The organism is Phaeobacter piscinae, from assembly GCF_002407245.1.
Lineage (GTDB): Bacteria > Pseudomonadota > Alphaproteobacteria > Rhodobacterales > Rhodobacteraceae > Phaeobacter > Phaeobacter piscinae.
The window spans coordinates 1,761,274-2,669,705 of the sequence record NZ_CP010681.1 but is presented as its reverse complement, the minus strand read 5'-3'; the positions used below and the strand labels follow the sequence as shown (position 1 = coordinate 2,669,705).

855 protein-coding genes, 12 tRNA genes, 3 rRNA genes, 1 other RNA gene, 6 pseudogenes and 2 riboswitches (2 of these 879 only partly in view) are annotated in these 908,432 nt (G+C 60.5%); of the genes and pseudogenes, 462 read left to right on the top strand and 415 right to left on the bottom strand.

Going from position 1 to position 908,432, the window contains the following annotated elements:
- On the bottom strand, positions 1-577 hold the 5' end (the start) of the coding sequence (locus phaeop14_RS12550; RefSeq protein ID WP_096789726.1) for a sterol desaturase family protein. 623 nt of this gene lie to the left of the window's left edge; only the first 577 of its 1,200 coding nucleotides appear in the window; its start codon is at positions 575-577; its stop codon lies off the left edge, out of view.
- 161 nt (positions 578-738) lie between these two features.
- Here phaeop14_RS12550 and phaeop14_RS12545 point away from each other — a divergent pair, with 161 nt between their 5' ends.
- The 8 genes from phaeop14_RS12545 (at position 739) to phaeop14_RS12510 (ending at position 10,447) form a co-directional block, all read left to right on the top strand.
- Entirely contained in the window at positions 739-1,776 is a 1,038-nt protein-coding gene (locus phaeop14_RS12545; protein ID WP_158524512.1) for a helix-turn-helix domain-containing protein, read from the top strand.
- 403 nt (positions 1,777-2,179) lie between these two features.
- A complete protein-coding gene (locus tag phaeop14_RS12540; RefSeq protein ID WP_096789724.1) occupies positions 2,180-2,590 on the top strand; it encodes a GFA family protein in 411 nt (136 codons plus the stop codon).
- Positions 2,591-3,383: 793 nt separating this feature from the next.
- Entirely contained in the window at positions 3,384-4,511 is a 1,128-nt protein-coding gene (locus phaeop14_RS12535) for a CaiB/BaiF CoA transferase family protein (RefSeq protein ID WP_096789723.1), read from the top strand.
- 72 nt (positions 4,512-4,583) lie between these two features.
- Positions 4,584-6,572: a CocE/NonD family hydrolase gene (locus phaeop14_RS12530; protein ID WP_096789722.1), complete on the top strand. Its 1,989-nt coding sequence runs from the start codon at positions 4,584-4,586 to the stop codon at positions 6,570-6,572.
- Between the two features lie 210 nt (positions 6,573-6,782).
- A complete protein-coding gene (locus phaeop14_RS12525; RefSeq protein ID WP_040175502.1) occupies positions 6,783-7,787 on the top strand; it encodes a glycosyltransferase family 2 protein in 1,005 nt (334 codons plus the stop codon).
- Positions 7,784-8,185, top strand: a complete 402-nt coding sequence (locus phaeop14_RS12520) for a GtrA family protein (RefSeq protein ID WP_096789721.1) — start codon at positions 7,784-7,786, stop codon at positions 8,183-8,185. The genes phaeop14_RS12525 and phaeop14_RS12520 overlap by 4 nt, the downstream gene beginning before the upstream one ends.
- A gap of 16 nt (positions 8,186-8,201) precedes the next feature.
- Positions 8,202-8,987 (top strand): methyltransferase domain-containing protein, encoded by a 786-nt coding sequence (locus tag phaeop14_RS12515; protein WP_096790310.1) that lies wholly within the window; start codon positions 8,202-8,204, stop codon positions 8,985-8,987.
- The gene (locus phaeop14_RS12510) at positions 8,987-10,447 is read left to right on the top strand and encodes a hypothetical protein (protein ID WP_096789720.1); all 1,461 of its coding nucleotides are present in this window, start codon (positions 8,987-8,989) and stop codon (positions 10,445-10,447) included. The genes phaeop14_RS12515 and phaeop14_RS12510 overlap by 1 nt, the downstream gene beginning before the upstream one ends.
- A 72-nt stretch (positions 10,448-10,519) precedes the next feature.
- On the opposite strand, the gene nadC is transcribed toward phaeop14_RS12510, so the two are convergent.
- The 3 genes from nadC to nadA are packed head-to-tail and all read right to left on the bottom strand — an operon-like array spanning position 10,520 to position 14,109.
- Entirely contained in the window at positions 10,520-11,374 is an 855-nt protein-coding gene (gene nadC, locus phaeop14_RS12505; RefSeq protein WP_096789719.1) for a carboxylating nicotinate-nucleotide diphosphorylase, read from the bottom strand.
- Entirely contained in the window at positions 11,371-13,053 is a 1,683-nt protein-coding gene (locus tag phaeop14_RS12500; RefSeq protein WP_096789718.1) for an L-aspartate oxidase, read from the bottom strand. The genes nadC and phaeop14_RS12500 overlap by 4 nt, the downstream gene beginning before the upstream one ends.
- Before the next feature lie 3 nt (positions 13,054-13,056).
- Positions 13,057-14,109 (bottom strand): quinolinate synthase NadA, encoded by a 1,053-nt coding sequence (gene nadA / locus phaeop14_RS12495; RefSeq protein ID WP_096789717.1) that lies wholly within the window; start codon positions 14,107-14,109, stop codon positions 13,057-13,059.
- Positions 14,110-14,456: 347 nt separating this feature from the next.
- Here nadA and phaeop14_RS12490 point away from each other — a divergent pair, with 347 nt between their 5' ends.
- The 3 genes from phaeop14_RS12490 to phaeop14_RS12480 are packed head-to-tail and all read left to right on the top strand — an operon-like array spanning position 14,457 to position 16,683.
- Positions 14,457-15,161 (top strand): ABC transporter permease, encoded by a 705-nt coding sequence (locus tag phaeop14_RS12490; RefSeq protein ID WP_040175495.1) that lies wholly within the window; start codon positions 14,457-14,459, stop codon positions 15,159-15,161.
- On the top strand, positions 15,158-15,883 hold the full coding sequence (locus phaeop14_RS12485; RefSeq protein ID WP_040175494.1) for an ATP-binding cassette domain-containing protein: 726 nt from the start codon (positions 15,158-15,160) through the stop codon (positions 15,881-15,883). Before phaeop14_RS12490 ends, phaeop14_RS12485 begins: the two co-directional genes overlap by 4 nt.
- Entirely contained in the window at positions 15,880-16,683 is an 804-nt protein-coding gene (locus phaeop14_RS12480) for an ABC transporter substrate-binding protein (protein WP_096789716.1), read from the top strand. Before phaeop14_RS12485 ends, phaeop14_RS12480 begins: the two co-directional genes overlap by 4 nt.
- Before the next feature lie 74 nt (positions 16,684-16,757).
- Here phaeop14_RS12480 and phaeop14_RS12475 read toward each other — a convergent pair whose 3' ends face one another.
- The 3 genes from phaeop14_RS12475 to apbC are packed head-to-tail and all read right to left on the bottom strand — an operon-like array spanning position 16,758 to position 19,019.
- On the bottom strand, positions 16,758-17,234 hold the full coding sequence (locus phaeop14_RS12475; protein WP_040175641.1) for a DUF6505 family protein: 477 nt from the start codon (positions 17,232-17,234) through the stop codon (positions 16,758-16,760).
- Complete coding sequence (locus tag phaeop14_RS12470; RefSeq protein ID WP_096789715.1) at positions 17,234-17,941, bottom strand: DUF4444 domain-containing protein; 708 nt, start codon at positions 17,939-17,941, stop codon at positions 17,234-17,236. The genes phaeop14_RS12475 and phaeop14_RS12470 overlap by 1 nt, the downstream gene beginning before the upstream one ends.
- A 13-nt stretch (positions 17,942-17,954) precedes the next feature.
- Complete coding sequence (gene apbC / locus phaeop14_RS12465; protein WP_040179581.1) at positions 17,955-19,019, bottom strand: iron-sulfur cluster carrier protein ApbC; 1,065 nt, start codon at positions 19,017-19,019, stop codon at positions 17,955-17,957.
- Between the two features lie 129 nt (positions 19,020-19,148).
- On the opposite strand from apbC, the gene phaeop14_RS12460 reads away from it, so the two are divergent.
- Positions 19,149-19,931: a hypothetical protein gene (locus tag phaeop14_RS12460; protein ID WP_096789714.1), complete on the top strand. Its 783-nt coding sequence runs from the start codon at positions 19,149-19,151 to the stop codon at positions 19,929-19,931.
- A 29-nt stretch (positions 19,932-19,960) separates the two neighbouring features.
- Here the strand turns inward: phaeop14_RS12460 and phaeop14_RS12455 are convergent, their stop codons facing one another.
- Positions 19,961-21,910, bottom strand: a complete 1,950-nt coding sequence (locus tag phaeop14_RS12455) for a 4Fe-4S binding protein (RefSeq protein WP_096789713.1) — start codon at positions 21,908-21,910, stop codon at positions 19,961-19,963.
- A gap of 390 nt (positions 21,911-22,300) precedes the next feature.
- Between phaeop14_RS12455 and phaeop14_RS12450 the strand changes: the two genes are divergently transcribed.
- The 10 genes from phaeop14_RS12450 to phaeop14_RS12410 all read left to right on the top strand — a co-directional run bounded on the left by phaeop14_RS12450 (position 22,301) and on the right by phaeop14_RS12410 (position 32,366).
- Positions 22,301-22,840: a DUF3305 domain-containing protein gene (locus phaeop14_RS12450; RefSeq protein ID WP_167385694.1), complete on the top strand. Its 540-nt coding sequence runs from the start codon at positions 22,301-22,303 to the stop codon at positions 22,838-22,840.
- Positions 22,837-23,568: a DUF3306 domain-containing protein gene (locus phaeop14_RS12445; RefSeq protein WP_096789712.1), complete on the top strand. Its 732-nt coding sequence runs from the start codon at positions 22,837-22,839 to the stop codon at positions 23,566-23,568. Before phaeop14_RS12450 ends, phaeop14_RS12445 begins: the two co-directional genes overlap by 4 nt.
- Positions 23,569-23,614: 46 nt before the next feature.
- Positions 23,615-24,262 (top strand): TorD/DmsD family molecular chaperone, encoded by a 648-nt coding sequence (locus phaeop14_RS12440; RefSeq protein WP_040175636.1) that lies wholly within the window; start codon positions 23,615-23,617, stop codon positions 24,260-24,262.
- A gap of 59 nt (positions 24,263-24,321) precedes the next feature.
- Positions 24,322-24,513: a twin-arginine translocation pathway signal protein gene (locus tag phaeop14_RS12435; RefSeq protein ID WP_014875663.1), complete on the top strand. Its 192-nt coding sequence runs from the start codon at positions 24,322-24,324 to the stop codon at positions 24,511-24,513.
- A 107-nt stretch (positions 24,514-24,620) separates the two neighbouring features.
- Positions 24,621-27,596, top strand: coding sequence for a formate dehydrogenase subunit alpha (locus phaeop14_RS12430; protein ID WP_096789711.1), 2,976 nt, complete (start codon positions 24,621-24,623; stop codon positions 27,594-27,596).
- A gap of 12 nt (positions 27,597-27,608) precedes the next feature.
- Positions 27,609-28,202 (top strand): formate dehydrogenase FDH3 subunit beta, encoded by a 594-nt coding sequence (gene fdh3B / locus phaeop14_RS12425; protein WP_014875661.1) that lies wholly within the window; start codon positions 27,609-27,611, stop codon positions 28,200-28,202.
- A 96-nt stretch (positions 28,203-28,298) separates the two neighbouring features.
- The gene (locus tag phaeop14_RS12420; RefSeq protein ID WP_096789710.1) at positions 28,299-29,537 is read left to right on the top strand and encodes a formate dehydrogenase subunit gamma; all 1,239 of its coding nucleotides are present in this window, start codon (positions 28,299-28,301) and stop codon (positions 29,535-29,537) included.
- 18 nt (positions 29,538-29,555) lie between these two features.
- Positions 29,556-30,878: a c-type cytochrome gene (locus tag phaeop14_RS12415; protein ID WP_096789709.1), complete on the top strand. Its 1,323-nt coding sequence runs from the start codon at positions 29,556-29,558 to the stop codon at positions 30,876-30,878.
- A 4-nt stretch (positions 30,879-30,882) separates the two neighbouring features.
- Positions 30,883-31,008, top strand: coding sequence for a hypothetical protein (locus tag phaeop14_RS19995; protein WP_275541817.1), 126 nt, complete (start codon positions 30,883-30,885; stop codon positions 31,006-31,008).
- On the top strand, positions 31,005-32,366 hold the full coding sequence (locus tag phaeop14_RS12410; protein ID WP_096789708.1) for a sigma-54-dependent transcriptional regulator: 1,362 nt from the start codon (positions 31,005-31,007) through the stop codon (positions 32,364-32,366). Before phaeop14_RS19995 ends, phaeop14_RS12410 begins: the two co-directional genes overlap by 4 nt.
- Positions 32,367-32,413: 47 nt before the next feature.
- On the opposite strand, the gene phaeop14_RS12405 is transcribed toward phaeop14_RS12410, so the two are convergent.
- The 9 genes from phaeop14_RS12405 to phaeop14_RS12365 all read right to left on the bottom strand — a co-directional run bounded on the left by phaeop14_RS12405 (position 32,414) and on the right by phaeop14_RS12365 (position 41,492).
- On the bottom strand, positions 32,414-34,384 hold the full coding sequence (locus tag phaeop14_RS12405) for a sensor histidine kinase (RefSeq protein WP_096789707.1): 1,971 nt from the start codon (positions 34,382-34,384) through the stop codon (positions 32,414-32,416).
- A gap of 133 nt (positions 34,385-34,517) precedes the next feature.
- A complete protein-coding gene (locus phaeop14_RS12400; protein ID WP_096789706.1) occupies positions 34,518-35,243 on the bottom strand; it encodes an SDR family NAD(P)-dependent oxidoreductase in 726 nt (241 codons plus the stop codon).
- Positions 35,240-35,971 (bottom strand): SDR family NAD(P)-dependent oxidoreductase, encoded by a 732-nt coding sequence (locus tag phaeop14_RS12395; protein WP_096789705.1) that lies wholly within the window; start codon positions 35,969-35,971, stop codon positions 35,240-35,242. The genes phaeop14_RS12400 and phaeop14_RS12395 overlap by 4 nt, the downstream gene beginning before the upstream one ends.
- Before the next feature lies 1 nt (position 35,972).
- Positions 35,973-36,521, bottom strand: a complete 549-nt coding sequence (locus tag phaeop14_RS12390) for a DUF3833 domain-containing protein (protein ID WP_040175474.1) — start codon at positions 36,519-36,521, stop codon at positions 35,973-35,975.
- On the bottom strand, positions 36,518-37,741 hold the full coding sequence (locus phaeop14_RS12385; RefSeq protein ID WP_096789704.1) for an MFS transporter: 1,224 nt from the start codon (positions 37,739-37,741) through the stop codon (positions 36,518-36,520). Before phaeop14_RS12385 ends, phaeop14_RS12390 begins: the two co-directional genes overlap by 4 nt.
- Complete coding sequence (locus phaeop14_RS12380; RefSeq protein ID WP_096789703.1) at positions 37,741-38,304, bottom strand: chalcone isomerase family protein; 564 nt, start codon at positions 38,302-38,304, stop codon at positions 37,741-37,743. Before phaeop14_RS12380 ends, phaeop14_RS12385 begins: the two co-directional genes overlap by 1 nt.
- Entirely contained in the window at positions 38,297-39,454 is a 1,158-nt protein-coding gene (locus tag phaeop14_RS12375) for an SAM-dependent methyltransferase (protein WP_096789702.1), read from the bottom strand. The genes phaeop14_RS12380 and phaeop14_RS12375 overlap by 8 nt, the downstream gene beginning before the upstream one ends.
- Complete coding sequence (locus phaeop14_RS12370; RefSeq protein ID WP_096789701.1) at positions 39,454-40,206, bottom strand: DUF1365 domain-containing protein; 753 nt, start codon at positions 40,204-40,206, stop codon at positions 39,454-39,456. The genes phaeop14_RS12375 and phaeop14_RS12370 overlap by 1 nt, the downstream gene beginning before the upstream one ends.
- On the bottom strand, positions 40,203-41,492 hold the full coding sequence (locus phaeop14_RS12365) for an NAD(P)/FAD-dependent oxidoreductase (RefSeq protein WP_096789700.1): 1,290 nt from the start codon (positions 41,490-41,492) through the stop codon (positions 40,203-40,205). Before phaeop14_RS12365 ends, phaeop14_RS12370 begins: the two co-directional genes overlap by 4 nt.
- Positions 41,493-41,639: 147 nt before the next feature.
- On the opposite strand from phaeop14_RS12365, the gene phaeop14_RS12360 reads away from it, so the two are divergent.
- Complete coding sequence (locus phaeop14_RS12360; RefSeq protein ID WP_040175466.1) at positions 41,640-42,290, top strand: sigma-70 family RNA polymerase sigma factor; 651 nt, start codon at positions 41,640-41,642, stop codon at positions 42,288-42,290.
- Positions 42,287-42,922: a ChrR family anti-sigma-E factor gene (locus tag phaeop14_RS12355; RefSeq protein WP_040175465.1), complete on the top strand. Its 636-nt coding sequence runs from the start codon at positions 42,287-42,289 to the stop codon at positions 42,920-42,922. Before phaeop14_RS12360 ends, phaeop14_RS12355 begins: the two co-directional genes overlap by 4 nt.
- A 111-nt stretch (positions 42,923-43,033) precedes the next feature.
- On the opposite strand, the gene gap is transcribed toward phaeop14_RS12355, so the two are convergent.
- The 15 genes from gap to phaeop14_RS12280 all read right to left on the bottom strand — a co-directional run bounded on the left by gap (position 43,034) and on the right by phaeop14_RS12280 (position 58,617).
- On the bottom strand, positions 43,034-44,041 hold the full coding sequence (gene gap / locus phaeop14_RS12350) for a type I glyceraldehyde-3-phosphate dehydrogenase (RefSeq protein WP_040175464.1): 1,008 nt from the start codon (positions 44,039-44,041) through the stop codon (positions 43,034-43,036).
- A gap of 631 nt (positions 44,042-44,672) precedes the next feature.
- Positions 44,673-45,368 (bottom strand): RraA family protein, encoded by a 696-nt coding sequence (locus phaeop14_RS12345; RefSeq protein ID WP_096789699.1) that lies wholly within the window; start codon positions 45,366-45,368, stop codon positions 44,673-44,675.
- Positions 45,365-46,060 (bottom strand): alpha/beta fold hydrolase, encoded by a 696-nt coding sequence (locus phaeop14_RS12340; RefSeq protein WP_244905768.1) that lies wholly within the window; start codon positions 46,058-46,060, stop codon positions 45,365-45,367. The genes phaeop14_RS12345 and phaeop14_RS12340 overlap by 4 nt, the downstream gene beginning before the upstream one ends.
- Positions 46,057-47,184: a cobalamin-independent methionine synthase II family protein gene (locus tag phaeop14_RS12335; RefSeq protein ID WP_096789698.1), complete on the bottom strand. Its 1,128-nt coding sequence runs from the start codon at positions 47,182-47,184 to the stop codon at positions 46,057-46,059. Before phaeop14_RS12335 ends, phaeop14_RS12340 begins: the two co-directional genes overlap by 4 nt.
- Positions 47,185-47,275: 91 nt before the next feature.
- Entirely contained in the window at positions 47,276-48,238 is a 963-nt protein-coding gene (locus phaeop14_RS12330; protein ID WP_096789697.1) for a cupin domain-containing protein, read from the bottom strand.
- Positions 48,239-48,392: 154 nt separating this feature from the next.
- Positions 48,393-49,367, bottom strand: a complete 975-nt coding sequence (locus phaeop14_RS12325) for a nuclear transport factor 2 family protein (RefSeq protein ID WP_096789696.1) — start codon at positions 49,365-49,367, stop codon at positions 48,393-48,395.
- Positions 49,354-50,382, bottom strand: coding sequence for a LacI family DNA-binding transcriptional regulator (locus phaeop14_RS12320; protein WP_040175454.1), 1,029 nt, complete (start codon positions 50,380-50,382; stop codon positions 49,354-49,356). Before phaeop14_RS12320 ends, phaeop14_RS12325 begins: the two co-directional genes overlap by 14 nt.
- Positions 50,379-51,155 (bottom strand): SDR family NAD(P)-dependent oxidoreductase, encoded by a 777-nt coding sequence (locus phaeop14_RS12315; RefSeq protein ID WP_096789695.1) that lies wholly within the window; start codon positions 51,153-51,155, stop codon positions 50,379-50,381. The genes phaeop14_RS12320 and phaeop14_RS12315 overlap by 4 nt, the downstream gene beginning before the upstream one ends.
- Positions 51,152-52,114, bottom strand: a complete 963-nt coding sequence (locus phaeop14_RS12310) for an ester cyclase (RefSeq protein WP_096790307.1) — start codon at positions 52,112-52,114, stop codon at positions 51,152-51,154. Before phaeop14_RS12310 ends, phaeop14_RS12315 begins: the two co-directional genes overlap by 4 nt.
- A 158-nt stretch (positions 52,115-52,272) precedes the next feature.
- Positions 52,273-53,601 (bottom strand): histidinol dehydrogenase, encoded by a 1,329-nt coding sequence (gene hisD, locus phaeop14_RS12305; protein WP_040179620.1) that lies wholly within the window; start codon positions 53,599-53,601, stop codon positions 52,273-52,275.
- Positions 53,602-53,606: 5 nt separating this feature from the next.
- The gene (locus phaeop14_RS12300) at positions 53,607-54,143 is read right to left on the bottom strand and encodes an ester cyclase (RefSeq protein ID WP_040175449.1); all 537 of its coding nucleotides are present in this window, start codon (positions 54,141-54,143) and stop codon (positions 53,607-53,609) included.
- A 130-nt stretch (positions 54,144-54,273) separates the two neighbouring features.
- Positions 54,274-55,158 carry a carbohydrate ABC transporter permease gene (locus phaeop14_RS12295; RefSeq protein ID WP_040175447.1) on the bottom strand — a complete coding sequence of 295 codons (885 nt, stop codon included), beginning with the start codon at positions 55,156-55,158 and terminating at the stop codon, positions 54,274-54,276.
- 1 nt (position 55,159) lies between these two features.
- On the bottom strand, positions 55,160-56,185 hold the full coding sequence (locus tag phaeop14_RS12290; RefSeq protein ID WP_040175446.1) for a carbohydrate ABC transporter permease: 1,026 nt from the start codon (positions 56,183-56,185) through the stop codon (positions 55,160-55,162).
- A 68-nt stretch (positions 56,186-56,253) separates the two neighbouring features.
- Positions 56,254-57,480, bottom strand: a complete 1,227-nt coding sequence (locus tag phaeop14_RS12285; RefSeq protein WP_096789694.1) for an ABC transporter substrate-binding protein — start codon at positions 57,478-57,480, stop codon at positions 56,254-56,256.
- An 87-nt stretch (positions 57,481-57,567) separates the two neighbouring features.
- Entirely contained in the window at positions 57,568-58,617 is a 1,050-nt protein-coding gene (locus phaeop14_RS12280) for an ABC transporter ATP-binding protein (protein WP_040175444.1), read from the bottom strand.
- A 133-nt stretch (positions 58,618-58,750) separates the two neighbouring features.
- Between phaeop14_RS12280 and phaeop14_RS12275 the strand changes: the two genes are divergently transcribed.
- Both phaeop14_RS12275 and phaeop14_RS12270 read left to right on the top strand, forming a co-directional pair.
- Positions 58,751-59,752, top strand: coding sequence for a nuclear transport factor 2 family protein (locus phaeop14_RS12275; protein ID WP_096789693.1), 1,002 nt, complete (start codon positions 58,751-58,753; stop codon positions 59,750-59,752).
- The gene (locus phaeop14_RS12270) at positions 59,749-60,615 is read left to right on the top strand and encodes an amidohydrolase family protein (RefSeq protein WP_096789692.1); all 867 of its coding nucleotides are present in this window, start codon (positions 59,749-59,751) and stop codon (positions 60,613-60,615) included. Before phaeop14_RS12275 ends, phaeop14_RS12270 begins: the two co-directional genes overlap by 4 nt.
- An 834-nt stretch (positions 60,616-61,449) precedes the next feature.
- Here phaeop14_RS12270 and phaeop14_RS12265 read toward each other — a convergent pair.
- Positions 61,450-61,827: a hypothetical protein gene (locus phaeop14_RS12265; RefSeq protein ID WP_096789691.1), complete on the bottom strand. Its 378-nt coding sequence runs from the start codon at positions 61,825-61,827 to the stop codon at positions 61,450-61,452.
- Positions 61,828-61,949: 122 nt separating this feature from the next.
- On the bottom strand, positions 61,950-62,807 hold the full coding sequence (locus tag phaeop14_RS12260; RefSeq protein ID WP_096789690.1) for a LysR family transcriptional regulator: 858 nt from the start codon (positions 62,805-62,807) through the stop codon (positions 61,950-61,952).
- Positions 62,808-62,918: 111 nt separating this feature from the next.
- On the opposite strand from phaeop14_RS12260, the gene tmpA reads away from it, so the two are divergent.
- Together tmpA and tmpB are read left to right on the top strand one after the other, a co-directional pair.
- The gene (gene tmpA / locus phaeop14_RS12255; protein WP_096790306.1) at positions 62,919-64,064 is read left to right on the top strand and encodes a 2-trimethylaminoethylphosphonate dioxygenase; all 1,146 of its coding nucleotides are present in this window, start codon (positions 62,919-62,921) and stop codon (positions 64,062-64,064) included.
- Entirely contained in the window at positions 64,061-64,684 is a 624-nt protein-coding gene (gene tmpB, locus phaeop14_RS12250; RefSeq protein ID WP_040175437.1) for a (R)-1-hydroxy-2-trimethylaminoethylphosphonate oxygenase, read from the top strand. The genes tmpA and tmpB overlap by 4 nt, the downstream gene beginning before the upstream one ends.
- 177 nt (positions 64,685-64,861) lie before the next feature.
- On the opposite strand, the gene phaeop14_RS12245 is transcribed toward tmpB, so the two are convergent.
- From phaeop14_RS12245 to phaeop14_RS12215, 7 genes are all read right to left on the bottom strand, one after another.
- Entirely contained in the window at positions 64,862-66,007 is a 1,146-nt protein-coding gene (locus tag phaeop14_RS12245; protein WP_096789689.1) for an iron-containing alcohol dehydrogenase, read from the bottom strand.
- Between the two features lie 94 nt (positions 66,008-66,101).
- Positions 66,102-67,484, bottom strand: coding sequence for an aldehyde dehydrogenase family protein (locus phaeop14_RS12240; protein WP_096789688.1), 1,383 nt, complete (start codon positions 67,482-67,484; stop codon positions 66,102-66,104).
- An 81-nt stretch (positions 67,485-67,565) separates the two neighbouring features.
- The gene (locus phaeop14_RS12235; RefSeq protein ID WP_096789687.1) at positions 67,566-68,918 is read right to left on the bottom strand and encodes a glutamine synthetase family protein; all 1,353 of its coding nucleotides are present in this window, start codon (positions 68,916-68,918) and stop codon (positions 67,566-67,568) included.
- 116 nt (positions 68,919-69,034) lie between these two features.
- The gene (locus tag phaeop14_RS12230; RefSeq protein ID WP_024096202.1) at positions 69,035-70,069 is read right to left on the bottom strand and encodes a TRAP transporter substrate-binding protein; all 1,035 of its coding nucleotides are present in this window, start codon (positions 70,067-70,069) and stop codon (positions 69,035-69,037) included.
- Between the two features lie 51 nt (positions 70,070-70,120).
- Positions 70,121-71,623 carry a TRAP transporter large permease gene (locus tag phaeop14_RS12225; RefSeq protein ID WP_040175432.1) on the bottom strand — a complete coding sequence of 501 codons (1,503 nt, stop codon included), beginning with the start codon at positions 71,621-71,623 and terminating at the stop codon, positions 70,121-70,123.
- Positions 71,623-72,219 carry a TRAP transporter small permease subunit gene (locus phaeop14_RS12220; RefSeq protein WP_040175430.1) on the bottom strand — a complete coding sequence of 199 codons (597 nt, stop codon included), beginning with the start codon at positions 72,217-72,219 and terminating at the stop codon, positions 71,623-71,625. The genes phaeop14_RS12225 and phaeop14_RS12220 overlap by 1 nt, the downstream gene beginning before the upstream one ends.
- Positions 72,212-73,021, bottom strand: coding sequence for an N-formylglutamate amidohydrolase (locus tag phaeop14_RS12215; RefSeq protein WP_096789686.1), 810 nt, complete (start codon positions 73,019-73,021; stop codon positions 72,212-72,214). Before phaeop14_RS12215 ends, phaeop14_RS12220 begins: the two co-directional genes overlap by 8 nt.
- Before the next feature lie 149 nt (positions 73,022-73,170).
- Between phaeop14_RS12215 and phaeop14_RS12210 the strand changes: the two genes are divergently transcribed.
- Positions 73,171-74,043, top strand: a complete 873-nt coding sequence (locus phaeop14_RS12210) for a MurR/RpiR family transcriptional regulator (protein ID WP_096789685.1) — start codon at positions 73,171-73,173, stop codon at positions 74,041-74,043.
- A 94-nt stretch (positions 74,044-74,137) separates the two neighbouring features.
- Here the strand turns inward: phaeop14_RS12210 and phaeop14_RS12205 are convergent, their stop codons facing one another.
- On the bottom strand, positions 74,138-74,452 hold the full coding sequence (locus phaeop14_RS12205) for a hypothetical protein (RefSeq protein WP_096789684.1): 315 nt from the start codon (positions 74,450-74,452) through the stop codon (positions 74,138-74,140).
- 118 nt (positions 74,453-74,570) lie between these two features.
- On the opposite strand from phaeop14_RS12205, the gene phaeop14_RS12200 reads away from it, so the two are divergent.
- Both phaeop14_RS12200 and phaeop14_RS12195 read left to right on the top strand, forming a co-directional pair.
- Positions 74,571-74,735, top strand: coding sequence for a DUF1328 domain-containing protein (locus phaeop14_RS12200; RefSeq protein WP_040175426.1), 165 nt, complete (start codon positions 74,571-74,573; stop codon positions 74,733-74,735).
- Positions 74,736-74,910: 175 nt separating this feature from the next.
- Complete coding sequence (locus phaeop14_RS12195) at positions 74,911-75,408, top strand: Dps family protein (protein ID WP_040175425.1); 498 nt, start codon at positions 74,911-74,913, stop codon at positions 75,406-75,408.
- A gap of 106 nt (positions 75,409-75,514) precedes the next feature.
- Here phaeop14_RS12195 and phaeop14_RS12190 read toward each other — a convergent pair whose 3' ends face one another.
- Positions 75,515-76,330, bottom strand: coding sequence for a response regulator (locus phaeop14_RS12190; RefSeq protein WP_040175424.1), 816 nt, complete (start codon positions 76,328-76,330; stop codon positions 75,515-75,517).
- A gap of 94 nt (positions 76,331-76,424) precedes the next feature.
- Here phaeop14_RS12190 and phaeop14_RS12185 point away from each other — a divergent pair, with 94 nt between their 5' ends.
- From phaeop14_RS12185 to phaeop14_RS12170, 4 genes are read left to right on the top strand one after another with little or no spacing between them, the layout of a single operon-like run.
- Positions 76,425-76,622, top strand: a complete 198-nt coding sequence (locus tag phaeop14_RS12185; RefSeq protein WP_040175422.1) for a NepR family anti-sigma factor — start codon at positions 76,425-76,427, stop codon at positions 76,620-76,622.
- Positions 76,615-77,160 carry an RNA polymerase sigma factor gene (locus phaeop14_RS12180; protein WP_040175420.1) on the top strand — a complete coding sequence of 182 codons (546 nt, stop codon included), beginning with the start codon at positions 76,615-76,617 and terminating at the stop codon, positions 77,158-77,160. The genes phaeop14_RS12185 and phaeop14_RS12180 overlap by 8 nt, the downstream gene beginning before the upstream one ends.
- 55 nt (positions 77,161-77,215) lie before the next feature.
- Complete coding sequence (locus phaeop14_RS12175) at positions 77,216-78,940, top strand: sensor histidine kinase (RefSeq protein ID WP_244905767.1); 1,725 nt, start codon at positions 77,216-77,218, stop codon at positions 78,938-78,940.
- Positions 78,915-80,432: a phospholipase D family protein gene (locus phaeop14_RS12170; RefSeq protein WP_096790305.1), complete on the top strand. Its 1,518-nt coding sequence runs from the start codon at positions 78,915-78,917 to the stop codon at positions 80,430-80,432. Before phaeop14_RS12175 ends, phaeop14_RS12170 begins: the two co-directional genes overlap by 26 nt.
- 43 nt (positions 80,433-80,475) lie before the next feature.
- Here phaeop14_RS12170 and phaeop14_RS12165 read toward each other — a convergent pair whose 3' ends face one another.
- The 4 genes from phaeop14_RS12165 to phaeop14_RS12150 form a co-directional block, all read right to left on the bottom strand.
- Positions 80,476-81,498, bottom strand: a complete 1,023-nt coding sequence (locus phaeop14_RS12165; protein WP_040175416.1) for an AI-2E family transporter — start codon at positions 81,496-81,498, stop codon at positions 80,476-80,478.
- Between the two features lie 62 nt (positions 81,499-81,560).
- Positions 81,561-82,295 carry a hypothetical protein gene (locus tag phaeop14_RS12160; protein ID WP_096789682.1) on the bottom strand — a complete coding sequence of 245 codons (735 nt, stop codon included), beginning with the start codon at positions 82,293-82,295 and terminating at the stop codon, positions 81,561-81,563.
- Positions 82,288-82,698: a phage holin family protein gene (locus phaeop14_RS12155; RefSeq protein WP_096789681.1), complete on the bottom strand. Its 411-nt coding sequence runs from the start codon at positions 82,696-82,698 to the stop codon at positions 82,288-82,290. The genes phaeop14_RS12160 and phaeop14_RS12155 overlap by 8 nt, the downstream gene beginning before the upstream one ends.
- Positions 82,698-83,216: a hypothetical protein gene (locus tag phaeop14_RS12150; RefSeq protein WP_244905766.1), complete on the bottom strand. Its 519-nt coding sequence runs from the start codon at positions 83,214-83,216 to the stop codon at positions 82,698-82,700. Before phaeop14_RS12150 ends, phaeop14_RS12155 begins: the two co-directional genes overlap by 1 nt.
- Positions 83,217-83,432: 216 nt before the next feature.
- Here phaeop14_RS12150 and phaeop14_RS12145 point away from each other — a divergent pair, with 216 nt between their 5' ends.
- Complete coding sequence (locus phaeop14_RS12145) at positions 83,433-83,630, top strand: CsbD family protein (RefSeq protein WP_096789680.1); 198 nt, start codon at positions 83,433-83,435, stop codon at positions 83,628-83,630.
- Positions 83,631-83,761: 131 nt separating this feature from the next.
- Complete coding sequence (locus tag phaeop14_RS12140; protein ID WP_040175411.1) at positions 83,762-84,271, top strand: pyridoxamine 5'-phosphate oxidase family protein; 510 nt, start codon at positions 83,762-83,764, stop codon at positions 84,269-84,271.
- A 92-nt stretch (positions 84,272-84,363) separates the two neighbouring features.
- Here phaeop14_RS12140 and phaeop14_RS12135 read toward each other — a convergent pair whose 3' ends face one another.
- From phaeop14_RS12135 to phaeop14_RS12120, 4 genes are all read right to left on the bottom strand, one after another.
- Positions 84,364-84,543 (bottom strand): PLDc N-terminal domain-containing protein, encoded by a 180-nt coding sequence (locus phaeop14_RS12135; protein WP_027246380.1) that lies wholly within the window; start codon positions 84,541-84,543, stop codon positions 84,364-84,366.
- 57 nt (positions 84,544-84,600) lie between these two features.
- Positions 84,601-84,864, bottom strand: coding sequence for a DUF7218 family protein (locus phaeop14_RS12130; RefSeq protein WP_040175408.1), 264 nt, complete (start codon positions 84,862-84,864; stop codon positions 84,601-84,603).
- Between the two features lie 88 nt (positions 84,865-84,952).
- Positions 84,953-86,425 carry a mechanosensitive ion channel family protein gene (locus tag phaeop14_RS12125; protein WP_096789679.1) on the bottom strand — a complete coding sequence of 491 codons (1,473 nt, stop codon included), beginning with the start codon at positions 86,423-86,425 and terminating at the stop codon, positions 84,953-84,955.
- 205 nt (positions 86,426-86,630) lie between these two features.
- On the bottom strand, positions 86,631-86,756 hold the full coding sequence (locus tag phaeop14_RS12120; RefSeq protein ID WP_024096224.1) for an entericidin A/B family lipoprotein: 126 nt from the start codon (positions 86,754-86,756) through the stop codon (positions 86,631-86,633).
- Positions 86,757-87,128: 372 nt separating this feature from the next.
- Between phaeop14_RS12120 and phaeop14_RS12115 the strand changes: the two genes are divergently transcribed.
- Positions 87,129-87,710, top strand: a complete 582-nt coding sequence (locus phaeop14_RS12115) for an exopolysaccharide biosynthesis protein (protein ID WP_096789678.1) — start codon at positions 87,129-87,131, stop codon at positions 87,708-87,710.
- Between the two features lie 7 nt (positions 87,711-87,717).
- Here phaeop14_RS12115 and phaeop14_RS12110 read toward each other — a convergent pair whose 3' ends face one another.
- Genes phaeop14_RS12110 through phaeop14_RS12090 form a run of 5 tightly spaced genes read right to left on the bottom strand, consistent with a single transcriptional unit; the run spans position 87,718 to position 93,596 of the window.
- Positions 87,718-88,998: an amidohydrolase family protein gene (locus phaeop14_RS12110; RefSeq protein ID WP_096789677.1), complete on the bottom strand. Its 1,281-nt coding sequence runs from the start codon at positions 88,996-88,998 to the stop codon at positions 87,718-87,720.
- Positions 88,998-89,942, bottom strand: coding sequence for an ABC transporter permease (locus phaeop14_RS12105; protein WP_096789676.1), 945 nt, complete (start codon positions 89,940-89,942; stop codon positions 88,998-89,000). The genes phaeop14_RS12110 and phaeop14_RS12105 overlap by 1 nt, the downstream gene beginning before the upstream one ends.
- A gap of 1 nt (position 89,943) precedes the next feature.
- Positions 89,944-90,993: an ABC transporter permease gene (locus phaeop14_RS12100; protein ID WP_096789675.1), complete on the bottom strand. Its 1,050-nt coding sequence runs from the start codon at positions 90,991-90,993 to the stop codon at positions 89,944-89,946.
- A complete protein-coding gene (locus tag phaeop14_RS12095) occupies positions 90,983-92,551 on the bottom strand; it encodes an ABC transporter ATP-binding protein (RefSeq protein ID WP_096789674.1) in 1,569 nt (522 codons plus the stop codon). The genes phaeop14_RS12100 and phaeop14_RS12095 overlap by 11 nt, the downstream gene beginning before the upstream one ends.
- Before the next feature lie 13 nt (positions 92,552-92,564).
- Positions 92,565-93,596: a BMP family protein gene (locus phaeop14_RS12090; RefSeq protein WP_096789673.1), complete on the bottom strand. Its 1,032-nt coding sequence runs from the start codon at positions 93,594-93,596 to the stop codon at positions 92,565-92,567.
- A 327-nt stretch (positions 93,597-93,923) separates the two neighbouring features.
- Between phaeop14_RS12090 and phaeop14_RS12085 the strand changes: the two genes are divergently transcribed.
- Complete coding sequence (locus phaeop14_RS12085; RefSeq protein WP_096789672.1) at positions 93,924-94,271, top strand: RidA family protein; 348 nt, start codon at positions 93,924-93,926, stop codon at positions 94,269-94,271.
- A gap of 64 nt (positions 94,272-94,335) precedes the next feature.
- Here the strand turns inward: phaeop14_RS12085 and phaeop14_RS12080 are convergent, their stop codons facing one another.
- From phaeop14_RS12080 to paaZ, 6 genes are all read right to left on the bottom strand, one after another.
- Entirely contained in the window at positions 94,336-95,427 is a 1,092-nt protein-coding gene (locus phaeop14_RS12080; protein WP_040175398.1) for a FecCD family ABC transporter permease, read from the bottom strand.
- Position 95,428: 1 nt separating this feature from the next.
- Positions 95,429-96,409: an ABC transporter substrate-binding protein gene (locus tag phaeop14_RS12075; RefSeq protein ID WP_096789671.1), complete on the bottom strand. Its 981-nt coding sequence runs from the start codon at positions 96,407-96,409 to the stop codon at positions 95,429-95,431.
- Positions 96,410-96,423: 14 nt separating this feature from the next.
- Entirely contained in the window at positions 96,424-97,209 is a 786-nt protein-coding gene (locus tag phaeop14_RS12070; RefSeq protein WP_096789670.1) for an ABC transporter ATP-binding protein, read from the bottom strand.
- Entirely contained in the window at positions 97,206-97,631 is a 426-nt protein-coding gene (locus phaeop14_RS12065) for a DUF1636 family protein (RefSeq protein ID WP_096789669.1), read from the bottom strand. Before phaeop14_RS12065 ends, phaeop14_RS12070 begins: the two co-directional genes overlap by 4 nt.
- 106 nt (positions 97,632-97,737) lie before the next feature.
- Positions 97,738-97,951, bottom strand: a riboswitch (cobalamin riboswitch).
- 68 nt (positions 97,952-98,019) lie between these two features.
- Entirely contained in the window at positions 98,020-98,844 is an 825-nt protein-coding gene (locus phaeop14_RS12060; protein WP_096789668.1) for a PaaX family transcriptional regulator C-terminal domain-containing protein, read from the bottom strand.
- A gap of 66 nt (positions 98,845-98,910) precedes the next feature.
- A complete protein-coding gene (paaZ, locus tag phaeop14_RS12055; RefSeq protein ID WP_096789667.1) occupies positions 98,911-100,941 on the bottom strand; it encodes a phenylacetic acid degradation bifunctional protein PaaZ in 2,031 nt (676 codons plus the stop codon).
- A gap of 126 nt (positions 100,942-101,067) precedes the next feature.
- Between paaZ and paaG the strand changes: the two genes are divergently transcribed.
- The 4 genes from paaG to phaeop14_RS12035 are packed head-to-tail and all read left to right on the top strand — an operon-like array spanning position 101,068 to position 104,210.
- On the top strand, positions 101,068-101,853 hold the full coding sequence (gene paaG, locus phaeop14_RS12050) for a 2-(1,2-epoxy-1,2-dihydrophenyl)acetyl-CoA isomerase PaaG (protein WP_096790304.1): 786 nt from the start codon (positions 101,068-101,070) through the stop codon (positions 101,851-101,853).
- A 2-nt stretch (positions 101,854-101,855) separates the two neighbouring features.
- On the top strand, positions 101,856-102,281 hold the full coding sequence (gene paaI, locus phaeop14_RS12045; protein ID WP_096789666.1) for a hydroxyphenylacetyl-CoA thioesterase PaaI: 426 nt from the start codon (positions 101,856-101,858) through the stop codon (positions 102,279-102,281).
- A gap of 15 nt (positions 102,282-102,296) precedes the next feature.
- Positions 102,297-103,607 (top strand): phenylacetate--CoA ligase PaaK, encoded by a 1,311-nt coding sequence (paaK, locus tag phaeop14_RS12040; RefSeq protein ID WP_096789665.1) that lies wholly within the window; start codon positions 102,297-102,299, stop codon positions 103,605-103,607.
- 6 nt (positions 103,608-103,613) lie between these two features.
- A complete protein-coding gene (locus tag phaeop14_RS12035) occupies positions 103,614-104,210 on the top strand; it encodes a TetR/AcrR family transcriptional regulator (protein WP_040175387.1) in 597 nt (198 codons plus the stop codon).
- A 172-nt stretch (positions 104,211-104,382) separates the two neighbouring features.
- Here the strand turns inward: phaeop14_RS12035 and phaeop14_RS12030 are convergent, their stop codons facing one another.
- Both phaeop14_RS12030 and trpS read right to left on the bottom strand, forming a co-directional pair.
- On the bottom strand, positions 104,383-104,589 hold the full coding sequence (locus tag phaeop14_RS12030) for a cold-shock protein (protein WP_014875579.1): 207 nt from the start codon (positions 104,587-104,589) through the stop codon (positions 104,383-104,385).
- Positions 104,590-104,643: 54 nt separating this feature from the next.
- Positions 104,644-105,672 carry a tryptophan--tRNA ligase gene (gene trpS / locus phaeop14_RS12025; RefSeq protein WP_096789664.1) on the bottom strand — a complete coding sequence of 343 codons (1,029 nt, stop codon included), beginning with the start codon at positions 105,670-105,672 and terminating at the stop codon, positions 104,644-104,646.
- Positions 105,673-105,800: 128 nt separating this feature from the next.
- Between trpS and phaeop14_RS12020 the strand changes: the two genes are divergently transcribed.
- A complete protein-coding gene (locus phaeop14_RS12020) occupies positions 105,801-106,487 on the top strand; it encodes a rhomboid family intramembrane serine protease (RefSeq protein ID WP_040175384.1) in 687 nt (228 codons plus the stop codon).
- Between the two features lie 42 nt (positions 106,488-106,529).
- Here phaeop14_RS12020 and murJ read toward each other — a convergent pair whose 3' ends face one another.
- Genes murJ through phaeop14_RS12005 form a run of 3 tightly spaced genes read right to left on the bottom strand, consistent with a single transcriptional unit; the run spans position 106,530 to position 112,043 of the window.
- Positions 106,530-108,086 carry a murein biosynthesis integral membrane protein MurJ gene (gene murJ / locus phaeop14_RS12015; RefSeq protein WP_096789663.1) on the bottom strand — a complete coding sequence of 519 codons (1,557 nt, stop codon included), beginning with the start codon at positions 108,084-108,086 and terminating at the stop codon, positions 106,530-106,532.
- Positions 108,083-110,911 carry a [protein-PII] uridylyltransferase gene (locus phaeop14_RS12010; protein ID WP_193438251.1) on the bottom strand — a complete coding sequence of 943 codons (2,829 nt, stop codon included), beginning with the start codon at positions 110,909-110,911 and terminating at the stop codon, positions 108,083-108,085. Before phaeop14_RS12010 ends, murJ begins: the two co-directional genes overlap by 4 nt.
- Positions 110,871-112,043, bottom strand: coding sequence for a penicillin-binding protein activator (locus phaeop14_RS12005; protein ID WP_096789661.1), 1,173 nt, complete (start codon positions 112,041-112,043; stop codon positions 110,871-110,873). The genes phaeop14_RS12010 and phaeop14_RS12005 overlap by 41 nt, the downstream gene beginning before the upstream one ends.
- Before the next feature lie 84 nt (positions 112,044-112,127).
- On the opposite strand from phaeop14_RS12005, the gene rsmI reads away from it, so the two are divergent.
- From rsmI to gshB, 3 genes are all read left to right on the top strand, one after another.
- Positions 112,128-112,988, top strand: coding sequence for a 16S rRNA (cytidine(1402)-2'-O)-methyltransferase (gene rsmI, locus phaeop14_RS12000; protein ID WP_040179668.1), 861 nt, complete (start codon positions 112,128-112,130; stop codon positions 112,986-112,988).
- Between the two features lie 2 nt (positions 112,989-112,990).
- Positions 112,991-113,395, top strand: coding sequence for a YraN family protein (locus tag phaeop14_RS11995; protein ID WP_040179670.1), 405 nt, complete (start codon positions 112,991-112,993; stop codon positions 113,393-113,395).
- Positions 113,396-113,493: 98 nt separating this feature from the next.
- Positions 113,494-114,426, top strand: a complete 933-nt coding sequence (gshB, locus tag phaeop14_RS11990; RefSeq protein WP_040173373.1) for a glutathione synthase — start codon at positions 113,494-113,496, stop codon at positions 114,424-114,426.
- Between the two features lie 22 nt (positions 114,427-114,448).
- Here the strand turns inward: gshB and phaeop14_RS11985 are convergent, their stop codons facing one another.
- The 4 genes from phaeop14_RS11985 to cobU all read right to left on the bottom strand — a co-directional run bounded on the left by phaeop14_RS11985 (position 114,449) and on the right by cobU (position 117,934).
- Positions 114,449-115,951, bottom strand: a complete 1,503-nt coding sequence (locus phaeop14_RS11985; RefSeq protein WP_096789660.1) for a YifB family Mg chelatase-like AAA ATPase — start codon at positions 115,949-115,951, stop codon at positions 114,449-114,451.
- Positions 115,952-116,071: 120 nt separating this feature from the next.
- A complete protein-coding gene (locus tag phaeop14_RS11980; protein ID WP_096789659.1) occupies positions 116,072-116,755 on the bottom strand; it encodes a glutathione S-transferase in 684 nt (227 codons plus the stop codon).
- Between the two features lie 58 nt (positions 116,756-116,813).
- The gene (locus phaeop14_RS11975) at positions 116,814-117,419 is read right to left on the bottom strand and encodes a histidine phosphatase family protein (protein WP_096789658.1); all 606 of its coding nucleotides are present in this window, start codon (positions 117,417-117,419) and stop codon (positions 116,814-116,816) included.
- The gene (cobU, locus tag phaeop14_RS11970; protein WP_096789657.1) at positions 117,416-117,934 is read right to left on the bottom strand and encodes a bifunctional adenosylcobinamide kinase/adenosylcobinamide-phosphate guanylyltransferase; all 519 of its coding nucleotides are present in this window, start codon (positions 117,932-117,934) and stop codon (positions 117,416-117,418) included. Before cobU ends, phaeop14_RS11975 begins: the two co-directional genes overlap by 4 nt.
- 296 nt (positions 117,935-118,230) lie before the next feature.
- On the opposite strand from cobU, the gene phaeop14_RS11965 reads away from it, so the two are divergent.
- The 8 genes from phaeop14_RS11965 (at position 118,231) to phaeop14_RS11930 (ending at position 126,836) form a co-directional block, all read left to right on the top strand.
- Positions 118,231-119,109, top strand: coding sequence for an RNA polymerase factor sigma-32 (locus phaeop14_RS11965; RefSeq protein WP_040173382.1), 879 nt, complete (start codon positions 118,231-118,233; stop codon positions 119,107-119,109).
- Positions 119,106-120,053, top strand: coding sequence for a ChaN family lipoprotein (locus phaeop14_RS11960; RefSeq protein WP_096789656.1), 948 nt, complete (start codon positions 119,106-119,108; stop codon positions 120,051-120,053). The genes phaeop14_RS11965 and phaeop14_RS11960 overlap by 4 nt, the downstream gene beginning before the upstream one ends.
- A 116-nt stretch (positions 120,054-120,169) precedes the next feature.
- Positions 120,170-121,372, top strand: a complete 1,203-nt coding sequence (gene coaBC, locus phaeop14_RS11955; RefSeq protein WP_096789655.1) for a bifunctional phosphopantothenoylcysteine decarboxylase/phosphopantothenate--cysteine ligase CoaBC — start codon at positions 120,170-120,172, stop codon at positions 121,370-121,372.
- Positions 121,373-121,414: 42 nt separating this feature from the next.
- Positions 121,415-121,870: a dUTP diphosphatase gene (gene dut, locus phaeop14_RS11950; RefSeq protein ID WP_096789654.1), complete on the top strand. Its 456-nt coding sequence runs from the start codon at positions 121,415-121,417 to the stop codon at positions 121,868-121,870.
- Positions 121,870-122,982 carry a HesA/MoeB/ThiF family protein gene (locus tag phaeop14_RS11945; RefSeq protein ID WP_096789653.1) on the top strand — a complete coding sequence of 371 codons (1,113 nt, stop codon included), beginning with the start codon at positions 121,870-121,872 and terminating at the stop codon, positions 122,980-122,982. The genes dut and phaeop14_RS11945 overlap by 1 nt, the downstream gene beginning before the upstream one ends.
- A gap of 43 nt (positions 122,983-123,025) precedes the next feature.
- Entirely contained in the window at positions 123,026-123,838 is an 813-nt protein-coding gene (locus phaeop14_RS11940; RefSeq protein ID WP_096789652.1) for a transporter substrate-binding domain-containing protein, read from the top strand.
- 64 nt (positions 123,839-123,902) lie between these two features.
- A complete protein-coding gene (locus phaeop14_RS11935; RefSeq protein ID WP_040173395.1) occupies positions 123,903-124,724 on the top strand; it encodes an amino acid ABC transporter permease in 822 nt (273 codons plus the stop codon).
- Between the two features lie 96 nt (positions 124,725-124,820).
- Positions 124,821-126,836, top strand: coding sequence for a M3 family metallopeptidase (locus tag phaeop14_RS11930; protein ID WP_096789651.1), 2,016 nt, complete (start codon positions 124,821-124,823; stop codon positions 126,834-126,836).
- 103 nt (positions 126,837-126,939) lie between these two features.
- Here phaeop14_RS11930 and phaeop14_RS11925 read toward each other — a convergent pair whose 3' ends face one another.
- From phaeop14_RS11925 to phaeop14_RS11915, 3 genes are all read right to left on the bottom strand, one after another.
- On the bottom strand, positions 126,940-128,625 hold the full coding sequence (locus phaeop14_RS11925; RefSeq protein ID WP_096790303.1) for a tryptophan halogenase family protein: 1,686 nt from the start codon (positions 128,623-128,625) through the stop codon (positions 126,940-126,942).
- 580 nt (positions 128,626-129,205) lie between these two features.
- Positions 129,206-130,132 (bottom strand): 2-hydroxyacid dehydrogenase, encoded by a 927-nt coding sequence (locus tag phaeop14_RS11920; protein WP_096789650.1) that lies wholly within the window; start codon positions 130,130-130,132, stop codon positions 129,206-129,208.
- A complete protein-coding gene (locus phaeop14_RS11915; RefSeq protein WP_096789649.1) occupies positions 130,129-130,539 on the bottom strand; it encodes a VOC family protein in 411 nt (136 codons plus the stop codon). Before phaeop14_RS11915 ends, phaeop14_RS11920 begins: the two co-directional genes overlap by 4 nt.
- A gap of 92 nt (positions 130,540-130,631) precedes the next feature.
- On the opposite strand from phaeop14_RS11915, the gene phaeop14_RS11910 reads away from it, so the two are divergent.
- Positions 130,632-131,477: a LysR substrate-binding domain-containing protein gene (locus phaeop14_RS11910; RefSeq protein ID WP_096789648.1), complete on the top strand. Its 846-nt coding sequence runs from the start codon at positions 130,632-130,634 to the stop codon at positions 131,475-131,477.
- On the opposite strand, the gene rodA is transcribed toward phaeop14_RS11910, so the two are convergent.
- Genes rodA through phaeop14_RS11885 form a run of 5 tightly spaced genes read right to left on the bottom strand, consistent with a single transcriptional unit; the run spans position 131,474 to position 137,123 of the window.
- Positions 131,474-132,613: a rod shape-determining protein RodA gene (gene rodA, locus phaeop14_RS11905; protein ID WP_014880865.1), complete on the bottom strand. Its 1,140-nt coding sequence runs from the start codon at positions 132,611-132,613 to the stop codon at positions 131,474-131,476. The two genes, phaeop14_RS11910 and rodA, sit on opposite strands and share 4 nt — an antisense overlap.
- 9 nt (positions 132,614-132,622) lie before the next feature.
- Positions 132,623-134,563, bottom strand: coding sequence for a penicillin-binding protein 2 (mrdA, locus tag phaeop14_RS11900; RefSeq protein ID WP_040179689.1), 1,941 nt, complete (start codon positions 134,561-134,563; stop codon positions 132,623-132,625).
- Positions 134,563-135,099 (bottom strand): rod shape-determining protein MreD, encoded by a 537-nt coding sequence (mreD, locus tag phaeop14_RS11895; RefSeq protein WP_096789647.1) that lies wholly within the window; start codon positions 135,097-135,099, stop codon positions 134,563-134,565. The genes mrdA and mreD overlap by 1 nt, the downstream gene beginning before the upstream one ends.
- On the bottom strand, positions 135,089-136,024 hold the full coding sequence (gene mreC / locus phaeop14_RS11890; RefSeq protein WP_040173413.1) for a rod shape-determining protein MreC: 936 nt from the start codon (positions 136,022-136,024) through the stop codon (positions 135,089-135,091). Before mreC ends, mreD begins: the two co-directional genes overlap by 11 nt.
- Before the next feature lie 52 nt (positions 136,025-136,076).
- Complete coding sequence (locus phaeop14_RS11885) at positions 136,077-137,123, bottom strand: rod shape-determining protein (protein ID WP_024096270.1); 1,047 nt, start codon at positions 137,121-137,123, stop codon at positions 136,077-136,079.
- A gap of 256 nt (positions 137,124-137,379) precedes the next feature.
- Between phaeop14_RS11885 and phaeop14_RS11880 the strand changes: the two genes are divergently transcribed.
- Together phaeop14_RS11880 and phaeop14_RS11875 are read left to right on the top strand one after the other, a co-directional pair.
- Positions 137,380-138,450, top strand: coding sequence for an agmatine deiminase family protein (locus phaeop14_RS11880; protein ID WP_096789646.1), 1,071 nt, complete (start codon positions 137,380-137,382; stop codon positions 138,448-138,450).
- Between the two features lie 72 nt (positions 138,451-138,522).
- Positions 138,523-139,323: a 23S rRNA (adenine(2030)-N(6))-methyltransferase RlmJ gene (locus tag phaeop14_RS11875; RefSeq protein ID WP_040173422.1), complete on the top strand. Its 801-nt coding sequence runs from the start codon at positions 138,523-138,525 to the stop codon at positions 139,321-139,323.
- A 6-nt stretch (positions 139,324-139,329) separates the two neighbouring features.
- Here the strand turns inward: phaeop14_RS11875 and phaeop14_RS11870 are convergent, their stop codons facing one another.
- The 3 genes from phaeop14_RS11870 to phaeop14_RS11860 all read right to left on the bottom strand — a co-directional run bounded on the left by phaeop14_RS11870 (position 139,330) and on the right by phaeop14_RS11860 (position 144,249).
- Positions 139,330-140,745, bottom strand: coding sequence for a tetratricopeptide repeat-containing sulfotransferase family protein (locus phaeop14_RS11870; protein WP_096789645.1), 1,416 nt, complete (start codon positions 140,743-140,745; stop codon positions 139,330-139,332).
- A 119-nt stretch (positions 140,746-140,864) separates the two neighbouring features.
- Complete coding sequence (locus tag phaeop14_RS11865; RefSeq protein ID WP_040173428.1) at positions 140,865-142,436, bottom strand: 2-isopropylmalate synthase; 1,572 nt, start codon at positions 142,434-142,436, stop codon at positions 140,865-140,867.
- Between the two features lie 295 nt (positions 142,437-142,731).
- On the bottom strand, positions 142,732-144,249 hold the full coding sequence (locus tag phaeop14_RS11860; protein ID WP_244905765.1) for an MORN repeat-containing protein: 1,518 nt from the start codon (positions 144,247-144,249) through the stop codon (positions 142,732-142,734).
- 170 nt (positions 144,250-144,419) lie between these two features.
- Between phaeop14_RS11860 and phaeop14_RS11855 the strand changes: the two genes are divergently transcribed.
- On the top strand, positions 144,420-146,078 hold the full coding sequence (locus phaeop14_RS11855) for an NAD+ synthase (RefSeq protein ID WP_096789643.1): 1,659 nt from the start codon (positions 144,420-144,422) through the stop codon (positions 146,076-146,078).
- A gap of 100 nt (positions 146,079-146,178) precedes the next feature.
- On the opposite strand, the gene phaeop14_RS11850 is transcribed toward phaeop14_RS11855, so the two are convergent.
- Positions 146,179-147,696: a sensor domain-containing diguanylate cyclase gene (locus tag phaeop14_RS11850; protein ID WP_040173435.1), complete on the bottom strand. Its 1,518-nt coding sequence runs from the start codon at positions 147,694-147,696 to the stop codon at positions 146,179-146,181.
- A 196-nt stretch (positions 147,697-147,892) separates the two neighbouring features.
- Here phaeop14_RS11850 and gltX point away from each other — a divergent pair, with 196 nt between their 5' ends.
- Positions 147,893-149,218: a glutamate--tRNA ligase gene (gene gltX / locus phaeop14_RS11845; RefSeq protein WP_096789642.1), complete on the top strand. Its 1,326-nt coding sequence runs from the start codon at positions 147,893-147,895 to the stop codon at positions 149,216-149,218.
- Between the two features lie 89 nt (positions 149,219-149,307).
- On the opposite strand, the gene phaeop14_RS11840 is transcribed toward gltX, so the two are convergent.
- Both phaeop14_RS11840 and phaeop14_RS11835 read right to left on the bottom strand, forming a co-directional pair.
- Positions 149,308-150,495, bottom strand: coding sequence for a DUF2254 domain-containing protein (locus tag phaeop14_RS11840; RefSeq protein WP_096789641.1), 1,188 nt, complete (start codon positions 150,493-150,495; stop codon positions 149,308-149,310).
- Positions 150,492-151,079, bottom strand: a complete 588-nt coding sequence (locus phaeop14_RS11835) for a gamma-glutamylcyclotransferase family protein (RefSeq protein WP_096789640.1) — start codon at positions 151,077-151,079, stop codon at positions 150,492-150,494. The genes phaeop14_RS11840 and phaeop14_RS11835 overlap by 4 nt, the downstream gene beginning before the upstream one ends.
- Before the next feature lie 219 nt (positions 151,080-151,298).
- On the opposite strand from phaeop14_RS11835, the gene phaeop14_RS11830 reads away from it, so the two are divergent.
- Entirely contained in the window at positions 151,299-151,763 is a 465-nt protein-coding gene (locus phaeop14_RS11830; protein ID WP_096789639.1) for an RrF2 family transcriptional regulator, read from the top strand.
- An 89-nt stretch (positions 151,764-151,852) separates the two neighbouring features.
- On the opposite strand, the gene phaeop14_RS11825 is transcribed toward phaeop14_RS11830, so the two are convergent.
- Together phaeop14_RS11825 and phaeop14_RS11820 are read right to left on the bottom strand one after the other, a co-directional pair.
- The gene (locus phaeop14_RS11825; RefSeq protein WP_096789638.1) at positions 151,853-154,378 is read right to left on the bottom strand and encodes an ABC transporter permease; all 2,526 of its coding nucleotides are present in this window, start codon (positions 154,376-154,378) and stop codon (positions 151,853-151,855) included.
- Complete coding sequence (locus phaeop14_RS11820) at positions 154,375-155,091, bottom strand: ABC transporter ATP-binding protein (RefSeq protein WP_040173448.1); 717 nt, start codon at positions 155,089-155,091, stop codon at positions 154,375-154,377. The genes phaeop14_RS11825 and phaeop14_RS11820 overlap by 4 nt, the downstream gene beginning before the upstream one ends.
- 51 nt (positions 155,092-155,142) lie before the next feature.
- Between phaeop14_RS11820 and phaeop14_RS11815 the strand changes: the two genes are divergently transcribed.
- Entirely contained in the window at positions 155,143-155,784 is a 642-nt protein-coding gene (locus phaeop14_RS11815; protein ID WP_096789637.1) for an arylesterase, read from the top strand.
- Positions 155,785-155,915: 131 nt separating this feature from the next.
- Here the strand turns inward: phaeop14_RS11815 and phaeop14_RS11810 are convergent, their stop codons facing one another.
- Together phaeop14_RS11810 and phaeop14_RS11805 are read right to left on the bottom strand one after the other, a co-directional pair.
- Complete coding sequence (locus phaeop14_RS11810) at positions 155,916-156,122, bottom strand: cold-shock protein (RefSeq protein WP_014875536.1); 207 nt, start codon at positions 156,120-156,122, stop codon at positions 155,916-155,918.
- A gap of 296 nt (positions 156,123-156,418) precedes the next feature.
- Positions 156,419-156,970 (bottom strand): L,D-transpeptidase, encoded by a 552-nt coding sequence (locus phaeop14_RS11805; protein WP_024096283.1) that lies wholly within the window; start codon positions 156,968-156,970, stop codon positions 156,419-156,421.
- Between the two features lie 433 nt (positions 156,971-157,403).
- On the opposite strand from phaeop14_RS11805, the gene phaeop14_RS11795 reads away from it, so the two are divergent.
- Both phaeop14_RS11795 and trxC read left to right on the top strand, forming a co-directional pair.
- Entirely contained in the window at positions 157,404-158,645 is a 1,242-nt protein-coding gene (locus phaeop14_RS11795; protein ID WP_096789635.1) for a hypothetical protein, read from the top strand.
- A 111-nt stretch (positions 158,646-158,756) separates the two neighbouring features.
- Positions 158,757-159,182 (top strand): thioredoxin TrxC, encoded by a 426-nt coding sequence (gene trxC / locus phaeop14_RS11790; protein ID WP_096789634.1) that lies wholly within the window; start codon positions 158,757-158,759, stop codon positions 159,180-159,182.
- A 487-nt stretch (positions 159,183-159,669) separates the two neighbouring features.
- Here the strand turns inward: trxC and phaeop14_RS11780 are convergent, their stop codons facing one another.
- The 3 genes from phaeop14_RS11780 to ettA all read right to left on the bottom strand — a co-directional run bounded on the left by phaeop14_RS11780 (position 159,670) and on the right by ettA (position 162,445).
- The gene (locus tag phaeop14_RS11780; protein WP_241770601.1) at positions 159,670-159,861 is read right to left on the bottom strand and encodes a hypothetical protein; all 192 of its coding nucleotides are present in this window, start codon (positions 159,859-159,861) and stop codon (positions 159,670-159,672) included.
- Between the two features lie 201 nt (positions 159,862-160,062).
- Complete coding sequence (locus tag phaeop14_RS11775; RefSeq protein WP_040173464.1) at positions 160,063-160,314, bottom strand: hypothetical protein; 252 nt, start codon at positions 160,312-160,314, stop codon at positions 160,063-160,065.
- Between the two features lie 475 nt (positions 160,315-160,789).
- Positions 160,790-162,445, bottom strand: coding sequence for an energy-dependent translational throttle protein EttA (gene ettA, locus phaeop14_RS11770; protein WP_040173466.1), 1,656 nt, complete (start codon positions 162,443-162,445; stop codon positions 160,790-160,792).
- A 507-nt stretch (positions 162,446-162,952) separates the two neighbouring features.
- Here ettA and phaeop14_RS11765 point away from each other — a divergent pair.
- Positions 162,953-163,567 carry a nicotinate-nucleotide adenylyltransferase gene (locus phaeop14_RS11765; protein WP_040179712.1) on the top strand — a complete coding sequence of 205 codons (615 nt, stop codon included), beginning with the start codon at positions 162,953-162,955 and terminating at the stop codon, positions 163,565-163,567.
- Here the strand turns inward: phaeop14_RS11765 and phaeop14_RS11760 are convergent.
- A complete protein-coding gene (locus phaeop14_RS11760; protein WP_241770602.1) occupies positions 163,547-164,395 on the bottom strand; it encodes a DMT family transporter in 849 nt (282 codons plus the stop codon). The genes phaeop14_RS11765 and phaeop14_RS11760 overlap by 21 nt on opposite strands.
- Before the next feature lie 100 nt (positions 164,396-164,495).
- On the opposite strand from phaeop14_RS11760, the gene dacB reads away from it, so the two are divergent.
- Positions 164,496-165,980, top strand: a complete 1,485-nt coding sequence (gene dacB / locus phaeop14_RS11755; protein WP_096789633.1) for a D-alanyl-D-alanine carboxypeptidase/D-alanyl-D-alanine endopeptidase — start codon at positions 164,496-164,498, stop codon at positions 165,978-165,980.
- A gap of 93 nt (positions 165,981-166,073) precedes the next feature.
- Here dacB and phaeop14_RS11750 read toward each other — a convergent pair whose 3' ends face one another.
- Positions 166,074-166,595 (bottom strand): GNAT family N-acetyltransferase, encoded by a 522-nt coding sequence (locus phaeop14_RS11750; RefSeq protein WP_096789632.1) that lies wholly within the window; start codon positions 166,593-166,595, stop codon positions 166,074-166,076.
- Positions 166,596-166,631: 36 nt separating this feature from the next.
- Complete coding sequence (locus phaeop14_RS11745; RefSeq protein WP_014875525.1) at positions 166,632-167,054, bottom strand: tellurite resistance TerB family protein; 423 nt, start codon at positions 167,052-167,054, stop codon at positions 166,632-166,634.
- 293 nt (positions 167,055-167,347) lie between these two features.
- Between phaeop14_RS11745 and phaeop14_RS11740 the strand changes: the two genes are divergently transcribed.
- The 3 genes from phaeop14_RS11740 (at position 167,348) to phaeop14_RS11730 (ending at position 172,006) form a co-directional block, all read left to right on the top strand.
- Positions 167,348-168,991 carry a lysine--tRNA ligase gene (locus phaeop14_RS11740; protein WP_096789631.1) on the top strand — a complete coding sequence of 548 codons (1,644 nt, stop codon included), beginning with the start codon at positions 167,348-167,350 and terminating at the stop codon, positions 168,989-168,991.
- A 145-nt stretch (positions 168,992-169,136) separates the two neighbouring features.
- Positions 169,137-169,550, top strand: a complete 414-nt coding sequence (locus tag phaeop14_RS11735; protein ID WP_096789630.1) for a DUF4864 domain-containing protein — start codon at positions 169,137-169,139, stop codon at positions 169,548-169,550.
- Between the two features lie 170 nt (positions 169,551-169,720).
- On the top strand, positions 169,721-172,006 hold the full coding sequence (locus phaeop14_RS11730; RefSeq protein ID WP_096789629.1) for a glycosyl hydrolase family 28-related protein: 2,286 nt from the start codon (positions 169,721-169,723) through the stop codon (positions 172,004-172,006).
- Between the two features lie 27 nt (positions 172,007-172,033).
- Here the strand turns inward: phaeop14_RS11730 and phaeop14_RS11725 are convergent, their stop codons facing one another.
- A complete protein-coding gene (locus tag phaeop14_RS11725) occupies positions 172,034-172,762 on the bottom strand; it encodes a hypothetical protein (protein WP_244905764.1) in 729 nt (242 codons plus the stop codon).
- Positions 172,763-172,896: 134 nt separating this feature from the next.
- On the opposite strand from phaeop14_RS11725, the gene phaeop14_RS11720 reads away from it, so the two are divergent.
- The 3 genes from phaeop14_RS11720 to phaeop14_RS11710 all read left to right on the top strand — a co-directional run bounded on the left by phaeop14_RS11720 (position 172,897) and on the right by phaeop14_RS11710 (position 174,100).
- Entirely contained in the window at positions 172,897-173,214 is a 318-nt protein-coding gene (locus phaeop14_RS11720) for an antibiotic biosynthesis monooxygenase family protein (RefSeq protein WP_014875520.1), read from the top strand.
- A gap of 113 nt (positions 173,215-173,327) precedes the next feature.
- Entirely contained in the window at positions 173,328-173,735 is a 408-nt protein-coding gene (locus phaeop14_RS11715; RefSeq protein WP_040173479.1) for a universal stress protein, read from the top strand.
- A 107-nt stretch (positions 173,736-173,842) separates the two neighbouring features.
- The gene (locus phaeop14_RS11710) at positions 173,843-174,100 is read left to right on the top strand and encodes a TFIIB-type zinc ribbon-containing protein (RefSeq protein ID WP_096790301.1); all 258 of its coding nucleotides are present in this window, start codon (positions 173,843-173,845) and stop codon (positions 174,098-174,100) included.
- Between the two features lie 158 nt (positions 174,101-174,258).
- Here the strand turns inward: phaeop14_RS11710 and phaeop14_RS11705 are convergent, their stop codons facing one another.
- Complete coding sequence (locus phaeop14_RS11705) at positions 174,259-174,444, bottom strand: PLD nuclease N-terminal domain-containing protein (protein WP_096789628.1); 186 nt, start codon at positions 174,442-174,444, stop codon at positions 174,259-174,261.
- A gap of 149 nt (positions 174,445-174,593) precedes the next feature.
- Between phaeop14_RS11705 and phaeop14_RS11700 the strand changes: the two genes are divergently transcribed.
- The gene (locus phaeop14_RS11700; protein ID WP_096789627.1) at positions 174,594-174,899 is read left to right on the top strand and encodes a hypothetical protein; all 306 of its coding nucleotides are present in this window, start codon (positions 174,594-174,596) and stop codon (positions 174,897-174,899) included.
- A 131-nt stretch (positions 174,900-175,030) separates the two neighbouring features.
- Here phaeop14_RS11700 and uvrB read toward each other — a convergent pair whose 3' ends face one another.
- The gene (gene uvrB / locus phaeop14_RS11695) at positions 175,031-177,232 is read right to left on the bottom strand and encodes an excinuclease ABC subunit UvrB (RefSeq protein WP_096789626.1); all 2,202 of its coding nucleotides are present in this window, start codon (positions 177,230-177,232) and stop codon (positions 175,031-175,033) included.
- 228 nt (positions 177,233-177,460) lie between these two features.
- Between uvrB and phaeop14_RS11690 the strand changes: the two genes are divergently transcribed.
- The 8 genes from phaeop14_RS11690 to phaeop14_RS11655 all read left to right on the top strand — a co-directional run bounded on the left by phaeop14_RS11690 (position 177,461) and on the right by phaeop14_RS11655 (position 187,201).
- Positions 177,461-177,772, top strand: coding sequence for an ETC complex I subunit (locus phaeop14_RS11690; protein ID WP_040173490.1), 312 nt, complete (start codon positions 177,461-177,463; stop codon positions 177,770-177,772).
- Between the two features lie 596 nt (positions 177,773-178,368).
- Positions 178,369-181,707: a M10 family metallopeptidase C-terminal domain-containing protein gene (locus phaeop14_RS11685; RefSeq protein ID WP_096789625.1), complete on the top strand. Its 3,339-nt coding sequence runs from the start codon at positions 178,369-178,371 to the stop codon at positions 181,705-181,707.
- Positions 181,708-181,790: 83 nt separating this feature from the next.
- Positions 181,791-182,189: a hypothetical protein gene (locus phaeop14_RS11680; RefSeq protein ID WP_096789624.1), complete on the top strand. Its 399-nt coding sequence runs from the start codon at positions 181,791-181,793 to the stop codon at positions 182,187-182,189.
- Between the two features lie 227 nt (positions 182,190-182,416).
- On the top strand, positions 182,417-183,958 hold the full coding sequence (locus phaeop14_RS11675; RefSeq protein WP_096789623.1) for an ankyrin repeat domain-containing protein: 1,542 nt from the start codon (positions 182,417-182,419) through the stop codon (positions 183,956-183,958).
- Positions 183,959-184,191: 233 nt separating this feature from the next.
- Entirely contained in the window at positions 184,192-184,407 is a 216-nt protein-coding gene (locus phaeop14_RS11670; RefSeq protein WP_096789622.1) for a hypothetical protein, read from the top strand.
- A 254-nt stretch (positions 184,408-184,661) separates the two neighbouring features.
- Positions 184,662-185,420: a class I SAM-dependent methyltransferase gene (locus tag phaeop14_RS11665; protein WP_096789621.1), complete on the top strand. Its 759-nt coding sequence runs from the start codon at positions 184,662-184,664 to the stop codon at positions 185,418-185,420.
- A gap of 219 nt (positions 185,421-185,639) precedes the next feature.
- Entirely contained in the window at positions 185,640-186,569 is a 930-nt protein-coding gene (locus phaeop14_RS11660) for an MYG1 family protein (protein ID WP_040179730.1), read from the top strand.
- Positions 186,570-186,760: 191 nt separating this feature from the next.
- Positions 186,761-187,201, top strand: a complete 441-nt coding sequence (locus phaeop14_RS11655) for a MarR family winged helix-turn-helix transcriptional regulator (RefSeq protein WP_096789620.1) — start codon at positions 186,761-186,763, stop codon at positions 187,199-187,201.
- A 75-nt stretch (positions 187,202-187,276) separates the two neighbouring features.
- Here phaeop14_RS11655 and phaeop14_RS11650 read toward each other — a convergent pair whose 3' ends face one another.
- Positions 187,277-188,422 (bottom strand): FAD-dependent oxidoreductase, encoded by a 1,146-nt coding sequence (locus phaeop14_RS11650; RefSeq protein WP_096789619.1) that lies wholly within the window; start codon positions 188,420-188,422, stop codon positions 187,277-187,279.
- A 502-nt stretch (positions 188,423-188,924) separates the two neighbouring features.
- Between phaeop14_RS11650 and phaeop14_RS11645 the strand changes: the two genes are divergently transcribed.
- Positions 188,925-191,024, top strand: a complete 2,100-nt coding sequence (locus phaeop14_RS11645) for a TonB-dependent siderophore receptor (protein ID WP_096789618.1) — start codon at positions 188,925-188,927, stop codon at positions 191,022-191,024.
- A gap of 153 nt (positions 191,025-191,177) precedes the next feature.
- Here phaeop14_RS11645 and phaeop14_RS11640 read toward each other — a convergent pair whose 3' ends face one another.
- From phaeop14_RS11640 to phaeop14_RS11585, 12 genes are all read right to left on the bottom strand, one after another.
- Positions 191,178-192,029, bottom strand: a complete 852-nt coding sequence (locus phaeop14_RS11640) for a TonB family protein (RefSeq protein ID WP_096789617.1) — start codon at positions 192,027-192,029, stop codon at positions 191,178-191,180.
- The gene (locus tag phaeop14_RS11635; RefSeq protein WP_096789616.1) at positions 192,026-192,403 is read right to left on the bottom strand and encodes an ExbD/TolR family protein; all 378 of its coding nucleotides are present in this window, start codon (positions 192,401-192,403) and stop codon (positions 192,026-192,028) included. The genes phaeop14_RS11640 and phaeop14_RS11635 overlap by 4 nt, the downstream gene beginning before the upstream one ends.
- Before the next feature lie 9 nt (positions 192,404-192,412).
- On the bottom strand, positions 192,413-192,790 hold the full coding sequence (locus phaeop14_RS11630) for an ExbD/TolR family protein (RefSeq protein WP_014875497.1): 378 nt from the start codon (positions 192,788-192,790) through the stop codon (positions 192,413-192,415).
- Positions 192,791-192,794: 4 nt separating this feature from the next.
- Positions 192,795-193,847: a MotA/TolQ/ExbB proton channel family protein gene (locus phaeop14_RS11625; protein WP_096789615.1), complete on the bottom strand. Its 1,053-nt coding sequence runs from the start codon at positions 193,845-193,847 to the stop codon at positions 192,795-192,797.
- Complete coding sequence (locus phaeop14_RS11620; protein WP_096789614.1) at positions 193,844-194,896, bottom strand: siderophore-interacting protein; 1,053 nt, start codon at positions 194,894-194,896, stop codon at positions 193,844-193,846. Before phaeop14_RS11620 ends, phaeop14_RS11625 begins: the two co-directional genes overlap by 4 nt.
- 10 nt (positions 194,897-194,906) lie before the next feature.
- Complete coding sequence (locus phaeop14_RS11615; RefSeq protein WP_096789613.1) at positions 194,907-195,689, bottom strand: ABC transporter ATP-binding protein; 783 nt, start codon at positions 195,687-195,689, stop codon at positions 194,907-194,909.
- Positions 195,689-196,705, bottom strand: coding sequence for a FecCD family ABC transporter permease (locus phaeop14_RS11610; RefSeq protein WP_096789612.1), 1,017 nt, complete (start codon positions 196,703-196,705; stop codon positions 195,689-195,691). The genes phaeop14_RS11615 and phaeop14_RS11610 overlap by 1 nt, the downstream gene beginning before the upstream one ends.
- Positions 196,702-197,733: a FecCD family ABC transporter permease gene (locus tag phaeop14_RS11605; protein WP_096789611.1), complete on the bottom strand. Its 1,032-nt coding sequence runs from the start codon at positions 197,731-197,733 to the stop codon at positions 196,702-196,704. The genes phaeop14_RS11610 and phaeop14_RS11605 overlap by 4 nt, the downstream gene beginning before the upstream one ends.
- Position 197,734: 1 nt before the next feature.
- Positions 197,735-198,769 carry an ABC transporter substrate-binding protein gene (locus tag phaeop14_RS11600; RefSeq protein WP_244905763.1) on the bottom strand — a complete coding sequence of 345 codons (1,035 nt, stop codon included), beginning with the start codon at positions 198,767-198,769 and terminating at the stop codon, positions 197,735-197,737.
- A gap of 302 nt (positions 198,770-199,071) precedes the next feature.
- Positions 199,072-199,148 (bottom strand) — tRNA-Arg (locus phaeop14_RS11595).
- Positions 199,149-199,182: 34 nt separating this feature from the next.
- Positions 199,183-199,662, bottom strand: coding sequence for a GNAT family N-acetyltransferase (locus phaeop14_RS11590; RefSeq protein ID WP_096789610.1), 480 nt, complete (start codon positions 199,660-199,662; stop codon positions 199,183-199,185).
- A gap of 187 nt (positions 199,663-199,849) precedes the next feature.
- Positions 199,850-201,367 (bottom strand): ABC-F family ATP-binding cassette domain-containing protein, encoded by a 1,518-nt coding sequence (locus phaeop14_RS11585; protein WP_096789609.1) that lies wholly within the window; start codon positions 201,365-201,367, stop codon positions 199,850-199,852.
- A 325-nt stretch (positions 201,368-201,692) separates the two neighbouring features.
- Between phaeop14_RS11585 and phaeop14_RS11580 the strand changes: the two genes are divergently transcribed.
- Entirely contained in the window at positions 201,693-202,916 is a 1,224-nt protein-coding gene (locus tag phaeop14_RS11580; protein WP_416011220.1) for a class I SAM-dependent methyltransferase, read from the top strand.
- A gap of 333 nt (positions 202,917-203,249) precedes the next feature.
- Here phaeop14_RS11580 and phaeop14_RS11575 read toward each other — a convergent pair whose 3' ends face one another.
- Positions 203,250-205,115 carry a methyl-accepting chemotaxis protein gene (locus phaeop14_RS11575; RefSeq protein WP_096789608.1) on the bottom strand — a complete coding sequence of 622 codons (1,866 nt, stop codon included), beginning with the start codon at positions 205,113-205,115 and terminating at the stop codon, positions 203,250-203,252.
- A gap of 1,056 nt (positions 205,116-206,171) precedes the next feature.
- Here phaeop14_RS11575 and phaeop14_RS11570 point away from each other — a divergent pair.
- The 4 genes from phaeop14_RS11570 to fdhF all read left to right on the top strand — a co-directional run bounded on the left by phaeop14_RS11570 (position 206,172) and on the right by fdhF (position 212,344).
- The gene (locus tag phaeop14_RS11570) at positions 206,172-206,714 is read left to right on the top strand and encodes a winged helix DNA-binding protein (protein WP_241770606.1); all 543 of its coding nucleotides are present in this window, start codon (positions 206,172-206,174) and stop codon (positions 206,712-206,714) included.
- A gap of 173 nt (positions 206,715-206,887) precedes the next feature.
- Positions 206,888-207,784 (top strand): LysR family transcriptional regulator, encoded by an 897-nt coding sequence (locus tag phaeop14_RS11565; RefSeq protein ID WP_040173534.1) that lies wholly within the window; start codon positions 206,888-206,890, stop codon positions 207,782-207,784.
- Between the two features lie 51 nt (positions 207,785-207,835).
- The gene (locus phaeop14_RS11560) at positions 207,836-209,566 is read left to right on the top strand and encodes an NAD(P)H-dependent oxidoreductase subunit E (protein WP_096789607.1); all 1,731 of its coding nucleotides are present in this window, start codon (positions 207,836-207,838) and stop codon (positions 209,564-209,566) included.
- Between the two features lie 3 nt (positions 209,567-209,569).
- Positions 209,570-212,344, top strand: a complete 2,775-nt coding sequence (gene fdhF, locus phaeop14_RS11555; RefSeq protein ID WP_096789606.1) for a formate dehydrogenase subunit alpha — start codon at positions 209,570-209,572, stop codon at positions 212,342-212,344.
- Between the two features lie 256 nt (positions 212,345-212,600).
- Here fdhF and phaeop14_RS11550 read toward each other — a convergent pair whose 3' ends face one another.
- The gene (locus phaeop14_RS11550) at positions 212,601-212,882 is read right to left on the bottom strand and encodes a DUF1330 domain-containing protein (RefSeq protein ID WP_096789605.1); all 282 of its coding nucleotides are present in this window, start codon (positions 212,880-212,882) and stop codon (positions 212,601-212,603) included.
- A 95-nt stretch (positions 212,883-212,977) separates the two neighbouring features.
- Here phaeop14_RS11550 and phaeop14_RS11545 point away from each other — a divergent pair, with 95 nt between their 5' ends.
- From phaeop14_RS11545 to phaeop14_RS11510, 8 genes are all read left to right on the top strand, one after another.
- Complete coding sequence (locus phaeop14_RS11545; RefSeq protein WP_244905762.1) at positions 212,978-213,871, top strand: LysR family transcriptional regulator; 894 nt, start codon at positions 212,978-212,980, stop codon at positions 213,869-213,871.
- Between the two features lie 149 nt (positions 213,872-214,020).
- Positions 214,021-216,072: an NADH:flavin oxidoreductase gene (locus phaeop14_RS11540; protein WP_096789604.1), complete on the top strand. Its 2,052-nt coding sequence runs from the start codon at positions 214,021-214,023 to the stop codon at positions 216,070-216,072.
- An 802-nt stretch (positions 216,073-216,874) separates the two neighbouring features.
- Positions 216,875-218,338, top strand: a 16S ribosomal RNA gene (locus tag phaeop14_RS11535).
- Between the two features lie 150 nt (positions 218,339-218,488).
- Positions 218,489-218,564: transfer RNA gene (locus phaeop14_RS11530), tRNA-Ala, on the top strand.
- Between the two features lie 25 nt (positions 218,565-218,589).
- Positions 218,590-218,666 (top strand) — tRNA-Ile (locus phaeop14_RS11525).
- A gap of 421 nt (positions 218,667-219,087) precedes the next feature.
- Positions 219,088-221,915: ribosomal RNA gene (locus tag phaeop14_RS11520) — 23S ribosomal RNA — on the top strand.
- Positions 221,916-222,033: 118 nt separating this feature from the next.
- Positions 222,034-222,148 (top strand): 5S ribosomal RNA (rrf, locus tag phaeop14_RS11515).
- Together the 16S, 23S and 5S rRNA genes with 3 tRNA genes alongside form the textbook arrangement of a ribosomal RNA operon.
- Positions 222,149-222,294: 146 nt before the next feature.
- Positions 222,295-222,371, top strand: a tRNA-Met gene (locus phaeop14_RS11510).
- Positions 222,372-222,708: 337 nt separating this feature from the next.
- On the opposite strand, the gene phaeop14_RS11505 is transcribed toward phaeop14_RS11510, so the two are convergent.
- From phaeop14_RS11505 to phaeop14_RS11480, 6 genes are all read right to left on the bottom strand, one after another.
- Complete coding sequence (locus phaeop14_RS11505; RefSeq protein WP_096789603.1) at positions 222,709-225,627, bottom strand: COR domain-containing protein; 2,919 nt, start codon at positions 225,625-225,627, stop codon at positions 222,709-222,711.
- Between the two features lie 221 nt (positions 225,628-225,848).
- Positions 225,849-226,997 (bottom strand): hypothetical protein, encoded by a 1,149-nt coding sequence (locus tag phaeop14_RS11500; RefSeq protein ID WP_096789602.1) that lies wholly within the window; start codon positions 226,995-226,997, stop codon positions 225,849-225,851.
- A 180-nt stretch (positions 226,998-227,177) separates the two neighbouring features.
- On the bottom strand, positions 227,178-227,396 hold the full coding sequence (locus tag phaeop14_RS11495) for a hypothetical protein (RefSeq protein WP_096789601.1): 219 nt from the start codon (positions 227,394-227,396) through the stop codon (positions 227,178-227,180).
- A 119-nt stretch (positions 227,397-227,515) separates the two neighbouring features.
- Complete coding sequence (locus phaeop14_RS11490; protein ID WP_244905761.1) at positions 227,516-227,764, bottom strand: helix-turn-helix transcriptional regulator; 249 nt, start codon at positions 227,762-227,764, stop codon at positions 227,516-227,518.
- 83 nt (positions 227,765-227,847) lie between these two features.
- A complete protein-coding gene (locus phaeop14_RS11485; protein WP_096789600.1) occupies positions 227,848-228,567 on the bottom strand; it encodes a hypothetical protein in 720 nt (239 codons plus the stop codon).
- Positions 228,568-228,792: 225 nt separating this feature from the next.
- The gene (locus phaeop14_RS11480; RefSeq protein ID WP_096789599.1) at positions 228,793-229,971 is read right to left on the bottom strand and encodes a site-specific integrase; all 1,179 of its coding nucleotides are present in this window, start codon (positions 229,969-229,971) and stop codon (positions 228,793-228,795) included.
- Between the two features lie 1,409 nt (positions 229,972-231,380).
- Here phaeop14_RS11480 and phaeop14_RS11470 point away from each other — a divergent pair.
- From phaeop14_RS11470 to phaeop14_RS11460, 3 genes are all read left to right on the top strand, one after another.
- The gene (locus phaeop14_RS11470) at positions 231,381-232,457 is read left to right on the top strand and encodes a Hint domain-containing protein (RefSeq protein ID WP_096789597.1); all 1,077 of its coding nucleotides are present in this window, start codon (positions 231,381-231,383) and stop codon (positions 232,455-232,457) included.
- A 245-nt stretch (positions 232,458-232,702) separates the two neighbouring features.
- Positions 232,703-233,323, top strand: a complete 621-nt coding sequence (rpsD, locus tag phaeop14_RS11465) for a 30S ribosomal protein S4 (RefSeq protein ID WP_014875431.1) — start codon at positions 232,703-232,705, stop codon at positions 233,321-233,323.
- Between the two features lie 206 nt (positions 233,324-233,529).
- Entirely contained in the window at positions 233,530-234,102 is a 573-nt protein-coding gene (locus tag phaeop14_RS11460) for a PA14 domain-containing protein (RefSeq protein ID WP_082035080.1), read from the top strand.
- Positions 234,103-234,144: 42 nt separating this feature from the next.
- Here the strand turns inward: phaeop14_RS11460 and phaeop14_RS11455 are convergent, their stop codons facing one another.
- Positions 234,145-234,606: an Lrp/AsnC family transcriptional regulator gene (locus phaeop14_RS11455; protein ID WP_014875429.1), complete on the bottom strand. Its 462-nt coding sequence runs from the start codon at positions 234,604-234,606 to the stop codon at positions 234,145-234,147.
- A 156-nt stretch (positions 234,607-234,762) separates the two neighbouring features.
- Here phaeop14_RS11455 and hisC point away from each other — a divergent pair, with 156 nt between their 5' ends.
- Genes hisC through phaeop14_RS11440 form a run of 3 tightly spaced genes read left to right on the top strand, consistent with a single transcriptional unit; the run spans position 234,763 to position 237,625 of the window.
- Positions 234,763-235,848, top strand: coding sequence for a histidinol-phosphate transaminase (gene hisC, locus phaeop14_RS11450; RefSeq protein ID WP_096789596.1), 1,086 nt, complete (start codon positions 234,763-234,765; stop codon positions 235,846-235,848).
- The gene (locus tag phaeop14_RS11445) at positions 235,845-236,765 is read left to right on the top strand and encodes a prephenate/arogenate dehydrogenase family protein (RefSeq protein WP_096789595.1); all 921 of its coding nucleotides are present in this window, start codon (positions 235,845-235,847) and stop codon (positions 236,763-236,765) included. Before hisC ends, phaeop14_RS11445 begins: the two co-directional genes overlap by 4 nt.
- Positions 236,762-237,625 carry an extensin-like domain-containing protein gene (locus tag phaeop14_RS11440; protein WP_096789594.1) on the top strand — a complete coding sequence of 288 codons (864 nt, stop codon included), beginning with the start codon at positions 236,762-236,764 and terminating at the stop codon, positions 237,623-237,625. The genes phaeop14_RS11445 and phaeop14_RS11440 overlap by 4 nt, the downstream gene beginning before the upstream one ends.
- Here the strand turns inward: phaeop14_RS11440 and phaeop14_RS11435 are convergent.
- On the bottom strand, positions 237,622-238,623 hold the full coding sequence (locus phaeop14_RS11435; protein WP_244905760.1) for a DUF2125 domain-containing protein: 1,002 nt from the start codon (positions 238,621-238,623) through the stop codon (positions 237,622-237,624). The genes phaeop14_RS11440 and phaeop14_RS11435 overlap by 4 nt on opposite strands.
- Positions 238,624-238,690: 67 nt before the next feature.
- On the opposite strand from phaeop14_RS11435, the gene phaeop14_RS11430 reads away from it, so the two are divergent.
- The 3 genes from phaeop14_RS11430 to phaeop14_RS11420 all read left to right on the top strand — a co-directional run bounded on the left by phaeop14_RS11430 (position 238,691) and on the right by phaeop14_RS11420 (position 242,452).
- On the top strand, positions 238,691-239,221 hold the full coding sequence (locus phaeop14_RS11430) for a gamma-glutamylcyclotransferase (RefSeq protein WP_024096351.1): 531 nt from the start codon (positions 238,691-238,693) through the stop codon (positions 239,219-239,221).
- A 78-nt stretch (positions 239,222-239,299) separates the two neighbouring features.
- A complete protein-coding gene (locus phaeop14_RS11425) occupies positions 239,300-240,481 on the top strand; it encodes a biopolymer transporter ExbB (RefSeq protein ID WP_040173883.1) in 1,182 nt (393 codons plus the stop codon).
- A gap of 3 nt (positions 240,482-240,484) precedes the next feature.
- A complete protein-coding gene (locus tag phaeop14_RS11420; RefSeq protein WP_096789592.1) occupies positions 240,485-242,452 on the top strand; it encodes a peptidoglycan -binding protein in 1,968 nt (655 codons plus the stop codon).
- A gap of 10 nt (positions 242,453-242,462) precedes the next feature.
- Here the strand turns inward: phaeop14_RS11420 and phaeop14_RS11415 are convergent, their stop codons facing one another.
- From phaeop14_RS11415 to gloB, 4 genes are all read right to left on the bottom strand, one after another.
- Positions 242,463-243,047 carry a DUF2087 domain-containing protein gene (locus tag phaeop14_RS11415; RefSeq protein ID WP_096789591.1) on the bottom strand — a complete coding sequence of 195 codons (585 nt, stop codon included), beginning with the start codon at positions 243,045-243,047 and terminating at the stop codon, positions 242,463-242,465.
- A gap of 187 nt (positions 243,048-243,234) precedes the next feature.
- Positions 243,235-244,200, bottom strand: coding sequence for a M23 family metallopeptidase (locus phaeop14_RS11410; RefSeq protein ID WP_096789590.1), 966 nt, complete (start codon positions 244,198-244,200; stop codon positions 243,235-243,237).
- A gap of 4 nt (positions 244,201-244,204) precedes the next feature.
- On the bottom strand, positions 244,205-246,526 hold the full coding sequence (gene clpA, locus phaeop14_RS11405) for an ATP-dependent Clp protease ATP-binding subunit ClpA (RefSeq protein ID WP_040173890.1): 2,322 nt from the start codon (positions 246,524-246,526) through the stop codon (positions 244,205-244,207).
- A 182-nt stretch (positions 246,527-246,708) separates the two neighbouring features.
- Positions 246,709-247,482 carry a hydroxyacylglutathione hydrolase gene (gene gloB, locus phaeop14_RS11400; protein ID WP_096789589.1) on the bottom strand — a complete coding sequence of 258 codons (774 nt, stop codon included), beginning with the start codon at positions 247,480-247,482 and terminating at the stop codon, positions 246,709-246,711.
- Positions 247,483-247,547: 65 nt separating this feature from the next.
- On the opposite strand from gloB, the gene phaeop14_RS11395 reads away from it, so the two are divergent.
- The 7 genes from phaeop14_RS11395 (at position 247,548) to phaeop14_RS11365 (ending at position 254,195) form a co-directional block, all read left to right on the top strand.
- Positions 247,548-248,294 carry a class I SAM-dependent methyltransferase gene (locus phaeop14_RS11395; protein ID WP_040173894.1) on the top strand — a complete coding sequence of 249 codons (747 nt, stop codon included), beginning with the start codon at positions 247,548-247,550 and terminating at the stop codon, positions 248,292-248,294.
- Between the two features lie 553 nt (positions 248,295-248,847).
- Positions 248,848-249,408, top strand: coding sequence for a F0F1 ATP synthase subunit delta (locus tag phaeop14_RS11390; protein ID WP_040173895.1), 561 nt, complete (start codon positions 248,848-248,850; stop codon positions 249,406-249,408).
- Positions 249,409-250,947, top strand: a complete 1,539-nt coding sequence (atpA, locus tag phaeop14_RS11385; protein WP_040180260.1) for a F0F1 ATP synthase subunit alpha — start codon at positions 249,409-249,411, stop codon at positions 250,945-250,947.
- 14 nt (positions 250,948-250,961) lie between these two features.
- Positions 250,962-251,843, top strand: coding sequence for a F0F1 ATP synthase subunit gamma (locus tag phaeop14_RS11380; protein WP_014875414.1), 882 nt, complete (start codon positions 250,962-250,964; stop codon positions 251,841-251,843).
- A 20-nt stretch (positions 251,844-251,863) separates the two neighbouring features.
- On the top strand, positions 251,864-253,288 hold the full coding sequence (gene atpD, locus phaeop14_RS11375; protein ID WP_040173897.1) for a F0F1 ATP synthase subunit beta: 1,425 nt from the start codon (positions 251,864-251,866) through the stop codon (positions 253,286-253,288).
- An 11-nt stretch (positions 253,289-253,299) separates the two neighbouring features.
- Entirely contained in the window at positions 253,300-253,713 is a 414-nt protein-coding gene (locus tag phaeop14_RS11370) for a F0F1 ATP synthase subunit epsilon (RefSeq protein WP_024096363.1), read from the top strand.
- Between the two features lie 131 nt (positions 253,714-253,844).
- Entirely contained in the window at positions 253,845-254,195 is a 351-nt protein-coding gene (locus phaeop14_RS11365) for an H-type lectin domain-containing protein (RefSeq protein WP_096789588.1), read from the top strand.
- A 6-nt stretch (positions 254,196-254,201) separates the two neighbouring features.
- Here phaeop14_RS11365 and phaeop14_RS11360 read toward each other — a convergent pair whose 3' ends face one another.
- Both phaeop14_RS11360 and phaeop14_RS11355 read right to left on the bottom strand, forming a co-directional pair.
- On the bottom strand, positions 254,202-254,579 hold the full coding sequence (locus phaeop14_RS11360; protein WP_096789587.1) for a GFA family protein: 378 nt from the start codon (positions 254,577-254,579) through the stop codon (positions 254,202-254,204).
- Between the two features lie 138 nt (positions 254,580-254,717).
- A complete protein-coding gene (locus phaeop14_RS11355; protein ID WP_040173904.1) occupies positions 254,718-255,737 on the bottom strand; it encodes a ribose-phosphate pyrophosphokinase in 1,020 nt (339 codons plus the stop codon).
- Between the two features lie 215 nt (positions 255,738-255,952).
- Here phaeop14_RS11355 and phaeop14_RS11350 point away from each other — a divergent pair, with 215 nt between their 5' ends.
- Positions 255,953-256,816 carry an alpha/beta fold hydrolase gene (locus tag phaeop14_RS11350; RefSeq protein WP_096790295.1) on the top strand — a complete coding sequence of 288 codons (864 nt, stop codon included), beginning with the start codon at positions 255,953-255,955 and terminating at the stop codon, positions 256,814-256,816.
- Positions 256,817-256,920: 104 nt separating this feature from the next.
- Here the strand turns inward: phaeop14_RS11350 and phaeop14_RS11345 are convergent, their stop codons facing one another.
- Entirely contained in the window at positions 256,921-257,355 is a 435-nt protein-coding gene (locus phaeop14_RS11345; RefSeq protein WP_096789586.1) for a hypothetical protein, read from the bottom strand.
- Positions 257,356-257,446: 91 nt separating this feature from the next.
- On the opposite strand from phaeop14_RS11345, the gene phaeop14_RS11340 reads away from it, so the two are divergent.
- Complete coding sequence (locus tag phaeop14_RS11340; RefSeq protein WP_096789585.1) at positions 257,447-258,322, top strand: LysR family transcriptional regulator; 876 nt, start codon at positions 257,447-257,449, stop codon at positions 258,320-258,322.
- A 36-nt stretch (positions 258,323-258,358) separates the two neighbouring features.
- Here phaeop14_RS11340 and phaeop14_RS11335 read toward each other — a convergent pair whose 3' ends face one another.
- From phaeop14_RS11335 to phaeop14_RS11315, 5 genes are all read right to left on the bottom strand, one after another.
- Positions 258,359-259,393 (bottom strand): threonine aldolase family protein, encoded by a 1,035-nt coding sequence (locus phaeop14_RS11335; RefSeq protein ID WP_096789584.1) that lies wholly within the window; start codon positions 259,391-259,393, stop codon positions 258,359-258,361.
- The gene (locus phaeop14_RS11330) at positions 259,394-259,864 is read right to left on the bottom strand and encodes a YcgN family cysteine cluster protein (RefSeq protein WP_040173908.1); all 471 of its coding nucleotides are present in this window, start codon (positions 259,862-259,864) and stop codon (positions 259,394-259,396) included. It abuts the gene before it with no gap.
- Complete coding sequence (locus phaeop14_RS11325) at positions 259,861-260,793, bottom strand: bifunctional riboflavin kinase/FAD synthetase (protein ID WP_096789583.1); 933 nt, start codon at positions 260,791-260,793, stop codon at positions 259,861-259,863. The genes phaeop14_RS11330 and phaeop14_RS11325 overlap by 4 nt, the downstream gene beginning before the upstream one ends.
- A gap of 81 nt (positions 260,794-260,874) precedes the next feature.
- A complete protein-coding gene (locus phaeop14_RS11320; protein ID WP_024096372.1) occupies positions 260,875-261,318 on the bottom strand; it encodes a MaoC family dehydratase in 444 nt (147 codons plus the stop codon).
- Between the two features lie 144 nt (positions 261,319-261,462).
- Positions 261,463-262,338: a TIGR01459 family HAD-type hydrolase gene (locus tag phaeop14_RS11315; protein WP_040180249.1), complete on the bottom strand. Its 876-nt coding sequence runs from the start codon at positions 262,336-262,338 to the stop codon at positions 261,463-261,465.
- 139 nt (positions 262,339-262,477) lie between these two features.
- On the opposite strand from phaeop14_RS11315, the gene phaeop14_RS11310 reads away from it, so the two are divergent.
- Complete coding sequence (locus phaeop14_RS11310; RefSeq protein ID WP_096789582.1) at positions 262,478-264,448, top strand: methyl-accepting chemotaxis protein; 1,971 nt, start codon at positions 262,478-262,480, stop codon at positions 264,446-264,448.
- Between the two features lie 527 nt (positions 264,449-264,975).
- Here phaeop14_RS11310 and phaeop14_RS11305 read toward each other — a convergent pair.
- Complete coding sequence (locus phaeop14_RS11305) at positions 264,976-265,896, bottom strand: manganese-dependent inorganic pyrophosphatase (protein WP_096789581.1); 921 nt, start codon at positions 265,894-265,896, stop codon at positions 264,976-264,978.
- 200 nt (positions 265,897-266,096) lie between these two features.
- Here phaeop14_RS11305 and phaeop14_RS11300 point away from each other — a divergent pair, with 200 nt between their 5' ends.
- The 7 genes from phaeop14_RS11300 to phaeop14_RS11270 all read left to right on the top strand — a co-directional run bounded on the left by phaeop14_RS11300 (position 266,097) and on the right by phaeop14_RS11270 (position 272,770).
- Positions 266,097-266,807 carry a DUF2161 domain-containing phosphodiesterase gene (locus phaeop14_RS11300; protein WP_040173915.1) on the top strand — a complete coding sequence of 237 codons (711 nt, stop codon included), beginning with the start codon at positions 266,097-266,099 and terminating at the stop codon, positions 266,805-266,807.
- Between the two features lie 168 nt (positions 266,808-266,975).
- On the top strand, positions 266,976-267,263 hold the full coding sequence (locus tag phaeop14_RS11295) for a co-chaperone GroES (RefSeq protein ID WP_024096377.1): 288 nt from the start codon (positions 266,976-266,978) through the stop codon (positions 267,261-267,263).
- Between the two features lie 74 nt (positions 267,264-267,337).
- On the top strand, positions 267,338-268,990 hold the full coding sequence (gene groL / locus phaeop14_RS11290; RefSeq protein ID WP_040173917.1) for a chaperonin GroEL: 1,653 nt from the start codon (positions 267,338-267,340) through the stop codon (positions 268,988-268,990).
- 201 nt (positions 268,991-269,191) lie between these two features.
- Positions 269,192-269,773, top strand: a complete 582-nt coding sequence (locus phaeop14_RS11285; RefSeq protein ID WP_244905833.1) for a GNAT family N-acetyltransferase — start codon at positions 269,192-269,194, stop codon at positions 269,771-269,773.
- 49 nt (positions 269,774-269,822) lie between these two features.
- On the top strand, positions 269,823-270,704 hold the full coding sequence (locus phaeop14_RS11280) for a DMT family transporter (RefSeq protein ID WP_096789579.1): 882 nt from the start codon (positions 269,823-269,825) through the stop codon (positions 270,702-270,704).
- 102 nt (positions 270,705-270,806) lie between these two features.
- The gene (locus tag phaeop14_RS11275; protein ID WP_096789578.1) at positions 270,807-271,625 is read left to right on the top strand and encodes a lipase family protein; all 819 of its coding nucleotides are present in this window, start codon (positions 270,807-270,809) and stop codon (positions 271,623-271,625) included.
- Complete coding sequence (locus phaeop14_RS11270; RefSeq protein WP_096789577.1) at positions 271,622-272,770, top strand: alpha-D-ribose 1-methylphosphonate 5-triphosphate diphosphatase; 1,149 nt, start codon at positions 271,622-271,624, stop codon at positions 272,768-272,770. The genes phaeop14_RS11275 and phaeop14_RS11270 overlap by 4 nt, the downstream gene beginning before the upstream one ends.
- A 179-nt stretch (positions 272,771-272,949) precedes the next feature.
- On the opposite strand, the gene phaeop14_RS11265 is transcribed toward phaeop14_RS11270, so the two are convergent.
- The 3 genes from phaeop14_RS11265 to phaeop14_RS11255 form a co-directional block, all read right to left on the bottom strand.
- Entirely contained in the window at positions 272,950-274,038 is a 1,089-nt protein-coding gene (locus tag phaeop14_RS11265) for a 5-(carboxyamino)imidazole ribonucleotide synthase (RefSeq protein WP_096789576.1), read from the bottom strand.
- Positions 274,031-274,531 carry a 5-(carboxyamino)imidazole ribonucleotide mutase gene (gene purE, locus phaeop14_RS11260; protein ID WP_040180236.1) on the bottom strand — a complete coding sequence of 167 codons (501 nt, stop codon included), beginning with the start codon at positions 274,529-274,531 and terminating at the stop codon, positions 274,031-274,033. Before purE ends, phaeop14_RS11265 begins: the two co-directional genes overlap by 8 nt.
- A 129-nt stretch (positions 274,532-274,660) precedes the next feature.
- The gene (locus phaeop14_RS11255) at positions 274,661-274,885 is read right to left on the bottom strand and encodes a YdcH family protein (RefSeq protein WP_014875389.1); all 225 of its coding nucleotides are present in this window, start codon (positions 274,883-274,885) and stop codon (positions 274,661-274,663) included.
- Between the two features lie 178 nt (positions 274,886-275,063).
- Between phaeop14_RS11255 and phaeop14_RS11250 the strand changes: the two genes are divergently transcribed.
- The 4 genes from phaeop14_RS11250 to phaeop14_RS11235 all read left to right on the top strand — a co-directional run bounded on the left by phaeop14_RS11250 (position 275,064) and on the right by phaeop14_RS11235 (position 277,717).
- Positions 275,064-275,477 (top strand): Hsp20 family protein, encoded by a 414-nt coding sequence (locus tag phaeop14_RS11250; RefSeq protein WP_024096385.1) that lies wholly within the window; start codon positions 275,064-275,066, stop codon positions 275,475-275,477.
- A 5-nt stretch (positions 275,478-275,482) separates the two neighbouring features.
- Positions 275,483-275,707, top strand: a complete 225-nt coding sequence (locus phaeop14_RS11245; RefSeq protein ID WP_040173931.1) for a DUF1150 family protein — start codon at positions 275,483-275,485, stop codon at positions 275,705-275,707.
- A gap of 249 nt (positions 275,708-275,956) precedes the next feature.
- A complete protein-coding gene (locus tag phaeop14_RS11240) occupies positions 275,957-276,838 on the top strand; it encodes a PhzF family phenazine biosynthesis protein (RefSeq protein WP_096789575.1) in 882 nt (293 codons plus the stop codon).
- An 18-nt stretch (positions 276,839-276,856) separates the two neighbouring features.
- Complete coding sequence (locus phaeop14_RS11235; RefSeq protein WP_096789574.1) at positions 276,857-277,717, top strand: hypothetical protein; 861 nt, start codon at positions 276,857-276,859, stop codon at positions 277,715-277,717.
- A 72-nt stretch (positions 277,718-277,789) separates the two neighbouring features.
- Here phaeop14_RS11235 and phaeop14_RS11230 read toward each other — a convergent pair whose 3' ends face one another.
- The 3 genes from phaeop14_RS11230 to trxB form a co-directional block, all read right to left on the bottom strand.
- Positions 277,790-279,865 carry a bifunctional sulfate adenylyltransferase/adenylylsulfate kinase gene (locus phaeop14_RS11230; protein WP_040173937.1) on the bottom strand — a complete coding sequence of 692 codons (2,076 nt, stop codon included), beginning with the start codon at positions 279,863-279,865 and terminating at the stop codon, positions 277,790-277,792.
- A gap of 183 nt (positions 279,866-280,048) precedes the next feature.
- Positions 280,049-280,384, bottom strand: coding sequence for a ribonuclease E inhibitor RraB (locus phaeop14_RS11225; protein WP_040180342.1), 336 nt, complete (start codon positions 280,382-280,384; stop codon positions 280,049-280,051).
- Between the two features lie 5 nt (positions 280,385-280,389).
- Positions 280,390-281,331 carry a thioredoxin-disulfide reductase gene (gene trxB / locus phaeop14_RS11220; RefSeq protein ID WP_040180234.1) on the bottom strand — a complete coding sequence of 314 codons (942 nt, stop codon included), beginning with the start codon at positions 281,329-281,331 and terminating at the stop codon, positions 280,390-280,392.
- 242 nt (positions 281,332-281,573) lie between these two features.
- Between trxB and phaeop14_RS11215 the strand changes: the two genes are divergently transcribed.
- On the top strand, positions 281,574-282,074 hold the full coding sequence (locus tag phaeop14_RS11215) for an Lrp/AsnC family transcriptional regulator (RefSeq protein WP_024096392.1): 501 nt from the start codon (positions 281,574-281,576) through the stop codon (positions 282,072-282,074).
- Positions 282,075-282,172: 98 nt separating this feature from the next.
- Here the strand turns inward: phaeop14_RS11215 and phaeop14_RS11210 are convergent, their stop codons facing one another.
- From phaeop14_RS11210 to lgt, 5 genes are all read right to left on the bottom strand, one after another.
- Positions 282,173-282,949: a Hint domain-containing protein gene (locus tag phaeop14_RS11210; protein ID WP_096789573.1), complete on the bottom strand. Its 777-nt coding sequence runs from the start codon at positions 282,947-282,949 to the stop codon at positions 282,173-282,175.
- 249 nt (positions 282,950-283,198) lie between these two features.
- A complete protein-coding gene (locus phaeop14_RS19750; protein WP_165587462.1) occupies positions 283,199-283,351 on the bottom strand; it encodes a hypothetical protein in 153 nt (50 codons plus the stop codon).
- 205 nt (positions 283,352-283,556) lie between these two features.
- Positions 283,557-284,324 (bottom strand): peptidoglycan editing factor PgeF, encoded by a 768-nt coding sequence (gene pgeF, locus phaeop14_RS11205; protein ID WP_040180232.1) that lies wholly within the window; start codon positions 284,322-284,324, stop codon positions 283,557-283,559.
- Positions 284,321-285,388: a class I SAM-dependent methyltransferase gene (locus phaeop14_RS11200; protein WP_096789572.1), complete on the bottom strand. Its 1,068-nt coding sequence runs from the start codon at positions 285,386-285,388 to the stop codon at positions 284,321-284,323. Before phaeop14_RS11200 ends, pgeF begins: the two co-directional genes overlap by 4 nt.
- Positions 285,385-286,287 carry a prolipoprotein diacylglyceryl transferase gene (lgt, locus tag phaeop14_RS11195; protein ID WP_096789571.1) on the bottom strand — a complete coding sequence of 301 codons (903 nt, stop codon included), beginning with the start codon at positions 286,285-286,287 and terminating at the stop codon, positions 285,385-285,387. The genes phaeop14_RS11200 and lgt overlap by 4 nt, the downstream gene beginning before the upstream one ends.
- A gap of 96 nt (positions 286,288-286,383) precedes the next feature.
- On the opposite strand from lgt, the gene phaeop14_RS11190 reads away from it, so the two are divergent.
- The 5 genes from phaeop14_RS11190 to phaeop14_RS11170 all read left to right on the top strand — a co-directional run bounded on the left by phaeop14_RS11190 (position 286,384) and on the right by phaeop14_RS11170 (position 289,676).
- Positions 286,384-286,632 carry an accessory factor UbiK family protein gene (locus phaeop14_RS11190; RefSeq protein WP_040180341.1) on the top strand — a complete coding sequence of 83 codons (249 nt, stop codon included), beginning with the start codon at positions 286,384-286,386 and terminating at the stop codon, positions 286,630-286,632.
- Between the two features lie 374 nt (positions 286,633-287,006).
- The gene (locus phaeop14_RS11185; RefSeq protein WP_014880732.1) at positions 287,007-287,507 is read left to right on the top strand and encodes a type III secretion system chaperone family protein; all 501 of its coding nucleotides are present in this window, start codon (positions 287,007-287,009) and stop codon (positions 287,505-287,507) included.
- Positions 287,508-287,564: 57 nt separating this feature from the next.
- Complete coding sequence (gene proC / locus phaeop14_RS11180; RefSeq protein WP_096789570.1) at positions 287,565-288,392, top strand: pyrroline-5-carboxylate reductase; 828 nt, start codon at positions 287,565-287,567, stop codon at positions 288,390-288,392.
- A complete protein-coding gene (locus phaeop14_RS11175; RefSeq protein WP_040173948.1) occupies positions 288,385-288,723 on the top strand; it encodes a tRNA-binding protein in 339 nt (112 codons plus the stop codon). Before proC ends, phaeop14_RS11175 begins: the two co-directional genes overlap by 8 nt.
- Before the next feature lie 26 nt (positions 288,724-288,749).
- Positions 288,750-289,676, top strand: coding sequence for a 2-hydroxyacid dehydrogenase (locus phaeop14_RS11170; RefSeq protein ID WP_193438270.1), 927 nt, complete (start codon positions 288,750-288,752; stop codon positions 289,674-289,676).
- Positions 289,677-289,737: 61 nt separating this feature from the next.
- Here phaeop14_RS11170 and phaeop14_RS11165 read toward each other — a convergent pair whose 3' ends face one another.
- A complete protein-coding gene (locus phaeop14_RS11165) occupies positions 289,738-290,337 on the bottom strand; it encodes a thymidine kinase (RefSeq protein WP_040173952.1) in 600 nt (199 codons plus the stop codon).
- A 387-nt stretch (positions 290,338-290,724) separates the two neighbouring features.
- On the opposite strand from phaeop14_RS11165, the gene phaeop14_RS11160 reads away from it, so the two are divergent.
- Together phaeop14_RS11160 and arsH are read left to right on the top strand one after the other, a co-directional pair.
- On the top strand, positions 290,725-291,186 hold the full coding sequence (locus phaeop14_RS11160; RefSeq protein ID WP_040173954.1) for a hypothetical protein: 462 nt from the start codon (positions 290,725-290,727) through the stop codon (positions 291,184-291,186).
- A gap of 1 nt (position 291,187) precedes the next feature.
- Positions 291,188-291,937 carry an arsenical resistance protein ArsH gene (arsH, locus tag phaeop14_RS11155; RefSeq protein WP_096789568.1) on the top strand — a complete coding sequence of 250 codons (750 nt, stop codon included), beginning with the start codon at positions 291,188-291,190 and terminating at the stop codon, positions 291,935-291,937.
- A 99-nt stretch (positions 291,938-292,036) separates the two neighbouring features.
- Here arsH and phaeop14_RS11150 read toward each other — a convergent pair whose 3' ends face one another.
- Positions 292,037-293,161 (bottom strand): beta-ketoacyl-ACP synthase III, encoded by a 1,125-nt coding sequence (locus phaeop14_RS11150; RefSeq protein WP_096789567.1) that lies wholly within the window; start codon positions 293,159-293,161, stop codon positions 292,037-292,039.
- A 211-nt stretch (positions 293,162-293,372) separates the two neighbouring features.
- Between phaeop14_RS11150 and phaeop14_RS11145 the strand changes: the two genes are divergently transcribed.
- From phaeop14_RS11145 to phaeop14_RS11130, 4 genes are all read left to right on the top strand, one after another.
- Entirely contained in the window at positions 293,373-293,870 is a 498-nt protein-coding gene (locus phaeop14_RS11145) for a MarR family winged helix-turn-helix transcriptional regulator (protein WP_040174104.1), read from the top strand.
- Between the two features lie 3 nt (positions 293,871-293,873).
- Entirely contained in the window at positions 293,874-294,917 is a 1,044-nt protein-coding gene (locus phaeop14_RS11140; protein ID WP_040173957.1) for an efflux RND transporter periplasmic adaptor subunit, read from the top strand.
- An 11-nt stretch (positions 294,918-294,928) separates the two neighbouring features.
- Complete coding sequence (locus phaeop14_RS11135; RefSeq protein ID WP_096789566.1) at positions 294,929-297,973, top strand: efflux RND transporter permease subunit; 3,045 nt, start codon at positions 294,929-294,931, stop codon at positions 297,971-297,973.
- A gap of 588 nt (positions 297,974-298,561) precedes the next feature.
- Positions 298,562-299,275 (top strand): trypsin-like serine peptidase, encoded by a 714-nt coding sequence (locus phaeop14_RS11130; RefSeq protein ID WP_096789565.1) that lies wholly within the window; start codon positions 298,562-298,564, stop codon positions 299,273-299,275.
- 126 nt (positions 299,276-299,401) lie between these two features.
- On the opposite strand, the gene phaeop14_RS11125 is transcribed toward phaeop14_RS11130, so the two are convergent.
- Entirely contained in the window at positions 299,402-300,709 is a 1,308-nt protein-coding gene (locus phaeop14_RS11125) for a serine hydroxymethyltransferase (protein ID WP_040180338.1), read from the bottom strand.
- A gap of 118 nt (positions 300,710-300,827) precedes the next feature.
- On the opposite strand from phaeop14_RS11125, the gene phaeop14_RS11120 reads away from it, so the two are divergent.
- Entirely contained in the window at positions 300,828-301,709 is an 882-nt protein-coding gene (locus phaeop14_RS11120) for a LysR family transcriptional regulator (protein ID WP_096789564.1), read from the top strand.
- A gap of 81 nt (positions 301,710-301,790) precedes the next feature.
- On the opposite strand, the gene carB is transcribed toward phaeop14_RS11120, so the two are convergent.
- Entirely contained in the window at positions 301,791-305,150 is a 3,360-nt protein-coding gene (gene carB, locus phaeop14_RS11115) for a carbamoyl-phosphate synthase large subunit (protein ID WP_096789563.1), read from the bottom strand.
- Between the two features lie 188 nt (positions 305,151-305,338).
- Here carB and phaeop14_RS11110 point away from each other — a divergent pair, with 188 nt between their 5' ends.
- The 5 genes from phaeop14_RS11110 (at position 305,339) to phaeop14_RS11090 (ending at position 311,903) form a co-directional block, all read left to right on the top strand.
- Positions 305,339-306,490, top strand: coding sequence for an aminodeoxychorismate synthase component I (locus phaeop14_RS11110; protein WP_096789562.1), 1,152 nt, complete (start codon positions 305,339-305,341; stop codon positions 306,488-306,490).
- Positions 306,433-307,086, top strand: coding sequence for an aminotransferase class IV family protein (locus phaeop14_RS11105; protein ID WP_096789561.1), 654 nt, complete (start codon positions 306,433-306,435; stop codon positions 307,084-307,086). Before phaeop14_RS11110 ends, phaeop14_RS11105 begins: the two co-directional genes overlap by 58 nt.
- Positions 307,087-307,254: 168 nt before the next feature.
- Complete coding sequence (aspS, locus tag phaeop14_RS11100) at positions 307,255-309,033, top strand: aspartate--tRNA ligase (RefSeq protein ID WP_096789560.1); 1,779 nt, start codon at positions 307,255-307,257, stop codon at positions 309,031-309,033.
- Positions 309,034-309,250: 217 nt separating this feature from the next.
- Positions 309,251-310,648 carry a DUF1800 domain-containing protein gene (locus phaeop14_RS11095; protein ID WP_096790294.1) on the top strand — a complete coding sequence of 466 codons (1,398 nt, stop codon included), beginning with the start codon at positions 309,251-309,253 and terminating at the stop codon, positions 310,646-310,648.
- A 13-nt stretch (positions 310,649-310,661) separates the two neighbouring features.
- The gene (locus tag phaeop14_RS11090; protein ID WP_096789559.1) at positions 310,662-311,903 is read left to right on the top strand and encodes a DUF1501 domain-containing protein; all 1,242 of its coding nucleotides are present in this window, start codon (positions 310,662-310,664) and stop codon (positions 311,901-311,903) included.
- A 154-nt stretch (positions 311,904-312,057) separates the two neighbouring features.
- On the opposite strand, the gene phaeop14_RS19690 is transcribed toward phaeop14_RS11090, so the two are convergent.
- Positions 312,058-312,198, bottom strand: a complete 141-nt coding sequence (locus phaeop14_RS19690; RefSeq protein WP_158524467.1) for a hypothetical protein — start codon at positions 312,196-312,198, stop codon at positions 312,058-312,060.
- 1 nt (position 312,199) lies between these two features.
- Positions 312,200-312,919, bottom strand: coding sequence for a response regulator (locus phaeop14_RS11085; RefSeq protein ID WP_040180210.1), 720 nt, complete (start codon positions 312,917-312,919; stop codon positions 312,200-312,202).
- 222 nt (positions 312,920-313,141) lie between these two features.
- Between phaeop14_RS11085 and mce the strand changes: the two genes are divergently transcribed.
- Together mce and phaeop14_RS11075 are read left to right on the top strand one after the other, a co-directional pair.
- The gene (gene mce / locus phaeop14_RS11080; protein WP_014875354.1) at positions 313,142-313,546 is read left to right on the top strand and encodes a methylmalonyl-CoA epimerase; all 405 of its coding nucleotides are present in this window, start codon (positions 313,142-313,144) and stop codon (positions 313,544-313,546) included.
- Positions 313,547-313,603: 57 nt separating this feature from the next.
- On the top strand, positions 313,604-313,879 hold the full coding sequence (locus phaeop14_RS11075; protein ID WP_014875353.1) for a DUF1467 family protein: 276 nt from the start codon (positions 313,604-313,606) through the stop codon (positions 313,877-313,879).
- Positions 313,880-313,971: 92 nt separating this feature from the next.
- Here the strand turns inward: phaeop14_RS11075 and phaeop14_RS11070 are convergent, their stop codons facing one another.
- Positions 313,972-314,676: an EI24 domain-containing protein gene (locus phaeop14_RS11070; protein WP_040173974.1), complete on the bottom strand. Its 705-nt coding sequence runs from the start codon at positions 314,674-314,676 to the stop codon at positions 313,972-313,974.
- Entirely contained in the window at positions 314,673-315,251 is a 579-nt protein-coding gene (locus tag phaeop14_RS11065) for a nitroreductase family protein (protein WP_096789558.1), read from the bottom strand. Before phaeop14_RS11065 ends, phaeop14_RS11070 begins: the two co-directional genes overlap by 4 nt.
- 213 nt (positions 315,252-315,464) lie before the next feature.
- Here phaeop14_RS11065 and phaeop14_RS11060 point away from each other — a divergent pair, with 213 nt between their 5' ends.
- Complete coding sequence (locus phaeop14_RS11060; RefSeq protein WP_096789557.1) at positions 315,465-315,761, top strand: DUF167 domain-containing protein; 297 nt, start codon at positions 315,465-315,467, stop codon at positions 315,759-315,761.
- 64 nt (positions 315,762-315,825) lie between these two features.
- Here the strand turns inward: phaeop14_RS11060 and phaeop14_RS11055 are convergent, their stop codons facing one another.
- Positions 315,826-316,074 carry a hypothetical protein gene (locus phaeop14_RS11055; protein ID WP_040173979.1) on the bottom strand — a complete coding sequence of 83 codons (249 nt, stop codon included), beginning with the start codon at positions 316,072-316,074 and terminating at the stop codon, positions 315,826-315,828.
- 167 nt (positions 316,075-316,241) lie between these two features.
- Here phaeop14_RS11055 and phaeop14_RS11050 point away from each other — a divergent pair, with 167 nt between their 5' ends.
- From phaeop14_RS11050 to phaeop14_RS11035, 4 genes are all read left to right on the top strand, one after another.
- Positions 316,242-316,967 carry a M48 family metalloprotease gene (locus phaeop14_RS11050; protein ID WP_096789556.1) on the top strand — a complete coding sequence of 242 codons (726 nt, stop codon included), beginning with the start codon at positions 316,242-316,244 and terminating at the stop codon, positions 316,965-316,967.
- Positions 316,964-317,350, top strand: coding sequence for a YigZ family protein (locus tag phaeop14_RS11045; protein ID WP_244905759.1), 387 nt, complete (start codon positions 316,964-316,966; stop codon positions 317,348-317,350). Before phaeop14_RS11050 ends, phaeop14_RS11045 begins: the two co-directional genes overlap by 4 nt.
- A gap of 162 nt (positions 317,351-317,512) precedes the next feature.
- Positions 317,513-317,794 (top strand): DUF6455 family protein, encoded by a 282-nt coding sequence (locus phaeop14_RS11040; RefSeq protein WP_096790292.1) that lies wholly within the window; start codon positions 317,513-317,515, stop codon positions 317,792-317,794.
- Between the two features lie 96 nt (positions 317,795-317,890).
- Positions 317,891-318,157 carry a DUF6455 family protein gene (locus phaeop14_RS11035; protein ID WP_096789555.1) on the top strand — a complete coding sequence of 89 codons (267 nt, stop codon included), beginning with the start codon at positions 317,891-317,893 and terminating at the stop codon, positions 318,155-318,157.
- Here phaeop14_RS11035 and phaeop14_RS11030 read toward each other — a convergent pair.
- The 3 genes from phaeop14_RS11030 to rimO all read right to left on the bottom strand — a co-directional run bounded on the left by phaeop14_RS11030 (position 318,154) and on the right by rimO (position 321,082).
- Positions 318,154-318,543: a thiol-disulfide oxidoreductase DCC family protein gene (locus phaeop14_RS11030; RefSeq protein WP_096789554.1), complete on the bottom strand. Its 390-nt coding sequence runs from the start codon at positions 318,541-318,543 to the stop codon at positions 318,154-318,156. The genes phaeop14_RS11035 and phaeop14_RS11030 overlap by 4 nt on opposite strands.
- A 417-nt stretch (positions 318,544-318,960) precedes the next feature.
- A complete protein-coding gene (locus tag phaeop14_RS19640) occupies positions 318,961-319,662 on the bottom strand; it encodes a DUF5677 domain-containing protein (RefSeq protein WP_145957404.1) in 702 nt (233 codons plus the stop codon).
- Positions 319,655-321,082, bottom strand: a complete 1,428-nt coding sequence (gene rimO / locus phaeop14_RS11025; protein WP_096789553.1) for a 30S ribosomal protein S12 methylthiotransferase RimO — start codon at positions 321,080-321,082, stop codon at positions 319,655-319,657. The genes phaeop14_RS19640 and rimO overlap by 8 nt, the downstream gene beginning before the upstream one ends.
- A 410-nt stretch (positions 321,083-321,492) precedes the next feature.
- On the opposite strand from rimO, the gene phaeop14_RS11020 reads away from it, so the two are divergent.
- Positions 321,493-323,445 carry an AsmA family protein gene (locus tag phaeop14_RS11020; protein WP_096789552.1) on the top strand — a complete coding sequence of 651 codons (1,953 nt, stop codon included), beginning with the start codon at positions 321,493-321,495 and terminating at the stop codon, positions 323,443-323,445.
- A 79-nt stretch (positions 323,446-323,524) separates the two neighbouring features.
- On the opposite strand, the gene phaeop14_RS11015 is transcribed toward phaeop14_RS11020, so the two are convergent.
- Genes phaeop14_RS11015 through phaeop14_RS11000 form a run of 4 tightly spaced genes read right to left on the bottom strand, consistent with a single transcriptional unit; the run spans position 323,525 to position 328,224 of the window.
- A complete protein-coding gene (locus phaeop14_RS11015; protein ID WP_040180202.1) occupies positions 323,525-325,021 on the bottom strand; it encodes a phosphomannomutase/phosphoglucomutase in 1,497 nt (498 codons plus the stop codon).
- A gap of 21 nt (positions 325,022-325,042) precedes the next feature.
- Complete coding sequence (kdsA, locus tag phaeop14_RS11010; RefSeq protein ID WP_096789551.1) at positions 325,043-325,876, bottom strand: 3-deoxy-8-phosphooctulonate synthase; 834 nt, start codon at positions 325,874-325,876, stop codon at positions 325,043-325,045.
- 4 nt (positions 325,877-325,880) lie between these two features.
- On the bottom strand, positions 325,881-327,587 hold the full coding sequence (locus tag phaeop14_RS11005; RefSeq protein ID WP_096789550.1) for a KpsE/RkpR family capsule polysaccharide export protein: 1,707 nt from the start codon (positions 327,585-327,587) through the stop codon (positions 325,881-325,883).
- The gene (locus phaeop14_RS11000; protein ID WP_096789549.1) at positions 327,565-328,224 is read right to left on the bottom strand and encodes an ABC transporter ATP-binding protein; all 660 of its coding nucleotides are present in this window, start codon (positions 328,222-328,224) and stop codon (positions 327,565-327,567) included. The genes phaeop14_RS11005 and phaeop14_RS11000 overlap by 23 nt, the downstream gene beginning before the upstream one ends.
- Before the next feature lie 279 nt (positions 328,225-328,503).
- Between phaeop14_RS11000 and phaeop14_RS10995 the strand changes: the two genes are divergently transcribed.
- Both phaeop14_RS10995 and phaeop14_RS10990 read left to right on the top strand, forming a co-directional pair.
- The gene (locus phaeop14_RS10995; protein ID WP_040173993.1) at positions 328,504-329,097 is read left to right on the top strand and encodes a uracil-DNA glycosylase family protein; all 594 of its coding nucleotides are present in this window, start codon (positions 328,504-328,506) and stop codon (positions 329,095-329,097) included.
- Positions 329,094-329,891 carry an SseB family protein gene (locus tag phaeop14_RS10990; protein WP_096789548.1) on the top strand — a complete coding sequence of 266 codons (798 nt, stop codon included), beginning with the start codon at positions 329,094-329,096 and terminating at the stop codon, positions 329,889-329,891. Before phaeop14_RS10995 ends, phaeop14_RS10990 begins: the two co-directional genes overlap by 4 nt.
- A 97-nt stretch (positions 329,892-329,988) precedes the next feature.
- On the opposite strand, the gene yghU is transcribed toward phaeop14_RS10990, so the two are convergent.
- A complete protein-coding gene (gene yghU / locus phaeop14_RS10985) occupies positions 329,989-330,870 on the bottom strand; it encodes a glutathione-dependent disulfide-bond oxidoreductase (RefSeq protein ID WP_096789547.1) in 882 nt (293 codons plus the stop codon).
- Positions 330,871-331,263: 393 nt separating this feature from the next.
- Between yghU and phaeop14_RS10980 the strand changes: the two genes are divergently transcribed.
- Positions 331,264-331,782 carry a YHS domain-containing (seleno)protein gene (locus tag phaeop14_RS10980; protein ID WP_040180196.1) on the top strand — a complete coding sequence of 173 codons (519 nt, stop codon included), beginning with the start codon at positions 331,264-331,266 and terminating at the stop codon, positions 331,780-331,782.
- Between the two features lie 155 nt (positions 331,783-331,937).
- Here phaeop14_RS10980 and phaeop14_RS10975 read toward each other — a convergent pair whose 3' ends face one another.
- Positions 331,938-332,546 (bottom strand): GcrA family cell cycle regulator, encoded by a 609-nt coding sequence (locus phaeop14_RS10975; protein ID WP_027246824.1) that lies wholly within the window; start codon positions 332,544-332,546, stop codon positions 331,938-331,940.
- A gap of 315 nt (positions 332,547-332,861) precedes the next feature.
- Between phaeop14_RS10975 and phaeop14_RS10970 the strand changes: the two genes are divergently transcribed.
- Positions 332,862-333,698 (top strand): ABC transporter permease, encoded by an 837-nt coding sequence (locus phaeop14_RS10970; protein WP_096789546.1) that lies wholly within the window; start codon positions 332,862-332,864, stop codon positions 333,696-333,698.
- On the opposite strand, the gene phaeop14_RS10965 is transcribed toward phaeop14_RS10970, so the two are convergent.
- Positions 333,680-334,609 (bottom strand): DMT family transporter, encoded by a 930-nt coding sequence (locus tag phaeop14_RS10965; RefSeq protein ID WP_096790291.1) that lies wholly within the window; start codon positions 334,607-334,609, stop codon positions 333,680-333,682. The two genes, phaeop14_RS10970 and phaeop14_RS10965, sit on opposite strands and share 19 nt — an antisense overlap.
- Before the next feature lie 336 nt (positions 334,610-334,945).
- Between phaeop14_RS10965 and phaeop14_RS10960 the strand changes: the two genes are divergently transcribed.
- On the top strand, positions 334,946-336,130 hold the full coding sequence (locus phaeop14_RS10960) for an aspartate aminotransferase family protein (RefSeq protein ID WP_096789545.1): 1,185 nt from the start codon (positions 334,946-334,948) through the stop codon (positions 336,128-336,130).
- Between the two features lie 109 nt (positions 336,131-336,239).
- Entirely contained in the window at positions 336,240-337,166 is a 927-nt protein-coding gene (gene argF, locus phaeop14_RS10955; RefSeq protein WP_096789544.1) for an ornithine carbamoyltransferase, read from the top strand.
- Between the two features lie 105 nt (positions 337,167-337,271).
- Here the strand turns inward: argF and phaeop14_RS10950 are convergent, their stop codons facing one another.
- The 3 genes from phaeop14_RS10950 to hrpB form a co-directional block, all read right to left on the bottom strand.
- The gene (locus phaeop14_RS10950) at positions 337,272-338,753 is read right to left on the bottom strand and encodes an inorganic phosphate transporter (protein WP_040174004.1); all 1,482 of its coding nucleotides are present in this window, start codon (positions 338,751-338,753) and stop codon (positions 337,272-337,274) included.
- A 90-nt stretch (positions 338,754-338,843) separates the two neighbouring features.
- On the bottom strand, positions 338,844-339,302 hold the full coding sequence (locus tag phaeop14_RS10945; protein WP_040174005.1) for an NUDIX hydrolase: 459 nt from the start codon (positions 339,300-339,302) through the stop codon (positions 338,844-338,846).
- A 171-nt stretch (positions 339,303-339,473) separates the two neighbouring features.
- Entirely contained in the window at positions 339,474-341,978 is a 2,505-nt protein-coding gene (hrpB, locus tag phaeop14_RS10940) for an ATP-dependent helicase HrpB (RefSeq protein ID WP_096789543.1), read from the bottom strand.
- A gap of 142 nt (positions 341,979-342,120) precedes the next feature.
- Between hrpB and meaB the strand changes: the two genes are divergently transcribed.
- From meaB to phaeop14_RS10915, 5 genes are all read left to right on the top strand, one after another.
- The gene (meaB, locus tag phaeop14_RS10935) at positions 342,121-343,143 is read left to right on the top strand and encodes a methylmalonyl Co-A mutase-associated GTPase MeaB (protein WP_096789542.1); all 1,023 of its coding nucleotides are present in this window, start codon (positions 342,121-342,123) and stop codon (positions 343,141-343,143) included.
- Positions 343,144-343,454: 311 nt separating this feature from the next.
- Entirely contained in the window at positions 343,455-343,745 is a 291-nt protein-coding gene (gene rpmB / locus phaeop14_RS10930) for a 50S ribosomal protein L28 (RefSeq protein ID WP_024096446.1), read from the top strand.
- A 183-nt stretch (positions 343,746-343,928) separates the two neighbouring features.
- The gene (locus tag phaeop14_RS10925) at positions 343,929-344,285 is read left to right on the top strand and encodes a DUF2946 family protein (RefSeq protein WP_338090126.1); all 357 of its coding nucleotides are present in this window, start codon (positions 343,929-343,931) and stop codon (positions 344,283-344,285) included.
- 53 nt (positions 344,286-344,338) lie between these two features.
- The gene (locus tag phaeop14_RS10920) at positions 344,339-344,809 is read left to right on the top strand and encodes a copper chaperone PCu(A)C (RefSeq protein WP_040180187.1); all 471 of its coding nucleotides are present in this window, start codon (positions 344,339-344,341) and stop codon (positions 344,807-344,809) included.
- 161 nt (positions 344,810-344,970) lie between these two features.
- Positions 344,971-345,426 carry a low molecular weight protein-tyrosine-phosphatase gene (locus phaeop14_RS10915; protein WP_096789540.1) on the top strand — a complete coding sequence of 152 codons (456 nt, stop codon included), beginning with the start codon at positions 344,971-344,973 and terminating at the stop codon, positions 345,424-345,426.
- A 3-nt stretch (positions 345,427-345,429) separates the two neighbouring features.
- On the opposite strand, the gene phaeop14_RS10910 is transcribed toward phaeop14_RS10915, so the two are convergent.
- From phaeop14_RS10910 to phaeop14_RS19635, 4 genes are all read right to left on the bottom strand, one after another.
- Positions 345,430-346,395, bottom strand: a complete 966-nt coding sequence (locus phaeop14_RS10910; protein WP_040174015.1) for a LysR family transcriptional regulator — start codon at positions 346,393-346,395, stop codon at positions 345,430-345,432.
- Positions 346,396-346,563: 168 nt separating this feature from the next.
- A complete protein-coding gene (locus tag phaeop14_RS10905) occupies positions 346,564-346,875 on the bottom strand; it encodes a hypothetical protein (RefSeq protein ID WP_014875319.1) in 312 nt (103 codons plus the stop codon).
- A 192-nt stretch (positions 346,876-347,067) separates the two neighbouring features.
- Positions 347,068-347,250 carry a hypothetical protein gene (locus tag phaeop14_RS10900; protein ID WP_040174017.1) on the bottom strand — a complete coding sequence of 61 codons (183 nt, stop codon included), beginning with the start codon at positions 347,248-347,250 and terminating at the stop codon, positions 347,068-347,070.
- Positions 347,251-347,425: 175 nt separating this feature from the next.
- The gene (locus phaeop14_RS19635; RefSeq protein WP_145957403.1) at positions 347,426-348,631 is read right to left on the bottom strand and encodes a hypothetical protein; all 1,206 of its coding nucleotides are present in this window, start codon (positions 348,629-348,631) and stop codon (positions 347,426-347,428) included.
- Positions 348,632-348,677: 46 nt separating this feature from the next.
- Between phaeop14_RS19635 and lepA the strand changes: the two genes are divergently transcribed.
- Entirely contained in the window at positions 348,678-350,492 is a 1,815-nt protein-coding gene (gene lepA / locus phaeop14_RS10890) for a translation elongation factor 4 (protein WP_096789538.1), read from the top strand.
- Positions 350,493-350,825: 333 nt separating this feature from the next.
- Here lepA and phaeop14_RS20075 read toward each other — a convergent pair whose 3' ends face one another.
- Positions 350,826-351,197 carry an entericidin A/B family lipoprotein gene (locus phaeop14_RS20075; RefSeq protein WP_420874961.1) on the bottom strand — a complete coding sequence of 124 codons (372 nt, stop codon included), beginning with the start codon at positions 351,195-351,197 and terminating at the stop codon, positions 350,826-350,828.
- A 21-nt stretch (positions 351,198-351,218) separates the two neighbouring features.
- Here phaeop14_RS20075 and phaeop14_RS10880 point away from each other — a divergent pair, with 21 nt between their 5' ends.
- The 5 genes from phaeop14_RS10880 (at position 351,219) to phaeop14_RS10860 (ending at position 356,137) form a co-directional block, all read left to right on the top strand.
- On the top strand, positions 351,219-351,536 hold the full coding sequence (locus phaeop14_RS10880) for a TraR/DksA family transcriptional regulator (protein ID WP_096789537.1): 318 nt from the start codon (positions 351,219-351,221) through the stop codon (positions 351,534-351,536).
- A 262-nt stretch (positions 351,537-351,798) separates the two neighbouring features.
- Positions 351,799-352,314, top strand: a complete 516-nt coding sequence (locus phaeop14_RS10875) for a PhnA domain-containing protein (protein ID WP_040174118.1) — start codon at positions 351,799-351,801, stop codon at positions 352,312-352,314.
- A 105-nt stretch (positions 352,315-352,419) separates the two neighbouring features.
- Positions 352,420-353,073 carry a protein-L-isoaspartate O-methyltransferase family protein gene (locus tag phaeop14_RS10870; RefSeq protein WP_040174026.1) on the top strand — a complete coding sequence of 218 codons (654 nt, stop codon included), beginning with the start codon at positions 352,420-352,422 and terminating at the stop codon, positions 353,071-353,073.
- Positions 353,074-353,210: 137 nt separating this feature from the next.
- Complete coding sequence (locus tag phaeop14_RS10865) at positions 353,211-354,629, top strand: TolC family outer membrane protein (RefSeq protein ID WP_040180328.1); 1,419 nt, start codon at positions 353,211-353,213, stop codon at positions 354,627-354,629.
- Positions 354,630-354,757: 128 nt separating this feature from the next.
- Positions 354,758-356,137 carry a hypothetical protein gene (locus phaeop14_RS10860; RefSeq protein ID WP_096789536.1) on the top strand — a complete coding sequence of 460 codons (1,380 nt, stop codon included), beginning with the start codon at positions 354,758-354,760 and terminating at the stop codon, positions 356,135-356,137.
- Between the two features lie 48 nt (positions 356,138-356,185).
- Here the strand turns inward: phaeop14_RS10860 and phaeop14_RS10855 are convergent, their stop codons facing one another.
- Both phaeop14_RS10855 and phaeop14_RS10850 read right to left on the bottom strand, forming a co-directional pair.
- Positions 356,186-357,646: a cobyric acid synthase gene (locus phaeop14_RS10855; RefSeq protein ID WP_096789535.1), complete on the bottom strand. Its 1,461-nt coding sequence runs from the start codon at positions 357,644-357,646 to the stop codon at positions 356,186-356,188.
- Positions 357,647-357,836: 190 nt separating this feature from the next.
- Positions 357,837-358,154 carry a DUF6280 family protein gene (locus tag phaeop14_RS10850; protein ID WP_008207990.1) on the bottom strand — a complete coding sequence of 106 codons (318 nt, stop codon included), beginning with the start codon at positions 358,152-358,154 and terminating at the stop codon, positions 357,837-357,839.
- 216 nt (positions 358,155-358,370) lie between these two features.
- On the opposite strand from phaeop14_RS10850, the gene efp reads away from it, so the two are divergent.
- Positions 358,371-358,934: an elongation factor P gene (gene efp / locus phaeop14_RS10845; protein ID WP_040174033.1), complete on the top strand. Its 564-nt coding sequence runs from the start codon at positions 358,371-358,373 to the stop codon at positions 358,932-358,934.
- 88 nt (positions 358,935-359,022) lie between these two features.
- On the opposite strand, the gene phaeop14_RS10840 is transcribed toward efp, so the two are convergent.
- The 3 genes from phaeop14_RS10840 to phaeop14_RS10830 all read right to left on the bottom strand — a co-directional run bounded on the left by phaeop14_RS10840 (position 359,023) and on the right by phaeop14_RS10830 (position 362,332).
- Complete coding sequence (locus phaeop14_RS10840) at positions 359,023-359,592, bottom strand: hypothetical protein (protein WP_040174035.1); 570 nt, start codon at positions 359,590-359,592, stop codon at positions 359,023-359,025.
- Between the two features lie 101 nt (positions 359,593-359,693).
- Complete coding sequence (gene ygfZ / locus phaeop14_RS10835; RefSeq protein ID WP_040174036.1) at positions 359,694-360,434, bottom strand: CAF17-like 4Fe-4S cluster assembly/insertion protein YgfZ; 741 nt, start codon at positions 360,432-360,434, stop codon at positions 359,694-359,696.
- A 56-nt stretch (positions 360,435-360,490) separates the two neighbouring features.
- Complete coding sequence (locus tag phaeop14_RS10830) at positions 360,491-362,332, bottom strand: ABC transporter ATP-binding protein (RefSeq protein WP_244905831.1); 1,842 nt, start codon at positions 362,330-362,332, stop codon at positions 360,491-360,493.
- A 417-nt stretch (positions 362,333-362,749) separates the two neighbouring features.
- Between phaeop14_RS10830 and phaeop14_RS10825 the strand changes: the two genes are divergently transcribed.
- Positions 362,750-364,003 carry a pyridoxal-phosphate-dependent aminotransferase family protein gene (locus phaeop14_RS10825; RefSeq protein ID WP_096789534.1) on the top strand — a complete coding sequence of 418 codons (1,254 nt, stop codon included), beginning with the start codon at positions 362,750-362,752 and terminating at the stop codon, positions 364,001-364,003.
- 25 nt (positions 364,004-364,028) lie between these two features.
- On the opposite strand, the gene phaeop14_RS10820 is transcribed toward phaeop14_RS10825, so the two are convergent.
- Positions 364,029-365,138 (bottom strand): pyridoxal phosphate-dependent aminotransferase, encoded by a 1,110-nt coding sequence (locus tag phaeop14_RS10820; protein ID WP_096789533.1) that lies wholly within the window; start codon positions 365,136-365,138, stop codon positions 364,029-364,031.
- A 139-nt stretch (positions 365,139-365,277) separates the two neighbouring features.
- On the opposite strand from phaeop14_RS10820, the gene phaeop14_RS10815 reads away from it, so the two are divergent.
- Positions 365,278-366,063 (top strand): crotonase/enoyl-CoA hydratase family protein, encoded by a 786-nt coding sequence (locus phaeop14_RS10815; RefSeq protein WP_096790289.1) that lies wholly within the window; start codon positions 365,278-365,280, stop codon positions 366,061-366,063.
- A gap of 112 nt (positions 366,064-366,175) precedes the next feature.
- Here phaeop14_RS10815 and phaeop14_RS10810 read toward each other — a convergent pair whose 3' ends face one another.
- From phaeop14_RS10810 to secG, 3 genes are all read right to left on the bottom strand, one after another.
- Positions 366,176-367,078 carry a fructose bisphosphate aldolase gene (locus tag phaeop14_RS10810; protein ID WP_096789532.1) on the bottom strand — a complete coding sequence of 301 codons (903 nt, stop codon included), beginning with the start codon at positions 367,076-367,078 and terminating at the stop codon, positions 366,176-366,178.
- A 192-nt stretch (positions 367,079-367,270) separates the two neighbouring features.
- On the bottom strand, positions 367,271-368,914 hold the full coding sequence (locus phaeop14_RS10805) for a CTP synthase (RefSeq protein ID WP_024096471.1): 1,644 nt from the start codon (positions 368,912-368,914) through the stop codon (positions 367,271-367,273).
- Positions 368,915-369,176: 262 nt separating this feature from the next.
- Positions 369,177-369,539: a preprotein translocase subunit SecG gene (gene secG, locus phaeop14_RS10800; protein WP_096789531.1), complete on the bottom strand. Its 363-nt coding sequence runs from the start codon at positions 369,537-369,539 to the stop codon at positions 369,177-369,179.
- 249 nt (positions 369,540-369,788) lie between these two features.
- Here secG and nthA point away from each other — a divergent pair, with 249 nt between their 5' ends.
- From nthA to phaeop14_RS10785, 3 genes are read left to right on the top strand one after another with little or no spacing between them, the layout of a single operon-like run.
- The gene (nthA, locus tag phaeop14_RS10795; protein WP_096789530.1) at positions 369,789-370,415 is read left to right on the top strand and encodes a nitrile hydratase subunit alpha; all 627 of its coding nucleotides are present in this window, start codon (positions 369,789-369,791) and stop codon (positions 370,413-370,415) included.
- Entirely contained in the window at positions 370,412-371,116 is a 705-nt protein-coding gene (gene nthB / locus phaeop14_RS10790) for a nitrile hydratase subunit beta (protein ID WP_096789529.1), read from the top strand. The genes nthA and nthB overlap by 4 nt, the downstream gene beginning before the upstream one ends.
- Positions 371,113-371,493 (top strand): nitrile hydratase accessory protein, encoded by a 381-nt coding sequence (locus tag phaeop14_RS10785; protein ID WP_096789528.1) that lies wholly within the window; start codon positions 371,113-371,115, stop codon positions 371,491-371,493. The genes nthB and phaeop14_RS10785 overlap by 4 nt, the downstream gene beginning before the upstream one ends.
- 489 nt (positions 371,494-371,982) lie before the next feature.
- On the opposite strand, the gene phaeop14_RS10780 is transcribed toward phaeop14_RS10785, so the two are convergent.
- The 4 genes from phaeop14_RS10780 to phaeop14_RS10765 all read right to left on the bottom strand — a co-directional run bounded on the left by phaeop14_RS10780 (position 371,983) and on the right by phaeop14_RS10765 (position 376,143).
- Positions 371,983-372,777, bottom strand: coding sequence for an IclR family transcriptional regulator (locus phaeop14_RS10780; RefSeq protein ID WP_096789527.1), 795 nt, complete (start codon positions 372,775-372,777; stop codon positions 371,983-371,985).
- A gap of 10 nt (positions 372,778-372,787) precedes the next feature.
- A complete protein-coding gene (locus tag phaeop14_RS10775) occupies positions 372,788-374,146 on the bottom strand; it encodes a TRAP transporter large permease (protein ID WP_040174049.1) in 1,359 nt (452 codons plus the stop codon).
- On the bottom strand, positions 374,146-374,814 hold the full coding sequence (locus phaeop14_RS10770) for a TRAP transporter small permease (protein WP_096790288.1): 669 nt from the start codon (positions 374,812-374,814) through the stop codon (positions 374,146-374,148). Before phaeop14_RS10770 ends, phaeop14_RS10775 begins: the two co-directional genes overlap by 1 nt.
- Positions 374,815-374,910: 96 nt before the next feature.
- Positions 374,911-376,143 carry a TRAP transporter substrate-binding protein gene (locus phaeop14_RS10765; protein WP_096789526.1) on the bottom strand — a complete coding sequence of 411 codons (1,233 nt, stop codon included), beginning with the start codon at positions 376,141-376,143 and terminating at the stop codon, positions 374,911-374,913.
- Positions 376,144-376,251: 108 nt separating this feature from the next.
- Here phaeop14_RS10765 and phaeop14_RS10760 point away from each other — a divergent pair, with 108 nt between their 5' ends.
- From phaeop14_RS10760 to phaeop14_RS10750, 3 genes are all read left to right on the top strand, one after another.
- On the top strand, positions 376,252-377,859 hold the full coding sequence (locus phaeop14_RS10760; RefSeq protein WP_096789525.1) for a GMC family oxidoreductase: 1,608 nt from the start codon (positions 376,252-376,254) through the stop codon (positions 377,857-377,859).
- A 321-nt stretch (positions 377,860-378,180) separates the two neighbouring features.
- Positions 378,181-379,494 (top strand): adenylosuccinate synthase, encoded by a 1,314-nt coding sequence (locus phaeop14_RS10755; RefSeq protein ID WP_040174054.1) that lies wholly within the window; start codon positions 378,181-378,183, stop codon positions 379,492-379,494.
- Positions 379,494-379,739, top strand: coding sequence for a DUF2842 domain-containing protein (locus tag phaeop14_RS10750; RefSeq protein WP_096789524.1), 246 nt, complete (start codon positions 379,494-379,496; stop codon positions 379,737-379,739). Before phaeop14_RS10755 ends, phaeop14_RS10750 begins: the two co-directional genes overlap by 1 nt.
- A gap of 171 nt (positions 379,740-379,910) precedes the next feature.
- Here the strand turns inward: phaeop14_RS10750 and phaeop14_RS10745 are convergent, their stop codons facing one another.
- Positions 379,911-382,136 carry a chemotaxis protein CheA gene (locus phaeop14_RS10745; protein ID WP_096790287.1) on the bottom strand — a complete coding sequence of 742 codons (2,226 nt, stop codon included), beginning with the start codon at positions 382,134-382,136 and terminating at the stop codon, positions 379,911-379,913.
- Between the two features lie 139 nt (positions 382,137-382,275).
- On the opposite strand from phaeop14_RS10745, the gene phaeop14_RS10740 reads away from it, so the two are divergent.
- Positions 382,276-382,941, top strand: coding sequence for a thiamine diphosphokinase (locus phaeop14_RS10740; protein ID WP_096789523.1), 666 nt, complete (start codon positions 382,276-382,278; stop codon positions 382,939-382,941).
- A 21-nt stretch (positions 382,942-382,962) separates the two neighbouring features.
- Here phaeop14_RS10740 and phaeop14_RS10735 read toward each other — a convergent pair whose 3' ends face one another.
- From phaeop14_RS10735 to phaeop14_RS10725, 3 genes are all read right to left on the bottom strand, one after another.
- Complete coding sequence (locus phaeop14_RS10735; protein WP_096789522.1) at positions 382,963-383,925, bottom strand: DMT family transporter; 963 nt, start codon at positions 383,923-383,925, stop codon at positions 382,963-382,965.
- 112 nt (positions 383,926-384,037) lie between these two features.
- A complete protein-coding gene (locus phaeop14_RS10730) occupies positions 384,038-385,411 on the bottom strand; it encodes an L-serine ammonia-lyase (protein ID WP_096789521.1) in 1,374 nt (457 codons plus the stop codon).
- Positions 385,411-386,118: a glutathione S-transferase family protein gene (locus phaeop14_RS10725; protein WP_096789520.1), complete on the bottom strand. Its 708-nt coding sequence runs from the start codon at positions 386,116-386,118 to the stop codon at positions 385,411-385,413. The genes phaeop14_RS10730 and phaeop14_RS10725 overlap by 1 nt, the downstream gene beginning before the upstream one ends.
- A 182-nt stretch (positions 386,119-386,300) precedes the next feature.
- Here phaeop14_RS10725 and phaeop14_RS10720 point away from each other — a divergent pair, with 182 nt between their 5' ends.
- The 7 genes from phaeop14_RS10720 to phaeop14_RS10690 all read left to right on the top strand — a co-directional run bounded on the left by phaeop14_RS10720 (position 386,301) and on the right by phaeop14_RS10690 (position 393,735).
- Positions 386,301-386,687: a hypothetical protein gene (locus tag phaeop14_RS10720; protein WP_040174062.1), complete on the top strand. Its 387-nt coding sequence runs from the start codon at positions 386,301-386,303 to the stop codon at positions 386,685-386,687.
- Positions 386,688-386,893: 206 nt separating this feature from the next.
- Complete coding sequence (rpiA, locus tag phaeop14_RS10715) at positions 386,894-387,682, top strand: ribose-5-phosphate isomerase RpiA (RefSeq protein WP_024096485.1); 789 nt, start codon at positions 386,894-386,896, stop codon at positions 387,680-387,682.
- 65 nt (positions 387,683-387,747) lie between these two features.
- Positions 387,748-388,311, top strand: a complete 564-nt coding sequence (locus tag phaeop14_RS10710; protein ID WP_145957402.1) for a hypothetical protein — start codon at positions 387,748-387,750, stop codon at positions 388,309-388,311.
- Between the two features lie 164 nt (positions 388,312-388,475).
- Positions 388,476-389,831 (top strand): glutathione-disulfide reductase, encoded by a 1,356-nt coding sequence (gor, locus tag phaeop14_RS10705; RefSeq protein ID WP_096789518.1) that lies wholly within the window; start codon positions 388,476-388,478, stop codon positions 389,829-389,831.
- Positions 389,832-389,900: 69 nt separating this feature from the next.
- Entirely contained in the window at positions 389,901-391,058 is a 1,158-nt protein-coding gene (gene hflK / locus phaeop14_RS10700; protein WP_040174069.1) for an FtsH protease activity modulator HflK, read from the top strand.
- The gene (gene hflC / locus phaeop14_RS10695) at positions 391,058-391,948 is read left to right on the top strand and encodes a protease modulator HflC (protein ID WP_040174071.1); all 891 of its coding nucleotides are present in this window, start codon (positions 391,058-391,060) and stop codon (positions 391,946-391,948) included. Before hflK ends, hflC begins: the two co-directional genes overlap by 1 nt.
- A 287-nt stretch (positions 391,949-392,235) precedes the next feature.
- On the top strand, positions 392,236-393,735 hold the full coding sequence (locus phaeop14_RS10690; protein ID WP_193438250.1) for a Do family serine endopeptidase: 1,500 nt from the start codon (positions 392,236-392,238) through the stop codon (positions 393,733-393,735).
- Between the two features lie 557 nt (positions 393,736-394,292).
- On the opposite strand, the gene phaeop14_RS10685 is transcribed toward phaeop14_RS10690, so the two are convergent.
- A complete protein-coding gene (locus phaeop14_RS10685; protein ID WP_241770615.1) occupies positions 394,293-395,054 on the bottom strand; it encodes a Crp/Fnr family transcriptional regulator in 762 nt (253 codons plus the stop codon).
- A gap of 42 nt (positions 395,055-395,096) precedes the next feature.
- Entirely contained in the window at positions 395,097-395,681 is a 585-nt protein-coding gene (locus phaeop14_RS10680) for a peptidoglycan-binding domain-containing protein (protein ID WP_096789516.1), read from the bottom strand.
- A 321-nt stretch (positions 395,682-396,002) separates the two neighbouring features.
- Between phaeop14_RS10680 and phaeop14_RS10675 the strand changes: the two genes are divergently transcribed.
- The 3 genes from phaeop14_RS10675 to phaeop14_RS10665 all read left to right on the top strand — a co-directional run bounded on the left by phaeop14_RS10675 (position 396,003) and on the right by phaeop14_RS10665 (position 399,170).
- A complete protein-coding gene (locus phaeop14_RS10675; RefSeq protein WP_096790286.1) occupies positions 396,003-396,326 on the top strand; it encodes a 2Fe-2S iron-sulfur cluster-binding protein in 324 nt (107 codons plus the stop codon).
- A complete protein-coding gene (locus phaeop14_RS10670) occupies positions 396,326-397,186 on the top strand; it encodes an FG-GAP repeat domain-containing protein (RefSeq protein ID WP_096789515.1) in 861 nt (286 codons plus the stop codon). Before phaeop14_RS10675 ends, phaeop14_RS10670 begins: the two co-directional genes overlap by 1 nt.
- A gap of 208 nt (positions 397,187-397,394) precedes the next feature.
- On the top strand, positions 397,395-399,170 hold the full coding sequence (locus phaeop14_RS10665) for a DUF1217 domain-containing protein (RefSeq protein ID WP_040180148.1): 1,776 nt from the start codon (positions 397,395-397,397) through the stop codon (positions 399,168-399,170).
- Positions 399,171-400,048: 878 nt separating this feature from the next.
- On the opposite strand, the gene phaeop14_RS10660 is transcribed toward phaeop14_RS10665, so the two are convergent.
- The 3 genes from phaeop14_RS10660 to purD form a co-directional block, all read right to left on the bottom strand.
- On the bottom strand, positions 400,049-400,681 hold the full coding sequence (locus phaeop14_RS10660) for a LuxR C-terminal-related transcriptional regulator (RefSeq protein ID WP_040174078.1): 633 nt from the start codon (positions 400,679-400,681) through the stop codon (positions 400,049-400,051).
- Between the two features lie 144 nt (positions 400,682-400,825).
- Positions 400,826-401,707, bottom strand: coding sequence for a bestrophin family protein (locus phaeop14_RS10655; protein ID WP_096789514.1), 882 nt, complete (start codon positions 401,705-401,707; stop codon positions 400,826-400,828).
- A 311-nt stretch (positions 401,708-402,018) separates the two neighbouring features.
- A complete protein-coding gene (gene purD, locus phaeop14_RS10650) occupies positions 402,019-403,284 on the bottom strand; it encodes a phosphoribosylamine--glycine ligase (RefSeq protein ID WP_096789513.1) in 1,266 nt (421 codons plus the stop codon).
- 144 nt (positions 403,285-403,428) lie between these two features.
- Here purD and xseA point away from each other — a divergent pair, with 144 nt between their 5' ends.
- Positions 403,429-404,994: an exodeoxyribonuclease VII large subunit gene (gene xseA, locus phaeop14_RS10645; protein WP_096789512.1), complete on the top strand. Its 1,566-nt coding sequence runs from the start codon at positions 403,429-403,431 to the stop codon at positions 404,992-404,994.
- A 102-nt stretch (positions 404,995-405,096) separates the two neighbouring features.
- Here the strand turns inward: xseA and phaeop14_RS10640 are convergent, their stop codons facing one another.
- Complete coding sequence (locus tag phaeop14_RS10640; protein WP_096789511.1) at positions 405,097-405,510, bottom strand: hypothetical protein; 414 nt, start codon at positions 405,508-405,510, stop codon at positions 405,097-405,099.
- Between the two features lie 228 nt (positions 405,511-405,738).
- On the opposite strand from phaeop14_RS10640, the gene phaeop14_RS10635 reads away from it, so the two are divergent.
- From phaeop14_RS10635 to phaeop14_RS10560, 16 genes are all read left to right on the top strand, one after another.
- Positions 405,739-406,416 carry a lysoplasmalogenase gene (locus phaeop14_RS10635; RefSeq protein ID WP_096789510.1) on the top strand — a complete coding sequence of 226 codons (678 nt, stop codon included), beginning with the start codon at positions 405,739-405,741 and terminating at the stop codon, positions 406,414-406,416.
- Between the two features lie 111 nt (positions 406,417-406,527).
- Positions 406,528-407,811: a signal recognition particle-docking protein FtsY gene (gene ftsY, locus phaeop14_RS10630; protein ID WP_096789509.1), complete on the top strand. Its 1,284-nt coding sequence runs from the start codon at positions 406,528-406,530 to the stop codon at positions 407,809-407,811.
- Between the two features lie 97 nt (positions 407,812-407,908).
- Positions 407,909-408,811 carry an EamA family transporter gene (locus phaeop14_RS10625; protein WP_096789508.1) on the top strand — a complete coding sequence of 301 codons (903 nt, stop codon included), beginning with the start codon at positions 407,909-407,911 and terminating at the stop codon, positions 408,809-408,811.
- 123 nt (positions 408,812-408,934) lie between these two features.
- Positions 408,935-409,549, top strand: coding sequence for an inner membrane-spanning protein YciB (locus phaeop14_RS10620; RefSeq protein ID WP_096789507.1), 615 nt, complete (start codon positions 408,935-408,937; stop codon positions 409,547-409,549).
- 162 nt (positions 409,550-409,711) lie between these two features.
- Positions 409,712-409,791: riboswitch (SAM riboswitch) on the top strand.
- Positions 409,792-409,851: 60 nt separating this feature from the next.
- Positions 409,852-411,042, top strand: coding sequence for an O-succinylhomoserine sulfhydrylase (metZ, locus tag phaeop14_RS10615; RefSeq protein ID WP_096789506.1), 1,191 nt, complete (start codon positions 409,852-409,854; stop codon positions 411,040-411,042).
- Positions 411,043-411,251: 209 nt separating this feature from the next.
- Positions 411,252-412,355 carry a GTP cyclohydrolase FolE2 gene (gene folE2 / locus phaeop14_RS10610; protein WP_096789505.1) on the top strand — a complete coding sequence of 368 codons (1,104 nt, stop codon included), beginning with the start codon at positions 411,252-411,254 and terminating at the stop codon, positions 412,353-412,355.
- A gap of 225 nt (positions 412,356-412,580) precedes the next feature.
- Positions 412,581-413,327 carry a hypothetical protein gene (locus tag phaeop14_RS10605; protein WP_096790285.1) on the top strand — a complete coding sequence of 249 codons (747 nt, stop codon included), beginning with the start codon at positions 412,581-412,583 and terminating at the stop codon, positions 413,325-413,327.
- Positions 413,328-413,391: 64 nt separating this feature from the next.
- Complete coding sequence (locus phaeop14_RS10600; RefSeq protein ID WP_096789504.1) at positions 413,392-414,840, top strand: TrkH family potassium uptake protein; 1,449 nt, start codon at positions 413,392-413,394, stop codon at positions 414,838-414,840.
- A 157-nt stretch (positions 414,841-414,997) separates the two neighbouring features.
- Complete coding sequence (locus phaeop14_RS10595; protein ID WP_040170303.1) at positions 414,998-416,236, top strand: aspartate kinase; 1,239 nt, start codon at positions 414,998-415,000, stop codon at positions 416,234-416,236.
- A gap of 45 nt (positions 416,237-416,281) precedes the next feature.
- Positions 416,282-418,522 (top strand): phosphoenolpyruvate--protein phosphotransferase, encoded by a 2,241-nt coding sequence (ptsP, locus tag phaeop14_RS10590; protein ID WP_040170305.1) that lies wholly within the window; start codon positions 416,282-416,284, stop codon positions 418,520-418,522.
- A gap of 676 nt (positions 418,523-419,198) precedes the next feature.
- Positions 419,199-421,493: a bifunctional salicylyl-CoA 5-hydroxylase/oxidoreductase gene (locus tag phaeop14_RS10585; RefSeq protein ID WP_096789503.1), complete on the top strand. Its 2,295-nt coding sequence runs from the start codon at positions 419,199-419,201 to the stop codon at positions 421,491-421,493.
- Positions 421,490-422,263 (top strand): SDR family NAD(P)-dependent oxidoreductase, encoded by a 774-nt coding sequence (locus phaeop14_RS10580; protein ID WP_096789502.1) that lies wholly within the window; start codon positions 421,490-421,492, stop codon positions 422,261-422,263. Before phaeop14_RS10585 ends, phaeop14_RS10580 begins: the two co-directional genes overlap by 4 nt.
- On the top strand, positions 422,263-422,721 hold the full coding sequence (locus tag phaeop14_RS10575) for a MarR family winged helix-turn-helix transcriptional regulator (protein ID WP_096789501.1): 459 nt from the start codon (positions 422,263-422,265) through the stop codon (positions 422,719-422,721). Before phaeop14_RS10580 ends, phaeop14_RS10575 begins: the two co-directional genes overlap by 1 nt.
- Complete coding sequence (locus phaeop14_RS10570; RefSeq protein WP_040180126.1) at positions 422,718-423,521, top strand: enoyl-CoA hydratase family protein; 804 nt, start codon at positions 422,718-422,720, stop codon at positions 423,519-423,521. The genes phaeop14_RS10575 and phaeop14_RS10570 overlap by 4 nt, the downstream gene beginning before the upstream one ends.
- A gap of 105 nt (positions 423,522-423,626) precedes the next feature.
- Positions 423,627-424,787 (top strand): acyl-CoA dehydrogenase family protein, encoded by a 1,161-nt coding sequence (locus phaeop14_RS10565; RefSeq protein ID WP_096789500.1) that lies wholly within the window; start codon positions 423,627-423,629, stop codon positions 424,785-424,787.
- Between the two features lies 1 nt (position 424,788).
- Positions 424,789-426,405, top strand: a complete 1,617-nt coding sequence (locus phaeop14_RS10560) for an AMP-binding protein (RefSeq protein WP_096789499.1) — start codon at positions 424,789-424,791, stop codon at positions 426,403-426,405.
- Between the two features lie 32 nt (positions 426,406-426,437).
- On the opposite strand, the gene phaeop14_RS10555 is transcribed toward phaeop14_RS10560, so the two are convergent.
- A complete protein-coding gene (locus tag phaeop14_RS10555; RefSeq protein WP_096789498.1) occupies positions 426,438-427,559 on the bottom strand; it encodes a glycosyltransferase family 2 protein in 1,122 nt (373 codons plus the stop codon).
- A gap of 3 nt (positions 427,560-427,562) precedes the next feature.
- Complete coding sequence (locus phaeop14_RS10550; RefSeq protein ID WP_096789497.1) at positions 427,563-430,880, bottom strand: glycosyltransferase family 2 protein; 3,318 nt, start codon at positions 430,878-430,880, stop codon at positions 427,563-427,565.
- Between the two features lie 444 nt (positions 430,881-431,324).
- Here phaeop14_RS10550 and phaeop14_RS10545 point away from each other — a divergent pair, with 444 nt between their 5' ends.
- Entirely contained in the window at positions 431,325-432,005 is a 681-nt protein-coding gene (locus phaeop14_RS10545; protein ID WP_244905758.1) for a hypothetical protein, read from the top strand.
- Between the two features lie 126 nt (positions 432,006-432,131).
- On the opposite strand, the pseudogene phaeop14_RS10540 reads toward phaeop14_RS10545, so the two are convergent.
- The 5 genes and pseudogenes from phaeop14_RS10540 to phaeop14_RS10520 form a co-directional block, all read right to left on the bottom strand.
- Positions 432,132-432,645: pseudogene (locus phaeop14_RS10540) on the bottom strand (transketolase C-terminal domain-containing protein).
- A 78-nt stretch (positions 432,646-432,723) separates the two neighbouring features.
- Positions 432,724-433,569, bottom strand: a pseudogene (locus tag phaeop14_RS10535) (thiamine pyrophosphate-dependent dehydrogenase E1 component subunit alpha).
- A 436-nt stretch (positions 433,570-434,005) separates the two neighbouring features.
- A pseudogene (locus phaeop14_RS10530) lies at positions 434,006-434,191 on the bottom strand (integrase); the annotation flags it as partial.
- An 851-nt stretch (positions 434,192-435,042) separates the two neighbouring features.
- Positions 435,043-437,472 carry a GcvT family protein gene (locus phaeop14_RS10525; RefSeq protein WP_096789495.1) on the bottom strand — a complete coding sequence of 810 codons (2,430 nt, stop codon included), beginning with the start codon at positions 437,470-437,472 and terminating at the stop codon, positions 435,043-435,045.
- A gap of 12 nt (positions 437,473-437,484) precedes the next feature.
- On the bottom strand, positions 437,485-438,261 hold the full coding sequence (locus phaeop14_RS10520; protein ID WP_040170326.1) for a maleate cis-trans isomerase family protein: 777 nt from the start codon (positions 438,259-438,261) through the stop codon (positions 437,485-437,487).
- A 319-nt stretch (positions 438,262-438,580) separates the two neighbouring features.
- On the opposite strand from phaeop14_RS10520, the gene phaeop14_RS10515 reads away from it, so the two are divergent.
- Positions 438,581-439,339: a GntR family transcriptional regulator gene (locus tag phaeop14_RS10515; protein ID WP_052465661.1), complete on the top strand. Its 759-nt coding sequence runs from the start codon at positions 438,581-438,583 to the stop codon at positions 439,337-439,339.
- A 12-nt stretch (positions 439,340-439,351) separates the two neighbouring features.
- Entirely contained in the window at positions 439,352-440,530 is a 1,179-nt protein-coding gene (locus phaeop14_RS10510; protein WP_096789494.1) for a M24 family metallopeptidase, read from the top strand.
- A 15-nt stretch (positions 440,531-440,545) separates the two neighbouring features.
- Here phaeop14_RS10510 and phaeop14_RS10505 read toward each other — a convergent pair whose 3' ends face one another.
- Positions 440,546-440,995 carry an Lrp/AsnC family transcriptional regulator gene (locus tag phaeop14_RS10505; RefSeq protein ID WP_040180315.1) on the bottom strand — a complete coding sequence of 150 codons (450 nt, stop codon included), beginning with the start codon at positions 440,993-440,995 and terminating at the stop codon, positions 440,546-440,548.
- Between the two features lie 257 nt (positions 440,996-441,252).
- Here phaeop14_RS10505 and phaeop14_RS10500 point away from each other — a divergent pair, with 257 nt between their 5' ends.
- From phaeop14_RS10500 to phaeop14_RS10480, 5 genes are all read left to right on the top strand, one after another.
- The gene (locus tag phaeop14_RS10500) at positions 441,253-442,089 is read left to right on the top strand and encodes a transporter substrate-binding domain-containing protein (protein WP_040170331.1); all 837 of its coding nucleotides are present in this window, start codon (positions 441,253-441,255) and stop codon (positions 442,087-442,089) included.
- 22 nt (positions 442,090-442,111) lie between these two features.
- Positions 442,112-442,834: an ectoine/hydroxyectoine ABC transporter permease subunit EhuC gene (gene ehuC, locus phaeop14_RS10495; protein WP_241770540.1), complete on the top strand. Its 723-nt coding sequence runs from the start codon at positions 442,112-442,114 to the stop codon at positions 442,832-442,834.
- A gap of 3 nt (positions 442,835-442,837) precedes the next feature.
- Positions 442,838-443,539, top strand: coding sequence for an ectoine/hydroxyectoine ABC transporter permease subunit EhuD (ehuD, locus tag phaeop14_RS10490; protein ID WP_241770541.1), 702 nt, complete (start codon positions 442,838-442,840; stop codon positions 443,537-443,539).
- A gap of 3 nt (positions 443,540-443,542) precedes the next feature.
- On the top strand, positions 443,543-444,358 hold the full coding sequence (gene ehuA / locus phaeop14_RS10485) for an ectoine/hydroxyectoine ABC transporter ATP-binding protein EhuA (protein WP_040170335.1): 816 nt from the start codon (positions 443,543-443,545) through the stop codon (positions 444,356-444,358).
- A 118-nt stretch (positions 444,359-444,476) separates the two neighbouring features.
- Entirely contained in the window at positions 444,477-445,175 is a 699-nt protein-coding gene (locus phaeop14_RS10480; RefSeq protein WP_244905757.1) for a maleate cis-trans isomerase family protein, read from the top strand.
- On the opposite strand, the gene phaeop14_RS10475 is transcribed toward phaeop14_RS10480, so the two are convergent.
- From phaeop14_RS10475 to phaeop14_RS10465, 4 genes and pseudogenes are all read right to left on the bottom strand, one after another.
- Positions 445,169-445,540 (bottom strand): cupin domain-containing protein, encoded by a 372-nt coding sequence (locus phaeop14_RS10475; protein WP_096789492.1) that lies wholly within the window; start codon positions 445,538-445,540, stop codon positions 445,169-445,171. The two genes, phaeop14_RS10480 and phaeop14_RS10475, sit on opposite strands and share 7 nt — an antisense overlap.
- A gap of 34 nt (positions 445,541-445,574) precedes the next feature.
- A complete protein-coding gene (locus phaeop14_RS19990; protein WP_275541816.1) occupies positions 445,575-446,156 on the bottom strand; it encodes a pyridoxal-phosphate dependent enzyme in 582 nt (193 codons plus the stop codon).
- Positions 446,157-446,185: 29 nt separating this feature from the next.
- On the bottom strand, positions 446,186-446,671 hold the full coding sequence (locus phaeop14_RS19985) for a pyridoxal-phosphate dependent enzyme (protein WP_275541815.1): 486 nt from the start codon (positions 446,669-446,671) through the stop codon (positions 446,186-446,188).
- 95 nt (positions 446,672-446,766) lie between these two features.
- Positions 446,767-447,914: pseudogene (locus tag phaeop14_RS10465) on the bottom strand (amidohydrolase).
- 350 nt (positions 447,915-448,264) lie between these two features.
- Between phaeop14_RS10465 and phaeop14_RS10460 the strand changes: the two are divergent.
- The gene (locus phaeop14_RS10460) at positions 448,265-449,737 is read left to right on the top strand and encodes a pyridoxal-phosphate dependent enzyme (RefSeq protein ID WP_096789491.1); all 1,473 of its coding nucleotides are present in this window, start codon (positions 448,265-448,267) and stop codon (positions 449,735-449,737) included.
- Positions 449,727-451,832: a molybdopterin-dependent oxidoreductase gene (locus phaeop14_RS10455; protein ID WP_096789490.1), complete on the top strand. Its 2,106-nt coding sequence runs from the start codon at positions 449,727-449,729 to the stop codon at positions 451,830-451,832. The genes phaeop14_RS10460 and phaeop14_RS10455 overlap by 11 nt, the downstream gene beginning before the upstream one ends.
- 494 nt (positions 451,833-452,326) lie before the next feature.
- On the opposite strand, the gene phaeop14_RS10445 is transcribed toward phaeop14_RS10455, so the two are convergent.
- Both phaeop14_RS10445 and phaeop14_RS19630 read right to left on the bottom strand, forming a co-directional pair.
- The gene (locus phaeop14_RS10445; protein ID WP_244905756.1) at positions 452,327-452,971 is read right to left on the bottom strand and encodes a TrbL/VirB6 family protein; all 645 of its coding nucleotides are present in this window, start codon (positions 452,969-452,971) and stop codon (positions 452,327-452,329) included.
- Between the two features lie 20 nt (positions 452,972-452,991).
- Positions 452,992-453,168, bottom strand: coding sequence for a DUF4177 domain-containing protein (locus tag phaeop14_RS19630; RefSeq protein ID WP_145957401.1), 177 nt, complete (start codon positions 453,166-453,168; stop codon positions 452,992-452,994).
- Between the two features lie 62 nt (positions 453,169-453,230).
- Here phaeop14_RS19630 and phaeop14_RS10440 point away from each other — a divergent pair, with 62 nt between their 5' ends.
- Positions 453,231-453,692, top strand: a complete 462-nt coding sequence (locus phaeop14_RS10440) for a hypothetical protein (RefSeq protein ID WP_244905755.1) — start codon at positions 453,231-453,233, stop codon at positions 453,690-453,692.
- A gap of 2 nt (positions 453,693-453,694) precedes the next feature.
- Here phaeop14_RS10440 and phaeop14_RS10435 read toward each other — a convergent pair whose 3' ends face one another.
- On the bottom strand, positions 453,695-454,009 hold the full coding sequence (locus phaeop14_RS10435; RefSeq protein ID WP_096789489.1) for an Arc family DNA-binding protein: 315 nt from the start codon (positions 454,007-454,009) through the stop codon (positions 453,695-453,697).
- An 84-nt stretch (positions 454,010-454,093) separates the two neighbouring features.
- Between phaeop14_RS10435 and phaeop14_RS10430 the strand changes: the two genes are divergently transcribed.
- The 15 genes from phaeop14_RS10430 (at position 454,094) to phaeop14_RS10355 (ending at position 468,980) form a co-directional block, all read left to right on the top strand.
- Positions 454,094-454,459 (top strand): tyrosine-type recombinase/integrase, encoded by a 366-nt coding sequence (locus tag phaeop14_RS10430; protein ID WP_244905754.1) that lies wholly within the window; start codon positions 454,094-454,096, stop codon positions 454,457-454,459.
- Positions 454,460-454,810: 351 nt separating this feature from the next.
- Positions 454,811-455,674 carry a hypothetical protein gene (locus phaeop14_RS10425; protein ID WP_096789488.1) on the top strand — a complete coding sequence of 288 codons (864 nt, stop codon included), beginning with the start codon at positions 454,811-454,813 and terminating at the stop codon, positions 455,672-455,674.
- Positions 455,675-455,725: 51 nt separating this feature from the next.
- The gene (locus tag phaeop14_RS10420) at positions 455,726-456,931 is read left to right on the top strand and encodes a PD-(D/E)XK nuclease family protein (protein WP_145957399.1); all 1,206 of its coding nucleotides are present in this window, start codon (positions 455,726-455,728) and stop codon (positions 456,929-456,931) included.
- An 8-nt stretch (positions 456,932-456,939) separates the two neighbouring features.
- Positions 456,940-457,536 (top strand): hypothetical protein, encoded by a 597-nt coding sequence (locus phaeop14_RS10415; protein WP_096789486.1) that lies wholly within the window; start codon positions 456,940-456,942, stop codon positions 457,534-457,536.
- Positions 457,537-457,951: 415 nt separating this feature from the next.
- The gene (locus tag phaeop14_RS10405; RefSeq protein ID WP_096789485.1) at positions 457,952-458,416 is read left to right on the top strand and encodes a helix-turn-helix domain-containing protein; all 465 of its coding nucleotides are present in this window, start codon (positions 457,952-457,954) and stop codon (positions 458,414-458,416) included.
- Between the two features lie 141 nt (positions 458,417-458,557).
- Positions 458,558-458,806: a VapC50 family PIN domain-containing toxin gene (locus phaeop14_RS19790; RefSeq protein ID WP_202820829.1), complete on the top strand. Its 249-nt coding sequence runs from the start codon at positions 458,558-458,560 to the stop codon at positions 458,804-458,806.
- A gap of 253 nt (positions 458,807-459,059) precedes the next feature.
- On the top strand, positions 459,060-459,314 hold the full coding sequence (locus phaeop14_RS10395) for a helix-turn-helix domain-containing protein (protein WP_096789484.1): 255 nt from the start codon (positions 459,060-459,062) through the stop codon (positions 459,312-459,314).
- 268 nt (positions 459,315-459,582) lie between these two features.
- A complete protein-coding gene (locus phaeop14_RS10390; protein ID WP_096790284.1) occupies positions 459,583-459,885 on the top strand; it encodes a helix-turn-helix domain-containing protein in 303 nt (100 codons plus the stop codon).
- Complete coding sequence (locus phaeop14_RS10385; protein ID WP_096789483.1) at positions 459,878-461,098, top strand: type II toxin-antitoxin system HipA family toxin; 1,221 nt, start codon at positions 459,878-459,880, stop codon at positions 461,096-461,098. Before phaeop14_RS10390 ends, phaeop14_RS10385 begins: the two co-directional genes overlap by 8 nt.
- Positions 461,099-461,405: 307 nt before the next feature.
- On the top strand, positions 461,406-461,603 hold the full coding sequence (locus phaeop14_RS10380; protein WP_035262952.1) for a hypothetical protein: 198 nt from the start codon (positions 461,406-461,408) through the stop codon (positions 461,601-461,603).
- A gap of 148 nt (positions 461,604-461,751) precedes the next feature.
- The gene (gene mads1, locus phaeop14_RS10375) at positions 461,752-461,946 is read left to right on the top strand and encodes a methylation-associated defense system helix-turn-helix domain-containing protein MAD1 (RefSeq protein WP_058239057.1); all 195 of its coding nucleotides are present in this window, start codon (positions 461,752-461,754) and stop codon (positions 461,944-461,946) included.
- The gene (locus phaeop14_RS10370; protein WP_096789482.1) at positions 461,943-463,487 is read left to right on the top strand and encodes a type I restriction-modification system subunit M; all 1,545 of its coding nucleotides are present in this window, start codon (positions 461,943-461,945) and stop codon (positions 463,485-463,487) included. Before mads1 ends, phaeop14_RS10370 begins: the two co-directional genes overlap by 4 nt.
- On the top strand, positions 463,484-464,707 hold the full coding sequence (locus phaeop14_RS10365; protein ID WP_096789481.1) for a restriction endonuclease subunit S: 1,224 nt from the start codon (positions 463,484-463,486) through the stop codon (positions 464,705-464,707). The genes phaeop14_RS10370 and phaeop14_RS10365 overlap by 4 nt, the downstream gene beginning before the upstream one ends.
- A complete protein-coding gene (locus phaeop14_RS10360; RefSeq protein ID WP_096789480.1) occupies positions 464,708-465,886 on the top strand; it encodes an ATP-binding protein in 1,179 nt (392 codons plus the stop codon).
- Entirely contained in the window at positions 465,879-468,980 is a 3,102-nt protein-coding gene (locus tag phaeop14_RS10355) for an HsdR family type I site-specific deoxyribonuclease (protein ID WP_096789479.1), read from the top strand. The genes phaeop14_RS10360 and phaeop14_RS10355 overlap by 8 nt, the downstream gene beginning before the upstream one ends.
- Positions 468,981-468,998: 18 nt before the next feature.
- Here the strand turns inward: phaeop14_RS10355 and phaeop14_RS10350 are convergent, their stop codons facing one another.
- Positions 468,999-469,817, bottom strand: a complete 819-nt coding sequence (locus phaeop14_RS10350) for a GIY-YIG nuclease family protein (RefSeq protein ID WP_244905753.1) — start codon at positions 469,815-469,817, stop codon at positions 468,999-469,001.
- 578 nt (positions 469,818-470,395) lie between these two features.
- On the opposite strand from phaeop14_RS10350, the gene phaeop14_RS10345 reads away from it, so the two are divergent.
- On the top strand, positions 470,396-471,079 hold the full coding sequence (locus phaeop14_RS10345; RefSeq protein ID WP_244905752.1) for an ArdC family protein: 684 nt from the start codon (positions 470,396-470,398) through the stop codon (positions 471,077-471,079).
- A 1-nt stretch (position 471,080) separates the two neighbouring features.
- Here the strand turns inward: phaeop14_RS10345 and phaeop14_RS10340 are convergent, their stop codons facing one another.
- Genes phaeop14_RS10340 through phaeop14_RS10330 form a run of 3 tightly spaced genes read right to left on the bottom strand, consistent with a single transcriptional unit; the run spans position 471,081 to position 474,264 of the window.
- Complete coding sequence (locus phaeop14_RS10340) at positions 471,081-472,079, bottom strand: tyrosine-type recombinase/integrase (protein WP_096789477.1); 999 nt, start codon at positions 472,077-472,079, stop codon at positions 471,081-471,083.
- A complete protein-coding gene (locus tag phaeop14_RS10335) occupies positions 472,076-473,020 on the bottom strand; it encodes a tyrosine-type recombinase/integrase (RefSeq protein ID WP_096789476.1) in 945 nt (314 codons plus the stop codon). Before phaeop14_RS10335 ends, phaeop14_RS10340 begins: the two co-directional genes overlap by 4 nt.
- Positions 473,017-474,264: a tyrosine-type recombinase/integrase gene (locus tag phaeop14_RS10330; RefSeq protein ID WP_202820828.1), complete on the bottom strand. Its 1,248-nt coding sequence runs from the start codon at positions 474,262-474,264 to the stop codon at positions 473,017-473,019. The genes phaeop14_RS10335 and phaeop14_RS10330 overlap by 4 nt, the downstream gene beginning before the upstream one ends.
- A gap of 235 nt (positions 474,265-474,499) precedes the next feature.
- On the opposite strand from phaeop14_RS10330, the gene phaeop14_RS10325 reads away from it, so the two are divergent.
- From phaeop14_RS10325 to phaeop14_RS10315, 3 genes are all read left to right on the top strand, one after another.
- Entirely contained in the window at positions 474,500-474,754 is a 255-nt protein-coding gene (locus phaeop14_RS10325) for a zincin-like metallopeptidase domain-containing protein (RefSeq protein WP_338090141.1), read from the top strand.
- A 624-nt stretch (positions 474,755-475,378) separates the two neighbouring features.
- The gene (locus phaeop14_RS10320; RefSeq protein WP_096789475.1) at positions 475,379-475,687 is read left to right on the top strand and encodes a hypothetical protein; all 309 of its coding nucleotides are present in this window, start codon (positions 475,379-475,381) and stop codon (positions 475,685-475,687) included.
- Positions 475,684-475,887 carry a hypothetical protein gene (locus phaeop14_RS10315; RefSeq protein ID WP_096789474.1) on the top strand — a complete coding sequence of 68 codons (204 nt, stop codon included), beginning with the start codon at positions 475,684-475,686 and terminating at the stop codon, positions 475,885-475,887. Before phaeop14_RS10320 ends, phaeop14_RS10315 begins: the two co-directional genes overlap by 4 nt.
- Positions 475,888-475,975: 88 nt before the next feature.
- On the opposite strand, the gene phaeop14_RS10310 is transcribed toward phaeop14_RS10315, so the two are convergent.
- Positions 475,976-476,449: a CFI-box-CTERM domain-containing protein gene (locus phaeop14_RS10310; RefSeq protein WP_096789473.1), complete on the bottom strand. Its 474-nt coding sequence runs from the start codon at positions 476,447-476,449 to the stop codon at positions 475,976-475,978.
- Positions 476,450-476,702: 253 nt separating this feature from the next.
- Here phaeop14_RS10310 and phaeop14_RS10305 point away from each other — a divergent pair, with 253 nt between their 5' ends.
- From phaeop14_RS10305 to phaeop14_RS10280, 6 genes are read left to right on the top strand one after another with little or no spacing between them, the layout of a single operon-like run.
- Positions 476,703-477,293, top strand: coding sequence for a helix-turn-helix domain-containing protein (locus phaeop14_RS10305; RefSeq protein WP_096789472.1), 591 nt, complete (start codon positions 476,703-476,705; stop codon positions 477,291-477,293).
- Positions 477,280-479,088 carry a relaxase/mobilization nuclease domain-containing protein gene (locus tag phaeop14_RS10300; RefSeq protein ID WP_096789471.1) on the top strand — a complete coding sequence of 603 codons (1,809 nt, stop codon included), beginning with the start codon at positions 477,280-477,282 and terminating at the stop codon, positions 479,086-479,088. The genes phaeop14_RS10305 and phaeop14_RS10300 overlap by 14 nt, the downstream gene beginning before the upstream one ends.
- Positions 479,081-480,973 (top strand): type IV secretory system conjugative DNA transfer family protein, encoded by a 1,893-nt coding sequence (locus phaeop14_RS10295; RefSeq protein ID WP_096789470.1) that lies wholly within the window; start codon positions 479,081-479,083, stop codon positions 480,971-480,973. Before phaeop14_RS10300 ends, phaeop14_RS10295 begins: the two co-directional genes overlap by 8 nt.
- Before the next feature lie 60 nt (positions 480,974-481,033).
- Positions 481,034-482,485: an SIR2 family protein gene (locus tag phaeop14_RS10290; protein ID WP_145957398.1), complete on the top strand. Its 1,452-nt coding sequence runs from the start codon at positions 481,034-481,036 to the stop codon at positions 482,483-482,485.
- The gene (locus phaeop14_RS10285) at positions 482,482-483,024 is read left to right on the top strand and encodes a hypothetical protein (protein WP_096789468.1); all 543 of its coding nucleotides are present in this window, start codon (positions 482,482-482,484) and stop codon (positions 483,022-483,024) included. The genes phaeop14_RS10290 and phaeop14_RS10285 overlap by 4 nt, the downstream gene beginning before the upstream one ends.
- Positions 483,014-485,038 (top strand): AAA family ATPase, encoded by a 2,025-nt coding sequence (locus tag phaeop14_RS10280; protein ID WP_096789467.1) that lies wholly within the window; start codon positions 483,014-483,016, stop codon positions 485,036-485,038. The genes phaeop14_RS10285 and phaeop14_RS10280 overlap by 11 nt, the downstream gene beginning before the upstream one ends.
- Positions 485,039-485,114: 76 nt before the next feature.
- Here the strand turns inward: phaeop14_RS10280 and phaeop14_RS10275 are convergent, their stop codons facing one another.
- The 16 genes from phaeop14_RS10275 to phaeop14_RS10195 all read right to left on the bottom strand — a co-directional run bounded on the left by phaeop14_RS10275 (position 485,115) and on the right by phaeop14_RS10195 (position 498,730).
- On the bottom strand, positions 485,115-486,113 hold the full coding sequence (locus tag phaeop14_RS10275) for a TrbL/VirB6 family protein (RefSeq protein WP_096789466.1): 999 nt from the start codon (positions 486,111-486,113) through the stop codon (positions 485,115-485,117).
- A gap of 9 nt (positions 486,114-486,122) precedes the next feature.
- A complete protein-coding gene (locus phaeop14_RS10270) occupies positions 486,123-486,314 on the bottom strand; it encodes a DUF4177 domain-containing protein (protein ID WP_102938029.1) in 192 nt (63 codons plus the stop codon).
- Positions 486,307-487,302 carry an ATPase, T2SS/T4P/T4SS family gene (locus tag phaeop14_RS10265; RefSeq protein ID WP_096789464.1) on the bottom strand — a complete coding sequence of 332 codons (996 nt, stop codon included), beginning with the start codon at positions 487,300-487,302 and terminating at the stop codon, positions 486,307-486,309. The genes phaeop14_RS10270 and phaeop14_RS10265 overlap by 8 nt, the downstream gene beginning before the upstream one ends.
- A gap of 2 nt (positions 487,303-487,304) precedes the next feature.
- Complete coding sequence (locus tag phaeop14_RS10260; RefSeq protein WP_096789463.1) at positions 487,305-488,615, bottom strand: TraB/TrbI/VirB10 family type IV secretion system protein; 1,311 nt, start codon at positions 488,613-488,615, stop codon at positions 487,305-487,307.
- The gene (locus phaeop14_RS10255) at positions 488,608-489,303 is read right to left on the bottom strand and encodes a TrbG/VirB9 family P-type conjugative transfer protein (RefSeq protein WP_096789462.1); all 696 of its coding nucleotides are present in this window, start codon (positions 489,301-489,303) and stop codon (positions 488,608-488,610) included. Before phaeop14_RS10255 ends, phaeop14_RS10260 begins: the two co-directional genes overlap by 8 nt.
- Before the next feature lie 3 nt (positions 489,304-489,306).
- Complete coding sequence (locus tag phaeop14_RS10250) at positions 489,307-489,957, bottom strand: VirB8 family type IV secretion system protein (protein ID WP_096789461.1); 651 nt, start codon at positions 489,955-489,957, stop codon at positions 489,307-489,309.
- 4 nt (positions 489,958-489,961) lie between these two features.
- Entirely contained in the window at positions 489,962-490,741 is a 780-nt protein-coding gene (locus phaeop14_RS10245) for a type IV secretion system protein (RefSeq protein WP_096789460.1), read from the bottom strand.
- A complete protein-coding gene (locus phaeop14_RS10240; protein WP_193438249.1) occupies positions 490,738-491,886 on the bottom strand; it encodes a lytic transglycosylase domain-containing protein in 1,149 nt (382 codons plus the stop codon). The genes phaeop14_RS10245 and phaeop14_RS10240 overlap by 4 nt, the downstream gene beginning before the upstream one ends.
- A gap of 143 nt (positions 491,887-492,029) precedes the next feature.
- A complete protein-coding gene (locus tag phaeop14_RS10235) occupies positions 492,030-494,396 on the bottom strand; it encodes a VirB4 family type IV secretion/conjugal transfer ATPase (protein ID WP_096789459.1) in 2,367 nt (788 codons plus the stop codon).
- Entirely contained in the window at positions 494,386-494,664 is a 279-nt protein-coding gene (locus phaeop14_RS10230) for a VirB3 family type IV secretion system protein (RefSeq protein ID WP_096789458.1), read from the bottom strand. Before phaeop14_RS10230 ends, phaeop14_RS10235 begins: the two co-directional genes overlap by 11 nt.
- A gap of 7 nt (positions 494,665-494,671) precedes the next feature.
- A complete protein-coding gene (locus phaeop14_RS10225; protein WP_096789457.1) occupies positions 494,672-494,962 on the bottom strand; it encodes a TrbC/VirB2 family type IV secretion system protein in 291 nt (96 codons plus the stop codon).
- A complete protein-coding gene (locus phaeop14_RS10220; RefSeq protein WP_096789456.1) occupies positions 494,962-495,540 on the bottom strand; it encodes a lytic transglycosylase domain-containing protein in 579 nt (192 codons plus the stop codon). Before phaeop14_RS10220 ends, phaeop14_RS10225 begins: the two co-directional genes overlap by 1 nt.
- A gap of 64 nt (positions 495,541-495,604) precedes the next feature.
- Positions 495,605-495,931 (bottom strand): hypothetical protein, encoded by a 327-nt coding sequence (locus phaeop14_RS10215; protein WP_096789455.1) that lies wholly within the window; start codon positions 495,929-495,931, stop codon positions 495,605-495,607.
- A 616-nt stretch (positions 495,932-496,547) separates the two neighbouring features.
- The gene (locus phaeop14_RS10205) at positions 496,548-497,033 is read right to left on the bottom strand and encodes a YHS domain-containing (seleno)protein (protein WP_008562333.1); all 486 of its coding nucleotides are present in this window, start codon (positions 497,031-497,033) and stop codon (positions 496,548-496,550) included.
- Positions 497,034-497,296: 263 nt separating this feature from the next.
- Complete coding sequence (locus tag phaeop14_RS10200; RefSeq protein ID WP_008562414.1) at positions 497,297-497,665, bottom strand: SPW repeat domain-containing protein; 369 nt, start codon at positions 497,663-497,665, stop codon at positions 497,297-497,299.
- Between the two features lie 108 nt (positions 497,666-497,773).
- Positions 497,774-498,730 carry an AraC family transcriptional regulator gene (locus phaeop14_RS10195; protein WP_008561528.1) on the bottom strand — a complete coding sequence of 319 codons (957 nt, stop codon included), beginning with the start codon at positions 498,728-498,730 and terminating at the stop codon, positions 497,774-497,776.
- Between the two features lie 241 nt (positions 498,731-498,971).
- Here phaeop14_RS10195 and phaeop14_RS10190 point away from each other — a divergent pair, with 241 nt between their 5' ends.
- Entirely contained in the window at positions 498,972-499,382 is a 411-nt protein-coding gene (locus phaeop14_RS10190) for a hypothetical protein (RefSeq protein ID WP_102938028.1), read from the top strand.
- Between the two features lie 66 nt (positions 499,383-499,448).
- Here the strand turns inward: phaeop14_RS10190 and phaeop14_RS10185 are convergent, their stop codons facing one another.
- Together phaeop14_RS10185 and phaeop14_RS10180 are read right to left on the bottom strand one after the other, a co-directional pair.
- The gene (locus tag phaeop14_RS10185) at positions 499,449-499,649 is read right to left on the bottom strand and encodes a hypothetical protein (RefSeq protein WP_096789454.1); all 201 of its coding nucleotides are present in this window, start codon (positions 499,647-499,649) and stop codon (positions 499,449-499,451) included.
- A 2-nt stretch (positions 499,650-499,651) separates the two neighbouring features.
- Complete coding sequence (locus phaeop14_RS10180) at positions 499,652-499,807, bottom strand: helix-turn-helix domain-containing protein (RefSeq protein ID WP_158524511.1); 156 nt, start codon at positions 499,805-499,807, stop codon at positions 499,652-499,654.
- A 215-nt stretch (positions 499,808-500,022) separates the two neighbouring features.
- On the opposite strand from phaeop14_RS10180, the gene phaeop14_RS10175 reads away from it, so the two are divergent.
- On the top strand, positions 500,023-500,664 hold the full coding sequence (locus phaeop14_RS10175; protein WP_096789452.1) for a hypothetical protein: 642 nt from the start codon (positions 500,023-500,025) through the stop codon (positions 500,662-500,664).
- 2 nt (positions 500,665-500,666) lie between these two features.
- Here phaeop14_RS10175 and phaeop14_RS10170 read toward each other — a convergent pair whose 3' ends face one another.
- On the bottom strand, positions 500,667-501,014 hold the full coding sequence (locus tag phaeop14_RS10170) for a hypothetical protein (protein ID WP_149615554.1): 348 nt from the start codon (positions 501,012-501,014) through the stop codon (positions 500,667-500,669).
- A gap of 630 nt (positions 501,015-501,644) precedes the next feature.
- Here phaeop14_RS10170 and phaeop14_RS10155 point away from each other — a divergent pair.
- Complete coding sequence (locus tag phaeop14_RS10155; protein ID WP_244905750.1) at positions 501,645-502,520, top strand: tyrosine-type recombinase/integrase; 876 nt, start codon at positions 501,645-501,647, stop codon at positions 502,518-502,520.
- A gap of 62 nt (positions 502,521-502,582) precedes the next feature.
- On the opposite strand, the gene phaeop14_RS10150 is transcribed toward phaeop14_RS10155, so the two are convergent.
- The 5 genes from phaeop14_RS10150 to phaeop14_RS10130 all read right to left on the bottom strand — a co-directional run bounded on the left by phaeop14_RS10150 (position 502,583) and on the right by phaeop14_RS10130 (position 508,125).
- Positions 502,583-502,656, bottom strand: a tRNA-Cys gene (locus phaeop14_RS10150).
- Positions 502,657-502,913: 257 nt separating this feature from the next.
- A complete protein-coding gene (locus phaeop14_RS10145) occupies positions 502,914-503,663 on the bottom strand; it encodes a sirohydrochlorin chelatase (RefSeq protein ID WP_096789450.1) in 750 nt (249 codons plus the stop codon).
- 207 nt (positions 503,664-503,870) lie between these two features.
- Positions 503,871-506,141 carry a hybrid sensor histidine kinase/response regulator gene (locus phaeop14_RS10140; protein WP_096789449.1) on the bottom strand — a complete coding sequence of 757 codons (2,271 nt, stop codon included), beginning with the start codon at positions 506,139-506,141 and terminating at the stop codon, positions 503,871-503,873.
- The gene (locus phaeop14_RS10135; RefSeq protein WP_096789448.1) at positions 506,138-507,391 is read right to left on the bottom strand and encodes an FIST N-terminal domain-containing protein; all 1,254 of its coding nucleotides are present in this window, start codon (positions 507,389-507,391) and stop codon (positions 506,138-506,140) included. Before phaeop14_RS10135 ends, phaeop14_RS10140 begins: the two co-directional genes overlap by 4 nt.
- A gap of 17 nt (positions 507,392-507,408) precedes the next feature.
- Positions 507,409-508,125: a LuxR C-terminal-related transcriptional regulator gene (locus tag phaeop14_RS10130; protein WP_096789447.1), complete on the bottom strand. Its 717-nt coding sequence runs from the start codon at positions 508,123-508,125 to the stop codon at positions 507,409-507,411.
- A 348-nt stretch (positions 508,126-508,473) separates the two neighbouring features.
- On the opposite strand from phaeop14_RS10130, the gene phaeop14_RS10125 reads away from it, so the two are divergent.
- From phaeop14_RS10125 to phaeop14_RS10105, 5 genes are all read left to right on the top strand, one after another.
- On the top strand, positions 508,474-509,022 hold the full coding sequence (locus phaeop14_RS10125; protein ID WP_096789446.1) for an SRPBCC family protein: 549 nt from the start codon (positions 508,474-508,476) through the stop codon (positions 509,020-509,022).
- A gap of 121 nt (positions 509,023-509,143) precedes the next feature.
- A tRNA-Gly gene (locus phaeop14_RS10120) sits at positions 509,144-509,217 on the top strand.
- A gap of 201 nt (positions 509,218-509,418) precedes the next feature.
- On the top strand, positions 509,419-511,218 hold the full coding sequence (locus phaeop14_RS10115) for an ABC transporter transmembrane domain-containing protein (protein ID WP_040170358.1): 1,800 nt from the start codon (positions 509,419-509,421) through the stop codon (positions 511,216-511,218).
- A gap of 181 nt (positions 511,219-511,399) precedes the next feature.
- Positions 511,400-513,295, top strand: coding sequence for an acyl-CoA synthetase (locus phaeop14_RS10110; RefSeq protein WP_096789445.1), 1,896 nt, complete (start codon positions 511,400-511,402; stop codon positions 513,293-513,295).
- 139 nt (positions 513,296-513,434) lie between these two features.
- Complete coding sequence (locus phaeop14_RS10105; RefSeq protein WP_096789444.1) at positions 513,435-514,361, top strand: alpha/beta hydrolase; 927 nt, start codon at positions 513,435-513,437, stop codon at positions 514,359-514,361.
- Positions 514,362-514,369: 8 nt separating this feature from the next.
- On the opposite strand, the gene phaeop14_RS10100 is transcribed toward phaeop14_RS10105, so the two are convergent.
- The 15 genes from phaeop14_RS10100 to phaeop14_RS10030 all read right to left on the bottom strand — a co-directional run bounded on the left by phaeop14_RS10100 (position 514,370) and on the right by phaeop14_RS10030 (position 530,293).
- On the bottom strand, positions 514,370-514,933 hold the full coding sequence (locus phaeop14_RS10100; protein WP_040170824.1) for a DUF4453 domain-containing protein: 564 nt from the start codon (positions 514,931-514,933) through the stop codon (positions 514,370-514,372).
- 56 nt (positions 514,934-514,989) lie between these two features.
- Complete coding sequence (locus phaeop14_RS10095) at positions 514,990-515,826, bottom strand: alkaline phosphatase family protein (RefSeq protein WP_040180071.1); 837 nt, start codon at positions 515,824-515,826, stop codon at positions 514,990-514,992.
- Between the two features lie 125 nt (positions 515,827-515,951).
- On the bottom strand, positions 515,952-517,589 hold the full coding sequence (locus tag phaeop14_RS10090) for an ABC transporter ATP-binding protein (protein ID WP_096789443.1): 1,638 nt from the start codon (positions 517,587-517,589) through the stop codon (positions 515,952-515,954).
- Complete coding sequence (locus phaeop14_RS10085) at positions 517,586-518,401, bottom strand: ABC transporter permease (RefSeq protein ID WP_040170368.1); 816 nt, start codon at positions 518,399-518,401, stop codon at positions 517,586-517,588. The genes phaeop14_RS10090 and phaeop14_RS10085 overlap by 4 nt, the downstream gene beginning before the upstream one ends.
- Positions 518,398-519,354, bottom strand: a complete 957-nt coding sequence (locus tag phaeop14_RS10080) for an ABC transporter permease (protein ID WP_040180303.1) — start codon at positions 519,352-519,354, stop codon at positions 518,398-518,400. Before phaeop14_RS10080 ends, phaeop14_RS10085 begins: the two co-directional genes overlap by 4 nt.
- Positions 519,355-519,368: 14 nt before the next feature.
- Complete coding sequence (locus phaeop14_RS10075; RefSeq protein ID WP_040170369.1) at positions 519,369-520,955, bottom strand: ABC transporter substrate-binding protein; 1,587 nt, start codon at positions 520,953-520,955, stop codon at positions 519,369-519,371.
- A 455-nt stretch (positions 520,956-521,410) separates the two neighbouring features.
- The gene (gene dtd / locus phaeop14_RS10070) at positions 521,411-521,857 is read right to left on the bottom strand and encodes a D-aminoacyl-tRNA deacylase (protein ID WP_096789442.1); all 447 of its coding nucleotides are present in this window, start codon (positions 521,855-521,857) and stop codon (positions 521,411-521,413) included.
- A 27-nt stretch (positions 521,858-521,884) separates the two neighbouring features.
- Positions 521,885-522,559, bottom strand: coding sequence for a nitroreductase (locus tag phaeop14_RS10065; protein WP_096789441.1), 675 nt, complete (start codon positions 522,557-522,559; stop codon positions 521,885-521,887).
- A gap of 61 nt (positions 522,560-522,620) precedes the next feature.
- Positions 522,621-523,775 (bottom strand): TFIIB-type zinc finger domain-containing protein, encoded by a 1,155-nt coding sequence (locus phaeop14_RS10060; RefSeq protein ID WP_096789440.1) that lies wholly within the window; start codon positions 523,773-523,775, stop codon positions 522,621-522,623.
- A 9-nt stretch (positions 523,776-523,784) separates the two neighbouring features.
- Positions 523,785-524,312, bottom strand: a complete 528-nt coding sequence (locus phaeop14_RS10055; RefSeq protein ID WP_096789439.1) for a cytochrome b — start codon at positions 524,310-524,312, stop codon at positions 523,785-523,787.
- Between the two features lie 86 nt (positions 524,313-524,398).
- Complete coding sequence (locus phaeop14_RS10050; protein WP_040180300.1) at positions 524,399-525,592, bottom strand: SPFH domain-containing protein; 1,194 nt, start codon at positions 525,590-525,592, stop codon at positions 524,399-524,401.
- Positions 525,593-525,690: 98 nt separating this feature from the next.
- Positions 525,691-526,575: a DUF2927 domain-containing protein gene (locus tag phaeop14_RS10045; RefSeq protein ID WP_040180066.1), complete on the bottom strand. Its 885-nt coding sequence runs from the start codon at positions 526,573-526,575 to the stop codon at positions 525,691-525,693.
- 86 nt (positions 526,576-526,661) lie between these two features.
- Positions 526,662-527,858, bottom strand: a complete 1,197-nt coding sequence (locus phaeop14_RS10040) for a toxic anion resistance protein (RefSeq protein ID WP_040180064.1) — start codon at positions 527,856-527,858, stop codon at positions 526,662-526,664.
- 22 nt (positions 527,859-527,880) lie between these two features.
- On the bottom strand, positions 527,881-528,798 hold the full coding sequence (locus tag phaeop14_RS10035) for a 5-bromo-4-chloroindolyl phosphate hydrolysis family protein (RefSeq protein WP_096790280.1): 918 nt from the start codon (positions 528,796-528,798) through the stop codon (positions 527,881-527,883).
- Positions 528,799-528,988: 190 nt separating this feature from the next.
- Complete coding sequence (locus tag phaeop14_RS10030) at positions 528,989-530,293, bottom strand: pseudouridine synthase (RefSeq protein ID WP_096790279.1); 1,305 nt, start codon at positions 530,291-530,293, stop codon at positions 528,989-528,991.
- 62 nt (positions 530,294-530,355) lie between these two features.
- Between phaeop14_RS10030 and phaeop14_RS10025 the strand changes: the two genes are divergently transcribed.
- Together phaeop14_RS10025 and phaeop14_RS10020 are read left to right on the top strand one after the other, a co-directional pair.
- Positions 530,356-530,817, top strand: a complete 462-nt coding sequence (locus phaeop14_RS10025; protein WP_096789438.1) for a nucleoside deaminase — start codon at positions 530,356-530,358, stop codon at positions 530,815-530,817.
- A gap of 61 nt (positions 530,818-530,878) precedes the next feature.
- A complete protein-coding gene (locus phaeop14_RS10020) occupies positions 530,879-531,502 on the top strand; it encodes a DNA-3-methyladenine glycosylase I (protein ID WP_096789437.1) in 624 nt (207 codons plus the stop codon).
- 38 nt (positions 531,503-531,540) lie between these two features.
- On the opposite strand, the gene phaeop14_RS10015 is transcribed toward phaeop14_RS10020, so the two are convergent.
- Entirely contained in the window at positions 531,541-532,233 is a 693-nt protein-coding gene (locus tag phaeop14_RS10015) for a metal-dependent hydrolase (protein WP_096789436.1), read from the bottom strand.
- Between the two features lie 195 nt (positions 532,234-532,428).
- Between phaeop14_RS10015 and gatC the strand changes: the two genes are divergently transcribed.
- The 6 genes from gatC to rpmG all read left to right on the top strand — a co-directional run bounded on the left by gatC (position 532,429) and on the right by rpmG (position 536,600).
- Positions 532,429-532,716, top strand: a complete 288-nt coding sequence (gene gatC, locus phaeop14_RS10010; protein ID WP_008561736.1) for an Asp-tRNA(Asn)/Glu-tRNA(Gln) amidotransferase subunit GatC — start codon at positions 532,429-532,431, stop codon at positions 532,714-532,716.
- Between the two features lie 3 nt (positions 532,717-532,719).
- Positions 532,720-534,207, top strand: coding sequence for an Asp-tRNA(Asn)/Glu-tRNA(Gln) amidotransferase subunit GatA (gatA, locus tag phaeop14_RS10005; RefSeq protein WP_040180060.1), 1,488 nt, complete (start codon positions 532,720-532,722; stop codon positions 534,205-534,207).
- Positions 534,208-534,246: 39 nt separating this feature from the next.
- A complete protein-coding gene (locus phaeop14_RS10000; RefSeq protein WP_040170834.1) occupies positions 534,247-535,020 on the top strand; it encodes a hypothetical protein in 774 nt (257 codons plus the stop codon).
- Between the two features lie 16 nt (positions 535,021-535,036).
- Complete coding sequence (locus tag phaeop14_RS09995; RefSeq protein WP_096789435.1) at positions 535,037-535,750, top strand: N-acetylmuramoyl-L-alanine amidase; 714 nt, start codon at positions 535,037-535,039, stop codon at positions 535,748-535,750.
- Positions 535,751-535,904: 154 nt separating this feature from the next.
- An RNA gene (gene rnpB, locus phaeop14_RS09990) (RNase P RNA component class A) lies at positions 535,905-536,325 on the top strand.
- Positions 536,326-536,432: 107 nt separating this feature from the next.
- A complete protein-coding gene (rpmG, locus tag phaeop14_RS09985; protein ID WP_007814563.1) occupies positions 536,433-536,600 on the top strand; it encodes a 50S ribosomal protein L33 in 168 nt (55 codons plus the stop codon).
- Positions 536,601-537,002: 402 nt separating this feature from the next.
- Here the strand turns inward: rpmG and phaeop14_RS09980 are convergent, their stop codons facing one another.
- Positions 537,003-537,476 carry a GNAT family N-acetyltransferase gene (locus tag phaeop14_RS09980; protein ID WP_096789434.1) on the bottom strand — a complete coding sequence of 158 codons (474 nt, stop codon included), beginning with the start codon at positions 537,474-537,476 and terminating at the stop codon, positions 537,003-537,005.
- A 125-nt stretch (positions 537,477-537,601) separates the two neighbouring features.
- Positions 537,602-538,378, bottom strand: a complete 777-nt coding sequence (locus tag phaeop14_RS09975; RefSeq protein WP_096789433.1) for a Bax inhibitor-1/YccA family protein — start codon at positions 538,376-538,378, stop codon at positions 537,602-537,604.
- A gap of 48 nt (positions 538,379-538,426) precedes the next feature.
- Here phaeop14_RS09975 and phaeop14_RS09970 point away from each other — a divergent pair, with 48 nt between their 5' ends.
- Positions 538,427-539,572, top strand: a complete 1,146-nt coding sequence (locus tag phaeop14_RS09970) for a DMT family transporter (protein WP_244905749.1) — start codon at positions 538,427-538,429, stop codon at positions 539,570-539,572.
- Between the two features lie 90 nt (positions 539,573-539,662).
- On the opposite strand, the gene phaeop14_RS09965 is transcribed toward phaeop14_RS09970, so the two are convergent.
- Positions 539,663-539,878: a DUF1127 domain-containing protein gene (locus phaeop14_RS09965; protein ID WP_096789432.1), complete on the bottom strand. Its 216-nt coding sequence runs from the start codon at positions 539,876-539,878 to the stop codon at positions 539,663-539,665.
- A 127-nt stretch (positions 539,879-540,005) separates the two neighbouring features.
- Here phaeop14_RS09965 and phaeop14_RS09960 point away from each other — a divergent pair, with 127 nt between their 5' ends.
- Positions 540,006-540,899, top strand: a complete 894-nt coding sequence (locus phaeop14_RS09960) for a LysR family transcriptional regulator (RefSeq protein WP_040170835.1) — start codon at positions 540,006-540,008, stop codon at positions 540,897-540,899.
- Positions 540,900-541,023: 124 nt separating this feature from the next.
- Here phaeop14_RS09960 and phaeop14_RS09955 read toward each other — a convergent pair whose 3' ends face one another.
- On the bottom strand, positions 541,024-541,995 hold the full coding sequence (locus phaeop14_RS09955; protein WP_096789431.1) for an NADPH:quinone oxidoreductase family protein: 972 nt from the start codon (positions 541,993-541,995) through the stop codon (positions 541,024-541,026).
- Between the two features lie 366 nt (positions 541,996-542,361).
- Here phaeop14_RS09955 and phaeop14_RS09950 point away from each other — a divergent pair, with 366 nt between their 5' ends.
- The 3 genes from phaeop14_RS09950 to phaeop14_RS09940 all read left to right on the top strand — a co-directional run bounded on the left by phaeop14_RS09950 (position 542,362) and on the right by phaeop14_RS09940 (position 545,046).
- Positions 542,362-542,733, top strand: coding sequence for a helix-turn-helix domain-containing protein (locus tag phaeop14_RS09950; RefSeq protein WP_040170404.1), 372 nt, complete (start codon positions 542,362-542,364; stop codon positions 542,731-542,733).
- Between the two features lie 65 nt (positions 542,734-542,798).
- Positions 542,799-543,593, top strand: coding sequence for a histidinol-phosphatase (gene hisN, locus phaeop14_RS09945; RefSeq protein WP_096789430.1), 795 nt, complete (start codon positions 542,799-542,801; stop codon positions 543,591-543,593).
- Between the two features lie 112 nt (positions 543,594-543,705).
- On the top strand, positions 543,706-545,046 hold the full coding sequence (locus phaeop14_RS09940) for an 8-oxoguanine deaminase (RefSeq protein WP_096789429.1): 1,341 nt from the start codon (positions 543,706-543,708) through the stop codon (positions 545,044-545,046).
- Between the two features lie 144 nt (positions 545,047-545,190).
- Here the strand turns inward: phaeop14_RS09940 and guaD are convergent, their stop codons facing one another.
- Entirely contained in the window at positions 545,191-546,477 is a 1,287-nt protein-coding gene (gene guaD, locus phaeop14_RS09935; protein WP_096790277.1) for a guanine deaminase, read from the bottom strand.
- 136 nt (positions 546,478-546,613) lie between these two features.
- On the opposite strand from guaD, the gene mgtE reads away from it, so the two are divergent.
- On the top strand, positions 546,614-548,002 hold the full coding sequence (gene mgtE / locus phaeop14_RS09930) for a magnesium transporter (protein WP_096789428.1): 1,389 nt from the start codon (positions 546,614-546,616) through the stop codon (positions 548,000-548,002).
- A gap of 63 nt (positions 548,003-548,065) precedes the next feature.
- A complete protein-coding gene (locus phaeop14_RS09925) occupies positions 548,066-548,623 on the top strand; it encodes a 5-formyltetrahydrofolate cyclo-ligase (RefSeq protein WP_096789427.1) in 558 nt (185 codons plus the stop codon).
- Between the two features lie 6 nt (positions 548,624-548,629).
- Here phaeop14_RS09925 and phaeop14_RS09920 read toward each other — a convergent pair whose 3' ends face one another.
- Complete coding sequence (locus tag phaeop14_RS09920; RefSeq protein ID WP_096789426.1) at positions 548,630-549,517, bottom strand: LysR family transcriptional regulator; 888 nt, start codon at positions 549,515-549,517, stop codon at positions 548,630-548,632.
- A 112-nt stretch (positions 549,518-549,629) separates the two neighbouring features.
- On the opposite strand from phaeop14_RS09920, the gene phaeop14_RS09915 reads away from it, so the two are divergent.
- The 3 genes from phaeop14_RS09915 to phaeop14_RS09905 all read left to right on the top strand — a co-directional run bounded on the left by phaeop14_RS09915 (position 549,630) and on the right by phaeop14_RS09905 (position 553,099).
- Positions 549,630-550,127, top strand: coding sequence for a lactoylglutathione lyase family protein (locus tag phaeop14_RS09915; RefSeq protein ID WP_096789425.1), 498 nt, complete (start codon positions 549,630-549,632; stop codon positions 550,125-550,127).
- Between the two features lie 103 nt (positions 550,128-550,230).
- The gene (locus phaeop14_RS09910; protein ID WP_096790276.1) at positions 550,231-551,043 is read left to right on the top strand and encodes a TIGR00282 family metallophosphoesterase; all 813 of its coding nucleotides are present in this window, start codon (positions 550,231-550,233) and stop codon (positions 551,041-551,043) included.
- Positions 551,044-551,320: 277 nt separating this feature from the next.
- Positions 551,321-553,099 carry an SLC13 family permease gene (locus phaeop14_RS09905; protein WP_167385677.1) on the top strand — a complete coding sequence of 593 codons (1,779 nt, stop codon included), beginning with the start codon at positions 551,321-551,323 and terminating at the stop codon, positions 553,097-553,099.
- A gap of 41 nt (positions 553,100-553,140) precedes the next feature.
- Here phaeop14_RS09905 and phaeop14_RS09900 read toward each other — a convergent pair whose 3' ends face one another.
- Together phaeop14_RS09900 and phaeop14_RS09895 are read right to left on the bottom strand one after the other, a co-directional pair.
- Positions 553,141-554,811: an FAD-binding dehydrogenase gene (locus phaeop14_RS09900; protein WP_096789423.1), complete on the bottom strand. Its 1,671-nt coding sequence runs from the start codon at positions 554,809-554,811 to the stop codon at positions 553,141-553,143.
- Between the two features lie 112 nt (positions 554,812-554,923).
- Positions 554,924-556,699: an SLC13 family permease gene (locus tag phaeop14_RS09895; RefSeq protein WP_040180042.1), complete on the bottom strand. Its 1,776-nt coding sequence runs from the start codon at positions 556,697-556,699 to the stop codon at positions 554,924-554,926.
- Positions 556,700-556,889: 190 nt separating this feature from the next.
- Between phaeop14_RS09895 and phaeop14_RS09890 the strand changes: the two genes are divergently transcribed.
- Both phaeop14_RS09890 and phaeop14_RS09885 read left to right on the top strand, forming a co-directional pair.
- Positions 556,890-557,630: a YebC/PmpR family DNA-binding transcriptional regulator gene (locus phaeop14_RS09890; protein WP_024096685.1), complete on the top strand. Its 741-nt coding sequence runs from the start codon at positions 556,890-556,892 to the stop codon at positions 557,628-557,630.
- A 99-nt stretch (positions 557,631-557,729) separates the two neighbouring features.
- On the top strand, positions 557,730-558,200 hold the full coding sequence (locus phaeop14_RS09885; RefSeq protein WP_096789422.1) for a GNAT family N-acetyltransferase: 471 nt from the start codon (positions 557,730-557,732) through the stop codon (positions 558,198-558,200).
- A 10-nt stretch (positions 558,201-558,210) separates the two neighbouring features.
- Here phaeop14_RS09885 and phaeop14_RS09880 read toward each other — a convergent pair whose 3' ends face one another.
- Together phaeop14_RS09880 and phaeop14_RS09875 are read right to left on the bottom strand one after the other, a co-directional pair.
- A complete protein-coding gene (locus phaeop14_RS09880) occupies positions 558,211-558,987 on the bottom strand; it encodes a COG3904 family protein (RefSeq protein WP_244905748.1) in 777 nt (258 codons plus the stop codon).
- A 161-nt stretch (positions 558,988-559,148) separates the two neighbouring features.
- Positions 559,149-560,033, bottom strand: coding sequence for a LysR family transcriptional regulator ArgP (locus phaeop14_RS09875; RefSeq protein ID WP_096789420.1), 885 nt, complete (start codon positions 560,031-560,033; stop codon positions 559,149-559,151).
- Between the two features lie 114 nt (positions 560,034-560,147).
- On the opposite strand from phaeop14_RS09875, the gene phaeop14_RS09870 reads away from it, so the two are divergent.
- From phaeop14_RS09870 to phaeop14_RS09860, 3 genes are all read left to right on the top strand, one after another.
- Positions 560,148-560,753, top strand: coding sequence for a LysE/ArgO family amino acid transporter (locus phaeop14_RS09870; protein ID WP_040180037.1), 606 nt, complete (start codon positions 560,148-560,150; stop codon positions 560,751-560,753).
- A gap of 212 nt (positions 560,754-560,965) precedes the next feature.
- Positions 560,966-561,826, top strand: a complete 861-nt coding sequence (locus phaeop14_RS09865; RefSeq protein WP_040180036.1) for a DMT family transporter — start codon at positions 560,966-560,968, stop codon at positions 561,824-561,826.
- 66 nt (positions 561,827-561,892) lie between these two features.
- Positions 561,893-562,990, top strand: coding sequence for a DUF1036 domain-containing protein (locus phaeop14_RS09860; protein ID WP_040180035.1), 1,098 nt, complete (start codon positions 561,893-561,895; stop codon positions 562,988-562,990).
- A gap of 32 nt (positions 562,991-563,022) precedes the next feature.
- Here the strand turns inward: phaeop14_RS09860 and betI are convergent, their stop codons facing one another.
- On the bottom strand, positions 563,023-563,598 hold the full coding sequence (betI, locus tag phaeop14_RS09855; RefSeq protein WP_040170425.1) for a choline-binding transcriptional repressor BetI: 576 nt from the start codon (positions 563,596-563,598) through the stop codon (positions 563,023-563,025).
- A gap of 160 nt (positions 563,599-563,758) precedes the next feature.
- On the opposite strand from betI, the gene phaeop14_RS09850 reads away from it, so the two are divergent.
- The 6 genes from phaeop14_RS09850 to phaeop14_RS09825 all read left to right on the top strand — a co-directional run bounded on the left by phaeop14_RS09850 (position 563,759) and on the right by phaeop14_RS09825 (position 570,978).
- Positions 563,759-564,967: a BCCT family transporter gene (locus phaeop14_RS09850; protein ID WP_096789419.1), complete on the top strand. Its 1,209-nt coding sequence runs from the start codon at positions 563,759-563,761 to the stop codon at positions 564,965-564,967.
- 182 nt (positions 564,968-565,149) lie between these two features.
- Positions 565,150-566,658: a choline-sulfatase gene (gene betC, locus phaeop14_RS09845; RefSeq protein ID WP_040180033.1), complete on the top strand. Its 1,509-nt coding sequence runs from the start codon at positions 565,150-565,152 to the stop codon at positions 566,656-566,658.
- Between the two features lie 64 nt (positions 566,659-566,722).
- Complete coding sequence (gene betB / locus phaeop14_RS09840) at positions 566,723-568,180, top strand: betaine-aldehyde dehydrogenase (protein WP_096789418.1); 1,458 nt, start codon at positions 566,723-566,725, stop codon at positions 568,178-568,180.
- A gap of 210 nt (positions 568,181-568,390) precedes the next feature.
- Entirely contained in the window at positions 568,391-570,046 is a 1,656-nt protein-coding gene (betA, locus tag phaeop14_RS09835) for a choline dehydrogenase (RefSeq protein ID WP_096789417.1), read from the top strand.
- A 180-nt stretch (positions 570,047-570,226) separates the two neighbouring features.
- Positions 570,227-570,466 carry an HP1242/YdcH family protein gene (locus phaeop14_RS09830; RefSeq protein WP_096789416.1) on the top strand — a complete coding sequence of 80 codons (240 nt, stop codon included), beginning with the start codon at positions 570,227-570,229 and terminating at the stop codon, positions 570,464-570,466.
- A 323-nt stretch (positions 570,467-570,789) separates the two neighbouring features.
- A complete protein-coding gene (locus phaeop14_RS09825; RefSeq protein ID WP_040170432.1) occupies positions 570,790-570,978 on the top strand; it encodes a hypothetical protein in 189 nt (62 codons plus the stop codon).
- Between the two features lie 104 nt (positions 570,979-571,082).
- Here the strand turns inward: phaeop14_RS09825 and phaeop14_RS09820 are convergent, their stop codons facing one another.
- The 3 genes from phaeop14_RS09820 to phaeop14_RS09810 form a co-directional block, all read right to left on the bottom strand.
- A complete protein-coding gene (locus phaeop14_RS09820; RefSeq protein WP_040170434.1) occupies positions 571,083-572,471 on the bottom strand; it encodes a helix-turn-helix domain-containing protein in 1,389 nt (462 codons plus the stop codon).
- A 125-nt stretch (positions 572,472-572,596) separates the two neighbouring features.
- Positions 572,597-573,808: a multidrug effflux MFS transporter gene (locus tag phaeop14_RS09815; RefSeq protein ID WP_096789415.1), complete on the bottom strand. Its 1,212-nt coding sequence runs from the start codon at positions 573,806-573,808 to the stop codon at positions 572,597-572,599.
- A 47-nt stretch (positions 573,809-573,855) separates the two neighbouring features.
- Positions 573,856-575,085, bottom strand: a complete 1,230-nt coding sequence (locus phaeop14_RS09810; RefSeq protein ID WP_244905747.1) for a M10 family metallopeptidase — start codon at positions 575,083-575,085, stop codon at positions 573,856-573,858.
- Between the two features lie 217 nt (positions 575,086-575,302).
- Here phaeop14_RS09810 and phaeop14_RS09805 point away from each other — a divergent pair, with 217 nt between their 5' ends.
- The 7 genes from phaeop14_RS09805 to phaeop14_RS09775 all read left to right on the top strand — a co-directional run bounded on the left by phaeop14_RS09805 (position 575,303) and on the right by phaeop14_RS09775 (position 582,021).
- A complete protein-coding gene (locus phaeop14_RS09805) occupies positions 575,303-576,835 on the top strand; it encodes an acyl-CoA carboxylase subunit beta (protein WP_040170441.1) in 1,533 nt (510 codons plus the stop codon).
- A 425-nt stretch (positions 576,836-577,260) separates the two neighbouring features.
- Positions 577,261-577,635 (top strand): DUF6497 family protein, encoded by a 375-nt coding sequence (locus tag phaeop14_RS09800; protein ID WP_244905746.1) that lies wholly within the window; start codon positions 577,261-577,263, stop codon positions 577,633-577,635.
- A 283-nt stretch (positions 577,636-577,918) separates the two neighbouring features.
- Positions 577,919-578,059: a hypothetical protein gene (locus phaeop14_RS19745; RefSeq protein WP_014880466.1), complete on the top strand. Its 141-nt coding sequence runs from the start codon at positions 577,919-577,921 to the stop codon at positions 578,057-578,059.
- Positions 578,060-578,128: 69 nt separating this feature from the next.
- Entirely contained in the window at positions 578,129-578,485 is a 357-nt protein-coding gene (locus tag phaeop14_RS09795) for an SH3 domain-containing protein (RefSeq protein WP_014875159.1), read from the top strand.
- Between the two features lie 552 nt (positions 578,486-579,037).
- The gene (locus phaeop14_RS09785) at positions 579,038-579,241 is read left to right on the top strand and encodes a hypothetical protein (RefSeq protein WP_040170447.1); all 204 of its coding nucleotides are present in this window, start codon (positions 579,038-579,040) and stop codon (positions 579,239-579,241) included.
- A gap of 200 nt (positions 579,242-579,441) precedes the next feature.
- A complete protein-coding gene (locus phaeop14_RS09780) occupies positions 579,442-581,487 on the top strand; it encodes an acetyl-CoA carboxylase biotin carboxylase subunit (protein ID WP_096790275.1) in 2,046 nt (681 codons plus the stop codon).
- A 9-nt stretch (positions 581,488-581,496) separates the two neighbouring features.
- Positions 581,497-582,021 carry a hypothetical protein gene (locus phaeop14_RS09775; RefSeq protein WP_241770547.1) on the top strand — a complete coding sequence of 175 codons (525 nt, stop codon included), beginning with the start codon at positions 581,497-581,499 and terminating at the stop codon, positions 582,019-582,021.
- A gap of 88 nt (positions 582,022-582,109) precedes the next feature.
- Here phaeop14_RS09775 and phaeop14_RS09770 read toward each other — a convergent pair whose 3' ends face one another.
- Complete coding sequence (locus tag phaeop14_RS09770; RefSeq protein WP_040170450.1) at positions 582,110-582,715, bottom strand: DUF4174 domain-containing protein; 606 nt, start codon at positions 582,713-582,715, stop codon at positions 582,110-582,112.
- Between the two features lie 130 nt (positions 582,716-582,845).
- Between phaeop14_RS09770 and phaeop14_RS09765 the strand changes: the two genes are divergently transcribed.
- The 7 genes from phaeop14_RS09765 (at position 582,846) to phaeop14_RS09735 (ending at position 589,439) form a co-directional block, all read left to right on the top strand.
- A complete protein-coding gene (locus phaeop14_RS09765; RefSeq protein WP_244905745.1) occupies positions 582,846-583,853 on the top strand; it encodes a hypothetical protein in 1,008 nt (335 codons plus the stop codon).
- A complete protein-coding gene (scpA, locus tag phaeop14_RS09760; protein ID WP_096789412.1) occupies positions 583,816-585,939 on the top strand; it encodes a methylmalonyl-CoA mutase in 2,124 nt (707 codons plus the stop codon). The genes phaeop14_RS09765 and scpA overlap by 38 nt, the downstream gene beginning before the upstream one ends.
- A 142-nt stretch (positions 585,940-586,081) precedes the next feature.
- Positions 586,082-586,672 carry a VOC family protein gene (locus phaeop14_RS09755; protein WP_096789411.1) on the top strand — a complete coding sequence of 197 codons (591 nt, stop codon included), beginning with the start codon at positions 586,082-586,084 and terminating at the stop codon, positions 586,670-586,672.
- On the top strand, positions 586,669-587,193 hold the full coding sequence (locus tag phaeop14_RS09750) for a GNAT family N-acetyltransferase (RefSeq protein WP_096789410.1): 525 nt from the start codon (positions 586,669-586,671) through the stop codon (positions 587,191-587,193). Before phaeop14_RS09755 ends, phaeop14_RS09750 begins: the two co-directional genes overlap by 4 nt.
- Positions 587,194-587,202: 9 nt before the next feature.
- Positions 587,203-587,901: a molecular chaperone DjiA gene (locus phaeop14_RS09745; protein WP_040180006.1), complete on the top strand. Its 699-nt coding sequence runs from the start codon at positions 587,203-587,205 to the stop codon at positions 587,899-587,901.
- Positions 587,882-588,877, top strand: coding sequence for an endonuclease/exonuclease/phosphatase family protein (locus tag phaeop14_RS09740; RefSeq protein ID WP_096789409.1), 996 nt, complete (start codon positions 587,882-587,884; stop codon positions 588,875-588,877). Before phaeop14_RS09745 ends, phaeop14_RS09740 begins: the two co-directional genes overlap by 20 nt.
- Before the next feature lie 121 nt (positions 588,878-588,998).
- On the top strand, positions 588,999-589,439 hold the full coding sequence (locus phaeop14_RS09735) for a hypothetical protein (protein WP_040180004.1): 441 nt from the start codon (positions 588,999-589,001) through the stop codon (positions 589,437-589,439).
- Here phaeop14_RS09735 and phaeop14_RS09730 read toward each other — a convergent pair.
- Genes phaeop14_RS09730 through phaeop14_RS09720 form a run of 3 tightly spaced genes read right to left on the bottom strand, consistent with a single transcriptional unit; the run spans position 589,436 to position 592,901 of the window.
- On the bottom strand, positions 589,436-590,995 hold the full coding sequence (locus phaeop14_RS09730) for a Ppx/GppA family phosphatase (protein WP_096789408.1): 1,560 nt from the start codon (positions 590,993-590,995) through the stop codon (positions 589,436-589,438). The two genes, phaeop14_RS09735 and phaeop14_RS09730, sit on opposite strands and share 4 nt — an antisense overlap.
- A 47-nt stretch (positions 590,996-591,042) precedes the next feature.
- Positions 591,043-591,825, bottom strand: coding sequence for a P-loop NTPase family protein (locus phaeop14_RS09725; RefSeq protein ID WP_096789407.1), 783 nt, complete (start codon positions 591,823-591,825; stop codon positions 591,043-591,045).
- An 8-nt stretch (positions 591,826-591,833) separates the two neighbouring features.
- Positions 591,834-592,901: an AI-2E family transporter gene (locus phaeop14_RS09720; RefSeq protein WP_040170467.1), complete on the bottom strand. Its 1,068-nt coding sequence runs from the start codon at positions 592,899-592,901 to the stop codon at positions 591,834-591,836.
- A 229-nt stretch (positions 592,902-593,130) separates the two neighbouring features.
- Between phaeop14_RS09720 and proS the strand changes: the two genes are divergently transcribed.
- Entirely contained in the window at positions 593,131-594,486 is a 1,356-nt protein-coding gene (gene proS / locus phaeop14_RS09715) for a proline--tRNA ligase (protein ID WP_040170468.1), read from the top strand.
- Between the two features lie 60 nt (positions 594,487-594,546).
- On the opposite strand, the gene phaeop14_RS09710 is transcribed toward proS, so the two are convergent.
- Complete coding sequence (locus phaeop14_RS09710; RefSeq protein WP_040180000.1) at positions 594,547-595,035, bottom strand: HPP family protein; 489 nt, start codon at positions 595,033-595,035, stop codon at positions 594,547-594,549.
- A 249-nt stretch (positions 595,036-595,284) separates the two neighbouring features.
- Between phaeop14_RS09710 and phaeop14_RS09705 the strand changes: the two genes are divergently transcribed.
- Both phaeop14_RS09705 and phaeop14_RS09700 read left to right on the top strand, forming a co-directional pair.
- Entirely contained in the window at positions 595,285-596,577 is a 1,293-nt protein-coding gene (locus phaeop14_RS09705) for a lipoprotein-releasing ABC transporter permease subunit (protein WP_096789406.1), read from the top strand.
- Positions 596,570-597,286, top strand: a complete 717-nt coding sequence (locus phaeop14_RS09700; RefSeq protein WP_096789405.1) for an ABC transporter ATP-binding protein — start codon at positions 596,570-596,572, stop codon at positions 597,284-597,286. Before phaeop14_RS09705 ends, phaeop14_RS09700 begins: the two co-directional genes overlap by 8 nt.
- Positions 597,287-597,296: 10 nt before the next feature.
- Here the strand turns inward: phaeop14_RS09700 and phaeop14_RS09695 are convergent, their stop codons facing one another.
- The 5 genes from phaeop14_RS09695 to parE form a co-directional block, all read right to left on the bottom strand.
- On the bottom strand, positions 597,297-597,983 hold the full coding sequence (locus phaeop14_RS09695) for a hypothetical protein (RefSeq protein ID WP_040170471.1): 687 nt from the start codon (positions 597,981-597,983) through the stop codon (positions 597,297-597,299).
- A gap of 62 nt (positions 597,984-598,045) precedes the next feature.
- Positions 598,046-600,127, bottom strand: a complete 2,082-nt coding sequence (locus tag phaeop14_RS09690; RefSeq protein WP_096789404.1) for a molybdopterin-dependent oxidoreductase — start codon at positions 600,125-600,127, stop codon at positions 598,046-598,048.
- 103 nt (positions 600,128-600,230) lie between these two features.
- The gene (locus phaeop14_RS09685; RefSeq protein WP_040179995.1) at positions 600,231-600,983 is read right to left on the bottom strand and encodes a hypothetical protein; all 753 of its coding nucleotides are present in this window, start codon (positions 600,981-600,983) and stop codon (positions 600,231-600,233) included.
- 675 nt (positions 600,984-601,658) lie between these two features.
- On the bottom strand, positions 601,659-602,321 hold the full coding sequence (locus phaeop14_RS09680; protein ID WP_096789403.1) for a hypothetical protein: 663 nt from the start codon (positions 602,319-602,321) through the stop codon (positions 601,659-601,661).
- Positions 602,322-602,373: 52 nt separating this feature from the next.
- Positions 602,374-604,332, bottom strand: a complete 1,959-nt coding sequence (gene parE / locus phaeop14_RS09675; RefSeq protein ID WP_040170475.1) for a DNA topoisomerase IV subunit B — start codon at positions 604,330-604,332, stop codon at positions 602,374-602,376.
- Positions 604,333-604,563: 231 nt separating this feature from the next.
- Between parE and phaeop14_RS09670 the strand changes: the two genes are divergently transcribed.
- Both phaeop14_RS09670 and phaeop14_RS09665 read left to right on the top strand, forming a co-directional pair.
- Positions 604,564-605,982, top strand: coding sequence for a pyridoxal phosphate-dependent decarboxylase family protein (locus phaeop14_RS09670; RefSeq protein ID WP_096789402.1), 1,419 nt, complete (start codon positions 604,564-604,566; stop codon positions 605,980-605,982).
- 99 nt (positions 605,983-606,081) lie between these two features.
- Positions 606,082-606,690, top strand: coding sequence for a peroxidase-related enzyme (locus phaeop14_RS09665; RefSeq protein ID WP_096789401.1), 609 nt, complete (start codon positions 606,082-606,084; stop codon positions 606,688-606,690).
- A 39-nt stretch (positions 606,691-606,729) separates the two neighbouring features.
- Here phaeop14_RS09665 and phaeop14_RS09660 read toward each other — a convergent pair whose 3' ends face one another.
- Positions 606,730-607,464, bottom strand: coding sequence for a DUF2461 domain-containing protein (locus phaeop14_RS09660; RefSeq protein WP_096789400.1), 735 nt, complete (start codon positions 607,462-607,464; stop codon positions 606,730-606,732).
- A 167-nt stretch (positions 607,465-607,631) separates the two neighbouring features.
- On the opposite strand from phaeop14_RS09660, the gene phaeop14_RS09655 reads away from it, so the two are divergent.
- Positions 607,632-609,026 carry an MATE family efflux transporter gene (locus phaeop14_RS09655; protein WP_096789399.1) on the top strand — a complete coding sequence of 465 codons (1,395 nt, stop codon included), beginning with the start codon at positions 607,632-607,634 and terminating at the stop codon, positions 609,024-609,026.
- Between the two features lie 1,076 nt (positions 609,027-610,102).
- Here the strand turns inward: phaeop14_RS09655 and phaeop14_RS09650 are convergent.
- The 3 genes from phaeop14_RS09650 to phaeop14_RS09640 all read right to left on the bottom strand — a co-directional run bounded on the left by phaeop14_RS09650 (position 610,103) and on the right by phaeop14_RS09640 (position 612,995).
- Positions 610,103-610,969, bottom strand: a complete 867-nt coding sequence (locus tag phaeop14_RS09650; protein ID WP_040170859.1) for a delta-class carbonic anhydrase — start codon at positions 610,967-610,969, stop codon at positions 610,103-610,105.
- A 377-nt stretch (positions 610,970-611,346) separates the two neighbouring features.
- The gene (locus phaeop14_RS09645) at positions 611,347-611,778 is read right to left on the bottom strand and encodes a hypothetical protein (protein ID WP_040170485.1); all 432 of its coding nucleotides are present in this window, start codon (positions 611,776-611,778) and stop codon (positions 611,347-611,349) included.
- Between the two features lie 14 nt (positions 611,779-611,792).
- Entirely contained in the window at positions 611,793-612,995 is a 1,203-nt protein-coding gene (locus phaeop14_RS09640) for a pyridoxal phosphate-dependent aminotransferase (RefSeq protein ID WP_040179982.1), read from the bottom strand.
- Between the two features lie 109 nt (positions 612,996-613,104).
- Between phaeop14_RS09640 and phaeop14_RS09635 the strand changes: the two genes are divergently transcribed.
- From phaeop14_RS09635 to phaeop14_RS09625, 3 genes are all read left to right on the top strand, one after another.
- Positions 613,105-613,500, top strand: coding sequence for a helix-turn-helix domain-containing protein (locus phaeop14_RS09635; RefSeq protein ID WP_040170488.1), 396 nt, complete (start codon positions 613,105-613,107; stop codon positions 613,498-613,500).
- Positions 613,497-613,757 (top strand): succinate dehydrogenase assembly factor 2, encoded by a 261-nt coding sequence (locus tag phaeop14_RS09630; RefSeq protein WP_040170489.1) that lies wholly within the window; start codon positions 613,497-613,499, stop codon positions 613,755-613,757. The genes phaeop14_RS09635 and phaeop14_RS09630 overlap by 4 nt, the downstream gene beginning before the upstream one ends.
- Before the next feature lie 73 nt (positions 613,758-613,830).
- Complete coding sequence (locus phaeop14_RS09625) at positions 613,831-614,328, top strand: MarR family winged helix-turn-helix transcriptional regulator (RefSeq protein WP_175304819.1); 498 nt, start codon at positions 613,831-613,833, stop codon at positions 614,326-614,328.
- A 563-nt stretch (positions 614,329-614,891) separates the two neighbouring features.
- Here phaeop14_RS09625 and phaeop14_RS09620 read toward each other — a convergent pair.
- The 3 genes from phaeop14_RS09620 to phaeop14_RS09610 form a co-directional block, all read right to left on the bottom strand.
- Positions 614,892-615,320 (bottom strand): VOC family protein, encoded by a 429-nt coding sequence (locus tag phaeop14_RS09620; RefSeq protein WP_096706279.1) that lies wholly within the window; start codon positions 615,318-615,320, stop codon positions 614,892-614,894.
- 132 nt (positions 615,321-615,452) lie between these two features.
- Entirely contained in the window at positions 615,453-616,877 is a 1,425-nt protein-coding gene (locus phaeop14_RS09615) for a hypothetical protein (RefSeq protein ID WP_096789397.1), read from the bottom strand.
- Positions 616,878-616,881: 4 nt separating this feature from the next.
- The gene (locus tag phaeop14_RS09610; RefSeq protein ID WP_040170494.1) at positions 616,882-617,820 is read right to left on the bottom strand and encodes a hypothetical protein; all 939 of its coding nucleotides are present in this window, start codon (positions 617,818-617,820) and stop codon (positions 616,882-616,884) included.
- A gap of 310 nt (positions 617,821-618,130) precedes the next feature.
- On the opposite strand from phaeop14_RS09610, the gene phaeop14_RS09605 reads away from it, so the two are divergent.
- Complete coding sequence (locus phaeop14_RS09605) at positions 618,131-618,964, top strand: thymidylate synthase (RefSeq protein WP_096789396.1); 834 nt, start codon at positions 618,131-618,133, stop codon at positions 618,962-618,964.
- Between the two features lie 12 nt (positions 618,965-618,976).
- Positions 618,977-619,453: a dihydrofolate reductase gene (locus tag phaeop14_RS09600; protein WP_096789395.1), complete on the top strand. Its 477-nt coding sequence runs from the start codon at positions 618,977-618,979 to the stop codon at positions 619,451-619,453.
- A gap of 429 nt (positions 619,454-619,882) precedes the next feature.
- On the opposite strand, the gene phaeop14_RS19880 is transcribed toward phaeop14_RS09600, so the two are convergent.
- The 5 genes from phaeop14_RS19880 to phaeop14_RS09575 form a co-directional block, all read right to left on the bottom strand.
- Positions 619,883-620,041, bottom strand: coding sequence for an aminopeptidase P family N-terminal domain-containing protein (locus tag phaeop14_RS19880; RefSeq protein WP_244905744.1), 159 nt, complete (start codon positions 620,039-620,041; stop codon positions 619,883-619,885).
- A 92-nt stretch (positions 620,042-620,133) separates the two neighbouring features.
- Positions 620,134-620,928 carry a maleate cis-trans isomerase family protein gene (locus tag phaeop14_RS09590; RefSeq protein WP_096789394.1) on the bottom strand — a complete coding sequence of 265 codons (795 nt, stop codon included), beginning with the start codon at positions 620,926-620,928 and terminating at the stop codon, positions 620,134-620,136.
- Between the two features lie 51 nt (positions 620,929-620,979).
- Positions 620,980-621,402, bottom strand: coding sequence for a carboxymuconolactone decarboxylase family protein (locus phaeop14_RS09585; protein ID WP_096789393.1), 423 nt, complete (start codon positions 621,400-621,402; stop codon positions 620,980-620,982).
- A gap of 11 nt (positions 621,403-621,413) precedes the next feature.
- Entirely contained in the window at positions 621,414-621,707 is a 294-nt protein-coding gene (locus tag phaeop14_RS09580) for a DUF1330 domain-containing protein (protein ID WP_096789392.1), read from the bottom strand.
- Positions 621,700-622,410, bottom strand: coding sequence for a GntR family transcriptional regulator (locus phaeop14_RS09575; protein ID WP_096789391.1), 711 nt, complete (start codon positions 622,408-622,410; stop codon positions 621,700-621,702). The genes phaeop14_RS09580 and phaeop14_RS09575 overlap by 8 nt, the downstream gene beginning before the upstream one ends.
- 100 nt (positions 622,411-622,510) lie before the next feature.
- Here phaeop14_RS09575 and phaeop14_RS09570 point away from each other — a divergent pair, with 100 nt between their 5' ends.
- Genes phaeop14_RS09570 through phaeop14_RS09550 form a run of 5 tightly spaced genes read left to right on the top strand, consistent with a single transcriptional unit; the run spans position 622,511 to position 627,342 of the window.
- Positions 622,511-623,113, top strand: a complete 603-nt coding sequence (locus tag phaeop14_RS09570; RefSeq protein WP_096789390.1) for an amino acid synthesis family protein — start codon at positions 622,511-622,513, stop codon at positions 623,111-623,113.
- Positions 623,085-623,903, top strand: coding sequence for an alpha/beta fold hydrolase (locus tag phaeop14_RS09565; RefSeq protein ID WP_096789389.1), 819 nt, complete (start codon positions 623,085-623,087; stop codon positions 623,901-623,903). The genes phaeop14_RS09570 and phaeop14_RS09565 overlap by 29 nt, the downstream gene beginning before the upstream one ends.
- Positions 623,890-624,813, top strand: coding sequence for a flavin reductase (locus phaeop14_RS09560; RefSeq protein WP_096789388.1), 924 nt, complete (start codon positions 623,890-623,892; stop codon positions 624,811-624,813). The genes phaeop14_RS09565 and phaeop14_RS09560 overlap by 14 nt, the downstream gene beginning before the upstream one ends.
- A gap of 13 nt (positions 624,814-624,826) precedes the next feature.
- The gene (locus phaeop14_RS09555; RefSeq protein ID WP_096789387.1) at positions 624,827-625,864 is read left to right on the top strand and encodes an LLM class flavin-dependent oxidoreductase; all 1,038 of its coding nucleotides are present in this window, start codon (positions 624,827-624,829) and stop codon (positions 625,862-625,864) included.
- An 11-nt stretch (positions 625,865-625,875) separates the two neighbouring features.
- Positions 625,876-627,342, top strand: a complete 1,467-nt coding sequence (locus tag phaeop14_RS09550) for an aldehyde dehydrogenase (RefSeq protein ID WP_096789386.1) — start codon at positions 625,876-625,878, stop codon at positions 627,340-627,342.
- A gap of 97 nt (positions 627,343-627,439) precedes the next feature.
- On the opposite strand, the gene phaeop14_RS09545 is transcribed toward phaeop14_RS09550, so the two are convergent.
- Positions 627,440-627,646: a cold-shock protein gene (locus phaeop14_RS09545; protein ID WP_040170517.1), complete on the bottom strand. Its 207-nt coding sequence runs from the start codon at positions 627,644-627,646 to the stop codon at positions 627,440-627,442.
- 220 nt (positions 627,647-627,866) lie between these two features.
- Here phaeop14_RS09545 and phaeop14_RS09540 point away from each other — a divergent pair, with 220 nt between their 5' ends.
- The gene (locus phaeop14_RS09540) at positions 627,867-628,199 is read left to right on the top strand and encodes an arsenate reductase family protein (protein ID WP_040170519.1); all 333 of its coding nucleotides are present in this window, start codon (positions 627,867-627,869) and stop codon (positions 628,197-628,199) included.
- Between the two features lie 40 nt (positions 628,200-628,239).
- The gene (locus phaeop14_RS09535; RefSeq protein ID WP_096789385.1) at positions 628,240-628,608 is read left to right on the top strand and encodes a hypothetical protein; all 369 of its coding nucleotides are present in this window, start codon (positions 628,240-628,242) and stop codon (positions 628,606-628,608) included.
- An 81-nt stretch (positions 628,609-628,689) separates the two neighbouring features.
- Here the strand turns inward: phaeop14_RS09535 and phaeop14_RS09530 are convergent, their stop codons facing one another.
- The 6 genes from phaeop14_RS09530 to phaeop14_RS09505 all read right to left on the bottom strand — a co-directional run bounded on the left by phaeop14_RS09530 (position 628,690) and on the right by phaeop14_RS09505 (position 634,564).
- Positions 628,690-629,226, bottom strand: a complete 537-nt coding sequence (locus phaeop14_RS09530) for a DoxX family protein (protein WP_040170524.1) — start codon at positions 629,224-629,226, stop codon at positions 628,690-628,692.
- 3 nt (positions 629,227-629,229) lie between these two features.
- Positions 629,230-629,985 (bottom strand): HvfC/BufC N-terminal domain-containing protein, encoded by a 756-nt coding sequence (locus phaeop14_RS09525; protein ID WP_096789384.1) that lies wholly within the window; start codon positions 629,983-629,985, stop codon positions 629,230-629,232.
- Positions 629,982-630,830, bottom strand: coding sequence for an MNIO family bufferin maturase (bufB, locus tag phaeop14_RS09520; RefSeq protein ID WP_096789383.1), 849 nt, complete (start codon positions 630,828-630,830; stop codon positions 629,982-629,984). The genes phaeop14_RS09525 and bufB overlap by 4 nt, the downstream gene beginning before the upstream one ends.
- A 68-nt stretch (positions 630,831-630,898) precedes the next feature.
- Complete coding sequence (locus phaeop14_RS09515; protein ID WP_014875093.1) at positions 630,899-631,204, bottom strand: BufA1 family periplasmic bufferin-type metallophore; 306 nt, start codon at positions 631,202-631,204, stop codon at positions 630,899-630,901.
- Between the two features lie 234 nt (positions 631,205-631,438).
- The gene (thrS, locus tag phaeop14_RS09510; protein WP_096789382.1) at positions 631,439-633,385 is read right to left on the bottom strand and encodes a threonine--tRNA ligase; all 1,947 of its coding nucleotides are present in this window, start codon (positions 633,383-633,385) and stop codon (positions 631,439-631,441) included.
- 174 nt (positions 633,386-633,559) lie between these two features.
- A complete protein-coding gene (locus phaeop14_RS09505) occupies positions 633,560-634,564 on the bottom strand; it encodes an Lnb N-terminal periplasmic domain-containing protein (RefSeq protein WP_096789381.1) in 1,005 nt (334 codons plus the stop codon).
- 242 nt (positions 634,565-634,806) lie between these two features.
- On the opposite strand from phaeop14_RS09505, the gene phaeop14_RS09500 reads away from it, so the two are divergent.
- From phaeop14_RS09500 to phaeop14_RS09490, 3 genes are all read left to right on the top strand, one after another.
- Complete coding sequence (locus tag phaeop14_RS09500) at positions 634,807-635,586, top strand: alpha/beta hydrolase (protein WP_096789380.1); 780 nt, start codon at positions 634,807-634,809, stop codon at positions 635,584-635,586.
- Positions 635,587-635,692: 106 nt separating this feature from the next.
- Entirely contained in the window at positions 635,693-636,136 is a 444-nt protein-coding gene (locus phaeop14_RS09495; RefSeq protein WP_096789379.1) for a VOC family protein, read from the top strand.
- Positions 636,137-636,142: 6 nt separating this feature from the next.
- Positions 636,143-637,018: an alpha/beta fold hydrolase gene (locus phaeop14_RS09490; protein ID WP_096789378.1), complete on the top strand. Its 876-nt coding sequence runs from the start codon at positions 636,143-636,145 to the stop codon at positions 637,016-637,018.
- A 20-nt stretch (positions 637,019-637,038) separates the two neighbouring features.
- Here phaeop14_RS09490 and phaeop14_RS09485 read toward each other — a convergent pair whose 3' ends face one another.
- The gene (locus tag phaeop14_RS09485; protein ID WP_040170538.1) at positions 637,039-637,611 is read right to left on the bottom strand and encodes a DUF6151 family protein; all 573 of its coding nucleotides are present in this window, start codon (positions 637,609-637,611) and stop codon (positions 637,039-637,041) included.
- Between the two features lie 74 nt (positions 637,612-637,685).
- Positions 637,686-638,960 (bottom strand): polyhydroxyalkanoate depolymerase, encoded by a 1,275-nt coding sequence (gene phaZ, locus phaeop14_RS09480; RefSeq protein ID WP_040179960.1) that lies wholly within the window; start codon positions 638,958-638,960, stop codon positions 637,686-637,688.
- A gap of 145 nt (positions 638,961-639,105) precedes the next feature.
- Here phaZ and phaC point away from each other — a divergent pair, with 145 nt between their 5' ends.
- The 8 genes from phaC (at position 639,106) to phaeop14_RS09440 (ending at position 648,572) form a co-directional block, all read left to right on the top strand.
- Positions 639,106-640,944, top strand: coding sequence for a class I poly(R)-hydroxyalkanoic acid synthase (gene phaC, locus phaeop14_RS09475; RefSeq protein ID WP_096789377.1), 1,839 nt, complete (start codon positions 639,106-639,108; stop codon positions 640,942-640,944).
- Positions 640,945-641,077: 133 nt separating this feature from the next.
- Entirely contained in the window at positions 641,078-641,521 is a 444-nt protein-coding gene (locus tag phaeop14_RS09470; protein WP_040170543.1) for a hypothetical protein, read from the top strand.
- Between the two features lie 273 nt (positions 641,522-641,794).
- Positions 641,795-642,355: a polyhydroxyalkanoate synthesis repressor PhaR gene (gene phaR / locus phaeop14_RS09465; RefSeq protein WP_096789376.1), complete on the top strand. Its 561-nt coding sequence runs from the start codon at positions 641,795-641,797 to the stop codon at positions 642,353-642,355.
- Positions 642,356-642,564: 209 nt separating this feature from the next.
- The gene (locus phaeop14_RS09460; RefSeq protein ID WP_096790273.1) at positions 642,565-643,575 is read left to right on the top strand and encodes an XdhC family protein; all 1,011 of its coding nucleotides are present in this window, start codon (positions 642,565-642,567) and stop codon (positions 643,573-643,575) included.
- Positions 643,572-644,576: a molybdopterin-binding protein gene (locus phaeop14_RS09455; protein WP_096789375.1), complete on the top strand. Its 1,005-nt coding sequence runs from the start codon at positions 643,572-643,574 to the stop codon at positions 644,574-644,576. The genes phaeop14_RS09460 and phaeop14_RS09455 overlap by 4 nt, the downstream gene beginning before the upstream one ends.
- Positions 644,577-644,694: 118 nt before the next feature.
- Positions 644,695-645,180 (top strand): (2Fe-2S)-binding protein, encoded by a 486-nt coding sequence (locus phaeop14_RS09450; RefSeq protein WP_096789374.1) that lies wholly within the window; start codon positions 644,695-644,697, stop codon positions 645,178-645,180.
- Positions 645,181-645,333: 153 nt separating this feature from the next.
- Entirely contained in the window at positions 645,334-647,697 is a 2,364-nt protein-coding gene (locus tag phaeop14_RS09445; RefSeq protein WP_096789373.1) for a xanthine dehydrogenase family protein molybdopterin-binding subunit, read from the top strand.
- Between the two features lie 86 nt (positions 647,698-647,783).
- Positions 647,784-648,572 carry an FAD binding domain-containing protein gene (locus phaeop14_RS09440; protein ID WP_096789372.1) on the top strand — a complete coding sequence of 263 codons (789 nt, stop codon included), beginning with the start codon at positions 647,784-647,786 and terminating at the stop codon, positions 648,570-648,572.
- A 67-nt stretch (positions 648,573-648,639) separates the two neighbouring features.
- Here the strand turns inward: phaeop14_RS09440 and phaeop14_RS09435 are convergent, their stop codons facing one another.
- Together phaeop14_RS09435 and infC are read right to left on the bottom strand one after the other, a co-directional pair.
- Entirely contained in the window at positions 648,640-649,281 is a 642-nt protein-coding gene (locus phaeop14_RS09435) for a methyl-accepting chemotaxis protein (RefSeq protein WP_241770550.1), read from the bottom strand.
- 200 nt (positions 649,282-649,481) lie between these two features.
- Positions 649,482-650,135 (bottom strand): translation initiation factor IF-3, encoded by a 654-nt coding sequence (gene infC / locus phaeop14_RS09430; protein ID WP_338090120.1) that lies wholly within the window; start codon positions 650,133-650,135, stop codon positions 649,482-649,484.
- A gap of 204 nt (positions 650,136-650,339) precedes the next feature.
- Here infC and phaeop14_RS09425 point away from each other — a divergent pair, with 204 nt between their 5' ends.
- Positions 650,340-651,107 carry a hypothetical protein gene (locus tag phaeop14_RS09425; RefSeq protein WP_040170551.1) on the top strand — a complete coding sequence of 256 codons (768 nt, stop codon included), beginning with the start codon at positions 650,340-650,342 and terminating at the stop codon, positions 651,105-651,107.
- Positions 651,108-651,189: 82 nt separating this feature from the next.
- Here the strand turns inward: phaeop14_RS09425 and phaeop14_RS09420 are convergent, their stop codons facing one another.
- The 8 genes from phaeop14_RS09420 to cobA all read right to left on the bottom strand — a co-directional run bounded on the left by phaeop14_RS09420 (position 651,190) and on the right by cobA (position 658,666).
- Positions 651,190-651,843, bottom strand: a complete 654-nt coding sequence (locus phaeop14_RS09420; RefSeq protein WP_096789371.1) for a metal-binding protein ZinT — start codon at positions 651,841-651,843, stop codon at positions 651,190-651,192.
- Positions 651,844-652,135: 292 nt separating this feature from the next.
- Positions 652,136-653,428 carry an MFS transporter gene (locus tag phaeop14_RS09415; protein WP_096789370.1) on the bottom strand — a complete coding sequence of 431 codons (1,293 nt, stop codon included), beginning with the start codon at positions 653,426-653,428 and terminating at the stop codon, positions 652,136-652,138.
- Between the two features lie 227 nt (positions 653,429-653,655).
- Positions 653,656-654,534 (bottom strand): ferredoxin--NADP reductase, encoded by an 879-nt coding sequence (locus tag phaeop14_RS09410; RefSeq protein WP_040170874.1) that lies wholly within the window; start codon positions 654,532-654,534, stop codon positions 653,656-653,658.
- A 147-nt stretch (positions 654,535-654,681) separates the two neighbouring features.
- Entirely contained in the window at positions 654,682-655,080 is a 399-nt protein-coding gene (locus tag phaeop14_RS09405) for a DUF934 domain-containing protein (protein ID WP_040170555.1), read from the bottom strand.
- Between the two features lie 3 nt (positions 655,081-655,083).
- Positions 655,084-655,863 carry a phosphoadenylyl-sulfate reductase gene (locus tag phaeop14_RS09400; protein WP_040170556.1) on the bottom strand — a complete coding sequence of 260 codons (780 nt, stop codon included), beginning with the start codon at positions 655,861-655,863 and terminating at the stop codon, positions 655,084-655,086.
- 4 nt (positions 655,864-655,867) lie between these two features.
- A complete protein-coding gene (locus phaeop14_RS09395) occupies positions 655,868-657,532 on the bottom strand; it encodes a nitrite/sulfite reductase (protein ID WP_040170558.1) in 1,665 nt (554 codons plus the stop codon).
- The gene (locus tag phaeop14_RS09390; RefSeq protein ID WP_024096783.1) at positions 657,525-657,833 is read right to left on the bottom strand and encodes a DUF2849 domain-containing protein; all 309 of its coding nucleotides are present in this window, start codon (positions 657,831-657,833) and stop codon (positions 657,525-657,527) included. Before phaeop14_RS09390 ends, phaeop14_RS09395 begins: the two co-directional genes overlap by 8 nt.
- The gene (gene cobA, locus phaeop14_RS09385; protein WP_096789369.1) at positions 657,833-658,666 is read right to left on the bottom strand and encodes a uroporphyrinogen-III C-methyltransferase; all 834 of its coding nucleotides are present in this window, start codon (positions 658,664-658,666) and stop codon (positions 657,833-657,835) included. The genes phaeop14_RS09390 and cobA overlap by 1 nt, the downstream gene beginning before the upstream one ends.
- 146 nt (positions 658,667-658,812) lie before the next feature.
- Between cobA and phaeop14_RS09380 the strand changes: the two genes are divergently transcribed.
- The 3 genes from phaeop14_RS09380 to phaeop14_RS19875 all read left to right on the top strand — a co-directional run bounded on the left by phaeop14_RS09380 (position 658,813) and on the right by phaeop14_RS19875 (position 660,230).
- Positions 658,813-659,292, top strand: a complete 480-nt coding sequence (locus phaeop14_RS09380) for an Lrp/AsnC family transcriptional regulator (RefSeq protein WP_024096785.1) — start codon at positions 658,813-658,815, stop codon at positions 659,290-659,292.
- A gap of 315 nt (positions 659,293-659,607) precedes the next feature.
- On the top strand, positions 659,608-659,736 hold the full coding sequence (locus phaeop14_RS19980; RefSeq protein WP_255352595.1) for a hypothetical protein: 129 nt from the start codon (positions 659,608-659,610) through the stop codon (positions 659,734-659,736).
- 17 nt (positions 659,737-659,753) lie between these two features.
- Positions 659,754-660,230, top strand: coding sequence for an MFS transporter (locus phaeop14_RS19875; protein WP_338090139.1), 477 nt, complete (start codon positions 659,754-659,756; stop codon positions 660,228-660,230).
- Between the two features lie 43 nt (positions 660,231-660,273).
- On the opposite strand, the gene phaeop14_RS09370 is transcribed toward phaeop14_RS19875, so the two are convergent.
- The gene (locus phaeop14_RS09370; protein WP_096789368.1) at positions 660,274-661,458 is read right to left on the bottom strand and encodes a cytochrome P450; all 1,185 of its coding nucleotides are present in this window, start codon (positions 661,456-661,458) and stop codon (positions 660,274-660,276) included.
- Positions 661,459-661,519: 61 nt separating this feature from the next.
- Between phaeop14_RS09370 and phaeop14_RS09365 the strand changes: the two genes are divergently transcribed.
- The 5 genes from phaeop14_RS09365 to phaeop14_RS09345 all read left to right on the top strand — a co-directional run bounded on the left by phaeop14_RS09365 (position 661,520) and on the right by phaeop14_RS09345 (position 668,434).
- Positions 661,520-663,322, top strand: coding sequence for a sensor histidine kinase (locus phaeop14_RS09365; protein WP_096789367.1), 1,803 nt, complete (start codon positions 661,520-661,522; stop codon positions 663,320-663,322).
- Positions 663,319-664,554: a sigma-54-dependent transcriptional regulator gene (locus phaeop14_RS09360; RefSeq protein ID WP_040179941.1), complete on the top strand. Its 1,236-nt coding sequence runs from the start codon at positions 663,319-663,321 to the stop codon at positions 664,552-664,554. The genes phaeop14_RS09365 and phaeop14_RS09360 overlap by 4 nt, the downstream gene beginning before the upstream one ends.
- A gap of 689 nt (positions 664,555-665,243) precedes the next feature.
- Complete coding sequence (locus phaeop14_RS09355; RefSeq protein ID WP_096789366.1) at positions 665,244-666,245, top strand: DctP family TRAP transporter solute-binding subunit; 1,002 nt, start codon at positions 665,244-665,246, stop codon at positions 666,243-666,245.
- 108 nt (positions 666,246-666,353) lie between these two features.
- Entirely contained in the window at positions 666,354-667,031 is a 678-nt protein-coding gene (locus tag phaeop14_RS09350; RefSeq protein WP_096789365.1) for a TRAP transporter small permease, read from the top strand.
- Positions 667,031-668,434: a TRAP transporter large permease gene (locus phaeop14_RS09345; RefSeq protein ID WP_040170571.1), complete on the top strand. Its 1,404-nt coding sequence runs from the start codon at positions 667,031-667,033 to the stop codon at positions 668,432-668,434. Before phaeop14_RS09350 ends, phaeop14_RS09345 begins: the two co-directional genes overlap by 1 nt.
- A 203-nt stretch (positions 668,435-668,637) precedes the next feature.
- On the opposite strand, the gene tpiA is transcribed toward phaeop14_RS09345, so the two are convergent.
- From tpiA to phaeop14_RS09325, 4 genes are all read right to left on the bottom strand, one after another.
- A complete protein-coding gene (gene tpiA / locus phaeop14_RS09340; RefSeq protein WP_096789364.1) occupies positions 668,638-669,390 on the bottom strand; it encodes a triose-phosphate isomerase in 753 nt (250 codons plus the stop codon).
- A gap of 262 nt (positions 669,391-669,652) precedes the next feature.
- Positions 669,653-670,012: a HesB/IscA family protein gene (locus phaeop14_RS09335; RefSeq protein WP_014875056.1), complete on the bottom strand. Its 360-nt coding sequence runs from the start codon at positions 670,010-670,012 to the stop codon at positions 669,653-669,655.
- Between the two features lie 69 nt (positions 670,013-670,081).
- Positions 670,082-671,341 (bottom strand): glycerophosphodiester phosphodiesterase family protein, encoded by a 1,260-nt coding sequence (locus phaeop14_RS09330; protein ID WP_096789363.1) that lies wholly within the window; start codon positions 671,339-671,341, stop codon positions 670,082-670,084.
- 338 nt (positions 671,342-671,679) lie between these two features.
- Positions 671,680-672,042: an SUF system Fe-S cluster assembly protein gene (locus phaeop14_RS09325; RefSeq protein ID WP_040170574.1), complete on the bottom strand. Its 363-nt coding sequence runs from the start codon at positions 672,040-672,042 to the stop codon at positions 671,680-671,682.
- Between the two features lie 235 nt (positions 672,043-672,277).
- On the opposite strand from phaeop14_RS09325, the gene phaeop14_RS09320 reads away from it, so the two are divergent.
- A complete protein-coding gene (locus tag phaeop14_RS09320) occupies positions 672,278-673,489 on the top strand; it encodes a GTP-binding protein (protein ID WP_096789362.1) in 1,212 nt (403 codons plus the stop codon).
- Positions 673,486-674,160: a DUF1826 domain-containing protein gene (locus phaeop14_RS09315; protein WP_096789361.1), complete on the top strand. Its 675-nt coding sequence runs from the start codon at positions 673,486-673,488 to the stop codon at positions 674,158-674,160. Before phaeop14_RS09320 ends, phaeop14_RS09315 begins: the two co-directional genes overlap by 4 nt.
- 91 nt (positions 674,161-674,251) lie before the next feature.
- On the opposite strand, the gene phaeop14_RS09310 is transcribed toward phaeop14_RS09315, so the two are convergent.
- Positions 674,252-674,530, bottom strand: coding sequence for an NfeD family protein (locus tag phaeop14_RS09310; RefSeq protein WP_040170575.1), 279 nt, complete (start codon positions 674,528-674,530; stop codon positions 674,252-674,254).
- Positions 674,527-675,420, bottom strand: a complete 894-nt coding sequence (locus tag phaeop14_RS09305; RefSeq protein ID WP_040170576.1) for an SPFH domain-containing protein — start codon at positions 675,418-675,420, stop codon at positions 674,527-674,529. The genes phaeop14_RS09310 and phaeop14_RS09305 overlap by 4 nt, the downstream gene beginning before the upstream one ends.
- A 363-nt stretch (positions 675,421-675,783) precedes the next feature.
- On the opposite strand from phaeop14_RS09305, the gene tgt reads away from it, so the two are divergent.
- The 5 genes from tgt (at position 675,784) to lon (ending at position 681,268) form a co-directional block, all read left to right on the top strand.
- Positions 675,784-676,914, top strand: coding sequence for a tRNA guanosine(34) transglycosylase Tgt (gene tgt / locus phaeop14_RS09300; RefSeq protein ID WP_096789360.1), 1,131 nt, complete (start codon positions 675,784-675,786; stop codon positions 676,912-676,914).
- Positions 676,915-676,958: 44 nt separating this feature from the next.
- Entirely contained in the window at positions 676,959-677,684 is a 726-nt protein-coding gene (locus tag phaeop14_RS09295; protein ID WP_145957397.1) for a hypothetical protein, read from the top strand.
- Positions 677,685-677,782: 98 nt separating this feature from the next.
- The gene (locus phaeop14_RS09290; protein WP_244905742.1) at positions 677,783-678,133 is read left to right on the top strand and encodes a hypothetical protein; all 351 of its coding nucleotides are present in this window, start codon (positions 677,783-677,785) and stop codon (positions 678,131-678,133) included.
- 274 nt (positions 678,134-678,407) lie between these two features.
- Positions 678,408-678,560 carry a hypothetical protein gene (locus tag phaeop14_RS19685; protein WP_158524510.1) on the top strand — a complete coding sequence of 51 codons (153 nt, stop codon included), beginning with the start codon at positions 678,408-678,410 and terminating at the stop codon, positions 678,558-678,560.
- 293 nt (positions 678,561-678,853) lie between these two features.
- A complete protein-coding gene (gene lon, locus phaeop14_RS09280) occupies positions 678,854-681,268 on the top strand; it encodes an endopeptidase La (protein WP_096789357.1) in 2,415 nt (804 codons plus the stop codon).
- A 184-nt stretch (positions 681,269-681,452) separates the two neighbouring features.
- Here the strand turns inward: lon and phaeop14_RS20070 are convergent, their stop codons facing one another.
- Both phaeop14_RS20070 and phaeop14_RS09270 read right to left on the bottom strand, forming a co-directional pair.
- Entirely contained in the window at positions 681,453-681,854 is a 402-nt protein-coding gene (locus phaeop14_RS20070; protein ID WP_082035042.1) for a GFA family protein, read from the bottom strand.
- 42 nt (positions 681,855-681,896) lie between these two features.
- Positions 681,897-682,253, bottom strand: coding sequence for a cupin domain-containing protein (locus tag phaeop14_RS09270; RefSeq protein ID WP_040179931.1), 357 nt, complete (start codon positions 682,251-682,253; stop codon positions 681,897-681,899).
- Between the two features lie 252 nt (positions 682,254-682,505).
- Between phaeop14_RS09270 and phaeop14_RS09265 the strand changes: the two genes are divergently transcribed.
- Positions 682,506-683,204 carry a helix-turn-helix domain-containing protein gene (locus tag phaeop14_RS09265; RefSeq protein ID WP_244905741.1) on the top strand — a complete coding sequence of 233 codons (699 nt, stop codon included), beginning with the start codon at positions 682,506-682,508 and terminating at the stop codon, positions 683,202-683,204.
- Positions 683,205-683,697: 493 nt separating this feature from the next.
- Here phaeop14_RS09265 and phaeop14_RS19680 read toward each other — a convergent pair whose 3' ends face one another.
- The 3 genes from phaeop14_RS19680 to phaeop14_RS09255 all read right to left on the bottom strand — a co-directional run bounded on the left by phaeop14_RS19680 (position 683,698) and on the right by phaeop14_RS09255 (position 685,749).
- Complete coding sequence (locus phaeop14_RS19680) at positions 683,698-683,847, bottom strand: hypothetical protein (protein ID WP_158524509.1); 150 nt, start codon at positions 683,845-683,847, stop codon at positions 683,698-683,700.
- Between the two features lie 327 nt (positions 683,848-684,174).
- Positions 684,175-684,447, bottom strand: coding sequence for a YrhK family protein (locus phaeop14_RS09260; protein WP_040170584.1), 273 nt, complete (start codon positions 684,445-684,447; stop codon positions 684,175-684,177).
- A 246-nt stretch (positions 684,448-684,693) separates the two neighbouring features.
- Positions 684,694-685,749 carry a Leu/Phe/Val dehydrogenase gene (locus tag phaeop14_RS09255; protein WP_040170585.1) on the bottom strand — a complete coding sequence of 352 codons (1,056 nt, stop codon included), beginning with the start codon at positions 685,747-685,749 and terminating at the stop codon, positions 684,694-684,696.
- 129 nt (positions 685,750-685,878) lie between these two features.
- Between phaeop14_RS09255 and phaeop14_RS09250 the strand changes: the two genes are divergently transcribed.
- The 8 genes from phaeop14_RS09250 (at position 685,879) to phaeop14_RS09215 (ending at position 688,653) form a co-directional block, all read left to right on the top strand.
- The gene (locus phaeop14_RS09250) at positions 685,879-686,334 is read left to right on the top strand and encodes an Lrp/AsnC family transcriptional regulator (protein WP_040170586.1); all 456 of its coding nucleotides are present in this window, start codon (positions 685,879-685,881) and stop codon (positions 686,332-686,334) included.
- Between the two features lie 121 nt (positions 686,335-686,455).
- Positions 686,456-686,530, top strand: a tRNA-Val gene (locus tag phaeop14_RS09245).
- A gap of 133 nt (positions 686,531-686,663) precedes the next feature.
- Entirely contained in the window at positions 686,664-687,233 is a 570-nt protein-coding gene (locus phaeop14_RS09240) for a histidine phosphatase family protein (protein WP_096789356.1), read from the top strand.
- Between the two features lie 77 nt (positions 687,234-687,310).
- Positions 687,311-687,386: transfer RNA gene (locus phaeop14_RS09235), tRNA-Val, on the top strand.
- 239 nt (positions 687,387-687,625) lie between these two features.
- Complete coding sequence (locus tag phaeop14_RS09230; RefSeq protein WP_040170590.1) at positions 687,626-687,997, top strand: hypothetical protein; 372 nt, start codon at positions 687,626-687,628, stop codon at positions 687,995-687,997.
- Between the two features lie 287 nt (positions 687,998-688,284).
- A tRNA-Asp gene (locus phaeop14_RS09225) sits at positions 688,285-688,361 on the top strand.
- 50 nt (positions 688,362-688,411) lie between these two features.
- Positions 688,412-688,488: transfer RNA gene (locus phaeop14_RS09220), tRNA-Asp, on the top strand.
- An 88-nt stretch (positions 688,489-688,576) separates the two neighbouring features.
- Positions 688,577-688,653: transfer RNA gene (locus phaeop14_RS09215), tRNA-Asp, on the top strand.
- Positions 688,654-688,785: 132 nt separating this feature from the next.
- On the opposite strand, the gene phaeop14_RS09210 is transcribed toward phaeop14_RS09215, so the two are convergent.
- Positions 688,786-690,177, bottom strand: coding sequence for a M20/M25/M40 family metallo-hydrolase (locus phaeop14_RS09210; RefSeq protein ID WP_096789355.1), 1,392 nt, complete (start codon positions 690,175-690,177; stop codon positions 688,786-688,788).
- 301 nt (positions 690,178-690,478) lie between these two features.
- Here phaeop14_RS09210 and hemA point away from each other — a divergent pair, with 301 nt between their 5' ends.
- The 3 genes from hemA (at position 690,479) to ispG (ending at position 694,371) form a co-directional block, all read left to right on the top strand.
- On the top strand, positions 690,479-691,714 hold the full coding sequence (gene hemA, locus phaeop14_RS09205) for a 5-aminolevulinate synthase (RefSeq protein WP_175304805.1): 1,236 nt from the start codon (positions 690,479-690,481) through the stop codon (positions 691,712-691,714).
- Between the two features lie 131 nt (positions 691,715-691,845).
- On the top strand, positions 691,846-693,069 hold the full coding sequence (locus tag phaeop14_RS09200) for a helix-turn-helix domain-containing protein (RefSeq protein ID WP_096789354.1): 1,224 nt from the start codon (positions 691,846-691,848) through the stop codon (positions 693,067-693,069).
- 180 nt (positions 693,070-693,249) lie between these two features.
- Complete coding sequence (gene ispG, locus phaeop14_RS09195) at positions 693,250-694,371, top strand: flavodoxin-dependent (E)-4-hydroxy-3-methylbut-2-enyl-diphosphate synthase (protein ID WP_096790271.1); 1,122 nt, start codon at positions 693,250-693,252, stop codon at positions 694,369-694,371.
- 168 nt (positions 694,372-694,539) lie between these two features.
- Here ispG and phaeop14_RS09190 read toward each other — a convergent pair whose 3' ends face one another.
- Both phaeop14_RS09190 and phaeop14_RS09185 read right to left on the bottom strand, forming a co-directional pair.
- Positions 694,540-695,313: a DsbA family protein gene (locus phaeop14_RS09190; protein WP_096789353.1), complete on the bottom strand. Its 774-nt coding sequence runs from the start codon at positions 695,311-695,313 to the stop codon at positions 694,540-694,542.
- A complete protein-coding gene (locus phaeop14_RS09185) occupies positions 695,310-696,698 on the bottom strand; it encodes a M48 family metalloprotease (protein WP_096789352.1) in 1,389 nt (462 codons plus the stop codon). The genes phaeop14_RS09190 and phaeop14_RS09185 overlap by 4 nt, the downstream gene beginning before the upstream one ends.
- On the opposite strand from phaeop14_RS09185, the gene phaeop14_RS09180 reads away from it, so the two are divergent.
- The 6 genes from phaeop14_RS09180 to phaeop14_RS09155 all read left to right on the top strand — a co-directional run bounded on the left by phaeop14_RS09180 (position 696,697) and on the right by phaeop14_RS09155 (position 705,724).
- Positions 696,697-697,845, top strand: coding sequence for a pyridoxal phosphate-dependent aminotransferase (locus phaeop14_RS09180; RefSeq protein WP_096789351.1), 1,149 nt, complete (start codon positions 696,697-696,699; stop codon positions 697,843-697,845). The two genes, phaeop14_RS09185 and phaeop14_RS09180, sit on opposite strands and share 2 nt — an antisense overlap.
- A 177-nt stretch (positions 697,846-698,022) precedes the next feature.
- Entirely contained in the window at positions 698,023-699,333 is a 1,311-nt protein-coding gene (locus phaeop14_RS09175) for an N-acetylmuramoyl-L-alanine amidase (RefSeq protein ID WP_096789350.1), read from the top strand.
- 224 nt (positions 699,334-699,557) lie between these two features.
- Positions 699,558-702,059, top strand: a complete 2,502-nt coding sequence (locus tag phaeop14_RS09170; protein ID WP_096789349.1) for a penicillin-binding protein 1A — start codon at positions 699,558-699,560, stop codon at positions 702,057-702,059.
- 178 nt (positions 702,060-702,237) lie between these two features.
- Positions 702,238-703,362 (top strand): peptide chain release factor 2, encoded by a 1,125-nt coding sequence (gene prfB, locus phaeop14_RS09165; protein ID WP_040170603.1) that lies wholly within the window; start codon positions 702,238-702,240, stop codon positions 703,360-703,362.
- A 143-nt stretch (positions 703,363-703,505) separates the two neighbouring features.
- Positions 703,506-704,930 carry an amidase gene (locus phaeop14_RS09160; protein ID WP_096789348.1) on the top strand — a complete coding sequence of 475 codons (1,425 nt, stop codon included), beginning with the start codon at positions 703,506-703,508 and terminating at the stop codon, positions 704,928-704,930.
- Positions 704,931-704,953: 23 nt separating this feature from the next.
- Positions 704,954-705,724 carry a DUF2189 domain-containing protein gene (locus tag phaeop14_RS09155; protein ID WP_096789347.1) on the top strand — a complete coding sequence of 257 codons (771 nt, stop codon included), beginning with the start codon at positions 704,954-704,956 and terminating at the stop codon, positions 705,722-705,724.
- A gap of 18 nt (positions 705,725-705,742) precedes the next feature.
- Here phaeop14_RS09155 and phaeop14_RS09150 read toward each other — a convergent pair whose 3' ends face one another.
- Positions 705,743-706,501, bottom strand: coding sequence for a helix-turn-helix domain-containing protein (locus tag phaeop14_RS09150; protein ID WP_040170886.1), 759 nt, complete (start codon positions 706,499-706,501; stop codon positions 705,743-705,745).
- A gap of 259 nt (positions 706,502-706,760) precedes the next feature.
- Here phaeop14_RS09150 and phaeop14_RS09145 point away from each other — a divergent pair, with 259 nt between their 5' ends.
- Positions 706,761-707,240: a hypothetical protein gene (locus phaeop14_RS09145; RefSeq protein WP_096789346.1), complete on the top strand. Its 480-nt coding sequence runs from the start codon at positions 706,761-706,763 to the stop codon at positions 707,238-707,240.
- 136 nt (positions 707,241-707,376) lie between these two features.
- On the opposite strand, the gene ilvN is transcribed toward phaeop14_RS09145, so the two are convergent.
- From ilvN to phaeop14_RS09125, 4 genes are all read right to left on the bottom strand, one after another.
- Positions 707,377-707,937 (bottom strand): acetolactate synthase small subunit, encoded by a 561-nt coding sequence (gene ilvN / locus phaeop14_RS09140; RefSeq protein ID WP_040170609.1) that lies wholly within the window; start codon positions 707,935-707,937, stop codon positions 707,377-707,379.
- 66 nt (positions 707,938-708,003) lie between these two features.
- Complete coding sequence (locus phaeop14_RS09135) at positions 708,004-709,755, bottom strand: acetolactate synthase 3 large subunit (protein WP_096789345.1); 1,752 nt, start codon at positions 709,753-709,755, stop codon at positions 708,004-708,006.
- Positions 709,756-710,219: 464 nt separating this feature from the next.
- Positions 710,220-710,864, bottom strand: a complete 645-nt coding sequence (locus tag phaeop14_RS09130) for a response regulator transcription factor (protein ID WP_040170611.1) — start codon at positions 710,862-710,864, stop codon at positions 710,220-710,222.
- A gap of 76 nt (positions 710,865-710,940) precedes the next feature.
- Positions 710,941-712,374 carry a cache domain-containing protein gene (locus phaeop14_RS09125; RefSeq protein ID WP_040180765.1) on the bottom strand — a complete coding sequence of 478 codons (1,434 nt, stop codon included), beginning with the start codon at positions 712,372-712,374 and terminating at the stop codon, positions 710,941-710,943.
- Between the two features lie 252 nt (positions 712,375-712,626).
- Here phaeop14_RS09125 and phaeop14_RS09120 point away from each other — a divergent pair, with 252 nt between their 5' ends.
- The 3 genes from phaeop14_RS09120 (at position 712,627) to phaeop14_RS09110 (ending at position 717,191) form a co-directional block, all read left to right on the top strand.
- Positions 712,627-713,709 (top strand): TRAP transporter substrate-binding protein, encoded by a 1,083-nt coding sequence (locus phaeop14_RS09120; RefSeq protein ID WP_040180764.1) that lies wholly within the window; start codon positions 712,627-712,629, stop codon positions 713,707-713,709.
- A 181-nt stretch (positions 713,710-713,890) separates the two neighbouring features.
- Complete coding sequence (locus phaeop14_RS09115) at positions 713,891-714,817, top strand: TRAP transporter small permease subunit (protein WP_040180763.1); 927 nt, start codon at positions 713,891-713,893, stop codon at positions 714,815-714,817.
- A 16-nt stretch (positions 714,818-714,833) separates the two neighbouring features.
- Entirely contained in the window at positions 714,834-717,191 is a 2,358-nt protein-coding gene (locus phaeop14_RS09110; RefSeq protein WP_096789344.1) for a TRAP transporter large permease, read from the top strand.
- Between the two features lie 147 nt (positions 717,192-717,338).
- On the opposite strand, the gene phaeop14_RS09105 is transcribed toward phaeop14_RS09110, so the two are convergent.
- The 6 genes from phaeop14_RS09105 to phaeop14_RS09080 form a co-directional block, all read right to left on the bottom strand.
- The gene (locus tag phaeop14_RS09105; RefSeq protein WP_096789343.1) at positions 717,339-717,722 is read right to left on the bottom strand and encodes a VOC family protein; all 384 of its coding nucleotides are present in this window, start codon (positions 717,720-717,722) and stop codon (positions 717,339-717,341) included.
- 4 nt (positions 717,723-717,726) lie between these two features.
- Positions 717,727-718,548, bottom strand: coding sequence for an arginyltransferase (locus tag phaeop14_RS09100; RefSeq protein ID WP_096790270.1), 822 nt, complete (start codon positions 718,546-718,548; stop codon positions 717,727-717,729).
- A gap of 227 nt (positions 718,549-718,775) precedes the next feature.
- On the bottom strand, positions 718,776-719,207 hold the full coding sequence (locus phaeop14_RS09095) for an RDD family protein (protein ID WP_096789342.1): 432 nt from the start codon (positions 719,205-719,207) through the stop codon (positions 718,776-718,778).
- A gap of 120 nt (positions 719,208-719,327) precedes the next feature.
- A complete protein-coding gene (locus phaeop14_RS09090; RefSeq protein WP_096789341.1) occupies positions 719,328-719,798 on the bottom strand; it encodes a DUF2852 domain-containing protein in 471 nt (156 codons plus the stop codon).
- A gap of 443 nt (positions 719,799-720,241) precedes the next feature.
- Positions 720,242-720,814, bottom strand: a complete 573-nt coding sequence (locus phaeop14_RS09085; RefSeq protein ID WP_096789340.1) for a TetR/AcrR family transcriptional regulator — start codon at positions 720,812-720,814, stop codon at positions 720,242-720,244.
- Positions 720,811-721,350: a dihydrofolate reductase family protein gene (locus phaeop14_RS09080; RefSeq protein ID WP_040180998.1), complete on the bottom strand. Its 540-nt coding sequence runs from the start codon at positions 721,348-721,350 to the stop codon at positions 720,811-720,813. The genes phaeop14_RS09085 and phaeop14_RS09080 overlap by 4 nt, the downstream gene beginning before the upstream one ends.
- A gap of 213 nt (positions 721,351-721,563) precedes the next feature.
- Between phaeop14_RS09080 and phaeop14_RS09075 the strand changes: the two genes are divergently transcribed.
- Complete coding sequence (locus tag phaeop14_RS09075) at positions 721,564-722,022, top strand: DUF2267 domain-containing protein (protein ID WP_096789339.1); 459 nt, start codon at positions 721,564-721,566, stop codon at positions 722,020-722,022.
- 633 nt (positions 722,023-722,655) lie between these two features.
- On the opposite strand, the gene phaeop14_RS09070 is transcribed toward phaeop14_RS09075, so the two are convergent.
- The 5 genes from phaeop14_RS09070 to phaeop14_RS09050 all read right to left on the bottom strand — a co-directional run bounded on the left by phaeop14_RS09070 (position 722,656) and on the right by phaeop14_RS09050 (position 727,335).
- Complete coding sequence (locus phaeop14_RS09070) at positions 722,656-723,075, bottom strand: MarR family winged helix-turn-helix transcriptional regulator (RefSeq protein WP_040180994.1); 420 nt, start codon at positions 723,073-723,075, stop codon at positions 722,656-722,658.
- The gene (locus phaeop14_RS09065) at positions 723,072-723,497 is read right to left on the bottom strand and encodes an SRPBCC family protein (RefSeq protein WP_040180993.1); all 426 of its coding nucleotides are present in this window, start codon (positions 723,495-723,497) and stop codon (positions 723,072-723,074) included. The genes phaeop14_RS09070 and phaeop14_RS09065 overlap by 4 nt, the downstream gene beginning before the upstream one ends.
- A gap of 699 nt (positions 723,498-724,196) precedes the next feature.
- Positions 724,197-725,441 carry a hypothetical protein gene (locus phaeop14_RS09060; RefSeq protein WP_096789338.1) on the bottom strand — a complete coding sequence of 415 codons (1,245 nt, stop codon included), beginning with the start codon at positions 725,439-725,441 and terminating at the stop codon, positions 724,197-724,199.
- Between the two features lie 507 nt (positions 725,442-725,948).
- Entirely contained in the window at positions 725,949-726,239 is a 291-nt protein-coding gene (locus tag phaeop14_RS20065; RefSeq protein WP_096789337.1) for a histidine phosphatase family protein, read from the bottom strand.
- Positions 726,240-726,447: 208 nt separating this feature from the next.
- Positions 726,448-727,335: a LysR substrate-binding domain-containing protein gene (locus phaeop14_RS09050; protein WP_040170688.1), complete on the bottom strand. Its 888-nt coding sequence runs from the start codon at positions 727,333-727,335 to the stop codon at positions 726,448-726,450.
- A 98-nt stretch (positions 727,336-727,433) separates the two neighbouring features.
- On the opposite strand from phaeop14_RS09050, the gene phaeop14_RS09045 reads away from it, so the two are divergent.
- The 3 genes and pseudogenes from phaeop14_RS09045 to phaeop14_RS09035 form a co-directional block, all read left to right on the top strand.
- Complete coding sequence (locus phaeop14_RS09045) at positions 727,434-728,138, top strand: SDR family oxidoreductase (RefSeq protein WP_040180774.1); 705 nt, start codon at positions 727,434-727,436, stop codon at positions 728,136-728,138.
- Between the two features lie 73 nt (positions 728,139-728,211).
- Positions 728,212-728,325, top strand: coding sequence for a DUF6552 family protein (locus tag phaeop14_RS20060; RefSeq protein ID WP_369808867.1), 114 nt, complete (start codon positions 728,212-728,214; stop codon positions 728,323-728,325).
- Positions 728,315-728,506: pseudogene (locus tag phaeop14_RS09035) on the top strand (glycine/betaine ABC transporter); the annotation flags it as partial. The gene phaeop14_RS20060 and the pseudogene phaeop14_RS09035, both read left to right, overlap by 11 nt.
- 308 nt (positions 728,507-728,814) lie before the next feature.
- Here phaeop14_RS09035 and phaeop14_RS09030 read toward each other — a convergent pair.
- Positions 728,815-729,243 (bottom strand): hypothetical protein, encoded by a 429-nt coding sequence (locus phaeop14_RS09030; RefSeq protein ID WP_096789336.1) that lies wholly within the window; start codon positions 729,241-729,243, stop codon positions 728,815-728,817.
- 58 nt (positions 729,244-729,301) lie between these two features.
- Positions 729,302-729,733: a MarR family winged helix-turn-helix transcriptional regulator gene (locus tag phaeop14_RS09025; RefSeq protein ID WP_096789335.1), complete on the bottom strand. Its 432-nt coding sequence runs from the start codon at positions 729,731-729,733 to the stop codon at positions 729,302-729,304.
- A 239-nt stretch (positions 729,734-729,972) separates the two neighbouring features.
- Here phaeop14_RS09025 and phaeop14_RS19865 point away from each other — a divergent pair.
- The 5 genes and pseudogenes from phaeop14_RS19865 to phaeop14_RS09005 all read left to right on the top strand — a co-directional run.
- Positions 729,973-730,337, top strand: a pseudogene (locus tag phaeop14_RS19865) (transposase family protein); the annotation flags it as partial.
- A gap of 423 nt (positions 730,338-730,760) precedes the next feature.
- On the top strand, positions 730,761-733,577 hold the full coding sequence (locus tag phaeop14_RS09020; RefSeq protein ID WP_096789334.1) for a [protein-PII] uridylyltransferase family protein: 2,817 nt from the start codon (positions 730,761-730,763) through the stop codon (positions 733,575-733,577).
- Positions 733,567-733,857 carry a hypothetical protein gene (locus tag phaeop14_RS09015; RefSeq protein WP_096789333.1) on the top strand — a complete coding sequence of 97 codons (291 nt, stop codon included), beginning with the start codon at positions 733,567-733,569 and terminating at the stop codon, positions 733,855-733,857. Before phaeop14_RS09020 ends, phaeop14_RS09015 begins: the two co-directional genes overlap by 11 nt.
- A 120-nt stretch (positions 733,858-733,977) precedes the next feature.
- Positions 733,978-735,192: an RSP_2647 family RNA methyltransferase gene (locus phaeop14_RS09010; protein WP_096789332.1), complete on the top strand. Its 1,215-nt coding sequence runs from the start codon at positions 733,978-733,980 to the stop codon at positions 735,190-735,192.
- A 21-nt stretch (positions 735,193-735,213) separates the two neighbouring features.
- Complete coding sequence (locus phaeop14_RS09005) at positions 735,214-735,756, top strand: RSP_2648 family PIN domain-containing protein (RefSeq protein WP_096789331.1); 543 nt, start codon at positions 735,214-735,216, stop codon at positions 735,754-735,756.
- A gap of 10 nt (positions 735,757-735,766) precedes the next feature.
- Here phaeop14_RS09005 and phaeop14_RS09000 read toward each other — a convergent pair whose 3' ends face one another.
- The 3 genes from phaeop14_RS09000 to mazG all read right to left on the bottom strand — a co-directional run bounded on the left by phaeop14_RS09000 (position 735,767) and on the right by mazG (position 738,512).
- Positions 735,767-736,762, bottom strand: coding sequence for an LLM class flavin-dependent oxidoreductase (locus tag phaeop14_RS09000; RefSeq protein WP_096789330.1), 996 nt, complete (start codon positions 736,760-736,762; stop codon positions 735,767-735,769).
- Between the two features lie 174 nt (positions 736,763-736,936).
- Positions 736,937-737,629 (bottom strand): M48 family metallopeptidase, encoded by a 693-nt coding sequence (locus tag phaeop14_RS08995; protein WP_096789329.1) that lies wholly within the window; start codon positions 737,627-737,629, stop codon positions 736,937-736,939.
- A 46-nt stretch (positions 737,630-737,675) separates the two neighbouring features.
- Positions 737,676-738,512 (bottom strand): nucleoside triphosphate pyrophosphohydrolase, encoded by an 837-nt coding sequence (mazG, locus tag phaeop14_RS08990; RefSeq protein WP_096789328.1) that lies wholly within the window; start codon positions 738,510-738,512, stop codon positions 737,676-737,678.
- A gap of 64 nt (positions 738,513-738,576) precedes the next feature.
- Between mazG and phaeop14_RS08985 the strand changes: the two genes are divergently transcribed.
- From phaeop14_RS08985 to phaeop14_RS08970, 4 genes are read left to right on the top strand one after another with little or no spacing between them, the layout of a single operon-like run.
- Positions 738,577-739,770: a M20 aminoacylase family protein gene (locus phaeop14_RS08985; protein ID WP_040170705.1), complete on the top strand. Its 1,194-nt coding sequence runs from the start codon at positions 738,577-738,579 to the stop codon at positions 739,768-739,770.
- 59 nt (positions 739,771-739,829) lie between these two features.
- Positions 739,830-740,798 (top strand): agmatinase, encoded by a 969-nt coding sequence (gene speB / locus phaeop14_RS08980; RefSeq protein ID WP_096789327.1) that lies wholly within the window; start codon positions 739,830-739,832, stop codon positions 740,796-740,798.
- Positions 740,791-741,738, top strand: coding sequence for an agmatinase (speB, locus tag phaeop14_RS08975; protein ID WP_027247112.1), 948 nt, complete (start codon positions 740,791-740,793; stop codon positions 741,736-741,738). The genes speB (phaeop14_RS08980) and speB (phaeop14_RS08975) overlap by 8 nt, the downstream gene beginning before the upstream one ends.
- 44 nt (positions 741,739-741,782) lie before the next feature.
- Entirely contained in the window at positions 741,783-742,205 is a 423-nt protein-coding gene (locus phaeop14_RS08970; protein ID WP_040181078.1) for a DUF1499 domain-containing protein, read from the top strand.
- A 42-nt stretch (positions 742,206-742,247) separates the two neighbouring features.
- Here the strand turns inward: phaeop14_RS08970 and phaeop14_RS08965 are convergent, their stop codons facing one another.
- Positions 742,248-742,541 (bottom strand): hypothetical protein, encoded by a 294-nt coding sequence (locus tag phaeop14_RS08965; RefSeq protein WP_244905827.1) that lies wholly within the window; start codon positions 742,539-742,541, stop codon positions 742,248-742,250.
- Between the two features lie 167 nt (positions 742,542-742,708).
- On the opposite strand from phaeop14_RS08965, the gene prfA reads away from it, so the two are divergent.
- The 3 genes from prfA (at position 742,709) to phaeop14_RS08950 (ending at position 745,577) form a co-directional block, all read left to right on the top strand.
- Positions 742,709-743,764 carry a peptide chain release factor 1 gene (gene prfA, locus phaeop14_RS08960; protein ID WP_096789325.1) on the top strand — a complete coding sequence of 352 codons (1,056 nt, stop codon included), beginning with the start codon at positions 742,709-742,711 and terminating at the stop codon, positions 743,762-743,764.
- On the top strand, positions 743,761-744,618 hold the full coding sequence (gene prmC / locus phaeop14_RS08955) for a peptide chain release factor N(5)-glutamine methyltransferase (RefSeq protein ID WP_096789324.1): 858 nt from the start codon (positions 743,761-743,763) through the stop codon (positions 744,616-744,618). The genes prfA and prmC overlap by 4 nt, the downstream gene beginning before the upstream one ends.
- 224 nt (positions 744,619-744,842) lie before the next feature.
- Positions 744,843-745,577, top strand: a complete 735-nt coding sequence (locus tag phaeop14_RS08950) for a DUF4167 domain-containing protein (RefSeq protein ID WP_040181074.1) — start codon at positions 744,843-744,845, stop codon at positions 745,575-745,577.
- Positions 745,578-745,699: 122 nt separating this feature from the next.
- On the opposite strand, the gene rsmA is transcribed toward phaeop14_RS08950, so the two are convergent.
- From rsmA to lptF, 6 genes are all read right to left on the bottom strand, one after another.
- Entirely contained in the window at positions 745,700-746,545 is an 846-nt protein-coding gene (rsmA, locus tag phaeop14_RS08945) for a 16S rRNA (adenine(1518)-N(6)/adenine(1519)-N(6))-dimethyltransferase RsmA (RefSeq protein ID WP_096789323.1), read from the bottom strand.
- A 122-nt stretch (positions 746,546-746,667) separates the two neighbouring features.
- Complete coding sequence (gene pdxA / locus phaeop14_RS08940; RefSeq protein WP_040170721.1) at positions 746,668-747,645, bottom strand: 4-hydroxythreonine-4-phosphate dehydrogenase PdxA; 978 nt, start codon at positions 747,643-747,645, stop codon at positions 746,668-746,670.
- Positions 747,642-748,907 carry a peptidylprolyl isomerase gene (locus phaeop14_RS08935; RefSeq protein WP_040181071.1) on the bottom strand — a complete coding sequence of 422 codons (1,266 nt, stop codon included), beginning with the start codon at positions 748,905-748,907 and terminating at the stop codon, positions 747,642-747,644. Before phaeop14_RS08935 ends, pdxA begins: the two co-directional genes overlap by 4 nt.
- Positions 748,892-751,081 (bottom strand): LPS-assembly protein LptD, encoded by a 2,190-nt coding sequence (locus phaeop14_RS08930; RefSeq protein WP_096789322.1) that lies wholly within the window; start codon positions 751,079-751,081, stop codon positions 748,892-748,894. Before phaeop14_RS08930 ends, phaeop14_RS08935 begins: the two co-directional genes overlap by 16 nt.
- Position 751,082: 1 nt before the next feature.
- Positions 751,083-752,186 carry an LPS export ABC transporter permease LptG gene (gene lptG, locus phaeop14_RS08925; protein WP_096789321.1) on the bottom strand — a complete coding sequence of 368 codons (1,104 nt, stop codon included), beginning with the start codon at positions 752,184-752,186 and terminating at the stop codon, positions 751,083-751,085.
- Positions 752,183-753,334, bottom strand: a complete 1,152-nt coding sequence (gene lptF, locus phaeop14_RS08920; protein WP_040170733.1) for an LPS export ABC transporter permease LptF — start codon at positions 753,332-753,334, stop codon at positions 752,183-752,185. The genes lptG and lptF overlap by 4 nt, the downstream gene beginning before the upstream one ends.
- A 248-nt stretch (positions 753,335-753,582) precedes the next feature.
- Here lptF and phaeop14_RS08915 point away from each other — a divergent pair, with 248 nt between their 5' ends.
- Both phaeop14_RS08915 and phaeop14_RS08910 read left to right on the top strand, forming a co-directional pair.
- Entirely contained in the window at positions 753,583-755,058 is a 1,476-nt protein-coding gene (locus phaeop14_RS08915; RefSeq protein ID WP_096789320.1) for a leucyl aminopeptidase, read from the top strand.
- A gap of 34 nt (positions 755,059-755,092) precedes the next feature.
- Positions 755,093-755,566, top strand: a complete 474-nt coding sequence (locus tag phaeop14_RS08910) for a DNA polymerase III subunit chi (RefSeq protein ID WP_096789319.1) — start codon at positions 755,093-755,095, stop codon at positions 755,564-755,566.
- Positions 755,567-755,586: 20 nt separating this feature from the next.
- Here phaeop14_RS08910 and phaeop14_RS08905 read toward each other — a convergent pair whose 3' ends face one another.
- The 3 genes from phaeop14_RS08905 to phaeop14_RS08895 all read right to left on the bottom strand — a co-directional run bounded on the left by phaeop14_RS08905 (position 755,587) and on the right by phaeop14_RS08895 (position 758,710).
- Positions 755,587-756,168 carry a retropepsin-like aspartic protease family protein gene (locus tag phaeop14_RS08905; protein ID WP_096789318.1) on the bottom strand — a complete coding sequence of 194 codons (582 nt, stop codon included), beginning with the start codon at positions 756,166-756,168 and terminating at the stop codon, positions 755,587-755,589.
- Between the two features lie 68 nt (positions 756,169-756,236).
- Positions 756,237-756,857, bottom strand: a complete 621-nt coding sequence (locus phaeop14_RS08900) for a MarC family protein (protein WP_024096902.1) — start codon at positions 756,855-756,857, stop codon at positions 756,237-756,239.
- Positions 756,857-758,710, bottom strand: coding sequence for an ABC-F family ATP-binding cassette domain-containing protein (locus phaeop14_RS08895; protein ID WP_040170744.1), 1,854 nt, complete (start codon positions 758,708-758,710; stop codon positions 756,857-756,859). Before phaeop14_RS08895 ends, phaeop14_RS08900 begins: the two co-directional genes overlap by 1 nt.
- A 243-nt stretch (positions 758,711-758,953) precedes the next feature.
- On the opposite strand from phaeop14_RS08895, the gene ndk reads away from it, so the two are divergent.
- The gene (gene ndk / locus phaeop14_RS08890; RefSeq protein WP_014874960.1) at positions 758,954-759,376 is read left to right on the top strand and encodes a nucleoside-diphosphate kinase; all 423 of its coding nucleotides are present in this window, start codon (positions 758,954-758,956) and stop codon (positions 759,374-759,376) included.
- A gap of 102 nt (positions 759,377-759,478) precedes the next feature.
- Here ndk and phaeop14_RS08885 read toward each other — a convergent pair whose 3' ends face one another.
- From phaeop14_RS08885 to phaeop14_RS08875, 3 genes are all read right to left on the bottom strand, one after another.
- Entirely contained in the window at positions 759,479-760,003 is a 525-nt protein-coding gene (locus phaeop14_RS08885) for a DUF4112 domain-containing protein (RefSeq protein ID WP_096789317.1), read from the bottom strand.
- Positions 759,996-760,166 (bottom strand): YqaE/Pmp3 family membrane protein, encoded by a 171-nt coding sequence (locus phaeop14_RS08880; RefSeq protein ID WP_014874958.1) that lies wholly within the window; start codon positions 760,164-760,166, stop codon positions 759,996-759,998. The genes phaeop14_RS08885 and phaeop14_RS08880 overlap by 8 nt, the downstream gene beginning before the upstream one ends.
- Before the next feature lie 69 nt (positions 760,167-760,235).
- Positions 760,236-760,565 carry a TfoX/Sxy family protein gene (locus phaeop14_RS08875; protein ID WP_096789316.1) on the bottom strand — a complete coding sequence of 110 codons (330 nt, stop codon included), beginning with the start codon at positions 760,563-760,565 and terminating at the stop codon, positions 760,236-760,238.
- A gap of 238 nt (positions 760,566-760,803) precedes the next feature.
- On the opposite strand from phaeop14_RS08875, the gene phaeop14_RS08870 reads away from it, so the two are divergent.
- On the top strand, positions 760,804-762,174 hold the full coding sequence (locus tag phaeop14_RS08870; RefSeq protein ID WP_096789315.1) for an alginate biosynthesis protein: 1,371 nt from the start codon (positions 760,804-760,806) through the stop codon (positions 762,172-762,174).
- A 90-nt stretch (positions 762,175-762,264) separates the two neighbouring features.
- Here the strand turns inward: phaeop14_RS08870 and phaeop14_RS08865 are convergent, their stop codons facing one another.
- From phaeop14_RS08865 to phaeop14_RS08855, 3 genes are all read right to left on the bottom strand, one after another.
- Positions 762,265-764,019, bottom strand: a complete 1,755-nt coding sequence (locus phaeop14_RS08865) for a SulP family inorganic anion transporter (RefSeq protein WP_096789314.1) — start codon at positions 764,017-764,019, stop codon at positions 762,265-762,267.
- Between the two features lie 121 nt (positions 764,020-764,140).
- Positions 764,141-764,353: a YgaP family membrane protein gene (locus phaeop14_RS08860; protein ID WP_096789313.1), complete on the bottom strand. Its 213-nt coding sequence runs from the start codon at positions 764,351-764,353 to the stop codon at positions 764,141-764,143.
- 106 nt (positions 764,354-764,459) lie between these two features.
- Positions 764,460-765,137, bottom strand: coding sequence for a Crp/Fnr family transcriptional regulator (locus tag phaeop14_RS08855; RefSeq protein ID WP_416011287.1), 678 nt, complete (start codon positions 765,135-765,137; stop codon positions 764,460-764,462).
- 276 nt (positions 765,138-765,413) lie between these two features.
- Here phaeop14_RS08855 and phaeop14_RS08850 point away from each other — a divergent pair, with 276 nt between their 5' ends.
- From phaeop14_RS08850 to phaeop14_RS08840, 3 genes are read left to right on the top strand one after another with little or no spacing between them, the layout of a single operon-like run.
- Positions 765,414-766,838 carry a cytochrome ubiquinol oxidase subunit I gene (locus phaeop14_RS08850; protein ID WP_096789312.1) on the top strand — a complete coding sequence of 475 codons (1,425 nt, stop codon included), beginning with the start codon at positions 765,414-765,416 and terminating at the stop codon, positions 766,836-766,838.
- Positions 766,839-766,852: 14 nt separating this feature from the next.
- Entirely contained in the window at positions 766,853-767,857 is a 1,005-nt protein-coding gene (cydB, locus tag phaeop14_RS08845) for a cytochrome d ubiquinol oxidase subunit II (protein ID WP_040170763.1), read from the top strand.
- Positions 767,857-768,024 (top strand): DUF2474 family protein, encoded by a 168-nt coding sequence (locus phaeop14_RS08840; protein ID WP_096789311.1) that lies wholly within the window; start codon positions 767,857-767,859, stop codon positions 768,022-768,024. The genes cydB and phaeop14_RS08840 overlap by 1 nt, the downstream gene beginning before the upstream one ends.
- Positions 768,025-768,169: 145 nt before the next feature.
- On the opposite strand, the gene phaeop14_RS08835 is transcribed toward phaeop14_RS08840, so the two are convergent.
- Positions 768,170-768,784, bottom strand: coding sequence for a response regulator transcription factor (locus phaeop14_RS08835; protein WP_040170765.1), 615 nt, complete (start codon positions 768,782-768,784; stop codon positions 768,170-768,172).
- 325 nt (positions 768,785-769,109) lie between these two features.
- On the opposite strand from phaeop14_RS08835, the gene phaeop14_RS08830 reads away from it, so the two are divergent.
- On the top strand, positions 769,110-769,739 hold the full coding sequence (locus phaeop14_RS08830) for a putative pterin-binding protein (RefSeq protein ID WP_040170766.1): 630 nt from the start codon (positions 769,110-769,112) through the stop codon (positions 769,737-769,739).
- A 50-nt stretch (positions 769,740-769,789) separates the two neighbouring features.
- On the top strand, positions 769,790-772,435 hold the full coding sequence (locus phaeop14_RS08825) for a PAS domain-containing hybrid sensor histidine kinase/response regulator (RefSeq protein ID WP_244905740.1): 2,646 nt from the start codon (positions 769,790-769,792) through the stop codon (positions 772,433-772,435).
- A 201-nt stretch (positions 772,436-772,636) separates the two neighbouring features.
- Here phaeop14_RS08825 and phaeop14_RS08820 read toward each other — a convergent pair whose 3' ends face one another.
- Positions 772,637-772,810 (bottom strand): DUF1328 domain-containing protein, encoded by a 174-nt coding sequence (locus phaeop14_RS08820; RefSeq protein WP_040170768.1) that lies wholly within the window; start codon positions 772,808-772,810, stop codon positions 772,637-772,639.
- A gap of 1,029 nt (positions 772,811-773,839) precedes the next feature.
- Between phaeop14_RS08820 and dusA the strand changes: the two genes are divergently transcribed.
- The 3 genes from dusA to phaeop14_RS08800 all read left to right on the top strand — a co-directional run bounded on the left by dusA (position 773,840) and on the right by phaeop14_RS08800 (position 776,679).
- On the top strand, positions 773,840-774,787 hold the full coding sequence (gene dusA, locus phaeop14_RS08815; RefSeq protein WP_244905739.1) for a tRNA dihydrouridine(20/20a) synthase DusA: 948 nt from the start codon (positions 773,840-773,842) through the stop codon (positions 774,785-774,787).
- 212 nt (positions 774,788-774,999) lie between these two features.
- Positions 775,000-775,866 (top strand): sulfite exporter TauE/SafE family protein, encoded by an 867-nt coding sequence (locus tag phaeop14_RS08805; protein ID WP_040181049.1) that lies wholly within the window; start codon positions 775,000-775,002, stop codon positions 775,864-775,866.
- A gap of 18 nt (positions 775,867-775,884) precedes the next feature.
- Positions 775,885-776,679 (top strand): phytanoyl-CoA dioxygenase family protein, encoded by a 795-nt coding sequence (locus phaeop14_RS08800; RefSeq protein WP_193438248.1) that lies wholly within the window; start codon positions 775,885-775,887, stop codon positions 776,677-776,679.
- Positions 776,680-776,841: 162 nt separating this feature from the next.
- Here phaeop14_RS08800 and phaeop14_RS08795 read toward each other — a convergent pair whose 3' ends face one another.
- Genes phaeop14_RS08795 through ccmI form a run of 3 tightly spaced genes read right to left on the bottom strand, consistent with a single transcriptional unit; the run spans position 776,842 to position 778,807 of the window.
- Entirely contained in the window at positions 776,842-777,075 is a 234-nt protein-coding gene (locus tag phaeop14_RS08795; RefSeq protein WP_040170777.1) for a DUF1289 domain-containing protein, read from the bottom strand.
- Positions 777,076-777,080: 5 nt separating this feature from the next.
- Positions 777,081-777,554: a Holliday junction resolvase RuvX gene (ruvX, locus tag phaeop14_RS08790; protein ID WP_096789307.1), complete on the bottom strand. Its 474-nt coding sequence runs from the start codon at positions 777,552-777,554 to the stop codon at positions 777,081-777,083.
- Entirely contained in the window at positions 777,551-778,807 is a 1,257-nt protein-coding gene (gene ccmI / locus phaeop14_RS08785) for a c-type cytochrome biogenesis protein CcmI (RefSeq protein WP_096789306.1), read from the bottom strand. The genes ruvX and ccmI overlap by 4 nt, the downstream gene beginning before the upstream one ends.
- Positions 778,808-779,039: 232 nt before the next feature.
- Between ccmI and phaeop14_RS08780 the strand changes: the two genes are divergently transcribed.
- From phaeop14_RS08780 to phaeop14_RS08740, 9 genes are all read left to right on the top strand, one after another.
- Positions 779,040-780,284 (top strand): sarcosine oxidase subunit beta family protein, encoded by a 1,245-nt coding sequence (locus tag phaeop14_RS08780; RefSeq protein WP_096789305.1) that lies wholly within the window; start codon positions 779,040-779,042, stop codon positions 780,282-780,284.
- 85 nt (positions 780,285-780,369) lie between these two features.
- On the top strand, positions 780,370-780,699 hold the full coding sequence (locus phaeop14_RS08775) for a sarcosine oxidase subunit delta (protein WP_040170784.1): 330 nt from the start codon (positions 780,370-780,372) through the stop codon (positions 780,697-780,699).
- Positions 780,700-780,757: 58 nt separating this feature from the next.
- On the top strand, positions 780,758-783,790 hold the full coding sequence (locus phaeop14_RS08770) for a sarcosine oxidase subunit alpha family protein (RefSeq protein WP_096789304.1): 3,033 nt from the start codon (positions 780,758-780,760) through the stop codon (positions 783,788-783,790).
- The gene (locus phaeop14_RS08765; RefSeq protein ID WP_096789303.1) at positions 783,783-784,355 is read left to right on the top strand and encodes a sarcosine oxidase subunit gamma; all 573 of its coding nucleotides are present in this window, start codon (positions 783,783-783,785) and stop codon (positions 784,353-784,355) included. The genes phaeop14_RS08770 and phaeop14_RS08765 overlap by 8 nt, the downstream gene beginning before the upstream one ends.
- A gap of 180 nt (positions 784,356-784,535) precedes the next feature.
- Positions 784,536-784,991, top strand: coding sequence for a hypothetical protein (locus phaeop14_RS08760; RefSeq protein ID WP_040181041.1), 456 nt, complete (start codon positions 784,536-784,538; stop codon positions 784,989-784,991).
- 110 nt (positions 784,992-785,101) lie between these two features.
- Positions 785,102-785,524, top strand: coding sequence for a hypothetical protein (locus phaeop14_RS08755; protein WP_096789302.1), 423 nt, complete (start codon positions 785,102-785,104; stop codon positions 785,522-785,524).
- 175 nt (positions 785,525-785,699) lie between these two features.
- Positions 785,700-786,299 carry a superoxide dismutase gene (locus phaeop14_RS08750; protein WP_040170796.1) on the top strand — a complete coding sequence of 200 codons (600 nt, stop codon included), beginning with the start codon at positions 785,700-785,702 and terminating at the stop codon, positions 786,297-786,299.
- Between the two features lie 155 nt (positions 786,300-786,454).
- The gene (locus tag phaeop14_RS08745) at positions 786,455-786,655 is read left to right on the top strand and encodes a hypothetical protein (RefSeq protein WP_040170798.1); all 201 of its coding nucleotides are present in this window, start codon (positions 786,455-786,457) and stop codon (positions 786,653-786,655) included.
- A complete protein-coding gene (locus phaeop14_RS08740; RefSeq protein WP_024096933.1) occupies positions 786,655-787,107 on the top strand; it encodes a host attachment family protein in 453 nt (150 codons plus the stop codon). Before phaeop14_RS08745 ends, phaeop14_RS08740 begins: the two co-directional genes overlap by 1 nt.
- Before the next feature lie 111 nt (positions 787,108-787,218).
- Here the strand turns inward: phaeop14_RS08740 and phaeop14_RS08735 are convergent, their stop codons facing one another.
- Complete coding sequence (locus phaeop14_RS08735) at positions 787,219-787,761, bottom strand: LOG family protein (protein WP_096789301.1); 543 nt, start codon at positions 787,759-787,761, stop codon at positions 787,219-787,221.
- A gap of 165 nt (positions 787,762-787,926) precedes the next feature.
- Here phaeop14_RS08735 and phaeop14_RS08730 point away from each other — a divergent pair, with 165 nt between their 5' ends.
- Both phaeop14_RS08730 and phaeop14_RS08725 read left to right on the top strand, forming a co-directional pair.
- Positions 787,927-789,621, top strand: a complete 1,695-nt coding sequence (locus tag phaeop14_RS08730; protein ID WP_096789300.1) for a LysM peptidoglycan-binding domain-containing protein — start codon at positions 787,927-787,929, stop codon at positions 789,619-789,621.
- A 135-nt stretch (positions 789,622-789,756) separates the two neighbouring features.
- Positions 789,757-791,565: an ABCB family ABC transporter ATP-binding protein/permease gene (locus phaeop14_RS08725; protein WP_096789299.1), complete on the top strand. Its 1,809-nt coding sequence runs from the start codon at positions 789,757-789,759 to the stop codon at positions 791,563-791,565.
- 47 nt (positions 791,566-791,612) lie between these two features.
- On the opposite strand, the gene phaeop14_RS08720 is transcribed toward phaeop14_RS08725, so the two are convergent.
- The 3 genes from phaeop14_RS08720 to phaeop14_RS08710 form a co-directional block, all read right to left on the bottom strand.
- On the bottom strand, positions 791,613-791,840 hold the full coding sequence (locus phaeop14_RS08720; protein ID WP_024096937.1) for a hypothetical protein: 228 nt from the start codon (positions 791,838-791,840) through the stop codon (positions 791,613-791,615).
- A gap of 90 nt (positions 791,841-791,930) precedes the next feature.
- Positions 791,931-795,734, bottom strand: coding sequence for an efflux RND transporter permease subunit (locus phaeop14_RS08715; protein WP_096789298.1), 3,804 nt, complete (start codon positions 795,732-795,734; stop codon positions 791,931-791,933).
- On the bottom strand, positions 795,731-797,020 hold the full coding sequence (locus tag phaeop14_RS08710; protein ID WP_040181035.1) for an efflux RND transporter periplasmic adaptor subunit: 1,290 nt from the start codon (positions 797,018-797,020) through the stop codon (positions 795,731-795,733). The genes phaeop14_RS08715 and phaeop14_RS08710 overlap by 4 nt, the downstream gene beginning before the upstream one ends.
- Before the next feature lie 297 nt (positions 797,021-797,317).
- Between phaeop14_RS08710 and phaeop14_RS08705 the strand changes: the two genes are divergently transcribed.
- The 5 genes from phaeop14_RS08705 to phaeop14_RS08685 all read left to right on the top strand — a co-directional run bounded on the left by phaeop14_RS08705 (position 797,318) and on the right by phaeop14_RS08685 (position 803,029).
- Positions 797,318-797,989 (top strand): hypothetical protein, encoded by a 672-nt coding sequence (locus phaeop14_RS08705; RefSeq protein WP_096789297.1) that lies wholly within the window; start codon positions 797,318-797,320, stop codon positions 797,987-797,989.
- Positions 797,990-798,055: 66 nt separating this feature from the next.
- Entirely contained in the window at positions 798,056-799,378 is a 1,323-nt protein-coding gene (locus phaeop14_RS08700; protein ID WP_096789296.1) for a PQQ-like beta-propeller repeat protein, read from the top strand.
- A 99-nt stretch (positions 799,379-799,477) separates the two neighbouring features.
- A complete protein-coding gene (der, locus tag phaeop14_RS08695; RefSeq protein WP_040169646.1) occupies positions 799,478-800,938 on the top strand; it encodes a ribosome biogenesis GTPase Der in 1,461 nt (486 codons plus the stop codon).
- Between the two features lie 331 nt (positions 800,939-801,269).
- Positions 801,270-802,283, top strand: coding sequence for a fatty acid desaturase (locus phaeop14_RS08690; RefSeq protein WP_096789295.1), 1,014 nt, complete (start codon positions 801,270-801,272; stop codon positions 802,281-802,283).
- On the top strand, positions 802,280-803,029 hold the full coding sequence (locus phaeop14_RS08685) for a helix-hairpin-helix domain-containing protein (RefSeq protein ID WP_096789294.1): 750 nt from the start codon (positions 802,280-802,282) through the stop codon (positions 803,027-803,029). The genes phaeop14_RS08690 and phaeop14_RS08685 overlap by 4 nt, the downstream gene beginning before the upstream one ends.
- 67 nt (positions 803,030-803,096) lie before the next feature.
- On the opposite strand, the gene serS is transcribed toward phaeop14_RS08685, so the two are convergent.
- On the bottom strand, positions 803,097-804,389 hold the full coding sequence (gene serS / locus phaeop14_RS08680) for a serine--tRNA ligase (protein ID WP_096789293.1): 1,293 nt from the start codon (positions 804,387-804,389) through the stop codon (positions 803,097-803,099).
- Between the two features lie 108 nt (positions 804,390-804,497).
- Complete coding sequence (locus tag phaeop14_RS08675) at positions 804,498-805,991, bottom strand: pentapeptide repeat-containing protein (protein WP_096789292.1); 1,494 nt, start codon at positions 805,989-805,991, stop codon at positions 804,498-804,500.
- 179 nt (positions 805,992-806,170) lie between these two features.
- Between phaeop14_RS08675 and yajC the strand changes: the two genes are divergently transcribed.
- From yajC to phaeop14_RS08630, 9 genes are all read left to right on the top strand, one after another.
- Positions 806,171-806,455, top strand: coding sequence for a preprotein translocase subunit YajC (gene yajC, locus phaeop14_RS08670; RefSeq protein WP_040169532.1), 285 nt, complete (start codon positions 806,171-806,173; stop codon positions 806,453-806,455).
- A gap of 34 nt (positions 806,456-806,489) precedes the next feature.
- On the top strand, positions 806,490-808,151 hold the full coding sequence (secD, locus tag phaeop14_RS08665; protein WP_096789291.1) for a protein translocase subunit SecD: 1,662 nt from the start codon (positions 806,490-806,492) through the stop codon (positions 808,149-808,151).
- Between the two features lies 1 nt (position 808,152).
- The gene (gene secF, locus phaeop14_RS08660; RefSeq protein WP_040169527.1) at positions 808,153-809,121 is read left to right on the top strand and encodes a protein translocase subunit SecF; all 969 of its coding nucleotides are present in this window, start codon (positions 808,153-808,155) and stop codon (positions 809,119-809,121) included.
- 168 nt (positions 809,122-809,289) lie between these two features.
- Positions 809,290-809,643 carry an Mth938-like domain-containing protein gene (locus phaeop14_RS08655; RefSeq protein WP_096790268.1) on the top strand — a complete coding sequence of 118 codons (354 nt, stop codon included), beginning with the start codon at positions 809,290-809,292 and terminating at the stop codon, positions 809,641-809,643.
- A 97-nt stretch (positions 809,644-809,740) separates the two neighbouring features.
- A complete protein-coding gene (ccmA, locus tag phaeop14_RS08650) occupies positions 809,741-810,367 on the top strand; it encodes a heme ABC exporter ATP-binding protein CcmA (protein ID WP_096789290.1) in 627 nt (208 codons plus the stop codon).
- A complete protein-coding gene (ccmB, locus tag phaeop14_RS08645) occupies positions 810,364-811,020 on the top strand; it encodes a heme exporter protein CcmB (RefSeq protein ID WP_014874911.1) in 657 nt (218 codons plus the stop codon). The genes ccmA and ccmB overlap by 4 nt, the downstream gene beginning before the upstream one ends.
- Before the next feature lie 45 nt (positions 811,021-811,065).
- Positions 811,066-811,797, top strand: coding sequence for a heme ABC transporter permease (locus tag phaeop14_RS08640; RefSeq protein WP_040169524.1), 732 nt, complete (start codon positions 811,066-811,068; stop codon positions 811,795-811,797).
- Complete coding sequence (gene ccmD / locus phaeop14_RS08635; RefSeq protein WP_096790267.1) at positions 811,797-811,967, top strand: heme exporter protein CcmD; 171 nt, start codon at positions 811,797-811,799, stop codon at positions 811,965-811,967. The genes phaeop14_RS08640 and ccmD overlap by 1 nt, the downstream gene beginning before the upstream one ends.
- Positions 811,960-812,499, top strand: coding sequence for a DsbE family thiol:disulfide interchange protein (locus phaeop14_RS08630; protein ID WP_096789289.1), 540 nt, complete (start codon positions 811,960-811,962; stop codon positions 812,497-812,499). The genes ccmD and phaeop14_RS08630 overlap by 8 nt, the downstream gene beginning before the upstream one ends.
- 77 nt (positions 812,500-812,576) lie before the next feature.
- Here phaeop14_RS08630 and phaeop14_RS08625 read toward each other — a convergent pair whose 3' ends face one another.
- Positions 812,577-812,876: a putative quinol monooxygenase gene (locus phaeop14_RS08625; protein WP_096789288.1), complete on the bottom strand. Its 300-nt coding sequence runs from the start codon at positions 812,874-812,876 to the stop codon at positions 812,577-812,579.
- A 278-nt stretch (positions 812,877-813,154) separates the two neighbouring features.
- Positions 813,155-815,842, bottom strand: coding sequence for an aconitate hydratase AcnA (gene acnA, locus phaeop14_RS08620; protein WP_040169521.1), 2,688 nt, complete (start codon positions 815,840-815,842; stop codon positions 813,155-813,157).
- 245 nt (positions 815,843-816,087) lie between these two features.
- Here acnA and phaeop14_RS08615 point away from each other — a divergent pair, with 245 nt between their 5' ends.
- Positions 816,088-816,819 (top strand): DUF1223 domain-containing protein, encoded by a 732-nt coding sequence (locus phaeop14_RS08615; protein WP_040169519.1) that lies wholly within the window; start codon positions 816,088-816,090, stop codon positions 816,817-816,819.
- A 14-nt stretch (positions 816,820-816,833) separates the two neighbouring features.
- On the opposite strand, the gene phaeop14_RS08610 is transcribed toward phaeop14_RS08615, so the two are convergent.
- The 5 genes from phaeop14_RS08610 to phaeop14_RS08590 all read right to left on the bottom strand — a co-directional run bounded on the left by phaeop14_RS08610 (position 816,834) and on the right by phaeop14_RS08590 (position 823,059).
- Positions 816,834-817,769: a lysophospholipid acyltransferase family protein gene (locus phaeop14_RS08610; protein ID WP_040178695.1), complete on the bottom strand. Its 936-nt coding sequence runs from the start codon at positions 817,767-817,769 to the stop codon at positions 816,834-816,836.
- A gap of 377 nt (positions 817,770-818,146) precedes the next feature.
- Positions 818,147-819,349, bottom strand: coding sequence for a flagellar motor switch protein FliG (locus phaeop14_RS08605; protein WP_096789287.1), 1,203 nt, complete (start codon positions 819,347-819,349; stop codon positions 818,147-818,149).
- A 76-nt stretch (positions 819,350-819,425) separates the two neighbouring features.
- Positions 819,426-820,031, bottom strand: coding sequence for a tetratricopeptide repeat protein (locus phaeop14_RS08600; RefSeq protein ID WP_096789286.1), 606 nt, complete (start codon positions 820,029-820,031; stop codon positions 819,426-819,428).
- Positions 820,032-820,219: 188 nt separating this feature from the next.
- Positions 820,220-821,524, bottom strand: a complete 1,305-nt coding sequence (gene purB / locus phaeop14_RS08595; RefSeq protein ID WP_040178692.1) for an adenylosuccinate lyase — start codon at positions 821,522-821,524, stop codon at positions 820,220-820,222.
- 278 nt (positions 821,525-821,802) lie between these two features.
- Complete coding sequence (locus tag phaeop14_RS08590) at positions 821,803-823,059, bottom strand: bifunctional alpha/beta hydrolase/OsmC family protein (RefSeq protein WP_040178691.1); 1,257 nt, start codon at positions 823,057-823,059, stop codon at positions 821,803-821,805.
- Positions 823,060-823,154: 95 nt separating this feature from the next.
- On the opposite strand from phaeop14_RS08590, the gene phaeop14_RS08585 reads away from it, so the two are divergent.
- Entirely contained in the window at positions 823,155-823,715 is a 561-nt protein-coding gene (locus phaeop14_RS08585; protein WP_040178690.1) for an NUDIX hydrolase, read from the top strand.
- Positions 823,716-823,792: 77 nt separating this feature from the next.
- Here the strand turns inward: phaeop14_RS08585 and dddP are convergent, their stop codons facing one another.
- Positions 823,793-825,136, bottom strand: coding sequence for a dimethylsulfonioproprionate lyase DddP (gene dddP, locus phaeop14_RS08580; protein WP_096789285.1), 1,344 nt, complete (start codon positions 825,134-825,136; stop codon positions 823,793-823,795).
- Between the two features lie 187 nt (positions 825,137-825,323).
- Here dddP and phaeop14_RS08575 point away from each other — a divergent pair, with 187 nt between their 5' ends.
- Positions 825,324-826,088 carry a heme-dependent oxidative N-demethylase family protein gene (locus tag phaeop14_RS08575; protein ID WP_040169504.1) on the top strand — a complete coding sequence of 255 codons (765 nt, stop codon included), beginning with the start codon at positions 825,324-825,326 and terminating at the stop codon, positions 826,086-826,088.
- 16 nt (positions 826,089-826,104) lie between these two features.
- On the opposite strand, the gene phaeop14_RS08570 is transcribed toward phaeop14_RS08575, so the two are convergent.
- From phaeop14_RS08570 to phaeop14_RS08560, 3 genes are all read right to left on the bottom strand, one after another.
- Positions 826,105-827,130: a hypothetical protein gene (locus phaeop14_RS08570; RefSeq protein WP_096789284.1), complete on the bottom strand. Its 1,026-nt coding sequence runs from the start codon at positions 827,128-827,130 to the stop codon at positions 826,105-826,107.
- A 522-nt stretch (positions 827,131-827,652) separates the two neighbouring features.
- Positions 827,653-829,059 carry a type I glutamate--ammonia ligase gene (gene glnA, locus phaeop14_RS08565; protein WP_040169501.1) on the bottom strand — a complete coding sequence of 469 codons (1,407 nt, stop codon included), beginning with the start codon at positions 829,057-829,059 and terminating at the stop codon, positions 827,653-827,655.
- A 93-nt stretch (positions 829,060-829,152) separates the two neighbouring features.
- Positions 829,153-829,491 carry a P-II family nitrogen regulator gene (locus phaeop14_RS08560; RefSeq protein WP_014874894.1) on the bottom strand — a complete coding sequence of 113 codons (339 nt, stop codon included), beginning with the start codon at positions 829,489-829,491 and terminating at the stop codon, positions 829,153-829,155.
- Between the two features lie 192 nt (positions 829,492-829,683).
- Between phaeop14_RS08560 and phaeop14_RS08555 the strand changes: the two genes are divergently transcribed.
- From phaeop14_RS08555 to phaeop14_RS08545, 3 genes are all read left to right on the top strand, one after another.
- Entirely contained in the window at positions 829,684-831,375 is a 1,692-nt protein-coding gene (locus tag phaeop14_RS08555; protein WP_096789283.1) for an NAD(P)H-hydrate dehydratase, read from the top strand.
- A gap of 116 nt (positions 831,376-831,491) precedes the next feature.
- Positions 831,492-831,576, top strand: a tRNA-Leu gene (locus phaeop14_RS08550).
- Positions 831,577-832,149: 573 nt separating this feature from the next.
- Positions 832,150-832,872 (top strand): hypothetical protein, encoded by a 723-nt coding sequence (locus phaeop14_RS08545; protein ID WP_145957395.1) that lies wholly within the window; start codon positions 832,150-832,152, stop codon positions 832,870-832,872.
- On the opposite strand, the gene phaeop14_RS08540 is transcribed toward phaeop14_RS08545, so the two are convergent.
- Positions 832,854-833,612 (bottom strand): helix-turn-helix transcriptional regulator, encoded by a 759-nt coding sequence (locus phaeop14_RS08540; protein ID WP_040169493.1) that lies wholly within the window; start codon positions 833,610-833,612, stop codon positions 832,854-832,856. The two genes, phaeop14_RS08545 and phaeop14_RS08540, sit on opposite strands and share 19 nt — an antisense overlap.
- Before the next feature lie 182 nt (positions 833,613-833,794).
- Positions 833,795-834,121: a hypothetical protein gene (locus phaeop14_RS08535; protein WP_040169491.1), complete on the bottom strand. Its 327-nt coding sequence runs from the start codon at positions 834,119-834,121 to the stop codon at positions 833,795-833,797.
- A gap of 618 nt (positions 834,122-834,739) precedes the next feature.
- Between phaeop14_RS08535 and phaeop14_RS08530 the strand changes: the two genes are divergently transcribed.
- The 6 genes from phaeop14_RS08530 to phaeop14_RS08505 all read left to right on the top strand — a co-directional run bounded on the left by phaeop14_RS08530 (position 834,740) and on the right by phaeop14_RS08505 (position 839,637).
- A complete protein-coding gene (locus phaeop14_RS08530; RefSeq protein WP_082035021.1) occupies positions 834,740-835,093 on the top strand; it encodes a hypothetical protein in 354 nt (117 codons plus the stop codon).
- 182 nt (positions 835,094-835,275) lie between these two features.
- Complete coding sequence (locus phaeop14_RS08525; RefSeq protein ID WP_096789281.1) at positions 835,276-837,030, top strand: copper resistance system multicopper oxidase; 1,755 nt, start codon at positions 835,276-835,278, stop codon at positions 837,028-837,030.
- A gap of 29 nt (positions 837,031-837,059) precedes the next feature.
- The gene (locus tag phaeop14_RS08520) at positions 837,060-837,776 is read left to right on the top strand and encodes a copper resistance protein B (RefSeq protein ID WP_167385676.1); all 717 of its coding nucleotides are present in this window, start codon (positions 837,060-837,062) and stop codon (positions 837,774-837,776) included.
- A gap of 91 nt (positions 837,777-837,867) precedes the next feature.
- Positions 837,868-838,230, top strand: coding sequence for a copper resistance CopC family protein (locus tag phaeop14_RS08515; RefSeq protein ID WP_096789279.1), 363 nt, complete (start codon positions 837,868-837,870; stop codon positions 838,228-838,230).
- 2 nt (positions 838,231-838,232) lie between these two features.
- Complete coding sequence (locus phaeop14_RS08510) at positions 838,233-839,111, top strand: CopD family protein (RefSeq protein ID WP_040169481.1); 879 nt, start codon at positions 838,233-838,235, stop codon at positions 839,109-839,111.
- A 58-nt stretch (positions 839,112-839,169) separates the two neighbouring features.
- Positions 839,170-839,637 carry a copper chaperone PCu(A)C domain-containing protein gene (locus phaeop14_RS08505; protein ID WP_040169480.1) on the top strand — a complete coding sequence of 156 codons (468 nt, stop codon included), beginning with the start codon at positions 839,170-839,172 and terminating at the stop codon, positions 839,635-839,637.
- On the opposite strand, the gene phaeop14_RS08500 is transcribed toward phaeop14_RS08505, so the two are convergent.
- The 8 genes from phaeop14_RS08500 to phaeop14_RS08460 form a co-directional block, all read right to left on the bottom strand.
- Positions 839,609-840,370 carry a MauE/DoxX family redox-associated membrane protein gene (locus tag phaeop14_RS08500; protein WP_193438247.1) on the bottom strand — a complete coding sequence of 254 codons (762 nt, stop codon included), beginning with the start codon at positions 840,368-840,370 and terminating at the stop codon, positions 839,609-839,611. The two genes, phaeop14_RS08505 and phaeop14_RS08500, sit on opposite strands and share 29 nt — an antisense overlap.
- Positions 840,371-840,397: 27 nt before the next feature.
- Positions 840,398-841,222, bottom strand: coding sequence for a DUF305 domain-containing protein (locus phaeop14_RS08495; protein WP_193438246.1), 825 nt, complete (start codon positions 841,220-841,222; stop codon positions 840,398-840,400).
- 75 nt (positions 841,223-841,297) lie between these two features.
- The gene (locus phaeop14_RS08490) at positions 841,298-841,702 is read right to left on the bottom strand and encodes a c-type cytochrome (RefSeq protein WP_096789278.1); all 405 of its coding nucleotides are present in this window, start codon (positions 841,700-841,702) and stop codon (positions 841,298-841,300) included.
- Entirely contained in the window at positions 841,699-843,078 is a 1,380-nt protein-coding gene (locus phaeop14_RS08485) for a multicopper oxidase family protein (protein ID WP_096789277.1), read from the bottom strand. Before phaeop14_RS08485 ends, phaeop14_RS08490 begins: the two co-directional genes overlap by 4 nt.
- 1 nt (position 843,079) lies before the next feature.
- On the bottom strand, positions 843,080-843,520 hold the full coding sequence (locus tag phaeop14_RS08480) for a c-type cytochrome (RefSeq protein ID WP_096789276.1): 441 nt from the start codon (positions 843,518-843,520) through the stop codon (positions 843,080-843,082).
- Between the two features lie 78 nt (positions 843,521-843,598).
- Entirely contained in the window at positions 843,599-843,925 is a 327-nt protein-coding gene (locus tag phaeop14_RS19675; protein WP_040169469.1) for a hypothetical protein, read from the bottom strand.
- Between the two features lie 680 nt (positions 843,926-844,605).
- The gene (locus phaeop14_RS08465; RefSeq protein ID WP_096789274.1) at positions 844,606-845,298 is read right to left on the bottom strand and encodes an SOS response-associated peptidase; all 693 of its coding nucleotides are present in this window, start codon (positions 845,296-845,298) and stop codon (positions 844,606-844,608) included.
- 594 nt (positions 845,299-845,892) lie between these two features.
- Entirely contained in the window at positions 845,893-848,094 is a 2,202-nt protein-coding gene (locus tag phaeop14_RS08460; RefSeq protein WP_040178675.1) for a methyl-accepting chemotaxis protein, read from the bottom strand.
- 353 nt (positions 848,095-848,447) lie between these two features.
- Here phaeop14_RS08460 and phaeop14_RS08455 point away from each other — a divergent pair, with 353 nt between their 5' ends.
- A complete protein-coding gene (locus phaeop14_RS08455) occupies positions 848,448-849,578 on the top strand; it encodes a porin (protein WP_096789273.1) in 1,131 nt (376 codons plus the stop codon).
- A 268-nt stretch (positions 849,579-849,846) separates the two neighbouring features.
- Positions 849,847-851,178, top strand: a complete 1,332-nt coding sequence (gene tig, locus phaeop14_RS08450; protein WP_096790264.1) for a trigger factor — start codon at positions 849,847-849,849, stop codon at positions 851,176-851,178.
- 216 nt (positions 851,179-851,394) lie between these two features.
- Here tig and phaeop14_RS08445 read toward each other — a convergent pair whose 3' ends face one another.
- The 7 genes from phaeop14_RS08445 to rpsF form a co-directional block, all read right to left on the bottom strand.
- Positions 851,395-852,663 (bottom strand): calcium-binding protein, encoded by a 1,269-nt coding sequence (locus tag phaeop14_RS08445; protein ID WP_096789272.1) that lies wholly within the window; start codon positions 852,661-852,663, stop codon positions 851,395-851,397.
- Between the two features lie 298 nt (positions 852,664-852,961).
- On the bottom strand, positions 852,962-854,920 hold the full coding sequence (locus phaeop14_RS08440) for a bifunctional 2',3'-cyclic-nucleotide 2'-phosphodiesterase/3'-nucleotidase (RefSeq protein ID WP_096790263.1): 1,959 nt from the start codon (positions 854,918-854,920) through the stop codon (positions 852,962-852,964).
- 150 nt (positions 854,921-855,070) lie between these two features.
- Entirely contained in the window at positions 855,071-855,541 is a 471-nt protein-coding gene (locus phaeop14_RS08435; protein ID WP_096789271.1) for a transglycosylase SLT domain-containing protein, read from the bottom strand.
- A 320-nt stretch (positions 855,542-855,861) separates the two neighbouring features.
- Positions 855,862-856,044, bottom strand: a complete 183-nt coding sequence (locus tag phaeop14_RS08430; RefSeq protein ID WP_096789270.1) for a peptidyl-tRNA hydrolase — start codon at positions 856,042-856,044, stop codon at positions 855,862-855,864.
- Between the two features lie 232 nt (positions 856,045-856,276).
- On the bottom strand, positions 856,277-856,891 hold the full coding sequence (gene rplI, locus phaeop14_RS08425) for a 50S ribosomal protein L9 (protein ID WP_040169455.1): 615 nt from the start codon (positions 856,889-856,891) through the stop codon (positions 856,277-856,279).
- A gap of 12 nt (positions 856,892-856,903) precedes the next feature.
- On the bottom strand, positions 856,904-857,131 hold the full coding sequence (gene rpsR / locus phaeop14_RS08420) for a 30S ribosomal protein S18 (protein ID WP_005982441.1): 228 nt from the start codon (positions 857,129-857,131) through the stop codon (positions 856,904-856,906).
- A 28-nt stretch (positions 857,132-857,159) separates the two neighbouring features.
- Positions 857,160-857,513 (bottom strand): 30S ribosomal protein S6, encoded by a 354-nt coding sequence (gene rpsF / locus phaeop14_RS08415; RefSeq protein WP_014874885.1) that lies wholly within the window; start codon positions 857,511-857,513, stop codon positions 857,160-857,162.
- 576 nt (positions 857,514-858,089) lie between these two features.
- Between rpsF and phaeop14_RS08410 the strand changes: the two genes are divergently transcribed.
- The 4 genes from phaeop14_RS08410 to phaeop14_RS08395 all read left to right on the top strand — a co-directional run bounded on the left by phaeop14_RS08410 (position 858,090) and on the right by phaeop14_RS08395 (position 860,761).
- The gene (locus phaeop14_RS08410) at positions 858,090-858,686 is read left to right on the top strand and encodes a hypothetical protein (RefSeq protein ID WP_096789269.1); all 597 of its coding nucleotides are present in this window, start codon (positions 858,090-858,092) and stop codon (positions 858,684-858,686) included.
- A gap of 235 nt (positions 858,687-858,921) precedes the next feature.
- The gene (locus phaeop14_RS08405) at positions 858,922-859,497 is read left to right on the top strand and encodes a YceI family protein (protein ID WP_040169449.1); all 576 of its coding nucleotides are present in this window, start codon (positions 858,922-858,924) and stop codon (positions 859,495-859,497) included.
- A gap of 185 nt (positions 859,498-859,682) precedes the next feature.
- The gene (locus tag phaeop14_RS08400; RefSeq protein WP_244905738.1) at positions 859,683-860,144 is read left to right on the top strand and encodes a MarR family winged helix-turn-helix transcriptional regulator; all 462 of its coding nucleotides are present in this window, start codon (positions 859,683-859,685) and stop codon (positions 860,142-860,144) included.
- Positions 860,141-860,761 carry a cysteine hydrolase family protein gene (locus tag phaeop14_RS08395; RefSeq protein ID WP_096789268.1) on the top strand — a complete coding sequence of 207 codons (621 nt, stop codon included), beginning with the start codon at positions 860,141-860,143 and terminating at the stop codon, positions 860,759-860,761. The genes phaeop14_RS08400 and phaeop14_RS08395 overlap by 4 nt, the downstream gene beginning before the upstream one ends.
- Before the next feature lie 107 nt (positions 860,762-860,868).
- Here the strand turns inward: phaeop14_RS08395 and phaeop14_RS08390 are convergent, their stop codons facing one another.
- Positions 860,869-862,173 (bottom strand): cytochrome b/b6 domain-containing protein, encoded by a 1,305-nt coding sequence (locus phaeop14_RS08390; RefSeq protein ID WP_096789267.1) that lies wholly within the window; start codon positions 862,171-862,173, stop codon positions 860,869-860,871.
- A 185-nt stretch (positions 862,174-862,358) separates the two neighbouring features.
- On the opposite strand from phaeop14_RS08390, the gene fabD reads away from it, so the two are divergent.
- From fabD to phaeop14_RS08370, 4 genes are all read left to right on the top strand, one after another.
- Positions 862,359-863,291, top strand: coding sequence for an ACP S-malonyltransferase (gene fabD, locus phaeop14_RS08385; RefSeq protein ID WP_096789266.1), 933 nt, complete (start codon positions 862,359-862,361; stop codon positions 863,289-863,291).
- 85 nt (positions 863,292-863,376) lie between these two features.
- The gene (gene fabG, locus phaeop14_RS08380; RefSeq protein WP_040169440.1) at positions 863,377-864,114 is read left to right on the top strand and encodes a 3-oxoacyl-ACP reductase FabG; all 738 of its coding nucleotides are present in this window, start codon (positions 863,377-863,379) and stop codon (positions 864,112-864,114) included.
- A 662-nt stretch (positions 864,115-864,776) separates the two neighbouring features.
- Complete coding sequence (locus phaeop14_RS08375; RefSeq protein WP_005982462.1) at positions 864,777-865,010, top strand: acyl carrier protein; 234 nt, start codon at positions 864,777-864,779, stop codon at positions 865,008-865,010.
- Between the two features lie 164 nt (positions 865,011-865,174).
- Positions 865,175-865,918 carry a 1-(5-phosphoribosyl)-5-[(5-phosphoribosylamino)methylideneamino]imidazole-4-carboxamide isomerase gene (locus phaeop14_RS08370; RefSeq protein ID WP_040169423.1) on the top strand — a complete coding sequence of 248 codons (744 nt, stop codon included), beginning with the start codon at positions 865,175-865,177 and terminating at the stop codon, positions 865,916-865,918.
- Positions 865,919-866,083: 165 nt separating this feature from the next.
- Here phaeop14_RS08370 and phaeop14_RS08365 read toward each other — a convergent pair whose 3' ends face one another.
- On the bottom strand, positions 866,084-866,908 hold the full coding sequence (locus phaeop14_RS08365) for a PilZ domain-containing protein (protein WP_244905826.1): 825 nt from the start codon (positions 866,906-866,908) through the stop codon (positions 866,084-866,086).
- A gap of 452 nt (positions 866,909-867,360) precedes the next feature.
- On the opposite strand from phaeop14_RS08365, the gene fabF reads away from it, so the two are divergent.
- The 22 genes from fabF (at position 867,361) to phaeop14_RS08255 (ending at position 887,150) form a co-directional block, all read left to right on the top strand.
- The gene (gene fabF / locus phaeop14_RS08360) at positions 867,361-868,626 is read left to right on the top strand and encodes a beta-ketoacyl-ACP synthase II (RefSeq protein WP_040178664.1); all 1,266 of its coding nucleotides are present in this window, start codon (positions 867,361-867,363) and stop codon (positions 868,624-868,626) included.
- A complete protein-coding gene (gene mltG, locus phaeop14_RS08355; RefSeq protein WP_040169419.1) occupies positions 868,626-869,780 on the top strand; it encodes an endolytic transglycosylase MltG in 1,155 nt (384 codons plus the stop codon). Before fabF ends, mltG begins: the two co-directional genes overlap by 1 nt.
- 291 nt (positions 869,781-870,071) lie before the next feature.
- Positions 870,072-870,413 (top strand): recombinase, encoded by a 342-nt coding sequence (locus phaeop14_RS08350; protein WP_096789264.1) that lies wholly within the window; start codon positions 870,072-870,074, stop codon positions 870,411-870,413.
- Entirely contained in the window at positions 870,385-871,677 is a 1,293-nt protein-coding gene (locus phaeop14_RS08345) for a DNA-packaging protein (protein ID WP_096789263.1), read from the top strand. The genes phaeop14_RS08350 and phaeop14_RS08345 overlap by 29 nt, the downstream gene beginning before the upstream one ends.
- A 204-nt stretch (positions 871,678-871,881) precedes the next feature.
- Positions 871,882-873,075: a phage portal protein gene (locus tag phaeop14_RS08340; protein ID WP_096789262.1), complete on the top strand. Its 1,194-nt coding sequence runs from the start codon at positions 871,882-871,884 to the stop codon at positions 873,073-873,075.
- On the top strand, positions 873,068-873,286 hold the full coding sequence (locus phaeop14_RS08335; protein ID WP_040169410.1) for a GTA head formation protein, RCAP_rcc01685 family: 219 nt from the start codon (positions 873,068-873,070) through the stop codon (positions 873,284-873,286). Before phaeop14_RS08340 ends, phaeop14_RS08335 begins: the two co-directional genes overlap by 8 nt.
- Positions 873,287-873,321: 35 nt before the next feature.
- Positions 873,322-873,939 (top strand): HK97 family phage prohead protease, encoded by a 618-nt coding sequence (locus phaeop14_RS08330; RefSeq protein ID WP_096790261.1) that lies wholly within the window; start codon positions 873,322-873,324, stop codon positions 873,937-873,939.
- 48 nt (positions 873,940-873,987) lie between these two features.
- The gene (locus tag phaeop14_RS08325; protein WP_096789261.1) at positions 873,988-875,172 is read left to right on the top strand and encodes a phage major capsid protein; all 1,185 of its coding nucleotides are present in this window, start codon (positions 873,988-873,990) and stop codon (positions 875,170-875,172) included.
- A gap of 186 nt (positions 875,173-875,358) precedes the next feature.
- Positions 875,359-876,006 (top strand): head-tail connector protein, encoded by a 648-nt coding sequence (locus tag phaeop14_RS08320; RefSeq protein WP_165587435.1) that lies wholly within the window; start codon positions 875,359-875,361, stop codon positions 876,004-876,006.
- On the top strand, positions 876,003-876,374 hold the full coding sequence (locus phaeop14_RS08315) for a head-tail adaptor protein (RefSeq protein WP_096789260.1): 372 nt from the start codon (positions 876,003-876,005) through the stop codon (positions 876,372-876,374). The genes phaeop14_RS08320 and phaeop14_RS08315 overlap by 4 nt, the downstream gene beginning before the upstream one ends.
- The gene (locus tag phaeop14_RS08310) at positions 876,371-876,784 is read left to right on the top strand and encodes a DUF3168 domain-containing protein (RefSeq protein WP_040169404.1); all 414 of its coding nucleotides are present in this window, start codon (positions 876,371-876,373) and stop codon (positions 876,782-876,784) included. Before phaeop14_RS08315 ends, phaeop14_RS08310 begins: the two co-directional genes overlap by 4 nt.
- A 105-nt stretch (positions 876,785-876,889) precedes the next feature.
- Positions 876,890-877,303 carry a phage major tail protein, TP901-1 family gene (locus phaeop14_RS08305; protein ID WP_014874865.1) on the top strand — a complete coding sequence of 138 codons (414 nt, stop codon included), beginning with the start codon at positions 876,890-876,892 and terminating at the stop codon, positions 877,301-877,303.
- 14 nt (positions 877,304-877,317) lie between these two features.
- Entirely contained in the window at positions 877,318-877,707 is a 390-nt protein-coding gene (locus phaeop14_RS08300; protein WP_096789259.1) for a gene transfer agent family protein, read from the top strand.
- The gene (locus phaeop14_RS08295; protein WP_040169395.1) at positions 877,704-877,961 is read left to right on the top strand and encodes a rcc01693 family protein; all 258 of its coding nucleotides are present in this window, start codon (positions 877,704-877,706) and stop codon (positions 877,959-877,961) included. The genes phaeop14_RS08300 and phaeop14_RS08295 overlap by 4 nt, the downstream gene beginning before the upstream one ends.
- The gene (locus phaeop14_RS08290; protein ID WP_040169393.1) at positions 877,954-878,610 is read left to right on the top strand and encodes a phage tail tape measure protein; all 657 of its coding nucleotides are present in this window, start codon (positions 877,954-877,956) and stop codon (positions 878,608-878,610) included. The genes phaeop14_RS08295 and phaeop14_RS08290 overlap by 8 nt, the downstream gene beginning before the upstream one ends.
- Positions 878,611-878,625: 15 nt before the next feature.
- Positions 878,626-879,258, top strand: coding sequence for a DUF2460 domain-containing protein (locus tag phaeop14_RS08285; protein ID WP_096789258.1), 633 nt, complete (start codon positions 878,626-878,628; stop codon positions 879,256-879,258).
- Positions 879,258-880,208 carry a DUF2163 domain-containing protein gene (locus phaeop14_RS08280; protein WP_096789257.1) on the top strand — a complete coding sequence of 317 codons (951 nt, stop codon included), beginning with the start codon at positions 879,258-879,260 and terminating at the stop codon, positions 880,206-880,208. The genes phaeop14_RS08285 and phaeop14_RS08280 overlap by 1 nt, the downstream gene beginning before the upstream one ends.
- A complete protein-coding gene (locus phaeop14_RS08275) occupies positions 880,205-880,675 on the top strand; it encodes an NlpC/P60 family protein (protein ID WP_096789256.1) in 471 nt (156 codons plus the stop codon). Before phaeop14_RS08280 ends, phaeop14_RS08275 begins: the two co-directional genes overlap by 4 nt.
- Positions 880,675-884,631 carry a baseplate multidomain protein megatron gene (locus phaeop14_RS08270; RefSeq protein WP_096789255.1) on the top strand — a complete coding sequence of 1,319 codons (3,957 nt, stop codon included), beginning with the start codon at positions 880,675-880,677 and terminating at the stop codon, positions 884,629-884,631. The genes phaeop14_RS08275 and phaeop14_RS08270 overlap by 1 nt, the downstream gene beginning before the upstream one ends.
- A gap of 12 nt (positions 884,632-884,643) precedes the next feature.
- Entirely contained in the window at positions 884,644-884,940 is a 297-nt protein-coding gene (locus tag phaeop14_RS08265; RefSeq protein ID WP_096789254.1) for a DUF7742 family protein, read from the top strand.
- A 292-nt stretch (positions 884,941-885,232) separates the two neighbouring features.
- Complete coding sequence (gene cysE / locus phaeop14_RS08260; RefSeq protein WP_040169387.1) at positions 885,233-886,048, top strand: serine O-acetyltransferase; 816 nt, start codon at positions 885,233-885,235, stop codon at positions 886,046-886,048.
- A gap of 214 nt (positions 886,049-886,262) precedes the next feature.
- Positions 886,263-887,150 carry a sulfotransferase domain-containing protein gene (locus tag phaeop14_RS08255; protein WP_096789253.1) on the top strand — a complete coding sequence of 296 codons (888 nt, stop codon included), beginning with the start codon at positions 886,263-886,265 and terminating at the stop codon, positions 887,148-887,150.
- Positions 887,151-887,688: 538 nt separating this feature from the next.
- Here the strand turns inward: phaeop14_RS08255 and phaeop14_RS08250 are convergent.
- Positions 887,689-888,693 (bottom strand): helix-turn-helix domain-containing protein, encoded by a 1,005-nt coding sequence (locus phaeop14_RS08250; RefSeq protein WP_096789252.1) that lies wholly within the window; start codon positions 888,691-888,693, stop codon positions 887,689-887,691.
- A 77-nt stretch (positions 888,694-888,770) separates the two neighbouring features.
- On the opposite strand from phaeop14_RS08250, the gene phaeop14_RS08245 reads away from it, so the two are divergent.
- Positions 888,771-889,568: a cysteine hydrolase family protein gene (locus phaeop14_RS08245; RefSeq protein ID WP_241770492.1), complete on the top strand. Its 798-nt coding sequence runs from the start codon at positions 888,771-888,773 to the stop codon at positions 889,566-889,568.
- A 215-nt stretch (positions 889,569-889,783) separates the two neighbouring features.
- A complete protein-coding gene (locus phaeop14_RS20055; RefSeq protein ID WP_082035017.1) occupies positions 889,784-889,966 on the top strand; it encodes a ferritin family protein in 183 nt (60 codons plus the stop codon).
- Positions 889,967-890,541: 575 nt separating this feature from the next.
- Here phaeop14_RS20055 and phaeop14_RS08235 read toward each other — a convergent pair.
- From phaeop14_RS08235 to phaeop14_RS08215, 5 genes are all read right to left on the bottom strand, one after another.
- Positions 890,542-891,897 carry a pyruvate dehydrogenase complex dihydrolipoamide acetyltransferase gene (locus phaeop14_RS08235; protein WP_096789251.1) on the bottom strand — a complete coding sequence of 452 codons (1,356 nt, stop codon included), beginning with the start codon at positions 891,895-891,897 and terminating at the stop codon, positions 890,542-890,544.
- Between the two features lie 12 nt (positions 891,898-891,909).
- Complete coding sequence (locus phaeop14_RS08230) at positions 891,910-893,289, bottom strand: pyruvate dehydrogenase complex E1 component subunit beta (RefSeq protein ID WP_096789250.1); 1,380 nt, start codon at positions 893,287-893,289, stop codon at positions 891,910-891,912.
- A 16-nt stretch (positions 893,290-893,305) separates the two neighbouring features.
- Complete coding sequence (pdhA, locus tag phaeop14_RS08225; RefSeq protein WP_040178651.1) at positions 893,306-894,319, bottom strand: pyruvate dehydrogenase (acetyl-transferring) E1 component subunit alpha; 1,014 nt, start codon at positions 894,317-894,319, stop codon at positions 893,306-893,308.
- A gap of 301 nt (positions 894,320-894,620) precedes the next feature.
- Positions 894,621-894,920, bottom strand: coding sequence for an FtsB family cell division protein (locus phaeop14_RS08220; protein WP_040169626.1), 300 nt, complete (start codon positions 894,918-894,920; stop codon positions 894,621-894,623).
- Positions 894,921-895,198: 278 nt separating this feature from the next.
- Positions 895,199-896,389 carry a phosphoglycerate kinase gene (locus tag phaeop14_RS08215; protein WP_096790260.1) on the bottom strand — a complete coding sequence of 397 codons (1,191 nt, stop codon included), beginning with the start codon at positions 896,387-896,389 and terminating at the stop codon, positions 895,199-895,201.
- Between the two features lie 181 nt (positions 896,390-896,570).
- On the opposite strand from phaeop14_RS08215, the gene phaeop14_RS08210 reads away from it, so the two are divergent.
- From phaeop14_RS08210 to phaeop14_RS08200, 3 genes are all read left to right on the top strand, one after another.
- Positions 896,571-897,077: a peptidylprolyl isomerase gene (locus phaeop14_RS08210; RefSeq protein WP_040169371.1), complete on the top strand. Its 507-nt coding sequence runs from the start codon at positions 896,571-896,573 to the stop codon at positions 897,075-897,077.
- The gene (locus phaeop14_RS08205; protein ID WP_040178650.1) at positions 897,070-897,621 is read left to right on the top strand and encodes a peptidylprolyl isomerase; all 552 of its coding nucleotides are present in this window, start codon (positions 897,070-897,072) and stop codon (positions 897,619-897,621) included. Before phaeop14_RS08210 ends, phaeop14_RS08205 begins: the two co-directional genes overlap by 8 nt.
- 200 nt (positions 897,622-897,821) lie before the next feature.
- Complete coding sequence (locus tag phaeop14_RS08200) at positions 897,822-898,829, top strand: DUF3179 domain-containing protein (RefSeq protein WP_096789249.1); 1,008 nt, start codon at positions 897,822-897,824, stop codon at positions 898,827-898,829.
- A gap of 86 nt (positions 898,830-898,915) precedes the next feature.
- Here phaeop14_RS08200 and phaeop14_RS19975 read toward each other — a convergent pair whose 3' ends face one another.
- From phaeop14_RS19975 to phaeop14_RS08170, 6 genes are all read right to left on the bottom strand, one after another.
- A complete protein-coding gene (locus phaeop14_RS19975; protein ID WP_096789248.1) occupies positions 898,916-900,412 on the bottom strand; it encodes a calcium-binding protein in 1,497 nt (498 codons plus the stop codon).
- Positions 900,413-900,655: 243 nt separating this feature from the next.
- Positions 900,656-901,900, bottom strand: coding sequence for a calcium-binding protein (locus phaeop14_RS08190; protein WP_096789247.1), 1,245 nt, complete (start codon positions 901,898-901,900; stop codon positions 900,656-900,658).
- Positions 901,901-902,162: 262 nt separating this feature from the next.
- Positions 902,163-902,705, bottom strand: a complete 543-nt coding sequence (locus phaeop14_RS08185) for a bactofilin family protein (protein ID WP_040169361.1) — start codon at positions 902,703-902,705, stop codon at positions 902,163-902,165.
- On the bottom strand, positions 902,695-904,026 hold the full coding sequence (locus phaeop14_RS08180) for a M23 family metallopeptidase (RefSeq protein ID WP_040169623.1): 1,332 nt from the start codon (positions 904,024-904,026) through the stop codon (positions 902,695-902,697). Before phaeop14_RS08180 ends, phaeop14_RS08185 begins: the two co-directional genes overlap by 11 nt.
- A 403-nt stretch (positions 904,027-904,429) precedes the next feature.
- Positions 904,430-905,311, bottom strand: coding sequence for a ferritin-like domain-containing protein (locus tag phaeop14_RS08175; RefSeq protein ID WP_096789246.1), 882 nt, complete (start codon positions 905,309-905,311; stop codon positions 904,430-904,432).
- Positions 905,312-905,452: 141 nt separating this feature from the next.
- Positions 905,453-905,914: a peroxiredoxin gene (locus phaeop14_RS08170; RefSeq protein ID WP_040169357.1), complete on the bottom strand. Its 462-nt coding sequence runs from the start codon at positions 905,912-905,914 to the stop codon at positions 905,453-905,455.
- Positions 905,915-906,014: 100 nt separating this feature from the next.
- Between phaeop14_RS08170 and phaeop14_RS08165 the strand changes: the two genes are divergently transcribed.
- On the top strand, positions 906,015-908,432 hold the 5' portion of the coding sequence (locus phaeop14_RS08165) for a YhdP family protein (RefSeq protein ID WP_096789245.1). 1,317 nt of this gene lie beyond the right edge of the window; only the first 2,418 of its 3,735 coding nucleotides appear in the window; it begins with the start codon at positions 906,015-906,017; the stop codon falls past the right edge of the window.

The window sequence follows — 908,432 nt, the reverse complement described above, 5'->3', positions numbered from 1 at the left end:
CAAGGGCGTTGCGCAGCATCATGTGCGTGACAAAGATCAGAAGCGCCAAAGGATGGGCTGGCAGCACGAGCAGGATCAACGGCAGGTAGATCCCGTTCACAACGGCCTCGCCGGTATCGAAGCTGTAGGATGTAAAGGGCGTCGGGCGGTTCGAGCGATGATGCAGACGGTGGAACCGGCGGAAGAGCGGAGGATAGTGCAACGCCCGATGGGTCCAGTAGAACCACGCGTCGTGAAGGACGTTCAGAAGCGCCGTGCTGACCCAGAAATACGCGATCCCGTAGTCTGAGACGTGCGGATACACCGTCATTGCGCCGCTTCGGGCCCCGAGGGCAATCACCGTCCCGGTTGCCGCGAAAATGGCGACAGTGCGCAGGCTAGCGCGTATCTCGCGGGACATCTGGCCTGCGGGGATCTTTCGCTCACCGATTTTCTGGCTCGCAAGCTGACGGGACATCGCGAGATTGATTGCTAGGAAAACGCCTCCGGCACCGAGGAAGTAGCGTAAAAGATCTCCCCCAAACACGTCGACGTACAGCGACAGAAGCCCCTTGGCGGCATCGAGAATCTGGTTCATTTGTTCACTCCAATGTTTGTTTGAGACTTGGACCTTTCCGCATCCGCAGCGCGCGCCGATTTCTGAAATCGCCTAGGAAATCTCGGAATCGGCCGGCATTTTTCAGAATTGATCAGCGACGCCGTGTTGACGGCTTGACGTCCCGCATGTGTCCATGTGGCATGAATGAAACCTGGAGCATAATTGATGTCAGCCTGCGCGGTGGCACAGTCGCGATCCTGTTGGCATGCGCGATAATCTTCTCAATTCGGCTCATGTTATCTCGAAAATCTGTATCGGTTGCCGCGTTCTGTGTTGGGTTGTGCTGCTATCTGTTTGTGTCGTCCCCTCACGTCCCGGTGCCAGAAGGTTATGCAGCCGTCATCCTTATTGGGCTGGCAGGGCTAGTTCCCGTCCTAGGCTACTGGGCATCGCACGAGCTTTTCGTCGACGAGGTGAGCTTTGCACGGTGGCAAATTGCGGTCGCGCTCGTTGTGATCGTCGGCGCATGGCTTCCGTCGTCGGTGCCCTTTGCGGACCTCGCGCGCGGCATCGCGGTTATCATCCTGTTCAGCCATCTCGCGATCGTGGTCGCCGCGAGCGGAACACATGATCTTGTTGAAGAGCGTCGACGATTTCGAAAGTGGTTCCTGTTGATGATGGCGGCAGCGGTTATCGTGATCACCGGCCTGGAAGTTACCGGGAAAGATGACGACCTCCCGAATTGGGTGTTCGCGATCCATGCCGCCGCCTTTGTTTGTCTCGCGATGGCGTTCCTGGTGTGGGCGGTTCGACCCGTTTCGGAGGTTTGGCCATCGAAGCCTGATGCGTCAAATCAGACCGCCCACAAGTCACCCGGCGACGAGATCTTGGCTGGTCGAGCAAGAGCCGCGATGGAAGCGGGACTCTGGAGGGAGGAAGGCCTCACCATCGCGCAACTCTGCGCGCATCTCGAAACCCAAGAACATCGCCTCAGACGTGCGATCAACAAAGAGCTTGGGTTCCGCAATTTCCCGAGTTTCGTGAACAGCTATCGTATCGAACAAGCGAAGCACATTTTGACCGATCCGATGAGATCAGACTACCCAATTCAAAGCGTCGCCTACGACGTAGGCTTTTCGTCCATCGGACCATTCAATCGAGCTTTTCGGTCTTTGCAAGGTATGTCGCCCACGGAATTCCGCAAGCGAAGTCTGATCGACAGCGTATCGAGCAAGTAAATGGACCCGTGAGATATGATGAAGTCCTCTGAGTTATCCCAGAGAGTCGACAGAACAGGGGCTTCGTATGGCGTTGTTCACGTCGCGTGGTAGCGTGATGGTAACCAGCAATGACATTAACCGCATCGACGGACCGGCTCATCGAGAATTCGTAAGCGACCGTTCGCCGCTGAGCTATTTCGCGCCAGTAGATTGGTTTTCGCCGCGCTGGGTACGAATGTCGAGTTTTGGCTGGCTTGCACCGATCTCCACTGACCAGTGGCAGGTTGGTGCTGATTTCTCAGTGCGGACCGCTACCTGGCAGCAGCTAGCCCCTTTGACTGCGCTCCAGCACACGGCTACATCAGATTAATGAAAATGCAATTGGCTGGCGATAGGGGCTTGCCGGTTGAGGGGAGTATGAATGGCAGACAATCTGATCGCTGGAGAATGCCTTTGTGGTGTTGTGCGTTTCCACATATCGGGAGCTTTCGAGAGCTTTTTCCTGTGCCACTGTTCCCGCTGCCGTAAGGACAGCGGTTCGGCACATTCTGCGAACTTGTTTTCGACCACTGCCACGGTCACTTGGCTATCAGGTGAAGAAAGTATCAAGACGTTTCGGCTCTCCGGTACGCGCCACACAAAGAGTTTCTGCTCTGAATGTGGGTCCGCGCTGCCAATTGCTCTGCCTGAGCTCGGTTTGCTTGTGGTGCCGGCAGGCTCGCTCGACAGCCGGATAGACATACAACCCAACGCGCACATCTGTTATTCCAGTCGCGCGAACTGGGACCATGACCTGACCTCCATCGAAAAGATCGACGAGCTTCCCAGCTGAAGTGGCACGCCAATGATTTAACTCGGGAGTCACCTAGACCGCACGGCTGCGAGCGACAGCTCCGTCCGCCGCTTGATCAATGCCGCACGGTGCTGGGATCGGCGACATGCCTGAAATCCTCACCGATCGCGAGCTTACGCTGCTTCATGAATGCGCTTAGGGGCAAATGCAGCCGCAAATTAACATCTCTGGCAAGTTTCATGACCCTGAAGGTACGGTAGAATTTGACGTGTACCTATTTGTGCTGGGTGAGACGAGCCGGTACGGCATCGTGGCAGGCGACCTTCTGCCGATGCGCGGGACCGCAAAACGTGTGACGCGCTGGACACGGTAGATGGAAACAGCTGGTTGGTTTCAGAGCAACGCGTTTGTCTGTCTCTGCAATACGTAACCCATCAAACAACGGTCTCCGTATGGTTCGCACGGAGCAAGTTGCCGCCAGGTAAAAGGCAATAAAACTGTCTTTTGCAACCATCTTACGAGGTATGCGCAGCATGTAATCCTGCTTTGACTGTGTCGTCGTGTGCAAAATTGGCTCGGATTAATTCACCGGATTATAGTGATGCACGACACTTCTTCCCTCACATGTCGCCGCCAGGCTCCGACATTGGTGCAGGCGCAGCGAACTGAGGGTTCATCCCGCTTAACCGCTCCCTCTGACGGCGCCCTCAGGTATTTTGATCAAATTATTTGCCCGCAAGGGAAGGGATAGGTTAAGTCTCTGGCAGAACACTCTGCCGCGCCTTGGTGGGGGGATGTCCCGTAGATCGCGGGCGCACTGACAGGAGAGCCCATGACACCGCTTGCAGGTTTGAAGGTGGTCGAACTGGCCCGTATTCTCGCAGGGCCATGGATTGGCCAGTCGCTTGCCGATTTGGGGGCGGAGGTCATCAAGGTCGAGAGCCCTGAGGGAGATGATACCCGTCGCTGGGGTCCGCCCTTCATTGAGCGGGAGGGTGATAAAACGGCGGCTTATTACTATGCGGCGAACCGGGGTAAGTCCTGCGTCACCGCAGATTTTCGCACCGAAAAAGGCAAACAGACGGTGCTGGAGCTGATCCGCGATGCCGACATTCTGATCGAGAATTTCAAAGTCGGTGGGCTGGCGAAATATGGGCTGGACTATGACAGTTTGAAAGCGGTCAATCCGCGCCTGATCTATTGCTCGGTCACGGGCTTTGGTCAGGATGGCCCCTATGCGGCGCGGGCGGGCTATGATTTCCTGTTGCAGGGCATGTCCGGGCTGATGTCGATCACCGGCGCGCCGGAGGAGGAGCCGCAGAAGGTGGGCGTGGCGATCACCGATATTGTCACCGGTCTTTACGGCACCATCGGCATTCTGGCGGCGGTGGAGCAGCGTCATACCACCGGGCGCGGGCAGCATATCGATATGTCGCTCTTGGACTGTGCAACGGCTGTGCTGGCCAATCAGAACATGAACTATCTGGCCACCGGCACCAGTCCGACGCGGATGGGCAATGAGCATCCCAATATCGCGCCTTATCAGGTGATGGCAGTGCGCGATGGGCATGTGATCCTTGCGGTGGGCAATGATGGTCAGTTTGCGCGGCTCTGCGCGGTGCTGAATATGGCGGGGCTGGCGGATGATCCGCGATTTGCCTCCAATCAGCTGCGGGTGGCCAACCGGAGCGATCTGACGCCGATGCTGGCGGCGGCGCTGGCGCAGTGGGGGCAGGCGGATCTTTTGGCGGCGCTGGAGGCTGCAACTGTCCCTGCGGGACCAATCAATACCATCGGGCAGGCCTTTGACGACCCGCAGATCAGGCACCGCCAGATGCAGATCGCGCCGGAAGATGTGCCCGGTGTGCGGGGCCCTTGGGTGTTTTCCGATGCGGAGCTGGCCTTGGAGAAATCGGCACCGATCTTGCCGGTGGCGCAGGGTATGTCGCAGGGAGACTAGAATGTCGGATCGCCTGCCGATTTGGTGGGCGGCAACAGCTTGATATAAAACCAAACAGGAAGAGGGCGCGCCATGGCGATGGAGATCACCGGAGTTGAGCATCTGTGGATTCCGTTGCCGGATGGGCGTCGTCTAGCGGCGCGGATGTGGCGGCCTGCGGCAGAGGGGCGTTACCCCGCGATCCTGGAATATCTGCCCTATCGCAAACGCGACGGCACCGCGCCGCGCGATGCCACCACACATCCGCTTTTTGCGGCAGAGGGCTATGTCTGTCTGCGCGTCGATATTGCAGGTACCGGCGACAGCGAGGGGCTGTTTGATGATGAGTATTCCGAACAGGAGCTGAGCGACGGCGAGGCGGTGCTGGCCTGGCTTGCAGCGCAGGCCTATTGCGACGGAAATATCGGCATGATCGGGATTTCTTGGGGCGGTTTCAACGGCTTGCAGTTGGCCGCACGTCAGCCGGAAGCGCTGAAGGCGGTGGTCAGCGTGGCCTCAACCGTGGATCGCTATGCCGATGACATCCATTTCATGGGGGGCTGCCTGCTCAGCGATAATGCCAATTGGGCGTCGCAGATGTTTGCCTATCAGACCCGCCCGCTGGATCCCGAGCTGCGCCCGGATTGGCGCGAGGCCTGGGTGGAGCGGATCGAGACGTTGCCGTTTATGGCCGCGGATTGGCTGTCCCACGCGCAGCGAGATGATTTCTGGAAACACGGGTCGGTCTGCGAGGATTGGTCTGCAATCCAGGCACCGGTGCTGGCGATCACCGGCTGGGCGGATGCCTATGTGAATGCACCGCCTGCATTGGCGGCCAATATGCAGGCCCCGGCGAAGGCGCTGATCGGTCCCTGGGAACACCGTTATGCGCATATTTCCAAGCTGGAGGCGCATGATTTTCACGGAGAGGTGCTGCGCTGGTTTGATCGCTGGCTGAAGGGCGAGGACAGCGGGGCAGAGGCTCTGCCGGATTATCGCACTTATATGCAGGAGCATTTCAACCCGACCAAGGAGAACAAACCCCGGCAGGGCCGCTGGGTTGCTGAGGCCGCCTGGCCGTCCCCAAATGTGCAGGAGGTGACGCATCATCTTGGGCGACAAGGCACGTTGCAGGCCACCCCGGAGGAGGGGGAGGCTGTTGTGTCCAATCCGGCAACCCTTGGTGCTGCTGGTGGCTATTTCTGCGCTGGCATGCGGATCGACAACGAACTGCCGGGCGATCAGGCGGGGGATGATGCGCGGTCCACCTGTTTTGAGACGCAACCACTGGATGTCCCGCTGGAGCTGCTGGGGCGGGCGCGGGTGCGGCTGGCGTTTGCCGTCGACAAACCTGTGGCGCAGGTGATGGCGCGGCTGTGTGATGTGGCGCCGGATGGCGTGTCGCAGCGCATCACCTATCGCGGGCGTAACCTCTGCCATGATGACACACATGAGATCACCACGCCGCTGGTGCCCGGTAAACGCTATGAGGTGGAGTTTGCGCTCAATGAATGTGCCCATCACCTGCGGGCGGGCCATAAGCTGCGGTTGGCGCTGTCGACGTCTTACTGGCCGATTGTCTGGCCCTCGCCAGAGCCTGTGGCACTGACGCTGCATCTGGATGGCTGTGCGCTAATCCTGCCGGAACGTTCACTCGTGGAGGAGGTCGCGGCGCAGGCGCCAAGCGCCGCGCGGGAGTATCCGACATATGAGGCGGAGATGACCCGCGCGCCATCCGGCACTTCCAACAGCTATCAGGAGGCCGACGGCACGCTGGTGCTGGAAACATTTGATGACTATGGCGCGGCGATTGATCCGATGCATGGGATGGAGGTCGGCAGCCATGTCTCCATGCGTTACACGATCCATCCCGATGATCCGGCAAGTGCGACATTCTCCAGCCAATGGCGGTTCACATTCGCGCGCGGAGACTGGCAGGTGCAGGTCGATACCGACAATCTGATGCGCGGGGACCGCGAAGATTTTCACCTCTGGCGCAGGGTTGTGGCTACCGAAGGTGCCGACCGGACAGAGGTTTGTGTTAAGGAATGGAGCAAGAGCTTGCCGCGCGATTGTTTGTGATTTCGCATCAAATCCTGTTAAAAATCGCTGTTTTTCCCCGGATTGACCCCCAGTTCGCCACGGTTTGGCCATGTTCTGTGACCAAAAACAGAACTGCGCGTTAACCATTTCGGGTGAGAATACCCCCCTTGAGATGTTTTCACCGCGCTGGACTGTCGGGCGGATGGCCCCCGGCTTTGAGCAGACGATAAACAGAATTGGGGCGAGAAGGTGCATCTATCCGTTGTTGTACCCTGCTATAATGAGGAAGAGTCCATCCCCCTGTTGGTGGATCGATTGGTGCAGGCAATCGAACCCTGGGCGGACCGGGCCGAGATCATTCTCGTGGATGATGGATCCAGCGATGAAACTTGGGCCGCGATGGAGGCCGCGCATAAGCAGCATCCGGTGGTGCGGGGCATTCGTCTGTCGGCCAATCGCGGCCATCAGGTTGCGTTGACCGCCGGTTTGGAAGCCGCGACAGGCGCGCGCATCTTCATGCTGGATGCTGACCTTCAGGATCCGCCGGAAATTCTGCCTGACATGATGATGATGATGGATCGCGGCTATGACGTGGTCTATGGCCGCCGGGCCGAACGTCAGGGCGAAACCCTGTTCAAGAAGGCGACGGCCTATCTGTTTTACCGCTTCCTCAATACGCTGTCTGATGTGGATATCCCCAAGGATACCGGTGATTTCCGTCTGGTGAGCCGTCGCTCGCTGGATGCGGTGCTGAAAATGCCGGAGCGGGCGCGTTTCATCCGTGGCATGTTCGCCTGGGCCGGATTCCACCAGATCGGGTTGGAATATGTCCGCGAGGCACGGGTGGCGGGCGAGACAAAATATCCCTTTAAGGCGATGCTGCGCTTTGCCACCGATGCGCTGACCGGGTTTTCCACCAAACCGCTGAAAATTGCCACACGGCTGGCTTTTGTGAGCCTCTTGGTGACGGTCTTGATGGCGGTCTATGTCTTTGGTTCGCTGATCCTGTTCAACACGGTTGCCGGTTGGGCATCGGTCCTTTTGGCGATTTCCTTCTTCTCCGCCATCCAGCTGTTGACGCTGGGGATCCTCGGTGAATATGTCGGGCGGCTTTATATGGAGAGCAAGCAGCGGCCGCTCTACTTCCTGTCGCAGGAGACCGGGCATCCTTCGGCCCATGCCGTTGACTTCACCGGTGACAGCCGTTCGATCACAGCATCGCCCAAGGCTCCCGCCCAAAAAGAAGCGTCATGATCCGCGCTGTCGTTCAGAAGGACCTCGGCCAGTTGATCCGCTTTGCCATTGTGGGCGTCTCGGTTGCGGCGATTTATGTCTTGCTGTTCCTGGGGTTCCTGCAGCTTGGGTTTGTGGCGGGGGTTGCCAATGCGCTGGCCTTTGCCCTGGCGGTATTGGTGCAATATGTCGGTCAGACCGTCTGGACCTTCCGTCAGAGGCTTGGACAACCGGATCAGGCGCTGCGGTTTGGATGTACCATCGGGTTGGGGTTTGTGACTTCGGGCCTGCTGACAAGCGGTATCGGTCCGATGCTTGGCTGGCCCGACTGGCTGGCCGCCAGTATCGCCGCGGTTTGGCTACCGGTACAAAACTATCTGTTTTTCAAAATCTGGGTCTATGCCGGGAACGGCGCGTAAAGAGGAGACACCCGCGATGTCGCATGTCTATTCCAATGAATTCTATGACTATATCGACCTTGGCGCACGCAGCTCGGCGCAGGCGTTGATCGCTGCTGTACAGCCTTGGTTGGGCGCCGACAGTGTGCTGGATCTGGGCAGCGGTCGTGGCGTCTGGCTCAGCGAGTGGGCCAAGGCGGGCGCGGAGGAGGTCGCCGGTGTGGACGGCGATTATGTGGATCGTGACCGGTTGGCGATCCCGACAGCGTGCTACCATGCGGCGGATCTGACGCAGGAGATTGACCTCGGCCGCCGCTTCGATCTGGCGCAAAGCCTGGAAGTGGGGGAGCATCTGCCAAAGGCTGCGTCCGCGACATTGGTCAACGGACTGACCCGCCATGCGGATCGGGTGTTGTTTTCAGCCGCTGTACCGGGGCAGGGCGGGGAGTTTCATATCAATGAACAGCCGTTGTCGTTCTGGCAGGACCTCTTTGCCGCACAGGGGTACCGCGCCTTTGACTGCGTGCGCCCGGCCCTGAAAGAGGCGGAGGGGGTAGAGCCCTGGTATCGTTACAATACGGTTCTTTATGTGAATGAGGCGGGGCGTGAGGGCCTGCCTGAGGAGGTCCTCGCAACCGAAATCCCAGCAGGCCAGAAAGTGCAGCCTGCAGGCAGTATCGGCTGGCGGATGCGCCGGGGTGTGGTCTCGGTGATGCCCGAGGCGATGGTGACCAAGATCGCCCAGATGCGCGCTGCGATCATTGCGCGTCAGGCGCGGGCTGCGGGTCTGATGGGTGCTGGTTCAGCTAAAGGAACGATCTGATGACACTGGTGATGGACGGCCCCGTGGTGGCGCCACGGCAGGGCGTCTGGCCCTTGGCGGCGACGATCGCGGTGGCCTTTGTCGGGTTGCTGATTGCGGCGGTGTTTCAACTGCCGGACCCGCTGATCCGTCACGACGACTACCCGGCCTTGTTTGGCGATGCGGAGACCTACTACGTCAAAACCCTGATGGAAGGGCGCTGGGTCAACTACCTGTGGCACCTGCGCGAAACTCTGCTGCCAAGCTGGGTCAACTACCTGATTTACAATGCGCTTTGGGCTGTGGTGTTGGGGTGCCTTGCGCATAATGCGCTGGGCGCCGGGGCGCCGCTGTGGCGCAAGGGGGCGGTGGCACTGATTGCAGGCCTGTCTGCGCCGGCGCTGCTGATTTCACTGTGGTTCAATACCCTGATCCCCGGCATGGCGATCCTTGCCATCTATGCCCTGGCAACCACGCAGCTGTCGGACCGGACCTGTCGCTGGCTGCTGGTGCCATTTGTACCGCTGGCGCTGACGGCTTATACTACCTACCCGTTTTTCCTGCTGGCCCTCTGTCTGACTCGCGCGGATACGCAGCGCTCAGCCAAGGATCTGGCGGCGTTGCTGGGCCTGTTCATCCTGTGTTTTGCACTGGGGATGGCGTCAATCTATACGTTGAACTATCTGTTTCACGGTATTTTTGGCATTCCGATGGCTGAATGGCGGATGCCAAGCCCGGCGCATGATTTGCCTTCCCTGCTCGAAAATATCGGGTTGATTGGTGCTTTCCTCAGCAGTTCTGCGTCTTTGATGTCGTTTCACTTCCTGCCTTTGACCGTGTTTCAGCTGGCGCTGTTTGGCTGGGCTATATGGGCCGTCGGACACTCCGATCCTTGGCGCGTGATCTATCCGCTTGCGGGCATCTGCCTTGGGATGGGGCTGATCTTTGTACAGACGGTCAAGACCGGCATCACCCTGCCGCCGCGTGTTTCTGGGTTTGTCTGGCTTTATTATGCGGTGCTATTGGGTCTGCTGTCGCAGGAACTGGCGGCGTGGGGCGCGGGCTGGGATCGCATCGGGCGCAACCTTCTGGCCTTTGTTGCGCTGATCTATCTGGCGTTCAACATGTTGCAGCATCGCGATATTACTGCTTGGCAGGCAGACAGCCGCAGGATGGTGGGGCAGATCCAACAGGTGGATGGCCCGATCTATGTCAGCGGGACATATCTGTCGCTGCCGTCGGGGGAGAAGTCCGGCCTGCAGCATGACCTGTCGGTGGCGTTCCGCCTGACGCAGTTGACCGGGCGGGATGTGGTGATCTGTGAGATGACGCCAGATGTCTGTGCCCATCTGCCAGAAGATGTGCAGGCGGGGGCTAGCGGTGCGCAATATGAGGTGCGCAATCTGGACGCGGGCAGCGTGATCATGCTGTCATCTACCCCAATCCGCAAGGCGGCACACAACATCCCCGATGGCGGGTGAGCTGATATATCAGATGAAACGAGAACGGGGGCCTCAGCGCCCCCGTTTGCATGTGAGATCCGTTGGGTAGGCTCAGAAATCGAGGCCAAGATCCAGCGTCTGCGCCGAATGGGTCAGCGCACCAGAGGAGATATAGTCGACGCCCGTGGCTGCGACCTCGGCAATGCGGTCGCGGCGCATATTACCGGAGGCTTCGGTCAGCAGATGGCCCTTCGCCATTGCCACAGCCTGCGCCAGCGTGTCGGTGTCCATATTGTCCAAAAGCACCACATCGGCGCCACCGGTCTCCAGCACTTCTTCCAGCTGAGTCAGCGTATCGACTTCGATTTCGACCTTCATCATATGGCTGACATTGGCTCTGGCTGCGTGCAGGACGGCGGCCACGCCACCGGCGGCAGCGATGTGATTGTCTTTGATCAGGATCGCGTCAGACAGCCCGTAGCGGTGATTGTAGCCGCCGCCATGTAGTACCGCCTGTTTCTCCACCATGCGCAGACCGGGGGTGGTCTTGCGGGTGCAGGTGATCCGGGTCTCTGTGCCTTTGGTTTCGGCCACGAATGAAGACGTCAGACTGGCGATGCCGGACAGGCGCCCGGCAAAGTTCAGGGCCACACGTTCACCGGACAGGATCGACGCGGCAGAGCCTGCGATGGTCATCAACGTCTGTCCGGGGGCGCAGGGTTGGCCGTCCTGCACCAGCGTGTCGATCTTGAGCGCCGGGTCGACAAGGTGAAAGGCGATGCGGGCAATCTGCATGCCGGACACCACGCCGGTGTCGCGCGCATTGAGCCGCGCCTCGTAGGTGGTCTCTGCCGGGATGACGGCGCGGGTGGTGACATCACCGCTTTGGCCAAGATCTTCCAGCAGGGCTGCGCGGATCAGAGGCTCCAGGATCAGGTCGGGCAGGGTGGCAAAGGACGGGGTCATGTCAGATCCTTGACGGCGGCGGCGCGGATGGTGCGGGCCTCGGTGAGGGTGATGTGGGTGCGATGGGCCTGTGCTGGGTCGGCGTCGGGATAGTCATCGCGGAAATGCCCGCCCCGGCTTTCACGACGGGCCAATGCGGCGGCGGCAATCAGCGTGGCGGTGGCACACATATTGGCAAAGCTCTCGTCATCACCGTGCTCTGTCAGCAGCTGGTCGATGGTTGCAAGCGCGGTTTTCAGCCCGGCTTCGTCCCGGCGCACGCCAACATGGGCGGTCATCGTCTCACGCAGGCGGGCTATTGCGCTGGCGGGGGCGGCAGGCGTGGTGGCGGGGGCAAAGGTCAGCGACAGGGTCGGTGACTGGCGCCAGTGATCGGGCAGCGGTCCCAGGGTTTCGGCGATATCCTGTGCGGCGGTACGGGCGTAGACCAGCGCCTCCAAAAGGCCGTTGGAGGCGAGGCGATTGGCGCCGTGCAGTCCGGTTGAAGAGGCTTCGCCACAGACCCAGAGATGGGCGAGACTGGCGCGGCCCTGCATGTCGGTGTCGATGCCGCCCATGTGGTAATGCGCGGCCACTGCGACCGGAATTGGGGTCGCAACGGGGTCGATACCGGCACGGGCGCAGGTTTCCGCAACGGTGGGAAAACGGGTCAGCACCTCGGCGCCCAAGGCGTCGCGCGTGTCGAGCATCGGGCGGCGGCCTGCCTGCGTTTCGGCAAAGATCGCGCGGGCGACAATGTCACGGGGGGCCAATTCGGCATCCGGATGCGCGGCCAGCATAAAACGGGCGCCCTCAGCATTGATGAGGGTTGCGCCGTCCCCACGCAGCGCTTCGGTCGCCAGCGGCGCCGGATCCTCACCAATGTCAAAGGCGGTAGGGTGGAACTGCACGAACTCAGGATCGGCAATGCAGGCGCCGGCGCGGGCGGCAAAGCCAATCACCTGGCCGCGAATACGGGGCGGATTGGTGGTATGTGCAAACAGCCCGCCAGAGCCGCCGCCGGCCAGAAGGATGGCCGGAGCGCGGATTAAAAGCGGTACGGAGGTGCCGCTCGCATCGCTGACCCAGACCCCGGTGACGCGGCTGTCACTGACGTCCAGCCGGACGGCTTGGGTGCCCTCATGGACCTGAATGGACGGCGTGGCGCGCACCGCTGCAATCAGCGTTTCCATGATCTGCCGACCGGCCTGATCACCTTTCACCCGCACCACACGGGCCATGGAATGGGCGGCCTCGCGGCTCATGACAAAGCCGCCATCGGCGGTGCGGTCAAAGGGCGTGCCCAGCTCGGTCAGGTCCAGAATATGGTCCTGCGCCACCTTGGTGACCATGGCGGCGACCTCGGCATCAACGGTCCCGGCGCCCGCGCGCAGAGTATCGCTGGCATGGGCCGCGGGGCTGTCGGCCTGATCCATCGCGGCGGCGACTCCCCCCTGTGCCCAGGCGGAACTTGCGCCCTCACCAAGGGTTTCGGGCGAAATCATCAGCACAGGGCGCGGCGCCAATTCAAGCGCGGCATAGAGTGCGGCCATGCCAGCGCCGACGATCACCACGCGATCGGTGTCACAGGCGGCGGTGGTCTCGGTCCGGGCCTGCACATCCAGCTGGGGGCGGGTCTTAGCCCGAGGGGCCTTGCGGACCTGATCCTCAGAGGTGACCTTCGCGCCGGGGGTGTCCAAGGATCAGATCCCCAGTTTCTGGCTGAGATCAATCATCCGCTGCACCGCAACGCGGGCCTGTTCGGCCACCTCGGCGTTGACCTCAACCGGTTCGGACATTGTGTGCAGCGACCACAGGATTTTTTCCAGGGTGATTTTCTTCATGTAGGGGCACATGTTGCAGGGGCCGACAAAATCCACCTCGGGCAGTTGATCGGCAATATTCGAAGCCATCGAACATTCGGTGATCAGCATTGCCTTTTCGGGCTTTTCGTCGGTCACATATTTGATGATGCCGCTGGTGGAGCCGGAGAAATCCGCCTCATTCACCACATCCGGCGGGCATTCAGGGTGCGCGATCAGCCGGGTGCCGGGGTTCCATTCGCGGAAATCGCGCAAATCCTTGGCGGTGTATTGCTCATGCACAATGCAGGAGCCCTCCCACCAGACGATGTTTTTCTGCGGCACCTGTTGGGCGATGTTCTGCGCCAGATATTGATCCGGCGTCATGATCACGGTGTCGCTCTCCTGTGCGGCCACAATCTGGGCGGCATTCGAGGAGGTGCAGCAGATATCGGAGGCGGCTTTGACCTCGGCTGTGGTGTTCACATAGGTGACCACCGGCGCGCCGGGGTATTTCTCGCGCATCTGGGCGATGCCATCGGCGGTGATCGATTCCGCGAGCGAACAACCGGCCTCCATATCGGGGATCAGCACGGTTTTGTCGGGGCTGAGGATCTTGGAGGTTTCGGCCATGAAGTGCACGCCGCATTGCACGATCACATCTGCCTCGACCTTGGCGGCCTCAATCGCGAGCTGGAGGCTGTCGCCGACCACATCGGCAACGCCGTGGTAGATTTCCGGCGTCATGTAGTTATGCGCCAGAATGACGGCGTTCCGCTTTTTCTTGAGGGCCAGAATGGCCGCAACATAAGGCGCGTAGGTGGCCCAGTCGATCGGGTTCACCACACGGTCCATATTGGCGTAGATCCCGGACATCTCTTCGGCCAGAGCCGGATTTGCCGCAAGGTCATAGTGGTTGGCGAGCTGATCGCGCATGGTTTGCAGATCGAACATGGCATTTCCTCAAAGCTGCGCCGGAGATGGCACTTTGGGGAATTCTTGTTTCATGTTCACATTTAGCACGCAAGCAAGTGAACGGGGTTTATTGCCCGAAAAGCGGGAATTCCTGCTGCAAATCGGCGCCAATCCGTCAACATCGGCAACCGACTGGATCCAGAGGTCGTGACGACCTTCTGACCATCCGGTAATGTCAGCGCAAACGGGGCGGGGTCAATTTGTCCAAAATGCGCGATGGGTGACGTTTTTGTCTATTGGGCGGTCCGATATTGTGGTTTGCACAGAACCAACACGCAGTAGAGGGAAGCGGTAAGACCGGTCCCATAGGGAGAAAACCCGCCTCCATGTCTGATCTCTGGGAAGGATTGGTCCAGGCCTTTTGGCTGGTGGTCACGCTGGATAGCGATCTGGTGGAGATTACGCTGCGCTCGCTTCGGGTCACTTTGACCGCGTTGCTGGTGGCTGCGTTGATTGCGCTGCCGTTGGCGGCCTTGTTGGCGGTGCGCCGGTTTCGCCTGCGCCGGATCACCATCGCGGTGCTCAATGCGCTGATGGGGCTGCCGCCTGTTGTGGTGGGGCTCGTGGTCTATGTGATGCTGTCGCGGGCCGGGCCGTTCGGGGTGCTTGGGCTGCTGTTTACCCCGACCGCGATGATCATCGCGCAGGTGATTATTATTGTGCCTCTCGTGGCCTCCATCGCGCATCAGTCGCTGCGGGATCTGTGGAGCGATTACCACGACCTGCTGATTTCCCTGAACGCCAGTCAATTCCAACGGATCTGCACGCTGCTCTGGGATGGGCGGCGGGCCTTGCTGACGGCGGCGCTGGCCGGGTTTGGCCGCGCAATTGGTGAGGTCGGCGCGATCATGATTGTGGGCGGCAATATCGACCATGCTACGCGGGTGTTGACGACGGCAATTGCGCTGGAAACCGGCAAAGGGGATTTCGCCATGGCGCTGGGGCTTGGCTTTGTGCTGATCGCGCTGGCCGTTGCGGTGAACCTGACCATTCACTGGCTGGGCAAGACCGAAAGTGAGGGGCGTTGGTGAGCGAGGCGAACACTCTCTTCCCGCTGGTGGTCAACGGGGCACAGGTGCGCCGACGTGGCAAGACGCTGATCGGGCCGGTGGATTTGCGGCTGGACGGGCAGGGGACGACCATTGTGATCGGACCAAATGGATCGGGCAAAACGTCCCTGTTGAAGATGCTCCATGGTATTCTGCGGCTGGGGCAGGGGCGGATCAGCTGGGGCTGTCCCATGGCGGAGGCGCAACGGCGTCAGGCCTTTGTCTTCCAGACGCCAGTCATGATGCGCCGCTCGGTGGTGGAGAATATCGCCTATCCGCTGCGGCTGAACCGCGTGTCGCGCAAGGTCGCGCTGGCGGAGGCTGAGGTCTGGGCTGAGCGGATCGGATTGGGCGGGGATGCGTTGCAGCGGCCTGCGGTTTTGCTGTCCGGCGGGGAGCGGCAGAAACTGGCACTGGCCCGCGCGCTTATTCGCAAGCCGCAGCTGTTGTTTCTGGATGAACCCTGTGCCTCGCTCGATGGGCGGGCCACCCGCGAGATTGAAGAAATCCTGAGCGAGGCAGCGGCGGCGGGTACGAGGTTGATCATGTCGACCCACAATATGGGACAGGCCCAGCGTCTGGCGGACGAGGTGCTGTTTGTGCTGCATGGCCAGATTGCCGAGTTTTCAGCGGCGGAGGCGTTTTTTGCCCGCCCGCACACCGAACAGGGACGCGCATTTCTAAGAGGAGATATTGTTGAATGAAACGGATTATGCTGGGCGCTTTGGCCGCGCTGGCGATGGGAACGGCTGCGCTGGCGGAGGAGATGAAGCTGGCGGTGACCACATCCTTCCACAACTCCGGTCTGGCGGAGGTGCTGCTGCCTGAGATCAAGGCCGATCTGGGATTGGAGGTGCAGCTATTGGTGGTGGGCACCGGTCAGGCGATCCGCCTTGGTGAAGCGGGTGATGTGGATGCCATTCTGGTCCACTCCAAAAAGGCGGAAGAGGCATTTCTGGCTGGGGGCAATGGCACCCATCGCCGGGAGATCATGTATAATGACTTTGTTTTCATCGGGCCCAAGGCCGACCCTGCGACCATTGCGGGCGCGGGATCCGCGAAGGCGGCCTTGCAAAAGATTGCAGCCGCTGAAGCGGCCTTTGTCAGCCGGGGTGATGACAGCGGCACCCATAAGAAGGAGCTGAGCCTCTGGGCCGCGGCGGATCTGTCACCTGACGGATTTGGCGACTGGTACAACGCTGTTGGCGCAGGCATGGGGGCGGCGCTGAATACAGCCTCTGGCATGGGGGGCTACATCATGTCCGACCGGGCAAGCTGGCTCAACTTCGCCAATAAGGGCGATTTGGTGCTGCTTTATTCCGGCGATCCCGTGCTGTTCAATCAATACGCCTATCTGCCGGTGAACCCGGAAAAGCACCCGCATGTGAAAACGGAACTGGTGGCCGAGCTGGAGACTTGGCTGGTGTCGGACAAGGCCAAGGATCTGATCAACAGCTATCAGATCAATGGCGAAGCATTGTTTGTGTTCAACGCCGAGCAGTGATGCGTGCCCATTGGGGCATGAATTGGAAAACGCCGCGCGGGGTCTGCGCGGCGTTTTTCGTGGGTCGTAGGCGTTCAGTCGTCCGTAACATGGATGGCGAATTGCTCCAGCCCGGCGTCCTGTGCCTCAATCGCTCGATAGCTTTCCTTAACGCCGGCATCTGTCAGCTCGCGCATGACGGTCAGCAGGGTGTTGGGCGCGTGATCGGCGCAGAGGTCGGCCATATGGGCCAGCTCTTCCTCCGCCACGGGGCGGGCGGTATCGGCATTCGGGGCGCCATAGTAGCTGACAAAATGCTGTGCCAGAAGATCGGTGAGCGTGGCCAATTCACCCTCTTCGATCTTGGTCACGGCGACAAAGGTGGCGCGCCCGCCGGTTTCCAGCCCCATCCAGCCATTGGCGAAGGCCTGGCGCTGTTTGCCGATCAGATCCGCCTCTTCCCAGTTGGAAAACTCAAACCCGCCGGAAATGCACCACTCCCCGGTGCGGGCGGGGCTGGCAAAGACGTTCTGATCGCTTTCGTCAAAATGAATGGCGCGGGCAAGCTGCATCATGGGGTCTCCAGTAGGGTGGTGAGCGGGATCAGATGGGTGGTGGTCTTGTCCCGCAAAAGCAGGCCGAAGTCCTCATCCACCCCGAGAAATGTACCGGTCCGGCCTGCGTGGGTTATGGTCTCGCCGATGTCCTGCGCCAACCCGCGCCAGGTGCTGTGAACCGGTTCGGTGCCTTCGTCTTCCCAGCGATTGATCCAGTGCAGCGCGTGGCGCGCCCAGCTTTCCAGCAATTGACCGGCATCCACATCGGCGCAGCCCTCAGCATAAAGCGCGGTATCTTCGGGGCGGTCGCCGGTTTCGCCATCGCTCGGCGGCCAGAGTGGCAGGTCGAGGCCAATGACCAGCCAGTCTGGCACCTCTGATGGTGTGGTGGTGCTGGCGGCGGCACGCAGGCGGCCGCAGCGACCGCCATTGATGCGCAGCCCGCCATCCCATTGCAGGTGCACCGCCACCTCTGGCGGGGCCAGCGCGCCCAGGGCGTTTTGCAGCGCGATAGCGCAGACCGGCAGCATGGTCATCGCTTGCTGCAACGCCACCTCCGGCGCAAACACAAGAGCTGCCTGCAAGCGATCATGCGCAAGATTATGCACCACCAGGCCCGCATCACAGCCTAGCACCGCCTTCTGACAGGCGAGGGCAAAGGGATCCTCGGCCCCGTTGAGGGCCAGCCCCGCCATCAGAGGCGGGAAGCTGAGGTCGCTCATGTCCGCCACCGGATCAGGCCTGACCCTTGGCGACGAGATCGGCGGCCAGATCGTGGAACGCCTTGGCCTGCGCGCTGTCGGGTTTGCTGACCGCAATCGGCGCACCGCCGTCAGCGGCCACCCGTACGTCCAGATGCAGCGGGATTTCTGCCAGCAGCGGCACATTCAGCTTATCAGCCTCAGCTGCGACGCCACCATGGCCGAAGACATGTTCCTCATGCCCGCAGTTGGAGCAGATATGCGTGGACATATTTTCCACCATACCGAGGATTGGCACATTCAGTTTCTGGAACATGTCGATGCCTTTGCGCGCATCGATCAAGGCGACGTCCTGCGGAGTAGAAACCACAATTGCGCCGTCCACATGGGCCTTTTGCGCCAGCGTCATCTGCACGTCGCCTGTGCCCGGTGGCAGGTCGACGATCAGCACATCCAGCGCGCCCCATTGCACCTGCATCATCATCTGCTGCAAGGCGCCCATCAGCATCGGCCCCCGCCAGACAACCGCCTGATCTTCGTTGGTCATCAGGCCGATCGACATCATGGTGACGCCATGGTTGCGCATCGGCAGGATGGTCTTGCCATCGGGGCTGGCAGGGCGGCCAGAGACACCCAGCATCCGTGGCTGCGAGGGGCCATAGACATCGGCATCCAGCAGGCCAACACGGCGGCCCTGCGCGGCCAGCGCGCAGGCGATATTCGCCGAAACCGTCGATTTGCCAACACCGCCTTTGCCCGAAGCAACTGCGATGATCCGGTCAACGCCGGGGATCTTCTGCGGACCTTGAGGCTGCGCCGGTTTGTTCGGCTTTAGATCCGGCGGCGCCTTGGTGGAATGGGCAGTCAGCATGGCAGAGACCTTGCCCGCGCCGGGCAACGCTGTCACCCTGGCGTCGGCTTCATCGCGCACAGGCGCGTAGACGTCGGATTTCGCCGGGTCGATCTCCAGAACAAAGCGGACAGCGTCCTCTTCAATATTAAGCGCGCGGACGATGCCTGCGGCGACGATATCGCTGCCGGACACCGGGTCTTTGATGGTCTTGAGCGCCTCTAGGACAGTTTCACGAGTGAGGGACACGCCGGGGTTGCTCCTTCTTGGTGCGAGCTTGGGTCAAGCTGGCTTGATTGGTATTGATGATCTGCCGGGGTCGTCGCCTCGGCTGCAACAGTTCTTGACGGGGATGTAGATGGTTTCCTAGCATTTCATATGGTCTGGGTATGTAGTCTTTTGCGCAAATATACGGGGATACTGGTCGCGCTGGTATTTGCCGTTTCGATGCAGCCCATGGTCGCCCTGGCACAGGGTGATCCGCGCACGGTTCGGCTGATTGCGCCCCAGGCGCTCATCGACACCGGGGTGCTGGGGTTCATGCTGCCGCGATTTTCGCTGAAAACGCAGGTGCGGGTGGAGGTGGTCGAACCGGGCGAAGACGCAGAGGTCGCTTTGGGACCACGGGGGGCACCGGTGATGGAGGGTGGCGGGATCATCTGGCATCTGGAGCTGATTACCCCGGATCACACGGGGGCGCAGCGGTTTGCGGATTGGCTGACCTCTGAGGTGGGCGGGCGCACGATTGCTGCCTTCGCCCCGGAGGGGATCCAGATGTTTCGCGTGCCCGCGCAACCGGATGCGCAGGAGGATGTTGCCACATGGGACGGCGACGCCGGGAACGGGTATCATCTGTCGAAGGTCCATTGCGGACGCTGCCATGCGGTAGAGGAAGCCGGGCGGATCAACAGCATCGGCTCGACGCCGTCGTTTTATGTTCTGCGCAGCCTTGCGGATTGGGAACAGCGGTTTCAGGCGTTCTATGCATTGAATCCACACCCCGCCTTTACCCAGGTCGCCGAGGTCACGCCGCCGTTCGATGAGGCGCGACCCTCGCCCATCGTCCCGGTGGAGATCACACTGGATGACCTGGAGAACATCCTGGCCTATGTGGCGGTACTCAGCCCGGCGGATCTGGGCGCACCGCTGGAGCATAAATAGGGGCGTCATCGTCTCTCGGTCCCTCAGGATCAATGATCCTTGCGCTTGCTGAGGTAGTCCTCGGTGGTTCGGACCTTGGGCCGCTCCGCGCCCGCGAAGGGAGAATTCTGCTGATGGAATTGCGCATTGACGCGGCAGTCGTCACACATCTGAATCATTCGGGCGGCATCCGGGTTGGCAAACATTGAGTGTTTCCCAGCCAGCTTCTCGGTGATCTTGTCGATGGTCGACTTTACACCGAACAGCGATCCGCATTCGACACAGGCAAAGGGCTCTTCCTCGTGCAGGACCACCTGTGACAACGCCGCTGACGTCAGGTTGAGGCGCGGTTCATAAGTGATCGCATCCTCCGGGCAGACATTGGCGCAGAGGCCACATTGCAGGCAGGCGTCCTCCTGAAAGCGCAGCTGTGGCAGGTCCGGATTGTCGCCAAGCGCGCCGGAGGGGCAGAGCGAGACACAAGAGAGGCAGAGCGTACAGTTGTCCGATGACACCAGCACCGCACCATAGGGCGCGCCCTCTGGCAGCGGCAGGGTCTCAGCCTCGGGCAGCAACGCCTTGGCGGCCTGGCGGGTGATCTGGCGGCGGGTGCCCATGGGGCGTTGAGGTGTTTCGACCTGAGCCAAGGTGCCGTCGCGAGCAAACAGAACATCGCTGAGTTGATCCGGGTCACTGAGGTCGAGCAGATGCAGGTGCGGACCGGCAATGGCCGCGGCGAGCGCGCTTTCGCGCTCCTGCACGTCGCGCTCACTCTTGGGAGAGAGCAGCACCGACACCTCAGTGAAACCGGCGGCCAGGGCAGCCAGAGCTTCGGCATGACCAAAGCTGTTGAGCGCGTCCACCGCCAGCGGGATCACATCTGCGGGCAGGCCACGGCCATGGCGGGCCGCCAGTTCGATCATCTCGCTGCCGTGCTGGTCGACCACGAGAAGCCGGGGGGCGGAGCCGCCTGCGTCGAGATAAGCCTTCGCCAGTGTCTGAATCCGACGCATCAGTGCATCGGTTGGAGGTGCGTCATAGGTGATCGCACCTGAAGGGCAGAGCGAAGCACAGGATCCGCAACCCGCACAGATCATCGGGTCAATGCTGACATGGTCGCCAGCAGGGCTGATAGCGCCGGTTGGGCAGACATCCAAACAGCGGGTGCAGCCAGTCTGGCCCGCGCGGGAATGGGCGCAAAGCAGCGGTTCACTGCGCACGTAGAGCGGTTTTTCAAAGGTGCCGATCAGTTGGCTTGCTGCAAGGGTGGCCTCAGCAACTGCCGGAGCGGATTTTGGATCGGCCCGCAGATAGCCGTCGCGTTTTTCGGGCGCCGGAAACAAGGCCTGACCGCCGCGCAGATCCAGAATGAGATCGCAGATCGACTGGCCGCCATTCCGGGCCTCACCCCAGGTCCAGCTGCGCCCGGTGACATCCAGCTGTTGCAACTGATCGATGGTAACGGCGAATTGCCCCAGCGCGCCTTTGGCGTGGCGCAATTGTCCCGAAATCACGTCATAGGCACGGCTGTGAGGCGGGTCGCTTGGTGTGTCAAGAAGGACGGTCACTGCGAGGCTGTCCTGCAAACGCGCAGCCGCCGCATAGGCAATATCTGGCGCGCCGAGGATCAGGCACACCCCTTCGGACTGCAGGTCGATCGTCTTCGCAGGGGGCGGTGCCAACGTCGCTTCGGCGATCAGGGCGGTCATTTTGGGCAGCGTGTCGGCGGTATCTGCGGTCCAACCGGCCCGGTCGCGCAGGTCGATGAACCCTGGTGTGGGGGCGTCGATTTCTTCTGCCAGAGCCTCGAAAATGCGGTGCTCCTGAGCGCAGCAAATAATTGCATCCTCTTGCGTCAAGGCAGCGGCGGCCTGCTCGATCTCGTCTGTGCAAAGCGCTGAATGCAGCTTGGAGCAGGGCAGACCGGTGCGGCGCGACAATGCCTCGGAATCGATGGATTGCGTTCCTGCACAATCACATAAAATCAACGTCTTAGGCATGAGTTCTCCGCGTATTCTATGGTCTTTCAGAGCAGCGTATTTCCGCCGCCTCGTGTTCAGACTAGGCATGTTTGCGCAAGCAGGTAAACCGCAATTCGCATCGTGAGTGTGCCGCCATCCCCGGCAAATCAAGCCGGTGATTCGCGCCACAGGCAGCCCGGGCTGCCCCGGCGTTAAGCCTGAGTGAATTAGTCAAAATAGACTTTTCGTCCGGGCGGTTCTGCGGGGTCATATCGGACTGGTCAATTTGACCATTGATGTTGATTTAATGCGCCATCAGCAAAAGTTATCTTTCGGCACAGCTGGGGAATGCGGCACTGTTGGGGCAGTCGAATTCATGAGCAGGGCATTGACGTGGCCGAACCCGCAGATCGCAGTGCAAAGACGGATATGATCCCGCTGGGCGTCGTATTGCGGCGCCAGCCGGGCGTGACGCGATGGGCGCGCTGGTCCTGGAAGGCGACCTCGGTTCTGCCAGGGGCGGCACCGGCGGACTGGCAGTTGCTGCGCGAAGCGGGGGAGACGCGTGAGTTTCATGCCGCCACCCTGCCGCTGGAACTGCACCGCAGTGAGGCGGAGGCGTATCTGCATGGCCTCACGGCTGAGCCGCCCTGCATCTATGTGGTGCTGCGGGAGGGCGCGTCGGAGGATCGCCCACTGGAATTGCTCTTGGTGACGGCTTCGCCCTATGAGGCGCAGGACTATGCCGACAACGGTGAGGATCTGGTGGAGAAAGTACCGATGCCGGATGGGCTGGTGGCCTGGATCCGGGATTTCGCACAGCTGCATTTCCATGATGAACCGTTTAAGAAGCGTCGCCGGGATCGCGTAAAAACCGATGCGACTGAGGATGGTATCGGGGATCCGCGGATCTCCCAGCTGACCGATGTTTACCGGTCGCCCACGATGAAAAAGGCGCGCCTGTCATGAGCGGGGATGATTTCTGGTCCCGCCGCCGTGCCAAGGTTGCAGCTGAGCAGCAGGCGGAGGCCGCCGAGACCGCGGCCGCCGCGCGCGTTGCCGAAGAGCAAGCGCTTGAGGCGAAGAGCGATGCCGAACTTCTGGAAGAGCTGAACCTTCCGGACCCGGATCAGATGCAGCAGGGTGATGACTTCAGCGTTTTCCTGAAAGAGACCATTCCGGCCCGACTGCGGACCCGCGCGCTGCGGCGTCTGTGGGCCAGCAATCCGGTGCTGGCGAATGTCGACGGGCTTTTGGACTACGGTGAGGATTTCACTGACAGCGCCATGGTGATCGAAAATCTGCAGACCGCCTATCAGGTGGGCAAGGGCATGACCGCCCATGTCGAAGAACTGGCGCGGCAGGCGGAAGAGGCAGCAGGCCGTGCAACGGGGATCGTCGCCGAGGTAGAAGATGAGGACCCTGCAGGAGAGAAGGTCGCGTCTGTGGATGAGGAAACCGCCGCAACGGCCAGGCCCGTTGATCCGGTGCGCCGTCCGACCATGGCGCTGCTTTCTCCTGCGGATGCGGATGACGCTGAGGTGCCCATGCAGGAGGCCGCTGCGCCTGCCATACCGACCGATGCGCCGCCATCTGCACACGTCGCATCTGACCCAGTGGCACCAGACCCGGTGGCGCCTGCGCCGCGGCGGATGCGCTTTACCTTTGCCGCCGACACGGATGCGCCCGCGGCCTGACCATCGATCCGATTCAAAGACCAAGATGCCCCTCAAGGAGACACATATGACCGCCAAGGAAGCCCAGTCAGAGACCATTGCACAGGAGGTCAGCCCTGCCATCCCGCAGGACGAGGATCGTCTGCGCGCGGATCTCTATAACTTTCTGGGCCTGATGCTGTCCGGCCCGCCGGATGAGATGCTGCTCGCGCAGGTATCGGGGCTGGCTGGGGATGACACGGATCTGGGTACGGCGATCAATGCGCTGGCGAAACTGGCCAAGCTGACCAAACCGGCGGCTGCCGAGCGGGAGTTCAACAAGCTTTTCATCGGTCTCGGGCGCGGTGAGCTGCTGCCCTACGCAAGCTATTACCTCACCGGGTTCCTGAATGAAAAACCGCTGGCGGCCCTGCGGCAGGACATGGCCGCGCGCGGCATGACACGGGCGCAGAATGTCTATGAGCCGGAGGATAATATCGCCTCGCTGATGGAGATGATGGGCGCGCTGATCGCGGGGCGCTTTGGCGCGGTGGCACCACTGAGCGACCAGAAACAGTTCTTCAACAAACACATCGGTCCTTGGGCGGGTCATTTCTACTCCGATCTTGAGGCGGCAAAGAACTCGGTGCTTTACGCCGCTGTCGGCGCCGTGGGCCGTGTCTTCATGGAGATTGAGTCCGAAGGATTTCGGATGAGCGCGGAGCAATCCGCCTGAGCCGGGCCGGTGCGCCGGCCCATAACCCTGTGAACCAACCATTTGAGGAGGAGGATCACATGACCAGAAAGACCGAGGAGGCCACAAGCCGCCGCGACTTTCTCAAGCTGGCAGCGACCACAACGCCGATTGCGGCGGTGGCGGTTGCAACGACCGGCGGCACGGCCGAGGCGGCCGAGCCAGACCTGACATCAGAGGTGATGCAGGACACCGCGCATACCCGCGCCTACTACGACAGCCTCCGGTTCTGACGCACCGGTGATGTTATGAACGCCCCCGGCGACTGGTTGCGTGACGCCCGACTGCCAAAGGCCCCCAATAACCCAGCGAACCCGTAAGGGAAGCAAGGGAGGAACACATGCTTAGGAAAAAGACCAACGGGGTTGCGCGACGCCCCCAGCGGACCAGTATCCTGTCCAAGGTTGCGGAAAGCTCCGTTGACCGCCGCGCGTTTCTGCGCGGATCCGGCCTGGCCATTGGTGGCCTTGCCGCCATCAGCGCCACAGGTGGCTCAGTCACCAAGGCGAATGCCGCAACCGCTGCGGCAGGCGCGGTGGAAACCGTCAAATCTGTCTGCACCCACTGTTCGGTCGGCTGTACCGTCGTGGCAGAGGTGCAAAACGGCGTCTGGACCGGTCAGGAACCCGGTTGGGACAGCCCGTTCAACCTTGGTGCCCATTGCGCCAAAGGGGCCTCCGTGCGCGAACACGCCCATGGTGAACGCCGCCTGAAGTACCCGATGAAGAAAGAAGGCGGAGAGTGGAAGCGCATCAGCTGGGAACAGGCGATCAACGAGATCGGCGACGGCATGATGCAGATCCGCGAAGAAAGCGGACCGGACTCCGTCTACTGGCTGGGGTCAGCCAAGCACAACAACGAACAGGCCTATCTGTTCCGCAAATTCGCCGCCTATTGGGGCACCAATAACGTCGACCATCAGGCGCGTATCTGTCACTCGACCACCGTTGCAGGTGTGGCGAATACATGGGGCTACGGCGCCATGACCAACAGCTACAACGACATCCATAACTCCAAGGCGATCTTCATCATTGGTGGCAACCCGGCCGAGGCACACCCTGTCTCGCTGCTGCACGTGCTGAAGGCCAAGGAGCAGAACAACGCGCCGCTGATCGTCTGCGATCCGCGTTTTACCCGCACGGCGGCTCATGCCGACGAATATGTGCGCTTCCGTCCCGGCACCGATGTGGCGCTGGTCTGGGGCATCCTGTGGCACATCTTTGACAACAGCTGGGAAGACAAGGAATTCATCCGCACCCGTGTCTGGGGGATGGATCAGATCCGCGAAGAAGTGGCCAAATGGACGCCTGAGGAAGTTGAGCGTGTGACCGGCACCCCCGGCAGCCAGCTGAAGCGCGTGGCGCGGACATTGGCCAACAACCGTCCTGGCACCGTGATCTGGTGTATGGGCGGCACTCAGCACACCACCGGCAACAACAACACCCGCGCCTATTGCATCCTTCAGCTTGCGCTGGGGAACATGGGCACCTCGGGTGGCGGCACCAATATCTTCCGTGGCCATGACAACGTGCAGGGCGCAACCGATCTTGGCGTTCTGAGCCACACGTTGCCGGGTTACTATGGCCTTTCCAAAGGCGCCTGGGCCCATTGGGGCCGTGTCTGGGGCGAAGATGGTGAGTGGCTGTCGGCGCAGTTTGACTCCATCAAAGGGGCCGACGGCAAAGACAAATCGCTGCAGAACCTGACGGGTATTCCGGTCAGCCGCTGGATCGACGGTATCCTTGAAGACCAGGACAACATGGATCAGCCCAACAATGTGCGGGCCATGGTTCTGTGGGGCCACGCGCCGAATTCTCAGACCCGTATGACGGAGATGAAGACGGCGATGGAGAAGCTGGACATGCTGGTCGTTGTTGACCCGTATCCCACCGTCTCTGCCGTGCTGCATGATCGCACCGATGGTGTTTACCTGCTGCCCGCCTGTACCCAGTTCGAGACCCGTGGATCGGTCACCGCGTCGAACCGGTCTTTGCAGTGGCGTGACAAGATCGTCGATCCGCTGTTCGAGAGCCTGCCAGATCATGTGATCATCGCCAAGTTCGCGAACAAGTTCGGCTGGGGCGATCGGCTCTTCCGCAATATTGAGATGGAAGACGCCGAAACCCCGAATGTCGAAAGCATCACGCGCGAATTCAACAAGGGTATGTGGACCATCGGCTACACCGGTCAATCACCGGAGCGGATGAAGTTGCATATGGCCAATCAGCACACCTTTGACCGCACCACGCTGCGGGCCGTGGGTGGTCCTGCTGACGGAGACTACTACGGTATGCCCTGGCCCTGCTGGGGCACCGCCGAAATGGGGCATCCGGGGACGCCGAACCTTTATGATATGTCCAAACCGGTATCCGAAGGTGGCCTGACCTTCCGCGCCCGCTTCGGCGTGGAGCGGGATGGCGACAACCTTCTGGCTGAGGGTGTCTATTCTGCAGGGTCGGATATTCAGGATGGTTATCCCGAATTCACCTATCAGATGCTGAAGGATCTGGGTTGGCACACCGAACTGACCCCAAGTGAGCGGGCGTTCATCGCCAAGGCAGCTGGAGTGGACGGCTTTGCCGACTACACCCATGAAGTTGGGGAACAAAGCATGTCGCCCTTCCCGTCGGACTATGACGACAAGGTCGCCAAGGTGAACTGGAAGACGGATCTGTCCGGTGGCATCCAGCGGGTAGCGATTGCCCATGAGTGTGCGCCCTTCGGCAATGCCAAGGCGCGGGCCGTGGTCTGGACCTTCCCTGATCCGGTACCCATCCACCGCGAGCCGCTTTACACCAACCGCCGGGATCTGGTCGAAGACTATCCGACATATGAGGACCGTCATTCCTACCGGTTGCCGACCCTCTATGCGTCGATCCAGAAAAACGACGTCTCCAAGGAATATCCGATCATCCTGACCTCTGGTCGTCTGGTCGAATACGAAGGCGGCGGCGAGGAAACCCGGTCCAATCCGTGGCTGGCAGAACTGCAGCAGGACATGTTTGTCGAAATCCACCCGCGCGATGCCAACAATATCGGCGTTCGGGATGGATCGCAGGTCTGGGTCGAAGGTCCGGAGGGTGGCAAGGTCAAGGTCATGGCAATGGTCACAGAGCGGGTCGGAGAGGGCGTTGCCTTCATGCCGTTCCACTTTGGCGGTCATTACCAAGGTGAAGATCTGCGCGACAAATACCCCGATGGAGCTGACCCCTATGTCTTGGGCGAAAGTGCCAACACTGCGCAGACCTATGGCTATGACAGCGTGACCCAGATGCAGGAGAGCAAGTGTACTCTCTGCAAGATCAGCGCAGCATAAGGAGAAAGAGATATGGCAAGAGCGAAGTTTCTCTGTGACGCCGAACGCTGCATTGAATGCAACGCCTGTGTCACGGCCTGTAAGAACGAGCACGAGGTGCCTTGGGGTATCAACCGGCGCCGGGTGGTGACCATCAATGATGGCAAGCCCGGCGAGCGGTCGATCTCGGTCGCCTGTATGCATTGCTCGGATGCGCCCTGTATGGCGGTGTGCCCGGTCGACTGTTTCTACCAGAACGAGGAAGGCGTGGTCCTGCACTCCAAGGATCTCTGCATTGGCTGCGGCTACTGCTTCTACGCGTGCCCCTTTGGCGCGCCGCAATATCCGCAGGCAGGCAACTTTGGCAGCCGTGGCAAGATGGACAAGTGCACCTTCTGCGCCGGTGGCCCTGAGGAGACGCATTCCAATGCGGAGTTCTCCAAATACGGCCGCAACCGGATCGCCGAGGGCAAGTTGCCCATCTGTGCCGAGATGTGCTCGACCAAGGCGCTGCTGGCGGGTGACGGGGATGTGGTTTCCGCTGTCTACCGCGAACGTGTGGTGGCCCGTGGCTTTGGCTCCGGTGCCTGGGGCTGGGGTACAGCCTATGACCAGAAGGGCGGCTGATCACAGTCCTCTTTGACATGATGGGATGGCCCGCCCGCGCGGGCCGTCCTGTTTCCATATTCAGTTTCCAAGACAACCCATGAAGGAGTGTGGCCCATGCTGCGCATCGCCTTTGCAATTTTGATGCAACTGACGTTGATCGCGGGGGTCGCTGCGGCGCAGGGCGCACCAGATGCCCCTGCGGCGGGTGCTGTGCCAGATCGCAGTGCCACAGGCGGCGCGCAGACGCTTGAGGATATTCTGGCGCGGCAGCGCGGGGAAAAAATCGACGACAGCTTTCGCAGTGATGACACGGGCGCGGCGGCCCTGGGGGCTGGGTTGACGGAACAGCTGGGCACGCTTGGCGGCGCGTCTGACCCTGAGTTGTGGCGCGCAATCCGCTATAACGCTGCTGACCTGCGCGTGTCGGCAGGCGGCGATGTGGCCGCTGTGCTGGTGCAGGATGGTGGCATGCGCTGGCTGACCTTCCGCGAGGGGCCGTTGCGCACCTACGGTGGCTGGCTGCTGCTGGGCACCATTGCGGCGCTGGCCCTGTTTTATCTGCTGCGCGGTCGCATCCGCATTGACGAGCCCGCAACCGGGCGCAGCGTAACGCGGTTTCAGTTCATCGAACGGTTTGCCCATTGGATGCTGGCGGGGTCGTTTATCCTCCTTGGCCTTACTGGGTTGGCCAGCCTGTTTGGGCGTCTGGTGATTGCGCCTTATCTCGGCAAGGAGATCAATGCAGGCCTGCTGATCTGGAGCAAATGGGTGCACAACAATGTCTCTTGGGCGTTCATGCTGGCGCTGGTCATGGTGTTTGTCATGTGGGTCGCCCATAATATTCCGAACCGGACAGATTTGGTGTGGATCCGCCAGATGGGCGGCATCGTCGGTAAATCGCACCCGCCGGCGAAAAAATTCAACTTTGGTCAGAAATTGATCTTCTGGTCGGTGATCGTCTTCGGTGTCTCCATTTCCGTCTCGGGGCTGTCGCTGTTGTTTCCGTTTGAAATCCAGCTTTTTGCCAAGACCTTTGCCATTCTGAACGATCTGGGGCTGCCACAGCTTGTGGGATATGGAACGCTGCCGGTTGAACTGGCACCGCAGGAGGAAATGCAGCTGGCGCAGAGCTGGCACGCGATCCTCAGCTTTGTGCTGATGGCGATCATTCTGGCACATATCTACATCGGGTCACTTGGCATGGAAGGCGCCTTTGACGCCATGGGCAGCGGCGATGTGGATGAGGCTTGGGCGCATCAACACCACTCTCTCTGGCTAGAGGACATGCGCAAAAAAGGCGAAGTGACCCCTGACGGCAGCGACGGCGCCAAGGGCGCAACACCGGCGGAGTGAACGGCGGTGGCCCGTCACATGTCAGCACGCGCCGGTGTGTCCCACAAAATCTGCGCTATTTGGGGGGCGGCAGTGCTTTCGGTGATGGGTGTCAGCGGATACGCGGACGCAGATGAATTCACCACATTGAAGGGTCATGGAGGCCCAGTTATGGCGCTGGCGGTGTCGCCGGAGGGGCAGGTGGCCACCGGCAGTTTCGACAATGCGGTGGGGCTGTGGCATGATCGCAGCCCGCGCTGGCTTGAAGCCCATGACGCGGCTGTGACCGCACTTGCATTCATTGATGCCGGGCGACTGGTCACCGCAGGAGATGATTTTGCGCTCTACCTCTGGCCTCAGGGCAGCGGTAAAGGAGAGCTGATCGGGCGGCACCAGGGCAAGATCCGGGCGCTGGCCGTGGTACCGAACGGTGACACCCTTGTGTCGGCCAGCTGGGATGGGGAGATCGGCCTTTGGCCGCTTGATGATGGCTCCGAGCGGCGGATCACGGTTGGCAGCGGGATCAACGATGTTGCGGTCGGACCGGACGGATCTATCTATGCGGCAACCATGAGTGGGCAGATCCTAGTCTACGAGGCTGCCGACAGCCCGCCGCGTCGGCTGGTGGATCAGGGGTTCGGGATCAACCAGCTGGTGCTGGGGCCGGATGGCGATTGGCTGGCCTATGGGGCTGTGGATGGTGCCACCCGTGTTGTTGACAGTCAGAGCGGCGATCCGGTTGCGGATTTCACGCTGGAGCGGCGGCCCATTCTGGCGATGGCGCATCACGCGGAGACAGCGCGGCTCGCCGTGGGGGACGGGCAGGGCTATATCATGATGGTAGATACGGAGACCTGGCGCATCAGCTCCGATTTTCGTGCCACCCGTGCGGGGCCGGTCTGGGCATTGGATTTCGCACCGGACGGGCAGACGATATGGGCGGCGGGGCTGGATGATCTGGCCTATGGCTGGCCTGTTGCGCTGATGGGGGAGGCTGAAGCGCAGATTGCGGGCAACCGCGGGTTTCTGAAAGACCCGGCCACGATGCCCAACGGGGAGCGGCAATTTATGCGCAAATGTTCCATCTGCCACGCGCTTGACCCAGGGGACAGCCGTAAAGCGGGACCAAGTCTGCATGACGTCTTTGGCCGTCCGGCGGGAACGTTGGCCGGGTATCGATATTCAGAGGTCCTTGATGGATCTGATATAATTTGGGGAGAGGTGACGATCGATGCCCTCTTCGATCTGGGGCCGGATCACTATATTCCGGGTTCCAAGATGCCGATGCAGCGGATTACGGATCCGCAGGACCGGCGTGATTTGATTGCGTTTCTGAAACGCGCAACCAAGGTGGAGAAGTGACCAAATGAAAGCCATGTTGACGGGATTTGCCGCCATCATCGTGATTGCTGCCAGTGCGAATTTCGCGCTGGATCAGGCAGGATTTGCCGCTGAAGAGGTGCATTCCGGCCCCTCTGTGCGACTGGACTGACCGTGCTGACAGCTGCGCCGCTGCCCCGCGATGAATATGGGGAAAACCTTGCTGGTGCGTCGATACTGGTGATCGACGACGAACCCGGCATGCGCAACTTCATGACAAAGATCCTGACCCCTCGTTGCAAACGGGTGGAGCAGGCGGCCTCGGCCACAGAGGCATCGAATATACTGGATCAGGCGCATTTCGATCTGATCATCCTCGACAATATCATGCCGGGCAAGACGGGGCTGGAGTGGGTGCAGGAGCAGCATAAGGTCGGCCTGTTTGCGGACACGGTTCTGGTCACCGCCTATGCGGATCTGGAAACCGCCATTCAGGCTCTAAGGGTCGGCGTCGCGGATTTCGTTCTGAAGCCGTTCCGTGCCAACCAGATCCTGAACTCAGTCGCGCGCGCGCTGGATCGAAAGCATCTGCGGCAGGAGAACTATCTGCTGAAACATGCGCTCTCTGCCGAAGGCACGGCAACACGCGGGCGGCTGTTGGGGAAATCCCCGGCGATTCAGACCGCGCGCGACATGATCACCCGGCTGGCACCGCTGCCCACACCGGTTCTGTTCACGGGCGCCAGCGGTACGGGCAAGGAAATCGCCGCGCGGACGCTGCATTCGCTGTCGGACCGGGCGGAAAAACCCTTTGTTGCAGTCAACTGCGCTGCGATTGCGCCGGACCGGATCGCACATGAGCTGTTCGGCATGGTGGATGCGCAGGACCGCAGGCAGGACGGCTTGTTTCTCTATGCCGATGGGGGGACGCTGTTCCTGGATGAGGTCGCGCAGATGCCGGAGCAGGTGCAGGCGGCCCTCTTGCGGGTGCTAGAGGATCAGCGCATCCGCCCGGTCGGCGCCGAACGCGATATCCCGCTCAATCTGCGGTTTTTGTTCGCCACCAATGCCGATCTGGAACAGGCGGTGGCCGAGGGACGGTTTCGGGCGGATTTGTACCACCGGATCAATGTGGTGAATATCCAGATGCCGCCGCTGAGTGAGCGGGTTGAGGATATCGTGGAGCTGGCTGCGCTCTTCATGGAGCAGTTTTCCACCACGCTGGCCATGCCCGCGCTTGAACTGGACGCTGATACCCTCTTGAAATTCAGCCGTTACCACTGGCCCGGTAATGTGCGCGAGTTGCGAAATCTGATCGAACGCTCGGTCATTCTGGGCGCCTTTCCAGAGGAGTTTGCAGGTACCAGCGCGGTGACAGGTTCAGCCGCGATGGATACGCTGGATCTGGTGATGCAACGCCACATCATGCATGTTCTAGATGCCTGCGAGGGCAACCGGGCAGAGGCAGCCCGCAGGCTCGGCGTGTCGCGCAAGACCGTGGATCGCAAATGTGCCAGTTGGGGCCTCTGATCTGAGAGAGGGGCGGGCGATGGGCCTGCCGTTTTTGGGGCCTGCGCCTAAGAGGTCGTCTCAACCGCGGGCAACCAGATTGAGAAAACCGCGCCGATTATTTTTCCATCTTCAACGCGGTTCTCGGCCGAGATTACACCGCCTGCACGTTGGATCAGAGTCTGGCTGATCGACAGGCCCAAACCGGTGCCTTCACCCAGTTTTGTGGTGTAGAACGGGTTGAATACAGATGGCAGGTCTTTCGCCGCAATGCCTGGCCCGGTATCTGCAACCTCCAGACAGGCACCGCTGATATGATCCCGGTCCATTTCGCGCAAAGTCAGCAAGAGCTGGCCAGAGCCCTCCATCGCCTGCACGGCGTTTAGGATCAGATTGATCACCACCTGCTGCAGCTCGCCGGGATCAATGCGGACCGCCGGTGTCTCGCCGAAGTGCTCGATCACAGCGATGTCTTGTTTTGTTACCACGTGATCGACCAGCACCAAACAGTCGGACACCACAGGCGCCAGATCCAGGCTCTCTTCAAAGGTGCCGAACTCAGTCGGGCGGGCGAATTGCAGCAGCTTGCTGACGATGGCGCTGATCCGCAGAATCTGATCGTCGATCAGTGCCAGCTCCGTTTCCACGTCCTCGGTCGCAGGCCCGAGTGTCATCCGCATGACATCGACGTTGCCCTGAATAACCGCAATCGGGTTGTTGATCTCATGGGCGACACCGGCAGTGATTTCCCCAATCGAGGCGAGTTTTTCGCTCATCACCAATTGCTTATAAGTGGCTTCCAGTTTTTCATTGGCGGCGCGCAGTTCTGCGGTGCGCTGGTCAACGCGGTCGTTCAGCTCACCCGCCCAGTCGCGCAGTTTCTGGTCGCGGTCTTGGACCTGATCCAGCAGACTATCGAGGTGGGCTGCAACCTGACCGATTTCATCGCGCCGCCCCACATTTCCATTGCGCGCCGCCAAGTCACCACGTTCCACACGAGCCATGGTCTGGCTCATCTGCTCCAACGGCGCAAAGATTCCCTTGGCCAGCCACAAAAATAGCGGTGCTGACAACAGCAGCACCGAGAGGAAGGACAGGACAACGGTCCAATAGGCAGAGACTTTGGCCGCGGCAAACGGGGCCTCAAGGAAACCCACATAGAGCATGCCGACCCGTTTTCCGAAACTGTCGGTCAGTGGCAGATAGCCTGAGATATACCAGTCGTTCACCACAAAGGCGCGGTCTAGCCAGGTTTGCCCGTCTCCCAGAACAGCATCTCGTACGGCTTGCGATACACGGGTTCCAAGAGCGCGGACATCCTCAAACAGGCGAACGTTGGTGGAAATGCGGGTGTCACCCAGAAACAGCGTCGCGGTGCCCTTGCGGCTGATCCTGTGACTGTCGCCGAGATAAACCAAGGCGTTGATCGTGTCGATGAAGTCCAGATCCCGGTTCAGCAGCCTCCCCGCCACCAGCACGCCTTCGCTGCCGGGGTTCGACACCGGTGCAGCTGAGTGGATCACCATACCGCGATCTTCGGCGGGGCGGGTGGTGGGGGCGGCCGCTTCGGTCTCAATCAGCGGGATGCGGGCGCGGTCGCGCAGATCGGCAGAGATCACATCAAGATCTGCGGCAGTGAAGATGTCGATTTCCGAGGCCAGATCCCCTTGGGCGGCGCGGTTGATGACCGGCCAGCGACGGGCATCACGGTCAATGTTGCGCATCGGCAGATAGTAAAGGAAATCGAGCCTGAGCGCCTGTCTGCGTTGATCCAGAAACCTCAGTTGATCCTGTAGCGGCGCGCGCAGGACCTTGGCAAATTGGGTTGAACTGGCGATGGCCGCCAAATCATCGCCGCTGTTTGCCTGCAGCTGTCGCAGGTATTGGTCAGCAATTTTCAGGTCGCTTTCTACGTTGACGATCAGGACGTTATCGTAGTCGGCGTTCCACCGGGCCATTGCCACAACCAGAAGCAGCGGCATCACCACGCTGAGCGGCAGGAGCGCGAGCAGAAGGAGGCGAAGCCGAACAGATTTCAAGGTGATGATTTCCTGTGGACAGCGGGCACATCAAAACCCGGGCAAGCCTAAATGTGCGGGATCGCCTGACTGTCGCACGATGCGGATTGGCGGGGCAAGCCCGGACAGACTGATCCTGCCGGGCCGTCCCCAATCAGGCCGGGATTTCCTTACCCGCCCAGTCAAACACCCGGCCGCTGTCATCGGGGGACAGGCCGTTGATGACCTGAGCCAGATATGCTGCGGATTGGGACGGCTCGAATAACGCAGCTTCAGGGACGTTTTTGGAGAAGGGCCCCGAAAGCGGCGTTCGCACCGTGCCGGGATGCAGCCCGACGCAGATCATCTGGTCATTGCTGCGGGCTGTCTCGATTGCATAGTTGCGGATTAGCATGTTCAGCGCTGCTTTTGACGCGCGATAGGCATGCCAGCCGCCCAGATTATTGTCGCTGATTGATCCGACGCGCGCTGACAGTGCAGCAAAGACAGAACGCTCCTTGCGGGGCATGATCGGGAGCAGGTGTTTGGCTATGATGGCAGGGGCGAAAGTATTTATTTCGAATACATTCCTGAAGGCTTCGGCATCCTGCTGCCGATAGCTTTTTTCGGGTTTCAGGCCCGTCTCATCGGACAGGACCCCGGTTGCGACGAGCACGAGATTCGGCGCGATACCCTGGCTGCGCAGGGTGTCGGCAAGGTCAGAGAGCTGTGCCTCATCGGTGATGTCCAACCGGCGAGTGTCGACCCGAGGGCGCGGCGCCAACGCGCTGCGGGCCACTGCGGTCAGGCTGGCGGGGGACTGCGCTGCATAATGATCCACCAATGCCGATCCGATACCGCCGGAGGCGCCAACGATAACGATGTGCTGGGGCGCGCTCATTTACCCGCTCCCATCAGGCGCAGGAACAACTTGCGCGGCAGGTACTTTCCGACCGTGAACACCCAGGCAAATGGTGCCGGGAAACTGGTGCTGAAGCGTCCGCTTTTCATGGCCTTCATGCAGGCTTCCGCCGCCTCATCCGGGGTCTGGATCATGGGCATGTTGAAGTCATTTTTCTCGGTCAGCCGGGTCTTGATGAAACCGGGATTGATCACTTGGATCTTGATTGGGGTCTGGAATAGATCCGCTTGGAGGTTTTCCGCCATGTGCATAACGGCGGATTTGGATGCGCCATAGCCTGTGGCGCCTGGAAGACCCGTATGACCGGCGAGGGAGCCGATCAGGACGATATGCCCCTCATTGGCGGCCGCCATCTGAGGCACCACTCGGCCGACCACACGAATGGCCCCCATGAAGTTCACATCACAGATCAGCTCAACCTGGTCGGCGTCCCATTCCTGCGCGGGCATCGGGTCGTAGGCGCCTGCGCAGTAGAGGATACCATCCACCTTGCCGATTTGGGCAACAGCGGCGCTGATCGCATCACTGTCAGTCACATCCAGCGGGAGGGCGGTGGCGTTTCCCAATTCGCCCGCGAGATCCTGCAAGCGTTCTTCGCTGCGGGCCGAAAGCACCAGCCGCGCCCCGGCGGCGTCCAGCTTTTGGGCAATGGCGCGACCCAACCCTTCGCTGGCGCCGACGATCCACCAAGTTTGTCCTGCAAACATCTTAGTTTCCTTTCGGACGGATGGTGGCCACCAGTTCGGCGACCTTGATGCCGAACTTGCGCATTTCAGAGCGGTTCATGATGGTTCCGTTCTCCATCAAATACATCCAGTCGGTGACGTCCAGCACATGACCGCCTGCGCTTTCGGGGAGGCGTATGCGATAGGTCAGGCGCACGGTTGCACCAGTTTGCTGACCCTCGCCGGTGCCGATGATGTCGTCTGCGGTCGCCGTGAACGCGCCGTCCTCCCCCATGGTGAGAAACCACTTGCGTTGCTGCGTGCCGCTGCTGGCATAGGAAAAGTCCTCGCTTAACGTACCGGTGTTGCCATCCCACGCCCCGTTCATCGTGGCAATAAAACGCGATACGACACGTCCCATTGGACCGTAGATCATACCTTCGGAGATCATTTCACCGCTCAGATGTGTGCGGATGTCGAAGTCGGGACCGGTGTCGGCGTAGTGCTGGGGGCGTTGGCTGCGAAACCCGAAACCGGGCCGGAGCAGTGCAAGCAGCAGCACCACGATGATCGCTACAAGCAGGAGTTTCATGGTGCGGTGACCTTTCTTGGAAGTCGCAGGACCATCGCAATTGCGATGAGTTTGATACAGCAGGGGATGATGGCATAGGCCCATGTCAGGGTCTGGAGTGCGGCGGTGCTGTTCTGGCCGCCGGGGGTAAATCCGCTGAGTTGCAGCAGTGGCAGAAGCAGAACCGCAGCCGCAGCAAGCGCCAGTTTGGCGGCAAAGGACCAGAGTCCGAATGCCTGCCCGCCCTGCAACCCGGCCCGTGCCAACATGCGCGAGAACAACACCGGCAGGATCACCATATCCGCGCCGAGTGCGGCACCAGATCCGACGCAGATCAGGGCAAATCCGAGGGCGGAACCAGCAGGAAGAAACGCCGCGGAAACGAATGACAGGATCGCCAAAATCATGGCCGGAAACAGCACATTGCGCGCCCCATAGCGGACAGCGGCTCGAGTCCATACCGGTACCGAAACTCCCGCGGAGAGGAAAAACAACACCAGAAAGGGACCGGCCATATCGGGCAGTGCCAGCTTGTCCTCGACAAAGAACAGAAACAGCGTTGAGGTCATGGCGACGGGCAGGCTGTTGACCAGAGCCAAGGCCAGAAGGCGAAAGCCACCAGCCTCACGCAGGGCGGTAATCGACAGGGGCTGCTCCGGGCGCGGAGTCGTGGTCCATAGACCGCGGGTCAGCCACCAGACCGCAATGCAAAGCCCCGCAAGCATAGCGCCAAAGGCAGGATAACCGCCTTGACTGGCACCCAGTGCACCCAACAGGCTGGGGGCGAGGGCGGCCAGAATGATCCCGACCAATGTGCCACCCTCGCGAAATCCGGCAAGGCGGATCAGCGCTTCCGGACTGCCGGCGAGTGCGGTGCTTTGTCCATAAAACAGCACGGTGCCCAGACTGTAGGCTGTGAACAGCACCGCCAATGCAATCACCAGCCAGGGCAACACGCCACCGGCAGTTGGGCGATACGTGTAGAGCAGGATGAACCCCACAGCCATCCCAAAGGCCGCCAGTGCCGCAAAGGTCGCCCGCTCCTGTGGCCAGCGGTCGGTGATCCAGCCCAGCAGCGGATCCTGCACGAAATCAAGCACCCGTATTCCGGCCAGTACTGCTGCCAGGGTGGCCAGGCTCACCCCCAGCTCCGCCGTCGCAAAACGTGGCAGATGAATGTAGAGCGGCAGGCCAGCAGCAGCCAGCATCATGGCAAACAGAGAAACACGGGTGGCTTGCATCAGTCGCCCCTGAGCCGACTGGACAGGCGTGCGGACCGGCTGTTGGGTGACAGCCAGATATTCAAAAACCGTTTGCGGGCCTCTGCATGGCGCACATCACAGGTCCGCCGACCATTGAGGTAAAGGGCCACCTGGTTCGGATCCTGTGTGGTGGCGACAAAACTGTCCCCGGCTGCCACATCGCGAAAGCAGGTTTCCAGCTTCGCAATCAGTCGCTCCTGATCTGCGCGTGGCCCCTCAAGCCGGGTCAGTTCAGCGGCAGTCGCCTTGGTCAGCTGCGCCCGCGTGAACCCGCGCCGATAGCTGAGCTTTAGCGCCATAGGTGTTTGCCAATCGAAACGGTTTTGACCCTCTGCAAACAGGCTTGCATCATATAGCGGCAGGCCGAACCAGCGGAAGGTGACCTCACCCAGTTTGATCGGGGATCTAAGGCCTGTCTCCGCCGTTGCCGCGCTGCTGAAGCTGCTCAGGATCGCAGCCAGCCCCAATACATAAGCTGCCATGACCGAGCGATGACGCATCCGGCGGATCTTGGTAACACGGAGCTGGCGTGGATCAGGCATGGGCCAGCTCCACCTGTACAACATCGGTTTGCCCGACCTCAAAGGACGCAGCACAGGTTTCCAGATAATACCGCCAGTTGCGCAGGAAGGCATCGCCATAACCCAGTGCCTGGATCTTTGCTGTCATGGCAGAAAGCCGGGCCGCCCACTCGCGGCAGGTGCGGGCGTAATCCTGACCAAAGGCAAAGTTATCCGTGACTTTCAGCCCGGCGGTGCGCGCCTGATGAGAAATGATGGCATCGGACAACAACATGCCACCGGGGAAGGTGTATTGGCGGATATAGTCCGAGGATTGTCGATAGATATCGAAATAGCTGTCCTGCACCGTGATCGCCTGCACCACGGCACGGCCATCATCCGCGAGGCGGTTTTTCAGGGTGGAGAAATAGCTGGGCCAGTATCGTTCGCCCACGGCCTCAACCATCTCGATGGAGACGATATTATCGAATTTGCCTTCCGACTTGCGATAGTCGCAGAGCCGGATGTCGGCCCGTCCATCCAGCCGTGCATCGGCATAGCCGAACTGGCTGGGCGAGATCGTCAGGCCGGTGACATGGCGGCCCATTTCGGCGGCGCGATCGGCGAACCCGCCCCAGCCGCAGCCGACCTCCAACACCCGGTCCCCCGCGTTCAGACGGCTGAGCACGCGGTCATATTTGCGAGTTTGGGCGCGAGCCAGATCATTGTCGCCGGGGGCAAACAGCGCCGATGAATAGGTCATGCTTTCGTCCAGCCACAGCTGGTAGAATTCATTGCCGACATCATAATGCGCCTTGATGTTGCGTGACGCGCCCTTGATTGAGTTGGCGCGCAGCATCCGGTCCACAATACGGTATTTCAGCCCCGCCCAGAAGCTGGGGTAGGCATAGTCGGTGAGATGATCGAGGTTCAGCAACGCCACTTTGATCACATCTTCGATGCTGGGGCTGTCCCAAAGTCCTGAAACATAGGCCTCGCCGAGGCCGATATCCCCGCGAGCAGCCATAGCGGTGATGGCACTCCAGTCACGCAGCTGAATTTCTGCATGCGGGGCGCCGGCGCCGAAATCATGCACATCCCCTTCGGGCGTATGCAGACGAAGGCTGCCATTGCGGATGCGGGCGCAGCTGTCGAGAAAATCGTGTTTCACACGTTTGGTAAGAAAAATCATCAGCTGACCTCATGTTCCGGTGGGGTAGGGCGGGGGCGATAGCTCGCACCCTTCAGTTTTAGTTTCAGCGCCTGCCAATAGATCAGCGCAACCGTGCGCAGGGTTCCGGCAGGTCGGCGCAGGCTGGCAGCCAGCACGGCGCTGTTGCTCAGCGGTTGGCGCGGGCCGGTCAGGGTCGCCACTACTCCCTGGTCACCATTTTTGTGATCGATGCGGATCGCGATCCGCCGTGGCCCGATGTCGAAATTGAACCAATAGTCTCCCGCGATCTGCTGAAACGGAGAGACGTGAAATATCTTCTTTGCCTGCAACTTGTCCGACGGGGCAATCGCGGTGAATTCGGGTTTGTGACAAACATAGCTGTGCCGGTCGCCAAAGGTATTGCTGACCTCTGCGATCACGGCGTGCAGCGCGGTGCCCCGAAAGGCGAGCCATAAACTGACGGGGTTGAATATGTGACCCAGATAGCTTGGTTGCGTCAGCAGCCGGATGGTGATCCCGTCCAGCTTCAAGCCGGCGTCGGCAAAGACCCGTTCCGCCCAGGGCAGCCCCGCCCCCCGACGTGGCGCGCCACCGTGATTGCGATCATGCACCGAAAGCAAATTGAAGCGATTGCGCGAGAACAGCAGCGGGCCGTTTTTAGCACGCGGATCAATCAGCACATAGTCCACGCCATAGCGAAAGCTGTTGGCAATAGCACCATAACGGGCATGGGTGGTCTGCCCGGCGATATGATCGGGCCACTGTGTCATCCCACCACCTTTGTGCGCGCGCCGATCCCCCGTGCGACGCGCACCGCGCTGGCAAAGCCATCTTCATGGAAGCCGTGGCGCAGGTAAGCGCCTGCAAACCAAGTGTTGTTCTGGCCTTGGATATCGTGGATCTGGCTCTGCGCGCGCAGGGCTGCCGTATCAAACACCGGGTGGCGGAAGGTTTTCTGATCGTAGATCAGATCGCTTTGCACATCTTTTACCGGGTTCAGGGAGACAAAAAGCGGATCATTTTCATCGATGTTCTGCAGCCGGTTCATCCAGTAGGTAACGCCGATGGCTGCCCGGTCATCGCGGGTGTCGGCCTTGTAGACCCAGGATGACCAGCAGGCGCGGCGGCGTGGCATCTGTGCGCTGTCATGATGCAGGATCATCTCATTGTCCTGATAACGCATGACCCCTAACGTTGCTTGTTCAGCGCGCGTCGGTTGGCTCAGCAGGCGCAGGCTGTCGTCGGAATGGCAGGCCATGACCACGTGATCAAAATTCTCGCTGGTGCCGTCAGGCAGATGGATACACACGCCGTCTGCCGTGCGCTCGACACTGCGCACTGGGGTGCCCGGACGCAGCTGACAGCCCATCTGTTCCAGTCGACTGGTCAGACGGCGCACGTATTCGATGCTGCCACCTTTGACCGTCCACCACTGGTGTTGACCTGAGGCACTGAGCAAGGCGTGATTGCGGAAAAACCGCACCAGAGACTGGGCTGGAAAGCCACGGATCTCATCAGGCGGGGTGGACCATATCGCGCCACAAATCGGCATCAGATAGTAGCGCTGGAACCAATCCCCCAATTTCAGATCATTGACCAACTCACCAATGGTGACGCTGTCGCTTTTGGCCACTTGTTCGGCACCGGCGTTGAAGCGCAGGATGTCCCTGACCATGCGGAAGAACGCAGGCCGCGCGATGTTGCGACGCTGCCCGAGCAGCGCTCCAAGATCTCGCAGCCCGTATTCCACGCGTCCATCACCGATGCTGGCGCCAAAACTCATGTCACTTTTGACCACCGGGACCTCAAGGTCGCGAAACATCGACGTCAGATGTGGATAATTCACATAGTTGAAGACGATGAAGCCCGTATCAACCGGCTGATCCCCATTGCGCCCGGCCATCACCGTGCGGGCGTGCCCCCCCAGCCGCGGGGCTGCCTCAAATAGGGTGACATTATGCGTCTTTGCCAGCAGCCAGGCTGTGGCCAGCCCGGAAATCCCGCCGCCTACGACGGCGATACGCTCGCGAGCGGATGATAATGCGTCAAAGGACATGCTGTCTCCATCTGTGATTTCAAGTTGTTACGCGCCATCTGCCCGAGCGGATCAAAAAAGGTGACAGCAGATTTTGATGAATTGGGGAAAATACGAAAAAATTCGGCGCAGAGTGATCCAGCGACAAAACCCTTGCGTATTGCATACATGTTGACCACGCTGAGCGATCCAACTCTTGCAGCCCCTGCGCCGCCCGTTACGGTAGATCGTGACACAAGTGCATTGCGCGAAAGGAAAAAAGTGGAACGGGAGAGTTTGTCTGATCAGACGCTCTGGATGCTGGCCGTGCGCGACAACCGCTGCAAGGTGGCGTTTGGGCGGCTGTTCGACTATTTTGCGCCGCGCCTCAAGGGGGTGGTCTGCCGGTCCGGTATGCCGCCCAGTCAGGCCGAAGAGGTGGTGCAAGACGTCATGCTGACCGTGTGGCGCAAAGCGGCGATGTTTGATCCGGAGCGGGCGCAGGTGTCGGCTTGGATTTACCAGATCGCCCGCAACAGGCAGATCGACGTGATCCGCAAAGAGCGGCGACCAATCCCGGAAGAGCTGAAGCTTCCGGAAGAAACACAGGAAGATGCAGCGCAGATTCTGGCGCTGGATCAGGAAACATCAAAGCTGCGCGCAGCCCTGGCGCGGTTGAAACCTGCCCAGCGTGAGATGGTCGAAAAGGCCTATCTGGGCGAGCTGACCCATGCGGACATTCGGGAACAAACCGGGCTGCCATTGGGAACAATCAAATCCCGCATCCGCCTCGGACTTGAGCGGTTGCGTCATGAGTTGAAGGAACAAGGACTATCATGACCGGCGTACGCCATCATATCCCTGACCCGTTGTTGGTGGCTTATGCCTCTGGCAACTTGCCCTATGCCTATTCGCTGGTCGTGGCGACCCATCTGTCGATGTGCGACAGTTGCCGCACTCGGCTGTCTGCGCATCAGGCTGTTGGAGGTTCCGTGTTGGAAGCCTGCGGCACGCGGGATCTTTCGAATGATCTGCGGGATCGCGTGTTCGCCGAGTTGGATGAGCCTTATGAGGAGGCACCGCAATTTACCCGCTCCGGTATTTTTCCGGCGCCGGTCATGCAGGCGCTTGGTGGCTTGCCGCCCAAGTGGAAACCCCTTGGTATGGGGGTGCGTCAATCCATCCTGAGCCATGACAACGGGGGCAGCGTTCGGCTGTTGTATATCCCGTCGGGGCAGGCGGTACCGGACCACGGCCACAATGGACTGGAGCTGACATTGGTGCTGCAGGGCGCGTTTCGTGATGAGACAGGGCGGTTCGGCGTCGGCGATCTGGAGGTTGCCGACGATGATCTGGAACACACGCCGATCGCCGAGGAGGGTGAGACCTGCATTTGTCTGGCCGCAACCGACGCCGCGCTACGGTTTCGGTCGCTGGTGCCGCGCCTGCTGCAACCAATCTTCCGTATCTGAACATATCAAAGGCTGCATCGGGACAACGGTCGTTGTGCGAAAGTCCAATTATAAGAAAGGGCTGCCCTAAGGCAGCCCTTTTTACGTAGTCATAGATGGCAGTTCTGGCGTTCAGCCATTCATCACCTTGCCCATGTGGCGGCCGGTGTCGACCATCCGGTTGGAGAACCCCCATTCATTGTCATACCAGCTGACAACCCGCACCAGCCCTTCGGCAGTGACAGCAGTCTGCGGCGCGGCAAAGCAGGAGGAATGCGGGTCGTGGTTGAAATCAATGGAGACCAATGGGTCAGTCTCATAGGACAGGATACCAGTCAGAGCCCCTTCGGAGGCCGCCTTCATTGCGTCGTTGATCGCGTCGACTGTTGCAGCTTTCTCAGGAATGAAGCTGAGGTCCACCACGGATACATTGGGTGTCGGTACGCGGATTGCCGACCCCTCCAAACGACCTTTGAGATGCGGAAGCACTTCTGAGATCGCCCGTGCCGCACCGGTCGATGTGGGGATCATCGACAGGGCAGCCGCGCGGGCCCGGTAAAGATCCTTGTGACTGGTGTCATGGGTCGGCTGATCACCGGTGTAGGCGTGGATGGTGGTCATATACCCGGTCTTGATGCCGAATGTGTCATCCAGAACCTTGGCGACCGGCGCCAGACAATTGGTGGTGCAGGAGGCGTTGGAGACGATCACGTCGTCCTTGCTCAGGTCATCATGGTTGACACCAAACACCACGGTACGGTCGACATCCTTGCCTGGTGCAGAAATCAGAACCCGCTTGGAGCCATTTTCCAAATGTTTGGCAGCAGTGTCACGGCTGGTAAACAGGCCTGTGCATTCATACGCGATATCAACGTCTTGCCAGGGTAGTTCTTCCGGATTGCGGATCGCGGTCAGGCGGATGCTGTGGTTGCCCACTTGCATGGTGTCGCCGTCCACCTTTACGGAGGCGCGCAGGCGGCCATGCACGCTGTCGTATTTCAGCAGATGCGCCAGAGTTTCCGCCGGGGACAGATCATTGATGGCTACAACCGTGATGTCATCGGCGTTGCTCTCCAGCAGAGCACGCAAAACGCCGCGGCCAATACGTCCAAATCCATTAATTGCTATCTTCAGGGTCATATGTGCAACTCCGGTAATGATGTGGGTGCAGCCCTCGGCGGGCAAGCCCGGTGGTCTGACAGTTGCGGCATCGTTATCGCTAACACTGGCAAAAATCAAGCCCGTTCACCGGGCGACCATGGGGTATGATAGATCTACAGGGTAGCACGTATAGGGGCTGGCGTCGCAAAGGTGAGTTCTGTTGATCCGTTGCGGTAGGAGAAGCTGATGTCTTTGGGGATCGGACAAATCCCCGTCTACTGCGGAGCCACCGCAATCAAAGGCAGCGCAATACAGTTGAGGCCGCTTCAGTGAACGCGACAAAACATGGTATTGGCCAAGAAGTTGGCCACGCTTGCCGCCGTGGGGGCCACTGTCGGTTCGATCAGTGTTAACTATGCGCAGCGGGTTAAGGGTTCGACGGCCCGGTTCGATTTTAGCGACAGGCAAGCACGGGTGCCTCCGCCTCAATGAAGGGATCCGCAAACTTCAAGATACGCGAACTGACCAGCTCCGTGTTCTATTAACAATTCTGGATAGGTTCGTCTGGATCTGCCGCCGGGCCAATGTCGCACCACCATACCTATCTCAGAGTGGTTCTTCGACAGGAGGGTTCTGGCGGCTGCGTCATCTGCGGCTCCGGGCCGATCGCTCAAGTGCGCGCGGCCTCGAATGCGCTCCAGGCGGCCTCGAATGCCTCAAAGTCAAAACCGTCCTGGCGGGCGGGATCCAGCACCAGCTTTTCCGTCTCCAGCAGCTTGCGGATTGCGTCCTCAAGATGCGGCAGAACCGCTGGTGGGATCACCAGCGCGCCGTGGCGATCGGCGTGAACCAGATCGCCGTCGCTGATCTGGAGGCCAAAAACCGTGACCGGTGTGCCGATTTCCTTCACGTGAACAAACCCATGCGATGGCCCGATAGATCCGGCAACGACCGGAAACCCCTCCGGCAGATCACCCAGATCGCGCATCACCCCGTTGGTCAAGGCGCCGCTGATACCGAAGCCTTTGTGGACGGTGGTGTTGATTTCACCCCAATAGGCGCCAATGCAGTTGGGAAAATCAACATCCTCAACCACTGTGACGGCGGGGCGGGGGCCGTTTGCCATGTGGCGATAGTAATCCATGCGCCGTGCCTTGATCACCTCGGGCGGCTCGGTGGGGGGCGCCAGCGCCGAGATCCTGGCGGTCCGCGCATAGCCGACCATGGCGCCTGCCTCGGGGGCTGAGGCCAGCATGGTGCCGCGGGTGAATGCGTTGAAGCCGCGTTTGCCTTCGGCGACCTCAATCGCGTTGCAAACAGTAGGGGTGTCGACGTGGCGCAGCAGGTCCAGAAGTGTCGGGGTCATAGGCTCTCCAGCCAGCGACGTAGGGCCGCTGTGGTTTGGTCAGGGGTTTCCAGCGTCGGTAGATGACCGGCACCATCGAGGATTTCCAGATGGCTCTGGGGGAGCAGCTCATGCATCAGCTCATGACGGTGCGGCGGGCAGAGCGCATCATCGCGCCCGCATAGAACCAGCGTGGGGCGAGCGAACTGCCGCAGTGTTTCGCATTGATCGGGGCGATCGCGCAGCGCCTTGGACTGGTTGACAAATACCTCCGGTCCCAGATCGAGCGCCATTGCCATACAGAGATCAAGAATCTGAGCCCGGTTGGGGCCTTCGGTCAGGTAGTTGGGCTTCATCTCATCGCGCATCACCTGTTCCAGCCGTCCCGCGCGCGCCGCTGCCATCTGCGGCTCTCGGCGGGCTTGCACTTCGGGTGTTTCGGACAGCGGATTGGTGTCCATCAGGGCCGCGCCGAGAATGCGTTCGGGGGCCTGCCGGATCAGCTCCATCGCGAGAATGCCGCCCATGGACAGCCCGGCTACGGCAAATCGCGGGGGGGCAATCTGCAGTATCGACTGCGCAAGCGCGACCATGCTGTCGGCCTGCCCGATGGGGGTGGTCATCAACGGGACATGACCCGACAATGCTGCGACCTGTGGCTGAAACAGCCGCGCATCACACATCATACCGGGGAGCAGCAGAAGCGGTGTCACGCCCGCCCTGCCGCGAGTTTTGCGCCTTCGGACAGGGCCGAGAGTTTGGCATAGGCGATATCAGGATCAACCGCGCCAAACCCGGCAAAGGTGCCAAAGCCACAGTCTGATCCGGCAATCACCCGGTCCTGACCCAGAATAGCGGTAAATCGCTCAATACGCTGGGCGACGACCTCCGGGTGTTCGACAAAATTTGTGGTGGTATCAACAACGCCGGGCACCAACACTTTGTCATCGGGGATCTGCGCCTTGTGGTCGCGGAACACCGTCCATTCGTGAGCATGCCGTGGGTTGGAGGTTTCAAACAGCACATAACGCGCCTTGGTCGCCATCAGCGGGGCAAAGACCTTCTCCATAGAGATATCGCAGCAATGTGGCCCCTCGTAGTTGCCCCAGCAGATATGCACGCGGACCTTCTCGGCGGGCACGTCGGACAGCGCGTGATTCAGCGCTTCAACGTGCATCTGGGCGACTTTCACAAACTCATCATCGCTCAGATCCGTGAACAGCATGTGACGCGACAGCGCCAGATCCGGGCAATCCAGTTGCAGGTCAAGCCCGGCACCGACGATGGTTTCATATTCGGCCTTCATCGCATCGGCGAGCGCGGCCAGATAGGCTTCGCGCGTCGAATAGTAATCGTTCTGCAAAAACAGGGAGATGACACCAGGGGAGGCGGCATTCATGAACCCGCGATCCGCGCCATGCTCTGCCATCGCGAATTTCAGATTGGCGATATCTTTTTCCAGCTCTCCCTGCCCCTTGGAGCGGACCTCTCCGGTGCACATGGGGCGGGCATATTGCGGAGTGTCGCCATCGTCCGCGAGCCGTTTCAGAAACCCGGGAAACATCTTGAGATCGGCAGGCGCGTTGCGCGGGCTGTCGCCGGAAAACCCGGTGTAGCGGTCCTTTACATAGGTGGCATAGGAAATTTTGGAGGTCTCGCCATCGCTGACAATATCAATCCCGGCCTCGACCTGTTTATTGACCGTATCACTGACCGCAGCGCGCATGCAGGCATCGAACTCCGCCTGATCAAACGGCTGCTCCCGTTCGCGGGCAAAGATGAAATCGACCACCTCCTGTGATCGGGGAAGGGAGCCTACGTGGGTTGTCTTGACCATGTGCCTGGTGTCCTCAAATCAGATCGGTGGCGCGGGGGCGCTGCCCTGAGATCGCCCCCGCGCTACGATTGTATGCGCGGGGGCAGTTGCTTTAGCTGCCTGTCCAGGTGGCGCCGGCCGGATCATCGGTGGCGGTGACCCGGTAGAGGCTGGCCTCACCGGTCATGGAGGGTTCCAGGCTGTGTGTCTCACCGGCCTTGATCAATGCCGTGTCGCCGGGATTGAGGGTTGTTTCGCCCCCCTCCCAACGCAGCCGCCAGTGGCCGCGCACCGGCATCAACACAGTGTGCTGATCATGGCTGTGCATGTCAGCAGGCAAAGATCCGCGGGTCAGGAAATCGACGCAGAAACCGGGTTTGTCCTTAAGGAGCGCATCTGCACCAATCACCTTCGCCGGTTTGTCACGGGCCAGTCCCATCAGATCCCAGTATCGCGCGACATAGTCACGCACGACCGCTTCGACCGGGACCTCCGGGAATGCAGCCAGCTCGTCCTCACTCAGCAAGGGCATGGGGTTGATGCCGTCGGGCAGGGAAACCCCTTTCTTGCTGTCGTAGAGCACGCCGTTTTCACCCAGGACCAGCCCGTGGTCGCGGGCGTCCTCGATCACTTGCGGTGCCCATGTGACACCGCCACCGGCATCATCACCGCCGAGCACAGCCATGATCATTCCGTAGTCGGTGCCGATGTTCTCAAAACCACGGAAGATGCCAGTCGGAATGTTGAAGATATCACCTTCCTCGGCGACAAATTCACCGGCATCCCCATGGCGGCCCCAAAAAAAGCGCCAACGCCCCTTCAGCACGAAGAAAACTTCGGCGGTGGTGTGGCTGTGCAGGGAGTTGCGGCATTTCGGCGGCTGGCCTGCAGCGCCGATGTTGAACCCGATCTGGTCGGTGATATGGACATGTTGGTCCGGGCTTTCGGAAACGCCGCCGCCAATGATGGTGAAGTTTTCCTTCTGATCGGACCCGGGCGTATGCGCGTCGATGAAGGCGGTTTTGCAGGGGCGCAACTCACCGTAGCGGACGATGCGGTCTTGAATAGTGCTCATGTGTTTTCTCCGATTTGGGTATTGGGTTTGACAGGGTTCAAACCCGCACCCCGGGAGGGCGGTTGTTCAGGCGGCGCGCGCGTAGGGAAGCCCGGTGCGTATGATAGCGCCGCGCCGCCTGACTGGCATTCAGATATGAGGTCTGGGCGTTCACTCAGAGGTCGCCCGTCTGCAGCAGGATCTGTTTCCAGACCGATGTTTCGTCAAACAGCGTGTATTCCCGGCGTAGGCCCCAGGGACCGAATTCAGCATGGCTGGCCCCCAATATGAACACTTCGGCGCCGGTTGGCTTGCCAAAGGCGCCCCAGCCGTCGTGTTTGCCATGCAGGGTCCAGCGCAATGCGGCGCGAGGGGGCATCATGGGATCGTCACGGCCAATCTGGTGCTCGATGGTGAACTTGGCGTTTGGGAAGGACGCACGCAGCCCCATCCAGAACCGATCCACAGGGCCAAAACTGTGGCCGGTGGCACCGCCGGGATATTCCGACTGAACCGCACGGTCGTATTCGCTTTCGATCGTGCGCATGTCGGCGTTCATGATCCGGGTAAGGATGTCCGCGTATTTCTGTCCCCATTCATTGTCGTTTCCCCGTCCCTTATAGGGGCCAGGCTGATCGGTGGCTGGTGTATAGGGCTGTTGGCAAGCATCGGGCCCGCCCTCACGCGCAATCAGGTCGCGTGCATAATCTTTGGCGTCCCAGCCCATCTGCTGCACGATCGCGCTTTGGTCGCGGATCAACCATTCATCGTTGATCTGATTGTCGATGGCATGGCAGTCGGCGATAATGCGGTAGGTGAGCTTTTTGCCCGTTGCCTTGCCATAAACGCCGTCGCCCAGATGTGTCGCCGTGGACAACAGCCGGTGGGATGACAACATGCCCTCCTCTGGGGTGCCGGACCAGATCACGTCTTCACCCAGCAGGGTGCGGTCTGGGAATTCAGCCAGAGTGGCCATCGTGGCTGCAATGACCCCTTCGTTACCGGTGACCACCGACGCAGGCGAGCGCACAACGATGTCGGGCGCGTAGTAGTCGTGCAGGGTGGCAATACCCCGATCTTCCCAGATCTCTTTGGTGATACCGATAATGTAATCGGGGAAGTCTTTGAATTTGGGATCAAAACCCTTCATTTTTCCATCCTTCGGGAATGCGGGCAGAGCCGCGAACAATTAGTGGGCCATCAATGGCAATGCGGCGCGGCCTCTGCGGTGCGCCGTTGATTTCGTCCAGCAGAATATCCACCGTCGCCGAGACCATGCGATTGGCGGGCTGACGAACCGTGGTCATGTCGTAGGCGGGCCAGGCGGCAGTAGGCACATCGTCATATCCCACCACAGAAACATCTCCCGGCACGCAAAGCCCCAGTTCTGAGCGCAGCACATCCATCACCGCAAAGGCCATGTGATCATTGCCCACAAACACCGCATCGGGGTGGTCGCCCGTGAACATTTGGCGCGTGGCTTCGGCGGCGGTTTCCATCTTGAAGTTACCTACGCCACGGGCATGCAGCGTCAGCCCGTCTTCGGCCAGACGCTCGCAGAACCCCGTTTCGCGGTCCCGCTGGGTCGAGGCGCCTTCCCAGCCAGCGATATAGCCGATCTTACGATGTCCGGCGGCCAGCAGAAAGTCCGCGACCTTGCGCCCGCCTGCGTAGTTGTCCGAGGTGACGGCTGACATGCTCTGGTCATCTTGCGACCGGTTGAACAGGACCATCGGCACACCGGCGGCGCGGCAGCGATCTGAAAGCTCCGACGACATCGCGACCGAGGCGGCGATAATGCCGTCAACTTGATAATCGAGGATCTCCTCAATCACATTGTCGATGCTGGGGGCAGTGTTTGGGGCCATGAACATCAACACGTGGTAGCCGCGTTCCTGAAGCGTATTGGACAGCTTCTCCAGAGCCTCCGGGTAGAAATGGTTCTCCAGATAGGCCACCACCAACCCGATGATACGCGACCGGCCCGAGACCATGGCGCGGGCCAAAGAGTTGGGACGATAGCCTAGGGATTCCGCTGCTGCGCGAACCTTGTCCACGGTTTTTTTCGACGCGGAGGCTCCGGGGGTGAAGACCCGGCTGACAGCGGATTGCGAGACACCCGCAAGCCGCGCCACATCGGCAGAGGTGACTTTCGCGGCGGTCATTCTGCGGTCCACCCGCCATCGATCATCAGCGCGGTGCCGGTGATCAGGGCAGAGGCGTCAGAGGCCAGGTAAACCACGCCGCCCATGATATCCTCTACCTCGCCAATGCGACCCAGCTGGATTTTGCTTTCGATCCAGGCACGGCGTTCGGGGCGGTCAAAGGTGGACTGCGTGAGCGGCGTCACAATAAAGGTTGGGCAGATGGTATTCACTCGGATACCCGATTTCCCCCATTCGATGGCCATGGATTTCGTGAAACCCTCAACCGCGTGTTTGGTTGCAGAATACACGGCCCGGTCCAGGCCGCCGACCTTGGCCATCTGGCTGCTGATGTTGATCAGGGATCCCGGCTTACCGGCGGCCATCAGCCCCTTGGCCACCGCCTGGGTCAGGAAATAGGCACCCTTGATGTTCAGGTCGATCACCGCGTCGAAATCATCCTCAGTGGTGTCGCTGGCAGGGCTATGGCGCGCCAGTCCGGCGGAGTTCACCAGAATGTCAAAGGCACCGCTTTGTTTGACACACTCATCGATGCTGGCCTGAGTGGCGGCGATGTCAGCAACGTCAAGAACCATCGCCTCTGCCTGCATATCGGCGACCTGCATCTCCGCAACCAGAGCCTTCAGCGGCTCAATCCGACGGGCAGCGATGGTGACATGGGCCCCGGCCTCGGCTAGGGCCACGGCGCAGGCGCGGCCAATACCGGAGCTGGCCCCGGTCACCAGCGCGCGTTTGCCATCAAGACGAAAAGAAGGGGTGCGGGGCAGGGTCACAGGCGATCTCCGAGTTGTGGGATGGGGCCCGGATTGCGGGCTTTGTTGAACTCGCGCAGTCGGGCCATCACGTCAACGCCAAGCTGCGCATAGAGGTCAAGCAGGTCGACCAGAACCCAGTTTTCCCGGATCAACCCATTCTCAAGCCGCCAAAAATCAAGACTGCGCAGATCAATCATCTGGCCGGTGGGGGGAAGCCCCAGCCAGCCATCCGCCGAGAGGCTCTGGCGCATGTTTGGCCAGCCGGTAACAGCGGCATAATCGCCATCGCCAAAGAAATGAAAATCCAGCGTCTCATCCTTGGCGCCACGATCCGGCATCGCGTTCAGAAAGGGGATCTGATGCCAGTTGCGAAAGCCCGAAACACCGCGCGCAGTCCCAATCCCGGCGGGGCCGTACCAGTTGAAACGCGGATGCCAGAAACGCTCCATCTGCATGACCTCCGGGCCACCCTGCGCCGGGTGGCGCGTCAGATGGGCCAGCATATCCACGATATGGTCACAGGACGCTGTCGCCCTATCCCGGTCCCATGGTCCGGGGACAAACCCGTCCTGCGTCGCGGGGCCGGGGACAAAAAATTCCCGCCCGAGTGAGGGCGCCATGGGCCAGGCACCGGCCTGCATAATCAGCTCCGGGATGTCCCAGATCGCCTGCATCTCAACGATTTTCCCATCTGAGATGCGATAGAATTCATGGTACCGCATATGGCCGATGTGGCCGGTTGGAGGAATATCCAGCCAAGGTGCCACGAAGGTTCCGATATAATGCCCGCCAGCCCCCAGCCATTGCTCTCCTTTGGCGGTTTCGCCGGCCATAACGATCCAGTCGCGCCGTTCCAGATCCGGCATGGCGCGCAGCAAGGGGGCGTAAGCTGTCCGATAAAGCGCATCCGGGCCGGTCATATCGCCAAGGGGGTGGCAAAGATGGATTTCAGCTTTGGCTGAAAAAAGGGCTGTCATCGCGCTCTGCACCGGGTCCGCCGAAAAATCGCGCATCGCCGAGAATAGTTGAGATAACAGAGCCTTATGGGCGCTAGGATGGTCCATCATTGGTCCGAATGAGTAGGAGGTATATTGATGCCGGGCAGGATACCCCCCGCCCGGCAGATCGTGGATATTTATTCAGCGGCGTCGCGGTAAGGGGCGCCCTCACCATAGGGCACGTTGATCCCGCCATAGCGACGGACCCGGATGTTGCATTGCTCGGCATGGCCCACGAAGCCTTCCAGCATACACAGCCGCGAGCCGTATTCGCCGATCAGCGTTGCAGCCTCATCGCTGGTGACCTTCTGATAGGAGTGGGTTTTCAGGAACTTACCCACCCAGAGACCACCGGTGTAGCGCCCGGCCTTCTTTGTCGGCAGCGTGTGGTTGGTGCCGATCACCTTGTCACCATTGGCAACATTGGTGCGCGGGCCCAGGAACAGCGCGCCGTAACAGGTCATGTTGTCGAGGAACCAATCATCGCGGTCGGTCATGACCTGAACATGTTCCGATGCAATTTCATCGGCCACCGCAAGCATTTCGTCATAGGTATCGCACAGGATCACTTCGCCGTAGTCCTCCCAGCTGACGCGGGCGGTACCTGCGGTGGGCAGGATGGTGAGGATCCGGTCGATCTCCTTCAGCGTGTCCTCGGCAAGGGTTCGGCTGTTGGTGACCAGAACGGCGGGGCTGTTGTAGCCATGTTCGGCCTGCCCCAGAAGGTCGGTCGCGCAGAGTTCGGCGTCAACCGTGTCATCGGCGATGACCATGGTTTCGGTCGGACCGGCAAAGAGATCAATGCCCACGCGGCCAAACAGCTGTCGTTTGGCTTCGGCAACAAACGCGTTGCCGGGGCCGACCAGAAGATGCACCGGGGCGATGCTCTCAGTGCCGATGGCCATGGCGCCCACCGCCTGAATGCCGCCGAGCACATAGATCTCATGTGCGCCGCCGAGGTGCATCGCCGCGATTACGGCGGGGTTCGGCTCACCGTTGAACGGCGGGGTGCAGGCCACGATGCGGGGCACGCCTGCGACCTTTGCGGTGGCCACAGACATATGTGCAGAGGCGACCATCGGGAATTTGCCACCCGGCACATAGCAGCCGACGGATTGCACCGGGATATTCTTGTGGCCGAGGATCACGCCGGGCATCGGCTCCACCTCGATATCAAGCATGGAGTCACGCTGCGCCTGCGCGAATTTGGTCACCTGGTCCTGTGCGAATTGGATGTCTGCCATCTCGCGGGGGGAAACCTTGGCGATGATCGCCTCGATCTCCGCCTCGCTCAGCCGGTAGCTGTCGCGGTCGTAGTTGTCGAACTTGCAGGCCAACTCACGCACAGCTGCATCGCCACGCGCCTCGATATCCTTCAGCGTTGAGGCCACTACCGAGGCGGTCTTGGCGTCGTCTTCGGCCCGGTCTGCTTCGGGTTTGCCGCGTTTGAGATAGTCAATCGCCATCGTATTTATCCTTTGTTGTCGGGTCGCGGCGGTTGCTTTTCGCCACGATCAAATGCTTCCCAGCCTTCGCCGTTGAACAGATCGACGCCAAGCTGAGCGGCGACATGGGCAAAATCGACGTTGACCCAATTGTCCACGATCTTGCCGTCAACGACTTTCCAGAAGTCCATGTAACGGATCTCCACCCGTTTGCCGGTGGGGGCGATGCCAAGGAAGGTGCCGCTGTGGGTGGCTTCCTGGCGACCAAAGGCCGCAGCCCATTCGCCCATGTAGAGGCGGGCCTCGTCGATGCAGACCTTGTCGGAGAAGGCAGCCTGAAACGGACGCTGCCAGTTGTCCTGAAATTCCTTCAGCCCGGTTTTGGTGCCGCATCCCTGATTGCCCATCCAGCGAAAACCATCGGAGAAAAACTCGCCAATGTCGCCGATGCGGTGGTCGTTCAGCCCATCCACCATCTCTTCGATGACGCGGCGGGTGTCGTCTGTCTTGCTCATATCCGTGTCTTTGGTCAGCACGGCTTGTTCTGGGCGAGAGCCTTTCATTGGTCTTATCCTTTTCAGTCTACCAAGGGAAAATCTGTGATGGGGGGAGGAGATCCCGCACACAGAAAATCCCTTGGCATCCTGTTCAGCGCCGGATGGCGGCCGAGGGCGTTATCACGGAAAGAGGCGCTCATCCTTTGACCGCGCCTGCGGTCAAGCCGCTCACGATCTGACGCTGAAAGAACATCACCAGCACAAAAAGCGGGGCTGTGGCAGAGACCACGGCGGCCACGGCAAACATCACGTTGCCTTCGGTCTGGGTGGTGCCCATGAAGCTGGCGATCTTCGGGATCATGGTCTGATTGTCCTTGCTCAGCAGTATCGATGTGACGGCAAAATCATTGTAGGCCAGCAGGAAGGAGAACAGGCCGGTGGTGATGACGCCGGGCCACATCACCGGGATGATCACGTGGCGGAAAGCCTGAAGCTGGGTGCAACCATCGACCTTGGCGCTTTCGTCCAGTTCTTTCGGGATCGACTGGAAGAACGAGTGCAGCATCCACAGGGTGAAAGGCTGGTTGATCGCCACCAGAACAATGACCGTCGTTGCGAGATGTCCCCAGAGGTTCCATTCAAAAAACGGCAGCAGGTACCCGGCAACCAGGGTGATTGGTGGCATCGCCCGGAAAATCAGCGCGGCGATCAGCAGCCAGAAAGTATAGCGATAGCCGGAGCGGGACAGCGCATAGCCGCCCAGTGTCCCGATTGTCAGAGAAGTCATGACCACGAAGATACAAACCAGCGTGGTGTTGATACCTGCTTTCCAGAATTCCTCCTGGATCCAGGCTCCTTTATAACCGGCACCGGTCACGGATGAGCCATGCGTCGCCTTGGTGAGCGTGCCGGTCAGCGCGTTTGTCCAGTCAGCGATAGAGAAGAAATCAAGCTCGACCTTGAAGGAACCCCAGAAAGTCCAGAGAAACGGAAAGGCGGCGAGAGTGAGCCAGAACAGGATGAAACCATTGACCAGCAGGCGAAGGCCCAATGGGCGGCGGGTGGCGGCGGAACTGCTCATGTTAAGTCTTCCCCTTGAAATCCTGCCAGGTCCGGATCAGCACCGGGGTCAGCAGTACGGCAACGCCGAGAATGGTAAGGACGGATGTGGTCGCGGCCGAGGACAACAGCCGGGTTTCACCGCCCATGTCGTTGAAGATGATCCAGCTGAATGAGGTCGCATGCGCCTCAGCGTTAAAGCCGATGATAGGTTCGAAAACGCGGAAATTGTCCATCAACTGAATGAGCGCGACAAATGTCACCAGAGGCATCAGATGCGGTATGACAACATAGCGGATGCGTTGCCAGCGCGTAGCACCGTCGATCTGCGCGCTTTCCAACTGGTCCTGTGGCAGGGTTTGCAGACCTGCGTAGAATACCACAAAGGCAAAGGGAGCTGAGTTCCAGACGCCATAGACGATCAGCATGATCCAGGTCAGCCCGGTCGAGGCCTTGAGCGATAGTGTCGGGTCATCGGCCAAATACTGCAGCGCGGATCCGAGCACACCGCGGCTGTCGATCATCCAGAACAGGATCAGTGAGCCAATCAGCGGCGTAACGATCATCGGCAGCAGTGAAAAGAATATCACCAGACCTTTGAGATGTCGGTTGAGCGAGTTCACAGCAAGCGCGATCATCAGACCGAGCACAATCAGCAACGGTGTCACCGTGAAGGTATAGGTCAAAGTGAAGGCCATCGCGCGATAGAAGGGCAAATCATTGATTTCGGATAAAAAGCCACTGATGCTGTCGGTGCTTCGCCACGCTTCTGCAACCTCGCTCACGGCCAGATGGCCCCGGTCAAAATAGATTTGGAGGCCGACAAATTTGCCCAGTGGCTCTGCATCGCGCAGGGCACGTGTGGCCTCCTGGTCGATGGTGGTTTCTTCCTTGCAGCCAAAGGGGCCGCAGTTTTCAACCGTCACCAGAACGGCATCATGTGGCGTATGAACGGACTGGAACAACACCGACACGATGGGTAGGGCGATAAATAGCAGCATCGCAAGCCCAGTGGGTAGGAAGAACCAGAAAAAGGTGCGGTGTTTCATGACAAACCGATGTCCAGAGTTCAGGTGGCGGCAGAGGGGAGGCCCCCCTCTGCCGGTTGGGGCTCAACTTAGTTGAGGAACCCCTTTTCCTTGGCAGCAGCGGTATAGGCAGCTTCGGTATCTGCGAGAGCCTGCGCGGCGCTTTCCTTGCCTTGCATGAAATCGCTCAGCTCAGCACCCAGCGCGGTGTGCAGCAACCCCATGTAGGGCAGCATCGGGTAGGGGCTGGTGCTCATCTGCACGGCCTCAAAGACACCTTGCGCGGCATCGGTGGGCTCATAGCCGTCGATCAGCCAGACTGCCTGAGGGGCGGTTTCTTCGTTCAGCATCTCGGGGCGGATGCCATGGGTCAGCGCGATGAAGGTTGCTTCAGCTTCGGCGTCTGGAATGTTCTTGGCTACGGTCCAGCCGTCCCACCACAGAGTGGAGGCCGCATCAGATCCACCGGCGACGGTCAGCGGACCGGAGATGGCCATGTGATCCTTTACCTCCTGCACAACGCCGTCGGCATCGGCCAGAGTTGCAGCACGGCTACCCCACATGTTCATCAGTGCCACGTTGCCAGCGCGGAACTCAGTGTTGGTGGCATTGGAATCGTGGGTCAGGAAGTCGGGGTTCATATATTCCGACAGCGACTTCATCATTTCCAGCGCCGCGACGCCCTGCTCATTGTTGATCGAGACCTTGGCGCTGCCCGGCTCAAAGAAGCTGCCGCCATGGCCCAGATACATGTTGTTGAATTCCTGAGCCAGGTTCCAGCCGGCCTTGTAAGCGCCGCCAACCGGGTTTTCCATAATGCCCTTTTCGCGGATCATCTTGGCGGCGGCCAACAGGTCTTCGTAGCTCTTGGGAGGTTCGACACCAATTTCTTCCAGCACGTCGGCGCGATAGACCAAATGCTGGGCATTTGCCATGAAGGCCACGGCCATGATCTTGCCATCAATGGTGATCAGCTGGGTTTTCTGCAGCCCATCCCCGTGTTTGGCAACCAGGTCATCCAGCGGGCGAATGACGTCTTCGTTCATAAGGGCCACGATGGAAGAGTTTGCAATGATGGCAGAGGTGTATTCCGCCGGATTGCCGGTCATGCCCGCCACGTTGATCTTCTGGTGATCTGCGGTCAGGTTCGCTTTGACCTCGCCGCCGGTGCACTCTTTGGCCGCATCGGCGACTGAGTGGATGGCGGGGAATTCATTGCCTACGATATTGACCCGTGCCGAAATTTCGCAGGCAGAACCTGCGGTTGCGGCAAAGGCCAGAACCGAGCTGGCAAGTGCAATATGTGTGAATTTCATGGTAGTCTCCCTGTTATGGGGGAGCCGTCCGGACAGCATCCCCGTCTTTGCCCCCGTCGCATGCACGAAGGCGGCGGTGGTGGGGGATTACCCCCCCAGCCGCGCACCTGTTTGTGTGTCAAACAGGTGGCAGTGATCGGTGGGCACATGGATCGACACCATATCGTCAATCTCTGCGCGGAAGGTCTTGTCTGCCTTGACCGAAACCAGGACGCCGCCAATGCGGACCGTGACCATGGTCGCATCGCCCAAGAGCTCCATCGTGTAGATCGGGGCGTTGATCTGGCCGCCGCTCTCCACAACGCTTGCATCCTCGGCGCGAAAGCCCAATGTGACCGGGCCATCCGGGCCGGACAGCCCCGCAATATCCGTGTGCTGTGCGGTGAACCGTCCGCCGGAGAGACCGCCCTCCATCAGATTCATCGCAGGCGAGCCGATGAAGCTTGCGACAAAGGCATTGGCGGGGCGGTCGTAGATCTCTGTCGGGCTGCCGACCTGCTGGACGACACCTTTGTTCATGACCACCACGCGGTCGGCGAGCGTCATAGCCTCGATTTGGTCGTGGGTCACATAGATCGTTGTCACGGCCAGTTCGTGGCTGAGATTTTTGATCTGCGCGCGGGTAGAGACCCGCAATTTGGCATCCAGGTTCGACAGCGGTTCGTCCATCAAGAACACGTTTGGTTCGCGAACGATGGCCCGGGCCAAAGCCACTCGCTGGCGCTGGCCACCTGACAGTTCTGCCGGTTTGCGATGCAGGAACTCGTCCAGCTCAACCATGGCACTGGCCCGACGGACTTTCTCGTCATGGACCTTGGCGTCAACACCGCGCACCTTCAACGGGAAGCGGATGTTTTCGTAGACGTTCATGTTTGGATAGAGCGCGTAGCTTTGGAACACCATAGCAACGTCCCGGTCCTTCGGCTCAAGCTCGTTGACGCGGTTGCCATCCACCAGGATATCGCCATCGCTGGCGCTCTCTAGCCCGGCAATCATTCGCATCGTCGTGGTCTTGCCACAGCCCGACGGCCCCAAGAGGACCAGAAACTCTTTGTCTGCGATGGTCAGGTCGAAATTATCAACCCCGACAAAGCTGCCCCAACGCTTGCTGATATTACGCAGCTCTATCTGTGCCATATGGGTCCGCCTCCCAGCGAAATCTATTTTGCATACGATTGCAAAAAGGTTAGTCTTTGCTGCGTTAATTTGGCAAGGTAATTTTGCAATCGTATGCAATATGGCGTGAAGCGCCTGTAAAATAGGGAAAGAAATGAACGATCTTCAGGCAGCAAAAGCCGTCGTGCGGGCCTTCTACGCCGATCTGGACGCTCCGGATACGAATCTTGAAGCGGCTCTGATTCGACATACATCAGCCGATTACCTGTGGCGCGGGTTCCACCCGTTCAATGAGGTGACTGAGGCTGCTGAGGTCGCCCGCCAGTTCTGGACGCCATTGCGCAAAAGCCTCACATCGTTGCAGCGGCGTGAGGATATTTTCTTTGCCGGGCGCAATCAGATGGACGATTTCCAAGGCATCTGGGTGGTGTCCATGGGGCATTTGATGGGGCTGTTTGACACGCCATTTGTTGGCATTCCGCCCACGGGCAAGATTGCGATGCTGCGCTATTGCGAGTTTCACCGGGTTGAAAACGGCAAGATTGCCCAGACCGCGATGTATTTTGATCTCCCGCATCTGATGGCGCAGGCTGGTCTCACAGCTTTTCCCGGTCAGACTGCCGCGCAGTTGGTCCAGCCGGGGCCAATGACGCATGACGGCCTGCTGTTTGACGCGCAACCAGACCACGAAGGTGAGGTGACACTGGCCGTGATCAACCGCATGATCGGTGAACTGGGGCAGTGGGACAACAAACTCAGTCTTGAGGATGAGTTGCGCCAGACCTGGTGTGAAGACATGTTGTGGTGGGGGCCGACCGGCATCGGCGCGACCTACACCATCGCGCGCTATGCTCAGCAGCATTCCGGCCCGTTTCGCGCGGCCTTCTCGGACAGATCCAAGACTGCTCATACAGCGCGTCTCGCCGAAGGTACCTATGGCGGCTTTGCCGGTTGGCCAAATTTCACCGCGCGCCTAAGCGGCGACTTCATGGGCCGCAATGCGACCAATGAACGGGGCGAATTCCGAGTGATTGATATTTACCGGCGTAGCGGTGACAAACTTGCAGAAAACTGGATCTTCATCGATCTGCTGCATTTCTGGAAGGGGCAGGGATATGATGTCCTGCAACAGCTCAGCGACGGGACCCTTGCATGATTGACGCGCATCATCATCTTTGGGATCTGACAGCGGTGCACTACCCTTGGCTGGCTGCTAAGGGGGTGTCGCGGTTCTTTGGTGATCCAAGTCCGATCCAGCGCGACTATCTGTTGCCGGAATTTCGCGCAGAGGCCGCTGCCTTGGGGGTCACCGGATCTGTTCACATTCAGGTCGGCGCCGAAGATCCGCTGGCGGAGGCGCAGTGGGTGCAGACCATCATTGATGCGAACCGGGATTGGCCGATGGTGCAGGTGGTTCATTGCGATCTGACAGCGCCGGATCTGGCGCAGCAACTCGACGTCTTCCAAGCGTTGCCGTCGGTCCGGGGCGTGCGCCAGATCGTCGGTCGCGCCCCAGGCGAGGATGCGCAGACCGGCACCAATGCGCTTTTGGATGATCCGCGTTTTCTGGAGGGGCTTATGCTCGTTGGAGACCGCGGGCTGTCCTTTGATCTGCAGCTTATCCCTGAGCTGATGGGGAAGACCGCGGGCGTTCTGGCACAGGCTCCTAGAACAAATGTAGCCCTGTGCCATGCGGGCAGCCCCCATGACCGAAGCCCCGAGGGATTAACCGCGTGGAGACAGCAGCTCAAGCAGCTTTCGCAGCTCCCACATGTGTGGTGTAAACTCTCAGGTCTGGGGATGTTTCAGCACCGCTGGACCGTTGAGGATTTCAGGCCGATCATTGAGACGTGCCTTGATCAGTTTGGCGCTGACCGCTGTATGTTTGGCTCCAACTTTCCGGTGGATAGCCTTTATTCAGACTATGAGACTCTGTTCCGGGCACATGAGAGTTTGGTTCCGGATAGCCTTAGATCACAGGTCATTGGGGAAACCGCAGCACGTTTTTACAGGTTCTGACATCAGTCGCTGCTGGTTGGTGCAAGAATGCCTGTGCAACAGAAGTCCACTTACGTCGCCTGTGTTCGGCGAGGAAGTTGGCCAGGCTGTCGTTGCAGGCTTTCCCTACCACCCGTTCTACACACATAAATCCTATCGCATGGGTTCTCCCGGCCGCGTGTGGGATACCCGGAGAAGCGGGTCGCGTCTCGATAAAGTGCGAACAGGCGGCCGCACCTCAATCTGCTTTGGCGTCCTGATTTCAAGCTGCGCGGTCAATGCCTGATCAGGCCATGATGTAGGTCGTCCGCAACATAGCCAAGGCAACAGGTGCATCGAACTGACCGTAGCTTCTGTATCGAGGAGGATTCTCTGATATCCGCACATGTAATCACTTCGGCGGTGCGAGCAGCTTTCGCCATGGGCCGCCGCGTCCGTGTCTGGTCAAAGACACGGGCCATCAGTTCAAAGACGTGCAGACTGCGATAGGATGGGCTCGGGTGGCTGCTTTCGATGACAACGTCAGCACCGAATACAATGACCCCTTTTGACCGCCGCAGCCAGGTACGGACGTTGGCTAGTCTCGAGGATCAAAATCCACGCTCTTGTTATCAAGACCAGTGCGATACAGCCCGGATGTCTGCATTATCAGAGCTGGAGAGGCCAATATTTGTAAGCAGATAGCCCCGATCTCCCCTGGTTTGCACTGGGGTATGACGACTGGGGCCGCGCCGCTATTGCGGTTTTCCGCTCTTACATTGCAACAAAACCATCATTGATTATGCTTGCAATAACGTGCCACTCCGCCAAAATTGCTCCTGTAGTAGCCATTGCGTCTGGGCTCGGATGGCGGGGTTATCCTTGAAAACTCAGCCCGACGATTCCCAAAATCGTCACTGGCACGAACAAAAACCCTTGCGGAATGTCCTTGTAGCGCTGACCATTCAGAACCGGCAGGACGAGCCCCCAGATGGCGTAGGCAGCGGCCAGGCCAGTGGCGAGGATCGCAGCGATTTCGGCCTCGCCTGACCATGCAGGCCAGAGGAAAAAGGCCGCCACAGCCGCCAGATTTATGCTCACGAGATGCCAGCAGTAATAATTGACGTAGCGCACCTCCGCGGACAGGTCGCGGGCGTCCAGCAGGGGGCGTGCGACGCTGGGGCCGCCGGCAAAAATATGCAATAGAGTGTTGATGACAGACAGGCCACCAGCGGCCAAGAGCCAGATATTCATGCGCGTTCGTACTCCAAATGGTTCGACAGTCTCTTCAGCGCTGAAAATGTCGGGCCCTTCGCAGCGGGGCAATGGGGCAGGCTGCCATCGCGACAATACGCGCCTGACCCAAGAGGCCGTCATCAAGTCATGATGCGGGCCAACTCGGTCCATTGGGTGCGGCTGACCGCATCTTGCCCAGCGATCATCCAATAGGTGGCGTGATGGTCAAGCTGGTCCTGACCCATCCGCACCAGCCGCCCGGCTGCCAGATCCTGATGGCAGAGCGGCAGAGATCCCAGCAGCACGCCAGTGCCGGCACGGGCCGCCCCCAGAGCGGACAGAAACGTATCAAAGCGCAGGTGTGGGACCGGCGTTGATCCACCGCCATGGCAGGCCACCCAATCCGGCCACCCCGGCCGGGGTCCAGAGCAGGCGATCCGCGGCCACTCGCTCCAGTGGCCGTCTCTGCGGCCAATCAACTCCGGGGAAACCATGGGGGCGATCCCTTCGGAATAGAGCGGTAGCTTGTAGGGATGCGGCCAGTCGCCAACGCCGTAGCGGATGCGGACCACCTCGTCCTCTACCGCATCATGGGCGCCCAGGACCATGGTCCGTATCGCCAACTGACCGCCTGCGATGTCGCTCAGGGCGGCCAGCCGCGGGGTGAGCCACAAATCAATGACCGATTGGCTTGCGGAAATCGTCAGCTGTCGTCGTCCGGTGCCAAACAGCGCTTCGGAGCTGTCGCGCATCGTATCCAAGGCCGATTGGATGTGTGGTAACCAGGCTTCGCCCTCCACGGTCAGTGTGATGGCGCGGGGGTGGCGGTGAAACAGCGCGGTGCCCAGCCGTTTCTCCAGCTGGGCGATCCGCTGTGAAATGGCAGATTGAGTGATCCCCGTTTCCGCAGCCGCCGCGGTAAAGCTGCCGCAGCGTGCCGCCGCCTCAAAGGCGCGGATCCATTCCAGGGGTGGCAGGGTGGGGCGCTGCTGTTGCATTAGCTGACCTTGGCCTTAGTGCGGAAATTCCTAATTTGAGATTATGTAGGGGCAATGGCAACATGCGCGCAAGAGTCATCTTCCGCGTTGCGGACCATCATTGAGGATACCATGCCGACAGTCACGATTGCCCCGGCGGGCGACTACCTTACCCTATCTCTTGGAACGTCTGAGCCGCGCTTTCACGCGATCTGGTTGCGCGACAATGCCAGCGATCCGGAGACCCGCGCCGAAGCCAACGGCCAGCGCCTGATTGCGTTGCGGGATATCCCGGCAGACACCACGATTGCGGAGGCCACGCTGGAGGGTGGCAGCCTCGAGGTACAGTTTGCGCCCGAAAACAAGAACGTGGCCTATGATCTTTCGTGGCTGGAGGCCCACGCATACGACCGCGCCGCCTGTGATGATGCTGGGTGGCTTGCCGACGGGGTTGAGACCTGGGACGCAGGGTTGATGGACGGCGTGCCCACTGGCGACTTTGCGGCGCTGGAAGCCGGCGGTGCAGCGCTGGGCGACTGGCTGGGCGCTGTGACGCGCTATGGCTTTGGCAAGGTCGTCAACGGGCCGATCGAAGAAGGCGCGTTGTTCCGCGTGGTCGACCTCTTCGGGCACGTCCGTGAGACCAACTACGGACGTCATTTTGAGGTGCGCACCGAAGTGAACCCGACCAACCTGGCCTTCACCGGTCTGGGCTTGCAGGCGCATACCGACAATCCATATCGCGATCCGGTGCCGACCATTCAGGTGCTCTACTGCCTCGAAAGCTCGGCTGCCGGGGGTGAAAATATGGTCGTGGACGGTTTTGCCGCCGCGCTGCGCCTCAAGGCAGAGAATGAGGCCTATTTCAATGTGCTGGCAGAACACTGTGCGCGATTTGAATACGCGGGCGAGGCCGGGGTCTGCCTGACCTCTCGTCGCCCAATGATCGAGCTGGCCCCCGATGGGGAGTTGATCGGGGTGCGTTTCAACAATCGATCACTGGCCGCGGTGCAGGATGTCCCGTTCGAGAAGATGGCGCTCTATTATGCGGCCTATCGCCGATTGGGCGAGATCATCGACGATACGGCGATGGAGGTCACGTTCCGTCTTAATCCCGGCGAGGCCTTTGTGGTCGACAACACCCGCGTCTTGCACGCGCGCAAGGGTTACTCGGGTGAGGGGACGCGGTGGTTGCAGGGCTGTTATGCTGACAAGGACGGGCTGCGGTCGGCTCATGAGGCGCGCCGACGTCAGGCGCTGGCGGAGGCGGCCGAATGACCAGCAGCCAGCCACTGCCAGCAGCCGCGCACGTGCCACCAGCGACGTTGGACCGGGAAACAATTGTCGCCTTCCTCGGCTCCATCTTCGACCGGCGCGGCGGGGAGGAATATCTGGGCGAGCCGGTGACCATGGGCGAACATATGCTACAGGGCGCCACCATCGCCGAGCAGAATGGTCAGCCTGAGGAGATCATCGTCGGCGCGCTGTTGCATGACATCGGGCATTTCACCTCGGAGTTTGGCACCTATCATCCCGATGATACCGAGGATCGCCATCATGAGGACGCGGGCGCGGAGGTATTGGAGCGGTTCTTTCCCAGTGTGATCACGGATTGCTGCCGCTACCACGTTGCGGCCAAACGGTATCTCTGCGCAACGAAGCCCGAGTATTTCAAACGGCTGTCCCCGGCGTCCGTCCATACGCTGGAGCTGCAGGGCGGGCCGATGAACCCTGAAGAGGTTGCAGCGTTTGAGGCCAATCCAAACCTGAAAGAGATTATCGCGGTGCGCTATCTCGATGAGGCAGGCAAACGGGCAGGCATGGAAACCCCTGATTTCTGGCATTTCGCGCCAATGGTGCAGCGGATGGTGGACCGTCACTGCGGTGTATCTGACTAAGTTTTGAGCCGACGATAGCACTGCAAGAAACTGCGGCCCCTCTCAGCTTGGAGAGGGGCCGCAGTCTTAAGGTACCCTATGCTGCGTCAAAGACGCGCCGGGTCATCTATGTGCTGCGCTGCGCCGGGGGCGGAACAGGCGCAGCCGCAGGATCATTGCAGATATGATCTGCGTGGATCACATGGCATCCTTGAACAGCTGGGTGAGATTGGCCTCGTCAAGAACGACAGGGTTGCCGCCGCAGGAGGGATCAATCAGCGCACCCTTCACCAGGTCGGGGATGGCCGCCTCCGTGACGCCCAACTCTGAGAGACCACGTGGAATGCCGAGACTGTCGTTCAGCTCCTGCACATAGGCGCAGACGCCATCAAAGCCGCCGTCGATGCCCAAATAGGCTGCTGCAGTCTCGAATCGGTCGGCGATCTCAGGTGCATTGAAGGCCAGCACCGCGGGCATGCAGACGGCATTGGTGGTGCCGTGGTGAGTGTTGAAGAGCGCGCCGATCGGATGGCTCATGGCGTGGATCGCACCCAACCCTTTCTGGAAGGCGGTGGCGCCCATCGCGGCGGCGGACATCATATGGGCACGGGCCTCAATGTCGGTGCCATCCGCATAGGCGCGTGGCAGATAGTCCTTGACCAGGCGCATGCCTTCCAGCGCGATACCCTGGGACATCGGGTGATAATGGGGGGAGGAGAACGCCTCGACACAATGCGCGAAGGCGTCCAGACCGGTGCCTGCGGTGATGAACTTGGGCATGCCGACGGTCAGTTCAGGGTCGCAGATCACCACGGTTGGCAGCACCTTGGGGTGGAAGATGATCTTTTTCTGATGGGTCACACTGTCGGTGATCACAGAGGCGCGGCCAACCTCGGAACCGGTGCCCGCTGTGGTCGGCACCGCGATGATCGGCGCGATGGCATTGGCGTCAGCACGGGTCCACCAGTCGCCGATATCTTCAAAATCCCACACCGGCCGGGTCTGGCCGCACATGAAGGCGACCATCTTGCCCAGATCAAGACCGGAGCCGCCGCCAAAGGCGATCACCCCGTCATGATCGCCTGCCTTATAGGCGGCCACACCGGCCTCAAGGTTCTTCTCGTTCGGGTTGGGATCAACCTCTGAGAACATCGCCCGACCGAGGCCCGCGGCCTCCAGGATATCGAGCGTGGATTGGGTGACCGGCAGATCGGCCAGGCCTTTGTCGGTGACCAGCAGCGGCTTTTTCATGCCCGCTGCGGCGCAGGCCTCGGCCAGCTCCTTGATCCGGCCAGCGCCAAACTTGATTGCGGTCGGATAAGACCAGTTTCCAACAAGAGTCATAGGTGTGTTCCTGTGATGAAGCCGGGGAGGGGGCGCTGCCCCCGCTTGCCTCGCGGCAAGCCCCCGGGAGTATTTTTCGGAAAGATGACGGGGCTCAGCCCGTGACCTTTTTCAGATGATAGGATTTCGGGCGGGTGAGGTTATGATAGCCGATGACAGAGAGGCCGCCCCCGCGCCCGGTGTTTTTGCAGCCGGTCCAGCACAGACCGGGGTCCAGATAATCGGCGCGGTTCATGAAGACGGTGCCGGTTTCGATCTGATCCCCAACACGGGTCGCACGCTCGACATCGCGCGTCCACAGCGAGGCCGTGAGGCCAAATTCGCTGTCATTCATCAGCTCGATGGCCTCCGCGTCGGAGGAGACTTTCATGATGCCCACCACGGGGCCAAAGCTCTCCTCGCGCATCACCCGCATGTCATGGGTCACATTGGTCAGGATCTGCGGTGTCAGATAGGCGCCACCGTCGTCTTCGGCAAATGTTTCGACATGAGCCACGGCGCCTGCCTCAATGGCCTCAGCAATCTGGCTGCGAACCTCAGCCGCAAAGCGCACATTGGCCATCGGGCCGATGGTGGTCTCCTGCTCCAACGGATTACCCAGTTTGTAGCCCTTGACGATGGCCACAGCCTTTTCGACGAAGGCGTCATAAAGGCTTTCATGCACGTAGATCCGCTCGATCCCGCAGCAGCACTGACCGGAATTGAACATGGCGCCATCGATCAGCGTGTCCACTGCCGCGTTCAGATCGGCGTCTTCCATCACATAGCCCGGATCCTTGCCGCCTAGCTCGGTGCCGACACCGGTAAAGGTTCCCGCCGCTGCGCGCTCCATCGCCTGACCGCCACCGACGGAGCCGGTGAAGTTCACGAAGTCAAACGCGCGGTCTGCGATTAGTGCCGATGTAGAGTCATGATCGAGGAAGACATTCTGGAACACATCCGCCGGAATGCCAGCCGACTGGAAGGCCTGCGCCATGCGCTCACCCACCAGAAGCGTCTGGGTGGCGTGTTTCAGCACCACGGCATTGCCCGCAATCAGGGCCGGCGCGACGGTGTTGATGGCGGTCATGTAGGGGTAGTTCCAAGGCGCCACCACCAGCACCACGCCATGGGGAACATGTTTGATGTAGCGCTTGAAGGTCGCGTCCTCGCCGACCTCGATATCGGCCAGCGCTTCCTCGGCGATCTGCGCCATATGGCTGGCCCGCTCGTTGAAACCGCCAAATTCACCGCCATAGCGCACCGGGCGCCCCATCATATGGGCCAGTTCCGGTACGATTTCATCGTTCATCGCGCCTACAGCCGCCACACCGGCCATCACCAGATCAACCCGCTCTTGCAGGGGGCGGGCAGCCCAGGCCGTCTGGGCCGTGCGGGCTGCGGTCACGCGCTCCGCTGCGGCCTCCGGTGACAGCGTCTCACGCTCGGCATAGACCGATCCGTCGATCGGTGAGATACATTTCAGGGTCTGGCCCATGGTCTTCCTCATGTGGTTTGACGGGGGCACGCCCCCATTGTCATCTTTCCAAAAATACTCTCGCCGAAGGCTCTGCGCGCCTCAGGCGCGCTCGAACCCGCGGGCAATCTCGTAATCGGTCACGATCCGCTCGAAATCCTCGATTTCCACTTCGGCGGCGCGCACGTAGTGATCCACCACGTCATCGCCCATTGCCGCCCGCAACATGGCCGAGCCTTTGAGTGCCACAGCCGCATCCCGCAGCGTGCTTGGGATCATGCCGGTGTCGCCCTGATAGACATCGCCCTTGGTGGGGGCCTGCAGCTCCAGGCCTTCCTCGATGCCCGCAATGCCCGCAGCCAGCATGCCTGCGATGGCCAGATAGGGGTTCATGTCCGAGCCCGGAATGCGGCATTCGACGCGGATGGCCTTGCTGCCGACACCGCAAAGACGATAGCCCGCTGTGCGGTTGTCCACCGACCAGATGATCCGGGTCGGGGCAAAGGTGCCCTTCATGAAGCGTTTGTAGCTGTTGATATAGGGCGCCATGAAGGCGGTGTAATCGGGTGCGTATTTCAGCAATCCCGCCATGTAATTCTTCATCAGCGCCGACATGCCCAGCTCATCGCTCTCGTCAAAGAAGGCGGGTTTGCCGTCCTGCCACAGCGACTGATGCACATGGGAGGAGGAGCCGACCTTGTCGTGGCTCCATTTCGGCAGGAAGGTCACCGCATGACCCTGTTGCTGGGCGATTTCCTTCACCGCATGTTTGGCGATGGTGTGATAGGCGGCGGTGTCCATCGCCGCGGCGTATTTGATGTTCAGCTCTTCCTGACCGGTCTCGGCCTCGCCCTTGGAGTTTTCGATTGGCAGGCCCGCGTCCCACAGATGGTTGCGGATCGGGCGCAGCACATGCTCCTCGCGGGAGGTCTGCAGGATGCTGTAATCCTCATTATAGCCCGAGATCGGCTCCAGATCGCGGAAGCCTGATTTGCGGATCGCATCGAAGCTCTTCTCGAACAGGAAGAACTCCAGCTCGGTGGCGCACATCGCGTCAAACCCCATCTCCTTGAGACGGTTCACCTGACGCTTCAGGATGGCGCGGGGGGAATGGGGGACCTCTTCGTGGGTGTGGTGATCCAGCACATCGCAAAGCACCATCACGGTGCCTTCGAGCCAAGGCACCGGGCGCAAGGTCGCCAGATCCGGCTTCATGACGTAGTCGCCATAGCCGTTTTCCCAGTTGGTCGAAGCATAGCCATCCGGTGTCGCCATCGCCAGATCGGTGGCCAGAAGATAGTTGCAGCAATGGGTCTCTTCCCAGGCGCCATTCACAAAATGCTTGGCGTGGAAACGCTTGCCCATCAGCCGCCCCTGCATGTCCACAAGGCAGACCAGAACAGTGTCAACGCTGCCAGCAGAAACTTGGTCAGCAAGAGTGTCGAAGGAGAGCATGAGCAGCCCTTTGCGTTTTGAGGCCAGAACTTTTTGACAAAAAGTCTGGCAAATTCCTTTGAAAGGAGTTTGGCCCACCGCATGCGGGCCAAACTCCGGTTTTTTAGACGGTAGACTTAGCCGTAGCGGTAGGGGCGTCCGGCTTTCTGCATGTCCGCGTTGTACTTTTTGATGATTTCGACAACGCGGGCCTTGGTCGGGCTTTCGGCTGCGATTTCATCCCAGAACTTATAGGCGGCTTCCTCAACCGTTGCCCATTCTTCATCTGGGATTGAGGTCAGCTCCATCTTCGGGCCGTTGACACGCAGGTCTGCTTCGCCGCCCCAATACCACCACTGGCGGTAATAATGCGACTGGTCACAGCAGACGCGGAACAGAGTCTGCAGATCTTCCGGCAGCTCGTTCCAGCGGCCCTGATTGGCAAAGAAGGACCCAGCCCAGGCACCGGAGATGTTGTTGGTCAGGAAGTAGTTGGTCACATCTGCCCAGCCGACGGTGTAATCCTCGGTGATGCCGGACCATGCGATCCCGTCAAGTTCACCGGTCTGCATGGCGACTTCGATGTCTTCCCACGGCAGGGTGACAGGCACCACGCCGAACTGGCTGAGGAAGCGGCCAGCGGTCGGGAAGGTAAAGACGCGCTTGCCTTTCAGATCGGCAAGGCTGCGGATTGGATCCTTGGTGGCAAAGTGGCAGGGATCCCAGGCGCCGGCAGAGATGTGCTTGACGCCGACCTTGGAGTATTCTTCGTCCCAGATCTCATTCAGCCCATATTTGTTGAACAGGACCGGCACGTCGAGCGAGTAGCGCGAGGCAAAGGGGAAATAACCGCCAAAGACCGTCACATCGGTCGGGGAGGCCATCGAGTCATCATCAGACTGCACCGCATCAATGGTGCCACGCTGCATGGCGCGGAACAATTCGCCGGTGGGGACCAGCTGATCGGCATAATAAAGCTCGATCTGCATACGGTCGCCTGCGATTTTGTTGAACATGTCGATGGCGGGTTTTACCACATGTTCGGCCAGCGCCGCACCGGCGTAGGTCTGCATACGCCATGTGATTTTGGACTGGGCCAGTGCAGGGGTGGCCAGCGGAGCCGCGAGGGCACCGACACCGGCAGTCTGAATAAACTTACGTCTTGTCGTCATATCTCTTCTCCATGTTGAAATTCCGGCCCCCTTGCGGGGCTCTTCTGAGGGTTATTTTCCGTAAACATATTCTGGCAGCCACAGGGCGATCTGCGGGAAGATCATCACCAAAGCCAGGGCCACGACCATCACGGCCGCAAAGGGGATGATTGAGACATAAATATCCTTGAGCCCGATTTCCGGCGGCGCCATCGCCCGCATCAGGAACAGGTTATAGCCGAAGGGCGGCGTCATATAGGCGATCTGGGTGGTGATGGTATAGAGCACACCGTACCAGATCAGATCGAACCCCAGCGCGCCCACCAGCGGCACGTAAAGTGGCGCCACAATTACCAGCATCGCCGTGTCATCAAGGAATGTACCCATCACGATGAAGCTCAGCTGCATCAGGATCAGGATCATCCAGGGCGACAGCCCCAGCTGCGTGGTGAACAGATCCTCGATCGCCTTCACCGCACCCAGACCATCAAAGATCGCGCCAAAGCCAAGGGCGGCCAGGATGATCCACATGAACATGCAGGAGATGCCGAGTGTGGAGCGCACAGAGGTTTCAAACACCTCCTTGTTCATGCGCCCCTTGAGGATCGCGGCGATAAAGGCGGTCATGGCTCCGATGGCAGAGCTTTCCACCAGCGAGGTCCAGCCGTTGACAAAGGGCACCATCATCGCGGCAAAAATCGCCAGCGGCAGCACGCCGGAGAACAGCAGGCGATATTTTTCACGCATGAAGACATCGTGATAGAAGGCAGGAATGCTGCGGGTCACAAAGGCCAGAACAGACCCGACCAGCGCCACGCCGATTGCGGGCTTTGCCTCGATGACACCCAGTTTTACCACCAGCGGCACCAGCACCAGCAGTGCCAGCACGACATAGTTCAGCCGCAGCGGATGATCGCTGATGCGTTCATATTCGGCGAGATCTTCCGGGCTCATCGCCGGGCCAAGCTCGGGCTGCATGCGGGCGCGCAGATAGATGTAGATGATGAACATCGTCGCCATCAGAAGCCCCGGCACCACACCGGCAAGCCAGAGCTGCCCGACAGGCTGGCGCGCGATCATCGCATAAAGAACCAGCACCACCGAAGGAGGCACCAGAATGCCCAGGGAGGATCCGGCCTGAATGGTGCCGGTCACAAGGGTTTTGTCATAGCCCCGGCGCAACAGTTCGGGCAGCGCAATGGTGGCACCGATTGCCATACCTGCCACCGACAGGCCGTTCATCGCGGAAATCAAGACCATCAGACCGATGGTGCCAATAGCAAGCCCGCCTTTGACGGGTCCCATCCACACGTGGAACATCCGGTAGAGATCATCGGCAATCTTGGATTCCGACAGCACATAGCCCATGAAAATAAACATCGGCAGTGTCAGCAGCGGATACCACTTCATCAGTTTCATGGCTGCTGAAAACGGAATTTCGCTGCCGCCGGTACCCCAGAGCAGGAGACCCGCAACGGCGCCGACAAATCCGATGGCGCCAAACACGCGCTGACCGGTCATCAGCATCAGCATCATGCCGGCAAACATCATAATGGCGATGAGTTCATAGGACATTAGAAGTCGTCTCCGCGAAGGCGTCCGAGATCACGGAACAATTCAGCAAGGCATTGCAGCAGCATCAGAAAGACGCCGAAACAGAGGATGGTTTTGATGGGCCACATGAAGGGGCGCCAGGCGGTAGAGCTGCGTTCCAGATAGCCGAGCTTAGCACTGGCAGCATCCAGACCTTCCGTCACAAGGGTCATCAGAAGGTCGCCAAAGAACTGGAAGGGTTCGAGCCCGAAATAGCCCAGCGAATAGGCGGTGGAGCTGATGGCCCCGTAAAAGAGCACGCTCAGATAGACCATCAGGAACAGCACGGTGAAGGCGTCCACCCATGCTTTGGTCTTCAGCGACCAGGACCCGTAGAATAGGTCCATGCGGACGTTGCTGCCCATCTGGATCGAGTAAGGCCCGCCCAGAATATAATAGGCAACCATGACAAACTGCGCGGTCTCCAACGTCCAGAGCGAGGGGTTGAAGAAGGTCTTGGAGATCGACGACCACAGCAAAACGCCCACCAGCACAAAGATCAGATACATGGCAAAGCGGCCAATCAGCCGGTTCATCGCATCAATGGCGCGCACGTAGCTTTTGATGGCTCTAGGCATTGGCGGCCCCCTTGGTGACGAGGGTCGCCAGCGCCGGGCGCAGCAGGCACAGTAACTCTTCGGTCATGGTGGTTTCCTGTTCGGGGGTGCGCAGCAGATCGTTGCGGATCTCGATCATCACATTTGCCAGACCGTTGTCTTGGCCATGCAGCACCAGGGAATGGGTGACGCCGTCCTGCGGGCCATAGGGCGCGTTACGCTCAACCTGACGGTGGGGCAGCGCAGGTGCCGCACCCAGCATCGCGTCCGCCAGACGGGTGTCATCATCGTGCAGAATGCCGATTTCGACACTGCGCGGGCTGCCGTAGTAGACCGGGGTGAAGCTGTGAACGGTGACCAGCATCGTCTCACGACCAGCAGCCTTGCGATCTGCAATCACCTTGGCCACAGCCGCGCAGAAAGGGTCGTAGACGGTTGCAACCCGTTCTGCCCGCGCCGCTGCATCCAGATCGCGGTTGCCCGGCACCTCAATCAGTTCCGATTTGGCGGGCATGGCGCTCGGGGCTTCGGGGGGGCGGTTGCAGTCATAGACCAATCGCGACACGCAGCTTGCAACCAATGGCGCGTCCAGCGCCGCCGACAGGCCCTTGGCTACTGCCAATGCACCGGGATCCCAGGCCGCGTGACTGCTGCGATCTTCCTCTGACAGGCCAAGCCCCTCATATCGGGCCGGGATGTGGTTGCTGGCATGTTCGCACAGCACCAGCACCGCGCCGGTTCCAGTCGCATTCCAGACCTCCACCGCCCGGTTGGGCAGATCTGGCGAGGCGGCAGATGGAGCGTTGGAATCGCTCAGTGACATTGGGTACTCCCTGATTTTGGAAAAATGTTTTCACGTACAACTTTTTGTGTCAATATCTTTTCAGCACCAGTTTGACGACCTGCGATTTGAATGGCTCTTGTTTCGGAGCTGTGCTTAAATTGCAGGCAAAGCAGAGGGATAGCCGGACTGTGACAAAACCGCCCGCCACCGTGCGTGAACTCATCCGGGAGCAATATGCGAGTCTGACGCAGGCGGAACGCAAATTTGCCAACGCCTTGCTGGCGAATTACCCAGCCGCTGGTCTGGCCTCTATCACCATCGTCGCCTCCAATGCGGAGGTGTCCACGCCGACCGTGGCGCGGATGGTGCAAAAGCTTGGTTTCAAAGGGTATCCCCAGTTTCATCAGGCCTTGCTGAAGGAGTTGGAGGCCAAAGGATCCGGGCCAACCCAACGCCGGGCGAACTGGGCGTCTGAGGCGCCGGAAGGGCATCTGCTGAACAGATTTGCACAGGCGGTCACCGACAACCTCAGTCAGACGTTTTCCAATGTCGACTCAGAGCAATTTGATGCCGCCGTCCGCCAGCTGGCCGATACTGAAGGGCGGCTTTATGTGGTTGGCGGACGCATCACGCGGGCGCTTGCGGATTACGCGTTTACCCATTTTCAGGCGATCCGACAGCGGGTCACGCATATGACGTCCTCATCGGCAACCTGGCCCCATTATGTCCTGGATATGGTCGAAGGCGACACGCTGCTGATGTTCGATGTGCGCCGCTATGAGACCAATCTGCAACGGTTGGCTGAACTGGCTTCGGAACGGGGCGTGCAGGTGATCTTGATCACCGATCAATGGTCGAGCCCGATCGTGTCGGTGGCGGCACAGACGTTCAACTGCTGGGTGGAAATCCCGTCAGCCTGGGATTCCAACATCTCGACAATGATGCTGCTGGAGGCGATGATCTCTTCCGCGCAGGAGGAGCGCTGGGACGAGACCCGCGCCCGCTACGAGAAGCTGGATACAATTTTCGACACCACGCGGCTGTTTCGAAAGTTCACTTGATCGCCATCGCGCTGCCGCTGGTCGCCGAGATCTGACAAAACAGAAAAAGGGAGGCAGTTGGCCCCCCTTTTTCTCAATCTCATAGTGCGGTAGCTCAGTAGCGGTTGCGCATAGCCATACCAATCAGTACGCCCACACCTAGCGCGCCAGCGACCGCAAGGGCCGGGTTCTTCTTCACGAAGTCCTCACTCTGCGCAGCGAGGTCACTCATTGCCTGCGATGTGTTCACAGCACCCTCACGGGCAATCTCGCGGAGAGCTTGGGCGTTACGCGTGGCCATATCCTCCAGCTGTTCGCCTACTTCCTTCACCTTCTCGGCGATGGGTTGGGCTTCCTCGGCTTTGTTGTCCTCTGCGCGTCGTGCAGGGGTCGATTTCTTGGTCTCACTCTGTGTCTGGGTCGCGGCCATGATAAATTCTCCTTTCCACCACTCAACGTCACAACGCGCCGAAGGTTCCATGGAACTATCGCCCCGCGCGTAGAGTTAGGCAGGTATCACAGCGCAACACGACACGAAGGAGACGATCATGCTCTATTGGGCACTGGTATTCCTCGTCGTCGCAGCCATCGCCGGCCTGTTTGGCTTTGGTGGGGTTGCGTCGGCCTCTGCAGGGGTTGCTCAGATCCTGTTCTTTATATTCCTTATCCTCTTCGCCCTCGCGATGGTGGTACGGGTGGTCAAAGGCAGGTGACATGCAATCGCTAATCCAAACCAGAGGCGGGCGGAAGCGCAGACTTCCGCCCGTTTTGTGTTCAGCTTGTCGTATCGGTCGACCGGTGGTCGGCCCGCCTGACAGAAAATAGGGAACCTCCGCTATCGACACACGTTGGGACAGCGATAACAACTCAGACATAGGAGACGATGAGATGAGCGAAGCGCTCTCAGTTGTGCCCAGCCGTGATGATGTTGCCACCGGCGTTCGCGACACTTCCGTAATTGCCAGCGGCATTGCAGACGTGCTGGCCGACACTTACCGGCTTGTTTTCAAGACCCACGCCTACCACTGGAATGTGGAAGGCCCGGCGTTTTTCTCGGTTCATAAGCTGACCGAAGCACAATACGAAAACATGTTTGCCGCAACCGATGAACTGGCTGAACGCATTCGCGCCTTGGGCCACCTGGCTCCCTCCAGCCTTGCTGATATCGTCAGCCGGTCCAATTTGGAAGACAAAGCCGGCGGGCTGACCGCAGCAGAGATGGTGGAGGATCTGGCGCATAGTCATGAACGGGTGGCGCATCGTTTGCATGCTCTCGCTGAACTGGCCGGAGAGCGCAAAGACATCGTAACGGAAGATCTGGCTACCGCGCGCTCCGCCTTTCACGAGCAGGCAGCCTGGATGTTGCGCGCCATCGCCAAGAGCTGAGGCGGCCTAGCGTGACAGCGAGCGGCTCGTCGTCTTTCCATAGATGCTCAATAATAATAGCCGCCTGTTTCCAGGCGGCTATTTAAATTGCGATCTTTGGCACCGATTAGGCTTTGAGTGTTTCGGTGGATGAGAAGAACATCGCCTGGCTGACAGCCGACCGCACCTGATCCTCGGTGTAGGGCTTTGAGATCAGGAACGCAGGTTCTGGGCCTTCGCCAGTCAACAGCCGCTCTGGGAAGGCGGTAATAAAGATCACCGGACAGTCAAAATGCGCAGCCAGAATTTTGTTTACCGCATCAATTCCGCTGGAGTTATCCGCCAGTTGAATATCTGACAGGATTAGATCAGGCGTTTCCTCCTGCGCCAGCTTCAGCGCGGCATCCTCGGTACGGGCGATGCCTGTAACGCGGTGGCCCATGTCTGAAACGATGCCTTCTAGATCCATAGAGATGATTGCTTCATCCTCGATGATCATGATCCGACCGGAGGTGGATTTTGACATTTCGTGATAGGCGATCTTAACCAGTTCGCCCGCTTCCTCGGCGCCGATACTCATGATCTGTCCTACCTCGGCGATGCTGAAATCTTCAATCGTGTGAAGCAAAAGTGCCTCGCGAGTGTTGGGCGTGAGCCTGCTCAGATGCTTCTGTGCCTGCGTCTCCAGCCCGCTGTCGGGCTTATCGAACTCTACCGGGGCGCCGCTGGAGCTCCAGATTACATGGAAGGCGCGAAATAGGGCAACCTTTGCCTTCAGCTCCGGCTCAAAACGATCGGGCTCGGCAAGGATCGCCTCCAAAGTTGCAAGGGCATAGGTGTCACCGCTTGTCTGGCTCCCTGTCAGCGCGCGGGCGTAACGACGCAGAAATGGCAGGTTAGACCCAATCTGATTAGCAAGAACTTCTCCCGTCGGGGCGGTCATTTGATATGTCCCTTTTTTTCTGAATACATATGGAACCATACGCTTGGTGACTGCGTTTGGTTCCCGAGCCTACGTAAAAAAATAGTTGGATCGTATGGAAAAGCACAAGTCCACAGAAAAACGCAGCGATGCGGTCGAGCGCGAGATCGACAGCAATCTTAAAAAAGCTTTCGACACACTGGCGTCCGAACCAATCCCAGACCGCTTTGCTGACCTGCTGGATCAGCTGAAAGCAAAGGGAGCGACGCCAATAACGTCCTCTGGCAATGGCACAGGTGATACCAATGAGTGATCCAAGAGACGAGTTGGTCAATCATCTCGGCGCCATGCGCGCTTTTGCCATCAGCCTGACACGCAATACCGCGATGGCTGATGATTTGGTACAGGACACCTTGGTAAAGGCCTGGACCAACATCGAAAAATTCGAGGAGGGCTCCAATATGCGGGCCTGGCTCTTCACGATCCTGCGCAACACCTACTACTCTTTGCGCCGGAAACGTCGCCGTGAAGTCGAAGATGCCGACGGGGTTCTGTCCGAACAGCTGTCGCAGAAGCCGGACCATGACGGGCGCCTCAATTTGCGCGATTTCAACGCAGCCTTTGCGCAATTGAACGATGAACAGCGCGAGGCGTTGGTGCTGGTGGGCGCGGGCGGCTTCTCCTACGAAGAAGCGGCGGAGACCTGCGGGGTCAAGGTGGGAACCATCAAGAGCCGCGTCAACCGCGGGCGCGCGCGTCTGGCTGAGCTGATGAACCTTGACGAGGACGAGCCGATGGAGCTGACGGATACAGTCACCGCCGGCATCGTGTCACAGCAAAGCGTGGCATAATATGAGGTTGGGGCGGGCACTGGCCGGCGGTTTGTTTCTTAGGCTTGCCGCTCTCATGACCTTGGCACTGTTGCCGCTGGGCATGATTGCCATCTATCAGACTTATTCGGTGATAGACGAGGCGGATCGCTTATCGCGCGTTGCCATTTTGGCGCGCGCGGAGCAGGCGGCTTTGGCAGAGCGCGAACTCCTGCAGCGTACAAACGGCGCTGCAGAGGCGCTAAGCGCGGTGACGCTCCCCCTGCGTGATCAGCCCGACGTCTGCAATGCGATGATGTCATCATTTGTGGCAGAGCAATCGGCCTATTCGTTCGCGGGCCTGGTTGACCCCGACGGACGGATTGTATGCAGCTCCAGCGGAGGTCAGGGCAGCATCGCCAATACCCCTATTTTCAAACGTGCGCTGTCTCGGAGGGCGCCGACTTATGGGGTCGGACGCAATCTCGATGGCAGCGATGGGTTCGAATTATCCCTGACACTCCCTGTGGATACGGAGGGCGGCACGGTCGGCTATCTCGTGCTGGCGATTCCCAATCGGCTGACGAGCAGCTTTTTCACCGATGACTGGAGGCTGGAAGGTATCCGCTTTGCCACGATCAACGAACAGGGCGAGATCTTGTCTGCGTCCGAACCCCTGTCGCAGGCTGGGTTAATTCTACCGCAGACATCGGAGCGCAGAGATTTGATGGCACGATCGGGCGAGACCTTCTTTGCGGTTTCAAATTCGGGAGAAAAGCGCTTCTTTGCCGTGAGTGATATCATCCCAGGCCAGATTGCAGTGGTCGGGAGTTGGCCTGCCACACAGGCCAAGGTGGCCACCGGCGCGGGTGGCTGGGTTTTTACGCTAGCCTTTCCGGTGTTGATGTGGCTTGCAGGAATGGGTGTTGGTGTCTTCGGCCTGCATCGTTTGGTGATCCGTCACCTGAGCGATCTGCGCACGGCGATGCGGCGATATGCCTTGGGGGAGCGCGAGCAGGCGCAGCTGGAACTCACCAACCCGCCTCGTGAATTTGCCGAGGCACAGCAGTCGTTCAACCGGATGGTCCTGATCCTTAGCAAGGCAGAAGAGCGCCGTGAAATCGATCTGCGCGAGAAAACAATCCTCCTGCGCGAGATTCATCACCGGGTGAAGAACAATCTCCAACTGATTGCCTCTATCATGAATATGCAGGCCCGTGCGGCACGCTCGGATGAGGCTCGCACGGTGCTGGCACAACTTCAGCGCAGGGTTCGTGGACTGGCGGCGATTCACCGATCCCTAAACACGAACCCCGACGTGACGACCGTTGATGCCGCGGAGTTGATCACGGCTCTGGCAAGGGAGGTCGCGGCGATGTCGCAAGGCTCTGATGAGGCTGTGACAATTGAAACCAAGTTGGAAAGAGTTCCGCTCAACCAAGATGACGCGGTAAACCTCTCCATGTTGGTTGCCGAGGCATTGACCAACGCGGCCAGATACGCTGCCGCGACCGAAGATGGACGGAGGGTTGTCCAGGTCTACTTTGAGGTAGAGCAGGGCGGGTTCTGCCGCCTTGAAATTCATAATGCTCTGGATCCGCGGTGCGGCGTGGCTCATGAAGAGCGTCATTTTACCAGCGGGCTCGGAGCGCAGCTTATCAAAGCGTTCGTCGCGCAACTCAACGGTGAAGCCAAAACCACGGAAACCAAGACCAAGTTTACTTACGAAGTTATTTTCCCGCATAGCGATGATACCGCAGCGGAGAGGCTTGCGGAACAAAAGGGTGTAGATGGCGATGCGGACCTCCGACATACCGGATGACACGACCGCTCCAGAGGTTTTTGAGGTTCTGGTAACGGCGGCGCAGGCGTGGCCCGCGTTCGAACGCGCGGTTCTAGGTGCTAGAAAAGAGGTGCGTGCCAGTTTCCGTATTTTCGATTTCTCGACCGCTCTGCTCAGTCCAGAGGCGCGTGCCATAGGTCAAACATGGGCTGATCTGGTCGAACATGTGGTGGCTCGAGGCGTGGATTTCCATTTGGTGATCAGTGATTTCGATCCGGTCATGGGGCCGGAACTGCACCGGAAGACCAAGCGCAGTGTGGCGCAGGCGCAGGAGATTGCAGCACGGTTGGCACGGCGTGCCACCGATGACCCGGTTGGACAACTGCAGGTCGAGGGCGCGATGCACCCGGCGCGCGCCGGCCTCCTGCCGCGCCTTGCCTTTGGCCCGTTTGTTAAGATGAGGCAGTCCCAGATCCCTGACAGGAGCAAAACCCCTTCTTCAAAGGCTGCTCCAGGCGATGAGGTCCTCCCGGAGGTCCGGCCGGTTACTCATCACCAGAAACTCGCGGTGATTGATGAGCGTCTCCTGTATGTTGGTGGATTGGATCTCAACGATCGGCGCCGGGACACGCTGAAACATGATATGCCGTCGCAAGAAACCTGGGCGGATGTGCAATTACTGGTCAGCGGACCCGAGGCGCGGGAGGCCGCACATTATCTGCGCAATTTCCAACGCTACGTCGCTGGAAAGGAAACGCCGCCGGAAGGAAAGTACATCCGATGCACGATCTCTGCTCCGCGCCGCTTTGGGTTCTGGGCGGTGTCGCCCCGTACGGTATCGCGCGAGATAGAGGAGGATTACTTGGCGGCCTTCGAACGGGCAGAACATCTGATATATCTGGAGACCCAGTTTCTGCGTTCTAGCGTATTGGCCGATGGGTTGGCCGCCGCGGCCAAGCGCAACCCCAATCTCTCGCTGATATTGGTTTTGCCAGCGCTACCAGATGATGTGGCGTTCGAGGGCAACCGCGATCTTGATGCACGCTATGGAATGGCGTTGCAGAGTCAGGCTCTTGAGACGGTGCAGGCGGCCTTTGGCGCGCGGGCCACAATCGCAAGCCCCGTTCAGCCATTTCTGGCGGACCGCGAAGCGCCATCTGTGCTGGCAGGATCTCCCGTGATTTATGTGCACAGCAAGGTTTTGATTGCAGACGATAATTTCGCAATGATCGGATCTGCAAACATGAATGGTCGGTCCATGCGTTGGGATACGGAAGTGGCGCTGCGGATTACTCATCAACAGCGCGTCGCCAAGGCTTGGCAGGCGATGTGTTCCCATTGGTGGCACCAGGACCAGATGCCGGAGGAGGCCCGCGCAGTCGAAACTGCGGCTAACTGGTGGCATCGTGAAGTCCAACTCAACGGTGTCCGTCTGCCGCAGTCGCGCAGCGGTTTTCTGGTGCCACATGATCCGCAGAAGATGGCGGATCTGCAGCAACCGCTGCCGGGCGCTACCGAAGATGTGGTGTGAGAGCGGCGACGGAACTCGGCGATCACTGTCATGTTGAAACGGTTCAGCCGACCTCGTTTTTGCCGCCTGACGACATGCGTGCTTCCGCCGAAGAGCGTAGTAATTGCCCGATCCAGAGTAGCACAGGCAGGGCCACGATCGCCCCGACCGGCCCCCAGATCCACAGTCCGAACACAATGGCAAGAAACACCACCAACGGGCTCAGATGCAGCTGATGACCGACAAAGGCGGGCGTCACAAATTGTGCTTCTATCAGGTTGAGAGTCAAAAATAGCGCGGGGGGCATCAGCGCAGCTGCACCACCGAATTGCGTCATACCAACAAAGGTCAGCCCTGCGATCATCATCAGCGGGCCCAAATAGAGGATAAAATTCAACAGCATTGCCGCGAGCCCCCATATCAGCGGGCTATCAATCCCTAGTGCGGCGAGCCCAATTGCAGTGGCGACACCTAAACCGGCGTTCACCAAGGTCACGGCGGCAAAGTATCGCGCGACCTCATGTTCCGCGCGATAAAGCCGTTGGCCTAGCGATCCGGCGGCTGCATAGATATCGGTCCGTGTCAGTACGAAGAAGAAAAGGGTGCCAATAAAAATGAACACCTGCGCACCAAAGTTGGGCGCCACCCAGAGCGCATCCATCAGTGTCGGAAATCCGGTAGTGACATCGGCGCTCGCAGCACCCGTGCCCACCGTTTGCTCGATCTCTTCGCTTATTGCCTCAATACCGCGCAACAGGCCCGACAACATGTAGACCCAGCTTTTGATCTCGCGCTTGATCTTTGGCAACTCTTCAACCACGCCTGAGATCAGCGGCTCAAGCGATAAAAATAGCAGGACAATGATAGCGCAGGAAAACAGCAGCAGGCTGGCTGCGACGATAACGCGTGCGATGCCAACCCCTTGCAGCCGGTCTGCAAGCGGAGAAACCACGATACCGACGACCATCGCAAAAATTGCAGGCGCAAGAACAGATTTGGAAACGAATAGCGCAAGGCCAAGGGCGAGGGCTGTCAGAATGAGCAACATGATACGTGCGGCTCGGTCAGAGAGCATGGAATTCAACATCAGCAATGGCCTTGTGCAAAATGACCCCCTCCGACCCGGAGGGGGAAGGGGTCACGTCGGGATCAGTTGAGCGAGGCGTGCAAGGCGTCCCGCCCCTTGCTGACTTGATCGTGCAGAGCCGTTTCGCCCTTGTCGGCAAGTTTGCGCATCTCTTGCTGCATGATGTCGCGGGCCTCGGCCATCAGCGCGTCGCGTTTCTCGCCCAGTAGCGCGTCTTCTTGTCGGGTTTGAGGCAGCAGGGCCGCCGCAATAGCTCCAAGACCGAAGGCAAGTCCGCCGGCCACGAAAGGTTGAGCAGTAATTCCTTTCTGCGAAGCGTGGCTGAGCCTTGCTGCGCGGCGTTCCAGATCCTCTTGGATCTGGAGTGCAGTCAGACGCGCTTTGCGGACCTGCTTACGCGCTTTTGGGGGGAGCTTGTCGAGCCCGTAATCCAGTGCAGCACCTAGGCGCTTGGCGCTCGGACCTGTGCTGGCAACTGCGTGTTCCGCTGACACGACGCGCGGATGGGCAGGCGTTGGCTGCTGTGGGACACCGCCAGCCGCACGGCGCTGACCGGTGCCGGACATCAGAAGTGCGATACCCGTACCTACCAGTGCCAGTGCGGCCGGATTTGCCCGTGCAGTTGACCATAGCTGTTGCGAAATTTCTCCGCCGTAGTGGGACGCGGTGGCGGAGACCTGCGCTGCAATGCGATCAGGCGACAGGCTGACGGCCAGTGTATCAAGGGATTTGGACAGGGCCACGCGGTCGCGTGCCACATCAGTTTCAAGGTCGGTCAGATCGGGTGCATCAGGCATGGCGAGTTGTCTCCTTTAGTGTCTTCAAATCGCGCTGCACATTGCGCAGGCTTCGGTCCGGCATCAGCGCGGACGGGGACAGGCGATTGACGCCCAGCATGACAAGGCCCACGGCCAGTGCGATCAGTGGTCCACCGACAATTAGTGCGGCGGTGCCGACGCTCAGGCCAAGGGCAGCAATGGCCGCGACCAGAGCAGCGGCCAGCACGTGTAGGCCCACGATGGCCAGTACGGCGCCAACAGCGATCATCGTGAGCGCGAGCCCTGCGCGTGATAGATTTCGGGACATCTCGGCTCGCATCAGGCGAACCTCATCCTGCATCAATTGAGACATCTGCTTCAGCACGGTCACAATAATACCCGGCGTCTCAGACGGGCTGGCCGCTGTGTTCTGCTCTTCCATCACGACACCCTCCGCGTGGTACCCGGCACATTGCCGCGACCAGCTTCGCCTGTCATGGCGCTGTCAGCGTCATAGGCTCCCCACGGATCCCCGGAATAATCGTCTTCTTGGGCTGGGTTGTAGTTCCCGTCCGAGGCAGTAGCCTTCAGGAACCGGGTGGCGGCGAAGCCAAGCAGGGCGGCCCCACCAAGAAACAGCATCGGATTTCTACGCGCAAAATCGCTGGTGTCGCGCAGAACTTTGTCGAGATCGGCAGTTCGAACCTTGTCGGCGAACTGTTCAAGACCCTGGGCCAATTGCTGAGCGGCTTCGGCCTGCAGGGATCCTTCTGGCAGCTCGGAAGCCGCCGCATCTGCGGCGCGGGCCACGGCAGCGGCTTCACCGGCTGCCTGCGCCTGTGCCTCCTCAGCGCGGGCGCGCACCTCAGTCTGCAGAGTATCCTGTGCCTGTTCGGCCAGTTCGCTAGCGTGGTGCTTTGCTCGTTCGATGTGGGACGAGGTATTGCTGTTGTCGGTCATCTGCCTCTCCTGTTCTGTCTGGATGGCTCATGCTCTCAACGCCGACCAAGGCGGTTGGTTCCCGATCGTATCAACTGCCAGCTAGAGGGCCCTCCACAGCAGGGAAAAGATGAGGCGAGCTGTGGGCTGAGCGCAGCGGGCGAGCAAAATTTTCGGGAACCATGCTGATATCGACACGTTGGTCTGGCGATGAGACAGAAAGGACAGGAGCAGAAAATGAACGAAGAGCAAATCAAAGGCAATTGGGCGACACTGAAGGGGAAATTCCACGAGGCCTACGGCGAGTTCACAGACGACGAGCTTGAGAAGGCCAGGGGAGATCGGGAACAGCTGGTCGGCCTGTTGCAAAGCAAATATGGTAAGGCCCGCGAAGAAGCTGAGCGCGAATTCGACAAGTTTTTTGCCTCGGTCTGACCGCACGCTCGCCTGACGCCAGAAACAACCACTGCAAGATCTGGCAGCAGCGTAGGGGGGGGCGGGTCAGCACCTGCCACCCTGCGCATGTCTATTGGCAGATGCAAGTTTATGAAAAGAGGATTTCACCCGTGGCACGACAGACCGAGACGAAAGACGACGCGATTTCTCAACTCTGGCACCAACTGGAAAAACGCCGCACCTCTATGCTGGCGGTGCGCGACAGTAATCAACACCCACAGCCGATGACTCATTTCGCCGACGTAGAGAACGGCGCGATCTGGTTCATCAGCTCATCCGACAGCGATCTGGTCAAGGCAACCGGCCTAGGCGCTGACGCGCAGCTGACCTTTGTGTCGGATGGCCAAGACTATCACGCCAGCGTGCGCGGCCCGATTGAGGTCACCAATGACCCTGATAAGCTGGATGAGCTGTGGAGCTTTGCAGTTGGTGCATGGTTCGAGAAGGGGCGCGATGATCCAAAGGTCACGCTATTGAGAATGACCCCGCGGGAGGCGGCGGTCTGGGCCTCGCAGGGCAACGCGGTTCTGGTCGGTCTGAAACTGCTGCGCGCCAGCATGAGCGAGACCGAAGGCCACCCGGACGTCGGCGTACACCATGTGCTTCAGCTCAATACCTGAGGTCGTTGCGGGCCTCCCGAACATGTAAAACAAACAGCGCCGTCTCGCAAAAGACGGCGCTGTTTTTGTATCATCGAATTAAAGCGCAGCGGTTAGCGCGCGCGCGGACCGAAAAGCAGCCAGCAGATGAACCCAAATATGGGCAGGATCAGAACAAAAACCACCCAGATGACCTTTTTGCCGGTGCTGGCGTTGGATCCGACAATTGATACGATTGCCCAGATCGATAACAGCAGGACAATAAGCCCGCCAATTCCAGCATATTCTACCATCTATCACGTCTCCTGGTTGAAAGGGGTTAGAGACCGCGCAGCGCGGGCCTGACCGTGTCAGCCGTTGCGCAAAGCCTTAATCAGTTCGTCTTTGTTCATGGTCGAACGCCCCTCAACCTCAAGCTCGCGGGCGCGCTCCATCAACTCATCCTTGGTCCAATCCTCATATGGGGGCGCTTTGCCGCCTTTTTCAGAGGGGGCCATATTGTCGTTGGCCTGGGCATTGGCGATCGCTGCGGCCTTGGACTTGCTATAGCCCTTGTCGCGCAGGGCATCATAGGTGCTGTCATTTTTAACGGAGGGGCTGTGGGTTTTTGCCATGGGATGCTCCTTTGTCTCTGGGGCAACGCAGAGACATCAGCGATTGTTCCGCAGAAACATCGGCCCACACGGTTGCGTTGTGCGAGGTTTATTCCGCTTTCTGACCCTCACTCAGCAGATCGCCACCGCCGTCGGGGGCGTTGCGTTCACGGGTGGCAGCTTCCTCATTGGCGTCTTCAACCCGCGCCGGATCAGCGGCTGCCGGAAGCGGAGTCTCTGCCGCAGTTGGTGCAGCCTGCGGCGACGGATCGGCGGCGGCGTCACGCGGTTGATCAGCGATCGGCAACAGGCTGGCCGCTGCATTGGCATCCACGCGGAGGCGGTAGATCGGTTCCGGCAGGCCAAATCCGTTGCTCTCCAGGGCGGTCTTGGCGGTGCGGATCGCCTCGCCGCGGGCCTTCAAGAAGCTGCTGCGGGTCTGGTCCACCCAGCCGGTGAAGGTCAAGATCACGTTGGAATCGCCTACTTCCTTGACCCAGGCCCCGACCGACGGATCGCGCAGCACGAAGGGCAGCGATTGCAACGCATCAACCGCGGTTGACAGCGCCCCCGCCAGATCGGCATCCGCATCTACCCCCAGCTCAAACTCAAACCGCCGGTTGGCGTCCCGTGTGTAATTCACAATCCGGCCCTTAAATACGGTCGCATTGGGGATGCGGATATGGTTGCCCTCCGGTGAGATCAGAATGGTTGCACGCGAGGTCAGCCGGGCCACGGTGCCCATATCGCCTGCGATCTCGACAAAATCATTCGGTCGGAAGGGTTGCCGCAGGCTCAGCAGGATTGAGGCGATGAAATTCTCCACCGTGTCGCGCACCGCAAAACCAACGGCCAGCCCCGCCACACCCGCAGCCCCCAGAACCGCGCCCAGTAGCGCGGTTGCGTTGAGGATATCCAATGCCACCACCAGCCCCAATATGATGAAGGCGATGCGGGCAACCGCGCTGTAGACCTCTGCGATAAAGGAATTGGGTGCCAGACGCTGCCAGATCCGCAGCCGGGTGGTGACCAGCCAACCAAAGGTGGAGATCATCACGAAGACCAGCATCGCAACAAAGAAGATCGGCGCATTGGCGATGATATTGCGGGTCCGCTCTTTCAGTCTTGAAAAGGCGGAATCCAGCCGCTCGTCCAGCCGACCGTTGACCAGGGTCTGGTTCTCAATCGCTACAACGCCGTCAATCCGCTCAATCATGGTGGTAAGTTGGGTCTGGCGCGCATTGTCCAGCACCTCGCCCGCAAGGGTCACCACACCATTGGAGACTGAGACATCGACCTTATCAAACCCGTCGATTTCCCCCAGAAGTTCGACAATCCGGCGACGGATCTGCGCATCCGGAGCCGCTTTGCCGTCCAGTTGGATGGCACTGTCCGTCTGAACCGGTTCGCTGCTGGTCTGGGCCGTCGCCAGAACCGGCATCAGCAAGGATATCATCAGGGTTACTAATGCCAGACCGTGCAGCAGCATCTGCAGCGCGCGCTGGGGGCAGATGATGCATGCCATGGTAGGGCGCGCGCCCAATACAGCGATGACTGGGCGGCGGGCAGGGAAGTCTGGCATGGGCATCCTCGGTCTGGGGCGCAGATGTGAAATTTCGGCAGCGGATCGAAATCAAGGCGGGCTGCCGCACCGCAATGGTTCTGTGACTTCAGGGCTAGGTCAACCGTAGACGGGTGTAGATGTCACGACAAAATTCGCACGCTCACCTCAAATACAAAAACACCCCGCCAGAACGTATCTGACGGGGTGTTCGGGCGCAGTTGGTTTACTGCGCTTCCTGAGATTCTTCGGTAATGGCATCGCCAAGATCTGAGACGTCGCGGCCGAACCCTTCGGTGGTTTCGCAAGCGGCCAGACCGGCCAGAGCAAGAGCAGCAATGAAAAGTCGCATATCAATTTCCTTTCGTTTCGCGGCGCTGAGGCCGTGTCCAATCCGGAATGTTTCCCGGTCTTATGCGCGCCAGTCTGCGACCAGCGGAAGGGTGGGGCGCGGGGAGATTCCCGGTCGCAGCCACGTTTTGACTCCGATCATACAGAGCCCGTCCCGTCTCATCACGGGGTTGCGCTGGGCTAACGCCCTGCATGAGGAAACGGTTCCCGCGGGGCCGCGGGCTGCCTTGAAAAAACACAGCCGGGATTGGCGCTGGAGGTTGTTATACTGGCTTGGTTCGGCGGGTTGCGGCGCGGACACGACGGAACCACGGCGGCTTGAACACGTTTTGCCCGTATATCCGACGCGCGCCGCAAATAGGAGCTGCACAGAATGACCGCCGAAAACCAACCCGTTGCCGAGATGATCGACGCCACAACAGAGCTGCTCGAGGAAGACAGCATCAGCGTTGCGGACGTTGTGGAGGATCTGGGCCACTCATCGATGTCGGCGACCCTGCTGCTCCCTGCAATGGCGGTCGTGTCCCCTCTCAGCGGGGTGCCGCTATTCTCCACAATCTGCGGGATGCTGATCTTCCTGATTGCAGGTCAGATGGCATTAGGTCGCGATCATCTCTGGTTGCCGGATTGGCTTCGAAGGCAGCGGGTCTCCTCTGACCGTGCGCGAAAGGTCCTGGGTCCGATGCGTCGCATGGCGCGATTTCTGGATCGTCACACGGAGGCCCGCGTCAAGGTTTTGCTGCGGCAGCCTTTTCTGACAATCCCACGGGTCATCTGCGCGCTTTGCGGGCTGGCTATGCCCATACTGGAACTGGTGCCATTCAGTTCTTCCACGCTGGGAATTGTGGTCAGCAGCCTCGCCGTTGCGATGTTGACCCGCGACGGGTTGGTGATGCTGGTGGCCCTGCTGTTACTGGCCGTGGCGGCGGTCGGCCTGCCGTATCTACTGCTCTGAAGTCAGGTCATCCGGGCCGTTGATGACGTCGCCGCACCTGTGCCGGGCGGCCGGGGATGGACAGAGCCGCATCGCCGCGCGCGCTTCGGCTGATCACCTTGCCGCGTGAAATCACCGCAAGGCGCGCAGGCCGCAGACGCAGCGCCTCGGTCGGGGTGGCCGCATCCAGCACCACCAGCGATGCACGGTCACCTTTCTTCAGCCCATAGCCCTCCAGCCCCATGATGGCGGCATTGCTGTCGGTCACCATGGTGAAGCAATGGGCCATCTCATCCGGGTGGGTCATCTGCGCCACATGCATCCCCATGAAGGCCACATCCAGCATGTCTCCGGTGCCAAGGCTGTACCAGGGATCCAGCACGCAATCCTGCCCCCAGCCCACCGTGACACCTGCCTCCAGCAGTTCCTTCACCCGCGTCAACCCGCGTCGTTTGGGGAAACTGTCGTGCCGTCCCTGCAACACGATATTGATCAGCGGATTGGGAATGGCCGCAATCTCAGCCTCGGCGATCAGCGGCAGCAGCTTGGAGACGTAGTAGTTGTCCATCGAATGCATGGAGGTGAGGTGACTGCCCGCAACGCGTCCCTGTAACCCGTGCCGCAGGGTTTCCTGCGCCAGGGTCTCAATATGACGCGACAGGGGGTCATCGGTCTCGTCGCAGTGGATATCAACCTGCAAACCCCGATCCGCCGCGATTTTGCAAAGGTCACGCAGCGAGTCCGCGCCATCCTGCATGCTGCGTTCGAAATGTGGGATGCCACCGACTACATCGACCCCCATATCCAGCGCGCGGATCAGGTTTTCGCGCCCGTTTTCAGCCCGGTACAACCCATCCTGTGGGAAGGCGACGAGTTGTAGGTCGATATACTCCTTCACGGCCTCGCGGACCTCCAGCATCGCGGTCACGCCCCGCAGGTGATCAGGGGTGGTATCCACATGGGTGCGGATCGCCAGCAACCCCATGCTGGCGGCCCAGTCGCAATAGGTCAGCGCGCGGCTGACCATATCGTCGACACTGGCCTCCTCGCGCAGCTCCCCCCAGAGACTGATCCCCTCCAGGAGCGTGCCAGAGGCGTTGAGCCGCGGCAGCCCATAGGACAGCGTCGCATCCATGTGGAAATGCGGATCGACAAATGGTGGCGCGACCAGATCGCCGCTGGCATCAATGACTTCCGTCGCCTCGGCTGTGATGGAGGCCGCAACCTCGCTGATCCGATCGCCGGTGATGCCGATATCCGCGACAGAACCGTCGGGCAGGGTGCCGCCCTTGATCAACAGGTCCAACATCATCTCTCTCCCTTGTTGAATGGCACCATCAGCGCAGCAGGCACCTCGGCACGGCGCGACATCACGACCAGCGCCAGTATCGACAGAATATAGGGCAGCATCAGGAACAACTGATAGGGCACCACCGCGCCGATCCCGGTTTGTTGCAGGCGGATCTGCAGCGCATCAAAGGCGGCAAAAAGGATCGCACCCAGCACCGCCTTGCCCGGTCTCCACGCGCCAAAAACCACCAGCGCAATGCAGATCCAGCCGCGCCCGTTCACCATATCGAAGAAAAAACTGTCAAAGGCCGAGAGCGTCAGAAACGCGCCGCCCACCGCCATAAACCCGCTGCCGACAATCACCGCGCCCATGCGGATCGCGGTCACTGACAGCCCCTGTGCGGCCACTGCCGACGGGTTCTCGCCTGCGGCCCGCACTGCAAGACCCAGCGGCGTCCGATACAGCGTATAGGCGCACAGCCCGGCCAGCACAAAGGCGGCATAGGTCAGTGGTGTCTGGGAAAACAGCGCCGGGCCAAGTAGTGGCAGATCCGCCAGAAGTGGGATTTCATAGGGCTGGAAGGCGTCGATCTTGGGGGGTGAGGACACCTCCGGCAGCACCACGCGGTAGGTGTAGAAGGTCAGGGAGGTGGCCAGAAGTGTCAGCCCGATGCCGACCACATGCTGCGACAGCCCAAAGGGCACGCTGAGCGTGGCATGCAGCAGGCCAAAACCCATGCCGGTCAGCAGCGCCACACCAACCCCGCCCCAGAGCGGCAGTCCGGCCCAGACGGCAATCCAACCGGAGAAGGCGCCAGCCACCATGATCCCCTCAATCCCGAGGTTCAGCACACCGGCGCGTTCGCAGATCAGTTCTCCCAATGTGGCGAAAATCAGTGGGGAGGCGATGCGGATGGCGGCGGCCCAGAAACTGGCGGAAAACAGGATTTCGAGGATGTCCATCTCAGTCCCTCCGCAGCCGGAATTTGCTCAAAAGGATCGCCAGCACCATCAGCAGCAGAGCAGAGGCCAACATGATATCGGCCAGATAACTCGGCACCCCGGCAGCACGGCTCATACTGTCCGCCCCGACGAAAATCGCCGCAACAAACAGCGCTGCAAACACCACGCCAAGGGGATGCAGCAGCGCCAGCATGGCGACAACGATGCCCGTGTAGCCAAAACCGGGGCTGAGATCGAGCGTCAGCGCCCCTTTCAGACCCGCCACCTCGGAATAGCCCGCCAACCCGGCCAGCCCCCCTGATAGCAGCGCGGTTTTCAGGATCACCCGCGTCACCGGAATACCAGCAAATCGAGCGGCCTCGGCGTTTTGGCCAACCGCGCGCATCTCATAGCCCAGCGTGGTGCGTGTATTGATCACCCAGATCGCGACCGCCGAAATCAGCGCCAGCGCAAACCCCCAGTGCAGCCGCAGCCCGTCAACCACACGCGGCAGCCGTGCCTCGGGGCTCAGCCGTGGCGATTTCGGCCAGCCCATCCCCATCGGATCCTTCAGCGGCCCTTCCAGCAGGTAGGAGACAAACAGTAGAAAAATGAAGTTGAACAAGAGCGTGGTGACCACCTCATCCACCCCCAGCCGCGTTTTCAGCAGCGCAGGCCCCAGCAATAGCGCCGCCCCGGCGACCATCGCGGCCAGACCCAGAAGCGGCAGCAGCAGCGGGGCAGGCAGGGATAGCGCGCCGGTGCCCAGCACGACTGTGATCACCGCCCCGGCATAAAGCTGCGCCTCAGCGCCGATATTCCACAGCTTGGCGCGAAAGGCGACGGCAATGGCGAGGCCAGTAAAAATCAGCGGCGTTGCCCGGTTCAGCGTCTCAAGCAGCGCAAATTTCGACCCGAACGCGCCGGTCAGGATCAGGCCAAAGATCGACAGCGGCTCCCCGCCCGCGATCTGCGCCAGCAGCGCGGCGATGGCAAAGGTCGCCAACAGCGCCAGCGCAGGCGGCATCAGCCGCCGCTGCCAGCTGGGCGCGGCAATCGGTTCAAGCCGCATGGCCATCCTCCGTCTGTGGCGTATCAAAGCCATGACCGGCCATCCAAGCCCCCAGGTCTTCTGGCTGTTTAGAGCCTCGGGCAAACCCGGGGCTTAGACGCCCTTCGCTGATCACATGGATCACATCAGAAAGCTGCATGATTTCATCCAGATCCTCAGATATCAGCAGAACCGCCGCACCCCGGGCGCAGGCTTTGGCCAGCTGTTCATGCACATAGGTGACGGCACCGATATCCAGCCCGCGCACCGGCTGATTGGCGAGGATGATCTGCGGGGCCTGCTCCAACACGCGGCCAAGGATCAGCTTCTGCATATTGCCACCGGACAGCAGCCGGATGCGGGTGTCCGGGCCGGGGCAGCGGACATCATAGCCCGCGATCACGGTCTTCGCGAAGTCGCGCGCGGCCCGCCAGTCAAGCCAGCCCCGGTGGCTGAAACGGGTGGCGTAGGTTTCAAGGATTGCATTCTCCGTCAGATCGAAATCCGCGATTGTCCCGGTTTTGTGACGATCTTCGGGGATGCGGGCGATACCGGCGGTGATGGCTTTGCGTGGTGTCCAGTTGGCAATATCGCCGCCATTCAGAACCAAGCTGCCAGATTGCGGCGAGATCAGGCCTGAGATCAAATCCGACAGTGCCGCCTGTCCATTGCCAGAAACCCCGGCCAGCCCTGTGATTTGCCCTGCCGCCAGATCCAGCGAGACCCGCTGCAATCCGGGGGCAGCGCCGATGGTGGGGGTGGTGACGTCGCGCAACTGCAACAGGGCAGGGCCGGGTGTGTTGGCGGCAAAATTCGCCGGCACCACATCGGCCCCGACCATCAGCGCAGCCAGTTCGTCACTGTCAGTGTCAGCGGTCATTCGTTCTGCCACCAGTCTGCCATGGCGCAGCACCAGAACCCGATCTGAAATCGCCATCACCTCATGCAGTTTATGCGAGATGAAGATCACGGACAGCCCCAGGCTGATCGCTTCGCGCAGGGTCGCAAAGAGCGCATCGGCCTCCTGTGGAGTCAGGACCGCTGTCGGCTCGTCCAGGATGAGGATCCGGGCGTCCCGGTAGAGCGCCTTCAGGATCTCAACCCGCTGCCGTTCACCCACGGTGAGCCGGGACACCTTTGCGTTGGGATCGACCTTCAGGTGAAACTGTTCGGCCAGCGCGCGGATGCGGGCCTTGGCCGGTCCGGCCCGCAGGCCGAAACCCAGCAACGGTTCTACACCAATGGTGATGTTTTCCCAGACCGTCAGGTTGTCCGCCAGCGTGAAATGTTGATGCACCATGCCGACGCCGCCATCCAGCGCTGCGCGCGGCGCACCGGGCGGCAGGGGGGCGCCAAACAGCTCCACGCCGCCGCCATCCGCTGTGTACTGACCAAACAGAATGTTCATCAGCGTGGTCTTGCCCGCCCCGTTTTCCCCAAGCAGGGCAATAACTTCGCCCGGAAACAGATCAAAGCTCACGTCATCGTTTGCGGTGACATTGCCAAAGCGTTTGGTGATGTTCTGCAGGCGCAACACCGGGGCGTTGCCCGGTGCCGCCGCCATTTTATCCGACGCCATGCGCGGCCCCCTGTCAGGAGGACGCGGGCTCAGCGTCGTTGATTTCCACCTCGTAGGAGCCATCCTTGATGGCCGCCGTGCGGCTGGCGATCAGGTCCAGTGCCTTCTGGGGGATCTTGCCTTCAAAGGTGCCAAATGGGGCCAGCGAGGCGCCACCCTCCTTCATGAAGGAATAGACGCCATAGTCCGCCGCGGTGAAGCTGCCGTCACGCACCTTGGCAATTGCGGCATCTAACGTTGGCTCAAAATGCCACAGGGCCGAGGCCGCCACCGTGCTGGGGTAGTCGCCCTGCGTGTCGATCACATTGCCGATGGCCAGAACGCCCTTTTCCTTGGCAGCATCCGACACCCCGAAGCGCTCCGCATAAAGCATATCAGCCCCGTTTTCGATCATTGCAAAGGCTGTTTCTTTGGCCTTTGGCGGATCAAACCAGCTGCCGATGAAGGAGACCTGGAATGTGATATCGGGATTCATCTCCCGCGCGCCCGCCATAAAGGCATGCATCAAGCGGTTCACCTCAGGAATGGGAAAGCCGCCAACCATGCCGATATTTCCGCTCTCGGACATGGCACCAGCTACGATACCCGACAGGTAGGACGCATCCTGAATATAATTGTCGAACACCGCCAGATTGGGCAGGGCGGGATCTTCCTTGAAAGAGCTTCCCATCAGGAAGGCCACATCGGGGTAATCTGCGGCCACTTCGCGGGCCTCGGCCTCGACGCCGAAAATCTCACCGATGATCAGTTTGTGACCCTGTTCGGCATACTCCCGCATCACGCGCGGGTAATCGGTGTTCGAGGTGTTCTCGGAGAACGTATAGGTGATATCACCGCGATCCTTTGCAGCGAGGGCGGCAACGTGGATGCGGCTGACCCACTGTTGCTCGACGGGCACCGTGTAAATGCCGGCAACCTTGATCGGTTCTGCGGCCTGTGCCTGCCCAGCCAGCGAGAGTCCAAACCCAACGGTTAGCGCGCCAGCGGCACAGCTGAGCAGAAACTGGCGGCGCGACATCCGCGCGCGGGTCTTGGTCGATGTCATGTCATTTCCCCCTGTCGATGGCCCTGCGGTGTTGCAGGCTCTTTTGGAACGTCGCCGGTCAAGCCCGCGTGTTGTCGACGCTAGGGGCTCGGTCGTGAGCCCGGCAATACGCGCCATATGTTCCGCTGGGAAAACTATAGGGGTGCGCTTCTCTTTTCGGCAAGGACGAATTCAAATATCAAAATTTGTGCGTTATTTGAACGACTTGCTAGGGGTGAATTGCTGGCGGCTGAGGTTCGTCTCAGGGTCCATTGCCATGCCAAGGCCGGACCGATATCCCTGATGCAGACCCGCCCTCCGGCGTGGCCGTCACCGAACGAGGAACATATGACACAGATCGAACGCAGCCATATCGGCCCCCGCATGAGCCAGATCGTCAAACATGGCGAGACCATTTATCTGGCCGGTCAGGTCGGCACCGCAGGCGCCAGCGTTGCTCAGCAGACGCAGGATTGCCTCGACAAGATCGACACGCTCCTGGCCGAGGCAGGCAGCGACAAATCCCGTATCCTGCAATGCACGATCTGGCTCTCGGATATGGCCGATTTTGCGGCGATGAACGCGGTCTGGGACGCTTGGGTCCCCGAAGGGCAGACCCCGGCGCGGGCCTGCGGCGAGGCAAAGCTGGCGCGGCCCGACTTCTTGGTTGAAATGATCGTGGTTGCCGCGGCCTGAGCTCCGCAATTGCAAAAGGCCCCCGATGCGCCGGGGGCCTTGGCTGTCTGTTGTCGCAGCAGACCTAGCGTCGCCGCAGCAGCCAGATGAAGAACACACCGCCCACCAGTCCAGTGACCAGTCCAATCGGCATATCCTCCGGCGCCATCAGGGTGCGGGCGGCAATATCGGCGGCGACCAGAAACAACCCGCCAAACAGTGCGGACACCGGCAGCACCCGGCGGTGATCTCCGCCGACGATCAGCCGGGCCACATGCGGAACGATCAATCCGACAAAGCCAATCATGCCGGAGAATGCGACCATCACCCCGGTGATCAGCGCGCCGACGCAGAAAGTCATCAGGCGAAACCGCGCCACCGGGATGCCCAGCGTCGTGGCTGTCTCGTCCCCGACTGTCATTGCATTCAGATCGCCAGAGCGGGACCAGAGCCAGCCGCCGCAGAGCACAAGCACCACCAGAGGATAGGCCAAATGGCTCCACTGGGCGAGGCCAAGCCCTCCCAGCATCCAGAAGACCACGGTATGGGTTGCGCGCGGATCTCCTAGGAAAATCAGCACATTGGCCCCTGCCATAACGACAAAGGACACCGCCACACCCACCAACACCAGCCGGTCTGCGGTGGTCGCCTCGGCAAAGCGGGAAACAGCCAGCACCAGCGCCGTGGCCGCAAGGGCGCCGACAAACGCCAGCAGGGGCACCGTCAGCAATCCCAGAAACAAACCGGTATGCAGCAGCGCCAGAATCGCACCAAAGGCGCCGCCGGCCGAGATGCCCAGCAGATGCGGATCGGCCAGCGGGTTGCGGGTCACCGCCTGCAGGCTGGCCCCCACCATGGCAAGCCCGGCGCCGACCATCATCGCCAGCAGGGCGCGGGGAAACCGGATGTCCCAGACAATTGCCGCCTGTCCCTTGCTCCAGCTCACATCAAATACACCGTCTGCCGCAAGTGCTGATCCGTGGGTCAGCTTGTGGGCGACGATACCCCAGACGGAGGTCAGCGGAATGCCAACCGCGCCCACAGAAACGGCAATCGATAGGGTCAGGGCCGTCAGAACGGCCCCACCCAGAATCCAGGCCAGCCGCCCGCGCAGGCGCCGCCGGGCGCGCGCGCTGAGGCGCGGCTCAGATGCGGGATGTGCGTGGGCGGTAGGCATATCAGTTGCTTACCGCATCCGTGCGCGCCGCGTCAAAGCTGGTCGCCAACGTCTTGATCGCGCGGATGTTGCGCGGACCTGGTGTGGCTTCGACATACTCAAGGGTCACAAAACGGTCGTTCTTCACCGCGTCGATTTCTGCAAAGGCCGGGTTGCTCCGCATGAAAGCGCGCTTCTCTTCAGCCGTGACCGACCCGTAATTCACGATCACGATCACCTCGGGATTGCGCTCCACCACGGCCTCCCACGTCACGGTGGCCCAGCTTTTCTCCAGATCATCCATGATGTTGCTGCCGCCGGCCGCCTCGATCAGCGCGGTGGGCATGGCGTATTTGCCTGCGGTGAACGGCGTGTCCTCGCCGCTGTCATAGACAAAGACGCGCAGCGGGTCGCTGGCCTCGGCACGATCCTTGGCAAAGGCTGCCAACTCGTCCTTGTACCCCGCAACCAATGCCTTGGCGGTGTCTTCGACGGCAAAGATCCGGCCGAGGTTCAGCAGGTCATTATACATGTCATCCATGCTGACCTTGGCCTTCTCGCCGATGTGAATGCAGCTTTCGGTCAGTTCATAGACCTTGATGTCAAAGGGCGCGAGGGTCTCCGGCGTGACTTCACCGCCGACCTTCATGCCGTAGTTCCAGCCGGCAAAGAAGAAATCGGCATCGGCGCCGATCAGCACCTCCTTTGAGGGGTATTTCGCCGACAGCTCCGGCAATTCCGCCACGCCTGCGCGCATCACCGGATCCAATGTCTTCCAGCCGGAAATCCCGGTGTAGCCCACCATCCGGTCGGCCAGCCCCAGCGCCAGCATCATCTCGGTCAGGTTAACGTCATTGGAGATGGCACGCTGCGGCGGGGCATCAAATGTCACGCTGCGGTTACAGCTCTCTACCGTGGTCTCTGCCTGCGCCATGGGGGCGAGGGAGGCAGCCATAACACCGGCGGCGAGCAGCTGCGTCACTGTGGAAAAACGGGCAGTCATAGTCAGGGGTATCCTTATGAAACAGGGAGGTGAAAGGTCAGGTGATCCTGCCCGGAGGGGGTCAGGGTTTCGCGTTTGGCAGCGACGTTGAAGACCCGGCTAACGGTGTCCTCGCTCAGCACGTCCTGCGGCGCACCAAAGGCCAGCTGGCGGCCCTCGGACATCAACAGGATTTCGTCACAGGCGCCGGCTGCGATGTTCAGATCATGCAGGCTGGTGACAATGGTCACATCCAGATCCCGGATCAGGTCCAGCACATCCAGCTGATGGCGGATATCCAGATGGTTGGTCGGCTCATCCAGCACCAGAAGTGCGGGTTCCTGCGCCAGTGCCCGCGCCACCATGACCCGCTGACGTTCGCCACCCGAGAGGGTGCCAAAGGCCCGGTCAGCCATGCTGTATAGGTCGAGACGATCCAGCATCCCCTCAATGATCGCCGCATCGCGCGCGCCCGGCGTTGCAAACCCGGAGCGATAGGGCGCCCGTCCCAGGGCAACGATCTCCGCCACGGTCAGGGCAAAATCGGTGGGTTGTTCCTGCAGCACGGCAGCAACGCGCTGCGCGGCAGCTTTTGGGGGCAAGGCCCAGATATCACTGTCACCAACCTCAACCGTGCCGCTGCGCGGCTGGTTGAAGCGGTAGATCACCCGCAGCAGGCTGGATTTTCCGGCACCATTGGGGCCAACCACACCCAGCACACGGCCCGCATCCAGATGAAAGCTGACCGGATGCAGGATCAGCGGTGCCGTACGGCCCGGCCCCCAGCTGACGTCTGTCACAGTGAGCGCGGCTGCGGTCATTCGGCAGGCTCCATCGGCGCGGTTGTTTTTGCCATGTCGGCTTTTGTCGGGGCGGCGGGGAACAGGGCCGGGATGCGCGACAGGGTGGAGCGGCGCAGTTTTCCGGGGCGGTCAACCGAACTGCACCAACCGTCCGCGAGCACCTTGTAGAGATCGGCAAAATGCAGAATGTCCGCCAGATCGTCCTGAAGGTTAAGATCGCCAAACACATAGCTGGCCTTGCCCTCGGCCTGAAATCCGACAGTGCAGGGATGGCTGCATCCGGCCATACAGGCCACGCCCGCCACCTCCACCACGGTATCGCCGCGCCGGTCAAGTTCGATGCGCAAGGCGTCAATCAATTGCGGCCCCGGACGGGTGCCGGGGTCTGTCCCTTTGCAGGATGTACACACCAGAATGCGGTGCCGTGCTGTCCCGTCCATAGCGCCCTCCGCGCAATCCGGTCAGGGGACAAAGGGGGAAGGGGACCAGCCACGCCAAAGCGTCGTGCCGCATCACCCTGCCCGCCGGAACACCCCGTCCGGTTCAATAGGTTTCCTGTGGATGGCAGGTCTCCTGACTTGCGGGTTGCTGCGGGCCTCGGCCTTCCCGGCCCAAAGGCCAGTGGTCTATCGAGGTCGCTCACCGCTCACAGTTGCGGGGGCAGTCGTGGATTTGGCGCCTTTTGGCTACACCACACCACGTTCCCTTTTCATCCCGTGACCGCTTTGGGGCCGTGGGAACCATCTGCGACTTTGGGTAGATTTCTCGCCAAGGTTTGTAAAGAAAAATCATCACCGCTGCACCGTCGGGCGCAAGCGGGGCTGTCTTTCAGGGGGCGTCGGCCGCGATCAGCTCACCATTTGGGCTGAGCCGGGGGCGCGGCAGGTGCCGCAACAGCGATGCGACACGCTGTCGGCAGTGTTCTCCGGCCCAGTCCTTGGGATGAAAGCGGGGCGGCAAATCCGGATGCCGCAATACCACACGGCGCCAGCGATGCACGATCAGGGTGCGCAGCGTGGCGATCTGTGCCGGGTCAAGGGCATTTGCATCCGCATCAAGCTCCGGCGGTTTGACGCCGCATAAGGTGCTGTCGAGCCGGGCACAGGCCAGTTTCAGATCTTCTGGAAACAACCGCTGGCGCAGCCAGTCAGGCACCGCCAGATCCGGTTGATCGATCACCAGAAATCGGTCCCTTTCCCGTGGCAGGGGGCCATGGCCCAGCACGGTAGAGCGGTTGACCGCGACGTAATTTGGCTGCTGCAACAGCGCATCCAGCGCGCCGCCTTGCCCGTCCTGTGCAATCAGCAGATGCCAGTCATCGGGGGTGGGTGTCGCCGGAGCATAGATGCGCGGGGTGACAGCAGCGGACTGGCTGCGGCCCATCGGGGTCAGGAAATGCACCGACGCGCGGCCTGAGCGCGTGCTGTCGATCCAGCCGTCCTTGCGCAGCCGGTGCAAGGCAACGCGGATTGCCTCAGGCTTGATCCCCATCGGAGTGATGATCCGGGTGAGGGCGCTGCCGCCAATCTGGTCCCCGTCCCGCTGCGCCAGATCGCCAAAAAGCGAGACGATAATCGACCAGACCCGCTGGTTCTGCGGATCGCTCAGGGCAGCTACGGTGGTGTCGAACCAAGAGATCTGTGCGTCGGTCATATATAATAGATAAGTCGCCCAGCCCGGATAGGCCAGACCGGACGACCGTCTGATGACAGGGGCCGATCAGAACGCGTTCATGGTCAGCAGGTCATATTCGGCGGCAATTTCATCATCCTGATTGGTCAGGGTGACATGCCAGCGCACCTCGCCGTATTCCTCGTTACGAGGGGTCTTCTTCTTGACGGTCAGGCGCACCTTGATGCTGTCGCCCGCGGAAACAGGCTTCATGAACCGCAGATTGTCGAGCCCGGTATTTGCCAGCACTGGCCCCTCATCTGGTTGTACAAACAGCCCGGCGGCAAAACTGATCAACAGATATCCATGGGCCACACGACCGGGGAAGAACGGGTTCCGCGCGGCAGCTTCGTCATCCATATGGGCATAGAAGGTATCGCCGGTGAAATGGGCAAAGGTCTCGATGTCCTCCAGCGTGATCTGGCGCGCAGCGCTGTGCAGGGTTTCTCCCAACTGCAGATCACCGAATTTGCGGGTAAAGGGATGCACCTTGGCGGCGATCTCTGTGCCACCCGGCACCCATTGTTCGCCAATCGCTGACAAGATGTCGGGGGAGCCCTGAATGGCGGTGCGCTGCATGTAATGTTTGACACCGCGCACGCCGCCCAGTTCCTCGCCGCCGCCAGCACGACCTGGCCCGCCATGCACCATATGGGGCAAGGGGGAGCCATGGCCCGTCGATTCCTTCATCGAGTCGCGGTTGTTGAAGTAAAGCCGCCCGTGATAGGCGCCCGCCCCCAGCGCGACCTCGCGGGCCACCTCTGTATCATGGGTGATGACGGAGGCCACCAGTGACCCTTCGCCGCGATTGGCCAGTGTGATGGCGTGGCCCAGTTCGCGGTAGCCCATGATGGTTGAGACCGGGCCGAAGGCTTCGGTGTCATGGACGCGCTGTGCCGTGTCCGGATCAGCGCAGTGGAACAGCATCGGCGGCACAAAGGCGCCTTTCTCAGCATCGACGCCCACAACCTCAAATCCGTCAGGATCGCCATAAACGCGGGTCGCCTCCTGGCCGATGATCGCGGCCTTTTCCAGCACGTCACGCTTCTGGCCGCTGGAAACCAGCGCCCCCATGCGGGTTCCCTCAAGACGCGGATCGCCGATTTGCGTCTTTGCCAGCCGCGCTGACAGGGCGTCGATCACCGCCTCCACCTGGGCCTCCGGCGCGATGATCCGGCGGATTGCGGTACATTTCTGACCCGCCTTGGTGGTCATCTCGCGGCAGACCTCCTTGACGAATAAATCAAATTCTGGCGTTCCCGGCTGCGCGTCGGGGCCAAGAATAGACGCGTTGAGGCTGTCCTGTTCGGCCACAAACCGCACGGAGTTTTCCAGGATCACCGGGTTGGCACGCAGCTTCAGCGCGGTATCGGCGGAGCCGGTGAAACTGACCACATCCTGCATGCCAAGATGGTCGAGCATGTCGCCAAGGCCACCGGACACCAGTTGCAGCGCGCCCTCGGGTAGAATGCCGGACTCCAGCATCAACCGCACCGCCAGTTCGGTGACATAGCAGGTGGCGGTGGCTGGTTTCACAATGGCCGGAACACCGGCAAGCAGGGTCGGAGCCAGTTTTTCCAACATCCCCCAGACCGGGAAGTTGAAGGCGTTGATATGCACCGCAACCCCTTGCAATGGCGTGCAGATATGCTGGCCAAGGAAGGTGCCATTGCGTGACAGCTGCTCAACATCACCGTCCAGATAGACATGGGCATCCGGCATCTCGCGTCGTCCCTTGGAGGCGAAAACGAACATGGTGCCGATGCCGCCGTCAATATCGATCATATGGTCGGCCTGCGTGGCGCCAGTATCGAATGACAGATCATAAAGCGCTTGTTTGTGCTGGTTCAGATGCCCCGCCAGCGCCTTCAGCATCCGGGCGCGGTCATGGAAGGTCAGTTTGCGCAAAGAGGGGCCGCCCACCGTGCGGGCATAATCCAGCATCCCCTGCACATCCAGCGCGTCATTGCCCGCCTGCGCAAGCGGCGCACCTGTGATTGCACTGGCAATGTTGCGCGCGCCTGCACCCGGTTCAATCCACTGGCCAGCGGCAAAACTGGAAACATCAAGAAGGCTCATGGGCGGGTTCCTTTGCGTCTGGACCGGGGGCTGCACGGTCTGAATATGAGAAGTCGCAAATATATTGACCAACCGGTCGGTTTATGCAAGGTCTTTGTCAACAACTGCACGAAGGGAGGCGCGGCAATGTCTGAAACGCTGTTGGTGGAGGACCACGGGACATGGGTGGAAATCACCCTGAACCGTCCGGACCGGTTGAACAGTTTCACCGAGGAGATGCACCACGCCCTGCGCGCAGCCCTTGAGGCGGCCCGTGATGGCGGTGCCCGTGCGGTGCTGCTGACCGGGGCCGGACGCGGCTTTTGCGCCGGGCAGGATCTGGGCGACCGCGATCCGCGCAAGATGGACGGACCGCCTGATCTGGGCCACACCGTCCGCACCTTCTATGCGCCGCTGGTGAACCTTATTCGCTCGCTCAACTTTCCGGTCATTTGTGCCGTGAACGGCGTCGCCGCCGGGGCAGGGGCCAATCTGGCGCTGGCTTGCGATGTGGTCCTCGCGGCGGAGAGCGCCAAGTTCATCCAGTCGTTTTCCAAGGTCGGCCTGATCCCGGACACCGGCGGCAGCTGGCATCTGCCGCGGCTGCTGGGCGAGGCCCGCGCCAAGGGGCTGGCACTGACTGCCGAACCTCTGCCTGCCAAGACAGCCGAAGACTGGGGTCTGATCTGGAAGGCGCTGCCGGAGGCCGATTTGATGACCGAGGCCCGCGCCATGGCCGAGAAATTCGCAAACGGCCCGACCTTGGGGCTGGGCCTCACCAAGCAGACCATCCAATCGGCGGCGGTCAACACGCTGTCCGATCAGCTGGAGATCGAGGCTGACGCAATGAAGACCTGCGGTGAAAGCGCGGATTATGCCGAAGGTGTCGCGAGCTTCCTCGAAAAGCGCGCGCCGGTCTTCAAGGGAGAATGAGGATGACCCCGAAAGAGCGCGCCGAAAAATCCGCCGCCGCCATGTGGGCGGATGACCATGCCTCCAAATGGGCGGGGATGGAGATCACCCATGTGGACGAGGGCGAGGCCACGCTGGAGCTGACCGTTGCCCAGCACCACTGCAACGGCCATGGCATCTGCCATGGCGGGGTGACGTTCATGCTGGCCGACAGTGCCTTTGCCTTTGCCTGCAACAGCCGCAATCAATCGACCGTGGCGCAGCATAATGTGATTAGCTTCACCGCGCCAGGTCGGCTGGGTGATCGGTTGATTGCCACGGCGCGCGAAATTTCCCTGACCGGGCGAAGCGGTATCTATGACGTGACAGTGACCAATCACGACGGCCAGCAGATCGCTGAGTTCCGGGGTTTTTCCCGGGCGGTCAAAGGCCAGTTGTTCGACGAATAAGATGTGGAGGATGCCATGGAAGACCTGAGCCCTCAAAAGGGTGAATTGGACCCGATCGAGATCGCCTCGATTGACGAAATCCGCGCCCTGCAGCTGGAGCGGCTGAAATGGTCGCTGCGCCATGCCTATGACAATGTGCCGATGTACACGCAGCGCTTTGATGAGGCGGGGGTGCATCCCGATGACCTGCAACAGCTCTCCGATCTGTCGAAGTTCCCATTTACCTATAAAAATGACCTGCGGGACAACTACCCCTTTGGCCTGTTTGCTGTTCCACGCAGTGAGATCATGCGCCTGCATGCGTCCTCCGGCACCACAGGCAAGCCGACCGTGGTGGGTTACACCGCCAATGACATCAGCAATTGGGCCGATCTGGTGGCACGCAGCCTGCGCGCCTCCGGCCTGCGCAAGGGCGATATGGTGCATAACGCCTATGGCTACGGGTTGTTCACCGGCGGTCTTGGCGCGCATTACGGGATCGAACGGCTGGGCGCCACTGTCGTTCCGATGTCGGGTGGCCAAACCGAGAAGCAGGTGGGCCTGATCACTGATTTCAAACCCGACGGCATCATGGTGACGCCCTCCTACATGCTCAACATTCTGGAGCAGTACCACAAGGTCGGCATGGACCCGCGCGACTGCTCGCTGAAGGTGGGCATCTTTGGCGCTGAACCCTGGACCGATGCGATGCGTCGCGAGGTTGAAGAGGCCTTCAATATGCACGCGGTTGATATCTACGGCCTGTCCGAGATCATGGGGCCGGGTGTCGCCAATGAATGTGTTGAGACCAAAGACGGCCCGGTGATCTGGGAGGACCACTTCCTGCCCGAAATCATCGACCCGCAGACCGGCGAGGTGCTGCCGGATGGAGAGCTGGGCGAGCTGGTCTTTACCACCCTCACCAAAGAAGGCCTGCCAATGGTGCGTTACCGCACCCGCGACCTGACCCGACTGCTGCCGGGTACCGCGCGTTCCATGCGGCGGATGGAGAAGATCACCGGCCGCAGCGATGACATGATCATCCTGCGCGGCGTCAACGTCTTCCCCAGCCAGGTCGAGGAGCAGCTGCTGGCGACCGGTGGCCTGGCGCCGTATTACCAGATCGAACTCTACAAATCGGGCCGCATGGATGCGATGCGGGTGTTTGTGGAGGCGACTCCGGACGCCACAGATGAGCTGAGCAAGACCGCAGCGGCGCGCATGCTGACCAAGCGGATCAAAGATATAGTTGGCGTCTCGACCGAAATCATCGTCGGCGAGCCGGGATCGGTGGAGCGCAGCCACGGCAAGGCCAAGCGCGTTGTCGACAACCGCAGCAAGGAGTAACACGGCTTGGCCCGCACCATTGCAAAAGACCACGACGAGAAACGCGCCCAGATCCTGAAATCTGCGGCCAAAGTCTTTGCCGAGCAGGGATTTGACCGCGCGTCGATGACCCAGCTGGCGCGGGAATGCGGGATCTCCAAGGCCAATATCTACCACTATTATGATAGCAAGGATGCCGTATTGTTCGGCGTCCTTGATACCTATCTGAGCGATCTGCGCGATCGGGTCTGCGGTGTGGACGTCAGCGCGCTTTCCCCTGATCAGCGGCTACGCCGCATCGTCTCGGAAATCCTGCTGGCCTATCAGGGGGCCGACCACGAGCATCAGGTGCAGATCAGCGCCATGGGAGCCCTGCCGGAAGAGCAGCAGAAACTGCTGCGCGCCTATCAGCGTGAATTGGTGCACCTTGTCAGTGACGCGCTTGCCGGGGTCGCGGCCGAGGGCGTCGCCAAGGATCCGGCGAAGCTGCGCGCCGCCACGATGTCGGTCTTCGGGATGCTGAACTGGTATTACATGTGGAATTCGGGCGCCGGATCTGAGGCGCGTGAAGATTACGCGCAGATGGTGGCGGATCTGACCATGAACGGTATCCGATCGCTGTAGCTGGCTGACCGGGTCAGTCCGGTGGTGGCGCTCTCCAGCGCCGATAAAATAATTTGCCCCAGACATGCAAAAGGCCGCCTGAAACGGGCGGCCTTAGGGTGATTCTATCCACAGATTTCCGTGGTCAGAATGTCTTTAGATGGATGGGCGCGGAAACTCCGCGCCGCGATCCTTACAGCAGTTCCAGCGAACCTGCGGACTGCTTGCCGTCACGACCAGTTTCCAGCTCGTAGGAAACTTTTTGGTTGTCGTTCAAACCATTAAGGCCCGAGCGTTCAACCGCAGAGATGTGTACAAACACGTCCTTGCCGCCAGACTCAGGCTCGATAAAGCCGTAGCCTTTTGTTGCGTTGAACCATTTCACGGTGCCATTGGCCATCCGAATTCTCCAGTATCTATCTCCCCGCAGGGTGCGGGATCGTAAGGCCTGATATCACAGAGTGACCGGCGCCACCATGCCCACAATGTCATAAGTTTTGCGAAGGATGGGGGCTGTGATCTCTCGGGCACGCTCTGATCCGCGTGCAAGAATCTTGTCGATCTCGTCCTGATGCTGCATCAGCCGGGCCATTTCGGTGGTGATCGGGCTCATTTTTGCAACCGACAAGTCGGCCAGCATCGGTTTGAACTCCGAAAACGCCTTGCCACCCACATCCGCCAGCACCTGTTCGACCGATTGCTCGGCCATGGCGGCGTAGATGTTGACCAGATTGCGCGCCTCAGGCCGCCCGTCCAGCCCCTCAACCTCGGAGGGCAGGGCGTCAGGGTCAGTCTTGGCCTTGCGGATCTTCTTGGCGATGGTGTCGGCATCATCGGTCAGATTGATGCGGCTGGCATCAGACGCATCCGATTTCGACATCTTCTTCGATCCGTCCCGCAGCGACATCACGCGTGTGGCCGCGCCCTCAATCACCGGTTCGGTCAGCGGAAAGAAGTCGACCCCGTAGTCGTGATTGAACTTGGCCGCAATGTCGCGGGTCAGTTCCAGATGTTGCTTCTGATCTTCGCCCACAGGCACATGGGTGGCGTGGTAGACCAGAATGTCTGCCGCCATCAGCGCCGGATAAGCAAACAGTCCAAGCGAGGCGTTCTGCGCGTTCTTACCGGCCTTGTCCTTCCACTGGGTCATTCGCTGCATCCAGCCCATGCGGGCCACGCAGTTGAAGATCCACGCCAGCTGCGCGTGTTCGGGCACCTGGCTCTGGTTGATCAGGATCGACTGTTCCGGATCCAGGCCAGCGGCAATGAACCCGGCGCAAAGCTCGCGGGTGGATTTCTTCAGATCCGTCGGATCCTGCCAGACGGTGATCGCGTGCATGTCCACCATGCAATAGATGCTCTCTACGTCCTTGGCCTGCCAGTCCACGAACCGCTTCAGCGCGCCAAGATAGTTGCCAAGGTGCAGATTGCCCGATGGCTGGATGCCGGAAAACACGCGTGGCGTGAATGTGGTCTCGGTCATCAAGAAACTCCCGTCTGGAATTAGGATCCTCGCTGGCTTAACCATGGCGGGAACCATCGTCAACCGCGCGCGGATCAACCGGGCTGCGGGGCAGGGCGGCAGAGCAGGCAAGCAGGAGCAAGATCACAATGGACTACCAAAAAGAACCGTCTCCGGTGAATCCGCTGCCGCCGGTTGTGGTGGCGCTTGTGCTGATCATTATGGCGATCGAAGCCGGGTTTTCGCTTGGCGCGCGCGGGATCTTTGGCGGGCCTGAGGCGGTGGGCTGGCGGCTGGAGGCGATCCAGACCTATGCCTTCTCCTCGGAGGTGCTTTGGTGGATGTGGGACACGGGGCAATGGCCGACGGAGCATCTGATCCGCTTTGTCTCCTATCCCTTTGTGCATGTCGCCTTCACCCAGACGCTGTTTGTCTGCGTCTTCGTCCTCGCCATGGGCAAGATGGTGGGCGAGATCTTTGGCGATCTGGCCATGGTGCTGGTCTTTCTGGTCTCCGGCGTTGGCGGTGCTGTGGGCTATGCGCTGCTGACCCAGTCATCGGTGCCGCTGATCGGTGGCTTTCCCGCCGTCTACGGGCTGATCGGGGCCTTCACCTATATTCTGTGGCGGCAATTGTCGCTTGTCGGCGCCCAGCAAAGCCGTGCCTTCACGCTGATTGCCTTTCTGATGGGGATCCAGCTGCTGTTTGGCCTGTTGTTCGGCGGCACGCTTGACTGGGTCGCTGACCTTTGCGGCTTTGCCACCGGCTTTGGCCTGTCCTTCTTCCTCGCCCCGGGCGGCTGGGCCCGCATCCGCAACCGCATCCGCCGGGAGTGAGCCGTCGGTCCCTTAGTGGTGTGTTCAATCGCCTCTGTTGTCTTACCGGGTTGGGGGCTTACCTCGCCGCACAGCACGTCTCAGATCTCCCAGGCGCACCGCGCCGATGATCTGGCCAACGCCGAAATAGACGGCTGCGCCCAGCACGATCAGCCCCAACAGCGCGAGGTAGCGCCAGCTGGGCAGGTAGAACAGCCAGCCAAACTGCTGCACCAGGCCAAAGAGCGCAGCGCCCATGATGGCGGAGGCGATGAGAATGCGCAGGCTCCGGTCGTAGAACCGCTGGTCGAACCGCGCGACCTCGCCCATGCGGCGGGCGCCCAGCCACAGGCAGGCCACCATGGCCCAGCCCGCAATAGTAGCCGCGATGGCAGGGGCGATCCAGCCGACATAGGGTTTCAGACCAAAGGCCAGCACCGCATTGATCACCATCGCCACCAGCGCGTAGCGGAACGGTGACCGCGTATCCTCGCGGGCGAAAAACAGCGGTTGCAGCACCTTTTGCAGCACGAATGCCGGCAGGCCCGCGCCATAGATCGCAACTGCCAAAGCAATGGCGGCCACATCCTCCGCCCCGGTTGCGCCGCGCTCATAAAGAACGGAGACCAGCACCACAGGCACCGCCAGAAACGCGGCGGTTGAGGGCAGGGTAAGCAGCAAAGAGAACTCCCCAGCACGGGAGAATGCATCACGGGCCCCCGCATCATCGCCCGCCCGCAGGCGGCGCGACAGATCCGGCAGCAGCACAATCCCGATGGCAATCCCGACAACCCCGAGCGGCAGCTGATACAGCCGGTCCGCCACAAACAGCCAGCTCACCGCGTTTTCAATGTCAGAGGCCACCTGCTGCCCGACCACCAGATTGATCTGCGTGACCCCCATCGCCAGCGCTGCCGGCAGTGCCACCCGCACGAGGTTTTTCATCTGAGGTGTCCAGCGCGGCATGCCGGGGCGCAGGCGAATGCCAGCATGACCGGCGGCGATCCAGACCAGCGCCAGCTGCGCGACACCGGCCACCGGGATGGTCCAGACCAGCCAACTTATGACCTCGCCACCCAAAACAGCGCCTGCCACCATGGCGGCGCAGGCAAAGATATTGAGCAAGACAGGCGCCGCCGCCGCCGCCGCAAAACGGCCGGTGGCATTCAGCACACCTGAAAACAGCGCCGCCAGCGACATGAACAGGATATAGGGAAAGACGATCTGACCATAGCCCACCGCCAGATCAAACCGCGCGTCGCCAACAAAACCGCCCGCCGTGGCCCAGACCAGTGCGGGCATGAACACCATGCCAAGCCCGACCAGCAGCAGAACCGTGATGGTCAGCAGGTTGAACGCCTCCTGCGCAAAGCCCTGCGGGTCGTCACCGCTTTCCAACCGCTTGGCAAACATCGGCACAAAGGCCGCGTTAAACGCCCCCTCGGCAAAGAAGCGGCGGAACATATTGGGCAGGCGGAAGGCCGCCACAAAGGCATCCATCAAGGGACCGGGGCCGATATAGGCGGTGATCAGGATTTCGCGCAGAAACCCCAGGATGCGGCTTGCCAACGTCCAGAACCCGACGGTGAGAAAGCCTGACAGCAGTTTGATCGGCTTCATGATCCGGCCCGCTTTGCCCCTTCGGCGATGGCGCTGCGCAGCTTGGCTTCCAGCGATTTCTGCTTGGCCTCGGAGTAGTATTTCAAGCCGAACATATCCTTCACATAGAAGGCATCGACCACCTGCTCGCCATAGGTCGCGATCACCGCGTTGGCGATATAGATATTCGCCCCCGCCAGCGTGCGCGCCAAATCATAAAGCAGGCCGGGCCGGTCGCGCGTGTCCACTTCGATGATGGTGTAAATCTCAGATCCATCGTTGTCGAAGGTGATATGCGTGGGCACGTTAAACGCCCGCTCGCGCTTCTTGATCTTGTCACGTGATTTCAGCGCCTCACCCGTGATCACCTCGCCCCGCAGGGTCTTGTGGATCATCTCGCGCAGTCGCGGCAGGCGCTCCGCCTCATAGGGGTGGCCTTCGGAATCCTGGATCCAGAAGGCATCGGTCACATAGCCGTCCTTGGTCGTATAGGACCGCGCATCAACGACATTGGCCCCGACCAGTGCCAGCGCGCCGGCAATGCGAGCAAAGATGCCGGGGTGATCGGCCATGCAGAAACAGGCCCGCGTCGCATCGCGGTCTTCGTCGGGGTGCAGGCGGACAATCATGCCTCCCGGATCATCCAGATCGGTCAGCTCCCGCAGCATCTCGGCGAAATCAATATGCGCGGTCACATGCAGGCCCTGCCAATAGGGATCATAGTGTCGCGCGGTCTCCACCTTCAGCTCCGCCTTGGTCCAGTCGGGCAGGGCGGCGCGCAGGGCTTTCTTGGCCTCGGTGCCGCGATGGGCACGGTTCAGCGCCTCCATGCCGTTTTCCAGTGCCTCGCGGGTCTGGTTATAGAGCGCGCGCAGCAGCGCTGCCTTCCAGTTGTTCCAGGTGTCTGGCCCGACGCCGCGAATGTCGCAGACCGTCAGCAGCAGCAGCAGGTCCAGCCGCTTGATCGTCTTCACCGCCTTGGCGAAATCACGCACCGTGCGCGGATCGGCGATATCGCGTTTCTGCGCCATATCCGACATCAACAGATGATAGCGCACCAGCCATTCCACGGTTTCGCTGTCGCTCTTGTTGAGGCCCAGCCGGGGCGCCACCCGCCGTGCAATCTGCGCGCCAAGGATCGAATGGTCCTGCTCGCGCCCCTTGCCGATGTCATGCAGCAGCATCGCCACCAACAGCACCTTGCGGCTCAACCCTTTGCGCAGGATTTCCGAGGACAGCGGCAGCTCGTCTTCCAGCTCTCCCCGTTCAATCGCCGCGAAGTTGGCGATCACCTGAATGGTATGCTCATCCACGGTGTAGGAGTGGTACATATTGAACTGCATCATCGCCACGATCGGCTCGAACTCCGGCACAAAGGCGCTGAGCACCCCCAGTTCGTTCATCCGCCGCAGGGCGCGTTCTGGATTGCCGTGTTTCAGCAGCAGATCAAGGAAAATACGCCGCGCTTCCTTGTCATTGCGCATCTCGTCATCCACCAGATGCAGGCTGGCAGTGACGAGCCGCATGGCATCAGGGTGGATCAGCATCCCCGTGCGCAGCGCCTCTTCAAAGATCCGCAACAGGTTTAGCTTATCAGCGCAGAAGGCATCGGGATCAGCGACATCCAGACGGTTATGGACCACCACGTAACCGGGCTTCACCCTTGGGCGACGGCGGAAAATCCGTTCCAGCAGCGGCTCGCTTTTCTGGTGGGTGGCCTCCAGCTTGGTCAGGAAAATTCGGGTCACATCGCCGACTTTGGTGGCGTGGCGGAAATACTCCTGCATGAAGACCTCAACCGCCCGGCGCCCGGCGCGATCCTCATAGCCCATGCGGGCGGCGACCTCGACCTGAAGGTCAAAATTCAGCTGCTCGGTGGCGCGTTTGGTCAGCAGATGCAGATGGGCGCGTACCGCCCAGAGGAAGTTTTCAGCCTTGGCAAAGGAGTCCAGCTCTTCCGGGCTGAACAGCCCCATGGGCACCAGTTCGGCCACATCCTGCACCTGATAGAGATATTTCGCGATCCAGTAGAGCGACTGCAGATCGCGCAGGCCGCCTTTGCCTTCCTTGACGTTGGGTTCTACCACATAGCGCTCGCCCTGTTTCAGATGGCGGGCGTCGCGTTCGGCCAGTTTGGCTTCGACAAAGTCGCGGGCGTCCTTGGAAAACAGCTCCGCAGTCAGGCGCCGGTCCAGATCTGCGGCGAGCCCGGCGTCCCCATCCAGAAACCGCTGTTCCAGCATGGCAGTGCGGATGGTGAAATCCTCACCCCCCAGCCGGATGCAATCGCGGATGGTGCGGCTGGAATGGCCCACCTTCAGACGCAGATCCCACAGGATATAGAGCATCGATTCAATCGCACTCTCGGCCCAGGCGGTGATCTTGTAAGGCGTCAGAAACAGCAGATCCACGTCGGACTGCGGCGCCATCTCACCCCGGCCATAGCCTCCAACAGCAATCACCGCGATCCGTTCGCCTTGGGTGGGATTCGACAGCGGGTGCAGCAGGCTGGTGGCGGTAAAATATGCGGCGGTGACCAGCCCATCCGTGAGATAGGCGTAAGAGCGCGTCAGCGCCCGCGCCGCAAAGGGTTCCTCGGCAAAGGCTGCCGCGATGGCGGCGCGCCCGGCGAGATTGGCCTCGCGCAGGATTTTAACAACGCCAGCGCGCAGCTCCGCCGCCGAGCAATCCCGCGACAGGGCAGTGATGGCAGCGCGTACGGCAACGGCGTCAAAAATTTTGCCGGGGTCGCAGATCAGCGGCCCCAGCAAAGGTGGGAGATGGACGGTGTCCGGCAGCGCTGGATCAGAATCCGGCACCGGCGAAGCTGCTGGGAGCTGGGTCAATAACCACAACCTTCTGTTCTTGGATTGTCGCAACCGCAAGGCCGCGTTCATTGGTACCATCCGGGCGCAGGCGGAAAATGCCGCCAGTGCCCTGGAATCCATTGCCACGGGTCAGGGCCGCGCCGGTCAGCGCGTCGGATTTTCCTGCACTCACCAATGCGCCAATCGCGGCGATCCCGTCATAGGCAAGCCCACCAATGGGGTGCGGCGCGGCGCCATAGCTGGCCTGATAGCGGCTGCGGAATTGCTGCGACCGGTTGGTGTCGGGCATTGCAAACCAGCCGCCCTGCACACCCGGCAGGGCCAGCGTCTGTGCCGGGATGTCCCAGCGCGTGAGGCCGATATACTGTGTCGCGGCAGGATCCACGCCCGCCTCCGGCATCAGTTGGGTCAGCAGGGGCAGGGCGCCGGCGGTATTCGCGGTCAGGAACACCGATTGCGCACCGCTGCTGGCCACGGTTGAGCGGATTGTTGGAATGGCATTGATCACGCCCTGCTGCGACAGCTCATAGCTGACCGCCCCACTGATGCTGGAACCATTGCCTGCCGCCGCGCGCTCAATCGCCACACGACCGGCCTGACCTGCGGGATCGCTGCCGCTGACAACCACCATATTGCCCTTGCCCTGACGGGCGGCATAGCTGGTCAGACGGCGCGCTGTATTGTCAAACGTCGGGCCCAGAATGAAGACATTGCCACCGGCAATGGCGCTGTTGTTGGAAAAGGCCAGAACGTTGACATTGCGCTGTGCGGCAACCAGACCGGCAGCATTGGCGGCCTCGGCGTAGACCGGCCCCAGAATGATCCGCGCGCCATCGTTGATTGCAGTGGTCGCGGCGGTTGCAGCCTGCTGCGGCGCGCCTGCGGTGTCATAGATTCGCAGATCGATCTGCGCCCCGTTCAGATCCGCAATCGCCATCCGGGCAGCGTTCTCAAGACTTTTGGCCAGCAGCGCATCACCGGGCTGGGCCGACCCGCGCGGCACCAGCAGGGCCACGGGCACGGGCTTGGTTGTGTTGATCGACGGGCCGCCACCGGTTGGCAAGGTGTCACAGGCGGCCAGTGCCAGCGTCGAAACCACGGTTGCAGCGGCCATTGCCGCCTTGCGGGCGTGTTGAAAAACAGCAAACATAATGGACTTGAAACTCCCTTGTCCGGCGGCGTACGCCGTGTTGGTACCTGAGGGATCATAAACGACCAACAAGGCGGGTCCAGCGTGAATCACAAGATCGTCCATTTGCCATCCGGCCTCTACTTTGTTGCGACGCCCATCGGCACCGCGCGCGACATCACTTTGCGGGCGCTGGATGTGCTGGCCTCCGCCGATCTGATCGCTGCCGAGGACACCCGCTCCCTGCGCAAGCTGATGGAAATCCACGGGGTTCCGCTGAACGGGCGGCAGATTGTGGCCTATCATGATCACAGCGGTGCAGGGGCCCGCGCACGCCTGCTGACCGCGCTGGAGGCGGGGCAATCGGTGGCCTATGCCTCCGAGGCGGGTATGCCACTTATCGCCGATCCGGGCTACGATCTCAGCCGCGCCGCTGCTGAGGCCGGACATCTGGTGACCGTTGCACCGGGCGCCTCTGCGGCGCTGGCGGCGCTGACATTGGCGGGTCTGCCAACGGATGCGTTTTTCTTTGCAGGCTTTCTGCCCAATGCCAGCGGTGCCCGCCGCAAGCGGCTGGAAGAGCTGACAGCGGTGCCCGGCACGCTGGTATTCTACGAATCGCCGAAGCGGATTGCCGCCTCCCTGCGCGATATGGCGGCGGTTCTCGGGGATCGCCCTGCCGCGCTCTGCCGCGAAATCACCAAGAAATTCGAGGAGGTGCGCCGCGACAGCCTGCTGACCCTCGCCGAAGGTCTGGATCAGGCCCCCGTGAAGGGCGAAATCGTGGTGCTGGTGGATCGCGCCCGCGGTGCCAGTGTCAGCGACGGCGATCTCGACAGCGATCTGCGCGCCGCGCTGAAGGACAATTCCGTGAAAGACGCCGCCTCCATCGTGGCGGAGATGCACAATCTGCCCCGTCGGAAGATCTACCAACTGGCGCTTGATATGGCCAAGGACGAAGGCTGAGCATGGCTGGGCGGCAGGACACCCCGCCCAAGCGCGCCTCTGCCCGTGGGCTACGTGGCGCAAAATCCCATCACGCCGGACAGGCGGCGGAGGAGTTGGTGGCGCGTTTCTATGAGCGGCAGGGCTATCAGATCGCGGCACGCCGTTGGCGCGGCGGCGGCGCCGAAATCGATCTCATCCTGCGGCTTGGCGCGATGGTGGTGTTTGTCGAGGTCAAACACAGCGCCACCCGCGATCAGGCGATGGCGCGCATCAATGCCGCGCAGATGCAACGCATGATGGCCAGTGCGGCGCAGTTTCTGGCGGGGGAACCGGCGGGCCAGCTGACCGAGTCAAGGCTGGACGTGGCTGTGGTCAATGGCACCGGCAGGGTTGAGGTGCTGGAAAACGCTTATGGTCAGGGTTGATCAGTTCAGCCATTGAACCCGCCGCCAAGCTGGGCCATGTATTCGATGTGGGCGGTTTTGCCCATGTCATTTTGCCCAGGTCATGAGGGACTGACATAATGAAAATCGCCTTCCAAATGGATCCGATCACCGACGTTGACATCAACGCCGACAGCAGCTTCCGCATCGCGGAGGAGGCGCAGGCGCGCGGGCATGAGCTGTTTTTCTACAGTCCCGACCAGCTCGCCTATCAGGAAGGGCGGATCACCGCGCGCGGCCATGATATGACGGTCCAGCGCGTTGCTGGCAGCCCGGCGGAACTCGGCCCACGCCGCGAAGTGGATCTGAGCGACTTTGACGTGGTCTGGCTGCGTCAGGACCCGCCCTTTGACATGCATTACATCACCTCGACCCATCTGCTGGACCGCCTGAAAGGCCAGGCGCTGGTGGTGAATGATCCGTTCTGGGTCCGCAACTACCCGGAAAAACTGCTGGTTCTGGACTTCCCTGAATTGACGCCGCCGACCACTGTCGCCCGCGATCTGGAGACCATCAAGGCGTTCAAGGAAAAACACGGCGACATCATTCTGAAGCCGCTCTATGGCAATGGCGGGGCCGGGGTGTTCCGGCTCGACGCCAATGACCGCAACCTGACCTCGCTGCATGAGCTGTTCACCGGCTTCAGCCGCGAGCCGCTGATCGTGCAGAAATTTCTGCCCGACGTGTCCAACGGCGACAAGCGGGTGATCCTTGTCGATGGCGAACCCGTCGGGGCCATCAATCGCGTGCCAGCAGCGGGCGAGACCCGCTCCAACATGCATGTGGGTGGCCGGCCCGAAAAAATCAGCCTCAGCGACCGCGATCGTGAGATTTGTGCCGCCATCGGTCCGTTGCTGCGCGAGAAGGGCCAGATCTTTGTCGGCATTGATGTGATCGGCGACTATCTGACTGAGATCAACGTGACCTCCCCCACCGGCATTCAGGAGCTGGAGCGCTTTGACGGGGTGAATATCGCCGAAAAAATCTGGCAGGCGATCGAGGCCAAGCTTTGAGCCACGGGCGCCGAAATCCCGCCTAGGCAGCAATCCGAAAACTGATCGCTTCGGCGATATGGGGGCGGCGGACATCCGGCGCCCCATCCAGATCCGCGATGGTGCGGGCCACCCGCAATACCCGGTGATACCCGCGCGCGGTCAGGCCGAACCGGTCGGCAGCCTGTAGCAACAGCGCGCGGCTCTCGGCATCGGGGGTCGCCACATCTTCCAGCAATTGCCCCTCCGCATCGGCGTTCTGGCGCAGGCCGGGATGATCGCGGTAGCGGCTGGTCTGGATTTCACGCGCGATGGCGACCCGCATCGCCACATCTGCTGATGGTTCGCTGTCGCCCGGCATGTCCAGATCGGCAAATGCCACTGGCGGTACATCCACCCGCAGGTCAAACCGGTCCATCAATGGCCCGGAGATACGGCCGAGATAATCCGCCGAACATTGCGGCGCCCGCGCACAGGCCCGGCTGGCATCGCTCAGCGCACCGCATTTGCAGGGGTTGGCCGCTGCCACCAGCATGAAGCGGCTGGGGTAGCTGACATGGGCATTGGCGCGCGCCACATTCACTTGGCCGGTCTCCAACGGCTGGCGCAGGGTTTCCAGTACCGCGCGGCTGAACTCCGGCAGCTCATCAAGAAACAGAACCCCGTTGTGGGCCAGGCTGATCTCCCCCGGCTGCGCCCGCCGACCGCCGCCGACAATCGCCGCCATTGACGCAGTGTGATGGGGTTCGCGGTACGGGCGTTCGCGGCGAATGCCACCGTCGTCGATCAACCCGCAAAGCGACTGGATCATGGATGTCTCCAGCGCCTCAGCCGCCGTGAGGGGCGGCAGGATGGAGGACAGCCGCGCCGCCAACATGGATTTCCCCGATCCCGGTGATCCCACCATGAACAGATGATGCCGTCCGGCGGCGGCGATTTCCAATGCGCGTTTGGCCCGTTCCTGACCTTTCACATCGCGCAGATCCTTACCTATGGGGCCCTCAATGACGTCACCGGGTTCTGCCGGGGGGATCACCATCTGCCCGGTAAAATGCCGCACCACATCTGATAACCCGCTGGCGCCAATCACCGTTGCATCACTGACCCAGGCGGCCTCCGCGCCAGAGGCCTTGGGACAAAGCAGGCGCCGTCCTTCACTGGCGGCCGCCATGGCGGCAGGCAGCGCGCCCACCACGGGCACCAGACTGCCATCGAGCGACAATTCCCCCAGCGCGATGGTCTCGGAGGCGGCTTCCGGCGGCACAATCTCGATGGCGGCCAGCAGCGCCAGCGCGATGGGGAGGTCGAAATGGCTGCCCTCCTTGGGCAGATCTGCTGGCGACAGGTTGACGGTGATCCGGCGCGAGGGCAGGGCAATCGACATGGTCGCAAGGGCGGAGCGTACCCGTTCGCGCGCCTCGCTCACGGCCTTGTCGGGCAGACCCACGATGGAGAAGGCAGGCAGGCCGGCTGCGACGGCGCATTGCACCTCCACCGGGCGGGCCTCTATGCCTTGAAAGGCCACGGTATACGCGCGCGAAATCATCTCTCCCCTTTCCGCTGTGGGTGGGAAAGATGCTTTGGCAACGTGGTTTCGGAGTCGTTAATGCGCGTGCGAAACCCTTGGGGTTTTACGTATTATTTACCTTGAGGGCCGACCGGAGGCTCAGCTCAGCTGCCAGGGTTTGCGCGGCAGATCAATCGGATAGGGGTCACTGGCATAGCTCACCTCATCCATCCGGTCCCGCCAACGGCGCAACACAGGGTCAGAAAGCGTGACCCGGCAATAGGCGCGCATCGCCTCCGAAACAGGCAGATCAAAGCCAACAATGCGCGCCGCCACCGGCGCATAAAAGGCATCCGCGATGGAATAGTTGCCAAAGAGCCAGCCTTCCGCACAACCAGAGACCCTCCGCGCATGGTCGAACAGCGCCTCAATGCGCCGCAGATCCGCCAGAACCGCGTCAGAGGGTTCAAACCCCTGATAGACATGGGCCAATTGCATCGGACAGGCGCTGCGCAGCGCGCCAAAGCCGGAGGCCATCTCCGCCACCAACCAGCGGGCCGTTGCGCGCTGGCGCGGATCCTCGGGCCACATGCCAGCCTCGGGGTGGCGCTCCGCCAGCGTTTCGGCAATGGCGACGGTTTCGCCAATCACGGTCCCATCGGGGAGTTGCAGCGTGGGCAGCAGCCGCGCAGGCGCCAGCGCCGCCATCTGCGCTTTCATGGTGCCCGAAAACATCTCAATCAAGGAGACCTCATGGGGCAGGTTGAATTTTTCCAGCATCAGCCAGCCGCGCAACGACCAGCTGGAATACTTGCGATCACCGATATAAAGTTGATATGTCATGGCGCGAAGCTAGCGCGTCACAAGTCATTCCCAAAGGTAATATTTGTGCGCACATCCATCACGGATTGTGATTGATTTTCCCGCAGCCCCAGCCTTGCTCCCAATCGGTTCCCTGATGGGTGAGTTCCGTGATCGACAGATTGTCGATCCGGTGAGAGAAGGCCTCCTCGGCAGTCAGCCGCTCGGCCCGCTGGATTTGTGTCAGGATCTGGCCGAAATGGCCCACCACAATCAGATCGCGCCCACGATGGGTGTCGATCAGCCCGTTGATGGCGCCATTTACCCGCGCGCAGACCTGATTCCAGCTCTCGCCGCCAGGCGGGGTCACATCGCCGGGGGTTTCCCAATAGGCGCGGATGCGTTCGGGGTCTTCGGCGTCAATCTCCCGCCAGCTGCGCAGCTCCCAGGCGCCGAAATGAATCTCGCGCAACTCCCGATGATCCGCCAGCCGCTGCCGGTCGCGGCCGATGGCGGTGGCGGTATCGCGCGCCCGGCTCAGATCGGAGGAGACCACCAGCGCCTGTTCCGGCAGGTAGCCATGCAGCCGGTCCAGCGCGGCAGTGTCCGACAGATCCGCGGGCAGATCGGACCAGCCGACCATGGATTTGGCATGGGTGGGACCGTGGCGGACCAGAAACAGCCGTGTGATGGCATCGTTGTTCATAGCGTTCCTTTCAGCAGCTGCGGCAGTCCGGCGGTGACCAGCACGGCCCGGTCGGCCATTCCGGCCAATGCGATATTGAGCCGCCCTTGCGCCTCACGGAAGGCGCGCGCCAACGCATTGTCCGGCACAATGCCGTGGCCCACCTCGTTGGAGACGACAACCACCTCAGCCGCGCAGCGCCCCAGCGCCTCCAGCAGGTCGCGCTGAGCGGCCTCCAGATTCGCCTCCGCCAGCATCTGATTGCTGAGCCACATGGTGGCGCAATCCACGAGGCAGATCTGATCTGCCGTTAGCGAGTCGAGCACCGGCGCAAGGTCCATTGGCGCCTCATGGGTGGTCCAGCCGGTGCCCCGCTGATGGAGGTGGCGATCAATTTTCGCCCGCATCTCATCGTCAAACACTTGTGAAGTGGCGAGATAAACCCTGTCTTTACCAGAGTTTAGGCAGAGGTTTTCGGCAAAATCAGACTTGCCCGACGCTGCGCCGCCCAGAATGAATGTGACTTTAGACGGCACTTTTATTACCCTGATTGCATCGAGTGTTGCGTGACTGGGTAGCCACGGGTGCGATGCAGCACAAGATGTGTTGACCACAAGAGCGCGTCAACCTGCCGAGGGTGGCGCCACATTTCAGACGTTGATTGCACCCCAGACCGGCCCGATGCGGCGGCGCTTTTAGGCGTTTTTCTCCACGCCCCATCCGGCCGCGAAGAACCGTCCCGACCCTATTTTCGGGAAATTGCCAATTGTGAAGTGATCCAAATCCGCGCAGCGCGCGTAATCAGATCAAAATTCATCTACGGGGAAGAAAAATGGCACTTGATACCATGATCGAAAACCCGTTGCCCAAGCGGGCAATGAAGGCGGAATTGCTGGACGCGGAAACAGAGCTGCAACTGGCCTATGCTTGGCGGGATGAACGTGATGTGCAGGCGCTGCACCGCTTGATCAACGCCTATATGCGACTGGCCATTTCGATGGCGTCCAAATTCCGCCGCTACGGCGCACCTATGAACGACCTTATTCAGGAGGCGGGTCTGGGCCTGATGAAGGCGGCGGATAAGTTTGACCCGGATCGGGGTGTGCGGTTCTCCACCTATGCGGTCTGGTGGATCAAGGCCTCCATTCAGGACTATGTGATGCGCAACTGGTCGATGGTGCGGACCGGCTCGACCTCTTCGCAGAAATCGCTGTTCTTCAATATGCGCCGGGTGCAGGCTCAGCTGGAGCGTCAGGCCCAGTCGGAGGGCTCACGTCTGGATCAGCATCAGCTGCACCAGCAGATTGCCACCGAAATCGGCGTGCCGCTGCGGGATGTTCAGATGATGGACGGGCGGCTGGCGGGCGCGGATTTCTCGCTAAACGCTGTCCAGTCAGCCGAGGAAGAGGGGCGCGAGTGGATCGAGGCGCTGGAAGATGACAGCGCTCAGGCCGCCGAGCTGGTCGAGGAGAGCCATGACACTCAGCAACTGCGGACCTGGCTGGTGGAGGCGATGCAGGCGCTGAATGATCGCGAACGCTTCATCATTACGGAGCGCAAACTGCGGGACAAGCCCCGCACATTGGAGAGCCTCGGAACCGAGCTGGGCTTGTCCAAGGAGCGTGTTCGCCAGCTGGAGGCAGGCGCCTTCCAAAAGATGCGCAAATCGCTTGAAACCTGCTCACGGGAAGTTCAAAACTTCCTCCTATGACAAACCATAGTAATTTTATCGACAAAGGCGCGACCCACATCGGACGCGCCTTTTTCATCTGCGCGGCGGCGCTGCGCCCCATGGCCCTCGGCGGCCTTGTCTCTGCCGCTGCAATCATCGGTACTGCCCGCGCAGATCAATCGGTCAGCCAGACCGCCCAGACAGCGACGGCAGCGACCTCCGTTCCCGACGTGGTGCCACGGCTCACGGATGCGGATGTGGTGTTTCTGGGAGAGGTGCATGACAATCCCGCCCACCATACAGCGCAGGCGGAGATTATCGCCGCGCTAGCGCCTGCCGCCGTGATTTGGGAAATGATCACCCCGGCGCAGGCTGCCGGTCTGACCCCGGAACTGTTACAGGATGGTCCTGCATTGGCGGAGGCGCTGGACTGGGCGCAGTCCGGCTGGCCGGATTTCGCACTCTACCAGCCGGTTTTTGCGGCGGGCCACGGGGCCGCGCAGGTTGGAGCCTTGGTGCCCCGCGCCGAGACCCGCCGCGCGATGGAGCAGGGGGTGGCGCGTTTTTTCGGCGCGGAGCCGGCCGCATATGGTTTGACCGAACCGCTGCCAGAGGCCGAACAGGCCGCGCGGGAGGCCGACCAGCTGGCAAATCACTGCAACGCAATGCCCGCAGAGATGCTGCCGGTTCTGGTCGACCTGCAACGGCTGCGGGATGCCGCACTGGCGCGTGGTGTTGTGACGGCGTTGGACCAGCTGACAGATGGGATCGCCGACCAACCGCGTCCGCAGGTGGTTGTCATCACCGGCAATGGCCATGCCCGGCTGGACCGAGGAGCGCCTGTGGCCTTGCGATTGGCCCGGCCTGATCTCAAAATTGTCGCCCTTGGCCAGTCGGAGGGCGGGCAAATCGACGGTGTGTTTGACGTGCTGCTGGATGCGCCGCCGGTTTCGCGGCCCGACCCCTGCCTTGCGTTCCAGTAAAGGGGGAGCAGTTCAGCCGGGGGACGACCACTTGATCATGGACCCCGTGGAAAACCGTTTCACACTGGCGACAGGGCGCAGTAGAGTTTGCCGGGATCTGCGGCAAGGATAGGCAAATGCTGGCGAACAAACGTATTCTCCTGATCATCGGTGGCGGAATTGCCGCCTATAAATCGCTGGAGCTGATCCGCCGTCTGCAGGATCAGGGCGCTGAGGTGGTGCCGGTTTTGACCAAGGCGGGCGAGGAATTTGTCACCCCCTTGTCGGTTTCTGCGCTGGCCGGGCAGGCGGTGCATCGCGATCTCTTTGATCTCACGACCGAGGCTGAGATGGGCCATATCCAACTGTCGCGCAGTGCGGATCTTCTGGTGGTGGCCCCGGCGACGGCGGACCTGATGGCCAAGATGGCCAATGGTCACGCCAATGATCTGGCCTCCACCCTGCTGCTGGCGACAGATACGCCGGTGCTGCTGGCGCCTGCGATGAATGTCCGCATGTGGCAGCACTCCGCAACGCAGCGCAATCTGGCCACACTGCTGGCGGATGGCATCACCTGCGTCGGCCCCGATGAGGGCGGCATGGCCTGCGGTGAATTTGGCCCAGGTCGTCTGGCTGAACCGGACGCGATTGTTGCCGCCATTGCCGCCAAACTCACCGACGGGCCGCTGAAGGGACGCCGCGTTGTCCTGACCTCCGGCCCCACCCATGAGCCGATCGATCCGGTGCGCTATATCGCCAACCGCTCCTCCGGGGCGCAGGGGACTGCGCTGGCCCGTGCTCTGCGCGATCTGGGCGCTGAGGTGGTCTTCATCACGGGCCCGGCCAGCGTCGCGCCGCCCGAGGGGGTGGAGGTGGTGGCCATTGAAACCGCGCAAGAGATGGCTGACGCGGTGTCCGCCGCCCTGCCTGCGGATGCCGGTGTCTTTGCCGCAGCGGTGGCCGACTGGCGCGTCACCAGCGCCTCGGACCGCAAGCTGAAAAAATCAAAGGACGGGCTGCCGGTGATGGAATTTGCCGAAAACCCCGACATCCTCAAAACCGTGTCGCATCTGAAAGCAGGACGACCGGGGCTGGTTGTGGGCTTTGCCGCAGAAACCAATGACGTGGTGGATAACGCCACCGCCAAACGCCTGCGCAAGGGCTGCGACTGGATTGTGGCCAATGACGTCTCCCCGGCGACGGGCATCATGGGTGGCAGCGAAAACGCGGTGATCCTGATCTCCGATGCAGGCGCCGAAAGCTGGCCGCGCATGGACAAGGGCGCAGTCGCGCGCCGGTTGGCCGATCGCATTGCAGAGGCGCTGACCGATAGGGGCTGAGGTGCCCGAATAGGAACAAACGAATAAGGATAAGGCACGGGAATGGTCGAGATCCGCATTACATATGACGAGGGCGCAGACAGGGATGTGCCGCTGCCCGCTTATCAGACGGCCGAAGCCGCAGGTGCCGATCTGCGCGCCAATCTGCCGGATCGTGCGCGCCTGACTCTTGTCCCCGGTGCCCGCGCGCTGGTGCCGACCGGGCTGCGGCTGGAAATCCCGGAAGGGTACGAGGTGCAGATCCGTCCCCGCTCCGGCCTAGCGCTGAAACATGGCATCACCCTGCCCAACGCGCCCGGCACCGTCGATAGCGATTATCGCGGCCCGCTGGGGGTGATTGTGATGAACGCAGGTGATGCCCCGTTTGAGATCGCACATGGCGACCGCATCGCGCAGATGGTGGTGGCGCCGGTACTGCAGGCGCGATTTCAACTGGTCAACAGCCTGAGCGACAGCGCGCGCGGCAGCGGTGGCTTTGGCTCCACGGGGCAGCACTGATGCTGTCGATTGTTGTTCTTGCCGCTCTGATCTGGTGGGGCGGGCGGGTGCTCGGGCTGGGGCGCAACCTGCGTCTGGGCCTGCTTGGAGTGCTGTATCTCGCTATTCTGGCGGTGCATCTGACCCTGCCTGAAACGGCACCGCTGCGCGTGGGCACCGGTGGATCTGTGGCACCCTGGCTGGTGCTGGCCGGTATGGTGGCTCTGGTGCTGGCCTATCGCCATGTGCTGCGCCGCCTGCGCAGCCGCGCGCAGCCGGAGGCGGAAGCACAGGAGGGCGCCCAACCCCGCCCGGACAAATTTTCGGAGAGCGAGCTGGACCGCTACGCCCGACATATTGTCCTGCGCGAGCTGGGCGGACCGGGGCAAAAGAAACTCCGCAAGGCGCGCGTTTTGGTGATTGGAGCCGGGGGATTGGGCGCGCCCGCGCTGCAATATCTTGCCGCCGCCGGGGTCGGTACCATCGGGGTGATCGATGATGATCTGGTGGAAAACGCCAATCTGCAGCGGCAGGTGATCTACCGCGATCATGACATTGGCATTCCAAAGGTGTTCTCGGCGCAGGCCGCGATGGAGGCGCAGAACCCCTATGTCACCGTGCGCCCCTACCACCGTCGCCTGGATGCGGAGATCGCCGCCGATCTGTTTGGCGATTATGATCTGATCCTGGATGGCACGGACAATTTCGAGACGCGCTATCTGGCCAATCGGACCGCTGTGGCACTGGGCAAGCCGCTGATTTCAGGCGCACTGTCGCAATGGGAGGGGCAGATTTCGCTGTTTCACCCCACCGCAGGCGGCCCCTGCTATCAGTGCATCTTTCCCGAGGCGCCGGCAGCAGGCCTTGCCCCCAGCTGTTCTGAGGCGGGGGTCGTGGGCCCATTGCCCGGCGTGGTTGGCGCGATGATGGCACTTGAGGCGATCAAAGCCATCACCGGCGCAGGTCAAACCCTGCAGGGCGAGATGCTGATTTACGACGGGCTTTATTCCGAGAGCCGCAAGATCACCCTCAGCCAACGCCGCGATTGCCCGATTTGCGCGGGCGGAGCGGAAGCCGGAGAAGACAGCAGCAAAGAGGCAGGCGCGCCGCGCTCCGATGCGGAGGCCACCTGAGACACTCTGACGACTCAATCACATCACCAAAGGGGAGGATAAGATGACATTCACATGGACTGGGACGGCGCTGAATACAGCGGCCGCAACCGCAGGCGCGGCCTTGCTGGCAAGCGCAGCTATCGCGGCGGATTTGCCGGATCTTGAGGGGCGCGAAGTGGTCGTGTCGGTGGAAAACGCCTATCCGCCACTGCAATTTGTTGAACCCTCCAGCGGCAAGGCAATCGGCTGGGAATATGACGCGATGGCGGAGATCGCGGAGCGGATCAACATCACCGTCGTCTATGAGACGACGAGCTGGGACGCGATGATTCCTGCCGTCAGCGATGGCCAGTATGACATGGGCATGACCGGCATCACCATCCGCGACGATCGTAAGGAAAAAGTCGATTTTTCAGACAAATACCTGACCTCGCAGATGCGCATGATCGTGGCCGGGGATGAGAGCCGGTTTGATGATGCTGCAGGTTTTGCCGCGGATGCGGATCTGCTGGCAGGCGCGCAGCCCGGCACCACACCGTTTTACGTGACAGTTTACGATATCCTTGACGGCGATGAGGCGAACCCGCGTATCAAGCTGTTTGAAACCTTTGGCGCGGCCATTCAGGCGCTGCGCACGGGCGATGTGGATCTGGCATTGTCTGACAGCACCGCCGCAAATGGCTATGTGCAGGCTTCGGAGGGTGCGCTGAAAATCGTGGGTGAGCCGCTGGGGACCGAGGATTTCGGCTTCATCTTCCCCAAGGGCAGCGATCTGGTGGCACCGATCAATGCAGCCATCGCCGCAATGGAGGCAGACGGCACGCTGGATGCGCTGAACACCAAATGGTTCCTTGAGTATAAGCTCGGCGGGTAACCCTGCACAGACAACGACCAATCCCCGGCCCAGGCGCCGGGGATTTCTACATCAAGGGGCAGATATGAGCGCACAACAACCAAAGCCGCGCAGGGCGGACGGCAAGAAAGACGATTTTCCCTGGTGGCTGGCGGCGGTGCTTCTGATTGGCGGGACGCTGATCTGGCGGGTGGCCTCGGATGATCTCTATCTCACCATTCTCAGCACGTTGATGCGCGGTGTCCAGCTGACCATCTTCGTGACGCTGATCAGTTTTTTTCTCGCATCACTCCTGGGCCTTGGGCTGGCGCTTGCGGCGGGGTCACGCTGGCTGGTGATCCGTCAGAGCGCGCGGTTCTACATAGAGGTGGTGCGCGGCATTCCGATCATTGTGCTGCTGCTCTACGTCGCCTTTGTCTTGGCCCCGGCGCTGGTGGAGCTGCGCAACTGGATCGGCGCGCATCTGGGGCTGGACCCGATCCGCACCCGCAATTTTCCGCTGTTGTGGCGGGCCATTATTGCGCTGATGATTGCCTATTCCGCCTTCATCTCCGAGGTGTTTCGTGCGGGCCTGCAATCGGTGGATGAGGGCCAGATTGAGGCGGCGAAGGCGCTAGGCCTCAGCCGCTGGCATCGCTTCCGCTTCATCGTGTTTCCACAGGCAATCCGCACCATCCTGCCGCCGCTGGGCAATGATTTTGTCGCCTTGGTCAAAGACAGTTCGCTGGTATCGGTGCTGGGCGTTGCGGATGTCACGCAGCTGGGCAAGCTGACGGCGGTGGGCAATTTTCGCTATTTCGAGACCTACAATGTGGTGGCGCTGATCTATCTGACGCTGACAATTGGTCTGTCGCTGCTGCTCAGACGGTTTGAAAAACACCTGCGCCGCCGTGAGGAGCGCCGGTAGCGGTGGTCCCTCGGCGCTGATTGGTGAAATTCTCTTGGCTGCGCCTCTGGACGGCGGGCGAGGGCAGGCATAGCTTCCTCTCAAAGGAGATTTGCCATGACCAATCCGCTGCTGTCCACTTGGGACACGCCGTTTGAAATTGCCCCCTTCGACCAGATCAAGGACAGCGATTTTGCCCCCGCGCTGGAGGAGGCCTTGGCTGCGCATAAGGCGCAGATTGATGCAATTGCCAGCTCAGATGAGGCGCCGACATTTGCCAATGTGATCGAGGCGCTGGAAACCCCCTGCCGCGAGCTGGAGCAGGTGTTGTCAGTGTTCTACAGTGTGGCTGGGGCCGACAGTAATCCCGAGCGCGAGGCGTTGCAGCGGGCGTTTTCGCCGAAACTGGCGGCGCATTTTTCCGCGATCACCGCGAACAAGGCCCTTTATGCCCGTGTCAAAGCCGTGTGGGACGAGCGGGACACGCTGGATCTGAGCGAGGAGCAACAGCGCGTTCTGATGTTGACCCATCGTGGATTTGTGCGGGGTGGTGCGGCGCTAGAAGGCGCGGATGACACCCGCATGCAGGAGATCAAATCCCGTCTGGCAACGCTTGGGACGGAGTTTACGCAAAACCTGCTGGCAGATGAGCGCGACTGGTTCATGGCGCTGAGCGAAGAAGATCTGACCGGTCTGCCGCAGTTTGTCGTCGATGCCGCCCGCGCCGCGGGTAAGGACAAGGGGCTGGATGGTCCGGCGGTGACGTTGTCGCGCTCGCTCATCACGCCGTTTTTGCAGTTCTCGCCCCGCCGCGATCTGCGCAAACGCGCCTTTGAGGCCTGGGCTGCGCGCGGAGCCAATGGTGGTGAGAGCGATAATCGCGAAATCGCTGCCGAAATTTTGGCCCTGCGCGAAGAACGCGCCAAACTGCTGGGCTATGAAAACTTCGCGGCCTACAAACTGGAAACCGAGATGGCCAAGACCCCGGCTGCGGTGCGCGATTTGCTGATGCAGGTCTGGGAGCCGGCCAAGGGGCAGGCGGAGGCGGATGCCTGGGTGCTGACAAAAATGATGCAGGACGATGGCATCAACGGCGAGTTGGAGCCCTGGGACTGGCGCTACTATGCGGAGAAACGGCGCAAAGCGGAGCATGATCTGGATGAGGCGGAGCTAAAGCCCTATTTCCAGCTGGACCGCATGATCGAGGCGTCGTTTGACTGCGCAACCCGCCTGTTTGGGCTTGAGTTTACCCCCTTGGATGTGCCGCTTTACCACGAAGACTGCCGCGCCTGGGAGGTGACCCGCAATGGCGCGCATGTGGCTGTGTTCATTGGCGATTATTTTGCCCGCTCGTCCAAACGTTCCGGCGCGTGGTGTTCGGCGATGCGCAGTCAGGCGAAGTTCCCGGAGGCGCAGACCCCGATCGTGATCAACGTCTGCAACTTTGCCAAGGGGGAGCCTGCGCTGCTGTCTTATGATGATGCGCGTACGTTGTTCCATGAGTTTGGCCATGCGCTGCATCAGATGCTGTCGGATGTGACCTATGAGAGCATCTCTGGCACCTCGGTGGCGCGCGACTTTGTGGAGCTGCCCTCGCAGCTATATGAACACTGGCTGGATGTGCCGGAGGTTCTGGGCAAATTCGCAACCCATGCCGACACCGGCAAGCCGATGCCGGTCGAGATGCGTGACCGGGTGCTGGCGGCCTCGACCTTTGATATGGGGTTCCAGACGGTGGAATATGTGGCGTCAGCGCTGGTGGATCTGGCGTTTCATGATGGGCCTGCACCGAAGGATCCGATGGCCAAACAGGCTGAGGTTCTGGCAGAGATCGGCATGCCTTCTGCCATTATCATGCGCCACGCAACGCCGCATTTTGCGCATGTGTTCTCGGGCGACGGCTATTCGTCGGGTTACTATAGCTACATGTGGTCCGAGGTGATGGACGCAGACGCCTTTGCTGCCTTTGAGGAGGCGGGCGGCGCCTTTGATCCTGAGCGTGCCCAAGCATTGGAAGCGCATATCCTCTCCACCGGTGGCTCCCGCGATCCGGCTGAGTTGTACACCGCGTTCCGGGGGCGCCTGCCGGGCGTTGATGCGTTGCTGAAAGGACGCGGACTGGCGGCGAAATAATCCACGTCGACCGTTGGAATGGAAACCGTTGGAATGAAAGAGGGCAGGCGCCATGCGTCTGCCCTCTTTCATTGGTGAACTGTTTGAGCGTTCGCCCGTGATCCTAGAACAGTTGCAGATCTTTCTGGCCGTTCTCGATTTCGCTGAAGCTGGGCATGTTCTGGATCATGCAGGGCACCGCCTCAGCACATGGCATCGGCACCGTTGGCTTCATTGCGGCCGCCATGCCAAAGCCGGGCTGATCCAACTCGCCGCGAATATCACGCAGCAGGGTTTTGTGATCGGGCATGGATTTGAGGATCTGCGCCAGATCCACCTTCGCGCCTTTCCACCACTGGAACCAGATCGGTTTCTTCAGCGGGCGCAGCCGGTCCCGGATGCCGGGGCCATAGCCCGTATCGTAGACCTGTTTGCCCAGAAGCACGGTCTGATAGACGCGGTAGTCAAACAGGGTTGCGAACTCAATATCATGGGGCATCGGTAGGCGGTGCTGCCAGAGTTCCAGGTTCTCGGCCAGACGATCCGGGATCTTCATTTCAGTGCGGGCGTCGATCCAATACTGGTTGTCGGTGCGGTTGCCCAACCGGTAATGCAGGCAGATAAACTCCAGCACCTCGTCGTAGAGCTTGTCCATCTGCCGGTTGTATCGGCTGCGCAGGGACGGGGCGATGTCGCGCGTGGGCATATGTTCGGTGAGCCAGCGCACCGCGTGATCAATCATATGGATCGCGGTGCTTTCCAGCGGCTCGATGAAGCCACCGGCCAGACCGATGGCCACACAGTTCTTTACCCAGGCATTGCGCACCCGCCCGATCCGCATTGGAATAATGCGCGGGGTCGCCCCTTTGCCGCTGTCGCCCAGCCATTCAAGGTACTCATCCGCTGCCTGATCATCGGTGCGATGGGCCGAGGAGAACACATAGCCGGTGCCGACCCGGTTATAGAGCGGCACCCGCCAGGTCCAACCGGCCCCAAGGGCGGTGGAGCGGGTGAGGCTTTCGATCTTTTCCGGGTCCGGGTGGTCGATCTGCAGCGCCATCGCGCGGTCATTGGGCAGATAGTCAGAGTAATCCATAAACGGCTCACCTAGCGCCTGATTGATAATCAGCCCGCGGAAACCGGTGCAGTCGATGACCATCTCAACATCGTGGCGACCGCGCTGCTCCAGCATCAGATGGCTGACATTGCCCTGCTCATCCAGTTCAACCGATGTCACCTCATCCTGAATATGTTCCACGCCATGTTTGGTGCAGACCTTGGTGAGCATGCCGGCAAATTTCACCGCGTCCAGATGATAGGCATAGCCAAAGCGTTGCTCAAACTCCGGCTGACCAAGCGGGCGGGCGCCCTTGCACAGGCGGCCCAGATCATCATGGGGGGAGATGGACTGAGTATAGTCCCGATCCCCATTGCCAAAGCGCAGGAAGTATTCGGCAGGCTCCAGCCCCTCCAGCAGCTGGCCATGGGCAAAGGGGTTCACGTAGTCGATGCGATTGCCCTTGGCGTCGGTGTTCCAGTTGCAGAATTTCACGCCCAGTTTGAACGAGGCGTTGGTCTCACGGAAAAAGGCGCGCTCTGAAATGCCAGCCTGGCGGAGGGTTTTGGGCATCCGCGGCACGGTGGCCTCGCCCACTCCGACGGTGGCGATATTCGGGCTTTCGATCAGGCAGATTTTTGGCCGGTCCTTGGGCGCTGACGTGCGGGAGAGTTCTGTCTCGAGAATCAGTGCCGTCATCCACCCCGCCGTGCCGCCGCCGACGATGGTGATCTTCCTTAAGCGATTGTTCATGTGTTCCATCCCTGTTTTATAGTTTTTTCAAGGACCGTAGCGCAGCTGTCCGGCGTCTGGCTAGCAACAATTCCGCGAAATGCCGTGCCGGAAGCGTTTGCAGGCCGTTCCATGTGAAGGGGCCGGTGTTGTGCAGCCGCGCAGGCCAGCCGCGCCAATCTTCAAGTTTTGAAATCTACCGAAATAGGGCGGCTTTGCCGGGGTGTGTGGAGGGCGCTGGGGAGTGGGTTTGCAAGACGCGCGAAACTGCCGGTGCAGCCTGTGGCTGTCCGGGTTTACTCCGGGGCTGTTCATATCTTTCAGTTGTTGTTCAATGCCTTGGTCTGCAACCAGATGGTTGCGGCATAAAGTGGACGGCGCCGCCACGGAGGGCGGAGGAGGGCGGGTTGATGGCCCGCGTGCTCAAATTCTCTGCACGCCCCCAGAAGTTGGGGCCCGGTTCCTGGTCGGAGCCGGGGTGCCAGCCCCGGATCCTGCAATCGCGATTGGGGCCAGTCTGGCACAGCGGTCTGAACCAATCCTGAGCGCGGCGTGCGCTGGGTTTGCTGATCGTTAAGTCCTATCCGCTGAGTATCTGGCCCTAATACCCAAGCCTGCGATCCACCTGATGCAGGAAGACGTCATCAGCCTCACCCCGGCGGATATTCTCAGCAATGACGCGGGCGGCGGTGAGGGGGCGTGTCTCTGCCGCGATATGCGGTGTCACGGTTACATTGGGATGGGTCCAGTAGCGGTGCTCCATCGGCAGTGGCTCAACGCGGAAGACATCAAGCGTTGCATGGCCAATCTGCCCCCTGTCGAGCGCGGCCAGAAGGGCGTCATCGTCGATCAGGGGGCCGCGACCAGGGTTGATGATCCGCGCGCCCTTGGGCAGCAGGGCGAGGGTGTCGCGGTTGAGGGTGTTTTCCGTCGCCGGGGTATCTGGCAGCAGCAGCACAACGATCTGTGCCATCGCCAGCGCGTCCCGCAGGCCTGCATCGCCATGGCGACAGGTGATGCCGTCTATGGATTTCTCAGATCGCGACCAGCCGGTGACCGGAAAGCCCAGTGTCGCCAGCATCTGCGCACAGGTCTGCCCTAGCGCGCCAAGACCCAGAACCGTCACCGGGCGTTCCTCGGCAAGCGGGGGGACCACCGGGGCCCAGCGGTCCTGCGTGTGGATCGTGCGGTCGATATCGAGGTGATAGCGCAGCACATGACCGGTGACCCATTCCACCATGCCCGCGGTCAGACCGGGGTCGACCATCCGGCAGAGCGGCATCGTCAGGGTCTGATTGCCCACGATCTTCTCTACTCCGGCCCAGAGGCTGAGCACCGCCTTGCAGCGGGTATAGGGTGTGAAATCCTGCAGGTTCGAATTGGGGGCATAGACCACGTAATCCACATCAGCCGGGGCGTGATCAAGACGCAGATCGACCTCCAGCCCGGCCTCCGCAAAGGCGGCGCGCAAAGGCGCCTCATAGGTGGCCCAGCGTTCAGGCAGGGCGGCGAACTGGACGTTGATCATGTGGCGAACACTCCGGCCATATCGGCAAATCCCTTGATTTCAATCGGGTTGCCTGCGGGATCGTGAAAGAACATCGTGCTTTGCTCACCCGGCTCGCCCGCAAACCGGGTGGTGGGAGCGATGGTGAACTCCAGCCCCGCCTGTTCCAGCCGATCCGCCAGCAGGCGCCAGGCGTCCTGCGGCAAGATCACACCCAGATGGGGCATCGGCACCATGTGATCGCCGACCTTGCCGGTGTTGGCGGTGGCAAAAACCGGCCCGAGATGGAGCGAGATCTGATGACCGAAGAAGTTGAAATCGACCCAGGTCTCTGTGCTGCGCCCCTCCTGACAGCCCAGCAGGCCGCCATAAAAGCCGCGTGCCTGATCAAGGTCATCGACGTGATAGGCGAGGTGAAAAATGCTCATCGCTCTGCTCCCTGTAATCTGTGGCCTTAGGGATAGAAGGGGGCGATGAAAAAGGGTAGCTTGTTTTTCTATATTCAAACATAAGAGAAACTATGGATACACGGTTCCTCTCCAGCCTCGTCACCACGATAGAGGAGGGATCCCTGGCGGCGGCGGCGCGCCGGGAGGGGATCACCGCATCGGCGATTTCGCAACGGATCGCGGCGCTGGAGGCCGATGTTGGTGTGGGGCTTTTGTGCCGCGCCGGGCGCGTCATGCAGCCCACGGCGGAGTGTCGTCGCCTGTTGCCAAAGATGCGAGAGGTTCTGCGGGCTGAGGCAGAGCTGCGAGGGCAGCTGCGCGGGGCCAGCCTCAGCGGCACGCTGCGGCTGGGGGCGGTGTCGACGGCCATGGGGGATTACGCGGGAGTGATCCTTCGGCACCTGAGGGGGGCCGCGCCGGAGGTTGCCTTGCAGCTGGTGCCGGGCACGTCAGAAGGGCTTTATGCTTCGATGCAACAGGGGCAGGTGGACGCGGCACTGCTGATTGAGCCACCGTTTGCGCTCCCCAAAGCCTATGTATTCAAAGAGGTCGCCCGCCAGCCCATTGGCCTGTTGCAGGCAGAAGGGGGCGGTGAGGGGCTATCTGATGGGGCGCTGCCGTTCCTGATCTACAGCCGCGAGGCCTGGGGTGGGGCGCGCTGTTGGCAGGCGCTGACACAGCGGGTTGATACGCTGGACATTCTGGCGGAACTGGATGCGCTGGAGCTGATCGCGCAGATGGTGGCAGAGGGCACCGCACAGGCCGTCGTGCCGCTTTGGGAGGGGCTGCGCAGGCATGCTGGCCTGCGGTTCACCCCGTTTGACGGGGAGGCCCGGCGGTTGGGGGTTCTGCTGCACCAACGCGATGCCGACAGTGCGCTGACACGGGTGCTTCTGGCGGCCTTAACCGGCGCTTAGCGCGGGCGGTGGATATTCGCGCTTTGCACGAGGCCAAAGGCGCCCATCAGAACCAGCATCACCGAGCCACCGTAGGACACCATCGGCAGCGGCACCCCCACCACCGGGGCGAGGCCCATCACCATCGACATGTTCACGGCAAAGAACAGGAAGAAGCTGATCGCAATCCCCAATGTGACCAACGATGCAAAGCGGTCCTTGGTGGCGAGCGCGGTGGCGATGCAGAAGGTGATCACCAGCATATAAATGAACAGCAGGGTAAAACCGCCTATGAAGCCGAATTCCTCGGCCAGGGTGGTGAAGATGAAATCGGTGTGTTTTTCCGGCAGGAAGTTCAGCCGCGACTGGGTGCCCTGCATGAAGCCGCGCCCTGACCAGCCGCCGGAGCCGAGCGCGATCTTTGACTGGGTGATGTGGTAACCCGCCCCAAGTGGATCCTGTGACGGATCCAGGAAGGTGTCGATGCGGCGGAACTGGTAGTCCTTCAGCAGTTGCCAGTCGGTGCCCCGGCTTTTGAACACGGTCGCCACAAGCCCGACCCCGGCCCCGATGACAGCGGCGAAATAGGCCCAGTGGACGCCTGCGAGGAACATCACACCGCCACCGGCCGCCATCAGCAGGATGGAGGTGCCAAGGTCCGGCTGGCGCAGCACCAGAAAGGTGGGCAGCAGGATCAGGATGACCGGCAGGATTACCCATTGCGGACGCGAGCAGCGTTCCGGCGGCAGCCAGTCGTAATAGGCCGCCAGCAGCATCACCAGGGTGATCTTCATCAGCTCAGACGGTTGCAGCCGCATGAAACCGATATCGATCCAGCGCTGCGCGCCCATGCCGACGGTGCCGAAAAACTCCACCGCCACCAGCAGCAGGACTGAGACCAAATAGGCCAGAACAGAAATATTGCGCCAGAACCAGATCGGGATCATGGCGACGACCAGCATTACCGACAGTCCCAGAACGAAGCGTTTGACCTGCGGCTCGACCCAAGGGGAGAAACTGCCCCCCGCCACCGAGTAGAGCATCAGAAAGCCGACGCTGGCGACGCTGGCCAGTAGCAGGACCAAGGGCCAGTTTAGATAGAGGATCTTGCGCAGGCCGGTGGGAACCGATTGTGCGTTATTGGCGAGATAGCTCATGCGGGTCCTCTATGCCTGGTCTCTGCCGCTGTTGCGCTGGAAGCGCTCACGTTCCAGACGCTCCTGCTGCGCTTTGATGCGGCTGCGGTCCTTCTTGGGATAGGCTTCCAACGGTGGTGTGCCATCATAGAGTGCTTGCAGCAGCACGTCGCGCGCGATAGGGGCGGCTGCCTTGGAGCCGCCGCCACCATGTTCCACCACCACCGCCACGGCGAATTTCGGATCGTCAGCCGGTGCATAGGCCACGAACAGCGCATGGTCGCGGCGATCCCAAGGGAGATCCTCGTTGCGGATCACCCCGGCGGCGCGTTCTGCGGCGGTAATATTGCGGACCTGACTGGTGCCGCTTTTGCCGGCCATGCGCATACCGTCGGCGATGATCCGGGAGCGATAGCCGGTGCCGCGCCGCTCATTGCTGACAGAATACATGCCCCGGCGGATGGTGCGCAGGTTGTTTTCATTGACGCCGATTGGTTCCCCCGCGCCGCTGGGCTGTTCTACCCCGTCGATGGATTTCAGCAGGCGCGGCGTGACCGACCGGCCAGTGGCCAGACGCGCGGTCATCACCGCCAGCTGCATCGGCGAGGCCAAGAGATAGCCCTGCCCGATGGAGGAGTTCACGGTGTCGCCGACCAGCCAGTCCTGACCGTAGGTCTTTGACTTCCATTCCTTGTTCGGGGCGATCCCCTTGGCCACGGCGGACATCGGCAGATCATGGCGCACGCCAAGGCCGAAGCGTTTCGCCATGGCGGAAATCTTGTCGATGCCAACCTTGATGGCGAGGTCGTAATAATAGACGTCGCAGGAGCTTTTGAGCGAGGTGTTGAGATCCACATGGCCGTGGCCTGCACGTTTCCAGCAGTGGAAGCGGCGACCCGAGACCTCCAGATGGCCGGGACACCAGACGGTGTCTTCGGTGCCGATCAAGCCTTCCTCCAGCGCGGCGAGGGCGGTGATCATCTTGAAGGTGGATCCCGGCGGATAGGTGCCCTGCACCGATTTATTGGCCAGCGGGCGATAGGGGTCTTCGGTCAGCATCCGGTAATCGGCGACCGAAATGCCGCGCACAAACAGATTGGGATCAAAGCTGGGGGAGGAGGCGATGGCGCGCACATCGCCGCTCTCGCAGTCGATCACCACGGCGCTGGCGCTTTCCTTCCCCAAACGGGCCTGAGTGTAATATTGCAAATCCGCATCAACGGTCAGCTGCATATCCGCACCGGCCTCACCCTCGCGGCGGTCCAGCTCGCGCATGACCCGTCCGGTGGCGTTGACCTCAACCCGCTTGGCGCCGGCCTTGCCGCGCAAGACGTCCTCACGCTTGGCCTCGAACCCGACCTTGCCGATCTGGAAGCGCGGGATCATCAGTACCGGCTCGGGGTCCTCCATCTTGCTGAGGTCATAGTCGGAGACCGGACCGACGTAACCGACCACATGGGCAAAGTCCTCCTGCTGGGGATAGACACGGGTCAGGCCAACCTCGGGCGTGATGCCGGGCAGGGCAGGGGCGTTCACGGCAACTTTGGAGATATCGTCCCAACTGATCTGATCGGCCAGGGTGATCGGCAGGAACGGCGGTGAACGGCGCATCTCGGCCATGGCGCGTTCGATGTCTTCGGGGTCCAGCGTCAGCAGGCGCGACAGCTTGTCGATGACGTCACCCACGTCACCTGCGTCCTCCGGCACCACAGTGATCCGGTAGGATTGGGAGTTCTGCGCCAAAATGGTGCCGTTGCGGTCATAGATCTGCCCGCGGGCGGGCGGGATCAGGCGCAGGTTGATCCGGTTTTCCTCCGCCAGCAGGCGGAACTGATCGGCTTGATCGACCTGAAGGTGGCGCATGCGCATCGCAAGACCACCAGCAAAGGCCAGCTGCAACCCGCCCAAAAGCAGGGCGCGGCGGCTGAGTTTGCGATGTGTGGCTTCGACGTCTTTGACGTTGCGTTTCATCAGCGGCTTCCCAGGGCTTCTGCCTCTGCGGGGGAGAGTTTGCGCACCCCTAGCAGGCTTTGGCTGGCTAGCGCGACCAGCGGATAGATCAACAATGTTGCCACCATCTGGATCAGAATCAACCCCAGCGACGGCTGCACCACCCCCAGAACCGCGAGGATCAGCCGGTTGAGCAGGGTCACGGCGGTGATGGTCATGGCCACGGTGACCCATTCCCCGATGAAGGCGGTTTCGCGGTGCGGCTGGACCTGTGACTTCAGAAAGCTGCAGGCGAGAACGACCAGCAGCGCCATCAGCCCCGGTGGCCGTTGAAACAACAGATCCGCCAGCAGGAGGGTCAGCGCAATCAGCACGGTCGGCACATAGTCAGGGCGGCGCATCGACCAGGCCATGACCAACGCCAGCAGCAGATCCGGCGGTGCCCAGCGGGAGGGCAGCGTGTCCAGCGGCAGCAGATGAAAGAACATGATCACCAGCGCCAAGGCGGGAAAGGCCGCCCGCATGACCCAGATCCGCGCCGGGGCGTTATTCGCCATTGCCGGCCTCCGCTGCGGCTTCATCGCCCAGACCTTCGGGGCGGGGCTGTGGGATATTGATGCCCGGTGCAGGCACCACCAGCCCGCCGGGGTCCTTGATCACCTCAGAGCCATGGTGGCGCAGCACCCGCAGAAACTCGAGCCGCTCAAAATCCGCCGAGAGACGTACCCGCAGGCGGCCAAACCGGTCTTGCGTGACCTGCCCGATCAGCAGGCCCGCCGGAAACACATTGCCATCGCCCGAGGTCACCACCCGGTCACCGGGGCGCACCAGATCGGGGTTTTCAAGGAAGTCGATCACCGGTGCGGGGCTGTTGTCACCGGCCACCAGCGTGCTCTGCCCCGAAGGCTGGATCAGGGCGGGCACGGCACTGGCCGCATCGGTCAGCAGGATCACCCGCGCTGTGTCCTGCCCGGTGCCGGAGATCCGCCCGACAAGGCCGATGCCATCCATCGCCGCCCAGCCATCGCGCACCCCGTCGCGGGCGCCTACATTCAGGATCACCGACTGGCGAAACGGAGACCCGCTGTCGGCCATCACCACGCCGGTCACATAGGTAAGACGCGGGTCAAGCCGGACATTGTTGAGATCCAGCAGACGGGCGTTTTCCTGCTCCAGCTGCAACGCGGCCTCTTTCCAGGCGCGCATCTGGCGCAATTCGCTGCGCAATTCCCGGTTCTGTTCGGCAAGTCGCTGATAACTCTGAAAATCGCGGAACAGGTTGATTGCGCCCTCGACCGGGATCATCGCCCAATCCATGCTGGGGACGACGGCGTCAACCACCTGCGCGCGGAACCGTTCAACCCGTGGGCTGTCGATGCGCCAGACCAGAAAAATACCCAGCAGGCACAGGCAGACAACCCCGGTCAGCAGGCGGCGCAGCGGGGCGGTGTAGTCATCGCGCTGGGACCGATCTTTGGCCAAGGTGTTCCTTCCCGGCGCCGGGCGTCCACCATCTTAGCGATGGTTTGACCGCTCAGCTGTCGTAATCAATGGCATGTGCCAGCTGTTTTTCGTATTCCAGTGCCTTACCGGTGCCAAGCGCCACGCAGTTCAGGCTCTCATCGGCGATGGAGACGGCCAGACCTGTCTGTTCCCGCAGAGCCAGATCCAGATCGCCCAGCAGCGCGCCGCCGCCAGTGAGCATGACGCCCCGGTCGACGATATCTGCCGCCAGATCCGGCGGGGTGGTTTCCAGCGCGGTCATCACCGCTTCGCAGATCTGCTGCACCGGTTCGGCCAGCGCCTCGGCGACCTGGGCCTGGCTGACTTCGATCTCTTTCGGCACGCCGTTCAGCAGGTCGCGTCCGCGAATTTGCATCGACTGGCCACGACCGTCATCGGGCATGCGCGCGGTGCCGATGGAGGTTTTCACGCGCTCAGCGGTGGATTCTCCGATCAGAAGGTTCTGCTGGCGCCGCAGATAGGAGATGATCGCCTCATCCATCCGGTCACCACCAACGCGAACGGAGCGGGCATAGACGATGTCACCCAGCGACAGGACCGCAACCTCGGTCGTGCCGCCACCGATATCCACAACCATGTTGCCAGTGGGATCGGTGATCGGCATGCCGGCACCAATGGCTGCGGCGATGGGCTCTGCAATCAGGCCAGCACGGCGCGCTCCCGCGGACAAAACCGACTGGCGGATCGCACGTTTTTCAACCGGGGTGGCCCCATGCGGGACGCAGACGATGATCTTGGGCTTAGAGAAGGTGGAGCGTTTATGGACCTTGCGGATGAAGTGTTTGATCATCTCTTCGGCAGTATCAAAATCCGCAATCACCCCTTCGCGCATCGGGCGGATCGCCTCGATCGAGCCGGGGGTCCGGCCCAGCATCAGCTTGGCGTCTTCGCCAACCGCCAGCACTTTCTTGACGCCATCTTTCACGTGATAGGCCACAACCGACGGCTCTGACAGGATGACACCGCGACCTTTGACATAGACAAGCGTGTTCGCCGTGCCGAGGTCAATTGCCATATCAGACGTGAACAACCCGCCAAGACTTCCGAAGATCGACATATATTAAGACCCTGTAAAACTGCCACCTGTCCCGCGACTCTGCTGAGAGCGGGCTTTATGTCTTATAAGCAGCGCTGAGAGGTGGCGAAAGGGCGGATTCGGACCAAAAGGCGCCTTTTCGCCACCACCGCAAGGGTGCCCCTTGGGAAAGGTCGAGTCAGGATCCCACCGGCAGGGGGAATGCGTCGCTTCTCTTGTTTGGACGGGCTTGATAAACTTCTTCATAACGGGCGTGTGATCGACGGAGGGAACGGCGATGAAGCGGCGGAATTTCTTACTGGCTGGTGGGGCTGTCGGCATGGCAAATCTGATCACGGGACCAAACGCAATTGCCGGGTCGGGATTTTTTGTTCCACCGGAGGAGGCGCCACACCAGCGCAGCTTCATGCAATGGCCGGTCAGCCGGAAGGTCCATCCCGATCCCGTGTTCCTCGACATGGCACAGCAGACGATTGCAGATATCGCAAATGCGATTGCGGCTTTTGAACCTGTCACAGTGCTTGCGGCGGCAGCGGACCATGCCCGGGCGCGCGCCAAGTTGTCTGCAGATGTTGAGCTGTGGGATATCCCGACCGAGGATCTGTGGTGCCGCGATTCCGGGCCTATTTTTGTCGTTGATGGCGCAGGCCGCATGGCCATCAGCCATATCCAATTTAATGGCTGGGGTGAAAAGCAGGTCAACCGGCGGGACAGCCAGGTCGCAGAACGGGTGGCTGAGCGTTTGGGGCTGCCGCTGTTGACAACTGGTTTGCGGGGCGAGGCAGGCGGCGTAGAACAGGATGGGCACGGGCTGCTGATGGCGCATGAAAGCAGCTGGGTGAATAAGAACCGCAATCCCGGCCTGTCGCGCGCCCAGATAGAACAGCGATTGCTGGACGCGTATGGTGCCGATCGGATGATCTGGGGGAAGGGGGTCCGGGGCGAGGACATCACCGACTATCATATTGATAGCCTCGCACGGTACACCGGGCCGGGGCGTGTTCTTATGAACCTGCCTGATACCCCTGATAGGGCCGATCCGTTCCATATGGCCGCGTTGGATACGCATGACCGGTTGATAGCGGCGGGACTGGCGGTGGAGGTTATCCCCGAACCACATATCCGCCGGGTCAACAGCTACGACTTTGTCGCCTCCTACGCCAATTTCTACGTCTGTAACGGCGCGGTGATTGCGGCGGAATTCGGGGATCGCGACACCGATGAGATCGCGCGGGAGGCGCTGGCGCGGCATTATCCGGGACGGGAGATTGTCACGCTGGACGTGGACCCGCTGGGCGAATTGGGCGGCGGCATTCACTGTGCAACACAGCAGATGCCAGCGGTCTGAGCCGTCGGATCCAACGCACTCCGCTGTGGCAAGGGGCTTTTGTCCGGGGCGGTTTGGCGCTAGAGGGCAGGGATGCTGTCATATCAACATATCTACCACGCCGGAAATCTGGCCGATGTTCAAAAACATGCGCTGCTGGCGCGAATGCTGGCCTATCTGACCCAGAAGGACAAACCGCTCAGCTATATGGAGACCCACGCAGGGCGTGGCCTCTATCAGCTGGACGCCGCAGAGGCGGTGAAGACCGGAGAGGCCGCGGCAGGGATCAACCGCCTGCTGGACGGGGCGATGCTGGATGTGGACCATCCGCTGGCAGAGGCCATCACCCGAACCCGCAGCGCCGCTGGCGGGAACGCCTATCCCGGCTCACCCCTGATTGCAGCGCATCTCCTGCGGGCAGAGGACAGTCTGCATTTCGCAGAGCTGCACCCGCGGGAGAACGCGGCTCTGCGGGAGGCGCTTTGGCCGCATGGGCTGGGACGGCGCGTTCATGTGCATCAGCAGGATGGGTTCGAGCTGGCGCAATCACTGGCGCCGCCAACCCCGCGCCGTGGGCTGATGCTGATTGACCCGAGCTATGAGGTGAAACGCGACTATGCACAGATCCCCGGCCATATCGCCAAGCTGCACCGCAAATGGAACGTCGGGGTGATTGCGCTGTGGTACCCGATCCTGACCGATGGGACCCATAAGCCGATGCTGACCGCACTAGCGGCCCAAAACCTGCCGGGTGCGCTGCGCCACGAGGTGCGGTTTCCGCCCGCCCGCGAGGGCCACCGTATGGTCGGCTCCGGCATGTTCATCGTGAATGCCCCCTACGGCACCGCGGATGAGGCACAGCGGCTGACAAGGCTGTTCGCAAAGCTGGGGTAAGTGTATCTAGGCGGTTTCCGCGTCGCGCGTCTGCCAGTCATTGATCCAGTCCCACCCGCCGAGCGCCTCGATCAGCGGCGCGAGTTCGCGTTCGTAGGGGCGCCATTTGTCCAAGCCGGAGCGATTAAGCCCCTTTGGAATTTGATTGATCGATGCGGTTTGGATCAGTCTTTCGCCATCCTCCGGGAACAGGCAGGCGGGATCCCAATCCAAATCAAGATGAGTGAGAATTGCTCTCAACTGCTTTTCAGGTTGGTCCACCAGTTTGCGATATGATTGAAACCTTATACGCCCGGGCAGCTTTTGTGCGTAGTCATCGACAGAGGTGTAGGCACAGCGAATTCGATGACCGATCCATTCCTGACGTTTGGAATAGCTGTGGCCTCCGCTGAAGTTGTTAGACAACAGTGACAGGCCCACGTCGAGCGGATGTCGCATCATAAAAATAAACCGTGACTCCGGCAGGATGAGATGCGCAAACCCAAATTCGAAGTGGTTTTGAGGCAACTTGTCGATGCAGACTTTCGCGCAGTTATCGTAGTTGGCGGGAAAGTGGTCGAGATAACAGCGCCTGCCAGCGTGCGCCAGTTCCTGACTGACCTCGTCGCACCATCGCCATTTGTCGAACGGAATCTCAGGTTGCTGCACAGGCTGTGTGACGGCATTCATGCTCCTGAGCAGGCCTTTGCTTTCACCGATGGTGGTGGCCCGTGGATGCTGGATCAGCATGTTTTCAAGCAATGTTGTGCCTGAGCGCGGCAACCCTGTTAGGAAGACTGGCACGGGGTATTGATCCGTCTGCTGAACAGACAGAAGATTTTTGGGTAGGTACCGCGAAATCTGGTCTGAGATTTCCTGCTCTTCGATCTCTGGAACATAGGTGCCGTTCATCCAGCTCTTGCTTTGTTCGAAATAGCCGATGGCTTCCTTTGGAGAACCGGCTTTGGCTGCGATTCGACCAAGGGTATTGTTCGCAGTGGCCTTCTCTGCTTCGGTCAGAAGCGGGGTCTCCAACAGAGATCTGAGGTGGCGTGCATAAGGGCTTTCGGCGCCGAAGGGCGCGGCAAGGTGAAGCGTTGCAAGTGCGGTGACAGAGTCGGGGTCCATCGCAAGGTAGCTGCGAAGGGCTTCAGCTGCGCGTTCTTTGCTGCCAATCTGGAGATGCCTCGCGCCCAGTTTTCCAAGAGCGGCCTTGTTATCCGGCCAGGTGCTTACGATAGCTTCCAAAACTTGAATGCCAGTTGTCGGCTGATCCAGGCCAAAATAACAATCCGCGACAAGATCCAGTACTTCCGGGTCCGGAGCGTCCTCTGACACGAGTGGGCGCAACGCGATAAGAGCGTTATGATAGTCTTTTCGGTCCAGGAGTGGCTGTATGACTGTGCGAACAGAAGGTGCAGCGAAATTCGGTGTGGACTGCATTGCTCCGCCGTGCTTTTGGAAAAGATCACCTGCAGTCTACCTGAACGTGCTTAACGATAGATGAGCCCCCGCTGCACTGCTGCAGCGGGGGCGAGAATAATACAGAGGTAGGTGCTGACTTAGGTGATATCCTTGTAGGAAATCTCACGCGTGTCGGCGCCTGCGCCCATCTTGTCGCGGCGGATGATCAGACGGTTCAGTGCGCCGATATAGGCTGCGGCAGAGGCGACAACCGTGTCGGTGTTGGCGCTTTCGCCGGTGGCGATCACGCCGTTTTCTTCCAGCCGGACAGAGACCGTGGCCTGCGCATCGGTGCCTTCGGTCACCGCATGGACCTGATAGAGCTGCAGATGCGCCGAGTTCGGATGGATTTTGCGGATCGCCCTGAAGGCTGCATCAACCGGGCCGTCGCCTTCTGCGGTCTCAGACACATCCTTGCCTTCGACTTCCATCTCAAGGGTTGCCTCAGCCGGGCCGCCGGTGCCGCAGACCACCTTCATAGAGACCAGTTTGAGGTGATCATCCTCATCGCCGCTGGTGCGCATCAGGGCGATGATGTCGTCGTCGAACACCTCTTTTTTGCGGTCGGCGAGTTCCTTGAAACGGACAAAGAGATCCTTCAGCTGGTTGTCGCCCACCTCAAAGCCGAGCTGGCTCAGCTTGTCGCGCAAGGCTGCACGGCCGGAGTGTTTGCCCAAGGGCAGGGAGGTGCCGGCAATGCCCACATCTTCGGGCCGCATGATCTCAAAGGTTTCCTTGTTCTTCAGCATGCCATCCTGATGGATGCCGCTTTCATGGGCAAAGGCGTTTTTGCCAACAATCGCCTTGTTCGGCTGCACGACAAAGCCGGAAACCGTGGAGACCCGGCGGGATATATGCATGATCTTCTGGGTGTCGATGCCAGTGGTGAAGGGCATGATGTCGTTGCGCACCTTCAGTGCCATGACGACCTCTTCCAGCGCGGTATTGCCAGCGCGTTCGCCCAGACCATTGATGGTGCATTCGATCTGCCGCGCACCGCCCGCTACCGCCGCCAGCGAGTTGGCCGTCGCCATGCCAAGGTCGTTGTGACAATGGGTGGCAAAGATCACGTCATCGGCACCCGGTACGGTTTCGATCAGGCGCTTGATCAGATCGGCGCTTTCGACCGGGGCGGTATAGCCCACGGTATCGGGGATATTGATGGTGGTGGCGCCTGCCTTGATCGCAATCTCGATCACCCGGCAGAGGTAATCCCATTCGGTGCGCGTCGCATCCATCGGCGACCACTGCACATTGTCCACCAGGTTGCGGGCATGGGTGACCGTCTCGTGGATCTTCTCGGCCATCTCATCCTTGGTGAGGTTGGGGATGGCGCGGTGCAGGGGCGAGGTACCGATAAAGGTGTGGATGCGCGGCTGGGCGGCGCGTTTCACCGCTTCGGCACAGCGGTCGATATCTTTGAAATTGGCGCGTGCCAGGCCGCAGATCCGGGAGTTTTTGGAGCGTTCTGCAATCTCGCTCACGGCTTTGAAGTCACCTTCGGAAGCAATGGGGAAGCCCGCTTCGATGATGTCCACGCCCATATCGTCAAGCAGCTCGGCAATCTCAAGCTTTTCGTCATGGGTCATGGTTGCGCCGGGGCTCTGCTCGCCATCGCGCAGGGTGGTGTCGAAGATCAAAACGCGATCTTTGTCAGCTGCAGTCGTCATGTCGGTATCTTTCTTGTCTGTCCTAAAATCCAATCCTTGGCGCGCATGCCTTCTCCTCTGAGCGGGCGCGCCGGATGGCACGCTCAGAGGCGGATTAGGATCAGTAGGGCGCGCAGATCTGCACCGCGAAACGCGGTGGCGGAGCGAAGGATATCTGCACGCATGGTCATGACGCAGAGTTATACAGAGCCAATGACGAATGGGAAGACAGAATTTATCTGCACAGGGCCAAAGCTTGCGACTGTCGCCCATGCGCCCATGTCAGAGGGGGCCAAATCAGAAACGACCCCTCGGATCAGTTGCTGGCACCGTCACCGGCTTCGGAAGTTGCACTGTCGCTGGCCTGATCTTCGGCGGCCTGATCGTCGCTGGCAGCGTCCTCACTGGCCTGCGTGGCGCCGCCGGTGGTTTTCAGGGCACCGTTTTCCCAGGTGCCTTCGGCCTCCTGACCGCTGGCGTAACGCATCACGCCGGGCCCTTGCCGTTTGGAGTTGAGGAAGCTGCCCTCATAGACGTCGCCATTGGCATAGGTGGCCACGCCCTTGCCGCTGATCTTGCCCTCAGTCCAGTCGCCCTCATAGCTGAAGCCATCGGTCATCACGATCTTGCCGGTGCCATGACGCTGGCTGTTGGCGAAACTGCCGGTGTAGACCGAGCCGTCAGGGTAGGTGACGACCGCATCACCGTGGCGTTGGCCGTCTTTCCAGCCGCCTTCGTAGCGGTAGCCGTCGGGATATGTCATCACGCCCTGACCGTGGTTCTTCGCGTTCTTGAACTCGCCGGTATAGACCAACCCGTTGGGGTAGGTGGTGGTGCCGGTGCCTTCAATCACGCCGGCCACCCAGTCGCCTTCGTAGGTGGAGCCATCTGGATAGGTGATTTTCCCGACCCCATCCGCGAGATCATCACGGAACTGACCTTCGTAAACCGAACCGTCGGGATAGGTGACGCGGCCCTTGCCTTCGATCTGTCCCGCCAGCCATTCGCCGGTGTAGACATAGCCGTCGGTCTTGGTGAAGGTGCCCTCGCCGTGGCGCAGGTCATCCTCGAAATTGCCGATATAGACATCGCCATTGGCATGGATCTGCTTGCCCTCACCCTGACGGCGCCCGGCCACCAGCGGGCCTTCGTAGATGTCGCCATTGGGCTGGGTCAGCACCCCGGTGCCATCCATCTGGTTCGCAGCCCAGTCGCCCTCATAGATCAGACCGTCGGGCATAATCAGCTTGCCGGTGCCCGCCAGTTGGCCGTTGCGGATGTCGCCCTCGTAGGTGGCGCCGTCGGGGTATGTGATCTTGCCGGTGCCATCCTTCAGGCCATCGACCCAGTCGCCCTCATATTGATAGCCGCCGGGGTTGCGCATCAGGCCCTTGCCGTGGTGCTTGGCATCGCGAAACCCGCCCTCGTAGCGGGCGCCGTTGGCATAGACCGCGACGCCCTGACCGTTGATCACCCCGTCTGACCACTCCCCCTCGTAGGTGCCGCCATCGGCAAAGGTGATTTTGCCCACGCCCTCCGGTTTGCCCTTGGCGAATTCGCCCTCGTAGACGGAGCCGTTGGGGAAACGCGCCACGCCGCGTCCGCGCACCTCACCATCGACCCAATCGCCGGTATATTCATAGCCGTTGGGCAGGGTGTAGGTGCCGGTGCCATGCTGCAACCCGCCGCGAAAGGTGCCCTCATAGATGCCGCCGATTTCGTCCTGTGTGGTCAGGACCTTGCCATCGTCCTGCGCCAGAGCCGGACGGATACCCCCGGCAGCGCCAAGCGCCAGGGCAGAGGTCAAAAGAGCGGCGGTGGTGAAACGGGTCATGGAATATCTGCTTGCCATAAGGAGAGCCGCGGTGCGGGCCTGTTGATCTGTTTGACAGGAAACTATGCCACAGCCGCCGCCGTCGCAATGTCTTTTGCCGCTGTGGTCTTTCCCTCGGGGCGCGATCTGTTTAATGGCAGAAGGCAGGATTATCGAAGGACGCAAGCAGGATGGCTGATCGTTTTCGCGTGACACTGGCCCAATTGAACCCCACCGTCGGGGATCTGGCGGGCAATGCAAACAAGGCCCGCGAGGCCTGGGCCGCAGGCCGTGACGCCGGGGCGGATCTGGTCGCTTTGCCGGAAATGTTCATCACCGGCTACAACACGCAGGACTTGGTGCGAAAACCGGTTTTCCATCAGGCCGCCATCGCCGAGGTTGAGCGGTTGGCCGCCGATTGCGCCGATGGACCGGCACTCGCCATTGGCAGCCCTTGGGTCGCGGATGGCAAATTGTTCAACGCCTATCTGATCCTGAAGGGGGGCAAGATCACCACGCAGGTGCTGAAGCACCATCTGCCCAATGCCACCGTGTTTGACGAGGTGCGGATCTTTGATGCCGGCCCTCTGGGGGGGCCATATGCGGTTGGCGACACCCGGATCGGCAGCCCGATTTGCGAGGATGGCTGGTATGAGGATGTGGCCGAGACCTTGGCCGAAACCGGCGCTGAGTTCCTGCTGATCCCCAATGGGTCGCCTTATTTTCGCAACAAGATGGATGTGCGGTTCAACCACATGGTGGCCCGCGCTGTCGAAACCGATTTGCCGGTGATCTACCTCAACATGGTGGGCGGGCAGGACGATCAGGTTTTCGATGGCGGCTCCTTTGTGCTGAACCCGGGCGGCGCGCTGGCGCTGCAGATGCCGGTCTTTGACGAGGCGATACAGCATCTCGATCTGGAGCGTACTGCCGAGGGTTGGCGCGCCGTTGACGGCCCCAAGGCCTCATTGCCGGATGAGTGGGAGCAGGACTATCACGTCATGACGCTGTCGCTGCGCGATTACATGCGCAAGACCGGCTTCAAGAAGGTGCTGCTGGGTCTCTCAGGCGGGGTGGATTCCGCCATTGTGGCCACCATTGCAGTTGATGCCTTGGGGGCGGAGAATGTCCGCTGCGTGATGCTGCCGTCCGAATATACCTCGCAAGAGTCCCTTGACGATGCTGAGGCCGTGGCCAAGGCGCTGGGCGTGCATTACGATTACGTCCCGATTGCCGAGGGACGCGCCGCCATCACCAATACGCTGGCGCCGTTGTTTGCCGGTCTGGACGCGGGGCTGACGGAGGAAAACATCCAGTCCCGCCTGCGGGGCCTTCTGCTGATGGCAATGTCGAACAAATTTGGCGAGATGCTGCTGACCACCGGCAATAAATCCGAGGTCGCCGTGGGCTATGCGACGATCTATGGCGATATGGCGGGGGGCTATAATCCGATCAAGGATCTCTATAAGACCCGCGTGTTTGAGACCTGCCGCTGGCGCAACGCCAATCACCGTGACTGGATGATGGGGCCGGAGGGCGAGGTGATCCGTCCGAATGTGATCGACAAACCGCCCAGTGCCGAACTGCGCGACGATCAGAAGGACAGCGACAGCCTGCCGGATTACCCGGAACTGGATGCGCTGCTGGAGATCCTGGTGGACCGCGATGGGTCGATTGCCGATTGTGTCGCGGCAGGCTTCTCGCGGGAGAATGCCAAACGTGTGGAGCACCTGATTTATATCAGCGAATACAAGCGGTTTCAGTCTGCGCCCGGTGCGCGTCTGACGCCGCGTGCGTTCTGGCTGGACCGGCGTTATCCCATCGTGAACCATTGGCGCGACCCAAGCTGAGGCAAGGACGGCCTGAGGCAAGGGCGGCGGGGTGGTGCAGTCCCTGCACAGCTGCGTCTGCGGTCGCCCGCTGCACCTGTGCCGATGGGTGCTGACGGTCTTATGACCCTGAAAACGGACCTTCCGCCGGGTCGGCCTTCTGGCAATCCACCACGCAATTGCGGCCTGCGTCCTTCGCGGCATAAAGCGCGCGATCCGCGGCATGCATCAGATCCTGTGGCAGCAGCCCATCTTCGGGGTAGCTGGCCACCCCGATGGAGATGGTGACCCGTGGTAGGGTGCCGGATCCATAGCGCAGGGTGATATCCTCGATTGCAGCGCGCAGCGCCTCGCCCACCTCCATGGTCTGTTCCTTATCGGTATCGGGCAGGAACACTGCAAATTCCTCGCCGCCCATCCGGCAACAGACCTCTCCGTTGTGAAACAGCTCCTTCAGCGTGTCGCCAATGGCGCGCAGCACCATGTCGCCCGCATCATGGCCATGGGTGTCATTGAACGTCTTGAACCGATCCGCATCAAAGCTGAGCACCCCCAGCTGGCTGGCGCGCCGGTCGGCCAGGGCCACCGCATTGCGCAGCTCTCCCAGGAAATAGCGCCGGTTATAGACGCCGGTCAGCGGATCGCGGGTGGATTGATCGTGCAATTCGTCGCGCAGCCGCACATTGGCCACCGCCAGCGAGATGTGCTCACCGCAGCGCAGCGCCAGACGATGCAGCGCCACCTTGCGTTTGGCATCCTCTTCCGGCGCAAATTTCACGTGCAACAGACCCACGGTATTGCCATGGGCGACGACCGGGAAGCAGACGTAATCCTCATGCTCGCTGGTGCTGGGCTGCTCTTCCACATGGGCGCAGGCAAAGGCAATCTTGTCGGCGGAATAGAGATATTGCCGCCCCCGTCGCAGCGCCCAGCAGGCATCGGGGAAGATGTGGTCATGCGCCTCGCCGCCACCCCAGTGGCATTTGCCGTCCAGAACATCGCGTGAGTTGGAATAAATATACAGCTCCCCCCGGGATTGCGGAAACAGCTGCGCCATGAAGGCGCTGACGATGCGAAACAGCTCTTCCTGAGATTTGCAGGAGTGTAGCCATTCATCCAGCTGGGACAACAGCTTGGCTTCCTCGCGCCAGGATTGCTCTGCCGCGAGCGTCTTCAGGGCGGTCAGCTCGGCCTCCTCGGCGGCCTGTCGCGCCTGGGTCAGGTCCCGCGCGCTGCGCTCAATCTGGGTGACATCCGTGTAGCAGGTGACAAACCCTCCGGTGGACAGCCGTCGCGTATCAATCTGTAGCCGCCGTCCGGAGGGCATTCTGCGGGTCGCCGAAAACCGCTGTTTGTCAGAGCTGAAATCCTGCTCCGCCTGTTTGGCGCTCTCCTCGGTCACATGGCCGAGTTTGACGGCGGTGGCAAAAAATGCCGCGCGGGAATAGCCGGGGAATACATCCCCGTTCTGCAGCTCCAGAAGGGTGAGGAGACGTTCGTTGAAAACCTGGCAGTGCCCGTCCTCAGTCCAGACCATCACCCCCTGATCCAATTTGTTCAACACATCCATGAGCCGGGCATGAGAGGGCTCTGGCAGGCTCTGCCCCTGTAACGTCTCGCGCGGGATCACTTTGTTCATGGGAAACCCAGTTACTTCTTACCATCACTACGGTGTGTGCTGCGGCAGACTGACACGGGAGTCTGAACGAAACCTGAGGTGTAATTCAAAAAACACCAACACTTTGAAACGACTTTGGATCAACTTCGACGTGCCGCCCGACAACTGGACAAAACGGCGTCCATGTGACATGGGGCAGGGCAACAGGAGACTTGTGATGACAACCACCCGATTTGCCCCGTCGCCGACCGGCTATATCCACGTTGGCAACCTGCGCACCGCGCTGATGAATTATCTGATCGCCCGCAAGGCCGGCGGCAGCTTCATCCTGCGTATCGACGATACCGACCCGGAGCGGTCAAAGGAAGAATATGTCGACGCGATCAAACAGGATCTCGAATGGCTGGGCCTCACTTGGGATCGGGTGGAGCGGCAGTCCGAGCGGCTGGAGCGCTATGTTGCTGCGGCGGACAAACTGCGCGAGATCGGCCGGTTTTATGAGGCATTTGAGACGCCGGTCGAACTGGACCTCAAGCGCAAGAAACAGCTGAACATGGGCAAGCCGCCGGTTTATGACCGCGCAGCGCTGGCCCTGTCCGATGAGGAAAAGGCTGCCCTGCGTGCCGAGCGTGGCGATGGTGTGTGGCGGTTCAAACTGGATCACCAGCGCATTGAATGGGCTGACGGCATTCTGGGCGATATCTCCATTGATGCGGCTTCGGTCTCCGATCCGGTGCTGATCCGTGGCGACGGTCAGTTCCTCTACACGCTGGCCTCCGTGGTCGACGACACCGAAATGGGCGTGACCCATGTGGTGCGTGGTTCTGACCATGTGACCAACACCGCGACCCAGATCCAGATCATCGAGGCGCTGGGCGGCACTGTGCCCTCCTTTGCGCATCACTCGCTGCTGACCGGCCCACAGGGCGAGGCACTGTCCAAGCGTCTGGGCACGCTGGCGCTGCGGGACCTGCGCGAGGCAGGCGTCCAGCCAATGGCGTTGCTGTCCTTGATGGCGCGGCTGGGGTCCTCCGATCCGGTCGAGATCCGCAGTGAGATGGCAGAGCTGATCGACGGCTTTGACATCAACCGCTTTGGCGCGGCGCCGACTAAATTCGATGTGGAGGATGTCTACCCGCTGACGGCGCGCTACCTGCAGTCGCTGGCGCTGGCGGATGTGCAGACCCATGTGGACGCGCTGGGGGTTCCGGCCGAGAAACAGGCGGCGTTCTGGGATGTGGCCAAGGAAAACATCACCACGCTCAAGGATCTCGCCGGTTGGTGGGAGCTGTGCCGCGATGGCGCCGAGCCGCTGATCGCGGACGAGGACAAAGAGTTCATCGCAGAGGCGATGGCGCTGCTGCCCGAGGGGCCTTACGACAGCGAAAGCTGGGGCAAGTGGACCGCCGCTGTGAAAGAGGCCACCGGTCGCAAGGGCAAAGGCCTGTTTATGCCGCTGCGCAAAGCTGTCACTGGCATGGAACGCGGACCCGATATGTCGGCCCTGCTGGCGCTGATGGAGACGGTGCGCGCTCGCGGCTGAACGCAGCCAATATTGTTTTGAAAAGGCGGCTCCGGGTGGGCCGCCTTTTTGTTTGGACCGGGAGCGTCAGCTCCCCCATGTGTCAGGTCTCAGCGATCAGAGCGCTGCGCCCGCATCTTTGTGGCGGCTTTGGCCATGGCCGGGTTAGGATGGTGCCCCAGCGCCGTGAGGGCTTTGTCCATCCAGTCAATTACCGCCGGGTCATCCCCTCCGGCGTGGGCAATGGGCGGGAAGGCGCAGGACAGAAGATGCCGGGCGGATATGGCAGGCATGAGTACCCGGTCAAAGGATGGATCCCGCCCGGTCTGCGCGTCCTCATCCGGGGTATTCTCCCACAGCAGCCGTTCCAATCGCCCCATGACCTCCAGCGCGGTGCCGGGGTCATTGACCCCGGGGGAGAGCGCCCGTTGGGCGGTTTCCGCAAGCAAGGTCAGCCCAAATGAGGGATCTTGATCAAAACTGCGCACATCGCCGATTTCGATGCAGCGGCTGGCGGCCTTGCACAGGTCCTCATCCCCGGATTTCGCATAGGCCACGGGCCGCCCGCGCAGCACGAATTCTCCCGGCGTGCGATGGATCGCAATCTGGGTGTCGGCCTCTTCTGCCAATGTCTGCAGCTGCGCGACATCCACAAATCGCACGAAACCCGACGCCTGCGCCGGGATAGCTGTGCCGTCTGCCTGAAACCGGGTGTCATCCTCGGCGCGTTGCGCGTCCAGACAGGGGGCATCGGCGCGCTGGCGCAGGCTGGTGCGGCTGCGCTCCTCGATCAGGCGCAGGGTGTGATCCATGCTGCCAAGCCCCGATAGGTGATCAATCCAGCGCAAAATCGCCCCGACGATAAGCGCCACAACTCCGACCGTGATGGCAAAGACCACGATGGCCGCATCCTCGCTGTAGAACCCGGCCCGAAACAGGATCACCGCGCTCAGGCTGAACACAAATCCGCCGACGAAGGTGGCCAGCACGCTCTGGGTGATCGTGTCCTCCAGCAGCAGGCGGTACACCCGCGGGGTCGCGGTGGCGGCGGCGGTGCGATAGGCAGAGACCATAACATTCAGCGAAAATGTGGTCACGGCCAACATGCCGGAGGCGAGGATATTCAGCACCGGTAGGGCGGCCTCGCGTCCGAACCGCTCTCCCAGATCCTCGGGGATAAACGGTGTGAGCCAGGGCGCGATGGCCAGTGCCAGCAGGGAACAGGCCGAGATCAGCACCACGCGGAACCACAGCTGCCGGGTGATCCGCCGAATGTAGAGAAGCGTGCGTGAGATCACTGATCCGCCTCGATCAGTTGTGCACCCAGCGCAGTCAGGTGATGATCCACCAGATCACGTTCATCCGTGGTCAGCACCTGTGCCCGGGGATAGCTGGGGGCGGCGCGGTCATTCAGAATTGGTGTGTCCCAGCCATCGGTCGTGCGGATGAAATCGGCAACGCCTTCGGTGCCAAAGACATCGAGATAGCCTTGGATCACCACATCAAGGTAGCTCAGCAGGATCGGATGGCGCAGGCTGGCTGCACGCTGACTGTTGGCGGGGATCGCATAGACGGCAACCTCAGTCTCCGGCGCCAGATCATGCTGCACCGAGTCCCGCGCCGCCAGACGATCATAGCCGAACTCGCGGTCATCCAGGGCCGCCCAATCCGCGCCGGGGACTTCGGCGACCAGCCCGTCGATGCGGCTATCGGCGCAGGGCACCGCAGAGAGATAGGCCACCTGGCGCAGATCGGTCTGCACCCAGGCCCGCCGCCAGCCGCTGAGCCGGGCCGGACGGGCCTGCCCATAGGCATGGGTGCGCGTGTTCACCAAGCTGCCGTAGCCAAAGAAATAGGGGGCTGGGGGAAGGGGGGCGGGCATTCAGATCTCCTGTCAGCAATGTCTCAATCGGCAATATCTGCGCAGTGTGCCGGATCGGGGCAAGGCGGCTGGCCTTTGCCCTGACGGCGGTGTCGGCGGTGGTGCACCCCGGCGACGGCAAACATCCGCACAGAGCTATAGCAGCTTTGATACATGTCAAAGTGGCCTTTGCGCAGCCATGTCATGATCCGGCGATCGAGGCACCTTGGAGGGGCGATCATGCGGATCACAAAACGGACAAATATTGCAGTGCGGCTGTTGATGTACTGTGCGGCCCATGCGGACCGCCTGGTCACCAAATCGGAAATTGCGGCGCGCTGCAATATCTCCGAGAACCATTTGGCGCAGGTGATCAACCAATTGGCGCAATTGGGATATCTGCATACCCAACGGGGCCGCAATGGCGGCATGTCACTGGGCAAGCCTGCGGTAGAAATTGGCATTGGCGATGTGTTCCGCGATGTCGAGGGCACGGTGCCGATGGTTGAGTGTTTTGCCGATGCCGACAATACCTGCCCGCTGGTGTCGGCCTGCCGGTTGCGCCTTGCCTTGTCGGAGGCCGCGCAGGCCTTCTACCAGTCGTTGGATGGCATCACGCTGGAGGCGCTGATCTGTGACAATGACGACCTGTTTGCGCTGTTTCAGCCGCCCGTCACCGCCAGCTGCGCGCGCTATGTGAATTAGGTCGGCCCAGCAGCTCTGTAAAAGACACCAGCCTGTCGCAGCTGGTGTCCGATGTGTTTGCCTTTTCCGCGCCAAAGCGGTGTGCGGGTCTAGTCGCGCGCCCGCAGGATCCGTGCAGGGCGCACCTGAAGCGGCCCCCAGGCAAAGGCAAGCCCGGCCAGCAGCGTGGTCAGGATGCCACCGCTGATGATCGCCAGCGCGTTGCCCCAGATCACCTGATAGTCGCTCTCGAACACATAGGTGTTGATCGCCCAGGCACCGCTCATTCCCGCAATCAGCGCCACCAATCCGGCGCCTGCTCCCAGAAATACCGACCTGAGGGCGAAGCTGATCAGAATGCGGCGTCTGGATGCACCCAGTGTTTTCAGCACAGCGGCCTCATAGCGGCGGGCCGGTTCCCCGGCCGCGGCGGTGCCGATCAGAACCATGAACCCGGTAAGTAGGGTGGCTGCCGCTCCATAAGCGGTGGCGGAGGCCAGCTGCCGCAGGATGTCTGACACGCGGTCCAGCGCATCCCGCACCCGGACGGCGGTAATATTCGGCATTGCCTTGGCCAGATCCCTCAGGATCTGCGCCTCGGCCTCCTGCTCGGCATAAACCGTGGCGATATAGCTGTGCGGCGCTCCTGCCAGGGCGCTTTCGTTCAGCACCATGACAAACCCCATGCCGGCGGTGGAGAAATCCACCTCGCGCAGGCTGGTGATTGTCGCAGTGATGTCGCGGCCCAGCACGTTGATCGTTAGCGTGTCTCCCAGATCCAGCCCCAGTTCCTCGGCCTCCTCGCGGGCAAAGCTGACCTGTGGCGGACCTGTGTAATCCTCAGGCCACCATGCGCCAGCCACGATCTGCGTTGTTTCGGGCTGTTTCGCGGCATAGGTGATGCCGCGATCGCCGCGCACCACCCAGTGATCGCCGGCCACCTCGGTCGCGGGCTGATCGTTGATGTTGGTGAGCACCCCGCGCAGCATCGGCGCGCTCTGCACTCGCTCCACAGCCGGATCGCCCTCAACGCGGGTGAGGAAGTCCGGCATCTGGTCTCGCTGGATATCAACAAAGAAGTAGGAGGGGGCCACATCGGGCAGGTTGCCCTCAATCGCACGGCGCATATTGCCATCGACCTGACCGATGGCCGCCAGCACCGTCAGGCCAAGCCCCAGCGCCAGCACCGTTGGCACGGCGCCATCGCGGGAAGTCCCGATCGCGGAGAGCGCCCAACGCAGCGCCGGGTTGCCACGGGCCAAGGGCGCGGAGCGGCGCGCGATCCAGCTCAGCACCAGTGCCGCCAGCAAGAGCACTGCCAGCGCACCAATCAGCCCGCCCGCAGTCCAGAGCGTCAGCTCAACCGCGCCGCTGAACAGGGCCGCTGCGCCGATCAGCACCGCGACAGCAATAGCGGTGGCCAGAATATACCGGGGCGCGGGCCAGCGGCTGCGGCTGTCCAGCGCATCGCGAAACAGCGCCGCCGCCCGGATCCGTTCCGCCCGGGCCAGCGGCCAGAGCGCAAAGACAAAGGCCGTCAGCAAACCATAGAGGGCTGCCTCGCTGAGGGCGGGAACCGAGATGCCAAAGACCGCAGGAAACGGCAGCTGCGCCGCAATCAGCGGTCCCAGCAGCACCGGAGCCAGCCCGCCGATCAGAAGGCCAATCGCGATGCCCAACAGCGCCAGCGCACCGATTTGCAGAAAATACGTCAGGAAGATCGTCCGGCGGTCGGCGCCAAGCGTGCGTAGGGTGGCGATGGTCGCGGTTTTGCCCGCCAGATAGGCGCGCACCGCGGCGGAGACGCCAATCCCGCCCACCGCCAGCCCGGAGAGGCCAACCAGCACCAGAAACCCGGCCAGCCGCTCGACAAAGGTGGCAATGCCCGGCGCGCCATTACGGGCATCGGTCCAGCGCATGCCGCTGTTGTCATACTCTGCCTCGGCATGAATTTTCAGCTGCTCCAGATCGGTATCCGGGGGCAGGGTCAGCCGGTATTTGCTGGAAAACAACGTGCCGGGCTGCAAGAGGCCGGATTGCGCCAGGTCCTCTGTGCGCACAAGCGTCCGCGGCCCAAGAGTGAAGCCTGCGCTGGCCGCATCAGGTTCAGTCTCCAATAGCGCCGTCAGAGCAAATCGCTGGCTGCCAAGGGTGAATTCATCGCCAACCGACAGGCCGAGCCGATCCGCCAGAACCCGCTGCATCACACCGCCGGGTAAATCCCCTGTTCCTGCCAGCGCGGTCTCCAGCGGCATTTCGGGTGAGAGGGTCACTGTGCCCACCAGCGGATAGGCGTCATCCACGGCCTTTACCTGCGTCAGCGCGCGTTCGTCGCCCACTGTCGCCATGGACCGGAAATCAATGATTTCAGACCGGGCGAGGGCGCGGGCCTCCATCCAGGCCTGTTCCTCAGTGGTGGCGCGCCGATAGGTAAAGCCCAGCTCGGCGTCGCCGCCCAGCAGCACCGCGCCTTCCTCGCTCAGCCCGGTCTGGATCGCCGAGCGCAGGGAGCCGATCCCGGCTATCACCGCAACCCCCAGCGCCAGACAGATCAGGAAAACACGAAACCCAGACAGACCACCGCGCAGCTCGCGCTTGGCAAACCGCGTGGCCAGCGACAGGGCAGAGGGGCTCATTCAGCGGCCTCACGCGCGGCGTCCTGATCCAGTCGCCCGTCGCGCAGCCGGATCACCCGGTCACAGCGCGCCGCCAGTTCCGGCGCATGGGTCACCATGATCAGCGTCGCCCCATAGCGGTCGCGCAGGTCAAACAGCAGGTCCATGATCGCATCGCCATTGGTCGCATCCAGATTGCCGGTCGGCTCATCCGCCAGCAGGATGCGGGGGCGGGTGACCAGAGCGCGGGCCAGCGCCACGCGCTGCTGTTCGCCTCCGGACATCTGCGCCGGGAAATGGCCCGCGCGATGGCCCAGTCCGACCGCCTCCAGTTCAGCTTGCGCGCGATCAAAGGCATCCTTGTGACCGGCAAGCTCCAGCGGTGTGGCCACATTTTCCAGCGCGGTCATGGTCGGGATCAGGTGAAAGCTCTGAAAAACGACGCCCATATTGTCACGGCGAAAGCGCGCCAGCGCATCTTCATCCATCGCCGTCAGATCCTGTCCCAGCGCCGAGACGGTGCCGCCGGTGGCCTGCTCCAGCCCCCCCATCACCATCAGGAGAGAGGATTTGCCAGAGCCGGAGGGGCCGATCAGGCCCAGGGTTTCTCCGCTCTCCACCGCCAATGAGATATCATGTAGAATTTCGACAGGTCCGGTATTGCCAACCAGTGACAAAGACGCATGTTGGAGGTTCAGAATGGGATCGGATGAGGGGATCGTGCTGGACTGCATGTGATATCGCGCCTGTTTTGGGACCACTCTGGATATGGAGCCTTTGTAGCAATGCGCAAGATGATAGCAGGACTGATTTTTATGTTAACTGCGGCAATTGCGCAGGCAGATCCGGTGCGCGTTGCAGCGCTGGGGGACAGTCTGGTGCAGGGCTATGGCCTGCCGCAGGGGCAGGGCTGGGTGCCGCAGCTGCAACGCTGGCTGGGGGAAAAAGGGGCCGAGGTGCGGCTGATCAATGCCGGGGTTTCTGGCGATACCACCGCAGGCGGCGCCGCCCGGATTGACTGGACGCTGGCGGACGGACCGGATGCGCTGATCGTGGCCCTTGGGGGCAATGATCTGCTGCGCGGCCTTGCGCCATCCGAAAGCCGTGCCAATCTCACCCGCATTCTGGAGGTCGCAGAGGCCAATGCGGTTCCGGTGCTGCTGGTTGGCATACAGGCACCGGGCAATTACGGCGCGGATTTCAAGGCTGAGTTCGACGCGATCTTTCCAGATCTCGCGCGGGATTATGACACGTTGCTTCACGCAGACAGCCTCGCCGGTATTCGGGCCGCAACCGGGGATGATATTCAGGCTGCTGCGCAATATCTGCAGGAGGACGGGATTCACCCCAATGCCGAAGGCGTGGCGTTGAATGTGGCCGCCATCGGTCCGAAGGTACTGGAACTGATCGAGTTGGCAAAGCAGTAGGCGTCTCGCCAGGCGGGGCTGATCCGGTGGTTGCAGTTCTCAAAGCCTGTTCAGCCCGGAAAACCGACGCCACAACAAAAGACGGCCCCGATGAAGGGGCCGACAGCTGATCTTATTGTCGTTCTGGCCGATCAGGCCAGTTCGATATTCACCGCAGACTCGCGGCCATCACGGCCCGGTTGCAGCTCATAGGTGACTTTCTGATTGTCGGCGAGGCCGGTCAGCCCGGACCGCTCTACCGCAGAAATATGTACAAATACATCGCTGCCACCCGCATCGGGTGCGATGAAACCGTAGCCTTTGGTGGTGTTGAACCATTTGACGGTGCCTGTGGCCATCGTCTTCTTCTCCCAGTCTTTACTCAAATCCCTGTCCGCGACATGCGACAGCCCGGCAATGTCATTGCGTATTCATGACCGAGCCTCCTAGGACAGCGATGAGTTCTGCGTAACCTTGCGGTAACAATCTTGTCGCCAAAGGTCTTTCGGCGCAAGTGTTATAGCGGGGGGGTGCCTGTCAGTTGGGTAGCGCAGGGGCGCGACGGCGCGCTGATCGGCAAAGCTCAGCGCGCAGGCAGGCAAGCTGGCGCCGAAGCGACGCCAGATCACACGTCGTCGCTCCGGTCTAATGTTGGTCAGAGCACCGTCACCACGGTTCCCAATGGCACCCGCTCATAGAGATCGACAATATGCTCATTCGTCATGCGGATACAGCCGTTGGAGACAGAATGCCCGATGGTCTGCGGCTGATTGGTGCCGTGAATGCGGAAATAGGTGTCGATGCCGTTCTGAAACAGGTAAAGCGCGCGCGCGCCCAGCGGATTGTCGGTGCCACCGGGCTGAATGTATTTATTATCGACAAAGCGGGCATAGCTGCGTGGATCGCGCTCGATCATCTCGGGCGTGGGACGCCAGGTCGGCCATTCTTTCTTGGCCTGAATAACGGCGGTGCCGGTGAATTCGAGACCCGCGCGACCAACCCCAACCCCGTAACGTCGCGCCCGTCGCGGCTCCGTCACATAATAAAGGTAATAGGATCGCGGCAGCACAAGGATCTGCCCGGGGGCGAATTGCTTCTTGATGCGGACCTCTTGCGGGGTCGGATCAAAGACCGTTTCGGCTGACCCGATCTGGGGCCAGAGCGAGGCTGCGGCGGAGCTGGCCAGAAAGGCGCGGCGTGACAACATGCGGGGCTCTTTCAGTTTTGGAACAGATGCAGCCAGTCTGCGGGGTGGGAACAATCCGGTCAATAGGTGGCCCGGTGCGGGTCGGTTGCACCATGGCCTGCGCGACGTCGGTGCAACAGCTGTCCGCAGTCAGGCCGTTGTCTCCTTGGCAGATCAGGCTTCGTCAGATCACGAAGCTGTGATACCCTGTGATCGGATCGCGTTTCTGATCCACCGCCAGTTTCGGCGGATTTCAGTGATTGGCGACAGTATTTCTGGCGCGGCTGCGGGGGCAGTTCCACCGGCTTGGTCGCACGGGGGTATGCGTTATTTCTAACGGTTCGGTGTTGGGCCTGATTAGCTTGCAATCGGACTGACCCTGTCTGAAATCGGCCGGGTGTTGTGCGCAGCACGGCTGGCGGTCTGTCGGGGGTCATATACTGGAGTAACGATTGTGACTGTTTCATTTGGTGCGCGCGCGGTATTGGCCGCGCTGACGATGGCTGTGGGCATGACCGCAGCCCACACGAGTAAGGCGCAGGAGGGGGGTGGGTTACTCGCAACCTCGCTGCGCTATTCAGAACGGATGCTGGACCGGCAGGAGGATGTGACCAATAAGGTCGCGATTGCCCTGCGTGCACGGCAGTCCGGGCAGCTGGGCATCAACAAGATCACCTTTGGCGGGCGCTTCTTAGGCACGGTGATCTATGAGAACACCAATACGCCTGGCAAATTTCCGATCCTGTCGCGCCTGCCGCCCACCCACACCAGCGGCACCTCTGATACCTATGGGGTGATCAATGATATCTCGCTCATCGCTACGGCCACGGCACCTTTCCTGACAGCGGTGGTGCAGGGCGAATATACCGAGATCGAGTATCCCGGTCAGAATGATATCCAGCTGCGCAAGGCCTGGCTGGCCATCGGCGATTTGGACCGCTCTCCTTTCTATGTGGCGGTGGGGCGCAAGACCGTGAACTTTGGCAATTTTGCCAGCTACGCGCCCTTCACCCACACCCATAGCAGCCATTACTTCTGGGCCCAGACCAAGGATCCGCTGATTGAGATCGGCTATATCACCGACCGGACCGAGCTGGCCCTGTCGATCATCCGCAACCATCGCGGCAACCGGGTGGTCAGCAGTCCGAAGAACGATGATCACTACACCAACTACGCGCTGAACGCGGCCCATCGTATCCCGCTGGCCAATGGGCTGGGGCTGAAACTCGGCGCGGGCTTCCTGCGGGGCACCATCTACGACAGCACCATCGCCCATCATCCGCCGAGCAGCGGCATTGATCGCGGCTGGAACGGAGCCTGGGATGTCCACGCCACTCTCAGCGGAGCGCGGTTTGACGTCATGGCCGAATTCACCCAGACCACCGACCGCTGGCCCGCCACCGACCACAAGGTCAGCGCGCTGACGCTGCAGGGGCGCTACCGGAATGAGTTTCTGGGGCGCCCTGCGGTCTATTCGCTGTCGGCCAGTCACGGGCGGCAGGGGGCATCGGGCACCGAATGGGAATCGATGTCGCAGGTCATTCTGGGGATGGAGGTAGCGGTGGCCCCGAATGTCACATTGGGCGCAGAATACCTATTCAACGATGGGTTCGTGCCGCTGATCTTGCCCCGGCGTACCGGCGACGCCAGCGTGCGGTCCCATAGCGTCATTCTGGGGGCAAAGCTCACCTTCTAGGCGCAGGCAGGCCGCAGGGGCGCGCGGCGGCAGGCCCTTGTCCCGCGCGCTGTCTTCCGTATATCGGGAAGGAGGTCGCACCAGCGGCCTGCTGCAAGGAGTGATCGCGACATGGGCGCCAAAACCCTGACCTGCCTCAGCTGTGCGCAGCTGAACCGTGTGCCGGAGGACCGTCTGGCCGCGGATCCCAAATGCGGCACCTGTGGCGCGGCGCTGATCCCGGCGGGGCCGGTGGATGTCGATCCGGCAACCCTGCAAAAGGCTGCGGCACAGGATGATCTGCCACTGGTGGTGGATTTCTGGGCGCCTTGGTGTGGCCCTTGCAAGATGATGGCGCCGGATTTTGCCAAGGCGGCAAAATCGCTGAAGGGCCAAGTGCGGCTGGTCAAGCTGAACACCCAGACCCATCAGTCCACTGGCGCGCGCTATCGTATCAAGGGGATCCCGACACTGGTGCGCTTTGCCCGTGGCAAGGAGCAGAAACGACAAGCCGGCGCCATGCGGGCAGGGCAGATCATCAGCTGGGCCAAGGGGTAGATGTAAGGGGTGTCACAGTGCGGGAAGATGCCTGCCAGGGGCGCCGTCTCAGGCCGTGCGGTGTGTCTCATCCCGGTGCGGCTGCGCCATTGGGCGTAATCCGGGTGGCAGGTGAACCATAACCAAAATCGTCAAAATCGCACTTGTTGTCCCGACGGTGGGATAGAGCATCAGGCTGTACCAGAGGGGCAAGGCATATAGGGTATAGGCCGCCACAGCAGAGAAAACCCCTGCAAAAGTGCCCACAATGATCCCGATCCACGCCATAGTTCTACCCTTTGGGTTGAGTTGCATTTAATCTACAATTTTTTTGGCGGATCGCAACGCTCTGATATCCACAAGAATAGTTCAAATTTTCTATAGATCTGGTTAACGGACGGTGGGGTCTTACGGGCGCGCGCCGTGTAGGATCCGTTAGGTCATTGTTTTGAAATGAAATTTAGAGGGTGCCTCTTGCCAGTAAAGGGTTGGGGCGCCATGGAATTGACTAATCCTGCGAATTTTTTGCTGATACACTGCGCGAGAACCCGCCGTTTTTGACCATCAGGAACACCGTGAGTGCCAGTCCAGATGTGCCTCCAAGGCAGGAATAGAGCAGGAACAGGCCCCAGATCGGCAGGTCGTAGGCCACATGCCCAATCACGGTGACCAGCATTGTCACCCCTGCACTCGTCAACATCGCCAACCAAGCCATCGCAACCTCACCCAAATAGAGGTAAACCTGTCCCAAAGTAGGCTGTGCAATCAATACGTCTTACGGTCAGACAGGCAGTATGTTGGTGTCTGTTGCAGCTTATTTGTGAACTATGGCAAGAACAGCACAGAGTTGTACGTATACCGCGCGCGCATCTTTGGATTGTTCATCTGTCGAGGAAGCCAATCAGGCGCGAGCAGGTTTCCTCGATAGCCCTTGGTGCGCAGCCGGTCCCAGATTGTCGAGGGTTTCTCTGGTAAAGGCATCACGGGCCGCTTTCTGTGCCCAAAGCAGCAGGATTGCCAGCATCGCCGAGGGCACCCCGAACAGAGGATAAAGTAGCAAGCTCATCCCGAAGGACAGGCCGATCAGCGTATAGCCCAGAATGGCTGCATTCAGCCCGCCAATGACGCCTACCAGAATACCAATCCCTGCCATGCTCCGCCCTTTCTCCGGCCCTATCCCCAAGCGGTTCTCGCCGGGGGCATCGTGAGAGTATGGTTAAAGACTAGCGATGATTTTGTTCAAATTATGCCGATCAGGTGGCGGAGTAGGGAATGGAGAAAAGGGGAGGCTGTGCACCTCGGCACACTCGTTGGGCCAGCCGGGTGTCATGCGACGACGCGCGTAGGCGAACCGCGATCTGTTTTGCGGCATTTTCTCAACAGCAGACACACAGAGGATGAAGGGCCCGGCACAGGGCGGCGCTTCCACTACCGCACGTCAAAAATCGACGCTGGAACAATATTGGCTATGGCCTGTCCGTCCCAAGCTTGAAGGAGGCCGATGTGGGCCTCCTTCTTCACGCAAGATACTCATGTTTTGGAGTGGGGTCGCAGCGATGGGCAGATTTGCACGACCGCTGCGACTTTAAAGCCCAAACCAAGGGCTCTCTACCGGGAGAGCACCTCACTCACCGCACAAACTTCTTGTGCTTCAACCGCTTGGGCTCCAGTGCATCAGGGCCCAGACGGCGTTTCTTGTCCTCTTCGTAGTCCTCGAAGTTGCCCTCGAACCACTCCACATGGGCGTCACCCTCAAACGCTAGGATATGCGTACAGATCCGGTCGAGGAAGAAACGGTCGTGCGAAATCACCACGGCGCAGCCCGCGAAATCCACCAGCGCGTCTTCCAACGCCCGCAGGGTTTCCACGTCCAGGTCGTTGGTCGGTTCGTCGAGCAGGAGAACGTTGCCGCCCTCTTTCAGCAGGCGCGCCATGTGAACGCGGTTGCGCTCACCACCGGACAGGAGGCTCAATTTTTTCTGTTGATCGCCGCCCTTGAAGTTAAACGAAGAGCAATAGGCGCGTGAATTGACCTGCGCGTCGCCCAGTTCGATGATTTCAGCACCGCCGGAAATCGCTTCCCAGACGGTTTCGTTGTCATCCAGATCGTCGCGCGACTGATCCACATAGGACAGCTTCACGGTGTCGCCGTAGCTGACATTGCCCTCATCGGGCTGTTCCTGACCGGTCAGCATGCGGAACAGGGTTGATTTACCCGCGCCGTTGGGGCCGATCACACCGACGATGCCGCCGGGGGGCAGGTCAAAAGACAGCCCCTCAACCAGTTGCTTGTCGCCGTAGTGTTTGGAAATGCCTTCAACCTCGATCACCTTGGAGCCAAGACGCGGGCCATTGGGGATGACGATCTGGGCGCGGGTCAGCTTCTCCCGCTCGGACTGGCTGGCCAGATCGTTATAGGCGTTGATCCGGGCCTTGGACTTGGCCTGACGGGCCTTCGCGCCCTGACGCATCCACTCCAGCTCGCGTTCCAGCGTCTTCTGCTTGGATTTGTCTTCGCGCGCTTCCTGCTCCAGACGTTTGGCCTTCTGTTCCAGCCAGGCGGAGTAGTTGCCCTCATAAGGAATGCCCCGGCCACGGTCCAGTTCGAGGATCCAGCCAGTGATATCATCGAGGAAATAGCGGTCGTGGGTAACGCAGAGGATGGTGCCTTTGTAGTCGATCAGATGCTGCTGCAGCCAGGCGATGGTTTCCGCATCAAGGTGGTTGGTCGGTTCGTCAAGAAGCAGCATATCGGGCGCTTCAAGGAGCAGTTTGCACAGCGCCACCCGGCGGCGTTCACCGCCCGAGAGGTTGGCGATTTCCGCATCATCCGGCGGGCAGCGCAGCGCCTCCATCGAGACGTCGATCTGGCTGTCCAGATCCCAGAGGTTCTCGGCGTCGATCTTGTCCTGCAGTTCGGCCATCTCCTCGGCGGTCTCGTCCGAGTAGTTCATCGCCAGCTCGTTGTAGCGGTCCAGGATCGCCTTCTTCCCAGCCACGCCCAGCATGACGTTTTCACGCACGGTGAGGCTTTCGTCCAGCTTCGGCTCCTGTGGCAGATAGCCAACCTTGGCGCCCTCAGCCGCCCAGGCTTCGCCGGTGAAATCGGTATCCAGACCGGCCATGATTTTCATCAGCGTCGATTTACCAGCGCCGTTGACGCCGACAACACCGATTTTCACACCGGGGAGAAAGGACAGGTGAATGTTTTCAAAGCATTTCTTGCCACCGGGATAGGTCTTGGAGACCCCCTGCATGTGGTAGACGTATTGATAGGCGGCCATGTGACTGCTCCGTGATGGGGGAATTTCGCTGGCTGGTGTGATAACGGATGGGGCGGGCCGGGGCAATGCGGGATGAGCGCGGCGGCTCTTGCAGTTTCCATCGGGGTAGGGCGCCCCGCAGCACGCCTCACGCCTGGCCTGTCCTGCGGGACGGCCTGTCAGGCCTTTTGTCGCCGGGGCTTTGCCCCGGACCCCAGAGTATTTACTGGAAAGATGACAGGTGATTTACGCTTTCACCTTTCTTCAAATACTCCGGGGTGAGGCCAAAAGGCCGAGGGGCAGCGCCCCTGTCTGTCTGGGCTGCAGGGCTACTCGGTGAAACAGGAAAAGGAAGTGGTTTAAGGCTACGTGCATATGTCCTCGCTGCGCGCCCCGCAGATTTCCAGGCTGGACTGCCACGAGGTGTCGCTTCAGGCAGGCGAGTAGGTGTGAGAAACGCAACCTGTTCTTCGGTAAGCCCACAACACCTGATTGATCTCTCTTCTAACTCTGTGCATCAAGGCGGGTATGACGCATCGCCTGCCCCATATCCCGCCCGGAACCACTGTTGGTCTGTTGGGCGGTTCCTTTGATCCGCCGCACGAGGGGCACCGGGCGATCTCGCTTGCCGCGTTGAAGCGGTTCGGGCTGGATCAGCTGGTCTGGCTGGTCTCCCCCGGCAATCCGCTGAAGGCGCATCCGCCAGCCCCCTTGGCGCGGCGGATTGTGGCGGCGCAGGACCTGATGGATCACCCCCGGGTGCAGATCAGCGGGATCGAAGCCGATTTTGGCACCTGCTACACCGCCGAAACTCTGCGCATGCTGCGCAAACGCCACCCCGGCGTGCGGTTTGTTTGGTTGATGGGGGCGGATAATCTGGCGGATTTTCATCGCTGGAAGGATTGGCAGCAGATCCTTGAGACGGTGCCGGTGGGGGTGCTGGCACGGCCCGGAGACCGGATTTCGGCGCGACTGTCACCGGCGGCGCGGCTTTATGCGCCCTACCGGCTGAAGGGCGGGCAAAGCCGCCTGTTGGCAAAGGCCTGCGCACCGGCCTGGTGTTTTGTGAATGTACCAATGGTCAACGCCAGCTCAAGCGAGATCCGGGCGCGGGGCGATTGGTCAGCGACGCAGCCGCGCTGAGAGAAGCCCGGCGCCGATCACCACCGCAAGCCCAGCCCAGGTCAGCGGGTCGGGCCATTGCGCAAACACCCACCATCCAAGCGACACCGCTGCGATCAGCTGGAAATAAACCAGCGGCGCCAGACGCGATGCAGGCGCCTGCGCATAGGCAAACAGCAGCAGAAGATTGCCCAGCATCGAAAACCCGGCGCTGCCAAAGGTCAGTGCGGCGGTGCTCAGGCTGGGGGCAGGCAGGGCTGCCAGCCCCAGTGGCAGGGTCAGCAATGCGCTGATCGACAGCTGTGTCAGGCTCAGCTGCAACGGGGTGCCCAGATGTGACAGCCAGCGCGAGCTGGTGAGGAAACCACCATAGCAGACGCCAGCGACTGCGGCCCAGATCAGATTGGCCGAGCCGCCAAGACCGGGGCGCACAACCAGCAGCACGCCACAGAACCCCACCGCCATCAACAGGCTACGCGCCAGCGTCACCGGTTCACGCAGCAGCAGCACCGATAGACCATAGCTGACAATCGGCCCGACAAAGAAGGCCGCAAAAACATTGGCCAGCGGCTCCGTCTTGAGAGCGATCTGAATGGACAGGATGCCACCGCTCAGCAGGGCGGCCCGCAGCCACAGCCGCCAGTCGCCAAACAGCGGCCACGCCCCGCGACAGGCAAAGGGCAGCACCAATACGGTGCCGATTGCAAACCGTGACCACGCCACAAATCCCGGTGTCGCCAGACCGCCCGATGTGAGCAGTTTCCCGCAAAGGTCCCCGGCAGGGATCATTGACATGGCGACAAACATGATCATCACTGCCCGTACCATCGCGCCAGCGGTAACAGGCATCCACCTCCGGGGAAAGCGGCCAGATCTCCGCGGCCCCGCGACATAAAAGCCTGTGGCGCGTTTGCAGAATTGTAGGGGTTTTGAGTAGACTATTGCTAATATGATTTCGCGACGTTTTTTCCTGACCTCCGGCCTTGCCTCTGTGGCGGCGAATACTGCGCTGGCCAATGCGCCTGCGGTCTCTCTGCGCCCAGTGGCGCGCGATCCGGCCAGTCTGATCAGCGCGGGTGGCGGGCTGAAGGGGCTGTTGTCCCGGGCCGGCCTCTCGGGGGAGGTCGCCTGCGCGGTGGCAGATGTGAAAACCGGTCTGCGGCTGGAAGCCGAAGGGGCAGGTTCGGGTTTGCCGCCCGCCAGTGTCGCCAAGGCGCTGACCGCGCTTTATGCGTTGGATGTGCTGGGGGCAGATCATCGCTTTACTACGCAGATTGTCGCGACCGGCGGCATCAGCGGCGGTGTGGTGGCAGGCGATCTGGTGCTGGTGGGCGGCGGCGATCCGATGCTGAACACCGACACTCTGGCGCAGCTGGCCAAGGCGCTCAAAGCAGCGGGCATCCGCGAGGTGCGCGGCGCCTTCCGCGTCTGGGAGGGCGCGCTGCCGCAGATCAAGTCGATTGATCCCGGCCAGCCCGATCACGTGGGGTACAGCCCGGCGATTTCAGGGCTGGCGCTCAATTACAACCGGGTCCATTTCGAGTGGAAGCGTGCGGGCCAGGGCTGGGCCGTGACCATGGATGCTCGGACCAAGAAATATCGCCCCGAAGTCTCTGTTGCGACGATGAAAATCGCCCAGCGCAGCCTGCCGGTCTATAGCTACTCCGAGGGCAAGGATACTGACCGCTGGACGGTCGCCAGCAAGGCGTTGGGCAAAGGCGGCGCGCGCTGGCTGCCGGTGCGCCATCCGGGCGCTTATGCGGCGGATGTCTTCCGCACCATGGCGCGTGCCAATGGCATCAAACTCCCAGCGCCAAAGATCGCCAGATCGCGCCCCTCGGGGCAGGTGGTGGCCCATCACAACAGCCCGCCGCTGGATCTGATGCTGAAAGCGACGCTGAAATATTCCAACAATCTGATGGCCGAAATGATCGGTCTGGCAGCCACGCAGGCCCGCGGCGGACGGCCCCGCACGCTGAAGGACTCTGCCGTGGCGATGAACCGCTGGGCGCAGGCCACCTATGGCATGGCCAACACCCGGCTGGTGGATCACTCCGGCCTGGGCGAGGCTTCGCGGGTGACCCCCGATGATATGGTCAGCGCGCTGGTGGCCTCCTATCGGGATGGGCGGTTGAAACCTTTGCTGAAATCCTTCCCCATGCGCGACAGCAAGGGCCGTATCCTGAAGGGCCATCCGATCAAGGTCGCGGCCAAAACCGGTACGCTCAACTTCGTATCTGGTCTTGGCGGGTTCATGACTGCCACCGATGGCACCGTGCTGGCCTTTGCCATTTTCAGTGCCGATCAGAAGGCGCGCTCCCGCATCTCACGGGCGGAGCGCGAACGCCCGCAAGGGGCAAGATCCTGGAACCGCCGCGCCAAGCAGGTGCAGCAAAAGCTGATTGAGCGCTGGGGGCGGGTTTACGGCAGCTGATCCGGTGCAAGACCAGACGCGCGGCTCTATCGGTCTGTGCGCGCGTCTGCCCCGCCCTGTTCTCTGTCCGGGCTACAGCTCCTGCCAGCTGCGCTAACCGCCCGCCATGGCGTGGACCCAGATCTCTGCCTGTGGCTCATGCGGGGCGCGGGTGCCGTCGGTGACAGCCCCCAGCCGCCTCGCCACTGCCTGCGACCGTAGATTGTCGTGATCAATATAGCTGTAGAGGTGATCCAGCCCCAGATCCTCGGAAGCCCATGTCCTGACCGCTATGGCGGCTTCGGTCGCAAAACCCTGTCCCTCGGCGCCCTCAAACAGATGCCAGGCCAGCTCAATCTCCGGCCAGTTGGAGTGTTTGATCAGACCGACGCGACCGACGGGTTCGCCGCTCGCCCGCGATGTGACAGTAAAGAAGCCAAAACCATGCCACTGCCAGTGGCCAACCCCGGTCAGAAACCCAAACCAGGCCTGATCTGCGGTGATCGTCTCACCCTGTGCAACCATCGAAGGCGCGCTGGTCATAAAACGGGTATAGGCGGGCAGATCGTCGCGCTCAGGCCCGCGCAGGACCAAACGCGCAGTTGTCAGCCGGGGGGCGGTGGTGAGCGCTGTCATACCCGCCTGTCCCTGTCTGCCCGCACCTCTGCCACATCAGACCATATGCCGGGCGCGGGCGCCGCGTTCGATGGCGGCGGCGTGCAGCCGGTCGATGTTCAGCTCATAACGGATCTCTTCCAAAAGCCGCAGTTCGGACTCCGCCAGGCTGCCATCGGCGGCAGCCACATCGCAGGCCAGCGCATAAGCGGTCTCAAACAGGCGCTCCGGCAGATCCTCACGGATCAGCCCAAACAGCGCGTCCAGCCCGTCTTCCTGCTCAAACAGGTCAAACACCGTCTGCGAGGTGCGATTGACCCGGTCAATGTCGTAATCTGCAAACACGGGCAGCATATTCACCGCCGACTGGATTTTCACCAGTTCAGCGGTGCGGATGTTCTCATCCGAGGCCGACACCGCCACCATCAGCGCAACAAGGCAATCCTGCGGGGTAAAGGGATGGGCGGTTTGGGTGTTCATTATGAAATCCAGTAAATTGGCATGTGTTCTGCATAGAAGAATAGGCATCGTGTCGACCCCGATCAACGGGACAATGCGTCATCGTGCATATTCCGCCGCAGGCACCGGCACGGTATGGGCGTCAGGGCTGCTGTTTCTTGACTCATTTCGCCTGCCGCCATAGGTGAGGCCGACCGGGTGCATGGGGTGCCCGGCAGTGGTTTGTCGCCCGCAATATCGCCGCCCATAGCGGCATCACCCGTGGCGGCAGGCAGCCCGACCGGAGCAGTGCCCGGTTGCCGATGGAGAAAACAATGTCTGATCTGCGCGAAGAAGCTCTGAAGAGCAAAGCCTGGCCGTTTGAAGAAGCCCGCCGGGTTCTCAAACGTTATGCCAAGGGCGCGCCGGAGAAGGGCTATGTTCTGTTTGAAACCGGCTATGGCCCCTCCGGTCTGCCGCATATCGGCACCTTCGGCGAGGTTGCCCGCACCACGATGATCAAAACCGCCTTTGAGGTGATTTCCGACATCCCGACGAAGCTGATCTGCTTCTCGGATGATCTCGATGGTATGCGCAAGGTGCCGGGCAATGTCCCCAACCCAGAGAGCCTGCAGGACCATCTGCAAAAGCCGCTGACCAGCGTTCCGGATCCCTTCGGCACGCATGAGAGCTTTGGCCATCACAACAACGCCATGCTGCGCCGGTTCCTGGACACCTTTGGTTTTGAGTATGACTTCTACTCGGCCAAAGAATTCTATGAATCCGGCCAGTTCGACGAGGTGCTGAAGCGCGCGGTTGATAAGTATGACGACGTCATGGCGATCATGCTGAAGTCCTTGCGCGAAGAGCGCCGCCAGACCTATTCGATCTTCCTGCCGATCCACCCGGAAACCGGCCGCGTCCTTTATGTGCCGATGAAGAAGGTCTGCGCCGAAACCTACACCGTCACCTTTGACGATGAAGACGGCAAAGAATGGACGCTGCCGGTGACCGGCGGCAATGTGAAACTGCAGTGGAAGCCCGACTTCGGCGCCCGCTGGGCCGCACTGGGTGTCGATTTTGAGATGTACGGCAAAGACCATTCCACCAATACGCCGATCTACGACGGCATCTGCCGGGTGCTGGGCCACCGCGCGCCGGAGCATTTCACCTATGAGCTGTTTCTGGATGCCAACGGTCAGAAGATCTCCAAAACCTCCGGCAACGGCATCTCGATCGACGAATGGCTGACCTATGCCTCGACCGAGAGCCTGGCCTATTTCATGTACCAGAAGCCGAAGACCGCCAAGCGGATGCATTTCGATGTGATCCCCAAGGCGGTGGACGAATACCACCAGCAGCTGCGCGCCTATCATGGCCAGGACCTGAAGGCACAGCTCAATAACCCGGTCTGGCACATCCACGGCGGTGACGTGCCACAGTCCGATATGGTGGTGCCCTTCTCGATGCTGCTCAATCTGGCCTCCGCCTCCAGCGCCGAGGACAAGGCCACCATGTGGGGCTTCATCAACAAATACGCGCCTGATGCGACGCCCGAAAGCAACCCGACAATGGATCAGGCCGCAGGCTTCGCGGTGGCCTATTTCAACGATTTCGTGAAACCGGAGAAAACCTACCGTCTGCCCACCGATCAGGAGCGCGCGGCGCTTCAGGATCTGGCAGATGCGCTGAAATCGTCTGAGGCGGCCCTCGCTGCGATCGCCAAGAAGAATGAACTCGCAGGCAACACCGATCCGCTGCCCGAGGCGGATTTCGCGGATGAGGAGTTCCTGCAATCCGTCGTCTTTGCCATTGGCAAGATCCACGGGTTCGAGCCGCTGCGGGCCTGGTTCTCGGCCATCTACGAGGTGCTGCTGGGCGCCAGCCAGGGTCCGCGCTTTGGCGGGTTCATCGCCCTTTACGGGGTCGAGGACACCATCAAGCTGATTGATCAGGCGCTGGCAGGTGAGCTGGTCTAACCGGCTGTCAGACCACAGAAAAACATCGGAAAAGGGCGCCCCGACGGGTGCCCTTTTTCCGTTGCGGGGCAGGTTTTGTCAGGTTGGCGTGAATTGACGGGTGCAAGCGGCGGCCTAGCTGATCTCTCATCAAGGGAGATGTTTTATGCGCAAGTTTATGTTGATGAGTATCTGCGTCGCCATGATGGCGCTGCCTGTTTCCGCCTCTGCTGAGGGGCGCGATACGGCCATTACCGGGGTGATCAGCGATCAGATCGCGGCCTTTCTGCGCGGCGATGCGGAGGCTGCCTTTGCCCATGCGTCTCCGATGATCCAGGGATTGTTTGGCAGCTCTGAGCGGTTTGCGACCATGGTACAGTCCGGCTACCCCATGGTCTGGCAACCCGATGAGGTACGCTATCTGGATCTGCGCAATGTTGCGGGCGGCCTGTGGCAGCGGGTGATGATCACCGACCCCGAGGGGCGCGTGCACCTCCTTGATTATCAGATGGTTGAGACTGCGGCGGGCTGGAAAATCAACGCGGTCCAGCTGCTGACTGCGGACGCCCCGACTGCTTGACCCGCCCACTCGATGACCAATCGACCGCCCCCTTCTACAACGGGGGTGGTGCATACCCTGCGAACGCCCCTCTGACAGCGCGTTAAATCCCGCCCGGTATAACCCTTTCCCTGATTGAACCGGGCTGCGGCCTGCGGTGCCGGAAACGGCGGTTTTGGAAAGGGTGACTGATGAACATAGCGATCACTGACGGCGTAGAGCTGATGCCCCCGGCCTTTGCTGAGGGGCTGGCCAACTGGTCTAGCGGCAATGGCACACCGGGATCGGACACCTATCAGGGGGCGGCCAATGCGGCCTTTGTCGCGGCGGACCCCGATTTCGGTGGCTGTCTGGAGCTGCAAAAAACCACCTCGGTGCAAAAACTGCGCAATATGACCCGCACCATGCTGACGCCGGGCTGCTATCTGCAGATCACCGCAAAGGTGAAGGCGATCAGCGGCGCCCTGCCCACAGTGCGCATCGCGGCCTGGGCCGGACAGTCCGGCGGCGGCCATCTGGACGGCGTGGTGGAAACCGGGCCGGGCACCAGCCTCTCCACCTACGGCGAGGTGGTTGAGGTCACGGCCATTGTCGGCACCGGCAGCCGCAATGGCGTCGATATGCCCTGGGGCCGTGCCGCGCGCTTTGCCCATGTGGGGCTGGATCTGATCGGGGCAAACGGCGGCGTGGTGCGAATCGAGGATATCGCGGTGCGCGATGTCACCGGCGTGTTCCTGCGCGACATGATCAGCCTTGTGGATGTCACCGATTATGGCGCCGTCGGCGATGGCAGCACCGACAATACTGCCGCCTTTGAGGCCGCAGATGCCGCCGCCGCAGGCCGCCGTGTGCTGGTTCCGGCGGGGGAGTTCTTCCTCGCCAGCACGGTCTCTATGAACCATGAGGTCCGGTTTGAGGGCACCGTCCGCATGCCCACCAACCGGATGCTGCTGCTCACCCGCAACTTTGATTTCCCCAGCTACGCTGCCGCCTTCGGGGATGAGGAACTGGGCTTCAAGAAGGCGTTTCAGGCGCTTTTGAACAACGCCGACCATGAATCGCTGGATCTCTGCGGGCGCAAGGTCACCCTGCGCGGGCCGGTCGATATGCAGGCGGCGGTGCCCAACAAAACCAGCTATGCCACCCGCCGGGTGATCCGAAATGGCCAGTTGGAGGCCGCCGCCAATGCCGCCTGGGACACCGACACGGTGACTGCACAGGCGACTTACAGCACCAGCGACGCGCGCAAGCTGACCAATGTCGCCAATATCGCCAATATCCCCGTCGGCGCCTTGGTCGAAGGCAGCGGCGTCGGGCGCGAGATCTATGTCCGGGCCAAAAACGTGGGCGCGCGGGAACTGACCCTGACCGCGCCGCTTTACGATGCGGTCGGCACGCAGCAATTCACCTTCCGCGACTTCAAATACATGCTGGATTTCAGCGGTTTCAGCGCGCTCAGCAAATTCGGCATGACCGAGGTGGAAATCCAATGCGCGGGCCGTTGTAGCGGGATCCGTCTTGCGCCTGCCGGCACGGTGTTCAGTCTGGATCACTGTTTCATCTCGCGTCCGCTCAATCGCGGCCTCACCTCCATCGGGTCGGGCTGTCAGGGCATTCTGGTGGACAATTGCCAGTTCCTCTCCGATGAGGAGCCGCTGAATGTCTCCGCGCGCCAGTCCATCGCGCTGAATGTGAATGCCAATGACGCCAAGCTGCGCAACAACCGTGCGACCAAGTTCCGCCATTTCGCCCTCCTGGGCGGGCAGAACCAGACCGTGACCGGCAACCACTTCTTTCAGGGCGATACCGTCGCCGATGGCAGTCGCACCGCCGGGCTGATCCTGACCAGCACCAATTGCGCTTCCACCGTGTCGGACAATTACATCGACAACTGCTTTGTGGAATGGACCAATGAACGCGATGCGCGGCCGGATTTCAGCAGCGGCTTTTCCTTCAGCGCGCTGTCAATCACTGACAATGTGTTCCTCTCCGGTGATGTGGCCCGCTGGTTCAGCTACATCGTGGTCAAACCCTATGGCAGCGGCCATTTCCTCAATGGGATGACGGTGTCGGGGAATAAATTCCGCTCCATCAATGGCTCCATCGACCGGGCGGAACGGGTGGATACCAGCTTTGCGGATCTCGATTTCAGTCGCTCCAAGAGCATCTTTTACGAGGGCAACACCTATCACAATGTCTCAGCCGCCGTGGCCAATCCGCTGCGGATTGAACATGTGCAGGGCAGTACGGCCAAGACCTGGACGGTCGACACTGATGATATGCTGCCGTTCCGCGGGCAGGCGCGGGGGGTCGACAGCGTCATCGCGATTGGCCCGGTGGAGGTCAGTGGCGGCGCAGACCGCCACGCCATGCCGCACACCAAACTGCGGGTTGGCAGCCGTCGCGATCAGGTGCAGCTGATCTGGCCCGAGGCGGTGCGCGGCACTGTGCAGGTGACCGTCCGGGTGGACAAGTGACCCTCGCCTTGAGATGCGCGGACGGGGTCAGAACCGGTGCCAGATCGCCAGTTTGATCCCCAGCGACCGGGTCTCGGTCCGCTTGTGTTGTAGGCCAATCACCAGCTCTGGCGCGTCCTTGCCGAAGCGACGCGCCAGTGGCACCCGCAGACTGGGGGTGACCGCAACGGAGAGCGAGGCCCCAGCCGTTTTACTGGTTTCCACCTGCAACAGCGGCGCCAGTTTGCCGGGGCGGTTCAGCCCGAATGTGGCATCCAGTTTCCAGGTCTGCTCCAGCCCCTTGCTGCGCCATTCATGGCCCAGATCCAGCGCCACCCATCCCGAAAGCGGCCGGTCGCGCCACCGGGTGTCAAACCCGCGCCCGTATGACAGCGTCAGTCGCTGCATTGGCGCCCAGACCGCGCTGCTCTGGTTCAGCCCCAACGCCAGTTCCACCGCCGTATTGGCGTGCCCCAGCTGGGGCAGGGGATGGCGCACGAACAGCAGCGCATGGGCAGAGCTGCCCCGGCTCAGGTTCAGATCCACCCCCACGGTCCAGCGCGGGTGCAGCCCGTATTCACCGTAATAGCCAACCTCAGCCGGGATGCGCTGTCCTGCGTCCAGCCCCTTTATCGCGGCCAGATCCCGCCGCAGGGTCAGGCTGGTTGCGCTGAACCCCTGTCCTTTTTGCTGTAACCACGCCCCGGCAAAGACCGGTGCCGAAGGCATCAGACAGGCCAGGATCAGTGCCAGAAGACGGGCGAAGTGATGAGACATGAAAACATCTTAAAGTTGTTTTCACTTTTGACCACTCTTTTTGTGGAACATCAGGTTGGCCGCCCGGTGTGGCAAAAATCTCTGCCGGATTTTCCCAAACCGGCGTAGGCTGGACCCGGACAACGGAGGAAGCCATGCCGACGATCGCGACCAATACCGAAACCCAAACCGTCATCACCACATTCGAGATGACACCGGGCACCTGCCAGGACCTTCTGGACGCCCTGACTGAGGCCTATGCCGAGTTTATTTCCCATCAGCCGGGGTTCATTTCCGCCGGGTTGCATGTGAACGATGCTCAGACGCGGATTGCCAATTATTCCCAGTGGCGTCGGCGCGAGGATTTTATGGCCATGTTGCGCAGCGCCGAGATGCGCAACCGCAATCGCAAGATCAATGAGCTTTGCCGCAGCTTTGAGCCGGTGATGTATGAGGTCGCCGCAACCTTTTGATCTGTGGCGCGTTTCCCATCTGTGGGCAGCTGATCTTGATCAAGGCAGGCGCTTCGGGCCTGCCCCATGATAGGCCTGTCCCATGATGCGGTCACAGACAGAGGAAAGCGCAGATGTACAGCCATATTCTTGTCCCGATTTCATTCGACCCGGATCGCGATGTCAGCGGCCCACTGAAACTCGCGGGGCTGCTGGCCACGCCGGAGGCGAAGATCACGCTTTTGCATGTGGTCGAACAGGTGCCGGCCTATGCGATTTCCTACATGCCGGTTGATTACCTCGATGCGGCGCGCAAGGCGTTGCAAGCAGAGTTGGACGGGCTGGCCAAAACCCTGCCGAATGCCAGCGGCCTGCTGATCGACGGCCATTCCGGCCGCGCCATCCTCGACTGGGCCGAAGACAATTCTCCCGATCTCATCATCATCGCGTCACACCGTCCCGGAATGCAGGATCTGTTGCTCGGCTCAACCGCCACCCAGGTGGTGCGACACGCGTCCTGTGCGGTACATGTCGTACGCTGAGGCTTGCGCTGTTTTGACGCCGGGCGCGCAATATTGCGCCGCCAGACTTGTCGTGCGGCAAAAGCGACCCCACTTGCAATGCAATCATGTTTTGTGAGGAGAAAACGATGCAATGTCCAATTGATGGCACACAGCTGGTCATGACCGACCGGGCCGGAGTGGAAATCGATTACTGTCCGCAATGCCGGGGTGTCTGGCTGGATCGTGGTGAATTGGACAAGATCATTGAACGATCCGCGCCGCAGCAACCCACGCCGCCGCGTGACAGCTACCGCCCCGAGAAACGCGATTCAGATCGGCATTATTCCAAAAAACGCTACAAGAAAAAACGTGGTGGGTTTCTCGAAGATCTTTTTGATTTTTAAGAACGACATGCCCGGACGTCAGGTATCGCCAACTAAAGACAGCGCATTAAACCGATGTCCAGGCCTTTGCCTGCTGCGCCCCTGATCGCGCAGGTCATCAAAAAAAATGCCCCGATACCATCGTCTGGTATCGGGGCATTTTTCTTCATAACATATTGTTAGATGCGTGCTTTGTCGCCGCGTGGGCCAGCGATCAGCCATGCGATCAGACCAATGACAGGCAGGACCAGAATGACGAGGGTCCAGACCACCTTGGCCGCGGTCGAGGCGCCTGAGGTCAGAACCTGATAAATCGCATAGAGATCGGCAATTAGAATGATCAGACCAAGAAGACTGTAACCCATTTTCTCTCTCCAATGATTGTGTTCTGTGATCCCAACCATGCAAAGGCTCAGAATGTTCCGATAAAAATTTTTGGAACCAATTCACCGGATATCTCGTTTCCTCTCCGAACCATCACCGAGATGTATCGCAATTGGAAAGGAACCACGTTATGAAAACCACTACTGGAATTGTCCTGGGTGTTATTGCCGTCATCGCCGTTGCGATTGGTATCTACATGGTGGACGTCGACCAGACTGAAGAAGCCAGCCTGCCTGACGTTGATGTCAGCGTCGAAGGCGGCAACCTGCCTGAATTCGATGCCGAGGTGGGGTCCGTCTCCATTACCGAGGAAACCGCAACGGTGAAGGTCCCCGACGTCGATGTGACCATGGAAGAAGCTGAAATCTCGGTTCCCGGCCTGAAAGTGACCCCGCCGGAAGACGCCGCTGACGAAGTTGCCGCCGAATCCAACTAAGAGACGCAGCTGCCTGATCCGGCACAGTTTGCCCCCCGCCATCGCGGGGGGCTTTTTTCGTGTCCGGTTTGTCGGGGGGCGGGCGCTGTTGCCTCCGCTATCTTCTCGTGAACCAGCTAGCCCCGCTGAGCCTACGACGAAAACTTCTTCTGCGACTTGCCCCGATAGGCCCGTGTCCCGGCCTTGCCCGCAGTGGAACGCCCGCGTGATTTCACCGCCGCATCTGATGCGGCCTCAATCGCGGATTGCCGCGCCAGCGGATCGTCAGAGACCGCCAGATCCACCGCTTCCAGCCGCTTGACCTCGTCGCGCAGCCGCGCGGCTTCCTCGAACTCCAGGTTCTCGGCGGCCTTGCGCATCTGCTCGCGCAGCCCGGCCAGGTGGGCCTCCAGATTGGCACCATGCATCGGTTTGTCGATGGTGGCGGTGACGCGGTTCATATCCACATCGCCCTCATAGAGACCCGCCAGCACATCCTCGACGTTTTTCTTGACGGTTGCGGGGGTGATGCCGTGTTCCTCGTTATAGGCGATCTGTTTTTCGCGGCGGCGGTTGGTCTCGCCAAGGGCGCGTTCCATCGAACCCGTGATGCGGTCAGCATACATGATAACCCGGCCTTCAGCATTCCGGGCCGCGCGACCGATGGTCTGAACCAGCGAGGTTTCGGAGCGCAGGAAGCCCTCCTTGTCGGCATCCAGAATGGCGACCAGCCCGCATTCGGGGATATCCAGACCCTCACGCAACAGGTTGATGCCGATCAGCACGTCAAAGGCGCCAAGCCGCAGATCGCGCAGGATTTCGATCCGCTCCAGCGTGTCGATGTCGCTATGCATATAGCGGACTTTGATCCCCTGTTCGTGCATATATTCGGTCAGATCCTCGGCCATGCGTTTGGTGAGGGTGGTCACCAGCGTGCGGAACCCATCTGCGGTGACGCGGCGCACCTCGTCCAGCAGATCGTCGACCTGCATATCCACCGGGCGGATTTCGACCTGCGGATCCAACAGGCCAGTTGGGCGGATCACCTGTTCAGCAAAAACGCCACCCGATTGCTCAATCTCCCAGGCCGCCGGCGTTGCCGAGACAAAGACCGATTGCGGGCGCATCGCGTCCCATTCCTCAAACTTGAGGGGACGGTTATCCATGCAGGACGGCAGGCGGAAACCATGTTCGGCCAATGTGAATTTACGCCGGTGGTCACCTTTGTACATGCCGCCGATCTGCGGCACGGAAACATGGGATTCATCCGCAAAAACAATGGCATTGTCCGGGATGAATTCAAACAGGGTAGGGGGCGGCTCCCCCGGGGCGCGCCCCGTCAGATAGCGCGAGTAATTCTCGATCCCGTTGCAATGGCCGGTGGCCTCCAGCATTTCAATGTCGAAATTGGTGCGCTGCTCCAGCCGCTGTGCTTCCAGCAGCTTGCCCTCACCAACCAGCTGATCCAGCCGCATCTTCAGCTCTTCTTTGATCGAAATGACCGCCTGTTTCAGCGTCGGCTTCGGGGTCACATAGTGGGAATTTGCATAGACGCGGATCTGATCGAAGGTGCCGGTTTTCTCGCCGGTGAGCGGGTCGAATTCGGTGATGCCCTCCAGCTCCTCCCCAAAGAAGGACAGCCGCCAGGCGCGATCCTCAAGGTGGGCGGGGAAAATCTCCAGCGAATCGCCGCGCACCCGGAAGCTGCCGCGCTGAAACGCCTGATCGTTGCGTTTGTACTGCTGCGCGACCAGATCGGCCATGACCTGCCGCTGGTCATAGTCATCGCCGACCTTCAAATCCTGCGTCATCGCCGAATAGGTCTCGACCGAGCCGATACCGTAGATGCAGCTCACAGACGCGATGATGATCACATCATCCCGCTCCAACAGCGACCGGGTGGCGGAGTGGCGCATCCGGTCGATCTGTTCGTTGATCTGGCTTTCCTTCTCGATATAGGTGTCGGAGCGCGCGACATAGGCCTCTGGCTGGTAATAGTCGTAGAAGGAGACGAAGTATTCGACGGAGTTCTCCGGGAAGAAGCCTTTGAATTCGCCGTATAATTGCGCCGCCAGTGTCTTGTTTGGGGCGAGGATGATGGCCGGGCGCTGGGTCTCCTCGATCACCTTCGCCATGGTGAAGGTCTTGCCCGTACCGGTCGCCCCCAGCAGCACCTGATTGCGCTCGCCGTCCAGCACGCCTGCTGACAGCTCCTTGATTGCGGTGGGCTGGTCGCCCGCCGGATCAAACTCCGTATGCATCACAAACTCTCGCCCGCCTTCCAGCTTGGGGCGGTGCTGCGGCGCGCGGTCAGCCATCATCGGCATGGATTTGTCGGAATGGGCGTATGGCATTGTGGCTCTCTCCTGCTAGGGGCAGAGATTGGTCTGTTTTTGTTCTTATTCAAGGGGGATTTTGCCCGCGCGCATAGATGAAGGCCCCGCTTTGCGCTCAAACCTGTCGCGAAGGTCCTGAAATCCCCGGTTTTCCACCCAAACCTGCGCAATCTGCGGCATTTGCCACCTTGCCCGCCCGCAGGGTTCAGCGCATATAGGGGGCAGAGATTGACGAGGAGATATCCCATGCGAGCGCGGATTTATCGGCCAGCCAAGAACGCCATGACCTCCGGTATGGCCAAAACCCGCAAATGGGTTCTGGATTTCGTGCCGACCAGTGCGCGGGAAGTGGACCCGCTGATGGGCTGGACGTCTTCGCATGATACCCAGAGCCAAGTGCGCCTGCGCTTCGACACCAAAGAGGCCGCGCTGGAATACGCCGAGGCCAACGGCATCGACGCCGTGGTGACAGAGCCAAAGAGCCGCAAGGCCAATGTCCGCGCTGGCGGCTACGGCGAAAACTTCGCCACCAACCGCCGCGCCCCCTGGACACATTAAGGTCTCGCGCCTGTCACCTGCAGATGCTTGGGCGATATGCCCCCGCCGGTAACTACGCGTTAGGTCTGGCGAGCCGGAGGCAGAATGAACTGACGAATTCTAGACAGGGCGCCCAACGGGCGCCTTTTTCTGTATCTGCCTTCCGCCTATGTCTGATGTGCACCCTGATGGCAGAGGGTGTCTCCAGTCCGGCAACCGGAGAACTGGCCCCTTTGTCGCGGGGCAAGCTATGAGGCCTCCCAGCGCGCCACAGATACACTACCTAAGATTGATTCGATCGGTGAGGCGGCGACCAGCTGTCAATTCGCCGTTCTGCGTGGAGTTGCAGCGCTGGCATCTCTCCGCACAACTTCGCCCATTCCCCCACGTCAATGGGCCAGCTTTTGCCGAAACGAAGGAATGTTGAAAAACTCACCAGAAATAGTGAGTTGTACGATCATTCAATTCGGAAACGATCAGGGCGCGAAACCAATATATCTATAATCTCCGAGGTCGGCCAATGGCTGCCCGGGCGCTCCGCTATGCCTGCGGAGGGCTGCGGGTGAATTTTGCCCAACAGGTCGGACTACTCTGGGTTGAATGACAGGGAGGCAAACATGCCCGCAACAACCGACAGCACCACCGAGTGGTGGACCAATGATCAGACGCCGGAGAACCCCTTTGGCAAGAGCGAGGATTACGAGGGGTTTCTTGACTATCTGGGCGCGCTTGGCCGCAGCCTGACCCCGGAAATCGCCGCTGAACCCTTGGTGATCAACCTGACCGGGCTGAACGATCACCCGGCCTATAAGGACGCCGCCATCGGTGCGCTGGAGATGTGGTCCTCGGTCACGCCGTTGCAGTTCGAGATTGTCGATGATGCGCCCTATGATGCGGATCTCCATTGGATGGAGGTGGTCAGCCCCGAAATCGGCGAGCCGAGCGACGGCAGCGCCTTTTCCAGCGACCGCTATGTCAGTGTCGGCCAGCGCTTCCACGACACCGAGCCGAATATCACCGATCTTGGCGGCTATGTCTTTGACACCTTCGTGCATGAGTTTGGCCATGAATTCGGCCTGAATCATCCCGGTCTCTACAACTACAGCGGCCCCGGCGGAGTGCAGATCAACTATCTGAACAATGCCACCTGGACCTATGACCGCCAGCAGTACAGCGTCATGTCCTATTTTGATGGCATCGACGTGGGCGAGGAGACACGCTGGTCGGCGGTGACCCCGTTGATGGGCGACATCGAGGCGATCATCCGGCGTTATTATTCGACCGTCGATGATGACGGCGTGCGGACCTATCAGACCATCAACCTCAATACCGACGACAATACCTATGGTTTCAACAGCACCGACTATGGCTACCTGCTGACCGAGGACGGGCCGCAGCATGACATCGGCTTTGTGATCCATGACACCGGCGGTGATGACACCATTGATTTCTCCGGTTCCACCGCCAGCACCATTCTGGACCTGCGCGCGGGTGAGTTCTCCAGCGTCAACGGCCACAGCAACAATGTGTCGATCTTTGCGGGCCACAATGCCGACCAGACGGAATATTACATCGAGACAGGGATCGGCAGCAGCTACGACGATATCCTGATTGGCAATGATGGCGACAACGTGTTGGACGGGCGCGCGGGCAATGACCGGATGGCGGGCAATGGCGGCGATGACGTTTATTTTGTTGATTCCATTGATGATATCGTCCGCGAGGAAGAAAACGGCGGCAATGACACCGTGATCGTGGTGGCCGATGGGCTGGATCTGGGCGACATCGCCAATGTGGAGACTATCATCTACGCAGGCGGCACGCCGGGAACACCGGGCAGTGACGCGCCGGATGCGCCAAACGGCGGGCCGACTGATGCGACCGACAGCCTGATCATCGGCGATGAGAGCAGTGAAACCCTGGACGGTGGCGCAGGGGGCAACACGATCTTCGGCCTTGGCGGTGATGATCTGATCATCGGTGGTCGTGACACGCTGGCCAGCCGCGACATCAACAACACCATCGCGATTGAGGATCTGGAGGATCAGACCGAAACGGATGATGGCAATGATGCGCTTTATGGTGGCGACGGCAATGACACCATCAACGGGGGGGCCGGTGATGACCTGCTGGACGGCGGCGACGGCGATGACCTCTTGCGCGGTCAGGCCGGTCAGGATGTGTTCCGCGGTGGGGCTGGCAGTGACACCGTTGATTTCAGCCAGGAAAGCCCGTTCCAATTGCTGGTCAATCTGGAGACCAATGTGGCCAGCGGCGGCACCGCGTCGGGCGATACCTTCTACAGTATTGAAAACCTGATCGGCTCCGATGATCGCATCGACCGCTTTATCGGCACCTCCGACAACAACCACTTCTGGGGGCAGGGCGGCGGCGACGTCTTCAACGGCGGTGGCGGTGACGACACGCTGGACGGCGGCAACGACGGTGACATGCTCTATGGTGAGGACGGCGATGACGTGCTGATCGGCGGCAGCGGTCAGGATTATCTCGACGGTGGCGCAGGCGTGGACACGGTGCTCTATACCACCAGTTCCGTTGGCGTGACGGTGGATCTGGAAAACGGCACCGCCCGTGGGGGCGATGCCGATGGTCCGGTGCAGATTGTCGGGCGCGGCACCACCATTCGTCATGATATCATTGTCGATGTGGAAAATGCGACCGGCTCCTTCCACGACGATTACCTCATTGGCTCCGATGGCGACAATGCCCTGCGCGGCGGTGCGGGTGATGATGTCCTGAGCGGTGGCGGTGGGGCAGACCTGCTGGATGGCGGGATTGGTCGCGATACCGCAGATTACGCGCAGTCGGCCCGTGGCGTGAGACTGAACATGACCAATGGCAAGACCGAGGGCGACACCTATGTCTCTATCGAAAACCTGTCTGGTTCTGGTTTCAACGACCGGATGAAGGGGGATGAGGGTGCCAATGTGCTGACCGGGCAGGGCGGCGATGACACCCTGCGCGGCGCGGCCGGCGACGACATTCTACTCGGGGATTACGCCGATGCAGCGGATGCGATACCGCAGCCGGGTATGGGCACCGGCTATGCCACATTGGGGCCGGACGCCACCAACAACTCGATGGAAACCGCCTTTGATATCTCGGACAATTTCTCGCTGACCGAGGATCCGGATATCTTTGACTCCACCACCGTGCTGCACACCACGGTGAATGCCACCGGCAACGGGCAGGGGGGCTATTACAGCATTGATCTGGCGGCAGGCACCGTGCTGACCATCGACATCGACGGCATCGCCGATCCCAATGTCCACGACAGCTGGGTCCGCCTGCTGGACAGCGAGGGCAATATCGTCACCCAGAACGATGATGGCGGCGGCGATCCCGGCTCCACCAGCAACCGCGATTCCAGCACCGTCTTTGTGGTCGAGGAAACCGGCACCTATTTCATTGTCGAGGGCAGCTGGTCACCGGATGCCGCCGAAGGCTGGTCCGAAAGCGTGCCGGAAGGTTCCACCTATGAGCTGAACGTCTCGGTTGAATTCCCACCGGCACCGGCGCAACCGGGTGAGGCTGGCGCAGATGTTCTGCGAGGCGGACGTGGCAATGACCTGCTGGATGGCGGGCTGATGGACGATACGCTGATCGGTGGCAAAGGGGATGATTTCTTCCGCTTCTCCACCGAACTGGGGGCGGATAACATTGACGAGATCCGCGATTTCGATACCGCCAGCGATACGATCCTGCTGGACAGCGCCATCTTTACTGAGGTGGGAGAGGCCGGCGTGCTTGACTTCAACGCCTTCCACAGCAGCGCCTCTGGCACCGCGCTGGATGGCGCGGACCGCATTGTCTACAACTCCGACAGTGGGGCGCTCTCCTATGATGCGGACGGGATTGGCGGCGTTGATGCCATCCAGTTTGCGCAGTTGCAGTCCGGATTGCAGCTGGGCGCAGATGATTTTGTGATCATCTGATCCGGTCCAGAAATAGCCGGTAAACTTGGCACAGGGGGTCTCATCACTCCCTGTGCCTGCCTCAGGTCGACAAAGGACACACCATGCCTCGCCATCCTCACCGCCGCGCGTTGCTTCTGGGGGCTGCCGGTTTCGCACTGACGGCCCTGACGTATCGCGCCAAGGCCCAGTCGGAGGTCGTGCAGGGCAGGTTGATTTTTGCAGGGGACGCCAAGATCCCAAAAGGGCGGATCACCATTTCCCTATCAAAGCCGGATCAGCCTGGCACCTCGGATCCGGCGCTGGAGTTTGACCTGATCAGCACAGGCCGGGCCAAGCGGATCGACTTCACCCTCTCATCGGCGGCGCTGTCCGCCCTCTCCCCGACCCTGCAGGTGGTGGCGCGGCTTGAACGCGCAGATGGCTGGCTGATCGCCCGCGGCAGCACCAAACTGCCGGCAGGCTCCCCGCTCCATATCACCCTCAACCAGGTGATGTACTGACAGAACTGTCCTCACCGGCAGAAAGGGGCGCCATCCCCCTCCGTGCCCCAGTGCCCGGGCCTCTTGCCCTAAGCGGGGCATCGGCCTAACATGACACCGCTGCCGGGGGAGCCACCAGGTCCGCGGAAAGCCGTCATCGGCACCCCAAACCACATCAGACGACAGCCTTCTTCGGTATGTCTCATGCTCGCACATAGCGGACCGTCGGGCGTTGAATGAGGACACCGATGACCAAATCTCTGGACCAACTGCGCCGCGACGCAAAGGCGCTGCGCAAAGCCCATCACTCCCACGACACTATCGCCCTGCAGCGGATCGCCAGCCAGCGACCACGCGAACCTGAAACCCCGCTGAGACATGCCGACTATCTGCATGTGATCGCGCGGGAAAACGGCTTTCCCTCCTGGCCTGCCCTCAAACTCGCGGCAGAGTTGTTGGGGATGGATCTGGCCGCCAAACGCCAGCGTCTGCGGGGGGCGCTCTATGCTGGTCACTTTGCGGTTGCGGATCAGTTGCTGGCTGACACCCCGACCCTTGCGGATGGTGATTTTGGCCTCAGCCTCAGCCTGCTGCGCAAGGCCGAGGTGCTGGCGGCACTGGACCAATCCGCGCAGCATGCAACGGCGCTGATCGGCGATGTCGCCCCACCGATGACCATTCTAGCGCGCTCCCGATGGATCCACCACGCGCCGGAGCGGGAGGCGGATATGCTGGCCATCGCCGAGGCGCTTCTGGCGGCGGGCGCGGATATCAACCTTGGTGCGCCGGTGCATGACGGCAGCGACCACCGCCTGTCGCCGCTCTATTTTGCGATTGGCCATGCCGACAACATGGCGCTGGGGCAATGGCTGCTGGAGCAGGGTGCCAACCCCGATGACGGCGAGAGCCTTTATCACGCGACCGAACTGGGGCATCACGACGGCCTGCGGATGTTGCTGGCCCATGGTGCCGAGCCGGAGGGCACCAACGCGCTGCTCCGTGCCATGGATTTCCATGACCTGCAGGCGGTGCAGCTGTTGCTGGATCACGGTGCCAAAGTTGACGCCTTTGACGGGCGCCCCGTGGGCGGTGAGACGCCCTGGGTGGTGCCCGCGTTGCATCAGGCCGCCCGCCGCATGGCCGACCGGCAGATGATCACGCTGCTGCTGGACAATGGCGCGGCGCTGAACCGCCGGTTTCAGGGCGCGACCCCCTATGCCTATGCGCGTGTCTTCGGCAACCGCGATCTGGCGCAGCTCTTGGCAGAGCGGGGCGCGGACACAACCCTGACCCCAGTGGAGGAGGCCCTGGCAGCCGCCGCAGAGGGGGCGCCGCAGGGGGCTGTTCTATCGCCCGAGGCGATCCCGGAGGCCTACCGCGACATCATTCGCCAGATCCTGCATCTGCCCGGTAAGCTGGATCATATCCGGCGACTGGTTGCCATCGGCGTCGATTATGACCGCCCCGACAGCGAAGGGCTGACGCCTGTGCAGGTCGCAGGTTGGGAAGGGGCGGCGGAGGTTCTGCGCTATCTTTTGAGCCTCAAACCGGATCTCACCCATGTGAACGGCTTTGGCGGCACGCTGCTGTCGACCATTCTGCATGGCGCGGAAAACTGCCCGCAGGCCGCCGCGCGCGACCACATCGCCTGTCTGGATCTGGCACTAGGCGAAGGCATCACCCTGCCACGCCGCGCAATCGCGCTGACAGGCGTGGCAGAGGTGGCGGAATTCCTGATGGACTGGGCGGAGCGACATCCCGAGAAGGTTGTCGACGGCGGCGTTGTCTGACCCTCGGGAGACATTCATTGGCTGAGCATAGCATGGCAGCCTGTCCAACTTAACCGCGCGAACCATGCAGATCGAAGTTCTGGCGCCCTGGTTTAGGACATGTTCCACCTGCTGCTGTCATCGAAGGTCTGGGAGGTTGGGGCGCCAGTTTCGTTCAAGATATCGCGGTGTTCAAAGGACGTTCGCAGCGGCTGCACCCGGCTGGCGGGTGCCAGTCTCCCGGGCTCTCAGTCATGGAAAAGCTGATCCTTGCCGCCGCTGCATTTGTTTTTGTCCGTTTGCTGGTATCAGCTCCCTCTGGTGGACAGATCCATGCTCTGGACCATGCCAAGCACGCGACTGTCTGGATCGCCTGTGAGGTCCTGATGTCTTGGTCATCAGCCACTGGCTTTGCCCCGTTACATACTTTGTGGCGCCTCTGGCCTGGTTTGTTGCGCGATGCCCGCTGATACTGGCCTGGAAAAATGGCCAGCTCGCTGGCGACACGACCTGCTGCAGCTGCCTTTTCAGGAGGGGCTGAGGAGATTAATGTGCATATGCGGAAAGGTCGCAAGCATTTGATGATGCATAGAGACTGCGGGCCATTAGTTTGTTTGAACCTATCTGATAACACTGTTGTTTTTCGCCGCGCACCTATGTCTCATATGAGTTCAAGGGGGCGGCGGTGTTACGTAGACCGATCGCCAAAATCAGGGAGACAGAAATGTTCGATGCAGACCATGTGCAAGAGGTCACCCGGTCGCCATTGGTGGGCGCGCTTGATCTGTCGATGTTTTCTGACAAGGACATTCTCAATACGGTGTTGCAGCGCTCCGAGGTTCTCTTTGATCTGGATCGCCCCGGCCTGCCGATCCGGCAATGGTCCAAGGGAAAACCCGACGCGCTTCAGGCGGAGGTGGCCCGACGGGGCGATCTGCTGCTCAGGCGTGCGATTTCGGTTCTCTATCTCGAATATCTCGCGCTGAAACCCACCATTGCAACCCTCGCTCCGAAACATGTCGCGGACATCGGATGTGGCTACGGGTTCATTGACCTGTTCATTGCCCGGGATTTCCAGCCCGCGCTGACGCTGATTGATCTGGAAAGCAATGACGCGACGCATTTTGGGTTTCACGCCGAGGGAGCGGCCTACAGCAGCCTTGCTACGGCGCGGGCGTTCCTATTGGCCAATGGGGTGGCGGCAGAGGCCGTGACAACGCTCAACCCTGGACGCGAGGAGGCAACGCGGACCACGGAGGTCGATCTGGCGCTGTCCTTGCTCAGCTGCGGCTTTCACTACCCGGCGAATACCTATGCGCAGTTCTGGGGAAAAAGTGTCACCAAGGACGGCGCTATCATCCTTGACCTTCGGGATGCAGAGGCTGCCCGCCAGCGCGAGGAGCTGGGTCAGATCGGAGCGCTTCGCGACCTGTGGCGCGGCGAGAAATGGACCCGGGTTCTGATCGACAAGGGAGCGGGCTAGGCGCCGTGTCGGACAGAGGTCTGGGCAAGGATCGCGGCCACAGCTGATCCGCAGAAACTCTCACTCTGCTGTTGTTTTCAACCCTGATTTTGAGCTATCGGATCCGCCATCAGATGGGGTCTGGGGCGAGGTCGGCCGCGCCACGGCTTGCTGTCTTGGAAACCTGTGGGCGCCTTTTGGGGCGCCTGTCTTCTGTCCTGCCGCCGTGGAGCGTTGTTTATGACCATCACCCATCTTGTGACCCATTCCGGCGGGTTTCATGCCGATGAACTTCTGTCCTCGGTGATCCTGACCCGTCTTTTTCCCGATGCAGAGCTGATACGCTCGCGGGAGGCTGCATGGATCACGCCGGACACGGGGCGGATCATCTATGATGTGGGGCAGGCCTATGATGCCGCGGCGCAGATTTTCGACCATCATCAGCGCCCCAATCCCCTGCGCGAAGATGGCCAGCCCTACAGCTCCTTTGGCCTGATCTGGCACCATTTCGGGCGTGATTACCTTCGCAGCCTCGATGTGCCGGAGGCCGACATTGACGCCATCCACCACAGTTTTGATCAGGGCTTCGTGCTGCCGGTGGATCTGCTGGATAATGGTGCGATTGACCCCGGTGTGGCTGGGCCTCTGGCAGGGATGACGCTGCCGGTTTTGCTGGAAACGCTGAAGCCGGTGTTTGACGACCGCAGTGAAGGTGCGGATGATCGGGCCTTCTTGGCGGCGCTGCCGGTGGCGCGGGCCTTTGTCGAGGCGTCGATCCGGGGCAAGGCTGCGAAACGGCGGGCGGAAACCATGGTGCTGCAGGCGATTGAGGTCGCAGGCGCGGGCAGGGTGCTGGAGTTGCCGATGGGCATGCCCTTCCGCTCAGCGGTGGAGAAGGCGGGCGCCGATCATCTGCTGTTCGTGGTGCATCCGCGCGGCAGCGACTGGACGCTGACCACCATCCGCAAGAGCGGCGACAGTTTCGAGAGCCGCGCCGATCTGCCCGCAGCCTGGGCGGGCCTTACGGATGAGGCGCTTGTGGCTGCCTCTGGTGTTGCAGGGGCAAAATTCTGCCACAACGCCCGGTTCATCGCGGTAGCGCGCAGCCGAGAGGCGATTATGGAACTGGCGAAGCGCGCGGTTCAGGCGGTTCAGCCAATCGACGGCTAAACCGGCCGCAGGGTGATGTTTTGCCTGTCGAATGTGTCCGATGAGCCGTCGCAGGGCGGGAGCAGGTGGTGCTAGCACCGCATTCTGGGCGCGTTCTGATAGGGCCACTCATGACTGAGCGTGATACGGCGCGGTGAGCCGCGCTTTGCGGCGTTATTGCATTCTATGCTATGCAATGCTACCGGTGGCGCATGACCTTTGATCAAAATACCTCAGCCGGATATCTGATAAATCAATTGGCGCGGCTTGCCTTTGAGGGGCTGCGCAGGGAAATCGAACCGCTGGGCATTGTGCCCGGGCAGTTCCCGGCGCTGCTGGCGCTTTGGCAGCGCGATGGTCAGACCCAGCGTGAACTGGTGGCCAAAACGGATGTCGAACAGGCAACCATGGCCAATACACTGAACCGGATGGAGCGGGATGGGTTGATTGTGCGGCAGGCGCATCCTGAGGATGGGCGGGCCCGGGTGATCTATCTGACGGAGAAAGCCAAGGCGATCCGTGATCAGGCTTACCGGGCGGCCGGGGATGTAAACGGCGTAATGCTGGCCGATCTGTCGGAGGCGGAACGCCGAACATTTATCGACCTGCTTCAGCGGGTGGTCAAAACGCTCCGCGCGGGGGATTTGAACTGAGGCGCCTCGCTCCCCTTACCCCGGTAACAGTCGAGGCAAGGGGGGGCGGACCGATTTCACGTTGGTCAAAAGACCTTAGTAGCCGGTGAAGGATTCAACCCGGATATCCTGCTCTGCCACGCCGGCGGCGGTGAGCATTTTCTGCGTGGCGGTCACCATGCCCGCAGGGCCGACGCAATAGTAGATCGGCGCATTGAGATCGCTGAGGTGGCGGCGGAGCATGTCCTGATCAATCTGGCGGGTCTCACCGCGCCAGCTGTCATCGGCGTCCAGATCGGTCATCGTCGCGATCAGCTGGACGTTGGAAGTGGTCTTCTGCAGGTTCTCCAGTTCGCTCAGGAAGGCAGAGGCAGCGGGGGCGCGGTTGGAATAGAACAGTGTGATTTTATGGTCGCAGTTGGTCGCCGTGACGTCCCGCAACATCGACATGAACGGGGTAATCCCGATGCCGCCGGCAATGAAAACCGCAGGCCGGCTGGTATCTTCGTGCAGGGTGAAGGTGCCGGAAGGGCCGGCGACCGCCAGCTCTGCCCCGTCGGGCAGTGTGCTGAGGCTGCGTTTAAAGGCGCTGTCGCTCAGCCGGGTGGCCACTGTGATCTGCGGCTCATCCGGTGCGCTGACGATGGAGAGGATGCGGGACCTGGCTTTTCCATCCTCTGCGGCATTTGCGATGGTCAGGCGGATCCATTGACCCGCCTGATGCTGAAATCCCGCGGGTTTTGTCATGTGAAACGCCATTGTTCCGGTTGCGAGTGTCTCGCTGCTGGTCAGTGTGACCTGAGTGGCCGGCGCGGCCTTTCCTGACAGGCGAATGCCATCGCGCATGTTCAGCCCCATCAGGACCAGATTGGTTGCCCCCGCCAGCAGCTCGACGACCTGCAAGCTGTAGAAGGTGGCATCGAATTGTCCGGCTGCGGCCCGGGATTCGAGAAAGAAGGCCATCGGCATCAGCACCAGCAGACCGTTGGCGCCAATAACAGGCATCCGCTTCTTTTTGGCCGAAACCAGCGCCTCATTGCGCCCGCTGGCCAGCGAGAACCCGGAGCCGCCGACAATCGCCATTGCCGGGATCAGGATGAACATGCCCATCAGGATCGCTGATTTCACCGCCGCCACTGTTTCATGGGAGGCAAACAGTTCAGACAGGACAGTGGATGTCCAGAACAGCAAGATGGTCAGAAAGCCGATCGTGCCTGCGATGGCGTGGATGCGTGTTTTCATGGCGGGTCTCCATGCTGGGTCAATTACAGTGCCTGCTATTAATATAGATAGCAAACTATGTAATGGCAATCATGTTTGTCACTGTCTTCAATGGGGCGCGCTGAGCGAGCTGTTCCAGCTATGGCTACCGAGGGCGCGGTGTCAGGTCAGCGTTTCTGTCCAATTGTTTCGCGTGCGAAACATTCGGGCAGGGGTGTTGATACTTTTTCTGGGCGTTGCGCAGGGGGCGGGCGCAGATATCTGGTGACGCTGCAACAGATGTTTCGGCGGGGTTAACCGGACGCGGTCAAAGGGGGCGATGGCTGCTTTGCGATCTTATGGGGTGTGGGCGTGGTTTGCTGCGCTTGATGCGTGCGAAACCTGCGGTTTCTGCACCGGCTGCAGAGCTTTTGCAGCCGGGATTGGTATCAGGTCTTGCCAGCAGAACTCAGCCCGGCTACCCCCCAATCACCCAGCGAAAAGTCAGGCAGAACATCAACCGCAAAACAAGCGGAGACGGGACATGATTCTGCGACGCACTGCTGTGTCGACCTTTGCCCTGCTGGCCTCTGTGCCGGCAATGGCTGAAGTTGTCGAACTGGAACCAATTATTGTAACTCAGGACTCCGGGGATGCCTTCTTTGGCAAAAGCGTGTCCCTTGATACCGGCACGGTGGCCAAAACCGGGGATGCCATTGCCGAGACGCCGCGCTCGGTCACGGTGGTCACCGCTCAGGAGCTGGCGGAGCGCGGTGCCCAGAATGTCGAACAGGCGCTGCAATATTCTGCCGGGGTTGTTGGCGGCCAATGGGGGCTGGACAGCCGCGCCAACTGGTATCTGGTGCGCGGCTTTGACGCCAGTACCCTGCACGACGGGCTGCCCGCGCGGTATGGGTTTTACAATGACACCAAGCCGGAACCCTTCCTGCTGAACAGCGTCGAGGTGCTGAAAGGCCCGTCCTCCGGGCTGTATGGCAGCGGCGCAGTGGGCGGGGTGGTGAACACCACATCCAAAACCGCCGCACAGGAGGCCGAAAACCTGTTTCAGCTGCAGGTCGGATCCCATGACCGCAAACAGGCGGCGGTGGATGTCAGCGGTGATCTGAACGCGAGCGGCACCCTGCGCTATCGCTTTGTCGGTCTGCTGCGGGATGCTGAAACACAGGTCGATCATTCGCAGGATGACACGGTTGTTCTGGCGCCCTCGATCACCTGGCGGCCCAGCGACGATACAGAGCTGACCATTCTGGCCAACTACCAGAAAAGCGATGGCAGCCCGCTGATCCAGTTTGCCTCCATGGCGGGCACGCTGCTGCCTGCGACCGGGCTTGGCAATGGCGATTACCTGCCCAACAGCCTGTTTGTGGGGGAGCCGGGGTTTGACACGTTCAATACAGAACAACGGGCCATCACGGCGATGTTCAAACATCGCTTCAACGCGGTTTGGAGCCTCAACGCCAATGCGCGCTATCTGGAGAGCGACGGTGAATACCAGCATGCCTGGTGGGCCTTCGACAACTTCGGCTCAGGCCGGTACAATGCGGATGGCACCATCAACCGGACCTTCTACCGGGCTGAAAACACGCTGAAGACCTGGGGGCTTGATGCCTATGGCACGGCGGAATACCGGCTTGGTGGTTTCGACATGCGAACCATTGTCGGGGCGAGCTATACGCGCGGCCATTACGACAGCGACACAGGTTACGGCGCACAGGTTGGCCCGATTGATCCGTTCAACCCGGTTTATGTTGGTTACCCGACGGTCTCGGTGACGGATACACCGGGAACCTCCATCACTGAAACCGGCGCTTATGTGCAGCAGCGGGCCAGCTATGATGACCGGTTGTTTGTCGATTTTGGTCTGCGCTATGGCAAGATCGAGAGCGGGCCGAGTACCGGCAGCTTTGGTGCGACCAGCATCGCGGCCAGTGACAGCGAATGGACCGGCAATGCGGCGGTGATGTACCGCTTTGACAACGGCATCGCCCCCTACATCAGCTACGCCGAAAGCTTCCGTCAGGATGCGATTGGCAGCGATGTGAATGGCAAGGCGTTTGAGCCGACCCGTGGTGAGCAGTATGAACTGGGTGTGAAATTCCAGCCAGCAGGCAGTGATACGCTGCTGACGGCGGCGGTGTTCGATCTGACCAAATCCAATATGACGGTGGCGGATCCGGGCAATCCGGGCTTTCAGGTGCAGACCGGTGCCGCCTCGGCCAAGGGGTTGGAGCTGGAACTGTTCCACCGCTTTGGTGATCTGACAGTGGATGCGGCTTATACCTATCTTGATAGCGAAGATGCCGAGGGCGATTATATCGCGCAGGTGCCGAAGAATGCCGCCTCGCTGTGGCTGAACTACGCCCCCGAAGCGGGCGCCTTGCAGGGCTGGAGCTTTGGCGGCGGCGTGCGCTACAACGGCGAAGCCTGGGGGGGAACCGGGACCTATCTGACGCCGTCCTATACGCTTTATGATGCGGCTGTTTCTTACGGTCAGGACAATTGGCTGGTGTCGCTGAATGTGCAGAACCTCACCGATGAGCGTTATGTCACCACCTGTCAGGGCGGTGCCTGCTATTTTGGCGACGGGCGAAACATTGCCCTGACACTGACGTCGAAGTTCTGAGCCTTAGCCACAGCTAAGGGTGAACGGCACCTGCGTCCGCAAGACCTGCGGGCGCAGTTTTTTGTTTTGGTTTGAGCCACTTGGGTGAGTAGAAATGAAAACGGCCCGCCTGAGGATTGCGGGCCGTTTGGACATTGCCATGGACCTGACGGGCTATTTGGAGAAGGTCATCGGCAGGTTGAAGGTCATCTGGTTGAGAGACAGCTGTTTGGGGGCGGCAGGGAACTTGCGGGCGCGGGCCACGGCCTGAAGAGCGGCCTGGTCCAGCGCTGCATTGCCAGAGGATTTGGCGATGCGGTGGCTGATCAGCTGGCCGTTGCGCGCCACGGTGATGCGCACAATGACCTTGCCGTTGCCTCTGGCGCCAGAGGGGTAGCGTTTGCGCCGTTCGACGCGGGCGCGGATTTTTGCGCCCCAGATGGATTTCAGTTTTGCCTGTTGCCCGGCCTGCGCCGTCGCAGCGGCGGCGCGTCCGGCCTGACCGGCCTGCGCACCACCCCCCGACCCGACGGCGCGCTGGGCCGCGCGGCCTGCGGAGGTCTGCTTGGCCTTTTGGGCGGTCTGCGGGGTCGGTTCCTGTTTGGGGCGCGGTTTTGCGCGGGGGCGAAGATCGGGATCGGGTTGCGGCTCTGCCTTTTGCGGTGGCGGAGGCGGGGGAGGCGGTGTCGTGTCCAGTTGCAGCTTGTCGTCCGGCGTGGGCTTGGCAAGCGCGATCTGCCGCGCGGCACTGGGCGCCTGGGCCAGTTCGAACTGGGGCACCACAGGCGCTGTCGGGGCGGTCTGCGGTGGTGTCAGGGCGGTGTCGATCTGCGGTTGGGTCTGCGGCGGGCGCTCCCAGGTTTCGACCATCTCTGCGACGGTGGCGCTGGCGGCCTGCACCGAGACCATGGCATCGCTGCCCCCGCCGCTGGCCTCAGCACCGGATCTGGGCGCACTGGCAAAGAGCGCCACGTGAATCACCGTGGCGATCCCGGCAAAGACGGTGAGTTCGGCTGCACGTTTCATTGCGGGCTCACCACCAGTTCGGCGTGTCTCAGCCCGGCCTCGGCCAGCTGTCGCAGGATCCGCGCCAGTTCTGTTGCCTGCAGCCGCGCATCGGCGCGCAGCTGCACGGTTTTGCCGGGTGCGCTGGCAAGTCGGCTGAGCGCGGCGGGGCCTTCGCTGCCGTCGAAATGCAGCCGGCCCGTGGCGTCGATATAAAGCACATCGTCGGATTTGGCTTCGCCTTCCAGCCCGGCGTCGGGCGGGGTCACCTCAAACGGGTCAGGCTGGGCGAGGCGCGAGGTCATCAGGAAGAAGATCAACAGCAGGAACACGACGTTGATCATCGGCACGATGGATTCACCACGCGCGCGGCGGGGGGGATCGGTCAGCTCCATAGGGCCTCCTCACTCCACCAGAACAAAATTGGTGAACCCCGCCTGCCGCAGCAGGCTGGTCACATCGGTGATGCGTTGCAGATCGGCCTGATCGCGCCCGCGCAACACCAGCATGTCGCCGGGGCTGTCCATCAGCGGGGCCAGGGCCTCGGCCAGGTTGCTGTCGGCCACCGGCAGCCCGTTCAGGTCCAGATTGCCCGCGCCGATACCGATCAGCCGGGGCGGGCCGGTGTAGCTGCCGCCCTGACCTGCAAGCGGCAGGTCCAGCACCGCATCGGTGCCAAAGCGGGACGCCAGCATGAAAAACACCAGCAGCAGAAATACCACGTCGATCATCGGCGTCAGGCTGGGTTTGCGCCGGGGTTTCGGAGCTTGGGTGAACTGCATCGGGTTACTCAGCGGCGAGTTTCAGCGACTGGGGCTGATGGGCGACAAAGATGCGGGTGGCGCTGTCTTCGACGTCGCGGCGGATGCGGGTGATCACGGCCTCAAACCAGGTCAGCGCTGCGGAGGCTGGGATGGCTACGGCCATGCCGGCAGCGGTGGTCAAAAGCGCCTCCCAGATGCCGCCGGCCAGCAGCGCGGGATCGGCCTTGGACCCGGCGGCCTGTAATGCCTGAAAGGCGGCGATCATGCCCAGAACCGTGCCCAGAAGGCCCAGGAGCGGGGCAATTGTGGCAATCAATTCCAGCGCGCCGAGGCCAGTGCCGGCCGAGGCCAGATGCAGCTTTGCCACGCGGGCGGTTTCCTCGCGGGCGCGATCTTCGGGCAGGGTGCAGACGGAGGCCAGCGCGGAGGCGACGACTTTGGAGCGGATGCCCCGTCGGCCCCGGACGATGTCGCGGGCGCTGTCCTGTTCGCCCCTCTCAAAGGCGGCGACGGCGCGACCCGCCTTGCCCCGCGACCAGGCGCCGATCAGCGCCAGCCGCCAGATTTTCCACAGGATCAGCGCCAGCGTGATCACAGAAAGCGCCGCAATCGCCCAGATCGACGGCCCGCCGTCGCGCAGAAACTTGACCGCTTGCGCCGCCGCGTCGCTGGCGGTTTCAGCCAGCATCTCCTGCTGGGAGAGCGGTGCCTCGGGTTGGGGCGCGGGAGTTGCTGCGGACGTGTCATTGAGCGCGGGGCTGGTGTCGGCTGCGGGTGTCGTCTCGGCGCTGGGGCCTGCACCATCGGCAGTGGTGGTCGCGGGGGCGCTGGTGCCGGAGAGGCCTGGTGTTGGCGTTTCACCCGAGACGGCTCGCGCCGCAGGCGTCGATGTGCCCGCCGGGGCAGCCGGGGCAGCGGGTGCGGCGGGGGCCGTGGTGGCTGGGGCCGTGGTGGCTGGGGATTGCGTGGTGATTTGCGGCGCGGATGTGGTCGGGGCGACGGGGGCCTCCTGCGCCGCAGCCAGCGAGGGGATCAGCAACAGCGCGGCAAGGGCCGCTGGTCTGCGGATGGTCATGATTGGCTCCAATAGGCAGCGATATAGCTTTGTCCGGGGGCGGGTTTGTCCTGCTTTATCGCGGTGCGCAGGCGCTGCACGTCGGATTTTTCGCAGGCAAACCACAGGAAGTGGTCGGGGGTCCGCGCACGGGCAGTCAGGGCCAGATCGCACAGGCTCTGCTGGTCAGCGTGGCGCAGCCAGGTGACGGAGATGCCTTCTGGCGCGGTGATGGGATAGCCGCAATCGGCCCCGTCTGCGGCGAGGAAGACCGCCGCTCCGCGACTGTCACGCGGCAGGGTTTCCAGAATGCGGGCCGCTGCGGGCAGGGCGGTTTCATCGGCATAGATCAGGATTTGCGAGGTCTGCGGAATGCCACCACCGCCGGGGCCTGCAATCCGAAGCGTGTCGCCGGGTTTGGCGCCCAGAACCCAATTGGTGGCGCGGCCACCATCGTGCAGGAAGATGTCAAAGGTCATCTCTGCGGCGGCATGATCGATATCGCGGGCGGTATAGACCGGGCGGTGCAGCGCCTTGTCACCCGAGGGCCAGACAGTGGCGCCGTTTTCAGCCACATGAGGCCACGCGGGGTCGGCGCAATCCGCAGCGGGCAACAGCAGGCGGAAATGAATGGCGTCCTCCTGAAAGCTGCTGAGATCGGCCGCCTTCACCCGGACCCGCAGGAAGGCGCGGCCCACCGGGGTGATCGACATTACGGTGGTGACATGCACGTTCGGAGGCAGCGCGCCGACGGTGGCGGTGTCGGACCAGCGCAGGGTCTGGGACAGGCCGGGTTGCAGCTCTTCCAGATGTTCGGCAAAGCCATCTTTCAGCATATGCAGACGGTCGGGCAGGGCGGCAGAGACCCGGATTTCGATCCCGTCACCTTGAGCGGTGAAATGATAGTGGCCAAAGCTGGGCACCTCGACCGTGACGGCGCTGTCGCTGTCTTCGATGACCGGCAGCTCATGCTCCTGCGCCATGGCGACAAGGGGCGTGCGCAGGGTACCAAAGGCCAGCGTGGACAGGGTGGCGGTGGTCTGTAGCGGGAAGGTCGGGTTGATGGTCATGGGGTCTCACTCACTCCGGGATGACATGCGGGCTGCCGTGGACAGGATCGGCAATGATCCGGCAGGGCAAGGCGAAGACGGAGTGCAGGACGCCTTCGGTGACCACCTCCTTCGGGGGGCCTTCGCAGAAGACCTGCCCGTCTTTCAGCGCGATCATGTGACTGGCAAAGCGCGCGGCGAGATTGATGTCATGCAGCACCATGACCACGGTGCGCCCGGTGTCCCGGTTGAGCTGCTGCACCAGTTTCAGCAGTTCGATCTGATGCGGCAGATCGAGATAGGTCGTGGGTTCATCCAGCAGCAGGATGTCAGTGTCCTGCGCCAGCGACATGGCGATCCAGGCGCGTTGGCGCTGCCCACCGGAGAGCGCCTCAAGCGGGCGATCCGCGTGGGGTGTCATCTGGGTGAGGTCGAGCGCGCGGGTGACCGCCTCGGCGTCCTGTCTGGACCATTGGTGCAGCGGCGATTGATGCGGGGTGCGGCCCCGGGTGGCCAGATCGCGCACGGTCAGCCCCTCTGGGGCGGTGGGGGTCTGCGGCAGGATCGCAAGGCGCTGCGCGACGGCGCGGCTGCCCTGTCGGTGGATCGCCTTGCCATCCAACAGCACCTGACCCTTGCCCGCAGGCTGGAGCCGGGCCAGCGCCCGCAGCAGGGTGGATTTGCCACAGGCATTGGGACCGACGATCACGGTAAGCGCGCCATCGGGGAGATCTGTCGACAGCCCGTTGAGCACGGGCGTGCGGCTGTAGGACACCGAGAGATCCTCGGCGCGCAGGCGGGCGGTGGCAGCCATCACAGGGTTCCTTTTCTGAATTGGGCCAAGAGCAGACAGATCAGCACCGGGGCGCCAATCAGCGCGCTGAAGACACCGGCAGGCAGCTGGATCATCGGCACCGCGCGGGCGGCGGTATCGGCCAGCAGGGTGATCAGCGCGCCGGTGGCTGCCGCGGCCAGCAGCACGGGGCGGCCATTGGGGATCAGGCGGCGGGCGATAGGACCGGCGGCAAAGGCCACAAAGGGCAGCGGCCCGGCGGTGCTGACAGCCAATGCGGCAAGCAGGATGCCGGTGCCGGTGAGTGCAAGTCTGAGCGGTGACAGCGCCATCCCCAGCCCGGTTGCGATATCATCGGCCATGCCCAGCCGGGTGAGCGGGAAGTGCAGCCAGACCAGCGTCGGCGCCAGCAGCAGCAGGCCGCCCCAGACAAGAGCAACATCGCTCCAGCTGCGGGCGTTCAGCGTGCCGATCAGCCATTGCGCCATATCTGCGGCGGTCTGGGCATCCATGCGGCTGATCAGCAGATCGCCCAGGGCGGTCAGCACGAGGCTGGCCCCCACACCGGTCAGGATCAGCCGATAGGGCGGCAGGCCGCGCGACCAGGCCAGGAGGGTGACAACACTGGCAGTGATGAGCGCGCCGACAATGGCACCGGGCAGCACCATGCCACCGGTGAGCATCATCGCCACCAATGCGCCGCAGCTGGCCCCGGCGTTGAAGCCGATCACATCGGGAGAGGCCAGCGGGTTGCGCATCATGGTCTGGAACAGCGCACCGGAGAGGCCGAAGGCAGCCCCTGCGCCAAGTGCGGTCAGGATACGCGGCATGCGATGGTCCAACAGGATCATCTGCTGGATCGCGGTGCCGCCGCCGGTCAGGATCTCCCGCATGTCCGCAGGGCTCAGCGGGTAGCTGCCCAGGGTCAGGGCCAGCACCGCGGTCGCCAGCACCACGCTGAACAGCAGGGCCGCAGTGAGGACTGCGCGGCGCGAGATTTGCAGCGACAGGGCAGAGAGGCGGAGGGTCCAGATCATAGCTTGCGCACCCCGTTGCGGCGAACCAGCCAGATCAGCACCGGTCCGCCAATCAGCGCAGTCATCACCCCGGCCTGCATATTGCCGCCAAACAGCGCCAGCCGCCCCAGAAGATCTGCCGCGATCAGCAGCAGCGCGCCGAACATGGCAGAGAAGGCGAGCGACCAGCCAATCGCGGGACCTGCGGCCCAGCGGGCGATATGCGGCACGATCAGCCCGGCAAAGGCAATCGGCCCGGCCATGGCAACGGTTGCGCCACACAGGAGCACAATCGCGGCCCCGGCTGTGAGCCGTGTCAGCCCGGTGCGCACGCCCAGCCCCTTGGCGGTATCCTCGCCCAGCATCAGTGCGTTGAGGCCGAACCCTGCGATAATGGCCAGCAGCGCGCCCAGAATGAGAAACGGCAGCAGGGACTGGAGCGTCGCGGGCTGAATGCCGTCGAACCCGCCCAGCACCCAGAACCGATAGACATCCAGCGTCTGTCGGCTGACCAACAGCAGGGCACGGGTGAGTGCCAGGAACAGCGCGCTGACCGCAGCCCCGGCCAGGATCAGCCGCAGCGGGTTGGCCTGGCTGCCACCGCCGAGGAGGAACACCAGCACGGAGGCGGCCAGACCACCACCGAGGGCCACCCAGATGAATTCAGCCGGGTCGGTCACGCCCAGAACAAGAATGCACAGCACAACCCCAAGGGCTGCGCCACCGTTGATGCCCAGAAGGCCGGGATCGGCCAGCGGGTTGCGGGTCATCGCCTGGATCAGCGCGCCCGACATGCCAAGAGCCGCCCCCGCCAGCCCAGCACCGATCAGTCGCGGCAGGCGCATATTGCGCACCACGATATGATCGGCATTGTCCGGATCATAGTTGGTCAAAGCGCCCCAGATCTCAGCCCCGCCGGTGGCGCGGGCACCAAGGCTGAGGGCGGCAATGGACAGCAGGCCAAGCGCAAGCAACGCAGCCCCAAGCCACAGCAGCCGCAGATCGCCAGTGGGGGAGTGCCGAGGCAGCGAGAGTGTCGACGCGGTCATGTCAGGAGCCTTCCTTCGCGAGTAGCCCGGCATTTGCAGTGCTGCTCACCACGGTTGCGGGGTCGCCATCCGTCGCCGCCTCCAGCAGGGGCACCAGCTGGTCGAGCGCATAATCGAGGCTGAGCGGGCTGGAATGGGACAGCGCGGCGGACAGCAATTTGTCGGCATAGATCTCGCGCCCCTCGCGATAGGCCCGTGTGGTATGGCGCAGCGGCATCCGGGCGAGTTTTTCGACATTGCGCCCGGTATCCAGCCAGATCAGCGCATCCACATCCATCGCCGACGGGTCTTCGGCGGGGAATTCAACGTAAAATCTGTTGAGCGCATTTGGCCCGCCCGGCGCGTCCGGCACCGAAAACCCTAAGGCGGTGAGGAACTGGCCGCGAATATCGGCGCGGGTATAGGCGCGGGTGTGGCCGGCCCAGGCCATCATGGCGCTGGCGCCTTGCCATTCGGGATGGGATGCGCGCAGCTCGGCAAAACGCCCCTCAATCCGGGTGACAATCGCCTCCGCGGTGGTGCGCTTGCCGGTGGCGGTTCCCAGTCGCAGCAGCATCTGCTGCCAGGGGGTGCCATAGTCGCCATCCTCGGCGCGCGGCGGTAGGGTCGGGGCGATCTGCGACAGCAGCGCATATTGCTGTGCGGTGATGCCGGACCACTGCGCAGCGATCAGATCAGGCTCCATGGCCGCGATCCGTTCGATGTCGACCTCGCCCCGCATCACCACCGGTTGAGCCTCCCCAAGCGCATCATGCCCCCAGGGCCAGACGCCATAGGGGTCGCTGCCGTACCACTTGCGCAGCGCATAGGGGCGCTCTCCCAATGCCAGCAGAAAATCATGTCCGATGAAGCTGAGCGAGACGATGCGGGTGGGTTTGGCGGGCACCGTTGTGGTGCCGTAGCGGTGGTCGATCACTGCCGGAAAGGGATCCGCGCTGCCGGGCAGCGGCAGGAGGCCCAGCACCAGCGCGGCCAGGGGCGCTGCACAGGCCATCAGGGGGGTGCGCCAGCCTGATCCACGCCGGGCAAACCGCATCGGGCCGTGTTTTTTCCCTAGTTTCCGAGATGGTTGGGCCTGTCTCACGTGTCTCTCCAGCCAGCGGCAGGGGGTTGCCGCAGTGTTGATCATTCTGTTGATCGGGGATGGCTGGATTTCGGTGCCGCGAGAGGCGCAGAATCTTGCTGAGAGCGCCATTTCGGGCGCGTTCCGTCACCTATTTAACCTTAGTTCTTTTGTCAAGTTAAGGGGGGTGGCCTGTCGCAGAGGTCAGGCAGGCATCGTGTGAGCCGACCAGACATGGTCGGTCTGTCGCATATTGCCGAATGGTAAAGGCGTACTGGCGATCCCTGAAGGACTCGAACCCTCAACCTGCTGATTAGAAGTCAGCTGCTCTATCCAGTTGAGCTAAGGGACCGCTGGCGCCAGTTATGACAGGACGCGGGGAAGGGTCAAGTCGCGGCGGGCAGGTCGAGGCGCATAAAGAGCGACCAGGGGTCTTGGGTATAGCCTTCGAACGGCGGACATTCGACAAAACCGTAGCTCTCGTAAAGCCGTCTTGCGGCAAGAAAATCGGGTGTGGAGCCGGTTTCCAGATAGATCGCTGTTGCCTGTTCCGCGCGCGCCCTGTGCAGCAGAAATTCAAGCATCTGGCGCCCGGCGCCGCTGCCGCGGGCCTCGGCCAGGGTGTGCATGGATTTCAATTCGCGCCCGCCGCCTGACAGCGTTTTGAGAGCCCCCATTGCAATCGCTGTGCCCTCGCGCCGCAATAGAAAGAAGGCCACATCCGGGGCGTCAAGCCCGCTGCCGTCGAGCGCGTGGCAACTCTCTTCGGGGGATTGCGCGGCCATCTGGTCCAGATGACGGCGGATCAGCGACCGGGCCTCGGGCTCTGCCGGGCTGGCGCGGGTGATGGCAATCGTGGCGGGCATTGCGGGCTATCCTCTGGTCTGGCCTTACCCCGCTTTGGGGCCGGTATCGCTGCCCGCAGGGTCGCCAAAAGCCCGTCGTGGCGCAAGCGGTTCTGCGGTTCCGAGGCGACGAGGTGCTTTGCGGACAGCGCTTTGCCCAAAATTTAGGCAGGTGGCGGCGGGGCGGCTGGCCTGCCGCCCCGGTCTGTCAGAGGGCGGCCATTTCAGAGGCGAGGAAGGCCTCGGGGCTGGCGACCTCCTCCAGGCGGCGACCGCGAATCTGCCAGAACCGATTGCCAACTGCGCGCAGGAAGCTGCGATCGTGGCTCACCAGCAGACAGGCGGCACCATGGGCGACCAGCTCTGCCTCCAGCGCTTCCTGCCCTTCGATATCGAGATGGTTTGTCGGCTCATCCAGGAGATAAAAATTCGGGTGTTTGAGCCGCAAAAGCAGCATCGCCAGCCGCGCCTTCTGTCCGCCCGAGAGGGCCGCAACCGGGGTATCCTGCAGGGCGAATTTGACCCCGGCACCCGCCAGCAGGCTGCGCGCGGATTGATCGCCAACATCTGAGGCCGCCGTGACCAGCGCCAGCGGGGTTTCCGGCCCGGACAGCTGGCTGAGGTGCTGATCCGAATAGGCCGGGACAACCGAGGGCGCGCATTTGATATCCGCGCGCGTGCCGGTCAGGGCCTGCTGGATCATCCGGACCAATTGCGTCTTGCCAGTGCCATTGGCGCCCAGCAGGACGATGCGGTCACCGGGGGTGATCCATTTCTGGCCCGTGGTATAAAGCGGCCGTCCGCCCGGTGTGTCCACCGTGAGATCATCCAGTGTGATCAATGCCTTGGCGTGGGTGCCGCTGTTGCCCAGCCGGATGTCACCTGCGGAGTGTTCGCGGTGCGCCGGGGTGGCCGCAGCCTCCAGCCGGTCGGCGCGATCCGCCAGCTGCTTGGTCTTGGTCAACAGCAGGTCGGAGCCGGAGTTGGTGCCGACATTTTTCAGCTTGGCCGCCTGCTGGCGCAGCTGCTGGGCCTTCTTCAGGTCATTGCTGTGGCGGCGCGCCTCAGCGGCGTCATGGTCGTCCAGAGCGCTGCGGGCTGCGGAAAACGGCAGCTGAAACACCCGCGATCCCTCTGCTCGCAGGAACAGGGTGCGCGTGGTCGTGGCATCCAGAAAGGCGCGGTCATGGGAGGTGATCACCATCGGTAGATCGCGCGGGCGCTGCGACAGCCAGCCTTCGAGAAAGGCGATGCGTTTCAGATCCAGATGGTTGGTCGGCTCATCCAGCAGCAGGAGATCCGGCGTATTGATCCAGGCGGCAGCGAGCATGGCGGTGCGCTGCCAGCCGCCGCTGAGCGTGCCCAGCGGCTGGTGCTGGAAGTCATACGGCACCTGCAGCTCATCCAGCACCACATCAACGCGCCAGCTTTCGTAATCGGCCTGATCGACTGGCAGCGCGGCCTGCACCCAGTCGTACAGCGTGATTGGCAGCGCGTCTGCGGGCAGGCTTTGTGTCATATGGCCGATACGCAGGCCACGGGCGCGGGTGATTTCGCCTGTGGTTGGGGCCAGCTCATTGGCGAGACAGGCCAGAAGGGTTGATTTCCCGCGCCCATTGGCGGCGACCAGACCGATCCGGTCGCCTTTTGAGAGGGTCAGGGAGAGGTCGGAGAACAGCGGATCGCCAAGGGTGACACCCAGGGCATTGAGATTGATGACAGTCATGGAAAACTCAGCTCAAGAAGATATGGCCGCGGCAGCGGCAATAGGCAGACCAGTTTCTGAGACTTTCCTCTGGCCAGCCCTGCAAACGGATTTACAGGGCCAGACGGGGGCCGTGCTGAAGTCGGCGGATGATACGCATGTTCAGCTGATGCCCTCCCATTGTGTGTGTGACCGTTGCTGCAAGGCTAGAAAACTGAGCGGTGCTTGGCAAGGGGGCGGTCGCTGAGGCGTGTTGGATGTGTCGTTACGCCTTTACCAATTCTTAGACCCGCATGGAGGATAGTCCCAATCAGGTGCATTTGCCTCAAATAGGGAAAACTAAAAATTGCTAAAAATACAAACGCAGAACCCTGCTCCGCGGTCCTCTCAAACGGCGCGTGCGGATGCCGGGACATTTGTGCAGCTTGCAAAAGCGGCCTCCCTTGCGGATGGCGGGATGCAGACCTCGCAGCTGTTGGCAGAGGCGTTGCAACTGGACCCGCATCACCATGAGGCGCAGATCCTGCAGGAGCGGCTGCATCAGACGTTTGTGCCGCGTTGGCATTTTCCCATGCTGGCAGATCAGGCACGCAACCGCGCCTATGCCGAGGCGATCGCGATGAAGGTGAGGCCGGGCGATATTGTGCTGGACATCGGCTGCGGTGCGGGGCTGACGGCGATGCTGGCGGCGCGGGCCGGAGCCAAACATGTCTATACCTGCGAACAGCAGCCGCTGATCGCGGCGGCGGCCACGCAGGTGATTGCCGACAACGGTTTGAGCGACCGCATTACGGTTCTTTCGAAGTGGTCGCATGAGATTGTCATCGGCGTTGATATGCCGGAACAGGCCGATGTGGTGGTCTCTGAAATCGTTGATACGGTGCTGCTGGGGGAGGGTGCGCTGGATACGCTGAGCCATGCGATGGCTGTGCTGGCCAAGCCGGGCGCGCGGGCGGTCCCTGAAACCGGGACATTGGTGGCCCAGCTGGTTGAGAGTGAGGCGCTGCTGCAGCAGTGGCGGCCGCAGACGGCGGAGGGGTTCGACCTCAGCGCATTTCATCATCTGGCGCGGGTGGCGCAGATCACGCCAGGGGATTTTATGGCCTGCGGGCTGCGGTCGCTGGGGCCGGGCACCGATCTGTTTCAGTTTGATTTTACCCGCCCCGATGTGGCCCCGGCGCGCAGCAATGCACGGTTGAGCTGCACGCATGGCGGTGAGGCCCATGCCGTTTTTGTCAGTTTCGAGATGCAGCTGGCACCGGGGATTGCGCTGACAAACGGGCTTACGTCGGATGGGCATTGGGGGCGGACGGCGTTTCTGCTGGATGCGTCCCGGCGGCTGTCGCCCGGCGATGATTTGCAGGTGACAGCGCAGCACGACGCCGCCGCGCTGAGTGTGTCGGTCCATGATGCAGAGACTGCGGCGGATCGGGCTCAGGTCTGGCTGGAGCCTGCCTGGCGGCTGGAAGGCGAACCGTCTGCGCCGACCGCTCCGGCGGCGCTGGACTATCCGGGCTGGACGCCGACGCCCGGCCCATCGGCTGAGGCTCCGGTTCGCGCCTGTTCCTGACCCCAGGCGCGCAGCCTGTGCCAAGGCTGCGCCTGCCTGATGGGATCGGCTGCGGTGAACGCCTGTGGTGACGGCGGTTGCTGCTGCTCATGCAAAAGAAATGGGGGCGCGTCGCCGGAGGCCGCCCCCTTGTTGTTGGGGAAAAGCAACTGCACCCGCCTGACTATGCGGGTGTGGCGTAGTGGCGTGACGCCACACTTGACCAGACAGCCCAGCGGTGGGGCGGGACTTTGGGGCCGCTTCTAGAATTGCGGGCTGGCGTGAAAAATGGGACACCACGAAAAAGGCGCGCCCGATGGGGCGCGCCTTGTCATTGTGTCGACTGTAAGAGGATCAGAAATCTTCCCATCCGGCAGCGGCCTTAGCTGGGCTGGCGTCAAAGAAATCATCATCACCATGCGCCGAAGGCGCCGGGTTTGCCGCCGCTGTTGGTTCGGCGGCGGCGGTTGGCCGGGCTGGCGCCGCGGCGCTGGGGGCCATGGCCACCACATTGGCTGACGCCTTGCGGGTTTTGAACACTGATACCTGACGGGCCAGTTCATTGGCGTCGTTGCGCAGGATCTGGCTGGCTGCGGTCGATTCCTCAACCATGGCGGCGTTGTGCTGGGTCACCTGATCCAGCTGGGTGACGCCGGTGTTGATCTCGCCCAGTGTGGTGGATTGCTCCTGCGCGCCAGTGGCGATGCCGCTGACATGACCGGAGATGGTCGCGACCCGGTCGATGATCTGCTTCAGCTCCTCGCCGGCGCGACCGACTAGATCCACACCTTCGCCCACATGGCTGGTGCTTTCGCTGATCAGGGCTTTGATCTCCTGCGCGGCATCCGAGGAGCGTTGCGCCAGCGCGCGGACTTCGGATGCGACGACGGCAAAGCCACGTCCAGCCTCACCGGCGCGGGCAGCCTCAACGCCCGCATTCAGGGCCAGAAGGTTGGTCTGGAACGAAATGTCGTCGATGACGGAGATGATCTGAGAGATCTTTTCCGACGAGGTCTCGATCTTGGACATGGCATCCACGGCGCGGGTGACGACCTCGCCGCTGTTGACGGCTGTCTCTTTTGCCTCGGATACGATGCCCTCGACCTCACGCGCGCCATCGGCGGCGGATTTCACGCTGACAGTCAGCTGTTCCATCGCGGCGGCGGTCTCTTCCAGCGTAGCGGCCTGCGATTCCGTGCGCTGTGACAGATCCCCGGAGGATTGGCTGATTTCCTCGGCACTGGCGCGAATGCGCGAGGAATTTTCGATCACCGCATCAATGATGCCGACCATCTTGTCGACGGTCTTGTTGAAATTCTGGCGCAGGCTTTCGTAATCGGCCGAGAATTCTTCGTCGATGGTCTGCGACAGATCCCCTTCGGAGAGGGTATGCAGCCCATCGTTCAGGCGGTCCACAACCAACTTCTGCGCGGCCTGATCGGCATGGCGCTGTTCTTCGACGGCGCGGGCCGCGGAGAGTTGCGCTTTCAGTGCTTCGATGTGGCGCGCAATAAGGCCGATTTCATCGCCACGCGTCTGGTGTTCGGTATCGTGGTCATAATCCCCATCGGCAAGACGGTTGATGGCGGTGGCCACGTCGCCAAGAGGACGGGACATCATCGAGCGCAGAGCAACCACGGAGAGGCCGAGCATGACCACAAAGGCGGCCCCCGCAAGGAGGAAGGACAACAACTGGTTGGGGGCCACTTCGGCAAAGGCCACATCCGGCGACCAGACCATGCCGACAGCGCCCACCACAACAGTTCCTTCGGCGCCTGCTGTGGCTGGTGCGGCGACCAGATAGCCGTTCTCGCTAAACTCCATCTGATTGGAGTCCATCGCTTTTTGTGCGACGAGCGTCAGTTCCGCGATTTCGGCCTCTGTCGCCACGCCGGTGGAGGCGACCGTCTTGCCTTTGCCGTTGATCGCAATGCCGTGGCTGGCGCGACCGTTCGAAAGCTCAATCAGCGATTCAAGATCGCTCTCGAGGCGTTCGGTGTCGCCAAAGCGGATGGCGCCGCCGCTGCGCGCAGCGACGGTGACGGTCACGCCCTCTGCAAGTGTCTGCACGCCACTGTCGACGGCTTCGCCCAGGATTTTCTGGTTTTCCCAGGTCAGAAACAGGGTGACCACAAGGGTGGACGCCGCGATGAGCAGGCTACATTTGGCAAAAACAGAAAGCCTGTTCAAAGCTGCACGAGCGGGATTTCGGAATTTCATTTCAGCACCTTTCAATCGCCCTTGCGCGAGTTTGGCGCGCGGGCGGTATTTGAGTCGGACTAATACCGACAGCCCCCAATAGGCAGCCGCGCCATCGGGCTGCCTCGTTTCACGATCGGATTGACCGGAATTGGACAACCCGGAAAACCATGCCCGATTGGGGGCGGTGACATGGTGAACACAACATGGCATGCCATTGCACAAGTCTGGATGCCGGTAATCAGCAAGCGCGAAATAGCGCTGCCCCAATTGAGACAAAAAACGGTAGGATAAAATGTGGATGCCCGGCTGCACAGCTGTGACCTCCCCACCAGAGCGGACATGTGAATTGCGTATCGGAATGCCACCCGCAGCGGCGTCCGCCAAGGGCCGCTGCCATTGCATCGACCGGGACTGAACCACATGGTCAGACGGTCAGTCAGACGGTCCTCGACGTGGCGCGCAAACATCGCGATCGTGGCCTGTATCTGCGCGACAACCAACTTGAGGTCCGCCCGTCGTTCCAAGGTTCGCTCCTTCTCATAACATGTGCGTTTGCACATATTCGGCGGGTAGCATAATCAGCAGGACTTACCGGTGAATTAATGGTCTGCGCCGCAACGACGAGAGCAATGGCGCCGCGAAACTTTTCAGATGAGAGATCGGCAATCAGAGACCTGCCGCACCGCAAGGCAATGATTCAGCGACAGTTTTACGTCGCGCAGGCTATGCGGCTCTGGCGGCGGAGTGGCCCTGAGGCACCTCAATTTCCCGACGCGCCGCGTGAAATTTTCTGTCACTTAGTCTCTGCATGGCGGTATTTTATCTATATTTCTTCTTATTCGGTGTGAAATAAAATTTATCTGGAATTTTATTTTCCGCTGATTCTCCAAACTGTTGGAAGAATTTGCACCTGATGGTTCCGTTTTCTACTGCACGGACGGGTTGAAACCTAACGCGAGACATTTACTAAGGGGCGTGGTGGCGTTTTGGGGAATGAATGTCCTCGAAACACCTTGACAGCGGGTTTCACCACCATCGGAGGCTTATTTCGCCGCTGACTTAAGGAGACTATTGTTGGATACCTATTCCGGATCGCCCAAGACAGAGGCCGCTGAATCTGCGAACAAGATTGCTCCCCAAGGGGGAGAAGACGATCTGAGCGATTTCGAATTTGCCTTAATGCGGACCTTTGAGGGCTTTGCGCGCTGGCAATCGGAATGCCTGGGTCTGGTGTCGGATCTGGCGGCTTCTGGCCCCGAAATCACCCTGTTGAACGTGATCCGCATGAATGACCGGCCCAAGACGATCAAGGAATTGGCCCGCGTCACCAATCGTGATGATGTGCCGAATATTCAGTATTCGCTGCGCAAACTGGCCTCAGCGGGCCTGATCCGCAAAACCGGGTCCGGGCGTGGGGGAGTGACCTATTCGGCCACCGACAAGGGGCTAGAGATAACCGAAGCCTATGATGCGCAACGCCGCAAGCTGTTGCTGCAGGCGCTGGAACAGGTGCCGGGGGTGGAAAACCGTGTGAGCGAGGCGACGCGGGTGTTGAACATTCTGACCGGCATCTATGATGGTATTGCCCGCTCGGCAACGGCGCAGCGGCAAATCTAGGACCTGCGTAGCGCCGGTCGGTCTGCCGGTTTCCGCTGACGCCTATCGCGACCTCGACAGCGAGCGAGCTTCGGTGCAGGGTGACCTGCGTCCTTGCGTGTTCGGCCTGCTGCGTCATTGGTGACGCGCGGGCAGAGATCGGGGCGCCCCGGCAGCAGCAAGGACGTAGAGCGGTGATTGAACTCAAGGATCTGAGGTTGTTGAGCGCCCTGGCGCGCCATCGGCATTTTGCCAAGGCGGCGCAGGACAGCGGCATGTCGCAACCGGCGTTTTCCATGCGGATCCGCAATCTTGAGGACCGTCTTGGCGTGTCGATCGTGCGCCGTGGGAACCGCTTTCAGGGTCTGACCGAAGAAGGCATGATGATCGTGCGGCGGGCGCGCAGCATTCTGGATGATGCCAAGGCGTTGGAACAGGAGGTGGCGGCGGCGCGCGGGGAGGTCACCGGCACGCTGGTGCTGGGCGTGGTGCCAACGGCGACGGCGTATGCGGCGCAGCTGGTGGACCGGCTGCATCTGGCCCACCGGCGGGTGCTGGCACGGGTTGAGGTGCTCAGCTCGCTGGTGATCCAACAGCGGCTGTTTGATGGCACCATTGATGCCGGCGTGACCTATCACGACAGTCTTGGCCCGGATCAGGTGAGCATTCAGCCGCTCTATGAAGAGACATATGTGCTGGTCGCGCCGGCGGCTATGGTGGCGGAGCGTCCTGCGGGCGCCGAGGGCATCACCTGGGCGGAGGCGGCGGATCTGCCGCTGAGCCTGTTGGAGCCGCAAATGCAGAACCGGCGTATTCTGGACCGGATCTTTGCCGATCAGGGGTTGCGGCCTGAAGTGCGTTCGGAATCCAGCGGGTTCATGGCGGCGATGGTGATGGCGCGGGCGGGATCGGTTGCAACAATCCTGCCGCAGGCGCTTGTCGAGGCGCTGGGTACGCTGGACGGGACAACGGTGCTGCCGCTGACGGATCCGGCCCCAACCAAACCGATTGCCATGGTGACGCTGGACCGTCAGCCTGCCTTGACCACGGTGCAGGCCCTGCGGGCGGTGGTTGACGAATTCGTGCAATAAGCGTTCGTTATCGTACCTTCGAAATTTCCGATTTGACGATAGGCTTCTTCAATGGAATGCCGCCTTAACTGGCGACGCGAAGTGGAGGTCATTGTGGCACCTTTGGACAATAGCAAGGGCGTGTGGAAATCTGGCAAAGGCAAGGGGCGCAAAACCCCCAAAGGCCGGCAGCTGGAGGATCAGGCGCATAGCGAGGTTCTGGACCTGATTGGTGACCAGCCGCGCAATCGGGATTTGCTGATCGAATTCCTGCATCTTATTCAGGATAAATACGGCTGTCTCAGTGCGGCCCATATTCGCGCCCTCGCTGAGGAGCTGCGCACCGGGCAGGCAGAGATCTATGAGGTTGCGAGTTTCTACGCCCATTTCGATGTCGTGCGCGAAGGTGAGACACCACCACCGGCGCTGACCATCCGGGTTTGCGACTCGCTGTCCTGCGAGTTGGCGGGGGCCGAAGCGCTGCAGAAGGCGCTGGAAGACGGTCTGGACGCGTCACAAGTCCGCGTGCTGCGCGCGCCCTGCATGGGGCGCTGCGACACCGCGCCGGTGCTGGAAATCGGCCACAACCACATCGACCACGCGACACCCGAGAAGGTGCAGGCGGCGATTGCGGCAGACGACACCCACGCGCATATCCCCGCGTATGAAACCTTTGCCGCTTATGAGGCGGACGGCGGCTACGCCACGCTGAAAGACCTGCGCGCAAATGGCGACTGGGAAGCGGTTCAGGCGAAAGTCAAAGAAGCCGGTCTGCGCGGCCTGGGCGGCGCTGGATTCCCGTCCGGCACCAAATGGGGCTTTGTGCGCGCCAATGAGGGCCCGCGTTACCTTGCCGTGAATGGCGACGAGGGCGAGCCGGGTACCTTCAAGGATCGCTACTATCTGGAGCGCACGCCGCATGTCTTCCTTGAGGGGATGTTGATTGCCGCCTGGGCGGTCGAGGCCGAGAAAGCCTTCATCTATATGCGCGACGAATATCCGGCAGTTCTGGAAATTCTACGCCGCGAGATCAGCGCGCTGGAAGAGGCGGGCATCGTGGAAGCGGGCTACATTGACCTGCGCCGCGGGGCAGGGGCCTATATCTGCGGTGAAGAAAGCGCGATGATCGAGTCGATCGAAGGCAAACGCGGTGAGCCGCGCCACCGCCCGCCCTTTGTGGCGCAGGTCGGGATCTTTGGTCGTCCGACGCTGGTTCACAACGTCGAGACGCTCTACTGGGTTTGCAAGGTCAACCGCGAAGGGCCGGAGTGCCTGAACGCGGTTGAAAAGAACGGCCGCAAGGGGCTGCGCAGCTATTCGGTGTCGGGTCGTGTGAAGAACCCGGGCGTGCATCTGCTGCCCGCCGGCTCCACCATCACCGACATCATCGAAGCCTGCGGCGGGATGCTGGATGGCCACGCGTTCAAGGCGTATCAGCCGGGCGGTCCATCCTCCGGCCTTCTGCCCGCGTCGATGCATGATATCCCGCTCGATTTCGACACGTTGCAGCCGCATGGCACCTTTATTGGCTCCGCTGCTGTGGTGGTTCTGTCTGATCAGGACTCGGCCCGCGATGCGGCGCTGAACATGCTGCGCTTTTTCGAGGATGAAAGCTGCGGCCAATGCACCCCCTGCCGGGTGGGCTGTGAGAAGGCCGTCAAGCTGATGAGCGAGAAGAAATGGGATCAGGGCCTCTTGGAAGAGCTGAGTGCCGCCATGGTCGAGACCTCGATCTGCGGTCTGGGACAGGCGGCGCCTAATCCGATCCGTCTGACCATCAAACACTTCCCCGAGGAGGTATAAGCCATGAGCGATCACATTACTTTCACTCTCGATGGCGAGCAGGTCACAGCTGAGGCTGGTCTGACCATCTGGGAAGTTGCCAATGGCCGTGGTCTGAAGATCCCGCATCTGTGCCACAAGCCGCAGCCGGGCTACCGTCCGGACGGCAACTGCCGCGCCTGCATGGTGGAGATCGAGGGCGAGCGCACGCTGGCCGCCTCCTGCATCCGCGAACCTGCCGAGGGCATGGTTATCACCACCAACAACGCGCGCGCGGTAGGCGCCCGCAAGATGGTGATGGAACTGCTGGTTGCCGACCAGCCGAAGCAGGAAGAGGCGCGCGATAAGTCCTCCCATCTGTGGGATATGGCGGAGCTGAACGGGGTTTCAGAGTCGCGCTTTCCCAAGCTGGAAAAGGACCGCATCCCGCTCTTGGACGACAGCCATGTGGCGATGAAGGTCAATCTGGACGCCTGTATCTCCTGTAACCTCTGCGTGCGCGCCTGCCGCGAAGTGCAGGTGAATGACGTGATCGGCATGGCTGGACGCGGCCATGATGCCTATCCGGTGTTTGATATCGCTGACCCGATGGGCGCGTCCTCCTGTGTGGCCTGCGGTGAATGTGTGCAGGCCTGCCCGACCGGGGCGCTGATGCCTGCGACCGTGATGGACGACAATCAGGTTGGGGACAGCAAGGATTACGACAGCGAAACCGAAAGCGTCTGCCCGTTCTGCGGTGTCGGCTGCAAAGTGTCGCTGAAAGTGAAGGACGGCAAGGTCAAGCACGTCGAGGGCATCAATGGCCCGGCAAACGAGGGCCGCCTGTGTGTGAAGGGGCGCTTCGGCTTTGACTATATCCATCACCCACACCGCCTGACCAAACCGCTGATCCGCCGCGACGATGCGCCCGCCAAGGGCCTGAACGTCGATCCCGGCAACCTCTCGACCCATTTCCGCGAAGCGACCTGGGAAGAGGCGATGGATCTGGCGGGCAAAGAGCTGATGCGCTTGCGGGACGAAGACCCGAAATCGGTTGCCGGTTTCGGCTCCGCGAAATGCACCAATGAGGAGGCCTATCTTTTCCAGAAGTTCATCCGTCAGGGCTTCAAGCACAACAATGTCGATCACTGCACCCGTCTGTGCCATGCCTCGTCGGTTGCGGCGCTGATCGAAAACGTCGGCTCAGGGGCGGTGACCGCGACCTTCAACGAGATTGAGAACGCCGATGTGGCGATCGTGATCGGCTCCAACCCGATTGAGAACCACCCGGTGGCGGCGACCTATTTCAAGCAGTTCACCAAGCGCGGCGGCAAGCTCATTGTGATGGACCCGCGCGGCGTCGGCCTGCGCCGGTTTGCCACTGAAATGGTGCAGTTCCGCCCCGGTGCCGATGTGTCGATGCTGAACGCGATCATGAATGTGATCGTCGAAGAAGAGCTCTATGACAGCCAGTACATCCACCACTGGACCGAGAACTGGGAAGCCGAGAAAGAGCACCTGAAGCAGTTCACACCTGAGAAGATGTCGGAAATCTGCGGCATCAGCCCGGATCAGCTGCGCCGTGTGGCGCGGATCTTTGCCGGTGGGAATGCGGGGCTGATCTTCTGGGGCATGGGCATCTCCCAGCATATCCACGGGACGGATAATTCACGCTGCCTGATTTCGCTGGCGCTGATGACCGGCAACGTCGGCAAGCCGGGTGCGGGTCTGCACCCGCTGCGCGGTCAGAACAATGTGCAGGGCGCGTCTGACGCGGGCCTCATCCCGATGTTCCTGCCGGATTATCAGACCGTGACCTCGGATGATGTGCGCAAATCCTTCACCGATGTCTGGGGCGGCGGCGACTTCTCGAATGAGAAGGGCCTGACCGTGACCGAGATTGTCGATCAGGCTTATGCGGGCAATATCAAGGGCATGTATATCCAGGGTGAAAACCCGGCGATGTCAGACCCGGATGCCGACCACGCGCGCGAGGCCTTTGCCAAGCTGGAGTTGATGATCGTTCAGGACATCTTCCTGACCGAGACGGCGAACTATGCCGACATCATCCTGCCGGCATCGGCGCTCTATGAAAAGAACGGCACGGTGTCGAACACCAACCGCCAGGTTCAGCGGGTGCGCCCCGCTGTGGCGCCTCCGGGTGAGGCGCGTGAGGACTGGAAGGTGACGGTTGAGCTGGCGCGGCGCATTGGTCTGCCCTGGGACTATAAGGATGTCAGCGAAGTCTTTAACGAGATGAAGCTGAACATGAAGTCCCTGAACAACATCACCTGGGAGCGTCTGGAGACCGAGACCATCACCTATCCGTCGCTGCATGAGACCGACCCCGGTCAGGCGATTGTGTTCGGCGATGGCTTCCCGCGTCCCGAAGGCCGCGCCCGCTTCACCCCGGCATCGGTGATCCCGCCGGACGAGGCGCCGGATGCGGACTACCCGATGATCATGACCACGGGCCGCCAGCTGGAGCATTGGCACACCGGGTCGATGACCCGCCGGTCATTGGTGCTGGATGCGGTGGAGCCGGAGGCGAATTGCTCGCTCAACCCGCGCACGCTGAAGCTGATGGGGGTTGAGCCGGGCGAAATGGTGCGCCTGTCAACACGCCGTGGGTCGATTGAGATCATGGCGCGGGCTGACCGGGCCATCGCCGAGGACATGGTGTTTGTACCCTTCGCCTATGTGGAGGCTGCTGCCAACATCCTGACCAATCCGGCGCTGGACCCCTACGGCAAGATCCCCGAGTTCAAATTCTCGGCGGTGAAGGTTGAGAAGATCGAAGGGCAGATCGCAGCCGAGTGAACCGGCGGATCTGACTGAGACAGTAGAGCGGGCGCGGAACCAGAGGTTCCGCGCCCGTTGTCTCTCGTGGCGCCGGGCTGACGCCCGGCGCGGGCGTGGCCCGTTGCTGTGTTGGAAGCAAGAGCGGAGCAAGTGGGGCGCATGAGATGTGGCCGCGCGCGACCTGCGCCGGGCCCAAGGGGCGCGAGGCCACGCCCAACGGGAGCTGGTGGCACTGCCGCCAGCCAACGGGCGGGAGTATCTGCCTTGGGTTTTGTCAGGCCAGAAGTGTAATCGCGCTTTTGCCTGCGCGCTGGCGCAGGGTGTGCGTCTCCTGCAAATCGGGATCATTGATCCAAGCCTTGGCGGCGTCGGCATTGGCGAACTCCAGAATGACACCGATACCGGTGGCATCACGCGTACCTTCGATCACGGTTTGCTGTGGGGTGGAGACCAGCACTTTTGCCCCGTGTTTCTGCAGAGCCGCCCCGGCTTTCTCGCGGTAGGCGGCCATGGTGTCAGGGTCTTTCAGCAGGAGGTTTACATATACATAGGCCATCGTCTGTCCTTTCAGCGTTGATATGAACCTGATGCCAAGCGGTGGACCACAAGAAAACACATGCATTTGCGTATTACCCATGCGAAAACGCATGTATGCAGATCAACTGGGACGACATGCGGACCATTCTGGCGCTGGTGCGGGCCGGTTCCCTGGCGGGGGCGGCGCAGGCGCTCTCCGTCAGTTACACCACCGTTGCGCGCCGGGTGCAGCGGGCCGAGGATATGCTGGGGCGACCATTGTTTGAACGCCGCCCCGATGGCTATCTGGCCACGGCGGAGGCTGAAGACCTGGCCGCTGCGGCGCGGCGGATGGAACAGGCGGAGCAATCGGCGTTACGGAACCTCTCTGGGCGCGATCAGAGCCTGTCGGGGGAGTTGGTGCTGACGGCGCCCCAGCTGTTGATCCAGTCTCACCTGGCGCCATTTCTGGCGGAGTTCTGTGCGACCCATCCGGAGGTTGCGCTGACCGTGCGGGCAACAAACGAGGTGCTGGACCTGACCCGGCGCGAGGCGGATCTGGCGATCCGGATCAGCAAGACGCCGGGCGACACGCTGGTGGGGCTGCATCTGGCCGACCAGAAAACCGCCTGCGTGGCGCGGCCCGATCTGGTGGCACAGGCGGCCGCCGATCCAGAGGCGCCGCTCGACTGGGTGATCTACAGCGGATATGACGCGCCACCAAAAGCCGCGCTGCAGCACTATCCCAATGCCCGGATACGGGCGCGGTTTGACGATATGACCTCACTGATTGCGGCCGCCAAGGCCGGAATGGGGGCCGTCAGGATGCCGGTGTACTTGGGACGGAGTGATCCGGGTCTGGCGCCGCTGCCCGGGATTGCGCCGCAGGACTATGCGCCGATCTGGGTGCTGAGCCATCAGGATTTGCTGCAATCGGCCAAGGTCCGTCACTTCAAACGCGGGCTGAAACAGTTCTTTCGCAGCCGACAGCGAGAGTTCACCTCCTTTGATGCGGAGAGCACGCAGTAAAACGGGGCGGGCTGTGGCGATGTTGCCTTGTGTCGTCGCTGAATCCTATCGACGTCGGAAACTGACCTGACACATGTGTCCAGAGTTGTGATCATACTGGGAAACCTGAAGCCAAACAAACGGCTGTCTTGCCGCCCCAGGAGCCTGTTATGTCCAACGACCCTTTGCTGCAGCCCTATCAGCTGAAACATCTCACCCTGCGCAACCGGATCATGACCACCAGTCACGAACCAGCCTATCCGGAAGAGGGTATGCCCAAGGAACGCTATGCGGCCTATCATGCGGAACGGGCCAAGGCGGGTGTGGCGCTGGCGATGACGGCGGGCTCTGCTGCGGTATCGCGTGACAGCCCGCCGGTGTTCAACAACATCCTGGCCTATAAGGATGAGGTGGTGCCCTGGATCCGCAATCTGACCGATCAGCTGCATGAGCATGGCTGTGCGGCGATGATCCAGCTGACCCATCTGGGGCGACGCACCGGCTGGGACAAGGGGGATTGGCTGCCCTCGATCAGCTCCTCGCGCCACCGCGAACCTGCGCACCGCGCCTTTCCAAAACTGGCAGAGGATTGGGATATCACCCGCGTCATCACGGAGTTCGCCGATGCGGCAGAGCGGATGAAGGCAGGTGGCATGGATGGGATCGAACTGCAGGTCTATGGCCATCTCCTGGACCAGTTCTGGTCTCCGCTGACCAATGATCTGGATGGGCCCTACGGGGGTCAGACGCTGGACAGCCGGATGGCGCTGCCGATGGCGGTGCTGACGGCAGTGCGTGACCGGGTCGGCAGCGATTTTATCGTCGGCCTGCGGTATACGGCGGATGAGGCGCAGACGGGCGGGATCACCCCTGAGGAGGGGCTGGAGATCTCCAAACGTCTGGCCGCCAGCGGGATGGTCGATTTCCTCAATGTGATCCGGGGCCGCATCCACACGGATCCGGCAATGACCGATGTGATCCCGGTGCAGGGGATGGCCTCGGCACCGCATCTGGATTTTGCCGGTGAGGTGAAAAAGGCCACAGGCCTGCCCACCTTTCATGCCGCGCGGATCCCCGATGTGGCCACCGCGCGTCATGCCATTTCGGACGGCCTTCTGGACATGGTGGGCATGACCCGCGCCCATATGGCTGATCCGCATATTGTGCAGAAGATCACCGAGGGGCGCGAGGATGACATCCGCCCCTGTGTGGGCGCCACCTATTGTCTGGACCGGATTTATCAGGCCGGGGAGGCGCTGTGCATTCACAACGCCGCAACCGGGCGCGAGTTGACGATGCCGCATGTGATCAGCCCGGCTGAGCAGCACAAGAAGGTGGTGATCGTTGGCGCTGGCCCCGGTGGGCTGGAGGCGGCCCGCGTTGCGGCAGAACGCGGTCATGTGGTCACCGTCTTTGAGGCGGCGCCTGATCCCGGCGGACAGGTCCGGCTCACCGCGCAAAACCAGCGCCGCCGCGAGATGATGGGCATCATCGACTGGCGCATGGCGCAATGTGCCGCACGGGATGTGCAGTTCCGCTTCAACAGCTGGGCGGAGGTTGAGGATGTGACCAGGCTCTCTCCTGATGTTGTGATCATTGCAACCGGCGGGCTGCCGAATATGCAGCTATTCGAGGCGGGCGAGGAGGCCGCGCATGTTGTTTCGGCCTGGGATATCATTTCGGGGGATGTGACGCCCGGCGGGTCGGTCCTCATATATGATGAGAGCGGTGATCACCCGGCGCTTCAGGCGGCAGAGGTCGCCGCCGCGGCAGGGGCCACGGTTGAGGTGATGACCCCGGACCGTGTCTTTGCCCCCAATGTGATGGCGATGAACCTGGTTCCCTATATGCGCAGTCTGCAGGAGCGGGATGTGAGTTTCACGGTGGCCAGACGTCTGCTTGGAGTGGAGAAGGAGGGCAACCGCCTACGGGCGCTGCTGGGCACTGACTACAGTGCCCATCAATCCAGCAAGCAATATGATCAGATCGTGCTGAACTACGGCACCCTGCCGCTGGATGATCTCTATTTTGATCTGAAGCCGTTGAGCGTGAATGGCGGAGAGGTTGATTACGACGCCTTGATTGCCGGGGGGGCGCAGCCGTGTGGAGCGGCAGAGGCCGGGCAGGGGGGCTTTCAGCTCTTTCGGATCGGAGATGCGGTATCTGCCCGCAACACCCACGCCGCCATCTATGACGCGCTGCGTCTGATGAAGGATATCTGACCTGCGTTTTTCGGTGATTTTGGTTGGGTGACTCGTTTGTGTGTTGGTCGAGTCTGTGGATATGTGGGGCGAGTCTGTGGGTAAGTTGTGTTTGGGTGGATTTGGGGCTGTGTTTTGGTGGGGTTGGGGTGGATTTCGGGTCAGGTATGCTGACTTTGTTGTCGTGTAACTCTTTGATTTTGTGTGATTTCATCTTTTTCTCTGCGGAAACTTTGATTTTCTTTGATTTTGGTGTTGCGGCTTTGTGTAACTCGCCTTAGAACCCCCTTCACCGGCGGCGCTGAGGCGCTACTGAGACACACCGGACGGGACGGCGGCGACGCTGGGATGGACGGGAAACGCGGCGGAGAGACGCTGGGACGGGCTGGAGAGACGGTCGGACGCATCGGAAAGACGGTGGCATTTATGAGGGTTTGATCGGCGGGCGCGTCAGGAATTTGGCGCATCTGTTGGTTGTTGTCTCTGGATGTATGCTCTTTGACATTGATGATATCTGAAGAGATATGTGGGCGGTTTGGTTCATTCGATGGATCAACCTCTTCATATCAACGCTTTTAGCAACGCCCTGCGCTCAAGTAGCAAAGTGGTAGCGCGATGATAAAGTGTCAGCTTCACTGTTTGTCGGCTTTCTGTACCTTTGGTACTGAAGCACGAGAAACAGAGAATGTTGGATGTTCGTTTCGAGTTCCTAGCCGGGTTCGAAGCCGTGCTGTTTGAGGCCCGTCCTCAAGTAGCGTTATCGGTAGGACATTCAAAGATGTGCAGAGGTTCGAACGTCAAGGATAAGCATGTAAGTGCTTTTCAACTTGAGAGTTTGATCCTGGCTCAGAACGAACGCTGGCGGCAGGCCTAACACATGCAAGTCGAGCGCACTCTTCGGAGTGAGCGGCGGACGGGTTAGTAACGCGTGGGAACGTGCCCTTCTCTAAGGAATAGCCACTGGAAACGGTGAGTAATACCTTATACGCCCTTCGGGGGAAAGATTTATCGGAGAAGGATCGGCCCGCGTTAGATTAGATAGTTGGTGGGGTAACGGCCTACCAAGTCTACGATCTATAGCTGGTTTTAGAGGATGATCAGCAACACTGGGACTGAGACACGGCCCAGACTCCTACGGGAGGCAGCAGTGGGGAATCTTGGACAATGGGCGCAAGCCTGATCCAGCCATGCCGCGTGAGTGATGAAGGCCTTAGGGTCGTAAAGCTCTTTCGCCAGAGATGATAATGACAGTATCTGGTAAAGAAACCCCGGCTAACTCCGTGCCAGCAGCCGCGGTAATACGGAGGGGGTTAGCGTTGTTCGGAATTACTGGGCGTAAAGCGCACGTAGGCGGATCAGAAAGTTGGGGGTGAAATCCCGGGGCTCAACCCCGGAACTGCCTCCAAAACTCCTGGTCTTGAGTTCGAGAGAGGTGAGTGGAATTCCGAGTGTAGAGGTGAAATTCGTAGATATTCGGAGGAACACCAGTGGCGAAGGCGGCTCACTGGCTCGATACTGACGCTGAGGTGCGAAAGTGTGGGGAGCAAACAGGATTAGATACCCTGGTAGTCCACACCGTAAACGATGAATGCCAGTCGTCAGCAAGCATGCTTGTTGGTGACACACCTAACGGATTAAGCATTCCGCCTGGGGAGTACGGTCGCAAGATTAAAACTCAAAGGAATTGACGGGGGCCCGCACAAGCGGTGGAGCATGTGGTTTAATTCGAAGCAACGCGCAGAACCTTACCAACCCTTGACATCCTCGGACCGCCAGAGAGATCTGGCTTTCACTTCGGTGACCGAGTGACAGGTGCTGCATGGCTGTCGTCAGCTCGTGTCGTGAGATGTTCGGTTAAGTCCGGCAACGAGCGCAACCCACATCCTTAGTTGCCAGCAGTTCGGCTGGGCACTCTAGGGAAACTGCCCGTGATAAGCGGGAGGAAGGTGTGGATGACGTCAAGTCCTCATGGCCCTTACGGGTTGGGCTACACACGTGCTACAATGGCAGTGACAATGGGTTAATCCCAAAAAACTGTCTCAGTTCGGATTGGGGTCTGCAACTCGACCCCATGAAGTCGGAATCGCTAGTAATCGCGTAACAGCATGACGCGGTGAATACGTTCCCGGGCCTTGTACACACCGCCCGTCACACCATGGGAGTTGGGTTTACCCGAAGGCCGTGCGCCAACCTTTCGAGGGGGCAGCGGACCACGGTGAGCTCAGCGACTGGGGTGAAGTCGTAACAAGGTAGCCGTAGGGGAACCTGCGGCTGGATCACCTCCTTTCTAAGGATGTATCTAGCTAGATCAGAGCTTGCTCTGTCTCGTGATACACTTAGCATAAGATCAGTAATCAAAACTGATCACATCCGGACCAGGCCGTCCTCATATCTCTTCAGAACTGTCATGATCTTGCCCTGGGGCAGGATCTAGCAAGGGGCCTTAGCTCAGCTGGGAGAGCGCCTGATTTGCATTCAGGAGGTCAGGAGTTCGATCCTCCTAGGCTCCACCACTCATGCGAACGGCCCACATAGAATGGGTCGGTAGCTCAGGTGGTTAGAGCGCACGCCTGATAAGCGTGAGGTCGGAGGTTCAAGTCCTCCTCGACCCACCATTCTTCGGAATATGATTTGATCATCAAGCACTTGCTTTGAGTGTTTGATCGTCCAATCGGACCGGATCGATGTTCCTTCGGGAAGGTTGATCACATTGACATCGTTTAGAGAGATACAATCAACAACACTGTTGGTCACCCGCGTAAGGGATCGACCTCAGTTTGGTGCTGAGGACCGCTTCGGTGGTCTGATGCGAGCCTTTGCATCCGCCCTTTTCCTCGGGCGCGCGAGGGTCTGCCGGATTGAAACCACAGTGTTGTCCAAGTCAAGTACACTAACCCGGTTCATATTCCGCAAGGTTTATGAACCAATGTTCACTTCTTACGAAGTGAGCGGGAAAGTATGCTTTTGGTTCAGAATAAGGCCACAGTTTCTTACCAGCTTCTGTGGCGTGACAGTTCACTGTCTTTTTCTGGACCAGATCAAGCGCGAGAAGGGCGTTTGGTGGATGCCTTGGCAGTAAGAGGCGATGAAGGACGTGATACTCTGCGATAAGTCATGGGGAGCTGAGAATAGGCTTTGATCCATGAATTTCCGAATGGGGGAACCCACCTGACAGTTTGTTATTGTTAGCTTTGCTATCAATAATGAGCTTAATCAGGTACTTAAGACCTGAATACATAGGGTTTTAAGAGCAAACCCGGGGAACTGAAACATCTAAGTACCCGGAGGAAAGGACATCAATATGATACTCCCCTAGTAGCGGCGAGCGAACGGGGACCAGCCGAGCCTTGAGTGTGAATAGAATGTGTTGGGAAGCACAGCCAGAGTGGGTGATAGCCCCGTATATGAAGCATGATAGGACGTATTAAGTAGGGCGGGACACGTGAAATCCTGTCTGAAGATCGGAGGACCACCTTCGAAGGCTAAGTACTCCTTACTGACCGATAGCGAACCAGTACCGTGAGGGAAAGGTGAAAAGCACCCCGACGAGGGGAGTGAAACAGTACCTGAAACCGAACGCCTACAATCAGTTGGAGGCCCCTTGAGGGCTGACAGCGTACCTTTTGTATAATGGGTCATCGACTTGGTCTCACGAGCAAGCTTAAGCCGTTAGGTGTAGGCGCAGCGAAAGCGAGTCTTAATAGGGCGCATGAGTTCGTGGGATCAGACCCGAAACCGAGTGATCTAGGCATGGCCAGGTTGAAGGTGCAGTAACATGCACTGGAGGACCGAACCCACATCTGTTGAAAAAGATCGGGATGAGCTGTGCCTAGGGGTGAAAGGCCAATCAAACTCGGAGATAGCTGGTTCTCTGCGAAATCTATTTAGGTAGAGCGTCATCCGAATACCCCGGGGGGTAGAGCACTGGATGGGTAATGGGGCCCCACAGGCTTACTGATCCTAACCAAACTCCGAATACCCGGGAGTACTAGATGGCAGACACACTGCGGATGCTAACGTCCGTAGTGGAGAGGGAAACAACCCTGACCTACAGCTAAGGCCCCTAATTCATGGCTAAGTGGGAAAGCAGGTGGGATGTCCAAAACAACCAGGAGGTTGGCTTAGAAGCAGCCATCCTTTAAAGATAGCGTAACAGCTCACTGGTCTAATTAAGACGTCCTGCGGCGAAGATGTAACGGGGCTCAAGCCATGAGCCGAAGCTTAGGATGCACATAGTGCATGGTAGCAGAGCGTAGTGTGACATAGCTTCATGTCTCCTTAGTGTCCTCGGACACATCGGAGACACGAAGCTTTCGATGAAGCGGGCGCGTGAGCGATCCCGTGGAGAGATCACTAGCGAGAATGATGACATGAGTAGCGACAAAGAGTGTGAGAGACACTCTCGCCGAAAGTCCAAGGGTTCCTGCTTAAAGCTAATCTGAGCAGGGTAAGCCGGCCCCTAAGGCGAGGCCGAAAGGCGTAGCCGATGGGAACTAGGTTAATATTCCTAGGCCAGGAGGATGTGACGGATTGTGAAGGTAGTTCATCCTTATCGGATTGAATGGGCTGCTGATCAGTCCCTGGAAATAGCCCTCCATGAGACCGTACCCTAAACCGACACAGGTGGACTGGTAGAGAATACCAAGGCGCTTGAGAGAACGATGTTGAAGGAACTCGGCAAAATACCTCCGTAAGTTCGCGAGAAGGAGGCCCGGTTCCAAGGCAACTTGGAGCTGGGGGCACAAACCAGGGGGTGGCGACTGTTTATTAAAAACACAGGGCTCTGCGAAGTCGCAAGACGACGTATAGGGTCTGACGCCTGCCCGGTGCCTGAAGGTTAAAAGGAGGGGTGAGAGCTCCGAATTGAAGCCCAGGTAAACGGCGGCCGTAACTATAACGGTCCTAAGGTAGCGAAATTCCTTGTCGGGTAAGTTCCGACCTGCACGAATGGCGTAACGACTTCCCCGCTGTCTCCAACATCGACTCAGCGAAATTGAATTGCCTGTCAAGATGCAGGCTTCCCGCGGTTAGACGGAAAGACCCCGTGCACCTTTACTACAGCTTCGCACTGGCATCAGGATTGTGATGTGCAGGATAGGTGGTAGGCATCGAAACCGGAACGCTAGTTCCGGTGGAGCCTCCCTTGAGATACCACCCTTCGCACTCTTGATGTCTAACCGCGGTCCGTTATCCGGATCCGGGACCCTGCGTGGCGGGTAGTTTGACTGGGGCGGTCGCCTCCTAAAGCGTAACGGAGGCGCGCGAAGGTTGGCTCAGAGCGGTCGGAAATCGCTCGTTGAGTGCAATGGCAGAAGCCAGCCTGACTGCGAGACTGACAAGTCGAGCAGAGACGAAAGTCGGCCATAGTGATCCGGTGGTCCCAAGTGGGAGGGCCATCGCTCAACGGATAAAAGGTACGCCGGGGATAACAGGCTGATACTGCCCAAGAGTCCATATCGACGGCAGTGTTTGGCACCTCGATGTCGGCTCATCTCATCCTGGGGCTGGAGCAGGTCCCAAGGGTACGGCTGTTCGCCGTTTAAAGAGGTACGTGAGCTGGGTTTAGAACGTCGTGAGACAGTTCGGTCCCTATCTGCCGTGGGTGTAGGATACTTGAGAGGAGTTGCCCCTAGTACGAGAGGACCGGGGTGAACGATCCACTGGTGGACCTGTTGTTGCGCCAGCAGCAGTGCAGGGTAGCTATGATCGGACAGGATAACCGCTGAAGGCATCTAAGCGGGAAGCCCCCCTCAAAACAAGGTATCCCTGAGGGCCGAGGTAGACCACCTCGTCAATAGGCCGGAGATGTAAGTGCAGCAATGCATTCAGTTGACCGGTACTAATCGCCCGATAGGCTTGATCTGTTCCAGTAACAGTCAGTGACACAAGAACCAAAAGCAAAACACAAAACTTGGACTTCATGTCGATTGTATCTCCGCGACGTCTCAAAACCGAAACGTCGCGAATATGGATTTTCCTCGGTTTGGTGGTCATAGCGCAAGTGAAACACCCGGTCCCATCCCGAACCCGGAAGTTAAGCACTGTTGCGCCGATGGTACTGCGTCTTAAGGCGTGGGAGAGTAGGTCACCGCCAAACCTAGAAAAATCCATAAACATAAACGATACCAATAAAATATACCTTCAGACAAACACATCTGAAGACACAGACGCCCAGTCACAACACGCGTGATCAAGCAGCGGCAGCCTCAAGCAACAAAACGCAATGAGGCAAAACAAAAATGTCGCGGGATGGAGCAGCCCGGTAGCTCGTCAGGCTCATAACCTGAAGGTCGTAGGTTCAAATCCTACTCCCGCAACCAAATATACCAAGCAATACCAATTAATTGAACCTCGCTTCGGCGGGGTTGCTTGCGTTGCGATACTCTCGCTGGAAGCACTGTGGAAGCAATAGGGTCCGCTTGGAGGCGTGGCGAACAAGCAACGCCTGACGGAACGCATGGAAAGTCGCTGACCACGCAAAAACCATTAGATGCACACGGGGCGAGAGGGACGGGGGCGACGAAAGCTCGGCCCTTTGCGGACTTTGGCCGTCACGTGTTGAGGCTGCGATGCAGCCCGTCACTCTGGACATTGGGCCGCATTCCTATGCGGCCCTTGTTCAACGCTGGCTATAAAAAATTGTATAACTCTTTGAGCTCATCTTGCGGTGTTTTGAGGCAATGAAGCTTGAGTTGGGCGATACTGCTCAACCTCATTGGCCGACATCCAATACCACTTGCCATCGGGAGCGCGTTCCAGGTCCATCCCATAGCTCCTTGGCGACAATCCGATTTGCTTAAGAAAGTCGGCAACTAAGGCAAGGTTTTGGATTGAAGAGGCGGATTCTACTGTTTGCGCGCGTTCTCCGTTGGGGAGTTGTTCACCGAGTTTATCAAGCGAATCACTTAATCCACCAAAACTTTCTTCAAATCCGGGGCTGAGATCCAACGGGAGTGGGGCAGCAGCGAAAAACAATGAGCCAAGTTTGGCCGCTGGTGCAAGGTACCGGAGTAAGCCGAGGGACGATGTGAATTCTTTTTCAGCCACAAGCACACCACTAAGCTCCGATCTCAGCTGAACCTTCATTCTAGTCTTGCCAAGAACCTCCCAGGTTGTGATGTTTTTCCACCGTCCTTTAGCGGGCAACAAAATAATACTTCCGGGGGCAGGTCGTCTTTCTTTGTACGCAAGGTACTCGAGGAGACGATCAGCGGTTTCCTCACTACGCTTGCGATCTCGAAGTCCAAAGATAAGATCCGAAGGACGGGAAACTTGATCGCATTCGTGGCATATTGCGTTTTCCTGGTCGCGCAGCAACCATCGCTCTACGCTAGAAAGCTTAAAACTACCTGAGCAAAGGCGATTACCAACACGTTGTGGGCACAGAACCTTGTCTTCTCTTGTTGCGCCTGGCCAAAACTTTAGACACTCAGCAATTGAAGCGTCGATTTGTTGCAATAGGAAGCCTGGCTCCTCGCCGACGGCTACAATGTTCAGTTGGAAATAGTTTATCTCGCTGCTCAACTCAATTAGGGCTTCATTTCGGAAGCGTCCTTCGGCATCCCTTAAGAAGATCCCTTTTTGCCAAAACGTTCCCCGCCCATCTTCTTGGTACATGTGATAAGGCTCGAGAGCAGCGATTAGATGAGACATAAATCCATCTAACGCAGGAGCCACTTTGACTTCCATCCGCAAGTTTCTTTGGTCTGGCTCTAGGTCATTGGCATCGATCCAGGGAAGGCTAGGTGGTTCTAGCGGAACGAGTTGAGGGATGAGACTCTTCTCCCCTCCCGACGATCTAATTGGAAGTGCAACACCTTGGGCGCGCATCATTCGCATGAGCCTCGGATGATCATCCAATTCATACACCTTCCAACCATCATCTTCACGCCCGTGATGGATCCAAGCTTCCGTCAGATGATTGTGGTCTAAGATTCCGCCGGCGATCTTTGTACGTTCGTGCTGAACGATCTCCATGAATGCCATGGCGAGCCAAGATGGATCTCTAACGATGGTGTCATGCAAAAAGGCATCATTCTCCCAGTCGATACCGTACCAAACTCCGCGACCCAATCGGTGAAGAAAAGTTGCAGCTATCGAACGCACGGCTTCTGGGTCGTCTATACCTAGCTCACTGCATAGGACGCCAAACTGCTTGTAGCTCATCCAAGGAGATGCGTCCGTCGGACTCAGCGCAGCTTTACGAGCTTTGTCCCAAGTGTTGTTAATTGGACTTTTAACGCCGGGCATGCCCTGTGCATGTTTGGCAATCGCATGCTTTAGTACATCGATATTCTTTGTGGTAAAACTGTCTACGCTAATTTGTTCGACGACCATCGAACTCAAAGAGCTATCATAACGGTCAAGGTCGACGTGTGGGGAGTAGTTGCCTCCTTCCACATCTGCGTGTGTAGCAACAAGGATGACCTTAGCCTCTCCGCCTGTCCGAGCTCCAATTCTACGTAACCAATCTGCGATAAGGCATTGATCCTCACCCAACCGAGGATCCCATACAAGCAAGTACAATCCTTGATCCGAATAAAAAAACTGATGAGTAATTCTATAAACTTTCTGGCCGCCGAAATCCCAGTAATTGAATTCGATCGCCTTGTTTGGGTCGTCAGCATCCGGTAGGCTCAAAGTACCGCAATCCACTCCCCAAGTCGTTGAGTTGAGTAAGTCCCGCGCTGGATCGATCGTGCCGTCTAGGGCCATGCGTAGACAGCTTTTGCCAACTTTACCTTCCCCCGTGATCATTAGCTTTGCTTCGGATAATGTGCTTATGTTGTTCTCGTCAATCAGGCTCCTGATCTGTGACAGTAACACGCCCACTCCATCATTTTCAGCGCTCAAAAGAGAGGCTGGCAGGTCGTTTCTATTAATTCTCAGAGCCGTGAGCTCGGGCATAAAGCCAACCTCTGCCGGAATAGACTGCAATTTGTTTCCGCTCAGCTCTAGCGATTCGAGCCTATCGAGCTTTGCAACCTCTTTCGGAATCGAGGCAAGCTCATTCTCAACAACGCAAAGTCTTTTTAGGTTCACGAAGCGCGAAATCCGCTTGGGCAGACTTGTTACTTTTGACCCAAGTGTCAGAGTGTCCAGGCTTTCATAGAGTTTGAGTTGGCTGGGAAAATATCTGAATTCATTATTGTGTAGAAATAGGTGCCTCAAATTTTTCAGGTTATTAAAATTCTCCGGTAGGCGCGATAACCTGTTGTACCCTAAGTACAAAGACTCCAATGATTTCAGCTCGCAAAAGCCGTCAGGTATCTCCTCGAGTTCCATTTCGGTAAAGTTTAACAATAAAATGTTTTGCGCTCCTTTCCAATCGTTAGGCAAAGCCTTGATGGGGTTGTAAGAGATTTCAAGTCCGCGGAGAGATTCCATTGCGAATACTTCACTTGGAAACTCTTTGAACTGGTTATTTGATAGGTTCAAAAATGAAATTTCCGGTAATTCAAAAAGTTCCGATGGGAGCTTCGAAAGTCCCATTTGTGACAAGTTTAACTCGTTAGAACTTTCGCTCTTTGCTTTCCGAATTATTTCGGAGATGGATCTGGCTTTCTTAAACAGCATGGAACACCAATTTTTGCGCTAAAACTCTATTGAAGATCGCCGAGTTGTCGTTCAGTTGCAACAGACATCTAAACTACGATTCACCAAGTGCCAGATTTCTGATTCGCTGCTGAAGAGATCAATTGTGTCAAGTGCATTGAACGACCGGTTTCCTGAACAGAACGGTCTTGAAGCAGGACCAACCCGAGACGGTTGGGTCGAAGGTCCGCTTCCCGCCCGTTTTACTTGAAGCGATACCGCGCCGCTGCTTTGCTGAGGCGTTGTGGAAGGGGCGTTGGGTGTTCTTCTGATAGCCGTTTCAGAGTTTCGATGTGGCCATCCAGAAAGTCTTGGAATTCGGCTGGCTGGACCTCTGACGCGGCAGCCCGTGACACAAATAATCCAAGGATTTGCCGGTCCAGCATTCGCATGTGTTCGGCACGGTTGGTTTCGATCACCTCATTTGGCAGCACGCCTGAACAATTCTCATGCAGGTCGTTGGCGATGACGCTGCCGACCTCCTGCCAGAGGTCATGCGTGGGCCATCGGGCGCGGTTGCGGTCAGTGGTAGGGCAGGTGTAGCGGATCTTTTCGCAGAACTCGGTGTAGGCGTCGCCGACCATATCGCGTAGGTCTTGCCATGACCGCATTTCCCAGCGGTTGCGGAGTTGCTTGGATCCCATGCGCAACTCGAAGCGCCAGACTTGGCTTGCCAACCGGTCGGACAGATCCAAGGGTAGGCGGTTCAATTGGGCGCGGGCGTCGTTCCAGATGGTGAGCCAGCCCATCTTACCCTTTTGCATGACCTCTTGGCGCTTGTCGTAGATCACCAATTGCCGGTTGGCGACGGCCCCGGCGCGCAGGCCGGTGACGCGTGCGCCAGTGGCATGGGTTTCGGTTTCATCAATGCCGGTGTGTTCCTGCACGCGGGTGCCGGGGGGCACCACCAGCGCCTCGCGGTCGGGTTCAAACCATGGGGCGAGAAAGTCGATGGCATAATCCACGCGGGTCACGCGCAAGAGGTGATTGGCGTAGCGGATGCCGAAGGCGTCCATGCAATTCCGAAAGTGTTTCTCTGCGGCGTCCAGCCCACCAGTCGCCAGCAGGAAGGCCCGGAAATCCACAGTGATGCCAGGATTGTTCGCAGGGCGGTTTTCCGGGTCGAGGAAGTACCATTCGGCTCCGTATTCGCCTGTATGGGCAGAGAAGGCGGAACCGCCTGTGCGGCGCACGGAGAGGGCTACAGGGCCGAACTCTAACAGGGTCTCGGCATTGGTCTGGATTGCCAGTGCTTTGGCTTCTGCAAGCGCGGTGCGCAGCTCTGCCGGGATATCAGTTTCAACGGTGAATTTAAGCCCATCAAAGCCTGAATGCAGGATATCCGCTTCCATTTGCGCTGGCCTTCGCTTTCGTATTCGTGGAGGGGGGTGTTACAAGACCCCCCTCCCGCGCGGCCCATTTTGCCGCCGTGTCTGTCGAGATGTTGGGAAAAAGGGCGGGGGTCTTTGACCCCCTTTCTGCCTCCGGCGGGGCAGCATGTGTTTTGGGGCCGGGCATGGCCCGGCGCTGGATCATTTGGCAGATATTTGACGGCCAATCCAGATCTCGGCGCGTTCCGCGCATTTGGCCAGATTGAGAAGGTCGGAATGGTGGAAACTGCCGGTATTACGCCACTCGCCCGTATCGGTCTTGTAGCTGCGCGACAGGTCGACGGAATAGAATCCGTCATTCTGCCAGACGGTGGCCGTGAAAAGGCCGATTTTGAATTTCTGTGCAGGCTGATTTGCCATGGTGGTTTGTCCTGTATCTGAATGAAGAAAGGGCGCGAGACTGTTTCGCCCGCGCCCTGCTGGAAGCCATCCGGCCCCAAAATCCCGCGCGGCGCTGCCAACCCCAACGCGGGCAAAACTCATGCGGCGCTGTAGCTGCTGGTGCTGCCGTGGCGACGACCGTTGGCCCATTCCAAGAGGTCGCTACGACGGTAGCGCACAGACCGGCCCGATTTATAGAACTTGGGGCCATAGCCGGTGACGCGCCATTTCTGGATGGTGCGGACACTCTGGCACAAGAAATCTGCGGTGGTTTTCTCGTCAATAAAGCCGTTCAAGTAGTCTTGAGCGGCGGCGTTTGCATCGGGGGTCATTTCAGTGTTGAGCATCATTTTGTTCCGTTGTTGGATTTGATGCTCCAGTCTTCGCTCAACTGATTTCCTCTAAATACTCCTATAAAACCGTACGGGATTTATAGTTTGGAGGATTTTCTTAAGACGTTGAAAGGATTTGAAAAATGCTTCTGCATGGTTTTGTCTGAGATTTCCTCAGCTGGCACGCTGAGGTTCGGAACATTCTGTTTCAGCCATGCTCGGACCTTCGGATAGTGGGATTGTTGGGAGGCGTCGACGTCGATTTCTCCGGCCTCTTGAAGGGCTGTGAATGCGGCCTTGATAGCGGGTCCAACTGTGGGGCGGCCAGCCGCTGGAGGGGCGGTATGATCCTCATTGCTTACGTTGAGAACGGTGTCGCGTAGCTGTCGCGAGACAACACGGATTTCAATAAGCTCAAGCCCTTGAGACGACAGGCCGACCTTGTCCCATTGAATACGACCGTTCCAATAGGATGCTGGGATCTCGACGGGCTGGCTGTCCATTTTGCGGGGTGGCTCGAACCCATACCCAAACAGATTGCCCTGTTTCAGATGATACAAGATGAACTTGCGCATTCGATCATCCCATTCGGCCCGCGCGGACAGGATCTTTTGCGGTCCTTCCAGAATTTCTTGCACGACACTCGGGCCGGATCGCCCCTCTATTTTCATACTTTTCATGGATGCCGCCATCGCGTCGATGGCAGATACTTTATGCAGGCGCTGGTGTTCTTCCTTGTCGGCTTTGGGGGCGAAGGAATAGGGCGCTTGGTTCAGGCGAACGCCGCGTTGCCAAAGTGCCAGAATGGGCGTGGTCATGATGGTCTCTTACGTCTTTGTTCAAATGTCTGTCAGAGCGTTTCGGCAATAGGATACATAGGCAAATGGTCTTGGTGCGCGGCCTCATCCATCCTACGTAATGTAACGTAACGCGTGAAGCACACGGCAGGGTGGAAAATATCCCCTACGTATACGTAACGTACCATCACGACGTAACCTATGGATCGGGCGCAGGTCTCGCGTCATACGTATCGCAACGCCCAGCTAGACGGCCCGCAACCTTGGACGCACGATATCCCCAACGATGGACCCCAACCGCGCGGCGTTTTCTTCTGCGGCTTGCCGGACGGGATCATCCGCCAGATGTGCGTAACGCATTGTGGTTTGGATCTGGGTATGGCCCAGCAACCGCCCGACCATCTGGATTGGCATTCCGGCGGACACGGCATTTGATGCGTAGGTATGGCGCAGGTCGTGAATGCGAACCCCGACAAGCTCCGCCCGGTCACGAATGCGCCGCCATGGATGTTGCATGTCAGTGGCATATTGGCCGGGGAGCTTTCCTGCGATCACGTAAGGATTGCCGGGACTGCGCGGCAGGCGCGCCAACACATCCCGCGCTGGTTGGGGCAGGGGAATACGCCGCGCCCCGGTCTTACTGTCCGGCAGTTCCATGCCGTTGGCGGTGATGTAGTCCCATTTCAGGGTCTGGATTTCTCCCAACCGGCAGCCCGTCAGGATCAGAAGGCGGAAGGCGGCGACCATATGCGGCGTCTCGCTGCCTTCGCGTTCCACCTCGGACAGCACCTGCCCCAGCCGTTGCAATTCCTGCTGGCTGAGAAAGCGTTCCCGCTTCACCTCGCGATACTTCGGGACGTGACGGCAGGGATTAGAGCCATCCGGGCGCAGGCCCCAAATTTCCGCCAGATTGAACATCTTCGACAGAACGCCCAGCGTCCGATTTGCCTGATAGGGTTTGTCGCGGAACTTGTGGTGCAACTCGGCAATGTCCCGGCGCTCGACATCGACCACTTTGAAACTGCCGATGGCCGGAACAATGAAAAGGTCAATGGCGCGGCGGTATTCCTTCTGGGTGGAGGGCTTGCAGCGTTCCTTGGCGTGGGCCTCAAAGAAGCGCTCACAGAGCGCAGCGACAGTAGGAGCCTTGCGGTGCTGCGAGAGTTCCTCGGCGGGGTTCTCACCCTTGGCGACCTGCCCCATGATCTCTTTGGCCAGCTTACGGGCCTCCTCAACGGTGATCTTGCCATGCCGCCCAACCGAGACACGCCGGGTTCTGCCACCCTTGCGATATTGGGCCTGATAGGTCTTCGCGCCGGAGGGCATGACCCGGACACCAAAGCCCGCAATCTGGCTGTCCCAGAGGAAGTAATCCTTCGCCTCTGGCATCAGGGCTTCAACGGTTCGCTTGGTCAGTTTCGGCATGTCCGGTCTCCTCTCTGCTCCGCTTCCGTGGAAGCACTGTGGAAGCAAATGAACGCATATCCTGGCGTAAGAGGTAGAAGTCAGTGAAGTTTGGCGTCAATGAAAAATGAGCGATACCAATAAGATAGGGTAGGTGGGCGTAAATCTGGGCAGAGGGTGCGAGCCCCCCTAAGCGCTCTCATAACCTGAAGGTCGTAGGTTCAAATCCTACTCCCGCAACCAAATATTCCTAACATAACAAATGCTTACAGCCGCCTCCGGGCGGTGCTTTGCGGTTGGGCTGGCGGCCAGACGGAAATACGCTGCACCAAACGCGGTCTGCCTTATGACCGGGCGAGGGCCCCGATCCGGTTCCAAAGCTCCTCGGCGGAGGCCACAACACTGGCGCCACACTCGCTGTGCGAGACGACGCCTAATCCCTATGCGTTCATCGCTATCGTGTTCGACAACATTGCCTAGCAATGTGCAGATGAGGTTGAGGAAAAATGGCTGGACCATCTTGGTGGCGTCGCTATTTTCACCTTTGGTCACTGCATGCAGGTCATTTGGCACCAGCGCTTTGACTGAGGCGGCTGGGTGTTGAAACAGGCAAACCTAAGGGGCGGGCTCCGACTGTAACAGGATTGAAATCCGCCATAGTCACAGCCGTTCAGAAACCCCCAACGCGCCTTCTCGGATCCTGCCGGTGGCAGATTCAAAGAAGGCACGCACCCTTGCACCTCGTCTGATGTCAGGATGCGCGAGCAGCCAGAGGCAGGTGTCATTCTTCGCCGGAGGAGCGTGTACTTGCTGCAATTCAAGGCAAGCCTGACCGAGATAGCAGAGCAGTACCACAATCCCGCGACTGGCCCGGAGCAGTTCATACATCCCCGTGACCGAACTGGTCAGAGACACCGGAGCCGACGCGGCGTTATGCGTCGCTGTGATTCTATTCATCGGTAACTATTGCAGGCGGTCGTCAAGCTGCAGCCAGCGGTGTTGTTCCGGCGGGAGACCTTGCACGGTCTGCACGTATTCTGAAGGCGCATAGACTGCATAGGACACCGGCAACAAGTTGCGGCCGATCCAGTGTTCGGGCGGGTTCAGGATTGGTCGCAAAGCTATATCCGCATCACGCTGCATAGATTCAAGGGACGGGTGCCTGCAAGCAGCCGCAGTTCCACCTCCGGGTACGCTCGGACCAAGATGTCGCCGATCGAGATACACAGGGGCTGTCGGGCAGGGCGGTACCGGGTGTTCAAGCCCCCTGGTGCCTGACAGCATTTGTTCAAAGACAAGGCCATTCCGGCAGCGCGCTGTGGCATCTGCGCCGCTGGAATGTCTTTGCCTTTGTGAAGTGCTTTTGCAGCGGGCTTGGTTTTGTTAACGTTGGCTTAACAAAAAATCGCCATAGGCAGGCAGTCGAGCATATGCAAACAGGCTTTCGAGGCACCTACGTCATTTCGTGGGGGCAGACCGAGGTTGATGGTCTGCCAGGGGCGCCGGTATCCGCCGTCGCGACTGGTGCCAGTTGGCGATGGGGCGGAGCGCCCTTGCGCGTTGACGGGCCGGGGAACCTTCTGCAGTTGGAACGGAGCGATGGAGCGCGCGATTTGCGGCGCAGCGCCGCGCGCAGCGTGCGTCGGTTGGTGGGGCTGGCGATAGATCCCAAGGTTGAAGAAACCGGGTCGCAGGCTGTAGAGGCGTACGCCGGGACGGTGCTGCGGGACCGCCATTTTGTGGTCACGGACGGGTTGCGCAATTACACTGTCACCCTGATCGAGGTGGGGCAGGGGCAACGTCCGTTGTTGATGTTTGTGGATTGCCGGCCGCCGCAGGATACCGATCTCTGGATTGTAGATGTGCGGCTTGAGGGCTGCGACCGGGCGAACGTGACGTCCCATACCGGGGTGATCTGTTTTACGCCCGGCACGATCTTGCGGACGCCCGCAGGCGGGGTGCCGGTCGAACACTTGCAGGAAGGGGACTGGATCCAGACCCGCGACAGCGGTGCCCAGCAAATCCAGTGGATCGGTGCGCGGCGGATGACGGGCGCGCGCCTGTTTGTGGCGCCTGAGCTGCGTCCGGTGCGGATCAGGGGCGGCGCGCTTGGCATGCAGCGGCCGGATGCGGATCTTCTGGTCTCTCCCAGCCACCGCATGTTGTTGCGCGGGCCGCATGTGCAGAGCCTGTTCAACACCTCCGAGGTACTGGTTGCAGCGCGAGATCTGGTCAACGGGCGCGATATTGCCGTCGACACCCAGTTGCGCGAGGTCACTTATATCCATCTGTTGCTGTCGGATCATCAGGTGCTTTGGGCGAATGGGGTGGAGACGGAGAGTTTCCATCCGGCCCAGGCCACGCTGGGCGCGCTGCGCTGTGAAGACCGGGCGCGCCTGCTGCAGGTGTTGCCGGATCTGGAGGCGGATCCGATGCGCTATGGCGATTTTGCGCGTCGCAATCTGAGCCAGCCGGAGGCGGCCATCTTGCGCCACGCTGCCGCCTGATCCATCGTGGATCTGAGGCGGTGGCCCCTTGGATATTGCCCTGTTTTTCGGCGCAGGGCATGGCGCCCGAAAAGCTGGTTGACTCTCTCCAGCCCTCGTCTATACACGCGGCTTCATTGGTGTTGGTGGCTCCCGCAAGGGAATGCCTGTCATGCCCGAAGCGCGCGTGAGTGCAACGCGGAGCAAGAGGACAACGCCCTTCGATGCAGCCATCTGGTTGCGATATACACTGAAGGAGATCAGCCGTGACCAAACGCACGTCTGCCAAGTACAAAATTGACCGCCGTATGGGCGAAAACATCTGGGGCCGTCCGAAGTCCCCGGTGAATCGTCGTGAATACGGCCCCGGCCAGCACGGTCAGCGCCGCAAGGGCAAGCTGTCCGATTTCGGTATCCAGCTGCGCGCCAAGCAGAAGCTGAAAGGCTACTACGGCGACCTGACCGAGAAGCAGTTCCGTCGCATCTACTCTGAAGCTGAGCGTGTAAAAGGCGACACCGGTGAGAACCTCATTGGTCTGCTGGAACGCCGCCTGGACGCGGTTGTTTACCGTGCCAAGTTTGTTGCAACCGTTTTTGCGGCTCGTCAGTTCGTGAACCACGGTCACGTGCTGGTCAACGGCAAGCGCGTGAACATCCCCTCCTACCGCGTGAAGGAAGGCGATGTGATCGAAGTTCGCGAGAAGTCCAAGCAAATGACCGCGCTGCTGGAAGCTGTTCAGCTGGCAGAGCGTGACGTGCCTGACTACGTTGAAGCCGACCACTCCAAAATGACCGCCACCTTCGTGCGCGCACCGGGCCTGTCCGACGTGCCGTATCCGGTTGTCATGGAACCGAACCTGGTCGTCGAATTCTACGCCAAGAACTAAGTCCTGTCCCAACCGGACAGGACAGAAAAGGGGCTGCCATCGGGCGGCCCCTTTTTTCGTTTGAGGGCCATCGCTGCGGTTTCGGCTGTCCAACGCTCGCACCACCCGGCTTGCGCCAATGGCATTAGCGATTGTCAGCGGCCCCCTCACAGACCTATCCTGCCCCCAGAGGCCCGTTCAGAGGCCATGGAACAGGAAGGTAGACGATGAAGATGACCCGTATTCTGGGGTTGGCTGCGATGGCGGCTGTGACGGCAACATTGACATGGGCGGCCCCCCTGCGCCTGACACCGGCGGATCCGCAGCCCCGCGGGCTGAAGCCCGGCTTGTCGGTGCGCTATGCCTATCCTGATGATGTAAAAACGCTGCGCAGCGCTGCCAAGGCGCTGGAAGCCGGTGCAGAAGTTGGTCCACCGCTCAAAGGGCTGGACTATCGCGATACCAGCGTTGGGCAGAAGGCGCTGACCTCAAAACGCTCCGAGAATGTCGCGGCGGATATTCGCGGCTATGTACGATTTGATGCGCCGGGCATCTATACCATTGATTTTCTAACCAATGACGGGATGCGCGCGGTGATCGGCGGCAAGGTTGTCGGCAAGTTCGATGGTCGCCAGACCTGTCAGGAGACCTTTGCCCAGAAGGTAGAGGTGCCCAAGGCGGGCTGGTATCCGCTGCAGGTGCTGTATTTTCAGCGGTTGAACACCTCTTGCCTGCATATGCGGATGGGGCCGGAAGGCAGCCGTGTCACCTGGATGCCGAACAAGGCCTTTGGCCGGTAACAGCGGGCGGCGATCATGACGCCACCGGGGTGGTGCCCGCCGCTACAATGGCAGCGGGCGTCCTTCAGCGATGGCTTCCATCGCGAAATATGAGGTGACGCTGTCCAGCTCGACCCCTTCGATCAGGCGCTGGTAGACTTTGTCATAACTCGCCATATCTTCGGTCACCACCTTGAGCTGATAATCGTAGTCCCCGCCGATACGGTGAAAATCGACCACCTCGGGGATGGTCAGTACGTGGCGGCGGAAAGTCTGCAGCCAGTCCGCGGAATGATGCCGTGTGCGCAGCATGACAAATACCACCAGATCCAGCCCAAGCTGTTTGCGGTCCAGCCGGGCGGTGGTGCCCTGCATCAGGCCGCTTTCCCCGAGGGTTTTCAGCCGCCGCCAGCAGGCGTTCTGCGACAGGCCGACTTGTTCCGCCAGATCGCGTTGAGAGAGGCTTGCGTCACGTTGCAGCGCGCGCAGTAGGGCAAGGTCGATGTGGTCCAGCTTATGCGTCATGGCGCCATCATAGGCAGGGGGCAAACGGGAGTTCAATCGCTCAGTGTTGCGGTGCTGCCCGGAACCGGACCTCTGCAACCGAAAGCGGGACGTCTTGCCGCTTTCCCATTGCGGTCAAGGTGGTTATTACGAAGCGGCATCTAAGGAGCATCTATCATGACCCACATCGCGCCGCAGCCTGGCATTCTGGATATCGCTCTCTATGAGGGTGGGGCTGCCCATGTGAAGGGGATGAGCAATGTGACCAAGCTCTCCTCCAATGAAAACCCGCTTGGGCCAAGCCCGAAAGCCATTGAGGCAATGCAGGCGGCGGTTTCCCAGATGCATCGATATCCAAGCTCAGATCACAGTGGCCTGCGGCAGGCCATCGGGGAGGTCTACCGCCTGCCGATGGAGCAGATCATCTGCGGGGCGGGCAGTGACGAGATCATCACCTTTCTCTGTCAGGCCTATGCGGGGCCGGGCGATGAGGTTTTGTTCACCGAGCATGGCTTTGCCATGTATCGCATCAGCGCGCTTGCCGCCGGGGCGACACCAGTTGAGGTCGCCGAGCGCGACCGTGTCACAGACGTTGACGCCTTGCTGACCGGTTGCACGGAGCGCACGCGGTTGGTGTTCATCGCCAATCCGAACAATCCCACAGGCACCATGATTGGCGCCGCTGATCTGGCGCGTCTGGCGGATGGTCTGCCCAAGGGCGCGCTGCTGGTGCTGGATGGGGCCTATGCGGAATATGTCGAGGGGTATGACGCCGGTGCGGCGCTGGTGGCCAGCCGCGACAATGTCGTAATGACGCGTACCTTCTCCAAGATCTACGGACTGGGTGGCGCGCGGGTTGGCTGGGGCTATGCGCCAAAGCCGATCATCGACGTGCTGAACCGGGTGCGCGGGCCGTTCAACCTCTCTTCCACCGCGCTGGCTGGGGCCGAAGCTGCGGTGCGCGATACCGATTACACCGAACATTGCCGTCAGGAGAATGCCAAATGGCGGAGCTGGCTGGCGGAGGCACTGGCGGAACTGGGCATCCCCTCTGACACCTCTTGCGCCAACTTCATTCTGGCGCGGTTTACCAGCCCGGAAGAGGCCGGCGCCTGTGACACATTCCTGCAGTCGCGCGGGCTGATCGTACGCCGGGTTTCGGGGTATAAGCTGCCGGCAGCGCTGCGGATCACCGTTGGGGATGAGACCGCCTGCAAAGCACTGGTTAAGGCGATGAAAGCGTTCAAGGATGGCGCAGCATGAGCGCGCCGATCTACACCCGCATCGCGTTGATCGGTCTTGGCCTGATCGCCTCCTCCATGGCGCATGCCATTCGCCGTGGCGGGCTGGCGGGCGAGATCACCGGCTATGCCCGCAGCGCCGAGACCCGCGAGACCGCGCGTCGGATCAACCTGTGCGATCGGGTCTGCGATACAGCTGCGGAGGCGGTGAAGGACGCTGATCTGGTTGTGCTCTGTGTGCCTGTGGGGGCGATGGATGCCGTGATGGCGGACATTGCGCCAGTGCTGAAACCCGGTGCTACGGTTTCCGACGTGGGGTCGGTCAAACGTCATGTGATCGACGTGGTGCAACCGCATATTCCGGAGGGGGTGCATTTTGTGCCCGCGCACCCCTTGGCCGGGACGGAACATTCCGGACCAGAGGCCGGGTTTGCCGAGCTTTATGACAATCGCTGGTGCCTGCTGGTGCCGGTGGAGGGCAGTGATCGTGCGCCGGTGGACCGTTTGCGGCAGCTTTGGGAGGGGATGGGTGCCAATGTTGATGAGATGGATGCCGATCACCATGATCTTGTTCTGGCCGTCACCTCCCACGCGCCGCATCTGATCGCCTATACGATGGTAGGGGTCGCCGACGATCTGCGCCGGGTGACCGACAGTGAGGTGATCAAATATTCGGCTGCGGGGTTCCGGGACTTTACCCGGATTGCGGCCTCCGATCCGACCATGTGGCGCGATGTCTTCCTGACCAACAAGGATGCGACGCTGGAAATATTGGGTCGCTTCACGGAGGAGCTGTTTGCGCTGCAGCGGGCGATCCGCACCGGAGACGGCGAGCATCTGCACCAGTATTTCACCCGCACCCGCGCTATCCGCCGTGGCATTATCGAGGCGGGGCAAGATACTGCCGCACCAAACTTTGGCCGCGAGACCACATCATGAGACGCGGCTGGGCGGCGGGACTGCGGGCTCTCTCAATCGCAGCTGGGCTGACCGCCCTGATCGCTGCCAGCGCGGGGGCCACGGCAGCCAATGCACCGGAGCGTTCCCTACGGCCCAATGCGCGCCCCGATCTGGCGTCAGGCGCGACAGTGGCGGCTGCTGTGCTCCCTGTCACGGCAGAGCTGCGGCCTCAATCGCGCCCGCAGTCGGAGCAGGCTATCGCCCTGGCCGCGTTGAGCCTGCCGCTGATGCCCGCGGGGCCTGATGCCTCTCTGCGCCCACATTTGCGCCCCGGGGATCTGGCGGAGAAGATCCTGTTCGGCAAACGCAAACGGCGCAAGACCTCTGTCTGCGGTGATATCGACATTCAGGGCAGCAAGGTTGGCACGGTGCCCGGTCGACTGAACGGTTGCGGGGCAAAGAATGCCGTGCGCGTGCGCTCGGTCGCGGGGGTGACGCTCAGCCAGCAGTCGGTAATGACTTGTGACACCGCGCGCGCGCTCAAGAAATGGGTCGAGCGGGATGTGATCAAGGCCTTTGGCCGCCGTGACAAAGTGGTCTCCATGCGGGTGGCTGCGCATTATTCCTGCCGCACCCGCAACAACCGCCCGGGGGCCAAAATCTCCGAACACGGGCGCGGCAAGGCGATTGATATCTCAGGCTTTGTTCTGGAGAGCGGCAAGGTGATTACCGTGCTGAAAGGCTGGACCGCGCGTGCCACGCGCAAGGGGCTGCGCAAGATGTGGAAAGGCGCCTGTGGTCCATTTGGCACCGTGCTGGGGCCGCTCTCAGATCGCTACCATCTGGACCATTTCCATCTGGATGTGGCGCGCCATCGCGGCGGTTCCTATTGTCGTTAACGCAGCACCAGACGGGGCACCGGGCCAAGGGGCAGCGGCCCGAGTGCGACATAGCCGGATTTGAGCGTTAGCGGCAGATCAAGGTCCCGGTGATTTCCGCCAAGACCGGCGAAGACCTGCAGCACCTGTTCAATGCCCGCGCGAACACGGGGCGGCAGGTTGCCAGCGGTCTCTGCCATTTGCAGAATGTCCTGCCAGTTCTCGACCTGCAGCGCAAGGTCGCCCTCCGGCAGCCCGGTTTCATCAAGGCTGATATCCCCCGTGGCTTTGATCCGCATCGGTCCCCAGCGGGCTTCGGCGAGGTGGAGTGTGATATTGCGGGGTTGCGGGCGTCGCAGTTCAATCGCGTTGCGATCCCAGCGCGTGTCGAAGGTGACCGTCATATCGGCAATGACCGTTTCCAGCCGTTCGGGCAGCCCCTCTGTGGCGGCCAGACGTTGGCGCAGGAGCGGATGTGGGGTCAGGCCGGTCCCTTCTGCGCGGATCTGGTAGCGGTTTGGCGCGTCTGTCTGGGTCATCTCCAACTTAAAAACTTGCCCACCAAGATCGGTGTTGTCCTCACTCCGTACCGTCCAGGGGCCAGCGGTTATGTGTAGTTGTTCCAGTTCTCGTGCAGATCCGGGGGCCAGCCGCACATCGGCCTGCAGCCCGTCCGCCTGAAGGATCGCCGTCTCATCAAAATAGGACAACCGCTGTGATGTCTGCGGTAAAAGCAACGTCAGGGTGCCGGGCCAGAGTGCCAGACTGCGAATATCCAGCCAGTCGGCACGCCATGCGGTGCCGGTGCCGGGGTCGGCGAGGGTGGGGGTGGTGATCCGGTGATGATGATACAGCGGAAAACCCGAGGTGCGCAGCGACCCATAATCGGCCTGCCAGCCCTGTCGCTGTTGCTCGGCAAACCAACCATCAAGCCCCTGACGCAGGCCCCAGCCCGCAATGGCCCAGTAAAGGCTCCAGACGCCGGCGGCAATCAACAGCAGTTTTGTCCATCGGATCATCATTCGGCCTCTTTTCTGGACGTTGAATTTGATGTTTATAGACCGCGATCAAAAAAGGGCCAGCGTCATGACCATGTGGGTATTTGGATACGGATCTTTGTTGTGGAACCCGGGCTTTCCGGTGGCCCGCCGCGAAGTCGCGACGCTGCCGGGCTATGCCCGGTCCTTCTGCATGAAATCCATCCACCATCGCGGCAGCGAGGAGAAGCCTGGGCTGGTTCTGGCATTGGACGCGATAGATGGTGCCGCCTGCACCGGGATCGCGCTCGCGGTTGAAGCCGGCCACGAGGAACAGACATTGCAGGAGCTGCGGGCGCGGGAGCTGATCTCCTCGGCCTATGTGGAGAAAGATCTGACCGTCCAGCTGGCCAGCGGGGGGGACGTGACGGCGGTCACCTATGTGATTGACCCGGACCACAACCAATATTGCGGCGGCATCAGTCTGGAAACTCAGGCGCGGATCATTGCGGAGGCGGTGGGCGGACGTGGCCCCAATACCGAATACCTCTTCAATACCGCGGAGCATCTGGCCGAGATCGGGTTGCGCGATGCCGATTTGGATTGGCTGTCGGCGCGTGTGCGGGATCTTGCATCATAAAGCCTTGGCTCTTTTGAGGTTTTGCCTATAGGCTCCGGTTCTGCAAGAGCACCAAAAAAGTGTCAGGAGCCACAGACCATGGCGCAGCCAGACCGCGAAAGCAGGCCGCAGTTTTCCCAACCGGTACGCCAGATCATCATGATGCTGATTGCCCTTGGGCTGTCAGGGTTCGGGGCGTTTGTGGCGCTGCCGCGGGTCCTGCCGGTGTTTGAGGCCAATCCCTGGCTCAACGGGTTCATCCTGCTGGTGTTTGTCTTTGGTGTGATGGCCTGTTTCTGGCAGGTGCTGCAGCTGATCGGTTCGGTGCGCTGGATCGAAGGATTCGCCGCCGGGGTGACCAGTGACGATGATCGTCCGCCGTCGATGCTGGCGCCGCTGGCCTCCCTGCTGCGCTCACGCGGGGCGCGAATGCAGCTTGGGTCGTCTTCGACCCGGTCGATCTTGGATTCCGTTGCCACGCGGATTGATGAAGAGCGCGAAATTACGCGTTACATTGTGAACCTGCTGATTTTCCTTGGCCTTTTGGGAACATTCTACGGTCTGGCCACTACAGTGCCTGCGGTGGTTGACACTATCCGCAGCCTCGCCCCGCAGGAGGGGGAAGAGGGTATTGCAGTGTTCAATCGCCTGATGACCGGGCTTGAGGCGCAGCTGGGTGGCATGGGCGTTGCCTTTGCCTCATCGTTGCTGGGGCTGGCAGGATCGCTGATTGTCGGCTTGCTGGAGCTGTTTGCAGGCCATGGTCAGAACCGGTTCTACCGCGAGCTTGAGGAATGGCTTTCCTCCTTCACGCGGGTCAGTTTCTCCTCCGGCGAGGAGCCAGGTGGCGGTGACAACAGCGCGCTTGCCGGGGTGCTGGACAGTATGACCGAGCAAATGGATGCGCTGCAGGCGATGTTTGTCCAATCCTCCGAAGGGCGCGCCGGGGTGGATCAGAAGCTGTCCGCGCTGGTTGATGCGATCACGGATATGAACCGGCGGCAGGATCAGTCCGAAGGCACCGCGCGCGCGCTTGAACGGGTGGCTGTCGGGCAGGAAGCCCTGACCGAGCTGATGCGTGCCCAGGGGGATGTTGGGCTGGACGCCGAAAGCCGGATGCGGCTGCGCTCCATTGATGTGCAGATGCTGCGTATTCTTGAGGAAATCTCCGCCGGTCGTCAGGAAAGCCTGGCCGAGCTGCGCAAAGATATCGATCTCTTGGTCAAGGCCTTTGCCAGACCGCGTGGATTGGGCCGCAGCGCGCGCGGATCCGAGGACTAAGCGATGGCCCTGTCACGTCGCACCGGACAGCGTTTTCAGGCTTCGATCTGGCCGGGTTTCGTAGATGCGATGACCGGGTTGCTGCTGGTTCTGATGTTTCTCCTGACCATTTTCATGGTGGTTCAATTTGTCCTGCGGGAGACGATTTCCGGGCAGGAAAGCCAGCTGGATGAGCTGGCAGCGGAAGTTGGGGCGCTCGCTGATGCTCTTGGCCTCGAAGAACGCGAGAACAGCCAATTGCAGGCGCGTCTTGGGGCGCTGTCGGCCACGCTTGGAACCACCCAGGGTGCGTTGGAAACTGCAGAGGCAAACCTTGCAGCTGCGCGGGGCGAGATCAGCGATTTTGAGGCGCAGGTCGCCCAGTTGCTGCTGCAACAGCAGGACGCCAACGCTACCATTCGTGATCTGACCGCAGAGCGCGCAGCGCTGCAGGCGGCACAGAGCGATCTGGAAGGGGAGCGGGATACTCTGGCGCAGGCTCTTGCGGCCAGTCGCGATGAAATTGATGCCCAGACAGAGGCTGCGCGCCTTGCCGCAGCCAAGCGGGAGGCGCTGGAAGCGCTTGTTGCCGACCTCGAAGGGCAGGCGTCTGAGGCAAGTGCAGCAGTCTCGCAATTGGAGACGGAGCTGACCGATGCCGAGGCGGCGCGTCTTGCCGAGGCGGCTGCCGCAGAGGCGCTGCGAAATCGCTTGAAGACGGCAGACGCAGAATTGACGGCGATGACACTGGCGCTGGAAGAACAGCGTCAGGCGGCTGAAGATACGCTGACGTTGCTGGCGGCAGCGGAAACCGCCAAGGGGCAACTGGATGCGCAGCTGGCGGACGTCTTGGAGAAGCTAGACGTCGCGAAGGCCACTAACGCGGACCGTGACGCATTGGCCGAGCGACTGACCCGCGTTCTGGCGCAGTTGGAATCCACGCAGACCAGTGCGAATGCACAGGTTGCCGCGCTGCAGGCAGAGCTGGAGCAGCTGCGCGAGAGCCGCGACGCGGCAACGTCTGAGCTGGAAAGCACGGCGACAGCACAGGCTGAGACGGAACAGCGTCTGCTGGAGGCGCTGTCTAAGCTGGAACAGGCCAATGCAGCAGCTGCTGACCGGGAGGTGCTGCAACAACGCCTGCTGGCGGCGCTGACTGAGGGCGAAGAGCGGGCCGCAGAAACCGCAGATCTGGCCAGCCTCGCCGAACAGCGCACGGCCCTCTTGGCGCAGGCCCGCGAGAGCCTCAGCACGGAGCAGGCGGTTTCGGAGGAGGCGCAGCGACAGACGGCACTTCTCAACCAACAGGTTGCGGCGCTGCGAGAGCAGCTTGGCGGGTTGCAGGCGCTGTTGGATGACTACAAGGCCCGCGACGCCGCTCAATCGGTGCAGATGCAAAATCTCGGTCAGGATCTGAACGCCGCACTGGCGCGGGCCGCTGCGGAGGAACGCCGCCGTCGTCTGCTGGAAGAAAGTGAGCGCAAACGACTGGAAGCCGAAGCAGAGCAGCTGAGCAGCAAGGCCCAGGATCTGGAGCAGTACCGCTCGGAATTCTTTGGCCGCCTGCGGGATGTACTGGGCAATCAGGAGGGGGTGCGGATTGAGGGCGATCGCTTTGTCTTTGCCTCTGAGGTGTTGTTTGCCCCGGGGAGCGCGGATCTTTCACCGGCCGGGCGGGCCGAGATTGGCAAGGTCGCCGGTATCCTTCAGGCCGTTGCAGCGGCAATCCCGCCCGAGATCAATTGGATCATCCGTGTGGATGGTCACACGGATGATACGCCGCTTGGTATCCACCCGAAATTTGCCGACAACTGGGAGTTGAGCCAGGGCCGCGCCCTGTCGGTTGTGCGCTATATGGTGCAGGCGCTGGGCATCCCGCCCGAGCGCCTGTCTGCCAATGGGTTTGGCGAGTATCAGCCTGTGAACCCTGCACAGACCGCAGCGGCCCGGGCGCAGAATCGCCGGATTGAGCTGAAGTTCACCGAACGCTGACGGGGCTGTGTTATCGCCTTGGCGTTCTTCCCTCTGGTCCCGCAGTCGCGAGCGCTGAGCGTTGTTTTCGCCGTGCCGACAGGCGGGATATCAGCGCCTTCGCCTCGGTCGGTGGTTCCTGCTCAATCCGCCTGTAATCGCTGCCATCTCGCTGACGCGTCAGCAGGCCGCAGGAAATCATGGTCCGGCGCAGGGTCGCGGGGTCCTTGAACTCATGTTCTGCCAGCAGGATTCTGTTCACCTCCGTCTCGCTTAGCAACGTGTCAGGCGGGAACACCGCCCATAGACCAAAGAGCGCAAGCGTCTGTACCGCCCGTCGGGAGGGCCAGCGCAGCAGTCGTCCTGAAGCGTCAAATTGGGTGAGTGTGCGTTCAATCAGCCGGTGGTCAGCGGGGGCGGCCGTGTTGGCCTGCGCCAGACGTCCGGCAGCGGCCTGAACGGCGCGCTGGTGTTGCAGGTTCTGAAACCCGGCCGCGCGCGCCAGCATATTCATCAGCGTCAGGTGGGGTGGGCTTGCCTCCCCCAGTTGACGGGCCAGAGCGCGGGAGAAATGCGACAGGTCATCGACCTGTAAGGGAAGAGATTTGCGGGTCATATTGCATCCAATTGGCGCCCGTCCTGGTCGTTGGTCGCTGGCTTGACGACGCGGCGCCATGTGCAATGGAAACCGTTCGATTGGATGGCAGGTTTAGCTCTCCCATGCGGGAGCAGCGACGCCTCGGTGTCTGCCGACCGTGACCCTAGCCTAGCGGGTACGTCAGGCGAGGCCAAGAGGCTTTGGTCTAGTCCACCGTCATCTCCTGCTGGTGCTTATCAATGACCTCTCCGTCGCGCATCAGCGTCGCCGTGGCGATGTAGCGACCGGGGGACAACCCGGCACCTCGGATCCGCTTGCCAGATGCGCGGAACAATTGCGCTTGGGTCTTCTCCAGCCGCTCAGTCTGCTCCAGGAGGGGGCCGCCGGGCCCGTCGATCCGCAGCATCAGCTGATCGCCACTGCGCGCGCCGAAGGCATAGGCCCAAAAGACCAACGCGCCTGATCCGGCGGGCAGGGGGGCCTGATCTGCGGTCCCGGCCTTGATCGCGGCGAACTTCGGGACATGATCGGCAAACCCACTGCCGAGAAACCCGCCAGCCTGATAGGCGATGTCGTCTGCCCAAAGCGGTTCACCGATATCAGATCCGCAGCTGTTCTCCATTTGGGGGCCAAAAGGGTCGACCGTCTTGCCATCCTTGCGCACGGAAAGGTGCAGATGCGGGAACTGGGTGTTGCCGGATAGGCCGATCTCTCCCAGGGGGGTGCCTGCGGTCACCTTGTCGCCGGACTGCACAAGAATGGAGCCGCGTTTCATGTGGCAGTATTGGGTTTCCCAACCGTCGCCATGGCGCAGCAGAACCCCGTTGCCGCATTCGCGCCCTTCAATGGCCGGATCGCCGGGGCCGGTGGAATAGCGGTCTTCCATCCCGTCACGGCTGCCAACCACGGTGCCGTCTGCGGCGGCAGAGACGGTGACGCCAGCATCCATGTCACTGAGGTAGGGCAGGGCAATGTCAGTCCCTTTGTGCCCATCGTAGGTAAGCGGATTGCAGGTGAAATCCTGTGTCGCAGGCCCCAAAGCGCGGTCGACATATTGCTGGATCTGGCAGCTGTCACCCAAGGTGCAGTCGACGGGCCAATCCAGAACAAGATCGCTCGCCGCGACAGGCGCGGCGAGCGATGAGATAAATGCCAAAGGCAGGAGCCGCATGGGGTTACTCAGCCGTCAGAAGGGGCGGCTTGTCTCCAGAGATGCGCGGTTTGGCCGGGCCTTCGATCCGGAGATCCAGTTTGCCATCCTTGATGCCGACCTTGACAAGACCACCTTTTGCGAGTTTGCCAAACAGCAGCTCCTCAGCCAGCGGCTTCTTGATATGCTCCTGAATGACGCGGCCCAGTGGGCGGGCACCCATCCGGTCATCATAGCCCTTGTCCGCCAGCCATTCGGCGGCCTTGCGGGTCAGCTCGATCGAGACGTTGCGATCCATCAGCTGGGCTTCCAGCTGCAGAACGAATTTCTCGACAACCTGCAGGATCACATCCTTGGGCAGCGGTGCGAAGGAGATGACCGCGTCCAGACGGTTGCGGAATTCCGGCGTGAACGTCCGCTCAATCGCAGCGGTGTCCTCGCCCTCGCGCCGGTCACGGCCGAAGCCGATGGCAGCCTTCGCCTGCTCAGATGCGCCAGCGTTGGAGGTCATGATCAGCACCACATTGCGGAAATTCACCGTGCGACCGTTGTGGTCGGTCAGCTGGCCATTGTCCATCACCTGCAACAGGATGTTGAAGACGTCCGGGTGGGCCTTCTCGATTTCATCAAGCAGCAGTACACAATGGGGGTGCTGGTCGACGCCATCGGTCAACAGGCCGCCCTGATCAAAACCGACATAACCCGGAGGCGCGCCGATCAGGCGGGAGACCGCGTGTTTCTCCATATATTCCGACATGTCGAACCGCAGCAGCTCCACGCCAAGCGTATCTGCAAGCTGTTTGGCCACTTCTGTTTTGCCGACACCGGTGGGGCCCGCAAAGAGGTAGTTGCCAATGGGTTTTTCCGGCTCACGCAGGCCCGCCCGCGCCAGTTTGATGGCGCTGGACAGGGCATCAATTGCCGCGTCCTGACCAAACACCACCCGCTTCAGGGAGCGCTCCAGATCCTTCAGCACTTCGGCGTCATCCTTGGAGACATTCTTCGGCGGGATGCGGGCGATCTTGGCGACAACGGCCTCGATCTCCTTGACGCCGATTGTCTTGCGGCGCTTGCTTTCCACCACCAGATGCTGGGCGGCGCCGGCCTCATCAATAACGTCGATGGCCTTGTCCGGCAGTTTGCGATCATTGATGTAACGGGCCGACAGTTCGACCGCCGATTTGATCGCATCACTGGTAAAGCGGATGCCGTGATGATCCTCAAAATAGGGTTTCAACCCTTTCAGGATCTCGATGGAATCTTCAACCGAAGGTTCATTCACGTCGATTTTCTGGAACCGGCGCGACAGGGCGCGGTCTTTTTCAAAATGCTGACGGAATTCCTTGTAGGTGGTGGATCCCATGGTGCGCAGCTTGCCACCCTGAAGCGCGGGCTTCAGCAGGTTGGAGGCATCCATTGCCCCGCCGGAGGTCGCCCCGGCGCCGATCACAGTGTGGATCTCATCAATGAACAGCACTGCGTCGGGGTGATCTTCCAGCTCGGTCACCACGGCTTTCAGGCGTTCCTCAAAGTCACCGCGATAGCGGGTGCCTGCCAGCAACGCGCCCATGTCGAGCGAGTAAATGGTGGTTTCCGACAAGACCTCAGGGGTTTCACCAGCGACAATTTTGCGCGCGAGGCCTTCGGCGATGGCGGTTTTGCCAACGCCGGGATCGCCCACCAGAAGCGGATTGTTTTTGCGACGGCGGCACAGCACCTGAATACAGCGCTCAACCTCGTGGCTGCGCCCGATCAGCGGGTCAATGTCACCCTCGCGGGATTTCTCATTGAGATCGACGCAGTATTTCGCGAGCGCGCTCTCTTTCTTGTCGCCCTCGGTGGTGGGCTGGGGTTCATCCTCGACCTCCGGGGAGCCGGAGACCGGGCGGGATTCACCAAAGGCTGGATCCTTGGCCACGCCATGGGCGATGAAATTCACCGCATCATAGCGGGTCATGTCCTGATCCTGGAGGAAGTAGGCGGCGTCGCTCTCACGCTCGGCGAAGATGGCCACCAGAACATTGGCGCCTGTGACCTCGGTCCGGCCGGAGCTTTGAACGTGGATGGCGGCGCGTTGGATCACGCGCTGAAAGGCAGCGGTTGGAACCGCTTCTGAGCCGTCGATATCAGTGACCAGATTGGCGAGATCCTCATCGACAAATTCGACAAGGGTCGCGCGCAACTCGGTGAGGTCCACGCTGCAGGCGCGCATGACGCGCGACGCCTCGGGCTCGTCCAGCAGGGCAAGCAGCAGGTGTTCCAGGGTTGCGAATTCGTGACGCCGTTCGTTTGCCAGCGCAAGCGCGGCGTGAATGGCCTGTTCCAAAGTGCTCGAGAATGAAGGCACGGGCGTGCTCCTCTTGGTCTTGGGTTGGCGGTGAGGCTGCAGGGCGGATGCCTAGCCTTCCACAGTCCAACCATGTCCTGATAGTATTAGAGTTTGGTTGATACGTGCCCGGCTTCAAGTTCTTTCTTGCAATTTCTTGTCACATTTATCGTGACTGTGCCGTGAAAAGGGGCCTGGTGCGGTCAAAACTTGTCCTTTCGCGCCCGGATTTCGGCAAACACCTCAGCGGCTGAGGCTCCGGCCATGCCAATCGCCTGTTTGAGGCTGTCGAGATGCGCCCGCAGGAAAGGGTTGGTGTCCAGTTCGTCCTGCAACTGCGAGGGCACGGTTGGCAGATCGTCCGCGCGGGCGGCATCAATGGCTGTGCAGCGGCGTTGCAGCGCGGCGTTATCCGGCTCGATTGTGAGTGCGAACCGGGCATTGGACTGGGTATACTCATGGCCGGAATAGACCGTTGTGTCTCCCGGCAGGGCTGCGAGTTTCTGCAGGCTCTGCCACATCTGTTCGGGGGAGCCCTCAAACAAGCGCCCACATCCCAGCGCCATCAGACTGTCTGCGGTGAAGACTGCAGCTGCGCTGGGGATGTGAAAGGCGATATGGCCGATCGTATGCCCGGAAACATCCAGCACGCGGACGTCCTCGCCAAGGCAGGTGAAGCTGTCGCCCTCTGCCACTGCCAGATCCAGATCGGGCAGACGGTGGGCGTCAGCCTTGGCACCGACGATTTGCGGATCATAGGCGGCTTGCAGCTCCGCAACGCCATCAATGTGATCCCAGTGGTGATGCGTGAGCAGGATCTGGTCCAGCGCCCATCCGCGCCGGTCCAGTTCAGCGCGAATGGCTGCGGCTTCGGGCGCATCAACCAGTGCGGTGTGACCGGTTTCGGCATTGTGCAGCAAAAAGGCATAGTTGTCGGAGAGACAGGGCAGGGTAACGATCTCAAGGGGCATGGTCATTCGCTTCTCGATGGGTAAACTGACGGCGACTGGCCTCAGATTGGCCCAAGCAACGGACGCCCGCAATGCATCTTGATGTTCAGGATCTGAGGAATTTCTATTATCGCAGCACCCTGGGGCGGGCGGCGCAGGCGTCAATCCGTGGGCGGCTGCTGGAGTTGTGGCCCGAAGCGGCGGGACAGACCGTTGCCGGTTTTGGCTTTGCCGCGCCGCTGCTGCGCCCCTATCTGGCCGAGGCGCGGCGGGTGATTGCGCTGATGCCGGGACCGCAGGGGGTGATGCAGTGGCCTGCGGGACTGCCCAATGTCTCGGTGCTCTGCGAGGAGACCGCTTGGCCGATTGAAACCGGACATGTCGACCGGCTGGTATTGCTGCACGGGCTTGAGACCTCGGATCGGCCGTCGCATCTTCTGGAGGAATGCTGGCGGGTGCTTGGCCCCGGCGGGCGGGCGGTGTTTGTTGTGCCCAATCGCGCAGGCCTTTGGGCGCGGTCGGATGTGACACCGTTCGGGTTTGGGCGGCCCTATACGCTCAGTCAGGTAGAAAATCAGCTGCGCTTGCATCAGTTCACCGTCGAGCGGCATTCTGCGGCGCTCTACCTGCCGCCCAGCCAGCGCCGCTTCTGGCTGAAATCCGGCCCGTTGTTCGAGCGTATGGGGGACCGGTTGCCTGCGATGCTGGGGGGCGGGGTGTTTTTGGTCGAAGTGAGCAAGCAGGTGCATTCCCAGCGTGGTGAGATGACACGGCTGCGCCGACCCAGTCCGATCCGGGTGCTGGAAGGGTTGTCCAACCCGATGCCGGAACCGGCCTGAACCTGCGCGGTGTTTCAGACGTGAGCATCGGGGCGGGTGTCTGCCCCGGTTGACCAAGGGTCGCAAGCGCAGGACGCTGCGTCGCGGGCGCCCTGGGCTGGACAGGCGGCGCAAATTCGGGCGGTCTCAAATAGGCAGGTCTTAATCTTGGCGCGGCGAACAGCGTGACGTTACGGGAACCGGCGCAGGGCAGTTGGCGGCTTGATTCCCCGCTGATGGTTCAAAATCGCGCTTTCAGCGCTCATTTTCGACGGTTTGGAGGTTTTTTCACCTGCGAGGCGCGTTTTTTGCTGATTTGGAATCGCAAAATTGACCCCTAAAGTTGGTTTTTTTGACGCATGTTCTGTCGTTTCATCGGGTGTTATCGTCTAATCATTTGAAAACGCTTAGAACTTCCTTTTTTACCTTGCCGTCCAAGGCAGTTGATAGGTTGCCAACGCTCTGCTACATCCACGCTGATTTTGACGCCCCACCAAATTGTGGGGAGACCTCACGCCCCCGGACGCCGCCTGCACTAGGTCAGCCAACCGGGGCCAATATCGGAAGGGTGGACGTGTCCGAACCAGCTTCGATCTCCGCAGGCATTGCCGCGCGCTATGCCACCGCGATCTTTGAGATCGCCGAAGAGAGCAAGGCGCTTGATAGCCTTGAAACCAGCATCAATGACCTGTCTGCCGCTTTGGCGGATAGCGAAGATCTCCGCGACCTGATCACGTCACCCCTGGTGTCGCGTCAGGAGCAGGGAACAGCGATCACCGCGATTGCCAAGAAAATGGGCCTGGACCCGGTTCTGAGCAATGCGCTGACGCTGATGGCCGAAAAGCGCCGCCTGTTCGTGGTGCCTGCGCTGCTTGACGCTCTGCGCGCACGTCTGGCCGAAACCCGTGGTGAGATTACTGCCGATGTCACATCGGCCAAGGCGCTGACCAAGACCCAGAGCGAAAAACTGGCCAAAACACTGGCCGAGCGCACTGGCAAAAAGGTCGTGATCAATGCAACCGTCGATGAAAGCATCATTGGCGGTCTTGTCGTTAAAGTGGGCTCGAAGATGATCGACAACTCGATCCGCTCCAAGCTCAACTCCCTACAGAACGCAATGAAAGAGGTCGGATAAATGGGTATCCAAGCAGCAGAGATTTCTGCGATCCTGAAAGACCAGATCAAGAATTTTGGTCAAGAAGCTGAGGTGGCAGAGATTGGCCGCGTGCTGTCCGTTGGTGACGGTATCGCCCGTGTGTACGGTCTCGACAATGTCCAGGCCGGCGAGATGGTCGAATTCCCCGGCGGCATCATGGGCATGGCGCTGAACCTCGAAGCCGACAACGTCGGTATCGTTATCTTCGGCTCCGACCGTGACATCAAAGAAGGTGACACCGTCAAGCGCACCAACTCCATCGTGGACGTTCCCGCTGGCCCCGAGCTGCTGGGTCGCGTTGTTGACGGTCTGGGCAACCCGCTGGACGGCAAGGGCCCGATCAACGCTTCCGAGCGTAAAGTGGCAGACGTCAAAGCGCCGGGCATCATCCCGCGTAAGTCGGTTCACGAACCGATGGCAACCGGCCTCAAGTCCGTTGACGCGATGATCCCGATCGGCCGTGGCCAGCGAGAGCTGATCATTGGTGACCGTCAGACCGGTAAAACCGCCGTTGCTCTGGACGCGATCCTGAACCAGAAAGTCTACAACGACGCCGCTGGTGATGACGAATCCAAGAAACTGTACTGTGTTTATGTCGCTGTCGGCCAGAAGCGCTCGACCGTGGCCCAGCTGGTGAAGAAGCTGGAAGAAACCGGTGCGATGGAATATTCGATCGTGGTTGCTGCAACCGCGTCCGAACCGGCCCCGATGCAGTTCCTGGCGCCCTACGCCGCGACCGCAATGGCCGAATACTTCCGCGACAGCGGCAAGCACGCGCTGATCATCTATGATGACCTGTCCAAACAGGCTGTGGCCTATCGCCAGATGTCCCTGCTGCTGCGTCGCCCGCCGGGCCGTGAAGCTTATCCTGGTGACGTTTTCTATCTCCACTCCCGTCTGCTGGAACGTTCCGCGAAGCTGAACGAAGAATTCGGCGCAGGCTCGCTGACCGCGCTGCCCGTCATCGAAACCCAGGGCGGCGACGTGTCCGCGTTTATCCCGACCAACGTGATTTCGATCACCGACGGTCAGATCTTCCTGGAAACCGAACTGTTCTATCAGGGCATCCGTCCTGCTGTGAACACCGGTCTGTCGGTTTCGCGTGTGGGCTCCTCCGCTCAGACCAACGCGATGAAATCGGTTGCTGGTCCGGTGAAACTGGAACTGGCTCAGTACCGCGAAATGGCGGCCTTTGCGCAGTTTGGCTCCGATCTGGACGCCGCAACCCAGCAGCTGCTGAACCGTGGTGCGCGTCTGACCGAGCTGATGAAACAGCCCCAGTATGCACCGCTGACCAACGCAGAGATCGTCTGTGTGATCTTCGCAGGCACCAACGGCTACCTCGACAAAGTCGACGTAAAAGAAGTTGGCCGCTACGAGGCTGGCCTGCTGGCGCATCTGCGCAGCAAGCATCAGGACCTGCTTGACTGGATCACCACCGAAGATCCGAAGATCAAGGGTGACGCAGCCGACAAGATCAAAGCAGCTCTGGACGCGTTCGCAGCTGACTTCGCTTAAGGGGGGATCAGGCGTTGCCTAACCTTAAAGACCTTAAAAACAGGATCGCGTCGGTCAAATCGACCCGCAAGATCACCAAGGCCATGCAGATGGTCGCGGCCGCAAAACTGCGCCGCGCCCAAGAGGCTGCCGAGGATGCGCGTCCCTATGCCGAACGGTTCAACGCCGTTATGGCTGGGCTGGCCGCATCTGTCGGTGGCAGCGATTCTGCACCCAAGCTGCTTGCCGGCACCGGTAGCGACCAGGTTCATCTCCTGGTCGTACTGACCGCCGAACGCGGGCTTTGCGGGGGCTTCAATTCCAACATCGCCAAGCTGGCACGGGCCAAGGCCCAGGCGCTGGTCGCGGCGGGCAAGACTGTTAAGATCCTGACGGTTGGCAAAAAAGGCCGGGACGCGATGAAACGCGACCTTGGTGACTATTTTGTCGGTCATGTGGATCTGAGCGAAGTCAAACGCCTTGGCTACGCCAATGCGCAGGACATCGCCAAGGATGTTCTGGCCCGTTTTGATGCCGGGGATTTCGACGTTGCCACGCTCTTCTACGCGAAGTTCGTGAACGTTGTGACCCAGGTGCCGACTGCCCAGCAGGTGATCCCGGCGTCCTTTGATGCCAAGGAAGACGACGCTGCGACCAGCTCTGCCGTCTACGACTACGAGCCCAGCGAAGAGGCCATTCTGGCTGACCTGCTGCCGCGCGGTGTCGCAACGCAGATCTTTGCAGCGCTGCTGGAAAATGGGGCCTCCGAACAGGGTGCCCGGATGAGCGCGATGGACAATGCCACCCGCAACGCGGGTGAGATGATCGACAAGCTGACCATTGAGTTCAACCGCTCGCGTCAGGCCGTGATCACCAACGAGCTGATTGAAATTATTTCGGGCGCTGAGGCGCTCTAAAAGAAAACCGGAGACGAAACATGGCAAATGCAAAAGGCAAGGTGACCCAGATCATCGGCGCCGTTGTGGACGTTCAATTCGACGACCACCTGCCGGCGATCTTGAACGCGCTGACCACCGACAACAACGGTAAGACGCTGGTTCTGGAAGTTGCTCAGCACCTGGGCGAAAACACCGTCCGTACCATCGCGATGGATGCGACCGAAGGTCTGGTTCGTGGTCAGGCCGTGGCTGACACCGACGCACCGATCTCGATCCCCGTCGGCAACGCAACCCTGGGCCGCATCCTGAACGTTGTGGGTGAGCCCGTTGACGAGCAGGGCCCTGTTGTGGCTGCGGAAACCCGCGCCATCCACCAGCCCGCCCCTGAGTTCAGCGACCAGTCCACCGAATCCGAAGTGCTGGTGACCGGCATCAAGGTGATCGACCTTCTGGCCCCCTACGCCAAGGGTGGTAAAATTGGTCTGTTCGGCGGCGCCGGCGTTGGCAAAACCGTTCTCATCATGGAACTGATCAACAACATCGCAAAAGTGCACTCGGGCTTCTCCGTGTTCGCGGGTGTTGGTGAACGGACCCGTGAAGGCAACGACCTCTACCACGAGATGATCGAATCCAACGTTATCAAACCCGATAACCTGGAAGAGTCGCAGGTTGCTCTGGTCTATGGCCAGATGAACGAGCCTCCGGGTGCGCGTGCCCGTGTTGCTCTGACCGGTCTGACCCTGGCGGAACAGTTCCGTGACCAGTCCGGCACCGACGTTCTGTTCTTCGTGGACAACATCTTCCGCTTTACTCAGGCGGGTTCCGAGGTGTCCGCTCTGCTCGGCCGTATTCCTTCGGCTGTGGGCTACCAGCCGACGCTGGCGACCGACATGGGTGCGATGCAGGAACGTATTACCTCCACCAAAAACGGCTCGATCACCTCGATCCAGGCTGTGTATGTTCCCGCGGATGACCTTACCGACCCGGCACCGGCAACCACCTTTGCCCACCTGGACGCGACCACCGTTCTTAACCGTTCGATCTCCGAACTGGGCATCTACCCGGCTGTTGACCCGCTCGACTCCACGTCGCGCCTGATGGATCCCTCCATCGTTGGCGAAGAGCATTATGCCGTGGCCTCCGACGTTCAGCAGATCCTTCAGCGCTACAAGTCGCTGCAGGACATTATCGCGATCCTCGGCATGGACGAACTGTCCGAAGAGGACAAGCTGACCGTGACCCGTGCACGTAAGATCCAGCGCTTCCTCTCGCAGCCGTTCGACGTTGCGAAGGTCTTCACCGGCGCAGACGGCAAGCAGGTTCCGCTTGAGGACACCATCAAGTCGTTCAAGGCCGTTGTGGCCGGCGAATACGATCACCTGCCCGAAGGCGCCTTCTACATGGTTGGCGGCATCGATGAAGTGATCGCAAAAGCCGAGAAAATGGCTGCTGACGCGGCCTAAGGAGGGCCCTGATGGCTGATACGATGCAATTCGACCTCGTGAGCCCGGAGCGCCGCCTGGCGTCGCTCCCGGTGACCGCGGTAATGATCCCCGGCGCGGAAGGCGACATGACGGCTATGGCCAATCATGCGCCGACCATCACCACGCTGCGTCCGGGTGTCCTGCGGGTCGAAAGCCCGCAAGGCACATCGGAATATCTGGTCACCGGTGGCTTTGCTGAAATCGGCGCTGACGGTCTGTCTGTCCTTGCTGAGAAGGCAATCCCCATGGACCAGCTGACGCGCGCGCAACTGGACGAGCTGATTGAAGAGGCCCGCACGACCTACAAGGCCGTGCAGGACACCGATCAACCGCATGGCCTCGTTGAAGATGCGGCGAAGCTGCTCGCCGATATGGAAGCCCTGGGCACCCATATGAGCCTCTGATCCGTCAGAGCCATGGCACAAGAATTTAAACCGGCCCCTTGCGGGCCGGTTTTGTTTTTTGGCACTCTTGCCGCATAGATCAGACGCAGAGAAATACGGGCCGGGCGCAGCTCCGGGGGCAGGCACGCAGTATGAAACGGGTACACAGCCCCAGACTTGGGGTGGATCAGGGCGACATCGAGATTTTCTCGGAGTTTGAGAATGGCGGCACCATGTGGACCGGGGCGGGCCTCCGGGAGCGGCGGCGCAGCGTGCGGTTTTCTGAGCCCTTTGCCGAGCTGCCTGCGGTGCATCTTTCCAGTTCGCTGATGGACATTGATTCCGGCGCGGCGATCCGGGCTGAGCTGGTTGCCGATAGCATCACCACAGAGGGGTTTGATGTGGTCTTCCGCACCTGGAACGACAGCCGTATCGCGCGTATTCGCGCCGCTTGGCTAGCGATTGGCAGCTTGCCCTTTGCAGATGACTGGGACGTGCCTTAGGCGGCTCTAGTCGCCGTCTCTGTCCCTGTCGTGGCAGGCTGTGCCCGTGAACTGCGGCAACCAGTCCTCGCGGCGGCGGCACCAGACCTCATAGTCAGGCGTCAGGCCGTTTGTGTTGTCCAGGCTGCCCAGATGACACTCGATTTCATCCCCGGTTTGGGCAAAGACGGACGACCCGCAGGTACCGCAGAAATGGCGCCCCTTATAGTGGTGTGGCCTGCCTTCAACGTGGACCGCCTGCGCGGGAAAAATCGCGGCTGCGTAAAACAGTGCCCCGTGATGTCTACGGCAGTTCCGGCAGTGGCAGATCCCAACCCTGAGCGGCGGACCGGATGTGGTGATTCTGACGGCCCCGCACAGGCACCCCCCCTGATAGTGTTCCATGCCGCTCCCTTCCGCATTGCGATGTGTCGCAGTATAGCAATTCTAGGAGGGTGGAGACAGGGAGGGGAGCGCCACGAAAAACCCCACGCGCCGGGTGCCGGGCGTGGGGTCCAATTTCTCAGAGTTTGCGCGCGCGGCTTAGCCGTTGCGCGACAGCGATTCGTAGATCGGGACCAGTGTCTTATCCTCAAACAGAGAGGACACCGAGGTGCCGTGCCAAATGTTGAGGATCGCCTGAGTGAACAGGGGCGCCGTCGGCAGGATGCGGATATTTGGCGCGCCGAGAACCGCTTCGGTCGGCTGAATAGTATCGGTCAGCACCAGCGATTTCATCACCGAGTTGCTGACGCGCTCCACTGCGGGGCCACTCATGACGCCGTGGGTGATATAGGCGTGAACTTCCTTGGCGCCATTGTCGAGCAGGACCTGAGCGGCCTTGCAGAGGGTGCCGGCGGTGTCGCACATGTCGTCGATGATGAGACAGATCTTATCGGTCACATCGCCAATCACAGTCATCTCGGCCACTTCGCCTGCCTTTTCGCGGCGTTTGTCCACGATCGAGAGCGGTGCATTGATCCGCTTGGCCAGCTCGCGCGCGCGGGCCACGCCGCCGACGTCGGGCGAGACCACCATAATCTCGTCCATGCTGTCCTTGAACTGGTTTTTCACATCCAGCGCAAAGATCGGCGAGGCATAGAGATTGTCGACCGGGATATCAAAGAAACCCTGAATTTGAGCGGCATGCAGATCCATGGTCAGCACCCGTTCGATGCCCGCTCCGGTCAGCATATTGGCAACCAGCTTGGCTGAAATCGGGGTGCGCGCCTTGGTGCGGCGATCCTGACGGGCGTAGCCGAAATACGGGATCACTGCGGTGATACGCTGGGCCGAAGACCGGCGCAGTGCATCAGCGATGATCAACAGCTCCATCAGGTTATCATTGGCCGGGTTTGAGGTCGGCTGAATGATGAACATGTCCTCGCCGCGGACGTTCTCATAGACTTCGACGAAGATCTCGCCGTCATTGAACCGCTCGACCCGGGCATCAACGAGGCCCTGATCGACACCGCGGTGCATCGACATGCGGCGGGTAATGGTTTCGGCAAGCGGAAGATTGGCGTTCCCAGCAATTAGCTTGGGTTCGTTCAAGGTCGGCATTGGCTGTTATCCCCAGGCAGCAATGGCAGTGTGACAGATTCGTGATGTTGAACCCCGCTTAGCATGGGCGTACCCTCGCGCCTAGATTTAATGCGGGAGAACAGGCCCGTGGTGGCGAACGTCAGAGCAGGGGAAACCTGCTGGGGTTGCAGGGAGGAACGGCAGATAATGACGATGGTTGTGAGAGGCCTAACCGTTACAACAGCGTGGCAATGATGGGGGCGATGTCTACCGGGCTTGCGCAGCATGTCGCCAGCCGTGTTTTTGGATGTGGCCCCAGAACGGTGGTGGCCGTTCATTGTTCGCTTGCGCATTCGGGTGCCTGGCGCGGATTGGCGACCATTCTGGAAGAACAGGTGATGGTCTCCAGTTTTGACATGTTGTCCCACGGCCGAAGCCCGGACTGGGACGGCGAGGGATTGCTGCAACTGCGCAACGCCGAGGCTGGGCTGGCTCTGATTGAGGCTGAAAACCTCGCCAAAGACGGTCCGATTGATCTGATCGGCCATTCTTTTGGTGCCACGGTCGTTCTGGCAATGGCCCAGATGCGCCCGGATCTGGTGCGCTCGCTGGTGATGGTTGAGCCGGTTTTCTTCTCGCTGGTGAGCGCAGCGGAGACCACCGACCCCGAGGCGCTGGAGGCGCTGCGCAGGGATCACATGACGGTGCGCGAAACATATCTGAACGGCGACGTTGAACATGCGACACGGCTGTTCAACCGGGCGTGGGGGGCGGGCCATCCAAAATGGAACGATCTGCCCGAAAGCGCCCGGGACGCTATGGTGCGCAGTTTTCCAGCCGTGATGGCCTGCGATACACAAGTCTATGAGGATATGCTGGGGGTGCTGACACCGGAGAAGCTGGCGCGCGTGACGATGCCCTGTCTGCTGATTGATGGCGGTAAGAGCCAGCCCATTATGCATGAGGTCATTCGTGCGCTGGCTGCACGGCTGCCGGATGTGACCTGCCGCCGAATTGACAGCGCCGGACATATGCTGCCGATCACCCATCCTGCTGAAACCGCCGCGCTGCTGCAGGGGTTCTGGCCGGAGGTCATACCGGCACCCGCTGAGGTCTAAGCTATCCATCATGTCCTTTGCCGGGGCTGTCTGACCAGAGAAAGCCGAGGCGGCACTGCGCCTCGGCTTTGCGTTTCTGAGGGTCCTGTGGCGAGAGGGTGGGGTCAGATGTCGTTCACCGTGGTGACGGTTTCGCGAAAATAGTCAATTTTGCCATCTGCCTGATGCGACAGGATGAAGGTGACGCTTTCCACCATGCGGCCACGCACAGCATAGTGATAGCGTTGATGAAAGCGGGTGTTGTACCAGCCATCGCCCAGATCCTGTGAGCTTAGCCCGACAATTTTGGTGCCCTGGGGAAACACCTCCGGCCCAAGCCGGGACAGGATCACGCCGAAGCCTTCAATATCCGTGGCCTGTTGCCAGCTGACGTCGACACCGTCGCTGTCGCGGTAGTGGTCAATGCGGAAATCAATGTCCGGCGCGATAAAGCCCATCAGAGCTGGATCGCCTGCTTCAAACAGCCGGAGCAATTGCTCGATGGCAGGTTGCGATGTGGTGTCGGTACCGGCGGCGGTGGCCAGATTGGTTGCGGACATGGTGTTCTCCTGTTGGGTGTGAAGTCAGGATCGCAAATAAGTCGAGTATAGGGAATTGCTCTGCGATCTATCCTTGGTATAGTTTTGAACTATGGATGATCTCACACCGCTTCGGTACTTTCGCGCCGCCTATGAATTGGGAACCTTTAGCGCTGCAGCTCGCGCCTGCGATGTACGCCAGCCATCGGTCTCTGCCGCGATTGCCCGGCTTGAAGATCGCTATGACGGGCCACTGTTTCACCGCAGCAGGGATGGGCTGACGCCAACCGCGCTCGGCCATGAGCTGTACAGCCAGGCCGGGGGTGTTCTGGCACAGGTGAGCCAGCTTGAAGCGCGGCTGAAAGGCCATGTGGCGCGTATGGTACGTGTGTACTGCGCGCCTGATGTGATGATGGCGCCGTTTGAGACCGGGTTGGCCCGGATCCGCCGTGCGGTGCCGCGGGCGCAGTTGCAATTCACCGATGATGCGCTGCAGGCCGATCTGCAGTTTGTCGCCGAAAGCTGCCTGCCGCGTGGCTGCGGGTATCACCCGCTCTGGCAGGAGCGTTACGGCCTTGCGCTTCACTGCGCGCATCCGCTGTTGGCGAAGGCAAAGCTGACCCTCGCCGATATGGCCGGGGAGGCGCTGATTGCGCGCCCTTATTGTCCCAGCGCCGATCGCTTTCAGACTTCGCTGGCGCAGGGGGAGGCGGCATTGGCGGGGCTGCGGGTGGCGGCCAGCGCGATCCATGATGCCCAGCTGATGGATCTGGTGGCCGCCGGATTGGGGGTGGCGCTAATGCCGATGTCCCATGGTGAGGCCCATCGTGGCATTATGTTGCGTGACATTTCGGACATCGACCCGGTGTCGCGGGTGGTGGGTGTCGGTTACCGCAAGACCGGGTTTGCGGGCGACATGGCCCGGCATTTTCTCAACCGTGAGAGCGTCGTGGGCGCGATGTCTTTGGCCTCGGTCGCAGCAGTCTGAAGGCAGCCGTTGGAACCGCCGCCCTCAGGATATGATCTACAGCAGCGCCAGAAACGCGTCGATCTGATCGTCGCCGATCGACCAGTCACAGACAAAGCGCGCTGTGAGCTCTTCCTTTGCGGCGCCGTCCAGGGTTCCGTCCCAGAGATGATAGACAGCGCCCGCATCGAACAGCCGCTGATGGGTCGCGCGGGGCAGCGTGGCAAAGATCATATTGGCCTGCGGTTCATGACTGAAATGGGCCCCGGCATTGCGCAACCCTGTCGCCAGACGCGCGGCTTTTGCATTGGCGGCACGGGCGTTTCTCAGCCACAGATCGTCGGTCAGATAGGCCAGCATCTGCGCCGACAGATAGCGGTGTTTGGAGAACAGATGCGCGCCGCGTTTGCGGCGATATTCGAACTCCTGGGCCTTTGCCGGATCGAAGAAGATCACCGCCTCGACGCCCATGCAGCCGTTCTTGGTGCCGCCAAAAGAGACCGCATCGACGCCTGCTTTCCATGTCATCTCCGCCGGGGAGCAGCCGAGAGAGACCAGCGCGTTGGTAAAACGCGCCCCGTCCAGATGCATTGCTAGGCCATAGGATGTGACCACATCGCCAAGGGCCGCCAGCTCATCCACTGTGTAGACCGTGCCGAATTCCGTCACCTGGGTGATCGAGACCGGTCCGCGTTGCGGCCCGTGTACGCCACGGGTTTCCTCGCCCTCAATCGCAGCGCGCAGATTGGCGGGAGTCATCTTGTCGGCTGCTGTGACCAGCGTCAGCTTGGCGCCGCCGGTGTAGAACTCCGGCGCGTTGCATTCGTCCATATTGATATGGGCGGGGGCGCTGCAAAACAGCGTCTGCCAAGGCTGCGACAGAGTTGACAGCGCCAGCACATTGGCCGCCGTGCCGGTTGCCACCAGATAGACGGCAGCCTCCGGTGCTTCAAAGATCTCGCGAATGCGGGCCGTGACCTTGGCCATCTCCTCATCAGCGCCATAGCCCATGGCGTAGCCGGTGTTCGCGGCATTCAGCGCTGCAAGGATTTCGGGATTGGCCGGGCCAGAATTGTCAGAGGCGAAATGCATTTAGAGCGGCTCCTCGATAATATGCTCTTCCCAGTCTTCTTCAGGGGTGTCGAATTCGGAAACGGTCCAGCCGCGCACCGAGACACCCGCCTCATGCACGCTGGCCGGATCGCCGGTGATCAACGGATGCCAGTCGGGCAGGGGGTTGCCCTCCCACAGCAGGCGATAGGCGCAGGTCTGCGGCATCCAATAGGCGTGCGTGTCCAGATTGTCCGGTTTCAGCACGATACATTCTGGAACAAACTGGTGGCGGTTCTCATAGTGGGCACAGCGGCAGGTGGCATCATCCAGCAGGCGGCAGGCAACACGGGTCAGCGCAACCTCGCCGCTGTCCTCGTCCTCCAGCTTGTTGAGGCAGCACTTGCCACAGCCGTCACAAAGCGCCTCCCACTCACGGTTGTTCAGCTTCGCCAGTGGTTTCTTTTCCCAGAACCGTTTGGCCAGTCCGTTGCGATCAATACCGTCGCTCATAGGGCCGCCAAAAGGCTGCGCGCCTGTGTACAATCCGCGTCCATCTGTGCCAGCAACCCGTCGAGCCCGTCAAAGGTCATTTCCGGGCGCAGGTATTCTACCAGACCGACAGACAGCGTCGCACCATAGAGGTTGCCGGTGAAATCAAACAGGAAGGTTTCGATGTTGGGATGGCTGCCGTCAAACATCGGGCGCACACCAACAGAGGCCGCCCCGTGATAACTGCCCTGATGCGGCCCATCCAGCACGTCAACCAGCACCGCATAGACGCCAAAGGCAGGCTGATGCAGCCCGTCGATGGACATATTCGCGGTGGGATAGCCCAATTCGCGGCCGCGCTGTTCGCCGCCGATCACTTCGCCCTCAATCCGGTGCCAATGGCCCAGCATGTTGGCGGCATCCCGCGGGCGTCCGTCACTCAATGCGCAGCGAATGGCGGTGGAGGACACTGTGTCCTCGGAGTATTCCATCAGCGGGGCGATAGTCACGCCAAACCCCATATCCTCACCAAAGCGTTTGAGATCCTCGGCGGTGCCCGCACGCCCCTTGCCGAAACAGAAGTCGGAGCCGACAACCACATGCCGCAGCCCCAACCCGTCAGCGATGACCTTGCGTGCAAAAGCTTCGGGCGTGAGGCCAGACAGCGCCGCGTTGAAGTTCAGCTGATAGAGGCGCTCGACTCCCAGTTTTTCCAGCCGCGACGCGCGCGCCTCGGCTGACATCAGCCGGAACGGTGGGGCCTCCGGGGCAAAGAACTCACGTGGGTGCGGCTCAAATGTCATCACCCCCAGCGGCGCTTGCGGCTCTGCCTCGCGGGCCAGGTCGATGACCGATTGATGGCCGCGATGAACACCATCGAAATTGCCGATGGCGGCGACGGCTCCACGATCCTTTGGATCTACGAATTGAAAGTCACGGATAATGCGCATGGCCACTGCCTAGCCGCGCCGACGCGCGCTTGCAAGAGCCATGCCGCGGGTTGGTGCCGGTTGCTGCGGGGCCGCCTTGGCTCAGTCAAACTTGCGGGACGGCGCCATCACCATGGCCTCACCGACCAACACCTTCTTGCCATCGACCATGCAGCGGCAATCCAGCTTGACCCGCCGCTTGTCGATTTCGATGCCAGTGACTTCGACCTCCGCCAGAACCAGATCGCCGGGGCGCACGGGGGCGAGGAACTTCAGCGACTGGCTCATGTAGATCGTGCCATGGCCGGGCAGCTGCTCGCCGATCACCGCAGAGATCAGCCCGGCTGTCAGCATCCCATGGGCAATGCGCCCCTGAAACATGGTGTCCTGGGCGTAATCCTCGTCCAGGTGCACGGGATTATGATCGGTCGAGACTTCGGCGAACATCTCGATGTCCTTATCTGTCACCTCTTTGCGCAGATAGCGGACCATCCCCATTTCGATATCTTCAATGCAGATGGTCCCGCGTGGAAAATTGTCCAACATGTGCCTCTCCCGGTTGCCGTAGATTTGCAGTCGATTGTTTTTTTGGCGGTCCGCCTGGTGTGCATCGGAAACAATCGAGCAAATATTAACTCGTTACGGCAACTTTATTACTTCGCAACCGCAGAAAAGCAAGTGTTTTCTGGCTTAGCGCAATTTGCCTATGGAATAGGTCGGCGCGGAATTTTCCTTTTCCAAATATTGGGTTAGCGCGGTTTCATCCGGTTGGTGATCGGTTTGGGTCTCTTTTGCGGCAAGTCCACCTGTGATGAACAGTGAGTCCAGGCCCTCCCCCATGGCGCCGGCGACATCAGTATGCGGCCCATCGCCGATCGCCAGAATGTCGCGGTCGGCGATGTCCTGACCCAGTTCCGCCAGACGCCGCCGCGCCAGATCATAGATCGGCGGATGGGGTTTGCCGAAATAGAGGCTCTCACCGCCCATTTCGGTGTAAAGGCGGGCCAGCGCACCGGCGCACCACTCGCGGGTTTCGCCGCGATCGACCACGATGTCGGGGTTCGCGCAGAGCAGCTTCAACCCCATCTGCTTGGCATAGAGAAAGTCGGGACGGTTCACGTCAGGGTCCGCCTGGGTGTCAAAGGGACCGCAGCAGACGATGCCTTCAGCCTCTTTGAGCGGCACCCGGACAACGTCAATCGGATCGTCCAGCATTTTCAAGGGTTCAAAGAACCCGGCGTCGCGCTCCCATTCGCCCATGAAATAGACTTTGCTTCCGACCGCACCATTGAACATCGCGGCCCGAGCAGAGTCACCCGAGGTGGCAATGGTGTCATAGGCATCACCCGGCACACCAAAGTCGCCCAGCTGGGCCGCAACCCCGGCGCGGGGTTTGGGGGAGTTGGTCAGCAGCACAACAATGCCGCCGTCTTTACGATAGGCCTGCAGCGCTGCGACTGCTTCTGAATAAGCGGTGATTCCGTTATGAACACAGCCCCACAGATCGACGAACAGGGCTTTGTACTGCTTTGAGACCTCTGCGAGCGAGGAAATGATCTGGGTCATGAGCTGATCTTTCGCATGGGATTCCGGTAGCTCAAGCTATGGCAGAGCCGATGGTATTTGACCAGATCGGCCCTATTTCCAGTTTTTTAACAACCGACGCGTAGAACGAGAGTGAGTTTCAACCTTGAGGTGTGCTGTAATGTTACGAACTATTTCCACGAAGACCCGATTTATGATTTCGGGGGCGGTATCGGTTTTTACGATCTTGGTGCTTGCTCTGATATCTGTCTACAGCCTCTGGCAAAGCGAGCTGGAGTTGGAACGTCAGATTGATGTCACCAAAACAGTTCGGCATGAGTTGAAAGCTGACCTTCTTCATGAGGAAATACGTGCGGAAGTGATCTTCCTGGTGTTCGCAGGTGACCACGCAACCATAGAAGAGAAGAATAAACTGAGCCGCCGGGTTGTTGAGGCCAGTGAAGAGATGCGTGAAAATCTCGAGTTGTTGAAGGGGGACTCTCTGCCACCGCAGGCGCTAGCCCAAGTTGAGAGCATGGTGCCTGAGGTCGAGGCTTTTATAGAGCGGGGGACCAACATCGCTGAAGTGGCCATTGACGACCCCGTAGCGGCTGAAGCAATGCTTGATGCATTTGAGTTGAGCTATAAGGCGCTTAACAAAAAGCTCCATCCGCTAAGCGATTGGATCGAAGAGGCTGCGATTGAAACCGCGGAATCCGCACGGGCCCATGATATAGTACTCCTTTATATGCTGCTTGGAACCTCTGCGCTGTTGATTGTTGTTACCGTCTACAACGCCCGTAAAATGACCTTGAATATCGTGCGCCCGATTGGCCGTCTGCGCGAAGCCCTGCGGGAAGTGGCCGAAGGGGACTTTGGGCTAAAAGTAGAAGAACGGATGCGTGGGGATGACTTTGGCCAGATTGCCCATGACATCGACCGCGTGTCAGGACGTGTCATTGACGAACTCGACAAACAGAACGCGCTGCGCGACGAAAGCGAAAAGGTGATCGACCGGTTGCGTCGGGGCTTGCAGCGGCTTGCGGCCGGCGATTTCAGCGATCAGATCAATGAGAGCTTTGGGTCCGACTATGATCCGCTCAGGATCAACTATAATGAAACCGTGGACAAGCTGAACGAAGTAATGGCGCAAGTGGTCAACGCCAGTGCAGCGATCCAGACCCAATCCAATGAAATCCGGGGTGGTGCCGAAGATATGTCGGCCCGTACCGAAAGCCAGGCGGCCACGCTGGAAGAAACGGCCGCTGCGCTGGAGGAGATGACGGTCAGTGTCAACAACTCCGCAAATAACGCCAAAGCCGTGGAAGGCGCCGTGGACTCAGCGCGTAAAGACGTCGAGAACAGCGGCCGGGTTGTTGAGGGGGCGATCGAGGCAATGAACGAAATCGAGCGTTCTTCAAGCCAGATTTCCCAAATCATCGGCGTGATTGACGATATCGCATTCCAGACCAATCTTCTGGCGTTGAACGCTGGTGTGGAGGCTGCCCGGGCTGGTGAGGTTGGGCGCGGCTTCGCGGTCGTCGCGTCTGAAGTGCGCGCATTGGCGCAGCGCTCGTCTGATGCGGCCAATGAAATCAAAACACTGATCACCGCCAGCACAAAAACGGTCGAGGAGGGGGTTGAAAAGGTCGATAGCGCTGGCAAAGCCCTGTCTCAGGTCGTGGGAGAAGTGGTCAATATCGCCACCTTGGTCTCCGGGATCTCCACCGAGTCGGGAGAACAGGCGCAAGGGCTGAACGAGATCAACATCGGTGTTGCTCAACTCGACAATGTGACCCAGCAGAACGCCGCAATGGTTGAGGAATCCGGGGCGGCCATTCTGAAGATGAACAACGAAACCCATGGGCTCAATCAGATTGTCAGTCAGTTTGTCCTGCTGTCATCGAGAGGAGCTGAGGGCCGACCCTCTCCCGCTCCTGCGCGCGCGGCGTCAGTGGCTGCTGCGGATCATCCGGATGAGGAACGTTGGGAAGACTATAACGAGGTCTCCGCGCATGGGTCTGCTTCAGGCGATGGCATTGATGAATGGAATAGCCACGGCACGCCATCGCAGAAACCCGCTGCGTCGACAGGCGATACCGGGAACCGTGACGGCTGGGCGGATGATGATGCGGTGGCCAATTTCGCATAACACAGATCAGGCCAAGGCGCGCAGCGGATATTGCGCGCCTTGGTTATGAACTTCAGCGATACAATGCTTCAGATACAGGCGCTTCACATGATGCAGATATCAAGGTGGGCTGGTCAGCCGCTTGATAGTCATGGCAGGTTTTGCGCGTCGCTGTAGGCACGCAAGATGCGGCGGCTGTTGGCATATGGGGCCAAGTCATGCAGCACAAAAGAAGAGTCAGCCCGTTTCTGACCTGATTGCGCAATTGCATATCAGCTTCACGGCGGGCTGGCCCGGTCGCCGGGAGGGGCATGCGAGGTCGAAGACCTCAGGCGCAGGCTGCCAACCCGATGCAGCATGGGAACCCCGGGCACAGGTGTTCGCCGCTGCGAGGAAAACTGGCGGAGCGCTGCTGACAGTGACCTCTCTGCGGGGATCGTTCGGAAACCAAAAAATGCGGGGCTCGGTATAAGCCCCGCATTTCAACAATCATATTGCGGCAGCAATAGGCAGCCGCCTTAACCTTAGCGCATTGAGATCCAGCGACCTCAGATCGCCAAATTGGGGATGATCTGTTTTTTACGGCTCATCACGCCAGGAAGAACGACGGTATCGCCCTCGGCTGTGGCATCAAAGCTCTTGGAGGCCAGGCTGCGGACCAGATCATTGGGGACCAGCAATGTGGCCTCTTCCTTCAGGATGTCCACGACGAACAGCAGAACCTGATCGACACCGTCTTCTTTGGCCACCGATGTCATGGTTTCCATCAAGGACGCCTTGCGATCCAGAACCACGCCGGGAGCGGTGGTTTCCAGAACGGAGACGCGGAACTTGGTGCCGTCGACGGCATATTCCTTTGAATCCATCCGCAGGAGTTCTGCGTCGGAGAAGGCCGACACGTCGGATTTCGCAGCAAACATATCGGCAGCATAAGCGGCGATATCCACGCCCAGATCTTCTGCCAGGCTATAAGCCACGGCCTTGTCTTCCTGGGTTGTGGTGGGGGAGCGGAACTCCAGCGTGTCACTCAGGATACAGGTCAGCATCGCGCCTTTGATCTCACGCGGGGCCTGGGCCAGATCTGCGCCGATCATCTTCCACATGATGGTCGCGGTGCAGGCGACCGGCTCGATGCGGATGTTGATCGGGCCTTTTGTTTCCAGGCCGCCAACCAGCTTGTGGTGATCAATAATCGCTTGAATATCGGCGCCATTGATATTGGCGGGCAATTCGGCGGGATTGTTGGTGTCGACGATCACAACAGGCTGATCATCGGCGACGTCTGCGATGATCTCCGGCTTATCCAGACCCCAGTGCCGCAGCATGAAGGCCGCCTCGGTGTTGGGCTCGCCCAGCAGTTTCGGCGCGGCGTCGACGCCTTTGATCTGGTTCAGGTACCAGGACCAGATGATCGCGGAGCCGGTGGAATCGGTGTCGGGAGATTTATGGCCGAATACGAAGGTGGTCATGACGTGTGTCCTATGCAGGTGCCGGAATTTTGCGCGTCTTATAGGCATGGGGCGGAGACTTGTCACCCCGGACCGGTGACTGATCAAGGCGGCTATGTCGTTTGTGCAGATCTACGCTGACCGGCAGGGATCTAAGGCACCGGGCAGGCGATCGTGGCGAACTGCTTTTCCTTCGGCGCGGTCGCGGCTACCATCGCGCTATGGACCGAGAAGATCAGCTCTATCCGCCTGTTAAGGCCCTGTTCGAAAGCCAGGGCTACACCGTCAAGGGTGAGGTCGGCGCCGCTGACGTTGTAGCCTGTCGCGGTGATGAGCCGCCGGTCATCGTAGAGCTGAAGCTGCGGTTTTCACTCTCCCTGTTTCATCAGGCGATCACACGGCTTGCGCTGAGCGATCTAGTCTATATCGCGGTGCCCAAACCATCGGGACGTCAGGCGCGGCGCATGCTCAAAGACAACTTGTCGATGTGCCGACGTCTGGGATTGGGGCTGATCACGGTGCTGCCGGATGGGCGGGTTGAGGTGCAATGCGATCCAGGGCCTTATGCGCCACGCAAGTCGGCGAAAAAGCAGACGCGTCTGCTGCGCGAGTTCCAACGCCTTCAGGGCGATCCCAACGCAGGCGGCGCAACACGTCACGGCATTGTCACTGCCTATCGTCAGGATGCGCTGCGCTGTGCTGCCCATCTGGCCGAGCACGGGCCAAGCAAAGGGGCGGTCGTAGCCAAAATGGTAAATGTCCCGCAAGCGACGCGGATCATGGCGAGCAATCACTACGGCTGGTTCAGTCGCGTGCAGACAGGTATTTACCAATTGACGGAGGCAGGCCAGGCAGGCCTGGTTCATTGGGCCCACAGCTGGGAGCCAACAAGGCCTGTCGAGGCGACCCAGTCAGAATGGGAACAGGGCTGACGCACGCGCCCGAAAATTGCCACAAAATTTCCTAAGCAACCTGTTGACAGAGGCGCGCACCCTGCCTAGCTATTCCGTCGTTAGCACTCAATCGTGTTGAGTGCTAACACCCTCTGCGGGGAGCAGGGGGAGGGACAACAACCTTTGAGCCTTTAAGGAGCTACAAAGATGGCACTGAAACCGCTTCATGACCGCGTGCTGGTCCGTCGCACCGAGAGCGAAGAAAAAACCGCCGGTGGTCTGATCATTCCTGATTCCGCCAAGGAAAAGCCGAGCGAAGGCGTTGTCGTTGCAACCGGCGAAGGCGCACGTAAGGACAGCGGCGAGTTGATCGCGATGGCTGTGTCTGCTGGCGACAAAATCCTGTTCGGCAAATGGTCCGGCACTGAGGTCAACGTCGACGGCGAAGAGCTGCTGATGATGAAAGAAAGCGACATCATGGGCATCATCGAGTAAGATGCCGGGTTTTCCCGAATTCTTCTCTGATCCCATCCGCTGACAACTACAGAATTTCTCTAGGAGAGTGAACAATGGCTGCTAAGGACGTCAAATTCGACACCGATGCCCGCAACCGTATGCTGAAAGGCGTCAACATTCTGGCTGATGCCGTGAAAGTGACCCTGGGCCCCAAAGGCCGCAATGTGGTTCTGGACAAATCCTTTGGCGCACCGCGCATCACCAAGGATGGCGTGTCCGTGGCAAAGGAAATCGAACTGGAAGACAAGTTCGAAAACATGGGCGCCCAGATGGTGAAGGAAGTTGCTTCCCGCACCAACGACGAAGCCGGTGACGGTACCACCACCGCAACCGTGCTGGCGCAAGCCATCGTCAAAGAAGGCCTGAAGCAGGTTGCTGCTGGCCTGAACCCGATGGACCTGAAGCGCGGCATCGACCTCGCGACCTCCAAGGTTGTCGAAGCGATCAAAGCATCGGCCCGTGACGTAAAAGACAGCGACGAAGTTGCGCAGGTTGGCACCATCTCCGCCAACGGCGAAGCTGAAATCGGCCGTCAGATCGCAGACGCGATGCAGAAAGTCGGCAACGAAGGCGTCATCACCGTCGAAGAAAACAAAGGTCTGGAAACCGAGACCACCGTTGTCGAAGGTATGCAGTTCGACCGTGGTTACCTGTCGCCTTACTTCGTCACCAACCCTGACAAGATGATTGCAGAGCTCGACGACTGCATGATCCTGCTGCACGAGAAGAAACTCTCCTCGCTGCAAGCCATGGTTCCGCTGCTGGAGCAGGTGATTCAGTCGCAGAAGCCGCTGCTGATCATCGCGGAAGACGTCGAAGGCGAAGCGCTGGCAACTCTGGTTGTCAACAAACTGCGCGGCGGCCTGAAAATTGCTGCTGTCAAGGCGCCGGGCTTCGGCGATCGCCGCAAAGCCATGCTGCAGGACATCGCAATTCTGACCGGTGGTCAGGTGATCTCCGAAGATCTGGGCATGAAACTTGAGTCCGTCACCATGGACATGCTGGGCACCGCCAAGAAAATCGAAATCACCAAAGACGAAACCACCATCGTCGATGGTGCTGGCGAGAAGGCCGAGATCGAAGCACGTGTTGCACAGATCCGCACCCAGATCGAAGAAACCACGTCCGACTATGACCGTGAGAAGCTGCAAGAGCGCGTTGCCAAACTGGCAGGCGGTGTTGCCGTGATCCGCGTCGGTGGCATGACCGAAGTGGAAGTGAAAGAGCGTAAAGACCGCGTCGACGATGCCCTGAACGCAACCCGCGCAGCTGTGCAGGAAGGCGTCATCGTTGGTGGTGGTGTTGCTCTGGTTCAGGCCGGTAAGGCACTGGACGGTGTCGAGGGTGCAAACTCTGACCAGAACGCCGGTATCACCATCGTGCGCAAAGCCATCGAAGCGCCGCTGCGCCAGATCGCTGAAAACGCAGGTGTCGACGGTGCCGTGGTTGCAGGCAAGATCCGCGAATCCGCGGACAACAGCTTCGGCTACAACGCTCAGACCGATGAATATGGCGACATGTTCTCCTTCGGCGTGATTGACCCGGCCAAAGTGACCCGCACCGCTCTGGAAGATGCGGCATCGGTTGCTGGCCTTCTGATCACCACCGAAGCCATGGTTGCTGACAAGCCCGCCAAAGAAGGCGCGGCGGCAGGCGGCGGCATGCCCGACATGGGCGGCATGGGCGGCATGGGCGGCATGATGTAATCACAAATCCCGTTGGGATTTGGGATACGACAAAAGGCGATTGGCCGCATAGGCCAATCTGCCAGACGTCCGCCACTTATGATGTTAGGAATTTGGGCTGCCTTCGGGCGGCCCTTTTTCATTTTGGACAGCGAAGGCCCGCCTTGCGGACCTGCCTGCGGCGCGAGTATTTTTAGAAAGGTGACTGCCGGGAGGTTTGCGATGGTTGTGGGGCCGGATTTTTCGACTAGCGTCAACGAAGAACACTATGAAGAAGTGGATAGGTTGCTGAAGTCGGCATTCCCGACTGATGCCGAAGCGCGGCTCGTGCGGCAGTTGCGGGCCGATGGGGACATGATTTTTGAGTCTCGTAAGCCCTGGGATGGAAAGATCGGTGGCTATTTTGCGCTGAGCCGGATGTCTGCGCCTGAAGGATGGGCCTGTCTGGCGCCGATGGCGGTGCGGCCGGAATGGCAGGGTGGCAGGCTGGCGGAGCGCAACCCGAACATGGCTGTGGGCGGACCAAAGGACGGCATGTACCGCGGACCTTGGCGGTTTGGCTCGCGAATGCTGCAGGAGTTGGCAGCCAATTATGAAATTCCACTTGAAAGACTGCCGGCCAATGTGCCCAAGACCATTGTGGTTCTGGGCAAGCCTTCCTTTTATGGCCGGTATGGCTTCAGCTGGCAGCGGGCTCAGAAGCTCAAGAGCCCCTATCCATTGGCATCCACGCTAATCTTGCGCCGGGGCGATGACGTGCCAGAAGCAGAGCTGGTTTACCCACGGGCCTTCTCGGACCTCTGACACAAAAATAACAGTGGTCCCGGGCATCCCGGCAGGGTAGCCCTAGCGCATGCGTCTGATTTTTCTCGTCTCTCTCACCATGGTGGCCTTTGCTGCGAATTCCATTCTGGGCCGGTTGGCCATTGGTGGGGGCTATATGGAAGCAACCAGCTTTGGTCTGCTGCGACTGTTTTCCGGGGCGGTGACGCTGATTGCGCTTTGTATACTTCGCGGGCTGTCGGTGCGGCGCGATCTGCGGCAGACGCTTTGGGGCGCGGCGGCGCTTTCGATCTATATCGTCGGGTTTTCCGTAGCCTACCAGGATCTTGATGCGGGGCTTGGCGCCTTGATCCTGTTTGGTGTTGTGCAGGTGTCGATGTTTCTCTGGGGGAGTTTCAGTGGCAGCCCGGTGTCTTGGGGGCAAATCGGTGGGGCAGGGATTGCGTTGGCCGGGCTTGCGTTTGTGGTCTGGCCCAGCGATGGCGCATCCGCCGCGCCGCTGGGGGCGTCGCTGTTGATGGCTTTGGGCGGGCTTGGTTGGGCGGCGTATAGTCTGCTGGGGCGCGGGGCGCGGGCGCCGCTTGCGGCGACAGCAGTGAATTTCGCTGTGGCAACCCTGATGATGGTGCCGGGGGTCCTGCTGTTTGGTGGCGATATCGTGGTCACGCGAACAGGGGGGCTTCTGGCGGTCCTGTCAGGGGCGGTGACTTCCGGACTTGGCTATGCGCTTTGGTATCATGTGCTCCCCAAATTGTCGCCTGCGGTGGCGGCAACGGTGCAATTGTCCGTGCCGGTGATTGCAATCCTCGCAGGCGCTGCACTGCTGGGAGAGGCGATCACGGTTCCATTGGTGATCGGGTCGGCAGCTATTTTGGGCGGGATCGCCGTTGTTGTCTTGTCTGCTCCCGGTCGCAGGACGGCTGCGCACAGCAAGACAGTGGCGGAGCGCTGACACGTTGCGTCACAGCAGACCCATTTGCGGTCCACCCTTCCTGTTGTAGGGCTTTGGCCCTATGTGCAGTGTTGCATGATCCCAGTGAGGTCGCGAAACACCATGATCCGTTCTTTTATCCCCTCTGCGCTGACGGGCGCGGTTTTGTGTTTCTCCGCAGCCATGGCGCGCGCGGATTGCGCCATTCTGCTGCATGGGCTGGCGCGCAGTGAAATCTCGCTGGCGGTGATGGGGCAGGTGCTTGAGGCGCGCGGTGTCCACGTCGTTATCCCCGGCTACCCTTCGACTGACAAAGCGGTGGCGGATCTTGCGGCCGAGACGCTGCCCGATGCAGTTGAGCACTGCACAGCCCTCATCTCAGAGGGTGAGCGTATCCATTTTGTCACCCATTCCATGGGAGCCATCCTGCTGCGTCACTGGCTTCAGAGCCACCGACCGGACGCGTTGGGTCGCACGGTCATGCTGGCTCCGCCCAACCACGGCAGTGAGCTGGTGGATGAGTTGGGCGATTGGGAGGTGTTTGGCCTTCTGAACGGCCCCGCTGGCCTGCAGCTGGGGACGGATGCGGACAGCCTGCCCAGCCAGTTGCCACCGGCCAGTTTCCCCGTTGGTGTGATTGCCGGCGATCTGTCGCTTAATCCGATTTTCTCTGCGATCATACCGGGAGCAGATGATGGCAAAGTCTCCGTGGAGAGCACCTATCTGGAGGGGATGGTAGATCACATCGTGCTGCCCGTCACCCATACGTTTATGATGAACAACCCTCAGGTTATCGCGCAGGCGCTGCATTTCCTCGACGCCGGGCGCTTTGATCCGGATATCACGTGGCTCGACTCTATCACGGGACAGATTGAGGAGGCCTGCGCGCAAGGCCGGTGCAGTGATGATGGAAATCAGCCGCAAGGGGAGGCACAGCCATGAGCGCGCTCGAACTGACATTGACCGGGGCAGATGTGCTGCGCCCGGACGGCTTGGAATGCGGTGGCGAGTTGACCTTCGCAGGAGGTGAGATCCAGACAGCGCGCGCCGGGCGGGCGATTGATCTGTCAGGCTACCGTATATTGCCCGGCATCGTGGATTTGCACGGCGACGGATTTGAACGTCATCTGGCGCCGCGTCGTGGCGCGATGAAGCAGATGACCGAGGGCGTGATTGCCGCCGAGGCGGAACTGGCCGCCAATGGCATCACCACGGCTGTGCTGGCGCAGTTTTATTCCTGGGAAGGTGGGCTGCGTGGCCCGGACTTTGCGGGCCAGGTGTTTGAGGGGATCAAAGCGGCTCGGTCCCGGGTGGTGACAGACCTGGTTCCACAACTGCGGTTCGAAATCCATCTGCTGGATGCCTATGATGAGCTGCCCTCTCAGATCGCGCGGTGGCAGGTGCCTTATGTGGTGTTCAACGACCATTTGCCGCATGACCGGCTGGCACAGGGGAAAAAACCGCCGCGTCTGACTGGGCAGGCGCTGAAAGCGGGGCGCAATCCGGACGTTCATTGGCAGATGCTGAAGGATATGCATGCCCGCAGACCGGAGGTGCCCGCCGCACTTGATAAGCTGGCTGCGACGCTGGGCGCTGCAGGGGTCCGCCTTGGCAGCCATGATGACCATAGCGCCGGGGACCGCATCACGTGGCGCGATCGCGGTGCGCGGATTTCGGAATTCCCGGAAACGATGGCGGCCGCAGAGACGGCCAAAGCCGCAGGCGATGCTGTTATCCTTGGCTCACCCAATGTGGTGCGGGGCGGCTCGCATAAGGGCAATGCCTCAGCGCTGGACCTTATTACCATGGGGCTGTGCGATGCGCTTGCGTCGGATTACCACTATCCCAGCCCGCGCCGGGCCGCGCTGATGCTGGAGCGTTCCGGCCTGCTGGATATCGCAGGCGCCTGGCGGTTGGTGTCGGAGGGGCCCGCGAAGATCCTCGGGCTTGAGGATCGGGGGCGCCTGGCGGCAGGGCTGCGCGCTGATCTGGTGATCCTTGACGCTGACGATCAGATCGCGGCGACTTTTTCAGGCGGTCGGGTCAGCTATATGAGCGGCGATGTGGCCGCCCGTTTTCTCATCTGACTGCAGCAGCACTACAGCAGGCAAGGGCGCGGCGCTGCCCATCAAGCCGGATGGCCCTCTGCGCAGCGCGTAAAACCGGCGGGGCCGCTTTTACTGCCCCGGTCGCCGCTACCGGGGCATCTTCTGGCTGAAAATATCCCGGGGTTTGGGGAAGCGTCCTAAGATTTCAGCCCCGCATCTCAGGTCTGCGGTTTTTGCACCCGGTTCACGTGGCCCATTTTGCGGCCCGGCGTTGCCTCGGTCTTGCCGTAGAGGTGGAGAGCGCAGTCGGCCTCTTTTGCCAGTTCGGGCACCCGGTCCATATCGGCGCCGATCAGATTTTCCATCACAACGTCGCTATGCCGCTGCCCGTCGCCAAGACTCCAGCCCGCAACCGCACGGATATGCTGCTCGAACTGATCAATGGCGCAGCCGTTCTGGGTCCAATGGCCGGAGTTATGGACGCGCGGGGCGATCTCGTTCACGATCAACCCCTGAGGTGTGACGAACAACTCGACCCCAAGAACACCGACATATTCGAGTGCATTCAGGATTTTGCCTGCCATCAGCACCGCATCCATGCGCTGCCCTGCACTGAGGCGGGCAGGAACGGTTGTGGTATGCAGGATACCGTCGCGGTGGATGTTCTCACCGGGATCAAAACAGGCGATTTCACCGCTGACGCCCCGGGCTGCAATGACTGAAACCTCATGGCTGAAATTCACGAACCCTTCAAGGATCGAGGGCGCGCCTGCCATGGCAGCCAGCGCCTCGGCCGCGTCTTCAGGCGTTTTGATGCGGGCTTGCCCCTTGCCGTCATAACCAAAACGGCGGGTCTTCAGGATCGACGGGGCGCCGATCTGAGTCAGCGCCGCGTCGAGACTGGCCTGATCTGAGATATCGGCAAAAGCGGCAGTTTGCAGGCCCAGACCCTGCAGAAAGGCCTTCTCGGTCAGGCGATCCTGACTGATGCGCAGTGCCTCGCGGCCAGGGCGGATCGGCTTCAGTGTTTCCAGCAGATCAAGGGCCGAGGTCGGGATGTTTTCAAACTCATAGGTGATCACATCGACTGAGGTGGCGAAGGCGGCCAGTGCTTCGGCGTCTTCGTAGCTGGCAGTTGTGACCTGGTCGGCAACATGGGCTGCGGGCGGCTTGGCGCTTGGCTCAAAGATATGTGTTCTGAACCCGAGGCGCGAGGCCGCGACCGAGAGCATCCGCCCCAACTGACCCCCACCGAGTATGCCGATAATAGCACCGGGTTTCAGAGCGTTTTCAGACAGGTCAGTCATCGACAGGTTCCTCTGGGATGGAGGCAGAGAGGGCAGCGCGCCAGTCGTCGAGGCGTTGGGCGAGATCTGCGTCCTGCAGTGCCAGAATACCAGCAGCCATCAGGCCTGCATTGGCCGCCCCGGCGGCACCGATGGCCATGGTGGCCACGGGAAACCCCTTGGGCATCTGCACGATGGAATAGAGCGAATCGACACCGGAGAGGGCGCGGGTCTGGACCGGCACACCAACCACAGGCACGCGGGTTTTTGAGGCGACCATGCCGGGCAGGTGGGCGGCACCACCGGCGCCAGCGATAATCACCTGCAAGCCGCGGTCGGCAGCGGATTTGCCGTAGCTCCACAGCCGGTCGGGGGTCCGGTGGGCTGAGACGATCTTTGCCTCATAGGGAACGCCCAGGTCATCCAGGAGGGTGGCGGCCTCTTTCATAGTGGGCCAATCCGACTGGCTGCCCATGATGATGCCCACTTTAATGTCGGCGGTGTGCTCTGGCATAGGCTCAGATCCTGTCATGCCGCGGGCCTGCGAACCCGCTGGGTTGGAGGAAGCGCGCACTATAGAGAACCCTGTGCATCACGCAATGCGGCAATGAACCCTGTGGGGCGCAGTGTTTGGAGGTCGGGATCAGGCGATGATATCCGGTGTTAGCCGGTCTTCGATCAGCGCGATCTTGTCCTTCAGGATCAGCTTCTGCTTCTTCAGTCGCTGAATGGTCAGCTGATCGCTGGTGCCACGGTCCTGCAGGGCGGTGATTGCCTCATCCAGATCGCGGTGTTGCCTGCGAAACACCTCCAGCTCCACCTGTAAAACATCGTCGGTTTTCATGGAGATATCGGTTGGTGCGTTCATTGGCGACTCGGCTTCTGGCGGGTTAAGACTTAGCGAATATTACGCTTTTAGGGGCTTTTGCGCCAGCGCTGCTGTGCCTTGGGCTTGTGAAAACGCATAAAACACCCATATTCTTAGGAAAGCGGTCGCCATAATGGGGCCGCCACCATACGTCGCTTTAGAATCAAGGACGAAACCTGTGTCTAAACTCACACTCGGCTCGTATCCGCATATGTTGGGATTTGAGCAATTGGAACGCCTTCTGGAACGCTCGGCCAAATCCGGGAATGAAGGCTACCCCCCTTACAATATTGAACAAACCTCGGATCATTCCTATCGCATCACGCTGGCCGTGGCCGGTTTCGGCGAGGCCGATCTGGCGATCACCGTGGAGGACCGGCAATTGGTCATCCGGGGTCGGCAGAGTGATGACAGCGATGGTCGTGTGTTTTTGCACCGGGGTATTGCCGCGCGCCAATTTCAGCGCATGTTTGTATTGGCGGATGGTGTCGAAGTTGGCGAGGCGGTCATGGAAAACGGACTGCTGCACGTCGATCTGACCCGGGCGCGACCGGAGACTGTGGTTCAGACAATCAACATCAAGAAGGGGTAAGACAGATGCACACAGCCTACCAGTTCAACGATGCAGACAGCCGCATTGTCTATGTAAAGGCCGTCGATGTGGCCGATCTCCCTGCTGAGGTTCAGGCCGGTGCCAACGGGCGCACACAGCTTTATGCAGTGCATGATGCGGCGGGGGAGCAGTTGGCGCTGGTCAGTGACCGCAAAATGGCCTTTGTGCTGGCGCGGCAACACGATTATGCACCGGTGCCTGTGCACTGACATCATCGCTGAGGGGCAGGGGGCGAGAGCGGTATCGCTGTTGCCAATCTTGTCGCAGCTCATCGGTCGGGCGCCCTCGTGGCGCCCTTTTTCATGCCTGTAAAGGCACTCGGGTCTGATGATAGTGCCAGAAATCAAGACGTTCTCATCAGCGGCGCTATATCGGAAGCTCCAGGCAAATGCCCCTTGCGATACGGCCATTGGCGTGGTCTTGCTTGGAGGTGACGGGATTGATTGCGGGAGGGATCGATGCGCTACGATTTCGATTGGGTTGATGCGTTTTCGGCGCGGGCCTTTGGCGGCAATGGCTGTGCGGTCGTGCACGGTGGTGCGGAGCTGAGCGATGAGACCTGCATGGCGTATGTGCGGGAAACCTCTCTGGTGGAATGCACGTTCACCGGACCATCTGAGGTGGCCGATGTGCGGGTGCGCTATTTTCTGGCCAGCCGGGAGATCCCCTTTGCGGGCCATCCGACCATCGCGACTGTTGCAGCGCTGCGAGACCGCGGGCTGATGACCGGGGATGCGATCACATTGGAAACAGGTGCCGGGCTGGTTCGGGTCACCATTGTCGATGATCTCATAGAAATGACGCAGGTCGCGCCTGAGTTCGGCGGCTTTGCCGATCCGGAGCTGGTGGCGGCGGCGGTTTCTTTGCCGGTGGATGCAATTGTCGGGCAACCACAACGAGTATCCACCGGATTGCCCTTCTGCATAACAGTGCTGCGCGACCGGGCCTCTCTGGAGGCGGCGCAGCTGAACATCCCGGCGCTCACCCGATTGGGGGAGACGATGGGCGCCGAGGGCGTCGACATGATGGAGCCATTTCTGGTGACCCTTGAGGGCGCCACGGCGGAGGGAGATACGTTTTCACGGCTGCTGATGGCGCCGCCCAGTCCGCCAGAGGATCCGTTCACCGGCTCGGCAACCGGGGCGATGGCAGCCTACCTGTGGCGTCACGGGCTGATGGAGCCCGATCACTTCATCGCGGAGCAGGGGCATGGGCTGGGGCGGCCGGGGCAGGCCGTTGTAACCCGGGTGGGTCCGGCAGAGGCACCCAGCGGTATCCGGGTTGCGGGGCGGGGCTATGTGCTGATGTGTGGCACTGTCGATTTGCCTGACGCCAGCTGACAGAGAGGCCGGAACCTGATGCGGGAACCTGCGATTGCGGTTGTGCCTTACGGGGCCAGACTGAGCCGCAACTTTGCCAGCCGTGACCTCTCCACTTTGCATTGGCCGCTCGGCTGCCCTGAGGCGCTGGGCGGCGGGCAGGTCGCAGACTTGACAGCGCGGGACCACCTGATCGTCTGGGCCAAAACGGCCATGTATTTCCAGCCGCGCTGGCCCTGTGCTGCGCAGATTTCGATGATGGTTATGGAGCCAAAGATCATGTCGGCGCTGCATCATCGACTGTTGCCCTGGACGTGCCGCCGGTTTTTCCGGGTGTTCAGCTATGACGATGATCTGCTGGGCCGGATCGGCAATGGGGTGTTCCTGCCGTTTGGGACCACCTGGGTGCCGGAGTGGCGGGATCTGACCGTGGAGAAATGCGCGGATCTTTCGGTTATCGCCTCTGCCAAACGCGATCATCCCGGTCATAAGCTCCGCCATGAGATAGTCGCGCATCTGCAAAGCACAAAGCCTGAAGCCGCCATTCTGGGGCGCGGATACCAGCCCTTTGAGGCAAAGTCCGACGGGCTGGCGCCTTATCGGTACAGCGTGGTGATCGAGAATGTGCGTGAGCGGAATTACTTCTCCGAAAAACTCATTGATGCGATCCTGTGCGAAACGGTGCCGATCTATTGGGGGTGCCCGAATATCAGCGATTTCCTTGATCCGACCGGCATGATGGTCTGCGCCTCGGCGGAGGAGCTGCGCGCTGCCATCTCAATGATTTCAGAAGGGGACTATGCCGCGCGGCTGCCAGCGCTTCGGGCGATCAAGTCTGAGGCTGCACGCTATGGAGAGATCGAGCGGCGCGCGGCGGAGGCGCTGGTAACGAACCTCTGAGACAGCTTTAGCGCAAAAGAGAAAGGCCGCCCGGAAAGGCGGCCTTGGTCGTGTTTTGCTCGGGGCGGGCGATCAGCCTGCAATCAGCCCCATGTTTTCCAGCTTCAGCAGCACCTGATGGGCGCAGTTGTCCACGTCGACATTCTCGGTCTCGACGCGCAGCTCGGGATCTGTCGGCACATCATAGGGGTCGGAGATCCCGGTGAATTCCTTGATCTTACCTTCGCGTGCCAGCTTGTAGAGACCTTTGCGGTCGCGGCGCTCACATTCCTCGATCGAGGTGGCAACATGCACCTCAAGAAAGGCGCCAAACTGTTCCACATCCTCGCGCACGGCGCGGCGGGTGGTGGCATAGGGCGCGATCGGCGCGCAGATGGCGATGCCGCCGTTCTTGGTGATCTCGGACGCCACATAGCCGATACGGCGGATGTTGAGGTCGCGGTGCTCTTTGGAGAAACCAAGCTCGGAAGACAGGTTTTTCCGCACGATATCGCCATCCAGAAGGGTGACGGGGCGGCCGCCCATTTCCATCAGCTTGACCATCAGCGCGTTGGCAATGGTGGACTTGCCGGAGCCGGAGAAGCCGGTGAAGAACACGGTGAAACCCTGCTTGGAGCGTGGCGGCTTGGTCTTGCGCAGCTCATTCACCACCTCAGGGAAGGAGAACCACTCAGGGATTTCCAATCCTTCGGCCAGACGGCGGCGCAGTTCTGTGCCAGAGATATTTAGGATGGTGACGTTGTCGCGATCTTCGATCTCGTCATTCGGCTCATACTGGGCGCGCTCCTGCACATAGACCATATGCTTGAAGTCGACCATTTCGATGCCGATTTCTTCCTGATGCTCACGGAACAGGTCCTGCGCGTCATAGGCGCCGTAGAAATCCTCACCGGCGGAGTTCTTGCCGGGGCCTGCGTGATCACGACCAACGATGAAATGGGTGCAGCCGTGGTTTTTGCGGATCAACCCGTGCCAGACCGCCTCGCGCGGGCCCGCCATGCGCATTGCCAGATTGAGCAGCGACATGGAGGTGGTGGCCGCCGGGTATTTGTCCAGCACCGCCTCATAGCAGCGCACGCGGGTGAAGTGATCAACATCGCCGGGTTTGGTCATGCCAACGACCGGGTGGATCAGCAGGTTGGCCTGAGCCTCACGCGCGGCGCGGAAGGTCAGTTCCTGATGCGCACGGTGCAGCGGGTTGCGGGTCTGGAAGGCCACGATACGGCGCCAGCCCAGCTTGCGGAAATAGGCGCGCAGCTCGTTCGGGGTGTCACGACGGCCACGGAAATCATAGTGAACAGGCTGCTGGATGCCGGTCACGGGACCACCGAGATAGATCTTACCTGCGGTGTTGTGCAGATAGTTTACCGCCGGATGGGCGTCGTCATCGGCGCCAAAAACCTTCTCGGCTTCGTGCGATTTATTCGGCTCCCAGCGGTCGGTTACAGTCATGGTGCCGAGGATCACACCTTCCTGATCGCGCAATGCGATATCCTCGCCAATCTCCAGCGAGGCGGCGAAGTCCTCAGAGACATCCAGCGTGATCGGCATCGGCCAGAGGGTACCATCGGCCAGCCGCATGGTATCGACGACGCTGTTGTAGTCTTCTTCGTTCAGAAAACCCTTCAGCGGGTTGAAACCACCGTTCATCAGCAGTTCCAAATCGCAGATCTGGCGCGGGCTCAGGTCGTGGCTTTTCAGCTCTGCGGCTTCGACCTTCAGCTTTTGTGCGGAGTCATAGGAGACGTAAAGCTCCGGGATGGGGGCAAGGTTATTTTGCATCAACTTGGTCCTGTACTTAAATGGGACGAGGCCACTGGTGGTTCCGGTGAGTTCCGCATGCAGCGCGTCATATTCGGCGAACTTGCGGGTGAGAAATTGATCGGTGAGCCGGATCTTCTCGGCGGCACCGCGGGTGGTGAGGGCATAGGCAAAGCGTTGGCGTTTATCAGGGCCGGCGCGTTCGCTGACCTTGACAAGCCCCGCCTCGGCAGCTGCACGCAGCTGCGCATTGAGCCGACCCAGAGAGATGCCCACAGCCGCCGCCGTTGCCCGCTGCGAGGCGTCAGGCGCCTTGTCGAGCTGGCTGAGGATGCGAAAGAGCAGGTCTTCCTCCTCATGGCTGAGAGATGCTGATACGGGTGGCATTGTCCGACTCAAAGTGTGTTCACGCGTGAACGCATCTCATGTTTTGCAGTCGCAGCAAAGGCCAAACCACTGCGCTGTTAGTGAAAAAGACCGCCGTTCCCAAATTGCAACGCAAGTGGAACGGACGGTCCTGTGAAATCCCTGCTCGGGAACAGAAATTTGAAGTCTAGGGCGGCGGGGGAGTTAACCCTCTGCAAACCCCCAGCCATCGGGCTGAAAGCCGTGGTCGATCGCAACGCGGGTTGCCACCTCTTCGACCATCCAGATCGCGGAGGCTGACAGGATCTGATCCGGCATTGTCGCAATGAGCGTTGCAGGTTCGTCGCCCTCTGCCTCGGCCCATTGGGTATGAAACCCCAGATCGGCCAGCGCTTCGGCCAGCGGCATCCACTCTTTGTCGGCCTTGCCAGGCACAAAGAACAGGTCCAGATCGGCCTCAAACGGCAGATCGCCCTCGGCTTGCAGATCTGAGAAGGCCGAGAATGTCTCGGCCCTCTGGCTGTTGAAATCATGCGCCACGGCGCTCACTCCTGTTCTGCCAGAAAGCGTTCGGCATCCAACGCGGCCATGCAGCCCATACCAGCGGAAGTGACAGCCTGGCGATATTTGTGGTCGGTCAGGTCACCAGCGGCAAAAATACCGGGAATAGATGTTTCGGTGGTGCCGGGGGTCACCTTCACATAGCCACCGTTGTGGGTTTCCAGCACATCCTTTACCAGCTCGGTCGCCGGGGCGTGGCCAATCGCGACAAAAACGCCCTTGCAAGGGATCTCGGTGATCTCGTCGGTTTTGACGTTCTTCACCCGTACCGCTTCAACGCCCAGCGGGTTCTCGGTGCCGACCACTTCTTCCAACTGATGGAACCACAGCGGCTCGATCTTCGGGTTTTTCATCAGGCGGTCTTGCAGGATCTTTTCCGCGCGCAGCTCATCCCGGCGGTGAATCAGCGTCACCTTGGAGGCGAAATTGGTCAGGAACAGCGCCTCTTCCACGGCGGTGTTGCCACCACCGATCACGACGATTTCCTGACCGCGATAGAAGAACCCATCGCAGGTGGCGCAGGCGGAGACGCCGAAGCCCTTGAATTTCTCCTCAGAGGGCAGGCCCAGCCATTTTGCGCGCGCGCCGGTCGCGAGGATCACCGCATCCGCTGTATAGTTAGTGCCGCTGTCACCCTTGGCCACGAACGGGCGCGAGGTGGTGTCGAGGTCGGTGATGATGTCCCCGATGATCTCACAACCCATCGCCTTGGCGTGGTCTTGCATCCGCACCATCAGATCCGGGCCCTGAACCTCGGTATCACCAGGCCAGTTCTCGACCTCGGTGGTGGTGGTCAGCTGGCCACCCGGCTCGATACCCTGAACCAGGATCGGTTCCAGCATGGCGCGGCTGGCATAGACACCGGCAGTATAGCCTGCCGGGCCGGACCCGATGATCAGAACCTTGGTGTGGCGCGTGTCGCTCATCTCATTTCCCCAGTAGATGAATAGGGCGGTCTTGCCGCCGTCAGGCAATGCATATAACTGCACCCGGCGGCGTCTTAAAGCCCTGGCTTGGGCGAAGATGGGCGGTCCTGACCTTAGCGGTTTTACTAAGATGCTGAGGTTTCATCTTATCATTGGCAAATATTGTTGCGCGCAACTGAAATAATATTGCGTGCGCTTTGGATGCTGGTATAACAAACGGAAATTTCAACAGGAGCTTCCAGATGGTCACAACACGCCTTGATCCGATTGATCGCAAGATTTTGTCGGAATTGCAGGCCGACGGTCGCATGACCAATGTTGAGCTGGCCAAGCGTGTCGGTATTTCCGCACCACCCTGCCTGCGCCGTGTGCGCTCGCTTGAGGAGGCGGGGTTGATCCGGGGCTATCACGCTGAAGTCAATGCCCGCGAACTGGGGTTCGAGGTGCAGGTTTTCGCCATGGTGGGGCTGGAGAGTCAGGCCGAGGCCGAGTTGAGCGCATTTGAAGCAAAATGCCGGGAATGGCCGCTGGTGCGGGAGTGCCACATGCTGAACGGTGAGGTGGATTTCATCCTGAAATGCGTCTCCCCCGATCTCAGCACCTTCCAGAGCTTTCTGACCAGTGATCTGCTGACCACTCCGAACGTGGCCAGCGTCAAGACATCGCTGGTCATCCGTGGCGCCAAGGATGAGCCGGGTGTGCCATTTGACGTTCTGGAGCAGCGCCTCGCACGTGAGGCCTGATCAAGGCCGATAACCTTGGCTGCGACCCTAAAAAAGGCGCCCCGCGAGCGGGCGCCTTTTGCGTAGGTTTGACCATCCTTGCCGCGCGAAAATGGACCTCAGATCATATCCGGGTCGGAGGGGGCAACACGCGGATAGGCCAGCGGACCAAAGCCTGCAATCGTCTCGACATGGGAAAACAGGTTGAGGTAGAGCGTGCGGATTGCGTGGCTCACCAATTTCAGCGCCTCGGACCCCGGATGATAGGTTTCAAACGGCAAACCGCCGACATTGATCACCGCGTGCCGGGGCAGGCAGATATGGTAGAGATCTACTGCCGTCGGGGGCGCGGTTTCCACAATGCTCATACCGTCGTGATACTGCTGTACCGGTACCAGTGCGGCACCGTTTTCCAGCTGAAGACCTGGCAGGGGCGCGCGTTGCAGCAGCCGCGCAGCTGGGCCCGTGACAACCGTTGACATCGGTTTCGCCTCGCCCAGGCTATCGGCAGTGAAGCTGGTCAGCCGATGGCTGCGTCCGTTCTGGCCGCTGCGGGCGGGGATCAGGCTGGTACAGCCTTTCCACACCAGCGGCTGGGCCTCTCCGTCATAGGTCATCAGCTCATCACCCGGCAGCAGATCCTCAATGGCGATAGGGCCTTGGGAGGTCTCAATCAACGAGCCGCGGCAGAAGGCGGTAAAGGCCTCCTCAAATAGCGGTAGCGAAGGCGCCACATGGCGGGTTTCGGCGATGGATCCATTGGGCAACAGGCTGCAGACGTCATAACGGCGCAGCTGGGGCCGCGCGCCGCCGCGCTGGGCGGCTGGATCTTTCAACAGGGCGTTCGCTTCGACCGCATTGGCAGCTGCGCGTCGCAGCGACTGAGGTATGGTCATGGCTAACTTGCCTCTCTCATGACTGTACAGACGTCGACTTTGGCGGCGATGAGCAGAAAGCGCGCCAAAGCCGTTTGATCCCTGCCGGGTGTCCCATCCGCAATACGCACGGTTCGGGGTATGCGCCCAGCAGGGCAGGTAATCGCGGCGGGTCCCGCTTGGGCAGAGGTCGCCGCCTGGCCTGAACATTGGTGGACGATGTCAGGCCGGTATTCATGGTTCCCGGCTTGTTGTGAGCCGGGGTGCAGTTCAGGCGCTTTTGACAGCTGCCTGCTGCGACGGGGTTTGATGACGGCGTTCAATCGCGGTTTGCCGGGTGGCGCCACGGGTCCAGGGCAGGCGGACCTCTTCGGTCTTGGCGGCGGCCACAATGGATTTGATGAAGCGCGATTTCGGTTTCATGAGGCGTCTCCTGTCGGGGCGGGGCAACCTCCTGTCGCCCGCACGCTGTAGTCCCGACCTTTGTCGCCTGCCAATGCGCCAGCAATGTGGCCGATCTGTGGAATTCACCGGAACTTCGCCAGATCTGCGCGCGCTATCACACCATACTCCGGCGCTGTTTTGCACCGGAATTCAATGTCGTGTCACATGATGAAGGCCGCGGTGATTACAGGCGGATACAGGAAATGAGGCGACCATAATCTGCCTCTTTCTGGTGGGTCGCACGGCGGTAGGAGTAGAACCGTTCCGCGTCGGAATAGGTGCAATGACCGGTCCAGGCCGCCTCTGCCACGCCTGCGCTGCGGAGTTTTTGCAGGCCCAGCGATGGCAGGTCAAAGAGATACCGGTCGCCCTCACCATTGGCAAAAAATCGGGCGTTGTCCGCATCCTGCATCATGAAGTCATCAAAGAACTCCGGGCCGACTTCATAGGCGCGCTGCGAGATTGTGGGGCCGATAACCGCGCGGGTGTTTTGACGGCTCGCCCCCAGCTGTTCCATGGCATCCAAGGTGGCTTCCAGAACGCCGTCCAGCGTGCCGCGCCAGCCCGCATGGGCGGCGCCGACCACCTTTGCCTCGGCGTCGTGGAACAGCACCGGCTGGCAGTCAGCGGTCAGGATGGACAGCACCACACCGGGCACATTCGTGACCATCGCGTCGGCCTGAATGTCGCCCTGAATATTGTCTTGTCGCACATCGGAGATGGTCAGGACATTGGCCGAATGCACCTGATTTACCCGGCCGAGCGCCTCCGGCGGTGCGTCCATCGCGGCGGCAGCTCGGGTCCGGTTGATCTGCACGGCTTCCCGCTGATCGGACGAACCAAGCCCGCAGTTCAGCCCCGCAAAGATTCCTGAAGACGCGCCACCGCGACGGGTGAAAAACCCATGTTTGGTGCCATTCAACAAGTCGGAGATGAGAATTTCCAGCGTCATGCGTTCAATCCCGGTGGAGGTGAGGCCTGCATGGGGAAAATCCCCAGCACTTTGAACAGGTTTCCCATTTCCTCAGGGTGCGTCAACCGTCGATGTGCTGCAATCAATGATTGCAGGGCGGTCCCCTCCAGCCGCGCGGCCAGCGTCTGCGCGCGTTCGGTGATGCCCAGACGCTCCAGAAACACGCCCTGAGGGGTCAGTCGGCTATGGCTGCAACCGGCGGCCTTCGCGGTTAGTGCCAGTGCCTCAAAATCAACATGGGTGGTCAGATCGGCGCTGCCGGGGGCGTCCAGCGGATCGCTGGGTGCATGAGCGCGCAAGGCCTGCAGCGTATCGCCCAGGGATCGCCAGTCGCCGTAGTCCACGATCAGCGCGGCGCCGCCGTGGCGCGAAATCCGGGCGGCGATGGTCTGCACCATGGGTTGCGCTGCTTCGCAGAGTTCCACCAGATCATCGTCGCGGGTGTCCTCAAGACGATGCGCCAGCGCCGGTTGCGGTGTCACCGCGCCAAGGCCAAAGCTCAGCATGCCGTCCTGCAGTCCGACGGATTTTTCGCGCCAGCCGTCGCCATCCCGCAGAAATTGACGCACCGGCAGCGCATCGAAGAATTCATTTGCGATCAGAAACAGCGGCTGCTCGGGCAGCGCTGTGATGGTGTCGTGCCAAAGAGGGGCGTAATCGCTCAATGTCTCCGCCTGCCGGGCGCGCAGGGTGGGGGAGGCCTCGAGGAGCGCGATTTGCATGGCGTCGTGGAACCCCGGCACCTGTTTGGTGGCGCGCAGCAGATCCGCCATCAACGTGCCGCGACCGGGGCCAAGCTCGGCCAGAATAAACGGGTTAGGGCTGCCCTGATCCAGCCAGCATTGCGCCAGTGCCAGCCCGATCAGCTCTCCGAACATCTGGCTGATCTCCGGCGCGGTGATGAAATCGCCCGCGCGGCCCAGCGGGTCGCGGGTTGTGTAGTAGCCATAGGTCGGGTGCAGCAGCGCCTCCGCCATGTAGTCCGCAACCGAAATCGGTCCCTCGGCGCGGATGCGAGTCGCTATGTGGTCGCTCAGGCTCATGCGGGGACCTCAGTGGTGGAGCGGCGGCGCAGTACCAACAAGACACCGATAGCAATCATCGGCAAGGACAACAGCTGCCCCATGGTCAGCCCATATCCGCTGATCTCCCAGGCGAGGCCAAGCGGGTTCTCGGCCGTTACGAATTGCGCATCCGGTTGGCGTACAAATTCGACCGCAAATCGCGCTGCACCATAGCCTGCAAGAAACACACCGGTGATCCAGCCGGGCTGGCGCAGCGCGGCGCGCCGGTAGACCAGCCACAGCAGAACCGCGCCGAGGATCAACCCTTCCAGCAGCGCCTCATAAAGTTGCGAGGGGTGGCGCGCGCAGATCTCCCCCAGCGCCTGACCGCAGGACTGCGCTGCGCGCCCCGGAAAGGCCACGCCCCAAGGCAGATCAGTTGCCCGGCCCCAAAGTTCGGCATTGTTGAAATTTGCAAGCCGCCCCAGCAGCAGCCCCGGCGGCACCGTATGGGCCACCAGATCGGCAATCTGCAGACGCGGGATATTGTGGCGCAGCGCGTAAAGCCAAGTCGCCAGAATCACGCCGAGCAGACCGCCATGAAACGCCATGCCACCTTGCCAGATGCGCAGAATTTCGGTGGGGTTCGCAAGGTAATAGCCCGGCTGATAAAACAGCACATAGCCCAGCCGCCCGCCCAGGATGACACCGAGGATGATCCAGGTCAGCAAATCCTCAACCTGTGCCGCTTTCATTGGCGGCTGCGCGCCGGGCCATAGGGCGGGGCGTCGCAGGGCCGCCACCGCAAGCCGCCAGGCAATGACAATGCCGACGATATAGGCCAGCGCATACCAGCGTAGAGCGAATTGGCTGCCAAACAGCTCAATTGTGAAAATTTCCGGGGTCAGATCGGGGAACTGGAGGAAGAATGCATGCATATGCCGTCAATGCCTTTGCAGGGGCTGCAGTGTCAACGGCTTGCCGCCGCCGGTGTTGATGCCCATATAGGGGGCAAGGCAGACATGGAGAAGACAATGCAGACGCGCAACAAGATCATGGATGATATTTCTCAGCTGATGACCAATGCCATGGGCGTGGCCCATGGCGCGCGGGAAGAGGCGGAGACCGCGATGAAGGGGTTGATCGATCGTTGGCTGGCGGATCGCGATTTCGTGACCCGCGAGGAGTTCGACGCGGTGCGCGCCATGGCGCAGAAAGCCCGCGAGGAGAATGAGGCGTTGAAAGCGCGGCTTGATGCGCTGGAAGCGGGCAAATCCGGCTGACGCTCTCCCGGTGCTGTTCCTGGGGGACACACCCAGGGAATGGCTGAAATATCCGATCTGCAACATTCATTGGCGCACGGCCTCGTCTGGGCTGTGCGCCATTCTTCTGCCGGTATGTGGGGCGCAGTGCGCGATCTTGATGCCTGCAACCGCGTCCGATCTGAAACTCACGGCGCTGTCACGATATTTTGAGGGTATGGGCGGTTCGTCCACAACTTATTGCAGTTATCCCCAAATAAAGGGTTGCCAGACTCTCTCGCTGCCTCCACCATATCTAGTAGGAGAAGAGGAAAGTCTCCTCTCCTTATTGAGCAGGCCGCTAGCAATTGGGGGTGCCCCGCATCTCTTTTGCTAGAGATCAGAGAGGTGGCAACATGGCTCTTTCCGAACATTTTCTGGAAGACGAAATTCACCCTATCGACATCGTCGAACATCTGGCCTCGGACCATGATTGGGATTTCGACCGCATAGGCGACGATCAGATCGCGATGGCGGTGGAAGGTCAGTGGCGAACTTATTCGCTGACACTGGCGTGGTCCGGCTATGAAGAAACCCTGCGGATGGTGTGCAGCTTTGAGATGGAGCCGCCGAAGGACCAGCTGCCAAGGCTCTATGAGCTGATCAACGAGATGAACGATCAGTGCTGGGCCGGCGGTTTTACCTTCTGGCCCGATCATAAGCTGATGCTTTATCGTTATGGGTTGGTGCTGACCGGCGGGCAGGTGGCCAGCCCGGAGCAGATCGACACGATGATCAACTCCGCTGTCGCCAATTGCGAACGCTACTATCCGGCCATCCAGCTGATGGTCTGGGGCGGGCAGTCGCCGCGTGACGCGCTTCAGGTCGCCATTGCAGAGGCTTACGGGCGCGCGTAAACCTTTCCCTGAACCGGTCCCGCATGGGGCCGGAGATCCGATCAGGGGAGGGGAAAGATGCAGGTATCAGAGATCGCAGCGCGCGGCATCGCGCTTTTGGGCTGCGGCAAGATGGGCTCGGCCATGTTGGCGGGCTGGCTTGACCGGGGGGTATCCCCGGAGGCTGTCTGGGTGATCGATCCCAACCCGTCCGATTGGCTGCGTCAGACAGGTGTTCACATCAACGCGCCGCTGCCTGAGGCGGGTGCCGATGCACCGGGGATCGTGTTGATCGCGGTCAAGCCGCAGATGATGGGTGAGGCATTGCCGCAGCTGCAACAGCTCGGCAATGGCGAGACGCTGTTCATTTCCGTGGCCGCCGGGACCTCAATCGCCACCTACGAAAGCCTGCTTGGCGCCAACACGCCGATTGTGCGGGCGATGCCGAACACACCGGCTGCGGTCGGGCGTGGCATCACGGCGATCATCGGCAACGCCTGTGCCTCTGCGGACGATGTGACCCGTGCGGAGACGCTGCTGCAGGCCATCGGTCAGACGGTCCGGCTGGAAGCTGAGGCGCAGATGGACGCGGTCACCGGGGTCAGCGGCTCCGGTCCGGCCTATGTCTTTCACCTGATTGAAACCCTTGCGGCCGCCGGGGAGGCCGAGGGACTTCCGGCGGATCTTGCCATGCAGTTGGCTAAGGCCACGGTGGTGGGGGCAGGCGCGCTGGCGGAAGCAGCAGAGGAAACCCCAGCAGAGCTGCGCGTCAATGTGACCAGCCCCAATGGCACCACACAGGCTGCGTTGGAGGTGCTGATGGACGCGGACAACGGCTTCCCTCCCTTGCTGCGGCGCGCGGTGGCGGCGGCCTCCAACCGGTCAAAGGAGCTGTCGCGTGGATAACATCAGTTTCGACGATTTTCTGAAGGTCGATATCCGCGTCGGCGAGGTTGTGCGCGCTGAGGACTACCCCGAGGCCCGCAAACCCGCGATCAAGATGTGGGTGGATTTCGGCGACGAGATCGGCGTCAAGAAAACCTCGGCGCAGGTCACCGCACATTACACCCCGGAAAAACTCTTGGGCAGACAGGTGATGGCGGTGGTCAATTTCCCGCCCCGGCAGATCGGCAAATTCATGTCAGAAGTGCTGGTTCTGGGGCTGCCGGACGAGGCGGGCGAAATCATGTTGATCGGCCCGGATGGGGCTGTACCACTTGGGGGGCGGATGCATTGAGCGGTAAACTCTGGATTACCCGTCCGATGACCGCGGCTGTTGAGGCGCGGGCCCGGTCGGAATTCGATGTCGAGATCCGGCAGGAGACAACGCCACTGAGTGCCGAGGACCGCCAGCGGGCGCTGCGTGAGTTTGATATCGTTATGCCCACCCTTGGCGATCAGTTCGACGCGGCGAGCTTTGCCGGTATCTCCGCACCTCGGTGCAGGCTGCTGGCCAATTTTGGCGTCGGCTACAATCACATTGACGTCGACGCCGCGAAAACTGCGGGCATTGCGGTCAGCAATACACCGGGCGCGGTCACCGATGCCACCGCCGATACCGCGCTGACGCTGATGCTGATGACCGCACGTCGGGCGGGCGAGGGGGAGCGGCTGGTCCGCTCCGGTCAATGGCAGGGCTGGCATCCGACCCAGATGCTGGGGCTGCATCTGACCGGCAAACATGTGGGTATCGTCGGCTTCGGTCGCATTGGTGAGGCCATCGCGCGGCGCTGTCACTTCGGTTTTGGCATGTCGGTCAGCTATCTGGCGCGCAGTGAAAAATCACCGGGCTTTCCGGCGGTCCGGGTCGACAGCCTGAATGCCTTGGCGGCAAGTGTCGATGTGCTGGTGCTGGCAGTGCCCGGCGGTGCCGAGACCCGGCATCTGATCAATGCGGGGGTGCTGGCGGCGATGCGGCCCAAGGCGCTGTTGATCAATATAGCCCGTGGCGAGGTCGTGGACGAGGCGGCGCTGATTTCGGCCCTTCAGACGGGGCAGATCGCCGGGGCCGGGCTGGATGTCTATGAGTTCGAACCAGAGGTGCCATTGGCGCTGCGGCAGATGGAGCAGGTCACGCTCCTGCCGCATCTGGGCACAGCCACGGAAGAGGTGCGCAGCGATATGGGACAACTGGCGCTGGACAATGTGGCGGCCTTCCTGGCTGGGAAGCCGCTGATTTCGCCGGTTTGACAAAATGCAAAGGTTGGGGCGCGGAGAGTATGCGCCCCGCCTTAGTTTTGGTCTGAGTGCGTCAGTCAGACGCCTCCGCAGGCAGGTCACCCGTGGCCTGTCGCCAGTGGCGACGGCAGAGCGACACATATGTTTCATTGCCGCCGATCTGTACCTGGGCCCCTTCGGTGATGGTCCGCCCCTGATCATCCTGCCGGATCACCATGGTCGCCTTCTTGCCGCAGTGACAGATGGTGCGCACCTCGCGCATTTCATCAGCCAGCGCCAGCAGTGTCGCCGATCCCGGAAACAGCTTGCCCTGAAAATCGACCCTGAGCCCGTAGCACAGCACCGGCACCCGCAGATCATCCACCACCCGTGCCAGATCCCAGACCTGATCCGGCGACAGAAACTGCGCCTCATCGACAAAGATACTGGCGACCGGGCCCTTGGCCAGACGGTTGGCGACCTTGTCAAACAGGTTCTCGCCGGGGCGAAACATATCCGCCTCGGCGCCGATCCCGATGCGGGAGGCAATCCGCCCCTGACCGGCGCGGTCATCCAACGCCGCAGTCAGCAGATAGGTGTCCATATTGTTCTCGCGGTAGTTATGCGAGGCTTGCAAGAGCACCGTCGATTTGCCGGCATTCATGGTGGAGTAATGAAAGTAAAGCTTGGCCATGGGGCTGATTTAGCCGCAGTGCCCCCCGGAGGAAACGGTTTTCTTCATCAGATGCGGCCAGATGTGGAATGGCAGGGCGGGCTTGGGTGAGCCATCCGTGAAGCACCCTGCACGCTGATGTCGGTCCGAGGCGAAACAACCCGAGAAACGAACCACACGACACCCGCGGCAGGGCGCAAACTGGACGGAAATTGCCCACCAGCGAAGGCCCACGAAACACGCCCCCGCCCCCAACACATTTCCCTGTCGTAAGACCTGGATCAGCGCTGTAAGTCCCTTAAAACCTTAGGGATAGAAATAGGTTCGCATTTCCTTTAAGTGTCGTGAATGGGAAATTAACGCGTTTCTTCCCCAATGGGGAAGCGGTCATATGCAGGTAGAATTTATATGGCAGACATAGGTACTTATCTAAAAAAACACACCGAGGCGCTGGTCAAGGATGTGGGGATCGAGGCGGCCTGCCAGATCACAGGGAAATCCAAGGCGACGCTTGGCCGGTATTACTCGGATAATGCCGAACACGCCGATCGCTTCATGCCGGTTGATGCAGTGGCCAAGCTTGAGGCCGCGGCCTCCTTTCCGCATGTGACATCGGGTCTGGCGGATCTAAAGAACATCACCCTATCGTATTGTGAGGCAAGCGCGGCGTCAGAGGCCCGCAGCGGTGGCGTCAATGCCGATGTGATCGCACTGAGCCAGCGTTTCGCCACCTTGATGAGTGAATACCAGGAGGCGATGGCCGATGGAATTATCACCATCAACGAGGCCAAGCGACTGCTGCGCGAAACGGTGATGTTGCAGCAGGTGTTGCTGGATATGAAACTGCATCTGGAAGAAGAGAGTGGCTGAGATGTCAACGGGGAAGGCCGCGACGCTTGGAGCACGAGCGGCCGAGGATCTGCCTGCGCTCGTTGACGCTGCATTGCCACAGATTGATGTTGCTGGTCTGGCAGCGGCGGACGATCCGCAGCATCCACTGCGTATTCTGCTCCTTTACGGGTCGTTGCGGTCTGTAAGCTATTCACGAAAAGTCGCCGAGGAGGCTGCGCGGATCCTTCGCGCGCTGGGCTGTGAGACGCGGATCTTTGATCCGAGCGGATTGCCCCTGCCGGATGACGAAGGATCCGAGGGACATCCCAAGGTCACCGAACTGCGTGATCTGGCGGTCTGGAGCGATGGCATGGTCTGGTCCAGCCCCGAACGCCATGGCGCAATGACCGGCATTATGAAGACACAGATCGACTGGCTGCCGCTGTCGCTGAAGGGCGGCATCCGCACCACGCAGGGCAAGACGCTGGCGGTGATGCAGGTCTCCGGTGGGTCGCAATCCTTCAATGCGGTCAATCAGATGCGCATTCTGGGCCGCTGGATGCGGATGATCACAATACCCAACCAGTCCTCCATTCCCCGAGCCTGGCTGGAATTTGGCGAGGGCGAGCGACTGCCTGACGGACCGTTCTATCGCCGGGTTGTCGATGTGATGGAAGAGTTGGTGAAATTCACCTGGCTGACCCGTGGTCGCAAGGATTACCTGGTCGACCGCTATTCCGAGCGGGTTGAAGATGTCGAAGCCGTGCATCAGCGGGTGTCGCAGAAATAGCCCGGATCGTCAGGTGCTCCGTTATAAAACAGGGCCTGCCACACTCGGCAGGCCCTTTTCTATGGCTCATATTCTAAACTAGGGCGAACCTGCGAAGGTTCAGGCAACGCGGCGCAGGATAACGGAACCCACGGAATAGCCTGCCCCAAACGAACAGATCAGCCCAAGATCCCCCGCGACCAGATCGTCTGAGTATTTCGAGAAAGCGATGATCGACCCAGCTGAGGATGTATTGGCGTAATCCTGCAGGATATTGGGCTGTTCACCGGCCTCCGGTGTGCGGCCGAGGACTTTCTTGCCGATGAAATCATTCATCGTCTTATTCGCTTGATGCAGCCAGAGCCGCTTCAGGTCGGTGTTTGCAATCTCTTCAGCCTCCATATGCTCGGCGATGTGCTGGCTGACCATCGGCAGCACTTCCTTAAACACCTTACGCCCGTTCTGCATGAACTGCATGTCGCGGCGATCCTCGACGCCGTCCGGGCGGGAGCGGCGCAGGTAGCCATTGTTGTTGCGGATGTTGTTGGAGAAACTGGTGGCACAGCGGGTCGACAGGATCTCGAAATAAGCTCCCGTTGCGTCTTCGCTGCGCTCGATCAGGGTCGCTGTCGCCACATCGCCAAAGATGAAGTGACAATCGCGGTCGCGCCATTCCAGGTGGCCGGAGCATATCTCCGGGTTCACCACCAATGCCGCGCGGATTGACCCCGACCGCACCATATCTGCGGCGGCCTGAATGCCAAAGGTGGCCGAGGAACAGGCGACATTCATGTCAAAGGCAAAGCCCTCAATGCCCAACAGATCCTGAATTTCGATTGCCAGCGCAGGGTAGGCGCGTTCCATATTGGAGGCCGCGCAGATTACCGCATCAACATCGGCAGCGGTCTTGCCTGCCTGTGCCAGCGCCTTTTTGGCGGCATCCAGCGCCATCTCTGCCATGATTGACGGCTCATCATCGCTGCGTTGACGCAACAGCGGGTGCATTACCTCGGGATCCAGAACGCCGCTTTTGTCCATCACATAGCGCTGCTCGATGCCGGAAGCCTTGAGAATGAACTCTTCCGAGGAATGCGCCAGCGGCTCTATCTTGCCAGCGGCAATCGCCTCAGCATTTTCGGCATTGGTCTTGTCTGCGTAGGCATTGAATGCCGCGACCAGCTCGGCGTTGGTGATCGTCTGTGACGGGGTGAAGACGCCCGTGCCGGTGATGGCGGGTGTGAACATGCGCTGGACCTTCGGGTGGTTTTCAAAAAGTGCTGCATATCTGGGCATCTTCCCCCTGTCAGGTCAAGTCTGGCGCCATGGCTCATGGCAATAGCTGCTCCTACGTCAACGCCACAGGGAGGGGGCCGCAGCCGGTTTGAGGCGCTTAGAAAACTTCCTTCCTTGAATAGTTCGAATTTTGAAGTATATGCCCCCTGAAGGCGGTGGCGATATGATTCGAGACTCCGACAAGATTTCTGACCATGACACTGACCAGGCTTCGCGCGAGACCCGCCCGGAGGTCTGCGCGATGTTGGGCGTTTTTGCGCTCTATTGGCGCATTGATGCCTGCATCGAAGACAGCGTTGATATGCCCGAATTGAGCCGAATGGAATGTCACATCCTGGTGCGTCTTGGGACCCCATCCCGTATGGGGGAACTGGCACGAATGCTGCAGACCGTTCCCTCTTCGGTGACTGCGGCGGCAGACCGTCTGGAACGACAAGGGCTGATCTGGCGCAGCCGCGATCCTCAGGATCGGCGCGCTTGGCTTTTGTCACTAACGCCAGATGGTGTGGTCAAGCGGGATCGCCTGGTGGCGGCGATGTCTGAGCTGTTTCAGCGCATTTCCGGGCTTGACCGGGACGAAATCCAACAATTTGCGGCCCTTTCGGCCAAAATCCATGACACTGTTGTAGCGGCGGACGCGAATCCGCTTCGGAAGGAGTAACTTATGCAGCTGAGTTCGAGAGTCATTGCCGGTATCGCCGCGCTGATGTTGGCAGGGGGACCGGCACTTGCCGCGGATGTCCTGAAACCTGTCAAACTGATGGAAACACAGTCCGGCGCAATGCCCATCCACCGCGAGTTTTACGGTCAGGTCGCCGCCAAGGAAACGGTTGATCTGGCGTTCCAGGTTGGCGGTCAGGTGGTGAAGTTTCCCGTGACAGAAGGTGCCTTTGTGCCAAAGGGGGCGCTGGTTGCTGAACTGGACCTCGAACCGTTTGAGCTGAAACTTGGTCAAGCGCAGCTGCAAAAGGAACAGGCAGATCGCACGGTCACGCGTCTGGAAAAACTGACTGGTACCGTTAGCCAGGTCTCCATCGACGATGCCGAGACCCAGGCGGGTCTGGCGCGGATTGCTCTGCGGGATGCGGATTACGCGCTGGAACATGCAACTCTGAACGCCCCATTTGATGCGTTGGTTTCCAGCCGGGAGGTAGCGTTGTTCAGCACCGTCAGCGCGGGTGCGCCGGTTGTGCGTTTGCACGACATGTCGGAACTCCACATTGAGGTCGATGTGCCTGAAGTGCTGTTCCAGCAGGGGGAAGACAATGACGCCCTGACGATCACCGCAACCTTTCCAAACAGCGATACCGCATATCCGCTGGAAATTCTGGAATTCGATGCCGAGGCCAGCAGTGTTGGCCAGACCTATCGCGTGACTTTCCGCCTGGATCCGCCAAAGGACCGTCAGGTCTTCCCCGGGGCGTCCACGACCGTACGGGTCACTGTGGATACCGGGTTATCAGCTATCGTGGTTCCACCGACCGCAATTGTGCCCGCCGCCAATGGGGAGCCCGGCGTGATGCTGTTTTCACCCAAAGGTGGGGATGAGGGCACCGTGACCTGGACCAAGGTTGAAACCTCCGCCACCGATGGTGGCCAGATTGAGATCACCTCCGGTCTGCAGGGCGGTGAAGAAATCGTGCTGACCGGTGGCGGCGCGCTCGCCGATGGTGAGGCCGTGCGCCGCTTCACCGGCTTCACCAACTGAGGGCGGATCTTATGGACATTGCACGCGGGTCGATCAATCGGCCGCTTTATACATGGCTCATCATGCTTGCCGCACTGTTTGGCGGGATCTGGGGGTTCCTGAACCTCGGACGGCTCGAAGATCCGGCCTTCACCATCAAACAGGCGGTGGTCATCACCCAATATCCCGGTGCCAGCGCTGAGCAGGTGGCACTGGAAGTCTCCGAACCGCTGGAATCGGCGATCCAGAAGATGGGAGAGGTGAAACAGATCACCTCAATGAACCAGCCGGGGCTGTCGCGCATCGACGTTGAGATGCAGGACACTTTTGACGGAAGCGAGCTTCCGGCCCTCTGGACCAAGCTGCGCAGTGAGGTCGAAGATGCGGCCCGCGAATTGCCCGAGGGGGTGAGCACCCCCTTCGTCAATGACGGGTTCGGGGATGTGTTCGGCGTCTTCTATGCGGTGACAGCCGAGGGGTACACTGATGCGGAGCGTCACGAACTGGCGACCTTCCTGCGCCGTGAACTGCTGGCGGTGGATGGCGTGGCCGATGTCGAAATCGCTGGCCTGCCGGAAGAGGCGATCTTTGTCGAACCGAAGATGGCGATCACGGTAAACCAGAACATTCCGATCAATGCAGTGTCGAACGCTCTGGCCACGGCCAATTCGGTGCGTTCTGCGGGCCAAGTTGACAACGGGCCGGTGCAGACGCGCGTCAGCGCTCCGGAAGGCTCCGACTCCGTGACGGAAATTGCGGGTCTTACTGTGGGGTCTCAGGGCGAGGTCATCAATATTATCGACATGGCCGATGTCCATCGTGGCCGGGTGGATGATCCGTCCCAGATCATCCGCTTTGACGGTGTTGAGGCCTTTACCATTGGGGTTGCAGGTCTGGCGACAGAAAATATCGTTGAGGTGGGCCAGCGGGTGGATGCGCGTCTGGCTGAGCTGGACAGTCAGATCCCTTACGGTGTTGAGCTGAAACCGATTTACCAGCAGCATGTCGTCGTCGATCAGGCGTCCAATGACTTCCTGGTGAATCTTGCGATGTCGGTCGGCATCGTGGTGATCGTGCTGGCGGTCTTCATGGGCTGGCGGGCCGCCATCGTTGTGGGCACCACGCTGTTGCTCACGGTTGTCGGAACGCTGATGTTCATGAATTTCTTCTCCATTGAAATGGAGCGGATTTCCCTTGGCGCGTTGATCATTGCGATGGGGATGCTGGTGGATAACGCCATCGTTGTGGCGGAAGGTATGCAGATCTCCATGGCGCGGGGGCGGAATTCTCGCGAGGCCGCGCATGAGGCGGCATCAAAAACCCAGATCCCGCTGCTGGGGGCAACCGTCATTGGCATCATGGCCTTTGCCGGTATCGGCCTCAGCCCGGATTCAACCGGTGAGTTCATGTTCTCGCTGTTTGCGGTGATTGGTATTTCGCTGCTGCTCAGCTGGCTTCTGGCGCTGACGGCAACGCCGCTTCTGGCTCACTACTTCTTTAAACAGGGGAGCGGTGACGATCATGATGCCTATTCCGGGATCCTGTTCCGCACCTACAGCAAGATTCTGCGGCTGTCGCTGACACTGCGCTGGTTTGTGGTGCCGGGGCTCATCGCGATCACAGTGTTGTGCTTTATTGGCTTTGGCCAGGTGAAGCAGCAGTTTTTCCCCAACTCCAACACGCCGTTGTTCTTCGTGCACTACAAGCTGCCGCAGGGCACGTCGATCACCACCACCTCACAGCATATGCGTGTGTTTGAGGAGTGGCTGGCAGAGCGGGACGATGTGGAAACAACGAGCACATTTGTCGGGCAGGGGGCCACGCGTTTCATGCTGACCTATGATTCCGAAGATCCAACCCCCAGCTATGGGCACCTCATCATCCGGGCCACCAGCCTTGAGGCGATCCCGGCGCTGCAGGCGGATCTGGAGGCCTTTGGTCAGGGGCGTTTCCCTGAGGGCGAATTCCGCACCAAACGGCTGGTCTTTGGCCCCGGTGGTGGCGCCCCGATTGAGGTGCGGTTTGCCGGGCCTGACCCCCGGGTGCTGCGGCAGCTGGGTGAGGAGGCAATGCAGCGTCTGAAACAGGCGACACCAGATATCCTGAGTGTGCGTCAGGACTGGCGCGAGCAGGAAATCACGCTGAAGCCGATTTATGCCACGGACCGGGCGCAAACTGCCGGTGTCACGCGGGAGGCTATCGCGGATGCGCTGCAGTTCTCCACCGATGGTCTGCGGGCGGGTGTGTTCCGCGAGCGGGATCGCTTGATCCCAATCGTTCTGCGCCGTGCCGAGGTTGGTGAATATAATCTGATGGATCAGCTGGTGTTCTCTGAGGCGGCAGGTAAATTTGTGCCGCTTGAGCAGATGGTCGACGGGATTGACGTGGTGGTTGAAAATACCCTTGTCCATCGCCGTGATCGTGTGCCCACGCTGACAGTGGGTGCAGACATTCCAGCAGATCTGACCGCAGCCAGTGTTTTCTCGCAGGTCAAAGACACCATTGAGGAGATCCAGCTGCCTGCGGGCTACACAATGGAGTGGGGCGGGGAGCATGAGAACTCTGCCGACGCCAATGCCAGCCTTGGCAAGCAGCTGCCGGTCACGATCCTGATTATGGTGCTGATTTCGGTGCTGCTGTTCAATGCGATCCGCCAACCGATCATCATCTGGCTGTTGGTGCCGATGTCGGTGAACGGGGTGGTGATTGGCCTCCTTGGAACTGGTATGCCCTTTACCTTTACCGCGCTTCTCGGTCTGCTCAGCCTCTCTGGCATGCTGATCAAGAACGGTATTGTCTTGGTTGAGGAAATTGATCTGGTCCGGGCGGAAGGCAAACCGCTGCGTGAGGCCATTGTCGAGGCGTCCGTGTCGCGTTTGCGCCCGGTCATGCTGGCGGCGGTCACCACCATCCTTGGCATGGCACCGCTGCTGACCGATGCCTTCTTTGTGTCGATGGCAATCACCATCATGGGGGGGCTGGCTTTTGCCACTGTCCTGACCCTGGTGGCCGCGCCTGTGTTCTATCTGATCTTCTTCGGACGGGATGAAAAACGCGAGCAGGCCGCCGCAGCCTGATCACAGCGCCTGATATTTCAAGAGAAAGCCCCGGTAGCAGAACCGGGGCTTTTTTTTGCAAATCGCCTTCTGATTGCGGGGCTGGGTCCGCAAGATGGCCTGTGGAGCGGCATAGGCAAAGCGGTACGGTCCCCGTGCAGGGCAAATACAGGCGCGGCTGCTGGTATTTCAGCGGCAAAATCCTGCTGTGATCCGCGCATGATCTCTTAAGACTTATGCGGTGGCAAAGCCCCGACAGGATTCGCCCCAATTGCCAGTTTGGCGGGCCAAATTCCGCCTTAATCCCCGCGATTCCTTTCCAGATCTCAGCGCAAGCCCCGTTTCCACAGGGAAAATCGCACTGAAATCCTTGCTGGAAAAATGACATTTTTTCCGATGTTTGAGCGAAATTTCCCTAAAAACGTTCAGAGAGGTTAAGGAAAATATAGTGCTATGGCAGTCCCATGACCGCAGTCGCCGTGCGCGTTAACTGATTGTTAAACATGTCACATTCTGCGCGCCTTTCTGACAGCTCTCCACAACTCCAAGCCGCATTCCAGCCTCAGCCGACCCCGAAGATGGCGATGTGGGAAAAAATCGGAGTGGACCATGAAACGCATTATCCGGCTGATCGCCGCTGCTATTATTTCGAGTACAACCCTGAGTCTATCTGCGGAGGCGCAGTCTGCCGGAGTTAGGGCCGTGCAGGGATGGGAAGCTGTCGGACGGCTCAATATTGCCGGGCGCAATATGTGTACCGGCAGTCTGATCGCGGCCAATCTGGTACTGACCGCCGCGCATTGTCTCTACAATCCGCAAACCGGTCAGGCAGTGAACCCGCGAAGCATCAAATTCGAGGCCGGTCTCAATGGACGCAGGGCCAAGGCCTCACGCAGGGTTGTGAAAGCAGTTGTCCATCCCGGATATCGCCACAGCTGGTCCAGTCGAAGCGAAGCGGGCAGCGATATTGCAGTTTTGCGCCTGGATCGTCCAATTGCGGGGAGTAAGATCCGCCCGTTCTTATTGGCAGCAGCTCCAACACCCGGTGAAAGTGTCGACGTGCTGTCCTACACTATAAATCAGGCAACCCGCCCGGCCCGTGAGCAAGGATGCCGGATCCTTTCGACCAGAAGCGAAACTCTGGTGACCTCTTGTCGGGTAGAATATGGTGCCTCAGGGTCGCCTGTTTTACAGATGCGCAAAGGTGGCACGCCGATGCTGGTTTCCGTGATTTCGGCCAAGGCTCAGATGGGCCGCAAACGGGTGTCGCTGGCCACCACCTTTGATGGATCGCTGCGCAGGCTAATGCGCCGCGCGGGCTGAGCTGGGCCCGCCCAGCCTCCGCTCCGTTTCCCACAATTGCGTCTGTGGGGGGTGGGCGGCACCCAATCGGTCAATAACCCCGGAGCGCCTGCTCCGGGGTTTGTTCAGGACGGGATCGGAGGCGCGTCAGTTGACGAAATGGAGCCGGTCAAACTGTCGCCGCCACGCGGAAACCTGATCCTGAACCGGCTCTCCACGCAAAGCGGCCGCGATTAGCGTGGCCAAGGCGACGGCATCTTTGCTGGTCATGCCCCAGCGCACCAGCTCTGGCGTGCCGATCCGCAGGCCGTTCATATCGCCCTCAACCGCAGGCAGGGGCAGGCCGATCCCGCAGGCCAGAAACCCATTCCGTCGCAGCAGTTTTGACGCGGCCTGCCCGCCACCATAGATCTCGGCGCGCAGCGCAAACTGATGGGACATGGTGATGCCGTCGGCTGTTTTGAACAGTGGCAAGCCTTCTGCCTCCAGCGCGGCTGCAAGGCTCTTTGCCATCGCAATCATTTCGGACGCATAGGCCCGGCCGTGATCGCGCCAGTCCAGCAGGGTCACCGCGAGGGCTGCGGATTTTGCCACATCAAAGTTCGCCGTCATGCCGGGAAAGGCGATGCTGTCCAGCGCCTTGGCGATTTCGGCATCGTTGCTGACGATCAGCCCACCGGCAGGACCACCAAGGCTCTTGTAGGTGCTCATGGTCATGAAGTGGGCGCCCTCGGCCAGCGGATCGGCCCAGGCCTTCCCTGCGATGATCCCACATTGATGGGCCGCGTCAAACATGACCTTGGCGCCAATCTGATCCGCGATCGCCCGCACGCCTGCAACGGGGTGTTCAAACAGGTTGAGACTGCCGCCGATGGTAATCAGCTTGGGGCGTTCCCGCTCTGCGAGCTGCTGAAGGGCCTCCAGATCGACGGTATAGCCATCTTCGAGCACCGGTGCATCGATACTTCGTAGCCCATAAAGCCCGGCACAGCCGGCGGCGTGATGGGTCACATGTCCGCCGATGCTGGCGGGCGGTGCAATGATGGTATCGCCGGGGCGGCAGGTTGCCATAAAGCCGTAGAGATTGGCGAGCGCGCCGGACGGCACGCGGATTTCGGAAAATTCCGCATTGAAGACCTCGCAGGCAAGACGCGCTGCAATCACCTCGATTTCTTCAATGGCCTCTAATCCCATCTCATATTTATCGCCGGGATGCCCCAGCGATGGGCGCGACCCCAGACCCGAAGCAAGCAAAGACTCCGCCCTTGGGTTCATCACATTGGTGGCCGGGTTGAGGTTGAAACAGTCTGCCTCATGAATCACACGGTTTTCTTCGACCAGGGTCGCGATACGATCCAGCAATTGATCGGACGCTGCACCGGCCGTGGCCCGGGTGATGTCCTCGATCCGGGTGATACTTGCTTCGGGAAGCCAGCTGTGGGGCGCTTGAGTCATCTGATCCTCCATCTATGGATAGCTCTGCCTGTGCTCACTTTGCGCTTGATGGGCGTGACCGGGCAAACCAGATTTGCTATTTCTTGGCGTAGAAAAACTAAGCCTGAAGCGAGCTGCCATGACTGTCTCCCCCAGACGCCCCAAGGGGCCTCCTTTGAACGCGATGCGGGCGTTTGAGGCTGCCGCGCGCCTCAACGGTTTCGTTGCTGCGGCACAGGAATTGGGCGTGACACCCGGCGCGGTGTCCCAGCAGGTAAAGGCGCTGGAGGACTGGACGGGCACGCCGTTGTTTCAGCGCAACCCGCAGGGGGTGCTGCTGACCGCGGCGGGGCAGGCGCTGTTGCCAAGCTTCGTGGACGCGTTTGATGCGCTGGGTGCGGCGACGCAGGCCTTGCGATCGCTACGACCGGTCCAGGAGCTACATATCGCCGCCCTGCCTTCCATTGCGCAACTGTGGTTGCCGCAGCGGCTCGAACGATTGCGCAGGGCGCTGCCAGATCTGAAAATCTCCGTCACGGCGATGGAGGAACCTCCAAATCTCAACCGTGAACTCTTTGATTTTGCGATTTTCTACGCATCACCTGAGGAGCGCCCGGAGGCAGCGCTGGTCTTGCAGGGAGACCGGATCTTTCCGGTTTGCGCTCCGGCGGTTGCTGCGGGGCTGAACCATCCGGAAGACCTGTCACAGGTCGCCCTGTTGCAGGATCAGACCTGGGCTGGGGATTGGACGCAGTGGCGCAAGAGCAGCGGACTGGTTCTGCCAAATGCCGACAGCGGCCCAGCCTATTCGCTCTATAGCCTGGCCCTGCAACAGGCGATTGCCGGAGCCGGTGTGCTGATGGGGCATGAGGCTTTGGTTGCTGATGCGCTGGGTCAGGGCAGCCTGATGTGTCCGTTCAAGGATCTTATCGCGGACAGCGGGCGCCAGCTTATCCTTGTCCAGCCACCGCGCGCCAGAAGAGGCCCGGCGCATGAGACCATATTGGGGCTACTGAAATAGAGAGGCAGTTGCGATAGCAAAAAGGCCCCGACACGTTGTCGGGGCCTTTTGAATGGTTCGTTTTCTGCCAATGTCGGCTGATCAGCCCTGCAGGCTCTTCACCTCAACATCGCCCTCAGCCTGCGCCTTGATCGCGCGGGCGGCGGCATTGGCGCCGGCGGCGGTGGTGAAATAGGGGATCTTGTCATAGAGCGCGACGGACCGCATGTCCTTGCTGTCCTGCACGGCCTGCGCGCCTTCTGTGGTGTTCATCAACAGCTGGACGTTGCCGTCCTTCAGCATATCGACCACATGGGGGCGGCCCTCATAGACCTTGTTGACCAGCTCGCAGGGCACGCCATGACCGTCCAGCCAGCTTTGAGTGCCGCGTGTCGCCACCAGGGTAAAGCCCTGTTCCACCAGAATTTTTGCCGCATCCAGCATCAATGTGCCCTTGTCAGCATCCTTGATCGAAATGAACGCGCGCCCTTCGGAGGGCAGCACCATCCCGGCCCCCATCTGCGCCTTCAGGAAGGCGCGGGCAAAGCTGCGGTCCCAGCCCATGACCTCACCGGTGGAACGCATCTCCGGCCCCAGCAGCGTATCAACGCCGGGGAAGCGGGCAAAGGGCAGCACGGCTTCTTTCACCGAGAACCAGGGCATGTCGGGATCCGCCAACGTCATTGGGTCGGCCATCGGCACGTTGACGTCATAGCCGGCATCCGGCTCATACGGCGCACGCTTAGGGAAATTCGACAGCGGTTCACCGGCCATCACGCGGGCGGCGATGGAGGCGATGGCGCTGTCGGTGGATTTCGCCACAAACGGCACGGTGCGCGAGGCACGCGGGTTCACCTCAATCAGGTAGATCACCTCATTGCCATCGGCATCGGGTTTCACCGCGAACTGGATGTTCATCAGGCCGACCACATTCAGCGCCTTGGCCAGCGCATTGGTCTGGGTCTTGACCTCTGCAATCACCTCTTTTGACAGCGAGTAGGGCGGCAGAGAGCAAGCACTGTCGCCGGAGTGAACGCCTGCTTCCTCAATATGTTGCATGATGCCGGCCACATGCACATCCGTGCCGTCGCAGATTGCATCAACGTCCAGTTCCACCGCACCGGAGAGATAGCTGTCGAGCAGAACCGGGCTGTCCCCGGAGACCACAACCGCCTCGGCGATGTAGCGCTTCAGCTGGTCCATATCGCGCACGATTTCCATCGCGCGGCCCCCCAGAACATAGGACGGGCGTATCACCAGCGGAAAGCCGATTTCTTCTGCGATCTCAATCGCCTGTGCGTCGGTGGATGCAATGCCGTTACGCGGCTGCTTAAGACCCAGCTGATTGACCAGGGCCTGGAACCGCTCGCGGTCCTCGGCCAGGTCAATGGCGTCAGGTGAGGTGCCGAGGATCGGAATGCCTTCCTCTTCCAGCGCATTGGCCAGCTTCAGCGGTGTCTGGCCGCCGAACTGGACGATGACGCCATGCAGGGTGCCGTTTTCCTGTTCCTTGGTCAGGATCTCCATCACATGTTCGAACGTCAGCGGTTCAAAATACAGCCGGTCTGAGGTGTCATAGTCGGTCGACACGGTCTCCGGGTTGCAGTTGATCATGATGGTCTCATAGCCCGCATCGGTCAGCGCAAAACAGGCGTGGCAGCAGCAGTAGTCAAACTCGATCCCCTGACCAATCCGGTTGGGGCCACCGCCGAGGATGACGACTTTTTTCTTGTCCGAGGGGCGCGCCTCGCATTCCACATCGCCAAAGGCCGGAGCCTCATAGGTGGAATACATGTAGGGAGTCTGGGCCTCGAATTCGGCGGCACAGGTGTCGATCCGCTTGAAGACAGCGGTGACGCCAGCGTTGCGGCGGGCGCGGCGCACGTCACTCTCACTCTGGTCGGTCAGTTTGGCCAGACGCGCGTCGGTGAAGCCCAGCATCTTGATCGCGCGCAGACCATGCTCGTCCTGGGGCAGGCCTTCGGCGCGGATCTTGGCTTCGGTGTCAACGATTTCGCGGATCCGGGCCAGGAACCAGGGGTCGAATTTGGTGACCGCGTGGATGTCATCATCGGACAAGCCGTGGCGCATCGCCTGGGCGATGGTGCGCATCCGGTCCGGGGTCTGCTGGCTGATCGCCTTGATCACCGCGGCTTTGCCATCGGTCTCATCCTCGGTGCCGGGGATGGCCACCTCATCAAAACCTGTGAGCCCGGTTTCCATCGAGGCCAGCGCCTTTTGCAGGCTCTCATGGATGGTACGGCCAATGGCCATGGTCTCGCCCACGGATTTCATCGCGGTGGTCAGATAGGGCTCTGAGCCTGCAAATTTCTCAAACGCAAAGCGCGGGATCTTGGTGACGACATAGTCGATGGTCGGCTCAAACGATGCCGGGGTCACGCCGGTGATGTCATTGTCCAGCTCATCCAAAGTGAAGCCGACCGCCAGTTTGGCGGCGATCTTGGCAATCGGGAAGCCGGTCGCCTTGGAGGCCAGCGCCGAGGAGCGCGACACGCGCGGGTTCATCTCGATCACCACCATGCGGCCATCGGCTGGGTTCACGGCCCATTGCACGTTGGATCCGCCGGTTTCCACGCCAATCTCGCGCAGTACTGCAATCGAGGCAGAGCGCATCATCTGGTATTCTTTGTCGGTCAGCGTCAGCGCCGGGGCCACGGTGATCGAATCACCTGTGTGGACGCCCATCGGGTCGATATTCTCGATCGAGCAGACGATAATCGCGTTGTCGGCGGTGTCGCGCACCACCTCCATCTCGTATTCTTTCCAACCCAGCAGGCTCTCATCGACGAGGATCTGATTGACCGGAGAGGCATCCATGCCGGAGCGGCAGAAATGGATGTAATCTTCGCGATTATAGGCGACCCCACCGCCGGTCCCGCCAAGGGTGAAGGCCGGGCGGATGATTGCGGGCAGGCCGATGTCTTCCAGCTCATCCAGAGCCATCTGAACACCGGCGTCCAGATCGGCACTGCCGTTGTCTTTCTTCGGCGCTGTGATGATTGTGGCGCGGGGGTTTTCCAGCCCAAGCCGATCCATCGCCTCGCGGAACAGCTTGCGGTCTTCTGCCATTTCAATGGCTTCGCGCTTGGCGCCGATCATCTCAACGTCGAATTTCGCCAGCACGCCCATCTCTTCCAGCGCCAGCGCGGTGTTCAGACCGGTCTGCCCACCCATCGTCGGCAGCAGTGCGTCGGGGCGTTCTTTTTCGATGATTTTGGCAACCACTTCGGGCGTAATCGGCTCGATGTAGGTGGCATCCGCCAGACCCGGATCAGTCATGATCGTCGCCGGGTTCGAATTCACCAGAATGACCCGGTAGCCCTCTTCGCGAAGTGCCTTGCAGGCCTGCGCGCCTGAGTAGTCAAACTCACAGGCTTGGCCAATGATGATCGGCCCCGCACCAATGATCATGATCGATTGGATATCGGTTCTTTTCGGCATGGCCTGAATCCCTCTGATTTGCGCGAGTCATGGGCACCCCCGTGCGCCCAAATTGTCCTGCGTTATAGGGACCGCGCCGAAAGGTTCAAGGGGGATCGGAAACCGAATTGGAAATGCCGCATCCATGCCTTTTGTTCGCATATCGAACGGATATATGTGGAGAGGCAAGATAGACGGAGCAGGCAGACGTGCGGATTCGCTTTGATCAGGGGCCAAAGGGGGCCGCCACATGTTTTGACACCCCGCTGCGCATCATTCGCGCGGACGGGCCGGACGACGTGCCCGCGGCCTTGGCGGCGCTGGATACGGCGCGCGATGCTGGGCACTGGCTGGCGGGCTACGCGTCGTATGAGCTGGGCTATGCGCTTGAGCCGAAACTGGCGAGCCGGATGCCAGAGGCGCGGCGGCTGCCGTTGATCTGCTTCGGGGTCTATGATGAGCCCTCTGGTGAAACGGATCGGGCATTGCCAGACCTTCCCCCTGGCGATGCGGGTTTGGAGGGTAACACCCCCCGATGGACCTATGACCGCTATGCCCAGGCCTTCGCCGAGGTGAACCACAATATCGGTAGGGGCGACATCTATCAGGCCAACCTGACCTTCCCGATCGATGCCGATGCCTATGGCACCGCTGAAGACCTCTATGCAGCGTTGAAAGCCAGACAGGCTGTCGGCTACGGCGCCCTGATCGAACAGGACGATCTGCCGGATCTGTTGTCCCGCTCGCCGGAGCTGTTTTTCCGCACCGATGCGGAGGGCGTGATTGAGACTCGCCCGATGAAGGGCACCCAGCCGCGCAGCGTTGATCCGGTGGAGGATGCCCGCCGCCGCGACTTCCTGCGTCAGGATGAGAAAAACCGCGCTGAAAACCTGATGATTGTTGATCTATTGCGCAACGACATTTCTCGCGTGGCTGAGACCGGTTCGGTTCATGTGCCCGAATTGTTTGCCGTCGAGAGCTATGCGACGGTGCATCAGATGGTTTCCATGGTGCGCGCTAAATTGCGCCCCGACGCCGGGTTGGCAGAGATCTTCGCGGCGCTGTTTCCCTGCGGGTCCATTACCGGCGCACCGAAAATTCGGTCGATGGAGATACTGGCCGATCTGGAACCCTGGGCGCGCGATATCTACTGCGGCACAATCGGTTGGGCGGCACCGGATGGGTCGTCCGAATTCAACGTGGCCATCCGCACGCTGATGCTGGAAGAGGGCCGCGCGACGCTCAACGTGGGCGGCGGCGTGGTCTGGGACAGCACCGCAGAATCCGAATATGAGGAAGCGCTATGGAAAGCCCGGTTCGCCCGCGTGACGCCATCCAGAACGATCCCGCTTTCCGCCTGATCGAGACGCTGGGCTGGCTTCCGGGGCAGGGGTTCCGGCATCTGTCGCAGCATCTGGCCCGACTGGCGCGCAGCGCGGCGGCCTTTGACCTTGCCTTTGATCCTGAGGAGGCGGCGCGCGTATTGGCTGAGGTGACCGGCACAGCACCGCTGCGCTGTCGGCTCACGCTGAACGTGGATGGTCAGCTGGCGCTGGTCACAGCGCCGCTAGGGCCGATACCGGCGCAATGGCGTCTGGGCATCGCCGAGACCCTGCTGGACGCGGGGGATATTTGGTTGCAGCACAAAACCACCCGCCGCGCGCTCTATGACGCCGCGCGCGCCGCGCTGCCGGAGGGTGTGGATGAGCTGCTGTTTCTGAATGCGCGCGGTGAGATTTGCGAGGGCACGATCACCAATCTCTTTGTCACTCGCCCGGACGGGCAGATGGTCACTCCGCCGCTGTTTTGCGGCCTGCTGCCGGGTGTCCTACGGCAGGTGCTGCTGGAGCAGGGGAGGTGCGAGGAGGCTGTGCTGCGGCTTCAGGATCTGAAGCAGGCAAAAGCCATCCATATGGGCAACTCTCTGCGGGGGCTGATCCCGGCACGGCTGGTATAGTAGAGAACTGGGGGTTTCAGGCGTCAGACCACGCGGAAATCACCCAGTTTGCTTGACAACGCCGCCGCAACCTAGTGTACCACCCCGGACGAATTCCGCGCCGTTCTGGCGCATCTCCCGATTGACGGCCCGCCCGGTCATGTGACCGGTATAACGAAAGGTCACCCCATGCACGACTATCGCAGCCATACCTGCGCCGAACTCAACAAATCCAACGTCGGTGAGACCGTCCGCCTGTCGGGCTGGGTCCATCGCGTGCGTGATCACGGCGGCCTCCTGTTCATCGATTTGCGCGACCACTACGGCGTCACGCAGGTTATGGCCGACCCGGACAGCCCGGTCTTTGCCGACATCGAGAAGGTCCGCTCTGAATGGTGTATCCGCATCGATGGCAACGTAAAGGCACGCGACGAGAGTCTGGTGAACGACAAGATCCCCACCGGTGAGATCGAAGTCTTCATCCGCGACATCGAAGTGCTTGGCAAATCCGAAGAACTGCCGCTGATGGTGTTTGGCGAACAGGAATACCCGGAAGAAACCCGCCTGCGCTATCGCTATCTCGACCTGCGTCGCGAGAAGATGCAGAAGAACATGCTCTTGCGCTCCAACATGATCCAGTCGATCCGTCGCCGCATGTGGGACAAGGGCTTCAACGAGTATCAGACGCCGATCATCACCGCCTCCAGCCCCGAAGGCGCGCGTGACTTCCTGGTGCCGTCGCGCCTGCACCCGGGCAAATTCTATGCGTTGCCGCAGGCGCCGCAGCAGTTCAAGCAGCTGATGATGGTGTCGGGCTTTGACAAATACTTCCAGATCGCGCCCTGTTTCCGCGACGAAGACCCGCGCGCTGACCGCTCACCCACCGATTTCTACCAGCTCGATCTGGAGATGTCCTTTGTCACCCAGCAGGACGTGTTCGACACCATCCAGCCGGTGATGCAGGGCGTGTTCGAGGAGTTCGGGAAGGGCCGTAAGGTCGACAGCGAGTGGCCGCAGATCTCCTACAAAGATGCCGCCAAATGGTACGGCACTGACAAACCGGACCTGCGCAACCCGATCAAGATGCAGGATTGCTCCGAGCATTTCCGCGGGTCTGGTTTTGCGATCTTCGCGAACCTTCTGGAAAACGAAGGCACCGAAATCCGTGCCATCCCGGCCCCCACGGGTGGCTCCCGCAAATTCTGCGACCGGATGAATAAGTTTGCCCAGAGCGAAGGTCTGCCGGGCATGGGTTATATCTTCTGGCGTGATCAGGGCGAAGGCATGGAAGCCGCGGGCCCGCTGGCCAAGAACATCGGCCCGGAGCGCACCGAAGCCATTCGCCAGCAGCTGGGTCTGGGTGTTGGCGATGCGGCGTTCTTCCTCGGCGGCAAGCCCAAAACCTTCGAAAGCGTTGCAGGCCGCGCCCGCACCGTGATTGGAGAAGAGCTGGGTCTGACCGACAAAGACCGCTTTGCCTTCTGCTGGATCGTGGATTTCCCGATCTACGAGAAGGACGAAGAAACCGGCAAGATCGATTTCGAGCACAACCCCTTCTCCATGCCGCAGGGTGGCATGGACGCGCTGCTGGACGATCCGCTGGCGGTCAAAGGCTATCAGTACGATCTGGCCTGCAACGGCTATGAGCTGGTCTCGGGCGCGATCCGGAACCACAAGCCGGAGATCATGTTCAAGGCCTTTGAAATTGCGGGCTACGGCAAGGAAGAAGTCGAAAAGCGGTTCGGCGGCATGGTCAACGCGTTCCAGTATGGCGCCCCGCCGCACGGGGGCTGCGCAGCCGGCATCGACCGTATGGTGATGCTGCTGGCTGACGAGGCCAACATCCGCGAGGTCATCATGTTCCCGATGAACCAGCGTGCCGAAGATCTGATGATGGCGGCGCCCTCTGAGCCGATGAGCGAACAACTGATGGAGCTGGGCCTGCGGGTGATCCCGCAGGATCAGTAATCCGATCAAAATATGATACAAACAGGCCCGGGCAATTGTCCGGGCCTGTTTGCTTTTGGAAGGGCGCTGCGGCCTCCCCAGCGGAGAAGGTGGAAAACCGCGCCTGCAGTGCATAGGTTTGCAGGGCGCCGCAGGTCGCCCAAAAATTGATCTGTGGGTCGGCGCCGCAATGCACGACCGTCTGAAGGCGATATCAGTTGAGAAAGGCCCGAACACGATGCGCTTTGATCCTGAACTGGCAGAGATCCGCTTTGGCTGCGGTCTGTCGCCACGCCACGCGCCACCGAAGGGGCCAGACGAAATGCTCACAGCCCTGCGCGCGCCTGATCGCGCGGCTCAGGACTGGCCGATACCGGGGTTCGATGGTGCTTTGGCCGATGCGCGCGCCTATTCCGCCGCCCGCCGTGCCCGCAAGGCCGCGATCGGCAGCCCGCTGTTCGACGTACGGGACAAGGATCTGAAGCGCCAACGTGCCAGGATGCGGGATCATCAGGCGGTATGGTTCACTCAGCGGCTCCTGCGCTGTATCACAACATCAAACGGGTTTCGCGAACGCCTCACGCTGTTCTGGGCCGATCACTTTACTGCGCAGGGCAAGATTGCCGCCCTGCGCTACGGCGCGACGCCCTATGTCGAGAGTGCGATCCGCCCCAATATCGCGGCTCGGTTTGAGGATCTGCTGATTGCGGCGGTGACCAGTCCGCTGATGCTGCATTATCTGGACCAGCACCGCTCCACCGGTCCCAATAGTCGCCGCGCGGGGCGCGTGGCCCGGCGGCAGGGGCGCGTGGTTGGCCTCAATGAAAACCTGGCGCGCGAAGTGCTGGAGCTGCATACGCTGGGGGTTGGCGGGCCATACGGGCAACAGGATGTGCGCCAGCTGGCAGAGCTGTTCACCGGGATGATCTACAACATTGAGGACGGGTTCAAATTCGCGCCGGGTTGGGCAGAACCCGGTGCAGAGGTTGTGCTGGGGCAGCGCTATGATGCGGAGATCACCGGGCTCGCGGCGATCAAACAGGCGTTGCGGGATCTGGCCCGGCATCCGGCGACGGCAGATCATCTGGCGCGGAAGCTGGCGGTGCATTTCACCCGCGATACGCCGGACCCGGCCTTGGTCGCGCATCTGGCAGACCGCTACCGGGCGACCTCCGGCGATCTGATGCAGGTCTATGCGGCGCTGCTGGAGCACCCTGCTGCATGGGAGACGGATCTGGGCAACGTGAAACCGCCTTTTGCCTATCTTGCCTCCGCCTGTCGGGCGCTGGCGATGCCACCTGCGGCCCTGACCAAACTCAGCCGACCTCAGATGAACCGGTTCTTTCTGCGACCAATGCAGCGCATGGGGCAGCGTTGGGAGTTTTCCAACGGTCCAGATGGCTGGTCCGAGGCAGATGGCGACTGGATCACACCGCAGGGATTGGCGGAGCGGTTGCGCTGGTGCATGTCGGTGCCGGTGCAGCTGATGGAAACGCTGCCTGCGCCGTTGGAGGCCCTGCAAGATGCGCTTGGCAATCGCGCCACCGCGCAGCTGCGCTTTGTTGCCTCCGCAGCCGAGACCGAGCGGGAGGCGGTGGGGCTGATCCTGGCCGCGCCCGCCTTCCAGCGCCGGTGAAAGGGAAAGCCCGATGACAAATATACCGCCGACCCCCTCCGCCAGCCCGCCTGCCAGCCTGTCCCGACGCAGCTTTCTGGCGCGCTCCGGCCTGATTGGCTGTTCGCTGGCGGCCAGCCCGCTGCTGACACCGGTCAGCTTCGCCGCTGCCCCCTGGGACACAAGGCTGGCGGTGATCATTCTGCGCGGCGGCATGGATGCCATTGATGTGGTGCAGCCCTATGGCGATCCGGCCTATGCCGGGCTGCGGCAAACCCTGCTGGGCGGGCCGCAGAATGGGGCGGCGGACCTTGATGGTTTCTTTGCGCTGCATCCGGCGCTGGCGCCGTTGATGCCGCTGTGGCGGGCGGAACAGCTGGGGTTTGTGCAGGCGGTCTCCACCCCGTATCGCAACAAGCGCAGCCATTTTGATGGTCAGGATCTGTTGGAGGCGGGTACGCCGGGGCTGCATCAACGCCGCGACGGCTGGCTCAATCGGCTGCTGCAGGTGACCCCAGGGGTGGAGGCGCGCACCGCCTTTGCTATCGGACAGGGGGAGATGAAACTGTTGCAGGGGGCGGCGCCGGTCTCCGATTGGTCGCCGGATGCCGAGATCGCGCTCAGTCCGCAGGCGGAACGTCTGGCGGGGCTGATGATGGAAGGGGATCCGCTGTTTCACGCTGCGTTGGCCGAAGCGCTGGATTTGGCTGACAGCGCAAAGGCGGACGCAGCCGCCGGGCGCGCCGGAACCCCAGGGCAGGGTCCGCGTCGTGCACCGCCCCACCAGCGGATCGCCAGCTACGCGGCGCAGCAGCTGCGTGGGGAGAGCCGGATTGCCGCCTTTTCGATCAACGGATGGGACACGCATAATCGCCAGAAAGGCGCGCTGACGCGGGCGCTGCGCCGTCTGTCCGAGACTATTCTAACACTGCAAGGCGATCTGGGGCCGACTATCTGGGACAAGACGGCGGTGGTGGCGATGACAGAGTTTGGCCGCACCGTGCGCGAGAATGGCACCGGCGGAACAGATCACGGGACGGGTGGTGCCATGGTACTGGCCGGGGGCGCGATCAGGGGCGGTCGGGTCCACGGGCACTGGCCCGGTTTGACCGAGGCCGCGCTGTTTGATCGCCGCGATCTGATGCCCACCGGCGATGTCCGCGCGCAGATGGGCTGGATCATGCGGGGCATGATCGGCACCGATCATCAGGCGATTTCGGATGTGATTTTTCCCGGCGTCGAGATGGGATCGGATCCGGGTTTGGTGCGGCGCTAGGGAGATCTGGCGGAACCGTCGACTGAGATCAGGTAAGTTCGAGCTGTTGCACGGTATTGTACCGTCTCGGATATGAGGCGCTTGCCAGCGAAATCACCAACAGGCCACGCTGTAATGACTTCGGGCGCGGTGACGCTGTGTCAGCGCAGACGGATCAGCGGTCGCTGCGTTCTAGGATGACCAGAGATCCCAGACTGCGATCGCGGTTGCGGCGGATTTCACGGGCGGAGAACCGCGCCTGCAGGTATAACACGATGCCCAAAGTGGCAGATGCGATAAGGACGACTTCGATCATCTCAGATGGCGACCTTCTGTTTCAGACGTTCCTGCACCAGCCCGGCAACACGCGCGGCAACCCCAGCGACGGGGCGCCCGGTGCTACGGGCGTCCGCCAGATCGGCGGCGGCCCCGGCCAGATGGGAATCGCCAACGCTGCGGGCGACACCCCCAAGAAACTGCGCGACATAGTCCAATGTCTGTCCCTCCTCAGCTTCGTTCAGCACCTCAGCGGCGTGGGCCATATCATCCTGAAAGGCGAGCAGATCAGGCTCAATCACCTCATCGGTCAGCTCATTAGGGCCAGACAGCTGGCGCTCGGCGGGCAGGCGCGACAGGATCGCGGATTGAAAGGCCGCAAGCGAGGTGATCGGCTTGGCCAGAAACCCATCGGCCCCGGCTGCCATCGCCATCGCCTCTCCTGCCTCATCTCCGGAAATGCCAAGGATCACACCAACCCGCGGGCTGGCCTCCGCCATGGACTGAATGAGATCGGCGCCGGAGCCATCCGGCAGGCCTAGATCGGCAATTACCACGGAAGGTCTGTAAACCTTCAGGTGCCGATGGGCGGATTTCAGACAGTCAGCGCGCCGGATCCGGGCGCCACTGCGCAGGCACAGCAGGCGCATCGCCTCGCAGGCGTATCGGCTGTCTTCCACCACAAGAATTGTCAGCCCCAGCAACGGTCGTTTCGTCGTGGGCAAGCGGTGGGCGGCAGCAAACAGTTCCGAATCGTCCATGGTTAAGGCTCCTGACTGGATACGACTCAACGCTAGGGAAACGGGGCTAACAGCTGGTTAACATTGACGGCGCGCCTTTAGGTTGAATTGAATTCACTGGGATAAATTGATGCAACAGAGCGTTATTGCAGTGAATTTTCTGCCGCGCGGATTGGCGCACTTGCCCACAGGCAGCGGCTCTTTGATAAGTCACGTCAGACAGATCACTCAGGAGACCGCAAAATGATTGGCCGCCTCAACCACGTCGCAATCGCCGTGCCCGACCTAGACGCCGCTTCGGCGCAGTACCGCAACACCCTGGGCGCCAAGGTGGGCGCGCCGCAGGATGAGCCGGATCACGGTGTCACCGTGGTGTTCATCGAACTGCCCAACACAAAAATCGAGCTGCTCTACCCGCTGGGCGAGGCCTCCCCCATTGCAGGGTTTCTGGAGAAGAACCCAGCGGGCGGCATTCATCACATCTGTTATGAGGTGGATGACATCCTTGCCGCGCGTGACCGGCTGAAGGCGGAAGGCGCGCGGGTGCTTGGCTCCGGTGAGCCCAAGATTGGCGCCCATGGCAAACCGGTTCTTTTCCTGCATCCGAAGGATTTCAACGGCTGCCTGGTGGAATTGGAACAGGTTTGACGCTATCTGCCCCTTAACCCCTCGCAGTGGGGCGGGGGTATCAGAAGGACAGCTATCATGGGTGTGACATCCGGTTTGGTTCTTTATGCGGTGATCTGGTTCATGACCTTTCTGATCGTGATCCCGATCCGCATTGAGACGCAGGGCGACCGTGGCGAGATTGTGCCCGGCACGCATGCCGGGGCGCCGGAGCATCATTATCTGAAGCAGAAGGCCGTGATCACCACGATCGCCGCGGCCGTTCTCTGGGCGATTATCGCGACGATCATCCTCAGTGGTTGGATCACGGTGAATGATTTCGACTGGTTTGACCGGCTGCCTGATCCGCAATAGGCGCGCGCCTTAGACAACGATAATAGCGAAACAGGCGGGCATGGGCCCGCCTGTTTGCATGTCTGCCTGTCGTGACATGTCGGTGACAGAAATCAGCGCGAAACCAATTGCTGCCCGGCGAGCCGGTGAAACAGATGCGTGAATGTGGCTGCCCCGATAATGGGGACCAGCAGGTTCACCAACGGGATCGACAGCGGCATTGCCATCAACACGCCTGCCATCCAGACGGTGCCCAGATGTTTGCGCCGCAACCGCTTTGCCTCTGGCAGACCCAGGCGGCGGGCCGCCGCCAGCGTGAAATATTCACGCCCCAGCAAAAACCCGTTCAGCCCCCAGAAGATAAACAGCGCAAAGGGGGCAAACATAAAATACAGCACCAGCGCCAGCACATTGGCCACCACCAGAACGCCGAGGAAATTGATGGTGTCGCGCACCCCATCCCAGAATGGTGTCTTGATTGCGGGGGGTAGGCCCGGATAGTGGCGATCCTCCACCGCCTGCGCGACCTCATCCAGAAACATCGAGGTGATGGCCGAGGCCACAGGCACCATCAGGAACACCGACAGGAGCAGCATCAGCACCAGAGAGGTGATCGACAGCAGGTCGTCGATCCAGGTGACTGGCCCAATCAATGGCAGGGTGGCATCGGGACCGACCAGCCATTGGATCAGCGCCAGAAACGCCGCATAGGTCACCACCAGCAGCGCCACGGTCAGACCGACGCCCAGAAACAGGACCTTGCGGAAACGGGGATCGCCGAGCTGGCTCAGCGCTTTGGTGAAATCGGTCAGTATCATTGATCCATCCAGGTTGTCAGCGCGTCCAGATCCGGGCGGGGCCGTTCCGGCGGGGCCGAGGCCTCTGTTGCAATATGGATCAGGCCGGCAATCCGCTCATGCGGGTGCAAGCCAAACGCCTCGGCGCAGAAGTCTGGGTCGTGGCTGGCCCAGCCTGACAGCCAATTGGCGCCCCATCCGGCGGCCAGTGCGGCATTCAGCAGCGCCAGACAGACCGCCCCGGCGGAGTAGGTCTGTTCGATGGCGGGAATCTTAGGGCTGGCTTTCTGCACCTCGACCACGGCGACGGCCAAATGGCCCAGCTCAAACTGGCTGCGGGCTTTTGCGATGTCCTCCGCCGATTTGCCAAGCCGCTCACCGGCCTTGCTGGTCAGATCTGCCAGCCGCGCCATTGCGGGTTTCTCGATCACGACAAAACGCCAGGGTTCCAGCTTGCCATGATCCGGAGTGCGCGCGGCGGCGCGTAGCAGCGGCATCAGCGCGGCGCGGTCTGGCGCCGGGGCGACCAGTGTTTTGGCCGGGCGGGAGCGGCGCGACAGAAGAAACGTCAGGGCAGCATCATTGCGAGGGGACATATGTGAAACCTTTTTACATCTACCGCCCATGTCGGCAGGGCGGCGCGGGTTTTCAAGGGGCGATCCGGGGGGGCAGCGGAATTTGCCTGACAGGCGCGGGCATGAGGGCTGGCGGCATCTGCGGTCCGAACGCGGGGTCTGTGGCAGGAAATATCCCGGACGCCTGTGCAAAGTCTATGGAATCCGCCACCAATTCGCGCCATCACTGCGAATATGGGCAAGCCAAAGCAGAAAGACCTCCCCGATCTGAGTTATCTGGCCGTCGCTGGCGGCGAGATTGCCGTACGCGTCACTCCGAAGGCCGCGCGCAATGCGGTGCTTCCAGCTGCGCAGGCTGAAAGCGGGCAGGGGGCAACGCTCAAGATCACGGTGACGGCGGCGCCGGAAAACGGCAAGGCGACCGCTGCGGTTCAGGCGCTTCTGGCGCGCGCCATGCGGATTGCGCCCTCAGACCTGGAACTGCTGCGTGGCGCGACCTCTCGTGACAAGGTGTTTGCCTACCGTCCCTGACGGCGGCGTCCCTCATGAGGTATCACGACCTCAACGCAGGCTGACGGAGCACTTCTTCAGAGCGCTAGCTCTCCTCCTCATCCTCGCGGGTAAATCGGTAGACCCCTTCGGGCAGGTCCAGCGCCGCAGCCAGATCCCGGACCTGGCTGTGAGAGAGGGTGATTTTCTGCACCCGGTCGGTGCGCGGGTCCAACTGCTCGACCGTGACACATTCGGTGAAAATATTGATAGAAACATCCTCCATCAGCTGGGCGGTCTCGTCATCGACGAGGGTCACGACTGTGGCGTCGAATTCATGCTCAATGGTAAACATATGCCCAGCTTGCCATCGGGCCGCCCCCGCTGACAAGGCTTTGTCGCATCACGTATTCTTGCGGCACATTGCAGCCGCCAGGGCTTCATGCGATTGATCCTATGTCGGCTGTCGCGATAAGGTGGTACTGGCAACGCAATGGGCACTGGCAAAGCAAAGGAGATGTCATGCGTCGAGTCTTGCTGATGATGGGATGTGCGCTTACCATGGGGCTGGCAGCCTGCGATACCGTGGTCGACACCGGGACCGCGCCCGCCGCGCGGCCCTCCGGCCCACCGGCACAGGGCATGTCCCCGGCTGAAGGGCGCAGCGCCTTTGCGGCGGTCACCCGCGTTGTGGAGCCGGTTTCAGAACGTGAATGCCGTGCCCGGACGCAAGGCCTGAACTGCGACTTCCTGATCCGGATTGATCCCAACCCCAAGGCCCCTCCAAACGCCTATCAGAGCCAGGACCGGTCGGGGCGCCCTGTGATCACCTTCACCCAGCGGATGCTGGGGCAGATTGCCAATCGCGACGAACTGGCCTTTGTGATGTCGCACGAGGCCGCACACCATATCCGTGGTCATCTGGCACGCAAACGCCAAAGCGCAGTTGCAGGCTCGATCCTGCTGGCCGGGCTTGCGAGTGTTTCCGGTGCCAGTGCCGCCGATGTGGCCCGCGCGCAGGATCTTGGTGCCGTTGTGGGCGCGCGAACCTATTCCAAGAATTTTGAATTGGAGGCGGATGAGTTGGGCACGATCATCACCCATAAGGCCGGGTATCGTCCCAGCGTCGGGGTGAAATTCTTCTATCGTCTGCCCGATCCCGGTGATCGTTTCCTCGGCAGCCACCCCGCCAACCCGGACCGGGTGCGCGTAGTCAATCAGACGATCCAGAAATACAACCTGAATTGACCGATCTAGCGCAGTCCGTCGCCTCTCTGAGGCAGCTCGGCGTCGTGCTGAGCGACCGTGGCTCGCGCTACGCGGTCAGCGGCGCGCAGGTCACCAGCCGGGCGCAGATCGACGCGGTGCTGGCAGAGCTGAAATCCGACCGCAGCTATGCCAAGGCGACCCACAACACCTGGGCGGCGCAACTGCCCAGCGGTGGTCTTAAGGCCGATGATGGAGAGAGCGGCGCCGGTATGGTGATCCTGCGCATGATGGAGCGGGAGGGGCTGCGCGACCATGTCATCATCGTCACCCGCTGGTATGGCGGCAAGAAGCTGGGCGGCGACCGGTTTCGTCGGGTTCAGGATGCGGTGCGGGCCTATTTCGATCAGGTGACCGCCAGCTGAACCGAGATCCCATATGCCAGGCTGTTTGGCCCAGTGTCTTGAGTGTCAGGTGTTTTGGGCGTCCGGCGTCTCTGTTTATCGGCTGTTTGACCTGCATCAAGTCGCCCGGCCCTGACTGAGGTTAAGTTGCCCGCAGGATGAATGATTTCCGGGGACAGCGCGATGACCAGCCAAACCAATGAGACCAGCAGGCGAGATCTGAAAACCCACGCCGCCCTGTTTGACCGCATGGCGGAGACCGTGGGCCTTGATCTACAAGAGGAAGCGATCTCCGGTCGGCTGCGATTTGATGAGATCAGCGAGGCGGTGCTGCGCTGCACCCGCTGCGGCGGCGTCGGCGCCTGCCACAAATGGCTCGACAAAGGGCTGCGCCCGGGGGCCGAGGCGCCCGACTTCTGCCGCAACCGCGACCTCTTGGCCTATCTGAATGAGGAGGAGGTCTAAAGTCTGATCCCAGGCGTGTATCGGGCGAGGCCTCTCAATCAAACCGCCAGCCCGATGTTCCGCCCCTCTCATTCGATCCTCACAGGAGATCCTGACATGCACCCCTTGGGCCACCCGCTGCATCACCTGCGTCTGATCAAACGGATGGGGCAGACCTGCGGCGTTGATCTATCTGCCAGTTTTGCGGCGGGGCAGATCACACAGACGGATTGGGCCGATATGGTGACCCGATGTCGTGGCTGTCGCGAGGTCGCCCGTTGCGAGGCGTTTCTGGATCAGATCGACCGCGCCGCAGACACCATGCCCAAGGCACCACTTCAGGGCTGCCGCAATGGCGATGCGCTGCTCCGGCTGCGGGACTAAGCGTGGCTGCTGCGCCGCTGACGCAGCCGATGCCAGCGATAGAGCGCCGGCGCCAGGACATAATCATATAGGGCGGAGGCCAGCTGGCGCAGCCCCGGCAGCCCAACCACACGCGCCACCCAGCGATAACCCGGCATCTGCGCCCAAAGCACCAGAAACGCCGGGATGCCACTCAGCACCTTGCCCTGATGGCGCACATGCAGCCGCCGTGCGGCCTGATCCGCATCAACACCCCAGCGCGCCAGATCTTCTGAGTTGAGGTCATCAAAACGCAACGGCAGCTCCCGCCGCTCCGCCAGATTGGCGTAATGGCGGATCTCGATACTGCACACCGGGCACTCTCCGTTATAGAGGATCTCGGTGGTGTCGTCCTGAGGGGTCGGCATGGTTGGATGCCTCCTAGTTGGATGATTACCTAAGACATGTAACGGCGACCGGGCGCATGGCGAGAGGCAGATGGTCACACCTGCGCTTGGCTTGTGGTTAACGCGAAGCGTTCCCGCAGGCGTACCAAGCATAGGCTTTCTCCTTCCTCACCTCGGCCGGAAGGGGGATTTTTGGGCGATATCAGATGCGTCCGCACTGTCGCGTGGCATTGCCAGGCGCTCTCCCTGGTTGGTTGCGGTTGAGGGAGAAGATAGGAAGAAAAGGTCGAAAGGGGAGGGGAAACCCAAAGCCCGCGCTTTGCGCGGGCAGCGCCCGACCCTCCCCTTAACGTGTAGGCTTGTCTCCGGCAAAACGGAGAGGGCGCTTTTACAACTACTTAGGGTCAGGTGATGGGTTTCGTGTTTGAATTTGAGATCTTAGATTTTTTCCGCACGTCGTTTTAAGGTCTCTACAGTGTGTAATGTTTGTCTAAGAACACCGCAAAGTGCGTCAGCAATCACGTCTTGGGTCGTCGCGTGTGCAACTGGGTATAGTTCGATAGAATAGGCCGAAGATTTGTCGGGTGAAATTCTAAGGTTTCTTTTTATCGCTCCCGCATAGGTGGGGTGCGTCATTCTGCACAGGCTGCGATATACGCTTTCATATTCTGTTGTTCGATCGAAGGTTTGATATTTCTGATTGAGTTTCTGAGGTTCTTTGACACCTGAAAACTTCAAAGATGCAATGCGCTCGTTAATTTGAGATAGCTTGGTGGAGGTGTCGGAGTGAGACGCGATTTTTCTGTAGTATGGATTTCCCTTCTCGGCTTCAGTCAGAATTTTCTTTTGATGACCCTCATACTCCAGTTGGAGCCGGCGATGATGCTCCGGATTCTTCAGGACAAAGTCCAGTTCAATGCTGTACTCAAAGAAAGACCTAAGGATGATCTCTGCATCAAAGTGCTGGCCAGCTTCATGCAGTATCAGAGTGCTCCTTGCCAGCGAGCAAATTGAACTGAGTAGGCTAACTTCGTAGGCGTGGGAGAATGTCTCCGGCTGACGAAGGAAAGGGGAAATCTCCTCTTCAAGAGATTGAATATCGAGTCTTGCCGCTTCGAAACTTCTTTCTGGTTCAGCCATCCTGAGGAATTATTCCCCACAAATCATACTCCCCCGCCTCATCAACTTCAACGGTGACCAACTCGCCAACCTGCAGCCCTTCGGTGCCCTCATCAATGAACAGGTTGCCGTCGATCTCAGGCGCGTCGGCTTTGGTGCGGCAGGTGGCGATGCCGTCCTCGTCGATGTCGTCCACGATCACCTGTAGGGTCTGGCCGACCTTGGCCGCCAGCTTTGCCTCGGAAATCGCCTGCGCCTTCTCCATGAACCGGTCCCAGCGCTCCTGCTTTACCTCTTCGGCAACGTGATCCGGCAGGTCGTTCGACCGCGCGCCATCGACGTTTTCGTATTTGAAACAGCCCACACGATCCAGCTGTGCCTCATCCATCCAGTCGAGGAGATGCTGGAACTCAGCTTCTGTCTCGCCGGGGTAGCCAACGATGAAGGTGGAGCGCAGGGTGATATCCGGGCAGGTTGCGCGCCAGGCCTTGATCTCATCCAGCGTTTTGGCTGCAGCCGCCGGGCGCGCCATGCGGCGCAGCACATCCGGGTGGGCGTGCTGGAACGGGATATCCAGATAGGGCAGCAGCGCGTTATCCGGATCCGCCATCAGCGGGATCAGCTCACGCACATGCGGGTAGGGGTAGACATAGTGCAGCCGCACCCACAGCTCATCCGCGGGGGCCAGTTTGCCCAGCTCGCGGCTCAGATCTTGAATATGGCTGCGCAGCTCACCGTCTTTCCACGGGTTCACATCATATTTGCGATCCAGCCCATAGGCGGAGGTATCCTGCGAAATCACCAACAACTCGCGCACGCCAGCATCCACCAGTTTTTCCGCCTCGCGCAAAACCGCATGGGCAGGGCGGGACGCCAGTTTGCCACGCATGTCGGGGATGATGCAGAATTTGCACTTGTGATTGCAGCCCTCGGAGATCTTCAGATAGCTGAAGTGGCGCGGCGTCAGCTTCACACCCGCTGCTGGCAGCAGATCTACGTAAGGGTTGGGTGAGGGCGGCACGGCGGCATGGACCGCATCCAGCACCTGCTCATATTGATGCGGGCCGGTCACCGCCAGAATGCGCGGATGATGCGCGCGGATGTAATCCGGCTCTGCGCCCAGACAGCCGGTGACAATCACCTTGCCGTTTTCCTTCAGCGCCTCACCGATGGCCTCAAGGCTTTCGGCCTTGGCACTGTCGAGAAAGCCGCAGGTGTTCACGATCACCGCATCCGCCCCTGAGTAATCCGGCGACACGCCGTAGCCCTCAGCCCGCAGCCGCGTCAGGATCCGCTCACTGTCAACCAGCGCCTTGGGGCAGCCCAGGGACACCATGCCAAGGGTCGGCTGCCCCTCACGGGGCGCCTCGCCAAGCCGGGGCTTGGGCGCAAGATCGGGGCGAAGGCTGGGCGGATTGGCGGAACCGGGTGTCTGTGTCATGCGCGCGCGTATATCAGGACTGGGACAGGAGGCAAGGAAAACGGGGTGTCCTGCGTGCACCCGCTGTACGCCCCCTGTGCCTCCCTCGTTCGTCAGAGGCTGCATTTCCCGCTTACCCGGACGATAGGCCGAGCAGCACCTGACTTTCTCCCTGGGAAGGCGCTTTGCACCTCCTCTAGGTACGACGCTGCCCTCGGAGGCCGAATAAGACCACCGACCATGGATAGCCCTAGGAATGGCGCATGATCTCTCTGAGAGGAACGGTCAGCGGCACCGGCTGCGCTGACCAACAGCCGCAAACACGCAGTGCTTTGATACCGGGCGAGGGCTTCGCGCATTGCACCCGCCCGCCCACGCGGTAAGCTGCGCAAAACCCCGCGGGAACAGGGGGCAAGGCAAGAGGTGCGGTGATGAAGCTGATAATCCGGGTTGTAATAGCGCTGGTGGTGGCCGTGGTGCTGCTGTTGGGCGCGCTGTTGGTGCTGCCGGGCGAGAAACTGGCCCAGCTGGCCGCGAGCCAGATCGAGAAGCAGACCGGGCGCACGGTGACCTTTGGCGGGCGTGTTGGCTACACGCTCTGGCCGACGCTGGGGGTGAAGGCAGACCGGGTGGCGCTGTCCAATGCCGATTGGGCTGGTCCTGAGCCGATGCTGACGGCAGAGCGGCTGACCATCGGTATTGCGGCAGCGGATCTGATCGGGGGTAAGGTTCGGGTGACCGAACTCTCGGCGGTGTTGCCACAGCTCAATCTCAGCACCCGCGCGGATGGCACCGGTAACTGGGTGCTGGGTCCCGTCGACGAGGGCCAGACCGGGGCCGCGCCAGCCGCCGAGGGCCGCATGGAAAGCCTGCCGGTCAGTATTGAGGCGCTGAACCTCACTGGCGCCAGCCTGCGCTACGCCCCCCATGGCGAGACTCCGATTGAGCTGACCCAGGTTGATCTGGCGCTGCAGTGGCCTGAGCCTAACGGGACTGTGCTGGCCGATATCACGCTGCGCCCTGCTGGCGCGCCGGTGCAGATCGCGGCGGAGATCGGCACGTTTGAGGCATTTCTGGCAGGGCAGGTTGCCTCGGTCGGGGCCAGTGTGACCGCTGATGAGACCGAACTGCGGTTTGACGGGCGGGCTAATATCACTGGCGCCGCGACGGGTCGCCTGACTGGAAAAAGCTCTGATCTGGCGCGCAGCCTTGCGGTCTTGGGCGGCGCTGAGGGGGTTGAGACACCCGCGGTGAAGACTTGGCTCATCGCGTCGGATCTCACCTATACCACCGATGGGCGTCTGGCGCTGCGTGATCTGACACTGGAGGCAGATGCCAATCGGTTGCGCGGCGCAGCGGATGTGGTGCTCGGCGATGTGCCCAAGGTGACCGCGCGTCTGAGCGGTGACCAGCTGGATTTCTCGGCGCTGCTGCCCGCGGGCGATGCGGACCTGCCTGCGGCGGCTGCGGCTGGCACGGGTACGGATCCGGTCAGCGACGGCTGGTCGCGCGAGCGCATGGATTTCGGCTGGCTGGCGGCGCTGAATGCGGCGATTGCACTGGATGTTCAGGGGGTCGACACCGGCTCCGTCAAACTGGGGCCAAGCAAGCTGGACCTCGCGCTGGACAACTCTCGTGCGGTTCTGAAATTCCTGCCTGCCAGCGTCTTTGACGGTCAGGTGCAGGGGCAATTGGTGGTCAACAATCGCAATGGTCTGTCGGTTGGTGGCAAGCTGAGTTTTCAAGACATCCGGCTGGAACAGGCGCTGGGGCAGACCATGGGATATGATCGCCTCAATGGCGAGGCGCTGGGCGAACTGGAATATCTGGGTGTCGGCAATTCAGTAGCGGAGATCATGTCTTCGCTCAGCGGCAAAGGCTGGCTGGAGGTCGGCAAAGGGTTCTTTACCGGCTTTGATTTGGAACAGCTGATGCGCAGCGGCAGTGGCAATGGCGGCAGCACCGTGTTTGATCAGCTGACCGCCAGCTACACGATGGAGGGCGGCAATCTCCTTAATCGGGATCTGCTGCTGACCCTGCGCGGGCTGCGCGCCGAGGGGGAGGGCCGCATCGGGCTTGGGGCGCAGGATCTGGACTATCTCTTTACCCCCAGCATCCAGCGCGGGGATGGCAGCACCCGCCTGTCGATCCCCGTGGCCATCACTGGCCCCTGGAGTGACCCAAAGATCCGTCCCGATCTGAAACGGGCGCTGGAGCCGGAAATCGACGCGGTGGAACAACAGGCCAAGGACCGCCTGCGCGAGAAATTGAGCGAAGAGTTGGATACAGAGATCGCGCCAGAGCAGGACATCAATGAGGCGATCCGCGACCGGATCGAGAAAGAGGCAAAAGACCAGTTGCTGCGGCTTCTCGGTGGCGATTGAGGCTGCGGCTAGATGACATGTCCTACAACAGAAAACGCCCGCCAATGGCGGGCGTTTTCTACTTCAACTCTGAGAATGATCAGAAGGTCTGATCATAGTCACCGACCAGCGGTTCGGTGCGGATCACAGCGTCAATCTCGGCAAAGATCTCGCGCAGTTCCGCTTCGCTTTCGCTGCTCTCGCAGACCACCACGAGGTTGGGCGTATTGGAGGAGGCCCGCACCAGCCCCCAAGATCCGTTATCAAGGATCACACGCGCACCGTTCACGGTGACGACCTCCTTGATGGGGCGGCCTGCCAGTGTCTCGCCAGCCTCGGCCTTGGCAACCAGCTTCTCGACCAGACGCTCCAGCACAGTGTATTTCTCGGTATCGGCACAATAGGGCGACATGGTGGGCGTCGCCCAGGTCTTGGGCAGCGCCTTCCTCAGGTCGGACATGCTCTTGTCCGGGTTGCGGTCCATCAGCTTGCAGATTTCCACCGCCACGCGCATGCCGCAGTCGTAGCCCCGGCCCACAGGTTCGGCGAGGAAATAGTGGCCGGATTTCTCAAACCCTGCCAGCGCGCCGATTTCTTTCACCCGCCGTTTCATGTGGCTGTGACCGGTTTTCCAGTAATCCGCCGTCACACCATTGGCCTTCAGCTCGGGATCCGAGGCAAACAGCCCGGTGGATTTCACATCCGCCACAAAGGTCGCATTCGGGTGCAGTTTGGACAGATCGCGGGCCATGATGACGCCGACCTTGTCGGCAAAGATCTCCTCGCCCTCATCATCCACCACGCCGCAACGATCGCCGTCGCCATCAAACCCCAGCGCCATATCGGCGCCAGAGGCCTTCACGCTGTCGGACATATCGTGCAGCATTTCCATGGCTTCGGGGTTCGGGTTGTAGTGCGGGAAGGTATAGTCCAGCGCGTTGTGGCTTTCGACCACCTCAACCCCCATCCGTTCAAACAGCTCCGGTGCAAAGGCGGAGGCGGTGCCATTGCCGGTGGCGCAGACCACCTTCAGCGGGCGGGACATTTTGAAATCGCCGACCAGATCATCGAGATAGGCCTCTTTTACGCCATCCACGAACTGATAGGAGCCGCCGGGGCGGGCCACGCCCTCACCATTCAGGACAATGTCCCGCAGCTCACCCATTTCATCTGGACCATGGGTCAGCGGGCGTTCAAAGCCCATCTTGACGCCGGTCCAGCCGTTGGGGTTGTGCGAGGCGGTGACCATGGCCACCGCAGGCACATCCAGATGGAACTGCGCGAAATAGGCCATCGGCGACAGGGCCGGGCCAATGTCGCGCACCTCGATACCGGCCTGCATCAGGCCGATGATCAGCGCGTGTTTGATAGAAACCGAATAGTCGCGATAGTCATTGGCCACCGCAATCACCGGCGGGATGCCGCGCTTGTGCATTTGCGTGCCAAGCCCCAGCCCCAGCGCCGTCATGCCGGGCAGATTGATTTCCTCAGGGTATTTCCAGCGCGCGTCATATTCGCGAAAACCGGTGGGCGTGATCATCGGATCGCGCAGAAAGCTCCAGGTGTTCGGGCGCACCTCGGGGATGGGTTTGGTCATGGGATTACGCTCTCTTGTCGATCAGATGCGGATAGGGTCGGCCTTGGCCAGCGCATCAAAGCGCATCAGGCTCTCGATCAGCTTGGGCATCTGGTCCAGATAAATCATGTTTGGCCCGTCAGAGGGCGCGTTGTCCGGGTCCTCATGGGTTTCAATAAACAGCGACGCAATACCCAGCGACACTGCTGCACGCGCCATTAACGGCGCAAATTCACGCTGTCCACCGGTGGAGCCGCCTTTGCCACCGGGCTGCTGTACAGAATGGGTGGCGTCCATCACCACCGGGTAACCGCCCTGGGCCATCTGCGGCAGCGACCGCATGTCGGCGACCAGTGTATTGTAGCCAAATGAGGTGCCGCGCTCGGTCAGCAGGATGTTCTTATTGCCGGTGCTTTCCACCTTGGCGACGACATTGGCCATGTCCCAAGGGGCCAGGAACTGGCCCTTCTTGATGTTCACGGCCTTGCCGGTCTTGCCTGCGGCCAGCAGCATATCAGTCTGACGGCATAGGAAGGCCGGGATCTGCAGGATATCCACGGCCTCGGCCGCCACTGCACATTGCGCCTCTGTGTGGACGTCGGTCAGCACAGGCACGTCAAATTCCTTGGCGATGGTTTGCAGGACCTTCAGCCCCTCATCCACGCCCAGCCCACGTTTGCCGGACAGCGAGGTGCGGTTGGCCTTGTCATAGGAGGCCTTGAACACATATTGCGCGCCATATTTTGCGCAGGCCTCTTTCATCTGACCTGCGATCATGCGCGCATGGTCCAGGCTTTCCAGCTGGCAAGGGCCAGCAATGAGGGTCAGCGGGCGGTCATTGCCGATGCTGAGGTCGGCGACGGAGATATTTTTCATGGCGTTATGACGAAACCTGTTCTCGGAGGATGGACGCAGTAAGCGAGCACATCAGGTAAATACCGGAAAAGATCAGGAATGCCAAAATCGTATTTTCAAATCGGCGGGGATAGGTTGCTTCCTGGCTTGGGACGGGTTCCACGGCTGTCGTCAGATAGCGGACTTGACGGTTCGCCTCCATCCGGGTCTGCTCCACCTGTTGTAGCGCCGATTGCAGCATCATATCGCGGGTGGCCAGATCGGCCTGCGCCATCTGGATCTGCACTGTCAGGCTGGCGAGCGAGTTTTCGCCAGCTGAGGCGTCTATCATGCGATCATTCAACCGCTGAATGAGGCTGTTCAGCCGCGCGATGTCGGCACGCGCGCCATCCACCTTGGCTTGGTTGGGGCGGGCATTGTCCAGCAGGGCGGCCAGCTCCAGCTCCTTTTCCTGACGCTGCAACTCAAAGGTGCTGATCTGTGAGCGCAACGACATGATCACCCCCTCGGGGTCAAGCACCGTGCCGCGCTGTTGCAACCGCACCAGCCGTTCCTGGGCGTTGCGGCGTTTTTCCTCTGCCATCTCCAGCGCGGTTTCGGCATCGCCCACCTGATCGGAGCGTTTCTGCACCGACAATTGGTTCACCTTTTCCTGCGCATAGCTGATCAGCTTTTGGGAAAACTCGGCCGAGACCTGCGGATTGGCGGCCGTGACCTCCATCCGGACAACCCCCTCTGTCGGGTCATAGCCAATCTTCACGTTGCGGGAATAGGTCTTATAGGCTTCCTCATTGGTGGGGTTGTCTTCCAGCCGCTGGATCGGGTCGATCCACTCCTGCGTGAAATGGGATTTGAACCCGACCTCCCGGTCCAGCCGCAACATCGCCTCTTTCGATTGCAGGTAGCTTTGCACCGCGATCGAATCCTGACTGGTGGCAAACTGCGTGCCACTCAACAGCCCGCCCAGCCCGCCGCCACCGCCGGCGCTGTCGGCCTTAAGCACCAGAAATTCCGATTTCGCAGCATACATCGGCGTCGCAACGCCATAGAAATAATAGCCCGTAAGCGCCGTTGGCAGCATCACGAAAAACGCCAGCCGCGCGCCGAGCAGCAAGAGCTTGCGACGACGGCGACGGGCGATATCGCGCTGAATTTGCTGAATTTCGCGGTTGCGCCGCTCCGCCGGGCTCAACTCGGTTGCGGGCAGGGACACCTTGTCGGACGGCACCGTTTGCGGCAGCTGTACGCTGCCCGGTGCCTGCGGCGCACCAGCGGGCTGGGCCGTGTTGGGCTGTACCACCAGTTCCAGCATATTGGCGCGCTGGAACGGGTCGATCCCCTTCAGTCGCAGCTGACGCACAGCATCGAAATCGGAGGTGGCGGGCAGGTTGTTTTTCTGCGCAATCCGGCGGGCCAGCCGCAATTGGCGTCCTGTCAGCCCCTCCTTGCGGATCTCATCCAGATCGGTGGAGGGTTTGCCGGTCGTTGCTTTTGACGGCTCCTTAATGGAGATGGCGTCATCCGCAGGTGAGGTCTCGATGCGGCCAGGCGCCCCGGGACCTGCCTCTCCGGCGCCAGTCTGGCCTGCAGCTGTCGCCGATGCCATGGGCGGGGCAGCCTGGGCCGCGTCAGCGGCGCTGGGCGGCGGTACGGGGCGTGCAGCCGCGGGTTGCGCTGCGGCGCCTCCACTGCGGCGGACCCGGAATTTCTTAGCCTTGGGTTTGGTAGTCATAGAGCTGTTTCGCTTCTTCCAAGGTTTCAAACATATGCAACTGGCCATCCACCAGAACAGCCGCAGAACGAACAAATTTCTCCAGCGTCTTTGGCTGGTGCGACACCATGATAATGGTGGTGGTTTCAAGCCGTTCCTGCAGGATTGACCCGGCTTTCTTGTTGAATTCCACATCCGTGGTGCTGGGCATTCCCTCATCGATGAGGAAGATATCAAAATCCAGCGCCAGCATCAGCGCAAAACTGAACCGTGCCCGCATACCGGAGGAATAGGTGCCGACAGGTTGGTCAAAATACTCGCCCAGCCCACAGAGCCAGCGACAATAGGCTTCGACGTAATCGGGATCCAACCCGTAGAGATTGGCGATATAGCGGGCATTGGCCATCGCCGACAGGCGGTTGATCACCCCGCCCATAAACCCCAGTGGAAACGAGATCCGGCAGCCATGGCGAATTTCACCCTCATCGGGTTTCTCCAGCCCGGCCATCATATTGATCAAGGTGGTCTTGCCGGTGCCATTGGGCGCCAGCACCCCCATGGATTTGCCGAGGTCAACGCGAAAGGACACCCGGTCAAGGATCACCTTGCGCTGGGTGCCGGTCCAGAAGGACTTGCTCACGTTTTCAAACTCAAGCATCGCGTGTTCCGGTGCTGCTCTCGGCCCCGTTCCGGGGTCTCTCGTCCTCATGATGCGCCAGGCGGATCCCGACGGCCTTATGCCTGCACTAACAGATTTGTGTTAACGATATAGGCTGCTATTTGGACCATATTATGTCCAATTGTTGTGGGATTTATCAACGCTCCGTTAGTCAGATGACGCGGCTTTGATCACATGGCGACGTTCTTGCAGGCTGCATGGCAGGCGAACAGACAGGGTGCCATGAGGCTGCGAACGGGCAGATAACAGGGGGCAGAGATGACCACAATCGAGGATCTGAGGCAGGAGATTCGCGCCTGTCGGCTATGTGCGGAACGGTTTGCCGCAACCGTGACCCGGCACAGCCCGCGCCCGGTTGCCTGGTTCGACAGTGCCGCGCGTATCCTGATCGCCGGTCAGGCACCGGGCGCGCGCGTTCACGCCAGCGGTCGCCCCTTTACCGATCCGTCCGGGGATCGCCTGCGGGAGTGGCTGGGGTTGAGTGAGGCGCAATTCTACGACCAGTCGCTTGTGGCAATCGTGCCGATGGCCTTCTGTTTTCCGGGCTATTCCGCAAAAAAGGCGGATCTGCCGCCCCCAGCAATCTGTCGCACCACCTGGCATGATCGGGTGATGACCAGCCTGCCCAATATTGGTCTGCGCGTGCTGGTTGGCGGCTATGCCCACAGCTATCATCTGGGCGGTAAACAGTCGGTGCAGGCGCGGGTTGAAGGCTGGCGAGACCATGCGCCGCAAGAGTTTCCCTTGCCACATCCGTCCTGGCGCAATACCGCATGGCTGAAACGCAATCCCTGGTTTGAGACCGACTTGCTGCCGGTCCTGCGCGCCCGGGTTCAGGAGCTGATATCATGACTGACGCCACCCCTCTGGATCACAGCCACGCCGCAATGCTGGCCGCCCCCCAGGACGATGCGGCCCGCCTGCGGTTCTACGAGCGGCTGGCAGATAGCGAATTATTCCTGATGCTGACCAAAGAACCCGAGGGCGACACCATTGCGCCGGAGCTGTTCGAGACCTCCGATGGCACCTTTGCACTGGTGTTTGATCGCGAGGACCGGCTGGCAGAATTCGCCGGGCGCATCGTTCCTTATGCCGCTTTGTCGGGTCGGGTTGTGGTGCAGATGCTGGCGGGGCAGGGGGCAGGGGCCAAAATTGGCCTTGGTGTTAACCTTGATGTGGCGCCGTCCGCGATCTTGATCCCTGCTGAGGCGGTGGCCTGGCTGCATGACACGCTGGGCCAGACCCCGGCTGAGGTCGATGCCGCGATTGAGGCGATCACCGCGCCCAAGGGCCTGCCGGAGATGCTGATCACGGCGCTTGACACCAAACTCGCCACGGCTGTGGGGCTGGCACAATCCGCCTATCTGGTGGGACTGCACTATCGTGGCGGCGGGCAGGGCCATCTCCTCGGATTTGTTGATGCCAAGGAGGCCGCGCAATCCGCATTGGCCAAGGCGGTGGGAGAGGCGCTGACCTTCTCCGGGGTTGAGGCGGGTGCGCTGGATGTCGGCTTCTTTGCCAGCAGCGATGCGATGGCCGCGCGGCTGGCGCAGGCCGGGCTGCGGTTTGATCTGCCGCAACCGGCGGAACCGGTGCTGCCGTCGGCCCCCGGACGCGACCCGGAAAACCCGCCTCGGCTCAGCTGAGGCAGTAGGTCTCAAACAGAAACATCGCGACCCTGCTCGGGGCCGCGATGTCCAGTGTCTTCTGCCGTGGTGAAAGGCGGGGCGACCCCGCCCGCGGTCAGCTGTCCGCGTCAGCCGGTTCCAGCTTGTCCTGTGTCTTGGTCTCAAAATCGGACGCATCGTGACGTTCGCGCAACTGGGTGTGCAACTCACCAAAGGCCCGGTTGACCATGCGGCCCCGTGACACCGCTGGACGCGCGTCGATTTCCTTCGCCCAACGCAGCACATGGGTGTAGCTCTCCACGTCCAGGAACTCTGCCGCCTCATAAAGACGGCCCAGCACCAGCTGGCCGTACCAGGCCCAGATCGCCATATCGGCGATGGAGTAATCCTCTCCCGCGATATATCGGTTGTCGGCCAGCTGCCGGTCCAGCACATCCAATTGGCGTTTGGCTTCCATCGAGAAGCGATTGATCGGGTATTCGTATTTCTCCGGCGCATAGGCATAGAAATGGCCAAAGCCACCGCCGAGATAAGGCGCGCTGCCCATCTGCCAGAACAGCCAGTTCATCACCTCGGCGCGCGCGGCCCCCTCCTTGGGCAGGAAGGCGTCGAATTTCTCCGCCAGATGCACCAGGATTGAGCCGGATTCAAACACCCGTACCGGTGCATCGCCGCTGCGGTCCATCAATGCCGGGATCTTGGAGTTCGGATTGACCTCGACAAAACCGGAGCCAAACTGATCTCCTTCGCCGATATTGATCAGCCAGGCGTCATATTCGGAGCCACTGTGACCTGCGGCCAGCAGCTCCTCCAGCATCACCGTGACCTTCACCCCGTTGGGTGTGGCCAGTGAATAGAGCTGATAGGGATGCTCGCCCACCGGCAGTTCCTTATCATGGGTGGCCCCGGCAATGGGACGGTTGATTGAGGCAAAGCGGCCGCCGCTTTCCTGTTCCCAAGTCCAGACTTTTGGCGGGGTGTAGGTTGTGTCACTCATCTGTTGGCCTTGTTTTAAAACGGTTTTCGAATGTGTCAGTCGGGCATGTTGCGCCGCCCCGAAGGAAGGGGCAACGCGGCATTGTGCAAAACATAAGCAGGCCGCGCAAAATTCCAATGACTGGAAGGTCTGCCGCCTACACTTTTTGTTGACCATCGCTGGGCCAAGGTAGCTAGCGTCGATGTCATGACTCCGCAGCAAATATCTCCACCCAGAACCCGCCTGTAACAAAACATACGCCTCAGATCACGCAGGCTCCGTATCGGACACAGGGGCGTGAGCCCCCCTTCGCATCGCGGCGGATCTGAATATTGTCTAGCCAGCCCGGCTGTGATGGTCGGCGTACAGTTTTGCCCGGGAGCCCTTTGACCCGTGCCCTTGAAAGGATAGTCTATGAAACGCGTTCTCTTTGCCGCCCTTGCCGCTGCCTCCTTTGGTCTGCCTGCCTTTGCCGGGGATCAATATATCGACAGCACCGGCTTTGCGGTCTCCGGCTATGACGTTGTGGCCTACCGCGATCTGGCGCAGAACCCCGTTGGCAGCGCCCAGCCCGCAGCGGTGCCGGGCAATGCGGCCTACACGGCTGAGCATAACGGCGCCACCTTCGCTTTCTCCAGTGCAGAGAACCGCGACAAGTTTGCGGCCAACCCGGAGTATTACGCGCCGCAATATGACGGTCACTGCGCCTATGGCGTCTCTAAGGGGGGCAAGGTTCCGGGCAATCCAAACCTGTGGCGCATCGTGGATGACAAGCTGTACCTCAACATCACCAAAAACGTTGTTGGCTTCTGGGAAGAGGATATTCCCGGCAATATCAACCTTGCTCAGGGCAACTGGCCCGAGATTGAACCAGCGGACGCCTCCAAGAATGTGATCCCGAACTTCACATCCTCCGCCCCGGAACAGGGCTGATCCGGGCGATCCGTTAGGGAGAGAGCAGGGGCTATACCCTGCACCCTCCCCAAACGGCAGAGCCCAAAGAAAACAGCGCCCCGGAGCAATCCGAGGCGCTGTTTTGATCTTCAAGCGATGGCCGATCTTCTGCAAGGTCGAGGCCGACCCGCAGTTTACCGTTTGCGGTCGCGGCGTGCGCTCATCGGCTGGAACGCCACACCGACATGGGCTTCGCAATAGGGTTTGCCCTGCTGAACAGGCAGGCCGCAGAACCAGAAATCCTCGGTCGCGGGATCGCCCACGGGCCATTTGCACGTCCGCTCGGTCAGTTCCATCAGGCCCAGCTTCTTGGCCTTTTTCTCGATCTCATTGACCTTGGCCAGCGCTTCGGGGCTGATTTCATTGGCCGAGGGCTGCGGCGGCAGCGGCTGGCCGGCCGGAATGATCTGGCGGCGTGCAGGCGTGGCCGGGCGACCTTCGGCAGAGGCCGCAGGCTCAGGCGTCACCGGGCGGGCCGGTTCGGTCTTGGGCTGCGGCTTGGGCTTCGCCGGTGCGGCCGCAGCTGCGGCGGGCGCCGGTTTTGGTGCCGCGGCGGGTTTTTCCTTGGGCTCGGCGGCGGGTTTGGCCGTACCGCTGTTGCGGTTGGACAGTCCCAGGCGATGCACCTTGCCAATCACGGCGTTGCGGGTCACGCCGCCCAGTTCCTTGGCGATCTGGCTTGCAGATTGCCCTTCGCCCCACATTTTCTTGAGCAGTTCGACGCGCTCGTCTGTCCAGGACATCTGTTGCCTTTCCAAGCTAAAAGCGGCCCCAGATCCTGCGGCCGCCATCGAATTCCGTATCAGGCCCCTATTCTAATCACTGCGTGCCGAGTTACAAGGGCGTCTTGCGCCTCGGGGTCTGCTCTCTTGGTCCTTATTGGCCCCTGCCAGCCTTTGGCAGAGGCGCTTTGGGTGTGAAAGCCGCTTGCCCCGGCAGGGTGGGCATGGTTTGACGCAGAGGATCGACCGATGAGGACGACCTGGGGCCGTCACCGACCAGTAAGCCCACAAGATTGGCCCACAGATAGTCCCCGCAGATAAGCAAAGAGGCGCGACATGGTACAGCACACCCCAGAGCAGACAGCACCGGCGACACCGGCCATCGCCCTTGGAGAGCGGCGCTTCGGGCGGATGAACTGGCTGGGTCTGCGCACGCTGGCGCGGCGCGAAATCACCCGGTTTCTGGTGGTCTGGACCCAAACGCTGATGGCGCCAATGGTGACGGCGGCGCTGTTCCTGATGATTTTCAATATTGCCATTGGTCCGGGGCGGGGCGATGTTATGGGCGTGCCCTTCATCGAATTTCTGGCCCCCGGTATCATGATGATGACGGTGATTCAGAATGCTTTTGCCAATACGTCATCGTCGATTGTGATCACCAAGGTGCAGGGCAATATCGTCGATACGCTGATGCCACCCTTGTCGGGGTTTGAAATCCTGCTTGGCTATCTGGCCGGGGCGGTGGCGCGCGGCGTTCTTGTCGCGCTGGGCATTGGCACCGGGTTGATGCTGGTGCTGGGTGTGGTGCCGGAACATCCGCTGGTGGCCCTGCTGTTCGTGGTGCTTGGTGCGCTGTTTCTGGGCGGGCTGGGCATTGTCGCCGGTGTCTTTGCCGAGAAATTCGATCAGATGGCGGCGATCACCAATTTCATTGTGACCCCGCTCGCCTTTCTTTCGGGCACCTTCTATTCGGTGGAGGCGCTGCCGCCGGTGCTGCGGCTGCTGTCACATCTCAACCCGGTGTTCTACCTGATCGACGGGGTGCGATTCGGGGTGATCGGCACCTCCGACAGCTCCCCTCTGCTCGGACTGCTGGTTTGCAGTCTGTCCAGTGCGGCGATTGGCACATTGGCCTGGCTGATGCTGCGCAGCGGCTACCGGCTGAAGTCCTGATCCGCCTGCGCGCCCGGATCCACATGTAGGGTCGGCACCCGCTGCCGCCCCTCGCGCCAGGCCAGGAGCGCCGCGCCCGCCAGGATGATCACCGCGCCCAGAACGGTGATCGCATCCGGCGCCTCGGCAAAGACGGCAAAATCATAGATCGCGGCAAAGATCAGCGTGGCATAGCTGAACGGCGCCACAAAAGATGCATCCGCCCGCGCCATTCCATTGATGAAACAGCCCTGCGCACAGGCCATCATGGAGCCAAGCGCGACCATCAACGCCCATTGCTCGGCTGTTGGTGGCTGCCAGACTGCGATCACCGCAACGCTGGCAATCAGGGACCCCAGCAGATTGTTGAACCACAGGATCTGCAGCGGCTTCTCCCGCCCGGCCAACCGTTTGATAAAAATCAACTCCAGCCCCATCACCGCCGCCGCCGCCAGCGCCAGCAGGCTTGCGGGCTGAAAACTGGCAGGGGTGGGGCGCAGCAGAACCATCGCCCCCAGAAGCGCAATCGCCGCCGCCGCCCAACGCCAGCGCCCAACCGTTTCCCCCAGCAGGGGGATCGCCAGCAGCATGCCAAAGACCGGGTTCAGAAAGGTGATCGCGGTGGCATCGGCCAGCGGGATGTAAGCCACGGCGGCAAACATCAGCGTCACCCCCATCCAGCCAAAACTGGTGCGCCCCAGATGCAGCCCCCAATGCGGCGCGGTGAACCGGGGGCGCCGCAGCGCAACCAGGGTGCTGATCGCCAAAAACGCAAACACGAACCGGCCAAAACTGATCTGCAGCGGATGCAGCGGTGCCCCCAGAGCCTCTGTGCCAAGCGCTTTGGCGACCAGCGTGGTGCCTGCGATGAACACCGTGGCGAGCAGGATCAGCGCAGCGGCGAGGGCGGGGTTCTGACGGGTGTTGATCATGCTGCCAGCACTGCCCGTTGCTGCCACCAAAAGCAAGCCACCAGAGGGGGCACCGTGGGTGAGCTGGCTGGCGCATCTGCCGATTGCAACAGCTGATACCTTCGAATTGATCAGCCGCGCTGACAAACGGTCTTTTCTTTTCACAAAACCTCCGTTATGGACGCAATCATGATCACCGCTGCACATATCACTCTGCTGCGACGCCGACGCCACAGCGCGTAATCCGGCCCCGATCCCCCGTGCCCTGTTGCGGCACATCCAACTTCTCCAATATCGTTGACCCTGCGGCCCGGCTGCGTCACTGCTTGGCCCAACATGTCCAAAAGGAAGATCCCGATGATCCCGTCCGTTCTGCCCACTTATAATCGTGCGCCCCTCAGCTTCGTGAAGGGCGAAGGCGCCTGGCTGATCGAGGCGGATGGGCGACGTTTTCTGGATCTGGCAGCGGGCATTGCGGTGAATGCGTTGGGTCATGCCCATCCGGCCCTGGTGAAGGCGCTGACCGATCAGGCCGAAACCCTCTGGCATGTCTCCAACCTCTATCACATCCCGCAGCAGCAGGCGCTGGCGGATCGGCTGGTGGAGCACAGCTTTGCCGATACGGTGTTTTTCACCAACTCCGGCACAGAGTCCTGCGAACTGGCGGTGAAGATGGCGCGGAAGTATTTCCACGACAAAGGCCAGCCTGAGCGGGTGGAGATCCTGACCTTCTCCGGCTCCTTCCATGGCCGCTCCTCGGCCGGGATCTCCGCCGCCGGCTCTGAGAAGATGACCGGTGGCTTTGGGCCCATGTTGCCGGGGTTCACACATCTGATGTTTGGCGATCTGGATGGGGTCACGGACGCCATCAGCGATCACACCGCCGCCATTCTGATCGAACCGGTGCAGGGGGAGGGCGGCATCCGCCCGGTGCCTGACGCCGAACTGAAGGCGCTGCGCCAGATCTGTGATGAGCATGGCCTGTTGCTGATCCTCGATGAGGTGCAATGCGGCGTGGGCCGGACCGGCAAGCTCTTTGCCCATGAGTGGGCCGGAATCACCCCGGACATCATGATGGTGGCGAAGGGCATTGGCGGCGGCTTCCCTCTGGGCGCAGTGCTGGCCACCGAAGAGGCCGCCTCCGGCATGACCGCCGGCACCCATGGCTCCACCTATGGCGGCAATCCCCTGGGCTGTGCGGTGGGCTGCGCGGTGATGGATCATGTCACCGACCCGGAATTCCTTGCCGAGGTGAACCGCAAGGCCGGTCTCCTGCGCCAGAAGCTTGAAGGGCTGGTGGCCGCCCATCCGCAGGTCTTTGAAGAGGTTCGCGGCAGCGGTCTGATGCTGGGTCTGAAATGTGTCGCGGCCAATACCGATGTGGTGGCCGCAGGCTATCAGGCTGAAGTGGTCACCGTGCCCGCCGCTGACAATGTGGTCCGCCTGCTGCCGCCGCTGACTCTCACCGATGAGGATATCGCTGAGGCCTTCACCCGGCTTGATCAGGCCGCCACCGCTGTGGAGGCCAAAGCGGACGCCTGAGGCGTCATCTTTCCAGAAATACTCCGGGGGTGCGGGGGCTGGCCCCCGCGCCTGGCCGCAACGGCACCCGCCCCGGCAAGACACAAGCACAACGAAAGCGACGTTCGATATGAACCATTTCCTAGATATCCATAAAACCGATGCCACCGACCTGCGGGCGATCATTGATCAGGCCAGCGCCACCAAACAGGCCCGCCTCGGTCGCCCCATGGCGGCGCCGGATGATGAGCTGCCGCTGAAGGATTGCATGGTGGCGCTGATTTTTGAAAAACCCTCCACCCGGACCCGCGTGTCCTTCGACGTCGGCGTACGCCAGATGGGCGGCCAGACTATGGTGCTGTCGGGCAATGATATGCAGCTGGGCCACGGTGAGACCATCGCCGACACCGCCCGCGTGCTCAGCCGTTATGTCGACATGATCATGATCCGGACCTTTGATGAAACCGTGCTGACCGAAATGGCGGACTATGCCTCGGTACCGGTGATCAACGGCCTCACCGATCGCACCCATCCCTGCCAGATCATGGCTGATGTCTTGACCTATGAGGAACATCGCGGCCCCATCAAGGGCAAGAAAGTCGTCTGGTGCGGCGATGGCAACAATGTCTGTGCGTCCTTCCTGCATGCCGCCGCGCAGTTTGAATTCGATCTCACCTTCACTGGCCCGTCCCAGCTTGATCCGGAGCCTGAGTTCATCGGCCTTGCGCGCAAGGCAGGGTCACAGGTGATCATCGAACGCGACGCTGCCAAAGCGGTCGAGGGCGCTGATCTGGTGGTTGCCGACACGTGGGTTTCAATGCACGACAGCCAGTCCTCCAAGGAGCGCCGCCACAACATGCTGCGCGGCTATCAGGTGAATGACGCGCTGATGGCCCATGCCAAACCCGATGCGCTGTTCATGCATTGCCTGCCTGCCCACCGCGAGGAAGAGGTGACCTCCGCCGTGATGGACGGCCCGCAGTCGGTGATCTTTGACGAGGCCGAAAACCGTCTGCACGCACAAAAGGCGATCATGCGCTACTGCCTCGGCGCCTGAACCACGTTCCTCAGCCCGTGAAGAGCGCAATAAAAATCCGCCGCATCCGGTCAGGATGCGGCGGTTTTTCTATTTCAGGTCGGGGCGTCAGGCCGGGGGCCGGGATCACATGGTGATCGCGGTCAGCGCCAGGAAGACACAGCCCGACAGCAGGGCGGCGGCCGGCACGGTGATCACCCAGGCGGCAGCAATGGTCATGAAGTGGCTGCGACGCACCAACTTGCGACGACGGCGCTCTTCCGGTGCAATCCGCTTGGTTTCAGGTCGCGTGGCGGAACTGCGCTTCAGACGGCGTTCCATATGCCATTCACGGAAGAAACCCACGCCAAACACAGCCCCCACCGCGATGTGGGTGGAGGATACCGGCAGCCCCAGCCAGCTGGCCACAATCACGGTGATCGCCGCCGACAGCGACACACAATAGGCGCGCATCGGGTTCAATTTGGTGATCTGGCTGCCGACCATGCGGATCAGCTTGGGGCCGAACAGGAACAGACCAAAGGAGATGCCAAAGGCGCCGATCACCATGACCCAGGTCGGGATCGCCACTTTGGACGCGATATCGCCAAACTCGGTGGTGTGCACAATCGCTGCCAGCGGACCCACCGCATTGGCCACATCATTGGCACCATGGGCAAAGGACAAGAGCGCGGCAGAAATCACCAGCGGGATTGAAAACAGCACCTTCAGAGATTTGTTGCGGTTCTCCATGCCCTCGGACTGACGCTTGATCAGCGGCGCGGTCACCACATAGGACAGCCCGCCAACCGCGGCACCGATCAGCAGCGCAATTTCCAGATCAATCTTGATGATCCGCTTCAGGCCCTTCAGCGCCAGATAGGAGGCAAACGCCCCCGCCATGATGCCCACCAGCACCGGCACCCAGCGGCGCGCGGCAGCGATTTTGTCGTCCTGATAAATGATCTTGGCCTTGATAAAGGCCAGGAACAGCGCCGCAATCACGCCGCCCAATACGGGTGAGATCACCCAGCTGGCAGCGATCTTGCTCATGGTGGGCCAGTTCACAGCTCCAAACCCGGCCGCAGCAATGCCTGCGCCCATGACGCCGCCGACAACCGAATGGGTGGTTGAGACCGGCGCGCCGATCCAGGTCGCGAGGTTGACCCACAGCGCTGAGGAAATCAGCGCCGCCATCATGGCCCAGATGAACACTTCGGAGCTGGCAACGCCCGCAGGGTCAATAATGCCCTTGGAAATGGTCGAGACCACATCGCCGCCGGCCAGCAGCGCACCGGCGCTTTCGGCGAGCGCAGCGATCACAATGGCCCCACCCATGGTCAGCGCATTGGCACCCACCGCAGGACCCATGTTGTTGGCCACGTCATTGGCACCAATGTTCAGCGCCATATAGGCGCCAAAGGCCGCAGCCGCGATCACCACGAAGTTCGACGGCGCCGAGCCGAGGAACACCGCAGCGCCAACACCGGCGAGGGCGATGAAGACCAGCGCGATGCCGGGAGCAACCAGCGGGCGCGACACATAAGATGTCGCCAGTTCAAGTTGAGAGATCCGGTTAAGATCCCGGTCCAGTGTCTTCCACTGCGGTCGCTGCGGTGCGTCGCTCATTGTATCGATCCCGATTCAAAAGTTGCGCACGCGCCTAGCGTCCCCGTTGCAGTCATGCAAGGGGTTTGTCATATTTCAATCACGGATCTGTTACAATTGACGCAGAAGATCGCTCAATTCAGGCTCCGCCACCAGCTCTGCCGCGGCCTTCGGGGACATCCACTCACGGGTCCGTTCGGACTGTTCCGGGTAATCATCAGAAAGCTCCAACACCTCGGCGACATAGACCAGCGTATGGACAACTTCCTTGGTGCCGTTGTCTTGCAATTTGACATATTCATAGGTGCCGACCGGGTCGCCCTCAATCCGGGCTTCGCGCACGCCAGCCTCTTCCCAAGCTTCCTGCAGCGCTGACTGCGGGCCGTTCATGCCCTTGATGGGCCAGCCCTTTGGCACGATCCAGCGGCCGGTACCACGACTGGTGATCATCAGAACCTCTTTGCCCTCAGCACCAGTGCGATAGCACATGGCGGCCACTTGCAGCCGCTTGGGACGAAAGAACATTGGCCGGAGATACTCCTCCCAGGCGCTGGACATGATATGTTTCATTGCTGCTCAGCTTTCTCGTGCCCGTGGTGAACTGCGGGCCCATTTTTTGCTTTGTAACAATCTTTGCACGTTAGGGGCGAAATACAAGAGGGGGCGGGCGGTAAAATCCGGAGAATTACCGCGTATCGGTGCAAATTACCGTGAAATTGCGTGTTTGGGCGTCGTTTTTGCCTATTTGCGCGGTTTGGCCCGCAATGTCGGATCGGCTTGTGTGGGGTCTTCGGGCCAGGGGTGTTTGGGATATTGCGCCCGCATGTCCTTGCGCACATCCGCATAGGACCCGGACCAGAAACCGGGCAGATCGCGGGTGATCTGGATCGGGCGCTGCGCCGGGGACAGCAGCGAAACCTTGAGGGCGACACCGCCCACCGTGGGATGGCGGGTGACCCCAAACATCTCCTGTAGTCTGACGGAAATCTCCGGCACCTCTTCGGCATAATCAATCGGGATCTTGCGCCCCAGTGGCGTGGTGAAATGCGGTGGCGCCAGCTGATCCAGCCGCTGTGTCTGCTCCCAGGTCAGCGCCGTGCGCAGCGCAGGCAGCGGGTCAAAGCGTTTCCAGTCCTCGGCGCTTCGGACCCCTTCCAGCATCGGCAGCAGCCAGTCTTCCAGTGTCGCCAGCAAAGCTTCGTCGCTGAAATCCGGCAGATCCTCACCATCTGCCTGCAACAGCCGCACCCGCGCGACAAACCGCGCAGCGGCGCCGCCCAACCGCAGACCCAGCTCGCGTACCCCTTCCAGCATGGCGGTGGCGATGGCCTCGGCGGGAACATCCTTCCAGATGTGATCCTCCAGCACGATGGCCCCCAGACACTGCTGGCGGCGCGCCACCACCCGGCGGTCGCGTTTGGACCATGTACAGGTCTGCTGCGGTGTGATCTGGTCGGCAAATTTGGCGCGCAGTTCCGACAGGGAGATCGGCGTGGCCAGCCGCAGCCGCGCTTCACGCGGATTGCCGTCACTGTCCAGCCCCACCAGAAACGGGGAGGCGGCCAGGCTGTCCTCCGGTGGCAGCACCGCGCCCTTGCCCCCGGAGAGCACATAGCGTGGCGCATCGCCCTTGCGGCGCTGTCCGATCCGGTCGGGGTAGGCGGCGGCCGCCATCACGGCAGCGCTCGCCGAAGCTGAGGGGGTGCCACGAGGGGCCTGCTGCGCCAGCCGCTTGGCCTCTCCCTTGATACGCTCCAGCGTGGGGACATTCAGCTGATAGCTCCGGCGGCGCTGAAACCCTCTGGCATCCCGCAGCGCCTCCAGCCGCAGCGCCAGATCCACCGGCGCACCGCGCAAAGGATCGCGTTCCGCCAGCAGGGCCGCCAGCGGTGCTGCATCAGCGCCAAACCGCGCCAGCATATGCCCCAGACGCGGATGCAGCGGCAGCTTGGCCAGGGCCTTGCCATGGGGGGTGATCCGACCCTCCCAATCCAGCGCGCCCAGCATTCGCAAAAGCGCCTGCGCCTCCTTCAGCGCGCCTTCCGGCGGTGGCGTGAGAAACGGCAGATCATCCGGAGCCGCCCCCCAAAGCGCCAGTTCCAGCGCTAGCGAGGTGAGGTCGGCGGCCTGAATTTCCGGCGGCGGAAACGCGGCCAGCGCCCCGTCTTCGCCCTTGGTCCACAGCCGGTAGCCAACCCCCGCCGCCACTCGGCCGGCACGGCCCTGCCTTTGGGTGGCCTCGGCGCGGGTCACACGTTCGGTGACCAGCCGCGACATGCCCGATCCGGGATCAAACCGGCTGCGCCTTGCCAGCCCCATATCCACCACCACGCGAATGTCCTGAATGGTGAGAGAGGTTTCCGCAATGGAGGTCGCCAGCACCACCTTGCGCAGCTTCGGGTCGGGCTGGATCGCGGCGCGCTGCTCGGTAAAGGGCAGGGCACCAAACAGCGGGCGCACCACGCAATCGCCGGGCAGCCGACCAGCCAGCGCAGCAGCGGCCTTGCGGATTTCGCCCTCGCCGGGCAGGAATACCAGAATGCCGCCGCCCTTGGCCTCGGAGCTGCCATTGCCGCCAGATCCTGCGGGTCGGGTCTCCGCCTCGGCGCGTTGCACCAGATCGACCAACGCATCCAGCCGCCGGGGGCCACGTCCGCTGCGGCTGTCCGCTGCCAGCGGCGCCTCCAGCCAGCGCGTCTCCACCGGATAGCTGCGCCCCTCGGAGGTGACCAGCGGCGCCTCCATCAGTGCAGCCACCGGCGCGGCATCCAGTGTCGCCGACATCGCCAGCAGGATCAGATCGTCGCGCAGCGCGCCCGCCACCTCAAGGCAGAGCGCCAGACCAAAATCGGCGTTAAGGGAGCGTTCGTGGAATTCGTCAAAAATCACCGCGCCAACGCCGGGCAGATCCGGGTCCGATTGCAGCATCCGCGTCAGGATGCCCTCGGTCACCACTTCGATCCGGGTGTCTGCGCTCACCTTCGCTTCACCGCGGATCCGGTAGCCCACGGTCTGCCCGACCGGCTCGCCCAATGTGTCGGCCATGCGCTCGGCGGCGGCGCGCGCGGCCAGTCGGCGCGGCTCCAGCATGAGGATGCGCCCGTCGCACAGCCCAGCCTCCAGCATCGCCAAGGGCACCCGCGTGGTCTTGCCCGCCCCCGGCGGGGCCTGCAACACGGCGCGTTTGTGGCGCTGTAGTGCGGCAATCAGTTTGGGCAGGGCGTCATCAATGGGCAATCTGGTCATGCTGCCTTATCGCCAATGGCGCGGGTCTGGTCCAGCGCCGACCGCACCGGCTTTGTCCTCCTGCGACGGATGCTCTCTGGACAATCGCGGCCCGGCTGCGCCATCAATGCGCGACAGGCGGATGGGAGCGGGAGAGGCCGATATGTCAGCAGCAAACAAACCGAAAGGTGCCACGCGGGGCGCCGTGCCGGACATTGACGATCTGGCCACCCGCATTCTGAACGGCGAACGCCGGGCGCTGGCGCGGGCCATCACGCTGGTCGAAAGCGGACGCGCCGATCACCGAGAGGCCACCACCCGCCTGCTGGACCTGCTGGCCCGCGAAAATCGTCAATCCCTGCGCATCGGCCTGTCCGGCACGCCGGGGGTGGGGAAATCCACCTTTATCGAGAGTTTCGGCATGATGCTGATCGCGGCGGGCCTGCGGGTGGCAGTGCTGGCAGTGGACCCCAGTTCAACCCGCTCCGGCGGGTCCATTCTGGGTGACAAGACCCGGATGGAGCATCTCAGCCGCGAGAAAAACGCCTTCATCCGCCCTTCGCCAAGTCAGACACATCTGGGCGGCGTCGGCCGCCGCTCCCGCGAGGCGGTGGCGCTCTGCGAGGCGGCGGGATTTGACGTGGTGCTGATTGAAACCGTCGGGGTCGGGCAGTCCGAAACCGTGGTGTCAGAAATGTCCGATCTGTTTCTCTTGCTGCTGGCCCCGGCTGGCGGGGATGAACTGCAAGGCGTGAAACGGGGCATTATGGAGATGGCCGACATCATTTTGGTCAACAAGGCGGATGGCGACCTGAAGCCCGCTGCAACCCGCACCTGTGCGGATTATGCCGGGGCTCTGCGCCTTTTGCGCAAACGCCCGCAGGATCCGGATGGCTATCCCAAGGCGCTGATGGTCTCCGCCGCCACCCGTGACGGGTTGGAGACCGCTTGGGATGATATGCAGACGCTGGCCGACTGGCGGCGCGAAAACGGCCACTGGCAGCGGCGGCGCGGCGAACAGGCCCGCTACTGGTTCGGCGAGGACGTGCGTCAGGCGCTGCTGGCCCGGCTGGAGACGCCCTGGGCGCAAGGCCGTATGGCCGATCTGTCAGAAGAGGTCGCTGAAGGGCGCGTCACCCCGGCGGCGGCAGCCAAGGACCTGCTTGCAGGGCTGGGGGTTGGCTGAGCGGTCTGGCACCGGGCGCAGGGCGGCTGGCGGGAACGCCACCCATGGCCGCAACGAAAACCTGCGATCAGCGCTGGATTTCACAGGTGAGGCAGGCTAGAAGGGCGCGAACCTTGGATGCGGGAATAGCCCGTTAGGGGGGTGTGCACAGGTTGTCCCATAAAACCGTTTCATATGGCTTGACCCTGCACGCGATTCCTCCTAAACGCATCCAACCAGTTTTCGGGCGCAGCCAATGGCCGCGCCCCTTGTAATTTGGTGCTCGATTCGAAACTTGATCAACGGGCGCCCCAGATACGAAGGATGAACCTATGTCGCGCCGTTGCGAACTGACCGGAAAAGGCCCGATGACTGGCAACAATGTCAGCCACGCCAACAACAAAACCAAGCGTCGCTTTCTGCCGAACCTGAACGACGTTACGCTGCAGTCCGAGACGCTGAACCGTGGCATCAAGCTGCGCATCTCCGCTGCTGCTCTGCGCACCGTCGACCACCGTGGTGGTCTGGACGCCTTCCTGGCCAAAGCCAAGGACGAAGAGCTGTCCAACACCGCGCTGAAGGTCAAGAAAGAGATCGCCAAGGCACAAGCCGCAGAGGCCTGATCGCCGACCTCCCCACCTAAGGGCCGGGACAGAGATTTTAAACGCCGTGCATGAGATCATGCGCGGCGTTTCCTTTTGCCGATGCGGCCGTTGAGGCCGGGGTCGGCCTGTTGCATGTGCCTTTGCCTGCGTCGCTTTTTCGCCTTGCGGCGGCGCGGTCACAGGCGCATATCTCATCCCGACATGACCTTTCTGCGATCATATCTGGCGCTTGCCCTGATCGTGCTGATGGCTCTCACCGGCGTCAGCGCTCAGGCGGGGATGCGTGATGCGACCGGTCAGATGGTGATCTGCACCGGCACTGGCCCGGTGATGGTCTATATCGACAGCGATGGGCAGCCGGTGTCGCCGCCGATGGACTGCCCTGAGTGTCTGACTTTTGTTGCGGATCTGGGCCTGCCCCTGGCGGTCTTTGGGCACAGCACCCTGCCGCAAAAACTGCCGCGAGACATGTCGCAGCGCGCTGAGATCCGGCCTGTGGTGCGGCTGGCGGCCTTTGCCCGTGGGCCGCCGGAATTGGGACGTTCCCGCGCGGTATGACCGCGCTGTTTCTGACCCAAATTCCAAAGTCTACGTATCAAGGATCAAAGACCATGACCTTCAAGACCACGATCGCCGCCACCTTCGCCGCACTCAGCTTTGCCACTGCGGGGCTCGCCGCTGACGTCACCGTGACGGATTCCTACGCCCGCGTCTCCTCCAAAGCGGCCAAGAGCGGCGCTGCCTTCATGATGATCGAAAACGCCACCGACAGCGATGACCGGCTGATCGACGCGCGCAGCGATGCCGCAAAGCTGGTGCAGCTGCACACCCATAAGGAAGGCGAAAACGGCGTCATGCAGATGCTGCACGTCGAGGAGGGCTTTGCCATTCCCGCAGGCGACACCCATATGCTGCAGCGGGGCGGCGATCATGTGATGCTGATGGGGTTGACCAAATCGCTGGAGCATGGCGACGCCATCGACCTGACGCTGGTATTTGAGAAGGCCGGAGAAGTCACCGTGACCGTCCCCGTCGATCTTGAGCGCAAGCCCGATCACGGCGCGATGAAACACTCGCACTGATCGACCCGTTGATCAGGGTCTGATCTGACACCTGATCAAACACACTATGGCCAATCCGCAGCTCTGCTGCATGGGTTGGCCATTTTCTTTTGCCGCAGTCGGGTTACGATAGATCTCGCAATTGGTGCCGGGTGGCGGTGTAATCTTCAAGGGCGATAATAATGGCGCAAAAGATCCTCTTTGTCTGTCTTGGCAATATCTGCCGCTCGCCCGCTGCTGAGGGCGTGTTTCGCGCCTTATGCCCGGAGGTGGACACCGACAGCGCTGGCACTGCCAGCTACCACGTGGGGTCACCGCCCTATGGGCCGATGCAGGCCGCCGCCAGCGCGCGCGGGATTGACCTCTCCGACCTGCGCGCACGTCAGTTCGCGCCGCAGGATTTCACCCGGTTTGATCTGATCATCGCAATGGACGGCGACAATCTGGCAGACATCGAGGCGCAGCGCCCCGCGGGCAATACCACGCCGGTGCAGCTGTTCACAGATTACGCGCCGGGGCAGGGCGCCGATCACGTCCCCGATCCCTATTACACCCGCGATTTTGAGGGCTGTCTTGATCTGATTGAGGGGGCCGCCGCTGGGTTGACCAAGGCGCTGCGCAACAGCGATGCGGGCTAGGTCTTAGTCTTCCAGCACTTTCAGATCGCCCGCCAGCCAGGGCAGGCGCTGCACGGCAGGATCAATCATATGCCCCTGCACCAGCCGCCGCATAGTCTGCGCCACGTCGCGCGGCACCCGGTCGGCCCAGTCAGCACTGGAAAACAGCGAAATCCGCCGCGAAAACGCGCCAAAGGGCAGCGGGAAAGCCTCTATCTCATCATGGAACCGCGCTGCCCGCATATAGCCCAGCGGCGTGGTGATCGCCCAGCCAATCCGACGCGCTACCAGCGCCATCAGCGACAGGTGGGAGCCGATCTCAAACCGTTCTTCAAACAGCAGTTTCTGCCGCGCAAGATGCGCCTCGATCTGCTGCGAGATCAACTGGCTGCCCTCGTAGCGCAGGAACGGCAGCGCGTTGAGGATATCCTGTTCCGCCTCTGGCTTGCGCAGCATCCCGCGCGGCGCCACCAGCATGAAGGGATCCTGCACCAGCGGGTATTCGGTGATCCCCTCGCGCAGGGCACCAGAGGTGGCCGCCACCGCGATATGCAGCTCGCGCGCGTCCAGCGCGTCCAGAATGTCGTGGCTGGAGGCGGTGATCATCTTGAAACGGCAATTGACCAGGCTTTCGGCCAGAGTGGTCGCCAGACGCGGGGTCAGATCATTGTCGAAATCGTCAATCAGCCCGATGGACAGCGTCGACAGGTGGTTGAGGTCAACCACGCTCAATTCGCTCTGTGCCAGCCGCAGTTCCGTCAGCACCGCCTCGGTTCTGGCCAGAAAATTGCGCCCGGCAGGCGTCAGCACCATCGGGCGGCGGCCATGGTTGACCAGCTCCGCCCCCAGCGCGCTTTCCAGATTGCGCAGCTGCTGGCTGACCGCAGGCTGGCTCAACCCGGTGAGCGCGGCGGTCTGCGCCACGGATCCGGTTTTGGCCAGCGCTTCGAACACTTCAAGCCCGCGCAGCGTCACCCCTTTCATCAACATATCTGCGGTCCTGCTTGATGTTGCGGGCGCGGGTCTGCGTCCCGTCTATGGGAAAGGGGAGGGGCGATGCGGACCGTCTACTCAGCTGCGGTCCGCGTTGGTGTCTTATGCGATTTCATTCGGGCAGAGGAGGGAGGGGCGCAACTGCACCAACCCTGCCACGCCGGATCAGCTGCAAACGCGTGCGGCATTCTCGCCAAAGGATTTGTACCGCTTCCACAGCCGTTCATCCGAGCTGCGGCTCGACTGGCGCACCACCTGGGCCTGATGCGGATCGCTGAACCATTTGGAAACGGTCTTGCGCTCGCTGCGGTTGAGGCTGGCGTTGGCCACCGACTGGATGCAGCGACACAGCGAGGGTGAGGCGGCGGTGCGGTCCGACTGGCGGCAGGCTTTCTCGATCGCGCCGGCTCCGGCGGGGGCAGGCATCACCCCGGTGATCATCACGGCGCATAGCGTGGCGGTCAGCAGTAGCTTCATCTTCATTGTCCCTAGAAATCTGCAAGTGCTCTGATCTGAGCGGGTCTGTCGCCCGCGCTTGCCGGGACTATGCCGCAAGCGGCGGGGGCTTTCAATCTAGGTAAACAGGGGGTTGAGCCTCGGCGGAAACCCGCCAATGGGGGTGTCCCAGTTTTTGGAGCAGGGGCGCTGACAGGGCCAGCACCCCTCCGGTCAGGACTGGTTTGGCCCGCGCAGGGACAGGAGCATCTGACGCACGGACTTCCAGTCCTCGGCTTCTGCGGTTTTGCCAACCTCCTGACAGCGCCGCATTTTCTGCGCCACTTCGGCCACAGCCTTATCGCCATGCGCCGAATAAAGCGCACGGGCATATTCAGCACTCCTGATCGCATCCATATCGATATCCTCCTGAGCAGTGGGATCCCCCGCAGCGGGGGCGCGCGTCTCGCGGAATGGCCGCAGTATAGCGCATTTTTAGCCCTCCCGCAGGAGGCCGGGTGAATTTGCGGTGTTTTGGCGAGGATGCGCTGAGGGGCGTGCCTAACCCTTGGGGGCGGGTGGAAGAGTTAATTCAGCCGGGCGGCAGCGTTTTGACAAAGGCCCAAATGGCTTTGGCAGCCGATTGCACGCTTTCTGTCTGCGCAGTGAAAGTTACTGCGGTTGCTCCTGCGGTCCATTTGGCCCCGGCCTTTGCCATTTCCTTGGAGCCTTCGCGGATCATGCCGTCCGCAATCGATCCGCAGTAAGCCGCCATGCGCCGTGAAATATCCCAGAGAGCCTTGGCGATTTTTCCCAGCTGCGAAGGGGAGGGGGTTGGCTTTGCAATTTCCTCCTCCAGCTCCTCAACCTGTTTCCAGATCAGCGCAAGGTCGGTTTGAAAAGCACGCGCCGGGGCGTCCTCCAGCGGTGGCCCGCCATTGTCGCCAATCAAAGAGGCTGCGGGAGTATCCTGAACGATTGCCAACTGCTCCTTTAGGTTGGCAATTTCCTGTTCCAACTCGTAGCGGCTGCGGATGCGCTCGATCTCGGAAGCGACAGTTTCGGGGCCTGCGTTCCAGACTGCATTGTCAATCAGCGCAACGCGGCGCTGCAGTTCCCAGTCGAGTGGCTTTCCATCGAGGAAACCTTGGTACCAATCCAGCCAGAAGGACCATTTTGAACCGTCATTTTTCCAAAAGTACATAACTGGGATAAAGGATGGCTGATTTGACAAAACCCAAAATTCTGGAAATGCAACTTCTGCGTCTTCGTTTGCCCAAAGTGCAATATGATAGTGTAGATCGGATGCGGCTGCGAAATGCACTAATTCGTCAGTGGCGTACCTTAGGTAAATTCTGTTAGGGGACTCTGGGAGCATCGTTGGGATTTCGTCTGCGAGACGGCAAACAGTTTGCTCAACAGCTTCCTTTTTACCCTTAGCATTCGCCGCAACGCCTAGAAGCAATTTTGCGGCACAGCCTTGGATTGATTTTAGGTGGCTGGAGAGGTTGGTTTCGTCACGCACTGCACGACTTTTTTGCAGTGCATGCAAAGTTGTTAGGACACTTGTAGCATCATCGCAGGAGTAGCAGGTAAGTAAGGCACGCGCGGTCACTAGTAGTTCTTGCTCTAGCCATTCAGGTACAGAAGAACTTAGGCTTGCGCTGGTGCTGAACATGCCAAGAGCACGCAGCATTTCCCGAACGGTCAAAACTCGTGACTGAGCAAGCTGCAGGTCGTCTAAGGCAAGTATTTCTGACATCAAGTAGCTTTCTTCATCCCCAGCTGGAAGCGTCATTCAAACTACCTTGACCAAACCCTAAAACCAAATCATATCCCCTTGCATGACAGACCTCGCTCACATCCGCAATTTCTCCATCGTCGCCCATATCGACCATGGCAAATCCACCCTCGCTGACCGGCTCATTCAGGAGACCGGAACGGTTGAGGACCGCGATATGAAGGAGCAGCTGCTCGACTCCATGGATATCGAGCGCGAGCGCGGCATCACCATCAAGGCCAACACCGTCCGCATCGACTACACCGCCGACGACGGGGAGACCTATGTGCTCAACCTGATCGATACCCCCGGTCACGTCGATTTCGCCTATGAGGTCTCCCGCTCCATGCGCGCGGTCGAAGGCTCGCTCTTGGTGGTCGACAGCTCGCAAGGGGTGGAGGCGCAGACGCTGGCCAATGTCTATCACGCGCTGGACGCCGACCATGAGATCGTGCCCGTCCTGAACAAGATCGACCTGCCGGCCTCCGACTGTGACCGCGTCGCCGAACAGATCGAGGATGTCATCGGCATCGACGCCTCTGAGGCGATTCAGGTCTCCGCCAAAACCGGGCAGGGTATCCGCGATACGCTCGAAGCCATCGTCCAGCAGCTCCCGGCGCCCACCGGCACCCGCGACGCACCGCTGAAGGCGATGCTGGTGGACAGCTGGTATGACGCCTACCTCGGTGTAATCGTTCTGGTGCGGATCATGGACGGCGTGCTGAAAAAGGGCATGCGGGTGAAGTTCATGTCGAACAACACCCTGCACCATGTGGACCGTATCGGTGTGTTCCGCCCTGCGATGCAGGTGGTGGATGAGCTGGCACCGGGCGAAATCGGCTTCCTCACCGCCTCGATCAAGCAGGTGCGCGACACCCGCGTCGGCGACACCATCACCAATGACCGCAACGGCACCGAGGTGGCGCTGCCGGGTTTCAAACCTGCGCAGCCCGTGGTGTTCTGCGGCTTGTTCCCGGTCGATTCAGCCGAATTCGAGGACCTGCGCGACGCCATCGACAAGCTGGCGTTGAATGACGCGTCGTTCAGCTTCGAGATGGAAACCTCCGCCGCACTTGGCTTTGGCTTCCGCTGCGGCTTCCTCGGCCTTTTGCATCTTGAGGTGATCCGCGACCGGATTGAGCGCGAATATAACATCGAACTGATCACCACCGCGCCCTCCGTGGTCTACCATGTCTATATGAAGGGCAAGGACGGCGAGGCGGGCGAGATGATCGACCTGCACAACCCCGCCGATATGCCCGACATGTCGAAGGTCGATCACATTCAGGAACCCCGCATCAAGGCGACCATTCTGGTGCCGGATGAGTATCTAGGCGATGTGCTGAAGCTCTGCCAGGACCGTCGTGGTATTCAGGAAGACCTGACCTACGCCGGCTCCCGCGCCATGGTGGTCTATGACCTGCCGCTGAACGAGGTGGTGTTTGACTTCTACGACCGTCTGAAATCGGTGACCAAGGGCTATGCCTCCTTCGACTATCAGATGACCGGTTACCGCGAGGACGCGCTGGTGAAGATGTCGGTGCTGGTCAACGACGAGCCGGTGGATGCGCTGTCGATGATGGTGCACCGCGACCGGGCGGAGATGCGCGGCCGCGCCATGTGCGAAAAGCTCAAGGACCTGATTCCGCGCCACATGTTCAAGATCCCGATCCAGGCCGCCATCGGTGGCAAGGTGATCGCCCGCGAAACCCTCTCCGCCCTGCGCAAAGATGTGACCGCCAAATGCTACGGCGGCGACGCCACCCGGAAGCGCAAACTGCTGGACAAGCAGAAAGCCGGTAAGAAGAAGATGCGCCAGTTCGGCAAGGTCGACATCCCGCAAGAGGCGTTTATTTCCGCCCTCAAAATGGACAGCTAAAGCTGACCATTTTAGGGGCGGCGCGGGCGAAAGCACTTGGCAAAGCCAATTGCGTGCCCGCACCCCGGCAATGACGCGGGAAACCCTCAAACGCATACAAAACGGGGCCATGGCCCCGTTTTTTTCGTTGCTGTCCCTGTCAATGCCCCGTTCGGTCGCCAGACCGGGCAGCGCGCCATGCCCCGTCAAACCACATGTTTGTCTTTGGCAAATGGGGGAGGGCGCTGCCCACCGCATTTTTCAGTTCCGGGTCGCCATAAATCGCCAAATAACAAAAAACCGCCCAGCCCCTCGGGCTAGACGGTTCCTCTCTTCCCCACAACCGTAACAAGGTCAGAGGCTGTTCTGCACGTCCTGTGCGGCGCCGCTGATCGCTTGGCCGGCTTTGGAAATGTCGCGGCCTGCGCCTTTGGTGGTTTCGCAGGCGGTCAGGCCAAACAGCGCGCCGGTCAGGGCAAGGGTGGTGAGGGCGGTTCGGATCATCTCATATCTCCCGTGGTCGATCTTGCCCAACAGATAGCAAGGCGGACTGAGCCGTTCCAGTGGTTTGCAGGGCGATATATCGGCGGCATTTTCACGACCGCCATCGCGCTGGACCCCATCGCCGACACTGACCCCATCCCCCATATCCAGCGAGTACCACTTTGGGGTGAAACCGCATAGGTTGAGTCGGGCCGATAGAATTTCGTCAGCAAAACCTGTCACCGATCCGGGGAGGACCTCTGAATGAACCACGCCGCTCAAAAGGACATACTGACACATTTGCGCAAGGGCCTGCCAGCCGTTGGCGCGCCGATCACTGCTGAGGCCTCTGTGGTGCCGCTGGCGCCCCGTCGCACAAGCCCGGCCATGGCGCAGCCGTCCGAGGCCGTGCTTAGCCGCAAGTGGCTGGAGCTGCGCCGCGATATCGACTGCGCACTGGCCCGTCTCGATGAGGGGTCCTATGGCTATTGCCAGATCTGCGGCGATCGCATCAGCGACAGCCATCTGAGTGAGCATCCCGCCACCCCCTTCTGCGCTTCCTGTGCCGGGGAGACACGCTAAGGCCTGGCAGGGGAGGCCGGCCCGGTGCCTCTCATCGGTGCCTGCACCCTCAATCGAGCCGTAGTCATCTCGCGATGATATTCCGGCGGAATCGCCTCTTACACTGATCCATCTCCCTAAGGGCCGCAGCTGGTCTCCGTGCTGACCCCCAACTCGCCCGCGCCTCCACGCGGGCGCTTTTCTATTTTTGCCGGTTTTCATTGCAGGTTCGCTCACCTACAGCAAGGGCACGTGTTCTGACTTTTGCGATGGAGCTATGCCGATGTCCTGCGCCCTGTGTGCCGCCGAATCCCCGCTTGTCCCTTATGAGGTGACAGGTGCGCCTGAGGGCCAGTCCCCGGAGGTTGCGCTCTGCCATCTCTGCGCCGAACAGGTGGCTGGAGATCTTGATCCCAATCATATGCGCGGCCTGTCATCGGCGATGTGGTCTGAGACGCCCGCGGTTCAGGTGCTGGCGGCCCGGCTGCTGGCGCGGCTGGCGGATCACGACTGGGCGCGTGACCTGGCCGAGCAGCTCTGGCTGGAGGATGAGATCCGCACCTGGGTTGAGGCCGCGCCGGCAAGCAGTGCCCATCGTGACAGCAACGGCGCGCCGTTGGCGCAGGGCGATTCCGTGGTGCTGATCAAGGATCTGCCAGTGAAAGGCGCAGGCTTTACCGCCAAGCGCGGCACGGCTGTGCGCAATATCTCTCTGGTCGCTGACAACTCCGAGCATATCGAAGGCCGGGTTGACGGGCAGCGCATCGTCATCCTCACCAAATTTGTGAAGAAGAAATAGGCGACCCAGTCGCCACAGGGCCGCAGAAATGCGCGCCCGCCCGTTGCCGCCCTGTCCCGGATGTGGCACAACCGGATCAACTGACTGAACAGATGAGTTTAGCATATGACTGACTTTGCCGAACGTCGCCGCATGATGGTCGACACGCAGATCCGCCCGTCGGATGTCACCAAATTTCCGATCATCGAAGCCATGCTGGCGGTGCCGCGCGAGGCCTTTGTGGCGGCTGCGCAGCGCGAGGCGGCTTATGCCGATGGCAATCTCGATATCGGCCCCGGTCGCGTGCTGCTTGAGCCGCGCACCTTGGCCAAGATCCTTGACGCGATTGACGTGCAGCCCGATGAGCTGGTGCTCGATGTGGCCTGCGGGCTGGGCTATTCCACGGCGGTTATTGCCCGGGTGGCCCAGATGGTGATCGGCGTCGAAGAGGATGAAAGCATGGCTTCTGAGGCACAGGATCAGCTCTCAGCGGTTGGTGCAGACAATGCAATCGTCCATACCGGGCCGCTGGATGCTGGCGCTGCGGAACATGGCCCCTATGACGTGATGATCGTTGAAGGCGGCGTGGAAACCGTGCCGGAGGCGTTGCTGGACCAGCTGAAAGATGGCGGTCGTGTGGCCGCGATCTTCATGTCCGGCGCTTTGGGAGAGGTCAAAGTCGGCTACAAGAGCGGCGACCTGATTTCCTGGCGACTGGCGTTTAATGCCGGCGCTCCGGTGTTGCCCGGTTTTGAATCCGCACAGGAATTCGCTCTCTGAATCTGCAGAGCGTTCACATTCGGTCCGCGCTGTTCTCGATTGGCGCGGATTGCAACAGACAGGCGTCTGACACCCCGCAGCGCCAGAGAGCAGAACGGCACTACCACGTCGGTGGGCCGGACCACATGAGGCTGAAGATGCGCAATAAACTGACGGCAAACCTGTTCAAGGCCTTCGTTTTCGCCGGAAGCGCAGCATTGCTGCTCGGCGCCCCGAAACAGGCCGCCGCCGACAATCTCTCCGATGCGATGATCGGGGCCTACAAGACCAGCGGCCTTTTGGAACAGAACCGTGCCCTGCTGCGCGCGCAGGACGAAAATGTTGCCGCTGCAGTTGCCCGATTGCGCCCGGTCGTGGACTGGGTCGCGCGGATCGAGCGTCAGTATACCCGTAACGGTAACGGGACATTCGCAAACTCGAACCACGACTCGACAATATCGACTGGGGTGGATGTCTCCTGGTTGCTGTTTGACAACGGTGTGTCGCGGCTGAGCCAACTGGCGGCACAGGAAACCGTACTGGCCACCCGTCAGGCCTTGCTGGATATCGAACAGCAGGTTCTGTTTGCTGCTGTTCAGGCTTATGTCAATGTGTTGTTGCAGCAAGAAACCGTCGCACTACGCAGCAATAACCTGCGTCTGCTGCGCGAGGAACTGCGCGCCGCGAATGACCGGTTTGAGGTTGGCGAGGTCACGCGTACCGACGTGGCACTGGCCCAGAGCCGGGTCGCAGGAGCGCAGGCCAGCCTGATCGAGAGCCAGGGTGATCTGCGCAATGCGCGGGCCACCTACGTGCAGGCCGTCGGCAGTGCGCCTGGTTCAATCGCTGGCCAGCCACCGCTGCCGCAACGTGTGGCCTCGCTGCAATCCGCAGAATCCATCGCTATGCGCAATCACCCCAGCCTTCTGTCGCAGCAACATGCGGTGAAGGCCGCGGACTATGCCTCACAGAGCAACAGCCGCAATCTCGGGCCATCGGTGACGTTGCGGGCCAATGCAACTCATGCATCTGACGCCAGCGGGCCGGGCACTCGGGACACGTCGGGGGCAAGCATAACGTTGTCGCAGCGGTTGTATTCCGGTGGCTCTCTGGCCTCCGCGCGTCGGGCCAGCATTGCCCGTCTTCAGGCTGAACGCGGCGCCTTGATTACCACGCAACGCAGTGTAGTGCAGGACGTCTCCGAGGCCTTTGTGGAGCTGGAGGCCGCGCGCGCCAGCCTTGTCTCCTCCAACGAACAGGTCCGCGCCGCGCGCGTCGCCTTTGATGGTATCCGTGAGGAGGCCACGCTGGGCGCCCGCACCACGCTTGATGTTCTTGAGGCAGAGCAAGAGCTGCTGAACGCCCAGACCGCCCGTGTCCAGTCGCGCGCCAATCAGGCGCTCGCAGCCTATGCGCTGTTGCAGGCGCAGGGGCTGCTGACCGCGGAACACCTTGGTCTGGCTGTAGAAATCTACGATCCGACGCTGTACTACAATCTGGTGAAGGACGCTCCGGCGCATGTCAGCCAGCGCAGCAAGGATCTTGACCGGGTCATGCGCGCCTTGGGCAAGAACTGAGGCCAGGTTGACCACCAATTGGAGGCCCGCCAGTGCGGGCCTTCCTAAAAACCACCTGATTCACACGGTTGTCTGGACCGGGACAGGTCGCTACACTCAATCGCAAGAGGCGAGAGTGATAAGCAAAAATGTCCGAACCGGTTACCCAAGCTGAAATTGAAGACGTCCTGTCATCGATCCGCCGTCTGGTGAGCGAGGACAGCCGCGCCGCTGGCTCCTCGGTTGGCAAGGGGGCAGAGGCGGCGTTGGCCGCGCAGATCGCCAAGCCCGTCCCGGCAGCATCCGGGGAGCAGGGCGTCGGCGCGCCGGGACCCGCAAATGGCGCCACAAATGGCAGCAGCCAGCCGGTCACCCGTCTGGTTCTGACACCGGCGCTGCGCGTCCCCGAAAGCAAGCTGACCCCCGTCGCCCCAGCGCCAGCAGCGCCGACACCGGCCGCGATCACTGAGACCGCCCCGATGGACACCGCCCCGCCTCCCGACGGCGAAGCAGCGTCCGGGAAGGCCCGATTTGAGGCGTTGCTAGCAGCCGATGCCATTGAATTCTGGGATGAACCGGAAGATCGCATTGCGCAGGGGATCGCCTTGCATGACAATGATCCCGGCAATGAGGATCTGGCCTTTTTCAACGGGATCACCGCCGCTACAGCGGCCGACGAGGCCGCCGACGAGACCCAAGATGCGGCGCTCGCCGCAGATATGCCCGGCACGCCAACAGCGCAGGCTGAGGCGGCGCTCAACACTGAGGCGCCTTGGACTGATCCTGCCGCCACGCTCTATCAGGCCGCCGCCAGCACAGATCACGAGGAGGAGACGCAGGCCGAGGACTCCGTTGCGCCGGCGCCCCCGACAAAATCCGCGTCGCAACTGAACCCGAAGGTCGGCGCGGTGGTGCAGAAACTGGCGGAGATGGAAGCAGCCAATACGGCCCGCCCGGTCCTGTGGGAACCCGACGGAACCCGCGACACGCCCTACGCCGGCAGTGATCTGGAAACACTCGCCTGGGATGATCAGGACAGCGACACGGATGCACAGGGCCAGACAGAACCCGTCGATCAGACCCAGAGCGTTGCGGATGTGGTCATCCGATCCGAGGGGGAGGATACGCAGTCTGAGGCTTCGCAGGCCGAGGTCCCGCAGCCTGTGACAGCGCAGATCGAACCGTCCCCCCGCCAGCCGGAGCAGCACACGCAGGCCGAGGCGCCCGCCGCCGATACCGCGGTTGAGGAAAACACAAGCACCGATATCCCAGCAGCGCCAGCCGCATCCACCGCCGACGAGGTGGACCGCGATCTGCTGGAGACGTCAGTCACCGAAACCGCACTTGAGGCGCTGGACACTCTTGGCTCCGATGAGAGCTTTCTGGATGAGCACGCGCTGCGTGAGCTGGTCTCGGAAATCGTGCGCGAGGAGCTGCAGGGCGCCCTGGGTGAGCGGATCACCCGCAACGTCCGCAAGCTGGTGCGCCGCGAAATCCACCGCGCTCTCTCGGCCCAAAACCTGCTCTGAGGTTGCCGCCTCGGGTATGACGGATCTGAGACGATGCAGATGCCGCGCTCAGGCGTTGCGCACCGGTTCTGCCAGCGCCAAGAGCGCATCCAGATCCATACAATCCTCAAGGTGATCTGCCAGCGCGTCCAGCGTGGCCTCAACCCCGTCGTCATAGCCCGCGACACTCTCATGGCCGAGATCGGAGAGCACGGACGCCCGAAACGCATCCGAACTGAACAGCCCGTGCAGATACGAACCGCGCACCCGCCCATCGGGGGAGACGGCACCTTCCAGACGGCCATCAATCTCCAGCCAGGCGCGGACGCAATCCGTCCCATCAGTGCGCCCCATGTGGATCTCATAGCCGCTCACAGGCAGGTTGCCATCGCAGGTCACCGCCTCGGTCAATGTCACCCGCTTTTCACCGGCCATGACGGTATGCACATCCAGCAGTCCCAGCCCGTCAACCTTGCCCCGATGGCCATCCACGCCGTCCGGGTCATCAACAGTCTGCCCCAGCATCTGATAGCCACCACAAAGCCCCATGACATGGCCCCCCCGACGGTGATGGGCGAGGATATCAATGTCCCAGCCCTGCGCCCGCAAATAGGTCAGATCGCCAATGGTGGATTTGCTGCCGGGGATCAGAACCAAATCCGCATCACCGGGCAGGGCGCGGCCCGCAGGCACGATTTCCACCGTAACATTGGGTTCCGCTGCCAGCGGGTCGAGGTCGTCGAAATTGGCCATCCGCTCCAGCTGTGGCACCACGATCTTGCAGGCGCCACCGGGGCGGGAGGCGATGTCCATCATATCCTCAGCCGGCAGTTTCCACGCATCCCAGAACCACGGGATTACCCCCATTGAGGGCCAGCCGGTGCGCGCTGCGATATCATCGCGACCGGCATCGAACAGGCCGCGATCCCCGCGAAACCGGTTGACGGCAAAACCCTTGATGCGCGCCAGATCCTGCGGGTCCAGCACCGTATGGGTGCCGACAATCTGCGCAATCACACCGCCACGGTGGATATCACCCACCAGCACCACTGGCACCTCCGCCGCGCAGGCAAACCCCATATTGGCGATGTCGTTCTTGCGCAGGTTGGTCTCAGCGGGGGAGCCCGCACCTTCGATCAGGACCAGATCCACATCCGCCGCCAGCCGGTGAAAGCTGTCCAGTGCCGCCTCCAGCAGGCCGGTCTTGTCGCGCATGAAGGATCCGGCCGCCTGTGTGCCCCGGCGTTTGCCCTGGACAATCACCTGCGCGCCGGTCTCCGTCTCCGGCTTCAGCAGCACCGGGTTCATATCGGTGTGGGGCGGGCGCATGGCCGCGCGGGCCTGCAGCGCCTGTGCGCGACCAATCTCGCCGCCTTCAGGCGTCACAGCGGCATTGTTGGACATGTTCTGCGGCTTGAACGGGGCCACTGACAGGCCCCGGCGCACAAAGGCGCGCGCCAGCCCTGCAACGATCATTGATTTGCCGACATTGCTGCCGGTGCCTTGGATCATGATCGCCCGTGCTGTCATGGCGGCCTCTCTCGTGCTTTTGATGGTGTGATCTCTCACCTGTCAGCCATGGCGGATTTTTCCCGTCCTGAAAAGCCCGCAGAGCGGCCTATTCCGCGTTGAAACCGCCACCACAAAAAGAAAAAACGCGCCCCCCAGGACGCGCTTTTCTTCGACAGTCATATATAGTCTATCAGACTGGCAGGTCTGATCAGGCCGCCTCGGCCTGTGCCGCGTTGCGGCGTTCGCTCTCTTCGCGCGACAGTGCAACAGAGGTGCGGACACCCCGGCCCACAAATTCCATCAGGCCGCCGACCACACGTTCGTTCGGGTCGATGCCTGCACAGCTCAGCACTTCGCGCCCGTCGCGCGACCGTGCCCACCGAGCGATCTGCTCGGGGCCATTCCCATATTTCTTGTCATCGGCAATCGCATCATCAAGTGCCGCCAGTACAACCGCGGCAAACAGCTTGCGGGCCCGGTTGCCTTGCTCGTTATTATATGCGGTGCCGTCAACGAAATCTCGCATCGTGCTTCCTTTTTGTTCTTGCTATTGCAATTTCGGCGTGGCGCTCCTTATGGCGGAATTGTGACGATTCGGATAGCCTGCAAACGCATATCTTTTATGCGCAATTTGCATAGCTCTCCGGTCCGTCACACGACATATCGTTGTCTTGCCAGCCGACTCCCTGCCAGATATAGGAGCGGTTAACAGTTCATCAACCACCCGAGAGGGATTTTTGTCATGCCCAAAATCAACGGTAACGAGATCCGCCCCGGCAATGTTCTCGAGCACAATGGCGGTCTGTGGGCCGCTGTCAAAGTCGATCACGTCAAGCCCGGCAAGGGCGGCGCCTTTGCTCAGGTCGAGATGCGCAACCTGCGCAACGGCTCCAAACTGAACGAGCGTTTCCGCAGCGCTGACAAGGTCGAGAAGGTTCGTCTGGAGCAGAAAGATCAGCAGTTCCTCTATGAGAGTGACGGCATGCTGGTGTTCATGGATGCTGAAACCTACGAGCAGATCGAACTGCCCGCAGAGCTCTTGGGCGACCGCCGTCCGTTTCTGCAGGATGGCATGACCATCGTTGTTGAATTCCACGACGACGAGGCGCTGAACGCCACCGTGCCGCAGAAAGTCACCTGCAAGATCGTCGAGACCGAGCCGGTCGTCAAAGGGCAGACCGCCGCCAACTCTTTCAAGCCGGCGATCCTTGATAATGGCGTGAAGGTCATGGTGCCGCCCTTCGTCGGTCAGGACGAGATGATCATCGTCAATACCGAGACCATGGAATATTCTGAACGCGCATAAGCAGTTAGCGCCAACAGATCCGCGAAACAGAAAACCCCCGCAGCCTCGCTGCGGGGGTTTTTTGCTACATGTGAAAATAGTCAAGCGCTCAGTTGTAGTCTATCTCCAGCTTGCGCAGCTCCAGACTGTGGCCGCATTCATCCATCATCTTGCCGTAGGCGGCAGTAAATCCGGCCAGAGATGCGTCCAGAACCATCTCGCCAGCGGCATAGGGCACCACCGTGCGCACCTCCATCCGCTGACCGTTCTGCATCCACAGAATGCTGTTCAGCGCGTCCATCCAGCGGATCTGCGCGCGCGCCTCAGCGAGGCCTTCCTCGTTGATTTCGCCGTTTGCGATACCGTAGAACACTGCTTCTCGGTCGATGATAAAACCAATCGCCTGACCGTTCTGCACCTGCGTCGGGTAGTGGCGGGCGGCGCTCTCAAACAGTTCCAGCTGTGGGTAGGTTTCCGGCGGGCCGACATCGCCTTGGGTCACCGAAAGCCGTAGCAGCGGCAACCCGTCGCCGCCGGTCCAAGCCGTGCAATCGCGCCAGTCATGCTGTTCCGTGACCCGAATTTCAGCGGCGACAGACCAGTCCTGATACTCCCAATAATCCGTCGCAAGGGCGGGCAGGGGCAGCAGGCTGAGGGCAAGACAGGGGAGCAGGCGCATTGGCAATTCCTCGAAAAATGATCCCTCAGACATAGCCGAGCGGCGGATCAACCCTGCTGTGACGTCGCGTCACAAGCTGCGGGTGCGGCCACAGAATTGCCTCAGGTCTTAGCCTGCCAGTCGATCCGCGCGTCCTGCGCACACATGTCGTCACCGGCGCGGTCGAATCGCAGATAGGCGATGGCCTGATTTCCGGCCTGCGTGAACAGCGTGCCGACGGGTTTATCGGCGCGCCGGATCTCGGTGCCGATGGGGGCCGCGCCCGCAACCGTGACCGTGGCCAGCCCCTTGCGCAGGGTGGTCTTGTGCTTCATCCGGGCGGTGACCTCCTGGCCGACATAGCAGCCTTTGCGGAAATCGACGCCGTTCAGCCGTTCAAACCCAGCCTCCAAGATGTAGCTGTCCGATCCCAGCTCAATGCCGGTTTCGGGGATGCAATGGGCGACGCGGATCGCGTCCCAGTTGCTGCCATCGTCGCCTGCCTCCGCGCCATAAAGCCGCCAGCCCAGATCCGGGTGTCGCGGATCCGCCAGCGCGCCCTCAGGCGCAGGTCCGGTGCCCCGGCACACGGCCAGATCGGTTTCCTCAATGGTGATCTTGGCGCGCAGCCGGTACATGGTCAGCCGTTTCGCCAGACTGGCGGCCAGGCTCTCGTCCACATCCAGCAGCAGATCTTCGCCATCCGCAGCGACAAAGAAGTCCGCCAGATATTTGCCCTGTGGCGTCAGCAGGGCGGCATAGACCAGCCCCTGATCGACCTTGGCGACATCATTGGTGATCAGCCCCTGCAGGAAGTCACGGGTCTCGGCACCGGAAAGGCGCAGGATGCGGCGGTTGCTCATAGGTCAGGCTCCTGAAGGATCATGAAAGGCAATGTAGGTCGCGGGGTGGGCAAGGCCTAGCCGAACATGCGGCGGGCCAGTTTCTGGAACCAGCGGGGCTGGTCACCGCCATCGCGGACTTGTTTCGGCGCCTGTGCGGCGACGCCTTCGCGGTCGACCAGCGTTTTGCCGTCCTGAAACTGCAACCGGTAGAGATCCGCATAGATGCCGCCGCGCTCCAGCAGCTCTTCATGGGTGCCATGGTCCATCACCTCGCCGCGTTCCATCACCACGATTTTATCGGCATTGCGGATGGTCGACAGCCGGTGCGCGATGACCAATGTGGTGCGCCCGCCGGAGAGTTTCTCCAGCGCCTGTTGCACCACCTTTTCAGATTGCGCATCCAGGGCCGAAGTCGCCTCGTCCAGCAGCAGGATCGGCGTGTCCCGCAGCAGCGCGCGGGCAATCACCACCCGCTGGCGCTGTCCCCCAGACAGGGCTGAGCCACGCGGCCCCACCAGAGTATCCAGCCCATTGGCCAGCTTCGGCAGAAAATCCGCCACATGGGAGGCTTGCAACACCTCCTCTAGCTGCGCATCACTCACATCGGTGCGCCCCAGAAGGATGTTCTCGCGCAGGGTTTCGTCGAACAGCAGCGCCTCCTGTGTGACCACGGAAAACAACCCGCGCAGGTCATCCAGATCGAGATCCCGCACAGCAACGCCGCCCACGGTGACGGATCCCTCCTGCGGGTCCACCAGCCGGGTCAGCAAGTTGAAGATGGTCGATTTGCCCGCACCCGAGGCGCCGACCAGGGCGGTGGTTTTGCCTGCCTCTGCCACCAGCGACAGTTGGCGCAGCACATCGGAGTCGCCATAGCGCAGGGTCACATCTGTCAGCGCCACCTCTGGCAGACCCTTGGGGGGGGGCACGGGGTTTTCCGGCGATACCAGTTTGATGGGCGAGTCCATCAACTCCTTGATGCGCTCCATCGCGGCGGCGGCCGCCTGCCAGGTGCCGCTGATCGACGCCAGACGGCGCATCGGATCAAAGGCCAGACCAATGGCGGTGAAGAAGCTCATGAACTCACCAACGGTTTTCTTGCCCTCGATGATTTCCGCGCCGCCGTAAAGCACCACGCCCATTACACCCAACCCGGCCATGATATCGATCATGCCGGTGGTGGACGCCACGCCAAAGGACGCGCGCACCTCGGAGCGGACAAACTGATCCATATGGCCGCCAAACCGGTCGGTCTGGTAGTCTTCAAGATTGTTCAGTTTGATCGGCACAATGCCGTGAAAAATCTCATCCAGCCGGGTGGAGAGCGAGGCGCCCAAATCCCGTGCCTGCGAGGCCTTGCGCCGCACGTAGCGTTGCACGGCGGCCAGCGGCAACAGCAGCATCGGCAAGCCAACCAGCATGATCGCGGTCCAGCGCCAGTCCACGCTGATCGCCACCGCCAGCACGGCAACCATCTGGGTGACATCGCGGCCCGCCCCGGTGATCAGCGCCTGCCAGACCGAATTGATCGCCATTACATCGCTTTGCACCCGCTGGATCAGAAACCCGGGCGGGTTCACCTGATGAAACGAGGGATCCTGTCGGATTAGCCGCGCCAACATATCCTTGCGCATATGCGCCGCAGAGGTCTGGGAAATCTTGCTCAGGATCACCTTTTGGCAGACGCTGGACAGCCCCCGCATGGTAAAAATGATCAGAAACGCCAGGCTGACCCAGAACAGCGCATTGGTATTGCCCGCGACAAACACCAGATCAAACATCGGCTGCATCATGTAGCTGAGGCCACCAACGGTGCCGCCCTCAATCAGCATGAACAGGATCGCCAGACCCAATAGCCCCATGTAGTGGCGCAGATAGCCCCGCCAGAGCCAGCCGAGCAATTCGCGCGAGGACATGTGTTCGGGCTTGCTCTTGATGGCCGGGGGCTCCCCTGTGACGGGGGGCTTTGCCACGGTCTGATCCGTCGCGGGAGCTGTGGTCTGCGTCGGCGATGCCGCCTCCGTGGACGCGTCCGTGGCGGGGGCCGTGTCCGGCGCTGCGGGCGAGGGGGTCTTGGGGTCAGTCTGGGGCAAGGGGTCCAACCGCTGTGGTTTTTCTGGCGCTGACATCTGCGTCAGACCTGCGCCATTTAAGCAGCTGAGGGGAAAGGTGCAAGCATTGGCGCGGCTGTCACCCGTTGCAGGCGCGGCGCCGACCGGGATCACGACATCGCTACGTCAAATTTATTTGCACGGCAGCGCAAGGGCTTGCAGCCTTTGACCCCGCAGGCCACAGTCGCCGCAATCAGACCGTTTGCAGGACAGGAGTGCAGCATGACAGCGGGTGTTTCCCTTGCCGCGGGGCGCGGATATCTGGCGATCCCCGGACCGTCGGTCATTCCGGATGCGGTGTTGCAGGCGATGCACCGTCCGTCGCCGAATATCTATGCCGGAGAACTGGTGGAGATGACCGCGACGCTGATCCCCGATCTGCGCCGGGTTGCGCGCACGGATCATCATGTGGCGATCTATATTTCCAATGGTCACGGTGCCTGGGAGGCGGCGTTGCAGAACACGCTGAAACCCGGCGACACGGTGCTGGTGGCCTCCTCCGGGCGCTTTGCCATCGGCTGGTCCGAAATGGCAGAGGCGCTGGGGATTGAGGTTGAGCTGCTGGATTTCGGCACCGGCGCGCCCTGGGATATGGATCGGATCGCCAGCCATCTGGCCGCAGATACCGCGCATCGGATCAAGGCGGTTCTGGCAGTGCATGTCGATACCTCCAGCTCCATCCGCAATGATGTGGCGGCGCTGCGCGCGGCCCTGGAGGCCTGCGATCACCCCGCGCTGTTGATGGCAGATTGCATTGCCTCGCTCGGCTGTGACCGGTTTGAGATGGACGCCTGGGGCGTCGATGTGATGGTTTCCGCCTGCCAGAAGGGGCTGATGGTGCCTGCGGGCATGGGGTTTGTGTTCTTCAGCCCCAAGGCCGCCGAGGCCCGCGCCCGCCTGCCGCGGGTCAGCCGCTATTGGGATTGGGAGCCACGCGCCAATCCGGAAGAATTCTACCAGTACTTTGGCGGCACCGCGCCGACGCATCATCTCTATGGTCTGCGGGCCGCGCTGGATCTGATCCACGGCGAGGGGATGGAGGCCGTCTGGGCGCGGCATCATCATCTGGCGCGCGCGATCTGGGCGGCCTGTGGCGCTTGGGGCGCGGATGGTCCGCTGCGGATGAATGTGCAGGACGTTGCCTTGCGCTCCAATGCGGTGACCTCCCTGCATCTGGGCGGCGATCACGCCACCCGCCTGCGCGCGTGGGTCGAGCAGACCCTGGGGCTGACGCTGGGCATCGGCCTTGGCATGGCGGCGCCGAACAGCCCGGAGTGGCACGGCTTCCTGCGCCTGGGTCATATGGGCCATGTGAACGGTCAGATGATCATGGGGCTACTGGGCGGTGTTGATGCCGGGCTGAAGGCGCTGGAGATCCCGCATGGATCCGGCGCGCTGGAGGCCGCGGCATCGGTGATCGCCGGGGCTGGCAGCACAGAAACCAGCGCGCCCTCAGATCTGAGCTGCTGCGGGTGATCCGCAGCAGCCCTTGCGCGCGGCTTCAGCCGTTGCGCGCCCGCGCCAGCGCGATAGGCAGTGCGCGGGCGAAGGCGTCGAGCTGATCCTCCGGCCCGCAGCTCACGCGGATGCAGCGGTTTTGCGGCGCGGCAAAGGGCATCCGCACAAACACGCCCTGATCCACCAGACCGTCCAGCACCGATTTGGCAAACGCGCCATCTCTGCCGCAGTCGATGGCCACAAAATTGGTGGCTGAGGGCAGCGGCGTCAGCCCATTGGCGCGGGCAATTTCGCCAATCCGGTCGCGGGCGGTGCTGATGCGGTCCAGAACCTCTGCCAGCCAGTGCTGATCCTGCAGGGCCGCCAGCGCGCCAATCTGGGCGGTACGGTTCATGCCGAAATGGTTGCGCACTTTGTTGAAGGCGGCGATCAGTTCCGCCTCTGCCAGCACATAGCCCACCCGCGCACCGGCCATGCCATAGGCCTTGGAAAACGTTCGGGTTCGGATCACGCGCGGATCATTGATGTCGATGGGCAGGGCAGTGCCCTCCGGCGCGCAGTCGATATAGGCCTCGTCCAAGAGCAGCAGGCAGCCCTTTGGCAGGGTAGCCATCGCCGCCAGCAGATCGGCGCCGCTGTGCCAGCTGCCCATCGGGTTGTCGGGATTGGCCAGATAGACCAGCTTCGCACCCACATCTGCCGCCCTGGCAAAGAGCGCGGCGGGGTCTTCGTGGTCGACCTTGTAGGGGACGGTATGCAATACGCCGCCAAAGCCTGCGACATGGTAGTTGAACGTCGGATAGGCTCCAAGCGAGGTGACCACCGCATCGCCCTCGCCAATCAGCAGCCGCACCAGATAGCCGAGCAACCCGTCAATGCCCTCGCCAATCATGATATTCTCAGGCGCAACACTGTGGTGGGCGGCCAATGCCGCGCGCAGGTCGTGGCTTTCGGCGTCGCCGTATTTCCAGATCTCCGTGAGCGAAGCCTGCATCGCCGCAATCGCCTTCGGCGAGGGGCCAAAGATATTCTCATTTGCGCCCAGCCGCGCCTTGAACACCGCGCCGCGCTGGCGTTCCTGGGTTTCCGGCCCGACAAAGGGAACCGAAGCGGGGAGGGATTGGGCGAGCGGGGTGTAGCGTGGCTGTGTCATGGGGGCAGATAACGTGATCGGACCCTCTCGGGCAAGCGCAGGTCACAGCCTGCCGCTTTGCCCCGGCGTTACGCTGGCGCGGGCCGGGGATCCGGGGCAGTCTGCGGCCAAGAGAATGTCCGAGAAAGAGGGGGCCGACATGGCACGGGTATCGGTAGAGATCGAAGACCACATCGCACGGGTGACGCTGACCCGCGGCGACAAGATGAACGCGCTGGACAGTCAGATGATCGAAGAGATCATTGCCGCAGGCGAAAGCCTGATGGACAGCAAGGCGCGGGTGGTTGTGCTCTCGGGCGAGGGCAAGGCGTTTTGCGCCGGGCTGGATCTGATGAGCTTTGCCCAGATGGGGCTGAAAAACCCTGAAGAGTGGCTGATGAGCCGCTCTCACGGTGATGCCAATCAGGTACAACAGGTGGCGATGGTCTGGCGGCGGCTGCCAATGCCGGTGATTGCGGCGATCAATGGCGTTGCCTTTGGCGGCGGGCTGCAACTGGCGCTGGGGGCCGATATCCGCATTGCCGCGCCGGATGCGCGGTTTTCGGTCATGGAGATGAAATGGGGTATTGTTCCCGACATGGGGGGCATGGTGCTCTTGCCGCAGCTGTTGCGGTCCGATGTGATGCGCAGGCTGACCTATACGGCGGAGAAGGTCTCGGCGCCGCAGGCGCTGGACTGGGGGCTGGTTACGGAACTGGCCGAAGATCCCGTCGCCCGCGCCCATGAGCTGGCGACCGTGATTGCAGGCCAAAGCCCGGCCGCCATCCGCGCGGCGAAAGCGCTGATCGAGACGGCCGAGACCAGCACCGACAGCGCCGAGGTGCTGCTGGAGGAATCCCGCGTTCAGGTCGGTCTGATCGGCAAGCCCGAGCAGATGGAGGTGGTCGCCGCCCAGATGCAGAAACGCGCGCCAAAATTCGACTGAGCCCGGCGTCAGCCAGATCTGAAACGAACCCGTGATGAAATGAAAAAGAGCCGCGCCTGGATCTGACCGGCGCGGCTCTTTTCTTAGTGTCTTGCCCCGTCAGGGGCGCGCGTCAGATCGAGGCGCGGTAGATCTTGTCGATGTTGGAGCCAAGCGCCGCGTTATAGTCCTCATCGCTCATGGCCACGTTCAGACCTTCGGTCAGGGCGCGGCTGAAGGAGGCGATCATGGTCTTGTTCTGGGACAGCTTCTCGCAGGCGTCATCGGTGGTGTAACCGCCGGACAGGGCCACGACGCGCACCACATTGGCGTGGGCTGCCAGATCGTCATAAAGACCGGCCTCGGTCGGGATGGTCAGCTTCAGCGCCACTTTGGTCTCGGCGGGCAGGGCGTTCAACTCGGCCAGAATCGCGTCTTTCAGCAGCGCTTCAGCTTCGGCTTTGGTGGCGGAGTGGATATCCACCTCCGGTTCGATGATCGGCAGCAGGCCGGCAGCGGCAATCTGGCGGCCGATGATGAACTGCTGACCCACGACATTCTTGATGCCGGTGGCATTGGCGCCCTTGATGACGGAGCGCATCTTGGTGCCGAAAATCCCGGCCTTCACCGCGCGCGACAGCAGCGCATCAAGATCAGGCATCGGTTTCATGGTCTGGGCGTCGTCCGCCTCATCCGCGAGACCTTTGTCCACTTTGAGGAAGGGCACAACACCGCAAGTGTTCCAGAGGTAGGCAGGCACCGGAGTGCCGTCGATGGCCGCATCCATGGTCTTTTCAAACAGGATCGCGCCGAGGATCTTGTCGCTGTTGAAATCGGGCGCGGTGATGATGCGGGCGCGCATCTTCTGGATCTCGCCGAACATCTCGTCGTCATTGGCATAGGCGCCTTCGGTCACACCATAGAGCGCCAGAGCCTTCGGGGTGGAGCCGCCGGACTGATCGAGCGCCGCAATGAAGCCCTTGCCGTTTGCGATACGATCAAGCTGTGCGGTCTGGGTCGAAGTTTCTTGCGCCATAGGTCGGGTCTCCACGAAAAGGGATTGTCTGTCTGGCACCGTCTATACCGCGCCTGCGGCAGGAAACAACTATTAGCATCAGGTGGTTGCGCTAACGCCGTCGCTAACATGACGTGTGGGCAAGAAAAAAGGCAGACCGCGCGGGCCTGCCTTTTTCGTTGTAATGATCTGTGGCGCATGCGGCGCCGGGCGTCACACCAGACGCGAGGCTTCCTTGGCGGCGCGAACGAAATCGTCGAACAGCGGGTGCGGATCAAATGGTTTCGATTTCAGTTCTGGATGGAACTGCACGCCGATGAACCAGGGGTGATCCGACCATTCGACGATTTCCGGCAGGCGACCATCGGGGGACATGCCGGAGAATTTGAGGCCACAGGCCTCCAGCTGTTCGCGGTATTTGGTGTCCACCTCATAGCGGTGACGGTGGCGTTCCTCGATCTTGGTGGTGCCATAGACCTCGGCCACTTTGGAGCCTTCGGCCAACGTGGCGTTGTAGGAGCCCAGACGCATGGTGCCGCCCTTGTCGTCATCGACCTTGCGCGCGACAGTGTGGTTGCCCTGCACCCATTCTTTCAGGTGATAGACCACCGGCTCAAAGCGTTTCTTGCCCGCCTCGTGGTCGAATTCTTCCGAACCCGCCTCGGAGATACCTGCAACGTTGCGCGCGGCTTCGATCACCGCCATCTGCATGCCAAGGCAGATGCCCAGATAGGGCAGCTTGTGCTCGCGGGCATATTGCGCCGCCTTGATCTTGCCCTCGGTGCCGCGCTCGCCAAAGCCGCCGGGAACCAGAATGGCGTTATAGCCCTGCAAGTAAGGCGCGGCGTCTTCCTTGTCGAACAGCTCGGCGTCGACCCATTCGATCTTCACCTTCACGCGGTTCGACATGCCGCCATGGGTCAGTGCCTCGGCGATGGATTTATAGGCGTCTTCCAGCTGGGTGTATTTGCCCACGATGGCAATTTTGACTTCGCCTTCGGGGTTGTAGATGCGGTCAGCCACATCTTCCCAGCGGGCCAGTTTGGGTTTCGGGGCAGGGGCAATGCCAAAGGCATCCAGAACCGCCTGATCGAGACCCTCGCGGTGATAGGCCAGCGGCGCCTCATAGATGGATTTCAGATCCTGCGCGGCAATCACCGAGTCGGCGCGCACGTTGCAGAACAGCGCCAGTTTTTCGCGTTCCTTATGCGGGATCGGACCCTCGGAGCGGCAGACCAGAATATCGGGGGCCAGACCGATGGAGCGCAGCTCCTTCACGGAGTGCTGGGTCGGCTTGGTCTTCAGCTCACCGGAGGCCTTGATATAGGGCAGGAGGGTGAGGTGCATGAAAATACACTGGCCGCGCGCCTTGTCATTGGCGAACTGACGGATCGCTTCAAAGAAGGGCAGACCTTCGATGTCGCCGACGGTGCCGCCGATTTCGCAGAGCATGAAATCAACCTCATCTTCGCCGATGGAGATGAAGTCTTTGATTTCATTGGTCACATGCGGAATGACCTGAATGGTCTTGCCGAGGTAATCTCCACGGCGTTCCTTTTCCAGCACGTTGGAATAGATCCGGCCCGAGGAGACCGAGTCGGTCTTGCGGGCGGCCACACCGGTGAACCGTTCGTAGTGGCCCAGGTCGAGATCGGTTTCGGCGCCGTCGTCAGTTACGAAGACTTCGCCATGTTCGAACGGGCTCATCGTGCCCGGATCGACGTTCAGATAGGGGTCCAGTTTGCGCAGGCGGACGGAATAGCCGCGCGCCTGAAGAAGTGCCCCAAGAGCGGCGGATGCCAGCCCTTTGCCCAGAGATGATACAACACCGCCAGTAATGAAAATGAAACGCGCCATGAGTGTTCGGCTGCCCCCGTGAGAAGTCAGAATTCAGCTGCCCGGCGGTTGCAGAAACCGCAGCATCACGGGGCTTTACGTATAAAGGATTCGCGCAAAATGCGCAAGCAAGCCGCAAGATGCTGTTACGGCTGCTTTTGTTCATTCTAAGTGTAGTGGATTCTCGCGAATCCCGCGTCAGACGCAGTGGTAATTGTCGGATCTGCCCAAAGCGGTGAGATCCGCCGGGCCGATCCAAAGATCCGGACCCGAAGGGCCGGATTTAGTCTGCGCTGGGAACCAGCGGTGCGTTGTCGCCCTGAACCGGCGGCAGCAGATCGCTGCCGAGCGGCGCTTCGGGGGCATCAGCGGCACCCTCTGCGGCAGGGGCGCCCAGGCGGTCGGCGACCGAAGAGCCTGCGGATTTCTGTGCCGCCAGAATGGTCAGCGTGATCGAGGTGCCGATAAAGGCCACGGCCAGGATCCAGGTCAGCTTGCTCATCGCGGTGGCTGCGGCCCGGCCAGACATGGCCCCGCCACCGCCGCCGCCCATGCCAAGGCCGCCGCCTTCGGAACGCTGCAAGAGGACAACGGCAATCAGCCCCAAGGCCAGAAGAAGATGGATGATGAGTACGACGTTTTCCATAGGATCCTACGGCGGTTGGCTGAGTATCGGGCGGTAAATAGGGAAGATTGCTCTGAGGGGCAAGGGCTCAGTTTGCCGAAGCGTGGAGAACGCGGCGCTATGGCCTCTGAGGCGGCTGAAATGTGCAGGAAATAGCGCAGGATCGGCGCCTGCGGGAGGAGGCGGTGGCGCCTTGCATCAGGCCCGCTGATCCCATCCATGACGGATTGTGACTGGACAGGTTTGCGCTGTGGCGGGCAGTCTCACCCCATGCCTCATGATCACGCTGACGCCCCGCATAGCCTCTTGCCCCCGGATCCTGCCCTGCGCGTCAATGCGCTGGAAACCCTGCTGACCCAGAAGGGGCTGATTGATCCGGCCGCTCTGGATGAGATTATCGACACCTATCAGAACCGCATCGGTCCTGCGAATGGCGCGCGGGTGGTGGCCCGCGCCTGGCACGATCCGGACTTCAAGGCCGCGTTGCTGGCTGACGCCGATCCGGTGCTGGCGGATCTGGGCTATTATGGCCGTCAGGGCGAGCATATGGTGGTGGTGGAGAACACCCCCGCGCAGCACAATATGGTCGTCTGTACCCTGTGCAGCTGTTACCCGTGGCCGCTCCTGGGCATTCCGCCGGGGTGGTACAAATCGGATGCCTACCGCGCCCGCGCTGTGCGTGAGCCGCGCCGGGTGCTGGCGGAGTTTGGCGTGACCTTGCCTGCGGACACATCGGTGCGGGTCTGGGACTCCACGGCCGAGGTGCGCTATCTGGTGCTGCCGATGCGACCCGAGGGCAGCGAAGGGATGAGCGAAGAACAACTGGCCGCATTGGTGAGCCGTGACAGTATGATCGGCACAGGATTGGCGATCGCGCCCGAGGTGGCGGCGTCATGAGCCGGGTCCATGACATGGGGGGACGATTCGGCGATGGGCCGGTGACGCCCGAACCGCAGGGCGCCCCGGTTTTTGCCGAAGACTGGCACGCCCGTGCGCTGGCGATAACGCTGGCCTGCGGCGCGTTGGGGCAGTGGAATATCGACACGTCGCGCCATGCGCGCGAACGGCTGGCGCCGCTGGATTACACGCGGTTTTCCTACTACGAGAAATGGCTGGCGGGTTTGGCAACGCTGCTGGTGGAAAAACAGGTGCTGAGCGCCAAAGATCTGGCCTCAGCCACTGACGGCAGTGATGGCACGGGCGCTGATCGCGCGGCCCCGCATCCGCTGGCTGCCCGTGCTCTGAAGGCGGCGGATGTGGCCGCAGCACTGGCCAAGGGTGGTCCGGCGGATCGCCCCAGTGATGTGGCCGTTGCCTTTGCCCCCGGTGACCCTGTGCGCTGTCGCCGCCCCGGTGGCAATCGGTTGGTGGCGGGCGGCCACACGCGGCTGCCGACCTATGCGGTTGGGGCGCGGGGGTGGATTGTGCGGGTGCATGGGACGCATGTTCTGCCTGACAGTGCCGCCCATGGTCTGGGCGAGGCACCGGAGCCGCTCTATGCGGTGGCCTTTGCGGCATCGGACCTGTGGAGCGCGCCGGAGCATCCGGGAGACGAGGTGGTGCTGGATCTGTGGCAGAGCTATCTGGAGGCGGTATGAGCGGATTTGAGAATTTGCCACAGGCGCAACCGGACCCGGTCTTCGGGCAACCCTGGCACGCGCAGGTCTTTGCGCTGACGGTGCATCTGAATGAACGCGGGGCGTTTTCCTGGGGCGACTGGGTGGCGCGGTTTTCTGCGACGCTGCGCCGTCACGGGTTGGCGAAGGATCTGAATGGTGGCGAGGATTATTTTGCCGCCTGGCTGGAAACGCTGGAACAGTATCTGGCCGAGGCCGGAACAGTGGCGGTCGAGGACGCCGCGGATATGCGCCTGAAATGGGAGGCGGCCTATCTCGCCACGCCTCATGGCCAACCGGTGCGGCTGGCAGAGCCCGCGTTATGCACATCGGGCGGCTCCGCTGCGGCGGGTTCATAAACAGGGTGTTCAGACACTGTTGGGGGCATGGTGCAGTGTTGGTGTCTGCGGCTGGATGTCTCCGGTTTGACCCCTTGGTCTGACGGGGTTTATTCGGTGTCTCCTCCTGCGGATGAAGAGAAAAGAGGGCGGCGCCGCCGCTAAAGCTCTGGTCAGGCCCGGGTGGGGCCTGGCGGACAGGATATCCTGATCTGCCCCCGCATTGTTTGGCGTGCCAACTGCGGTCTTACGCAGCACCCTGCGGATGCGGAGCCGATCTTGGGTCGTCTTGGTTGGTGGCGCAGCAGGGCGGTTACTCCGGCTGCGCAGAGGTGATCGATCAGCGATCAGTCTGGCAGATATCTGAGTAAAGGTCGTGAAGTGGGCGCGCGGTGAGGAGGCAACGGGGGCGGGCGCGATGGCAGGGTGCGATAGCAGCGCGCAGGAGGCGCGATTTGCGAAGTGTTGCCTGTCTTCCTGAAGCAGCCGAACTAAGGGCGTTTCGCGACATCAGTTGCCGGTCGATAGATCCTCGTGCAGCTGGGTCAAGCGCATCGCAGCGGTTTTCAGGGGTTCGAGAAACTCGAGAATCTGGCTCAGCGAGTGACGTTGAACCGGGGCATGAACCGAAAGGGTTGCCATCAGTCTGTCTTGAGTATCAAGGATCGGCACAGCAATCGCAGCCATGCCAGTCATGAATTCCTCGTCATCGGTCGAATAGCCCCGTTCACGGGTTTTTTGTAGCTCTGCGCGCAGCGCATCAGGAGAGGTGATTGTCTTGTCGGTCTGTGGCTCCAGAGCCCGGGCTGAGAGCACGCTGTTTAAGGTCGCAGCCCGCAATGTCGACAGATACATCTTGCCGCTAGCCGTGCAGTGAAACGGCACCTGGGTACCGATCGGAAGCTGAATGCGCAGCGGCCATTTGGTCTCAACACGGTCCAGATAGGTCATGCCTTCGCGATCTGGCGTCGCCAAATTGCAGGTTTCTCCGATTTCCTCAGCTACCGCCTTTAGGATGGCCAGTCGGGCCGTGCGCAGATGTTCGGATGAAATTGTGTTCACCGCCAGTGACCGCAGTCTCGGGCCGGGTCCATAGGAGCGCCCATCGAGATCGCGTTGTAGGAAGGCTTCTTCCTCGGCGGTTTGCAATAGCCGGTGCAGGGTGGGTTTTGGCAGGCCCAGAGCATCGGCCAATTGTGCAGGCTTTACTGCGACGCCCCGCCGGACAACCTCCTCCAGAATCAACAGCAGCCGCAGGTTTGTTGGAATCTGTGTTTCTTTGGGGGGGCTCGTCCGGTCGGGCATGGCGTCACATCTATCTGTTGGGCAGCAGGATCAGCGCCAGATCGGGAACCAGCGCAACCAGTACCCAGACACCAATCAATGCTGCAAGGTAAGGCATGGTATAGCGCAGCAGTCGGAAGTAGGGAACGCCCGTCACTCCAGATGCGACATAGAGGTTAAGCCCGTAAGGCGGCGTGATAAAGCCAATCGAGGCCCCCACCAGGAAGATCACCGAGAAATGGATTGGATCTATCCCAGCTGAGGCCGCGATGGGTGCGAGGATTGGCGCGAGGATAATGGTCACAGGCAGGCTTTCCAACACCATGCCAGAGAAGAACACGATCACCATCGATGTGAAGAGCACCGCGTGGTAGCCCCCCATCGAAGTAACAAAATCGCCGATGGTTTGCTGCGCACCTAATAGCGACAGGATTTGTTGCATCACCACAGAGATAGCAATAAGCGGCGCCAGAATGCCGGTGATCTGAGCTGATCGCACCACCACTGCTGGGATTTGCCGGATGGTAAAACCTTCGACCACCAGCATCTCAGCGTAGGATTTTTCTGATATTGGCCTATCCTTGCGTGATCCCATGATCAGGTTCAACGGATAGCTGACCAGCCCTGCAATCACGCAAAACCCAACAGTAACACCTGCCGCTTCAGTCGGAGAGAATTTGCCTGTATAAATACCCCAGAGAACCAGCCCAATTGCGAAAAAACCGAGCCAGGCTCCAAAAGCGGTTTTTAGAACGCGGGTGAGTTGCAGTGGGATCAAATGTCCCCAGCCGTTGATCCGACAGATGGTCCAGCAGGCCAATTGCATCCCGATCACCATGAGTGCTCCTGGCAGGATGCCGGCGACAAACAGTTCCGAGATCGGTAAGTTTAACAGAAAGCCATAAACAATAAAGATAATCGAGGGTGGGATGATAATCCCCACCGTACCGCCCGCAGCTGCCGTGGCTGCTGAAAAGCGTTCGTCATAGCCACCCTTGACCATCTCGGGATGCAGCATCGACCCGATGGTTGCCGTCGTCGCGGAATTGGAGCCGGAAATGGCCGCAAACAAGCCGCAAGCCCCAAGGGCTGCCATGGCAAGTCCGCCCCGCAGCCAGCCCAGACAGGCATATGCGAAATCCGATAGTCGCCGGGCAATCCCTGACTGGTTGATCAGATCCCCAGTGAGGATAAACAACGGCATCGCCAAAAGGGCAAAACCTTTGTTGAAGACGTTCAGCAGCTCAGCGCCCATATTGTCGAGCGTCAGCCCCAGCACAAACGAGCAGCCGATCACCCAATATGCAATGACCAGCAGCACCGGTACCCCCAGCATGAAAAGGAAGGTAACACCCAGCGAGATCAGCGTGACCCAGGAGCCGTCCGTCATCAGATGTCCCCTCCGATTACAGCCTGTTTGATAAGCGGCGCGCCAGAGCGCCAGTTTGCAAAATCCTCGATCAAGTTTTCAAACACCCGCGCCACCATCAACACAAAGGACATCGGCGCTGTGATCAGGAACCACCACTGCATGACATTGTCGGTGCCCAGAACGATCTGAAAATTTGACGCCGATAGGGCTGTCATTCGGGTGGTTGTGACCAGTACGATCACCGCAAACACAAACCACAACACGGCATCCAACATCAGACAGGCCAACTGCCCGCTGCGGGGCATCATGGTTCGAAACTCGGCAAAGCTGAGGTGGGTCCGCAGTCGCACATTAAAGGCAGCTCCAAACCAGGCCATGATCATAAACAGCAGCGGCGGGATGGTTGTTGACCAGGGCTGCTGATTGGAGAATATGAAGCGGTCGATAACGCCCCAAAAAATGATAAAGGCAATCGCCAGATAGCTATAGACCATCACGGTGCGCTCCAGATGGCGGTCCAGCCAGGGCACCAGCTTGTAAATCCATAGCATAGTCAGACCACTCACTGCGGTGGCAACTGTTCCGAAGACCCAAGCGCCTTGTGTTTGGAGCGCATTGCGGATTTCCCAACTATCTTGCGACATGAACGCCCTAAATATGTCGCTGATCTCAGACCAGAGTCCCATTTCTTCCTCCCTGATGTCCACCGCGTTGCGCCCGGTGCTCGGACAAGTGAAATCGGCGCGCAACTGCACGCCGATCCTTATCTATGGTATCGGGTTTTAGGCTTTCCACCACCGGCGAGGTTCGACATTTTCAGGTTTCATATCCTTGGGTACCTGGCGCGCGATGTCATAGATTTCCTGATAGGTATCAATGCCACCTGCCCATTTGTTCAGGCGGTCTCGCCACTGTTCCCAGAGCTGAGGCTGAAACTCTGGCGAGCACATCTCCTCGGCCATCCTGATCTGGTCATCAGCGAGGAACGCGTTGCGCACGTTGTTTTCAGCAAAAATCGTCCCCGGCATTTGCGGGTCGGAATGACCGACCGTTTTAACCAGCGCCGCCTCATTTGCGGCCTGCACATGGGTCTGAGCCCAATAGGCGCTCTCCATCACCGCGTCCTGAAGATACCCCTCGAGACTGTCAAAGACAGAGGCGCTCATAGAGGTGTGCTCGGTGCCGCAGAAGAATTTCAGGTCTACCGACTGGCTGACCACTGGTGACATATTGGCATAGGCCACAGCAGAGGCCCAAGTTTCCGCACCATCAATCAGGCCCTGCTTCAGCCCGTCCAGCGTTTCTTCCCAGGCGACTGGAACGGGATTGAGGTTCAGCGCCTGCATGGCAATTCGGCCCAGCTGGGTTCCGGTCACTCGGTTTTTGGTGCCAAAAAGCTGCTCCAGCTTGGTCACGGTGGGTTTGTCTTCCCAACCCAGACCCAGCTGAATGCCGCGCAGCTCGCAATGGCTGAACAGGAATTTCAGCCCGTGCCGTCTTTCCAATGGATCCCGCAGAATGCGTTGTGAGTCCGGGCTGTACAGGAAATGATACTGTGAAGCCCGACCGGGGAACATGTAGGCGTAGTCAAGAACATTGAGGTAGGGCGCGCCTCCGGCCGAGTTCTGGGTCGAGGCTGCATAAATATCGACAATGCCCTGCTGTGTCTTTTCAACACATGAAGTCTGGCCGCAGATTTGGTTGTTGCCGATGAACTCAATACGGATCTCCCCGTCCGTACGGCTCTCCAAATCACGAGCGAATTCCAAGGCGCCAGCGCGCTCAATTAGTAGATTTTGGGCGTTAAATCCAGAGGCGCCAAACTTGAGCGTATGTTTTGCGGGCTTTGCATAACGCTTGTCGTAGGTAGATTCAGCTGCTGATGCGAGGTTGGCCAGACTGATGGCACCTCCAAAGCCCCCCGCTGCCAAAAGAGTAGAGCTCATGCCGTAGCGGCCTGCGACGCGGAACAAGTCCCGCCGCGAGATGCGATGTAGATTCTCCTTGAGTCCCATAGTTTCCCTCCCTAGATGAAATTATTGAGACGTTTTATCTCAAAAACGCTAGCTCAATTCATGCAATCTGCATAGACTTTTTTTCGTGAGCAACGGGAGGGACGAGTTTTGGACGCTGACTATATCATCGTGGGAGCCGGTTCTGCGGGCTGTGTCATTGCCAACCGGCTAAGTGCGAACCCTCGCAAAAAGGTGGTTCTACTCGAAGCGGGCGGAAAAGATATCAACCCTTGGATCCACATCCCTGTTGGCTATTTCAAAACCATCCACAACCCGAAGGTCGACTGGTGTTACAAAACGGAACCTGATCCGGGTCTGAATGGCCGATCAATCGAATGGCCCCGCGGAAAGGTCCTCGGCGGTTCTTCCTCGCTCAATGGGTTGCTCTATGTGCGCGGGCAATCGCAGGATTATGATCGCTGGCGCCAGATGGGCAACGAAGGCTGGGGCTGGGATGATGTTCTTCCCCTGTTTAAACGAAGCGAAAACAATGAACGAGGCGGCGACGCTTTTCATGGCGATCGGGGCGAGCTTTCTGTATCAAACATGCGCATCCAACGCCCTATTACCGATGCTTGGGTCGCTGCGGCCCAGGCCGCAGGCTACAAATTTAACCCTGATTACAACGGTGCCGATCAGGAAGGGGTTGGGTTCTTCCAACTCACGGCGCGCAATGGACGACGCTGTTCGTCAGCCGTGGCTTTTTTGAACCCGGTCAAGTCACGGCCAAATCTACAGATCATCACCCATGCCCATGTGCAGCGTGTGGTAATACAAGGGAAGCGTGCAACCGGTGTGGTCTATAAAGATCGGTCTGGCGACACGCATGTCATCAACGCAAATTGTGAAGTGATCCTATCTGGTGGGGCCATCAATTCGCCGCAAATCCTGATGCTTTCCGGCATTGGCGAGGCCGAGCACTTGTCTGAACATGGTATAGACGTGATCGCTGATCTGCCTGGCGTCGGCAAGAATATGCAGGATCACTTGCAGGCCCGACTGGTCTACAAGTGTAACGAGCCAACCCTGAATGACGAAGTCAGTTCTCTGCTGGGGCAGGCGAAGATCGGTGCGAAGTATCTGATGTTCCGGGCGGGTCCGATGACTATGGCCGCCAGCCTTGCCACCGGGTTCCTAAAAACGCGCCCTCATTTGCAAACCCCTGACATCCAATTTCATGTCCAACCACTGTCTGCGGAAAACCCTGGCAAAGGCGCTGACAAATTCTCGGCTTTCACTATGTCGGTTTGCCAGCTTCGCCCCGAATCTCGTGGTGAGATCCGGTTGAGATCCAGTGATCCCAGCGCCTATCCAAAGATCTTCCCCAATTACCTCTCGACGCAAACAGATTGTCAGACCCTGGTCGATGGGGTGAATATTGCCCGCAAAATTGCTCGACATGCTCCCTTGACGTCCAAGATATCGGAAGAATTTCGCCCGCACGCCAGTTTAGACATGGAGGACTATGACGCAACACTGGACTGGGTGCGCAACAACACCGCATCGATCTACCACCCTACGGGAACCTGCATGATGGGCCGGTCCGCTCAAGCTGTTGTTGATGCTCAGCTGCGGGTACACGGCATAACCGGGTTACGGGTTGCTGATTGTTCTATCATGCCTGAAATTGTGAGCGGAAACACCAATGCTCCTGCGATAATGATAGGAGAAAAGGCCAGTGAGCTCATCGTTCAGTCTACCAAGACATCGAGCTAGGGAAAGGCCAGATTGTAGGCGTCACTGCTAGGGCGGCGGCCTGCCGTGAGTGCACCGTTCTCCGGAGGTCCCTGAAGCCGGAGGGGGAATCGCCGGGCCTCAGAGGCCTGAGCGGGGCGGGGGCTGGAGAGCGGGCCTGGGTGCGCGGAGCGTTGTCCGGTTGCCCGACGCAACGGGGCTCAGGCCTGCTTCGGGCCACTTTCGCACGATATCCTGCGGAAAAGCGGTGCGCAGGCGGGGTGCGGCGAAAAACCGGTTCCCCTGTCTGCGCTGCCTCGTTATACGGAGCGTCGGTTTCAACCAGCATACAGAGGACCTGAGATGGCCAATGTCGTGGTAGTCGGCGCCCAGTGGGGTGACGAAGGTAAAGGCAAGATTGTCGATTGGCTCAGCGAGCGCGCTGATGTCATTGCGCGTTTCCAGGGCGGTCATAACGCCGGTCATACGCTGGTGATCGACAGCAAAGTCTACAAGCTGCACGCGCTGCCCTCGGGTGTGGTGCGCGGCGGCAAGCTCTCGGTCATTGGCAATGGCGTGGTGCTGGACCCCTGGCACCTGATGAAAGAGATCGAGACCGTGCGCGCGCAGGGCGTGGATATCTCCCCTCAGACGCTGATGATTGCAGAAAACACGCCGCTGATCCTGCCGCTGCATGGCGAGTTGGATCGGGCGCGCGAAGAGGCAGCCTCCAAGGGCACCAAAATCGGCACCACCGGGCGCGGCATTGGCCCGGCCTATGAGGACAAGGTGGGCCGCCGGGCGATCCGGGTGGCGGATCTGGCGGATGAGGCGACCCTGATTGCCCGCGTTGATCGTGCGCTGCAGCACCATGATCCGCTGCGCAAAGGCCTGGGCATCGAGGCGGTTGACCGTGACGGGCTGATTGCTCAGCTGAAAGAGATCTCCAAAGAGATCCTGCCCTTTGCCGCGCCGGTGTGGAAAGTGCTGAACGAGAAGCGCAAGGCAGGCAAACGGATCCTGTTTGAAGGGGCGCAGGGCGCGCTTTTGGATATTGATTTTGGGACCTACCCGTTTGTGACCTCCTCCAATGTGATCGCCGGTCAGGCGGCCACAGGTGTGGGCATTGGTCCGGGCTCCATTGATTATGTGCTGGGCATTGTGAAGGCCTATACCACCCGTGTGGGTGAAGGCCCGTTCCCGACCGAGTTGCTGAATGCGGATGGCACCCCGGATGCAGATGGCGAGCGTCTGGGCACCCGTGGTCACGAGTTTGGCACCACCACCGGCCGTCAGCGGCGCTGTGGCTGGTTTGATGCCTGTCTTGTGCGTCAGACTTGTGCCACCTCCGGTATCACCGGAATTTCGCTGACCAAGCTGGATGTCCTGGACGGGTTTGAAACCCTGAAGATCTGTGTCGGCTACGAGCTGGACGGCAGCCGTCTTGACTATCTGCCGACCGCAGCTGACCAGCAGGCGCGTTGCACCCCCATCTATGAAGAGATGCCGGGCTGGAGCGAGAGCACTGAAGGGGCGCGCAGCTGGAACGATCTGCCGGCCAATGCCATCAAATACGTGAAGCGCGTGGAAGAGCTGATCGACTGCCCGGTTGCGCTTTTGTCCACCAGCCCGGAGCGGGACGACACCATTCTGGTGACCGATCCCTTTGCTGACTGATGTCTGACGAAAGTGGTCTAAGCTACAAGGCGCGGCGGCGCTGGGCGCTGGTGATCCTGCTGATCGGCATGCCGCTCTATATCGTGCTGGCGGTCAATGTGATCAGCTGGCTCGACCGGCCCTCGCTGCTGGTGGAGCTGCTTGTCTATGTGGTCCTCGGCGTGTTGTGGATCTTGCCGTTCAAATTTGTCTTTCGCGGCGTCGGCAAGGCGGATCCCAATGACCCGGACCAGGATCAGGGCTAAGCTTGTAGTATTGGCGGGGAAGGGGCGCTGCCCCTCTTGACCTAGCGGTCAATTCACCCCGGAGTATTTTCGGAAAGATGACGGGCGGTTTGCCCTGAAGACCTTGCCCTAGACAGAAAGAAGGCGGCCTTTGCGGGCCGCCTTTTTGATGTGTTGCACGGGGGGCAGGGATCAGCCGACAGCGCGGTTGCCGGGTTGAAAGCCGATCTGGCCGGAGGCGGTGAAGCGACCGTTGTCGGCGCGTTCAATCTTGCCTTCGCGCAGGAGCTGGCCAAAGCTGCGCAGCCCGTCTTCACGGTTGAATTCGGTCCCGTCGACGCCGCGTACCTTGTTCATCAGCTGCGGGCGGGAGAAGTGATCGCGCCCTTCCACAAAGCTCATATAGGCGGCAGCGGCTTCGAGCAGCTCGCCGAGTTCGACTGCGCCGGTTTCTTCGGCGTAGGCGGCAAAGCCGCCTTCGGTGGCGCTGGTTGCCGGGGAGTCGTCAGCCAGGATCGCAGCGGAGACCCGGCGCGGGCGCACCGGTGCGGCTGGGGCGGCGCTGCTGTCGTCGATGCGCTGTTCCTGTACCAGTTTCAGTGGTGCCGGGCGGCTGGCGGGTTTGGCGGGGCGCTGGTCGGTGCCGCTGCGGCCCTCACCGCTGGAGGTCGGGCGGGCATCGGGGCGGCGCGGGCGCACCACGCTGGCCAGATCATCGCGGTAGACCTGCGCGTCATCTTTGTTTTCCAAGGCGCCACCGGCGCTGCGTTCGGTGGAGGCCGCGGCCATAACGGCGCGCAGCTGGCTGTAGGTTTCGCGCGAGGTGCTGTTTTCGGGATCTTCCAGACGTTCGTCGGCGGCGGCCATCAGGCGGGCAATATCGCCGTCGGCGGTGCTGGTGGCGCCGCGTTTGGGGCCCGGTTGCGGCGCCACGGATGCGGCGGCCTCCTGCGGGGTGCTGATGGGTTGGGGGGCCTCTGTCAGCTGCGCAGGGTGCTGGCGCGTTGCCGTGTCGTCGGCCTGCGGCTCAGCGCTGTCATCTTCGTCGTCATAGGCCGCCTGCGTATCTGAGATATCATCGATATCGTCATCACCGAGCAATTCTGCCTCTACGGCGGCGAGTTCGGCCAGCAGTTCGGCCTCGTCATCGGGGGACAGGCTGCTGTCGGTGGCAGGTTCTGACGCGGGTGTGCTGGTCTGGGGGGCCAGTGCGGCGGTGCTGTCAGCCGCTGGGGCGCTGGCCTCATCATCGACCGCTTCCAGCGTGCCGCTGGCCATGGCGCCTTCGATCTCGCGACGCTTGACGCGCAGCACGCGGCCCCGCTTGCGCGGCGTTTCGGGTATTGCGGGTGCGGTCGCGTCAGCTGTGACCTCGGTCTCTTCGGTCTCTTCGGTCTCTTCGGGCTGGGGGGGGGCAGCGGGCGTATCGCTGTCCTGTTCGGCGGCGATATCATCCAGACCGTTCAGATCATCGCTGGTCTCTTCGTCTGAGGTGTCATCCTCAGCCTCGGCTGTGCTGCTGTCGGCGAAGAACGCCTCAGCGCCTTCGGGCACGTTGGGGATGGCCGGTGTGTCAGAGGCGTCAGTGTCTGTTCCAAGGTCGAGGCGGTTCAGCGCCTCGGCGATATCGGCGTCGCTGTCGGCATCGGCGGTTTCTGTGGGTGTCTCATCCGCGCTCTCTGCATCCACCGCATCGTGATCGGCGGAGAGCGCATTGGTGATGTCTTTCACCGCGTCTTCGCGCGCCTGTTCGGCGTGCTGATCTTCGGTGAATTCCTCCGTTGGGGTCTTGGCGACAACCGCGCGAATGCGGCGCAGCTTGGCGGCGATGCTTTCGGCGGAGCTGTCAGTCTCGGCCTGAGCGGGATCGGCCTGGACCGCCTCGGGTTCCACAGTCTCGGCCACAGCCGTATCAGCCGAAGCGGCGACGGGTGCGGCGGGCGCAGTCTGTTGCACTGGCTGCAGCGGTACCTCTGCCACCTGAACTGGGGCCTCGGCGGCGGGCTGGATCTGCGGCGCGGCTTCAACGCGTCTGGCGGTCGGCTCAACCGGGTCTGCGGCGGTGACCGGAGCCGCAGTCGGGGAGGCGAGAGCGCTGGGAGCGCGGTGCTGCGGAGCATCACCTGCGGGCTGTGTCGGTGTTTCGGCGGCGGGGCTGGTCAGGGTGGCGGCGCGCAGGTGGATGCCTTCGGCGCTGGTGCGGGCCTCGACCTGGCGGGCAACCTCACGCTGGGCAATCCGGGCGAGCATCTCGGCGTCCGGCTGTGGCGGTTCTGCCCCGAAATAACGGTCATCGGAAGCGAGATCGCGAAAATACTCCGCAATCGCCTTCATGGTGCCAAATGAATCGTCGAACCCTTCCAATGTGCAGGAAAAAGTCCCGTAGGAGACTGTCAAAACCTTGTTGTTCTGTACCATCGGATAGGTGTCCTCGCCAAAGTCATTGCCGCTTACGTTGCTGGCGCAGGGGGTCAAATTGCGCCCGAATCCGTGCAATTGATCGTATCATTTTGTGTTCAGATTGTGGTCTGTTTCCTTTTCTGCGAGTAATCCCGGTATGAAAGAGCTGATTGTTGAGCGGGTTGAGCCGGTGACGCTGGTTGGCGCCGGGGTGCTGGGACCGGATGATCTGGAGGTGGCGCTGGCGCTGGCTCCGGTGCTGGTTGCGGCGGATGGCGGGGCGGCGCATGCGCTGGCAGCGGGGCATCGCCCGGTTGCGGTGATTGGCGATCTGGATTCGCTGGCGGCGGAAGTGCAGGCGGATCTGTCGCCGGGGTCGCTGCATCATGTGACCGAACAGACCTCTACGGATTTCGACAAGGCGCTGCGGATGATCGGCGCGCCGGTGGTGCTGGGTGTTGGATTTTTGGGCGGGCGGATTGACCATCAGCTGGCCGGGTTCAATACGCTGGTGCAGCCACATCCCAGTCCTTGCGTGCTGCTTGGCCCGCAGGAGGTGGTGTTTCATCTGCGCGGTGAGATTGCGCTGCCGCTGACGGCGGGGGAGGTGGTGTCACTGTTTCCGATGCAGCAGGTCACCGGCTGGTCGGAGGGGCTGGCCTGGCCCATTGAGGGCTTGCAGCTGGATCCGATGGCGCGGATCGGGACTTCCAACCGGGCGACGGGGCCGGTGCGGCTCAGGGCGGATGGGCCGGGAATGTTGGTGATCCTGCCGCGGGCGCGTCTGGCGGATGTCGTCGCCGCGTTACGGGCGCAGGGGTGAAAGTCTGACAGGCAGCGCCGGTCAGACCGCAGGCTGTTCGGGCGCGAGGGGCGGATCCTTGAGCAGCAGCGCAGCCTTGTCGGCGGCCGCCTTTTGTAGCTGGATCTGGCGTTCGCGCAGGATCACGAAGAGGCCGGCGGCGATGGTGATCAGAATGCCGATCGCGGCGAGGCCGTTCGGCAGCTCATCAAAGATCCACAGGCCAATCAAAGCGGCAACCGGAATTTCCAGATATTGCATTGAGGCCAGGGTGGCAGCGGGCGCGTAGCGCAGGCTCCATGTCATCAGCAGATGCGCGGCGGTGCCCAGCAGACCGATTGCGGCCAGAAGGCCCCATTGCTCAGCGTTTGGTGTGATCAGCGCAAGTACGGGAACATCCGCGATCTGGCCCAGCAGCAGCACGGGGGCCAGCAGCACACAGGCCATGGTGCCGGAGACCGCCTGCAGGCCCACGGGATCGGTGTCCTTGGCGATCTGGCGGGTGACCAGCATGAAAAGCGCAAAGATCACCGCCACCATCAGTGGCCAGAGCGCGTGCCAGCCGACAGCCACAAAGCTGGGTTGGATCACCAGAAGCGTGCCCGCAAAGCCGACAATGCAGGCCAGAAGACGGATCATGCCCACCTCTTCGCCCAGCACATATTTACCAAGGAGCAGCATGATGAACGGCATCACAAAGGCAATCGCCACCGCATCCGCAAGGGGCAGGTGTTTTAGTCCGGTGAACATGGCGCCGATGCCTGCGATATGCAGCAACGTGCGCACAAAGGTGAGGCGCAACACGCGGCCTTGCATCCGCCAGATTCTGCCCGTCGCCCAGATCAACGGGGCGAGCAGCAGAACCTGAGCAGCAAAGCGGACAAACAACAGTTGGCCAAGAGGGATATGCGCCCCCAGCAGTTTGGCCACCGCATCCCCTATCGGGGCGGTGATGCAGAAACCAAGCATCAAAAGGATGCCGAGAGAGGGGCGATCATGGGTCATGCGGCCACGCTAGGCGCGGGCGCATGGGGATGCAAGCAGGGGTTGCGATTTGGATCTGGCGGGATGCGTGAGGTGTATGCTGCACAGCCCGCCAGAACGAGCTTTTGGGACTTCAGCAGTTCGGCACGTTCACCGCGAGGCCGCCGAGCGAGGTTTCCTTGTACTTGTCATGCATGTCTTCGCCGGTCTGGCGCATGGTCTCGATACAGGCATCCAGCGGCACGAAGTGCTGGCCGTCACCGCGCAGGGCAAGCGAGGCTGCAGAAACCGCCTTGATCGCTGCCAATCCATTGCGTTCGATACAGGGCACCTGCACAAGGCCCTTCACGGGGTCGCAGGTCATACCCAGGTGATGCTCCAGCGCGATCTCGGCTGCGTTTTCCACCTGTTCGGGCGTGCCACCCATCACCGCGCAGAGGCCTGCGGCGGACATCGCAGCGGCAGAACCGACCTCGGCCTGGCAGCCGGCTTCGGCACCCGAAATAGACGCGTTGTATTTCACCAGACCCGCGATGGCGGCGGCGGTCAGCAGGAAATCCTCGACATGGCTCTCAGACGCGCCCGGCACATGATCGAGATAGTAGCGGATCACAGCCGGCAGGGTGCCTGCGGCGCCATTGGTCGGGGCCGTGACCACCTGACCGCCAGCGGCGTTTTCCTCGTTCACCGCCATTGCATAGACGCTCATCCAGTCATTGATGGTATGGGGCGCGTTGATGTTCATGCCACGTTCGGCCTGCAAGGCATCGTGGATCCCTTTGGCGCGGCGGCGCACATTCAGGCCGCCGGGCAGGATGCCGTCGCGTTCCAGACCCCGGTTGATGCAGTCATTCATCACTTGCCAGATGCGGGCGGTGCCTTTGGCGAGGCTGACCTCGCAGCCGCGCGCGATCTCATTGGCGCGTTTCATGCTGGCAATGGATTTGCCGCTGGCCTTGGCCATCTCCAGCATTTCAGCCGCAGTTTTGAACGGGTAGGGCACTGGCTTGCCTTCGTCTGTCGCCTTGCCAGCGGCCAATTCTTCCTCGGTGAGGACAAAGCCGCCACCGATGGAGTAATAGACCTGCCGCAGGATCACGTCGCCCTGCGCATCGGTGGCCATCAGGATCATGCCGTTGGCATGGCCGGGCAGGGCGTGATCATAGTCGAAGATCATATCCGCCTTAGGGTCGAAATGCAGCGCGCCGAGACCTTCGGGGTGCATGGTGTGGGTCTTGTCCAGTTCAGCGAGGAAGGCGGTCGCCTTCTCATCATCGTAGTCATGGGCGACAAACCCGCCGAGGCCGAGGATGGTGGCGCGGTCGGTGGCATGGCCAACGCCGGTAAAGGCGAGCGAGCCGTGCAGAGAGGCGCGCAGACCGTGGAATTCAAACGGCGAGGCGCGCATCAGGTCCAGGAACTTTGCAGCGGCCACCATCGGCCCCATGGTGTGCGAGGACGAGGGGCCAATGCCCACTTTGAACATGTCGAAAACGGAGAGGAACATTAGGTGGCTGATCCTTCTGAGGGATTTGCGTAGGATGGCTGGGTAAAGGGGGCCGGGCCGAGGCCTTCGGCCTCGCAGGCCACGGTCACGGCAGTGCGGCTTTCCAACCCGGCGCAGAGACGCTGCAGGCTAGGGTAATGTGCCAGAGTGAACCAGGATCGGTCGGCCTGCGCCGGATAGAGCGCCATCCAGCGTATCTGGCAGGCCAGATAATAGTCCAACACTGAAGGTTGCAATGCACCAAACCATGAGGGGCGAGCGGCGGCGGCCTGATCAAGGTTGGTGAGATGCTGATGCAGACGCTGACGCAGCACCTGTTGCAGCTGGGATTGCTGATCGGCGTCCGGGCCGATGTATTTCTTCGGATAAAACAGCATCCGCAGATCGGCGTGCAGCGTATTGGACACAAAGAACAGCCACTTCAGGAAGGCTGCGCGGTCTGGGCTGCCAGGGGGCGGGGCCATTGCGCTGTGCCGTTCGGACAGCCACAACACAATGGCGGCGGTCTCAAACATTGGCCCGTCCGGGGTTTCCAGCACCGGGATCAGCCCGTTCGGGTTCAGCGCCCGGTATTCCGCGCTGGTCTGCGCCTTGGCCCTGCGATCAACCAGTACGCATTCATAAGGCTGGCCAAGCTCCTCCAGCACCAGCCGGATGACCAGCGAGGCGTTATCGGGAGCGTAATGGAGGCGGTAGCTGTTCATCATGGAACCATTCTAAGCTGTCTGCAGGCGTTGGTAACGCCCGTTTCCGACGTTTCCAATAGGAAACACGCAGTTTGCGCAAACCTTCCGGCAGGGTCGCAAGTCGAGGCTTGGTGTACAGAATGAAATGCTTATGCTCCCGTTGTGAGAGGCAGCGCCGCTGCCGAGCCAGACGGAGTGACTGGATGTCCCGCCCTTCATTTGACGATCTCAACGACTGCCAGAAGCTGCTGTTTGGAAATGGGGTTGGGCCCTACTGGCTGCCGGAGCGGATGCGAGAGTTGATTACCGAGACAGCCAGCTGGTTTTTTTGCGATGCCAGCTGGCGGCACCATGATTTTGGCTATGCTGTCGGCGGCGACCGCTGGGACCGGGCGCGCTGCGACTGGAAGTTCTTTGTTGCAATGCTGCATGACGCGGTGACGCAGCGCTGGCCATGGGCACTGGTGACGGTGCCGACGGCAGTATTGCTGAGTGTTCTCTTCTATCTGGCGGTGCGACTGGGGGGCCAGTTTGGATCTTTTGATTACCGCGAAGACTATGCCACGCTGGCAGAGATCCTTGCCGAGTGAGGCACTTGCAGTGGCGAGACGTGGCGATCTGACGCCGGGTCTCGGCAGGCATCCGGTCACCGATGCTGGTCAGACCCACGTGGCCGCGCTGCGGTTTCGCAGCACTGGTGCTATGGGAAACGCGCGCAGCGCCCCCTCGCGTCTGTTGGGAACAATGCGTATAACACATTGAGAACACGTCAATGCAGTCTCATGGAGTCGCGGTCATGACCGGAGAATTATCCCCCATCGACAAGGCCAAATTTGTTGCCGCCAAACGTGCGGCGGAGATGGTTGAGGATGGCATGCGGGTAGGGCTGGGCACAGGCTCCACAGCCGCCTGGCTGGTGCGCTGTCTGGGTGAGATGGTGCAGAACGACGGTCTGCGGATCAAAGGCGTGCCGACCTCCACCCGCACGGCGGAGTTGGCCCGCGATGTCGGGATCGAGATCCTGACACTGGATGAGGCGAAGTGGCTGGATCTGACAATTGACGGCGCTGATGAATTCGACCGCGATCTGAACCTGATCAAGGGCGGCGGCGGCGCGCTGCTGCAGGAGAAGATTGTCGCCACCGCCTCTGACCGGATGGTGGTGATTGCCGACAAGGCCAAGGAGGTCGAGAGCCTTGGGGCGTTTCCCCTGCCGGTGGAGGTGATCCCCTTTGGCTGGCAGACCACGCAGGCGCTGCTGGAGGAGACTTTGGTCGCGATGGAGGTCATGGGCCGCAAGACGACGCTGCGGATGAACGGGGATGCGGCGCTGGTGACGGATGAGGGCAACCATATTCTGGATCTGCATCTCAATCGCATTGGCAATGTGCGGCAGATGGCGCTGGTGCTGAACCAGATTCCGGGCGTGGTTGAGAATGGTCTGTTCATCGACATCTGCGACACCGTTGTGGTGGGCTATGGCGATGGCAAGGTTGAGGTGCGTGACATCAATGAGGGCACAGTGGAGACCGACCGGCTTGATTTTGTGGAGACCGAGAACCTGTTTACCGATCTGAGTGACTGAGGCGAGACGAATGAGGCTCGTCGACTGGACCTGTCTTGAGATACTGCTGTATTTGGGTCCATATGATGACAAAGTTCTCTCAAATCAGGCCTGCTGTATCTACCGATGAGCCTTCGCAGACGCATGAGCCGGTTTCGCTGTCGGTAAAGCTGCGCGTGCCGGTGAAACTGCTCTTGCTGTTCTCACTCGCACTGCTCTTGGTTGAGGTGGCGCAAAAATCCGACTGGTGGGGATTGGGCCAGAGCGGGTACGAGGTCCCTTACATAGGACCTTTGACCCACTTAAATATCTTATTGTTTTGGTGCTTTATATCGGGCGGCCTGACTCTCAGCTGGGCGGAGGTTTCCTCAAAAGGAATTGCTACACGCAGGGTCTTGCGTTCATCCTCCTCCACGATCCCCTGGTCCAGAGTTGTTGCTGTTCAGGAAAAGCCTGTAGCTCTGCGCTTGTTCCCCTCCGCACCCTACCGGTACGCGTGGATCCTAGTGCGTCTGGAAGACGGTGCATTGACCAGACTGCGATGCCCGCTGGAAAACGGCGATGCAAAAGAAACGCGACGGTTTCAGGCCGCGTTCGCGTCGTATTGGCCGGATTTGCCCTCGCCGGATGCCAAGGCGGCTTTAGGCTAGACCGGTTGTTGCGATCGCCCCGGTGCTCTTCACGTGGTTTTCACGGTTTCGAGACTATATCGCGCTTGGCATTATAAACCGCGCAGCGCACCCCCACCTGCGAGACTGGCAATTCCTTCTGCGCTATGTGATACCTCGCGCAAGACATCAGAAAGGCGACTAGCATGAGCTTTGATTACGATCTCTTTGTTATCGGCGGCGGCTCCGGTGGGGTGCGTGCCGCGCGGGTGGCAGCACAGCGTGGCGTCAAGGTGGCGCTGGCAGAGGAGGACCGCTACGGCGGCACCTGCGTGATCCGGGGATGTGTGCCGAAAAAGCTGATGGTGTTTGCCAGCGAATACGCAGGTATGGTTGAGGATGCGCAGGCCTATGGCTGGGATCTGTCGCCCGGCAGCTTTGACTGGGACCGCTTCAAGACCAAGCTGCACGCGGAGCTGGACCGGTTGGAAGGCATCTATCGCGGCATTCTGAAGAACAATTCGGTTGAGACCTTTGATCAGCGTGCCAAACTGGCGGATGCCCACACGGTTGAGCTGGCGGACGGCACCCGCAAGACGGCGAAACATATCCTGATTGCCACCGGCGGCTGGCCGATGACGCCGGAGTTTCCCGGCTCGGAACTGGCCATCACCTCAAACGAGATCTTCCATCTGGAAAAACTGCCCGAGACCATGCTGATTGTCGGCGGTGGCTATATCGCCTGCGAATTTGCAGGCATCATGAATGGGTTGGGGGTCAAGACAACGCAGTATTATCGCGGTGCGCAGATCCTGCGGGGGTTCGACGATGAGGCGCGCGGGCTGATCTCAGAGGAGATGTGCCAGTCCGGTGTAGATCTGCATCTGGGCACCAATGTGCTGGAGATGCGCAAAGAAGGCGACAAGATCTGGGTGAAGGCCACCAATGGCGATGAGACGCTGTTCGATCAGGTGATGTTTGCCACTGGTCGCAGCCCCAATGCTGACAATCTCGGTCTGGAGGCGCTGGGCATTGAGCGCGACCGCGCCGGGGCCATCGTGGTGGATGAGTACAGCCAGACGGGCGTGCCGTCGGTCTATGCCGTCGGGGATGTGACCAACCGCGTGAACCTGACACCGGTGGCCATTCGCGAGGGCATGGCCTTTGTTGAGACGGTGTTTGCGGGCAACCCCACCAGCCCTGATCACGACCTGATCCCGACCGCGATCTTTACTCAGCCGGAAATGGGCACTGTTGGCCTCAGCGAGGAAGCGGCGGCGGAGCAGGAAGAGATCGAGGTCTATGCGACTTCCTTCAAGCCGATGCAGCAGGCCTTTGCCGGGCGGGCACAGCGGGTGCTGATGAAGCTCATCGTCTCCAAGGCGACGCGCAAGGTGCTGGGATGTCATATTGTCGCTCCGGGTGCGGGTGAAATGATCCAGCTGGCAGGCATCGCCGTAAAAATGGGTGCAACAAAAGAAGACTTTGATCGCACCGTGGCAGTGCATCCGACGATGTCGGAAGAGCTGGTCACGATGAAGACACCGGTGCGGACGGCTTGATTTTTCAGGCAGAAACCACAGGTAGGAACAACAAGCCGCGATGGGCGGCGAGATAGGGATTGGACACATATGGCGGGCAATAACGGTGGCCCCTGGGGGGGCGGCGGCTCTTCTGGCGGCTCAGGCAACAGAGGCAACAACCAAGGCGGCGATGACAATCGTGGGGGCGGACGACGTCCTGATGATGGTCAGATCCCCGAGATTGACGAGCTGGTGAAAAAAGGCCAGGAACAGCTGCGTGTCCTGATGGGCGGTCGCGGTGGTGGCACAGGCGGCGGTGGTCGCGGTGGCGCTGGTGGCGGCGGCGGTGGCCCGCAGCTGACCAAGGGTACCGTGGCGCTGGCCGCGCTGGCGGCTGTCGGCTTCTGGGCCTTTGCAAGTTTCTACACCGTGAAGCCGGAAGAGCAGTCGGTTGAGCTGTTTCTTGGGGAGTATTCCTCCACCGGGCAGCCGGGCCTGAACTTTGCGCCCTGGCCGCTGGTGACCAAAGAAATTCTGCCAGTGACCCGCGAACAGACTGAGGATATCGGTGTGGGCGGCGGTCGTGGCTCTGAGGCCGGGCTGATGCTGACCGGCGATGAGAACATCGTTGATATTGATTTCCAGGTGGTCTGGAACATCAATGATCCGGCGAAATTCCTGTTCAACCTGCGCGATGCGCGAACCACAATCCGCGCGGTGTCTGAATCCGCGATGCGCGAGATTATCGCCCAGTCCGAGCTGGCACCGATCCTGAACCGGGACCGTGGCGCGATTGCCTCGCGTCTGCAGGATTTGATCCAGTTCACGCTGGATGACTACGACAGCGGCATCAACATTATCCGCGTGAACTTTGACAAGGCGGATCCGCCGGCCTCGGTTATTGCGGCTTTCCGCGATGTTCAGGCCGCGGAGCAGGAACGTGACCGTCGTCAGAACGAAGCCGACGCCTATGCCAACAACGCGCTGGCCGAGGCCCGCGGTCAAGCGGCTGAGCTGCTGGAAAAAGCTGAAGGCTACCGCGCCCGCGTCGTGAACGAAGCGCAGGGTGAAGCCAGCCGTTTCTCTGCGGTTCTGACCGAATATGAAAAGGCCCCGGACGTGACCCGTAAGCGTCTCTATCTGGAGACGATGGAAGAGGTACTGGGCCGCGTCGACAAGATCATCCTGGATGAACAATCCGGCGAAGGTCAGGGCGTCGTTCCCTATCTGCCTCTGAATGAACTGCGCCGTGGAGGTAGCAACTGATGCGTAAATCAACTCTTTTGCTGCCCGCACTGGTGATTATCGCCATCACCGCGCTGTCGTCTGTGTTTATCGTGGATGAGCGTGAAAAGGCGCTGGTTCTGCAGTTTGGCCGCGTGGTTTCCGTCAAGGAAGAGCCGGGTTTGGCGTTTAAAATTCCGCTCATTCAGGAGGTTGTGCGTTACGACGACCGTATCCTGAGCCGCGACATCGATCCGCTGGAAATCACCCCGTCGGATGATCGCCGTCTGGTGGTCGACGCCTTTGCCCGCTACCGGATCACCGATGTGAACCGGTTCCGCCAAGCCGTTGGTGGCGGCGGCATCGCTGCTGCTGAGAGCCGTCTGGATTCGATCTTGCGTGCGCAAACCCGCGAAATCCTCGGCTCCGTCAGCTCCAACGACATTCTGTCGTCGGACCGGGCAGCGCTGATGCTGCGGATCCGTAACGGCGCCATCGCAGATGCTCGCGCGCTGGGGATTACCATCATCGACGTTCGCCTGAAGCGGACCGACCTGCCCTCCGAGAACCTCGATGCGACCTTTGAACGGATGCGGGCCGAGCGTGTGCGCGAAGCCACCGATGAGCGGGCCCGTGGTAACGAGGCCGCACAACGAATCCGGGCGCAGGCCGACCGGACCGTGGTTGAGCTGGTCTCCGAGGCACAGCGCGAGGCGGAAATCATTCGTGGTGAAGCTGATGCTGAACGTAACGGTATCTTTGCGCAGGCCTATGGTGCGGATCCTGAGTTCTTTGAGTTCTACCGCTCGCTCAACGCCTATGCCGCGTCGTTGCAAGCCGGAAACTCCACCATGGTTCTGTCGCCGGACAATGAGTTTTTCAACTATCTGAAATCCTCCAACGGCAAGCCCGCGGCAGCTGCCCAACAATGATCACCGGTGCAGAGATTCTGCGCATGGGTGTGAGAGAACAGAGAAGGGGGCTGGCCGTTTGGTCGGCCCCTTTTTCGTCCGGCTTTTCCTGGGTGTGTTCCCCTGCGGAAGCTCACCGGGTTTCACTTCGAATTGAATACGTGCAACATTCGTTGTGACCGTTTTTGAAAAGACTACATTACAGCCCATGATCCGCTGCGGACCCAGAGGTGCGTGCCCGAGCAGGCCCCGCCGCAGAAGATGGAATTTGGCGACAACTAAGGAGTAGTTTCGTGCAGCCACAGGCAATGAAAAATACAATCAGCAGCGCTCGCGCCGTTGCGCGCCCACCCGTGCGCCAGACGGCGCAGTGGCGTCTGCTCTGGCTAGCCATGATCAGCACCTTGATGGTGTTGGCGCAGGTGGCCATCGCGCAGGCCCGGCCCGAGAGCCTGGCGCCGCTGGCCGATAAGGTCAGCCGCGCGGTAGTGAATATCACGACGACAACCGTCGTCGAGGGGCGGTCCGGCCCGCAGGGTATTGTCCCCGAAGGCTCGCCTTTTGAGGATTTCTTCCGCGAGTTTCAGGATCGCAATGGTGGTCAGGGTGACCGCCCGCGCCGATCTTCGGCGCTTGGCTCCGGTTTTGTGATTTCGGAAGACGGCTATATCGTCACCAACAACCACGTCATCGAAGAAGCCGATGAGATTGAGATCGAATTCTTCCCCGGCGAAGGCCAGCCGGCGCAGCCGCTGCCGGCCAAGGTCGTGGGCACCGATCCCAACACCGATATCGCGCTTCTGAAGGTCGAAGCGCCGATGCCGCTGACTTTTGTCAAATTCGGTGACAGCGATCTGGCGCGTGTTGGCGATTGGGTGGTGGCGATGGGCAATCCGCTGGGGCAGGGGTTCTCGCTCTCGGCTGGCATCGTCTCGGCCCGTAACCGCGAGCTGTCGGGGTCCTATGATGATTACATTCAAACCGATGCGGCGATCAACCGGGGTAACTCCGGCGGGCCGCTGTTCAACATGGACGGCGAAGTTGTTGGTGTGAACACCGCAATCCTGTCGCCCAATGGTGGCTCCATCGGGATCGGGTTCTCCATGGCGTCCAATGTGGTCAGCAAGGTTGTGAACCAGCTGAAGGAATTCGGCGAAACCCGCCGTGGCTGGCTGGGTGTGCGCATTCAGGATGTGACCAAGGACGTCGCCGAGGCGATGGGTCTGGATAGCGCCAAGGGCGCGTTGGTCACCGATGTGCCGGAGGGTCCGGCCAAGGCAGCGGGTCTGCTGGCGGGTGATGTGATCCTGTCCTTTGACGGTGTGGATGTGAAAGACACCCGCGCGCTGGTGCGTCAGGTCGGCAATACCGAAGTTGGCAAAGCCGTGCGTGTGCGGGTCTTCCGCGAAGGGAAGACCGAGACGTTGCGAGTGACCCTGGGACGTCGCGAGGACGCGCAACGCCAGAGCACCCCGGCCAGTGGCGATGACACCGCGCCTGACATGACCGAAAAGCAACTGCTAGGTCTGACCGTCAGCCGTTTGAGCGAGGATCAGCGCAGCGAGCTGAACGTGCCCGATGGCATGGACGGTCTGGTGATCACCTCGGTGGATGAGACCTCGGAGGCCTGGGAAAAGGGCATGCGCGCCGGTGATCTGATCACTGAGGCAGGTCAGCAGAAACTGACCTCGATCAGCGAGCTGGAAGCGCGTATCGACGAAGCGAAAGAAGCGGGTCGCAAATCGCTGCTGTTGCTGGTGCGTCGCGCAGGGGAGCCACGTTTTGTGGCGCTGAACCTGTCTGAGTGACCTTTCGCTGCGGGCTGCTGCAAACAGTGGCCCGCAGCTGATGCGGTGCCTCGCTGCGCAGTCTCGAAACGCTGACGCAGGGGGGATATCGAGTGAGATCGCAAGACAAAAGGGCCGGGCAGGGATGCTCGGCCCTTTTGCGTGGATCACAACAGGGTGGCGAAATTGCCCCCAGCCCTTGGTCCGGCGCGTCACGGACTCGCGCCGGCGGAAGATGTCTGCATATAGGTCCAACGACCCCAGGCACCTCCCGGCACCGTCTGTTCGATCCAACGAGCTGTTCTTAGGTTTCCGCCGCCCCAGATGGCGCAGATGGTCCCCGGTGTGCGCCCGGCGGATGTCCTGGGTCCCGTCGAGCCATGTGCCGTGACACATGGCTCTTGATGGGACAGGCTGCCGTTGGGATGGAACGGATAACGACGGCCTGACACGAGCATGCCCCTAAGCCACCGCGGTGGTCTGTAACCCAGTTCACAATTGAGTAAGATTATCGGGATGTGGTCCAGCGCGGCGGTCGGTGTCTGATCCGGGATCGGGGCTGGGGGACGCAGGGCGCGTCAGCCGATGTCGGGATCGGCCAATAGTTTCAGCGCGGCCCGGTCGCGGATGGTCAGACCACCACGGCTGATGTCGATCACGTCACTGCGCTTCCATTGCGACAGGGTTTTTGACACTGCTTCGCGCGTGGCACCGACAAATTCCGCAAGTTCGCTCTGCGACAGTGACAAACGTCCGTCTCTGCCCTCGGTGGTCAAATATAGCAGCTTGCGGGCCAGCCGCACCGGCATCGGTAGAAAGACCTGTTCGCTGTATTGCGTGTTCATCCAGCGCATCCGCTGGCCCGCCAGCCGCAGCAGATCTCCGGCCAGGGACGGGTGGTGTTGCAGCTTTGCCAATACATCGCCGCTGCGCAACCGGCGCAGGCGGCTGGGCTCTAGCGCGGTTGCGGTCGCAGTACGCGGCCCGGGATCAAACAATGCGATCTCGCCAAAGACGGCGCCGGGGCGCATGATGTCCAGCGACAGTTTGCGCCCTGCAGAGGACAGGGTGGAGAACTCCACCGCGCCACTGACAATGGCATAGAGTGCGTCGCCCTCATCGCCCTGCTCAAACAGCTCTTCACCGGCCTGCAGCAGCACTTCGCTGGCCTGACTGTCGAGCATTTCCAGCAAGCGGTCAGAGGCACCGGAGAGAAAGCCGCGATCAGGCAGCAGCCATTTGCGCCGCGCAGCGGAGCGCGCGCTGCCGGAGCCTGTGGTGCTGCCGGTGGTGGTGCCGGAGCGGGGCAGAGCGCCGGGGGCAGGCGGCAGCGGGCTCATGCCGGGCCTGCGGCGATCAAGGGAGGGCGAAGGAGGCCTGTCTCAGGTTTCAACGGCAACCAACCCCAGTTTGCGGGCGCTGAGCAGCGACAGCTGATCATTGTCGAACCCGTCTTGTTTCTGAAATTTGCGGACGGAGGCGCGGGTGGTACTGTCCAGCTGGCCGGTGATCTCCCCGGTGTAGAGGCCGCGTACCGCCAGCGCACGCTGCAAAGACCCGACAAGTTGCGGTGTCATATCCACCGGGCAGGGCGTTTCAAACCAGCTTTCGCGGCGGGGGCGCACGATTTCCTGACGGGTCTCGCGGCGAAAGCGGGCCGGTGCAATGACCCGCCCGTCCGGCGCGGTCCTCGCTGGGCGGGTCATCACCTGAACGGTGACAGTCTCGATTACGGCGGGTGTGGTATGGGTGGCCCAGCAACTGCCGGGGGCCGCACCGGGCGGGGCGGCGGGGGCATTGCGGGAGACCTGGGTGCTGTTGCCACCTGCCGGAGGTTCCGCACAGGCGCTGAGCAGCAGCCCAGTCAGCACAAGCGAGACCAGGCGCAGGTTGGCCTGCCACCAACTGTCGCGCCTGAAACAGGCCTGTCCCAGCCAGGGCCCACGCGGGCGCAAGAGGTCAGCCATGAACAAAGTCCCCGTGACGAAACACCGTGGTGAAACGCCTGTGTCAAATTATCAGCAGCCGTGATGCCGCGATGGCCCGTCCGCATGGGCGCATCTGTCCTTAGGCTACCGCAATTTGGGCTCCGGCGCAAAGCCCCGTTGCCGCTGTACCGGGACCGGCCCGTCGAACGTCGCCACACGAAGGCCGGGAACGGCGTAAGTGGCGCTGGATGGGAGTCGCCAGAGTGCAGGAGTTTTGCTCAAGCCGCGGTTTCTGACTGGCGCGGTGGCCGGTGGTTGGCTACAACCTCGGACGCAACGCGAAAAAGGATGCAGCTGACGATGGCAAAGATCACTTATGTCGAACACAACGGTGCCGAACACGTTGTGGAGGTGGCCAACGGCCTGACCGTGATGGAAGGCGCGCGCGACAACAATATCCCCGGTATTGAGGCAGATTGCGGCGGTGCCTGCGCCTGTTCGACCTGCCACGTCTATGTCGATGCCGGGTGGGTAGAGAAGCTCCCCGCCAAGGATGACATGGAAGAGGACATGCTGGATTTCGCCTATGAGCCTGATCCCACGCGCTCACGCCTGACCTGCCAGATCAAGGTGACGGATGATCTGAACGGTCTGGTGGTGCACATGCCCGAGAAACAGATCTGATGCTGTCGGGGTCTCAGGCGCGGCGGTCTCTGTCGCGCGCCTGGCCCCGGTTCATGCGCCGCGCAGAGCGGACCTTGCGTCGGTGGCGCGCCGGCGCCAGTGGCGGTGTCACCAAACGGTCGGGTCTCGTCGGGATCTGGGGCGGCGTCCTGTCGCTTGGCCTTGCTGGTGTCGGCGCGGGCGCGGACACGCTGTCGGGCCTGACAGGCGCGCAGTTCGACGGACCCGTCACCCATTATCCGCATGGGGTCTTGGGGGATCGTATTGAGTATTCTGCGATGGTGCTGCGGGACAGCCATGGGCGCCGCCATCGCATCGACCTGCCTGCCGGTGGCGCGGTCTTTGAGGATTTGTCCCCGCGCCTATGGGATGTGACCGGAGATGGCCTGCCGGAGGCGGTGGTTGTTGAAAGCGATCCGCAGGCTGGCGCACAGCTGGCAATCTATGGCCTGAGTGGCGGGGCAGTGCGTAAGATAGCGGCAACGCCGCATATCGGCACCCGGTTCCGTTGGCTTGCGCCGGTTGCTGCGGCCGATCTGGACGGCGACGGCCATATCGAGATCGCTTATATTGACCGCCCGCATCTGGCCAAAACCCTGAGGATCTGGCGCTACCGCAACGGGACGTTGCAGGAGGTGGCACAGCAGGCAGGGCTGACCAATCATCGCATCGGTGAGGATTTCATTACCTCGGGGCTGCGTGACTGCGGCGCGGGGCCTGTGCTGATCACGGTCGATGCCGATTGGGCGCGCATTATGGCAACGTCGCTGGTGGATGGTCGGCTGATCAGCCGCGGCATCGGCGCATTTTCGCATCGGGACCAGCTGGCGGCACGTTTGCGCTGCTTGGATCCCGCATAGCCGCCGGATAGGGGCGCGGCGGGCGCCATCGCACCTATTGGTAAAGTTGCGCGTATTTTTTTCCCACGGCCTGAATTGAGTGCCCGTTGCGTTGCAGGTTTGTTCACCACTTTGCCCGTAGTCTCTTGTCAAAGACACCTCCCGGGATGCTGCGGATTCGACCGGGGCGAACCGTGGTGGATTTCGTTTGTAAGCAGGAGACAGGCGCGTGACCTTTTCACCCTATGTGCTGGGCACCGGTATCGCCGGATGGAATTTCCTGGACCGGACCCGTGTCCAACAGCAGCAGATTTTCGAGAAATCGCCGATCCTGGATCGGGCGGTGCAGGATTTCACCCAGAAGATTGAAGGGATCCAGAGCTCGGATCAGCTGCTGGACGACTATAACGTGCTGAAGGTCGCGCTGGGGGCTTTTGGCCTTGATGAAGATATCAACAACCGTGCGTTCATCAAAAAAGTGCTGGATTCCGATCTGTCAGAGCCGACGTCATTTGCCAATCGCCTGAATGACAACCGCTATCTCGGTCTTGCGCAGACCTTTGGCTTTGGCGGTGAGACGGGGCCGCAGCTGCCCAGCTCCAGTGTTGAAAAACCCTATGCCAATGTCGCCAGCCCGGAAGATCTGCTGTCCAACCAGACGCTGCTCAACCAGGCGCTGGATGATTTTGGTCTGAAAAAATATGCAGGCAATGAGTTCTTTCTGATGCGGGTGCTGGAATCCGACACCACCGATCCTGCGTCATTTGTGAACCGGTTGAGCGACAGTAAGCTGGCCGATTTTGCCAATGCGTTTCAGTTCAATCAGCCACCTGAGTACACCAGCAGCATGGAGGCGCTGGTTGGGGAATTCAGCGCCATGAATGATGGCAATGGTCCTGCCACTGCGGATGAGTTGTTGGAAAATGAGGACCTGCTGGCGGCGGTCGTTGAGAGCTTCGATCTGGAGTATACCAATACCATCTTCCTTAAGCGGATGCTGGAATCCAATCCTTACGATCCGAATTCGCCGGTGAACCAGCAGGAGGACCCGCGCTATCTGGCGATGTCGCGGGCCTTTGGCTTTGGTATTTCTGACATCAACAGCTTTACCAGCCCGGAGGAGCTGCTGGCGCAGCCCCTGCTGCTGGAGGATGCGCTGGAGCAGTTCAACCTGAGCAACCCCGGCGAACAGTACATCCGGGATGTGCTGGAGTCGGATCTTTCGGATCCGAATTCCTTCGTTAACCAGCCCAGCAATCTTGCCTTTTATGATTTTGCCGAGGCCTTTCAAAACGAGTGGCCAAGCGCACCCAGCCGGATGCAGGTGCTCGCCAATGAGGTGGGGGGAAAGCTGGCCGGCTATGAGCAGCCACAACAGTTTGTCTTTGACTTCGACGCCTTTGAGGCGGGGCTTGACGTGTTCAACATCAGCGAGCGGGAGCTGGATTTTGACGTGATGATCAAGGCGTTTGAATCCGATCTTTCCTCCGAGATTTCATATGCAAACCTGCACCGCGATCCGAACCTCAAGGCGATGGCGCATGCTTTTGCCTTCAACCCGGGCGGCAGTGATCACACCTATCCGGCTGGCTTTGCCCAGGAAATCGCGGATCTATACAAGGATCGGAACTTCGAAATCGCGATCGGGGAAAGTGATCCGAACATGCGCCTGGCGCTGTCGCTGGAGCGTGAGTTGCAATCAATCGCGGATGCCGGGGGCAGCGAAGATGCGCATTGGTTCGGGATTATCGGCTCGCCGCCGCTCAAATCCATGTTCGAGACGGCGCTTGGCCTGCCGGCGAGCTTTGGGCAGCTTGATGTCGACCGTCAGGTGAATGAGATGAAAGAGCGTGCGCAGACATCTTTTGGCACGACGCATCCGGCTGATTTACTGGAAACCGAGAAACTGGATGAGTTTCGCAACCGGTTTCTGCTGCTGAGCGGTCTGAACAGTGATCAGGCGGCAAATGGGTTCAGTGATCCGATCTTCACCCTGTTCCAATAGGAACGACTGCATGACGACCCATCGCGGCGCCTGCACCCGGTGATACCGGACGCGACCGACTGGGTATCGGAGTGGTGTCTTGGCGCGCGGCGTCATACGGATGCGGACCTGCGCAGACGCGGCGTCTAGGTCAAAGGGTTCTCTGATGGCATGACCCGCCGGTTGCGATTGATCGAAAGATCGCGTTGGCTGTGATCCATACAACGCGGTGTCCTGGAGGGCCGTATCACAGCGCGCTTGGTCATGTTGGCTGCGCCATCAGGCTTGATCCCTTTAGAGGGGATCTCCCCGGACTTGATCATATCCGGCCATGGTGGGACGTGCTATATCGGGCCGGATCAGGAATGGCTGGTGGGCTTTGACTGAATTGGTGCTGGGAGGATCGGAGACGTGCGTATTGAGACCGGGAGGTCTGATGCCAACCAACTGATACCGATATGTTTGCCAGTCGAACGACTGCTGCTGGGATCGTCGGTAGAAATGTGGTTCGAACCTGTCGTCACCATGGTGGGACGGGTCATGTCGACGGGGACCCGATTGAGATGAAACTTACCGAGCCGGGTTCTATCGAGGCAGTTGATGATTGAGGTTCGCCGCCTCGTCGGGCGGTACTTCCCAGCGTGGATGACGTGCGGACACATGCGCTTGCGCAGCCCAATCACCTTGCCCGGGTCAAGGAGACACGCCAGACCAAGTGGGGCGCATCAAGCGGATCACATCAGACGGATCATATGGGTTGCTCAATCTGGGCAGGGACCAGACTGATCGCAGATCAGTGGTGGCGGAGCGCTGCGCCGCGCCTCATGGGCCAACCCCTGCTGGATCTGGGTTGGCTCAGGTCCGAGATTACCGCCCGGTGCAGAGACCGCAGCGGAGGATCAAGGATCGGGGCTGCCAACCACATGGTCCCCGTCGATATCGCCAAGCGACGAAAACAAGGCGGCGGTATTGCTGACCCCCATCTTTTTCAGCAAGCGCGCCCGGTGCACCTCCACCGTGCGATAACTCAGGCCGAGGCTGCGGGCGATTTCCTTGCTGGTTTTGCCCTCGCACAGCAGGGAGTAAACTTCCCGTTCACGCCGGGTCAGTGGCTGATAAGGGCGTGAGCGTGACAGGTCAGCGAAGCTCCAGACCGCGCGTGCCAGCGGATCCTCGGGGGTGAAACTGTGGCCACGCACCCGCACCCAGAACAGGCTGCCGTCCTTGCGCCGCATGACCCGTTCATCCCAATAGGGCGCCCCGGTCCCCAACGTATCGTCACCACGGCTGCGCAGATTCAAAAACTCCTCCTCGGACGGGTAGAGAAAGGCAAAGAGTTGATCCAGAAGGTCGTCCCGGGGATAGCCGAACATTTCGCAGAACCGCCGGTTGCAGTCCCTGAGCACCCGGTTTTCTGTGACGACGATCCCGACCGGCAGGAAATCATAGGCCAGCTGCATCAGGTCACGATCGGCAAATAGCTGGTCGAGTGTTTCGGGGCTGGGGTGGGTTTGCGGGCGTTGGGCCGTCATCTGATCCTGCTGGTGCTCCTCGGGTGGCCATAAGGCTGCGCATACCTGCTGACACAGCATGAGCAGCGGGGGCTATGACCATTGTTGCGGGAACCTTAGCGGAGGGAGAGCAGCGTGAAAACCGGCTGCGGGATGCGTCGGTGATCAGGACAAGTAGTAATCCACCGGCTGCAACGACGGTGGCGCGTCCTCTCCGAGCTTCGGCGCCAGCGCCCGCTCTACCGTGCGACAGATCGCGTCCAGTGGCAGTCCGTTCACCGTCTCACCAAAGGGATGCGACAGCTCTTCGGTCACCTCGGCAAGGCCGAAGAACACATAGGCGACGATGCCCACAAATATCGGTGTCAGCCACCCCGCGCCGTCAATCAGCGCAAAGGGCAGGAGCAGGCAGTAGAGGTAGGTCGTGCGGAACACCAACAGCGAATAGACATAGGGCAGTGGCGTGGTGGCGATGCGCTCACAGCCGGCCTGCGCCAGCGCGATGCTGGCGGTGCGCTCGGCCAGTGCCTTGCGAGCGAAGCCATCGTCCGCACCAAGGGCAACCGTTGTGGCAAGCGCATCCAATGCGGCGCAGGGGGCATGGGGGGATCCCGCAAAATCATCGCCTGCCCAACGGATTGCGGGGGTTGTGTCTGTTTCTTTGCGCAGATTGATGCGGTGCAGATGCAGGAACCCAAGGGCGAGCCGCAGGATTTGCGCCCGCCTGTCTGGGTCAGCAACGAAGAGGTCGACCTCGCGGCTGAGACTGCGCAGATCCGCAACCAGCTGACCCCACAACCGCCGCCCCTCCCACCAGCGGTCATAGGCGGCGTTGTTGCGAAACCCCAGAAACAGCGAAAGCGCGATGCCAAACACGGCAAAGGGCGCCGCATTTGTATGGGGCAACGGCAGGACGTTGGCGTCGATCCACAAGATCAGCGCAGACAGGGCCGAGAGCCCGAGGATCCGGGGCAGAATGCGGGGCAGGACGGAACCGCGCACCGCAAACAGCAGCTGCATCAGTCCGGGTTTGTCGCGAAGGATCATCGGCGGTGGCTCCGAGGGAGGAAAAGGGGACAAATAGCATCTGGCGCGCGGCTGGCAGATCCATGCGCCGATTGTTGACGCAGGCAGCGGCAGCTTAGACCGCAATCCAGCCTATCGCCCGTGCAGAAAACGGCAGCTGGCAGGCGTTCGCGGCGGTTTTCTGTCGGATCTGCAAAGGTGCCCAGATAATCTAACATTCAGGGATCAGATTGGCGGCGGTGCTGCCGGGCGCCATACGCCCGGCCACGCCCAACTGTGTCGGGCCATCTTTGATTGGTCGTGAACAGGCGGGAGGGCCTGCTGCGCGGGTCCTATTTCAGCGCGCGCCAGCCGATATCACGGCGGAAGAACCCCTGCGGCCAGTTGATGCCATCGACCATCGCATAGGCGCGGTCGCGGGCCTCTTGCAGGGTGTCGCCGCGCGCCGTCACATTCAGCACCCGGCCGCCAATCGCCAGTACCTTACCATCTTCGGCCTTGGTGCCGGCATGGAACACCATATTGCTGCTGTCTTCGGGCAGGCCTTCGAGGCCTTTGATTTCAGACCTCTTTTCATAGGCGCCCGGGTAGCCTGCCGCCGCCATGACCACAGTGATCGCATGATCATCAGCCCAGTTTACCTGCGTTTCAGCCAGACGGCCCTCAGCGGCAGCCTGCATCAGGTCCAGCGCCTGCGCGCCGAGGCGCATCATCAGCACCTGACATTCCGGGTCGCCGAAGCGGACGTTGTATTCCACCAGCCGGGGCTGCCCGTCCTTGATCATCAGACCGGCATAAAGCACGCCCTGATAGGGCATGCCGCGTTCGGCCATCACCCGCATGGTTGGTTTCACGATCTCTTCCATCGCGCGGGCCTCGATCTCCGCTGACAAGACCGGCGCGGGGGAATAGGCGCCCATGCCACCGGTGTTGGGGCCGGTGTCGCCCTCGCCGACGCGTTTGTGGTCCTGGGCGGAGCCTATGGCCAGCACGTCTTCGCCGTCGACCAGCACAAACAGGGAGGCCTCTTCGCCTTCCATGAATTCCTCGATCACCACCTCGGCACCGGCGCCGCCAAAGGCGCCGCCGAACATATCGTCAATGGCGGCGATGGCCTCGGCCTCGGTCATGGCGATGATCACGCCTTTGCCGGCGGCCAGCCCGTCGGCCTTGACCACCGTGGGGGCGCCGTGGTGGCGCACATGGGCCTTGGCGGCCACGGCATCGGTGAAATGGCCATACCCGGCAGTGGGGGCGTTTGCCGCGTCGCAGATTTCCTTGGTGAAGCTTTTGGAAGCTTCCAGTTTGGCGGCAGCCTCGGACGGGCCAAAGACCAAGAGCCCTGCGTCGCGCAAGCGATCAGCCACACCGGCGGCCAGCGGTGCCTCCGGGCCGATGATCACGAAATCAATGGCATTTTCCTCGGCGAAAGCTGCCACCGCGCCGCCATTGTCGATGTCGAGAGAGGCGCAATCGGCGATCTGGGCAATGCCGGCGTTGCCCGGTGCCACGATCAGCTTGTCGCATTTGGGGTTCTGCATCACCGCCCAGGCCAAAGCATGTTCGCGCCCGCCGCTGCCGAGGATAAGGATGTTCATTGACGCGTTCTCCGATCTGCCTGAGCCCTGTGACTCCCCAGCGTCAGCCGGGGCTTGCCTTGCTTGCCGCGGGTTCTATGCTGCGCGGACTTTCAAAACAAGAACTCAGTAGGTGCCTTTGCGCCGCAGGAGAGCAGCCCCGCCATGTCAGACCTGTTTGATGATCCAACCCCATCCGACCGGCCCGGGCAGAATGCCCCCGAATTCACCGTCTCGGAAATCTCAGGTGAGGTGAAGCGCACGCTGGAGGGCACCTTCGGGCGCATCCGGGTGAAGGGCGAGGTGGGCCGCGTGTTCAAGGCGCGCTCCGGGCATCTTTATTACGACATCAAGGATGACCGCTCTGTGCTGGCCTGCACCACGTGGAAGGGGCAGATCGCCAGCCTCTCCGTGGTGCCGGAAGAGGGGCTGGAGGTGGTTGTCACCGGCCGGCTGACAGCGTTCGGCGGGCAGTCGAAATACAATATGAACGTCGATGAGGTCGCGGTTGCCGGGCAGGGCGCGCTGATGGCGCTCCTGGAAAAGCGCAAGAAACAGCTTGAGGCGGAAGGCCTGTTTGCGCCGGAGCGTAAGAAGCCGCTGCCGTATCTGCCACAAATCATCGGGGTGGTGACCTCACCCTCGGGGGCTGTGATCCGCGATATCCTGCACCGGCTGCGCGACCGGTTCCCGCGCAAGGTGCTGGTCTGGCCGGTTGCGGTGCAGGGCGCCAACTGCGCGCCGGAGGTGGCCCGCGCCATTGAAGGCTTCAACCAGCTGACACCGGGGGGCGCGATGCCACGACCGGATTTGATCATCGTGGCCCGTGGCGGGGGGTCGATCGAAGACCTGTGGGGCTTTAACGAGGAAATTGTCGCCCGGGCTGTCGCGAACAGTCAGATCCCGCTGATCTCAGCCGTGGGACATGAGACAGATACCACGCTGATTGATTTTGTGTCGGACCGTCGCGCGCCAACCCCGACGGCGGCAGCAGAACTGGCGGTCCCGGTGCGGTTGGAACTGCTGGGCTGGACCGAGAATCAGGGGGCGCGCTTGGTGCGCTCTGCCGGGCAGGCGGTGCAGCAGCGACGGCAGCGGCTGAACGATCTCGCGCGGGCTCTGCCAAAGCCCGATACGCTGTTGGAAACGCCGCGCCAACGGTTGGACCGGGTGTCTGAACGGCTGCCCGATGCGCTAATCCGGGGGGTGGAGCGTCGCCGTCTGCGGCTGAGCGAGGCGGCGGCTGCGCTGCGGCCCAGCACGCTGCGTCAGTTGGTCACCGCCCGTCAGGATCGGTTGCGCAACCTCTCGTCACGGCTGACGCTGCGCCCGATCCAGCAGGATCTTACCCGCCAGCACGATCGTATCGGCCAGCTGGCGCAGCGGCTTGAAACCGTGCAGACACAGCGGCTGGACCGGCACCGGCAACGGCTGGAGGCAACGGGTCGACAGCTGGAGATCCTCAGCTACAAGGCTACGCTTGATCGTGGCTATGCCGTGGTGCGCAGTGATGACGGCGTCATCACCCGCGCGGCAGAGGCCGCCATCCAGCCACGGTTGCGGATCGAATTTGCCGATGCAGAGATTGACGTGACGCCTGCGCAAGCAGCTGCCGGTGACGGGGCGATATCGCCAGCAAAGACACCCAGCGCGCCCAAATCAGAAGGGTCCAAAGCAGGGAAGCGCCAAAGCGACAAGGCGCCGCCGGATGATCAGGGGTCGCTGTTCTGAAGCGTTCTCGTCGCTGAGGTCACGCGAAAGCACCCACATAGGCCACATCGATATGGGCACAAGGCCCGGCGCGTGGATCAGGAGGGCGTGCGTCGATGCCTGTCAGACGCCGATCTTGGGGCCAAGGCAGAGCATATCCTCGCCCAGGTCTTCGGCCTCATACAGCTCGGTGGCCTCCGGGTCGCCGTCGAACTGCGCAATCAGCCCGTCGTCGCCGATTGAGAACTGCCAGCACTGCGGCGTGCCGATATCATCATAGATAAAACAGATCTGATCCGCCTCGGGGTACCATTCGCCGTCCTGGCATTGGCCGTCCAGAAACGACCAGATCACCCGGCGGTTTGGTAGATAGCGTTCAACCCCGTAGGGCACCCCATCGAAGCCGTAGAACAATGTGCGGCCTTGGGTGTAGCGGTCGAACTGATCAGCAGTAAGCGGCGCGCCCGCCCAGGCGGGACGGCCCTCGGACAGGGCGCCACAGAGCGCCGTCAATAGAATCAAGCAGGGCAGTCGCATACGGCAACTCTGCCAGAGGGCTGCAGTTCTGGCCAATGTTTCCGTGAACCATGTCGGGCGAAAGTACAGGGCCTGTTCGACGGTCGGCTTTGCGACTGGCTTGCGCGGCGTCACCTTTGACCGGTGGCGAAGAGGCGGGCAACATCAGTCAGATACCGGCCAACTTAAGGCACGGCACGCAATGCAAGCATCGGCGCAGATCGCAGCTGCAACGAAGGGGAGAGCGACATGCCAAGTTTTGGAAGCAGCCCGGTCGGGGATGTGTTGATTTTGGCGGCGGCCCTTGCGGCGCTTTTGTATCTCGGCCTGACCGCGCGACCTCCCACAGCGCTGCGCAGCGTGACCAAAACGCTGGCGGTGCTTTTGCTGGCCGTTGCCGCATGGCTGGGGGGAGGGCCGCTGCTGCTAACCCTGGCGCTTGGCCTCTGCGCGGTTGGCGATTTCTGCCTGTCGCGCGACGGGGAAAGCGCGTTCATGGCTGGGGTGGGCGCCTTTGCGGCTGGCCATCTCGTCTATATTTTTTTGTTCCTCGGTCAGGAGAGCAGTGATCTCGCAAGGTTGGTCCAGCTGCCGCAACTGGTTGGCGTGCTGGTGCTGGCTGTGGCCGGGCTTGCCATGGCACGGCTGCTGGCGCCGCGGGCCGGTGCATTGAAGGGGCCAGTGCTGGCCTATGTGCCGATCATTCTGGGCATGGGGCTGGCGGCGCTGACCTTGCCACTGGGCCTTGGGCTGACGGGTCTGGCGCTGGTGCTGCCGGCAGCGGTGGCCTTCATGGCCTCTGATATTGTGCTCGCGTTTGAGACCTTTGTGCTGGGCGAAGAGCACCCGGCGCGGCGGATCACGCCTTATGTGGTCTGGCCGCTTTACTGGGGGGCGCAGGCGGGGTTTCTGTTGGCGTTTCTCTAGGTCGGGACCGGATTTGCATCGGTTGAGGTGGCGAGGTGCTTTGCACTTGCCGCAAAACCGCATTAGGTGTCCGCGTAACAACTCGCACCGACCCAATCTGCGGAGACCGACATGGCGTTTTTCTCAAAACTGAAGGACCGGCTGTTCAAGTCGTCAAACAAGCTTGAGGAAGGGCTGGATGCCATCGTTGAGGAGGGCGCAGAGGATGCCGCCCCGCAACAGTCCGTACCGGAAAAGACGCCCGAGGTGCCGCCGTCCACACCGCCGGTCGAGGTCCCAGCTGAACAGCCTGTTGAGGCCCCAAAATCTCCGCCAGTGGAGGTGCCGTCTGAAACGCCGTCTGAGATCCCCGTAGATGCCCCTGCTGAGATCCCGGTCCAGACGCCCGAACAATCGCCTCGCCCGGCGGAACCCGTGACGAAACCGGCGGAGCCCGTGACGAAACCGGCGGAGCCGATGGCGAAACCATCGATCGAGCGGACGGCCGCGCCGGACCCAGCTCCGGCAACGCCGGGGCTCTTGGGGCGTCTGATGGGGCGCGGTAAGGTGGATGAGCCGCGCCGCGCGCTGGATGATGACATGCTGGAGCAGCTGGAGGACCTTCTGGTCGGGGCAGATATGGGGGTCGATACCGCGCTGCGTGTCACCGCCAATATGGCTGAGGGCCGATTTGGCAAACGGCTGTCGACCCGCGAGATCAAGGAACTGCTGGCCGCAGAAGTCGCCCGGATCATGGAGCCGGTGGCCCGCCCGATGCCGATCTATGCAAAACGGCCGCAGGTGGTGCTGGTGGTGGGGGTCAACGGCTCCGGCAAGACCACCACGATCGGCAAGCTGGCCAGCCAGTTCAAGGCTGCGGGCAAGAAGGTGGTGATTGCCGCAGGGGACACCTTCCGCGCGGCGGCGGTGGAGCAGCTGCAGGTCTGGGGCGATCGGGCGGGGGTGCCGGTTCTGACCGCACCGGAGGGGTCTGATCCGGCAAGCCTTGCCTTTGATGCGATGACCCGCGCGCAGGAAGATGGCGCGGACCTTCTGATGATCGATACCGCCGGACGCCTGCAGAATCGTGCTGATCTGATGGAAGAACTGGCAAAAATCGTCCGCGTGATCCGCAAGAAGGACGAGACCGCGCCGCATAATACGCTGCTGGTGCTGGATGCGACCACTGGCCAGAACGCCCTCAATCAGGTGGAGACGTTCCAGAAGCTCGCAGATGTCTCCGGTCTGGTGATGACCAAGCTGGACGGCACCGCCAAGGGCGGCGTTCTGGTGGCATTGGCGGATCGCTTCGGCCTGCCGATCCACGCCATTGGTGTGGGTGAGCAAATCGACGATCTGGCGCCTTTCGATCCGGAAGAATTTGCCGCCGCTCTCACCGGTCTGGAACGTTCCTGATCAACGCAGGCCCGCCCATCTTCTGGCTGAAAATATCCTCCGGGGGTCCGGGGGTGGTCAACCCCCGGTCATCTGTCCTGGTGCAAAGGTATTTCATTTGAGCGATTGGCTGATCTCGCTGGAAGGCACGGAGGCGGGGCACCATATGGCCCTTGTTCTGGCCCTGCTGGCTGCGCTGTTACATGCGGTGTTCGGCGCGCTTCAGAAAGGGCGCTATGATCCTTGGTTGTCGCGCGGGGCGATTGATTTTTCCTACGGGATGATGGCGATGCCGTTGGCGTTGTTCGTCGTGCCCTGGCCTGAGCCACATATGTGGCCAATCTTTGCGGCCGTCTGGGGGATCCATGTGCTCTACAAGATCCTGCAGGGGCTGGCCTACAGTAAGGGCAGCTATACTGTTGTTTATCCGGTCGTGCGGGGGACCGGGCCCTTGTTCACGGTGCTTGGCGCTTCAGTTCTGTTTGATGAGCGATTTACGGCGGTGCAGTGGCTGGGGGTTGGCGTGCTTCTGGCGGGGATCTTTGGCCTTGCGCTCTACAATTTTCGCAATCTGACCAGCCACCGCGAGACCCTGGGCAGTGCGTTCGCACTGGCTGTGGCAACCGGTGTCTTTGTGGCGCTTTATACCACTTATGATGCCTATGGCATCCGCGCGACGGCGGATCCGTTCACCTTTCTGGCATGGTTCTTCTTCATCGACGGGCTGGCGATGCCGCCTTATGCCTACATGCGTTGGCGGGCGATGACGCCACGCCCGGATCCCGATCCCCTGATGGCCAAAGGGCTGTTGGGCGGTCTTATTGCCTTTGGCTCCTTTGGTGCGGTGATGCTGGCCACGCGGCTGGACAAGGTGGGCGAGGCGGCGGTGCTGCGCGAGACCTCGACCGTGTTCGCGGCCCTGATCGGCTGGCTGGTGTTAAAGGAAACAGTTGGTCCGCGCCGGATTGCGCTGATGGCTTTGATCGCGCTGGGGGCCGTGATAGTGGAGATGGGCGGCTGATCCGCTGGTCCCTCACCACCCTATGATGATCGAACAGGTTGAAGACCAGAGGTAGGCAACCCAGATTTCGCAGAACGGAGCGCGACCGCAGATCATGCGCGGGCGCAACAGGCAGGAGATCCCATGGCGGGCAAACCCATCAACCCAACCCTGAAACTGGTGCTGGAATACGGCCCGCTTGTTGCGTTTTTCGTAGGCTATCTGTGGCTGCGCGACGAGGTGTTTGTGATTGGCGGGGAGGAGTATCGGGGGTTCATCATTGCCACCGCGGGCTTCATCCCTCTGATGATCCTCTCAAGCCTGGCGCTGTGGCGGCTCACCGGGCATATCTCCAGGATGCAGGTCGGTACGCTGGTCATCGTGGTGCTGTTTGGCGGGCTGTCTGTCTGGTTCAATGATGAACGGTTTTTCAAGATGAAGCCGACGATCCTCTACGTGCTGCTGGGCGGTGCCTTGGCGATCGGTCTTTTGCGGGGCCAAAGCTATCTGAAGGTGGCAATGGATGACCTGATGCCGCTGCAGGATGCCGGCTGGATGATCCTGACCCGGCGGCTGTGTTATTTCTTCTTCGCGCTGGCGGTGACCAATGAGTTGGTCTGGCGCAGCATGAGTGAAGAGACTTGGGTCTACTTCAAGACGTTTGGTCTGTCGCTGGCGATGTTTGCCTTCTTTATGACCCAGGCGCGGGTGTTTCAGGCCTATGCGCTGCCGGATGCGGAGGTGGATGAGACGGAGTGAGCCGGGGCCTTCGCATTTGCATTGGCGGCTGGGGTGTCGCATGTCGCGGGTCTCTCGTCGCCTTTGAGGTTGGGTCACGCGGGTGTGATAGAACACCAGGCGCTGAAGGGGGCGCAGTGCCGCTGCGGACTTGACCAAACGGCGGTTTCGGCGTATCCGAGGCTTACATATCGTGGCGATTTGTTAACCGGATTGCGGGCCACGTAAAACAATCCCGCTAAAGAGGTCAGGATGTGAAGGACCCCCTTTCGCTTGGCCGAACGGGGGTTTTTTAATGCGCATTGCGCGCAAGGAGACAGAAGATGAGCGAGACCTGGAACAAGCGCACCAAACTGGTGCATGGCGGCACCCGGCGCAGCCAGTACAATGAGGTCAGCGAAGCGATCTACCTGACGCAGGGCTTTGTCTATGACAGCGCTGAGCAGGCCGAGGCCCGGTTCATTGAGACCGGTCCCGATGAATTCATCTATGCCCGCTACGGCAACCCCACGGTGGCCATGTTCGAAGAGCGGATTGCCGCGCTGGAAGGGGCCGAGAACGCTTTTGCCACCGCATCCGGCATGGCGGCAGTCAACGGCGCGCTCACTTCGATGCTGAAGGCCGGTGACCATGTGGTATCAGCCAAGGCGCTGTTTGGCTCCTGTCTTTATATCCTTGAGAATATCCTGACCCGCTTTGGCGTTGAGGTGACTTTTGTTGATGGCACCGATCTTGACGCTTGGCGCGCGGCACTGCGGCCCGACACCAAGGCGGTGTTTTTCGAATCCATGTCCAACCCGACGCTGGAAGTGATCGATATTGCAGCGGTGGCAGAGCTGGCCCATGCGGTCGGTGCCACCGTCGTGGTGGACAATGTGTTCTCGACCCCGGTGTTCTCAAACGCCATCGAACAGGGTGCGGATGTGGTGATCTATTCCGCTACCAAGCATATCGACGGGCAGGGTCGGGTTCTGGGCGGTGTCATTCTTGGCACACGCGATTTTATCCGCGGCACCGTTGAGCCCTATATGAAACACACCGGCGGTAGCCTCAGCCCGTTCAATGCTTGGACCCTGCTAAAGGGGCTGGAGACGATTTCGCTACGGGTGAATGCGCAGGCGGACAGTGCGCTGGAACTGGCGCAGGCGCTGAGCGGTCATCCGGCGCTGTTGCGGTTGATGTATCCGGGGCTGGAAGATCACGCCCAACACGCGCTGGTCCAGCGGCAACTGGGCGGCAAGGGCGGCACTGTGCTGTCGCTGGATCTGAAGGGTGGCAAGGAGGCCGCCTTCCGCTTCTTGAACGCGCTCACCATCCCGGTGATCTCCAACAATCTGGGGGATGCGAAGTCCATTGCAACTCATCCGGCCACCACCACCCATCAGCGGCTGTCGGAGGAGTTGAAAGACGAGCTGGGCATCACCCCGGGGCTGGTGCGGTTCTCCGTCGGGCTGGAGGATGCAGGCGATTTGATTGCGGATCTGACGCAAGCGCTTGCGGCGGCTGAGGGCTGAACGGCGCGCCACCAAGACGCAGTTGGGGCAGGGGCATATTGGGTTGCCTGCCTCAGCTGGGAACAGATCCTGGGTGATCTGGGGTCAATCGCCGGAAATACGCAAAACACGACGCTTTTGAATGATCTGTTTTGCGATCTGCCGCGTAACAGACTAAAACCAATCCTGCTGCCTGATGATCGGGCAGCATCAGCGGAGGTCTCTGTGTCATGAACTCTCACTCGCGTAATCTGACCAAGGCGCCTGATCGAGCAGACGCAGAAGAAGCGCTCGATCTGTTGCGCCAATGGGCCAGCGCGGCCACCGAGACCGAAATTGCCCAATTGAACCCGGCGGTTGCACGGCTTCTCCCGGATGCACCTGCCGGTAATTATCCCGATCTGTCGCGGCACTACCCTGAGGGGTTTGTGGCTGACAGCAGCTATCGTGCAACCCTGCCGGATCTGCAGAACGGCCCCTCCAGCCTGATCCGCGGGGCGCATGAGCAGATCCAGCATGTGGGGATTTCCAACTTTCGCCTGCCGATTCGCTTTCACACCCGCGACAATGGGGACCTGACGCTGGAAGCCAGCGTCACCGGCACCGTCAGCCTGGACGCCGACAAGAAGGGCATCAACATGTCCCGGATTATGCGGTCGTTCTACAAACATGCTGAGCGCACCTTCAGCTTTGAGGTGATGGAGGCAGCGCTGGACGATTATCTGACAGATCTGGAGAGCCTGGATGCGCGCCTTCAGATGCGGTTCTCCTTCCCGGTAAAGGTCGAAAGCCTTCGGTCAGGTCTGTCTGGCTATCAGTACTATGATATCGCTCTGGAAATCGTTGATCACGATGGCGAGCGGACCAAGATAATCCACCTTGATTATGTCTATTCCTCGACCTGCCCCTGCTCGCTTGAGTTGAGTGAGCACGCACGTAGTTCACGGGGACAGCTGGCAACACCGCATTCGCAGCGCTCGGTTGCGCGGATATCGCTGGTGCAGGAACCCGGCGCCCCGGTGCTGTGGTTTGAAGACGTGATTGATCATTGCCGCCGCGCGGTGCCGACCGAAACGCAGGTGATGGTGAAGCGTGAGGATGAACAGGCCTTTGCCGAGCTGAACGCGGCGAACCCGATCTTTGTGGAAGATGCCGCGCGGTTGTTCTGTGAGGCGCTGCAGTCGGACCCGCGGATTGGTGATTTCCGGGTTGTGGCCAGCCATCAGGAAAGCCTGCACAGCCACGACGCGATCAGCGTTCTGACACAGGGGCAGACATTTGCGGCCCGCAGCATTGATCCCAAGATGTTCGCGACCCTCATTCATCAGGGCTGAGGGCGCCTGAGGCGTGCATTCCGCCTCGGACTTGACCTCTCAAACAGAACCGCCTGCCCATTCGGGCGGCGATTTCTTTTTTGTAATCAATGTTCATCTGCGTCGCGGCATTTTTTTGCTGCACTGCGGCAATAATCAGCTAAGCTTGCAACCTGAGGGGGTGCGCGCGTTGCGGCCCCTATCCTCAGGAGGCCGCAAAAGCTGCCCGCCAAACAGGAGATGTTGATGATCCCTCTACTCGATTTCACAGACCTTCCCCGAACCCCTGCTGCGCTGGCTGGCACGATTGTTGGTAACCAGTTGCGGTTCTGGCGTGGCGCCATGACCCTGATGGGGTCGGTGCCTGCAGCGCAGGTCGCCCTCGCCCGCGAGGCTATGGCTGCGACTTATGGTGTCACTGGCAAGACCGGCACCAAGACAGCAGTGCCGTCATTGGCCAACGATACGGTTGCAAAGCCTGCGCCTGCCCGCCGTAAGGCCACGCGCAAACCGGCCCGTCCGGCGCAATCGGCGGCTGTGAAAACGAGTAAAAAACCTGCCCCGGACCAGGTCACCACACCAAAGGACGCTAACGTAGTAGCAACTTCAACCGGCGCCACCTCTGGCCAGAGCGGGTTTGCCAGCCAAAGAACCACCAGCGGCGGTAGCGCTGCGAAGTCGGCTGCATCGACGCCCTCTGCGCCTGGGGCCCGCCGCAAAACACCTCGTGCTCCGTCGAAACCAGCGCAGATGCCAGCCCCTCTTAAGTCGGCGGCGGCCAGATCTGAGGCAAAGCCTGTTGCGCCCGATAGCCGGCAAGTGAGTGTGAAACAGATCGGAACCACCAGCGCGCAGGCCTTGATGGCGGGTCAGGCCGCAGGGGCGGCCCCGGGACAACAGGATAGTGGCAAACTGGCGGCTGCGAAGCCAGCCACGGCCAAGCCAGCCGCTGCAAAGGCTAAACCTGCGTCTAAGTCACGGGCAAAACAATAGGGCTCGCCCGCCGGACGTGCGCAGTCTCTTGACAGTCTGTGCGGGGCAGGCCAACGCTGCGCCCATGTTGGATCTGCGTCCGGTTGGATATGTCATTGGCCTGTTGGTGGCCATTCTTGGGGCGACCATGCTGTTTCCTCTGGCCGTCGATCTATACGACGGGCAGGGGGAGTGGCCGGTTTTCCTCGAAAGCGCGGTGATCACCATCCTTGGCGGCGGGCTGATTGCGCTGTCCTGCGCCAATGGGGTGCGCGAGGGGCTGACCATTCAGCAGACCTTTCTGCTGACCACGCTGGTTTGGGTGGCGCTGCCGCTGTTTGGGGCCCTTCCGCTGATGCTGGGGGCCACCGAGCTGCGGTTTGTTGACGCGTTTTTCGAGGCGATGTCGGGCCTCACGACCACTGGCTCCACCGTGATCTCCGGCCTGGACGATCTGCCGCGCGGATTGTTGCTGTGGCGCGGTATCCTGCAATGGCTGGGCGGCATCGGAATTATTGTGGTCGCGATGGTGTTCCTGCCCGAGTTGCGGGTCGGCGGAATGCAGATTTTCCGCTCAGAAGCCTTTGACACTATGGGGAAAATCTTGCCTCGCGCGCAGGCGATCGCGAAGCAGATTTCACTGATCTACGTGGGGCTGACCGTCGCCTGCATGGTGGTCTATATGCTGTTGGGGATGGAGCCGTTTGACGCGCTGGTCCATGCGCTGACCACCTGTTCGACCGGCGGGTTTTCCAATTATGACGCGTCGTTCGGCACCTTCAGCGGCGCACCTGAATATGCGGCATCGGTGTTTATGATCCTCGCGGCGCTGCCGTTTGTGCGCTATGTGCAGATGATCAACGGGCAGTCCAAACCACTGTTTCGTGACAGTCAGATCCGGGCGTTTCTGGCGACAATTGCCCTGCTGGTGGTGGTGACCGCCTGTGTGCTGGTCTACGTTTTCCCGCATCATCCGGAACAGGCCGTGCGCGAAGCGCTGTTCAACATCACCTCGATCATTTCCGGCACCGGCTACGCCAGTGTCGATTATATGCAATGGGGCAGCTTTCTGGTCATGCTGTTCTTCTTCATCGGGTTGATCGGTGGCTGTGCGGGCTCCACCGCCTGTTCGGTCAAGATCTTCCGCTATCAGCTGCTGTTTGCCTCAATCCGGGTGCAGATCCAGCGGATCCATTCGCCACATGGGGTGTTTGTGCCGCGCTATCAGGGGCGCACGGTGGACGCCGAGGTGCTGAGCTCGGTCATTTCCTTTTTCATGTTCTTTGTCGTGACGCTGGGGATCGTGGCCTGGGCGCTGGCCCTGACGGGGTTGGATTTTGTAACTGCGGTGTCTGGTGCAGCAACGGCTGTGGCCAATATCGGCCCCGGCCTTGGCGATCGGATTGGACCAGCGGGCAATTTCTCGACGCTGAACGACGGGGCGAAGTGGATTCTGAGTGCAGCGATGCTGATCGGTCGGCTGGAACTGATGGCCGTTTACGCCATTCTGACCATCCGGTTCTGGCGCAACTAGGCAGATCGACCGCCACGGGCACGTCCGGCGCATCAATATTGCGTGTTGCCCCTGCGTTTCTATGTGTATCGCTACAATCCGCAGGCTTGCCCTTGTGGAGCCGCTCGCATAAGAGGCGGGGAGTTGAAACCCGCAAGCGCACGGAGAGTTTTGCCCAATGCCCGTTCTTGTGATGAAATTCGGCGGCACATCTGTCGCCAATCTGGACCGCATCCGCCGCGCCGCCAAACGCGTTGGTGTCGAAGTGGCCAAGGGCTACGACGTGATCGTGATCGTCTCTGCGATGTCGGGCAAGACCAATGAGCTGGTCGGCTGGGTCAATGAGACCTCGCCGCTGTTTGATGCGCGCGAATATGATGCGGTTGTGTCCTCAGGGGAGAATGTCACCGCCGGGTTGATGGCGCTGACCCTGCAGGAAATGGATATTCCGGCGCGCAGCTGGCAGGGCTGGCAGGTGCCGCTGAAGACCACCAGCGCCCATAGCCAGGCGCGGATTGAGGAAATCCCGCCGGAAAACATCAACGCAAAATTTGGCGAAGGCATGCGTGTGGCCGTTGTTGCCGGCTTTCAGGGGATCAGCCCCGAGGGCCGCATCACCACGCTGGGCCGGGGCGGGTCGGATACCACTGCCGTGGCCTTTGCGGCGGCGTTTGAGGCTGAGCGCTGCGATATCTACACCGATGTGGACGGGGTTTACACCACTGACCCGCGGATTTGCGACAAGGCGCGCAAACTGGATAAGATCGCGTTTGAGGAAATGCTGGAGCTGGCGTCGCTGGGCGCCAAGGTTTTGCAGACCCGCTCGGTTGAGCTGGCGATGCGCTACAAGGTGAAACTGCGCGTGCTGTCCAGTTTCGAGGAACAATCCGACGAGGCCGGAACCCTGGTCTGCGACGAGGAGGAAATCATGGAATCCAATGTTGTGGCCGGTGTGGCCTATTCCCGTGACGAAGCCAAGCTGACCGTTCAGTCGGTTGCCGACCGTCCCGGAATTGCGGCGCATATCTTCACCGCGCTGAGCGAAGCGGGCGTGAATGTCGATATGATCGTGCAGGATATCTCTGACGAGGGCCGCACCGATATGACCTTCTCCTGCCCGACCGATCAGGTTGCGCGTGCAGAACAAGCGCTGCAGGCGGTGAAGGAAAAGGGCGAGCTGAACTATGCAGAGCTGTTGGCAGACCGTGATGTCGCCAAGGTTTCTGTGGTTGGCATCGGCATGCGCTCGCAATCTGGGGTTGCGGCGAAGATGTTCAAGGTGCTGTCAGACGAGGGCATCAATATTAAGGTGATCACCACCTCCGAAATCAAGATTTCGGTGCTGATTGACCGGAAATACATGGAACTTGCGGTGCAAGCACTGCATGATGCGTTTGAATTGGACAAGGCGGCCTGATCTGGACCTGGCCGCCTGACACCGAAATCTGTGTGAACGGCCCCCATGGTAAAGACGACCGAATCCGAAAGTCGCAACTTATTGATGCGCTTGCGCGAGGCGATGGCCGGTGATGACGCCGGTCAGGCCCGTCTGGACAAGATCACGCAGCTGATCGCCGACAGCATGCACAGCGAGGTGTGCTCGGTCTATCTGTTTCGCGATGACGAGACGCTTGAACTTTGCGCGACGCAGGGACTGAACGTCGAATCCGTGCACCAGACGCGCATGCGGATCGGCGAGGGGCTGGTGGGCCGTGTGGCGCGCTATGGCAAAGTGGTGAACACGCCTGATGCGCCCAATGCCAAGGGCTTCCGTTATATGCCGGAAACCGGAGAGGAGCGGTTTGCCTCCTTCCTGGGCGTGCCGATCCAGCGTCTGGGTGAGATGCTGGGCGTGCTGGTGGTGCAGTCCAAAGAGGGGCGTGAGTTTTCCTCTGACGCGGTTTATGCGCTGGAGGTGGTGGCCATGGTCATTGCTGAGATGACCGAATTGGGGGCTTTTGTCGGGGAAGGCGCGGCCTTGTCTCCGTTGCACCAACAGCCGGTCCTGTTGCGCGGCACCATCGCGCAGGAAGGCGCTGTTGAGGGCCATGTCTGGCTGCACGAGCCGCGCGTTGTGGTGACCAATCCGATTGCCGACGACCCCCACCGCGAGCTGGAGCGCTTGCATGAGGCGGTTGAGGAACTGCGCGTGGGTGTCGACAAGATGCTGGAGGTCACCCAGACCGGCGACAAAGAACAGTTGCAGGTGCTGGAAGCTTACCGGATGTTTGCCAATTCCAAGGGCTGGATGCGCCGGATGGAAGAGGACATTGGCCGCGGCTTGAGCGCAGAAGCCGCTGTGGAAAAAGAGCAATCGCAGGCGCGTGCCCGGATGGGCCAGGTGCAGGATGCCTATCTGCGCGAGCGTCTCAGTGATCTGGATGATCTGTCAAACCGCCTGCTGCGCATCCTGACCGGGCAGGGCAGCGAGACGGGCGCCGAGTTGCCTGATGATCCGGTTCTGATTGCGCGGAATATCGGTCCGGGAGAGTTGCTGGAATATGGCCGCAATCTGCGTGGTATCGTGCTGGAGGAAGGCTCTGTCGGCTCCCACGCGGCGATCATCGCCCGCGCGCTGGCAATCCCGCTGGTGGTCCATGCCAAACGTATCACGACCGAGGCGCTGAACGGCGACCACATCATGGTCGATGGGGAGCAGGGCGTGGTGCATCTGCGTCCCGATGATACCGTTGTCGGCGCCTTTCGTGATAAGATTGCCATGCAGGCCAAAGCGCAGGAGCGCTATGCCTCGATCCGGGACAAACAGGCGCTGACCAGGGATGGCCGCCGCGTGCATCTGCTGATGAATGCCGGGTTAATGGCGGATCTGCCGTCCCTGCAAAATTCCGGCGCCGAGGGTGTGGGCCTGTTCCGTACCGAACTGCAGTTTTTGGTGCGCAACCAGATGCCGAAACGTTCAGAACTGGTGGCGCTGTACCAGCGGGTGCTGGACGCGGCGGGCGGCAAGCGGGTGGTGTTTCGCACGCTGGATATCGGCTCGGACAAGGTGCTGCCCTATATGAAGCCGACGGATGAGCCCAATCCGGCGCTTGGCTGGCGGGCAATCCGTGTGGGTCTGGACAAGCCCGGTGTGATGCGGATGCAGCTGCAGGCGCTGATGCGGGCCGCCAATGGGCGTCCCCTTACGCTGATGTTCCCGTTTGTGGCCCAGTTCGAGGAGTTCCGCGACGCCAAGGCTGAGGTTGCCAAAACACTGGAGCGGGAGCGCCGTCTGGGCCATCCTCTGCCTGAGAAGCTGGAAGTCGGGGCGATGCTGGAAACCCCTTCTCTCGCCTTTGCGCCGCAGAAGTTCTTTGACGAGGTTGAATTCCTGTCGATTGGTGGCAATGACCTCAAGCAGTTCTTTTTTGCCGCTGACCGCGAGAACGAGCGGGTGCGCAAGCGCTACGATACGCTGAATGTCAGCTTCCTGAGCTTCATCGCGCAGATTGTTGAACGTTGTGAGAAATCCGGAACACCGCTCAGTTTCTGTGGCGAAGATGCTGGCCGCCCGATTGAGGCCGTCTGCCTTGCCGCGATGGGGTTGCGGGTGCTGTCCATGCGCCCGGCCTCAGTCGGTCCGGTGAAATCACTGCTGATGCGCGTGGATCTGAATGACATCCGCAAAATCATCGCCGACGCCCGGCACCGGGGGGAGCAGACGGTGCGCCCAGCGGTTATGCAGTATCTGCGAGAGCTCTGAACACCTTGCAAGACAGCGAGGGTTGGAATCCAAAAACCGCGCGGCCCAATCCGCGCGGTTTTTTTACGGCTGCCTCTGCCTGCGGACTGCAGCCTATGGGCGTCCTTGAGTGGTCGCCTGTGGATAAATTGTCGAAATCATCGCAACCCATGTTTGATGGATAGCGATTTTTCGGCTGAAAATATCCAATAAAAATTTTGAAAATCGCGCATCGCCTTGCAGGATGCTGATAATATCCCGCTTTTCGCGAGGTTTGCAATCTGGTCGCGCAAGGGTTGAGAGCTCTTAGGTTACCCCCGTACTTATCCACAGGCGTGACGGTGTATTGGAAATGCATCTATGTTATTGATATTGCTTATCTAAATGGGGTCGTATTCGCGAGATGGCGGGACAGGCCTAATAAGTTCTCAACATCAACTATGACGCCTAGGTAGCTGAAATATAGTGAGAATATGCGGTGGTATGTCGGCGGATCTATCGCCCGCGTACCGATAGGCCCCGAAAAACCCGGGGTGTCCTGCCACAGATGGCAGTTTTTCAGGTTTGGGTGAATATTCCCTTAACGGAGCAAATCAGTCATATTGGTAAAAGCTTCAAGTATAAAAGTTTAAGCTTGAAGTTTATTGCGATCCGCTTATCCTGTTTGCAGTTCAGACAGCAATAGGGGAGTGGCATCATGAAAATCGCCTGTTTGGGAGGCGGCCCGGCTGGCCTCTACTTTGCGATCTCAACCAAGTTGCGCCAACCTGGTGCTGAGATCACGGTTTTTGAGCGTAACAAACCGGATGACACGTTCGGTTGGGGCGTTGTGCTGTCTGATGATGCGCTTGAGAACCTGACTGCGAACGATCCTGTCAGCGCCGGGCAGATCCGCGATAAATTTGCCTATTGGGATGATATCGCCGTGGTGCATGGCGGCGCGCGGACCGTTTCAGGTGGCCATGGGTTTGCCGGGATTGGTCGTAAGGCTATGCTGGTGATCCTTCAGGAGCGCGCGCGCGAACTGGGCATTGATCTGCAGTTTGAGACGGAAGTCGGGCCCGCAGCCTCCTATCAGGCGGACTATGATCTGGTGGTGGCCTGTGACGGGTTGAATTCCCGCGTCCGCAGTGAATTTGCGGACCAATTCAAGCCCAACGTCGATGTGCGCCCATGTAAGTTCATCTGGCTGGGCACGAAGCAGAAATTCGACGATGCCTTTACCTTTATCTTTGAGAAGACACAGCACGGCTGGATGTGGATCCATGCCTATCAATTTGATGCCGAGACCGCGACGGTGATTGTCGAATGCTCTGCTCAGACCTGGGAAAACTGGGGGTTTGAAGCGATGAGTAAGGACGAGATCCTGCGGACCTGCGAGGAGATCTTTGCCGATCATCTGGACGGGCATTCCCTGATTTCGAATGCCGATCACCTGCGCGGCTCTGCGGTGTGGATCAACTTCCCGCGGGTTCTGTGTGAGACTTGGCACCATGAAAACGTGGTATTGCTGGGCGATGCCTCGGCCACGGCCCATTTCTCCATCGGTTCGGGAACCCGGCTTGCGTTCGACAGTGCGATTGCATTGGCAGAGTTCATCACGACCGAACCGACGCTGGAGCAGGCGTTTGTGCGCTATCAGGAAGAGCGGCGGCTGGATGTGTTGCGGCTGCAATCGGCGGCGCGCAACTCGCTGGAGTGGTTCGAAGAAGTCGAGCGGTATCTGGATATGGATCCGGTGCAGTTCAACTATTCGTTGCTGACCCGGTCGCAGCGGATCTCCCACGAAAACCTGCGCCTGCGGGATGCAGACTGGCTGGCCTCGGCGGAGAAGTGGTTTCAGGAGGCTGCGGGCGCACCCGCAGATGCGCCGACCCGTCCACCAATGTTTGCGCCTTATAAGCTGCGCGAGATGCAGCTCAAAAACCGCATCGTGGTGTCGCCAATGGCGCAGTACAAGGCCAAGGATGGCTGTCCGACCGATTGGCATCTCATTCACTATGGCGAGCGCGCTAAGGGCGGCGCGGGTCTGGTCTATACCGAAATGACCTGTGTCTCGGCTGAAGGGCGGATCACGCCCGGCTGTCCCGGCCTATACGCCCCAGAGCATGAGACGGCGTGGACGCGGCTGACGGATTTTGTTCATGCTGAGACCGACGCGAAGATCTGCTGTCAGATTGGCCATTCGGGTCGCAAGGGATCCACCCAATTGGGCTGGGAGACCATGGACGCACCGCTGCGGGACGGGAACTGGGAAACGGTCTCCGCCTCGGCCATTGCGTGGTCTGATGGCAACCCGGCCCCGCGGGAGATCACGCGGGCGGAGATGGACGCGATTAAGGATGAATTCGTTGCCGCAGCGCAGATGGCTGAACGGGCAGGGTTTGACATGATCGAACTCCATGCGGCGCATGGCTATCTGATTTCTTCCTTCATTTCTCCAAAATCCAACATTCGGACCGATGCCTATGGCGGGTCGCTGGAGAACCGGCTGCGCTACCCGCTGGAGGTGTTTGACGCCATGCGCGCGGTCTGGCCTGCGGACAAACCAATGTCCGTCCGTATTTCCGCCAACGATTGGGTTGGCAATGAAGGGGTGACGCCAGAGGAGGCGGTGGAGATCGCACGGGCCTTCACCGCGGCGGGGGCGGATATCATCGATGTGTCTGCGGGGCAGACATCAACGGAGGCGCAGCCGGTCTATGGCCGCATGTTCCAGACGCCGTTTTCGGACCGGATCCGCAATGATGCCGGGATCGCGACCATGGCGGTGGGCAATATCTATGAGGCGGATCACGCCAATTCCATCCTGATGGCCGGGCGGGCCGATCTGGTCTGTGTTGGGCGTCCGCATCTGGCGGATCCCTATTGGACCCTGCATGAGGCAAGCCGGATCGGCGACCGTCATGCAGATTGGCCGCTGCCGTATCTGGCGGGGCGGGATCAGGCCTGGCGTCTGGCAGACCGCGATGCAGAGGTGATCCGGGCATGAGCGATCTGGCGGGTAAAGAGCTGGCGGACAAACACGTGGTGATCACCGGTGGTGGCTCCGGTGTTGGCGCTGCATTGGCGCGCAGCTTTGCCAGGCGCGGCGCGCGGCTCACGCTGCTTGGCCGGCGGATTGAACCGCTGGAGGAGGTGGCCGCTGAAACGGGCGCCCTGCCACTTGCCTGTGACGTGACCGAGGCAGAGCCGGTGCGGGCGGCACTTGATACGGCGCGACAGCAGCATGGGCCGGTGAGTGTTGCTATTGCCAATGCAGGTGCTGCGCCGTCGAAACCCTTTGCCAAGATGGATCTGGCGGATTTCGAGGCGGCTTTGGCTGTCAACCTGTCGGGGGTGTTCAACCTGTGGCAGGCCGCGCTCCCTGATATGAAGTCGGCAGGCTGGGGGCGGATGATTGCTGTTGCCTCAACTGCCGGGCTCAAGGGGTATCCTTATGTTTCGGGGTATTGCGCGGCAAAACATGGGGTTCTGGGCCTCACGCGGTCGCTGGCGCTGGAACTGGCGCGCAGTGGGATCACCGTAAATGCAATTTGTCCGGGTTTCATTGAGACGCCGCTGCTTGAGCGGTCGATTGCGACCATTGTGTCCACCACCGGGATGAGCGAGGAAGCGGCGGCAAAATCGCTGCGCGCAGGCAACCCGCAAGGCCGCTTTATCCAGCCGGAAGAGGTGGCGGATGCGGCGCTGTTCCTTGCCTCCTCTTCAGCAGCGTCCATCAATGGCAGCGCGCTGCCCATTACCGGAGGTGAGATCTGATGCAAACCGACCGCTCCAAGGACCGGCTGCGGCTGTGGCTGAAAGTGCTCAAGGCAACCCGCGCCGTGGAGAGCGAAATTCGCGAAAACCTGCGACAGAAATTTACCACCACGCTGCCGCGGTTTGACGTGATGGCAGCCCTGAGCCAGCATCTTGACGGGCTGAAGATGAGCGAGCTGTCTGGCGTGCTGAAAGTGTCCAATGGCAATGTCACCGGCATCGTCGAACGGCTGGTGGATGACGGCCATGTGCAGCGCGAGAAGGTCCCCGGAGATCGCCGCGCCAGCCGGGTAAGGCTGACGGAGGCGGGGATCGCGGAATTTGCCCGTCAGGCCGCCGCCCATGAGGCCTGGATTGACCAGATGTTTGACAGCGTGCCCGAAGCCGAGGTTCAGACGCTCTCTGATGCGTTGGATCAGGTGGCCAGACGGCTTGAAAATGAAGGACGCGACAGATGATTTCGACGGATACCAAGTATTTTCTGTGCAGTGTTGAGGACGGTATCGCCACCGTGGCGCTGGACCGCCCCGAGCGAAAGAACCCTTTGAGCTTTGACAGCTATGCAGAGCTGCGGGACTGGTTTCGCGACCTGCACTATGACGACGATGTGAAAGCGGTGATCTTTGCGCCCAATGGCGGCAACTTCAGTTCTGGCGGCGATGTTCATGATATCATTGGACCTTTGACCAGAATGTCGATGAAGGAGTTGCTGGCCTTTACCCGGATGACCGGCGATCTGGTCAAGGCCATGGTGAATTGCGGCAAGCCGATCATCGCAGCGCTGGACGGTGTTTGCGTGGGGGCCGGCGCGATTATTGCCATGGCGTCGGACATCCGGATCGCCACGCCGGACACCAAGACGGCGTTTCTATTCACCCGTGTTGGGCTGGCGGGCTGCGACATGGGGGCCTGTGCGATCCTGCCGCGCATCATTGGCCAGGGACGGGCGGCAGAGCTGCTATATACCGGACGGTCGATGAGCGCTGAGGAAGGGCAGGCCTGGGGGTTTCACAACAAGGTGGTGTCGGCAGATGCCTTGCTGGGTGAGGCACGCAACTGGGCCGAGCGGATCGCGGCGGGGCCGAATTTTGGTCATATGATGACCAAGACGATGCTGGCACAGGAGTGGTCGATGTCGATTGAGCAGGCCATCGAGGCAGAAGCACAGGCGCAGGCGATTTGCATGCAGACCGCTGATTTCGAACGTGCCTATCAGGCCTTTGTAAAAAAAGAAAAGCCCTTGTTCGAAGGGGATTGATCCGGCCCGTGCAGGCCGCAGCACCGGAGGAGGGTGCGGCGGCCTCCGGCGGGAGTATTTGGAGAAAGATGACAGGCGGCGGGTGCCGCTGCCGGGAGGAGCGATATGGCGGATAAGACCTTTCTGAGCTGGCCGTTTTTTGAGGATCGCCACCGCGCACTGGCGGCGGATCTGGACAGCTGGGCACAGGACGCGCTGGCAGATATTGACCACAGCGATACCGATGCTGCCTGCCGCGCGCTGGTGTCGGCCTTGGGGTCTGCGGGCTGGACGCAGCATTCCGGTGCCATGACCGGCGAGGCGCTGGACGTGCGCACACTGTGCCTGATCCGTGAGACACTAGCGCGCCACGATGGTCTGGCGGATTTTGCCTTTGCCATGCAGGGGTTGGGAACCGGAGCGATTTCACTGTTTGGGACTGATGCACAGCAGGCGGAATGGCTGCCGCTCACACGCAGCGGCAAGGCGATTTCAGCCTTTGCCCTGACCGAACCGCAATCAGGATCCGATGTGGCCAATTCCACCATGACCGCTGTGCGGGATGGGGATCACTATGTTCTGAATGGTGAGAAGACCTGGATCTCCAACGGCGGTATTGCTGATGTCTATACGCTGTTTGCCCGTACCGGCGAGGGACCGGGGGCCAGGGGGCTCTCGGCTTTTGTTGTGCCTGCAGGGCTGCCGGGCTTTGAAGTGGTGGAACGGTTGGAGACGCTGGCGCCGCATCCCCTTGCGACCCTGCGGTTCAGTGATTGTCGGATCCCGCGCAGTGCAGTGCTGGGCGAGGCGGGTGCGGGCTTCAAGATTGCGATGTCGGTGCTGGATGTGTTCCGATCCACCGTGGCGGCGGCCGCACTGGGGTTTGCACGCCGAGCCTTGGATGAGGCATTGGCACGCGTGACAAGCCGCCATGTGCAGGGGGCGCCGCTGGCAGATCTGCAGATGGTGCAGGGACATATCGCAGATATGGCGCTGGATGTGGATGCAAGCGCACTGCTGGTCTATCGCGCAGCCTGGGCCAAGGACAGTGGTGCTGCGCGCATCACCCGGGAGGCCGCGATGGCGAAGCTGTTCTCCACCGATCAGGCGCAGAAGGTGATCGACAAAGCCGTCCAATTGCATGGCGGTGATGGTGTGCGGCAGGGTCAGAAGGTTGAGGAGCTCTACCGCGATATCAGAGCGTTGCGGATCTACGAAGGGGCATCTGACGTCCAACGTGTGGTGATTGCTCGTCAAGCGATTTCCACATTCCAGAAGGGAGGCTGAGATGCTGGGTCCAAGCGCACATATCGATACATTCACCCGTGATAACCTGCCGCCGGCGGATCAGTGGCCGGAGTTCCTGACCGGCGGGTATGCCTACCCTGAGCGATTGAATGCGGCGGTGGAACTGACCGATGCCATGGTGGAGAAAGGGTTCGGGGATCATACCGCCCTGATCGGCAACGGGCGGCGACGGACCTACAAGGAACTGGCAGATTGGACCAACCGGCTCGCCCATGTGCTGGTCGAGGATCTGGGGGTGCAGCCCGGCAACCGGGTGCTGATCCGCTCTGCCAATAACCCGGCGATGGTGGCCTGCTGGCTGGCGGCGACCAAGGCGGGGGCTGTGGTGGTGAACACCATGCCGATGCTGCGGGCAGGTGAACTGGCGAAGATCATCGACAAGGCAAAGATCAGCCATGCTCTGTGTGATACACGGCTGATGGAGGAACTGGTGGCCTGTGCCAAAACCTCGGCGCATCTGAAGTCCGTCGTTGGGTTCGACGGCACCTCCAACCACGATGCAGAACTGGACCGGCTGGCGTTGGAAAAACCGGTGCGGTTCGAGGCGGTGGCAACGGGCCGAGATGATGTGGCTCTACTGGGGTTTACCTCAGGCACCACGGGGTCACCGAAGGCGACGATGCATTTTCACCGCGATCTCTTGATGATTGCCGATGGCTATGCGGCAGAGGTGCTTCAGGTCACGCCTGAAGATATCTTTGTTGGCTCTCCACCATTGGCGTTTACGTTCGGGCTGGGTGGGCTGGCGATTTTCCCGCTGCGGTTTGGGGCCGCGGCGACCTTGCTGGAGAATGCCTCGCCGCCCAATCTGATCGAGATAATCGAGACGTATAAGGCAACCGTCTGCTTTACCGCGCCGACCGCCTATCGGGTGATGCTGCGCGCGATGGAGGAGGGGGCGGATCTGTCATCACTCAGGGCGGCGGTATCCGCCGGGGAAACCCTGCCAGCGCCCGTTTATGACGAATGGATCGCCCAGACTGGCAAGCCGATGCTGGATGGGATCGGGGCGACGGAGATGCTACATATCTTCATCTCCAACCGGTTCGACGACCATCGCCCCGCCTGCACCGGTAAGCCTGTGCAGGGCTATCAAGTGCGGGTTCTGGACAAGGATGGCAATGAAGCGCCGCGCGGAGAGGTTGGTCGCCTGGCGGTCAAGGGACCCACCGGCTGCCGCTATCTCGCGGATGCGCGGCAGGGCGAATACGTCAAGGATGGCTGGAACATCACCGGCGACAGTTTTGTGATGGATGCTGACGGCTATCTGCATTTTGCCGCGCGCAACGATGATATGATCGTCTCCGCCGGGTATAATATCGCCGGTCCCGAGGTCGAGGCGGCGCTCTTGTCCCATGAGCTGGTGGCGGAATGTGCTGTGATCGGCGCCAGTGATGATGCGCGCGGTGAGATCGTGCAGGCCCATGTGGTGCTGACCGGGGGTACGCAGGCGTCGGAGGTCCTGACCAAGGCGCTGCAGGATCATGTCAAGGCAACCATCGCGCCTTATAAGTACCCCCGCGACATCGTTTATACTGACGCCCTCCCCAAGACCGAAACCGGCAAGATCCAACGGTTTCGATTGAAATCGACGTAAGAGGCGGTGGGTGCCAGTCTCTGGTCCTGTTGCTAGAGCACTGGCACCTGTTCCAGCCGGTCTATCAGGTCGGCAGAAATCGCGTCGGGGCCGTCGTTGAACTGCGCACGGGAGACAAAGTTCAGATGCCGTGACAGAAGCGTCAGCTTGGGCGAGGTGATCTCTTCGTAGAATATCTTCATATCCTCACGGGCCATCAGCTCTGTGATCTTGCTGCGGTGGGCGGTGACGGCGGCCTCATGCAGTGATTTGATGCCTTTAAGACGCTTGAGCCGTGTTAGCTCTTTTTTCGTGGCGGAGAGGCGGCGCTGAATGGAGGTATCTTGCTCCATGTTGAAGTTCATGCGCATCCAATAGGCCAACCCCTGATCACGTTCCACATGGTTGACGCGGCCACGGTCCCGTTTGACGAGGAAGCTTTCGGTGCTGCGCACAGCGTAGTGGTTGAGGGTGACCATGTCATAGCCATGGTCGCGAATACCAAAGCGCCAGCCCTGATCTGCCATATCCTCGGGCACCGGTCGGCCGGTCCCCGCAACCCAGTTTGGCATATCTGCAATGCGCCGCTTCAGCGGGCGGTGGACACCGATGCGGTCATAGGCGCCAGCAACATAGTCGCCAGCGGTCTTGAACATCGTCTTGATGCCCCAGGCCTGGATCGGAGCAGGGCAGTATTTCGGCGCGCAGTGGCTGTGCTCTTGCGTTAGAAGTACGTCACTGTAGCTGTCTCGAAAGCTATTGCCGAACAGGCGCCACTGCATTGAGATCATGTCAGGATCATTGGTAGCGGCAAAGAGACTGTCGAGATCCCCATCCCCGACGTGAATATTGACGAATTCATCAACGTCGGAGACAAGAACCCACTCTGCGTTGCGGACCAGATCAAGGCTCTCGGCGTATTTGAGCGCACCTTTCTGCGGGTTATAGCCGCTCCCCATCTCCTGATAGGGGTTGTCCATGCGGGTGACATAGCCGCGCTCTGCCAGCCCATCCAGCAGTTCAACCGTGCCGTCGTCGCAGTCGTTCGTGAAAACCAGCATATGGTCAAATCCGATAGCGCGGTGGTGGGCGACCCATTCCAGGATGAAGGGACCTTCGTTCTTCATACAAGTGATGATTAGGCGCTTTGCGGTGGCGGTTGGGGCGGCGGTCATGGCTTATCCTTCCGCTTCTGCAAGTTCGGCGCGGAGACGGTTAAGGGAATTGCGGATGTTCTTGGCGTCGCGTTTTTTCAACGTGTATTCACAGACTTGAATGGCGAGCTTTGGGTGGTTCTTTTCCTCAGCCTTCATCAGCAGATCATGCTGAAAACGGGGGAGATCACGACGGGCGCGCAGCAACTGGTAGAACCGTTGGGCGGTAAGGCGGTCCTCAAAAATCTCGCTCAGTATCGGTTCTAGGATCCCCATATTGACCAGCGCCTGCGGCAGCTGGTGGCCGAAGAATGGCATTCTCAACTTGCGGATATTGTCACCTTTCAGGCGATTGACCTGCTGCACATCCGGGTCGAAGTAGGGGTCATAGAGAACCACCGTATCATCAGCGAGATGGGTTGCCTCTGCGGCGTCCGCATAGCGATCATCCCAGTCCAGACGCGCGGTCCAGCCCCAGCGGTCATCATCGGGCAGAATGCGGCGGTCCAGCGTGGTTTGCGGCGCGATGGCGAGTACCTTGGCGCCCGGTGCACATTGCGAATAGGTCAGCGCGCCATAGGCGCCCATGGAGGCACCGTAGAACAGGACCTCATCGAATTGATCAAAGAAACCACTGTCGCGCAGGTGGTCAAAACTATCATGAACAAAGGGGCTGCGGAACCAATTGCGCTTGGAGCCGATCACACCAAGGACCGAACAGCCCAGCGTCTGCGATAGCAGTTTGTAGCCCCACGGCCATCGCTGGCCCTCCTTTTGCTGAACCACATGGATATTGTCGAAAGTGACCACAAGCCGCTTGCCAAAAGGCTCGAAGAACAGCGCGTTTTCATCGCTCTCCCAGAAAAAGCCAGCGCGCTGAGCGGCATGGGTCCGCATGTCCGTGAACCTTGGGTCACCAGCAGCGGGTGCGGTGGTGTCTGGAGCTTTGGGAAGCCAGATCGGCACATGATCAAGCCTATGCTGATCGCTCGAAACAGGCGCGGTGGGTGCGACTTTGACCACACGGCTTGCAGCGGGCGCTGGGTTGGTTGCAGCGGTGACGGCCTGAGGCGCCCGCTGCATCTTCTGAGCCAGATCTGAGACATCCATCGACACGCCCAGCTCTGCTTCCCGACTGCGCAGATCCCCAACACGGATCTTGCCTTGTACCATCTCCTTCAGCAGCTGTGTCTTTGCCTCAATCTGTTCGGGTGAGAGCAGCAGGGCTTCGGGCTCGGGTATCTGGACATCCGCCGGGGTTCCGGCCTCAGCCTGGTCTTCCAGCTTGGTGAGATAGATCGCATCCGGGCGTGCGACTTCGGTCAGGTTTTCGTAAAGTGCGGCGTATTCCGGTTTTGATTTCAGATCAGCGATCTTGGCTTCGTGCCATTGAACCGCTTCCGCATGTAGATTTGCCAGCTTCGCATCGGCCATCAGCGTGTCCAATTCGGCCCGCATCATTGGTACGCGGTTGTGCATGCGTGCGTCGGTTTCAGAGGCGTAGTTGCGCCGCGCCCAGTAGTCGATACCCTGATCCTGCTCCGTATGGTTGATCCGGCCACGGTCCCGCTTCACCAGAAAACTGTCGGCGGAGCGCAGCACGTAGTGGTTGAGCGTCGCCATGCGATACCCAAGTGATCGCTTGGTGGAACGCCAGCCATTGTTGGTTAGCAGCATCTCCGGCATGACGCGACCGGACCCGTTGACCCAGCGCACCTGCGAGACGTTTTCTTCGTCGTCGATTTTCAACGGACGGTGTACGCCGATCTTTGTATAAGGCGCGGACTTGTGCAGCATGCTTTTGAAGCCCCAACCCAGTCGTGGCTTGGGAATGAACTCTGGCGCGCAGGCGGTGAACTGTTCGATGATCGGGCGGTCTTCATAGTTGGCAACGCCACCATTGCCAAAAAATTTCCAGGTGAAGGAGATGACGTTGGGGTCACCAGCCGCTTTGAACAGATCGGCAAAACGTCCTTCGCCGACGTGGATGTTCACAAATTCATCGACATCAATGGTCAGAACCCAATCCGCAGCCTTGTACACGGGTTGCTGCATCGCGTCTGCCAGCGCCACATGCTGAGGCTTCTTACCGGAGGTCGGATCCCAAGGATTGGCGACGCGGGTGACCAGACCCAGCTGAGCCAAGCGATCCAAAATCTCATTTGTGTTGTCGCTGCAATCGTTGGTGTAGACGAGGAAATGCTTCGCCCCGATCGCCTTGTGATAGGCAATCCACTCCAGAATGAACGGCGCCTCGTTCTTCATTGAGGTCAGGATTAGGATGTTATCGTTTGAGATTGGCTCTGACAGCGGTGAGAGCCGGTCGCCAATGGTCTCGGTGCGCAGCTCAAGGTTGTTGATCGCGCGTTGGTAATGCGGGCTCTGCACCAGTTGGTCCAGCGGCATGCTGAGATGCGGGTCGGCTGAGTGCCCAACGGCAGGAGGAGGGGCTTTGGCCGCCGGGGTGTAGGTTTTGGCTTTTGCCAGCTCAGCCTGTGTCGGTTTTCCCGCTGGTGGGCGGTCCGGGATCGGGGCAGCAGCAGCATCAATGTCGTGACGGACCAAGGCGCGGCCGAGATAGCTCTCAGGATGCGGAATGCCGCCCTCATGAGTGATCAGGCGACGGCTCAGCCGACGGTTCCAGAGGTGCACACCATAGCAGCCATCATCGATCTTCTTCTCAACAATATAACCCGGCGACAGCAGATTGCGGCGTTCCTTGAACGAAATCTGGAAAAACGCCATCTGTGGTTTCACATGGGCCATCTCGCCAGTTTCATTGAGAAAATACGTCAATGCTGAGGGGCCCCAGACGCCCCATTTCAGCTCGGATACATGCACCGGGTTGCCAGCCGCATGTGCGGCCTCAAGCTGTGCTCGTTCTTCCCCCTTTGCCCAAGGCGGGATCGGATATTCGTTTTCGCAGAAGGCATTGAGCCGCTGCAGCGTTCGGGAGAACCGGGGCAGACCGAGAACGGCATTGCAGACAAGTCGCCCGGTTTTTTCCCAGCCAAAAACCCATTGATCCTGAAAATCCCAGGGCTTCACGCAGAGAACATCTGCGTCCACCCAAATGACATTCTGCATCGAGATCATCTTGTAGCGAAAGGCATCGGCGTGAACGGCCGGGGAACCAGACACCTTGTGGCGGATGAAGTCTGACGCCGGAAAAATTCGGTTCGCGTCCATCAGCTCAACACCGGGTGGGCAATTGTCTACGGTTTCATAGGTGTAAAGAAGGGTGCGATGTCCGTGATCGGCAAATGATTTGAGACAGGTTTGTTCAAGATAGCTCAGATTTCCCCCAATCCAGAGGGAGGCGATTACTGGGAGGTCAGACATAATATTCCGCACTGCTTCGTTGTTTTTATGAAAAAGGCCAAGAGGGCGATCGTTGGGTCGCTCGAAAATCGTATCTTTCGCTGGGCGAAATTGACGACTTGCAAAATCGAGCCTGAAAAACTGCTCCCTGTCCAGAAGTGCCTCGTTCGACACTCATCCTTGTCACCACAAGGGGGCTCCGTGGGTATGTCGACACGGATCCCTCAGCGCTGGTGCCGTTCGTGCCTATTCATACCTGCCTTATCAACCTCTTGGGCCGGTTATCGACCTGCCTGTGATCATTGCCCGAGGTAACCCCGCATGCCATAAGCGAAAGATACCCTACCTTCTGAGTGCGTTCAAATGATTGTAAGCCACAAACATAACTTTGTTTACGTGAAGCCGGGGAAGACTGCTGGCAGCTCAATCGAACTCGCGATCAGCAGATATTGCGGCCCGCAGGATATGATAACTAAATTGCGCCCGCGTGAGGAAACCCAGCGGGTGGATTGCGTCGCGCGGGTCGAAAATCCGCGATTTGTGAATGTCAACTCCGGCAACATCATCGAACTTCAAAACCACTCCAGATATTGTGATGCGCTGCGCATCTACGGTGAGGATATCGTGGATTACGATGTGGTCTGCACCGAGCGAAATCCCTGGGAGAAAGCAATTTCCTCGTTTTTCTGGAAGGGCAATCGACGCCCAGAGCGTCCGGTAGTACCCCGGTTCAAAAGGTTCGTCAGCGATCACCGCTGGCCGCAGGATTTTGACGTCTATTCGCTAAATGGTGTCTGCGTCGCAGATCACATCATCCGGGTCGAACGCCTAAAGGATGACTACCGCGACTTTTTGAGGTCCCTCGGGATCCCTGTGGAAGGAGAGATCGTGTTTCCATCATCCAAAGGATTTCAGCGCCCGAAGGAGGCGACACGAGAGGCGATGTATACGCGTCCTTGGGTGGTGCGAACTGTGTTTGAGCACACCGAGGAGCTGCGCGCGGTATTGCCTTACCGTTTTGACGACCGCTCCGCGCCAGATATCCAACTGAATGAGGACCGCCGGGCGGCGCGCTACAGGTTCCTCGAAGACAACGACTGCGGTCCGCACTACTGGGAGCCGGTTCAGGCGCCCAACTCGGTTTAGGCTCCCGGCATTGAGGTTCCCAGGTGACTGTTGCGGCGTGAGCGTGTGTGACGGCCAGTTGCAAAAACAAACTCATGGACAGGTTGGCTTGCAAGGACGGTAGATGACGGGGGCGCGTTTAAGATCTCAGCACGGGAACGCCTTTGGGGTTTGTCCGAGGTCAGGCCCGTACCGGCGCTCCACAGATCTCACGCGCGGCGGCGACGATCTTGTCGGCATAGGGCAGGCAGTGCTGTTCCGGAACGCGGGCAAAGGGATCGGCACATCCGGATAGGCGATACGCTTGGGCGGTGCCTTCAGGTCGGCCAGGTTGCTTTCGGTCACGATCGCGATGATTTCGCCTGAGAATCCGTAGCTGTGATTATTCTCGTCTACCACGATCAACCGACCGGTCGGCGATGCTGGCGCGGATCGTGTCGCGGTCTAGCGGCACGAGAGAACGAAGATCAACCACCTCAGCGCTGATCCCCTGCGCGGCCAGCTTGTCGGCCGCTTTCAACCCGTGATGCGCACCGTGGGCAATCGACACGATGGTCACGGCGCGCCCTTCGCGGGCAATCGCGGCTTTGCCGATTTCGGCCTCATAGCTTTCTTCCGGCACATGGGTGAGGGCGCCCGCTTCGGTGCCAAGCCAGCCCATACCCTGCAGCCCCTTGTAATACATATAAATCACCGGATTGGGGTCGCGCAGCGCCGCTGTCATCAGCCCCTTGGCCTATCAGGCGAACACGGCTGTCAGTGCGTCTTCAGGTTCCGGATCGGCGCTTTCGCGGGCAAAACTCATTGCTTCGTCCACAGCGGTCTGTGCTTTTGCTTCCAATGCATCCAGTTCCGCTTCGGTAAAGTTGCCGTCAGCCAGGAGCTTGGCGCGCATTGCCGGGATCGGGTCCTTCTCGAACAGCCCGTCTTTTTCACCGTCCGGGCGGTAACCTTCGGCATCGCCCATAAAATGTCCGGCCGGACGATAAGTCTCGACCTCGATCTGTGGCGGACCTTCGCCGCGACGCGCCCTCGCGATCGCTTCACCGGCAACCTCGTAGATCTTCATTGGATCGTTGCCTGGAGTGTAGTGGCCGGGAATACCGTATGCCGCCGCCCGGTCCGAGTTGCGCTGTATCGTGGTCGAGGCCTCTTTCGACACGGAAATGCCCCAGGCATTGTCCTCGACGACAACGATCATTGGCAGCTTCCAGACGGCAGCGAGATTCGTCGCCTCGTGAAAGGCGCCCTAATTGGCGGCACCTTCACCGATGACAGACACTGCAACACCCGGTTTGCCCTGAATTTGACGCGACAGCGCCGTCCCGGCCGTAGGTATCATGCCTTCAGCGATAATCCCCGAACAGGCAAAGTTCACATCGGCGTCGAAGATATGCATATGGCCACCGCGCCCGCCGGACAGGCCCGCCGCCTCGCCGAAAATATCGGTGGCAATCTTCTTCATGTCCACACCTTTGGCAATGGCCTGATGATGCGGGCGATGCGTCGCGGTCACGATATCTTCGGGATTCAGATGGGCACAAACACAAACCGCCACCGGTTCCTGTCCGTCTGATAGATGCATCTCACCGGGGATCGGCCCGTCCGCCCTATTGAAAACCGGTGACTTGCCTTCCATGTAGATTTTCTCGATAGCGTTTTCGAAACGACGGCTGGTCACCATCTTTTCACACATCCACGCCAAGGTATCTTTTTCTGGCTGTAGTGTTCCTCTCCTCCTTGTCGAAGAAAAGGCTGATAGAGTTTTTATAGGTTGTGTAGCGTTTTCCTAAGGCGACGTGTCGCACCGGAAAAACTGTCTCATTTGGTTCGAGTTGAGACACTCAATTGGACGGACAAGCACCAAACAGCATTGAAGTAGAGAGCGTGAGCTGGTGAAATTGGTCGACTTTTTCGTGGGTTGAGACCTTCCGCTATTCAACTAAGTCCATACCAATGTTGAGATTTGTTCCCACGTCTACAACCGCGTCCGCATCGCGATACATTATTCCCGTTGATGCACCGCGCAACTTACTGTCGATGGCGACGTTGAATAGCGCGACATCGCGCAGGTTCTCTGCGAGCTCAAGCCGCGTACGGATTGCCCAAACCTGGTTCGGCAGGAGCGGGCGTTTCTGGCCGATGATACGTCCCTTGTTCAAGGCTCTGCGTTTCGGGGTGACCGCGGGAAGCTGGTCTCTGGGCATAGTTTGCCTTCTATCCTATCCTCCCCCGACCCAATCATCGGCACCGTGCTGACTCTGGAATTCTATCTGGTTAGGGAAAGTCGGCTTCACAGGTCAGTTCAGCGGCAACGTTGCCGCATCTGCATTTGGCCGGTGAGAGCCCAGGCTGTGAACTTGAAATTCTTGCTGCACGCGCTTGCAGCATCAATAGTACTGCATGTGCAAAAGATGTGATGTCGCTTTGCATCGGAAGGAACGGTCGTTCATGCACACCGCCGCGAGAAACAGATGTCGAGTTTTCAGATCGCTTGACAGTATATGAGCTCGCTTCGGCTGTTCTATTGTCCGAACTGGATTGGAAGTCATCGCAAACCATTTACTTGCAAGCTGCGACGGGCCTCGAGTTGCTCCCCTGAATGTGGTCCACCAATTGGGAACGATATGTCCCGCACCTTTCGAACGGCGGCCATCCTGCACGATGCTATTCTCTCGGCTCTCTGGGCGTCAACGCGGTGCTGGTGGCTGGTTATGGAGGGAGGATCGAGGGCCTATCATGCGAATAATCCAACTTCCCGTAATCCCCCCAAAACACCAAGCCTGGAGTTAACGGCGGAACATTGGCCAGAAACGACTGCAGCTTCCCAAAAAGATGTGGGCCACTCGTCGTGGCTGCGGGGTAAGCACCCGACCCAAAAAGACATGGGTTGAGCTGGTGCAAATGTTGCCCAAATAAAATGCCCGCATGCTATAAGTGCAACTCTTGTCTGTATTGCCGGTTGGAAAGCCCGGCCATACAACTCAGACATATGGTGGTTTCACATCCGCTCTGGCCCGAATTGGGAGGGGATGTGATTGGAGCATGTAGGCAGATTTCAACTTCCAGTCTGAGGGCGCGAAAGGGGCTGGCGACTGAGGGTAGCCGATACGACTTGCCCTTCCACGACGACTGCATAAGTCCCGTTCGAGATTGACGCGCTGTTGTCAGCGTTGATGAAGCACGTCCCAATCGCGGCTCCTTGCTGGTAGGCATATCCGCCGCTTGCGACGTAGCCGACCACCTGACCATCCTCCAAGACAGGTTCGTTGTGATGCAACAGGGGACCCGCCTCTTTCAGCTTAATGTGACATAGGAACGGGCCTTCGCCCGCTGCCTTGCGCGCGACAAAGGCATCGCGCCCGATGAAGGGGGGGGCCTTGTCGGGCTTGCAAACAAAACCCAGCCCGACCTGATGGGGCGCTTCGGTGTAGGACATGTCGTGACCCCAGTGCAGGAAGCCCTTTTCGATCCTCAGCGCGTTCAGCGCCTCACCGCCAACCAATCGAAGGCCCATGGGTTCTCCTGCCGCCCACAGGACCTCAAAAACATGCTCGGCAAAATCGGGAGTGATAAAAATCTCCCAACCCAATTCACCGGTGTAGGACAGGCGTTGCGCAAATACGGGGGCATGTCCGATGTGAAAATGCTGAAGGCTGTTGAACGGGAAAGCCTCGTTTGACAGATCTGCATCGCAGACCGCCGCCAGCAGATCGCGTGATTTGGGTCCCGCAACGGACAGCACCGCATGGGCGGTCGTCGCGTCACGCAGGCGCACATCTTCACCGTCGGCAATGTGGCGTTTCAGGTGATCGCGGTCGCGGCGAGTATGCGAGATCGACGACATCAACATGAAACTATCCACCCCATGGCGCGCCACGGTTACATCGCTTTCAATGCCGCCGCGTTCGTTTAGCATCAGCGTATAGGCGACGCGGCCTACCGGCATGTTGATGTCATTGGTGCATATGCGTTGCAAGAATCGCATGGCATGGGGGCCCTCGACCATCAATTTTCCCAGCATGGAATAGTCGATCATCGCCACGCCTGTCCGGGCGGCTTTCTGTTCGGCCTGCGCATGATCGAACCAGCTGGGGCGATGGAAGGAATAATCATATTCCGGCGTAACCCCCTCTGGCGCGAACCAGCCGGGGCGTTCCCAGCCTTGCGCCTCGGAATAGACGGCGCCCTTCGCCTTCATCGCGTGATAGAACGGCGTGCGGCGGAGACCGCGGGCGGTTTCACGCTGACGGCCCGGCCAGTGCATTGCATAGGTCAGGACCAGCGTTTCCGCGCAGCGTTCACGCAAATAGGGATCGCGCGCCTGCCATTCTTCGATGCGGGCGGGGTCCATCTCTGCAAGGTCCATGGTCGGGTGGCCAGCCATGATCCAATCAGCGAGCGCCTTGCCCGCGCCGGGGCCAGACTGGATGCCGGTGGAATTGACTCCGGCCAGCACGTAATACCCCTTGAGATCAGGGGCTTCGCCCAGCGTAAAGCGCCCGTCGTGGGAATAGCTCTCCGGGCCATTGAAAAAGGTGCGGATTCCGGTTTCCTGAAGGATCGGCACACGGTTCAGGGCCAGTTCGAGCACTTCCATCACATCATCGTCAACAAACGGCAGGCTGTCGAATTCAAAGCTGTCGGGAATGCCATCCTTCGCCCAGGCCTTTGCGTGGAAATGCGCAAAACCAAAGAGCAGCTTACCCGCATCTTCCTTCCAGTAGGTGCCATCGCAGTAGGACCGCAGAACGGGCAGATCGGAGGGCAGGTCGGGGATGGGTTCGGTCACGAGGTAATAGTGTTCGCAAGCGTGAAGTGGCACGCCGACCCCGTCTTGGCGGCCCAACTCCCGCGCCCACATGCCGCTGCAGTTCACCACGAAATCGGCGGTGATCGTGCCCTCATCGGTGCGCACGCCGGTGACGTTTCCACCTTCAGTCAGTACCTCATCTACCTTGATCCGTTCCCGGATCGTGGCGCCATGCATTCGCGCGCCCTTGGCCAACGCCTGGGTCAGGTCTATGGGGTTGGCAGACCCGTCGGAAGGCATGTGGATGCCGCCCAACACGCCCTCGGCATTCATCAGTGGCCAGCGTTCAGCGATTTCGGCGGTGTTCATGTAGTGCGCTTCGATTCCGAAGAGGGAAGCAAAATCCGCCTTGCGCTTGAGTTCGGCCAGCCGTTCCTCGTTCACGGCGATGGAGATCGAGCCCGATTGCCGGAAACCCGGGTTCTGGCCGGTCTCGGCTTCGATTTCCTGAAGCAGTTCGACCCCGTAGCTGGCGAAAGCCGTTGTCGCGTGGCTTCCCTGGAGTTGTCCAACAAGGCCTGCGGCGTGCCATGTCGTGCCGCTGGTCAGCGTCTTGCGTTCCAGAAGAATGACGTCTTTCCAACCCGCCTTAGCCAGGTGATAGGCCACGGAACAGCCATGAATGCCGCCGCCAATGATAACAACTTGGGCGTGGGTGGGGAGGGGGTTTGCCATGGTAGATCCTGTCTATCTGAGTGATGCCTGAAAGAGCCGCCCACAGTTCTCCGGAGCGTCATTTAGCCCCGCAAGACGCATCATGTGCCACGCGAGTGCTTGATTGGAGGCGATGACCGGTTTGCGGATTGCGGCCTCGGCCAATGGAATGACCTCAAGGGCGCGCAGGCTTGTGCAAGAAACGAATACCCCGTCGCAATCTCTGCGGTTACCGATATGACGCACGGCCTTGAGGATGCTGTCTGCACTGATCCTCGCGACGGTGAAATCATCGGACTGATCGAATGTGGCCACGGCGGTTGTGTCGTATCCGGCCTCCCTAAGGTTGGCCTGCATCGCCAGGGTCACATCGACCGGATAAGGCGTAACCAGCGCGATCCGGTTCAGCCCAAGCGCGGCCATTGCGGCCTTGCAGGCGGTGATCGGGTTGGTCGTTTTGGCAGCGGGATGAACGCCGCGGATCAGGGTGTCGACGCGGTCCTCGCCGATCATTGTGGCGCCAGAGGTGCAGGCATAACCGATCACGTCGAAGCCAAAGCGTTCTGGCAAAAGCGCGGCCGCATGCGGAAGGTCCGCCGCCATCTGGCGGAGCGTCTCGGGCGATACGTCCATCGTATTGGGTATGCGCGCGGCATAGGGGGCCACATCGTCCTGTTTTGAAAAAATGCGGGCAAATTCATGCTCAATCGTTTGATCTGTCTGCAACACGACAAGGCCAAAGCGCGCACGCGTTCCCAAGCCACCGTCTGTCGTGAAATCAAGCGTTTCGACGTGGTCGTTCTGTATCATGACTGATCTCTCCTGCGGGATGGGGCCTAGCCCATATCAGCGGTGAGGCGGGGCTGACGATCGAAACAGGGGTGACCAGTGAGGGTCTCGCCGGACGTCTCACATCTGCCCGGCTTTCCGCGGCCATCGCGCCAGAAGTTGTTTTTTCGGTCTCGGGTCAAAAGGTTCATTTGCTTTCTCCCGCAATCTGGTATATACCAGTTATAATTTTTGTAACTACATCGGCGCAACGGGACCTGTCAATATCAAACAATCGCTTGCGCTGACTGGTATATACCAAATACTCTGTGCGCAATTTTGTAATTCTGGAGCGCGGGAAATGTTAAGCGGGCATGACAGCGATATCGAAACAGATGCAGCGATTGCCCGGCCGCGGTTTCTGCAAATCGCAGACGATATTCGCGGTCAGATTGCGCGGAAGGAATTGAAAGAGCACGATATTCTTCCATCAGAGCGCAGCCTGTCCGAACAATACAGTGTGAGCCGCATGACCGGGCGCAGGGCGCTTGAGGCGCTGGAAACCGAAGGGGTGGTCTACAGCTCGGACCGTCGCGGGCGGTTTGTTTCACCCCAGCGACTGAGCTACAATGTAAGCAACATGGTCAGCTTCGTCAGCAACGCGCAGGCCAGTAACATCGACCTTCAAATCGAGGTGATCGACACGGTCGAGACCGCGATGGACGGCAAACTGGCCGCACGTCTTGGGCAGCCCGAAGGGTGTCGCGTTACAGCCTATACGCGGCTGTTTCATACCGGTGATCACCCAATTTTTATCGAGACCGAGTCCCTCGTCGCGGATCGATTCCCCGATTTCCTGCGCCATGATCTGCGGCAGTCGACGACGCAGATACTCGAAACACAGTACCAGACCTCTGCCGCCACCGGCGACATCGTGATCCGAATGCGCGGCGTTCAGGAGCAAGAGGCACAGCTTCTGGGAATTTCCGCCAGCCATACCGTGATCGAACTGGAACAGGTCATCCGCGATGCAAATGGCGTGCCGTTCTGTTTTGGGCGGCAGGTCTGGCGAGGAGAAATGGCCGAGTTCTCGGCCCATGCCATCGTGACCCGCCGATAAAGGAACAAAGCAATGTCACTCGCCGACGCAGCCCCCGAGCGGGGATTTCAGAATACGGAATTCGAGGCACGCACGGCAAGAGCACAGCGGCTGATGGCGCGCGATGGCTTGGCCGGATTGTTGCTGATGAGCGAGCAGGACGTCCGGTATTTCACCGGCTTTCACACCCTGTTCTGGCAAAGCCCGACTCGGCCATGGTTCGTCTTCGTGCCGGCGAGCGGCAAGCCGGTCGCGGTCATCCCTGAGATCGGCGCCGAACTGATGCGTCGCAGCTGGATCGACGACATCCGCACATGGAGCGCACCGGCACCCGAGGACGATGGTATCAGCCTTCTGACAGAGCTTCTGGCGCCCTTAGCAAAAGTGGGTGCAAGGGTCGGCGTGATGAAGGGTCATGAGACCAAGTTGCAGATGCCGCTGGGCGATTGGGAACGTCTTGTTGCGCGGTTGGGCGGGATCAAGTTTGCGGATGTGACCAAGCTGGTTCAGGGCCTGCGGATGGTCAAATCCCCTGCCGAGATCAAAAAGCTGTCCCATATCTGCGCAATCGGATCCGCAGCTTTTAGCAAAGTACCGGATCTGGTTGGCGAGGGGATGCCGCTTGAAGAAGTTTTCCGGCAATTCAGGTTGGCGGCGATAGGGTCTGGCGCGGATGATGCACCCTATGTGGTGGGCGCAGCCGATCAGGGTGGCTATGCCGATGTGATTTCACCACCCTCGCGGCGGCCGCTTCAGAAGGGTGATGTTTTGATGTTGGATACGGGGTGCACCTGGGACGGCTATTTTTGCGACTTTGATCGCAACTGGGCCATTGGCGATGTTCATGATGATGCCAAACGCGCGTATGACGTGTTGTGGCGGGCAACTCAGTCTGGGATCGATGCGGCAAGGCCAGGCAACACCTGCCGTGATCTGTTTCTTGCGATGTCGAAAGTCATCGCCGAGATGGACAGCTCTGGTGGCGATATCGGGCGGCTTGGCCATGGCTTAGGAATGCAGTTGACCGAACAGCCCTCGCACGCGGCATTTGATGAGACCGAACTCAAAGAGAACATGGTTCTGACACTCGAACCATCGCTGAGCTATGGCGAAGGACTGATGATGGTGCATGAAGAGAACATCGTCGTGTCCAATGGCGAGGCTAAGCTGCTTACAACGCGCGCAGCGCCGGAGCTGATACTGGTACGCTAGGCGCGCGCTGCTGGACTAGATGATATCCAACGACACCTTGACGCGATCCATCACGATTGAAGACGTGAATTTGCTGACGTTGGATGAATCGAAAAAATATTCTTGGGTGAATTGCTCGTACTCGGCGATATCCTGCACGATCACGACCAGGATGAAATCGGCCTCGCCAGTCGCATAATAGCACTGCTGGACGGCTGGTGCGCTGCGCATGCGGCGCTTGAATTCATCCAAGTGCCGGCGGCTTTCTCGCTCTAGCATGACCTGAACAATCACGGTCATACCCCGGCCCAATGCGACCGGGGATAGCACTGCTATTTCGCGCTCGATTATGCCGGTTTCTCGCAGCTTTTTGAGGCGCTTCTGAACAGCCGGCGGTGACAGTCCAATTTCACACCCAATCGCTTCTGCCGTCAGACGCGCGTCGTTTTGAACCAGTCTGAGAATCTCTAAATCTTTGTCATCCATGATCTGATCTAAATCACCAAGTTCGAAGAATACAATCAATTTAATTCCGATTTGGGGAGATTAGACGAAAATGATCTCATTTTGGCTATAGTCTCAAGGCTGTCGACTTGGGGGAGAGCACTGAAGAACCAAATCATGCGCCGATTTGTACGTCCGAGGGGCGTTCGTTGCCTCCTGCAGTCAGTTAACCCTCCGAGAGACCTCGAATACCAACCGCGCATTCCCCCAACGTCATCTAACAAGGAGGATGCTAACTCATGAAATTCACCAAAATGCTACTCACTGCGGGTATCGCAATCGCCACATCGGCAACAACCGTGTTCGCAGGTCCTTTGCAGGACCGTATCGACGCCGGTGAAACAATCCGCGTCGGTTTCGCCAACATTCCGCTTTGGGGCTATCCCAATGAGAACGGCGACGCAGACGGCTTCACAAACGACATTGCGATCCAGACGCTCGCATCGATGGGCCTGACCAACATCGAGGCTGTCGTGACAGACTGGGGCGGATTGATCCCGGGCTTGAAGGCCGAACGCTTCGACCTGATCACCGGTGGCATGTATGTCTTGGGCTCGCGTTGTGAAAACGTCACCTTCTCGGAGCCTGTTGCAAAGTCAGGCGATGGGATCCTGGTTGCTGCAGGCAACCCGGAAAACATCAATAACTATACGGACGTGCTGGAAGGCAGCCACATCATGGTGACCGGCGCCGGCTACAACACGGTGGAAGCTGCCAAGAACCTCGGCATTGCAGATGCCAATATCATGCAGGTGCCCGGCCCGACAGAAATGGTTGCCGCCCTTAAGGCAGGCCGCGCAGCTGCTGCGATCCTGACAGACTTCGAAGCACAGCATCTCGCCGCTGACCACGCTGAAATCGAGCTCGCCGATTCTTCGCAGATGGAAGAGTGGAGCAAGAACTACGCTGCGATCGGCTTTCGTCACGAAGACAAAGAGTTTGTCGAAACCTTCAACGCTGCCCTCAAAGACTACATGGGAAGCGACGAGATGATGGCCGTTGTTGGCGAGCATGATTATTCTGAAGTGCACCTTCCGGGTGACGTCACAGCAGAATGGGCCTGCGCCAACCGGTGAGCGCGCCTCAGCGTGAACTTGAGTGGCAGATCAACCTGGTCTGCCACTTTTCTTGAACATTCCTGTTCGGAGCGAACTCGTGGGTCTTATTGAATTCTATGGCCAGTACTGGCCCCTCTTGATGTCAGGCACAGGCATCACGATTGCACAGTTCCTACTTGGGGCTGTTTTAACGGTCGCACTGGCGCTTGTGTTCGGATTGATGAAGATGTCCTCGAACAAGCTGATCAAAGGCTCGTCCGTTGTCTATATTGAGATTTTCCGAGGCACTTCGCTGCTTGTTCAGCTTTATTGGATTTTCTTTGTTCTGCCGCTGTTTGGCCTCACGCTTGAGAAGTTCACGGCGGGTTGGATTGCTATTGGCTTAAACGCTGGTGCCTACGGGGCCGAGCTGGTTCGCGGTGGCATCATGGCGGTTCCGAAAGGCCAATGGGAAGCGGCAACGGCGATCAATATGAGCGGGGCACGACGCATGTGGCGCATCATTCTGCCACAAGCGCTGGTCAACATGTTGCCCGCCTGGGGCAACCTGATGATCGAGATCTTGAAAGGCACTGCGCTTGTGTCACTGATTGCCGTGACCGACCTGATGTTTCAGGCCAAGCAGATCAACGCGAGCACCTATCAGTCGGCACAGATATTCGGTGCGGCGCTGGTCATCTACTACGTTCTGGCCCGCTTCCTGCTGACCCCTTTCTTGCGTTGGCTTGAAGGGTTCATGGCCCACAAACTGGGGAGGGCATAACCCGTGTTGGACTGGCTTTTCAGAGACGAATGGTTCCCCAAGTTCGACTGGCGTTGGGACTACACCTGGGAGATCTTGCCGCGCCTGATCGAGGCGACAGGCAACACGCTGATGGCAGCGGCCTCGGGCTATGCCATTGCGCTGGTTCTTGGGCTTGTCCTTGCACTCGCACAGCGCAGCCCAAGCAGGCTCTTGACGTTTGTGGTGCGCGAATTCGTGGAATTTGTTCGTTCGACGCCGCTGCTCCTTCAGATCTTCTTTATCTTTTATGTCGGTCCCCAGTTCGGGATTACGCTCAGTCCTTGGGTGTCTGGCATGATCGCCATCGGTCTGCACTACTCCTGCTACCTGTCCGAGGTCTACCGCGGCGGGCTCGACAGTGTGCCCAAGGGGCAGTGGGAAGCGGCGACAGCTCTGAACATGACCACCGCCCAGACCTACAAGCGGCTGATCATCCCGCAGGCCATCCCGCCCGCGATTCCAGGGCTGGGCAACTACCTTGTCGGGATCTTCAAGGACACGCCAATGCTGTCGGTAATCGGGGTGGCCGAGTTGATCCATACCGCCAATTCAATCGGCTCCGAGACTTGGCGCTACTTGGAGGCCTACACCATGGTTGGTGTGATCTTTCTGGCGCTCTCTTTGCCCGCCGCTGGCCTTATTCGCGCATTTGAAGGATTCGTGCGCCGCAAACTAGGAATGTAAGAAATGGAAGATCTGACGGGTTTCCCAACTGAAATCACGAGAGCGGGCCAGCCGATGGTCAGCTTCAAAAAAGTGCAAAAGGCCTATGGTTCTTTGGTGGTTCTGGATGATCTTGATCTGGATGTATCAGCCGGTGAAATGGTGTCAATCATCGGGCCGTCAGGGTCGGGCAAGACCACTGTTCTGCGGATGTTGATGACGCTCGAGAAGATCAACGGCGGCGTCATCTACGTGGATGGCAAACCGCTGACGCACATGGAAAAAAATGGCAAGCTTGTCCCTGCTAGCGAGAAGCACCTCCGCGCCCGGCGCAGCGATATCGGGATGTGCTTTCAACACTTTAACCTGTTCCCGCATATGACGGCGATCCAGAATTGCATGGAAGGTCCGGTTCAGGTGCTCGGTCTGTCCAAAGCTGAGGCGCGAGACCGTGGCGAGGAGCTGCTTGAACTCGTGGGCATGGCGGACAAGAAAGACCAACACCCTTCGCGGCTCTCGGGTGGGCAGCAACAACGCGTCGCGATTGCGCGCGCGCTGGCGATGCGCCCCAAGGTGATGCTGTTTGACGAGGTGACGTCGGCGCTTGACCCCGAGGTCATCGGCGAGGTGACGAACGTCATTCGCAAGCTCGTTTCAGAGCACAATCTGACAATGCTGATGGTCACGCACCAGATGGGCTTTGCCCGCGATATTTCGGATCGCGTCTGTTTTTTCTACGGCGGCAAGATCGAAGAACAGGGACCGCCGGCAGAGCTGTTCGGGAACCCAAAACGTGAGCGCACACAGCAATTCCTCAGCGCGGTGAAAGAGGCCGTCTGACACTGGTCATACGAAAGAGGTTTTAGTGTTTTCAGCGGGCGATGAGGTCAAATCCCGGAGTTGGGCTCCGGTTCTGGATGCCGGGCGCCACAACAGGGCGCAGCTTGGGTTCATATTGATGTCGACGGATCTTGCGAGTGAGCAGGATTTCTTCGACATGGCGCCTCCGGGTGTTGGCATCCACATCACCCGTTTGAAGACCGACGACCATACCACGCGCGAAACCCTCGCCCAACATATCCACCATATGGCCGACGCCGCATCACGGCTGCAACCTGACATGAAGCCTGAGGTAGTCAGTTATGGCTGCACCAGCGGGTCCATCGTCAACGGTGAGCAAGCCGTGTTTGACGCAATTGTCAAAGGTGCGCCCTGGGCGCAGCCCATGTGCATTGTGACGGGTGTGGTCGATGCATTGCGGGCGGTGGGTGCACAAAAACTGGTAGTCGGCACGCCCTATCTGGATGAAATCAATACTGCCGAAGCAGAGTTTCTTGTTCGAAAGGGCTTTGACATCCTCGATATTCAGGGCCTCAACCTTGCAACGGGGATCGAGTTTGGGCAGGTCACCCCTTCCTTCTGGAGAGACTTTGCCGTTCAGATTGATCAACCCGAGGCAGACGCTATCTTTTTGTCTTGCGGCGGTATCCGCGCACTGGAAGTGGCTGAAGAGATTGAGCAGATTGTCGGCAAGCCGGTGATCACGTCAAATCAGGCGCAGTTCTGGAGCTGTCTGCGGCGCGCCGGACTCCCGGACAGGCTCACCGGATTCGGCCAGCTGTTTCAGCATCCGGGCACAGAGATTCTGCCTCAGTAACCGCCCGATTTATGGCCGAAGAACACCTTGGTGATGTCTTCGCTGACATCCCAGGTGACCCGTTTACCATCATGGATAAATAGGCTGTCGCCCGGGCCAAGCTCGATGATTTGGCCCGTGTCGTTTTGAATTAGGTGGCATCGGCCGGACAAGACCGTCATCAACTCATCGCCTTGCTCGGTGCATTCGAATGCGCCCTTGGTACAGCGCCAGATGCCATAGCGGGTTGTGTGCCCAGGGCCTCCGGCATCTAGTCGGCCATATGTTTCCGGCGCGCCACGGGTGATCACATAATCACTTTGCGGGGAATCAAACGGCCAGAATTCAAGCGGCCCAACATCGTCTCCCGGCTTGTATCTTGGCATTTGAACCCCCTCGCAATTGCGTATGGAGCCCGCATTAAGCGGCCTCTAAACCTTCCATGATCATGCTGAAAATCTCGGCGTCTGTCACACCTTCCGACCCGATCAACAGAACACGCGAGGTTGATGACAGGCCAAGTTTTTCAGCAAGGGAAGGATCTTCCATCGCAGCGATCAAAGCAGCCAGACCTGCGACAGCGCTTTCTCCGGCTTGCACAGCCGCTTCATTGGCAAGTGGTTTGGCCAGCAGGCGTACTGTTGGGGCAACCATCTCTTCGGGGATCGTCAAGTAATAGGTGGCTTCCTCTGATAGGATTTCCCATGCAAGGCCCGAGGGTTCGCCGCAAGACAGCCCGGCCATCAATGCCTCTTCTGCGATGTCTACTTTTTTGGCCGCGCCGGTTTTTGCGCTTTCAAACAGGCATGCGGCCAACTCTGGCTCTACAATGATGGGCCGGGGAGAGGCACCACCCCAGTACTGGCGCAGCGCTGCGATCACGCCCGCTGCTAAATCACCAACTCCACCTTGCAAAAACACATGGGTCGGTGGCTGATCCAGCGCGTTGCAGATCTCTTGCACCATGACGCCATAGCCACTCATCACATCGCGCGGGGGCAACGAATAGCCGGGCCAGGAGGTGTCGGAAACTACGAACCAACCATTCTCTTCAGCCTCGGATTTTGAAGAAGGGCGGACTCGTCGTAATTCCCTTCGATCCGGACAACATCGGCACCAAGATCCCGCATGGCGACGGCGCGGCCCTCGCTTACCTCCGCATGAATGTAGATGCGACAAGGCACGCCAAAGCGTTTGCAGCCCCAGGCAAGTGATCGTCCGTGGTTGCCGTCGGTCGCAGATACAAGCGTGATCTTTGCGCAGTCCTCGGCATATGCCCCGTTTATGGCGTCAGCAAGGGAGACAGCCCTGTCGAAGTGCTTTGATATTTCACGTTGCAGCACGCGCAGCGCGGTATAGGATCCACCCAACGCCTTAAAGCTACCAAGCCCAATGCGCGGGCCTTCATCTTTGTAAAGGATTTCGCCAACGCCAATCTCGGCTGCGATTGTGGAAAGTGAGACCAGCGGCGTTGGTACGTAGCCGTCCCAAGCGGCGATTTCCTCACGCGCGGTCAAGAAGCTCTCATGTGTCAAAACACGGTATGAGGCGTCTCCTTCCCCGGGGTTCGCTGCGATGTGTTCGATATGCGCTTTGGGGGGCAGTAACGGCATCATGTGGCCTTTTTTTTTGGTAAGCGATCCCTCACAAGCTGCGCCAAAAAGACGGCACCGATAGGGAGAAGCGCGTCGTTGAAATCGCAGTCTGAAGCGTGCAGAGGTTGGATGTAGGGCCTTTCGGTTCCGTTTCCCAAAAGCAGGAAACATTCAGGAACTGCGGCGCAGAAATGGGCGAAATCCTCGGAACAGCTCATGGGGGGACGATCAGGAATTGTATCGAGGCCCGCGTTTCGTGAGGCCTGAATCACTGCCTCAGTGGGACCGGGAGCATCTATGGTTTCGATGGATCCGGTATTGAAGGCAACTGTGGCACCCACGCCATGAGCTGCGGCAATACCATCGACTATCTGACGCATGAAGCATTCGACGTCCTGCCTGTCCTGTGCCAGGCGTGTCCGTACATCGCCATTCAGCCTTGCGGTCTCCGGCAGAACATTGCGTTGCCCATTCGTCAGGAATTCCGTGGCCGAGACAACGGCCCCGCATCTCGGTGCCAGCTTTCGGGACACAATGGTCTGCAATGCCTGGACTATTTCGGCACGGACTGTGATGGCCTCGACGCCGACATGCGGCATCGAGGCGTGGCCGCCTTGCCCCCTGATCTCTATGTCAAACAGGCTTTCGCTGGTGCAGATCTGTCCAACCCGAGTAAAAAGCTCACCCAAAGGTGCGCCAGGCAAGCTGTGAATGGCGTAGACCTCATCGAGCGGGAACCGGTCCAAAAGCCCGCCGTCGATCATGGCGCGTGCGCCCACCCGTGTTCTTCATTCGGTTGAAAAATGATTACGACTTTGCTGTCGAAGTCGGGCTCGTTTGCAAGTATTTCGGCCGCCCCCAGCAGCATTGTCATGTGGCCGTCGTGACCACAGGCATGCATCACGCCATCGTTTTTAGAGATATAATCACGAGAGCTGCTTTTCCAGATCGGAAGCGCGTCCATATCGACTCGCAGGCCGATTGTACGATTTCCACCACCCGATCGCAGGACGCCGACGACGCCGATCCCTTCATGCATCTCCACACCGAAAGCACGAAGCTGTTGCGCAACTTTGGCCTTGGTGCGCACCTCGCTAAAACCTACCTCTGGGTCGCGGTGAAAAGACCGGCGAAGGTCTGTCAATTTCTCATCAACTGTCTTCATTTTGCCCGACGCTTGATTGAGGGCAAGATAAGGGGGCAATGCGCTGAATTATACATCAAATGATGCCAAACGGCGACGAAATCCTGCACGGATTTCTCTAATTGGAATGCCAACAGGAACTGAAGCGCGTTTCGAAACTCTCTGCACCACTCTCGCTCAGCTTCATCGGGTGGTGACAACAAGTCGCGCAAATCGACCGCACATCCGCCAATGTGACCGCTATGTCAAAATGCGCTGTGTTTGCTGAAATCACAATCAATTTCGTCGTAGTTTTACGACAGTTTGCGGTTTTTTCTCTCGAATCGCAGTTAACCTGATGAGGGCTGTGCCAACAAGAAAGAGAGTAAGAGATGATTCCAGGGCTGGAAACTGCAATCACACATCAAGAAAGCTACGACCGCAATCTAGAACGCTTGCGCTCCCTTAAGCTTGTGCTGCCGCGCATTTCCGAACTCGCTGACCCTGAGGCGAATCTTGCTGAAAAGATGGCTGAAATCACGGATGCGGACCCCGATGGACCCGATGCACGCAATCTCTTCCGCGTGCATTGGCATAACGGGGCAGACCGCCACAGCCTGGTGCCGGTGCCAGAGCATGTTGTCCTCCCCGACGCTCTGACTGGTGTGAACGCGAAGATCGTTGTTGCCTTAGGCAATCGGTTTCCGATGATCAATACGCACAAGGTTCTGGCGGCCTATGGTTGTCTTATCCCGCGGTTGATGTCGGGTGCTTTTGACGCCACTCGGCACCGGGCTGTCTGGCCATCCACCGGTAACTATTGTCGCGGCGGCGTCGCGATCGCTACTCTGCTGGGCTGTCGGTCGGTGGCCGTTCTGCCCGAGGGCATGAGCAAGGAGCGGTTCGATTGGCTGAACCGATGGCTGACGGACCCGAATGACATTTACCGCACGCCTGGCACAGAGAGCAACGTCAAGGAAATCTATGACGCCTGCCACGAACTGGCGAAAGACCCTGGGAACCTGATCCTGAACCAGTTTGGCGAATACGGGAACTACATCATTCACCGTGCGGTGACCGGCCCGGCTCTGCAGCGGGTGTTTGATCACTTAAATGCCGATGGCACGAAGACCGCGCGCGCTTTTGTGGCTGCGACGGGCTCGGCCGGAACGCTGGCGGCAGGGGATCACCTGAAAAAGGCGCTCGGCACCCAGACGGGTGTGATCGAGGCGCTTGAATGCCCGACACTGCTTTATAACGGATATGGCGAACACAATATTCAGGGCATCGGCGACAAGCATGTTCCGCTTATTCACAACGTGATGGGGTCTGATTTTGTTATCGGCGTATCTGAAACAGCCTGTGATGATCTGAATCTTGTCTTCAACACGTCTGCTGGCCGCTCATACCTGTCACAGCACCGTGGTTTGAACCAGAAGCAGATTGCGCAGCTTGGTGATCTCGGCTTGTCGTCCATCGCGAATATCATCGGCGCGATCAAATATGCCAAGTTCAATGATCTTGGCTCAGATGACGTTGTGCTGACCGTCGCGACCGATGGCGCCGATATGTATCACACTGAGATGGCTATTGCAGAGGGCCGCCACTTTGGTGGGAACTTTGCTGAAATGCAGGCGGCAGAGGCATTCGGTCAACATATTCTGGGCGCGGGCATCGATCATACGCAAGAGCTTGGCCGTTTTGACCGAGAGCGCATCTTCAACCTTGCCTACTACACTTGGGTAGAGCAGCAGGGCATCTCACTTGAAGCGTTTGATCGCCGCCGAGACCAGTCGTTTTGGGATGGTTTGATGGATCTGGTGCCAGTTTGGGACGATATGATTGGTCGGTTCAATGCCGCATAAGGCACCTGTCGAAAACCTGCCGCTGACGGCGGCGCATTGGGGTGTCTATCGTGCCGAGGTCAACGAGGGCAAACTTCGCGCTCTGCATCCGTTTGAGCGGGATCCAAACCCCTCCCTGATCGCCAACGGTTATATTGGTGTATTGGACGATGAATTGCGGATCGACGCGCCAATGGTGCGCAAAAGCTGGTTGGAAAACGGGCCTGGCAGCGCGACCGACAAGCGCGGTGTCGACCCTTTTGTGCAGGTTACATGGGACGAGGCCGAGACACTGGTCGCCAATGAATTGAGCCGGGTCAAGGCGTCCTTCGGGAATGAAGCCATCTATGGCGGCTCCTACGGTTGGTCTGGAGCGGGCCGGTTTCACCATGCACAGAGTCAACTCCACAGGTTTCTGAATTGCATTGGCGGGTATACCAGGTCGGTGAACACCTACTCGCTGGCAGCAGGCGAGGTGATCCTGTCTCACATTCTGGGTGATCCAGCGAGTTTCATCCATAACCCGCCAAGCTGGCAGTCGGTGGTTGAAAACGGCGAGTTGCTTGTGGCCTTCGGAGGAATGCCCCTGCGCAACAGCCAGATCAGCTCTGGCGGAACCGGTGCGCACAGGGCGCGATCTGCCCTTTCCGATGCCAAAAAGAAAGGTATGTCCTTCGTAAATATCTCGCCGATGCGCAGTGACGTGGCTGCGGACCTGAATGCAGATTGGATAGCCGCGCGCCCAGGCAGTGATGTCGCGTTGATGCTGGCAATAGCCCATGAGTTTTTGTCGAACAACTGGCATGACCGGTCCTTTCTCGACCGTTATACGACCGGATTTGAAACCTTTGCCCGATATGTGATCGGGCAGGTGGACGGGATCGTCAAATCTGCGGCATGGGCGGCTGATATCGCGAATGTTCCAGCTCAAACGATCAAGGACCTGGCGTCGCGCATGGCAACGTCGCGCACGCTGATTTCGGTGAGCTGGTCTTTGACCCGACAAGAGCATGGTGAACAGCCGTTCTGGATGGCGACGACCTTGGCTGCCATGTTGGGTCAGATCGGGTTGCCAGGCGCAGGCATTGCCTTTGGGTATTGCGCTGCAAATTCCATCGGGATGGAACGCCAGCCGATAAAATTTGCATCGTTCCAGCAAGGGAAAAACCCAGTCACAACTTTTATACCTGTCGCCCGGATTAGCGATATGCTGCTGAACCCTGGCAGCACATTCCGGTTCAACGGTCAGACGCTCACCTATCCGAATATCAAACTAGTTTATTGGGCGGGGGGCAATCCGTTCCACCATCATCAGGATCTGACCAAACTGGAACGCGCATGGCAAAAGCCTGACACGATCATCGCCCACGAATGGTGCTGGAATGCCCTGGCCAAGCGGTCGGACATTGTTCTTCCTTGTACCACACAGCTTGAACGGCGCGATCTGATGATGACACCACGCGATCCATATATCGTCTCCATGGAGGAGGTCGTCCCGCCGCATGCCGAGGCGCGTGACGACTATGAAATTTTCACCGGGATTAGCCGCAAACTCGGTGTCGATACGTCATTCACGGAAGGGCGAAGTTCTGATGACTGGCTGCGATGGCTCTATGAGGAGAGCAGGCAGAAGGCAGACAGTTGCGGGGTGATCTTGCCGGACTATGCGACATTCACTGAAAAGGGCTGGCACTACATTGACCCGGGTACGCCAAGCAGTGGAGCCCTAGAGGCGTTTCGCAAGGATCCCCGAGTTGCACGGCTGGAAACGCAGTCCGGACGGATCGAGATCTGCTGCGCACAAATCGCGGATTCACGTCAGGACAATATCTTGCCGCATCCCGCCTGGTATGCGCCGGAAGAATGGCTGGGGAATGCGACCGGGAAACACCGGCTTCATCTGATCTCGGGACAACCGGCAGACAAGCTGCACTCTCAGCTGGACCATGGGCCTGAAAGCCAGGTAAAAAAGGTGAATGGACGGGCGGTCGCAGGTCTCAATCCGGTGGACGCCGAAACGATGGGCGTGTGCGACGATGTTCTCGCTTGGGCTCAGAACGGGTCCGAACCACGTTCAATCAGTTCAGGACGACGGCTATCGGAATTGCTTCTATGATTGTCGGTACCGCTGCTAAAGACCGCACCGCGAGAAAATTGTACTGCAAGGACACAGGGCCGCTTCGTCCGTTTAGTCTTACAGTGAGCCGAGCGCGTCCTTCTATGACTTCTGCCGTAGGACGGGTATCGCTCCGGTGCCCAGGCGGCGCGGGTGGTATGACCCAAAACTCATTCGGGCGCGACTGGATGCTATTCAAGGCATCAGCGCAGCAGAACGCGAAGCCACTTCGCAACCGAGCCTCGTTGCACAGCGGAGCGCGCGCCGTGCCCAGAAGTAGCTTTCCCAAGGGTGCGCACCGTGTCCGGCGCAAGGTTGTGCCCGGTGTTCGCTATCATTTCTATGCTTGGCGGGGCGGCCCCAAATTTTGGGAAGGGACGGATCCAATCCCCAAAGATCCCGAATTCTATCATGCGTTTTCGCAGTGCGGTACGCCCATGAGCCCGGCCGAATATCTGACGACTCACTTGGTCGACGATTATCTGTCCAGTGCGTCACTCCCAAGGCTGTCCCTTCAAGGGCGGATAGAGCGCGTAGGATACCGTGCTGGACAGCCAACGGTGGAAATAGTCCTTGCTGACGTCGAACAGCGAAAGTGCGATCATGATGGGGGCGATGCCAATCATGAAAGTCAGCATGATCTTTGCGAAGATCAGAACAAGCCCGCAGAGCGCGCCGATGACACCCAGAAGGAACGCACCGATCGCACCGATGAGGGCACCGGCCATCCAATGCATGTTGTCACCGGCCGCATTCAGGTAGTCGCCGAACTCTTCGATGAGATCGTCGAAGGCCTCCGCAAAGTAGGACGCACCTGCACCGCCGCCGCCAAGCCCTGCCACCATGCCGCCCGCGAGCTGGTCGAGCCCGTTGATGAGGGCGCTGGCTACTGCGTTGAATTGGACCCAGTTCATTGCAAAGAGGGAGATCAACATGAGCTTGAAGGCGAACCAGAACGCGGTCCGCCCATCCATGGACTTGTACTGAAACACCATGTTGAGGAAGACGCCGATCACAGCCAGCGTAGAGGCCACGGCGATGACGCCGCCTAGCTGACTGGCGACGTTGCCAAAGGTTGTCTGGGCCGCGTCGTCCAGAAAGTTGTCTGTGGTCTCAACCATCCAGGTGACGACGCCCATGGTAGCCTCCTTGGCTGGATTTAAGCGCTGTCGCCAGTGCGACGTTTCAGGAAGGCCTTCAGGATGTGTTCGCCGTCGAAATCCGGCACCACAGAGACCAACTCCCAACGATCCTGACCAAGAGCGGTCAGCTGCGCCTCGATCTTTGGCGGCTTTGTCTTGGCGGTGTTAATCTGTTCAATCTTGTATTCAAACATGGGCTGTTTCCTTTGAATGGGCCGGATCAATCGGCAGGTAGAATTCGGTTATCCGCAGGATTATGCCCTGGCCGATTGAGCCGCCGTTGCAAATCTGGCGCTGCCCTTTGGGTGTTTCTGAGCGCGCGCCGTTGCAAAGTCCGGTCCCTAAAATCTGGGAAGCCAGCAACCAAAATGGTCAGACGCTCGGCCACATCATTCTGGCACAGGTGGTCGAAGACGGTGCCGATATCGACATCAGTGGTCTGGAATTCGATTTTGTGCGCTCGATCCCAGTCTGGGATGTTCGGTACTACAGCCATCGCAAAGGCGGGCGCGACGATGATTGTTCTGAGAGTTACAACATGCGCCTCGGAACCTACGGCACGCAGGGCGAATTTGGCTGGCAACGCACGACACCAGCGGCTTCCCCGCAATGGGTTCTGCCGTCACGGCGCTGTTCGTCATCAAATTGGCGACGAGGTGTTGGCGTGGAATGGGAAGATCACGAAGGTAACCACGGATATGAGTGGGTGGCCTACTAAGGCTATTCGCCGATGTCTTTCATACGTTCCGCGATATCGCCCGCAATGCGCTCATAGAGGGCGGCTTGTTTGTCCCTAGGCGTTCCAGGCTGAGGGTTTCTCCGGCGGATGCGTTTGGCAAGCCAGAAGAGCAACCGCGCGGCGGGGTCATCCAATTTTTCCAGCACAGGAGCCGGATAGTTTTCTTCGAGGAGGGCAACGACCTCAGCATTCATGCTGCGATGGTTGGCCTCAGCTGCGAGGCGTATTCGATCACGCAGGCCATCGGGCAGCCGCACGATGAACTTGTCCTGATTTTGAGCACTTTGTTCTGACATAGTGGCACTGTGCCATAAAATTCGATTGACGCAATAGTGGCTAAGTGCCACTAACGGGTTGTGGTTTCAACCTGGAGGCGTTTCATGAACAGTCGTAAACCAATGCAGCTTCGGCTTCCGCAAGAGCTCAAAGAGTGGATCAAGGCGGAGTCCGATCGCAACGGCAAGGGTCGACCAGTGAGCTACCGTATCGTTGCCGAGGAAATGCGTACCAGCAAAAGGAAGATGAAGCACGAGAAGGCGAGCTACTACAAAACGCACGGGCTGAGGAAAAAGGCGACGATCGAGCTGTATCTGGCAGGATGTGATGACGAGATGGTCAAGGCTGTCACAGGTCACTCAGGCGTTGAGATGCTGAAAAAGTACGGTGGGCCGATCCGGCAAAGAGAGCTCGCGAAGCGCGCTCAAGAGGCAAGAAATCAAATGGAACGAAGCAAGAGCGAAACGTGAAAGTTTCAACGGTTGTTTCAAAATGGCAGTGAAGGAGAGGAAGGATGACGCAAGTCATTGATTTTATTGGAGGCGAGTACCGGAATCGAACCGGTGTACACGGATTTGCAATCCGGAAAATTTCGTTGATTTAAAAAGGAAAAATTGTAAACGGACTTGTTTCGTTCAGGATCACTTTTCAATAGGTTACGAGGCCCAAGTAAACGGTTTTTCACAGTCTCCCGCTCTGGCGAAAGGGCAAAGAAAAACCGCTGAGGGGGCGGCCACCCACCTCAACGGCATAGAAGAATATTTCCGTCCCAATACCTACGGCATTTCCGGTCTGACCTCAACCAAATTGGCGGTGAGATCATGAGCTGGCGCATCGCAAATGAATGCGCCGAGCGCCGCTTTGGCAGCGCCGCGCGCAAGCAGATCATCATGTTCCTTGCTGACAAGGCGAGCGATGACGGCTCGGGCATCTGGTGTTCGAAAGGGACGATTCAGCGCCACACAGAGCTCAGCGAGAGCACTGTGAAGCGCACGATCATCGATTTCCTGCGTGAAGGCATCTTGATCGAGACCGGGCGGCGGCATTGCAAGAACGGCTACACTGTCATTTACCGCATCGTTCTGGAGCGCGTGGCCGCGCTCGAACCCACGGCCGAGCCCGATATTGAGACGGGGGTCACTGTGAACCCCGTCCAGCCTGAACCCGGTACGGGGTCCACGGTGAACGGGGTACGGGGTTCACGGTGGACCCCAAACCATCCTAAAACCATCCATAAACCACCTACGCGCAGGCGCGAGGCGGCGGCGGAGGTTAAAAATCCTGAAGCTGAGAAGATCTTGGCGGCCTATCCTGAAGACAGGATCCGAGACCGGCGAACCAGTCTGCGCCTGATCGCAGCAGCCGTGAAGGCCGGGGTGGAGCCCGATGACCTGCTGCAGGCGATCAAAGCCTATGCCAAGGAAAGCGAGGGCTTTACGCGCAGCAAGGTCTGTTTCTCGGACAACTGGTTCAAGATGCGGCGGTGGGAAAAGGGACTGGCCCAGATCCAGGCGGATCGTGAGAAAGCACGAGAAGCCGAAGCCAAAGGCCGTGCGAGCCTCGCCGAGTGGATCCACGAGCGCCACCCCCTGTGCCGCCACATCACGAACCGCCAGATCGAGGATTTGATTGCATCAAAGCTGGTGACGCCCGAACAGGTTCGAACTGCGGGGCTGCAGGCATAGGTCCAGCCATTGACACGGAGGTGAGTGGCTTGATTAAAGCAACATGGCTAAGTGAAAGAAGATTTTGTTTTGAGCGCATTAAGAGATTCAATTGCATGGCTTGAGGCCTCTCCAATGCAGCGAATGTCGCTGGGATCACGAGAGCTGTTTCACTCGGATTTCTTGTCGTGGCTTTTCGAAGCATATCCTCGCGCTCTGGCACATGTATTTGATCTGTCGGTCGAAAATTGCAAGATCGCGCGTGAAGAGCAGAACCTAGATCTTGTTGTTTACGATGGTGAAAACCCTGTTCTCATTGTTGAGAATAAGGTGAAGAGCTACCCAGATTTTGCACAACTTCGACGCTACAGCACGAAACTCCCAAGTGTGGACAAGAGGTATCTTCTGACGTTGGTGTCGCCGGGGTTTGAAATCCCAAAGGGCTGGGAAACAGTTCTGTACAAAGACTTGGCTGCGGGGTTGCGGCGCTGGTTCGAAACCAGTCAGGTCTTGAGTGAACACAGGCAATACATCGTTGACTACATCACCTTGCTTGATCACCTCGTTGCGGTGGCGCAGGAGTGTTTCGATCCCGCGAAAATTCGGGAAACCAACTTTTGGTTCCAAGGTAACCAAACCCAATTTCTGGAAAAGGTTGGCTTCTCCCAAACGCTGCAAAAGTTTCAAGCGATGGCGTTTAGGGATTTTCTGAAGCAGGCGGTTCCTGCAGAGACAGCTTCCAGCGCTTTCCCAGCCTTGATTTCAAATGATGATGCCGCTCCAGAAGAACATCACGTCAAAGTGTGGTCGGCGCTTTTCAACAATACCCCCTGCGTAACTCTAGAGCCGGTGTTGGCCAACCCGGACCCGGAAGGATTGCGCTTTGAGATCCAAATCCAGGGACAACAGTACCGTCGCCTTGTTGCTGGGCCGCCATTGCGGGATGCAGTGAACCTTACGACGTCGCGAACGGAAAAGTCAGCGCGAACATGGGAGTGTCTTGAACAGTTTGGGGCGGACAGCTGGTTGTTTGGTCGTGAGCGAACCCTTTCTCCAGATGGAAAAAGATGTTTTGAGCTTGATGAAGTGAAGAGGCGTTCAAAGATGCGCAGCGATTTGTGTTTCTACAAGCCGAATGTTGTATATCAATATATTGATATTGTGCTCGAGAGTGATCGCGGGGCGCTGCCTTTGAAAGCGTTACCGCTCCAGATAACTAGAGACATTGAACTGGCATTCGAGCTCCTTCGACATGCTGATAAAAAGAAAAACCCTTGAGGCCATTTATGACCAATTCGAAAATCCAGCTACAAGTCGCCACCCTGCTTGATAAAATCAATTCAGGAACTATGACGGTTCAGCAATTGCAGAATGCGTATGCAAATGCCGAACGTCATGCTGAGGTCTCAGATGAGCAGCGCGAGGATTTGGTTGAGGCGGTCACAACTCAGATGCGCAAAGCCTATCCCGCAGTTGCAAATAAGAAATTTGGTCCCGTGAACCGAGATAGTCGGCAGAAATTAGAAGAGTATCTCGCGAGTCTGCTCTCACGGTTTGATTTTTCCAAGAACGGCCATAAGACCAAGGTCAAAGTTGGGGGCGACGTCATTAAGGGCGAAACGCTCGTTAACGATTATATCTCTTATCGAAACCAAGAAACTAAGGTGATGTGCCACCTGTTCTTTGTCCAAAAGGATCATGAGGCCCCCAGACAGCTGCACGTTGCAATGAATGAGCTAAAGGCTTGGGGTCAGAATGACAGTGAGAGAATTTTCCCTGAGACATCCTTTGACGAGGCCTGTACCGCCTTCGAGGATTATCTACAGCGAGTTCTCCAAGGAGAATTCCCAAGTAGTAATGGCCCCGCAGGGTCGGGCCATTAGGAGAATGTTATCCCAGGCTCTTGGGGTTGGAGAAGGGTAATACGCAGGTAACGGCCTATTGCGAAAAGCCTTGAGAGGCCGAAGCCAAAGGACGCGCCAGCCTCGCCGAATAGATCCACGAGCGCCATCCCCTCTGCCGCCATATCACGAACCGCCAGATCGAAGACTTGATCGCGTCAAAGCTGGTGACGCCTGAGCAGGTGCAGGCGGCGGGGCTGCAGGCGTGAGCGAAGCGGTGATCGGAGGCGATGCGGCTTGGCACGGACGTAGAGCTTTTCTGCTGGCGAGAGGGTCAACCAACCTCGGAGGTTCTTCAAATTGTGAACGAAGCGTTGCTTGCATTTACGTTTATTTCGTTTATTTTGATTATTGCGAATGGGGCGCAAGATCCCATCGTAGGAAAAGGAGAGAACCCATGATGATGCAAGCAAAAGAAGCGTTCGCAGAACGTTTGCCGGATCAGGTTGAAATTGAAAATGCTGACAGTCTTCGCCGCATCCTTGCCTCGCAAGTGAACGGTGATGAGGCCGTTGAGCTGAGTTTGGCATTTGGCGAGAAGCAGATTGAACCTGTGACGTTGGCTCCAGCCCTCGCGGCATCCTTGATGGAGTTGTTGCGGTTGGTTTCAAGCGGCAGAGGGTTTCGGATGATCCCTGTGGATGCAGAGCTGACCACCCAGCAAGCGGCCGATTTGTTGAATGTATCGCGCCCACACCTCGTGAAGCTGCTAGAAGACGGGGAAATCGCCTTCTTCAAAACAGGTCGCCATCGCCGTGTGAAAGCAGCAGATCTGTTTGAATACAAAAAGAAACGCGACACTGATCGCTCTGACGCATTGTCTGACCTCGCGGCAATGGACATGGAGAACGATCTTTTATGAGTGACTATGCCGACCGTTTCACGGCACTGATTGACGCCAATGTCCTGGCGTGCGCGATGCGCAGAAACATAATCTTGTCGCTGGCCGAGGCCGGTTTTTTCCGGCCCCGCTGCAGCGATCACAACATCCGCTCAGGTAATTGTGACGGAAAACCTTAAGGATTTCCCAAGCGAAGCACTCGCAGCTTTTGACATCGATGCAATCTCGGCCGACGAGTTTATTTCTGATGCAATCGAACTTGACCCACTCGCAGCTGTAGTTGCTCTGCGGAAAATGCGTGAGCGGTTCAAAAATCCTGATATGGACGCCGAAGCATTGTTGCGGCGGATCAAGGCTCGAGAGCTATTTCAAACCGCTGAAATTTTGTACCAATACGAAGAGCTTATGTAGTCTGAATGGGGCCGAACTCTTTGTCAGAAAACATGGTATGTTTTTCTCAAGGCCAATGGACCATGGAGCAGCCCCTAGGGAGGTGCAGCTGGCATCGGGCGAAGAGAGGCGCTGGTGTGAAATTTACGCTACAGCGCAAAAATTGGAAAATTACGCCGCAGCGTAAGTTATCGCGGGCTAGACTGCTGCGCCTATGATCTTTAGGTCATATAGAGGCATTATGATCTAAAGATCATAGGCGCAGGAGGCAGGCTTGCAGAACTTCGTTCGAATTCCCAGGGATCTTGGGCATGTGATCCGTTTGGCTCGTCGAGAGAATAAGTGGACGCAGGCCGATCTCGCCACGCGCAGCGGCGTTTGGCAGGAAACAATATCGAAAGTTGAGGCCGGGCGGGGTGGTACAAAACTCGACACGATCTTGGCGCTGTTGGCAGCCCTCGACCTAGAGCTTTTGGTCAGCACACGCAGTAAGGCCTCCACATCTGATTTTGACAACATATTCGACTGAAGTTTCTCAGTGACGGAGTGACAGCCGTTAAGCCTCAGCGCTTCTTTGTTCTCAGCTCGTATGACGCAGGATGCTGAGCCTGAAGGTGCAATCGGATGGCCGGTTTATGTTTCTTAACGGTGACTTTAATGCACTCAGTGTTATGCTGAGGAAACATAGATCGTGATAAGAGGTGGGGTGTTGGATTGTCAGATTGAGCGGCAAAAATTGACATTAATGTTTTCTCAGTGTAACATATATTGGCTTAATGTCGCTTGGAGGTATCATTATGGCCGTTCCCATCAAAATGCCCAGAGCGGCGCGTAAGGAACTCGCGACACTTGGGGAAAACATTCGTGTTGCGCGACTGCGTCGCAAATTGACCGCTGAGATTGTCGCGCAGCGCGCCGGAACAACGCGGCAGACCATCGCCAAGATCGAAAGTGGGAACCCTGCAGTTAAGATCGGCACTTACGTTGCCGTGCTACAAGCGCTCGGCCTTTTGAAAGGTTGGGGGAATATCGATGACCCGGTTGGCGAGCAGATGGCTCTGGATGACCTCCCGCAGCGCGCGAGACTGAAAAATGGTTGAGGTTTGGATCGACTGGAAAGGGTTGAAACAGGTCGGCACGCTCCACCGAACAGCGGGGCGGGGCAGAGAGCGGGTGTCATTCACCTATCATGACGATTGGCTTGCCGATGAAAACGCCTTCGGGCTTTCTCCGGACATGCCTCTTGTTGCTGGGAAATTCGTACCTGAGGCCGGGCAGGACATGCTTGCACCGCTTGGAGATTCTGCCCCTGATACCTGGGGCAGAACGGTGATGCGGCGTTTTGAGGGGCGCATGGCAGAGGCCGAGGGGCGACGCTCGAGAACACTGCAAGAAACCGACTACCTGCTTGGCGTAAATGACGAGACCCGTTTGGGTGCGCTGCGCTTCAAGGTTGGTGGCGAGTTTCAAGCGCCAGAGGGCATTGGCGTGCCTGCTCTCGTGAGCCTCGGGGATTTGCTTCATGCCTCGCAACGCGTTCTTCGCGGGGAAGAGACCGCTGAGGACCTCCAAATGCTGTTTGCACCCGGAAGTTCTCTGGGCGGTGCTCGGCCGAAGGCCAGCATCCTTGACCAACACGGCCGTCTGTCTGTCGCCAAGTTCCCGAAAGAGACGGACACTTATTGCGTGGAACGCTGGGAAGCCATCGCACTGGAGCTGGCAAGGCGCGCAGGGATTACGGTTTCGGCTCACACGCTTGAGATGGCTGGCGACAAGCCGGTTTTCTTGTCCCATCGGTTTGATCGGAACGATGACGGCAGGATCCCGTTCATGTCGGCCATGGCCATGCTGGGCGGCAAAGATGGCGAAAGCTACAGCTATTTGGACCTGGCCGATATTATCACCTCAGAAAGCGTCACTCCGGGCCCAGACCGAGAGGAGCTCTACAGACGCGTCGCTTTCTCCATTCTCGTGACGAACCTAGATGACCACATGCGCAATCACGGATTTCTGCGCGGGCGGGGCGGATGGCACCTCTCACCGGCCTACGACATCAACCCTGTGCCGAACCAACCGCGTATGCTTAAGAGCTACGTTGATGACGACAATCCGGATGCCAGTATCGCCCTGCACCGCGCGCAACATGAATCCTATCTTCTCGAGCGCGACGAGGCAGATCACATCATTGCAGAGGTCGCAGAAGCGACTATGGCTTGGCGTGACGTTGCCCGTGCCCTGGGGGCTCCGGAGCGGGAGATCAGGGAGATGGCGACAGCCTTCGAGCACGAGGAAGCGGATATGGCGCGCGAGTGAACTGGGGCCGCTGTTGATTTGGATTGACCGAAAGCCGTTTGGCTGCAGCCGGATTTTGAGGTCCTTGGACATTCCGATGCTTGATGACGTTGCAGTCGGTTTTGTGGTGCCACGTTCGGTCCCTCAATGTCGTGTTTCTGATTGCTGAACATAAGCGGGCAGCCGTGCCAGGCGCGGGGCAAGCCCCGCTTCAACAAGAAAATTCCCCTGCGCCAGCGCATTCCTCGCGAGACAAGTTTCTCGCTGACAGCCCCTTGGTGCCAGCTTTGGTCATGTTCATCGAAACACTCAAAGTGAGGATCAAAAAATGGCTACTCAAACTCTGAAACTGAACGTCAAATCCGGCGAAAAAGACGGCAAGAACTTCTGGGACCGCTGCGGCGTCCTCTTCGTCAACACCGACGACAGCGGCAACATCACGTCAATCAACGTCAAACACAGCATGTTCCCCGATGTCGAAATGGTCGCCTTCCCGCGCCGCGACGAAGACCCGGTCACCGAGTGATCTCAATACCAGGGCGGGTTAACCGCCCTGGTGCGCAGCCAGGGAGTTGCTTCACGCTGAACAGGATGACCACAGGCAAGCCAAGCTTGCCGCCTCGCCTCCTTTCAACTAGTTTCAACCCATATCCCTCAGAGAGGACATTTTCGAAATGCCCAACGAAGACATTTTGACCGTGAAAGAGCTCGCCGAGTATCTCAAGATCGCTGAGAAAACGGCATATCGGTTCGCATCTGAGGGCAAGGTTCCCGGGTTCAAGGTGGGAAGCGCATGGCGGTTTCGTAAAAGCGAGATCGACCGCTGGATTGCCGAGCAGGAACAAAAACAAGAAGGGGAGCAAAAATGACGGGACAACAACAGGCAGAGGCATTGCGCCGCGAAATCTGGCAAATTGCAAACCGCGTGCGGGGCGCGGTTGATGGCTGGGACTTCAAGCAGTTTGTCCTGGGTGCGTTGTTCTATCGTTTCATCAGCGAGAACTTCACAAACTATATCGAAGGCGGTGACGACAGCGTCGACTATGCTGCCATGTCGGACGCTGACATCCCGGATGAAGTTAAAGTCGATGCGATCAAGACCAAGGGATACTTCATCTATCCCAGTCAGCTCTTTCAAAATGTGGCTAAAGCCGCGAGCAAGAACGACAGCCTGAACACCGACTTGGCGGAAGTCTTTTCGGCGATCGAGGCTTCAGCGAGTGGCTACCCATCCGAAGAAGACATCATTGGCCTCTTTGCTGACTTCGACACCACCAGCAACCGCCTTGGCAACACGGTTAAGCAAAAGAACGAACGTCTGGCGGAAGTCCTCAAAGGCGTAGAAAGCGTGACGTTGAACTTCGACGAGAACGAAGGCGATCTGTTTGGTGACGCCTATGAGTTCCTGATCTCGAACTATGCGGCCAACGCGGGCAAGTCAGGCGGCGAGTTCTTCACGCCGACCCACGTGTCCAAACTCATCGCCAAACTGGCGATGCACAACCAAACAAGCGTCAACAAGATCTATGATCCGGCGGCGGGGTCTGGGTCGCTGCTTTTGCAGGCCAAGGATGAGTTCGACAAACACATCATCGAAGACGGCTTCTTCGGGCAGGAGATCAACTACACCACCTACAACCTCGCCCGCATGAACATGTTCCTGCACAACATCAACTACGACAAGTTCAACATTCAGCACGGCAACACGTTGATGGAGCCGCACTTTGGCGATGACAAGCCTTTTGATGCCATCGTGTCAAACCCGCCTTATTCGGTGAACTGGAAGGGTTCGGACGATCCAACCCTGATCAATGATGAGCGTTTCGCCCCCGCAGGTGTGCTTGCCCCGAAGTCGAAGGCGGATTTTGCCTTTGTCCTTCACGCGCTGCACTACCTGTCTGCCAAGGGCCGCGCCGCGATCGTTTGCTTCCCTGGTATCTTTTACCGTGGCGGCGCAGAGCTGAAGATCCGCAAATATCTGGTCGACAACAACTTCGTTGAAACGGTGATCGCCCTCGCACCGAACCTGTTTTTCGGCACGACCATCGCAGTGAACATTCTGGTGCTGGCCAAGAACAAGACCGACACAGCGGTGCAGTTCATCGATGCAACGGGGGAGGAGTTCTTCCGCAAAGGCACGAACAACAACTTCATGGAAGACCGACACATTGCCGAGATCATGAAGATGTTCGACACCAAAGGGAACGTGCCTCACGTGGCCGAAACCGTCCCCTATGACACGATTGTCGAGAAAGACTATAACCTGTCGGTCAGCGCCTATGTTGAGCCCAAGGACACCCGCGAGGTTGTCAATATCAAGGAGTTGAACGCGAAGCTGGTGACCACTGTCGCCAAGATCGACCAGCTGCGCGCAGATATTGACGCCATCGTCGCGGAGATCGAGGCATGAGCGATCGGGGCTTTCTGGAAAAGCTGCTGGATGGGGCCTCGGTGGCGTGGAAGCCATTGGGCGATATCGCGCAGTATTCCAAGACGCGCATCAGTTCCGAGCACCTCGACAAGACAAATTATGTGGGCGTGGACAACCTTCTGCAGAACCGAGCGGGAAGGGTGGACTCAAGCTATGTGCCCACTTCTGGCAATCTGACTGAGTTTCGAGCGGGTGACATCTTAATCGGAAATATTCGCCCCTACCTTAGGAAGATCTGGCTTGCCGACCGAACAGGCGGAACCAACGGAGACGTTCTGGTCATCCATCCAACAGACGAGGTTGTGAATCCGAGTTACCTTTATCAGGTCCTCACAGATGAAAAATTCTTTGAGTACAATATTCAGCACTCCAAAGGGGCAAAGATGCCTCGCGGCAGCAAGCCAGAAATTATACGATACCCAGTGCCAATCCCATGCCCTGAAGACCCAGAAAAATCGCTGGCGATCCAAGCGGAGATTGTTCGGATTCTGGATAGCTTCACCGAGCTGACAGCCGAGCTGACAGCCGAGCTTAAGGCCCGCAAGCAGCAATACAACCACTACCGAGACGAACTTCTAAGCCACCCTTCGGGAAACATGGCCTGGAAGCCGCTGGGCTGGGTTGGAGAAGTGCGCATGTGTAAGCGGGTGATGAAGAACCAAACATCGGCCGACGGAGATATCCCGTTCTTCAAAATCGGAACCTTTGGCAGAGAACCCAATGCCTTCATCTCCAGAGAGCTGTTTGAGGAGTTCAAAGGAAAATACAGTTACCCAAAGGTGGGCGAAGTTCTGATTTCCGCCAGTGGGACGATCGGCCGGTCCGTGGTCTTCGATGGGGAAGAAGCCTATTTCCAAGATAGCAACATCGTTTGGCTCGAAAATGATGAAAGCAAGGTTCTGAACAAGTACCTGTTTTACTTCTACCAGATTGCAAAATGGCACGTGTCCGACGGCGGTGTGATCAAGCGGTTGTATAATGACAACATCAAGAAGACCTTGATCGCAGTGCCGCATCCCGACGACCCTGAAAAGTCGCTTGCTGAGCAAGCGCGCATCGTTGCCATCCTCGACAAGTTCGACACGCTGACCACATCGCTCAGCGAGGGCCTGCCGCGTGAAATCAAGTTGCGCCAGCAGCAGTATGAATACTACCGCGACCTCCTCTTGAGCTTCCCTAAGCCTGAGGAGGCCGCATAGATGAGCCAGACCCTCGAGGAGATCGCACAGCAGCTGCATGCAGCCGATAAGAAGGTGCAGTTGATCTATGCCTTCAACGGCACCGGCAAAACCCGCCTGTCTCGCGTAATGAAGAACGAGATCGCCCCGAAGAATCCGGAGGATGATGAACCCGCCCCGGCAAGGCGAAAGTTCCTATACTACAGCGCTTTCACCGAGGATTTGTTCGTCTGGGACAATGATACCGAAGGTGACGAAGACCGAAAAATCCGCATTCAGCCAAACACGTTTGTCGATTGGATCTTGAGGGATAGAGGGCAAGAGTTAAACATCGTCAACAACTTTCAGCACTACACTAGCCGCAGTATCACGCCATCCTTCCCCCCTGAAACGGTTGTCAGAGAAATTGAGGGAAGACGAGCCAACGTTTTGACATACCCCGAAATTCGGTTTGCCTACACTGGTGGAGACAACATCGAGAACAACGTCAAAATCTCCAAGGGGGAGGAAAACAACCTTATCTGGAGCGTTTTCTATACATTGTTGCAGGAGGTTATTGCGCTCAGAAAAGAGCATGATCCCTCTCAACGTGATGACAACGAATATGATGATCTAGAGTATGTGTTCATCGATGATCCAGTGAGTTCGCTGGACGAAAATCACTTGATCGAACTGGCGATTGACTTGGCGGGCTTGATCTCGTCCAGCCGATTTGAGAATGGCGAAGGTGTTAGGTACATTGTCACCACCCACAACCCACTGTTCTTTAACGTATTGTGTAAGGAGCTGAGTGGAGCGGCGCGCTACCTCTTGAAGCGCAACGTGGCTGGTCAATTCCTTCTTGAGCCGAAGAACGGGGCGGCCAATAAGAGCTTTTCTTACCATCATCATCTGATCAGTATTCTTCGAGATGCCATCGATCAGGACGTTGTCCAGAAGTACCACTTCAATCTGTTACGAAATCTCTATGAGAAGACCGCGAATTTTCTGGGTTACGAGCATTGGACAAAACTTCTTTCAACCGCGCCGGAAGGTCGAGCTGATTACCTCAAGAAGCTGACAAACCACTATAGTCACCGCGAGCTTGCCTTCGAAGAAGTCGCAGACCCGACGGAGAAGCAAAAGGAAGACGTGGCGGTCTTGCTGGACAATTTGATTAACAATTACGGCTATTGGAAACAGGGCGAACAAAATGGTTGAGCAGACAAAAACCATCGCGGAAACAAAGAATTTCATCGTCCTCGACAAGTACAACAAAGAATGGGACGCCGCTGATCGCTACCAGAGCGAAGACGATTTGGAGCGCGAGCTGGTGCAGGATCTGGTCAATCAAGGCTATGAATTTCTGCCCTCCCTTACCACCCCGGATGCCATGATGACCAACGTCCGGTCGCAGCTGGAGCGGCTGAACAACGTCACGTTTTCGGGCGATGAATGGAAGCGTTTTGTCGAGACATACCTCGACAAGCCGAGCGACAGCATCGTCGACAAGACCCGCAAGATTCACGACGACTACATCCACGATTTTGTCTTCGACGACGGGCGTATCCAGAACATCTACCTCGTCGATAAGAAGAACATTGCCCGCAACAAGCTGCAGGTGATCAAGCAGTTCGAGCAGGTCGGCACGCACGCCAATCGCTATGACGTGACGATCCTGGTCAACGGGTTACCCTTGGTGCAGATCGAGCTGAAGAAGCGCGGCGTGGCGATCCGGGAGGCCTTCAACCAGATTCACCGGTACAGCAAGGAAAGCTTCAACAGCGAGCATTCTTTGTTCAAGTTCCTGCAGCTCTTCGTGATTTCGAATGGCACCGACACCCGGTATTTCGCCAACACGACCAAGCGCAACAAGAACAGCTTCGACTTCACAATGAACTGGGCGAGGTCTGATAATGAACTGATCAAAGATCTTAAGGACTTCACCGCAACTTTCCTTCAGAAGCGCACGCTGCTGAACGTTTTGCTGCAGTATTCGGTTTTCGATGTCAGCGACACTTTGCTGGTCATGCGGCCCTATCAGATTGCTGCGACTGAACGCATCCTGTGGAAGATCAAGAGCTCATATGAGGCGAAAAACTGGAGGAAGCCGGAGAGCGGCGGCTTCATTTGGCACACCACAGGCTCCGGCAAAACGCTCACGAGTTTCAAGGCCGCACGGTTGGCAACCGAGCTGGATTTCATCGACAAAGTCTTCTTCGTCGTGGACCGCAAGGACCTCGACTACCAGACCATGAAGGAATACCAGAGATTTTCCCCAGACAGTGTTAACGGCTCTGACAGTACGGCCGGGTTGAAGCGCAACTTGGGAAAGGACGATAACAAAATTGTCGTCACGACGATCCAGAAGCTGAACAACCTGATGAAATCCGAGGGTGACCTACCGGTCTATGATCAGCAGGTGGTCTTCATTTTCGACGAATGCCATCGCAGTCAGTTCGGTGAGGCACAGAAGAATCTGAAGAAGAAGTTCAAACGGTTTTACCAGTTCGGCTTTACCGGAACGCCAATCTTCCCTGAGAATGCGCTAGGGGCTGAAACGACCGCAAGCGTGTTTGGGCGGGAGCTGCATTCCTATGTGATCACCGATGCCATTCGCGATGAAAAGGTTCTAAAGTTCAAGGTCGACTACAACGATGTGCGTCCCCGGTTCAAGGCCATCGAAACAGAGCAGGACGAGAAAAAGCTCAGTGCCGCTGAAAACAAGAAAGCGCTTCTTCATCCAGAACGTATTCGGGAGGTCTCGCAGTATATTCTGAACAATTTCCGTCAAAAAACTCACCGGATGCAAGCAGGCAGCAGTGGGTTCAATGCGATGTTTGCCGTCAATAGTGTAGACGCCGCAAAGCTCTATTATGAAACCTTAAACACTCTGCAAGCAGGCAGTGAAAAGCCGCTCAAGATTGCCACGATCTTCTCGTTCGCAGCCAACGAAGAGCAAGATGCGATCGGGGACATCCGGGACGAGAGCTTCGATGTGTCAGCGATGAATAGCAGCGCCAAAGAGTTTCTGAGCGCCGCAGTCGAAGACTATAATGCCTTTTTCAAAACGAATTTTAGTGTCGATAGCAGCGGTTTCCAAAACTACTACCGCGACCTTGCCAGCCGGGTTCGCTCGAAGGATATCGACTTGCTGATTGTCGTCGGCATGTTCCTTACGGGCTTTGACGCTCCAACGCTCAATACCTTGTTTGTCGACAAAAATCTCCGCTTTCATGGACTGATGCAAGCGTTCTCCAGAACAAACCGAATCTACGATGCGACCAAGACATTCGGCAATATCGTAGCGTTCAGGGACCTTGAGCAAGCGACCGTTGATGCGATCACACTGTTCGGTGACAAGAACACAAAGAACGTCGTGCTTGAGAAGAGCTACGACGAGTACATGAATGGTTTCGTTGATCAGGAAACCGGCGCGGCGCGACGCGGGTTCATTGATGTTGTCAGGGAGCTAACCGAGCGCTTTCCAAAGCCAGACGAGATTGTCAAAGAAGTAGATAAAAAGGAGTTCGCGAAGCTCTTTGGTGAGTATCTGAGAGTTGAGAATGTGCTCAGGAACTACGACGAATTTTCAGCATTGAAAGCCTATCAGGGGCTGGATTTAACAGATCCAGCTGCCGTCGAGGAGTTCAAGCATAAGCACTATTTGAGCGACGAAGATCTACGTGACCTGGAGGCGATAGAACTGCCTTCAGACCGAGCAGTTCAAGACTATAGATCAACATACAACGACATTCGCGATTGGCTGCGCCGGGAAAAGTCTTCGGCTGAGCAAGAACAAAGTAATATTGAGTGGGACGATGTCGTTTTCGAAGTGGATCTTCTGAAATCGCAGGAGATTAACCTCGACTACATCCTTGAGCTCATCTTTGAGAAAAACAAAAAGGTGAAGAGCAAAGGGGATCTGATTGAGGATGCTCGCCGCGTAATTCGCGGCAGCGTTGGAAGTCGTGCCAAAGAGAGCCTGATTGTGGACTTTATCAACCAGACTGATCTTGATCAGATTGATGATAAGGCAGGTGTGATTGATGCATTTTTCTCTTTTGCTCAGGCAGAGCAGCGTAAAGAGGTAGAAGAGCTTATCAGGTCGGAAGATCTAAATTCTGATGCAGCAAGGCGCTATATTTCTGCTTCCATAAAACGTGAATTTGCAAGTGAAAACGGTGCTGACCTCAATGCCATACTCCCTAAAATGAGCCCGCTAAACCCACAGTTTCGGACCAAGAAGACGACCGTCTTCGAGAAGATTGCCGCCTTTGTCGAAAAATTCAAAGGTGTTGGCGGGCAGGTCTAACCGAAGAGTTGGGGTGCCCTACGATGGCTGTTTTGCCTCTACTTGTTGCCAGTCGTGATAGGTCTGCTTCGATCCTTTGACCTTCCACTCTAGACGTCCGTTGCTGTTTCGATCCAAGACAACAGCAGCGGCGGCTGATGGACTATTGAACGACCAAGGTTTCGTGAATTTGAGTTTTTGGTTGCCGTCCGCAACCAAAATGCCGTCTGAAATGAGCTTTTCCTTCAAGCTACCGTAGCTCTGTTGGACATAGCCGGTTTCGGTGAGCGCTTCGGACCCTTCCAGTACAACAAATTCGCCGTCTTCTTCGACAGCAGTCGCTTTGACGCCGCTCTTGTGACGGATCTCGAACTGCACTTCACCTTCTGTTCGTTCCTCGACCGGCTTCGCTGTCTGTGTCACCGCGCGCGGTTGTGGTTTGAGCATATCCAGACCGATCACGGGCAGGATGATACGCAGGTTTGATAGAAACTGCTCCATATTGGCGACGTTGGCCTCTGGCAGTCGTCGTCTGCTTGTGTCCGGTTGCGTGCCGTTGTCCAAGGTGACGCGACCTGCTTGAGCAGCTTGTTCTATGAGCCGCGCCTCAAGATACTCTGCGTGCCCTTTGGATAGGTCGTCGTCACTTGTCGTTATGGTGATGGCCGTTTCCCAGAAATCTCTTTTGATCGCGCTTTGCTTGATCCTCTCAGCCACAGAGTTCCCAGATCCAATATAGGCACGGGTTGCACCGGCCTTTTCCGGATCAGGACCCGACAGTATGTAGATGCCAGTTCGATCGACCTCTTCACGAGCGGCAAGGTCGCCGAAAGCTGAAGCCCCACTTACAAAAAGCAAGCCTGTCCAACCATGGATCGTCGCTTTTCGCAGCCCGGTTGGCTTCCCGTCTACGAGGAAAAGCTGGATAGTTCGACCGAATGAGCCCTCTGTTTGCACGACTTATTCCTTGAAAACATGATTCTAATGGTTTCTTGCACAGCACACCTTAACCACGAAATTACATGATTGTCGTCCCGTCGGGACGGCTTTTACAAACGGACTGCATCAGGGCTCAACGGGCCTTTGGCCCGCTCACCCCGATCCAGGCATCATTCAATTTGATTGGTCCGCCCAACATCCCCGACCGTGGCGGTCAACCTTAGTCCATCCCCAAAATCAGCCACCAATTTCCCCTGTCTCGCGGGCGAGCCATTCCTCGCGGGACAAATTGGCGTCTGATTTTGGCGCAGACATTTTCTTCGCAAATGTGGCCGATTGACAGCCCCGTTCAGGGCCGTGGGTCGGGCTTTGCCCTCTCCCACTCTGTTCCGCCGAATACATGCGTATTCGGTCAGATCAGGTGGCCGAGGCGCAGCCCAACGGCGGAAAGGGGGCGCGAAGCCTCACCCGCGTCACTTTGATCAAGGAGGCCACAAATGGCACCGAAGTTTGATGTTTATGCCCATGTCACCGAAACCATTATTGCAGAGATCGAGGCAGGCACGCCGCCATGGCGCAAGCCGTGGACAGGGAGCGCGTCCGGCATTGCCCTGCCGACACGGCACAACGGCGAGGAGTATCGCGGGATTAATGTCCTGATGCTCTGGGTTATGGCGGCCAAGCAGGGTTATGTGTCCAGCCGTTGGATGACCTACAAGCAGGCCCAAGAGCTGGGCGGCCAAGTCCGAAAAGGCGAAACGTCGTCGACCGTGGTCAAATACGGGACGTTCACCCGAGAGAACGAGTTGGGCATCGAGGAAGAGCTGCCCTATGCGCGCGCCTATCGCGTGTTCAATGCGGATCAGATCGAGGGATTGCCGGAGGATTACTACATCCGGCCCGAGGAACCCCGCGACCTTGGGACGGCGGAAGATCCAGAGCTTGAGGCGTTTTTCAGCCGGACAGGGGCGGAGATCCTCACCAGCGACGACCCGCGTGCCTATTACAGCCCCGCCAAAGATCACATCCACATGCCGCCGATTGCCACGTTTCACGATGCGGCAGGCTATTATGGGACGTTGGCCCATGAGGTGATCCATAATGCCGCGTTTCCGATTATGCCGCGCCGACCCTTACAACCTGTTGCGTTGCGGTCAGATCGGCGCGGCATATCGGCATAATTCAGAGCGCTTCGAGGAATGCCAGGAGTTCGTCACCCGGTCGATATCGTCCACCCGTCTGGTCAACCGGCTTTGTCAGAGCCATCGCCCTTTCTTTCAGTTCGATATCGGCGTGGATGTAGACCTGTGTCGTTTCGATCGATTCATGGCCCAGCCAAAGGGCGATAATCGTTCGGTCCACACCGCTCTGTAGAAGCTGCATTGCAGCGGTGTGGCGCAAAACATGGGGTGTGACGCGCTTCAATCTGAACGTCGAGCTGGTCGAGGCGGCGGTGGCCGCATGTTTCCGAACGATTCGCTCAACCGCATCTCTGCTGAGCGACCTGCCACGGATGGTTGCGAACAGGGGATCGCTGGGCTCAGTCCGGCACTGCGCAAGCCACGCCTTCAATGCATCCCGACTGTCTGCGCGAAGCGGCGTTGCGCGTTCCTTTCGACCCTTGCCCATGCATCTGAGGTGCGCTCCGGTGCCGAGCTCGACATCGCCAACGCGCAGGCCGATTACCTCTGATACGCGCAAACCCGTCTGTAGCATTGTGAGGAGCAACACCCGATCACGCCGCCCAAACCAGGTCGACTGGTCAGGTGCCTTCAGTAAGGCCTCCATCTCATCACGAGTCAGGAAGTCCACGACGCGTTTTTCGTGCCGTTTGGACGGCATCGCCAGCACCTTCTGGCAATGATGCAGCAACTGGGGTTCACAGCCCGCGACATATTTGAAGAACGAACGGATCGCTGCTAGCCGCGTGTTCCGGCTTCGCGCGCTGTTGCCGCGTTCCTCCTCGCAAAAGGTCAAGAACCGCCCGATAATGTCGGCATCGATGTGGGCTACATGCAGCTCAGTCGGCGGCAACCTGGTCTCTGCTGTCGCGTATTTCAGCAAGAGCCGGAAGGTGTCGCGATAGCTGGCGATCGTGTTTGGGCTGGCCTGCATCTGGATCAACAGCCGCTCGATGAAGAACCGTTGCACGTAGATGGGCAGTGGATAGGTCGCGATCATGATGCGCCCTCCAGTACCCGTCGTTCGGCCCGCGCCGCGGCCAACTGCATCAGCTCGGGCACGGCCTCGATATACCAGAATGTGTGCTTTGGCTCGGAATGGCCGAGATAGGTGCTGAGCTTGTACATTTCGGCCTCGATGTCCCGGCCATCGTGGAACCAGTCCAGGATGGTGTGGACGGCAAATGTGTGCCGCAAATCATGGATGCGTGGCCCATTGCCGTGTCGGTTGAAGGATTGCGGAGATCGTAGGCCGGTGTTTCTGCTGGCCAGCGCGAAGTTGTAGCGTGCCCCGCAATCTCCCGCCGGTTCGCCATCTTCTTTGATGAAGAACGCCGACGACTGGTGCGCGACCAGCCGATCCCGCAACTCGGCATAGTGGGCGAGCCGATGGGCGGTGTCACCGTTGACGGGCAGCTGCCGATCTTTACCATTCTTCGTGTTTCTGAGCGTGAGCACGGCACGGTCAAGATTGACGTCCTGCTGATCGAGAGACAAAGCTTCGTTCACCCGCATGCCCGTTACCGCGATCAAGCCGAACAGGGTCTGCCACAAAGCGGCTCGGAGGCCATAGGGTGACGGCAGCCGACCGGCCTCGGCGACAAGTTCCGCGATCTGCCTGGGCGCGTAAATATACGGCACCCGTCGTCGGTATCGGCCTGTGACAAGCTGGCTGGACGGGATTTCGGTCTGATCATCGTGCTCCGCAAGCCAGAAGGCAAACCTGCGCACCATACCAAGGCGATGAGACCAAGTGTTGTTGTCCGCGCTGCCGTAGTTTGCCTTCCAATCAAGGAACAACGGCGTCGAGATTCGATCGAACCGGTTTTCATCGGCATAAGTCGTGAACTTGCGCAGGACCCGTTCCTCAAAAGATAGATCAAAACCCATCGAACGCCGAAGAGCCAGATATTCATCAAGTCGTTGGGAAAGCCTCTTCATTGTACTTCCTCCGCCGTTGGCCAGGGACGCGAGATCGAGCGCAAAGCATCGACATCATATTGCGCATAAATTGTCGTGGTCATCGCAGATCGGTGTCGCAGCACATCCCCGATCTCGGCCAGCGACGCGCCTTTTCGCAGCATGTCGGTGGCTAGGCTGTGCCGCAGAATGTGCGTGCCGATATAGGCTTGCGGCGGACTAATGCCGGTCGCGTCATAGGCATCCCGCAAAATCCAACGAAGGATTTGCGCGTCCTTGAACCTCTTGAACGGCGGTTTCACCGACACGAACAGCGCGCGGTCCGGGCCCCGGCGCTCATTCTTGATGTAATCGACAATCGCCTCACCAACCTCCGCCGACATCGGCATCCGGTCGTGCAACTGTCTCTTGCCGCGGATCAGGATTTCACCAGCGCGCCAGTCGATATCGTCCAGTTCTATCGCCGTCACCTCTGGGGGCCGAAGGCCCAGCCGGGCGATCAGCATCAGCATTGAATAGTTGCGGCGGCCCGTTTTCTTGTGGCCGCGCACCACCTCAATGAGCCGGTTGACCTGTTCCGGCTCCAGATACCTCGGAATGCCTGTAGGTTTCGGCTGCCGCGCCTTTGGCACGGCGTTGCTCAGGTTTCGCTCCGTCTTGCCGCTCCAGAACAGGAACTGGAACAGATTACGAAGGTGAGACGGGCCGGTTTTGTCGCGTGGCGCGTTTTGGGCCTCCCGCAGTCGAAGGATGAACCCAGTGATGTCGCCGGGTTTGATCGTATTCAGATCACCCAAACCGGTGCCGAACTTCGCGGTCAGGAACCGGTCATAAAACCGTAGGCAGTGATAAATTGTATCCTCAGACAAGCCGCGCTGACTGCGAAGATAGGTTTCGTATTCCCGTTTCAGGCAGGCCCTCGGTGACATGTCGAGCGGCGGTTCTGAGCGCGGCGGTGCGCCTGCATTTTCAATGAGATAATCCCTGAACCGATTGATGCGGTACCGACAGTGCTTTTGGTCTCTCGCAGAAGCCGCACTGATGATCGACGTCGCCAGATGGTCCACACGATCATCGGTCAGCTCAGTGGGACAGACGTCTGCCTCCAGCATCGCCGCCCAAAGCGCCTCGGCTGTGGTTCTGTAATTGGCGATGGAACGGAGGCCGTATCCCTCCGCCTCGATCTGTAGGGCAAAGCGATCGGCATGGCTGCCAGCTTTCAGTTTCCGCCTCGTCGTTTGATCTGGGTGCGTATCGTTTTCCATGAGTGTTTCCTTCTTTTGGTTGAAGGTTGCACCTATGGCAGATCGCCAGCCCCAATTGCGCAGTTCGCCACGCTCACATGGCGGTTCTGAACTACAGTCTTATGCAGCCGGAAAACGACAAAAACCGCAGGAAACAAGACTTCGCCTGAACAAGCGCGGCATAAACCGGAGCGCGGCATTATGAACATTATGCCGACATCGGCATAAGACCCATTGGACCGGCAGCGAAAAACGGCTGGAGCGGATCAAGAAGTTTGCCAACCGTGAGGCCTACGCCTTTGAAGAGCTGGTGGCGGAAATCGGCGCTTGTTTCCTTGGTGCCCAGATTGGCGTCGCGCCGGAGTTCGACCAAAGCGCCGCCTATGTCGAAGGCTGGTTGAAAGCTCTCAAAGAGGACAAACGGGCAATTTTTCGCGCGGCGTCCGAGGCGCAGAAGGCAGCCGATTTTGTCCTAGCAGCCGCAGGGCAAACGAAAGCGGCAGCAGCATGAGCGGCCCCGCAATCCTACCCCCGATGACGTGCCGCAAATGCGGCGCGTCAAACCCAGTGATCTTTCTCGCGCCGGTCATCGTGAAAGGCAGTTGCTCCTGTATTTGCTTGGATTGCGCCGAGGCCCGTTCCTGGCTGGATCTGGACGGCAACTTGAAAGCCGGTGTTGAGCTTTAAACGTCTGCGCCCCGCCTCATGTGGCGGGGCGCAGACATTCTGAACGGGATGAGAAAATGTGGCCCGTGCTGCTGCGCACGGGCCGCTCTGAGAAACGGGCTGTGCGGAGGATCGACTGGCTTTCAGCCCGCTCACCTCCTTCAGGCTTCTTTCAATTTGATTGGTCCGCCCAACATCCCTGTCGCGTCCCGTCAATGGGCAAGCGCCGCGCGGGCGCGTCGTCAAAGCCTGCAACCCGTGTCCTCGCGCGAAGGCGCGCTGCGGGCCGCACCAGTTGCTGGCTTCGACCCATTGACTGGCCGCTCCAGGGCCGTGGGTCGGGCTGTGCCCCCACCCACTCTGTTCCGCCGAATACATGCGTATTCGGTCAGATCAGATTGGCCGGTGTGCAGCCCATCGGCGGAAGGGGAGCCAAGCCCCAACCGCAGCACCCAAGAGGAGGCCACAAATGGCTTGTAAATATCAGCCCCAAAGATTCTGGACCTGCGACTGTGATCGCACGACCGGCGGTCACATCATCGACAGGCTTTATAGCACCTGCGTCTATTGCGGAAAGCATCGGCACGAGCTGAAGGAGATCGTTGTCCCGTCCGGTTTGGGGGGCGTGTTCTGTGTCGAGATCCTCAGCGTTGAGGATGATCGCGCCAAGGTGAAGGTGGCCAAAAGCTCGAACGGCTTTGACGCGCTGCCGCCCTTCACGGTGCCGTTCAAGGACATCGCCCCGCGTTGGAAGCACAAGGCGGGAGAAATCCGATGATCCCTGATTTTCACAGCGATGATTTTGGGACTGCGCGTTTGGAAGATACCGTCAGCTTGCGAAGCGCCGCCCGTGAGGCGCGCGCCACGCTTTACGCTGTGTTGAACCGGCTGGAGCTGAACGATCTGGAGGGTGAGGAGCAGCCCTATATCGACGATTGTCTTGGGGCTCTCGCAATCCTTGAGGAGGCGTTGCGATGACCTTGGAAGACATCAAAGTAGCAGGGGACGCGGGCAACCGCGTTCACTGCCGTTTTCTCGAACATTGCTGCTAGGGCTGTGTTGTGGGCTATTTGAGCGGTGCGTTCTCACGCTCAAGTGAAACGACCATTTCGTGATAAACGGCAACGGCTTCAGCGTTACGTTCGGCTTTAATCAAATCCGATATCTTGCAGATTTGATGCCATGCAAGATCTGCAATTTTTGGATCCTCAAAGAGGGGAACAAGGCTGGGTGCTCGCTCATAGTACTGAGCAACCAAGTTGCTTCCTTCTTCGGTACGCATCAGTACATTGTCGCGAAAGCTGCGCATTGTTGTTAGAACATCGCAGTCGTCGGGGAGGCCTTTGTATTGGCACGCTGCAGTTGTTAGGAAGCAACCTGACTTTTCACTTTTGCCGCTGCCGCTTTTCGATCCCCGAGATTTGCCCGTGTCGGCACGTTTTTTGCGCCAGCGTCCATCGTCATTGCGCGAGCGGTTCTTACCTTTGGTTGGACCAGATTTGACGACCGGACCACCGGTCTTGTTGGGCGATTTTGACAATTCGAACTCCTGTGAAAAACTAATTCAATTGGGCTCATCATCGAAAGAAACGTGCCCGATGACAACCGTTTCGTTGGCGACAGGCATCGACGTGGATGGCACATTACTCACCAACTGCTGGGTCGCAGCTATGGCTGCTCCAAACGGAATACAGGCAGTTGATGCAATATTATAATATTGCATCAATTATGGCGAAGTGCCATAACAGAGCTGCCTGTATGATGCTGGCAAGAAATAGGGGTGATTACTTCACATGGGCCGACCGCGCGCACCACGGCACAAACGACTGACGCAACACCAGCGTTTTGCGATCGTGCGCAAGCGTGCAGAGGGCGTCCCGATCGAAGATCTGGCCCGTGAATTCGGCGTCACGACCCGCAGCATCTTCTACACGTTGAAGGCCGATCAAAGCCGCAAATTGGATGCGCGCGTGCGCTCCGAACTGGTGAATGTCCGGCTGACGCCAAAAGAGCTTGCGAGCTTCGATGCGGTGCTGACGCGGCATGATATCGCCAGCCGCGCCGAGGGTTTGCGGCGGTTAATCCAAGCCTCAAACGATCTCTTCGTTCCTGACGACGAACTGGCCAATCAGATGCAGGGGCTATCGGCCTCGCTCAATCGCACCGGCAACAATATCAACCAGATTGCGCAGCGCCTGAACGAGGCAAAGCGCCTGGGCAAGACACCGCCCTATGGCAATTCTGCCCATGGTCAGGTCCGCGCCTTGGCCGGGCTGATCTTCGATATTGCGGACCAGGTTCAGGACATGGCGCAGCGCCGCCGAAGCGCGCTGTCTGGCGAGGTTGCCCACGTATTGGGAGGCTCTGCCGATGGCCCGGAATAGCGCTGTTGCCGCCGCGCAAGAGGCCTTCTTCGATCGCGACTGGAGCCGCATTCGCGGCTACGTCCCGCGCGCCCGTGCAAAGCAAATGTCGCGCGCGGCCATGGGGCATTCGCCCGCGATCTTCAAAGCCATTCGCGACGGCGGCACGCACAACAAAACGCAGCTGCGCAACCAGCTGGAATACCTGACCACCAAGTCGAGCTTCATCATCGACAGCCGTGGCACCTATGACGGCCAAAGCGTCTTGTCGGCCAAAGAGATCGAGCAGGTCACGCGCCGGTTTTCAGCGCAGTGGAATGAGGGGTTTCATCCCAAGCTGGGACATACTTCGCATCTGCTGATGGCCTTCCCGATTGGCACGCGCGGCGAAGATGTCGCCGAGATCACGCGCGAGATCTGCGAGCGTTTCTTTCAGGGCGAAGGCAGCCACTTTGACTACATCGCAGCCGTGCATGAGGACCGGGATCACCCGCATGCCCATATCGTCCTGAACCGGCGCAGTAAGGATGGTGAATTCTTCTTTCTGAAAGAAGAGCACCACTTCAACTACGACAGTTTTCGGGAGGCGATGGTGGAGGTGTCGGACCGCTATGGTCTGCGCCTTGAGGCGACACGAAAACTCCAGCGTGGGGTCACGACGAAAAGTCCAAGCGATATAGACCAGCGTCGCGCAGAAGCCACGGGCCAAAAGCTGACCGAGCGTGAGCGTGTGGGGTCGGAGCTTGACCGTGCCTTGGCTGAGGTGGCGCAGAACGCGCGGCTCTATCGCGGATTGGCGGCCGAAGCCTCGCGCGAGAACCAGCATGACATTGCAGTAGCCTTGGGCAAGGCCGCGCGGCTCTTGGCGCAGGGCAAACCGATTGAAGCAGATGGAAAGGTATATGGCATGGCCGAAGAACAGCATTCGTTTGATGAGGTCGTGGATGCCTTTCACGACAAGATCAACCAAGCCGAACGCATTGTCGCTGACGCCCCGGTGGAGCGGCGCGCGGCGCTCGAGCATGAGCTGAACGACATCTATCGCTCTTTGTCGCATCTCAGCCCAATGGGAACGCAGTCGCACACCTTGCTCGAAGATGCGTCCCAAAGTGGCATCTATTCGGCCGCGAACATCCAGGCTGACGCCCAAGGTGCATTGCGGGATACAGCTCTGACCGAACGTCTTCAGCAGGCTTTGAGAGGCACCGGCATTGATGCGCAGGATGTGACGCGTCGCGTTGAAATCGGCGCGGGCAATGCCGCGCTGGAACGGCAATGGCTTGGACAGGATCTGAAGGCAATTGCCGAGAAGGAAGGCTTTGACCTGTCACGCGCCGATGAGCTGGATAAGGCGATCGACCGCCTTGACCAGGTGCACAGGGATCTGGGCCGTGTGTTGGCAGATGTTGAGGTTCTTAAAGAGAGTGGGACGGTTGAGACCGACCGGCAGGAAGCCATCATCGACCGGCTGCCGCCGACCACTGCTGAAATCCTGAGCCGTATGAGGGACGACCCAACCACAGATCCATTCCGCAGCGATCTGGAGCGCGAGACCTTGCGTGCTGAGATGGAGCAACTGGTCGGTGAAGAGGGTACTTCGGACTTGGCGATTGGCGATGAGTCCACGCTGGAGGAACATATCGAAGACCGCCTGGACCGGCTCTATGCGGCCAAGGCCTACCTGCAGAGCGATGCTGCTCTGGCGAACAGTGTGGCGATGGAGCATGTCCTCGACGAAATCGCCAATGAAGAAATCGATGCTCAACGCGAGCGGCATGTCGATAGCGATGGCGAAAAGGGTGTGACGCATGGGTAAGGCGCGGATCGCACTCGGCGTCATCAGCTTTGCTGTTCTGGGCGCAGTTCTTGGGTATGTCCTGGCGTCGGCCTTTTTGAGATTCCGATGGTTCGGGGTTGGGGCGGATATCGATTTTCTGATGATAGCGCGTGGCTATGGAGATCTTCGCACGACCCATCCGGCCGATATGCAGATTGTTCACTTGATCGTGGGGATCAGCACTGGTGCCGGTGTTTTGCTTAGTGCTGTCCTGATGAACGACGCTCTGACCAAGTTCGGTGAAACCCACTGGCAGCACATGTCAGAGATGAAGCGGAACGGCTTTTTCGGAAAGCCTGGCCACGGCTTTGTCCTCGGTAAAATGGGTAAGCCCAAGAGTCGCAAACCCTTCGTGATGTCAAAGGTGTTCCCCCATGCCCTGATCGTCGCCCCGACCGGACGCGGCAAGACGACGGGCTTCGTTATCCCGAACCTTCTGACCTACCAGGGCAGTGCTGTGGTGCTGGACGTGAAGGGCGAAAATTTCGAGGCGACAGCGCGCCACAGGGCAGCGCATGGCGATAAGGTATTCCGGTTCGCGCCAACAGACTGGAAGGACGGCCGCTCGCACCGCTACAATCCTTTGTTGCGCATTTCGGCGCTCGAAAATGTCGACCGCCAGCAGATGGAGCTGCAACTCCTGGCCTCACTGTTCCTGCAAGCTGATAGCGACCGGGTACAGGGGCTTCTTGATGGTGGCATTGACCTATTTGTGGCGGCTGGGATTCTGGCCTTCGAGCGCAAACGGCCGACCCTGGGCGAGATCTACCGCATCACCGCATCAGGCGGTGATAAGCAGAAGGAATATCGCCGCCGCGCTGATGAAGTGGTAAACTCGGCGGCGAAGTTGATCTTCATGCGCATGGCCTCGACCAACAACGACACTCTGACTTCCTATTTGTCGCTCCTCATGACCTCTGGCCTTAAGCAATGGTCAAACCCTGCGATCGACCGGGCAACAGCAACTTCAGACTTCGATTTTCGCGACATCCGAAAGACGCCGTTTTCGGTTTACCTCGTGGTCGAGCCGCTGATGGTGAAACCGCTCGCGCCGTTGATCCGCCTGTTTTTCTCTGATTTGCTGGCATCGCTCCAGGACCATGAACCCGGCAAGGACGAACCTTGGCCGGTGATGATCATGCTTGATGAGTTCAACCGCCTTGGCAAAATGCCGATCGTTCTCGATAGCATCGAAACCCTTCGATCCTACCGGGCCAATCTCGCGATCGTCACACAGACCATCCCGGCGCTAGATGAAATCTACGGCGAAAATGCCCGCCGCGCCTTGCAGGGTAACGCGGGCATCAAGCTCTATCTGACCCCCTCAGATGAAAAGACCATCGAAGAGATCAGCAAAGCCGTCGGCAAAACCACCAAACGGGTTGTGACCCGCTCTCGCTCGGTCGGCCGCAACCCCTTCGCCGGTCGCAGCATGTCTGAGCGGACGGAAGAAACGGCTTTGTTACCTGAGGATGAGGCGCGGCGCATGGATCTGGATGACATCGTCTTGGTCGTCGACGCGCAAATGCCTGTCCGCGCCAAGCGGATCAAATACTATGAGGATCGGTTCTTTAAGCAGATCTTCGATAAGCAGGCTGGGGATCTGCCTTACCCCTCAGCGGGGGACCAGATGCGCGGGCTGCAAGGGCAGATTAAAGCGCTAGAGGCTAAGATTGGAGCGCTTGAGATGCCGAAAGCGGTTTCAGGTGATGGCGCTGGAATTGACGGGAAGCGACGTGAAGAGATCGATGACTTAGCCAACGAAGAGCGGAGAGTGGCATCCGACGACGAGCCTAGTTTGGGCGATTATCGGGCTGGAACAGAACGAGTTGAGAGATTCATGGAGGAGGCCACTAGGGAATAATCAGCTAAAGATGACGTTGATCTTACCTAAAAACTGAAGTCCTACCGCTCAGTCAAGCTGATGAAGTATCCAAATTCTCTTGCCGCGGCTCGCGCTGACCGACGAAATACTTTGATTCCACTCTTTTTACGTGTGAACTTGACCCAACAGCAGACCTGCTTGATGAATTTTTTCGAGGCTTCATTGGAAAACAAAGACTTGGCCGACGGAGTACAGCTTGCATTCGACGCAATAGTTGAGGAGAGGCTGGCGTTGATTTGTGGCGCAGGCCTTTCGATGGCTGCTCCGAGCAACATTCCTAGCGCGTGGTCTGTGGCCGCATCGGCAAAACGCAAATACGATGCTATCTATGGTGCTGAAGCAAACCCGCTATCAGACGACATCGAAGAGCAGGCTGAGTTCTTCCATGCGCAAGGGCGACTTGCTAGCACATACCTAACAAAGCTCGTAGATATTAACACGTTTTCGGCTCCTCCCAATGCTGGCCACATTGCCGTCGCTGACTTTCTGCTGACCAAGACGGCTCAAATTGCCGTAAGTACAAACGTTGATGCATTGATAGAATTCGCTGGTGATCAACTCTACGGCGGGGTCGTCACTGCTACCCGAAGAGATGACGCTGCAGCATTTTATCCTGCCAAAGCACCGCTCCTAAAAATTCATGGGTGTTGGAAATCTGATCCCAGACAAACCGTTTGGGCACCAAGCCAATTGCAATGTGAACCGAACCAAAGCAGGATCGCTGACTGTTCCCAGTGGATTGAGCAACAAATGCTTAACCGCGACCTCATCGTTGTCGGTTACTTTACTGATTGGGACTACTTGAACTCGCTATTGGAGAGGTGCTTGGGTGCCGTTAATCCAAGCAATGTAATTGTTGTAGACCCAAGTTCGACCGCAGATCTGGCAGGGAAGGCACCCGCATTGTTCAACGTTGGGGAACGAGCAAGTGGTGGATTCTACCATGTTCGGTGCTCTGGAGCAGATTTCCTTAACGAATTGCGTCGGAAATGGTCCCTTAGCTTCGTTAGGCGAGCGTTGGCGTCCGGCAATCAGTTGCTGGAGAATACCCATGATCAAAGAGCAGCTTATGACAATTGCGAGCCGCCAAACGCAGACGTCGATCAGCTTTGGGCGATAAGGCGTGATCTGGAAGGAGTTGATCCAGGCGGACCATGCACGGAAAGTCAGCCGGTTGACGCAGCCACGGTTGGACGAATGATCATCATTCTAAGACATGCGGGGGCAGTGCTGGAGGGAAATTTCTGGTATCTCAATGGGCAAAAGGTTCGAGTAGTACGTGCTTCTGGAAAAGCTCTAAACGAATTCGAAAAAACGCACGCTGGAGTGTCCTCCCCGCTAAGTGCCCCAGATATAACTATTGCATGCGGTGCGAGAGACTTTGGTCTCAAATCCGATATCGCACGTTCGGGAAGGCCAACAAATGTGGTGAGAAGTCGATTCTCAAGGTTTCTTACGGATGAGCAAGCAGAACAGGAGCTTGGAATATGAAGGCAAAGCTCGACTTGATTTCTTCTGTTTTGGAAGAAGCAGAATATTCATGCTCCATTGTCGAGGCAGAGAATGGCAACTGTCTTGCTTTTGAAAATCGCGTGAGCTTTGGCTTCATCCATTGCTACTCAGATCTAGGCGACCTGCTGCGTAGCTGGAGAGCCGAGAACGAAAAAACACTTTCGATGTTTCAATTTCAGATAAGGTCATCCGGTGAGAAAGCCTGGAATGCATATTCAGTGTTTTTGGCATTTGAGCGACCGGATGAAAGCGCTGTAGCGCTCCTTGCGCGTATAGAAGAGGATTTGTCCGGAACCAGAAAGATCGCGAGAGGGGTGAATGCGGACGAAGATGGAATAAGACAAGGTCTGCTGCCGCTTCTTGGGATTCAGAACCCGCCAGTTTTGGGTGTCGTTGATATGGTCGCAGAAATCAGGGCGCGCTCGGCCGGCTTGCCGACTAAGGCAGTCGACGCTTTTCTGCTGGATGCACCCAATTCAGAGGTATTAAGATTGATGGGGCGTTCGGATGAAACTTAAGTTTGTCGAAATGTCCGGTTTTCGAGGTTACTGCGACCCCGTTCGGATTAACTTCGGATCAGACGCAACCGTAATCGACGGCAGAAACGGCGTCGGGAAAAGCTCGATTTTTGATGCTGTCGAATTCGCATTAACTGGCTCCATCGCTAAGTATCAGGATGCAAAGGCAAATCAAGAGACGGTCGACGATTATATTTGGTGGCTTGGTGAGAGTGACGGTCCTGACGAGAGATATGTATCTGTTGGATTCACTCTAGATGGGGTCGAAACTATTGTCACCAGAAGCAGCCTCCAGCCAGGGCATGCCGAAAATATTGAACTGGTTGCTAAGGAATTATTCGACGAAAAAGCGGCCCCAGCAGCCGCATTGCAACAAGTTTGTTCATCGACAATCATTCGTGACGAGCACATTGCGGCATTGAGTTTGGACCTTAAAGAGACGGAACGGTATTCAATTCTGAGCTCCGCTATTGGAGCAATTGGTGCGGACGAATGGATAGCAAAAGCCAAGGAAATTCATGAGGCATCAAAGAGAGAGGTGAAGGCAGCTGCAGAACGCTCTGAACAGGCAAAAAATGATGCCGCAGTAGCGCAAAGCGAACTGGATAGTACGCGATCTAGAGCACAGAGTGACCGTCGTGTGCAGGTCGCACTTAGAGATGCTGAAGAAATGATGGGACTTCGACTGCCAGTAGATGAGGCGTTTGAACTTGTCGGTAGCGAATTGAAGCGTGTTCATTCTCAAATATCAAGTATTCGATTGGTATTGGACAGGTACGACGAGCTTGTCGATGCTAGACAGGCGAAGGTTGAGGCCGAAGCAGCAGTCGCTGGATTTGACGCTGATATTGAGGAAGTTAGGGGTGAGCTTCAACCGAAGGAAGCTACTTTGGCTTCAATCGATTTGTCAGCCTCCTCGGATACTTTGGCATCACGTTTAAGCCAGCTGGCTATGCTGGGCGAAGAAATTGGTTGCGAGGATAATTCGTGTCCACTTTGCAAATCGAAAATTGATCTCTCCCGGTATCGTTCAGGTATAGCCGCACTAAGAGCAAGCGCGGAAGCTATCAATGCCGAAATCTCAAGAGAAACAAAATTAAGGGCAGAGATATCCGAGCTAAAGCTCAAGCTCAAAAACTTGTATGAGAGTAAGGATCGTCTCGAGCAGCGCCTGACCAGCATTGATAGGCGTATCACGCAAGCGAAAAAAATAGTTGAAGATAGAGGTTTTTCTGCTGAGACAGATCGAAGCAGTTTGACCGCTGAGCTGGAAGAGCTTTCCGGTCGGAACGAGAGACTGAGAAACGTGCTTCCTGATTTAAATCTGACTGGTCTATCAGCCTCATTGGATCGCGCTTCTAATGCCTACGCAGAAAAACTTTCACGTGACCGTGAAGCGGAACAAGTTTTGTCTCGGGCTCGTCAAAAAGAAGCTGACGCGAAAGAGCTGTATGACTCTGTTCGAAAAGCCGCAAACGATGCACTGAATCAAAGGTTAGATCGAATTCTTCCATTAATCACAGAACTCTATGCGCGTTTGCGGCCGCATCCAAACTTTCAGGAAATCAACTACAAGATACGTGGAGAGCTCAGACGCCATCTCAGTTTCAGTGTGGGAAATGATATCAACCCGCAATTTGTTTATTCAAGCGGACAACGGCGAGCGACTGGCCTTGCTTTTCTGATTGCTGTGAACCTTTCCATGGCTTGGAGCCGATGGTCATCGATCATGCTAGACGATCCAGTTCAACATATCGACGATTTCCGAAGTGTTCATCTCTCAGAACTGCTTGGACAGCTAGTTTCTGAAGGAAGGCAAGTTATTTGCGCGGTTGAAGACCCTGCGTTAGCAGACCTGATCTGCAGGAAGTTGCCGGTTTTGGGGCCCGGAGCAGCCAAACGTCTTCAGTTAGGCATCGGAGAAAACGGAAGAGTCAGAGTAGTCGAGCAAAAGGATCTGGCCCCCATGCGTCCGTCTGTGCTGCTAAACCAACCATCTGGTCTAACTGGGTGATTGGACGTCGAGGGACCATTTCAGTGTAGCTGCATCGTGGCATCGAGATTGAAAGTAGATGACACCAGTGGCGATTTCACTCCAGCCGCTTGGCCCGATCTGCCACCCGCTGAACCATAGAAACAGTCGCAGCGCTAGCCTGGCGCATCCCAGCCCCGGCGATCTCCGCATTTGACCTTGTTCCAAACCGTGCCCGCGCCCGTGACCCCTTGGTGCCGATCAATCCCTTTGCAAAGCCACCTGGGCCAGGAATGCTCGGCGGTCCAGCCATCATGAAGTTGCCCGAGATTGAGCGCACGATCAGCGGTGTGGCTATGATCATGCCACCTGCGAGGAACATCATCATGAAAAAGGGCACCAGCGCCCCGATGTTGCTTGCGCCGGAGGGATCTCCGAGTTCGGTCATCAGCGAGCGGGACATGCCGACGACGGTCGAAAACACGCCTGCGATTACGAGGGGATAGAGCGCGTAGGATATGGTGCTAGACAGCCAGCGGTGGAAGTAGTCCTTGCTGACATCGAACAGCGAAAGCGCGATCATGATGGGAGCGATGCCGATCATGAACGCCAGCATGATCTTAGCGAAGATCAGCACAAGGCCGCAGAGCGCGCCGATGACGCCCAAAAGGAACGCACCTATTGCGCCGATCAGGGCTCCGGCCATCCAATGCATGTTGTCTCCGGCCGCGTTCAGATAATCGCCAAATTCTTCGATTAGATCGTCGAACGCCTCGGCAAAGTAGGATGCGCCTGCACCGCCGCCGCCAAGTCCTGCCACCATGCCGCCCGCGAGCTGGTCGAGCCCGTTGATGAGGGCGCTGGCCACAGCGTTGAATTGGACCCAATTCATCGCAAAGAGGGAGATCAGCATGAGCTTGAGGGCGAACCAGAAGGCGGTCCGCCCGTCCATGGATTTGTACTGAAACACCATGTTGAGGAACACGCCGATCACGGCGAGCGTTGAGGCCACGGCAATGACGCCGCCAAGCTGACCGGCGACGTTGCCAAAAGTGGTTTGGGCCGCGTCGTCCAGAAAGTTGTCGGTTGTCTCAACCATCCAGGTGACGACGCCCATCGGGTGCTCCTATGCTTTCTCTGTCGGTTTGACACGCCAGATGTCGCGTTTCAGGAAGGCTTTCAGGATATGCTCACCGTCGAAATCCGGCACCACCGAGACCAGCTCCCAGCCGTCTTGGCCAAGAGCCGTCAGTTGCGCTTCGATCTTGGGTGGCTTTGTCTTGGCGGTGTTGATCTGTTCAATCTTGTATTCAAACATGGGCTGTTTCCTTTGAATGGGCCGGATCAACCGGCAGGTAGAATTCAGTGATACCGCGCGCGCCTTCATGGCGATCGGCCTGGATGATCACATCGATGGAGCGGGTGATGTAGTCGTTCATGTCCTGGTAGGTCATAGGCACGTCGGTCTTCAGGGCCGCAATAGCCAGTCGCTGAACCGCCAGCTGCGGCGTCTCAGCGTGTAGCGTAGTCAGCGAGCCACCATGGCCGGTGTTTATGGCCTCAAGGAAGGTCATGGCCTCTTTGCCGCGTACTTCGCCTAAGACAATTCGGTCCGGCCGCATACGCAGCGTGGAGGTCAGCAGGACATCAGCGCTGCGCGTAGCTTCATCGCGATCAGACATCAGCGTCACGACATTGGGTTGCGTCGGTCGCAGTTCGGCGGCCTCCTCGATGGTGATAATGCGCTCGTCTGCGGGTACGAAGGAGAGGATCTTGCGCGCCGTGACCGTCTTGCCGGTCGAGGTTCCGCCGGAGACGATCATATTGAGCTTGTGCGTGACGCAGAACTTGATCGCAGCGTCGATGTCGCCGGTGGCCACGACATCGCGCAGCTCGGCATTGCGCTTGCGTCTTGCACCCTCATTGCTGCGCTCTTTTCCGAAGAGGTAAGACAGCCTGATTTGTTCCAGTGGCAGGTCGGCGAAGAACCGCAGGGAGATCGCATAACCGCCATCCACGGCGGGAGGCTGGATGACTTGCGCGCGGATCGGTCGGTCGCGGTAGGTAATGCTGACCGACACAATCGGTTTTGTCCGGCTGAGCGTGGTGTTCGCGGCGGAAGCAATCTGGTTGCCAAGATCTTTGATTTCATTGGGCGAGAGTTGTCGTTTGACGCGCCGCATGAAGTGATCCCCCTGAAACTCCGCCCAAAGTGTGCCATCAGGATTGATGCAAAGCTCGATCAGCTTTGGATCACGCGCCTCGGGGATCTTGTCCATCGAGCTTTGCAGATAGCTGGCCGCCATGATCAGAAAATCTCCAGATCGCGATCAACCATCACGGTGACACGGGCACCTTGATCGACATAGATCACCGGCGAGACGGAGAGGTATTCGCCGATCACGCTTTGGGCGCTGTCTTGCAGGTCATCGCCAATGCCTTCCAGAACATCAGAGGTGATCTCGTCTTCGGTGTTTTGGGCTGCCACAGCGGGCAAGGCTCCGATCAGCGATATCAGGGCGGCGGACCCAAATCGTGTTCCAAAGCGGCTGTCGACGAAACCAGTTGTGCCGGAGCGGCCCAGTTCATCGCCACCGAAGGCGCTGATTTCGACGGTCTGGTTGCTGGGCAGAATGATCCGGTCCCAGGCGATCGTGACGCGTTGCTGCGCAATGTCGAGACCGGATTGATACCGCCCGATCAGACGTGCGCCGCGTGGGATCAGGATCCGCGAGCCGTCATAGGCGTGGACATCTTCCGATACCATCGCGCGGACCTGACCGGCGAGCGAGCTGTCGATTGCGGTCTCCAGAACAGCCTGGATCATCGTGCCCTGAACAACCGTGTTTGACGGGTTTACGATCAACTGGGCTTGCGTCACCTCAGCAGGTTCAGCGCCGTTGCGGACAAAGTCTGTGTCGCCATCAAGTCGCCGCTGCTGCGCGGCGGTTTCATTGCTGCCACCGGTGCCGCCAAAGGCAATGATCGGGCTGGCGATACGCGCTTGCAGTTCCTCAAGTTCGGCTTGCCGCCGCCGCTCGAGCTCTTGAAGGCGCAGCTCCTCGGCCGTTGGGCCGGTTGGTGCGGGCGTGCGAGGGGTTTCCAGGCGTGCAAGCTCCAGATCATTCTGCAGTCGCTGTATTAGTCGTGCACGTTCTTCCAACTCCTCGCGCAAGGCAGCTTGCGTTGCTGCTGCCTCGCTGCGCAGGGCATCGATCTCTGCGCCCAAGGTATCCAGCGCATCTGTATCGACGGTTGGCGCTTCAGGTGCTGGCGCGTTGCGAAGGGCCTCAAGCTCACTCCGCATGGCATCCATTTGCGCGCGCAGCTCTTCTGTTTCGCTGGCCAGTTCCGGCTCCGGCGGTGGGGATGTGTCGATCGGTGCAGGCGTGGGCTCGAGCGCACCAAAGCCTGGTCCCGCCGCTTGGAACTCATCTGGGGAGGCGGTTTCCAGGCTGTCGGGTTCAGAGCTGTCAGAGAACAACAGCAAGAGACCCCCAAAGGCTGCGATTGCCCCAATGCCCAGAGCGATGGCAACAAAAGACGGTCGTGCCTTTGAGTTTTGTGGTTTTCCTTCAAGCGCTTCGAGGCGCTTCTTAAGCTCAGCTGTTTCACTCATCCTGATTTGCCTCGCTCATCTCTTGGACGCAGATCTCATCCTCGCCGAGCCTGAGAACCCATCGATCGCTGACACCTGACACGCGGATCACGCCGTCTGGCCTTGCGAGCGCATTCACGCTGCGCTCATTGCCGCCGGACCAGCGAAAGATCGCGGGTAACGGCGCATTCGCGGCAAAGCGGAAATAGGTGAAGGTGCCATCGTCCCAGATTTCTCGTGGGGTGATCTCTGATCGCGCGCTGACGCCATAGGCGTAGTTCGCTGGCGCGTTAGCCGCGACACGCGATTGCCGAGGGGCCGACTCGGGATAGGTGAAGCGAATAACGTAAAAGGTCGGCGAACTCGCCTCAGTGACGTTGAAATAATAGCTGCGCCGGTTGGTATAGACGGTGATGTTGGTATGCGCGCCGCGCGTTACGGGCTTGATCGCAAAAGCCTGGCCGCCGGGCACGCCGTCCAAAAGGAACCCTTCAGTGTCGCCCGCAATGATCGAGCGGATGGTCTCGCCTTGGCCGAACTCAATGCTGGTCACATGGGTCAGGCTGGTGCGGATGCGGTAGACCTGCCCATCCTGGTACGCGGCCAGCCGGACGCGGGCATCATAGGGGCCTTGGCGCGGCTGGGTTTCTGCATAGGCGGTGCCAGCAAGCGGAATTAGGAAGGCGAGGATCAGGAACAGGCAGCGCATGGGTTACTCCAGACGATCCGAGCGGACCGCGTATTCTGTGACGGTGAAGCCGAAAGGGTTCTGCCAGACATCGTCGATCGACCGGCTATTCTCGGGCCGAAACTCAAACATCAGCGTTGCGGTGAAGAGCCCGTTTTGACTGCCGCGCGGCGAATTGAGCCGCTTGCGCAGGCGCACCTGGGCACGATTGGCGCTGATGTGCGTGATCGACAAAACCTCGACTTCAAGGCGGGCATCTGTGCCGTAGCTGTCGGGCGGATAGGCCTCATGGCCGCTGGTCCAAAGCGCGCGCAGTCCTGCAGCGGCCGCGCTGTCCGACTGGTCCAGGACCCGCCGCACACGCACATCATTGTCGAGCTGATTGTATGTCTCTCGATCAATAACATAGCGGTAGACCTGTGCCTCGATGATAGCGGGGCGTTCCGTGAGTGAGACCGCTTCAACCATGGCATTGGGGAGGGCCATGCCGGTTTCGCTATCAAAGGGCACGATCATGGGCGGCGGGTCCACGTCGAACAGGGCGACAAGGGCAGCGGCGAGGCAACCTGCCATGCCAAACGCCATGCCTGTCAGCCCCAGCTTCTGCCACAAGAGCTCGCGTCGTCGTGCGCCGTAGACGAGCTCTTCTTCGATGATTTCTGCCTCGCTGTTCATGGGATCAATCCGCGCGCAGGTCTGGCAGGGTGAAGTCCATGTAGCGGCGCTCTTCGGCCAGCGTGGCGGCATCCACCACGCCGGATTGGCCCGCGCCAACGGTCTGGATGGCTTCGAGCTCCCACATGCGCGTCATGGCGATGGCCAGCTCGGCTGTGACGCGGGTGTTGTGATCGACGGCTTCCTTGAGCGTTTCCATATCCGGGATCAGCGAGACCAGTTGCTCGACCCGTTCGAGGGATTGCGCGGCCTCTTCATAGCTGTTCTCAGCCGCCGCTGACATCATCGCCCCGGTGCTCGCCTGGCTGGCAATGCGTTCCGCACCAGGATTGCCGCTGTTGGCCATGTCGGGCAGGCTGTCTTGGTCAAAGCCTGCATCTTCGAGGGCTTGTGTCATGCGCCCTTCCATCTGAGGGGCCGCGTTGCCGATCAGGCCGCTAAAATCGCCGCTTTGGATCTGCCGGATGGTGCCAAGGAGATCACCGAATTCCTGATCGAGAAGCCCGTCGAGATCACCGCCCATGGCCATTTCGATGATATCCGTCGCTCCGGTAAGGGCGGCGTAAGTCTCGTTGAGCGTGTCGAGTTGCTGCTGCACTAGGTCGAGTTGTTCGAGAAGCGTGTCGAGCTGGTCGGTCTGGATCCCAAAATCCTCCAACATCTGCTGCAGCTGGCGAATTTCCTGTGCGATGTTGCGCGTGTCGACCGTGGGGACACCTTGGGCAGACAGGGGTGAGGCAACTAGCAACGCGCAAGTGGCTACGGTGGAAAGAAAACGGATCAACGGAGGGCCTCCAGATCGAATTGCATGAAGTCTTGTTCGCGGGCCTGCGCGGCCGCCATGGCCAGCTCTGCCGCGCTAAGCGGGCGGGTATGGGCGGCCTTGAGGCGCGTGCGGATCGCGATCAGGCGAGCGAGTTCAGCCCGCGCGTAGGTGTTGAGCGACATGGCCGCGTGAATGTCATCTGTCTCACCAATGCGGGTGATGATGTCCTGAACCCGGAGCGCGGCCGCTTGCACCGACACCAAGGAGTAATCGCCGTAGACCCCTGCGCCGAAAGAGGTCAGGCTCATCGTGGAGTTGGCGAGCAGAACCGGATCAATCGTGCCGAGTGCATCAACACCGCCGACGCGTGCAAGGTAGAGATTGTAGCGCTCGGGGATCACCTGAACGTAGTGTTGGGTTTCGGCAAATGGCGGCACGCCGCCGTAGCGCTGCACATTTCCGGGACCGGCATTGTAGGCCGCCAGCCCGTGAATGATGTTGCCATCAAACATGGCCAGCATCTGGGCCAGATAGCGCGCGCCGCCCGTGACCTGGATGTAGGGGGTTTCGTAGTAGGCTGGATAAATCCCGAGATCCTGCGCCGTACCGGGCATGATCTGGGTCAGACCGAACGCACCAACAGGTGAGCGCGCGCCGATGGTGAAGCGGCTTTCTTGCCAGATCAGCGCCTGCAGAAGGCAACGCCATTGCTTGGGCGAAAGGCCCGCCGCACGCACGCCAGACATGTGGTGCGTTTCCTGAGCCGCGCGAATGATCAGCTCTTCAATCGATCCCGAGGCATCACCGAACATCTGGGCTGCGCCTGGGTTCGGGTCGACCGAACCATAGAGCGTGTCTGCGGCGCTCTCAGGTGATGACCCAGCTTCCAAGCTCGCGACCAGCGCGCCGGAATTTCCGCTGGCCAACGTCGTGGCATCGAGGATGTCTTCCAGCGCCTGGAGTTGTTCTTGCTCGAGCGCTTCAAGCTCTTCCTCTTTGGTCAACCGATCCCGCTGCAGTGCCAGATCTTGTTCTCCCTGCTGCAGCACGCGCTCGCGCTGCAAGAACATGCCCGCATCAAAGGTCGGCACGCCTTGGGCATAGGCAAATGGCGCGGCGAGCGACACCAAGCCTGCAAAGATATGCAGGCGGTGCTTATTCACGGAGACTACCAATCGGCCCGAGCAGCTCTAAATTGCAGTTGCTGCGGCTGACCTCTGCAAAGGAGTTGAAGCATTCAGCTTCGGACGGCCGGTATTCCGCGCAGGCTGTCAGGGTCAAAAGGGTGAGGGTCACTACGCAAAGCCTACGCATCAATCTGTCTCCAAAATTCGGGGTTCTGGCGGTAATCCGCGCCAACCAGCGCCTCGCCTTTTTCCATACCGCCAAGGATCGTGAGGTATGGGCCAAGGGCGCTGAGATCAGCGTCAATCACGACCGAGCCTTGATCATCACGCACCAGCGCCAGGCGGGAATTGCTGCCGGTGCCGAGCAAGACGCTCAGCTCTTTGTCAGTGAGCCCCAGCATCGTGTAATCGCTGGCCGAGGCGCGGATGTTGGGAAGCAGAAGCTGCGTAGGAACGGCCTCGACAATCGTTTTGCCGGTGCGGGTCTTTTCGAGCTGGCTTGCGTATTGGGTCATCATCACGACGACAGCGTTCTGCTTGCGCGCGGTCACGAGCCAATTGCTCAGCCGGTCTGCGAAATACGGGTTGTCCAGCGCCTTCCAGGCCTCATCGATGATGATCAATGTCGGCTTGCGGTCCTCGATCACGCGCTCCACCCGCCGAAACAGGTAGGATAGGACCGCCATGCGCTCTTTTTCGCTTTCGCTATCGAGAATGCCGGTCAGGTCGAATCCCACGACATCACCATCGAGCGAGAAGGTATCCTCAGCGCTTTGACCGAAGATCCAGCCATAGCGACCATCTGCGGTCCATTCCTGGATCCGCTCGAACAGATCCCCTTCATCTGCTCCCGCCACAAAGAGGGAGGCCAAATCCTGCCAGTTGCGCAGGGCGGCATCGCTCGCCCCGGCGTTTTGGCGTACCACTTCTTGGATGCGGTTGATCTGAACCGGGCTCAGGGGCTTGTCGGTGCGATGCAGCAGCGTGGCCAGCCAATCGGAAAGCCAGGCTTGTCCGCGCCCGTCGATTTCTGTGTGCAACGGGTTGAGACCAGTGGCTTCACCTGCCTTGATGGCGCTGTAACGCCCGCCATTGGCGCGCACCGCCATTTCCATGCCCGCGCGATAGTCGAAGACGAAGACGCGCGCGTCGCAGCGACGCGCTTGGGTCATGAGGAAGGCCGACAGCACTGACTTGCCAGAGCCAGGTCGGCCGAGGATCAAGGTATGCCCGCCGGTCGGTTCTTTGTCCGGCTGACCCGTCTCGTGATAGTTGAACAGGAAGCCTGAGCGTTCAGGCGTCGGGAAGAGAGTAATCGGCTTGCCCCAAGGCACTTGGTGGCCAGGTTTGCCCAGTTGACCGCGATGCAGCGCGGCGAGATCGGCAAAGTTCGTGTTCGTGATGGCGGCCTTGCGGCTGCGCATCTGTCCGTTGCCCGGATGCTGCGCGAAATAGTGGGTGCGCGCCGCAAAGCTCTCGTTTACGAGATTGACGCCTTCACTTGCGGCTATGTTGCGCACCTCGGAGGCGATTGCTTCCAGCTTTTCCTCGGTCTCGGCAAAAACTGTGACGGTCATGTGATGATCACCAAAGCTGAGCCGTTTGGATTCCAGGTCATCCAGCGCGTCTACCAGTTCTTCTGCGAGAGAAATCGCGCCGTCATCGCTGGCCTTCATCAAGCGTTGTTGGCGCTTGATCCGGCTGGCCATGATGTTGCTGTTTATGGGCGTGAAGGAATGTGTGACCACCATGTCGACGGGCAGGTTCAGCTCATCGAACATGGTGCAGCTGGTTTTGGCTGGGTAAGTCTTGATCGCAAAACTGGTGCCAAACCGCTTGCCCGCCGTCCCATCGTCCAACGTGAAGCCTCGCCCCTGAAACGTGGCGCGCGTGTTAGCCACATCCTCGGCAATCACGCCAAAGCGGGATTTTGCGAAAAGCGGCCGTTCCTGACCAATGTTGAGCGCCCCGAGGAACCCGAGTAGCTCGCCGCATTCAGCGCCGAGCAGGCGCGGGTTCATCTCTGCGAAGGACGATAGCAGAAACCCGACGACCTCTTCGAGCTTGCGCAGTTGCTTGGCTGTCCGGTCTTTCAGCTGTGCGATGGAGTCTGAACGTTTCAGGCGCAGCCGCGCGCCGAGGGGCGGACGTTTCAGTACCGTGAGCGTGAGAGTTTTGTCCCGCAGGCCTGCCCGCGCCATTGCCATTTGCCAACGGCTGTCCAGGGCTTGGGCAAACCCCACATTGGGCACTGGTGGCAAGGCGGTCTCGATCGCTTTTGAAACCTTGTGGACGTAGAAACTGTACTCTGGCCCAATCTGCGCAATGATCGCTGCGAAGAGCGCGCGGATCTTCTCCAAATGTGCGTCATCGCTGGTCATGCTGTTGACGCCATCGAGGCGGATGCATTGGAACAGGGCATTGCCGCGTGTGCGGATCGTCACGTCATTCACGAGGCTGACATAGGGTAGCATGCTGGCCATCGGCCGCTCTTTGCGCGCCCAGTCTGGCAGCGTTGCAAGATCGTCCGAGGGGTCATGGAGCATAGCTGTCCCCCGAATGGATCTTGCGGTTCGGAGTGGGTGGCGTTTCCTGCAGGGAAGTGACCATCACCTCAAGAAAGGCCGGATCCCAGTCAGCGGCTTTCCACAGTGCAGGATAGGCCAGAGCGGCAATGATGATCACCGGCCAGCTCTGGACCCACAGAAACAGCAATACAAACCCGAAGAGCCAGACCATGGCATACATGATCGGCAAGCCGATGAGCTTTGGCGGTCGGATCAGGCCGAGGAAGAGGCGGGTTTGCGTTGCCATACCGGATTTACGCGCCCCAGATGGCGGTCACGATGGTCGGCGCAGCTGCGATGCCCGCAATGGCAACCAGCACCCAAAGGGCTTGGCGGAAGTCCAGAATTCCAAAGAGCCAAGAGAGGAACACACCGATCAAGGCCAAGGTGCCGATGACAATGCCCAAGGGGCCGGTGATCGTGTCGACGATGCCTTGCAAAAGGTTCTGCACCGGCGAGAGGTCGATGCTCTGCGCAAAAGCCGGGTTGGCAATCATCAAGCTGGCCAGAGCCAGCGACAGGATCGTGCGGATTTGTATGTGCATCAGGAGGCTCCAGTCAGTCGGTCACGCACGGCCATGACGCGGCGCACGTGATTTTGGGTTTCTTGGTAGGGAGGAATGCCGCCATAGCGCGCGACCGCGTCTGGTCCCGCGTTATAGGCAGCGAGCGCGAGTTCGGACGTGCCGAACTGCGCCAACATCATCAGAAGGTAACGGGCAGAGCCATCCAGATTGGCCTGCCAGTCATGCGGATCCACGCCGAGCTGCGCGGCCGTCGCTGGCATCAGCTGTCCAAGGCCGATCGCCCCTGCCGAGCTGCGCGCATTCGGTCGATAGGCGCTTTCAATCTCAATATTGGCTTGGAAGAGGGCCTGCCATTCCGTCACCGACAGACCCGCGCGACGCAACGCCGGGTGCCCGCCATATCGATGCGCGGTGCTTTCAAGTGCTGCGAGGATTTCAGGTCGGGGAAGTGCTCGGGCGGGTGCAGGAGGCGGAGCATCAGGCTCAGGCGCTGCAAAAACGATCAGCTCTGGTGGGTTTGCACCAATCCCGTCGACATAGCTTTGTGCAAAACCCGATTGCGGTGCCTTGGTCTCTAGCTGGCCATCGGCCCGCATGGAAAGCACGAAGCCCTCAGAATAGGCGGGGGCAGCAAAAAATGCTGCGAGGAGCGCAAGCGGTTTAGCCTTCGTCGTACAGGTTGTGAGAGGCGATCTTGCCTTCGAGCATGGGGATCGAGACGATCGATACGCCAAGCCCGGCCAAGAAGCTGGACAAGCCGTTGATTGTTTTGAACTCTCGGGCAGCCATGTTGTTGCGCGCGGTGACGAGCAGGCGACGCGTCTCGCCATCTGGCGAGACGCAATGCACGGTCCAAACTCCGGACCACTGAGCACCTGTACGTTTGGGCGTAACCCGGCACACAACATCCGCCGAATGACCCTCGGCAAGCAGCGTGCGCAGCCCGTCTTCACTGACAACATTGGGGGCGTCTTGCATCAAATTCATAGGATCGAGCCTTGCAGAATTGTGCATTAGCCCGGCAGTCCCTCATGGACTACCGAACCGATACAATATTATAACTTTGCAATCAATAGGTGCAATTTGAGTTATTGCGCCTTTCATGCGTTGAAACGAATTTACTGCAACGGAGTGGCTGAGCCAAGATAATATGGCGCTTTTGAAACAAACATGGGCGGTTATAGTCGTTCTGAAGTGGAGTTCAGCCGCAATTGCGGGCAGTTGCCTGCCGCCTGTGCCGCCTTGGATGCCGACCAATGCCGACGACGTGCGAGCATATGCTGACCTGTTGAGGCGCGATGCGGAGACGTATTTTACCGATGTCGAGCGGTACTTCCGTTGCCTAGATCAGCAGAGGCGAGAGGTCTTCGAACAAGCGCGCGAGGTCAGCGAAGAGTACGCGCGCGTTTTGGAGCTTGTGGACGGCGTGAGGAAATAACGCCTGTCCTCACGTGGAGAAAGCTGCCGTTCAATAAGGCGGCGGCGAAGGTCGCAAAAGCGGACGAAGTGTGAATTCGCTGCGGCTGCACTAATGTCTGCTTGTGAAAAAAGCAGTGGGGCGACACAATGTGCCGCCCCTTCAGATAGATTATGAACGCGAGACTTACAGATCGCCCACAGTCGTGCTGCGGATGTTCTGCCACTGTTCTTCTGCTTTTGAAATCGTGCCTGCGCGGTCTTTGTTGAATTCATCATAGATTGCGCGGTTCAGGAAAACGTAGAGCTTGTCGTCGATGACCGCGTGGAACTCGGGGTCACCGTCGAACTTTTTGCCTACGGAAACACCGAAAGTGCAGTAGCCGCCGTTCTGGGGTAGGTACTCAGCGGGGTTAACTTCGAAGGTCTTCATGTTGGCTTCGGTCGAAAAGTAATACGCCACGCCATCATGCACAGCTGTGTAAGCAGCTGAACCCTCGACCGGGTTTGCGGTTTCGATGAACTCAACCGGGTCTACGCCGTGCAGGCCCAAAGGCGCGCCGGCTGCGGTGATGCCGCGAGAAACGTTGTATTCGTCTGCTGCCATTGCGGCCGTGCCGCTGAGAGCCAGGCTGGTCAAAAGAGCGGAGGCGATTGCGAGTTTCTTGAACATTGGAAAATCCCTTTTTGTCTGCGAGGGCTCGACAGTCGAGCTCTCATCTAGTGCTGATTGAGATATCCGGTCAGAACTATTTAGCAATACAATCAGTTCCTTTATGAACTGTTCGTATGATTTTTCGAACGATCTGCAAATCCTCGGAGAATTGAGAAGGTCATTCAAGGGTTCGGTCCGGTATCGGGGAATTAGACAAAGGATGTCTTCAAACGCGAAAGGGGCCGCACATGCTGCACGGCCCCCAATTACGTCACTGAGGCTCAAGCGCCCAATGCCTCGTCTTCCGGCTGATGGAGCCCAACAACCAAGAGGACGGTTGCACCAAGCAGCGCGTAGTACCAGAAGTCGAGGCTCGCAAAGCCTAGCACAAAAGGCGCTGCGACGAAGACAACGCCAACCAAGCCATCAACGGCCAAGTGGAGACTGTAAGGTAGGACACGGATAAGGCCGAGGTGGTGATCAGTAAGAACCGTCAGCCCGAAGGCGGCGACTCCGGTCGCAACTGATAGCCAAAGTGCCAGTGGGTTTTCCGCGCCGAGGCCGAAGATGAATGGCATGACAATGAGGCCGATGGCGACAGGGTAATCGAGATATGCGTGGATGGATTTGGTGACGAAGCGTAGAGACATGGTACTTTTCCTCATGGTTAGAACTGCAACGCAGCATTGATGAGGCCAAACTAGGCTCTTGTTTCGGCTTCAACTATGTCCAGAGGTTTGTAAAATTATGCAGATCGTTCAGGCTTGCGCACGAACGAGTTTTTGTGACCTGCGGAATTCGGCAGGCGTCATTCCAGTTTCTTTCTTGAAAACACGTGTGAAGGACGAGTCGGAAGAGTATCCGGCACTTTCAGCCGCTTCTGTGAGCGACGCACCCGGTTCCAGCAGAACGCGTTTGGCAAGTTCCATACGCCAACGCGTGACGTATTCCAACGGTGTCATATTCATCGTCTTTTGGAACTGAACGGCAAAGCTTGTTCGCGACATGCCTGCGGCTTGGGCAAGAGTTTCTACCGTCCAACCCTCTGTCGGTGACTTGTGAAAAGCATCGAGTGCACGGCTGAGATTCTTGTCAGAAAACGCGCCCAATCCCCATTCTGTTGCCTCATCGCCGTCGATGAAGCAGCGGATGGCTTGCGCGAAAATCGCTTCTGACATTTTAAGTGCAATAAGGTCTCCACCCATCTTCGCGCCGCCTGCCTCTTCCCCGATCATGCGGAGTGTGGCTTCCATCCAGCGTCCGGCGCTTTCGCCATAGTTCTTAAGGTGAATGTAGGGGGGCAAACGGTCCAATAGGATATGGCGAGAACTCGGATCGAAAGAGAAGTGTCCGCAAACCAGTTGCGTTTCGCTCTGCGGCTCTTCGCCGCCGTAGACCAACACGCCTGAGCCGTCGTAACCGGATTTTTCCAGCACAACGTCAAGCGGCAGGATCGTCCTCTCGGGCTCATGCCCACAATAGAGCGAGTGCGGCGTGCCATGCGGAATGATCACAAGATCGCCTTGGGCGAGGTCGACGATTGTGTCCGTTCCATCTACATGCACCAGGCAACCGCCCCGATGCGCAAAGTGGAATCTAGCGACGTTCTCGTAGTTCGGAACAGCGACACCCCATGGCTTGGAGAACGACGTGCGAAAGTACAGCGTTCCCTGCATCGAGAGGTTCGTCAGGATATGGCTAAGGAGATCAAGCATAGGAGATACCTACGCGAGTTGACGGGCATGTACAGAGGTTTGAACGATCTGCACAAGAATTCGGACGTTTGGCCATAAGCGCTGAGGTCGACACCAGCATCGAAAGAACCAACAATCGCCGCATTGCTGCCAACGCGCCGCTCGGATACGGCAGCTCAAGGACACAAGGGACGACACGTTGACACATGAGATTACATTTTCCCGGCTGGTTGATGTACCGGCTTCCGAGATTGCCAGGCATATGTCCGACCCGAGGGTTGCCGAACATATGCCGCTCTTGACCGGTGCATGGGACACGGAGATGGCAATCCAGTTTGTCAAAATGAAAGAGGAATACTGGGCGCGGGATGGACTCGGGCACTGGGCATTTCTGGTCGATGGAAATTACGTTGGGTGGGGTGGTTTCCAGAAAGAAGGTCAGGAGTGGGATTTTGGACTTGTCTTGCGGCCACATGCGTTTGGTTTTGGCAGGCGCATTTCAAAGAAGGCCATAGAGTTAGCCATCGCTGACGACCGCATTCCATTTGTGACGTTTTTGCTGCCACCATCCAGAAAGAACCTTGGAGCGCTCGGAAGACTTGGTGCAGAGCACGTTGGCGATATCGATTACGACGGAGAGAGGTTTCTGAAGTTCCGATTGGAAACGACGTAGTTACGCAGCTGCTTAGCAGACCTTCATGCACGGCGCAGCATCGGTCAACTGGGCTCTTTCGAGCCGTTAGCTGCGTTTTGCACCAAGGTCCGGTTCAGCGGGATGATCTGAGCAGTGTGGTGTTTTAGGATGGCCGCCATCGTATAGCGAGGCCTGCGTCTCGCCGTTATCCCACCGATACAGCAGACCGATTTCTTCGCCTGTCTTGATACACGTAATGCGGCCGATGGCTTCGGCCGTTGAGCGAACACTTTCATGTTCGGGCATAACTAGCCCCTCTCGTTAAGCAATTCCTTTGGAGCGACATCAAGGGCAAGCGCAATCTGCTCCAGAATATCGATTGATACTGAATTCTTGGCGAGTTCGATCTCGCTGATGTAGCTGCGGTCCACGTCCGCAGCCAAAGCTAGTTGTTCTTGGCTCATACCTTTGGAATTTCTTAGATTCCGGATGTTTAGCCCTACTTGTTCCCTCAATTTCATGGCCTGTATTCGGCCAGATCATAGGAACCGCTCTACGGAATATATTCCACAAAACGCACGCGAACATCACAAACACTATGCCCGCATATGGTGTGAAGGTCGGGATTGGAGGTAGTGTAACAATAATGCAGTAATGTAATCATAAGGCATTTAATGATATGTGGTGCAGACTGACCAGAAATCGGACCGTTGGAGCTGTCGTGGCTCTGCTTGTAACCGTGGCCCCACAGGCGGCTAAGGCCTATCAGGTTGACTGCGCCATTCTGCTTTGCCTGGCTGGTGGGTGGCCTGCGTCAGCAGAATGTGACCATGCCCGTGCCGTGTTTATCCGCCGGATCACGCCCTGGCCAATTGAGCCGCCATTGCAAATTTGGCGTTGTCCGATGGGTGTTTCTGAGCGCGCGCCCTTGCAAAGCACGGCCCAAAGGATCTGGGAGGCCAGCAACCAAAATGGTGAGACACTCAGCCAAGTTAATCTGGCTCAGGTGGTTGAAGGCGGTGCCGATATCGACATCAGCGGTCTGGAATTCGATTTCGTGCGCTCGATCCGTGTCTGGGATGTTCGGCACTACAGCCATCGCGAACGTGGTCGCGACGATGATTGTTCTGAGAGCTACAACATGCGCCTCGGGACCTATGGAACGCAGGGTGAATTCGGCTGGCAACGCACGATACCAGCGGCCGCCCCGCAATGGGTCCTGCCGTCACGGCGCTGTTCGTCGTCAAGCTGGCGTCGCGGGGTCGGTGTCGAATGGGAAGATCACGAAGGCAACCATGGATATGAGTGGGTGGCCTACTAAGGCTATTCGCCGATGTCCTTCATACGTTCCGCGATATCGCCCGCAATGCGTTCATACAGGGCGGCTTGCTTATCTCTGGGAGTTCCGGGCTTTGGGTTTCTTCGACGGATGCGTTTGGCAAGCCAGAAGAGCATCCGTGCTGCTGGATCCGACGTCGCATCAGGTTCTGCAGCTGGGTACTTCTCCTCAAGAGCGACGACGATTTCCTGAGACAGGCTGCGCCGGTTCAGTGTTGCATGCGTTTCCAGACGCTTCTTGAGCGCGGCAGGAAGCAAGAGTTTGAATTGGACCAAGGCTTCTTCTTTCATGATTCCATGATGGACAATATTTGTCCTCAATGATATGGACATTTTATGTCCTTTTGTTGAGGTGTAAATATGAAGACAACCCAATTCAAACTTAACCTTCCAGCGGACGTGAAAGCCTGGCTCGAAGAGGAAGCAGTGCGGAACTTGCGCTCACAGGGCGCTCAGGTGGTGTCTTGTTTGCGGGCAGCCATGTCGCGGCAAGAAGCCGTGGGTGAGAGGGCTGAAAAATGAGCCCAAGCCATATTCAGCTGATTCCGACCCCAGAGCTTGCGCTTCTCTTCGGCTACAACGAGCCGAGCGCGTCCTTCTATGACTTCTGCCGTAGGACGGGTATCGCTCCGGTGCCAGGGCGGCGCGGGTGGTATGACCCGAAACTCATCCGCGCGCGATTGGATGCTGTTCAGGGCATCAGCGCGGCAGAACGCGAGGCCACTTCGCAACCGAGCCTCGTTGCACAGCGGAGAGCGCGCCGTGCCCAGAAGTAATCTTCCCAAGGGCGTCCACCGTGTCCGGCGCAAGGTCGTGTCCGGTGTTCGCTACCATTTCTATGCTTGGCGGGGTGGCCCCAAATTTTGGGACGGGACGGACCCAAACCCAAAGGAACCCGAATTCTTCCATGCGTTTTCACAGTGCGGTACGCCCGCGAGCCCGGCTGAATACCTGACGACTCATTTGGTCGACGATTTTCTGTCCAGTGCGTCCTTGCCCAAGGCTGAGCGTTCAAAGGCTGATATCCGCAAGTGGCTGGAGCTGTTTCGCGAGGAGTTCGGAGCCGATCCTGTCGCGATGTTCGAAGAACGCGCCTCGCGCGGCGAGGTTAATAATTGGCGCAAGAAGTGGCTTCATTCCCCCAAGCAGCACGACATGGCGGGCACCCATGCGACACGCGTTCTGAATTGGGCGGTGGAGGAGGGGAAGCTGAAAGAGCACCACTGTCACAAGCTCAAGAAGCTCTACCAATCGAACCGGACTGAGATCATTTGGACGAGTGGCGACATAGCGCAGTTCAATAAGCACGCGCCGAAATGGGTGCAGAGGATCCTGACCGCAGGATGCGAAACCGGTTTGCGAGCGGCCGATCTGGTTCAGGTCAAAATGGACCAATTCGAAGACACGCCGCACGGCAAGCGCCTTCGTTTCAGGACCAGTAAGCGCGGCCAGATCGCATATATCCCGACCACTTCAGCCCTTGAGAAACTGATCGCAGAGACGCCGGAGGGCCAAGATGTGCTGCTGGTGTCAGAGCTTGGCAGGCCTTTGACGGCCCGTTGGGCATCGAACCAGATCACCAAGTGGCGGCGCGAAGCTCAGATCCCCCCTTGGATCGACGGCAGGGAGAAGACTCTGTCTGATACGCGCGGGACGGCGGCGACAAGATTGCTAAATGCCGACCTGTCTTTGCGCCAGATTGCGGTGCTGATGGGGTGGTCGGTTCGCTACGCGGCGCAGGTAATCGAGCATTATGCGCAGGTTAGTCCGGACGAAAGCGATGCGGTTCTGCGCAAGCTCAATCGAGCAAAATCACTGTCTCAAGACACAAAAATGTAAACGCCCCTGTAAACGCGGGGCCTCAAACACGGCAAGGAGTGATGTAAGTGATTGTTTTTAAATGGAGGCGAGTACCGGAATCGAACCGGTGTACACGGATTTGCAATCCGCTGCGTCACCACTCCGCCAACTCGCCTTACCGGTGGTGTGAGGCGTGATTAATCACATGCGGGGGAGCGGTGCAAGGGGAGCCGTGCAGAACTGGGCGGAAAAATTGAAAAAATCCGTTGTGGCGCTGCCTTGTCCTAAAGGGCACGCTGACCTCAGGCTGGGGGAGGTCAAGACAGGTGCCTGTCCCGGTGATATTTGTTCGCACAACAATCGGATTTGGAATACTCGCGGCGAAGACGCGTAGCTGCGGGCAATGTGCAGGAGCGCCCCGCTGCCTTCAGATCAGGTTGACGTGACACCGGGGCCGGAAAGGGCTTTGTTGAGCGCGTTTGCAATCAGCTGTGGCACCTGCGGGAGTGCTCCGAGAACCGGCAGGGTATCGCCGCCAAAGCCTGCATCGGCCAGCGCATCGGGAATGTCGTCACGCACGTGCTCGCCCGCTTGCGCAAAAAACGGCAGGCAGAGGCTGGGCCGCGCTGGGGCGGTGTCTTCGAACACTCGGGCGGTCGTTGCAATTCTAGGGTCTTCCTCAACGTAACCGGTGGCCAGCGTGGTGCCGGGAAGGCGGTCGCGCATCGCCGTTGCAAAGGCCTCTGCCGCCTCTGCGGCCTTGGGGCCACGGGCTGAGCCATGTGCCGCGAGCAGAATACGGGTTTGGGAAAGGGACCAGCCGCGTGCGGCGCAGGCCAGGGCAAGCGCATCGCAGGCCAGGTCGGGCAGGTTTGGGTCAAGCCCAAAGGGGGGAAGATGATGAACGTCGTGCCCTTGCAGCCGTCGTGGCAGCACAGAACTGGTAAACCAGCCATTTGCCATGAAGAACGGATAAACCAGCGCACCCTGCGGTGTCACCAGCTCCAGCCTGTCGGAGGTCGCAAGGGTGGCCGAACGGATATCCCAATCCGGCAACAGCGTTGCGACCGCATCTGCAAGCTCTGCCAGCGCGCGTTCCTGCGGGGCGGGATCGGAGGGCTGTCCGTGTGCGGTGATAACGGCGGTGGGCCGGTGCACCGGCATAGCGTGGGGAGAGGTCATCTGGCGTGGTCTTCCGGCTGTGCGATGATCTGGACGGCAGGGTGGTCTAGATATCCCAGATAGGTGTTTTATTGTGGGTTTACTACGTTGTGCTTGCACCCACGGATCACTTTTGCAGCTGCAGAGCGTTGCGCGTCACTTGGTTGTCATTGTCATTGTCATTGTCAGGGCAGCGGCGGCTTCAGGCAAGGGCGCGCTGATTGGGCATCAAACTTGCGGAGGCCGCAGATCGTTGAGAAAGCTGCGCAGTTGCTCCGTGTGGATCGGCTTTGCAAACAGCTGGGCGTCCAGCCGCTGTGCCAGCGTGGTGATGTCTGGGCTGGGGGTGGCGGACATAAGGCATGCAGGTAGAGGACCAAGATCGCGACGCAGATCTTCAATGACTTTGGCGCCGCTTAGGTTTGACCCCAGGTGTAGATCGATCAGCAGAACATCCGGGGCGACCTCGATTTCGGCCAGCAAGGTCCGGGCTTCACCCTCGCTGGCGCAGGGAAGCACGTCGATCTGCCATTGTTCCATGGTGAGGCTCAGCGCATGGCGCAGGTCTGTATCGGCAACAATCAGCAGCGCGATCAATTGCGGCAGCTGCGCAGCGGCAGGGCGAGGGGGCGCCGCGTCAAGAAGCGATGCCTCGCCGATCTTCGGCTGGGCGGCGTCGCGGGGCAGGTCAATGGCAAAGACCGTTCCACGCCCCACCTCAGATCTGAGTGTCAGGGGGTGGCCAAGCAGCGCGCAGGCACGCTCCACAATGGCCAGCCCCAGCCCCATTCCGTCAGCAGCACTCGCCGTGGCATTGAGGCGCTGGAACTCCGCGAAAATGCGGCCGCGATCTCGTTCTGCAATACCGATCCCCGTATCCCAGACCTCAACCCGGACGGAGGCGTGACGGGGCCGTACGCCAATCAGGACACCACCTTGGTCGGTGTAGCGCAGAGCGTTGGAAATCAGGTTCTGCAGGATGCGCCTCAGATAGGTCACATCACTCAGCACGCGCGCCCGACTGGGTCTGAGGCGCAGGGTCAGTCCTTTTATATCAGCGATCGGGCGCATCTCGTCCCGCAGTTGGCCCAACAGATCATCCAGATCGAGGGGGGCCACATGGACCTCGGCGCGACCGGAATCCAGCCGTGAGATATCAAGGAGGGCGGAGACCAGCGTTTCGACACTGTCCAGCGCATTGGCCGCCTTATGCAACGTGTCCTGAGGCGCACCGTCGGGAAGTTCGCTTTCCAGAGCGGCGACAAAGAGTTTTGCGGCAGATAAGGGTTGCAGCAGATCATGGGAGGCGGCAGCGACAAAGCGGGATTTGGACGCATTGGCCCGTTCAGCGGCCTGCAGCGCGTCTTCCAGCTCCAGCGTGCGTTCCAGCACGCGTTGTTCCAGGGTGTCGCGTGCCTCGCTCATGGCACGGGCGGCCTGCCGTTCGGCGGTGACATCGGTGAAGCTGATCACAAAGCCGCCATCGGGCATATCCTGCATAAACACCGTCAGAACCCGCGTCGCACCCTGCTGAATATCGAAAGAGAGCGGAGCCCGCGCGCGCTGATCGGCGGTGGTCTTTGCGGAAGCTGAACTGTCCCCCAATGCGGTGCGCGGGCGCGCCCAGTCTGCGACTTGATCGGCGATATCCGCCTGCGCAAAGGTAAAGGTCTCGCGCAGTCGCTCAAAAATACCCTCAAACCGGCTGCCGATGCGAAATCGCCCGATCGGGATCGACAGCAGATCCCCCATCAGCCGGTTCCACCCGACCAACCGGGCCTGCTGATCGAAGATGCAGACCCCCTGGTTCAGATGTTCTAATGTGGCGCGGATCAGGCGGGCCTGATCGTCGAGAATGCGTTCACGTTCCTGATGCTGGATCCGCATGATATCCGTGACATCGGTCTGCAGGATGACCGTGCCGTCATCCGGCGTCCGGTGCTCGCTCACCTGCACCCAGCGATTGCCGGTCATGCGGACGTTGAACATGACGCTGCGGTCCTGATGTCGGGCCATTCGGCGCGCAGCCCAAGTGGTGGGGGGCGTGCCTGTCGGCAGCGACAGAGCCGTGCTGGAACTGACCAGCTGAACGTAGCTGTCAAACCTCAATCCCGGACGCAGATCTGCGCAGATGTCCGGCATGTGCATGCCAAATCGGCTGTTGCACATCACCAGCACATCCTGCGCATTGAAGAGCGCGAACCCTTCCTGCACGGTTTCAATGGCATTGGCGAGATTGGCGCGCGCGGCTTCGGTTTCGCGGTTGGCCTCGGCGAGCTTGGCGTTCGAGAGATTGAGCAGATCCAGCGTGCGCTCCAGATCGCGGGTGCGGCTGCGGATTTCCTCTTCCAGCAAAACAGCGCGTTCGAACTGCGCATAGGCAAGGCCGGAGGCATCGGTATCCTGTTCCACCCGGCGCATCAGGGTTGCGGTGATTTTCAGCAGTTTTTCATTCTGCCGTTCCAGAGAATCGCGCGGATCAATCAGGCCTTCGGTCATGGCCTGACCGCAGTGTCGTCTGTTTCGGGCGGGTAGATGGCCACTCCGGTCAGGGTCTGGTTCACATGGATGGAGTTCACCTGCTCCCCATAGGTGCAAAACCCAACCGCGCGGTGTTTGGCCAGCAGCGTGGAGATCTGAGGGGTCAGCTGTTTCTGCTGGGCCTCCATCCGTCGCAGCAGGCAATCGCAGGCCAGAATCACATCCGGTGTCCGGGTCTCTCCCAGCGCAGAGAGTGCGCGGTCGAGATGATCCACCATATCGAGAGGCTCTGCCAGTGTCAGCACGACCCCTTCGTCGATGGCGGAGAAAAACACTAGATCGCCAGTGTCTGCGACCTGCTGGATCGCGCGCACATGATGCTGGCCACCAATGCGCACCACGACGGGATGGGCGGCAAAGGTGAAGGTGGTCAGCTGTTCCGGATCCTTGCCCAGCAGGCGCGCATATTCCCGCGCTGCCGGTTCGGCGTTGATCTCATGGACCAGTCTGCGAGCAGGATCAGCCCCGGTTACCACCATGCGCTGGGCCGTCGGTACCAGATGATCGGTGTTGAAGACTTTGATCGGGCAGTTGCTGCGGATCTGTAGCAGGACCGCTGCGTCCTGCCGTGCCTTCCCATCACAGAGGACATATGTCGCGCCAAAATCGCTGCCATCTCCGGCGGATCCGCCAAACAGTGGCACCGGGCCAAGCCCCGGCGCAAGATCGGCAGTGAGCGCGTCCTCCTTGACCGACAGCCCATCAATCAACAGGAAGGCAAATTCGGATCCCCACTGTGGTGTCTCCCGCGCCATATCGTTGCGATTGCGAATGATCTGGTCGATCTGGCTCTGGGCATCATAGGCGTTCAGATCGTCAATCGGCAGAACACGGGCGCTGAAATGGCTGCGCGGAAGGCCGATGGCGACAATCTCTCCATCTGTGTAACCGGCCTCGCCGATTTCGCCTGCGGTGGTACAGCCAACCACCTGTGCGGGGGCCAGATCATGTGCGGCCGCCGCGCTGAGCGCATCGATATCGGCTTGGGGAGAGACAAAGAGAATGATCAACTCAAGCTCATCCAACGGCGCCAGCATCTGCGCCAACCTCGCCAGCGCATCAGGCGCGTCGGCGTCTGCAAAACCGGTGCGGGTGATGCGACCGGCGTGATGCAATGCGGCAGCCATAGCTGGCAGAGTGCGCTCGGCCTCCGCCTGCGCGGCTGCGGGGGGATCGGTGTTGGCGCGGGGACGGGCAGGGCGTGTCATGCCGGATGGTAGGCAGTTCAGCCCAGATCTTGCAAGACGTTTGCAAAGCTGGTTTCCTTTGCGATCAGAACTGCTTGGGTGCGGCTTTGCACACCGAGTTTGCGCATGATTGCGGTGACATGAGCCTTGACCGTGGTTTCGGCGATGGACAGGTCATAGGCGATCTGCTTGTTCAGTTTGCCAGCACAGATCAGCTGCAAGATGCGCGCCTGCTGATTGGTCAGTGTCGCCAGTCGCCCGGTCGCGTCCTGCGTTTCGCTGTCGCGCGGCAACAATACGTAGCCGGGCGGGACAAAGGGCGTGCCCTTTGCGATGGCGTCGAACGCGCTGATGTAGATCTCGCGCTGGCTGTGCTTGGGAACGAAACCTGCGGCACCTGCGTGAATGGCGGCACTGATCACCCGATTGTCCGCCATGGATGAGACGACTAGGATCGGCGCGCTGGTGGCGTTGCGTAACCGGATAAGCCCGTCCAGCCCATGAACATCCGGCAGATTCAGATCCAGAACCACCGCATCGGGGGCCGCTTTATCGGCGATCTCGGCCATGGCCAGTTCCAGTGTCGGTGCGGTTGCGATGGTGCTAATCCCGACTGTCGCGCGCAAGGTCATCGCCAAAGCGTCGCAGAACAGCGGATGATCCTCGACGATCAGCGCGGTGACAAAGCGGGCCAAGCCTTGCGGATCGGCGGTGGCGCTCTGCGTCGTGGCTGTTGTGGGGGACGTCTGTGTCATCAGGCTCCTGAGGTCGGGCGGCTGGTTCTGTGGCATAGGTCAGGCACTTGCAGTGACTTAAGCGCTGCTGTCGGCGAGAATCATGCTAACAGCAGAGATGCGGACCTACCAATAGGCGAAAGGTCGAAGGCGATGATCATGCTCTGCGATCTGGACCGACAATGGCCAAGAACAAGCTGACGGCACAGGTTGACCGAAAGCGTTAGGGCGGGGTAGCCCACCGTTGGCCTGCAACCAATGTCGCATATCGGGGCGGTTCCGGTTTAGACTATGCAATGTCATGCAGGCCGTCCGCTGTCTGCTAGGATTGAGATCCCCAGCCGATCGCCAGAAGAAGGAATAGCGCTTATGAAACTTGCCGATACCCGCACCATAGCTGCCCCGCGCGCCGAGGTCTGGCAGGGGTTGCTGGATGCCGAAACCCTGAAGAACGCGGTGCCGGGCTGTCAGGAGATGGACGGCTCCGCCGAGGATGGCTTCACGGCGGTCGTTGTGCAGAAAGTGGGTCCGGTGAAAGCGACGTTTCGCGGGACTGTGACGCTTTCAGATCTCGATGCGCCAAACAGCCTGACCCTGCGCGGCGAGGGGAAGGGCGGCGCTGCCGGTTTTGCCAAGGGGGATGCCCATGTGACTTTGAGCGACGGCGATGATGGGCAGACCCTTCTCAGCTATGAGGTGGAGGCCAAGGTCGGTGGCAAGCTGGCGCAGCTGGGCAGCCGTATCATTGATGGCTTTGCCAAGAAGATGGCCGATCAGTTCTTCGAACGGTTTCAGAGCGCTGTTGAAGCCGATGAGGCAGCTGGCGCCGACGCGGAGGCAGACGACGCGGACACCGAAAACCCCACCGGTGACGACGCGCCGCGCAAGGGGTGGATTGGCCGCGTGCTGGGCAGCTGACACGGCCAAAGATCAGATCTGCGGCAGTCGATGGTTCCAAGCGAAGCTGCGAAATTTGAGATTTTCACGCCAGATCCGCTTGACGCTCAGAAAGCACCGATTTATAGACCAAATTCCCTGAGCGGGTATGGTGAAATGGTATCATAAGAGCCTTCCAAGCTTAAGGTGCGGGTTCGATTCCCGCTACCCGCTCCAGGATGTCCCACATCAGCTGCTACTTGTGCCGCCTGCGCACTCACCCTTCACAACGCGGCACGTCTGGTTGATCTGCGGCATGCGGCGCTATGGCCAGGGATGATGGTCTCTGTGCGCTTGACCTTAGAGGTTTGCGCAGTCATGAACCTTGGCGATGCGCAGGCTCGAGAACCTGCCACACGGAACGTCGAAGGAGCTGACATGGCGGGAAATCAAGCGGTCCCGACTGCGGATGTAGAGCGCGAGAAATCACGCAAAGTTGGTGTTCTTTCCGCACTGTGGCCATTCATGCGTCCCTATCGTGTGCTGATGGCCATGGCGACGCTGGCGCTGGTGTTGACAGCGGGTCTATCGCTGACCCTGCCGCTGGCGGTACGTCGGGTTGTCGACAATTTCCGGATCTCCGAAGCCGCGCTCCTCAATCAGTATTTTGCCGCTGCCCTTGTGATCGCTGCGCTGTTGGCGGCAGGCACCGGGCTGCGTTACGCGCTGGTCACACGGCTGGGCGAGCGGGTGGTTGCTGATATCCGCAAGGCGGTGTTTGACCGTGTCATTGGCATGAGCCCGGCGTTCTATGAACAGATCATGACCGGCGAGGTACTGAGCCGGATCACCACAGATACCACGCTGATCCAGTCGGTTCTGGGGTCCTCCGTGTCGATTGCCCTGCGCAACATGTTGATCTTCATCGGTGGTCTGGCGCTGATGCTGCTGACCTCGGCCAAGCTGACCAGCCTCGTGCTGCTGATCGTGCCTGCGGTGATTGTGCCGATCCTTGTGCTGGGGCGGCGCCTGCGCAAGATCAGCCGCGAGAACCAGGATTGGATCGCGGCCTCATCCGGCAATGCGGGGGAGGCGCTGGGCGCAGTTCAGACGGTTCAGGCCTACACCCATGAAGGTGCAAGCCGGAGCGAATTCAGCCGTCTGACCGAAACCGCCTTTGACGTGTCGATGCGACGGATCCAGACACGCGCCTTTCTGACTGTCATCGTGATCTTTCTGGTTTTCTCCGGGGTGGTTGGGGTGTTGTGGATGGGCGCCAATGACGTGCGCGCAGGCGTGATGACCGAGGGCACCTTGGTTCAGTTTGTGATCTATGCGGTTCTCGTTGCAGGCTCGGTTGCAGCACTGTCCGAAATCTGGAGCGAATTGCAGCGGGCCGCGGGGGCGACCGAGCGGCTGGTGGAGCTGCTGACAGCGATAGATCAGGTCCAAGATCCCAAGCAGCCCCAAACGCTTGTCACACCAGTGCGCGGGGAAATCCGGTTTGACAACGTATCCTTCCGCTATCCGGCGCGTCCACAGATCCCGGCGTTGGTGGATGTTTCCCTGACCGTGCAGCCGGGGGAAACGGTTGCCTTCGTCGGGCCGTCTGGTGCGGGTAAGACAACCATCATCCAGATGATCCAGCGGTTTTATGATCCGACGTCTGGTGCCGTTTGCCTGGATGGTATGCCGTTGCGGGATCTGCAACGGGATGATTTCCGCAAACATATCGCCTTGGTGCCGCAGGATCCGGTCATTTTTGCGCTGTCCGCGCGTGACAACATTCGCTTTGGCCGCCCCGGTGCCAGCGACGCTGAGGTTGAGGCCGCTGCCCGAGCTGCGGCGGCGCATGAGTTTATCACCGCACTGCCCGAAGGCTACGACAGCCAGGTTGGTGAGCGCGGTGTCATGCTCTCGGGTGGGCAGAAACAGCGGATCGCGATTGCCCGTGCCATTCTGCGTGATGCGCCGGTGCTGCTGCTGGACGAGGCGACATCTGCGCTTGACGCGGAAAGCGAACGTCTGGTGCAGGCGGCTGTAGACGAGCTAAGCCAGGGGCGCACCACATTGATCGTGGCGCACCGGCTGGCGACCGTGAAGAAGGCAGACCGTATCGTGGTCATGGAAGAGGGGCGCATCGTGGCCACCGGCACCCATGATCAACTGGTCGCCGAGGGTGGTCTTTATGCTCGTCTGGCGCGGCTGCAGTTCACCGATGGACTGGCTGCAGAATAGGCAAATCCCGCCTCAAACGGTCACTATTTCGGTTCCAAGGTTGAAAACTGTCAAATGTCGCTGCGTCAAAGCGCAGGCTTCCTTGACGTGACCCTGTCGGCGCGCTTGCACGACAGGCCGTTTCAAATCATTTTGTGTTAACTGAAATTCCCCGGCACAAGGGGACTAGGGGAGGAAACCAATGGGATTTGCCACGGCCGCGGACTGCTTGGCACTAGTGAATGAAATGCCCTTCGGGCAGCGAAACATGCCGACAACGCTCTATGGGTTGTTGTCCCGTACGGCCGGGAAGTTTCCTGACAACAAGGCGGTCAGCTATCAGATCTTCTCGGGCCCGACCGACAAGGCCGAGACCCTGACCTGGCGCCAGCTGAAGGATAAGGTCACTCAGGCGGCGAATATGTTCCGCTCCATGGGGATCGGAGAGAAGGACGTCGTTGCCTATATCCTGCCCAACTGTAACGAAACGGTTGTGACACTGCTGGGCGGTGCTGTGGCCGGGATCGCCAATCCGATCAATCCATTGCTTGAGCCAGAGCAGATCGCCTCCATCCTGCGCGAGACCGGGGCAAAGGTGGTGGTGACACTGAAGCCGTTCCCGAAGACCGACGTGGCCCAAAAGGTCGCCGAGGCGGTGCGCCACGCGCCTAAGGTAAACACGGTTCTGGAAATCGACCTCAACCGCTATCTGACCCCGCCGAAGTCTTGGATCGTGCCGATGTTCCGCCCAAAACTTGAGGGCAAGGACAAGCTGGCGCATGCGGACTACAAGAACTTCAACAAAGAGCTGCGCAAGCATCCCACCGAGCTGACCTTTGCGGATTCCGACAGCGACCGCGTGGCCTGCTATTTCCACACTGGCGGCACCACCGGCATGCCTAAGGTGGCACAGCACACTTATTCCGGCATGAACTACAACGGTTGGCTGGGCAGCAAGCTGCTGTTCACTGCCGAAGACAACATCATGTGTCCGTTGCCGCTGTTCCATGTCTTTGCCTGCCATGTGATCCTGATGGCGGCTGTTGCCTCCGGTGCGCATGTGGTGTTCCCAACGCCACAGGGCTATCGCGGCGACGGTGTCTTTGACAATTTCTGGAAGTTGATCGAACGCTGGAAGATTTCCTTCATCATTACGGTGCCCACGGCGATCTCGGCGAAGATGCAGCGCCCGGTGGATGCGGATGTTTCCACCGTGAAAACCGCTTTCTCCGGTTCGGCCCCCTTGCCGGTCGAGCTGTTCAAACGGTTTGAAGAAGCAACCGGCGTCAAGATCGTCGAAGGATACGGCCTGACCGAGGCAACCTGTCTGGTGTCCTGCAATCCGGTTCAGGGTGAGAAGAAAATCGGCTCGATCGGTATTCCGCTGCCCTATACGGATGTGAAGATCGTCAAAGGAACTGAGAGCGGCGCAGTTGAACTGGGTGTGGATGAGATTGGCGAGATCTGCATCTCCAGCCCCGGTGTCTATGCCGGTCACACCTATACCGAGGTCGAGAAAAACGACGGTCTGTTCTACAAGGATCAATACCTGCGCACTGGCGATCTTGGGAAGCTGGACAGCGACGGGTACCTCTGGATCACCGGTCGTGCCAAGGATCTGATCATTCGCGGTGGTCACAATATCGACCCGGCTGAGATTGAAGAGGCGCTTCTGGGGCATGAGGCCGTGGCCTTTGCCGGCGCCATCGGCCAGCCGGATGCCCATGCCGGCGAGGTGCCTTGTGCCTTTGTCGAATTGGTGGACGGCGCAACTGTGACGCCTGACGAGCTTCTGGCTTATTGCCAGATCCACGTACATGAGCGGGCAGCGATCCCGAAACATGTCACCGTGATGGATGAGTTGCCAAAAACCGCGGTGGGCAAGGTCTTCAAACCGGATCTTCGTAAGAATGCCATCACCCGGATCTACAACGACGCGTTGCTCAAGGCGGGTCTGCCGGCCCGTGTCGAACATGTGGTCGATGACAAAGGTCGCGGTCTGGTCGCGCAGGTCGAAGAAAACGGTGCCAAGGCCTCGGATATCTCCGACGTACTGGGGGTCTTTACCCGCCCGTGGGAGCCCATGCCCAAGGCGTGATCCCCCGCCTTCGGCACTGGTCCTTGAACGAGATAGAGAAAGCGCCCCACCGGGGCGCTTTTTTCAATTCTGGGGCATGGTTTTTGACCGCCGCGCTGCTAGGCTCATCCGGCGTGCTACGACACAAGGAACAGGCGAGATGAACTACGAGCGGCTGATCGACGAGGAGACTTGGGCCTTTATCCGCAAGACCGGCGAATGTTATCCGGATGACGCGGTGGATCTGTCGATTGCCGAGCAGCGCAAGGTCTATGACGCCATGGCGGCTGAGTTCCGCGCGGCGCGTCCTGATAGTGTCAGCTGCGAGGATCGTCTGGTGGGTGCCGTTCCGGTGCGGATCTACACCGCCGGAGAACCGGGCTGCACGGTGATGTACTGTCATGGCGGCGGGTTTGTGGTTGGCGGGTTGGACAGCCATGACGACGTCTGTGCCGAGCTTTGCGCGCAAACCGGTTATCGCGTGGTCGCTGTGGATTACCGTCTGTCGCCCGAACACCTGCATCCTGCTGCCTTTGAAGATGCCTGGGCGGTCTGCCAGTGGATCTCTGCCAGATTCGAAGGCGATCTGGTCCTGGCCGGGGACAGCGCTGGTGCCAATCTCTGCGCTGCGGTGGCGCATCATGCCCGTGGACGGCTCACGGGGCTGGTTGGTCAGGTGCTGATCTACGGGGCCTTTGGCGGTGACATCAACGAAGGCTCTTATCTGGAACACGCGCAGGCCCCAATGCTGACGCGGGATGACATTCTGTTCTATGGACAGCTTCGGCGCCCGGAGGGGAGTGAGGTCGGCACTGACCCAACATTGGAACCGCTTGCTGACAATGATTTCTCAGATCTGCCTGCCACCGTGCTGGTCACCGCTGATTGCGATCCGGTGCGCGATGACTCCCGTCACTACCGCGACAAGATTTTGGCAGCCGGGGGCAAGGCACATTGGATCAATGAGCCGGGGTTGGTCCACGGCTATCTGCGCGCCCGCCACAGCGTTGGCCGCGCCCGCGACAGTTTTGAGAGGATTTCCGTTGCAGTGGAAGCGCTGGGGCAGGGGCTCTGGCCTTATGAGTGACGCAGACCCTAGCCTGCAAAGTCACGGCATTGTTCAGGTGCGGCACTGCGATCATACCATCCACCGCTTTTGACGCGCCAGTCGCTCGTATGGGTGGTCACATAAGACCAGTTGCCCACCGGAAGATGGGAATACCCGATGACATCGCCGGGCTGGATCACTCCAATGCGCGCCGTTCCTGCACTGTGACCTGAGTAGAGCGGCACCGGACCACCAAGCCAGCCAAGGCAGGCGCTTTCAAATTCATCGCGGATCGGCAGATCGACAAGGAGGCGGCGCAGATGGGTGTCATTCAGTGCCAGCTGACGGCGCTTGGTATTGACCTTGCAGCCGTGAAACTGCTCTAGCCCCCGGATTTCCTGCACCTGTCGATTGCTGTGTGGGTCAAGCGCGACCGATTTGCCCAGACAGTCGCTATTGTCAAAGACGCTTTGCCCCAGTGTCGACCCGAAGCAATAACCGGCCCGGTCCATGATCAGATTCCGCGTGAACCAAAGATCGTCACAGCCATCCTGCGCCAATGCGGGCAGCGGCAGAAGCAGCAGTATCAGGGCAAGGCAATGTCGGGTCATGGCAGGCTCCTGTCGGGCGAATACATCGATCACCCAAAGAAGCCTGCCATGGATCCTCAGCTGAGGAAAGATTTTGCCTTCATCGTGTCGGCAATTGGCGCACCGAGACGGCTGAGAATGGTGGGGGCCAGTTGCAGCTGATCAATCACCACATCCTCTGCAGGGCCTGTCGCATCGCCAAAGTAATAAAGCGCGGTTTCCTGTTGCAGGGGGCTGCGCCCGCCGTGGTGGCCGCGCTCATCCTGGCCATGATCTGCGGTGACGATGATCTCATAGCCCATGTCGCGCCATTTGATAATGAACGGGGCCAGCATCTCGTCCATCACGAAACAGGCGTGATCCATCTCCTGACAGTCGTGAAAGAACCGGTGCCCCATGCAATCCAGCGTGCAGGTGTGCAGCATGCCGTAGTTGAGGCCAAAGCGTAGGCAAAGATTGGTCAGCGTGCCAAAGAGGTCCACGTCGGAGGGGGTCATCTGGTTGACCAGCCCGTAGCCGGTCATCGAATGGAACCGTCCGTGATTGATCGTGGCGCTGTCGGCCTCGTCATATTCCACATCGCGCACCGGATCATAGGGATGGCGATTGAAGAAGGAGGACCAGAAGCTATGGGCAACTGCACCTGTCACGCCACCACCCTGACGGACCTGACTGAATACATCCTTGTGCCCCAGACGGAAGACATTGCCATTGCCGGTGCAGCCGTGCTCAGCCGGGACCACGCCGGTGTGGATCGAGGCATAGCAGCTGGCGGAAATCGACGGCAGCACCGCCCGGTGTTTCCAGACCCGTGCCTCGCCGCTGTCGACCCAGCCTTCCAGATTGCCAAACAGCCGACGGAAATTGCGCCAGGGGACGCCGTCCAAGATGATGAGGAGAAGTTTGTTGTCCATCGCAGAACCCAGGGTCTTATAAAGGTGAGTTAAAAAGGCGGTCGTGAGGATTGTACCTGCGACCGCCTTTGAGAGCGTCCCGCCGCAGTCGCCTGCGACGAGAGGTGATATGCACTGCCTGCTTGCTAGTTGCCGGCGCTTTCCATCTTGCGGTTGGCGATGACCTCTTCCAGCCAGCCCAGACGCATTTCCGGCACCGAGCTGAGCAACAGATCGGTATAGTCGTCAAAGGGCGGCGACAGTACTTCTGTCTTGCCGCCATAGCGCTGCACGCGCCCCTGATACATCACCGCGATATTGTCCGAAATCGCCCGCACTGTGGCAAGGTCATGGGTGATGAAGAGGAAGGCAACATTCTCGATCTTCTGCAATTCGAGCAGCAGTTTGAGGATGCCATCCGCCACCAGCGGATCCAGCGCCGAGGTGACCTCATCGCAGATGATCATCTTCGGCTTGGCGGCCAAGGCGCGGGCAATGCAGACACGCTGTTTCTGCCCACCCGACAGCTCTGCCGGGTAGCGATCCATGAAGCTTTCGCCCAGTTCGATCTCATCCAGCAGTTCGATGATCCGCTTGCGCTTCTCCGCGCCTTTCATGCCGAAGTAGAACTCCAGCGGGCGCCCGATGATGGTGCCCACGGTCTGGCGCGGGTTCATGGCCACATCTGCCATCTGGTAGATCATCTGCAACTCGCGCAGATCTTCGCGGCTGCGCCCCACCAGATCGGAGGACAGGGTGCGGCCTGCGAACTCGATCTCGCCCTCGCGCGGCGGCAAGAGGCCGGTGATCACCCGTGCTAGTGTCGATTTCCCAGAGCCGGATTCCCCAACCACCGCCAATGTCTGACCGGGGTGCAGGTCAACATTCACATTGTGCAGCACGTCGAACTTGGTGCCCTTGTAGCGCGCGGTGATATTGCGCACGCTCAGCACCGGTTCCGGGGTGGGGGCCTTCTCCTCATGGGTGATGGAGCGGACCGAGACCAGGGCCTGAGTATACTCCTCCTGCGGTGCGTTGATGATCTGATCAACAGGGCCGTATTCCACCATATTGCCGTGGCGCAGCACCATGATGTCGTCGCTCACCTGCGCCACAACCGCGAGGTCGTGGGTGATATAGAGCGCGGCGACACCTGTGTCGCGGATGGCTTCCTTGATCGCCATCAGCACCTCAATCTGGGTGGTCACATCCAGCGCTGTGGTCGGCTCGTCAAACACCACAAGATCCGGCTCCGGGCAAAGCGCCAGCGCGGTCATGCAGCGCTGCAGCTGGCCACCGGAGACCTGATGCGGGTAGCGCTCGCCGATGTTGTCGGGATCGGGCAGGCCCAGCTTGGCAAACAGGCCGCGGGCGCGCGCCTCGGCCTCTTTCTTGGAGAATTTGCCCTGCTCAACCGCCGCTTCGATCACCTGTTCCATGATCTTTTTGGCCGGGTTGAAGGAGGCGGCAGCCGATTGCGACACATAGGTCACCTCGCCACCGCGCAGACGGCGGATATCGCGCAGTTTTGACTGCAGGATATCGCGACCGTTTACCCAGACTTCGCCGCCGGTGATTTTGACACCACCGCGGCCATAGGCCATGGAGGCCAGACCGATGGTGGATTTTCCCGCGCCGGATTCCCCGATCAGCCCCAGCACCTTGCCCGGTTGCAGGTCAAAGCTGACACCATGCACGATTTCGATGTCATGCGGCTTTTCACCCGGCGGGTAGACAGTTGCGCCGATCTTCAGATTGCGCACTTTCATAAGAGGTTCGCTCATCCGCGGCCTCCTTTCAGAGAAGTTGTGCGGTTCAGGACCCAGTCCGCCACAAGGTTGACCGAGATCGCAAGGGTGGCGATTGCAATGGCGGGCAGCAGAGCCGCCGGGATACCATAGACGATGCCTTCCTTGTTCTCTTTCACGATGCCGCCCCAGTCGGCTTCCGGCGGTTGCACGCCAAGGCCGAGGAAGGAGAGCGTCGAGACGAAGAGCACCATGAAGATGAACCGCAGGCCCATTTCGGCCACCAGCGGTGACAGAGCGTTGGGCAGGATCTCGCGGAAGATGATCCAGGCGGTTCTCTCCCCGCGCAGGCGGGCCGCTTCGACGTAGTCCATGACCTCGATATCCACCGCGACGGCACGCGCCAGACGATAGACACGTGTGGAGTCCAGCAGCCCCATGACCACGATCAGCACCGGTACCGTGACCGGCATCACCGACAGAACGACAAGGGCGAAGATCAGCGTTGGGATCGACATGATGAGATCCACCAGCCGCGACATGACCTGATCGACCCAGCCGCCCGCAACAGCGGCAAAGAAGCCAAGGATTGAGCCCGTGGTAAACGACAGGATCGTGGCTGCGGTGGCGATGAAGATGGTTGTGCGACCACCGTAGATCATCCGGCTCAGCAGATCGCGGCCAATGTTGTCGGTGCCCAGAAGATGCTCCGCAGAACGCGGCTCCCAGACGTCACCAACGATTTCCGCCATGCCATAGGGCGCCAACAGCGGCGCAAAGATCGCCATCAGAAAGTAGAGGGCCGTGAAGAACAGCCCGATCATTGCAGAGATAGGGATATTCTTCATTTCGGATGCCTCAGACGCGGGTTGGACAGGATAGCGACAATGTCAGCGATCATGTTCAGAACAATGTAGACAGCGGCAAAGATCAGACCGCAGGCCTGCACCACAGGCACGTCACGCTTGGACACATGGTCGACCAGATACTGCCCCATGCCGGGGTAGACAAAGACCACTTCGATCACCACGACGCCCACCACCAGATAGGCAAGGTTCAGCATCACCACATTGACAATCGGTGCAATGGCGTTGGGAAACGCATGGCGGGCAATCACGTGAAAGGTGCTGAGGCCCTTCAGCTCGGCGGTCTCAATATAGGCCGACTGCATCACATTGAGGATCGCCGCACGGGTCATCCGCATCATATGCGCCAAAACCACCAGCGTCAGCACTGCAACAGGCAGGGCAATGGCGTTGAGTTTTTCCAACAAGCTCATGGAATCGTTGATCATTGCGACCGAGCTGAACCAGCCCATCTGCACCGCAACGAAATAGATCAGCAGATAGCCGATCAGGAATTCAGGGATCGAGATCGAGGCCAGGGTAACGGCCGAGATCAGCTTGTCCGGCCAGCGGTCGCGGTAACGCACCGCCAGAAGGCCCAGAAAGATTGCCAGCGGAACCGAGATAACAGCAGCCCAGAACGCCAGGAACAGCGTATTGCCAAGGCGGCGGCCGATGCTGGTTGCGATGTCCTGACCATTGGTCAGAGCAGTGCCCAGATCCCCCTGCAAAGCGCCGAACAGCCAGTCGAAATAGCGCAGTATGGCAGGTTCATTCAGGCCCAGTTCTTCCCGCAGATTGGCGAGCGCCTCAGGGGTGGCCGACTGGCCCAGAATGGACTGCGCCACATCGCCGGGCAGGATCAGGGTGCCCATGAAAATGAGCACGGATGCGGCAATCAAGAGAATTAGTCCCAGCGCTAGGCGCTGGGACACAAGTTTTACGACGGGGTGCATGGCATAGACCTCTATCAGGCCAACCAGCACTTATGCGACCACTTGCCGGCCATGGTGTCGCCGGTGGAATCCACCACCCAACCCTGAACCTTGCTGCTGGTCGCTTCGATGAAGTCGTTGAACATCGGGCAGATCAGACCGCCTTCGTCGCGCACCATCATGCCCATCTGGCTATAGAGCGCCTTGCGCTTGGCTTCGTCCAGCTCACCGCGCGCGGCAAACAACAGCTTGTCGAAGTCTTCGCGCTTGAAGCGGGTGTCGTTCCAGTCTGCGGTCGACAGATAAGCGGTCGAATACATCTGGTCCTGCACCGGACGGCCACCCCAGTAGGAGGCGCAGAAGGGCTGTGCATTCCAAACTTCCGACCAGTAGCCATCGCCGGGTTCACGCTTCAGCTCCAGCGGGATGCCAGCTGCGTTCGCGGACTGCTGGAACAGCTGTGCTGCGTCCAAAGCACCAGGGAAGGCAACATCCGACACCCGCAGGGTGATCGGGCTGCCGTCGTGGCCGGATTTCTTGTAATGCTCAGCCGCCTTGGCCGGATCAAACGGGCGCTGCGGAATGCTGTCGTCAAACAGCGGGTAGGCTGCGTTGACAGGCATGTCGTTGCCGACAGAGCCGTAGCCGCGCAGCACTTTATCGACCATTTCTTCGCGGTTGATGGCGTACTTCAGCGCCAGACGCAGTTCATTGTTGTCGAACGGCGCTGTGTCGCAATGCATGATGAACACATAGTGACCCGGACCCGCGGCATTGCGCACCGTCAGGTTTGGCGCGCGATCCAGCAGACCTGCGACCTTCGGCTCAACACGGTTGGCGATGTGGACCTGACCGGACTGCAGCGCCGCCATACGGGCGGTGGCGTCGTTGATCACGACGATCTCGACCTCATCTACATGGCCACGGCTGTCATCCCAGTAGTTGGGGTTTTTCTTCCACATGTGGCGCACGCCGGGTTCATCCGCTTCCAGCATATAGGCGCCGGAGCCGATGCCTGCTGCCGGGTTGTCAAAGCCACCATCGGGTTGGATCATCAGGTGATAATCGGCCATCAGATAAGGCAGGTCGGCGTTGGGTGTGGTCAGCGAAACGACGAAGTTGTCACCATCGGCCTTCATGCTTTCGATGCCACGCATAATGCCCAGAGCACCGGATTTACTGTCTTCGTTGGAGTGGCGCTCCATGGTGCGCATCACATCCTCAGCGGTCACCGGCTTGCCGTTGTGGAACTCAACACCCTTGCGGATTTTGAACGTCCATGTCTTGGCGTCAGCGCTGGCTTCGACGCTTTCGGCGACGCGATTTTCGATGCCACCCTCGGGCGTCACATTCACCAGCGTTTCGCCGAACTGATAGAGGTTGTGATAAGGCACTTGGCTGGCGGCCACGGCCGGATCCAGCGAGTCGGTGCTGCCACCGCCGATGGAGCCGAGCTTCAGCGTGCCCCCTTTGACCGGGCCTGCGGCCTCGGCTGCGCGGGCAAACATGCTGCCTGCAACAGCGGCGCTGATCCCCAGTGCTGCGGTTTTGCCCATGAATTCACGCCGGGTCATTTTACCGGAGGTGACGCTTTGCGTCATGAAATCAAGCTGGTCTTTCATTGCGGACTCCCTGTCGTATTTAGACGCTGAACACGTCATTTCTTGAATTGTCATTCAAGGTTTGCGCATTTGATGCGACCTCGCAACCCTTATTAGCGTCCTTTTTGGCGCCAGCAGGGACGGCGAGGTCTTCAAGAGACGGTGATCCCGTCGTCTTTTGCGACTGGTATGTCGTATTTGGCTGGAAGTGAATGCTTGGCGGGACAATATGTGGAAAAAAGCCTCCCGGATCAGAGACCAAATATTATCCCGCTCCCACCGAGGTATTCGCCAATGGCTGGCGAAAATCAGCGCGTTTTCTGCTAGAACGGGTCCATGGAGGGGATCATAGACCCGTTAAGGGTCACTGGCATCAGGCCGGGATTTCGCGCCTTTACCGCAGTTTTTCGTGGTGAGGCAGGGCGGATTGCATCGGCTCGGACCGGACGAAACGCGACATTCGCGCCTGTGCAAGCTCACCAGTCGGCACTGTCCATCCAGATGGTCACCGGGCCGGAATTGACCAAAGCGACCTGCATATCCGCCCCAAAGGATCCGCGCGCCACAGGCACATCCAGCGCCGCCAGTTGGTCGGCAAATCTGGTATACAGCGCGCGCCCCAGGTCCGGGGCGGCAGCATTGGAAAACCCGGGGCGATTGCCCCGGCGGGTGTCGGCGGCAAGGGTGAACTGGCTGACGACCAAGGCGCTGCCACCGATGTCTTTCACGGAGCGGTTCATCTTGCCTGCTTCATCGCGAAAAATCCGCAGCTTGCTGATCTTGGCTGCTATCTGATCGGCGTGTGCTTCGCTGTCGCCTTCCATAGCGCAGATCAGGATCAGTAGGCCGGGACCGATATTGCCGATGACCTCACCGTCAACACGGACGGAGGCCTCAGAAACGCGTTGGATCAGAGCACGCATAATCTCTCCTATTCTGGGATCGGGGCGTCAGTCGCGCCAGCTGGTAAATTCGTCCAATTCGGCGCGCTCGGTTCGAAACTGATTGGCAGGATGGTCTGGATCGCCGTAGCCGAAGGACAGCGCGCAGAGGATCGTGCGGTCTTCTGGTATGTCGCAGAATTCGTGCAGCATCGGCGCATATGTGGCAACCGCAGCCTGCGCGATGGTGGCCACACCGGCAGCTGTTGCGGCCAGCGAGAAACCGGTAACAAATCCACCGCAGTCGAGCGCGCCGTAGGGGCCAAGCTCCTTGGGGCTGGTCAGAATGGCACAATTGGGGGCGTCAAACAGGGTGAAATTGCGCATCATCTGCTGGTGTGAGGCTGCGCGATCGCCGCGTTCGACACCCACCGCCTCATATAACGCCCAGCCGCAGGCCTGGCGGCGGGTTTTGTATTCGCCGCTGTAGCGTTCGGGAAAGGGCAGATCCGGTGCAACGGGATCTTTCATTACCGCTTCCATCAGCGCAGATCGCAGCGCGTTGGTAGCCGCACCGCTGAACAGCGTCACCTGCCAAGGTTGGGCATTGCACCAGGACGGCACTTTCTGTGCGCAGCGCAGAATATCCTCGATCACCGCGCGCGGCACCGGATCCGGGCGAAACGCACGGCAGCTGTGGCGCGCCCGCAGCAGCGCATCAAGGGCGGGAAGGGTGGTCGTCATGATGCGTCCTCATCCTGTATTTGCGAGGGGGTATTCAGGCTCCCTGCGCCGCGTGGCCGTTCTAGCGGGTGCCAAAATAGGCAATGGCGGCACCGATCACCATGGCCACTGCAACGGCTGCGGCGATCTTCCATGCGGAGTAGGGGCGTTCGCCCTGCACCCGGCCCGATTGTCCGTTGACCACAAACCGATAGGTTTTGCCCCGATACTTATAGGCCGCGAGCCAGACGGGAAGCAGCACATGTTTGAACGTGATATCGGAGAAATTGCTGTCGATATATTCAATGCGTTGCCGGTCGCCGCCGATATCAAACCGCACATCGCGTTCGATCACCCGGCGCATCCGTGCATTGGCTTCGCTGTAACCGTCGGCCAACTCCACCGCATAGGCCTCCGCCCGGAACCCGGCCAGATACTGCGGCTGATAAGGCTCCAGCGCCGACAGATCCCAAGGTTCCAGCGCGTCGGTGTTCTTTTTCGGCAGGCTCTTGGAGGCCAGCACCAGAACATCGTCAAAGAACCGCTGTACCCGCCCCGAGACAGGCCGCCAGCGCACCTTCGGCACCTGCCGGGACTGGCGATTGCCATCAACCACGACGGTTTCGGTGACATAGTAGACCGTGCCGCGCTGACCGCGATACTGGGATCGGGTTTCAGCATCGAAGGTCCAATAGGGCACATAGATCCCGTCCATCCGCCGCCCCTTACGGGCATATTTCTGCAAACCGTTTGGCGCAAACCACAGCTGACCCAGCCAGTCCGCCATCGCCTTATGGGCGCTGCGCTCATCAAAGGCGAAGGGCAGCACACCCTTCGGCTTGATATGGCGATGGGTGCCGGTATCCGTGACCATGGGCGTGTCGCAGAAGGGGCATTCGCCGGCGTGGTCCTTTGGGTCCAGCTCCACCTGTGCGGCGCAATTGGGGCAGCGCAACACACGGGTTTCTTCCATGTCGGCCTCAGCCAGACCAGAGGATAGCGCGGTGTCGAAATCCAACTCGCGCAGACTGCCACCGCGCCATGGACCAGATCGGATCGCCTCCTGATGGCCGCAGTGATCGCAGGTCAGCGTGCCGTTTTGCGGGTCATAACGATAGTCTGCGCCGCATTGTTCGCAAGGGAACCTGTGGTCTTCCAGCGGAGGCTGGGCCTTGGCCGTATCAGAGCTTTCGACAACAGGCGGTCCGGGCGGCGGCGGAGGTGGGGTTGGGGTCACGGGGGAGCCTCAAAGATATTTATGCAGCAGTTTTGGCACCATGATGCGTAGGGCGTTGTCCTTCAACAGGAAATGACGCCAGAGATGAAAGACCCCATGCAGCACAATGACGATGAGCAGCGTGTCAAAGGCGATTTCATGCACCTCTTCAGCCAATTCATGCAGGCTGCGGCTGCCGACGCCGGGGTTGATTGGAACAACACCAAAGGCGTGGATCGCAAAGGGGGCCAGCAACCCGGCGAGTGCCCCGGTAGCAACCATGACCGGTAAGCCGATCTGCAATACGCGGTGGTTCAGCCCGTGGAACCGCTTGGCCCAGCCGGGCAGCTTGGGACCGGCGCGCCCCGCCGGCCCCTTGCGCAGATAGATCGCGGTCCAGAACAGCACGACCACTGACAGGATCAACCCAACCCCGGCATGGGTCGCCAACGCCAGCCCTGGGGGGACGTTGTTGTCGTCTGGCTCCACAAGATAGAAGTAGACGATAAGAGCGAGGCTGAGCCAGTGGAGCCATTTGAGCGCGCTGCGGCGTGCCATACCTGCGAGATCCTTCGTGGCGAGAGGGCTGCGATGTCCGCGAGACGGGGCGCCAAATATCGTGGCGCCCCATGTGTGATCGGGTGTCAGCCCGCCGGGGCAGGTGGCGGTGGCGGCGGTGGCGGGGGCAGGATTGTGAAGAGCTGCGCCAGTTCCATCACATCACCGGCGGCTTTCCAACCATCCTGACCGGGGGTCCACACCAGACTGTCTCGGCGCAGCGCGCCCTCCTGCGCCATCCGTCCAAGGCGGGCCTTAGAGAAAGGGCCGCTGGTCTGGCCATTTTCAGCGATGTGCCAGACATGTTCCACCGGTGGAGGCGGCGGGGCCACGGGAGCGGCCTGCGGCGCCGGTTGCGGGGCAGCGGGTGCGGGCCGTGCGCCCCAGGGACCGGCGGGCTGACCCGCTGCATGACTGGCGGCACCCGGTTGCGCCATCTGCGCCATCTGTTGGGCCATCGCCATGCCCATCCCCATGCCCATACCGGTCCCCATCCCGCTGTTGGGCGTCTGGGCGGCGGCGGTCATCGCTTCGGCGGCAGAAAATTGCGTGTAGCGGCCAAGATCACCGACGATCCCCATCTGGGTGCGCTTGTCCAGCGCCTGTTCGACGGCGGCGGGAAGTGAGATATTCTCGATATAGAGTTCCGGGATCGCGATGCCGTACTCAGCGACCGTGGCGGAAATCTCCGCCGCAACCAGCTTGCCCAGATCAGCCGTATTGGCCGCCATGTCCAGCACCGGGATGCCAGAGCCTGCCAAGACCCGGCTCACCTGTTGCACAATGATATTGCGGATCTGGAAGGAGATTTCATCCATGGTGAATTCGCCATCGGTGCCGACGATCTCGGTCAGGAACCGGGCCGGGTCCACCACCCGGATACTATAGGTGCCAAAGGCACGCAGACGCACGGGGCCGAACTCCGGGTCGCGGGCCATGATCGGGTTCTTGGTGCCCCATTTCAGATCGTTGAACCGGGTGGTGTCGACGAAGTAGATCTCCGATTTGAATGGCGACTGAAACCCGTGATCCCAATGCTGCAACGTCGTCATGATCGGCATGTTATTGGTCTCCAGCATGTAGAGACCGGGGGTGAAGACATCCGCCAGCTGACCCTCATGAACAAAGACCGCGGCCTGACCTTCACGGACTGTCAGCTTGGCGCCGTATTTGATCGCATGTCCTTCGCGCTCAAAGCGCCAGACCAGCGTGTCATTGGTGTCGTCGGTCCAGTGGATGACGTCGATGAACTCTCCCTTGAGAAAGTCGAAAATACCCATGGTTTCATCCTCCTTCGGCGATGCGGCTGGCATCATGGCGGGCGTGCAGGGCAGCACAATGTTGGGCGCGCCGAGGCGCGGGCGGGAGACAGCCGCGCTTAGCGCGGTTCCCCCATGATATCATAGGCAATCGCCTGCACGATGGGCCGGGCCTCATCGGCGGACATGCCGGGGCGCAGGCGCGGATCGTACAGGATTTGCAGAAGTTTTTCGTCCTGACTGGTCAGCAGCGCAAATTCATCATCATCGTTGAAGATTGACGGCCGCGCCTGCGGGCTGTCATTGCGCAGGCCAAGGCCCTGAGCGATCTCCTCGTGGATACAGCTCCGGCGGGCCAGATCGGGGTGTTCCGCGCGGATAAGAGCCACTCCGCGCATATAGGATGACGGATCCGCTTGCAGCCCCCCGGCGCGCACCAGGCAATAATAGCTCTGCGGCGGGTTGGCAAAGACCTGAAGATCGGCGTCGCTGATCGACGGCAGGATGTCCCGCACCCGCCCCGCCACATAGGCGCTGTCATCCGCGCCGGCAAAGATCACATTGAAATTGGCGCGGGCACGGCTGGTCGTTGTGCTGATGGGATGACCGGTGATCCGGGCCAGACGGGCGGCGTAGGCCTCCAGCGTTGCGCGGTCTTTCTGCTGTTGCTCCGCGCTGACGGAGGGGCCGAAGTCGGCGCGCAGACGCACCGGCCCCTGCCAACGCCCCAACGCCCCGGAGGTGCGCAGGTTATTGCTGCCATATTCGTCGTAAAAGGCAATCTGTTCAAAATTCCGGCGCAGATCGTCCGCATCATAAGGCGTCTCTGGCCCGCCACCATCGGTGCGCAACAGCCCACGGGTCAGCAGATCCTGCTGCAGTGCGCCGTAGTAGCGGGCCAGACGCTGGCTTTCGGCAGAAGGGGGCTTTGGCGCCGGCGCGAGACCTGCGGGTCGCGTCGGCGGCACCAGCGAGGTGCGCTCAGCCAGTGGATCGCACCCCATCAGAAGCGCCGTCCCAGCGAGCGTGGCGAGCACCGCTGGGATCAATCGCCGCCGGGGCGGCCGCGGTCTTATGGGGTGGGCCTTGCTCATGCGGTGCCGGGGACCGCCGTGGCAGCTGTGTCGCCTACACCGTCGCGGCGCGCTTTGGCGGCGGCCAATGTGTCGCGCAGCTCGGCTTCCATCTTTTTCAAATCTTCCTCAGCCGCAGCGCGTTTGGCCTTGCCGTCGTCGGCGATCTGCAGGCTTTCCTGGATGGTTCCGATCAGATCGGCATTGGCCTGCTTCACCGCTTCGATGTCGAAAACGCCGCGTTCCATCTCCTGACGGATCACCTTGTTGGTTTCGCGCAGATTGGCAGCGTTGGAGGTCAGCAGCTCATTGGTCAGATCATTGGCATCACGCACGGCGGCCGCAGCCTCGGCTGAGCGCTGGATGGTGACCGCCTGCGCCAGCTGGGTCTCCCAGAGCGGCACCGTGTTCACCAGCGTTGAGTTGATCTTGGTCACCAGCGATTTGTCGTTCTCCTGAACCAGCCGGATCGAAGGCAGCGACTGCATGGTGACCTGACGGGTCAGTTTCAGATCATGCACCCGACGCTCCAGATCGTCGCGGGCCGCGCGCATATCGCGCAGCTCCTGTGCGCGCATCACCTGATCGCTCTCAGGCGCAGCGGCAACAGCGGCTTCCAGGGCCGGGATTTCATTGGCATCCAGCTCGGCCAGCTTGGCCTCTCCTGCGGCGATATAAAGCGCCAGCTCATCATAGAAGCTCAGCGTCTTGGCATAGAGCAGATCCAGCGATTTGATATCCTTGAGCAGCTGATGCTCATGGCCGAGGAGATTATCGGTAATCCGGTCGATCTGGCCCTGAACATCCTCAAATCGGGCGGTGAACTTGGCAAAAGGCGCCGCGCGCCCCAGTAGACGCTCCCAGAAACTGCGCTTGCGGCGCACATCCAGTTCCGACACCGAAAACCCGCGGATGGTGGTCACGATATTGCGCAGGCTGTCACCGGCCGGGCCAACGTCCTTGTTGCGGACATCGGTCAGCATGGCCTGGCTGATCTGCTGCAATTCCGCCTGGGCACCGGAGCCAAAATTGATGATCGAATTGCTGTCCGACATGTCGATCTGCGCCATACGGGACTGGATATCGGCGCTGGTGGCCTCATCGGCCTGCTCCAGCGACTGGATCTCAGCCACCGGTTCCGGCAGTTCAATCGCGGTGATCTCGGAAACGATTTGCGTTTCCTTGGCGGCTTTCTTCTGGGTCGTCTCGGACATGTGCAAATTCCTTATGGCTGTGTCAGCGGGTGTCCAGATGAACGCCCTCGCGCTGCAAACGATCCCGCAGCACGTCGATTTCAACGGTCAGATCGGTGCGATCTTCCAGCAGCATCTTGCGGGTGCGGGCGGCAAAGTTCTCCTCAAGATCGCGCAGCAGAGTCAGATAGTCCTCACGCGATTTGGTGTCGCCACTGCGGGTATAGATATCGGCAAATTTGATCGTCGCATCGCGCGCGCCCATTAAATAGACGGTGAGATAGCGCCGCGCACCGGTCAAATCGCGGGGGTCTTCCTCAACCGTACGAAAGAGGTCACGCGCCACCTCCTGAAAGGCCTCAACCCGCTGTTCGACCTGACGGTCTCGGGCGCGCAGGGCGGCATCGGTCATTGCCGCAAGATAGGTTTCGGCCTCGTCTACAACACGGGCGACGCGATCACGCTGGAAATCATCAATGCCCTCGGCGCCCTTATCCCGCAGGGGATCAAGGCCAAAGGCGGCGAGATGCAGGCCAGCTGTCGCCGCGGCATAGATCAGCGCGCTGAGGGCGCCGGGATCCTGCCGCCAGGCCGCAAACACGGCACCGACACCGCAGAGTAGGGCGGCCAGGATTTTGCGTGGCAGGGCAGGGCGGCGGGCTACTTTGCGATCATCATAGGCGGCTTCAGCCCGCAGACCATCGCGCAGCAGATAGGCCGAACCGGCCCAAGTTGCTGCGGCAAGCAGGCCAAACGCCAGACCGGCTGCATCCGAGAAGACAGACATCAGCGCCACCAGTCCCGCAGGCAGCGCCATCAGATTGGCGCGCATGCCGACGGGGTCGACTTTGGCGCTGCGGTAGCCGTTGGCGCTGGAGGTGCTGTGACCGGAGGCAGGGTCTTTGTCGGCCCCTTTGTCGCGGCCATCCGGGCTGTATTTGCCGCCAAAACGCTGTGCCATGGGATCAGCCTCCGACCAGCCAGCCGGTTGCCAGGCCAATCATCAGGATCAGCAAGGCCACAAAGGCGAGTTTCTGCACGTCTGTTCCCCCAAGATGAGCGCTGCAAGCAATTGGAAACTTAGGATATGCAGCGGCATCTTGCTAGGGGGAACTCTGAGAAGTCGGGCGCAGTTTCTCAGGGCAGGGCGCTCAGCGGCGCGTTGGTTTGCCGCCACCACGCGGTGCGGCACCTTTTCCAGAGTTGCGGCCTGGACCGCGCCCGGAATCGCGCCCTGTGTCCCGGCTGGCGCCGCCACCTGCGGGTTTGCTGCCGGGTTTGCCGATTGGCTTGCCGCCGAATTTGCCCGCAGGCTTACCCCCGGGTCTGTCTGCGGAACGGTCAGTTGCCCGGCCTGCGGGTTTGCCCTTGCCAGCAAATTTGCCGTCTGGTTTTCCAGTGGAGCGGCCACCGGAACGCTCGCTGCCTTTGTCGCCCGGGCGATCTGATGCGCCGAAGGATCGCCCTGATGGTTTCCCGCCGGGTTGTTTGCCACCCGGTTGTTTTCCGCCCGGCTTACCGCCTGATTTGAAATCTGGTTTCGCGCCGGGCGCTGTCCCAGGTTTGCCCGCACCGGGGCGTCCACGCGCCGGGCGGGTCGGGCGTTTGGGCTTCTCGTCTGCCTCGGTCTCCGGCGTCTCCAGCCCCAGCTGATCGCGCACCACGCGGGGGCGCAGCTCTTCGACTTCACCAGGTTTGAGGCTGCCCAGCTGGAACGGACCGTAAGACAGCCGCAGCAGGCGGTTCACGGTAAATCCGATGTCTTCGATGGCACGGCGGATTTCGCGGTTCTTGCCCTCGCGCAGGCCGATGGTGAGCCATGCGTTGGCCCCCTGCTGGCGGTCCAGCGCGACGGTCATCGGCTGAAAGCGCTCCCCCTCGATCACCAGCCCCTGACGCAGCGGTTCAAAATCGGTGTCTTTGGGGCGCCCGTTGATGCGCACACGGTAGCGGCGCAGCCAGCCGGTGGAGGGCAGCTCCAGCTGTCGCTTGATACCGCCGTCATTGGTCAGCAGCAGCAGCCCTTCGGAGTTGAGGTCCAGCCGCCCCACGGTCATCACGCGGGGCATATCCTCAGGCAGTTCGTCAAAGATGGTCTTGCGGTCCAGCTCGTCACTGGTGGTGGTCACCAGGCCCGACGGCTTGTGATAGAGCCACAGCCGGGGTGGTTCCGGATCCTGCACAGGGGCGCCATCCACCGCAATCCGATCCTTCCCCAACACCACATTCAGCGCCGGGCTGTCGATGATCTTGCCGTTTACCGCAACGCGCCCTTCGGCGATCATCCGCTCGGCTTCGCGCCGCGAGGCGACGCCGGCCCGTGACAGGACCTTGGCAATGCGGTCGCCCTCGGGGCTGTCACCGGTCACAGCTGTATCTGTCGGTTTCTTGCTGGCGCGGGCGGGTTTCGCCGCACCGGGGCGCTGGCCCCTGGGGGAAGATGGTGTTTTGCTCATACTGAGGCCATAGATCATTCCGCGCAGTTGCGAAAGCTCCCATTCTGGGGCAGGGAGGGGCTATGCCGTTTCGTTCTCACATGGATATCGCCCTTGCCGAAGCCCGTGCCGCAGCCGCGCGCGGGGAGGTGCCGGTGGGGGCCGTCCTGATCTCCCCAGCGGGGCAGGTGGTCGCCCGGGCAGGCAATCGCACCCGAGAGTGGAGCGACCCGACCGCCCATGCCGAAGTGTTGGTGATCCGCGACGCCTGCGCTGCCGCCGGGTCGGAGCGCCTCAATGGCCATGATCTCTATGTGACGCTGGAACCCTGCGCGATGTGCGCCGCCGCTATTGCCGCGGCCCGCATTCGCCGTGTCTACTACGGTGCGTCCGATCCCAAGTCCGGCGGCGTGGCGCATGGGGCTTGCGTGTTCTCGCATCCGCAGGCGCATCACGCGCCAGAGGTCTATGAGGGCATTAGCGCAGAACCGGCTGAAACCCTGCTGAAGGCTTTCTTTGCTGCGCGCCGTTCGGCGGATGGTTGACCCGGCTGCTGTGCTGCCCATAGCCTAATAGTCCGGTCGCGCCGCAGGAGGGCAGAGAGATATGAGCAAGGATTTTCTAGCCCCTGACGGGCAGTCGCGCTGTGGCTGGGCTGGATCCGTTCCGGAGTTTCTGCCCTATCATGATCACGAATGGGGCTATCCGGTTGCGGATGATCAGCGTCTGTTTGAGAAGATTTGTCTTGAGAGTTTTCAGTCAGGTCTGAGCTGGCGCACCATTCTGGCCAAACGCGAGAATTTCCGGGCCGCCTTTGCGGGGTTCGACTGGACCCGTGTCGCCCGGTTTGGCCCTCAGGACGTGGACCGCCTTTTGCAGGACGCAGGTATCATTCGCCACCGCGGCAAGATTGAGGCGGTGATCAACAACGCGCGTCGGGCAGAGGAAATGGTCGTCGCCGAAGGATCTCTTGCTGCGTTTTTCTGGAGCTATGAGCCGGGGCCGGACGATCAGGTACCGCCGCAGACCGCCTCCATCACGCCGCAGTCGATTGCGCTGTCAAAGGAGCTGAAAAAACGCGGCTGGAAATTCGTCGGACCCACCACCTGCTTTGCCTTCATGCAGGCGATGGGGCTGGTGAATGACCACGCAACAGACTGTATCTGCAGACAAAAAGCCGCCAAAGCCCGCGCCGCCTTCACCTCCCCCGCTGTGCAGCAGGCGGGTTGAGGTCCTAACCCGCAGGTCATCTGGTGCCCCGACGGCGCTTATAGCTTGATCGCCTCGAGCACCTGCGGTTCGATCACCGTCACCTCCGGCAGGGCATCCGCCAGTTTCTCAGCGCTCTGCTCCAGGATCGGGAAGGTGCGGTAGTGGCAGGGGATCAACGTTTTGAAATTGAAATACCGTTTCGCCGCATAGGCCGTCTGCGCCATATCCATGGTGAAATGGCCCCCAGCGCTCAGGATGCCGATGTCGGGTTTGTAGTAGTCGCCGATCCAATCCATATCCGCCATCACCCCGGTATCGCCTGAGATATAAAGCGTTTTCCCTTCGCTCATCAGCATATACCCCACCTCGCTGCCCGCTGTTCGTAACCCATCCTGCGTTGCAAAAGTTGAGCTGTGAGAGGCCGGAACCATGGCGAGGTTTGGCCCGTCCAGATTGACAGTGCCGCCCTTGTTGAAGCCGATGGTGGTCACATCTTCGGTTTCCCCCCAGATACCCATCAGGTCATATTGGCCCACAATCGGCACATTCAGCCGCCGCGCCAGCGCCAGCACGTCAATGACATGGTCAAAATGGGCATGGGTCAGGATAATATGGGTGGCGCCTGCGATGGCGGCCTCGTGCTGATCGTCGCGCAGCATCGGATTGCCGGTCAGCCAGGGATCAACCAGCAGAACCTGTCCTGCGGTCTCGATGCGAAAACTGCCGTGGCCCAGCCAGATGATCTCCATGTCCTATACTCCCTCACTGCGGTTGCGATCCGGCCCGGTCGGGGCGTCGTCCTGTCTCAAGCCTATCGTGGCAGAGGCAAAAATCCACAGGCTCAGGTGCCTTGGGGTCGAATTCCCGGGGCTTTCACGCGCCCGCAGGCTTGCGGCGGCGGCGGTGCGGCGGTAAATGCGTGCTAACACGAGATGAGGGTTTCCATGTCGATTGACCAAAGCACCGCCGCCAAAGTGGCCAAACTGGCCCGTATCAAGGTCGAAGAGGACGCGCTGCCCGCTCTGGCAGATGAGTTCAACACCATCCTCGGCTTTATCGAGCAGCTGAACGAGGTGGACGTCGAAGGCGTCGAGCCAATGACCTCCGTAACACCGCAGCGGCTGAAGCGCCGGGTGGATGAGGTCACGGATGGCAATCAGCAGGACAAGATCCTCGCCAATGCTCCCGATGCCCGCGAAGGCTTTTTCGCAGTGCCCAAGGTGGTTGAATAAGACATGACCGAACTGAACAAACTGACCCTGTCCGCCGCTCGTGACGCATTGCGCAAGGGCGAAACCACCTCTGTCGAGCTGACCGAGGCCTGTCTGAAAGCGATTGATGCCGCGGATGCGCTGAATGCCTTCGTGCACAAGACGCCCGAGATTGCGCTGGAACGCGCTAAGGCGGCGGACGTACGGATCAAGGCAGGCGACGCGCCTGCCATGTGTGGCCTTCCCATTGGCATCAAGGATCTGTTCTGCACCAAAGGTGTCGACAGTCAGGCGGCCTCTGGCATCTTGGAAGGCTTCAAGCCCGAGTATGAATCCACCGTCTCCCAGCAGTTGCAGGATTCTGGTGCGGTTATGCTGGGCAAGCTGAACATGGATGAATTCGCGATGGGCTCATCCAACGAGACATCTGTCTATGGCAACGCAGTCAGCCCCTGGCGGCGCGAGGGCGATGAGGCCCAACTGACACCGGGCGGCTCCTCCGGTGGGTCGGCATCTGCTGTGGCTGCTGATCTGTGCCTGGCGGCAACTGGCACCGATACCGGCGGGTCGATTCGTCAGCCTGCGGCCTTTACCGGTATCACCGGCATCAAACCCACTTACGGGCGCTGCTCGCGCTGGGGTGTGGTGGCCTTTGCCTCCTCGCTGGATCAGGCCGGTCCGATGACCAAATCGGTGCGCGATGCGGCGATGATGCTTGAGGCGATGTGTGGCCACGACCCCAAGGACAGCACCAGCGCCGATCTGGCGGTGCCGAATTTTGAGGCAATGCTGACCGGTGATATCAAAGGCAAGAAAATCGGCATCCCGCGCGAATACCGCATGGATGGCATGCCTGCGGAGATTGAGAAACTCTGGTCCGAAGGGGCGGAGATGCTGCGCGCAGCAGGCGCCGAGATCGTCGATATTTCCCTGCCGCACACCAAATACGCGCTGCCAGCCTACTACGTGATTGCCCCTGCTGAGGCGTCATCAAACCTCGCACGCTACGACGGTGTGCGCTACGGTCAGCGCGCCACGCTGGAGGGCGGCGACGGCATCACCGAGATGTACGAGAAAACCCGCGCCGCGGGCTTCGGCCATGAGGTGCAGCGCCGTGTGATGGTTGGTACCTATGTGCTTTCCGCAGGTTTCTATGACGCCTACTACAATCGTGCCCGCAAGGTCCGTACCCTGATCAAAAAGGACTTCGAGGATGTTTTTGCGCAGGGTATCGACGCGATCCTGACACCGGCCACGCCCTCTGCGGCCTTTGGTTTGGGGGAAATGATCGACGCGGATCCGGTGCAGATGTATCTGAACGACGTCTTCACCGTGACCGTGAACCTCGCCGGTCTGCCGGGGATTTCCGTGCCTGCTGGTGTTGATGCCAAAGGGCTGCCGCTTGGTCTGCAACTGATTGGCCGCCCCTGGGAAGAGGGTGATCTGCTGAATACAGCCTATGCGCTGGAAGAGGCTGCCGGGTTTGTGGCCAAGCCAGGGCATTGGTGGTAAACCCGGTTCTGATCTGAGCAGAACAAACAGGTGGTGATCATGCGTGCATTCCGGTCCATCCTTGCGACCAGCAGCCTTGTCCTGCTGGCCGCGTGCCAACCCCCGGTGCCCGACAGCGGGCCAGAGGCCGGGTTTGGCTCCAGCCCCTTCGACGGGGCGCCTGCGACCGGCACCACCATCAACGGCGATCCACTGGTGCCACCGGCACGGGTCGCCAGCGAGCCTCTGCCGCGCGCTGTGCAGCCCGCGCCCCGCGTGGCGGCGCGCACCAGTGGTGCGGGAACACTCGCCTCCTCCGGCGGCAGCAGCGATGACATCGCGCGGGAGACCGCAGCGGCACTAGAGGCCGCACGCAGCAATTCCGGCACCGCCCCGATTGAGGCCAGCCCCTCCAACCCGGCACCGGCGCTTGCGGGCAATCCGCAGATTTCGGACGAGAATGACTTTGACGCGGTTGCCTCGCGTCAGAGCATAGAAAGCGACGCAGAGCGGCTGGCCCGTCAGCGCGCGCAATATCAGGTGGTGAGCCCGACTGCCGTGCCCACCCGCAGTGGCAGCCGTGATCCCAATATCGTTCGCTACGCGCTGAGCACCTCCAATCCGCGCGGGCAGCGCATCTATTCGCGCTCGGGCATCAATCTTGCGGCGCGCTCCTCGCGCAATTGCGCGGGCTTTGCGTCGCCAGAACTGGCCCAGATCGCCTTTCTTGCAGCAGGCGGGCCGAAGCGTGACCGTCAGGCACTTGATCCCGATGGCGATGGCTACGCTTGCGGTTGGGACCCGGCGCCTTATCGCCTTGCGGTGCAGAACTGACGCCGGGCGGCGTGGCGTGACCGAGGTCCCGAGCAATCCTGAGGAGGGTGAGGCCGCCATTTGGCATCCGAGCCCCAATTTCAATGCGCGCCGGAATGGGCTGCGCCCAGAGCTGGTCGTTCTTCACTACACCGCAATGGAGCACGCCGAGGCGGCTCTGGCACGGCTCTGTGATCCGCAATACGAAGTCTCCGCCCATTATCTGATCGGCGCTGACGGAACGCTGTGGCAGATGGTGCACGAGGCGGATCGCGCCTGGCATGCAGGTGCAGGTGAATGGTGCGGGCAGGGCGATATCAATTCACGTTCCATTGGGATCGAACTCGACAATCGGGGGGATCACCCTTTTTCTGCGCCGCAGATGGCGCGATTGGAGACGCTCTTGCCCGCCATCCTGCAACGTTGGGAGATATCGCCTACAGGGGTGATCGGTCACTCCTGCATGGCGCCCGGCCGCAAATTCGATCCCGGCCCGCGCTTTGACTGGGCGCGTCTGGCGCGGCAAGGACTGGCAGCCCCCGTCCCGAAGGTCACGGCGGCTGCTCCACCCATTCCGCAGGAGCCATGGGCGCGCACGGAGCTTTTTCGCGCTCGCGCGCAGGCGCGGGGCTTCACTGCAGATGTTGACGACGCCACGCTGCTGCAGGCGGTGCGTCTCAGGTTTCGGCCCGGACAACGCGGACCGTTGAGCGATGCGGATATACAACTGCTTCTGCCTAGCAATCGCTAAAGGTAGCCCCACGCGCCGCCCATCTTCTGGCGAAAATATCCTGAGGTGAATTGCCCCCGATCCTGAGGGGGCGAAAGGGGCAACGCCCCATCTCCGTTCTTACGGGGCACAATCTGCTTGACGCCGGGCGCGGTTGTTTCTAGGCGATCAGGGCGCAGAGGGCTGGATGGCCGCGGGAGGCCGCAAGGCATCACGAGGAAAGTCCGGACTCTACAAAACGACGGTGCCGGGTAACGCCCGGGCAGAGCGATCTGACGGAGAGCGCCACAGAAAACAGACCGCCCGCACGCGCCTGCCTGTCAGGCGATCCCGTGTGGGTAAGGGTGAAACGGTGGGGTAAGAGCCCACCGCGCCGCTGGCAACAGGGGCGGCATGGCAAGCCCCACCGGGAGCAATGCCAAATAGGACCCCCGCGCGGGCCGGTCGGCGTCAGCCGATACCGCCGCTAGGCATGTTTTGGCCAAGAGGGGTCGGGTTGGCAGCTGGAGGTGCGCAGCAATGCGCATCCTAGATGAATGGTCATCGAAGGGGCCTTGGCCCCGGAACAAAATCCGGCTTATAGGCCCTCTGCGCAAAATATCCCGGCGAACCCTCTTGACTCGCGGGGTGGTGCAGGTAAAAGCGCACGCTCATATAGGAATTTACCGAGAGGCCCCTGCCTTTTCGGACGCAGGAGAATACCATGGCGAAGCCGACCACAATCAAGATCCGCCTGAACTCGACCGCGGGCACGGGCCACTTCTACGTGACCAAGAAAAACGCACGCACCATGACCGAGAAAATGGTTGTGCGTAAGTACGACCCGGTCGTGCGCAAGCACGTTGAATACAAAGAAGGCAAAATCAAATAAGCCTCTTGATGTCGCGCAGCCGCTGGCCGCGATATCAACCCCCGATTTTCGGGACAGTAGATAAGAAGGGTCGCACCGTAGTGCGGCCCTTTTTTGGTTGGCACAGCAAGTCTTACCCGGCGCACCACAAGTTTTATGAAAATCCGGTTGGTGAAAGTCCGGCCCGCTGGATGCTTTGGCGCGTTAATGGCAGGTTTCCCCGCGACAAGTGATCTCGGGATGTGGGTGAGACAGTGGCGCCGAGGTGCCTCGCCGGAAGTGCAAGGTCTCGGGCGGTCACAGCACCACAGGTCGGCTCGGGGGAGCGACCAGAGCAGGAGGCAGCGGTGGGGCTGCCTCCTGTCTTTTATGGGACGCAGCGCGCGTCGTTGGTGGCTGTCAGAGCGGTCGGAGATACCTGTGTCAGCCGCGCCACTCGGCCATGATCATGACCGGCTCCATTCCCATACGCGCCATCAATGCGGCGGAGGCGCTGTTGAACGGCGCATATGTGGTGGCAACGACCTGGATGCCTTGGAGCGCCACAGCGCGTTTCAGATCCGCGATCAGCGCTGCTCCCACGCCCATGCGCCGCCAGCTTTCTGATACGGCGATGTGGTGCAGCATCGCGCGGGTCTCAGCCCGGCGCACAGGCAGGGCAGGGCGGTGTTCAATCCCATAGATCATATAGCCCATCACGCTGCCCTGCGGGCTGACCGCAGCGCGGGCGGTCACGCTGCTATCGCTCAGCCATTCTTCCAGCCAGCGGGTCAATGCGGCGTCGTCTGGGTCTGCGGGGTAGCGATCGGGTTGATGGGCCACGTGCAACGCATGCAGGTCCTGCAGCAGGGGGATCAGGCGGTGGGCGTCTGCGGGGGTAATATCGATCAGATCCATGGGTGTCTCAAATACAGCGGTGAAGAGAGGCCTGCTGGGCGGCAGCAGGTCGGCTGGGCAGGCAAAGAAAAAGGGCGGATCGTGATGATCCGCCCCGGTCGTGCTTAGGTCTGGAAGGTGTCGCGTTATTCGCGGTTTCCAAGCAGCTGGAGCAGCATCATGAACATATTGATGAAGTCCAGATAGAGGCTCAGCGCGCCCATGATGGCGGATTTGGCGAGCCACTCCTGGTCGCCCATATGGGCGTGCTGCAGATACTCATTCTTGATCCGCTGGGTGTCATAGGCGGTGAGACCCGCAAAGATCAGCACGCCGATCACCGAAATTGCGAAAGCAATCGCTGAGGAGGCCAAGAAGATATTCACAACCGACGCCACGATCAGACCGATCAGGCCCATGATCAGGAAGGCGCCCATGCCGGAGAGGTCCTTCTTGGTGGTGTAACCCACCAGCGACAGACCCGCAAAGGCGATAGAGGTGATCAGGAACACCTGCACGATGCTCTCACCGGTGAACACCAGGAAGATCGAGCTGATGGACACACCCATCACGGTGGCGAAAACATAGAACAGCAGCTGGACGCCAGCGGCCGACATGCGATTTGCCGCCGCGCCGATGCCAAAGACAAAGGCCAGCGGGGCAAACATGACAACCCATTTCAGCGGCGAGGCATAAAGCGCATAGCCGATGCTGGTCAGATATTTGTCAGCGCTCAACTGGGCTGCGGCATTGGCGGGGTCCGTGGTGACCGCGAGGCCGGAAATGGCCCAGGCCGCCAGAAAAGTGATGAATGTGCCTACGGCCATGGTGCCGTAGACCTTGTTCATGTGGGCGCGCAGCCCCGCATCGATCTCCGCAGAGCGTGCGCCCGCTGTGGATCGGATGGTGTCAAACTGTGCCATGTATCATGGTCTCCGTCTCTAAACTCCCTCGCGCAGGTTCCCTGCTGCGTGCAGAGACCTGGCGTTCCTCGCAAATATCGGGTGAAGCGGGGCGCGGTTCAAGCCTGTAGATCGAAGTTTCGACGCAATTATCGACAAAAAGCGGCGGAAGGTGGGGCGCAGGGTAACGATGCAGTCTCTCGTTGGTTGCCTAAGGAGCATAATACCGAGACGTTATGCATAACTCAGCCTTTGGTTGCATTTTTGTTGTGGTGGCGGAGCGCATTTGACATGTCTTTTGTCATGAGATCACAGAACACACATCTTCAGGGGATCGGTTTGCGTCTTTTGGCCGCATTCCTGATGACCGCCATGTCAGCAGCCATCCATGGAGCGGCACAGAGTGTGCCCATCGGTCAAATCATGTTCTGGCGATCTGTATTGGCACTGATACCCATCGTCTTGTATATGATTTGGCGCGGTGAGTTCCCCGCTGCGTTGAAAACACGGTATCCGCGCCTGCATGTGACCCGAAGTGCTTTCGGCGCGTTTTCCATGGCTATGTCTTTTGTATCTCTTGCTTATCTTCCCGTCGCCAATGCGCAGGCCCTGGCCTATCTGGCGCCAGTTCTGGTCTTGCCGCTTTCGGCGATACTGCTTGGTGAACGGTTGACCGCTGCGATCATCATCGCAATTTCCTTTGGGTTTGCCGGTGTGGTGTTGCTGTTGTGGGAAGCAATGGAATTGCCCGGTGATGGGGCTTTGATCGGCGTGGTTGCTGGTCTTGCCTATGCCGTCACTATGGCGTTTGTTCGGGTGCACACAAAAACGATGATGGCAACGGAGGGGTCGTCTTCCATTGCCTTTTACTTTGCAATTGTCTCTGCCGCGCTTGGGCTTGCATCTTTGCCCTTGGGCTGGGTTTCCCTCAGCGCTGAGATGTTCGGATGGCTCGCTTTTGCCGGGCTGATAGGTGGTGTTGGTCATATCGTCGCCAATGAAGCGGTAGCACGGGCACCGGTCAGCACGCTCGCGCCTTTTGACTATACCGGCCTGGTCTGGGCGCTTGGCTTTGATCTGGTGTTGTTCTCGGTGGTGCCGGGCGCGTTGGGGGTTTTGGGCGTCTTCGCCATTATCCTTGCGGCACTGCTGGTCACCTTTACGGGCCGCAGCAAGCTACCTGATCCGCTCAAGACGCAGGCGCACATACGCTGATACCCCGAATATCACGCTCATCGGTCTGGAACAAAAAAAGGCCCGCAGTGCGGACCTGTTTGTCTTACGCTCTCTGCCGACGCGTTGACGTTAGCGGGTCCAGTTGTTCGGGGCATCCCAGATCGGACGGCGGGCTTCTGCTTCGGCGTCGCGTTGGCTGATGCCCATGTCCTCAAGCGCGGAGGGATCCAGCTGCGCCAGCATCCGGCGTTCGCGCCAGACGGCGAGGGCATGGGACACGGTTGCCAGGATCGAACGGCGGGGGGCGCAGGAGGTGGAGCGCAGGCTGTTGTCCATATAGGTCATAATTTGCGTCCTTTTCTGGATCTATGATGGTGTGGTGCGTTGTTATCAATTCTGTTGATGTATATGGCGCAGTGTGATTGATATGAAAAACGAATGTTTATGATTTCAACTATCAAGGATTGTGATGATGCGGAATCTCGATATCACCACGCTGCGCTCCTTCGTTGCGGTTGCGGATAACGGTGGGGTAACCCGCGCCGCCGGCTTTCTGCATCTGACCCAGTCTGCGGTCTCTATGCAGCTCAAGCGACTTGAGGAGCTGCTGGGGCTGCAACTGCTGGATCGCTCTGGCCGGACAATTGCGCTGACCGCCTCCGGGGAGCAGCTGCTGGCCTATGCCCGGCGGATGGTGGCGCTGAATGATGAGGTGATCGGTCGGCTCACCGATCAGGCCTATGAAGGCGAGATTGTCCTTGGGGTGCCGCATGACATTGTTTACCCGGCGATCCCGCAGGTGCTGCAGCGTTTCAATGCGTCGTTCCCGCGGGTGAAGGTGCAGCTGATCTCCAGTTTTACCCGCTCGCTGAAGGAGCAGTTCTCGCGCGGTGAATGCGATCTGATCCTGACCACGGAAACCACCACCTCGGAAAATGGTGAAACACTGGCCGAACGTCCGCTCTGCTGGATCGGGGCTCCCAACGGGTCTGCTTGGCGGCAGCGTCCGCTGAAGCTGGCCTTTGGTCGGTACTGCACCTTCAGGCCCAAGGTGGTGGGCGCGCTGGATGCAGCTGGTATTTCCTGGGAGATGGTGGTGGAAACCGACAGTGACCGCACAATTGAGGCAACCGTCAGCGCCGATCTTGCGATTCATACGATGATTGAGGGGACCGAACCGCCGCATCTGGTGCAGATCGACCATGGCGGCAACCTGCCAGAGCTGCCGGTCCAACTGATCAATCTCTATGGGGCGGAGACCTCTGGCTCTCCCATGGTGAGCGAGCTGGCGTTTCTTGTGCGTAAGGCGTTTCAGAACATCAGCGCCCCGCTGGCTGCCGCGCAGACGCATTGGACAGCTGCCTGAGGTCTCACCTCAGACCAAGACCCGCGCCGCCCTTGTTTGCGGTGCGGGTTCTCATTGCATGACATGGCCTGGTGGGGCGTGGAAGGGCTAAGCAGGACAGGGCAGGGCTGCAGCCAAGCTGTCGTTAGCCCTGCTCTGGTCGGATCATGATCACCACCTTGCCCGTGGCCTGCCTGCTGCGCAGCAGCTCCAGACCGTCAGCGACCCGATCCAGCGGCAGCCTGTGGCTGATATGCGGGCGCAATGAGCCGTCGCGGTACCACTGAAGCAACCGTTTGATCGCCCCTTGGATTACCACCGGCTGGCTCTTGAGGTAGCCGCCGAAGTAAAATCCGATCACGCTGAGATTTTTGACCAGCAGATGGTTCGCAGGGATCTGCGGCACCTCACCCCCGGCAAAGCCGATCGGCAGCAACCGGCCGCCGGGGTTGGTTGCGCGAAAGGCGGCGGTCCAGACCTCGCCGCCGATGGCCTCATAGACCACATCCGCGCCGCCCAGATCCTTGACCGATTGGCGCAGATCGTCACTGGCATCGATCAGATGGTCCGCACCAGCGGCCTTGGCCACAGCCAGTTTCTCGGCACCGCGGGCATGGGCAATCACCCGCGCGCCCAGCCGCTTGCCGATCTCAACCGCCGTGAGGCCAACGCCCCCTGCAGCGCCGGTGACCAGCAGCGTCTCCCCCGGCTGGAGTCGTGCGCAGTGATCAAGTGCCACAAGTCCGGTGCCATAGGTGATCTGAAACGCTGCTGCATCGGCAAAGGACATCTCATCCGGGATAGGTGTGACCCGATCGGCTGGAAAAATCCCGGCTTCGGCCAGGCCACCCTGACCGGAAAACACCGCTACCCGGTCGCCAACGGCCAGCCCATCTACATCCGCGCCAACCGCCTTGATCACGCCGGCCAGTTCCAACCCCGGCACAAACGGCAGGTCTGGCGTGTCCTGATATTTGCCGCTAAGAAGAAGAAGATCTGCAAAATTCAACCCACAGGCGTATATTGCAACTGCAACTTCTCCGCTTTTCGGGGATCTAACGTCAACCTCTGCGATAGTCGGCGAGATGTCGAAGCTGCTAACACTGTAGGCGCGCATATCATTTTTCCATATCTGGCATGGGGTAAGGTGATTCTGAGTGGTAAAACCATGTCAGATTCGCAATCGGATCACCTCACTATTTATGGGGAGGTGCGGAACATGAGTAAAACATGCAAAAAAGTGAAATAAAAATGGTGCATGAAATCATGCGTTTGACGCACAGGCGCCCATTGCGGCGAGAGTGACTGCTTGAATTCAACCGTTAAGGTCGTACACTCAACCCCAATGGGAGCGCCTTGTTCGTTGGTACAGGGACTTACGGGTTTTTTGGCAACATTGGTCTTGCACGGTAATTGCCGGGTGGGCGGGGGTTAAGAAAGACGGCTAGGGTGGCACCCAGTTGGTAAATCTTAGGAGAAACGCATGGCTCATCCAGTGGACGTGCACGTGGGGAAACGCATCCGGCATCGCCGGTGGCTCATCGGCATGACGCAACAACAGCTCGCAGAGCTGGTTGGTATCAAATTTCAACAAATCCAAAAATATGAAACCGGTGCAAACCGGGTCAGCGCCTCTCGGCTCTGGGATATTTCTGACGCGCTCAGCGTTCCTGTCAGCTTCTTTTTTGAAGGGTTGCAGGACGATGCTGCGCCAGCATCGGATAAGGCGCAGGTGCCTGATGATCTGATGGGCGACAAGGAGGCACTGGATCTGGTGCGGTCCTACTACGCGATTCCAGAGAACCAGCGCCGCCGTCTGTTCGAACTGGCGCGCGTGCTCAGCGACGCGGCTTGATTTTCCAGCCTCGAGTGGGGGCTTGGGGCTTGAAATATGCGCGGTTGAATGTCACCCCTTTGGGTATGACTTCAGCCGCGTTTTCAGATCTGGAGGTTGCCCATCGGATGGCCGATGCTGCACGCCAGGCGATCCTGCCATATTTTCGTTCAGACGGACTGCAATCCGACAACAAACTGGACGAAGGCTTTGATCCTGTCACCATTGCTGATCGCGCCGCCGAACAGGCGATGCGGTCCGTGCTCGCCGAACTGCGCCCCGAGGACAGCATCCTTGGAGAGGAATACGGCGAGACCACCGGCCCATCCGGACGCATCTGGGTCCTTGATCCGATTGACGGCACCCGTGGCTTTATCAGCGGCACCCCGACCTGGGGCGTTCTGATCGCGCTGGGGGACAACCGCGGCCCCTTTCTTGGCATCATCGACCAGCCTTATATTGGTGAACGTTTTGTCGGCACACCCGATGGCGCCAGCCTGAGCGGCCCCTTGGGAGAGCAGGCGCTCTCTGCCCGCGCGACGGTCAACCTGTCAGAGGCAACGCTGTTCACCACTTTTCCCGAAGTCGGTAGCGACGACGAACGGGCGGCCTTTCAACGCGTCGCCAGCCAGGTGCAGCTGACCCGCTATGGTATGGATTGCTACGCCTATGCGCTACTGGCGGCGGGGCAATGTGATCTGGTGATCGAAGCCGGTCTGAACGCTTATGATATTCAGGCGCCGATTGCGGTCATTCAGGCGGCAGGCGGCGTGGTGACCAACTGGCAGGGCGCGCCCGCGCATGAGGGTGGCCAGGTGCTTGCAGCTGCCACGCCCGAGTTACATGCCGCAGCGCTTGCACTGATTCAGCAAACCGCTTGAACTGCCTGCATACAATCCGCTAAACCACTCCAGCGCGCCGAGTCCTTTGCCCGTATTCTGTCGGCGCGTTTTCACACTTCACCGAAATGGGCGGCCTGATGGAGTGTGACCTGTGCCTGAGATTCTGATTCAAAATATTGATATCGCGCTGACAATGGATGATCAGCGCCGCCAGCTGTCGGCTGTGGATCTGCGCCTGCGTGACGGGATTATTGCTGAGATTGGCAGTGATCTCAGCACCACAGGTGAGCGGATCAGCGGCCGCGGCTGCGTGGTGACGCCCGGCCTCGTGAATACCCACCACCATCTCTACCAGAACCTCACCCGCGCGGTGCCCGGCGCGCAGGATGCGTTGCTGTTTGGCTGGCTGAAACGGCTCTACCCGATCTGGTCCGCCTTCACGCCGGATGATATCCATGTCTCCGCCCAGCTAGGCTTGGCGGAGCTGGCCTTCTCGGGCTGCTCGCTCACCTCTGATCATCTCTACCTCTATCCCAACGGCAGCAGGCTGGAGGACACGATTGAGGCGGCTGGCGATATCGGCCTGCGCTTTCAGCCGACCCGTGGCGCCATGAGCATCGGCGAAAGCGCGGGGGGCCTGCCGCCGGACAGCCTGGTTGAGGATGAACGCGCCATTCTTGACGATATGATCCGGGTGGTGGACCGGTTCCATGATGCCGCTGAGGGGTCGATGTGCCGGGTCGCATTGGCGCCCTGTTCGCCGTTTTCCGTCAGCCGCGAGCTGATGCGGGACAGCGCCCTTCTGGCGCGGGACAAGGGCGTCATGCTGCACACTCATCTGGCCGAAAATGACGAAGATATCGCCTATTCCCTTGCGCAGTTCGGCTGCCGACCCGGCCAATACGCCGAGGATCTGGGCTGGACGGGCCCTGACGTCTGGCACGCCCATTGTGTGAAACTGGACGCTGAGGAGATTGATCTCTTCGCCCGGACCCGTACCGGTGTGGCCCATTGCCCCTGTTCCAATTGTCGGCTCGGCAGCGGTATCGCGCCGCTGCGCGCCATGCGCGATGCGCGGGTACCCGTTGGGCTGGGGGTGGATGGATCGGCCAGCAATGATATGGCCAGCCTGATCAGTGAGGCACGTCAGGCGATGCTGCTGCAGCGGGTCGCGCAGGGCGCCGATGCCATGAGCGCCTATGAGGCGTTGGAAATCGCCACGCGCGGCGGGGCAGAGGTGCTGGGACGGCCCGATGTGGGGCAGCTTGCGGTGGGTAAACGCGCCGATATCGCCATCTGGGATGTCACCGGCGTGGCCTCAAGCGGCAGCTGGGATCCGGCGGCCCTGTTGCTGGCAGGGCCTGCACAGGTGAAACATCTCTTCGTTGAGGGGCGTCAGATCATCCGCGACGGCACCCTAGCGACCATGGATCTGCCAGGGCTCCTGGAACGGCACCAAAAAGCCACCACACGTCTGATGCAGCTGGTTTGATGCGACTGATCTGACGCAGCTGGCCTGACGCAACTGGCCAAACCGGGCAACAGCGCTTCGCCCTGCTTCTGGCGCCAAATATCCCCGCCGGAGGCAGAGGCGCGTCAGCGCCTCCCTCGCTTTGTCCTCATGTCGCGACGGGCTTCAGTCGCGTGCGCCGTTGATCCAGACCTCCGCAACCGCCCGGTCATCGCCCATCATGATGGTGGCAAAAACCGCCTCCCAGAGATCTTTCGCCCCGGCGCTGCGCTGCGCAATGGCGGGGGTGGAGGCCAGATCCAGCACCACCAGGTCCGCCTCCATGCCAGGGGCGATATTGCCGATCTGGTCTCCCATGTGCAGCGCGCGGGCCGAGCCTTGCGTGGCCAGCCACAGCAATTGCGCCGCATGCAGTGGCGTGCCGCGCAGCTGGCCAACCTCATAGGCCGCCGCCATGGTGCGCAGCATCGAAAAACTGGAGCCGCCACCGGTGTCCGTGGCCAGGCCAATCCGTTGGCCTTCTGCCATCAGCCCGGCCATATCAAACAGCCCGGAGCCGATAAAGGTGTTAGAGGTAGGGCAATGCACCAGCGCCGCGCCAACCTCGCGCAGCCGGGCACGCTCGCGGTCTTCCAGATGGATGGCATGACCATAAAGGCCGCGTGCGCCCAACAGGCCAAATTGCTCATAGGTATCCAGATAATCGCGGGCCTTGGGAAAGAGCGACTTCACCCAGGCAATCTCATCCGTTTGCTCGCTCAGATGGGTCTGCATCAGACAGTCCGGATGATCGGCCCAAAGCGCGCCCATGGCCTCCAGCTGTTCGGGTGTCGAGGTGGGAGAGAACCGTGGCGTGATCGCATAAGACAGCCGGTCAACCCCATGCCAGCGCGCGATCAGCGCCGCACTGTCGTCATGGGCCGATTGCGCGGTGTCGCGCAGCCCGTCCGGGGCGTTGCGATCCATGCAGGTCTTGCCTGCAACAACCCGTTGGCCCCGCGCCTGCGCGGCGGTGAAAAACGCATCCACGCTTTCGGGATGGATGGTGCAATAGCTGCACATGGTGGTGGTGCCATGGGAGCGGGTCAGATCCAGATAACGCCCGGCGATCTCATAAGCATAAGACCGATCACCAAACCGCATCTCCTCGGGGAAGGTATAGCTGTTCAGCCAGTCAATCAGCCGTTTGCCCCAGCTGGCAATAATCGCGGTCTGGGGGAAATGCACATGGGCATCGACAAACCCCGCCAGGATCAGCCGGTCGCCATGATCCACCAGTTCTGCCGCCGGATGGGCCTTGCGCAGGCCCTCCCATGCGCCCAGCTCCAGCACCTTGCCACCGCCGATGGCGACCGCCTCATGCAGCTTTGCCGCCGCCTCCGGGCTGTCGCCATCAAAGGGGGTGTCTGTAAACGAAAGAACCTGTCCCCGTAAGATATAGTCTGCCTGCATAAGACGCGGTCCTTTCTTGCCAAACTGCGGTCCACAGGATACGCGCAGCATCATCGGCGGTAAATTACGTCATTGTCATTGTTTTTCGGTAACTGCTTCTTTTATTCCAGAAGCAACCGCGAAAAAGGGGCCTCAGATGATTGCAGACGACCACCAAGAGCCAGTCGATCCCGCGTCCGAGGATGCCTATGAGCTGGATCGCAAACTGGTCGGCCAGATTCTTGAGGCAGTGGAGGCCGCGGATCAGGCGCAGCTGACCGCGCTGATGGAGCCGCTGCACGCAGCGGATATTGCCGACCTTCTGGAACAGATCAGCGCCTTTGACCGGGGTCAGCTGATCCGGCTGTACGACCGCGAATTCGACGGTGAGATCCTGTCGGAACTGGATGAGAGCATCCGCGAAGAGGTGATCTCACAGCTTGCCCCGCAGGTTTTGGCTGAGGCGGTGCGTGATCTTGAAAGCGATGACGTTGTTGACCTGCTGGAGGATCTGGAAGAGCCGCAGCAGGAGGCCATTCTCAACACGCTGGAAGATGCGGACCGGGTGGCGGTTGAACAATCGCTGAGCTATCCTGAGAACTCCGCCGGCCGACTGATGCAGCGCGAGGTGGTGATGGCACCCGACCACTGGACGGTCGGGCAGGCAATTGATTTCATGCGGGAATCCGATCATCTCCCGGATCAGTTCTACCATGTCGTTCTGGTCGATCCTCGGCTACACCCCGTCGGCAATGTCACGCTTGGCCGCATCATGTCCTCCAAACGGGAGGTGCCGCTGGGTGACATCGTCGAGGAGACCTTTCAGATCATCCCTGCCGATCAGGACGAGGAAGATGTGGCCTATGCCTTCAACCAGTACCACCTGATCTCAGCCCCCGTGGTCGATGATGAGGGACGGCTAGTGGGCGTCATCACCATGGATGATGCCATGGTGGTGCTGGACGAAGAGCACGAAGAAGACATCCTGCGCCTCGCGGGGGTCGGCGAGGGCAGCCTTGCTGACCGGGTGATGGCCACGACGAAGCAGCGTTTTCCCTGGCTGGCGGTGAACCTTGCCACCGCAATTCTGGCCTCGCTGGTGATTGCCCAGTTTGAGGCGACGATTGCCGAATTTGTGGCGCTGGCGGTGCTGATGCCGATCGTGGCCTCCATGGGTGGCAATGCCGGCACGCAATCGCTAACGGTGGCAGTGCGCGCGCTGGCGACCCGCGACCTCACCGGATCCAACGTCTGGCGGGTGATCCGGCGGGAGGTTCTGGTGGGGCTGGTCAACGGCCTTGCCTTTGCCCTGATCATGGGCGTGGTGGGGATCTTGTGGTTCGGCTCACCCGTGCTGGGCGTTGTGATTGCCGTCGCTATGGTGATCAATCTGGTCGTCGCGGGGCTGGCGGGAACCGTGGTGCCGATTATTCTGGAGAAAATCGGCGTCGATCCGGCGCTGGCCTCCGGTGCCTTTGTGACAACGGTCACGGATATTGTCGGATTTTTTGCTTTTCTTGGGCTGGCCGGGGCGATGCTGCTCTGACCTGCGCCGTTTTTGCTGCTCGCCGGTGCGGGCGGTGTCTTTCGTTCTGACAGGATCGCACTCATGGATGACCTCACCCGGATCAAGGCTGACGCCCGCAAAGCTGCCTTCCAGCGCCGCAAGGCCGCATATGATATGAACAAGCCAGGGGTCGCGGGCCATCTGTCCGAGGTGCTGGCCGGATATCGCGGTGTGCCGCTCTCAGGTTACATGCCGATCCGCACGGAGATTGACCCGCGCCCTGCCATGGCTGAGGCGGCGGCCCATGGTCCGGTTGGGGTGCCAGTGATCCAGGCCAAGGAGACACCGCTGAAATTCAGTCGCTGGCAACCGGACGGCGCGCTGCGCGACGGTCCCTTTGGCGCCAGAGTGCCCGAGGTGGATGATTATTTTGAACCCGAGATCCTGATTGTGCCGCTGGTCGCCTTTGATGCGCGGGGCGGGCGGCTTGGCTATGGGGGCGGCTTTTACGACCGCACCTTGGAACTGCTGCGGGCGCGGCGCGCGACGCTGGCGATCGGCTTTGCCTTTGATGCGCAGGAAGACGACGATCTGCCGCTGGAACCCACCGACCAGCCGCTGGACATGATCGTCACCGAAAGCCGCATCCTGCAGATCTAGGCCGCACTACTGGTCAAGCCGGCCACTCACCGTGCGGATCGCTTCGGCAAAGGCGGCGAGCCGGGCAGGGGGCGGATCGCGGCGCTGGCTGATCAGCCACAGCTCGTCCTCCTGCGGATGCGCGAGCGCTGCAATGCGGAACGCGCGCTGCGCCGATTGCGCCAGAACCGCCGTTTGCGGCAGGATGGTATAGCCGGTGCCCGCCGCCACCGGGTCGAGGATCTGGCCGATCTGGTTCAAAAACGCCCGCTGCCGCAGCCCTGCTGCCCCGCGGTAGCCGCTGTAATTGGCCCCCAGGAGCCTGTCGGCCAGTGCCGCACCATCCGGGTGGCCGATCATCCCCAAAGCTTGTAAATCGTCGAAGTCCGGCACAGCCGGGCTGTCTGGCGGCAGGATCAAATTCAACCGGTCACGGCCCAAAGGCTCGGCCGTCAGCCGCGGCGCCTCCAGCTTGCGGTGCAGGATGCCAAAGTCCAGCTCCCCCGCCAGCAGCTGCGCCTCGATCGCGGCTTGCGGAGCGGCCTGCAAGGACAGCATCAATCCCGGCGCCCCCGCCAGATGCGCCGCCACAGCGTCGTACAGCAGCACCGCAAAGCCGCCGGGGCAGGCAATGCGCACCTGGCCGCTGGCGGGATCGTCCTGGCCCAGCTCCTGGCGCAGGGCTTCCTCCTCGGCCAGGCGGCGGCGGCCGAGGGCAGCGACCGCGGCACCTGCATCAGTCAGGCTGAACCCCTTGCCGTGACGGTCCAGCAGCGGCTTGCCGACCTGCGCTTCCAGCTTCTTCACATGCTGGCTCACCCCCGGCTGGGTCATATTCAGCCGGGCGGCGGTGCGGGTGAAGCTCTCCAGCCCGCTGAGCACGGTAAAGGTTTCCAGCCAGGAGGAATTCAGCACGGCATATCCATTTGGTTATACTTGACATAAGAAATCATAATTTTGCTTTCTAGGCCGTCAACCCTATCTCCCGGTCACTGCCAACAAAGACTGCACGTGAAGGAGAAACATGATGCTTCCCGCCCCGAAAAGCTTTTCCCACATCGGCCTGTCGGTTCCGGACCTTGATGCCGCGGTGAAATTCTACGCCGAAGTCATGGGCTTCTACACCATCATGGAGCCCACCGACGTGCCCGAGGATGACAGCGACATCGGCCGCATGTGCACCGACGTCTTCGGCCCCGGCTGGAAGCATCTGCGCATCGCCCATATGTCCACCGCCGACCGTGTCGGCATCGAAATCTTCGAGTTTGACGGCAATTACGCACCGGAAGAGAACCTCGACCACCGACGCCACGGCGTGTTCCACTTCTGCATCCAGGACCCGGATGTCGAAGGCCTGGCCAAGAAGATCGTCGAGGCCGGCGGCAAGCAGCGGATGCCGGTGCGCGAATACTACCCTGACGAAAAGCCCTACCGCATGGTCTATGTCGAAGACCCCTTCGGCATCGTCTTCGAGATCTACTCGCACGGTTACGAGCTGACCTATTCGGCCGGCGCCTACAGCTGAGCCCCTGAGGCTGCCTGCTTATAACTGATCTCGGCGCCACAAAGCGGCGATTTCAACACGCGGGGCCTTGCTCTTTGGCCCCGCGTTGCTTACCAGCCGCGGCATGCGTATTCTTTTCCTAGGCGATGTGATGGGCCGCGCCGGGCGCCGTGCCGTCACTGAAAACCTGCCGCGGCTGCGGCAGGAATGGCGGCTCGATTTTGTTGTGGTCAACGGCGAGAACGCCTCCAACGGCATGGGGCTGAGCGGCGAACACGCCAAGCTTCTGCTGGATGCGGGTGTCGACTGCCTGACCCTGGGCGATCATGCCTTTGACCAGAAGGACATGCTGCAATTCATCGAAAAGGAGCCGCGCGTCATCCGGCCCCTGAACTTTGCCAAAAACGCACCGGGGCGCGGCTACCGGTTGTTCAACGCCCCCGGCGGGCGCAAGGTGCTGGTGGTTCAGGCGCTGGGGCAGGTGTTCATGAAACGCGCCTATGATGATCCCTTTGGTGCGGTGGAGGCGGTGCTGAAATCGCATCCACGTGGCGGTCTGGCGCAGGCGGTGATCGTGGACATGCACTGCGAAGCCACGTCTGAGAAGATGGCCATGGGGCATTTCTGTAACGGCCGCGCCTCGCTGGTGGTGGGCACCCATACCCATGTGCCAACGGCCGATGCCCAGATCCTGTCTGGCGGGACCGGGTATCTGACAGATGCCGGCATGTGCGGCGACTATAATTCCGTGATCGGGATGGAGAAATCCGAACCGATGCGCCGTTTCCTGACCGGCATGCCCAAAAACCGCTTCACCCCCGCCGAAGGGCCAGCAACGCTCTCCGGCGTTTTTGTGGACACCGATGATCGCACCGGTGCGGCGAAATCGATCCGCATGATCCGGGTGGGTGGCTTGTTGGAAGAGGCCGCGCCCTGACGCTGGCTTTGGCTCGGGAGGCTCGCAACGTGCCTGGCTCCGCAAAAATACACGCAGGCAGGGGGATACTTGCCTGCCTATATGCGCAAAACCCAAACCCTGTTCGCAAACAGCCGGTAAATCAGGACCATGCCAACCGGTTGCACCGCGAAACACTTGCCTCGGGTGGCGGGATCAGGTTCACTCGCTTGGGCCGTGCGCTGTCTGATGCGGTTCCAGCCGGTCTTGCAGGTCACCGATGACTGATCTTTCAACCTCATGGATGTCGTTACCCTTGATGCAGTTTCTACCCCTTGGCGAGACCGGCGGCGCGGTTCTGACACTGCTGATCGTGGCGGCGATGTTTGCAGCCTTCCTGCGGGAAACCTTCCCGACTGAAGTGGTGGCGCTGGCAGGTGTCTCAACAATGCTGGCAACGGGCGTGCTGCCGTATCAAGCGGCGCTACCGGTGTTGTCAAATCCGGCGCCCTGGACCATTGCGGCCATGTTCATCATCATGGGGGCCCTGGTGCGCACCGGGGCGCTGGATGCCTTTACCGCGCAGGCGCGCAAGCAGGCGGAGGTCAGCCCGAAGCTGGCCATCGCGCTCTTGATGGTCTTTGTCGTTGCCGCCTCTGCCGTTGTGTCGAACACGCCGGTGGTTGTGGTGATGATCCCTGTGTTCATCCAGATCGCCCGCACGATGAAGGTTTCGGCCTCCAAGATGCTGATCCCGCTGAGTTATGCAGCCATCTTGGGCGGCACGCTGACGCTGATCGGCACCTCTACGAACCTGCTGGTTGACGGGGTTGCGCGGGCGCAGGGGCTGGCGCCTTTCACTATTTTCGAGGTCACGCCGCTGGGCATCATTCTGGTGATCTGGGGCATGATCTACCTGCGCTTCGTCGCACCGCGCCTGTTGCCGGACCGCAGCAGCATGGCCAGCTTGCTCAGCGACCGCTCGCGGATGAAATTCTTCACCGAGGCGGTGATCCCCCCGGACAGCAATCTGATCGGGCGCGAGGTCACCGGCGTGCAATTGTTCAAACGCCCCGGCGTGCGGCTGATCGATGTCATTCGCGGCGATATCTCGCTGCGCAACGCGCTCAAAGGCGTCGAGCTGCAGGTCGGTGACCGGGTGGTCCTGCGCACCCAGATGACCGAACTCCTCAGCCTGCAACGCAACAAGGAGCTGAAGCGCGTCGATCAGGTCTCCACCGTTGAAACCGAAACCGTTGAGGTGCTGATCACCCCCGGCTGCCGCATGGTCGGCCGCTCGCTCGGCGCGATGCGCCTGCGTCGTCGCTACGGGGTTTATACGCTGGCGGTGCATCGTCGGAACCAGAACATCGGCGTCCAGCTGGAGGATCTGGTGGTGCGGGTGGGCGATACCCTGCTCCTGGAGGGCAACACCGAAGATATTCAGCGCCTTGCGGCAGATATGGATATGGCGGCGGTGTCGCAGCCCTCTGTGCGCGCCTACCGCCGTCGCCACGCGCCCATTGCCATTGTCGCGTTGATCGGCATCGTGCTTCTTGCGGCTCTGGGTGTGGCTCCGATCCTGATGCTGTCGGTCCTGGCCGTCTCACTGGTGCTGATCACCCGCTGCATTGATGCGGATGAGGCGTTTTCTTTTGTCGACGGTCGCCTGCTCACGCTGATCTTTGCCATGCTGGCCATCGGCGCCGCACTTGAAAGCTCTGGCGCTGTGCGGCTCATTGTGGACGCCATTGCGCCGTCACTCTCTGTTCTGCCGCCGTTTCTTCTGGTCTGGGCGGTCTATCTGCTGACCTCGATCCTGACAGAGCTGGTCTCCAACAATGCCGTGGCTGTGGTGGTGACCCCGATCGCGGTTGGGCTGGCGCAGGCCATGGGCATTGATCCACGCCCCCTTGTGGTGGCGGTGATGGTGGCGGCCTCAGCCTCCTTTGCGACACCGATTGGCTATCAGACCAACATGCTGGTCTACGGTCCGGGCGGATATAAATTCACCGACTTCCTGCGCGTGGGCATTCCGCTGAACTTTAGCGTTGGCCTCTTGGCATCCATCCTGATCCCGGTCTTCTGGCCACTTTAACAGCGGTCAGTAAGGTTCTGTTAACCATGATTTATGTCAGTTCAGGCAATCGCACGTGATCGCCCGGCTTGGCGACCGGTAAACAGACATCCACCAAGGAAACTGCCCTCCAGCGCGTTGTAGCCGTGATAGCCGCCACCGCCAAAACCGGCGACCTCTCCGGCAGCAAACAACCCCGGCACCGTGGCGCCATCCGCGCCAATCAGCTGCCCGTCGAGATTGGTCTGCAGGCCGCCCAGAGACTTGCGCGTCAGGATGTTCAGCCGCACTGCAATCAGCGGCCCATTGGCGCGGTCCAGCAGGCGGTGCGGCTTGGCGGTGCGGATCAGACGATCGCCCCGGTAGTTGCGCGCGGCATTGATCGCAATCAGCTGCGCATCCTTGGCAAAGGGATTGTCGGCTTGCGCATCCCGCGCTTCGATCTGGCGGCGCAAATGGCTTTCCTCCAGCGGCAGCTCCCCCAGTTCATTCATGCCCTTGACCAGATCACTCAGCGTGTCGGCGACGACGAAATCCGCACCATGTTTCTTGAACGCCTCCACCGGGCCAGGGGCCTTGCCCCGCGACAACAGCCGCGCGCGCAGCACCTCGCCCCATTTGCCGGAGGTCAGATCCGGGTTCTGCTCCGACCCCGACAGGGCAAATTCCTTTTGGATGATCTTCTGGCTCAGGATGAACCAACTGTAATCCTGCCCGGTCTTCAGGATTTCGCGCAGGGTGCCCAGCGTGTCAAATCCCGGGAGGTAAGGCGCGGGTAGTCGGTCGCCTCTGGCGTCAAACCACATCGAAGAAGGCCCCGGCAGAATGCGAATGCCGTGGTTGGGCCAGATTGGATCCCAGTTGCGCAGCCCCTCGGTGTAGTGCCACATCCGGTCGGCATTGATAACATGGCCGCCAGCGGCCTCCGCGATGGGGATCATGCGGCCATCCACGTGAAAGGGCACACCCGACACCATGCGGCGCGGCGCCGGGCCGAGCCGCTCCACCGGCCAGTTCTTGCGCACCGCATCCAGATTGCCACCAATCCCGCCAGAGGCGACCAGCACCGACGGCGCATAGACCTCAAACTCGCCGATTTCCTGCCGATTGGTGCGTGCGCCCTGCGGGGCGTCATCTGCGGCCAGAACCTCGCCGGAGACACCTTTGACGATGCCGCCCTGGGTGATGATATGGCTGACCTGATGGCGAAACCGCGGCTGGATCAGACCAGCCTTAATATGGGCCTCTACCCGCGCGGCAAAGGGGGCGACCACCCCTGGTCCGGTGCCCCAGGTGAGGTGAAAGCGCGGCACTGAATTGCCGTGGCCTTCGCCATCGCCGCCGCCGCGTTCGGCCCAGCCTACCACCGGAAACCAGCGCATCCCCAACCCATGCAGCCAGGCCCGCATATCGCCACTGGCAAACTCCAGATAGGCCCGCGCCCAGCGTTGCGGCCAGTGATCCTCGGGTCGGTCAAACTGGGCGCTGCCGAACCAGTCGCGCCGCGCCAGATCGGGGCAGTCGCGAATGCCCATGCGGCGCTGTTCCGGTGTGTCGATCATGAACAACCCACCGAGGCTCCAATGGGCCTGACCACCCAGGAAATGCGCAGGCTCCTGATCCAGCAGGATCACCCGCTTTCCCCGGTCGCCCAGTTCGGCTGCCGCCACCAGTCCGGCCAGCCCGGCGCCGATAATGATCACATCTGCGCTGTTGTCCGTCACCTGTCCCATGGCGTGCCTCCGCTGTTGGTCCCCGTGGTGGGATCAGCCTAAGCGTGCAGAGGGCACAGGCGCAAACCCTGCGCGCCCTGCCGTTGGGTCATATCCGCGTTGATCCGCCTGTTCAAAGCGGCCAGAACAGCAAGATCGACGGGATAGAAACGGCGATGATCAACACCTCAAGCGGCAGGCCAATGCGCCAGTAATCACCAAACTGATAGCCGCCGGGCCCCAGCACCAGTGTGTTGTTCTTATGCCCGATAGGGGTGAGGAAGGCTGCAGAGGCCGCGACCGCCACTGCCATCAGGAACGGATCAGGTGACACCCCAAGGCCATTGGCCATCTGGATGCCGACAGGGGCTGCAACAATGGCTGTGGCGGTGTTGTTCAGCACATCCGACAGCGTCATGGTGACCACCATCAATACTGTCAGAATGGCCCAGGCGGGCATCCCATTGGTCAGTGTGAGCAGGCTTTCAGCAATCAGAGCCGTCCCACCGGCGCTGTCTAAGGCTGCTCCCAATGGGATCATGGATCCCAGCAGCACAACCACCGGCCATTCAATGTGGTCATATAATTCCGCCAGCGGCAGGATCTTGGTCAACACATAGGCCACCACCACCAGCCCCAGCGCAATCGGCAGATAGATAATCCCCAGCGAGGCCGCGAGCACCGCCCCCGCAAAGAGACCAATCGCCAGCCAGGTCTTGTCATTGGCGGTTACCGACAGGCCACGCTCGGCCAGCGGCAGGCAGCCCAGCCACTCGGTGACATCGGCGCCGCGATCGCGCGGGCAGAGCAGCAGCAGGATATCCCCGGCCTCAATCTGTTCCTGTCGGATATGCCGGGTCAGGCGGCGACCCTGCCGCGCCAGCCCCATCAGAACTGTGTTCTGTCGCCAGGCCAGCCCCAGCGCCTGCGCGCTACGCCCCTTGATGCGGGCGGTTTCCGGCACCACCACCTCAACCAGCTCCAGCCCATCGCCTGCGGCCGCCAGTTTCTCCTGGCGCGCGGCATCGGCAAAGTCGAGGGAGGCGGCGCTGCGAAACTCATCCAGCGCTTCCGGCGTGGCCTCCAGCACCAGAGCGTCACCGGCCCGTAACAGCTGACCTGCCGCCCGCCCATAAAGCCGCTTCCCGTCGCGGATCAGCCCCAGAATGGCGACATCGGCTTTCTCCGCTTCCTTGTCGAATTCTCCCAGCCGCTGGCCGATCATTTCGGAGCCTTCGGGCACTGTCAGCTCGGCAATATACTGGGACAGCTGTGCCTCTGACGCGCCCGCCGCATTCTGGCGAAGCGGGATCAGGCGCCAGCCGATCAGCGCGACAAACAGCAACCCCGCCAGCGCCGCAATCCCGCCCACCGGGGCAAAGTCGAACATCCGGAACGGTTCTCCGAGGGTCTCCTCGCGGATTGAGGCAATGATGATATTGGGGGGCGTCCCGATCAGCGTCGCCATACCGCCTAAGATGGTGGCAAAGGACAGCGGCATCAGGCTCATCCCCGGTGTGCGTCCGGCCTTGCGCGCGGTCTGAATATCGACCGGCATCAGCAGCGCCAACGCAGCGACATTGTTCATGAAAGCCGACAGAACCGCGCCGATCCCGCCCATCAGCGTGATATGTGCGCCCAGATTGCGGCTGCTGTCCACCAGCGTGCGGGTGATCAGAAACACCGCCCCCGACCGCACCAGCCCGGCCGAGACCACCAGCACCAATGCCACCACCAATGTGGCCGGGTGGCCAAACCCTGCAAAGGCCTCGCTGGCGGGCACCACGCCCAGAACCACCGCCACCATTAGCGCCGAAAACGCCACGATATCATAGCGATACTTTCCCCAAAGCAGCAGGCCAAAGACAGCGGCAAAGAGGGCGAATAGAACGGTCTGGTCAAATGTCATGGCGCCACTCTAGCCGCTGAGACGGGCGGGGCAACCGCCGGATTTTAACACTGGGTCCCAGCCTGCAAGCGGCGCGGGCCTGTGCTTGGGGCGCGCTGCTAAGGGCAGGGTGCATATGGGGCGCTTGAAAGCCCCCACATGTCGGGGCTATATGGGCGCCAGATCGAAATTGAAGCAGCAAGGATGCACCATGGCAGGCCATTCCAAATGGGCGAATATCCAGCACCGCAAGGGCCGTCAGGACGCCGCGCGGTCGAAATTGTTCTCGAAACTCTCCAAGGAAATCACCGTCGCCGCCAAAATGGGCGACCCCGATCCTGAGAAAAACCCGCGTCTGCGTCTGGCGGTGAAGGAAGCCAAGAGCCAATCCGTCCCCAAGGATGTGATTGACCGCGCGATCAAGAAATCCACTGCCGGTGAAGGCGATGATTACGAAGAAATCCGCTATGAGGGCTATGGCCCGAATGGCGTGGCCGTCATCGTCGAAGCCATGACCGACAACCGCAACCGCACCGCTTCCACCGTGCGCTCCACCTTCTCCAAGAACGGCGGCAACCTCGGCGAGACCGGCTCCGTCGGCTTTATGTTCGACCGCAAGGGCGAGGTGACTTACCCGGCAACGGTCGGCGATGCGGACACTGTTATGATGGCTGCGATTGAAGCGGGCGCCGAAGATGTCGACAGTTCCGAAGATGGCCACATCATCTACTGCGCCGATACCGACCTCAACGAGGTGTCCAACGCGCTGGAAGGTGAACTGGGCGAGTCCGACTCAACCAAGCTGGTGTGGAAGCCCACCACCACCACCGAGCTGGATCTCGAAGGCATGCAGAAGCTGATGAAGCTGGTGGATGCACTGGAAGACGATGATGACGTGCAGCGGGTCACCACCAACTTCGAAGCCTCGGATGAGGTGATGGAGCAGCTGTAAACCGCGGCTGCGACAACGAGAAAGCCTGAGGCCCGCCGGACTGGCGGGTCTTTTCGTCTGCGCTGTCCCTTTGGGTCAAAGCCACATAAGGATAAAACGATGAAAATCAGAGGTTTCCGCTCCGAAGATGCCGCAGCGCTGGCGCAGATTTTTCACGCTGCCGTGCATGGCGTGAGCGCACGGGACTACAGCCCGGAGCAATGCGCCGCCTGGAGCCCGGAACCGGCCCCGGCGGAGGTGTGGCAGGGCCGCTCAGATGACGGGCGCTTTGTCTTTGTCGCGGTGAATGCCGCCGATCAGCCGCAGGGCTTTATCGAGCTGGAGCGGGATGGCCATATCGATTGTTTCTACTGTCACCCAGATGTGGCGGGCACCGGCGTCGGCCTTGCACTTTATCAGCAGTTGGAGGCGCAGGCGCGGGATCTGGGGCTTAGCAGCCTATATGTTGAGGCAAGCGAGGCCGCGAAGCGGTTTTTCATCCGGCAGGGTTTTACTGACGAGGGGCGCCGCGAGATTGAACGCCGGGGCGTCGGGCTTCACAACTACCGCATGACCAAGGCCCTGAGTTGATCTGAGACGATCAGGGCTGCGTCAGCACGCCTTCCCGTCGCAGCTCATCCGCGCCGGGCATCCACAGGTCATTGCTCGCGGTGGCAAACAGCCGGTCGGCAAACCCTGCGCTGATGCCCTGTTCGATCAGGAACGCCCGGTCGCGGGCCTGTTCGCGGCCCAGATCCACCTGTGGCAACCCACCGGGGAAATTCAGCGCATAGGCGTGAAACCCCAAGACGCCCTGATCGGCCAGCCTGCGCTGTTGCCCCGCCGCGAAGATCAGCGTGCAGGCAGAGGCGCAGGTGCCCTCCGCCACCGTGTCCAGCGCCCTGTCCCGGATCAGCCGGGCCACACCGCGTGCCTCATAGATCAGCCCGCCCGGACCGCTCAGGGCGACCTCACGCAGGGCCGGGGCCTCTGCCATCATCGCCGCCACGCGGCGGGTCAGCCCATGCGGGATTTCCCCGACAAAGACCAGCCGCCGCCCATCCGGGGTGATCGACAAGTCATAAAGCGCCTCACGCGCCAGCCGTTCCTGCTCGGCATAATCCGGCTCATCCGGGGTCGTCGCGATCAGCACCGCGTCCCACCACAGGGTTACGGTGGCAAAGCCGGCAAAGAGAATGGCCAGATATCCCCCCCAGACCGGCGCCAGATGTCCGGTGTCGCGGATATGGGCATCGGCGCTGCGCAGGAAGCACCGCGCCTGCCACAACAGCAGCAGCGCGTCGATCAGAACCAGCGCATAGAGCAACCGTATCGGCAGCACCACGACCGTATTCAACAGTGCCCATGTCAGCAGCACCACGATCCTTGGCAGAACCAGCTGCCATAGAAAGCTTCGCCCCAGTGTCAGAATGCGCAGCCGTTTTGGCGAGGTGCGGGCGGGGTCGGTTCTCAGGCTGGATAACCTGCCGTTCGTTTTGCTGGTGTCGTGATCCTCTGGCACTGCCGTGCCCCCGGTGGTTAGATCGGCGTCAGATGCCGACGCGCTGATATGAGCACGGCACGGGTCACATCGGCAAGGGCCGGGGCCAGTACCCGGCTCACCTGCCAGGTCAATGGCACATCCAGCGGGGTGTCCGGGATAAGCGGGCAGAGCTGCTCTGCCGTCAGATAAGGGGCTGCCAGCTGTTCGGGGTTCATCCCCCAGCCCACGCCTGCCAATGCGGCATCGACAAAGGCCTGACTGGACGGCAGGAAATGGGCGGGCGGTGCGATCCCGCTGCCCACATGTGCGCTGAGCCAGCGCCCCTGCAGCTGATCCTTGGCATTAAATATGAGACAGGGCGCGCGCGTTGCGGCCTCTTGTGTCACGCCCTTGGCAAACCAGCGCTCCCGAAACCCTGGTGACGCCGTCGCAATATAGCGCAGCGCCCCTAATGGGTGGGCATCGCAGCCAGTCACCGGCTTGGCATGGGCGGTCACCGCCGCCGAAACCTCGCCCCGGCGCAGCCAGTCGGCGCTGTGATCCTGATCGTCGATCACCAGATCAAACAGCAGCCCGTCGCAGGCGGCCATCACCGGAACAAACCAGGTCGCCAGACTGTCCGCATTGATCGCCACCCGCAGGCGCGATGCACCGGGCGCGCGCTCCAGCCGCAGATCCTCTGACACAGCCGCTTCCAGCAAGGCCACATCCTCGGCGTGTTTGGCAATGCGAAGCCCAGCCTCGGTGCCAAGGCACGGGCTGCCACGCTGCACCAAGCTGCTGCCGATCCGATCCTCCAGCGCCTTGATCCGCTGCGAGATCGCTGAGGGCGTGACCAGCAGCGCCTGCGCCGCCGCCTCAAAGGAGCCAAGCCGCAGGACCGCCGAGAGCGCGGCAAGGTGATTGGGATCGAATCTCATTAGCTCTGCTTAATTGAGGTTATTCGGATTAATTTGCGTACAGCATTAAGGCGGCGTAGTCAAAGTCGCAGATGCGGAGATCGGTCCGCGCAAACACCACCAAAGGATACCCCCATGCCCCCCAGCCTGATCGCCGGTTTCTTTCTTGGCCTCAGCCTCATTATGGCCATTGGTGCGCAAAACGCCTTTGTGCTGCGGCAGGGGCTGCGGCGACAGCATGTGTTCTGGATCTGCTTTACGTGTGCCAGCTCCGATGCGCTGTTGATCACTGCCGGTGTTCTGGGGTTTGGCTCTCTCGCATTGGCGGTGCCGTGGTTTGAGATGGCGATGCGCCTGGGCGGGGCGGCGTTTCTGCTGTGGTATGGCGCGCGCAGCCTGATGGCGGCCTGGCGTGGCGGGGCGCATCTGGACAGTGCCGACCGGCAGGGAGCGCCGGTCACACTCTGGCCGATGCTGGCAACGGTTCTGGCGCTGACCTGGCTCAACCCGCATGTCTATCTGGATACCGTGGTGTTGCTCGGCTCAATCTCGGCGCAATATCCGCAGCCGCTGGTGTTCGGCTTGGGGGCAGCGGTCGCGAGCTTCGTGTTCTTCTTCACGCTGGGCTATGGCGCCAGCTTTCTGGCGCCCGTCTTTGCCCGACCCCGGGCATGGCAGGTGCTGGATGTGCTGGTGGGTCTGACCATGTGGGCCATCGCGCTCAAACTGCTGCTGATGTAGGGGCTGTCTCCTCACTCCTGCCGTCACGAGGATCTGCGCGTTATCCGGCCAAATCCGCACTCATCGCCCCAGCATGAAGATATTTCATATGTGAAGGGTTGTTCTGCAGCGACCCCGGTGGTCTCATGCCCGCCATGACCTCAACACCCCAAGACACCCCATCGCCCGCATCACGCTTTGCCGCCAACCAACCCTTGAGAGGTGTGTTCTGGATGCTGATGACGGGCTTCTGCTTTGTTGCGGTGACGGCACTGGTCAAATACCTCGGCGACCGTGTCCCGCCAGCGGAATCTGCGTTCTTGCGGTATCTGCTGGGGCTGGTGTTCCTGTTGCCGATGATTGGCGCGCTACGCCGCAGCCAATTGACACCACGCCTCTGGGGGTTGTTTGCCACACGGGGGTTTGTCCATACGCTGGGGGTGATCCTGTGGTTTTTTGCTATGACCCAGATCCCCTTGGCAGAGGTCACGGCGATGAACTACCTCTCGCCGATCTATGTCTCCATCGGGGCGGCGCTGTTTCTGGGGGAACGTATGGCGCTGCGCCGGGTCGGGGCCATACTGGTGGCGCTGCTCGGAGCGCTGATCATCCTGCGGCCCGGATTTCGCGAGGTGGAGGCAGGCCATATTGCCATGCTGTTCACCGCACTGGCCTTCGGCGCGTCTTATCTTCTGGCCAAGACCACCGTGGACGGCACCAGCCCGGTGGTGGTCGTGGCGATGCTGTCGATCTGGGTGACGGTGTTTCTTGCGCCCTTCGCCGCCGTGGTCTGGGTGACACCCACGCTGTGGGAACTGGCGATCCTGTTTGCGGTCGCCTGCTTTGCCACCGCTGGACATTATACAATGACACTGGCCTTCGCCTCGGCACCGGTGACGGTCACTCAGCCAGTAACGTTTTTGCAATTGCTTTGGGCCACACTGCTCGGGGCGCTGGTCTTCGGTGAGGCGGTTGATATCTGGGTGGTCGCCGGCGGCTGCCTGATCCTGGCGGCTGTCAGCTTCATCACCTGGCGGGAGGCGGTGCTGAAGCGGCGAGCACTCACACCGGCCAGTCTCGCTACAAAAGTCTGATTTTGCAAAACCGTCACATAGCACTGTTAGGGACCTCGAACGGATTCGGAAACAAAGGTGAAACACATGCGCGCCCGACTGATCTTGGTGTTTCTGCTGGCACCACTGGGGCTGGCACTCGCCGCCCAGCGTGGTTCGGCAGAGCCGGGCCATCCGGGATACGCAGGGCTGGAGATTTGCAACGACACTGCTGTACCCCAGACGCTCAGCCTCGCCTACCGAGATGATGGACGTTGGATTTCCAACGGCTGGTGGTCACTCTCGCCGGAAACCTGTGAACGCGTGCTTGATGCCCCACTAAAGAACCGATTTTATTATTTCCACAGTGAAGCGCAGAACTGGCAGTTTCTGGATGAGCGTATTTCATTCTGCACAGCCCCCGGTAATTTCACCATATACGGCGATCGGGATTGCGCTATCCGTGGCTACAACAGCGCATTTTTTGCGAAAATCGATACTCAGCTGCCTGCTGCACTCTCTGGCAGCGATCAGGCCGCCTCGGCCTATGTGGCGCGACTGAGCAGCCATTCCCGCCCGGCGCCTGTAGGCGCTGACGCAGTCAGAAGGCTGATGCCGGAGGAGGTCGCAGCCGCGGATACTGCGTTTGAGCAGGATGTAACCTTTCAGGGCTGCGAGGTGCGCAGCGGCGACGGGCGGGTGATCTGCAAATTGGTCATGGGGGCAGGGCAGCTCTGCGTGACCAACGATGGGATGACAGATCCGGCGATCATCGATCGGCTGCAGGCCTTGGCCCCCGGCACACCGGTGCGGGTGTCGGGAGAGAGCCTGACATCCGGCGATCGCGTGACCTTTGCCAGTTTAAATTCCCTGACAGAGCGCGCAGAGACCCGGCATGATCTGATGTTGGATGATCTGGCTGGCCGATGGGTGTCGCAGGCGGATGCCTATGATCTGTTCATCATTGAAGGGGCCTCGCGGCATAATTTCTACGGGTCGGTTGAGACCATGACTGAGCTGTTGTCGGTTCAGACCGCCTGCGATGATGCCTCAGGCACAGGACCCTATATGGTGGCTCAGGCTGAGGACGGCGGCCCCACCCATTGCTACCGGATCATCTCCCTGACGGAGGGCGAACTGGTGCTGTCCTACATGCCGCGCGGAACTGAGCTGCGCTATCACCGCCAGGATCAGCCCCTGAACTGACCGGCGGAACCCCCGGTGCGGCGGTGGCGTGGTCAGTTCAACGCCAGATCCACCACCCGGTGGGCAGCGCGGCGGGCCTGGGCCGAATCCAGCGGTGTTTCAGACTGTGCAGCCTGGAGCCAGACCCCGTCCATATAGCATTGCAGGGCGTGACGCGCTGTCTCCACCCGATCCTGCGGCAGCAAGCCATTCAACTCCGCCAGGAAATGGCTGCGCACCCGGCTGCGATTGATTCTGTGCAGCCGCGACAGGCGCGGCGAATAGGGCGCGCTGGCCCAGAACTGCATCCAGAGACTGCACTGCGCGACGCTGAATAAGTCATCGTCAAAATTGGCATCCATCACCGCATAAAGACGTTCCTTCGGGCAATTTGCAGTGGCATAACCCCGGATCATTGCCTCGCGCAGCTTGTTCAGCAGATGGCGCATCGTGGCTTCCATCAGCCCTTCCTTGGAACCGAAGTAATAGTTGATCGAGGCCGCGGAGGCCCCAGCCTCCTTCGCGATTTCTGCCATGGTAACAACACCATACCCACGTCGGTGAACGGCGACGATCGTGGCTTCGATCAGCTCTTCATTGCGGATGTCGCGAATTCTTTTTCTTCCCATTCCTCAGTCTTGCGTCAGGTCGCTCTGTGTTTCAACTCCTGTTATGCGGATTCCGGATCTTGAACGGTCATTTAAAAATAGGTTTAGAGATGACCTTTTTTCTGCTATGCCTGCCGCACACGTCAAAAGGGCGATCAACGCCCATCCAAGGGAGGGACGTATGACAACAATCATCTCAGCCGGGATCTTGCTGGCCTTTGCGCTGGTGATTTTCTGCGTGATCAAGTGGTGGAACATGCGCATTGTCGGGGTCACCCCGGTGCCATTGTTCACCTTTATCGCAATCCTGTTCACCTCGGGTCTGGATGTGGGGCTGATCATGTTCCCGCTGGCCTTTGACTACCCGCTATATGCGGATACCGCGGCAGAGCCTGCCTATGCGTTCACCAATCCGTTGGCGCTTGAATTCGGCTTCTGGGGCTTTCTGATCTGGGCCTTCTACTTCCTGACCTCATTCTACTTCTGCGCCATCGAACCGCGGGTGAAGTTCTTTGAGATCGGCATCGTGAAGCTGCTGAACAATCTGGTGATCATCACCACCTGTGCCTTCACCGGCGCGCTGTTCCTGATCTACATGCCTTATTACATCGCCGAAGTCGGCGACGGCGAGACGGTCATTCCGGCCTTCTATGTGATCTGCTTCCTGGTGATCCTGGCGGCGGCCTATTCCTCCACCGATATCAAATATGTGCGCATCCTGTCGGTCACCTCGACCTTCCTGTTCTTCGCGCTGATCCTCGGCATGTGGGCCTATGCAGGCATGGGGCTGGGTGAGTTTGCCACCACCGCTGGCAATATCGGCGGCTACTTCGCCAACATCCACAAATTCGTCCTGCCGCTGACCGACTATCATGAGTTCTACCTGTTCTGGTGGTTTGCCTGGTCGATCATGATTGGTCAGTTCACCTCGCGCTTCGTTGGCGGCCTGACCACATGGCAGCTGCTGGCGGCCCTGCTGGTGTTCCCGTCGATCCCGCTCGCGGTGTGGTTCTCGGTGCTTTACTTCTATCACCTCAACACCATCCCGACCGCAGGTCTGATCAACTGGTCCATGACGGTCGTTGGCATCCTCTTCGTGATCAACTCGTTTGACTCGCTGATCCGGCTTTACACCGACAACATGAACCTCAGCGCCGAACGCCTTGGCAAACTGCCCTATGTGCTTGGCAATGCGGTGGCGCTGTTTGCCCTGACCCTGGCCTTCCAGAGCCAGTGGCTGCAGATCCAGTGGGTCGGCACCGTGGTGATTGGCATCTACATCGCCTGCCTGATCTACATCTTCGCAAAGAAGCGCAGCGAAGTTGCGGAGATCACGACCTCGCCCGAGGAAAACACCCTCGACTTTGAGCGTATCAAAACAGCCCACTAAGTAAGACTGGGCGCCCCGGCCCGCCAGTTGGCAGGGCCGGGGCCTTTCGCGGCAACGCCGCATAAAACATCTGACAGGATCGGGTCTTCGTGCCGCGCGCCCCTGGCCCGCAAAACACCACCTGTTGCGAGCTACCACCGGGCCCAAGGCCGCTGTGCACAGATAGAGGAGACGTTGGAAAGATGACCGCCCCGAACATTCTGATCGTGATGGTTGACCAGTTGAACGGGACGCTGTTTCCCGATGGTCCCGCCGATTTCCTCCATGCGCCCAATCTCAAGAAACTGGCAGCCCGCTCCACCCGGTTCAAAAATGCCTATACCGCCTCGCCGCTCTGCGCGCCGGGCCGTGCCTCTTTCATGTCCGGTCAGCTGCCGTCGCGCACCGGCGTCTACGACAACGCGGCTGAATTCCGCTCGGATATTCCCACTTATGCGCATCACCTGCGGCGCGCGGGCTACTACACCTGCCTGTCGGGCAAGATGCATTTCGTCGGCCCCGACCAGATGCACGGGTTTGAGGACCGCCTGACCACCGATATCTACCCGGCCGATTTCGGCTGGACGCCGGATTATCGCAAACCGGGTGAGCGGATCGACTGGTGGTATCACAACATGGGATCCGTCACCGGCGCAGGGGTGGCAGAGATTTCCAACCAGATGGAATATGACGATGAGGTCGCCTATCACGCCAAGGCCAAGCTTTATGATCTGGCGCGCGGCAAGGATGACCGCCCTTGGGCGCTGACCGTCAGCTTCACCCATCCGCATGACCCCTATGTGGCGCGCAAAAAATACTGGGATCTCTACGAGGATTGCGAGCATCTGCTGCCACAGGTCCCGGCGATGGACTACGCCGATCACGACAACCACTCCAAACGGATCTTTGACGCCAATGACTGGCGCAGCTTTGATATCTCGCAAGAGGACATCAAACGCTCCCGCCGCGCCTATTTCGCCAATATCTCCTACCTTGATGACAAGATTGGCGAGATCCTTGAGGTGCTGGAAACCACCCGGCAGGAGGCGATCATCCTGTTTGTCTCTGACCACGGCGATATGCTGGGCGAGCGGGGGCTTTGGTTCAAGATGAGCTTCTTTGAAGGCTCTTCCCGCGTGCCGCTGATGATCTCGGCACCTAACCTGCCTGCCGGGCTGATCGAGACGCCGGTGTCCACATTGGACGTGACCCCAACGCTGGGCGCGCTGGCCGGTGTGGATATGGCGGAAATCGAACCCTGGACCGATGGGCAGAACCTGCTGCCGCTGGCAATGGGCACGGAGCGCAGCGAACCGGTCGCCATCGAATACGCAGCGGAGGCCTCTTATGCGCCGCTGGTGTCGCTGCGCTACGGCAAATGGAAATACAACCGCTGCGCGCTGGACCCCGATCAGCTGTTCGATCTGGAGGCAGATCCGCAGGAACTCAACAACCTTGCAGGTGACCCGACCCACGCTGGCACCTTGCAGACCTTACGTGCCAAATCAGAAGCGCGTTGGGATCTGGAGCGCTTTGACGCCGAGGTGCGCGCCAGCCAAGCCCGCCGCTGGGTTGTCTACGAGGCGCTGCGCCAGGGTGGCTATTACCCTTGGGACTACCAGCCGCTGCAAAAAGCATCCGAGCGCTACATGCGCAACCATATGGATCTGAACGACGTTGAGGACGGCAACCGCTTTCCTCGCGGCGAATAAGACCCGCAGACACTCCTTAGCCAGATCTTCTGGCCCTAAATATCCCCGCCGGAGGCATAAAATCATGACACACCCCGCACAACCCAAAGCCAGCCACTTTATCAACGGCGAATACGTCGAGGACACCGCCGGCACGCCGATCCCGGTGATCTACGCCGCCACAGGCGAGCAGATCGCCACCGTCCATGCCGCAACTCCGGCGATCGTCGAACAGGCGCTCTCCACCGCCAAAGCAGCCCAGAAAGAATGGGCCAAAATGACCGGCACCGAACGCGGCCGCATTCTGCGCCGCGCTGCCGATATCATGCGCGAGCGCAACCGCGATCTCAGCGTGCTGGAAACCTATGATACCGGCAAACCGCTGCAGGAAACGCTGGTCGCCGACGCCACCTCCGGTGCCGATGCGCTGGAGTACTTCGGCGGTCTGGCGGCCTCGCTGACCGGTGAGCATATCCCGCTGGGCGAGGACTGGGTCTATACCAAGCGCGAGGCACTGGGCCTGTGTGTGGGCATCGGTGCCTGGAACTACCCGACGCAAATTGCCTGCTGGAAAGGCGCGCCTGCCTTGGCCTGCGGTAATTCCATGGTGTTTAAGCCGTCCGAGACCACACCCTTATGTGCCTTGAAAGTCGCCGAGATCCTGATTGAGGCTGGTGCCCCTGCGGGTGTCTTCAACGTCGTCCAGGGCATGGGCGAAGTGGGCGGCGCGCTGGTCACTGATCCGCGCGTCGACAAGGTCTCGCTGACCGGCTCGGTGCCGACCGGCAAGAAAGTCTATGCCGCCGCCGCCGCAGGTATGAAGCACGTCACCATGGAACTGGGCGGCAAGTCGCCGCTGATCATTTTTGATGACGCTGACATTGACAACGCTGTGGGCGGTGCCATCAACGGCAACTTCTACTCCTCCGGCCAGGTCTGTTCAAACGGCACCCGCGTGTTTGTGCAAAAAGGCATCAAGGAAAAATTCCTCGCCCGTCTGGCCGAGCGCACCGGCAACGCCATCCTCGGCGACCCGATGGATGAGGCCACCAGCTTTGGCCCGATGGTCACCGAGAACCAGATGAACATCGTGCTGGGTTATATCGAGAAGGGCAAGGAAGAGGGCGCCCGCGTGATCTGCGGCGGCGCGCGCGCGGATATGGACGGTTATTACATCCAGCCCACCGTCTTTGCTGATGTGACCGACGAGATGACGATTGCGCGCGAAGAAATCTTTGGTCCGGTCATGTCCGTCCTCGATTTTGAGACCGAGGAAGAGGTCGTGGCCCGCGCCAATGACACCGAATTCGGTCTGTCGGCTGGTGTGTTCACCAAGGATTTCACCCGCGCCCACCGCGTGATTGGCAACCTTGAGGCGGGCAGCTGCTTCATCAACTCCTACAATGACGCGCCGGTAGAGGCGCCGTTTGGTGGGGTGAAAGCTTCTGGCGTCGGCCGCGAGAACTCGAAAGAGGCGATCAAGCACTTCAGCCAGGTGAAATCCGTCTACGTCCGCATGGGCGACGTCGAAGCGGCGTTCTGATTGCCCTTTTGGGCCACGCCCACCCACCCGCCCCGTTGCCCAAAAGGGCAAAAGGGAAGGGGTTGCTGAGAGGTCGCTGAGGGCGCTTTGCGTCCTCAGCAGACCAGAACAATGATGAGGCAGATTCGGGATGCCTCAAGGACAAGCCGCGCCAGGGCGCGGTGCCACAGGCATCCTTGACCCACCCCGAATCCGCAATGGAGAGACGCAATGAATGCGGATTATGTGATTGTCGGCGCCGGATCAGCCGGCTGTGCCATGGCGTATCGGCTCAGTGAGGCCGGGAAATCGGTGCTGGTCATCGAACACGGGGGCACAGATGCGGGCCCCTTCATCCAGATGCCTGGCGCGCTGAGCTATCCGATGAATATGTCGATGTACGACTGGGGGTATAAATCCCAGCCGGAACCGCATCTGGGGGGCCGTGAACTGGTCTGCCCACGTGGTAAGGTGATTGGCGGGTCGTCCTCGATCAACGGGATGGTCTATGTGCGCGGCCATGCGGGCGATTACAACCATTGGGCCGACAGCGGCGCTGCGGGCTGGTCCTACGCCGACGTGCTGCCCTATTTCAAACGCATGGAAACCTGGGATGACCGTGGCCATGGCGGCGATCCCGACTGGCGTGGCACCGACGGCCCGCTGCATGTGACCCGCGGCCCCCGCGACAACCCGCTGCACGCAGCCTTCGTCAAGGCAGGGGAGCAGGCCGGCTATCCGGTGACCAAGGATTACAACGGCGAGCAGCAAGAGGGCTTTGGCCCGATGGAAATGACGGTCCACAAGGGCCAGCGGTGGTCGGCTGCCAACGCTTATTTGAAACCTGCCCTGAAGCGCGACAATTGCGAGATGCTCCGCGCCCTGGCGCGCAAGGTGGTCATTGAGGACGGGCGCGCCGTTGGGGTGGAGGTCGAGCGCGGCGGCAAGATCGAAGTGATCCGGGCAAAGGCCGAGGTCATTCTTGCGGCATCTTCGCTGAACTCGCCCAAGCTGCTGATGCTCTCCGGCATTGGTCCGGCGAAACATCTGGCCGAACATGGTATTGAGGTTGTGGTTGACCGCCCCGGCGTCGGGCAAAACCTGCAGGATCATCTGGAATTCTACTTCCAGTTCGCCTCCAAACAGCCGATTACGCTGTTCAAATACTGGAACCTCTTCGGCAAGGCGTTGGTCGGCGCGCAGTGGCTCTTCACCAAAACCGGCCTGGGGGCCTCAAACCAGTTCGAAAGCGCCGCGTTCATCCGCTCTGACAAGGGCGTGGACTACCCGGATATCCAATACCACTTCCTTCCGATTGCCGTGCGCTACGACGGGCAGGCCGCAGCTGAAGGCCACGGGTTCCAGGCCCATGTCGGCCCGATGCGGTCGGATTCGCGCGGGGAGGTCACGCTGGCCTCTGCCGACCCCAAGGACGCGCCGAAGATCCTGTTCAACTATATGTCGACCGAGAAGGACTGGGAGGATTTCCGCAAATGTGTCCGCCTGACCCGCGAAGTCTTTGCGCAGGATGCGATGAAACCCTTCGTCAAACATGAGATCCAGCCCGGCGACGCGCTGCAGTCTGACGAAGAGCTGAACGGTTTCATCAGAGAGCACGTTGAAAGCGCCTATCACCCCTGTGGCACCTGCAAGATGGGTGCGGTGGAGGATCCGATGGCGGTGGTTGATCCGGAATGCCGGGTCATCGGCGTTGAGGGTCTGCGCGTTGCCGACAGCTCAATCTTTCCCCGCATTACCAATGGCAACCTCAATGGACCCTCGATCATGACCGGCGAGAAGGCCTCCGACCATATTCTGGGCCGCCGCCTGCCGTCGTCCAATGCGGAACCCTGGTTCAACCCGAATTGGGAAGGCTCACAGCGCTAACCACTATACGGCGATCCCGGTATCACGATCGCCCTTGGTAACGATTCCTGAAACGCCCGCTGCACAATGTTGCGCGGGCGTCTTTTTTATGCGCTGCCGCCGGGCGTTTGATCCGCGTCAAAGTGGCTGGCAGGCCGTCGCCTTAAGCTCTGGCTGACGCTGAGAAAAAGGAGCGAACAGATGTCCAACACCCCACATGAGCTGGCCGAAGAATTCCCCGATAAAACCGCGCAGATCAGCCAGCTGAAACAATCTGACGCGCATTTTGCCAAACTTTCGGATGAGTATCACGCGGTGAACCGAGCGGTGCATCGTGCGGAAACCAATGTGGAACCGGTCAGCGCCGAGGTCGAAACCGGCCTGCGCAAACAGCGCGCCGCACTGAAGGATGAAATCTGGGGCATTCTGTCCAAGGCGTGAACTCTGCCGAATATACAGCGCGGAAGGGCGCCTTGGGCGCCCTTTTGTTATTGAGGGTGTAATTCGGACGGTTCAACGAAGGGGCCATATTGGTCATGAAGCCTGCAGAAAACAGACCCGGCACGCCACGGCTGCGCAGGTTGTGGAAACAATGCAGCAATAGGGGGTGACTGTTTCCGCCGCACCGCGAAGATTAACCAAATTTCATCAAATTTGAGGCAAAATAGGGTGATCTCCCACACTTTCGTATAGTCTGGATACAGCAAACGAATGGGCTTCGGCGCGGATCATTGCCGAAGCGGTCAGAGTTGAGGAGACGCCAGATGGAACAGAGCTGCCAGACTGTTTTTGGTGAGGACATGCACGGAACCGCTGGGACTGACAGCGATGCCGAAATTCTGGCGGCTGTGCGCCGGGTCCTGACCGCCGAGGACATCAGCCATCCGGATGTTGTGGAGCCGCCCCGGAAAGCCTCCTTTGTGTCCACACTTCTGACCCGGCTGCGCGGCTGATCTGCCTGTCTTGTGTGCAGGCCGCTGCGCCACCCGGGGATCAGGGCCCCTGCGAACCCCTTAGCAACGTCCTTCTGTAAGGAATTGTGCCGCAGCCGACACGGTCAGCTCACCTCATAGGGCAGCACGCCGCGTTGGTCGGTGTCGATGCTCAGCCGACGTTCCAGCGGTGGCACCGACCGCTGATGACAGTCGCGCCGCTCGCAAATGCGGCAGGAAATCCCGATCGGCTCATAGGCGCTGTCCTGGCTCACATCCAGCGTATCCGCATAGACCAGCGCATCGGCGTGGCGGACCTCACATCCCAGCGCGATGGCATAGCGGCGCACCGGTGAGCCAAAGGAGCCGCCGGGTTTTGAGACATCCCGCGCCAGCGAGATATAGCGCACCCCGTCCGGCGTCTCTGCCAGCTGCCGTAGGAACCGCCCCGGCGTTTCAAACGCGCGGTGCACATTCCATAAGGGACAGGCGCCGCCGAAACGGGCGAATTGCAATCTGGTGGCCGAGTGGCGCTTGGTGATTGTGCCCGCCTGATCCACCCGGACAAAGAAAAACGGCACCCCCTTGGCACCGGGGCGCTGCAGCGTCGACAGCCGGTGGGCCACCTGCTCGATTGAGGCGCCAAAGCGCGTGGAGAGAAGTTCCAGATCGTGGCGGCATTCGACCGCCGCTTCCAGAAACTGCCGATAGGGCATCATCGCCGCCCCGGCGAAGTAATTGGCCAACCCGATCTTGGCAATGGAACGGGCCGCGTCGCTGTGGAATTTTGCAAAATCCAGCGTCGCCTCCAAGAGGTCATTCTGATGCAGCAGTGCCACCTGCAACAGCAGCTGAAACAGCTGTGTCTGCGGCGAAGCCCGGTTGGACAGTCGCAGCACCTTTCCCGCCGGATCAAATTTGCGCAGCCCGTCGATATCGCCGAACACCACGCTGATCCCGGCCTGATCCAGCGCCGCGATTGCCGCGCTGCGCGCATCCAGCCGCCCGCAGAAATTCTCTGCCGCGCGGTCGACCGCGTCGATATAGTTGTCACAATAATGGAAAAAGTCGCGCACCTCTTCCCAAGGGGAGGCCTGAATGCGCGCATCCTCCCGCCCCAGGGCTTCATCGAGTGAGGCCAGCCGTTCATGGGTCTGTCTATAGGCACGGTGCAGGGTCAGCAGCGCCCGCGCCAGGGCTGGTGCGTTGGAAGCCGTCAGCCGCAGATCCGCCATCGGGGGCGTGTCATCGGCAAAGACAGGATCGGCCATCACTTCGCGCATGTCACTGACCAGCCGCTCACTGTCGCCGGCAGACAGCTCCGTCACGTCCAGACCAAACTCCTGCGCCAGCGCCAGCACCACAGTTGTCGACACCGGCCGGTTGTTGTTTTCCATCTGATTGAGATAGGGCAGGGAGACGCCCAGTTTGGCGGCAAACTCCTTCTGTGTCAGCGACAGGCGCAGCCGCATTTCCCGCAGCTTGGCCCCGGCATAGAGTTTCTGTTGCGCCATGTGAGCTACCTTTGCAAACTGAGGGTGTCGCAATTGTAGAATTGCAAATCAATTGGCGCAATAGGGGGGCTGGACTGAGGTGTTGAGCGCCCCGGCTGCGGAACGGCTCCTTTCAGATACCCGGTTCAGATACCCAATGATTTCTCGCGACGGATCACCACCCGGATCGAGACGAAGCCCAGAACGGCGGTCCCCAGCATGATCGCCAGCAGGGGCACCGGGGTTGAACCGGGCACCAGCAGATAGCCGGCATAAGCGCTGAGACCCGCGCCCACCCCAATCATAATCGCCCCTGCCAGGCCAGAGGCTGTCCCCGCCAGATGCGGGCGCACAGAAATGGCACCCGCCGTGGCATTGGGGATCGCCATACCGTTGCCCAACCCGACAAAGGTCATGAACCCGAAGAAGGAATAAACACTATCTGCGCCAACCAGCGCCAGTCCCAGCGACAGCGCCACGCCAATCCCGTTGATCAGACAGCCCCATAATACCATCTGGTTGAGGCCAATCCGCACAGAGTAACGCCCGGACAGAAAATTGCCAACGAAATAGCCAACGGCGGGGGAGGCGAAATAGACCCCAAGCTGCGCCGCCGACAGCCCATAGACCTGGGTCCCCATAAAGGGCGCGCCGCCGAGATAAGCGAAAAACGCCCCTGACGAGAGGCCCGAGGCCAGCGAATAGCCCCAGAAACGCGGCGACCGCAGCAGTTCCGGGTATTCACGAAACTGCGCCATCAGCGTCTTGCCACTCTTGCGCGCGGTTTCACCCAGATCCAGATAGGCGATCGCAAATGTGCCAGCACCCAGCGCCATCAACAGCCAGAAGTTCGCCTTCCAGCCGATGGTTTCCTCCAGTGCTCCGCCAATCATCGGACCGATCATCGGCACAACGGCCATGCCCATGGTGACATAGCCGATCATGCTGGCGGCCTGATCGCTGTCATAGATGTCGCGCACGGCGGCGCGGCTCAGCACCATAGCCGAAGCAACGATCGCCTGGCACATCCGGAACAACAGGAAAATCTCGGCCGAGGGCGCGTAAAGACAGCCCAGCGTTGCCAGAAGGAACAGCGCCACCCCCCAGAGGATCACCGGGCGCCGTCCCAATTTGTCCGATATCGGTCCGACAACGATCTGGACCACCGCGCTCACCGCGAGGTAGAGCGCGACCGACAACTGCATGAGACTATAATCAGCATCAAAATACCGTGCCATCCCAGGAAGGGAGGGCAGAAAGATATTCATCGCCAGCGCCGACAGTCCTGATAGCAGGATCAGCGTGCCGATATTTGGGTTGGACCGGCGGTCCAGAAATCGCCGCGGAATGGTTCGCATGTGAACGAGTTAGGTCACACCGCGGCGATTGTCCATATTTAGCAGTCTCAGACCAGCAGATCGTCGCTGATTTGATCCAGCGTCATGTTGCGCAGGGTGATGCTGTGGTTGCCCTCAAGATCAAAGTAGAGATCGTCCCCCACCTCACTGGCGCGGGCCAGCACATCCGCTTTGCTGCCGTGACCCACGATCCGGAGGGTGTCGATATCATCCTGAAAATCGCGGATCGTGTCATTGCCGCCCTTGCGGGCAAAGATGAACAGATCCGCGCCGCTGTTGCCCACCAATCGGTCATTGCCGCCAGCGCCGTTCAGCCGGTCATTGCCGCCTCCGCCGACCAGCAGATCCACACCGCTGTTGCCGTTCAGCGCGTCATTGCCGCCGTCGCCACGCAGCGTGTCGCGCCCGCCGCCGCCCACCAGCCGGTTGCTTGCATCATTGCCGGTGATGCGATCACGTCCGCGGCCGCCGATGGCATTCTCAATGGTGACCCCCTCGGCAATGGTCACATCACTGTCGGCATCAAAACTGGAGAAATGCATCTCTCGCAGGTCCAGCGCCACCGCAGTGGTGCGGTCGCTGGCGTTGAAGGTATCCGTCCCTCCGGTGTCCCAAACCACATCCACTGTATCCGTGCGCGATCCGCGATACGTGGTGTTGCCGGTGTTGAAATCCGCAGCCCCCCAGATGTCCTGCAGTGCCAGCACATCAAACAGCATCATTGCATCGCTGTCCTGGCCGTTCACCGGATTCTCCCGGTAGGACATCACAGAATAGAGGTTGCTGTCATAGTCTTCGGGTAGGTTTGAATCATGGGTGTGCTGCAGGCCAAGAGCATGTCCCAGTTCATGCAGGATCAGGCTCTCGCGATTGTCCTGTGACATATCCAATGTGTTATCAAACACCGCATAGCCATCCCAGCGGGTAATGTCATCGCCGCGGTAGCTCATGCTGTAGCCGCCGATGCCGACGGTGCTGCCCGGTATCGTTACCGAGCCAAGGTTGAGGTCCGGATCACTGGAACCTTGGACCTCGACAAAATCGACGTTGAGGAAGGTCTCGATATGGTCGAAAGCCTCAGCGAAGGCGGCTCTCTCTGCGGCGCTGAAATTTTGCCAGCCGGAGTAGTTCGAGCCGGTGGGCAGGTCGCCCGGCGCGGAGGTGCCCGCGAACTGATAAGTGATGGTGAGGCGGGGTGCATTGTCGGTGTTGACCGGGTTGCGGGTATAGAACCCGTCGAACTGCATGGCTTGGATGATCTGGGAAGGTTGTAACATGGGGGGTGTTCCGTTTCCGTTAGTCGACCCCGGTGATACGAGCACATCCGTCAGCACATCAAGAACGCCCGCCGCTTCGGCCGTCTCTGCGCGGTTCTGTGCTGATTTGCAAATTAGCGAAGCTTCTACGCAAATGCTTTGCAAATTTGCCATTATTGCCTTTGGCTTCGCGTGTTCAGCGTTTATGGTCGCCTGAAATTCAACAGGGGGCATGGCCATGAAAGATATCCTTTCCGAGCTAGAAGACCGTCGCAACGCAGCGCGACTGGGTGGCGGACAAAAGCGGATCGACGCCCAGCACGGGCGCGGCAAACTGACCGCGCGCGAGCGGATCGAGCTGCTGTTGGACGAGGGTAGTTTCGAAGAATTCGATATGTTCGTGGCGCACCGCTGCACCGATTTCGGCATGGAAAACCAACGCCCCGCGGGCGATGGCGTGGTCACTGGCTGGGGCACCATCAATGGCCGGATGGTCTATGTTTTCAGCCAGGATTTTACCGTGTTTGGCGGCTCCCTGTCGGAGACCCACGCGCAAAAGATCTGCAAGATCATGGATATGGCGGTGCAGAATGGCGCGCCGGTCATTGGTATCAATGATTCCGGTGGCGCGCGCATTCAGGAGGGCGTCGCCTCGCTCGCCGGATATGCCGAAGTGTTCCAGCGCAACATCATGGCCTCCGGTGTGGTGCCGCAGATTTCCGTCATCATGGGCCCCTGTGCCGGCGGCGCGGTCTACTCCCCCGCGATGACCGATTTCATCTTCATGGTGAAAGACACATCCTACATGTTCGTGACCGGCCCCGACGTGGTGAAGACCGTCACCAATGAGGTCGTGACAGCCGAAGAACTGGGCGGGGCCTCGACCCACACCAAGAAGTCCTCGGTGGCCGATGGGGCGTTCGAAAACGATGTAGAAGCCTTGGCAGAGGTCCGCCGACTGGTCGACTTCCTGCCGCTGAACAATCGCGAAAAACCGCCGGTGCGCCCCTTCTTTGATGAGCCGGGCCGCGTTGAGACCTCGCTCGACACGCTGATTCCAGAGAATCCCAACACACCCTACGACATGAAGGAGCTGATCCACAAAGTCGCGGACGAGGGGGATTTCTACGAAATTCAGGAAGATTTCGCCAAAAACATCATCACCGGTTTCATCCGCCTTGAGGGGCAGACCGTGGGAGTTGTCGCCAATCAGCCGATGGTTCTGGCGGGCTGCCTCGACATCGATTCCAGCCGCAAGGCTGCACGGTTTGTCCGCTTCTGTGATTGTTTCGAGATCCCGATCCTGACGCTTGTGGATGTGCCGGGTTTCCTGCCGGGCACCAGCCAGGAATACGGCGGTGTCATCAAACATGGCGCGAAACTGCTCTTTGCCTATGGTGAGGCGACCGTGCCTAAAGTGACCGTCATTACCCGCAAGGCCTATGGCGGCGCTTACGACGTGATGGCGTCCAAACATCTGCGCGGCGATTTCAACTATGCCTGGCCGACCGCGGAAATCGCGGTGATGGGCGCCAAAGGGGCGACCGAGATCATTCACCGCGCCGATCTGGCGGATGCAGACAAGATTGCCGAGCATACGAAGGACTACGAGGAGCGCTTTGCCAATCCGTTTGTGGCGGCGGAACGCGGCTTCATCGACGAGGTGATCATGCCGCAATCCACCCGCAAACGCGTCAGCCGCGCCTTTGCGTCGCTGCGGGGCAAGCAGCTGAAAAACCCGTGGAAGAAACACGACAATATCCCTCTTTGAGGTCCGGACCATTCCGGAATTCCTGAACCCAGACCCTTGCGGCCAAAGGTAAATATCGCCTTGGTTGCGAGGGGAGATGAGGATGCAACCCTGATGTCAACGCCACGATTTGCCGGGATATGCTGCCGCGATGGCGGGGAAAGCCTGTGGGAAATCAGAGGTCTGGAACCAATCCTCGGCAATCAGGGTGGATTGTTCGCAAAATGCGATCAATTTGAGCGACCACGGGCGTTAGCGCCCACATTTGCGTCTTTGTTTGACACCGGAACCGAATCTGCCCCATGATCCGCGCCAGCTCATATCGGACAGCGCGCACCGCGTGTGCAGCGCCTGCAGCCCCGACAGGAGGAGCCCATCGTTTTTGGGGTCGGGGCTGCGGTATTGGGCCTGTCATCACATCTGTTTCCTGCGCCTCTCTTATTGCGTTGGCCCTGTGCCTTGGCACTGCGGGGCAGGCGGATGCTGGTCCCTTTGATGTGCCCTCGGGGCAGAGCGTCGATCTCCATGAGGTGCTTCTCGATGAAGCCGCTGGCGAACTCTGGGTGCGCTTCCGCTTTCTGGCGCCACAGATCGCACGCGATCTCGCTGTAATTAGCTACGAACAGGCGGCACCGGATATGGACCACCTCTGCCAGACACTTGCCTTGGCCTACCTGCAGCAGCATCAGCTGGCGCCCGCCCGCGTGGTGATTTCGCTGTCGGACCGTGCAGTGCCCTTTGGCGAGGCGGATGCCGCCGCAACCCAATTCTTCGAAAGCTACCGCCCCGAAGGTGACAGCTGCATCTGGGAGGCCTTCTGATGATCTCCTGTCTGCCACCGGATATTCGCGCCGGAGACCTCCGGTCGTTGCATCTGGCTCCGGTCGCTCCCGGCGTCACAAATACGCCGATCAAGGCTGAAAACTGGCGCTTTTTTGCAGCTTTATCCTGCGAACTGCCGCCGTGTTCGGCTTTGGGATGTGAAACGGTGCGCATCTCGGCTATTCTCGCGCCGGATCACATGCGTGTGATCTGTTATTTGAGGATGAGGCAGGCGCCGGCCGTGGCCCGCGCAGGTTTCAAAGACACAATTGGGAGACAGAAATGTCCAAAAGCATCAAACTCGTTGCCCTCGCGGGCCTGCTTGCAGCCGCCGCAGCCTGCGCACAGCAGGAAGAAGAATACGTCGTTGTCGAGCCCGAGCCGATTTCGGCTGAGCCTGTCTACACCGGCAAATACAAGTAATCACTACAGGGGTCCGGCCCTGCGGCCGGACTCCACCGTCCCGCGGGGTGCCGGATCGGAGGCACCATCATGCTAAAACACCGCGGCTTCCCCGGTCGTCTGCCGGGCACCGATTTTCAATTCATCATTCGTCGACCCAACCCCAAAGGGGTCACGCCAATCACCAGGCGCGAGCGGTTTCGTGACCGCCGTCCGGCGGACCGGCGTGCCGATGCCGGTTTCATGCAGGCGCTATGGGACTGCTTTGGCGATCAGCCTTTTGAACGGGGCAATCTGGATGCGGGCCGTCTCAGCTGGCTGTTTGGCCGCGAGGTGATCGCGGCTGAAGACCCGTTTGATCCCGAAAGCTATGAGGCACTGCTGGTCATCGACGTCGATGCCGCCCAGTTGTCCTTTCCCGAGGTTTTCGACGGAAGCGCCCGTTAGGATGTCGGCCGGGATCCTGCATAGCCCTCTTTGCTGTGACCGCCATGTGGGGCGGTTGCGGCACGGTGGTGACGACAGGAACCCGGCGAATCTGTTGCTGGCGTCGTCCACGGATCTGCCTGTTTTAAGGGCCATAAAGCGGCCCGTCGGACTGCGGGGCGGTGACACTAACTGGCGGTCAAATAGGCCTTTTTGGGCTGATTTCGGCGTAATTTTGCACGGAACTTTCCAGTTTGCGCGACTTCTCGCCAAATCCGCGTGGTTTGTAATTCTGGGGATGTTTCTGCGCCGGGCTGGAGGCAATCTGAAAAAGACAGGTCAGCCTGTCGTGCATCTGATCCAGCCCCTTCGCCTGGAAGGGCAGGTTTGCCCCCCCAATCGCGGCCTGCCCATTTTTTCCTTGGATGCAAAGGCGGAAGCTTGCCAATTGCCCCCCAGTGTTTGGCAGGCTTCTGCGCATCCTCTTGATGCAGATCGGATATCCTTGCCTCCTGTTCGGGGGGCTGCAAACAGTTGTGCAGAGCTTGGATCACACAACGAAGGATCACCCCCATGCAGGCAAAACTCATCCTTGCGGCCTTTGGCCTCTGCACCACACTTGCGGCCTGTGGCGATACCACGGGCGAACAGGTCGTCTATGGCGCCGGCGCCGGCGCGGTTGGCTCGGCGCTGCTCAATGGCAATCTGGTCACCGGTGCTGCCGTTGGTGCCGCCGCTAATGTCATCTACTGCAAGGAAAATCCGCGCAAGTGCTAAGGCCGGTTGCCCGCAGACAGGCCTGACGTCTGACCGCTTGACCCGCGCGGGCATGCGCCAGAACCGCATATCCATCACCGCACAAAGGCTGCGCCCGGAGATCTCTCCGGCGTGGCCTTTTTTGTGCTCCGACGAAGCCAAGACCGTGGCGGGGCATGTCCTCGCGCCTCACGGAAGACACCGAAGACAAGGGACAGCCAATGTTTGAGAAGATCCTGATCGCCAACCGGGGCGAGATCGCCTGCCGCGTCATCAAGACCGCCCGCAAGATGGGCATCAAGACCGTTGCCATCTATTCGGACGCCGACAAGCAGTCCCTGCATGTGAAGATGGCGGATGAAGCCGTCCATATCGGCCCGCCGCCCGCCAACCAGTCCTATATTGTCATCGACAAGGTGATGGAGGCGATCCGCGCAACTGGCGCACAGGCGGTGCATCCGGGCTATGGTTTCCTGTCGGAAAATGCCAAATTCGCCGAGGCGCTGGCCGCTGAAGGCGTCGCCTTTGTCGGCCCGCCGGTTGGCGCGATTGAAAGCATGGGCGACAAGATCACCTCGAAGAAAATCGCGCAGGAAGCGGGTGTTAGCACCGTTCCCGGCTACATGGGGCTGATTGCCGACGCCGACGAGGCGGTGAAGATCTCCAATGAGATCGGCTACCCGGTGATGATCAAGGCCTCCGCCGGCGGCGGCGGCAAGGGCATGCGGATCGCCTGGAGTGACGCCGAGGCCCGTGAAGGTTTCCAGTCCTCCAAAAACGAGGCGGCGAACTCCTTTGGGGATGACCGGATTTTCATCGAGAAATTTGTGACACAACCGCGCCATATCGAAATTCAGGTGCTCTGCGACGCCCATGGCAATGGCATCTATCTGGGGGAGCGGGAATGTTCGATCCAGCGCCGCAATCAGAAAGTGGTGGAAGAGGCGCCGTCGCCGTTCCTCGATGAAGACACCCGCCGCGCCATGGGCGAACAGGCCGTGGCGCTGGCGAAGGCTGTGGGATATGCCTCCGCGGGCACCGTGGAATTCATCGTCGATGGTGAGAAGAACTTCTACTTCCTGGAAATGAATACCCGCCTTCAAGTGGAACACCCGGTCACCGAGCTGATCACCGGTGTCGATCTGGTCGAGCAGATGATCCGCATCGCCGGGGGAGAGCCGCTGTCGATCACCCAGAACGACGTCAAGCTGAACGGCTGGGCCATTGAAAACCGCCTTTATGCCGAAGATCCCTATCGGGGGTTCTTGCCCTCCATCGGGCGTCTGACCCGTTATCGTCCGCCGCAGGAGGTTGCCGCAGGCCCGTTGCATGACAGCGGCAAATGGCAGGGGGATGCCCCGGCCGGTGAGCTTGCTGTGCGCAATGACACTGGCGTTTTTGAAGGCGGCGAAATCTCGATGTATTACGATCCGATGATCGCCAAACTCTGCACCTGGGGTCCCACCCGCGAGGCGGCGATTGCGGCAATGCGGGATGCGCTCGATGGGTTTGAGGTTGAGGGAATTGGCCACAACCTGCCGTTCCTCAGCGCGGTGATGGATCACCCGATCTTCATCGCAGGCACCATGACCACCGCTTTCATCGAGGAGCAGTATCCCGAGGGCTTCAACGGGGTCGAGCTGCCGGAACAGGATCTGCGCAAGATTGCAGCCGCCTCTGCCGCCATGCACCGGGTTGCGGAAATCCGCCGCACCCGCGTATCTGGGCGGATGGACAATCACGAACGCAAGGTCGGCAGCGACTGGGTTGTGACCCTTCAGGATGTCGCCTTCAACGTGACGGTTGATGCGGATCGTGACGGCTCCACCGTGCGCTTTGACGATGGCAGCGCGCTGCGCGTCGCCTCCGACTGGACGCCCGGCGACCAGTTGGCGCGGCTCACCGTGGGGGATGACAGTCTGGTGGTCAAGGTTGGCAAGGTCTCCGGCGGTTTCCGCATCCGTTCGCGCGGGGCCGATCTGAAGGTCCATGTCCGCACCCCGCGTCAGGCCGAACTGGCCACGCTGATGCCGGAAAAAATCGCCCCCGATACCTCCAAACTTCTGCTCTGCCCGATGCCGGGACTGGTGGTGAAACTGGAGGTCGAAGTCGGCGATGAGGTGCAGGAAGGTCAGGCGCTTTGCACGATTGAGGCGATGAAAATGGAGAATATCCTGCGCGCGGAGAGGAAAGGCGTGGTCAGCGCGATCAACGCCGCCGCTGGTGACAGCCTCGCCGTTGACGAAGTGATCATGGAATTCGAATAACACCACATGATGTCGGTGCAGTCATATCACAAACTGGCGCGTGTCGCCTGTGTGGCGCTGGCCCTTTCGGGGCTGGCGGGCTGCGCCTTGCAAGATGAGGCGGCGGCCCGTGCCGCCGTTGGCGATTGGGTGCAGCTGGGGGAGACGCAGTATTACTTCTCCCGCCGCAACTGCGCTGCAGGCGTGTTTGAGGTGAAGGCGACCCGCATTTCATCGCTGCTGACCAAGGCGCGGTCGATCCGCGCGGGGCTGCGCCACCTCGACAAAAACCGACCCGTCGCCTTTGAGGTCGACGGCCTGTCGCCCAATATGGTCTCGGTTCAGGTGATGACGATGGATCAGGGCCGCGGCAACGGCATTTTTGCAGCCGGCATCGTTGGTAAGGACTGCATGCTGGAGGAGGTCAGCCGCGCTTATCTCTTGGCGCTGCTCGATCCCACATCTGTGTTGATTTATGAACCGCGCGCCCGTTTTATGGCGGTGGTGGATCGCAGCAACCGACGCCTGTTTTACGCGCAGGGCGGGGGGGCGTGATGCGCCGTCGCTCTCTTCTTGGCGCTTGGCACTCAAGTTGCAGCGGCACCCGCAACCGCGGCACCAGCCTGCAGCGGACCGTGCCTGATCAGCTGCCGCGCCGCTCCTCCACCTCGCGCAGGCGGGAGGGGAATTTGTCAATTGTCCGGCTCAGCTCTCGCACGGTCCAAGGTTGCGGTTTGCGCAGTTTGACGCCGCCATCCTTGCCGATCAGCACCAGCATGAACCCCCTTGGCCGCAGCTTTTTGCGCAGCGCAGATTTCACGCCGGGGTCGGTATCGGTCAGCACGACGACATCCCGCTCCAGCAAGGCCTCGGCCCCGTCCGCCAACCGCTCCATCTGTTCGTGGAAGCGTGGATCAGCAGGGCTGTCGGCAAACACCACGATGGGCCGATGCAGCCACATCAGCTCATCGAGATCAACACTGGCGCCGGGTCGCACCAATTGCACCAGCGGGTCGGCAGGCGGATCCGCAACCTCTGCCAGCGCCTCGGCGTCGCTTGCCCCAGGCGATGTGGTCTCTTCCGTCATGACCCCGGCGTCCTCCGCGGCAGCAGCGGCAGCCTGTTGTGCTAGGCCTGCAGACGGCAGCCCCATGGCAAGCAGAGCCGCCAGCCCCAGTATCCCAGCCGATCCAATCCGCGGTTCGGCTAGCCCAAAACGGTTTTTTCCAAAGACAAACAAGTGTTTCATCAGCTCTCCTGTAGCGATGAATATATGCCCCATCCCGGTAATTGCGATGGGGAATCCTGCGCTCGGGGCAAAAAAAGCGCGCCCCCGCAACAGCCGCACACGGCGCATTAACCGCATCGTCAGCCTCCCTGTGGCACGCTCTTGGCCTCTGCAAACGCGGCTGTCTGCCCTGCGCGACGCCACCATCGGGACGACACTGGCTATGGATATCATGCTACATATCGGCGCGCATCGCTGCGCGACGGGGTATTTTCAGGGCTTCCTCGCCCATCACGCGGCGCGGCTGCGGCAGGACGGGCTTGCGATCTGGGGGCCGGAGCAGACCCGCAACGGGCTGTTCCATGGCATTCAACCCGGCCCGGCGCCGGTCACCGGTCGTGATCTGGCAACCCGCGCGCGGGGCCGTCTGCGGTTGCGTATCGCGACAGAGGCCGCCGCCGGCGCCCAACGCCTGCTGATCAGTGACACGGATCTGATGGGCAGTGCCCATGACCTTCTGCAGCAGCGCCAGCTCTATGCCGGGATTGGCGTGCGTCTTGCCCGCTTCGATGCCGCCTTTGACGGGCAGGTGCGCGACGTGATGCTGAACCTGCGCAGCCCGGATCGCTTCTGGACCTCACTGCTGACCCAGATGGTGGCCAATGGGCACCCGCTGCCCTCGGCTGCGGTGCTGGGACAGATCGCCGCCCATCCGCGCAGCTGGCGCGACGTCATCACCGATATCGCCTGCGCAATGCCCAATGCCCGTATCCGGGTGATGCCTTATGAAACCTATGGCGATCGCCCTGAGGTACAGCTGGCCCTGCTTGCAGGTCCACGTCTGGCGCGGGTCTCGCTCTCGGATCGGCTCAACCGTTCCGACGGGCTGCCAACCCTGCGCCACCGCCTGGCCGCCAACGTGGCCCGCGATCTGCCGCGCGGGGAGGGCCGTTGGAGCCCGTTTTCCGACATTCAATCCGCAGCGCTGCGCGAGCGCTACGCCGACGATCTGATGTGGCTGCAAGGCGGCGCCGATGGTCTGGCAGAGCTGATGCGCGACCCTGACAAACACGCGGTGGGCTCGAACCCGCCCCCCTACGACCTGACAAGAGGAACTTCCGATGACGACCAAAACCGACGATTGGCGGGCTCTGGCTGAAAAGGAACTGCGCGGCCGCCCGCTGGACGCGCTGACCTGGAACACGCTGGAAGGTATTGATGTCAAACCGCTCTATACTGAAGCGGATACCAAAGATCTGCCCCATATGGGCACCTTGCCCGGCTTTGGCCCCTTTACCCGCGGGGTGAAGGCCACGATGTACGCAGGCCGCCCCTGGACCATCCGCCAATATGCGGGCTTCTCCACCGCTGAAGAATCCAACGCCTTCTACCGCCGCAACCTCGCCGCCGGTCAGCAGGGCGTCTCAGTCGCTTTCGATCTCGCCACGCACCGTGGTTACGACAGCGATCACCCCCGCGTTGTCGGTGATGTCGGCAAGGCCGGCGTCGCCATCGACAGTGTCGAGGACATGAAGGTCCTGTTTGACGGCATCCCGCTGGATCAGGTCTCGGTCTCCATGACCATGAACGGCGCGGTGATCCCGATCCTTGCGAACTTCATCGTCGCGGGCGAGGAGCAGGGCCATGACAAATCACTGCTGGCAGGCACCATTCAGAACGACATTCTGAAAGAGTTCATGGTCCGCAACACCTATATCTATCCGCCCGAACCCTCGATGCGGATCATTTCGGACATCATCGAATACACCTCGAATGAGATGCCGAAATTCAATTCCATCTCGATCTCCGGCTATCACATGCAGGAGGCGGGCGCGAACCTCGTGCAGGAGCTGGCCTATACCCTTGCGGACGGGCGCGAATATGTGCGCGCCGCGATGGAGGCAGGCATGGATGTGGATAAATTCGCAGGCCGTCTGTCGTTCTTCTTCGCCATTGGCATGAATTTCTTCATGGAAATCGCCAAACTGCGCGCCGCCCGGACGCTCTGGCATCGTGTGATGACCGATTTTGGCGCGCAGAACGACCGCTCCAAGATGCTGCGCACACACTGTCAGACCTCGGGCGTCAGCTTGCAGGAGCAGGATCCCTATAACAACGTGATCCGCACCGCCTATGAGGCCATGTCGGCGGTTCTGGGCGGCACGCAATCCCTGCACACCAACGCGCTGGACGAGGCCATCGCGCTGCCCACCGATTTCTCCGCCCGCATCGCCCGCAACACCCAGCTGGTGCTGCAGGAGGAAACCGGCGTCACCAATGTGGTCGATCCGCTGGCCGGCTCCTACTATGTCGAAAGCCTCACCAATGAGCTGGTGGAAAAGGCCTGGGCGCTGATGGAGGAGGTCGAGGAGATGGGCGGCATGACCAAGGCCGTCGCCTCCGGGATGCCGAAACTGCGCATCGAGGAAAGTGCCGCCAAACGTCAGGCGATGATCGACCGCGGCGAAGAGGTGATCGTCGGCGTCAACAAATACCGCAAGGAGAAGGAAGACCCGATCGACATTCTGGATGTCGACAATGTTGCCGTCCGTGAAAGCCAGATCGCCCGTCTCGAAACCCTGCGCGCAGACCGTGACAACGCCGCCTGCGAGGCCGCGCTGGACAATCTGACCCGCGTCGCAAAGGAAGGCGGCAACCTTCTCGCCGCCGCTGTCGAAGCTGCGCGTGCGCGCGCCTCAGTCGGAGAGATCTCCATGGCAATGGAAAAGGAATTCGGCCGCCATAGCGCCGAGGTCAAAACCCTCGCCGGGGTCTATGGTGCCGCGTATGAGGGCGACGAAGGCTTTGCCGCCATTCAGAAATCCATCGAAGACTTTGCCGAGGCAGAGGGCCGTCGCCCGCGTCTTCTGGTGGTCAAGATGGGTCAGGACGGTCACGACCGCGGCGCCAAGGTGATCGCCACCGCCTTTGCCGATATCGGTTTTGACGTCGATGTCGGCCCGCTGTTCCAGACCCCGGATGAGGCCGCACAGGACGCCATCGACAATGACGTGCATGTGGTCGGGATCTCGTCACAGGCGGCGGGTCACAAAACGCTGGCCCCGCAGCTGGTCAAGGCGCTGAAGGAGCAGGGCGCAGAGGATATCATCGTGATCTGCGGCGGGGTCATTCCGCAGCAGGACTACCAGTTCCTCTATGACAATGGCGTCAAGGCAATCTTTGGCCCCGGCACCAACATCCCCGAGGCGGCGCAGGACATCCTGAAACTGATCCGCCAGAGCTGATCTGCCTGATCTGCCTACCGTTTGGGCAATGACACACCCGTCCCGGACTGCCGGGGCGGGTGTGTTTCTTTCCCGCTTGCGCCTGTGCCCCTGCAGGCTAGTCTCCCCGCAGCATGATCCGCAGGAACAAGGGGGAGACGTCATGGAGCTTGATCATCTGGCCGTGGCCGCAGACACGTTGGACGCGGCCGTCGCCCATGTCGAAGACAGCCTTGGCGTGCCGATGCAAGCCGGTGGCAGCCATGCGGTCTTTGGCACCCACAACCGGCTCCTTGGCCTTGCCGATGGGCTCTACCTTGAAGCCATTGCCATTGACCCCGCCGCGACACCGCAGCGCAGCCCGCGCTGGTTCGATCTGGATCGCCGTGCGGGACCTGCGCGGATCACCAACTGGATCTGTCGCTGCGATGATCTGGCGGCGGCGCTGGACAACGCCCCGCAGGGGGCAGGCGAGATCGTTGATCTGCAACGCGGCAATCTGCGCTGGCAAATGGCGGTGCCTGCGGATGGCGTTCTCCCCTTCGACAATATGTTCCCAGCGCTGATGCAGTGGCACAGCCCCCATCCTGCTGACGCACTCACCCAGCAGGGCTGCACCCTGCGCCGTCTGCATCTGTCACATCCGGGCCGCATGGCGCTGCCGCTTGATGATCCGCGGGTGGAGATCCACCGCGGCCCGGCCGGGTTCGAGGCTGAGTTCGACACCCCCCATGGGCCACGGGTGCTGCGATGAATGTCCGACAGGCGCGCTCGGCAGATGCCAGCGCCATCGCAGCGATCACCAATCAGATCGTCCGCGACACGCTGATCACCTTCACCACGGATGAGAAGACGGCGGCAGAGGTCGCGGCTGAGATCACCGCAAAAGGTCCGCATATGCAGGTGGCGGAGGAGGCGGGTGAGATCCTCGGCTACATCAGTCTTGGTACCTTTCGCAGTGGCCCCGGCTATGCGCGCACCTGTGAACACGCGATCTATCTGAATGAAACCGCCCGTGGTCGCGGGGCAGGGCGGGCGCTGATGGCCGCTATTGAAGAGGTTGCGCGTGCCGACAGCATCCATGTGCTGGTTGCAGGCATCAGCGCGGCCAATCCCGGCGGTGTGGCCTTTCACGCCGCCATGGGCTTTGCCGAGGTGGGGCGGATGCCGGAAGTGGGCTACAAACGGGGCCAGTGGCTGGATCTTGTGCTGATGCAGAAAATTCTCTCCCCCAAAGAGGTTGGCGCCGCTGACAGCCCGGCCAAACCGCGATAGTCTGCCCTTATGTCACTCTGGACCCGCATCACCGAAGCGCTCTCTGCGCTGGCCTCCGGTCAGAGCCTCTCCGAGGTGTTCGACAGTCTGCGCGCGCCGCCGGAGCGCAGTGTTGCCTTTGCCATTGCGGTGATCGCGCTTGGCGCCAAAATGGCCAAGGCAGACGGGCAGGTCACCCGTGATGAGGTCACCGCCTTTCGCGAAGTCTTTCAGATCGCCGCCGAGGATGAGGCCGGGGCCGCGCGGGTCTTTGACCTCGCGCGGACTGATATCGCGGGCTATCAGGACTATGCCGCCCGCATTCAGAAGATGTTTGCCAATGATCCCCAGACGCTGTGCGATTTGATGGAGGGGCTGTTTCACATCGCCATGGCGGATGGGTTTTATCATCCCGGCGAAAATGAATTCCTGTCAGAGGTCAGCCGTATCTTCGGCCAGAGCGAACAACAGTTCATGGCCCTGCGCGCGCGGTTCGTGGCCGATGCGCCGCGTGATCCCTTCACGGTGCTGGGCGTGTCCCCGGATATGCCGCGCGATGAGATCCGCAAACACTGGCGCAAACTGGTGCGCGAAACCCATCCTGATTCCATGATGGCGCGTGGTGTGCCCGAGGAGGCGGTGCGCCTGGCTGAAAAGCGGATGATCGACATCAACCGTGCCTGGGACGAAATCAACGGATGCGGTGGCCATGCGGCTCGTCACCTATAACGTTGAATGGTTCTCCTCGCTGTTCGGCGATGACGACACGCTGCTGATGGATGGTGGTACATCGGGCCGCCACGGGATTGATCGCGTGGGCCAGACCCGCGCGCTGGCGCAGGTATTCAAACACCTGGACGCCGATGGCATCATGGTGATTGAGGCGCCGGATACCAGCACCCGCCGCAAAACCCTGCGGGCACTGGAGTATTTCGCGCAGGAGGCTGGTTTGCGCAGTACCGAGGCGGTGATCGGCTTTGCCAATGACACCCAGCAGGAGATCGCCTTTCTCTACGACCCCGACGTGCTGACGGTGGCCCATACGCCACGGGAAAGCACAGAGGCACCGCGGTTTGATGGCGTGTTTCATATCGATCTGGATGTCGATGCTCAGAAAGACGCGGTGCGGTTTTCCAAACCGCCGCTGGAGTTGACCGTGACCACGCAGAGCGGCCGCGAGGTCTCGCTGATTGGCGCCCATCTGAAGTCAAAGGCCCCGCATGGCGCGCGCTCCGAGGACCACGCCGTCACCCTGTCGATTGCGAACCGGCGCAAGCAGTTGGCGCAGGCGATCTGGTTGCGCCGCCGGGTTGAGCAGCTTTTGGCCGAGGGACGGGATGTCGTGGTGATGGGTGATCTCAACGACGGGCCGGGGCTGGATCAATATGAGCAGCTGTTCAACCGCTCCTCGGTGGAGATCGTGATGGAGAGCGATCTTTACGATCCCAACGCCCAAAGCCTGCTGCAGCCCCGGCTGCGGGTGATGCCCAGTTCCGCGCGTTTCTATGACAAGGCAAATAAACGTTATTTCAGTGCCTTGCTCGATTATATCATGGTGTCCTCCCGGCTGCGCCAACCGGCAGGCAATTGGCGGATCTGGCATCCGTTTGAGGATGCCGCCTGTTATGAGGATGTGGCGCTGCGCGAGGCGCTGCTGGCGGCTTCGGATCATTTCCCGGTCAGTCTTGATCTGGAACTGGAGTGACGGTGGTCCGCTGCGCCGCAACACGTCGCGCGTGCCGACTGAACCGCGCCTATTCAATCCAGACGTGTTTCACCTATATTGGCAGCAGATGATGCCTGTTCAGCGATAAGGGAGCAATCACATGAGGTCTTGGGTCCGAATGACACCGCAGCTGCGCGGCGCTTTGGCGTTGGCTGGGCTGTTGATGCTGCCGCTGGCGCCAGCCGCACAGGCGGACACTGCGCCGACACAGAACGACGAAGGCAGCAGCCTGATGCAGCGCGGGGCAGAGCTGTTCTGGGAAGGGCTGCGTCAGGAAATGGCCCCGGCACTTGATGATTTACAGGCGCTGGCGGATGACTTTGGGCCAAGCCTGCAAGGGTTCCTGTCCGAAATGGGCCCCGCGCTGGCCGAGATCGCGAACAAGGTTGAGGATTGGAGCGTCTATGAACGACCCGAAATCCTGCCCAATGGCGATATCATCATGCGCCGAAAGCCGGAAACCACCCCGGATGAAACACCGGATGCCACGCCCGAAGGGCAGCAGGATGAGGGTTTGCCCGAGGGCACAACCGACCTTTAGGGCGCCGGGGCGCCCTTGCGGATCTTAACCCGCACTTCCGCCTCCAACGAGCGGGCGAGGGAGGTCAGTCGCGCCTCGGCCACCTCGCCATACAGCGGCTCCGCCTCGCGCGGCAGTTCCAGCAGCAGATGTTTTTTGCGCGGTTGCCAGACCAGCTTGCCGATGTCGCCATCCTTGCTGACCATCAGCATGGCGCCAAACCGCATCGCCTTGCCAAGGATCTCGGCCTCTTTCTTGCCGCGCTCATCCAACAGATCATAGAGGTATTCAAACGCCGTGCCCTGTCGTTTGTTGCGATAGCGGTGCAGCAGCGCGAGACCCAGAAACACCCGTTCGGAATGCTTCAGCCCGCCCAGATTGGCGCGGGTGGCATTGTCGAAACAGACCTCGGCGCGGTAGTCGGGGTGGGCGCGCCAGCTGACGTCATGCAGCAGGCAGGCAGCCTTGACCAACCGGGTTTTCGCATGATCGGAGGCTTTGAACAGGGGCGACACAAATTCATAGAGCGTGCGGCCAAAGCCTGGGATGCGGGCGTCCTTCTTCTCGGCAAAGCGGCTGGCCTCGATCAGCGGATCCCGGTTGCGCAGCCGCTGCGGCATCTGCTCATACAGCAGCCCCTCGCGGATCCCATAGCTGGAGACGGCGATATCCTTGGGTTTGAAGGTCTTGACCAGCCGTGACAGCACATCGGCGGCATAGGGCACCAGCGACATCCGCGCGGTAGAAATGCCGCATTCGCTGCGCAGTTTTTCCAAATCATGGGTCTCGATATAGCGCAGGGTTTCGCGCACGTCCTGCGCGTTCATGCGGTATTCATGCAGCACCCGCAGCGGGTAGCCCCGCCGCGCCATGTCAATCCGCGCAATCGCCCGCCAGCTGCCGCCGACCAGAAACAGCCGGTCGTTCTGCTGGCCCATCTCGGCGCGCAAGCCTTCCATCACCTCGGTTATATGCGCCTTGCGGCCCCGTCTGCCGCCGGGAATGTCGCGCAGTTTCAGCGGGCCAAGCGAGGAGGTCACGCGTTTGCCGACCTCGCCATCATGGATCTCTGCCAGTTCCATGGAGGAGCCGCCGATATCGCAGACCAGACCATAAGATCCGGGCCAGCCCAGAAGGACCCCCTGTGCGGAGAGGCGCGCCTCTTCCTGACCGTCGATGACATGGATTTTCAGCCCGGTGTCGCGCAGCACCTCATCGCAGAACTCCTGCCCGTCGCTGGCATCGCGCACCGCAGCAGTGGCCACCACGGAGAGCGGCGGCATGTCCATGCCCTCCGCCAGATGCTGAAACCGGCGCAGCGCCGAGAGCGCACGGGCGCGCCCTTCAGGGTTCAGGCGACCGGTCTCAGACAGACCAGCCCCCAGCGCACACATGATCTTCTCATTGTAGAAATAGGCCGGACTGCGGGCTGCACCGTCAAAAATCACCATCCGCACCGAGTTGGAGCCGACGTCGACAACCCCCACCCGCGACAGGGCGCGGGCGCCCGGATCGTCAAACAAGGGGCGCTCAAATGGCCCCCAATCGGCGGTGGCAGGCTCCGGTGTCACGTGCATGTTGGCTCCGTTACGTGTCGTCAGGATGGGGGATCGCAGGGCGCGGGTCAATCGCCGGATGCGGCCGGGCGGGCAGCATCTGCGGCATCTGATTTCGGATCGGTCTCTGCAGTGGCGCGCACGTCTGCCGGGACCTCTGCCGGTGTCGGCATTGGCCGGGCAGGGCGATCGGACATCAGCTCCACCGCCAGCATGCGCGACACCATCCGCCCTTCGGTGAGGGAGAGGCGATCCAGCTCCTCCACGATCTGCGAGGCGGCAGCAAACGACCGGTCCATATGGGCCACCAGATAGGGGATCACATCCGGTTTCGGGGTGATCTGGCGATCATTGAACAGTTTGGCCAATACCACCGACAACAGCGCGTCATCGGGGGGTTGCAGCTGCGCGTGGGGCGCGCCTTCGATCCGGCTTTGTAGATCGGGCAGCGACATGCCCCACAGATGCGGCGCCGCGCGGCCCGTCAGCATCAGTGCGTGGCCATTGGCCAGCACCAGATTGTGCAGGTGGAACAACGCGTCCTGCGCGGGCGCGCAATCGGCAATATCCGGCACATCCTCCACCGCGATTGGCCCATCGGCCAGATGCGGTACATCTTCCTTGGTCAGCTGCCAGGCGGGGATGATCTGGGCGCCTGAATTGCTGGCCCAGACATGCACCAGATGGGTTTTGCCAGAGCGTTTTGGTCCGCTCAGCACCAGCTTGCCGCCGGGCCAGGCGAACGAGGGATCCAGCATCGCCACCGCCATCGCATTGGAGGGCGCGACAAAGAAATCATCCCGCCCCAGCGCCGGTTTCGCCGGGAGATCAAAGCTCAGCTGCTGGGCCATGGGTCCATTCAGTCCGCGTCGTTATGGGCTTTGCCCTGATAGAGTCGGCTGTCCAGATACTGTTCAACAAGGAAACGTGCAATCACCCCAAGTGCGGCCGCCACCGGCACCGCGATCAGCATGCCGACGAAGCCGAACAACGCACCAAACACCGACAGCGCCAGCAGCAGCCAGACCGGATGCAGCCCGACCGAATTGCCCACCAGTTTGGGGGTGAGGAGGTTGCCCTCAATCACCTGACCGATCATGAAAATGCCGGCCACCATACCAATCGACCACCAGTCGCCCCAGAACTGGAACAGCGCCAGACCAATCGCCAGCGCGCCGCCGATCAGCGCGCCCAGATAGGGGATGAAGGTAACCAGCCCGGCGATGAAGCCAACCGCCAGACCAAAATTCAACCCCACCACCATCAGCGCGACGGCATAATAGGTGCCAAGGATCAGGCAGACCGTGCCCATGCCGCGGATGAACGACGCCAGCACCTTGTCGATGCGGCTGGCCAATGTGCGGATGGTCGGGGCGTGGTCGCGGGGCAGCAGCTCATCAATGCGGGCGACCATGCGGTCCCAGTCCAGCAGCAGATAGACGGCCACCACTGGGACGATCACGAACAGCACCATCACATTGACCAGCGACACGGCGGATCCCACGACGCCTTCCAGAACGCTGATGGCCTTGCTTTGCAGGGTTTGCGCGATGGAGACGATGGTCTGTTGCGCGCGGCTGCCCTCATCAAACAGGGAGGGCGCCTGTTTCTGGGCGAAGTCACGCAGGTTCTGGAACGCCTCCGGCAGAACCCGTGCCAGATCAATCATTTGATAGATCAGTGTCGGCACCACCACCAGCAACATGACCACAAATAACAAGACCGCCGCCACAGTGATGACAGCCGTGGCGGCCGTCCGGCTGAGGCCCAACGCCTCCAGCCTGTCGGCAATCGGATCAATCAGATAGGCAATCGCCGCACCCAGCACAAAGGGCAGCAGCACATCGCCCAAGGCCCATAGGATGACCGCAAAGACAACGGCGGCAATGCCCCAATAATTCAACTGCTTCTGTGCCGGAAGTGCCATGTTTTGGTCCCTGCTCTCAGCCCGATCCTGTGGCGTCTGTTTGACAGAAGTCTTCGCTGATGCACAGGCGCGATGCAAGCCCAATGACCGGTTGCGGGGATCACCGCGATGGGCGGCGGCCTATGGCCCCGCTCTGCCGCCGCAAAAGCCACAAAGACAAAGCACGATTGCCCAAGGCGCGCCGATGGCTTAGACCGCTTGCGAACCCAGATTGACAAATGAGACCGCCATGCGCCTGTCCCGCTATTTCCTGCCTGTTCTCAAAGAGAACCCCTCCGAGGCCCAGATCGTCAGCCACCGCTATATGCTGCGGGCCGGCATGATCAAACAATCCGCCGCCGGGATCTATTCCTGGCTGCCCTTGGGCTTCAAGGTGTTGAAAAAAATCGAAGGCATCGTCCATGATGAGCAGATCCGCGCGGGCCATATCCCGATGCAGATGCCGACCATGCAATCCGCCGACCTATGGCGCGAGTCTGGCCGCTACGAGGCCTATGGTCAGGAAATGCTGCGCATGAAGGACCGGCATGACCGCGACATGCTGTTCACCCCCACGGCAGAGGAGCTGATCACGGATATCTTCCGCAGCCATGTGAACAGCTATAAGGATCTGCCGCTGACCATGTATCAGATCCAGTGGAAATTCCGCGATGAGATCCGCCCGCGGTTTGGCGTGATGCGGGGCCGCGAATTCTACATGAAGGATGGGTATAACTTCGACCTGACCAAGGAAGACGCGCTGCACGCCTATAACCGCCATCTGGTCAGCTATCTGCGCACCTATGAGCGCATGGGTCTGCAGGCGATCCCGATGCGCGCTGACGGCGGGCCGATTGGCGGCGACTATACCCATGAATTCCTGGTGCTGGCCGATACCGGCGAGTCGGAAGTGTTCTATGACAGCGCGGTCACCGATCTGACCTTTGGCGACCGTGAGATCGATTACGACAGTGTCGAGCAATGCCAGGGCGTGCTGGAGGAGTTCACCTCCAAATATGCCCGCACCGACGAGACCCACGACGCGGCCCTGTTTGACGAGATCCCCGAGGAACGCCGCCGCGTCGCGCGCGGTATCGAGGTTGGTCAGATCTTTTACTTTGGCACCAAATACTCCGAAGCGATGGGCGCCAATGTTCAGGGCCCCGATGGCAAGCAGTCGCCGGTCCACATGGGGTCGCATGGCATCGGTGTGTCCCGCCTGCTGGGTGCGATCATCGAGGCGAGCCATGACGACAAGGGCATCATCTGGCCCGAGGGCGTGACCCCGTTCCACTGCGGGATCGTCAACCTCAAGCAGGGCGACGATGAGGCGGATGCTGCTTGCGAGGCGCTCTATCAGGCGCTGACAGCGGCCGGGCTGGAGCCGCTTTATGATGACCGCAAGGAGCGGGCGGGCGGCAAGTTTGCCACCATGGACCTGATCGGTCTGCCCTGGCGCATCACCGTTGGCCCGCGTGGGCTGAAAAACGGCGTGGTGGAACTGACCTCCCGCCGCAGCGGCGAAAGCGAGGAACTGTCGCCTGAGGCGGCGGTGCAGAAGATCATCGAGATCTACGCCAAACACCCCTCCAGCCGCGGCTTCTGAACCCGCCCGGCAGTTTGAAACAGACAGCCCCGCCAGCCTCGCTGGCGGGGTTTTCCTTTGTCAGCCGTGTTTCAGCGGGTAGTCATGGCCGGAGATCCGGTGGAACAGCGTTGCAATCGCCACCAGCGCCACGGCGCCAATCAGCACCGGGAACAGCAGGAAAGAAATGCCGGGGTCGGTGGCAAAGACCACCAGCGGATCGGCGCCTGCGGGCGGATGGGTCAGCCGCAGCGCCGCCATCAGGGCGATCGACAGCCCCACAGCGAGGGCCAGCGCCCACCAGGCGTCCGGCAGCAACGCGTTCAGCGCCAGTGCCACGGCAGTTGCCAGCAGATGGCCGCCGACCACATGCGCGGGCTGCGACAGCGGGCTGGCGGGCACCGAGAACAACAGCACGCAGCTGGCGCCAAAGGGGGCGATCAGCAGCAGGAGGTTGGCATGGGTTGTCAGCAGCGACAGCGCCGCAATCGCCAGAAAGGCACCAAGCCCGGCCATGACCACCGCGCGCAGCGACGGATGTGGCAGGGCGCGTTTGAAATATCGGTCCATCGTCATCCTCATTGTGACCTCGCAGGAGGTTTGGCAAATCGATATCACCGGGGAAGGGCAATGCAACGGGCAATTGCACCGGGTCACGATTCGGTGACGCCATATGCAGGCCCGCGCCCAAGAGATTTGCAGCCTGCGATGTGCGCGGAGCCATGGAACGGGCGGATTATCGGGCAGATCCGCCACCACACCTTGACCCCGGACCTTCCACAGCACAGGTTGCAGACAAATTTTCCGGGCAGGACCACCATGGCCACACCACTCCCTTTTTCCCGTTTCGAATGGCTGATCGCCTGGCGTTATCTGCGGGCGCGTCGCGCCGAAGGGGGCGTCAGCGTGATGACCTGGATCAGCCTCATTGGCATTGCGCTGGCGGTGTTTGCACTGATTGCGACTCTTGCGGTGCGCACCGGGTTCCGGTCGGAATTTGTCGGCACCATTCTGGGGGCCAATGCACATGTGACGCTGTATTCCCACGGCACGGTCACCGATCAGGGGCGGATTGACCGCAAGCTGACAGAGTATGACGCGCTGGCCGAGGCCGCCGCAGCGGTGCCCGGTGTGATCCGTGCAGCGCCGTTGGTGAAGGGGCAGGTGATGGCGAGCCTCAGGCAGCGCAGCGCCGGGGTTGAGGTCTTTGGCATCTCCGCCGCCAATATCGCCACGCTGCCGGGTGTTGCCCAGAGCGAGGCCGCAATTGGTGATCTGTCGCGGTTTGACGCGGGCGTTGCGCTGGGGTCCGGCGTGGCCCGTGAGCTGGGCGTGCAGGTGGGCGACCGGATCAAGCTGATCTCCCCCGACGGGGTCAAGACTGCTTTTGGCACCAGCCCACGCGTCAACGCCTATGAGGTGGTCTATATCTTCACCGCCGGGCGCTATGACATCGACCGAACCCGGCTTTATATGCCCTTTGCCGAGGCGCAGAGCTATTTCAATCGCGAAGGCTACGCCGATGAGATTGAGGTGATGGTGGAGGATCCAGAAACCGTGGACCGCATGGTGTTGCCGCTGGTGCAGGCGGGGGATGCGGTGGCGTCCAATATCGGGGTCTGGACCTGGCGCGATGCCTCCGGCGGCTTCCTGCGCGCATTGGAGGTGGAGGACAATGTGATGTTCATCATCCTGTCGATCCTGGTGCTGATCGCCACGATGAATATCGTCTCTGGCCTGATCATGCTGGTGAAGAACAAGGGCCGCGACATTGGCATTCTGCGCACCATTGGCCTCAGCGAAGGCTCGGTGATGCGGGTGTTTTTCCTCTGCGGGGCCTGTACGGGTGTTGTGGGCACCCTGTTGGGCGTGATCCTTGGCTGTCTCTTTGCGATCTATATCGATCCGATCTTTTCCTTTGTGAACTTTGTGATGGGGGGCGGGGTCTGGGATCCGGCGATCCGGGGCATCTATGCGCTGCCGGCGGAGCTGCGGCTGGCGGATGTGCTGTCGGCGGTGGCGCTGTCGCTGACGCTGTCTTTTGTCATCACCATTTTCCCGGCACGGCGTGCGGCGCGCATGAATCCGGTGGAGGCGCTGCGCTATGAATAATCCCGAAACACAAACTGCTGGCGCACAATCCGCCGTGTTGCAGCTGAGCCAGGTCGGCAAATCCTACAATCACGGTTTGCCAACGCAGGTGGATGTGCTGAGCGGCATTGATCTGACGGTGAAGCCGGGGGAGATCGTGGCGCTGGTGGCGCCCTCCGGTGCGGGCAAATCGACGTTGCTGCACACGGCTGGTCTGCTGGATACGCCTGACCGCGGCACCGTGCGGATTGGTGGTCAGGATCTGACCGGCAAATCCGAGCGACGGCGCACGGCGGTGCGGCGGCAGGATGTGGGGTTTGTCTATCAATTTCATCACCTGCTGGCGGAATTCACCGCGCTGGAAAACATCGTCCTGCCGCAGCTGGCCAATGGTATCGGCCAGACCAAGGCAGAGGCCCGCGCGCAGGATCTGCTGGCGCGGGTTGGTCTGCAGGACCGCGCCGGGCATCGCCCTGCGGCCATGTCGGGCGGCGAGCAGCAGCGGGTGGCGTTTTGCCGGGCGCTGGCCAATGGGCCGCGTCTTCTGTTGGCGGATGAGCCCACGGGCAATCTGGATCCCGGCACGGCGGATCAGGTCTTTGCCGCGCTGATGGAGCTGGTGGCGGCCACGGGCATGGCGGCGGTGATTGCCACCCATAACCTTGAGCTGGCGCAGCGGATGGACCGGGTGGTGCGGCTTGAGGGCGGTCAGCTGCACGCCGGGATGTGACTGGCGCGGCTCAGGCGCAGATGCCGGTCACATCGACATCTTTCCAGGGCAGGTAAACATCGCTTTCGCGGCTTTGCGGCAGGTCGGAAACCGGCATCGCGCCCTTCAGCATCCGGTGTAGCCGTTTGGTGCGCGCGCCGGTGGGATCCAGCGCACGGCAGCAGACATATTCCTCAACGATGGCGCCCTGCTGCTCATAGGCAAAGTCGATGAATCGGTCATTGCCCTTCAAATCAAACAGATAGGGGTCGTCGCTCACGCGATGTTCAGCGGCGGCGCGCAGCGGGTGATACCCGGTCTTGGCGCGTTGCTGCCATTGCCAGACATGGGTGGCCTCATGCGCGAGCAACATCGCCTCCACCAGATAAAGCCGATCCGGGTAGGCGGGCATATAGTCATCGATATACCAGTCGCGCACAAAAAAGATGCGGTTGAACAGCGCCAATGCAGCCGGGGAGGAGGTGACGATCTCCTCCTTCACCGGGGGCAGAATACGTTCGCGGCAAGTGACGCGCGGGCGTGGTTTGCGGCGGAATGTGACCTGCGACAGCGGCGCGCCCTTGACGATGCGCAGGCGATCCAGATCCAGCTCCGGCCCATGGATGCGGGTCAGAAACTGCCGCTCTCCCTCTGACGGCGGGCGCCCACAGGACAGGAGGCCAAGGCAGGTGAGGAGGAGACAGAGACGCGCAATCATGGCCCCACCCTAGGTAAGTTAGACCAGGGTGGGAACCGGTTTTGCAGGCGTGGCGTCGCGCGTCAATTGGTGGCGGGGCGCAGGTCCACGAAGGTTTCGTTGTAGCAGGCACCATCCTCGGTATCGGTGCGGATGTCTGCAGGGATCAGCGCATTCACGGTAAAGCCGGTGGCACTACTGGCGCGCCAGGTGCCCTTGGGGCTGTAGAGCACACCGGGGCGGGTGGCATCGCTGATTTTCAGCCGCAGGGTCACCACGGCCTGATCGTTGAACAGCTCCAGCAGCGCACCGTCGCTGAGGTTGCGGCTGGCAGCATCCTCGGGGTGCATTTCGACCAGCTCAACCCCGTCGGAGGGCGGCTGATCGCCAAAGGTGGCATTGGTCCGCTTGCTGGAGGAGGGCGTGATCAGCACAAAAGGCGCGCTGCGCGGCACCGGGTCATAGCGCGGCACGCCAAAGCCGTAGCGGGCCTCGTAGTCTTCGCTGAACAGCTCAATCTTGCCCGAGGCAGTGGCCGGCACAACCGTATCACACAGGATCGGTGCAGCGCCCTCAGGGGCGGTGATCTCCAGCGCCCGGTCCAGCGGGATCTCACTGGGGCGGTGGCCCTGGAGCTGGGGGTGATCGCCGTCCAGCGCCTGATCCATCAGCTCGGCGTCACTGGCCTGAAACAGCGGATCATCATAGCCAAACCGCGCCGCCAGACGGCGGAAAATCTCGGTATTGGGCAGGCTGTCGCCAACCAGCGGGATTACCGGGGCGGCGCGCTGGATGTAGTTCTGGCCATAGGCGCCATAGACGTCGTCATATTCGAAATGGCTGGCGGCGGGCAGGATTACGTCACACATCCGCATGGAGTCTGTCATTGCCACATCGCTGCCCGCGGTGAAGATATCCTCCTGGCTCAGCGCCTCAATCAGCCGCGCCTGATCGGGATGGGTGGCGACCGGGTTGTGGTTGTAGATCATCACCGCCTTCACCGGGATGCGCATGGTGCGATCCAGCAGTTTGCGCGCCACATCAACGATGTTGAAGACACGGGTATCCGGGTCAATCAGGTGGCTCGCCTGCAAGCGGTCAGTCGTCTTTGGGGCGGCAAGGCCGGGTTTGGCGAGCACACCAGCCCCCAAGCGTCCATGATGACCGGTCAACGCCTGAAGCGCCATTGCCGCGCGCAGGCCGGACCCGCCGGAGCGGCCCCGTTCTATGCCGTTGCCAAGGGAGGTGGACATATTGCGCGCCGCTGAGATCCAATCGGCGAGCTGGTGGAACTGCGCCAGCGGGATGCCGCAGACCTCCGCCACCTGATCGGGGGTATAGCCGCGCGCCGCTTCCAGGTATTGCGCGGACCCCGTGGTCCATCGGGTGATGAAGGCATGGTCCAGCGCATCGCGGCGCTCCAGCTCCGCCGCCAGCGCCATAGCCAGTACAACATCAGTGCCGGGCACCGGTTGCAGATGCAGGTCGCAGTGTTCGGCAATCTTGGTGCGCTTGGGGTCGATCACCACCAGCCGCGCGCCCTTGGCCCGTGCCTGTTTCAGCAGCGGCGCCATATGCAGGTTGGAGACGGTGACATTGTTGCCCCAGACCAGCACCAGATCGGACTGCACCACCTGTTGCGGCGGCATGCCGGGGGCGGGACCAAAGAGGCTCTCATAAGCGCCGCCACGCACCCCGCCACAGAGCGGTCCCCGGTTCAGCCGGGTCGCCCCCATGTGGTAGAAAAACCGCCGGTCCATCGACCCACCTGCCAATTGGCCATGGGGGCCTGCGTAGTTGAAGGGCAGCACCGACTGCGGGCCATGGGCCTCAATCGCGCGCATGACGCCTGCGTGGATCAGATCCAGCGCCTCCTCCCAGCTGATCGGTTCATAGCTGCCGCTGCCGCGTGGACCACTGCGGCGCAGGGGCTGGGTCAGGCGGTTGGGACCATGCACGAAGCCTGCAAAACTGCGCACCACCTTGTTGCAGATCACCGCATCGGTCAGCGGGTTGGCGCGCGATCCGCGCACGGCGGTGATCTGATCATCGGTCACGCTGACGCTGAGGCTGCAGGTGTCCGGGCAGTCCAGCGGGCAGACGCTGGGCAGCCGGGTGGTCGGGCTATGGCTCGATTGGCTGTTGGGCGGAGGGGTGTCGCGCATGGCTGGGCTCACAAATCTGAAAATGTCTGTTGCGCCTAGCCTAGCGGTGCATGTGACCTTGTATAAATGGCCAGATAAGGAGAATTTGGTAAGGCCAAAATCCTTAGCGCAGATCGACCACGGATTTACCCAACCGGAATGGCGCGGCAAAGGCCACCATGCAGAGCGCAAGGATCTGCAAGATCAGAATATGCGCATTGTCCTGCAGATATTCCCATTCGCTCTTCAGTTGGGTGACCTGCGTGATCAGCGCGTCATAGGCGCGCGCCAGGATCAGAAAATCGCCCGCAATGGTCGGCACCTTGCGGCGCAGGCTGTCGACTGCGGCCTCGGTCGGGGTGTCGAGCGCTGTAAAGACGGTGAAGGCGGCGGGATCAAACGCGTCCGCCTTGGCGGCCATCTCCATCATCTCGCTGGTGTTTTCGGCGCGACCAAAGATCAGCTGCAGCCCCTGTAGCGGCGTGACCTGATCGGTGACGGCGATGAACAGGGGCAGCTCTGCATTGCCGGCGGTGGAGGCGGAGAGGAATTCGATCTTCTCGCACAGAATGGCGATATCCGCGTCATAGGCCGGATCGCAAAACCTGAGGCGAAACCGCGCCGCGTCGCGGTCAAAGGCGGCGGTGGCGGCATAGGCGATGTCGATCTGGCGCTCCAGCCGCCCGGTGTCGGCCTTGTAAATGCCCGCCAGCACAGCCACCAGCGCGCCGATCCCGCCAAGGACCACCCAGCCCAGATCCGCCAGCCGCCAGACGCGGTGCCCGGCGGGATGGCGAAACAGCAATGCGGTGCCGAGACTGCCGATGCCAAAACACATCAGGATCAGCAGCAGTTGATTGTCGGCGATCATCATCATAGCGGCGGCTCCTGCGGGTCAGTATTGGGCGGGTTGGTCCGGGTCGGTTTGGGGCGGGGTGGCATTCCCAAGCTCTTGGGAAGTGTAGAAAGACCAGTGCCTTGCAGGCAAGCGCTATCACCGCGCGGCCCGATGTGCCTAGGGGCGCGGTGGGGGATGTCCTGATTGTGATGTGCCCGGCGTGGTGGGGGCGGGATCTTGGCCGTTGCTGCGGGCAGCAAAAGGAGGCGGCGCCGCCAAGGGCCCAATGTGTCCATTGGGGCCAAAGGCGGAGGGTGGAATGGGGATTGCCCATCTTCGCGAGATATCTGCGAAATCGCCCCGGTTGGTGGTCGGGGCGTCCAATCTCCAAGTGGTGGGGCAGGGTGTCAATCCGCCCCGGATGTCGCGACCGGATCAGTCTGGCAGATCGGGTTTAAGCGAAGGTGTGGGTGGCGTGCGGTAGGGGCGCAACGGGGCGGTGAGGGAGAGCGTTTGAGGGGCGGCCGGGCGGAGCCCTTCGCTGATACCGGTGCCTTGGGAGGTAACGGCGTCGGCGTGCCCCCTTGGGACGTGGCGCGTAGCGGCATGGCCCGCGTCTGACCTTCCCGTCATGCCGGAGGCATGCTTTCAGCATGACGAAGGCGCTTCACGCCTCCCCAAGGCCAGGCGCGGGCCTTGGGGTGTGGGAGGGCCTTATTGGCTGTCAAACAGTCCTGGGTCTTCTGCTTCGTTCTTGCGCTGGAACTTTGCTAAATGTCTTTCAAACGCTTCGGTGTTTGAGTAGGAAAAGCCTTTGGATTCATAGAATTGTGTTCGCGTTGATTTTATCTTGGGGAACTCAAAGTAATGAAGCTCAAATTCCTCATGGTATCCAGCAATAGGCTTTGAGAGTAGTTGAAGCAAGGGATCACGTTGAGCCTTCTTTAAGGCGATTCTCGCATATGGGCTATATAGTACACAGGCAATTCGGTTGCCCTGTTTAAGCGCAAAATCATACGGAGGGCGATATTCAATTCCGGGAGACAACTCCTTCGATGGCGCGGTCAGCTCAATGGGTGACCATTCTTCCACAGGCAGGTACTTGAAGACAGATTTTGCTATTGGCGTTTTTGCTGCAACTTCATCCTGATATCGAGAGCCTGCAATAGCTTCGAGCACTTTCTCTGAAGATTTTACTTGGTACCCTTGTATCAATAGTTTCTCAAACCCTCGGTAGTCCCAGCATATCTTTGGGCCTTGTTTTTTGTATTGACTGATTTTTCTTACAATTTTCAGCTCAATTGCTGGGGTGTCAAAGGGCTTTCCGTCAAATTCGGGTAAACACTCAGATGCTCTGAGTAATGTGCTCTTCTTCATCAAAAAGGCTGCCCTCCAAAGAAAAAACCCTGCAAATGCAGGGTTTTTTTATTCAAACATCCAGCTCCTCCACGAACTTCGCGTTCTCCTGAATATACTGGAAGCGAAGCTCGGGTTTTTTGCCCATCAGGCGCTCGACCAGATCGCCGGTCTCGCCGGGTTCGTCCTCGTCGATGGTCACCCGGATCAATTTCCGGGTGGCGGGATCCATGGTGGTCTCCTTCAGGTCTTTGGCGTCCATTTCGCCAAGACCCTTGAAGCGGCTCACATCAATCTTGCCCTTGCCGCCCAGACCCTTTTCCAGCCAGAGATCCCGCTCGGCCTCGTCCAGGCAGTAGACGCGTTTTGCGCCTTGCGTCAGGCGGAACAGCGGCGGGCAGGCCAGATACAGGTGGCCGCCGTCAATCAGCGGGCGCATCTGGGTGAAGAAGAAGGTCATCAACAGCGAGGCGATATGGGCGCCGTCGACGTCCGCATCGGTCATGATGATGATCTTGTCATAGCGCAGATCGTCGAGGTTGAACTTGCTGCCAAGGCCGACGCCAAGCGCCTCGCACAGATCATTGATCTCGGCGTTTGAGCCGAGCTTGTTGGAGGCGGCGCCAAGGACGTTGAGGATCTTGCCCTTCAGCGGCAGCAGCGCCTGATTGACCCGGTTGCGCGCGCCCTTGCCGGAGCCGCCGGCGCTGTCGCCCTCGACAATGAACAGCTCGGTGCCCGCGCGGTTCTTGGCGGTGCAGTCGGTGAGCTTGCCGGGCAGGCGCAGTTTCTTGGTGGCAGATTTGCGCTGGGTCTCTTTCTCCTGCTTGCGGCGCAGGCGTTCCTCGGCGCGCAGGATCAGGAAATCGAGGATGGCGCCGGCCGATTTGGTATCCGCCGCCAGCCAGTTGTCGAAATGATCGCGGACGGAGTTTTCCACCATCTTGGCGGCGGCCTCGGTGGAGAGGCGATCCTTGGTCTGACCGACAAAGGCGGGATCCGCAATGAAGCAGGAGACCAGCGCGCAGCCGCCGGTCATCAGATCGTCGCGGGTGATCTGGCCGGCCTTTTTGTTGCCGACCAACTCGCCGTAGGCCTTGATCCCCTTGAGGATGGCGGACCAGAAGCCCGCAACATGGGTGCCGCCCTCCGGCGTGGGGACGGTGTTACAGTAGGACTGGGTGAAGCCGTCGCGGGACGGAGTCCAGTTGATCGCCCATTCGACATAACCCGGCGCGTTGAATTTCTCGCGGAACTCGACCTTCCCGGCAAAGGGCGCATCGGCGTAGACGGAGGATTTGCCAAGCACTTCTGTCAGGTAGTCTTTGAGGCCGCCGGGGAAGTGGAAGGTGGCCTCGGTCGGGGTTTCACCATCGTCGATTTCCGATTTCCAGCGGATTTCGACGCCGGAGAACAGATAGGCCTTGGAACGCACCAGGGTGAACAGGCGCTTGGGCTTGAAGCGGTGGGAGCCGAAGATCTGCTCATCGGCGTGGAAGGTGACGAAGGTGCCGCGTTTGTTCGGGGCGGCGCCGATTTTCTCAACCGGGCCCTGGGGCAGGCCACGGGAGAAGCGCTGCTCGAACAGTTCCTTGTTCTTGGCAACCTGCACCACCATGGAATCCGACAGCGCGTTCACCACAGAGGAGCCGACGCCGTGCAGACCGCCCGAGGTCTGATAGGCCTTGCCGGAGAATTTGCCGCCCGCGTGCAGGGTGCAAAGGATCACCTCAAGCGCGGATTTGTCCGGGAACTTCGGGTGCGGATCAATCGGGATGCCGCGGCCGTTGTCGGAGATGGTGACGGCGTAATCGGCGTGCAGCGTCACCTCGATCCGGTTGGCGTGGCCCGCGACCGCCTCATCCATGGAGTTGTCGAGGATTTCCGCCACCATATGGTGCAGCGCGCGCTCATCGGTGCCGCCGATATACATACCGGGGCGCTGGCGGACCGGTTCGAGGCCTTCCAGGACCTCAATCGAGGAGGCGTCATAGGTCTCAGAATCGGGCGTGCTGAGGAGGTCGTCGGCCATATGCGGGGCTGCTCTTGCTTGGTTTTGGTTGAGGTCATTATGGCAGGTGTTGGGGCCGGGTGGAAGAGGCACGCAAGGGGCTGTGGATAAGGCGGGCGGGCGCGGCTGGGCGTGCAGTCATCAATCCATCGAAGCACTCCTTCGGTTATTCGGGTGCGGCGATATTCTCCGTGCGGTGCCGGGGCTTGCGGGCTACACCTCAGGCCAGAGGTTGGCAGGAGGAGAGCGCAGGTGGCTGGGACTGGGATCAAGACGCAGGATTGGGCAGCGTTTCGGGCGGAGGCGCAGCGGATGCTGGAGGCGGCCCTGGATCAGATGCAGGAGGCGGCAGAACGCCCGTGGCAACCGGTGCCCGGCGACATTGACGCGCGTTATGCCATCAGGGCCGAGGCGCAGGGGCCAGAGCAGACCGTCGACCGGATCATTGCGGATGTGCTGCCGTATCATGGCGGCAATATTCATCCCCGGTTCTGGGGCTGGGTGCAGGGATCTGGCTTGGCCAGCGACCTGATCGCCGCGCTGGCGGCGGCAGCGGTCAATGCCAATATGGGCGGGCGGGATCACGGCGCGAACTATATGGAACGTGCGGTCGTTGACTGGACGCGGGCCAAGATGGGGATGCCGGAGGGCGCCAGCGGCATTCTGGTGACCGGCACCTCGCAGGCGACGGTGATTGCCTGTCAGGCGGCGCGGCTCAGGGTCATGAAGGATCTGCGCAAACAGGGACAGGGCGATGTCCGGCTCACGGCCTATGCGGGGGAAGGCGTGCACAACGCCACGCTGAAGGCGGTGGAACTGTTGGGTATCGGTTCGGACAATCTGCGCAAGGTGCCTTTGGTCGGTGGGCAGATGGACTGTTTTGCATTGGCCCGGATGGTGGCAGAGGACAGGGCCGCAGGGGCGCTGCCCTTTCTGGTGGTGGGCACGGCGGGATCGGTGGATCTGGGGCTGTTTGACGATCTGAACGCGCTGGCGGATGCGGCGGCGGCGCTGGGGCTGTGGCTGCATGTGGATGGGGCGTTTGGCGCCTGGACACGAATTGCGGATGAGCCGTACCGGTCGTTGTCCGACGGGATCGGGCGGGCTGACAGTATCGCGCTGGATTTTCACAAGTGGATGTATGTGGGCTACGACTGCGGCATGGCGCTGTTGCGCAATGAGGATGAGCACCGGGCGGCCTTTGCCGCGCGGCCATCCTATCTGGAGGGGGCCGAGCGCGGGCTGGCAGGTGGCGAGCCTTGGTTCTGCGACTACGGCATTGATCTCAGCCGGGGCAATCGGGCGTTGAAGGTCTGGACGGCGCTGGAAACCTATGGCGAGGCGGCATTCTGCGAGGCGATCACTGGCAATTGTGCGCTGGCCGCAGCGATGGCGGCAGAGGTGGAGGCGCAGCCGCTGATGGCGCTTGGCGCGCCGGTGGTCTCCAATATCTGCGTGTTCACGGCGCGCTGTGATCTGGCGCCAGAGACGCAATCGCAGGTGAACGCGGAGATTGCCCAGACCCTGCAGGAAAGCGGCGAGGCGGTGTTCTCCACCACACGGATGGACGGCCGGGTGATGCTGCGTGCCGCCATCACCAACCATCGCAGCCGCCCGGCGGACGTGGATGCAGCCATTGCCGCAGTCGCGCGGGAGGCCGCACGGGTCTAGCGGCCGAGCCCAGAGACATCAGCGACAGGATCGGTGTTTTTCGCTTCCATCGCGGTGGGCAACGGCTACTCTGCGCGACGGACAAGCAGGGAGAGCCACATGGCCTGGATCAAGACCATTCCATTTGACGCAGCAACCGGCAAGCTGAAGACGCTGTACGACCGGGTGACCGGACCGGGCGGCAATGTCGATAACATCATGATGATGCACAGCCTGCGCCCGCAGTCGATGGAAGGGCATATGGCGCTGTATAAGGCGGTGCTGCACCACAGCGGCAACAGCCTGCCGAAATGGTATCTGGAGGTGCTGGGCGTCTGGGTGTCCTCGCTGAATGACTGCGGCTATTGCGTTGAGCATCACTTTGCCGGGTTGCAGCGGCTGTTGCGGGACGCGCCGCGCGGCGCAGCCATCCGCGCCGCCATCGAGGCGCGCAACCCTCAGCTGGCACCGCTTGAAGCTGCGGAGCGCGCCGGAATGGTCTATGCGCGCAAATTGACCGAAGCACCGGCTGCCGTGATTGAGGCGGATATCAACGCTCTGCGCGCGGCGGGGCTGGATGATGGGCAGATCCTGGAGATCAATCAGGTCACCGCCTATTTTTCTTACGCCAATCGCACCGTGCTGGGGCTTGGCTGTTCGACCAGGGGTGATGTGCTGGGGCTGAGCCCCAACAACAGCGAGAACCCGGAGGATTGGGGTCATAGCTGAGCGCGCCTGACTGGCTGGCCAGGGCCGCGTCAGACCGGGCTAGGCCGCAACAGGATCGGCAAGGATCGGCTGCAGCAGCGCAAACAGCGGCGCCAGCACAAGGGCGGCGCTGCAGACTGCGGCCACGGGATCCGGCGGCGGCGTAAGCGCCACATTGCGCCAGAGCGTCAGCGATTTGCGTCGCAGCAGATCGGCATGGGGATGGCTCTGCCCATGCGGTGAGGGCACGCGTTTCAACTCTGGTGCCTTGGGCTGAAACCCCTTGAGGGCGAGGATATCCATCAGCGCCGCCATCTCATCGGCAAAGCCACTGTCGCGGGGGTTGGGATGCCCCGCGACCTGCGCCAGCCCGGCGGTGGGATAGCTCCGCGTCAGCGGCTGCCCCGCAACCGCATCCCGCCAACGGCTGAGCGCGCTGCCGTTCAGGCCCATGATGCCGCCGCCGATGCGCACGCCATCGGGATCAATGCCAAAGAACACCCCGCAGCCGGGGGTCTGCGGCAGCTGCCACAGCAGATGCAAATGAGTGTGATAGGGGGTCTTGTCCTTGGAAAAACGCAAATCGCGCTGGGGGCGGAAGAGTTTGCCTTGAATGCCGGGATGATGCGGGCGCAGATAATCCGCGACTGCTTGCAAAAGCGCCTCAGCCGGGTGGCGCAACTCTGCGTCGTAGCGCGCCTTGTGGGACTGGAACCAATCCCGCGTGTTACTCTCCGCCAGCTCCGCGAGAAAGGCCTGTGCGTCGGGGATCAGCTGGCGTGTGATATCGGACATGCAAAGGCTCCTTGCGGTGGGCTGGCTCTGGCAGAAGCCTAACACAGGTGCGGCACAGCGCGGGCATTGGAAACTGCAATCCCGGACCGGCTGAGAGCAAGAGGCCGACAGCGACCATCGGTAAGATCAGACTTGCCGTTGTGCCGGTCGATGCCTAAGGCTGGGGTATGACACAGAGAATACCCCCGCCCGCCCCGAATACCCTTCTTGGCCACAGTCGCGCGATTGCGGTGCTGGGGCTGCCGTTGATCGGCGGCCATGTGGCGCAGTTCGCCATCGGCCTGACCGATACGGTGATGCTGGGCTGGTACGGGGTGGAGGCGCTGGCGGCGGTGACGCTGGGGTCGACCTATTTCTTCACGATTTTTCTGCTGGGTTCCGGTTTTGCCTTTGCGGTGATGCCGATGGTGGCCGCTGCCGCAGGCGCCGGTGAGGAGCGCCAGATCCGCCGAAGCACCCGTATGGCGCTGTGGCTGTCGCTGGCCTATGGGCTGTTGGTGATGCCGCTGTTGTGGTGGTCGGAGCCGATCCTGTTGCTGCTGGGGCAGGAGGCGGAGGTGGCCCATGGCGCGGCGGAGTATCTGCGGATCGCGGGCTGGGCGCTGTTTCCGGCGCTGCTTTATATGGTGCTGAAGAGCTACTTGGCCGCGCTGGAGCGGACCCAGATCGTGCTGTGGGTGTCGGTTCTGGCGGCGGCGCTGAATGCGCTCATCAACTATATGCTGATCTTTGGCAATTGGGGCGCGCCGGAACTGGGGGTGACCGGGGCGGCGCTGGCCTCGCTGGCGACCAATGTTTTTGCCTGCATCTTTGTGCTGATTTACGCGCTGAAGGCGCTGCCAGAACATGAGCTGTTGAAGAATTTCCAGCGTCCCGACTGGGAGATGCTGAGCCGGGTGCTGCGTCTGGGCCTGCCAATTGGTCTGACCAACCTCAGCGAGACCAGCCTGTTTGCCGCCTCGGCGATGATGATGGGCTGGCTTGGCACCGTGGCGCTGGGCGCACATGGTATTGCGCTGTCTCTGGGCGGGCTGGCGTTCATGATGCATCTGGGGCTGTCCAATGCGGCGACGATCCGGGCCGGCAATGCCTTTGGTCGTGGCGACCGGGACCATATGGCGCGCGGCGCGCGCGTGGTGATGGCGATGTCGCTGGGGCTGTCGGTGCTGGGGATGATCCTGTTTCTAGCGGTGCCCGAGGCGCTGATTTCGCTGTTCCTGTCGCCGGATGACCCGGACCGGGCCGAAATCGTGCTGATCGGCAGCGTGCTCTTGGCGGCGGCGGCGCTGTTTCAGCTGATGGACGGGATGCAGGTGATCGCGCTGGGGCTGCTGCGCGGGGTGCAGGACACCGGCGTGCCGATGGTGATTGCGGCGCTCAGCTATTGGGCGGTTGGGATCCCGGCGTCGTATCTCCTCGGCTTTACCTTCGACATGGGCGGGCTTGGGGTCTGGCTGGGTCTGGTGCTGGGTCTGACGGCGGCGGGGGTGTTCCTGATGATCCGGTTCTGGCGCCGCTCGATCAAGCTGGTCGGCACATCGAATACCGCCGCCGCGCGGTAGCGGGCAGCCATCGAGCCACTGTGCTGTGGAGGTGCGCGCCCCCTGTGCCATCGCGCCGGTATTTCGAGCTGAGATTTGCGAGGAGACCTGTGGGCGCCGTATGTGCGGAATGTCGGAAGTGCGGACGAAGCAGGCTATCGCTGCAAGTGTGCCGATGACTGCTTTCAAACTCGCGAACCTCTCAACAAAACGTCCAACTAAGGCGAGGGGAATAATTGTCGAAGTTGTTTTAAATTCTCTTTTTGCTGGAGCATAAGAAAATCTGGCGCCGTCAAACGCAAATCACTATTGAACTGCAAAATCCGTAGATCATAGGACAGATCTCGCAGAGCCTATTCTAAGTGCTTCTTTTTTCGAATGGCCGCTCGACCTAGATTCAGCACCAAAACGACAGCGCCGCAAAACCCGATTACTAAGGCCAGTCCCAGTCGCACACATTCGTCACTGTTGAGATTTGCGGCGTCTCGTAGGTCTCCAAGATCAATTTCATTGTTACCAAGCCAGTAAAGTGTCGCAGTCAAAAAAAACAAAATAAATATGAGATTATAGGAACCATACCCCAAGTAAACGACGGTTAAAGAAATTCCTATTGAGCCTACACACAAGGCCAACAGGCGGGTGGTTGTCAGCAACTGTGTCTCGCAACTAGTATCAAGCCCTATGGAGTAAGGCGAATGGTAGCCTGAAGCCGCTAGTAGCACCCCAGACACGCCGAATATCAGTATAGGCATTGCCAGGATTCTCGCAGCTAGTCTCGCTACTCTAAACATCGGGTATTACAATCTACTCTATTGGCTGTTGAAAGTCGTTGATGTGTTTGACGGCCAGCAGTTGCTGGATGCCAAAGGAGTGGCGTTAGGATTTCTCACATAGAAAATCCATAAGCAAGTGACTGCGTCTCTGAAGCAGCCGTTCATTCCAGCGACAGAAAACGGGGACTCAGGGCTCAAAGCCAACAATGTGCTCTGAGCCCAGACTGTTATGTCCCAGCGTCCTATCCTGTGGAGCGCTGCTTCTTCTGCGCCCCCCTTGCGGGAAGGTGTTTCGCTGCCGCCTTTGGTGGCAGCTGCGATGGGTCAGTTGCTGATGGGGGACAGCAGATCCGGGTTGGTGACCAGATTGCGGACGCCGTGGGCGTGGGTTTCGATAAAATGGTTGTGCGCCAGCCACGTGCCGACACTCTGGATATTGACCTTCATCACCTTGGGCCGGACGCTCCAGGTCACTTGAAATGGCGAGCCTTTGGTATTGTAGCCCGGCCCGGTGGTGGAGCCTGCATAGCGTACTGGGGTGCCGGTGTTGCTGGGGATGTTCTGCGCCTGATAGAGATTGTTACGGACCGTCAGGCGGGTCAGCTCCTCGAAATCGGCGGCGCTGGGGTCATTGACCAGGACATAGACCTGGGCCTCCACCCGCAGTTGCGGGTTGCCGATGGCCTCACTCAGGCAGGCGCCAAGCGTCGGGCCGGGGGTCACCTGCGCGGTGGTGTGGACGTAATGCACCTCGATCGTATCACCGGGCACCAGGTCGCCGTGACCACCATCCGCGCCGATGGGGCTGTCCAGCGGGGCCAGTTCAGCCTCTGTCAGGGGGCCGTCGTATTGATAGCCGCTGCCGTAACCCTTGCCATCGCCATTGCCTGCGTAGGTGGTGAATTCACCGCCGCGATGTTCGGCGTTCTCGTGAAAATGGATATTGCAGAGGTTCATTTGCGATGCCGGCGGTGCCTCCGCAAAGAAGCGCAGGTTATGTCCTTCGGCGGCGTCGATATCGCGGGGCGATTGCGGGCCAAAGCCTGCGCCAAAGGTGGACATGGCTAGCGCGGCGCGTTGCCTGTCCATCTCGCCGTCTTTTGCTGTTTCCGACGTGTCGGCGGATGTTTCTGCACCATGGGCGAAGGCCAGGGCAGCAGCGAGGGCTACAATCGAACGATATGACGGCATCATGGATCCTATTTTGACTGAACACTACTGGTAACGGTGACGGCAGCGGCGCAGTAATACCGGTTCAGAACATGGGGTCGGGGAGATCCTGCACACTACGCACTGCCGCATTGGTTCATACTTTGAGTGTGTGACGATTACATTAATCGCTTATAGGTTGTTTATTCGGTTCGCTGCAGGTGACACTCTGGCCGCGTGCTAGCGGGCACAGGTCAACCAGCGATGAGGGGGGGTGTTTGCAACGGACCCCGCGCCGAGGGATCGGGCGCGGACTTGATTGGGGCGTGGCGAGCCCAGGTCGCGGAACGCTCAGATCGCGGTGGACCCTACCGCCGGACACGAAGGGCGGTTTAGAGGGCTGGTAGATTGGCTGGCTTTTAAGGGCGTTCCGGCTTCTGATTGCTTCGTTGGACTTTGACCAGCCGATCGGCCTTCTTTCGCACCAGCACCGAGCGCAGATCATGCATCGCCAGCAGCATCTGGTCAGTGATCTCTTCCAACTGTTCGTCGCTGGCCTTGCTCTGGGCCCAATGGGCGGTGAGATTCAGGTGGTCGATCGCGCGGTGGATGTCATCCATATCCCGCGCCGCCAGGGTGCGGCTGCGTTGCGCCATCCAGTCGCGGATGGCACTCAGATCTTCAGGGCTGAGGGAGCGGTCGCCATGTGGGCGGATCTCGCCACTGCGCAGCTTAACCACGGCGATCTGCTCCATATCCAGCCGTCGCTGCCGGTTCTCGCCGTCGACGCGAAACACAAAGGCGCCGTTGTCGCGCACGCGAAAGTAATAGTCTGGCAGGGCGGCGGGCATCTGGGGGCCTCCGGTCAGCGCAACGCGGCGCAGAAGGCCTGAATGCGGCGGCAGGCTTCGGTCAGGATTTCATCCGAGGCCGCGTAGCTGATGCGGAAGTTCGGCGACAACCCATAGGCAGCGCCATGTACCACAGCGACATCGGCCTCTTCCAGAAGCGCCTTGGCAAAGGCCTCGTCATCGGTGATCGCAACGCCCCCGGCAGAGGTCCGCCCGATCAGCCCGGCAATCGACGGGTAGACGTAGAAAGCGCCATCTGGAACCGGGCAGGCGACACCGTCGATCGTGCTCAGCAACGAGATCACCAGATCCCGCCGACGGCGGAAGACAGCGGTATTGGGCAGGAGATAATCTTGGGTGCCGTTCAGCGCTTCAACCGCCGCCCATTGGCTGATGGTGCAGGGGTTGGAGGTGGATTGCGACTGGATCTTGCGCATGGCATCAATCAGCGGCTTTGGCCCCGCCGCATAGCCGATCCGCCATCCGGTCATCGCATAGGCTTTGGAGACGCCATTACAGGTGAGCGTGCGGTCATACAGCTGCGGCTCAATCTGCGCCGGAGTGCAGAAGGTGAAATCGTCAAACACCAGGTGCTCATACATGTCATCGCTCATTACCCAGACATGGGGATGGCGCAGCAACACGTCGGTCAGCGCCTTCAGCTCCTGCGCATGATATCCCGCTCCGGTGGGATTGGAGGGGGAATTGAAAATGAACCATTTGGTCTTGGGCGAAAGGGCCGCCTCAAGCTGCTCCGGGGTGATCTTGAACCCGGTTTCCAGCGTTGATTCCACACAGACAGGGGTGCCGCCCGCCAGCCGTACCATGTCAGGGTAGGATACCCAGTAGGGGGCAGGAATGACCACCTCGTCGCCGGGGTTCAGCGTCGCCATCAGCGCATTATAGAGGATCTGTTTGCCGCCGGTGCCTACTGAAACCTGCGCGGGGGTATATTCCAACCCATTGTCGCGGGAGAATTTATCGCAGACCGCTTGCTTCAGCTCGGCGATGCCATCGGGGGCGGTGTATTTGGTCTTGCCTGCCTGGATGGCGCGGATCGCCGCCTCCTTGATATTGTCGGGGGTGTCGAAATCTGGCTCCCCGGCGCTCAGCCCGATCACATCGCGGCCCGCAGCGCGCAATTCCCCGGCCAGCGTGGTGATCGCGATGGAGGGGGACGGTTTGACGCGGGCGAGGCTATCGGACAGGAATTGCATGGAAAGACCTCTGTTTGAATGTCATATAGAACTGTCATAGGGTGCCGCTAACTGTCGATCAAGCGCGATCAAAGGGCAGGCAAACCGATAGGCCAACAGGAGCGGGCAAATGAGCAACGACGACATGAATTGGTATGGTCCGGAGGCCGCAACCTTTGGTGACCGTGTGGCGGCTGCGCGGGATGCTGCGGGCATGACACAGGCACAGCTGGCGCGCCGGCTGGGGATCAAAAAGGCGACGCTGGCCGGCTGGGAACAGGACCTGTCGGAGCCGCGTGCCAACAAGCTGTCGATGATGGCGGGGCTGTTGAATGTATCCATGCGCTGGCTTCTGACCGGTGAGGGCGAGGGCATGGAAGCCCCGGCTGGCGAACAGGTGCCGCAGGATCTGGCAGCGGTCATGACTGAACTGCGCCAGCTGCGCGAAGAGCTGCGCGGCAATGCTGACCGGGCGGCGCGGCTGGAGAAACGTCTGCGTCTGGTGATGGAAGGCAGCGTTCAATGAGTGAGCTGCCCGCCCATCGTCTGAAACGGCTGCAGATGCGGTCCATGCGCCGGGGGATCAAGGAGATGGACATTCTCCTGTCTGCCTATGCCGAACGGAACCTGGCTGGGATGGCCCCGGCTGAGCTGGATCTCTATGATCTGCTGTTGCAGGAAAACGATCAGGATCTCTACCAGTGGGTGACGGGTCAGGTGGCCGCCCCGGCGCAGTTCGCTGCGCTGGTTGGCGGCATATCGCAAATCCATCAAAAAGAATAAAATTTCAGCTTAACGGATTTTTCGGGAATTTTCTGCATTGTGACCCGCAGACACCATCGAGTCGGAGATGCGGATGAGTATGGAAATGCCAATTGGCCAGCAGGACACCAAAGGGTTCATGACTGGCTATCTTGAGGCGCTTGCAATGGTTGAGCGTCTTCACCGTCTGCTGCTGGACGTGATCAAGGACGAGTTTGAGCGCGTGGGCGTGCTGGAGATTAATGCGGTCCAGGCGCTGTTGCTGTTCAATATCGGCAACAACGAAGTCACGGCAGGCGAATTGAAATCACGCGGCTATTATCAGGGCAGCAACGTCAGCTATAACCTGAAGAAACTGGTCGAAATGGGCTATATGCACCACCAGCGTTGCGAAATTGATCGCCGCTCGGTGCGGGTTCGCCTGACGGAGCGCGGTCGTGAAATCCGCGATATCGTTGCAGCCTTGTTCTCGCGCCATGCCGAAGGCCTGGAAGGCAAAGATGTGATCAGCAGCGAAGGGATCGCGGATATCACAGCCTCGCTTAAGCGCGTTGAGCGCTACTGGTCAGACCAAATCCGTTACATTTACTAAGCATTTTTTGCAGACCTAAATGGTTCTTTCCTTATCGGTCGCAACGCATATCATGCATCGGCAGAACGCCGTATCTCTGCGATATGCTTGACCCGTTTGATTTGCTGCCAGGCAGCTGATCTGACCAAGCCACACCGATGCCAGCCGTGCAGAATGCCGGATGTGTGATCGGATCTGGGGACCAGAAGGCCCATCAGGCTTGGCATCTGTTTTGAGTGATCGCAGCGTAGCTGAAACACCACCGGGGCAACCGGCTGGTGCGTTTTGGCGTGGGGTGATGTGCCCTTGCTGAGTGTCGGTGAGGTGCTGACTGATATCTGGCCCTAGCGGTGCATTTTAGGAGCTGAGAGTGCGATGGCAGACAGATTCGGTTCATCAGGATCTGCACGGGTATCCGGCCTGATCCGCTGGTGCGCCTGTGGCCCATGACAGCAGTGACAGCGCGGTGCATGATACCACAGGGCAGGTCGAAAGCGCGATCCGCCCTGTGGTTTCAGTGATCAGCAGCTCTAAGCAGACCAGCAGTCAGACTTACCAACTGCCAGGCTTGCCAACTGCTAAGCTCACCAGCTGCCGGTGTTTTCCATGCTGGCCCAAGGCTCTGCCGGGTCCAGCGAGTCGCCGTTTTGCAGCAGCTCGATCGAGATGTTGTCGGGAGAGCGCACAAAGGCCATGTGCCCATCGCGCGGGGGGCGATTGATGGTCACGCCATTGTCCATCAGATGCTGGCAGGTGGCATAGATATCATCAACACCATAGGCCAGATGGCCAAAATGACGGCTGTCGCTGGGCAGCGCGTCGTCGCCATCCCAATTATAAGTCAGCTCAATCGGGGTGTCCTCCTGGCCTTCGGCCGCCATGAAGATCAGCGAGAAGCGCCCCTTTTCGCTGTCATAGCGTTTGGTCTCCTTGAGGCCCAGCAATTCGTAAAAGGCCATGGATTTTTCCAGATCTTTGACGCGAACCATTGTGTGCAGATATTTCAGCGGCATCGGTGTCTTCCTTATATCAGGACGGCTGACCCTAGGGGCGTGGCGTCCGTGTCGTCTATCTCAGGCTCCTGACCATAATGCGTCCACTGCCAGTGACCAGAGCGATTGCGGGATTGAAGCGCGAATTAGAGTTTAAAACTTGGACTGGATGCCGAGGGAGAGAGACAATTCACGGGACTGGAAGCGGCTGTGATTGCTGTCTTTCTTGCCAGCGCGCAGGCGCAGTGTTGGGGCAAAGCCTGCGTAGTCATACTCCTCAAAGAACAGGTTCACATCGGCGTAAAGCGACGTGTCCTCGCGCCCGTCAGGCAGGTAGCGGGCGGGAAAGCCCGCAATAAACTGCGGATAATCAGAACGCCCCAGGATCAACCCGGTGCTGATTTTGGCCGGTCCCAGAGGTTTGGAAAACTGATACCCCAGTCGCAGCGTCGCGGTACGATTGGAGGTGTTCACATGGCCCGAACGGGTGTCGCGCAGAGCAACGCTCAGATTGATCTGGTCGCCGTTCAGCAGCTTGCGATTGACCCGCGCACCAAGGCCGAAGACCTCGCCGTCCTGTGAGGGGCCGCGCGCATCCAGCCGCTGCTCTGCCATGCCATCCAGCGTCAGGCCGGTACGGGCCGAAACCTGCCAGCTGCGCCGGGCGGTCAGCTTGACCAGATCGTAACTCTTTTCGCCGCCATACCAGGCGGTGCCAAAGCTGAGGCCAAGCGCGGCTGAGCCCTGACGCTCCTGCGGGCCAACAGCAAAGGCATGGGTCAGAGAAATCTCGCCATAGGTGGAACCAAACTCGCTGTTGCGGGGCACCGTGGTGCCGGATTGCTGCGCAAGGGTGGCGGCCTTGGCCTTGGCATCCGAGGACAGCGCCACCCGCTGCACATAGGTGCGGGCGCTCAGCGTGGTGAGGCTGGTATCGCTTTGCTGCAGGCGGCGGCTGATCGACATATCGAGCACCCCTACCGTGCCCTCCAGCGCAACCGAGCGCGGCCCAAAGCGGCCCAGCGTCGGCACCCCGTCGATTACCTCCAACGTGCTGTCGGCGCCATTGTTGACGTTGTTGGAGGGCTTCAACTCCCCGCGCAGCTGGAACGACCAGGGGTTGATGCGCCGCAGCACCTTATAGTCAGCGGCAATGCGTTTTTCGCTAATCTCATCAGGGGCGTGAACAGCGGTGCGGCGCAGCCAGACCTGGGCGAGGGTGGGGCGGGCGTCCTGCACGGCCAGTCGCGCTGCCAGCTGTGCGGCGCGGAATTTCCCGGCACTGTCCGGCGCAAAGCGGTAGGCGCGCGCGGCGGAGCGGCGCCCCGCGCCGGGCGATTTCAGCTGCGCCTGCGCGGCGGCGCGCAGATACCACGCCAGATGATCCCGCCGGTCCGCCCGCAACAGGGCGCGGGTCAGATCCAGCGTCAGCTCGGGTTTGCCGGTGCCAAGCGAATGCGCCGCCAGCAGGCGACCCTGCTCAAGGCTCAGATGCTGTTCAGGGGTCGGCTCTGCCGCAGCGGCTGGCGCCGCAGCAAGCAGCGCCAGAGTGAGGGCTGCGGCCAGGGGGTGCCGCATGGGATCAGGGAACCGGCTGATCGCAGACGGCTGAGCTGTCGGCGGTGCCGCATTGGCCCAGAACGAAGATCCCGTATTCCTCGATGCCATCAATGCCTTCGACGTGGTTCTGAGCGAACACCGATCCGGCAACGGATGTGGCGTCGGTCCCGGCAAAGATGCCGCCATAAGTGCCGACATTGGTGCGGGTGCTGTTAACGACCTGCGATGCAGTCCCGGTGAAGGTGCCATTGGCATCAATCGCGGTGGGGGCCAGATCCAGTGTCACCAGCGTTTGCGGCGCGCCGCCATCGACGACTGGCTCAATCTGGCGGTTGTAGATGGTGCCATTGACGATGTTGTCGCCAAAATCTGCGTTGACGAAGGCATCGCCGGTCACCTCAGCGGTCTGGGCTGGGCGCACATCAGCGGGGGTGCCGGGGGTGACAGGCAGCAGATCGCCGCCGTCGCCTGCGATATTCATCAGGCCCACATAGGTGCCGGCATAGCTGACCACGCCGCCGGAGGCGACGTCACCGGTTGGGGCGGAATAGCCGCCGCGACGGCCATAGCTGGTACCAGCGAAGTAATAGGAGAACTGACCGCCGGTTGCGACCGCTACGGCAAAGGCGCCGTCTTCGATTTCGCGGACATAGGCGGTGACGTGACGGTCAAGCGAGCTGTCCTGCGCGGTGTAGGCTTCATAGCCCTGCCGGTCGAGCGCCGGGCGGCGGCGGTAGCTGGCGGAAAACGGGGTGTCATCGAGGCTGAGCCCGGTGATCACCAAAGTGCCCGCAGCTGCGTCATAAGCGACGCTGTCGACATCGGAGGCCAACACTTCGGGTACAATCGGATCGGTGGTGGTGCCTCCATCGGTGCTGTCATCGGTGTCAAAGGGGTTTGTCCCCCCGCCACAGGCTGACAGAAGGGTGGCTGCCGCAAGTCCTAGCATTGCCCGCTTCATTTGAACTGACCTCAAAATTTCTTTGTTTGCGGCAGTGTCTTGTCATGGTTGCGGAAAGTCAATTGAATTGCCGTGTCGGTCGCGCTGTGGCCGCGGGAGCGTGGCGGTTCGGTGACCTTTTTTTGCGCAGGTGCTGTGGCGGGAGCAAGCGGGCTTGGCGGCGCGGGATTTGTGCGATGGGATCGGTCAATAAGGCGCCGTGATACGGTCGCCTAACCCTTGAGATCAGTGGCGTGGGCAGGCTAGACAGGAGGCACTTCGCGGGGGTCGGCAGCCCCCGCGCGAAGATGATCACGAGGGGGAGGTCACCATGCGCCAGTACCACGAGGCCTTGCAGTATATACTGGACCACGGCGAGGCGAGCAGCGACCGGACCGGCACCGGCACCCTATCCTGTTTCGGGATGCAGACCCGCTATCCGCTCGCGGATGGGTTTCCGCTTGTGACCACCAAGAAGCTGCATCTGCGCTCAATCATTCATGAACTGCTGTGGTTCTTGTCCGGCGATACCAATATCGGCTACCTCAAGGACAATGGTGTGTCGATCTGGGACGAATGGGCGGATGAGAATGGCGATCTGGGGCCGGTCTATGGCCATCAGTGGCGGCATTTCCCGCGGCTGGAGCTGGCGGAGGGCACGACCGGGGAGGAACCGCTCTATCGTGCGGGCACAGTGGATCAAATCGCCAATCTGGTGGAGATGATCCGCAATAGCCCCGACAGTCGGCGCCTGATTGTGACCGCCTGGAACCCTGCGGATGTGCCCGATATGGCGCTGCCACCCTGTCATACGCTGTGGCAGGTGCGGGTGCAGGGGCGGCGGATGCATCTTCAGCTGTATCAGCGGTCTGCAGATATGTTTCTGGGCGTGCCTTTCAACATCGCCTCTTATGCGCTGCTGCTGAAAATGCTGGCGCATGTGACCGGCTATGAGGCGGGGGATTTCATTCACACCATCGGTGACGCGCATATCTATTCCAATCATATGGATCAGGTGAATCTGCAATTGTCACGCGAGCCGCAGCCGCTGCCGGAGCTGCGCATCAACCGCGAGGTTCCTTCCATTTTTGAGTTCAAATACGAGGATTTCGACGTGCTGAATTACACCCCGGACCCGGGCATCAAGGCCCCGGTCGCGGTTTGAGAAAGGACTGAGATGATCACGCTTATTGTTGCCCGCGACCAGAATGGCGCCATTGGCAAGGACAACACGATCCCTTGGCATGCGCCGGAGGACCTGAAGTCTTTTCAGCGCGAAACGCTGGGCGGGGCATTGATCATGGGGCGCAATACCTGGGATAGCCTGCCGGTGAAGCCGTTGAAAAACCGGCTTAATCTGGTGGTGTCCTCGGATCCTGAGGCCGCCGATCTGGTCTATCCCAGCATTGAGGCGGCGCTGGCGGAGGCGCGCGCACAGGGCTATCACCGCATTTATGGCATTGGCGGGGCTGGTATTTACAAGGGCATGATGGAGATGGCCGACCGGATGCTGATCACCGAAGTCGAGACAGAGGTGGCGGATGCCGACACTTTTTTCCCCAGCTTTCAGGCTGGTGAATGGGGGATCTCCAGCCAGACCGAGATCCGCAGTGAGGCTCCGGCCTGTGTGGTGGTGGAATATCTGCGTCGTTAAGGGCTGACGGGCGTTGAGGTCGCTGAGACAGCAGCCTCTGACCAGCACAAGGGTGGGCCAGCTTCGCTTACCGTTAGGTAGCCAATAGATCACGGGCAGCTCAGCTGCGGATTTCACCATCCGAAGGCCCTGCACGAGATGCGTGGCATCGTGGATATGCAGATCGGGCAGAGGGGCCATCAGCCGTTCCCAATCGCCGAGCGGCATCCTCAGATGGGTTTCATGCCCCTTCATAACGCCCAAGTTGCGAAGCGGAGACAGCGCCTCCGTGAGCAAGCTGATGCCATCATCCTGAGGGGCGGGCGCAGACCAGGTGCGGATATCGTCGATCCAGCTGCGGCGCATCAGGCTGGCGTCGATTTCGGGAATAAGGGCAATCGGCTTGCCACTGGCGGGGATCAGCGCGAACCACGGGCGCGTCGGGCTTTGTCAGAACAGGGTCTGAAAGCCGTTAAAATACTGCACCTCCGGTTCGCTCATCACCAAAATCGCGTCCAGACCGGCCTCCGCCATGCGGCTCTGGGCAAGCTGGGTGCGGGCGGCGTATTCGGCCTCGGGAAAGCTGCGTAGGGCAGGGGCTGGGGTCATGGGGGCCTCTTTGGTGGTGCGATAATGGTGCGATTGCCTGTCGGGGCGGTGTCCCCGTGAGAGGGGCCAGCGTGAAGGGGAGGAAAAACTGGCTAGAGTGTTGGCGTCAGTGCCCGGCCCGGATGGTTGAACAGTTGGCCAAAGCCATTGAGCTGATCCGCGATCCCGGCCCGGCGCAGGCAAGACCACATCAGCGCCTGATTGGAGGTGATCACCGGCTTACCTGCGGCCTGTTCGATCTCCTCCACCACTTCCAACGTGCGCGTGCCGCTGCAAGAGAGGAAAATCGCATCCGCGTCCGGCTGGTCGATTTCCAGCGCGAATTCCTTCCAATAGTCGGGTTCCACCTGACCAAATTCCACACCGGTTTCCAACTGCAGCCCCTGAATGTCGAGGATATCAAACCCCGCAGCCAGCAGATACTCGGCCTCGGCGGTGTTGATATCATCGAGGTACGGCGTGCCCACCACGATCCGTTTTGCACCCACCTCGCGCAGGGCATCCATCACGCCGGTGACGATGGACATGGGCCGGGTATAGGGTGCGCCCTTGTGGATCTCGCGAAAGACGTTTTCCTCCCGGCAGACGATGGACCCTGAGGTGCAGCAATAGGCAATCACCGCAGGTTTCATGTCCGGTTGCAGACGCCCGGCTGCGTCGGCCATGTGATCGATATGACGCGCCAGCGTTTCATTGGTGGTATAGTCATCCGTTCTGAGCCGGGTGATATGCACGCCGACGCCTTCGGGTGCCATGGCGAAGAGATCCGCCTCACAGGCGAGATCCGTGGACATCAGAATGAAGCCGAGACTGGCGCGATGGGCCGTGCCCTTGCCCATCCATGGTGTGCGGGGGCGGGACTGAACGGTTTGACCGGATCTGAACATTAGCAGAGTACGCTCCTGCGTGGGGGTGGATGAGGGGCTAGTCGATGTGGTTCAGGGCTGCTCATGTTGATCGAGAACGGCTTTGGCGGCACGGAAACACTCAAGACCCTGCGGGACGCCGCAATAGATCGCAACCGCATGAATAATGGCGCGGATTTCTTCGCGGCTGACACCGTTGTTCAATGCGCCCCGGCAATGCAGTTCCCATTCGTGCATCTTGCCAAGGGCGCCGATCATGGCGAGGTTCATCATCGAGCGGGTCTTGGCATCAATCGTCTCATCGCCCCAGCCAAATCCCCAGCACCAGGCTGTCATGGCTTCTTGGAACGGGCGGGTAAAGTCATCGGCGGCGGCGAGGTTGTTTTCGACATACGCGGCACCAAGGGTCGCCTTGCGTTGCTCCAGACCTTTCAGGAACAGGTCTTCGTCAAAGCTGCTGGCTTGCGGCGCGGCGTCAGAGGGCGTGTTGCTCATTTGGGCGTCCTTTAAGTGTCCAATCCTTCGACGATAGCGATCTGCGCGGAGCAGGCGGCCTGTCGGTGGGTGCGGGCGGATTGGTATTCGGGCGAGTGGTAGCAGGCGAGGGCGGTGGCCTTACTGTCGAATTCGATGACGACATGACGTTGATAGGCTGTGCCCTCCAGCGTCTCCGCCGCGCCACCCCGTGCCAGAAACCGCGCGCCATATCTGGCAAAGGCCGCAGGCGCCTGCTGTTGATAGCCCGCATAGCGATCAGGATCGGTGACTGTGACAAAGGCGATCCAATATCCTTTAGCCATTTGGCGTCTCTTTAGCTGTTGGCGCAGGGTCTTTCAGGAACCGCTGCGCAGTTTGGGCCGCGTCGGCAATATGCGCTTCAACCGCTTTGCGCGCCCTGTCCGGGTCGCGGCTGAGAATGGCATCATGGATCGCGGTCATATGGCTCATCCCTGAGGTTTCGCGGTCCTTTGCCGCGATGGTCAAGGCCCGCAACCGGCTGATCCGCCCATTCAGGCGCTGCACGATGTCCCAGGCAATGCTGTGGCCCGCCTCCATAAAGATAAGCTGATAAAAATCAGTCGTTGCGCGCAGCAGGTTGCTCCACTCGGTATCGGCCATTGTGGCCTCCACCGTATCAAGCGCGCGGGTCAGCTTGCCAGCGAATGCCGGTCTTTGTTGCATGGCGCAGGCGGCAGCAGCGGACCCTTCCAGCTGGCGGCGCACGTCGTAGATCTGGCGGGCCTGATCCCAAGAGAGCCGCGCAACGACCGGTCCGCGATTGGGGATGATCTCGACCAGCCCCTCTGCCTCAAGATAGCGAATCGTTTCGCGCACGACGGTCCGGCTGACGCCGAGCTGATCGCAGAGCGGGCGCTCCACCAACCGTTCACCGGGCGCAAAATGTCCGTCGATGATGGCCTCGCGCATCCGGTCCTGCACAATATCTCGCAGAGTTTGCGGCGCCTTGTCGATTTTTCGGAGCGTTGTCTGAGGGCTGTCCATGGCTTTCTCATAACAACCGAGTCTGGTTGCGGCAAGTATGATTGACATATCGTATAATGGTATACCATGATACCAGAAGATTGCCGCTTAGGAGACCCTTATGCCCGCTGCCATTCGCAAAACGCTGCTTTATGTCGAAAACACATTGATCGAAGGGGGCAAGACCGCGCCCAGCCCGCTCACCATGATCGCGGCCATGGCAGTGATTCAGAACCCATGGGCAGGACAGGGATTTGTCGAGGATCTGGGGCCGCAGATCCGGGACTGCGCGCCGGGCTTGGGCCTTTTGCTGACCGAGATGATTCTGGAGGCGGCAGGCGGCGGCGACCGGGTCGAAGGTTATGGGAAATCCGCGATTGTCGGCCTCAATGGTGAGGTCGAACACGCCTCGGCGCTGATCCACACGCTGCAATTCGGCAACCATTATCGCAACGCGGTGGGGGCAAAATCCTACCTGTCATTCTGCAACACCCGCGGACCTGCCAATGCGCCGTTGATGATTCCGCTGATGGACAAGAACGACGGGGGCAAGCGATCCCACTACCTGACGATCCAGACGGCTGTCGCGGATGCGCCAGCCGCTGATGAGATCCTGATTGCGCTGGGAGCCTCTATCGGGGGCCGTCCGCACCATCGGATCGGCGACCGCTATCAGGATTTGAAAGAGCTTGGCCATGACGTCGACAATCCTGCAGCTGTCTGAGGCTGGACGCACGGTCGCCCTGCGGGATACGGGGGCGGGCGCGCCGCTGGTCCTGCTGCATGGCGTCGGTATGCAATCCGCCGCCTGGGGGCCGCAGATTGCGGATCTGAGCCGGAGCCACCGGGTCATCGCGCTGGATCTGCCCGGACATGGCGGCAGTGATCCGCTGCCTAGTGGGAGTGAGCTGCCCGATTATGTCGCTTGGCTGAAGGCAGTGGTGCAGTCGCTGGATCTCGGTTCTGTCAGTCTGGCAGGACATTCAATGGGGGCGTTAATCGCGACTGGCTTTGCTGTAGAGCGCCCTGCAATGACCCGCCGGGTGGCACTGCTGAATGGGGTCTACCGACGCACGCCGCAGGCACGGGCGGCTGTGCTCGCCCGTGCTGCCGAAATCGGGGCTGGTCAGCTGGATCTGGCAACGCCGTTGGCACGCTGGTTTGGTGAGACGCCTGCTGACATCAGCGCCCGCGACCGGGTTGCGGGCTGGCTGGGGACGGTTGATCCAGCAGGCTATGCCACCGCCTACAGCGCTTTTGCGCGGGGGGATGCGACCTATGCCCACCGTCTGAGAGAGATCGCCTGCCCCTTCCTCGCCGTCACCGGCGATGGTGATCCCAATTCCACCCCGGCCATGGCGCAGGAGATGGCCGCGCAGGCGCAGCACGGACGCGCCATCGTCATAACCGGCCATCGTCATATGGTGAATCTGACAGCGCCTGATGTGGTCACCGCTCATCTGCGCGACTGGCTGGCAACCGCCCCTGAGGAGACGTATCATGACATCGCTTGATCCGCGCGCCTTGCGCCATGCCTTTGGCAGTTTCATGACCGGTGTAACGGTTGTGACCTCCCATGACCAAAGCGGCCAGCCGATTGGCTTTACTGCCAATTCCTTTACCTCCGTCTCGCTTGATCCGCCGCTGGTGCTGGTGTGCTTGGCCAACCAGTCGCGCAACTATGATGCGCTGGTCAACGGTGCTGGGTTTGCGGTGAATGTGCTGGCGGAAACTCAGATAGAGATTTCCAATACATTCGCCCGCCCGACTGAGGACCGCTTTGCCGGTCTCGATTGGCGGCCCGGTCCCGCTGGATCGCCTCTGATCGACGGGGTGTCTTCTTGGTTCGATTGCAGCCTGCACAAGACGGTTGAGGCGGGCGATCATGTGATCCTGATTGGTGAAGTGAAAGCCTTTGATGTCAGCCCACATCCGGGTTTGGGCTATGCGCGCGGCGCCTACGTCACGGCGGCCACCACAGCGGAACCTGCCGGAACCGGCCCCGATCTGGTGGTCTCCGCCCTGATCGAACGCGACGGCGAGGTGCTGCTGGTCGATGATGGCCAGGGCGGTGCGACCCTACCGGAGGCGCTGGCTGGTCCCGATGGTGCCGCTGCCACGGTGCGCCAGTTGATTGCCGATACCGGGCTCACGGCTGAGCCGGGCTTTGTCTATTCGGTGTTTGAGGATGTTGCGCGCAAACGCCAGCATATCGCCTTTCTCTGTCAGGCAGGGGCAGGTGCGCCGACGCGCGGAACCTTTGTGCCGCTGGCGCAGGACGGGGCGGCTGAAGCAGGTCTTGAGGACATCAGCGACCCCGCGATCCTGACCATGCTGGAGCGGTTCGCCCGCGAGGCAGCATTGGGGGATTTTGGGATCTATTCCGGCAATCAACGCAGCGGCGAAATCCGCCAGATCGCATAACGGCAGGTGACACATGCGCTTTTCTCTGTTTGTACATATGGAACGGACCTCGGCGGAACAGGATCAAAAGCGGCTCTACGATGAGTTCGTCGCCTTGGCCAAGATTGCCGACGATGGCGGTATGCACGCAGTCTGGACCGGAGAGCATCACGGGATGGATTTCACCATCGCGCCAAACCCGTTTCTGAATCTTGTCGATCTGGCGCGCCAGACCAGAAATGTGCGGTTGGGAACCGGCACGATCATCGCGCCTTTCTGGCATCCAATCCGCCTTGCGGGGGAGGCGGCGATGACCGATCTGATCACCGAAGGGCGGTTGGAACTTGGCATCGCGCGCGGCGCCTATAGTTACGAATACGAACGGATGGTGCCGGGGATGGATGCCTGGGACGCAGGCCAGCGGATGCGGGAGCTGATACCGGCGATCCAGGGGTTGTGGCGGGGCGACTACGCACAAGAGGGCACCTATCATTCCTTCCCGGCCACGACATCCTCACCCAAGCCGCGACAGGAAAACGGCCCCCCGATCTGGGTCGCAGCGCGCGACCCCAACAGCCATGAATTTGCCGTCGCCAATGGCTGCCATGTGCAGGTGACGCCGCTGTGGCAAGGGGATGAGGAGATCACCCGGCTGATTGAGACGTTCAACGACGCCTGCGCCAAATACCCTGACGTGCAGCGCCCGGATATCATGCTGTTGAACCACACCTATATTGCCGCAGATGCCGCCGATGCGCAGCAGGCGGCGGAAGAAATCAACCGGTTTTATTGCTACTTCGGCGCCTGGTTCAAAAACGAGCGCCCGGTGTCGCAGGGGCTGATCGCGCCGTTGAGCGAAGCGGAAATCGCGGCCCATCCGTTCTATTCGCCGGAGGCGATGCTGCGTGACAATGTGATCGCCACCGCCGAAGATGCGATTGCCCGGATCCGGGGCTATGAGGCGCTGGGGTATGATGAATACAGTTTCTGGATCGACAGCGGGATGAGTTTTGAGCGTAAGAAAGCTTCGCTTGAGCGGTTCATCCGTGATGTTATGCCAGCCTTTGCCTGAAGGGGATCACCATGCAGCAGTTCCAGCAATATATCGGCGGGGTGTTTTCCGACGGCTCTGCCCGTTTTGAGAGCCGCGATCCAGCAAGCGGAGAGGTTTGGGCGATGATGCCTGAGGCCCGCAAGGCCGATGTGGAGGCCGCGGTTGCAGCAGCGCGCGCGGCCTTCCACGCGCCGGGTTGGGCGGGCATGACCGCCACTGCGCGCGGCAAGCTGCTTTTTCGGCTGGCCGATTTGATTGCCGAGAATGCAGAGACTCTGGCCCTGTTGGAGACCCGTGATACTGGCAAGATCATTCGCGAAACCTCCGCCCAGATTGCCTATGTAGCCGACTACTACCGTTACTATGCTGGACTAGCAGACAAGATCGAAGGCGCCCATCTGCCGATTGACAAACCGGATATGGAGGTCTGGCTGCGCCGCGAACCGCTTGGGGTGGTGGCAGCCGTGGTGCCGTGGAATTCGCAGCTGTTTTTGGCGGCGGTCAAGATTGGCCCGGCACTGGCAGCAGGCTGTACCGTGGTGTTGAAGGCATCTGAGGAGGGGCCGGCACCGCTGCTGGAGTTTGCCCGGATCTTTGATCAGGCCGGGTTTCCGGCGGGGGTTTTGAACGTCATCACCGGATTTGGCGCCGATTGTGGCGCGGTGCTGACTTCCCATCCTGGGATTGATCACGTGGCATTTACCGGCGGGCCGGAGACCGCGCGCCATGTGGTGCGCAATTCAGCCGAGAACCTCGCCTCCACCTCTCTGGAACTGGGCGGAAAATCCCCCTTCATCGTGTTTGAGGATGCAGATATCGACAGCGCGGTCAATGCGCAGGTCTCTGGGATTTTTGCCGCGACAGGGCAAAGTTGCGTGGCCGGGTCTCGACTGATCATATCCAATCAAATCAAGGCGCAGTTTCTGCACCGGTTGAAAGAAAAAGCCGAGAACATCCGCATTGGTGCGCCAGAGCTACCCGAGACCGAGATTGGACCGCTTTGCACCGGTGCCCAGCTCAGCCGGGCCGAGGAACTGATCTTTGCCTCCTTGGCCGCTGGGGCGCAGCTTGTCACAGGCGGTCAGCGGTTGGAGCAAGGGGGGTATTTCTTTCCGCCGACCATACTCGATTGCTCTGAGGCCCCCGAGGCGCCCTGTTTGCGGGAGGAATTCTTTGGCCCGGTCCTGTCGGTGCGCGGGTTCGACACCGAGGCCGAGGCGCTGGCGCTGGCCAATGACACTGACCATGGCCTTGCATCTGGCGTCTTCACCCGAGATCTCACCCGCGCGCATCGGATGATCCGGGGCATTCGGGCCGGCATTGTCTGGGTCAATACCTATCGTGCCGTCAGCCCGATTGCGCCCTTTGGCGGGCAGGGGCTGTCAGGCCATGGGCGCGAGGGCGGATTGCAGGCTGCGCTGGATTACACAAGGATCAAAACGGTCTGGCTGCGCACCAGTGACGCGCCCATTCCGGATCCCTTTGTCATGCGGTGATCGCAGGGTGGCCGACAAGCAGACCGGTGCTGACGGGGTCATTCGATCGCGCGGCAGGCTGCGCCCGAGGGTCAACCTCGGCGCAGCCGTATCGTGTTTAAAGGGGGCGAATGTCGCTGGCCATCTGGCGACCATCGCGCCCTTCGGTCATCTCGAAATCAACTTTTTGATTATCCGCAAGGCCCGTCAGCCCAGACCGTTCAACCTGTGAGATGTGCACAAACACATCCTTGCCGCCGCCTTCGGGCTCGATAAAGCCATAACCCTTGGTTGTATTAAACCATTTCACGGTGCCACTCGCCATGTTCCCGTGTCTCCTTCCTTCTAGTGAGCCGCCATGAATACACGATAATTTCACGTTTCCGGGCGACATGATCGGTTCTGCCGCAATGCGCTGACAGAACAGGCCAGGGAGATTGTCCCAACCCGGTTTTAACTTTTGCACGGACCATGTAAAAATCAAGCAAAACAGTGTGGCTCTACCATAAATTGTGCTGAGCCATCCCCTCGGGAAAGGAAAAAGCGTGCAACTCTACGGATTGAAGACCTGTGACACCTGCCGCAAGGCGCTGAAACAGCTGCCGGAGGCGCAGCTGGTCGATGTGCGCGCCGATGGTGTGCCGGAGGCCGTTCTCACAGCAGCCATGGCGCAGTTTGGCGATCGTCTGGTCAATACCCGCTCCACCACTTGGCGCGGGTTGAGCGAGGCGGAGCGGGCGACGGATCCTCTGGATCTGCTGAAGGCCCATCCGACATTGATGAAACGTCCACTGATCCAGTCCGGCCCCGATTTGAACGGCGATCTGTATCTCGGCTGGGATGCCAAAACCAAGGCGGCCCTTGGCGTTGAGGGCTAGGATCCCCATCTCAGTTCCGGAGTAGATGAGGAGAGCGGCAATGCGCAATGCAGCGCTGGTGCTGGGCATCGTGGCCGGGCTGATTGGGATGATGGTGGGGTTTGCGGGTTATGGCTATACCGCCGCCGTCGAGTATTTTGGCGAGGTCGACGGGATTGTCCGGCAGGTCGATGACGTTGATCAGCTGCGGCTCTTGGCGGTGATCTCGCCCATTCTGGCGCTGGCAGGCGGCGCGATGGCAATCTCCCGCGCGCTGTGGGGCGGGGTGTTGCTGCTTGCGTCGGCGGCGGGGCTCTATGCGGGGTTCGGGTTGAATGTCTTTACCATCTTCCCGATCTCACTGGCGCTTCTGGGCGGGCTGCTGGCGTTGGCTGCGGGCAAACCGGATGAGCCGAAAGCGCATTTCTGAACCGACGTGAATAATGGTCATGAAAAAAGGCGCCGCTGCGGATGCAGGGCGCCTTTTTTTTGGATTTGAAAGCGGATCAGATCAGGCGGCGGCAGGCGCCGTGGCGCGCCGTGCAAGCGCATCCAGCGACAGCGGGCCTGCACCTTTGAACACCAGAACCAGCAGCAGGAATGTCCACATAACCCGCTGATCCACCAGACCGATGGCATTGTCAAAAAGACTGCCCAGTTTGACGCCATGGCCGGTCACATCGACGATGGTCTGCACCCAGATGAAGCCAATGGTGCCAAGGGCGGCGAGCCGGGTGAGCAGCCCGACCAGGATCAGCGCAGGCAGGACATATTCTGCCACTGTCCCGGCAAAAATCACCAACCGCTGAAAGATATTGAGCTGCGAGACATCATAGAGCACGGCCTCAGCCGCATGCGGGAAGATCTGGCCGAAGGCCCCGGCGGAGGGTGAGAAGATCGACCCATCCGTCTTCAGCCCGGCGGAGTTCCAGTAGTAAACCAACAGGACCGCCGCAAAAACCAGCCGTGCAAGGATTGGCAGAATGATGTCCGAAAGCCTATCAGCTTTGCCAAAGATGGAGGTGTAAGAGGAAACAAGCGCGTGCATCGGTTATCCTTTGCGATCTAGGTCAATGATTGCACCGCCTTGCAGCAACAGGGCGAGCGGGTGTGAGAGGTCGAAATCCGGGTGGTCGGCCTGAACCGTGGTCAGCGCCTCTTCCAATGTGGCGCCACCTGCTATGACGGTGATCCAGTCGGCACCACCCGCAGGCAGTTCCTGTAGAACCGGGTCGAATTCGGGCCGGGTGATAAGCACATCCTGCGCCATATGCCGGGGCTTGGGCGCGTCCTCTTCGGTATTGAAGCGCCAGATGTCATAGATTGGCCAGGGTGAGCGCAACAGGGCAACGGCGGGGGCCAGCGTCAGCCGGGTCGCCATCAGCGCCTCAGGGGGCAGGGCTGCTAGACGCGCCGGGTCAACCGGCGTGGCGTCGCCCGCGTGATACGCCCGGCGCAGGGCCAGATCGAGGCGCGCCGCATCCGGCAGATAGCCGAGGTGTTTCAGTTGCTCCATCCCGGCAAGAAAATCCGGAAATTCGGCCCCATAGTGCATCATCAGCGGCGAGGAGGGCGGGTGAGCGCGCAGATACAAACCCGCTAGCCCATCAAGGTTCTGTTTGCCCAAGAGCTTTGCGATCAGGGGAAAGGCGCTGTGCATCGCCTCCGTCAGGGAGACGGCGACGTTGTTGCGATAGACGCTGAACCGGCGCCCGGCAGGCTGGCCGGTCGCATCCAGCAGCCCCTCCGGCACCGGCTGCGCCGCGTCGATCATGGCGCGGGTGAAATCTGTTTGCGAGACAGTCATGCCGGGACGCGCTCCAGCGCGGATGCGGCGCGGTCTGCCTCGGCGGCCAAGACGGGCCAGTCGGGCACATCGGTGTCCCATTCAACCAGCACCGGTTTGGGGCCGGATTTGGCCAGCGTATAATCCAGCAGCGCCCAGACAGGATCCACCACCTCAGCGCCGTGGCTGTCAATCAGCAGCGGCTTGCCGTGGTCGTCCTCATCCTCATCATGGCCGCCCAGGTGGATCTCGCCGACCTGATCCAGCGCAAAGGCATCAATATAGCCCTGCGGCGAGAAATCGAGATTGGTGGCAGAAACAAAGACGTTGTTCACATCCAGCAGCAGCCCGCAGCCGGTGCGGCGGGTGATCTCTGCCAGGAACTCCGGCTCGGACCAGCTGCTCTCGGCAAAGGCGAGGTAGCTGGAGGGGTTTTCCAGCAGCATCCGCCGCCCGATGCTGTCCTGCACCTGATTGATATGATCACAGACCCGCGCCAGCGTGGCATCCGTATAGGGCAGCGGCAGCAGGTCGTTGTAGAAATGGCTGTCATGGGTGGACCAGGCGAGATGCTCAGAAAAACTCGCCGGATTGAGCCAGCCGACCAGATGTTTCAGCCGCGCCAGATGATCGCCGTCCAATGCCCCCTCACCACCGATAGAGAGGCCGACACCGTGCACCGACATCGCAAACTGTTCGCAGAGATGGCGCAGCTGCGCAATAGGGCGGCCGCCGTCACCCATGTAGTTCTCAGCGTGAATTTCCAGCCATTTCACCGCGCCGGCTTCGGCGAGGATATCGGCAAAATGCTGCGGCTTGTAGCCAACACCGGCTGCGGCGGGTAGGGAAGAAGCGGCGTCCAGCATGGCAGGTCCTCGGGTCGGGTTACAAAAAGGGCGGGAGACTCCCCCCGCCCTTGGCGTTAATCCTTTGCTTATGCAGGCAGGTCGCGCTCCAGCGGCTCCAGCGAGCCCTTGCGGTCGCTGCCATCCGCCATGGCTGGCAGATCCATGCCTTCGCAGCTGCCGGCATCCACGAGGGTCCAGGCATTGCCCTGATAATCGACGGTCGAGGTGCCGGCGCAGGTGGTGCCGGGACCGGCGGCGCAGTCGTTTTGACCGGCGAGGGAGACGCCATAGCATTTCTCTTTGGACTGGGCGGCGGCCGGGGTGACCATGGCAGAGGTCAGCGCAGCAGCAACGGCACCAGCGACGGCGAGGGATTTTGCGGTGTTGGACATTGGTGTCTTCCTTCTTTGGAATTTGGTTGCGAGGGCGGTGTTACAAGTCAGACATTAGCTCAGGCCGGGAAGTCTTTGAATTCACGAGCCTGTGTCTCACGCGGGCGTCAGCAGCTGTGACCGTATATTACAACCTTCTGGCTGCCGAACCCTTAAAACCATGCGCAAAAAGAAACCGGCCCCGCAAGTGGGGGCCGGTAAATGGGTAAAGATCAGCAAAAGACCGCAGAAATGTTACAGAAGATCCGGCGGCGTTGCCTCAACCGCCAAGGTTTTTGTTACAGCGTCCAGCGCTTCGACCTTGGTCTGTTTCTCGCCCAGACGCCGGACGGAAACGGTGCGCTCTTCGACCTCGCGGTGGCCGACGGCCAGAATGACCGGCACCTTGCCCACGGAATGCTCGCGGACCTTGTAGTTGATCTTCTCGTTGCGGATATCCGCCTCGGCCCGCACACCGGCGGCGCGCAGGGTCTCAACCACTTCGTTCACATAGTCATCCGCATCCGATGTGATGGAGGCGACAACCACCTGACGCGGCGCGAGCCAGAACGGCAGCTTGCCTGCGTGTTCTTCGATCAGGATGCCGATGAAGCGTTCAAAACTGCCAAGGGTTGCGCGGTGCAGCATGAACGGGCGGTGCTTGCTGCCGTCCTGACCGATGAAATTCGCATCCAGACGTTCCGGCAGGTTGGGATCCACCTGCAGGGTGCCGCACTGCCAGTTCCGGCCAATCGCGTCGGTCAGGGTGAATTCCAGCTTGGGACCGTAGAAGGCACCTTCGCCCTCCAGCAGCTCATAGTCATAGCCCGCCGCCTTGCAGGCATCGCCAAGCGCCTTCTCCACCAGATCCCAGCTTTCATCGCTGCCGATGCGTTTTTCCGGGCGGGTCGAGAGCTTGATGGTCCAGTCATGGAAGCCAAGATCGGCATAGACCTTCGACAGGAAGGCGATGAACTTGGCGGTTTCAGATTCGATCTGATCCTCGGCGCAGAAGATGTGACCATCATCCTGAGTAAACCCACGCACCCGCATGATGCCATGCAGCGCGCCCGAGGGTTCATAGCGGGCACAGGAGCCAAACTCGGCCATGCGCAGCGGCAGATCACGGTAGGATTTGAGGCCCTGATTGAACACCTGCACATGGCAGGGGCAGTTCATCGGCTTCAGCGCGTTCACGGCCTTTTCACGGGCGTGATCCTCGTCGACCTCAACGATGAACATGTTTTCCTGGTATTTGTCCCAGTGACCAGAGGCTTCCCACAGTTTGCGGTCCACCACCTGCGGGGTGTTCACCTCGACATAGCCGTCGCGGTCCTGCATGCGGCGCATGTAATCCTGCAGGGTGGTGTAGATCTTCCAGCCGTTCGGGTGCCAGAAGATCTGGCCGGGAGCCTCTTCCTGCATGTGGAACAGGTTCATCTCGCGGCCCAGTTTGCGGTGGTCGCGCTTGGCGGCCTCTTCCAGCATATGGAGATGGGCTTTCAGTTTCTCCTTGCCGGTGAAGGCAACGCCATAGATCCGCTGCAGCATGGCGCGGTCGCTGTCGCCGCGCCAGTAAGCGCCAGCGATGGACATCAGCTTGAAGGCATCACTCGGCAATTGGCCGGTGTGCTGCAGGTGCGGGCCACGGCAGAGGTCCTGCCAGTCGCCATGCCAATACATCCGCAGCGGCTCATCGCCGTGGATGCTCTCGATCAGCTCGACCTTATAGGGTTCATTGTTGTCGGTGTAGTGCTGGATCGCGCGGGGGCGGTCCCAGACCTCGGTGCGCACCTCGTCCCGCTTGTTGATGATCTCTTTCATCTTCTTTTCGATGGTGCCGAGATCTTCGGGGGTGAAGGGCTCTGCGCGATCAAAGTCGTAGTACCAGCCGTTTTCAATCACCGGGCCGATGGTGACCTTGGTGTCGGGCCAGATCTCCTGCACCGCGCGCGCCATCACATGGGCCAGATCGTGGCGGATCAGCTCATTGGCCTGCTCTTCGTCCTTCATGGTGTGAAGCGCGATGGAGGCGTCGGTGTCAATCGGCCACTGCAGATCCCAATGCGCACCGTTCACGGTGGCAGAGATCGCTTTTTTGCCAAGCGAGGTAGAGATGGAGGCTGCGACCTCAGCAGGGGTGATGCCTGCGTCATAGGATCGTGCATTGCCATCAGGGAAGGTGAGAGAGATTTGGGCCATTGTCTGGCTGCTCCTCGTCGGTTTGGCGCCCACTGAACGCCCGGTTGCGGGTTATATGTGTTTTGCCCGTTTGGCAGGGGCGCGCGAGGCTGTCAAGCGGGCGAGGGGCCAGCCCCGCGCGCTCCCTGGGATATTTTGTGCCAGAAGATGCAAAAGCCGGATTAGGGTCCTGGATCAGGGGGCAGGAGCTGGCACACCTTCGCGGATCAGGGCGGAGAAGTCTGGTGTGATGCCCTCGGCCTGCGCCTTGGCGGTGATACTACCAAGGTTGCGCAGCTCCTCAGTACTGTAGCCTGTCGCCAGTACCCCCTGATCATGGGCGTATTCGGGCAGGTAGCCATTGGCCAGCACCCGCCAGTCCAGCGGCACGTCCTCGACGATGATGCGGATCATCGTCATCACCACGGTGGTGCAGTTTGAGGTCAGCGAGTTATACCATTGCGGCTGCGCGGCCAGCCTGTTGGCGGCCTCGACATATTGCATCAGCAGCGCGCGGGCGGTGTCCGGATCAGTGTCGATGCGAAACAGCTGCACGTCCTCGCCGCGGGCATTGGTTCGGGTGCCCACCACGTCGCGCTCATCCGCTGCGATCAACACCAGCGTATTGGTCTTGAACAGGTCCGCGATGGGGGAGAAGCCACCGCCAACCTGACGCCGCACCTCCACAGACCAGGCGATATGCGCGCCATCCTCAAAGCCGAAGCTGACCACCATATGCGCCATCTCCGGCCCGGCCCAGTAGGACATGAACAGATCGACGGTCTCCAGCTGGCTGAGGTCATAGCTGCGGGTTTCCCACCGGGGGGTGAATTCGGTCGGGGTGGTCCAGTCGAAATTGCGCACATCTGTCAGCGTCAGGATATCGCCATTGCGGGTGCCGGTGACCTGCCGCGCGACATCGGGCGACCAGTTGGCCTCTGCCGGGGGTGTGAGGCTGGCCCACCACCAGATCAGCGCCGCAAGCGCGAGACAGAAGGTCGACAGCCCGCGCAAGGCCCGCCCCCGGATCACCGCCCAGAGCGTGGCCAGACCAAGACCGGCAAAGCCGGAAGCCGCGGCTGTGCGCCAGAGGCTGTCAACGGGCAGACGGTACCACAGCGCCATGGCCCCCCAGACGGTGGTCAGAAGGATCAGCAGACAGAGGAGGCCGAGACAGAAAAGACGAAGGGCACGGGGCAAGGGCTGGCTCCTGATCGTGGGGCAAAGAGGGATATCGCGCGGACCCTAGGCATGGCGGCGATGGGTCGCAAGGGTGTTGCGACGGTGAAAAGTCGCCAAGTCTGAAGGCGTTGCCGCGTTGCACCGTGGCCAACCTATGCCGGGATCCCATGCGGCTGCGGTGAAACACGCCATTGCCGTCGCGCCGTTGCCGTGGCAGATCTGAAGGCCTGTGATTTGGCACAATACCAACGGGGGACAGTATGACCGCAACCCAATTTCTGGACACTGATACCGGCCGCCGCCTGGCCTATCATCTGACCCCCGCAAGCGGCGAGACAGCGGCGCCGACGGTGGTGTTTCTGGGCGGGCTGAAATCCGACATGGAGGGCACCAAGGCGATACATCTGGAAGCCTGGGCGCAGGCGCGTGGATTAGGCTTTCTACGGTTTGATTACTCCGGCCACGGTGAAAGCTCCGGCACATTTGAAGAGGGCTGCATTGGCGACTGGCATCAGGACACGCTGGCAGCGGTTCAGGCGCTGACCACGGGCAAAATTGTTCCCGTCGGCTCCTCTATGGGCGGCTGGCAGGCGCTCTTGCTGGCGCGGACCCTGCCGGAGCGGGTCGCGGGTCTGGTCACCATCGCTGCCGCCCCGGATTTTACCGAGGACGGCTATTGGGCCAATTTCACCGATGCCCAGAAGGCGGAGCTGGAGACGCGCGGGCAGGTCGAACTGCCAAGCGACTACATGGAGCCTTATGTGATCACCAAACGCATGATTGAGGACGGGCGCAACCATCTGGTGTTGCGCGCCCCGCTTACGCTGCCGATGCCGGTGCGGTGTCTGCAAGGCACCGCTGATACCGCGGTCAGCACGGAAACCGCCCTGCGGCTGCTCGATCATGCCAGCTGCGCCGATATGCGCCTGCAACTGGTCAAAGATGCGGATCACCGGTTTTCGGATCCCGCCTGTCTGGCCCTGATCGAAACGGCTGTTGCAGAGGTTCTGGGGCTATCTGACGCGGATGGGATCCGCTAAGCTAGAAGGAGAGCGCCCTTCGCAGGGTGCAATCTAACGCGCGCCACGAGTTGTTAAATATACGAGGCCTCCCTCATCAGGGACGCCACGGGCAGGAGAGGAACCGATGGACCAACGCATCAGCCTGATCACCCTCGGGGTGCCCGACATGGAGCAGGCCGCCGCCTTCTACGAGGCGCTTGGCTGGCAGCGGGCGCAGAGCCCCGATGGCGTCATTGCTTTTGACCTGATCTCACAGACGTTGGGGCTGTATCCTTTGGCGGCGCTCGCTGAGGATATCGGCCTGCCGGTGGAAGACCTCGGCACCGGGGCGATGACCCTCAGCCACAACACGCGCAGTGCTGAGGATGTGGCCACGCTTTTGGCCAAGGCCGAGGCGGCAGGCGCCACAATCCTGCGCCCGGCGGGGGAGGTGTTCTGGGGCGGCACCATCGGCTATTTTCGCGCGCCCGACGGCCATATCTGGGAAATCGCGCATAATCCGTTCTCGCCGCTGTCTGACGACGGCGCGTTTCGCTGGAACGGCTACGGGACCGAGGCAGGAGGATAGGCGCGGGTGGCGGATCAACTGGGCAGAGCAGGGCAGACCGAGACGCGCGCAGGCGGGCCGGGTAGTGCGCCTCTGGTGATGCTTCCGGGGCTGATGGGCACGGCGGAAGTCTTCGTGCCGCAGCTGCGGGCGCTTTCCGGCGTGCTGCCAACCATGGTGGCGCCGCTTCTGGGCGGCGACCGGATTGAGCGCATCGCCGATCATCTGCTGACGCAGCTGCCAGCGCGGTTTGCGCTGGCTGGGCTGTCGATGGGCGGCATTGTTGCGATGGAAATCCTGCGCCGCGCACCCGAACGGGTCAGCCGGTTGTGTCTGATGTCGACCAGCCCCTTGCCCGATACGCCAACACAGGCCGCCGAGTGGGAGCCGCTGATCATCGCGGCCCGCAGTGGTCGGCTGGAGGATGTTCTGCGCGGCTGCCTGCCGGTGGACAGTCTGGCGCCGTCGCCGCAGCGGCTTGATATCCTCAACACCATCTATCAACAGGGCTGCAGTCTGGGACCTGAGCTGTTCGTGGCGCAGGCGCGGGCCCTGCAGCGGCGCACCGATCAGCAGGCGGCACTGCGCCGTTTCAAGGGACCGACCCTGATCCTCTGCGGGGCGCAGGATCGGCTGACGCCGCTGAAACGGCATGAATTTATGGCGGCCCTGATGCCCAACGCCCGGCTCTGTGTGATTGAGGAGGCAGGCCATCTGCCAACGCTGGAACAACCGGATCAGGTGACCGGTGCCATGGCCGCATGGCTGGCCGAGGTTGCCCCGGATCAGGACGAGAGACCGGACCCGCCGCGGGAGACTGCAACTACCGCTGCGGGCGTGGCACAACCGGCAGCGCCGTCGCTACCGCCACTGACCCTGACAAACCCGCTAAAGACCAGCTGAATCAGTTATTTATACGGAGGTTAGCGGAGCAGGGCTGCGCGCTCTTCCTTGCTGATCACCTCTGGCTTTGACACCGGCTCACCGCTTTCGACGTCGAAAAACGGTGTCTCCCTCCACCGGCCTGACAGCCGCGCCGAGATCATTCGGCTCAACAGCGACATGACCATCCGCGCGGCACCTTCGGTGCGGGGCTGTTTGCCCTGTTTCGGAACAGAAGCCCGCGCGCGGATCTTGCCAAGCGCATCTTTATCGGCAAATCGATCCGACCGCAGCCCGGCGAAGGGCAGCGTGGGTTTGGCCAGCGTATTGGCCATTGGGGTGCCGCAGCAGCCCGCGTACCAGCGAAACAGCCCCTTCGGACTGAGCCGCATTAGCCGCAACAGATCTTGTCCCTGATGGAACCGGACCCCGTCGGGATTGACCTGAAACAGATCAACCGGGCCCGGGGCCGGGTCGGGCTGGTTGTGATAGATTTCATTGGCGCGGCAATCGGCGCAGAAGCAGACGATACGGGTGCCCGCCTTGCGCGCCTCTTGCGATAGCTCGCCACGGATTTTTCCGCAGTCACATGCGAAACTCAGCGGATCGGCCATTCTGGGCGCTCCTTTGTGTCATCGTCCGATTGGTTCAGACCCTGGTCTAGCCCGGTCCAGCTGTTGGCGGTGTGTCAGGCGGTTGCCTTGGCGCGTTTCGCGGCCGGTTTCTTTGCCTTGCGGGCGTTGGCGTTCATGAATTCGATCACCAGCGGGCGGATATTGTCACGCCAGCTGCGCCCGGCAAAGATGCCATAGTGTCCCGCCCCCGGCTCCACATGGCTGGCCTTTTTCGTCTCCGGCAGGCCAGTGCAGAGATCCAGCGCGGCGATGCACTGACCGGGCGCCGAGATATCATCATTGGCGCCTTCGACGGTTTTGACCGCCACATCGGTGATTTTGCCGATATCCACCTTGTGCCCGGCGACGACAAATTCATTGCGCGCGATTTCGCCCCCTTTGAAGACACGCTCCACAGTGGAGAGATAGAACTCCGCCGTCATATCCATCACGGCGAGATATTCGTCATAGAACCGGTTGTGGGCGTCGTGATCCGACGCCTCACCCCGGCTGACGCGCTGGATCTGGTCCATAAACGCCTTTGAGTGACGCTCACCGTTCATCGACATGAAGGAGCTGAGCTGCAACAGGCCTGGATACACCTTGCGGCCCACACCCTTATACTTGAAGCCGACGCGCTGGATCATCGTTTCTTCCAGCTGACCCATGGTGACCCGGCGGCCAAAATCCGTCACATCGGTGGGGGTCGCATCGGGATCTACCGGCCCGCCAATCAGCGTCAGCGAACAGGGCTGGGCGCCGGGATCCTGTTCCGCCAGATAAGCGGTGGCCGCCAAGGTCAGCGGCGCCGGTTGGCAGACCGCAATCACATGGGTGTCCGGCCCCATCTCGCGCATGAAATCAACGAGGTAGAGGGTGTAATCTTCAATATCGAACTTGCCTGCGGAGACCGGAATATCGCGCGCGTTATGCCAGTCGGTGACATAGACTTCGCAGTTTTCGATCAGGCTTTTGACGGTGGAGCGCAGCAGGGTTGCGTAGTGGCCCGACATCGGCGCCACCAGCAGCACCTTGCGCGGCTGTTCGGCGCGGCCTGCCACGCGGAAATGGATCAGATCGCCAAAGGGCCGTTCCACAACCGTGTCGATCTCCACCACGTGATCGCGGCCATCGGCGCAGGTCTGGGTGTAAATGCCCCAGTCCGGTTTGGTGACCATGCGCTGGAAACTGCGTTCCGTGACCTCGCCCCAGGCGGCCATCCAGCTGAGCGCCGGATTGGGGATCGCGGCAAAGGCGGGGTTCGACGCCATCGACAGGGCCGTTGCGCCAAGCCACTGGTTGGTGTTGCGCATGGTTTCCATCAGATCGTACGACATCATGTAACGCATGTTATATCTCCATTGCGTTGGCCGCTTGGATCCGATCTGAATCCACGTGCGGTTGTGTCACAACCCATCGGACGTTTCACTGCTTTGTCGTATGATGGGCGGACAGTATTCTGCATAGCAGAAAGATTACGGGGGATTTGTTAAGATGACAACAAGTGAGAGCACGGATCCGGACGTCTCACCGGAACATATTGAACGAATTAAAAAAAATATGGAGCAGGTTGAGCAACTTTCAAAACGTCTGATGGATGTTCTGGCTCAGAAAAAATCTCACCCCGCTTCGCTGGATGGTCCGAATCAAGAGCTTTTTGCACGCGCAGCAACGGCCTATTGGTCGGAAATGGCGAAAAACCCGGCAAAGCTGTTGGAAAAACAAGTGGCTTACTGGGGCCAGGCGGTGGTGAATTTCGCCGAAGCTCAGTCGCTTTTGGCGAAATCCCTGGAGGGCGACAGCCCGGATGAGACCGCGCCCACCGCGTCTACTGCGCCGGCGGATCGCCGCTTTGCCAATCCGATGTGGCAATCAAACCCCTATTTCCACTTTATCAAGCAGCAGTATCTCACCAATGCTGAGGCGATCCGCAACGCCGTGGCTGAGGTTGAGGATATCGACGACATCGACAAACGGCGGCTCGGCTATTTTGCCGACCAGATCGTGCAGATGATGGCGCCCACCAATTTTCTGGCGACAAACCCCGACGCGCTGGAAAAGGCGGTGGAGACCGAAGGTCAGTCGCTGATCAAGGGTCTGGAGAATCTGGTTGCCGATCTGGAGGCCAATGACGGCGAACTGGTGGTGCGGCTAGCGGATGAGAGCGCCTTTGAAATCGGCCGCAATATCGCCACGACACCCGGCGAAGTTGTGTTCCGCAACGAGATGATGGAGCTGATCCAGTATCGTCCCACCACGGAAACCGTGCATGAGACCCCGATCGTGCTGTTCCCGCCCTGGATCAACAAGTTCTATATTCTCGACCTCAAGGCGCAGAATAGCCTGATCAAATGGGTGACCGAGCAGGGCTATACGCTGTTTGTGGTGTCCTGGCTCAACCCCAGCGCGGAGCACGCCGATCTGGGGCTGGAGGACTATATCGAGAAGGGCTATCTGAGCGCGATCGAGACCGCCAAGTCGATCTGCAAGGTCAAACAGGTCAATGCTGTCGGCTACTGTATTGCGGGCACCACTCTCAGCCTGACCCTGTCGCTGCTGAAACAGCGGGGCGATACCTCGATCAAATCGGCGACGTTTTTCACCGCGCTGACAGATTTCTCCGATCAGGGGGAGTTCACGCCCTTCCTGCAAAACGACTTCATCGACGGGATCGAGGAGGAGATTACCAACAACGGTCTGCTGCGCTCTTATATTATGGCGCGGACATTTTCCTTCCTGCGCTCCAACGATCTGGTCTACGGCCCGGCCATCCGCAGCTATATGATGGGGGAGACGCCCCCAGCCTTTGATCTGCTGTATTGGAATGGCGATGGCGCCAACCTGCCGGGACGGATGGCGATGCAGTATCTGCGCGGCCTGTGCCAGCGCAATGAATTCGTGCGTGACGGGTTTGAGCTGATGGGCCACACGCTGCATGTGCGCGACGTGACTGTGCCGGTGATGGCGATCACCTGTGAGACTGACCATATCGCCCGCTGGAAAGACTGCTATCGCGGCGTGCAGCAGATGGGGTCGCGCTCGAAGACCTTTGTGGTGGCCCAGTCGGGTCACATTGCGGGCATCGTCAATCCGCCGACCCGCAACAAATACGGCCATTACACCAATACCGATCTGAAGGTCGATGCCGACAGCTGGCGGGAGGGGGCCACCTTCAACGAAGGGTCCTGGTGGCCACGTTGGGAAAGCTGGCTCAAGAAACGGTCCGGCAAACAGGTCCCGGCCCGTGATCCCGGTGATTCCCAGCATCCGCCGCTTACGCCAGCGCCGGGAGACTATGTGCGGGTGAAGGCGCGCCGTCAGGCAAGCGATTGATTTTAGGTCGTTCTCAAAAAATATTCTGCATTGCAGCAATAAAAATCTTGAAATGCTGCGGTGCAGAAACAATATTGGGGTCATGCGAAGGCGGCAGAACGATCTGGCCGCGTAACCAAGAGGAACCAGTACAATGGCTAAGACCCAAGATTTTACCGCGATGATGAAAGACATGATGGGTGCGTTTCCGGTTGACACAACCGCGATGGAAGATGCGTTCAAAACCACCGCAGCCCTGAACGAAAAACTGTCCAATGTTGCCCTGCAGGCCGCTGAGAAGTCCGCCGAGATTTCCAACAGCTGGGCCAAAGAAACCCTGACCAAGCTGAGCGACGTCTCCAAGGCACAGGCTGAGCCTGCGGATTACGCCAAAGCGGCAACTGATTTCGCGTCCGCCTCCGCTGAAGTGGCTGCTGAGAACATGGCCGCCTTTGCTGAAGTTGCGAAAAAGGTTCAGATGGACACCGTTGAGCTGCTGATGTCGGCTGGCAAGGACATGTCCGAAGAGGCGTCCGCCGCTGTGAAGAAGGCCACCAACGACGTGACCTCCGCTGCGAAAAAAGCCGCCGCTAAGTAAGCGCCGCGCGCATTTGCAAAGGGGTTTTATACTCCTCCCAACAAAATCTCTTTGCACTGAAGGGGGCAGGTCATCGGACCTGCCCTTTTTCGTTGTCCTATTTCGATTGCCCAAACAGGGCTTGCGAGGGGGCCGGCAGCCCAGCTTCGGAAACGGGGTGGGCGGGTTATTGGATCCGACGATCAATTGTTGCGCTGCTTGGCGTAACGCTTCCCTTTTGTTCTGCGCTCGCATAGGCTTTGCTGCAACGCATCATGTCTGGGGAGAAGTGACATGTCGGATCAGGATAAACCCTTGTTGATCAAACGATATGCCAGTCGGCGGCTCTATAACACGCAGACCAGCGACTATGTCACGCTGGAGGATATCGCCGGCTTCATCCGGGAGGGGCGCGAGGTTCAGATTGTCGACCTCAAGACAGGTGATGACCTGACCCGTCAGTATCTGTTGCAAATCATCGCCGAACACGAAAGCCGGGGCGAGAATATCCTGCCGGTGAATGTGCTCAACGATCTGGTGCGCAGCTATATGGTGCCGGGCGGCGGGGTGATGCCGCAGTTCCTGCAAAGCTCGTTCGAGATGCTGCGCGAGAACCAAAGCAAGATGGTTGAGAATATGAATGCGATGAACCCGATGGCACAGATGCCGGGGTTTGAGGCGATCAAGGCGCAGCAGGAAGCCTTTCTGAAGGCGATGGCCGGTGGGTTCTCCGGCGGCTGGCCTGCGGCGAGCCAATCATCCGGCGATGCAGAGAGCGCTGAGGACGGCGACGGGCTGGATGATATCAAACGCCAATTGGCCGAGTTGCAGGATAAACTGTCCAAGCTGAAGTGATCCCACGCACACCCCGCGCGCCATCCTGCGACCAAAGTCGCAAGGGCGCGCGCGTGTTTTTGATCCCGCTGGCTGCGCTCCGGCGCTAGACTAAACCCGTCAGGTCACGGCCCGTTCTGTCTATCGTCGGCTTTGTCCGCCCTGTCTGCGGCAGGCCTTGTCCGGTTATGGACCACCACGCGGCGACCGCCCCAACCCAGAGGTTTCAGATGTCGGCACCCGGATTGCAGCGCTTTGATAACATTCCTGAAACGGCGCTCGACTGGCACCGTGCAGCCAAGGGCAGTGGCCAGCAAGGCGGCCGGAGTGCAGCACTGGCCACGGTGGTGGAGACATGGGGATCCGCCCCACGCCGCACCGGGTCCCAACTGGCGGTCGCCAGCGATGGCCGGATCGAAGGCTCCGTTTCAGGCGGCTGTGTCGAAGGTGCGGTGATCCTTGCCGCGCAGGAGGCGATTGCCGACGGGTGTCACCGGCTCTTGGAATTTGGCGTCAGCGACGAAGATGCCTTTGCCGTCGGGCTGGCCTGTGGCGGCACCATCCGCATTCTGGTTGAACCCATCGGCGGCACGCTGGCCGAGGGCACATTGACCGATCTGGTCGCCGCCCGCGCCGAGCGACGCGCGGTGTCTTATGTGGTGGACCTTGACAGTGGCGCGGGGCATCTGGACGCGGAGGGCTATACTGATCGCAAACGCATGGACCAATCAGGGACCGAGGCGGACGGCACGACCTTCGTAGCGGTGCATAATCCACCCCTGCGGTTGATTGTGGTCGGCGCGGTGCATATCGCACAGGCTCTGGTGCCGATGGCGCGCATTGCGGGCTATGACCCCGTGATTATCGACCCGCGCGCGGTCTTTGCCTCCGCTGAACGCTTCCCGGGGGAGAGCTTGGTGGAGGATTGGCCGGATGAGGCGATTGCGTTCCTCGGCCTTGATGCCCGCACCGCTGTTGTGCTGCTCACCCATGACCCGAAAATCGACGACCCCGCGCTGGAGGCCGCTCTGCGCTCTGAGTGTTTTTACATCGGTGCGCTGGGATCAACCCGCACCCATGCCAAACGGGTCGCGCGGATGCAGGGGGCCGGGTTTGACGCAGCCGCCATTGAGCGCATCCATGGCCCCATCGGGCTTGATATCGGCGCAGCTGGGCCAGCTGAAATCGCTGTGTCCATTATTGCCGAGATGACGGCCGTGCTGCGCGGACGCAGGTCATGATCTTTGGTGCAGTGCCCCTGAATGAGGCGGCGGGCTGCTATCTGGCGCATTCCCTGCAGGGCGCGGAGCATCGTATCGCCAAGGGCACCCGACTGGCGGCGCAGGATCTTGCCGATCTTGCCGCCGTTGGGCATCGTCAGCTGACCGTGGCGCAGCTGGAACCCGGCGATATCCACGAGGATCGCGCGGCAGAGATGTTGGCAGAGGCGCTGCTGCCCGACGCCGCAGCCCTGGGTCTGCGGATCTCTGGTGCCGGGGCAGGGCGGGTCAACCTCCATGCGCTTGGCCCCGGTTTGATTCGGGTCGATGCTGCGCGGATCAACGCGTTGAATGCGGTCGATCCAATGATCACGCTGGCGACTGTGTCCGATTATCACCGGGCAGATGCGGGCGGTATGGTGGCCACGGCCAAGATCATCTCCTACGCGGTGGAGGAGGCCGCGCTTGCAGCCGCCACCTGCGATGTGGCCGGGGCGATCCGTCTGATCCCACCTCAGCTGCGCCGCGCCACCTTGATCGAAACCCGCATCAGCGCGGAAACCCCGCCAGACAAGGGGCGCGCCGCGATGATCGGGCGGCTTGACCGGTTCGGCATGTCGATGGCCCCCCGGCAGGTGGTGGCGCACCGCGAGGCAGAGCTGGCGACCGCCCTGCAATCGGTTGGTGCAGACAGCGATCTGATCCTGATCCTCACCGGGTCGGCCACCTCGGATCCGCTGGATGTGGCCCCTTCTGCGCTTCGGGCGGCTGGCGGTGAGGTCGCCCGTTTTGGCATGCCGGTGGATCCGGGCAATCTGTTGTTTCTGGGCGATCTGGCGGGGCGTCCTGTGCTTGGCTTGCCGGGCTGTGCGCGCTCGCTTGCTTTGAACGGCGCCGATTGGGTGCTGGAACGGCTGGTCTGCGGGATCGATGTGAGCAGCGCAGATATCGCCGCCATGGGGGTTGGTGGCCTCCTCAAAGAAATCCCCACACGGCCCCGCCCACGTCGCAGCGACGTCTGAGCGAGGTCTGGCGTCGCCCTGCGACTTTAGTCCAAGCCCTGCGAATAATGCTTCGCGTCGGCTGTTGCGCCGTGCTTAACTTCTGCCAGCGAGTTTACGCGAGCCAAGGGAGGAGTTGATGGTGAAAGTCACAATGACCGTAAACGGTCGGACTGCCAGCGGAGAGGTCGAGGGGCGCATGTTGCTGTCCGGTTTCCTGCGAGAGGAATTGGGCCTGACCGGCACCCATGTCGGCTGCGACACCAGCCAATGCGGCGCCTGTGTTGTGCATGTCGATGGCAAGGCGGTGAAATCATGCACCATGCTGGCGGCAGAGGCTGACGGCGCAGAGGTTGCCACGATCGAGGGGCAAGCCGCCCCGGATGGCACCTTGAACACAATCCAGCAGGCGTTTCAGGATCATCACGGGCTGCAATGCGGCTTCTGCACGCCGGGCATGGTGATGTCTGCGGCAGCGCTGTTGAAGGACAATCCAACGCCCAGCGAACAGGAAATCCGCGAATACCTTGAGGGCAACCTGTGCCGCTGCACCGGCTACCACAATATCGTCAAGGCGATCATGGCGGCTTCGGGTCAGGACGTCTCTGCCGTCGCGGCAGAATAGCGCCAGCCCCCAGACCCCGCCTCAAAGGGAGGCCACAGCACTGTGGCCGGGAAGACAGGCGGGCACGGAGGTCGCACAGGCGACCCAGTTCAGAACCAAAGCATGACCAAGAGGTCTGCCGCGTGCAGGCCGTCCAGGGAGGAGATTTGGACAATGCCAAAGGATAGCGGCATCGGCGCCAGCCCAAAACGGCGCGAAGACGTGCGGTTCCTGACCGGAACCGGTAATTACACAGATGACATTAACCTGAACGGCCAGGCCTATGTGCATTTCCTGCGCTCGGATGTGGCCCATGGTCGGCTGACCTCGGTTGACACCGCTGATGCCGCCGCCATGCCCGGCGTGGTGCGGATTTTTACCGGCGCAGATTTTGAAGGTGTCGGCGGGCTGCCCTGCGGCTGGCAGGTGACCGACCGTCACGGCGAGGTGATGCAGGAGCCGGCTCATCCGGTTCTGGCCCAAGGCAAAGTGCGCCATGTCGGCGATCCCATCGCTGCCGTTGTTGCCGAAACGGCCGAGCAGGCGCGCGACGCCGCAGAGGCTATCGCCGTTGAGATCGAGGACCTGCCAGCGGTCATCAACATGAAAGAAGCGGTCAAGGATGGCGCCACAAAGGTGCATGACGATCTGACCTCCAACCTCTGCTATGACTGGGGATTTGTTGAGGAAAACCGCGATGCCGTGGACAAGGCCATCAAGGATGCGGCTCATGTCACCACGCTGGAACTGGTCAACAACCGTCTGGTCGCAAACCCGATGGAGCCGCGCGTCGCGGTGGGGGATTTCAACCGCGCCACTGGCGACAGCACGCTTTATACCACCTCGCAGAACCCGCATGTGATCCGCCTTCTGATGGGCGCCTTTGTGCTGGGCATCCCGGAGCATAAACTGCGCGTTGTGGCCCCGGATGTGGGGGGCGGTTTTGGCTCCAAGATCTTCCACTACGCCGAAGAGGCCTTCTGCACCTTTGCCGCCAAGGCCCTCAATCGCGCGGTGAAATGGACCTCCTCGCGGTCCGAGGCGTTTATGTCGGACGCCCATGGCCGCGATCATGTGACAAAGATTGAGCTGGCGCTGGACGCGGACAACAACTTCACCGCGCTGCGCACGGAAACCTATGCAAATATGGGCGCGTATCTGTCGACCTTTGCACCCTCGGTCCCGACCTGGCTGCATGGCACCCTGATGGCCGGCAATTACAAAACGCCGCTGATCTACGTGAATGTGAAGGCGGTGTTCACCAATACCGTTGCTGTTGATGCCTATCGTGGCGCTGGCCGGCCGGAAGCGACCTATCAGCTGGAGCGGGTCATTGATAAGGCCGCGCGCGAGCTGGGTGTTGACCCGATTGCATTGCGCCGCCAGAACTTTATCACCGAATTCCCCTACGCGACGCCGGTTGCGGTGGAATATGACACCGGCGACTATGTGGCGACCATGGACAAGCTGGAAGAGATTGCTGATCTCAGCGGTTTTGATGCACGCCGCGCCGCCAGCGAGGCCAAGGGCAAGCTGCGCGGGCTTGGCGTCAACTGCTATATCGAGGCCTGCGGCATTGCGCCGTCGAACCTCGTGGGGCAGCTGGGGGCCCGTGCTGGTCTCTATGAAAGTGCGACGGTGCGGGTGAATGCCACTGGCGGTATCGTCGTCATGACCGGCAGTCACAGCCATGGGCAGGGGCATGAGACGTCCTTCCCGCAGGTGATCGCCGATATGATCGGCATCCCGGAGGATATGGTCGAAATCGAACATGGCGATACCGACAAGGCTCCGATGGGCATGGGCACCTATGGCTCGCGCTCGCTGGCGGTCGGCGGCTCTGCCATGGTGCGCGCCACCGAGAAGATCATCGCCAAGGCGAAGAAAATCGCAGCCCATATCCTGGAGGCCTCGGATGCGGATATCGAGCTGAAGGACGGCCAGTTCACTGTTGCCGGCACTGATAAATCGCTGGCCTGGGGTGATGTGACCCTTGCGGCCTATGTGCCGCATAATTACCCGCTGGAGGATATCGAACCGGGGTTGGAGGAAACCGCTTTTTACGATCCGGCGAACTTCACCTACCCGTCAGGCGCCTATGCCTGCGAGGTAGAGGTGGATCCCGACACGGGCAAGGTCAGTATCGAGAGCTTTGCCGCGGCGGATGACTTTGGCAATATCGTCAACCCGATGATTGTCGACGGCCAGGTCCATGGTGGCATTGGTCAGGGTATCGGTCAGGCGCTCTTGGAGGGGTGCGTCTATGATGACGACGGACAGCTGCTGTCGGCGTCCTTCATGGATTACGCCATGCCCCGCGCCGATGATCTGCCGTTCTACACCGTCGATCATTCCTGTCAGACGCCCTGCACGCATAACCCATTGGGCGTGAAGGGCTGCGGCGAGGCGGGCGCCATCGGCACCCCGCCTGCGGTGGTCAACGCCGTGGTGGATGCGCTGCAATCGGCCGGCAAGGATGTCACCCATATCGACATGCCCCTGAGCCCCGCACGGGTCTGGGCGGCGATGAATGGCTAAGGGTTCATGGGGGCGCTGCCCCCATACCCCCGGAGTATTTTCGGAAAGATGACAGCCGGTCAGCCGGTTTTCGGAAAGGATACGACATGTATGAATTCGAGTTCGAGAAGCCCTCGACCATCGCGGATGCGGTGAAGGCCCTGGGCGCGGAGGACGCGCAGGCGCTTGGTGGGGGGCAGACCCTGATCCCAACGCTGAAACAGCGTCTGGCGATGCCCAGCACATTGGTGAGCCTCAGCGGCATTGCCGAGATGCGGGGCGTCTGCCCGGATGGCGACGGGCTGGCCATTGGCGGCGCCACCACCCACGGCGAGGTCGAAGCCGCCACCGCTGACAGCTACCCCGCCCTGTCGGCGCTGGCGGGGCAGATCGGCGATCCGGCGGTGCGCAACCGGGGCACCATTGGCGGCTCGCTCGCCAATAACGACCCGTCAGCCTGCTACCCGGCGGCAGCACTCGCCAGCGGTGCCACCATCGTGACCAACAGCCGCGAAATTGCGGCGGATGAGTATTTTCAGGGGTTGTTCACCACCGCGCTGGAAGAGGGGGAGATCATCACCAATATCCGCCTACCGGTGCCACAGGCGGCCCATTATGAGAAATTTGTCCAGCCCGCCTCACGCTTTGCGCTTGTTGGGGTGTTTGTCGCGCGCTTTGCCGACGCTGTGCGCGTGGCCGTGACCGGTGCCTCCGAGGAAGGTGTCTTCCGCTGGAGCGCGGCAGAGGCGGCGCTATCGGCGAATTTCTCCCCCGATGCCATTGAGGGCCTCGGTGTGGATCCGGACGGGATGATCGGCGATCTGCATGGCACCAAGGCCTACCGCGCGCATCTGGTTGGGGTGATCACCAAACGGGCGGTGGCTGCTGCGGGATAATCCCGCCATTGGAAAACAAGAACCAGCCCCGGCGTCGCGCCGGGGCTGGTTCTGTCATCGCGAGGGGTCAGGCGCGCAGATAGCCTGACATCGTGTCGAGCAATGTCTGCGTGCGTCCCGAGAGGTTGCGGATTTCCGACGCGATCACTGCAAACCCCTTGCCTTGGTCGCCAATGCGCGCCGCCTCGATCGAGGCATTGAAGGCAATCAGCTGAATATGACGGCCTACCGTTTCAGCATTTTCAATCGCATCACGCATCCCCTCGTCGCGGGCGCTGTCGCGGGATTTCTGCGCCTCAAACATGTTTTTGGTCATGTCGATCAGGAACTGCGAGACAATCGGCTCGACCTTGTAGAGCGCCTGCGCGGTGAGCGAGGGCATCTCGCGTACACGCTTCAGGATCGTGCCGTCGGATTGTGTGCTTAGAATTTCGGCAAAAGGCTCCAGTGCTTCGATGGACTTTCTGCGCTGCGCGCCAAGATCAGCCGGCAATTCATGTTCACTTTCCGCCAGCAGTTTGTCGAGCCCTGCAGTCAACATCTCATAAGCGGCCCTGATCCGCTGTACCGACTGATCCAGCAGCTCCTTCATAGTGTCTGGGGCGTGTTGGCTGTCTTCATTGGCCAGAACCACCAGCGCCAAAGACGCGGCACGGCAGGGGGCGATGGCCATGAAGGCACTGTTTTGGACGTCGCTAAGTGGCTTCAAGAGAGGCTCCATAATTGCGGTGAATTTTGTCGGAAGCGACCGAACTCCCTTCAGGAGCTAAGGGGGGAGCGTAAAGAAAACGTGAGTATTGAATGTAGCAATCGCAATTCCGGTGAGTTCCCCCCGGAGTTGACGCAGATAAGAAAAAAACCCCGCACCGGAGGGCGCGGGGTTTTGCATAACATCTGTTGCGGCAGGGATTATTTCTGCGGCAGCGGGCCGATCATCATGATCATCTGACGGCCTTCCATCTTGGGCATGTTTTCCACTTTGCCCAGTTCCTTAATGTCCTCTGCAACACGCAGCAGCAGCTCACGGCCCAAATTCTGGTGGGCCATCTCGCGGCCACGGAACCGCAGGGTGATCTTCACCTTGTCGCCGTTTTCCAGGAATTTGTACACGTTGCGCATTTTCACGTCGTAGTCATTGGTATCCGTGTTGGGACGGAATTTAACCTCTTTGACCTCGATGATCTTCTGCTTCTTGCGTGCTTCGCTTTCCCGCTTCTGCTGTTCATATTTGAACTTGCCGTAATCCATGATCTTGCACACGGGCGGGGTGGCGTTGGGCGAAATCTCGACCAGATCGAGACCGGCCTCTTCTGCCATCTGCATCGCCTTGGCGGGGTGAACCACGCCGACATTTTCCCCTTCGGCGCCAATCAGGCGAATTTCGGGAGCACGGATTTTTTCGTTGGTGCGCGGGCCGGTGTCGCGTTGCGGCGGCGCATTGTGGGGTCTGCGGGCTATGACGTCTATCCTTCTGTCACTTCGGAAAAGTGCCCGGAAAATAACGGTCCCGGGCCTGCGATTCAAGTCAATTGCGGGTATGACCGTCCATATCGCGGTTTTCAAGGTTTGTTTGCACCTGAGAGCATCATCAAAGGGTTAATTCTGCGTTGCGCTGAACTTGGCAGACCGGTGGTGTCAGACTGGCGGGGATTGGCCGATGGGGCTGCTGGTAGTTTATTCCCCTTGTAGTTTCAGGCCCCTAAGCCCAAGTGCTAAGCCGCAAGCCCCGCCCCGTGTGGAGCATTAGGAGAGAGAAGGAGATCTATCATGAAACCGATCGTTATTGGCCTGGGTGTGGGAGCCGTCGCATTGGGCGGATATTTCTATATCTCCTCCATGGAAACCGGAGAGTCGGCGCCAGAGACTGTTATCGTGACGCCTGAAACCGAGACCCCCGCTGAGGAGACTGCGGAGACCGCTAACGAGGTGGAGACCGATATCGCCACCGCTGCTGAAGCCGCCGAAGACGCGATTGAAAGCTCCGTTGATGCCGCCGCAGAGGCGGTGAATGAAGCCGCTGCCGCCGTGACCGAGACGGCAGCGGAAACAGTGAACGAGATTGCCGAAGGGCTGACCGAGGGCGCCAATCAGCTGCAGGACAGCGCGGCTGCCGCAGTTGATGAGGCCAACGAGGGCGCAGCGGCGCTGAGTGAGGAGGCCACTGCAACAGCAGAGGCGGCTGGTGATGCGGTTGCAGATACTGCCGCTGCGGCTGAGGACACGGCAACAGGGGCCGCTAATGAGCTTGCAGAGGCCGCCGAAGACACAGCGGCGGCTGTGAGCGAGACCGCTGAGGCTGCAACAGATGCTGCGGCTGATGCCACTGCCGCTGCCGAAGAGGGCACCGAGGCCGCCAAGGATGCGCTGCTGACACCGGAAGGTTTCAACTATGACAAGGTGATCACGATGATCGAGGAGTCCTCGATCGAGGCGACGCAGAAGGCGCTGCTGATCACCACGCTGGATCAGGCCCGAGACAATCCGGCACTGCTGGAGGCGACGCTGAACCGCATCAAGGACGCGCTGCCGCAATAAGCGGAGTGAGACAGCTATCAGACACCAAGGCCCCCGTCAGAGAGTCACGGGGGCCTTTCTTATGCGCCGACAGCGCTGCGGCTTAGTGGGCCATCATTCCGTCGGCAATCTCCGCACCGCTCAAGTCAGCATGGAAATAGGTCGGCCAGTTGGTAACCTCAGTCAGCAGTTCCGCGCGATCATCGCCCCAATAAAGGTGATAATGATCGACTTTGGTTGGCACGATTTCATGGTCGCTGAACTGAATGAACTGAGGTGCTGCGGCGTCTCCGCCTGACTTTTCAAAGATGAAGCGGACCCCCTGATTGCCTGATGCGTAGGTCAGGATTTCATATCCGTCGTTGGTGTACTGGCCCTGCACAGGCTTGCCATCGCGGAAGAATGTGACGCTGGAGCCGTCAATCAAAATGCGCTCCACATCCGTTTTGTAGCCAGCCTCATAATACGCGCGATAGTCTTCGGCGGTCTTCTTCCCGCTCTCTGCTTTGTGCGCCATCACCGGATCCAGAGTGCCGTCTTGCAGAAACGGATAGACCGATTGCCAGTCGGCCTCCCAGTCAGAGAGGTCACGGGGCTGAATCTCTGCTTCGTTGATCAGGACAGGCTCTTTGGCCTGATGGCTGTGATTGTGGGTCGAGGTGGAGCTGGTCGCGGTTTGGGCCGGGGCCTGCGTGGACAGGGCAACCAGCGCGGCCACGGCAAGGAGGTCAGGTCGTTTGAAGATTGTACGTAGCATTTTCGTCTCCAGCGGTTTTTGAATGTGTGAGTGTAATGTTACAACATAACAATTGTCGTTTAAGCTGAACGTCGATGGTTGGCAAGGCCCACGGAGGTGTCAGAGCGCGGCATGGCATGATCGGCACTCTATCGCCTACCGCAGCGTCGTTTCTGCCGCGCAGCACAAACCTCGCGCCGAGGACCGGAAAGGGAAAAATGGGAACCCGCATGTTTCGCTCGTCAGCGGGGGAGAGTTACCGGCGCGGGCCGTTAAGGCTGTCAAATGTTTGGCGCTGCCCGCTGCACAGGCGTCAGCTCTCCGCCGCCGCCGTCAGTCGCTTGGCCAGCAGCAAACTCAGCACCGTCGCTATCAGCAGGAACACGGCGCTGACACCCCATGCAACAGGCGTGGAATAGACATCGGCCACGGCTCCGGCCAGCACCAGTCCCAATGCCGCCCCCAGTTGCTGTATGAGAGATCGCAAGGACAGCATTGTTGATCTCTGCCGATCGTCCACGCAGCGATGCAGGATGCTACTTGCAGGCGTTTCGCTTGCTCCAAGAAGGATGGAGAACAGAAGGAAGACGCCGACAAATCCCACGATATCGCCCTGCATCGCCAAGGCCAGCTGAACACCGGCAAGACAGGAAAAAAGCGCCGCAAGCGTGACCGCATGACGACGCCTGAAGACACGGCTGATATAGGGTGACAGCGCCGCACCAAACGCGATTGCAAAAAAGTAACCCGCCGTCAGGGTGCCAATGGCGGTGTTGGCGTAGCGCTCGTCCAACATGGGCTTTGCGTAGGTCGGCCAGATCACCTCAACCGGATTGGTCGCCATCAGGACCAGGGCCAGTGCTGCCAGAAGCATGGAAAGCGTCGGATGCCTCAAGGCAAGCGCGCCCGCCTGTGCGATCACGGACGGGACGCTGGTGAACCCTTGTCTCAACGCGCTGGCATTCAACGGGCGTGGCTCTTCGGTGATGGCAAACATCGTGTAGGTCAACACTGCGATCATCACGGCAAAGCTTGCCACATAGGACACATCATAGATGCTGATCCCATAGCTCAGCGCGGTCATGCCAAATACGTCCGGGAGCAAACCTCCCAAAATTGCACCAAAGGCGAGGCCCATGGCATTGGCCCACTGCGCCTTTGCAAGAGCGGGCTGAACATCCACATTTGGCGCCGCGGTCCTGAATGTCTCAACAAACCAGGCATCAAGCGTGCCTGACCGCAGGGCACGCCCGAACCCGATGCAGGCGAAGGAGAGAGCCAGGACAGTGAAATCACTCGATGACAGAAACAGCACGAGCGAAATCAGACTGGCGATGACCGCTGCCAGAAAGACCGGTTTGCGACCAATGGTGTCGGCCAGACCGCCAAACGGCAATTCCATCGCCATCGTCGTCAGCGAGTAGACCCCGAAGAGCAGCGAAATCTGCAACAGATCCATGCCCCGGTCCGTCAGCGCAAGCGCGACGACGGCCACTGTCAGACCCATGGCAAACCGGTCCAGAAACTGGTGGATCTGAAACACCCGGATGTGCCGTTGTGCGGTGCCCGTCAAGGTTTTGAAAGAGAACTCAATTTCCGTTGCCATGGCGCTACCATGTGCCTTTGCACCTCCCTGCGCAATAGAGTGACCGCGGGAGGGGCGATTGGAACAGCATGAAACCGGTCAGTCACGCGGCCGCAGCGAAGGGGGCCGTGTCCCGTACTGCGGCCAGCACAGGTCATGACGCCTGATCCAGTCGGCCCATATAAAAAGCCCCCATCAGAATATGACGGGGGCTTTTTGTCACTTGAAGAGCATAGGACGACTTGGGATCAGTCCAGAAACGCCTTTTCCACCACGAAATGCGCGGGCTTGGAATTTGCGCCTTCTTCCAGACCATAAGTATTCTCAAACAGATCCTTGAGCTCCAGGTTGAACGCAAGGTTGCCGCAGATCATCGCGCGGTCGCTTTCCGGGTTCAGCGGCGGCACGCCAAGATCGGCAAATGCCTCGCCGGAGCGCATCAGGTCGGTGATGCGGCCCATCTTGGCGCTCTCTTCACGGGTGGTGGTCGGGTAGTATTTGATCTTCTTCCAGAAGCCTTCGCCGATCACCTCGTTCAAGAGTTCGTCGTCCTTCAGGCTCTCGATCAGCTCACGACCATAGGTCAGCTCACCGGCTTCGCGGCAGGTGTGGGTGATGATCACCTCGTCGAATTTCTCATAGGTTTCCGGCTCGCGCAGCAGGCTCGCGAAGGGCGCAAAGCCGGTGCCGGTGGCAAAGAACCAGATGCGTTTGCCGGGGACCAGCGCGTCATGCACCAGCGTGCCAACGGGCTTCGGGCGCAGGATGATTTCGTCGCCGGGCTGGATGTGCTGCAGGCGCGAGGTCAGCGGGCCATCCTCGACCTTGATCGAATAAAACTCCATTTCCTCATCCCAACTGGGCGAGGCGATGGAATAGGCGCGCAGCAAGGGCTTCACCTTGCCGGTCTTGGGGTCGGGATCGTTCATCAGACCGATCATCACAAACTCGCCTGAGCGGAAGCGCAGGGAGGCAGGCCGCGTGCAGCGGAAGGAAAACAGCCGGTCGGTCCAGTGCTTGACCTCGGTCACGGTCTGGGCGTCGGGCAGGGCGGGCACGGCCTTGGCCGGTTTCGGGTCGGTTGCAGTGTCGGTCACAGCTTCGGTCACGGGTGTCATCTCGTTCATCGGATCCATCACCGGAGGAATATCCGGCACCTCTGATTAATCTTTGATACAGGTCAGGAAAACCCCTGTTTTCAGAAACCGGCTCCGCGCAGGGCGCAACGGAACCGGGTCTGAGGGGGGAATTCCAGAGAAGCGGAGAGGGCTGGCTTAGCGTGCGGCGGTGCCACGCAGGCGGGCCTGGTAATCATGCGCCTGCCAATTGGCACGGGCAAGCCATTGCTCCTGCGGCTGACGGGCGGCGAGATCCTCGCTGATCTCGACCTCATCAAAGCCGGAGCGGCGCGCCATCGCATATTGATCCGCCAGCACATGGCCATAGGCCCGCAAGCGCCCAGTGTAGCCCGCCAGCCGCAGGCGCCGCGCCAGGGTAAAGCCCCGGCCATCGGCAAAGCTGGGGAAATGAATACGGATCATCTCCAGCCCCGGCAATTGGTTGGACAGGGCCGCCGGATCGGCATCCGGCTGCATCTCAATGGCGGTGTCGCTGTCAAAGCCCGCCGTCCAGCTGTCGGGGCCAAAGCCCGCATCGGTCACAATCACACTCATCTGTCAGGCTCCTGTGCGAATGAATTTGCCATCCACCACGTGGATGCCGCATTCTTCCTTGTCTTGGTTGCGCCAGCGTCCGGCCCGCGGGTCTTCGCCTTCCTTGACGGGCGAGGTGCAGGGGGCGCAGCCGATTGAGGGGTAGCCCTTGGCCACCAGCGGGTGACGGGGCAATCTGTTTTCATCCATATAGGCGCGCACATCCTGCGGGGCCCAATGGGCCAGCGGGTTGATCTTCAGCCGACCGGTGGGGCCAGTGGCGGTCTCTTCCACCTCGAAGAAGTCCAGGGCCGCGCGGGATCCGGCCTGAAACCGCTTGCGCCCGGTGATCCAGCCATCAAACCCCGCCAGCGCTTTTTGCAGCGGCGCGGTCTTGCGCAGGGCGCAGCAGGCGTCGGTATCCGAGAAGCGCAGCGCGCCATAGGGGTCTTTCTCGGCGATGTCAGCGGCGCGGATCACCTGCACATTGCGCAGGCCCAGCCGCTCGCTCACCTCCTGCTGATAGACCAGCGTTTCGGTGAACAACAATTCTGTATCGACAAAGACCACTGGCGTCATCGGATCAATTACCGCCGCCATATGCAGCAGCACAACGGATTCCGCGCCAAAGCTGGAGACCAGCGCGATATGGCCCGCATCCTTGAGTGCGCCCTCCATCACGGAGGTGGCAGAGTGGTGGCGGAAGCGCGCATTAAGCGCATCCACCTGTGTTGCCAGTGCCTCAAGATGGGCACTGCTCGGGCCTTGGCGTGTGTCAGTCGGTAGTGCCGCTGCATTGACCATGGTGCTAAGCAACCTTTTTCTGGGCCTCGGGGTAAAGCGCGGCCTTGAACGGATCCATGCCGACGCGACGATAGGTCTGGAGGAAGGTTTCCTCGGCGCTGTCGCGCAGAGAGAGATAGGCGGTGATCAGGCGTTCCACCGCAGGCACGATTTCATCATAGGCAAAACCGGGTCCGGTACGGGTGCCAATCGCGGCGGTCTCAGTCGCATCGCCGCCCAGGGTGATCTGGTAGTTTTCCACCCCAGCCCGGTCGAGGCCAAGAATGCCGATGTGACCGACGTGGTGGTGCCCACAGGCGTTGATGCAGCCCGAGATTTTGATCTGCAGATGGCCCACGTCATGTTCCAGCTTCAGCTCATCAAAACGGCTGGCGATTTCCTGCGCCACCGGGATCGACCGGGCGGTGGCCAGCGCGCAGTAATCCATGCCGGGGCAGGCGATGATATCGGAGATCAATCCGACATTGGCGGTGGCCAACCCGTGCTCTTTCAGCTTGGCATGCAGCGCAGGCAGGTCCGATTTATGGACATGTGGCAGGATCACGTTCTGCTCATGGCTGATGCGCAGCTCGTTATAGCCAAACTCTTCAGCCAGGTCCGCCATCCCGCGCATCTGCGCGGCGGTGGCATCGCCCGGCGTCTGGCCATGCGCCTTGATCGAGATGGTGACGATGGCGTGGTTGTCATCCCGGTGCGCCGCCAGATTGGTATCGGCCCAGGAACGGAACACCGGATCCGCGTCATAGGCGGTCAGATAGGTCTCCACATTGCCACCGCGCAGCTTGGGCGGGGTGAAATGCGCCTTGATCTCCTCCAAGAGCTGCTGATCGGTGCCGTCAAAGGCTTTGCGGCGTTCTTCAAAGCGCTCTTCAACCATCTCACGGATGGTGTCGATGCCGTTTTCCAACACCGTGATCTTGATGCGGGCCTTGTATTTGTTGTCGCGCCGACCCAGCAGGTTATAGACCGCCAGAACCGACTCCAGATAGGGCAGCAGATCGGCCTGCGGGAGGTAATCGCGGATCACTTTGCCGATGAGCGGCGTGCGGCCAAGGCCACCGCCCACGATGACCTCAAACCCGGCCACACCGTCGCGCTCAACCATACGCAGGCCGATGTCATGGGCCTTGGTCACGGCGCGGTCGGTGGAGCTGCCGGTGATGGCAATCTTGAATTTCCGGCCCAGGAACTGGAACTCCGGGTGATCGGTGGACCACTGGCGGATCAGCTCGGCATAGGGGCGCGGGTCGGTCAGCTCATCCTTGGCGGCGGCGGCAAAATGATCCGAGGTCACATTGCGGATGGTGTTGCCGGAGGTCTGGATCGCGTGCAGACCAACCTCGGCCAGCGCGTCCAGCATATCAGGCACGTCGCGCAGCTTGGGCCAGTTGTACTGGATGTTCTGACGGGTGGTGAAATGGCCATAGCCCTTGTCCCACTTCTCCGCCAGCAGCGCCAGGGTGCGCATCTGGTCAGAGTTCAGCGTACCATAGGGGATCGCCACCCGCAGCATATAGGCGTGCAGCTGTAGATAAAGGCCGTTCATCAGGCGCAGCGGCTTGAACTCATCCTCGGTGAGAGAGCCGTCAATGCGGCGCTCGACCTGGGCACGGAACTGGGCGTTGCGTTCGGCCAGAAAGGCGGTGTCGAAGTCGTTGTACTTATACATTTGCTGCGGCCTCCTGTTTGCCGTGGCGATAGTTGGATGGGCCGGTGCGGCGGAAGTCTTCGCGGAAATGCGTTGGCTCGGGGCCGTTGTCGCCGGATTTCGCATCGGTGAGGTAGATGCCAACCACCCGCAGGGCGTCTTTCTCCGCTTCCAGAAGCCGCAGCTGCGCCTCGGCCTCATCCTCGATCAGCTCAGCCTCCTGCAGCTCACGGCTCCAGCTGTTGGTGTCGGTGAAATAGATCACGTCACCCTCAAGCAGGTCGTTGGCGGTGATGATTTTCGGGGTAAAGGGACGGGGCATCAGGCAAGCTCCAGTTTCAAATCTGTCAGGGCCTGGGCGCTGGCGCGCGGGGCAAGGCCAAGGAATGTCAGCGCCGGGCCGGTCAGTTCGGCGGCGGCAAGATCGGTGGGCAGACGCTCCAGCGTGGTTTCAATCACCCGCTGATTGGCGCGTGAGGCGTTTTCAACAATGGTCATCGGTGTGGCGCGATCGGCGCCGTGCATGATCAGGCGGCCCTGCACGAAACGCGCGGATTTCTTGCCCATGTAGATGGCGGCCACCTCACCCGGACGGGCCAGCGCAGCCCAGTCGTGATCGGCAAAGCCCTTCATGTCGTGGCCAGTCAGAAACCGCACCGAGGCATTGCGCCCGCGCTGTGTCAGGCTCTGGCCGATGGAGGCGACGGCAGCTGAGGCCGCAGTAATACCCGGCAGGATCTGATAGGCGATACCGGCCTCCTCGCAGGCGGTGAGTTCCTCGTCGAGACGGCCATAGACGGTGGGGTCGCCGGATTTCAGGCGCAGGACTTTTTTGCCCATACGGGCATGGGCCACCATGCGGGCGCAGATCTCTTCCTGGCTGACCTGTGGGCCAAAGCCCTCCTTGCCGACGTCTTCCAGCTGGGCCTGCGGGCCCACCAGCGCCATGATCTCGGCGCTGACCAGCCGGTCAAAGAGGATCACATCCGCCTGCAACAATGCGCGCGCCACCTTCAGGGTCAGCAGCTCAGGGTCCCCAGGGCCGGAGCCTGCAAAGGCAACCTCACCCGCCACCAGCGCGGCGGCGACAGATCCGCAGGCACCGGTCTGCATGGGCAGCGGCGCGCGGGGGGCAAGGGTGTCTGGACCGGTCATCTGGGGCCTCATCTGGTTTGTTTGACTTACCCTTAGATATAGGAAATATTCCCCCTTATCCGCTATATGGCGCGGCAAATAAGGAAGAATGTTCCAGCTGACGGCAGATGCAGGCGGGTTGATCCCCAAACAAGGAGAAAACAGGGATGACAGTGCGGATCGACGGCACGGACCGGAAAATTCTGGCGGAGCTGCAACGCGATGCAGGCCAGTCGCTGGACGAAATCGCCCGCCGTGTGGGCAGTTCCAAGACCCCGGTCTGGAATCGCATTCGCAAGCTGCGCGAGGGAGGTGTCATTGGCCGACAAACCATGGTGCTGGATGCTGAGGCGCTGGGGTTTGAGGCCTGTTTCTTTGTGCTGATCCGCACCTCGGCCCATGAGGCGGAGTGGCAGGCCAAGTTTCTGAAGGCGCTGCAGGATCGCCCGGAGGTGCAGGAGGCGCATCGGCTGGCGGGGGATATCGACTATATCCTCAAGGTGCGGGTGAAGAACGCGCGGGCCTATGACAATTTCTATCAGGCGCTGATTTCTGAGGTGCGGGTGCATAATGTGACAGCCCTGCTGTCGATGGAGGAGATCAAATCCACCACCCTGCTGCCGCTTGAGGCCATCGCAGAGGACTAGGCGCGCGGTGGTCTGGTGCTGCCAAAGGAAAGGGGGCGCTGCCCCCTTTCTCGTGACCTGTCCCTGCGGCACAGGTCACATCCCCCGGAGTATTTTGGGAAAGGTGACGGGGCGGGCTGCTTGGGCTCGTGAATGCCTTTGCCGTATGAGCGGTTTGGACAATCCGAGGGGCCGCGCCCGGTCGTGGCGCGCCTGACGTTTCTGCTGCTGTTGTTCTGCGGCACGATCTGCACTGTCATGATTGTTTCTTTCATGAGCTATTTCTTGGTTGAGGGGCTGGGGCATCAACCTTGGGTTATCAGTGGTTAGGCAGCGATGGCGATCAGCCTGACCTTGGTGGCCAACCGGCAGTTTGCCCGCCGCATTGATGCGGGCGCGCGGGTGTTTCCGCTGGTCGGACTGGCGGCGGCGGGGTCTTCTGCCTCTCCACTGCGCGTTCGCTGACGTGTTCCGCCTTGCCGGTGTTCTATGTGCAGGAGGTGGGCTTGCCTGGTTCTGCGCCCGGATTTGCCTTCAGCGTGAAGACATTTGTTGAGGTCTTTGCCATCTTCTCAACCCCGTGGGTGATTGCCCGCATTGGCATGTGGCGGGCACTTCTGGCGGTCACCGGCCTTGCTATTGTGACGATCCAGCTGCTGGCGATGGTGCAGAGCTTTGGCCAGATGCTGGCGGCAGCGGCGCTGGAGGGGCTGTACTACGGGTTCTATGCAAGCCTCGGCATCAGCTATGTGCAGTCCTTTGCCAAGGCGATGCCGGCGCGGGCGACCGCGCTGTATTGGAATACGCTGATGGTGAGCGGGGTCATGGCCGGGCCTGCTGTGGGGCTGATCGCGCAGGCCTATGATTTTCAGACGGTGATCCGCAGCGCATCGGTGATGGCCGTGGTGGCGGGGGCTGTACTGATGGCCGGACGTCCACCCAGACGCCAGCCTGTCTGAGCCATGGTAGGGGGCGGGCCGGGGTGGCCCGCCGCAGGGGGCCTTAGACCGTGACCATGAGACGGGTCAGCCCGTGGAAATGGTAGGTGTTGTTGTATTCGGGCGCGGCGGCCAGTTTCAGGTCCGGGCAGCGTTCAAACAGGATCGGCAGCGCGATCTGCATTTCCATCCGCGCCAGCGGCGCGCCGACGCAGAAGTGCAGGCCCGCCCCAAAGGAGGTGTTCACTTTGGCTGGGCGCGTGGGATCGAAGCGTTCGGGATCCTCCAGCATTTCTGGGTCGCGGTTGGCAGCGGCCAGCAGCAGTGCCACCTCATCGCCGCGCTGGAAGGTATGACCGAACATCTCAATCTCCTCGTAGGCGTAGCGGGTGAACATATGCAGCGGCGGGTCATAGCGCAGGATTTCCTCCACCAGACCGTCGATGCCGTCAGGGGCAAGCCAGCTTTGGTCCCAGCCCTGTTGCAGCATGGTTTTCACGCCATTGCCCAGCGAATGCACCGTGGCCTCATGGCCGGCATTGAGCAACAGGATACAGGTGCCGATCAGCTCATCCGTGGAGAGGCTCTCGCCGTCTTCCTCGGCTTGAATGAGGCGGGTGATCAGATCCTCACCCGGGGTCTTGCGGCGCTCGTCCACATAGGTTGTGAGGAAGTCGATGAAGTCCTGGCTGGCGCGGGCGGCGGCATGTTCTGTCTCAACCGTTTTGGAGGCCTGATACATCGCCACCATTTTGTGCGACCAGTCCAAGAGCTGCGGCGCCATCGCCGTGGGCACGCCCAAGAGGCGACAAATCGCGATCACCGGGACCTGCGTGCAATAGGTGGTTAGGAGATCAAAGGGCGCATCCGCGGGGAAGGCGTCGATCAGCTCATGGCAGAGCGTTTCCAGCCCCGGCGCCAGCGCCTTGATCTCGCGGCTGGTGAAGGCGCGCAACACAAGCCGGCGCAGGCGGGTGTGGCGGGGCGGTTCGGCGTCCAGTAGCGAATGCGCCTCAACCTGCAGGAAAGGGGCCAGATGGGCCGGGCTTTCTCGCGCCATCTCCGGCGGGATTTCGCGGCCAAAACGGCGGTCGCGCAGCAGGGTATGCACAGCGGGGTGCGAAAAGGCCGCAACCATATTGTAGTCCTGCCAATGATGCAGATGTCCCATCGCGCGGGCCTCGGCATAAAATCCGTAGGGCGATTGGACAAAATCGGGATCGGTGGGGGATTGGGTCAATGTCTTCATCCGCGCAGCTTTTGCCAAGGCGGCTGGTCAATGCAAGGGGGGCTTTGCTACTGTGCGGCCAATGACGCAATTTCACGCACATCGGTGGATCATTCTGGCGCTTCTTCTGGGGGCGGTGGCCGCTGTTGCGGGCGGTGTGTATCGGTTGGGCTACCGCCAAGCACTTGATTCGCTTGCCGAACGCAGCGCGGCGGATCTTGCGCTGGCCTCGGACCGGGTGACAACGCAGTTGCAGGTCTATCAGGAGCTGGCGGTTTTGATGGCCGATCACCCGACGCTGAAGCGTTTGGACCGGGCAGAGGCGCGGGTGGCGGCGCAGGGGCTGTTGCGCGAGGTGGCCGACAAGACAGCGGCGCTGGATGTGTTCTTTGTCGACCGGGCGGGCCGGGTGGTGGTCGCTGCTGAGGGGGTGATGGGGCGCGATGTGACCCAGAGCAGCTATTTCCACCGGGCGATGCAGGGGGCGCTGGGCACTGGCTACGGGGTGCTGCAACCGGATGGGCGGCGCGCCTATATTTATGCGGCACCGGACTTCGATGTGGATGGTCGGGTGCGCGGTGCCTTGGTGGTGGTCGCCGATGTCGAGGATGTGGAGCAGACCTGGCGCGGGTCGCTGCCTGCGGTGTTTTTCACCAATCGCGGCGGTGAGGTGTTCATTGCCAACCGGCGGGAGTTGTTGTTCTGGCAGCGCAGCGCCGAAGGACCGGGGCTGTCGCCGCCGGATGGGCGGCAGGTGGCGCTTCGGGCCTGGATGGAGGGTCCACATGAGATCTGGGATCTGCGCTGGTCGCCCTATCTGCCGGAGCGGGCGCTGCATCAGGCGGTAAACCTGCCGCAGATCGGCATGGTGGGCGAAATTCTGGTCGATGTGGCCCCGGCCCAGCGGCTGGCGGGGCTGCAGGCGGCGGCGATGGCGGCGATTGTGCTGGCGCTTGGGGCGATGCTGGCCTTGGCGCTTGAACGTCGGCGCACGCTGGCGGAGGCGAATACGGTGCTGGAAAGCCGGGTTGCGGCACGCACGCGGGCCTTGTCGGCCACTAATATGCGGCTCACCCGCGAGGTGCAGGAACGCCAAGAGGCCGAGGCGGCGCTGAAGCGCGCACAGCAGGATCTGGTGCAGGCGGGCAAATTGTCGGCGCTGGGGCAGATGTCGGCGGGGATCAGTCATGAGCTGAACCAGCCCTTGATGGCGATCCAGCAATATGCCGAAAACGGCGAGGCCTTTGTGGCGCGGGGCAAGCCGGAGCGGGCGGGGGAGAACCTTGGCCGGATTTCGCAGATGGCGGGGCGGATGGCGCGGATTATCAAGAACCTGCGCGCCTTTGCCCGCAACGAGAGCGAGCCGATGGGGCGGGTGGATCTGGGGCAGGTGATTGCCTCCGCGATTGAGCTGACAGAGCCCCGCCTGCGGCAGGATCGGGTCGATCTAATCTGGCAGCCGCCAGCAGAGCCGGTCTTTGCTTGGGGCGGCGAGGTGCGCCTGTCGCAGGTGTTTGTGAACCTGATCAACAATGCCGCAGATGCAATGCTGGAGCAGGAGCAGCGCGAGATCCACATTGCGATTGAGACACGCCAGGATGAGGGCGACACGGATGCGGGCGCGCGGCTTGCGGTGAGTGTGCGCGACATCGGCCCCGGCCTGAAGGAGCCGGAAAAGATCTTTGACCCTTTCTATTCGACCAAGGCGGTGGGCAGTTCCGAGGGTATGGGGCTGGGGCTGTCGATCTCCTACGGGTTGGTGCAGAGCTTTGGTGGCCATATCCGCGGGGTCAACACCGGTGATGGCGCAGAGTTCACGGTGGAACTGGACCGCTGGCGGGCGCAGGCCGGCACTGACACGCAGCAACAGGATGAGGTGGCATGACCAATCGGGTTTTGGTGGTGGATGATGATGCGGCCGTTCGGGCCGCATTGGGCCAGACGCTGGAGCTGGCGGAGTGTGATGCTATTACTGTGGGGTCCTTTGTGGCAGCCAAGGATTTGATCACGCCTGATTTTGACGGGGTGATCCTGTCGGACATGCGGATGCCGGGACGCGACGGGTTTCATCTGCTGCGCTATGTGCGCGAGGTGGACGCTGATCTGCCGGTGATCCTGCTGACCGGCGAGGGGGACATCCCGATGGCGGTGCAGGCAATGGCCGAAGGGGCGTTTGATTTCCTTGAGAAACCCTGCGCCAGCGTGGATCTGATGGCGGTGGTGCGCCGGGCGCTGAAGACGCGGGCGCTGGTGCGGGAAAACCGGGCGCTGAAGTCTCGCCTGGAAAGCGGTGATCCGGCGGCGCGGATGATATTTGGCACCTCACCGCAGATGGAGGAGCTGCGTGCGCGGGCGCGTGCGGTGGCGGCCACGGGGGCCGAGGTGCTGGTGACCGGCGCGCCGGGGGGCGGGATTTCCAAGGTGGCGGAGGTCATTCACCTGATGTCACCGCGCGGGCAAGGCCCGTTTGTGAAACGCCCGGCGGCAGGGCTCAGCCCGGATGGGTTTGCGGATCTGTGCCGCGCGGCGGCGGGCGGATCGCTGTACCTGGATGAAATCGCCGCCCTGCCAAGCGAGACGCAATATGCCATGTTGGAAGCGCTGGAACAGGAGCAGGCGCTGGAGGCGCGGGTTCTGGTCGGCTCAGTCGCGGATCTGGCAGAGGCGGCGGCAGAGGGGCGATTCCTGGCCGATCTTTTCTACCGGCTTGACGTGATGCGGGTGCGCATTCCGGCGCTGTCCGAACGGCCCGAGGATATTCCCGTGCTGTTCAGCCACTATGTCGCCCAGGCCGCAGAGCAGGCGGGCATTGCTGCGCCGGACATTCCGCAGGACCATCTTGCGGCGCTGATGGCGCAGGATTGGCCCGGCAATGCGCGCTCGCTGATGTCTGCGGCGATGCGGTTTGTGCTGGGGATGCCGGAGGAGGCCGCGCAATCCGCGGAGCTGGGGCTGGCGGAGCAGTTGGCGCAGGTGGAGCGGTCCCTGCTTATTGCAGCACTGGGGCGGCAGAACGGCAATGCCTCTGCCGCGGCCAAAGCCCTGAAGCTGCCGCGTAAGACGTTTTATGACAAGCTGGCGCGTTATGGCATCCGGCCCGAAGATTATCGCCGCTGAGGGCGGTCTGATGCCTGTTGTGGTCCGCGTCTTAGGGGAGGGCGCGGGGCAGTAAGGTGGCGGCGCCGCCGGGCGCCCCGCAAGGGGGCAGGGCGGAGGGGGATGGGCACCGGATGTCAGCCGGCCCCATGTTCGTCGACCTTTTCGTCAACTTCGGTCATTTGAACGCCCGACCTGCGGAGGATATCCGAGAGCGGGCCGATCTCCTGCCGGGGCATATGCCAGATGCCCCGGATGGATGGGCTGCGTGTCAGGCGGCCCGAGTGTCGCGACATGCCCAATCTGGCAGATCCGGGTTAAGCGAACGCGAGATCACCGTGCTCCGCCTGTGCAACGGCCCAGGTCGGTGTCGGTGTCTGTATCGGCGTCGGGGCCGGTCGCGGGCGGCGGGATGTGAGTATTTGAAGAAAGGTGACGGGGGTTGATTCCGCCTGAGGAACTGTCAGGCGCTAACAGGGTGTGCGGATTTCCGCACAGGCCAACGATCACCCTGTGCGGAAAATCGCACATAAAATCTGGCACACCAGCATGCAAGGTGAACTTTACCGCGTAAACATTTGTTTATAATTGATAAATTACATATATTTTTGGTGGGTAACAAAGACTTGAGCGGGGCCACTTTGCCCGTGATGCTGCGTCTGGGGCCTTCGCCTGGGCGGAGGCTATGGAGAAATTCCGGGAGGAAAGACATGAAATTTGTAACTGCTGCTGCCACCGCTGTGGCGCTGACCATGAGTGCAGGGACCGCAATGGCGGCCTGCGATGACGGTGAGATTGTCGTCAAGTTCAGCCATGTGACCAACACCGACAAGCATCCCAAGGGGATTGCGGCCTCGTTGCTGGAAAAGCGCATCAATGAAGAGATGAACGGCACCATGTGTCTGGAGGTCTATCCGAACTCCACGCTGTATAATGACAACAAGGTGCTGGAAGCGATGCTGCAGGGTGACGTGCAGCTGGCTGCGCCTTCTCTGTCGAAATTTGAGAAGTTCACCAAGCAATTCCGCCTGTTCGATCTGCCGTTCATGTTCAAGAACATTGATGCGGTCGATGCCTTCCAAGGGTCCGAGAACGGTCAGGCGATGCTGGATTCCATGCAGCGCCGTGGTCTGCAGGGGCTGGCCTACTGGCACAATGGCATGAAGCAGATGTCAGCCAACAAGCCGCTGATCAACCCGTCCGATGCCAATGGTCTGAAATTCCGTGTGCAGTCCTCGGACGTGCTGGTGGCGCAGATGGAAGCGATCGGCGGCAGCCCGCAGAAAATGGCCTTCTCCGAAGTTTACGGCGCGCTGCAGCAGGGCGTTGTGGACGGGCAGGAAAACACCTGGTCCAACATCTACGGCAAGAAGTTCTTTGAAGTGCAGGACGGTGTCACTGAGACCAACCACGGCGCGCTGGACTATCTGGTGGTGACCTCGGTGGATTGGCTCGACAGCCTTGATCCGGCGGTGCGTGAACAGTTCCTGACCATCCTGGGTGAGGTCACTGCGACGCGGAACTCGGAATCCACCAAGGTGAATGGCGAAGCCCGTCAGGCGATCATCGATGCCGGTGGCGTGGTGCGTGAACTGTCACCTGAGCAGCGTGCGGCCTGGGTTGAGGCGATGAAGCCGGTCTGGGAGCAGTTCGCAGGCGACGTGGGTCAGGACATGATCGACGCAGCCCAGGCGATCAACGCGGGCATGTAAGGGCTGCGGCCTGAAGATCAGGGGCAGGCGCGACGACGCGCCGCCCCAATTTGTACGGTGCGCCATCCGCGCCGGTATCCCATTATCCAAACATCGAGGGAGAGCGATATGGCGGGGGCAAAACCTGGCCCGACCGGGCTTATCAATACACTCGAAGAGACGCTGATTGCGCTGCTGCTGGGGCTGATGACCCTGATCACATTTGCCAATGTGGTGGCGCGATTTGTGTTTAATTCCAACATTCTATGGGCGCTGGAGCTGACGGTGTCCCTGTTTGCCTGGCTGGTGCTGCTGGGCGCATCTTATGCGGTGAAGGTCCACGCCCATCTGGGGGTGGATGCGATCCTCAATATGGTGTCGCCGGGCGCGCGCCGGGTGATCGGGCTGATCTCGGTCGGCTGCTGTCTGGTGTTCTCGCTGCTGCTGCTGAAGGGCGCCTATGACTATTGGGCGGTCTTTGCCGATCTGCCGCCGACCTCCGGGCGCTGGTTTCCCACCGGTTTCGACATGAAGGCGCGGAGCCAGAGTTTCTACGAGGTGCAGGATGTGCCGATGGTGGCGCTCTTTGGGTTCTTGGAAGATTTGATCAACTACGGCGATTCCTATGAGAAACTGCCCAAGGTGGTGCCCTATGTGGTGCTGCCGCTGTCGATGCTGCTGATGGTGCTGCGGTTTGTGCAGGCGGGTCTGCAAATTCTGCGCGGTGATGTGGACCGGCTGGTGGCCAGCCACGAGGTCGAAGACGAAATCGCCGAAGTGCAGGCGCAGCGCGGGGAGCACGACTGATGGATGTCGTCCTATTGTTTTCCATGGTCATTGGGCTGTTGCTGATCGGGGTTCCGATTGCGGTGGCACTTGGCCTCAGCTCGACATTGTTCCTGCTGATCTATTCCGACAGCTCGCTGGCCTCGGTTGCGGGCACGCTGTTTGAAGCCTTCGAGGGGCATTTCACCCTGCTGGCGATCCCCTTCTTCATTCTGGCCTCCAGCTTCATGACGACGGGCGGTGTGGCACGGCGGATCATCCGCTTTTCCATCGCTTGTGTCGGTCATCTGCCGGGTGGTCTGGCGATTGCCGGCGTTTTTGCCTGTATGTTGTTTGCGGCCCTGTCCGGGTCTTCCCCGGCCACCGTGGTTGCCATTGGCTCCATCGTGATCGCGGGGATGCGGCAGGTGGGCTACTCCAAGGAGTTTGCCGCTGGTGTGATCTGTAACGCAGGCACGCTGGGCATCCTGATCCCGCCGTCCATCGTGATGGTGGTCTATGCCGCGGCGGTTGAGGTTTCCGTCGGGCGGATGTTCCTTGCAGGCGTTATTCCGGGGCTGATGGCGGGTCTGATGCTGATGGTCACCATTTATGTGATGGCCAAGGTCAAGAACCTGCCCAAGGGCGAATGGCTGGGCTGGGGTGAGGTTGCCGCCTCGGCTGGCAATGCCTCGGTTGGTCTGCTGCTGATCGGCATCATTCTGGGGGGCATCTATGGCGGGATTTTCACCCCGACAGAGGCGGCGGCGGTGGCGTCGGTCTATGCCTTCTTTGTGGCGACCTTTGTCTACCGTGATATGGGGCCGTTGAAATCTGCGCCCAAACCCAAGGATATGGGGCAATTCCTGTCCATGCTGCCCAAGATGCTGGGACAGACGGTGGTTTATTTCATCCCATCCTTCTTTCACGCCGATACGCGCCATGCGCTGTTTGAAGCGGGCAAGCTGACCGTGACGCTCTTGTTCGTGATCGCCAATGCGCTGATCCTGAAACATGTGCTGACCGATGAGCAGGTGCCACAGCAGATCGCCACGGCGATGCTGTCGGCGGGCTTTGGCCCCGTGATGTTCCTGATCGTGGTCAATGTGATCCTGCTGATCGGGGGACAGTTTATGGAGCCGTCGGGGTTGTTGGTGATCGTGGCGCCGCTGGTGTTCCCGATTGCCATCGAACTGGGCATCGACCCGATCCACCTGGGCATCATCATGGTGGTGAACATGGAAATCGGCATGATCACCCCGCCGGTTGGTCTGAACCTCTTTGTGACCTCCGGGGTTGCGGGAATGCCGATGATGGCGGTGGTGCGGGCTGCGTTGCCGTTCCTCGCGGTGCTCTTCGTGTTCCTGATCATGATCACCTATATCCCGTGGATCTCAACCGTGCTGCCGAATGCGGTGATGGGGCCGGAGATCATAACCAAATAGCGTGGTGCACGCCCCTCAGAATATGAAAAGGCCCGGGCGCAAGTCCCGGGCCTTTTTCTGTCTGGCGTTAAGTCAGGGGCTTTGCCCCTCTGCGCTGGCGCGCAGTCACCCCAGAGAATTTTTTGAAAGGTGACGGCGGGCGCAAAGGGGGGCTGTCATCTTTCCCCAAATACTCCCGCCGGAGGCTGCGCCGTGAGGCGCATTTATGCGCTGGCGTCGAGGGCCGCGACGATGGGGGCAAAATCAGCCGCCTTCAGGCTGGCGCCGCCAACCAGCGCGCCATCGACATGGGCCACAGCGAAAATTTCCTTGGCGTTGCTGGCCTTCACCGAGCCGCCATAGAGCAGCCGGATGGCGTTTGCGGTCTCGCCGCCGAAGCGTTTGACCAGGCTGGCGCGCAGGTCGTTGTGGACTTCGGCGATCTGTTCGACTGTGGGCACCTTGCCGGTGCCGATGGCCCAGACCGGTTCATAGGCGACCACCACGGTTGTGCCGCTGGTGTCATCGGGGAGGGAGCCTGCAAGTTGTGCCCGGACCACATCAAGTGTTTTGCCCGCCTCGCGATCCTCAAGGGTTTCACCCACACAGATGATCGCCGTCAGCCCCGCAGCGATGGCGGTCTTGGCCTTTGCGCGGACCGTTTCATCCGTCTCGCCATGGTCGGCCCGGCGTTCGGAATGGCCGAGGATCACGGCGGTGGCGCCCGCATCATGCAGCATTTCGGCGCTCAGATCGCCAGTATGGGCGCCATAGGTGGCGCTGTGGCAATCCTGGGCACCAATGTCCACCTTGCTGTCGACGCAGACATTGGCCGCGCGGTAGAGCAGGGTTGCAGGCGGGCAGATCAGCACCTCGGCCTTGGCGGATTTACAGCTATAGGCAAGATTGCCCAGCTCGGTCAGCGCACTTGCGGTGCCGTTCATTTTCCAATTGCCTGCGGCCAGTTTCCGACGCATCTGCGTATCTCCCTCAATCGTCTGGTGCTGCCTGCGGTCACCTTTTGGCGCGCGGCAGCTTGCTGCTGGAACTGTCCTAACATTGTTCGGAATAGGGAACAATTCGCCTGTTCACCGAATGACAGCGGTCGTCACATGTTGAACAATACCGAAGTGCGCCGATAACCGGCCGCAAAAAAGAGGCAGACGGCTGCCTCTTTTTTGCTGTGGTCTGCGCCATTGGTTGCAATCTCGGCGAGATGACCGGGCGCTGTGTTGCGGATCAGCCTGCGGGCATATCCTTGAAGCTGATCGATTCTCCGCAGCCGCAGGCCTCGGAGACATTGGGGTTGTTGAACTTGAACCCGGCCTCCAGCAGCGAGACCTCATAGTCGATCTCGGTGCCGAAAAGGAACATCTGCGCCATCGGTGCGATCAGCACCCGGGCACCATCCTGTTCAACCACTTCGTCGTTGGGATCGGGCTGATCGACATATTCCATGGTATATTCCATGCCGGCGCAGCCGCCCTTCTTCACGCCGATGCGCAGGCCGGAATGGCCGCCCTTGTCCATCAGCTTGGCAATCTGGGCCGCTGCCTTGTCGGTGATGGTCACCGCTTGTTTGCCGGGAATGCCGAACATGTCTGTCTCCACTATCGCGCGTTACCCCTTAATCTAGGGGGGGCGCGGCGCAGGCTCAAGGGGCTGCGGTCACAGCCCCATGCAATTGGCGTAATAGGTCACGGTTGCGGGCCAGTCGGAGAACACCCCGACAACCCCCACATCCTGCGCCAGCACGTCAAGCACCTGATAAGTGGCGGCATCCGATTGCACCGCAGCTGCGACCGATTGGAAATACCAGCCACCGCCGTTTTTCAGCGGGCCGGAGCGTTCCAGGGTCCAGGTGATGATATTGAGATCGGCGGCACGCGCGGCCTTGGCATAGGGAGAGGGGACCATGCGGCCATCGTCCAGTGTCAGCAGCATCCAGATCGGTGGCGCGATATAGTTGAGCCCCATCTCCTTCAACTCCTGCATGGAGGGGCGGAAGGTTGCGGGATCCATCGGATCGACCTGGCCTTCATCCTCGTCATGGCGGGCAAAGCGATCATCAAGGTAGACGGCCTGACGGCCAAATTCGGGCGTCTGGGTGAGCCAGTATTTGATATCGCTGAGGTCGAAGCTTTGTACCCAGACATCGCTGGCGGGGATCCCGGCGGTGACATAGGCGTCAATCAGTTTCTGCGCATAAGCCTCCTGCGTCATCCCGTTGAAGGGCATTGTGACGGTTGGGGCCTTCAGCTCGGGGGTGAATTTTGCGCCGAAGTTGCGGAACAACGCGATGCTGTCGGCATGGCTGAGCAGCGTTGTGCCGTCCTGATGCAGGCTGCTGCGCCAGGGGGCCAGGCCGCCCTGAAAGGCGGCGGCACTGGTGGCGGTGGGGTCACGGCTGTCCATTTTGGGGTGCAACGTCATCAGCTCTGCCAGCGTCAGATCGCTGGTGCGGCATTCGGCGTTTGCGGGGGTATCGGCGGTGGCCGGTGTAAAGGGCTGGGTGCAGCGGTCGGCTAGGTCGCTGGTGAGGATATCGGTGGTGGTGTGCAGATCGTTCTGCGAGTGGCGGCAGACCAGCTCCAGATCGCTGGTGAAGGTCACATCGCATTCCATCATCCCGGCGCCCATGGTAGCGGCGGCGCGATTGCCCTCAGCCGTATGTTCGGGAAACATCAGCGGCGCGCCCCGGTGGGCGATGGAAAAATCGCTGCGTTTCGGGGTTCGTCCGGCACAGGATTGCAGTTTTGTCTTCAGCGCGCCGTTGGGCAGGGCCTCCACCAGATAGGCCGGGCGCGGACCGTAGCTGAGTGCGATGGTGTCCGCAGGCGAGGTGTCCGCGGCGGCGGCGCTGGCACATAGGGGCGCGGCAAGAGTGAGAGAGATCAGACGCGCGCAAAAGGGGGATATGCGGGACAATAGGGAAACTCCAAATCATTTGGGGGCGCCCTTGGGGTGTGTTGCGACAGTATTCCGTGGGGCGCACCAAGAGCGGCTGCGGATCCCCCGCAGCGGTTTATATCTCGGATGTTACGGGGGCTTGTCTCTCTGGGGCAAGAGGGGGGGCGCGGTTTGACACGGCCGGGCGCGACGTCAGCCAGCGTGCGGCCCCGTTTAGGCTGCGCGCGCCCAGTGACTGTGCCTGCACTGTGCAGCGGGTCACGAAAAACGCGGCAGGCGAGGGGCCGTGCCGCGTTTTGTCTGGTGGAACAGGATCGGGTCAGGCGAGGGTCAGGCCCCGCCATCCGCCGATGCGGCTACATGAAGCCCAGTTCGAGCCGCGCCTCATCCGACATCATGTCCATGCCCCAGGGTGGCTCCCAGGTGAGTTCGACATCGACGCTTTTGACGCCGGGGACGGGAGAGACGGCATCGACGATCCAGCCCGGCATCTCACCGGCGACCGGGCAGCCGGGGGCGGTGAGGGTCATGATGATCTTCACATCATTTTCCGCCGTGATGTCGATGGTGTAGATCAGGCCCAGCTCATAGATATTCACAGGGATTTCAGGGTCATAAACAGACCGGCACGCGTCCACCACCGGCTCGTACAGCTCATGGCTGACAGAGGAGGGGGCGATCAGCGGTGTGCCTTCCAATGGTTCGGATGCGTTGGTCATTAAGGGCCTCGGTTCGTTTCCTGACTGTTTATATAGGGAAGCCGGGCGCGAGGGTCCAGTGGCGGATCGCACGCGGTTTGTGATCAAGCGTCGCAGGCGTGGCGAGGGATCTTGCAGCAAGATAGTGAAATGTTATATCGTAACATTTCTTGCGACTCACGAGGGATCGACCTGCTGACGGTGTCAGCGGCGTTCTCCTCCGTCGCGCTGTGCATCAGACTGGGTATCTATTTCGATGAAAGATAATCGCCTTCCTGTAACGGTCCTGTCCGGGTTTCTCGGAGCTGGAAAAACGACGTTGCTCAATCGTATTCTGAACAATCGCGACGGGCGCCGGGTCGCCGTAATCGTGAATGATATGTCGGAGATCAATATTGATGCGGATCTGGTGCGCGCGCATACAGAGCTGAGCCGCACCGATGAAACACTGGTGGAGATGTCCAATGGCTGTATCTGCTGCACCCTGCGTGATGATCTGCTGGCGGAAGTGCGGCGTCTGGCGGCGGAGGGGCGGTTTGACTATCTGTTGATCGAGTCCACCGGCATCTCCGAGCCGCTGCCGGTTGCCGCAACCTTTGAGTTTCGCGATGAGGCGGGCGAAAGCCTCTCGGATGTGGCGCGGCTTGATACGATGGTGACGGTGGTGGATGCGGTCAACCTGCGCCGAAACTTCTCCTCCCATGATTTCCTTGCGGATCGGGGAGAGACGCTGGGCGAGGAAGATGAGCGCACGCTGGTGCATCTGCTGACCGATCAGATCGAATTTGCCGATGTGGTGATCCTGAACAAGGTGGCGGACGCAGGCCCGGATGAGGCCGATGCAGCGCGCAAGATCATTCGCAGCCTGAATGCCGATGCCGAAATCATCGATGCCAATCATAGTGATGTCACGGCAGAGAAAATTTTGGATACCGGCTTGTTCGACTTTGAACAGGCGCATGAACACCCGATGTGGGCCAAGGAACTTTACGGGTTTGCCGATCACGTACCGGAGAGCGAGGAATATGGCGTCGCGTCATATGTATACCGGGCACGGCAACCCTTTGTACCGGAGCGGATATTGGCGCTGCTGAATGGGGATTTGCCGGGGGTGATCCGGGCCAAGGGGCATTTCTGGATCTCCACCCGGCCGGATTGGGTGGCGGAGTTTTCGCTGGCCGGGGCTTTGTCCAGTGTCAAACCGCTCGGCACCTGGTGGGCCTCGGTCCCGGTGGAGCGGCACCCAACCCATGAGCAGGGGCGTGCCTACATAAAAGCCCATTGGCAAGAGCCTTGGGGGGATCGCCGTCAGGAGTTGGTGTTCATCGGATCCGGTATCGATTGGGCCGGGCTGAAGGCACAGCTGGATGGATGCCTTGTGCCCGCGGAGGTGGCCACAGGCCGCGATCAACTGCCCGACTATACGGATCCTTTTCCCATCTGGCGGCAGCCGGAGGCTGCGGCGTGAGGGCGCTTCGCAAGAGCGCCCCGGACGTAGCGCTGCACTGCGATCTGACACGGGATGACACCGGGCTGCGGCGGTTTCTGGACCCGGATTGCGCCGCGCTGATCTGGCAGCGGGAGGCGCCCGCCAATGTGCAGCATTGGCTTGACCGGGTTGACCCGGATCGACTGCCCCGCGGGCGTGTCATCGTTCAGCCAGATATGGTGGCGCGGGTCTTTGCGGAGGTCTGCGCCATGTCCCGCCTGCCACAGGGGCCGGAACAGGACTGGCTTCAGGCGGATGTCACACGGCTGGCTGGCGCGTTTTCATCGTTGATGGATACCAGATATCTGCGGTTCCGGCTGGATGTGGTGACCACAAACGCCTGCCGTAAGTTCCATGTCGATGCCATCGCGGCCCGATTGGTCTGCAACTACCGGGGCACCGGAACCCAGCTGGGGGTATCTCACCAGGGCGAGCCTCCGGCCCATGTTCAAACGGTTGCGACCGGATTCCCCCTGCTGCTGCGCGGCACGCGCTGGCCTGCGCAACCGGCATCCGGTCTGTTGCACCGGTCCCTGCCGATTGAAGGCAGCGGTGAAACCCGTCTGGTGCTGGTGTTGGATCCGGTGACCGACCCGGAGGAGGAGGTGGACAACCATCTGGCTGCGCCCGCCGGGGGGCCGCTGCACTAACGAGGTGCCTGTCTGTCGGGTGTTCAAAAACGCAAAGGATCCGACCACCAAGGTCGACACCCCCGCCCGAAGTCTATCGGGCGGGGTCTACTCAGTCGTTGATATCGCGGTCGAAATGTTTCACCTGGCCCTTTGGTCCTTTGAAGAAGTGGCGAAGGACCAGCCAGGCGATCAGGGAGAGGGTGGCGTAAATCAACAGAAGCACGGGCAGGGTAATGCTGCCTGCTGGCGCAAAGGCGAGGAGCACCCCGACCACCACAGCGCCGAGGGCAAAGCCGAGGAACATGAACCCCGGCGCCAGGATCTCGACAATGGCGAGGCCGATCGCAATCGCGATCCAGACCCACCAGACCGAGAGCAGGGCGGTCATTTGCCGGCACCTTTCAGCATGTTGAACGCATTGCCAAAGGCCTCAAGCGCGTTGGCAGGGACCAATATGGTCTGTTTGCCGTCGCCGGACCCAAGGGTGTTGAGCGCCTCCACCTGTTTCAGAGCAACCTGATACTGCGCGGCCTCCAGCCCGTTTTCGGCGATCGCCTTGGCGACGACCTCGGTGGCGTAGGCTTCGGCGTCAGCCTGAATGCGGCGCGCCTTGGCGGTTTGTTCGGCGGCGTAGAGTTCGGCGTCAGCGGCCAGCTCAACAGAGCGTTTCTGACCCTCGGCCTCGGTCACCTGGGCGCGGCGGGCGCGTTCGGCATTGAGCTGCTGCAACATGGCATCGCGGGTCGCCTGATCGAGGTTCACATCCAGGATCTCGGCCCGCGTCACCTCAATGCCCCAATCATCCACGGCGCTTTCGACGCTGTTCTGGATCTGACCGATCAGCTGGGATCGGTTGGACTGCACCTCATCCAGATCCATCTTGCCGATCTCGGCTCGCACGATGCCAGCCACGGTGGTGGCAATGGCGCCGTCCACGTCCCGGATCCGGTAGACGGTCTTCTCCGGCTCAAGGATGCGATAAAAGACGGAGGTGTCGATCTGCACCAGCACGTTGTCCTTGGTGATGGCGTCCTGGCTGGCATTGGGCAGCTGACGTTCCAGAATGGAGACCTTATGGGCTACGGAATCCAGAAGCGGCACGATGAAATTGATCCCCGGCCCAAGCACTGCATGCAGGCGGCCAAAGCGTTCGACCACATATTTCTCGGACTGCGGCACGATGCGGATGCCCTTGAAGATCAGGATGATCAGGAAAATCGCGCCAAGAATGTAGATGATGTTCTGCGTCAGAAGGCTGAGCAGGAGTTCTTCGGTCATTTTGCCTCACAATATCATTTGTATACTATGGTATTCATTTGAGGGCTGCCATCGCGGGTTTCAAGGCTGCCGCCGCCGCCCAGTCCTGTCTTCTATGGCGTTTGCGGGGCTAGCAGGCAAGGGACGAGAGACGGGGAACCTGTCAGGACCAGACGCATTATGAGACGCTGAGGCTGAGTTGGGGCGCTTTGATCTTTGGTTTGCCTGCGACCATACAGGGTTGAAAACCGGGTCGGGATCGGGCACATGCGGCAGGTTCTGTTGATCCGGTTGCGGACGGCAGAGAGGCCGGGGTCAGGTGATCCCGTCGGACATGGACCTGCTGCGGCGGGCCCCGCATAAAACAGCCCCGAGGAAGATATCATGGCGCCGAAAATCTCATTCGACCTGAAAGCCACCGATGGCAAGGCCCGCACCGGGGTGATCAATACACCGCGCGGGGAGATCCGCACGCCTGCCTTCATGCCGGTTGGCACGGCCGCAACCGTAAAGGCGATGATGCCGGAGAGCGTGCGTGCGACCGGGGCGGATATCCTCTTGGGCAACACCTATCATCTGATGCTGCGCCCGACGGCTGAGCGGATCGACCGCCTGGGCGGTTTGCACAAGTTCATGAATTGGGATCGGCCGATCCTGACGGACAGTGGCGGGTTTCAGGTGATGTCGCTGGCAGGTCTGCGTAAGCTGACCGAGAAGGGCGTGACCTTCAAAAGCCATGTGGATGGCTCCAAGCACGAGCTGACGCCAGAGCGGTCGATGGAGATCCAGAAGCTCTTGGGGTCCGACATTGTGATGTGTTTTGACGAATGCCCGGCGCTGCCCGCGGACCGCGACCGCATTGCTGAATCGATGCGCCTGTCGATGCGTTGGGCCGAGCGCAGCCGCGAGGCGTTCGGCGACCGTCCGGGCCATGCGCTGTTTGGCATCATGCAGGGCGGGCTTGAGCAGGATCTGCGCGAAGAAAGCGCCGAGGCGCTGACCAAGATCGGGTTCGAGGGCTATGCGGTGGGCGGCCTTGCGGTCGGTGAGGGGCAGGAGGCGATGTTTGATTGCCTTGATTATGCCCCCGGTTTCCTTCCCGAGGATAAGCCGCGCTACCTGATGGGCGTGGGCAAGCCCGATGATATCGTTGGCGCGGTGGCCCGTGGCATCGATATGATGGACTGCGTGTTGCCGTCGCGCTCTGGTCGGACGGGGCAGGCGTTCACCCGCTACGGTGTGGTGAATATCAAAAACGCCCGCCATCAGGATGACCCGCGCCCCTTGGATGAGAATTGCACCTGCCCAGCGTGCAGCACCTATTCCCGCGCCTATCTGCACCATGTGTTCCGCTCCAACGAGATGATCTCCGGCATGCTGCTGACCTGGCACAACCTGCATTACTTCCAGGAGATCATGCAGGGCATGCGCGACGCGATCGCAGCGTGCAGTTTTGAGGCCTGGCAGAAGGATTTTCACGACACCCGCGCGCAAGGCGATATTGAGCGGTTGTAATCACAAACCAAAATCGACTGCGCACTGGCAGTGGATTTGAAGTTATGTTTTTTCACTGGTATGGAATTGACCTGATGAATTTTTTGACACGCGTCACAGTTTGTTTGAGCACTGTATTGAGCCTCTCTGCATGCATGGAGGGTGGCAGCTCATCATCCCGAGCGCCTAAACAGCTGAGCTTTCAAGATGTTGCCGCGATGGAGCTCTATCAGCGCGGTGGCGATAGACCCTTTTTTGATGGTGGCCTTGCAGCCAAGAGAGTCTCGGCTGCGGTGCTTTTTGTTCCGGGTGGTGCAGCGCGGCATGATGCCGTCAAGGGTAACGCCGTCTACTTTCAAGTTACCGTAGGCACATCAGAAAGCACCTTCCGTCCGCCTGAGCATTTGCCGAGCAGCGTTTTTGCCGGGCTATCAAAGCCTGAGCTGGTTGCCCTTCACAGTGACCTGACCTCGGGCCGGACGTCAGGGCGTGTCTTGGGATTGGCAAAAACGGCCGCACGCCAGACAATTTGTGCCGCTGGCACGGTGAGCCTTGATGACAGACCGATCCGCGAGGGCGTTCCGTTGACACCCCAGCAACAGGCCCGTGTGAATGCGGCGCTAGGCGGTCGTTTGGATCGAATTCTGGAGATGAAAAAAGCGGACTTAGACCGGCTCGGAATTGGCTTTCTCCTGAATCGTGAAACCAGACCGGTACCGAATTTCTACTACAAAACTTATCGCTACAGCGGCACCAAATCAGCCTTACTGAGGATGAAATGCTTGTTCTAGGGAGGAGTGTCGGGCTCATTGCGCTATGTGTTGCCGCGTGCAGCGGGCACGAGGTTACCAAACTCAATCCCTCCGTAGACCGGATCTCTGAGGAGGGATTGACCTATCCCTCCTCAGGGGTGACCTATCTGCACTGGGACAAGGGGCATGGCTACCAAGTCACCTACTACAGCGAAAAGCATGTCTGGCTTTGGTATCCCGGAAACAGGGCTGCGCTTCGTGGGGATTGGGTGCAAGAGCTTGTCGCGGGCGAGTATTACCTCTGCTTCACCTATCCCCACAGCTCCTACAATTCCGTGACGGGTGTTGTCGGTGGTCAAAAAGAATGCCAGTTGCAGACCGTTTTGGGTGGGGCGCTTGAGGGTGCGTTGGCTGGTGATGTGTACAACTTGTCATCGGGCATGGTCCCGTACGTGCTTCGTAAGGACAAACGGCCCGCAGAGTTTTGAGATGCGTGCAGCCGCGTTTGACACTGGCGAGGAGCCGCTTTGAGGCCTGGCAAAAGGACTTCCACGACACCCGGGCGCAAGGCGATATTGAGCGGTTGTGATTTGAGGTGGAGGGGCGCGCGTCGGAGTTTGCCTGTGTTCCCTTTGTGTTGTGTCCGTGTTGTCGAAAACTTGAGCGAATGTTCATCGGCGGGACGCGCCCAGAACACCTTTGCGCCACAAATCAGCAGTGAACTGCGAGGCAGGCATATAACGACCCAAGTGGAGAGATCCGATGAATGACACCGCTTCGACTGGACTGGCGCATTGCTCGCTGATGATTTTACTGGCCACGGGGGTGGCGATTTTTGCGCTGATGGATGACCGCTCGGATCCGATGGCGCGCGGCGGTAGTCTGGGCCATCTGAGTGTCACAGCCATCGACTAGCACTGCAGCGGAACGTGGTGTGGATGTCCCTTGACCGACGGCATTTTGGGCAGATCTGTTAACAGAATTTGTGAATGAGCGGCCTCGCGGGGTCGCCTTTCATCATTTGGTATCCTTGTGCCCATTTGCGCCCTTGTGGTCCGGACGCGCTGCGGGCAATGTGATCCCAAACATTGAGGCACGGCGGTTGAAATCCTTCTCCTGCTGCACCAGATAAAAAAGCCAATGAGGAGACGCACCAAAGCTGCCGGTTGATCGGGGCGGGGGCGTCTTGCCAAATCGAAGGACCGAGTATGCAAGAGCCACTCAATTCATCCTACCCCGTCCTGCCGCTGCGCGACATCGTTGTGTTCCCGCATATGATCGTGCCGCTGTTTGTCGGGCGGGACAAATCGGTGCGTGCCCTGGAAGAGGTGATGACTGACGACAAGCAGATCCTGCTGTCCAGTCAGATTGACCCGGCAGAGGATGATCCACAATCCGACGGTATCTACAATGTTGGCGTGCTGGCCAATGTGCTGCAGTTGCTGAAGCTGCCCGACGGCACTGTGAAGGTGCTGGTCGAAGGCCACGCGCGGGTGAAGATCACCGAATATCTGGAAAACGACAATTTCTTCGAGGCGCGGGCGGAGTATCTGACCGAAATGCCCGGCGATGTGACCACCGTTGAGGCGTTGCTGCGTACCGTCGGCGATGAGTTCGAGCGCTACGCAAAGGTCCGCAAGAACATCCCGGAAGAGGCGCTGAGCGCCGTTGGCGAGACCACGGAACCGGCCAAGCTGGCCGATCTGGTCGCCGGTCATCTGGGTATCGAGGTCGACAACAAGCAGGACCTGCTGGAGACCCTGTCGGTCTCTGAGCGTCTGGAGAAGGTCTATGGCCTGATGCAGGGCGAGCTGTCGGTGCTGCAGGTCGAGAAGAAGATCAAGACCCGCGTCAAGACGCAGATGGAGAAGACCCAGCGCGAATATTACCTGAATGAGCAGATGAAGGCCATTCAGAAGGAGTTGGGCGACAGTGAGGACGGCTCTAACGAGGTCGCCGAGTTGGAAGCGAAGATCGCTGAAACCAAACTCTCAAAAGAGGCTCGCGAAAAGGCCGAAGGTGAGCTGAAGAAGCTCAAGAACATGTCGCCGATGTCGGCCGAGGCCACAGTTGTGCGCAACTACCTCGACTGGATCCTGGCGCTGCCCTGGGGCACCAAATCGCGTGTGAAGAAAGACCTGAGCCGGGCCCAAGACATTCTGGACGCCGATCACTATGGTCTGGAAAAGGTCAAGGAGCGCATTGTCGAATATCTCGCGGTGCAGCAGCGTTCGGCCAAGCTGAAAGGCCCGATCCTGTGCCTCGTTGGCCCTCCGGGTGTTGGTAAGACCTCGCTTGGTAAATCCGTCGCCAAGGCAACCGGTCGTGAGTTTATCCGCATCTCCCTTGGGGGTGTGCGCGATGAGAGCGAGATCCGCGGCCACCGCCGGACCTACATCGGCTCCATGCCCGGTAAGATCATTCAGGCGCTGAAAAAAGCGAAGACCACCAACCCGCTGATCCTGCTCGATGAAATCGACAAGATGGGGCAGGATTTCCGTGGCGATCCAGCGTCGGCGATGCTGGAGGTGCTGGACCCGGAACAGAATGCGACCTTCATGGACCACTACCTTGAAGTGGAATATGACCTGTCGAACGTGATGTTCCTGACCACTTCGAACAGCTACAACATGCCGGGGCCGCTCTTGGACCGAATGGAGATCATTCCGCTGTCGGGTTATACCGAGGACGAGAAGCGCGAGATCGCAAAGCAGCACCTGATTTCAAAGCAGGTGAAGAACCATGGCCTGAAAGCCAAGGAGTTCGAGCTGACCGATGAGGCGCTGACCGAGATCATCCGCACCTATACCCGTGAGGCGGGCGTGCGGAACCTGGAGCGTGAAATCGCCAAAGTGGCGCGGAAATCGCTGACCAAGATCGTGAAGAAAGAGGCGGAGACCGTATCTGTCACAGGCGATAATCTGGATGATTTCCTTGGTGTTGCGAAGTATCGCTACGGGCTCGCCGAGAAAGAGGATCAAGTCGGTGTCGTGACCGGTCTGGCCTATACATCGGTCGGCGGTGAACTGCTGAGCATCGAGGCCCTGCGCCTGCCGGGCAAAGGTCGGATGAAGACCACCGGTAAGCTAGGCGATGTGATGAAGGAGTCGATCGAGGCGGCATCCAGCTATGTGCGGTCGATCTCACCTCAACTGGGGGTGAAACCACCGAAGTTCGACAAGATCGACATCCACGTGCACGTGCCGGACGGCGCCACGCCAAAGGATGGGCCAAGCGCCGGTCTGGCCATGGTGACGGCAATTGTGTCGGTGCTGACCGGCATTCCGGTGCGCAAGGACATCGCCATGACTGGCGAAGTGACGCTGCGCGGCAACGCGACAGCCATTGGCGGCCTGAAGGAGAAACTGTTGGCGGCCCTGCGCGGTGGTATCAAGACGGTGTTGATCCCGCAGGAGAATGAGAAAGACCTGCCGGATATCCCGGACAACGTGAAAGAGGGGCTCACCATTATTCCCGTCAGCCACGTCTCCGAGGTGCTGAAACACGCGCTGACCGCCACGCCGGAGCCGGTGGAGTGGGATGAGGCGGCAGAGGAAGCCGCCGCCGCAGCCAAGGCCGCCTTGGGCGCGCCCGACGACACGGCGGGAGCCACGGCCCATTGATCGGCGCTGCGGGCGCTGCCCGTATGGTCTGACATTGGTCTGTACTCGACAATCACAAACGGGCGGCCCTGCTGGGGTCGCCCGGTTATCGTTTATATACATGTCTCAGGCTGGCGCATGTTGGATCGGCACTGCCCTGATGGCCGCTCAGAGCGCGAGCCGATGAATGTCAAATTAGCGGCAACTATCGGTTGGGCGTCATCTTGGGCGACGCGGGGAGATCAGGGTCAACGTAGTCCCAAGAGAGGGCGCTGTCGACGTAGATGGCGCGATCTGGCGGCGCCAACTCCGGATCGTCCAGTGAGGACGTACGAAGCACAACCAGCCCCTCTAGACCATCGCGCGTATGGTAGATCGCGCTCCCGCATACAGGGCAGAAGCGTCGGGTGATCCGGTTTCCGCTATCTGCCAATTTAGTGTATTCGGCTACGGCGCCTTCCAACAAAAACGCGTCGAAGGGAATGACTGTATGTGTCGCGTGCCCGGTCCCTCCGATCCTTCGGCAATCTGAACAGTAGCACTGAACAGTGGCCAGGGGATTGGAAGCAGAACTGTAACGAACCTTGCCACAGAGACAGCCGCCCATGAAGCCGATTGCGTTTGGTGTCTTATCCATATGACGAGTGTATCATATACGAGTCTTCGGCGCAGCTTCTCGGTTCGCATCGCCGGAATTTGGTTCTCCCTTTGGTTCGATCAACAGCACCTTGACCTCGCTTGCTGCACGGGGACGATGGACGACGCCTTTGGGTACGATGAAAAGTTCACCCGCCGAAATTGTCCGCGTTGGTTCCCCTTTGATGTCCATCTGTAGCTCGCCCTCCAGTACATAAAAGAAGTCGTCCGTCGTGGCGTGTTTGTGAAATTCATACTCGCCAAGAAGCTTCACGACCATGATCTCATTGTCATTGTAATCAGCGATGACATGTGGGTCCCAATGGGTGGAAAACCTACTCAGCTTCTCTGCAAGGTTGATCGCTTTCATTGTGAATTCCTTTCCTGTTCAGTGTAGTGTGCTGCCAACGGCATTCAGGAGGTCCGATATTCACCGGGCGCAGACATCCCCAGGAGATAGATCACATGATGTGACGCCCGGTCTTGAACGATCGTGCGCGCAGGATTGGGTCTGCACTGCGCCATGGCAGGCAGGTGTTCAGCGGATTGAAGCCTATTTCTTCGGCGACGCGTATGCGCCCCATCGCCATGACACCTTTTCATCGGGTATACGATCCGAGGCGTGCAGAGGTTCGATTATCGTGGGGCGCGGTCGGACAGCTTGCCTGGGCAGGTGATCGTCTTGCATCCCGATGAAATCCATACCGGGGAGGCAGGCACCGAAGCGGGGTTTCACTACAGGATGCTGTATGTTGAACCGTCTCTGATTCGCCAAGCACTTGGAGTTGCGGGTGCGGCGCTGCCGTTTCTGCGCGAAGCGGTTCTGACTGACCCTGTGCTTGTGCGCGCAATCCATTCAGCGTTCTCTGATATGGAAAACGTCTTGGAGCCAGTAGCACTTGACGAGATATCGGCGCTCCTGGCGGATGGGCTCGTGGCAAATGATCCGTCGGCTCAGCGGGCGTCAGCCCCCCTGACTGACTTTGAAGCTGCTCAGTGTGCCCGTGAATTTATGGATGCCAATGCCTGCAGGATCATCTCGTCGGACGAACTGGAAACTGTAACCGGTCAAGGCCGTTTCGCTCTTTCTAGGCACTTCAGAAAAGCCTTTGGTACAAGCCCGTACCGGTATCAGACAATGCGTAGGCTGGATCGTGCGAAGGCTGAAATCGCAAGCGGTGGAACATTAGCCGACGTAGCGATCACGACGGGATTTAGCGATCAGGCTCATATGACTCGCCAGTTCAAGGCAAACTTCGGGATTTCACCGGGAGAGTGGAGCAAGCTCACAAGACGGGCACGGCTCCTGCCGACCAGTTAGGCACCAAACCGGTCGGCGCCCGATGACAGCTCCGTCTTAGGTTTGTGACTGCTGTTCAGCCTGAGCAGCAGCAGCGACCAATCGGACACGTAAGAAAGCGCGGGCTGTTTTGGGTCTATGGGGTTGTGGGTTGCAGCCGCGGTGTCGAAGGTTGAGAGCAGACGGTCGTGTGACGACGAGCAGCCTATACAAGCTTAAATCCCCGACACGGCTGGATTGGATGGTTGCTCGTCGTGGGGCTACAGGCCTGATGTCGCTTGATTTGGGGAGGGGCCGATCTGACTGGTTCGGTGCCTTGTCGCTGCGAGGCCGGTTGCGGCAAGAGTTATGGGCGATGTGCTGGTGACTGCATTTGGTGTAGGTGGCAACAGGGCCATCCAAAGCAGTGCTCCGGCAGTTCCCGACTGTTTTCTCGTGACATTGCTGCGCGTTACACTGCCGGGCAGTGAAGATCACCTTCAACTGAGGCAGGTTCAGGTGCAACACCGCGCTCTTACATAGCCAGCTGGACCTTGCGCAGTTCCTGCGGTGTCGCGCTTCCCAGCGCAGGCCTCGCAAATCGGGTGAAATCATGCATCGCACGCAGGTAGATTGTCTGGGTCTGCGGCTGCAGATCCTTGATCCGCATATCTTCAAGAAACATATTGGCGCCGCTTGGGAACATATTGAATGGTCATCAGCCCCCTTGCCATTGGATTGAGCAACTCGCAAACGTCGGACAGATGTATCATTTCGCAAAATCCACGCCACTCACATCAGCGCGCAGCACACGCCACAACACTACCACGAGAAAGGTTTCGTCCAGCGCCCGCCTAGCCGACGTTAGTTCGGAACGCCTCCTGGCGGGTGTCTCCGCAGCCATCCAATCTGTGGCGAGTGTGGAACGGGATTTGAGTGGGCTGAGCCATACCTCTGATCGTCGGCTCTTCCGCCTCGGGTAAGCTGTGGGTGGGCCCAGGTGGTAGCCATGTTACTGCTGCGTGACATCTTCATAGTCGCCCAGCCGCAGATAGGCATATTCGCGGTAGAGTTTGATGGTCGGGCGCAGTCCGAAGAGGATCGATCCGATTAGGAACAGCCAGGTGCCGGTATAGGTCGTGGCTTCCTTAAAAAACAGCACACTGCCCACCACAAAAAGTACTGCGGCTGAGACATCGACAATGGTGTAGGCAATTTCGCAATAGGCGTAGATCTTTTTGTGCCGATCACTGCGATTGCGGTTGTCGGGGTGAAACAGGGGCATACGGTTCTCCTCGGGGTGTTCTCTGTAATGTGGTCATAAAACGTCTGAATGGCGCTTTGGTTCAACGTCTCTTTTCACCAGTGGCCCGCGGTCCAAAAAAAAGTGGACGCCCAAACCGGACGCCCACTCTGTTTGGTCTTGGGCTCCCCGATTAGGTCGGGGTCTTCCATCTGACGTCCGCTCTTTGATGGCGGAATTGAACATCAGCCCCTGCTGGAGGGGCGCGTCGAATGTAGATCAGCCGGGTCAGGCGGCTTTTGGTGCCATTTTTGCATGAACAGTAGCAATCGCCACAGCGTCGGGGCTGGTGGCATCGGCGGCGGCCTGCGTCAAGATCGCCTTCATGGTCAGTTCAAGTGCCTCCAACCGGTCCGCTACAAAGCTGTTGCGGTTGCGGATCTTCAGAATCTCTGTTGCCACATTGATGATGCCGCCGCCATTGGCCACAAAATCGGGGGCGTAGAGAATGCCGCGCTGATGCAGGGCGGTTGCGTCCTCGGAGGAGGCAAGCTGGTTGTTGGCGCCACCGGCCACCAGAGCCACCTTGAGCTGCGGGATGGTGTTGCTGTTGAGGATGCCACCAATCGCGCAGGGGGCAAAGATATCTGCCTCAACGGCGTAAATCTCATCCGGCGCGACGGCTGTTGCACCGAAGGCCTCGACCGCGCGGGTGACCTGTGCTTCGTTCACATCGGTGACGATCAGCTTGGCGCCGGCCTTGTTGAGGAAGTCGCAGAGATACCAGCCCACGTGACCCAGCCCCTGAACGGAGACAACCCGATCGGTGAGGTCGATCTGCCCCGTCTTATGCTCCCATGCGGTGCGGATCGCGTTGAAAATGCCGCGCGCGGTAATGGGGGAGGGATCACCTGAGGCATATTCACCATCGGCCAGCCCGGCGACGGAGGTGGTTTCCTCGGCAAGGATCGCCATGTCAGCGGGGCTCATGCCCATATCTTCGGCGGTGATGTAGCGGCCATCCAAACTGTCGATGGCGCGGGCAAAGGCGCGCAGCAGCTCGGGCGTTTTCTGGGTCGCAGGGTCGCCAATGATCACAGCCTTGCCACCGCCAAGTGCGAGGCCGGCCGCTGCGTTCTTATAGGTCATGCCTTCGCTGAGGCGTTTGACATCGGACAGTGCGTCTTCGACGTCGGCATAGGGGCGCATCCGCAGCCCGCCCGCCGCAGGACCGAGCAACGTAGAATGCACGGCGATAAAGCCGGTAAGGCCAACCGAGGCGTCCTCGACCCGGTAGATTTCTTCATGTGTCGAGGTGGCGACGGGAGTGATTGTGGCTGTCATTTTTGGATTGCTCCTCCATTTCGCTAAAGAATACAGCTGGGGAACCGCTGGTTTCCTCCAAATATTGACGTCTGGATTGCGAATTTTAGAGATTACCGCTAAAATGGGCCGGGGAATGAGGGGGAAGACGTGGATAACATAGACCGAAAGATACTGGCCGCTTTGCAGGAAAATGGGCGGATCAAGATTGCCGAGCTGGCGGAGAAGGTCGGTCTTTCCGCAACGCCCTGTGCCCGCCGGGTTGCCAACCTTGAAGAGAGCGGGGTGATATCGGGCTACTCAGCGCGAGTGAACCAGGCGGAGGTTGGGTTGCCGGTCACCATCTTCGTCGCCGTAGAGCTGGAGCGCCAGTCCACCGAGGGGCTGCAGGCCTTTGAGGCGGCAGTGCGGCGCTTTGATCAGGTGATGGAGTGCTATCTGATGACTGGGAGCCGGGATATTCTGCTGCGCGTGGTGGCGCAGGATCTGACAGATTTTGACCGCTTTCTCGAGCATCGGTTGATGCGGGTGCCGGGGATCCGCAACACCCGCTCCAGCTTTACCCTGCGCACGATGATCTGTCGCAATGTGCTGCCGCTGGATTAGCGGTTTGGGCAGCGGCGTTGGTCTGGCGATATCATGGACAGGGCAAAAATGATGGCGCCGTTGGTTTTTTCGATCCGGCCCTCTTGCAGTGGCGCGCATCGGGCGGTATGACCGCCGACAAGGGTGATTAGCTCAGTGGTAGAGCGCTTCGTTCACATCGAAGATGTCAGGAGTTCAAATCTCTTATCACCCACCATTCCCTCTCATTCTGACGGTTTAATGTGTCTGCAGACGTGGCTGTGCTTTATTGCGCGTGCTCTTCCCTGCCTCGGAAAACCTGTCTAGATGTTGCGGCAACGCCGAAGAGCGAAGCAGCAAAGAGGGCAGGCATGGCATATCCGAAAATCTGGTTTCTGCGGCATGGGCAGACGGAATGGAATGCCGAAGGGCGCATTCAAGGCCAGCTGGAATCAAAACTCAGCCCGCTGGGGATTGAACACGCCCAACAGCAAGCCAGTCTGATGGCGCCGATTCTGGCGCAGGGACCGGCCTGTTTTGTCTCGCCGCTGGGGCGGGCACAGCAGACCGCGCAGATTGCGCTCGGCGGGCAGCCCTATACCACCGATGCGCGGCTTGCCGAGGCGCAGGCCGGCGTGTTTCAGGGCATGACTCGCGAGGAGGTGGCAGCGCAATATCCTGAAATTTATGCTGCCAATCCGTTGAATTTAGATCTGTTCTGCGCGGCACCGCAGGGCGAGGGGTTTGCGGCGTTTCAGGCCCGCATTGCCGAGTTTCTGAACGGGTTGAACGAGCCGACTGTGGTGGTGTCGCATGGGCTGTGGGGGCAGGTGCTACGCGGGCTGATCTGCGGGCTGTCGCGCGCCGAGATGGCGGCGCTGCCCAATGAACAGGGCTGTATTTATGAGTTGTCGCAGGGCGGTGAACAGGTGCTGCGCTGAGGCGAGGACTTTTTTCGCAGATTTCTGCGATTTACCTCTTGCGTCCAGCGCGGGGTTTCTCTAAATCCGCGCTCACCGGGTCGTTAGCTCAGTTGGTAGAGCGCTTCGTTTACACCGAAGATGTCGGGAGTTCGAGCCTCTCACGACCCACCATTATCCCCTTGAAAATGCTCGTACATTGCTCTGCCATCGCCTGACTATCTGCGTTTTGGGCGTGGCCTGAGGTCAATCGCTGACTTCCGTAAGCTATCATATTTTTGACCATTGATCATCGCATGGCGGCTGGATTTGCCGGTCAAGCGATCTCGCGCTAGGCTGCTGGTGCTCCCTTGATGTTTTTATCAGCTATGTAGGGAGAATTTGTAGCAATTTTAAGACTTGGAGTTTCTGTGATGACGTATAAGGCAATCCTTTCATTTGTGGTGTCTGTCCTGCTGGCCATGCCGGTCGCGGGGGAGGCGGGGTCCTTCAAGCATGTGAAGACCGAGGCGGATTTCCTCGCTCTGGTCAGTGGTAAGACGCTGAGCGCCGATTGGGGGAGTATGCAGATTCTGCCCAATGGGAAGATCAAGGGAAAGACCAAGCAAGGTAAGTTGGTCGGCGCCTGGCAATGGAATGGCAGCTTGTGGTGCCGCAATGTGCGAATTGGCAAGCAGCCGGAGCGGGGGACCGATTGTCAGAAAATCGGGATCTCGGGAAACCAGCTGCAGTTTATCCGGGAGCAGGGCAAGGGCACGGCTGGTGTGATGGTGATTTCCAACTGATCCGCACAAAGATCGCCACGGGCGGGTCGACTACGCCCGTGGCGCGCGCCAGTGGCGCCTGTATTGATGTGATCTCATAGAACGCGCGTAGCCTGTGCCGTGTTGGAGGCATCGGCGAGGTTTTCATAGGGGAATGTCGAAAAAACAATGCCTTAAGCGATAAAGTAGAGGGGTAGGTGTTTTTTTTCACGGAAACCCGAGAAAATGCCAAAACACCGCTTGACGATCCCTCGGTGCTGCGAATATTACAGCCCAACATTCAGCGGCGACGTTGGATGGAACAGCAAGCGGTTGTAGCTCAGTTGGTTAGAGTACCGGCCTGTCACGCCGGGGGTCGCGGGTTCGAGCCCCGTCAACCGCGCCACTGCTGTCCGCCCCGGATCCGGGTTAAAGGGTCCAGATGAAAGTAAATGCGCGGTTGTAGCTCAGTTGGTTAGAGTACCGGCCTGTCACGCCGGGGGTCGCGGGTTCGAGCCCCGTCAACCGCGCCACTTTCATACGTTGCCCTGACGATCAGGGTCCGCCCCGGAGGGGAACATATCTCAGGCGCCTGCGTCTGATCTGCCGAAAGGCCCATGCGCGGTTGTAGCTCAGTTGGTTAGAGTACCGGCCTGTCACGCCGGGGGTCGCGGGTTCGAGCCCCGTCAACCGCGCCACTTTCTTCCAGAATTTTGGATGAACGCACCCTTCTTCGGAAGGGTTTTTGCGTTTGTGGCTGTGTACTTGGCGGTAGCAGATGCCTGCCGGGCGGGGCGTGGTGCGCGCCGGGGCGCACACCACTGGGTTTGTTATTTCTTGGTCAGAGCATCAAGTACGCGAGCCCAAGAGCGGATGCCTTTGTGGAAGCTCTCCAGATCGTATTTCTCATTGGGGGAGTGGATGGCGTCGTCTTCATTGGCAAAGCCGATCAACATCGCGTCCATGCCCAGAATGGATTTGAAGAAGCCAGCAATGGGGATCGATCCACCCATGCCGCAGAAGACGGCCTCCCGGTTCCATTCATCCGACAGCGCGCCCCGGGCCGCCTCGAACTCGGGGCGGGAGATGTTCATCACCGAGGCGCGGGAGCCTTCCAGATCATTGTCCCATTTGACCTGAGTGTCAGGCTTCAGCCGGTCCTCGACATGTTTGCGGATTTTCAGGCGCAGCGCATCCGGATCCATGTCCCCGACCAGACGGCAGGTGATCTTGCAATGCGCCTCGGACGGGATCACGGTTTTTGAACCCGCACCATTGTAGCCGCCCCAGAGGCCGTTCACTTCCAGCGTTGGACGGGCCCATTGCTGTTCCAGCACAGAGCGGTCTTTCTCACCGTGGGCCTGTGTGTAGCCTGCGTTCGCGAGATAATCCTGCTCTTCAAAGCCGCAACCGTCCCACTGGCGCAGCTGGTCCTCTGGCACCTCATGTACGCCTTCATAGAAGCCGTCGACCGCGACCTTGCCGGTGTCTTCGTCATAGAAGGATGCCACAATGCGGCTGAGTTCGCGCAAGGGGTTGAGGCCGGGGCCGCCATAGTGACCAGAGTGCAGATCAATCCGGGGGCCGATCAGGGTGAATTCATCCTTCAGCATGCCGCGCAGCTGCGAGGAGATAGAGGGCACGCCACGTGACACCATGGAGGTGTCGCAGATCAGCGCCAGATCCGCCTTCAGCTCTGCGGCGTGCTGTTCCATGAAGGGCACCAGCGACGGCGAGCCGCTTTCTTCCTCGCCTTCAAAGAAGAAGGTGATGCGGCAGGGCAGGGAGCCGTTCACCGCCTGCCAGGCACGGCAGGCCTCGACGAAGGTCATCAGCTGGCCCTTGTCATCGGACGCGCCACGACCGCGGATGACGGTGCCGCGCGCTGTCTCTTCCAGCTGCGGCTCAAACGGCGGGGTGTTCCACAGGTCCAGCGGATCCACCGGCTGCACGTCGTAGTGGCCATAAAATAGCACATGCGGCAGCGAGTCGTCTTGCGGCCCGACGTGACCAACCACCATCGGATGACCGGGGGTGACGCGCTTTTCCGCGTCGATCCCAATGGAGCGCAGGTCAGCCACCAGCCAGTCGGCAGCCTTGTCGCAGTCTTCCTTGTAAGCGGGATCGGTCGAAATCGATTGGATGCGCAGCAAGTCCATCAACCGTTGGGTGGCGGCATCAAGATCGGTGTCAATGCGGTCCAGGACGTCGTTCAGTGACATATTCAGGAGGCTCCTGCTGTTATTGATTGGTGTTTGCCGGACCCTAACAGCGCCTGTCGGCAGGGGCCAGAGCAGCGCAAAATGGTCCGGGCAGGCGGGGATGCGTCGGATTGTAGCGTCAAACAGGCGTTACAATTCTTGCTGCCCGGGGCGCAAAGGTCTATTTGACCTGCATCAAGGCTGGTTCGGCCTCTTCGGTGTATTTGATTGATCAAACGGAGGGTTCGGGTTATTTATTCGGTAACGTGAATATATCAGCCTGACCACAGCTTGCACCAGATCCGTTGGTGCCAACTATGCCATGGAGATGCCGGTGGACTATACCGCGAAACTCGACCAAGCGATTGATCAGCTCCACACGGAAGGTCGCTACCGGACATTCATCGACATTGAACGGCAGAACGGGCAGTTCCCCCATGCCGTCTGGACCCGCCCGGATGGCAGCGCGCAGGACATCACCGTGTGGTGTGGCAATGACTATCTGGGGATGGGGCAGCATCCGGTTGTGCTGGAGGCCATGCATGGCGCGATTGATGCCACTGGCGCGGGATCCGGCGGGACACGGAATATCTCCGGCACCACGATCTATCACAAACAGCTGGAGGCCGAGCTGGCCGATCTGCACCAGAAAGAAGCGGCGTTGCTGTTCACCTCTGCCTATATCGCGAATGACGCGACGCTCAGCACGCTGCCGAAACTGTTTCCCGGCCTCATCATTTTCTCCGACGCGCTGAACCACGCCTCCATGATTGAGGGCGTGCGGCGCAACGGTGGCGCCAAGCGTATTTTCCGTCACAATGATGTGGCGCATCTGCGGGAGTTGCTGGCAGCGGCGGACCCGGCGGCGCCCAAACTGATCGCCTTTGAATCGGTCTACTCCATGGATGGGGATTTTGGTCCGATCGCTGAGATCTGTGATCTGGCGGAGGAATTTGGCGCGCTCACCTATATCGATGAGGTCCATGCGGTTGGCATGTATGGCGCGCGCGGCGGTGGTGTCACGGAGCGGGACGGTCTGATTGACCGCATTGACATTGTGAACGGCACCCTGGCCAAGGCCTATGGTGTGATGGGCGGTTATATCGCCGCATCGGCAAAAATGTGTGATGCCATCCGCTCTTACGCGCCAGGCTTTATCTTCACCACCTCGCTGGCGCCGGCGGTTGCAGCAGGGGCGGCAGCCTCGGTTGCCTATCTCAAGACCGCGCCCGAATTGCGCGAACAGCACCAGCTGCAGGCCCGCATCCTGAAAATGCGGCTGAAGGGGCTCGGCCTGCCAATCATCGACCATGGCAGCCATATTGTGCCGGTGATCGTTGGCAATCCGGTTCATACCCAGAAACTGAGCGATATGCTGTTGTCGGATCACGGAATTTACGTCCAGCCGATCAACTTCCCGACGGTGCCGCGGGGTACCGAACGGCTGCGCTTTACCCCGTCGCCAGTGCATGGCCCGAAAGAGATCGACGCGCTGGTCAAGGCGATGGACGCGCTCTGGTCTCATTGTGCGCTGAATCGTGCCGAAATGGCGGGCTGATTCATAGCTCTGTGTCAAATTGGTAAGATTATGGTAGTATGATCATAATCAAAGGGCGCAGGCGAATCGCATAAGGCGGGTCCGTGACGTCCTGAATGTCGAATACGGCAGGCTAAAATGGGACAGCAGGCATGATCGGGCGCCTTACTCAGCGCAAATCGAAGACGCACGACGAATCGACAGGGCCGCGTAGCTTTGACGATTATGAGCTTCGATTGGGTGACATTATGCGCGGTGAGCGGGCCACAATGGGCAAGTCGCTGCTGGATGTCCAACGTGAGCTGCGGATCAAAGCCTCCTACATCGCCGCAATTGAGAATTCCGACCCGACTGTCTTTGACACGCCGGGTTTTATTGCGGGTTATGTGCGGTCCTATGCGCGCTACCTCAATATGGATCCCGACACCACATTCGACAGCTTCTGTCAGGAAAGCGGGTTTCAGGTCGCGCATGGCATGTCGGCGGAGGCCTCGGTGCGCAAATCCGCCGGTGCTCCGATTGCGACCGGCATGGGGGGGCTGCGCAGTGACGCGTTCACCTCGCCCAATACCCCGTTTGTGCCAACGGCCAGCAGTGTGTTCAGCCAGATTGAGCTGCGCGCGGTCGGCTCCCTTGCGGTGCTGGTCGCACTGATTGGGGGCATTGGCTATGGCGGCTGGGCCGTCCTGAAGGAGGTGCAGCAGGTGCAGATGGCACCGGTTGAGCAAACCCCCATTGTGCTGGCTGATCTGGATCCGCTTGCGGGGGCCGCCCGCGACGCTGAGGTCTCGAACGAGGATCCCGCCTTGGAAGCGCTGGACCGGCTCTATCGTCCGCAGGCGCTGGATGTGCCGGTTCTGGTGCCTCGTGATGGTCCGATTGCCACGCTTGATCCGCGTGGCTTTGGTAACTTTGCCATGCCGGAACTGCCATCGGTTGTGCTGGCGGATGCCAGCCTCAGCACCGAGGCACCTATGCCCGCGATGCCGCAGGTTGTTGAAGAAACAGCGCCGGCCCTACAGATGGTTGCGGTGCGCCCCTCCTGGGTTCAGGTCACCGCCGTGGATGGCAGTGTGATTTTCGAAACCATCATGGAGCCGGGCCAGCATTTTGAAATCCCCGCCACCGAAGAGGCCCCGCTGCTGCGCACAGGCGAAAGTGGCGCGATCTATTTTGCCGTGAACGGCGCCCATTACGGACCAGTCGGCGATCGTGGGCAGGTGACCAAGAATGTGGTGCTCTCCTCAGATGCGCTCACCGAGCGTTTCGCGCTCGCCGATCTCAGCGAAGATCGCAACAGCGCGCTGGCCACGCTGGTGGCGGAGTTGCAGGCCAGCAGCCTGCCCGTCGACCCGGTCGAGGCCATCAGCGAGTAACCCGCCTGGGTGTCACTCGGCGATGATGCGTTCAGGCCATGTCAGCTGCGGTGTCGCTCGGAGTGCCCGCCTGCTTGCGACATCTGGCCCGATCCTTGCAGGAATGCCCAGCCACCATTGAAGCTGCGCCAGACTGCGCGTATCTATGCCCGGAACCCTGAACAGCGCGGACCGGACCTCATGTCGATCAACCATATTCGCCCCTGGCGCCATATCGAACGCCGCAAAAGCCGCCAGATCCATGTGGGCAATGTGCCTGTTGGCGGCGATACCCCGATTGCGGTCCAGACCATGACCAACACGCCGACCACCGATGTTGCAGCAACGGTGGCGCAGGTTCAGGCCGCAGCCGAGGCCGGCGCCGATATCGTCCGGGTGTCGGTCCCGGATGAGGCCTCTTCCAAGGCGCTGAAGGAAATCGTCCGCGAAAGCCCGGTGCCCATCGTGGCTGATATCCATTTCCACTACAGGCGCGGGATTGAGGCAGCCGAGGCGGGGGCGGCCTGCCTGCGCATCAATCCCGGCAATATCGGTGATGAGAAACGCGTGGCCGAGGTCATCCGGGCCGCTAAGGATCACAATTGCTCCATTCGCATCGGTGTGAATGCGGGGTCGCTGGAAAAGCACCTTCTGGACAAATACGGCGAGCCCTGCCCGGAGGCGATGGTGGAATCGGGCCTCGATCATATCCGTATTCTGCAGGACCATGATTTCCACGAATTCAAAATCTCGGTGAAGGCCTCCGACGTCTTTATGTCGGCGGCAGCCTATCAACAGCTGGCTGAGGCCACCGATGCGCCGATCCACCTTGGCATCACAGAGGCGGGCGGCTTTGTCTCCGGCACCATCAAATCGGCGATTGGTCTGGGACAGCTTCTGTGGATGGGCATTGGCGACACCCTGCGGGTCAGCCTCTCTGCCGATCCGGTGGAGGAGGTGAAGGTGGGGTTTGAGATCCTGAAATCCCTCGGCCTGCGTCACCGTGGCGTGAATATTATCTCCTGCCCGTCCTGTGCACGGCAGGGATTTGATGTGATCAAGACGGTTGAAAGGCTTGAAAAACGTCTGGAGCATGTGAAGACCCCGATGAGCCTCTCAATCATCGGCTGCGTGGTCAATGGCCCGGGGGAGGCACTGATGACCGATGTCGGCTTTACCGGCGGCGGCGCGGGTTCCGGCATGGTCTATCTGGCGGGCAAGGCCAGCCATAAGATGTCCAATGACCAGATGGTGGATCACATCGTGGAAGAGGTAGAGAAAAAGGCCGCTCAGCTTGACGCCGAGGCCGCCGCTGCGGAATAGATCCGGCCAAACCATTTCCAACCAATAAAGGGCGCTGAGGTAAGATCAGCGTCCTTTTTCTGTTGCCTGTTCAGTCTGTCATCTTTCCCGAAATACTCCGGGGGTCTGGGGGCTGGCCCCCAGTTTGCCCTGCGTCTGGGGGCGGGCCTGTGTCACGCCCCAGAAAAGTCAGCTGCGCTTTTCGCGAATATCGGCGACCATGATCTCCATCTGGTCGGCAGGCAGATAGCCGCGCAGCAGCTCCTCCCCCAGCACAAAGGTTGGCGTGCCGGAAATTGCCAGTTGCTGCGCCAGCGCGCGGGTGTCTTGCAGCTGGCGCGCGATCTCGGGATCTGACATCCGCGCGAGGATCGCATCCGCGTCCAGATCCAGACCTTCGGCCAGACGGCGCAGGGTGCCCTCATTTGGTTCGCCGCTGAGGGTGATCAGCGCGTCATGGACCTCCTTATAGGCGTCATCCCCGGCCACCAGCCGCGTAGCGATGGCAAAGCGGGAGGTCAGCACAGAGGCTTCGCCCAGGATCGGAAATTCCTTGATGATCAAGCGGATATTGCCGTCGCCCGACACCAGTTGTTCAACTTCGGGGGCGGCGCGTCGGCAGTAGCCACAGCGGTAGTCCATGAATTCCACCAAGGTGATATCGCCATCGGGATTGCCACCGACCCAGGAATAGCCGTCGTCATGCAGGGCCGTCAGATGTTCGGCGACCAGCGCATCATCGCGGGCGGCCTCATTAGCGGCCTGCTGTTGCTCCAGCTTGTTGACGGCCTCCAGGATCACCTCCGGGTTTTCCAGCAGATATGCACGGACCTCTTCGCCAAATGCGGCGCGTTCATCTGGGCTCATGCTGCTCAGATCCAGCGCCTGAACAGCCGGGGCGGCGATCAGCCCAAGGGCCAGTGCCGCGGCAGAAACGGCGGGGAGGCGGGTCAAACGGGTCATCTCAATTTCCTTTTTTCGTTTTGTTCAGCGGCGATCAGCACGTCTTGGGCGCGTCGCCAGGCAGTGGATCCGGTGGGCAGTTGGGCAGTGGCGCGTTTGGCGTGCAGCCCGGCGTCCTTCAGCCGTCCCTGTAGCGCATAGCGTTCGGCGGTGGCCAGTGCGGCCATGCCGGACTGGCCAAGTTTCGCGTAGCCCTGCGCCATATCACGCAGCATGGCGGCATTGCGGAAATCCCGCGCGCGAGCAGCTTCCAGTGATTTGATGGCCGCCTTTGGCTGGCCAGCAGCCAATTGCGCCCGCCCAAGGCTGGCGAGGATCAGCGGGTCACGCCCGGCCTGCTGGACGGCCCGGCCATAGGCGGCGAGGGCCGGTTGCCAGCGGCGGTTCTCCATCAGGATCTGGCCCTTAAGTTCCTGATAGTAAGGATCGGTAGGGCGCAGGGCGAGGGCACCGTCGATGGCGCGAAGCGCCTTTTGCAGGTTGTTGCGCCGATGCTGGGCAACGGCTTCCCGCATCAGGCGGACGTCATTGTAAGGCTCATCCGCGATCCTGCGCAGGGTCCATTTGGGGGAGCGGGTAAAGGCCGACAGCTTGCCGCGCACCCGGGCGAACCAATAGATTGCATTGGCATCGGGTTTGGCGCTGTCACCGTGGCTGGCAAGATAAGCTTCGGCAGCGCGGATCCTGTCACGGCTCAGCGGATGCGAGCGCATGTAAGGATCCTGATTGACCGGGCTCAGCAGCTCTTGCCCGGCAAAGATCTTATGGACATCAACCAGCCCGCGCGGGCTGACCCCGGCTCGTTGCAGAATACCGGCAGCAGTGCGGTCGGCGGAGGCTTCCTCGGCGCGGGTATGGGCGAGAAACCCGCGCAGGGCGGAGGACTGCGTGCCAAGCGCAATACCGGCAGCGGCCTCACCCGCGCCCGCAGCGGCCGCAAGCACGGCAAGGGCGGCGCCAAGGCCTGCGGCAGAGCGGGCAGAGCGCATGTTCTGCATCCGCCGTGACAGGTGGCCATTGGTGATATGGGCGGCCTCATGGGCGATCACGGCCTGTAGCATTTCGGGGCGATCTACCTTTAGGATCAGCCCGTAATGTATGAAAATCGTTTGGGAATCGACGACGAAGGCGTTGAAGGATCCATCGTTGACCACCAGCACCCGCACCCGTTTGGCATTCAGACCTGCGGCGCGCAGCACCGGGGCGGCCAGCTCATTCAGCCCACGTTCAATATCGGGATCGCGCAGCAGCGATATTGAGGCCGCCTGCACGGATGAGGCCAACGCGCTCGCAACAACACAGAGCATGGCAAGAGCCAGAGCCGGGATTGACGCGAGGCGGGAGAAGCGGTCAAAGGTCATGGCCGCACCATGGGAGATCAACATGCGAAACTCAAGCCGGTCCAACGTCGATCCTTTCATTGTGATGGATGTAATGGAGGCCGCCCGCCGCGCCGAAGAGGCAGGTCGCCATATCATCCATATGGAGGTGGGCCAGCCCTCTACCGGAGCGCCTGTTGCCGCGCGTGAGGCGCTGGCAAAGGCGCTGGATCATGACAGCCTGGGCTACACCGTGGCGCTTGGACTTCCCGCGCTGCGCAAGCGGATCGCGCAGTTGTATGGCGAGTGGTATGATGTTGATCTGAACCCGGAGCGGGTGGTGATTACCCCCGGTTCCTCCGGGGCGTTCCTGCTCAGCTTTACGGCGCTGTTTGACAGTGGTGACAGGGTGGGTATCGGCGCGCCGGGCTATCCGTCCTACCGGCAGATCCTGCATGCGTTGGGGCTGACGCCGGTGGATATTGAGACCTCGTTGGATCACCGCCTGCAACCGGTGCCGCAGGATTTGACCGGCCTGGATCTGGCCGGGTTGATGGTGGCCTCACCGGCCAATCCCACCGGTACCATGCTGGACAAACCTGCAATGGCGGCTTTGGTTGAGGCGGCACAGGGGCAGGGCGCGGCCTTCATCTCGGATGAGATCTACCATGGCATCGAATATGAGGCGAAGGCAGTCACCGCACTTGAGGTGACGGATGATTGTTATGTGATCAATTCGTTTTCCAAGTATTTCTCCATGACCGGATGGCGCGTGGGCTGGATGGTGGTGCCGGAGGATCATGTGCGGGTGGTGGAACGCATCGCCCAGAACATGTTCATCTGCGCGCCGCATGCCAGTCAGGTGGCGGCCCTGGCGGCGATGGACTGCGGCGAGGAACTGGAGAGCAATCTGGCGGTCTATGCCCGCAATCGTGCGCTGATGCTGGAAGGTCTTCCCAAGGCCGGATTCAGTCGTATCGCGCCGCCGGATGGCGCGTTTTATGTCTATGCGGATGTCTCTGATCTGACCCAGGATAGCCGCGCCTTTGCCAGGGAAATTCTGGACGAGGCAGGGGTGGCGGTGACACCGGGGCTGGATTTTGATCCCAAGCGCGGCGCGACCACATTGCGGTTCTCCTATGCGCGCTCCACCGCCGATATCGAGGAAGGGCTGGCGCGGCTCACCGCCTATATGGCGGCACGTCGGGGCTGACCCTCCGACACCGAACATCTGGCAGGCGGGGCGACAGGATGAGGCTGGCCATTCGGTCCCGCAATGGCCTAGTCTGTGGGCAAAATATCTGCGCAGCCTAGGCGGCGCATCCTCTTCCCATGCTCAGGACCGGGCGTAAGGGGGGCGTGCAGAACAGGATCCGGGCAGTACAGCATAATGGGCAGAACATTAGCCATGAGTAGAACAACAATGGCCCTCGCAGCGCTGCTGCCGCTCTTCATAGCGGCACCGCTGGCGGCGCAGGACACGTCCGTAGCGACCAATACGTCGGCGCCAGAGGTGATCTCACCGGCGGCACAGGGGTTCAGCGGCCTTGCGCGGATTGAGCCGCAGGAGACCCGGGCGGAGGACCGCCGCTCCGGGACGGATATTACCCTGGGGCTTAGCCAGGGCGTGCCATATCGGTTGTTCACGCTGGATGCGCCGCCGCGTGTGGTGCTGGATTTTCAGGAGGTCGATTGGAGCGGTCTGGGCGAGCAGGCACTCGTCACCGAAGATGGCATCACAGCGGCGCAATTCGGAACCTATGTGCCGGGGTGGTCGCGGCTGGTGCTGGCACTGGCGCGGCCGATGCAGATTGAGACAGCGGCGATGGATATTGATCCGGTGACGGCAGCGGCCCAACTTTCGGTGGCCTTGCGCGAGACCACGGCCGAGGAATTTGCCGCCACAACCGGCGCGCCGCGCGATGCCCGTTGGGATCTGCCTGCGCCCACCCCGATGATCGCGCGCGAAGCCAAGGATTCGCTGGCCCCCCTGTTGATCGTGATCGATCCGGGGCATGGCGGTATTGATCCGGGGGCGGAGGCCTTCCTTCAGGGGGGGCTGGTGCAAGAAAAGGATCTGATGCTGCAATTCGCCATCGAGCTGGGGGAGATGCTGGTCCGCTCAGGGCAGTTCAATGTGCAGCTGACGCGGGATGATGACTATTTTGTCTCGCTTGAGCGGCGGATTGCGCTGGCACATCAGGCCAAGGCGGATCTGTTTCTGTCCCTGCATGCTGACAGCCTGTCAGAGGGGCGCGCCCACGGCACCACGGTTTATACGCTTTCTGACGATGCCTCCGATGCGGCCTCGGCGACGCTGGTCGAGCGGCAGGAACGGGGCGATCTGCTGGCGGGCACCGATCTGAGCAAGGCTGATGATCGGGTGACTGATGTGCTGCTGGATCTGGCACGGGTAGAGACCCATCCCCGCAGTCAGGCGCTGGCGCGGGCGTTGGTGACGGGGCTGAAGAGCCAAGGCGGGGCAATGAATCGCCGACCGCTGCGCGAAGCGGGGTTTTCTGTGCTAAAATCAGCCGATATCCCATCGGCTCTGGTTGAAGTTGGTTTTCTGTCCAGCCCCCGTGATCTTGCCAATCTGATGGACCCGGACTGGCGCGAGCGCACGGCGCGGGGCATTCTGAACGGGCTGTTGTCTTGGCGTATTGCGGATGAGGAGACCCGACCGCTGGTGCGTCAATAACCTCCACTGGTTGGTCATTTTCACTGGTTACACCGTCTGTTGATATCGGTCGGTTGCGTGAGAGCGGAACCAATGAGGCGGATGTGAGGTTTGGTATCCGGGGACAGCCTGTCGCGCTTTCCCCCTGTTTTCTCCGGGTCGGCGGCATCAATATGCCGTTTCCCGTTTTGACCCCACGCGCCGCTGCACCTATATAGGCGGCACTGCGCGAGAAAGGCTCTACAGTGGTCAGATTTATTCTATCGTTCTTTGGTTCCATCTTCAGCACCATCACGCTGGGCATCGCAATGATTGCCCTGACCATTGGTGCGGTGTTCTGGATCTATGGCCGGGATCTGCCCAGCCACGAATCCCTGGCGCAGTATCAGCCGCCTACCATCAGCCGGATCTACTCCGGTGAGGGGCAACTGATCGACGAATTTGCCCAGGAGCGCCGCCTGTTCACCCCGTCGGAAGAAATTCCCGATCTGGTGAAGCAGGCCTTCATTTCGGCTGAGGACAAGAACTTCTACAGCCACAAGGGCTATGACATGCGCGGCATCGCCGCCGCGGCGGTTGAGGCGGTGCGGTCGCGCGGTGAAAATGTGCGCGGCGCCTCCACCATCACCCAGCAGGTGATGAAGAACTTCCTTCTCTCCGGCGACCGCAAGGCAGAGCGTAAGGTCAAGGAATTGATTCTGGCCTCGCGCCTTGAGGATACGCTGAGCAAGGAAGATATTCTGGAGCTGTACCTCAATGAGATTTTCCTGGGCCAGAATTCCTATGGTGTGACGGCGGCGGCGCAGACTTATTTCAACAAAACACTGAGCGAATTGGCCCCGCATGAGGCTGCGACGCTGGCCTCCATGCCGAAGGCGCCGTCGAAATATCACCCGGTGTCGCAACGCGAGCGCCTGCTGGCGCGGCGCAACTACGTGCTGCGGGAGATGCGCGAAAACGGCTATATCTCCGAAGCGGTTTACAAGGTTGAGGTCGATCAGCCGCTGCGCTCGGTCCAGAATGGCGATTTTGACAGTTTCCGCACCGCTCTGCCGCCGCGGGACTATTTCACCGATGAGATCCGCCGCCAGCTGTCCGAGGATTTTGGCGAAGGTGAATTCTTCACCGGCGGATTTACCGTGCGCGCCACCATCGACGAGGAAATGCAGACAGAAGCCGCCGCAGCGCTGCGTGCCGGTCTTCAGAAATACGACCGGTCGCGCGGGAACTGGCGCGGCACCGGCGTGACCCTTGATGCAGAGGCGCTGGCCTCGGAGGAAAGCTGGCGTGCGGCGTTGCGCGACGCCTCTGTGCCGCGTGACATTGATCTGGGGGGCAAATGGCGCCCCGCAGTGGCGCTGGAGGTCGGCGACCAGAGCCTGCGCGTGGGGATTGAAGATGTGGCCGAGATCGGATCGGTCCCGCGCTCGGACATCAAATGGATGAAGGGCAGTTTCAAGGACAACATCTCCGTTGGTGACGTGGTGCTGGTCCGCGCGGTGGAGACAGACGGCGCGCTGCAACACTGGTCTCTGCGTCAGGTGCCTGAGGTTCAGGGCGGCTTTGTAGCGATGGATGTGAACACCGGCCGGGTTCTGGCCATGCAGGGTGGCTTCTCCTATCAGCATTCGGTGTTCAACCGCGCCACACAGGCGCAGCGTCAGCCCGGCTCCAGCTTCAAACCCTTTGTCTATGCGGCAGCGCTGGACAGCGGCTATAGCCCGGCAACCATCGTTGTGGACGCACCGATTGAGATCAACACCCCGCAGGGGCTGTGGCGTCCGAAGAACTCCACCAATAAATTCTATGGCCCGACGCCGCTGCGCACCGGGATCGAGATGAGCCGAAACCTGATGACCATTCGTCTGGCGCAGGAAGTCGGCATGGAAGTGGTTGCGGGCTATGCCGAACGCTTTGGTGTCTATGACAACATGGGGGCCTTCCTGGCCAACTCACTCGGGGCGGAGGAAACCACGCTTTATAAGATGGTGGCGGCCTATGCGATGTTTGCCAATGGCGGTGAACGGGTGCAGCCGACGCTGGTGGACCGGATTCAGGACCGCCGGGGGGAAACCATCTATCGCCATGATGACCGCGACTGCGTTGATTGTGCCTCGCCTGCGCTGGCGGCGGGACAGGCGCCCCGGATCGTGGACAACCGCGAACAGGTCATGGATCCGATCACGGCGTATCAGCTCACGTCGATGATGCGTGGCGTGGTGGATCGCGGCACCGCCTCCAGCGTGATCAATCTGCCAGTGCCCACTGCAGGCAAAACCGGGACCACCAACGACTCGCGCGATGTGTGGTTTGTGGGCTTTACCTCCAACATCGTGGCCGGTTGCTACATGGGCTTTGACCAGCCGCGCCCAATGGGACGCGGCGCCTATGGCGGCACCATGTGTGGCCCGGTGTTCCAGCAGTTCATGCAGAAGGCGACAGCCAAATATGGTGGTGGTAAATTCGCCGTTCCCGAGGGCGGTCATTTCATCAAGATCGACCGCTATACCGGCGCGCGCCTTGCCGATGCGGCCTCGGGTGGCAATGTGGTGGCAGAGTATTTCCGCGATGGCGCCGAGCCGATCTTTGGTCTGGCGTTTGATGGTGGCTTTGCGATGGGATCAAACCTGCCACTGTTTGAGGAAGCCGCGCAGTCGGCGCGTCGCGTGACAACGTCGGATGGCGGCACCGCTGTTCTGGGACCAAAGGCCACCTTTGGCACCATCAGTTCCGGCGGGCTTTACTGACGCTGCCAGAGTTGGGCGATCCTATCTGAGGGGCGGGGCGTGGATATCATGACCCCGCCCGTTTTATGCTGTGCGGTGAGGGGCTGCGCCAATCGCGCCGCTGCCTGCTGCCCCGGCTTGCCCGCAAGGCGCGGGTGGTTTATCACGCAGGCCTGATACGTGATTTCAAGGGATTGCCATGCGCGCCGAAACTCAGAACATCGTGGCCGATATCGAAAAGTCGCTGGAGCTTTTGGCGCAGCGTCTGGATTGGGAAACCGCCGAGTTCCGCCTGGAAGAGTTCAACGCCCGCGTTGAGGATCCCAACCTGTGGGATGACGCCGACGCGGCGCAGGCCCTGATGCGCGACCGGCAGATGCTGGTGGACGCGATCGACACCTATAAATCCATCAAACAGGATCTCAGCGACAATATGGAGCTGATCGAACTGGGAGAGATGGAAGAGGATGCGGAGGTCATTTCCGACGCCGAGGAAGCCCTCAAAGCGCTGAAAGAAAAAGCCGCCGAGAAGGAGCTGGAAGCGCTTCTGGATGGTGAGGCTGACAGCAACGACACCTTCCTGGAAATCAACGCAGGGGCAGGCGGCACAGAGAGCTGCGACTGGGCCTCAATGCTGGCGCGGATGTATGTCCGCTGGGCCGAAAAGAAAGGCTACAAGGTCGAACTGCAGTCCGAAAGCGCGGGCGAAGAGGCGGGTATCAAATCCGCAGCCTACAAAATTTCCGGCCACAACGCCTATGGCTGGCTGAAGTCCGAAAGTGGTGTACATCGTCTGGTGCGGATTTCGCCTTATGACTCGGCAGCGAAGCGCCATACCTCGTTCAGCTCTGTCTGGGTCTACCCGGTGGTGGATGACAATATCGAAATCGAGGTGAACCCCTCGGATATCCGGATCGATACCTATCGTTCGTCGGGCGCGGGCGGCCAGCACGTCAACACCACGGACTCGGCCGTGCGGATCACCCATGAACCCACCGGGATTGTGGTGACCTCCTCCGAGAAGTCGCAGCACCAGAACCGTGACATCGCGATGAAGGCGCTGAAATCGCGACTGTATCAACTGGAACTGGACCGCCGGAATGCGGATATCAACGCCGCCCATGAGGCAAAGGGCGATGCCGGTTGGGGCAACCAGATCCGGTCTTATGTGCTGCAGCCCTATCAGATGGTGAAAGACCTGCGCACCAGTCACGAGACCTCGGATACCAAGGGTGTGCTGGATGGCGATCTCGATGGCTTCATGGCGGCCACACTGGCGCTGAATGTGGCGGGCAAGAGCCGCTCGGAAGCCCAGGGCGACTGATAGCATCACCGCGCTGACGCGGATTTGCGCGCGCCAGACTGACCTTTTGAATTCACAGAAACCCGTTTGCCCCGGCAAGCGGGTTTTCTTTGTGTTTTGGCCCAGCTAGGCTGCGGCTAACGGCCATCCAGGAGCGCCTTTCGATGAGTGAGACCACACCCAGCGCCCGCGAGATCCTGCAGGACCTCTCTGCCGGTCGGCGCACCGCTGTTGCGCTGATGACGGAGACGCTGGCACGCATCGATGCGATAAATCCTGGCGTCAACGCCATTGTCGCGCTGCGGGACCGCGAGGAGCTGCTGGCAGAGGCTGCGGCGGCGGACAGATCGACGACGCGGGGGCCGCTGCATGGGCTGCCCATGGCGATCAAGGATCTGGCCAATGTCGCGGGCGTGCGCTCCACCCAAGGCTCGCCTCTGCTGGCGGATTTTGTCCCACAACAGGATGACCTGATGGTGGCGCGGCTGCGGGCAGCAGGTGCTTTGATCATCGGTAAGACCAATACTCCGGAATTCGGTCTTGGCTCGCATACGTACAACCCGGTCTACGGGGCCACGGCGAACCCCTATGACCGTAGCCGCAGCTGCGGCGGGTCATCGGGTGGCGCGGCGGCGGCGCTGGCGACCGGGATGGTGGCGCTGGCCGATGGCTCCGACATGATGGGCTCCCTGCGCAATCCGGCGGGGTGGTGCAATGTCTACGGCTTCCGGCCCAGTTGGGGGCGGGTGCCGGGGGAGCCGCGCGGCGATCTGTTTCTGCATCCGCTGTCGACCAACGGTCCGATGGCGCGCAACCCTGAGGATCTGGCGCTGCTGCTGGATGTGATGTCAGGGCCGGATCCGCGCCAGCTGCTCGCGGCCACAGCCGGGGCAGGGCACCGTGTCTCGCCCTTACCAGAGGTGCGGCCGATGCGGATTGGCTGGCTGGCGGATTGGGGCGGGGCCTATCCGATGGAACCGGGCGTTCTGGAGACCTGCGAGACGGCGCTGAAGGTTCTGAGTACGCTGGGTCATCAGGTTGAGACTTTGGCGCCGCCATTCGCTGCGGGACAGATCTGGCAAAGCTGGACCACGCTGCGCTCATTCGCAGTGGCTGCGGGTCTTCGGGTTTTTGCCGGGCAGATGCAGCAACTGAAAGAGAGCGCCCAATGGGAGCTTGAGCGTGGTCTGGCCCTGACTGGACAGGAGATCCAAGCGGCGTCGGATCTGCGTTCGGACTGGCAGCGGGTCGTCGCACAGCTGTTCTCGCAGTATGATGCGCTGGTCCTGCCGACTGCTCAATGCTGGCCGTTCGATATTGCGCTCGAATACCCGCAGGAGATCGGAGGGATCGCACTGGACAGCTACCATCGCTGGATGGAGGTGGTGACACCGGTCAGCCTTGTCGGGGTGCCCTGTCTGGCAGCCCCTGCTGGGATCGGGCCGACCGGTCTGCCGATGGGGCTTCAGATCTTCGCAGCCCATGGGCGTGACCGGGATTTGCTGGCGTTGGGACAGCAGTATCACTTCGCAACCCGTTGGCCAGAACGTCGCCCAACGCCAACACCATCAACAACTGCCGCCCGCTGAACAGCTGCATCAGGAGATTTGGGATGGAAGAAAAAGTCTTTGGTGTGCCCGATTTGCAGCCGATGACGCTGGCGACGCTGGGACAGGCGTTGCAGCACGGCTGGGGTGATTTTCGCGCCAAACCGGGCTACGGGTTGTTTTTTGCCAGCATCTATGTGCTGGCGGGGTGGATCATGGCCTGGATCACCGTGGCAACCGGCACCACCTTCTGGTTGGTGCTGGCGGCGATCGGGTTTCCGTTAATCGGCCCTTTTGCGGCGGTGGGCCTCTATGAGGTGTCGCATCGGCTGGAGCAGGGGGAGGCGCTGGGATTTGGTGCCATATTGGGGGTGGTCTGGCAGCAAAGTCGCCGTCAGCTGCCGTCGATCTGCGCCATTATCATTATCGTATTTCTGTTCTGGTTCTTCCTTGGTCACATGATTTTTGCTCTGTTTCTGGGGCATTCCACGATGACCAATATCTCCAGCTCGCCTGAGGTCTTCCTGACCGCAAACGGGGTGACTATGCTGGCGGTTGGTAGCGCGGTTGGTGCGATTTTTGCGCTGCTCCTTTATATGATTACGGTGCTGTCGCTGCCGCTATTGCTGGACCGGGAGGTGGATTTTGTCACCGCCATGATCACCAGTTTTTCCTATGTGCAGAGCAATTTTGTACTGATGATCCTCTGGGCGGCTGGCATCGCTGCGGCGACATTTGTGGCGATGATCCCGGGATTTCTGGGTTTGCTGCTGGTGCTGCCGCTGCTGGGCCACGCCAGTTGGCATGTCTACCGGCTGATCGCGGCACGGGCCTGAAACGGGCCTCCGCGCCCGCTATCTGAACCGCGTACCCACTCCCAGCAATCGCTGTTGAAAGGGGCTGAGTTCGTGTTGCTCCACAAATCCGGCCCGCCGCGCGGCGCGCAGGATGGCCCTGTGGTTCTGCCCCAGGTATTCATAAACCATACGCGTGGCGCGGTCGGCGGTCTCGCTTTCGCGACTGGTACGGGCGACATAGCCGGCCCAGACATTGGCCTCCATCGCGGGTACATTGGCCAAATAGTTGAAGGATGAGGTGCGCCCGCCGCGCCGCGCCAGCGTAAAGGCGACGCCGTCGTCATAGGCCGAGGCATAGCCACGAAATTCGCGGGATTTCGCATCGGCTGGCAACCCCTGATAGCGCATAGCGGATTTTGCTTCATAACCGCGGATGTAGGTGACCCCTTCGCTGCGAAACACCCGCACCAGCCCCAGAATATAGCGATCCGTCCGCACGAAGCTGCGGCGCAGAAACTGATAAAGACCGGACGGGAAGAATGCTTCAGTCATATTGGTGACGCCGGGGCCCAGAAAATCGTTCAGAAATGGTCCCTGAAGGATCTGCCCCTTACAGGAGAGCTGCGCGACCGGGTCCAGCAGGATGCGGGCATCCACGTCGAAGAAATTGCAGATCCTGTCCAGGACATCGGGCCGCGGAAAGCTCTCTCCGGTCAGGTAGCGATTAAATTGTGTGCGATTTATCCCCAGTTGCCGCGAAAGCTCAGAAATCGAGGGGTAGTCCTTGGCCAGCTGTCGAAGGTTAGCACCAAACATATTGCGCAGCTCGGCAGGGGAACGGTCGGGCTGGCTCACGTGTATCTCCTCTATGTTTGCAAATGGCTTCAATACCAGATCTTGCGGTTACCCACGGGAAGACATATCACAGTTGTAGATAATAACCGCTATTTTGATGCTACATAGCATCAATTCTGCATAAAGCGGACACAAATTCGTACAGAAATTTCCAGATGTTCTTGGTGTTCCTAAAGCCTGATTTATCTCAGAATGGGTTGGGGCCAATGTGAGGTATGATATGATTGGTGTCGTTCTCTGGACCGACCATGACCTGCGGCAGGCTGTGATCTGGTGTGAAGATCACGGTGATCTGGTCTATTATCGTTGGGCTTCCTCTGATGAACCCATTGTGCTCAGCAAGGGAGATTGCGTCGCATTTCAGGTTGAGACGAAAGGTGCTTTACGGCTGGCCTGCGATTTGCGGATTATCAAGGAGAGCCAGAGCCCTGAACTCGCCGCGAAACTGGTCCGGGCGGAGCATGAGGCCAACCAAGTACCGCCACAGAGTCGCTCAACCGCGACGGTCATGTCTTGGGAAGATGCGCGCCAGGATCCGCTATACCCTAACCCTGTCGGGGGAGAGGTGCGGGCCTGCGAGTCTGCCCTCGACGGTCTCTGCGATTCGTTCGATCCCTATCTGGCCGGGGCGACAGTGATCTCTTTTCCGGACAAAAAAGCCAGAGAGGCCCGTGCGCAAGCAAAACGGCGTAGCGGCTGACAGCGTCGCCCGAAGGGGTGTGCAGCATTTTGCGGGCATTGGCTGCACCTAGAGCAATTGCCGTTCGACCCTCAGTTTGCCCAGCAAAAAGGGGCCGCGCGGACGCCGCCCCCTTTGGGTGTTCTTCCGGATCTGATCAGTTGCCGCGCAGCAGCGCCGCAACGCCGGTGCGGGCGATTTTGGTCAGCCCCAAGGGCCGCATCATTTCTGCAAAGGCGTCAATTTTGTCTGGCGCGCCGGTCAGTTCGAAAATGAAACTGTTCAGCGTGGTATCCACAACCTTGGCGCGGAAAATCTCCGCCAGGCGCATGGCCTCGACGCGTTTGTCGCCTTCTCCAACCACTTTCACAATGGCCAGTTCCCGTTCCACGAAGGGGCCTTCCACGGTGAGGTCCGTGACCTCATGCACGGGGACGATCCGCCCCAGCTGCGCCTTGATCTGCTCAATCACCTGCGGGGTCCCGGTGGTGACGATGGTGATGCGCGACAGATGGCCTGTGTGATCAACCTCGGCCACGGTGAGACTGTCGATATTGTAGCCACGACCGGAGAACAGGCCAATCACGCGGGCCAGAACGCCGGGTTCGTTTTCCACCAGAATGGTGATGGTGTGGCGTTCCTGAACATCCGAGAAATTCGGACGCAGGTTATAGGCGGAGTGGCTGGTGGAGCCTTTTTTGATGTGTAGGGCAGACATTTACGTCCCTTTCCTAAATTCCGGGGCAGGGCGATGACGCCCCGCAGAATCTGTTCGTAACCTGGGTTAAACCAGCACCGCGCCGCCGGATTGGATGACGCCTTGGGTTTCGGCCTCGCCCAGCAGCATCTCGTTATGTGCCTTGCCCGAAGGGATCATCGGGAAGCAGTTTTCGTGCTTCTCCACCAGACAGTCAAAGATCACCGGGCCGTCGTAGTCGAGCATTTCCATGATCGCGTCGTCCAGGTCCTTGGGGTCCTTGCAGATGATGCCTTTGGCTCCGAAAGCTTCGGCGAGTTTCACGAAATCGGGCAGCGCTTCGGACCAGGAATGGCTGTAGCGCTCGCCATGCAGCAGTTCCTGCCACTGGCGCACCATGCCGAGCCGCTCATTGTTGAGGATGAACTGTTTCACCGGCAGGCGGTATTGCACGGCGGTGCCCATTTCCTGCATGTTCATCAGCCAGGACGCCTCGCCCGCGACGTTGATCACCAGCGCATCCGGGTGCGCGACCTGCACCCCGAGAGAGGCGGGGGTGCCGTAACCCATGGTGCCAAGGCCACCGGAGGTCATCCAGCGGTTGGGATCTTCAAAGCCGAGGTATTGCGCCGCCCACATCTGGTGCTGGCCCACTTCGGTGGTGATGTAACGGTTGCGATCCTTTGTGAGGGCCTCAAGCCGCTCAAGCGCATATTGCGGTTTGATGGTGCTTTCAGACGTGGTGTAGGCGAGGCAGCGGATATCGCGCCACTCACTGATCTGCTCCTGCCATTGCGCAATCGCGGCGCTGTCGACCTTGCGGCCGCGGCTTTTCCAAACTTTCAGCACGTCTTCCAATACATGGCCGATGTCGCCAACAATCGGGATGTCCACGCGGATCACCTTGTTGATCGACGAGGGATCGATATCGATATGCGCCTTGGTTGAATTCGGGCTGAAGGCATCGAGGCGGCCGGTGATGCGGTCATCAAAGCGCGCGCCGATATTGATCATCAGATCGCAGTCGTGCATCGCCATATTGGCCTCATACAACCCGTGCATGCCCAGCATTCCCAGCCAGTTCTTGCCGGAGGCCGGATAGGCGCCAAGCCCCATCAGGGTGGAGGTCACCGGAATGCCCGTTGCCTCGGCGAGTTCCCGCAGCAGCTGGCTGGCACCGGGGCCGGAGTTGATCACACCACCGCCGGTGTAGAACACCGGGCGTTTGGCGGTTTCCATCGCTGCGACCAGCTCGGTGATGGCCTCCAAATCGCCTTTTACGGGCGGCTGGTAATGCGACGCGGCAGGTTTGGGGCCCTGATAGGTGCCGGTGGCAAACTGCACATCCTTCGGAATGTCGATCAACACCGGGCCGGGGCGCCCGGCCGTGGCCACATGAAAGGCCTCATGCAGCGTGCCTGCCAGCTTCTCGGTGTCCTTCACCAGCCAGTTATGTTTCGTGCAGGGGCGGGTGATGCCCACGGTGTCGGCCTCCTGAAAGGCATCCGAGCCAATCATAAAGGTCGGCACCTGACCGGTCAGAACCACCAGCGGAATGGAATCGAGCAAGGCATCCGTGAGGCCGGTCACCGCATTGGTGGCACCGGGGCCGGAGGTCACCAGAACAACGCCGGGTTTGCCGGTGGAGCGGGCATAGCCCTCGGCGGCGTGCACGGCGCCCTGTTCGTGGCGCACCAGAATGTGCCGGATATCATTCTGTAAAAAGATTTCGTCATAAATCGGCAGAACAGCACCGCCGGGATAGCCAAAGACCGTGTCCACCCCCTGATCCTTCAGGGCCTGAACAACCATTTTTGCGCCGGTCATCTCACGTTTCATCTGCTTTAGCTCCAATTGGCGGCATCGTTCTGTTTCGCATAAAAAAAGCCCCCGATTTCTGGTCGGAGGCGCATGGGTTCGATTATGGTGTACCGTTACCGGCCCATGCGCGTGGTTCCTACGACTACGACTAGGATTTTCATCGTCTTGGCTCCTCTAGCGTTAATGCGGACCTTAGGACCGGGGGCAGGGGGCGTCAACAGGGAAATGAACCGAAAACACCCCGGTTTGGGACATTTTATTGCGTCAGATCGGTGCACAGCGACATTATTGCGGCTTTGGGTGGAGTGAATCGTGCCATTTCGGTCCTGATTTCCCAGTTTAGGGTAGGTCAGCCCGCGTGTATCGGAGGGTGGCCCGCCTTTTTCTCCACCGATATGTCCGGCTCTGGACCTAATTTACCGGTATTGCTGCTGCATCGCAGCGTTGCGACAGCTCAGTATCCGACAATCCCGGCGGGCGGGTCAGAAACTGTGACCGGTGCCCTGTAACACGCCATGTTCCAACGCATAGCGGGTGAGCCCCGCAGTCGAGGATATGCCCAGTTTGCGTTTGATATTCTTGCGGTGGGTTTCCACGGTGCGCACGGAGATATCCAACGCCAGCGCCACATCCTTGTTGGATTTGCCCTGTGCCAGCTCCAGAAGGATGGTCTGCTCGCGCCCTGTGAGCGCCTCGCGGTTGGGATCATCCTTGGGCTTCAGGGAGCCTTCGGCACCGGTGCAGAGATAGGTCTCGCCGCGCATCACGGTGTCGATGGCCTGACGGATCTCTTCGGTCGGGACATCTTTCAGCACATAGCCCATGGCGCCATGAGCCAGCGCGCTGGAGATATATTCCGGGCTGTCGTGCATCGACAGGATGAGAATGCGGGTGGCAGGGTTTTGTTCGAGGATGATTTCCGTCGCACTCAACCCGCCGAGTTTGGGCATGTTGAGATCCATCAGGATCACATCCGGTGTCAGTGCACGCGCCTCGGTCACGGCCTCTTCGCCATTGCTGGGAATGCCCACAACTTCGATGTCGTCATAGCTTTCGAGGATGGACTGGATGCCCTCGGCGACCATTGGATGATCGTCGACGATCAGAACGCGAATGGTGTTTGGCATGATCGCCCCTCATGTGGCTTGCGCGGTTCCTGTGGCCCTATGCTGTGATGACAGATCGGGCAGGGCGCAGTTTGGCTCAGGACACCCGTTTGGAGGTCGCATTGGCCGCGTCTCCGGGCGGCAGAAGATGGCTCAGCGGCAAGAGCACCTCAATCACCGTGCCGCTTTGCGTGCCCCGTGATGACAAAATCCTGAGGGTGCCGTCAAGCTGTTCGATCCGTTCCTGCATGTTGCGCAGCCCGATCCCCGGGCCACCGCGGTCCTGCACTGGTGGCAGGCCGCGACCATTATCGGTGATCCGCATGGTGGCGCCACGGGCATGACCGCGCAGATCCATGGTGACCTCGGTGGCCTCGGCGTGGCGTTCGATATTGGTCAGCGCCTCCTGCGCAATACGATAAAGCGCGATCTTGGCATCCGCGTCCAGACGGTTGCGAAACACCACGGTACTGAACCGGGTCTCAATGCCGGTGCGGGCGGCAAAGTCATCGGTCAGCGCCTTCAGCGCCGGTCCCAGACCCAGATCATCCAGCACCCCAGGGCGCAGGTCGCGGCTGATGCGGCGGACCTCGGTGATGGCGGTGCCCAGATGTGAGATGCCCTTGTTCAAGGGATCATCAACGTGGTCGAAATCGCCGCGTGACAGCCGCCTGCGGGCATTGTCCAGAGCGTAACGCACCCCGACCAGCAGCTGGCTGATCCCGTCGTGCAACTCACGCGCGACGCGGCCGCGCTCTTCTTCCTGCGCGTCAAAAACCCGCTGGGTCAATTCTTTCAGCTTGGCGTCGGCCAACCGGCGCTCGCGGATGTTCAGGACCATGCCAGAGGCAAAGACCAGACCCAGCGCAAAGAGGGTGATCCCCCCGATATAATAGAAGGTGCGACGAATGCGGGTCTCTACCTCGGCGCGGGAGGCCGCGACGGAGGCCAGAACATCGTCAATAAACACCCCGGTCCCGATCGCCCATCGCCAGTCTTGCAGACCCAGCACATAGGCCACCATCTGCGCCTCTTCGCCGGTGGAGGGTTTTTCCCACATAAATGTGTGCCAGCCGGCCCCCTGACGGGCGAGGCGGATGAATTCATCCACCACGGGCGTACCGCGACTGTCAGTCAGACCGCGCCAATTCTTGTTGATAAACTCCGTCTGGCGCGGGCTGACCAGATTGGTGCCGTCGTAGTCATAGACAAAGAAGAACCCGTCCCGATCATAGATCATCGCGCTGAGGATCTGGGTCACCTGTTCCTTTGCGGGCTCATCGTCCGGGGCGGCCAGCCCGTAGATATGCGAGAATCCATTCCGTGCTTGGGTCACATAGTTGCGCAGCTCAGCCTTCTTTGCCTGCAACAGCTGCTGTTCCAGTGCCTTGATCTCCCGTTCGGCCAATGCGCGTGACTGCACGGCAACAAGAACCGCAATGGCCGCCCCGGCGACAATCAGCGGTAAGGTGGCCAGCAGAGAGAGTTTCTGGGCGTAGTTCGGTCGCAGGAAATCGGGGATCAGACGCATGGTCGAATCGTTACGCAATCCGATTTGAGAATCAAAGCCCCCATTGGTGCGGTCACCGCACGAATGTCTGACGTGCCCCATGCTGCTGTCACAGCCTGCCCGGAATTTGGCCAAAAAATTTGGCCAAATTGCAGCTTTCTACGCAGTAGTAGGTATTCACATGACGCAGGGTGCGGCTAGGCTTGCCCCACTCGACAAGACCTGTTTCGGGCGCAGACCCGGAGCAATCCAATTAAATGGGAGGAGAAACCTATGGATCGTCGTTCCTTTTTGAAGACATCCGCGCTGGGGGGCAGCGCCGCCGCAGCAACCACTCTGGCCGCACCAGCCTATGCACAGGGTAAACGCACCCTGACCATGGTCACCACCTGGGGCCGTGGCCTTGCAGGCGTTCATGATTCCGCACAGTTCGTGGCCGACAGCATTACCGCCATGTCCGATGGCAACCTGACCGTCGACCTAAAAGCGGCTGGTGAACTGGTTGGCGCCTTTGAAGTCTTTGACGCCGTGACCGCAGGTCAGGCCGATATGTACCACGGTGCAGACTACTATTTTACCGGCCAGCACCCGGGCTATCAGTATTTCACTGCAGCCCCGTTCGGCATGACGCCGCAGGAATTGGTGAACTGGTATTACCACGGCGAAGGCATGGCGCTTCATGATGAGCTGGGTCAGATCTTTGGTCTGAAATCCTTCATCGGTGGCAACACCGGCCCGCAGGCCGGCGGCTGGTTCTCTAAGGAAATCAACGGCCCCGAAGACTTTAACGGTCTGAAGTTCCGGATGCCGGGCCTGGGTGGCAAGGCGTTGGGTAAACTGGGCGCCTCCGTCCAGAACATCCCTGGTTCCGAAGTGTATCAGGCCCTGTCTTCCGGCGCGATTGACGGCACTGAGTGGATTGGCCCCTGGGCGGATGAAAAGGCCGGTTTCCAGGAAATCACCAAGACCTACTACACTTCTGGCTTCCATGAGCCCGGTGCCGCACTCTCGGTTGCAACCAACCGCGACGTCTTTGACAGCCTGTCACCGGCACATCAGAAGATCATTGAGATGGCGGCAGCAGCTGGCCACCAGTGGAGCCTGGCGCAGTTCATGAACAACAACGGTGCAGCGCTGCAGCGTCTGCAGTCCGGCGGCGTCAAAACCCTGGAATTCCCGGACAGCGTCTGGGATGCCTTCGGCCAAGCCTCCAAGGAAACTCTGGACGAATTCATGGGTGACGAGCTGTTTGCGAAAATCCGCGGCAGCGTCGAAGAGTCCATGAAGGCCTCTTCCGGCTGGATTACCAAGTCGGAAGGCGCCTATCGCGCACAGCGCGACCGCGTTCTGGGCTAACCCTCTTCGAGCGGTTTCAATCGGATCCTCCGCAACGGCGGGGGATCCTTTCGCAATTGCAGCCGGCAGGGAAGGCCGCGGCCATCTATGCCCATCGGGTCCTACGATCCGTGCGCGCCTGATTTTATCCCAAAGATGACAATCAAACGGCCCGCGCTGCACGCATTTATTCGAGGGAAAAATGCAGGACGAAAGTGGCGTTTCCTTTTTTGGAGCCTTACTGGGCGGCCTGATCTGGCTGGTTCAGAACATTGCGGGCGCCTTTTATAATTTCGGCTATGCCGTCGCCAACCCGCAGCTCTGGCTCGATTGGTCCGACAAGGCCTCCGTCATGCGGTTTGTCTACTATGGCGGGTCGGTTGAGCTCTTCTTTGTGGTGTTCACCGCGTTTCTGGTGCTGACGGCTGTCGGCATCTATCGCCATTCCATTATGTGGGGTGTCGTGCGCGGACTGGAGGGCTTTGCCAACACGCTGGGGCGTCTGTTTGCCTGGGCAGGCCTGCTGATGGTGCTGCAGCAGATCGTGATCGTGTTCATGCAACGGGTGTTTGCACGCCCGGACATGAGCTTTGGTCTGGGCATCGCGCTGGAAAAAGACATCAGCTGGTTTGCAGAAGAACTGAAGCTTTACAATGCTTTGGTCGTCTGTCTTTGCGTGACCTACACGTTTGTGCAGGGCGGCCATGTGCGGGTCGATCTGATCTATTCCGGTATCAGCTTCCGCGCCAAGCGGGTGGTGGACATGCTGGGATCGCTGATCTTCATGATGCCTGCCGCGGTGCTGACGTGGATGTATGGCTGGTTCTTCCTGTGGCGCCACCTGATTGTGCCCAAACCCTCCGCCTCTGACACTCTGGACCGGCTGGTGATGAAATCACGGGCCTTGCGCTGGAACGTGGAAACCATCGGCTTCAGCCCCAATGGGTTCAACGGGTATTTCCTGTTCAAGATCCTGCTGGTGGTCTTCGCCGGTATCGTCTTCCTGCATGCCATCGCGTTTTTCTACCGCTCCTTCCTTGAGTTCGTGGAAGGGCCCGGCAGTGAGAACAAACACCTCGACAAGGACAGCCTTGGTGAAGGTGAAGAAGCCTATGAAGGCGCGCATTAAATAAGGGACAGCCCCCATGCTATTCGGACTTGATGGCGTTGAAATCGGCCTGATCATTGTCTTCTTCTGCCTCTTTGGCGGTATTCTTTCCGGCTTTCCGGTGGCCTTTGCCATCGGCGGAGCCGGGGTCATCTCCTTTGGGATCATTGCGGCGCTGGACAGCGCCGGGATCCTTGTTCACCAGGCCATCGAAACCTCGTCGCAGGTCTATCGGGATCTGGTGAATTCCGGCGTGAAGCCGGATTCTGTGTCGGTCTTCCGATACCCCGATCTGCCACGCGTCGCCGAGGCCGTCTTCCCGCAAGGCTGGGAAGTTGCGATGGACCGCAACGTCTCCTTCATTGTGAACCGGATGAACGAACGGGTTCTGGCGGGGGCGTCGATTGAGACCCTGCTGGCGGTTCTCATGTTTGTTCTGATGGGCATCACACTGGAACGTTCCAAGATCGCCAACGACCTTCTGACCACCATGGCGCGCGTCTTTGGCCCGCTGCCCGGCGGTCTGGCGGTGTCGATTGTCGTTGTGGGCGCTTTCCTCGCTGCCTCAACAGGGATCGTGGGCGCAACTGTTGTGACCATGGGCCTGCTGGCGCTGCCAACCATGTTGCGCAACAACTATTCGCCGGAACTGGCGACTGGTGTGATTGCGGCCTCTGGCACACTTGGCCAGATCATTCCGCCGTCCATCGTGATCGTTCTCTTGGGCACGCTGGCGGGGGATCTCTACTCCACCGCGCAGGAAGCCCGCGCGCAGGAGTTTGGCTGCTCTGATGCGCTGACCTATCTTGGGGAGCCTGCGGTAGTGTCGGTCGGCACCCTGTTTCAGGCAGCCCTGTTGCCGGGCATCATGCTGGCGTTGCTCTATGCGCTGTATGCGTTTGGCTATGCGCTGCTGAACCCGGAAAAAGCCCCTGCGGTGGTTCTGGAAGGCGGCACCGGTGAGCCGATCACCCGGGGCGAAGGCCTGACCTGGTTCCTTGGCGTGCCGGTTGCGTTGATTGCGGGTGCTATGCTGCTTGGCCAGATCAATCTGATCGGCAGCCAGAACGTCAATGTCTCTGCCTTCTCCGACGCAGGTCAGACCGCAGCACTGCGCACCAACGTTGGTGATGACTGTAAGGCCGCGATGATTGATCTGCATGGTCAGGAAGCCTGGGATGCAGCAGTGGTCGAACAGGAGGCCATTGATGCGGCGGGCGGCGTGACCGAAGCTACCAAGCTCACAGAGGAAGAGCTTGTCGCTGCTAAGATCGCCAAAATTGACGCAGCGGCGCCAATCGGCACTGGCCTGACCGTGCTGATGGTGCTGATGGGGCTGGTTCTGGCTGTCGGTCGTGGTGTTTCACCTTCGGCCGATCCCAAGCCGCTGATCCTTGGCGCAATTGGTGTTCTGCTGATCGCGCTGGTGGATGTTGTGGCGATTTCTCCGACCACCAGCCCAGGTGTCACGGTTCTGTTGATCGCGCTGCCGACGCTTCTGGCCCTCTACGGGTGCAGAATCGCTGCGGGACGCAGTGCAAAAAATGATCTGATCCGGGTTGTCTTCCCGCCACTGGTTCTGATTGTGGCCGTGCTTGGCTCCATTCTGGGCGGTATCACCAACCCGACGCCAGCTGCGGCTTTGGGCGCCGGTGGCGCCATCATGCTGGCGGCCTACCGCAAGCTTCAGGACCAGGGCAAATCCGGCAAGATCATCATCTGGGCGACCTTTTCGGTGGCGATCTGCATCCTGGTCGGGGTGAACTTTGACCTGCGCATCAATGGTCAGGGCGGCGTATCCGCCGAAACGGTCATCGCCTTTGGCGTGGCATACGGGGCCTATCTCTTTGCGCTGTTTGGCCTGATCTACGGCTGCTGGGTGCTGTTCAAGGGTGGCGTCCTGACACCTGTGGTGCGCGAAACCGCAAAGGTGACCTCGATGGTGTTCACCATCCTGATCGGCTCGCAGCTCCTGAACCTGGTGGTGATCTCCTTTGGCGGGGAGCATTATATCCAGCAGTTCCTCAAGAGCTTTGACAGCGAACTGAAGGTTTTCCTCATTGTGATGGTGGTGCTGTTCATCTTGGGCTTCGTGCTCGACTTCCTCGAGATCATCTACATTGTGATCCCGATCGTGGGACCGGTGATCTATGGCGGGTCTTTCGATCCGAAATGGGTGACCATCATGGTGGCGGTGAACCTGCAGACCTCGTTCCTGACGCCCCCCTTCGGATTTGCGCTCTTTTATCTGCGCGGGGTCGCTCCAAAGGAGGTCACCACCGGCCATATCTACCGCGGGATCCTGCCATTTGTGCTGATCCAGGTGGTGGGTCTGGGCATCCTGTGGATGTTCCCTTCGATTGTGACCATTGTTCCGGCGCTGATGCCAAACTGATCCTGCCTCAATCGTCACATCAAAGGGCCCTCCAGACGGAGGGCCCTTTTTTCATGCCAAAGGGCGCGGTGCAGGGACGCTGCCCCTCTGCGCCAGGGGCGCATTCACCCCGGGGTATTTCAGGCCAGAGGAGGGGCGCGCAATTGCTCAGGTAAGCTGAAGCAGATCCCAGCGGTTGCCGAAAGGGTCGCGCCAGACAGCGACACTGCCGTAGGCTTCATGGCGGGGCTCTTCCTCGAATATCACACCTGCGGCAAGCATCGCGGCGTGATCTCGGGCAAAGTCGTCAGTACGCAAGAACAGTCCGACGCGACCGCCAAACTGATCACCGATAACGGCCTGCTGTTGCTGGCTATCTGCGCGCGCCAGAATGAGGCTGCCATCACTGGCACCTGGTGGCAGGATCCTGACCCAGCGCTTACGCCCCAAATCGACGTCTTCGGCCAGTTGCCAGCCGAGCGTGCCGCAATAGAACTCAATCGCCTCGTCGTAGTCGGGAATGACCAGTGTGACAGCATGGAGGGTTTGCATGATATTACCTGTTGGGGCTGCGGGAGTCCGGCAAATGAATGTTGGCGACCTGTTCTGCGATGGGATCGGTCGACAGAGGGTGTGCCGTGTCATCGAAAGCGTCGGGATCAGTCATCGGCTGCCAGGCCCCGCGGTGATAGACCTCAAGTCCGGTGAATTTCGCCTTGTAGCCCATCTTGGCGCTGCCCGGGACCCAATAGCCGAGGTAGACATAAGGTAGACCGGCTTCACGCGCGATTTCGATATGATCAAGGATCATGAAGGTGCCGAGCGACTTCTGTGGCAGATCGGGCTGGTAGAAGGAATAGACCATGCTTAGGCCATCTTCGAGAACATCGGTGAGCGATACAGCGGTGAGGGCATTGGTCTCACGATCGTTGTATTCCACCACCCGGCTTCGGATCGGTGTTTCTTCGATCATGGCAGCATATTCAAAGACATCCATATCAGCCATCCCGCCATCGGCATGGCGGCTGTCCAGATAGGTGCGAAACAGCGCATATTGATCTTCGGTCGCCCAAGGGGAGGTGGCGCGCCGCTCCAGCCCGGAATTACGCTTCAGAGTTCGCTTCTGCCCCCGGCTGGCCTTGAACTCAGCGACATTGATCCGGGCCGACAGGCAGGCAGAGCAGTCCGAGCAGGAGGGCCGATAAAGCACATTCTGCGAGCGGCGAAAGCCCTGTTGTGACAGGCTGTTGTTCAACTGCTCAACCCCGTCGCCCTGTAGCGCAGTGAACAGCTTACGCTCCATCCGATCTGCCAGATAGGGGCAGGGCTGCGGCGCAGTCACGTAGAACTGTGGGGCAATCGGCAGAGTATGGCGCATCAGGCGGGTGGGTGTCCGTTTGGTCTTGGCGCAAAAGGCCCCGATGTCGCGCGGGCGCTGCAATGCGGTTGCGCTGACAGAACGGGGCACTCTGGCCACTAGGTTGATGTCGATGATAGCAACGCCGCCGCCATGCGCCAAGGGGCCAGTTCCGATTAAGGTTTACAGATTTTGGGATCTGTTCGGCGCCGTATCCGGGGCTGCGTCTTGGGGGCATTGGTTGCGGATTATCTGCGCCGGTTCAGCATCACCGTGCCCAGCACCGCATCCGTCAGCCCCTGACCGCGCGCCGTCATCAGCATCATCAGGATCGAGATCACCTGCAGCACAGGGAAGGCCATCGAGATCGAGTAGCCGACGGTATGCAACAACGCGCCCTGACCATCAAGCTTGCGCCCTGAGAGGTCTCGCAACTCAATTCCCGCGATGACCATCCCCCAGGTGGCGGAACCTGCGGCGATGGTGACCGCACGGTAGATGAAGCCGATGACCAGATAGAGCAGAGGCCAGATGAACAGCCCGGTAAAGGCGGTGAAAACCACCGCGACACTGGCTAGAAGCGTGATCAAGACGCTGTCGATCAGCCAGGCGAACAGGCGCTTTGAGGCAACAAACTGGTAGAAATCGGCCTGATAGTCCGGGTCGGGAAGGGCGGTCATCACAGCCTCCTTCTGGTTTTATCTCGGGGGGAAACGGATCTGCGGCCTGCAAGAAGCGGCAGCGGTCTTGGCCACGGTAGGTGCCCCGCCCCGGATGGGGCGAGGCTGGGGGGAGGGGGGTCAGTGACGCTTGCTGCGGCGGGAGCTGCTATCGTCGTCATCCTCGTCGTCGAGTTCGATAGCCTCATCATCGTTCTGCAGCGCGCGCTCATGCATGAACTCATCAAATTCGGATTTGTCCTTCGCGGCGCGCAGGCGCTGCAGGAAAGCCTCAAAATCATGCTGTTCCTGCTCCAGGCGCTGCAATGTATCGGCCTTGTAGGCGTCAAAGGCGCTGTTGCCAGAGGGGGTCATCGCCGACATGCCATGGCGGGCCCAGGATTTACGACGTGTGCTGCAGGATTTTGAAAACATGCGTTTGCTCCAGATCATGTAAAACAAGAGGGCCAGGCCAACCGGCCAGAAAAACACGAAGCCAAGGACCATCGCTGCGATCCAGGCGCCTTTGCCCTTGCTGTCCAGCCAGGATTCGCTGCGGGAAAACCAGCCCTGTTCGGACGGCTGCGGGGCGGTTGAGGTATAACTCGTCATCGGGGTCTCCAGGTTAACGTTGCAAGGTGCGGCGCCTATGTGAATGCGCTTCACATTATGGAATATCGGAGTCCCCGGACTTGGTTTCAAGGTTCGATGTAAATCTTTTTCACATAAACATGCGTTTGTGGGGCTAAGTCACTGTTATTACTGTGTATGTAGCCGGATGAAAGCGGACCTTCAAGCCTGTACAATTGATCCAGGCGATACTGCGATCAGTGTAGACGTCAGCGACGCGCAGAAAGCAGACTCTGCAAAACTGCAAACTATGGCCGCCCTTCTCGACAGACCCGGCCCAATCCGGACCTTTGACCAACTATCAAGATGCTGCGGTCGCATCCCGCATACCGGACGTTTGCAGCAGACGCGAAGATACAGCCCGATGTCGGTGTTCACGTCGAAAAGTTATACTTTGTTCGCGCCTCCGATGCGCGTGTTTTTTACTAGATGGCCTCGCGGTCACCAGCCGCTCGACAGAGAATCCAGTCGATACCGCGCAGATAGTCTTCTATCGTCAGGGGGTTGTTTGCTCCACTCGAAGCAGAGAGCACAAATCCGTGCGCATAGTCGATCAGCAGGTGAACAAGAACGTCGCCACCGTCGCTGTTTTTTAGCTGGTCTGTACAGGCTTTCAACTTCGGCACCACGTTTGCAAGGTCGGCACTCATCAGCGTCACATCCTCAAGGATCGCGCGGAGAAGGTTGGCGTTCTTCAAGGCGTATCCATAGTAGGTCGCCATGATGCTTCGGGCCCGCTCGACCGGAGTGCCACCCTCCACGCCATCCAGGACGCCCGCAAATGCATGTTCCACCAAATCGGACAGAAGCTGTTTCTTGGTGCCTGCGTGATAGGTCACCGCCATCGGAGTGACGCCAAGCTGATCGGCAAGCATGCGAAACGACAGCGCGTCAACGCCCTTGTCTTGGACAATTGGCAAGGCAGTCTGCAGGATCAGCTGTTTCGAAAGACGTTGGTCGGCCTTCGGCGGCCGCCCGGGTGAAGGCGCCTTTGTCACGCGGCTTTCAGCCTGTAATCCAGATCCACCAGACCAGAAGGAAAGCTGTTGACCGACACCAGCTCCAGATCGACATCGCCCTCGGTCTCGCCAAAAATGCGGATGCCCTCACCGATCAGGATGGGAACAAGGGTGATCCGCATATCTTCCACCAGCCCGGCCTTCAGGAACGAGCGAATGATCGCGCCACCATCCACATAGACGCGATTGAAACCGCGAGCGTCAAAGCTCTTCATCAAATCTTCGGGCGCCAAGTCTGAGACTTCGACTTTGTCGCGCAGATGGTCGGGAATTTCGGCGGCAGTCATTGTTCTGCTCAGAACAACCACCGGTTTGGTGTAGGGCCACGCTCCGAAGCCTCGCACCGTCCTATACGAGCCCGAGCCCATAACGATCACATCGACACTGTCCTGAAAGGCGGCGAATCCGTGATCTTCTTCCTCGGTTGGTTGCTTTTCCAACCAATCCAACCGGTGGTCAGTCCGCGCGACAAAACCGTCCAGGCTCATCGCCATCATGATATGTCCAGTGGGCATCTTCCGGGTCTCCTGCAATAAATTTATACAGCATATAATAAATGCTAAAGCTGCGCTCAAGAGATAGTTGTCATTTCCGGCTCCGAATCCAGACGGAGAAGGCCTGCACTCCTTCGCTCAAGGCGGCCCATGGCTGCCGCTGGTGTTTTCGACAACCCTTGTGAACTTCGATAAGATTATCAGCGACAATGCTGAGGAAGGAACCAGCTACACATGCCAATGCCGTGGACATATCGGCACGCCTCCAAGGAGTGGCGCGCTTTCCTTGATGACGTGAAAGAGCGCATGTCCCTTGAGTCAGACAACATGGCGTACACGGCGGTTGATGCGGTGTTTCAGGTGTTCAGGCGTCGCTTGAACGCTCGAGAGGGTTTGGAATTCGCAAGTGTTTTGCCGAGCGTGCTTCGCGCGATTTTTGTTCAAAAATGGGATGTTACGCAGCCTCGCGCGGCATTTGATGACCGTGAGACACTCATTTCTGAGGTCAAAAATGTGCGTGTGAACCACAACTTGACGCCAGACAACGCGATTGAGGCAACGGCATGGGCGGTTCGGCGCTGCACCAACGGAAAAGACTTCGAACGCGTTTTGGCCAAGCTCCCAGTTGAAGCGCGCGCCTTTTGGCATGTCGACGTTGCCGATACTGCCGAGCTGGAACAACGGATAATATAGCTGTGTTGCAGCATTCGGTAGGTTTGCACAGGACCAGCGCCAGCGCGATAGCCTTAAAGCAAAAATAGAAGAATGGATGCCGGACGGAGTGAGTGTCGAGATCGCGCCATACCGGTCTTCTAGTGACCAAGTTGATCCGTATCTGCCACACTAGGAGCGACCTTCTCTTGCGGGAGTGACAAAACATGCCCGGCTTGAGGAGTTGGATGGTGTACATCACCAAACCGTACATGATTAATGTCATCGTACGGCAATCTGAATGGCGGCTTACGGCTATACGGTCTGCTTCGCTCGCAAATGCAGCGAATGACCGGCTTCCGCCCCGATCTGCAGGCAGTTTCATCCGTTGCAGATGCAGAATGAATGTCCATATCGGGCTGGCTTGAGCCGATCACAACTTGCTTGGGGCAGGCTGGTGCAGGATTCTCGGTGCTGTGCCGCCGCATGGCGGCAGAGAGCCCTAAGTGAGGGATGCTGCGGAACGCACGAAGGTCGGCTTCCGCGGGTCACGCTGCAGAGGCAGCATCGGGTTCTATAAGGGCCAAGACCCCGTCGTTGGTGAGGTCTGAAAGCCGATACAGAGGCTAGCGCACCAGCCGATCCGTTTTACTCGGTCGTTTCAAAAGGGGCTGGTTATCTCGCCTTCCTAGCCGCGAAGAACTCCCTGTCATAGGCTTCGACAACCGGTACCGCCCTGGCCAGGCGCTCACGTCCCAAGGGTGTGAGTGTGACGCGCTTGGAACGCTGATCGGCCTTTGACGCGGAACGCTCGATCAGCCCGTCTCGCTCCAGCCGCGTGGCAATCTGCGAGACATGCATCCGGTCCATGCCGAGGAAATCGACGACGTCGCGTTGCGTCACGTTCTGTCCGTTGCGTGTCATCCAGCCACAGACCGCTAAAATGGCGAACTGCGGTTGCGTCAATTCAAATGGCTTTAGCCGTCCGTTCAAGCCCCGCTGCCACAGCATGAACTCCTGCCAGAGGGTGAATCCTGGACTGACCTGCGGGCCCGCGAAGGAAGACGGCTCCCACTTCTGGTCTTGCCCGGTCACTCGCTTTCTGCCCTGTTCTCGCACGCATGCTTCAGGCCGAGCAGAGTTGCCGGAAGGGTGGCGTCGATCTCTCTGCCGATGAGCCGGCGGAACAGAAAGCCCAAGGGGCCGGAGAAGCGCACCCAGTGCGTCGCGGTGGTCCCTTGGCCATCCCCCCTTAAATCATGGCCGAAATGCATCCGGCACAACGGCAATTGACCCTCCATCGTGAAGGAGCGCCCCGGCAGGACCTCGGCGACGCGCACACGCGCCTTCGGTCCCTTCCGTGGCTTCAGCCAACCCGTCGATCCCCTGTGCAGACCGTCTGGCAGGAAGACCGCCTCGGTCTCGCAATCCCACGCAGGCCACGAGGCCACGTTCTCGTAAAGGGCGAACACCGCTGACTGGGGAGTGGAGATGGAAATGCTGTGAGTAATGGTCATGGGAAAACTCGATTAAATGTAAACACATTTACATTTGGTGTGAAACGAAAGGATGTGCAACCCCTTCCGTCGTCGAGTCGGCGTTTTTTCAAGGGTGCTTGGTTGGAACGGACCTTCGTGCTTAGCGCAGCGAAAGCCTGGATCGTCCGCTTCCCTTCCGTTCGACAGTGGTTGGTGGCTGCATCTGCAGCGAAGGTCTGCTCTCTCCATCGCTCGTGCAGCATGGGACCGTTGCTCAGGTGGCAGATACTGAGACTTTGCAAAGGTCGCTAACTGCGCAGTACTGACGTTGGGACCACAAAACTGCGCTTGCGAAGAATTTCGGCGAAGTGTGCTAGTCGGTCAGAATCAGTTCCAAGTTAAGGGCTGAGGATAAGATAGTCGTGTTTGATCATCTATTTGATTTTAAGTAGCTAATCCCGTTCTAGGAACTGACCGTTCCGATGGTGCGCTAGTTCCAAGTTCGGTGGGTTACACTGCGGTTAGAAACTCAACATAAGTGGCCTTATTGTGTGAGCCATCTGCAAGGCATCAGCCAGCGCATCAAGGACACGGCTTCTCAATCTGCTGGTGCGAAGCAGACCTTTGGGGCGAATAGCTGAACTTGGAAGATGCGGACAAAGCGCCAATTGCGGCTTACGGCCTGGCGTGGAAATGCCATCGCATGATGATCAGGTTCATAGTGCTGCAAATGTCAGGCTAATTGTTGCGGCGATCTCCACCCGGCGTTAGGGTAGCGCGGCGAAGAGCGCTGCCAAGAGCGTCCCACCAAAGCGGTCCTTGTGACATGACAGTATGTGCGTACTGCCGAATGACTTCTTCGTGGCTGATGAGAAACAGTATCAAGTAGTGTCCAGCAAGAGTCTGGCTCACGAAACCGCCTGGTGGATCTTTGGCAATTCTCCAAGCTTTCCTAACGACGCTCGCGACAAAATTCCATGTCCACTCCTCGAGTTCTCCTAATGCGGCTACGCCAGCTGGAGTTTGCAGATCGGATGTACGAATGTTCTCTCTCGCTGGAGCAGTGGCATCTACAGAAACAGCGCTGGACGCCTCAGCGGCTTCAACTACGGAAATTGCGGCCATCCGACGTTCTTGGCTATTTGAGCGCTTTGTATGCCTGGTTGCACGATCTTGTACTTCGCGTGCACCGGGATGGCCTAGGAACCAGACGCGATGAGTCTCCGCAAGGTCTGTGAGCTTTGCCGCGACCGTAACAGGTAATTCTTCTGCGGGCCTGTCAGTTTCCATCGCGAGATGATGAACTTCAAGCGCTGCCTCTAGGCTGTTTGCCACTGACCAAATTCTACGTGCTCCGATTCCCGAAGGATCTTTGCCGATTAGATCAGCATATTGTTGAACCGTAGTTGGCAGATCGGGTGCTACATTCGCTGCCAATTCAACAATCTTCAACAATTCTGCTGCTTTTCGCCGACATTCGTCGTGTAACTCATCCTGATCTTCGTCGTCGCTATCAGTCAACGGGGGATCAACAAGCTTAACTGGGCCTTGGTCATCGACTATGAATTCAGGTCCACCCTCCATCACTTCTGGTGGGTCTTCAATCGTGTTAGTGCCAAGCCAGTCTGCAAGTCGCCTGGTTCGTTCTTCAGCATCAGAGATTCCGGCAATAGCTTTGAGCTCTGCATTGTCGTAAGCTGCCGGAATACCGTCAAAATTGATCTTTCCTAAACCGTCTATATGGGCCAACGGTCTCAGGTCTTCGATTTGCGTTCCCCTCAACTCAATGAAAGTGCCCGCCTTTAGTTGCCGTACTTCATCTGGCAGTGTTGATAGATGCCCGAGTACTTCGAAACCCTTCCGGAGATCAGTCTCGCCATTATAAAACGGGCTCAGGCAAACATATTTCCAATGCTCACGAGCTGCTTGAAGAACCAATTCCTTAGCTAACTGATGGGCTTCGCGTTCTTCAGTGCTTAACACTTCTTGTGTTCCAAATTGCTAGTAACTGTATCTCATCCAGATACTACATGTTGAATGGCTGTAGCATAAGCCCTGGTCTGCTAGTTTGGCATGCCTAACTGCCGAAACCGACCTTAGTCTATCACGCAGCATTTGTCGCAATGGGCTCACAGCGACCTTAGCTTCAGCAGGAACGGAGGTCTGCGCTGGGTCGCTGGTCACACTTTGTGAAGCCAGCCATATGGACTTAACCCAGGCAATACTGGGGCAGATGGACCCGAATAATTTGCAACTCGAATTGTCTTGGTTTTTGATATCCGACGGTTTTCAGCGCATCTTTCAGGTTGTGAAAGACAATCGCCAACTTGGTAGGCCCTCTTCGTAGCGTCTAGAAAGCCTAATTTTTTATGCCTCATCCGGCTTGATCCGGCTTCCTCCGGCCTCTTCCGGTTACTGCAATATTAAGTGTCTCCTAACAGTGGGTGCCGTGACATCCGGTGTCTCCCCTGCCAGCCAAGGATCAAATATTTAGAGGCTTTCCTCCGCTGGTCCTTCGAAAACACCCAAACGACACTCCTTTAGCTCATTAACAAGCGTAAGGGGCAGCCCAGTCAGTCTGGACACAATTTCGCTGGTCTCCTTCGCCTGTGCCAGCAGGCTGCACACGATGCCAGACACATGGTTTAACATCGCGGACTTTGCCGCAGCCTTAGCCTGATGTCGCCCGGTTTCATTCAAGGGAACATCAACCTGACCAATGCAGAGGCATTGCTTGTTCCAATCGGTTTGACCGTGCCGGAGAAAGACCAAAGATCGCATGTTGGCCGCAACTTCGCGAAAATACGCTCTCAATATTTTCAAAGCTAAGGCAATGCGGACGTTGTCGCAAGCGCAACACCTTGGCGCTTGCTTCCCGCGGCTTCCACCTTGTCAGATTTTGTCAACGCGGGCCAAACCGCCAAGCTCATACCTAACGCACTCGCCTGCATCAAAAAATCTTAGACTTATCTGAATGACCGCTCTTGGTTTAAGACAGGCAGGAAACGTCCGCCGAGCGCTCCGTCAGCCATGTCATGACAGTGACCACCGTCTCATTGTTCTTAGCGGTTCGTGGCATGAGAACATAGAAGTCATTTCCGCCTGCCTCCCAGGCCGGGCCAACCTCCACCAGACGTCCAACCTTGAGGTCTTGAGCCACCAGGAAACGGCTTACCAAGGCCACTCCTTGCCCGGCAATGGCCGCATCGACCGCAAGAGACGTTTGGCTCAGGCGTAGGTGGCGAGGCGACTGGTCCTGATTGCCCAAATGCGCAAGGTAGTTTGGCCATTGGTCATGGGCGTCATGGATCTTCGGCTGTTTGGCAAGGGATGCTGGATCAAGAGGAGTATCACCCTTGTCCCCAAACGTTGGCGCGGCAACTGCGATCAGTGATTGTCTGAACAAAAGCGTTACGTTCAATGACGCGCCAAACGGCGGCGATCCCTGGCGCACTGCAAGGTCTATTCCGTCGCTGTGGAAGCTGGAAATTCTTTCGGTCGCCATGATCCGCAAATCTATATCCGGATGTGCTGCGGTAAAATCCGGTAGATTGGGGATCAGCCATTTTGCAGCAAAAGTCGGTGTGACGCTGATGAGAACTTTGTTTGGCTCTGGTTTCAATTCGGCAGTTGCGGCTCGAAGGTCTGAGAACACTCCGGCAATTCGGTTGTGAAAGCTGCGTCCGACCGATGTGAACGCTAGACCCTTCGGCACCCGTTCAAACAACACCACACCTAGATGCGCTTCGAGTTGGCGCACCTGTTGCGCAACGGCCCCCTGCGTAACGCCCAATTCATCTGCGGCAGAGCGGAAACTGAGGCGGCGGCCTGCTGCATCGAATGCACGCAGACTGTTGAGTGGGGGAAGGTCGGTCATTCTACAGTAGTATTTCTACTGCTCTTCAACATCAATTCTGAATCGAAATTTCTCACGGAAAGCGTCATTTATGAATCAAACAGTAGGAGATGCTCAAAATGACAGTAGAAAAAGTAGCACTAATCACAGCAGGCGGCAGCGGCATGGGTGCGGATGCAGCGCGCAAACTGGCAGAAGATGGGTTCAAAGTTGGCATCTTGTCTTCGTCTGGCAAGGGTGAGGCGCTTGGCGACGAACTCGGCGGGTTTGGTGTGACCGGCTCCAATCTTGATGCACAAGCGCTGAACGCTTTGGTAGAGGGGGCGCAGGAGCGATGGGGCCGTATAGATGTCTTGGTGAACTCTGCTGGCCACGGGCCCAAAGGACCAGTTCTAGAAATCAGCGACGACGACTGGCATCAAGGGATGGAAGTCTACCTCATGAACGTCATCCGTCCGGCACGGCTTGTCACCCCCTTGATGCAGGCGCAGGGCGGTGGGGCAATCATCAACATCTCAACCTTCGCGGCATTCGAACCCGACCCTCTTTTTCCCACGTCGGGCGTCTTTCGCGCCGGGCTTGCCGCTTTCACAAAACTCTATTCGGACAATTATGCGTCAGAGAATATTCGCATAAACAACGTTCTTCCGGGTTTCATAGACAGCCTGCCCGAAACCGAAGACCGTAAAGCGCGTATTCCCATGGGACGCTACGGTTTCGCGTCAGAGGTGTCTTCTCTTATTTCCTGGCTGGCCTCGGAAGACGGTAGCTACATGACAGGTCAAAACTTGCGTATCGACGGAGGGTTGACCCGTGCGGTCTGATGCCTTGGCCCTTGTTTTGCCGCGTGAGCGCCTTGTCTTTGGGGACAAGTGGGGCGCATCGGCCGGTCAGTTCATGGGATATACCGCGACGGGGTTTGGCTGGACTCCTTGGAACCTTTACCTGGTTCTCGTCGGTATCGTGGGATGGCTCGCCGTCGGCACGCAGAACAATCATGGTCGGCGTTAACCAGACCATTCTTCTGTCATTGGCAATGGTGGTCGTGGCGTCGCTGATCGGCGCCAAGGGGCTGGGCGAGGACGTGCTGGAAGCGCTGCAGTATTCGGCGGCGGGGCAGGGCATCCTGGCAGGTCTGGCGATCCTGTTCTGCGCCCTTATCCTTGACCGGATTGTTGCCGGCAGGCGGTGAAGCGAATGACGCCGCATCCTGGCTTCTCCTGACGCGGCGGCGCTGGAGATGATGCAGTCGCGGAGACATACGTGCTGCATGCGCAGGCCGCAAAGAAGCTCAAATCCCAGCCACTGACCACATAGCAGATCACAAGAAGGTCGTGCCGGCCAACCGAGCGTACATCGGTGCAGGCAGCGACCTTTGCCAACTCTGCAAATAGACGAGACCTGTTGCAGATTCTTGCTACGATGTCGCCCGCAGGAGTTGATGTTCGCCGCAAGCGCAGGATGGGTGTTTGGTCGACTGGCAGCAGCGCGGTGCAAAAACTAATTCGCTGAGGTTGCGCCAGTGTTCGCTTGAATATCCTCTCCTTTGAAGGCGAATTTCATGAAATCTTCTTTCATCATATGTGCTTTCATCGCGGGCAGGCCAATCGCCTTCAGGCCGATGATCGCAGCATATACCATGGTTGCAGTTGCAAGTGCATCGAGGATCCAGCCGATCGGGATTGCAGTGACACTCAGATACCCTGGCAGCGCGGCGAGGTCGGGGATGGTCCAAAACCCAGTCAAACCGTGCAGCACCAGCGCGATCCAGAAGCCGGCACAATAGGGGCAGTGCCATTGCTCGTATAAAGAACTCAATGGGCGCGGTAATGCGGCTATCAAAGTGTTAAACCATGTTCCCCATTCCGGAAGCTTTTCCCAGATCAGAATGTGAATAGCCGTTGCCATGAGTGCAAGTTCGAACGTCATGTCGTGTCTCCGTTATGTCAATTAGTAAGGCTGACTTACGTTATTGGTTAAATGGGTGTCATCCCGATTTCCCTAGCTGATCAATTGCGATTTCGAGGGCTTCGATGTCATACTCGGACAGTCCTGCAAGCAATGCCTGCGCTGCGGCCTCGTAGATTTCTTCCCCAGACGACAACAGCGTCTGTCCCTGTTCGGTCAACATAATGTGTTGGGCGCGGGCGTCGTACTGACACGGGAACCGCACGACCAACCCGCGTTCTTCAAGCTTCAAGACCATTGCGCTGGCGGAGGCTTTTCTAACACCCATCTCATCGACAACATCTTGAAGATGTTGTCCGTGATTGTCCTTGTCAGTCTTCCTGGCTTCCTGATCTTGTATAGCGCGAAGATACTCATACTCGCTGTGGGTCATCCCCAAGTGCCCGCCAGCTTTTGCCCACTGTCTGTGGCCTTGTCTGTGGGCCAGTTCAATCAGTCTTGCCAGTTTCATAAAATACGCCCTGTACGGTCAGTCACACTAACTAACCTATGTGCGCGTGTTGTCAAGACGGTTTCCGAGACTTTGCGATCAAAGGCACCAGGGCAGAAGCGCCATACAATCCAGAAGAATTAGAACCGTAAGGATGCAGGCCGAGAGTCGGTCCGAGACCATAGCCAGTAAAAGCTAACCGAGTGCCCAAGTTGAGGATCGTCTAGGGCGTTTTAACACCGCTTCTCTCGACACGCTGGCCGATAAATCTCGTTGTGACGGCGGGCACGTCAGTGAGCATATCGGCGCGCGGGCATTGTGAGTTAGTTTGCCGAACGCCGATTGGGTGCTTGGCGACAGAGGCTAATATGCCGATTGGGTCAGAGAAGCGTAAGAGAAAAAGAGGATATGCGCGTGCATCCCTGATCGGAAGCAACGCAAGACGACCGTAAACTGGGACATGCGTCGAAACAAAACGTATTACCGGGTTGCGATAGTGTCGGGTCGGCTGAAGGATTGGCGGCACGTAACCACCCGATGCGACCTATACCCAAAGGTCTCTCTCTGCGCGATCACTCTCACGGCTCGCGTCATTTACTGGCTAAGAGTCTTGAGCCTGGCATAGGCGCTGGGCACCGGAGTTGACGGTTCAGAGCGCGTCGATCCTTCTGCGGTCTGGCCACGGATCACTGCGTGCAGGGAACCCACTTCTGCTTTGGTCAAACGAGTGTGTGGCGAAAAGTGTAGGGGAGAGGGCACACGGCAGCGTTTTCCCGTCAGACGACGTGAAATATACCTAACAGGTGCTACAGGCCGGCGCCGTCTGGTTCTGGGCGTCCACGTGTCGCTGATCACCGTATCATTCGTCACTACAAAACTGTCTGACAGGCCCCCGAAACATGAGCGCAGCCGCGAAGTCAGAATTAGCTTGTTGTTAATCAGAGGGCCATTCCGGCACCCCTTACCCACGTCATCTTGTGCGATATGGCAGCGTGTTGGTGTGGTTTCGTCGATTGACGGCGACTGCATCTGATCGCAGTGTCACCACATGGGACAGTCGATTGAAATTCAGCGCCTTCCGAGGGCATTCGATGCAGATCTGGGACAGGATGCGCTGGCACTTGTGCCCGCACTTCAGGGCGATCAGGCCCGTCTGGTGGCCGGTGCGGCCGGATCCAGCCCCTATCTGAAAGAACTGATCAGCCGCGAGGCGGATTGGCTGGCGCCCGCACTGGCGGATCCGCAGGCTGCTCTTGCCGGGATCTTCGCAGATGTCCGGGCCTTGGCGCCGGATCAGCTGAAACCGGGGCTGCGGCGGGCCAAGCGTCAACTGGCGCTGTTGAGCGGTCTATGTGATCTTGCCGGGGCCTGGGACCTTATGCAGGTGACCACGGCGTTGACGCAGTTTGCAGAGCTTTGCGCGGATGTCGCCATCAAGGCCGAAGTCGCTGCGCTGATCCGCCGGAAGAAATTGCCGGGGCTGACCGAAGCGGACGTCGAAACCGCCGGCGGGCTGACTCTCTTGGCGATGGGAAAGATGGGCGCCTATGAGCTGAACTACAGCTCGGACATCGACATGATCTGTCTCTTCGATGAAACGCGGTTTGATCCTGATGATTTCTATGAGGCACGTCAGGGCATGGTTCGGGCCACGCGTAATATGTGCACAGTACTGAGTGAGCGTACCGCTGATGGCTATGTCTTCCGCACCGATTTGCGGCTGCGGCCCGACCCATCGGTGACGCCGGTCGCCATGGCGATGGAGGCGGCAGAGCGCTACTATGAAAGCCTAGGCCGCACCTGGGAACGGGCCGCCTATATCAAGGCGCGCCCCTGCGCCGGTGATCTGCAAGCGGGTGCGGATTTCTTGCAGACGCTGCGCCCCTTCGTCTGGCGGCGGCATCTCGATTTTGCGGCCATTCAGGACGCCCATGATATGCGCCTGCGGATCCGTGAGAACAAAGGCACCGGCGGCCCGCTGACAGTGCCCGGCCATGATATGAAGCTGGGGCGGGGCGGTATTCGCGAGATTGAGTTTTTCACCCAGACCCGGCAGCTGATCGCGGGGGGGCGTGACGAAAGCCTGCGCCCGCGCGGCACGCTGGATGGGTTGTGCGCGTTGGCGGCCAAGGACTGGGTGCCACAGGATGTCTGCGACCAGCTCGGCGCGCATTATATCGCCCATCGCGAGGTGGAGCACCGGATCCAGATGGTGCATGACGCCCAGACCCATCGGATGCCACAGTCCGAGGATGGCATCGCCCGAATTGCCTGCCTGATGGACCGTGACCCAGCTGCGCTGCTGGCGGAGACCAAGGCGCGGTTGCAGGAGGTGCATGAGTTGACGGAGGGGTTCTTTGCGCCGGATGCACCGCCGGAGGCCGCGCCTGACATCCTGCCGGACGCGCTGGATGGGGATATCCTTGCCCGCTGGCCCACCTATCCGGCGCTGCGCTCAGCGCGGGGGGCGCAGATCTTTGAACGGCTGAAGCCAGAACTGCTGGCGCGGTTGTCGCGCACCGCCCAACCGGCGGAGGCGCTGGTGGCGCTGGACGGGTTTCTGGCAGGCCTGCCCGCAGGGGTGCAGCTGTTTTCGCTGTTTGAGGCCAATCCGCAGCTGATTGATCTGCTGATTGATATTGTCGGCACCTCGGGCACGCTGGCGAGCTATCTGTCGCGCAACTCCAGCGTATTTGATGCCGTGATCGGTGGATCTTTCTTTGACGACTGGCCCGGGGGTGGGGAGCTGTCGCAGTTGCTGGCGGCGGTGCTCGCACAGGAAGAAGATTATGAGACGCAGCTGGACGCGACCCGGCGCTGGTGCAAGGAATGGCATTTCCGCATCGGTGTGCATCACCTGCGCGGGTTGATTGATGCCGCAACAGCCGGTGCGCAATACGCCGAATTGGCAGAGGTTGTGATCGCTGGGCTGGCACCGGTGGTGGTGCAGCAGTTTGCCCAGAAACACGGCCCCCCGCCGGGGCGCGGTGCGGCGGTTCTGGGAATGGGATCGCTGGGTGCGGGGCGGATCAATGCGCTGTCGGATCTGGATGTTATCGTGATCTATGATCCCGGTGATGAAGAGGCCTCAGACGGGCCACGACCGCTGGCCACACGGCCCTATTATGCGCGGCTGACGCAGGCGCTGATCACCGCCCTGACGGCCCGCATGTCGCAGGGCCAGCTTTATGAGGTGGACATGCGGCTGCGCCCCTCGGGCACGCAGGGGCCGGTGGCGACCAGTCTGGAAAGCTTCTGCCAGTACCAACGCAATGATGCTTGGGTCTGGGAGCATCTGGCCCTGACCCGCGCACGCGTGGTGGCTGCGGCGCCGTCGCCGTCCGCTGACGGTCTGGCAGAGGATATCGGCGCGTTTCGTCGGTCATTTCTGGCCGCCCCGCGTCGCCGCGAAACGGTTCTTCCTGATGTCGCCAGCATGCGGGCGCGGCTCGCCGCCGCTAAGGCACCAAGCGGCCCCTGGGACGCCAAGACCGGCGCCGGGCGGATGATGGACATCGAGTTGATCGCTCAGGCAGGGGTCTTGCTCAGCGCGGCAACCGGACAGGATGTAGCCGCGGGTCTGGAGGGCGCTGTCGCCTGTGGCTGGCTGGATGCCGCAGATGCAGCTGAATTGCAGCGCGGCTATGATCTATTCTGGGCCGTGCAGACCGCAGCGCGATTGGTTTCGGGCAAGGCCATTGATGCGCAGACCCTGGGAGAGGGCGGCGCATTGTTCCTCTGCCGCAGCACGGGCTATGCGGATCTTGCGGCATTGGAAGCGGATTTGACGGCGCGCTACGCGCGCTGCGGTGACATCATCGCCGCCGCATTGGAGAGAGAAGGGGCCACCGGCCATGACGACTGAGGCGACACCACAACTACCGCTTGCCCAGCTCGATCCCAAGGGGCTGATCCGGGAGAGTTTTTGCATCGATGGCATTCAGAGTGGGGAATGCCGCAGCATTTTTCTGGACTGGGCGCTGAGCCTGCCCGACGGGGTTGATAGCCGTCAGGCCATGTCGACCCTGCTTGAGCAGGTGGCTGCAGATCACCCGGATCATCCGATGACTGCTGTGCTGCGCGAGGGGCTGGAGAGCGCTGCCAAACCCCGCAGGCGCGGCGGCTGGCGGTCGCGCGCGCGGTAACCGGACGGGCGCCGCGCAGGGTCGGCCGCAGCGCGCGCCGCAAGGCCGCGTGACGCAGACGATCTGCGCCTGATTCAACAGGCTCTTTCAACGGGCAGAGGTTGGGAGTAAGAGGGGCCTATGACAGCTTCTCCCTCCGCGCCCGAGCGCGCCCGCGTAAAACTGAAACCCAAAGCCAATGCCCGCGCTCTGCGCCACGGCTTCCCTTGGGTTTATGCCAACGAGCTGGTCACCGACCGGCGCACCCGCAAACTGGCCCCCGGCACGCTGGCGGTGCTGGAAGATGACGGCACGACGCAGATGGGTCTTGTCGCGGTCAACCCCGAGAGCAAAATCATCGCGCGGATGCTGGACAGCGATCCCGCCGCTGAGCTGAGTGTGGCTTGGTTCGAAGCCCGGTTGCGCCGCGCGCTGGAGCTGCGCGAGCAGCTGTATGACGCGCCATTCTACCGGCTGGTCCACGCCGAATCCGACGGGTTGCCCGGTGTGGTGATCGACCGCTTCGGCGATACCTGCGTGGTGCAGCCCAATGCGGCCTGGGCGGAGGCGCATCTGGACGCGCTGACCGAGGCGCTGGTGGCCGTCACCGGGGTCACAACCGTTCTGAAAAACGCCTCTGGCCGGGCGCGCAGCCTGGAAGGGCTGGATGACATCAGCACCGCCCTGCGCGGCGCCGCCCCCGAGGCCGCAGTTGAGGTTACGATGAACGGCGCCACCTATATGGCGGATCTGACCGGCGGGCAGAAAACCGGGTTGTTCTACGACCAGCGCGACAACCACGCCTTTGCTGCGAAACTGGTCAAACCCGGCGCCAAGGTGCTTGACGTGTTTTCCCATGTCGGCGGCTTTGGTCTGGCGATGCTGGCCGCTGGTGCCGCCGAGGCTACCTGCGTCGATGGCTCTGCCCCGGCGCTGGAGCTGGCAGAGCAGGGCGCTGCGGCCAGCGGTTTCGCGGCCCGGTTCACGGCGCGGCAAGGCGATGCTTTTGAGGTGCTGACACAGCTGGCTGAGGAGGGCGCGCAGTTTGACGTGGTGATTTGTGATCCCCCCGCCTTTGCCCCCTCAAAACAAGCACTTGAAGCCGGTCTGCGTGCCTATGAGCGGATTGCGAAACTGGCGGCGCCTCTGGTGGCACCGGGGGGCTATCTGGGCCTGTGTTCCTGTTCCCATGCGGCAGATCTCAGCCGCTTCCGCAATGCCTCGGCGCGCGGGATCGGGCGGGGCGGTCGTCGCAGCCAGCTGCTGCACACCGGCTACGCTGGCGCGGATCATCCGCAGCTGCCTCAGCTGGCTGAAAGTGGCTATCTGAAAGCCGTTTTCTTCCGGCTTGACTGATCTGGCGCGGGTGTTCTGGCGATGAAACTGCTTTTGGATGCCTGCGTGCTCTATCCGACGGTGATGCGGGAGATGCTGCTGGGCGCGGCCCGGATCGGCCATTTCACGCCACTGTGGTCGCCGCGCATCCTGGAAGAATGGGCGCGGGCGGCGCGCAAGATCGGCCCCACGGGTGAACCGCAGGCGCGGGCTGAAATTGCGCTGATCTCCGCCGCCTGGCCAAGGGCAGCCATCCCTCCCACACCCGCGGTGGAGGCGCGCCTCTGGCTGCCTGACAGCGCTGATATCCACGTGCTGGCGTCGGCGATCGTCGGCCATGCGGATGCGGTGGTGACCGTCAACAACAAAGATTTCCCCCGCCACACGCTGGCGGAGGAAGGGCTGGAGCGGATTGGGCCGGACCAGCTGCTTTATGAGTTGTGGCTGAAAGATCCCGACGGTCTGTCGGCGGTCGCGGCGTCCGTTCTTGCGGAGGCCAACCGGCTCTCCGGTGGCGGATGGGAGCTGCGTCCGCTGCTGAAAAAGGCCCGGCTGCCGCGCGTGGCCAAGGCTCTGGCCAGCTAGGCCGGGGTGGTCAGACCTCGCTCAGGATTTCGGCAGCGATCTCAAAGGATCTGAGCCGCGCCGCATGGTCATGGATCTGCCCCGTGATGATCACCTCATCCGGGCGGTATCGTTCAAGAATGGACGACAGCTCAGCGCGCACGCTGTCCCTGCTGCCTGTCGCGGAGATCCGCAGCGCCTCATTCACGCCGGCAAGCACCGGCGCCGGGATATGGTCGGTGATATCATCTACGGGGGCGGGCAGTTTGCCGGGCTTACCCAGACGCAAACGGGCAAAGGCCTGCTGCATCGTCGTGCGCAGGCGGGTGCCCTCTTCATCGCTCTCGGCGGCAAATACATTGATCGCCATCATGGCATGGGGCGCAGACAGGTTGGCAGAGGGTTGGAATTGGCGGCGGTAGACCTCCAGCGCCTCCTCCAATGCGGCGGGCGCAAAATGCGAGGCAAAAGCGTAAGGAAGCCCCAAATGCGCCGCCAGCTGCGCGCCGTAAAGGCTGGAGCCAAGCATCCAGACCGGCACATGGGTGTCCTGTCCGGGAAAGGCACGCACCGCGCGCCCCGGATCATCAGCGCCTAAAAAGCCCATCAGATCAATAACATCCTGCGGGAAGCTGTCACCGGAGGCATGGTCATGGGCCATGCCCCGGCGCAAAGCGCGCGCCGTCTGCATATCGGTTCCGGGCGCGCGACCCACTCCCAGATCAATCCGGTCGCCGTGCAGGCTCGCTAGGGTCCCAAAGGCCTCCGCCACCATGTAGGGCGCGTGGTTGGGCAGCATGATGCCGCCAGCCCCGACCCGGATGGAGTGAGTCTGGCTGGCGATGTGACCAATCAGCACCGCCGTCGCGGCGCTGGCGATGCCCGGCATATTGTGATGTTCGGCCAGCCAATAGCGGTGGTAGCCCCAGCTTTCAGCCTTCTGGGCCAGCTCGGTGCTGTTGCGCAGGGACTGGGCAATGGTCTGGCCTTCGGGCACGGGAGCAAGATCAAGAACAGAGTAGCGCATGGGGGCTCCGGTAAATTTCAATCCCGTTGCAGGGGGAGGCCGCTGGCAAAGGACGGGAGGACAACTGTTACCTTCCCATGTGGGGAAGGTTGGTTGCTCCGACAAGAGGTGAGGATTTTCTGAAGTTGGTTATTTGTCATTAACCATGTTTTTCAGGCTATTGTCAGGTGAAGCTCATGCATTGGGCCTGTCCCACTTCGCTTCCAACCGGTCGAGGGCGGCAATGCGTTCCTCGGTCTTCGGGTGGCTCATCAGCCAGGCCGGGGCCATCCCGCTGCGGGCCTGCGTGAGGTCTTCGAGTTTGCGAAACAGGCTTTTTTGCGGGGCGATGCCGATGCCGGATTTGGTCAGTAGCGCAGCGGCATATTCGTCCGCCTCATACTCATCGCTGCGTGACAGCCGGGCGGCCAGAAGCGAGGTGAGCACATTGGCGATCCACGGCCCGACAAAGGGCACAAAACGGCCAATGATCAGCATCAGCGCCGTGCGCAGCGCGTTCTGGCCGGAGAAATCGATCATCCGTTTCTTCGCATGTCCCAGCGCCACATGCCCCAGCTCATGCGCGATGACCGAGGCGAGTTCGGCATCGCTGACCTCGCCATTGCGGTATTTGCAATAAAACCCGCGCGTGATGAAGATCCGCCCATCAGGCGCGGCCAGCCCGTTCACCGGGTCAACCTCATAGATATAGACCGGGATATGATTGATGCCGAGTGCCGCTGCCATCCGGTCCGTCAACTGACGCAGGCGGGCATCGGCCAGTTCGGTGGATTGCTGATCAAGGGCACGATGGGTGCGCCAGACCGACAGGCGATACATCACCAACCCGTAGATCACGGCCAGAAGGATAGGGGTCAAACGCAACATGATTCAGGATATGGGGCTGTGACAGGGCAGGGGCAAGGCGTGGTGGTTAGCTGCCATGGGCGGATTTGGCGGCGCGGCTCTCGGCCTTCACCTCATCCCAGAGCGCATCCATTTCGGCCAGATCGCTGTCTTCAGGACGTTTGCCACGGGCGGCCAGTTTGGCCTCTACCCCCTCAAACCGGCGGGTGAACTTGGCATTGGCGGCGCGCAATGCGGCCTCCGGCTCAACCCCCAGATGGCGGCCGAGATTGGCCATCACAAACATCAGATCGCCGAATTCCTCCTCGACCTCCGCCTGGCTCAAACTGTCGCGCGCCTCGACCAGTTCGGCGGATTCCTCCGCAATCTTGGCAATGACATTGGCAGCCGAGGGCCAGTCAAACCCAACCCGCGCGGCGCGTTTTTGCAGCTTATAAGCCCGCAGAAGCGCAGGCAGGCCGACCGCGACACCGTCCAGCGTGCCCTGTTGCGCCTTGCCTGCACGTTCCGCCGCCTTGATCGCCTCCCAGTCGGCACTCTGCTGGTCGGCGGATTTCTCGCGGTTCTCATCGCCAAAGACATGCGGATGACGCGACACCATCTTGTTGGACATGGTGGTGACCACATCCTGAAAGGTGAAATGCCCGGCCTCTGCCGCCATCTGGGCATGAAACACCGACTGAAACAGCAGATCGCCCAGCTCACCCTTCAGCTCATCCCAGGCCTCACGTTCAATTGCATCGGCAACTTCGTAAGCCTCTTCAATGGTATAGGGCGCGATGCTGGCAAAATCCTGCTCGATATCCCAGGGGCAGCCGCCCTTTGGATCACGCAGACGGCGCATGATTTCCAGCAGCCGTTCGATGCCTGCGGTTTCATTGTGGATGAGATCGGTTTCGGGCATTGCGGCGGCTCTTGTTCCAGTGTCAGATGCATCAATCCCGAGTCTGACCAAGGAGTCCACCCCCATGCCGGTTGTGAACCGAATTGCCGATTACGCCGACGAGATGAAGACCTGGCGTCGGCATCTGCACCAGATCCCCGAACTGGCGCTGGATCTGCCGAAAACAGCGGCCTTTGTGGCTGAGCGGCTGCGCGAATTTGGTGTGGATGAGCTGCATGAGGGCATCGCCACCAGCGGCATGGTGGCGATCATCAACGGGCAGGGCAGTGACGCAGGCGATGGGCCAACCATCGGGTTGCGCGCCGATATGGACGCATTGCCCATCCCTGAGGAAAGCGGTGTCGACTATGTCTCAGGTCATGCGGGCAATATGCACGCCTGTGGTCACGATGGTCACACCACCATGCTCCTGGGGGCTGCAAAATACCTCGCGGAGACGCGCAACTTCAAAGGCCGCGTGGCGCTGATCTTCCAGCCTGCAGAGGAAGCCATCGGCGGTGCCCGTATCATGGTCGAAGAGGGCATCATGGAGCGGTTCAACATTGGCGAGGTCTACGCCCTGCATAATGCACCGGGCCTGCCTGTGGGCGCCTTTGCCACCACGCCGGGGCCGTTGATGGCGGCGGTGGATACCTTCCACATCCATATTCAGGGCGTCGGGGGCCATGGGGCGATGCCGCATGAAACCCGCGATCCGGTGATGGCGGCCTGTGGCATGGCGCAGGCGATCCAGACGATTGTGTCGCGCAATCATTATGCGCTGGACGATCTTGTGGTCTCCGTCACTCAGATCCACACCGGCACTGTCGACAATGTGATCCCCGACACCGCCTATATCAACGGCACCGTGCGCACCTTTGATCCGCGTGTGCAGGAGATGGTGATGCGGCGGATGAAGGAGATCGTCGCCGGTCAGGCGGCAAGCTACGGTGTGGAGGCTGAGCTGGATTATGAGGTCGGCTACCCCGCCACCATCAATGACGCGTCCAAGACGGGTTTTGCGGCCAGCGTCGCGGGCGAGGTTGCGGGTCCTGAGAATGTGGAGGCCGAGGCCGGGCGCGAAATGGGGGCGGAGGATTTCTCCTACATGTTGCAGGCCCGCCCCGGCGCCTATCTGTTTCTGGGGCAGGGCGACAGCGCCGGGCTGCATCATCCGAAGTATGATTTCAACGATGAGATCGCGCCGATTGGGGCGTCGTTTTTCGCCCGTCTGGTCGAGAGAGCACAGCCCATGGCCCAGGCGTCCAACGACGGGTGACAAGGACAATGTGACCCGCTATTTGATCAAACAGCAGGTGCATCACAAGGAGGCGCAGAATGGCGCTAGAAGACGCAAAGCACATGATCGATCACGCCTTTACGCGTGAGGATATGAAAGGTCTCAGCTTTGAGATCACCTTTGGTGGGGCAACTTCTTTCCTGCGACGCAAATATACCAAGGATCTGACCGGGGTGGACATCGCGGTCACCGGCGTGCCGTTTGATCAGGCGGTCACCAACCGGCCCGGAACACGGCTGGGTCCGCGCGCCATCCGCGAGGCCTCAGCGCTGCAAAGCCCGGATGAACCCTATGGCTGGCCCCATAGCCCGCTCAGCACGCTGGCCATCGCCGATTATGGCGATCTGGCCTTTGATCACGCCGATGTTCCGGCCTTCCCTGCCGCGCTGACGGAGCATATTCGTGGTATTCTGGCCTCCGATACGGCCTCGGTCGTCTTGGGTGGCGATCACTATATCAGCTTCCCGATCCTGAAGGCCTATGCCGAGAAATACGGCCCCATCTCGCTGCTGCAGTTTGATGCCCACACCGACACCTGGCCCGATGACAATATGGACCGGATCGACCATGGGACCATGTTCTACAAAGCGGTGAAAATGGGCCTTGTAGACCCCAAAACATCCGTTCAGGTCGGGATCCGCACCACCAATGACGACACATTGGGTGTGAACATCATCGATGCGTCCACGGTGCATGAGATCGGCCCGGTTGAGACCGCGAAGCGGATCAAGGCGATCCTTGGCGATCGGCCGACCTATCTGACCTTCGATATCGACTGTCTCGATCCGGCCTATGCGCCGGGCACCGGCACGCCGGTCTGGGGGGGGCTGACCTCGGCGCAGGCGGCCCGTATCCTGCGCGAGATTGCAGGCATCAATATCAAAGGTGGCGACGTGGTGGAGGTCTCCCCTCCGTTTGACACCACCGGCGCCACCGCCATCGCAGGTGCCCATGTGGCGACCGAAATTATCTGCCTTCTTGGCTGGAATATGAGAGACAATGACTGATTTCAATCAACCGATCAGCGGCAATGATCTGGCGCGGTTTTCCGGTCCGAACACCTTTATGCGGCTGCCGCAGGCGACGTCGCTTGACGGGCTGGATGTGGCCATCCTGGGTGTGCCGATGGATATCGGCACCTCCTGGCGCTCCGGCACCCGCTTTGGCCCCAAGCAAATCCGCGCCGAAAGCGCGATGATCCGCCCCTACAACATGACCTCCGGCGCGGCACCGTTTGACAGCCTGAATATCGGCGATATCGGCGATCTGGCGATCAATACGTTCTCTCTGTCCGACAGCCTGCGCATCATTCAGGAAAGCTACAGTGCAATCCTGTCCAGCGGGGTGACACCTGTCGCGATGGGCGGGGATCATTCAATTACCCTGCCGATCCTGCGCGCCATTGCTGAAAAATACGGACCTGTTGCGCTGGTCCATGTCGATGCCCATGCGGATGTAAACGACGATATGTTCGGCGAGCGTGAAACCCATGGCACCGTGTTCCGCCGCGCCTATGAGGAGGGTCTGATTGTCGCCGACAAGACCTATCAGATCGGGCTGCGCGGCACCGGCTATGGCGCTGACGACTTCAAGGAGGCGCAGCGCTGGGGCTTCCAGCATTTCCCGGCCAGCGAATTGTGGAACCGCTCCCTGCACGGCATGGGTGCGGAAATTCGTCGCGATATCGGCAATAGGCCGGTCTATGTGTCCTATGATATTGATAGTCTTGATCCGGCCTATGCGCCGGGCACTGGCACGCCGGAAATCGGCGGGCTGACCACACCGCAGGCGCTGGAGCTGATCCGGGCCTTGCGGGGGCTGAACATTGTGGGCTGCGATATGGTCGAAGTGTCGCCGCCTTATGACACATCGGGCAATACGGCACTGACAGCGGCCAATCTGCTGTATGAGCTGCTCTGTGTGCTGCCGGGTGTGACAACAAAATAAGGCAGGCTGTCCAGTGGCAGCCGCCACGAGGGAGAGCGGACCATATGGGTCGAGTGATGATATTCGTCTGGTTGAGCATTGCGGCACTTGTCGTGGTGCTCGGCTTTATCCGGCTGGCGCCCAGCGATCCGCTGGACTGGAACACACAGCCGGAATTCAGCGAGGACAAGACCTTTCGCGGTGGCGTGTTTCGGGTGGTCCGCAGCGGGGAGGACGGGCTGGAGCGGTTTCACGCGGTCGCCAGCAATGCGCCGCGCACCCGTGTTCTCGCAGGCTCGGTCGAGGATGAAATGGTCACCTATGTGACCCGCACCCGGTTTCTGGGGTTTCCCGATTATACAACGGCGCGGCAGCATGGCGACCTGCTGAAGGTCTATGCGCGGCTGCGCTTTGGCCGCTCTGATCTGGGCGCGAATAACGACCGGATCAACAGCTGGATCGCGCAGATGGAGCCCGCGCCGCAATAGTTCGCGGGTAGGGGTGAGTTGGCAAAGCGATTGTCAGCGGGATCAGATCCGGGGCAGGGGGGCGGTCGCAGACGACAGGCCGGGCGCCGGATCGGCCTCAGCCGCAAGGCATCCTTTTTGCACCTCGCGCCACATCGGCACATTCAGCGACATCTGGCATTGGGCCGTGAACATGCGCCCATCAACCTGCAGGCAGATAAACTCACCCAGTTCGATCCGGCTGCCGCTTTTGTCGGTGCAATAACAATCAATCGTGCGTCCGTTTGGGGCTGTCACATCCGCTCGGACCGTGGTCGCGGCGGCACAAGACAGCAGCACAAGGCCAAAAAGCCGCATCAGCTGCCGCGCCGTGGGCACAACAGTGTGTTCCGGTTGAGTATCGGCAAGGGCGCAGCGCTGCAGGCGGCCCGTTCCCACGATATGAGGACTGGCATGTTGCATGGCCCTAGCATATCACAAGGGCAGCTTTCCGCCAAAGACAGATCAAAACGGACATTGCGCGCATGATCCCCGAAGACCGCCTTGAACAGATTTTGCAACGGTTCCAATATCTTGAGGCCGCAATGGCCGAGGGCGTTGCCGGTGCGGACATCGCGGCTTTGGCCAAGGAATATTCCGACCTGCGCCCGGTTGCGGAGCAGATCACCGCCTATCGCCGACTGCTCTCCGATCTGGAGGAGGCCGAACAGATGCTGGCGGATCCCGATATGGCTGAGCTGGCTGATGAGGAACTGCCACAGCTGCGCGCCGCCTTGCCTGAGGCAGAACATGCACTGCAACTGGCGCTGTTGCCCCGCGATGAGGCCGACGCGCGCCCGGCGATGCTGGAAATCCGCCCCGGCACCGGCGGCGATGAGGCGGCCCTTTTTGCCGGAGACCTCCTGCGCATGTATCAGCGCTACGCGGAGGCGCGGGGCTGGGGGTTTGAGATCATCGAAGAGCAGACAACCGAATTGGGCGGGCTGAAAGAAGTGGTGGCCCATGTGAAGGGCGAAAACGTCTTTGCCCGGTTGAAGTATGAATCTGGTGTCCACCGCGTGCAACGGGTGCCAGTGACAGAATCCGGTGGTCGCATTCACACCTCCGCCGCCACTGTCGCGGTATTGCCCGAGGCTGAGGATGTGGACCTGCGCATTGATCCCGGCGATCTGCGGATCGACACCATGCGGGCCTCAGGGGCGGGCGGCCAGCACGTGAACACCACGGATTCCGCCGTGCGGATCACCCATATCCCGACCGGCATCATCGTGGTCAGCTCGGAGAAATCCCAGCACCGCAACCGGGAAATCGCCATGCAGGTAATGCGGACCCGGCTCTATGATCTGGAGCGGCAGCGGATCGACAGTGAACGCTCAGCCGATCGCGCCAGCCAAGTCGGTTCTGGGGATCGCTCAGAACGGATCCGGACCTATAATTTTCCGCAAGGTCGCATGTCCGACCACCGCATCAACCTGACGCTTTATAAGCTGGATCAGATCATGCAGGGCGACCTGGATGAGATTATCGACGCGCTGACGGCGGATGATCAGGCGCGGCTTCTGGCCGAGATGGGCCAATGAACGCGCCGCAGACAGCCGCTCAGGCGATGGCCGCTGCGGCTGCACGCCTGCGCGCGGCCGGCGTGCCTGACCCGGCGCGGGATGCGCGCGTCCTGCTTGCCCACGCCGCCCGGATCGAGGCCAGCCGTGTCACCTTGATTGCACCCGAGGATCTCGCGCCGGAGATTGCCGAACGGTATGAGCAGCTGATCGCTCTGCGTGCCATCCGTGTGCCGGTCTCCCATCTGATTGGTGAGCGCGAATTCTACGGGCGACGTTTCAAGGTCTCCGGCGATGTGCTGGATCCACGCCCGGAAACCGAATGCCTGATCGAGGCGGCTCTGGCCGAACCCTTCTCGCGGGTTCTGGACCTTGGCCTTGGATCGGGGTGCATTCTGGTCACCCTGCTGGCAGAGCAGGCCGACGCAACCGGTGTCGGCGTTGACCTGAGCGAGGCCGCCTGTCTGCAGGCCAGTGCCAATGCGGTGCTGCACCGGGTCGAGCCGCGCGCCGAAATTCTGCAATCAGATTGGTTTTCGGCGGTGGACGGCCGGTTTGATCTGATCGTCTCCAACCCGCCCTATATCGCGCTGGATGAAATGCCCGACCTGTCAGACGAAGTGCGCGGCCATGAGCCGGAGATGGCGCTCACCGATGGCGGCGACGGGCTTGGCGCCTATCGCATCCTTGCGGCGCAGCTCGGCGGGCATCTGGCGCCGCAGGGGCGGGTGTTTCTGGAAATTGGCCCCACGCAGGGCGCTGCGGTAAGCGATCTACTGTTGTCGGCAGGGCTAAAAGAGGTCCGTATCATTCAGGATCTCGACGGGCGTGACCGGGTGGTTTGTGGCCGCAGCTGTGACGAAAACGCCTCCTAAACCCGTGAAAATCGCCCGAATTTGCAGTTTCGTAAGAAAAAGCACGGATAATGGCGCCTAACCCCTTGTCTGAACGGGCGTAACATGATTACTCAAAGAGGTCGCCTTCGGGCGAGGTCAAGAATACCTCCCGGCGACATCAAGCCCAAAATGGTCGATGATCCGGCGCAGAGGCGCGCCGATATGGGTCCACGACAAATACAATCAAGGCTGACGTTAGGCATATGAGATCGTCCAAATCACGTTCGCGTTCCAAGTCGAACCGGAATCGCCCGCAAGGCGCAAATGTTGTCAACCGTGTGTTCGACAGCTCCGGCCCCGAAGGCAAGGTTCGCGGAACGCCGCAACAGATCATCGATAAATACAATCAGCTGGCGCGCGATGCCCAGTTGAGCAATGATCGTGTTGCCACCGAGAATTTCCAACAGCACGCTGAACACTACCTGCGCATGCTGAACGAGGCCCAACGCGAAATCGATGCGCGCCGTGAAGAGCAGGAGCGGCAGAACCGCGAGCGCCAGGCGGAGCGGGATCGCGAACGCGCCGAGCGGCTGGAGCGTCAGGAGCGCGAGGCGGGCAGCCGCAGCGACGATCCGGCAGCAGCCCCTCAGCCGGAAGTGATGGATCCGCGCGACAGCAACGGTGACAGCGGTCTGGTAGAAACCCCCGAGAGCCGCGATCAGGCTGCAGGCGAGGGTGACAGCAAGCCGCAAAAGTCGCAGGCCCGCAAACCGCGCAGCCGCAAGCCCAAGCCAGAGGGTAGCAAGGCCGACGGTGGTAAGGTTGAAGCCGGGACGGCGGACGCCCCCAAAGGCGACGACACCGCCGCAGCTGCCAGTTCGGAGAGCGCGCCAGCAGACGCAGGCGAGGCTGCCCCGGCCCCGGAGCGTAAACCCGCGCCCCGTCGCAAGCCCAAGCCGAAACCCTCGGCCGAGGATGCGCCTGAGGCCGCAGAATAACGCAGCGCGGAATACTGCATTGCAATAGACAGATAAAAAACCCCGGCCTGAAATCAGGCCGGGGTTTTTTGTGCGATGATCACTAGGCCTGCTTGCTGCGCGTCGGTTCTACCTATCTCGACTTAGTCCAGCGGCTTCAGCCTGCGGGCCAAGGCGCAGAAGGCCTCCAGCCCGACCTGCTCGGCGCGCTCGGTTGGCGGAATGCCAACGGACTTCAGGTGATCCTCAATATCAGGGCTCACGCTCTTGAGGCTGGCGCGCAGCATCTTGCGGCGCTGATTGAAGGCTGCGGCGACCACCTTGTTCAGGGTCCCGGCATCTGCCGGATAGCGCGGCGCCTCAAGCGCTTTCAGATGCACCACCGCGCTATGGACCTTGGGCGGCGGGCTAAAGGCTTCAGGCGGCAGGGACAACACAATGCGCGCATCGGCGCGCCACTGCGCCAGCAACGCCAGACGCCCATAGGCCTTGCTGCCGGGTTGCGCGACAATCCGCTCCGCGACCTCACGCTGGAACATCAGGGTGAGGCTCTGCCAGAACGGCGGCCAGGCCTTCGGCGTCAGCCAGCGCACCAGCAGCTCGGTGCCGACATTATAGGGCAGATTGGCGGCAATGCGGATCGGCGGTGTCAGATGGGTGAGGGGGTTCACCTCCAGCGCGTCGCCTTCGATCACCTGCAACCGTCCGGGATAGGCATCGGAAATCTCCGCCAGCGCGGGGATGCAGCGGCTGTCCTTCTCCACCGCCAAGACGCGGCGCGCGCCCTCCGCCAGCAGGCCCCGTGTCAGACCGCCGGGGCCGGGGCCGATTTCCAGCACATCGCATTCGCTGAGATCACCGGCCTGCCGCGCGATTTTCGCGGTCAGGTTCAGATCCAGAAGAAAGTTCTGGCCCAGCGATTTGCGCGCCAGAAGCTGGTGAGTCTCGATCACCTCACGCAGGGGAGGAAGGGAGTCGATAGCGCTCATATCATCGGTACCTTGGGACGGGGCGCGGGGGACGCGCCATAGTTTTCATGCCTCCGGCGGGGATATTTCCGGCCAGAAGAAGTTGCAAGTGCCAGCGTTCAGTCGCTGGGCCGTGCGCTGGGTCAACTGCGCGCCATGGACTGCGCCAGCCGCAGCGCCTCAATCAGGCTGGAGGGGTTGGCGATGCCCTGACCGGCGATATCGCAGGCGGTGCCGTGGTCCGGCGAGGTGCGGATGAAGGGCAGCCCCAGCGTAACATTGACGCCGCGATCGAAATCCAGCGTCTTGATCGGGATCAGCGCCTGATCATGATACATGCAGATCGCCGCGTCATAACGTGCGCGTGCCGCCGCATGGAACATGGTGTCGGCGGGATGCGGCCCGGACAGCGTGTAGGCGCCGCCCTGCATATCGGCAATCAGCCCGCGCATCCAATCCAGTTCTTCGTTACCCATGGCGCCCTCTTCACCGGCATGAGGGTTGAGACCTGCAATCGCAATTCTCGGGTGCGCGAGGCCAAACTGGTCGCGCAGACCTTGGGCTGTGATCTCAATCGTGGCCCGCAGGCGCGCGGCGGTCAGCGCCTTTGGCACCTCCGACAGGGCGATATGGATGGTTGCAGGCACCACCCGCAGCGCCGGACTGGCCAGCATCATGACCACATTTTGCACATTGCCGAGATGGGCGAGGAATTCTGTATGGCCGGGGAAGGGAAACTGCGCCCCATCCATCAGCGCCTTTTTGTGGATTGGTGCGGTACAGAGCGCGCTGGCCTCACCGGACTGCACCAGCGCGACACCGGTCTCGATGGCGCGGATGACACCGGCGGCATTGTCGGGGTTGAGCTGTCCGGGCACGGCCGGTGCGGCAAAGCCGACCCGCAGCACAGGCAGGGCGCTGGCGCTGACATCGGCAGCCTCAGCTGCATGGTCGATCTCTTGCCAGTCGGTTTCCGTGGGCAGGTGGGCCGGATCCCCCAACCACAGGAACGGGCAGCTGTCGCGCAATTCCTGCCAGGCCTTCACCGCCAGTTCCGGGCCAATGCCCGCCGGTTCCCCACAGCTAAGCGCGATGGGCAAGGGGCGGGCAGGGCGGCTCATTCGTCGCTGATCCGTGCGTCAGCTTTCAGCTGCTCCAGCAGGCTGTCAGCAAAGGCCCCGAGCCGTTGCTGGGTCAGCGCGTTGCCGACGCTTTCGCGGCTGGCTTCGGCATTCACCTCGGCGGTGCGGCCACAGAGCATCAGCAGCATCAGGGTCTGACCATTGTTGCGGGTCAGCGCCAGTGAGGTCTCATTGGGATCCAGCTTGGCCAGCTCAATGGCGATATCCTGCGGGATCTCCGCCGGGGCCAGTGTTTCGCGGTCCAGCACCGAGGGATCCTGATCCTTGGCCACACCGTAGAGGTCGTCACAGGTGTCGATGGCGTTTGCTACCTTGGTGCCTGCGGCCAGCGCCTCGGGGGTGCGGCCACCGGGCAGGTAATAGGCCGCATATTCGATGGCGGCATAACTTGGCGCCGCACCGGAGGTTTCACGCAGATCTCGCAGCTGGAACAGCGCAACGGCTCCATCCAGCGGCAGCGGGGCCGTCACCTCACCCGGACGCAGGCCCAGTACCACCTGTTGCAACTGCGGCGGCAGATTGGTCAGCGGCATCCACGGCAGCCGACCACCGCTCTGCCGGGTGGCCGTAGCAGAATACTGCTGCGCCGCCTGCGAGAAGGCACCGGTGGTGGTGATCCGGCTTACCTGTTGGGCGATGTCTTCAACCTGGGCTGCGTTCTGCGCGTTGATCGGCATGATCAGCTCAGACAGAAGCACCTCAACCCCGCCAGAGCCGGACAGCCCCATGGCGCGGTCGATTTCTTCCTCGCTCGGGCGGGCCTGCGCCAGATAGCGGGCGGCGATATATTCGCGCCAGGCAATGCCAACGCGTGTGAAATCACGCAGGGTTTCGGGTGCCACGCCGTTCTGACCCAGCACATTCAGGAATTCCTGCAGGCTGAGATTGGCGCGCCCGGCCAGCTCAGTCATGCCTTCGACGATCTCTTCTTCCGTGGGTTCAATCCCCGCCTGGGCCAGCACATCCAGCTTCAGTCGATCAAGGATCAGATCCTCGCGGGCCTTTTTCTGCGGATCGCCCGGATCGCGCAGCAGCGTCAGAAAGCGGGCGCGCTGCTGCAGCTCATAGTTGGTGACCACGGCGTCGTTTACCGTCACGGCCGGGGCAAACAACCCCTGCGCCGCCGCAGGCACGGGGCCAAACATGACCGCCGTTGCCAAGGCAATGGCTGCTGCGCTCTGGGTTAGGCGCTGAACGAAGGGGGCCGCATCTTGGGGCCGGAAACTCAGGTGTTTTTGCATGATCGCCTGTACTTCTTGCTGCCGCTGTCCACGGAAAACCCGTTTAACGCGATGGTAAAGCCGAAATCCGTTGTCGGCTCAACACTTGTTGTCGATGTATAGCGCCGGTTGACCGAAAGATCGACCTTCACGCATTCATTGGAATAAACCAGTCCCAGCCCGGCGCGGGTGGCGCGGGCATCCGAAATGTCGTAGCGCAGACTGGCACTTGCGGTCCAGCCGGGGGTGACCTCATAGGCGCCGTCGAACCAGAGTTCGGAGACCTCTTCGGAGCGGCCTTCTGCGGGGTCGGTGCCCAGCCACATATAGGTGCCGGTGAGGCGGCTGCGGTCGGTCATCCAGTCGCCGCGCACCTCTGCCTTGGAGAAGTTGAGCGAGCCGTTGAGCAGCCCACGCGTGGTGATCGCCAGATCGTCGTTCAGCTTCAGCTGCGCCGCCATCAAGAGGTCAGAAGACGTACCGCCAAGACCAGAGCTTTTGGTGAACCGGCCATCGTCGCTGTCACGAAACACCTGACCGATCGTGGCCGAGGCCTGCCAGCCACTGGGCGAGAAACGCGCCCAGTTCAGACCGTAGACCACGGTCACCCCATCCTCGCGCGCATCCGTGGCTGGAAACCGGGAGAGCTCCAGCAGGTTGCCGCGATCAAATTCGACAAAGTTGCTCTCGTCGTTGGGCACGGCCGTATCGCCGGTATTGGTCCAGCCGATTTGCAGGATTGGTTCCAGATATTGCGTCGCGCCGGATTGCTCGCGCCGGGTCATTGGCAGGCGGAAAGTGAGCGCACTGCGCGGGCTGAAGCGTGAGGTCTTGTTGGCAAAGACGCTATCATCATAAACCGCGAAGGCATCTGCCGCAGCCCCCAGCGACCATTCCGCCACCAACCCGCTGTCAAAGCGCCAGCTGCGCTGCCAATCCACATCAAAGGTGGCGCGCCCAACATCACGGCCGCCGGGATCTGTCAGAGTGCCTTTGATGTCAGATGTCCGGTTGTGACCGTGTGTTTCCAGCGACAGCCGCAGCTCGCCGCCGATCCGGGTCGGAAAGAACCGCTTCTCATAGTAGAGATTGCCGATGGAGGAGGGGATCAGATCCTGATTTTCACTATCCCGCAGCGTCTTGTAGGAAATCGCACTGGCGCGGAACAGGCTGTCGCGCTGCACTTTGGACACCACCACCTCGGAGCGCAGCCGGTCCAGATCCTGCAGGCCATAGTCCACCAGATAGGCGTCATCCGACACGGTCTTGAGATCAAAGCGCAGTTTGAACTCATTGCGCAGGTCAAATGTCCCCTCGGCAAAGACATAGCCGCGATCCTCGCCCCGGTACAGCTCATCGCGGGTGTAGGCGCCGTTGATCTCAATCTCACCGCGCCGGAAGGCCTGCCGGTACCGCATATCCAGCGTCCGGGTGCGGGACGAAAGGTACGGCGATAGTGTCAGGTCGCGGTGGGGGCCGATGGTCAGGAAATACGGCACCTTCACCCCGGTGCCGAGATTGGAGGTGGTGCGGATGGACGGGATCAGAAACCCGTTGGCGCGTTCCAGCGTCGGATCCGGCAGGCGGATGCCAGGAAAATAGAAAATCGGGGTGTCCAGCACCCGCAGCTGGGCGTTCTCAAGATAAAGCTGGCGTTCCTGCTGGTCGTGGGTGATCCGCTCGGCCCGGATCTGCCAGAGCGGCGGCCGCCCGTCGTTGCAGACATGGCAGGAAGTAACAGCGGTTTTGTAGAGCTGGGTATAGCGCCCGCCGACCCGTGTCATCTGCAAGGAGGCCAGTTGCAGCTGCTGCTGGAACACCATTCGCGCGCCGACAAGCAGACCATTGCGCAGATCGCGGTCCAGCTCAGCGGCATCCGCCAGAATGGTGATATCGCCGCCTTCGTCGATGCGAATTGGGCCCTCGATCTGCAAGGCGCCTTGCGTCTGGTCAAAGGTGATCTTTCGCGCTGTCAATCTGACATCGCCCTGAAACGCCTCGACATTGCCCTCTGCCACCAGGGTGCGGTCCGGGGTGATGAACAGCTGATCGGCCACCAGAATTGCGGGGGCGTTATCTGCTGGTGCGCTCACCGCGCCCAGCGGTGCGCTTTGGGCGCGGGCGCTCTCGGGCAGGGCAAGCTGACCCAGCGCCAACCAAGGCAGAACCGTCGAAAGCAGCAGGGCGCGGCGCATGTTATCCGTCCTCGGCATGTAAGAGTAACCCCATCGTCAGCAGGATAGCGGCCACCGGCGGTGCCCAGCCGGCCAGCGCCACGGGGATCTGACCATTCTCCCCCAGGATCTGCGCGAAATTGCGCAGGAAATAAAGCCCAAAGCCCAACAGCACCGCTGTCAGCACCGCCAGCCCCGTGCCACCAAACCGTGCGTGGCGCATGGTGAAGGCCGCGCCAACCAGCGCCATGGCGATCAAAAACAGGGGCCGCGCCAGTTCGACCTGCAACCAGACCTCATAGCGTTTGGTGGAGAACCCCGCCTCTGAGAGTTCGCGAATGGTGGCAGGCAGATCGTAGATCGAGATCCCCGTCGCCGTGCCCAGCGTGTCTCGGATCCGTTCCGAGGTCAGCGTGGTCGACAGGCGCAGGGTGGGGTGGCGCTCGGCATTGGTTTCCGGGTTCACGCCGACGATCAGCGGCCAGACCTTGGCCTTGGTCAACACCCAGTCACCGTTATCCAATGCAGCCTCTTCCGCCAGCGTCTGGCGGATCGGGCGTCCTTCCGGTCCGTAGGACAGGATCGTCACATCATAGAGCGTGATATTCTCGGTATCGCCACTATAGCCGGTGGCGTGAATGACGGATTGCCCCTGCGCGCCGCCCTGACGCAGCCACAGCCCCTCACCAGTAAGCGACAGCGCCGCCGGGCCGCCGTTGCGATAGGTCTCCGCCAGGTCGCGGTAGCGGTTGGAGGTCGCGGCCACGATCGGGTTCAGCGTGCTGACCGCCAGCACGCCAATGAGAGCCGCCAACAGGACCGGCGCCGCCAGCGCCCGGATGCCGGAGCGGCCAATGGCGCGGGTCACCACCAATTCGCTGCTGCGGGCCAGCCCGATGAACAGCACAATGGTGGTGAGGATCATGATCAGTGGCAGAAACTCACTCAGCGCGGCGGGCGTGTTCAGCAACGTCAGGCCAAACAGCTGGCCCAGCGACAGATCCTGCGCCTCGAACCGACGGATCTGCTCGTTCAGGTCGATCAGCATCACAAGGGTTAACAAAACCCCGCAAATCACTGCAAACCATTGAAGAAACCGGCGCGCGTAATAGAGGTCGAGGGTCATGTTGCGCGCTCCCTGCGGCTTTGGCGGCTGTGACGGCCCCGCGCCAGGATTGGCCCCAGTGGCTTCGCCGCCAGTTGCAGGAAGACCAGCCCGACCAGCAGCCCGATCAGCGTTGGCAGGTAAATCAACGGCCAGAGATCCGCGTTCTGCAGCACTGGTTCCGACACCACGCCGCGCAGCCCCTCAACGAAGATCAGCAGGACAAAGGCCAGCAAGGCCTGCCGCCAGACACCAAATCGCGAGAACCCGCCCAGCATCAGCGCAGCAAACCCAATCATCACCACTGCCACGCAGACCAGCGCCCGCGCAAACCGAAGGTGCAGCTCCTCCGCCAGCGCACCGGCGCTATAGGGGCCGTCGGCAATCAGCTTGGCGCGGTCGCGCAGCAATTCGAGGCTGGGGATCGCACGGATATTGCGGGTCTTTTCTTCAGCTTTGTTGGCAAGGCTGCTGATATCATAGGAGAAATCGGAGAATATGGTGGAGGAGAGCCGCTGCGTTTCCGCATTGATACGCTGCGACATGCCATCGACCATCACCAGATGAGTTCGCTCACCGTCGCGCACCAGATAGGCTTTGCCACCGGTGTAGGTCACACTTTCGGCGGGGTTGCGGCGGTCCGACAGAAACACGTCGTTCAGCGTGCCATCAGGATCAATCCGCCCGATATAGAATGTCACGCCCCGCGCCGGATGCAGAAAATCGCCCTCACTCAGCAGCTTGGCGGTCACATTGCGGGCAACCTCAGATTCGCGTTGCTCCAGCGTCGCAATGGACGCCGGCAACAGCACATGGGTGAGGATCGACATCATCGCAGCCGTGATGAGGCCAAACACCAGCGCCGGTTTGGCCATCTGCCAGGGGCTGGTGCCGGTGGCGCGCAGCACGGTCAGTTCGCTCTCGCTATTGAGCCGGTTGGTCACCCAGACTGAGGCGGCGAAGGCCGCAACCGGCAGCACCATACGCACCAGATTCGGCAGCGCCAGCGCGGTGAATTCGAGGAAAACCAGCGCCGACTGCCCATCACCGATCAACCGGTCAAACAGCACCACAGCGCGGTTGATCCAGAACACGGCCACCAGAATCAAGGCAAAGAACCCGAAAAACAGCAGGTATTGGGACAGCACATATCTGTCGTATCGTGACACGCGATCCCCCCAGATCCTACTGCCCTTGTTTTGAGGTGACCTTAGAGGATTTCATTGCCGGGGAAAACTGCATTCTGAACGCGCGCGACAGTCAGCCGGTGGCGGTCTGATACGCAGCGGCTTCCACGCCATCTGTGCCGGGCGCGGCGCTAAAATATATCTGACCCTAGTCATCGCCGCACAGGCAGGCTACCTGTTGGGCATTGAGGAATTGACCCTGAGAATTGACCCTGACAGGAGCCCCGAATATGCGTCCGCTGACCCCCACACGTTTTGTCGAATTTGATCCCAAGACCCTCTCCGATATCGAGGGCCGCGTGGTGGTTCAGATCACCCCCGAAGGGACATTGGGGCAGGCTGCGCGCACGGCCAATCGGCTGACCAAAGGCGCGCTGGCGCGTCTGGTCGAGGCCAAGAGCTTTGAGAAGGCCAAATCCGGCGATGTCATCTCGCTGGCCTGGCCCGCGGGCATGAAGGCCGAGGCGCTGGACATCCTTGTGACCCCGCGCCGGATCAGCGCCATTGAGGCGCGCAAAGCCGGGGCCAAACTCGCCGCCCGCAGCGGTGGCAAGCCAGTGACAGTGATGGCAGGCTCCATGCCGCGCGCCGCAGATCTGGCGCTGGGAATGGCACTGCGCGACTACCGTTTTGACGATCACAAAACCGCTGACAAGGATCCGTCCGAGGCGGAAGTGGTCATCGCCCATAAATCCCCCGCCGATATCGAGGCGAGCTATGGCCCGCTGGCAGCCGTCGCCGAGGGCGTGCACATGACCCGTGATCTGGTCAATGAGCCTGCAAACGTGCTGACCACCACCGAATTTGCCAATCGTCTCGCCGAGATGGAGAGCCTCGGGCTCAAGGTTGAGGTGCTGGAAGAGGCCCAGCTGGAAGAGCTGGGCATGCGGACGCTGCTCTCGGTCGGGCAGGGCTCGGACAGCCCCTCCAAGGTGGTTGTGATGCAATGGAACGGCGGCGACGACGATGCCGCCCCGCTGGCGCTGGTGGGCAAGGGCGTTGTCTTTGACACCGGTGGCATCTCGCTGAAGCCTGCGGCGGGCATGGAAGATATGACCATGGATATGGGCGGCGCCGGCGTCGTTGCCGGCACCATGCGCGCCTTGGCCCTGCGCAAGGCGAAGGCCAATGTGGTTGGCCTTGTCGGATTGGTGGAAAACATGCCGTCGGGCAATGCGACCCGTCCGGGTGATGTCATCAAATCCATGAAGGGCGACACGGTTGAGGTGATCAACACCGACGCCGAGGGCCGCTTGGTGCTCTGCGATGTGATGTGGTACGCGCAGGAGCGGTTCAAACCGGCCGGGATGATCGACCTCGCCACCCTGACCGGTGCGATCATCATTGGTCTCGGCCATGAAAACGCCGGTGTGTTCTCCAACGATGATGCGCTCTGCAATGCCTTCCTCAAGGCCGCCGAGGCTGAGGGCGAGGGCGCATGGCGCCTGCCGCTGGGCAAGGCCTATGATGATCTGCTGAAATCGCGCATCGCGGATATGAAGAACATCGGTGGCCGCGCCGCTGGGTCCATCACCGCTGCCCAGTTCCTGCAACGGTTTGTGCAGGACGACACCCCCTGGATCCATCTCGATATTGCCGGTGTGGCCTCCATCAAAAGTGATACCGATTATGCGCCCAAAGGCGCCACCGGCTGGGGCGTCATGGCGCTGAGCCGTCTGGTGCAGAACATGTTCGAAGCGGACTGAGACGGGTAGCGTGGGGCAGGCAGAGACGTAAACCATGGGTGCGGCCTATTTCTATCATCTGACCCGGCGGTCTCTTGAGGAGACGCTGCCGGTTTTGCTTGAGAAGGCGCTTGGCGCTGGCTGGCGCATTGTGGTGCGCGGCGTGGACCTGCCGCGGATCACGCGGCTGGACGAACGGCTGTGGCTGGGGGCGGAGGATCAGTTCCTCCCCCATGGCCTGGTCGGCGGCCCCCATGACGCGCTTCAGCCTGTCCTGCTCAGCCATGAGACCACGCCGGTGCCCGGCATCAGCTGCCTGATGGCGGTGGATGGGGCTGAGGTCGCGGCGGAGGAGGTCACCGCATTAGAGCGCGTCTGTATCCTCTTTGACGGCACCAACCCCGACGCGGTCGCCCGCGCGCGGGTGCAGTGGAAATCCCTCACCGATGCGGGCTGTTCCGCCCAATATTGGTCCGAAGAGAGCGGGCGCTGGGAGAAAAAGGCCGAGAAAACAGCGGGCGGCGACTAAGGCGCAGGTTGGCCCCAACCTCAGCGGGTCAGGATCAGCGATCCGTTGCGGATCTCGATGCTCGACCAGCGTTGCAGATAATCCATCCCCAAGAGCGACTGATCCATCTGCCCCTCATTGACCGAGAGGGTGATATTGCGGTCCGTGATGCCGCCCAGCGACATGCTCTCAACCTTGGCCAAGGCGGTGCGCACCTCGCCATTGGCGGTCCGTGCGCGTCCCAGATAGGCCAGATCATCGGGGTTCAGGCCAACCTGCCGGGCGTCTTCCTCGTTCAGCACCACGGCGCTTGCGCCGGTATCGACCAGAAACTGCACCGGCACGTCATTCACATCCACGGTCAGGTAATAATGCCCGTCGCGGGCGCGCGGCACATCCACACGGCCCGCGTCACGCATCACCACCTGCTGCGGCTGAACGGTGCTGCGGATATCTTCCCAGAGGCCGTAGCCCGCAATCACCCCAAGAAAGATGAACGCCCAGATCGCCAGCTGCTGCACTGTCTTGCCCAGCCCCTGCCGGTTCTGCACGAACACCCAGGAGCCAACGGCCACCAGAAGCAGAAGCAGATAAATCAGCCGTGGGGTGTCGATTGCGTCCAATGTCTGTCTCCTAAGGGGTGGTCGCCTCCCTATTCAATATGGGGAGCATTCGGCCACTTGCGAGGGGGTCAGCCTCCGGCAAAGCCAAAGGCGCGCAGACCGTCCAGAACAAACTGCACCGACAGCGCCGCGAGCAGCATCCCCAACAGGCGGGTGACGACAGTAATGCCGGTCTTGCCCAAAAGCCGCTCAAACAGACCGGAGAACAGGCACATGACCAGCAGGATACCCAGCACCGCAAAGACGACGCCCATCACCATGGCAAACCCGGCAAACCCCGGCTGCTGACCGGTCAGCAGGATCACCGTTGCGATGGAGCCGGGGCCGGCAATCAGCGGGATCGCCAGCGGAAAGACAGAAGGATCGTCGAAATCATCTTCCTCGCTGCGGTCCTCGCGCCGCTTGTTGCGGCGTTCAAACAGCATGTCGAGGGCGGTCAGGAACAGCAAGACGCCGCCCGCGATGCGAAAGGCGGCCATGGAGATCCCGGCAAATCCCAGCACGGCCTCGCCAAAGGCAGCGAATACCGCCAGCAAGATCGCCGCCGTCACAGTAGAGCGCAGGGCAATCGCCCGGCGCTGCGCTGGTGTCATGCCCTGCGTCAGCGCCAGAAAGATGGGGGTCAGGCCAATCGGATCCACGATCACAAACAGGGTGACAAAAGAAGTGATCAGAAAGGCCGTATCCATCACAGCGCCTCCGCTTTCTCCAGCTTCTCCACCGCCTTCAGCCACAGATCCTCTGCCCGGTCCTGCGCTTCCATCACTTCGGCGTATTTGCGTTGCCAGACCACGGCCTCATCCTTGCGCTCTTCGTCATAGAGGGCCGGATCGGCCAGCTTCTTGGCTAGCTTGTCCCGCATTTCACTGACCTTCTCCAGACGTGCCTCACCTTTGCGGACTTCGGCGCGCAAGGCAAGAAGCGCATCGCGCGAGGGGCGTTTGGGCTTTTCGGCCTTGGTCTTGGATTTACCCGCCGGTTTGTCGCGTGTCAGCAGCAGATCACGGTAGGAGGGCAGATCCCCCTCATAGGGTTTCACCGTGCCGCCGGAAACCAGCCACAACCGATCGGCCACAAGGCTGAGGAGGTGCATATCGTGGCTGACCAGAATAACCGCACCGGAATAAGCGGTCAGCGCCTCCACCAGCGCCTCGCGGCTTTCGATGTCCAGGTGGTTGGTCGGCTCATCGAGGATCAACAGATGCGGCGCGGGCAGGGTGGCCAGCAGCAGCGACAGACGCGCCTTTTGCCCACCAGAGAGCCGCCCGACCTCCGTATCCGCCTGATCCGACCCAAGACCAAAGCCCGCCAGCCGCGCGCGCAACCGGGCCTGTCCCTCATTCGGGCGCTCACGTTGCAAATGCTGCAAGGGGGTTTCGTCAATATGCAGCTCATCCACCTGATGCTGGGCGAAAAACCCGATCCGCAGCTTGCTGGATTGGGTCATCTTGCCGGTCATCACATCCAGACGACCCGACAGCATTTTGGACAGGGTCGATTTGCCCTCACCGTTTTTGCCCAGAAGCGCGATCCGGTCGTCCTGATCGATGCGCAGATCCAAGCGGCTCAGGATTGTGGTGCCGTCATAGCCGACCGATGCGCCCTCGGTGGCGATGATCGGCGGCGAAAGTTCCTCAGGTTCGGGGAAGGTGAAGACGGTGCGCGCCGCATCTTCGGGGGCGCGGATGGTTTCCATCTTCTCCAGCATCTTCACCCGGCTCTGGGCCTGTTTAGCCTTGCTCGCCTTGGCTTTGAACCGGTCGACAAAGGCCTGAAGATGCGCGCGGCGGGCGTCCTGCTTCTTGGCCTGTGCGGCCTGATTGGCGCGGTTTGCGGCGCGCTGGCGGGCAAACTGATCGTAGTTGCCGGAATAAAACGTCAGCCCGAGGTCTTCCAGATGCAGGATCCCGTTCACGGACCGGTTCAACAGCTCGCGGTCATGGCTGATGATGATCACGGTGTGCGGGTATTTGACCAGATAGGCCTCCAGCCACAGCGCGCCTTCCAGGTCCAGATAGTTGGTCGGCTCATCGAGCAGCAGCAGATCCGGCTGCGAAAACAGCACCGCTGCCAGCGCCACCCGCATGCGCCAGCCACCGGAGAAATCCGAACAGGGTCGCTGCTGCGCCTCATAGTCAAACCCCAGCCCCTTCAGGATCGAGGCGGCGCGCGCCTCCGCCGACCAGGCGTCGATATCGCTGAGCCGCGTCTGAATTTCGGCGATGCGGTTTGGATCCTGTGCCGTCTCCGCCTCCGCCAGCAGCTCCGCCCGCTCGGTGTCGGCTGCCAGCACCGTCTCGATCAGCGACACATCTGAGGCCGGGGCCTCCTGTGCGACGCCCCCAATGCGTGAGCGACTGGGCAGGGAGATGCTGCCGGATTCCAGCGACAACTCATTGCGGATGAGGCGAAAGAGGGTGGTTTTGCCGGTGCCATTGCGGCCCACCAAACCGACCTTATGGCCTGTGGGGATCGTGGCGCTGGCGCCATCGAAGAGAAGACGGCCTTCGACCGCATAGGAGATATCGCTGATACGTAACATAGAGGCGGTGTGGCCCAGTGACCCGGTGCTGTCAATTGGCCTCAGGACGTCTGACGGGTCAAAGCGCGCCGCGATGCGCGCGAACGGGCATATATGTCGCGACTTTGGCCAACTGATGGTCCCGACCGGGCAGGGGGAGTGCAACAACCCCCTTCCCATGAGGCGCAAGCCATGTTAGGCGGCGCGCGAAGTTTCCGGCCCCGGGAGGTCCTTTCCGCGGCCCAATATGCAGGAGTATGCCTAATGGCTCTGGAACGTACCTTTTCGATCATCAAACCCGATGCAACCCGTCGTAACCTGACCGGCAAAATTAACGCCAAGTTCGAAGACGCAGGTCTGCGCATCGTCGCACAAAAGCGCATCCACCTGACCAAAGCGCAAGCGGGTGAGTTCTACGCTGTGCACGCCGAGCGTCCGTTCTACGACGAACTCTGCGAATTCATGGCCTCCGCGCCGATCGTTGCGCAGGTTCTGGAAGGCGAAAACGCCATCGCGAAAAACCGCGAAGTCATGGGCGCCACCAACCCGGCCGACGCCGCTGCCGGCACCATCCGCGCTGAGTTCGCTGAATCCGTTGGCGAAAACTCCGTCCACGGTTCCGACGCACCGGAAACCGCAGCGGTTGAGATCGCGTATTTCTTCTCCGGTCTGGAGCTGGTCGGCTAAGCCACCGCTGTTTCAGTATGTGCAAGACCAAAGGCCGCGCCGGAGCATCCGGGGCGGCCTTTTTCATGACGCGCCTTTCGGCGCGACCATCGGTGATATCGGTCAACTGTGACGCAGCCGTGCCTCGCCTGCACCGGTCGTCGATACTTTGCTACCGCGACTGTGCAGGCGTTGCGGCAGGTTACGGGCGGCCTTCAATGTCTTGCGGGTCGGGGCGTTGATATGGTCGAACCCCCTGCGGGCCAGCCGTTTGGCCAAAGGCTCGCCCGCCATTGTCTTTTTTTCGAGGTGCCGCCTCAAGATGGCAACGTTGCGTAGATTGGCTTTCCAGCCAATGTCGAACAGATCGCCTACCAGGGGGATCGTGCCGATCACCGCGTCAACGCCGATGTTACCGACCATCCGCGCCAACGTCCCGGTTGAGGCCCCCATGCGGTAGCCGGACAGCACGATGTATCCCGCAGGCGCCAGCGCCAGTGCGTCGCCAACGCCCGGCACCAGGCCCAGGATGCTGTCCCAGCCAACCCGCGCGCCCAGGATAGGCACGCGGAAGGCGCGGTCCATGCCATGCGCCAGCCGCTCAAGCGACTGCAGGCGCTCCTCATGCGGGGTTTCGATATTAGGCATGCTGGGGTTCCCGTGCGATCACCCAGACGGCGTGAACGATACCGGGGATATAGCCCAGCAGCGTCAAAAGAATGTTGAGCCAGAAATGCTTGCCCAGACCAACCTGCAGAAAGACACCCAGCGGCGGCAGAATAACGGCGGCGATAATGCGAATAAGATCCATGATAGCTCTCCCAATTGCGCGGTTGCAGTTGCAGGGACAACGCGCAGCTTTGAGCAAAGGTTCCCGGAATCAGCGCCGCTCGATCACCCCGATCTCATTGAGCGCACGCTCGAATTCCGATCGGCTGGCATCGAAGCTGCCTGCCTTCAGCGCATCAAACCGTTTGCGCAGGGCCGCTTTCTCCGCGCCTTTGCAATCATTCCAGGGCCGCCCCTGCAGGGCCATCACCAATACATAGTAACCGATAAAATGTGGCCGGCTGCCCGCTTCCAGCAATCGGGTGTAAGCCGCATCCGCCCCCAGCGCGCGCAATGCCTCGGCGGAGGGGATACCCGCCTTGATACAGGCAGTTTCAAAGGCAGGGCCAAGGTTTCGAATGGCGGAGATCGGCGTGGACATAAAGAGAACATAGCTGCCGACTTAGCGACTGTCACGGTCGTATTTTAGGGAAATTTGAAAGACTTCTATGATGAACTAAGCGCCGGTCCAGCGCTAAGGTTGTAGGGCGCTATCCTTTTTCGCTCATAAAAGCGCCCACTGGATAGAAGATCGTCAACGCCGAATTTCTTAATGTGAAATCAACACGCCACCTCTGGCACGACCCAGATACGCCACGATACGCCGAAAGGAATGCAGCATGATCTACCCCATCGTTCTCGCCGGAGCTACAGACGCCGATATCGCCAACAGCGCGGATATGACGCCCCTGCACTTCGAAGAGGCCGCTGGTGTTGACAGCCGCTTTCAAACTTTGCTCTCGGCCCTCACAGTAGCCGAGTTTCACACACCAACCGTGCTGACCAGCAGCGCCTTTGCTGAGGTCACCGAGCGTCAGATGGCGGCACTGAACATCCCCGGCCGCCTGCTGTTGGAACCCGGTGCGACCAAATCCGCGGCCGGAACGGTTGCTGCGCTGCACAGCCTTGGCGGTTCTGCAGATACTCTGGTCCTAATTCTGCCCGCTGACCAGGATTTTGACTATGAAGGCCAGCTTCAAGAAGCTGTGGCAAAGGGTGTGCGGGCCGCTCAGCAAGGCGATGTCGTGATGCTGGGTGTGCAGACCGACCGCGCCTGCCGCAGCCGTGGCTACATTGAATGCGCCCGCAGCCTTGCGGCCGATGAGGCCACGCCGGTGAGCAAGTTCCTCGACCAGCGCAGCCCGGCCTTCGACGGTTGGCGTGAGCAGCCTGCAGCAAAGCTCTGGAGCACAGGCATCTACCTTGCCAGACTCGACACGCTGCTTGCCGCCTACAAAAAACGGGCTGCCAGGATCCTTATGCCCAGCAAAACAGCTGTGACCCGAGGCCGACTGACAGAGAGGGGGCTTACACTGGACGCCGAAAGCTATCGCCGTGCCCGCGGCAGCTCTTTTGAGAGCGCGATCCTCAGTCAGCATGACCGGCTGTCGGTGGTCGAGCTGGATACGGGGTGGGACGAAGCGGCGGCGTGGCAAGTGGAGCCGGAGGTTGCCAGTGACGCGGAGTGGAACGCCTGGCTCAAGGGCAGCGTCTCCGGTGAAGCAGACTGGTGCAAAACCCTGCCGCACAGCCGCAGAGTGAGTGCAGACCGCCCGGCCGGGACGGCGTGGCACAGCAGTAGGGAAAGCGATGCGGCAACTTTGGCCAGCTGGTATGCTGACCAGCTCCTTGAGGGGGGCACGTGTGGCCCCAATCAGACCACTGCGGAAAGCACCGCTGAAAGTTGGGGCCGCAGCGAGATCCTTGAAAGGGGTGCGCACTATATCGTTAAGAACCTGACCGTGATCCCGGGCCAGAGCCTGCCGCTTCCGGCGGCAACGCTGGGCACCCATTGGCGGGTCGTCGAAGGGGCCGCGATGATCTCTTCGCAGGAACGTGTGCAGATGGTCTGGCGGGATCAAAGCCTGACCAGCGGTGGTGAAATCCAGCAGATTGACAACATCGGTATACGCCCCTTGCAGTTGATCGAAGTGGCACCGGCCCGCAGCATCCGGATGGCAAAACGCAGGGTCTTGTCGGGCGTCGCTTAGGAGTCAGCTGGATCTCCGACAGGCGCCAAACCTGAAACACCACGGGCTGCAGTATTTTGCGGCCCGGTTTGCGTTTGGCCGGGACTGCGCCTAGTCCCTAAGGGACGGCGCGGAGAGACGTGTCTCGCCTCCAGCTGGCCGCAATGCCTCCACCGCGTCGTGCTGGCTCAGGAAGACCTTGCCGGTGAGGTGATCCAACAGTGCCCCGCGCCGCAACCGGTCCATCACCGGCCCCTTCACCTCCGACAGATGCAGCGTCACGCCCATCTCGCTCAGCCGGTGCATGATCTCCTCCAGCGAGTCCAGCGCGCTGAGGTCGATGTCATTAATCGCGGCGCAGTGCAGCACAACGTGATCAATCTGCGTATCATCCGCCACCCGCCGGTGGATGCAGTCTTCCAGAAACCGCGCATTGGCAAAAAACAGGCTCTCATCAACGCGCAGGGTCAGCAGGCTGGGGTAGGTCTCCACCTCATGGCGCAGGATATTGCGGAAGTGTTCGGTGCCCGGCACCCGGCCCACTTCGGCGATATGCGGGCGCGAGGATTTATAAAGATGCAGCCCGATCGACAGCACCACACCGGCGGAAACACCCGCCTCGACCCCCATCAACAGCGTCAGCGCGATGGTGGCCAGAACGGCGGCGAAATCTGCCTTTGAATAGTCCCAGCTCTTGCGCAGGATAGAGAAATCCACCAACCCCAAGACGGCGGTGATGATGGTCGCAGCAAGGGTTGCCTTGGGCAGAAAATAGATCAACGGTGTCAGGGCAACGGCGGCAATTGCCAGCCCGACCGCCGTAAAGGCCCCGGCCGCCGGGGTTTCCGCTCCGGCGTCAAAATTCACCACTGACCGGGAAAACCCGCCAGTCACCGGGAACCCGCCGGTGAAGGCCGCGCCGAGATTGGCGGTGCCCAGACCGATCAGTTCCTGATCCGGGTCGATCCGCTGGCGCCGTTTCGCAGCAAGGGTCTGCGCCACGGAAATCGATTCCACAAATCCAATGACGGAAATCAGCACCGCAGGCAGCAGCAGCTGCGCCAGCAGATCCTGTGACAGATCTGGCAGGGTGAGGGGCGGCAGCGCCTGCGGCACCGCGCCGACAATCTTCACACCGCTCTGCGCCAGCCCCAGTCCCCAGACCGCCAGCGTGGTGACGACAACCGCGGCAACCGGCCCGGCCTTGGTCAGAAAACCCGCCAGGCGCGTCCCGACCCCAAGTCGGCGCAGGGCCGGGTTCAGCCCGCGCCGCACCCAGAACAGAAACGCGGTTGCGCCACCGCCGATCAGCGCAGTTGGCCAGTTGAGCTGCGGCAGATGCTCCAGCAGCGACAGGAGCAACTCAGGCAGGGTGTGCCCCTCCGCATGGATCCCCAGCAAATGCTTGATCTGACTGGTGGCGATCAGCACGCCAGAGGCTGTGATAAATCCGGCAATCACCGGATGCGACAGGAAATTCGCAAGAAACCCCAGCCGCAGCAGCCCCATCGCCAATAAGATCGCCCCCGACAGGGCGGCCAGCGACAGGGCCGCAACCGCGTGGCCCATACTACCCTGTGCGGCGATCTCACTCAGGCTCGCGGCGGTCATCAGGGAGACCACGGCGACGGGTCCCACCGCCAAGGCGCGGCTGGTGCCAAACACCGCATAAAGCAGGATCGGCACGATTGACGCATATAACCCGGCCTCAGGCGGCAAACCCGCCAGCAACGCATAGGCCAGCGACTGCGGGATCAGCATAATGGTGACAATCACCGCCGCGATCAGGTCATTGGTCAGGGTCAGGCGGTCATATTCCCGCCCCCAGGTCAACAGCGGGACATAGCGGGTCAGGAGAGAGGGCATTCAGGTCTTTCTTTGCGTGTGACATGCGGTCTCGCAGCGGGGCGTGTCTCAAACCGGCGCATCACCTTGAACGACAGCGCGGCGCCGGGGTCAAGCGACCAGCCGGACAACAGGATCGGGATCAGAGCTTGCAGCTGCGCAGGCCCAGAAGCGTGTAGACCGGACAGCTGCGGGTCAGCGCCACCAGTAGCATCACCGCCCCGACAACCACCGACAATACCGTGGCCCAGGTTGCGGCAAAAATGGCAAATCCGCTGACAAAAGGCGCGGCAATGAGGGCCAGGCCCAGCATCAGGCGCATTATCCGGTCTAGGGTGCCCACGTTTCGGGTCATCTTATCTACTCCTTGGCGATGTCTCCTCAACAGAAACCGCAGATTGCCCCGTTCTGTCTGTGACAAAGTCACCCTGAGGCAAAACTATCGCCGAAACCGGCGCGCCTCAGCGTCCGGCCAGCTGCCGCAGGGCCTCGCGGTTCACAAGGACAACACTGCCACGCGCCAGCTGCACCCAGCCGCGGCGCTGAAACTCCTGCATCTGGCGCGACACCACCTCGCGGGCGGTGCCCAGATCCACGGCCAGTTGCTGATGGGTCACCGCCAAGTGATCATCTGCTCCGGCCAGATCCAAAAGCCCCTGCGCCAGCCGCACGTCAACGCGCTGAAACGCGACCTCGTCAATTACCAGAAACAAATCAGTGATCCGCTTGGAGAAGGCCGAGAAGACAAAGCTGCGGAACTCTGCCGAGGTGGCGACCAGCGCGTCAAACACTGACCGGGGCAGGGCTGCGGCAGCCACATCCGTCTCGGCAATGCCTTCTGCCGCATAGTCTTCATAGGCGAGCAAGCAGGCGGTGGTCAGCACACAGCTGTCGCCCGCGTTGATCCGGTACAGCAGGATCTCGCGCCCGCTGTCAGAGACCTGCTGCACCCGGACCGTGCCATCCAAGAGGAACAGCATGTTTTCGGGCGACTTGCCGGGACCAAAAATCACCGCGCCCTTTGGGACCTTCACCAACGCGGATTCGGCGAAGATATGCGCCTTGGCCTTCGCATCCAGCCTGGCCAATCCGGCGAAACGATCAATCCAGAGGGGCTCTGCCGGGGTCATAACTGTCATTCCGTTCCTGCTTGCGCCATTCTGCCACCTTCACCGCAGCCAGAGGGGTTGCTGTTGCCCCAAGGCATTGAAACAGGCTGTGCAACGGCATTTTCAGGGACTAGCATAAATGGGTGCGGTTCGGAAAACCTGAGACCTGTCGCCGCGCTGCGGCTTTCTGCCACCTGCAATTCTGCGCTTCGGTATTAGCTTTGTCACAAGAAGAAGGCCGCGCCACCACAGTTCGCACTCCTAACCGGTCAGGGGCGGCACCGAGTTCTAGGAAAGAGACCAGATATGTTTGATGGCCTGACAGCCGAGACTCTGGCACGTATGCAATTTGCGTTCACCGTCTCGTTTCACATCATCTTCCCGGCATTCTCCATCGGTTTGGCCAGCTATCTGGCCGTGCTGAACGCGCAGTGGCTGCGCACCCGGGATGAAACCTACTACACCCTGTTTGAATACTGGAAAAAGATCTTCGCAGTCGCCTTTGGCATGGGGGTCGTCTCCGGCATCGTGATGTCCTACCAGTTTGGCACCAATTGGTCGGTGTTCTCGGACAAGACCGGTCCGGTGCTGGGTCCGTTGATGGCCTATGAGGTGCTGTCTGCGTTCTTCCTTGAGGCTGGGTTCCTCGGCATCATGCTGTTTGGCCGTGCCCGCGTTGGAGATCGGCTGCATATGTTCGCCACCGCCATGGTGGCCTTTGGCACGTTGATGTCGGCGACATGGATCCTCAGCGTGAACAGCTGGATGCAGACACCCGCAGGCTATAGCATCAATGAGGTCGGTCAGTTTGTGCCGGAGGATTGGTGGCAGATCGTCTTTAATCCCTCCTTCCCCTACCGTTTGGTGCATATGGTTCTGGCGGCGTTCCTGACCACCGCGCTGGTGGTGGGCGGCGTCGGTGCCTTGCATTTGCTGCGTGACAAAACCGATGTGGCAGCCCGGCGGATGTTTTCCATGGCGATGTGGATGCTGATCGTGGTCGCCCCGCTGCAGATCTTTGCCGGTGATATGCACGGGCTGAACACGCTGGAGCACCAACCGGCCAAGGTCATGGCAATGGAAGGTCACTATGACAGCCACCCTGAGGGCGCCCCGCTGATCCTGTTTGGCCTGCCGAATGCCGAAACAAAAACAATCGACTACGCCATTGAGATCCCTAAACTCTCAAGCCTGATCCTGAAACATGATCTGAACGCGCCGCTGGCCGGGCTGGACACCATCCCGGACGAAGACGAGCCGCCGGTTGCCATCCTGTTCTGGAGCTTCCGGGTGATGGTTGGTCTTGGGTTTGCGATGGCGGGTCTTGGGCTGTGGTCGCTTTGGGGGCGTCTGCGCGGGCAGCTCTATAACAGTCGCTGGCTGCACCGCGCCTCGATTGCGATGGGGCCGATGGGGTTTGTGGCGGTTCTGGCCGGTTGGATCACCACCGAGGTCGGGCGCCAGCCGTTTACGGTCTATGGTCTGCTGCGCACCTCCGACAGTCTGGCGCCCGTGTCCGCACCTGCGGTCGCGGCCTCGCTGACGGCGTTTGTGATTGTCTATTTCTTCATCTTCGGGGCCGGAACCTTCTACATCCTGCGGATGATGAACAAGGCACCGGCGACCCGCAACCTTGGTCTGCGTGACGGGCCGGTGCGGGCGGCGGGCATCACCCCGGCGCAGCAGGTCGACCCCGACATCACCGATGATCCCACACCGCAAGGCAACTGACAGAGGTCCTTACTATGTTGTTTGATCTATCCTTCATCTGGGCCGGGATCATCGCCTTTGCGGTGCTGACCTATGTTGTCCTCGACGGGTTCGACCTTGGCGTCGGCATCCTGTTCCCCTTCGCCACCTCAGAGCGCGACCGTGCCACCATGATGAACTCCATCGCGCCGGTCTGGGACGGCAATGAGACCTGGCTGGTCCTTGGCGGCGGCGGGCTGTTTGCGGTCTTTCCGCTTGCCTATGCGGTGATCATGCCAGCACTCTATATGCCCATCACCCTGATGCTGCTGGCGCTGGTGTTTCGCGGTGTGGCCTTTGAATACCGCTGGCGCACCACCCGCTGGCGCGGCGTCTGGGACAGCGCGTTCTTCGGCGGTTCCGTGGTGGCTGCTACCATGCAGGGCATCGCGCTGGGCGCGCTGGTTCAGGGGATCGAGATCGAGGGCCGCGCCTATGCGGGTGGCTGGTGGGACTGGCTGACGCCGTTCTCGGTCCTCACCGGGTTGGCAGTGCTGACGGGCTATGCGCTGCTGGGCGCGACCTGGCTCAATATGAAGACCGAGGGTGAGCTGCAGCGCCAGATGCGCGGCTACGCCCGCTGGCTTGCGGCGGCGACGCTGGTTGCAATCGGGCTGGTCAGCCTGCTGACGCCGTTTCAGGATCCGGAGTATTTCCGCCGCTGGTTTAACCTGCCCGGCAGCCTGTTCAGCCTATTGGTGCCAGGACTGGTCGCGCTGTGCAGCTACGCGCTGTTTCAGGGGCTGAAGGGCACGCGGGATGCGCAGCCATTCCTCGCCGCACTTGGGCTGTTTGTTCTCAGCTTCATCGGGATAGGTATCAGTTTCTACCCGTTCATCGTGCCGCCGGGCCTGACCATCGCCGAGGCTGCTGCCCCGGATGAAAGCCTGATGTTCACACTGGTCGGCGCGGTGGTGCTGGTGCCGCTGATCCTGGGCTACACCGCTTATGCCTATTGGGTGTTTCGCGGCAAAATCAACCCGGAGGAGGGCTACCACTGATGCAGGGAAAGCCCGTGAAACCCCGTCGTGAGTGCCAGTCCCCCCAGCCCGAACCGGGCGCGCGGCGCCCTATGGGTCGACTGATGTGGTTCGCGGCGATCTGGATTGCCAGCGTCGCGGCCCTGGGCGGCGTGGCCTATGTCATCCGCTGGGCGGTGGTTCCCTGATTTCGGTAGCCGGAGCGGGTTTATAGGCCCATCATCCGCGCCCGACGGTATATTCAGGATAAAAAAGCGCACTCAGCCACCGGGCTGGGCGCGCTTTCATGATTGAAGCGACTGTTACCAGATATGGTAGAGGCCGGCTGGCGGCTTAAAAAAGGCCAGCCTCCTTGGCTGTCAGCGCGGCTTGGGTGCGGTTCTTGGCCTCAAGCTTGCGACAGAGCGTGCGGACATGCAGCTTGATTGTGACCTCCTGCAACTCCAGCTCGCGGGCGATTTCCTTGTTCGACAGACCGCGACATAGCCCGTCCAGCACCTCAATTTCGCGCGGGCTCAGCTTGTCAGCGAGCGGGTGGGCAGGCGCCTCTGCCTCCTTGCGCATCAGCTCAACCGGGACGTAGATTTCCCCGGCGCTCATGAACCGCACGGCATTCAGAAGCGACTGCGCGCCCATTGTTTTCGGGATGAAGCCAACGGCCCCGGCATCCAATGCCTCCTGCGCCGTGCGGCTGGGCGCACTGCCAGAGATGATCGCAACCCCCTTGCCACCATTGGCTTTCAGCGCGGTGCCCAACCCGGCGAGCCCCTGCATGCCAGGCATATTGTAATCCAGCAGGACCAAATCATAAGGCCCGTTTTCTTCAATTTCACTCAGCGCGCCGGGCAGATCGATGGTCGAGGTCACGGCGGCACCACCTTCTGATTTCAGATAGGCGGATATTGTTTCGCGAACCATGTCGTGATCGTCCGCCAAAAGAATACGCATGTAAGCTCCTGCTAAGTACCGGCTTTGATGTTAGGATAACCGTAATTTGGTTGATAAAATGTCAATCGCCCTTTGAGATGGGGCGCCGTGGTCTTTGGCCGTAGGTCGGGCTGGGCCGGGTGAAGGGTTGGGCCGTGGGTGTGGCGGCGGTTGGGGCAGCGGCTGGGGCAAGGGGATCAAATCCGTCCCTCCAAACCCGTAAGCCAGCTCCTATTTTGCCCTTCTGCGGGCGCAACCGCACGTAAAATCGTCCTCAGGTGGCAAAAAATCGCAGTTCTGGTTACGAATCCTATACCAAAGAATAGCAGTCTATCCGCAGGAACAGATGCCCGGCGCGGCGGTTTGTGACAGGTTGGGACCAGATCAAGGATGTGCATGGCCGCAGGGACACGATTGTTCAACGGATCGCACGGGCAAAAGGATTGACGCTATGAAACACTGGCACCTTCACATTGCAGCACTGCTCGCAGCTGTCACACTTTTTTGCGGTCTGCCATCCGGCGCCGTGCAGGCGTCCCAATCGGATGCGGCCGTGCTGACTGTGGCCATCAAACCTGCCAATGGCGGCGACATGCAGCGGCATGAATTCTCCATGGAGGAGCTGCGCAGCCTGCCGGTGGCCCAATTTGATACCCGGACCATCTGGACCTCGGGGGAGCAGGCCTTCACCGGGGTGAGCCTCGCTGCCTTGCTGGCCCATGTCGGCGTCGCCGACGGGCAGTCTGGTGTCGTCGTGGCCCGGGCGATCAATGATTACGCGGTTGAAATTCCCGTTTCTGACGCCACCAGCGGCGGCCCGATGGTTGCCTATGAACGAAACGGGTCGTCCATGTCGGTTCGCGACAAGGGGCCTTTGTGGATCGTCTACCCCTATGATAGTGACCCCACATATCGCACGGAGGCGGTTTATTCCCGCAGCATCTGGCAGCTTGAGGAGATCACAGTAGGCCAATGACAGGCACAGACAGAGGCCTCTCATAGGTGCGGCTCCGGGAAAACCCCTTGGTGTCGCGCAGCGTCCTGATCACCGTGGGCTTGGTTCTTGCCTTGCTCGCGGTGCAGTCTGTTCGGCTGGGGCGCGAGGTGCTGGTACGCCTGGAGGTGCTCTCTACCGCCGCCACCGATAGCCTGCAGTGGACCCTGTCCCAGGCCGAAATTGAGCAGCTGAAGCTGGAGAATGCCATTCTGTCAGCGCGCAGTGTGCAGGATCTGTCGCAGGTGCGCCGTGAATTCGATATCCTCTACAGCCGCGTGGCCACCATCCGCGAAAGCCGGACCTTCCAATCCGTGCGGGAAGCGCCGGAAAATGCCCAAATTCTACAACGGGTCATGGCGCGGATCGACAGGTTGATCACCTACATTGACGGCCCGGATGAGGCGTTGCTGTCCGGCCTGCCAAAGGTAAGCGAGATTTTGCGGGAGAACCGAGATGACCTGCGGGTGTTGGCGCTGGCAGGGCTTTCTGAACATGCGCGCGCAACGGAAGAGAAACGCCTGAACCTCTTTGCGATCCTGTCCCGGCTGGCTTGGGTTGTGCTCGCGCTTTGCGTGGCACTGGGGCTGACCGCGTTGATGTTGGGGCGGCTCTATCAACGCGGCAAGCGCCTCGCCGAACGCACCCGCTTTGCGGTAGCAAGGATGCGCGCCATGATCACCTCTTCCCTGGATGCCATCTTGGTTGTCGGCGACGATGGGCGCATTCAAGAGGTGAACGGCGCGGCAGAGACGATTTTTGGCTACTCCAGAGGGGAAGCCATTGGCGCCGATATGGCGGGGCTGATTGTTCCTGACCACCTGCGGGATGCCCATGAGCAGGGCATGCAGGCCTACTGCGCTGGCTGCCCTCCCAAGGTTATCGGCCAAGGGCGGGTCCAACTGGAGGCCAAGCGCAAGTCAGGCGAGATCTTCCCGGTAGAGCTGTCGATCACCGCGAGCCAATCTGCCGAAGAAACCGTTTTTGTCAGCTATCTGCGTGATATCTCAGAGCGAATTGCCGCCGAGGAGGAGCTCACTCGCACCCGCGACGAGGCGCTGGCGGGCGAGCGGGCGAAAGCAGATCTTCTCACCGTGATGAGCCATGAAATGCGCACACCGCTGACCGGAATCCTTGGCGCGTCTGAATTGCTGGACGGCACCTCCCTGTCGCCGGAGCAGCGCGAGTACCTCTCGGCGATCCGCATCTCAGGCGACCGGCTGATGGCCCATGTCAATGACGTCCTGCAGTTGTCGCAGCTGGAAACCGGGGTCGACTTTGAGCATCAGCGCATTTTCAACCTCAGCGAATTGGTGCAGGAGTTGGTCGATGCCCATCAGAATGTTGCCAGACGTGGCCGCAACGATCTGAGTTTGCACTGTAGCCTCGGGGCCATAGACGATGTGCTTGGGCGCCCGGTGGCGTTGAAGAAGATTTTGATCAGCCTGATCGAGAACGCGTTGCAGTATACTTCGGATGGGGCGGTGTCGGTCGATGTCCAGCGGCTTGGACAGAGTGATACCGTCGAAATCAGCATCGCTGATACTGGAGCGGGTATTGCCGAACATGATCTGGATCGGATTTTTGAAGATTTCATCCGCCTCGACGCAAGTTACGCGCGCAGCAGCGATGGCACCGGGCTTGGCCTAGCGATTACCCGCCGGATTGTTGTGGCCCTTGGGGGGGAGATTTCTTGTGAGAGCGAGCTGGGGGAGGGCAGCCTTTTCACTATTGCGCTGCCGCTGCCAGCTTCCCGTACAGGTGGACCCGCCTCTGCTGTCGGGGGCGTTCCGACGCCCGAGCAGAGCGGGGCACAAGCTTTGGGGCCCGCCCCGCAGAGCGCCAACAACCGCCAGCGTATCAATGGCGCAGGGCGGATTCTCGTCGTAGACGATAATGAAATCAACCGGGTACTGGTGGAGCGGATGCTGACCAGTCTCGGCCATCATGTGGTGATGGCCTCTGGCGGCGCTGAGGGTGTTGAGGCCGCCCGGGCGGGCTGCTTTGATCTGATCTTCATGGACATCAGCATGCCCGAGGTCGACGGGATTGACGCCTCCCGCCAAATTCGAGAGCAGCAACTGGCCGAGGGTACACAGATCGTCGCCCTGACCGCCCATGTCGCCGCCCGAGATCACGCAAGGATACTTGACGCAGGGCTGGCTGAGGTGGTGACCAAACCAGTCAGCAGATCAACTCTTGCAGCGGTGATATCGCGCCGCATGCGCAGCGATCGGCCATGCGACACAGAGACCACTGTAGCGAGCCAGCTGTCAGCATCCGCACCGGAACCCGCCGCGACCACTGGTCAGACTGCGGGCGGGGCGGTGTCGCATTCAGCAGCCAATTCCCCTGATCAAAGATCTGATATTGCTCAATTTTTACATGCTCTTGGCATGGACCGCGGAGCACGATTCCTTGTCGGGTACTGCGAAGAAGTTGGACAGTTTCTGAGTGAATTGCGCAGCGCTGAAACCCTTGATCCGGCGTTGCGGCAGGAGGCGCATCGGCTGGCAGGATCGGCTGCAGTGCTTGGTTTCGCTGATCTGAGAGAGGCATTTTTGGGTCTCGAACATGCCGAAATACAGCATGTTCCGGACCTGACAGCATTGGTGCAAATATGGGACCAAGCCAGCCAAGAAATTGCAGAGTGCCTTCCGGGAAAGGCGACGGGCTAAATCGTGGCGCGGTGACGTAAAGCCAGACTGGGCACAGCCAAACGGCCGCATTTTCGATCAGCACAGGAACCCCTGCGACTGGCCACGGGCGTGACTGCCAGAACTACGTTTTTTCAGAATACAGATTTGAATGGTCCCGGCCCGGAGGGAGGGCCGGTGACAGGCGGTCTGCTGCGCTTAGGTGCCGACAGGTGGCGCAGGTTACACTGGCGGTTTGCCCTTCATCGCGCGCATGACCATTGCCACGACGAAGAGAACGAGGAAAATGATGAAAAGAATTTTTGCGATACCGGCAGACGCTCCGGCGATGCCACCGAAACCAAGCAGACCCGCGATCAGTGCCACAACCAGAAATGTAAGTGCCCAACCAAGCATTTTCTCTCTCCTTCAAAAGGTTAGTCCACAATCCGTGGATGCAAGGGTAACGCGTCAGGCCTCAGTTTGTTCCCCTGGCTTTGCGCCCGCGCCTATTAAGTCCGCTGCAGTTAGCCTTTGATTGGCGCAGTGACCAATAGGGGACACGGGCTCTCTCGAGGGTGTCACGAGCGTTGAGGCGGCGGAAGAGGGCGGCGAAAATGTGGAGTTTGCCGGATCGACGACCGGGATCGTGCACCCGTAGGTTTTTTTGACAGTGCATTTATGTCCCGATCAGGCTCCGGGCCGGGATTTCTGTCCCATGCGTTTCCTGAGGTGCGACCGCAGTGCCGGTCGGTGCGCAGAGGTCTGTCTCCGATCTACGCAACCAATCGTTCCCGCGGAAACGGATCAGTGGGCCAGCAGCACAGTTGATGAGAGGGTGTAACACGGCGCATGTCAAAGACCCCGACAGCGATCACTTCGCCGATCTATGTGCCCTTCGGAAACATGATGCCGCAGGTCAGATAGAAACAGGCTCCTGCGGTTGCGACTGGAGGGTGAAATTGACAGCCCCGAAGGCAGCTGCGGCATAAGTCACCGCTAGAAGCACCTCAGAACACAGATAAACTGCGGATCGAGATTGCTGTTCAGGATTGGGGTGGTTTCGTCTACCTGCCGATGGAGAGCAGGGCGTAAGGGGCTATCCCGTCGCGAGCCGCGGCTCGGGTCTCGAGGTTGGCGCGTTTCATTTCAGGTTTCAGCGGCTGATCGCTTCTCAAAGGTGCGGTTGTCGCTAAATCTTTTGCCGTTTCGTTTCAGGTCAATTTGTGCGAGATAGCCGACCAACCCACAGAGGTGCTTGTGTTCTGTTCCTGATCCCATGATCCATAAATTTGGTAGGAGATTTGCGATTGTAGGATCACCGCGTCACAATGGGAGAAAAGCTCAATAAGCGGATCCAGCATTGACCGCAAAACTGGTATCGTCATGGCAGAAAATATATACAAATCAGATATTTGGACGAGTTCGCGCCTGTCGGTTGCACCCATGATGGATTGGACCGATCGCCATTGCCGCTATCTGCACCGGCTGCTGAGCAAAGAGGCGTTGCTTTATACGGAAATGGTAACGGCGCCTGCTTTGGTGCGGGGGGGCGCGTTGCATTTGCTGGATCATTCTGTGCAGGAGCATCCCGTTGCGCTGCAACTGGGGGGATCGGACCCGGTTGAGCTGGCGGAGGCGGCGCGTTTGGGGGCAGAGGCGGGCTATGATGAGATCAATCTCAACTGCGGCTGCCCCAGTGACCGGGTACAGTCCGGCGCCTTCGGCGCGGTGCTGATGAAATCGCCGGATCTGGTGGCAGAATGTGTCGCGGCCATGCGGGCCAAGGTGGATGTCGAGGTCACTGTAAAGTGCCGCATTGGCGTCGATGATCAGGACCCACAGGAGGTTTTGCCGGGGTTTCTGGGGCGCATCGCGGCGGCAGGCTGTGAACGGGTAACGATTCATGCGCGCAAAGCTTGGCTGAAAGGGCTCAGCCCCAAGGAAAACCGCGACATTCCGCCGTTGGATTATGACATCGTGCATCAGATGAAGGCGGAGTTTCCGCAGCTGCATATCTCGCTCAACGGGGGCGTGGCCAGTCTGGATGAGGCGCTGCCGCATCTGGAGCGTGGGCTTGATGGGGTGATGATTGGCCGTGCGGCCTATCACCAGCCCGCCGATATCCTGTCGCAGGCGGATCCGCTGATTTATGGCACCGGCAGTGCCACGGATCCGGTCGCCGTTGTGGGGCAGATGCTGACCTATATCGACGATCAGATGGTGCAGGGGGCCCGGTTGCATCAGATCACCCGGCATATGCTGGGGCTGTTTGCAGGGCGGCCCGGTGCGCGCAACTGGCGGCGGGTATTGTCAGAGGGCGCAAGTCGGCCGGGAGCGGACACCCGATTGGTGGAAACCGCGCTGGAGCAGGTGACCGGGATCGCGGCCTGATCCGGCAGAGGCCTGAATATGGGCTGATCAAACATCAGGTCTGCGATGCCCTGCGACCACGGGTCACTGCTGCAATCGACGGACCTGCAAGAAATCCTGAGACAAATTTGCGCTCACCCTGTAGGGGAGGGTTTGGATCTGCACGCCGCACACAGCCCACAGGAGGGCAGGGTGCCGACCGGGATCGCGACCGCCATGAAGGAGAGCCGTCAATGTCAGCCCTGACCACCAGTCTTGTGACCACTGCTGCCCTGCTGCCCGCGCCTGCGGTGCTGGCCCAGATGGCCGGCCTGCTGATCGTGACAGGGGCTGTGGCCGGTGTTCTGGCGGGTCTGCTGGGGGTTGGTGGCGGCATCGTACTGGTGCCTGCGTTTTTCTATGTCTTCCAGACGCTTGGCTATGGCGGTGATCAGCTGATGCAGATGTGTCTGGCGACCTCGCTTGCGACGATCATCGTGACCTCCCTGCGCTCAGTGATGAGCCACAATAAGAAGGGTGCGGTGGATTGGGGGATCCTGCGCGGCTGGGGACCGGGGATCGCCATTGGTGCCATCATTGGCGTCACGGTGGCGTCTTCGCTGCGCTCCACCACGTTGCAGGCGCTGTTTGGCGTGCTGGCGTTGGTGATCGGGCTTTACATGGCTTTTGGGCGCGCGGACTGGCGGCTGGGGCAGGAGATGCCAAAGGGCGCCCGGCGCATGATCCTATCGCCCATGGTGGGGTTTCTGTCGGTGCTGATGGGCATTGGCGGTGGAAGTTTCGGGGTACCACTGATGAGCCTGCATGCAACCCCCATTCACCGGGCGGTGGCCACGGCGGCGGGCTTTGGCGTGATCATCGCGGTGCCTTCTGTGATTGGGTTCCTGTTCCTGCCAGTTGAGGCTGCGGCGCGTCCGCCGCTCACTGTTGGGGCGGTCAATCTGGTTGCTTTTGTGGTGGTGATTGCGATGACGCTGATCACTGCGCCTTGGGGGGTGAAGCTGGCCCATGCGATGGACCCGAAACCGCTAAAACGGGTGTTTGCGGTGTTTCTGATCCTTGTGGCGCTGAACATGCTGCGCAAGTCGCTCGGCTTTTGATTTTGTTAGGGGTTCGCAATGGGCTGGCAGGACTTCTTAACCCGTGGCTGGTGTGATTTCCCAGCTGATGCGGCCACCCTGGCCTGGGCGCGACATGCCCATGAGGCGGGCGTTCAGGCCTTAGCGGATCCGGCCAATGCCGACTGGCTGCAATGCGAGGGGACCTGGTTCATTGGCGTGGATGCGCTGCCCAATGATGCGCAGGGTCAGCTGCCCGGTGGGCCTGAGCTGGCGGGCCCCGCGCTTGATTTTATCACGGCGCATCTGGGCGGTGTGCCGGATCTGCATCGCGGGCAGGTGTCCTCTGTCTTTCCCGGCTATCCACGACCGCGCCCCGGGGAGGGGGAGGCGGCGCTGCGCTACCGGATCAAACGGGATGCGGCCCATGTGGACGGGGTGAAGATGTTCGGCGATGCCCGTCGCCGCAAGGTGGAGGAACCGCATGCCTGGGTGCTTGGCCTGCCGCTGAATGACAGCAGCGCGGATGCCTCCCCACTGGTGATCTGGGAGGGCAGCCATGTGATCATGCGCCGTGCCTTTGCAGCAGCTTTTGACGGCATCCCATCGGAGCAATGGGGCGATGTTGATGTGACCGACGCCTATACGGCCGCCCGCAAGCAGGTGTTTGAAACCTGTCCGCGTGTCACGGTGTCGGCAAAACCGGGGCAGGCCTATCTGATGCACCGGCTGTGTCTGCACGGTGTTGCGCCCTGGGCAGAGGGCGCCAGCGCACCAGAGGAGGGGCGGATGATCGCCTATTTCCGACCTGAGATGGCGGAGTGGACCGATCCGGTGCGGGGGTGGCTGTCTTAGGTCAGCAATCCTGCCTGAATGTTTCGCGTGCGAAACAATAGGTCAGGGGTTGTTCCGCATGATTTTCGAAGTGTTACCGAGGCGTACGCGGCTTTCGCTGGCAGAAAACAGTGCGTGGTCAGCCCGCTGTCCGTTGCTGCGCGACATGTGCCGCGCGCCGCGTTAGCTGCGTTTTAGGCGGGCACTGCGGCCGCCGCGGCGCTTGGTCAGCTCCTTGGCGCGCTCGGGCAGGGCCTCCAGCAGCTCGGCCCGTTCATCGTTGCTCATCTTGGACCAGCGGGTGATCTCGTCGATGGAGCGGTAGCAGCCGGTGCAGATCCGCGCCTCCGGGTGGACGACACAGATTTGGATGCAGGGCGATTGCACCTCGTCACGTTTCCAGACCTCGTCGCTCATCTGCTTTATCCTGCCTTGATATGGCGCATCCGGTCGAGCGCCCCCTGCAGGATATACGACGCAGCGACGTGATCGATCACCTCTGCGCGACGTTTTCTGCTCGTATCCGCCTCCAAAAGTGCTCTTTCGGCGGCAACCGTGCTGAGCCGTTCGTCCCAGAAGCCGATTGGCAGCTCTGTCAGCTTGGCCAGATTGCGGGCAAAGGCGCGGGTTTTCTGACAGCGCGGGCCTTCGGTACCATCCATATTGCGGGGCAGGCCCAACAGCAGCGCGCCAACCTCGCGGGTCTTGACGATCTCAAACAGGCGTTCTGCATCCAGCGTGAATTTCTTGCGCCGGATGGTTTCGAGCGGTGTCGCCACGGTGCCCATCCGGTCCGAGATGGCGACGCCCACGGTTTTATCGCCAAAATCCAGCCCGGCAATCGGGGTGAAATTCGGGACTGCCGCCGCGAAGGTTTCAAAGTCATCATAGATCATTGCGTCAGTCCTGCCTGTTTGGCGGCGGCGGTGATGGTGGCAAGGGCCTCGGGCACCTCGGCGAAGACCTCTTGCGCCTCAGCGTAGATGGCTTGCGCGCGATCGGTCTGTTGCAGCACCGATAGGGCGCCGATCAGCTGCGCCCATTCCTGCGGCGTGCCGCCGGTGGTGGCGAGCCGGTCTGAGAGGCCCTCAACCATGCCACGGATCATCTGCTGGCGGTCTTCGGCGCTCATGTCTTCCGCGGCGGCGATATCGTCGGCGCTGGGACCTGTCGCAGGGGCAGAGGGGGCGCGGCCCGGTGCAGGCACGCTGCCGGGGGTGATCGGCGTGTACTCAACACCGGCGCGATAGGCGATATCCTCAATCTGGGCGCTGATGGCGGTGACCCAGGGCGCGCCTTCCGGTCCCATGGCGAGGGTTTCGCTCCAGACCTCATAGGCGACATCCGGGCGGCCGATCTGGGCCATCATCAGCCCCCAGTAATAGCGCGCGCCGCCGTCAAAGCGGTCGAGCGTCAGCGTGGTGCGCAGGGCGTCCTCCGCCTCCGGGGAGACATAGCCGCCGGCGGCCATGATCTGCAGCTCTGCCAGCTCGCCGAAATCGCGGGCCTCCACATCACCGGACATGATGCGGATGTAGTTTGCCTTGGCTTTGGCAGCGGCGGCGAAATTGCCGAGGTTGGCCTCATGCTGGGCCAGCAGCGCCTGACCCTGCGCGTCGTCAACGCGTTTGCTGGCGGTGTCGCGCAGCTGATCGACCAGCGTGGCGTAACCCGGCTCTACCACGCGGGCCGGGCGTTCCGGTGCGTCGGCCTCCGCCTCAGCCTGCGTGGGACGGGTGGCGGCGCGTTCCGCGGCGGCGTCGATGCGCAGTTGCAGGCCAAGGTCGCTGTAGCCCGGCGCGCCGAGATTGGCATAGATCAGGTAGGTGCCACCGCAGACCAGGCCGATCAGCGCGATGGCGGCAGCGCTGGTCAGGGTGCGGGGCTGGGTGTGGCCGCTGGCGGCGGCCTGGACCTGAGCGTCGGCGCTCAGGATGCGGCGGGAGATCTCGGTGCGGATACGCTCGGCATCGCTGGCCTGCAGGACCCCGCGCGCCAGATCCTTGTCCACATCGCGCAGTTGCTGTCGGTAGACCTGCAGGTCATAGGCGGCGGCCGGCTCGCCGCTGTCGCGTCCGCGCAGCAGCACAAGGGACAGCAGCGTGGCGGTGGCCAGCGTGATGAGGCTGATAACGATCCAGAAGGTCATGGGGGCTCCCGCAGTTTCAATCCCATGTATAGGGGCTGGGGGGCGGAAAAAAGGCCTATCTGCTGCGGCGCGCTGTCCCGGTGGCGGGCGTAGAGGACGCAAAGGGTGCGATGAGCCTGTGGCGTCTTTGCTGCCGGATGTCGCAACCATGCATGATTGCGACGATAAACGGCGCAGGTCAGTCTTGTCTGTGGTGCATACCCGTTAACAGTCTCGAACCACGGATTCGCCCATGAAACGTTATTCTGCCTTTGCTGTCGCGCGTGAGGCGCTGCGCTACCACACCGGATGGGAACGCGCCTGGCGCTCTCCCGAACCCAAACGCCACTATGATGTGATCATCGTCGGGGCCGGTGGCCATGGTCTGGCCACGGCTTATTTCCTTGGAAAAAACTACGGCATCACCAATGTCGCGGTTCTGGAAAAGGGCTGGTTGGGTGGCGGCAACACCGGGCGCAACACCACCATCATCCGCTCCAACTACCTGCAGGATCCCTCCGCCGCGATCTATGAGAAATCGCGTTCGCTCTATGAGACGATGAGCCAGGACATCAACTACAACGTGATGTTCAGCCCGCGCGGCGTGATCATGCTGGCGCAGACCGAGCATGAGGTGCGCGGCTACAAGCGTACCGCCCATGCCAATGCGCTGCAGGGCGTGCAGACCGAATGGATTGAGCCTGCGCGGGTGAAGGAACTGGTGCCGATCATCAACCTTGAAGGGCCGCGCTATCCGGTTCTGGGCGGGCTCTGGCAGGAGCGCGGTGGCACCGCGCGCCATGATGCGGTGGCCTGGGGCTATGCGCGGGCCTGTTCGAACATGGGCATGGACATCATCCAGCAGTGCGAAGTCACTGGTGTGCGTAATGAAAACGGCCGTGTCGTCGGTGTTGACACCACCAAGGGTGCTATCGACTGCGACAAGCTGGGCATGGTGGTTGCGGGCAATTGTTCGCATCTCTCCGAAATGGCCGGTTTCCGTCTGCCGGTGGAAAGCGTGGCGCTACAGGCGCTGGTGTCTGAGCCGATCAAACCCTGCATGGATGTGGTCGTGATGGCCAATACCGTGCATGGCTACATGTCCCAGTCCGACAAGGGCGAGATGGTCATCGGCGGCGGCACCGACGGGTTCAACAACTACACCCAGCGCGGGTCCTTCCATCATATCGAGGAAACCGTGCGCGCCCTCAATGAGACCTTCCCAATGGTCAGCCGTCTGAAGATGCTGCGCCAGTGGGGCGGGATCGTGGATGTGACCGGCGACCGGTCGCCGCTGATCTCCAAAACGCCGGTTGGCAATATCTTTGTCAACGCAGGCTGGGGCACCGGTGGCTTCAAGGCGATCCCGGGCTCCGGCTGGGCGATGGCGGAACTGATGGCCACAGGTCATTCGCCGCTGGCCGAAGAGTTTTCGATGATGCGCTTCAAGGAAGGCAGATTCATCGACGAGAGCGTCGCAGCGGGTGTGGCTCACTGATGCCGCGCACCGTCGCAAAATTCTTGGAAGAATTTTGCCGAGGATTTTCGAAAATCCTTGGCCCCCAGTTGGAGAGGTCCGCACAATGCTGATCCTTGAATGCCCATATTGCGGCGTCAAAGCCGAAGAAACCGAACTGGCCGCAGGTGGCGAGGCGCATCTGAAGCGTTTTGGCCCCGGTTCGTCAGATGAAGAGTTTCATGACTATCTGTTCATGCGCGAAAACCCCAAGGGTGTGCATTTTGAACGCTGGCGCCATGCCAATGGCTGCGGCAAGTGGTTCCATGCCGCCCGCTGCACCACCACGCTTGAGGTCTTTGGCACCTATTCGGCTCAGACCTATGAGCCGCCGCAGGAGATCCTGGATGCGGTCACGGCCAAACGCCCCGGTTGGACATGGCGGGATCTGAAATGATCGCCTCTCTGAACGTCACCTCCCTTTTCGTCGCCCTCTCTTGCGAAAGGTCCGCCACATGAGCACGCGCCTTGCCAAAAACGGCCGGTTGATCGACCGCTCCAAACCGATCGAATTCACCTTCAACGGCAAGCGGATGAAGGGCTATGCAGGCGACACGCTGGCGTCTGCCCTGTTGGCCAATGACCAGATGATGGTTGGCCGCTCGTTCAAATATCACCGCCCGCGTGGTCTGGTTGCGGCTGGTCCCGAAGAGCCCAATGCGCTTGTGGGGCTGGGCACCGGCGACCGGTTTGAACCCAATCAGCGCGCCACCACGACCGAGCTGTTCTCGGGCCTGTCGGCGCAGTCGCAGAACCACTGGCCGAGCCTTGAGTTCGACGTGGGTGTGGCCAACAACGCGCTGGCGCGGTTCCTGCCTGCGGGTTTCTACTACAAGATGTTCATCCACCCGCGCCCCCTGTGGAAACATGTCTATGAGCCGATCATCCGCCACTCTGCCGGTCTGGGCAAAGCGCCGGACAAGGAGCTGAAGGACGCCGATACTTACGAGCATTTCTATTATTTCGCCGATGTGCTGGTGATTGGTGGCGGCGTGGCTGGTCTTCAGGCGGCCAAGGCGGCGGCCAGCTCCGGTGCCAAGGTGTTGTTGCTGGAGCAGAACAATCACTGGGGTGGTCGTGCGCCGGTTGACGGTGGTACCATCGACGGGATGGAGCCGGACGCCTGGGTTGAGAAAACCCTCGCCGAGCTGCGCGCGATGGACAATGTCACCCTGCGCGACCGCTGCATGGGGGCGGGCGTTTATGACCACGGCTACGCGCTGGGGTATGAGCGGCTGACCGATCATGCGCCGGGGCAGGGTGGTCCGCGCCACCGTCTGTGGCGGATCCGGGCCAGCCAGATCGTCACGGCAACCGGTGCCATTGAACGTCCCCTGTCCTTTGCCGGGAATGATGTGCCGGGCGTGATGCTGGCAGCCTCCATGCGCGATTATGCGGTGAACTGGGGGGTGACCCCGGGCCAGAAAGTTGTGGTTGCCACCAACAATGACGACGCCTATCGCACGGCAATTGCCCTGCATGGCGCGGGTGTTGAAGTTGTACGCGTACTGGATGCTCGCGACAGCGGCGGCGGGGCCCTGATGGAAGAGGTCCGTCAGCTGGGCATCCGCGTTGAATGTGGCCGGGCCATTGCCAAGGTGAAGGGCGGCAAGCGCGTCACATCCGTGGCGATCTGCGCCCAGAATGGCGAAGGCGGCGCGCAGGAGGAGGTCGAGGCCGATGCGGTCGCGATGTCCGGTGGTTGGTCGCCGGTTGTGCACCTGTGGTCCCATTGCGGTGGTAAGCTGGTCTGGGATCAGGCCCATGCGAATTTCCGTCCCGATGCCTCGCGTCCGCCGCTGGGTGCGGATGGCAATGGGTTTGTCATCGCAGCAGGTGCCGCCAATGGCGCGGCCGGTCTGGCGGCGGCGTTGAGCGATGCGCAGGCCGCAGGGGAAGCGGCGGCGAAGGCCGCTGGCCGCAAGGTCAAAGCGGCGGCTGCGCCGGTCGGAGATGCGCCGGTTGAAAAGGCGATGGAGCCGGTGTGGCTGATGCCCGCCAAGGCAGACATCAAGCTGCGCATGAAGACCTGGCTGGACTATCAGAACGACGTCAAGGTTTCGGACGTGCAGCTGGCCGCGCGCGAAGGTTTTGAGAGCGTCGAGCATACCAAGCGTTACACCACGCTGGGCATGGCAACCGATCAGGGGAAGCTTTCGAATATCAACGGCTTGGCGATCCTTGCTGATGCGCTTGGGTCTGAAATTCCACAGGTGGGTACCACCACGTTCCGTCCGCCCTATCACCCGATTTCGATGGGGTCGATTGGCGGTGAGGCCCGCGGCGAGATCTTCCAGCCGCTGCGCAAGACGCCGATGCATGACTGGCATGACAGCAATGGTGCGGATTGGGAACCGGTTGGCCAGTGGCGCCGTCCCTTCGCCTACGTCCGCTCTGGCGAGAGCCTGCATGACGCGGTGAACCGCGAGGTGAAGAACACCCGCGAGAACCTCGGCCTGCTGGATGCCTCGACCCTGGGTAAGCTGGTCGTCAAGGGGCCGGATGCGGGCAAGTTCCTCGACATGATGTACACCAACATGATGTCAACGCTGAAAGTCTGCAAATGCCGCTACGGTCTGATGTGTTCGGAGAACGGGTTTCTGATCGACGATGGCGTGGTTGCGCGGATTGATGAGGACACCTGGCTCTGCCACACCACCACCGGCGGTGCCGAGCGGATCCATGGTCATATGGAAGAATGGCTGCAGACCGAATGGTGGGACTGGAAGGTCTATGTAGCCAATGTCACCGAACAGCTGGCGCAGGTTGCCGTCGTCGGCCCCAATGCCCGCAAGGTGCTGGAAAAGCTGAACGAAAACGCGGGCGGCGGCATGGATCTCTCCAAGGAGGCGCTGCCCTTCATGGAATGGCGTGACGGGGAGATCGGCGGCTTCAAGGCGCGGGCCTACCGGATCTCCTTCTCGGGTGAGCTGTCCTATGAGATCGCGGTTGCGGCCTCGGACGGGCAGGCGTTCTGGACCGCATTGATGGAAGCGGGCAAGGAATTCGGGGTGATGCCGTATGGCACCGAATGTCTGCATATCCTGCGGGCCGAGAAGGGCTTCATCATGATTGGTGATGAAACCGACGGAACCGTTATTCCGCAGGATCTGGGCCTGAACTGGGCGCTGTCGAAGAAGAAAGAGGACTTCCTCGGCAAGCGGGCGCATACCCGCAGCCATATGGCCGATCCCGACCGCTGGCAGCTGGTGGGTCTGGAAACCACCGATGGCTCGGTGCTGCCGGATGGCGCCTATGCGGTGGGCAATGGTGTGAATGCCAATGGACAGAAAAACACCATCGGGCGCGTGACCTCGACCTATTACTCGTCGAACTTGGGCCGTGGCATCGCCATGGGTCTGGTCAAGCATGGTCCCAAGCGGATGGGCGAAGTGATCGAATTCCCCGGCACCGACGGGACAATCTACAAGGCCAAGATCGTCGATCAGGTCTTTTACGACAAGGAAGGGGAGAAGCAGAATGTCTGATCCTGTCAGCGCAATGAATGGTGCGAAGTTTTCCGGTTTGGCGCAGGTCGAAGACAGCGGGCTGCAGGGGATGATCACCCTGCGCGGTGATCTTGCATCTGACACCCTGAAGGCGACTGTTAAGGCCGCCACCGGGGCGGATGTTCCAACCAGCGGTCAGGTGTCACTGACTGATGCGGGCGGTGTCGCGTGGATGTCCCCGGATGAGCTGCTGCTGCTGGTGCCCTATGCCGAGGTTGAGGCGAAGGTTGCTGACTTGTCAGAGGCGTTGAAAGGCGAGCACGCGCTGGCGGTTAACGTCTCAGATGCGCGCGGTGTGTTCCGCCTGTCTGGTGATGGTGCTCGTGAGGTTCTGGCTAAGATCTGCCCGGTGGACCTGTCGGCTGAGGCCTTCACACCCGGTCAGTTCCGCCGTACCCGCATGGCGCAAGTGGCAGCGGCCTTCTGGCTGGACCACGACGGCGCGTTTCACATCGTCTGCTTCCGTTCCGTTGCCGGATATGTCTACAATTTGTTATCCACAGCGGCGCACCCACAATCTAAGGTAGGCGTGTTAACTGGTTAAGGCAATTTAGCCTTGTGGCGTGTTTTACGCTAAGTTACAGTGTCCTTGGATTTCCGGGGGCACTTTTTTATTTGGTATTGTTGGTCGTTGACCAGTTTCCGATTCGTGATTTTCCCTAGTTCGGAAGCGTCGTGATGCTGCGTGGTGCCGCCCCGCAGCCCTGGCTGTTGGGAGGTCGAAATGTCTAAGGTCGGTGACCTGTTTGTTCCAAGGGCCCGGGTACTCGGTCTTGTGGCCGGGTTTGCGCTTGGGGCAGGTCTGGCGACACCGGCTATGGCGCTTTCAGGCGTGTATACCTGCACAGTTAAATCACTGTCGGGCCGAGGCTGGATCCCGCCACAGATCAGCTTGCATTTTCACGATGAATGGACGGCAGAAGTGGTGCATACCGGCAATGTCAGCGCTTTGTCTGGGCGCCCGTTGAAAGCAGGATTTTTCCGGGTGAGTGATGTATCCTTTCGCCTTAGCTGGATGGTCATCAGTGCGTCTGTCGGAAATGGGTCCGAAGCGGTGAATACCCATTATCGTGCCGTGTTCAACACCCAGAACAAGAAACTCTCGGTACAGGTTATCTCTCTCGACAGCAGGGCAAAACCACCGCGCGGGATTGGTCAATGTGTCCAAGTGACCAGTTAGCTGATGATGTCGAAATTGCGCCGTAACGATAGCCGTTGACAATCTGAGATGCAACTGTCAGGCGAGTGTCTGATTTTGTATACGTCCAGAAGAGAGCGCAGGCTTTACCAATGAAAACACTGATCAAAACCGCCGCCGTCCTCGGCACCCTGTGTGCTGCAACGCCTGTCGCGGCGGCGCCGGTGACTTATGATTGCACCCTCCAGTCTTATGAGAAACATGGCTGGATCGCGTCGCGCGTTCTTGTTTTTGTAGACCACGACGAAAAAGTCAGTGGCGTGATGGATGGCATTATTGCCAGTCGTCAGAAAACCCCGATGATTGTGCCTTATGATCAGCGCTCTAAGCAGCGGTTGAAGTTGAAGTGGACCCTGAAAAACTTGGGTTCGAGCCAAGGATCAACCAAAGTCACATATTCCGCGACCATGGACGAGCCGCGTATGAAGTTGTCGATTTCTGCCCGTGTGCATGGCGCAGATAACCGCCCCTCCGGCAGCGGCCCTTGCAAGCGCAGCGACATCAAGCTGAATTGACGTGAAGGCGCGCCAATGGCGCAGCTTAGCGGATCGTGTGGCAAGGTCTCAGGCAGCGGTGTCTTGCAAAATGCTGCGGATATTTTTTGGTGTTTCCCCGGCTTGGTCTTGACCAGAGGGGACACCAGCCGCATGTATCTGCCTAGAAACGCAACAGATACTACAGGGGGCCCAGATGGCTTTTGAACTTCCCGATCTTCCTTACGCCCATGACGCGCTGGCATCCAAAGGCATGTCCGCCGAAACACTGGAATATCACCACGACCTGCACCACAAGGCTTATGTCGACAACGGCAACAAGCTGATCGCGGACACCGAGTGGGATGGCAAATCGCTGGAAGAGATCATCAAGGGCACCTATGACGCCAATGCAGTTGCCCAGAGCGGTATCTTCAACAACATCTCCCAGCTGTGGAACCACAACCAGTTCTGGGAAATGATGGGCCCGGGCGAAAGCAAGATGCCGGGCGAGCTGGAAAAAGCGCTGGTAGACAGCTTCGGCTCGGTTGACAAATTCAAGGATGAGTTTTCCGCCGCGGGCGCCGGTCAGTTCGGCTCTGGCTGGGCCTGGCTGGTCAAGGACACCGATGGTGGCCTGAAAGTGACCAAGACCGAAAACGGCGTGAACCCCGTTTGCTTTGGTCAGACGGCACTGCTGGGTTGCGATGTGTGGGAGCATTCCTACTACATCGATTTCCGCAACAAGCGTCCGGCCTATCTGACCAACTTCCTCGACAATCTGGTCAACTGGGAAAACGTTGCATCGCGCATGTGATACTTGCGTAAGTGATAGCTGCGCAGCAATCAGAAATTTGGCCTCGTCCACGATCGGGCGGGGCCTTTTTTTGTGCCGGGACCATGGCATCCAGCGGAACAAATCCCCGCGCTCAGTGGTTGTGTTTGTGAACCCAAAACAGATGGAGGACCGACATGGCAGACCGCGTCAGATCAAAAGATGGCCGTCAGGAGACCAAGGAGATTCTTGGCGCTGAGGGCAAGGTATCGCATGGCGGGCGCACCGGTGGTCGACTGGCCCGGGAGGTCGCGACCGAGGATGAGGAAAAACGCGCCATGGAACGCCCAGCAGGTGCAACACGGGTGACCAAATCCAACGAGCAGGAGGATCAATAATGGCACAGCTTGACCACGGCACCTTTGTGTTGGTGACCGACAGTGAGAAGGCATTGCTGCTACAGAACACCACCGATGCGCAGAATCCACATTTGGAGGTGCGCCGCAAGGAAGAGCAGGACAATCCGTCTGACATTGACCAATCCGCCAATCGGCCCGGTCGCATGCATGATGGTGGCCCCGGCCAGCGTTCGGCACTGGATGATACCGACTGGCATGAGTTGGCCAAGGAGCGATTTGCCGACGACATTGCCGATCTGCTCTATGAACGGGCGCATAAGGGCAAGCTGGGGAACATCGTGCTGGTGGCCTCGCCGCAGGTTCTGGGCAATCTGCGCGGCAAGCTGCACAAGGAAGTGCAGGATCTGGTCACGGCGGAAATTCCCAAGACGCTGACCAATCACCCGATTGATGAGATTGAGAAGATTGTGCAGCAGGAGCTGGCTGCCTGATTGGTGCCAAGCGACCGGCGAAATATGAATTTAGAAAACGCGGTGCTGTGAGGCGCCGCGTTTTTTTGCGTCTCGCAGCGGTTCGTGCTGCGATCTCGCAGGGTCTGGGCATCAGCCGCGCAGGGTTGCCAGCGCATCCTCAACAGTGCTGACCCAGGTGAGCGCCTCTGTGGTTTCCCTGCCGGCAAAGCCTTCGGCCACCACATGCTCGACCAAGGCCTTCAGCGGATCCCAGTAGCCATCGATATTGAGGATCAGGATCGGCTTTCCATGCAATTCCAGCTGGCGCCAGGTCAGTGCTTCGAACAACTCGTCCAGCGATCCGGCGCCGCCGGGCAGGACCACCACCGCATCGGCATTATAGAGCATCACTTTCTTGCGCTCATGCATGGTCTCGGTGACCACATAGGTGTTAAGATCGGTCTTGGCGACCTCGCGGCGGACCAGATGCTCGGGGATGACGCCGAAGGTGTGCCCGCCTGCGGCCTGCGCCGCACGTGCGACCCGGCCCATCAGACCGACATCACCGGCGCCGTAGACCAATCGCTGACCCTGCGCCGCTAGCCCGGTGCCGAGCGCCTCGGCGGCCTCGGCATAGGCGGGGCGGATCCCGTCGCGCGATCCACAATACACACAGACGGAATGAATACGCATGGCAGTCACCTTTTTTGTTGTGTTCGGAGGGGAAATAAGTCGTCCTTTGGTCCCTGATAGCGGCATTGAATGGCTGGCTCAAGCAAGCGGGGGGCACATCCCGCAGGATCGACAGCGACGGCGCCTAGGAAGGGGGCTGTCGAGGGTCGGAAGGGAAGGAACAGAATGACGGATGTAACGGGCAAAGGCGGGCTGTCCGCAACCGCCATCGGTGGGGTTGCGGCGGTGGTCGTGGTGCTGGGCGGGGTGATTTTTCTGCAATGGGGCGCCTCGGAGCAGACAGAGGCGCCGGGCAGCACTGCGGGCACGGGGGACAGCGCGGTTATTTCGCCTTCGGCCAGCTCCGATGGCGTGCGCGGGGTGCCTGTCCCCGCCAATGAGGCCCCGGTTGCGCAGACCCCCGCCGTGACTGCGGAGGCAGACAGCGCTGACGCCGCTGCATCCGATGGCGAGGGTATTGCGGAGGACGTGGCCGGCGGTGATGCCTCAGCGCAGGCTGTGACGGATGCGGGAGATGACAAGGATGTTGCGCTGGCCCTGAATGCGCCGCAGATGGATCTGGCGCGGTTTGAGACCGACGGCAGCGGCATGGTGGCGGGGCGGGCGACGCCCGGTGCGGTCGTATCGCTGTTGCTGGACGGGGTTGTGGTGGAGCGGCTGACGGTGCCCTCCGATGGCAGTTTTGTGCTGTTCACCACCGTTGCCCCGTCGACCCGCCCGCAGGTGATTTCATTGGAGGCGGCGCTGGGGGAGGCGGTTCTGCCTTCGGATGCGCAGTTTATTCTGGCCCCCGTGGTCCCCGTGGCCCCGGTTGAGGTGGCGGAGGCCCCGGTTACTGAGCGGCAGGTGGCGGACGAGGCGGCGGCCGGCGCGCAAGCAACAGACCTTGCATCGGCGGCGGCTCCGGAGGGGGATCGTCCTGCTGCCGGTACGGCTGATGCGGACACCAAACTCTCCGAAGCGCAGGAGCCCCGCGGCAGTGACGTTGCAGCGGATGCGCCAGATCAGGCCATCGCTCAGACGGATGTGGCGGACAGCGACGCAGAGGGTACTGCCGTCGTGGCTGCTGCCGGAGACGCTTCTGAGGTGACGCAGGAGGAGACGGTGACAGCCGCCAACGACATACCGGCGGCGGAGACGCAGGCTGTCCCTGCCACGGATGACAACCGCGATGAGGCGCAGGACGCAGCGGCTGTGCAGGCTGCGGAGAGTGATGCGGCGCAATCAGATGACGTCGCGGCGACAGCGCCGGAAACCGCGACAGAGGCGGCGCCGGAGCAGAGGGCGGTGCTGCGCTCTGATGCCAGCGGTGTGACGCTGGTACAGCCGCCGACGCCAAGCCTGGCCGAGGCACCACAGACCGTGGCACTGGATACCATCTCCTACGATGCGGAGGGCGCCGTGGTGCTAAGCGGCCGGGTGCGCTCCGATGCGGTGGTGCGCGCCTATCTGGACAATGCGGCGGTTGCCGATCTGCCGGTGGACGAGGAAGGGCGCTGGTCCGGCGTCCTGCCGGATGTAGCGCCGGGGATTTACGCGCTGCGGCTGGATGCGTTGGACACCGACGGCAAGGTGCTGAGCCGTCTTGAGACCCCGTTCAAACGGGAGGCACCAGAGGTTTTGCAGCCACCGGTCGAGGCGGCCGCCACAGGTACCACAGCACCGGATGCAGCCCCCACCGGGGCGAAACCGCTGGTGCGATTGGTCACCGTACAGGAGGGCGACACCCTCTGGGCAATTTCGCGGGAGCGGTATGGCGACGGGCTGCTCTATGTGCGGGTGTTTGATGCCAACCGACAGGCGATCCGGGACCCGGATCTGATTTACCCCGGTCAGGTATTCTCCGTCCCGGTGCAGTAAGACCATAGCCTGATCCCGCCAGGGGGCTGCATACCGTGCCGCCCCTCAGCCAGAAGATGGGCCATGATATAGTGGCTGCGCTGGTCAAAGTGCCACGCGGCCCCTATGTCAGAGGTCTTGCAGTAAGGACATGTGATGACAGACAGCGATATGACAACCGCGCAGGAGGAGCGTCGCTCCGGTCTGCGCACGTTGCGCCGTGTTTTCCCCTACCTTTGGCCCGAGGGGCAGGCCTGGGTCAAATACCGGGTTGTGGCGGCGCTGGCGGTGCTGATTTTGGCAAAGCTGGTCGCGGTTTACACGCCGATGCTCTACAAAGGCGCGGTGGACAGTCTGGCGGGCGAGGGCGTGCCGCCGTTGGCCCTGGGGGCGGTTGGCCTGACCGTGGCCTATGGGATGGCGCGGATCCTCACCACCGGGTTTCAGCAGTTGCGCGATGCGGTGTTTGCCCCGGTTGGCCAGCGCGCCCTGCGGCGTCTGGCGCTGGAAACCTTCCGCCATATTCACCGCCTGTCGATGCGCTATCACATCACCCGCAAGACTGGCGGGTTGAGCCGGATTATCGAACGCGGTGTGAAAGGCGTGGAATTCCTGCTGCGCTTCCTGCTGTTTTCCATCGGACCGCTGGTGCTGGAACTGGCGCTGGTTGCCATCATCCTCGCGGTGCTATTCGACATCTGGTATTTGGTCGTGGTGGCGGTGACGGTCGGGCTCTATGTCTGGTTCACCTTCGCGGTGACCGAATGGCGGGTGAAGCTGCGTCGGGAGATGAACAAGCAGGACACCGATGCCAATCAGAAGGCCATCGACAGCCTGCTGAATTATGAGACGGTGAAATATTTTGGCGCCGAGGATCGCGAGACCGAGCGCTATGATGTGGCCATGCGGGCTTATGCCAAGGCAGCGCTGAAGACGGCCTATTCGCTGGCATTCCTGAACTTTGGCCAGAGCCTGGTTATCACCGGCGGTTTGGTGGCAGTCATGGTGATGGCGGCAATCGGCGTGCAGCAGGGCAATCTGACGGTGGGCGATTTTGTCATGGTCAACGCCTATATGATCCAGATCACCGTGCCGCTGAACTTCCTTGGAACTGTCTACCGCGAAATCCGGCAGAGCCTGGTGGATATGGGCGAGATGTTTGATCTGATCGAACAGGACCCGGATGTGAAGGATGAGGGCAACGCCAAGGTCTTGCAGGTCAACGGCGGGGCGATCACGCTGGAGAATGTGGAGTTCGGCTATGACAGCGACCGCCAGATCCTGAAGGGCGTCAGCTTTGACGTGGCGGCAGGGCAGACGGTGGCCATCGTCGGGTCCACCGGGTCGGGCAAATCCACCATCGGGCGGCTGTTGTTCCGGTTTTATGACGTGACGCGCGGCGCGCTGCGCATCGACGGGCACGATGTGCGCGAGGTCACGCAAAAGAGCCTGCACGCCGCGATTGGCGTGGTGCCGCAGGATACCGTGCTGTTCAATGATACCATCCGCTACAACATCGCCTATGGCCGCGCTGGGGCCACTCAGGAGGAGGTCGAACAGGCCGCACGCGATGCGCAGATCCACGACTTCATCATGCGGCTGCCAGAGGGCTATGAGACGCAGGTCGGCGAGCGCGGGCTGAAGCTGTCGGGCGGTGAGAAGCAGCGGGTGGGCATCGCGCGGACGCTGCTGAAGAACCCGCCGATCCTGCTGCTGGATGAGGCGACATCGGCGCTGGACAGCGATACCGAGCAGGAGATCAAGGAGGCGCTGTCACGGGCCGGGCAGGGGCGCACGGTGATCACCATCGCGCATCGGCTGAGCACGGTGGCGGAGGCTGACCAGATCATTGTGCTGGAACAGGGCGAGATCGCCGAACAGGGCACCCATGAGGATCTGCTGGCCAAGGACGGGCGCTACGCGCATCTGTGGCAGCGCCAGCAGTCGGATCAGGACGCGGCGTAGCCGTTGCCTTCTGGATATCCGCTATTACGGGGTCTGTGTTTGCGCGTCTAACCGCTGACGTAGACCCCGTCCTTGGGTTTGTAGAAAATCTTCTGATTATGTAGCCGTCCGAGCAGATCATGGATCTGGCGCAGGCTGTCCTCGCGGCTGTGACCGGCGATGCCCTGTGCCTGCTGGTTGGCATCGGCGAGGCTGTCGCGGGTGCGTTGCAGCGCGGCCTCGATCAGGTCGACATCGGCGATGGTCAATTCAAACATATCGTTGAAATCGGGCATGGGCTGGGTCCTTTCTGCTGGGGTGGCTCCGGCGGTGGTGATCTGCCTGCTGAAACGAACAACGCCCCGCGAGGGCGGGGCGTTGTCATGTTATTCAGCGGCGCGAAGCGGTGTTGACGGCGGAGTTTCGCGGTCGTCGCGCGTGGTGGTCTTGGCCGGGGGGCTGTCCGGGTTCGGTTCAGCCTCCCACAGGATTTCCGTGGTGGGCAGGGTGCGGGCCTTGGTGGCCAGCCGCATATCCCGGGCAATCCGGCTGGACCGGCCACGGGTGAGCCGGGCCAGCAAGCGGCCGAGCGCGCCCAGGTAGATTCGCAGCCAGACCCGAATCGCCAGCAGCGACGGCGTGACCAGCAGCGTCAGGACCGTAGCAATGCCAAGACCGAAGACCACCGCCGTAGCCAGCTGTTTCCACCACAGCGAGGTCGGGCTGTCGATCGAGTAGCCGCCATTGATGAAGTCGAGGCTGAGCCCGAACATCATCGGCGCAAGACCTGCCATCGTGGTGATGGTGGTCAGGAGAACCGGGCGGATGCGGGCCTCGGCGGTGCGAATGATCGCCTCGATCCGCGGCATCTTCTGGGCGTATTCCTGATAGGTGTCGATCAGAACGATATTGTTGTTCACCACGATCCCAGCGAGCGCGACGATACCGGTGCCGGTCATGATGATCGAGAACGGCTGCTGCATCACCATCATGCCGATCAGCACGCCGGTGGTGGAGAGCACCACCGCCAGGAGCACCAGCACCGAGTTGTAGAAGCTGTTGAACTGGGCCAGCAGGATCACGAACATCAACGCCAAGGCACCGGCAAAGGCTTTCATCAGGAAGGCACCGGATTCGGCCTGTTCTTCCTGATCACCGGTCCATTCCCATGTGATGTCCTTGGGCAGCGGGTCGGTGTTCAACCATTCTGTCAGGGCGGCGATGCGTTCATTGGCATTGAGGGCGACAACGCGGGCGTCATCGTCCAGCGCGGTCTGCACCGCCTCAAGACTATCGGCGCTGGCGAGGCTGCGCAGCTTCAGCGGCGCACCGCTTGGTCCGGTCAGGTCGCTGGCGCTGGTGTCGCTGCCCTCGGCGAAGGATTTCACATAGGCCAGCGTCTGGTCTTCACCGCTGTCTCCGCCGGTGGTGATCACCTTCGAAAGGCCGGGTTCGATATCCGCCTTCACGTCATAATAGCGCTGCTGTTGGACACGGCTAATCTTCTCCAGCTTTGGCACCGGCTGGCGTGAGATGAAGTTGGACAGAGGCACAAGGCCGTCCTCGGTGCGCAGTTTCATCACATCAAGGGTGGAGAGGACGCGGTCCTCCTCCGGCAGGCGGACGCGGATTTCGATTTCCTCATCCGAGCTGTCGACGCGCATGGTATCTAGAAGAATCCCGCGGGTGACCAGCTGCACCATGGCGCCAACGGTGGCGACATCGGCGCCGTAGCGGCCGGCCTTTTCGACGTCGACGTCGATCTGCCAGTCAATGCCGGGCAGGGGCAGACTGTCCTCGATCAGATCCAGACCGGGGGTTTCATCAAACCGGGCGCGGGCGGTCTGCGTGGCGGCGGTCAGCGTGTCCCAGCTGTCGCCCTTCAGGCGCAGATGGATCGGCTTACCAGAGGCAGGCCCCTGCGCCAGTGCGCGGATCTCAGCCTCAAAACCGGGCAGTTTAGCCAGTTCGGCGTTGATCTCCTCAATCACGGTGTCGCCGTCGAAATCGGTCGCTGTGACCTCACGGGTGAACCAGCCGTTGAACCAGGTTTCAGTCTGGGTCGGGCGATCCTCCCAGGGGATGATCTCGAACTGCACCTGACCTACGGTGTCGGGCGGTGTCTGCGCGCCGGAGGCATCGGTGTTCAGCCCGCCTTCACCCGCGAAGGAGAAGACATTGACCACCGCGGGATGCGACAGGATGACCTGTTCGGTCTGGCGCACCATCTCGTCCTCTTCCATCAGTGAGGTATTGCCGCGCGCCCGGACATAGGCGGTGGCCTGTTCCGGTTCGGATTCGACAAAGAACTCAACGCCGTAGTTGTTGGTCGAGAACAGTGTGAAAACTGTCATGATGGAGAAGGCAACAGCCCCGATCGCAACAAGAGGCATCACCGGATTGCCGACGATGAACTTAATGAAATGGCCGAAAGGAGTGTGCGTGTAACCCGCTTTGACGGATGTTTCCCGGCGGCGCAGGCTGGCCGCCCCCAATGTGACGGAGGCGCCGAAGGACGCCAGCACAAATATCAGTGCGCCAAACACTAGTGCAGCCCCATCCGGCACTTCCGAAGGCAGCAGGTAGCCGCCGTTCAGCATCTGCATTGCGCCTGCAAACATGCCCCAGAGCATCACGGGCACCAGCGCCGCGCGCAGCCACCAGGGCGCAACGGCGCGCAACCCATCGGAGAGGTTCTCGAACAGGCGGCTCATCCGGCCGGTGACACCGCCCATGACGGGCAGGTAGATCAGCGCCACCACCAGCGACGCCGACAGAACAAAGATCAGGGTGACCGGCAGCATGCCCATGAATTCACCGGGAACGCCGGGCCAGAACAGCATCGGCAGGAACGCACAGAGCGTGGTCGCGGTGGAGGAGACCACCGGCCAGAACATGCGCTGCGCCGCCTCGACATAGGCGTGCATCGGGCCGGTGCCTTCCTTGATGCGTTTGTCCGCATATTCGACCACCACGATGGCGCCATCCACCAGCATGCCCACCGCGAGGATCAGACCAAACATCACGATGTTGGAAATGCTGATCCCCATCACAGCCAGCAGCGCAAAGCACAGCAGGAAGGAGGTCGGGATCGCAAAGCCGACCAGCAGGGCCGCCCGGCTGCCAAGCGCCGACAGCACCACAATCATCACCAGCGCGACGGCGGTCAGAACCGAGCCTTCCAGCTGACCGACCATGGAGGCCACGACGCGGCTTTGGTCATTTGAGGTGCCGACGGAGACGGCTGCTGTCAATTCCGGCGGCCATTTGGTTTTTGCTTCAGCCAGCGTTTCCTTCACCAGATCAACAGTGTCGATCAGGTTGTAGCCTTTCCGCTTCACCACCTGCAGGGCAACGGTATCCTCACCGTTGAACCGGGCAGTGCCGCGACGGTCCTCGAAGGTGAAGTTGATGGTTGCCAGTTCGCCAAGCGTGACCACGCGGTCGCCATTGGTCTTGATCGGCAGCTCATAGATATCACGCACGTCGTCAAAGGAGGAGGGGATCTTCACTGAGAAGCTGCCCTGATTGCTCTCGACCTCGCCCGCCGCGATCAGTTGGTTGTTGTTCTGCACAACGGTGATCAGCTCAAGCGCCGTGACGTTGTAAGCCTCCAGCCGCAGGGGGTCGATCAGCACCTCGACCATTTCGTCGCGATTGCCGGCGATCCCGGCCTCAAGCACCGGCTCCAAGGCCTCAAGATCGTCCTGCAAATCCTTGGCGATCCGCGCCATTGTGCGTTCCGGCACGGCGCCGGTCAGGTTGACAATGACGATGGGGAATTCGGAGAAGTTGATCTCGTTGATCGAATATTTCTCAGCCCCCTCGGGGAAATCCGCCTCGGCGGCGTCCATCGCATCGCGGACGTCGGCCATGATGGCGGTCTTGTCCCAGCCAAAGTCAAACTCAAGCGCCACGCCGCCATAGCCTTCGGCGGCGGTGGAGGACATTTTGTCGAGCCCGTCCAGATCGGCCAGCTCGGTCTCCATCACCTTGACCAGCAACGTTTCGGCATCCTCGGCAGAGATGCCGGGGAAGGGGACGGAGATGAACAGGGCCGGAATTTCGATGTCCGGCTCACCCTCTTTCGGGAGGCTGGCATAGGCAAAGCCGCCGACCAGCAGCGAAATGGCAATGAATGCCAGGATCATACGGGCCCGTTCTGCTGCCCAGCTGACGATACCGGTCATTGGGATACCTCTTTAAACGTGGGCGCAACAGAAACGCCCGCAACAACAAAATCCTGTCCAACGACGATCACATCGGCCTGTTCCGGCAGACCGCCCACCCAGACGCCGCTGGCTTCGTCGCGCAGCAGCTGGATGGGGTAAAACCCGACGGTCATGTCGTCTTTTACCACACGCACACCCAATTGACCGTCGTTATTCAGGGTCAGCGCCGACTGTGGCAGGTAATGCGCTTTGGCGCCCTCGGCTGAGATCACGATATCGGCGGTCTGGCCGTCGCGGATCGCAAGATCCGGATTGGGCACGGTGATTTCCACCTCGAAGGTGCGCGTGGTCGGATCGGCGGAGCGGCTGATAAAGGTGACCTTGCCCTCAACATTGCGACCATTGGCCAGTTCCGCCCGCGCGCCTGCCCCGATGGTGACGCGGTTCACCTCAGTTTCGGGCACATAGCCGACCAGCTTGATGGTCTCCAGCTGGATCACCGTCGCGCAGAGGCTGCCGGGTTGCATCAGGCTGCCCAGCTCGGCGGTATCGCTTTCCAGCAGCCCGTCGAAGGGGGCCAGAATGTCCAGACGCGCCAGTTCCTTTTCAGCGGCGGCAACCTGGGCAGAGGCAGATTCGATGCCGGCGCTGGTGGTTTGCAGCCCAGTTTCCGCCGTGGCGACGCCAGCCACCGCCGAGCGCTCAGCGGCCTGCGCAGAGGCCAGGCGGGTTTCAGAGGCAAAGCCACCTTCGGAGAGTTTGGCGGCTGCTGTCAGGTTGATCTGCGCTTCCTTGAGGCGGGCGCGGGCCTCGTCCAGGCGGGCCTGCGCCTCGGGAACGCGGATTTTTGCCTCGCTCAGTCGGGCCTTGGCCTCCAACAGCGTGGAGGGGCGGGTGCCGGGATCCAGCTTGCACAAAAGATCGCCTGCCTTCACCTGCGCCCCCTTGCGCAACGGTTCTGACAGCACGGTGGAGGTGGTTTCGGAGCGGACTTCGACTTGGCGGATCGCTTGTGTTTGCCCGCGCAGGACAACCGCGCTGTCGATGCCACGGGCGGTGCTGCGCAGGGCGACCACGCCGACGCCTGAATTGCCGGTCTTGTCAGCGCTGGCGGCCTGCGGGGCCGCAGTCGCTGCCGCTGCCGCTGCGGCGGGTGTTTCGGTCGGTTCGGAGGCATCAGCGGATGCGGTCTCATCGCTGAGCTGCTCGCCACGGGCAAAGGCCAAAAGCGCATCCCGCTCAATCACGGCATAATACAGGCCTGCCGTCACAACAGCAGCAGTCATCAGGGGAATTACACGCATCTTGGGCCTTCCTAAGTCATAGTCATCCCGTCCGGGAAATATAGAGCCACTCAACAATCATACCATTAATGGGCATATTCGGGCGAACTGGCGCCAAGTGATATGGGTGATATAGGTATTGTCCATACTAAACTCTGTAGTTCAGTTCACATTTTTTGCCTTTTTGGAGCAGTTTGTGGCCGTGCCGGGGTGTCAGGGCCACTTGGCTTGGCACCGGTTGCACTGTAAGAGAAGCAGAACACAGGAAACTTTCCGGCAACTGCGGGGGCGGTTGCGGGATCTGCCAGGGACATTTTCATGAGCGACACCGACAGCTTTATCGATGAGGTGACAGAAGAGGTCCGCCGCGATCGCCTGTTCAAGATGCTCAAACGTTATGGCTGGATTGGCGGCGTTGCGGTGGTGCTGATCGTGGGCGGGGCGGCCGTGCGCGAATTTAACCGCGCCCAGACCGAAGCCGCATCGCAGGCGCTCGGCGATCAGATGATTGCAGCGCTGGACAGCGATGACAGTGCGGCACGGGCGACAGCCCTGGATGCAATCACCGCTGAGACCGCAGGTGGGGATACGGTTCTGAAGCTGTTGCAGGCGGGCGCCTTGGCAGATGCCGGAGACCGTGCGGCGGCTGTTGAGCGGCTGAATGCGGTTGCGCGCAACGGTGAGATGCCCCTGATCTATCGTCATATTGCAACGTTCAAGGCGCTTGGCTTGCAGCAGGAGAGCCTGCCAGCGGCAGATCGCCGGATCCAGTTCGAGGCGCTGGCCCAACCCGGCGCGCCGCTGGCGCTGCTGGCACAGGAACAGCTGGCACTTATTGATATCGAAGAGAACAACACTGACGCCGCCATTTCGCGGTTGCAGGAGATTATTGCCTCCGCCGGTGTCACCTCGGACTTGAAAGACCGTGCTTCGCAAGTGATTGTGGCGCTTGGGGGAGCGCTGGAGCCGGTGTCGGCGACAGAAGGCTGAGATCAATTCGGCGCTGATGGGCGCCACGATAGCGTGCAGTACAAAGTGCAGTAATGGGGCAGGGCAATGACGGCAGTAACAAGCTTTTGGAGCGCGAGGGGCATTCTGACGGGGACCGCATTGGCGTTGGTCCTGTCCGCCTGCGCCGAGCCTGAGGTCATCCTGCGCGGCGAGCGTCTGGATCTGCGCGACGACAGCGTCACGGTTGTCAGCAATGAGACCCGCGCCATTGCGTTGCCTGCAACGCGCAACAACGCCAGCTGGCCACAGGGGCCGGGCGTTGAAGGGCTGCGCCCTACACATCCGGCGCTGGCCGCTGCGCCGCGCGCAATCTGGGCCACCTCGATCGGCGACGGTGACAGCCGCCGCCAGCGCATCACCGCGACACCGGTTGTGGGCGATGGGCGTATCTACACGCTGGACAGCGGCGCCAAGGTTTCGGCCGTCAGCCCTACCGGGGCGTTGCAGTGGCAAAGCGAACTGTTGCCTGCGTCTGACAGCTCAGGGCAGGCCACAGGTGGCGGTTTGGCCTATGACGGTGGCGTGCTTTATGTCTCGTCCGGCTATGGCGTGCTGACCGCGCTGGATGCGGCTAGCGGAGCAACCATCTGGCGGCAGGAGCTGGAGGCCACCGGCTCCGGTCAACCCACGGTGCGCGACGGTCTGGTCTATCTGGTGGCCGGAGATGATACCGGCTGGGCGGTGCATGCCAAGGATGGCCGGATTGCCTGGCAGGTTCAGGCCACCCCCAGCCCCTCGAACATTCTGGGCGCACCGGCGCCTGCGGTCACCTCTGATCTGGCGATCTTCGCCTTTGGCTCGGGTGATCTGACCGCGACCTTCCGCAAGGGCGGCCTGCGGCGCTGGAACGCCTCCGTGGCGGGTAAGCGGATTGGCCGGACCATTTCCCGCATCAGCGATGTCACCGGCGCGCCTGTAGTGTCCGGCAATCGGATGTATGTGGGCAACCAGTCCGGGCGAACAGCGGCTTTTGACCTTGGCAGCGGTGATCGGCTGTGGACTGCGCCCCATGGGGCGGTGGATCCGGTCTGGGCGGTTTCGGGCAATGTGTTCCTGATCAGCGACCTTGGCCAATTGGTGCGGCTGGATGCGGACAGTGGCGCAGCTGTCTGGGCGACGGATCTGCCCGGATACCTCAAGGATAAACCCCGCAAACGCGGCGCAGTGGTGGCCCATCACGGGCCGGTTCTGGCCGGTGGTCAGGTGGTGGTGGCCTCCAACGACGGGCTGTTGCGCTTCTTCAGCCCCGAAAGCGGCGCGTTGCTGCGCAGCGTGGCGGTGCCCGGCGGCGCCAGCACCGCGCCTGTTGTGGCGAATGGCACGCTTTATGTTGTGTCCACCAAGGGGCAATTGCACGCTTTCCGATAGCGCTTTGATGCGGTAGGAGAGGCATAAACAGCGATGCGCTCTGGCAGGGCGCGCGCAGATGCGCTATGGGGCGCGTCTGAATCGCAGAAAGTTGGTCTGATGTCTTTTACCCTCGCTATTGTGGGCCGCCCGAATGTGGGCAAATCCACATTGTTCAATCGTCTCGTCGGCAAGCGGCTGGCGCTGGTGGATGACCAGCCCGGCGTCACGCGCGATCTGCGCGAAGGGGAAGCGCGTCTCGGCGATCTGCGCTTTACCGTGGTGGACACTGCCGGTCTGGAAGATGCCACCGACAACTCGCTGGAAGGGCGGATGCGCCGTCTGACCGAGCGGGCGGTTGATATGGCTGATATCTGTCTGTTCATGGTGGATGCCCGCGTTGGCGTGACCCCGGTGGACCAGATGTTTGCAGAGATCCTGCGCAAGAAATCCGCCCATGTGATTCTGGCCGCCAACAAGGCCGAGGGCAACGCCGCCGATGCCGGTGTGCTGGATGCCTGGGGCCTGGGTCTGGGGGAGCCGATCCGCCTGTCCGGTGAGCATGGCGAAGGTTTGAATGACCTATATTCGCAGCTGATGCCGCTGGCGGATGAGTTTGAAAAACGCGCCGAGGATGACAGCCCCGAGATTGACGTCGTTCTGGACGAAGACGCCGACGAAGACGATCTGTCGGTGCCGATGCCAACCCGCAACAAACCGTTGCAGGTGGCTGTTGTCGGACGTCCCAATGCGGGCAAATCCACCCTGATCAACAAGATCCTAGGCGAGGATCGCCTGCTGACCGGGCCTGAGGCCGGGATCACCCGCGATGCGATTTCGCTTCAGATCGACTGGCAGGATGTGCCGATGCGCATCTTCGATACTGCCGGCATGCGCAAGAAGGCCAAGGTGCAGGAAAAGCTGGAGAAGCTCTCCGTCTCCGACGGTCTGCGGGCGGTGAAATTTGCCGAAGTGGTGGTGGTCCTGCTGGATGCGGCGATCCCGTTTGAACAGCAGGATCTGCGGATTGCCGATCTGGCCGAGCGGGAAGGCCGCGCGGTGGTGGTTGCGGTCAACAAATGGGACATTGAGGATGAGAAGCAGGAAAAGCTGCGCAACCTCAAGGAAGCCTTTGACCGGTTGCTGCCGCAGCTACGCGGCGCGCCGCTGATCACGGTTTCGGCGAAGACTGGCAAGGGGCTGGACCGTCTGCACGCAGCGATCATGCGCGCCTATGACGTCTGGAACCGCCGGGTGCCCACCGCGGCGCTGAACCGCTGGCTGACGGGGATGTTGGAACAGCACCCGCCGCCCGCCCCGCAGGGCAAGCGGATCAAGCTGCGCTATATGACCCAAGCGAAGACCCGTCCGCCGGGCTTTGTGGTGATGTGTTCACATCCCGACAAGATGCCCGAGAGCTACAATCGCTATCTGGTCAACGGGCTGCGGCAGGATTTTGATATGCCCGGCTCGCCGATCCGTCTGACGCTGCGCTCGCAGTCGGACAAGAACCCCTACAAGGGTAAGAAAAAGGCGCCGCCGTCGAAGCTGCGCAAACATCTGGAAGGCCGCCGCAACTAAGCGCGCGCCTGTTTCTGGTTAAAATATCAGGCAGTCTCCCACCTTGGGGGCTGCCTTTTTTCATGGCTGGGGCAGGTTTGTGCCTGCGGTATCGGCAAGATTTGACCGCAAGCCATTGGCTTTGCTAGGCTTCACCATAGGTTATTGAAAGATGGGGCGCGTGCCTTGCAGAACTGGGGTGTGACTGGGCCGGGCACAGGGACCGGATCGGCACAGGCAGGGCAGACGCCGGGATATGAACCGTGACGGTTCGGGGTATCGCGAGGTTATCGGCCATGTGCTGAGGTCTGGCGTCACGGCAGTGTCACACGGCGTCTCTAGGGAACATCCCATGGATTTGAGAGCATATACGCGGACCTATTGCGAGAAAGACAACCGGCTGGCCGCGCTCAGCTATTTCGGGACATTTGCGGTCTATTTCCTCGCGCTGACGGTGGCGATCCGCCACGCGGAGCTCTGGTATCTGATGCTGCCTGCGGGGGTGGTTTTTGCCTTTGCCGCGGTGCGGCTGTACGTGCTGCAACATGATACCGGGCATCAGTCGCTGTTTGAAACGCGCCTCCAGAATGAGCTTGCCGGTCATGTGCTGTCGCCCTTCACCTTTGCCCCGTTTGAGGTGATGAAGCAAAACCACAATGAGCATCACGCCTATGTCGGCAATCTGGAGCACCGCGAATCCGGCGAGATCCACACCATGACCCTGCGCGAATGGCAGGCGGCAGGCTTGGCACAGCGGCTGGCCTATCGGCTCTATCGCAATCCGCTGGTGCTGGTGCCGTTTGGGGCGGCGTTCACCTATTTTGTCCGCTACCGCTGGCCAAAGAACACGCTGCGGTTTGGCGCCTTGGGGGTGGTTCTGCACAACGTCGTCATTCTGCTGCTGCTTGGGCTGCTTTATGCCATTGCGGGGACAACTGGCGTGCTGATCTGGCTGGGATTTTCGTTTCTCGGTGGGATGATCGGTGTGTTTCTGGTGTATCTGCAGCATAATTTTGAAGACACCTATTGGGATCGACGGCCCGACCTTAATCCGCAGGTTGCGGCGCTTCAGGGATCCTCCTGTCTTGACTTTGGCTGGTTTTTTGACTTTGCAGTCGCCAATATCACGTTGCATGACATTCACCATTTCAACGCCCGCATTCCCAGCTACCGGTTGCGCCGCTGCCACTATAATCTGCCGCCCGAGATTGCACCGCGTCGCATTGGGTTTGGCGAAGCGATCCGCGCTCTTGGGCTGAAGCTCTGGGACGAAGATCATCAGCGGCTGGTGCCATTCCCGCCGGGCAATGCGCCGGGGCAACTGGCCACGGCAGCAGGGCAAACCAATACGCAGGAGCCTTCATGACATCCATCGCCAAACTTCCCGGAGTCGGCCCCGCGCTGGCGCAGATTTTGACCGACCATGGCTGCGCTACGATTGAGGCGGTGGCGGGGAAATCGCCGCAGGAGCTGAGCAATATCCCAAGGATCGGCAAGCTGCGCGCGGCAAAGCTATCTGCAGAAGCAAAGAAGGCCCATGGGGAAACCAGCCCAATGCAAGGCAAACCTGCCCGCCGCGCAAATGGGGTCGCTCCAGCGATGCCGAATGGTGCAGCGCAGGAGAAGCCCGTTGACCACGCTGAGGCAGATAGGCTCAGCTCCGCGCTGGCCGCGGCTGAGGCTGCCCGTCGCGCCGCCGAGGCAAAGGCCGAAAAAGCTGTGCTGAAAGCCAAGAAATCCGCGAAGAAAGCCGCTGCGCTTGCTGAGGAATTTGCCGCAGCAAAGGTGAAAGCCAAGGCGAAGGCCAAGCGGGTGAAGGCCAAGGCCAAACGCGCGATTGAGAAGGAAAAGGCCAAGGCTAAGGCCATCCTTGAGGCCAAGCATAACCCGAAGAACGAGGCGCCGCCGAAAGACAGTGGGAAGAAAGACAGTGGGAAGAAAGACCACGGCAAGAAAGAAGCCTCCCCAAAGGCACCGACTAAGCAGGCGCCGACAAAGAAGGCGTCAGCCAAGAAAGACGCGGCCAAGAAATCCTTGGCCAAAAGGCAGCCTGATCCGGGTGCTGCTGCGAAACCTAAAAAAAGAAATAGGGCTGCCGGAACGCGGGGCTGAGAATAAAGAAAACCGACGCTATAAGGCGTCGGTTTTTTACTTTTTATTAAGAGGTTGCGCGCGGTTTTTAAACCAATGCGCCCTCCGCCGTCAGGGTCAGGCGACCGCCCAGATAGGGGGCCAGAACCTCTGGCAGTTTGACGGAACCGTCTTCCTGCTGGCCGTTTTCCAGCACCGCAATCAGGCAGCGCCCGACCGCTAGACCAGAGCCGTTCAGCGTGTGCAGATATTCCGGCTTGCCGCCGTCAGCCGGTTTGAACCGCGCATTCATGCGACGGGCCTGGAAATCACCGGTGGTGGAGACCGAGGAAATCTCGCGGTAGGTGTTCTGACCGGGCACCCAGGCCTCGATGTCGAAGGTGCGGCGCGCGCCGAACCCCATGTCCCCGGTGCAAAGCACCACGGTGCGATAGGGGATGCCCAGTTTTTCCAGCAACCCCTCAGCGCAGCGCAGCATGCGCTTTTGCTCATCGTCGGACTGGCTGGGGTGCACAACCGAGACCATCTCGACCTTCTCGAACTGGTGCTGGCGCAGCATGCCGGAGGTGTCTTTGCCCGCGCTGCCCGCCTCGGAGCGGAAGCACAGCGTATGCGCGGTCATGCGGATCGGCAGGGCCGCCTCATCCAGCGTGTCGCCCGCGACGGAATAGGTCAGCGGCACCTCGGAGGTGGGCACCAGCCACCAGCCATTGGTGGTCTGATAGCTGTCATCGCCGAATTTCGGCAGCTTATCGGTGCCATACATCGCCTCGTCACGCACCAGCACCGGGGAGTTCACCTCGGTGAGGCCGTTTTCATCCACATGGGTGTCGACCATGAACTGCGCCAGCGCGCGGTGGATGCGGGCCACGGCGCCCTTCAGCAGCACAAAGCGCGCGCCGGAGATCTTCGCCGCGGTTTCAAAATCCATCGCCGCCGCGACGCCCTTGATTTCAAAATGCTCTTTCGGGTCGAAGGCAAAATTGGGGAGCGCGCCCCATTTGCTGACCTCGACATTGTCGTCCTCATCGGCGCCCGCTGGCACGTCCTCGGCCGGTAGGTTGGGGATGCGCGCCAGCACGTCGGTCAGCTTCGCGTCCAGCTCCTTGGCCTCGGTCTGCAGGGCTGCGACTTCGGCTTTCTTGCCGGCCACCTCGGCGCGCAGACGTTCGAATTCGGCGTCATCCCCCTTGGCCTTGGCCGCACCGATGGCCTTGGCCGCCTTGTTCTGCTCGGCCTGCGCGGTTTCAGCCGCCTGGATCTTGGCCCGGCGGGATTCATCCAGCGCCAGGATGTCGGAAGACATCGCCGCATCCCCACGCCGCGCCAAAGCGGCGTCAAAAGCGGCAGGGTTCTCGCGGATCGCGCGGATGTCATGCATGGGGGTGCTCCTAAAGCGTTGAATCAGTGCCGCCAGCATATGCCGGAAGGGGGCGGGAAGGGGAAGGGGGCGCGAGGTTTTGCCGCCGGGGTGTTGTGGGATGGCACGTTAGCGGGCGGTGGGAGGCGTGTAGTTGTCGGGGGCGTTTAGCCATTTTTGGTATTCGCTAGCGAACTGTTCATCTTCTAGAATGAACTCAGGCCAATGAGGCGGTGCATCAAAGCCAATACAGGTTACAGATGCGTCGCCGAAAAAATCGTGAATTGAGAAAGACGCATACCAGCGAAGTTCTGCAATTGATGACTGCTCCAAGGTCACAGTCCGAAGTGCGCATTCAGGAAATCGGTTGCTAGTATTCTCGTTTATCAGATCATCGACCTGGCCTTGCCGGTCAAAGGTACACCGTCGAAACATGGTATCAGAGGCGGTGATGCTAAATGTACTTCCCCAATAGCTCTGGTTGCGAAATATGCAACCATGAAACATGGGCGGCATCCCTTTAGCATCGAATAACGGTGCAACTGGAGTATGCTGAGATCCAAGATCTGTATGCATTACTTGTGCTCCCAATAGGTTGGAGCCGTCCAAGTTAGTTCCCCGCCAACTAGCCCGAGATAGTTTTACGCGGCCCAAGTTAGAGTTCGAGAGATCCGCGTCGTTCATGACTACGAAATCAAGAGCACTGTCACTGAAGTTCGTGTTGCGCCAATTCCCAACAAGTTCCGCCTGTTGGAGGTTCGTTTCAGAAAGGTCGAGGGTGAAACCAGCCGACACCTCTAAGCCCAGGTTTTTTGCCCGCCTGTTCCCGATGACTTTGATCACCATTTGGATGTCGATCCGAGGCTTGGTGACTTTCTTTCTTAATTTGCCGCGCTCACTAGGTTCTAAGTCCCTTGGAATTGAACCTGCCGTCGTCACCGGAGAATTCAGCCGGACATACGCACAAAGGATCTCCATAACTTGAACGTGGAAATCTGGGCTTTCGCGCGCGATGCGTTCGAGGGCAAAGATTGAGCCAATCCTCACTTCTAGGTTGGGCTCGGAGGTTTCGACAAACACGGGTTTGGAATAATCCCTGCTACCCTTGGTGTCTTTCTCGTAGGTGGGGTTGCCATCTTGGTCATGGCGCTGGCGCTTCACCGTCTTTTCCGCCCCCAAGCCCTCAACGGCCTTGTTGATCCTGTCCGTGATCTGGCTTTGAACGGTTGTGTCGTTCGCATCCCGCGTGAGTTTGACTTTGATAAGGGTCAGCGGGAAAGCGATGACCGCGCCTGTGGTCGCCGTGATAGCCGTGAGACGAACAAGAGCGAAACGTCCGCTGTTGCTCATGCCACTGGCAGTAGACTTCCAATGAACGCCTTGGATAATCTCCCAAATCACCGAGAGCAGGCCAACCACCAATAACCCGAACACAATGGCCCAGAGCGCAGCGCCGATGAGCAAGACCGGGGCCCATACAGCATCCAGTCCCAGTTTGGACTGCAGAAATGCGATTGGTTTGGCTTCGTTTGACGACAAAACAATAAGCGGGAAGGCGACAAATACGGCGAGGCCAAACAGGGCAAGAACCGGCAAGAGGCCGGGGTCTGAGATGTTGATCATGAGTGCAATCTGGTTCTGAAAATCAATACCCGCACCCTCTCATCGCCCCTGCATCGGGTCAACTGCGTTTGCGGTATCGGTTCTGGCCGCCTTAGCCTTGCAAGTGGCCCTTTCTGCGCATAGGTTCCCCTGCAAAATTAAGGGCGTCTCAAGCGCCTGTCACACAGAAGGAATATCCCATGGAAGGTGGCGCACTCGCCCAATTTCTCCCGCTCATTCTGATCTTTGGTATCATGTACTTCCTGCTGATCCGTCCGCAGCAGAAAAAGCTGAAGACGCATCAGTCGATGGTCGAAGCACTGCGCCGTGGCGATCAGGTGGTGACCCAGGGCGGCATCATCGGTAAGGTGGCCAAGGTCAAGGATGACGGCGAAATCGAAGTGGAAATCGCCGAGGGTGTGAAAATCCGCGTGATCAAAACCACCATCGCACAGGTTCTGAACAAGACCGAGCCGGCAGCGTAAGTAGCCCCGCTTAACCAACTGAAAAGGCAGGGCAATGCTGCAAATTGATCTCTGGAAGCGGGTTCTCATCTGGCTGGTCTGTGTGACCGGCCTTTTGCTTGCCCTGCCAAATGCGTTTTACACGCGCGTCGAGCAGGCCAATGACGCCGCCGCCGAAATAATCGCCAAGGGCGAGAGCCCCAAGGGGCTGGAGGTGGCGGGCCAATGGCCGTCCTTCATGCCGTCGTCGCTGGTCAACCTCGGCTTGGATCTGCGCGGTGGTGCGCATCTTCTGGCCGAGGTGAAGGTCGCCAACGTCTACGGTGCGCGTATGGATGCGCTTTGGCCTGAGGTGCGTGACGCGCTGCGGCCCGAGCGCGGTGAGGTCGGCACCTTCCGCCGCCAGCAGGCACCGGAGGGGCAGATTCGTCTGAAGATCTCCAAGCCCGAGGGCATGGCCCGCGCGCTTGAAGTTGTGCGCGGTCTGGCCAATCCGATCACCAGCCTGACCGGCGCCGGGGCCACCGATATCACCGTGTCCGGGACCGGTGACATTCTGACCGTGGAGCTGAGCGAGCAGGAAAAGCTGGCCTCTGATGATCGCACGGTGCGGCAGGCGCTGGAAATCATCCGCCGCCGGATTGACGAGGTGGGCACACGCGAGCCGACCATTCAACGCCAGGGCAGCGACCGGATCCTGATCCAAGTGCCCGGCATCGGCTCCGCGTCGGAGTTGAAGGCCATCATCGGCACCACCGCGCAGTTGACCTTTAACCCGGTTGTGGGCCGTGGCAGCGATGCCGACGCCAATGCGGGCGTGGGCAACAAGGTTGTGCCGTCGCTTGATGAGGACGGCGTGTTCTACACCGTCGAGGCCGCACCGGTGGTCACCGGCGAGGAATTGGTGGATGCGCAGCCGTCGTTTGATCAGAATGGCCGTCCGGCGGTCAGCTTCCGCTTCAACACCACAGGGGCGCGCAAGTTCGGCGACTATACGGCGGAAAACATCGGCTCTCCCTTTGCGATTGTACTGGATGAAGAGGTGGTCTCCGCCCCGGTCATTCAGGCCCATATCGCAGGTGGGTCAGGTATCATCACTGGCAATTTCACCATCGAGGAAAGCACCAATATGGCGATCCTGCTGCGTGCCGGTGCCTTGCCTGCGGGGCTGGAATTCCTGGAAGAGCGCACGATCGGCCCGGAACTGGGGCAGGACAGCATTGATGCCGGCAAGGTTGCGACGATTGTCGCCTTTGTCGGGGTGCTGGTCTTCATGGCGCTGAGCTATGGTCTGTTTGGCCTCTTTGCGAATGTCGCGCTGATCCTCAACATCGGCCTGATCTTTGGCGCGCTGAGCCTGATTGGCGCAACGCTGACCCTGCCGGGGATTGCGGGTATCGTTTTGACGGTTGGTATGGCGGTCGACGCCAACGTGTTGATCTTTGAACGGATCCGCGAGGAGCTGAAAGCAGGTCGTGGTCCTGCACGGGCCATTGATGAGGGCTACTCAAAGGCGCTGAGCGCCATTCTGGACGCCAATATCACCACCTTCATCACGGCGGTGATCCTGTTTGCCATGGGCTCCGGCCCGGTGCGCGGCTTTGCGATCACGCTGGGGCTGGGGATCATGACGTCCGTCTTCACCGCGATCTTTGTGACGCGGGTGATCATTGTGATGTGGTTTGAACGGCGTCGTCCGAAAACGATCGAGGTGTGAGATGCGGCTGAAACTTATTCCCGAAAATACCTCGTTTGATTTCTTCAAGCGCTGGAAACTGTGGCTGGGCATCTCTGCCCTGATGATTGTCGTGGGTTTTGCCTCCTTTGCATTGCAGGGGCTGAACTTTGGCATCGACTTCCGAGGCGGTACAACCATCCGCACCGAAAGCACCACGGACATTGACGTCGGCACCTACCGGGCTGCGCTGGAGCCGCTGGAGCTGGGCGACATCACCATCAGCGAGGTGTTTGATCCGACATTTGCCGAGGATCAGCATGTCGCCATGGTGCGTATTCAGGCGCAGGCTGATGGCGAGTCGATCTCTGGTGAGGTGATTGCCGAGGTGAACGCCGCGCTGGATGCGGTGGCGCCTGGCATCAAATTCGTGTCGGTAGAATCCGTCGGTCCGAAGGTCTCGGGCGAGCTGGTGCAGACGGCAGTCCTGGCGGTTGCGCTCGCGATTGGCGCGGTTCTGATCTACATCTGGCTGCGCTTTGAATGGCAGTTCGCGCTGGGGGCCGTCGCGGCGCTGGTGCATGATGTAGTGCTGACCATCGGTGTCTTCTCGGAACTTCAGATCAAGTTCGACCTTGCGATTATCGCAGCGCTGCTGACCATCGTCGGCTATTCGCTGAACGATACGGTGGTGGTGTTTGACCGGGTGCGCGAGAACCTGCGTCGCTACAAGAAGAAGCCGCTGGCGGAGGTGCTAAACATCTCCATCAATGAAACCCTGAGCCGGACCGTGATGACCTCGGTGACCACCTTGCTGGCGCTGATCTCGCTTTATGTGCTGGGCGGGGATGTGATCCGGGGCTTTGTCTTTGCGATGATCTGGGGCGTTATCATCGGCACCTATTCGTCGATCTTCGTGGCCTCCACCATCCTGTTGTGGCTGGGCGTGAAGCGCGACTGGACGAAGCCATCGAACACCACCGGCAACCAGTTCGCCAATATCGACGCCTGAGCCGCCACTTAGGTATGACATGTCAGAGGTCGCGTCCCGTCGGGATGCGGCCTCTTTTTATGGGTCTCAGCCGGGCTGGTATTTTGTCAGGGGGACGGACATGTTATGCAGCCGGGCAGGGCGCCGCGCAACGCGCCCACCGCCGACCACGAACAGAGGATGCACGCCATGCGGTTGAACGAAGTTGCCTATACGGACGCCCTGCCTATCGACGGCTACGGGCCGGGTTTTTTTCGCGTGGGTGGTGAGGTGTTTCAGAGTTCTATCCTGACCGGGGCAATGGGGACCACGGGCTGGGGTGGCTATGATGACGCTGACCCGCTGTTGGCACTTGCCGGTGAGGTTGATGTGCTGTTCATCGGCACCGGGGCCGAGGTCGCGCATATCCCGGCCAGCCTGCGTCAGCAGCTGGAAGGGGCCGGGATCGGGGTTGAGGCGATGAACTCTCCCGCTGCCTGCCGGACCTATAACGTCCTCCTCTCAGAAGGGCGCCGGATTGCCCTTGCGGCGCTTGCGGTCTGATCACCTGTCCATGATGGAAACAGGCTTGATCTGGCGCAAGGACAGGCCGCGCGGGATCGGGTTTTTCGACCAAGAACCAAAGAGGTAGGCGGATTTCATGACAGTGACCATTGCAGGGCTGAGCATCGCGCGCGGCGGCGTGCCGGTGCTGGAAGGGGTGAGCTTTGTGCTGACGCCCGGGCGGGCACTGATCCTGCGGGGGCCGAATGGCTGTGGCAAGACCACGCTGTTGCGCACCATTGCCGGGCTGCAACCGCCGCTGGCCGGTGAGGTGGCAATAAACGGGACCGGCGAGGGCGACGATATCGCCTATGCAGGCCACGCCGACGGGATCAAGCTGACCCTGACGGTGGCGGAAAACCTGAAATTCTGGGCGGCGATCTTTGCCACGGATGAGATCGACAGCGCGCTGGATGCCTTTGATTTGCGGTCCCTGTGTGATCGGCAGGCCGGGGCGCTTTCCGCCGGGCAGAAACGCCGGCTGGGGCTGGCGCGGTTGATGGTCACCGGGCGGCGTTACTGGATATTGGATGAGCCGACGGTCAGTCTGGACCGGGCCTCGGTGCAGCAGTTTGCGGATGTGGTGCAGGGCCATCTGGCGGGCGGCGGTGCGGCGTTGATTGCCACCCATATCGACCTTGGCCTTGACGGCGACACGCTGGACGTCAGCCGATTTCGCGCCAAGCTGCCGGATCTGGACAACTTCGACGGAGCCTTCCTGTGAGGGCGCTGTTGCTGCGCGACCTGCGGCTGGCCTTGCGCGCCGGTGGCGGCTTTGGTCTGGGGCTGGCGTTTTTCCTGATCGTGACGGTGCTGGTGCCGTTTTCGGTCGGACCGCAGTCAGAGCTGCTGGGCCGCATTGCCCCCGGTGTGCTGTGGCTTGGTGCGCTCTTGGCCTGCCTGTTGTCGCTGGACCGGCTGCTGGCGCTGGACTGGGAGGATGGCACATTGGATCTGATGGCCACCGCTCCGCTGCCGCTGGAAGCAGTGGTGACGATCAAGGCGCTGGCCCATTGGATCACCACCAGCCTGCCGCTGGTGCTGGCGGCGCCTGTGTTGGGCGTGCTGCTCAACCTGCCGACCGCAGGCTTTCTGTGGCTGGTTGTCTCGCTTCTGCTGGGCACGCCCGCGCTATCGGTGATCGGCACCTTTGGCGCCGCACTCACAGTGGGGCTGAAGCGGGGTGGGCTGTTGATGTCGCTCTTGGTGCTGCCGCTTTACGTGCCGACGTTGATCTTCGGCGCAGAGGCCGCGCGGCGGGGCGCGGCGGGTATGGCGGTGGAGACGCCGCTGTTGATGCTGGCCGGTATTTCGGCCGCTACGCTGGCGCTGCTGCCCTTTGCCAGCGCCGCCGTCCTGCGCGTCAATTTGCGCTAGGATGAATGAATTGAGATCCCTTCAAGCAAGAGCTAAATAGCCACTATGTCGATCTGGGAATACGCCAATCCAAAGAAGTTCCTGACCACATCGGAACGGGTGATGCCTGCGCTGTGGGTCTCAGCCGCTGTGCTGTGCACGGTTGGGCTGATCTGGGGGTTCTTCTTCACGCCTGATGACTACCGTCAGGGCTCTACCGTCAAAATCATCTTCCTGCATGTGCCCGCAGCACTGATTGCGATCAATGCCTGGTTCATGATGCTGGTCGCCTCGCTGATCTGGGTGGTACGTCGCCACCACGTGAGCGCGCTGGCGGCGAAGGCTGCGGCCCCCATCGGGGTGGTGATGACGCTGATTGCGCTGATCACCGGGGCGCTTTGGGGGCAGCCGATGTGGGGCACCTGGTGGGAATGGGATCCGCGGCTGACCTCCTTTCTGGTGCTGTTCCTGTTCTACCTTGGCTACATCGCCCTCTGGGAGGCGATTGAGGACCCGGATACTGCCGCTGATCTGACCTCCATCCTATGTCTGGTCGGCTCGGTCTTTGCGGTGCTCAGCCGCTATGCGGTCAACTTCTGGAACCAGGGGCTGCATCAGGGGGCCTCGCTGTCGCTGGACAAGGAGGAGAATGTGGCGGATGCGTTCTCCAATCCGCTGTATGTCTGCATGGTTGGCTTTGGTCTCTTGTTTCTGGCGCTGGTGCTCTATCGCACCGGCACAGAGATCCGCGCCCGTCGGATGCGCGCCCTGATGCTGCGGGAAAGGATGCAAGCATGATGCCGGATCTTGGAAAATATGCGGTTGAGGTACTCTCATCTTACGCCGCTTCCCTGTTGCTATTGTTGGCGCTGCTGCTGATGACATTTGCCCGTGGCCGCCGCGTGCGGCGTCAGATGCAGCAGATGGAGCAGCAGATGCAAAGCCAGGGAGGACCGCGCCGTGGCTAAGATCTCTCCCGTGATGGCGCTGCCCGTTCTGGTCTTTGGCAGTTTTGTTGCGCTGGCCTTTGCTGGCATGTTTCGCAACGATCCTGAAAGCCTGCCATCTGCGCGTGAAGGTCAATCGGCGCCGCCGGTTGTGCTGACCAGCTTTGCTGACGACCCCGGATTTGATGATGCGACCCTGCGTGACGGCACTGTAAAACTGGTGAATTTCTGGGCCAGCTGGTGCGGCCCCTGCCGGGTGGAACATCCGAGCCTTGACGCCTTGTCCAAGGAAGGGTTGGCGATCTATGGCGTCAACTACAAGGATCAGGAAGACAATGCGGTTGGGTTTCTTGAGGAGCTGGGCAACCCCTATCGCGCCATTGGCCGGGATGAGGCCGGACGGATGGCGCTGGACTGGGGCGTCTATGGCGTGCCGGAAACCTATGTGATCGACGGTGAGGGGACAATTATCCTGCGCTTTGCCGGTCCCATTACGCAGCGGGTGATCGACACCACCCTGCGCCCGGCGCTGGAGCGTGCGGCGCAGAACTGATCCGGGTCCGCTGCCCCGTAAGGCAGACGGCGGAAAATCGACCCAGGCGGGGCCATTTTTGGCTCCGCTTTTTGGTTTCAGCCAAGTGAATAGGTGCGGAAGATTTGCTCATCGTGGATCAGCTCGCCCAGGCGCTCAAAGTCGCCCCGTTCCGCACGCCAGGTCAGATAGGCGTTCTGGGCCTCGCTGCTCTCCCAGATCTGAAAAATCACCATCTCTTCGCGCTCCGGGGCCAGCAGCAGATGCGCCTCTATACAGCCGGGAAACGCGCGGGTTTCCGGCATCATGGCCTGGGTTGCTGCGACCAACTCCTCGAACAGGCTGGGCACTGCTTTTACGGTGACAACAATGGCTTCTTTTTCTGGGGTCTTGGTCACGGGCTGTCCGTCTCAGGCTGCTGTACTGCCGGGTGGCGGCACATTTTGGTTGCGTGTCTATCAGAAAGGGTAAGGGGAGCTGTTGACCATCATCACGGACATCTTGCCGCAATGCGGAGCAATATGCGGCAAGAAGTAAACGTGAGGGAGGCCAAAGACTGAGGTGTCCAGGATACAGGTGCGGGTCGTTTCGCCAAGTATAGTGGCTGACGCGAAAAAACGGGCACCGCAGAGGCGCCCGTTTTCTGTGTTAGGGTCGCAGGAAACCTGCGCCGGTTTTACGATTTGGCGAGGTTGCGCAGCACATAGTGCAGCACGCCGCCATGTTCGATGTATTCAATTTCCGGCGCTGTATCGATGCGGCACTTCAGGGTGATGGTCTTGGTTGTGCCATCGCCATAGGTAATGTCGCAGGAGACCTCTTCTTGAGGTTTGATGGTGTCCAGACCATGGATCGAGACGGATTCATCCCCGGTGAGGTTCAGCGATTTGCGGGTGTCACCACCGGTGAACTCAAACGGGATAACGCCCATGCCAACCAGGTTGGACCGGTGGATCCGCTCAAAGCTCTCGGCGATGACAGCCTTGACGCCCAGCAGGGCTGTACCCTTGGCCGCCCAATCGCGCGAGGAACCCGCGCCATACTGCTCACCACCGAAGACCACCAGCGGGATGCCCTGCTCCTGATAGGCCATGGAAGCCTCGTAGACAGAGGTCTGCTGACCATCGGGGCCTTTGGTGTAGCCGCCTTCGACGCCGTCCAGCATCTCGTTCTTGATGCGGATATTGGCAAAGGTGCCACGCATCATAATCTCGTGGTTGCCACGACGCGAACCGTAGGAGTTGAACTCACGCGGTTGCACCTGACGATCCAGCAGATACTGGCCAGCCGGGGTGGTGGTTGCAAAGGAACCTGCGGGCGAGATGTGGTCAGTAGTGACCATGTCGCCAAGGATCAAGAGCGGCTTGGCGTCCTTGATGTTGGAGATGGTGCCCGGCTCGGAGCCCATACCCTGGAAGTAGGGCGGGTTCTGGATGTAGGTGGAGGCTGCAGGCCAGTCGTAGGTTTCTGCATCGGTGGTCTCCACCGCCTGCCACTTCTCGTCACCTTTGAACACATCGGCATATTTCGACAGGAAGGCTTCGCGGGTCACGGTCGCTTCGACTAGATCTGCGATCTCTTTCTGGCTCGGCCAGATGTCTTTCAGGTAGACGTCATTGCCGTCCTTGTCCTGTGCGATCGGATCTGTCGCCAGATCAATGTCCATGGTGCCCGCCAGCGCATAGGCGACAACCAGCGGCGGTGAGGCCAGGTAGTTGGCGCGCACATCGGGGCTGATACGGCCTTCGAAGTTGCGGTTGCCGGACAGGACGGAGGTCGCCACCAAATCACCCTCGGCGATGGCATCGGAGAGTTCCTGCTGGATCGGGCCGGAGTTGCCGATACAGGTGGTGCAGCCATAGCCGACGAGGTTGAAGCCGATTTTGTCCAGATCTTCCTGTAGGTTTGCGGCCTCCAGATAGGCGGAAACCACCTGCGATCCGGGCGCAAGCGAGGTTTTGACCCAAGGCTTGCGATCCAGACCCAATGCAGCGGCCTTGCGCGCCACAAGGCCCGCACCGATCATCACATAAGGGTTGGATGTGTTGGTGCAGGAGGTGATCGAGGCGATCACGACCTTGCCGCTTTCCATGGTGTAGTCTTCGCCTTTGACGGCGACTTCCTTGCCCATGGGACGCTTGAAGGTCTCTTCCATTTCCTTGCGGAATGCAGCCTTGGCGCCAGTCAGGGCAACATAGTCCTGCGGGCGTTTCGGGCCGGAGATCGCAGGCACGATGGTGCCCATGTCGAGGCTCAGCGTGTCGGTGTAGATCGGAGCATAATCCGCATCGCGCCAGAAGCCGTTTTCCTTCGCGTAAGCTTCGACCAGCGCGATACGATCTTCGTCGCGGCCGGTGTTGCGCAGGTAGCGGATGGTCTCATCATCGATCGGGAAGAAGCCACAGGTCGCACCATATTCGGGCGCCATGTTGGCGATGGTCGCACGATCCGCCAGCGGCAGCGTGTCCAGACCCTTGCCGTAGAATTCCACGAACTTGCCAACCACACCTTTGGCGCGCAGCATTTCCACAACCTTCAGCACGAGGTCGGTGCCGGTGGTGCCCTCGACCATGGCGCCGGTCAGCTCAAAGCCGATAACCTCAGGGATCAGCATGGAGATCGGCTGACCCAGCATCGCGGCCTCAGCCTCGATGCCGCCAACACCCCAGCCCAGAACGGCAGCGCCGTTGACCATGGTGGTGTGGCTGTCGGTGCCGACCAGCGTGTCAGGGTAGGCAACCATATCGCCGTTCTGATCCTCATCCGACCAGATGGTCTGGGCGAGATATTCCAGGTTCACCTGATGGCAGATGCCGGTGCCCGGAGGCACAACGCGGAAGTTGTTGAACGCGCCCTGGCCCCATTTCAGGAACTGGTAACGCTCCATGTTGCGTTCGTATTCGCGGTCGACGTTCATCTGGAACGCGCGCGGGTTGCCGAATTCGTCGATCATGACGGAATGGTCAATAACCAGATCAACCGGGTTCAGCGGGTTGATCTTCTGGGCGTCGCCCCCCAGCGCCTTGATGCCGTCGCGCATGGCGGCGAGATCCACAACGGCGGGAACGCCGGTGAAATCCTGCATCAGCACGCGGGCCGGACGATAGGCGATTTCGCGCGGGTTCTTGCCGCCGTTGGCGCCCCATTCGGCAAAGGCCTTGATGTCGTCAGTGGAGACGGAGAAGCCGCCATCCTCAAACCGCAGCATGTTTTCCAGCACCACTTTCAGGGCGGCGGGCAGTTTGGCAAAATCGCCAAGCCCGGCCTCGGTGGCTGCGGGGATCGAGTAATATGAGATCGACTTGCCACCCGCGCTCAGCTTGCGGCGCGTCTTGGCATTGTCCTGTCCGACGGTGATAGGCATGTTTGGCCTCCCTCTGGGATGTGAATACAGGGAATTCGCTACCGGCTATCTGCAACAGGTCGGGCGTGCATTCAATAGCTGAAACGCCGCAGGCGACATTTTTGTATGCAATAGTACACAAAATTTGCGCCAACGTCGCATTTCGCTTCAAATAGGCCTGTGCACGACGGTCTCAAGAATGATTGATTGGTCATTTCAACCGGCCGCGGCTACATCGGTAGATCAGAGCAAAAAGGGTTCTATGCATGAAGTTTTTCGCATCGCTTGTCATGGCCGCGTGGATGGCGCTGCCAACCGGGGCCACCGCCCAGGGCGGTGGACCGGCCACGGATTTGGTGGTGGTGGAGCTGTTCACCTCGCAGGGCTGCTCCTCCTGTCCGCCCGCAGATGCGCTGTTGCAGCAACTGACAGCGCGGCCGGATGTGCTGCCTTTGGCACTGCATGTGGATTATTGGGACTATATCGGCTGGAAAGACCAGTTTGCCGACCCGGCCCACACCCGCCGTCAGAAAGGCTACGCGCATGAAGGTGGCCGCCAGATGGTTTACACACCGCAGATGATCGTGAACGGCCAAGATGATGTGGTCGGCGCAGATGCAATGAAACTGAGTGAGACAATCGAAGCCCATAAGGCAAGGCCGAGCCCGGTGGCGATGACCATCGACGGCAGCCAAAGCGGCACGGGGGGGGTCGCCGTTCAGCTGCGTCGCGGGGACACAGCACCGGTGCTGTCCGGTCCAATATCGGTGCAGCTGGTGCGTTATGCGCCGCTGAAAACTGTCGATATCTCGCGAGGAGAGTTGGCGGGCCGACGCCTGGATTATGCGAATGTGGTGGAGCAGATTGACCGCGTCGCGGAGTGGGACGGGCAGGGCACATTGCAACTGACGGTGACGCTGACCGACACGCGTCCGGCGGCGCTGCTGGTTCAGCAGGCGCCCTATGGTGCCATCCTTGCGGCGGCGACACTCAACTAAGCGGCATCTCGGGGTCAGTCAGAGCTGGATCTTTGACCCGTCGGCGAGGATTTCGGGATCGGCACATAGGGTTTCCAGCGCCGATGAACCCAGAACCATTGCCCCATGTGCTGGCGCACCAGATCCTCCAGCCGTTTGCAAACGGTGGTTGTCATGGTGACCGGATCAGAGGGGGCAATCTCCTCCTGCAGGATAATTTCAAAATCAAGGCCGTTGGGCTGGCGAATGGCATAGACCGGGATCATCGCGGCCTTATATTTCAGCGCCAGTTCTGCCGGCACAATGGACGTCACGGCGGGTTCACCAAAGAAATCAATGTTGACCCCGCCATGGGCGTGCAGATCCGCGACAATCGCAATGATGCCGCCCTGCTTCAGGTGACGGACCATCTCCATCATGCCGCGTTTGCCCTGTTCGAACATTGGCTTGCCGGTCTTTTCAATTGCTTGCACGTAGTGATCGTTGAAATAGGGGTTGGCCATCCGGCGATAGAGCGCCCCCATGGAAAAGCCGCGCCGGATCAGATTGGCGCGGGCGGCGTCGTAATTGCCGAAATGGCCGGTGACCAGAATGACCGGTCGCCCCTCCGCGCGGGCGCGGTCCAGCGCGGGCAGGCCGGGGCCGGAAACCGGCGCCGCCCAGGCGCGCTCCAGGAACGGCTGTCCGGCATAGAGCTCGGCGACGACACGACCGATATTGTCGCTCACCTCATCGCAAAGCCGCGCGACATCCGCCTCCGGCAGCTCAGGACAGGTGAGCGCAAGATTGTCACGGATCCGTTTGTGAAACCCCACCAGAGGGGCAGCTTTGCGCATGACCCAGCCCATCGCCGGAATACGCTTTTCATAGGGGATCAGCCCAAGCGCCCCGATAAGGCCACGCAGCGCCAGATTGCTGGCGTAGTAACTGGCGCGACGGCCTGGGGACAGGGTGGAGGGATCGACGGGCATGTCCGGAGGGCCTGCAATTGGAGAGACAATATCGCCGCGACCATAAACGGCAGCGCAGAGAGGCACAAGCAAGCCTGGCGGTGATCCGCAGCTGCGGGCCGCCCTCAGCGCAACTGCGTCCCTGACGGCGGCGGGGTATCAAGGCCACATGCCAGCGATGCCAAGTCTCAGCTACGGATCAGCAGACAAGGCGCGGGCCGGGGTGCTGATCCGTTGACAGGGCGCCTTCGATCACTGTGGTATCCGTTGAGGTCCCGTCTCAGAGCGGTGGCGCAGATGGGCGTGGTCGGGCATCAGTTATCTCTAGGACTGTCGACATATGTGTGCGACCGCAGGCAGGAAGACACAGGCCAATGCGGAGACCTGATCGCGCGGGCTTACTCTTCTTCTTCATCCTCGGCTGAGCGAAGTTCAACCTCACCGGAGTTCACCAGCTCACGAAGGGCGTTGACGATGTTGCTCATGGCAGTTTCGCCGACACTGCGTTTCACTTTGCCGCGCTCGCTCACCTCTTCGCGTATGTTGTTGGCCATGCGGCTGGACATATTGGCCAGCATGAATTCGCTGGTCTCGACATCTTCCTCGCCTGTGGAGAATGCAATTGCTGTCACCAGATCCTGCTGCGCCAGAACACGGGCAATTTTCGGCACGTCCACCGGGCTCACCCGCTGGGCGATCAGCGCATAGGTGAAGATCGATTTACGTACGTCGCCGGCAAATTCCTCGTCTTCCTCGTCCAGGGCGGTCAGCACCTCATCGCGTTTGCCTGCGGCCGCCTGGGTCAGGATCGCGCCCATGCGCTGGCCCGGGGTTTCGTCAAACGCGACCTCCGGCCGCGCCTCGATCTGCGCGGCGAGGGACAGGCCGATGCGATCGACGGTATCCGGGGTCACGGCGGCGGTCTGGCTGACGGCATAGGTGATGCGGCGGGCGACCGGGCCGGGCAGGTGGATCAGCATCTGCGCTGCCTTGGTGGTGTCCAGCTTCGACAGGAGAACGGCGGCGACCTCGGTGCTTTCGGCCTCTGCCAGCTCGGCGAGATCTTCTGGCGGCAGGGCACGCAGACGCTCCCATGGGTCACCAAACTGGCGCACGCCCGCTTCCTTGCGCAGGCGACTGGCGGTCTGGCGGCTGATCTTGCCCTCCATCGCGGAGAGCGCACCGGCCAGCCCATTGGGGAAGGACAGCCCGACATTGTCCAGCATTTCGGCAAATTCACCGGCCACCTCATGCAGGGTGTCGCGGTCGATCAGCCCCATGCGGCCCATCTGCTGTGTCAGTTCGATCTGAAGATCATCGGGCAGCGATTCCAGCGGAATATCGGCCCCTTCATTCAGCAGCAGGCGCACCACGATGGCGGCTTTTGCCTTGCCGCTGAGTTTGGATTTGGCAGCCGGCAGACCGCCGCCGCCTATGGCAGGCATATCCAGCGCGCCACCGCCCATGCCGCCCATGCCCAAGTCACCACCGCCGAAATCGCCGCCCAGATCCATACCGCCGAGCGGAGCCGGGGCGGAAAAATCACCCAAATCATCTGAGGAGGCCGCCATGGGAAGCGCCAAAGCATTTTCATTCTGCATTTATGAGCCCTAGCCAAAAAGATTCTCTTTCTGTTGTCTCCAATCTAGGGGCGAAGCAGTAAATAAATGCTGAAAATCAGTAGCTTTGCGTCTGTCCGGACAAAAGAGCGTCTCGCAGGGAGACTTCGGCCCAGCTGTCGCTGCCGCCGGTGGCGCGAATGATCTTCCACTGTTCCAGCGCAAGCCCGTATTTTCCGTCGGTTACAAACCCTTGACCCATGTAGGAGCGCGCAAGGTGGTTCTGCGGATCCTGCGCGATGGCCTGAGTGTAATAGGACATCGCCTGATCGGAATAGCCCTGCTTACGATAGGTAAAGCCCCAATAGGTCAGCACCCGGCTATCCGTTTGGTCAGGCATCGCCGCTAGCACCATCTGCGCGTCGCTGTAGCGCCCGGCATAGGCGAGTTCGCGCACCGCATCGTACAATTCGTCAGGGTCCAGGGAGGATTGCTTGGGCGCGACGCAGCGCTGTTTCTGATCGTCCCAGACCTTTGCGCCTTTGCAGGTTTTGGTGGTGTTGGTCGGTTTTGGCGCCGCGCTGTCACCGCTTCCGGCGGCAAATGCGCTGCCGGCAAATGCCGCAAAGAGCACCAGCGCGGTTAGGGGCGCGCAGATGGCGCGCATCGCAGATGCAGGTAGAGAGCGGGCATGGGGGGCATTATGTGTCAGCATGACAGGCATCAGTTTGTCCTTTTGTCGCGCGCGCCGCAGCTCTGCGGCTTGTTGGATCGCTCCACCTTAGACGGTTGGCCGCAACCGCGCGATAACAAGACGGTGAGACGCCGTGTCAGACCAGCCTTGCCATAGAAAAGGGGCCGCCCTATCGCTGACAGAACGGCCCCTTATTGTGGTTGCTGATGAACTCCAGCTTAGGCGCCAAACACCCGCTTGAAGATCGTGTCGACATGTTTGGTGTGATAGCCCATGTCGAATTTTTCGTTGATCGCCTCCTCGCCAAGGGCGGCAACCACATCAGCATCCGCCAGCAGCAATTCGCGGAAATCAACGCGATCTTCCCAGACTTTGAGGGCGTTGCGCTGCACCATGGCATAAGCATCTTCGCGGCTGACACCGGCCTGCGTCAGCGCCAGCAGTACCCGCTGCGACATCACCAGGCCGGGGAATTTATTCATATTGTCCAGCATGTTCTCCGGGAAGACCAGCATCTTGTCGATGACGCCAGCAAGACGGTTCAGCGCAAAGTCCAGGGTCACGGTGGCGTCGGGGCCGATGCCGCGCTCAACGGAGGAGTGCGAGATATCGCGCTCATGCCAGAGAGCCACGTTTTCCATCGCCGGGATCACCGCCATGCGCACCAGACGTGCAAGACCGGTGAGGTTTTCCGTCAGAACCGGGTTCTTCTTATGCGGCATCGCGGAGGAGCCTTTCTGCCCCATGGAGAAGAATTCCGCCCCCTCCAGCACTTCGGTGCGCTGCATGTGGCGGATTTCCACCGCGATGTTCTCGATCGAGGAGGCGATCACCCCCAGCGTGGCAAAGAACATCGCGTGACGATCACGCGGGATAACCTGGGTCGAGATCGGTTCGGGGCTCAAGCCGAGCTGCTCACAGACGTGTTCTTCAACGCGAGGGTCGATATTGGCAAAGGTGCCAACCGCGCCGGAAATCGCGCCAGTGGCGACTTCGCTGCGCGCGTTTTGCAGGCGCTGTTTGTTGCGGTCCATCTCGGCGTAGAAACGGGCAAAGGTCAGACCCATGGTGGTCGGCTCGGCGTGGATGCCGTGAGAGCGGCCAACCCGCACGGTGTCTTTATGTTCCAATGCACGTTTTTTCAGCGCGGCCAGTACCTTGTCCATGCCACCCAGAAGAATATCGGCGGCACGCACCAGCTGCACATTGAGGCAGGTGTCCAGCACGTCAGAGGATGTCATGCCCTGATGCACAAAACGCGCTTCTTCAGAACCAACGTGTTCGGCAAGGTGCGTGAGGAAGGCGATGACGTCATGTTTGGTGACTGCTTCGATTTCGTCGATGCGGGCGACGTCGAATTCGACATCCTTTGCTTTCCAAACCGCGTCGGCGTTTTCACGCGGGATCACGCCGAGGTTGGCCATGGCTTCGCAGGCGTGTGCCTCGATCTCGTACCAGATCTTGAATTTGGTTTCCGGCGACCAGATGGCAACCATTTCAGGACGGGAATAGCGGGGGATCATGGGCAGCAGCACCTTTTCATAGCAGGGCAGAAGGGAAGCGGATGATGCCGCGGGTCTTAGAGCAGCGCGCCTTACAGGGCAAGGGTGGGGCTGCGCGCCGCGACAGAAAGCCCGCAAAAACAGGTCCCTTATTGTGGGAAGGCTGATGCTCGGTCTGCTTATGCCACGCGACTGCCCATAGCCTGCCGATAATTGGGTCGCGCGTCAGTCACGGTCGAAGCCCCCTATTTGCAAAAGGGCTCGTGGTGATTTCATCGGGCCGGGGGACGGCGCTCCGGTCAGAACGGCAGATGCGCGGGATCTACATCTGCCTCGCTCTCCGGCTCATCCAATCGGGTGGTGACCTTGGCGCCATGTTCCAGCGTGCGATGCACCGGGCAGCGGTCGGCGATCTCCAGCAGCTTTGCGCGCTGATCCTGGGTCAGATTGCCGCTGAGGTAGATCACACGGGTGAACTGGTCGATCTGCGCGGGACCGGAGGGCAGCGCGTCCTGTGCATGAACCTTGTCATGGCAGACATCGACGCTGACGCCTTCCAGAGGCCAGCCCTTGCGGCGGGCATACATGCGGATGGTCATGGAGGTGCAGGCACCCAGCCCCGCCGAGATGAACCCATAAGGCGTCATGCCGCGATTGCTGCCGCCATAGGCCAGTGGCTCATCCGCATAGGTGTGATGGCGCGGGCCGGACTGGATATCCTGCAGGAACCCATTGGGATCCGCCTCGGTGACGCGCAAAACGCCCTCGGGCGCGCCGGGGGGCGGCGCGGGGGGCGACAGATCGATATAGCGCCCGGCCCAGGCAGCAATGACATCAGCGGCATATTCCGCATCGCGAGGCCGCGAAATCAGGTGATCGGCATCATCCAGGGTGATGAAGCTCTTGGGGTGTTTCGCCGCGACAAAGATATCGGCGGCATTGTCGATGCTGACGGTGGCATCCAGCGGCGCGTGCATCACCAGAAGCGCGGCATCCAGATCGGCAAGGGCGCTGGTCAGCGCCTCGGCGCGGATGTCATCGACAAATTGCTTGCGGATCAGGAACGGGCGGTCGGCCAGACAAACCTCAGCGGCGCCGTCGGCCTCAATCATCTCCAGCGCGTCACCAAACTGATGCGCCACATGGGACGGGTCAGAGGGCGCGCCCAGCGTGACAACACCGCGAACCGATGGCAGCCCGGCCCGCGCCCGCAACACCGCAGCGCCGCCCAGCGAATGACCGATCAACAACGATGGCGCCAGCCCGCGCCCGGCCAGATACTGTCCCGCCGCCACCAGATCGGCGACATTGGAGCTGAAGTTGGTATTGGAGAACTCACCATCGGAATGGCCAAGACCGGTGAAATCAAACCGCAACACGGCGATGCCCATCGCCGCCAGACGGGCTGAGATGCGCCGCGCGGCAGGGATGTCCTTGGAACAGGTGAAACAATGGGCAAAGAGTGCTGTGGACAGGATCGGCCCTTCGGGCAGGTCCAGCCGCGCAGCCAGCTGGTCACCGGAGTGGCCGGAAAAAGAAATGCGTTCGGTGGGCATCAGGCTCGCCTTTATCTGGGGGTCACCCTAAGGTGCGGCGACAGGCGGGCGGGCACAAGGCATCCGCCGCCCACGTCACGGGAAGGTGAGGGATATTGACAACAGACCGTTTGGCCGAGGCCTGCGCAGGCATCGGAGGTTTCGCGCCGCAAGATGCGCGTGACCAGCAGATGTGGCAGCGCCTGACCGCGTTTTGCGCGCGCGAACCAAAGGCGTTTGAACGAGATCCAACGACCGGCCATGTGACGGGATCGGCCTTTATCCTGTCACCCGATCTGTCAGCGGTGCTCCTGACCCATCACGCCAAACTGGACCGTTGGCTGCAACTGGGGGGACATTGCGACGGCATCGCCGACGCCCGGTTCACGGCCCAGAAAGAAGCCTATGAAGAAAGCGGTCTGGCCCGGATCAGCCTGCTGTCTGATCAGGTGTTTGACATCGATATCCACGAAATTCCTGCCAACAGCCGCGAGGCGGCGCATCTGCACTATGATGTGCGCTACCTGTTTCGTGCTGAAGCGGGCGATATCCGTGCCAGCGCGGAGTCCAAGGCTCTCGCCTGGGTGCCGTTGGCAGAGCTGGCGCAGTATAGCCAGGCGGAGAGTGTGCTGATCTTGCAGGAAAAACTGGCCCGGTTGCACAGCGCAGGCTGCTAAGTGCCCCACAGGAACAGCGGCCATTCGCCAAGTGGGGCACAACCGCCTTTTAGTCGCCGCTCATTGCGGCGGCGGCATCACAGCTTTCCCATCAACGCGGGATCAAACGGGTAGGTGGTGAGATTCTCATATCCGTCCTCGGTGATCAGCACCTGATCCTCCAGCTTGATCGAGAAGTCACCACCTTCGGGGGAGACCAGCGCCTCAACACAGAGCACCATGCCCGGCTCCAGCTCGTAATCAAAGGCACCCTCGACCATGGCATCCGGGTAGGCCACCAGCGGCCATTCATCGCAAAGTCCGACGCCGTGCATCATGCAGCCGTATTTCTGTTTCTGGAACTGCGCATCCAGAGGGTGGCAGTGGCGCGACAGCTCCTGCAGGTTCACGCCGGGTTTCAGCATCTCCATATTGCTCTGGATATGCTCGACCCCGTGTTGCATGGCATAGACCATATCTGCGGGCGGGGGGCGGTCACCGATCCACCAGCTGCGCGAGATGTCGATGCAGATCCCGTAGGAGCCGACCAAATCGGTGTCAAAGCTGACGATTTCATTGTTCTGGATGATCCGCCCGCCGCATTCCTGAAACCACGGATTGGTGCGCGGGCCTGAGGTCAGCAGGCGGGTTTCGATCCACTCACCACCGCGGCGGATGTTTTCGGCATGCAGCACGGCCCAGACGTCATCTTCGCTGATGCCACCGCCGGGTATGGCGCTGCGGGCATAACGCTCCATCTCGGCGACGGCGGTTTCGCAGGCGTGATTGGCGCAGCGCATGGCGAGGATTTCGTCCGGGCCTTTCACCGCGCGGCATTTTTCGGTCAACTCCTCGCCGGGGAAGACCTCAAGCCCCTGCGCCTCAAGCGCGCGCAGCCCGTGCAGCATGATCTTGTCCACCGCAAGACGCGTGTTGCCGCCGCTATGCTCCGCCAGCAGAGTGCGCACTTCATTGGCGAAGGCGTCCGCCGCCACATCCACCTTATCGCCCCGGTCAAAGTAAAACAGATCGGCCCCGGCCCGCTGCTCGCGCACCAAAGGGTTGAATTCACTAAGAAACGGCGCCTGTTTGTAATCCCACATCACCATATAACCGTCGGCGCAGATCAGCAGCGCGCGAAACGGGTTGTGGGTGTTCCACAGCTGCATATTGGTGGAATCCGTCGCGTAGCGGATGTTCATCGGATCAAACACCAACAGTCCGGCATAATCGCGATCGTTGATGAACCGGGTGAGCCGCTCCCAGCGATAACGCCGCATGGCCTGAAGATCGGGCAGTTGAAGACCCGCAGCCGCCCATTCGCCGAAGGCCAGCCGGGTCGGCCCAATTTCGACCCGGTCCTGATCATTGGGGGTGTTGTCGCCAAGGGTGGCACCGCGCGTGGGGTCGATCTTGCGGGTGTCGCGGTAATGCTCGTTCATCTCTGGCTCCGTACTCGACATCGTCTTGAATTGGCCGCTGGACATCTCTGTCCAATGTGGCTCGTGCCGCGTAGATGAGTCGCCACCAAATGCGACCGCGCAAACGGTCGTTTTCAGGCAGATTCGAATGGGTCGGCCTGTCTCACGTTGCGGGTGGCGCTGCGCGTCTGGCTTGCTACAAGGCGTCATGACCAAGATTCTGCAAACACGCCTGCCGTATAATCCGCTGGAGGAGCGCAAGCTGCCCGGTATCCAGCCCTTGGCGCCACAGGACTGGTTGCACTTTGATGAGGCGTGCGCGGGCCAGATGGCAGAGCGGGAGCGGCTGTTGCAGCAGTGCCGTTCGCAGGTCCTGTATTGCGCGCCCGAGGCCATGCCAGCGGCCTCTGAGCTGTTGGAGGCAGTTTTGGCGCAGCTCTACCCGGACACGGCCCGGACCCATGTGGTCCGCCCCGACGGGGTCGAGGTGGCATTGGATTGGGAAGATCCGCTGGGCACGCTTGGCCGGATTGCCCAGCAGGATTTCTGCATTTTGGAAAAACCGGAGGGCGCGCAAGAGCATGTGTTGACCGGCGCGATCCTGTGCTTTCCCGCAAATTGGACGCTCGCGGAGAAAGCGGGGCGGCCACTGATTGCCATTCACGCGCCGGTCGACAGCTATGATTCTGGCATTGCTGCACGGGTGCAGCGGCTGTTTGACGGGGTGCAGGTGGGGCGGCCGATGTGGCGGTTCAATGCGCTGTGGTACGCCGATGCGACGCTGCACCAGCCGCGTCGCGCCAGTGGCGATCGCCCGCGTCCCGGCGCCGAAACGGCGGGCTATATGCGCAGTGAGCGGCAGACGATCCTGCGCCTGCCGCAGAGCCGCGCCGTTGTGTTCAGCATCCACACCAGTGTCGTGACCCGTGAGGATGTGATGGCCCAGTGGGGGGCATCGGCAGCCTCGCGCTGAGTGTAGACCAGGAGGTCTAAAAGGCGATGGCAGCCGAGCTTTGCAGCGCAAGAAGGGCCGTCGCGCCGCAGACGATGTGAAGATGGCCACGGAGCTGCGGGCTGCGCAGGAGATGGCTGGTGGTTGCGATCATCCGCTGCGGCATGGCCGCCAGAAGACCGCCCAACCGGGCAACGGCGGCACCGCTGCCGCGGGGCTGTGTCATAACCGCTTTGGCGCGGGCCCGGGCCCGATTGCGCGCTTCGACAGCATGGCGCCCGGTGGCGCGGGTGTCCGGGGACTGCAACATTGCGGCGTAATGTTCTTCCAGCTGCGCAACCGTTACCTCCACCGGCTCAAAACAGGCGCGTCCCCGCAGGCGCCCATTTGCAACAGGCGTGGCGCCGGTGGCAGGCTGCGGCGAAGGCGGCGGCGTATCAAGGGCGGCGTCAATCGGTGTTGCAACAGGGGCGTCCGCTTCGGGTGTCGTTTGCGGGCTGAGCGGGGCGCTCGACTTGGCGGCTTGGCTGTCGGCGATATCTGCGGCGATTTCGGTCACAGGAGAAATATCCAGCGTGGCGTGGTCTGCAACAGCCTCCGCGTGGGTTTCCACCTGTGTTTCCGCGTCTTCAAATACCCCAAGGAAAGCGTCACGGGTCAGGGTGAAGGGCACATGCAGCCAGTCCACCGTCGCCACATCCAGATCCTCGGCCAGGCGGCGCAGGATCATCGCCAGCAACATCTCGCTCAGCTCCACATCGCAGTGGTCCGGGTGGTTCGGGGTCAGCGTCACGCCAAGCGAACTGCGCAGCGGTGTTTCGGTGCTGTCAGTACCGGCCGCACTGGCCTGCGTTGGTTTGATCGGATGGCGGCGGTAGCGCAGTTCAACCCGGTAATGATCACAATCAAGTCGGATCAGATTGGGGTTTCGTGATTGGAACTGGCGCACGCTGTGGCCGTATTCTTCCAAGGTATCGACCACAGCAGTCGAGCCGCTGGACAGCGCATCTGGGTCCCGAATTTCAAAACCCAGCTTGCCTTTATACTGATCTACCTGTGTCACCGTCAGGGTCCTCCGCTCAGGTGCTTCAGCAATTAAGTTAAAATTTGAAATGGCAGAAAGTGAGGCGGTGACAGCTGAGAGGTAAAAAATTCCTTTCTAATTTGACGATTGCATTGTGATTGATTTAACATCTTGAAAATTAACGGTAAAATGATCATCTTCCCTGTGCGCCTCTTCGAATTTGGGCAAGAACTGGGCAGCTGACGGCCATATTGATGCCGTAGCCCTTACAAATCGGGCGTGAGGCCAACAGTGTTTCTGATTGAGTGACGTGCCGGCAACCTTGAGGGCTTGCGGGGAACGAACAGGCTGCGCCGGGGGAGGGGTGGCAGTGTTGAAACTCTGAAGCGACAGCCCGGTCGGCAGCCAATGGGTCAACCAAGGGCAGTGCCCTAGGCGGTCGGGGCACGTCTGTCAGCCAAGTTTGGCCAGGGGCTGGGGCTCTGCAAACAGCGGGGCTCCGCAAACGAAAAAGGCGCCCCCAAGTGATGGGAGCGCCCAGTAAATCTGCGTGATCGGGGGTCAGCAGCTGTAGTACATGCCGTATTCAACCGGATGCGGCGTGTGTTCGTAGGTTTCCACCTCTTCCATCTTGAGGGCGATGTAGCCTTCGATCTGGTCTTTGGTGAACACGTCGCCCTGCAGCAGGAAGTCGTGGTCGCCTGCCAGCGCTTCCAGCGCTTCGCGCAGGGAGCCGCAGACGGTGGGGATATCGGCCAGCTCTTCTGCGGGCAGATCATAGAGGTTCTTATCCATGGCTTCGCCGGGATCGATCTTGTTCTTGATGCCGTCCAGACCAGCCATCAGCAGTGCGGCAAAGCACAGGTAGGGGTTCGCGGCCGGATCGGGGAAACGGGCCTCGACGCGCTTGGCTTTCGGGCTTTCGGTCCATGGGATCCGCACGCAGCCGGAGCGGTTGCGGGCCGAATAGGCGCGCAGAACCGGCGCTTCAAAGCCAGGGATCAGGCGCTTGTAGGAGTTGGTGGACGGGTTGGTGAAGGCGTTCAGTGTCTTGGCGTGCTTTAGGATGCCGCCGATGAAATACAGCGCCTCATTGGAGAGATCTGCGTATTTGTCGCCCGCAAAGAGCGGCTTGCCGTCTTTCCAGATCGACATGTTCACATGCATGCCGGTGCCGTTGTCGCCATAGATCGGCTTCGGCATGAAGGTCGCCGATTTGCCATAGGCGTGAGCCACATTGTGGATCACATATTTGTATTTCTGCAGCTCATCAGCCTGTTTGGTCAGGCTGTCAAAGATCAGACCCAGTTCGTGCTGGCAGGAGGCCACCTCGTGGTGGTGCTTGTCGACCTTCATGCCCAGACGCTTCATGGTGGACAGCATCTCGGAGCGCAGATCCTGGGCTTCGTCGATGGGGTTCACCGGGAAGTAGCCGCCCTTGAGACCGGGGCGATGACCCATGTTGCCCATCTCATATTCAGTGTCGGTGTTCCAGGAGGCGTCGGTTGCGTCAACCTCAAAGGACACTTTGTTGATGGTGTTGGAGAAGCGCACATCATCAAACAGGAAGAATTCCGCCTCGGGGCCCATATAGGCCACGTCACCGATGCCGGAGGACTTCAGATAGGCTTCGGCCTTCTGCGCGGTGCCGCGCGGGTCACGCGGGTAGGCTTCGCCGGTATCGGGCTCAACCACGGAGCAGTGGATGCAGATGGTTTTCTCGGCATAGAAGGGATCAACATAGGCCGAGGTGGTGTCGAGGATCAGCTTCATGTCGGAGTTTTCGATCGACTTCCAACCGGCGATGGAGGACCCATCAAACATGAAACCTTCTTCGAGGAAGTCTTCGTCCACCAGGTCAACGTCGATGGTCACATGCTGGAGCTTGCCACGTACATCGGTGAAACGAATGTCGACATAGGCCGCATCTTCGTCCTTGATCATCTTCAGAACTGCGTCTGCGCTCATTTCCAATGGTCCTTCTGATCTTGTAATCTTATGTGTGTCCGGACTGCCGCGCCCATCAGCGACGGCGGGCACCCCTGTGTTCTGGTGTCAGGCTCAGAGTGCGTCCGAACCGGTTTCGCCGGTGCGGATGCGGATGGCCTGCTCTACGGGGGAGACAAAAATCTTGCCGTCACCGATCTTGTCGGTCTTGGCCGCGGCCACGATGGCCTCAATGGCGGCGTCGACCTGATCGTCGTCCAGCACCACCTCGATTTTCACCTTCGGCAGAAAGTCGACGACGTATTCGGCACCGCGATAGAGTTCGGTGTGACCCTTCTGGCGACCAAACCCCTTGACCTCGATCACCGACAGGCCTTGCACGCCCACGTCCTGCAAGGCTTCCTTCACCTCGTCCAATTTGAACGGCTTAATGATGGCTTCGATCTTTTTCATCGGCATGGCTCCTCGCAACCTTGTCGAGAGAGGTCAGATCACTTCTACTGAGCGGGGACAATAATAGCCGCAAGCGCTACGGCGAAACTGCGCATGATTTCGCGGTCTCTGCCTAAAAATTAAGCACAGCGCCTGATTTTCGCGCAATTTTGAATCGCGAGATGACCACGACATGAAAAAGAGGCCCCTGACATGACCGAATTGCTGACCGCCGCCCAGATGCGGGCCATCGAACAGGCCGCGATTGCCGCTGGTGAGGTGACCGGGCTGGAACTGATGGAGCGGGCCGGGCAGGGCGTGGTTGCGGCCATTTTTGAGCAATGGCCGGAGCTGGATGCGGATCTGGGTTGCCAGGCTGGGGAGGCTGCCCCCCGGCCTCAGGTCTCCCCCCGGGATATCTCAGGCCAGAAGATGGGCGGCGAGGCCTCACGGCGTGCGGTGGTTTTATGCGGACCGGGCAACAACGGCGGCGACGGTTTTGTGGTGGCGCGACTTTTGAAGGAGCGCGGCTGGGATGTGGAGGTGTTTCTGTATGGACCCCCGGACCGGCTGCCGCCGGATGCGAAAGTGAATTATGAGCGGTGGCGGGCGATTGGCCGCGTAATCGAGTGGACCGCGCAACAGGTTGGCGAGGAGGCTGCGGACCTGTTTGTTGATGCAATTTTTGGCGCAGGCCTGAAACGGGCGCCTGCGTGCGAGATCCTTGAACCGCTGACCAAGCTTTACACCGAGGGCAAGACGTTCGCGCGAATGGTTGCAATTGATGCGCCAACGGGGCTGTGCATGGACAGCGGCCGCGCGCTTTGTCCGGAATTCGGGGCGGTCTGGAGCTGGCTTACCGTCACCTTTCACCGGCCACGTATCGGCCATTTCATTGATGAGGGGCCGAGTTACTGCGGAGCAATGAGGACCGTCGACATTGGGCTGGGTGGGCATGATTGGGGTGAGGCTGCACGACAGGCAGTGGCCGACCTTCATCGGCTTGAGAAGGGCCGGGGAATGGGGCGGGTCGTTGCTACTCTCATGTCGCCAGAACTGGTCTCGCCGTATCTTGGGAAGGAAACGGACGAGCATAAGTACACCTACGGCCACGCGCTTGTCCTCTCGGGCGGCCATGGAAGGTCCGGCGCTGCGCGGCTGGCCGCCCGCGGTGCGTTGCGGATCGGGGCGGGGCTGGTCACGGTTGGCTCGCCACGTGCGGCGATGATGGAAAACGCCTGCCAGCTGACCGCGATTATGTTGCGACAGATGGATGGCGCGGATGAGCTGCGCACGCTGTTGCAGGACAGCCGTCTCAACGCCGTTTGTCTTGGGCCGGGGCTTGGGCTGGACGCTGATCGTGAGGGCTTGGTTCTGGAGGCCTTGCAGGCAAACCGCGCCACGGTTCTGGATGCAGATGCGCTGACGCAGTTCGAGGACCGTGCTGAGGCGCTGTTTGAGGTGCTGCACGAAAACTGTGTCATCACCCCGCATGGCGGTGAATTTGCGCGGCTCTTTCCAGATCTGGCAGAGAAACTGAACGCGCCAGCCACAACCGGCCCCGTCTATTCCAAGGTGGACGCCACCCGTGAGGCAGCAAAACGCGCGGGCTGCGTGGTGCTGTTCAAGGGGCCGGACACGGTGATCGCCGCGCCGAACGGGCTCTGCTCAGTGAATTCCGCCCACTACGACCGCTCCGCGCCCTGGCTGGCGACTGCTGGGTCCGGCGACGTGCTGGCCGGGGTCATCACAGGCTTGATGGCGCGGGGATTAGACCCGATGCAGGCAGCAGAAACGGCTGCCTACATCCACGTCGAGTGCGCGCTGAACTTCGGCCCGGGGCTCATCGCTGAAGACCTGCCGGAGCAAATACCGGCTGTTCTACGCAAGCTTGATATTTTCTAAGCGGGCGGCGGAGGGAAGGCGTGGAAAAGTTTTGCCCAATGAGTGCTTTCCCTTTTGCATCCGCTGAAAAGCTTTGCTATTGAGCGCGACACGGTGGGCGCGCCCATCGTCAGGATGCGGGTGTGGCGGAATTGGTAGACGCACCAGATTTAGGTTCTGGCGCCGCAAGGCGTGGGGGTTCAAGTCCCTTCACCCGCACCATTTATTCCTTGATATCGCGGAATTATGCCTCTGCTGTGAGGTGTTGGCCCCCGCCTTAATGTTCGTTGGAGGCCGGAAATAGGCTGTAGATCTGCGCAACAGCGTAGGCTTTGTGCGCGCATTCAAATGAGATGTTTGGCGTAATTTTTCCGACCGAACCCTGCGATAGAATCTGTCCCAGCCCAACGGCCGACGCGGACAATGGGTGGCCCGCGTCACAGTGACATACGTCACTTCGTCGGAGCTGAACTGTCCTGCAATCAGATATCCTCCCGCACGCTTCAAGGGCCTAAGCTAGGTGAATATCAGGCCGCCGCCCTGTGCTTTGGCTGAAGCTATTGCTCGTTGGCGTCCCCGCATTGGATCAACATTGCGAGTATCGTGACTGGGGCCAACGTAACAAATTGCGAAAAAAGAAATTTCTGAAGGAGTTGCGGCCTGTGAGCTGCAAAATCGCAATCTTGTTGTGCGTCTAACCTCCGGGTTGAATGGTTGATCAGGGGCGCTGCCTTTAGTGGTGCAGGCGGTCCTGAGACTACAAACGAAAGGACTGAAGATGACATGGAGAGAGCGATGCATGAGGACAATATGATCAGGCTCGCGCATATCTGCCTGGGGGGCTTGGAACAATCGGGCCTCAGGCTTCATGCTGTGCCAGATATCTCGGATTTTCAAGCGCGTATGGCCCGTATCGGTAAAGCCAGCAATCATCCCATGCTTTCACCGGATTGGCACGATTTCACCTCAGTTGAGGCGTTTGGCATCGTATTCTGTATCGATGGTGAGGACGTCGGCGGGGTCGCCGCGCGGTTTATAGACATCGGGGAGGACAGTCTCGCACGTCACTGGGCTTCAACATATTCCAGGCTCTATAACTCCGGCGCGGGATCTCCGGTTCGGGCGTTCTCTAGCACTGCAGCAAAGGAAATATCGGGTAAAATCGTGTATCTGGGTGAGCTGTTTCTAAGCGCCGAGAATCGCAAGGGCAAGGTCAACTGGAGGCTGGTCTTTCACTACCTCTTTTCTCTGGCTCATTTGAAATGGAAACCGGCATGGACCTATGGCTTTGTGCGGCAGACCGACGTCCTCTCCGGCAAGGCAAGCCGCTATGGCTTCACGCGACAGCACATCGGCCCGCAAGAGTGGGAGGTCCATGTGCCCAGCCGCAGTTCCAGTGAATATCTCGTAACTTTGCCTCGCATCGACCTGCAGGAGGCGGCCGCATTCTATGTCAAGCATCCAGAATTCTTGCTCGATCCCGCCTCTCGATTGGGCGATCACGCCGGGAAGCAGTAGCTGAGCACAAATCTCTCGCCGTTGGGACTAACAACCGGTAGCTGTAGGCGAAAATATTCTACTTTTGCGGCTGGAACTCCATCTGGTAAGGGGATCCGGACAGAAATAGGGGCGGAAAGCGCTGGGGTACCCTGCTGCGACACGTCGTAGTAGCTCCGCACAAGATCCATCCGTGATCGGGTGTCGAAACCTTCAACCAGTCGCTTTAGTGCATCAGCGGAGTTTGTTCCGAGTTTCGTTGCTGCCAAGCTTCTGGCGCCGAGTTCGAGGGGTTCAACAGTGGTATCCGCTACGTCCGGTGCCTTGATGATATCGAAGTGGTCACGGAGGCCTTCGTGGCACACGAGGTGACCTGACTGCTGATGCCACCACCTCAGCAACAGGGGGAGCACATTGCCCCCTGTTGCGAATTGTGTCTCGTTATCCCAAATACTTAATCTCTGGTGGGCAACTCTCATCACATCGGACAGCACCCGTGAGGCTTGCCGATTGACCTCGGATTGATAGCCGGGACTAGGGGCCAGGCTCATTCCGCCATCCAGTCCCATCAAGTGTTCATGACTGACCCCTAGTACAGATGCCAACTTGAAGGTTGTGAACACCCCGGGTTCATGGCCACCTTTCCATACTTTTGAGAAATATCCGGGGGACTTGCCGATCAATTCGGCCAATTCTCCTTGGGATCTTCCATCTGCAGAAATCAGTCGCTTCCAATGATCTATTAGGCTGAGTGTCATCATTGTAGAGCTCTTGAATATTTTCAAATATCCACCCGGAATAGTTGACCAGATGTACCTATGTCAAGAGTGTGGGCCCTGCACGAACAACTTATAGCTGCGGTCGACTGCGCAGATGAACTGATGATCAATCAGTTCCGGAGGAATGATGTCTCAGAGATTCAGGGAAGAGTATCGGGAGGCCGTCAGCCTTCTTTGTCAAGTTTCTGAGCTTGAGGACGGTGAGCAGAGAGAAGCCCTTTTGCACTCTTTAGCAAAAAGTCCCGTTCTGCCGGAGCTAATTGATACCATACTTCGAGCAATCGTTGCTGGTCACCAGCCGGAGCTTGACCGTCTTCTGGATAGAAAAAGCGGTAGATGAGAGGCGCTTCTGACAGTTGGATCCGGCGGTTACCCTTCAATATCTTGTTGATCTTGTCAGCTGAGATACCGGTTTCCCTGGAGAGGCGTGCTTGCTCTCCGCGACATCCCTCCAGGTGTCTCGACAGCCAATCGCGGTTTATTACTTCCATAGGTCCATTTCCACGATAGCCCTGACGTTGTATCTTGGGCTGAAATCACAGCCTACCTGATATCATATATTGCGAAAAACGCAATTAATTCTACAAAGGGGAACCAGCAGACCCTGTGGCAAGCTCGCTGAAACTGGATGCAGATTCGCTGTTGGTACAGGTGTTTGCTGGTACGATCTTAAGGGTTTCAATGCCGCGGCCACGATCGGTTCCCTCCGATACGGTTATTGACATGACAATGGTCGTCGGCCCCCTGCGGCCTGCGTGCCCTCTGTCCGAAGCCGATCATATCAGAGACTACGTATCGCTTTGATGCCCGTATACCTGTGCCGAGGTACGATTGGTGCCTCGACCAAACTGTTACAAAGTTGAAGGCAACCGGCATGGCCTTCAGGTCCCTTTCGGACGGGACAGGGAGTATTTACCAGCCATTGCCTGTGTTCTGCCAACATGTACCTGGGGCGGAGGTGCTCGCGCAGTGTATGTAGCTTTTGGCGCAAAGGGATCAGGCAGAGCTATCATCACATAGGCGTGAGCTTCCATCTACAGGAGGTGCTTTTCCCTCTTGACGGTCGTCGATCCAGCGGCGCTTATCGGTTTTGAACAAAAGGAAGCCCTGTGATCAGCCGTGTCCTCATCATTCTTGTTGCCTTGCAGCTCGTTGTTACGAGTGCATTTGCGCATGTGATGCCGATGCCTGAACACTGCGTGGAGCCGGTGGCTCATCACATGCATGGGGAAGGGGTTTCTCTTCTTCAGGATCAGGTCGTTGACCTCGCCTTCGAGACGGAGCAGCAGCCCAAGCCCTTGGGACTGCTGCATTGTGCCAGCGTTGCTTGCACGGATCAGTTCGGTGACGCGTCCGTTGTCGATCTGAACAAGGACTTTCGGATTGCCGATCTGAACCCCAGCGAACCGCGTATGGTTCTGCAATCCGTCCTTCTATCGCAACTTCGGCCACCTTTGGCCTGAGAACGCCTGTCAGGCGTTGATTGCGGCGTTGCCTGAGCAGGCGCGTTGAGCAATCCGATCTCATGCTGCCTCTACGGGTACAGGCCCGCGGCGCATCTGATCCTTTCACTTCTCCCTTCTCTGCTATTGGCAGTGACCTTCTCTTCGCGAGGCCAATCACGGTCTACGCTCACGGAATACACATGAAACACACGAATTTTCTGCGGCCTCTGGCCGTGGTGCTAGGGCTTGCACTCGGGGTGCCCGCGCAGGCCGACACCTATAACATCACCGTTGACAAGGTCCGGATTGATACCGGCATGTTCAAGAAGAACGGAATTGGCTACAATGGCAGCCAGACCCCATCTATCCTGCATTTCCAGGAAGGCGAAGATGTGGTCATCCGCGTGAAGAACAATTTGCGCGAAAGCACCTCGATCCACTGGCATGGCCTGATCCTGCCGTTTCAGCAGGACGGTGTTCCCGGCATCAGCTTCGATGGCATCAAACCGGGCGAGACCTTCACCTACCGCTTTCCGATCGAGCAGGCAGGCACCTACTGGTTCCACAGCCACTCAGGATTTCAGGAGCCGGACGGCGCTTACGGCGCCATCGTGATTTCGCCGAAAGGCGGCGAAGCGGTGCCCGCTGATCGCGACTATGTGGTCCAGTTCACGGACAAGCATCCACACAGCGGGGCACGGGTCTTTCGCAATCTCAAAGCTTCGGCGGACTATTATAATCGCGCCCAGCGTACTGCGCAGGACCTGATCGAAGACGCCGGTGCCGAAGGGCTGAAAGCTGCGCTGCAGGACCGCAAGATGTGGGGGGCAATGCGGATGATGCCCACCGATATCGAGGATGTGCAGGGGTTCACGCCTCTGATCAATGGCGCAAGCACGCAGCAGAACTGGACCGGGATCTTCAAGCCGGGTGAGAAGGTGCGCTTGCGCCTGATCAACTCCTCGGCCACGACCTATTTCGACGTGCGGGTGCCGGGTTTGAAGATGACCGTGGTGCAGGCCGACGGCAACGACGTGAAACCCGTCGCGGTGGATGAATTGCGCATCGCCGTCGCCGAGACATACGATGTGATCGTGCAGCCGCGCGAGGCCAAGGCCTATTCGATCATTGGCGAGAGCGCAGGGCGGACCGCAATGGTGCGTGGCACGCTGGCCCCGTCCCAAGGCATGGTCGGACCCATCTACAAGATGCGGCCTGAACCTCTTCTGACCATGGCCGACATGGGCGGCATGATGTCCGGGATGGAGCATTCCGGCATGGATAGGGCTGGCATGGACATGTCGGGGATGGATCATTCCGGGATGGACATGAGCGGTTTCGACATGTCCGGCATGGATCATTCCGGCCATGACATGAGCAGCATGGAGATGTCCGGGATGGATCAGTCCGGGACCGATACCGGCGGCATGGACATGACCAGCGGGCTGCCAGTCGTTCCGGCCGAAGGGGCCAAGGGTGCAGCCTTCTACGCGCCGGGCAGCGGTCTGATCCCGACGGCGGCGAACGGCGGCAAATTCCTCGGTTACGAGAACCTCGCAGCGCGCAAGCCGCTTTATCGTGACCGTCCCGCCACGCGTGAGATCGAGATCCGTCTGACCGGCAACATGGAGCGCTACATCTGGTCGATCGACGGTGTGAAATATGAGGATGCGGATCCGATCCGCCTGAAATACGGCGAGCGAGTTCGCTTCAAATTCGTCAATGAGACCATGATGGCGCATCCGATGCACCTGCATGGCATGTGGACGATCATCGACACCGGCAAGGGCCCCTATGACCCAGTGAAACACACGGTCAGCGTGGCGCCGGGCACGACGCTCTATACCGAAACGGAAGTCGACGCCCCCGGTCAGTGGGCCTTCCACTGCCATCTCTCCTACCACATGGCCGGCGGCATGTTCCGCAAGGTCATCGTCGAAGGCGGCCCGTCCTGATGGTCCCGAATTTCAAGGAAGACAATCACATGAAAACACTGTCACTTGGGACGGCCCTCGGGGTGCCGCTGGCGCTGTCTTTTGCCTCAGCCGCCATGGCCGAGGTGGGCGTTTCCCCAACGGTCTGGAGCGTGCGGACCGACACGCTCGAATACCGGATGGGCGCTGAAGAGAATTCCTTCGCCTGGGGCGTCGAGGCTTGGATCGGAAATGATGAACTGCGTCTCGTCTGGAAGAGCGAAGGGGCAAAAACCGAGGGTGGCGACTTTGAGGAGATGAACAATCAGATCCGCCTCCAGATGCCGATCACCGAGTTCTTCGACGGATTCATAGGGGGCGCCGCATCAACGCCTGACGGGGCTCCGGACCGCTATTACGGCACCATCGGTGTGACCGGTCTTGCACCCCAATGGTTTGAGGTCGAGGCGGCACTTTACCTGTCCAACCATCCCTACCTCAACGCAGAAGTTGAGTATGAAGGCTTGCTGACGAACCGACTGATCCTGACCCCTTCCATCGAAGTCAGCCTGCCACTTGCGGATGATCCCGAACGGGAAATCGCCGCCGGTGGTGCTTCCGCCGCATTCGGACTTCGTCTGAGCTATGACCTGATCGGGCGTAGCGTATCACCGTATATCGGCGTGAACTACGAACGCGCCTTTGGTGAGACGGCAGACATTCGGCGCGGTCATGGCCATGATATCGAGGAGTTGACGGGCGTGTTTGGCGTAAACGTCATGTTCTGATATTGCTGCGCCCCTCTCTGTGTCCGCTATTGGCACCCAAAACGACAGGGGCGCAGCCCTAACAGCTGAACCATCCAAAGGGAGATAAAAAATGAACCTACGCAATATTCTGACCTCCGCTGCATTTACAGTGGGCCTGGTATTGAACGCCGGTGTTGCGGTCGCCCATGGCAAAGGCATGATGACCATGCCCAGCAACGGCCAGACTGTCGGGATCGACACCAAAGTCATGCATCTGATGTTCACCGATCCCATGCAGATCACAATAGTGAAGATGAAAGCGCCTGACGGCAACACCTACCAAATCAACGGACCGGCTGCCAACAAGGCGGTCAAGACCTGGGAAGGAAGCCTGCCCGAACTTGCACCCGGCAACTATCAGATCGACTGGCGCGGCATGTCTTCTGACGGTCACGCGATGAATGGCAGCTTCGCTTTCTCGGTCGCGAACTGATCATGGGCGGAGTTCTTGTCGCACTGGAACTGGTGCAGATCGCCTCGATCCTCGTTAAAGCCGGGATGTATATTAGTGTCCTGCTTGCGGCGGGCTCCGTCATCAACATATGGCTCCTGACGGAGTTGGATGCCGCTGCCAGCCGCCGTCTCAGGCGACTGGCAGTATGGTCTGCCTTGCTGGGAGTGGTTTTCAGCGCCCTGACCATCCCGCTGCGCGCCGCCTTCTTCTATGGCGGGATTGGCGGCGCGCTCGATCCCATGATGCTTCAGATCGCTTTGTCGAGTCCGCTCGGTCTTTCCGCAGCGACGCATATTCTGGGCCTTCTGGCCATTGCCACCGTCGCGTTCAACCGCAGCGGGGCCCGAATCTTCGCCATGCTGGGCGTTGCTCTGGTGGCCATTAGCTTTGCGCTGCGCGGACATGCCACCAACGATCCGAGACTGGCGCTGTCGACGCTGTTCGTCATTCATATCCTTGCTGCCAGTTTCTGGATCGGGGGCTTCTTTCCCCTCTACGACATGGTTGGCCGCGGCAATGCGGCGGCGGTGCGCACGGTTGAGCGTTTCGGGCAGGCCGCGCTGGTCATGGTCGGGCTGCTGGTCGGTGCAGGCAGTGTCATCCTCGTGATCCTTGCGGGCAATCCTATCGCCGTACTCACGCAGCCTTGGGGCCAGTTTCTAGCGCTGAAGCTGGCGGTGGTGGCGCTGTTGCTCGGTCTTGCTGGCTTGAACAAACTCCGTCTGACGCCGGCACTGGCCAAGACGGGAGAGGGGGCACCATTGCGAACTTCCATCCAATGGGAGGCGGCGGCCTTCATTCTGATCCTGCTCGTCACCGCGACGTTCACCTCAACTGTGGCGCCGGAACATGCGGGATAATCCGGGTATCCCAGCCCCTTCGGCAAGCACACACGTATCTGGAATTGGATTCGCCAATATGAACAGAGGACTATGGGAAGCGCTGGGAACGATTTTTCTCTCAGTCGGATGTCTTTCTCAATCCGCCCGCGCCGACGGCCTGCCCACCTTTGAAGAGGCATTTCACGGCGTCGCGATCGAAAACGTCCAAGTCTACCAAGCCAAGGAAAGTCAAAATGCATCTGTAAACTTTGTTATCGAGAATGCCTCTTACAGAGACGTATATCTCGAGAGAATCTCCTCAGACGTATCCGCGGGTGGAGAATTGTTTTACGAGGATACCTATGGGGAACGTATCCTCGAAGGAGGCCTAACAATCCTCCGAGAAGAAACACTCGACCTGTCAAGCTCACATATCGGGGCCCGGCTGACAGGTCTCACGTCGCACCTTGCTCCCGGCGATCACCTGACACTGCGGCTGTTCTTCCGGACGGGTCAGGTGAAGGTGACTACACATGTCACCCCCCGATTGCGTGCAGTCCCATAACCAACCCCATCAAGATCATCATCAAGTTCTCGGTAAGGGAGATAAAGCCGAGAGGTACATTGGAGTCACCTCCCACACAGGCACATTTCAGCTCGCGCTTATCGATATAGACAGCCTTGAGCACGCTGACCGCGCCGATGGTTCCGATGAACAGTGCCACGGGCGCAGAGACCCAGGTTAGAACGCCCGCAGTCATCAATATGCCAGCAAGTGCCTCACCATAGGGGTAGATTTTGCCGTAAGGCACCCAGTGTTTTGCCAGCAGATCATAGTTCAGGAACATGGTTGAGAACTGCTCGACGTCCTGCAGCTTCTGGATCGCCAGCACCGTCATCGACAGCGAGATAAACCATTGGAAGCTCTGCCAGGTCAGAATGGTGCCATACTGGTGCCAAGCCAGACCCAGTGCCAGCAGCGCACAGACGCAAAAGATCGCGATGACGGGCCGGTAGGTTGTGTCGCTCTGCTGCGCCTTGGGCGGGTCGATGCCCAGAAAAATTCGCAGATCGTCGTGACCGCCGACGCGTTTTCCGTCGATGAAGGTCTGGGGTGTCGTGTCAACGTCATGTTCGCGCTTGAAGGCCTCGGTCTCATCCTTGGTCTTCAAGTGATGGTCTTCAACCTCGTAGCCGTTCCGCTCCAGCAGGTCCTTGGACTTGAGGCCGTAGGGGCAGGTATGCTCCGGCATGACCATCCGGTGGAGAACTGCGGTTTTGTTGGTGTCCTTTGGCATAACAGGCATCCTCGATTTTGCAGTTGTTCAGGTTGTGCAGCTGTACTGACCGCGGAAACCGGCCTCGTAGTCCGATCCTGCGCTGATGATCAGATCATGGAGGCTGTCGTCATCCGTCTTGCGGATCTCGGCCAGGATCGGGTCTGCCGCAAAGCGGTCACCTGTCGATTCCAGACGCACCAGGTCGCCGCTGATCTTGATCAGCGCCACGCCGTCTCTGATCGCCAGCACCGGCGGGCTGGTTTCAGTATAGGTGAAACGGCACTCTGCCTCTGCTGGGAATACCCGCGAGATATCATCGCCCGACAGGAACTCCGGGTCGACTTTGGCGACGACTTCGCTGGCCAGCGCGTCCGGGGGGTTCTTCAGTTCGGGTTCCAGTGCGTCCGGCTTGGGGGCAGCTTCGCCATTTGCGGAGATATCAGCGATCAGATAGCGCATCTCGGCAATTTCCTTGTCCTGCGCGTAAATGATGTCATCAGCAAGGGCGCGCACCCGCGGGTCGGTGATTTCAGCCCGGGAGGAAGTCATGATAGCGATGGAGTGATGCGGGATCATCGCGCGCATGTAGGAGCGATCCTGGACGGTCTCTTGGCTCCGAACCAGCCACAAGGCCCCGGCAAAGACCACGATGGACCCTGCAAAGATGGCGATATTCAAGGTGCGATTCTCGTACATGCCCAGCATGAACGCCAGCATGACAAAGGCCATCGCAGCCCCCATCACAACTGCCATATACGCCCGGGTTTCAGACCAGAACACGTGGCCCGTCAGGAAAGTGTTCAGATACATCAATCCGAGCATCAGGATTGTTGAGACGGCGATCATCAGAAAAAAACGGGAATAGGCCATGAATACCTCCAGGTTTCTTTGGAGATCAACAACCTTCCAGCGGGTGAATGTTCCCTGGAAACATCAATTTACTGTCTATTCCTGCGCAGTGATCTCCTTCTGATAGGCGCGATCGCGGTCCGGCCAGGTAGATTTGATGTAGTCAAGGATGGTGCGGATCTGCGTGTCAGTCAGCACATCACCAAAGCCGGGCATGTTGCTTTCATAGCCACCTCCGACCACAGCGGCGGTCCCGTCCCGCGTTATGCGAAACAGGATATTGTCTCCGTGATGCCAAGTGTGGCCCGTTGCATCATGGGGCGGCGCGGGCAACAGCCCGTCAGGGCCGGGGCTGCGCCAATCTGGCTGGCCCTCGAGAGCCCCGCTGTGACAGGACGCGCAGTTCTGTTGATAGAGTGCAGCGCCATCCTGGCTGCCCTCCGCCCTGGCAGAGTTGACCGCGCCGACGAACGTGGCCGCGAGCAATAATGGCTTCCTCATGCCACCATAATCCAGTTGGTCATGCCCGAGGCGGCGTGCCCCAACATGTGGCAGTGAAGCAGCCACTTGCCCGGGTTGTCGGCTAGGAAAGTGATCTCTGTTGTTTCATTCGGCATGACCAGTACCGTGTCCCGGAGCGGGCCCAGGGCGCCGTCCTCCTTGCGGACCCGGAAGTGCATTCCGTGAAGATGCATTGCGTGCGGAAACATGGTGTCGTTCTTCATGCGGATGCGCGCGGTTTCCCCGCGTGACAGAGTGGTGAAAGGTGCTTCTCCCAGCCCGGCCTGTCCAGCCAGCGCCCAGAACTGGCCCTTCTGGACAAGTTCCTGCCAGCCCATAGCCTGTCCGTTGAACAGAGTATTTTTCAAACCGCGCATAGCGCCGCCTTGAAGCGGCATGTCGAGGACCGGAGCTGCGTCAACGCCGTTGATCTCCATCCGCGGATTGGGGGGCAATGGGGCAGGGGCGCCACGGCTTTTCGTCGCGGCACGCGCTGTGACCGTGATTTCGGCCAGCGCCTGCCAGCTATCGTCGCCTGCGGCAAAGAGAATTCCCGCGGGCGCGCCTTCCTCGGCGGTGACATCCACAATCAGATCGATGCGCTGCGCGGGGGCCAGGACAAGCGTGCCCGTCACCGCCTCCGGTTGTGCAAGCGGCATCCCGTCAAGCGCGACCGTCCAACCGGTTAGCCCCTCCAGCCTAAGGCCGAAGATCTGCGCATTGGCCGAGTTGATCAGCCGCAACCGCAGCCGCTCGTGCTGCCGCGCCGACAAGCGGTAATCATAGCGCCCGTTCACCCCCACAAGATTGCCAATCCGGCCGCCGTGGCTACGTGCCATAGGCGAAGCGAAACTGTCGACGAATAGCCCCGTCTCGGGGTCGATCAGCCAGTCGTCAATCATCAGAACTTCATCGCGGTCGACATCTGGCGGTGTCACCTCCTCGACGATCAGCGCACCGGAAAGCCCTCGCGCGACCTGCTCCATGGACTTGGTATGGGCATGATACCAATAGGTTCCGGCGTCTGGCAGATCGAAAGCATAGTCAAAGCTCTGCCCGGGCGGCACTGCATCCTGGGTCAGCCCCGCGACGCCATCCATCGCATTGTCGATGCGAATGCCATGCCAGTGGATCGTGGTCGGAACTTCCAGCGCATTGACCAATCGTCGTTCAAGCCGGCTGGCTTGCGGCAACCGGAGTGCGGGGCCGGGGATCGTGCCGTCATAACTCCAAACTGGTGTCGCAGGATAGCTGTCGGGGGCCAGCTGGACCATGGTCTCTTGGGCTGTCAGCAAAGGCAGTCCTTGAGCGAGAGCCGGACGCATCAGCGATGCGGCGGACAGGCCAGTGCAGAAACTGCGTCGCGTCATCTTCATATCAGTTGATCCCATTGGCGCGCTGGACTTCGCGAACATAGGCAATGATCGACATCATATCAGCACGGGTGACTTTTGGCTGCGGTGGCATGTTGCCGAATTTCCAGTGATGCGCGCGCACGCCATTGGCGGCCGCGAGCTGAAAGGCCATGTCGCCATGATGGGACGGTTCGTAGATCTTGTGGATCAGCGGTGGGGCAACCCCCAGCTTCCCAGCGGCGTTTTCGCCATGGCAGTCGGCACAGACCGCGTCGAAGGCCCGTTTGCCCATGGTCGCCTCTGCCGACAGCGTGTCGGGCAGCGTAACGGCAACCATTGCCGCGTCTTCTTCAGGGGCGATCGCCTGCTGCGCAGGAGGGCTCTGGTCAGGGGTGCGGGTGAAAGCATAGGCACCAAGCGCCACGGCAATAACCGCGGCCCCGGCGAGGGTGATCTTGTTCATAAATTTATCCTGTCTTCCGCAATGTTTATCTGAGCGATGTTGCTGCGGGCAAACGCGGTTTGCCCTGACTTCCGTGGATCAGGATAAAGCGCGCGGAGGTGGTAGTTTCAGCGACAGGTTGACCGCGGTACCATACCGGGGCGCTGGCCATGCTGGCCGGGGGCGCAAAAGATCCTCGTTGGGGACCATTTCACTGCCGGAGAGAACAGCCATGGTGGCGCAGGTCGTCATATCTGCGCAATGCTCGTCAGATTGGTGTCGTTCAGCAGGCATCTGATGCTCGGCAAAAGTCATCATCTCTGCGCAGGAAGGACAATCATGCATCGTCGCCTCTGCCGAAGCATGCTGCGGCAAAGAGGACAGCATCATGAGGCTGGTCAGAATGATGACGGCTAATAGGCGCATGGGTGTCCTTTGGGGTCCAGCCACAGGATGCGATGTGGCGATGCCTAGGTCAATGCCAGTCCAATATCCTTCTGGTGCGCTTTGTCTACAGCAGATGCCTTCTACACTACTGCGCAAAAAGAGCAGACCATCCTAGGCAGTGCAATGTTCACAGAAATATTCGGGGATCTGCGCAACACCGCGTCGGGTGTTTCAAATCGCGATCCCCCGGGTGGTCGCTTCGATGCGGCAGAAAATGATCACCGGACGTCACTTGACGTGTCGACATGACCGCTGCCCCTGTAAGCCTGAGCCTGAGCCTGAGCCTGAGCCTGAGCCTGAGCCTGAGCCTGAGCCTGAGCCTGAGTGTGATTGTACCAAGCAGACGGATGTCGTCCACGACAGGAGGTCACGAAGTTGGTCCCATTTTGACCACGCGCAATCACGGCAATGCGCTCGGCAGGCTCCGGTTAGGGTCTCGATGAAAGGGCGTCACTGGGGGAGACCGCTGCGGTGGTCCACGTTGGTACGGCGGGCTCGATCCCAGATGCGCTGACAGACGCAAGCGCATTTCTATTTTTCGTCGACGACGAACGCACCGATCACGGGCAAATATGGCCGGGGGATAGGGAGGGTTCTATTGGTGCATGCACTCTCTCATTCCCATTGCCTGTGGAAGACCGAACGCAGGAGAGGTATCTTTAGAACAGCTCGTCAATGGGTTCGATCAGCTCCAGTCCATCGTCATCGCGACCAAACGGGGCAACCTTGTGGGCCTTCATTCGACCGTCCCAGACCTGCCCCAGCTGCTGCTCTTCGTTGCGATCCGACTGGCCAGACAACCAGGGGTAAATATGGTCCTCATCAAGGATAACCGGTGAGCGGTTGTGGATTTCGGCAATCTGCGGCAATGCTGCGCGAGTCAATATGGTGCAGGTGTGCAGATCCCTATCAGGACGAGAGTATAGTCCGGCAAAATACAAAGCTGGTGCGTTTCTGCTCGTGGTCACCCACCAGGGCTGTTTTTGACCTTTGGGGCCGGTCCACTCGTAGTAGCCTGACGCAGGGATGATGCAGCGTTGGGATTTCCAGGCTGACCGAAAACTCGGCAAACTATGAGCCGTTTCGATTTTCGCGTTGAAAGTGGTGTGCCGCCAGTCGTGCACATCTCCCTTAAACCACTCCGGCACGAACCACCAGCGGGCGGTGGTACTGATCAGTTGCGTTTGATCCAGATAGGCTATGTCTACCAGTTGCGTTGGTTTTACATTCCAGCTTGCTGACAGCTCTACCGCATTGGGATCCCGCACCGGGACAGAGGGTCCGAGAAACCGCCGTTCCATCTCATAGAGTTGCTGCCATGTAAGATCCGGCCGTCCCAATCTACCACACATGGTGCCATCCCCCTTGCACTGCGAGTATTTGATTAAATGATATCTGGATCGACCAAATTCACAATGTGTTCGTCAAATGTTCCAGTTCGTTTGGCTGTTGAGGGTGCACAGTTACTCTGCGTATATACTCTGTCCAGGACTGAGGTCGGCGCGGCGCGAGATGCTGAGTTTTCGTGTGATGATCATGCAGCCACGTAACGTACTGAGCGTCGATCTCCGGCCAGATGATCCGATCAGACCTCTGACTATTCTCTGGACTTGATAGTTGATTTGTCACGACCACCAGACGCGAAATCAGCCTTAGGTGGCGACAGCGGACCGCGCTGACAGCGCCCAGCCACATGCAGCAGATCCGCCACGGTTGCGGGACGGGGATTGCCCCCCGGGAGACTTCGCTGTCCAAAAACAGCACTGTCATTCGCTTGGCCTCTGTGTCCACACCCAATGTCGTAGTGTCCAACTGACCTTAACGCGCGTTTACCTTTCAGTGGCTGCGGCAGGGAGCAGAAGGTCGCCCAGACTCGAGAGACACCCGAAATTTCGGATGTCTCTCTGTTTGGTCGACTGCGATCTGTGACTTGTTACACGCTGGAATCAGGCTGAGCGTGCATGAGGCTGCTCCATTTCATCAAAAGTTGACCCGGACCAGTCGTAGGCTGCTGGGGAACCGCTGTTGACGCTGCCGGTTGGCAGGATAGTAAAGCCCGAAACCGCCTGCACCAATGTCTGGGCTTCCTCGCGCAGCATCTGGCCGGCAGCGGCGGTCTGTTCCAGCATGGCGGAGTTTTTCTGTGCATTCTGATCCAGGCTGACAACCGCGGTGTTGACCTCGGAAAGCCCGTTGGATTGCTCGACCGTGGTGGCGGCAATCTGTTCGACCTTGCCCACCACCGCTTCCACGGAACTTTGAATGGAGGCGAGGGCTGTGCCGGTTTGATCGACCAGTTTCACCCCCTGTGCCACCTCATGGGTGCTGACGTCGATCAGCTGATTGATTTCCTGAACCGCATCGGCAGAGCGCTGCGCAAGGCCGCGTACTTCGGAGGCGACGACCGCAAATCCACGACCGGCCTCGCCGGCGCGGGCGGCCTCAACCCCGGCGTTGAGCGCCAGAAGGTTGGTCTGGAAAGCGAGATCCTCGATGAGGTCGGTGATCTTCGCGATCGCGCCGGAAGAATCCTCGATCCGCTGCATGGCGCTGATGGTCTGGCTGGCCAGTTCGCTGGTGGTGCGCGCCTGGGTGAAGGCGTCGCGCACGATATCCTTGGCCTGTTCCGAGCCTTCCGCGGTGCCCCGGACAGTATCGTCCAGCGTTTGCAGGGCCGCGGCTGTTTCCTCGAGTGAGGCGGCAGAGGTTTCGCCCCGGCGCGAAGCGTCATCTGCAGCGGCGGCGATTTCTGCGGCGGTGGAATTCAGCACCTCACTGCTGTGCGACAGTTGCTGGACCATTCCGGTCAGATTGTCACTGAGGTTGTCGACGGCGCTGGCGATCTCCTTGAAAATACCCTTCTGGCCATCTGGCATCCGTTGGGTCAGATCGCCGGCAGCCAGCGTGTCCAGAACCCGGCGAATGTCGCCCAGCCCGCCTTCGGCGGCCTCGCCAATAGCGTTTACACCGCGGCCCAGGTCCGCAAAGGAACCACTGGCTCCCTCCACCTGCAAGCGTTTGGAGAAATCACCGGCTGCGCAGGCACGGATTACCTCAGAGATATCGCGTGTCAGCCGGTCCTTCATCTCATTGTCGGCCCGCAGCTCCTCGACGGCGGTGGCAATGGTCGAAACCTCCCGGATGCGCGATTGCGGCGCCGGTGTGGAGAAATCACCGGCCATGATTTTCTGCAGGACCACATTGACCCGCGACAGCGGCCGCGAGATGCCGATGGCCAGGAAGAACGCCACCACGACAAAGATGCCAAGTCCGCCAAGCCCGGCCTTCAGCGCATTGGAATTGGCGGTGCTGATCGCCTCGGCCGCGCTGGCATGGATCATGTCCAGACGGGCGGTGGTCAGCTCGTCCATCGCGGCCAACACAGGTTCGGCAGCTTTCTCTATCGCGTCCAGATCCTTATAATGGCTGTCAGTCAGAGTAATTTCCTCGGCGTAGGCGTTGAAGGATTTCTGATAGGTGGTCAGCAGGCTGCCGATCCGAGCGCGTTGCGAGATGTTTTTATAATAACTGCCTGGAAACGCCCGGAATTCATCGACCCGCGCGTTCAGACGCTCAATATATTTTTCGGCGTGGCGCATGATGAAATCTTTCTCATGTCGACGCATCATCAACATCTTGATCTTCATCTCAGGTTCGACAGTGGCTTCCAGCGCCTTCTCGATACTGCGCACTGAGCTGCGTAGTGCCCCTTGCAGTCCGTTGGTCTCGTCGAACCCAAGCCGTTCCTGACTTGCGACCACCTTGGCGAAACCGGCCTCATAAGCAGTGATTCCAGCCACCAGCTGAGCTAGGTATTCCGCAGCCTCCGCCATGCCGTCCAGTTCCGCAATTTGCAGGGTTGCGGTCTCCAGTCGATTGCTGAGATGGGCCATTGTGTCTGCTTGAGTAACAAGGATGTCATGGCTCGGCTTTAGGCGAAAACTCATCTCGACGAGGCGAGTGTTTTGAAAATCCGAACTGACCTCAGCCAGAGTCTGCGCAAATCCTTCGACCGCTGCGACCTCCGCCTCAATCTCTGTGCGGAGCTGATCCGTGTATCGCGACAGTCCGATTAGGGCGAACATGACCGCGCTGGCAAGAAAGACGATCACAAATACGGCCGTCTTGATGGAAGTCTTGAATTTCATAGTCTGAGTACCTGCGTTGTCGATCCGCTACGCTTATCTTTGGGCTGTTAACAAACCATGGAAACTTGCGAAAAATCTGCATGTTTTGACCTGTTTTTGCGCCTAAACCGAGCTCGATTTACGTTCCGCGATGACACCCTTGCCGTTGAACCCATGCGCGCCGAGTTCGGCGAGCCATGCGTAGGAGCGGGCTGATCACAATTTTGAGAGGACCGGTGCTGTAGCTGGCAAGGGTAGCGGCGCGGCATATTTCAAGCCTACTGCAGCGAAAAAACGCGTGATAGCACCTGCGACAGGTCAGCCCCTCAGGGATGGAGAGGGAGCTGCCCTGAACAATATTGGAGCATCTCCTCATGAACACCAGATTTGCCTCTCACCTCGGGGCGACGGCCTTGGTCTCCGGGCTTTTTGTCGGCCTCGCAGCGCCTGCGGTGGCCGGGCCAACCTATGAGAACAGCTCGGGCGGGACCTTCCGCTACTATGGTCAGTTCAACCCCTCCTTCCAGTCGTTTGACGACGGCGGTGACGATTTCAGCGCGCTTGTCGACAACGCCAATTCAAACTCCCGTATCGGGTTCTGGCTGGAACAGCCTTTTGGCGAAAATACCCTGCGGTTCAATTTCGAGACCGCGTTTGGCCTGCGCTCCTCTGACGGAGTGGACCAGAATGGGCGCCCTCAGAATATCAGCTGGGACCGCACCCGGATCCGCAAGGTTGATCTCCAATACGCCACCGCGCGGTATGGCACGTTCTCTTTCGGCCAGGGATCTATGGCATCGGATGGGCTGGCGGAATCTGATCTCTCCGGCACTGGCGTGATCCAGACATCCTCGATTGCAGATTCTGCTGGCGGTTTCCTGTTCCGCACCTCTACTGGCGCTTTGTCCGGCGTCAGCATCGGGTCTGCCTTCCGCAGCCTGGACGGCGGTCGCCTGGGCCGGGTGCGCTATGATACGCCGGAATTCAGCGGCTTCACCGTGTCTGCGTCCTACGGCGAGGAGATCCTGCGCTCGAATTCCGATCGCGAAGCCTATGATATTGCGGTGCGGTACACCAATGATGACCTTGGTGACTTGACCATCAATGGCGCCTTGGGTGCGGTGTGGAATGAGAATGGCCCCGGCAGCAAAACCCGCGATATTGTTGCCTCTTTTGCGGCACTGCATGAGCCATCGGGCGTGTCCTTCGCTGTTGCCGGCGGTGACCGGGACACCGGTGGCGATTATGCCTTCGCCAAGCTGGGCTACACCGCGAATTTCCTGTCCGTCGGGGCGACCTCCTTTGCCATCGATTACTATGACGGCTCGGATATGGTCACCAGCGGTGATAGTGCTGAATCCTGGGGCGTCGCGGCGGTTCAGAATTTCGACAATCTGAACCTTGAGACTTATGTCGCCTACCGTGACTATTCCTACTCTGACACCAGCGCGACCAGCTATCAGGACTCCTCGTCCATCATGGCAGGGGCCCGCTGGAAGTTCTGATCCAATCAGTCGGGGCAGGGCGGTTGTGGCGGGGCTGTCGCATCGGCCTGCCCTTAGACTGATTGCCCTCCACCGGGCTACACACCCTCAAAACACGCCCCCTTTGGGCGTGTTTTTCTTTTGGAGGGCCAAAAAACGCCGCATCCGCCCCGGTCGGGGCCGCTCTTGAGGCAATCCCTCTTGCGCCGCCGCTCATGTGCAAATAGAAGGCCACAAATTGTCTGGGGGAGCGCCTGCGCGCGCGCCCCGAATCTCTATGGGGAATATGATGCAGGTCACCGAGACGCTGAACGAAGGTCTGAAACGCGGTTACGCGATCACCGTCACCGCCGCCGAGCTGGACGCTAAGGTCAATGAGAAACTGGTCGAGGCACAGCCCGAAGTCGAGATGAAAGGCTTCCGCAAGGGCAAGGTTCCCATGGCGCTGCTGAAGAAGCAGTTCGGCCAGCGTCTGATCGGCGAAGCCATGCAGGAAACCATCGACGGTGCGATGAACAAGCACTTCGAGGAAAGCGGTGACCGTCCGGCCATGCAGCCCGACGTGAAAATGACCAATGAAGACTGGAAAGAGGGCGACGACGTCAACGTCGAGATGTCCTATGAAGCACTGCCCGAGATCCCCGAAGTTGATCTCTCCGGTGTTGAGCTGGAAAAGCTGGTCGTGAAAGCAGACGACGCAGCCGTCGAAGAAGCGCTGGCCAACCTCGCAGAAACCGCGCAGGATTTCGAAGCCCGCGAAGACGGTGCCGCGGCAGAAGATGGCGATCAGGTTGTCATCGATTTCGTTGGTAAGGTTGACGGCGAAGCCTTTGATGGCGGCGCAGGCGACGACTACCCGCTGACACTGGGCTCCAACTCCTTCATCCCCGGTTTCGAAGAGCAGCTGGTCGGCACCAAAGCGGGCGAAGAAAAAGACGTCACCGTCACCTTCCCCGAAGAATACCAGGCCGAGCTTCTGGCCGGTAAAGAAGCCGTGTTCTCCTGCACCGTGAAAGAGGTGAAAGCCCCCAAAGCGGCAGAGATCAATGACGAGCTGGCACAGAAATTCGGCGCCGAAGACCTCGCTGGCCTGAAAGCTCAGATCTCCGAGCGTCTGGAAGCAGAATACGCCGGCGCGGCCCGTGCCGTGATGAAGCGTGGCCTGTTGGACAAGCTGGACGATCTGGTCTCCTTTGACCTGCCGCCCTCGCTGGTCGAAGCAGAAGCCAAGCAGATCGCGCACCAGCTGTGGCACGAGGAAAACCCCGAGGTTCAGGGCCACGACCACGACGAGATCGAAACCACTGACGAGCACAACAAGCTGGCCGAACGCCGCGTGCGTCTGGGCCTCCTGCTGGCAGAACTGGGACAGAAAGCCGAAGTCGAAGTGACCGACGCAGAAATGACCCAGGCGATCATGCAGCAGGCACGCCAGTACCCCGGTCAGGAACGTCAGTTCTTTGAGTTCATCCAGCAGAACGCTCAGATGCAGCAGCAGCTGCGCGCGCCGATTTTTGAAGACAAAGTGATCGACCACATCGCCGAACAAGCGAAAGTGGAAGAAAAAGAGGTCTCCAAAGACGATCTGCAGGCCGCCGTTGAGGCCCTGGAAGACGAGTAATCAGACCTCGGGCCTGCGCCTTCGCGCGGGCTCTTGCTTCTGACTATGGAACAGGCCGCCCCTCGGGGGTGGCCTTTTTCTTTTCCGGATCAGAAATGGGACAACCCGGGCCGCTGAGGACGCCCCGTCACAAGCAAAAAACCGCCCCTGGGTTTATCCAGGGGCGGCGCGGAATGACGTGAGCGTGGGTTCTCCAACCGTCGTCGGAAATGAGTGTCAGAACAAAAAGTTATCGGAGTTTGACAACTCCGCCACCGAAACATTCTCCACCGTTACAACCACGTTGTCGAAGGCCATCACAACGTGATTGCCTTTCGCGGTGAAATCTACCTGATTGAGGGTCTCAGCCCCGCTGAGGATATCGATCTTGTCGGTTCCGATCTCGAAGTCTCGGATCCGCGCGCGCCCGTGATTGCTGCCAAAGGCAAATGTATCGGCGCCGTTGCCGCCGATCAGCAGGTCGTTGCCCTGCTGGCCGAACAGCTTGTCATTGCCGTTGCCGCCAACCAGCGTGTCATTGCCCGCACCACCACGGATCGTATCAGCCCCATGGGATCCATTCAGCTTGTCGTCACCGTTCTGGCCAATCAGCCGATCGCGTCCGCCGCCGCCGCGCAGGTCGTCATCGCCGGCACGTCCGGCAAGCCGGTCATTGCCACCTCGGCCGGAAATAAGATCATCCGCTCCCGTTCCGTCAAGCACATCGCGACTCACAGTTCCCAGCAGGGTTTCCCCCACTTCAGGCTCGCCCATATCCAGCGGCGCGTTGCCGCCTGCCTTGCGATCCTGCCAGAAAGCGATCAGCGCGTCGGCGGTGGGGCTGTCGTAGCCGCCGAAATCCCTAACGTATTTCAGAATCGAGGTGCCGTATTCATCCGTCGACGCGGTATCGCTCAGCAGCAGCGTCGCCACCCCGGAAGCACCGCGCAGATGTGCGGCGGCCATCAACCCGGTCAGGGACAGGGTAACCTCAACCATGGCGCCATTCACATCGCGGTAGGAGACAGTTTCACCTACGTAATCGGCGAGACTGCGCCCCTGCTGGCCGAGATAGTAGCTGAGCATCTCGAAATTATAGCCAAAGGCCTCATTGATGGCTGTGTCCTGCGCGGCATGAGTCTTGAAATCATCCAGGCTGTTGACGCCATTCTTACCGGTCCAGGTGCCGTCCCAGCGGTTGATGCTATCACCGCCCAGGTAGTAAAAATCATCCCGGTAATAGCCGAGGTCAATCAGCAGCGCCTCGCCGAACTGATAGCCGACAAAGCCCAGCGAGTTTGTCGAGTGATAGGCCATATCGCGCCACTGGGTCGCGTTCAGCTGGCCCCAGCTGCTCAGGCCCTGATAAAAACTGCCAACCGGCGCACCAGCCCATTGTGTCAGCTGTGCATCGCTGATCTGCCCGGCATCGTAGCGGTCCCGGTCCCAGCCGGATTCAAACGCCAGAAGCGCATTGCGAAAGTCGTTGAAACTGCCGTTTGGCATCGTCACTGCTCCTCTTGCATATCAACCGTCTTGACGCGGACTGCTGGTGTTCAGCGTTGTCCGACACATGGCATGTCGGAAAACTCTGTCGCAAGAAGGGGGCAGAAATTTGGCAAACAAATGCCTAAAAAAGAGTAAGGAGAGCGTAATTTTGCTCGAAATTTGTAAAAATTAACCTTTAGGGCGCGCCGCAACAAATAGTGTGCAAGCGGGGCGTGTGCGCCTAGATCTGCCGCCCGGCGACGTGTCACCGGGCGGCATGGATCGGTATATTTCACTCAAAACGGAAACAGTTTGTTCACAGTGAAATCCTGTAGCGTGCAAAGCCATCCGGGCCTTCACCTGCAGGTTCAATCGCAATGCTCTCGACGCTGTCGACATAAGTCGCCGCCTTTGGGCCGGTGTCAAACAGCACGGAGGTCTGCCCAAGCGGGGCGAACCGCCAGTTGGCATCCGCCCGCGGGCTGATGGTGCCCTTCTCAACGATATAACGCACGATCACATCGCGGTTGGTGTCTGGCCCCTCAAAGACAACCGTATCACCCATCGCGCCGGGGAAGGCGCCACCGCCGCCTGCGCGGTAATTGTTGGTGGCGATAATGAACTCCTGCGCGGGGTCGATCGGCGCGCCGTTGAACTCAAGATTGACGATGCGATTGGCGTCAGGATTTTCCAACGCGCCCTTGGGGCCGAACTTCGAAGGCTGCGACAGGTCGATCTGATAGGTCACCCCGTCGATCACGTCAAAGTTGTAGCTGGGGAAGGCCGGGTTGAGCAGGACCTGATCCGCCTCACCGGGGGTGACCTGGTTGAACATGCCGGCAGAACGTTCCAGCCAGTCCTTGACCTGCGCGCCGGTCACCCGCACCGCACGGGCGGTGTTGGGGTAGAGGTAGAGGTCGGCGACATTCTTGATCGCCACATCGCCCTTAGGCACATCAGTGTAGTATTCGGCACCCCCACGACCGCCGGCCTTGAACGGGGCCGCTGCAGAGAGGATCGGCAGCCCTTCATGTTCGGTGCCTTTCAGCATCTGTTCAATGTACCAGGTCTGGGCAATCGACACGATCTGCACCGAGGGATCATCCGCGACCAGCGCAAAATAGCTGTGCAACGGCGCGTCGGTCTTGCCCACGGCGCGGCGCACATATTGCAGCGTCTCATCATGCTCTTTCTGTGCTGCCGCCAGCACTGCCGGTGCGCTGTCGACCAAGGCAGTGATGGATCGGTCCTCTTCGCGCCGAGAAATTGGCCGCGCTTCTGACGCATGGCCGACGACGCGCCAGCCAGCACCATCGCGCTCCAGCATCAGATCAATCAGACCCATATGGCTGCCCCAGAACCCGCCCATGGTGGCAGGGGTGCCGTGGATAGTGCCCTTGTCGACATCGACCCCGGCAAAATCCGCATAGGTGGAGGAGGGGAAGACCAGATGCGAATGGCCCGTCATAATGGCATCAATGCCCTCAACCGCCGCCAGCGGGACCGAGGCGTTCTCCATCCCATCAGCTTCCTGCGCGCTGCCAATGCCGGAATGAGAGAGCGCGATAATGATATCGGCCCCTTTTTCCTTCATCTCCGGCACATAGGCGCGGGCGGTTTCCAGAATGTCGCGCGCCTGAACGTTGCCCTCCAGATGGCGGCGGTCCCAGTTCATCACCTGCGGCGGGACAAAGCCAATGAGGCCGATCTTGATCGCATGCGTATTGCCTGCGCCATCGGTCAGCTCGCGCTCCATAATGACATAAGGCGGCAGCAGGGTTGTGTCGTCGCGCGGCCCGGCGCCGGTGGATTTGGCAACATTGGCACAGACCACCGGGAAATCGGCCCCGGCGAGGGATTTCATCAGGAAATCCAGCCCGTAGTTGAATTCATGGTTGCCCAGCGTCGAGGCATCAAAGCCCACCGCATTCATCGCCTGAATGACTGGATGGGTGTCGCCTTCCTTCATGCCCCGCTCATAGGCGATATAGTCGCCCATCGGATTGCCCTGCAGGAAATCGCCATTGTCCAGCAGCAGTGAATTGGTCGCCTCAGCACGGATATCGCCGATCAGCGAGGCGGTGCGGGCCAGACCCACCGTATCGCGCGGCTTGTCGGCGTAGTAATCATAGGGAAACACATGCACATGCAGGTCGGTGGTCTCCATCAGGCGCAGATGCACCTGGTTGGAGGCCGCCTGAACAGAAAACGGATGCAGCGCAATCAGACCAGCGCTGCCAGCCAGAAAGGACCGGCGGTCAAGTTGGATAGGCATTTTTCGCTCCCACGTCTTTTTATAATAGACATCCATGCTAGCAGAAAAATGCCCGCCGTCATGTGACAGTTTTGCGCTAACAGGTTCGGCGGCAGCCTGTCGCGCAGAACTATAAAAGCTGTTTTTTATCAGGTGGTAGTGTCCGCATCCTTAAGGGCGTAGCCCCGTTTCGCGCAACATGCCCCGGCGTTTGGCGGCGTAGTAGTAGCCGCGTGAATAGTGCTTCACCGCCTGATCATAACTGCCATCAGACAGAAGCCAGGCCCCGCGCAGATACTTGACTGCGTATTTCAGATTAGTGTCCGCATCCAGAAGATCCTTCGGCCTGCCCCGAAATCCCATGGACCGCGCGGTGGCGGGCAGGATCTGCAACAGCCCGTAATAAGGCCGGTTGACGGCCCAGGGGCGATGGGTGCTCTCGCGGATCGCTAGCCGGTGCACCAGAGGGCGCGGCACCTCGTAATGGTCGGCCCAGAAATTGATCTTACGGCGCAGCTCCGGTGTTTCATTGGGATAAAGCGGCGGCTCCGCTGGGCGTTCCGTTGCGGCGGGGGCATCTCCGCAGGCAGCAAGGGCCAGCGGGCTGAGAAGGAAGGCCAGAGCCGTTCTGCGATCAATCATGGAAACTGCCTGTTAGATCCCCGGTCTGGCCGGGTCGGCGGCAGGTTAGGCGGGGGAGGGGATTTGGGCAAACGGCAGATGTTGGCATCGGCGGATATCCCCCAGTTGGTGACAGGGGCCAGGCGGCATCGCGCCGCGAGCACTGCTGGCTAAAATTTTAGCCGCTATTCAATTGTGCCGGGCTGCCGGACGCCGCAGGATTTCGACGCGCATGAACCGGGCATCGCCCCGTCCCAACACGGCTCCCGTGCCTGCGGCCCGCTTGGGATGCACATGCAAAGGGGCCGCGAGGGGGAGCCTTCGCGGCTCCGCCAGCGCACTCAGGGCTGAATGATCCTATCAGGATTGTGCCGGGTCAGTTCTGCGGTGATCAGCTCCGGCGGCACCAGATTGCTGATGGCTTCGCCCTTGTGGCGCGGGTTCTCAAAGCTGAACCCCCGCAGCAGCCGCAACAGCAGACGGCGGCGCAATGCGGTTTCTTCCCGGATCAGTTCCTCTTCCATGGTCACCCCCAGATGACTGCATATCGTCGAACACAGATGCGCGGGCACAAGCCCACGGCGGGGTCCAAGACTGGTCGAAACCAGCGAAGATGAGGTTACCAACGCAGCGCTTTATGTGGCGAGTTTGAGGCGATTTTAATCTGTCTGCAGATCGCAACATCTGAATGGGCACACGAAAAAGGCCGCCCCGGATGGAGCGGCCTTTCTCAATGTTGGATAGATCCAAGGCCGATCAGGCGTTGGTCTCGTCGTCGCTTGCAGCCGGGGCTGCATCGTCGTCGTCGTCCGAAGCGGCAGAGCCGATATCGTCGAACAGCTCGGAGATTTCGAATTCAGCAGCGGCTTCTTCTTCAGCGGCCAGCTCTTGAATCGATTTGCCCGAGGCTTGCAGCTCAGCTTCTTCAGCCGAACGTGCAACGTTCAGTTTGATCTGAACTTCGACTTCAGGGTGCAGCTTCACAGCAACGCTGTGCAGGCCCAGGTCCTTGATCGGCGAAAGCAGAGCGATCTGCTTCTTGTCGACCGAGAACCCTTCTTCGGTGGCTGCGTCTGCGGCGTCACGAGGGGTGACGGAACCGTAGAGCGCGCCCGCGTCAGAAGCGGAGCGAATCACGATGAACTGCTGACCGTCCAGCTTTTCTGCCAGAGCTTCCGCTTCTTTCTTGGTTTCCAGGTTGCGCGCTTCCAGCTGCGCTTTCTGGTCCTCAAAACGAGCGATGTTGTTCTGCGACGCGGTCAGCGCCTTGCCTTGCGGCAGCAGGAAGTTGCGTGCGTAGCCGGGCTTAACGTCCACGACTTCGCCCATTTGGCCCAGTTTGGCCACACGTTCCAGAAGGATAACTTGCATGTGCTTATCTCCTTACTTCACGGCGTAGGGCAGCAGGGCGAGGAAGCGGGCGCGCTTGATAGCACGGGCCAGTTCACGCTGCTTCTTTGCCGAAACAGCGGTGATGCGCGACGGCACGATCTTACCACGTTCGGAAATATAGCGCTGCAGAAGACGGGTGTCTTTGTAGTCGATTTTCGGCGCATTGTCGCCCGAGAACGGGCATACTTTACGACGACGGAAAAACGGTTTGGCTGCCATGGTTTAGCGTCCTTTTCTCAAGCGTTGATCAGCGGCGCTCACGACGCGAGTCGCGCTCATCGCGCTTCTGCATCTGAACCGAGGGGCCGTCTTCATGTGCGTCAACCTTGATGGTCAGAACGCGCATAACGTCATCATGCAGGCGCATCAGACGCTCCATTTCCTGGATCGCCGCTGCGGATGCATCGGTTTTCAGGAAGGAGTAGTGGCCCTTACGATTTTTGTTGATCTTATAGGCCATCGTCTTGACGCCCCAGTACTCGCTGTCGACCAGGCTACCGCCGTTGTCGGACAGAACAGCACCGAAATGTTCGATGAGGCCTTCAGCTTGCGAGTTGGACAGGTCCTGACGCGCAATCATGACATGCTCGTAGAGTGGCATGTGAACTCCAGTTTGTGTCTAGGCGCATTTCATAGACGGGGCGGTTGATCCTTCCGCTGCCCTGTCACGAGAGTCTGCGCGGATCGAAAATGTCGCGGAAGGAAGCCCCCATATACAGGTTGCCGCCAAAAGGGCAAGCGCCGTTTCCCGGCAGCCCCTGGCTGTGCGGATTTTCGGGGTCAATCACGGGGTGATGGGCCGGTTCAGCGGATGTGAACCAAATTTTAGCAAAATCATGCAAGGCTGAAGATGGCCAGAAGTTTTGAATGGATCCAGAGCAGCGACCACGGTTGCCGTTTCCATGAGCCCCGCCTGAGCCAGCCCACGTGACCGGGGCAGCCAGGAAGCCAGGACAGGCAGGACAGGCAGGGCAGACAGGCCTAGAACCAACCTCCGGGGCAACGCATGGGCGCGACCCGCATTTACCGCATCTCCGCCCCATTTCAGCCTCAATGCTGGCGTCAATCTTGGTTAACAAAGCGTTAACCGGCCAGCCAGACCCAGACCAAAGGCGCAGAAAGCGCCACAGAAAAGGCAGGACAGACCGACCGCGTTAAGAGTGAGAAGGGACCAGAGATGAGCATCATCGAACCATCCGATATCGGGTTTCAGCCTGCCCATCAGGCTCGATTTGGTCACGCCATGCAGGGCGCCTCGGCTCAATCCTACGTCAGGCAATCTCGCGCCGCGCGCCGATTGGCGGATCTGGCTCGCGCCACACCTTTGAACCTGCAGGTGCAGGCCAATTGGCCGGTCCGCTCCATTTTGCTGCGTATTCTTGGCGGGGGGATGGTGCTTGGCTCGACCGGTCTGTGGCTGCTGCCCGACGCCGGGATCGATCCGCAGATGTCGCTGATCCGGATCGGCATTTCCATCGCCTTCCTTTTTATCGGGCTGATCCTGCTGACCACACATCACCCCGACAGCCAGCCGGAAGCGTGTTTTGACCCGGTCCGGCGCGAGCTGCGGATCCTGCGCCAATCCCGCAGTGGTGCCCCCCGCGTTCTCCTGCGCCGCAGCTACGCCAGCCTTGGCGGTGTGCGCCTTTCGGCCAATGCCATTTCGGTGCTCGACAGCGACGGGTCCGTGCTGATGGAGCTGCCGATTGACAGCACCGACACCCGTTTGCGGCTGCGCGATCAGCTAAATGGCGCCTTGCCCATTCTCAGCTGACGGCCGCTGCAGAACCGGCCCGACAGGCGGTGCCCCCGCCGATCTGCTCCGATCAACTCCCGGTCCAATCCCGGCCGCAATCCATCACAACTGCGCGAGAACCTGCCGCTCTGCACAGATGCAGCTTTGGTTGTTCATCTGAACACAGATAGTGTTGGGTTTTGCGGGCTTCCCTTTCGGGCGAGAAAATCCTCAACTGGGAAGCGATGTTACACGGTCCAATGGAGCCAAGATCATGAAAACCACTCTTCTCGCTGCCGCCCTGATGGGCGCTGCCGCCACCACTGCTTTTGCCGCACCCGAAGCCTATAATCTGGATGCGAGCCACAGCCAGGTGGTGTTCAGCTACAATCACCTTGGGTTCTCCACGACCTACGGTATGTTCTCCGGGTTCGAGGGGGAGATTGCCTTTGATCAGGAAAACCCCGAAGCCTCCAGCGTCTCGGTCTCGATGCCCGCACAGTCGATGCTGACCGGCTGGGAAGGACGGTTTGATCACTTCATGTCGAAGGATTTCTTTGGCGCGGACGACAAGGAGATGATCACCTTCACCTCCACCGACATCAAGGTGACCGGCGAGAATACCGCTGAAATCACCGGCGATTTGACCCTGAATGGCGTCACCAAATCCGTGGTGCTGGATGCCAAGCTGAACCAGGTTGGTGATCACCCGATGGCGGGCAAGCCCTGGGCCGGTTTTGACGCCACCACCACGCTGCTGCGCTCCGACTACGAGCTGGGCAAATTCACCCCCTTCATCAGTGATGAGGTCGATGTGAAGATCTCGGTTGAGGCGATGAAGGCCGAATAAGCCGGATGCCCGACGGCGGGACCACAAGACCCGCCGTCCAATGACTTGAAACCGCTGCCCCGACGGGGTGGCGGTTTTCTGTCGTTAGAGCATGATTGTCGCCTGTGAGCCCAGAGTACCGGATGCTGCACAATTCACCAACGTCAGCATTATCTGAAAATTGACATTGTGATTGTCATAAAGACATGTATAATGTCATTGTGACAATAGAACACCTTCACCAATTGATTTGGATGTCACGCCCCTTGATGCAGGCCGCGGAAGCTTGCGTTGAAACGGGTTTGGTTGGAACAAACCTTACCGTCCGCATGCGAGCCGTTCTGGAGATGCTGGACAAGTACGGAGAGCAGACCGTCCCAGAGATTGCGGCAAGGCTCGAAATCAAACGGCAATACGTTCAAATCATGTGCAATGAGACGCTGGCATCAGGTCTGGTCGAGCAACGCCCGAACCCTCGCCACAAACGCTCTCCAATCCTCGCGTTGACTGATCACGGTCGCACCCTAATTGAAGAGATCATTTCGAACGAAATGAAGCTCATTGAGAGGATTGGTGCGAACCTAAACAGTGAAGACATTTCCACGGCCCTTGAGGTCGTGCTCGCAGTGGTGGACGGATTGAAAACCCAAGCAGGAGAGAGCGAATGACTTTCGGTATTATCTTGGGCACCGCGGTCTTGCTCCTCATACTCTGGCTCGGCAACGGTATAAGACGCATTGGCGCGGTCAGTGTTGGAGAAACGATACCGGACCGGAAAGGATCAGCACTTCTGCTGATTGATCTACAGTCGGTATTCTGGGATCGCGGTCCTTACTCAAAGGCCGCAAAAGAAACAGCTGCAGCCGTCATTCTTGCGGAAGTAGAAGCTGCGCGAGCGCAAGGCCATCCCGTCATCGCCGTGCGTCAGGAATGGTCGATCCCGTCAACCAAGGCAGTGGCAAAACTCTCGATGAAAGGGCAGGCGATCGAGGGCAGCGACGGGACCGAAATTGCCGAGGGCTTCACATCACTGCCCGACCATGTGCTTGTTAAGCGCGTGCAGGACGCATTCGAAACGGGCAAATTGGATGCTCTTCTGGAGAGTCGCGACGTCGGCAGGCTACGTCTTGTTGGTTTGGACATGAACTACTGTGTGCAAAAGACGGCGCTGGCGGCCAGAAATCGAGGCTATCACGTCACCGTCGTGAAGGATGGGACTCTCTCTGCCGCACCGACGGAATGCGCCGAAGAACGGATGTCGTCAGAGGGTGTGGCGGTTTGTTGAACGGACGTTGAACCTTCAAGCGCGGATGGCAGCTAGGTCCGCATAGCTGACCGTGACGCTGTGTGGATCCCTCATCCATCAGCAGTCTGCCTGCTACAGCCCCCCCCTCAGGGCGCGCGGCTGGCGGTCAGGTCGACGGCAATGGTCACCGCATAGGCCAGCGAGCCTTCGTCCTGAACGCCGCGCCCGATGTTGAAATCCAGCCGGTTCACCTCGGCGCTGCCGGACATCACCGCGGTGTCACCGTTCAGATCCAGGGTGAAGGGCAGGCGCAGTGGCACCTCCTGGTCGCGGATGCGCAGGGTGCCGTCAGCGACATAGCCCTCCGCCAGCTTCTCGATCTCGGCGCGGAACTCGGCGGTGGGATAGCTGGCACTGTCGAAGTAATCCGGACCCATCGCCTGATCGGTGACCGATCCCAGCATCAGCGAGGGGATTGCAACGGAGACGGTGACCGTGCCCGCAGGGCCGGGCGCATCTGGCTCCTCAAACGCGATGCTCGCCTGCCATTGGTCGAACTGGCCGCGCACCTCGCTGCCCATCTGCACGATAGCGATGGAGAGGGTGCCGTCCTCAACCACCCAGCCGCCAGCGGGCAGCGCCTCAGCGGCGGCGGCATCTGTGATTTGGGCATCGCCGGTATCATGGCTCTGCACCGTGGCCGTGTCTGCGGGCCCGTAGCTGTCCTGCGCATAAAGTCCGAAGGCACCGCCGCCCGCCAGCACCAGCACCCAGACCATCAGCGCCATCAAAAACGGCAGGGCACCATGGGGCGTCTCGGTCTTGACGGTGACCTTAGGCGCGCGTCCCGGCAGCATCCGGCGCAGGGTGGCGTCACGGTCGATCACCTCATGCTTCAGCGCACCGGCAACATGCAGCCCCAGCGCCACCGCAAGGGTCCAGACAAACAGCCAATGCAGCCCACCAAACACCGCAGCCACCGCCTCCGATTTCGGCACAAACGGCAGGCTCTGGCCAAAGGGCCACCAGATCGGCGCAAAACCGGTGGTCGCCGCATGGTGGATCCAGCCCGTCAGCGGCGCGGCGACCAGCGCACCGTAAAGCAGCCAATGCACCACCTCCGCCAGCACCGTCTCCGCCCGTCGTTCGGGGTGGAGTGCCACCGGCTTGGGCTGGCTCAACGCCCAGAGAATGCGCAAAAGCGCAGTCAGAAACAGCGCCAGCCCCAGTGTTTTATGTAGCGAAAACAGCAGCGCGGCGCGGGTTAGCGTGGCCTGTGATCCGTCGAAATCGGCGCTCTGGATGTGATGCGCCAGATCATTGGCGAAATATCCCAGCGGAAACACCGCCAGCATCAAAAGGGCGGTCAGCCAATGGAATCCCTTGGCAACGCTGCCATAGTGAAGGGCGGTGTTGTGGCGGGCGACGGGAGAGCTGGCTGGGGAGGGCACGTCAGGGAAAACCTTCTCATCGGGAGTGACAGGGGTACCCTATCCCCTCCGCTGTCTGAGACAACACGCATCTCTGTCACCTGATGCACAGGCTTGGTGCATCCGCGCAAGGCTGTGCTTGTACGCAGCGTCACCTGCGTCTAAACCCGGTGCAACGCAGATGTGCAGAGAAGATGAGGTCTCAGATGACAATTGCATTCGTGTTTCCAGGGCAGGGCGCGCAGACCATCGGGATGGGCAAGGCGCTGGCCGAGGCCTATCCGGCAGCCAAAGCGGTCTTTGACGAGGTGGATGCCGCATTGGGAGAGGCGCTGAGCCAACTGATCTGGGAGGGGGACATCGAAACCCTGACCCTCACGCAGAACGCTCAGCCCGCGCTGATGGCCACCTCGCTCGCTGCCATGCGGGCGCTGGAGGCTGAGGGTGTCAGCATCGACAAGGCCGCCTTTGTTGCCGGTCACAGTCTTGGCGAATATTCCGCATTGGCCGCAGCTGGCGCGATTTCGGTGGCCGATACAGCACGGCTCCTGCGCACCCGTGGCCAGGCCATGCAAAGCGCGGTGCCAGTGGGTGAGGGCGCAATGGCCGCCATCCTGGGGCTGGACCTTGAGGCTGTGCGTGCCGTCGCCGAGGAGGCTGCACAGGGCGAGGTTTGCCAGGCCGCCAATGACAATGACCCGACCCAGGTGGTGGTCTCCGGCGCTAAGGCTGCCGTGGAACGCGCCGCTGAGATAGCCAAGGAAAAAGGCGCCAAGCGGGCGGTGATGCTGCCGGTCTCGGCACCGTTCCATTGTGCCCTGATGCAGCCTGCCGCCGACGTGATGGCCGAGGCGCTGACGGATGTGGCCATCAAATCCCCCGCCGTGCCGCTGATCGCCAATGTGCGTGCCGATGCGGTGAGCGACCCCGATGAGATCCGCAAACTGCTGGTCGAACAGGTGACCGGGTCGGTGCGCTGGCGCGAAAGCGTGCAGACCATGGCGGCCAAAGGGGTGACCGAATTCTGGGAAATCGGCGCAGGCAAGGCTCTCTCCGGCATGATCCGCAAGATTGACCGCAGCCTGACCAGCCGCCAGGTCGGCACCGCTGAGGATGTGGCCGCCATCACTGCGGGCTGAACGCGGAATTTCATTAAAATTCCGGCTCGTTTTCTTCCAAGGAAAACGGCGGACCGCGGGCCGGGGATGCGACAAAGGAAACCATATGTTTGATCTGACTGGCAAATCTGCCCTCATCACCGGCGCGTCCGGCGGCATCGGTGGTGATATCGCCCGCGCGCTGCATGCCGCTGGCGCCACGGTTGGCCTCTCTGGCACCCGCGAAGCCCCCTTGCAGGAGCTCGCCGCCGAACTGGGGGAGCGCGCCCATGTGCTGCCCTGCAACCTCTCCGATGCGGAGGCGGTTGAGGCACTGCCGAAACAGGCCATTGCGGCGATGGGGTCGGTTGATATTCTGGTCAACAACGCCGGCATCACCCGTGACAACCTCTTCATGCGGATGAAGGATGAGGAGTGGCAGAGCGTGCTTGAGGTGAACCTCACCTCCACCATGCGCCTGTGTCGCGGCGTGCTGCGTGGCATGATGAAGGCACGCTGGGGCCGGATCATCAACATCTCCTCCATCGTAGGGGCCACCGGCAATCCAGGCCAGGGCAACTACGCTGCCGCGAAGGCCGGCATGGTTGGCATGTCGAAATCGCTGGCCTATGAGGTCGCCAACCGCGGCATCACCGTGAATGCGGTGGCTCCCGGCTTTATCGCGACCGCCATGACCGACAAGCTGAACGACGCCCAGAAAGACGCGATCCTGACCCAGATCCCCAGCGGACGCATGGGCAACCCTGAGGAAATCGCCTCAGCCGTGCTCTATCTGGCCAGCGCTGAGGCTGGCTATGTCACCGGCACCACGCTGCATGTGAACGGCGGTATGGCGATGCTCTGATCCGGGGCTGACCGCTCTCGGCTGAGGCACCAGAGGCTCGCGTTACTGGCTGGCTCACTGGCTGAGACACCGGCTCTATCGTTGGCACTATCACTGGCCCCGTCTCCGGTTCCTCCGGCGGCGGGGTTTTGCCATTTCGGATCCCCGGCACACAGAGGGTCACAGGCCGAGTGGGTGCCTAGAAGGGGAAGCGGGGCCTGGTCTACATCTCTGGGGAACCGCGGGAGATTTCCGGTCGATTTGGGACGCATGGGCCTTCGAGTGGCGCGACGCCAAAGGTGATACTCTGGTATTTATTGACGCGCAGCATGCTCAAGTGAATTGGAAAACAATAAGAAAATCATGCTGCTAGTTTGTGGGCTGTGAAAAATATCGCAGACAAGTCTTGCATGTGTCGCCACCTGTGGCCAAATGCTCACCCTGTTGCCTGAGCCTCAGGTGACAGGCTCCGGGTTGGCGGTCGCAGTGATGCTGCGAAACCGTTTGCCTCTGCGTCGGTCTGTGTTATAGGCGGCGCATATTCGCCTTCTGCGGGTCCATGCCGGACCGGCAGGGGCACGTTCCGCTATGCGGGACACGATCGCCCGCATCGGGCACAACCACGCCGCCCCGAGCGGGCAAGGGCAGAACCGGGCGAAGGCCTGAAAAGATGAGGAATTGACATGAGCGACGTCGCAGACCGCGTAAAAAAGATCGTTGTGGAACACCTGGGTGTTGAAGAAGATAAAGTGACCGAGAACGCGTCGTTCATCGATGATCTGGGCGCAGACAGCCTGGACACCGTTGAGCTGGTCATGGCCTTCGAAGAAGAGTTCGGCATCGAGATCCCCGATGACGCAGCCGAGACCATCCAGACTTTTGGCGATGCGGTGAAGTTCATCAGCGAAGCTTCCTGATCCCACCCAATCGGTGACGATCACAGACGGCGCTTTCCGGGCAGGAAGGCGCCGTTTTGCGTTTGTGGCCGTTTCCGACCCATGCGAGGTCGGGTTTTCTCCTTAGGGGTGATCAATCTCCGTGCTAGCCTTGGCGAAACTGCCGACGACAGGAGGGCAAAGCGATGATGATCTACCCCACGATGGAGCTGAAGGACGGGCGCTGCGTGACGCTGGACAAGGGGCGGCTTGATACCGCCATGATCTGGCATGTGGACCCGGTGGCCACCGCCAGCAGTTTTGCGGCCGATGGCGCTGAATGGATGCATCTGACGGATTTTGATGCCATTGAAGGCGACAACCGCAATGCCGAGCTGGTGGAGGAAATCATCCGCACAGCGGGCATTCCCGTGCAGCTGGGCGGAGGCATGCGCAGCCGCGAACATGTTGAACATTGGATCGACAAGGGTGCAGGCCGCGTTGTGGTGGGCACCCTCGCGGCGCAGGATCCCGAGATGGTGCGCATGTTGACCCGCCTCTATCCCGATCAGATCGTGCTGGCGGTGGATGTCTGGGAAGGTCAGGTGATGACCGATGGCTGGCGTCAGGCCGGGTCGTTCACGCCCGAAGCCTTTATCGAAGCCTTTGCCGATTGTCCCTTTGCGGGGATCATCATCACCGACATCGAAAGCGATATGAGCGATGTTGAGGCGCAGCTGGGGTTGATCGCCGGGCTGGCCGAGAAGGCTCGCACGCCGGTGATTGCCAGCGGCGTGGTGCGCACGGCGGATGATGTGGCGCGGTTGAAATATATCGGCTCGGTTTCCGGGGCGCTGGTCGGGCGGGCGCTGTTTCGCAAGACCCTGACCCTTGCCGAAGCACTTGAGGCCGGAACCCCTAACCGTGAACCGGTGGCAGAGTTTCGCTGATTGGCAAGCTCAGAGCCGTTGAAACAGATGGGCGCCGCGTGGGGGACCGCGCGGCGTCTTCTTTATGCCGTCGCATTCATCGTCCGGGCTTCGGACTACAGGCTGACGGGCGACAAGGGGCGCGACGGTGATCAGGTCGTCAGCCCTTACAACAGATCATAAGGATCATAAGCCGGAGACCGCGTTGGTTGGCTCCAGATCCGGCGCCGCCGCACCGCGGGTGAAACCTTGCTTTGCAGCCAGAGGTGCACGCCGAAAACCGGCGAGTTTCTTGACCACCTCGCGGGGCAGCAGTTCCTTGAACTGAATGCCAAAATAGTTTGTATTGCACCATTGAACCCTGCCGGTCAGCGAAACCTGCGGCGCGTCGTCAGGTAAGGTCAATGAAATCATGTCCCCGACAGCGCAGATGACATCAGATTTGATCTTGGCCCCTTCCTGGCTGATATCCAGAAGCGTGGCATCTGTGGCCGCGCCGCCGCACAGCAGATTGCAATCCAGATTGCAGGTGTAGCGCTTGCGTCTGCGCCGCAACACCGTCATGCGCCTCTCAAAAAGGATAAAGCATAAAGCCCCAATAGCCACCAACCCCAGCGAGCCCACAGCGGCAGTCGTGCTGGAAATGTGTCTGAACGCAGCCTGAGATCCCCGCTCCCTGTTTGTGCCGTCCTTTTTATGAGCCCTATAACAGGGCATCCGGGCAAGATCGCGACGGAAGGCGTCCAAAGTCTCACGGGCAAACATTTTGACCGAAGTCCGCTCCGCGGTCCACCGGTCCTTAATCGCCAGAATGCGCAACAGACCCCTCTGCTGGGCGATCAGGTTGTCGGTCGCCCTGAGCAGCTCACGCAGGTTTTCACGTTGCATACCGCGGTGCAGCTTGGTCTTTGAGATATTGGCAAGAAGCCGTTCCATTTCCAGCATCGCACGCGGATTGCGGCCTGTGCGCAGATATTCCAGCACTTCCTCACTGGCGAGTGTCAGGGTCATCAACTTGTTAAACACCCTGCATTCCCGCGCTGCCAGTGGTTCGGCACCAAGGAAGGAACAGGCAACAATCACAAGCGCGCACAGGCTCACCTTCCACATGCGCGAAGGGCGGCGGTGTGCCGAACGCCGATCCCTTCGTACATCTGGATCCGACGGCGCGGGGCGTCCCAATACCATTCGTAAGTTTACCATTTACGCCTTGCCCCAGAGCCGTAGATTCAGACTTTGCGCCCTATCAGGTGGGCGCCGCATGTTGTTTCGCGGGTGCTGCCGATCCGGAATTCTCCGGGGAAACGCGCCGAGATACACTTTAGGGGTATCTATGTGAAGTTAATTGCACTCTAAGGGTGTCATTAAAATATCGTAAAACCGCCCGACTGTTCCGGCTCTTGCACCTTTGCGCCAATCCAAGCTATTTGGTGACAAATTGCCGAGGCAAAGGAGGGCAAGAAATGCGTCGAGTAGTAGTTACCGGACTGGGCCTGGTCACACCGCTGGCCAGCGGCGTCGAAGAAAGCTGGTCACGGTTGCTGGACGGGCAGTCCGGCGCGGGTCCGATCACGCATTTTGATGCGGTCGAAAGCGGTGTCGCCACCACATACGCCTGCGAAGTGCCGCGCGGCGATGGCTCCGAGGGCAGCTTCAACCCCGATGACTGGGTGGTGAAGAAAGACCAGAAGAAGATTGACGACTTCATCCTCTACGGTATTGCCGCCGCGGATATGGCCGTGCGCGATGCAGGCTGGACGCCTGAGGATGAGGCAAGCCGCCTGCGCACCGGTGTGATGATCGGCTCCGGTATCGGGGGTCTCAGCTCGATCGCGGACACCGCCGTGATGATCAAGGAGAAAGGCCCCCGCCGGGTCTCGCCCTTCTTTATTCCTGGCGCGCTGATCAACCTGATTTCCGGTCAGGTCTCCATCCGCTTTGGCTTTAAGGGGCCGAACCACTCCGTTGTGACCGCCTGTTCGACGGGTGCCCATGCCATTGGCGACGCGGCCCGTCTGATCAAATCCGGCGATGCTGATGTGATGATCGCAGGCGGCGCCGAGGCGGCGATCTGTGAGATTGGCATTGCGGGTTTCAATGCCTGTAAGGCGCTGTCGACCAAACGCGCTGATGATCCCAAAGCGGCCTCGCGCCCCTATGACGCCGACCGCGATGGCTTTGTTATGGGCGAGGGTGCGGGCATCGTTGTGCTGGAAGACTACGAGCACGCCAAGGCCCGTGGTGCGAAAATCTACGCCGAGGTGCTGGGCTACGGTCTCTCCGGCGATGCCTACCACATCACCGCACCGTCTGAAGACGGCGAAGGCGGCGAACGCTCCATGCGCGCGGCGCTGGCCAATGCCGGGCTTGAGCCGAAGGACATCGACTATATCAACGCTCATGGCACCTCCACGATGGCTGACACCATCGAACTGGGCGCGGTTGAGCGGATGATGGGCGATGCTGCAGGCAAGGTCACCATGTCTTCCACCAAATCTGCCACCGGCCACCTGTTGGGCGCGGCTGGCGCGATTGAGGCGATCTTCTCCATTCTGGCGATCCGGGATCAGGTGGCGCCGCCCACCATCAACCTGGACAATCCCGCAGTGGAAACCGCCGTTGACCTGGCCCCCAATGCCAAGCGTGAGCGCGAGATCAACGTGGCGCTGTCCAATTCCTTTGGCTTTGGCGGCACCAATGCGTCGGTCCTGTTCGGAAAGCCTGAGTGATGTGGCGCAGCCTCGCCTCTAATATGCTGACGATCCTGGTGGTGATGCTGTTCCTTCTGGGCGGTGTCATCCTCTGGGGCCAGTCGCAATATACCTCGGAAGGTCCGCTGGAGAGTGCGATCTGCCTGCGGGTGCCGTCTGGCTCCAACATGTCGCGGGTCAGCCGTGATCTGGAGACCCAGGGTGCCATCAATTCTGGCCCGCTGTTCCGGGTTGGGGTGCGCTACGCTGAGAAAACCGGTGAGCTGAAGGCCGGCAGCTATTTGGTGCCAGCCGGCGCCTCGATGGAGGCCATCGTGGATCAGATCACCCGTGGCGGCGCAAGCAGCTGCGGCACGGAGATCGTCTATCGCGTCGGCGTAACCCGCGTGCTGGCCGAAGTGCGCGAACTGGACCCGGCCACCAACCGCTTTGTTGAGCGCGCGGAATTTGTGCCCGGCGTCGATGAGGTGCCTGCCGTCTACGACGAGAAGAAAGCCGACGCCGACACCCGCTACCGCATTGCGCTGGCGGAAGGGGTCACCAGCTGGCAGGTGGTGGAATCGCTGAAGGCGATGGATATCCTCGAAGGTGAGCCAGGCGACCGCCCTGCGGAGGGGATGCTGGCCCCGGACAGCTATGAGGTCTCCCCCGGTGACAACCGTGCTGAGATCCTGGCCGAGATGCAGGAACGTCAGGTGTTGCGCATCAATGCCGCCTGGGAGAGCCGCTCAGACCGAGCTGCGGTCACCAGCCCGGAGGAAATGCTGATCCTCGCCTCGATCATCGAGAAGGAAACCGGCGTCGCTGAAGAACGCCGTCAGGTGGCCTCGGTCTTCACCAACCGTCTCAATCGCGGCATGCGGCTGCAGACGGACCCGACGGTGATCTATGGCGTGACCAAGGGTGAGGGCGTTCTGGGCCGTGGACTGCGCCAGAGCGAGCTGCGCCGCGCCACCCCCTGGAACACCTATGTGATCGAAGGGCTGCCGCCGACCCCCATCGCCAATCCCGGCATGGCCAGCCTTGAGGCTGCGGTAAATCCCGATGAGGGGGATTACCTGTTCTTCGTCGCAGATGGCACCGGCGGTCACGCCTTTGCCGTCACGCTGGAAGAGCACAACCGCAATGTTGCCAAATGGCGCGAGATCGAAGCCGAGCGCAACAGCAACTGATCGTCACCTCCGCCAGCATTAGATTGTGAAAGGGACGCTTCAGCGTCCCTTTTTTCTTGCGCCCACCCGTTAACTCTATCGTAGGGATGTCAGGTATTTCCTTAACAAAATCGGCAGTTTGCGACCGATACTTCAGGTGGTGATTTTTGACTTCTGCGCTGCTTTATGCCATGCTCTCAGGGTAGCTGGAAAACTGACTGATCTGCCGTGCAGGGGCCTCATCTGGGGCTGCGCATCTGGCTGGATCCGTGGTTTTGCGGATGGAGGTCCCATCACTATGAGGCCCCAACCATGAGCAGTTATACACCGGAAAATCGGCTGGCAAAAACCGCCGATCTTCTGTTCTCACTCCACAGCTCCATCGAACGGCTCCGGCAGGAGGCAGAGCAGATGCTCGAACGTCTTGCCTGCGATGCAGAGGAGGGCAGCAGCAGCCCGCGCATCGCCAAATTGGAAAGCCTGATCCGTGACAGCCAGAAAGTGGAGAAAACCCTTGTCGAACAAAGTGAACAGCATCAGGCCGCAGCCGGTCTCGACACCAAGGCCGCGCGCAGTGAAATCGAAAACCGGCTGGCTCGCTTGCGCGCCAGCCTCGACGCAGACGATGTTTCTGGACCGGCTCAGCGATCATGACCTCTGTGCGATGCCCTATCTCTTTGATCTCTGGGCGCTGCCACATCAGCTGCCACCGGCGGGCGACTGGCGCAGCTGGGTCATCCTTGGCGGGCGCGGCGCTGGCAAAACCCGGGCCGGTGCCGAATGGGTGCGTACGCTGGCCGAAGGGGCAACACCCCTGTCCGCTGGTCGCGCCCGCCGCATCGCGCTCCTTGGGGAGACCTATGATCAGGTGCGCGATGTCATGGTACAGGGCGACAGCGGCCTCCTTGCCTGCACGCCCCCCGATCGGCGCCCGACGTGGAAAGCCACCGAACGACGGCTGATCTGGCCCAACGGGGCCACCGCACAGGCGTTTTCTGCCCATGACCCCGAGGCGCTGCGCGGCCCGCAGTTCGATGCCGCCTGGGCGGATGAGCTGGCCAAGTGGAAACGCGGGCAGGACAGCTGGGACATGTTGCAATTTGCCTTGCGCCTTGGCACCGATCCGCGCGTCTGCGTCACCACAACGCCGCGCAATGTGGGCGTGCTGCGCGACCTCCTTGCCAGCCCTTCCACAGTGCAGACCCATGCCGCAACGGAGGCCAACCGCGCCAATCTTGCCGCCTCCTTTCTGGCAGAGGTGCGCAATCGCTATGCTGGGTCCCGCCTTGGTCGGCAGGAGCTGGATGGCATCCTGTTGCAGGATGTCGAGGGCGCGCTTTGGTCCAATGCGGGGCTGGTTGCCGCGCAGATCGCAAAGGCTCCGGCACTGGACCGGGTGGTGGTGGCGGTGGACCCGGCGGTGAGCGCGGGCAAACACTCCGACGCTTGTGGCATCATGGTGGTGGGCGCAACCCTGCAGGGCCCGCCACAGGACTGGTGCGCCTATGTGCTGGCTGATTGCACGGTGCAGGGCGTCGGCCCGCTCACTTGGGCGCAGGCTGCCATTGATGCCCGCGACCGCTACGGCGCCGACCGGGTGGTGGCGGAGGTCAATCAGGGCGGCGCGCTGGTCGAAAGCCTGCTGCGCCAGATCGACCCGCTGGTGCCCTTCACCGCGCTGCACGCCAGCCGGGGCAAGGGCGCGCGGGCGGAACCGGTCGCGGCACTTTATGAACAGGGGCGGGTGCGTCATGTGCCGGGCTTGGGCGCGCTGGAGGATCAGCTCTGCCAGATGACCCCGCGCGGCTATCTGGGGCAGGGCTCTCCCGACCGGCTGGATGCGCTTGTCTGGGCGGTGCAGGAGCTGATTCTGACCCCGGCCAACCGCCACCGAATGCCCCGCGCCCGCATGCTGTGAGCTGACCATACCTCGGCCGACACCCCCAGAAACGCCCGCAGTGATGCGGGCGTTTTTCGTTTCATTGCAAGCGTTTGATGCGGGTGTTGCGCGCCCTGCGCGCGCCTCGCTCAAATCTTATTCAATTCCAGCCGTCATAAAGGATCACAGCAAACAGGGGCCAGGATTTTCCCCGTCCCGCAAGTTCAATCAAAGGAGTGGCCCATGGTCTTTGACCTCCTGCGGCGCAAACAACAGCCCGTCGAAACCAAGACAAGCGCCGCCGCCCGTGTGGTGGCCTGGCATGGCAGCAACGGTGGCACAGGCTGGAGCCCGCGCGACAGCAGCTCACTGACCCGCAGCGGCTTTGCCGGCAATCCCGTGGGCTACCGCGCGGTCAAGATGATCATTGAGGCCGCCGCCACGCTGCCGCTGGTGTTGCAGGATGGCACACAGCGCTACGACAGCCACCCGCTGCTGGCGCTGCTGGCCCGGCCCAATGCCGCCCAGGGCCGGGCCGAGCTGCTGGAAGCGCTGTTTGGTCATCTCCTGCTCTCCGGCAACGCTTATATCGAGGCGGTCTGCGACCCGGATGCGGGCGCCGCGCTCCCGGTTGAATTGCACGTGCTGCGCCCTGACCGGATGACTGTGGTGCCCGGCAGCGATGGCTGGCCTGTGGCCTATGATTACAGCGTGTCGGGGCGCAAACATCGTTTTGATGTGACCCTGGCCTGCGCGCCGATCTGCCATCTACGTAGTTTCCATCCGCAGGATGACCACTACGGGTTGTCCCCGATGCAGGCCGCGGCCATGGCGGTGGATGTTCACACCTCCGCTTCGCGCTGGTCGAAGGCGCTTTTGGACAATGCGGCCCGCCCCTCGGGCGCGCTGGTCTGGACCGGTAGCGATGGTCAGGGGCTAATGGCGGAGGATCAGTTTCGCCGCCTAAGTGACGAAATTGAAATGAATTTTCAGGGCGCACGCAACGCCGGTCGTCCGATGGTGCTGGAAGGCGGGCTGGATTGGAAACCGATGGGCTTCTCGCCGTCGGATATGGAATTTCACCAGACCAAGGACGCCGCCGCCCGCGAAATTGCGCTTGCACTTGGGGTGCCACCGATGCTGCTGGGACTGCCCGGCGATGCCACCTACGCCAATTACCAAGAGGCCAATCGCGCCTTCTATCGTCTCACCGTCCTGCCGCTTGTGACCCGCGTGACGGCAAGCCTGTCGGACTGGCTGTCGCGCTATCAAGGCACTGCGGTCACCCTGAAGCCCGACCTTGATCAGGTGTCTGCATTGGCCTCCGAACGCGAGGCGCAGTGGCGCCGTGTGGCCAGCGCCGATTTCCTGACCGTGGCAGAGAAACGCCGCCTCCTGGGCCTGCCGCCACAAGAGGAAGGGGACCGCGATGACTGAGATCCCGATCCCGCCGTTTGAATGCTCTCCGGGGCTGCGGCTCTCCGCCCATGAACGCATCGCTGAGATTCAACAAGAGGCGATGAACCGTCGGCTCGACCGGCTGGAGATGATGATGGAACGGATGGAAAAACGGCTCTGGCTCACTGTCTACGGTGTTGCTGCGGTCATTCTAGCACAGGCGTTCCAGTCCTTTTTGGTGGTTCAATAATGTATATGAATTCAATGAGATGTAAGGGGAATATGATGCGACATGATGAGCATCTGGAACATAAATTCGCGCGTTTCGGTGAGGATCTGACCATCGGGGATGAGGCCGACGACATGGTCGTGATCAGCGGCTACGCCAGCCTGTTCGGCTGCGTCGATGGCGGCGGTGATTTGGTGCAACCCGGCGCCTATCAGGCATCACTCGACCGTCTCTCCAAGGCCGGGATTGCGGTGAAAATGCTCTGGCAGCACGACCCCGCGCAGCCGATCGGCGTCTGGGACGCGGTCCGCGAGGATGCCCGTGGCCTATATGTCAAAGGCCGTATCCTGACCCGCACCCAGAAGGGGGCGGAGGCGGCAGCTCTGATTGGTGCCGGCGCCCTGGATGGCCTCTCCATCGGCTATCGCACCCGCCGCGCCACCGCGCGCCAAGGCGGCGGTCGCTGCCTGGCGGAACTCGACCTCTGGGAGGTGTCGCTGGTGACCTTCCCGATGCTGCCCACCGCCCGCGTAACCGCCACCGCACAGCCCGTGACAGCCGCCAAATCGACATCGGCCGAGCCGGATCTGAGCGATCCCGGCGAGACACCGCAGATCTGGCGCGAGGTGATCGAGATGCTGCGCAGCGGCGCCAGTCTCGCGCCCCTCGGCTGAGCACAGCGCCGTTTCCCGTCTTCTCCAACCGACCCAAAGGACAGACAGATGAGCCACACCCAAACCCACAACGACCCAATGGCCCACCCCGATGCGGCCCCGCAGGAGGTCAAACAGGCCGTCGCCGACTTCGTGCATAATTTCAATGGCTTCAAAGACGACATTACCCTGAAACTGAAACAGACAGAAGAGCGTATGACCATGCTGGATCGCAAATCTCACTTTGCCAATCGCCCCCCGCTTGCCGCCGCTGATGTGGGCGCGGCCCCCCATCAAAAGGCGCTGGATGCCTATCTTCGCTCCGGCGATGACGCCGCCCTGCGCGGTCTTGATCTGGATGCCAAGGCGATGAACACCACTGTCAATGGCGATGGCGGCTACCTGGTCGACCCGCAGACCGCCGAAAGCGTGAAATCGGTGCTCTCCAGCACTGCCTCCCTCCGCGCAGTGGCGTCGGTGGTGACGGTGGAGGCCACTTCTTATGATGTGCTTATTGACCATGGCGATGTGGGACATGGGTGGGCCAATGAGACCGGCACTGTGACCGAAACATCCACCCCGGTGATCGATCGGATCACCATCCCGCTGCATGAACTCAGCGCGCTGCCCAAGGCTTCGCAGCGGCTGCTGGATGACAGTGCCTTTGACATTGAGGGCTGGCTGGCAGGGCGCATCGCGGATAAATTCTCCCGTGCAGAGGCCGCCGCCTTCATCATGGGGGACGGCAATGACAAGCCCACCGGCATCCTCTACCACCCGGTGGTGGCCAATGACAGCTGGAGCTGGGGCAACCTTGGCTATGTGACCACCGGTGTTGAGGGCGATATCGGCGATGGCGATGCGATCATCGATCTGGTCTATTCGCTTGGCGCGCAGTATCGCGCCAACGCCAGCTTCCTGATGAATTCCAAAACCGCAGGCCTGCTGCGCAAACTGAAGGACGCCGATGGCCGCTTCCTGTGGTCCGATGGTCTGGCGGCAGCGGAACCGGCGCGGCTGATGGGCTATCCCGTTGTCATCGCTGAGGATATGCCCGACGCCGATGTGAACGGCTATGCCGTGGCCTTTGGTGATTTTGTGGCCGGCTACACCATCGCCGAACGCCCGGACCTTCGGGTGCTACGCGATCCCTTCAGCGCCAAACCGCATGTGCTGTTCTATGCCACCAAACGTGTGGGCGGCGATGTCAGCGATTTTGCTGCCATCAAACTGCTGAAATTCGGTCTGAGCTGACGCTTGGACCGATGGCGGGACCGGTTCTCCGATTCCGCCTGCGGATGCGCGCCCCGGCCACTGTCGTCCAGCTGCTCCCCTTCCGTCCCACGGCAGCAGCCCGGCGCGCATCCGTACCCCGATCCGGCTCGCCAGACGCAGACCGACCCGAGCAGCCCCTGAAAGAACAGCCGTTGGAGTGAAATGATGATGTTGAGTGAAGTGACACCGGTGCCAGAGGCAGCCCTGCCGCAAGAGGCGTTCAAGGCGCATCTGCGTCTGGGCACCGGATTTGATGAGGCGGGTTTGCAAGAGGCCGTTTTGATCAGCTTCCTGCGGGCGGCCATCGCTGCGATTGAGGCGCGCACCGGTAAGGTTTTGCTGGCGCGGGATTTTCAGCTGACCCTTTCGACCTGGCGCGACCCACAGATGCAGGCCCTGCCGCTGGCACCGGTGCAGATGATTCAATCGGTCACGCTGGTGGATGGGGCGGGCAGTGAACAGCTGCTGGCGCCTGAGCGCTACCGGCTGGAACCCGACAGCCAGCAGCCTCGGCTGCGACCTGTAGGGGGAACATTGCCGGTGATTGCCAGCGGCGGCGCAGTGCGGATGGCGATCCGCGCAGGCATGGCCAACAGCTGGGCGGCGCTGCCCGGTGATCTGGCGCAGGCGGTGTTGATGCTGGCGGCGCATTACTATGAGTTTCGCGATGATACGCGGTTGCAGGGCGGTTGCATGCCTTTTGGGGTGACCAGCCTGATCGAACGCTACCGCGCGCTACGTGTGAGCCTGGGGGTGGGGGCCGCTGGGGACCGTGGCTTTGGCCGTAATCTCGGACCGGGGGCGGACGCATGAGCCGCCGCACCACCGCGCGCCGCGCATCCGCCGCCACACCACGTCTCAACCGCTGCCTGGCGCTGGAAGATCCGCGCCGCACCTCGGATGGCGCTGGAGGGTTTCTTGAGGCATGGCAATTGCTTGGCCACCATTGGTGCGAGATGCGCGCGCTCACCGGGCGCAGCACCGACCAATCCGGCATCAGCCTGTCGCTGCAACGCTATCGCATCACCTTGCGTGCCCATCCGCCCGGCAGCCCGGCACGCCCCCGACCAGATCAGCGGCTGCGCGATGGCGCCCGGATTTTCCGCATTGATGCGGTGGCCGAAGGCGATCCTGATGGCCGCTTCCTGACCTGTTTTGCGACCGAGGAGACAAGCGCATGACTTATGCCCTGGCCCTGCCATTGCAGGAGGCGCTGTTTCAGCATCTGAGCACCGACCCCAATCTGACCGCAGCGCTGAATGGCGCGATTTATGACGCACTGCCTGCGGGCACGTTGCCGCAGACCTATGTGACCCTCGGCCCGGAGGAGGCGCGCGACCGCTCTGATCGCAGCGGTGCCGGCGCCCATCACCGGGTGGAGATCACCGTGCATACCGACACTGCCGGCTTTGCCGGGGCCAAGGCGATTGCCGCCCAGATTTGCGACAGCCTGATGGCAGTTGCGCCGGTGCTGGCCCTGTCTCGTGGGCGGCTGGTGGGGCTGTGGTTTGAGCGCGCAAATGCCAGCCGCAACACCTCCGGTGGCCGTCAGATCCGACTGCGCTTTGCCGCGCGGCTGGAGGATATCTGACCGCTCAAAACGACGACAATATAAATAAATCAGATAATTGCGCAGTACAGCTGATGTTATTTTGCGCCGTGCTGCCCGTCTTTTTTACCACAGGAGATCACCACGATGAGTGTCCAAAACGGCAAGGATCTATTGGTCAAGGTCGATATGACCGGCGACGGTCAGTTCGAAACCATCGCGGGGCTGCGCGCCACGCGTATCAGCTTCAACGCTGAAAGCGTCGATGTCACCAGTCTGGAAAGCCAGGGAGGCTGGCGCGAGCTGTTGTCCGGCGCCGGGGTGCGTTCGGCGAATATCTCCGGCTCTGGTATTTTTCGCGACGCTGGAACGGATGAGCGAGCGCGGCAGCTGTTCTTTGACGGGCTGACCCCGGCGTTTCAGGTGATCATCCCCGATTTTGGCATTGTCGAAGGCGCGTTTCAGGTGACCGCCTTGGAATATGCTGGCAGCCACAATGGCGAGGCAACGTATGAGCTGTCGCTGGCCAGCGCCGGGGCGCTGGTCTTCACGGCCATTTAAGGGAGGCGGTGCGGATGGATCCCCATGTGCAAACCGGCTCTGGTGCCAATCCCCACACAGGCGAGGTGGCGCTGGGGATCAACGGCCAGATGCTGCCGCTGAAACTGACCCTTGGCGCACTCGCCGCTTTGGAGTGTGAGTTGCGGACGGGGTCGCTGATTGACCTCGTGACCCGGTTTGAGGGCGGCGGCTTCTCCGCGGCCGATGTGCTGGCGCTGCTGGCGGCAGGGTTGCGTGGCGGCGGTCACTCCCTCGGCGCTGCCGAGCTGGCCGCTGCCGATATTGACGGCGGCCCGATGCAGGCGGCGCGGGTCGCAGCACAGCTCCTGGCGCGCAGTTTTGCGCTGCCGGGAGAGGTGGGCACACAGGTGCCCGGACAGGTGCCGGGATTGGTGACCCCATGACGCCCCAGCAGCGCGCCACAGATGGACAAGGCACCGGGCTTGATTGGCCGGCGCTGATCCGGGCGGGGCTGGTTGGGCTGCGCCTCACGCCGGATCAGTTCTGGCGCCTCACCCCGGCAGAGCTGCGGTTGATGTTGGGACAGGACACGGGCGCGGTGCCACTGGGCCGGGCAGGTCTGGATCAACTGATGCAGGCCTTTCCCGACCCCGCAGCGCCGACACCCAAAGAAACAGGAGCAGTAAGCGATGACTGACACAGGACTGAATGCGCTGGACCAGCAGAGCGAGGCGCTGAGCGACAGCCTCGGCGATGCGGCAGGTATGGCGGCCACGTTCGACGCCGAGCTGCGCCGGGTGCGCGCCGCCTTCGCCGCCACCGGCAAGGATGCTGAAACACTGGAACGGGGCATGTCCAAGGGGCTGCGCCGGGCCTTTGACGGTGTTGTCTTTGACGGCATGAAACTCTCCGATGCGCTGGATACCATGGCGCAGTCGATGATCCAGACCACCTATTCGGCGGCCATCAAACCCGTGACCAGCCATGTGGGCGGGTTGCTGTCGGAGGGGGTGGGCAAGCTGATGAGCGGCATCCTCCCTTTTGCCGATGGGGCGGCGTTTTCGCAGGGCCGGGTGATGCCCTTTGCCAAAGGCGGTGTTGTGACCGGGCCAGTGAGTTTTCCGATGCGCGGCGCAACCGGCCTGATGGGAGAAGCCGGCCCGGAGGCGATCCTGCCGCTGACACGCGGTGCTGATGGGGCGCTGGGGGTGCGCAGCCAGGGCGGCGGGGGCCCCTCGGTGGTGATGAATATCCAGACCCCCGATGTGCAGGGGTTTCAACGCAGCCAAGGCCAGATTGCGGCCCAGCTGAGCCGCGCCCTGACGCGTGGCAACCGCAACCGCTGAGCCGGAGGACAGCAGATGAATTTTCACGAGGTCAGATTTCCCGCATCGCTCAGCTTTGGCTCCATTGGCGGGCCGGAGCGGCGCACCGATGTGGTGACGCTCGCCAATGGGCATGAGGAGCGCAACACCCCCTGGGCTCATTCGCGCCGCCGCTATGACGCGGGGCTGGGTCTTCGGGGGCTGGAGGATATCGAGGCGCTGATCGCCTTTTTCGAGGCGCGGCAGGGCCAGATGTATGGCTTCCGCTGGAAGGATTGGTCGGATTTCAAATCCGCCCGTGCCACGCAGGAGGTGGCCTTTGACGATCAGGTGATTGGCATGGGTGACGGGGAACAGCGGGTGTTTCAGCTGACCAAGACCTATCGCTCCGGCAGCTATGCCTATCAGCGCCCGATTGCGAAACCGGTGGTGGGCAGCGTGCGCATCGGGATTGAGCAAGACGCCTTGCAGGAGACGGTGGATTACACGCTCGACAGCACCCTTGGCACCATCACGCTGGCACATCCGCCGGAGGCCGGTCTGGCAGTAAAGGCAGGGTTTGAATTTGATGTGCCGGTGCGCTTTGACACCGACCGCATTCAGACCAGCGTGGCGTCTTTTCAGGCGGGCGACGTGCCCAATGTGCCAGTGGTGGAGGTGCGGGTCTGATGGCGGGGGTGAGGGAGGCGTTTCAAACTCATGTAGCAGGCGGCCTGACCACATTGTGTCGCTGTTGGCTGGTCACCCGCAATGATGGCGCCCGGTTCGGCTTTACCGACCATGACCGCGATCTGCGGTTCGAGAGTGCCGCCGAGGGTGAGGCCGGTCTCCTGTTTCGCGCAGGCACTGGCCTGACCGCGCGCAGCCTGCAACAGGCCACCGGGCTGGCGGTGGACAATACCGAGGCGCTTGGCGCGCTGAGCGATGCCGCCATCCGCGAGGAGGAGATTGAGGCCGGGCGGTTTGATGGTGCTGAGGTGCGCTGCTGGCTGGTCAACTGGGCTGATGTGTCGGTCCGCTGGTTGCAGTTTCGCGGCAGTTTCGGCCAGATCCGCCGCGCTGGCGGCGCCTTTGAGGCGGAGCTGCGCGGCCTCACCGAGGCGCTCAACCAGCCGATGGGGCGGATCTATCAGAAACCTTGCACGGCGGTGCTGGGTGATCGGGCCTGTCGCTTTGACATGACCACGCCGGGTTACACGCTGGAGCTGGCCGCCGAAGAGATCCGCGAGGGGCAGTATTTCAGCTTTGCCGCGTTGCCGGGGTTTGAGCCGAACTGGTTCACGTCTGGCCGCCTCACGGTGATGAGTGGGGCCGCCAAGGGGCTGTGGGGCTGGATCAAACAGGACCGCCAGCAGACCGGGCGGCTGGGACAGGACGCAAACGCGCCGGATCCAGGTGTTGAACATCGCCAGCTGATCCTGTGGGAGCCATTGCGCGCGACGGTTCAGCCCGGTGATCTGCTGCATCTGGCCGCAGGCTGTGACAAGCGGCTGAAGACCTGTCGGTTGAAGTTCAACAATGGCGTCAACTTTCAAGGTTTCCCGGATATTCCCGGCGAAGATTGGGTGATGAGCGTGCCGCGCCAGAGCGGCACCAACACCGGCGGCAGCCGCAGATGAGTGGCGCGACGGGGGTATCCCGCACCGCATTGGTCGCGGCAGCACGGGGCTGGCTGGGCACGCCCTATGTGCATCAGGCGGCCACGCGCGGTGCCGGTTGTGATTGCCTTGGCCTGATCCGGGGACTCTGGCGCGAGATCTACGGCCAGGAGCCGGAGGCGGTGCCCGGCTACACGATGGACTGGTCCGAACCGCAAGGCGAGGAAGCGCTGTGGCAGGCCGCGCTGCGCCATCTCACGCCCAGACCCCTTACCGAGGCGCGCGCTGGTGATGTGATCCTGTTCCGGATGCGGCGCGGCGCGGTGGCCAAACATATTGCGCTGCAAACTGAAACCGGCGCCATGCCGCGATTTATCCATGCCTTCAGCGGCCACGGGGTGGTTGAAAACACCCTGAGCCACCCGTGGCACCGGCGGATCGTGGCGCGGTTTTCCTTTCCTGATGTTGATGCTGATGAGGTGACGTGATGGCGACCATTCTTCTTTCTGCGGCGGGGGCGGCACTTGGCGGCTCGGTTGGGGGGGCTGTGGCGGGCCTGTCGTCAGTTGCGATTGGCCGCGCGCTTGGCGCCACGGTTGGACGCGCGATTGACAGCCGCCTGCTGGGTGCGGGCAGTGAGCCGGTGGAGACCGGCCGGGTGGAACGTTTTCGCCTGACCCATGCCAGTGACGGCCAGCCGATTGCGCAGGTTTATGGCCGGATGCGGGTGGGTGGTCAGGTGATCTGGGCGTCTGAGTTCCGCGAAACCTCCAACACCAGTGGCGGCGGCGGCAAGGGCGGCGGTGCGCGCCAGCCCAAGGTGACCCGCTACAGCTATGATGTCTCGCTGGCGGTGGCGGTCTGCGCCGGGGAGGTGGCCTCCATCGGGCGGGTCTGGGCCGATGGGGAGGAGGTGGCGCCCAAGGATCTCAATATGACCTTCTATCGCGGCACCATGGACCAGCTGCCCGACCCGGTGATGGAGGCGGTGGAGGGCGCAGGCGCGGTGCCCGCCTATCGTGGCACCGCCTATGTGGTGATGGAAGGTCTCGCGCTGGAACGCTTTGGCAACCGGGTGCCGCAATTCTCGTTCGAGGTGCTGCGTGCCGAGCAACCCAGCTCAAACAGCTATGATCTGGATCTGCCGCAGCTCGTTCAGGGCGTGGCGCTGATGCCGGGAACTGGGGAGTATGCGCTGGCCACGACGCCGGTGCATTATGATCATGGGCCGGGACAGGCAAAACCGGCCAATTCGCACAGCCCCTCGGGGGAGACGGATCTGGTGACCTCGCTCACCACATTGGGAGAGGAGCTGCCCGCCTGCGGCGCGGCCTCGCTGATTGTGTCGTGGTTCGGCGATGATCTGCGCTGCGGGGACTGTACCATCAAACCGAAGGTGGAGCGTCAGCATATCGAGGGGGCGAATATGCCCTGGTCCGTCGCGGGTCTGACCCGCACGGAGGCAGAGCTGATCGCGCGGCAGGAGGACCGGCCGATCTATGGCGGCACCCCGACCGACGCCTCGGTGATTGAGGCCATTCTCGCACTGCAGGAACAGGGCAAGCGGGTGATGTTCTACCCGTTTATTCTGATGGATCAGATGGCGGGCAATGATCTGCCCGATCCCTGGAGCGGCGAAGTAGGGCAAGCGCATCTGCCGTGGCGCGGGCGGATCACCCTGTCGCGGGCACCGGGACAGCCGGGCAGCCCGGATGGGACCTCGACTGCGCGGGCTGAGGTGCAGCAGTTCTTTGGCACTGTGACGGCGGCGGATTTCACCGTGGCGGACGGTGCTGTCAGCTACAGTGGCCCGGCAGAGGACTGGGGGCTGCGGCGGTTTATCCTGCATAATGCCGCGCTTTGTGCGGCGGCGGGCGGGGTTGAGGCGTTTTGCATCAGCTCTGAGATGCGCGGGCTGACCCAGATCCGCGATGAGGCGGGCTTTCCCGCTGTGGCAGAACTGCGGGCGCTGACGCAGGAGGTGCGCCAGATCCTTGGGCCGGACACCAAGATCGGCTATGCCGCCGACTGGTCGGAATACTGGGGCTACCAGAGCCCGGAGGGGGACCGCTATTTCCACCTTGATCCGTTGTGGGCAGATGAGGAGATCGACTTCATCGGCATCGACAACTACATGCCGCTGTCCGACTGGCGCGAGGGGGAGGACCATCTGGACGCCAAGGCAGGCACGCCCAATATCTATGACCTCAGCTATCTGCGCGCCAATATCGAGGGCGGTGAGGGCTATGACTGGTATTACCACTCGCCCGAGGCGGAGGCCGCCCAGATCCGCACCCCAATCACCGATGGGGCTTATGAGGAGCCGTGGATCTGGCGCTACAAGGATCTGCGCAGCTGGTGGTCGAAGCCGCATCATGACCGGATCAACGGCGAACGGGCCGCGCTGCCCACCGCATGGGAGCCTGAGAGCAAGCCGATCTGGTTCACTGAACTGGGCTGTGCGGCCATCGACAAGGGGACCAATCAGCCCAACAAGTTTCTGGATCCCAAAAGCTCGGAATCAAAACTGCCGAAATTCTCCGACGGGCAGCGTGATGACATGATGCAGCTGGCCTATCTGCGTGCCCTTCTGGGCTATTGGGGGGAGGCGGGGAATAACCCGGTCTCAGAGGTCTATGGCGGGCCGATGCTGGATATGTCCAACGCCTATGTCTGGGCCTGGGATGCGCGCCCCTTTCCGACCTTTCCCAATGCGGTGGAGGTCTGGAGCGACGGTGAGAACTACCTGCGGGGCCATTGGCTGAACGGACGGGTGGGGCAACGCACGCTGGCCTCGGTGCTGGAGGAGATCTGTACCGCCTCTGGGGTTGCGGCGATTGATGTGAGCGACCTGCCCGCACTGGTGCGGGGCTATGCGATCAGCGACGTCGGGGAGGCCCGCGCCGCCCTGCAGCCGTTGCTGCTGCGCCACGGGGTGGATGCGATAGAACGCGACGGGGTGCTGCGCTTCCGCCTGCGCAACGGGCGGCAGGATGCCACGCTGGATCTGGCGCAACTGGTTGAGGGGCAGGAGTTGGACGGGGTCATCGAACGGACCCGCGCACCAGAGGCAGAGCTGGCTGGCCGTATGCGCCTGCGCTTCGTCGAATGGGGCGGGCGCCATGATTTGCGCGGCGAGGAGGCGATCCTGCCCGATGAGGCCACCCATGCCGTCAGCGACAATGAGTTGCCGATGGCACTGACCCGCGCCGAAGGGCGTCAGGTGGTGGACCGCTGGCTGAGCGAGGCGCGGATGGCCCGCGATACCCTGCGGCTGGAACTGCCACCCTCCGCCATGGCGCTGGGCGCGGGGGATGTGATCCGCCTGCCGCTTGCGGGGGCGGTGGCCGAACCGGGTTCCGACAGCGGTGCGCAGGCGCGCTACCGTATTGACCGGGTCGAACAGGGCGCGGCGCAGCTGATCGAGGCGGTGCGGATCGAGCCGGAGAACTACCACCCCGCGCCGGTGCCGGAGGAATTGCCCGGTGTCACCGCCTTTGCAGCGCCAGTGCCGGTGCTGCCGCTGTTCATGGATCTGCCGCTGATCCGCGGCGATGAGGTGCCGCATGCGCCGCATCTGGCCGTCACGGCGGACCCCTGGCCGGGGAGTGTTGCCCTATATGGCGCACAGAGCGATGCGGATTACCTGCTGGAGGAGGTATTGGCTGCGGCCTCTACCATCGCCATCACCAACACCGCGCTGCCTGCGGGCGCGCTGGGCCGTTGGGAGCGGGGCGGGGATCTGGAGGTGGATATGATCTCCGGTCAATTTCAGAGCCGGGACCGGGCAGCGGTACTGAATGGCGCCAATCTGGTGGCGATTGGCGATGGCACCCCCGGCAATTGGGAGCTGATGCAATTTGCCAAGGCTGAGCTGATTGCGCCGGGGCGCTATCTGCTGCGCGATCGGCTGCGCGGACAGCAGGGCAGCGATGCACGGATGCCGGTGTCTTGGCCCAAGGGGTCCTATGTCGTGGCGCTGGATGGCACCCCGCAACAGATCGAATTGGCTGCCAATCAGCGGGGCCTCAGCCGTCATTACCGCATCGGCACCGCGCGGCGCCCATATGATGATCCGAGCTATGTGCATCTGGAGGCGGCCTTTGCAGGCGAAGGCCTGCGACCCTATGCGCCGGTGCATCTGCACCAGAAAGGCGTGCTGGGCAGCGGGCCGGTTGGGCTGGACTGGATCCGCCGCAGCCGCATCGACGGCGACCGCTGGAATCTGGCGGAGATTCCGCTGGGCGAGGATCTGGAGCGCTACCGGCTGCGGGTGCTGCGCGGCAGTGAAGTGCTGCGCGAGGAGCTGCTGGACAGCCCCGGCTGGAGTTATGCGTCATCAGCCCAGACTGTGGATACAGTGGCACCGGGCGACCGGATCGAGGTGGCGCAGATCTCGGCTCGCTACGGGGCGGGCGCGGCCACGGCCCTGCGGCTGGTCTGAGGCGGGGCAGGGATGCGACGGCCTATCCTGCCCGGTGATATCACCAGCACCGCCCGCGCGTTGCTGGCGGTGGCCCCGGCCGAACGGCGCGTGCTGTGCGAGCGGATCTTTGCCGGGGCCGGGCAGGCGTCGTGCCATCTGCGCCGCCACCGGCAGCTCTGCCCGAATTGGGGCGATGGCTCCCTGAGTGCCGCGGCACGAAAGTTCGTGCTGGCGGATGAGCCGTTCTATGACGCGCCGCAGTATCTGTCCTGCACGCGGCTGGTGCTGGCCCAATTGGCGCGGCATGTCAGGCATGATCCTGAGTGATCCAGTGCCAAGCTGGGTTGACGCCACCGGTGGTGGCTTTTGTGATGGCCGAGGGTTTGAGAGTGCCGGCGTAAGCCGTCAGCACGACGATATTCCCGGCCGCACATAGGTTGTGCGAATGAGCGCGTGACCTGATCTTGCGCCGGATTTGCAGAAAAAACAAAGGGCTGGCCGATCATATTCACTGAACAAAGGTGAATGATCAGCAGATCCGATGTCTCACATCACGGATTTGCGGTTGGCCTTTTTACGCTTACATAGGTAATCTGGTCGCAACACAGGAGGCAGAGCCATGCTTGAGACGCGCCACGCCGTTAGTTCCGTTGATCCCGTTTGGGATCAGATCACCACCGAGGCGCAGGACGCCGTGAGCCGCCAGCCCCTGATGGGTGGGCTGATCCACGCCTGCATCCTGCATCACACATCGCTTGAGAAGGCGCTGTCCTATCGCATTGCAGCCAAGCTCTGCTCAAATGAGATGTCGATGGTGATTCTGCGCGAAATCGTCGACAAGGCCTATGGGGAAAACCCGGATCTGATCGCCGCCGGGCGCGCCGATCTGATGGCGGTCTATGAACGCGATCCCGCCTGCCACCGGCTGTTGCAGCCGATCCTCTACTTCAAGGGCTATCAGGCGGTGCAATGTTACCGTGTAGCCAATTGGCTGTGGCAGCAGGGCGACTATGACCTGTCCTATTTCTTCCAGATGCGGATCTCCGAGATCTTTGGCGTCGATATCCACCCGGCGGCGCGGATTGGCCGGGGCATCATGATCGACCACGCCCATTCCATCGTCATTGGCGAAACCGCTGTGGTTGGCGACAATGTGTCGATGCTGCATTCGGTGACCCTGGGCGGCACCGGCAAGGAAGAGGAAGACCGCCACCCCAAGATTGGCAATGGCGTGCTGATTGGGGCGGGCGCCAAAGTGCTCGGCAATATCAAGGTCGGCCATTGCTCGCGCATCGCCGCAGGCTCCGTGGTGCTGCAGGAGGTGCCGCCGTGCAAGACCGTGGCAGGCGTGCCGGCCAAGATCGTCGGCGAGGCAGGCTGTGATCAACCCTCGGTCAGCATGAATCAGGTGCTGGCGGGCGGCAAGCCGCAGTAAGGCGGCGCTGCGGGGGACCATCGCGGGTGTTGCGAGTGCCGCTACGGGTATACCTGTGAGTATTTTTGGAAAGATGACGATGAAGAGGGGGCGGCGTTGGCTGGCCCCTTTTTTCGTGGGGTAGGGAAGCTGCGGTTTAGGCCATGAACATTATGTCGCCTCAGGGTAGTATGCAATATATACACGTCCTGAGTGTATTGATATCCATAGCGATATGTTGAACGAACCCGAATTGCCAAAGCGCCGGTACGACGGCAAGATCGCGGATCCTGAGCGGTGGTTCGCCTTCACCCCGCGTGCGGGCGATATCGTCGTGTCGACGCCGCCAAAGTCAGGCACGACCTGGACGCAGGCCATTCTGGCCTTGTTGATCTCCGGCGACCCGGAGGTGGATGCCGCGATCTCGCGCAAGGCACCGTGGATTGATGTCACCTCGCCCGAGCAGGATGGAATCATCGCTGATCTGAACGCGCAAACCGGGCGGCGGCAGGTCAAAACCCATACCCCGCTAGATGGGATCCCGTTTTGGTCGGACCTGCGCTATATTACGGTCTTCAGGCATCCAATTGATGCGCATTTTTCCTTTCGCCGCCATGTCGAGAACATGACCGAGGAGGTGCTTCAGGAGGTCTTCCCAAGCGACATTCAGGCGGGGTTTCATCTGTTTTTGGAGGGAGATCATCGCGATGGAGCCAGCCTGATATCCATTGTCGATCACTACCGCAGCGTGTTGGCATTGGGAAATCGGGACAATGTGCTCTGCCTGCACTACGCCGATATGACCCGTGATCTGACGTCAGCCGTCGCCCGGATTGCAGATCATATTGGCCTGTCTTACCCGGCTGCAGTGATGGATACACTGGTGGAAGCGGCGCGATTTTCCAGTATGAAGCGCAACGCAGAGAGATTTGCCGTCTTGGCGCGGCAAGGGTTCTGGCGGAACGATGCTGATTTCTTTGATAGTGCGACATCGCGGAAATGGGTGGGGCGGCTTTCGGAGGCCGATCTTGCAGCTTATGAGGCGCGTATGGCGGAGCTGCTCAGCCCTGAAGAACGGCACTGGTTAGAATATGGCGGTGCCGGGTTGGTGAGGTCTGGTTAGGGCCAACTCTCGGTCAGAAAGAGTGGGGTGCTGGCGCGGCCAGCCGCAGTAGGCGCCGCCGCACTGCGGGGCGGCCATAGGGGCGCTGCGGGTGCCGCCAGGGATGCGTGTGTGAGTATTTCTGGAATGGGGACACGGGAGCAGGGCGGCGTTGGCTGGCCGCTTCTGGGCTGAGGTGGGGACCTGTACGGCCTCCCTTGCAAGGGTCACGGAGTTTCCAGAGCGAGCAGAGCGCTCTCTGGACGAAAGTCATTAATCTTTGGTCAGGCAGGCCTCCTCCGACTGGCCTGACTTTGCCCTGCGCAGCGAATGATTGCCGTTCCCACTGGATTGCTGCCCAATTGCGGACGCCCAATCCCGCCCAATCCGGTGACATTGGAGAGTTGAGAGATTTGCGCGATCATGAAACCTGCCGGGGAACGTGACACGGCAGTTGGTCATTCCGGCGACTTGATCCTTGCGGCAAGGGTGTCCCGCGTATGTCCAGAGAGTTTGCACTGACCGGGGCGCATTCTTTTGCACTGGATCATGGTCACGACTACCTTACCTCCTTTCGGAACGCGCCGGGACTATGGCCGGAAGTTGCTTCGAATGCGCGGCTAAAGGCACTCCGGCTGGAGAACCCAACAGTTTCAGCCACCCGTTTAATGGGCAGATTGGTGTTGCGCAGCAAATCGCCTGCTTTGCGCACCCGGAGACTGCGCAGCAACTCCATCGGCCCTGCGCCATAGGCTACGGCAAATCGTTTGGCAAACGCTGCCCTGCTCATGCCTGCAATGTCAGCGAGTGTCTCCACAGAATACGGTTTACCAGGGTTTTCCAACATCGCGTTCAACGCTTGCCAAAGCATCGGGTCGCGCAATGCAGCCATCCAGCTCAAGGGTTCATCCTGTTCGGAAATTTTCTTGCGCATCATGATGATCAGCGCCTGCATCAACAGCACCCGGATTAGGGCGCGGCTCCCCACACTTGGCTCGCAAACCTCATACATCATCGTGTCAACCAATGTCATGAGGTCGCTGCCGGGTTCGGCGCGCGTTATCAACGGTTCGCGGATCAGATTGACCACATCCGTGGCCCCCATCAGTCCGATGTTGACGTGCGCGCAAAGTGCGATCAGGCGGCTGGTGCTGCCCACACTTTCATCAGGGGCAGATTTGAGAACCTGAGCCAGGTTCAGCGCTGCAGGTTTGCACGACGGTCCGGGCACGATCGTTGTGCCATCATTCGACACTTCGTGGCTATTCAGCGAAGGGATCAAGACCAAACTGCCTTTGGATAATCTTATCGGCGCCTGCCCCCGCATCGTGATTTGGCCCTGACCGCAAAGAATATAATGCAGGGTTACCGCGGCATCCGGTTTGAGGGCGACGTGGCAGGTGCCATGGATCTCACAGACCGCGAATGGTTCCGTTTGGATATCGAGTTGATCGAAAATGTGGTCATAGCTCATCTCGCGAGTCTGGTCGTAATCCTCATTGGCGTCACGTAATTTCTCGTAATCGGTCCAAATCAAGACGGAAAGGCACGCCGACTGTCGCATCAAAGGCCTCTCGACACACCCAAAGAAGGAACGACCTTATGTGCAATTGCGATGATCACGATCATGGTGGCAAGAAATTGTCACGTCGCGCGGCATTGACCACCGGGCTGGCCGGGACTGCAGCGGTTGCTGCCACTGCGCTGTCCGGGACCGCTCACGCGCAAGAAACCGCCAACCCTTATGCCGAACCGGCTGAGCCTGCACTGCCGCCCTCTGATATGAAGCTCGACCTAAGCCGCGCAGCCCTCGTGGTAACCGACCCGCAGAATGATTTTCTGAGCCCCGATGGCGTAACCTGGGGCGTGATTGGTGCGTCCGTTACCGAACTCAACACAGTGGAAAACATTGAAACCCTGTTCCGCACCGCCAAAGAGCATGACATCACGACCGCCGTATCGCCGCATTATTACTTTCCAACTGACCATGGTTGGAAGTTCGAGGGTGCGCTGGAAAAGTTGATGCACAAGATCGGCATGTTTGACCGCAAAGGTCCTTTAAATGTGGAAGGGTTCGAAGGCTCTGGCGCGGACTGGCTTGAGCGGTACAAACCCTATATCAACGACGGCAAGACCATCGTGACCTCGCCCCACAAGATGTACGGCAACGACACCAACGACCTTACGTTGCAACTGCGTAAGCAGGGCGTGGATCAAGTCATCTTGGCAGGTATGTCAGCCAACCTGTGCACGGAATCACATATGCGCGAGTTGATCGAAAACGGTTTCGAAGTCGCCGTTGTCCGGGATGCCACTGCAGCTGCGCAGTTGCCAGAAGGTGATGGATACCTCGCCGCCCTTATTAATTTCCGCTACATCGCCAACGCTGTCTGGAGCACAGAAGAAGCTGTGGCGCAGATCAACGCGGCCGCGACCTAAATCAGCTTTTCGAAGGGCGCTTGCCCTAGGACAGAATTGTGACGTGCCCGCCACCGACTACGCCTGTGGCGGGCACGATTACTGCCCTGTCCGAGCAACCAACGAGAAAACAAATAATAACGGGTGATTGCAAACCTAGGTAGGGAGGACACGTTACGGGTGCTCCTCAACAAGTCTTTCGCCTTGATGTGCAGTTCCAATGACGTCATTGGCATGTGGAAAGGCGAGGTCTCCCCAGCTTACACGCGATATTTGAGGCCCAGCATCAAATGCAAAGCGAGTTTATGGATGCACTCGCAGAGCTGCTGCGCCTGTTGGGTGTGGATCCACCGAGATCCTTGGATGAGCGACATGGTTTGTCCAATATGTCCCACCTTAAACTGCCAAACGTCAGGTGAAACGCTCGCGAACCATTGCTCCGCGATTTTTGAACTTCAGCGATGCCCTACCCAATGCAATTCAGGATCCAACCGATGTCCGGAACGGCGGTATAGTCGGGGTTTCGACCACCATTCTCGATTGGAGCGAATACGAGCGTGGATTGATGTCAACCGCTTCAAATATGATGGTAGGAGTGTATTTGAGACGCATTCCCTCTGATGGCATTAGAATGAGCACCAGATGGAGCACTACTCGAGCGGCGTGAGCGCCAACATTGGTGCAGCCGCAGCGAAAGTCCACATTGTCCGCTGAGCCGTCGCTAGATGTTGTTTGACAGCCGCCACCGCGGCGTAGGGCCGTTTGTGGCGGGCTAATCGCAGTGAGGCAGCCCGTTTTGGGCCGTCGAATGACTGAGGTTGTGACGGGCGCTCTCGTCCCGGAGCTGGCTCCGGTCAACATCCACCATCCAGCGTCACGCGCTACGTCGTCTTGCCCAAAACAGAGCCTTTGAACAAAACACTCAGTCCACTAAAAAAGGACCGGAGTGCTGCCCCGGTCCCTTCCTTTTTCTCGTCCGTTGAGGTGCGGTGGGTCAGGCCAGCATCATCATCGGGTTTTCCAGGTTGTCCTTGATCGCGTTCAAGAGTTCCGCGCCAAGGGCGCCGTCGATGACGCGGTGGTCGACGGACATGGTCACCGACATCACGGTGGCCACAGCCAACTCGCCGTCGGCACCCACAACCGGCTTTTTGACCCCGGCGCCCACGGCAAGGATGCCTGCGTGCGGTGGGTTCACGATGGCGTCGAAATTGTCGATACCGAACATGCCGAGGTTGGAGATCGCGAAGGAGCCGCCCTGATATTCATGCGGCGCGAGCTTGCGGTCGCGGGCGCGTTTGGCGAGGTCTTTCATCTCGGTCGAGAGGGTTGAGAGCGATTTGGTGTCGCTGTCCTGCAGAACCGGGGTGAACAAGCCGCCCTCGATCGCGACGGCAACGGCCACGTCGGAGGATTGCATCTTCAGCACGCGGTCCCCGGCCCAGACAGCATTGGCGTCCGGCACGGCCTGAAGCGCCAGGGCGCAGGCCTTGATGATGAAATCGTTGACCGAGAGTTTGACGCCGCGGGCTTCCAGCTGCTTGTTCAGCTCACCGCGGAATTTCAGCAGCGCATCCAGCTGGATGTCGCGGCGCAGGTAGAAATGCGGCACGGTCTGCTTGGCCTCTGTGAGGCGGGCGGCGATGGTTTTGCGCATGCCGTCGAGTTTGACCTCCTCATAGCTGCGGCCTTCGTACATGCGGGCGACCTGATCGGCGGAGGGGCCTGTGGGGGCTGCGGCGGTGGCGGCCGGGGCGCTGGCGCTCTCGGCCTTGGCTTGCGGTGCTGGAGTCTCTGCAGCCTGGGGTTTGGCGTTCTCGACGTCGGCCTTCACGATGCGGCCACGGGGGCCGGAGCCTGTGAGGGCTGCGAGGTCCAGACCCTTGTCCGCCGCGATGCGGCGGGCCAGAGGTGATGCAAAGATGCGGTTGCCATCGGCGCCCTGCGGGGCTGCGGGCGCGGGTGTTGCGGCCTCCGCCTTGCCGCTGCCTTTCGCAGTAGCGGGCGCCTCGGAGACCCCTTTGGGGGCCGCCTCGTCACCCGCGTCAGCCGCGGGCGCGGCTTCCCCGCCGGAGGCACCCGAAGCGTCGATGTCATCGGCGCTTTCGCCATCTTCCAGCAGCACGGCGATGGGGCTGTTGACCTTCACGCCCTCAGAGCCTTCGGGGATCAGGATCTTGCCAATGGTGCCTTCGTCGACGGCCTCGAACTCCATCGTGGCCTTGTCGGTTTCGATTTCCGCCAGCAAGTCGCCGGAGGCGACAGTGTCGCCTTCCTTCACGAGCCATTTGGCGAGCGTGCCTTCCTCCATTGTGGGAGAGAGGGCGGGCATCAGGATTTCTGTGGGCATCGCTGTCTCTCCTTAACGGTAGGTCACTTGTTTCACCGCTTCGATCACCTCATCGGTGGTGACCAGCGCGTGTTTTTCGAGGTTGGCGGCATAGGGCATGGGCACGTCCTTGCCGGTGCAGGTGATGACGGGGGCATCAAGGTAGTCGAAGGCCTCCTGCATTACCACGGAGGAGATGTAGGAGCCGACGGACCCCTGCGGCCAGCCTTCCTCAACAGTGACCAGACGGTTGGTCTTCATCACTGATTTGATGATGGAGCCAGTGTCCATCGGACGCAGGGTACGCAGGTCGATGACCTCGGCGGAGATGCCATCCTCGGCCAGTTTTTCCGCCGCTTCCAGTGCATAGGTCATGCCAATGCCGAAGGAGACGATGGTGACATCCTCGCCCTTGCGCCAGATCCGGGCCTTGCCAAAGGGCACGGTGTAGTCATCCAGCTTCGGCACATCGAAGGATTTGCCGTAGAGGATCTCATTCTCGAGGAAGATCACCGGGTTGTTGTCGCGGATGGCGGTTTTCATCAGACCTTTGGCGTCGGAGGCGGAGTAGGGCATCGCCACCTTCAGGCCGGGGATCTGCATGTACCAGGCGGCGTAGTCCTGAGAGTGCTGGGCGCCAACGCGGGCGGCAGCACCATTGGGGCCACGGAACACCATGGGCGCGCCCATCTGGCCGCCGGACATATACAGCGTCTTGGCGGCGGAGTTGATGATGTGGTCAATCGCCTGCATGGCGAAGTTGAAGGTCATGAACTCAACAATGGGTCGCAACCCGCCAAAGGCCGCACCAGTGGCGATCCCGGCAAAACCATGTTCGGTGATCGGGGTGTCGATCACGCGCTTGGCGCCGAATTCATCCAAGAGGCCCTGGGAGATCTTGTAGGCGCCCTGATATTCGGCGACTTCCTCGCCCATCAGGAAGACATCATCGTCGCGGCGCATCTCTTCCGCCATGGCGTCGCGCAGCGCTTCGCGCACGGTGGTCTGCACCACCTCGGTGCCCTCGGGCCAGTCGGGGGTGTCATCCACCTCCGGTGCGGCGGGGGCCGCTGCAGCAGCCGCGGTGGTTGCGGGCGCCGAAGGTGCCTCTGCCGCCGGGGCTTCATTGCTGGTCGCCGGGGCCGGGGCGGCATCGGGGTCGTAGCTTTCACCGTCTTCCAGCAACACCGCGATGGGGCTGTTGACCTTCACGTTTTCGGTGCCCTCGGCGATCAGGATCTTGCCGACGGTGCCTTCGTCCACCGCCTCAAACTCCATCGTGGCCTTGTCGGTTTCGATTTCGGCCAGGATATCGCCGGAATTTACGGTATCGCCCTCTTTGACCAGCCATTTGGCCAGGGTGCCTTCCTCCATGGTCGGCGACAGGGCGGGCATCAGGATTTCAGTTGCCATATCGTGTTACGTCCCCTCAGGCGGTTTCTTGCGGCAGTTCATCCGCATAAATATCGGTCCAGAGTTCTTCGAGCGCCGGTTCCGGGCTCTCCTTGGAGAAATCTGCGGATTTGTTGACGATGTCCTTGATCTCTTTGTCGATCGCCTTCAGGTCATCCTCGGTCGCGTGTTTGCCGGTGAGCAGCATATCGCGGACCTGTTCGATGGGATCGCGTTCCTCGCGCATTTTCTGCACCTCTTCGCGGGTGCGGTATTTGGCGGGGTCGGACATGGAGTGACCACGGTAGCGGTAGGTCTTGACCTCAAGGATATAGGGGCCTTTGCCCGCGCGGCAGTGGGCAACGGCGCGTTCGCCGGCCTCTTTCACCGCCAGCACATCCATGCCGTCCACTTCCTCGCCCTTGATGCCGTAGGCTTCGCCGCGTTTCCACAGGGCGGGGGATTTGGTCGACCGCTGCACCGAGGTGCCCATGGCGTATTGGTTGTTTTCAATCACGAAAACCACCGGCAGATCCCAGAGCTGGGCCATGTTATAGGTCTCGTAGACCTGACCCTGGTTGGCCGCGCCATCGCCAAAATAGGCGAAGGTCACGCGGTCGTTGCCTTTGTATTTGTCGGAGAAGGCAAGGCCTGCGCCCAGCGGCACCTGCGCGCCGACGATGCCGTGGCCGCCGTAGAAATGCTTCTCCTTGGAGAACATATGCATCGAGCCGCCCTTACCTTTGGAATAGCCGCCTTCGCGACCGGTAAGTTCCGCCATCACGCCGTTGGGATCCATGCCGCAGGCCAACATATGGCCGTGGTCACGGTAGGAGGTGACGCGTTTGTCGCCGTCCTCTGCAGCGGCCTCAAGGCCCACAACAACCGCTTCCTGACCGATATAGAGGTGGCAGAAGCCGCCAATCAGACCCATGCCATAGAGCTGGCCGGCCTTTTCCTCGAATCGCCGGATCAGCAGCATCTCGCGGTAGTATTCGAGCAGCTCATCAGCAGAAACGTTTGGTTTCTTGACACTTTTTCTCGCAGCCATGGTGGCGGGCTCCCCCTTAAGGCTAGATAGTTTAATGCTAAACTAGTTCATAATGGATTTTGTCACGTCATGCGAGTGTTATTATGACGTGCCGTCACCAGGGGGTAAAGGCGATGGCGGATAGAGGTGGTGACGGTGGGTGAGATGGTGAGCGAGATGGCAGTTTTATGAGGGGATCGAGCTGGGCGCCGCTGTGGAGCTCGCCGGGCAGGGGGCTGCGGTGCCTCATTACGGCAAAACGCCCGCAAGCGGGGCTGCGGGCAGTGGCACATCTTTGATTGTTGTCAACTGAACGTGTGGCTTAGCGGATGACAATCTCATCGGCGCGCAGCAGGCCGAGGACCGAGCGGGCCTGCTCATCCAGAAGATCCAGATCGAGGTAGTTGTCCGACAGCCGGTGGGTGAGATTTTCCATCTGCGCGGTTTCGCGTTTCAGCTGGTCGAGATCCTGACGCAGCGCTTCGGCCTCGGCCTGGATCTCGACCCGCCTGAACAACCCGAAGTCCCCCTGCACAGCGGCAAAGGTGAAATACGCGCTGAGCGCGAATGCAATCGTGGAGAAAACGAATGCGCCCAGAGAGGGCCGGTTGCTTCGGGTCACGGTGGATAGCCTGTATGATCTGCTGCTCAAGTCTTGCGCCGGTTTTCCCAGCGTCTGCAACAATACTGCCACAGGCAACATGGTTTGTGAAAGATGAAAATTGTTAATTTTGAACATTTTCCGATGGAAAATACATCTTGCGCCAGCTGTGGACGGCAGAAGGTTAACGGATGGTTAACGTGATCGGCGGATCGGCAATATCTTAACGGTTTGGAAATATTTCTCAGGAGAGGTGCGGGGACCCGGCGTGGAACCGGGATCCCCTATATGTTGTCAGATCAGCCTTCGAGGGCAGCGACACCGGGCAGGGTCTTGCCTTCCATCCATTCCAGAAAGGCCCCGCCTGCGGTGGAGATATAGGTGAAATCAGCCGCGGCCCCGGCCTGATTGAGGGCGGCCACGGTGTCACCACCGCCCGCTACGCTGACCAGCGCGCCGGATTTGGTGAGGCCGGCGGCCTGTTGTGCTGCGGCATTGGTGGCCGCATCAAAAGGCGCGATCTCAAAGGCGCCCATCGGGCCGTTCCAGATCAGCGTTTTGGAGGCTGAAAGCATATCCGCGACGGCGGCGACGGTCTGCGGACCTGCATCCAGGATCATCGCATCGGCGGGGCAGGCGTCCGCAGCGACGGTTTCATTCTCGGCGCCTGCCTTGAATTCGCGTGCGACCACAACATCGACCGGCAGGAGGATCTTGCAGCCCTTGGCTTCGGCCTTGCTCAGGATCTCGCGGGCGGTGTCGGCCATCTCGTGTTCGCAGAGGGATTTGCCCACGTCGATGCCCTGTGCCGCGAGGAAGGTATTGGCCATGCCGCCGCCGATCACCAGATTGTCGACCTTGCCGACCAGATTGCCCAGAAGTTCCAGCTTGGTCGAGACCTTGGCACCGCCGACAACGGCTGTTACCGGGCGCTGGGGTTGGCCAAGCGCGGCTTCCAGCGCGGTCAATTCGGCCTGCATCAGACGGCCGGCACAGGCAGGCAGCAGACGGGCCAGCGCCTCGGTCGAGGCATGGGCGCGGTGGGCGGCGGAAAACGCATCGTTGCAGTAGATGTCGCCCAGCTTCGCCATCTCTGCCGCCAGATCGGCGTCGTTCTTTTCCTCGCCCGCGTGAAAACGGGTGTTTTCCAGCAACAAGACGCCACCAGCAGGCAGGCCCGCAACCGCGGCCTCGGCCGCTGGGCCGCGGCAATCCGCGACAAAGGTCACCGGCGCGCCAAAGGCGGCCTCAAGTGCTGGCACCAGCGGGCGCAATGACATCTCTGCGACCACCTTGCCCTTGGGGCGGCCAAAATGGGCCAGCAGAATTGGCGTGCCACCGGCGGCGAGGATATCCTTGATCGTGGGGGCGACGCGCTGAATGCGGGTGTCATCGGTGACGCGGCCATCCTCAACCGGGACGTTGATATCGACGCGCACCAGAACGCGTTTGCCTGCCAGGTCCATCGTGTCGAGTGCGGTCCAACCCATGGTCATATCCTTCTTTGGTCTTGGTTTGAGGCGTCGGCTGCGGAAACTGCGCCGCAGGCGGTGTTGGCGCGATGTTTCGGGGCTTTTTGCCGCCCAGTCAATGCTCCGTGACCAAAGCTCCCTTGGCAATTGCGGGCGTGGGCCTTAACTATCGGGCAAATGCAAAGAACAGGAGGGCCACATGGCCGAGATCAAAGACCCCGAAAACACCATCATCATGGAGCTGAAAGACGGCAAGGTGGTGATCGAACTGCTGCCCGACGTGGCCCCTCAGCACAGCGCGCGCATGAAAGAGCTGGCCCGTAGCGGTGAGTATGACAATGTGGCGTTTCACCGGGTGATCGATGGTTTCATGGCGCAGACCGGCGACGTGCAGCACGGTGACATGGAAGACGGGTTCAACCTGCGCATGGCGGGCACCGGTGGCTCTGATCTGCCGAATGTTCCGGCGGAATTCTCCAAGCTGCCGCATGATCGTGGCACGCTGGGTGCGGCGCGGTCGGCCAACCCGGATTCGGCCAACTCGCAGTTCTTCATCAACTTCAAGGACAACCATTTCCTGAACGGTCAGTACACCGTTTATGGCCGTGTGATTGAGGGCATGGAGCATGTCGACGCAATCACCCGTGGCGAGCCGCCTGCGAACCCCGACCGCATGGTCAGCGTCAAGGTGGCGGCAGATGTATAAGCTGGCAGCCGTCTTTGCGCTGATGGCAGGTCCTGCACTGGCCAGCGGTCTGGAGATCGCGGTTGAGGGCGAGGGCGCCAATGGCACCATCCAGATCGACCTGTTTGAGGATGTGGCCCCGAAACATGTCGAGCAGATCACCGCGCTGGCGGCAGAAGGCAAATATGATGGCGTGGTGTTCCACCGCGTGATCGAAGGCTTCATGGCGCAGACCGGTGATGTGGAATTTGGCAAGCTGGGTGGCGATATGCGCCGCGCAGGCATGGGCGGTTCCGAGCGGTCGGACCTGCCGGCTGAATTCTCGGATCTGGAGTTTGATCGTGGTGTGGTCGGCATGGCCCGCTCACAGGATCCCGACAGCGCCAATTCGCAGTTCTTCATCATGTTCGCACCGGGGCATTTCCTCAATGGTCAGTACACCGTCGTGGGCAAGGTGACCGAAGGCATGGATGTGGTTGACGCGATCAAGCGTGGCAGCAGCAGTCAGAACGGCGCCGTTGTGGGCCAGCCTGATGTGATGAAAACGGTCTCTGTAACCGAGTGAGCGTTGGCTCGCGCGGGTCTCCTGATCCGCCTGTGATAGCCTGAACGGCCCGTGCCTTGACTGGTGCGGGCCGTTTTCTGTTTGCCGCCTGTCACGGGCTTGTGCGGTGCATGTGAGGCAAATTTGCGGCAGGCTGTGCCCCTGATTTGGGCCGGGGGACCCATGGGAGACCTCTTGGGGACACAGGGAGGAGGCCTGCGATGTCACAGATGACTGCAACACATACATTCTTCTTGCAAAACAAAGCGGTGGCGGGGCTGTCGCTGCTGTTGATGCTATCCTGGCTGGCGGTGGCCCGTGCGGATCCGGCCATCTGGGCGCGGGAATGGCCGGTCACGGATTTCACGCGCAGCAGCGTGGCCGACTGGGCTGAGATCAAATCCGGTGGTCCGCCGAGAGATGGCATTCCGGCCCTCAGCAATCCGGCGTTTCATCCTGCGGCGCAGGCCAAGGGGCTGAGCCGGGCCGAGCCGGTGGTGGTGCTGGATCTGCCGGGGCAGGCGGCGCGCGCCTATCCGCTGCGCTATCTGATCTGGCATGAAATCGTCAATGATCGGGTGGGCGGTACCCCGGTTGCGGTGACCTATTGCCCCTTGTGCAATTCCGCCATGAGCTTTGACCGGCGGGTGGCGGGGCGCAGCCTGAGCTTTGGCGTCACCGGCAAGCTGCGGCAGTCCGATATGGTGATGTATGACCGCGAGACGGAAAGCTGGTGGCAGCAGGCCACGGGCACCGGCATCGTGGGCGAGATGAACGGGCGGGCGCTGCGGCAGCTGCCGAGCTGGCTGGACAACTGGCAGGGGTTTCGCGCGGCCTATCCAGAGGGGCTGGTGATGGCGGAGCCGCGCCACAATCGCAGCTACGGCCGCAATCCCTATCAGGGCTATGACCGGTCAAACTGGCCGTTTCTTTATGATGGCACGCCGCCACCCCATGGCATCGCGCCGCTGGCGCGTGTGGTGCGGGTGGGGGATCGGGCCTGGCCCTTGGCGCGATTGGCCAAGGTTGGGGAAATCCGCGAGGCGGGTGTAACCCTTAGCTGGCGGTCGGGGCAGGCCTCGGCGCTGGATGCGGGGCATGTCGGCAAGGGGCGCGATGTGGGCTCGGTTCGGGTGCGGGGGCGTGACGACGCAGATTTGCCCCATGATGTGATGTTTGCCTTTGCCTATCACGCCTTCTGGCCCAAGGGTCGCTGGATGCTGGAGTGAGCCGCAGCGCGGCGCTGCGGGTAGACATAAAAAAGGGCGCACCGGCAAAGGCGCGCCCAAGGCCATATTCTGAGAGCGGTAACTGATCAGAACAGGAAATTATCGGTGTCCATCAACTGGTCTACGGTCACGTCTTCAACCACGATCGAGACATTCGCGAAAGTCACGCGCACATCCTCGCCCTGCTGTGAAAACCCCAGCTGGTCGATCCGATTGGCGCCTCGGGTGATTTCGATCACATCTTCGCCGATACGGAAATCGCTGATGGTGTCGCGGCCAGAGCCCCGGGCAAAAACAAAGCTGTCGCCGCCGCTGCCGCCGGTCAGGCGGTCGTGGCCGGACTGACCGATCAGCCGGTCGGCGCCATCGCTGCCAAACAGAATGTCGTGGCCTCGCCCGCCAAGCAGCAGATCGTCGCCGGCATCGCCGCGCATCACATCATGGCCTGCACCGCCGCTCAGCCGGTCGTTGTCGGCGCCGCCGGTCAGCGTATCATTGGCGCGGCCACCAGCCAGGGTATCGCGCCCGTCATCGCCGCTGATCAAATCGCGCCCACGCCCACCGTTGAGGCTGTCGTCGCCCGCGCCGCCATGCAGCGTATCGGCGCCGCTGCCGGCCTTCAGCGTGTCATCGCCGGCGTTGCCGTCGAGGCTGTCGTGGCCGCTGCCGCCGATCAACAGGTCATCGGCATTGTCAGCCGGGCCCACGTCATTGTCGCCGCGCAGCGTGTCATTGCCCGCGCCGCCGATCAGCGTGTCATTGCCGAGGCTGCCGCGCAGATTGTCATCCCCCGCCTTGCCGGAGAGGTGATCATCACCAAGCCCGCCATCCAGGAAATCGTCGTTTTTGCCCCCGGAGAGGCTGTCTTTCCCGGCGCCACCCAGCAGAAAGTCTTTGCCCGCACCGCCGGTGATCGTGTCATCGCCGCCCCGGCCATGGATCATGTCTGAAACGCTGGCGTCATCGGCATTGGTGCTGAGGAGAGCTTCATCCGCGCTGCCGCCTTCCTGAATATGCAGGGTCTGATTGGCGAGCCGCACCGTTTCCACGTCAAAGAGCATGTCACGCCCCCGGGTGGTGGTCAGCAACGCCCCGGCGCTGTCGTCAAAGGTAAAACTGTAGGTCTGGACCCCGTCCCCCAGGATCAACTCATCCTGACCGGCGCCGCCAAAGATGGTGTCATCCCCGCTACCGGCGCGGATGGTGTCATTGCCGGTAAACCCGTTGATCCGTTCGCCGCCGCTCCAGGCCGAGGTGATGATGTCATCCCCGGAGAGCGCCACCGCCAGCAGTGCGTAGAGATCCCCATCAGCAATCATCTGCGAGGGCAGGGTGAAGCCACTTACCGACATGATCAGCGACTGGTCATAAAACAGGCCAAAGCCGTTGAGCGGGCTGTCGGGGCTCAGATTGCCGCTTTCATCAAAGCTGAAGCTGCCCTGAAACACCATGACAAAGGCACCATATTGCACCGCGATCTGGGTGTCCGTGGCGCTGAGAACCGCGACCTTGGTAAAATCGAAGTCACTGAAATCAAACGGCGGCGCCACATTTGACGCAGCCGTGACGAGAAGTTCTGCCATGGTCTGACCTACTGCTTGAATGCCTGACGCATCTTTTCGATGCTTTTGCGATCAGCCTAGGTGGGGGGCTTTGGTCTGGGAAGGTTGTTGTTAATGAAATGTTAACCTTTATGAATCCTGTTGCGCAAATTCTTCACTCCTCAGATCTGCGGCTTTGCTGCCGCCGGGATGAAAAAAGGCGCATCCCATTTTGGGATACGCCAGTGATTTCGGATGGCCAGGGGCCATCAGGTCATAAGAGGCTCAGAACAGGAAGTTGTCCGCATCCTCAATCTGCGCCAGCGTGCTGTTCTCCACCATGATGGTGACGTCGGCAAACGTGATCTGAACAGTGGTGCCTTGGCTGGCGAAGGTCAGATCCTCCATCCCGTCAGCGCCGCGACCGATCTGGATCCGATCCTCGCCAACGGTGAAATCGGTGATGATGTCGGTGCCATAGCCGCGATGGAAGACAAATGTGTCGGCATGGGCGCCACCTGCCAGAGTGTCGTTGCCCTCCTGACCGAAGAGACGGTCCTGACCACCATCGCCATAGATGCGGTCGTTGCCGCGCCCGCCCAAGAGATGATCCCAGCCGGAGTTGCCGCGTAGAACATCGTGACCATCCTGACCGCGCAAAGTGTCGTGACCACCGCCGCCAATCAGTTTGTCACCGTGGGAGCCGCCACTGATGGCATCATTGCCGAGATCGCCGGCCAACCAGTCTCGTCCGGAACCGCCGACAAGGATATCGCGTCCGTCGCCGCCTTTTAATGTGTCGTGGCCCTCGCCGCCCATCAGGTGATCGTCGCCCTCTTCGCCCAGCAGCATATCACGCCCTGAGAGTCCGGCCAAAGTGTCGGCGCCAAGGCCACCCAGCATGATGTCGCTGGGAAGGGTGCTGTCGCGATCACCGCTCATTGAGGTGCTGTTGCTGGTGTCCACGCTCAGGGAAAAACTACGGTTGCTGAACTGCAGCTGTTCGATCGACAGCAGAGTATCTCTCCCGTCGGCTGAGTCGATCCACACACCGCCGTAGACCGAGGAGATGTCCGCCCGACCATAAGTGTCGTGAATGATCAGCCTGTCGGTGCCGTACCCCCCGTGGACGTAGTCGTCGCCGATACCTAGGCTGATGACGTCATCACCGCCATAGGCCAACCAACGATTTCCCTCAACCATATTGGAGGTGATTGTGTCGTCACCTGTGAGAATCGCCGCTTCAAGCGCGGCGCCGCTGCTGGCACTGAAGCGATAGAAGTTCATGGAAAACTCACTGATCGCATAGACCGGTGTACCACCGGAGTTCACCGCCATCGACTCAATCGTCCAAAAATAGGGGGATGCAGCTGAAAAATCCCCAGTCAGCGTGATGCTGGTGCCAGTCGGGCTGGTAAAGAACAGTTGATTGATTGACCGGCTGTTCAGGCTGGCGTCGTCAAAGCCTAGGTCGCTGAGGTTATTCAGCGACAGCGTACCGGTTGGGTCATTTACGGTAAAAATAGCCATTGTCTAAAACATATGTCCTGATTGTGGTGGCGGCAGGCGTAATGCCTGCAAATTTACCTATTCCCTACATTCAGCAACTTATAGGTGCAACGCCTGGTATTTCAGGTCGCGCGTTTTCCCCACGCGACGCTGCGTTCACTTGGCCTGTGTGACTTGGTGGTGTGAATGGATCTGGATACCCATTGCAGCACACAAAAAACGCCGCAGGGTGTGACCTGCGGCGTTTGTCTATTACCGAGTGCCGAAATAGGCAGGCTTGGGATCAGCTGTCGGATTTATGTGCCGCGGTGGCTGCGGAGACAGCGGCTGAGGGGGCCGGTGCCGGGGCTGCGGCGCGGGGCGCTGCGGCTTTGCCGGGGTTCAGCGGGTCATCCTGCCGCTGCACGGAGCCTTCGAAATGGGCGCCGCTCTCAATCGCGATGGTCTTGTGGATGATGTCGCCTTCGACGCGGGCGGTGGAGGTCAGGCGCACCTTGAGGCCACGCACACGGCCGACGATGCGACCGTTGATGACCACGTCATCGGCGGTCACTTCGCCTTTGATGGTGGCGCTCTCACCGATGGTCAGCAGATGGGCGCGGATGTCGCCTTCGACGGTGCCCTCGACCTGGATGTCGCCGGTGGTCTTGAGGTTGCCGGTGATGTGCAGATCCGAGCTGAGCACGGATGCCGGCGGCTTTGCCTTGGGGGCGGTTGCCTTGAAATCGCTGGCGGGCGGAACCGGAGCGGAGGACGGCGCAGGTGCCGCAGGGGTTGCTTCGGCCGCTTTCTGGCCGGGCTCGTTGATTTTGCTCTTAGAAAACATTTCTCGCAGCCTTGATATAGATCATCGGGTTTACGGGGTTGCCATTGACCCGAACCTCATAGTGGAGGTGGGTCCCGGTGGACCGTCCGGTGTTACCCATATCAGCAATGTGATCCCCGCGCGAGACCCTTTGACCGACCTTCACGCGGAGTTTCGAGTTATGGGCATATTTCGTCTCAATGCCAAAGGCATGTTGAATTGTCACAAGTTTTCCGTAGCCCGATTGCCAGCCCGCGTGGGTCACAACCCCATCAGCGGTGGCGAAGATATCGGTGCCGGTGCGACCGGCGAAATCGGAGCCTTTGTGCAGGCGGCGACCACCGGTCTTGGGGTCGCGGCGATAGCCGAAGCCGGAGCTGCGGCGCACCAAATTCATGTTTACCGGCGAGGCAAAGGGCGCCTTCTGTGCGGCCAGCCGATAGAGGTTCAGTTTGTTCATCTGGCGCAGCAGATCATTGGCGCGCAGTTCCTCGCGGGTGGGTTCCTCACCGCGCGTGGACAGGGCTAAAGGGCTGAGCGGACCGCCCTGACCGCTATAGCCGCGCCGCACCTGTTCCAGAATACGGTCGGTGGGCATGCCTGCACTGCGGAACATCTTGTCCAGCGGCGCGACGGAGACTTCCATCGCCTCTTCCAGCTGACGGAAAATCTGGTCGTTGCGTTCATCCAGCAGGCGCAGTTCCAGTTCCAGCGCGTCGCGCTGTTCCAGCGCGGATTGGGCGTTGGCCTCAATCTGGTCGCGCTGTGCGGCGGTTTCGGCCAGCGCGTCGGCCATGAATTCCATCTGAACCGGCGCGCTGACGGCCATCATCTGGGCCGGGCTGTCAGCGGCAGTTTCCTGCTTCAGCGCCGCCAGCGCGTCGCGCGCGGTTTCGCGGTCTTTCATGGTCTGGCGCAGCGTGGTCTGAATCACCTCGATACCGGTTTCCAGCTCGCGACGGCGGGTTTCAGAGGCCAACAACTCCGATTGCATGGAGGAAATCTGTGTCAGAGCAGCGTTGAACCGTTCCTGAGCGGCCAGCGCCTCGGCGGCGCGGTCGTCGCGTTCGCTTGACAGCGCATTGAGCCGGGCGCGGTAGGTCATCTGATCGCGTTTGGCCTGCTCGCGGAAATTGCCTGAGCCGATGCTGTCCATCAGAACGATGGCGGTGGCGACAATGGACCAGGCCACCAAGAGGGCCATGCCCGCAAAGGCGATGAGCTGGGTTTCGGAGCGGAGTCGTATAAAACGTGTGTCAGAGTCGGACTTGAGGAACACACGCCGTTCCGGAAAACGACGTTCGAGAAATGCGTGAATTTTGATTGCCAGACGTGTCCGCACGCTTTGGTCCTTGTCCTGCCCCAGTTGTGGCGCTGCAGTCCCCGGCGCTCCTCCTGCCGGTTCCATATGGCCAGATCCGGTCCCATCGGAGCTGCCCTGTCGCAGTGCCAGGCCGCGTTCGCGCGCCATGGCGAAAGGGAATAGCCAGCCGGATCAGTTTGGGCAAGCCTGTTGACCCAGTGTTCGGCGGGTCCGCGCGGAAACGGCGCGGCAGCTGTGTGGATCGGCCGGGGAATGAGCGAAAAGCCGCCGATATCGGGTGGGTTTGGCCAGATCACGGTGGCGCAGGCGGGGTGTCGGCGGAGGTTAAACAAAACGGCCCGCCCATGATAGGCAGGCCGATTTTATCTGTGACGGGCAAAGGTTTCGCGGCATTTTCGGGGCCTAATTGCGGCCCGCCGGGTTAACGCAAGGCCGGGGGTTTGACCGGGATCTCATCCGCCAGCGGCCAGTAGAAATCCGGTGGGATGCCAGCCTCGGCGCGTTTTTCCTCGTTGAAGGGCGGTTTCAGATGGCCGTGGAAATACCGGCCCACGAGGTCATGAAACACCTCCTTCGGGTCCAGATTGTCGCGTCCACAGAGGAAATGAAACCATTTTGAGCCATAGGCCACATGGCTGACTTCCTCGGCGTAGATCACCTCCAGCGCATCAACCGCCTGGGTGAGCTTTGCCTTGCGGAAGATTTCAATCATGCCGGGGGTGACGTCCAGACCGCGGGCCTCAAGCACCATGGGTACGACAGCGAGGCGGCCCATCAGATCCCCGGCGGTGTCTTCAGCGGCGCGCCACATGCCGGCATGGGCGGGCAGCTCACCGTAATGGCTGCCCAATGCCTCAAGACAGTCGCACATCAGGTTGAAATGTTTGGATTCTTCATCCGCCGCTTTGACCCAATCGTCAAAAAATCCAAGCGGCATCGGCACATGGGAGAACCGCGCGATAATATCCCAATGCAGATCAACCGCGTTCAATTCGATATGGGCGACGGCATGCAGCAGCGCCTTGCGCCCGGCTTCCGATCCCGGGCGGCGGCGGGGGACATCGCGCGGGTTCAGCAGTTCAGGTCTGTCGGGACGCGCGGGGTGCAGCGGCGGGCTGGCGGTTCCGACCTCGATCTTTGCCGCATCACCTGCGCGATAGGCAAACCAGTGCGCGGCATGGCGGCGCGACAGGGCGGTTTTTTCGCGCCCATCGGCGGTGGTCAGTACCTCCTGCGCCATTTGCGCAAGGCTGAGCGGGCTGTCAGGGCTGTCTGGGTGGGTCTGTGCTGCGTCGCTGGTCATCGGTGCGGATCCGTTTTGGCGGTGGGCTGTTGAGTGGGGCTGTTGTTGGCCAGTCCCTGCCACCCGGCGCGCTGCGCTGCAAGCGGATAGGCAGCCCTACGCCCGGTCTATGGGGATATGCAGGGCTGCCGGAATGGGTCATCAGAGCGCCTTGGCGGCCTCCAGCACCTCGGCGACATGGCCATCGACCTTCACCTTGCGCCAGATCTGAGCGATCTTGCCCTCGCCGTCGATGAGAAAGGTCGAGCGTTCGATCCCCCAGTGTTTCTTGCCGTACATGTTCTTTTCTTTCCAGACGCCATAATCCTCGCAGGTGGTGCCATCGGCATCGGAGAGCAGCGGCGTGGTCAGGCTGTGTTTGGCGACAAATTTGTCGTGTTTGGCAACCGGATCCTTCGAGATGCCATAGACCACCGCCCCGGCATCGGCAAAGGCCTGCAGATGCTCGGAAAATCCGATGGATTCCTTGGTGCAGCCCGGAGTATCATCACGGGGGTAAAAGAACAGCACGACGGCCTTGCCGCGCAGCTCCTCCAACGTCACGGTGCCACCGCCATCGCGGGGCAGGTTAAAGGAGGGTGCGGGGTCTGAGGGGGCGAGCATAATTCGAGGTCTCCAAAACGGTTTCGCAGGGTTTGCGTGCCACAGTTAGGCCATCACAGGCAAAGGGAAAGCAAGGATTAAACCAGCCTCACCCACAGCGGTGGATCCTGAACAGGAGCCATCTTCCTCTGCGCCGGTGGATGCCGCGCAAGAACCCGGGCCCAGTGGGGCAGCGGCTGAGGAGGATGTGGCTGTCGCAAAGGCGGTGCCGCCGCCGGAGACTGTGGTGTTTTTCGGCCCGGATGAGGAGGCGCCGGATAAGGAGACGCAGGTGGTGACCTCGGCGCCCGAAGGGGAAGAGGCCGAGGCGGAACGCAGAATGCGGGACGAGGCGGTGCCGGTACCGGGGCCACAGCCGTCCGATGGCATTTCCGCCGGGGACCTTGTCAAACCGGCTGAGGAGGACGCAGACCCAGTGGTGGCAGCTTCAGCGCCACAGCCCGCGTCGAATGCCAGCGCCAAGTCAAAGTCCCGCATTCTGCGCCGGATGCTGCGCAGCGCAACCATCACAGCCGTGGTTCTGGCGATGCTGGCGGGTGCTGTGGTGTTTTTGGGGCTGGGGACGCGGTTTGACGCGCCGGATTGGCTGCGCGACCGGGTGGAGCGGCGAATTGAGCGGCATCTGGGTGGATTGAGCATTGAATTCGGGGCCATTCATCTGGTGGTGAACCGGGGCTGGCGGCCCCGTGTCAGCCTGCGTGATGTGACCCTGCGCGACGAGACCGGCGCGCGGGTGGCGCGGCTGGCGGATGCACAGGCCTCGCTGGCGATGCGGCCGCTGCTGCGCGGTCAGATCCGGCCCAAGACGATTATGCTGAGCGGGCTTTATGGCACCCTCAGGCGGGACAACAGCGGCGGCTTGGCGCTGAGTCTGGCTGAGGGGGAGGCGCCGCTGCGGCAGGCGGCCACCCTGCCAGCGCTGATTGAGCAATGGGACAGCCAGCTGGAGCTGCCGGTGCTGTCGGCACTGATCGCAGTGGAGACCGAGGCGCTGACGCTGCGCTATGAGGATGCGCGTCTGGGGCGGGTCTGGACGCTGGATGGCGGCAGTATTCGCATGAGCCGCAGCGGTCAGGATATCGAGTTGGCAGCCGGGTTCTCATTGCTGAGCGGGCGCGATTATGTTGGCACGGTTGAGGCGAACTACAGCTCCGCGATTGGCGACAAGGCGGCGGAATTTGGCGTGCTGGTCAATTCTGTCGCCAGCAAGGATATCGCCGCACAGAGTGCTGCCCTCGGCTGGTTGGACGTGCTGGACGCGCCGATCTCAGGCTCCCTGCGCGGTGCGATTAGTAGTGTCGGAGCCTTGCTGCCGGTGTCTGCCAGCCTGCAGATTGGCGAGGGGGTGATCCAGCCCACCGCCGCCACCCGCCCGGTGCCGATCACCGGCGCGCAGAGCTATTTCACCTATTTGCCGGACCGCCAGGAGCTGCGCTTTAACGAGCTGTCGGTGAACAGTGGTTGGGGTTCCGGCACGATGGAGGGGCGGGCGCGTCTGATCGGGGTGGAAAACGGCCAGCTAACCGATCTGGTCGGGCAGCTGCGGTTTCAGGACCTGAGCCTCAACCCGGCGAAACTCTATGACACGCCGCTGGATCTGGCGGGGGTGACGGCGGATTTCAAGCTTGAGATGGCACCGTTCCGTCTGCGTCTGGGCCAGATGCTGGTGCGGGACGGTGATACGCGGATCCTGCTGGACGGGGAGATTTCTGCCGGGCAGGCAGGCTGGGACTACGCGCTGAACGGGCGCGCCAATGGCATGTCTGCGGCGCGGCTGAAGGAGGTCTGGCCTGCGGCGGCGCCACCCAAGCCGCGCGAATGGGTGCGCGAGAACCTGCTGGCGGGCTATGCCCGGGATGTGAATTTTGCCATGCGTGGCAGCGGGACAGCGAAACCCTTTGTCTATCTGGATCTGGCGTTTGAGGATGCGGCGGTGAAGTTTCAGAAATCGCTGCCGCCCCTGCGCGAGGCCGCCGGTCAGTTCAGCCTTTATGGCAACCGGTTGGTGGTTATGGCGACGAAGGGCTGGGTGACGGCGGATCAGGGCGGGCGCGTGGATGCGGCGGGCACCTCGTTCATCATTCCGGATACATCGGTGAAGGATGGCGCGCCGGGGATCGCCAGGATTGAGGCTTCGGGGCAGGTGACGGCGGCACTGTCGTTGCTCAACCGTCCGCCGCTGTCGGTGATGGAGAAGGCAGGGTTGCCGGTGGATCTGGCCTCCGGTCGGGTGGCACTGAGCGGCACGCTGTCCTTGCCGCTGCGCAAGGGGGTGACACCTGACGAGATCACCTATCACTACCGCGGGCGCATCCGTGGGGCCGCCAGTGATGTGCTGGTGCCGGGAGAGAGCCTCTCGGCGGAGGTGCTGGGGCTGAGCGGCGATCAGGATCATGTGCAGATCGAAGGGGACGGCGCGCTGTCGGGAGTGCCGGGCAGCCTGATCTGGCGGCAGGCCGTCGGTCCGGCGGCGGAGCGGGCAACTGCGGCAGCGGGTCAGCCACCACCTGTGCGGGTC

Coding starts and splice junctions, on each gene's coding strand:
- phaeop14_RS12545 (WP_158524512.1), top strand. CDS start 739: ATGAATGAAACCTGGAGCATAATTGATGTCAGCCTGCGCGGTGGCACA.
- phaeop14_RS12540 (WP_096789724.1), top strand. CDS start 2,180: ATGGCAGACAATCTGATCGCTGGAGAATGCCTTTGTGGTGTTGTGCGT.
- phaeop14_RS12535 (WP_096789723.1), top strand. CDS start 3,384: ATGACACCGCTTGCAGGTTTGAAGGTGGTCGAACTGGCCCGTATTCTC.
- phaeop14_RS12530 (WP_096789722.1), top strand. CDS start 4,584: ATGGCGATGGAGATCACCGGAGTTGAGCATCTGTGGATTCCGTTGCCG.
- phaeop14_RS12520 (WP_096789721.1), top strand. CDS start 7,784: ATGATCCGCGCTGTCGTTCAGAAGGACCTCGGCCAGTTGATCCGCTTT.
- phaeop14_RS12515 (WP_096790310.1), top strand. CDS start 8,202: ATGTCGCATGTCTATTCCAATGAATTCTATGACTATATCGACCTTGGC.
- phaeop14_RS12510 (WP_096789720.1), top strand. CDS start 8,987: ATGACACTGGTGATGGACGGCCCCGTGGTGGCGCCACGGCAGGGCGTC.
- nadC (WP_096789719.1), bottom strand. CDS start 11,374: ATGACCCCGTCCTTTGCCACCCTGCCCGACCTGATCCTGGAGCCTCTG.
- nadA (WP_096789717.1), bottom strand. CDS start 14,109: ATGTTCGATCTGCAAACCATGCGCGATCAGCTCGCCAACCACTATGAC.
- phaeop14_RS12490 (WP_040175495.1), top strand. CDS start 14,457: ATGTCTGATCTCTGGGAAGGATTGGTCCAGGCCTTTTGGCTGGTGGTC.
- phaeop14_RS12480 (WP_096789716.1), top strand. CDS start 15,880: ATGAAACGGATTATGCTGGGCGCTTTGGCCGCGCTGGCGATGGGAACG.
- phaeop14_RS12475 (WP_040175641.1), bottom strand. CDS start 17,234: ATGCAGCTTGCCCGCGCCATTCATTTTGACGAAAGCGATCAGAACGTC.
- phaeop14_RS12470 (WP_096789715.1), bottom strand. CDS start 17,941: ATGAGCGACCTCAGCTTCCCGCCTCTGATGGCGGGGCTGGCCCTCAAC.
- phaeop14_RS12460 (WP_096789714.1), top strand. CDS start 19,149: ATGGTCTGGGTATGTAGTCTTTTGCGCAAATATACGGGGATACTGGTC.
- phaeop14_RS12455 (WP_096789713.1), bottom strand. CDS start 21,910: ATGCCTAAGACGTTGATTTTATGTGATTGTGCAGGAACGCAATCCATC.
- phaeop14_RS12450 (WP_167385694.1), top strand. CDS start 22,301: ATGATCCCGCTGGGCGTCGTATTGCGGCGCCAGCCGGGCGTGACGCGA.
- phaeop14_RS12445 (WP_096789712.1), top strand. CDS start 22,837: ATGAGCGGGGATGATTTCTGGTCCCGCCGCCGTGCCAAGGTTGCAGCT.
- phaeop14_RS12440 (WP_040175636.1), top strand. CDS start 23,615: ATGACCGCCAAGGAAGCCCAGTCAGAGACCATTGCACAGGAGGTCAGC.
- phaeop14_RS12435 (WP_014875663.1), top strand. CDS start 24,322: ATGACCAGAAAGACCGAGGAGGCCACAAGCCGCCGCGACTTTCTCAAG.
- phaeop14_RS12430 (WP_096789711.1), top strand. CDS start 24,621: ATGCTTAGGAAAAAGACCAACGGGGTTGCGCGACGCCCCCAGCGGACC.
- fdh3B (WP_014875661.1), top strand. CDS start 27,609: ATGGCAAGAGCGAAGTTTCTCTGTGACGCCGAACGCTGCATTGAATGC.
- phaeop14_RS12420 (WP_096789710.1), top strand. CDS start 28,299: ATGCTGCGCATCGCCTTTGCAATTTTGATGCAACTGACGTTGATCGCG.
- phaeop14_RS12415 (WP_096789709.1), top strand. CDS start 29,556: ATGTCAGCACGCGCCGGTGTGTCCCACAAAATCTGCGCTATTTGGGGG.
- phaeop14_RS19995 (WP_275541817.1), top strand. CDS start 30,883: ATGAAAGCCATGTTGACGGGATTTGCCGCCATCATCGTGATTGCTGCC.
- phaeop14_RS12400 (WP_096789706.1), bottom strand. CDS start 35,243: ATGAGCGCGCCCCAGCACATCGTTATCGTTGGCGCCTCCGGCGGTATC.
- phaeop14_RS12395 (WP_096789705.1), bottom strand. CDS start 35,971: ATGTTTGCAGGACAAACTTGGTGGATCGTCGGCGCCAGCGAAGGGTTG.
- phaeop14_RS12390 (WP_040175474.1), bottom strand. CDS start 36,521: ATGAAACTCCTGCTTGTAGCGATCATCGTGGTGCTGCTGCTTGCACTG.
- phaeop14_RS12385 (WP_096789704.1), bottom strand. CDS start 37,741: ATGCAAGCCACCCGTGTTTCTCTGTTTGCCATGATGCTGGCTGCTGCT.
- phaeop14_RS12380 (WP_096789703.1), bottom strand. CDS start 38,304: ATGCCTGATCCACGCCAGCTCCGTGTTACCAAGATCCGCCGGATGCGT.
- phaeop14_RS12375 (WP_096789702.1), bottom strand. CDS start 39,454: ATGATTTTTCTTACCAAACGTGTGAAACACGATTTTCTCGACAGCTGC.
- phaeop14_RS12370 (WP_096789701.1), bottom strand. CDS start 40,206: ATGACACAGTGGCCCGATCATATCGCCGGGCAGACCACCCATGCCCGT.
- phaeop14_RS12365 (WP_096789700.1), bottom strand. CDS start 41,492: ATGTCCTTTGACGCATTATCATCCGCTCGCGAGCGTATCGCCGTCGTA.
- phaeop14_RS12360 (WP_040175466.1), top strand. CDS start 41,640: ATGTTGACCACGCTGAGCGATCCAACTCTTGCAGCCCCTGCGCCGCCC.
- phaeop14_RS12355 (WP_040175465.1), top strand. CDS start 42,287: ATGACCGGCGTACGCCATCATATCCCTGACCCGTTGTTGGTGGCTTAT.
- gap (WP_040175464.1), bottom strand. CDS start 44,041: ATGACCCTGAAGATAGCAATTAATGGATTTGGACGTATTGGCCGCGGC.
- phaeop14_RS12345 (WP_096789699.1), bottom strand. CDS start 45,368: ATGACCCCGACACTTCTGGACCTGCTGCGCCACGTCGACACCCCTACT.
- phaeop14_RS12335 (WP_096789698.1), bottom strand. CDS start 47,184: ATGGTCAAGACAACCCACGTAGGCTCCCTTCCCCGATCACAGGAGGTG.
- phaeop14_RS12330 (WP_096789697.1), bottom strand. CDS start 48,238: ATGAGCACTATTCAAGACCGCATCGTCCGCTACGGTGAGTTGCGCCCC.
- phaeop14_RS12325 (WP_096789696.1), bottom strand. CDS start 49,367: ATGAAGGGTTTTGATCCCAAATTCAAAGACTTCCCCGATTACATTATC.
- phaeop14_RS12320 (WP_040175454.1), bottom strand. CDS start 50,382: ATGACCGCCGCGAAAGTCACCTCTGCCGATGTGGCGCGGCTTGCGGGT.
- phaeop14_RS12310 (WP_096790307.1), bottom strand. CDS start 52,114: ATGACAGCCCTTTTTTCAGCCAAAGCTGAAATCCATCTTTGCCACCCC.
- hisD (WP_040179620.1), bottom strand. CDS start 53,601: ATGGCGATTGACTATCTCAAACGCGGCAAACCCGAAGCAGACCGGGCC.
- phaeop14_RS12300 (WP_040175449.1), bottom strand. CDS start 54,143: ATGAAAGGCTCTCGCCCAGAACAAGCCGTGCTGACCAAAGACACGGAT.
- phaeop14_RS12295 (WP_040175447.1), bottom strand. CDS start 55,158: ATGAGCAGTTCCGCCGCCACCCGCCGCCCATTGGGCCTTCGCCTGCTG.
- phaeop14_RS12290 (WP_040175446.1), bottom strand. CDS start 56,185: ATGAAACACCGCACCTTTTTCTGGTTCTTCCTACCCACTGGGCTTGCG.
- phaeop14_RS12285 (WP_096789694.1), bottom strand. CDS start 57,480: ATGAAATTCACACATATTGCACTTGCCAGCTCGGTTCTGGCCTTTGCC.
- phaeop14_RS12280 (WP_040175444.1), bottom strand. CDS start 58,617: ATGGCACAGATAGAGCTGCGTAATATCAGCAAGCGTTGGGGCAGCTTT.
- phaeop14_RS12275 (WP_096789693.1), top strand. CDS start 58,751: ATGAACGATCTTCAGGCAGCAAAAGCCGTCGTGCGGGCCTTCTACGCC.
- phaeop14_RS12270 (WP_096789692.1), top strand. CDS start 59,749: ATGATTGACGCGCATCATCATCTTTGGGATCTGACAGCGGTGCACTAC.
- phaeop14_RS12265 (WP_096789691.1), bottom strand. CDS start 61,827: ATGAATATCTGGCTCTTGGCCGCTGGTGGCCTGTCTGTCATCAACACT.
- phaeop14_RS12260 (WP_096789690.1), bottom strand. CDS start 62,807: ATGCAACAGCAGCGCCCCACCCTGCCACCCCTGGAATGGATCCGCGCC.
- tmpA (WP_096790306.1), top strand. CDS start 62,919: ATGCCGACAGTCACGATTGCCCCGGCGGGCGACTACCTTACCCTATCT.
- tmpB (WP_040175437.1), top strand. CDS start 64,061: ATGACCAGCAGCCAGCCACTGCCAGCAGCCGCGCACGTGCCACCAGCG.
- phaeop14_RS12245 (WP_096789689.1), bottom strand. CDS start 66,007: ATGACTCTTGTTGGAAACTGGTCTTATCCGACCGCAATCAAGTTTGGC.
- phaeop14_RS12240 (WP_096789688.1), bottom strand. CDS start 67,484: ATGGGCCAGACCCTGAAATGTATCTCACCGATCGACGGATCGGTCTAT.
- phaeop14_RS12235 (WP_096789687.1), bottom strand. CDS start 68,918: ATGCTCTCCTTCGACACTCTTGCTGACCAAGTTTCTGCTGGCAGCGTT.
- phaeop14_RS12230 (WP_024096202.1), bottom strand. CDS start 70,069: ATGACGACAAGACGTAAGTTTATTCAGACTGCCGGTGTCGGTGCCCTC.
- phaeop14_RS12225 (WP_040175432.1), bottom strand. CDS start 71,623: ATGTCCTATGAACTCATCGCCATTATGATGTTTGCCGGCATGATGCTG.
- phaeop14_RS12220 (WP_040175430.1), bottom strand. CDS start 72,219: ATGCCTAGAGCCATCAAAAGCTACGTGCGCGCCATTGATGCGATGAAC.
- phaeop14_RS12215 (WP_096789686.1), bottom strand. CDS start 73,021: ATGTCACTGAGCGATTCCAACGCTCCATCTGCCGCCTCGCCAGATCTG.
- phaeop14_RS12205 (WP_096789684.1), bottom strand. CDS start 74,452: ATGGCCGCGACCCAGACACAGAGTGAGACCAAGAAATCGACCCCTGCA.
- phaeop14_RS12200 (WP_040175426.1), top strand. CDS start 74,571: ATGCTCTATTGGGCACTGGTATTCCTCGTCGTCGCAGCCATCGCCGGC.
- phaeop14_RS12195 (WP_040175425.1), top strand. CDS start 74,911: ATGAGCGAAGCGCTCTCAGTTGTGCCCAGCCGTGATGATGTTGCCACC.
- phaeop14_RS12190 (WP_040175424.1), bottom strand. CDS start 76,330: ATGACCGCCCCGACGGGAGAAGTTCTTGCTAATCAGATTGGGTCTAAC.
- phaeop14_RS12185 (WP_040175422.1), top strand. CDS start 76,425: ATGGAAAAGCACAAGTCCACAGAAAAACGCAGCGATGCGGTCGAGCGC.
- phaeop14_RS12180 (WP_040175420.1), top strand. CDS start 76,615: ATGAGTGATCCAAGAGACGAGTTGGTCAATCATCTCGGCGCCATGCGC.
- phaeop14_RS12175 (WP_244905767.1), top strand. CDS start 77,216: ATGACCTTGGCACTGTTGCCGCTGGGCATGATTGCCATCTATCAGACT.
- phaeop14_RS12170 (WP_096790305.1), top strand. CDS start 78,915: ATGCGGACCTCCGACATACCGGATGACACGACCGCTCCAGAGGTTTTT.
- phaeop14_RS12165 (WP_040175416.1), bottom strand. CDS start 81,498: ATGTTGAATTCCATGCTCTCTGACCGAGCCGCACGTATCATGTTGCTC.
- phaeop14_RS12160 (WP_096789682.1), bottom strand. CDS start 82,295: ATGCCTGATGCACCCGATCTGACCGACCTTGAAACTGATGTGGCACGC.
- phaeop14_RS12155 (WP_096789681.1), bottom strand. CDS start 82,698: ATGGAAGAGCAGAACACAGCGGCCAGCCCGTCTGAGACGCCGGGTATT.
- phaeop14_RS12150 (WP_244905766.1), bottom strand. CDS start 83,216: ATGACCGACAACAGCAATACCTCGTCCCACATCGAACGAGCAAAGCAC.
- phaeop14_RS12145 (WP_096789680.1), top strand. CDS start 83,433: ATGAACGAAGAGCAAATCAAAGGCAATTGGGCGACACTGAAGGGGAAA.
- phaeop14_RS12135 (WP_027246380.1), bottom strand. CDS start 84,543: ATGGTAGAATATGCTGGAATTGGCGGGCTTATTGTCCTGCTGTTATCG.
- phaeop14_RS12130 (WP_040175408.1), bottom strand. CDS start 84,864: ATGGCAAAAACCCACAGCCCCTCCGTTAAAAATGACAGCACCTATGAT.
- phaeop14_RS12125 (WP_096789679.1), bottom strand. CDS start 86,425: ATGCCAGACTTCCCTGCCCGCCGCCCAGTCATCGCTGTATTGGGCGCG.
- phaeop14_RS12120 (WP_024096224.1), bottom strand. CDS start 86,756: ATGCGACTTTTCATTGCTGCTCTTGCTCTGGCCGGTCTGGCCGCTTGC.
- phaeop14_RS12115 (WP_096789678.1), top strand. CDS start 87,129: ATGACCGCCGAAAACCAACCCGTTGCCGAGATGATCGACGCCACAACA.
- phaeop14_RS12110 (WP_096789677.1), bottom strand. CDS start 88,998: ATGTTGGACCTGTTGATCAAGGGCGGCACCCTGCCCGACGGTTCTGTC.
- phaeop14_RS12105 (WP_096789676.1), bottom strand. CDS start 89,942: ATGGACATCCTCGAAATCCTGTTTTCCGCCAGTTTCTGGGCCGCCGCC.
- phaeop14_RS12100 (WP_096789675.1), bottom strand. CDS start 90,993: ATGCGGCTTGAACCGATTGCCGCGCCCAGCTGGCAGCGGCGGCTGATG.
- phaeop14_RS12095 (WP_096789674.1), bottom strand. CDS start 92,551: ATGGCGTCGGATAAAATGGCGGCGGCACCGGGCAACGCCCCGGTGTTG.
- phaeop14_RS12090 (WP_096789673.1), bottom strand. CDS start 93,596: ATGACATCGACCAAGACCCGCGCGCGGATGTCGCGCCGCCAGTTTCTG.
- phaeop14_RS12085 (WP_096789672.1), top strand. CDS start 93,924: ATGACACAGATCGAACGCAGCCATATCGGCCCCCGCATGAGCCAGATC.
- phaeop14_RS12080 (WP_040175398.1), bottom strand. CDS start 95,427: ATGCCTACCGCCCACGCACATCCCGCATCTGAGCCGCGCCTCAGCGCG.
- phaeop14_RS12075 (WP_096789671.1), bottom strand. CDS start 96,409: ATGACTGCCCGTTTTTCCACAGTGACGCAGCTGCTCGCCGCCGGTGTT.
- phaeop14_RS12070 (WP_096789670.1), bottom strand. CDS start 97,209: ATGACCGCAGCCGCGCTCACTGTGACAGACGTCAGCTGGGGGCCGGGC.
- phaeop14_RS12065 (WP_096789669.1), bottom strand. CDS start 97,631: ATGGACGGGACAGCACGGCACCGCATTCTGGTGTGTACATCCTGCAAA.
- phaeop14_RS12060 (WP_096789668.1), bottom strand. CDS start 98,844: ATGACCGACGCACAGATCTCTTGGTTCGACACCACCGTAGCTGCCCTG.
- paaZ (WP_096789667.1), bottom strand. CDS start 100,941: ATGAGCCTTCTTGATGTTTCCAGTTTTGCCGCTGGCCAGTGGATTGAA.
- paaG (WP_096790304.1), top strand. CDS start 101,068: ATGTCTGAAACGCTGTTGGTGGAGGACCACGGGACATGGGTGGAAATC.
- paaI (WP_096789666.1), top strand. CDS start 101,856: ATGACCCCGAAAGAGCGCGCCGAAAAATCCGCCGCCGCCATGTGGGCG.
- paaK (WP_096789665.1), top strand. CDS start 102,297: ATGGAAGACCTGAGCCCTCAAAAGGGTGAATTGGACCCGATCGAGATC.
- phaeop14_RS12030 (WP_014875579.1), bottom strand. CDS start 104,589: ATGGCCAATGGCACCGTGAAATGGTTCAACGCAACAAAAGGCTACGGC.
- trpS (WP_096789664.1), bottom strand. CDS start 105,672: ATGACCGAGACCACATTCACGCCACGCGTGTTTTCCGGCATCCAGCCA.
- phaeop14_RS12020 (WP_040175384.1), top strand. CDS start 105,801: ATGGACTACCAAAAAGAACCGTCTCCGGTGAATCCGCTGCCGCCGGTT.
- murJ (WP_096789663.1), bottom strand. CDS start 108,086: ATGAAGCCGATCAAACTGCTGTCAGGCTTTCTCACCGTCGGGTTCTGG.
- phaeop14_RS12005 (WP_096789661.1), bottom strand. CDS start 112,043: ATGTTTGCTGTTTTTCAACACGCCCGCAAGGCGGCAATGGCCGCTGCA.
- phaeop14_RS11995 (WP_040179670.1), top strand. CDS start 112,991: ATGGCTGGGCGGCAGGACACCCCGCCCAAGCGCGCCTCTGCCCGTGGG.
- gshB (WP_040173373.1), top strand. CDS start 113,494: ATGAAAATCGCCTTCCAAATGGATCCGATCACCGACGTTGACATCAAC.
- phaeop14_RS11985 (WP_096789660.1), bottom strand. CDS start 115,951: ATGATTTCGCGCGCGTATACCGTGGCCTTTCAAGGCATAGAGGCCCGC.
- phaeop14_RS11980 (WP_096789659.1), bottom strand. CDS start 116,755: ATGACATATCAACTTTATATCGGTGATCGCAAGTATTCCAGCTGGTCG.
- phaeop14_RS11975 (WP_096789658.1), bottom strand. CDS start 117,419: ATGAACAACGATGCCATCACACGGCTGTTTCTGGTCCGCCACGGTCCC.
- phaeop14_RS11965 (WP_040173382.1), top strand. CDS start 118,231: ATGGCACTTGATACCATGATCGAAAACCCGTTGCCCAAGCGGGCAATG.
- phaeop14_RS11960 (WP_096789656.1), top strand. CDS start 119,106: ATGACAAACCATAGTAATTTTATCGACAAAGGCGCGACCCACATCGGA.
- coaBC (WP_096789655.1), top strand. CDS start 120,170: ATGCTGGCGAACAAACGTATTCTCCTGATCATCGGTGGCGGAATTGCC.
- dut (WP_096789654.1), top strand. CDS start 121,415: ATGGTCGAGATCCGCATTACATATGACGAGGGCGCAGACAGGGATGTG.
- phaeop14_RS11945 (WP_096789653.1), top strand. CDS start 121,870: ATGCTGTCGATTGTTGTTCTTGCCGCTCTGATCTGGTGGGGCGGGCGG.
- phaeop14_RS11940 (WP_096789652.1), top strand. CDS start 123,026: ATGACATTCACATGGACTGGGACGGCGCTGAATACAGCGGCCGCAACC.
- phaeop14_RS11935 (WP_040173395.1), top strand. CDS start 123,903: ATGAGCGCACAACAACCAAAGCCGCGCAGGGCGGACGGCAAGAAAGAC.
- phaeop14_RS11930 (WP_096789651.1), top strand. CDS start 124,821: ATGACCAATCCGCTGCTGTCCACTTGGGACACGCCGTTTGAAATTGCC.
- phaeop14_RS11925 (WP_096790303.1), bottom strand. CDS start 128,625: ATGAACAATCGCTTAAGGAAGATCACCATCGTCGGCGGCGGCACGGCG.
- phaeop14_RS11920 (WP_096789650.1), bottom strand. CDS start 130,132: ATGATCAACGTCCAGTTCGCCGCCCTGCCTGAACGCTGGGCCACCTAT.
- phaeop14_RS11915 (WP_096789649.1), bottom strand. CDS start 130,539: ATGAGCATTTTTCACCTCGCCTATCACGTCGATGACCTTGATCAGGCA.
- phaeop14_RS11910 (WP_096789648.1), top strand. CDS start 130,632: ATGGATACACGGTTCCTCTCCAGCCTCGTCACCACGATAGAGGAGGGA.
- rodA (WP_014880865.1), bottom strand. CDS start 132,613: ATGAGCTATCTCGCCAATAACGCACAATCGGTTCCCACCGGCCTGCGC.
- mrdA (WP_040179689.1), bottom strand. CDS start 134,563: ATGAAACGCAACGTCAAAGACGTCGAAGCCACACATCGCAAACTCAGC.
- mreD (WP_096789647.1), bottom strand. CDS start 135,099: ATGGCGAATAACGCCCCGGCGCGGATCTGGGTCATGCGGGCGGCCTTT.
- phaeop14_RS11885 (WP_024096270.1), bottom strand. CDS start 137,123: ATGTCGATCTTCGGAAGTCTTGGCGGGTTGTTCACGTCTGATATGGCA.
- phaeop14_RS11880 (WP_096789646.1), top strand. CDS start 137,380: ATGAAGCGGCGGAATTTCTTACTGGCTGGTGGGGCTGTCGGCATGGCA.
- phaeop14_RS11875 (WP_040173422.1), top strand. CDS start 138,523: ATGCTGTCATATCAACATATCTACCACGCCGGAAATCTGGCCGATGTT.
- phaeop14_RS11870 (WP_096789645.1), bottom strand. CDS start 140,745: ATGCAGTCCACACCGAATTTCGCTGCACCTTCTGTTCGCACAGTCATA.
- phaeop14_RS11865 (WP_040173428.1), bottom strand. CDS start 142,436: ATGACGACTGCAGCTGACAAAGATCGCGTTTTGATCTTCGACACCACC.
- phaeop14_RS11860 (WP_244905765.1), bottom strand. CDS start 144,249: ATGACCCGTTTCACCACCGCCGCTCTTTTGACCTCTGCCCTGGCGCTT.
- phaeop14_RS11855 (WP_096789643.1), top strand. CDS start 144,420: ATGGCTGATCGTTTTCGCGTGACACTGGCCCAATTGAACCCCACCGTC.
- phaeop14_RS11850 (WP_040173435.1), bottom strand. CDS start 147,696: ATGAACAAAGTGATCCCGCGCGAGACGTTACAGGGGCAGAGCCTGCCA.
- gltX (WP_096789642.1), top strand. CDS start 147,893: ATGACAACCACCCGATTTGCCCCGTCGCCGACCGGCTATATCCACGTT.
- phaeop14_RS11835 (WP_096789640.1), bottom strand. CDS start 151,079: ATGCCCGCCCCCCTTCCCCCAGCCCCCTATTTCTTTGGCTACGGCAGC.
- phaeop14_RS11830 (WP_096789639.1), top strand. CDS start 151,299: ATGCGGATCACAAAACGGACAAATATTGCAGTGCGGCTGTTGATGTAC.
- phaeop14_RS11825 (WP_096789638.1), bottom strand. CDS start 154,378: ATGAGCCCCTCTGCCCTGTCGCTGGCCACGCGGTTTGCCAAGCGCGAG.
- phaeop14_RS11820 (WP_040173448.1), bottom strand. CDS start 155,091: ATGCAGTCCAGCACGATCCCCTCATCCGATCCCATTCTGAACCTCCAA.
- phaeop14_RS11815 (WP_096789637.1), top strand. CDS start 155,143: ATGCGCAAGATGATAGCAGGACTGATTTTTATGTTAACTGCGGCAATT.
- phaeop14_RS11810 (WP_014875536.1), bottom strand. CDS start 156,122: ATGGCCACAGGCACCGTCAAATGGTTCAACACCACCAAAGGCTACGGT.
- phaeop14_RS11805 (WP_024096283.1), bottom strand. CDS start 156,970: ATGTTGTCACGCCGCGCCTTTCTGGCCAGCTCCGCCGCAGCCTCGCTC.
- trxC (WP_096789634.1), top strand. CDS start 158,757: ATGGGCGCCAAAACCCTGACCTGCCTCAGCTGTGCGCAGCTGAACCGT.
- phaeop14_RS11780 (WP_241770601.1), bottom strand. CDS start 159,861: ATGTTGACGAGTGCAGGGGTGACAATGCTGGTCACCGTGATTGGGCAT.
- phaeop14_RS11775 (WP_040173464.1), bottom strand. CDS start 160,314: ATGGCAGGGATTGGTATTCTGGTAGGCGTCATTGGCGGGCTGAATGCA.
- ettA (WP_040173466.1), bottom strand. CDS start 162,445: ATGGCCGCCTATCAATACGTCTACCACATGCAGGGGGTCTCCAAGACC.
- phaeop14_RS11765 (WP_040179712.1), top strand. CDS start 162,953: ATGACGCATCGCCTGCCCCATATCCCGCCCGGAACCACTGTTGGTCTG.
- phaeop14_RS11760 (WP_241770602.1), bottom strand. CDS start 164,395: ATGCCTGTTACCGCTGGCGCGATGGTACGGGCAGTGATGATCATGTTT.
- dacB (WP_096789633.1), top strand. CDS start 164,496: ATGATTTCGCGACGTTTTTTCCTGACCTCCGGCCTTGCCTCTGTGGCG.
- phaeop14_RS11750 (WP_096789632.1), bottom strand. CDS start 166,595: ATGACAGCGCTCACCACCGCCCCCCGGCTGACAACTGCGCGTTTGGTC.
- phaeop14_RS11745 (WP_014875525.1), bottom strand. CDS start 167,054: ATGAACACCCAAACCGCCCATCCCTTTACCCCGCAGGATTGCCTTGTT.
- phaeop14_RS11740 (WP_096789631.1), top strand. CDS start 167,348: ATGTCTGATCTGCGCGAAGAAGCTCTGAAGAGCAAAGCCTGGCCGTTT.
- phaeop14_RS11735 (WP_096789630.1), top strand. CDS start 169,137: ATGCGCAAGTTTATGTTGATGAGTATCTGCGTCGCCATGATGGCGCTG.
- phaeop14_RS11730 (WP_096789629.1), top strand. CDS start 169,721: ATGAACATAGCGATCACTGACGGCGTAGAGCTGATGCCCCCGGCCTTT.
- phaeop14_RS11725 (WP_244905764.1), bottom strand. CDS start 172,762: ATGTCTCATCACTTCGCCCGTCTTCTGGCACTGATCCTGGCCTGTCTG.
- phaeop14_RS11720 (WP_014875520.1), top strand. CDS start 172,897: ATGCCGACGATCGCGACCAATACCGAAACCCAAACCGTCATCACCACA.
- phaeop14_RS11715 (WP_040173479.1), top strand. CDS start 173,328: ATGTACAGCCATATTCTTGTCCCGATTTCATTCGACCCGGATCGCGAT.
- phaeop14_RS11710 (WP_096790301.1), top strand. CDS start 173,843: ATGCAATGTCCAATTGATGGCACACAGCTGGTCATGACCGACCGGGCC.
- phaeop14_RS11705 (WP_096789628.1), bottom strand. CDS start 174,444: ATGGGTTACAGTCTTCTTGGTCTGATCATTCTAATTGCCGATCTCTAT.
- phaeop14_RS11700 (WP_096789627.1), top strand. CDS start 174,594: ATGAAAACCACTACTGGAATTGTCCTGGGTGTTATTGCCGTCATCGCC.
- uvrB (WP_096789626.1), bottom strand. CDS start 177,232: ATGCCATACGCCCATTCCGACAAATCCATGCCGATGATGGCTGACCGC.
- phaeop14_RS11690 (WP_040173490.1), top strand. CDS start 177,461: ATGCGAGCGCGGATTTATCGGCCAGCCAAGAACGCCATGACCTCCGGT.
- phaeop14_RS11685 (WP_096789625.1), top strand. CDS start 178,369: ATGCCCGCAACAACCGACAGCACCACCGAGTGGTGGACCAATGATCAG.
- phaeop14_RS11680 (WP_096789624.1), top strand. CDS start 181,791: ATGCCTCGCCATCCTCACCGCCGCGCGTTGCTTCTGGGGGCTGCCGGT.
- phaeop14_RS11675 (WP_096789623.1), top strand. CDS start 182,417: ATGACCAAATCTCTGGACCAACTGCGCCGCGACGCAAAGGCGCTGCGC.
- phaeop14_RS11670 (WP_096789622.1), top strand. CDS start 184,192: ATGGAAAAGCTGATCCTTGCCGCCGCTGCATTTGTTTTTGTCCGTTTG.
- phaeop14_RS11665 (WP_096789621.1), top strand. CDS start 184,662: ATGTTCGATGCAGACCATGTGCAAGAGGTCACCCGGTCGCCATTGGTG.
- phaeop14_RS11660 (WP_040179730.1), top strand. CDS start 185,640: ATGACCATCACCCATCTTGTGACCCATTCCGGCGGGTTTCATGCCGAT.
- phaeop14_RS11655 (WP_096789620.1), top strand. CDS start 186,761: ATGACCTTTGATCAAAATACCTCAGCCGGATATCTGATAAATCAATTG.
- phaeop14_RS11650 (WP_096789619.1), bottom strand. CDS start 188,422: ATGAAAACACGCATCCACGCCATCGCAGGCACGATCGGCTTTCTGACC.
- phaeop14_RS11645 (WP_096789618.1), top strand. CDS start 188,925: ATGATTCTGCGACGCACTGCTGTGTCGACCTTTGCCCTGCTGGCCTCT.
- phaeop14_RS11640 (WP_096789617.1), bottom strand. CDS start 192,029: ATGAAACGTGCAGCCGAACTCACCGTCTTTGCCGGGATCGCCACGGTG.
- phaeop14_RS11635 (WP_096789616.1), bottom strand. CDS start 192,403: ATGGAGCTGACCGATCCCCCCCGCCGCGCGCGTGGTGAATCCATCGTG.
- phaeop14_RS11630 (WP_014875497.1), bottom strand. CDS start 192,790: ATGCAGTTCACCCAAGCTCCGAAACCCCGGCGCAAACCCAGCCTGACG.
- phaeop14_RS11625 (WP_096789615.1), bottom strand. CDS start 193,847: ATGACCATCCGCAGACCAGCGGCCCTTGCCGCGCTGTTGCTGATCCCC.
- phaeop14_RS11620 (WP_096789614.1), bottom strand. CDS start 194,896: ATGACCATCAACCCGACCTTCCCGCTACAGACCACCGCCACCCTGTCC.
- phaeop14_RS11615 (WP_096789613.1), bottom strand. CDS start 195,689: ATGGCTGCCACCGCCCGCCTGCGCGCCGAGGATCTCTCGGTGTCCTAC.
- phaeop14_RS11610 (WP_096789612.1), bottom strand. CDS start 196,705: ATGATCTGGACCCTCCGCCTCTCTGCCCTGTCGCTGCAAATCTCGCGC.
- phaeop14_RS11605 (WP_096789611.1), bottom strand. CDS start 197,733: ATGACCGCGTCGACACTCTCGCTGCCTCGGCACTCCCCCACTGGCGAT.
- phaeop14_RS11600 (WP_244905763.1), bottom strand. CDS start 198,769: ATGCGGTTTGCCCGGCGTGGATCAGGCTGGCGCACCCCCCTGATGGCC.
- phaeop14_RS11590 (WP_096789610.1), bottom strand. CDS start 199,662: ATGCCCGCCACGATTGCCATCACCCGCGCCAGCCCGGCAGAGCCCGAG.
- phaeop14_RS11585 (WP_096789609.1), bottom strand. CDS start 201,367: ATGACTGTCATCAATCTCAATGCCCTGGGTGTCACCCTTGGCGATCCG.
- phaeop14_RS11575 (WP_096789608.1), bottom strand. CDS start 205,115: ATGAAATTCCGAAATCCCGCTCGTGCAGCTTTGAACAGGCTTTCTGTT.
- phaeop14_RS11560 (WP_096789607.1), top strand. CDS start 207,836: ATGGAATGCCGCCTTAACTGGCGACGCGAAGTGGAGGTCATTGTGGCA.
- fdhF (WP_096789606.1), top strand. CDS start 209,570: ATGAGCGATCACATTACTTTCACTCTCGATGGCGAGCAGGTCACAGCT.
- phaeop14_RS11550 (WP_096789605.1), bottom strand. CDS start 212,882: ATGGCCTATGTATATGTAAACCTCCTGCTGAAAGACCCTGACACCATG.
- phaeop14_RS11545 (WP_244905762.1), top strand. CDS start 212,978: ATGCAGATCAACTGGGACGACATGCGGACCATTCTGGCGCTGGTGCGG.
- phaeop14_RS11540 (WP_096789604.1), top strand. CDS start 214,021: ATGTCCAACGACCCTTTGCTGCAGCCCTATCAGCTGAAACATCTCACC.
- phaeop14_RS11505 (WP_096789603.1), bottom strand. CDS start 225,627: ATGCTGTTTAAGAAAGCCAGATCCATCTCCGAAATAATTCGGAAAGCA.
- phaeop14_RS11500 (WP_096789602.1), bottom strand. CDS start 226,997: ATGGAAGCGGATATCCTGCATTCAGGCTTTGATGGGCTTAAATTCACC.
- phaeop14_RS11495 (WP_096789601.1), bottom strand. CDS start 227,396: ATGGCAAATCAGCCTGCACAGAAATTCAAAATCGGCCTTTTCACGGCC.
- phaeop14_RS11490 (WP_244905761.1), bottom strand. CDS start 227,764: ATGCTCAACACTGAAATGACCCCCGATGCAAACGCCGCCGCTCAAGAC.
- phaeop14_RS11485 (WP_096789600.1), bottom strand. CDS start 228,567: ATGACCACGCCCATTCTGGCACTTTGGCAACGCGGCGTTCGCCTGAAC.
- phaeop14_RS11480 (WP_096789599.1), bottom strand. CDS start 229,971: ATGCCGAAACTGACCAAGCGAACCGTTGAAGCCCTGATGCCAGAGGCG.
- phaeop14_RS11470 (WP_096789597.1), top strand. CDS start 231,381: ATGCAAACAGGCTTTCGAGGCACCTACGTCATTTCGTGGGGGCAGACC.
- phaeop14_RS11460 (WP_082035080.1), top strand. CDS start 233,530: ATGAAGATGACCCGTATTCTGGGGTTGGCTGCGATGGCGGCTGTGACG.
- phaeop14_RS11455 (WP_014875429.1), bottom strand. CDS start 234,606: ATGACGCATAAGCTGGACCACATCGACCTTGCCCTACTGCGCGCGCTG.
- hisC (WP_096789596.1), top strand. CDS start 234,763: ATGACCCACATCGCGCCGCAGCCTGGCATTCTGGATATCGCTCTCTAT.
- phaeop14_RS11445 (WP_096789595.1), top strand. CDS start 235,845: ATGAGCGCGCCGATCTACACCCGCATCGCGTTGATCGGTCTTGGCCTG.
- phaeop14_RS11440 (WP_096789594.1), top strand. CDS start 236,762: ATGAGACGCGGCTGGGCGGCGGGACTGCGGGCTCTCTCAATCGCAGCT.
- phaeop14_RS11435 (WP_244905760.1), bottom strand. CDS start 238,623: ATGATCCGATGGACAAAACTGCTGTTGATTGCCGCCGGCGTCTGGAGC.
- phaeop14_RS11430 (WP_024096351.1), top strand. CDS start 238,691: ATGACCATGTGGGTATTTGGATACGGATCTTTGTTGTGGAACCCGGGC.
- phaeop14_RS11425 (WP_040173883.1), top strand. CDS start 239,300: ATGGCGCAGCCAGACCGCGAAAGCAGGCCGCAGTTTTCCCAACCGGTA.
- phaeop14_RS11420 (WP_096789592.1), top strand. CDS start 240,485: ATGGCCCTGTCACGTCGCACCGGACAGCGTTTTCAGGCTTCGATCTGG.
- phaeop14_RS11415 (WP_096789591.1), bottom strand. CDS start 243,047: ATGACCCGCAAATCTCTTCCCTTACAGGTCGATGACCTGTCGCATTTC.
- phaeop14_RS11410 (WP_096789590.1), bottom strand. CDS start 244,200: ATGCGGCTCCTGCCTTTGGCATTTATCTCATCGCTCGCCGCGCCTGTC.
- gloB (WP_096789589.1), bottom strand. CDS start 247,482: ATGACCATGCCCCTTGAGATCGTTACCCTGCCCTGTCTCTCCGACAAC.
- phaeop14_RS11395 (WP_040173894.1), top strand. CDS start 247,548: ATGCATCTTGATGTTCAGGATCTGAGGAATTTCTATTATCGCAGCACC.
- atpA (WP_040180260.1), top strand. CDS start 249,409: ATGGGTATCCAAGCAGCAGAGATTTCTGCGATCCTGAAAGACCAGATC.
- atpD (WP_040173897.1), top strand. CDS start 251,864: ATGGCAAATGCAAAAGGCAAGGTGACCCAGATCATCGGCGCCGTTGTG.
- phaeop14_RS11370 (WP_024096363.1), top strand. CDS start 253,300: ATGGCTGATACGATGCAATTCGACCTCGTGAGCCCGGAGCGCCGCCTG.
- phaeop14_RS11365 (WP_096789588.1), top strand. CDS start 253,845: ATGAAACGGGTACACAGCCCCAGACTTGGGGTGGATCAGGGCGACATC.
- phaeop14_RS11360 (WP_096789587.1), bottom strand. CDS start 254,579: ATGGAACACTATCAGGGGGGGTGCCTGTGCGGGGCCGTCAGAATCACC.
- phaeop14_RS11355 (WP_040173904.1), bottom strand. CDS start 255,737: ATGCCGACCTTGAACGAACCCAAGCTAATTGCTGGGAACGCCAATCTT.
- phaeop14_RS11350 (WP_096790295.1), top strand. CDS start 255,953: ATGGGGGCGATGTCTACCGGGCTTGCGCAGCATGTCGCCAGCCGTGTT.
- phaeop14_RS11345 (WP_096789586.1), bottom strand. CDS start 257,355: ATGTCCGCAACCAATCTGGCCACCGCCGCCGGTACCGACACCACATCG.
- phaeop14_RS11340 (WP_096789585.1), top strand. CDS start 257,447: ATGGATGATCTCACACCGCTTCGGTACTTTCGCGCCGCCTATGAATTG.
- phaeop14_RS11335 (WP_096789584.1), bottom strand. CDS start 259,393: ATGCATTTCGCCTCTGACAATTCTGGCCCGGCCAATCCCGAAATCCTT.
- phaeop14_RS11330 (WP_040173908.1), bottom strand. CDS start 259,864: ATGAGCGACGGTATTGATCGCAACGGACTGGCCAAACGGTTCTGGGAA.
- phaeop14_RS11325 (WP_096789583.1), bottom strand. CDS start 260,793: ATGCGCATTATCCGTGACTTTCAATTCGTAGATCCAAAGGATCGTGGA.
- phaeop14_RS11320 (WP_024096372.1), bottom strand. CDS start 261,318: ATGTTGGACAATTTTCCACGCGGGACCATCTGCATTGAAGATATCGAA.
- phaeop14_RS11315 (WP_040180249.1), bottom strand. CDS start 262,338: ATGACCCAGATCATTTCCTCGCTCGCAGAGGTCTCAAAGCAGTACAAA.
- phaeop14_RS11310 (WP_096789582.1), top strand. CDS start 262,478: ATGTTACGAACTATTTCCACGAAGACCCGATTTATGATTTCGGGGGCG.
- phaeop14_RS11305 (WP_096789581.1), bottom strand. CDS start 265,896: ATGACCACCTTCGTATTCGGCCATAAATCTCCCGACACCGATTCCACC.
- phaeop14_RS11300 (WP_040173915.1), top strand. CDS start 266,097: ATGGACCGAGAAGATCAGCTCTATCCGCCTGTTAAGGCCCTGTTCGAA.
- phaeop14_RS11295 (WP_024096377.1), top strand. CDS start 266,976: ATGGCACTGAAACCGCTTCATGACCGCGTGCTGGTCCGTCGCACCGAG.
- groL (WP_040173917.1), top strand. CDS start 267,338: ATGGCTGCTAAGGACGTCAAATTCGACACCGATGCCCGCAACCGTATG.
- phaeop14_RS11285 (WP_244905833.1), top strand. CDS start 269,192: ATGGTTGTGGGGCCGGATTTTTCGACTAGCGTCAACGAAGAACACTAT.
- phaeop14_RS11280 (WP_096789579.1), top strand. CDS start 269,823: ATGCGTCTGATTTTTCTCGTCTCTCTCACCATGGTGGCCTTTGCTGCG.
- phaeop14_RS11275 (WP_096789578.1), top strand. CDS start 270,807: ATGATCCGTTCTTTTATCCCCTCTGCGCTGACGGGCGCGGTTTTGTGT.
- phaeop14_RS11270 (WP_096789577.1), top strand. CDS start 271,622: ATGAGCGCGCTCGAACTGACATTGACCGGGGCAGATGTGCTGCGCCCG.
- phaeop14_RS11265 (WP_096789576.1), bottom strand. CDS start 274,038: ATGACTGACCTGTCTGAAAACGCTCTGAAACCCGGTGCTATTATCGGC.
- purE (WP_040180236.1), bottom strand. CDS start 274,531: ATGCCAGAGCACACCGCCGACATTAAAGTGGGCATCATCATGGGCAGC.
- phaeop14_RS11255 (WP_014875389.1), bottom strand. CDS start 274,885: ATGAACGCACCAACCGATATCTCCATGAAAACCGACGATGTTTTACAG.
- phaeop14_RS11245 (WP_040173931.1), top strand. CDS start 275,483: ATGCACACAGCCTACCAGTTCAACGATGCAGACAGCCGCATTGTCTAT.
- phaeop14_RS11240 (WP_096789575.1), top strand. CDS start 275,957: ATGCGCTACGATTTCGATTGGGTTGATGCGTTTTCGGCGCGGGCCTTT.
- phaeop14_RS11235 (WP_096789574.1), top strand. CDS start 276,857: ATGCGGGAACCTGCGATTGCGGTTGTGCCTTACGGGGCCAGACTGAGC.
- phaeop14_RS11230 (WP_040173937.1), bottom strand. CDS start 279,865: ATGCCACCCGTATCAGCATCTCTCAGCCATGAGGAGGAAGACCTGCTC.
- trxB (WP_040180234.1), bottom strand. CDS start 281,331: ATGAGCGACACGCGCCACACCAAGGTTCTGATCATCGGGTCCGGCCCG.
- phaeop14_RS11215 (WP_024096392.1), top strand. CDS start 281,574: ATGGTCACAACACGCCTTGATCCGATTGATCGCAAGATTTTGTCGGAA.
- phaeop14_RS11210 (WP_096789573.1), bottom strand. CDS start 282,949: ATGACCATACCTCAGTCGCTGCGACGCGCAGCTGCCAATGCGGTCGAA.
- phaeop14_RS19750 (WP_165587462.1), bottom strand. CDS start 283,351: ATGAAACCGAAATCGCGCTTCATCAAATCCATTGTGGCCGCCGCCAAG.
- pgeF (WP_040180232.1), bottom strand. CDS start 284,324: ATGACGCTGGAAATTCTCATCTCCGACTTGTTGAATGGCACCAAACAT.
- phaeop14_RS11200 (WP_096789572.1), bottom strand. CDS start 285,388: ATGAGCCTGAGCGACCACATAGCGACTCGCATCCGCGCCGAGGGACCG.
- lgt (WP_096789571.1), bottom strand. CDS start 286,287: ATGCATGCATTCTTCCTCCAGTTCCCCGATCTGACCCCGGAAATTTTC.
- phaeop14_RS11190 (WP_040180341.1), top strand. CDS start 286,384: ATGCAGACGCGCAACAAGATCATGGATGATATTTCTCAGCTGATGACC.
- phaeop14_RS11185 (WP_014880732.1), top strand. CDS start 287,007: ATGGCTCTTTCCGAACATTTTCTGGAAGACGAAATTCACCCTATCGAC.
- proC (WP_096789570.1), top strand. CDS start 287,565: ATGCAGGTATCAGAGATCGCAGCGCGCGGCATCGCGCTTTTGGGCTGC.
- phaeop14_RS11170 (WP_193438270.1), top strand. CDS start 288,750: ATGACCGCGGCTGTTGAGGCGCGGGCCCGGTCGGAATTCGATGTCGAG.
- phaeop14_RS11165 (WP_040173952.1), bottom strand. CDS start 290,337: ATGGCCAAGCTTTACTTTCATTACTCCACCATGAATGCCGGCAAATCG.
- phaeop14_RS11160 (WP_040173954.1), top strand. CDS start 290,725: ATGGCAGACATAGGTACTTATCTAAAAAAACACACCGAGGCGCTGGTC.
- arsH (WP_096789568.1), top strand. CDS start 291,188: ATGTCAACGGGGAAGGCCGCGACGCTTGGAGCACGAGCGGCCGAGGAT.
- phaeop14_RS11150 (WP_096789567.1), bottom strand. CDS start 293,161: ATGTTCACACCCGCCATCACCGGCACGGGCGTCTTCACCCCGTCACAG.
- phaeop14_RS11145 (WP_040174104.1), top strand. CDS start 293,373: ATGATTCGAGACTCCGACAAGATTTCTGACCATGACACTGACCAGGCT.
- phaeop14_RS11140 (WP_040173957.1), top strand. CDS start 293,874: ATGCAGCTGAGTTCGAGAGTCATTGCCGGTATCGCCGCGCTGATGTTG.
- phaeop14_RS11135 (WP_096789566.1), top strand. CDS start 294,929: ATGGACATTGCACGCGGGTCGATCAATCGGCCGCTTTATACATGGCTC.
- phaeop14_RS11130 (WP_096789565.1), top strand. CDS start 298,562: ATGAAACGCATTATCCGGCTGATCGCCGCTGCTATTATTTCGAGTACA.
- phaeop14_RS11125 (WP_040180338.1), bottom strand. CDS start 300,709: ATGACTCAAGCGCCCCACAGCTGGCTTCCCGAAGCAAGTATCACCCGG.
- phaeop14_RS11120 (WP_096789564.1), top strand. CDS start 300,828: ATGACTGTCTCCCCCAGACGCCCCAAGGGGCCTCCTTTGAACGCGATG.
- carB (WP_096789563.1), bottom strand. CDS start 305,150: ATGCCGAAAAGAACCGATATCCAATCGATCATGATCATTGGTGCGGGG.
- phaeop14_RS11105 (WP_096789561.1), top strand. CDS start 306,433: ATGGAAAGCCCGGTTCGCCCGCGTGACGCCATCCAGAACGATCCCGCT.
- aspS (WP_096789560.1), top strand. CDS start 307,255: ATGCACGACTATCGCAGCCATACCTGCGCCGAACTCAACAAATCCAAC.
- phaeop14_RS11095 (WP_096790294.1), top strand. CDS start 309,251: ATGCGCTTTGATCCTGAACTGGCAGAGATCCGCTTTGGCTGCGGTCTG.
- phaeop14_RS11090 (WP_096789559.1), top strand. CDS start 310,662: ATGACAAATATACCGCCGACCCCCTCCGCCAGCCCGCCTGCCAGCCTG.
- phaeop14_RS19690 (WP_158524467.1), bottom strand. CDS start 312,198: ATGATCGAAGTCGTCCTTATCGCATCTGCCACTTTGGGCATCGTGTTA.
- phaeop14_RS11085 (WP_040180210.1), bottom strand. CDS start 312,919: ATGGACGATTCGGAACTGTTTGCTGCCGCCCACCGCTTGCCCACGACG.
- mce (WP_014875354.1), top strand. CDS start 313,142: ATGATTGGCCGCCTCAACCACGTCGCAATCGCCGTGCCCGACCTAGAC.
- phaeop14_RS11075 (WP_014875353.1), top strand. CDS start 313,604: ATGGGTGTGACATCCGGTTTGGTTCTTTATGCGGTGATCTGGTTCATG.
- phaeop14_RS11070 (WP_040173974.1), bottom strand. CDS start 314,676: ATGATACTGACCGATTTCACCAAAGCGCTGAGCCAGCTCGGCGATCCC.
- phaeop14_RS11065 (WP_096789558.1), bottom strand. CDS start 315,251: ATGTCCCCTCGCAATGATGCTGCCCTGACGTTTCTTCTGTCGCGCCGC.
- phaeop14_RS11060 (WP_096789557.1), top strand. CDS start 315,465: ATGGGCAAGCCAAAGCAGAAAGACCTCCCCGATCTGAGTTATCTGGCC.
- phaeop14_RS11055 (WP_040173979.1), bottom strand. CDS start 316,074: ATGTTTACCATTGAGCATGAATTCGACGCCACAGTCGTGACCCTCGTC.
- phaeop14_RS11050 (WP_096789556.1), top strand. CDS start 316,242: ATGCGTCGAGTCTTGCTGATGATGGGATGTGCGCTTACCATGGGGCTG.
- phaeop14_RS11040 (WP_096790292.1), top strand. CDS start 317,513: ATGACCAGCCAAACCAATGAGACCAGCAGGCGAGATCTGAAAACCCAC.
- phaeop14_RS11035 (WP_096789555.1), top strand. CDS start 317,891: ATGCACCCCTTGGGCCACCCGCTGCATCACCTGCGTCTGATCAAACGG.
- phaeop14_RS11030 (WP_096789554.1), bottom strand. CDS start 318,543: ATGCCGACCCCTCAGGACGACACCACCGAGATCCTCTATAACGGAGAG.
- phaeop14_RS19640 (WP_145957404.1), bottom strand. CDS start 319,662: ATGGCTGAACCAGAAAGAAGTTTCGAAGCGGCAAGACTCGATATTCAA.
- rimO (WP_096789553.1), bottom strand. CDS start 321,082: ATGACACAGACACCCGGTTCCGCCAATCCGCCCAGCCTTCGCCCCGAT.
- phaeop14_RS11020 (WP_096789552.1), top strand. CDS start 321,493: ATGAAGCTGATAATCCGGGTTGTAATAGCGCTGGTGGTGGCCGTGGTG.
- phaeop14_RS11015 (WP_040180202.1), bottom strand. CDS start 325,021: ATGACCAAACCCATCCCCGAGGTGCGCCCGAACACCTGGAGCTTTCTG.
- kdsA (WP_096789551.1), bottom strand. CDS start 325,876: ATGAAAAATATCTCCGTCGCCGACCTCAGCATCGGCAATGACCGCCCG.
- phaeop14_RS11005 (WP_096789550.1), bottom strand. CDS start 327,587: ATGACTACCAAACCCAAGGCTAAGAAATTCCGGGTCCGCCGCAGTGGA.
- phaeop14_RS11000 (WP_096789549.1), bottom strand. CDS start 328,224: ATGCTTGAGTTTGAAAACGTGAGCAAGTCCTTCTGGACCGGCACCCAG.
- phaeop14_RS10995 (WP_040173993.1), top strand. CDS start 328,504: ATGACCACAATCGAGGATCTGAGGCAGGAGATTCGCGCCTGTCGGCTA.
- phaeop14_RS10990 (WP_096789548.1), top strand. CDS start 329,094: ATGACTGACGCCACCCCTCTGGATCACAGCCACGCCGCAATGCTGGCC.
- yghU (WP_096789547.1), bottom strand. CDS start 330,870: ATGAGTGACACAACCTACACCCCGCCAAAAGTCTGGACTTGGGAACAG.
- phaeop14_RS10980 (WP_040180196.1), top strand. CDS start 331,264: ATGAAACGCGTTCTCTTTGCCGCCCTTGCCGCTGCCTCCTTTGGTCTG.
- phaeop14_RS10975 (WP_027246824.1), bottom strand. CDS start 332,546: ATGTCCTGGACAGACGAGCGCGTCGAACTGCTCAAGAAAATGTGGGGC.
- phaeop14_RS10970 (WP_096789546.1), top strand. CDS start 332,862: ATGGTACAGCACACCCCAGAGCAGACAGCACCGGCGACACCGGCCATC.
- phaeop14_RS10965 (WP_096790291.1), bottom strand. CDS start 334,609: ATGATCAACACCCGTCAGAACCCCGCCCTCGCCGCTGCGCTGATCCTG.
- phaeop14_RS10960 (WP_096789545.1), top strand. CDS start 334,946: ATGATCCCGTCCGTTCTGCCCACTTATAATCGTGCGCCCCTCAGCTTC.
- argF (WP_096789544.1), top strand. CDS start 336,240: ATGAACCATTTCCTAGATATCCATAAAACCGATGCCACCGACCTGCGG.
- phaeop14_RS10950 (WP_040174004.1), bottom strand. CDS start 338,753: ATGAGCGACGCACCGCAGCGACCGCAGTGGAAGACACTGGACCGGGAT.
- phaeop14_RS10945 (WP_040174005.1), bottom strand. CDS start 339,302: ATGAAACATATCATGTCCAGCGCCTGGGAGGAGTATCTCCGGCCAATG.
- hrpB (WP_096789543.1), bottom strand. CDS start 341,978: ATGACCAGATTGCCCATTGATGACGCCCTGCCCAAACTGATTGCCGCA.
- meaB (WP_096789542.1), top strand. CDS start 342,121: ATGTCAGCAGCAAACAAACCGAAAGGTGCCACGCGGGGCGCCGTGCCG.
- rpmB (WP_024096446.1), top strand. CDS start 343,455: ATGTCGCGCCGTTGCGAACTGACCGGAAAAGGCCCGATGACTGGCAAC.
- phaeop14_RS10925 (WP_338090126.1), top strand. CDS start 343,929: ATGACCTTTCTGCGATCATATCTGGCGCTTGCCCTGATCGTGCTGATG.
- phaeop14_RS10920 (WP_040180187.1), top strand. CDS start 344,339: ATGACCTTCAAGACCACGATCGCCGCCACCTTCGCCGCACTCAGCTTT.
- phaeop14_RS10915 (WP_096789540.1), top strand. CDS start 344,971: ATGGCGCAAAAGATCCTCTTTGTCTGTCTTGGCAATATCTGCCGCTCG.
- phaeop14_RS10910 (WP_040174015.1), bottom strand. CDS start 346,395: ATGTTGATGAAAGGGGTGACGCTGCGCGGGCTTGAAGTGTTCGAAGCG.
- phaeop14_RS10905 (WP_014875319.1), bottom strand. CDS start 346,875: ATGAAGCTACTGCTGACCGCCACGCTATGCGCCGTGATGATCACCGGG.
- phaeop14_RS10900 (WP_040174017.1), bottom strand. CDS start 347,250: ATGGATGCGATCAGGAGTGCTGAATATGCCCGTGCGCTTTATTCGGCG.
- phaeop14_RS19635 (WP_145957403.1), bottom strand. CDS start 348,631: ATGACGCTTCCAGCTGGGGATGAAGAAAGCTACTTGATGTCAGAAATA.
- lepA (WP_096789538.1), top strand. CDS start 348,678: ATGACAGACCTCGCTCACATCCGCAATTTCTCCATCGTCGCCCATATC.
- phaeop14_RS10880 (WP_096789537.1), top strand. CDS start 351,219: ATGAACCACGCCGCTCAAAAGGACATACTGACACATTTGCGCAAGGGC.
- phaeop14_RS10875 (WP_040174118.1), top strand. CDS start 351,799: ATGTCCTGCGCCCTGTGTGCCGCCGAATCCCCGCTTGTCCCTTATGAG.
- phaeop14_RS10870 (WP_040174026.1), top strand. CDS start 352,420: ATGACTGACTTTGCCGAACGTCGCCGCATGATGGTCGACACGCAGATC.
- phaeop14_RS10865 (WP_040180328.1), top strand. CDS start 353,211: ATGCGCAATAAACTGACGGCAAACCTGTTCAAGGCCTTCGTTTTCGCC.
- phaeop14_RS10860 (WP_096789536.1), top strand. CDS start 354,758: ATGTCCGAACCGGTTACCCAAGCTGAAATTGAAGACGTCCTGTCATCG.
- phaeop14_RS10855 (WP_096789535.1), bottom strand. CDS start 357,646: ATGACAGCACGGGCGATCATGATCCAAGGCACCGGCAGCAATGTCGGC.
- phaeop14_RS10850 (WP_008207990.1), bottom strand. CDS start 358,154: ATGCGAGATTTCGTTGACGGCACCGCATATAATAACGAGCAAGGCAAC.
- efp (WP_040174033.1), top strand. CDS start 358,371: ATGCCCAAAATCAACGGTAACGAGATCCGCCCCGGCAATGTTCTCGAG.
- phaeop14_RS10840 (WP_040174035.1), bottom strand. CDS start 359,592: ATGCGCCTGCTCCCCTGTCTTGCCCTCAGCCTGCTGCCCCTGCCCGCC.
- ygfZ (WP_040174036.1), bottom strand. CDS start 360,434: ATGAGCAACCGCCGCATCCTGCGCCTTTCCGGTGCCGAGACCCGTGAC.
- phaeop14_RS10830 (WP_244905831.1), bottom strand. CDS start 362,332: ATGTCCTCGCGCGAATTGCTCGGCTGGCTCTGGCGGGGCTATCTGCGC.
- phaeop14_RS10825 (WP_096789534.1), top strand. CDS start 362,750: ATGACAGCGGGTGTTTCCCTTGCCGCGGGGCGCGGATATCTGGCGATC.
- phaeop14_RS10820 (WP_096789533.1), bottom strand. CDS start 365,138: ATGACACAGCCACGCTACACCCCGCTCGCCCAATCCCTCCCCGCTTCG.
- phaeop14_RS10815 (WP_096790289.1), top strand. CDS start 365,278: ATGGCACGGGTATCGGTAGAGATCGAAGACCACATCGCACGGGTGACG.
- phaeop14_RS10810 (WP_096789532.1), bottom strand. CDS start 367,078: ATGGCGCAAGAAACTTCGACCCAGACCGCACAGCTTGATCGTATCGCA.
- phaeop14_RS10805 (WP_024096471.1), bottom strand. CDS start 368,914: ATGGCGCGTTTCATTTTCATTACTGGCGGTGTTGTATCATCTCTGGGC.
- secG (WP_096789531.1), bottom strand. CDS start 369,539: ATGGAAAACGTCGTACTCATCATCCATCTTCTTCTGGCCTTGGGGCTG.
- nthA (WP_096789530.1), top strand. CDS start 369,789: ATGCCTCATGATCACGCTGACGCCCCGCATAGCCTCTTGCCCCCGGAT.
- nthB (WP_096789529.1), top strand. CDS start 370,412: ATGAGCCGGGTCCATGACATGGGGGGACGATTCGGCGATGGGCCGGTG.
- phaeop14_RS10785 (WP_096789528.1), top strand. CDS start 371,113: ATGAGCGGATTTGAGAATTTGCCACAGGCGCAACCGGACCCGGTCTTC.
- phaeop14_RS10780 (WP_096789527.1), bottom strand. CDS start 372,777: ATGCCCGACCGGACGAGCCCCCCCAAAGAAACACAGATTCCAACAAAC.
- phaeop14_RS10775 (WP_040174049.1), bottom strand. CDS start 374,146: ATGACGGACGGCTCCTGGGTCACGCTGATCTCGCTGGGTGTTACCTTC.
- phaeop14_RS10770 (WP_096790288.1), bottom strand. CDS start 374,814: ATGGGACTCTGGTCTGAGATCAGCGACATATTTAGGGCGTTCATGTCG.
- phaeop14_RS10765 (WP_096789526.1), bottom strand. CDS start 376,143: ATGGGACTCAAGGAGAATCTACATCGCATCTCGCGGCGGGACTTGTTC.
- phaeop14_RS10755 (WP_040174054.1), top strand. CDS start 378,181: ATGGCCAATGTCGTGGTAGTCGGCGCCCAGTGGGGTGACGAAGGTAAA.
- phaeop14_RS10750 (WP_096789524.1), top strand. CDS start 379,494: ATGTCTGACGAAAGTGGTCTAAGCTACAAGGCGCGGCGGCGCTGGGCG.
- phaeop14_RS10745 (WP_096790287.1), bottom strand. CDS start 382,136: ATGGTACAGAACAACAAGGTTTTGACAGTCTCCTACGGGACTTTTTCC.
- phaeop14_RS10740 (WP_096789523.1), top strand. CDS start 382,276: ATGAAAGAGCTGATTGTTGAGCGGGTTGAGCCGGTGACGCTGGTTGGC.
- phaeop14_RS10735 (WP_096789522.1), bottom strand. CDS start 383,925: ATGACCCATGATCGCCCCTCTCTCGGCATCCTTTTGATGCTTGGTTTC.
- phaeop14_RS10730 (WP_096789521.1), bottom strand. CDS start 385,411: ATGTTCCTCTCCGTTTTCGACATGTTCAAAGTGGGCATTGGCCCCTCG.
- phaeop14_RS10725 (WP_096789520.1), bottom strand. CDS start 386,118: ATGATGAACAGCTACCGCCTCCATTACGCTCCCGATAACGCCTCGCTG.
- phaeop14_RS10720 (WP_040174062.1), top strand. CDS start 386,301: ATGTCCCGCCCTTCATTTGACGATCTCAACGACTGCCAGAAGCTGCTG.
- rpiA (WP_024096485.1), top strand. CDS start 386,894: ATGACCGGAGAATTATCCCCCATCGACAAGGCCAAATTTGTTGCCGCC.
- phaeop14_RS10710 (WP_145957402.1), top strand. CDS start 387,748: ATGACAAAGTTCTCTCAAATCAGGCCTGCTGTATCTACCGATGAGCCT.
- gor (WP_096789518.1), top strand. CDS start 388,476: ATGAGCTTTGATTACGATCTCTTTGTTATCGGCGGCGGCTCCGGTGGG.
- hflK (WP_040174069.1), top strand. CDS start 389,901: ATGGCGGGCAATAACGGTGGCCCCTGGGGGGGCGGCGGCTCTTCTGGC.
- hflC (WP_040174071.1), top strand. CDS start 391,058: ATGCGTAAATCAACTCTTTTGCTGCCCGCACTGGTGATTATCGCCATC.
- phaeop14_RS10690 (WP_193438250.1), top strand. CDS start 392,236: ATGAAAAATACAATCAGCAGCGCTCGCGCCGTTGCGCGCCCACCCGTG.
- phaeop14_RS10685 (WP_241770615.1), bottom strand. CDS start 395,054: ATGAGCCCGCTGCCGCCTGCCCCCGGCGCTCTGCCCCGCTCCGGCACC.
- phaeop14_RS10680 (WP_096789516.1), bottom strand. CDS start 395,681: ATGGCTGACCTCTTGCGCCCGCGTGGGCCCTGGCTGGGACAGGCCTGT.
- phaeop14_RS10675 (WP_096790286.1), top strand. CDS start 396,003: ATGGCAAAGATCACTTATGTCGAACACAACGGTGCCGAACACGTTGTG.
- phaeop14_RS10670 (WP_096789515.1), top strand. CDS start 396,326: ATGCTGTCGGGGTCTCAGGCGCGGCGGTCTCTGTCGCGCGCCTGGCCC.
- phaeop14_RS10660 (WP_040174078.1), bottom strand. CDS start 400,681: ATGACGGCCCAACGCCCGCAAACCCACCCCAGCCCCGAAACACTCGAC.
- phaeop14_RS10655 (WP_096789514.1), bottom strand. CDS start 401,707: ATGATCCTTCGCGACAAACCCGGACTGATGCAGCTGCTGTTTGCGGTG.
- purD (WP_096789513.1), bottom strand. CDS start 403,284: ATGAACATCCTTATCCTCGGCAGCGGCGGGCGCGAACATGCTTTGGCC.
- xseA (WP_096789512.1), top strand. CDS start 403,429: ATGTCAGACCTGTTTGATGATCCAACCCCATCCGACCGGCCCGGGCAG.
- phaeop14_RS10640 (WP_096789511.1), bottom strand. CDS start 405,510: ATGCGACTGCCCTGCTTGATTCTATTGACGGCGCTCTGTGGCGCCCTG.
- phaeop14_RS10635 (WP_096789510.1), top strand. CDS start 405,739: ATGCCAAGTTTTGGAAGCAGCCCGGTCGGGGATGTGTTGATTTTGGCG.
- ftsY (WP_096789509.1), top strand. CDS start 406,528: ATGGCGTTTTTCTCAAAACTGAAGGACCGGCTGTTCAAGTCGTCAAAC.
- phaeop14_RS10620 (WP_096789507.1), top strand. CDS start 408,935: ATGGCGGGCAAACCCATCAACCCAACCCTGAAACTGGTGCTGGAATAC.
- metZ (WP_096789506.1), top strand. CDS start 409,852: ATGAGCGAGACCTGGAACAAGCGCACCAAACTGGTGCATGGCGGCACC.
- folE2 (WP_096789505.1), top strand. CDS start 411,252: ATGAACTCTCACTCGCGTAATCTGACCAAGGCGCCTGATCGAGCAGAC.
- phaeop14_RS10605 (WP_096790285.1), top strand. CDS start 412,581: ATGATCCCTCTACTCGATTTCACAGACCTTCCCCGAACCCCTGCTGCG.
- phaeop14_RS10600 (WP_096789504.1), top strand. CDS start 413,392: ATGTTGGATCTGCGTCCGGTTGGATATGTCATTGGCCTGTTGGTGGCC.
- phaeop14_RS10595 (WP_040170303.1), top strand. CDS start 414,998: ATGCCCGTTCTTGTGATGAAATTCGGCGGCACATCTGTCGCCAATCTG.
- ptsP (WP_040170305.1), top strand. CDS start 416,282: ATGGTAAAGACGACCGAATCCGAAAGTCGCAACTTATTGATGCGCTTG.
- phaeop14_RS10585 (WP_096789503.1), top strand. CDS start 419,199: ATGAAAATCGCCTGTTTGGGAGGCGGCCCGGCTGGCCTCTACTTTGCG.
- phaeop14_RS10580 (WP_096789502.1), top strand. CDS start 421,490: ATGAGCGATCTGGCGGGTAAAGAGCTGGCGGACAAACACGTGGTGATC.
- phaeop14_RS10575 (WP_096789501.1), top strand. CDS start 422,263: ATGCAAACCGACCGCTCCAAGGACCGGCTGCGGCTGTGGCTGAAAGTG.
- phaeop14_RS10570 (WP_040180126.1), top strand. CDS start 422,718: ATGATTTCGACGGATACCAAGTATTTTCTGTGCAGTGTTGAGGACGGT.
- phaeop14_RS10565 (WP_096789500.1), top strand. CDS start 423,627: ATGGCGGATAAGACCTTTCTGAGCTGGCCGTTTTTTGAGGATCGCCAC.
- phaeop14_RS10560 (WP_096789499.1), top strand. CDS start 424,789: ATGCTGGGTCCAAGCGCACATATCGATACATTCACCCGTGATAACCTG.
- phaeop14_RS10555 (WP_096789498.1), bottom strand. CDS start 427,559: ATGACCGCCGCCCCAACCGCCACCGCAAAGCGCCTAATCATCACTTGT.
- phaeop14_RS10550 (WP_096789497.1), bottom strand. CDS start 430,880: ATGTCTGACCTCCCAGTAATCGCCTCCCTCTGGATTGGGGGAAATCTG.
- phaeop14_RS10545 (WP_244905758.1), top strand. CDS start 431,325: ATGATAACTAAATTGCGCCCGCGTGAGGAAACCCAGCGGGTGGATTGC.
- phaeop14_RS10525 (WP_096789495.1), bottom strand. CDS start 437,472: ATGGCAAACCCCCTCCCCACCCACGCCCAAGTTGTTATCATTGGCGGC.
- phaeop14_RS10520 (WP_040170326.1), bottom strand. CDS start 438,261: ATGATACAGAACGACCACGTCGAAACGCTTGATTTCACGACAGACGGT.
- phaeop14_RS10515 (WP_052465661.1), top strand. CDS start 438,581: ATGTTAAGCGGGCATGACAGCGATATCGAAACAGATGCAGCGATTGCC.
- phaeop14_RS10510 (WP_096789494.1), top strand. CDS start 439,352: ATGTCACTCGCCGACGCAGCCCCCGAGCGGGGATTTCAGAATACGGAA.
- phaeop14_RS10505 (WP_040180315.1), bottom strand. CDS start 440,995: ATGGATGACAAAGATTTAGAGATTCTCAGACTGGTTCAAAACGACGCG.
- phaeop14_RS10500 (WP_040170331.1), top strand. CDS start 441,253: ATGAAATTCACCAAAATGCTACTCACTGCGGGTATCGCAATCGCCACA.
- ehuA (WP_040170335.1), top strand. CDS start 443,543: ATGGAAGATCTGACGGGTTTCCCAACTGAAATCACGAGAGCGGGCCAG.
- phaeop14_RS10480 (WP_244905757.1), top strand. CDS start 444,477: ATGTCGACGGATCTTGCGAGTGAGCAGGATTTCTTCGACATGGCGCCT.
- phaeop14_RS10475 (WP_096789492.1), bottom strand. CDS start 445,540: ATGCCAAGATACAAGCCGGGAGACGATGTTGGGCCGCTTGAATTCTGG.
- phaeop14_RS10460 (WP_096789491.1), top strand. CDS start 448,265: ATGATTCCAGGGCTGGAAACTGCAATCACACATCAAGAAAGCTACGAC.
- phaeop14_RS10455 (WP_096789490.1), top strand. CDS start 449,727: ATGCCGCATAAGGCACCTGTCGAAAACCTGCCGCTGACGGCGGCGCAT.
- phaeop14_RS10445 (WP_244905756.1), bottom strand. CDS start 452,971: ATGGGCGTCGTCACCTGGATGGTTGAGACCACAGACAACTTTCTGGAC.
- phaeop14_RS19630 (WP_145957401.1), bottom strand. CDS start 453,168: ATGTTTGAATACAAGATTGAACAGATTAACACCGCCAAGACAAAGCCG.
- phaeop14_RS10440 (WP_244905755.1), top strand. CDS start 453,231: ATGCCCTGGCCGATTGAGCCGCCGTTGCAAATCTGGCGCTGCCCTTTG.
- phaeop14_RS10435 (WP_096789489.1), bottom strand. CDS start 454,009: ATGTCAGAACAAAGTGCTCAAAATCAGGACAAGTTCATCGTGCGGCTG.
- phaeop14_RS10430 (WP_244905754.1), top strand. CDS start 454,094: ATGAACAGTCGTAAACCAATGCAGCTTCGGCTTCCGCAAGAGCTCAAA.
- phaeop14_RS10425 (WP_096789488.1), top strand. CDS start 454,811: ATGAGCTGGCGCATCGCAAATGAATGCGCCGAGCGCCGCTTTGGCAGC.
- phaeop14_RS10415 (WP_096789486.1), top strand. CDS start 456,940: ATGACCAATTCGAAAATCCAGCTACAAGTCGCCACCCTGCTTGATAAA.
- phaeop14_RS10405 (WP_096789485.1), top strand. CDS start 457,952: ATGATGATGCAAGCAAAAGAAGCGTTCGCAGAACGTTTGCCGGATCAG.
- phaeop14_RS10390 (WP_096790284.1), top strand. CDS start 459,583: ATGGCCGTTCCCATCAAAATGCCCAGAGCGGCGCGTAAGGAACTCGCG.
- phaeop14_RS10385 (WP_096789483.1), top strand. CDS start 459,878: ATGGTTGAGGTTTGGATCGACTGGAAAGGGTTGAAACAGGTCGGCACG.
- phaeop14_RS10380 (WP_035262952.1), top strand. CDS start 461,406: ATGGCTACTCAAACTCTGAAACTGAACGTCAAATCCGGCGAAAAAGAC.
- mads1 (WP_058239057.1), top strand. CDS start 461,752: ATGCCCAACGAAGACATTTTGACCGTGAAAGAGCTCGCCGAGTATCTC.
- phaeop14_RS10370 (WP_096789482.1), top strand. CDS start 461,943: ATGACGGGACAACAACAGGCAGAGGCATTGCGCCGCGAAATCTGGCAA.
- phaeop14_RS10365 (WP_096789481.1), top strand. CDS start 463,484: ATGAGCGATCGGGGCTTTCTGGAAAAGCTGCTGGATGGGGCCTCGGTG.
- phaeop14_RS10360 (WP_096789480.1), top strand. CDS start 464,708: ATGAGCCAGACCCTCGAGGAGATCGCACAGCAGCTGCATGCAGCCGAT.
- phaeop14_RS10355 (WP_096789479.1), top strand. CDS start 465,879: ATGGTTGAGCAGACAAAAACCATCGCGGAAACAAAGAATTTCATCGTC.
- phaeop14_RS10345 (WP_244905752.1), top strand. CDS start 470,396: ATGGCACCGAAGTTTGATGTTTATGCCCATGTCACCGAAACCATTATT.
- phaeop14_RS10340 (WP_096789477.1), bottom strand. CDS start 472,079: ATGATCGCGACCTATCCACTGCCCATCTACGTGCAACGGTTCTTCATC.
- phaeop14_RS10335 (WP_096789476.1), bottom strand. CDS start 473,020: ATGAAGAGGCTTTCCCAACGACTTGATGAATATCTGGCTCTTCGGCGT.
- phaeop14_RS10330 (WP_202820828.1), bottom strand. CDS start 474,264: ATGGAAAACGATACGCACCCAGATCAAACGACGAGGCGGAAACTGAAA.
- phaeop14_RS10320 (WP_096789475.1), top strand. CDS start 475,379: ATGGCTTGTAAATATCAGCCCCAAAGATTCTGGACCTGCGACTGTGAT.
- phaeop14_RS10315 (WP_096789474.1), top strand. CDS start 475,684: ATGATCCCTGATTTTCACAGCGATGATTTTGGGACTGCGCGTTTGGAA.
- phaeop14_RS10305 (WP_096789472.1), top strand. CDS start 476,703: ATGGGCCGACCGCGCGCACCACGGCACAAACGACTGACGCAACACCAG.
- phaeop14_RS10300 (WP_096789471.1), top strand. CDS start 477,280: ATGGCCCGGAATAGCGCTGTTGCCGCCGCGCAAGAGGCCTTCTTCGAT.
- phaeop14_RS10295 (WP_096789470.1), top strand. CDS start 479,081: ATGGGTAAGGCGCGGATCGCACTCGGCGTCATCAGCTTTGCTGTTCTG.
- phaeop14_RS10290 (WP_145957398.1), top strand. CDS start 481,034: ATGAAGTATCCAAATTCTCTTGCCGCGGCTCGCGCTGACCGACGAAAT.
- phaeop14_RS10285 (WP_096789468.1), top strand. CDS start 482,482: ATGAAGGCAAAGCTCGACTTGATTTCTTCTGTTTTGGAAGAAGCAGAA.
- phaeop14_RS10280 (WP_096789467.1), top strand. CDS start 483,014: ATGAAACTTAAGTTTGTCGAAATGTCCGGTTTTCGAGGTTACTGCGAC.
- phaeop14_RS10275 (WP_096789466.1), bottom strand. CDS start 486,113: ATGGGCGTCGTCACCTGGATGGTTGAGACAACCGACAACTTTCTGGAC.
- phaeop14_RS10270 (WP_102938029.1), bottom strand. CDS start 486,314: ATGTTTGAATACAAGATTGAACAGATCAACACCGCCAAGACAAAGCCA.
- phaeop14_RS10265 (WP_096789464.1), bottom strand. CDS start 487,302: ATGGCGGCCAGCTATCTGCAAAGCTCGATGGACAAGATCCCCGAGGCG.
- phaeop14_RS10260 (WP_096789463.1), bottom strand. CDS start 488,615: ATGAGTGAAACAGCTGAGCTTAAGAAGCGCCTCGAAGCGCTTGAAGGA.
- phaeop14_RS10255 (WP_096789462.1), bottom strand. CDS start 489,303: ATGCGCTGCCTGTTCCTGATCCTCGCCTTCCTAATTCCGCTTGCTGGC.
- phaeop14_RS10250 (WP_096789461.1), bottom strand. CDS start 489,957: ATGAACAGCGAGGCAGAAATCATCGAAGAAGAGCTCGTCTACGGCGCA.
- phaeop14_RS10235 (WP_096789459.1), bottom strand. CDS start 494,396: ATGCTCCATGACCCCTCGGACGATCTTGCAACGCTGCCAGACTGGGCG.
- phaeop14_RS10230 (WP_096789458.1), bottom strand. CDS start 494,664: ATGGCAACGCAAACCCGCCTCTTCCTCGGCCTGATCCGACCGCCAAAG.
- phaeop14_RS10225 (WP_096789457.1), bottom strand. CDS start 494,962: ATGCACATACAAATCCGCACGATCCTGTCGCTGGCTCTGGCCAGCTTG.
- phaeop14_RS10220 (WP_096789456.1), bottom strand. CDS start 495,540: ATGCGGGCCGATGGCCAGCTAGAGACCAAGGCACCGCAATCGGGTTTT.
- phaeop14_RS10215 (WP_096789455.1), bottom strand. CDS start 495,931: ATGAATTTGATGCAAGACGCCCCCAATGTTGTCAGTGAAGACGGGCTG.
- phaeop14_RS10205 (WP_008562333.1), bottom strand. CDS start 497,033: ATGTTCAAGAAACTCGCAATCGCCTCCGCTCTTTTGACCAGCCTGGCT.
- phaeop14_RS10200 (WP_008562414.1), bottom strand. CDS start 497,665: ATGTCTCTACGCTTCGTCACCAAATCCATCCACGCATATCTCGATTAC.
- phaeop14_RS10195 (WP_008561528.1), bottom strand. CDS start 498,730: ATGCTTGATCTCCTTAGCCATATCCTGACGAACCTCTCGATGCAGGGA.
- phaeop14_RS10190 (WP_102938028.1), top strand. CDS start 498,972: ATGTCCGACCCGAGGGTTGCCGAACATATGCCGCTCTTGACCGGTGCA.
- phaeop14_RS10185 (WP_096789454.1), bottom strand. CDS start 499,649: ATGCCCGAACATGAAAGTGTTCGCTCAACGGCCGAAGCCATCGGCCGC.
- phaeop14_RS10180 (WP_158524511.1), bottom strand. CDS start 499,807: ATGAGCCAAGAACAACTAGCTTTGGCTGCGGACGTGGACCGCAGCTAC.
- phaeop14_RS10175 (WP_096789452.1), top strand. CDS start 500,023: ATGTGGTGCAGACTGACCAGAAATCGGACCGTTGGAGCTGTCGTGGCT.
- phaeop14_RS10170 (WP_149615554.1), bottom strand. CDS start 501,014: ATGTCCATATCATTGAGGACAAATATTGTCCATCATGGAATCATGAAA.
- phaeop14_RS10145 (WP_096789450.1), bottom strand. CDS start 503,663: ATGACCTCTCCCCACGCTATGCCGGTGCACCGGCCCACCGCCGTTATC.
- phaeop14_RS10140 (WP_096789449.1), bottom strand. CDS start 506,141: ATGACCGAAGGCCTGATTGATCCGCGCGATTCTCTGGAACGGCAGAAT.
- phaeop14_RS10135 (WP_096789448.1), bottom strand. CDS start 507,391: ATGACACGCCCTGCCCGTCCCCGCGCCAACACCGATCCCCCCGCAGCC.
- phaeop14_RS10130 (WP_096789447.1), bottom strand. CDS start 508,125: ATGACACAGACGTCCCCCACAACAGCCACGACGCAGAGCGCCACCGCC.
- phaeop14_RS10125 (WP_096789446.1), top strand. CDS start 508,474: ATGAAACTTGCCGATACCCGCACCATAGCTGCCCCGCGCGCCGAGGTC.
- phaeop14_RS10115 (WP_040170358.1), top strand. CDS start 509,419: ATGGCGGGAAATCAAGCGGTCCCGACTGCGGATGTAGAGCGCGAGAAA.
- phaeop14_RS10110 (WP_096789445.1), top strand. CDS start 511,400: ATGGGATTTGCCACGGCCGCGGACTGCTTGGCACTAGTGAATGAAATG.
- phaeop14_RS10105 (WP_096789444.1), top strand. CDS start 513,435: ATGAACTACGAGCGGCTGATCGACGAGGAGACTTGGGCCTTTATCCGC.
- phaeop14_RS10100 (WP_040170824.1), bottom strand. CDS start 514,933: ATGACCCGACATTGCCTTGCCCTGATACTGCTGCTTCTGCCGCTGCCC.
- phaeop14_RS10095 (WP_040180071.1), bottom strand. CDS start 515,826: ATGGACAACAAACTTCTCCTCATCATCTTGGACGGCGTCCCCTGGCGC.
- phaeop14_RS10090 (WP_096789443.1), bottom strand. CDS start 517,589: ATGAGCGAACCTCTTATGAAAGTGCGCAATCTGAAGATCGGCGCAACT.
- phaeop14_RS10085 (WP_040170368.1), bottom strand. CDS start 518,401: ATGAAGAATATCCCTATCTCTGCAATGATCGGGCTGTTCTTCACGGCC.
- phaeop14_RS10080 (WP_040180303.1), bottom strand. CDS start 519,354: ATGCACCCCGTCGTAAAACTTGTGTCCCAGCGCCTAGCGCTGGGACTA.
- phaeop14_RS10075 (WP_040170369.1), bottom strand. CDS start 520,955: ATGAAAGACCAGCTTGATTTCATGACGCAAAGCGTCACCTCCGGTAAA.
- dtd (WP_096789442.1), bottom strand. CDS start 521,857: ATGCGTGCTCTGATCCAACGCGTTTCTGAGGCCTCCGTCCGTGTTGAC.
- phaeop14_RS10065 (WP_096789441.1), bottom strand. CDS start 522,559: ATGACGACCACCCTTCCCGCCCTTGATGCGCTGCTGCGGGCGCGCCAC.
- phaeop14_RS10055 (WP_096789439.1), bottom strand. CDS start 524,312: ATGGCACGCCGCAGCGCGCTCAAATGGCTCCACTGGCTCAGCCTCGCT.
- phaeop14_RS10050 (WP_040180300.1), bottom strand. CDS start 525,592: ATGGGTATTTTCGACTTTCTCAAGGGAGAGTTCATCGACGTCATCCAC.
- phaeop14_RS10045 (WP_040180066.1), bottom strand. CDS start 526,575: ATGGGGTGCGATCCACTGGCTGAGCGCACCTCGCTGGTGCCGCCGACG.
- phaeop14_RS10040 (WP_040180064.1), bottom strand. CDS start 527,858: ATGTCCGAGACGACCCAGAAGAAAGCCGCCAAGGAAACGCAAATCGTT.
- phaeop14_RS10035 (WP_096790280.1), bottom strand. CDS start 528,798: ATGGCACAGCGTTTTGGCGGCAAATACAGCCCGGATGGCCGCGACAAA.
- phaeop14_RS10030 (WP_096790279.1), bottom strand. CDS start 530,293: ATGAGCAAAACACCATCTTCCCCCAGGGGCCAGCGCCCCGGTGCGGCG.
- phaeop14_RS10025 (WP_096789438.1), top strand. CDS start 530,356: ATGCCGTTTCGTTCTCACATGGATATCGCCCTTGCCGAAGCCCGTGCC.
- phaeop14_RS10020 (WP_096789437.1), top strand. CDS start 530,879: ATGAGCAAGGATTTTCTAGCCCCTGACGGGCAGTCGCGCTGTGGCTGG.
- phaeop14_RS10015 (WP_096789436.1), bottom strand. CDS start 532,233: ATGGAGATCATCTGGCTGGGCCACGGCAGTTTTCGCATCGAGACCGCA.
- gatC (WP_008561736.1), top strand. CDS start 532,429: ATGTCGATTGACCAAAGCACCGCCGCCAAAGTGGCCAAACTGGCCCGT.
- gatA (WP_040180060.1), top strand. CDS start 532,720: ATGACCGAACTGAACAAACTGACCCTGTCCGCCGCTCGTGACGCATTG.
- phaeop14_RS10000 (WP_040170834.1), top strand. CDS start 534,247: ATGCGTGCATTCCGGTCCATCCTTGCGACCAGCAGCCTTGTCCTGCTG.
- rpmG (WP_007814563.1), top strand. CDS start 536,433: ATGGCGAAGCCGACCACAATCAAGATCCGCCTGAACTCGACCGCGGGC.
- phaeop14_RS09980 (WP_096789434.1), bottom strand. CDS start 537,476: ATGGATCTGATCGATATTACCCCCGCAGACGCCCACCGCCTGATCCCC.
- phaeop14_RS09975 (WP_096789433.1), bottom strand. CDS start 538,378: ATGGCACAGTTTGACACCATCCGATCCACAGCGGGCGCACGCTCTGCG.
- phaeop14_RS09965 (WP_096789432.1), bottom strand. CDS start 539,878: ATGACCTATATGGACAACAGCCTGCGCTCCACCTCCTGCGCCCCCCGC.
- phaeop14_RS09960 (WP_040170835.1), top strand. CDS start 540,006: ATGCGGAATCTCGATATCACCACGCTGCGCTCCTTCGTTGCGGTTGCG.
- phaeop14_RS09955 (WP_096789431.1), bottom strand. CDS start 541,995: ATGCGCGCCTACAGTGTTAGCAGCTTCGACATCTCGCCGACTATCGCA.
- phaeop14_RS09950 (WP_040170404.1), top strand. CDS start 542,362: ATGGCTCATCCAGTGGACGTGCACGTGGGGAAACGCATCCGGCATCGC.
- hisN (WP_096789430.1), top strand. CDS start 542,799: ATGACTTCAGCCGCGTTTTCAGATCTGGAGGTTGCCCATCGGATGGCC.
- guaD (WP_096790277.1), bottom strand. CDS start 546,477: ATGCAGGCAGACTATATCTTACGGGGACAGGTTCTTTCGTTTACAGAC.
- mgtE (WP_096789428.1), top strand. CDS start 546,614: ATGATTGCAGACGACCACCAAGAGCCAGTCGATCCCGCGTCCGAGGAT.
- phaeop14_RS09925 (WP_096789427.1), top strand. CDS start 548,066: ATGGATGACCTCACCCGGATCAAGGCTGACGCCCGCAAAGCTGCCTTC.
- phaeop14_RS09915 (WP_096789425.1), top strand. CDS start 549,630: ATGCTTCCCGCCCCGAAAAGCTTTTCCCACATCGGCCTGTCGGTTCCG.
- phaeop14_RS09910 (WP_096790276.1), top strand. CDS start 550,231: ATGCGTATTCTTTTCCTAGGCGATGTGATGGGCCGCGCCGGGCGCCGT.
- phaeop14_RS09905 (WP_167385677.1), top strand. CDS start 551,321: ATGCAGTTTCTACCCCTTGGCGAGACCGGCGGCGCGGTTCTGACACTG.
- phaeop14_RS09900 (WP_096789423.1), bottom strand. CDS start 554,811: ATGGGACAGGTGACGGACAACAGCGCAGATGTGATCATTATCGGCGCC.
- phaeop14_RS09895 (WP_040180042.1), bottom strand. CDS start 556,699: ATGACATTTGACCAGACCGTTCTATTCGCCCTCTTTGCCGCTGTCTTT.
- phaeop14_RS09890 (WP_024096685.1), top strand. CDS start 556,890: ATGGCAGGCCATTCCAAATGGGCGAATATCCAGCACCGCAAGGGCCGT.
- phaeop14_RS09885 (WP_096789422.1), top strand. CDS start 557,730: ATGAAAATCAGAGGTTTCCGCTCCGAAGATGCCGCAGCGCTGGCGCAG.
- phaeop14_RS09875 (WP_096789420.1), bottom strand. CDS start 560,033: ATGAGATTCGATCCCAATCACCTTGCCGCGCTCTCGGCGGTCCTGCGG.
- phaeop14_RS09870 (WP_040180037.1), top strand. CDS start 560,148: ATGCCCCCCAGCCTGATCGCCGGTTTCTTTCTTGGCCTCAGCCTCATT.
- phaeop14_RS09865 (WP_040180036.1), top strand. CDS start 560,966: ATGCTGATGACGGGCTTCTGCTTTGTTGCGGTGACGGCACTGGTCAAA.
- phaeop14_RS09860 (WP_040180035.1), top strand. CDS start 561,893: ATGCGCGCCCGACTGATCTTGGTGTTTCTGCTGGCACCACTGGGGCTG.
- betI (WP_040170425.1), bottom strand. CDS start 563,598: ATGGGAAGAAAAAGAATTCGCGACATCCGCAATGAAGAGCTGATCGAA.
- phaeop14_RS09850 (WP_096789419.1), top strand. CDS start 563,759: ATGACAACAATCATCTCAGCCGGGATCTTGCTGGCCTTTGCGCTGGTG.
- betC (WP_040180033.1), top strand. CDS start 565,150: ATGACCGCCCCGAACATTCTGATCGTGATGGTTGACCAGTTGAACGGG.
- betB (WP_096789418.1), top strand. CDS start 566,723: ATGACACACCCCGCACAACCCAAAGCCAGCCACTTTATCAACGGCGAA.
- betA (WP_096789417.1), top strand. CDS start 568,391: ATGAATGCGGATTATGTGATTGTCGGCGCCGGATCAGCCGGCTGTGCC.
- phaeop14_RS09830 (WP_096789416.1), top strand. CDS start 570,227: ATGTCCAACACCCCACATGAGCTGGCCGAAGAATTCCCCGATAAAACC.
- phaeop14_RS09825 (WP_040170432.1), top strand. CDS start 570,790: ATGGAACAGAGCTGCCAGACTGTTTTTGGTGAGGACATGCACGGAACC.
- phaeop14_RS09820 (WP_040170434.1), bottom strand. CDS start 572,471: ATGGCGCAACAGAAACTCTATGCCGGGGCCAAGCTGCGGGAAATGCGG.
- phaeop14_RS09815 (WP_096789415.1), bottom strand. CDS start 573,808: ATGCGAACCATTCCGCGGCGATTTCTGGACCGCCGGTCCAACCCAAAT.
- phaeop14_RS09810 (WP_244905747.1), bottom strand. CDS start 575,085: ATGTTACAACCTTCCCAGATCATCCAAGCCATGCAGTTCGACGGGTTC.
- phaeop14_RS09805 (WP_040170441.1), top strand. CDS start 575,303: ATGAAAGATATCCTTTCCGAGCTAGAAGACCGTCGCAACGCAGCGCGA.
- phaeop14_RS19745 (WP_014880466.1), top strand. CDS start 577,919: ATGTCCAAAAGCATCAAACTCGTTGCCCTCGCGGGCCTGCTTGCAGCC.
- phaeop14_RS09795 (WP_014875159.1), top strand. CDS start 578,129: ATGCTAAAACACCGCGGCTTCCCCGGTCGTCTGCCGGGCACCGATTTT.
- phaeop14_RS09785 (WP_040170447.1), top strand. CDS start 579,038: ATGCAGGCAAAACTCATCCTTGCGGCCTTTGGCCTCTGCACCACACTT.
- phaeop14_RS09780 (WP_096790275.1), top strand. CDS start 579,442: ATGTTTGAGAAGATCCTGATCGCCAACCGGGGCGAGATCGCCTGCCGC.
- phaeop14_RS09775 (WP_241770547.1), top strand. CDS start 581,497: ATGTCGGTGCAGTCATATCACAAACTGGCGCGTGTCGCCTGTGTGGCG.
- phaeop14_RS09770 (WP_040170450.1), bottom strand. CDS start 582,715: ATGAAACACTTGTTTGTCTTTGGAAAAAACCGTTTTGGGCTAGCCGAA.
- scpA (WP_096789412.1), top strand. CDS start 583,816: ATGACGACCAAAACCGACGATTGGCGGGCTCTGGCTGAAAAGGAACTG.
- phaeop14_RS09755 (WP_096789411.1), top strand. CDS start 586,082: ATGGAGCTTGATCATCTGGCCGTGGCCGCAGACACGTTGGACGCGGCC.
- phaeop14_RS09750 (WP_096789410.1), top strand. CDS start 586,669: ATGAATGTCCGACAGGCGCGCTCGGCAGATGCCAGCGCCATCGCAGCG.
- phaeop14_RS09745 (WP_040180006.1), top strand. CDS start 587,203: ATGTCACTCTGGACCCGCATCACCGAAGCGCTCTCTGCGCTGGCCTCC.
- phaeop14_RS09740 (WP_096789409.1), top strand. CDS start 587,882: ATGCGGCTCGTCACCTATAACGTTGAATGGTTCTCCTCGCTGTTCGGC.
- phaeop14_RS09735 (WP_040180004.1), top strand. CDS start 588,999: ATGAGGTCTTGGGTCCGAATGACACCGCAGCTGCGCGGCGCTTTGGCG.
- phaeop14_RS09730 (WP_096789408.1), bottom strand. CDS start 590,995: ATGCACGTGACACCGGAGCCTGCCACCGCCGATTGGGGGCCATTTGAG.
- phaeop14_RS09725 (WP_096789407.1), bottom strand. CDS start 591,825: ATGGCCCAGCAGCTGAGCTTTGATCTCCCGGCGAAACCGGCGCTGGGG.
- phaeop14_RS09720 (WP_040170467.1), bottom strand. CDS start 592,901: ATGGCACTTCCGGCACAGAAGCAGTTGAATTATTGGGGCATTGCCGCC.
- proS (WP_040170468.1), top strand. CDS start 593,131: ATGCGCCTGTCCCGCTATTTCCTGCCTGTTCTCAAAGAGAACCCCTCC.
- phaeop14_RS09710 (WP_040180000.1), bottom strand. CDS start 595,035: ATGGACCGATATTTCAAACGCGCCCTGCCACATCCGTCGCTGCGCGCG.
- phaeop14_RS09705 (WP_096789406.1), top strand. CDS start 595,285: ATGGCCACACCACTCCCTTTTTCCCGTTTCGAATGGCTGATCGCCTGG.
- phaeop14_RS09700 (WP_096789405.1), top strand. CDS start 596,570: ATGAATAATCCCGAAACACAAACTGCTGGCGCACAATCCGCCGTGTTG.
- phaeop14_RS09695 (WP_040170471.1), bottom strand. CDS start 597,983: ATGATTGCGCGTCTCTGTCTCCTCCTCACCTGCCTTGGCCTCCTGTCC.
- phaeop14_RS09690 (WP_096789404.1), bottom strand. CDS start 600,127: ATGCGCGACACCCCTCCGCCCAACAGCCAATCGAGCCATAGCCCGACC.
- phaeop14_RS09685 (WP_040179995.1), bottom strand. CDS start 600,983: ATGATGATGATCGCCGACAATCAACTGCTGCTGATCCTGATGTGTTTT.
- phaeop14_RS09680 (WP_096789403.1), bottom strand. CDS start 602,321: ATGAAGAAGAGCACATTACTCAGAGCATCTGAGTGTTTACCCGAATTT.
- parE (WP_040170475.1), bottom strand. CDS start 604,332: ATGGCCGACGACCTCCTCAGCACGCCCGATTCTGAGACCTATGACGCC.
- phaeop14_RS09665 (WP_096789401.1), top strand. CDS start 606,082: ATGGCCTGGATCAAGACCATTCCATTTGACGCAGCAACCGGCAAGCTG.
- phaeop14_RS09660 (WP_096789400.1), bottom strand. CDS start 607,464: ATGTCCGATATCACACGCCAGCTGATCCCCGACGCACAGGCCTTTCTC.
- phaeop14_RS09655 (WP_096789399.1), top strand. CDS start 607,632: ATGACACAGAGAATACCCCCGCCCGCCCCGAATACCCTTCTTGGCCAC.
- phaeop14_RS09650 (WP_040170859.1), bottom strand. CDS start 610,969: ATGCCGTCATATCGTTCGATTGTAGCCCTCGCTGCTGCCCTGGCCTTC.
- phaeop14_RS09645 (WP_040170485.1), bottom strand. CDS start 611,778: ATGCCCGCCGCCCTGCCAGACTATTACTTTCGCGTGCGCGACAACGGC.
- phaeop14_RS09640 (WP_040179982.1), bottom strand. CDS start 612,995: ATGCAATTCCTGTCCGATAGCCTCGCCCGCGTCAAACCGTCCCCCTCC.
- phaeop14_RS09635 (WP_040170488.1), top strand. CDS start 613,105: ATGAGCAACGACGACATGAATTGGTATGGTCCGGAGGCCGCAACCTTT.
- phaeop14_RS09630 (WP_040170489.1), top strand. CDS start 613,497: ATGAGTGAGCTGCCCGCCCATCGTCTGAAACGGCTGCAGATGCGGTCC.
- phaeop14_RS09625 (WP_175304819.1), top strand. CDS start 613,831: ATGAGTATGGAAATGCCAATTGGCCAGCAGGACACCAAAGGGTTCATG.
- phaeop14_RS09620 (WP_096706279.1), bottom strand. CDS start 615,320: ATGCCGCTGAAATATCTGCACACAATGGTTCGCGTCAAAGATCTGGAA.
- phaeop14_RS09615 (WP_096789397.1), bottom strand. CDS start 616,877: ATGCGGCACCCCCTGGCCGCAGCCCTCACTCTGGCGCTGCTTGCTGCG.
- phaeop14_RS09610 (WP_040170494.1), bottom strand. CDS start 617,820: ATGAAGCGGGCAATGCTAGGACTTGCGGCAGCCACCCTTCTGTCAGCC.
- phaeop14_RS09605 (WP_096789396.1), top strand. CDS start 618,131: ATGCGCCAGTACCACGAGGCCTTGCAGTATATACTGGACCACGGCGAG.
- phaeop14_RS09600 (WP_096789395.1), top strand. CDS start 618,977: ATGATCACGCTTATTGTTGCCCGCGACCAGAATGGCGCCATTGGCAAG.
- phaeop14_RS19880 (WP_244905744.1), bottom strand. CDS start 620,041: ATGACCCCAGCCCCTGCCCTACGCAGCTTTCCCGAGGCCGAATACGCC.
- phaeop14_RS09590 (WP_096789394.1), bottom strand. CDS start 620,928: ATGTTCAGATCCGGTCAAACCGTTCAGTCCCGCCCCCGCACACCATGG.
- phaeop14_RS09585 (WP_096789393.1), bottom strand. CDS start 621,402: ATGAGCAACACGCCCTCTGACGCCGCGCCGCAAGCCAGCAGCTTTGAC.
- phaeop14_RS09580 (WP_096789392.1), bottom strand. CDS start 621,707: ATGGCTAAAGGATATTGGATCGCCTTTGTCACAGTCACCGATCCTGAT.
- phaeop14_RS09575 (WP_096789391.1), bottom strand. CDS start 622,410: ATGGACAGCCCTCAGACAACGCTCCGAAAAATCGACAAGGCGCCGCAA.
- phaeop14_RS09570 (WP_096789390.1), top strand. CDS start 622,511: ATGCCCGCTGCCATTCGCAAAACGCTGCTTTATGTCGAAAACACATTG.
- phaeop14_RS09565 (WP_096789389.1), top strand. CDS start 623,085: ATGACGTCGACAATCCTGCAGCTGTCTGAGGCTGGACGCACGGTCGCC.
- phaeop14_RS09560 (WP_096789388.1), top strand. CDS start 623,890: ATGACATCGCTTGATCCGCGCGCCTTGCGCCATGCCTTTGGCAGTTTC.
- phaeop14_RS09555 (WP_096789387.1), top strand. CDS start 624,827: ATGCGCTTTTCTCTGTTTGTACATATGGAACGGACCTCGGCGGAACAG.
- phaeop14_RS09550 (WP_096789386.1), top strand. CDS start 625,876: ATGCAGCAGTTCCAGCAATATATCGGCGGGGTGTTTTCCGACGGCTCT.
- phaeop14_RS09545 (WP_040170517.1), bottom strand. CDS start 627,646: ATGGCGAGTGGCACCGTGAAATGGTTTAATACAACCAAGGGTTATGGC.
- phaeop14_RS09535 (WP_096789385.1), top strand. CDS start 628,240: ATGCGCAATGCAGCGCTGGTGCTGGGCATCGTGGCCGGGCTGATTGGG.
- phaeop14_RS09530 (WP_040170524.1), bottom strand. CDS start 629,226: ATGCACGCGCTTGTTTCCTCTTACACCTCCATCTTTGGCAAAGCTGAT.
- phaeop14_RS09525 (WP_096789384.1), bottom strand. CDS start 629,985: ATGACTGTCTCGCAAACAGATTTCACCCGCGCCATGATCGACGCGGCG.
- bufB (WP_096789383.1), bottom strand. CDS start 630,830: ATGCTGGACGCCGCTTCTTCCCTACCCGCCGCAGCCGGTGTTGGCTAC.
- phaeop14_RS09515 (WP_014875093.1), bottom strand. CDS start 631,204: ATGTCCAACACCGCAAAATCCCTCGCCGTCGCTGGTGCCGTTGCTGCT.
- thrS (WP_096789382.1), bottom strand. CDS start 633,385: ATGGCCCAAATCTCTCTCACCTTCCCTGATGGCAATGCACGATCCTAT.
- phaeop14_RS09500 (WP_096789380.1), top strand. CDS start 634,807: ATGACCGCAACCCAATTTCTGGACACTGATACCGGCCGCCGCCTGGCC.
- phaeop14_RS09495 (WP_096789379.1), top strand. CDS start 635,693: ATGGACCAACGCATCAGCCTGATCACCCTCGGGGTGCCCGACATGGAG.
- phaeop14_RS09485 (WP_040170538.1), bottom strand. CDS start 637,611: ATGGCCGATCCGCTGAGTTTCGCATGTGACTGCGGAAAAATCCGTGGC.
- phaZ (WP_040179960.1), bottom strand. CDS start 638,960: ATGCGTTACATGATGTCGTACGATCTGATGGAAACCATGCGCAACACC.
- phaC (WP_096789377.1), top strand. CDS start 639,106: ATGACAACAAGTGAGAGCACGGATCCGGACGTCTCACCGGAACATATT.
- phaeop14_RS09470 (WP_040170543.1), top strand. CDS start 641,078: ATGGCTAAGACCCAAGATTTTACCGCGATGATGAAAGACATGATGGGT.
- phaR (WP_096789376.1), top strand. CDS start 641,795: ATGTCGGATCAGGATAAACCCTTGTTGATCAAACGATATGCCAGTCGG.
- phaeop14_RS09460 (WP_096790273.1), top strand. CDS start 642,565: ATGTCGGCACCCGGATTGCAGCGCTTTGATAACATTCCTGAAACGGCG.
- phaeop14_RS09455 (WP_096789375.1), top strand. CDS start 643,572: ATGATCTTTGGTGCAGTGCCCCTGAATGAGGCGGCGGGCTGCTATCTG.
- phaeop14_RS09450 (WP_096789374.1), top strand. CDS start 644,695: ATGGTGAAAGTCACAATGACCGTAAACGGTCGGACTGCCAGCGGAGAG.
- phaeop14_RS09445 (WP_096789373.1), top strand. CDS start 645,334: ATGCCAAAGGATAGCGGCATCGGCGCCAGCCCAAAACGGCGCGAAGAC.
- phaeop14_RS09440 (WP_096789372.1), top strand. CDS start 647,784: ATGTATGAATTCGAGTTCGAGAAGCCCTCGACCATCGCGGATGCGGTG.
- phaeop14_RS09425 (WP_040170551.1), top strand. CDS start 650,340: ATGAAACCGATCGTTATTGGCCTGGGTGTGGGAGCCGTCGCATTGGGC.
- phaeop14_RS09420 (WP_096789371.1), bottom strand. CDS start 651,843: ATGCTACGTACAATCTTCAAACGACCTGACCTCCTTGCCGTGGCCGCG.
- phaeop14_RS09415 (WP_096789370.1), bottom strand. CDS start 653,428: ATGGCAACGGAAATTGAGTTCTCTTTCAAAACCTTGACGGGCACCGCA.
- phaeop14_RS09410 (WP_040170874.1), bottom strand. CDS start 654,534: ATGAACGAGATGACACCCGTGACCGAAGCTGTGACCGACACTGCAACC.
- phaeop14_RS09405 (WP_040170555.1), bottom strand. CDS start 655,080: ATGAGTGTGATTGTGACCGATGCGGGCTTTGGCCCCGACAGCTGGACG.
- phaeop14_RS09400 (WP_040170556.1), bottom strand. CDS start 655,863: ATGGTCAATGCAGCGGCACTACCGACTGACACACGCCAAGGCCCGAGC.
- phaeop14_RS09395 (WP_040170558.1), bottom strand. CDS start 657,532: ATGTATAAGTACAACGACTTCGACACCGCCTTTCTGGCCGAACGCAAC.
- phaeop14_RS09390 (WP_024096783.1), bottom strand. CDS start 657,833: ATGCCCCGTCCCTTTACCCCGAAAATCATCACCGCCAACGACCTGCTT.
- cobA (WP_096789369.1), bottom strand. CDS start 658,666: ATGACCGGTCCAGACACCCTTGCCCCCCGCGCGCCGCTGCCCATGCAG.
- phaeop14_RS09380 (WP_024096785.1), top strand. CDS start 658,813: ATGACAGTGCGGATCGACGGCACGGACCGGAAAATTCTGGCGGAGCTG.
- phaeop14_RS19980 (WP_255352595.1), top strand. CDS start 659,608: ATGGCGATCAGCCTGACCTTGGTGGCCAACCGGCAGTTTGCCCGCCGC.
- phaeop14_RS09370 (WP_096789368.1), bottom strand. CDS start 661,458: ATGAAGACATTGACCCAATCCCCCACCGATCCCGATTTTGTCCAATCG.
- phaeop14_RS09365 (WP_096789367.1), top strand. CDS start 661,520: ATGACGCAATTTCACGCACATCGGTGGATCATTCTGGCGCTTCTTCTG.
- phaeop14_RS09360 (WP_040179941.1), top strand. CDS start 663,319: ATGACCAATCGGGTTTTGGTGGTGGATGATGATGCGGCCGTTCGGGCC.
- phaeop14_RS09355 (WP_096789366.1), top strand. CDS start 665,244: ATGAAATTTGTAACTGCTGCTGCCACCGCTGTGGCGCTGACCATGAGT.
- phaeop14_RS09350 (WP_096789365.1), top strand. CDS start 666,354: ATGGCGGGGGCAAAACCTGGCCCGACCGGGCTTATCAATACACTCGAA.
- phaeop14_RS09345 (WP_040170571.1), top strand. CDS start 667,031: ATGGATGTCGTCCTATTGTTTTCCATGGTCATTGGGCTGTTGCTGATC.
- tpiA (WP_096789364.1), bottom strand. CDS start 669,390: ATGCGTCGGAAACTGGCCGCAGGCAATTGGAAAATGAACGGCACCGCA.
- phaeop14_RS09335 (WP_014875056.1), bottom strand. CDS start 670,012: ATGTTCGGCATTCCCGGCAAACAAGCGGTGACCATCACCGACAAGGCA.
- phaeop14_RS09325 (WP_040170574.1), bottom strand. CDS start 672,042: ATGACCAACGCATCCGAACCATTGGAAGGCACACCGCTGATCGCCCCC.
- phaeop14_RS09320 (WP_096789362.1), top strand. CDS start 672,278: ATGAAAGATAATCGCCTTCCTGTAACGGTCCTGTCCGGGTTTCTCGGA.
- phaeop14_RS09310 (WP_040170575.1), bottom strand. CDS start 674,530: ATGACCGCCCTGCTCTCGGTCTGGTGGGTCTGGATCGCGATTGCGATC.
- phaeop14_RS09305 (WP_040170576.1), bottom strand. CDS start 675,420: ATGACCGAAGAACTCCTGCTCAGCCTTCTGACGCAGAACATCATCTAC.
- tgt (WP_096789360.1), top strand. CDS start 675,784: ATGGCGCCGAAAATCTCATTCGACCTGAAAGCCACCGATGGCAAGGCC.
- phaeop14_RS09295 (WP_145957397.1), top strand. CDS start 676,959: ATGTTTTTTCACTGGTATGGAATTGACCTGATGAATTTTTTGACACGC.
- phaeop14_RS19685 (WP_158524510.1), top strand. CDS start 678,408: ATGAATGACACCGCTTCGACTGGACTGGCGCATTGCTCGCTGATGATT.
- lon (WP_096789357.1), top strand. CDS start 678,854: ATGCAAGAGCCACTCAATTCATCCTACCCCGTCCTGCCGCTGCGCGAC.
- phaeop14_RS20070 (WP_082035042.1), bottom strand. CDS start 681,854: ATGGGCGGCTGTCTCTGTGGCAAGGTTCGTTACAGTTCTGCTTCCAAT.
- phaeop14_RS09270 (WP_040179931.1), bottom strand. CDS start 682,253: ATGAAAGCGATCAACCTTGCAGAGAAGCTGAGTAGGTTTTCCACCCAT.
- phaeop14_RS19680 (WP_158524509.1), bottom strand. CDS start 683,847: ATGTTTCTTGAAGATATGCGGATCAAGGATCTGCAGCCGCAGACCCAG.
- phaeop14_RS09260 (WP_040170584.1), bottom strand. CDS start 684,447: ATGCCCCTGTTTCACCCCGACAACCGCAATCGCAGTGATCGGCACAAA.
- phaeop14_RS09255 (WP_040170585.1), bottom strand. CDS start 685,749: ATGACAGCCACAATCACTCCCGTCGCCACCTCGACACATGAAGAAATC.
- phaeop14_RS09240 (WP_096789356.1), top strand. CDS start 686,664: ATGGCATATCCGAAAATCTGGTTTCTGCGGCATGGGCAGACGGAATGG.
- phaeop14_RS09230 (WP_040170590.1), top strand. CDS start 687,626: ATGACGTATAAGGCAATCCTTTCATTTGTGGTGTCTGTCCTGCTGGCC.
- phaeop14_RS09210 (WP_096789355.1), bottom strand. CDS start 690,177: ATGTCACTGAACGACGTCCTGGACCGCATTGACACCGATCTTGATGCC.
- hemA (WP_175304805.1), top strand. CDS start 690,479: ATGGAGATGCCGGTGGACTATACCGCGAAACTCGACCAAGCGATTGAT.
- phaeop14_RS09200 (WP_096789354.1), top strand. CDS start 691,846: ATGATCGGGCGCCTTACTCAGCGCAAATCGAAGACGCACGACGAATCG.
- ispG (WP_096790271.1), top strand. CDS start 693,250: ATGTCGATCAACCATATTCGCCCCTGGCGCCATATCGAACGCCGCAAA.
- phaeop14_RS09190 (WP_096789353.1), bottom strand. CDS start 695,313: ATGACCCGTTTGACCCGCCTCCCCGCCGTTTCTGCCGCGGCACTGGCC.
- phaeop14_RS09180 (WP_096789351.1), top strand. CDS start 696,697: ATGCGAAACTCAAGCCGGTCCAACGTCGATCCTTTCATTGTGATGGAT.
- phaeop14_RS09185 (WP_096789352.1), bottom strand. CDS start 696,698: ATGTTGATCTCCCATGGTGCGGCCATGACCTTTGACCGCTTCTCCCGC.
- phaeop14_RS09175 (WP_096789350.1), top strand. CDS start 698,023: ATGGGCAGAACATTAGCCATGAGTAGAACAACAATGGCCCTCGCAGCG.
- prfB (WP_040170603.1), top strand. CDS start 702,238: ATGCGCGCCGAAACTCAGAACATCGTGGCCGATATCGAAAAGTCGCTG.
- phaeop14_RS09160 (WP_096789348.1), top strand. CDS start 703,506: ATGAGTGAGACCACACCCAGCGCCCGCGAGATCCTGCAGGACCTCTCT.
- phaeop14_RS09155 (WP_096789347.1), top strand. CDS start 704,954: ATGGAAGAAAAAGTCTTTGGTGTGCCCGATTTGCAGCCGATGACGCTG.
- phaeop14_RS09150 (WP_040170886.1), bottom strand. CDS start 706,501: ATGTTTGGTGCTAACCTTCGACAGCTGGCCAAGGACTACCCCTCGATT.
- phaeop14_RS09145 (WP_096789346.1), top strand. CDS start 706,761: ATGATTGGTGTCGTTCTCTGGACCGACCATGACCTGCGGCAGGCTGTG.
- ilvN (WP_040170609.1), bottom strand. CDS start 707,937: ATGTCTGCCCTACACATCAAAAAAGGCTCCACCAGCCACTCCGCCTAT.
- phaeop14_RS09135 (WP_096789345.1), bottom strand. CDS start 709,755: ATGAAACGTGAGATGACCGGCGCAAAAATGGTTGTTCAGGCCCTGAAG.
- phaeop14_RS09130 (WP_040170611.1), bottom strand. CDS start 710,864: ATGCCAAACACCATTCGCGTTCTGATCGTCGACGATCATCCAATGGTC.
- phaeop14_RS09125 (WP_040180765.1), bottom strand. CDS start 712,374: ATGCGTCTGATCCCCGATTTCCTGCGACCGAACTACGCCCAGAAACTC.
- phaeop14_RS09120 (WP_040180764.1), top strand. CDS start 712,627: ATGGATCGTCGTTCCTTTTTGAAGACATCCGCGCTGGGGGGCAGCGCC.
- phaeop14_RS09115 (WP_040180763.1), top strand. CDS start 713,891: ATGCAGGACGAAAGTGGCGTTTCCTTTTTTGGAGCCTTACTGGGCGGC.
- phaeop14_RS09110 (WP_096789344.1), top strand. CDS start 714,834: ATGCTATTCGGACTTGATGGCGTTGAAATCGGCCTGATCATTGTCTTC.
- phaeop14_RS09105 (WP_096789343.1), bottom strand. CDS start 717,722: ATGCAAACCCTCCATGCTGTCACACTGGTCATTCCCGACTACGACGAG.
- phaeop14_RS09100 (WP_096790270.1), bottom strand. CDS start 718,548: ATGCGCCATACTCTGCCGATTGCCCCACAGTTCTACGTGACTGCGCCG.
- phaeop14_RS09095 (WP_096789342.1), bottom strand. CDS start 719,207: ATGACCGCCCTTCCCGACCCGGACTATCAGGCCGATTTCTACCAGTTT.
- phaeop14_RS09090 (WP_096789341.1), bottom strand. CDS start 719,798: ATGACGAGTTATACCTCAACCGCCCCGCAGCCGTCCGAACAGGGCTGG.
- phaeop14_RS09080 (WP_040180998.1), bottom strand. CDS start 721,350: ATGCCCACTGGACATATCATGATGGCGATGAGCCTGGACGGTTTTGTC.
- phaeop14_RS09075 (WP_096789339.1), top strand. CDS start 721,564: ATGCCAATGCCGTGGACATATCGGCACGCCTCCAAGGAGTGGCGCGCT.
- phaeop14_RS09065 (WP_040180993.1), bottom strand. CDS start 723,497: ATGACCATTACTCACAGCATTTCCATCTCCACTCCCCAGTCAGCGGTG.
- phaeop14_RS20065 (WP_096789337.1), bottom strand. CDS start 726,239: ATGCGATCTTTGGTCTTTCTCCGGCACGGTCAAACCGATTGGAACAAG.
- phaeop14_RS09050 (WP_040170688.1), bottom strand. CDS start 727,335: ATGACCGACCTTCCCCCACTCAACAGTCTGCGTGCATTCGATGCAGCA.
- phaeop14_RS09045 (WP_040180774.1), top strand. CDS start 727,434: ATGACAGTAGAAAAAGTAGCACTAATCACAGCAGGCGGCAGCGGCATG.
- phaeop14_RS20060 (WP_369808867.1), top strand. CDS start 728,212: ATGGGATATACCGCGACGGGGTTTGGCTGGACTCCTTGGAACCTTTAC.
- phaeop14_RS09030 (WP_096789336.1), bottom strand. CDS start 729,243: ATGACGTTCGAACTTGCACTCATGGCAACGGCTATTCACATTCTGATC.
- phaeop14_RS09025 (WP_096789335.1), bottom strand. CDS start 729,733: ATGAAACTGGCAAGACTGATTGAACTGGCCCACAGACAAGGCCACAGA.
- phaeop14_RS09020 (WP_096789334.1), top strand. CDS start 730,761: ATGGGACAGTCGATTGAAATTCAGCGCCTTCCGAGGGCATTCGATGCA.
- phaeop14_RS09015 (WP_096789333.1), top strand. CDS start 733,567: ATGACGACTGAGGCGACACCACAACTACCGCTTGCCCAGCTCGATCCC.
- phaeop14_RS09010 (WP_096789332.1), top strand. CDS start 733,978: ATGACAGCTTCTCCCTCCGCGCCCGAGCGCGCCCGCGTAAAACTGAAA.
- phaeop14_RS09005 (WP_096789331.1), top strand. CDS start 735,214: ATGAAACTGCTTTTGGATGCCTGCGTGCTCTATCCGACGGTGATGCGG.
- phaeop14_RS09000 (WP_096789330.1), bottom strand. CDS start 736,762: ATGCGCTACTCTGTTCTTGATCTTGCTCCCGTGCCCGAAGGCCAGACC.
- phaeop14_RS08995 (WP_096789329.1), bottom strand. CDS start 737,629: ATGTTGCGTTTGACCCCTATCCTTCTGGCCGTGATCTACGGGTTGGTG.
- mazG (WP_096789328.1), bottom strand. CDS start 738,512: ATGCCCGAAACCGATCTCATCCACAATGAAACCGCAGGCATCGAACGG.
- phaeop14_RS08985 (WP_040170705.1), top strand. CDS start 738,577: ATGCCGGTTGTGAACCGAATTGCCGATTACGCCGACGAGATGAAGACC.
- speB (WP_096789327.1), top strand. CDS start 739,830: ATGGCGCTAGAAGACGCAAAGCACATGATCGATCACGCCTTTACGCGT.
- speB (WP_027247112.1), top strand. CDS start 740,791: ATGACTGATTTCAATCAACCGATCAGCGGCAATGATCTGGCGCGGTTT.
- phaeop14_RS08970 (WP_040181078.1), top strand. CDS start 741,783: ATGGGTCGAGTGATGATATTCGTCTGGTTGAGCATTGCGGCACTTGTC.
- phaeop14_RS08965 (WP_244905827.1), bottom strand. CDS start 742,541: ATGCGGCTTTTTGGCCTTGTGCTGCTGTCTTGTGCCGCCGCGACCACG.
- prfA (WP_096789325.1), top strand. CDS start 742,709: ATGATCCCCGAAGACCGCCTTGAACAGATTTTGCAACGGTTCCAATAT.
- prmC (WP_096789324.1), top strand. CDS start 743,761: ATGAACGCGCCGCAGACAGCCGCTCAGGCGATGGCCGCTGCGGCTGCA.
- phaeop14_RS08950 (WP_040181074.1), top strand. CDS start 744,843: ATGAGATCGTCCAAATCACGTTCGCGTTCCAAGTCGAACCGGAATCGC.
- rsmA (WP_096789323.1), bottom strand. CDS start 746,545: ATGAGCGCTATCGACTCCCTTCCTCCCCTGCGTGAGGTGATCGAGACT.
- pdxA (WP_040170721.1), bottom strand. CDS start 747,645: ATGAGCCGCCCTGCCCGCCCCTTGCCCATCGCGCTTAGCTGTGGGGAA.
- phaeop14_RS08935 (WP_040181071.1), bottom strand. CDS start 748,907: ATGCAAAAACACCTGAGTTTCCGGCCCCAAGATGCGGCCCCCTTCGTT.
- phaeop14_RS08930 (WP_096789322.1), bottom strand. CDS start 751,081: ATGCGCCGCGCCCTGCTGCTTTCGACGGTTCTGCCTTGGTTGGCGCTG.
- lptG (WP_096789321.1), bottom strand. CDS start 752,186: ATGACCCTCGACCTCTATTACGCGCGCCGGTTTCTTCAATGGTTTGCA.
- phaeop14_RS08915 (WP_096789320.1), top strand. CDS start 753,583: ATGCGTCCGCTGACCCCCACACGTTTTGTCGAATTTGATCCCAAGACC.
- phaeop14_RS08910 (WP_096789319.1), top strand. CDS start 755,093: ATGGGTGCGGCCTATTTCTATCATCTGACCCGGCGGTCTCTTGAGGAG.
- phaeop14_RS08900 (WP_024096902.1), bottom strand. CDS start 756,857: ATGGATACGGCCTTTCTGATCACTTCTTTTGTCACCCTGTTTGTGATC.
- phaeop14_RS08895 (WP_040170744.1), bottom strand. CDS start 758,710: ATGTTACGTATCAGCGATATCTCCTATGCGGTCGAAGGCCGTCTTCTC.
- ndk (WP_014874960.1), top strand. CDS start 758,954: ATGGCTCTGGAACGTACCTTTTCGATCATCAAACCCGATGCAACCCGT.
- phaeop14_RS08885 (WP_096789317.1), bottom strand. CDS start 760,003: ATGCCTAATATCGAAACCCCGCATGAGGAGCGCCTGCAGTCGCTTGAG.
- phaeop14_RS08880 (WP_014874958.1), bottom strand. CDS start 760,166: ATGGATCTTATTCGCATTATCGCCGCCGTTATTCTGCCGCCGCTGGGT.
- phaeop14_RS08875 (WP_096789316.1), bottom strand. CDS start 760,565: ATGTCCACGCCGATCTCCGCCATTCGAAACCTTGGCCCTGCCTTTGAA.
- phaeop14_RS08870 (WP_096789315.1), top strand. CDS start 760,804: ATGATCTACCCCATCGTTCTCGCCGGAGCTACAGACGCCGATATCGCC.
- phaeop14_RS08865 (WP_096789314.1), bottom strand. CDS start 764,019: ATGCCCTCTCTCCTGACCCGCTATGTCCCGCTGTTGACCTGGGGGCGG.
- phaeop14_RS08860 (WP_096789313.1), bottom strand. CDS start 764,353: ATGACCCGAAACGTGGGCACCCTAGACCGGATAATGCGCCTGATGCTG.
- phaeop14_RS08855 (WP_416011287.1), bottom strand. CDS start 765,137: ATGACAGTTATGACCCCGGCAGAGCCCCTCTGGATTGATCGTTTCGCC.
- phaeop14_RS08850 (WP_096789312.1), top strand. CDS start 765,414: ATGTTTGATGGCCTGACAGCCGAGACTCTGGCACGTATGCAATTTGCG.
- cydB (WP_040170763.1), top strand. CDS start 766,853: ATGTTGTTTGATCTATCCTTCATCTGGGCCGGGATCATCGCCTTTGCG.
- phaeop14_RS08840 (WP_096789311.1), top strand. CDS start 767,857: ATGCAGGGAAAGCCCGTGAAACCCCGTCGTGAGTGCCAGTCCCCCCAG.
- phaeop14_RS08835 (WP_040170765.1), bottom strand. CDS start 768,784: ATGCGTATTCTTTTGGCGGACGATCACGACATGGTTCGCGAAACAATA.
- phaeop14_RS08830 (WP_040170766.1), top strand. CDS start 769,110: ATGCCCGGCGCGGCGGTTTGTGACAGGTTGGGACCAGATCAAGGATGT.
- phaeop14_RS08820 (WP_040170768.1), bottom strand. CDS start 772,810: ATGCTTGGTTGGGCACTTACATTTCTGGTTGTGGCACTGATCGCGGGT.
- dusA (WP_244905739.1), top strand. CDS start 773,840: ATGATGGATTGGACCGATCGCCATTGCCGCTATCTGCACCGGCTGCTG.
- phaeop14_RS08805 (WP_040181049.1), top strand. CDS start 775,000: ATGTCAGCCCTGACCACCAGTCTTGTGACCACTGCTGCCCTGCTGCCC.
- phaeop14_RS08800 (WP_193438248.1), top strand. CDS start 775,885: ATGGGCTGGCAGGACTTCTTAACCCGTGGCTGGTGTGATTTCCCAGCT.
- phaeop14_RS08795 (WP_040170777.1), bottom strand. CDS start 777,075: ATGAGCGACGAGGTCTGGAAACGTGACGAGGTGCAATCGCCCTGCATC.
- ruvX (WP_096789307.1), bottom strand. CDS start 777,554: ATGATCTATGATGACTTTGAAACCTTCGCGGCGGCAGTCCCGAATTTC.
- ccmI (WP_096789306.1), bottom strand. CDS start 778,807: ATGACCTTCTGGATCGTTATCAGCCTCATCACGCTGGCCACCGCCACG.
- phaeop14_RS08780 (WP_096789305.1), top strand. CDS start 779,040: ATGAAACGTTATTCTGCCTTTGCTGTCGCGCGTGAGGCGCTGCGCTAC.
- phaeop14_RS08775 (WP_040170784.1), top strand. CDS start 780,370: ATGCTGATCCTTGAATGCCCATATTGCGGCGTCAAAGCCGAAGAAACC.
- phaeop14_RS08770 (WP_096789304.1), top strand. CDS start 780,758: ATGAGCACGCGCCTTGCCAAAAACGGCCGGTTGATCGACCGCTCCAAA.
- phaeop14_RS08765 (WP_096789303.1), top strand. CDS start 783,783: ATGTCTGATCCTGTCAGCGCAATGAATGGTGCGAAGTTTTCCGGTTTG.
- phaeop14_RS08760 (WP_040181041.1), top strand. CDS start 784,536: ATGTCTAAGGTCGGTGACCTGTTTGTTCCAAGGGCCCGGGTACTCGGT.
- phaeop14_RS08755 (WP_096789302.1), top strand. CDS start 785,102: ATGAAAACACTGATCAAAACCGCCGCCGTCCTCGGCACCCTGTGTGCT.
- phaeop14_RS08750 (WP_040170796.1), top strand. CDS start 785,700: ATGGCTTTTGAACTTCCCGATCTTCCTTACGCCCATGACGCGCTGGCA.
- phaeop14_RS08745 (WP_040170798.1), top strand. CDS start 786,455: ATGGCAGACCGCGTCAGATCAAAAGATGGCCGTCAGGAGACCAAGGAG.
- phaeop14_RS08740 (WP_024096933.1), top strand. CDS start 786,655: ATGGCACAGCTTGACCACGGCACCTTTGTGTTGGTGACCGACAGTGAG.
- phaeop14_RS08735 (WP_096789301.1), bottom strand. CDS start 787,761: ATGCGTATTCATTCCGTCTGTGTGTATTGTGGATCGCGCGACGGGATC.
- phaeop14_RS08730 (WP_096789300.1), top strand. CDS start 787,927: ATGACGGATGTAACGGGCAAAGGCGGGCTGTCCGCAACCGCCATCGGT.
- phaeop14_RS08725 (WP_096789299.1), top strand. CDS start 789,757: ATGACAGACAGCGATATGACAACCGCGCAGGAGGAGCGTCGCTCCGGT.
- phaeop14_RS08720 (WP_024096937.1), bottom strand. CDS start 791,840: ATGCCCGATTTCAACGATATGTTTGAATTGACCATCGCCGATGTCGAC.
- phaeop14_RS08715 (WP_096789298.1), bottom strand. CDS start 795,734: ATGACCGGTATCGTCAGCTGGGCAGCAGAACGGGCCCGTATGATCCTG.
- phaeop14_RS08710 (WP_040181035.1), bottom strand. CDS start 797,020: ATGCGTGTAATTCCCCTGATGACTGCTGCTGTTGTGACGGCAGGCCTG.
- phaeop14_RS08705 (WP_096789297.1), top strand. CDS start 797,318: ATGAGCGACACCGACAGCTTTATCGATGAGGTGACAGAAGAGGTCCGC.
- phaeop14_RS08700 (WP_096789296.1), top strand. CDS start 798,056: ATGACGGCAGTAACAAGCTTTTGGAGCGCGAGGGGCATTCTGACGGGG.
- der (WP_040169646.1), top strand. CDS start 799,478: ATGTCTTTTACCCTCGCTATTGTGGGCCGCCCGAATGTGGGCAAATCC.
- phaeop14_RS08690 (WP_096789295.1), top strand. CDS start 801,270: ATGGATTTGAGAGCATATACGCGGACCTATTGCGAGAAAGACAACCGG.
- phaeop14_RS08685 (WP_096789294.1), top strand. CDS start 802,280: ATGACATCCATCGCCAAACTTCCCGGAGTCGGCCCCGCGCTGGCGCAG.
- serS (WP_096789293.1), bottom strand. CDS start 804,389: ATGCATGACATCCGCGCGATCCGCGAGAACCCTGCCGCTTTTGACGCC.
- phaeop14_RS08675 (WP_096789292.1), bottom strand. CDS start 805,991: ATGATCAACATCTCAGACCCCGGCCTCTTGCCGGTTCTTGCCCTGTTT.
- yajC (WP_040169532.1), top strand. CDS start 806,171: ATGGAAGGTGGCGCACTCGCCCAATTTCTCCCGCTCATTCTGATCTTT.
- secD (WP_096789291.1), top strand. CDS start 806,490: ATGCTGCAAATTGATCTCTGGAAGCGGGTTCTCATCTGGCTGGTCTGT.
- secF (WP_040169527.1), top strand. CDS start 808,153: ATGCGGCTGAAACTTATTCCCGAAAATACCTCGTTTGATTTCTTCAAG.
- phaeop14_RS08655 (WP_096790268.1), top strand. CDS start 809,290: ATGCGGTTGAACGAAGTTGCCTATACGGACGCCCTGCCTATCGACGGC.
- ccmA (WP_096789290.1), top strand. CDS start 809,741: ATGACAGTGACCATTGCAGGGCTGAGCATCGCGCGCGGCGGCGTGCCG.
- phaeop14_RS08640 (WP_040169524.1), top strand. CDS start 811,066: ATGTCGATCTGGGAATACGCCAATCCAAAGAAGTTCCTGACCACATCG.
- ccmD (WP_096790267.1), top strand. CDS start 811,797: ATGCCGGATCTTGGAAAATATGCGGTTGAGGTACTCTCATCTTACGCC.
- acnA (WP_040169521.1), bottom strand. CDS start 815,842: ATGCCTATCACCGTCGGACAGGACAATGCCAAGACGCGCCGCAAGCTG.
- phaeop14_RS08615 (WP_040169519.1), top strand. CDS start 816,088: ATGAAGTTTTTCGCATCGCTTGTCATGGCCGCGTGGATGGCGCTGCCA.
- phaeop14_RS08610 (WP_040178695.1), bottom strand. CDS start 817,769: ATGCCCGTCGATCCCTCCACCCTGTCCCCAGGCCGTCGCGCCAGTTAC.
- phaeop14_RS08605 (WP_096789287.1), bottom strand. CDS start 819,349: ATGCAGAATGAAAATGCTTTGGCGCTTCCCATGGCGGCCTCCTCAGAT.
- phaeop14_RS08600 (WP_096789286.1), bottom strand. CDS start 820,031: ATGCCTGTCATGCTGACACATAATGCCCCCCATGCCCGCTCTCTACCT.
- purB (WP_040178692.1), bottom strand. CDS start 821,524: ATGATCCCCCGCTATTCCCGTCCTGAAATGGTTGCCATCTGGTCGCCG.
- phaeop14_RS08590 (WP_040178691.1), bottom strand. CDS start 823,059: ATGCCCACCGAACGCATTTCTTTTTCCGGCCACTCCGGTGACCAGCTG.
- dddP (WP_096789285.1), bottom strand. CDS start 825,136: ATGAACGAGCATTACCGCGACACCCGCAAGATCGACCCCACGCGCGGT.
- phaeop14_RS08575 (WP_040169504.1), top strand. CDS start 825,324: ATGACCAAGATTCTGCAAACACGCCTGCCGTATAATCCGCTGGAGGAG.
- glnA (WP_040169501.1), bottom strand. CDS start 829,059: ATGAGCGCAGACGCAGTTCTGAAGATGATCAAGGACGAAGATGCGGCC.
- phaeop14_RS08560 (WP_014874894.1), bottom strand. CDS start 829,491: ATGAAAAAGATCGAAGCCATCATTAAGCCGTTCAAATTGGACGAGGTG.
- phaeop14_RS08555 (WP_096789283.1), top strand. CDS start 829,684: ATGACCGAATTGCTGACCGCCGCCCAGATGCGGGCCATCGAACAGGCC.
- phaeop14_RS08545 (WP_145957395.1), top strand. CDS start 832,150: ATGCATGAGGACAATATGATCAGGCTCGCGCATATCTGCCTGGGGGGC.
- phaeop14_RS08540 (WP_040169493.1), bottom strand. CDS start 833,612: ATGATGACACTCAGCCTAATAGATCATTGGAAGCGACTGATTTCTGCA.
- phaeop14_RS08535 (WP_040169491.1), bottom strand. CDS start 834,121: ATGGAAGTAATAAACCGCGATTGGCTGTCGAGACACCTGGAGGGATGT.
- phaeop14_RS08525 (WP_096789281.1), top strand. CDS start 835,276: ATGAAACACACGAATTTTCTGCGGCCTCTGGCCGTGGTGCTAGGGCTT.
- phaeop14_RS08520 (WP_167385676.1), top strand. CDS start 837,060: ATGAAAACACTGTCACTTGGGACGGCCCTCGGGGTGCCGCTGGCGCTG.
- phaeop14_RS08515 (WP_096789279.1), top strand. CDS start 837,868: ATGAACCTACGCAATATTCTGACCTCCGCTGCATTTACAGTGGGCCTG.
- phaeop14_RS08510 (WP_040169481.1), top strand. CDS start 838,233: ATGGGCGGAGTTCTTGTCGCACTGGAACTGGTGCAGATCGCCTCGATC.
- phaeop14_RS08505 (WP_040169480.1), top strand. CDS start 839,170: ATGAACAGAGGACTATGGGAAGCGCTGGGAACGATTTTTCTCTCAGTC.
- phaeop14_RS08500 (WP_193438247.1), bottom strand. CDS start 840,370: ATGCCAAAGGACACCAACAAAACCGCAGTTCTCCACCGGATGGTCATG.
- phaeop14_RS08495 (WP_193438246.1), bottom strand. CDS start 841,222: ATGGCCTATTCCCGTTTTTTTCTGATGATCGCCGTCTCAACAATCCTG.
- phaeop14_RS08490 (WP_096789278.1), bottom strand. CDS start 841,702: ATGAGGAAGCCATTATTGCTCGCGGCCACGTTCGTCGGCGCGGTCAAC.
- phaeop14_RS08485 (WP_096789277.1), bottom strand. CDS start 843,078: ATGAAGATGACGCGACGCAGTTTCTGCACTGGCCTGTCCGCCGCATCG.
- phaeop14_RS08480 (WP_096789276.1), bottom strand. CDS start 843,520: ATGAACAAGATCACCCTCGCCGGGGCCGCGGTTATTGCCGTGGCGCTT.
- phaeop14_RS19675 (WP_040169469.1), bottom strand. CDS start 843,925: ATGCGCCTATTAGCCGTCATCATTCTGACCAGCCTCATGATGCTGTCC.
- phaeop14_RS08465 (WP_096789274.1), bottom strand. CDS start 845,298: ATGTGTGGTAGATTGGGACGGCCGGATCTTACATGGCAGCAACTCTAT.
- phaeop14_RS08460 (WP_040178675.1), bottom strand. CDS start 848,094: ATGAAATTCAAGACTTCCATCAAGACGGCCGTATTTGTGATCGTCTTT.
- phaeop14_RS08455 (WP_096789273.1), top strand. CDS start 848,448: ATGAACACCAGATTTGCCTCTCACCTCGGGGCGACGGCCTTGGTCTCC.
- tig (WP_096790264.1), top strand. CDS start 849,847: ATGCAGGTCACCGAGACGCTGAACGAAGGTCTGAAACGCGGTTACGCG.
- phaeop14_RS08445 (WP_096789272.1), bottom strand. CDS start 852,663: ATGCCAAACGGCAGTTTCAACGACTTTCGCAATGCGCTTCTGGCGTTT.
- phaeop14_RS08440 (WP_096790263.1), bottom strand. CDS start 854,920: ATGCCTATCCAACTTGACCGCCGGTCCTTTCTGGCTGGCAGCGCTGGT.
- phaeop14_RS08435 (WP_096789271.1), bottom strand. CDS start 855,541: ATGATTGATCGCAGAACGGCTCTGGCCTTCCTTCTCAGCCCGCTGGCC.
- phaeop14_RS08430 (WP_096789270.1), bottom strand. CDS start 856,044: ATGGAAGAGGAACTGATCCGGGAAGAAACCGCATTGCGCCGCCGTCTG.
- rplI (WP_040169455.1), bottom strand. CDS start 856,891: ATGCAAGTTATCCTTCTGGAACGTGTGGCCAAACTGGGCCAAATGGGC.
- rpsR (WP_005982441.1), bottom strand. CDS start 857,131: ATGGCAGCCAAACCGTTTTTCCGTCGTCGTAAAGTATGCCCGTTCTCG.
- rpsF (WP_014874885.1), bottom strand. CDS start 857,513: ATGCCACTCTACGAGCATGTCATGATTGCGCGTCAGGACCTGTCCAAC.
- phaeop14_RS08410 (WP_096789269.1), top strand. CDS start 858,090: ATGAGCATCATCGAACCATCCGATATCGGGTTTCAGCCTGCCCATCAG.
- phaeop14_RS08405 (WP_040169449.1), top strand. CDS start 858,922: ATGAAAACCACTCTTCTCGCTGCCGCCCTGATGGGCGCTGCCGCCACC.
- phaeop14_RS08400 (WP_244905738.1), top strand. CDS start 859,683: ATGTATAATGTCATTGTGACAATAGAACACCTTCACCAATTGATTTGG.
- phaeop14_RS08395 (WP_096789268.1), top strand. CDS start 860,141: ATGACTTTCGGTATTATCTTGGGCACCGCGGTCTTGCTCCTCATACTC.
- fabD (WP_096789266.1), top strand. CDS start 862,359: ATGACAATTGCATTCGTGTTTCCAGGGCAGGGCGCGCAGACCATCGGG.
- fabG (WP_040169440.1), top strand. CDS start 863,377: ATGTTTGATCTGACTGGCAAATCTGCCCTCATCACCGGCGCGTCCGGC.
- phaeop14_RS08375 (WP_005982462.1), top strand. CDS start 864,777: ATGAGCGACGTCGCAGACCGCGTAAAAAAGATCGTTGTGGAACACCTG.
- phaeop14_RS08370 (WP_040169423.1), top strand. CDS start 865,175: ATGATGATCTACCCCACGATGGAGCTGAAGGACGGGCGCTGCGTGACG.
- phaeop14_RS08365 (WP_244905826.1), bottom strand. CDS start 866,908: ATGACCCTGACACTCGCCAGTGAGGAAGTGCTGGAATATCTGCGCACA.
- fabF (WP_040178664.1), top strand. CDS start 867,361: ATGCGTCGAGTAGTAGTTACCGGACTGGGCCTGGTCACACCGCTGGCC.
- mltG (WP_040169419.1), top strand. CDS start 868,626: ATGTGGCGCAGCCTCGCCTCTAATATGCTGACGATCCTGGTGGTGATG.
- phaeop14_RS08350 (WP_096789264.1), top strand. CDS start 870,072: ATGAGCAGTTATACACCGGAAAATCGGCTGGCAAAAACCGCCGATCTT.
- phaeop14_RS08345 (WP_096789263.1), top strand. CDS start 870,385: ATGTTTCTGGACCGGCTCAGCGATCATGACCTCTGTGCGATGCCCTAT.
- phaeop14_RS08340 (WP_096789262.1), top strand. CDS start 871,882: ATGGTCTTTGACCTCCTGCGGCGCAAACAACAGCCCGTCGAAACCAAG.
- phaeop14_RS08335 (WP_040169410.1), top strand. CDS start 873,068: ATGACTGAGATCCCGATCCCGCCGTTTGAATGCTCTCCGGGGCTGCGG.
- phaeop14_RS08330 (WP_096790261.1), top strand. CDS start 873,322: ATGCGACATGATGAGCATCTGGAACATAAATTCGCGCGTTTCGGTGAG.
- phaeop14_RS08325 (WP_096789261.1), top strand. CDS start 873,988: ATGAGCCACACCCAAACCCACAACGACCCAATGGCCCACCCCGATGCG.
- phaeop14_RS08320 (WP_165587435.1), top strand. CDS start 875,359: ATGATGTTGAGTGAAGTGACACCGGTGCCAGAGGCAGCCCTGCCGCAA.
- phaeop14_RS08315 (WP_096789260.1), top strand. CDS start 876,003: ATGAGCCGCCGCACCACCGCGCGCCGCGCATCCGCCGCCACACCACGT.
- phaeop14_RS08310 (WP_040169404.1), top strand. CDS start 876,371: ATGACTTATGCCCTGGCCCTGCCATTGCAGGAGGCGCTGTTTCAGCAT.
- phaeop14_RS08305 (WP_014874865.1), top strand. CDS start 876,890: ATGAGTGTCCAAAACGGCAAGGATCTATTGGTCAAGGTCGATATGACC.
- phaeop14_RS08300 (WP_096789259.1), top strand. CDS start 877,318: ATGGATCCCCATGTGCAAACCGGCTCTGGTGCCAATCCCCACACAGGC.
- phaeop14_RS08295 (WP_040169395.1), top strand. CDS start 877,704: ATGACGCCCCAGCAGCGCGCCACAGATGGACAAGGCACCGGGCTTGAT.
- phaeop14_RS08290 (WP_040169393.1), top strand. CDS start 877,954: ATGACTGACACAGGACTGAATGCGCTGGACCAGCAGAGCGAGGCGCTG.
- phaeop14_RS08285 (WP_096789258.1), top strand. CDS start 878,626: ATGAATTTTCACGAGGTCAGATTTCCCGCATCGCTCAGCTTTGGCTCC.
- phaeop14_RS08280 (WP_096789257.1), top strand. CDS start 879,258: ATGGCGGGGGTGAGGGAGGCGTTTCAAACTCATGTAGCAGGCGGCCTG.
- phaeop14_RS08275 (WP_096789256.1), top strand. CDS start 880,205: ATGAGTGGCGCGACGGGGGTATCCCGCACCGCATTGGTCGCGGCAGCA.
- phaeop14_RS08270 (WP_096789255.1), top strand. CDS start 880,675: ATGGCGACCATTCTTCTTTCTGCGGCGGGGGCGGCACTTGGCGGCTCG.
- phaeop14_RS08265 (WP_096789254.1), top strand. CDS start 884,644: ATGCGACGGCCTATCCTGCCCGGTGATATCACCAGCACCGCCCGCGCG.
- cysE (WP_040169387.1), top strand. CDS start 885,233: ATGCTTGAGACGCGCCACGCCGTTAGTTCCGTTGATCCCGTTTGGGAT.
- phaeop14_RS08255 (WP_096789253.1), top strand. CDS start 886,263: ATGTTGAACGAACCCGAATTGCCAAAGCGCCGGTACGACGGCAAGATC.
- phaeop14_RS08250 (WP_096789252.1), bottom strand. CDS start 888,693: ATGCGACAGTCGGCGTGCCTTTCCGTCTTGATTTGGACCGATTACGAG.
- phaeop14_RS08235 (WP_096789251.1), bottom strand. CDS start 891,897: ATGCCCACAGAAATCCTGATGCCCGCCCTCTCTCCCACAATGGAGGAA.
- phaeop14_RS08230 (WP_096789250.1), bottom strand. CDS start 893,289: ATGGCAACTGAAATCCTGATGCCCGCCCTGTCGCCGACCATGGAGGAA.
- pdhA (WP_040178651.1), bottom strand. CDS start 894,319: ATGGCTGCGAGAAAAAGTGTCAAGAAACCAAACGTTTCTGCTGATGAG.
- phaeop14_RS08215 (WP_096790260.1), bottom strand. CDS start 896,389: ATGGGTTGGACCGCACTCGACACGATGGACCTGGCAGGCAAACGCGTT.
- phaeop14_RS08210 (WP_040169371.1), top strand. CDS start 896,571: ATGGCCGAGATCAAAGACCCCGAAAACACCATCATCATGGAGCTGAAA.
- phaeop14_RS08205 (WP_040178650.1), top strand. CDS start 897,070: ATGTATAAGCTGGCAGCCGTCTTTGCGCTGATGGCAGGTCCTGCACTG.
- phaeop14_RS08200 (WP_096789249.1), top strand. CDS start 897,822: ATGTCACAGATGACTGCAACACATACATTCTTCTTGCAAAACAAAGCG.
- phaeop14_RS19975 (WP_096789248.1), bottom strand. CDS start 900,412: ATGGCAGAACTTCTCGTCACGGCTGCGTCAAATGTGGCGCCGCCGTTT.
- phaeop14_RS08190 (WP_096789247.1), bottom strand. CDS start 901,900: ATGGCTATTTTTACCGTAAATGACCCAACCGGTACGCTGTCGCTGAAT.
- phaeop14_RS08185 (WP_040169361.1), bottom strand. CDS start 902,705: ATGTTTTCTAAGAGCAAAATCAACGAGCCCGGCCAGAAAGCGGCCGAA.
- phaeop14_RS08175 (WP_096789246.1), bottom strand. CDS start 905,311: ATGACCAGCGACGCAGCACAGACCCACCCAGACAGCCCTGACAGCCCG.
- phaeop14_RS08170 (WP_040169357.1), bottom strand. CDS start 905,914: ATGCTCGCCCCCTCAGACCCCGCACCCTCCTTTAACCTGCCCCGCGAT.